Annotated in this window: 793 protein-coding genes, 6 tRNA genes and 1 pseudogene (2 of these 800 running past the window's edge); 405 read left to right on the top strand and 395 right to left on the bottom strand. The window is 38.4% G+C overall.

Going from position 1 to position 922,746, the window contains the following annotated elements:
- Window positions 1-116, top strand: partial view of a UDP-2,3-diacylglucosamine diphosphatase gene (locus tag FEE95_RS06685; RefSeq protein WP_138657574.1) — the final stretch only. 646 nt of this gene lie to the left of the window's left edge; only the last 116 of its 762 coding nucleotides appear in the window; its start codon lies off the left edge, out of view; it ends in the stop codon at window positions 114-116.
- Here the strand turns inward: FEE95_RS06685 and FEE95_RS06680 are convergent.
- The 5 genes from FEE95_RS06680 to FEE95_RS06660 are packed head-to-tail and all read right to left on the bottom strand — an operon-like array spanning window position 106 to window position 4,784.
- Window positions 106-1,380 (bottom strand): MFS transporter, encoded by a 1,275-nt coding sequence (locus tag FEE95_RS06680; protein ID WP_138657103.1) that lies wholly within the window; start codon window positions 1,378-1,380, stop codon window positions 106-108. The two genes, FEE95_RS06685 and FEE95_RS06680, sit on opposite strands and share 11 nt — an antisense overlap.
- Complete coding sequence (locus tag FEE95_RS06675; RefSeq protein ID WP_138657102.1) at window positions 1,380-1,766, bottom strand: VOC family protein; 387 nt, start codon at window positions 1,764-1,766, stop codon at window positions 1,380-1,382. Before FEE95_RS06675 ends, FEE95_RS06680 begins: the two co-directional genes overlap by 1 nt.
- Window positions 1,763-3,451, bottom strand: a complete 1,689-nt coding sequence (gene recJ / locus FEE95_RS06670; protein WP_138657101.1) for a single-stranded-DNA-specific exonuclease RecJ — start codon at window positions 3,449-3,451, stop codon at window positions 1,763-1,765. Before recJ ends, FEE95_RS06675 begins: the two co-directional genes overlap by 4 nt.
- A 9-nt stretch (window positions 3,452-3,460) precedes the next feature.
- Entirely contained in the window at window positions 3,461-4,345 is an 885-nt protein-coding gene (locus FEE95_RS06665; RefSeq protein WP_138657100.1) for a haloalkane dehalogenase, read from the bottom strand.
- Between the two features lie 10 nt (window positions 4,346-4,355).
- Window positions 4,356-4,784, bottom strand: a complete 429-nt coding sequence (locus tag FEE95_RS06660) for an OsmC family protein (RefSeq protein WP_138657099.1) — start codon at window positions 4,782-4,784, stop codon at window positions 4,356-4,358.
- 61 nt (window positions 4,785-4,845) lie between these two features.
- Here FEE95_RS06660 and FEE95_RS06655 point away from each other — a divergent pair, with 61 nt between their 5' ends.
- Window positions 4,846-5,448 (top strand): carboxymuconolactone decarboxylase family protein, encoded by a 603-nt coding sequence (locus tag FEE95_RS06655; RefSeq protein WP_138657098.1) that lies wholly within the window; start codon window positions 4,846-4,848, stop codon window positions 5,446-5,448.
- 51 nt (window positions 5,449-5,499) lie between these two features.
- On the opposite strand, the gene FEE95_RS06650 is transcribed toward FEE95_RS06655, so the two are convergent.
- From FEE95_RS06650 to FEE95_RS06605, 10 genes are all read right to left on the bottom strand, one after another.
- Window positions 5,500-7,464, bottom strand: coding sequence for an AAA family ATPase (locus FEE95_RS06650; protein ID WP_138657097.1), 1,965 nt, complete (start codon window positions 7,462-7,464; stop codon window positions 5,500-5,502).
- A gap of 30 nt (window positions 7,465-7,494) precedes the next feature.
- On the bottom strand, window positions 7,495-8,064 hold the full coding sequence (locus FEE95_RS06645; RefSeq protein ID WP_138657096.1) for a uracil-DNA glycosylase family protein: 570 nt from the start codon (window positions 8,062-8,064) through the stop codon (window positions 7,495-7,497).
- 288 nt (window positions 8,065-8,352) lie between these two features.
- Window positions 8,353-8,715: an SPW repeat domain-containing protein gene (locus FEE95_RS06640; protein ID WP_138657095.1), complete on the bottom strand. Its 363-nt coding sequence runs from the start codon at window positions 8,713-8,715 to the stop codon at window positions 8,353-8,355.
- A 29-nt stretch (window positions 8,716-8,744) separates the two neighbouring features.
- The gene (locus FEE95_RS06635) at window positions 8,745-9,215 is read right to left on the bottom strand and encodes a YHS domain-containing (seleno)protein (RefSeq protein ID WP_138657094.1); all 471 of its coding nucleotides are present in this window, start codon (window positions 9,213-9,215) and stop codon (window positions 8,745-8,747) included.
- A 31-nt stretch (window positions 9,216-9,246) separates the two neighbouring features.
- The gene (locus tag FEE95_RS06630; protein ID WP_138657093.1) at window positions 9,247-9,600 is read right to left on the bottom strand and encodes a hypothetical protein; all 354 of its coding nucleotides are present in this window, start codon (window positions 9,598-9,600) and stop codon (window positions 9,247-9,249) included.
- A gap of 73 nt (window positions 9,601-9,673) precedes the next feature.
- Entirely contained in the window at window positions 9,674-10,726 is a 1,053-nt protein-coding gene (locus tag FEE95_RS06625; protein ID WP_138657092.1) for a helix-turn-helix domain-containing protein, read from the bottom strand.
- 70 nt (window positions 10,727-10,796) lie between these two features.
- On the bottom strand, window positions 10,797-11,927 hold the full coding sequence (locus FEE95_RS06620; RefSeq protein WP_138657091.1) for a DUF819 family protein: 1,131 nt from the start codon (window positions 11,925-11,927) through the stop codon (window positions 10,797-10,799).
- A 36-nt stretch (window positions 11,928-11,963) separates the two neighbouring features.
- Complete coding sequence (gene rsmI, locus FEE95_RS06615) at window positions 11,964-12,635, bottom strand: 16S rRNA (cytidine(1402)-2'-O)-methyltransferase (protein WP_138657090.1); 672 nt, start codon at window positions 12,633-12,635, stop codon at window positions 11,964-11,966.
- Window positions 12,636-12,644: 9 nt separating this feature from the next.
- Window positions 12,645-13,001 (bottom strand): DoxX family protein, encoded by a 357-nt coding sequence (locus tag FEE95_RS06610; protein WP_138657089.1) that lies wholly within the window; start codon window positions 12,999-13,001, stop codon window positions 12,645-12,647.
- Window positions 13,002-13,113: 112 nt separating this feature from the next.
- Window positions 13,114-13,806 carry a hypothetical protein gene (locus FEE95_RS06605; RefSeq protein ID WP_138657088.1) on the bottom strand — a complete coding sequence of 231 codons (693 nt, stop codon included), beginning with the start codon at window positions 13,804-13,806 and terminating at the stop codon, window positions 13,114-13,116.
- Between the two features lie 130 nt (window positions 13,807-13,936).
- On the opposite strand from FEE95_RS06605, the gene FEE95_RS06600 reads away from it, so the two are divergent.
- The 7 genes from FEE95_RS06600 to arfB all read left to right on the top strand — a co-directional run bounded on the left by FEE95_RS06600 (window position 13,937) and on the right by arfB (window position 21,193).
- The gene (locus FEE95_RS06600; protein ID WP_138657087.1) at window positions 13,937-14,581 is read left to right on the top strand and encodes a thymidine kinase; all 645 of its coding nucleotides are present in this window, start codon (window positions 13,937-13,939) and stop codon (window positions 14,579-14,581) included.
- The gene (alr, locus tag FEE95_RS06595) at window positions 14,574-15,683 is read left to right on the top strand and encodes an alanine racemase (RefSeq protein ID WP_138657086.1); all 1,110 of its coding nucleotides are present in this window, start codon (window positions 14,574-14,576) and stop codon (window positions 15,681-15,683) included. Before FEE95_RS06600 ends, alr begins: the two co-directional genes overlap by 8 nt.
- A gap of 98 nt (window positions 15,684-15,781) precedes the next feature.
- Window positions 15,782-16,186, top strand: coding sequence for a large conductance mechanosensitive channel protein MscL (gene mscL, locus FEE95_RS06590; protein WP_138657085.1), 405 nt, complete (start codon window positions 15,782-15,784; stop codon window positions 16,184-16,186).
- A 259-nt stretch (window positions 16,187-16,445) separates the two neighbouring features.
- Window positions 16,446-17,435 carry an aspartate-semialdehyde dehydrogenase gene (locus tag FEE95_RS06585; RefSeq protein WP_138657084.1) on the top strand — a complete coding sequence of 330 codons (990 nt, stop codon included), beginning with the start codon at window positions 16,446-16,448 and terminating at the stop codon, window positions 17,433-17,435.
- Between the two features lie 99 nt (window positions 17,436-17,534).
- Window positions 17,535-19,691 (top strand): prolyl oligopeptidase family serine peptidase, encoded by a 2,157-nt coding sequence (locus FEE95_RS06580; protein WP_138657083.1) that lies wholly within the window; start codon window positions 17,535-17,537, stop codon window positions 19,689-19,691.
- A gap of 117 nt (window positions 19,692-19,808) precedes the next feature.
- Window positions 19,809-20,786 (top strand): ABC transporter ATP-binding protein, encoded by a 978-nt coding sequence (locus FEE95_RS06575; protein WP_138657082.1) that lies wholly within the window; start codon window positions 19,809-19,811, stop codon window positions 20,784-20,786.
- 2 nt (window positions 20,787-20,788) lie between these two features.
- Window positions 20,789-21,193 (top strand): alternative ribosome rescue aminoacyl-tRNA hydrolase ArfB, encoded by a 405-nt coding sequence (gene arfB / locus FEE95_RS06570; RefSeq protein ID WP_138657081.1) that lies wholly within the window; start codon window positions 20,789-20,791, stop codon window positions 21,191-21,193.
- Between the two features lie 2 nt (window positions 21,194-21,195).
- On the opposite strand, the gene FEE95_RS06565 is transcribed toward arfB, so the two are convergent.
- The 5 genes from FEE95_RS06565 to FEE95_RS06545 all read right to left on the bottom strand — a co-directional run bounded on the left by FEE95_RS06565 (window position 21,196) and on the right by FEE95_RS06545 (window position 26,939).
- Entirely contained in the window at window positions 21,196-23,355 is a 2,160-nt protein-coding gene (locus FEE95_RS06565; RefSeq protein ID WP_138657080.1) for a xanthine dehydrogenase family protein molybdopterin-binding subunit, read from the bottom strand.
- Between the two features lie 3 nt (window positions 23,356-23,358).
- Entirely contained in the window at window positions 23,359-23,853 is a 495-nt protein-coding gene (locus FEE95_RS06560) for a (2Fe-2S)-binding protein (RefSeq protein ID WP_138657079.1), read from the bottom strand.
- Between the two features lie 67 nt (window positions 23,854-23,920).
- The gene (locus tag FEE95_RS06555; RefSeq protein WP_138657078.1) at window positions 23,921-24,370 is read right to left on the bottom strand and encodes a 3-oxoacyl-ACP synthase; all 450 of its coding nucleotides are present in this window, start codon (window positions 24,368-24,370) and stop codon (window positions 23,921-23,923) included.
- Window positions 24,371-24,392: 22 nt separating this feature from the next.
- Window positions 24,393-24,932 (bottom strand): hypothetical protein, encoded by a 540-nt coding sequence (locus FEE95_RS06550; protein ID WP_138657077.1) that lies wholly within the window; start codon window positions 24,930-24,932, stop codon window positions 24,393-24,395.
- 285 nt (window positions 24,933-25,217) lie between these two features.
- Window positions 25,218-26,939 (bottom strand): IlvD/Edd family dehydratase, encoded by a 1,722-nt coding sequence (locus FEE95_RS06545; protein ID WP_138657076.1) that lies wholly within the window; start codon window positions 26,937-26,939, stop codon window positions 25,218-25,220.
- A 146-nt stretch (window positions 26,940-27,085) separates the two neighbouring features.
- Here FEE95_RS06545 and FEE95_RS06540 point away from each other — a divergent pair, with 146 nt between their 5' ends.
- Entirely contained in the window at window positions 27,086-28,063 is a 978-nt protein-coding gene (locus FEE95_RS06540) for a hypothetical protein (protein ID WP_138657075.1), read from the top strand.
- Here FEE95_RS06540 and FEE95_RS06535 read toward each other — a convergent pair.
- The 7 genes from FEE95_RS06535 to pdxA all read right to left on the bottom strand — a co-directional run bounded on the left by FEE95_RS06535 (window position 28,055) and on the right by pdxA (window position 34,568).
- Entirely contained in the window at window positions 28,055-29,167 is a 1,113-nt protein-coding gene (locus FEE95_RS06535; protein WP_138657074.1) for an NAD(P)/FAD-dependent oxidoreductase, read from the bottom strand. The two genes, FEE95_RS06540 and FEE95_RS06535, sit on opposite strands and share 9 nt — an antisense overlap.
- A 312-nt stretch (window positions 29,168-29,479) precedes the next feature.
- Entirely contained in the window at window positions 29,480-30,829 is a 1,350-nt protein-coding gene (gene accC, locus FEE95_RS06530) for an acetyl-CoA carboxylase biotin carboxylase subunit (protein WP_138657073.1), read from the bottom strand.
- Between the two features lie 76 nt (window positions 30,830-30,905).
- Entirely contained in the window at window positions 30,906-31,400 is a 495-nt protein-coding gene (accB, locus tag FEE95_RS06525) for an acetyl-CoA carboxylase biotin carboxyl carrier protein (RefSeq protein WP_138657072.1), read from the bottom strand.
- A gap of 29 nt (window positions 31,401-31,429) precedes the next feature.
- Window positions 31,430-32,425, bottom strand: coding sequence for a beta-ketoacyl-ACP synthase III (locus FEE95_RS06520; RefSeq protein WP_138657071.1), 996 nt, complete (start codon window positions 32,423-32,425; stop codon window positions 31,430-31,432).
- 228 nt (window positions 32,426-32,653) lie between these two features.
- Window positions 32,654-32,851, bottom strand: coding sequence for a 50S ribosomal protein L32 (gene rpmF, locus FEE95_RS06515; RefSeq protein ID WP_138657070.1), 198 nt, complete (start codon window positions 32,849-32,851; stop codon window positions 32,654-32,656).
- Between the two features lie 8 nt (window positions 32,852-32,859).
- Entirely contained in the window at window positions 32,860-33,393 is a 534-nt protein-coding gene (locus FEE95_RS06510) for a YceD family protein (protein ID WP_138657069.1), read from the bottom strand.
- A 128-nt stretch (window positions 33,394-33,521) separates the two neighbouring features.
- A complete protein-coding gene (gene pdxA, locus FEE95_RS06505) occupies window positions 33,522-34,568 on the bottom strand; it encodes a 4-hydroxythreonine-4-phosphate dehydrogenase PdxA (RefSeq protein ID WP_138657068.1) in 1,047 nt (348 codons plus the stop codon).
- Window positions 34,569-34,627: 59 nt separating this feature from the next.
- Between pdxA and FEE95_RS06500 the strand changes: the two genes are divergently transcribed.
- Window positions 34,628-35,215: a riboflavin synthase gene (locus FEE95_RS06500; protein WP_138657067.1), complete on the top strand. Its 588-nt coding sequence runs from the start codon at window positions 34,628-34,630 to the stop codon at window positions 35,213-35,215.
- A gap of 16 nt (window positions 35,216-35,231) precedes the next feature.
- On the opposite strand, the gene FEE95_RS06495 is transcribed toward FEE95_RS06500, so the two are convergent.
- The 3 genes from FEE95_RS06495 to FEE95_RS06485 all read right to left on the bottom strand — a co-directional run bounded on the left by FEE95_RS06495 (window position 35,232) and on the right by FEE95_RS06485 (window position 38,582).
- The gene (locus tag FEE95_RS06495) at window positions 35,232-35,603 is read right to left on the bottom strand and encodes a DUF2237 family protein (RefSeq protein ID WP_138657573.1); all 372 of its coding nucleotides are present in this window, start codon (window positions 35,601-35,603) and stop codon (window positions 35,232-35,234) included.
- A gap of 80 nt (window positions 35,604-35,683) precedes the next feature.
- Window positions 35,684-36,769, bottom strand: a complete 1,086-nt coding sequence (locus FEE95_RS06490) for an acyltransferase family protein (protein WP_138657066.1) — start codon at window positions 36,767-36,769, stop codon at window positions 35,684-35,686.
- 1 nt (window position 36,770) lies between these two features.
- Window positions 36,771-38,582, bottom strand: coding sequence for a sodium:solute symporter family protein (locus FEE95_RS06485; RefSeq protein WP_138657065.1), 1,812 nt, complete (start codon window positions 38,580-38,582; stop codon window positions 36,771-36,773).
- An 83-nt stretch (window positions 38,583-38,665) separates the two neighbouring features.
- On the opposite strand from FEE95_RS06485, the gene FEE95_RS06480 reads away from it, so the two are divergent.
- Window positions 38,666-39,421: a sulfite exporter TauE/SafE family protein gene (locus tag FEE95_RS06480; RefSeq protein WP_138657064.1), complete on the top strand. Its 756-nt coding sequence runs from the start codon at window positions 38,666-38,668 to the stop codon at window positions 39,419-39,421.
- A gap of 1,304 nt (window positions 39,422-40,725) precedes the next feature.
- Here the strand turns inward: FEE95_RS06480 and mscL (FEE95_RS06475) are convergent.
- The 7 genes from mscL (FEE95_RS06475) to FEE95_RS06445 form a co-directional block, all read right to left on the bottom strand.
- Window positions 40,726-41,130 carry a large conductance mechanosensitive channel protein MscL gene (gene mscL, locus FEE95_RS06475; RefSeq protein WP_138657063.1) on the bottom strand — a complete coding sequence of 135 codons (405 nt, stop codon included), beginning with the start codon at window positions 41,128-41,130 and terminating at the stop codon, window positions 40,726-40,728.
- Between the two features lie 225 nt (window positions 41,131-41,355).
- Window positions 41,356-41,685, bottom strand: a complete 330-nt coding sequence (locus FEE95_RS06470) for a hypothetical protein (protein WP_138657062.1) — start codon at window positions 41,683-41,685, stop codon at window positions 41,356-41,358.
- Between the two features lie 242 nt (window positions 41,686-41,927).
- Window positions 41,928-43,028: an OmpA family protein gene (locus FEE95_RS06465; protein ID WP_138657061.1), complete on the bottom strand. Its 1,101-nt coding sequence runs from the start codon at window positions 43,026-43,028 to the stop codon at window positions 41,928-41,930.
- 929 nt (window positions 43,029-43,957) lie between these two features.
- A complete protein-coding gene (locus FEE95_RS06460) occupies window positions 43,958-45,481 on the bottom strand; it encodes a hybrid sensor histidine kinase/response regulator (protein ID WP_238474509.1) in 1,524 nt (507 codons plus the stop codon).
- Window positions 45,474-45,971, bottom strand: coding sequence for a Rab family GTPase (locus FEE95_RS06455; RefSeq protein WP_138657059.1), 498 nt, complete (start codon window positions 45,969-45,971; stop codon window positions 45,474-45,476). The genes FEE95_RS06460 and FEE95_RS06455 overlap by 8 nt, the downstream gene beginning before the upstream one ends.
- Window positions 45,958-46,821, bottom strand: coding sequence for a cell envelope biogenesis protein OmpA (locus tag FEE95_RS06450; RefSeq protein ID WP_238474508.1), 864 nt, complete (start codon window positions 46,819-46,821; stop codon window positions 45,958-45,960). The genes FEE95_RS06455 and FEE95_RS06450 overlap by 14 nt, the downstream gene beginning before the upstream one ends.
- An 8-nt stretch (window positions 46,822-46,829) precedes the next feature.
- Window positions 46,830-47,189, bottom strand: a complete 360-nt coding sequence (locus tag FEE95_RS06445) for a fructose 1,6-bisphosphatase (protein ID WP_138657058.1) — start codon at window positions 47,187-47,189, stop codon at window positions 46,830-46,832.
- A gap of 363 nt (window positions 47,190-47,552) precedes the next feature.
- Here FEE95_RS06445 and FEE95_RS06440 point away from each other — a divergent pair, with 363 nt between their 5' ends.
- Window positions 47,553-50,120 carry a zinc-dependent metalloprotease gene (locus FEE95_RS06440; protein WP_238474507.1) on the top strand — a complete coding sequence of 856 codons (2,568 nt, stop codon included), beginning with the start codon at window positions 47,553-47,555 and terminating at the stop codon, window positions 50,118-50,120.
- A gap of 19 nt (window positions 50,121-50,139) precedes the next feature.
- Here FEE95_RS06440 and FEE95_RS06435 read toward each other — a convergent pair whose 3' ends face one another.
- The 5 genes from FEE95_RS06435 to FEE95_RS06415 form a co-directional block, all read right to left on the bottom strand.
- Window positions 50,140-50,745 carry a hypothetical protein gene (locus tag FEE95_RS06435; protein ID WP_138657057.1) on the bottom strand — a complete coding sequence of 202 codons (606 nt, stop codon included), beginning with the start codon at window positions 50,743-50,745 and terminating at the stop codon, window positions 50,140-50,142.
- Window positions 50,746-50,777: 32 nt separating this feature from the next.
- Window positions 50,778-51,314, bottom strand: coding sequence for a hypothetical protein (locus FEE95_RS06430; protein ID WP_138657056.1), 537 nt, complete (start codon window positions 51,312-51,314; stop codon window positions 50,778-50,780).
- 9 nt (window positions 51,315-51,323) lie between these two features.
- Window positions 51,324-51,947 carry a DinB family protein gene (locus tag FEE95_RS06425; protein ID WP_138657055.1) on the bottom strand — a complete coding sequence of 208 codons (624 nt, stop codon included), beginning with the start codon at window positions 51,945-51,947 and terminating at the stop codon, window positions 51,324-51,326.
- Window positions 51,948-52,095: 148 nt separating this feature from the next.
- Window positions 52,096-52,506 carry a VOC family protein gene (locus tag FEE95_RS06420; protein WP_138657054.1) on the bottom strand — a complete coding sequence of 137 codons (411 nt, stop codon included), beginning with the start codon at window positions 52,504-52,506 and terminating at the stop codon, window positions 52,096-52,098.
- A gap of 22 nt (window positions 52,507-52,528) precedes the next feature.
- The gene (locus tag FEE95_RS06415; RefSeq protein WP_138657053.1) at window positions 52,529-53,542 is read right to left on the bottom strand and encodes a Kelch repeat-containing protein; all 1,014 of its coding nucleotides are present in this window, start codon (window positions 53,540-53,542) and stop codon (window positions 52,529-52,531) included.
- 67 nt (window positions 53,543-53,609) lie between these two features.
- Here FEE95_RS06415 and FEE95_RS06410 point away from each other — a divergent pair, with 67 nt between their 5' ends.
- Entirely contained in the window at window positions 53,610-54,707 is a 1,098-nt protein-coding gene (locus FEE95_RS06410) for an alkaline phosphatase family protein (protein ID WP_138657052.1), read from the top strand.
- A gap of 165 nt (window positions 54,708-54,872) precedes the next feature.
- On the opposite strand, the gene FEE95_RS06405 is transcribed toward FEE95_RS06410, so the two are convergent.
- Complete coding sequence (locus tag FEE95_RS06405) at window positions 54,873-56,174, bottom strand: prolyl oligopeptidase family serine peptidase (protein ID WP_138657051.1); 1,302 nt, start codon at window positions 56,172-56,174, stop codon at window positions 54,873-54,875.
- Between the two features lie 60 nt (window positions 56,175-56,234).
- On the opposite strand from FEE95_RS06405, the gene FEE95_RS06400 reads away from it, so the two are divergent.
- Window positions 56,235-57,119, top strand: a complete 885-nt coding sequence (locus FEE95_RS06400) for a dienelactone hydrolase family protein (RefSeq protein WP_138657050.1) — start codon at window positions 56,235-56,237, stop codon at window positions 57,117-57,119.
- A 167-nt stretch (window positions 57,120-57,286) separates the two neighbouring features.
- Window positions 57,287-58,006 carry an RNA polymerase sigma factor gene (locus FEE95_RS06395; RefSeq protein WP_138657049.1) on the top strand — a complete coding sequence of 240 codons (720 nt, stop codon included), beginning with the start codon at window positions 57,287-57,289 and terminating at the stop codon, window positions 58,004-58,006.
- On the opposite strand, the gene FEE95_RS06390 is transcribed toward FEE95_RS06395, so the two are convergent.
- The 6 genes from FEE95_RS06390 to FEE95_RS06365 all read right to left on the bottom strand — a co-directional run bounded on the left by FEE95_RS06390 (window position 57,983) and on the right by FEE95_RS06365 (window position 63,705).
- Window positions 57,983-58,393 carry a hypothetical protein gene (locus FEE95_RS06390; RefSeq protein WP_138657048.1) on the bottom strand — a complete coding sequence of 137 codons (411 nt, stop codon included), beginning with the start codon at window positions 58,391-58,393 and terminating at the stop codon, window positions 57,983-57,985. The two genes, FEE95_RS06395 and FEE95_RS06390, sit on opposite strands and share 24 nt — an antisense overlap.
- 209 nt (window positions 58,394-58,602) lie before the next feature.
- Entirely contained in the window at window positions 58,603-60,516 is a 1,914-nt protein-coding gene (locus FEE95_RS06385; RefSeq protein WP_138657047.1) for a transglycosylase domain-containing protein, read from the bottom strand.
- Window positions 60,513-61,394, bottom strand: coding sequence for a hypothetical protein (locus FEE95_RS06380; protein WP_138657046.1), 882 nt, complete (start codon window positions 61,392-61,394; stop codon window positions 60,513-60,515). Before FEE95_RS06380 ends, FEE95_RS06385 begins: the two co-directional genes overlap by 4 nt.
- Before the next feature lie 2 nt (window positions 61,395-61,396).
- Window positions 61,397-62,128 (bottom strand): hypothetical protein, encoded by a 732-nt coding sequence (locus tag FEE95_RS06375; RefSeq protein ID WP_138657045.1) that lies wholly within the window; start codon window positions 62,126-62,128, stop codon window positions 61,397-61,399.
- Between the two features lie 136 nt (window positions 62,129-62,264).
- Window positions 62,265-63,482 carry a hypothetical protein gene (locus tag FEE95_RS06370; protein WP_138657044.1) on the bottom strand — a complete coding sequence of 406 codons (1,218 nt, stop codon included), beginning with the start codon at window positions 63,480-63,482 and terminating at the stop codon, window positions 62,265-62,267.
- A 25-nt stretch (window positions 63,483-63,507) separates the two neighbouring features.
- Window positions 63,508-63,705 (bottom strand): hypothetical protein, encoded by a 198-nt coding sequence (locus FEE95_RS06365; protein WP_138657043.1) that lies wholly within the window; start codon window positions 63,703-63,705, stop codon window positions 63,508-63,510.
- A gap of 330 nt (window positions 63,706-64,035) precedes the next feature.
- Here FEE95_RS06365 and FEE95_RS06360 point away from each other — a divergent pair, with 330 nt between their 5' ends.
- Genes FEE95_RS06360 through FEE95_RS06345 form a run of 4 tightly spaced genes read left to right on the top strand, consistent with a single transcriptional unit; the run spans window position 64,036 to window position 69,130 of the window.
- On the top strand, window positions 64,036-65,157 hold the full coding sequence (locus FEE95_RS06360; protein WP_138657042.1) for a dipeptidase: 1,122 nt from the start codon (window positions 64,036-64,038) through the stop codon (window positions 65,155-65,157).
- A 34-nt stretch (window positions 65,158-65,191) separates the two neighbouring features.
- A complete protein-coding gene (locus FEE95_RS06355; protein ID WP_138657041.1) occupies window positions 65,192-67,255 on the top strand; it encodes an amidohydrolase family protein in 2,064 nt (687 codons plus the stop codon).
- A 21-nt stretch (window positions 67,256-67,276) separates the two neighbouring features.
- Complete coding sequence (locus tag FEE95_RS06350; RefSeq protein ID WP_138657040.1) at window positions 67,277-67,819, top strand: RidA family protein; 543 nt, start codon at window positions 67,277-67,279, stop codon at window positions 67,817-67,819.
- A gap of 12 nt (window positions 67,820-67,831) precedes the next feature.
- A complete protein-coding gene (locus tag FEE95_RS06345; protein WP_138657039.1) occupies window positions 67,832-69,130 on the top strand; it encodes an APC family permease in 1,299 nt (432 codons plus the stop codon).
- 83 nt (window positions 69,131-69,213) lie between these two features.
- Here the strand turns inward: FEE95_RS06345 and FEE95_RS06340 are convergent, their stop codons facing one another.
- Window positions 69,214-69,669 carry an Lrp/AsnC family transcriptional regulator gene (locus tag FEE95_RS06340; protein WP_138657038.1) on the bottom strand — a complete coding sequence of 152 codons (456 nt, stop codon included), beginning with the start codon at window positions 69,667-69,669 and terminating at the stop codon, window positions 69,214-69,216.
- A 242-nt stretch (window positions 69,670-69,911) separates the two neighbouring features.
- On the opposite strand from FEE95_RS06340, the gene FEE95_RS06335 reads away from it, so the two are divergent.
- From FEE95_RS06335 to FEE95_RS06285, 11 genes are all read left to right on the top strand, one after another.
- Window positions 69,912-72,248 carry a carbohydrate binding family 9 domain-containing protein gene (locus tag FEE95_RS06335; RefSeq protein WP_138657037.1) on the top strand — a complete coding sequence of 779 codons (2,337 nt, stop codon included), beginning with the start codon at window positions 69,912-69,914 and terminating at the stop codon, window positions 72,246-72,248.
- 146 nt (window positions 72,249-72,394) lie between these two features.
- The gene (locus tag FEE95_RS06330) at window positions 72,395-73,024 is read left to right on the top strand and encodes a hypothetical protein (protein WP_138657036.1); all 630 of its coding nucleotides are present in this window, start codon (window positions 72,395-72,397) and stop codon (window positions 73,022-73,024) included.
- Between the two features lie 37 nt (window positions 73,025-73,061).
- The gene (locus tag FEE95_RS06325; protein WP_138657035.1) at window positions 73,062-74,957 is read left to right on the top strand and encodes a tetratricopeptide repeat-containing sensor histidine kinase; all 1,896 of its coding nucleotides are present in this window, start codon (window positions 73,062-73,064) and stop codon (window positions 74,955-74,957) included.
- A complete protein-coding gene (locus FEE95_RS06320) occupies window positions 74,950-75,699 on the top strand; it encodes a LytR/AlgR family response regulator transcription factor (RefSeq protein WP_138657034.1) in 750 nt (249 codons plus the stop codon). Before FEE95_RS06325 ends, FEE95_RS06320 begins: the two co-directional genes overlap by 8 nt.
- Window positions 75,700-75,852: 153 nt before the next feature.
- The gene (locus FEE95_RS06315) at window positions 75,853-76,662 is read left to right on the top strand and encodes a hypothetical protein (protein ID WP_138657033.1); all 810 of its coding nucleotides are present in this window, start codon (window positions 75,853-75,855) and stop codon (window positions 76,660-76,662) included.
- Between the two features lie 31 nt (window positions 76,663-76,693).
- Window positions 76,694-77,698 carry a CE1 family esterase gene (locus FEE95_RS06310; RefSeq protein ID WP_138657032.1) on the top strand — a complete coding sequence of 335 codons (1,005 nt, stop codon included), beginning with the start codon at window positions 76,694-76,696 and terminating at the stop codon, window positions 77,696-77,698.
- A 9-nt stretch (window positions 77,699-77,707) separates the two neighbouring features.
- Window positions 77,708-78,712, top strand: a complete 1,005-nt coding sequence (locus FEE95_RS06305) for a CE1 family esterase (protein ID WP_138657031.1) — start codon at window positions 77,708-77,710, stop codon at window positions 78,710-78,712.
- Window positions 78,713-78,795: 83 nt separating this feature from the next.
- Window positions 78,796-79,323, top strand: a complete 528-nt coding sequence (locus FEE95_RS06300; RefSeq protein ID WP_171036988.1) for a DUF3575 domain-containing protein — start codon at window positions 78,796-78,798, stop codon at window positions 79,321-79,323.
- A gap of 123 nt (window positions 79,324-79,446) precedes the next feature.
- Window positions 79,447-80,286 carry an OmpA family protein gene (locus FEE95_RS06295; RefSeq protein WP_138657029.1) on the top strand — a complete coding sequence of 280 codons (840 nt, stop codon included), beginning with the start codon at window positions 79,447-79,449 and terminating at the stop codon, window positions 80,284-80,286.
- 123 nt (window positions 80,287-80,409) lie between these two features.
- Window positions 80,410-80,829 carry a hypothetical protein gene (locus FEE95_RS06290; RefSeq protein ID WP_138657028.1) on the top strand — a complete coding sequence of 140 codons (420 nt, stop codon included), beginning with the start codon at window positions 80,410-80,412 and terminating at the stop codon, window positions 80,827-80,829.
- On the top strand, window positions 80,816-81,181 hold the full coding sequence (locus FEE95_RS06285) for a hypothetical protein (protein ID WP_138657027.1): 366 nt from the start codon (window positions 80,816-80,818) through the stop codon (window positions 81,179-81,181). The genes FEE95_RS06290 and FEE95_RS06285 overlap by 14 nt, the downstream gene beginning before the upstream one ends.
- A 28-nt stretch (window positions 81,182-81,209) precedes the next feature.
- Here the strand turns inward: FEE95_RS06285 and FEE95_RS06280 are convergent.
- Window positions 81,210-81,283: transfer RNA gene (locus FEE95_RS06280), tRNA-Ile, on the bottom strand.
- 70 nt (window positions 81,284-81,353) lie between these two features.
- Complete coding sequence (gene mce / locus FEE95_RS06275) at window positions 81,354-81,758, bottom strand: methylmalonyl-CoA epimerase (protein ID WP_138657026.1); 405 nt, start codon at window positions 81,756-81,758, stop codon at window positions 81,354-81,356.
- Between the two features lie 38 nt (window positions 81,759-81,796).
- Here mce and rbfA point away from each other — a divergent pair, with 38 nt between their 5' ends.
- Window positions 81,797-82,189, top strand: a complete 393-nt coding sequence (gene rbfA / locus FEE95_RS06270) for a 30S ribosome-binding factor RbfA (RefSeq protein ID WP_138657025.1) — start codon at window positions 81,797-81,799, stop codon at window positions 82,187-82,189.
- 1 nt (window position 82,190) lies between these two features.
- Window positions 82,191-83,405: an ABC transporter permease gene (locus FEE95_RS06265; RefSeq protein ID WP_138657024.1), complete on the top strand. Its 1,215-nt coding sequence runs from the start codon at window positions 82,191-82,193 to the stop codon at window positions 83,403-83,405.
- Here the strand turns inward: FEE95_RS06265 and dusB are convergent.
- Complete coding sequence (gene dusB / locus FEE95_RS06260; protein WP_138657023.1) at window positions 83,402-84,397, bottom strand: tRNA dihydrouridine synthase DusB; 996 nt, start codon at window positions 84,395-84,397, stop codon at window positions 83,402-83,404. The genes FEE95_RS06265 and dusB overlap by 4 nt on opposite strands.
- A gap of 40 nt (window positions 84,398-84,437) precedes the next feature.
- Window positions 84,438-85,658, bottom strand: a complete 1,221-nt coding sequence (locus FEE95_RS06255) for a M28 family peptidase (protein ID WP_138657022.1) — start codon at window positions 85,656-85,658, stop codon at window positions 84,438-84,440.
- Between the two features lie 88 nt (window positions 85,659-85,746).
- On the opposite strand from FEE95_RS06255, the gene FEE95_RS06250 reads away from it, so the two are divergent.
- The 5 genes from FEE95_RS06250 to FEE95_RS06230 are packed head-to-tail and all read left to right on the top strand — an operon-like array spanning window position 85,747 to window position 89,401.
- Window positions 85,747-86,853, top strand: a complete 1,107-nt coding sequence (locus tag FEE95_RS06250; RefSeq protein WP_138657021.1) for a TolB family protein — start codon at window positions 85,747-85,749, stop codon at window positions 86,851-86,853.
- Complete coding sequence (locus FEE95_RS06245; protein WP_138657020.1) at window positions 86,841-87,611, top strand: prolipoprotein diacylglyceryl transferase family protein; 771 nt, start codon at window positions 86,841-86,843, stop codon at window positions 87,609-87,611. Before FEE95_RS06250 ends, FEE95_RS06245 begins: the two co-directional genes overlap by 13 nt.
- Complete coding sequence (locus tag FEE95_RS06240) at window positions 87,583-88,977, top strand: radical SAM protein (protein WP_138657019.1); 1,395 nt, start codon at window positions 87,583-87,585, stop codon at window positions 88,975-88,977. Before FEE95_RS06245 ends, FEE95_RS06240 begins: the two co-directional genes overlap by 29 nt.
- Window positions 88,974-89,174 carry a hypothetical protein gene (locus FEE95_RS06235; protein WP_138657018.1) on the top strand — a complete coding sequence of 67 codons (201 nt, stop codon included), beginning with the start codon at window positions 88,974-88,976 and terminating at the stop codon, window positions 89,172-89,174. Before FEE95_RS06240 ends, FEE95_RS06235 begins: the two co-directional genes overlap by 4 nt.
- A 20-nt stretch (window positions 89,175-89,194) precedes the next feature.
- On the top strand, window positions 89,195-89,401 hold the full coding sequence (locus FEE95_RS06230) for a hypothetical protein (protein WP_138657017.1): 207 nt from the start codon (window positions 89,195-89,197) through the stop codon (window positions 89,399-89,401).
- A gap of 235 nt (window positions 89,402-89,636) precedes the next feature.
- Here the strand turns inward: FEE95_RS06230 and FEE95_RS06225 are convergent, their stop codons facing one another.
- Entirely contained in the window at window positions 89,637-92,042 is a 2,406-nt protein-coding gene (locus tag FEE95_RS06225; RefSeq protein ID WP_138656959.1) for an outer membrane beta-barrel family protein, read from the bottom strand.
- Window positions 92,043-92,239: 197 nt separating this feature from the next.
- On the opposite strand from FEE95_RS06225, the gene lepA reads away from it, so the two are divergent.
- Window positions 92,240-94,036 (top strand): translation elongation factor 4, encoded by a 1,797-nt coding sequence (gene lepA / locus FEE95_RS06220; protein ID WP_138656958.1) that lies wholly within the window; start codon window positions 92,240-92,242, stop codon window positions 94,034-94,036.
- Window positions 94,037-94,160: 124 nt separating this feature from the next.
- On the top strand, window positions 94,161-94,394 hold the full coding sequence (locus tag FEE95_RS06215) for a GTP-binding protein LepA (protein ID WP_138656957.1): 234 nt from the start codon (window positions 94,161-94,163) through the stop codon (window positions 94,392-94,394).
- Window positions 94,395-94,446: 52 nt separating this feature from the next.
- On the opposite strand, the gene FEE95_RS06210 is transcribed toward FEE95_RS06215, so the two are convergent.
- Both FEE95_RS06210 and FEE95_RS06205 read right to left on the bottom strand, forming a co-directional pair.
- Window positions 94,447-94,713 (bottom strand): hypothetical protein, encoded by a 267-nt coding sequence (locus tag FEE95_RS06210; protein WP_138656956.1) that lies wholly within the window; start codon window positions 94,711-94,713, stop codon window positions 94,447-94,449.
- Between the two features lie 189 nt (window positions 94,714-94,902).
- Window positions 94,903-96,762, bottom strand: a complete 1,860-nt coding sequence (locus FEE95_RS06205; RefSeq protein WP_138656955.1) for a cation:proton antiporter — start codon at window positions 96,760-96,762, stop codon at window positions 94,903-94,905.
- A gap of 220 nt (window positions 96,763-96,982) precedes the next feature.
- On the opposite strand from FEE95_RS06205, the gene FEE95_RS06200 reads away from it, so the two are divergent.
- The 6 genes from FEE95_RS06200 to FEE95_RS06175 all read left to right on the top strand — a co-directional run bounded on the left by FEE95_RS06200 (window position 96,983) and on the right by FEE95_RS06175 (window position 105,813).
- Window positions 96,983-99,211: a SulP family inorganic anion transporter gene (locus FEE95_RS06200; RefSeq protein ID WP_138656954.1), complete on the top strand. Its 2,229-nt coding sequence runs from the start codon at window positions 96,983-96,985 to the stop codon at window positions 99,209-99,211.
- A 130-nt stretch (window positions 99,212-99,341) separates the two neighbouring features.
- A complete protein-coding gene (locus FEE95_RS06195) occupies window positions 99,342-100,202 on the top strand; it encodes an MBL fold metallo-hydrolase (protein ID WP_138656953.1) in 861 nt (286 codons plus the stop codon).
- Window positions 100,203-100,289: 87 nt separating this feature from the next.
- Complete coding sequence (locus tag FEE95_RS06190) at window positions 100,290-101,921, top strand: S8 family serine peptidase (protein ID WP_138656952.1); 1,632 nt, start codon at window positions 100,290-100,292, stop codon at window positions 101,919-101,921.
- A 6-nt stretch (window positions 101,922-101,927) separates the two neighbouring features.
- Window positions 101,928-103,811, top strand: coding sequence for a M1 family metallopeptidase (locus FEE95_RS06185; RefSeq protein WP_138656951.1), 1,884 nt, complete (start codon window positions 101,928-101,930; stop codon window positions 103,809-103,811).
- Window positions 103,812-103,814: 3 nt separating this feature from the next.
- Window positions 103,815-104,192, top strand: a complete 378-nt coding sequence (gene rnpA, locus FEE95_RS06180) for a ribonuclease P protein component (protein WP_138656950.1) — start codon at window positions 103,815-103,817, stop codon at window positions 104,190-104,192.
- Entirely contained in the window at window positions 104,185-105,813 is a 1,629-nt protein-coding gene (locus FEE95_RS06175; protein ID WP_138656949.1) for a S41 family peptidase, read from the top strand. Before rnpA ends, FEE95_RS06175 begins: the two co-directional genes overlap by 8 nt.
- Before the next feature lie 2 nt (window positions 105,814-105,815).
- Here the strand turns inward: FEE95_RS06175 and FEE95_RS06170 are convergent, their stop codons facing one another.
- Window positions 105,816-106,352 carry a DinB family protein gene (locus tag FEE95_RS06170; protein WP_138656948.1) on the bottom strand — a complete coding sequence of 179 codons (537 nt, stop codon included), beginning with the start codon at window positions 106,350-106,352 and terminating at the stop codon, window positions 105,816-105,818.
- A gap of 36 nt (window positions 106,353-106,388) precedes the next feature.
- Here FEE95_RS06170 and FEE95_RS06165 point away from each other — a divergent pair, with 36 nt between their 5' ends.
- Genes FEE95_RS06165 through gloA2 form a run of 3 tightly spaced genes read left to right on the top strand, consistent with a single transcriptional unit; the run spans window position 106,389 to window position 108,446 of the window.
- Complete coding sequence (locus tag FEE95_RS06165) at window positions 106,389-107,279, top strand: SMP-30/gluconolactonase/LRE family protein (RefSeq protein ID WP_138656947.1); 891 nt, start codon at window positions 106,389-106,391, stop codon at window positions 107,277-107,279.
- The gene (locus tag FEE95_RS06160) at window positions 107,279-108,058 is read left to right on the top strand and encodes an SDR family NAD(P)-dependent oxidoreductase (RefSeq protein WP_138656946.1); all 780 of its coding nucleotides are present in this window, start codon (window positions 107,279-107,281) and stop codon (window positions 108,056-108,058) included. Before FEE95_RS06165 ends, FEE95_RS06160 begins: the two co-directional genes overlap by 1 nt.
- On the top strand, window positions 108,015-108,446 hold the full coding sequence (gene gloA2, locus FEE95_RS06155) for an SMU1112c/YaeR family gloxylase I-like metalloprotein (RefSeq protein ID WP_238474506.1): 432 nt from the start codon (window positions 108,015-108,017) through the stop codon (window positions 108,444-108,446). Before FEE95_RS06160 ends, gloA2 begins: the two co-directional genes overlap by 44 nt.
- Before the next feature lie 6 nt (window positions 108,447-108,452).
- Here gloA2 and FEE95_RS06150 read toward each other — a convergent pair whose 3' ends face one another.
- Window positions 108,453-109,319, bottom strand: a complete 867-nt coding sequence (locus FEE95_RS06150; RefSeq protein WP_138656945.1) for a 3-keto-disaccharide hydrolase — start codon at window positions 109,317-109,319, stop codon at window positions 108,453-108,455.
- A gap of 18 nt (window positions 109,320-109,337) precedes the next feature.
- A complete protein-coding gene (locus FEE95_RS06145; RefSeq protein ID WP_138656944.1) occupies window positions 109,338-110,444 on the bottom strand; it encodes an acyltransferase family protein in 1,107 nt (368 codons plus the stop codon).
- Window positions 110,445-110,571: 127 nt separating this feature from the next.
- Between FEE95_RS06145 and FEE95_RS06140 the strand changes: the two genes are divergently transcribed.
- From FEE95_RS06140 to FEE95_RS06105, 8 genes are all read left to right on the top strand, one after another.
- A complete protein-coding gene (locus FEE95_RS06140; protein ID WP_138656943.1) occupies window positions 110,572-111,294 on the top strand; it encodes a phytanoyl-CoA dioxygenase family protein in 723 nt (240 codons plus the stop codon).
- A gap of 11 nt (window positions 111,295-111,305) precedes the next feature.
- Window positions 111,306-112,406, top strand: coding sequence for an SGNH/GDSL hydrolase family protein (locus FEE95_RS06135; protein ID WP_138656942.1), 1,101 nt, complete (start codon window positions 111,306-111,308; stop codon window positions 112,404-112,406).
- 12 nt (window positions 112,407-112,418) lie between these two features.
- Window positions 112,419-113,441: an MBL fold metallo-hydrolase gene (locus tag FEE95_RS06130; RefSeq protein ID WP_138656941.1), complete on the top strand. Its 1,023-nt coding sequence runs from the start codon at window positions 112,419-112,421 to the stop codon at window positions 113,439-113,441.
- A 2-nt stretch (window positions 113,442-113,443) separates the two neighbouring features.
- Window positions 113,444-115,477, top strand: a complete 2,034-nt coding sequence (locus FEE95_RS06125; protein ID WP_138656940.1) for a six-hairpin glycosidase-like protein — start codon at window positions 113,444-113,446, stop codon at window positions 115,475-115,477.
- Between the two features lie 9 nt (window positions 115,478-115,486).
- On the top strand, window positions 115,487-116,389 hold the full coding sequence (locus FEE95_RS06120; RefSeq protein ID WP_138656939.1) for a hypothetical protein: 903 nt from the start codon (window positions 115,487-115,489) through the stop codon (window positions 116,387-116,389).
- 246 nt (window positions 116,390-116,635) lie between these two features.
- On the top strand, window positions 116,636-117,103 hold the full coding sequence (locus FEE95_RS06115) for a hypothetical protein (RefSeq protein ID WP_138656938.1): 468 nt from the start codon (window positions 116,636-116,638) through the stop codon (window positions 117,101-117,103).
- 146 nt (window positions 117,104-117,249) lie between these two features.
- Window positions 117,250-119,358 (top strand): outer membrane protein assembly factor BamB family protein, encoded by a 2,109-nt coding sequence (locus tag FEE95_RS06110; RefSeq protein WP_138656937.1) that lies wholly within the window; start codon window positions 117,250-117,252, stop codon window positions 119,356-119,358.
- 12 nt (window positions 119,359-119,370) lie between these two features.
- The gene (locus tag FEE95_RS06105; RefSeq protein WP_138656936.1) at window positions 119,371-120,432 is read left to right on the top strand and encodes a Gfo/Idh/MocA family protein; all 1,062 of its coding nucleotides are present in this window, start codon (window positions 119,371-119,373) and stop codon (window positions 120,430-120,432) included.
- Window positions 120,433-120,441: 9 nt separating this feature from the next.
- On the opposite strand, the gene FEE95_RS06100 is transcribed toward FEE95_RS06105, so the two are convergent.
- Together FEE95_RS06100 and FEE95_RS06095 are read right to left on the bottom strand one after the other, a co-directional pair.
- Entirely contained in the window at window positions 120,442-120,993 is a 552-nt protein-coding gene (locus tag FEE95_RS06100; protein WP_138656935.1) for a DinB family protein, read from the bottom strand.
- Between the two features lie 6 nt (window positions 120,994-120,999).
- A complete protein-coding gene (locus tag FEE95_RS06095; protein ID WP_138656934.1) occupies window positions 121,000-122,178 on the bottom strand; it encodes a C40 family peptidase in 1,179 nt (392 codons plus the stop codon).
- A 240-nt stretch (window positions 122,179-122,418) separates the two neighbouring features.
- On the opposite strand from FEE95_RS06095, the gene rffA reads away from it, so the two are divergent.
- From rffA to FEE95_RS06065, 6 genes are all read left to right on the top strand, one after another.
- Window positions 122,419-123,549, top strand: a complete 1,131-nt coding sequence (gene rffA, locus FEE95_RS06090; protein ID WP_138656933.1) for a dTDP-4-amino-4,6-dideoxygalactose transaminase — start codon at window positions 122,419-122,421, stop codon at window positions 123,547-123,549.
- 5 nt (window positions 123,550-123,554) lie between these two features.
- On the top strand, window positions 123,555-125,291 hold the full coding sequence (locus tag FEE95_RS06085; RefSeq protein ID WP_138656932.1) for a hypothetical protein: 1,737 nt from the start codon (window positions 123,555-123,557) through the stop codon (window positions 125,289-125,291).
- Window positions 125,292-125,574: 283 nt separating this feature from the next.
- Window positions 125,575-127,239 carry a cellulase family glycosylhydrolase gene (locus FEE95_RS06080; RefSeq protein ID WP_138656931.1) on the top strand — a complete coding sequence of 555 codons (1,665 nt, stop codon included), beginning with the start codon at window positions 125,575-125,577 and terminating at the stop codon, window positions 127,237-127,239.
- Window positions 127,240-127,332: 93 nt separating this feature from the next.
- The gene (locus tag FEE95_RS06075; protein ID WP_138656930.1) at window positions 127,333-128,106 is read left to right on the top strand and encodes a hypothetical protein; all 774 of its coding nucleotides are present in this window, start codon (window positions 127,333-127,335) and stop codon (window positions 128,104-128,106) included.
- Between the two features lie 29 nt (window positions 128,107-128,135).
- A complete protein-coding gene (locus FEE95_RS06070; protein WP_138656929.1) occupies window positions 128,136-129,077 on the top strand; it encodes a glycosyltransferase family 2 protein in 942 nt (313 codons plus the stop codon).
- Window positions 129,078-129,159: 82 nt separating this feature from the next.
- Window positions 129,160-130,284 carry an aminotransferase class I/II-fold pyridoxal phosphate-dependent enzyme gene (locus FEE95_RS06065; RefSeq protein WP_138656928.1) on the top strand — a complete coding sequence of 375 codons (1,125 nt, stop codon included), beginning with the start codon at window positions 129,160-129,162 and terminating at the stop codon, window positions 130,282-130,284.
- A 33-nt stretch (window positions 130,285-130,317) separates the two neighbouring features.
- Here FEE95_RS06065 and FEE95_RS06060 read toward each other — a convergent pair whose 3' ends face one another.
- The 4 genes from FEE95_RS06060 to rpiB are packed head-to-tail and all read right to left on the bottom strand — an operon-like array spanning window position 130,318 to window position 132,575.
- Window positions 130,318-130,761, bottom strand: a complete 444-nt coding sequence (locus tag FEE95_RS06060) for a GNAT family N-acetyltransferase (RefSeq protein WP_138656927.1) — start codon at window positions 130,759-130,761, stop codon at window positions 130,318-130,320.
- Window positions 130,761-131,684: a cation diffusion facilitator family transporter gene (locus FEE95_RS06055; protein WP_138656926.1), complete on the bottom strand. Its 924-nt coding sequence runs from the start codon at window positions 131,682-131,684 to the stop codon at window positions 130,761-130,763. Before FEE95_RS06055 ends, FEE95_RS06060 begins: the two co-directional genes overlap by 1 nt.
- Window positions 131,685-131,717: 33 nt before the next feature.
- Window positions 131,718-132,140: a Fur family transcriptional regulator gene (locus tag FEE95_RS06050; RefSeq protein WP_138656925.1), complete on the bottom strand. Its 423-nt coding sequence runs from the start codon at window positions 132,138-132,140 to the stop codon at window positions 131,718-131,720.
- Between the two features lie 3 nt (window positions 132,141-132,143).
- The gene (gene rpiB, locus FEE95_RS06045; RefSeq protein WP_138656924.1) at window positions 132,144-132,575 is read right to left on the bottom strand and encodes a ribose 5-phosphate isomerase B; all 432 of its coding nucleotides are present in this window, start codon (window positions 132,573-132,575) and stop codon (window positions 132,144-132,146) included.
- A gap of 611 nt (window positions 132,576-133,186) precedes the next feature.
- Here rpiB and rnr point away from each other — a divergent pair.
- From rnr to FEE95_RS06030, 3 genes are all read left to right on the top strand, one after another.
- The gene (rnr, locus tag FEE95_RS06040) at window positions 133,187-135,382 is read left to right on the top strand and encodes a ribonuclease R (RefSeq protein WP_138656923.1); all 2,196 of its coding nucleotides are present in this window, start codon (window positions 133,187-133,189) and stop codon (window positions 135,380-135,382) included.
- A 69-nt stretch (window positions 135,383-135,451) separates the two neighbouring features.
- Window positions 135,452-136,135: a head GIN domain-containing protein gene (locus FEE95_RS06035; protein ID WP_138656922.1), complete on the top strand. Its 684-nt coding sequence runs from the start codon at window positions 135,452-135,454 to the stop codon at window positions 136,133-136,135.
- 84 nt (window positions 136,136-136,219) lie between these two features.
- Window positions 136,220-136,906, top strand: a complete 687-nt coding sequence (locus FEE95_RS06030; RefSeq protein ID WP_138656921.1) for a LysE family translocator — start codon at window positions 136,220-136,222, stop codon at window positions 136,904-136,906.
- Window positions 136,907-136,939: 33 nt separating this feature from the next.
- On the opposite strand, the gene FEE95_RS06025 is transcribed toward FEE95_RS06030, so the two are convergent.
- From FEE95_RS06025 to FEE95_RS06000, 6 genes are all read right to left on the bottom strand, one after another.
- A tRNA-Cys gene (locus FEE95_RS06025) sits at window positions 136,940-137,010 on the bottom strand.
- A gap of 45 nt (window positions 137,011-137,055) precedes the next feature.
- The gene (gene folB, locus FEE95_RS06020) at window positions 137,056-137,418 is read right to left on the bottom strand and encodes a dihydroneopterin aldolase (RefSeq protein ID WP_138656920.1); all 363 of its coding nucleotides are present in this window, start codon (window positions 137,416-137,418) and stop codon (window positions 137,056-137,058) included.
- Between the two features lie 57 nt (window positions 137,419-137,475).
- Window positions 137,476-138,420, bottom strand: a complete 945-nt coding sequence (locus FEE95_RS06015; RefSeq protein WP_138656919.1) for a PorP/SprF family type IX secretion system membrane protein — start codon at window positions 138,418-138,420, stop codon at window positions 137,476-137,478.
- A gap of 20 nt (window positions 138,421-138,440) precedes the next feature.
- Window positions 138,441-154,751, bottom strand: a complete 16,311-nt coding sequence (locus FEE95_RS06010) for a T9SS type B sorting domain-containing protein (RefSeq protein WP_138656918.1) — start codon at window positions 154,749-154,751, stop codon at window positions 138,441-138,443.
- Between the two features lie 1,329 nt (window positions 154,752-156,080).
- Window positions 156,081-158,201 carry a PorP/SprF family type IX secretion system membrane protein gene (locus FEE95_RS06005; protein WP_138656917.1) on the bottom strand — a complete coding sequence of 707 codons (2,121 nt, stop codon included), beginning with the start codon at window positions 158,199-158,201 and terminating at the stop codon, window positions 156,081-156,083.
- 9 nt (window positions 158,202-158,210) lie between these two features.
- Window positions 158,211-160,451: a T9SS type B sorting domain-containing protein gene (locus tag FEE95_RS06000; protein ID WP_238474505.1), complete on the bottom strand. Its 2,241-nt coding sequence runs from the start codon at window positions 160,449-160,451 to the stop codon at window positions 158,211-158,213.
- A 284-nt stretch (window positions 160,452-160,735) separates the two neighbouring features.
- Between FEE95_RS06000 and FEE95_RS05995 the strand changes: the two genes are divergently transcribed.
- Window positions 160,736-162,421, top strand: a complete 1,686-nt coding sequence (locus tag FEE95_RS05995; RefSeq protein ID WP_138656916.1) for a glutamine--tRNA ligase/YqeY domain fusion protein — start codon at window positions 160,736-160,738, stop codon at window positions 162,419-162,421.
- 225 nt (window positions 162,422-162,646) lie between these two features.
- Window positions 162,647-163,927 carry a POTRA domain-containing protein gene (locus tag FEE95_RS05990; RefSeq protein WP_138656915.1) on the top strand — a complete coding sequence of 427 codons (1,281 nt, stop codon included), beginning with the start codon at window positions 162,647-162,649 and terminating at the stop codon, window positions 163,925-163,927.
- A gap of 64 nt (window positions 163,928-163,991) precedes the next feature.
- On the opposite strand, the gene FEE95_RS05985 is transcribed toward FEE95_RS05990, so the two are convergent.
- From FEE95_RS05985 to FEE95_RS05975, 3 genes are all read right to left on the bottom strand, one after another.
- Window positions 163,992-164,918, bottom strand: coding sequence for an SPFH domain-containing protein (locus FEE95_RS05985; protein ID WP_138656914.1), 927 nt, complete (start codon window positions 164,916-164,918; stop codon window positions 163,992-163,994).
- A 146-nt stretch (window positions 164,919-165,064) separates the two neighbouring features.
- Window positions 165,065-166,576, bottom strand: a complete 1,512-nt coding sequence (gene gltX, locus FEE95_RS05980) for a glutamate--tRNA ligase (RefSeq protein ID WP_138656913.1) — start codon at window positions 166,574-166,576, stop codon at window positions 165,065-165,067.
- A gap of 64 nt (window positions 166,577-166,640) precedes the next feature.
- Window positions 166,641-167,693, bottom strand: coding sequence for an alkane 1-monooxygenase (locus tag FEE95_RS05975; RefSeq protein ID WP_138656912.1), 1,053 nt, complete (start codon window positions 167,691-167,693; stop codon window positions 166,641-166,643).
- 90 nt (window positions 167,694-167,783) lie between these two features.
- Between FEE95_RS05975 and FEE95_RS05970 the strand changes: the two genes are divergently transcribed.
- The 7 genes from FEE95_RS05970 (at window position 167,784) to FEE95_RS05940 (ending at window position 176,376) form a co-directional block, all read left to right on the top strand.
- Window positions 167,784-171,317, top strand: coding sequence for a DUF4175 family protein (locus tag FEE95_RS05970; protein ID WP_317129242.1), 3,534 nt, complete (start codon window positions 167,784-167,786; stop codon window positions 171,315-171,317).
- A complete protein-coding gene (gene ybeY / locus FEE95_RS05965; protein ID WP_138656910.1) occupies window positions 171,310-171,735 on the top strand; it encodes an rRNA maturation RNase YbeY in 426 nt (141 codons plus the stop codon). Before FEE95_RS05970 ends, ybeY begins: the two co-directional genes overlap by 8 nt.
- A 10-nt stretch (window positions 171,736-171,745) precedes the next feature.
- The gene (gene mnmG / locus FEE95_RS05960; RefSeq protein WP_138656909.1) at window positions 171,746-173,614 is read left to right on the top strand and encodes a tRNA uridine-5-carboxymethylaminomethyl(34) synthesis enzyme MnmG; all 1,869 of its coding nucleotides are present in this window, start codon (window positions 171,746-171,748) and stop codon (window positions 173,612-173,614) included.
- Window positions 173,611-174,087, top strand: a complete 477-nt coding sequence (locus FEE95_RS05955) for a hypothetical protein (protein ID WP_138656908.1) — start codon at window positions 173,611-173,613, stop codon at window positions 174,085-174,087. The genes mnmG and FEE95_RS05955 overlap by 4 nt, the downstream gene beginning before the upstream one ends.
- 98 nt (window positions 174,088-174,185) lie before the next feature.
- Entirely contained in the window at window positions 174,186-174,728 is a 543-nt protein-coding gene (locus FEE95_RS05950) for a hypothetical protein (protein ID WP_138656907.1), read from the top strand.
- Window positions 174,706-175,533, top strand: a complete 828-nt coding sequence (locus tag FEE95_RS05945; RefSeq protein ID WP_138656906.1) for a class I SAM-dependent methyltransferase — start codon at window positions 174,706-174,708, stop codon at window positions 175,531-175,533. The genes FEE95_RS05950 and FEE95_RS05945 overlap by 23 nt, the downstream gene beginning before the upstream one ends.
- A gap of 330 nt (window positions 175,534-175,863) precedes the next feature.
- Window positions 175,864-176,376: an OmpH/Skp family outer membrane protein gene (locus FEE95_RS05940; RefSeq protein WP_138656905.1), complete on the top strand. Its 513-nt coding sequence runs from the start codon at window positions 175,864-175,866 to the stop codon at window positions 176,374-176,376.
- 58 nt (window positions 176,377-176,434) lie between these two features.
- Here the strand turns inward: FEE95_RS05940 and FEE95_RS05935 are convergent, their stop codons facing one another.
- Both FEE95_RS05935 and FEE95_RS05930 read right to left on the bottom strand, forming a co-directional pair.
- On the bottom strand, window positions 176,435-176,833 hold the full coding sequence (locus tag FEE95_RS05935) for a DoxX family membrane protein (protein WP_138656904.1): 399 nt from the start codon (window positions 176,831-176,833) through the stop codon (window positions 176,435-176,437).
- A gap of 18 nt (window positions 176,834-176,851) precedes the next feature.
- Window positions 176,852-178,003 carry a DNA polymerase III subunit gene (locus FEE95_RS05930; RefSeq protein ID WP_138656903.1) on the bottom strand — a complete coding sequence of 384 codons (1,152 nt, stop codon included), beginning with the start codon at window positions 178,001-178,003 and terminating at the stop codon, window positions 176,852-176,854.
- A gap of 321 nt (window positions 178,004-178,324) precedes the next feature.
- On the opposite strand from FEE95_RS05930, the gene FEE95_RS05925 reads away from it, so the two are divergent.
- The 3 genes from FEE95_RS05925 (at window position 178,325) to FEE95_RS05915 (ending at window position 182,288) form a co-directional block, all read left to right on the top strand.
- Window positions 178,325-179,515, top strand: coding sequence for a phosphoglycerate kinase (locus FEE95_RS05925; RefSeq protein ID WP_138656902.1), 1,191 nt, complete (start codon window positions 178,325-178,327; stop codon window positions 179,513-179,515).
- 119 nt (window positions 179,516-179,634) lie between these two features.
- Window positions 179,635-181,290 (top strand): lytic transglycosylase domain-containing protein, encoded by a 1,656-nt coding sequence (locus FEE95_RS05920; RefSeq protein WP_138656901.1) that lies wholly within the window; start codon window positions 179,635-179,637, stop codon window positions 181,288-181,290.
- An 11-nt stretch (window positions 181,291-181,301) separates the two neighbouring features.
- On the top strand, window positions 181,302-182,288 hold the full coding sequence (locus tag FEE95_RS05915) for a DUF4837 family protein (RefSeq protein ID WP_138656900.1): 987 nt from the start codon (window positions 181,302-181,304) through the stop codon (window positions 182,286-182,288).
- Window positions 182,289-182,359: 71 nt separating this feature from the next.
- On the opposite strand, the gene FEE95_RS22465 is transcribed toward FEE95_RS05915, so the two are convergent.
- From FEE95_RS22465 to tatA, 6 genes are all read right to left on the bottom strand, one after another.
- Window positions 182,360-182,527: a DUF6747 family protein gene (locus FEE95_RS22465; protein ID WP_317129240.1), complete on the bottom strand. Its 168-nt coding sequence runs from the start codon at window positions 182,525-182,527 to the stop codon at window positions 182,360-182,362.
- Window positions 182,528-182,847: 320 nt separating this feature from the next.
- A complete protein-coding gene (locus tag FEE95_RS22460) occupies window positions 182,848-183,018 on the bottom strand; it encodes a DUF6747 family protein (RefSeq protein ID WP_317129239.1) in 171 nt (56 codons plus the stop codon).
- A 241-nt stretch (window positions 183,019-183,259) separates the two neighbouring features.
- Window positions 183,260-185,767, bottom strand: coding sequence for an OmpA family protein (locus tag FEE95_RS05910; protein ID WP_138656899.1), 2,508 nt, complete (start codon window positions 185,765-185,767; stop codon window positions 183,260-183,262).
- Window positions 185,768-185,778: 11 nt separating this feature from the next.
- Window positions 185,779-186,699, bottom strand: a complete 921-nt coding sequence (locus FEE95_RS05905) for a PorP/SprF family type IX secretion system membrane protein (protein WP_138656898.1) — start codon at window positions 186,697-186,699, stop codon at window positions 185,779-185,781.
- Window positions 186,700-186,702: 3 nt separating this feature from the next.
- A complete protein-coding gene (locus FEE95_RS05900; protein WP_138656897.1) occupies window positions 186,703-194,484 on the bottom strand; it encodes a T9SS type B sorting domain-containing protein in 7,782 nt (2,593 codons plus the stop codon).
- A gap of 306 nt (window positions 194,485-194,790) precedes the next feature.
- Window positions 194,791-194,970 carry a twin-arginine translocase TatA/TatE family subunit gene (gene tatA, locus FEE95_RS05895; protein ID WP_138656896.1) on the bottom strand — a complete coding sequence of 60 codons (180 nt, stop codon included), beginning with the start codon at window positions 194,968-194,970 and terminating at the stop codon, window positions 194,791-194,793.
- Window positions 194,971-195,172: 202 nt separating this feature from the next.
- On the opposite strand from tatA, the gene FEE95_RS05890 reads away from it, so the two are divergent.
- The 29 genes from FEE95_RS05890 (at window position 195,173) to purD (ending at window position 228,792) form a co-directional block, all read left to right on the top strand.
- Complete coding sequence (locus FEE95_RS05890; protein WP_138656895.1) at window positions 195,173-196,042, top strand: M23 family metallopeptidase; 870 nt, start codon at window positions 195,173-195,175, stop codon at window positions 196,040-196,042.
- A gap of 5 nt (window positions 196,043-196,047) precedes the next feature.
- Window positions 196,048-197,550, top strand: a complete 1,503-nt coding sequence (locus FEE95_RS05885) for a GH3 auxin-responsive promoter family protein (RefSeq protein WP_138656894.1) — start codon at window positions 196,048-196,050, stop codon at window positions 197,548-197,550.
- 51 nt (window positions 197,551-197,601) lie between these two features.
- Window positions 197,602-199,287: a DUF6909 family protein gene (locus FEE95_RS05880; protein ID WP_138656893.1), complete on the top strand. Its 1,686-nt coding sequence runs from the start codon at window positions 197,602-197,604 to the stop codon at window positions 199,285-199,287.
- A 3-nt stretch (window positions 199,288-199,290) separates the two neighbouring features.
- A complete protein-coding gene (locus tag FEE95_RS05875; RefSeq protein WP_138656892.1) occupies window positions 199,291-200,301 on the top strand; it encodes a hypothetical protein in 1,011 nt (336 codons plus the stop codon).
- A 1-nt stretch (window position 200,302) separates the two neighbouring features.
- A complete protein-coding gene (gene rfbB, locus FEE95_RS05870; RefSeq protein WP_138656891.1) occupies window positions 200,303-201,337 on the top strand; it encodes a dTDP-glucose 4,6-dehydratase in 1,035 nt (344 codons plus the stop codon).
- Window positions 201,338-201,340: 3 nt separating this feature from the next.
- Complete coding sequence (gene rfbA / locus FEE95_RS05865) at window positions 201,341-202,195, top strand: glucose-1-phosphate thymidylyltransferase RfbA (RefSeq protein ID WP_138656890.1); 855 nt, start codon at window positions 201,341-201,343, stop codon at window positions 202,193-202,195.
- Between the two features lie 11 nt (window positions 202,196-202,206).
- Window positions 202,207-202,752 carry a dTDP-4-dehydrorhamnose 3,5-epimerase gene (gene rfbC / locus FEE95_RS05860; RefSeq protein ID WP_138656889.1) on the top strand — a complete coding sequence of 182 codons (546 nt, stop codon included), beginning with the start codon at window positions 202,207-202,209 and terminating at the stop codon, window positions 202,750-202,752.
- Window positions 202,749-203,522: a dTDP-4-dehydrorhamnose reductase gene (gene rfbD, locus FEE95_RS05855; RefSeq protein ID WP_138656888.1), complete on the top strand. Its 774-nt coding sequence runs from the start codon at window positions 202,749-202,751 to the stop codon at window positions 203,520-203,522. The genes rfbC and rfbD overlap by 4 nt, the downstream gene beginning before the upstream one ends.
- A gap of 19 nt (window positions 203,523-203,541) precedes the next feature.
- Window positions 203,542-204,123 carry an acyltransferase gene (locus FEE95_RS05850; protein ID WP_138656887.1) on the top strand — a complete coding sequence of 194 codons (582 nt, stop codon included), beginning with the start codon at window positions 203,542-203,544 and terminating at the stop codon, window positions 204,121-204,123.
- A gap of 19 nt (window positions 204,124-204,142) precedes the next feature.
- Window positions 204,143-205,084 carry a Gfo/Idh/MocA family protein gene (locus tag FEE95_RS05845; protein WP_138656886.1) on the top strand — a complete coding sequence of 314 codons (942 nt, stop codon included), beginning with the start codon at window positions 204,143-204,145 and terminating at the stop codon, window positions 205,082-205,084.
- Window positions 205,085-205,188: 104 nt separating this feature from the next.
- Window positions 205,189-206,412: a lipopolysaccharide biosynthesis protein gene (locus FEE95_RS05840; protein WP_138656885.1), complete on the top strand. Its 1,224-nt coding sequence runs from the start codon at window positions 205,189-205,191 to the stop codon at window positions 206,410-206,412.
- The gene (locus FEE95_RS05835) at window positions 206,413-207,687 is read left to right on the top strand and encodes an O-antigen ligase family protein (protein WP_138656884.1); all 1,275 of its coding nucleotides are present in this window, start codon (window positions 206,413-206,415) and stop codon (window positions 207,685-207,687) included.
- Window positions 207,677-208,957 carry a hypothetical protein gene (locus FEE95_RS05830; protein ID WP_138656883.1) on the top strand — a complete coding sequence of 427 codons (1,281 nt, stop codon included), beginning with the start codon at window positions 207,677-207,679 and terminating at the stop codon, window positions 208,955-208,957. Before FEE95_RS05835 ends, FEE95_RS05830 begins: the two co-directional genes overlap by 11 nt.
- A gap of 3 nt (window positions 208,958-208,960) precedes the next feature.
- Window positions 208,961-210,028 carry a glycosyltransferase family protein gene (locus FEE95_RS05825; RefSeq protein ID WP_138656882.1) on the top strand — a complete coding sequence of 356 codons (1,068 nt, stop codon included), beginning with the start codon at window positions 208,961-208,963 and terminating at the stop codon, window positions 210,026-210,028.
- A 141-nt stretch (window positions 210,029-210,169) separates the two neighbouring features.
- Window positions 210,170-211,234, top strand: coding sequence for a non-hydrolyzing UDP-N-acetylglucosamine 2-epimerase (wecB, locus tag FEE95_RS05820; protein WP_138656881.1), 1,065 nt, complete (start codon window positions 210,170-210,172; stop codon window positions 211,232-211,234).
- 8 nt (window positions 211,235-211,242) lie between these two features.
- Entirely contained in the window at window positions 211,243-212,382 is a 1,140-nt protein-coding gene (locus tag FEE95_RS05815; protein WP_138656880.1) for an N-acetyl sugar amidotransferase, read from the top strand.
- Window positions 212,379-212,993: an imidazole glycerol phosphate synthase subunit HisH gene (hisH, locus tag FEE95_RS05810; RefSeq protein ID WP_138656879.1), complete on the top strand. Its 615-nt coding sequence runs from the start codon at window positions 212,379-212,381 to the stop codon at window positions 212,991-212,993. Before FEE95_RS05815 ends, hisH begins: the two co-directional genes overlap by 4 nt.
- A gap of 3 nt (window positions 212,994-212,996) precedes the next feature.
- Window positions 212,997-213,761, top strand: coding sequence for an AglZ/HisF2 family acetamidino modification protein (locus tag FEE95_RS05805; RefSeq protein WP_138656878.1), 765 nt, complete (start codon window positions 212,997-212,999; stop codon window positions 213,759-213,761).
- 87 nt (window positions 213,762-213,848) lie between these two features.
- Complete coding sequence (locus FEE95_RS05800) at window positions 213,849-216,479, top strand: hypothetical protein (protein WP_138656877.1); 2,631 nt, start codon at window positions 213,849-213,851, stop codon at window positions 216,477-216,479.
- Window positions 216,476-217,198 (top strand): polyphosphate polymerase domain-containing protein, encoded by a 723-nt coding sequence (locus FEE95_RS05795; RefSeq protein ID WP_138656876.1) that lies wholly within the window; start codon window positions 216,476-216,478, stop codon window positions 217,196-217,198. The genes FEE95_RS05800 and FEE95_RS05795 overlap by 4 nt, the downstream gene beginning before the upstream one ends.
- Window positions 217,199-217,223: 25 nt before the next feature.
- Window positions 217,224-217,889, top strand: a complete 666-nt coding sequence (locus tag FEE95_RS05790) for a DUF4956 domain-containing protein (RefSeq protein WP_138656875.1) — start codon at window positions 217,224-217,226, stop codon at window positions 217,887-217,889.
- A 9-nt stretch (window positions 217,890-217,898) separates the two neighbouring features.
- Complete coding sequence (locus FEE95_RS05785; protein ID WP_138656874.1) at window positions 217,899-219,170, top strand: hypothetical protein; 1,272 nt, start codon at window positions 217,899-217,901, stop codon at window positions 219,168-219,170.
- Between the two features lie 7 nt (window positions 219,171-219,177).
- Window positions 219,178-219,768, top strand: coding sequence for an inorganic diphosphatase (locus FEE95_RS05780; RefSeq protein WP_138656873.1), 591 nt, complete (start codon window positions 219,178-219,180; stop codon window positions 219,766-219,768).
- 87 nt (window positions 219,769-219,855) lie between these two features.
- Complete coding sequence (locus FEE95_RS05775; protein WP_138656872.1) at window positions 219,856-221,976, top strand: bi-domain-containing oxidoreductase; 2,121 nt, start codon at window positions 219,856-219,858, stop codon at window positions 221,974-221,976.
- On the top strand, window positions 221,958-223,538 hold the full coding sequence (locus tag FEE95_RS05770) for a heparinase II/III family protein (protein WP_138656871.1): 1,581 nt from the start codon (window positions 221,958-221,960) through the stop codon (window positions 223,536-223,538). Before FEE95_RS05775 ends, FEE95_RS05770 begins: the two co-directional genes overlap by 19 nt.
- Window positions 223,535-224,746, top strand: a complete 1,212-nt coding sequence (locus tag FEE95_RS05765; RefSeq protein WP_138656870.1) for a glycosyltransferase family 4 protein — start codon at window positions 223,535-223,537, stop codon at window positions 224,744-224,746. The genes FEE95_RS05770 and FEE95_RS05765 overlap by 4 nt, the downstream gene beginning before the upstream one ends.
- Before the next feature lie 33 nt (window positions 224,747-224,779).
- Window positions 224,780-225,997, top strand: coding sequence for a glycosyltransferase family 4 protein (locus FEE95_RS05760; RefSeq protein ID WP_138656869.1), 1,218 nt, complete (start codon window positions 224,780-224,782; stop codon window positions 225,995-225,997).
- A gap of 133 nt (window positions 225,998-226,130) precedes the next feature.
- The gene (locus FEE95_RS05755) at window positions 226,131-227,117 is read left to right on the top strand and encodes a UDP-glucuronic acid decarboxylase family protein (RefSeq protein WP_138656868.1); all 987 of its coding nucleotides are present in this window, start codon (window positions 226,131-226,133) and stop codon (window positions 227,115-227,117) included.
- Window positions 227,118-227,520: 403 nt separating this feature from the next.
- Window positions 227,521-228,792, top strand: a complete 1,272-nt coding sequence (purD, locus tag FEE95_RS05750) for a phosphoribosylamine--glycine ligase (RefSeq protein ID WP_138656867.1) — start codon at window positions 227,521-227,523, stop codon at window positions 228,790-228,792.
- Between the two features lie 67 nt (window positions 228,793-228,859).
- On the opposite strand, the gene FEE95_RS05745 is transcribed toward purD, so the two are convergent.
- Entirely contained in the window at window positions 228,860-229,081 is a 222-nt protein-coding gene (locus FEE95_RS05745; protein ID WP_138656866.1) for a DUF6341 family protein, read from the bottom strand.
- A 131-nt stretch (window positions 229,082-229,212) separates the two neighbouring features.
- On the opposite strand from FEE95_RS05745, the gene FEE95_RS05740 reads away from it, so the two are divergent.
- Genes FEE95_RS05740 through FEE95_RS05730 form a run of 3 tightly spaced genes read left to right on the top strand, consistent with a single transcriptional unit; the run spans window position 229,213 to window position 231,825 of the window.
- A complete protein-coding gene (locus FEE95_RS05740; protein WP_138656865.1) occupies window positions 229,213-230,151 on the top strand; it encodes a DUF6427 family protein in 939 nt (312 codons plus the stop codon).
- A gap of 24 nt (window positions 230,152-230,175) precedes the next feature.
- The gene (locus tag FEE95_RS05735) at window positions 230,176-230,778 is read left to right on the top strand and encodes a DUF4254 domain-containing protein (RefSeq protein WP_138656864.1); all 603 of its coding nucleotides are present in this window, start codon (window positions 230,176-230,178) and stop codon (window positions 230,776-230,778) included.
- Between the two features lie 12 nt (window positions 230,779-230,790).
- Window positions 230,791-231,825, top strand: coding sequence for a glycosyltransferase family 9 protein (locus FEE95_RS05730; RefSeq protein WP_138656863.1), 1,035 nt, complete (start codon window positions 230,791-230,793; stop codon window positions 231,823-231,825).
- 10 nt (window positions 231,826-231,835) lie between these two features.
- Here the strand turns inward: FEE95_RS05730 and FEE95_RS05725 are convergent, their stop codons facing one another.
- From FEE95_RS05725 to FEE95_RS05710, 4 genes are all read right to left on the bottom strand, one after another.
- Window positions 231,836-232,453 (bottom strand): TetR/AcrR family transcriptional regulator, encoded by a 618-nt coding sequence (locus FEE95_RS05725; RefSeq protein ID WP_138656862.1) that lies wholly within the window; start codon window positions 232,451-232,453, stop codon window positions 231,836-231,838.
- A gap of 222 nt (window positions 232,454-232,675) precedes the next feature.
- Window positions 232,676-233,767: an arsenosugar biosynthesis radical SAM (seleno)protein ArsS gene (gene arsS / locus FEE95_RS05720; protein ID WP_171036987.1), complete on the bottom strand. Its 1,092-nt coding sequence runs from the start codon at window positions 233,765-233,767 to the stop codon at window positions 232,676-232,678.
- 42 nt (window positions 233,768-233,809) lie between these two features.
- Complete coding sequence (locus FEE95_RS05715; protein ID WP_138656861.1) at window positions 233,810-234,145, bottom strand: arsenosugar biosynthesis-associated peroxidase-like protein; 336 nt, start codon at window positions 234,143-234,145, stop codon at window positions 233,810-233,812.
- A gap of 121 nt (window positions 234,146-234,266) precedes the next feature.
- Window positions 234,267-234,959, bottom strand: a complete 693-nt coding sequence (locus FEE95_RS05710) for a TIGR04282 family arsenosugar biosynthesis glycosyltransferase (protein WP_138656860.1) — start codon at window positions 234,957-234,959, stop codon at window positions 234,267-234,269.
- A gap of 277 nt (window positions 234,960-235,236) precedes the next feature.
- Between FEE95_RS05710 and FEE95_RS05705 the strand changes: the two genes are divergently transcribed.
- Window positions 235,237-236,022 carry a patatin-like phospholipase family protein gene (locus FEE95_RS05705; RefSeq protein ID WP_138656859.1) on the top strand — a complete coding sequence of 262 codons (786 nt, stop codon included), beginning with the start codon at window positions 235,237-235,239 and terminating at the stop codon, window positions 236,020-236,022.
- On the opposite strand, the gene FEE95_RS05700 is transcribed toward FEE95_RS05705, so the two are convergent.
- From FEE95_RS05700 to FEE95_RS05685, 4 genes are read right to left on the bottom strand one after another with little or no spacing between them, the layout of a single operon-like run.
- A complete protein-coding gene (locus tag FEE95_RS05700) occupies window positions 235,985-236,365 on the bottom strand; it encodes a hypothetical protein (protein ID WP_138656858.1) in 381 nt (126 codons plus the stop codon). The genes FEE95_RS05705 and FEE95_RS05700 overlap by 38 nt on opposite strands.
- Window positions 236,362-236,850 carry an SRPBCC family protein gene (locus FEE95_RS05695; protein ID WP_138656857.1) on the bottom strand — a complete coding sequence of 163 codons (489 nt, stop codon included), beginning with the start codon at window positions 236,848-236,850 and terminating at the stop codon, window positions 236,362-236,364. Before FEE95_RS05695 ends, FEE95_RS05700 begins: the two co-directional genes overlap by 4 nt.
- A gap of 58 nt (window positions 236,851-236,908) precedes the next feature.
- Window positions 236,909-237,469 (bottom strand): Crp/Fnr family transcriptional regulator, encoded by a 561-nt coding sequence (locus FEE95_RS05690; protein WP_138656856.1) that lies wholly within the window; start codon window positions 237,467-237,469, stop codon window positions 236,909-236,911.
- 19 nt (window positions 237,470-237,488) lie between these two features.
- A complete protein-coding gene (locus FEE95_RS05685) occupies window positions 237,489-238,538 on the bottom strand; it encodes a ferredoxin--NADP reductase (RefSeq protein WP_138656855.1) in 1,050 nt (349 codons plus the stop codon).
- A gap of 218 nt (window positions 238,539-238,756) precedes the next feature.
- On the opposite strand from FEE95_RS05685, the gene FEE95_RS05680 reads away from it, so the two are divergent.
- From FEE95_RS05680 to FEE95_RS05565, 24 genes are all read left to right on the top strand, one after another.
- Window positions 238,757-239,104: a YciI family protein gene (locus FEE95_RS05680; protein ID WP_138656854.1), complete on the top strand. Its 348-nt coding sequence runs from the start codon at window positions 238,757-238,759 to the stop codon at window positions 239,102-239,104.
- Window positions 239,105-239,107: 3 nt separating this feature from the next.
- A complete protein-coding gene (locus FEE95_RS05675; protein ID WP_138656853.1) occupies window positions 239,108-240,358 on the top strand; it encodes an RNA polymerase sigma factor in 1,251 nt (416 codons plus the stop codon).
- 315 nt (window positions 240,359-240,673) lie between these two features.
- On the top strand, window positions 240,674-243,184 hold the full coding sequence (gene porW / locus FEE95_RS05670) for a type IX secretion system periplasmic lipoprotein PorW/SprE (protein WP_394347953.1): 2,511 nt from the start codon (window positions 240,674-240,676) through the stop codon (window positions 243,182-243,184).
- Between the two features lie 6 nt (window positions 243,185-243,190).
- Window positions 243,191-243,667 (top strand): bactofilin family protein, encoded by a 477-nt coding sequence (locus tag FEE95_RS05665; protein ID WP_138656851.1) that lies wholly within the window; start codon window positions 243,191-243,193, stop codon window positions 243,665-243,667.
- A gap of 28 nt (window positions 243,668-243,695) precedes the next feature.
- The gene (locus FEE95_RS05660) at window positions 243,696-243,875 is read left to right on the top strand and encodes an AtpZ/AtpI family protein (protein ID WP_238474504.1); all 180 of its coding nucleotides are present in this window, start codon (window positions 243,696-243,698) and stop codon (window positions 243,873-243,875) included.
- Complete coding sequence (locus FEE95_RS05655) at window positions 243,875-244,267, top strand: DUF6168 family protein (RefSeq protein ID WP_138656849.1); 393 nt, start codon at window positions 243,875-243,877, stop codon at window positions 244,265-244,267. The genes FEE95_RS05660 and FEE95_RS05655 overlap by 1 nt, the downstream gene beginning before the upstream one ends.
- 152 nt (window positions 244,268-244,419) lie before the next feature.
- Window positions 244,420-245,493 carry a F0F1 ATP synthase subunit A gene (gene atpB / locus FEE95_RS05650; protein WP_317129238.1) on the top strand — a complete coding sequence of 358 codons (1,074 nt, stop codon included), beginning with the start codon at window positions 244,420-244,422 and terminating at the stop codon, window positions 245,491-245,493.
- A gap of 75 nt (window positions 245,494-245,568) precedes the next feature.
- Entirely contained in the window at window positions 245,569-245,760 is a 192-nt protein-coding gene (atpE, locus tag FEE95_RS05645) for an ATP synthase F0 subunit C (RefSeq protein ID WP_138656847.1), read from the top strand.
- Window positions 245,761-245,846: 86 nt separating this feature from the next.
- On the top strand, window positions 245,847-246,347 hold the full coding sequence (locus FEE95_RS05640) for a F0F1 ATP synthase subunit B (RefSeq protein WP_138656846.1): 501 nt from the start codon (window positions 245,847-245,849) through the stop codon (window positions 246,345-246,347).
- A gap of 6 nt (window positions 246,348-246,353) precedes the next feature.
- Window positions 246,354-246,893: an ATP synthase F1 subunit delta gene (gene atpH, locus FEE95_RS05635; protein ID WP_138656845.1), complete on the top strand. Its 540-nt coding sequence runs from the start codon at window positions 246,354-246,356 to the stop codon at window positions 246,891-246,893.
- 60 nt (window positions 246,894-246,953) lie between these two features.
- Window positions 246,954-248,534: a F0F1 ATP synthase subunit alpha gene (gene atpA, locus FEE95_RS05630; RefSeq protein ID WP_138656844.1), complete on the top strand. Its 1,581-nt coding sequence runs from the start codon at window positions 246,954-246,956 to the stop codon at window positions 248,532-248,534.
- 24 nt (window positions 248,535-248,558) lie between these two features.
- Complete coding sequence (gene atpG / locus FEE95_RS05625) at window positions 248,559-249,419, top strand: ATP synthase F1 subunit gamma (RefSeq protein WP_138656843.1); 861 nt, start codon at window positions 248,559-248,561, stop codon at window positions 249,417-249,419.
- A 106-nt stretch (window positions 249,420-249,525) separates the two neighbouring features.
- Window positions 249,526-250,779 (top strand): TCR/Tet family MFS transporter, encoded by a 1,254-nt coding sequence (locus FEE95_RS05620; protein WP_138656842.1) that lies wholly within the window; start codon window positions 249,526-249,528, stop codon window positions 250,777-250,779.
- Between the two features lie 121 nt (window positions 250,780-250,900).
- The gene (locus FEE95_RS05615) at window positions 250,901-251,740 is read left to right on the top strand and encodes an alpha/beta hydrolase (protein WP_138656841.1); all 840 of its coding nucleotides are present in this window, start codon (window positions 250,901-250,903) and stop codon (window positions 251,738-251,740) included.
- A 2-nt stretch (window positions 251,741-251,742) separates the two neighbouring features.
- The gene (locus FEE95_RS05610) at window positions 251,743-252,240 is read left to right on the top strand and encodes an RNA polymerase sigma factor (RefSeq protein WP_138656840.1); all 498 of its coding nucleotides are present in this window, start codon (window positions 251,743-251,745) and stop codon (window positions 252,238-252,240) included.
- Window positions 252,227-252,781, top strand: coding sequence for a hypothetical protein (locus tag FEE95_RS05605; protein ID WP_138656839.1), 555 nt, complete (start codon window positions 252,227-252,229; stop codon window positions 252,779-252,781). Before FEE95_RS05610 ends, FEE95_RS05605 begins: the two co-directional genes overlap by 14 nt.
- Window positions 252,782-252,832: 51 nt before the next feature.
- Complete coding sequence (locus FEE95_RS05600) at window positions 252,833-253,333, top strand: hypothetical protein (protein ID WP_138656838.1); 501 nt, start codon at window positions 252,833-252,835, stop codon at window positions 253,331-253,333.
- 65 nt (window positions 253,334-253,398) lie between these two features.
- Window positions 253,399-254,877 carry a lipopolysaccharide biosynthesis protein gene (locus tag FEE95_RS05595; protein ID WP_138656837.1) on the top strand — a complete coding sequence of 493 codons (1,479 nt, stop codon included), beginning with the start codon at window positions 253,399-253,401 and terminating at the stop codon, window positions 254,875-254,877.
- A gap of 79 nt (window positions 254,878-254,956) precedes the next feature.
- Entirely contained in the window at window positions 254,957-255,391 is a 435-nt protein-coding gene (gene dut, locus FEE95_RS05590; RefSeq protein WP_138656836.1) for a dUTP diphosphatase, read from the top strand.
- A gap of 87 nt (window positions 255,392-255,478) precedes the next feature.
- On the top strand, window positions 255,479-256,495 hold the full coding sequence (locus FEE95_RS05585) for a sugar phosphate nucleotidyltransferase (protein WP_138656835.1): 1,017 nt from the start codon (window positions 255,479-255,481) through the stop codon (window positions 256,493-256,495).
- 38 nt (window positions 256,496-256,533) lie between these two features.
- The gene (locus tag FEE95_RS05580) at window positions 256,534-257,058 is read left to right on the top strand and encodes a hypothetical protein (protein ID WP_138656834.1); all 525 of its coding nucleotides are present in this window, start codon (window positions 256,534-256,536) and stop codon (window positions 257,056-257,058) included.
- Between the two features lie 61 nt (window positions 257,059-257,119).
- Window positions 257,120-258,019: a tetratricopeptide repeat protein gene (locus FEE95_RS05575; RefSeq protein WP_138656833.1), complete on the top strand. Its 900-nt coding sequence runs from the start codon at window positions 257,120-257,122 to the stop codon at window positions 258,017-258,019.
- Complete coding sequence (gene lolB1 / locus FEE95_RS05570; protein ID WP_138656832.1) at window positions 258,020-258,820, top strand: lipoprotein insertase outer membrane protein LolB1; 801 nt, start codon at window positions 258,020-258,022, stop codon at window positions 258,818-258,820.
- Entirely contained in the window at window positions 258,810-260,045 is a 1,236-nt protein-coding gene (locus FEE95_RS05565; RefSeq protein ID WP_138656831.1) for a murein hydrolase activator EnvC family protein, read from the top strand. Before lolB1 ends, FEE95_RS05565 begins: the two co-directional genes overlap by 11 nt.
- Before the next feature lie 21 nt (window positions 260,046-260,066).
- Here the strand turns inward: FEE95_RS05565 and FEE95_RS05560 are convergent, their stop codons facing one another.
- Window positions 260,067-260,582, bottom strand: a complete 516-nt coding sequence (locus FEE95_RS05560) for an acyl-CoA thioesterase (protein WP_138656830.1) — start codon at window positions 260,580-260,582, stop codon at window positions 260,067-260,069.
- 58 nt (window positions 260,583-260,640) lie between these two features.
- Window positions 260,641-261,609, bottom strand: a complete 969-nt coding sequence (locus tag FEE95_RS05555) for an HU domain-containing protein (RefSeq protein ID WP_138656829.1) — start codon at window positions 261,607-261,609, stop codon at window positions 260,641-260,643.
- Between the two features lie 106 nt (window positions 261,610-261,715).
- Between FEE95_RS05555 and dprA the strand changes: the two genes are divergently transcribed.
- Window positions 261,716-262,819 (top strand): DNA-processing protein DprA, encoded by a 1,104-nt coding sequence (dprA, locus tag FEE95_RS05550; RefSeq protein ID WP_138657567.1) that lies wholly within the window; start codon window positions 261,716-261,718, stop codon window positions 262,817-262,819.
- Between the two features lie 70 nt (window positions 262,820-262,889).
- On the opposite strand, the gene FEE95_RS05545 is transcribed toward dprA, so the two are convergent.
- On the bottom strand, window positions 262,890-265,376 hold the full coding sequence (locus FEE95_RS05545) for a hypothetical protein (protein ID WP_138656828.1): 2,487 nt from the start codon (window positions 265,374-265,376) through the stop codon (window positions 262,890-262,892).
- Between the two features lie 473 nt (window positions 265,377-265,849).
- Between FEE95_RS05545 and FEE95_RS05540 the strand changes: the two genes are divergently transcribed.
- A complete protein-coding gene (locus tag FEE95_RS05540) occupies window positions 265,850-266,608 on the top strand; it encodes an FKBP-type peptidyl-prolyl cis-trans isomerase (protein ID WP_138656827.1) in 759 nt (252 codons plus the stop codon).
- A gap of 7 nt (window positions 266,609-266,615) precedes the next feature.
- Here the strand turns inward: FEE95_RS05540 and FEE95_RS05535 are convergent, their stop codons facing one another.
- Complete coding sequence (locus FEE95_RS05535; protein WP_138656826.1) at window positions 266,616-270,335, bottom strand: carboxypeptidase-like regulatory domain-containing protein; 3,720 nt, start codon at window positions 270,333-270,335, stop codon at window positions 266,616-266,618.
- Window positions 270,336-270,404: 69 nt separating this feature from the next.
- Window positions 270,405-271,373 carry a tryptophan--tRNA ligase gene (gene trpS, locus FEE95_RS05530; RefSeq protein WP_138656825.1) on the bottom strand — a complete coding sequence of 323 codons (969 nt, stop codon included), beginning with the start codon at window positions 271,371-271,373 and terminating at the stop codon, window positions 270,405-270,407.
- A gap of 65 nt (window positions 271,374-271,438) precedes the next feature.
- On the opposite strand from trpS, the gene FEE95_RS05525 reads away from it, so the two are divergent.
- Entirely contained in the window at window positions 271,439-272,176 is a 738-nt protein-coding gene (locus FEE95_RS05525) for a lysophospholipid acyltransferase family protein (RefSeq protein WP_138656824.1), read from the top strand.
- 124 nt (window positions 272,177-272,300) lie between these two features.
- On the opposite strand, the gene FEE95_RS05520 is transcribed toward FEE95_RS05525, so the two are convergent.
- The 4 genes from FEE95_RS05520 to recA form a co-directional block, all read right to left on the bottom strand.
- On the bottom strand, window positions 272,301-273,854 hold the full coding sequence (locus FEE95_RS05520) for a hypothetical protein (protein WP_138656823.1): 1,554 nt from the start codon (window positions 273,852-273,854) through the stop codon (window positions 272,301-272,303).
- A 36-nt stretch (window positions 273,855-273,890) separates the two neighbouring features.
- A complete protein-coding gene (locus tag FEE95_RS05515; protein WP_138656822.1) occupies window positions 273,891-274,457 on the bottom strand; it encodes an RNA polymerase sigma factor in 567 nt (188 codons plus the stop codon).
- Between the two features lie 28 nt (window positions 274,458-274,485).
- Entirely contained in the window at window positions 274,486-274,902 is a 417-nt protein-coding gene (locus FEE95_RS05510; RefSeq protein ID WP_238474503.1) for a hypothetical protein, read from the bottom strand.
- 88 nt (window positions 274,903-274,990) lie between these two features.
- Window positions 274,991-275,995 (bottom strand): recombinase RecA, encoded by a 1,005-nt coding sequence (recA, locus tag FEE95_RS05505; RefSeq protein WP_138656821.1) that lies wholly within the window; start codon window positions 275,993-275,995, stop codon window positions 274,991-274,993.
- A gap of 368 nt (window positions 275,996-276,363) precedes the next feature.
- Between recA and trhO the strand changes: the two genes are divergently transcribed.
- From trhO to FEE95_RS05460, 9 genes are all read left to right on the top strand, one after another.
- Window positions 276,364-277,395 carry an oxygen-dependent tRNA uridine(34) hydroxylase TrhO gene (gene trhO, locus FEE95_RS05500; protein ID WP_138656820.1) on the top strand — a complete coding sequence of 344 codons (1,032 nt, stop codon included), beginning with the start codon at window positions 276,364-276,366 and terminating at the stop codon, window positions 277,393-277,395.
- A gap of 17 nt (window positions 277,396-277,412) precedes the next feature.
- Window positions 277,413-277,661: a hypothetical protein gene (locus tag FEE95_RS05495; protein WP_138656819.1), complete on the top strand. Its 249-nt coding sequence runs from the start codon at window positions 277,413-277,415 to the stop codon at window positions 277,659-277,661.
- Window positions 277,662-277,812: 151 nt separating this feature from the next.
- Complete coding sequence (locus tag FEE95_RS05490; protein WP_138656818.1) at window positions 277,813-279,099, top strand: PSP1 domain-containing protein; 1,287 nt, start codon at window positions 277,813-277,815, stop codon at window positions 279,097-279,099.
- Window positions 279,092-279,574 carry a gliding motility lipoprotein GldH gene (locus FEE95_RS05485; RefSeq protein ID WP_138656817.1) on the top strand — a complete coding sequence of 161 codons (483 nt, stop codon included), beginning with the start codon at window positions 279,092-279,094 and terminating at the stop codon, window positions 279,572-279,574. Before FEE95_RS05490 ends, FEE95_RS05485 begins: the two co-directional genes overlap by 8 nt.
- A gap of 7 nt (window positions 279,575-279,581) precedes the next feature.
- Complete coding sequence (locus tag FEE95_RS05480) at window positions 279,582-281,945, top strand: penicillin-binding protein 1A (protein ID WP_138656816.1); 2,364 nt, start codon at window positions 279,582-279,584, stop codon at window positions 281,943-281,945.
- A 145-nt stretch (window positions 281,946-282,090) separates the two neighbouring features.
- Window positions 282,091-282,792: a CoA transferase subunit A gene (locus tag FEE95_RS05475; protein WP_138656815.1), complete on the top strand. Its 702-nt coding sequence runs from the start codon at window positions 282,091-282,093 to the stop codon at window positions 282,790-282,792.
- An 80-nt stretch (window positions 282,793-282,872) separates the two neighbouring features.
- On the top strand, window positions 282,873-283,169 hold the full coding sequence (locus FEE95_RS05470) for a hypothetical protein (protein WP_138656814.1): 297 nt from the start codon (window positions 282,873-282,875) through the stop codon (window positions 283,167-283,169).
- A 46-nt stretch (window positions 283,170-283,215) separates the two neighbouring features.
- A complete protein-coding gene (locus FEE95_RS05465) occupies window positions 283,216-283,869 on the top strand; it encodes a 3-oxoacid CoA-transferase subunit B (RefSeq protein ID WP_138656813.1) in 654 nt (217 codons plus the stop codon).
- A 457-nt stretch (window positions 283,870-284,326) separates the two neighbouring features.
- Entirely contained in the window at window positions 284,327-284,881 is a 555-nt protein-coding gene (locus FEE95_RS05460; RefSeq protein WP_138656812.1) for a GNAT family N-acetyltransferase, read from the top strand.
- Between the two features lie 105 nt (window positions 284,882-284,986).
- Here FEE95_RS05460 and FEE95_RS05455 read toward each other — a convergent pair whose 3' ends face one another.
- A complete protein-coding gene (locus FEE95_RS05455) occupies window positions 284,987-285,922 on the bottom strand; it encodes a helix-turn-helix domain-containing protein (RefSeq protein WP_138656811.1) in 936 nt (311 codons plus the stop codon).
- Between the two features lie 260 nt (window positions 285,923-286,182).
- Here FEE95_RS05455 and FEE95_RS05450 point away from each other — a divergent pair, with 260 nt between their 5' ends.
- On the top strand, window positions 286,183-287,331 hold the full coding sequence (locus tag FEE95_RS05450; protein ID WP_138656810.1) for a serine hydrolase domain-containing protein: 1,149 nt from the start codon (window positions 286,183-286,185) through the stop codon (window positions 287,329-287,331).
- Here the strand turns inward: FEE95_RS05450 and FEE95_RS05445 are convergent.
- Window positions 287,328-288,482, bottom strand: coding sequence for a methionine aminotransferase (locus tag FEE95_RS05445; RefSeq protein WP_138656809.1), 1,155 nt, complete (start codon window positions 288,480-288,482; stop codon window positions 287,328-287,330). The two genes, FEE95_RS05450 and FEE95_RS05445, sit on opposite strands and share 4 nt — an antisense overlap.
- Before the next feature lie 62 nt (window positions 288,483-288,544).
- Window positions 288,545-288,814: a hypothetical protein gene (locus FEE95_RS05440; RefSeq protein WP_138656808.1), complete on the bottom strand. Its 270-nt coding sequence runs from the start codon at window positions 288,812-288,814 to the stop codon at window positions 288,545-288,547.
- Window positions 288,815-288,961: 147 nt separating this feature from the next.
- Here FEE95_RS05440 and FEE95_RS05435 point away from each other — a divergent pair, with 147 nt between their 5' ends.
- Window positions 288,962-289,714 carry an XRE family transcriptional regulator gene (locus FEE95_RS05435; protein ID WP_138656807.1) on the top strand — a complete coding sequence of 251 codons (753 nt, stop codon included), beginning with the start codon at window positions 288,962-288,964 and terminating at the stop codon, window positions 289,712-289,714.
- Here FEE95_RS05435 and FEE95_RS05430 read toward each other — a convergent pair.
- Complete coding sequence (locus FEE95_RS05430; RefSeq protein ID WP_138656806.1) at window positions 289,711-290,187, bottom strand: very short patch repair endonuclease; 477 nt, start codon at window positions 290,185-290,187, stop codon at window positions 289,711-289,713. The genes FEE95_RS05435 and FEE95_RS05430 overlap by 4 nt on opposite strands.
- A gap of 193 nt (window positions 290,188-290,380) precedes the next feature.
- Between FEE95_RS05430 and FEE95_RS22490 the strand changes: the two are divergent.
- Window positions 290,381-290,641 (top strand): annotated as a pseudogene (locus FEE95_RS22490) (helix-turn-helix domain-containing protein); the annotation flags it as partial.
- Window positions 290,642-290,689: 48 nt separating this feature from the next.
- Window positions 290,690-291,238 (top strand): AraC family transcriptional regulator, encoded by a 549-nt coding sequence (locus tag FEE95_RS22295; protein WP_238474502.1) that lies wholly within the window; start codon window positions 290,690-290,692, stop codon window positions 291,236-291,238.
- A gap of 66 nt (window positions 291,239-291,304) precedes the next feature.
- Here the strand turns inward: FEE95_RS22295 and FEE95_RS05420 are convergent, their stop codons facing one another.
- From FEE95_RS05420 to FEE95_RS05390, 7 genes are all read right to left on the bottom strand, one after another.
- Entirely contained in the window at window positions 291,305-292,051 is a 747-nt protein-coding gene (locus FEE95_RS05420) for a succinate dehydrogenase/fumarate reductase iron-sulfur subunit (protein ID WP_138656804.1), read from the bottom strand.
- Window positions 292,052-292,057: 6 nt separating this feature from the next.
- Complete coding sequence (locus tag FEE95_RS05415) at window positions 292,058-294,061, bottom strand: fumarate reductase/succinate dehydrogenase flavoprotein subunit (RefSeq protein ID WP_138656803.1); 2,004 nt, start codon at window positions 294,059-294,061, stop codon at window positions 292,058-292,060.
- 2 nt (window positions 294,062-294,063) lie between these two features.
- Window positions 294,064-294,735 carry a succinate dehydrogenase cytochrome b subunit gene (locus FEE95_RS05410; RefSeq protein WP_138656802.1) on the bottom strand — a complete coding sequence of 224 codons (672 nt, stop codon included), beginning with the start codon at window positions 294,733-294,735 and terminating at the stop codon, window positions 294,064-294,066.
- Between the two features lie 217 nt (window positions 294,736-294,952).
- On the bottom strand, window positions 294,953-296,062 hold the full coding sequence (locus FEE95_RS05405) for a Kelch repeat-containing protein (RefSeq protein ID WP_138656801.1): 1,110 nt from the start codon (window positions 296,060-296,062) through the stop codon (window positions 294,953-294,955).
- A gap of 26 nt (window positions 296,063-296,088) precedes the next feature.
- Complete coding sequence (locus FEE95_RS22245; RefSeq protein WP_212748421.1) at window positions 296,089-296,883, bottom strand: collagen-like domain-containing protein; 795 nt, start codon at window positions 296,881-296,883, stop codon at window positions 296,089-296,091.
- 74 nt (window positions 296,884-296,957) lie between these two features.
- Entirely contained in the window at window positions 296,958-297,515 is a 558-nt protein-coding gene (locus FEE95_RS05395; protein WP_138656800.1) for a hypothetical protein, read from the bottom strand.
- Window positions 297,516-297,917: 402 nt separating this feature from the next.
- Window positions 297,918-299,603: a helix-turn-helix domain-containing protein gene (locus FEE95_RS05390; RefSeq protein ID WP_138656799.1), complete on the bottom strand. Its 1,686-nt coding sequence runs from the start codon at window positions 299,601-299,603 to the stop codon at window positions 297,918-297,920.
- Between the two features lie 303 nt (window positions 299,604-299,906).
- Between FEE95_RS05390 and rimK the strand changes: the two genes are divergently transcribed.
- Together rimK and FEE95_RS05380 are read left to right on the top strand one after the other, a co-directional pair.
- A complete protein-coding gene (gene rimK / locus FEE95_RS05385; protein WP_138656798.1) occupies window positions 299,907-300,797 on the top strand; it encodes a 30S ribosomal protein S6--L-glutamate ligase in 891 nt (296 codons plus the stop codon).
- Window positions 300,775-301,743, top strand: a complete 969-nt coding sequence (locus FEE95_RS05380; protein ID WP_138656797.1) for a succinylglutamate desuccinylase/aspartoacylase family protein — start codon at window positions 300,775-300,777, stop codon at window positions 301,741-301,743. The genes rimK and FEE95_RS05380 overlap by 23 nt, the downstream gene beginning before the upstream one ends.
- Before the next feature lie 234 nt (window positions 301,744-301,977).
- Here the strand turns inward: FEE95_RS05380 and FEE95_RS05375 are convergent, their stop codons facing one another.
- From FEE95_RS05375 to FEE95_RS05360, 4 genes are all read right to left on the bottom strand, one after another.
- The gene (locus FEE95_RS05375; protein WP_138656796.1) at window positions 301,978-302,403 is read right to left on the bottom strand and encodes a hypothetical protein; all 426 of its coding nucleotides are present in this window, start codon (window positions 302,401-302,403) and stop codon (window positions 301,978-301,980) included.
- 65 nt (window positions 302,404-302,468) lie between these two features.
- Window positions 302,469-303,443 carry a ThuA domain-containing protein gene (locus FEE95_RS05370; RefSeq protein WP_138656795.1) on the bottom strand — a complete coding sequence of 325 codons (975 nt, stop codon included), beginning with the start codon at window positions 303,441-303,443 and terminating at the stop codon, window positions 302,469-302,471.
- Between the two features lie 50 nt (window positions 303,444-303,493).
- Window positions 303,494-303,979: a GyrI-like domain-containing protein gene (locus tag FEE95_RS05365; protein WP_138656794.1), complete on the bottom strand. Its 486-nt coding sequence runs from the start codon at window positions 303,977-303,979 to the stop codon at window positions 303,494-303,496.
- Between the two features lie 2 nt (window positions 303,980-303,981).
- Window positions 303,982-306,831 carry a VPS10 domain-containing protein gene (locus tag FEE95_RS05360; protein WP_138656793.1) on the bottom strand — a complete coding sequence of 950 codons (2,850 nt, stop codon included), beginning with the start codon at window positions 306,829-306,831 and terminating at the stop codon, window positions 303,982-303,984.
- Window positions 306,832-307,038: 207 nt separating this feature from the next.
- On the opposite strand from FEE95_RS05360, the gene FEE95_RS05355 reads away from it, so the two are divergent.
- Together FEE95_RS05355 and FEE95_RS05350 are read left to right on the top strand one after the other, a co-directional pair.
- On the top strand, window positions 307,039-307,362 hold the full coding sequence (locus FEE95_RS05355; protein WP_138656792.1) for a hypothetical protein: 324 nt from the start codon (window positions 307,039-307,041) through the stop codon (window positions 307,360-307,362).
- A gap of 91 nt (window positions 307,363-307,453) precedes the next feature.
- Window positions 307,454-308,026, top strand: coding sequence for a peptidylprolyl isomerase (locus FEE95_RS05350; protein ID WP_138656791.1), 573 nt, complete (start codon window positions 307,454-307,456; stop codon window positions 308,024-308,026).
- Between the two features lie 12 nt (window positions 308,027-308,038).
- Here the strand turns inward: FEE95_RS05350 and FEE95_RS05345 are convergent, their stop codons facing one another.
- Window positions 308,039-311,200 (bottom strand): WD40/YVTN/BNR-like repeat-containing protein, encoded by a 3,162-nt coding sequence (locus tag FEE95_RS05345; protein WP_138656790.1) that lies wholly within the window; start codon window positions 311,198-311,200, stop codon window positions 308,039-308,041.
- Between the two features lie 107 nt (window positions 311,201-311,307).
- On the opposite strand from FEE95_RS05345, the gene FEE95_RS05340 reads away from it, so the two are divergent.
- From FEE95_RS05340 to FEE95_RS05325, 4 genes are all read left to right on the top strand, one after another.
- Window positions 311,308-312,600 carry an aminopeptidase P family protein gene (locus FEE95_RS05340; protein WP_138656789.1) on the top strand — a complete coding sequence of 431 codons (1,293 nt, stop codon included), beginning with the start codon at window positions 311,308-311,310 and terminating at the stop codon, window positions 312,598-312,600.
- 13 nt (window positions 312,601-312,613) lie between these two features.
- On the top strand, window positions 312,614-313,183 hold the full coding sequence (locus FEE95_RS05335; RefSeq protein WP_138656788.1) for a hypothetical protein: 570 nt from the start codon (window positions 312,614-312,616) through the stop codon (window positions 313,181-313,183).
- Window positions 313,184-313,318: 135 nt separating this feature from the next.
- Entirely contained in the window at window positions 313,319-314,077 is a 759-nt protein-coding gene (locus FEE95_RS05330; RefSeq protein WP_238474501.1) for a hypothetical protein, read from the top strand.
- A 167-nt stretch (window positions 314,078-314,244) separates the two neighbouring features.
- Window positions 314,245-314,634: a hypothetical protein gene (locus tag FEE95_RS05325; protein ID WP_138656786.1), complete on the top strand. Its 390-nt coding sequence runs from the start codon at window positions 314,245-314,247 to the stop codon at window positions 314,632-314,634.
- Window positions 314,635-314,842: 208 nt separating this feature from the next.
- On the opposite strand, the gene brnQ is transcribed toward FEE95_RS05325, so the two are convergent.
- The gene (brnQ, locus tag FEE95_RS05320; RefSeq protein WP_138656785.1) at window positions 314,843-316,144 is read right to left on the bottom strand and encodes a branched-chain amino acid transport system II carrier protein; all 1,302 of its coding nucleotides are present in this window, start codon (window positions 316,142-316,144) and stop codon (window positions 314,843-314,845) included.
- Between the two features lie 340 nt (window positions 316,145-316,484).
- Here brnQ and FEE95_RS05315 point away from each other — a divergent pair, with 340 nt between their 5' ends.
- Entirely contained in the window at window positions 316,485-316,703 is a 219-nt protein-coding gene (locus FEE95_RS05315) for a hypothetical protein (RefSeq protein WP_138656784.1), read from the top strand.
- Between the two features lie 266 nt (window positions 316,704-316,969).
- Here FEE95_RS05315 and FEE95_RS05310 read toward each other — a convergent pair whose 3' ends face one another.
- The 4 genes from FEE95_RS05310 to thiL form a co-directional block, all read right to left on the bottom strand.
- Window positions 316,970-318,001, bottom strand: a complete 1,032-nt coding sequence (locus tag FEE95_RS05310; protein WP_138656783.1) for an alpha/beta fold hydrolase — start codon at window positions 317,999-318,001, stop codon at window positions 316,970-316,972.
- The gene (locus FEE95_RS05305) at window positions 317,976-318,650 is read right to left on the bottom strand and encodes a hypothetical protein (protein WP_138656782.1); all 675 of its coding nucleotides are present in this window, start codon (window positions 318,648-318,650) and stop codon (window positions 317,976-317,978) included. The genes FEE95_RS05310 and FEE95_RS05305 overlap by 26 nt, the downstream gene beginning before the upstream one ends.
- 68 nt (window positions 318,651-318,718) lie before the next feature.
- Window positions 318,719-319,849, bottom strand: a complete 1,131-nt coding sequence (locus FEE95_RS05300; protein ID WP_138656781.1) for a helix-turn-helix domain-containing protein — start codon at window positions 319,847-319,849, stop codon at window positions 318,719-318,721.
- Window positions 319,850-319,906: 57 nt separating this feature from the next.
- Window positions 319,907-320,956 carry a thiamine-phosphate kinase gene (gene thiL / locus FEE95_RS05295; protein ID WP_138656780.1) on the bottom strand — a complete coding sequence of 350 codons (1,050 nt, stop codon included), beginning with the start codon at window positions 320,954-320,956 and terminating at the stop codon, window positions 319,907-319,909.
- 149 nt (window positions 320,957-321,105) lie between these two features.
- Here thiL and FEE95_RS05290 point away from each other — a divergent pair, with 149 nt between their 5' ends.
- From FEE95_RS05290 to FEE95_RS05190, 21 genes are all read left to right on the top strand, one after another.
- Window positions 321,106-322,338, top strand: coding sequence for a choice-of-anchor B family protein (locus FEE95_RS05290; RefSeq protein WP_138656779.1), 1,233 nt, complete (start codon window positions 321,106-321,108; stop codon window positions 322,336-322,338).
- Between the two features lie 2 nt (window positions 322,339-322,340).
- Window positions 322,341-323,687, top strand: a complete 1,347-nt coding sequence (locus FEE95_RS05285; RefSeq protein WP_138656778.1) for a hypothetical protein — start codon at window positions 322,341-322,343, stop codon at window positions 323,685-323,687.
- A gap of 234 nt (window positions 323,688-323,921) precedes the next feature.
- Window positions 323,922-324,251, top strand: a complete 330-nt coding sequence (locus FEE95_RS05280; RefSeq protein ID WP_138656777.1) for a HesB/IscA family protein — start codon at window positions 323,922-323,924, stop codon at window positions 324,249-324,251.
- Between the two features lie 43 nt (window positions 324,252-324,294).
- Window positions 324,295-324,672: a four helix bundle protein gene (locus FEE95_RS05275; RefSeq protein WP_138656776.1), complete on the top strand. Its 378-nt coding sequence runs from the start codon at window positions 324,295-324,297 to the stop codon at window positions 324,670-324,672.
- 61 nt (window positions 324,673-324,733) lie between these two features.
- On the top strand, window positions 324,734-326,179 hold the full coding sequence (gene sufB, locus FEE95_RS05270) for a Fe-S cluster assembly protein SufB (protein WP_138656775.1): 1,446 nt from the start codon (window positions 324,734-324,736) through the stop codon (window positions 326,177-326,179).
- A gap of 11 nt (window positions 326,180-326,190) precedes the next feature.
- Window positions 326,191-327,066 (top strand): N-acyl homoserine lactonase family protein, encoded by an 876-nt coding sequence (locus tag FEE95_RS05265; RefSeq protein WP_138656774.1) that lies wholly within the window; start codon window positions 326,191-326,193, stop codon window positions 327,064-327,066.
- A gap of 5 nt (window positions 327,067-327,071) precedes the next feature.
- Window positions 327,072-327,824, top strand: a complete 753-nt coding sequence (gene sufC / locus FEE95_RS05260) for a Fe-S cluster assembly ATPase SufC (RefSeq protein ID WP_138656773.1) — start codon at window positions 327,072-327,074, stop codon at window positions 327,822-327,824.
- Between the two features lie 4 nt (window positions 327,825-327,828).
- Complete coding sequence (sufD, locus tag FEE95_RS05255; protein ID WP_138656772.1) at window positions 327,829-329,145, top strand: Fe-S cluster assembly protein SufD; 1,317 nt, start codon at window positions 327,829-327,831, stop codon at window positions 329,143-329,145.
- A 50-nt stretch (window positions 329,146-329,195) separates the two neighbouring features.
- Window positions 329,196-329,843 carry a porin family protein gene (locus FEE95_RS05250; protein WP_138656771.1) on the top strand — a complete coding sequence of 216 codons (648 nt, stop codon included), beginning with the start codon at window positions 329,196-329,198 and terminating at the stop codon, window positions 329,841-329,843.
- A gap of 82 nt (window positions 329,844-329,925) precedes the next feature.
- Entirely contained in the window at window positions 329,926-331,140 is a 1,215-nt protein-coding gene (locus FEE95_RS05245; protein ID WP_138656770.1) for an aminotransferase class V-fold PLP-dependent enzyme, read from the top strand.
- A 186-nt stretch (window positions 331,141-331,326) separates the two neighbouring features.
- Window positions 331,327-332,421, top strand: coding sequence for a zinc metalloprotease (locus FEE95_RS05240; RefSeq protein WP_138656769.1), 1,095 nt, complete (start codon window positions 331,327-331,329; stop codon window positions 332,419-332,421).
- Window positions 332,422-332,488: 67 nt separating this feature from the next.
- Entirely contained in the window at window positions 332,489-332,917 is a 429-nt protein-coding gene (locus FEE95_RS05235; RefSeq protein ID WP_138656768.1) for a hypothetical protein, read from the top strand.
- 64 nt (window positions 332,918-332,981) lie between these two features.
- The gene (locus FEE95_RS05230) at window positions 332,982-333,404 is read left to right on the top strand and encodes a SufE family protein (RefSeq protein WP_138656767.1); all 423 of its coding nucleotides are present in this window, start codon (window positions 332,982-332,984) and stop codon (window positions 333,402-333,404) included.
- A gap of 7 nt (window positions 333,405-333,411) precedes the next feature.
- Window positions 333,412-333,741 carry a DUF59 domain-containing protein gene (locus tag FEE95_RS05225; RefSeq protein WP_138656766.1) on the top strand — a complete coding sequence of 110 codons (330 nt, stop codon included), beginning with the start codon at window positions 333,412-333,414 and terminating at the stop codon, window positions 333,739-333,741.
- 75 nt (window positions 333,742-333,816) lie between these two features.
- A complete protein-coding gene (locus tag FEE95_RS05220; protein WP_138656765.1) occupies window positions 333,817-334,323 on the top strand; it encodes a DUF2480 family protein in 507 nt (168 codons plus the stop codon).
- A 78-nt stretch (window positions 334,324-334,401) separates the two neighbouring features.
- Complete coding sequence (locus FEE95_RS05215) at window positions 334,402-335,334, top strand: DUF3078 domain-containing protein (protein WP_138656764.1); 933 nt, start codon at window positions 334,402-334,404, stop codon at window positions 335,332-335,334.
- Between the two features lie 860 nt (window positions 335,335-336,194).
- Window positions 336,195-337,583, top strand: coding sequence for a sensor histidine kinase (locus FEE95_RS05210; protein ID WP_138656763.1), 1,389 nt, complete (start codon window positions 336,195-336,197; stop codon window positions 337,581-337,583).
- A 6-nt stretch (window positions 337,584-337,589) separates the two neighbouring features.
- Entirely contained in the window at window positions 337,590-338,285 is a 696-nt protein-coding gene (locus tag FEE95_RS05205; protein ID WP_138656762.1) for a response regulator transcription factor, read from the top strand.
- A gap of 43 nt (window positions 338,286-338,328) precedes the next feature.
- Window positions 338,329-339,543 carry a serine hydrolase domain-containing protein gene (locus FEE95_RS05200; protein WP_138656761.1) on the top strand — a complete coding sequence of 405 codons (1,215 nt, stop codon included), beginning with the start codon at window positions 338,329-338,331 and terminating at the stop codon, window positions 339,541-339,543.
- Window positions 339,544-339,575: 32 nt separating this feature from the next.
- Complete coding sequence (locus FEE95_RS05195) at window positions 339,576-340,034, top strand: hypothetical protein (RefSeq protein WP_138656760.1); 459 nt, start codon at window positions 339,576-339,578, stop codon at window positions 340,032-340,034.
- A gap of 11 nt (window positions 340,035-340,045) precedes the next feature.
- Window positions 340,046-340,651 (top strand): hypothetical protein, encoded by a 606-nt coding sequence (locus FEE95_RS05190; protein ID WP_138656759.1) that lies wholly within the window; start codon window positions 340,046-340,048, stop codon window positions 340,649-340,651.
- 53 nt (window positions 340,652-340,704) lie between these two features.
- On the opposite strand, the gene FEE95_RS05185 is transcribed toward FEE95_RS05190, so the two are convergent.
- Both FEE95_RS05185 and hflX read right to left on the bottom strand, forming a co-directional pair.
- Window positions 340,705-343,065: a S8 family serine peptidase gene (locus tag FEE95_RS05185; protein WP_138656758.1), complete on the bottom strand. Its 2,361-nt coding sequence runs from the start codon at window positions 343,063-343,065 to the stop codon at window positions 340,705-340,707.
- Between the two features lie 648 nt (window positions 343,066-343,713).
- Window positions 343,714-344,928 carry a GTPase HflX gene (hflX, locus tag FEE95_RS05180; protein ID WP_138656757.1) on the bottom strand — a complete coding sequence of 405 codons (1,215 nt, stop codon included), beginning with the start codon at window positions 344,926-344,928 and terminating at the stop codon, window positions 343,714-343,716.
- Between the two features lie 67 nt (window positions 344,929-344,995).
- Between hflX and FEE95_RS05175 the strand changes: the two genes are divergently transcribed.
- Entirely contained in the window at window positions 344,996-345,970 is a 975-nt protein-coding gene (locus tag FEE95_RS05175) for an endonuclease/exonuclease/phosphatase family protein (protein WP_138656756.1), read from the top strand.
- Between the two features lie 2 nt (window positions 345,971-345,972).
- Here the strand turns inward: FEE95_RS05175 and FEE95_RS05170 are convergent, their stop codons facing one another.
- From FEE95_RS05170 to hemB, 5 genes are all read right to left on the bottom strand, one after another.
- A complete protein-coding gene (locus tag FEE95_RS05170; protein WP_138656755.1) occupies window positions 345,973-346,686 on the bottom strand; it encodes a 3'-5' exonuclease in 714 nt (237 codons plus the stop codon).
- Window positions 346,687-346,889: 203 nt separating this feature from the next.
- On the bottom strand, window positions 346,890-347,363 hold the full coding sequence (locus tag FEE95_RS05165) for a methylated-DNA--[protein]-cysteine S-methyltransferase (protein ID WP_138656754.1): 474 nt from the start codon (window positions 347,361-347,363) through the stop codon (window positions 346,890-346,892).
- 4 nt (window positions 347,364-347,367) lie between these two features.
- Window positions 347,368-348,486: a CNNM domain-containing protein gene (locus tag FEE95_RS05160; RefSeq protein WP_138656753.1), complete on the bottom strand. Its 1,119-nt coding sequence runs from the start codon at window positions 348,484-348,486 to the stop codon at window positions 347,368-347,370.
- A 53-nt stretch (window positions 348,487-348,539) separates the two neighbouring features.
- Window positions 348,540-349,871 (bottom strand): serine hydrolase domain-containing protein, encoded by a 1,332-nt coding sequence (locus FEE95_RS05155; protein WP_138656752.1) that lies wholly within the window; start codon window positions 349,869-349,871, stop codon window positions 348,540-348,542.
- Between the two features lie 41 nt (window positions 349,872-349,912).
- The gene (gene hemB / locus FEE95_RS05150) at window positions 349,913-350,902 is read right to left on the bottom strand and encodes a porphobilinogen synthase (RefSeq protein ID WP_138656751.1); all 990 of its coding nucleotides are present in this window, start codon (window positions 350,900-350,902) and stop codon (window positions 349,913-349,915) included.
- A gap of 70 nt (window positions 350,903-350,972) precedes the next feature.
- On the opposite strand from hemB, the gene FEE95_RS05145 reads away from it, so the two are divergent.
- Entirely contained in the window at window positions 350,973-353,612 is a 2,640-nt protein-coding gene (locus FEE95_RS05145; protein ID WP_138656750.1) for a DEAD/DEAH box helicase family protein, read from the top strand.
- Between the two features lie 24 nt (window positions 353,613-353,636).
- Here FEE95_RS05145 and FEE95_RS05140 read toward each other — a convergent pair whose 3' ends face one another.
- The 9 genes from FEE95_RS05140 to hemA all read right to left on the bottom strand — a co-directional run bounded on the left by FEE95_RS05140 (window position 353,637) and on the right by hemA (window position 363,227).
- A complete protein-coding gene (locus tag FEE95_RS05140) occupies window positions 353,637-354,239 on the bottom strand; it encodes a hypothetical protein (protein ID WP_138656749.1) in 603 nt (200 codons plus the stop codon).
- Window positions 354,236-355,465, bottom strand: a complete 1,230-nt coding sequence (locus FEE95_RS05135; RefSeq protein WP_138656748.1) for a tetratricopeptide repeat protein — start codon at window positions 355,463-355,465, stop codon at window positions 354,236-354,238. Before FEE95_RS05135 ends, FEE95_RS05140 begins: the two co-directional genes overlap by 4 nt.
- Window positions 355,465-356,760: an ATP-binding protein gene (locus tag FEE95_RS05130; protein ID WP_138656747.1), complete on the bottom strand. Its 1,296-nt coding sequence runs from the start codon at window positions 356,758-356,760 to the stop codon at window positions 355,465-355,467. The genes FEE95_RS05135 and FEE95_RS05130 overlap by 1 nt, the downstream gene beginning before the upstream one ends.
- 54 nt (window positions 356,761-356,814) lie before the next feature.
- A complete protein-coding gene (locus tag FEE95_RS05125; protein WP_138656746.1) occupies window positions 356,815-357,594 on the bottom strand; it encodes a hypothetical protein in 780 nt (259 codons plus the stop codon).
- 170 nt (window positions 357,595-357,764) lie between these two features.
- Entirely contained in the window at window positions 357,765-358,667 is a 903-nt protein-coding gene (gene hemF / locus FEE95_RS05120) for an oxygen-dependent coproporphyrinogen oxidase (protein ID WP_138656745.1), read from the bottom strand.
- 3 nt (window positions 358,668-358,670) lie between these two features.
- Window positions 358,671-359,204, bottom strand: a complete 534-nt coding sequence (locus FEE95_RS05115; protein ID WP_138656744.1) for a GNAT family N-acetyltransferase — start codon at window positions 359,202-359,204, stop codon at window positions 358,671-358,673.
- 27 nt (window positions 359,205-359,231) lie between these two features.
- A complete protein-coding gene (gene hemE / locus FEE95_RS05110; RefSeq protein ID WP_138656743.1) occupies window positions 359,232-360,260 on the bottom strand; it encodes a uroporphyrinogen decarboxylase in 1,029 nt (342 codons plus the stop codon).
- A gap of 124 nt (window positions 360,261-360,384) precedes the next feature.
- Window positions 360,385-361,971, bottom strand: a complete 1,587-nt coding sequence (gene hemC / locus FEE95_RS05105; RefSeq protein WP_138656742.1) for a hydroxymethylbilane synthase — start codon at window positions 361,969-361,971, stop codon at window positions 360,385-360,387.
- The gene (gene hemA / locus FEE95_RS05100) at window positions 361,968-363,227 is read right to left on the bottom strand and encodes a glutamyl-tRNA reductase (RefSeq protein WP_138656741.1); all 1,260 of its coding nucleotides are present in this window, start codon (window positions 363,225-363,227) and stop codon (window positions 361,968-361,970) included. Before hemA ends, hemC begins: the two co-directional genes overlap by 4 nt.
- 203 nt (window positions 363,228-363,430) lie before the next feature.
- On the opposite strand from hemA, the gene FEE95_RS05095 reads away from it, so the two are divergent.
- Together FEE95_RS05095 and FEE95_RS05090 are read left to right on the top strand one after the other, a co-directional pair.
- The gene (locus FEE95_RS05095; protein ID WP_138656740.1) at window positions 363,431-364,318 is read left to right on the top strand and encodes a helix-turn-helix transcriptional regulator; all 888 of its coding nucleotides are present in this window, start codon (window positions 363,431-363,433) and stop codon (window positions 364,316-364,318) included.
- Window positions 364,319-364,339: 21 nt separating this feature from the next.
- Window positions 364,340-364,714 carry a VOC family protein gene (locus tag FEE95_RS05090; RefSeq protein ID WP_138656739.1) on the top strand — a complete coding sequence of 125 codons (375 nt, stop codon included), beginning with the start codon at window positions 364,340-364,342 and terminating at the stop codon, window positions 364,712-364,714.
- Between the two features lie 2 nt (window positions 364,715-364,716).
- Here FEE95_RS05090 and FEE95_RS05085 read toward each other — a convergent pair whose 3' ends face one another.
- The gene (locus FEE95_RS05085) at window positions 364,717-365,559 is read right to left on the bottom strand and encodes an N-acetylmuramoyl-L-alanine amidase-like domain-containing protein (protein WP_138656738.1); all 843 of its coding nucleotides are present in this window, start codon (window positions 365,557-365,559) and stop codon (window positions 364,717-364,719) included.
- Window positions 365,560-365,773: 214 nt separating this feature from the next.
- Between FEE95_RS05085 and FEE95_RS05080 the strand changes: the two genes are divergently transcribed.
- The 7 genes from FEE95_RS05080 to FEE95_RS05050 all read left to right on the top strand — a co-directional run bounded on the left by FEE95_RS05080 (window position 365,774) and on the right by FEE95_RS05050 (window position 374,313).
- On the top strand, window positions 365,774-367,114 hold the full coding sequence (locus FEE95_RS05080) for a coiled-coil domain-containing protein (RefSeq protein ID WP_138656737.1): 1,341 nt from the start codon (window positions 365,774-365,776) through the stop codon (window positions 367,112-367,114).
- Window positions 367,115-367,236: 122 nt separating this feature from the next.
- On the top strand, window positions 367,237-368,289 hold the full coding sequence (locus FEE95_RS05075) for a hypothetical protein (protein WP_138656736.1): 1,053 nt from the start codon (window positions 367,237-367,239) through the stop codon (window positions 368,287-368,289).
- A gap of 5 nt (window positions 368,290-368,294) precedes the next feature.
- The gene (locus FEE95_RS05070; protein ID WP_138656735.1) at window positions 368,295-370,256 is read left to right on the top strand and encodes an AAA family ATPase; all 1,962 of its coding nucleotides are present in this window, start codon (window positions 368,295-368,297) and stop codon (window positions 370,254-370,256) included.
- On the top strand, window positions 370,256-371,506 hold the full coding sequence (locus tag FEE95_RS05065; protein ID WP_138656734.1) for a DUF6638 family protein: 1,251 nt from the start codon (window positions 370,256-370,258) through the stop codon (window positions 371,504-371,506). The genes FEE95_RS05070 and FEE95_RS05065 overlap by 1 nt, the downstream gene beginning before the upstream one ends.
- A gap of 50 nt (window positions 371,507-371,556) precedes the next feature.
- A complete protein-coding gene (locus tag FEE95_RS05060; RefSeq protein ID WP_138656733.1) occupies window positions 371,557-372,081 on the top strand; it encodes a hypothetical protein in 525 nt (174 codons plus the stop codon).
- Between the two features lie 126 nt (window positions 372,082-372,207).
- Window positions 372,208-372,615 (top strand): DUF3592 domain-containing protein, encoded by a 408-nt coding sequence (locus tag FEE95_RS05055; RefSeq protein ID WP_138656732.1) that lies wholly within the window; start codon window positions 372,208-372,210, stop codon window positions 372,613-372,615.
- A gap of 21 nt (window positions 372,616-372,636) precedes the next feature.
- Window positions 372,637-374,313: an energy-coupling factor transporter transmembrane component T family protein gene (locus FEE95_RS05050; RefSeq protein ID WP_138656731.1), complete on the top strand. Its 1,677-nt coding sequence runs from the start codon at window positions 372,637-372,639 to the stop codon at window positions 374,311-374,313.
- An 82-nt stretch (window positions 374,314-374,395) separates the two neighbouring features.
- On the opposite strand, the gene FEE95_RS05045 is transcribed toward FEE95_RS05050, so the two are convergent.
- Entirely contained in the window at window positions 374,396-377,923 is a 3,528-nt protein-coding gene (locus FEE95_RS05045; protein WP_138656730.1) for a TraB/GumN family protein, read from the bottom strand.
- A gap of 246 nt (window positions 377,924-378,169) precedes the next feature.
- Between FEE95_RS05045 and hemH the strand changes: the two genes are divergently transcribed.
- The 3 genes from hemH (at window position 378,170) to FEE95_RS05030 (ending at window position 381,924) form a co-directional block, all read left to right on the top strand.
- Window positions 378,170-379,201, top strand: a complete 1,032-nt coding sequence (hemH, locus tag FEE95_RS05040) for a ferrochelatase (RefSeq protein ID WP_138656729.1) — start codon at window positions 378,170-378,172, stop codon at window positions 379,199-379,201.
- 185 nt (window positions 379,202-379,386) lie between these two features.
- The gene (locus tag FEE95_RS05035) at window positions 379,387-380,766 is read left to right on the top strand and encodes an MATE family efflux transporter (protein WP_138656728.1); all 1,380 of its coding nucleotides are present in this window, start codon (window positions 379,387-379,389) and stop codon (window positions 380,764-380,766) included.
- A gap of 96 nt (window positions 380,767-380,862) precedes the next feature.
- On the top strand, window positions 380,863-381,924 hold the full coding sequence (locus FEE95_RS05030) for a lactonase family protein (protein WP_238474500.1): 1,062 nt from the start codon (window positions 380,863-380,865) through the stop codon (window positions 381,922-381,924).
- A 131-nt stretch (window positions 381,925-382,055) separates the two neighbouring features.
- Here FEE95_RS05030 and FEE95_RS05025 read toward each other — a convergent pair whose 3' ends face one another.
- From FEE95_RS05025 to FEE95_RS05000, 6 genes are all read right to left on the bottom strand, one after another.
- On the bottom strand, window positions 382,056-382,484 hold the full coding sequence (locus FEE95_RS05025) for a nuclear transport factor 2 family protein (protein WP_138656727.1): 429 nt from the start codon (window positions 382,482-382,484) through the stop codon (window positions 382,056-382,058).
- Between the two features lie 82 nt (window positions 382,485-382,566).
- Window positions 382,567-384,282, bottom strand: a complete 1,716-nt coding sequence (locus FEE95_RS05020) for a serine hydrolase domain-containing protein (protein WP_138656726.1) — start codon at window positions 384,280-384,282, stop codon at window positions 382,567-382,569.
- A gap of 20 nt (window positions 384,283-384,302) precedes the next feature.
- Entirely contained in the window at window positions 384,303-385,514 is a 1,212-nt protein-coding gene (locus FEE95_RS05015; RefSeq protein WP_138656725.1) for a PQQ-dependent sugar dehydrogenase, read from the bottom strand.
- Window positions 385,515-385,524: 10 nt separating this feature from the next.
- Entirely contained in the window at window positions 385,525-386,787 is a 1,263-nt protein-coding gene (locus FEE95_RS05010) for a hypothetical protein (RefSeq protein WP_138656724.1), read from the bottom strand.
- Window positions 386,788-386,888: 101 nt separating this feature from the next.
- Window positions 386,889-387,896 (bottom strand): helix-turn-helix domain-containing protein, encoded by a 1,008-nt coding sequence (locus FEE95_RS05005; RefSeq protein ID WP_138656723.1) that lies wholly within the window; start codon window positions 387,894-387,896, stop codon window positions 386,889-386,891.
- Between the two features lie 102 nt (window positions 387,897-387,998).
- A complete protein-coding gene (locus tag FEE95_RS05000) occupies window positions 387,999-388,418 on the bottom strand; it encodes a hypothetical protein (RefSeq protein WP_138656722.1) in 420 nt (139 codons plus the stop codon).
- Between the two features lie 260 nt (window positions 388,419-388,678).
- Here FEE95_RS05000 and FEE95_RS04995 point away from each other — a divergent pair, with 260 nt between their 5' ends.
- Window positions 388,679-388,867: a GldL-related protein gene (locus tag FEE95_RS04995; RefSeq protein ID WP_138656721.1), complete on the top strand. Its 189-nt coding sequence runs from the start codon at window positions 388,679-388,681 to the stop codon at window positions 388,865-388,867.
- A gap of 278 nt (window positions 388,868-389,145) precedes the next feature.
- Here the strand turns inward: FEE95_RS04995 and FEE95_RS04990 are convergent, their stop codons facing one another.
- The 7 genes from FEE95_RS04990 to FEE95_RS04960 form a co-directional block, all read right to left on the bottom strand.
- On the bottom strand, window positions 389,146-389,838 hold the full coding sequence (locus FEE95_RS04990; protein WP_138656720.1) for a DsbA family oxidoreductase: 693 nt from the start codon (window positions 389,836-389,838) through the stop codon (window positions 389,146-389,148).
- A gap of 129 nt (window positions 389,839-389,967) precedes the next feature.
- A complete protein-coding gene (locus FEE95_RS04985) occupies window positions 389,968-391,176 on the bottom strand; it encodes a reverse transcriptase family protein (protein WP_138656719.1) in 1,209 nt (402 codons plus the stop codon).
- A 134-nt stretch (window positions 391,177-391,310) separates the two neighbouring features.
- Complete coding sequence (locus FEE95_RS04980) at window positions 391,311-392,582, bottom strand: phosphoribosyltransferase-like protein (protein ID WP_138656718.1); 1,272 nt, start codon at window positions 392,580-392,582, stop codon at window positions 391,311-391,313.
- A gap of 150 nt (window positions 392,583-392,732) precedes the next feature.
- On the bottom strand, window positions 392,733-393,617 hold the full coding sequence (locus FEE95_RS04975; RefSeq protein ID WP_262710885.1) for a restriction endonuclease: 885 nt from the start codon (window positions 393,615-393,617) through the stop codon (window positions 392,733-392,735).
- A gap of 104 nt (window positions 393,618-393,721) precedes the next feature.
- On the bottom strand, window positions 393,722-394,885 hold the full coding sequence (locus FEE95_RS04970) for an HNH endonuclease family protein (RefSeq protein WP_138656716.1): 1,164 nt from the start codon (window positions 394,883-394,885) through the stop codon (window positions 393,722-393,724).
- 5 nt (window positions 394,886-394,890) lie between these two features.
- Complete coding sequence (locus tag FEE95_RS04965) at window positions 394,891-395,985, bottom strand: adenine-specific methyltransferase EcoRI family protein (RefSeq protein WP_138656715.1); 1,095 nt, start codon at window positions 395,983-395,985, stop codon at window positions 394,891-394,893.
- 29 nt (window positions 395,986-396,014) lie between these two features.
- Window positions 396,015-397,193, bottom strand: a complete 1,179-nt coding sequence (locus FEE95_RS04960) for an adenine-specific methyltransferase EcoRI family protein (RefSeq protein WP_138656714.1) — start codon at window positions 397,191-397,193, stop codon at window positions 396,015-396,017.
- 215 nt (window positions 397,194-397,408) lie between these two features.
- Between FEE95_RS04960 and FEE95_RS04955 the strand changes: the two genes are divergently transcribed.
- From FEE95_RS04955 to FEE95_RS04910, 10 genes are all read left to right on the top strand, one after another.
- Window positions 397,409-400,546, top strand: a complete 3,138-nt coding sequence (locus tag FEE95_RS04955) for a WD40/YVTN/BNR-like repeat-containing protein (RefSeq protein ID WP_138656713.1) — start codon at window positions 397,409-397,411, stop codon at window positions 400,544-400,546.
- A gap of 292 nt (window positions 400,547-400,838) precedes the next feature.
- Window positions 400,839-401,162: a GIY-YIG nuclease family protein gene (locus FEE95_RS04950; RefSeq protein ID WP_171036985.1), complete on the top strand. Its 324-nt coding sequence runs from the start codon at window positions 400,839-400,841 to the stop codon at window positions 401,160-401,162.
- A gap of 132 nt (window positions 401,163-401,294) precedes the next feature.
- Window positions 401,295-404,453, top strand: a complete 3,159-nt coding sequence (locus tag FEE95_RS04945; RefSeq protein ID WP_138656712.1) for a VPS10 domain-containing protein — start codon at window positions 401,295-401,297, stop codon at window positions 404,451-404,453.
- Between the two features lie 237 nt (window positions 404,454-404,690).
- Window positions 404,691-405,239 carry a CopD family protein gene (locus FEE95_RS04940; protein WP_138656711.1) on the top strand — a complete coding sequence of 183 codons (549 nt, stop codon included), beginning with the start codon at window positions 404,691-404,693 and terminating at the stop codon, window positions 405,237-405,239.
- A gap of 175 nt (window positions 405,240-405,414) precedes the next feature.
- The gene (locus tag FEE95_RS04935) at window positions 405,415-406,839 is read left to right on the top strand and encodes a sensor histidine kinase (protein ID WP_138657563.1); all 1,425 of its coding nucleotides are present in this window, start codon (window positions 405,415-405,417) and stop codon (window positions 406,837-406,839) included.
- 102 nt (window positions 406,840-406,941) lie between these two features.
- A complete protein-coding gene (locus tag FEE95_RS04930; protein WP_138656710.1) occupies window positions 406,942-407,859 on the top strand; it encodes a PhzF family phenazine biosynthesis protein in 918 nt (305 codons plus the stop codon).
- Window positions 407,860-407,874: 15 nt separating this feature from the next.
- Window positions 407,875-408,657 carry an enoyl-CoA hydratase/isomerase family protein gene (locus tag FEE95_RS04925; protein WP_138656709.1) on the top strand — a complete coding sequence of 261 codons (783 nt, stop codon included), beginning with the start codon at window positions 407,875-407,877 and terminating at the stop codon, window positions 408,655-408,657.
- 21 nt (window positions 408,658-408,678) lie between these two features.
- Complete coding sequence (locus tag FEE95_RS04920) at window positions 408,679-410,247, top strand: hypothetical protein (protein ID WP_238474499.1); 1,569 nt, start codon at window positions 408,679-408,681, stop codon at window positions 410,245-410,247.
- 222 nt (window positions 410,248-410,469) lie between these two features.
- A complete protein-coding gene (locus FEE95_RS04915) occupies window positions 410,470-411,543 on the top strand; it encodes a PA0069 family radical SAM protein (protein WP_138656708.1) in 1,074 nt (357 codons plus the stop codon).
- A gap of 75 nt (window positions 411,544-411,618) precedes the next feature.
- The gene (locus FEE95_RS04910; protein ID WP_138656707.1) at window positions 411,619-412,176 is read left to right on the top strand and encodes a porin family protein; all 558 of its coding nucleotides are present in this window, start codon (window positions 411,619-411,621) and stop codon (window positions 412,174-412,176) included.
- Window positions 412,177-412,275: 99 nt separating this feature from the next.
- On the opposite strand, the gene FEE95_RS04905 is transcribed toward FEE95_RS04910, so the two are convergent.
- The 5 genes from FEE95_RS04905 to FEE95_RS04885 form a co-directional block, all read right to left on the bottom strand.
- Window positions 412,276-412,770: a hypothetical protein gene (locus FEE95_RS04905; protein WP_138656706.1), complete on the bottom strand. Its 495-nt coding sequence runs from the start codon at window positions 412,768-412,770 to the stop codon at window positions 412,276-412,278.
- A 74-nt stretch (window positions 412,771-412,844) separates the two neighbouring features.
- Complete coding sequence (locus FEE95_RS04900; RefSeq protein WP_138656705.1) at window positions 412,845-414,269, bottom strand: Gfo/Idh/MocA family protein; 1,425 nt, start codon at window positions 414,267-414,269, stop codon at window positions 412,845-412,847.
- 94 nt (window positions 414,270-414,363) lie between these two features.
- Window positions 414,364-415,023, bottom strand: a complete 660-nt coding sequence (locus FEE95_RS04895; protein ID WP_138656704.1) for an HD domain-containing protein — start codon at window positions 415,021-415,023, stop codon at window positions 414,364-414,366.
- On the bottom strand, window positions 415,020-415,757 hold the full coding sequence (locus FEE95_RS04890; RefSeq protein WP_138656703.1) for a lysophospholipid acyltransferase family protein: 738 nt from the start codon (window positions 415,755-415,757) through the stop codon (window positions 415,020-415,022). Before FEE95_RS04890 ends, FEE95_RS04895 begins: the two co-directional genes overlap by 4 nt.
- Window positions 415,758-415,829: 72 nt before the next feature.
- A complete protein-coding gene (locus FEE95_RS04885; RefSeq protein ID WP_138656702.1) occupies window positions 415,830-416,240 on the bottom strand; it encodes a BrxA/BrxB family bacilliredoxin in 411 nt (136 codons plus the stop codon).
- A gap of 123 nt (window positions 416,241-416,363) precedes the next feature.
- Here FEE95_RS04885 and FEE95_RS04880 point away from each other — a divergent pair, with 123 nt between their 5' ends.
- The 4 genes from FEE95_RS04880 to FEE95_RS04865 all read left to right on the top strand — a co-directional run bounded on the left by FEE95_RS04880 (window position 416,364) and on the right by FEE95_RS04865 (window position 419,880).
- Window positions 416,364-417,098, top strand: coding sequence for a TerB family tellurite resistance protein (locus tag FEE95_RS04880; protein ID WP_138656701.1), 735 nt, complete (start codon window positions 416,364-416,366; stop codon window positions 417,096-417,098).
- 36 nt (window positions 417,099-417,134) lie between these two features.
- Window positions 417,135-417,719 carry a HupE/UreJ family protein gene (locus tag FEE95_RS04875; protein ID WP_138656700.1) on the top strand — a complete coding sequence of 195 codons (585 nt, stop codon included), beginning with the start codon at window positions 417,135-417,137 and terminating at the stop codon, window positions 417,717-417,719.
- An 81-nt stretch (window positions 417,720-417,800) separates the two neighbouring features.
- Window positions 417,801-418,235, top strand: a complete 435-nt coding sequence (locus tag FEE95_RS04870; RefSeq protein WP_138656699.1) for a deoxycytidylate deaminase — start codon at window positions 417,801-417,803, stop codon at window positions 418,233-418,235.
- A 19-nt stretch (window positions 418,236-418,254) separates the two neighbouring features.
- Window positions 418,255-419,880, top strand: coding sequence for a S41 family peptidase (locus tag FEE95_RS04865; protein ID WP_138656698.1), 1,626 nt, complete (start codon window positions 418,255-418,257; stop codon window positions 419,878-419,880).
- 5 nt (window positions 419,881-419,885) lie between these two features.
- On the opposite strand, the gene FEE95_RS04860 is transcribed toward FEE95_RS04865, so the two are convergent.
- Together FEE95_RS04860 and FEE95_RS04855 are read right to left on the bottom strand one after the other, a co-directional pair.
- Complete coding sequence (locus FEE95_RS04860) at window positions 419,886-420,089, bottom strand: hypothetical protein (protein ID WP_138656697.1); 204 nt, start codon at window positions 420,087-420,089, stop codon at window positions 419,886-419,888.
- Window positions 420,090-420,110: 21 nt separating this feature from the next.
- Window positions 420,111-420,695 carry a MarC family protein gene (locus tag FEE95_RS04855; protein ID WP_138656696.1) on the bottom strand — a complete coding sequence of 195 codons (585 nt, stop codon included), beginning with the start codon at window positions 420,693-420,695 and terminating at the stop codon, window positions 420,111-420,113.
- 118 nt (window positions 420,696-420,813) lie between these two features.
- Between FEE95_RS04855 and FEE95_RS04850 the strand changes: the two genes are divergently transcribed.
- Window positions 420,814-421,386, top strand: a complete 573-nt coding sequence (locus FEE95_RS04850) for a DUF3109 family protein (protein WP_138656695.1) — start codon at window positions 420,814-420,816, stop codon at window positions 421,384-421,386.
- Here FEE95_RS04850 and FEE95_RS04845 read toward each other — a convergent pair.
- Together FEE95_RS04845 and FEE95_RS04840 are read right to left on the bottom strand one after the other, a co-directional pair.
- Window positions 421,376-423,298 carry a tetratricopeptide repeat-containing sensor histidine kinase gene (locus FEE95_RS04845; protein ID WP_138656694.1) on the bottom strand — a complete coding sequence of 641 codons (1,923 nt, stop codon included), beginning with the start codon at window positions 423,296-423,298 and terminating at the stop codon, window positions 421,376-421,378. The genes FEE95_RS04850 and FEE95_RS04845 overlap by 11 nt on opposite strands.
- A 65-nt stretch (window positions 423,299-423,363) precedes the next feature.
- Window positions 423,364-424,098: a LytR/AlgR family response regulator transcription factor gene (locus FEE95_RS04840; protein WP_138656693.1), complete on the bottom strand. Its 735-nt coding sequence runs from the start codon at window positions 424,096-424,098 to the stop codon at window positions 423,364-423,366.
- Between the two features lie 360 nt (window positions 424,099-424,458).
- Here FEE95_RS04840 and FEE95_RS22105 point away from each other — a divergent pair, with 360 nt between their 5' ends.
- Window positions 424,459-424,629 carry a hypothetical protein gene (locus FEE95_RS22105; protein WP_171036984.1) on the top strand — a complete coding sequence of 57 codons (171 nt, stop codon included), beginning with the start codon at window positions 424,459-424,461 and terminating at the stop codon, window positions 424,627-424,629.
- A 39-nt stretch (window positions 424,630-424,668) separates the two neighbouring features.
- A complete protein-coding gene (locus FEE95_RS04835; protein ID WP_138656692.1) occupies window positions 424,669-425,211 on the top strand; it encodes a hypothetical protein in 543 nt (180 codons plus the stop codon).
- Between the two features lie 500 nt (window positions 425,212-425,711).
- Here FEE95_RS04835 and FEE95_RS04830 read toward each other — a convergent pair whose 3' ends face one another.
- Window positions 425,712-426,545 (bottom strand): helix-turn-helix domain-containing protein, encoded by an 834-nt coding sequence (locus FEE95_RS04830; protein WP_138656691.1) that lies wholly within the window; start codon window positions 426,543-426,545, stop codon window positions 425,712-425,714.
- A 271-nt stretch (window positions 426,546-426,816) separates the two neighbouring features.
- Between FEE95_RS04830 and FEE95_RS04825 the strand changes: the two genes are divergently transcribed.
- Both FEE95_RS04825 and FEE95_RS04820 read left to right on the top strand, forming a co-directional pair.
- Window positions 426,817-427,593, top strand: a complete 777-nt coding sequence (locus tag FEE95_RS04825) for a hypothetical protein (RefSeq protein ID WP_138656690.1) — start codon at window positions 426,817-426,819, stop codon at window positions 427,591-427,593.
- Window positions 427,594-427,677: 84 nt separating this feature from the next.
- Complete coding sequence (locus tag FEE95_RS04820) at window positions 427,678-430,545, top strand: CHAT domain-containing protein (protein ID WP_138656689.1); 2,868 nt, start codon at window positions 427,678-427,680, stop codon at window positions 430,543-430,545.
- A gap of 7 nt (window positions 430,546-430,552) precedes the next feature.
- On the opposite strand, the gene FEE95_RS04815 is transcribed toward FEE95_RS04820, so the two are convergent.
- Window positions 430,553-431,281 (bottom strand): tetratricopeptide repeat protein, encoded by a 729-nt coding sequence (locus FEE95_RS04815; RefSeq protein WP_138656688.1) that lies wholly within the window; start codon window positions 431,279-431,281, stop codon window positions 430,553-430,555.
- Window positions 431,274-431,831, bottom strand: a complete 558-nt coding sequence (locus FEE95_RS04810; RefSeq protein WP_138656687.1) for an RNA polymerase sigma factor — start codon at window positions 431,829-431,831, stop codon at window positions 431,274-431,276. Before FEE95_RS04810 ends, FEE95_RS04815 begins: the two co-directional genes overlap by 8 nt.
- 115 nt (window positions 431,832-431,946) lie before the next feature.
- Here FEE95_RS04810 and FEE95_RS22100 point away from each other — a divergent pair, with 115 nt between their 5' ends.
- The 18 genes from FEE95_RS22100 (at window position 431,947) to FEE95_RS04720 (ending at window position 455,348) form a co-directional block, all read left to right on the top strand.
- The gene (locus FEE95_RS22100; RefSeq protein WP_171036983.1) at window positions 431,947-432,615 is read left to right on the top strand and encodes a collagen-like protein; all 669 of its coding nucleotides are present in this window, start codon (window positions 431,947-431,949) and stop codon (window positions 432,613-432,615) included.
- Between the two features lie 123 nt (window positions 432,616-432,738).
- Entirely contained in the window at window positions 432,739-434,022 is a 1,284-nt protein-coding gene (locus FEE95_RS04800; RefSeq protein ID WP_138656686.1) for an OmpA family protein, read from the top strand.
- A gap of 92 nt (window positions 434,023-434,114) precedes the next feature.
- Window positions 434,115-434,462 carry a hypothetical protein gene (locus FEE95_RS04795; RefSeq protein ID WP_138656685.1) on the top strand — a complete coding sequence of 116 codons (348 nt, stop codon included), beginning with the start codon at window positions 434,115-434,117 and terminating at the stop codon, window positions 434,460-434,462.
- A 4-nt stretch (window positions 434,463-434,466) separates the two neighbouring features.
- Window positions 434,467-435,087, top strand: coding sequence for a hypothetical protein (locus FEE95_RS04790; protein ID WP_138656684.1), 621 nt, complete (start codon window positions 434,467-434,469; stop codon window positions 435,085-435,087).
- A 16-nt stretch (window positions 435,088-435,103) separates the two neighbouring features.
- Window positions 435,104-435,649, top strand: coding sequence for a hypothetical protein (locus FEE95_RS04785; RefSeq protein ID WP_138656683.1), 546 nt, complete (start codon window positions 435,104-435,106; stop codon window positions 435,647-435,649).
- Between the two features lie 103 nt (window positions 435,650-435,752).
- A complete protein-coding gene (locus tag FEE95_RS04780) occupies window positions 435,753-436,226 on the top strand; it encodes a hypothetical protein (RefSeq protein WP_138656682.1) in 474 nt (157 codons plus the stop codon).
- 14 nt (window positions 436,227-436,240) lie between these two features.
- Complete coding sequence (locus FEE95_RS04775) at window positions 436,241-436,600, top strand: DUF4870 domain-containing protein (RefSeq protein WP_238474498.1); 360 nt, start codon at window positions 436,241-436,243, stop codon at window positions 436,598-436,600.
- 118 nt (window positions 436,601-436,718) lie between these two features.
- A complete protein-coding gene (locus FEE95_RS04770; protein ID WP_138656681.1) occupies window positions 436,719-437,915 on the top strand; it encodes a hypothetical protein in 1,197 nt (398 codons plus the stop codon).
- Between the two features lie 428 nt (window positions 437,916-438,343).
- Complete coding sequence (locus FEE95_RS04765; RefSeq protein ID WP_138656680.1) at window positions 438,344-438,568, top strand: hypothetical protein; 225 nt, start codon at window positions 438,344-438,346, stop codon at window positions 438,566-438,568.
- Between the two features lie 17 nt (window positions 438,569-438,585).
- Window positions 438,586-439,500, top strand: coding sequence for a class I SAM-dependent methyltransferase (locus FEE95_RS04760; protein ID WP_138656679.1), 915 nt, complete (start codon window positions 438,586-438,588; stop codon window positions 439,498-439,500).
- Window positions 439,501-439,675: 175 nt separating this feature from the next.
- The gene (locus FEE95_RS04755) at window positions 439,676-443,716 is read left to right on the top strand and encodes a two-component regulator propeller domain-containing protein (RefSeq protein ID WP_138656678.1); all 4,041 of its coding nucleotides are present in this window, start codon (window positions 439,676-439,678) and stop codon (window positions 443,714-443,716) included.
- Between the two features lie 97 nt (window positions 443,717-443,813).
- Entirely contained in the window at window positions 443,814-444,260 is a 447-nt protein-coding gene (locus FEE95_RS04750; protein ID WP_138656677.1) for a hypothetical protein, read from the top strand.
- A 257-nt stretch (window positions 444,261-444,517) separates the two neighbouring features.
- Window positions 444,518-444,997, top strand: coding sequence for a T9SS type A sorting domain-containing protein (locus FEE95_RS04745; protein ID WP_138656676.1), 480 nt, complete (start codon window positions 444,518-444,520; stop codon window positions 444,995-444,997).
- A gap of 23 nt (window positions 444,998-445,020) precedes the next feature.
- The gene (locus tag FEE95_RS04740; RefSeq protein ID WP_138656675.1) at window positions 445,021-447,750 is read left to right on the top strand and encodes a hypothetical protein; all 2,730 of its coding nucleotides are present in this window, start codon (window positions 445,021-445,023) and stop codon (window positions 447,748-447,750) included.
- Window positions 447,751-447,982: 232 nt separating this feature from the next.
- Entirely contained in the window at window positions 447,983-449,302 is a 1,320-nt protein-coding gene (locus tag FEE95_RS04735; protein ID WP_138656674.1) for a hypothetical protein, read from the top strand.
- Window positions 449,303-449,590: 288 nt separating this feature from the next.
- The gene (locus FEE95_RS04730; protein ID WP_138656673.1) at window positions 449,591-450,571 is read left to right on the top strand and encodes a ribonucleotide-diphosphate reductase subunit beta; all 981 of its coding nucleotides are present in this window, start codon (window positions 449,591-449,593) and stop codon (window positions 450,569-450,571) included.
- A 147-nt stretch (window positions 450,572-450,718) separates the two neighbouring features.
- On the top strand, window positions 450,719-453,214 hold the full coding sequence (locus FEE95_RS04725; RefSeq protein ID WP_138656672.1) for a ribonucleoside-diphosphate reductase subunit alpha: 2,496 nt from the start codon (window positions 450,719-450,721) through the stop codon (window positions 453,212-453,214).
- A 769-nt stretch (window positions 453,215-453,983) separates the two neighbouring features.
- Window positions 453,984-455,348, top strand: a complete 1,365-nt coding sequence (locus FEE95_RS04720) for a TrpB-like pyridoxal phosphate-dependent enzyme (protein ID WP_138656671.1) — start codon at window positions 453,984-453,986, stop codon at window positions 455,346-455,348.
- A gap of 71 nt (window positions 455,349-455,419) precedes the next feature.
- On the opposite strand, the gene FEE95_RS04715 is transcribed toward FEE95_RS04720, so the two are convergent.
- Genes FEE95_RS04715 through FEE95_RS04705 form a run of 3 tightly spaced genes read right to left on the bottom strand, consistent with a single transcriptional unit; the run spans window position 455,420 to window position 458,710 of the window.
- Window positions 455,420-456,334 carry a hydroxypyruvate isomerase family protein gene (locus FEE95_RS04715; RefSeq protein WP_138656670.1) on the bottom strand — a complete coding sequence of 305 codons (915 nt, stop codon included), beginning with the start codon at window positions 456,332-456,334 and terminating at the stop codon, window positions 455,420-455,422.
- Between the two features lie 10 nt (window positions 456,335-456,344).
- The gene (locus FEE95_RS04710; RefSeq protein WP_138656669.1) at window positions 456,345-456,992 is read right to left on the bottom strand and encodes a gluconate 2-dehydrogenase subunit 3 family protein; all 648 of its coding nucleotides are present in this window, start codon (window positions 456,990-456,992) and stop codon (window positions 456,345-456,347) included.
- Entirely contained in the window at window positions 456,992-458,710 is a 1,719-nt protein-coding gene (locus FEE95_RS04705) for a GMC oxidoreductase (protein WP_138656668.1), read from the bottom strand. Before FEE95_RS04705 ends, FEE95_RS04710 begins: the two co-directional genes overlap by 1 nt.
- 229 nt (window positions 458,711-458,939) lie before the next feature.
- On the opposite strand from FEE95_RS04705, the gene FEE95_RS04700 reads away from it, so the two are divergent.
- The 4 genes from FEE95_RS04700 to FEE95_RS04685 are packed head-to-tail and all read left to right on the top strand — an operon-like array spanning window position 458,940 to window position 462,840.
- Window positions 458,940-459,932, top strand: a complete 993-nt coding sequence (locus tag FEE95_RS04700; protein ID WP_138656667.1) for a sugar phosphate isomerase/epimerase family protein — start codon at window positions 458,940-458,942, stop codon at window positions 459,930-459,932.
- A 29-nt stretch (window positions 459,933-459,961) separates the two neighbouring features.
- Window positions 459,962-460,405: a DinB family protein gene (locus FEE95_RS04695; protein WP_138656666.1), complete on the top strand. Its 444-nt coding sequence runs from the start codon at window positions 459,962-459,964 to the stop codon at window positions 460,403-460,405.
- Window positions 460,406-460,417: 12 nt separating this feature from the next.
- A complete protein-coding gene (locus tag FEE95_RS04690; RefSeq protein ID WP_138656665.1) occupies window positions 460,418-461,644 on the top strand; it encodes a nucleoside permease in 1,227 nt (408 codons plus the stop codon).
- Window positions 461,645-461,700: 56 nt separating this feature from the next.
- Window positions 461,701-462,840 carry a Gfo/Idh/MocA family protein gene (locus tag FEE95_RS04685; protein ID WP_138656664.1) on the top strand — a complete coding sequence of 380 codons (1,140 nt, stop codon included), beginning with the start codon at window positions 461,701-461,703 and terminating at the stop codon, window positions 462,838-462,840.
- Between the two features lie 63 nt (window positions 462,841-462,903).
- Here the strand turns inward: FEE95_RS04685 and FEE95_RS04680 are convergent, their stop codons facing one another.
- Genes FEE95_RS04680 through FEE95_RS04670 form a run of 3 tightly spaced genes read right to left on the bottom strand, consistent with a single transcriptional unit; the run spans window position 462,904 to window position 466,842 of the window.
- Window positions 462,904-463,374, bottom strand: a complete 471-nt coding sequence (locus tag FEE95_RS04680) for an ASCH domain-containing protein (RefSeq protein WP_138656663.1) — start codon at window positions 463,372-463,374, stop codon at window positions 462,904-462,906.
- Between the two features lie 57 nt (window positions 463,375-463,431).
- The gene (locus FEE95_RS04675) at window positions 463,432-465,129 is read right to left on the bottom strand and encodes a GMC oxidoreductase (RefSeq protein ID WP_138656662.1); all 1,698 of its coding nucleotides are present in this window, start codon (window positions 465,127-465,129) and stop codon (window positions 463,432-463,434) included.
- A gap of 9 nt (window positions 465,130-465,138) precedes the next feature.
- Window positions 465,139-466,842 carry a GMC oxidoreductase gene (locus tag FEE95_RS04670; RefSeq protein ID WP_138656661.1) on the bottom strand — a complete coding sequence of 568 codons (1,704 nt, stop codon included), beginning with the start codon at window positions 466,840-466,842 and terminating at the stop codon, window positions 465,139-465,141.
- 142 nt (window positions 466,843-466,984) lie between these two features.
- Here FEE95_RS04670 and FEE95_RS04665 point away from each other — a divergent pair, with 142 nt between their 5' ends.
- From FEE95_RS04665 to nadD, 6 genes are read left to right on the top strand one after another with little or no spacing between them, the layout of a single operon-like run.
- Complete coding sequence (locus tag FEE95_RS04665; protein ID WP_138656660.1) at window positions 466,985-468,037, top strand: sugar phosphate isomerase/epimerase family protein; 1,053 nt, start codon at window positions 466,985-466,987, stop codon at window positions 468,035-468,037.
- Window positions 468,038-468,060: 23 nt separating this feature from the next.
- Window positions 468,061-468,810 carry a 3-keto-disaccharide hydrolase gene (locus FEE95_RS04660; RefSeq protein WP_138656659.1) on the top strand — a complete coding sequence of 250 codons (750 nt, stop codon included), beginning with the start codon at window positions 468,061-468,063 and terminating at the stop codon, window positions 468,808-468,810.
- Window positions 468,811-468,832: 22 nt separating this feature from the next.
- Window positions 468,833-469,651, top strand: coding sequence for a 3-keto-disaccharide hydrolase (locus tag FEE95_RS04655; protein WP_138656658.1), 819 nt, complete (start codon window positions 468,833-468,835; stop codon window positions 469,649-469,651).
- A 58-nt stretch (window positions 469,652-469,709) separates the two neighbouring features.
- A complete protein-coding gene (locus tag FEE95_RS04650; RefSeq protein WP_138656657.1) occupies window positions 469,710-470,567 on the top strand; it encodes a YicC/YloC family endoribonuclease in 858 nt (285 codons plus the stop codon).
- Window positions 470,567-471,151: a guanylate kinase gene (gene gmk, locus FEE95_RS04645; RefSeq protein WP_138656656.1), complete on the top strand. Its 585-nt coding sequence runs from the start codon at window positions 470,567-470,569 to the stop codon at window positions 471,149-471,151. Before FEE95_RS04650 ends, gmk begins: the two co-directional genes overlap by 1 nt.
- Before the next feature lie 39 nt (window positions 471,152-471,190).
- Window positions 471,191-471,775 carry a nicotinate (nicotinamide) nucleotide adenylyltransferase gene (gene nadD, locus FEE95_RS04640; RefSeq protein ID WP_138656655.1) on the top strand — a complete coding sequence of 195 codons (585 nt, stop codon included), beginning with the start codon at window positions 471,191-471,193 and terminating at the stop codon, window positions 471,773-471,775.
- A 2-nt stretch (window positions 471,776-471,777) separates the two neighbouring features.
- Here the strand turns inward: nadD and FEE95_RS04635 are convergent, their stop codons facing one another.
- From FEE95_RS04635 to yiaA, 4 genes are all read right to left on the bottom strand, one after another.
- Window positions 471,778-472,941 carry a sialidase family protein gene (locus FEE95_RS04635; protein ID WP_138656654.1) on the bottom strand — a complete coding sequence of 388 codons (1,164 nt, stop codon included), beginning with the start codon at window positions 472,939-472,941 and terminating at the stop codon, window positions 471,778-471,780.
- 55 nt (window positions 472,942-472,996) lie between these two features.
- Window positions 472,997-473,566, bottom strand: coding sequence for a GDYXXLXY domain-containing protein (locus FEE95_RS04630; RefSeq protein ID WP_138656653.1), 570 nt, complete (start codon window positions 473,564-473,566; stop codon window positions 472,997-472,999).
- A complete protein-coding gene (locus FEE95_RS04625; RefSeq protein WP_138656652.1) occupies window positions 473,559-474,863 on the bottom strand; it encodes a DUF2157 domain-containing protein in 1,305 nt (434 codons plus the stop codon). The genes FEE95_RS04630 and FEE95_RS04625 overlap by 8 nt, the downstream gene beginning before the upstream one ends.
- 112 nt (window positions 474,864-474,975) lie before the next feature.
- Window positions 474,976-475,431: an inner membrane protein YiaA gene (gene yiaA, locus FEE95_RS04620; protein WP_138656651.1), complete on the bottom strand. Its 456-nt coding sequence runs from the start codon at window positions 475,429-475,431 to the stop codon at window positions 474,976-474,978.
- A 160-nt stretch (window positions 475,432-475,591) separates the two neighbouring features.
- Here yiaA and FEE95_RS04615 point away from each other — a divergent pair, with 160 nt between their 5' ends.
- Window positions 475,592-477,049 carry a hypothetical protein gene (locus FEE95_RS04615; protein WP_138656650.1) on the top strand — a complete coding sequence of 486 codons (1,458 nt, stop codon included), beginning with the start codon at window positions 475,592-475,594 and terminating at the stop codon, window positions 477,047-477,049.
- Here FEE95_RS04615 and FEE95_RS04610 read toward each other — a convergent pair.
- From FEE95_RS04610 to FEE95_RS04600, 3 genes are all read right to left on the bottom strand, one after another.
- Complete coding sequence (locus FEE95_RS04610; RefSeq protein WP_138656649.1) at window positions 477,046-477,468, bottom strand: STAS/SEC14 domain-containing protein; 423 nt, start codon at window positions 477,466-477,468, stop codon at window positions 477,046-477,048. The genes FEE95_RS04615 and FEE95_RS04610 overlap by 4 nt on opposite strands.
- Before the next feature lie 158 nt (window positions 477,469-477,626).
- Window positions 477,627-478,352 (bottom strand): DUF6503 family protein, encoded by a 726-nt coding sequence (locus FEE95_RS04605; RefSeq protein ID WP_138656648.1) that lies wholly within the window; start codon window positions 478,350-478,352, stop codon window positions 477,627-477,629.
- Window positions 478,353-478,362: 10 nt separating this feature from the next.
- Window positions 478,363-480,585, bottom strand: coding sequence for an inorganic phosphate transporter (locus FEE95_RS04600; protein ID WP_171036982.1), 2,223 nt, complete (start codon window positions 480,583-480,585; stop codon window positions 478,363-478,365).
- 329 nt (window positions 480,586-480,914) lie between these two features.
- Here FEE95_RS04600 and FEE95_RS04595 point away from each other — a divergent pair, with 329 nt between their 5' ends.
- Window positions 480,915-481,274: a toxin-antitoxin system YwqK family antitoxin gene (locus FEE95_RS04595; RefSeq protein ID WP_138656646.1), complete on the top strand. Its 360-nt coding sequence runs from the start codon at window positions 480,915-480,917 to the stop codon at window positions 481,272-481,274.
- Between the two features lie 72 nt (window positions 481,275-481,346).
- On the opposite strand, the gene FEE95_RS04590 is transcribed toward FEE95_RS04595, so the two are convergent.
- The 3 genes from FEE95_RS04590 to FEE95_RS04580 all read right to left on the bottom strand — a co-directional run bounded on the left by FEE95_RS04590 (window position 481,347) and on the right by FEE95_RS04580 (window position 485,903).
- Window positions 481,347-481,721, bottom strand: coding sequence for a carboxypeptidase-like regulatory domain-containing protein (locus FEE95_RS04590; RefSeq protein WP_171036981.1), 375 nt, complete (start codon window positions 481,719-481,721; stop codon window positions 481,347-481,349).
- Between the two features lie 189 nt (window positions 481,722-481,910).
- Window positions 481,911-483,092, bottom strand: a complete 1,182-nt coding sequence (locus FEE95_RS04585) for a multidrug transporter (RefSeq protein ID WP_138656644.1) — start codon at window positions 483,090-483,092, stop codon at window positions 481,911-481,913.
- Window positions 483,093-483,119: 27 nt separating this feature from the next.
- On the bottom strand, window positions 483,120-485,903 hold the full coding sequence (locus tag FEE95_RS04580; protein WP_138656643.1) for a TonB-dependent receptor: 2,784 nt from the start codon (window positions 485,901-485,903) through the stop codon (window positions 483,120-483,122).
- A gap of 205 nt (window positions 485,904-486,108) precedes the next feature.
- Between FEE95_RS04580 and dgt the strand changes: the two genes are divergently transcribed.
- Window positions 486,109-487,452: a dGTP triphosphohydrolase gene (gene dgt / locus FEE95_RS04575; protein ID WP_138656642.1), complete on the top strand. Its 1,344-nt coding sequence runs from the start codon at window positions 486,109-486,111 to the stop codon at window positions 487,450-487,452.
- Here dgt and FEE95_RS04570 read toward each other — a convergent pair.
- Both FEE95_RS04570 and FEE95_RS04565 read right to left on the bottom strand, forming a co-directional pair.
- On the bottom strand, window positions 487,449-488,588 hold the full coding sequence (locus tag FEE95_RS04570) for a DUF3078 domain-containing protein (protein ID WP_138656641.1): 1,140 nt from the start codon (window positions 488,586-488,588) through the stop codon (window positions 487,449-487,451). The genes dgt and FEE95_RS04570 overlap by 4 nt on opposite strands.
- The gene (locus FEE95_RS04565) at window positions 488,578-490,356 is read right to left on the bottom strand and encodes a 1-deoxy-D-xylulose-5-phosphate synthase (RefSeq protein WP_138656640.1); all 1,779 of its coding nucleotides are present in this window, start codon (window positions 490,354-490,356) and stop codon (window positions 488,578-488,580) included. Before FEE95_RS04565 ends, FEE95_RS04570 begins: the two co-directional genes overlap by 11 nt.
- 142 nt (window positions 490,357-490,498) lie before the next feature.
- Between FEE95_RS04565 and FEE95_RS04560 the strand changes: the two genes are divergently transcribed.
- Both FEE95_RS04560 and FEE95_RS04555 read left to right on the top strand, forming a co-directional pair.
- The gene (locus FEE95_RS04560; protein WP_138656639.1) at window positions 490,499-491,596 is read left to right on the top strand and encodes a hypothetical protein; all 1,098 of its coding nucleotides are present in this window, start codon (window positions 490,499-490,501) and stop codon (window positions 491,594-491,596) included.
- Window positions 491,597-491,689: 93 nt separating this feature from the next.
- A complete protein-coding gene (locus tag FEE95_RS04555) occupies window positions 491,690-492,133 on the top strand; it encodes a nucleoside deaminase (protein WP_138656638.1) in 444 nt (147 codons plus the stop codon).
- A 2-nt stretch (window positions 492,134-492,135) separates the two neighbouring features.
- Here the strand turns inward: FEE95_RS04555 and FEE95_RS04550 are convergent, their stop codons facing one another.
- The 6 genes from FEE95_RS04550 to aspS form a co-directional block, all read right to left on the bottom strand.
- On the bottom strand, window positions 492,136-492,393 hold the full coding sequence (locus FEE95_RS04550; RefSeq protein WP_138656637.1) for a hypothetical protein: 258 nt from the start codon (window positions 492,391-492,393) through the stop codon (window positions 492,136-492,138).
- Between the two features lie 4 nt (window positions 492,394-492,397).
- A complete protein-coding gene (locus FEE95_RS04545; RefSeq protein WP_138656636.1) occupies window positions 492,398-492,820 on the bottom strand; it encodes a DUF3995 domain-containing protein in 423 nt (140 codons plus the stop codon).
- 9 nt (window positions 492,821-492,829) lie between these two features.
- Window positions 492,830-494,614, bottom strand: a complete 1,785-nt coding sequence (locus FEE95_RS04540; protein ID WP_138656635.1) for a chloride channel protein — start codon at window positions 494,612-494,614, stop codon at window positions 492,830-492,832.
- 53 nt (window positions 494,615-494,667) lie between these two features.
- Window positions 494,668-495,483 (bottom strand): tetratricopeptide repeat protein, encoded by an 816-nt coding sequence (locus FEE95_RS04535; protein ID WP_238474497.1) that lies wholly within the window; start codon window positions 495,481-495,483, stop codon window positions 494,668-494,670.
- On the bottom strand, window positions 495,467-496,009 hold the full coding sequence (locus FEE95_RS04530) for a hypothetical protein (RefSeq protein ID WP_138656633.1): 543 nt from the start codon (window positions 496,007-496,009) through the stop codon (window positions 495,467-495,469). The genes FEE95_RS04535 and FEE95_RS04530 overlap by 17 nt, the downstream gene beginning before the upstream one ends.
- Window positions 496,010-496,073: 64 nt before the next feature.
- Entirely contained in the window at window positions 496,074-497,822 is a 1,749-nt protein-coding gene (aspS, locus tag FEE95_RS04525) for an aspartate--tRNA ligase (protein ID WP_138656632.1), read from the bottom strand.
- A gap of 284 nt (window positions 497,823-498,106) precedes the next feature.
- Between aspS and FEE95_RS04520 the strand changes: the two genes are divergently transcribed.
- Entirely contained in the window at window positions 498,107-498,862 is a 756-nt protein-coding gene (locus FEE95_RS04520) for a DUF4184 family protein (RefSeq protein WP_138656631.1), read from the top strand.
- A 33-nt stretch (window positions 498,863-498,895) separates the two neighbouring features.
- On the opposite strand, the gene FEE95_RS04515 is transcribed toward FEE95_RS04520, so the two are convergent.
- The 8 genes from FEE95_RS04515 to FEE95_RS04480 all read right to left on the bottom strand — a co-directional run bounded on the left by FEE95_RS04515 (window position 498,896) and on the right by FEE95_RS04480 (window position 508,837).
- Window positions 498,896-502,456: an efflux RND transporter permease subunit gene (locus tag FEE95_RS04515; RefSeq protein ID WP_138656630.1), complete on the bottom strand. Its 3,561-nt coding sequence runs from the start codon at window positions 502,454-502,456 to the stop codon at window positions 498,896-498,898.
- Window positions 502,449-503,630 (bottom strand): efflux RND transporter periplasmic adaptor subunit, encoded by a 1,182-nt coding sequence (locus FEE95_RS04510; RefSeq protein ID WP_138656629.1) that lies wholly within the window; start codon window positions 503,628-503,630, stop codon window positions 502,449-502,451. The genes FEE95_RS04515 and FEE95_RS04510 overlap by 8 nt, the downstream gene beginning before the upstream one ends.
- Before the next feature lie 29 nt (window positions 503,631-503,659).
- On the bottom strand, window positions 503,660-505,009 hold the full coding sequence (locus FEE95_RS04505) for a TolC family protein (protein ID WP_138656628.1): 1,350 nt from the start codon (window positions 505,007-505,009) through the stop codon (window positions 503,660-503,662).
- Window position 505,010: 1 nt separating this feature from the next.
- On the bottom strand, window positions 505,011-505,616 hold the full coding sequence (locus tag FEE95_RS04500; protein WP_138656627.1) for a TetR/AcrR family transcriptional regulator: 606 nt from the start codon (window positions 505,614-505,616) through the stop codon (window positions 505,011-505,013).
- Window positions 505,617-505,709: 93 nt separating this feature from the next.
- Entirely contained in the window at window positions 505,710-506,117 is a 408-nt protein-coding gene (locus FEE95_RS04495; protein WP_138656626.1) for a hypothetical protein, read from the bottom strand.
- Between the two features lie 10 nt (window positions 506,118-506,127).
- A complete protein-coding gene (locus FEE95_RS04490; RefSeq protein WP_138656625.1) occupies window positions 506,128-506,670 on the bottom strand; it encodes an RNA polymerase sigma factor in 543 nt (180 codons plus the stop codon).
- 309 nt (window positions 506,671-506,979) lie between these two features.
- On the bottom strand, window positions 506,980-507,738 hold the full coding sequence (locus FEE95_RS04485; protein ID WP_138656624.1) for a LytR/AlgR family response regulator transcription factor: 759 nt from the start codon (window positions 507,736-507,738) through the stop codon (window positions 506,980-506,982).
- Between the two features lie 22 nt (window positions 507,739-507,760).
- On the bottom strand, window positions 507,761-508,837 hold the full coding sequence (locus FEE95_RS04480) for a sensor histidine kinase (RefSeq protein ID WP_138656623.1): 1,077 nt from the start codon (window positions 508,835-508,837) through the stop codon (window positions 507,761-507,763).
- 249 nt (window positions 508,838-509,086) lie between these two features.
- Here FEE95_RS04480 and FEE95_RS04475 point away from each other — a divergent pair, with 249 nt between their 5' ends.
- From FEE95_RS04475 to FEE95_RS04460, 4 genes are all read left to right on the top strand, one after another.
- Entirely contained in the window at window positions 509,087-511,471 is a 2,385-nt protein-coding gene (locus tag FEE95_RS04475; RefSeq protein ID WP_138656622.1) for a TonB-dependent receptor, read from the top strand.
- Between the two features lie 21 nt (window positions 511,472-511,492).
- Window positions 511,493-511,783, top strand: coding sequence for a Bor/Iss family lipoprotein (locus tag FEE95_RS04470; RefSeq protein WP_138656621.1), 291 nt, complete (start codon window positions 511,493-511,495; stop codon window positions 511,781-511,783).
- Window positions 511,784-511,790: 7 nt separating this feature from the next.
- Window positions 511,791-512,039: a hypothetical protein gene (locus FEE95_RS04465; RefSeq protein ID WP_138656620.1), complete on the top strand. Its 249-nt coding sequence runs from the start codon at window positions 511,791-511,793 to the stop codon at window positions 512,037-512,039.
- A 102-nt stretch (window positions 512,040-512,141) separates the two neighbouring features.
- A complete protein-coding gene (locus FEE95_RS04460) occupies window positions 512,142-513,116 on the top strand; it encodes a polyprenyl synthetase family protein (protein WP_138656619.1) in 975 nt (324 codons plus the stop codon).
- Here FEE95_RS04460 and FEE95_RS04455 read toward each other — a convergent pair.
- Entirely contained in the window at window positions 513,113-514,264 is a 1,152-nt protein-coding gene (locus FEE95_RS04455) for a lycopene cyclase family protein (protein WP_138656618.1), read from the bottom strand. The genes FEE95_RS04460 and FEE95_RS04455 overlap by 4 nt on opposite strands.
- A 41-nt stretch (window positions 514,265-514,305) precedes the next feature.
- Window positions 514,306-516,609, bottom strand: coding sequence for a TonB-dependent receptor (locus tag FEE95_RS04450; RefSeq protein ID WP_394347952.1), 2,304 nt, complete (start codon window positions 516,607-516,609; stop codon window positions 514,306-514,308).
- 64 nt (window positions 516,610-516,673) lie between these two features.
- Here FEE95_RS04450 and FEE95_RS04445 point away from each other — a divergent pair, with 64 nt between their 5' ends.
- Both FEE95_RS04445 and FEE95_RS04440 read left to right on the top strand, forming a co-directional pair.
- Complete coding sequence (locus FEE95_RS04445) at window positions 516,674-517,330, top strand: metal-dependent transcriptional regulator (protein WP_138656616.1); 657 nt, start codon at window positions 516,674-516,676, stop codon at window positions 517,328-517,330.
- Between the two features lie 2 nt (window positions 517,331-517,332).
- Window positions 517,333-518,154, top strand: a complete 822-nt coding sequence (locus tag FEE95_RS04440) for a ZIP family metal transporter (protein ID WP_138656615.1) — start codon at window positions 517,333-517,335, stop codon at window positions 518,152-518,154.
- 1 nt (window position 518,155) lies between these two features.
- On the opposite strand, the gene FEE95_RS04435 is transcribed toward FEE95_RS04440, so the two are convergent.
- The 3 genes from FEE95_RS04435 to FEE95_RS04425 form a co-directional block, all read right to left on the bottom strand.
- A complete protein-coding gene (locus FEE95_RS04435) occupies window positions 518,156-519,289 on the bottom strand; it encodes an efflux RND transporter periplasmic adaptor subunit (protein WP_138656614.1) in 1,134 nt (377 codons plus the stop codon).
- Between the two features lie 35 nt (window positions 519,290-519,324).
- Window positions 519,325-523,653 (bottom strand): CusA/CzcA family heavy metal efflux RND transporter, encoded by a 4,329-nt coding sequence (locus FEE95_RS04430; protein ID WP_138656613.1) that lies wholly within the window; start codon window positions 523,651-523,653, stop codon window positions 519,325-519,327.
- A 76-nt stretch (window positions 523,654-523,729) separates the two neighbouring features.
- Window positions 523,730-524,128 carry a hypothetical protein gene (locus tag FEE95_RS04425; protein ID WP_138656612.1) on the bottom strand — a complete coding sequence of 133 codons (399 nt, stop codon included), beginning with the start codon at window positions 524,126-524,128 and terminating at the stop codon, window positions 523,730-523,732.
- Between the two features lie 186 nt (window positions 524,129-524,314).
- Between FEE95_RS04425 and FEE95_RS04420 the strand changes: the two genes are divergently transcribed.
- Complete coding sequence (locus FEE95_RS04420) at window positions 524,315-525,451, top strand: hypothetical protein (RefSeq protein ID WP_138656611.1); 1,137 nt, start codon at window positions 524,315-524,317, stop codon at window positions 525,449-525,451.
- 14 nt (window positions 525,452-525,465) lie between these two features.
- Here the strand turns inward: FEE95_RS04420 and FEE95_RS04415 are convergent, their stop codons facing one another.
- The gene (locus tag FEE95_RS04415; RefSeq protein ID WP_138656610.1) at window positions 525,466-528,252 is read right to left on the bottom strand and encodes an alpha/beta hydrolase family protein; all 2,787 of its coding nucleotides are present in this window, start codon (window positions 528,250-528,252) and stop codon (window positions 525,466-525,468) included.
- 178 nt (window positions 528,253-528,430) lie between these two features.
- On the opposite strand from FEE95_RS04415, the gene FEE95_RS04410 reads away from it, so the two are divergent.
- The 5 genes from FEE95_RS04410 (at window position 528,431) to FEE95_RS04390 (ending at window position 530,987) form a co-directional block, all read left to right on the top strand.
- Window positions 528,431-528,880 carry a hypothetical protein gene (locus tag FEE95_RS04410; RefSeq protein ID WP_138656609.1) on the top strand — a complete coding sequence of 150 codons (450 nt, stop codon included), beginning with the start codon at window positions 528,431-528,433 and terminating at the stop codon, window positions 528,878-528,880.
- 6 nt (window positions 528,881-528,886) lie between these two features.
- The gene (locus FEE95_RS04405) at window positions 528,887-529,309 is read left to right on the top strand and encodes a DUF2141 domain-containing protein (RefSeq protein WP_138656608.1); all 423 of its coding nucleotides are present in this window, start codon (window positions 528,887-528,889) and stop codon (window positions 529,307-529,309) included.
- 84 nt (window positions 529,310-529,393) lie between these two features.
- Window positions 529,394-529,765, top strand: a complete 372-nt coding sequence (locus tag FEE95_RS04400; RefSeq protein ID WP_138656607.1) for a nuclear transport factor 2 family protein — start codon at window positions 529,394-529,396, stop codon at window positions 529,763-529,765.
- 261 nt (window positions 529,766-530,026) lie between these two features.
- The gene (locus tag FEE95_RS04395; protein WP_138656606.1) at window positions 530,027-530,539 is read left to right on the top strand and encodes a hypothetical protein; all 513 of its coding nucleotides are present in this window, start codon (window positions 530,027-530,029) and stop codon (window positions 530,537-530,539) included.
- A 61-nt stretch (window positions 530,540-530,600) separates the two neighbouring features.
- Window positions 530,601-530,987 carry a DUF423 domain-containing protein gene (locus tag FEE95_RS04390; RefSeq protein WP_138656605.1) on the top strand — a complete coding sequence of 129 codons (387 nt, stop codon included), beginning with the start codon at window positions 530,601-530,603 and terminating at the stop codon, window positions 530,985-530,987.
- Window positions 530,988-530,990: 3 nt separating this feature from the next.
- On the opposite strand, the gene FEE95_RS04385 is transcribed toward FEE95_RS04390, so the two are convergent.
- From FEE95_RS04385 to FEE95_RS04340, 11 genes are all read right to left on the bottom strand, one after another.
- Window positions 530,991-533,642, bottom strand: a complete 2,652-nt coding sequence (locus tag FEE95_RS04385; protein ID WP_138656604.1) for a DUF5916 domain-containing protein — start codon at window positions 533,640-533,642, stop codon at window positions 530,991-530,993.
- Window positions 533,643-533,736: 94 nt separating this feature from the next.
- On the bottom strand, window positions 533,737-535,824 hold the full coding sequence (locus FEE95_RS04380; RefSeq protein ID WP_138656603.1) for an amidohydrolase family protein: 2,088 nt from the start codon (window positions 535,822-535,824) through the stop codon (window positions 533,737-533,739).
- Between the two features lie 68 nt (window positions 535,825-535,892).
- On the bottom strand, window positions 535,893-536,606 hold the full coding sequence (locus FEE95_RS04375) for a DUF4097 family beta strand repeat-containing protein (protein ID WP_138656602.1): 714 nt from the start codon (window positions 536,604-536,606) through the stop codon (window positions 535,893-535,895).
- 63 nt (window positions 536,607-536,669) lie between these two features.
- On the bottom strand, window positions 536,670-537,434 hold the full coding sequence (locus tag FEE95_RS04370; protein WP_138656601.1) for a DUF4097 family beta strand repeat-containing protein: 765 nt from the start codon (window positions 537,432-537,434) through the stop codon (window positions 536,670-536,672).
- A gap of 20 nt (window positions 537,435-537,454) precedes the next feature.
- On the bottom strand, window positions 537,455-538,252 hold the full coding sequence (locus FEE95_RS04365) for a HEAT repeat domain-containing protein (RefSeq protein ID WP_138657560.1): 798 nt from the start codon (window positions 538,250-538,252) through the stop codon (window positions 537,455-537,457).
- Between the two features lie 2 nt (window positions 538,253-538,254).
- The gene (locus FEE95_RS04360; RefSeq protein WP_138656600.1) at window positions 538,255-538,776 is read right to left on the bottom strand and encodes an RNA polymerase sigma factor; all 522 of its coding nucleotides are present in this window, start codon (window positions 538,774-538,776) and stop codon (window positions 538,255-538,257) included.
- Between the two features lie 126 nt (window positions 538,777-538,902).
- A complete protein-coding gene (locus FEE95_RS04355; protein WP_138656599.1) occupies window positions 538,903-540,435 on the bottom strand; it encodes a carboxypeptidase-like regulatory domain-containing protein in 1,533 nt (510 codons plus the stop codon).
- Window positions 540,436-540,632: 197 nt separating this feature from the next.
- Window positions 540,633-540,782 (bottom strand): hypothetical protein, encoded by a 150-nt coding sequence (locus FEE95_RS22095; protein WP_171036980.1) that lies wholly within the window; start codon window positions 540,780-540,782, stop codon window positions 540,633-540,635.
- 2 nt (window positions 540,783-540,784) lie between these two features.
- Window positions 540,785-543,028, bottom strand: a complete 2,244-nt coding sequence (gene feoB, locus FEE95_RS04350) for a ferrous iron transport protein B (protein ID WP_138656598.1) — start codon at window positions 543,026-543,028, stop codon at window positions 540,785-540,787.
- On the bottom strand, window positions 543,025-543,270 hold the full coding sequence (locus tag FEE95_RS04345) for a FeoA family protein (protein WP_138656597.1): 246 nt from the start codon (window positions 543,268-543,270) through the stop codon (window positions 543,025-543,027). Before FEE95_RS04345 ends, feoB begins: the two co-directional genes overlap by 4 nt.
- Before the next feature lie 98 nt (window positions 543,271-543,368).
- The gene (locus FEE95_RS04340) at window positions 543,369-544,040 is read right to left on the bottom strand and encodes an SCO family protein (RefSeq protein ID WP_138656596.1); all 672 of its coding nucleotides are present in this window, start codon (window positions 544,038-544,040) and stop codon (window positions 543,369-543,371) included.
- A gap of 160 nt (window positions 544,041-544,200) precedes the next feature.
- On the opposite strand from FEE95_RS04340, the gene rseP reads away from it, so the two are divergent.
- Together rseP and FEE95_RS04330 are read left to right on the top strand one after the other, a co-directional pair.
- Window positions 544,201-545,547: an RIP metalloprotease RseP gene (gene rseP, locus FEE95_RS04335; protein WP_138656595.1), complete on the top strand. Its 1,347-nt coding sequence runs from the start codon at window positions 544,201-544,203 to the stop codon at window positions 545,545-545,547.
- Window positions 545,548-545,626: 79 nt separating this feature from the next.
- A tRNA-Asn gene (locus FEE95_RS04330) sits at window positions 545,627-545,700 on the top strand.
- 168 nt (window positions 545,701-545,868) lie between these two features.
- On the opposite strand, the gene FEE95_RS04325 is transcribed toward FEE95_RS04330, so the two are convergent.
- From FEE95_RS04325 to FEE95_RS04310, 4 genes are all read right to left on the bottom strand, one after another.
- A complete protein-coding gene (locus FEE95_RS04325) occupies window positions 545,869-546,381 on the bottom strand; it encodes a MarR family winged helix-turn-helix transcriptional regulator (protein ID WP_138656594.1) in 513 nt (170 codons plus the stop codon).
- Window positions 546,382-546,435: 54 nt separating this feature from the next.
- Entirely contained in the window at window positions 546,436-547,455 is a 1,020-nt protein-coding gene (locus FEE95_RS04320; RefSeq protein ID WP_212748419.1) for a nitrilase-related carbon-nitrogen hydrolase, read from the bottom strand.
- Between the two features lie 110 nt (window positions 547,456-547,565).
- On the bottom strand, window positions 547,566-548,636 hold the full coding sequence (locus tag FEE95_RS04315; RefSeq protein WP_138656593.1) for a hypothetical protein: 1,071 nt from the start codon (window positions 548,634-548,636) through the stop codon (window positions 547,566-547,568).
- Window positions 548,637-548,640: 4 nt separating this feature from the next.
- Window positions 548,641-549,636 carry an NADP-dependent oxidoreductase gene (locus FEE95_RS04310; protein ID WP_138656592.1) on the bottom strand — a complete coding sequence of 332 codons (996 nt, stop codon included), beginning with the start codon at window positions 549,634-549,636 and terminating at the stop codon, window positions 548,641-548,643.
- A gap of 96 nt (window positions 549,637-549,732) precedes the next feature.
- Here FEE95_RS04310 and FEE95_RS04305 point away from each other — a divergent pair, with 96 nt between their 5' ends.
- Together FEE95_RS04305 and FEE95_RS04300 are read left to right on the top strand one after the other, a co-directional pair.
- On the top strand, window positions 549,733-550,773 hold the full coding sequence (locus FEE95_RS04305; RefSeq protein WP_138656591.1) for an alpha/beta hydrolase: 1,041 nt from the start codon (window positions 549,733-549,735) through the stop codon (window positions 550,771-550,773).
- Between the two features lies 1 nt (window position 550,774).
- Window positions 550,775-551,521 carry an SDR family NAD(P)-dependent oxidoreductase gene (locus tag FEE95_RS04300; protein ID WP_138656590.1) on the top strand — a complete coding sequence of 249 codons (747 nt, stop codon included), beginning with the start codon at window positions 550,775-550,777 and terminating at the stop codon, window positions 551,519-551,521.
- A gap of 82 nt (window positions 551,522-551,603) precedes the next feature.
- On the opposite strand, the gene FEE95_RS04295 is transcribed toward FEE95_RS04300, so the two are convergent.
- The 12 genes from FEE95_RS04295 to FEE95_RS04240 are packed head-to-tail and all read right to left on the bottom strand — an operon-like array spanning window position 551,604 to window position 561,541.
- On the bottom strand, window positions 551,604-552,377 hold the full coding sequence (locus FEE95_RS04295) for an SDR family oxidoreductase (protein ID WP_138656589.1): 774 nt from the start codon (window positions 552,375-552,377) through the stop codon (window positions 551,604-551,606).
- Window positions 552,374-553,270, bottom strand: a complete 897-nt coding sequence (locus FEE95_RS04290; protein ID WP_138656588.1) for a bile acid:sodium symporter family protein — start codon at window positions 553,268-553,270, stop codon at window positions 552,374-552,376. The genes FEE95_RS04295 and FEE95_RS04290 overlap by 4 nt, the downstream gene beginning before the upstream one ends.
- 11 nt (window positions 553,271-553,281) lie before the next feature.
- Entirely contained in the window at window positions 553,282-554,208 is a 927-nt protein-coding gene (locus FEE95_RS04285) for a polysaccharide deacetylase family protein (RefSeq protein WP_138656587.1), read from the bottom strand.
- Window positions 554,195-555,145, bottom strand: a complete 951-nt coding sequence (locus FEE95_RS04280; protein ID WP_138656586.1) for a polysaccharide deacetylase family protein — start codon at window positions 555,143-555,145, stop codon at window positions 554,195-554,197. The genes FEE95_RS04285 and FEE95_RS04280 overlap by 14 nt, the downstream gene beginning before the upstream one ends.
- A gap of 3 nt (window positions 555,146-555,148) precedes the next feature.
- Complete coding sequence (locus tag FEE95_RS04275) at window positions 555,149-555,826, bottom strand: isochorismatase family protein (protein WP_212748418.1); 678 nt, start codon at window positions 555,824-555,826, stop codon at window positions 555,149-555,151.
- Window positions 555,827-555,833: 7 nt separating this feature from the next.
- Window positions 555,834-556,679 (bottom strand): sulfurtransferase, encoded by an 846-nt coding sequence (locus FEE95_RS04270; RefSeq protein ID WP_138656585.1) that lies wholly within the window; start codon window positions 556,677-556,679, stop codon window positions 555,834-555,836.
- Between the two features lie 6 nt (window positions 556,680-556,685).
- Entirely contained in the window at window positions 556,686-557,114 is a 429-nt protein-coding gene (locus FEE95_RS04265; RefSeq protein WP_138656584.1) for a nuclear transport factor 2 family protein, read from the bottom strand.
- 23 nt (window positions 557,115-557,137) lie between these two features.
- Window positions 557,138-558,319 (bottom strand): CaiB/BaiF CoA transferase family protein, encoded by a 1,182-nt coding sequence (locus tag FEE95_RS04260; protein ID WP_138656583.1) that lies wholly within the window; start codon window positions 558,317-558,319, stop codon window positions 557,138-557,140.
- On the bottom strand, window positions 558,312-558,881 hold the full coding sequence (locus FEE95_RS04255; protein ID WP_138656582.1) for a carboxymuconolactone decarboxylase family protein: 570 nt from the start codon (window positions 558,879-558,881) through the stop codon (window positions 558,312-558,314). The genes FEE95_RS04260 and FEE95_RS04255 overlap by 8 nt, the downstream gene beginning before the upstream one ends.
- Window positions 558,882-558,883: 2 nt before the next feature.
- A complete protein-coding gene (locus FEE95_RS04250; RefSeq protein ID WP_138656581.1) occupies window positions 558,884-559,393 on the bottom strand; it encodes a 3-isopropylmalate dehydratase small subunit in 510 nt (169 codons plus the stop codon).
- 1 nt (window position 559,394) lies between these two features.
- On the bottom strand, window positions 559,395-560,630 hold the full coding sequence (locus tag FEE95_RS04245) for a 3-isopropylmalate dehydratase large subunit (RefSeq protein WP_138656580.1): 1,236 nt from the start codon (window positions 560,628-560,630) through the stop codon (window positions 559,395-559,397).
- Complete coding sequence (locus tag FEE95_RS04240) at window positions 560,630-561,541, bottom strand: hydroxymethylglutaryl-CoA lyase (protein WP_138656579.1); 912 nt, start codon at window positions 561,539-561,541, stop codon at window positions 560,630-560,632. The genes FEE95_RS04245 and FEE95_RS04240 overlap by 1 nt, the downstream gene beginning before the upstream one ends.
- 113 nt (window positions 561,542-561,654) lie before the next feature.
- Here FEE95_RS04240 and FEE95_RS04235 point away from each other — a divergent pair, with 113 nt between their 5' ends.
- Together FEE95_RS04235 and FEE95_RS04230 are read left to right on the top strand one after the other, a co-directional pair.
- Window positions 561,655-563,070 (top strand): aldehyde dehydrogenase family protein, encoded by a 1,416-nt coding sequence (locus FEE95_RS04235; RefSeq protein ID WP_138656578.1) that lies wholly within the window; start codon window positions 561,655-561,657, stop codon window positions 563,068-563,070.
- 11 nt (window positions 563,071-563,081) lie between these two features.
- Window positions 563,082-564,746 carry a hypothetical protein gene (locus tag FEE95_RS04230; RefSeq protein ID WP_138656577.1) on the top strand — a complete coding sequence of 555 codons (1,665 nt, stop codon included), beginning with the start codon at window positions 563,082-563,084 and terminating at the stop codon, window positions 564,744-564,746.
- A 218-nt stretch (window positions 564,747-564,964) separates the two neighbouring features.
- Here the strand turns inward: FEE95_RS04230 and FEE95_RS04225 are convergent, their stop codons facing one another.
- Window positions 564,965-567,622 (bottom strand): TonB-dependent receptor, encoded by a 2,658-nt coding sequence (locus FEE95_RS04225; RefSeq protein WP_138656576.1) that lies wholly within the window; start codon window positions 567,620-567,622, stop codon window positions 564,965-564,967.
- Between the two features lie 279 nt (window positions 567,623-567,901).
- A complete protein-coding gene (locus tag FEE95_RS04220) occupies window positions 567,902-568,549 on the bottom strand; it encodes an NAD(P)H-dependent oxidoreductase (protein ID WP_138656575.1) in 648 nt (215 codons plus the stop codon).
- Between the two features lie 94 nt (window positions 568,550-568,643).
- Between FEE95_RS04220 and FEE95_RS04215 the strand changes: the two genes are divergently transcribed.
- Window positions 568,644-569,525, top strand: coding sequence for a DUF1838 family protein (locus FEE95_RS04215; protein WP_138656574.1), 882 nt, complete (start codon window positions 568,644-568,646; stop codon window positions 569,523-569,525).
- 117 nt (window positions 569,526-569,642) lie between these two features.
- Here FEE95_RS04215 and FEE95_RS04210 read toward each other — a convergent pair whose 3' ends face one another.
- A complete protein-coding gene (locus FEE95_RS04210; RefSeq protein WP_138656573.1) occupies window positions 569,643-570,470 on the bottom strand; it encodes an alpha/beta fold hydrolase in 828 nt (275 codons plus the stop codon).
- 163 nt (window positions 570,471-570,633) lie between these two features.
- Here FEE95_RS04210 and aceE point away from each other — a divergent pair, with 163 nt between their 5' ends.
- From aceE to FEE95_RS04185, 5 genes are all read left to right on the top strand, one after another.
- Window positions 570,634-573,309 carry a pyruvate dehydrogenase (acetyl-transferring), homodimeric type gene (gene aceE / locus FEE95_RS04205; RefSeq protein WP_171036979.1) on the top strand — a complete coding sequence of 892 codons (2,676 nt, stop codon included), beginning with the start codon at window positions 570,634-570,636 and terminating at the stop codon, window positions 573,307-573,309.
- 26 nt (window positions 573,310-573,335) lie between these two features.
- A complete protein-coding gene (locus FEE95_RS04200; protein ID WP_138656572.1) occupies window positions 573,336-574,970 on the top strand; it encodes a 2-oxo acid dehydrogenase subunit E2 in 1,635 nt (544 codons plus the stop codon).
- A 38-nt stretch (window positions 574,971-575,008) separates the two neighbouring features.
- Window positions 575,009-575,674 carry a hypothetical protein gene (locus FEE95_RS04195; protein WP_138656571.1) on the top strand — a complete coding sequence of 222 codons (666 nt, stop codon included), beginning with the start codon at window positions 575,009-575,011 and terminating at the stop codon, window positions 575,672-575,674.
- 88 nt (window positions 575,675-575,762) lie between these two features.
- Window positions 575,763-576,488, top strand: coding sequence for a DUF3108 domain-containing protein (locus FEE95_RS04190; RefSeq protein WP_138656570.1), 726 nt, complete (start codon window positions 575,763-575,765; stop codon window positions 576,486-576,488).
- A gap of 59 nt (window positions 576,489-576,547) precedes the next feature.
- Window positions 576,548-577,564, top strand: coding sequence for a VOC family protein (locus FEE95_RS04185; RefSeq protein WP_171036978.1), 1,017 nt, complete (start codon window positions 576,548-576,550; stop codon window positions 577,562-577,564).
- Window positions 577,565-577,578: 14 nt separating this feature from the next.
- Here the strand turns inward: FEE95_RS04185 and FEE95_RS04180 are convergent, their stop codons facing one another.
- Genes FEE95_RS04180 through FEE95_RS04165 form a run of 4 tightly spaced genes read right to left on the bottom strand, consistent with a single transcriptional unit; the run spans window position 577,579 to window position 581,914 of the window.
- A complete protein-coding gene (locus FEE95_RS04180; protein WP_138656568.1) occupies window positions 577,579-578,583 on the bottom strand; it encodes a zinc-binding dehydrogenase in 1,005 nt (334 codons plus the stop codon).
- Window positions 578,584-578,588: 5 nt separating this feature from the next.
- Entirely contained in the window at window positions 578,589-579,353 is a 765-nt protein-coding gene (locus tag FEE95_RS04175; protein ID WP_138656567.1) for a hypothetical protein, read from the bottom strand.
- Window positions 579,350-580,624 (bottom strand): MFS transporter, encoded by a 1,275-nt coding sequence (locus FEE95_RS04170; RefSeq protein ID WP_138656566.1) that lies wholly within the window; start codon window positions 580,622-580,624, stop codon window positions 579,350-579,352. The genes FEE95_RS04175 and FEE95_RS04170 overlap by 4 nt, the downstream gene beginning before the upstream one ends.
- A gap of 9 nt (window positions 580,625-580,633) precedes the next feature.
- Window positions 580,634-581,914 carry an MFS transporter gene (locus tag FEE95_RS04165; protein WP_138656565.1) on the bottom strand — a complete coding sequence of 427 codons (1,281 nt, stop codon included), beginning with the start codon at window positions 581,912-581,914 and terminating at the stop codon, window positions 580,634-580,636.
- Window positions 581,915-582,232: 318 nt separating this feature from the next.
- Here FEE95_RS04165 and FEE95_RS04160 point away from each other — a divergent pair, with 318 nt between their 5' ends.
- The 22 genes from FEE95_RS04160 (at window position 582,233) to FEE95_RS04055 (ending at window position 603,640) form a co-directional block, all read left to right on the top strand.
- Entirely contained in the window at window positions 582,233-582,751 is a 519-nt protein-coding gene (locus FEE95_RS04160; RefSeq protein WP_138656564.1) for a hypothetical protein, read from the top strand.
- Window positions 582,752-582,802: 51 nt separating this feature from the next.
- The gene (locus tag FEE95_RS04155) at window positions 582,803-584,071 is read left to right on the top strand and encodes a 3-isopropylmalate dehydratase large subunit (RefSeq protein WP_138656563.1); all 1,269 of its coding nucleotides are present in this window, start codon (window positions 582,803-582,805) and stop codon (window positions 584,069-584,071) included.
- 9 nt (window positions 584,072-584,080) lie between these two features.
- On the top strand, window positions 584,081-585,433 hold the full coding sequence (locus tag FEE95_RS04150) for a flavin monoamine oxidase family protein (protein ID WP_138656562.1): 1,353 nt from the start codon (window positions 584,081-584,083) through the stop codon (window positions 585,431-585,433).
- Between the two features lie 11 nt (window positions 585,434-585,444).
- Window positions 585,445-585,972: a 3-isopropylmalate dehydratase small subunit gene (locus FEE95_RS04145; protein ID WP_138656561.1), complete on the top strand. Its 528-nt coding sequence runs from the start codon at window positions 585,445-585,447 to the stop codon at window positions 585,970-585,972.
- A 273-nt stretch (window positions 585,973-586,245) separates the two neighbouring features.
- A complete protein-coding gene (locus FEE95_RS04140) occupies window positions 586,246-587,007 on the top strand; it encodes an HpcH/HpaI aldolase family protein (RefSeq protein WP_138656560.1) in 762 nt (253 codons plus the stop codon).
- Between the two features lie 22 nt (window positions 587,008-587,029).
- Entirely contained in the window at window positions 587,030-587,341 is a 312-nt protein-coding gene (locus tag FEE95_RS04135; protein ID WP_138656559.1) for an REDY-like protein HapK, read from the top strand.
- Window positions 587,342-587,343: 2 nt separating this feature from the next.
- Window positions 587,344-588,177 carry an SDR family NAD(P)-dependent oxidoreductase gene (locus tag FEE95_RS04130; RefSeq protein WP_138656558.1) on the top strand — a complete coding sequence of 278 codons (834 nt, stop codon included), beginning with the start codon at window positions 587,344-587,346 and terminating at the stop codon, window positions 588,175-588,177.
- A 125-nt stretch (window positions 588,178-588,302) separates the two neighbouring features.
- Window positions 588,303-590,375: a hydantoinase/oxoprolinase family protein gene (locus tag FEE95_RS04125; RefSeq protein ID WP_138656557.1), complete on the top strand. Its 2,073-nt coding sequence runs from the start codon at window positions 588,303-588,305 to the stop codon at window positions 590,373-590,375.
- 1 nt (window position 590,376) lies between these two features.
- Window positions 590,377-591,804 carry an FAD-dependent oxidoreductase gene (locus FEE95_RS04120; RefSeq protein ID WP_138656556.1) on the top strand — a complete coding sequence of 476 codons (1,428 nt, stop codon included), beginning with the start codon at window positions 590,377-590,379 and terminating at the stop codon, window positions 591,802-591,804.
- Window positions 591,805-591,940: 136 nt separating this feature from the next.
- Window positions 591,941-593,560 carry a hydantoinase B/oxoprolinase family protein gene (locus FEE95_RS04115; RefSeq protein ID WP_138656555.1) on the top strand — a complete coding sequence of 540 codons (1,620 nt, stop codon included), beginning with the start codon at window positions 591,941-591,943 and terminating at the stop codon, window positions 593,558-593,560.
- 11 nt (window positions 593,561-593,571) lie between these two features.
- Window positions 593,572-594,759 carry a class I SAM-dependent methyltransferase gene (locus tag FEE95_RS04110; protein WP_138656554.1) on the top strand — a complete coding sequence of 396 codons (1,188 nt, stop codon included), beginning with the start codon at window positions 593,572-593,574 and terminating at the stop codon, window positions 594,757-594,759.
- Between the two features lie 3 nt (window positions 594,760-594,762).
- Complete coding sequence (locus FEE95_RS04105; protein ID WP_138656553.1) at window positions 594,763-595,125, top strand: hypothetical protein; 363 nt, start codon at window positions 594,763-594,765, stop codon at window positions 595,123-595,125.
- On the top strand, window positions 595,125-595,550 hold the full coding sequence (locus FEE95_RS04100; RefSeq protein ID WP_138656552.1) for a YybH family protein: 426 nt from the start codon (window positions 595,125-595,127) through the stop codon (window positions 595,548-595,550). The genes FEE95_RS04105 and FEE95_RS04100 overlap by 1 nt, the downstream gene beginning before the upstream one ends.
- A gap of 55 nt (window positions 595,551-595,605) precedes the next feature.
- The gene (locus FEE95_RS04095; RefSeq protein WP_171036977.1) at window positions 595,606-596,658 is read left to right on the top strand and encodes a CpcT/CpeT family chromophore lyase; all 1,053 of its coding nucleotides are present in this window, start codon (window positions 595,606-595,608) and stop codon (window positions 596,656-596,658) included.
- A 138-nt stretch (window positions 596,659-596,796) separates the two neighbouring features.
- The gene (locus tag FEE95_RS04090) at window positions 596,797-597,705 is read left to right on the top strand and encodes a VOC family protein (RefSeq protein WP_138656550.1); all 909 of its coding nucleotides are present in this window, start codon (window positions 596,797-596,799) and stop codon (window positions 597,703-597,705) included.
- Window positions 597,706-597,715: 10 nt separating this feature from the next.
- A complete protein-coding gene (locus FEE95_RS04085; RefSeq protein ID WP_138656549.1) occupies window positions 597,716-598,615 on the top strand; it encodes a DUF1838 family protein in 900 nt (299 codons plus the stop codon).
- A gap of 14 nt (window positions 598,616-598,629) precedes the next feature.
- On the top strand, window positions 598,630-599,103 hold the full coding sequence (locus FEE95_RS04080) for a redoxin domain-containing protein (RefSeq protein WP_138656548.1): 474 nt from the start codon (window positions 598,630-598,632) through the stop codon (window positions 599,101-599,103).
- A gap of 6 nt (window positions 599,104-599,109) precedes the next feature.
- Complete coding sequence (locus tag FEE95_RS04075; protein WP_138656547.1) at window positions 599,110-600,060, top strand: formylglycine-generating enzyme family protein; 951 nt, start codon at window positions 599,110-599,112, stop codon at window positions 600,058-600,060.
- Window positions 600,061-600,081: 21 nt separating this feature from the next.
- On the top strand, window positions 600,082-600,804 hold the full coding sequence (locus tag FEE95_RS04070; RefSeq protein WP_138656546.1) for a chromophore lyase CpcT/CpeT: 723 nt from the start codon (window positions 600,082-600,084) through the stop codon (window positions 600,802-600,804).
- Between the two features lie 15 nt (window positions 600,805-600,819).
- Window positions 600,820-601,821 (top strand): hypothetical protein, encoded by a 1,002-nt coding sequence (locus tag FEE95_RS04065; protein WP_138656545.1) that lies wholly within the window; start codon window positions 600,820-600,822, stop codon window positions 601,819-601,821.
- Window positions 601,821-602,384, top strand: a complete 564-nt coding sequence (locus tag FEE95_RS04060; protein WP_138656544.1) for a hypothetical protein — start codon at window positions 601,821-601,823, stop codon at window positions 602,382-602,384. The genes FEE95_RS04065 and FEE95_RS04060 overlap by 1 nt, the downstream gene beginning before the upstream one ends.
- 20 nt (window positions 602,385-602,404) lie before the next feature.
- Window positions 602,405-603,640 (top strand): MFS transporter, encoded by a 1,236-nt coding sequence (locus FEE95_RS04055; protein WP_138656543.1) that lies wholly within the window; start codon window positions 602,405-602,407, stop codon window positions 603,638-603,640.
- Between the two features lie 9 nt (window positions 603,641-603,649).
- On the opposite strand, the gene FEE95_RS04050 is transcribed toward FEE95_RS04055, so the two are convergent.
- From FEE95_RS04050 to FEE95_RS04010, 9 genes are all read right to left on the bottom strand, one after another.
- Window positions 603,650-604,081 (bottom strand): VOC family protein, encoded by a 432-nt coding sequence (locus FEE95_RS04050; protein ID WP_171036976.1) that lies wholly within the window; start codon window positions 604,079-604,081, stop codon window positions 603,650-603,652.
- 9 nt (window positions 604,082-604,090) lie between these two features.
- A complete protein-coding gene (locus tag FEE95_RS04045) occupies window positions 604,091-604,525 on the bottom strand; it encodes a VOC family protein (protein ID WP_138656541.1) in 435 nt (144 codons plus the stop codon).
- A gap of 4 nt (window positions 604,526-604,529) precedes the next feature.
- Window positions 604,530-605,525 (bottom strand): VOC family protein, encoded by a 996-nt coding sequence (locus tag FEE95_RS04040; protein WP_138656540.1) that lies wholly within the window; start codon window positions 605,523-605,525, stop codon window positions 604,530-604,532.
- Window positions 605,526-605,534: 9 nt separating this feature from the next.
- Window positions 605,535-607,031, bottom strand: a complete 1,497-nt coding sequence (locus tag FEE95_RS04035; protein ID WP_138656539.1) for a flavin monoamine oxidase family protein — start codon at window positions 607,029-607,031, stop codon at window positions 605,535-605,537.
- Window positions 607,028-607,927 (bottom strand): DUF1838 family protein, encoded by a 900-nt coding sequence (locus FEE95_RS04030; protein ID WP_171036975.1) that lies wholly within the window; start codon window positions 607,925-607,927, stop codon window positions 607,028-607,030. The genes FEE95_RS04035 and FEE95_RS04030 overlap by 4 nt, the downstream gene beginning before the upstream one ends.
- A 43-nt stretch (window positions 607,928-607,970) precedes the next feature.
- Window positions 607,971-608,981: a chromophore lyase CpcT/CpeT gene (locus FEE95_RS04025; protein WP_138656537.1), complete on the bottom strand. Its 1,011-nt coding sequence runs from the start codon at window positions 608,979-608,981 to the stop codon at window positions 607,971-607,973.
- Between the two features lie 34 nt (window positions 608,982-609,015).
- Window positions 609,016-610,521 (bottom strand): flavin monoamine oxidase family protein, encoded by a 1,506-nt coding sequence (locus tag FEE95_RS04020; protein ID WP_171036974.1) that lies wholly within the window; start codon window positions 610,519-610,521, stop codon window positions 609,016-609,018.
- Window positions 610,522-610,538: 17 nt separating this feature from the next.
- Window positions 610,539-611,018, bottom strand: a complete 480-nt coding sequence (locus FEE95_RS04015; protein ID WP_138656535.1) for a c-type cytochrome — start codon at window positions 611,016-611,018, stop codon at window positions 610,539-610,541.
- 110 nt (window positions 611,019-611,128) lie between these two features.
- On the bottom strand, window positions 611,129-612,583 hold the full coding sequence (locus FEE95_RS04010) for an amidohydrolase family protein (protein ID WP_138656534.1): 1,455 nt from the start codon (window positions 612,581-612,583) through the stop codon (window positions 611,129-611,131).
- A 142-nt stretch (window positions 612,584-612,725) separates the two neighbouring features.
- Here FEE95_RS04010 and FEE95_RS04005 point away from each other — a divergent pair, with 142 nt between their 5' ends.
- From FEE95_RS04005 to FEE95_RS03960, 10 genes are all read left to right on the top strand, one after another.
- Window positions 612,726-613,736 carry an NADP-dependent oxidoreductase gene (locus tag FEE95_RS04005; protein ID WP_138656533.1) on the top strand — a complete coding sequence of 337 codons (1,011 nt, stop codon included), beginning with the start codon at window positions 612,726-612,728 and terminating at the stop codon, window positions 613,734-613,736.
- A gap of 67 nt (window positions 613,737-613,803) precedes the next feature.
- On the top strand, window positions 613,804-614,283 hold the full coding sequence (locus tag FEE95_RS04000; RefSeq protein WP_138656532.1) for a biotin/lipoyl-containing protein: 480 nt from the start codon (window positions 613,804-613,806) through the stop codon (window positions 614,281-614,283).
- 42 nt (window positions 614,284-614,325) lie between these two features.
- Window positions 614,326-615,798 carry an acetyl-CoA carboxylase biotin carboxylase subunit gene (gene accC / locus FEE95_RS03995; RefSeq protein WP_138656531.1) on the top strand — a complete coding sequence of 491 codons (1,473 nt, stop codon included), beginning with the start codon at window positions 614,326-614,328 and terminating at the stop codon, window positions 615,796-615,798.
- A 27-nt stretch (window positions 615,799-615,825) separates the two neighbouring features.
- Window positions 615,826-617,367 carry an acyl-CoA carboxylase subunit beta gene (locus FEE95_RS03990; RefSeq protein WP_138656530.1) on the top strand — a complete coding sequence of 514 codons (1,542 nt, stop codon included), beginning with the start codon at window positions 615,826-615,828 and terminating at the stop codon, window positions 617,365-617,367.
- Window positions 617,368-617,379: 12 nt separating this feature from the next.
- A complete protein-coding gene (locus FEE95_RS03985) occupies window positions 617,380-618,747 on the top strand; it encodes a methylmalonyl-CoA mutase subunit beta (protein WP_138656529.1) in 1,368 nt (455 codons plus the stop codon).
- Entirely contained in the window at window positions 618,740-620,935 is a 2,196-nt protein-coding gene (gene scpA / locus FEE95_RS03980; RefSeq protein ID WP_138657556.1) for a methylmalonyl-CoA mutase, read from the top strand. Before FEE95_RS03985 ends, scpA begins: the two co-directional genes overlap by 8 nt.
- Before the next feature lie 163 nt (window positions 620,936-621,098).
- A complete protein-coding gene (locus FEE95_RS03975; RefSeq protein ID WP_138656528.1) occupies window positions 621,099-625,010 on the top strand; it encodes a PVC-type heme-binding CxxCH protein in 3,912 nt (1,303 codons plus the stop codon).
- 27 nt (window positions 625,011-625,037) lie between these two features.
- Entirely contained in the window at window positions 625,038-626,168 is a 1,131-nt protein-coding gene (locus FEE95_RS03970; protein ID WP_138656527.1) for a Gfo/Idh/MocA family protein, read from the top strand.
- 100 nt (window positions 626,169-626,268) lie between these two features.
- Window positions 626,269-627,885 carry a sulfatase family protein gene (locus FEE95_RS03965; RefSeq protein ID WP_138656526.1) on the top strand — a complete coding sequence of 539 codons (1,617 nt, stop codon included), beginning with the start codon at window positions 626,269-626,271 and terminating at the stop codon, window positions 627,883-627,885.
- 12 nt (window positions 627,886-627,897) lie between these two features.
- Window positions 627,898-630,921: a DUF6797 domain-containing protein gene (locus FEE95_RS03960; RefSeq protein ID WP_138656525.1), complete on the top strand. Its 3,024-nt coding sequence runs from the start codon at window positions 627,898-627,900 to the stop codon at window positions 630,919-630,921.
- A 3-nt stretch (window positions 630,922-630,924) separates the two neighbouring features.
- Here the strand turns inward: FEE95_RS03960 and FEE95_RS03955 are convergent, their stop codons facing one another.
- From FEE95_RS03955 to FEE95_RS03945, 3 genes are all read right to left on the bottom strand, one after another.
- On the bottom strand, window positions 630,925-632,049 hold the full coding sequence (locus FEE95_RS03955; RefSeq protein WP_138656524.1) for a ThuA domain-containing protein: 1,125 nt from the start codon (window positions 632,047-632,049) through the stop codon (window positions 630,925-630,927).
- Window positions 632,050-632,111: 62 nt separating this feature from the next.
- Window positions 632,112-632,951, bottom strand: coding sequence for a sugar phosphate isomerase/epimerase family protein (locus tag FEE95_RS03950; RefSeq protein ID WP_138656523.1), 840 nt, complete (start codon window positions 632,949-632,951; stop codon window positions 632,112-632,114).
- A 155-nt stretch (window positions 632,952-633,106) separates the two neighbouring features.
- Window positions 633,107-634,351 (bottom strand): MFS transporter, encoded by a 1,245-nt coding sequence (locus FEE95_RS03945; protein WP_138656522.1) that lies wholly within the window; start codon window positions 634,349-634,351, stop codon window positions 633,107-633,109.
- 246 nt (window positions 634,352-634,597) lie between these two features.
- On the opposite strand from FEE95_RS03945, the gene FEE95_RS03940 reads away from it, so the two are divergent.
- Genes FEE95_RS03940 through FEE95_RS03915 form a run of 6 tightly spaced genes read left to right on the top strand, consistent with a single transcriptional unit; the run spans window position 634,598 to window position 643,233 of the window.
- Window positions 634,598-635,647, top strand: a complete 1,050-nt coding sequence (locus FEE95_RS03940; RefSeq protein ID WP_138656521.1) for a sugar phosphate isomerase/epimerase family protein — start codon at window positions 634,598-634,600, stop codon at window positions 635,645-635,647.
- Window positions 635,648-635,671: 24 nt separating this feature from the next.
- Window positions 635,672-636,829: a Gfo/Idh/MocA family protein gene (locus FEE95_RS03935; RefSeq protein WP_138656520.1), complete on the top strand. Its 1,158-nt coding sequence runs from the start codon at window positions 635,672-635,674 to the stop codon at window positions 636,827-636,829.
- Window positions 636,830-636,876: 47 nt separating this feature from the next.
- The gene (locus FEE95_RS03930) at window positions 636,877-637,989 is read left to right on the top strand and encodes a zinc-dependent alcohol dehydrogenase (RefSeq protein WP_138656519.1); all 1,113 of its coding nucleotides are present in this window, start codon (window positions 636,877-636,879) and stop codon (window positions 637,987-637,989) included.
- Between the two features lie 60 nt (window positions 637,990-638,049).
- Entirely contained in the window at window positions 638,050-639,069 is a 1,020-nt protein-coding gene (locus FEE95_RS03925) for an NAD-dependent epimerase/dehydratase family protein (RefSeq protein ID WP_138656518.1), read from the top strand.
- Window positions 639,066-640,040 (top strand): Gfo/Idh/MocA family protein, encoded by a 975-nt coding sequence (locus tag FEE95_RS03920; RefSeq protein ID WP_138656517.1) that lies wholly within the window; start codon window positions 639,066-639,068, stop codon window positions 640,038-640,040. The genes FEE95_RS03925 and FEE95_RS03920 overlap by 4 nt, the downstream gene beginning before the upstream one ends.
- Window positions 640,041-640,062: 22 nt before the next feature.
- Entirely contained in the window at window positions 640,063-643,233 is a 3,171-nt protein-coding gene (locus FEE95_RS03915) for a PVC-type heme-binding CxxCH protein (RefSeq protein ID WP_138656516.1), read from the top strand.
- A gap of 8 nt (window positions 643,234-643,241) precedes the next feature.
- On the opposite strand, the gene FEE95_RS03910 is transcribed toward FEE95_RS03915, so the two are convergent.
- From FEE95_RS03910 to FEE95_RS03875, 8 genes are all read right to left on the bottom strand, one after another.
- Window positions 643,242-644,645 (bottom strand): sodium:solute symporter family protein, encoded by a 1,404-nt coding sequence (locus FEE95_RS03910; RefSeq protein WP_138656515.1) that lies wholly within the window; start codon window positions 644,643-644,645, stop codon window positions 643,242-643,244.
- Window positions 644,635-644,859 (bottom strand): hypothetical protein, encoded by a 225-nt coding sequence (locus FEE95_RS03905; RefSeq protein WP_138656514.1) that lies wholly within the window; start codon window positions 644,857-644,859, stop codon window positions 644,635-644,637. The genes FEE95_RS03910 and FEE95_RS03905 overlap by 11 nt, the downstream gene beginning before the upstream one ends.
- A gap of 3 nt (window positions 644,860-644,862) precedes the next feature.
- Window positions 644,863-645,633 (bottom strand): 3-ketoacyl-ACP reductase, encoded by a 771-nt coding sequence (locus FEE95_RS03900; RefSeq protein ID WP_138656513.1) that lies wholly within the window; start codon window positions 645,631-645,633, stop codon window positions 644,863-644,865.
- The gene (locus FEE95_RS03895; RefSeq protein ID WP_138656512.1) at window positions 645,630-647,072 is read right to left on the bottom strand and encodes an NADH:flavin oxidoreductase; all 1,443 of its coding nucleotides are present in this window, start codon (window positions 647,070-647,072) and stop codon (window positions 645,630-645,632) included. The genes FEE95_RS03900 and FEE95_RS03895 overlap by 4 nt, the downstream gene beginning before the upstream one ends.
- Window positions 647,072-648,457 (bottom strand): glycoside hydrolase family 88 protein, encoded by a 1,386-nt coding sequence (locus FEE95_RS03890; RefSeq protein ID WP_138656511.1) that lies wholly within the window; start codon window positions 648,455-648,457, stop codon window positions 647,072-647,074. The genes FEE95_RS03895 and FEE95_RS03890 overlap by 1 nt, the downstream gene beginning before the upstream one ends.
- 105 nt (window positions 648,458-648,562) lie before the next feature.
- Window positions 648,563-648,898 carry an L-rhamnose mutarotase gene (locus FEE95_RS03885; protein WP_138656510.1) on the bottom strand — a complete coding sequence of 112 codons (336 nt, stop codon included), beginning with the start codon at window positions 648,896-648,898 and terminating at the stop codon, window positions 648,563-648,565.
- Between the two features lie 24 nt (window positions 648,899-648,922).
- Window positions 648,923-650,407 (bottom strand): DUF1501 domain-containing protein, encoded by a 1,485-nt coding sequence (locus FEE95_RS03880; protein ID WP_212748417.1) that lies wholly within the window; start codon window positions 650,405-650,407, stop codon window positions 648,923-648,925.
- The gene (locus FEE95_RS03875; protein WP_138656509.1) at window positions 650,408-652,942 is read right to left on the bottom strand and encodes a PSD1 and planctomycete cytochrome C domain-containing protein; all 2,535 of its coding nucleotides are present in this window, start codon (window positions 652,940-652,942) and stop codon (window positions 650,408-650,410) included.
- Window positions 652,943-653,071: 129 nt separating this feature from the next.
- Here FEE95_RS03875 and FEE95_RS03870 point away from each other — a divergent pair, with 129 nt between their 5' ends.
- The 10 genes from FEE95_RS03870 (at window position 653,072) to FEE95_RS03825 (ending at window position 663,117) form a co-directional block, all read left to right on the top strand.
- Window positions 653,072-653,800, top strand: a complete 729-nt coding sequence (locus tag FEE95_RS03870; RefSeq protein WP_138656508.1) for a carbohydrate-binding family 9-like protein — start codon at window positions 653,072-653,074, stop codon at window positions 653,798-653,800.
- Window positions 653,801-654,021: 221 nt separating this feature from the next.
- Window positions 654,022-655,776: a PQQ-dependent sugar dehydrogenase gene (locus FEE95_RS03865; RefSeq protein WP_138656507.1), complete on the top strand. Its 1,755-nt coding sequence runs from the start codon at window positions 654,022-654,024 to the stop codon at window positions 655,774-655,776.
- A 21-nt stretch (window positions 655,777-655,797) separates the two neighbouring features.
- Window positions 655,798-657,048, top strand: coding sequence for an amidohydrolase/deacetylase family metallohydrolase (locus FEE95_RS03860; RefSeq protein ID WP_238474496.1), 1,251 nt, complete (start codon window positions 655,798-655,800; stop codon window positions 657,046-657,048).
- A gap of 23 nt (window positions 657,049-657,071) precedes the next feature.
- Window positions 657,072-657,989, top strand: coding sequence for an RraA family protein (locus FEE95_RS03855; RefSeq protein ID WP_138656506.1), 918 nt, complete (start codon window positions 657,072-657,074; stop codon window positions 657,987-657,989).
- 13 nt (window positions 657,990-658,002) lie between these two features.
- Entirely contained in the window at window positions 658,003-658,488 is a 486-nt protein-coding gene (locus FEE95_RS03850) for a RidA family protein (RefSeq protein WP_238474495.1), read from the top strand.
- Between the two features lie 54 nt (window positions 658,489-658,542).
- Window positions 658,543-659,760 (top strand): aminotransferase class V-fold PLP-dependent enzyme, encoded by a 1,218-nt coding sequence (locus tag FEE95_RS03845; protein WP_171036972.1) that lies wholly within the window; start codon window positions 658,543-658,545, stop codon window positions 659,758-659,760.
- 26 nt (window positions 659,761-659,786) lie between these two features.
- Window positions 659,787-660,362: a RidA family protein gene (locus FEE95_RS03840; protein WP_138656504.1), complete on the top strand. Its 576-nt coding sequence runs from the start codon at window positions 659,787-659,789 to the stop codon at window positions 660,360-660,362.
- 1 nt (window position 660,363) lies between these two features.
- A complete protein-coding gene (locus FEE95_RS03835) occupies window positions 660,364-661,401 on the top strand; it encodes a TRAP transporter substrate-binding protein (RefSeq protein ID WP_138656503.1) in 1,038 nt (345 codons plus the stop codon).
- Window positions 661,382-661,846, top strand: a complete 465-nt coding sequence (locus FEE95_RS03830; RefSeq protein WP_138656502.1) for a TRAP transporter small permease — start codon at window positions 661,382-661,384, stop codon at window positions 661,844-661,846. The genes FEE95_RS03835 and FEE95_RS03830 overlap by 20 nt, the downstream gene beginning before the upstream one ends.
- Window positions 661,843-663,117: a TRAP transporter large permease gene (locus FEE95_RS03825; protein WP_138656501.1), complete on the top strand. Its 1,275-nt coding sequence runs from the start codon at window positions 661,843-661,845 to the stop codon at window positions 663,115-663,117. The genes FEE95_RS03830 and FEE95_RS03825 overlap by 4 nt, the downstream gene beginning before the upstream one ends.
- Here the strand turns inward: FEE95_RS03825 and FEE95_RS03820 are convergent.
- From FEE95_RS03820 to FEE95_RS03805, 4 genes are read right to left on the bottom strand one after another with little or no spacing between them, the layout of a single operon-like run.
- Window positions 663,114-664,970 (bottom strand): FAD-dependent oxidoreductase, encoded by a 1,857-nt coding sequence (locus tag FEE95_RS03820; RefSeq protein WP_138656500.1) that lies wholly within the window; start codon window positions 664,968-664,970, stop codon window positions 663,114-663,116. The two genes, FEE95_RS03825 and FEE95_RS03820, sit on opposite strands and share 4 nt — an antisense overlap.
- Window positions 664,967-666,130: a n-acyl-d-glucosamine 2-epimerase gene (locus FEE95_RS03815; RefSeq protein WP_138656499.1), complete on the bottom strand. Its 1,164-nt coding sequence runs from the start codon at window positions 666,128-666,130 to the stop codon at window positions 664,967-664,969. The genes FEE95_RS03820 and FEE95_RS03815 overlap by 4 nt, the downstream gene beginning before the upstream one ends.
- Window positions 666,127-667,056, bottom strand: coding sequence for a DUF4434 domain-containing protein (locus FEE95_RS03810; protein WP_138656498.1), 930 nt, complete (start codon window positions 667,054-667,056; stop codon window positions 666,127-666,129). The genes FEE95_RS03815 and FEE95_RS03810 overlap by 4 nt, the downstream gene beginning before the upstream one ends.
- Window positions 667,057-668,889: a sodium:solute symporter family protein gene (locus FEE95_RS03805; protein WP_138656497.1), complete on the bottom strand. Its 1,833-nt coding sequence runs from the start codon at window positions 668,887-668,889 to the stop codon at window positions 667,057-667,059.
- A gap of 129 nt (window positions 668,890-669,018) precedes the next feature.
- Here FEE95_RS03805 and FEE95_RS03800 point away from each other — a divergent pair.
- A tRNA-Arg gene (locus FEE95_RS03800) sits at window positions 669,019-669,090 on the top strand.
- Between the two features lie 96 nt (window positions 669,091-669,186).
- On the opposite strand, the gene FEE95_RS03795 is transcribed toward FEE95_RS03800, so the two are convergent.
- Together FEE95_RS03795 and FEE95_RS03790 are read right to left on the bottom strand one after the other, a co-directional pair.
- A complete protein-coding gene (locus tag FEE95_RS03795; protein WP_138656496.1) occupies window positions 669,187-670,827 on the bottom strand; it encodes a hypothetical protein in 1,641 nt (546 codons plus the stop codon).
- A 5-nt stretch (window positions 670,828-670,832) separates the two neighbouring features.
- Complete coding sequence (locus FEE95_RS03790; protein ID WP_171036971.1) at window positions 670,833-672,146, bottom strand: MBOAT family O-acyltransferase; 1,314 nt, start codon at window positions 672,144-672,146, stop codon at window positions 670,833-670,835.
- Window positions 672,147-672,655: 509 nt separating this feature from the next.
- Here FEE95_RS03790 and iolG point away from each other — a divergent pair.
- The gene (gene iolG / locus FEE95_RS03785) at window positions 672,656-673,657 is read left to right on the top strand and encodes an inositol 2-dehydrogenase (RefSeq protein ID WP_138656494.1); all 1,002 of its coding nucleotides are present in this window, start codon (window positions 672,656-672,658) and stop codon (window positions 673,655-673,657) included.
- 3 nt (window positions 673,658-673,660) lie between these two features.
- Here the strand turns inward: iolG and FEE95_RS03780 are convergent, their stop codons facing one another.
- Together FEE95_RS03780 and FEE95_RS03775 are read right to left on the bottom strand one after the other, a co-directional pair.
- Window positions 673,661-674,371 (bottom strand): hypothetical protein, encoded by a 711-nt coding sequence (locus tag FEE95_RS03780; RefSeq protein ID WP_138656493.1) that lies wholly within the window; start codon window positions 674,369-674,371, stop codon window positions 673,661-673,663.
- 69 nt (window positions 674,372-674,440) lie between these two features.
- Window positions 674,441-675,382 carry an NAD-dependent epimerase/dehydratase family protein gene (locus tag FEE95_RS03775; RefSeq protein ID WP_138656492.1) on the bottom strand — a complete coding sequence of 314 codons (942 nt, stop codon included), beginning with the start codon at window positions 675,380-675,382 and terminating at the stop codon, window positions 674,441-674,443.
- A 64-nt stretch (window positions 675,383-675,446) separates the two neighbouring features.
- On the opposite strand from FEE95_RS03775, the gene FEE95_RS03770 reads away from it, so the two are divergent.
- Together FEE95_RS03770 and FEE95_RS03765 are read left to right on the top strand one after the other, a co-directional pair.
- Entirely contained in the window at window positions 675,447-675,944 is a 498-nt protein-coding gene (locus tag FEE95_RS03770) for a hypothetical protein (protein ID WP_138656491.1), read from the top strand.
- Between the two features lie 56 nt (window positions 675,945-676,000).
- Complete coding sequence (locus tag FEE95_RS03765; protein ID WP_138656490.1) at window positions 676,001-677,086, top strand: DUF2652 domain-containing protein; 1,086 nt, start codon at window positions 676,001-676,003, stop codon at window positions 677,084-677,086.
- A gap of 2 nt (window positions 677,087-677,088) precedes the next feature.
- Here the strand turns inward: FEE95_RS03765 and FEE95_RS03760 are convergent, their stop codons facing one another.
- From FEE95_RS03760 to FEE95_RS03735, 6 genes are all read right to left on the bottom strand, one after another.
- Complete coding sequence (locus tag FEE95_RS03760; RefSeq protein WP_138656489.1) at window positions 677,089-677,412, bottom strand: ArsR/SmtB family transcription factor; 324 nt, start codon at window positions 677,410-677,412, stop codon at window positions 677,089-677,091.
- On the bottom strand, window positions 677,402-677,827 hold the full coding sequence (locus tag FEE95_RS03755) for an SRPBCC family protein (protein WP_138656488.1): 426 nt from the start codon (window positions 677,825-677,827) through the stop codon (window positions 677,402-677,404). Before FEE95_RS03755 ends, FEE95_RS03760 begins: the two co-directional genes overlap by 11 nt.
- A 163-nt stretch (window positions 677,828-677,990) precedes the next feature.
- On the bottom strand, window positions 677,991-678,689 hold the full coding sequence (locus tag FEE95_RS03750) for a hypothetical protein (RefSeq protein ID WP_138656487.1): 699 nt from the start codon (window positions 678,687-678,689) through the stop codon (window positions 677,991-677,993).
- A gap of 155 nt (window positions 678,690-678,844) precedes the next feature.
- Window positions 678,845-679,219 carry a hypothetical protein gene (locus tag FEE95_RS03745; protein ID WP_138656486.1) on the bottom strand — a complete coding sequence of 125 codons (375 nt, stop codon included), beginning with the start codon at window positions 679,217-679,219 and terminating at the stop codon, window positions 678,845-678,847.
- A gap of 116 nt (window positions 679,220-679,335) precedes the next feature.
- A complete protein-coding gene (locus FEE95_RS03740; RefSeq protein WP_138656485.1) occupies window positions 679,336-680,139 on the bottom strand; it encodes an SDR family oxidoreductase in 804 nt (267 codons plus the stop codon).
- Window positions 680,132-682,414, bottom strand: a complete 2,283-nt coding sequence (locus FEE95_RS03735; protein ID WP_138656484.1) for a M28 family peptidase — start codon at window positions 682,412-682,414, stop codon at window positions 680,132-680,134. The genes FEE95_RS03740 and FEE95_RS03735 overlap by 8 nt, the downstream gene beginning before the upstream one ends.
- A gap of 203 nt (window positions 682,415-682,617) precedes the next feature.
- Here FEE95_RS03735 and FEE95_RS03730 point away from each other — a divergent pair, with 203 nt between their 5' ends.
- A complete protein-coding gene (locus FEE95_RS03730; RefSeq protein ID WP_138656483.1) occupies window positions 682,618-683,088 on the top strand; it encodes a CBS domain-containing protein in 471 nt (156 codons plus the stop codon).
- Between the two features lie 47 nt (window positions 683,089-683,135).
- Here FEE95_RS03730 and FEE95_RS03725 read toward each other — a convergent pair whose 3' ends face one another.
- From FEE95_RS03725 to FEE95_RS03705, 5 genes are all read right to left on the bottom strand, one after another.
- Entirely contained in the window at window positions 683,136-684,170 is a 1,035-nt protein-coding gene (locus FEE95_RS03725; protein ID WP_138656482.1) for a hypothetical protein, read from the bottom strand.
- Window positions 684,171-684,177: 7 nt separating this feature from the next.
- A complete protein-coding gene (locus tag FEE95_RS03720; protein WP_138656481.1) occupies window positions 684,178-684,534 on the bottom strand; it encodes a hypothetical protein in 357 nt (118 codons plus the stop codon).
- Complete coding sequence (locus tag FEE95_RS03715; protein ID WP_138656480.1) at window positions 684,531-685,016, bottom strand: DUF6265 family protein; 486 nt, start codon at window positions 685,014-685,016, stop codon at window positions 684,531-684,533. The genes FEE95_RS03720 and FEE95_RS03715 overlap by 4 nt, the downstream gene beginning before the upstream one ends.
- A 103-nt stretch (window positions 685,017-685,119) precedes the next feature.
- Entirely contained in the window at window positions 685,120-685,680 is a 561-nt protein-coding gene (locus FEE95_RS03710; protein WP_138656479.1) for a pentapeptide repeat-containing protein, read from the bottom strand.
- Window positions 685,680-688,826, bottom strand: a complete 3,147-nt coding sequence (locus FEE95_RS03705) for a VPS10 domain-containing protein (protein WP_138656478.1) — start codon at window positions 688,824-688,826, stop codon at window positions 685,680-685,682. The genes FEE95_RS03710 and FEE95_RS03705 overlap by 1 nt, the downstream gene beginning before the upstream one ends.
- Window positions 688,827-688,996: 170 nt before the next feature.
- Between FEE95_RS03705 and FEE95_RS03700 the strand changes: the two genes are divergently transcribed.
- Window positions 688,997-689,746: a glucose 1-dehydrogenase gene (locus tag FEE95_RS03700; RefSeq protein ID WP_138656477.1), complete on the top strand. Its 750-nt coding sequence runs from the start codon at window positions 688,997-688,999 to the stop codon at window positions 689,744-689,746.
- Between the two features lie 5 nt (window positions 689,747-689,751).
- On the top strand, window positions 689,752-690,363 hold the full coding sequence (locus tag FEE95_RS03695) for a TetR/AcrR family transcriptional regulator (RefSeq protein ID WP_238474494.1): 612 nt from the start codon (window positions 689,752-689,754) through the stop codon (window positions 690,361-690,363).
- 10 nt (window positions 690,364-690,373) lie between these two features.
- On the opposite strand, the gene FEE95_RS03690 is transcribed toward FEE95_RS03695, so the two are convergent.
- Together FEE95_RS03690 and FEE95_RS03685 are read right to left on the bottom strand one after the other, a co-directional pair.
- On the bottom strand, window positions 690,374-691,924 hold the full coding sequence (locus FEE95_RS03690) for a M20/M25/M40 family metallo-hydrolase (RefSeq protein WP_138656476.1): 1,551 nt from the start codon (window positions 691,922-691,924) through the stop codon (window positions 690,374-690,376).
- 86 nt (window positions 691,925-692,010) lie between these two features.
- Entirely contained in the window at window positions 692,011-693,297 is a 1,287-nt protein-coding gene (locus FEE95_RS03685) for a Zn-dependent hydrolase (protein ID WP_138656475.1), read from the bottom strand.
- A gap of 179 nt (window positions 693,298-693,476) precedes the next feature.
- Between FEE95_RS03685 and FEE95_RS03680 the strand changes: the two genes are divergently transcribed.
- Entirely contained in the window at window positions 693,477-694,397 is a 921-nt protein-coding gene (locus FEE95_RS03680; RefSeq protein ID WP_171036970.1) for a lipid A-modifier LpxR family protein, read from the top strand.
- 17 nt (window positions 694,398-694,414) lie between these two features.
- On the opposite strand, the gene FEE95_RS03675 is transcribed toward FEE95_RS03680, so the two are convergent.
- The gene (locus tag FEE95_RS03675; RefSeq protein ID WP_138656473.1) at window positions 694,415-694,876 is read right to left on the bottom strand and encodes a GyrI-like domain-containing protein; all 462 of its coding nucleotides are present in this window, start codon (window positions 694,874-694,876) and stop codon (window positions 694,415-694,417) included.
- Between the two features lie 105 nt (window positions 694,877-694,981).
- The gene (locus FEE95_RS03670; RefSeq protein ID WP_138656472.1) at window positions 694,982-696,634 is read right to left on the bottom strand and encodes a hypothetical protein; all 1,653 of its coding nucleotides are present in this window, start codon (window positions 696,632-696,634) and stop codon (window positions 694,982-694,984) included.
- Between the two features lie 389 nt (window positions 696,635-697,023).
- Between FEE95_RS03670 and FEE95_RS03665 the strand changes: the two genes are divergently transcribed.
- Window positions 697,024-697,356 carry a single-stranded DNA-binding protein gene (locus FEE95_RS03665; protein ID WP_138656471.1) on the top strand — a complete coding sequence of 111 codons (333 nt, stop codon included), beginning with the start codon at window positions 697,024-697,026 and terminating at the stop codon, window positions 697,354-697,356.
- A gap of 83 nt (window positions 697,357-697,439) precedes the next feature.
- A complete protein-coding gene (gene recQ, locus FEE95_RS03660) occupies window positions 697,440-699,530 on the top strand; it encodes a DNA helicase RecQ (protein WP_138656470.1) in 2,091 nt (696 codons plus the stop codon).
- A gap of 53 nt (window positions 699,531-699,583) precedes the next feature.
- On the opposite strand, the gene flxY is transcribed toward recQ, so the two are convergent.
- The 32 genes from flxY to flxA all read right to left on the bottom strand — a co-directional run bounded on the left by flxY (window position 699,584) and on the right by flxA (window position 730,967).
- Window positions 699,584-700,870 (bottom strand): flexirubin biosynthesis putative acyl-CoA ligase FlxY, encoded by a 1,287-nt coding sequence (flxY, locus tag FEE95_RS03655; RefSeq protein ID WP_138656469.1) that lies wholly within the window; start codon window positions 700,868-700,870, stop codon window positions 699,584-699,586.
- The gene (locus FEE95_RS03650) at window positions 700,867-702,558 is read right to left on the bottom strand and encodes a C45 family autoproteolytic acyltransferase/hydolase (RefSeq protein ID WP_238474493.1); all 1,692 of its coding nucleotides are present in this window, start codon (window positions 702,556-702,558) and stop codon (window positions 700,867-700,869) included. Before FEE95_RS03650 ends, flxY begins: the two co-directional genes overlap by 4 nt.
- Window positions 702,555-704,105, bottom strand: a complete 1,551-nt coding sequence (locus tag FEE95_RS03645; protein WP_138656468.1) for a phytoene desaturase family protein — start codon at window positions 704,103-704,105, stop codon at window positions 702,555-702,557. Before FEE95_RS03645 ends, FEE95_RS03650 begins: the two co-directional genes overlap by 4 nt.
- 10 nt (window positions 704,106-704,115) lie before the next feature.
- Window positions 704,116-707,796 carry an MMPL family transporter gene (locus FEE95_RS03640; RefSeq protein WP_138656467.1) on the bottom strand — a complete coding sequence of 1,227 codons (3,681 nt, stop codon included), beginning with the start codon at window positions 707,794-707,796 and terminating at the stop codon, window positions 704,116-704,118.
- Window positions 707,789-708,958, bottom strand: coding sequence for a DUF2062 domain-containing protein (locus FEE95_RS03635; protein ID WP_138656466.1), 1,170 nt, complete (start codon window positions 708,956-708,958; stop codon window positions 707,789-707,791). Before FEE95_RS03635 ends, FEE95_RS03640 begins: the two co-directional genes overlap by 8 nt.
- Window positions 708,959-709,061: 103 nt before the next feature.
- Entirely contained in the window at window positions 709,062-709,478 is a 417-nt protein-coding gene (locus tag FEE95_RS03630) for a hypothetical protein (RefSeq protein WP_138656465.1), read from the bottom strand.
- A gap of 73 nt (window positions 709,479-709,551) precedes the next feature.
- Entirely contained in the window at window positions 709,552-709,920 is a 369-nt protein-coding gene (locus FEE95_RS03625; RefSeq protein WP_138656464.1) for a hotdog family protein, read from the bottom strand.
- Between the two features lie 3 nt (window positions 709,921-709,923).
- The gene (locus FEE95_RS03620; RefSeq protein ID WP_138656463.1) at window positions 709,924-710,517 is read right to left on the bottom strand and encodes a porin family protein; all 594 of its coding nucleotides are present in this window, start codon (window positions 710,515-710,517) and stop codon (window positions 709,924-709,926) included.
- Between the two features lies 1 nt (window position 710,518).
- The gene (lolB2, locus tag FEE95_RS03615; RefSeq protein ID WP_138656462.1) at window positions 710,519-711,121 is read right to left on the bottom strand and encodes a flexirubin biosynthesis protein LolB2; all 603 of its coding nucleotides are present in this window, start codon (window positions 711,119-711,121) and stop codon (window positions 710,519-710,521) included.
- Window positions 711,102-711,731 carry a flexirubin biosynthesis/transport protein LolA2 gene (gene lolA2 / locus FEE95_RS03610; RefSeq protein WP_463605651.1) on the bottom strand — a complete coding sequence of 210 codons (630 nt, stop codon included), beginning with the start codon at window positions 711,729-711,731 and terminating at the stop codon, window positions 711,102-711,104. The genes lolB2 and lolA2 overlap by 20 nt, the downstream gene beginning before the upstream one ends.
- 13 nt (window positions 711,732-711,744) lie before the next feature.
- Window positions 711,745-712,527 carry a polysaccharide deacetylase family protein gene (locus FEE95_RS03605; RefSeq protein ID WP_138656461.1) on the bottom strand — a complete coding sequence of 261 codons (783 nt, stop codon included), beginning with the start codon at window positions 712,525-712,527 and terminating at the stop codon, window positions 711,745-711,747.
- Complete coding sequence (locus FEE95_RS03600) at window positions 712,521-713,588, bottom strand: beta-ketoacyl synthase N-terminal-like domain-containing protein (protein WP_138656460.1); 1,068 nt, start codon at window positions 713,586-713,588, stop codon at window positions 712,521-712,523. Before FEE95_RS03600 ends, FEE95_RS03605 begins: the two co-directional genes overlap by 7 nt.
- Window positions 713,585-714,787, bottom strand: coding sequence for a beta-ketoacyl-[acyl-carrier-protein] synthase family protein (locus FEE95_RS03595; protein ID WP_138656459.1), 1,203 nt, complete (start codon window positions 714,785-714,787; stop codon window positions 713,585-713,587). Before FEE95_RS03595 ends, FEE95_RS03600 begins: the two co-directional genes overlap by 4 nt.
- 124 nt (window positions 714,788-714,911) lie before the next feature.
- On the bottom strand, window positions 714,912-715,169 hold the full coding sequence (locus FEE95_RS03590; protein ID WP_138656458.1) for a phosphopantetheine-binding protein: 258 nt from the start codon (window positions 715,167-715,169) through the stop codon (window positions 714,912-714,914).
- A gap of 167 nt (window positions 715,170-715,336) precedes the next feature.
- A complete protein-coding gene (locus FEE95_RS03585) occupies window positions 715,337-715,921 on the bottom strand; it encodes a 3-oxoacyl-ACP synthase (RefSeq protein WP_138656457.1) in 585 nt (194 codons plus the stop codon).
- Between the two features lie 97 nt (window positions 715,922-716,018).
- Entirely contained in the window at window positions 716,019-717,083 is a 1,065-nt protein-coding gene (locus tag FEE95_RS03580; RefSeq protein ID WP_138656456.1) for a methyltransferase, read from the bottom strand.
- Window positions 717,084-717,132: 49 nt separating this feature from the next.
- Window positions 717,133-718,281 (bottom strand): beta-ketoacyl-[acyl-carrier-protein] synthase family protein, encoded by a 1,149-nt coding sequence (locus tag FEE95_RS03575; RefSeq protein ID WP_138656455.1) that lies wholly within the window; start codon window positions 718,279-718,281, stop codon window positions 717,133-717,135.
- A complete protein-coding gene (locus tag FEE95_RS03570; protein WP_138656454.1) occupies window positions 718,274-718,699 on the bottom strand; it encodes an acyl-CoA thioesterase in 426 nt (141 codons plus the stop codon). Before FEE95_RS03570 ends, FEE95_RS03575 begins: the two co-directional genes overlap by 8 nt.
- Window positions 718,700-718,701: 2 nt before the next feature.
- Window positions 718,702-719,970 (bottom strand): ABC transporter permease, encoded by a 1,269-nt coding sequence (locus FEE95_RS03565; protein ID WP_138656453.1) that lies wholly within the window; start codon window positions 719,968-719,970, stop codon window positions 718,702-718,704.
- Window positions 719,963-720,706, bottom strand: coding sequence for an ABC transporter ATP-binding protein (locus tag FEE95_RS03560; protein ID WP_138656452.1), 744 nt, complete (start codon window positions 720,704-720,706; stop codon window positions 719,963-719,965). The genes FEE95_RS03565 and FEE95_RS03560 overlap by 8 nt, the downstream gene beginning before the upstream one ends.
- A gap of 29 nt (window positions 720,707-720,735) precedes the next feature.
- On the bottom strand, window positions 720,736-721,731 hold the full coding sequence (gene darH / locus FEE95_RS03555; RefSeq protein WP_138656451.1) for a BtrH-related acyltransferase DarH: 996 nt from the start codon (window positions 721,729-721,731) through the stop codon (window positions 720,736-720,738).
- A 3-nt stretch (window positions 721,732-721,734) separates the two neighbouring features.
- On the bottom strand, window positions 721,735-722,136 hold the full coding sequence (DarG, locus tag FEE95_RS03550) for a flexirubin biosynthesis protein DarG (RefSeq protein WP_138656450.1): 402 nt from the start codon (window positions 722,134-722,136) through the stop codon (window positions 721,735-721,737).
- Between the two features lie 44 nt (window positions 722,137-722,180).
- The gene (locus tag FEE95_RS03545; RefSeq protein ID WP_138656449.1) at window positions 722,181-722,639 is read right to left on the bottom strand and encodes a hotdog family protein; all 459 of its coding nucleotides are present in this window, start codon (window positions 722,637-722,639) and stop codon (window positions 722,181-722,183) included.
- Window positions 722,632-723,078 carry a hotdog family protein gene (locus FEE95_RS03540; protein WP_138656448.1) on the bottom strand — a complete coding sequence of 149 codons (447 nt, stop codon included), beginning with the start codon at window positions 723,076-723,078 and terminating at the stop codon, window positions 722,632-722,634. The genes FEE95_RS03545 and FEE95_RS03540 overlap by 8 nt, the downstream gene beginning before the upstream one ends.
- 1 nt (window position 723,079) lies before the next feature.
- Entirely contained in the window at window positions 723,080-724,213 is a 1,134-nt protein-coding gene (darB, locus tag FEE95_RS03535; RefSeq protein ID WP_138656447.1) for a dialkylresorcinol biosynthesis protein DarB, read from the bottom strand.
- Window positions 724,214-724,218: 5 nt separating this feature from the next.
- A complete protein-coding gene (locus FEE95_RS03530; RefSeq protein ID WP_138656446.1) occupies window positions 724,219-725,139 on the bottom strand; it encodes a CobD/CbiB family protein in 921 nt (306 codons plus the stop codon).
- Window positions 725,136-726,023 carry an LpxL/LpxP family acyltransferase gene (locus tag FEE95_RS03525; protein WP_138656445.1) on the bottom strand — a complete coding sequence of 296 codons (888 nt, stop codon included), beginning with the start codon at window positions 726,021-726,023 and terminating at the stop codon, window positions 725,136-725,138. The genes FEE95_RS03530 and FEE95_RS03525 overlap by 4 nt, the downstream gene beginning before the upstream one ends.
- Window positions 726,024-726,047: 24 nt before the next feature.
- On the bottom strand, window positions 726,048-726,290 hold the full coding sequence (locus tag FEE95_RS03520; RefSeq protein WP_138656444.1) for a phosphopantetheine-binding protein: 243 nt from the start codon (window positions 726,288-726,290) through the stop codon (window positions 726,048-726,050).
- A gap of 2 nt (window positions 726,291-726,292) precedes the next feature.
- On the bottom strand, window positions 726,293-727,513 hold the full coding sequence (locus tag FEE95_RS03515; protein WP_171036969.1) for a beta-ketoacyl-[acyl-carrier-protein] synthase family protein: 1,221 nt from the start codon (window positions 727,511-727,513) through the stop codon (window positions 726,293-726,295).
- Window positions 727,514-727,537: 24 nt separating this feature from the next.
- Window positions 727,538-728,290, bottom strand: coding sequence for a flexirubin biosynthesis SDR family reductase FlxB (gene flxB, locus FEE95_RS03510; protein WP_138656442.1), 753 nt, complete (start codon window positions 728,288-728,290; stop codon window positions 727,538-727,540).
- 15 nt (window positions 728,291-728,305) lie between these two features.
- The gene (locus FEE95_RS03505; RefSeq protein ID WP_138656441.1) at window positions 728,306-729,433 is read right to left on the bottom strand and encodes a WG repeat-containing protein; all 1,128 of its coding nucleotides are present in this window, start codon (window positions 729,431-729,433) and stop codon (window positions 728,306-728,308) included.
- A gap of 4 nt (window positions 729,434-729,437) precedes the next feature.
- The gene (gene flxA, locus FEE95_RS03500; protein ID WP_138656440.1) at window positions 729,438-730,967 is read right to left on the bottom strand and encodes a flexirubin biosynthesis tyrosine ammonia-lyase FlxA; all 1,530 of its coding nucleotides are present in this window, start codon (window positions 730,965-730,967) and stop codon (window positions 729,438-729,440) included.
- A 220-nt stretch (window positions 730,968-731,187) separates the two neighbouring features.
- Here flxA and FEE95_RS03495 point away from each other — a divergent pair, with 220 nt between their 5' ends.
- Window positions 731,188-732,429, top strand: a complete 1,242-nt coding sequence (locus FEE95_RS03495) for an NAD(P)/FAD-dependent oxidoreductase (RefSeq protein WP_138656439.1) — start codon at window positions 731,188-731,190, stop codon at window positions 732,427-732,429.
- A gap of 2 nt (window positions 732,430-732,431) precedes the next feature.
- Here the strand turns inward: FEE95_RS03495 and FEE95_RS03490 are convergent, their stop codons facing one another.
- The 3 genes from FEE95_RS03490 to FEE95_RS03480 all read right to left on the bottom strand — a co-directional run bounded on the left by FEE95_RS03490 (window position 732,432) and on the right by FEE95_RS03480 (window position 735,070).
- A complete protein-coding gene (locus FEE95_RS03490) occupies window positions 732,432-733,043 on the bottom strand; it encodes a hypothetical protein (RefSeq protein ID WP_138656438.1) in 612 nt (203 codons plus the stop codon).
- Window positions 733,044-733,104: 61 nt separating this feature from the next.
- Window positions 733,105-733,710, bottom strand: coding sequence for a hypothetical protein (locus FEE95_RS03485; RefSeq protein WP_138656437.1), 606 nt, complete (start codon window positions 733,708-733,710; stop codon window positions 733,105-733,107).
- 73 nt (window positions 733,711-733,783) lie between these two features.
- Entirely contained in the window at window positions 733,784-735,070 is a 1,287-nt protein-coding gene (locus FEE95_RS03480) for a serine hydrolase domain-containing protein (protein ID WP_138656436.1), read from the bottom strand.
- A gap of 157 nt (window positions 735,071-735,227) precedes the next feature.
- Between FEE95_RS03480 and FEE95_RS03475 the strand changes: the two genes are divergently transcribed.
- The 8 genes from FEE95_RS03475 (at window position 735,228) to FEE95_RS03440 (ending at window position 750,962) form a co-directional block, all read left to right on the top strand.
- On the top strand, window positions 735,228-736,241 hold the full coding sequence (locus FEE95_RS03475) for a GntR family transcriptional regulator (protein ID WP_138656435.1): 1,014 nt from the start codon (window positions 735,228-735,230) through the stop codon (window positions 736,239-736,241).
- A gap of 682 nt (window positions 736,242-736,923) precedes the next feature.
- Complete coding sequence (locus FEE95_RS03470) at window positions 736,924-740,154, top strand: SusC/RagA family TonB-linked outer membrane protein (RefSeq protein ID WP_212748415.1); 3,231 nt, start codon at window positions 736,924-736,926, stop codon at window positions 740,152-740,154.
- A gap of 38 nt (window positions 740,155-740,192) precedes the next feature.
- The gene (locus tag FEE95_RS03465; RefSeq protein WP_138656434.1) at window positions 740,193-742,070 is read left to right on the top strand and encodes a RagB/SusD family nutrient uptake outer membrane protein; all 1,878 of its coding nucleotides are present in this window, start codon (window positions 740,193-740,195) and stop codon (window positions 742,068-742,070) included.
- Window positions 742,071-742,167: 97 nt separating this feature from the next.
- Window positions 742,168-745,470 carry a VCBS repeat-containing protein gene (locus FEE95_RS03460; protein ID WP_138656433.1) on the top strand — a complete coding sequence of 1,101 codons (3,303 nt, stop codon included), beginning with the start codon at window positions 742,168-742,170 and terminating at the stop codon, window positions 745,468-745,470.
- Between the two features lie 61 nt (window positions 745,471-745,531).
- Window positions 745,532-746,749: a cytochrome c3 family protein gene (locus FEE95_RS03455; RefSeq protein ID WP_138656432.1), complete on the top strand. Its 1,218-nt coding sequence runs from the start codon at window positions 745,532-745,534 to the stop codon at window positions 746,747-746,749.
- 192 nt (window positions 746,750-746,941) lie between these two features.
- On the top strand, window positions 746,942-748,708 hold the full coding sequence (locus FEE95_RS03450) for a glycoside hydrolase family 36 protein (protein WP_138656431.1): 1,767 nt from the start codon (window positions 746,942-746,944) through the stop codon (window positions 748,706-748,708).
- Window positions 748,709-748,720: 12 nt separating this feature from the next.
- The gene (locus tag FEE95_RS03445; protein WP_317129235.1) at window positions 748,721-749,278 is read left to right on the top strand and encodes a sugar O-acetyltransferase; all 558 of its coding nucleotides are present in this window, start codon (window positions 748,721-748,723) and stop codon (window positions 749,276-749,278) included.
- A 28-nt stretch (window positions 749,279-749,306) separates the two neighbouring features.
- Complete coding sequence (locus FEE95_RS03440; protein ID WP_138656429.1) at window positions 749,307-750,962, top strand: solute:sodium symporter family transporter; 1,656 nt, start codon at window positions 749,307-749,309, stop codon at window positions 750,960-750,962.
- Window positions 750,963-751,037: 75 nt separating this feature from the next.
- Here the strand turns inward: FEE95_RS03440 and FEE95_RS03435 are convergent, their stop codons facing one another.
- The 7 genes from FEE95_RS03435 to FEE95_RS03405 all read right to left on the bottom strand — a co-directional run bounded on the left by FEE95_RS03435 (window position 751,038) and on the right by FEE95_RS03405 (window position 761,578).
- Window positions 751,038-751,940 (bottom strand): histone deacetylase family protein, encoded by a 903-nt coding sequence (locus FEE95_RS03435; protein WP_138656428.1) that lies wholly within the window; start codon window positions 751,938-751,940, stop codon window positions 751,038-751,040.
- A gap of 10 nt (window positions 751,941-751,950) precedes the next feature.
- The gene (locus FEE95_RS03430) at window positions 751,951-754,077 is read right to left on the bottom strand and encodes a Tex family protein (RefSeq protein ID WP_138656427.1); all 2,127 of its coding nucleotides are present in this window, start codon (window positions 754,075-754,077) and stop codon (window positions 751,951-751,953) included.
- 72 nt (window positions 754,078-754,149) lie between these two features.
- Window positions 754,150-754,695: a hypothetical protein gene (locus FEE95_RS03425; protein WP_138656426.1), complete on the bottom strand. Its 546-nt coding sequence runs from the start codon at window positions 754,693-754,695 to the stop codon at window positions 754,150-754,152.
- Entirely contained in the window at window positions 754,688-756,010 is a 1,323-nt protein-coding gene (locus FEE95_RS03420) for an AAA family ATPase (RefSeq protein WP_138656425.1), read from the bottom strand. Before FEE95_RS03420 ends, FEE95_RS03425 begins: the two co-directional genes overlap by 8 nt.
- A 104-nt stretch (window positions 756,011-756,114) precedes the next feature.
- Complete coding sequence (gene metG, locus FEE95_RS03415; protein WP_138656424.1) at window positions 756,115-758,193, bottom strand: methionine--tRNA ligase; 2,079 nt, start codon at window positions 758,191-758,193, stop codon at window positions 756,115-756,117.
- Between the two features lie 150 nt (window positions 758,194-758,343).
- Complete coding sequence (locus FEE95_RS03410) at window positions 758,344-760,059, bottom strand: DUF1501 domain-containing protein (protein ID WP_138656423.1); 1,716 nt, start codon at window positions 760,057-760,059, stop codon at window positions 758,344-758,346.
- 10 nt (window positions 760,060-760,069) lie between these two features.
- The gene (locus FEE95_RS03405; RefSeq protein ID WP_138656422.1) at window positions 760,070-761,578 is read right to left on the bottom strand and encodes a DUF1800 domain-containing protein; all 1,509 of its coding nucleotides are present in this window, start codon (window positions 761,576-761,578) and stop codon (window positions 760,070-760,072) included.
- Window positions 761,579-761,791: 213 nt separating this feature from the next.
- On the opposite strand from FEE95_RS03405, the gene FEE95_RS03400 reads away from it, so the two are divergent.
- Together FEE95_RS03400 and FEE95_RS03395 are read left to right on the top strand one after the other, a co-directional pair.
- On the top strand, window positions 761,792-762,151 hold the full coding sequence (locus FEE95_RS03400; protein WP_138656421.1) for a YraN family protein: 360 nt from the start codon (window positions 761,792-761,794) through the stop codon (window positions 762,149-762,151).
- Between the two features lie 52 nt (window positions 762,152-762,203).
- Window positions 762,204-762,863 (top strand): aspartate kinase, encoded by a 660-nt coding sequence (locus FEE95_RS03395; protein ID WP_138656420.1) that lies wholly within the window; start codon window positions 762,204-762,206, stop codon window positions 762,861-762,863.
- A gap of 3 nt (window positions 762,864-762,866) precedes the next feature.
- On the opposite strand, the gene FEE95_RS03390 is transcribed toward FEE95_RS03395, so the two are convergent.
- From FEE95_RS03390 to FEE95_RS03345, 10 genes are all read right to left on the bottom strand, one after another.
- Window positions 762,867-764,189: a TlpA family protein disulfide reductase gene (locus FEE95_RS03390; protein WP_138656419.1), complete on the bottom strand. Its 1,323-nt coding sequence runs from the start codon at window positions 764,187-764,189 to the stop codon at window positions 762,867-762,869.
- 63 nt (window positions 764,190-764,252) lie between these two features.
- Window positions 764,253-764,582, bottom strand: a complete 330-nt coding sequence (locus tag FEE95_RS03385) for a hypothetical protein (RefSeq protein ID WP_138656418.1) — start codon at window positions 764,580-764,582, stop codon at window positions 764,253-764,255.
- 37 nt (window positions 764,583-764,619) lie between these two features.
- Complete coding sequence (locus tag FEE95_RS03380) at window positions 764,620-764,949, bottom strand: tellurite resistance TerB family protein (RefSeq protein WP_138656417.1); 330 nt, start codon at window positions 764,947-764,949, stop codon at window positions 764,620-764,622.
- A 104-nt stretch (window positions 764,950-765,053) separates the two neighbouring features.
- Window positions 765,054-765,404 (bottom strand): tellurite resistance TerB family protein, encoded by a 351-nt coding sequence (locus FEE95_RS03375; protein ID WP_138656416.1) that lies wholly within the window; start codon window positions 765,402-765,404, stop codon window positions 765,054-765,056.
- A 66-nt stretch (window positions 765,405-765,470) separates the two neighbouring features.
- The gene (mfd, locus tag FEE95_RS03370; protein ID WP_138656415.1) at window positions 765,471-768,860 is read right to left on the bottom strand and encodes a transcription-repair coupling factor; all 3,390 of its coding nucleotides are present in this window, start codon (window positions 768,858-768,860) and stop codon (window positions 765,471-765,473) included.
- A gap of 61 nt (window positions 768,861-768,921) precedes the next feature.
- On the bottom strand, window positions 768,922-769,713 hold the full coding sequence (locus FEE95_RS03365) for a tryptophan-rich sensory protein (RefSeq protein WP_138656414.1): 792 nt from the start codon (window positions 769,711-769,713) through the stop codon (window positions 768,922-768,924).
- Window positions 769,714-769,790: 77 nt separating this feature from the next.
- Complete coding sequence (gene pdeM, locus FEE95_RS03360; RefSeq protein ID WP_138656413.1) at window positions 769,791-770,432, bottom strand: ligase-associated DNA damage response endonuclease PdeM; 642 nt, start codon at window positions 770,430-770,432, stop codon at window positions 769,791-769,793.
- 13 nt (window positions 770,433-770,445) lie between these two features.
- Window positions 770,446-772,914 carry a ligase-associated DNA damage response DEXH box helicase gene (locus FEE95_RS03355; protein WP_138656412.1) on the bottom strand — a complete coding sequence of 823 codons (2,469 nt, stop codon included), beginning with the start codon at window positions 772,912-772,914 and terminating at the stop codon, window positions 770,446-770,448.
- Window positions 772,914-774,536 carry an ATP-dependent DNA ligase gene (locus tag FEE95_RS03350; RefSeq protein WP_138656411.1) on the bottom strand — a complete coding sequence of 541 codons (1,623 nt, stop codon included), beginning with the start codon at window positions 774,534-774,536 and terminating at the stop codon, window positions 772,914-772,916. Before FEE95_RS03350 ends, FEE95_RS03355 begins: the two co-directional genes overlap by 1 nt.
- A 32-nt stretch (window positions 774,537-774,568) precedes the next feature.
- Window positions 774,569-775,597 (bottom strand): ligase-associated DNA damage response exonuclease, encoded by a 1,029-nt coding sequence (locus FEE95_RS03345; protein ID WP_138656410.1) that lies wholly within the window; start codon window positions 775,595-775,597, stop codon window positions 774,569-774,571.
- A gap of 194 nt (window positions 775,598-775,791) precedes the next feature.
- Between FEE95_RS03345 and FEE95_RS03340 the strand changes: the two genes are divergently transcribed.
- Window positions 775,792-776,223 (top strand): tellurite resistance TerB family protein, encoded by a 432-nt coding sequence (locus tag FEE95_RS03340; RefSeq protein ID WP_138656409.1) that lies wholly within the window; start codon window positions 775,792-775,794, stop codon window positions 776,221-776,223.
- A 44-nt stretch (window positions 776,224-776,267) separates the two neighbouring features.
- Here FEE95_RS03340 and fbp read toward each other — a convergent pair whose 3' ends face one another.
- Window positions 776,268-777,278 (bottom strand): class 1 fructose-bisphosphatase, encoded by a 1,011-nt coding sequence (gene fbp, locus FEE95_RS03335; protein ID WP_138656408.1) that lies wholly within the window; start codon window positions 777,276-777,278, stop codon window positions 776,268-776,270.
- Between the two features lie 111 nt (window positions 777,279-777,389).
- On the opposite strand from fbp, the gene FEE95_RS03330 reads away from it, so the two are divergent.
- The 3 genes from FEE95_RS03330 to FEE95_RS03320 all read left to right on the top strand — a co-directional run bounded on the left by FEE95_RS03330 (window position 777,390) and on the right by FEE95_RS03320 (window position 781,060).
- On the top strand, window positions 777,390-777,866 hold the full coding sequence (locus FEE95_RS03330) for a GNAT family N-acetyltransferase (RefSeq protein ID WP_394347945.1): 477 nt from the start codon (window positions 777,390-777,392) through the stop codon (window positions 777,864-777,866).
- A 5-nt stretch (window positions 777,867-777,871) separates the two neighbouring features.
- Complete coding sequence (locus FEE95_RS03325; RefSeq protein WP_138656406.1) at window positions 777,872-779,122, top strand: aspartate kinase; 1,251 nt, start codon at window positions 777,872-777,874, stop codon at window positions 779,120-779,122.
- A 120-nt stretch (window positions 779,123-779,242) separates the two neighbouring features.
- A complete protein-coding gene (locus FEE95_RS03320) occupies window positions 779,243-781,060 on the top strand; it encodes a GNAT family N-acyltransferase (RefSeq protein WP_138656405.1) in 1,818 nt (605 codons plus the stop codon).
- A gap of 18 nt (window positions 781,061-781,078) precedes the next feature.
- Here the strand turns inward: FEE95_RS03320 and FEE95_RS03315 are convergent, their stop codons facing one another.
- From FEE95_RS03315 to FEE95_RS03240, 16 genes are all read right to left on the bottom strand, one after another.
- Window positions 781,079-781,705, bottom strand: coding sequence for an arsenate-mycothiol transferase ArsC (locus FEE95_RS03315; RefSeq protein WP_138656404.1), 627 nt, complete (start codon window positions 781,703-781,705; stop codon window positions 781,079-781,081).
- A gap of 8 nt (window positions 781,706-781,713) precedes the next feature.
- Window positions 781,714-782,214, bottom strand: a complete 501-nt coding sequence (locus FEE95_RS03310) for a GNAT family N-acetyltransferase (RefSeq protein WP_238474491.1) — start codon at window positions 782,212-782,214, stop codon at window positions 781,714-781,716.
- Window position 782,215: 1 nt separating this feature from the next.
- On the bottom strand, window positions 782,216-782,788 hold the full coding sequence (locus FEE95_RS03305) for a hypothetical protein (protein WP_138656403.1): 573 nt from the start codon (window positions 782,786-782,788) through the stop codon (window positions 782,216-782,218).
- 27 nt (window positions 782,789-782,815) lie between these two features.
- Window positions 782,816-783,304 carry a DUF6428 family protein gene (locus FEE95_RS03300; RefSeq protein WP_138656402.1) on the bottom strand — a complete coding sequence of 163 codons (489 nt, stop codon included), beginning with the start codon at window positions 783,302-783,304 and terminating at the stop codon, window positions 782,816-782,818.
- A 9-nt stretch (window positions 783,305-783,313) separates the two neighbouring features.
- Window positions 783,314-783,637, bottom strand: a complete 324-nt coding sequence (locus FEE95_RS03295; RefSeq protein ID WP_138656401.1) for an ArsR/SmtB family transcription factor — start codon at window positions 783,635-783,637, stop codon at window positions 783,314-783,316.
- An 82-nt stretch (window positions 783,638-783,719) separates the two neighbouring features.
- Entirely contained in the window at window positions 783,720-784,259 is a 540-nt protein-coding gene (locus FEE95_RS22455; RefSeq protein ID WP_138656400.1) for a TM2 domain-containing protein, read from the bottom strand.
- Window positions 784,260-784,310: 51 nt separating this feature from the next.
- Window positions 784,311-784,697, bottom strand: coding sequence for a VOC family protein (locus tag FEE95_RS03285; RefSeq protein WP_138656399.1), 387 nt, complete (start codon window positions 784,695-784,697; stop codon window positions 784,311-784,313).
- A gap of 40 nt (window positions 784,698-784,737) precedes the next feature.
- Window positions 784,738-785,196, bottom strand: coding sequence for a DUF1801 domain-containing protein (locus FEE95_RS03280; protein ID WP_138656398.1), 459 nt, complete (start codon window positions 785,194-785,196; stop codon window positions 784,738-784,740).
- A gap of 4 nt (window positions 785,197-785,200) precedes the next feature.
- Window positions 785,201-785,662 carry a DUF4199 domain-containing protein gene (locus FEE95_RS03275; protein WP_138656397.1) on the bottom strand — a complete coding sequence of 154 codons (462 nt, stop codon included), beginning with the start codon at window positions 785,660-785,662 and terminating at the stop codon, window positions 785,201-785,203.
- A 107-nt stretch (window positions 785,663-785,769) separates the two neighbouring features.
- Window positions 785,770-786,180, bottom strand: a complete 411-nt coding sequence (locus FEE95_RS03270) for a response regulator transcription factor (RefSeq protein WP_138656396.1) — start codon at window positions 786,178-786,180, stop codon at window positions 785,770-785,772.
- Window positions 786,181-786,189: 9 nt separating this feature from the next.
- Complete coding sequence (locus FEE95_RS03265) at window positions 786,190-787,131, bottom strand: 2-hydroxyacid dehydrogenase (protein WP_138656395.1); 942 nt, start codon at window positions 787,129-787,131, stop codon at window positions 786,190-786,192.
- A gap of 10 nt (window positions 787,132-787,141) precedes the next feature.
- The gene (locus FEE95_RS03260; protein WP_138656394.1) at window positions 787,142-787,507 is read right to left on the bottom strand and encodes a cupin domain-containing protein; all 366 of its coding nucleotides are present in this window, start codon (window positions 787,505-787,507) and stop codon (window positions 787,142-787,144) included.
- Between the two features lie 11 nt (window positions 787,508-787,518).
- Window positions 787,519-788,871: a magnesium transporter gene (mgtE, locus tag FEE95_RS03255; protein WP_138656393.1), complete on the bottom strand. Its 1,353-nt coding sequence runs from the start codon at window positions 788,869-788,871 to the stop codon at window positions 787,519-787,521.
- The gene (rsmA, locus tag FEE95_RS03250; protein WP_138656392.1) at window positions 788,858-789,721 is read right to left on the bottom strand and encodes a 16S rRNA (adenine(1518)-N(6)/adenine(1519)-N(6))-dimethyltransferase RsmA; all 864 of its coding nucleotides are present in this window, start codon (window positions 789,719-789,721) and stop codon (window positions 788,858-788,860) included. Before rsmA ends, mgtE begins: the two co-directional genes overlap by 14 nt.
- Window positions 789,722-789,723: 2 nt before the next feature.
- Entirely contained in the window at window positions 789,724-790,035 is a 312-nt protein-coding gene (locus tag FEE95_RS03245) for a DUF4286 family protein (protein WP_138656391.1), read from the bottom strand.
- Window positions 790,036-790,131: 96 nt separating this feature from the next.
- Window positions 790,132-791,916 (bottom strand): tetratricopeptide repeat protein, encoded by a 1,785-nt coding sequence (locus FEE95_RS03240; protein ID WP_138656390.1) that lies wholly within the window; start codon window positions 791,914-791,916, stop codon window positions 790,132-790,134.
- A 152-nt stretch (window positions 791,917-792,068) separates the two neighbouring features.
- Here FEE95_RS03240 and FEE95_RS03235 point away from each other — a divergent pair, with 152 nt between their 5' ends.
- Window positions 792,069-792,704, top strand: coding sequence for a hypothetical protein (locus tag FEE95_RS03235; protein ID WP_138656389.1), 636 nt, complete (start codon window positions 792,069-792,071; stop codon window positions 792,702-792,704).
- 16 nt (window positions 792,705-792,720) lie between these two features.
- Here FEE95_RS03235 and serS read toward each other — a convergent pair whose 3' ends face one another.
- Window positions 792,721-793,992 (bottom strand): serine--tRNA ligase, encoded by a 1,272-nt coding sequence (gene serS / locus FEE95_RS03230; protein ID WP_138656388.1) that lies wholly within the window; start codon window positions 793,990-793,992, stop codon window positions 792,721-792,723.
- Between the two features lie 208 nt (window positions 793,993-794,200).
- Here serS and FEE95_RS03225 point away from each other — a divergent pair, with 208 nt between their 5' ends.
- Window positions 794,201-795,910: a thrombospondin type 3 repeat-containing protein gene (locus tag FEE95_RS03225; protein WP_138656387.1), complete on the top strand. Its 1,710-nt coding sequence runs from the start codon at window positions 794,201-794,203 to the stop codon at window positions 795,908-795,910.
- Window positions 795,911-795,976: 66 nt separating this feature from the next.
- On the opposite strand, the gene FEE95_RS03220 is transcribed toward FEE95_RS03225, so the two are convergent.
- Together FEE95_RS03220 and FEE95_RS03215 are read right to left on the bottom strand one after the other, a co-directional pair.
- Window positions 795,977-797,314: an HTTM domain-containing protein gene (locus tag FEE95_RS03220; RefSeq protein ID WP_138656386.1), complete on the bottom strand. Its 1,338-nt coding sequence runs from the start codon at window positions 797,312-797,314 to the stop codon at window positions 795,977-795,979.
- Window positions 797,311-798,240 carry a bifunctional riboflavin kinase/FAD synthetase gene (locus FEE95_RS03215; protein WP_138656385.1) on the bottom strand — a complete coding sequence of 310 codons (930 nt, stop codon included), beginning with the start codon at window positions 798,238-798,240 and terminating at the stop codon, window positions 797,311-797,313. The genes FEE95_RS03220 and FEE95_RS03215 overlap by 4 nt, the downstream gene beginning before the upstream one ends.
- A 51-nt stretch (window positions 798,241-798,291) precedes the next feature.
- Between FEE95_RS03215 and FEE95_RS03210 the strand changes: the two genes are divergently transcribed.
- Window positions 798,292-802,074 (top strand): zinc-dependent metalloprotease, encoded by a 3,783-nt coding sequence (locus FEE95_RS03210; RefSeq protein WP_138656384.1) that lies wholly within the window; start codon window positions 798,292-798,294, stop codon window positions 802,072-802,074.
- Window positions 802,071-802,751, top strand: a complete 681-nt coding sequence (locus FEE95_RS03205; protein WP_138656383.1) for a hypothetical protein — start codon at window positions 802,071-802,073, stop codon at window positions 802,749-802,751. Before FEE95_RS03210 ends, FEE95_RS03205 begins: the two co-directional genes overlap by 4 nt.
- A gap of 3 nt (window positions 802,752-802,754) precedes the next feature.
- On the opposite strand, the gene pth is transcribed toward FEE95_RS03205, so the two are convergent.
- The 3 genes from pth to FEE95_RS03190 form a co-directional block, all read right to left on the bottom strand.
- On the bottom strand, window positions 802,755-803,384 hold the full coding sequence (gene pth / locus FEE95_RS03200; RefSeq protein ID WP_138656382.1) for an aminoacyl-tRNA hydrolase: 630 nt from the start codon (window positions 803,382-803,384) through the stop codon (window positions 802,755-802,757).
- A 67-nt stretch (window positions 803,385-803,451) separates the two neighbouring features.
- Window positions 803,452-804,120: a 50S ribosomal protein L25/general stress protein Ctc gene (locus FEE95_RS03195; RefSeq protein WP_138656381.1), complete on the bottom strand. Its 669-nt coding sequence runs from the start codon at window positions 804,118-804,120 to the stop codon at window positions 803,452-803,454.
- 24 nt (window positions 804,121-804,144) lie between these two features.
- Window positions 804,145-805,086, bottom strand: a complete 942-nt coding sequence (locus FEE95_RS03190) for a ribose-phosphate pyrophosphokinase (RefSeq protein WP_138657547.1) — start codon at window positions 805,084-805,086, stop codon at window positions 804,145-804,147.
- A 140-nt stretch (window positions 805,087-805,226) separates the two neighbouring features.
- Here FEE95_RS03190 and FEE95_RS03185 point away from each other — a divergent pair.
- Window positions 805,227-805,307 (top strand) — tRNA-Leu (locus FEE95_RS03185).
- A 207-nt stretch (window positions 805,308-805,514) separates the two neighbouring features.
- Here FEE95_RS03185 and FEE95_RS03180 read toward each other — a convergent pair.
- Genes FEE95_RS03180 through FEE95_RS03155 form a run of 6 tightly spaced genes read right to left on the bottom strand, consistent with a single transcriptional unit; the run spans window position 805,515 to window position 814,021 of the window.
- A complete protein-coding gene (locus FEE95_RS03180; RefSeq protein ID WP_138656380.1) occupies window positions 805,515-806,402 on the bottom strand; it encodes an Abi family protein in 888 nt (295 codons plus the stop codon).
- Window positions 806,403-807,866, bottom strand: coding sequence for a DUF2779 domain-containing protein (locus tag FEE95_RS03175; protein WP_138656379.1), 1,464 nt, complete (start codon window positions 807,864-807,866; stop codon window positions 806,403-806,405).
- 3 nt (window positions 807,867-807,869) lie between these two features.
- Window positions 807,870-808,592, bottom strand: a complete 723-nt coding sequence (locus FEE95_RS03170) for an LEM-3-like GIY-YIG domain-containing protein (RefSeq protein ID WP_138656378.1) — start codon at window positions 808,590-808,592, stop codon at window positions 807,870-807,872.
- Between the two features lie 3 nt (window positions 808,593-808,595).
- Window positions 808,596-809,741, bottom strand: a complete 1,146-nt coding sequence (locus tag FEE95_RS03165; RefSeq protein WP_138656377.1) for a Shedu anti-phage system protein SduA domain-containing protein — start codon at window positions 809,739-809,741, stop codon at window positions 808,596-808,598.
- Entirely contained in the window at window positions 809,742-812,417 is a 2,676-nt protein-coding gene (locus FEE95_RS03160) for a DEAD/DEAH box helicase (protein WP_138656376.1), read from the bottom strand.
- Window positions 812,418-812,431: 14 nt separating this feature from the next.
- Complete coding sequence (locus FEE95_RS03155) at window positions 812,432-814,021, bottom strand: site-specific DNA-methyltransferase (RefSeq protein ID WP_138656375.1); 1,590 nt, start codon at window positions 814,019-814,021, stop codon at window positions 812,432-812,434.
- Between the two features lie 199 nt (window positions 814,022-814,220).
- On the opposite strand from FEE95_RS03155, the gene FEE95_RS03150 reads away from it, so the two are divergent.
- From FEE95_RS03150 to FEE95_RS03110, 9 genes are all read left to right on the top strand, one after another.
- Window positions 814,221-814,607: a GNAT family N-acetyltransferase gene (locus tag FEE95_RS03150; protein WP_138656374.1), complete on the top strand. Its 387-nt coding sequence runs from the start codon at window positions 814,221-814,223 to the stop codon at window positions 814,605-814,607.
- A gap of 63 nt (window positions 814,608-814,670) precedes the next feature.
- Window positions 814,671-815,729 carry a hypothetical protein gene (locus FEE95_RS03145; RefSeq protein WP_138656373.1) on the top strand — a complete coding sequence of 353 codons (1,059 nt, stop codon included), beginning with the start codon at window positions 814,671-814,673 and terminating at the stop codon, window positions 815,727-815,729.
- Between the two features lie 559 nt (window positions 815,730-816,288).
- Window positions 816,289-816,573: a helix-turn-helix transcriptional regulator gene (locus FEE95_RS03140; RefSeq protein ID WP_138656372.1), complete on the top strand. Its 285-nt coding sequence runs from the start codon at window positions 816,289-816,291 to the stop codon at window positions 816,571-816,573.
- 5 nt (window positions 816,574-816,578) lie between these two features.
- Window positions 816,579-817,019 carry a helix-turn-helix domain-containing protein gene (locus tag FEE95_RS03135; protein ID WP_138656371.1) on the top strand — a complete coding sequence of 147 codons (441 nt, stop codon included), beginning with the start codon at window positions 816,579-816,581 and terminating at the stop codon, window positions 817,017-817,019.
- Window positions 817,016-817,768 (top strand): P-loop NTPase family protein, encoded by a 753-nt coding sequence (locus tag FEE95_RS03130; protein WP_138656370.1) that lies wholly within the window; start codon window positions 817,016-817,018, stop codon window positions 817,766-817,768. The genes FEE95_RS03135 and FEE95_RS03130 overlap by 4 nt, the downstream gene beginning before the upstream one ends.
- Window positions 817,769-817,946: 178 nt before the next feature.
- Window positions 817,947-818,423 (top strand): BfmA/BtgA family mobilization protein, encoded by a 477-nt coding sequence (locus FEE95_RS03125; protein ID WP_138656369.1) that lies wholly within the window; start codon window positions 817,947-817,949, stop codon window positions 818,421-818,423.
- Window positions 818,410-819,321, top strand: coding sequence for a DUF5712 family protein (locus FEE95_RS03120; RefSeq protein ID WP_138656368.1), 912 nt, complete (start codon window positions 818,410-818,412; stop codon window positions 819,319-819,321). The genes FEE95_RS03125 and FEE95_RS03120 overlap by 14 nt, the downstream gene beginning before the upstream one ends.
- Window positions 819,322-819,330: 9 nt before the next feature.
- Window positions 819,331-821,034 (top strand): type IV secretory system conjugative DNA transfer family protein, encoded by a 1,704-nt coding sequence (locus FEE95_RS03115; protein WP_138656367.1) that lies wholly within the window; start codon window positions 819,331-819,333, stop codon window positions 821,032-821,034.
- A gap of 157 nt (window positions 821,035-821,191) precedes the next feature.
- Window positions 821,192-821,638 (top strand): JAB domain-containing protein, encoded by a 447-nt coding sequence (locus FEE95_RS03110; protein WP_138656366.1) that lies wholly within the window; start codon window positions 821,192-821,194, stop codon window positions 821,636-821,638.
- Window positions 821,639-821,688: 50 nt separating this feature from the next.
- Here the strand turns inward: FEE95_RS03110 and FEE95_RS03105 are convergent, their stop codons facing one another.
- The 8 genes from FEE95_RS03105 to FEE95_RS03075 form a co-directional block, all read right to left on the bottom strand.
- Window positions 821,689-822,300: a hypothetical protein gene (locus FEE95_RS03105; RefSeq protein ID WP_138656365.1), complete on the bottom strand. Its 612-nt coding sequence runs from the start codon at window positions 822,298-822,300 to the stop codon at window positions 821,689-821,691.
- A gap of 2 nt (window positions 822,301-822,302) precedes the next feature.
- Window positions 822,303-822,632 carry a hypothetical protein gene (locus FEE95_RS03100; RefSeq protein WP_138656364.1) on the bottom strand — a complete coding sequence of 110 codons (330 nt, stop codon included), beginning with the start codon at window positions 822,630-822,632 and terminating at the stop codon, window positions 822,303-822,305.
- Between the two features lie 167 nt (window positions 822,633-822,799).
- Window positions 822,800-823,303: a type II RES/Xre toxin-antitoxin system antitoxin gene (parS, locus tag FEE95_RS03095; RefSeq protein ID WP_238474490.1), complete on the bottom strand. Its 504-nt coding sequence runs from the start codon at window positions 823,301-823,303 to the stop codon at window positions 822,800-822,802.
- A 73-nt stretch (window positions 823,304-823,376) separates the two neighbouring features.
- On the bottom strand, window positions 823,377-823,646 hold the full coding sequence (locus FEE95_RS03090) for a hypothetical protein (RefSeq protein ID WP_138656363.1): 270 nt from the start codon (window positions 823,644-823,646) through the stop codon (window positions 823,377-823,379).
- The gene (locus FEE95_RS22090) at window positions 823,643-823,795 is read right to left on the bottom strand and encodes a hypothetical protein (protein ID WP_171036968.1); all 153 of its coding nucleotides are present in this window, start codon (window positions 823,793-823,795) and stop codon (window positions 823,643-823,645) included. The genes FEE95_RS03090 and FEE95_RS22090 overlap by 4 nt, the downstream gene beginning before the upstream one ends.
- Window positions 823,796-823,946: 151 nt before the next feature.
- The gene (locus tag FEE95_RS03085; protein WP_138656362.1) at window positions 823,947-824,750 is read right to left on the bottom strand and encodes an SOS response-associated peptidase; all 804 of its coding nucleotides are present in this window, start codon (window positions 824,748-824,750) and stop codon (window positions 823,947-823,949) included.
- 475 nt (window positions 824,751-825,225) lie between these two features.
- Entirely contained in the window at window positions 825,226-826,779 is a 1,554-nt protein-coding gene (locus tag FEE95_RS03080) for a M12 family metallopeptidase (protein ID WP_138656361.1), read from the bottom strand.
- A 258-nt stretch (window positions 826,780-827,037) separates the two neighbouring features.
- Complete coding sequence (locus FEE95_RS03075) at window positions 827,038-828,096, bottom strand: site-specific integrase (protein WP_138656360.1); 1,059 nt, start codon at window positions 828,094-828,096, stop codon at window positions 827,038-827,040.
- A 416-nt stretch (window positions 828,097-828,512) separates the two neighbouring features.
- Here FEE95_RS03075 and FEE95_RS03070 point away from each other — a divergent pair, with 416 nt between their 5' ends.
- The 5 genes from FEE95_RS03070 to FEE95_RS03050 all read left to right on the top strand — a co-directional run bounded on the left by FEE95_RS03070 (window position 828,513) and on the right by FEE95_RS03050 (window position 834,138).
- Complete coding sequence (locus tag FEE95_RS03070; protein ID WP_138656359.1) at window positions 828,513-830,204, top strand: sulfatase family protein; 1,692 nt, start codon at window positions 828,513-828,515, stop codon at window positions 830,202-830,204.
- Window positions 830,205-830,254: 50 nt separating this feature from the next.
- Complete coding sequence (locus FEE95_RS03065) at window positions 830,255-831,373, top strand: alcohol dehydrogenase catalytic domain-containing protein (protein ID WP_138656358.1); 1,119 nt, start codon at window positions 830,255-830,257, stop codon at window positions 831,371-831,373.
- Window positions 831,373-832,176 (top strand): alpha/beta hydrolase, encoded by an 804-nt coding sequence (locus FEE95_RS03060; RefSeq protein ID WP_138656357.1) that lies wholly within the window; start codon window positions 831,373-831,375, stop codon window positions 832,174-832,176. Before FEE95_RS03065 ends, FEE95_RS03060 begins: the two co-directional genes overlap by 1 nt.
- A 189-nt stretch (window positions 832,177-832,365) precedes the next feature.
- A complete protein-coding gene (locus FEE95_RS03055) occupies window positions 832,366-833,037 on the top strand; it encodes a bifunctional 4-hydroxy-2-oxoglutarate aldolase/2-dehydro-3-deoxy-phosphogluconate aldolase (RefSeq protein ID WP_212748414.1) in 672 nt (223 codons plus the stop codon).
- A gap of 12 nt (window positions 833,038-833,049) precedes the next feature.
- Window positions 833,050-834,138, top strand: coding sequence for a sugar kinase (locus FEE95_RS03050; RefSeq protein ID WP_138656356.1), 1,089 nt, complete (start codon window positions 833,050-833,052; stop codon window positions 834,136-834,138).
- A 271-nt stretch (window positions 834,139-834,409) separates the two neighbouring features.
- Here the strand turns inward: FEE95_RS03050 and FEE95_RS22085 are convergent, their stop codons facing one another.
- Window positions 834,410-834,583, bottom strand: a complete 174-nt coding sequence (locus FEE95_RS22085; protein ID WP_171036967.1) for a hypothetical protein — start codon at window positions 834,581-834,583, stop codon at window positions 834,410-834,412.
- A 59-nt stretch (window positions 834,584-834,642) separates the two neighbouring features.
- Here FEE95_RS22085 and FEE95_RS03045 point away from each other — a divergent pair, with 59 nt between their 5' ends.
- The 4 genes from FEE95_RS03045 to FEE95_RS03030 all read left to right on the top strand — a co-directional run bounded on the left by FEE95_RS03045 (window position 834,643) and on the right by FEE95_RS03030 (window position 845,609).
- The gene (locus FEE95_RS03045; RefSeq protein ID WP_238474489.1) at window positions 834,643-837,696 is read left to right on the top strand and encodes a SusC/RagA family TonB-linked outer membrane protein; all 3,054 of its coding nucleotides are present in this window, start codon (window positions 834,643-834,645) and stop codon (window positions 837,694-837,696) included.
- A gap of 16 nt (window positions 837,697-837,712) precedes the next feature.
- The gene (locus FEE95_RS03040) at window positions 837,713-839,287 is read left to right on the top strand and encodes a RagB/SusD family nutrient uptake outer membrane protein (RefSeq protein ID WP_138656354.1); all 1,575 of its coding nucleotides are present in this window, start codon (window positions 837,713-837,715) and stop codon (window positions 839,285-839,287) included.
- A gap of 67 nt (window positions 839,288-839,354) precedes the next feature.
- Window positions 839,355-842,654 carry a VCBS repeat-containing protein gene (locus tag FEE95_RS03035; protein WP_212748413.1) on the top strand — a complete coding sequence of 1,100 codons (3,300 nt, stop codon included), beginning with the start codon at window positions 839,355-839,357 and terminating at the stop codon, window positions 842,652-842,654.
- A gap of 90 nt (window positions 842,655-842,744) precedes the next feature.
- Window positions 842,745-845,609 carry a DUF5060 domain-containing protein gene (locus tag FEE95_RS03030; RefSeq protein ID WP_138656353.1) on the top strand — a complete coding sequence of 955 codons (2,865 nt, stop codon included), beginning with the start codon at window positions 842,745-842,747 and terminating at the stop codon, window positions 845,607-845,609.
- A 13-nt stretch (window positions 845,610-845,622) separates the two neighbouring features.
- Here FEE95_RS03030 and uxaC read toward each other — a convergent pair whose 3' ends face one another.
- The gene (gene uxaC / locus FEE95_RS03025) at window positions 845,623-847,029 is read right to left on the bottom strand and encodes a glucuronate isomerase (protein ID WP_138656352.1); all 1,407 of its coding nucleotides are present in this window, start codon (window positions 847,027-847,029) and stop codon (window positions 845,623-845,625) included.
- Between the two features lie 192 nt (window positions 847,030-847,221).
- Here uxaC and FEE95_RS03020 point away from each other — a divergent pair, with 192 nt between their 5' ends.
- The 4 genes from FEE95_RS03020 (at window position 847,222) to FEE95_RS03005 (ending at window position 852,716) form a co-directional block, all read left to right on the top strand.
- Window positions 847,222-848,595 (top strand): 3-keto-disaccharide hydrolase, encoded by a 1,374-nt coding sequence (locus FEE95_RS03020; protein ID WP_138656351.1) that lies wholly within the window; start codon window positions 847,222-847,224, stop codon window positions 848,593-848,595.
- A gap of 10 nt (window positions 848,596-848,605) precedes the next feature.
- Window positions 848,606-849,964 (top strand): Gfo/Idh/MocA family protein, encoded by a 1,359-nt coding sequence (locus FEE95_RS03015; RefSeq protein ID WP_138656350.1) that lies wholly within the window; start codon window positions 848,606-848,608, stop codon window positions 849,962-849,964.
- A gap of 60 nt (window positions 849,965-850,024) precedes the next feature.
- On the top strand, window positions 850,025-851,596 hold the full coding sequence (locus FEE95_RS03010; RefSeq protein WP_138656349.1) for a DUF6807 family protein: 1,572 nt from the start codon (window positions 850,025-850,027) through the stop codon (window positions 851,594-851,596).
- A gap of 85 nt (window positions 851,597-851,681) precedes the next feature.
- Window positions 851,682-852,716 carry a substrate-binding domain-containing protein gene (locus tag FEE95_RS03005; RefSeq protein WP_138656348.1) on the top strand — a complete coding sequence of 345 codons (1,035 nt, stop codon included), beginning with the start codon at window positions 851,682-851,684 and terminating at the stop codon, window positions 852,714-852,716.
- A gap of 90 nt (window positions 852,717-852,806) precedes the next feature.
- On the opposite strand, the gene FEE95_RS03000 is transcribed toward FEE95_RS03005, so the two are convergent.
- The 4 genes from FEE95_RS03000 to FEE95_RS02985 all read right to left on the bottom strand — a co-directional run bounded on the left by FEE95_RS03000 (window position 852,807) and on the right by FEE95_RS02985 (window position 860,679).
- Window positions 852,807-854,465 (bottom strand): RagB/SusD family nutrient uptake outer membrane protein, encoded by a 1,659-nt coding sequence (locus FEE95_RS03000; protein WP_138656347.1) that lies wholly within the window; start codon window positions 854,463-854,465, stop codon window positions 852,807-852,809.
- Between the two features lie 38 nt (window positions 854,466-854,503).
- Window positions 854,504-857,578, bottom strand: coding sequence for a SusC/RagA family TonB-linked outer membrane protein (locus tag FEE95_RS02995; RefSeq protein WP_138656346.1), 3,075 nt, complete (start codon window positions 857,576-857,578; stop codon window positions 854,504-854,506).
- A gap of 463 nt (window positions 857,579-858,041) precedes the next feature.
- Window positions 858,042-858,677, bottom strand: a complete 636-nt coding sequence (locus FEE95_RS02990) for a response regulator (RefSeq protein WP_138656345.1) — start codon at window positions 858,675-858,677, stop codon at window positions 858,042-858,044.
- Window positions 858,667-860,679 carry a tetratricopeptide repeat-containing sensor histidine kinase gene (locus FEE95_RS02985; RefSeq protein WP_138656344.1) on the bottom strand — a complete coding sequence of 671 codons (2,013 nt, stop codon included), beginning with the start codon at window positions 860,677-860,679 and terminating at the stop codon, window positions 858,667-858,669. Before FEE95_RS02985 ends, FEE95_RS02990 begins: the two co-directional genes overlap by 11 nt.
- Before the next feature lie 211 nt (window positions 860,680-860,890).
- On the opposite strand from FEE95_RS02985, the gene FEE95_RS02980 reads away from it, so the two are divergent.
- The 4 genes from FEE95_RS02980 (at window position 860,891) to FEE95_RS02965 (ending at window position 866,788) form a co-directional block, all read left to right on the top strand.
- Window positions 860,891-861,310, top strand: coding sequence for a hypothetical protein (locus tag FEE95_RS02980; protein ID WP_138656343.1), 420 nt, complete (start codon window positions 860,891-860,893; stop codon window positions 861,308-861,310).
- A gap of 5 nt (window positions 861,311-861,315) precedes the next feature.
- The gene (locus tag FEE95_RS02975) at window positions 861,316-865,269 is read left to right on the top strand and encodes a M4 family metallopeptidase (RefSeq protein WP_138656342.1); all 3,954 of its coding nucleotides are present in this window, start codon (window positions 861,316-861,318) and stop codon (window positions 865,267-865,269) included.
- The gene (locus FEE95_RS02970; RefSeq protein ID WP_138656341.1) at window positions 865,266-865,970 is read left to right on the top strand and encodes a hypothetical protein; all 705 of its coding nucleotides are present in this window, start codon (window positions 865,266-865,268) and stop codon (window positions 865,968-865,970) included. The genes FEE95_RS02975 and FEE95_RS02970 overlap by 4 nt, the downstream gene beginning before the upstream one ends.
- A 224-nt stretch (window positions 865,971-866,194) precedes the next feature.
- Window positions 866,195-866,788 carry a porin family protein gene (locus FEE95_RS02965; protein WP_138656340.1) on the top strand — a complete coding sequence of 198 codons (594 nt, stop codon included), beginning with the start codon at window positions 866,195-866,197 and terminating at the stop codon, window positions 866,786-866,788.
- Between the two features lie 90 nt (window positions 866,789-866,878).
- Here FEE95_RS02965 and FEE95_RS02960 read toward each other — a convergent pair whose 3' ends face one another.
- A complete protein-coding gene (locus FEE95_RS02960; protein WP_138656339.1) occupies window positions 866,879-867,511 on the bottom strand; it encodes a response regulator in 633 nt (210 codons plus the stop codon).
- On the bottom strand, window positions 867,508-869,412 hold the full coding sequence (locus tag FEE95_RS02955; RefSeq protein WP_171036966.1) for an ATP-binding protein: 1,905 nt from the start codon (window positions 869,410-869,412) through the stop codon (window positions 867,508-867,510). The genes FEE95_RS02960 and FEE95_RS02955 overlap by 4 nt, the downstream gene beginning before the upstream one ends.
- 269 nt (window positions 869,413-869,681) lie before the next feature.
- Here FEE95_RS02955 and FEE95_RS02950 point away from each other — a divergent pair, with 269 nt between their 5' ends.
- Together FEE95_RS02950 and FEE95_RS22450 are read left to right on the top strand one after the other, a co-directional pair.
- Window positions 869,682-870,296 carry a porin family protein gene (locus FEE95_RS02950; RefSeq protein ID WP_138656337.1) on the top strand — a complete coding sequence of 205 codons (615 nt, stop codon included), beginning with the start codon at window positions 869,682-869,684 and terminating at the stop codon, window positions 870,294-870,296.
- A 222-nt stretch (window positions 870,297-870,518) separates the two neighbouring features.
- On the top strand, window positions 870,519-870,689 hold the full coding sequence (locus FEE95_RS22450) for a DUF6747 family protein (RefSeq protein WP_317129232.1): 171 nt from the start codon (window positions 870,519-870,521) through the stop codon (window positions 870,687-870,689).
- Window positions 870,690-870,811: 122 nt separating this feature from the next.
- Here FEE95_RS22450 and FEE95_RS02945 read toward each other — a convergent pair whose 3' ends face one another.
- Window positions 870,812-872,905, bottom strand: a complete 2,094-nt coding sequence (locus FEE95_RS02945; protein ID WP_171036965.1) for a right-handed parallel beta-helix repeat-containing protein — start codon at window positions 872,903-872,905, stop codon at window positions 870,812-870,814.
- 355 nt (window positions 872,906-873,260) lie between these two features.
- On the opposite strand from FEE95_RS02945, the gene dinB reads away from it, so the two are divergent.
- From dinB to FEE95_RS02930, 3 genes are all read left to right on the top strand, one after another.
- Window positions 873,261-874,475 (top strand): DNA polymerase IV, encoded by a 1,215-nt coding sequence (gene dinB, locus FEE95_RS02940; protein WP_138656335.1) that lies wholly within the window; start codon window positions 873,261-873,263, stop codon window positions 874,473-874,475.
- A 158-nt stretch (window positions 874,476-874,633) separates the two neighbouring features.
- The gene (locus FEE95_RS02935) at window positions 874,634-877,666 is read left to right on the top strand and encodes a DNA polymerase III subunit alpha (RefSeq protein ID WP_138656334.1); all 3,033 of its coding nucleotides are present in this window, start codon (window positions 874,634-874,636) and stop codon (window positions 877,664-877,666) included.
- A gap of 343 nt (window positions 877,667-878,009) precedes the next feature.
- Window positions 878,010-880,307: an FdhF/YdeP family oxidoreductase gene (locus FEE95_RS02930; protein WP_138656333.1), complete on the top strand. Its 2,298-nt coding sequence runs from the start codon at window positions 878,010-878,012 to the stop codon at window positions 880,305-880,307.
- Here FEE95_RS02930 and FEE95_RS02925 read toward each other — a convergent pair.
- Genes FEE95_RS02925 through FEE95_RS02915 form a run of 3 tightly spaced genes read right to left on the bottom strand, consistent with a single transcriptional unit; the run spans window position 880,304 to window position 883,723 of the window.
- Entirely contained in the window at window positions 880,304-881,485 is a 1,182-nt protein-coding gene (locus FEE95_RS02925; protein WP_138656332.1) for an acyl-CoA dehydrogenase family protein, read from the bottom strand. The two genes, FEE95_RS02930 and FEE95_RS02925, sit on opposite strands and share 4 nt — an antisense overlap.
- Window positions 881,486-881,543: 58 nt before the next feature.
- Window positions 881,544-882,257 (bottom strand): tRNA1(Val) (adenine(37)-N6)-methyltransferase, encoded by a 714-nt coding sequence (locus FEE95_RS02920; RefSeq protein ID WP_138656331.1) that lies wholly within the window; start codon window positions 882,255-882,257, stop codon window positions 881,544-881,546.
- On the bottom strand, window positions 882,254-883,723 hold the full coding sequence (locus tag FEE95_RS02915; RefSeq protein WP_138656330.1) for a sulfatase family protein: 1,470 nt from the start codon (window positions 883,721-883,723) through the stop codon (window positions 882,254-882,256). The genes FEE95_RS02920 and FEE95_RS02915 overlap by 4 nt, the downstream gene beginning before the upstream one ends.
- 109 nt (window positions 883,724-883,832) lie before the next feature.
- Between FEE95_RS02915 and FEE95_RS02910 the strand changes: the two genes are divergently transcribed.
- On the top strand, window positions 883,833-884,879 hold the full coding sequence (locus FEE95_RS02910) for a sugar phosphate isomerase/epimerase family protein (RefSeq protein WP_138656329.1): 1,047 nt from the start codon (window positions 883,833-883,835) through the stop codon (window positions 884,877-884,879).
- A 5-nt stretch (window positions 884,880-884,884) separates the two neighbouring features.
- Here FEE95_RS02910 and rimM read toward each other — a convergent pair whose 3' ends face one another.
- From rimM to FEE95_RS02895, 3 genes are all read right to left on the bottom strand, one after another.
- Window positions 884,885-885,412 (bottom strand): ribosome maturation factor RimM, encoded by a 528-nt coding sequence (rimM, locus tag FEE95_RS02905; protein ID WP_138656328.1) that lies wholly within the window; start codon window positions 885,410-885,412, stop codon window positions 884,885-884,887.
- Window positions 885,413-885,427: 15 nt separating this feature from the next.
- On the bottom strand, window positions 885,428-886,051 hold the full coding sequence (locus tag FEE95_RS02900; RefSeq protein WP_138656327.1) for a 30S ribosomal protein S16: 624 nt from the start codon (window positions 886,049-886,051) through the stop codon (window positions 885,428-885,430).
- Between the two features lie 304 nt (window positions 886,052-886,355).
- Entirely contained in the window at window positions 886,356-887,783 is a 1,428-nt protein-coding gene (locus FEE95_RS02895) for a sulfatase family protein (protein ID WP_138656326.1), read from the bottom strand.
- 199 nt (window positions 887,784-887,982) lie between these two features.
- Between FEE95_RS02895 and dnaE the strand changes: the two genes are divergently transcribed.
- The 4 genes from dnaE (at window position 887,983) to FEE95_RS02875 (ending at window position 894,005) form a co-directional block, all read left to right on the top strand.
- The gene (gene dnaE, locus FEE95_RS02890; protein ID WP_138656325.1) at window positions 887,983-892,368 is read left to right on the top strand and encodes a DNA polymerase III subunit alpha; all 4,386 of its coding nucleotides are present in this window, start codon (window positions 887,983-887,985) and stop codon (window positions 892,366-892,368) included.
- Between the two features lie 116 nt (window positions 892,369-892,484).
- Complete coding sequence (trxA, locus tag FEE95_RS02885) at window positions 892,485-892,802, top strand: thioredoxin (RefSeq protein WP_138656324.1); 318 nt, start codon at window positions 892,485-892,487, stop codon at window positions 892,800-892,802.
- Window positions 892,803-892,868: 66 nt separating this feature from the next.
- On the top strand, window positions 892,869-893,798 hold the full coding sequence (locus FEE95_RS02880) for a DUF58 domain-containing protein (RefSeq protein WP_138656323.1): 930 nt from the start codon (window positions 892,869-892,871) through the stop codon (window positions 893,796-893,798).
- A 133-nt stretch (window positions 893,799-893,931) separates the two neighbouring features.
- Window positions 893,932-894,005, top strand: a tRNA-Asp gene (locus FEE95_RS02875).
- Window positions 894,006-894,088: 83 nt separating this feature from the next.
- Here FEE95_RS02875 and FEE95_RS02870 read toward each other — a convergent pair.
- The 5 genes from FEE95_RS02870 to FEE95_RS02850 form a co-directional block, all read right to left on the bottom strand.
- A complete protein-coding gene (locus tag FEE95_RS02870; protein WP_138656322.1) occupies window positions 894,089-895,192 on the bottom strand; it encodes a hypothetical protein in 1,104 nt (367 codons plus the stop codon).
- Between the two features lie 135 nt (window positions 895,193-895,327).
- Window positions 895,328-896,404, bottom strand: coding sequence for a phosphotransferase enzyme family protein (locus tag FEE95_RS02865; RefSeq protein ID WP_138656321.1), 1,077 nt, complete (start codon window positions 896,402-896,404; stop codon window positions 895,328-895,330).
- A complete protein-coding gene (locus tag FEE95_RS02860) occupies window positions 896,395-897,279 on the bottom strand; it encodes a nucleotidyltransferase family protein (protein ID WP_238474488.1) in 885 nt (294 codons plus the stop codon). Before FEE95_RS02860 ends, FEE95_RS02865 begins: the two co-directional genes overlap by 10 nt.
- A gap of 67 nt (window positions 897,280-897,346) precedes the next feature.
- Entirely contained in the window at window positions 897,347-898,738 is a 1,392-nt protein-coding gene (locus FEE95_RS02855; RefSeq protein ID WP_138656320.1) for a Gfo/Idh/MocA family protein, read from the bottom strand.
- A gap of 48 nt (window positions 898,739-898,786) precedes the next feature.
- A complete protein-coding gene (locus FEE95_RS02850) occupies window positions 898,787-899,182 on the bottom strand; it encodes a group III truncated hemoglobin (protein ID WP_138656319.1) in 396 nt (131 codons plus the stop codon).
- Between the two features lie 124 nt (window positions 899,183-899,306).
- On the opposite strand from FEE95_RS02850, the gene FEE95_RS02845 reads away from it, so the two are divergent.
- Window positions 899,307-900,584: an NAD(P)/FAD-dependent oxidoreductase gene (locus tag FEE95_RS02845; protein ID WP_138656318.1), complete on the top strand. Its 1,278-nt coding sequence runs from the start codon at window positions 899,307-899,309 to the stop codon at window positions 900,582-900,584.
- A gap of 148 nt (window positions 900,585-900,732) precedes the next feature.
- Here the strand turns inward: FEE95_RS02845 and FEE95_RS22080 are convergent, their stop codons facing one another.
- Window positions 900,733-900,888, bottom strand: coding sequence for a hypothetical protein (locus FEE95_RS22080; RefSeq protein WP_171036964.1), 156 nt, complete (start codon window positions 900,886-900,888; stop codon window positions 900,733-900,735).
- A gap of 185 nt (window positions 900,889-901,073) precedes the next feature.
- Here FEE95_RS22080 and FEE95_RS02840 point away from each other — a divergent pair, with 185 nt between their 5' ends.
- Window positions 901,074-902,231 carry a homogentisate 1,2-dioxygenase gene (locus FEE95_RS02840; RefSeq protein ID WP_138656317.1) on the top strand — a complete coding sequence of 386 codons (1,158 nt, stop codon included), beginning with the start codon at window positions 901,074-901,076 and terminating at the stop codon, window positions 902,229-902,231.
- 54 nt (window positions 902,232-902,285) lie between these two features.
- Here the strand turns inward: FEE95_RS02840 and hutG are convergent, their stop codons facing one another.
- From hutG to hutH, 4 genes are all read right to left on the bottom strand, one after another.
- Window positions 902,286-903,245: a formimidoylglutamase gene (hutG, locus tag FEE95_RS02835; RefSeq protein WP_138656316.1), complete on the bottom strand. Its 960-nt coding sequence runs from the start codon at window positions 903,243-903,245 to the stop codon at window positions 902,286-902,288.
- Between the two features lie 3 nt (window positions 903,246-903,248).
- Complete coding sequence (locus FEE95_RS02830; protein WP_138656315.1) at window positions 903,249-905,252, bottom strand: urocanate hydratase; 2,004 nt, start codon at window positions 905,250-905,252, stop codon at window positions 903,249-903,251.
- A gap of 3 nt (window positions 905,253-905,255) precedes the next feature.
- Window positions 905,256-906,506 carry an imidazolonepropionase gene (gene hutI / locus FEE95_RS02825; RefSeq protein ID WP_138656314.1) on the bottom strand — a complete coding sequence of 417 codons (1,251 nt, stop codon included), beginning with the start codon at window positions 906,504-906,506 and terminating at the stop codon, window positions 905,256-905,258.
- A 92-nt stretch (window positions 906,507-906,598) separates the two neighbouring features.
- Entirely contained in the window at window positions 906,599-908,179 is a 1,581-nt protein-coding gene (hutH, locus tag FEE95_RS02820) for a histidine ammonia-lyase (RefSeq protein WP_138656313.1), read from the bottom strand.
- Between the two features lie 79 nt (window positions 908,180-908,258).
- On the opposite strand from hutH, the gene FEE95_RS02815 reads away from it, so the two are divergent.
- Window positions 908,259-909,161, top strand: coding sequence for a LysR family transcriptional regulator (locus FEE95_RS02815; RefSeq protein WP_138656312.1), 903 nt, complete (start codon window positions 908,259-908,261; stop codon window positions 909,159-909,161).
- Between the two features lie 98 nt (window positions 909,162-909,259).
- Complete coding sequence (locus tag FEE95_RS02810; RefSeq protein WP_138656311.1) at window positions 909,260-909,814, top strand: nitroreductase family protein; 555 nt, start codon at window positions 909,260-909,262, stop codon at window positions 909,812-909,814.
- Here the strand turns inward: FEE95_RS02810 and FEE95_RS02805 are convergent.
- Window positions 909,811-910,320 (bottom strand): DUF456 domain-containing protein, encoded by a 510-nt coding sequence (locus FEE95_RS02805; protein WP_138656310.1) that lies wholly within the window; start codon window positions 910,318-910,320, stop codon window positions 909,811-909,813. The two genes, FEE95_RS02810 and FEE95_RS02805, sit on opposite strands and share 4 nt — an antisense overlap.
- 132 nt (window positions 910,321-910,452) lie before the next feature.
- Between FEE95_RS02805 and FEE95_RS02800 the strand changes: the two genes are divergently transcribed.
- The 14 genes from FEE95_RS02800 to FEE95_RS02735 all read left to right on the top strand — a co-directional run.
- Window positions 910,453-910,842, top strand: coding sequence for a BlaI/MecI/CopY family transcriptional regulator (locus FEE95_RS02800; RefSeq protein WP_138656309.1), 390 nt, complete (start codon window positions 910,453-910,455; stop codon window positions 910,840-910,842).
- A gap of 4 nt (window positions 910,843-910,846) precedes the next feature.
- Window positions 910,847-913,888: a M56 family metallopeptidase gene (locus FEE95_RS22285; protein WP_138656308.1), complete on the top strand. Its 3,042-nt coding sequence runs from the start codon at window positions 910,847-910,849 to the stop codon at window positions 913,886-913,888.
- Entirely contained in the window at window positions 913,885-915,024 is a 1,140-nt protein-coding gene (locus tag FEE95_RS02790) for a tetratricopeptide repeat protein (protein WP_138656307.1), read from the top strand. The genes FEE95_RS22285 and FEE95_RS02790 overlap by 4 nt, the downstream gene beginning before the upstream one ends.
- Before the next feature lie 42 nt (window positions 915,025-915,066).
- Window positions 915,067-915,543: a hypothetical protein gene (locus FEE95_RS02785; RefSeq protein WP_138656306.1), complete on the top strand. Its 477-nt coding sequence runs from the start codon at window positions 915,067-915,069 to the stop codon at window positions 915,541-915,543.
- Window positions 915,544-915,551: 8 nt separating this feature from the next.
- Window positions 915,552-916,103 carry a crossover junction endodeoxyribonuclease RuvC gene (ruvC, locus tag FEE95_RS02780; protein ID WP_138656305.1) on the top strand — a complete coding sequence of 184 codons (552 nt, stop codon included), beginning with the start codon at window positions 915,552-915,554 and terminating at the stop codon, window positions 916,101-916,103.
- A gap of 255 nt (window positions 916,104-916,358) precedes the next feature.
- Window positions 916,359-917,489, top strand: coding sequence for a radical SAM family heme chaperone HemW (hemW, locus tag FEE95_RS02775; protein ID WP_138656304.1), 1,131 nt, complete (start codon window positions 916,359-916,361; stop codon window positions 917,487-917,489).
- A 23-nt stretch (window positions 917,490-917,512) separates the two neighbouring features.
- Entirely contained in the window at window positions 917,513-918,250 is a 738-nt protein-coding gene (locus FEE95_RS02770) for a cyclase family protein (protein ID WP_138656303.1), read from the top strand.
- Entirely contained in the window at window positions 918,250-918,600 is a 351-nt protein-coding gene (locus FEE95_RS02765) for a DUF4260 domain-containing protein (RefSeq protein WP_138656302.1), read from the top strand. Before FEE95_RS02770 ends, FEE95_RS02765 begins: the two co-directional genes overlap by 1 nt.
- A gap of 30 nt (window positions 918,601-918,630) precedes the next feature.
- Window positions 918,631-919,257 carry a DUF4230 domain-containing protein gene (locus FEE95_RS02760; RefSeq protein WP_138656301.1) on the top strand — a complete coding sequence of 209 codons (627 nt, stop codon included), beginning with the start codon at window positions 918,631-918,633 and terminating at the stop codon, window positions 919,255-919,257.
- A 10-nt stretch (window positions 919,258-919,267) separates the two neighbouring features.
- Window positions 919,268-919,666: a Dabb family protein gene (locus tag FEE95_RS02755; RefSeq protein WP_138656300.1), complete on the top strand. Its 399-nt coding sequence runs from the start codon at window positions 919,268-919,270 to the stop codon at window positions 919,664-919,666.
- Window positions 919,667-919,674: 8 nt separating this feature from the next.
- Window positions 919,675-920,034, top strand: a complete 360-nt coding sequence (locus FEE95_RS02750) for an MmcQ/YjbR family DNA-binding protein (RefSeq protein WP_138656299.1) — start codon at window positions 919,675-919,677, stop codon at window positions 920,032-920,034.
- Window positions 920,035-920,038: 4 nt separating this feature from the next.
- Complete coding sequence (locus tag FEE95_RS02745) at window positions 920,039-920,512, top strand: DinB family protein (RefSeq protein WP_138656298.1); 474 nt, start codon at window positions 920,039-920,041, stop codon at window positions 920,510-920,512.
- Between the two features lie 43 nt (window positions 920,513-920,555).
- Window positions 920,556-922,328 (top strand): MutS-related protein, encoded by a 1,773-nt coding sequence (locus tag FEE95_RS02740; protein WP_138656297.1) that lies wholly within the window; start codon window positions 920,556-920,558, stop codon window positions 922,326-922,328.
- 104 nt (window positions 922,329-922,432) lie between these two features.
- Window positions 922,433-922,746: the 5' end (the start) of a metal-dependent hydrolase gene (locus tag FEE95_RS02735; protein ID WP_138656296.1), read on the top strand. The gene runs 688 nt beyond the window's last position; the window shows 314 of its 1,002 coding nt (coding positions 1-314); the start codon lies at window positions 922,433-922,435; its stop codon lies off the right edge, out of view.

Genomic DNA, 922,746 nt, shown 5'->3' with positions numbered 1-922,746 from the left:
AAATCGAATTAGAAGGTAAATCAAAATACACCAATCTCGGGGATTGGATTAACTACTACACCTATGCTGTTTTTGATGGCGAACAACTTTCTTTGGAGAAATACCCTAAGGACTAGTTGCTTCGTGTTCTTCAACAGCAGACTGCAAATCAAGCTTTCGAAAAGACGGTGAGATAAATGCGGTGAAGCCAACTGTCAAAAGTGTCATTGTTCCTCCAAATACTACCGCTGTAACTGTGCCCATAAGCTTAGCTGTTGCTCCACTTTCGAAAGCTCCAAGCTCATTTGAAGAACCCACAAAAATAGAATTTACCGAAGCCACTCTGCCCCGCATTTCATCTGGAGTTTTCAATTGCAGTATGGTTTGACGAATTACCATTGAAATTCCATCCAAAGCACCACTCATAAATAAGGCAAATACCGATAGCCAAAAGGAAGTTGAAAGTCCGAACACAATAATACTTATCCCAAATCCAAATACTGCCCAAAGGAGTTTTTTTCCTGCATATTTATGAATAGGAAAGCGGGTAGAACCCACCATGGTTATCACTGCTCCTACCGCTGGAGCCGCTCTTAAAACTCCAAAACCTACAGAGCCAACTTGCAAAATATCTTGGGCAAAAACAGGAAGCAAGGCAACAGCTCCACCGAAAAGTACGGCAACCATATCCAAGGTTAGGGCTCCAAAAATAGCCTTTGATTCAAAAACAAAATCTAGTCCTTCTTTTAAACTTTGAAAAACAGGTTCACCAATTTTCGGATTCATAATAGGCTTTCGCGAAATTTGTGAAATAGCAATCAGGGCTATGATGGAAAATGCGAGTATAAGACACATAGACCAATGAACGCCAATGAAGCTAATTGAAAATCCAGCTAAAGCTGGGCCTAGCACTGATGCCATTTGCCAAGTAGTACTGCTCCATGTAGCCGCATTCGGATAGGCCCTTTTAGGAACGATTAAAGCAATCAATGAGAAAATAGTTGGGCCTATAAAGGCACGGACAATTCCTCCCAAAAAAACTAAAAAATAAATAGAATATAAAATGGCATTTGAACTTATTTCTGATGTGAGAGAAGGGTCACTTAATAGAAAAAGCCCGAGACTGATAACCGAGAAGCCTAGAACACATTTAATCAGTAGGTTTCGTTTTTCCTTTTGATCTACAATGTGACCAGCGAATAGTGCCACCAAGACCGCGGGAGTAACCTCTATAAGTCCAATAAGTCCCAAAGACCAGGGGTCTTTTGTCATTGAATATACTTGCCATTCAATAACGATAAACTGCATTGACCATGCAAATACCATGGCAAAACGGGCTGCTAAAAATATATTGAATTCTCGAAATCGGAGGGCAGCGTAGGGGTCAAGGGATTTAGACATTAAATCGTGATTTCTATTCGATTCCCCTCAGGGTCTAAAACTACACTTTCATAGTACCCATCTCCTGTTGTTCTTGGCTCGCCAACAATTCTAAAGCCATCTTTCCTTAACTTTTCAGTAAGGAAATTGACCCTCTCTTTGGACCCAACTGAAATCGCAAAATGAATTAATCCCAAGTATTCCTTTTCAAGACGATCTGAAGTCAATATCTCTGGTTTGTGCATCAGTTCAAGTCGCGAACCTTCCTTAAAACTCAGAAAATAAGAAGTAAAGTTCTTCTTATCGTTCACATATTTTTCTCCTGATTGGGCATCAAAATAGTGCTCGTAAAAACTTCGCATATTTTCAATGTCAGAAACCCAAATGGCAATGTGTTCGATTCTCATTTCAAATCTTTTAACTTCAATTGCAAACTCACATTGCCCTGCCACTCGTTTTCATCTAATGAGAAAACCGCATCAAAGGTCTTTCGATTAATGATCAACGGAAGTTTATCTCCCAAATTAAAACCTATACCTCCTATGGGTCCCCAGCCATCTTGAGTAACGGCAAGTTTAAGGTGTGCACCATCTTGCCCCACGCCTTTCGCATAACCAGAATCTTGAAGGTTTTCCGCCATAAAAACGGGTGTCATATTTCCTGGACCAAACGGAGCAAACTGTTTTAAAATCCGCATTAATTTAGGGGTGATGTCTTTTACTTCTATGGTCATGTCCACTGCAATTTCTGGAGTAAGCAAGTTTGGGTCAATGGTTTCGGAAACTACTTTTTCAAATTGATGTTTAAAATTACCATACTGTTCTTCTAGCAAGGTTAGCCCTGCGGCATATTTATGTCCTCCAAATTGCTCTATGTAATCAGAACATCCCTTTAGGGCATTATACACGTCAAATCCTTTCACGGAACGAGCCGAAGCCGCCAATTTATCTCCACTTTTGGTAAACACCAAAGTTGGGCGATAATAGGTTTCCGTCAATCTGGAGGCTACAATACCTATAACCCCTTTGTGCCACGAGTCTTTGTAAACGACAGATGTGAATCCTTCTTCTTCCTTATTTTGCTGAATTTGGGCAAGGGCCTCTTGCGTAATTTCTTTGTCAAGACTCCTACGGTCGATATTATATTTTTCTATGCCCGCGGCAAACTTGGTTGCCTGATCTATATCCGTTTCGGTCAATAGATTTACGGCATGTTGCCCATGCTTCATACGTCCAGCCGCATTGATACGCGGGGCGATGATAAAAACCACATCGGTAATCGTAAGAATCGGTTTTTTTGTTTGATTGATAATTGCTTTAAACCCAATTCTCGGATTGGAGTTGATAACCTTTAGTCCGTGATAGGCCAATATTCGATTTTCTCCTGTTATGGGGACAATGTCAGCACCGATAGCAGTTGCCACCAAATCTAAATAGGGAATCAAATCATCAATCGTTTCTTCATGTTGTGAAGCCAAAGCTTGAATCAATTTAAAACCAACTCCGCAACCACAAAGCTCATCATAGGGATATTCACAATCATCACGCTTAGGATCTAAAACAGCAACGGCTTCCGGCAAACTATCTCCAGGACGGTGGTGGTCACAAATAATAAAATCAATTTGTTTCTCTTGGGCATACGTTACTTTGTCAATCGCCTTTACGCCACAATCTAAAGCAATAATCAGTGAAAAATCATTGTCTTCTGCAAAATCGATTCCTTGATAAGAAACGCCGTAACCTTCTCCATATCTGTCCGGAATATATGTAGCCACATTAGGGTAAAAGCTTAAAAGATAGGAAGAAACCAACGCTACGGATGTCGTTCCGTCTACGTCATAATCGCCATACACTAGGATGTTTTCACCTTCAGCTATTGCAGTTTCAATTCGGGCAACGGCAACATCCATATCCTTCATCAAAAAAGGATCATGCAAATCAGAAAGTTGCGGACGGAAGAACTTTTTTGCCGTTTCATAGGTCGAAATTCCTCTTTGTAACAATAAATGCGCAACCAAAGAATCGATCTTTAGCTCCGAGGCCAGGCGGTCAATTTCTTTTTGTTCAGGTTTTGGTTTTATAGTCCAGCGCATTCTAAATGATTATACTTCTAATTCCCTTTTTATAAACGCATCAATATACCTAGCAATCTCCTCGCCCTTTTCCTCCTGCAAAAAATGTCCGGCATCTTTGATTATAATTTTTTGCTGATCATTAGCCGTCGGAATTAATTTATAAAAGAACTTTTCCAAACCTCCTAACACTTTGTCTTTATCTGAAAATAATACCAATGCTGGTTTATTCCAATTGGTTAAAACCTCTCTTGCCTTTTTAAGATACTTTACCGAAGGGTCATTCTTCTTGCTTGGTACTAATGAAGGAAAAATTCTTGCGCCGGCCTTATATTTTTTATTTGGAAAAGGAGCGTCATAGGCACTTAAAACCTCTTTCGAAAGATTAGTATAACTAGCATATTTAATAATGCCACTCACAGGAATCGACGGATGATATTTGGCGAACCACTGCCAGATTCTAAATGGTAATTTTAGAGGTTTTCCTATGGGTAAAAAGGTATTCATAATCACTACTCTCTTAAACCAATCTGGGTGCTGACCAAGTAGGCCGAGACCCAATAAACCTCCCCAATCTTGAACGACCAAAGTAATATCCTTAAGCTCTAGCTTCTCACAAAAATGAGTCAATGTCTTTAAATGGAATTCATAACTATAGTCTTTGGTTTGAGTCGGTTTATCTGATTTTCCAAAACCAAAAAAATCAGGGGCAATAAAGCGGTAACTTTCTAATTCAGGTATGAATTTTCGATATAAGAAACACCAGCTAGGTTCGCCATGTAATGCTAAAATTACCTTCCCCGAACCCTCATCCAAATAGTGCATTTGCATATCTTGAAACTGCACATAGTTTTCTTTAAAATCAAAACCAGGCAGGTTTTCAAAACGCTTCGAAGGTGTTCTTACAAATTCCATTCAACTTCAACTAGTTGTAATGAAAAATGGTTTTGATATCAAGCTCTGCAAACTGGCGAAACATTTCCATTACGCCGCAGTACTTTTCAATAGATAAATCCACCGCTCTTTGTAGCTTCTTCTCTTCAAGATTTTTTCCATGAAAATGGTATTCGATAACCACTTTGTCATAAAACTTAGGATGTTCATCCGTAAGATTGGCGATTGTTTCAATAGTAAACTCTTCCACCTCCAATTTCATCTTCTTCATTAAAGATGCAACGTCTAGTCCAGAACACCCAGCAAGGGAAGAAAGCATCAAAGCTTTCGGTCGAAATCCACTGCTATCGCCACCGTCTTCTTTCGCAATATCGATTTTAAAATTATGCCCTGAAGGGTTATTACTTTCAAAGGCCATATTTCCTAGCCATTTCGTCATAATATGATTTGTAGTCGCCATAAATTTTCGTTTCTTGTGTGTTCACAAAAGTAAGATAAAAACTACTTAAAAAATTTACAATATGCCCTTAGTAAATCCGCTTGATTCAAGTCATAGTCCTGAAACTGCAGAACTGGCCAAATTCTTTAATGAAACCCTAGGGTTTTGCCCGAATTCGGTATTGACAATGCAACACCGCCCTGCCATTTCAAAAGCTTTTATAAATTTAAACAAGGCAGTGATGGCTAATGAAGGTCGTGTGACTTCAGCCTTAAAACGTATGATTGCCTGGGTAAGTAGTAATGCTACAGGATGTCGCTATTGTCAAGCACACGCCATTCGTGCCGCGGAACGTTACGGAGCTGAACAAGAACAATTGGATAATATTTGGGAGTACCGAACCCACCCTGCGTTTTCAGAAGCAGAACGTGCTGCTTTGGATTTTTCTTTACAAGCTTCACAAGTTCCAAATGGCGTAGATGCTGAAATCAAAGCGCGTTTATACGAACATTGGAATGAAGGTGAAATTGTAGAAATGCTTGGTGTGATTTCTTTATTCGGATATTTGAATCGTTGGAATGACTCCATGGGAACATCTATCGAAGAAGGTGCTGTTGAAAGTGGCGACCAATATTTAGGAAAACACGGTTGGGAAAAAGGGAAACATGATGGGAGTAGGTATTAGATTTTAGACCGCTTCGCTTATAGATATTGGACCCTGCCTTTTTGGTAGGGTTTAGTTTTCGATGAAATCATATAAGTTTCCAAGTATTTGGTCAAGTTTAGGGTTATTCAATATAAGTTCCTCATAACTAATATTGGAATTCAGAAAAAAATCGCAAAGGCCTGTTTTATACGTACTATTCAAAGTTTCAGATTTACCATCAGGCTTAAATTTTCTTTGCTTACTAACAGGTATTCCTGCCTCTTTAAAATTATCCATATAAAATTTAGCAATTCCTACTTTCTCGAAGTCGGATTGTTTAAAATCAATCTTTTTCAATTTATCTTCGGCTTCCTTCTTTACCAACTTTTTCATGTAATTCTTAATCGTAACCTTCGGTAACAAGTTCTCAATTTCCCTAACTACGGTGCTTTGATATTCAAAATTTTCAGATTCAGCAGATAATTTTTCTAGTTCTATTCTTCTTTTCCCCTTTGCTGTCCTCATGTCTGCGTTATCCGAATCAGCCAACAAGTAAATCTTTTTGGATAGAGCAAATGAATTGATTTTCTCCCTAACTTCTTTGGGGTTTTCTTCAAATTCATCCTCTTCAAATAAATAATGCGCGATTAAATTGCCCCCATATTCAAAAAATGCAAAATCAATATCTTCTTTAAGATATTCATTCTCATGGTGTTCACAATATAGCCTTAGAAATTTAGAAATATACTTTCTATCTGTTGGACCTTCTACCCACAATGAAGTATTCGCTAAAAACACAGAAGAAGCATTAACACCTAATAGGTCAAGAACTTCCTTATTTGGTTTGACATTTGTTTTTATATCAAATCTCTCCTTGCTTTTTTTCTCAAATTGGAATATCGAAATTTCATTACTTTCAATAGACTTGTCCAAAAGATGGTTAGAATGGGTTGTAAAAAAATATCTAAGATTTTTAGTTTTTAAAAAATCATCATTAATTAAGGTTTCAATAAAAATCCTTTGCAACCCTGGATGCAAATATGTTTCTGGCTCTTCAATAAAAATCCAAGTATTTGTGTGTGCTGTGAATATTGGAAATAGCAATAATATTATCGATTGAATACCATCTCCAATATCATGTATTTTTCTTTCTTCTCCATCAACATAAACTCTTAAAACATTTTCCTGTAAATGTGATATTATTTCAACACTCTTGCCTCCAAAAAAATATTTAGACAAAAAAGATTCAAAGCGTTCAAAACCAATTCTTTGTTCTTTTAAATCATTTCTAATATTTAAGACTTGATCGAATAAATCAAGTCCTGTAAAAATTTTATACATCTGCTCTTTTAAGTCGTAAAGTTCTACGACTGTTTCAACAAAAGCTCTTTCATTGATTTTTGTGCTTTTTTTAATACTCCTTAGTATAGGGATGTACAGCTTATTTTTGACTTGATTCTTTGTGCTAAATTTTATCTCATCTCTAAAGGATTTTAAAATATCAAATAACTCTAGCTTTTTAAAAAGAGCTCGTGTCCTAGTGCTGTCAATAGGGGAGCTTTCCATTAAGCCTCCTGTCTTTTTCTTTATTTCAGAGATGTCTAAATCTTCTTTACTAATTATTTCTTCCAGTTTTGGCAGATACGAATCTGGATTGCCAACTATTTTATTGTAATCATCTTGCATCCGGTTTACTTCGTGCATTATTTTACTTACCTCAGTAGCAACAAGATGATTCAGACTATTTAAAAGACTATATTCTTTATCAATCCATTTTTGATATTTTTCAATACAACTTTTAATGTTTTGTTCTGAACTTGAAATTTCAAACATCCCTTTTTCGGACTTTAACAGCCCTCTCAAAAATCTACTTTTGCCAGAGTTATTTGCACCAACGAATAAATTCAATTTCGAATATGGGCCAAGAAAGTCTAATTTTTCTTTATCAATATTTGAAAACACTCTTAAATCATTGCTATAGTAAACACTCTCAGCACCACCATCTCCAAATTCATTTGGCATCTGACTATCATGAAAAACAAATTTTAAATACATGTAGGAAATTTAGTCCAAAAAGATTTATTGTCAAACAATCTTTGAAACCATTTTTTGTAGTTCCTCAACAACTTCAATATCAAACCAAGGATTCTTCGTCAGCCAAAATCGATTTCTTGGAGAAGGGTGCGGCAACGGGAAATATTTAGGAGCATATTTTTTATAGGCCTTAACGGTCTCTGTCAAATTCTTTTCCATTTGCTCTTTCAAATAATACTTCTGGGCATAAGTACCTATTAGAATAATTAATTCTAGGTTGGGCATGCTATCCCAAAGTTGTTGGTGCCATAAAGGAGCGCATTCTGTTCGCGGTGGTAAGTCTCCCCCTTTTCCTTTTCCGGGGTAACAGAAACCCATCGGAACTAAGGCAATTTTGGTTTCATCATAAAAAACTTCATCAGAAACGCCTAACCATTTTCGCAATTGTCTTCCACTAGGGTCATCCCATGGAACTCCTGTTTCATGAACTTTTGTGCCAGGCGCTTGGCCTATGATGATGATTTTTGCATCAGGGTGACAGGCGACAATAGGTCTTGGACCTAAAGGCAAATGGGCCTTACATACCTCACAAGCTCGTATGTCTTTCAACAGTTTTTCCATGGTCAAAAGTTTTTTAAATGTATGAAATGCTTAGCGAACAGGTGTTACCATAAGTTTGATTCCCTTTTCCGTATGAATAACTCTGTGTATGGTAAACATTTTTTCTTTAAAGGCAATCCATTCATTAGTATGCGGTTGAGTCTGAATCTGAAGTCATCCAAGGTGCTCTTTGGTGCTATTGTCAATTAAAACTACTTTCATCATATACCATAAATTGGTAACCCACCAAAGCATGCAAAACTTTGCATGTTTGGTGAGAAACCAACCAATTTTTTAATTTATACAAGCTTAGTTTGTACTGGACTCTGGCTCTGCCTTATGTAGACCTACTACAACTAAAACGGTAGCTCCAATAATCCAATAGTACATAGCATCTATTCCTTCAAAGGATAAAACAAAAGGAGCTGCTATAAAAACTACGGCCACCAAAAAATCGACAATAAGGTGAAACTTATAAGGTATCACTCGAAAGGCACCCAAATGGTGGTCAGTCAATAGCGTTAGTACAAATGCTGCAATTCCTGTTGCAATGGAAAGCTGCATAGCCAATGGGTTAGCACTTCCTAGTCCTAGCAAAAAGGGTAAAGCTATTAAGGCAAGAGCAACTGGGTAATCTAAATAAGCGTGTATTTCTTTTGTAACAAATTTCATGTTTCTATTATTTTATGGTTGGTGTTTTTTTAATTGTGTGTTTTACTTAAGCCTTTCCAGTTCGTATCTGCGACACCTTTCAACTTCGTATGATCGTTGTCCACCAACCATAATTGTTTGGCATCCAATTCTACATTGTTCAAGAACAAGTAGTACTTTCCGTCTTGTACGATGAATTTATTTGGGTCTACCCTGAACTTAGCTCCGGCATAAATTCCAAAGGCACAGAAACCACCATACTGAGGTAAATACTTATCAGGGTTCTTATCAAAAGTTGCCTTTTGCTCAGCTGAAGTGAAGTAGTATGCCATTTTTTGGTGTTCAGACTTATACGCTTTGTTACCTCTTTGAGCCAAGCCTAAGTCTAAATACGACACGGGACTATATCCTTCTAAGGCAATGTTACTATTATCGATATTATTCGCCTTGTTATCTTGAGCTGATATCGTAGTGGCAAATACGAAAGCAATTACGGTTACTATTGTTTTTAAAGTTTTCATTTAAATAATTTTAAATTGTTATTGTTCTTTTTTAAGCGGCGTTAAAGTATTCTTCCTGAATTACTTTCCCTTCCTCGTTCCAAACACGACGAATGATTTCATGCCAGTAAATTTTGCTCCCATCTTTCATGTCAAAATCAAATGTAAATTCTGAGGCAGAGACGTTTCCGTCTACAATAGAATTATGGTGTGTTATTCCATTTACAGCAGCAATTGCTCCTGCGAAACCTTCCATTTTAGAAATCATTTCAGGTTTTCCGTTCGTTGCACCACCTCCATAGTCTGAAGTAGTAGCGTTATCCGCAAAGTATTGCTTTACAGCATCAACAATAGCTCCTTGAGCTACGATTGCATCTATTTTAGTTACTTGTGTTTTAATATCCATCTTACTCTTTTTAGTGAATTTTTACACTGCAAAGATGGAGTATGTTTGAAGTTTGTTTAGTACAAAAAAGGCGCTAAGAATTGTACTTTTCTGATTGGAAAGCTGTGGGAGTCTTACCTGTATAGTGTTTAAAGAAGTTCGAAAAATGATTAGCCTCCTCAAAACCCAATTGATATGCAATCTCATGAATTGGAGTGTCTTCGGCTAATCTAATTTTCGAAGAACTTATCAGTTCACTCCGAATTAATTGCCCTAATGAAGTATTCAGTTTATCACGGGTTTTTTTGGAAAGTGTTTTTACCGCTAGATTCATCTTGTCAGCATAGAACTCCAATGAGCGCTGTTCGGCATGATATGCTTTTATAAGACCGATGATGTCTTGAACAAAAGTATCACGTTCTTTAAAATCAAAATTCATACGAAACTCTGAAGGTGTACTGCCAGTGGTGTTTTTAAATATTCTATTAAAATATGCGGCATCTTTATACCCCATTTCAAATGAAATCTCTTGTATATTCTTATCTGAAAAAGCAATTTTACGCTTGCTTTCTACCAATCTTTTTTTACTCAACAATTTGTTGATTGACAGGCCGATTTTTTTGTGGACCAATGCTTGTGCATCCACTCCATTTTCATTTATCAACTTGACCAAATCAGTATTGGACAGGTTATTGGGGAATTGTTCATCTATTACCTCTTTGACATCAAAAATAATTTGATATTCGCTCCTACTTGCTTGAAAAGGATTCTGCCAATACCATTGTTTGGAGGAAATATCGATAATCTCCTGAGTATCTTCGGAAAAAATAGATTTGTCCAAAAAGCTTTTGCAGTCAGAACATTCTGCAAAATCAATATATCCCAAGGATATTAAATGTTTGAAAAGAACACGAACGTCTTTATTCCGGAACATGGTTTCGTCAGGAAACTCTATTTTGCGCACCACAAAATCTTCGGATAAAAACTTGATATATTGGCCCTTTTCAAGGTAAATGGCTTTGTTTTCCCAGTCAAAATAATTCTCAAAATCTACTTGAATATTTCCTGAACCCTCAAGGATATGGATAAGGGTATAGCTGTCTATGAAATAAACCTTGTCGATTTCAGGAAGAAGCTTCGTTACCACAAGATGTTGGTTTTTGAGGTTTTAGTCGTAAAATATTAATAGTGTTAACACTGTATACTCTAAGCAAAATTTAGGTAACAAAATAACTCTTTAATAAATAAATGGTCAACATTCCCCAAAAAGTGCCAGTGGCCATGCTTAGAATAGCCAAAACAATCGCATGAGGCATCCATTTCTTTTCGTAAGCAGCTGTTACAGCGGGTGCTGTTGCGATACCTCCAACATTGGCCATGCTAGCGATGGGCACCCAGGCCATATTCACATTCAACAACTTCGCAATTAATATCATAAAGACAAAATGACCAACAAGCCAAACGATTAAAAACCCTAGAAACGAAGTGTTGAAGCCTAAGGTGGCGAATTGAAGTTTTAATCCTAAAACAGCCATAACGATGATGATTAATAAACCTCCTATTTTAAGGGTAAAGTTGAAATTCCATATGGGAATAAAATTGCTTAGTACTAGGCCTAAAAAAGAAAGGATAACCACCCTACCCACAAAACTTTCGATTATGAAATTGCAGGCAACAACACCTCCTAAAAGTATTAATCCACATAGCCAAGGAGATAATGGATCTTTAGCTTCAGTCCGTAAATCCTCTGGTATGGTGATATCAGTAATCTTAAATCGCTTGTTTAAAAACTTACTTTTCTTAATTGTCTGAAACATCAAAATCGTCCATATATTGACCAAGATATTATCCATCACCAAAACGGATAGGAAGATATTTTCAGGACATTCAACCAGCTCTTTTAATACCAACTGGCTTGTACTTCCACCAATCCAGCTTCCCACGATAGGTGGAATTCCTTTCCAATAGTCCTGATTGATTAAGGTTTCGTTTACCAAATTGCTGTCCATTAGACCCAATCCCAAGAAAACGGGGAAAACAGCAATGAATAATGAACCCGCTACAAATACTATAATTGGTTTCCATCCGATGGCTTTTAATTGTCCAATAGACAAACTGCTCATTACAGCTATGATTGCCAATGGAATAAGATAATCTTTGCTAAAATTATGTATATCTGCTTGAGAGTAGTCAACGTCCATAAAAAAAGATATCGACGCAGGAATCAAATAGGCTAACAAAATGGCTGGTACCCAATCGAAAAGTGATTTAATGTGTTTGTTTTCCCAACGGTCTAGAAAGTAAACAGTGATTACAGTGAAAAATGAAATGACCCATGGTGTTAACATGAGTTCAATTTAAAACAATTCACGATAGTAAAACAACTATTTCTTTCCCCCAACCACAATAACAATTTCGCCTTTGGGCGGTTTTTCAGTGTAGTGTTTTAAAATTTCTTCGGCAGTTCCACGAATGGTTTCTTCGTAGAGTTTGGTTAATTCCCGTGAAACTGAAACAGATCTATCTCCACCGAAATATTCTACAAAATTTCCTAGTGTTTTCAATAGTTTATGTGGAGACTCATAAAAAACCATAGTTCGTGCTTCTTCTGCTAAAAACTTCAAACGAGTTTGCCTTCCCTTTTTAACAGGGAGAAATCCCTCAAAAACAAATTTATCATTGGGGAGTCCGCTATTCACGAGTGCGGGAACGAATGCCGTCGCGCCTGGTAGACTTTCCACTTCAACTCCATTTTCTACACAAGTGCGGGTCAACAGAAATCCCGGGTCAGAGATTGCTGGGGTGCCTGCGTCGGAGATCAGCGCAATCCTCTCTCCAGCTTGTATACGTTTTACAAGTGCATCAGCAGTTTTGTGCTCATTATGCATATGATGACTTTGCATGGGAGTACTGATTTCAAAGTGTCGCAAAAGCTTTCCGCTAGTACGGGTGTCTTCCGCTAGAATCACATCCGCTTCTTTTAGCACACGAATTGCGCGCAAGGTCATGTCTTCTAGGTTTCCTATCGGCGTAGGAACTAAATATAATTTTTCCATTCTATGAAATTATGTTCGTACAGTTTTTCCTAAAAAATAGGATATCATCAATGCTACGAATGCGATTATCGAGAATAGCTCTCCTCCATCTTTGGCGACCATGTGTGCCGCAAAAGCTAGTGTTACATCAAAAAAGAATCCTGCATAGGCCCATTCTTTTAATGATTTAGAAAAATTTCCCCAGATAGCAATTAAGCCTAAAATCTTAGCTATTGCTAATGGATATACTAAATAACCAGGGTAATTGACACTCTCAAAATACCCGGCAATTTCCTCAGGGTTTCTCAAATACATTTGAACTGAATAAATCATTATAGAGGTTAAAACCCCAGTGGCAATGTAGTATGCTATTTTTTGAATATTCATGAGAAAAGCTTTCCTGTAATAGTCGACAAGTTAACGAATGCTAACAAAATGGGGAATAAAAAACCCTCCATCATGTTTGATGGAGGGGTTAATGTTTTATCCATTTTCAGATTTACGCGAATCTACGTTCGATTAAATTCATAAATCGTTCTGCGTATTCTTCTTTGCCTTCCCAATTGTTATAATCAGGTTTTACCATATTATCGATAAAGGCAATCGAACGTTCTTCGGTATCAATAGTACTCAATTGCGATAAGACCCGATTATAGTCTTCAGTACTTCCATTGAACAGATGTTTCACAAAAGCAAGACGATTGTTCAAATCAACCTTGATTTCTTTTCCGTTTAGTTTATCATTCAATGACTTCGTAACCGTTTCCTTTTTAAGCTCACTTTTTGCTGGCATAAAAAGTTCTTTGTCATTCTTTATTATTAGGTCTTGATTTCCTAAAAACTCATTCAGAACCTCATCTACATTTGTTTCCGTAGGCATTTCAGAAACCATATCTTTAATAGTATCCATGCCAGGATGTGATATAATATCTTCCTGATGTGGATTGCTCTCAGGTACCCCTGTATTAGCATTTAACACCGCATTTGCCATTTTTTCGAACTTAGCCGCGATGACGTTTTTGGAAACATCAATTTCTATATCTGTCAATTTCTCATCAATAAACTTGAGAACCGCTAGCTTTTCATACAAGGTTTTTGCAGCCTCATACATATCGGTAATTTCGTTCATATCACGGGAAGTAATGATATCAGTAGATAATTTAACTAGCTCTTCTTTTAGTTTTCGTTTCATCTGGACTTCAAATTAAAAATCGGGATATTTTCTTCTAGATATTTAGCAAAACTTGTGCCTTTCTTTGCTAAATTTAAAATTCCGTATTAACAGAACGAAAAAACACCCTATTTTCGTCTAAAATTACAAAATGTTTCTCGAAAATACCGTTAATCATAAAGAACAATTCGGCTGGATAGAAGTTATCTGCGGCTCGATGTTTTCTGGTAAAACCGAGGAATTGATACGTAGATTGAAACGCGCGCAATTCGCCAAACAAAGAGTGGAGATTTTCAAACCTATGGTTGATGTCAGGTATGATGAGGATATGGTGGTTTCTCATGATGCAAATGAAATTCGTTCGACGCCCGTTCCGGCAGCTGCCAATATTAGAATTTTAGGCGATACCTGTGATGTAGTGGGCATTGATGAAGCCCAATTTTTTGATGACGAGATTGTAACTGTTTGTAATGATTTAGCCAATAAAGGAGTTCGTGTTGTAGTTGCGGGACTCGATATGGATTTCAAAGGAAACCCCTTCGGACCTATGCCAGCACTTATGGCAACTGCAGAGTATGTTACTAAAGTACATGCCATCTGTACAAGAACTGGAAACTTAGCGAGTTACAGTTTTCGAAAATCAAGTAATGATGATTTGGTAATGCTTGGGGAAACGGAAGAATACGAACCTTTGAGCAGAGCGGCATACTACAAAGCAATGCTGAAAGAAAAGGTGAAGGATATGAAAGTTGATTCGGAAGAAATTGATTCAACCAAAAAGGATGCTAATGCCTAAAACCGCCGAGACTGTTTTAGAAATCAATCTTAACCATTTAGAACATAACTATCGTTACCTAAAGGGAAAATTAAAACCTGAGACCAAGTTTCTCGGTGTTGTAAAAGCCTTTGCCTACGGAAGTGATTCCATCAAAATCGCTCAAAAACTCGAGAAATTAGGAGTAGACTATTTTGCGGTAGCCTATGTAAAAGAAGGAGTGCAACTTCGAAATGCCGGAATTAAGACCCCGATTTTAGTACTTCACCCGCAAGCCATCAATTTTACAGAACTTATCGAGTGTTGTTTGGAGCCAAGCATATATTCTCCAAAGATTTTGATGGAGTTTTTAGAGGTTGCCAAAGAGTTAAGACAAAAAGAATATCCAGTTCATATCAAATTTAATACGGGTCTAAATCGCTTAGGATTTTGGGAAAATGATATTGATTACATTAAAAAAAAACTTGAGGGGCGTGATGAAATAATAGTAACTTCTATATTTTCACACTTAGCCGCATCTGAAGATTTAAATGAAAAAGATTTCACCCTTAAGCAGATTAGCAATTTTCGTAAAATCACTCAAGAATTTGATGAAAAAATCAATCCTAAGCCTTTCAAACACCTTCTAAATACTTCAGGGATTATCAATTATTCAGAAGCGCAGTTCGATATGGTCAGAAGTGGAATCGGTCTCTACGGATTTGGAAATAATGTAAAAATCGACGCCGTTTTAAAGCCAGTGGCAAGTTTAAATACCATTATCTCACAAATTCATAAGATTGAACCCGGCGAAACCGTAGGATACAATAGAGCATTTACTTCAGAAGGATATCAGATAACGGCAACATTGCCTTTGGGCCATGCGGATGGAATAGGTAGACAATATGGTAACGGGAAGACATATGTAAGCGTAAATGGACAAAAAGCCCCTATCATTGGTAATGTTTGTATGGATATGATCATGATTGATGTTACGAATATTGATTGTCAAGAAGGTGATGAAGTTGTTGTTTTCGGAGGAAATCCTAGTGCCGAAGAATTCGCATCTACCTCTAAAACAATATCTTACGAACTCCTTACAAGCATATCACAACGTGTTAAACGCGTTTTCATAGAATCATAATTTCTTATTTAACATTTCGTTAGGAATCTTTTTTTTTCTTACATTGCATGGCATTGATTTTGCAAATAGTTTAATTAACCAACTAAAATACTAGTATCATGTTAAAAGAATTTAAGGATTTCATTATGACGGGCAATGTCATTGATTTTGCTGTGGCCGTAATTATGGCAGGAGCTTTAGGTCTCGTTATAAACGGTTTTGTGGACCATATTGCTATGCCCTTTGTTGGTCACTTCGCAGGAGGGATGAACTTTGAAGATTTACACGTTGCAATGGACGGTAACGACTATAATACCTTAGCAGCAGCTAAGGAAGCAGGAGGAGCGGTAATCGCATACGGAGCTTGGATTAACACAATAGTTAATTTACTTATTGTTGGACTTGTTATGTTTATGCTCGTTAAGGCATATAACAAAACGAAAGCTCCAGAACCAGAAGCTGCTCCAGCAGGACCAACAGCTGAGGAATTACTTACTGAAATTCGCGATTCTTTAAGAAAGTAATAGAATATCTATCCTAATTCCTATAGGATAGTACCGCTATACTAACCAACCCTGAACCGTCAATCTTGTTATCGCTAACAAGCTTGGCGGTTTTTTAGTTAAGATTTTCAGATAACTACGTATACAAATTGGATTTAGGCTATACTATTTTTGTAGTTTGTTGTTTTTAAAACATTTTGTTATATTTTTAATAATGCTCTAACTTCTTATTGTGCAGAACTAGCTGTTACCATACCTTTGCGCTTCAATTCAAATTAAAATGAAAGTAGCTTTAGTAGGAGCCACCGGAATGGTAGGCGAAGTAATGTTGAAAGTATTAGCTGAGCGTAATTTTCCAATTACGGAATTGCTTTTGGTAGCATCCGAACGTTCAGTAGGCAAAAAATTGTCTTATAAAGGAGTTGAACATACCATCATTGGTCTCGCAGATGCTGTTGCCGCCAAGGCGGATATTGCTATATTTTCTGCAGGTGGGGATACTTCCTTGGAATGGGCACCAAAATTTGCAGAAGTGGGTACCACGGTAATCGATAACTCATCTGCTTGGCGCATGGACCCTACTAAAAAGTTGGTCGTTCCAGAGATTAACGCCACCGAATTGACTTCAGAAGATAAAATTATTGCCAATCCCAATTGCTCGACAATCCAATTGGTGATGGCCTTGGCTCCACTTCATAAAAAGTACCAAATGAAGCGGGTGGTAATATCAACATATCAATCGGTATCAGGAACTGGAGTAAAAGCTGTAAAACAGCTTGAAAATGAAATTGCGGGGGTTAAAGGAGAAATGGCCTACCCATATCCTATAAGTAGAAATGCCTTGCCACATTGTGATGTCTTCATGGAAAACGGTTATACCAAAGAAGAAATGAAATTGGCACGTGAACCACAAAAAATATTGGACGATAGAAGTTTTTCAATAAGTGCTACAGCAGTTCGTATACCAACGGCTGGCGGACATTCAGAATCTGTGAATGTTGAATTTCATAACGACTTTGCGCTCAATGAAATTCGAGGAATTCTTAATGATACTGACGGAGTTACCGTTCAAGATAATCCAGATACAAACACCTACCCAATGCCGATTTATGCGCATAATAAGGATGAGGTTTTTGTTGGACGTATTCGACGAGACGAAACCCAGCCAAATACCGTAAACATGTGGATTGTCTCTGATAATCTCCGTAAAGGAGCGGCCACCAATGCGGTCCAAATTGCAGAATATTTGATTAAAAACCAATTGGTATAATATTTACAATCTAGTTAGATTGCTATTAAAACCATTGACTGCTAGACAAGTCAAGGGTTTTTTTGTGGTATTTTTATGAAGTATTAATCTATATGCCCAATGAAAAAAATAATATTTATACCACTACTTGCGATTTTCCTAGTGGCTTGTCAAACTCAAACCAAAAAAGAACCTATTGTTGTGAATTACCCAACTACCGCCCAAGCTGATTCTGTAGATACTTATTTCGGAACTGAAGTTAAAGACCCATTTCGTTGGTTAGAAGATGACCGCAGTCCTGAAACCGAGGCTTGGGTAAAAACACAAAATAAAACCACTTTTGGATATTTAGAGAACATTCCTTTTCGAGATGACCTTAAAAAGCGGTTGGAAAAAATATGGAATTACGAAAAGATTGGCACCCCCTTTGAAGAAGGTGACTATACCTATTTCTATAAGAATGACGGACTCCAAAATCAATATGTCGTCTACAGGAAAAAAGGAAACGGTGAAGCTAAGGTATTTCTAGACCCCAATACATTCTCTGAAGATGGAACTACCTCCCTAGCTGGACTGAGCTTTACAAAAGACGGTTCCATGGCTGCTCATCTCATCTCAGAGGGCGGTAGTGATTGGCGAAAAGCAATCGTTCTAAACGCCGAGACCAAAGAAATTATGGAAGACACTTTAGTTGATATCAAGTTCAGCGGACTATCTTGGAAAGGGAACGATGGCTTTTACTATTCCAGTTACGACAAACCTAAAGGAAGTGAGCTTTCCGCTAAAACGGACCAGCACAAAGTTTACTATCATAAATTGGGAACTCCACAGTCAAAAGATGAGCTGATTTACGGGGAAAGACCTGATGAAAAACACCGTTATATTGGTGCTGGTGTAACGGAAGACCAAAACTATTTGGTGGTTTCGGCTTCTAATTCAACCTCTGGCAACAAACTATTTATTCAAGATTTAAAAGACCCAAACGGACTTTTAATCCCCATTGTCGACGATACTGAGTCTGATAATTACATCATCGAGAATGTTGGTTCAAAACTTTTTATTGTTACCGACAGAAATGCACCAAACAAGAAGATAGTTACCGTAGACGCTTCCAACCCTAGCATGGAAAATTGGGTTGATTTTATTCCAGAAACGGAAAACGTTCTTTCTCCTAATACTGGTGGCGGCTACTTTTTTGCTGAATATATGGTCAATGCCCTTTCAAAAGTTAAGCAGTACGATTATGACGGAAAGTTAGTCCGTGAAGTAAAGCTTCCGGGCTTAGGAAGTGCTTCTGGTTTTGGTGGTAAAAAAGAAGACAAAGAGTTCTATTTCTATTTCACGAACTATATCATTCCTGGCTCATCCTATAAATTCAATGTCGAAACGGGAGAATATCAATCGTATTGGAAACCTGAAATCGATTTTAATTCCGAAGAATATGAAAGCAATCAAGTATTTTATGTGTCAAAGGATGGCACTAAAATTCCAATGATGATTACGCATAAAAAGGGAATTGAATTAAATGGAAAAAATCCAACAATCCTTTATGCATATGGAGGCTTTAATGTAAGTATTACGCCTTCCTTCAGCATTACAAATTCTGTTTGGATGGAACAAGGTGGAATTTACGCTGTGCCGAACATACGTGGTGGCGGGGAGTATGGCAAGAAATGGCACGATGCTGGCACCAAGTTGCAAAAACAAAATGTATTTGATGATTTTATAGCTGCAGGAGAATATTTGATTGCAAACAATTATACCTCATCAGATTATTTGGCCATTAGGGGTGGCAGTAATGGAGGGCTTTTAGTTGGGGCCACAATGACCCAACGCCCTGACTTGATGAAAGTAGCATTGCCCGCTGTTGGCGTTTTAGATATGCTACGTTACCATACATTTACCGCTGGTGCGGGCTGGGCCTATGACTATGGCACTTCCGAAGAAAGTGAGGAAATGTTTGAATATTTAAAAGGGTATTCTCCAGTTCACAATGTGAAAGCAGGTGTGGAATATCCCGCAACATTAGTAACAACTGGAGACCATGATGATCGTGTGGTGCCCGCACACAGTTTCAAATTCGCAGCCGAATTACAAGAAAAGCAAGCGGGAAGCAATCCGACTTTAATTCGTATTGAGACAAACGCAGGTCACGGTGCAGGAACTCCGGTAAGCAAAACTATTGAGCAGTATGCTGATATTTATGGTTTTACCCTATATAATATGGGCTTCGAAGAGTTGCCAAACCAAGCTGTATTAAGAGAATTTAAAGACTAATTTTCAATATTTAAGAACAAAGTCCGTTTCTTTGATAGAGACGGACTTTTTATTTGTATCACCCCAACTCTGCCAAAGAGAATACAGATAAAACTCAATCAAATTTCGACCTATATAATGCTACAAGTAGATCATGTTTCTTTTGCCTATGATAAAACACTCGTTCTTGAAGATATTAATCTGAAGGTAAATGAGGGTGAGCACGTTTGCATCATTGGTGAAAGTGGTTGCGGAAAAAGTACACTCCTTAAAATAATATATGGCCTGCTTCAAATAAAAACCGGCGAAGTTTATTGGAACGATTCTCAAGTTCTAGGGCCGTTATATAATCTGGTTCCCGGTGAGTCGTATATGAAATATCTTTCACAAGACTTTGATCTTATGCCGTATACCACGGTTTATGAGAATGTGAGTCAATATCTTTCTGTTCTTGAACCTGAAGTTTTGGCAGAACGAACAAATGAGTTATTAGAGATGATTGAGATGACCGATTTCGCACAAACTAAAGTGCGATTTCTAAGTGGTGGACAGCAGCAAAGAGTAGCCTTAGCAAGAGTATTGGCACAAGAACCACAAGTTCTGCTTCTTGATGAACCTTTTAGCCATATCGATAATTTTCGAAAAAATAGTATGCGCAGAAATCTTTTCGCATATCTAAGAAAACAAAATATTACGGTTTTGACGGCTACACACGATCACAATGATATGCTTCCTTTTGCTAACCGTGTTATCGTCTTGCGAAATAATCGAATTATTGCAAAAGATAGCCCAGAGAATTTATATCGAAACCCCAAGGATCTCTATATCGCATCCCTGTTCGGGGAAGCTAATAAAATTCCTATCAATATCGTAAAATCCTACGCGGATACAAAAAGACAAATCATCGTTTACGCACATGAATTTAAGGTTTCAGCAAAATCCGGCCTGGAAGCTACAGTGAAAGGTTCTTATTATATGGGAGGTCATTATTTAGTTGTAGGAACCTATGAAGGACAAGATGTATACTTCAATCATTATGAAGCCTTGGAAGAGGGGAAAGAGGTTTTTTTGAATATCTCAATTGAGGTCATTAACCAAAGAATGGGAAGCGTCTAGTCATGGATAGAGAAAAGATTGTTCAAGAACTCCAATTCAAAGCTGTAAGAAGCAGTGGAACTGGCGGACAACATGTCAACAAGGTTTCCACCAAAATTGAATTGTCTTACGATGTATTTACAACAAATGCCCTATCTGAAGACGAAAAGGAGCGTGTTTTATTAAAATTAAAAAATCGACTTGCCAAGAATGGCTTATTACTTCTTCAATGCGATGAAAGCCGGAGTCAGCATAAAAACAAGGAACTTGCCATCAAACGTTTTTTCGACCTGATTGAGAATGCCTTTAAAGTCCCCAAAAAGAGAAAAGCGACGAAACCCTCAAAAGCTTCAGTTGAGAGGCGATTAAAAAGCAAGAAAAAGGCAGCTCAAAAGAAAGCGAATCGTACCAAACCTGATTTGGATTGAATTTAAGTCAACTTCAATGGCATTTCCCGTAGCCTTTTTCCAGTAAGTCTAAAAACCGCATTCGCTACAGCTGCACCTATCGGCCCCAACGGAGGTTCGCCCACAGCTCCTGGCACACCAGAATTTTGAAGTAATACCACATCAATCTCTTTGGGTGTATTTCGCATTGTAGCCATCTTATACGGACCATAAATTGTTGGCGTTAGTTCACCATCCTCAACCTCCATCTTTTCGAACATTGAAGCACTCATTCCCATAATTATAGCGCCTTCACATTGCGCTCTTACTTGATCTGGATTTACAGCCAAACCAGGGTCCATAGCACAGGTTACCTTATGTACTTTTATTTCATTGTTCTCTATGGATACCTCAGCTACTTGAGCGCAAGGTGTATTTACATCTGTGGATGCGGCAAAGCCCATAGCCCGTCCATTTACAACTTCGTCTGTATACCCCGATTTTTCTTCAGCAGCTTTAATAACTTCCTTCAGACGGAAGCCTCTATCATCATCTTGTATTTGGGCCAGTCGAAATTCAATAGGATTCTTTTTAGCCGCTATGGCAAGTTCGTCCATAAAACTTTCCACAGCAAAAGTGTTTGCTAGTAGCCCCAAACTACGCCACCAACTTGTTGCGAAGGGCAATTTCTTGCGCCATGAAATTGTTCGGTAATTCGGAATTTCCCCATATTGAATCATTCCACCTCGCCAAGCGCCCAAATCTGCGCCCAAAATATGTTCTAAAATACCCGGCAGCATGGGTGAGCCCCAGGCCACATCTCCACTGGAAACATTGTGCTCTATGGCTTCAATCATTCCATTGGCGTCTAACTTTCCCTTTAAAACATGATTTGTTGGCGGTCTGAAGGTGTCATTTTGAAATTCTTCTGTCCTGCTAAAAAAACACTTCACAGGCTTTCCAACGGCTTTTGAAAGTACGGCCGCCTGAATTCCGTTGGGAGTATGCAGTCGTCGCCCAAACCCTCCTCCTAAGAAGGTCGGAACTATGTTCACCTGGTCACTATCTAGTCCGATTCTATCTGCAATTTCATCCCTTGTAATTTTCACCACTTGGGTTGACATCATGATGGTCGCTTTGTCAGCTTCAACATATGCCAGTGCGCCATTAGGTTCAAGTTGGGCATGTGCACCGATAGGACTTTTATATTCCGAAATAATAGTGTCCTCTGAATCTTCTAAAATGTCTTTAGCGCTTCCTTCTTTTTGAATTACGAAAGGTTCTCCCTTTCCTACTGCTATCATTGCCTCAATATCAGAAGTCTGCCAGTTGCGTTCAACTTCCCACTTGGCATCAATCACATTTTTGGCATTCTCTGCTTCCGTTTGGGAATTTGCGATTACCCCAACAAAATCTTTCTCTTTGACTATTTTGACCACTCCTGGCATGCTTTCTGCCTTTAATGTATCAGCATCAATGAACTTGGCGCCAATCTTTGTGGGGCGAACTACCGCGCCATAGAGCATATCGGGCATGGTAGCGTCCATTCCATACATTGGTGTCCCGAAGACCTTATCCTTCAAATCGACCCTTGGAATCGGTTTTCCTATAAACTTATACGCTTTGATATCTTTTAAAGCCGGAGTATCGGGAATTTCCCATTCCGTAACATCTTTAACAGCTTCGGCGTAGGTCATCGTTTTTCTATCCGAAGAAAACACTCCGTTTGAAATACTTAAATTCTCCGCAGAAATACCCATTTTAACGGCTGCCTCGTTTCTAATCATCTCTCGCATAGTAGCGGCCAGCTCTCTCAAAGGAACCCATAAGGTAGATATCGAGGTGCTTCCACCAGTGGCAAAACCATCCATATTACCGGAAGCAGAATTCGCATGAACAACTAGCATTTGTTCCATTGAAACCTCTAACTCATCCGCAGCCATTTGCGCCAGACCCGTAAACGTTCCTTGACCCATTTCTACTTTTGGGCTATGCAATATTATGTTATTCTCAGACGTGACTTCAAACCAAATTATGGGAGCATTTGTATTTCCAACATAAGGCGTTTCCCCCGTATCAATAGCGCCCGCAATACCTCTGCGAATGGGGTTTCGAAACACGTAGGTGCCTACTGCCAAAACTCCAATAGAACCCAAACCTCCGCGAACCAAAAATTTACGACGTGATATTTTCTTCTTGCTCATGGTCTATGAATTTTGTACATCAATATTTGCATTGATTTCTGCATTCAATTCAGCCGCCCTATGAATTGCTTTCCGCATGCGATAATAAGTGGCACATCGGCAAACATTGGTTATTGCATTATCGATATCCTCATCTGTCGGAGCTGGGTTCTTATCTAACAATGCCGCCGTAGCCATCATAAAACCAGGTTGACAGTAGCCACATTGCGGTACTATTTCTTCAACCCATGCTTGTTGTACGGGGTGCGGGTTTTCTTCATTCCCGAGACCTTCAATGGTAGTGATTTGTTTGCCTTCAACAAGTTGAATAGGATAAGAACAAGAGCGTATAGCATTACCATCTACGTGAAGTGTACATGCACCACATGCCGCTTTTCCACAACCAAATTTGGTTCCTTTTAAATCAAGGATATCTCGAATAACCCATATTAAAGGGGTATTACCGTCAGCGATTTCCAAAGATTTAGAAACACCATTTAAAACAAAGGATATTTTCATGAAAAGGGGGTATTGATTTGTATGATAACAAATTACGCAATTTGATTCTATAGCAGAAAAAAGAGGCCTAAAGTATTTCGGAGATTCGTATTTTCTCCCCGTCAAAATCAACCACATCACCAATCGACTTGCCTAAAAGTAGTTTTCCGATAGGGGCTGCCCTTGAAATACAGTAAATGGGATTGGTAGCACCTTCGTAAGCTCCTGCTGAAATTGCCAAAAAGTAGTCTCGCTTTGAGGTTTTAACCAAACTTCCTAGGAGCACTGCGTTTGTCCTCATGGAAATTGATATTCTCGAGAGAATGATAGCCATTCGTTCAACTTCTAGTAATTGTTGTCCTAGTTTCTCCCTTTCCAATTGTAACATGGCCCTACCGGTTTCATGTTTATCACCAGCACTGCTCTTGGTTTCAGAAGCTAAGGATTCTTGAATGTTACTAATACTGTCTTGTATACGTTTTGTTCTTTCCCTAACATACTCTTGACAAAACTCCTGAAGCTCTTTCTTTATACTCATTGAAACGGAAAGATAATCAATTCTACCCTTCAAGGTGATAGAGATCGGCCAATTTATAGATTAAATATCTGACCATTTTATCCTCTGGTAATTTTCCTTTGTACATTTTAAAAATAAAATCTTCGTTTTCAGCCATAAAGTAAAACATATCTCCAGTTCTATCTTCACTGAAGAGATTCCATGATTTTAGTCCAGAAAGCATGTCGCTATGCGCTTTGTACTTTTTAAAGGCCAAATTGAATTTGTCTTGAAAAACTTGATTACCAGCTCTGTCAAATTCTTCGTTTTCAAAGGAATAACGTTCAAATTCGATTCGTAGCTTCCTTTCAGACTTTTGCGCTTCAGCAAGAAGTTTAAAATATGCTCTAGCTACTAGATAGTGAAACTTTTTCTCAAACGTTTTATTAGTTCTAGAACTGGTATATGAAGGCTCTAAGACAAGCATGTTAACATCTTCTGCACTCGCATAAAGGTTATCGTTTTCTTGGGAAGAAAGAAAGCTGCAAAACAGAAATAGGGATAATAGTATGCCTTTTTGAATTAGGTTAAGTTCGTTTTTCATGTGTAGTGTTCTTAATAGAATAATTAGCAGCTATTAAACCGGTTGTTCTAGACCATTTAAATTTCATTGCTGCACCATTATGGGCATAAGACCTAACATGTATAAACTTACATGTGGGAACGGTTGAGTTCTATTAAAACACAGGACTCAGGGCAGAGTCCTATATTTTTCGGGGATGGGCAATATAGGGATAAAATCAACTTGGAGATAAGAAAAAACCATGCTTTTTTGAAAATTCGATGAAGTGAAAATTCAAAACGCTCACTACCAGATATTTATAGAATATTAGTGTAGATTACGATCAACTTTAGAACCCGATCCACCCACTAAAAAGTCTAAATCAGCACCTTTATCGGCTTGTTCTACGTGATCAATGTACATTTTTACATAACCTCTAGACGCAAGCGGTTTTGGAGCCTTCCAAGCAACTTTTCGTTTTTCCAATTCTTCATCAGAAATAGCTAAGTGTAGTTTTCTTTTTTTAACATCTAGATGAATCATGTCTCCATTTTTAACCAAGGCCAAAGTTCCGCCAACGGTCGATTCTGGTGATACATGTAAAATGACCGTTCCAGCGGCCGTACCACTCATTCGACCATCTGAAATTCGTACCATATCAGTAACTCCTTTCAAAATCAGTTTTTCAGGAAGGTCCACATTACCAACTTCAGGCATTCCTGGATATCCTTTTGGCCCAACCCCTTTTAGGACTATAACACTATTTTCGTCAATATCTAGGTCAGGCTCATCTATTCGCTTGTGATAGTCTTCCATACTTTCAAAGACAACGGCTTTGCCTTTGTGGTTCATTAATTTCTTGCTTGCGGCGGAAGGTTTGATTACAGCCCCGTTTTCGCAGAGGTTTCCTTTTAAAACAGCTATTCCTGCTTCTTTCTGAAGCGGTTTTTTCAAAGTTGATATCACATCAGTATCGTAGCAAATGGCATCTTGATAATTTTGGGTTAGCGCCTTTCCATTTACCGTGATGGTGTTCTTATGCAATAATTTTTGAAGCTCCTTTAGTACTACGGGAAGTCCCCCAGCATAGAAAAAGTCTTCCATGAGGTGTTTGCCAGAAGGTTTTAAATTAAGCAAAAGTGGGACTTTGCTGCCAACCGTATCAAAATCCTCTAACTTCAAATCAACTCCAATTCGCCCAGCAATTGCGGTGAGATGAATAATCAGATTGGTGGAACCTCCAACAGCCGCATTAGTAATAATAGCATTTTCAAAAGCCTTTCTAGTAAGTATTTTGGACAGCTTCAAATCTTCTTTTACCATTTCAACGATACGTCTTCCTGATAATTGGGCGAACAACTTTTTTCTTGAATCAGCAGCTGGAATAGAGGAAAATCCCGGTAGGGTCAGGCCCAAAGCCTCAACCATGGTGGCCATGGTTGAGGCCGTACCCATAGTATTACAGTGCCCTATACTTCTAGCAACACAAACCTCGGCTTCGGTAAAATCAGCTGTGGAATACCCTTCTTTCTTCTGTTTTTCCTTTATCATCCAGTTCATTGAACCAGAACCTATTTTCTCACCTCGAAAACGCCCGCTCAACATAGGCCCGCCAGGTACAACGATAGTAGGCAAATCAACACTACAAGCCCCCATAACTGTTGAAGGTGTGGTCTTATCACAACCGGTCAATAGAACAATGCCATCTAACGGATTCCCACGGATGGATTCCTCAGTATCCATACTGGCAAGGTTTCGAAACAACATACTTGTAGGGCGAATAATGGTCTCGCCTAAGGACATTACGGGAAATTCCAACGGAAATCCGCCAGCTTCCAAAATACCTCTTTTAACGACTTCTGCAAAATCACGAAGATGACCGTTACATGGAGTTAACTCAGACCAAGTATTGCAGATTCCGATAACCGGTTTTCCTTGAAAATAATCATCGGGATAGCCTTGGTTGCGAAGCCAAGAACGATGCACGAAGCCCATCTTATCTTTTCCACCAAACCACTCGCTGCTTCTTAGTTTTTTCTTTTTTGCCATTATCGGTTACTGATTTATCCGTTTAAATTAGGAAAAATATGAGGTTTCAAATGAAGAGGGTTGCATTTTTATTCATTTCGCAGACCTAATCCGAGCTAGGAACGATTATTGTGACCTCTAATATGAGACAATATCAATCGTAATTTATGAAAGGGTCAAATCTTTTATTTGCCATCCTCTTTTTTATCATTTCTAATTCTGCAATTAGTCAAAATAGAACTTATGCGAATAAAATTGTCAAAAAATTAAAGGTAACAACCCCAACGAACGAAGGAAAGGTTTATGTCAAAGCCAAATCCATGAAATCAGGAAACATTGGGGTTTTTCTTATCAATCGAAGTGCTAAGGATATAGAGCACTTTATAGGGCATTCAAGCCATATTGAGTTTTCAAAAGAAGCGATCGACCAAAATGGGGAGTGGAAGATAATTGACCAAGAACCTACTCGGTACATTATTTGCGGAATGGGAGTTAGGCATATAAAACTACAACCAGACCACTATACCTGGCAAAAAATTTACATTAAAAAGTATCAAGGTGACTATGAAACCGAAGTACGCTTCACCTATAAATTGCGGGATAGTGTTATACTAGTTTCCAATCCAATCAAAGCCAAAATTGATCCTGTTTTTTTCTTACCGTATCCAGAGAGGTTGGTACATACTTTGAATTTGTTGTTGCTTTCAGATTCTATCCCAAAAACGAAGCAGATTAGAATACAAAGGAATTTAATAAGCGTTTATTCCAGACATAAACCTGTTGAAGAAACTATAGTGCTTTTAGAGAAGTTTGTAAATGAATATCCTGAATCGCTATGGGGAAAATATACCTTATCCAGATTTTACATAAGGTATATCGGCAAACAACAAGAAACTCTGAAAAAAGCAGAAACTCAAACGATACTTTCAAAAGTACTGTCCCTAATTGAGCAAGTTCCTAAAGAAGATGAATTGCGCTACAAGAGGATTCAAGAAAGAAAGAAAATATATCATCAATTGCTCCTATCAAAAGAAGAATGGCTTGCCTTAGACGAAAATCAATATGAAAATAGAGAGGGTGATTTTTATGCTCGATTACTACCATCGAATGTTGAAAAGGTAAAAATTAGATTCAAGTCAGACTAAATCAGCCAATTCTTTCCCTACAAAACTCCCGATCGCAATGCCCATTCCCCCCAATCTAACGCCGCAGAACACATTGTTAGAAACTTGTTTGACAATGGGTTTCTTTTGATTACCCATACCCATTATACCACTCCATCTTCTCTCAATCTCAAAAGGAGTATTGGGAAGAATGCTTTCTTTAAGTATGGTTTCCAATTGGTTTTGAATTAAATCGGTTTCACCGAATTTCAAAGTTTCTTCTCCTTGGAAGTCTAAGTTTCGCCCACCCCCGAAAAGAATTCGATTATCAATATTCCGGAAATAGTAATAACCCTCATCCAAATGGAAGGTACCTTTGATATGCAAATTCTCAATGGGTTTGGTTATTAAAACCTGCGCCCGGGCTGGTTTTACAGTCTCGCTTAGCAATTGAGAAGCAAAGCCGTTCGTAGCGATACATAGCTTTTTGGTTTGAAATTCAAATTGGTCAGTTTGCACAGTCAGTATATCACCATTTTCAGTAAACCCTTCTACTTTAATCGAGTTCAAAATGCTAATTCCGTTTTTCTGCGCTAGTTTCAGTAAGCTTGACATCATCTTACCCGTATCTATTTGGGCTTCCAAACAGTTGGTTACATAATTCTCCTGGATGTTTTTAAAATTGAAACTGTTCTCATTCGTCTGAAAAGCCTTTTTACCGAAAACTGGCATTAGAAGTTGATTTACCCCCTCCAATTCCTTTAAACAACTTTGATACAGGGTATCATGTCCTTTTAGAAACAATTCATGCCCCCCAAGCTGTTGAAAATCCAAATGTATATCTCCGAGGGTTTTTCTGAGCAATTGTATCCCATCCCAACGTTTCTGGACTAGCTCCAAAACCTCCTCTTCGGAATGATGCTCTAAATCTGCCAAAATCTCCGAAATACTTCCGAAACAGGCAAAACCAGCATTCTTAGTACTTGCTCCTTGCGGAAGTGTCCCCTTCTCTAAAATGAGGATTTTTGCCTTTGGAAATCTTTCCCGAAGTGACAGCGCACAATTAAGCCCTACTATTCCGCTTCCAACAACGGTAAAATCAATGTTAGAAAGCCAGGTTTTATATTCCCAATAGCTTAAGTTCATCCCACTAAAATACGAACAAAATGAATGGTAAAAAGAGCTAGGTTTTGATTCAATTTTATGCAGTTTACCGATAATCTATATGAGAGGGTAAACAAACTCATTGGTTTGTTTAAAATAAATCTCCCTGAGATTGCCTTTCGTATCACTGCGTTCTAGGGTGGTATTTCATCGATGAAGCACGATTTTATCTAATAGAGATCGATAAAATACCCCTTTAACCAACTCAGCGGTCGGTTTTCGGGTCTTTAAAAAGTAGGTTCACATTGGGTAAAAGCCATAAAAAAACCCTCATAATTATGAGGGTTTTTATTATTATTCAGTTTCAGGTTCCATTTCAAAATCTTCCATGAATTTAGTGGTGTAATTGCCCGCCAAATAATCTGGATGATCCATCAATTGCCTGTGGAATGGAATCGTTGTTTTTATGCCTTCTATGACAAATTCGTCTAGTGCCCTTTTCATCTTATTAATTGCCTCCTCACGCGTTTGAGCCGTAGTTATCAGCTTCGCAATCATAGAATCGTAATGCGGGGGAATAGAATAGCCACTATACACATGAGTGTCCATTCGAACTCCATGACCTCCTGGTGTGTGTAATGTCGTTATTTTTCCTGGTGAAGGTCTAAAGTTGTTATAGGGGTCTTCAGCATTAATACGGCATTCTATGGAGTGTAGATTAGGATAATAGTTTTTTCCCGAGATAGGGACTCCGCCAGCAACTAAAATCTGCTCACGTATTAAATCATAGTCCACTACTTGCTCGGTAATCGGATGTTCTACCTGAATACGCGTATTCATTTCCATAAAATAGAAGTTTCGGTGTTTGTCTACCAAAAACTCCACAGTTCCAGCTCCCTCATATTTGATGAACTCTGCTGCTTTGATGGCAGCTTGACCCATTTCCTCTCTTAATTTATCTGTCATGAAAGGAGATGGTGTTTCCTCGGTCAATTTCTGGTGTCTGCGCTGCACGGAACAATCTCTTTCGGATAAATGACAGGCTTTTCCATACTGATCACCCACAATCTGAATCTCGATATGTCGCGGTTCTTGAATAAGTTTCTCCATGTACATGCCTCCATTTCCAAAAGCAGCAGTTGCCTCTTGTACCGCACTATCATAAAGATCCTCCATTTCGTCCTCTGACCAAACGGCTCTCATTCCTTTTCCGCCACCACCTGCGGTCGCCTTAATCATAACAGGATAACCCATTTTCTTCGCAATCTTTTTGGCTTCGGCAACATTTTTAAGAATTCCCTCAGACCCTGGCACACAGGGCACTCCGGCTTTTTTCATGGTCTCCTTAGCAGTAGCCTTATCCCCCATCTTATCAATATGCTCTCCAGATGCGCCAATAAACTTAATGTCGTGTTCTGCGCAAATTTTAGAGAATTTTGAATTTTCCGATAGGAATCCATATCCTGGGTGAATTGCATCGGCATTTGTAATCTCAGCAGCTGCAATGATATTAGGTATTTTCAAGTATGATTCGCTACTGGGGGCTGGTCCAATACAAACTGCCTCATCAGCAAAACGAACGTGCAAACTCTCTTCATCTGCCTTAGAGTAGACCGCAACGGTCTTTATACCCATTTCCTTGCAGGTTCGAATCACTCGAAGTGCTATTTCTCCCCTATTTGCAATCAATATTTTTTTGAACATCTTTAGAAATTTTAAGTTTTAAGTTCTCAGTTTTAAATACAAGTATTTAGCTCCGTATTCAATACTTAAAATTCAGTTATGATGGATCTACTAAAAATAAAGGTTGGTCAAACTCTACAGGAGAGGAATCATCAACTAAAATCTTGACGATTTTACCTGAAACTTCCGATTCAATATCGTTGAAAAGTTTCATCGCTTCGATTACGCAAAGTACATCTCCTTTGGCAATATCAGCACCTACCTCAACAAAAGAAGGTTTATCTGGAGCAGGTTTGCGATAGAATGTACCAATTATAGGAGATTTGATAGTGATATATTTAGAATCGTCCTCAGCTGCATCACTACTTGGAGCTTCTGCCGCAGGGGCAGTTGGTTCAACCGGGGTAGGCGCCATCATTTGTGGCATGGCAGCTTGGGCCACCGGTACTTGTTGTACATAAGTGGTTTCTGTTGTGTTACCAGTCACTCCTGTTCGGATTGTGATTTTTAAGTCATCCATCTCCAGCTTTACTTCGCTGGCACCAGATTTAGCAACAAACTTAATTAGACTTTGAATTTCTTTGATGTCCATATAGATTTCGGTTTAAGTTCTATTTAGTTCTAGTTATAAGCCCATTTAAGATAAATTGAGCCCCATGTAAAGCCTCCGCCAAAAGCGGCAAAGACCAAGTTGTCACCCTTTTTTAATTGACTTTCGTAATCTGCTAACAGCAATGGCAAGGTCGCAGAAGTGGTATTTCCATACTTTTGGATGTTCATCATTACTCTCGAAGAGTCCAAGCCCATACGATTGGCTGTGGCGTCAATAATACGTTTATTAGCTTGGTGCGGCACCAACCAGGCAATATCAGAATCATTTAGGTTGTTACGTAGCATAATTTTTTCCGCTACATCCGCCATGTTCGAAACAGCGAATTTAAAAACCGATTTTCCGTCTTGAAAAATGAAATGTTGATTTGCATCAACGGTCTCATGAGTTGCTGGCAATAATGACCCACCTGCTTCCATTCCTAAAAACTTCCTTCCTGAGCCATCTGCTCGAAGATATTCGTCTTGAAGACCTAATCCTTCAGTGTTCGGCTCGAAAAGAACGGCCCCCGCGCCATCTCCAAATATGATACAGGTAGTTCTATCCTTATAATTTATAATGGATGACATTTTATCCGCTCCAATAAGCAGTATTTTCTTGTATCTGCCCGATTCAATATAACTGGATGCCGTTGACATTCCAAAAAGAAAGCTTGAACATGCTGCCAGTAAATCATATGCAAATGCATTTGTTGCACCAATTTCAGAGGCAACGAAAGCAGCAGTTGAAGCAACCATACTATCAGGCGTAGCCGTAGCAACAATAATCAAGTCTATTTCTGAGGGGTCAATATCCTTTTTTTGAAGTAAATCATTGGCAGCTTGAATTGCCAAATATGACGAACCTTCGCCTTCTTCCTTTTTTAAAATCCTTCTTTCTTTTATTCCAGTTCTTGTAGTTATCCATTCGTCATTGGTTTCAACGAATTCCTCCAACATCTTATTGGTCATAACGAATTTTGGAACATACCCTCCCACAGCCGTAATAGCTGCTGTTACTTTGCTCATATTTAAGCTGATTTTGTCAAAAAAAATTCAAAAAAGGCTAAAAACTGGGGAAAATTACTCATTTTCCATGACTTTTTGCATAAAAACGCATTTTTTTAGAAAGATGGGTTTTGGCAGTAAAACTATTGGTTTATGCTCCTTATTTTGAGGTTTTTTGACCTCTTTTCACCAAAAAACTCCCAACTAAAAAAGTGGGAGTCTATTTTTTGCTTTTCTATAAAAACTGGATTACGCTTCCGCCTCCTCAGTTTTGTCAATCAATACTTGACCTTTGTAGTATAATTTTCCTTCGTGCCAGTGAGCTCTGTGGAACAAATGCAATTCACCAGTAGTAGAATCTTTAGCCAAGGTAGAAGCTACAGCCTTATAATGTGTTCTTCTTTTGTCTCTTCTTGTTTTGGAAATTTTTCTTTTAGGATGTGCCATTTTACAACTTATTTATCCGTTATTAACTTTTTTAATGCATCCCATCGGGGATCTGTCTCTTTTGTATTTTCTTTTCTTTCTTTTGGTTGTAGTTCTTCTAGCTTTTTTAATGCTTCCGAATCAAGGGTTCCATCCAAAACTCCTGGATGAATTCTTTTCTGAGGAACCGCCAGTACAATCATTTCATATACATACTGTGCAATATTCACCTGATGTTCACCATGTGGAATAATCAATATTTCATCATCCTCATCGTTGTATTCATCACCAAACTTCACCACCAACTCCAATTCAGTTGAAATAGACTGTTCATAAGGTTCACTTGTGATGTCACAATCCACATTTACGACTCCTTCCGAGGCCAATTCAAATTCCAACATAGTGCTTGTTTTATTCAGCAAAACGCGCAATTTCAAATCCGCATCATTGAAATCAGTATATGCAAAAGATTCAAAGAACTCATTATTTACAACGTAATCAAACTCGTGTTTTCCTTGCTTCAATCCTGAAAAAGGAATGCTAAACTCCTTTTTTTTCATCATAACCCACTTGTTTATAACGCAACGCCTCAATTAAAGGCGGGTGCAAAGATACTATTATTTTGATAATAGACAACAGACTAAAAACGAAAAAATTAGCCTCTTTTAAAGAATAAGGGTACTATAATATTCTAGCGACGCGTTCTTTGTTTCTGCAAAACATTCTCAGTAAGTTCGGCATACTCAGTTCTATTCCTGAATATACGAATCGCAGAAAAAACAGCTTCCTTAAAAGAACTATGGTCGGCTTCCCCTTTTCCAGCTATTTCATAGGCGGTGCCATGGTCCGGAGAAGTTCGAACCTTGTTCAGTCCAGCTGTGTAATTAACACCGTTTCCAAAGGATAGCGTTTTGAATGGAATCAAACCTTGATCATGATAAGCAGCCAAAATCGCATCAAAATTCTTGTAGGCATCCGAACCAAAAAAACTATCCGCAGCATAGGGGCCGAAGACGAAATGCCCGGCATCCGACATTTCTTTGATTACTGGTTTTAAAACTTCCTCGTCTTCTTTCCCAATTGTTCCATTATCTCCACTGTGCGGATTAATACCAAGTAGCGCAATTTTAGGGCTTCGGACCCCAAAATCCATTGTCAAAGACTTTTCAATGGTTCGTACTTTGGTACGTATTAATATCGGATTGATTGCTGCCGGGGCATCTTTAACGGCTAAGTGGTCGGTTAGAAGGCCCACTTTAAGTCCGTCAGTTACCATAAACATAAGACTTTCCCCTTCCAATTCTTCCGCTAGATAATCTGTATGTCCAGGAAACTTGAAATCATCAGATTGAATATTATTTTTATTGATTGGAGCTGTTACAAGTACATCAATGTCACCACTTTTCAACGCTTCCACTGCTGCTTTTAATGATTTAATGGCATAAGATCCGGCTTCTTCTGTAGCTTCTCCGAATTGTAGATTTGGAATCTCTTTCCACACATTTACCACATTCAGTTTTCCGTCAATTGCTTTTGAAGCTTCCTGAATCCCATTATATCTCATATCCATATGGAGCGCTTTGGTCTGCGCGGCAATGGTCTTACTGGAAGCAAAAAAAATAGGCGTACAGAAATCGAGCATTCGAGAATCTTGAAAGGTTTTTAAGGCTACTTCGCACCCAATTCCGTTCAAGTCTCCAATGGAAATGCCCAGCTTTATTTTTCTGTTTTCGTCCATGTTATTCTTTACCTTTGCCTGAAGTGTTAATTTACAAAACTAGGTAATAAAAACGGAAGATGTTTACGGGAATAATCGAAACTTTGGGTAAAGTCACCAAATTAGAAAAAGAGGGAAGCAATCTGCACATTTCGGTCAATTCGGCCATTACAGAGGAGTTGAAAATCGATCAAAGTGTAGCGCATAATGGCGTTTGTTTGACTGTTGTTTCTTTGAATGGAAGTACATACACCGTAACGGCAATCGAAGAAACACTTCAAAAAACAAATCTCGGAAACCTTACCGCTGGTGATACAGTGAATTTGGAGCGCGCCATGATTTTAGGAAGTCGATTAGACGGCCATATCGTACAAGGTCATGTGGATCAAACAGGAGTTTGTACTACTGTAGAAGAAAAGGAAGGTAGTTGGTTTTTTTCTTTTGAATACGATGTTTCAAAAGGTAATCCTACTATTGAAAAAGGTTCTATCACCATCGATGGAACTAGCTTAACTGTCGTGGACTCAGGGGAAAATACTTTTCGTGTGGCTATTATTCCGTATACTTATGAAAACACAAGATTCGGTTCTTATACAAAAGGAACGGTTGTGAATCTGGAGTTTGATGTTATTGGAAAGTATGTGGCGAAATTGATGACACAAAAGTAGGCCTACCTCTGCTTTACTAATCTAGCGCATATGCCTTAAGTTTTTCTAAAGAAGTATATTCCAAAGCCTTTTCATGAGTCGATTTCAGATTAATCTTTGGTGCCTTACCTGCTTTTTCAGCTTCCAACCAACGAAGAATACAAAGACACCACTTATCCCCTGCTTTCAGACCTGGAAAACGCCATTCGGGTTTTGGAGTTGATAGGTCATTTCCCTTTGTTTTGGTAAAAGCTAAAAACTCATCTGTCATTTCAGCGCAAACCACATGTGTGCCATAATCATCAGCTCCTGTTTTACAAAAACCGTCACGGTAAAATCCGGTTTTTGGTTCAAAGCAACAACTTTCCAATTCTCCTCCAAGTACATTTTTTGAATTTGCCTCTGGCATCACTTTTCCTACATTTGTTTTCAGAATAAAAAATCCTAAAGAAAGTACTATAATCGTTAGAAAAACGTACTTCATTTTTGCTAAACTTTTATGAAAATCTTTCGCTGATATAATACATACGCCAGCAGGCAATAAAACGCAACAACACTAAGTCCGTATAGCAAGGAAGAGAGTTGTAGCGACATGAAATCATGTGTATAAGCCGTATCAAAAAGCCATCCATGAAGTGTTGTTTCCCCTATTTTGATCATACCCATAATTTTACTGATAAAGCTGGATAGAAAATACAAGGTAATCGCATTAGCGCCTGCATAGCGAAATATACTCCCGAATTGCATTTTCTTTACATCAGTTAGGTAATAAATCAAAGCTAAAATTAGGTTAGCCCATCCCGCAGTTACCAAAACGAAGCTACTGGTCCAAAGCGCTTTGTTAATGGGGAAGAATATGTCCCAAACATGCCCTATGATTAGGAAAGACCCTCCGATTCCCATTAAGATAGTTGCCTTTTTTTCCTGTTTAGAAGTCAAAATTAATCCTGTGAAAATTCCCGCCAAAGAACTTACTATTGAAGGTATCGTACTTAATAACCCTTCAGGGTCATAATCGGCTTTGTAGTTGTGCGTTCCAAACACCTTTACATCTAACCAGTTGGCCAAATTATTTGGCGCTCGTTCTAAAGTAGATGCGACTCCTTCAACAGGAATTACCGTCATAAGAACCCAATATCCTATCAGAAAGAAAGCCGCTATGCCAATTAACACCTTCCAATTAAAATTTAGAAATAAGATTGCCGCAAAAAAGAAAACCACCCCAATTCGTTGCAGAACTCCAGGAAATCTGATGTCCGCAAAGTCTTTGAAAAAAGGAAAACTAAGTGTAAAAGCCCCAAGAAAAAGTCCGAGGCCAATCAGTTTTAGTGTACGAATTGTAATTTTTTTGTACGTGCCCGAATTGGCAACTTTATTCTTATATGCAAATACTATAGATGTACCAACAATGAATAAAAAGAAAGGGAAAACTAAATCAGTGGGCGTATATCCGTCCCATTTTGCGTGTCGTAATGGCGGAAAAACCGCAGACCATGTGCCTGGGGTATTCACTAAAATCATTAATACGATTGTTGCGCCTCTAAATATATCTACGGATAGGATTCTTTCTTTCATCTTATAATATGTTCTCTTTCATTCGCCCCCATGCCTTAATCAGAAAGAATCCAGAAACCGCTGCTACGGCGGTCAAAATCAATGCAGATGTCGTTCGTCCATAAATCCAGTAGCCTGTAGCGAACATGATAGAATAGATTAATACAACTCCTAAAAGCATTGCCGTAATTCCTGAGGGAACGCTCCACTTTTCATTCGAATCGACTATCTCTTCGTTATCCTGCTTCGCTTCGTCAACAACTTTTGACCAACCAGGTCCGCCTGGCTGAATTTTGCGATAAAAACTTCGTAACACTTCCTTTGATTCAGGTTGTGTAACAAACGTCGCGGTAACCCATATGATAGTAGTTACAATCATAATGAAGGGCAGCTCCCCCCAATCTGGAAAAATTCCAGTTTCGACATCGAATAGGAATGATTTTAGAGAAGTTGTCGCTATTAAAATTGACAATATTCCAGAGGCGAACATCGCCGAGATTTCACTCCATGCGTTGATGCGCCACCAGAACCATCGTAGTATAAAAATCAATCCTGTACCTGCACCAAAGGACAGTAACAGATTGAATACGTCCATAGCGTTTTGCATAGCCAAAGCCAAAACTGCACTTAAAACCATCAAGACCACTGTTGATACTCTCCCAAAGGCTACCATTTGTTTTTCGGTAGCATTGGGATTGATTTGTTGCTTGTAAAAATCAAACACCAAATACGAAGATCCCCAATTCAATTGCGTAGAAATTGTACTCATATAGGCAGCAATTAAAGATGCCAAAACCACTCCTAATAGACCACTTGGTAGTTTCGTCAACATTGCTGAATATGCCAAATCATGACCCAACTTATCAGCTGGTACATTTGGAAATGCTTGAGCTATACTAGCAATATCCGGATAAACAACCAAAGACGCTAATGCCACTAAAATCCAAGGCCATGGTCGTAAAGCATAGTGCATAATATTGAAAAAGAAAGTTGCCCCAATAGCGTGATTCTCATCTTTGGCAGCTAACATTCGCTGTGCGATATATCCTCCTCCACCTGGCTCACCACCTGGGTACCAAGAACTCCACCATTGTACCGCCAATGGAATAACCAAAATAGTAATTACCATTTTTGTATCACTTAAATCTGGTAGAATATCCATTTTACTTTTTACCATGTCATTTTCAATAATGGCTTGTAAACCTCCTACTTCCGGTATGTTAACCAAATAGAAGGCCGCACCAATAGCACCTGCCATTGCTACAAAAAACAGTAGGAAGTCAGTATAAACCACTCCTCGAAAGCCCCCAAGGGCGCTAAAAACAACTGTTATCAATCCAGCACCGACTACTGTTTCTATAGGGTCAAGGCCCAGCATTATTCCACCAATTTTTATGGCAGCCAAGGTAACTGCGGACATCGTTATGACATTAAAAAGAATCCCTAAATAAACGGCTCGAAACTTTCTCAAAAAGCTTGCGGGCTTGCCTCCATAACGCAATTCATAAAACTCCAAATCGGTTTTAACATTCGATTTCCTCCAAAGCTTTGCATAAACGAAAACGGTTAACATTCCAGTGAGTAAAAAGCACCACCAGCCCCAGTTACCTGAAACTCCTGTAGTTCTTACCAAATCAGTTACTAAATTCGGTGTATCCGTAGAAAATGTAGTTGCCACCATTGAAAGACCCAACAACCACCAAGGCATAGTTCTGCCTGATAGAAAAAATTCAGTGGAGCTTTTACCCGATTTTTTAGAAACGTAAATTCCTATTCCTAAAACAAGCGTAAAGAATACGATTATAAAGCCATAATCGAGTGTACTTAATTCCATAGTTGGGTTGTTTGGTTTGTTGTTAGTCTTTAAAGATAAAATAAATTGGAATACTTTTGTTTTTTACCAACTAAACTTCTCTTGTGCTTCAATCTTCCTTTCTCGATCTGTCAATCACCAGCTGGATATTGGCACTTTCGGCGGCTTTCATTATAGGTGTCTCTAAATCGGGAATCAAGGGTACTGCCTTAGTTGCTGTTACTTTTATGGCTCTAGCTTTTGAAACAAAAGCATCTACAGGGCTTGTCGTTCCCTTATTTATTGTTGGGGATATTTTTGCAGTTGTTTATTACAATCGGCATACCCAATGGAAATATATTATCCGTTTTCTTCCTTGGACGATGGTCGGTGTACTCATTGGGAATGTCATCGGGAAAGATCTTGATGAAGCCACTTTTAAAATCGGAATGGCTATTGTGATTCTTGGAAGCGTCATAATGATGTATTGGTGGGATAGAAGAAAATCAAAAGTAGTGCCTACACATTGGGCCTTCGCAGGGCTTATGGGGCTCCTTGCTGGTGTAACCACAATGATTGGTAATTTAGCGGGTTCATTTGCAAACATCTTCTTTCTAGCCATGCGTTTACCAAAGAATGAATTTATAGGTACCGCAGCCTGGTTATTCTTTATTATCAATGTATTTAAACTACCCTTTCACATTTGGTCATGGGGCACCATAACTAAAGAAACCCTGTTGTTTGATTTGAAGTTGGTCCCGGCGATTATTCTCGGACTCTTTGTTGGGGTTCGATTGGTGAAAACTATTAAAGATGATTTCTACAGAAAAATGATTCTAATACTTACCGCTTTGGGAGCAATAGCTATACTTTTTCGATAGTAAAAGCAAAAGCAAGTCTGAAAATCCTTTAAACAACAAAAGAAGGCTCCGAAAAATCAGAGCCTTCAAACCAACTATTCAAAATCAAAACCCAACTCATCGCAATGGGGGAACTAACCTGCGAAACTTATACCATAAAACGCCGTAGTTTTAAAGCACACTGTGAGTTATTGTCATGGTTGGTACTAAGATTTGGTTATTGGCATTCACGTTTTTATCCTTAATGTCTTAGTCAGCAAAACTGTTTTTACATTTTTATTCTTCCCTGCAAATTCTCTAGATATCAACTCGTCCGAATCAGCATTTTGTTGTTTTATTTACAGTTGAAAAAAGAGGGATAATCGCCAGTTGAGGGAAAGGTTTAAAGTAAAAACCACAATCCTAAGCGGGGGTTCGATAGAAACGATTTTTAAATTCAACCCAAACTGGCAACTTCCCTTTAAACGGCCAAGACCTCAAATATTTTCATATTCAAAATCAAAACCTCCTTTTTTAAAAGCCCTGAAATACAGGGCTTTAACGACCATCACGAAAAAACCGCAACCGGTAATGAGAATAGTGTTCCCATAAATGGTTTTCATTGTGTTAGTAAAATGCCCCTATTTTACTACAAATCAAACCTCAGTTTTAACGTGGACTGGCCGTGAATTAATACGTAACGGTTAGTGTTAGTATAGCCCAAATATTAATTCAATTTCTCAACCATTATAGATGGTAAACAATAAATTTCTAATATCTTTTTTTTAGGGGGAAATGCTGTCTCTTGAATGCTAGAGAAAATACTTTTGCTATACTTTCTCCACGGGGCATTTATAAAAGATGGTTTGTCAAACGCTCTTTTCTGAAAGATCAAAACCGGTAAAATCACATATAAAGTTACCGTAAATACTATAGTACTTAGAACAAAAAAAATCTCAACTAAATGCGGAATTTCTATCATGTTCATGCGAAAACTTTTTTTCTAGTTGCTATTCTTAGTGGGGATGCTTTTAAAGGTGAATAGCGAGGCTAAACTAGTAAGTAAGATATGATTGGAAAGAGGATGAGAATATTAATTTATCAGCATCGATTAATGGCATTTTTTATCGATTAATGGCATTCATCTAGGTTTATTCTTACCGTATTAAGTATTTAGATGTCTAATTGAATTGGTTCTACAGTGCGGAAGATCAACGTAAATTGGTTAAAATACCGTTATATCAATCCCTTCAGAGCGCATTACATCGTTTAACTTATGAAGATAAATAATTGGAAAAACCAAGATTTTTTTTCTTGGCTTTTCCAATAGAGAAATGTTTTCTAAATCACTTTTTTAGTGAATCGCGAATTTCGGCAAGTAATTCTTCAGTGGTTGGTCCTGCCGGTGCAGCTTCTGGCTCGGGAGCTTTGCTTTTGTTATATGCTTTGACAAGCATAAACATAACAAACCCTACAATTAGTAAGTTAACAATAGTATTAATCCAAGCTCCATATGCGATTACCGCACCCCCTGCTTCTTTCGCAGCAGCTAAAGTAACGTAGTCCTTTCCATCCATCGCCACATGCAAATCTTCAAAATTCATTCCACCCGCAAAATGACCTACAAATGGCATTGCGATGTGATCAACGAAACCGTTGATAACCAATCCTAAGGCTCCTGCCATAATTACTGCAACGGCAAAGTCGATAACGTTGCCTGTCATAATGAAATTCTTAAATTCTTTAAGCATTTTGTTTTAGTTTTAAAGGTTAATTAATATTTGAAAAAGGTCTTAATATCTATGTTTAATTAATACATAAACCATCTATTTGACTGCGGTTTCTTTTAAAAAAGGGGGTATTTAAGATATTCGAATAAATACCCCCAGATAAACAACTGACTAATTATTCAATTGTAGCTAATTCAAATGGTGTTTTCATTAGCTTTAGTTTGACCTATAGTTGGAATTTCTTTACTATTGTATAGTTACCTTTTGTTTTTGTTTTTGAACACGGTTCCTTTCCCTTAAATCGGCAATGCTTATATGGTGTTTCTTATCAACAGCCATATGATCAATATGCACGGTCTTTGGATTGATATTTTCTTCATTCACAATTGAATGCCCTAAGGCTGCCTTATTTGCAGCTGCTCTTATTCTTATTTGATATCTTAAATGCTCTTCTTCCTCACTATTTTCAAGCTCTACTTGGACCTTATTCGATGAAAACACCAAGGGTAGAATACCCATCAAAGAACCTAGAACCAATATGCCAGTCAGAAAAAGAAAAAAATAGGAGTTCTCCATCTTAAATAATAGGTTAATAATTAATATTAATCACGTACCTAAAAAAAAAGGGGCACGTGAAATTACTTTCCAAATGCCCCATAGGGAACACAAACAAATTGTAAATAGGCCCCACTATTTTTATTGCTTATGCTTTTATTCCCGCTTTGTACTTGTTTAGGACATCAAAAAGGGTTTTTACCAATAGCGCAGGAACTTGTAGAATCTGGTTGCTATTGGTAAAACCCCAGAGTTAATGGTTACTAATTATTTATCAGCCTAAACTCGGTTCTTCTATTTACTGCATGCTCTCTCTCTGTACAAGAAACGCCCTCTTTACATCTATTTTTAGTTTTAGTTTCTCCATACCCATTAGCAACTAACAAGCTAGAGTTTACTCCTTTACTTATTAAATAATCAGCTACGGCTTTTGCTCTTCTTTCGGAAAGATCTTTGTTAGAAGATGCTGTGCCACGAACATCAGTATGAGAAGCCAGTTCTACTTTAACCCCTGGGTTTTGATCTAAAACAGGCATTAATCGCGTATCAATAATACTTTTTGCTGCACTTGTTAATGTAGCACTACCCAAATTCCAACTGATTGGTAAAGCTTGGTATTCGACTAATGAACATTCCACTTCTTTCCAAGTAGTCAAACCACCTTTCTCTTTCAACACTTCCTTGGTAACTGTTTTTGTTACCGCAGGTACGGTTTCTTCGGTAGTATAAGCATCTTTATCTAATACTGTTTTGGTGATGGTTTTGTATTCCGCAGGGATAACCTCTTCAACAACACGAGCCGGTTCTAATAGAACTCGCTTCGTATATGAAGCATTTTGCGAACCTAATGGAGTCTTACTCACCGAAGCATCGCTAGTAAGTGTCGTTGTTGATACAGTTGCGAATTCCGCAGGATATCCTTTGTAACACCAGTATCTACAGTCATCTGGATTGCCAGAGGCGCAGTCAGGTGCAGCGGCTCCTAGTTCCCATTGGGCATAGGCTGGTTTGATTTCAATAGTCTCAGATGCTGATCCAAAGCTTGCAGGAGTAATACGCAATGTATTTCCACCCTCTTTAGAAACATAGGAAACTGTTTCGGTTCCCCATTTTTCAGGAATAATAGTTAATTTTTTACCAGCAGCTTTTACCTCAACTTGCTCTGTAACAGTTTTGAAAGTTGCCGGTACTGTTTTCAATACCTTATATGCAGGCTTAACAGTCAACGTCATAGTTTCATTGACATATACATCAGGCGTCGTGCAACGCACATAGCATTTACCAGGTTCTGGATTGGTTGGCAAATCTTGCGCCATACCCAAAGTTGCGGTCATAACCGCACATAAAAAAAGTACTCTTTTCATTGTTGTTTGTGTTTGTGTTAATAATTGTTTGTGTTACTATTTATTATTGCGTTCTATCTATTTTAGTAATATTAATTAGAAGTTTTGGTGAAAAAAGACCCTGTGCCCCAGGGTCTTTATAACCAACCAAACAAACCAATAACCTAGATTTTCCTGGGTTAAATGGTAAAATCATCGATATTGCCATAAGTTGTTTCTCAATGCAATAGTATTTTTTAAACTCGGTTATCACTTATTTTTTCCAATTTCGTTGTTACGTTTTAAAAGCTAACAGATCATAGTTGAATAGCCTTTTCAATATCTATCATATTACTGTATCAGAAATAAGTAGGTATATCTTGTTAGATTGCCCAAACCCTATCGCTTTACGATTAATAAACTGTAACCGTCTTTTGTAAAGACCATAGGAAATCTTTGTTCTATTCTAAATTTACTTTTGAGATATTCTCTTTACCAGCTTTGGGGCATGATTGCTAGTAAGTTTTGGTATTATGCCTGTAACTTTTTAATTGCTCTAACTATTAATAAGAATCTTTTGAACCCTTTATCTAATACTTATGGGAATTTCATGTTCTCATGAGTTTGCACCACAATCTATATATCATTGACGGCTTTAAGAAGGTTTCCTTATTATAGATTAGGGCAGGTAAAATGACATACAAAGTTGCCGCAAACACAATCGCACTGAGAATGAAAAAAAATTCTACCATCAATGTGTTTTCTATAATATCCATGTCTTATAATTTCTTTGTATTTCAAAACTATAAGTCCATCGGCTGTTTAAGTGACAAAAGAACTTTATAAATATTTAGGCATCGATTAAATGCATATTTAATCGATTAAATGCATATTTGTAAGTTTATTCGTTCTAATTGAATGGCTTTAGTGGTGAATTTTGCAAAGGAGAACTACCTGATATTCATCAGTAGTTACCTTAAATTTTTGAGAATTGTGTTGAGTAATTTTTCTTTTTCATAGGGCTTTATCACAACGTCATTCATACCAGCTGCCATACACTTATCAAGGTTCTCTTGATATGCATTAGCGGTTATTCCAATGATTGGAATATTCTTTATATTCTTAAAAGGAAAATCCCGAATGAGTTGTGTAATCTGAATTCCGGTAAGGTTGGGTAAATCAACATCCATCAAAATAATGTCGTAGTCGCCATTAACTACTTCTTGAAGCACTAAAGCACCATCATATGCCAAATCAATCTGAAAGCTATCTGTATTCAATAGAATTTTAAACAAGGTAAGCTGAACATATTCGTCATCTTCAACCAAAAGAACTTTATACTTCTTTCTTGCTTTTCTCCCTATGTTAGCTCTCTTTTTATTACCGTGTTCAGACCATTTAGACTCGCTTGGTAAGGGATACTTAAAGCTCATATCAAAATAAAATACAGACCCCTTATTCTGTTCTGAATTCAGTTGTATCTTGCTATTCATCAATTTCAACAGGCGTTTGACTATAGTCAAGCCTAAGCCTGTTCCTTTGCCTTTTTGAGTTGGTTGTTCTCTATGAAAACTCTCAAAAATCGCTTCTTGACTTTCTTCAGGAATACCTATTCCAGTATCAATAACTTCAAATCGCAAATTTGCGGTATTGGCCCTCTTCTGGTTTAGTCCTATTTTAAAAGAAACCGTTCCGTTTTCCGAATATTTAATAGCATTGTCCAAGAGATTCGCGACTATCTGAAAGAGTCTCAACCGATCGCCCTCAATGAATTCAGGGATTCTATCATCCCAAAAAGAAACAAATTTGAGTCCTTTCTTCTTCGTCTTTGCACTATAAGTAAACTGCATAAGTTCAAAAAACTTGCGCAAATTAAACAGCTTATGTTGTATTTCTAATTTACCGGCATCAATCATTCCAATACTCAAGGTATCTTCTAGCATAAGACGCAGATTACTATTTGATTCTTTAAGAAAATCAAGCATTTTTGTCTGCTCTGTTGTCATCTTGGTGTCACCAAGAATATCTATAATAGCCATAATGCTGGTCAACGGATTCCGCAGTTCATGGCTGAAATTTTGAATAAATCGATTTTTAAAACGCTCTCTTTCTTGTAGTTCAAGATTCTTTAGAACTGTTAATTCCGTTTTAATTACGGATTCATTCCGAGATTGGGTTACTGATTGATAGGAATCATAATGCTCGGTTAGATCAGTTATTATTAACAGGAATTCATCTCTCTTTTTGAGGAGCTTTATGTCTGTGGTAAACGTATTCTCCTTAAGGGCAAGATGTATACAAAAGAAATCGAACACCTCTTCCGCACTATCAAATAAAGCCGGCAAACTCTCAAAAAATGGATGGAGCTTGAGAATTGAACTATCTACGGGAATATCAAAAAGCTTTTGGTCACTTTCAATAACAACACCCTCCGAATCAAGCAAAATGAATTGCATGTTCTTATTCGCAAATTCTTCTTGATATAGCTTAAGCATCGCCAACAAGAAGTGTTGCAAGCTTCAAAAAAAGCTCGTTTACAAATTCCCCCGTCTTAGCACTAGTAAGAAAGTCTGCAGAAAGTTCATTCTCATCCAAAACCGTTTTTAATTCCGCTTTGTCAACCAAATCGGACTTATTACCAACTACCATCAAAGGAGTCTCGGGAACTTTATTTCTAACAATCTTCAAATCATTCCCCAAATGTTCAAAAGTAGATGGCCTTGAGACGTCAAACACAAATACTAGACCGTGGGTTCCCAATAAATAGGAATCCCTAATTGATTCAATCTCATCGGTACCTTCTAAATCCCATAGAATTAGAGAGACTTCCCTATCTACAGCTATTTCTACCAACTTTTTAGTTATATGAACTCCAATGGTAACCTTGTAATTATCGGAAAAAGTATCGGTGACGAATCTTCGAATTAAAGAAGTCTTGCCTACGCCGAAATGGCCTAGTACAACAATTTTTTTAGAGCTGTGCATGGCCAAAATATTTTGCCAATTCCCTCTCTATTCTTGATTTGGGAACGGGAACAATACTCTTTTGTGCGTTTTTGGTTTCGAAGACCAAATCAAGATTCATCGCCATAAAGCTATTGTAGAAATCAAAAATGATATCTTGAAGCTTATTCTTGGCACTTAACATATAGTTGCCAGAAATAACTACTGCAATGTAATGGGTTGCAAAACTTTGTAAATGAATTTCGTACAATTCATATTCTATAGACTCAAGTTCTTGGTTTCTCTGGTTAAAAGCATCCTCAACAAAAGATTTAATTGCTGTAAGCATGCCAGAGACCATTTCCTCATCCATGGCATTAGATTTGGAATAACTAGCCTTTAAAATTCCAGAATCCTTTTCGATAAGGAGAACTTGTTGAATACTGGCAGTCGCCAAATCACCAAGCATAATCTCATTTTCGTTTTGACCCGTAACCCCAGATTTGAATTTTCGTTTGAAAAAAGACAAAAAACTTAGCTGGTTATTCATCTTCTCTGAAAGCAGTTTCATTTCCTGTGCCACATATTTTTTCACCATCTTACCCATAATCGGATAGAGGGCATCAACTACTTCATCTTTGTTTATTTTTATTTGCTTCTTGAGGGTTTCTGTAATGGTAGGTCCCAGGGTTTCTGGAATGTTCTTTGTGAAATCATCCAGTTGGTGCGAAATGATTGGGTTGACTTTTTCAGAAAGTTTCTCCCGTTCATGTACCGTCTGTTCAAGCAGTTCTATCCTTCGAGAAATTTTTTCCTCAAATTCATGCTCGTCAGCTAAGAGAATATCCTTTAAGATTTCTAGCTTGTCCTTTTCATCCATTTTAGGATACATCTCAATACTTATTTGGAGCCGATTTTTTCACCAAGTTCAACAAGAAGTTTTCCCAGAACCTTTCGGTTTACCACTTCTTCTCCGATATCCTCAATTTTATTTTCTAAATTCTTCTCAAGTTCCGTTATACGAATATTCAGGTCGGTAGACACACTGTCCATTGTGGTGTTCAAGTCGGCTCGAATCTCTTCAACCAGGTCTTCTAAAACCTTCTTTTTTTGGAGAATGTCTTTTTTAAGAGCATCGAACTCTTTATCGTAAGCTTGAATCGTTTCACCAAAAATCAGATTCTTGATAAGGTCAATCTTTGAGGCAGAACTCTCAATTTTGTCCTCTAGTTTGAACATGGGCTTATTATTTTTGGTCATGACATTTGTTTTTTAGCGACTATACTAAATCTTGTTAAGATAGCATCAGGGTTTAAAATAGGGAGAGGCAAGGTACAACTTTTTAAAAAATATGCCATTAATTCTCCTCACAAACTCTTTCAAAATCAAACAAATACCGCCAATCTGTAAATAATTTGGTGGGTAAAGCAATCCAAATAGGCAAATACTACAAGCGCTGCTTTAAAAAGATGTTTTATCTAATTGTCATTGCATTTTGCGAATAATTGTATCTTAGTCATCTATCTATGTGATTTTTAACGTATTGTTAGGAACAAATATGTTAAATAGATACCCCGACCCAGCCACTTCATACGAAACCAAAAATTGACACGTTCGCTACTTATGAGACTGTTTGTCCTACTTATTGGTTTATTGATGTTGAATAGTTCCTGTAGCACTATGGGAATTTTCGGCAATAAGAATTCTGTTGCGGTTTCGGGAGAACAATATGTTAGTAAAACCAAAGGGTACGACCGTATTGTTACAAAGGAGGCTATATCTCAAAAAGGCCTTTTTGATGTGCATAGGGTCGGAGAAAAATACTATTTCGAAATTCCGGATAGTTTATTCAATCGTGAAATTTTAGTCGTAACTCGTTTTATTAAAACCCCATCAGGAGCAGGCAACTATGGAGGGGAGAAAATCTCTGAAAATACCATCGTTTTTGAGAAAGGGCCTACCAGCAACATATTTCTTCGCATTGCTACTCTGGTAAGTGCTGCGGATGAAAATGATGCAATTTCAAAAGCGGTCAATAACTCAAACATCACGCCTATTTTAGAGGCTTTTGATATTAAGGCTTCCCATGAAAAGAAAGCAACTCATTTAATCGAGGTTACTTCATTTTTGAATAGTGAAAATCCTCTATTGGCATTAAGTAATCCACAGAAAGACTCCTACAAGCTTTTAGGAATTGAAAAGGACAAGTCCTATATAAAAGAAATCAACTCCTTCCCTATAAACACAGAAATCAAAACGGTGAAAACCTATAAAGCGAAATCTGTAAAAGGGAAACGAAAGAAAGCTTTGCCAGCCGCAGTGCTAGCCGGAGTGATAACTTTGGAAATCAACAACTCCTTTATATTGTTGCCTGAGGAGCCTATGCAAAAACGCTATGCAGATGCTCGTGTTGGATACTTTGCAAGTTCGTATTTGGAGTATGGAGATGACCAGCAAAAAGTAGATAGAAATACCTACATCCATCGTTGGAGACTAGAACCCAAACCCGAGGATTTTGACAAATGGAAGCAAGGTGAATTGGTAGAACCCAAAAAACCAATTATCTACTATATCGACCCAGCAACCCCTAAAAAATGGAGGCCTTATTTAATTCAGGGAATAAATGATTGGCAAGTAGCCTTTGAACAGGCAGGCTTCAAAAATGCTATTGTGGGAATGGAATGGCCCGAAAATGACCCGACTATGAGTTTGGAAGATGCACGTTTTTCTGTATTGCGTTACTTCGCCTCCCCCTCAAAAAACGCCTACGGACCCAATATTGTAGATCCACGAAGTGGTGAAATATTAGAAAGCCATATAGGTTGGTACCATAACCTTATGAACCTATTGCACAGCTGGTATATGGTGCAGGCTGGCGCGGTCGACCTACGTGCACAACAAATGGAATTCGACACCGAACTTATGGGTGACCTTATCCGTTTTGTAAGCTCACATGAAGTAGGTCATACCCTAGGGCTACGCCACAATATGGGTGCAAGTTCTGCGACCCCGGTTGATAAACTTCGGGATGCGGAATGGCTAAAGAAAAATGGCCATACCAGTTCTATTATGGATTATGCACGTTTCAATTATGTTGCACAACCTGAAGATAATATTCCCGTGGAAGATCTTATGCCTCGAATAGGTGACTATGACAAATGGGCCATTCAATGGGGGTATTCCAAATTTTCCGAAGATTTGAATCGGAATGAAGAGCGCGAATTGTTGAGTCAAATGATTGTAGATAGCGTAACCAATAACCGAAGACTTTGGTTTGGTGGTGAAGGTCGGGACTTTGACCCTAGGTCACAGACAGAAGATCTTGGCGACAATGCGATGGAGGCAAGTATGTATGGCATCTTAAACCTACAACGCATCGCACCTTGTATTAAGGATTGGGTAAAAGAAAGTGACAGTGATGACTTCTCTAACCTTGATCAAATCTACAAAGATTTAGTCAACCAGTACAGTGATTACATTTTCCACGTCACCAAAAATATTGGAGGAATCTACGTGACTCCGAAAACCATGGGGGAAGAAGGTGAGGTGTATCGTCCTATTGACATTCAAACCCAAAAACAAGCTTTGGTTTTTTTGAACAACTATATTTTTCAAGAACCAAAATGGTTGATGCGTAATGATATTCTAAATGCCATTCAATCACCTAGGTCAAAAGAATCGGTAACCAAGACCATGGAAAGTGTAATGATGAATCTCCTTGGTGGAAGTAGACTGAGCAGAATGACCTTTATTTCGGAACGTTATGAGGATGAGAATCCGTATCGGCCTGAGGATTATATTGATGATTTGAATCAATTGGTTTGGGGAGATATGAATGTGTTTTACCAAACCAATGCCTATAAAAGGAAGTTGCAGAAATCCTATGTAGCCAACATGATTGCACTTTACAAACCTGATGTCACCGAAGGTTTTGTTGAGGGACTTTTGGCAGAACTTTCAAAGGGATATACGTCAAACACCGATGTACGTTCACTGGCGCTTGACAATCTTTTAACGCTTCAGGGAAATATTAAAAGAACTATCCCAGTTATGACGGATCGTCTTACTATTGCTCACCTCAACTATTTGAAAAGAGAAATTGAAGCTGTTGTTGGGGAAACACAAGATGTTGACCCCTTGTTTATTCCGTTTCGAAAAGATATTTCGATAAAGGAAGACGGGAAGGAGTAACTTCGGTCTGCATTAATTACTAAACTGATTCCGTTTCCGCTATTTTGTTAATCTTCGGTTGTATTATCCAAATACCAAGAGGGTAAAACCAAAGCATAAAAAACTCCCCTATAAAATCATTAAAATTGACCTCTCGTTGTAATTCTACTGTTTTAATCGTTTTTGCAACAAAGTAAAGGCAATAGATAATACAGAACATTGAAAAAAAGTGCAGGATAACAACAAGCGCTATAGAAATACCTCCACCTATTGATGCTGAAGCGTTTCCGTCAATAAACAATCCACTAGTGGCAAACCCTATTAATAAAGAAATCAACATAATGTAAATAAGGGGCACGAAAAAGAAATATTGAAATTTTTTGACTTTCATCCTAACACTTTGAGGAACTTTTTTCTGCAGTCCAATAGCAATTGACCAAAACCAGCCAAACAATAGTCCGGAGTTTATTATCATAATCACAGGAAATAAAGTCAGTGCATTAATCATAATTAAAGCTTCTGGCTTCTCACTGTTGCTGAAACTAAACATTATGGAGCCCATCGTAATAAATTGAAGAATTAAGGGTATTCCAAACATCAATATGAACAACTGCCAATGTTTTGCTTTTAGGAATTTACTTATCATCCATTCAAAATTTAAAAAGAGTCTTCGGATTACTATTTGCAGTCAGACTGCTTGATTTTGTTTTTCCATTGAATCCAATACTCTTGAAGTCCTTCCGGAGTTGTTTTTAGTTCACTAATATCAAGTTTCTCTCCCTTCATAAGTACCTTTGCCAATTCAGATTTCCTTTTTTTCAAATCGGGTTCATGGTTCCATCCACCAACATGGTCAAAGGAAGTGAATGCATTACATTTCTCAGCTACCATTTTGAAAGAAATATTAAGTTTATAAACCACTTTCCCCGAACCCATGCCATTTGTTGACATTGTAATATTTGCAAAATCTACTTTACAATATTTTCCAGCACCATAAAGTTCTTTCAATTTGTCACCGACCCTACCCGACATATGATTTGAAAATTGATGCGCTACGTCCGAACCATTAACAAATTCAGGACCAACATATACTCCTTCGCATCCTATTTCAGAGCATTCTATTTGACTGTCATTCTGAATTGCGAAAGTGTTTTTCGAATTACTCAAAAACAGAACTGAGCAGACTGCTGTTAAAAGTAAAATGATGTATTTCATTACATGCCTTTATAGTGTATTATTCTTGGAATAACTTGGAGGTCTAATCCCATTCATTCGCAAATAGGAAATTGCCTGAGCTCTATGATGTGCGGTATGACTTTCGCCCCGCAAAATAAGGTCCAAATTCGTATGGCCTTCCAAAAACCAAGGTTTCTGTTTGTTTTCTCCCTCCGCCAAAACAGTATCCTTGAGCTTACTTAAGCTTGAAATTACAAAATCAAAGGTATCGTTAAGATAGTTCTTCACTAGCTCCTTTTTTACGTTAGCCTCCATTTCGCTTAAGCTATCAGGCTGAAACAAGTTAATCGGGTCAGGTCGTTTCAAGAAGAATTCAGCATCCTTAAGTTCGCTATACTCCGAGTAGGTTTTCGAATCAACTAGTATTCCAATAAACATGTTATTCGTATAGCCAAGATGCATGAAGTGCTGAGCAAAACTCATCTGCTCGACAGATGGTTGGTATTCTATCTTGTCCTCTGGCATGGCATCAAGCACCAGCATCGTGTATCCTTTAGATTTTTCCCATCTTCTAATAAGTGTATTTACTATGGACTTATCATTGGGTATTTTAGAGGAAATCAGTGCTAAGGGACTAAGCCCTATTAAACTCAATAGTGATCTTCGATTCATAATACTTTTTTAGGGATTACCGACCTTATAAAAGTATCCAATATCAGATTACCCAAGAAGAATACATTTAATTACTTACTCTTAATCCATAAAAATCAGACGGGACTAGCACCTCCTTACAACCGATTTTTTTTGCCCTTTCTCAATTTCAAATTACTCCTTTGTTGCTTTCATTGGGCTCTAATAAATCCCACATATTCCCATATAAGTCTTCAAAAACTGCCACCAATCCATAAGATTCTTCTTTGGGAGGTCTAACAAAATTAATCCCTCTATCAATCATTTTATTATAGTCTCGCCAAAAATCATCGGTAAAAAGAAAAAGAAATACTCTCCCTCCGGTTTGATTTCCAATACTTTGAAATTGCTTATTGTTTGCTGCTTTGGCCAAAAGAAGACTACATTCATTAGCTCCAGGAGGGGAAACGATTACCCACCGTTTATCTTCACTTAATCTAGTATCTTCAAGAAGCGTAAAGTCTAATTTCTCAGTATAAAACTGAATCGCTTCATCGTAGTCTTTTACAACTAAGGCAATATGTGCAATTCTTTGTTTCACTTACGTCAAGTCTCTAAGTCGATTAATTCCCATATTTCTCCATCGTAAAAAGCTCAGGATTACCACCACGATTTCCACATCCAGAAGCGATATAAATTGCTCCATCAAACTCAAGCAGTCCTGAACCATGGCGTCCTTCAATTAATGAAGGAAGGGTTCTCCATTCATTCGTAGTCAAATTCAGTGCTTCAACCTCAGTATGTGCCTTTTCTTGAGTAGTAGATTCTCCACCAACCACCAGAACTTCATCGCCAAAATAGATTGCAGCATTACCAGCTCGTTTGGTCGGAATGTTATTGGGTAAGGTTTCCCAAGTGTCTGTAGCAATATTGTAAACATCAACTTCAGCGATTACACCCCCAAACGGTTCATCAGGAATTATTCCTGTATTTCTTCCTGCTGGAGCAACAATTTTTCCGTCAACTAAAACAGCTTGAAAATGGTCTCTAGCTCTTGGCGCATCGGCTAAAACTTGCCATTCTCCAGTTTGTGGGTCGTAAACATCCATCCACGTTTTGTGATCGCCAATATGTCCGTTTTTTATCCCGCAGGCAACATAAATTTTTCCATTGTAAAGAACATTTCCGGTTGACCCTCTTCTTCTTTCTTCGGGAATTTCATTTCCCTTGCTCCAGGCATCCGTAATTGGGTCATAAATATATACATGGGTTGTTGGGGTTTCATTGGGCCAACCACCGGTCATTGCAGAAATACAATAAATTTTGTTATTGTAGACGACTGGTTGAAAATGGTGCATTTCGATTGGGGGCTTCGTCCCTTGCGTCCAAGTGCCTGATTCTGTATCATAAATACTAACAGGTCGTATGCTTCGACCGCCTAACAGGTAAAACTTTGCGCCAACACGAACGAATGCCGCTTCATGTCTTTGGACAGGTTTACTTTCGTCATTTGAAAGTACCGAATGCCATTCCAAAGCAGCAACTTCTTTTTCTAATTCAACCTCCGGTTCTTTTTGTGCTTCCTTACAATTCACCAATAGGAACAAACAACTGATATAAAAAATATTATTTAGCATTGTTTCAAATTCTTTAGTGTTATTTTTATTAGGCTAGTTTCCCAAAACTAGTATAATATTCGACTATATGAAACGTGTTTTGTCTTTTTCAATAACTCTAATTACCATATTTATGGGGATTAAAGCCAAAGCTCAAGAATCATCAAATAGGAAAGTAGTATTGATTACTTTGGATGGCTTACGGTGGCAAGAACTTTTCACAGGAGCCGACCCGCTATTAATTGCCAATAAAAAATATGTGCGTGATACCACAGAATTAAAAAATCGATTTTGGCGCGATTCCCCTAAAGAACGACGGGAAGTTTTGTTCCCTTTTCTATGGAAAGAAGTTGCTCAAATAGGACAAATTCATGGAAATAGAAATTTGGGCAGCAAAGTTGACCTCAAGAATAAAATGTGGTTTAGTTATCCGGGGTACAATGAGATTTTATCTGGAAAAGCTGATGATACCAATATCGACAGCAACGATAAAATCAATAATAAGAATATTACAATATTAGAACTTGCCAACCAAGACCCAAGATATAAGGATAAAGTGGCCGCTTTCGCTAGCTGGGATGTCTTTCCGTATATCATAAATGAAGAACGTTCAGGAGTTCCGGTAAATGCAGGATTTGAATTGGCCGAAGGAGAAGATTTGTCAGTACGGGAACAATTTTTAAATGAGTTGCAGCCAACTGTTCCTAGTCCATGGAGTACGGTTCGGTTAGATGCTTTTACCCATCAATATGCGATGGAACATATCAAGAAGAATCATCCTGAATTGGTTTATATCGCTTATGGTGAAACCGATGATTTTGCCCATGAAGGCCATTATGATGCCTACCTGAAATCTGCAAATACCACCGATGCATTTATCAAAGAGCTTTGGGATTTTACTCAAAAGGACTCTTTTTACAAAGACAATACTGTGCTTATTATTTCCACGGACCATGGAAGAGGAGCACTAGACATCAAATCCTGGACAGGCCATGGCGATAAAGTAAAAGATGCTGGTGGAGTTTGGCTAATACTTTTCGGAAGTGGTGTAGAACCTTTGGGAGAAATATCCAAAGAAGAACAATTATATAGTAATCAAATAGCACCCACCATTGCCAAAATATTAGACTTAACTATGGAGAAAGGTGCGATGGGTGGAAAATCCCTGAAGGCATTTAAAAACTAAAGCAGAGAGATAATCTTTACTTAAAGATTAGTTAACCTAGAAAAAGGAAAGGTATCAGACCTTTGCGACATACCTTGTCTAAGGTGGTTTTGGTTTGAGTTGGTTAGTTAAAACCGGTGTGGAGACATCGGTTTTTTGCTTTTAAAATCTTAGTATAAAAAAGCACTACTTTCTTTGCTTTGCCAACCACTCCATTAACGATACAGAATTACCGTCAACTTTGACGGGACTTCCATCAAAATCAAAATCGGCATGATTGGCATGAGAATAGATCCATGACCAATGTCCATTAAAACGATAATCCTCTCCGCCATAAACTCCGCTCAAATCAACGACATAATCGTAAAACGAAAAATGGATGTTTGGAGCAACTGCTTTTACTAATCTATGATACAGAGGCACAACTGTTTCATCCGGCTTGGTAACAGGGTCGTCTTTTGAATGAACGAACCACATTGGAATGTTTTTGATGCTTTCGATTTGTGCATCTGTTAGGTACTGCTCATGATAGGCCAGGGCACTGATGTAGGCGGCAGCAAAATAGTCGGGATACAGCAGTAATAACTTTAAACTCATATAACCCCCATTTGAACAGCCCCCAACATAAATTCTGTTTTCATCAACTCCGGGATTGTCAGCTACATATTTCTTAATCAAGCTCATTAGTGCCTCATTGTAAATATCATTTTCCTTCCCTCGGGTATATTGTCCATTAGCGCTCTGCATCCAAAAAGTAGGGCTTTGGGGAACGAGTACATGGGCGCCTCCAAAAATTGCTTGAATCTCATCAGAAGCATAATTGGTCGCCTTATTTGCAATCAATGCAATACTTGGGTCTGTACCGCCTTCTCCACCGCCATGTAGCCAAATAAGTAATGGGGATTTTCCAGATGTGTTCTTTGGTGCGAAGTATGCATACGTCAATGAAATTTCATCTTGAGTAAAGGTTCCCGTTAAATCAAATTTGTCAAGATCAGGCATGATACGTCCTGTTTCGGTATTCCAGACTTTTTCAGAAGTTGTTTGGGTAATGGTCATTTTATAATTAATCCATTGGTTACTTCCCCGGCCGTCTTTGAAAATATACTTGATAGGTGAGGTCAAAGCATCATCCGGACTAACAAATAACACCAGAGTAACATGTTTTCCTTTGGGAATTCTATTTCCTTTTTCGTCTGAAACGAATGCATAAACTACCTTTCTATCGCCACTTGCTTCCTCGGGTCTCATTTCTACACCTTCTGAGCTTCGTTCAACTGCTACGGAAAAATTAGCTGTTTTTACTTCCGTTAATTCCTCCTCCATCGATAAAACAACTTTGTTTACCCCAGGACCCCAGTCATATCCTGTAACTATTAGCGTATAATCTCCCACAATTGGATTTTCCTTTATTACAGCTTCAGCTGTTAAACTAATTGGAGCAACCACAAATAGCAATACAAGCAATCTTAGGAAAGTAGTTTTCATAATTTGTATCTTTATTATCAAGCAGTTAAGATACATATTGCATTTAAAAATAACACTACAATGAAAAAGCTAAAAAAAGAAGACATCAAACAGGAGGTATTTGACCTCTATGACGATTATGCGCACGATAGGGTGAGTAGAAGACTGTTTTTAGATAAATTATCTACCTATGCTGTTGGCGGGCTTACGGTTTCTTCATTGCTAGGTTTTATTTCTCCAGATTACGTAAAAAAGATTCAAATTCAACAGGATGATTCCAGATTGAAATCGGAATTTATTGAATACGATTCCCAAAAAGGCGGAGGTACAATTAAAGGGCTTCTTTCAAGACCCGTTGACGCCAAAGGGAAACTTCCTGGGATAGTCGTCGTTCATGAAAACCGTGGCTTGAATCCACATATTGAAGATGTTGGGCGACGTGCTGGCTTAGCAGGATTCATATCCTTGGCTCCAGATGCTTTAACCCCGTTAGGAGGTTATCCTGGAACGGATGACGAGGGCCGTACCCTGCAACGTCAACGTGACCGAAATGAAATGTTGGAAGATTTTATCGCAGCTTTTGAACATTTAAAAAATCATCCCGAATGTTCTGGGAAAGTTGGGGTCGTAGGTTTTTGTTTTGGAGGGTGGATTTCAAATATGATGGCGGTAAAAGTTCCTGATTTAGGAGCTGCGGTGCCTTTTTATGGAGGACAACCCAAAGAAGATATCGATAAAATAAATGCGCCACTTTTGCTACACTTTGGAGAATTGGACAAGCGTGTCAATGCAGGTTGGCCTGCTTACGAAGCTGCTTTAAAGGAGCACGGGAAAGAATATACGGCCCACATATATGAAAATGCCAATCATGGATTTCATAATGATACAACCCCAAGATATGACAGGGAAGCGGCAGAATTGGCCTGGACTCGAACCCTAGATTTTTTCACTGAAAATCTGGGTTAGTTGTAATCCATTAATTTTTAGTCAATTTGTAAGATTCTGTTAAAATAAGTCCTAAAAAGTTCCGTTATAATAACATAGCCCTATAAATTCCTATAGTTATATAGCACCTCTACTTTAAAAACTGCATACGAGCGCATTTTTTTAAACCATTAGACCAAAATCTAATCATGGGGCACAAAACACTATATAACACTTCGTGGAACACCGTCTACGATTATCTGAACGACCCAGGTAATTGTACAAAACACCAAAAATTTTATACCGCCGTAGCACCAATAATCAAACATTGGTTACTTCGCTTGGGTTTAAAAGATGACCTTGACGGACATGCAAAAAGTATTTTCTCAGATCTTTTTATAAAGGAATTGAAACGCTACCGTTCGGGAAAATTGGTGCCTGAAAAATGTACTGCCAAAATCACCACTTATTACTTTCCAGTAATCAAGAACCTGTGTTTAGATTATATCAAAGTCCTCCGCAGTGAAACCTATTTTACAGAAGATTCCTCAGAATTGGATGTGGAAGCCGAAATAGGTGTGTTCGATTCCATTTGGGGAGAACACAAAAACATGGTATTGACCGAAATGAGCCGTCATATCAAAGAATGGATAGAGCTCTCAGGCTTTGCGGCTGCCAAAAGAGAAGTATTGCGCAAACGATTTATTGAAGGGCGAAAATTCCCTGATATATTAAGGGGTGTTGACAAAAGTGTTTTTGAAGCCCAGAGAAAATGGGCTTGCAGACAGGGAAAAAAACTAGCTTTAATTATCGCGGAAATATTGCTGCCCGCGTTTATTGAATTCCATCGATTGCCGATTAACAAAAAAATAGACCCGAGACTAATAGAGAAGTATTTTCTAGGCCTACGAACGAAGCTCGCTCGTTGATTTAAGTAATTCAAAAATGGTCTCTTTGTAATCCGTTAATGTCTTTTCTCGATGCACATCAACAGGTTTCTCAAGGATGGCGGTCTTAGGAAAGAGTTCTTCCGTAGCTTCATTCCACTCCCCTTCTAATTCGCTATTCTCCAATTTCAGATAATCGAGTTGCAACATACGTACTTTAAACGCAAATTCTTCGTCTTGTTTGACCAAATGGAGAAATGTAGTTCGTATTTCAGGTTCGATTTCGGTCTCACCCTTTAGGTAGCCTTGGTAGTATAATATAAGAAGGTTTTCGAGTTTCTTTTGAAACACATCGCTTGAAGCCGAAACTTCTTTATTCCTAGCCTTTATTTCGCCGATTTGTACTTCTTTTTTACTTAAATCATTCATGTGCTACAAATACCATTAGAATCTACGTGCAAAAGTTTCAAATAGCCAATTCTTTTGAAACAGGTCTATCATTACATTCAAGGTTTGGCGGCTAAAGAATGAAAAGAAATTCAGATGCGACACTAATAGTCGCAGCTGTTAAGCAGGTAGTTTTTCTTTATGGTATACTATTAAAAGTTGGTCAATACTCTAAAATTAACCAATAATTACTACTTATACAATTTGGAGTAGACCATGGCAGCGAGAATTCCTGCGGAACCTGCACCTGATTTTGAGGGAATAGCGGGAGCACCTTTTCGAGTTAGAACCCCACCATCATTTTTCACATAGCCTACCCAAACCACTATTATTTTTTGACCGTCGCTAAGCACCGTCCAGCCATCTTTGGCTTTTCCGGTGGTGCCTGTTTTGCCGTAGTATTGGCGTTTTTTTGGCAAAAAGGGAAGTAATCGATGACAAGTGCCACCAGCCTCGAAAGCGAGGGGCAACAAGCTTTGAATGCTGTTGGCACTTTTCGTAGCATAGAGCGTTCTACGTTTTCTTGAGCTACCATCGAAAATTGTATCTTGTAAATGGGGGTCTATAATGTATTTCCAGGGAGTTAGAGGAATCGCCTCGCCATAATTAAAGAGCATTTGATAAGCTTGGGCTACTTCCCAAGGTGTCATCGTTTTGGTACCCAAAATATAGGACTCTCCCAAACTGTATGACGGATTCGAAGACACATTGAGCTTTGCCAATTTATCCTCTACTTTTCGAGCCACTTTTAAGGGGTCCGCATGTACACGATAATTCACAGCCCCTTTATTCAAGCTATATTTCAGCACATCACCTACCAGTACTTCTTTGTTCAATAGCTTTTTTCCCGTATTGCCAGGATTGTACTTGTATTCCTTTAAATCCCCATTAAACAGACTTGTGTTTTCATCAAAATCATAGTTCTCAAAAAGCTCTAAGAAAACCAGCGGTTTTAGTACTGAACCCACCTGAAAGCCTTCGCCATAATCGACAAAATTGGCCATGGCACCACTGTTTTTTCGATTGCCCAGTGTAGCTTCTATTCGCCCTGTTTCTATATCGATAGCGATTAGGGAGGTTTCTAAATCAAAGCCATTTACGGACAGACGAGAACGATTGTATTTTGTAAATAAGTCAACAGCACTTTGTAATTTCTCCTGATTCTCGTTGGTAATCGAAGACACATATTGCGTAGCAAAACGTTCTTTTGATTTTCCGCGGTTCGCTCTTAAAAAGTTCGTAAAGGCTGTTGTTTTTCTAAGACTATTTCGTTTGGCGAAACGCAACTCCATGGCCTGCATGTTTTTTAATTTCATTTTATCTACTTCATCTTCCACAATGAGATTGAAATAGCCCAAAATGTTCTCCTTGATATCCTTTTGATTTGCAAAGCGGTCATTGCAAAGTGCTTTTAAATCACCGGCCCCTTTTAAGGTTTTTACTGTGAGCAGCATTTCCAAATCATTCAACTCATGTGGGGCTAGATTGAAAATGGCGTAGGATGCTAGAATGAGTCCGGAGAAGTCACGTTCGTACCAAAAGTTACCTGAGTAGTTGGTATAGGCCATTAGTATTTCCTCGGGACTTGCAGATTTCACCATTTGAAAAGCTGCAAGCTGCTCGCCATACTTCCGGGAGAGGTAGATGGTGCCTATGCCTTCCTTTTTATGAATCGCATTTTTCAACAACTGCTGGGGAATATTCGAACCGCCATCCGCCTTTCCCTTAAACAATCGGGCAATCCCTGAAAAGGACATTCCATAGACGTTGTCCTTTCCGAAGCCAAAAAAATTCTTGCTCTCCACTTTGGTCAAAAAGTAAATGTAGTTCTCCGGAAGTTCCTCATAAGAAAGTATCGGTACAATCGGAAACTTATTCAACTCTCCATTCTTGTTGAGCTCTTCTAACTCTTCCGCTTTTAAATGATTATTAAGTACGGTCTTCTCCCCAAAAACAGCCAATAATTTATGGTCTTCATCCCTTACGGAAGAAATAAAATTGGCATGGGGTTCCATCTTCATTTTCGACGGCCAAACCACATGAAAAAGTATAAGTGCTAAAAAAACACCTCCAACAACTGCTATTGCTTTCGTCCAATCGTTCATGCTACTTTTCGTTTTTCAAAGTCAGAAATAAATTTGATGAGGTGATAGATTGCAGGACTCACCCATCTCCAAAAAACAACGAGAAGGCCACCGTTAAAAACCAAGGAGATGAAGAGTCCTAATTTGGATGGAGCGTACATTCGTATATAAGCGGGCAGCAAAAACAAGGTTCCTAGCGCCACGAAAAAGACAAGCATGTTCTTCGTCGATTCGAATACTCCGGTAAGCCAATAAAAACGAATCGATAATACTTTTGATTCCAAGGCCATTTTTACCCAAGGATAATGAAAATGCAACCAAGCTGCAATAAAGAGACAGGCCGTAAAATGAAGCCTCGCGATAAACACAGCAAAGAAATTATGGAAGATACGCCAACCACTATCAAAGGTTTGAAAGGGGTAGGATACATACAAAAGCGTTTCAAAAAACATAAATAAGCCTAAGCACATAAATTGCAATTTCAATCGGTCGTGGGAGAGGTTATAACTTGATGTAATATTTAGTTTGCTAAGGCAAAAAAGGACAGCATATAAACCCGAGAAATAGGAAATCGCATGAAGTCCGAAATAGGAAATCGGATATTTGATATTGGCCAAGGGGGAAAGCAATTCAGAACCAAACCAATAGACATTGTTCATCAAGATATTGTATTCGATAATGCTGGAAGAAATGCTTAGACACAATGCCGAAAAAAGCAATTTGCTAAACACAAAACACAGTAGACTGGTGGCCATTCCGATAAGCAGGACTTTCAAAGTCCCCCAGCCTTCTTCCTTTGCCACCTGAACGTTGAACCAGTTCTTTCGTGGAATATAAAATAAAACACAGGCTACCAGTGCTAATACGATTAGCAAAATATATACGACTACTGCGGGCATAGCTAGATGGTTGAGATTCCGTCGGCAAAAGTTACATTGAGTCCCATGTGTTCTTCAAGGGCGTATTTCCAAAAGGCGCGTGCTTTATGCACGACTCCCGAATTTTTGGGTTCAGACATTACGATAAAAACAACTTCACGGTCCGCCCCTTTTCTTACACGATCAGGTAAATAGTAGCTAACCATTTCGGTATACGTTTTTTCCATTTGCTCAGGCGTTGTGGGTGGATTTTTATAAAAATTCACCACTGGATTGTTCTCAATTAAATCGCTCACCACGATAATGGTACCATCGGTTTTGTTGATGGCTTTCATTAAAGTCGGAAAGAGCGAAGTGCTTTCCATTTGATTGATAGAATCCAAACTTTTGAGATTTTCCTCATGGGAGGCATAAAAATCGCGCCACCCGATCACCAACTTATTTCGTGCCTTCCCCCAGTCGGTATGTGAAAGAGCCGTTGAAGTAGGGTTGTAATAACTGTGGGTAGAAATAATTCCGAAATCGTAATTGACCGTAAAGCACTTTGGACTCTCCGTCAGACCCAATTCTTGATTGATTAGGTATTCAAAATTCTCCTTGCGCAGTTCATGCTTCGCTCTATCGATTAGTAGTGAATCTGTGGCATCGACCAAAACCGTGATGTTTTTGGTGGTAACCTCTTTGCACTCCGTTTCGCAGCTTGTGAATAGTAGTGTTGCGATTGCTAGGGTGCTTAATATGATTTGTTTTTTCATTTTTGTTTTTTTTAAATCTTTGTGCCGTGAAAGTATCTGTCAGTTCGAGCGGAGTCGAGATGCGAGAGCGGCCTCAGTACCGTGATGGTTCTCGACTCCGCTCGAACTGACAGTGTAGTTACAATTAACTCTACCTTCACACCTCCGTAAAATCAAACTTTTTCCATTGTATAATTTGATTGCCATCGCAATAATTCTCAAAATGCTCGCGATACTTGCTGAGTTCTTCAAAGGAATTGATTTCCAAAGTGCTCAGTTCTTTTTCGCATTCCCCGATTTTTTCGGAAACACCATTTGCTTTTTGCTCAAGTACCGTCACATCACCTAAAATGCGTTTGAATTCGTTTTTTCCTATTTCGTGGGATTCTATTAGTTGATTTTCCAACTTCTTAAGACGTTTGAAGGCTCCTTTAAGTTCGCGGAATTTCAAATCTAAATCCATTTGTTGTGGGGACTTTTCTTTTATGGTTTCTATTTTTTCCACTATGGGTTTCTTGACTTTCACCTTGGCATCGGCACGATTGTAAATACTCTTCACCGCATTGGATAAGAACAGGGCCAGCGTCACCATCATGACCGCACCGAGAATCAGGAATCCGTTTTTGATAAAAAAGTCGGTGAAGGTAAGGGTAACATCCAAAGCTTGGGATTCGAAGAACCATTCCATCACCGTAAAGGTCAGTATGGCATAGACGCTTAGAATCAAAAGTGTAGGAAGCCATACCCAGCGCAACGGAATCTTTCGGGAGGTCAAAAAACTAGCAGCAAAGACGATGGGAATAAAAAATACGCTCCGCAAAATAATCTCTGGAAGGTCATGGGTTTCGGTCAAGATGTTGTAGAACAACACCCCTTCGCCGAAAATGAAAATCACTTCGATAACATAAAGTAACCATATTGGTATTCTCTTAGGGCCGTCTTTGGTTTTCACTTTCGGTTTCGGTTGTTCCTTCACCGGTTCGAAATCTTCAGCACTGTTGATTTCATCAACATTATACTTGCTTTCTAGGGTATCGCCATTGAGTTGACAACGACGAATATGGTTTTTGATGTCCGTTTTTTGATGGGTGATGAGCCCTTTTTGATGAATTAGCTCTTGTTCGATAGCCGCTGTATTGGACTTATTCGACGCAACAATCTCTTTGGAGAGTTGCCCCTTTACAATATCCATTTTACGAATATGGTCGGAGAGGGATTCGCCCAGTTCGCCGATACGTTCGTTCAGACCATACTTTTGGGTTTTATACCCATTGATAATCTTCTTTTCGTCCAAAATAAAATCTTCCTGTGGCAGCATGCCCAGATTCGCTGAGCGATAGGCCATATTCTTTAGCTCTTGATTTGTAAATACCATGATGTTGGGTGTTTAGTGCACGGTGTTACGAATGCAGCATTAAATAGAGCTCAGTTTCTAGCGAAACATTGGGGCCTTTTGTCACAGGTAGTGGCACTTGCTCGCCATTTTCAGCTTGATGAATTTCTGAAAACAGCGTGTCCATTTTTGTTTCATCGTAGGCGATAATGGGCTTGCCCCAAATCGACTGGTCCTTTTTGAAGAGATTTCGTCCTAATTTCATACTAATGTGTTTATGCGGTTTTTAGGTATATCGCGCAAAAAGAAATTTGGGGACATTTTATTTTTAAGAAACAGAAAACCTATATTCATGCCTTCATGAACCCAAAACAAAAAATAAGCTGGAAAACGGCGGCAGCTTTGGTCATCTCAAGTATGATTTCCGCCGGGATGTTTGCTGTTATAAGTGGTTTTACTTATGGCGTTTGAGCCGCGAATCTATATTTCTTCTCATCATTGTGAACCTTTCCTTTACGTGGTAAAATGCTAGAAAACTTTGGCTTACCTATCGAAGTTGCATGAAATTGTGCTAATTTGAGGAGCAAAATACCGTATGTCAACCAGCCGCAGAAATTTTATAAAAACCTTACCTCTTGCTGCACTTATACCGCAACAGGCACTGAGCAGTATCACCGGGGGAAACATGAACGCTTTGGCCTCCACCTTTTTATTGGAAAACATCAATGAAATTTATGATAAGGCCATTGTCATCGATGGTCTTGTTATTACCCGAAATTGGAATGAAGTAGCGGACAAGGCACTTGTAAAATCGGGTTATACCGGTTTTAATGCCTCATTAGACTCTCGCAGCCTCCAAAGCGCACTCGCTTCGTTGTCAGAATGGCATTTGCGTATCAAAAACAACCCCGATCGGTTTATCAAGGCAACCAGTGCCGAAGATTTTATCCGAGCTAAGAAAGAAGGCAAAGCGGCAGTAATGATGGGTTTTCAGAATACCACTCCGCTTGAAAAGTCCCTAGACAATATGGATATCTTGTATCAAGCAGGTACCCGATGGATACAGTTGACCTATAATCCGCGCAACTTAGTTGGTGATGGTTGCACCGAGCGCACCAATGCGGGTTTATCTGATTACGGGATCGAAGTGGTCGAACGAATGAATGATCTGGGTATAATCGTTGACCTATCCCATTGCGGTCAGGCGACAACTAATGACGGTATCAAATTCAGCAGGAGTCCTGTTTCCATTAACCATTCGATGTGTGAAGCCCTACATAAAAATCATCCCCGTGCAAAAACCGACGCACAAATTAAAGCCATGGCGGATAAGGGCGGCGTACTAGGTATTATATGCCTCGGCTATATGATCGGACCTAATTTAGGCACTGAAACTACCTTAGAAACGTATATGGACCATATTGAACATGCGGTTAAGATTGGGGGAATAGATCATGTGGCTTTGGCAGCTGATTTTGCCGTTCAAGGGTTACAAGCAACAGGGGCTACAAAAGAGAATTGGTATGAGCCGAGACTAACGCGATTCAAGCCTTCCTATAAAGTGCAATGGCCACCTTGGATTCCAGAATTAGATACTCCAGATCGATATCGAAATGTTGCCCGCTTACTAGACCAACGAGGCTTCAGCACAGGCGAAATTGAAAAAATATTAGGTCAGAACTGGCTGCGATTTTTTAGAGAGACATTAAAACCCTAAATGCTGATTTTCCATCGAAAATTTAAAAGATAGTATGCGTATAACTTTTTTACAATTCAATATCAAAAGACTCCAACAATTATTAGCCCTCCTACTCTTGATGATTTTATCAGGATGTTCCGAAACTCCCAGTCCATGGGAAAACATCGATGAAGAAGGTACATTTTTGATTTATCGAAGACAATCACAAATTGGTGAGGAGTCCTATTCCATCAAAAAGGAAGGGGTATCTATTCGGGTCAAATCACTACAAGGTGAAAACGAGCGTGGAAGAATTTCAGGGGTGCAAGCTGAATTACAATTGGGGATGAATCTATCGCCAATCTCCTATTTCAGTCGAAGAATTGTTGAAGAGGACACGACCAATATTTTCAAAATGGAATTGAAGGCTGATAGTGTTTCCGTTTGGGAAAAGCATTATGATGTCGTTACTCATAAAACTCCTGACAATTTTTTTCCGTTGCACAGCACCATTCCCGCGGGCATCGAAATCATGTTGTATCAATATATATTCCAGCAGGGAGGTGATCTCAAAATTCCAACCCTCCCTCGTGGTGAAGTTTCCATGTTACATACAGGAACAGATATTGCCAGCATTGCTGGTAAAGAGGTGCGGCTTGACCGATATGTGGTAGAAGGAATTAATTGGGGTGGTCGCACGATATGGGTCGATGCCGATAAAAACCTAGTAGCACTTGTAAAGGCAAATACACAAATAAGGGAAGTTATCAAAAAGGGCTATGAAGAAGCTATGCCTCTTTTTATAGCCGGGCATGCAACAGAACAACTAGATGCGCTGAAGGAATATACCAAAGCCTTACAAGGAGAACAGTCTAAACGCGTTGCTTTGGTGGGTGGCGATGTAGTTGATGGTTTGACCGATGCCACTCAAAAAAATATGACTGTACTCGTTAACGATGGTAAAATTACAGCGATAGGAAGTCGTTCAACTGTAGCGATTCCTGAAGATGCCAAGGTTATTGATGTTACCGATAAAACACTAATCCCAGGGTTGTGGGATATGCATGCCCATTCCAACCAAGTACAATGGGCACCTGCCTACTTGGCGGGTGGCGTTACAACCATTCGTGACAATGGCAATGAAATTGAATTTGCAACTTCATTTCGCGATGGAATCGCCAACGATAGTCTCCTTGGTCCTGATATTTTATTGGCAGGTATGACCGATGGAGCTGGGGCCAAAGGAAATGGAATTGTTCGCGCTACCAATGCCGAAGAAGCCCGAGAAGTGGTTGACAGGTATTTCAGTAAAGGTTACAAACAAATAAAAATATATAATTCGATAACTCCCGATGTACTCAAAGTACTGACTGAAGAAGCGCACAAAAAAGGAATGACCGTAACGGGGCATGTGCCCGCAGCAGTTGGCACCACCGCAAATGCTATAAACCTAGGGATGGATATGTTTAGTCATGACAGGGCCATTTACTCGGCATTATTTCCTGAAAAATCAAAAGTTCAGGCCGTAAAAGATCTATTGGAAAACCAAGAAGTATCTACGGATCGCATTCAAAAAGCGATTGACTTTTTTTTAGAAAATAAAATCACCTTAGACCCCACTTTGAATATTCGAAAAATTCTTAACCTTTCTGAGGGCAATCCATTAGAAACCATAGAACCTGATGCTGGTCGTATCGCTTATGAGCTTTGGGAGGGCAAAAGACTTCGGAAAGGAAAGCGCCCCGAAGCCTCAAAAAAAGGAATAGCGCGATATACCAAAGGCGCTGAAATCGTTGGTCATTTATTTAGAGCAGGGGTTCCGATTGTGGCGGGAACGGATAATTTCGTTCCTGTTTTTGGATTATATCTGGAATTAGAAACTTACAATACCTTAGGAGGTTTAACCCCTTTTGAAGCGCTACAAACGGCTACAATAATTCCTGCAAGAGCGATGGGTATGGGCGCAGAAACGGGAACTTTAGAAGTTGGCAAGCAGGCGGATATCGCGATATTGGATAAGAATCCTTTGGAAAACCTATCAAATATTAGAACCGTCTCTGCGGTACTTACCAATGGCAATTATTATCAAAGTAATCCTTTATGGGAGGCCGCCGATTTCGAACCAAGAAAAAATTAATCCACCTAAAATAACCATCTTATGAAGACCTTTTATCTATCCTTACTATGTACGCTATGTTTTATATCCATAGGGCTAACGCAGTCAACACCAGAAGCGGATTATGACCCTGAGGCAAAACTTGTGGAACTCGGTATTACCCTTCCTACGCCACCACAACCCGTTGCAAATTATGTCAATGGCGTACGCGCTGGTAATCTAATATTCTTAGCTGGGAAAGGACCGCGTTACGCAGATGGCACAGAGATTACCGGAAAACTGGGGCAAAATATTTCTATAGAAAAAGGATATGAAGGTGCGCGTTTGACCGCCATTAATCAACTCTCGGTTCTCAAGGATATGTTAGGCAATCTCAACAAAGTAAAGCGCATCGTTAAAGTATTGGGAATGGTGAATTGTGATCCGTCTTTTGTAGATCAACCAAAAGTCATCAATGGCTTTTCAGATTTGATGGTAGAAGTGTTTGGAGAGAAAGGTAGACATGCTCGAGCTGCGGTAGGTATGGCATCGTTGCCCAGAGGACAAGCTGTAGAAATAGAGCTGGTGGTAGAGGTATATGAGTAGCTCTATAATCTTATGAACCCAAAACAAAAAATAGGCTGGAAAACCGCTGCTGCTTTGGTCATCTCCAGTATGATTGGTACTGGGGTATTTACCAGTCTGGGCTTTCAACTAGTCGATATTCAAAATACCTGGAGTATTGTCTTGATTTGGGTATTAGGTGGCGTATTCGCTCTCATAGGTGCATTTACCTACGCCGAACTCGGCACCAATTTTGACGAATCAGGCGGGGACTATATTTTTCTTTCCAAATTGATACACCCTTTGGTAGGCTATGTCTATGCTTGGATATCATTGACCGTAGGTTTTACAGCCCCAATTGCGATTTCAGTGATGGCGATGAAGAGTTATTTGAGTCCTATCAATCCTTCGCTGTTCAATGATTGGTTTGGGGTGGCGGTCATCTTGATTTTAGCTGCTATGCATTCCTTTAGTATTGGTCAAAGCGGGAAATTTCATAATATTTCCACAGCCATCAAAATCGGATTTCTGCTGCTTCTAATTACTCTTGGGTTTGTTTATGCCCCTGTTCAAGAAAACGCCATTGACCTGAGTAGCTCATGGCAAGAAGAAATTTTACTGCCTGGTTTTGCGGTTTCCTTATTGTATGTTACCTATGCCTATACCGGCTGGAATGCAGCGGCCTATATTGTTGACGAAATCAAAGATGTGCGGCGCAATTTACCCAAGGCTTTGATTATCGGTACGGTTTTCGTGACCCTGCTCTTCGTGCTCATACAAGTGGTATTCTTAAAACACGCCTCGGTAGAACAGCTCTCCGGAAATGTAGAAGTGGCCTTTATTGCCTTCAAAAACCTATTTGGTACGGAAGGCGGTCGTTGGGTCAGCTATTTTATCGCCATTCAGCTCATCGCCACCGTAAGTGGGTATCTATGGATTGGGTCTAGAGTTACTTTTGCCATGTCCAAGGACCATTCGCTATGGCGTAAACTATCCGTAAAAAATACGAATGGCATTCCCGTTCGCGCCCTTTGGTTTCAGGCTGGGGTGAGCATTCTCCTCACCATGACCGGTACGTTTGAAGAAGTATTGTTATATGCCAGTTTTGTACTGCAGCTTATGGGAACCTTAACCGTTGCCTCTATCTTTTGGTTAAAGGGAAGAACCGGTGCTTATAAGAGTCCATTTAAACCATTGCTACAAATCGCCTTTATCCTTTTCAGTATATGGATATTGGGCTATATGCTTTTTGAACGGCCTAAGGAAAGTACAATTGGATTGCTTTTTGTAGTCACGGGAATAGGGACTTACTTTATGTCGAAGCGGAATTCTAAAGTACGAGGTACGGGGTGAGAAATACGAAGTGGGAATAATACATTGTTGAAGCCAAATACTGGTATTCAAAAGATAAATATCAGACTGGGCCTTTAGTAAACTTATCCTGGAAAAGGCATTTCCCCGTCCAATACTTTATCTGAAATCACAGAAGATAAAACAAGTGACGTAGTCATTTCGCCATAAGCGGACAGCCTACTATTGAGATTTTGAAGATGGCTGGGGTTTTTTACATAGCCCTTCATTTGCATACAATCACGCCCCGTTAGTTGATGGCACTCAAATATTTCAGGTACGGTATTGACAAATTCCATGAAATTTTGCGTCTGCCCGTACCGTACTTTAATAGAGATAAATACTGCTAAAGGATATCCTAATGCTTCAATATTAATCTTGGCGGTATAGCCTTCAATAATACCCAAATCTTCTAATTTCTGAATACGTTCTGAAACTGCAGGCGACGATAAGCCAACAGTTTTGGCAATATCCTTAACGGCCATTCTTGCATCCTTTTGTAACTCGGTAAGAATGGCCCAATTCAATTTATCTATTTGCATGATACCTTATATTATATGTTCAAATATACTTAATATATTTTTAATTATGTAAATAACACTAAATATTAAACGGCATTATTTATATTTAAGTTAATATAAATAGGTCAAATTAACTTTTTAACTAAAATAATACATATAACAATATTTAATTAATTATAAAGTACATATTACCTCATATTATTAATATATAAGTATAATATACAATCTAATTTTGAAGTATAAAATAATCAAAGCTTCATATTATGATTGTACGGATAATTCATATCAAAAGAAGGTTTCGCGAAGTAATTATAACAAGATTCTATAATCGGGATTCAAAATCAAGGGCTGTCATTAAGTTATTGGTGATGCTATTTTTTACAGGAACATCAATTTCTTATAGTCAAGAAGTATCTCAATTAGAGCAACAGTCAGACTCCAAAAAAGATTTTCGCAAAAGCCATGATTTTAGTTCAATTAAAAAGGTCGTAAAAATCACGGATAAGGTGGTCATAGATGGCTTAGTCAATGAGCCCTTTTGGGATACTATTGAGCCATTACATAGTACGCAAAAGGTGCCAAACGCCGGAAATGAGCCCACTCAAAAAACGGAAATTAGAATTGCCTACGACGACAAGTACCTCTATTTATCAGGAAGACTATTTGATACGGAGCCTAATAAGATAAACGCCAACGTTAAAAGGCGCGATGACCTTACTGAAAATACAGAATGGTGTGGTTTACTTATAGACACCTATAATGACCGAGAGAATGCGCTGGCATTCTTTGTTACCCCCACTGGAGCACGATTGGATATGGCTTTATCGAATGATATTGTAGGTCCAAATGCATTTAATTTGAGCTGGAATACCTTTTGGGATGGCGCATCGAAAATAACAACAGCCGGCTGGTTCGCCGAAATCAGAATTCCGTTTTCAAGCTTACCCTTTGAGTCCGTAGATGGTAAAACGGTTATGGGGATAACCACTTGGCGGTATCTCGCTAGAAATGATGAAACTGATATTTACCCACCGAGAGATCTTAGTACAGGTAGTTCATTTCGACCTTCATTAACCCAGCGCTTTGTTTTCGAAGACATTGATGAAAAAAAACCATTTCGCATTGCCCCTTATATTTTAACTGGTGGGGAAAGCAATAGTATACTCTCTGAAGATATGCAGCAGTACGAATCAGAGGAGGCCTTCATACGTGAAATTGGTTTAGATGCCAAAATCGGTCTTGGCAGTAATGCCATAGCGGATATCACCTTGAATACCGATTTTGCCCAAGTAAAAGTAGATGACCAGCAAGTGAATCTAAGTCGGTTCAATTTATTTTTTCCGGAGAAAAGACTGTTCTTTCAGGAAAGGGCCAGCCTGTTCGATTTCAATTTCGGAGCGTTCGATAAAGTATTTTATAGTAGACAAATAGGTATTGTAAATGGACGGCAAACTCGAATTTACGGAGGATTACGAACCGTAGCCAAATTTGGAAAATGGGAAGCCGGGTTCATAAACATGCAAACCGCCGCTCAAGATGATATCGCCTCGGAAAATTTCGGAATTTTTCGGATACGAACAAGAATTCTTAATGAAAACTCTAATTTAGGCATAATAGTTACCAATCGAACCGATTTCAAGGGCAACAATAATACGGTTTATGGTATCGACACAAACATCAAATTATTTGGCGAAAACTATCTTTCGGCACGATGGGCACAAAGTTTTGATAATCATTTTGAAGATACAGAATCCGACAATTCTAAATATTTTTTGCAACTAAATAAGCGTTCTCAAAATGGTCTTGTGTACACACTCAATTATGGCAGAACAGGGAAGGACTATCTACCCAAAATAGGGTTTGAAAGAAGATTGGATTACAGCCAATTAGGAGCAACGTTCGCCTATAATATATTCCCTAGTGCTGAATCAAAAATTGTTCAATACGGACCAACTGTGAGCAGTACATCTATCTGGGGGAATACCTCCAAAGTATTGGAATCAAGAAACAATCAGCTGGGTTTCCAATTACTAACTAAACTTGGATGGAACTATACGATTGCCGTAGAAACGAATAAAGAGTTTTTACTTGACCCTTTGCAATTGGCAGGGGGTATTACCTTAGATCCAGGCGAATATAATTTTAACTCGGTAAGTGCCTCCTTGGTAAGTCCTGTGGCACAACGCATATCATATGCCACAACACTTGACATCGGAAATTTTTATGATGGTAAAAAAACTACGCTTAGTGTAGCACCGTTTATGAACATTACTCCTGATTTTATCGTACAGGGAAGTCTTTCATATAATAAGTTGTCATTTAACAGCAGGAATATTAATAAAGACATTACACTTGCGAACCTCAAACTCTTATACACCTTCAGTACAAAATTAACAATGAGTTCTCAAGTGCAATACAACAGCTTAAGTAAAACATATGCAAGCAATTTCAGATTGCGTTATAACCCGAAAGAAGGCACCGACTTCTACCTCGTTTACAATGGAGATTTCAACCAAGATGTGGGTCGGGTTCAACCCTTTTTGCGAAGCACTAATTATCAGAATATTCAATTGAAGTATACCTATACTTTTCAGTTGTAAACGAATGCACTCGTAGTTGAATCAATTATACACGCTATGCTGAAGCCCTAGATGAATTATAATGCAACTAACTAGCAATTGATGATAGTCAATTTTCCAGTTAATCATTTTCTTTATATTTAAAGATTTTTCTTACATTATGTGAAATGTCATTGTTCATAGGAGATCTTGCAAAAGAAAAACTACTGGCGTCTTTTTTAGATGCAAAGTACATTGAGTTACAGTTAAAGTTTGAAAGAATTCATGAATTAAAACTTAAGAAGAAGGGTGTCGACCTTGTATATAAACATAAGGGCAAGCGATTTTATATCGACGAGAAAGCGCAGTTGTATTACCCGAATGTCATTCTACCCACTTTTACTTTCGAACTCTCCTATCTCAAGAAAGGAATTGAAAAGGAAGGTTGGCTTTTGGACGAGAATAAAATCACGACCCATTATTTTCTAGTAATTGGTATTTATACCGTCCATCCTACGGACTTTGAACAAGGGTTCACAAACGCAAAAATCATTAGCGTTAATAGAAACAAACTGCTAGCCTTTTTGGATAGCATTGGTTTGTCTTTGCCCAAACTGAAAACTTACAATCAAGAGTTACGGAATCAGAGGGAATGTCCTCAGAAGGTGGCCATAAATGAGTTATTCATTAAGACTCAAGGATGTCTTTTTTATTCGAAGCAGTTGGAAGAGGAGCCGATTAATTTGCAACTACGTATAGAGTTTTTAATAAAATCCGGAATTGGAAAAGTGATTTATCCCACCAAAAAGATAGGTTGAAAAAGGATTTTCTATTTTTGGGATAGCATCCTATTGTATGAATTGGAAAATCAGCGGTTTACTTCTCCTATTTTGTTTTCAGGTAGTCCTGGGGCAAAAGTCTGTGGCGGAATTAAAAACAACTTTAAATTCTAGCTCTTCAGATTCACTTAGGCTTGAAGCAGCTCTTAGTCTGTCTAAGCATTATGCAAGAGTTCACCTAGACAGTGCGCTAAACTATGCAATACAAGCTGAACAAATCGTTACGAGTTTAAAAAGTCAAACACAATTACCCCGGGTACGCCTGCAAAAAGCAGGTATTCTGTTATCAACACAAGATTTCGAAAAGGCTGAGTTGCTCCTCAAAGAAAATTTAAAAGAACCTCAATTAACATCTGAAATTCTTGCTAAAACTTACCAAAATTTGGGGAACCTAAATATTTATCAAAAGAACTATGACAAAGCTACTTCCCTATATCTGAATGCCTTAGAAATATACGAACAAGAAAATGATAGTTTAGGAATTGCTAAAGTAACTTCCAATATCGGCATTGTGTATAGCAGATTAAAAAACTTTAATGAAGCCATATTGTTCTTTGAAAAAGCTAAAAAACATGCTGAAGAAGATCAAGTATTAAAACTTCAGGTACTAGGGAACCTAACAGGAATTTATGGTGATACAAAAGATTTTGAAAAATCTATTATTACAGGTAAAGAAGCCCTTTCCCTTGCCGAAAAAATCAATAGCCCTATTTATATGGGATTCGTGTATTCTAACCTGTGCAATAGTTATTTAGGCGCCAAAAATTATGATTACGCTATTGAAAGTGCCTTGAAAGGAATAGAGATAAAAGAAAAACTCAAACAAAACACTGATATTCTGTTCAACAACCTTGGGTATGCTCATTTGCAAAAGGAAGAGTATAGTAAGGCCATTACATATTTGAAAGAAGTGTCTCCTAAGGCCGGTCCAACTTTAAAATCATTGGTCTATAATAACCTGAGTGATGCCTACGGTAATCTAAACGACCATAGGTCTGCATGGCAATTCGGCCAAATGCATAAGAAAATAAGTGATTCCCTTAATGGCATCATGCTACTGGAAAGGGATAGTATTAGCTCGGTAATTCGTAGGTATGAAACTGAAAAAAATGCTCAGGCCCTCGATTTACTCAACACAAAAAACGAGCTAAGTCAATCCAAAATCAAAACCCAACGCCATATGCTTTGGGCTATAGGTCTATCATCCTTCTTCTTACTGCTACTTGGCATTGTTATTTATAAAAATCAAAAAAGTGGTCAACAACTTAAAGCGGCCCTTATTAAGCATCGACTATTGCGTACGCAGCTAAATCCTCATTTTTTGTTCAATGCCTTAAATAGCATGCAAGGTTTTAATTATGCCGATGAAAAAAAGAAGTTATCCAATTATATCAATAGCTTCAGTAAACTAATGCGATCTATTTTAGAAAGTTCGGATCAAGATCTGATAACCGTTGAGAATGATGCAAATGCAATAAGAGAATATCTGACCCTACAACGTCTTAGTTCTAACGAAAAATTCGACGCCATAGTTTCGATTGCAGAAGACATAGATTCGCAAATCCTCATACCGCCCATGTTTACACAACCTTTCGTTGAAAATGCTGTTATACACGGAATGAAGAATCGGAAAGATGGCAGTATTAACGTCAGTTACCAGAAAAAAGGAAACAATCTCGTTTTTTTGGTGAAAGACAATGGTATTGGCTTTTCAAATGAATCATCTAATGATTCTTCTAAATTACATCGTTCGATGAGTACCGATATTCTTAAGGAAAGAATAATCAACCTTCAAAAAACAAAAGGGTATGCATGTAAAATGCAAACTACTTCCGACACATCCGGAACAACAGTTACTTTGACATTTCCATATTACCATAAGAAAATAGGGGTATCTTTAAATCATGAGTAATTTCTTCACATGTGTAATCGTCGAAGATGATATCAGCAGTTCGGATTTTATAAAGAATGTGATTGCAGCAAATTTTTCAGAGGTTACCATACTTTCTGCAATACCTTCTGTTCGGGAAGCTGAAAGGGAATTACAAAGATTAAAACCTGATTTTGTGATACTTGATATCAATCTTGAGGATGGCAACGCATTTACCCTTTTGAAAGAGTTGGATACTATATCATTTAAAATTCTATTCGTTACGGCCCATAATGAATATGCTGTAGAGGCCTTCAAATTCAGTGCTCTTGATTTTCTGTTAAAACCTATCTTTCCGGAAGACCTTATTATTTCTATTAAAAAAATAATCAACGAACTTCAAAATCAACAATACCACAAACAACTAGAGGCATTTTTCCATAATTACGGCAAGAACAATGACCAGAAAAAGTTGGTTTTAAAGAACCTAGAGGCGGTTCATATTATAAATCTTGAGGACATCATCTATATCAATTCAGATAATAATTATTCAAACTTCAATTTGAAGAATGGGCGAAAAATCTTAGTTTCAAAAACCTTGAAATCATTTGATGAGCGGCTACAAGAACAGAGCTTTTTCAGGGTGCATCAAAGCTATATCGTAAATCTAAAGTATGTGCTGTCATTTGACAAAAAAAAGGACATGATTGTACTCCTTGATGACATTTCACTTCCCGTAGCGCAAAGAAAAAGGAGCGCATTGGTCGATTTTTTGAATCGATGAATTAACCAACAAATTCAACGAACATTCATATTCTAATTAGAACCTATCGAATTCTAATTGGTTCTTCCACAACTATATCTATTACAGTAAATTAAGAGTTAGACATTATGCCAACAGTCATAAGACTATTGGCAACTTTTGGAATACTACGCAATGAAAAAAAAGACGATTTTTAAAATGCTTTTTATCCCCTTGGTTACGCTGGCGACAATTTCTTGTGATGATACTGAAGGAGAACTGGTAGCACCCTTACCAAATCCAGAATTATTGACTGACTTTTGGTTCGGATATTATCAAGAAGACCCCCTCACGAACCCTGAAGATCCGTTAGCCGGATTTATTTATTTGAAAATACCAGATTCTGGAAATTTTGAGGGAGAACTATATTTCTCCTACAGTGGTTGCGAAGGCGGTGTAGATATAGGTCGGGTCACAGGTACTGCCAGCAATGGAAATCTAGATGGGACTTGGTCAGGTAATGCAGATGGTAAAAATGTTGGCGGAGATTACCTTGGTCAGTTAGTTGGCGATGAAATGTATCAGGGAACTTATATCAATGACGCTGGTAAAGTAGAAATCGTTTGTGATGAGGATTTTAGCTATTACGTGGCGTCAAATGGCACATGGACTTTACAAAAGACAGGAAATAACGAAGAGCTGAATGCTACCGTTAATAAAGATTCCGATCCTATTGCTTTGAATTGGGATGCGGGAAACGGTTCTGGTTTAACTTACAGCGTTGTTTTTATTGATGCGGAATGTTTGGAACAAAATTTGGACCTAGAAGAGTGCCTCATGTGGAGTGGTATCTCGACAAGCAATTCCATTATCTATGGAGAAGGAATCGGTGAAACTATACCTGCACAACGGTTGGTTTCAGGAAACTCATATATCGCTTCTATTACGTGTATTAATACATCAGGCGAAGTCACCGCTTCGAGCAATATCACTTTTGTGCGATAAATAAGCGACTTGAACCTTTAAAAGAAAAGACATGAAATTAATTCCATTTTATATCGTATTGTTTTTAGCACTAAGCTGCAGCAAAAAAGATGACGATACCCCGATCGAACAGGATTCTGCCAAAGGTTTATTAGAAAATCTAAAAATCGATATTTCTGGCGAAGAAAGAGAATACCATTTATATATTCCTCAAAACTCTGAAAATGTACCCGTGGTATTTCTTTTTCATGGGAATAAAAGTGACAATGACCAGCTCATAGGTATCGGCGGATTATTTAATAGAGATATCAAAGCGCCTTATAAAGTTTGGTTGTCTATTGCTGAACAAGAAAATATCATTTTGGTAATCCCTAAAGGCTTAGAGGGTTCAACAGGGGATAACGGATGGAATGATTGTAGAAATGATGCTGGTGGCAATCCTGATTCAAATGATGCGCTCTTCAGTAGCACGCTCATAGATGTTGTTCTTGATACATATAAAGGCAATGCGTCTAAAGTTTATGCTGTGGGTACCTCAAATGGGGGGCATATGGCCATGCGCTTGGCTCATGAAATTCCGGATAAGCTAACAGCATTCGCCGCAATAGTGGCTTCCAACCCGGTTAATTCCCAATGTTCAAATTCCACCATGCCAATTTCAGCGCTTATCATGAATGGAACCGATGATCCTATAAATCCGATTGAAGGTGGTTTGGTCGGCTTAGGCGGCTCCAATCAAGGTAATAGAGGCGAAGTTCTCTCTGGTCAAGAAACCATTGACTATTGGGTTTCAAGAAATCAAACCGATACTACTCCCATCACTACTGATTTTCCAGATTTGGATAGTTCTGATAACAGCATTGTTAAGAAACATATCTATTCCAACGGAGCAAATAATACAGAGGTAGCTTTTTACGAAGTAATTGGTGGCGGACATACTGAACCAAGTATTGCTGAAAGATACACCAATGCCTTTAAAGCTCTTTTCATGGTAAAAGAGCAAAACGGCGATATTGAAATGGCTAATGAAGTGTGGGATTTCTTTAAGACTAAATAAAAACAATTTATGAAAAATATAATGGGTTTATCGTCTATGGAATTAGTTAAACATGGTCTCATTGCTTTGTTGATTATCGTATTAATTAGTAGTGGAAGCTGCTCAAAAGATAAAAATCAAGCAAATGAAGATGTCTTAGGAGAATTTAATGCAAAATGTATCAAACATGAGGGGATAGAACGAACCTACGGGGTGTATTTGCCCAATAATTTCAACAAAGGCAATGCTACACCTATGGTATTGGCACTTCATGGTGGCGGTGGTACCGGTAGTCGTTTCGAAATAGACGTTTCGGACGGAAGCCTAACAGCGGCAGCAGAATCAAGAGGAATGGTAATCGTCACACCCGACGGCATTGACAAACGATGGAATGATGGTCGTACAGAACACTTTGGCAATGATAGAATGTATGATGATGTCGGATTTATTGCTGCGCTTATCGACCGAATGGTTGAAGACTACGGAGTAGATCCCAATGGGGTTTACGCTACAGGAATTTCTAACGGAGGGCTGATGTCTTTTCGTCTCGCCTTAGATCTTTCCAATAAAATTACCGCCATTGCCCCTGTCACCGCCCAAATATCAAAAGCTGTCGAGTCAAAGGTTCCTGATTTACCTGTCTCTTTGATTTTGGTCAATGGAGTGGAAGACCCACTGGTGCCCTATGATGGGGGCTGTATTAACAATTTTTTTGATGAGGACGATTGCAGGGGAGAAGTATTATCTACAGATGAATCCATAGTGAAGTTCTTAGGCTTTAATAAATGTGCAACTCCTGGCGAAACAGAAGCTATTATAGACCAAGTGCCTAATGACGGTACCAGTGTAGAAATAACAAATTATAAAAGTTGTGAAGATGGTACTGAAGTCGTTTTGGTAAAGGTTACTGGCGGAGGTCATACCTGGCCAGGTGGAGCGCAATACCTTCCCGATAGAGTGGTTGGGAAGCTTAGTAAAGAGATTAACGCCAGCGAAATGATACTCGACTTTTTTTTAAATCATTCTAGAAATTAAGCCTCTTAGATGCGATGAAAAAAACAAGTGTTTTTACTTCAATTTTTCTATCGACCATGTTAAGCTACTCTCAAACAGTACAAGTGAAATCAAGCACCTTTGCACAACATGAACTAAATATGAATGTATTTAATGTAATTGTGTTTAAAGCTCCTAACATCTCCTACGAATATTTGGCAAATGAAAACATGTCTTTTGGGCTAGGATTTCTGTATAGAATTGACAGAGGCGAAGCAATGACGCTTGGTATCTTTTCTTATGATATGTTGTTTAGAAAGTATTCCATAACACCTTTTATTAGAAGGTATTTTTCGAGGAAATATGCTCGCGGCTTTTTTATTGAAGGATTTGGGATGTTGAATTCTGGTGACATTGCTAAAATAAGGAACTTAAATGATTTTCAAGTTCTTCAAGGAGTGAACGAGATAGAAGTTGTTACCTATCGTCATTTTGCTGGAGGCATTACTTTTGGCGGAAAATTTCTTATTGGAAATAAAGGAGTTACATGTGAAACCCATTTTGGATTTGGCTGGAACTTCCTTTTTGGGGAAAATTCGAGCGGGCTAGGAGCTGTATCCCGTGGAGGAGTGTCTATGGGATATCGATTTTAACGATAATACTATTCCTCGCTCAAAAGTGTGGGGGGGATAAAGATGATTGGGAGAAATATAAAACTCAGAAATAATACTTAATGATTCTCTTAAAATATTCAAGAAACCAAAACTATTTGAACTATGAAAAAACTGTTTGTTTATTGCTTACTTACTATTATGTATTCAAGTCTATTTGCGCAATCAGATGTTGAGAATGGTAAAGACTATGACCTTCTTCCGAGAATGCCAGATTATCATATCTATAAGTATTCTAACGTGGAATTCGACACTCATAAGTTTTACATTAATCGGAAACTTCAACCGAAGGAAGGGAGAAAATTTACAATTCGATACCGCCATAAAGATTGGGAAAAGGATGATGCCACTCGTCCCAGTAAACTTCAAATATTGAGAAACTACGCCCAGGCAATTCTCAAAGCGGGAGGGAGCATAATCTTTGAAAGATCTAATTATGAACACGGCTATTATACTTTTAAGAACAACGAACAAAAAGAAATTTGGGTACAGATAAAGCCCGGATATAAAGGAAAGGATTATTCCATTTATATCATAGAAGAGGAGGCAATGCGGCAAGATATTACAATAGATGCAGAGCTTATAAAAAACAAAATTGACATTGACGGAAAAATTGCTATCTACGGTATTTACTTCGATATTGGCAAATCAGAAATAAAGGCAGAGTCCGAAGCTGCTTTTGATCAGATTAGCGAATACTTAAAGGAAAACCCAGAAATCAATTGTTGGATTGTCGGTCATACTGACTCTGACGGTTCTTTTGGGGTTAATAGCAAACTATCTCTTGATAGAGCAGAAGCAGTAAAACAAAGACTCGAACAAAAATATGTAATCGACGCTCAAAGACTCTTTGCTGAAGGAGTCGGGCCGCTTGCGCCCATCGCAACAAACACTACCGAGGAGGGTAAAGCTCTGAATCGTAGGGTTGAATTGGTAAAAAAATAATACTCACAATAAATTTCTTGTGAGCAAAAAATCATATTAAAAATCTTTTGGTCCCAAAATAGTTGTTCATATTTCAATTAATCAGAAGCAACACTAAGTTGTTTCATAATAAAAACAATAGACATGGTAAGAAAAATAATTTCGGTAGTTCTCGGTTTAGCATCAGCAGTACTAATTTTCTTAATCGCAGAGAAATTGAATGCTTCTATGCATCCGTTTCCTAAGACCTTAGATTTCAGTAATTCCAAAGCGGTTAAAGAATTCTTTGATAGTCAACCTTTCCTATTTTGGTTAATCGTTTTACTAGCTTGGGCTATCGGTTCTTTTATTTGCGGTTTGGTAATTAAAATCGTAGGTAAGTCAAACAATAAAGTCTTGGCTTATGTTGCTGGTGGAATATTGACTCTTTCAGGTATAGCAAATATTTTCTCGTTACCTCATCCTACTTGGTTTATCGTAGTCGGCTTGCTAATATTTGTTCCTTTCGTTTTGGCTGGGCATAGGGTATTCAAACTTAAAATGACCGAAAATGACCAACAGTAAGCTTTTTGATAAATTAAAATCACTTCTGAAGATTTATGAACCTCAGCTTTCAGTTGTGCACGATAAGCCAACTAACTATTATCTCAACACAGCCGCAAATGAGAAAAATAAAAAGGGGGAATTCTTCGCTGCGGTTCAAGTGAAAAAAAACTACATTGCCTTTCATTTGATGCCCGTATATTACTATCCCGATTTACTTAGTACGATAGGAGATGATTTAAAAAAAAGAATGCAAGGAAAATCTTGTTTCAATTTTAATCAAGTGGAAGATGAGCTTTTCGACGAATTGTCCAAAATTATAACGCTATCCTTTAACCAATATATAGAATTCGGAAGGATATCGTTAAAATAAAAAAGAGAAGCTTTTCAGCTTCTCTTTGTGGTCCCACATGGGCTCGAACCATGGACCCCCTGATTATGAGTCAGGTGCTCTAACCAGCTGAGCTATAGGACCGAAAATCGGACTGCAATATTACCACTTATTTTTCATCGTTGCAAGCAAAAACAAACTACGATTTCTTTTGTTAATCCTTTATTTCTTGGCATAATTCAACTAAAACTCCATTCGCCGTCTTTGGGTGAATGAAAGCCACCAACTTATTATCGGCTCCTTTCTTTGGTATTTCGTTCAAAACCGTAAACCCTTCATTTTTTAGGCGTTCGATTTCAGCTACAATATCTTCTACGGCAAAAGCTATATGATGAACCCCTTCTCCTTTTTTGTCGATATACCTTGCTATGGGACTTTTCTCATTCGACGCCTCAAGAAGCTCGATTTTATTTGGGCCACTTTTGAAAAAGGATGTTTTTACTCCTTCCGATAATACCTCTTCAATCTTATAATGCGGCACCCCCAATAATTTTTCAAATAATTGATTTGAAGCATCCAGGTTTTTAACTGCAATTCCGATGTGCTCTATTTTGTTCATAATGCAAAAATACACAGTATTCTCCGTATTTTTGCCCCATGGAAACACAGCGGCAGAAAAAAATTGGTGGAGTCATTCAGAAAGATATCGTTGATATTTTGCAGAGGGCGGCGATTGATGGTGGACTAAAGGGAACGATAATCTCTGTGTCAAAGGTTGTTGTCACAACAGATCTTTCGATTGCCAAGGTGTATTTGAGTATATTCCCCACTCAAGATGCCAAAGAACTTTTAAACGGTATCAAATCAAATCAGCCTTTAATAAAGCACGAACTATCACAACGCACACGGAATCAATTGCGCCGTGTTCCAGAGTTATTGTTTTTCTTAGATGATTCGTTGGACTATATTGAGAACATTGAAAAGTCGCTAAAGGGAGAAGAGAACCCCGTGAAAAATCCAGATTTATTGGAGAAAAGAAAGAAGTCCTAATTTGAACTTTCCTTTTTACATAGCGAAACGGTATGTGCGTTCAAAAAGCACTCAAAACGCCGTTAACGTAATAAATTTTATCACTTTTTTGGTCATTGTCATTGGGTCAGCAGCATTGTTTATTGTGCTTTCCGGCTTCGCTGGATTAAAAACCTTTAGCCTTTCATTTACGAATGCCTTTGATCCTGATTTAAAAGCAGTTCCAGCGACTGGAAAGATTTTTTCCATTTCCCCAGAACAAGAACAACAACTTTCTGAAATAAGGGGCGTTGCTGTTTTTTCTAAGGAAATTGAAGAGAGAGTATACTTGAGACATCGTGAACAAGCTGATATAGCCAGTATCAAAGGAGTGGATGACAACTATATTACAACCACTGGAATTGATAGCATGATTTATTACGGCGAATGGAACACAAACCCGCAATATGGCGTCGCGGGAATTGGCATCATAAATAAATTGAACGTTACTCTGGATCAAGTCAGAAACCCTTTGCGGATCATAGCGCCAAAACCTGGAAAAGGCTCTATTTCAATACAGTCTCCAGATGCAGCAGCTAAACTTTATAATGAGTTGCCTTTGGTAATCAGTGGTATATTTCAAGTTGAAGAAAGCCTAGATAATAAATATGTCTTTATTGATCTTGAATTAGCACAAGCATTGCTTGAAAAAAACAATACCCAAGTCTCAGGGGTAAACTTCAAAATTATGCCTGAAGCTGATTTGTTGCCTATTCGAGAAAGAATTAAAAATGTTTTCGGAAACGAAGTTATTTTAAAAAATAGGCAAGAACTTAACGGCACGCTTTACAGAATGTTGAATACGGAACAAGTAGCTACCTATTTGATTTTTACTTTGGTTCTGATTATTGCACTCTTTAATGTGGTTGGTGCTATTATCATGATGATACTAGACAAACAACAAAACTCGAAAACCTTATATAATCTCGGTGTAACGGTTAGGGAATTACGACGGATTTACTTTGTACAAGGAATACTGGTAACCACCGCAGGAGGCTTTATCGGCGTATTACTGGGTTCATTGCTCATAGGTTCGCAGCTACTTTTTGGTTGGGTCAAAATAGGTCCGATTGACTACCCTGTTGAACTGAATTTAATTAATGTACTGATTGTTCTAGCTACAATTATTGTTCTAGGAATTATCGCCTCTAAGATTGCAAGTAGTAGAATTAATAAGAAATTAGTCTCTGCTGTTTAGTGAACGAATTGGTGATCTCCAAACTTTTCTAACACTTCTTCGAAAGCTTCAAAAACATCGACAGATTCATCACTAGTGACCATTTTCATGCGGTACTCTTTGAAGTTAGGAATTCCCTTAAAATAGTTCGTATAGTGTCTACGGGTTTCAAAAACACCCAATTTTTCACCTTTCCAATCAATAGACATTTGCAAGTGTCGTCGTGCTGCTTCAACACGCTCTATCATATTAGGTGGTGCTAGATGCGTTCCTGTTTTAAAATAGTGTTTCACCTCACGAAAAAACCAAGGATAACCAATACTTGCACGACCTATCATAGCACCATCAAGTCCGTATTCATCTCGCATTCGCATAGCGGCTTCTGGACTATCCACATCACCATTTCCAAAAACTGGAATATGCATTCGAGGGTTGTTTTTAACCGCAGCTATAGGCTTCCAATCGGCATTGCCTTTATACATTTGTGCGCGAGTACGCCCATGAATGGCAATTGATTTACAACCCACATCTTGAAGACGTTCAGCTACCTCAACAATTTTGATGGAGTTTTCATCCCAGCCCAAACGAGTCTTTACGGTTACGGGAAGTTTCGTATGCTCGACCATCGCTTTAGTCAACGAAACCATTAAATCAATGTCTTTCAAAATTCCTGCTCCGGCTCCTTTACTCACTACTTTCTTTACAGGACAGCCAAAATTAATATCAATAATATCAGGTTTTGAAGCTTCAACAATCTCAACAGATCGTAACATGGAATCTAAATTCGCTCCAAATATCTGAATGCCTACTGGGCGTTCTTTTTCATAAATATCCAACTTCATGACACTTTTCGCGGCATCGCGAATCAAGCCTTCCGAAGAGATAAATTCCGTATAAACAACATCTGCACCTTGTTCTTTGCACAAAGCGCGAAAAGGTGGGTCGCTTACATCTTCCATTGGTGCAAGCAACAAGGGAAAATCGGGTAATTGTATATCTCCTATCTTTGGCATTTCTGTCCAATCATTTTTGGGACGGCAAATTTACGGAATTTTAGAACTTCACCCCAACCTCAACCTTCTTGCCCTCACGGTCTATGATAACTTTGGTAACGTTTCCTTCTTCAAAAGTCGAAAGCGCTCGCATATAGCTCATCATATCAGTCACCAGACTATCCCCTAGCTGAATAACAACATCGCCTTTTTTCAGGCCTGCCTTTTGCGCCGGCTTATCATCACTTATTCCATCAATTCGCATTCCTTTTCCGTCAAACAGATAATCAGGAACAACGCCTAAGGCCACTTTAAAACGAGGGACTTCCTCACTCTCGTTTTTTGTCTTTTTAAATGTGAGTTTCGGGTCATCATCCAACTCCTTTATGATTTCATAAATGTAGTTTGAAATCATTCCCATTCCTTCATAATTCAATTTTTCATAATCGTCAGTAGGTTTATGATAATCCTCGTGTTGGCCTGTAAAAAGATGTAAAACAGGAATGTTTTGCAAGTAAAAGGAAGTATGGTCGGAAGGGCCGATTCCCGATTCATTCAACACCAATTTAAATCCTGTATTCGTACTGTTTAAAACCTGTGGCCAGATGGGGGTTGTTCCCGTTCCACTTATGGACAAGGTTTTATCTTCTCGAAGTCTTCCCACCATATCCATATTGATCATGTAGTTCGCTTTTGACAAATCAATCGTTGGGTTTTTGGTAAAATAATTACTGCCAAGAAGCCCCATTTCTTCCCCAGAAAAAGCCACAAAAAGGTAGTTGCTTCCGTTTAGGGAATCTTGTAATCTTTTGGCTAATTTCAGCATAACACTTACGCCACTTGCATTATCATCAGCGCCGTTATGAATCGCTGCGCCCTCCCGATACAAAGACCCTTCACCACCCAAACCTAGGTGGTCGTAATGCGCTCCAATGATAACTGTTTTTTCAGCTCGATTATCAATGTACCCGATAACATTAGTACCTGTAATGGTACTATCTCCGGTAACGAATTGTACTTCAGAATGTGGGTCCGTTCTAGGTTTGAAAGTAAAGGTTTGCAAATAAGTGCCTTTCTTTCCTTTAGGTTGAAGCCCAATATCTTCCATACGTTGTTGTAGATATCCAGCTGCCATAAGTTCTCCGTAACTACCCGTTTCACGACCACGTAAACTATCATTTGCCAGAATAGCCACATCCTCTTTAAGTGAAACTGCTTTCGGTTTTTCGGTTTTACAGGAAAGTATTGTCAATAAAAAAAGGAGTGGTAGAATATTTTTCATCTTTTTTGGACGTAGTTTTACATAAGCAAGCTCGGGGTTGGCCTCAGAGCATTTTAATTCTCGATTATCAAGTAAAATTACGCATCCTATGAACAAATTGTTAGCAGCTCTCGTAATAATTGCCTTTATAAGCTGTAAATCTGAACCAAAAAAAACAGAGCCCACAGCAGAAAAAGAAACTTCTTTAATGGCAGGAAGCGATACACTTATTTATCCGGAGGAGAAATATTTTAAGTCCATTCGGCAAATCACTTTTGGAGGAGATAATGCGGAAGCCTACTGGAGTTGGGATGACAAGCAGATGATTTTTCAATCGAACAACGAAGCTTGGGGCATGGAATGCGATCAAATGTTCTTGATGAATATCGAAGAAAATTTTGAAGACTCAAAACCACCCATGATTAGCACAGGGTTCGGGCGAACCACTTGCGCTTATTTTCTACCAGATAACAAACATTATGTATACGGTTCAACACATTTGGTCGATAAGGAATGTCCTGAAGCGCCTTTACGCAAAAACGGAAATTACGTCTGGCCCGTTTATGATTCCTTCGACATTTTTGTGGCGGATTTAGATGGAAATATCACGGCTCAATTAACCAACGAAAAAGGGTATGATGCCGAGGCAACGGTTTCTCCAAAAGGTGATAAGATTGTTTTTACTTCGGACAGAAGTGGAGATTTGGAATTATTCACCATGAACTTAGATGGTTCTGATGTCAAACAAATTACGGATGAATTAGGGTATGACGGAGGGGCTTTTTTCTCTCCTGATGGGACAAAACTAATTTTTAGAGCCTCACGACCAAAAACTCCTGAAGCCATCAAAAAGTACAAAGACTTATTGGCTGAAGGTCTCGTGGAACCTACCGAAATGGAACTTTTTATCTGCAGTGCCGATGGTTCTGATTTGAAACAATTAACCTTTTTAGGCAATGCAAATTGGAGTCCGTTTTTTCATCCTTCAGGAGAAAAAATACTTTTCTCAAGTAATTTTGAAGCAGAAAAGGGATTTCCATTTAACCTCTATTTCATTGATATTGATGGGAAGAATCTAGAACGTGTTACACACGGCGAAACCTTTGATGCTTTCCCCGTTTTTTCCAATAATGGAAAGTACTTAGCCTTTTCAAGCAACAGAAATAATGGCGGTACACGGGATACGAATTTGTTTATTGCTGAATGGCAGGAATAGAACTTCCATTCGAGCCCATCGTATTTGACATAAAAGTCAATATGCATTTGGTGCTTGAGTATCTCGCCTTCTTTATGGCATTTCGATATTATGTTATTCTTAGAAAGAAAAGCACGGATTCAATTTCGTCCAACAATCGACTCTCTATTATTATTGGCGCCATTTTCGGAGCGTTATTTTTCTCTCGCCTAATCGCTTTTTTCGAGAATCCCGTATTGCATTACGAACAAGGGTGGTTATCCATTTTAAACAATAAAACCATTATGGGTGGACTGTTCGGTGGATTATTGGGCGTTGAACTAGCCAAAAAACTTATTAGTGAAAAAAAGTCTTCAGGAGATTTGTTTACCCTTCCTATTATCTTCGGAATTATTATCGGGCGTATCGGATGTTTCTTAGCCGGAATCAAAGAATTTACCTATGGCATTGAAACCAATTCTTTTTTTGGAATGGACTTGGGAGATGGTTTTCTGAGACATCCTATTGCTTTGTATGAAATTGTGTTTTTACTCTTTCTTTTCGTATTCATAAAACAACTTCGGCGACAACCAAATCTATTTGAAAATGGAATGCTGTTCAAAATTTTCATGATTTCCTATTTTGGCTTTCGCTTCTTTATAGAGTTCTTAAAACCCAATACCTTTTTAATACACGGTCTAAGTAGCATTCAACTATTATGCTTAATTTGTTGGTTGTACTACAACAAAAACCTCCGAAAAGGAATTCTATATGCCGGAAAGAAATTACACCTATTATGATTTTACCTTAAGTCTTTGTCCCGATTGTTTGCGTCGTGTCGATGCCAAAATAATCTTCGAAAATGACAAGGTATACATGTTAAAAAACTGCAAGGAGCATGGCAGAAGTAAGGTGCTTATTGCAGATGATATCGAATATTACAAGAACATTCGCAATTATAATAAAGCTTCAGAATATCCCAAAAAATTTAATACAAAAACCGATTATGGCTGTCCATATGATTGTGGTTTATGCCCTGAACATGAGCAGCATTCTTGCTTAACGGTAGTTGAAGTTACCGATCGCTGTAATTTGACTTGCCCAACCTGCTATGCTGGTTCCTCTCCAACCTATGGAAGACATCGCACTCTCGAAGAAATTAAAAAGATGTTGGATGTTATTGTCAAAAACGAAGGCGAACCCGATGTGGTACAAATTAGTGGTGGGGAACCGTCGATTCATCCACAGTTTTTTGAGATTTTGGACTATGCCAAGTCCTTGCCGATTCGGCATTTGATGGTCAATACCAATGGAATTAAAATCGCCAACGATTTTGCTTTCGCAGAACGTTTGGCGACCTATGCCCCTGACTTTGAAATTTACTTACAGTTCGACTCTTTAGACAACGAAGTCTTACAAACCCTTCGCGGAGCAGATTTAGCCGATACACGTCTAAAAGCTATCGAAAACCTCAACAAACTCAATCTTTCAACCACTTTGGTAGTAACCCTGCAAAAAGGATTGAACGATCATGAAATGGGAAGCACCATTGACTTTGCCCTCAAACAAAAATGCATTCGCGGTGTAACTTTTCAACCCACTCAAATCGCGGGTCGTTTAGAAAATTTCGAAGTCGACGAAAATCGAATTACGCTGACCGAAGTGCGCAGAAACATCTTGGAACAATCTCCTATTTTTGAAGCAGATGATTTGATTCCAGTTCCTTGTAATCCAGATGCTTTGGTAATGGCCTATGCCCTGAAACTTGGAGGTGAGGTGAGTCCTTTAACACGATATATCAATCCTGATGACTTATTGAACGAAGGAAAGAACACTATTATTTACGAGCAAGACGAGCAATTGCATGGCAAAATGATTGAGCTCTTCAGTACAGGAAATTCCGTAGAAAAAGCCTCCGAGAACTTGAAAAGTATTATGTGTTGTCTTCCAGAAATTGATGCTCCCGAATTGGGTTATGATAATCTGTTTCGAATCATCATCATGCAATTTATAGACGCTCATAATTTTGATGTGCGAGCCATAAAAAAATCATGTGTACATATTGTAAATAAGGATTATAAAATCATTCCTTTTGAAACCATGAATCTGTTTTACAGAGATGATAAGATTGAACGGTTAAAAGAATTGCAAGAAGAAGCCTTATGATTACAGCAGCGCTCCCTTTAGAAATCTACATAAGCGATATGGAAGGCGCTGGCTTTATGGTGCTATTGTTGGTTCCTGTTTTATTACTAATAACTATTATTTTAGCAATTGCAAAGCAAAAAAAGCCTGCTAAAAAAGTTTTGATAGCTGCAGGAATCTGTACCTTAATCGGAGCAGGACTGTGCGGATTGGGATAATATAATATTGACTTAATGTTATGGGTAAATTAATTCCTTTAGAAGTTGGTAATTTAGATGGAATCGTAGTTCTGATTGTATTGGTAATGTTTGGCCCTGCACTCTTGTTTCTTATCATAGGTTTAGTAATTAGAAAAAAGAATTCAAAAGCTGCCAAAGTCTTTTACATCATAGCTGGCGTTTATCTTTTGGTAAGTTTAGGTATTTGTGGAAGTTTAATTAGCTGAAAATGAGACTCTTTTTACTAAATCAAGGAAACGATATGGGCAATTTGTATATCGCCCTATTGGTGATTTTCTGATTTTTTCACCTGAATCATCCTTTCAGTTATAGGACTTATTTTACGCAAGAAAAAGCCCAAAACAGCCAAAATACTTTTTATTATTGCCCGTGTTTATTTGTTAGTAGGACTAGGAATTTGTGGTATTTCGCCGCTGGTTCCTTAGAGATAAGGTTCATAAATTAAATTCTTCTTCGTTCCTCAACTCGCTTTGATTTTTTATTTCCTCGTATTCTTGTATTTCCAAACTTATAGCGAAATCCAATAGTCACTAGTCTATTCTCTTGGCGATGCAGCGTAGAATTGTTTTGATTGAGGTAATTACGTGAGGTAAATCGATTGCCTTGATTAAAGATATCTTGTACACCAAATGAAGCACTGGCATTTTTATTCCAAAACGTCTTTCTTAAACGGAAATCCAAATAATTATATGAGTCTGTTCTTGCATTGCCTCTTACTCTCGGGGCATAGTAAGCAAAATTCAAATCTGTAACTAAGCTCCTATCCTTTAGAAAGGTAAAACCATTGTTTAAGCGAATGAATCCACTCCATAATTCATTACTCAAGATTCGCCCAGTATCTAAATCCCTGAAACGCTCCTCGTTGTTGTAGGCGGACAAAAACAAATAAAATCCCCAAGCTTTTGAAATATCTTTATTTATGGTCAAATCAATTCCGTATCCCGAATTTGATTCAATATTCATACTAATAAATCGTAATAAGTTATTCGTATTATCTTGAAAGGTCTGCTGTCTATATGGGTTATTCCATTTTAAATAAAACAAGGCAATCGAATAGTCACGATTAAGGGTATATTCCGCAGAAACCCAATTGCGCGTGCCTGGCAACAAATCAGGGTTGCCTTCAGCTACAGAATTATTGCTTATGAATTGCTGAAAGGGATTGATTCTATTGTATCGTGGCCTCTCGATTCTCCTAAAATATGACAACTGGTATTGGTGTTTTTTACTCGGGATATATTGCACCGCAATTGAAGGGAAGAACTCTAGATATGAGATTTCATTTGGTCCATTTCCGGTATCTAGTTCCCCTTTTGTTTCGGTGTATTCTGCTCGAAGCCCCGTTTTTAAACTCCATAAATCCCATTTACCATCAAAGCTGGTATACGCTGCATAAATGGATTCGTCATAAGTGAAAACACCTGCTTCCGTTGGGTTGATTCCAGGTTGATTTCTATCAAAGCCCTCTTGCGAAATTGTACTTTCTGAATTGATGCCTGCATAGCGAAGACCAGCTTTAAGGCGGGTCGATTTTCCCAATGGAGTTATATAATCCGTTTCGATATTATACAAGTTGATTTTTTGATTTGACTGGGTGATAAAATCATTCTCTCCGGTTTGATTTCCGTTATCATCAAAAAAATCGGTATCTAAGTCTTGCCCTTTTTTTGAATCATAGTAAGTGAAGTGACTCCCAAAAGATATTTCGGCGCCCTGCTTCTTCAGTTTATGTACCCAATCTGCATAAAAAGATGTGTTCGTTTGTTTCTGGTCGGAGTCGTTGATTGTATTAAAACTTGAAAACAAGCTCCCGCCCATATTGTTAATTAACGTTTCACTGAAAGAAAATTGATTCAATTTGGGGTTAAAAACATTGATTGTGGACAGGCTTAGTGCATTTTTGTCATCGATATCGTAATCAAAAAATGCACTTAAATTGTGCCGCTTTCGCCTAGTGGTCAAATCTTGATTGGAAGTCCACATGGAGGCAGGAGTGGCATTTTCAGAAAAATTTGTGATATCAGTATATCTTGAAATTCTCTTATCATTACTAAAGCTATAATTCACCGAAAAGCTTGTTTTCTTTCCTTTAAAAAAGTGGTCGGTTCCTGTTGTATTTTTTGCAAAGACCCCTTGGATGAAATTGTTGAAAATGGCTCCGTTATAACCGGCAACTAAGTTCTTTTTCATTTTGATATCAATCAACATTCCTCCTTCAGCGCTGTATTTTAAAGGAGGGTTAGTAATGACTTCTATAGCTTCAACATTACTGGCAGAAGAACCTGAAAGTAAATTGATGATATCTGATTCAGGTATATTTATCTTTCTACCATTAATTAGAATTCCAATATTCCGGTTTCCCTTAATAGTAATAACACCGTTAACCACATTGACCGTAGGAGTTTGTTGCAGAAGCTCCCAAATATTACCGTCTGCAAGTGCTGTTTTTTCGACATTAAAGACCAAACGATCTACTTTTCGTTCTAGTCTTGGCTTTTCATAGGTCACCACTACTTCATCAAGTTGCTGGGATTCTTTAATAATTAGTGCTCCAGCATCAAAATCAGAAGAAATATTAACTGCCTTGTATTTAGAAACATTTTCAATATAACTTGCTTTAAGCAAGTATTCCCCCATGCCAATACTATTGAAGATAAATGCTCCTTTGTCGTCAGTGGAAGTTCCGTTCACTATTGTAGAATCCGTAGTTTTCAATAGGAGAACATTGGCAAAAACTATGGGGTTCTTGTCTTGGTCAAGAACGCTTCCAACAAGCCTAAATTCCTGTGAAAATGAACTGGTTGAAATACAAAATAATATGAAAAGAAAAATGTGGGATTCTTTCATCAAAGGGACAATCTCCTCAAATGTAACATAATAATGTTGAAATATCCTACGAAATTTGTGCAGTTTATCGATTTTTAATTCGTTGATAAAACAGTAATTGACCTGCTTTTGATATCCATAAAATTCCTTTTGAATTTACACTATCTTTGCAGCGCTGAATACCCAAGTATTCAAGTATTTCTAGAGGAAGAGAATTTATGAAGCACATTAGAAATTTCTGTATTATAGCGCATATTGACCACGGAAAAAGTACTTTGGCAGATCGCCTATTGGACTTTACAGGAGCTGTAACAGATCGCGAGAAGAAAGAGCAGCTGCTTGACAGCATGGATTTAGAGCGTGAACGAGGTATTACGATTAAGAGTCATGCCATACAGATGGAGTACACTTACCAGAGTCAGGAATATGTTTTGAACTTGATTGACACTCCTGGTCATGTAGATTTTTCATATGAAGTTTCGCGTTCAATTGCCGCATGTGAAGGTGCACTTTTGGTGGTCGATGCGGCTCAGAGTATTCAAGCACAGACCATTTCTAATTTGTATTTGGCCCTGGAAAATGATTTGGAAATCATTCCTGTTCTAAATAAAGTCGATTTACCGAGTGCTAATCCTGAAGAGGTTACCGATGATATTGTAGATCTTTTAGGATGTGATACTGAGGAAGTTATACCTGCTAGTGCAAAAACGGGTATTGGCATTGAAGAAATATTAAGCGCTATTATTGAGCGTATCCCTCCCCCAGAAGGTAATCCAGATGAATCATTGCAAGCACTTGTATTTGATTCAGTTTATAATCCTTTTAGAGGCGTGGAAACCTATTTTAGAGTTATCAATGGGGAAATCAAAAAAGGACAAAAGATAAAATTCGTTGCTACGGATAAGGATTATTTTGCCGACGAAGTAGGAACCCTAAAATTAACGCAAGAAATCAAACAAAGTGTTAAAGCAGGTGATGTTGGCTATTTGATAACTGGAATAAAAGATGCAAGAGAGGTCAAAGTTGGTGATACCATTACGGATGCCGCAAAGCCTACAAAAAATGCGATTGAAGGTTTCGAAGATGTAAAACCCATGGTATTTGCTGGCATCTATCCTGTTGATACTGATGAGTTCGAGGAGCTGCGTTCTTCAATGGAAAAACTACAATTGAACGATGCTTCATTGGTGTTCGCCCCAGAGAGTAGTGCGGCCTTAGGTTTCGGTTTTCGATGTGGATTTTTAGGGATGCTCCATATGGAAATCATTCAAGAACGCTTGGAGCGAGAGTTTAACATGACGGTGATTACTACGGTACCCAATGTTAGTTATCACGCTTTTACAAGAAAAAACCCAGATACGGCCTTGATTGTAAATAATCCAACTGATCTTCCTGACCCGTCAAGTATTGATCGGGTTGAAGAACCTTATATCAAAGCCACCATTATCACAAAGTCTGATTTTGTTGGTAATGTGATGTCTTTATGTATCGAAAAAAGAGGTCAAATCACGAATCAGACTTATCTTACTACTGAGCGTGTTGAATTAAATTTTGACATGCCTTTAGCAGAAATTGTTTTTGACTTTTATGACCGTTTAAAAACGGTTTCTAAAGGGTACGCTTCTTTTGATTATGCGCCTATTGGAATGCGAAAATCGAAATTGGTGCGTGTGGATATCCTTCTCAATGCACAGCCAGTTGACGCCCTTTCTGCTCTTATTCATGCCGACAATGCCGTAACCATCGGTAAAAAAATGTGTGAAAAGCTTAAAGAACTAATTCCCAGACAGCAATTTGATATTCCAATTCAAGCGGCTATTGGTGCAAAAATTATTTCGAGGGAAACAACAAAAGCTCTCCGCAAGGATGTTACCGCCAAATGTTATGGAGGTGATATCTCACGTAAGCGTAAACTACTCGAAAAGCAGAAGAAAGGTAAAAAACGTATGCGTCAAGTAGGCAACGTTGAAGTGCCACAAGAGGCATTTATGGCCGTACTTAAATTGAATGACTAGAATTATATCAATTGTAGTACGCTTTTCCGAAATCAGGACAACTTTTTAACATCCTTCTTTTACATAAAGGTCATAATTGGATTACTTTTGTTGTCCAATTTAACCTAAAAAGTCTCGCTCCCCGATGACAACCTATATAGCCCAATTTACGGCCAAGCACCGTATTATTCAAATTGAACAAAATTCTATTTTCACTTGGCGACAAGAAAGTGGAGAAATAGACGATGCCCTTCTTGAAAATAAAATCAAAAGAGAATCTGCGCTTCATTTTTACCAGTTAGTGGCTGGTAAAGACTATCCTGTTATACAAGACGACATAAGAATTACCGTTTGGAAAACACTGCCTTTTAATGGGTAATTAATACCTGATAGGTTTGTAATATTCATATCAGATAGCCAAGGGAAACATGCTATTTTCTTCTACAAGTAACACCTTCTAAATTTGGGTTATTATCAGGGTTAGCTTCTACTGCTCGAACAAGGTCCTCTAATGACGCGCCATTTTCGTTTGGTATGACCTCGCCATCTACAACAAAATTTCCATTCTCTTCGCAAACATCAATAGACTCAATTTCGTTACTGCAAACATAGCAGTTTTCACTCACGTCATCTTTCTTACATGATATTAGAATTCCAATTAAAAAGATGGCCGCTAAAAAGTTTACTCCTTTATTCATAATTAAGGTTTTAAGATTTTTAAACTCCTAAGGATTATTGAAATAAAGGTATGTTGTGAATGGATGCTGCGAAATACCCAGAATATTGTATTTTCTCCTACTGGTTTCCCCTTAGTGGCTTTCTACTTGTTTACTGCGAGATTCGAAAAGAATCTTATGTAGAAAAGATGTTTCAGGAGAAAGTCCATCTCAATTTTGAGATTGCGAGGTCTGTGTGTTTAGAACTTCAACGTCAAAAGCTTTTCCCAAATAGACCAATTTGTAACCCTCTTGAATATCACCAAACTCTTGATTAAATGAACTAATGATTTTTAAATCCCCTTGGTCATCCTTTAGAAATAAAGGAATAATATCTTCATCGGAATTTGTAATTTCAATAAGACCTTGATAATGATTGGTATCACTTAAATCTATTTCTTGAATCGCCGGGTATTTTCTTGTTGCTTCCATCAGTTTCATGAAATCATCTGTGTGTGAAAACAGACCCTCTTTCGGGTTATTTTCAGGGTCGTTCATTTCATCTGAACTTACCAAGCGGAATGAACCATGCTCTCCAAATTGTTTTTCAAATTTTTTGATTGCATAGGTATTGATATCGGCGTTTCCTGTAAGGGACATCAAATATCCAATATCACTTAGCTCGATATTATCTCCTAATGAATCGGAATAAATGTTGGCAGAAAAGGCTTCCAACCCTAATTTTTTCGCCTTGTTTATGTTGTTTTGATTACTGTCGACAAGCACGACATGACGGTTGTTTTTTTGCAAATAATCTCCCATTAAACGAGAAAACTTCGAGGCTCCAATAATCAAAATACCTTCAGACTTCGTTAAAAACACTCCGACCATCTTTGCGAAAAGCCTTGCGGTTGTTGCATTTAATAAGACCGTTCCAAGAACAATCATAAAAACTAATGGTGTAATATACTCGGCACCAACTTCTCCTTGTTTTAAAAGCTTTGAGCCAAATAAGGAGGCGATTCCAGCTGCGACGATTCCTCTTGGACCCACCCATCCTATAAAAAGCTTTTCATTAAACCTTAAATTTGAGTTCATTGCGCTAAGAAATACCCCTAAAGGGCGAATTACAAAAACAATAACTCCAAATAGTGCTGCGGTCTTCCAACTAAAAATCAATTCAAGATCACTCATATTGATATTCGCAGCGAGTAAAATGAATAAGATAGAAATGAGCAAAATGCTCAAGGATTCCTTAAAATACAAAAGCTCTTTAATATTCGGAAGTTCTTTGTTACCCATAACCATACCCATTACTACTACCGCCAAAAGACCTGATTCGTGGGCAAAGGCATCTGACATCACAAACACAAGCAGGACTGTAGAAAGGGAGGCAACATTTAGTAAATAATGCGGAATGAAATTCTTCTTAATTAAAAATGTAAGGGCATGGGCGAAAGTGAATCCAAAGGTGAATCCGAAAAGCAGAATTTTTCCAAATTCGATTAGAGCTGTTATAGTATAAGCCTTTCCTTCCCCAACGCTAATAAACTCAAAAACCAAAACTGCTACTAAAGCACCTATTGGGTCAATTAAAATTCCTTCCCATTTTAGTACTGCTGAAATATCCTTTTTAAGGGGGATATTTCTCAAAATAGGCGTGATTACTGTAGGACCTGTAACAATTATCAAAGCAGAAAACAAGAAAGAAATCTGCCAGCTTAATCCAAAAATATAATGGGCGGCAATTCCAGCTCCAAAAAAAGTAACGAGCGACCCCAATGTTATCAATTTGGTAATTACCGGTCCAACATTCCGAATTTCGGAACGCTTTAAGGTAAGACCTCCTTCAAAAAGTATAATGCTAATAGCCAGAGAAACGAAATAGTACAGTGCATCTCCAGGAAAAAGTCCTTTTTCACCATTCCAAACTGGCTCAATCAACTTATGTCCATCCTCGGTATATATCGATGCGATGGGGCCAACCAGTAACCCGATTAGAATCAATGGAAGAATCGCAGGCAATTTCAAACGCCATGCAAACCACTGTGCCACGATTCCTAAAATGATAATTCCAGCTAACTCTACCATATTTAGCTCTTTAGTCGAAAAATAATCATTTTTAAACTAACATTTATTATCAAAAACGCTAAGTTTTTTTAATTAATATTATGCTATCTTCCCGCTCTCTTTTTGGTTGCGCTTGATGCAAGCTTTTAAAGCCAAACGAATTGCTTATTTATTCAGAAAGCGCTGCCAAGGAGAAATAGATTCAAAATTAAATGTTTTGTAAACCCAAATAATTAAATGCATGGAAATTATACCAAAAAAGGGGTTTAAAGGTTTAGTTGAAAATTGGCAAAGTGATTTAATAGCAGCGGTAAGTGTCTCACTAATTGCTTTACCTCTTTCATTAGGTATTGCTTTAGCCGCGGGTGCACCCGCTATGTCAGGTATCATTTCGGCAATTGTTGGTGGAGTTATAACCACACTTTATAGGGGTGGGCATATCTCGGTTAACGGACCTGCTAAAGGAGTAATTGCGGTCATCCTTTTGGGTATTGCATTAATGGACGATGGTTCAGGGCAAGCCTTTAATTATGTTTTGGCAGCGGTGGTTGTTTCAGGTGCCATTCAAGTTGTATTGGGGGTATTGAAATTGGGTCGACTAGCTGACATCTTCCATTCTTCAGTGATTCACGGTATTTTGGCGGCCATCGGGATCATCATTTTTGCCAAGCAAATACATGTTGCCTTGGGTACACATTCTGATAGTCCGAGCATCATACAAAACCTCATTGATGCGGTTGTACTCTTACCTCAAGCGAATCCTTTTGTGGTGATTATCGCTCTCGTAGGCTTACTGTTATTATTGTTTCATTCTAAAATTAGTTATCGCTTTTTCCATTTTTTGCCTGCGCCAATGTGGGTCATAGCACTTTCTATTCCCTTTGTTTATTTTTTCAATTTCTTTGAGCAACATACCCTTTCATTCTTTGGAAAGGCCTATGAGGTTGGACCCAAATTGTTGTTGGACATTCCTGATAATATTATGGATTCTATAATGCATCCTAATTTTGGTAAAATTAATACCATTGAATTCTGGACAACCGTATTATCCATTTTTATTATAACAAGTATTGAATCATTGGCCATTGCAAAAGCAGTGGACAAAATTGATCCTTATAAACGAAAGACTGATTTGAATAAGGATTTGACAGGAATTGGATTGAGTACAATAGCCGCTGGTTTGATTGGAGGATTGCCAATTATTGCTGTGATTATAAGAAGTACGGTCAATATTCATAATGGTGCAAAGACAAAGTGGTCTAATATGTATCAAGGCCTGCTTTTGTTACTTTTTATTGTAGTATTGAGCCCAATAATGAGGCAAGTACCGTTATGTGCTTTTGCTATTTTACTGGTTTATACAGGTTTTAAATTAGCTTCACCTGCTGTCTTTAAACAGGCGTATAGTCAGGGAACCGAGCAACTAATTTTCTTTGTTGGCACGATGGTTTTGACCCTATATACAAATCTGTTAATTGGATTGCTCGGCGGATTATTTTTAGCCATGATCAGTCACATGCTGTTGGCTAGGGTGTCTATCCCTCAATTTTTTAAAATGGTTTATAGGTCAGGTTCAGATTTGATTGCGAAACCGGATGGTAGTTACGATTTAAAAATCAAAGGGATTGCGAATTTTTTAGGCATTTTAAAAATCGATAAGCTAGTGGCTCAAATTCCTTCTGGGGCCGATGTCAATATTGATTTGTCAGAAACAAGATTGGTCGGCATGACCTATATGGATTACTTGGTGGATTACTTAAAAATACAAAAGAACACAGGTGGTAACGTCATCATAAATGGATTGGATTCACATGTTTCATCATCTAGTCATAATAGAGCTTTAAAAATTTCTTTAAACAATTCTGCCACAAAATTATCTCCGAGACAAAATCGATTACAAAATTTGGCAAATGAAAAAGATTACCAATACGCGAATCAAGTAGATTGGGACACGAAGTACTTGAAGAATTTTCACTTTTTTGAAATTAGACCTATCGAACGCAAATCAAATTGCCTCAAGGGAACATTTAAAGGGTTGGATGTGTCTTGGGAAATTTCTGATGTAACTTTCAGTGAGGGGGCAGCTTTTACGGCCGAAACCTTTAATACAACCCTAATGATCTTAAAATTGAATAGAAAAATACCCATTTTCACAATGGAAAAAGAAGGTGTGCTTGAAAAATTATTTGACCGAGTAATGGCCTATACTGGTTATAAGGATATTGATTTTGAGATGTATCCAGATTTTTCTAAAAAATTCCTGCTTATGGGAAATAAAGAGTCTGAAATTCGCTCATTTTTTACAGATGACGTAATTCGCTTTTTCGAAAATCATCAGATTTATCATTTAGAAAGCAATGGTGAGGCATTGGTCATTTTTGATAAAATCAAATTGGCTAGAACTGATGAAACCATTGCTTTTATAGATTATGGTAGAGAATTAGCTTCTCTCTTAAATGAGGTGAAATAGAGAGACAACGTTGAAAAACAAACGCTAACAAGTGGTAGATTATATCATCTGCTGAAACGTATACAAGATACCTTTAAAAGATTTCTTCACTCATTGCTTATTCTTAATTTGCAACGAATAAATAGCGTCTATGAAACTATACCCCATAGAAACAGGAAATTTCAAACTCGATGGCGGCGCCATGTTCGGAGTGGTGCCTAAAACACTTTGGCAAAGAACAAATTCGGCAGATTCTAATAATATGATTGATATGGCAGCCCGGTGCTTGCTGATTGAAGATGGCAATCGGCTCATTTTAATCGATACTGGTTTAGGCAACAAACAATCGGAGAAGTTCTTTAGTTATTATTATCAATGGGGCGAACATACTTTAGACAAGTCCCTTGCTAAAGTAGGTTTTCATCGTGATGATATTACCGATGTCTTTATGACCCATTTGCATTTTGACCATTGCGGAGGATCTATCGAATGGAACAAAGACCGAACTGGGTATCAACCCGCTTTTAAAAATGCTACCTTCTGGACAAACGAAAACCATTGGCATTGGGCAACTGAGCCTAATGTTCGTGAAAAGGCGTCTTTTTTAAAAGAGAATCTTTTGCCGATGCATGAAAGTGGGCAATTAAAATTTATTTCCCGAAAAGATACTCCCCTGGTTAAGAATTCTGAGTTGGGTTTTGATATTTTATTTGTTGATGGGCATACTGAAAAAATGATGCTCCCGCAGATTAATTATAAAGGTAAAACGATAGTGTTTGTGGCAGATTTAGTCCCTACGGCTGGGCATATTCCTGTACCCTATGTTATGGGTTATGACACGCGGCCTTTATTAACAATGAATGAAAAAGCCGCCTTTCTTGAAGGTGCCGCCACCCAAGATTATCTTTTATTCTTCGAGCATGATGCCTATAATGAAATTTGTAACTTGCGAAAAACTGAAAAAGGAATCCGCTTAAATGAAATTTTTACCTTCGATGAGCTTTTTTCTTGAAGCATCAAAAATGAAATGATCCCATTTTTGGCACACTTTTTTCTTGAAGAGAACTTCTAGAACTATATATCAACAAAAATATTCCCTATGAAACAATTATTTTCTAAATCTAACATTGCCATCTTGATTTCGATAGTATTTATGGGCTGTGGAGCGACAACATTAGTATTAACTCCGATTGAAAATATTGATACTTCTCCCATAAAGATAGCTGACCTAACCGATGTTCAGAAAAAAAATTGGGGGCACTTAGATTTAGTAACGGACACTATACCCGGCATGAGTGTTGACAAGGCATATCGAGTTATTGTAGGCAATAAAAAGGGGCAAAAAGTTATTGTTGCTGTATTGGACTCTGGAATGGACCTTAAACATGAAGATCTTGATGATGTCCTTTGGACAAACAAAGGAGAGCGACCAGGAGATGGTAAGGACAACGACAATAACGGCTACATTGATGATATTCATGGCTATAATTTTGTTGGTGAAGCCTACAATGAGCAATTAGAAGCTGCTCGTATCGTTAGACTGAAGCTAGGAGATGCTGCCTTACAGGCAAAAGCTAAAGCTGCAGTAGATGCCGGATATGCCAAAGCCGTTCAAAACAAACAGCAATATGAACAGATTTTGCAGGCGGTAAAAAGTGCTGATGCCGCAGTCAAAAAGCAATTGGGTAAAAATGACTACTCAAAAAAAGATGTAACTGGCATCAAATCTGATGACCCGGCAATGCAACAACACGTAAACGTCTTAATGCAAATGTATACGTTCAAAGATACCATTCCAGAAGTTCTTGAAGATTTGAATAATGGAATCAAACACTTCACTCAACAGGCCAATTATAATTATAATGTAAATTTTGACGGCAGAAAATTAGTCGGCGATAATCCTTATGATTTTAATGATAGAAGTTATGGCAATGGGAATCCTCAAAATGCCACAGAAGATGAAAGCCATGCTACTCATGTAGCAGGCATAATCGCTGCCGAACGAAATAATGGAAAAGGTGCTAATGGTGTTGCTAATAATGTCGCAATTATGAGCGTTCGCACTACACCTAGAGGAGATGAATATGACAAAGATGTTGCTCTTGGCATAAGATATGCCGTTGACAATGGAGCAAAAATCATCAATGCTAGTTTTGGAAAGGCATTTTCTCCAAAAGCCGAATGGGTATACGAAGCCATAAAATATGCGGCTTCAAAAGATGTGCTTATTGTAACGGGCGCTGGAAATGATGGAAATGATATTGATAATCCAAATAATCCAAACTACCCGAATGACCATGCAAATAGTGGTACTGAAATCTCGGATAATATGATTAACGTTGGAGCTCTCGAACCCAAGTATGGTTCATCAATGATAGCAGATTATTCAAATTATGGGAAAAAGAACGTAGATGTTTTCGCTCCAGGTTCTGCTATTTATTCAACATTGCCTAATAATAAATATGGGTTTGAGCAAGGCACATCAATGGCATCTCCAGCAGTTGCCGGAGTTGCAGCTTTGATTCGGTCACAATTCCCAAAACTTACTGCTTCCCAGGTTAAAAAAATCATTATAGAATCCGGCTTGCCCGTAAAAGCAAAAGTTGTATTGGGTGGTGATACCGGTAAGATTACAAGCTTGGATGAAATATCGACTTCAGGCAAAATTGTGAACGCCTATAATGCACTAATTATGGCACAAAGTGTAAATTCAGGCAAAATAAAATTATAGTATACCATGCAGTATAAAAAATTAAATTCTCGTATTCTCTGTCTAATTTTCTTTGGGTTTATTGGGCAAGTTGAGGCTCAAAACACTTCCAATTATTGGCAACAGCATGTGGACTATTCCATGGAAGTCGATATGAACGTTGAGAACTTCCAATATACAGGAACCCAAAAATTAGTGTACACCAATAATTCTCCAGATGAAATAACACGCGTTTATTATCATTTATATTTCAACGCTTTTCAGCCTGGTAGTGAAATGGATATGCGACTCCAAAATATAGCTGACCCTGATGGAAGAATGACAACTCCTGAAAAGAAAAGTCGAATTGCTTCTCTTACCGAAACTGAAATTGGTTATTTACATCCTATATCATTAAAACAAGATGGCCAAGATGTTAAGTTCAATGAGGAAGGCACTGTTTTGGTAGTTGACTTAGTAAAACCAATTCCTGCTGGTGCCAAAACCACTTTTGATATGGAATTCAAAGGTCAAGTGCCCGTTCAAATTCGACGTTCAGGGCGAAACAACAAAGATGGTGTTGCACTTTCTATGAGTCAATGGTATCCTAAGTTAGCGGAATATGATTTTGAAGGTTGGCATGCAGACCCCTACATAGCCCGTGAATTTCACGGAGTTTGGGGTGATTTCGATGTAAAATTGACCATCGATAAAAACTATATTGTTGGTGGAACAGGGTATCTTCAAAACCCTCAAGAAATAGGTCATGGTTATGAAGTACCAGGCACGAAAGTGAAAAAGCAAAGAGGCAAGACCTTAACATGGCATTTTAAAGCGCCGATGGTACATGATTTTATGTGGGCTGCAGACCCTGAATATGTTCATGACACCTTGCAAATGGAAGATGGGCCAACACTGCATTTCCTTTATAAAAATGACTCTATTTACAGGGATACATGGACCAAAGTACAGCCCTTGACAGAAAAGGCGATGCGTTTTTTCAATAAGAATATTGGAGAGTATCCGTACAAACAATACTCTGTTATTCAAGGTGGTGATGGTGGAATGGAATATGCCATGGCGACTCTAATCACTGGCGGTGATAAGTCTGGAAGTGTCATTGGCACTATGATTCATGAACTTGCGCACTCATGGTTCCAACATATTTTAGCGACCAACGAAGCCAAGCACGAATGGATGGATGAAGGATTTACCTCTTTTGTTTCTGCCCTTTGCAGCAATGAAATTCGGGAACAGAACAAAAGAAACCCTTTCGAAAGGTCTTACAATAGCTATTTCAATTTAGTGGCTTCAGGTAACGAACAACCTCAAACGACACATGCTGATCGTTATGAATCAAATAGACCCTATGGTAGTTCCGCGTATAGTAAAGGATCTGTCTTTTTGTCTCAATTGGGGTATGTTATTGGCCAAGATAAGCTTATGGAAGCCCTTCAAAAGTATTACACTGATTTCAAATTTAAGCATCCTGTACCCAATGATATTAAGAGAAGTGCGGAGAAGGTTTCAGGAATGGAATTAGACTGGTATTTAATGGATTGGACGCAAACCACTAATACCATCGATTACGGAATCAAAGAAGTGGTTGCGGATGGAGAAAAAACAAAAATCAGCATGGAGCGTCTAGGATTAATGCCAATGCCCATAGATGTTTTAGTCGTTTATAATGATGGAACTCAAGAAACCTTTTATGCTCCTTTGCGAATGATGCGTGGTGAAAAGGAGAATCCATATTCACAGTTGAAAAGAACCGTTTTAGAAGATTGGGCTTGGGCAAATCCATCCTATGGTTTTAGTGTGGATCGTCCTTTAGAAGATATTAAAGCGATTATGATTGACCCATCTCAATTGATGGCGGATGTGAATCAAAATAATAATATTTGGCAGCCGACGCCAATGCCGAAGAATTAGCGCATGGGATTATCCTTCCCAAAAAAAGAAAAACTCAAAAGTAAAAAGTTAATTGACCAGCTTTTTGTTGAAGGGAAAAGTGTATCAAACTATCCTATAAAACTCATTTACCTAAAAACTGAACTTCCTTTTGATGTTCCTGTTCAGGCCGGATTTACGGTTCCAAAGAAAAACTTCAAAAGTGCCGTAAAACGCAACCGCATCAAACGTTTGATGCGTGAAAGTTATCGGCTAAACAAAGCACTTGTTTTTAACAATAGTAAGGGCTCTTTTGCGTTTCTATTTTTATACCTTGGTAAAGAGATGCCTGATTACTCTCTTGTGGAGAAAAATTTGAAGGCAGCACTTCATAAATTCAAAAAGAAAATCGAAGATGAATAAATTGCTCAAAAAGAAAGTCATAATTCCCGTTTTCGCAATAGTGATATTGATAACCGGAAGTAGTTTTAAAGGAGACTTCTTCGAAATTGCCAAGCAAATCGAAATTTTCACGACGCTGTTCAAGGAATTGAATATGAATTATGTAGATGAGACCAATCCAGCTGAATTGATGGATACCGCTATAAAAAATATGCTCGATGAGTTGGACCCTTATACGAAGTTCTTAAACGAACAGGATGTTGAGGCATACAAAATAAACAATGCTGGAGAATACTCCGGAATTGGCGCAACAGTCCGTTCGTACAAAGACAAATTAGTGATTATCGAACCGTATAAAGATTATCCTGCGGACAAAGCAGGACTTAAGGCTGGTGATGAAATTGTAAAAATTGGAGACATCCACATTGCCGATTTCGACGACAACGGAAGCGAGCTTTTAAAAGGTGCAAACAACACATCTGTCAAAGTAACATTCAAAAGGCAGGGCGAAGCCAAAACGGCAACGATTACTAGAGCTGGTGTTGAGGTTGATGCCGTTCCTTTTTATAAAATGGTGGACGACAAAACTGGATACATTGTTTTGGCCAAGTTCAACGCAAAAGCTTCAAATCAAACTAAAGCGGCTCTTGTTGATTTAAAAGGGAAGGGTGCTGAAAAAATCATCTTAGACCTTCGTGGCAACCCTGGCGGATTGCTTTCTGAAGCTATCAATGTTACCAACCTGTTTATCGATAAAGGCGAACTTATCGTAACCACAAAATCAAAGGTCAAAAAATTCAATCGTGAATACAAAACCAAGAATAAAGCTGTTGATACTGAAATTCCATTAGTAGTTTTGGTTAACGGAAGCAGTGCTTCGGCTAGTGAAATCGTTTCTGGAAGTTTGCAAGATTTGGACCGCGCCGTGGTAATGGGAGCTCGGAGTTTTGGAAAAGGCCTAGTTCAACGACCTCTTCGGTTGACCTATGGAACTCAATTAAAAGTTACTATCTCAAGATATTTTACGCCCTCAGGAAGATGTATTCAATCTTTAGATTATTGGAACAGAGACGAAAACAACAACGCAGTTCGCAATACAACTTTTAACGAATTCACAACTAGAAACGGAAGAAAAGTTGAAGATGGTGGTGGAGTATTACCTGATATCGAAGTTGAAGCCGTTAAAGCCAATCCACTAACTACAGCTCTGTTGAACAACAACGTGATATTTGATTTTGCCACCAATTACTATTACGAAAACAAAATCACTGAAATTAGTGATTTCAATTTTTCGGACACCGATTTTCAAAATTTCAAAACCTTCGTTTCACAAAGTGATTTCTCATTTGAAACGAAAACCGAAAAATCCATTAAAGAGGCAATGACCAACAAAGAAGATGTCATCTTCAATGCAGCTGTGGAACAAGATTTCAAAACGCTACTGTTGGATATTGAAAAAAGTAAAACTGCTGCTTTAACAACCCATCAAAAAGAAATTCAGAGCAAGTTAGAAGATGAAATCGTAAAGCGCTATTTCTATCGCGAGGGACTTTTCGAATACTATTTGAAAAACGATGACGCAATCTTAGCGGCAACAGAGCTTTTAGGAAATACCTCGAAATACGAAGGGATTTTAAAATAAATTTACCACGTATACTCGGGTGGCTCAACGCCATTCATTCGCAAATAAAGATTCGACTTCGCGCGATGATTTGCCAAATGGTCTTGCGTAAAAAAAAGTGCAAATGCCCGACTTACTATGTTTCCACTATGATACATCTTACAAGTCTCATCTAACTGTTCTTGTTCCACTGTCATGATTATTTGTTTTGTATACTCAAAACTTTCCATCATCATTTCTAAGATTTCAACCTTTGTAAATTTGGAAGCGTCGGGTGTATTTGGTTTAACATCCATTCCTAAAACATATCTATTAGTAATCAACTTGTTTGCAGCGGCAATATGCACCATTTGTTCGGCAAAAGTTTTACTAACCTCAGTGGGTTTATAGCCGTATTTTTCTTCAGGCATTGCTTTCGCAACATCCATGCAATGTTCAGTTGCTTCAATCCAAACAGGCAGGTACATTTTCGTAAATGCTGTTTTGGGGATTGTGTCATTTTGAGAAGATGCTATTTGTACACAACAAACTGCTAATAGTATGGTAAAAACCTTTTTCATAATCTTATCTTTAAGTAGTCAATATATGATGCCATAATGTCTAAAATTATTTTCAATAAAGCTAATTTACTGCTCAATGCCAAAGCGACCTTAGGCGAAGGACCGGTTTGGGATTGGAAAAAACAACAGTTATTTTGGGTTGATATCGAAGCATGTAAATTACATTCACACAATCCATCAAACGGAAAAAATCAAGAATGGGCCTTTGATGAAATGATAGGTGCTGCAGTTCCAACAACATCTGGAAAAATGCTGTTGGCTTTGGAATCGGGATTGGCGACTTTCGATTTGGAAAAGGGAAAATTAATCCGGCATTACTTACTTGAAAATAATGATTCGTCGATGCGCTTTAATGATGGTAAAGTAGGTCCGAATGGAGATTTCTGGATTGGTAGTATGCATAAAAAATTCATTCAAAAAACAGGAAATCTGTACTGTGTAGCTCCAAATTTTGAAACCTCAATCAAAATTCCAAAAACCACCATTTCGAATGGAATGGCTTGGACATCCGACCATAAAAAATTCTATTTTATAGATTCTCCCACACATCAAATCCGCTCCTATAATTTTAATGTGGTTACTAGTCAACTCTCCAATAATGAGATTACAATTAAAATTCCTGAGAGTTTTGGCTTGCCCGATGGAATGTGCATAGACACTGAAGACATGCTTTGGATTGCTCATTGGGGGGGGAGTTGTGTTCGTCGTTGGAACCCAAAAACCGGTCAGGTGATGGAACAAATTAATGTCTCTGTACCGCATGTAACATCTTGTTGTTTTGGTGGAGAAGATTTTAAGACTTTGTATATTACAACTGCAAGAAGCGGCTTAAGTGATGAGCAAGTCAAGAAATTCCCGCTTAGCGGTGGATTATTCACATACCGCGCAAAAGTAGTGGGAAAACAAATAACCTATTTTAAAAATTGATGTCTTACAAGGGAATAAAAGATAAGGTCGCAATCGTAACCGGTGCAGGTGAAGGCATTGGTTATGCTGTGGCTCAACTTTTGGCTGCCAACGGTGCAAAAGTTGTTTTAAATGATATTGATGGCAACAAGGCAAATCAAACAGCAAGCAAAATCAATCTTATCGATCCTGACATGTGCTTACCATTTGCTGGTGATGCAGGTAAGGTATCTGTAATTAATGAAATGGTTGATTTCGCACTTTCCAATTTCGGGAAGGTAAACTTCGTTGTTCCGAATGCTGGAATTACGCTTTTCGGAGATTTTTTAGAATTCACTCCAGATTCATTTCAAAAGGTAATCGACCTCAACTTACAAGGTGCTTTCTTTTTAGCCCAAAGAGCTGCGAAAGAAATGATTAAGCGAGGTGACCGCGGTAGTATGGTTTTCATGTCTTCTCAAGTTGGCATTCAGGCTTATCAACATTTAACGGCTTACGGTATGACAAAGGCAGCCCTGCGCATGATGGCCAAAAATCTGGCTTACGTGCTGGGCAAACATAAAATCACGGTAAATACCGTGGCTCCAGGAGCGACCTTAACAGAGCGTACGGCGAAAGAGCAGCCTAATTATGAGGGTATTTGGGGGAAATTAAATCCGAATGAACGCGTAGGAACACCCGAAGATATTGCTAAAACAGTTCTTTTTCTTCTCTCCGAGGATGCCTCACATATCAATGGACAAACAATTCCCGTAGATGGCGGATGGACGGTCGGCGGAAAATACCCTGAGGATTTATAATATGCTCTTCAATAAAATACACCATATAGCAATCATTTGTTCCGATTATGAAAAATCAAAACATTTCTATGTGAACGTTTTGGGTTTGGAAGTTATTAAAGAAACCTATCGAGCTGCCCGCGAATCCTATAAATTGGATTTAGCGTTAAACGGGAATTACATCATCGAATTGTTTTCCTTTCCAAATCCGCCGAAAAGACCATCGCGCCCCGAAGCGCAAGGTCTACGGCATCTGGCTTTTGAAGTGGATGATATTGAGGTGGTTATCTCAAATCTAAAGGAAAAAGATATTGCTGTAGAACCTATTCGAACAGATGAACTTACAGGTAAACGATTTACATTTTTCAGTGATCCAGATGATTTGCCCCTTGAGCTTTACGAAAAATAAAATGACTTATTCATAAACGCAGGAGTTGTTATCCGCTTTTATGTAATGTTTTTTAAAGTTTTTTGCCTTAGGATTCATACAGCCTTTTAAATTTTTGATTTTAATATTTCGGAAATCAATAGGTTGACCTTCGCTTTGAAGTGCGATAAAACCTTCTTTAAGCAATTTGCCGCTTTTATTCATCTCTGGTCGCGCGCCTTTAACCACTCCAGTGCGACCTAATTGGGGCCTGGTATACTCTAACACAGTTTCTCCATTAATAAGGTGTGTTACCAACGAATCGCCTCTAACAATCAATTCTGCTTTCACCCATTGGTCACCGAAATAGGTTTTTGAGGAGGAGTTGATGCAGTGCCTGGGGTCAATCTTACCTTCAAACTCGACATCGGTGCCTGGGGAGCACATGTTTCCGGTGGGGCGTTCTTTGCCTTCTTCAATTCCCGCTAAAAATTGTATTTCCACGGATATCGGCCAGTTTTGTTCTTTCAGCATCTTTTTAGGATCTTCTGAATGATACATCACCCCACTGTTTTTTACGACGTAAATCGGGGAGCCAGGATGCACATCTCCGACAAAACGATATTCAAGAGACAAATGGAAATAAGAAAAAGGTTTATGATAGTACAAATGTGCAAAACGGTCATTAAAATCGCCTTCGTACTTATCGTAACGTACTTTAATAATACTGTCTTCTACGCGAAAAGTGTCGCCATAGTTATCCCCAACTTCATAATGGTGGATTTTTGTTGTCCACCCTTCAAGGTTTTCTTCATTAAAAAGTGTTTTCCAATCATCTTCATTTTGGGCCAAGCAATTCGTACTTGTACCTAATAGTAAAAGTGCCGTGGTAATGATATTTCTAATGGCTTTCATAGCTCAGATTTGGTTAGATTAGACTTTAAAATACACCTTGTGTTTGTCTAGAAAATAGGTGATATACCAGAAAATGAACAGGACAAAAAGTGAGTTGATTACCATAATCAAATTCTCGGAAAGCCCTAATGGAGCTAAAAGCCCTTCTGTCCAAATTTTTCCAAAATCGCGAAACCATTGAACACCTACTGTTTCTGCAAAGAGGTAAATAAAAATAGAGTTTGTACCCACTACAGAGAAGATTTTGAGCCATTTAAAATGGTTGTTTTTTACATCAATTGCCCAATAAAATAGTGTTAAGGTTAATATTGCAAACCCTCCTGATGCCAATGTAAACGAAGAAGTGGCTATTCTTTTAATGATTGGGGTTATGTTGAGCCAATCCATGGCAAAGCCTAATATCAAAATAGCACTTCCCCAAATCAAAAAGGGTTTTATTTTCTCTTTAGCATGAGTATTTGATAATAAAATCTGTCCGCAAATCACACCCCAAATCGTATGCGCCGCTGTAGGAATAAAGTTGATGAATACCCAATAGCCGTCATTTTCAAGTCTCATAACCAACATGTCAATATAAGAACCAAAGCTTTCATGGCCCTGTGCATATGGTGCTTCAGGATTATAAACACGATACAGAACCTCCGTCAAAACCAGTAAACCTATTGAAACTGCAATCTGTACTTTATGGGGAAGGTTCATTAGGGCATAGGCAATCAAAATGGTGAAAGCCAATTGCACCAATACGTTCCAAAGCTCCCAAACTAAGGCGTGGCTATAAACACAATGCAATAGAACTCCAAAGGCAAAAAGTAAAAAGCAACGTCGGAGAATATGCTTCGTAGCAGCACTCCTGCTTCCGGAAGCTAATCGCTTTCTAAGGGAAAAAGGCATCGCAACGCCAACGATAAACATAAAAAAGGGCTGTATTAAGTCCCAGAATCGAAGTCCATTCCAAGGATGATGATGTAATTGATGGGCCAGACCTGAAAAAGCCGTTCCTTCAGTCAACTCCGTGAAATTGTGATGAAAACCTGCCGCTTCCGCTATTAATAAGAACATGGTTAGTCCGCGAAATACATCCAAAGAAAAAAGGCGCTTGGAAACGTTTGCTGCAAGTTGTGACATGGAAAAAGGTTAATTGGTTATGCTGCATCAATTTAAGCAATAATCCGTCAATCGTGACAAACCCTTTGAATCATAAGTTTCAAAATGAATTTTTCTTTACCTTTCATATGAATTAAACGTCAGACCTATGATATCAGAAGAACAAAAACTATTCTTTGAACAAGAAGGATATTTGGTGTTTGAAAATTTGATTTCTAAATCGGACGTGGACTATTACAGCAATATGTACAACTCGTTTCTGGATAATAGTATCGATGCCTCCAGGTATCGTTCCGACCTTTCAGGTGGCGATGAGAAAAAAGAAAAAATCACACAGATAATGGTACCCAGTAAACTGGTTCCGGAGTTATTGCAGAAACCCATTCATCAAAAGTCGTTGGAAATAGCAAAAATTTTAATGGGAGATGATATTGAACTTGATTTTGACATGCTTATCAACAAAGCGCCAAACACAAACACGATTACACCTTGGCATCAAGATGCAGCTTATTGGATAGATATGCCTGACAAACGTGCGGCAAGTTGTTGGGTGGCCATTGACCATGCATATAGGGAAAATGGATGCATGTGGTATACTCCTAAATCGCATCTTTCCCCTATTCTCCCCCATGTTCAAATCGGTAACAAAGGGGCTTTGAAATGTGAAGGAACTGAAGAAAACTCAGTTTTTATTGAACTTCAACCAGGTTCATGTGTGTTTCATCAAGGAGGTACTTTACATTATAGCCGCGGAAATTCTACTGATAATAACCGACGTGCCCTAATTACCAATTTTAGACCCAAAGCCATGATTGATTTAGAGCGCGCTCAAGGAGTGGATCACACAGGCGAAAGGGAAGTCAAAAACTAAACATAATAATTATGAACGATTTCTTCGGGGTTTGTCTTTTGTTTGTTTTTGTGATTTTACCCATTTCAGCCCAAGAAACCAATGACTATTCTTGGCACAATCCTTTAGAAAGTCTTGACCAAATTGACGGTCAAGGTTGGTCAGATATCGGTTATAATCGTTTGCCGGACGCAGCCGAAAATGTTGTGAGAAAACCTGTTTGGTCACTTTCTAGACATGCGGCAGGACTCGCTATCCGATTTAAAACGGATGCTGATAGCCTGCAAATAGAATATGAGGTTGATGGAAATCACGCCATGAACCACATGCCAGCCACGGGAGTAAGCGGAGTTGATTTGTATGGAAAAAATGAAGCCAATGAATGGTTATGGTATCGAGGTGATAGAACATTCGGAGATACCGTTCAATTTCATTTCAAAACTGAAAAAAGCCCAAAAGGTGGTCGGGAATATCAATTGTACCTTCCACTTTACAACAATTGTAAAAACCTTAGAATTGGAATCCCGAAAGGAAGTAAAATCAAATTTCTTCCGCAGCGAAAAGAAAAACCAATCGTAGTTTATGGAACGTCCATTGCGCAAGGCGCATGCGCCTCAAGACCTGGTATGGCATGGACCAACATTTTAGGTCGAAAGTTGGATTGTCCTGTGGTCAACTTAGGTTTTTCAGGGAATGGTCGATTGGAACAGGAAGTGCTCAAATTTGTTGCTGAGGTAGATGCTATGGTTTATGTTCTTGATTGTCTACCAAATTTGAGTCCAAATGAGGAGCGGACCGAAGAAGAAATCAAAAAACGTCTGCGAACCAGCATTCGACATATCCGAACCAAAAGACCAAATGCTCGAATTTTACTGACTCACCATGCTGGCTATAGTGATGGAGATGTTGATAGTTCTCGAAAGAAGGTTTATGAAACCTTAAATCGCTGGACAAGTGAAGTTTTTATTGATTTTCAACGCTCAAAAATTAGAAATTTATACCTGCTTCCTAAAAGCAAAATCAATCTTTCAAATGATGCTTTTGTTGATGGTACACATCCTACCGATTTAGGAATGGAACAATATGCAAAGGCCTATGAAGAAGCATTGTCAAACCTTCTCAGAAGGTATTAGAATCAACAAATAATGTCAAAAACCCTGTTTTACAAAATCCACAATTTTCTTAAAAAATCCATAGGTGTTCTTGTTTTGCTTTCTATTTTAATTAACTGTCACGAGAATACCAAAAAACCCGTTCTAGAGAATAAGACTGTTAACATTCTATCTAAACCTTCGGCCGAAAGTGGCGTTTCTTTAATTGTTCTAGGGACCGTTCAAGATGCAGGCTCTCCACACATTGCCTGTAAAAAAGAATGTTGTGCTGATTTGTTTGAAAATCCTAATCCGAATAGAAAGGTGGTTTCGCTTGGGTTTCTTGACCATGATAATAAACAAACCTTTCTTTTCGATGCTACCCCAGATATATCCGAACAAGTAAAACTATTAAAAAGAAATGCCTCTTGGGATGCTGAAGAACTACCTAACGGCATTTTCTTAACTCATGCCCATATTGGGCATTATTCTGGACTCATGTATTTGGGTAAAGAAGCAACCAATGCCAATGCCATTCCGACCTATGTAATGCCCAAAATGAAAGATTTTTTGGAACAAAACGGACCATGGAGTCAGTTGGTTTTTCAAAAGAATATTGATTTGCATCCTATTGACAATAAAACTGTTCTTTCGTTAACCTCTAATTTAAAAGTGATTCCATTACAAGTACCTCATCGTGATGAATTCTCGGAAACCGTTGGTTATAAAATCATTGGTCCAAACAAAAGTATTCTGTTCATTCCCGATATTGACAAATGGGAGAAATGGGAAACCAATATTACAGATGTTATAAAAACAGTAGATTACGCTTTTTTAGACGCTAGTTTTTATGATGGCGACGAACTAAATACAAGGGATGTTTCGCAAATTCCACATCCGTTTGTTATTGAGAGCATGGCATTGTTTGAAGAACTCCCCGAACCTGAAAAATCAAAAATTTATTTTATCCACTTTAATCATACCAACAGTTTGTTGGATTTCGATAGCAAGCAGTCCAAAACTGTTTTGAAAAACGGATTCAACATTGCTAAATTCAATCAAATATTCAATTTATAAACATGATAAAATCGTGCCGGTTATCAATACCCTTTGTTTTGCTTTTCCTTGGGTGGCAATCTATTGCTCAAGATAATCAATGGACCATAGTTTCGTCTACAGAAATCGAACGCGTCTTTGATGGAAGCACATCTCAAGCCTATTCAGACAATATCGAAATGGCGGGCAAACGTGTTGCAGGAATCGTTTCCTATGCTATTGATTCTTTGGGTAAGCTGGCTATTGACCGTCAGGTGTTCTTTCCACAATTGCATCCTTTTATCAAAGAAAATGACCCAAGTTGGTATGTATATCGTTCCTATTTAAAAGACACCTATTCTGACGCGATTCTTCCAAATCTTTTTGTTGGGGATAAGCAGTTTGCTCCCGGGCCAGTTCAAAAAGTTGTAATTAATGGAATGTTGCACTTTAAACACCTTCCTTCAACATCAGGTATAGTTTTAAAGCGCTCTTTTCTCCCATCAAGTTCAGAACGTTTGTTCTTAGAAAAATTGACCCTTATCAATGCTGGCCAAGAGACTATTTCTTTTCAAGCAAAAAATAGAGCCCTTGAATACAAAACTCTTGGAACTGATGGTGAATTCATCACATTAATTTCTTCAGATGCACCTTCTGAATTTACTCTAGAGCCCAAAGGTTCTATCACTTTTTCAGTTCGTATTGCTGCCGTCTTAAATAACGAAAAAACTCCATCCAAATCAGCAAAAGAAACTTATTATGAACGTAAAGCTTTCTTGAAACAAATGTCAGGTTCTTTGAATCTAGAAACACCTAACCCTATTTTGAACACCCTATTTGAGTTTTCAAAAATCAGAGCTTCTGAAAGTATTTTTGAGTCCAAATTAGGACTGATTCACTCACCTGGAGGAGGTCGTTACTACGTCGGTATTTGGGCCAACGACCAAGCAGAATATGTAAGTCCATTTTTTCCATATTTGGGATATAGCACTGGGGACGAATCGGCTATGAATATGTATCGCGCTTTTGCCAAAATGACAAATCCTGAATATACCAAGCTTCCCTACGCTTTTGAAGTTGAAGGGCTTCCGCCGCCTTCACCTCTAGACAGAGGTGATGCAGCCATGATAGCTTATGGTGCGAGTCAATTTGCGTTAGCCACTGGAGATAAAAAAGTCGCCAATGAATTATGGCCACTAATAAGCTGGTGTTTAGAATACAGCAATAGACAATTGAACAAAGAAGGTGTTGTAAAATCAGAATCTGATGAGATGGAAGGTCGTGTTGAAACTGGTACTGCCAATTTATCTACCTCAGCATTATATTATGGGGCTTTACGACACGCCACGGATTTAGGAAGGTCTATTGGGAAATCAAAATCTACATTGAAAAGATATCAAAGACAATCGAAAGCTCTTAAAAAAGCGATTGAAAACTATTTCGGAGCAAATATAGAAGGATTGGAAACCTATCGTTACTACGACGGACACAAAACCCTTCGTCACTGGATCTGCATGCCGCTAGTAGTTGGCATAAATGACAGAAAAGACGATACTATTAAAGCCTTATTCGAGCGCCTCTGGTCTGGCAACGGCGTACATGTAGAAAAGAATAATCCCAATCCTGAAGTTTCTGAAATTTTTTGGGACCGTGGGACGCTCTATGCCCTTCGCGGAACACTACTTGCGGGAGCCACAGAAGTTTCTCTTAATAAACTAGAAGAGTTTTCGAAAGAACGTTTACTGGGAGCAAGAGTTCCTTATGTTGTTGAAGCTTTTCCTGAAGGAAGCATGGCACATTTATCTGCGGAGAGTGGATTGTATGCCCGAGTATTTGTTGAAGGAATGTTTGGTATTAATCCGACCGGGTTAAATAGTTTTACCGTCATGCCGAGATTACCAAAAGGTTGGGATAAAATGGCACTTCGCAATATCAAGGCCTTTAGACAAAATTTTGATGTTGAAATAGAGCGAAATGGTGAAATGGCAACCATTCGAATAGTTGATAATACTAATGGGAAAACTCTTCTTGAAACTTCGTCAAACCTAGATATGCCTATTTCTTATACCTTCAAATAGTAAACCTTTATGAAAACCATAGCGCTATGCATTGTATTTAGTTTGATAGCAACGTATTCCGTCGAGGCTCAAAAACAGTCACTAAAAAATCTACTATGGGACGAAGTAGGAGGTAAAATCAATCCAAACGAAGAACATGGCGGTCGATATGAAATTGTCGACGACTCTAAAAATGGCTATTTAAAAGTTGCTTTTACAGAGGAAGGTTGCGGATGTTATACTGAAACTGCTGTTGGCGCTTTTAAAAATTCTAGTGGAGCGTATACGACCTTGCAAACAAAATGGGATGGTTGTAGCTGGCGCAAAAAATTATCATCAAATAAGGAGCTTCATACAATCTTACCAGAAAATTTTGGCCTTCAGACGTTCCTTCCTAAATCGGAAAGTACAGAATATCAAATCACCTCTTCGGTTTTCTTTTTAGAAGCTGTAATTCCTCAAAAAGGCACAGACACCAAAATCAATTTATCATATATCCCTTTCGGAATCAATATGACTCCTGATGATCACGTACAATCATATGGATACGAATTAAATGAGGCGCATGGTGGGGCCAACTACCTTTATCAAGAAGAACTTCAAGACATGCTTCGAAAAATTTCGGATGAAAACACCTTACAATGCATTCTTGAAAAAACTCCCGAAAGTATAATTTCTAAGGATAGGAAGATTGTAGAAAAACTCTATGGAGAAGGAAAAAAATATCGCGGTATTGAAGAACTGGCCTTACAAATAGAACAACTTAAGACAATCTATGCAATCTCTAAGGATATTGAATACAAGTCCGTAATCTTGGCCTGGAATCGCGCAGAAGCTCGTTTCTATATCAAAGAAAAAATCAAAAATGACGCTCCTGGACTTTCGTTTTTATGGTTTATAAAGCAATTGCTTTTTTTAACGGCCATCTGCTAATAATTTTTTAATATGGACAACGCTTTAAAAGCTCATATTGAATAATTGCGTTACATCAGCATTAAAAATTTCCGCTTTAATTTCGAGTTTTAGCCATCTTTTAACATATTTCAGGCTTGGTTTCCCTACCTTCAATAGTCAAAGTGCCATTAAAACCAAAAATGTAATCGATTTCTTTGGTTTCAACTTCGGTGCTCATATAGCCCGATCCTTGCGCCAGCTGAAGAAATCCCTAAAACGCTGGTTATGGATTATATGAGTTTTTATGCGATTTTCTTCTTTTCTTCCTTTATGTTAATTTCATGTAGTAAGGGTGAACCTGATGCTTCCTTTGAGGGGACTTGGATTATGCAGGCCACGGAATTAAGAAACTGTGACGATTCAAGAGACAATTCCGCTAAGAACAGCGACTTTATTTCGAATGAACCATGCACAGACGACCCAGAATTTCTTTGCCGTTTTGAAAGATACATATTTGACTCTGGTGTTTTCAGTAGAAGTAGAAGTAGTGTACTCTTAGCAATTCCAATCTCGTTATCAACTGCGGGTACTTTCAGCTTAAGTGGCCGTAGCCTTGAGCTTTGCGTAGATGAAGGGCCTGTAGCTCAAGAGTGTAGTACCGCAACAATGGAAATAGTCGGCAACACACTTATCTTAACAACTAGGGAGTCTAACACTGGTTGTACTAAAATCACGTTTTACCTTAAGCAGTAAACTGGAATCTTAGGACAAAGAGGTTTTCAGAACTTCATATGGCGTTAAGCGCTGATTATTTTTTCAAAAAAAATGTTGGTGCTATTCTGATTTGGGAACATTGTCTTTTTGCTTACTTTTAAATAGGAATCAAAATTTTAAATTCGATGTCATCACAAAAATGCCTGTTTGTTGTATTGGTATTAATGATAGTGGGATGCCATCCCGAAGAAAAAAATACTGCCAAAAAAGAATACACCACATGGACTTCTTATTTGGGAGACTCAGGCCGAAGCCACTACTCTACGCTTTCACAAATTACACCTGAAAATGTTCAAAACCTGAAAGTTGCTTGGTCATACAAAGCCACCGATTTTGGACAAATGCAAATGAACCCTATTGTCGTTGATTCTATTTTATACGGAGTTACCGCGGCATTACGAGTTGTTGCGCTAAATGCCGAAACTGGAAAAGAAATTTGGCAGTTTGGTGATTCCGTCAAGGTCTGGCATTCGACTTCTCGGGGTGTTTCGTATTGGGAAAAAGGCAATGATAAACGAATTCTATGTACAAGGGGTTCTAATCTTTTCGCCTTGGATGCCCTAACTGGGAAACCTATTCCTTCCTTTGGAGATAACGGAAAAGTCGATATGCGTTCAGGAATGCCAAAATCCGCTCAAAACAAGTTCGTGATTTCAAATACTCCTGGTGCGGTCTTCAAAGATATTATTGTTATGCCATTGCGTTTATCAGAAGGTGCCGGCGCTCCTCCGGGAGACATTATCGCTTTCAATATCATTACAGGGAAAGTTGAATGGGTTTTTCATACCCTGCCAGAAAAAGGGGAAGAGGGTTACGAGACTTGGAGCTCAGACCCAAGGGAAAGTCCAATAGTTGGTGCTGCCAACAATTGGGCTGGAATGGCGGTCGATGAAGAGGCTGAAATCATTTATGTGCCTACAGGTTCCGCTGCACCCGATTTTTATGGTGGTGACCGTTTGGGAAGTAATCTATATGCCAATTGTCTTTTGGCATTGGATGCCAATACGGGAAAACGCCTTTGGCATTTTCAATTTACACACCACGACATTTGGGACCGTGACCCTCCTGCGCCTCCTAATCTTTTGATGGTGGAGCGTGACGGCAGAAAAATTCCTGCCGTGGCGCAGGTTACCAAACAAGGTTATGTTTATGTTTTTAATCGGATTACGGGTAAACCCTTATTTGATATTGCCGAAGTACCAATGCCAAATTCTACTATTAACCGTGAAGAAGCATGGCCAACGCAGCCCCTGCCTGTTATACCCAAGCCCTTTGCGAGACAGTCGCAAAATTTAACCGAAGCCGATATTAGCCCCTTCGCAGAAAACAAAGAAGAACTATTGGAAATTTTTAAGGCTTCGGATAAACGTCAATATGCCCCACCAGCTTTAATGCCTAGTTTTTTACTTCCAGGATATGACGGTGCGGCCGAGTGGGGAGGGACCGCTGCAGACCCCGAGGACGGAATCATTTATATAAATTCCAATGAAATGGCTTGGAATCTTCAACTGGGTCTTGCAGATGAACTTGCTGAAAACACTCCAAAAGGACAGGTCTCCTATCAAAACTATTGTGCTAGTTGTCATCAAACCAATCGAGAAGGATTGGAAGCTAGCGGATTTCCTTCATTGCTAGATTTACAATTGCGAAAAGACAAAAAAGAGGTCGCTGATATCATTACCATCGGAAAAGGAATGATGACTGGTTTCCCTCAAATCGAAAAAGATGAAATGGATGCTTTACTTCGGTTTTTATACGAAGAGGAATTACAGCATAGTGTAGCTGAAAAAATTACCAAGTCAACTGATGGTGTAAACTACAAACATACAGGATATAATAAATTTTTAGATAGTAAGGGCCTCCCAGGTATTTCCCCTCCATGGGGAACTATGCATGCGATAGACTTAAACACCGGCGAATATATTTGGTCAATTCCTTTTGGGGATACGCCACAATTGGGTGAAGCTGGAAAAGGTACTGGTACTGAAAATTACGGCGGAGCTGTGGTCAGCGAAAACGGACTCCTCTTTATCGGCGCCACCAAGGATGGCTATTTTAGGATTTTTAATAAATATACCGGCGATTTACTCTGGGAATACAAACTACCCGCAGCCGCTTTTGCAACACCAGCAATGTACGAAGTCAATGGTAAACAATATATTGCCGTCGCCTGTGGGGGCGAAAAATTAGGAACGGAGAAAGGAAATCAGATTATTGCTTTTGCGTTAGAATAAAGGAATTTACACATGAAAAAACTAAAAATAGTAGTCGTAGGCTGTGGAAATATGGGAACCTCCCATGCGCTTGCTTATCATCAAATGGATGGATTTGAAATCGTAGGTCTTGTGAGCAGAAAACCTGAAAGTCGAGAAAATCTTTCCAAAGAGCTAGGAGGCTATCCTACTTTTGGTGATTATCAAACGGCTTTGAAAGAAACGAATCCGGATGCGGTTTCGATAAACACCTATCCCGATACACATTATGATTATGTCAAAACGGCTTTAAATAACGATGCACATGTTTTTATTGAAAAACCTTTGGCCTTGACCGTTTCGGATGCGCAGGAGTTAGTTGATTTAGCTTTGGAGAAGGGCAAAAAAATGGTGGTAGGTTATATTCTTCGCGTGCATCCTGCTTGGGCCAAGTTTGTCGAGGTTGCGCGTACTCTCGGAAAACCTTTGGTAATGCGAATGAATCTTAACCAACAAAGTTCTGGTGACAATTGGTACACGCACAAACAACTCATGAACTCCATGTCTCCCATTGTAGATTGTGGTGTCCATTATGTGGACGTGATGTGTCTGATGACACAATCTGAACCTATAAGTGTAAGCGCAATAGGTGCCCGCCTTTCCGATGAAATTGACTCAAAAATGTATAATTACGGACAGTTACAAGTCCGGTTTAAAGATGGTTCTGTAGGGTGGTATGAAGCTGGTTGGGGGCCCATGATGAGCGAAACTGCTTTTTTTGTAAAAGATGTTATCGGCCCAAAAGGTTGTGTTTCAATTGTAGATGAAGCTAAGGGTGATTCGGACAGTGTGGATGATCATTCCAAAACCGGAGCTTTGAAATTGCACCATAGCGCTACTGACACTAATGGAAATTTCACCAAGCCTGATGAATTCATCGACACTTCAGAAGAGCCTGATCACGATGGACTTTGTCTTTTAGAGCAAGAATACTTTTTAAAAGCCATTCAAGAAGATTTAAATTTAAGCAATCACTTGCGTGATGCCGTAAATAGTCTTCGGATTGTTTTGGCTGCGGATGAGTCTTTCCGAACAGGTAGAACGGTTGAATTATAAAAAACTGAATTATTTTAGCAATCTGTTTTTTACCAAAGCAATTTGTCCCATATGATTGGCTTGATGTTCCATCACGTGGTACCACACCCAATGATAGTTTAAGCCTTCGTCGATTTCAGAGGCAAACCAAGTATCATCTTTGGTTTTGAGTCCTGCCAAGGTTTTTTGTCTAACTTCATCCCAAAGATTTAAGTAGTGCTTAATAGGTTTTTCCTGAAGCTTTTTCTTTGATTCCTCGTTCAACTCTCCTCCAATACCCCAGCGTTTTTCTTCCTCTTCAGTCAATTTTCGCCCTTCCAATGTCTCTATTTGATAATATGCCTCTGTAGCTACCAGATGCATCAATAAAGAGCCAATGCTATTCGCCTTTTCATCGAATAGAAAGTCGGTTTCACTTTGGCTTAAATCTTTCACCTCAGCTGTAATTCTATTCTTTAAATCTTCTAACATGGCAACTACTAGTCCTATATCATGAGTGTAGCCTTCGGCGGGTTTCATTTCATATTGGGCAGAGATACCCGAATTTATCAGCATGAATAGCGCAAAGACTGTTTTTTTCATAATCTTTTATTTAAATACAGAGGTCTGTTTCAAATCAATCAAATCTTTGTCTTCTTCTTTTAAAATACGTTTGGAGCGTAAATATCGATTCAGGTTGAATTCGTCAAAATTCTCAGCATTTCGATCTATACTGCTCACACGTACTTGGTTTGAAGCATGAATAAATTCGTTGTTACCAATCCACATACCCACATGTACAACCCTTTCCTTTGCAGAGTCTGTTGCTTTTCTACCGAAGAATAACAAATCCCCTTTTTCTAAATTTTCGAAGCTTCGGTTTTCATCGATTTGTTTTCCAGTGTGAACTTGTTGAGAAGCATCTCTTGGAATTACCATCCCATTTAAGAAATAGATGGTTTTAGTGAAGCCACTGCAATCCATTCCTTTGCTAGAGGTGCCTCCCCATAAGTACGGTACTCCCATTAGGGTCTTTGAGGTTTTCAGCAATGATTCCCCGGATGGATTCATAGTGGCTATCCATTGCGCATAGGGCTGTGATTCCTTCTTACTGACATATCCGATTCTACCATCGGGGTACTTCACAGCGTAATAATCATCTTGCTCATTCAAAAACTCCAAAATTCCACCAGCAACCAAGTCGGTTACTACTTGCGAATCTGCATCGGGCTTTATATAGGAATGTCCGTAAGTTTTGGTATAAATGACTTTTTCGGAGGATTTCCATGCTTTGTAGTCTTCATCGGTTAGCGAAACTATTCCGCCTCCATCAACCCAAGAGAGGTATTTGTCCGGTGTTTGAATGTAATACCAATCACCTTCCGTTTTATATATTTTTACCGGAGTGCCCAAAGTAGCCTGTGTTGCTAGTTCTCCGGAATGTTTAGGATTACTTCTGAGATTCGAAACCGAATTATTAATTAATCCGTAAGTTTTACCCTGCGTTTCTTTTGAAGGTAGGAGCTGAATACTATCAACAAAAGCAATGTTTTCCGCATTCAGTTTTTCCATAAGTGCGTTAACCGCATCCGGAAGGTTGGTTTCACCTTTCAATACCATTGCACCCCCTTCTTGTGCTGCGGAAATATCGAAAAGGGCCACTCTTTTGTCTGGGGCGAATTTTGTTTTTATGGCTAAAATCTCGTTAACCAATGCCTCCTTGTTTTGCTTTTCAGCACAAGCACCAAAAAATACGATTATAAGCACAAAGGTGAAGAATTTTTTCATACGTTTCATCTTACTCATTTATCAATTCTTGTGGAAAATTAGTTCTTTTTTTGAGCATTTTTTTAGCTTGACAATCAAAATCGTGTTAAATATTTCAATAAGCATCGCTCCTTATTGTTTTTCAATACAATCATCTCTACCCTACACCTCCAAAATGGAAATACAGGAATAAAAACACTTACTCTGAAAATGAATCCGATGAAAGCAGTATTTTCGTAGGAAGGGAGTAATGCACTTTTTATGAAAATACCGTTTAACAAACCATTTCTAACAGGAATGGAAACCCTTTATATCGAGCAGGCCGTACTTTCAGGGAAAATTTCTGGGAACGGTGATTTCACCAAAAAGTGTCAAGGATTTTTTGAACAGCGTTACGGTTTCAAAAAGTGTTTGCTCACCACTTCGTGCACAGATGCTTTGGAAATGGCTGCCATTCTCATTGATATAAAGCCTGGGGATGAAGTCATTGTTCCATCTTTTACATTCGTTTCTACAGCCAATGCTTTTGTGCTAAGAGGAGCTAAAATCGTTTTTGCCGATAGTTGCCTTGACAACCCCAATTTAGATCCTAATCAACTTGAAAAGTTAATAACTCGTAAGACGAAGGCAATTGTAGTTGTTCATTACGCAGGTGTTGCTTGTGATATGGATCCTATTATGGAAATAGCAAATCAAAACTCCCTTTTTGTAATAGAGGATGCTGCTCAGGCCATTGATTCTTTTTACAAAGGCAAGCCCTTAGGCGGAATTGGTCACCTTGGCACTTTTTCTTTTCATGAAACAAAGAACATCATTAGTGGTGAAGGAGGAATGCTAGCTGTCAATGATGATAGGTTTCTTGGGCGCGCTGAAATTATTTGGGAAAAAGGCACGAACCGCTCCTCTTTTTTTAGAGGAGAAGTTAAAAAATATTCTTGGGTGGATATTGGTTCTTCATTTCTGCCATCCGAAGTGATCGCAGCTTTTCTATTTGCGCAACTTGAAAATCTTGATACAATCCAAGAAGTTAGAAAGCGTATTTGGAATACCTATTTGGGGTCCTTTTCGGAGCTACAGGATAAAATGACCTTCGCACTTCCTGTAATTCCTGATTTTGCGACGAACAATGCACATATGTTCTATTTGGTTTGTTCCGATAAAGCCCAAAGAGACGGATTGATCACAACGCTTAAGGAAAAAAGCATCCTTTCTGTATTTCACTACTTATCCTTACATAAAAGTCCGTTTTTTGCGGAAAAGCACGATGGAAGAGTATTAAAAAACAGCAATCGGTTTGCAGATTGTATTGTACGTCTCCCCTTCTTTTATTCCCTTTCTGCAGAGGAGCAAACCGAAGTAATTGAAATCAGCAAAAACTATTTCATTAGTTAGTGCATATGCCAAATAAAACGCCAAATCTTGTTTTTTCCATTCTCCTTGGATTGTTCAACTTAAGTGCCGTAGGCGTAATTGTATGGGCCAGTTATCGAGGTTTGGAGCTGAGTGATGAAAGCTTTTACTATTTGGGATATCGGTATTTTAATTCTTCTCCAGATTTATCAGCTGCTTCTTTTCATCTCATTTACGGACGATTTTTTTCTTTCTTAGACCTTAGCTTAACAGGAGTGCGTTTACTGCGGCTTTTTTTAACACTGCTTGCTTCTCTTGTTTTGTATATCGGTATTGCAAAACACAAGGCGCCGGCAAGCTGGCCCGGAAGGTTTATCCTTTTCAATGTAATTCTCAGCGGGATGCTGTTGAGTTATACTTGGACGCCAATGGCCTTATCTTATAATACAATGTCTTCCATTTTAATAGCCTGTGTTATTGGCTTTTGGTTACTAAACCTAAAATCAAAGAAGCAAGCCCAAAATCTCTGTTGGGCCATACTCGGAGGCTTATTTGTACTCTTGTTTTTTATAAAAGCGACCAACTTGATATTGCTTCCGCTGGTTTTGTTTGGAGAATTGTATTGGCGCTACATCCAAAATTCTCAAAAAAAACGAATACCAAAACTTAGTCCTGGTTCTATTATAACCTTTGTTCTGGGTATACTGGGTATGTTGATTTTTGTAAGTCGCGGTGTAGGACCCATCCCTGAAACAGTGGATACGCATTTGCAACAATTGTTTGGTCTGGCGAATACCGACTCGACACATACATTTTCCTATTTGTGGAATAAATACTATACCAATGCCGAAATGGTCTTTTTAAAACTGCTGTTTCCGGTTTTGAGCATTTTAATTCTCTACATTTTCGCCAAGGTTTATTCGAGGAAAAGTAAAGACGAAACATTTACGTGGCCTATCAAGTTATTTAAGATACTAGGCATAATAATTCTTTTGGTATTTATCGTTCATAACGAATACTGGAAAGGAGGGATTCAGTATAGATATCATATGTTGATTCCATTCATTTTTGGTTTCGTCTTCGTATTGTTAAATCAAAACATTGAATCTGAAAAAATCAATTTTATATTTCTTTTGGGGTTATTGAGTGTTCCCGTTGCCGGGTCTATAGGCACCAACAATGGACTCTCAGCTCAAATTCTTTTTTATGGAGTATTTGTTTTCTTATTGATTTACTATGTAATCCAAAGCTCCAAAGCTACATGGTATACCTATATTATATTGGGTATTATGATGCTAATCGCCACTTCGCAAGTTATTTCAGGTACAGTTCTACGGCCCTATAGATTATCTCCCTTAGATGGGAACAAAAATAAGCTCTACGGGGTAGATGCACTGAACAACTTGAAAGTAGACACAGCTGTTTTTGAACTTTCCGAAAACCTAAAATCTTTAAAAACCATTGATTCAGAATATATTTTCACTTATTCTGGCATGATGGGAGTAAATCTTTTGTTGGATAAAAAACCATATTCCTTGGAGTGGTTCAATGAGTCAGATGACGAAAAAATATGTTTAATTATTACCAAATCTCAGATTACGTCTGACAACATCCTTTTTATGATACCTGAAAAATTTCCGTTGACGGAAAAAGTAATATCATGTTTTGCAGAGAAAGGCATCGATTTCAAGGCAGATTATTTAAAAATCAAAAGCTTCGAGTGTTTTTATCCACGAAACAATACCAACATCACTTTAGAGGTGTATCAACACGTATCTAAATAGTTGGGTTTTTCTCACCTAAACATGATATTCATAGAATTGGCACCCATCAAAACTAGTTTTTTACAGACTATCTGGTTTAAAGGTTATTCCATTCAACAGAGGAATATATTTTAAACCGGTCTTTCGTCGATAAAACCTACTCTTTTAGGGAGGTTTCGCTTTTTTGCATTCCTCTTTGTAAACTAAAAACCGACTCTGAGGTCGGTTTTTCAAATGTGTCATTTTTATACTTCAAAATTCATGTGTAAGCCTGTTTCCGTATATTTAAATAAAAGTTCCTGCTATGAAATTCAGCTTTTTGTATAGTTGCCTCTTTCTATTTTTTATTTCCTGTAGCAATAATGACGATGCACCTCCGTCAAACCAAATGCCAGATCCCGTTATTGATGAATCCTTAGATCAAGGAGAAGAAAATACAGAAAATCTTTTACTTCAGTTAAATGGTACGCAATTAGTAGATGCCGACCAAAATCCAGTTTATTTGCAGGGGGTTGCCTTCAATAATTTCATATGGTTCAATAACATAGAACCGCATCATTCCGAAATTGACTATCAGCGTGTTGCAGATATGGGTATGAACGCTATTCGGTTTTACATGAACTACCGCTATTTTGAAGATGATACCAACCCCTATGTCTTTAAACAATCAGGTTGGGATTGGCTCGACCAAAATATCGAGTGGGCGAAAAAACATGGTATTTATTTGGTTCTTAATATGCATGCGCCTCAAGGAGGTTATCAGTCGCAAGGTGAAGGAAATGCGCTTTGGGACAATGTAGAAAACCAAAACAGGTTGGCGGCGCTTTGGAAGGAAATTGCCAAACGTTATAAAGATGAGGTTCAGATTGCCGGTTTCGGACCTGTCAATGAGCCAGTGCCTTCTCAATCTATGAGCCAGTGGAATATTTTGGCCCAACGTCTTATCGACGATATTAGAGAGGTCAATAAAAACCACATTATTTTTATTGAACAGGCGATTTACGTACAGGGAAATTTTACAAAAGACGAGAATTTTAACTTTCCCGTCGTAAGTGGAGAAAATCTGATTTACGAGTTCCATGGTTATGAGCCTTTTTTCTATTCACATCAGCTTTTAGAATTTGCAGGTTTAGGGGATGGTGGAAAATACCCTGACGAAGACCTCATCGAGGTGGATAACTCAGAATGGTACACCGCTACTTTTGATAACCCGAGTCTACCAGCGGGTAATACAGACTGGACTTTCTTTGAAGGGGTACAATACACGGTAAGCGATACTGAAATTGCATTGGGTGTTCCTGCCTTGATAGCAGCAGATGTGGGTGGACGTGCTTATTTTGACGATATTGTAGTCAAAGAATTTGATTCGGATGGTAATTTTGTTCGTGATGTTTACCAAGCCAATCTCAATAGTCTAGATGGCTGGAACTTTTGGAGCTTAAACGGCTCAGGAAGCCAAGGGCTCTCAACCATAGAAGGCCATAATGATACAAGTAGTCTTTATATTCAAGGTACCACTGGGGATAGCAATCTAAGTTTCTACGAGGGACGATTTGAAGTAAAAAAAGGGTATTCGTATCAAATCAGTGGTTGGATGAAAGGTGAAAATATTATGGGTGCAGATGGTGGAAAAATACGGTTGGATTTTTATAAGGTGGATGGTCCTTTACTTAAACGGAACAAAGCCTTTTTAGAAAACTTCTTAGGCAACATTGCGGAATGGGCAGCGGCACGAAATGCGGTACTTTACATGGGCGAGTTTGGGGCAGGTACGCCTTGTTTTGAAAATAATAAGGGCGGTTTGGTTTGGGTAGCCGACATGGTTGATATTCTGAAACAGAATAACATTCATTTTACCTATCACGCCTATCATGAAGATGCCTTCGGGCTTTATTTGGGTGGCGGCTTGCCCGACCCTTCTAATGTTAATCAACCCTTAATCGATTGGTTCAAGGCGAATTTGAATTAATTCTTTCTTTCAGTATTATTTATCCACTATTAAAGGTACCGTTATGCCTAGTTTTTTAATAAATTGCGCGTAAACACGGATTATTACTTATACATGAACAATATAGAAGCGGATGAAATTGAATTGGGTGAAAACGTAGTTATATCCCCCTCCGCTAGCATTCGAGGCGCCAACGGAAAAGCAAAAAGAGTCTACATCGGTGATAACACTTATATAGGTGACCATGTTCAAATACTGGTCGATGATTTCAGAATCGGCGACTATTGTAAAGTACACCATCATACAAATTTTCATGGATACAAACCTTTAAGCATCGGGCATAATGCATGGATCGGTCAAGGATCTTTGATTGACAGCATTGGCGGAACTACAATAGGCGATAATTGCGGTATTGGCGCCTATTCTCAATTGTGGAGCCACATTCGATATGGCGATCCTCTGGAGGGCTGTAATTACGAAAGTTCAAATCCATTGACGGTTGGGAAAGATGTCTGGTTTGTTGGCCACTGTATTGTCTCTCCTATTGTTGCTGAGGATAAGTCAATGGCGCTTGTGGGAAGTGTGGTCACCAACGATATGAAAGAAAATCATATATATGGAGGTTCCCCGGCTAAGGACCTCACGGACAAAATCAAACCACAGTTCACACCTTTGACAATAGAACAAAAAAGGGGGTTGATGTCTCAGTTTCGTATCTCAAGTGATATTAAATTAATTGAGAGTCGAGATGAAATTGAGAACCCAGAGAAGATATCCTATTTCAACATTGTGGATAGAACCTATACGAAGAGAAGGTCTGAAAATGAAGTCGCATTTATGAAAGAATTACAATCAAAACTCATCAAATTCACACCCTTATCATTATAACTATCTAGCTTCGGCATAAGAAAACTAATATGAACAGCACTACCCAACCTTTAATCTCTATAGTTTCTCCTGTTTATAAAGCGGAGACTATTGTAGGTGAGCTGGTCAAGCAGATTAGAGCTGCAGTAGAGCCCTTCACGGCGGATTTTGAAATTATCTTGGTAAATGATTGTTCTCCGGATAATTCATGGACCAAGATAAAAGATGCCTCAGAAAAGGATTATCGTGTAAAAGGCGTTCACTTGAGCCGTAATTTTGGTCAACATTATGCGATATCGGCGGGGTTGGATTTTGCAAAAGGAGATTGGGTTGTTGTCATGGACTGTGACCTTCAAGACCGCCCAGATGAAATACCAAATTTATACAACAAAGCGTTAGAGGGTTGGGACATCGTTCTTGCCCGTAGAACGGATCGAAAAGATAAGTTCACCACGCGCGTTACCACTGGTTTGTTTTATCGTGCCTATAATTACCTTAGTGGCTTGGACACTGATAGAAGCATTGCCAATTTTGGTATTTACAGAGCGAAAGTAATTCAGGAATATAACAAAATGGGGGAAGGAGCGCGTTCTTTTCCATCTTTAGTTCAGTTTCTAGGCTTCAAATCTTGTGCTATTGATGTTAAGCATTCGGAACGTTTTGACGGAAGGTCATCTTATACTTTTGCGACCCTTTTTAAATTGGCGGGCGACGTTATTATTTCAAATAGCAATAAGCCTTTGCGAATGATAACGAGCCTAGGTTTTATAGTTTCAGCCTTATCATTTGCAATTGCCATTTATAATGTCTTATCATTTTATCTCGGCTTTATTAAAGTGCCCGGTTTTACAACAACGGTTTTCTCCATTTGGTTTGTTGGCGGGTTGGTATTAACGGTGCTTGGGGTAATCGGTATTTATGTGGGCCGAATATTTAATGAGGTCAAAGGTAGGCCCTTGTATATCATTTCCAAAGTGGTTAACATTGAATAAGACATTGCTCCTATCGATCGATTCTTTAAATGTAGATTTATCCTAAAACAATACGCTGCGCATTTGTCTAAAAACAATCTCCATGAAAATAAAACCATTCAAACTAGAGCGATATTATACCGTCAACGAATTTTCTGCAAGGTATTCACTTTGTAATTCGGATTCAGAGGCTATGACCATAAATAATTTGCTTTCTTTTGAGGAAGATGCCAAAGATAAGTTTCATAATCTCTGGTTGGGGTATACCGAATCAAAAGGACATCCTGATTTAAGGCGTGATATTGCTTCAATCTATGCGATTATAAATCCCGAAAATCTTTTGGTTTGTACCGGTGCTCAAGAGCCTATTTTTCTGTTCGCACAAGCAAACCTTGAGCCTTATGATGAAGTAATAGTACAATCGCCTTGTTATCAATCATTACAGTCGGTACCTGAAAGTATAGGTTGTAAGGTTGCTCACTGGAATGTAAAATATAAAGGTGACAAACCCACTTTCGATATTGAAAAATTAAAAAGTATGGTGAACTCTAAAACCAAGGCAATTTTCCTCAACGCACCTCATAATCCAACTGGATTTCATTTTTCAAAAGAAGAACAACAGGCAATCGTTGAAATTGCAAGGGCAAATGATAGTATCATATTTTGCGATGAAGTCTACAGAGAATTAGAGCATAAGCCTGAATATGCTATTCCTGCTTTTGCAGATGCCTATGAAAATGGTGTTTCCGTAGGTGTTATGTCAAAATCATACGGTTTGCCGGGGTTAAGAATTGGTTGGATTGCCTCCCAAAACATAAAAATCTTAGAAAAAGTTGCCGTTCTAAAGGAATATACGACCATTTGCAATGCTGGTCCAAGTGAATTTTTAGCTGGGGTTGCCCTTAGAAATCGAAAGAAAATTCTAGAACGAAACTTAGATATCATCAAAGAAAACTTGCCGCTCTATGATGCCTTTTTTGAAAAATATAATGACTTGTTCTCGTGGCATAAACCTAATGCGGGTCCAGTTGCTTTGGTGAAAATGCATTTTGACACGGATGATATGGCATTTGCAGAAAGGGTTTTAAAAGAGCAAAGTGTATTGTTGCTTCCAGGTGGAGTTTATGATTTCGGGGGTTTTTTTAGAATCGGTTTTGGTAGAACCATAATGCCTAAGGCGCTGGAGCAATTTGAAAAGTTTGTGGTTGCTAATTTAGTTAAAGCTTAAAGAAGGGGTTTTTGAACGAGCCCATTTGAAAAATTACCCTTTAACCATCATAACGTGAGGAATACCATCTTCTAAATACTCCCCTCCTTTTTCTATAAAACCAAGAGAGTTGTAAAAACGTTTCAAATAACTTTGGGCAGAAAGTGCAATCGAGGTTTCTTGGAATCGTTCTTCCACGGTTTTGATAGAGGTTTCCATAATATCTCGTCCGTAACTGTGTTGACGCTCGCTAGCTTTGACCAAGACTCTTCCTATACTTGCTTGCGCCATATAATCACCACCTTTGAAAATTCGAGCATAAGCAACAATTTTGTCGTTTTTAACTCCAATAATATGAAGCGCTTTTTGGTCTTTGCCATCCATATCTTGATATACACAGTCTTGTTCAACAACAAATATTTCAGAGCGCAATTGTAATAAATCATACAATTCAGCGGTTGTTAATTCATCAAATGTTTTAACCGAAATATCTAACATTAGTCTTGTACTATTACTTGTTTGCTATCACATTTCCCAAATTCTGGTTGAATATTGACATGGTTGATGCCGTGATTGTGATATACCTCTTCTTCTATTCGCTCTAAAATAGCATCAAATTCCGATAAACGAATATCTTCATTAAAATCGATATGCGCTTCTAGATGCACTTCGTCTTCATTTAATTGCCAAACATGAACGTGATGAACATTTTTAATAGGCTCTATTTTTTTTATCGCTTCTACAATTTCCTGAACTTTAATTGATTCAGGAGTAAAAAGCATAAGTACTCGGGTAGACTGTTTCAACAAATCAAATCCCATATAAATTAAATAAATAGCAATAGCTAAAGTAAGAGCTGGGTCAACCCAAAACCACTGAAAATATTTCATTAAGATTCCGCCGACCAAAACGGCGACTGATGCCATCATATCGGTCAACAGATGTAAATAAGCAGATTTCATATTCATATTGCTATCTGCATCTTTTTTTAGAAGGAGAACGCTGAATCCGTTTGCGGCAATTCCTAATAAAGACAACCAAATTACCAGATTCGATTCCACTTCCTGAGGGTTTTGAAAACGCTCGATTGCCTCGATAATTAAAATAACAGCAACAATCATCAGGGCCGAGGCATTTACAAAAGCGGCAATAATTTCAGCACGTTTATAACCAAAAGTCTTATTTGTAGAAGATGGTTTTTTTGCTAGAAGATTAGCAATGTAACTAACTATCAAAGAAAGTACATCACTAAAATTGTGGAGTGCATCAGAAAGTAAAGAAAGGCTTCCGGAAATTAATCCTCCGATTACCTGTGCAATGGTAATCAGAATGTTTAAAAAAATAGATATAATAAGATTTCGCCCCTTTAAATCAGGATGATGATGGCCGTGACTATGTGAATGATGGTGAGAATGACCCATTAAATTTAAATTTAATCAAAAATACAGCTAATCTTATGCAACCGAGTTGCAAGCTTTACAGATTCCATTTATAAAAATCTGAACGTCATCAACTTGATAATCATTGCTTGCTGAAAAAAAGTGTTCAATATCCAAAGAAACACAAAAAACAGAATTGCATTTCCTACATTTTAAATGCGCATGTTGGTCATTATGGTTTTCATGTTCGGAATCAGAACAGAGTGCATAACTTTTAATTCCATCAGAACTAATAATCTCATGTAGAATTCCCTTTTTCTCAAAGAGTTGTAGTGTTCTGAAAATCGTGGAGCGTTCTGAAAAGAAAAGTTTTTCTTCCAAATCTTTTAAAGAAAAAGCTTGAGAATTTTTCAAAAAGGTTTTTAGTACTAATAAGCGGATAGGTGTTACAGAAATTCCTTTTTTGCTTAAAAGCGAAGTTTCCGTAGAAGAACTCATAATCTATAAGCAGGGTATTTTCTCAATACGACGCTCGTGCCGTCCGCCATGGAATTCAGTATCCAAAAACATTTTTACCATTTCCAAAGCTTGTGGTAATGAAATAAAACGTGCAGGAAGACTTAAAATATTAGCATCATTATGTTCGCGTGCTAATTGAACAATTTCTTTGTTCCAACATAATGCGCAACGTACTTTTTGATGCTTGTTTGCGGTCATCGAAGCACCATTACCACTTCCACAGATAATAATACCTTTGTTTACATTTCCATCAGCAACATCTTTCGCTACTGGGTGAACAAAATCAGGATAATCTACACTATCGGTTCCGTCAGTTCCAAAATTAGCTACCTCAATGTTTTTAGATTTCAATAAACCTATAATAGCAAGTTTATATTCTGTACCTGCGTGGTCATTACCAATAGCTATTTTCATCACATCAAAAAGTTAGGTTAGTAATACAAATGTACAAATGAAAGCGTTTCACCACAACTATTCATCTGTTGACAACACTTATTTCAAATTTGACATTTAAATCGGTTAATTTGTTGTTTAGATTCCCTTTGAAAATTGTTGATAACGTTACAACAAAAACTCACTTTTAAGTTTTGTTAATCCATTTCAAAAGTGCTTTACAAAACTCAACCAAGAATCCACAATTTACTTCTCAGAAATTAACAGAAAGATATCAAGCCTTCAGATTGAGAAGTTAACACTACCTTTGTAATTACTTATTACAAATTTTGTGTTGATATCACTTATCAAGATAGGTTGATAAAAATGTTAAACAACTGATTGTTAAAATGATTCCAGTTGTAAAGAATGTCAATAAATTTTAAAATCGGTTCAAAGCAAGTTTTCTTTGAATTTTTTATCTCCATTATTAACATCCTATAATAACCATCATTTTTATTTAAAATTTAAAAAGAAAAAAGAATATATTGATATATGTGTTCATAACCTTTTTGAGGATAACTAAGAAACCTATATCAAAGAACATAGTGGAATAGATTTATAACTTACCACTTGAATACCAAGAAAATTTAATGTCTAAAAAGAAGAAAAACAAAAAGGCTAAAAACCATAGAAAAAACGAAATAACTAAAGGGATTTTTACGGTGCTAGAAAAAGAACCGAAAAAGAGCTTTAATTATAAACAAATTGCTGCAAAGATAGGCGTGACAGAGGCTCACGATAGAAATATACTTATTAAAAAACTAGTTCAACTTAAAGAAAGTAAACGAATTATTGAAGAAAGCAGGGGAAGTTATAAAGCAATTGTTTCCACAAAAACTTACCATACAGGAATAGTTGATATAACAGGGAGAGGTAATGCCTATATCATTATTGAAGGTATGGATGATGACGTATTTGTCCCCTTTAACAAATTAAAAAAAGCTTTTCATAAAGACACAGTTGAAGTCTATATTTTCCCAAGAAGAAAGGGTAAAAAACTAGAGGGTGAGATTACAAAAATAGTTGAGCGAAATAAAAAGGATTTTGTTGGAATTGTAGACATGCAGAAGACTTTTGCATTTATACGTCCTACGGATTTCAGAATGTACACTGATATTTTTGTTTCTCAGGATAAAATAGGGAAAGCAAATGATGGCGATAAGGTTATTGTAGAAATAACAGAATGGCCCGATAATGCGGATTCTCCTTTCGGAAAAGTTACCGTAGTTTTAGGGAAACCTGGAGAACATGATACAGAAATACATTCCATTTTAGCAGAATACGGACTACCCTATTCCTTTCCCTTGGAAGTAGAACGTTATGCAGACCAGTTGGATACTTCTATTAAACCGGAAGAAATTGCAAAACGTAGGGATATGCGAAATACCTTAACGTTTACAATCGACCCTAAAGATGCAAAAGATTTTGATGATGCACTTTCTTTTGAAGTTTTAGAAAATGGGAATTATGAAATTGGAATTCATATTGCGGATGTTTCTCATTATTTACTGGAAGGAACTGTTTTGGATGACGAAGCTTATAATCGTGCAACTTCTGTTTATTTAGTCGATAGAGTTGTACCAATGCTTCCTGAAGTTTTATCAAACAATGCGTGTTCGCTAAGGCCTAACGAAGAAAAATATACTTTTTCAGCCATCTTTGAATTAGATGATAAAGCAAACATTAAAAACGAATGGTTCGGACGCACTGTAATCGATTCTGACGAACGATTTGCCTATGAAGAAGCGCAATATATAATCGAAAATGGCAATGGCAATATTCCTCAGGATATTTCAATAAGAGGTGATAAATATTCAGTTTCAAAAGAAGTTGTTGATGCAACATTAACTTTAGATAGATTAGGAAAAATAATGCGGGCTGCCCGTATGGATCAAGGGGCAATTTCTTTTGATAAAGTTGAAGTTCGATTTAATTTGAATGAAAAAGCTGAACCTACTAGTGTTTATTTTAAAGAAGCTAAAGATGCGAATAAACTGATTGAAGAATTCATGTTATTGGCTAACCGAAAAGTGGCACAATTCATAGGAAAACAAAAACCTACAAAGCCATTTGTATATCGCATACATGATAATCCGAATGAAGATAAATTAATAGCGCTTAACGGAATCGTTTCTCGTTTCGGGCATAGATTAGACTTTAAGGATAAAAAGTCCATTAGCGCGTCTCTAAACAAGCTTCTCGAAGACGTAAAAGGTAAAAAAGAACAGAATTTAGTAGACACCCTTGCGATACGAAGTATGAGTAAGGCGGTATATACCACCGAAAATATAGGCCACTATGGATTAGCATTTGATTATTACTCCCATTTTACATCACCAATTCGTCGTTATCCCGATGTGATGGTGCATCGTTTGTTACAGCATTATTTGGATGGAGGAGCTTCACCAAAAGCAGAAATTTATGAAGAAAAGTGTAAACATTCTTCGGATATGGAATATCTAGCTTCTAGTGCGGAACGCGATTCGATAAAATATATGCAAATCAAGTTTATGCAAGATCACCAGGACCAAGAATTCGTTGGGGTGATTTCTGGAGTTACCGAATGGGGGATTTATGTGGAGATTATCGAAAATAAGTGCGAAGGCATGGTACGTATTCGTGATATAAAAGGGGATTATTATATATTTGATGAGAAGGAGTATGCAATTGTTGGTGAACGCACTAATAAAAGATATACTCTTGGTGATGAAGTGATAGTAATGGTCAAAAACTCTGACTTAGTAAAACGTCACCTGGATTTTGCCCTTATTGGAAAGCATGAATAAGTTCGTTTTTACTCCCAAATTTGGAACGGATTTTGTTTAAGGGATGATGAACAACCTAAATAAAATGTGATGAGACAAATACTAGTACTTTTAGTATCGTTTTTCGCGCTACAAAGCTTGCAATCGCAAGACGAAAAGATTACTAAAGACCTTCAGACTTTTACCGAAGTAAAGGCTTTCGATGGACTATCAGTTAATCTTATTAAATCCGATGTGAACAAAGTTGTTATTACAGGAGCAAATACAGCGAATGTTGCTATAGCGAACAAGGATGGTGTATTAAGACTCCGTATGCAAATACATAAAATTTTTAGTGGTTATCGAACTTTTATAGATTTATATTATTCAGAACAACTTATTGTCATTGATGTTAATGAAGACGCTCGAATTATTTCAGAAGAAACTATAAAGCAAGATGTTTTAGAATTAAAAGCACAAGAAGGTGGAGAATTGGATATTAAAGCTGAAGTAGAGCAATTATTGATTAAAACAGTAACAGGTGGTGTTATCAAAACAGCTGGTACTTCTGACTTACAAGATGTAGCTATAAACACAGGAGGTGTTTATGAAGGTAAACACCTAAAAACAAAATTTTCCACAGTAAATGTAAACGCAGGTTCTCGTGCTGAAATTCATGCTTTTGATTATGTTAAAGCAACTGTAAAGGCAGGAGGAGAGGTTCTTGTTTATGGAGACCCAGCAAAAATGGAGGAGAAGACGGTATTCGGTGGAAAAGTAACCAGAATGCAATAGCAAATCTTAATACACTTGAATTTTGTAAAAATTCAAAAAAGGTGTCTAACGTCTAACGTCTAGCATCTAAAGCCTTAAAAAAACATGTTAGAAGACGTACAGGCGGCAATTCCATTAGGCTTTTTCTTAAGCTTTATGATTGGGCCTGTTTTTTTTGTGCTTTTAGAGACTAGTGCAATTAAAGGTTTTCGTGCCGCAATTGTTTTTGATTTAGGGGTTCTTCTTGCGGATGTTCTCTTCATTACTGTTGCCTACTTTAGTAGTTTTCAACTTTTAGAAAACTTAAGCAATCAACCCGGTCTTTATGTTTTTGGGGGAGTAATACTTTTGGTTTATGGAATTACCACTTTTGTAAAGAAGGACACAAAAAAGAAACCTGAGCATACCGAAGAGGAAACTTCTACAGCTAAAAAAGGATACTTAGGGCTTTTTGTAAAAGGCTTTTTGCTCAACTTTATCAATATTGGCGTTTTAGTTTTTTGGTTAGGAATTATCATTATTGTTGGTCCAAGTGTTGATAATGACCCTATTCGCATTCGAGTTTTCTTTGGGTCAATGTTATTGGCCTATTTCATAACGGATGTTTTTAAGATACTTCTCGCAAAACAACTCAAACGAAAACTCACTCCCGAAAGAATCCATTTAATCAAAAAAGGACTTGGCGTCATCTTGGTAATCTGTGGAGTGGTTTTAATTACCAAAGGATTTCTACCAAAGGATAAATTCAATATTGAAAAGGGAATCGAGGAAATCGAACGTATTCGCGAATAAAAAAAGACTTCATATTTCTATGAAGCCTTTCAGAGGCATCGAGCGGATTCGAACCGCTGTACAAGCTTTTGCAGAGCTGTGCCTAGCCACTCGGCCACGATGCCAAATTTGAACCGCAAAGGTAATATGTTTTTTAACTTTGGGAAAACTTAAACCTTCCTTTTTTCTTTCAAGACTACTGTAACTTTTTCTACATCACCGCCTATTGGCGGGTTGATTTTTGTTACGGACACCTTCGCCCTTTTTACCATTGAAATTTCCGAGAATATTCTATTTAAAATCCGCTTGCCCACATGCTCCAAAAGCTTGGAAGCAATTTTCATTTCCTCTTTGACGATTTGGTTGATATGAACATAGTCCACTGTGTCTGCTAAATCATCTGATTTGGAAGCCCTTTTAAGATTGGCTTTTACCAGTACATCGACTAGATAGTCACTGCCAATGCTAGTTTCCTCAGGTAAACATCCATGATTTGCATACACACGAATATTTTCAACTTTGATTTTTCCCAAAATGAAGCTTTTGGCAAACTTAAATCAATCTGACTAGAAAACTAAAGAATTGTCTAATTAGTAAGTACAACGACAATTACTGATTCCTTGGAAAAGATCTACTCCTAGAGTTACCACGTGAGTACCCGTACTATATCCTAAGATTTCATTTAAAATTACCTGGTAAGAATATCCGAAGTAAAATTTGTTCTTTTTCAAACCAATGAGAGGCGCGACGTATAGTGGGTCACCGATTTGATCATTTAAAAAACGATAGGTAACACCTGCGTAGTAGTAGTCCTCAAAATCATACCACCTGAACTTGACGTTTAAATCAGTAACTGATCTTCCGTCACTTTCAAAAAGCTGAAAGAAAACCGATGGTTCAATTTCGAAATCACTGTTTTTGTTCTTTTTATAACGGTATCCTGTATAGAGATAGTAGTTACGCAGACGGTTTGGCTCAAAAATAGGATTGAACTTGGTAAGGTCTTTATTGATAATGTTCGAAGCATTTGCGCTTATGTAGAATTTATCCCAACGATATAGCACGCCCACATCAAAGTTATGATTGGTGGTGGCCCTATCATCTGTTACACTTGGATCTAGAGCATCAAAGTTTTCAATATCAATACGAAACTGGTTGAAATTATACGAAAGACCGAATGACAAGAATTTATCATCGTAGCGATCGATAGTCAAGTGATGCGCAAAAGATACTCTTGCACCACGTTGTTTAGTTTCCCCATTACTATCGTTATAAAGCATCATTCCCAGCCCCGATTGTTCGCCAACGCGCATATCTGCAGCTAAGGATTGTGTGTCTGGCGCATCTTTGATACCTACCCATTGCGTAAGTCCGTTGATACGAATTTTAACATGATCTCCAATTCCGGCATAAGTGGGTGACATCACAAAAGGATTGTCCGCCAAATATTGAGATAACTGTGGAATCGTAAGTTCTTGACCTTTCATGGCAAAGGCTGACAAGAATAACAGTAGGGTTAATATTTTGTTGCGCATGGTTTTCTTAGGTTAAGAGTTTATCGATAAAGGGTAAAATGTCCAACAAATTCACGGTCATCATTCTCGCCGCGTAGTTTAATCACGTACCAGTAATCACCGGTAGGAAGCTCGCTTTGGTTATAAAGACCATCCCAGCCTGGGCTATTAAGGGTCATTCGATATACTTCCCTACCATAACGGTCAAAAATGATTGTTAGTATCTCTGGGAAGCCTTCTTGGTTGAGTGGCATCCATACGTCATTAAGTCCGTCTCCATCCGGGGTGAAGAAGTTAGGAATCTCAATATCTATGAACTCCATATCAATGTTTGCTATAACTTCACATCCATTTGCGTCAACTACTCTAACAACGAATGTGTCAGTTCTGCTGATAATGTATGTGTTGTCGGCGCCATTGTTTATTCCATCGAAATAGAAAGTATAATCTTCAAGTCCACCATCGGCAGTCGCCGTTATGGTATTAATACCAGTTTGCTCTAAGCTAAGTGTTAGCGGCTCGAAGTCTTCAATTTCGAAATCGATAGTGCGAATACAACCATTCGCATGGGCAATGGTGATATAATGTGAACCTGGAGCAGTATTTCTAAAGTCTGGATTCAATTGCATATCGGCTGGATCTGTTGAGTCAAGAGCATAAAGCAGGTCTCCGATAACAGTTGGGTCTTCCAATGTAATGTTCACATAGTTATCGGGCGTAGCTCCAGTACATTCGTAAATAGGCTCGACTGTGGCATTTAAGTTTGCACCTGCCTCAATAGTAATTCCAACATCAGTCATACAGCCATTTGCATCTCGAATAAAGATGATATAGCCTCCTGCGGACAAACCAGTTAAATCAGTTCTGTCTTGAACAAAATTCGATTCATCACTTAATCTTGTACTGTAAGGTGCTGTACCACCTTGAATAGTTAAGGCGATAGTGCCATCTTCGTCACCAGCACATACTTCAGGAGTTGCAACTCCTGTTGCCGTTAACAACTCTGGAGCCGTAATCGTATAATCCAACTGAATAAAGCAACCGTTTTGATCTTGAGCAATAACAGTATAATCACCTGGCGCCAGTCCATCAAAGGTGTTTTCGTCATCAAACTGATTTAAGTTTGGAGAAATCGAATATTGATATCCTCCAGCACCGCCAGATAGAGTAACCGTTATGCTACCGTTTTCATCACCAAAGCAAAGAGCATTTACCACATCATCGGTATAATCCAATGGGATAGGTTCGGCGATAATTACTTGCTCAGCAGGTGTTGTACAATCTTCACTAAATACATTTACATAATATGTTCCAGACGTTAAATTGCCAAATGTACCTGAGGATTGTGGTCCTGCTACTCTTGAAGCTGGGCTTAATGAAACATCAGTGTACAACTCGTACATGTAGTTTCCTAATCCGCCTGTGGCATCAGCCATTATGGCTGCTGTGTCGCCAACGCAAGCAATGATGGTTGCATTCAGCTCAGTAAAGGCAAGAGGCATGATATCATCTTCGGATATTTCATTACTCAAAACAGATATACATCCATTTATGGCATCCCTTACATGGTAACGATATGTTCCTGCACCAAGTGGACCAGGTATGTTAGCATTAGGAATTGCTACTGAACTCCCCGTCATTGATATCCAGGTAACATTATCTTCACTATATTCATAAGTTCCGCTACCGCCAGTTGCAGAAAGCTCAAGCTCGATTCCAGTAGCACATGTCAACGGACTCGTACGAATTAATTGCGCCACAACTTCAGAAGGATTGATAATTTCTATGACTGATGTTTCATCAGAACAACCAACATCATCACTTGCAGTAATGCTGTAGAATCCTGGGCTCAGTCCAGAGAATGTACTTGAAGCCTGGGTTGCAGACGTAGTGGCCATTGTTGTGCCCGTGCTATCGTATCTATTTAATTGAAATAAATAATTCGGAGTTACATTTCTTGGGTTTACAGACGCAGTTACGGTTCCAGTATTTGCATTGTAGCATATTACAGGTGTTGAGGCAATTGTAGCCACAAGCGCATCAGGAGTTACAAGTGTGATGTTATTTGTAATTGGACATCCTTGTGCGTCGGTAATTGAGATATCAAAATCTCCGCCTGACAATCCTGAGAAAATAAAGGCTTCTACATTCGTTTCCGTGTAGGTCTGTGCAGTCGTGGTGTTAGTGAGTATAATTGTATATGGGCCTACTCCGCCTTCTGGATCAACCAATATGCTTCCTTGGTCGTCCGAACAACTTGGGCTGGCCTGTTCACTTACGATTGCTGAAACTGGGAATTCAGGTGCTATTATGGTAATTAAATTTGAATCATCTTGGCAGAATGGAGCATCAGTTTCAATAATACGAACATAATATACCCCTCCTGGAAGATTAGTTATGATTAATGGCATAGTTGTGTTTCCAGTTCCAGAGAATCCAGCACCAGGTACCGCGACATCATTATCATCATATACTTGATATGAATAATTACCCGTGTAGTCTGTAATTCCGATTTCTAAACTTCCCTCATCTACCCCGTTGTTCAAACATTCTTCATCGGTAAGTTTAGTTGCCACTGCACGCATCACGTCAGGATCCAAAATTTCGTGTGTTGTTTGAACTAAACACCCAGTTATTAAATTGGTTATGGAAATAGAATAATTACCAATACCCATACCAGTAAACGTTCCGGTTGTATTGGTTTGATTGTAAGCAACATTCGTTCCAGTTGTGGTATACTCAAGATTTACGGTTCCAGCTGCTGGAGTAAGTGTTACGCCAACTTGAATCTCTTCAAGGATGGCAGGATCACATGTAATGTCTTGTGTTACGGTTACGGTAGGGTCGCTTATTTCAGTAAATGGAGCTATTGTCGCAGTTGTGTTTCCAATACACCCATTATCATCATAAACATTTATCGAATAATTTCCTCCTAGGAAGTTGGTTTCGGTATAGCTGGAGTTCGTGCCATCTTGAACGGTTGTTGCCGTATCAGTATTTATGAACTCGTATCTCACGTAATTGTTCGATCCGCCTGTGATTGCGGCGTTATCGATTGTGATCGTTGCGTTTTCGGTGTTGTTGCCCGTTGCACATCCGAACTCCGTTACCGTTGCGTTGACGTTGGCGATGGCATCCGGTTGTGTGATTATCTGTGTTTCGGTCACGAAACAATTGTTCGCCCCCCTTGCTTCTACGGTGTATGTAATACCCGCAGCAGTTCCCTCTAGTCCTTCGAATACCGCTGATGTATCTGTGTTCGAGGTTGCTGTTATTGGGAAGGAAGCCGAGCTGCCCGGTCCTGATATAATCGTGAACACGAATGGCCCTACCCCGTTATCGACAACACTTGCCGTAATGGTTCCGTCATCTGCGCTGTTACAGGTAACATTCGTGGCGGCATCTATGGTCAATACTGGAAGTACTGCATCCTGAAGGTTCTGTGTAATGGTCACCGGACAGGCATGGCCAACGGCCTGGTCTGTGATAGTGAACACATAATCACCGACAATTGTCAACGTCGTGAAAACACCGGTCGTATTGGTATCATCTGCAGGATCGGCCGGCAATGTGCCCGGATATCTTACCTCATAGTCGAAGTTACCGGAGCCTCCTGTTTGCGTGATATTGATATGCCCACCGGGATCGACGGTACAATCGATAGTTTTGACAACAGTCGCCAATGGTACGATAGGCTCGTATAGAATCTCGGCAAGAGTTGTAAAGGTACATGACCACTGGTCATTGACCTGCACGGTATAACTGCCGGCATCGAGACCGGAGAATACGGTTGTATTCTGAGGAGTGCCTACAGGTGTACCGTCTTTTATAAGTTGGTAGGTATAGTTGCTTCCCTGTCCACCGGTTACGCCGACCACCTCTATCTCTCCCATGAAGTTGGGACAGTTGGGCTGGTTGAGCTGTAACGTAGCGGCAATAGGTGTCGGGTCCGCAAGCACGATGGTATTCTGTACTTCTTGCTGGCAACCGTTCTGGTCGATTACCCATGCCTGGTAAGTACCGGGTGCAAGAGCATCGAAACGCGGAGAAGCGACATAGTCGCCGACAACGGTCGGTGCTGTTGTGCCGACGTAGTAGGAATAATCTCCCCATCCACCGACAACGTCGATTATCTCGATTACCCCGTCGTTACCGACACAGGTTATAGGTGTTACATCTACATTGGCCGTAATGGCGGCACTAGGGCCTGCGATTACAAAGCGTGCATTGTTGACACATGAAGGGTCTGAATCCTGTGTGATCTCGACACGGTATTCCCCTGCCCCGATGGCAAAAGGAGCGGTTGGGCCTAGATTGGCTGACACTCCGGATGCACCTGCTACGATAACATCATCAAGCAAGTTATCCGTTCCCTGTGATTCGTAAATCTGCCAAGTGAACCCACTTGCGTAAGGATTGATGGTGTCGCTGATTGTGAAGCTCACGGACCCATCATCCCCAAAACAAACTACATCGGTAACCGTGGTCGCTATCTCGAAAGTGTTCGGGTCCTCTATTTCAAAGGTGGTCTGAACCGAGCATCCGGTAAGGTGATTGGTTACGGTTGCCAGGTAATTACCGATTCCGATTGCCGTAAATGCATTTGAAGCCTGGTTAGGTGCATTATATGCATTGTCTGTTCCGACAATGGAATAGGACAGATCGACCGCTCCCGCTGAAGGATTGATCACGATACCGATGATTACCTCGGCATCGTTCCCCGGGTTACAGGTAACATCCTGAGTAACGGTGACCGTTGGATCGGTAATCTCCACATAAGGTAATATCGTAGCGGTTGTTGTTCCAATACATCCCATGTCGTCATATACGTTGATGATGTATGTGCCGCCTAAGATATCTGTTTCGGTATAAGTCAAGCCAGAACCGTCCTGTAGGACGACATCGTCGCCGGTCGCCGGTGTTCCCTGGTCGTTTATGAACTCGTATCTCACGTAATTGTTCGATCCGCCTGTGATTGCGGCGTTATCGATTGTGATCGTTGCGTTTTCGGTGTTGTTGCCCGTTGCACATCCGAACTCCGTTACCGTTGCGTTGACGTTGGCGATGGCATTTGGTTCATTAACAACAATTCCTACAATATCAAATATACAGCTGTTGCTACCAGTTCCTGTAACGGTATAGGTATTTGGTGGAAGGTTTTCAAAGGTGTTGGTTGTTGCATTAAAGCTTCCCGCTACCGGTGAGATAGTATAAGTCAACGGGTTGATTCCGTTAAGCGTTTCTGTCAATGTTATTGTTCCATTCGTAGAACCATTACATGTAACATCAGCATGTGTTTCTGTAAATGCTGGGATAACTGCAGCAGGAACATTAACCGTGAACACACGATTACATTCCGGTGCTGAAGTACCATTATCGTAAATGGTTATCGTATAATCCTCAGGAACAGTTGTTGTAAAAACAAAAGGATTGGTAGGTAGGGCTGTTCTAGAAACAACCGAACCAAGCCCATTTGTAATTTCATAATCATAGCTTGTTGACCCAACGGTGACATCGATGGTAATTTCTGCATCTGGACTAGCAGTACAATCGATTAGTTTTGTTAGGGAAACATTGGCTTCTAGCACGGGGAATATCTCTACAGTATCTGTATCTGTACATCCGTTACTGTCAATGATAGCAACGTTATACGTTCCAGAGGCAAGGTTATTAAATACACCTCCGTTGTCGACATAATTTGTTCCCCCATCAATAGAATATAATATTTGAGGTGCAGTACTAGTTGCATTAATCGTTAATGAAGTAGGTGAAGCACAATTATCCACGACCATTGAATCAATGGTTGGGTTTGCTGTCAAAGTCAGATTAATTGGACCAAAATCCGCAAAACAGCCAAATTGGTCTGTAACTCTAACATTATAGTCTCCAGCAGTTGAGTTTGCCGGAATGGAAATAGGATTATCAGTAGTTGCCGTAATCGTTGTAAAACCTGCTGGACCGGTTACCGTAAAATTGAAAGTGCCACCGCCACCTTGAATGTCATCTACAGAAATTAAGCCTGGAGCGTTACAGGAAATATCACTCAACTTGCTTAATGAAGCGGTTATAGGGTTCAATTCCTCTATGAGTAAATTTTCACTACCGGAAACACAAGCATCAATGTTCGAGGCGTCCACTTCTGTGACTACAATGTAGTATTCACCAGGAGCTAATCCTGTTATGGTAATTGTTGAAGCGGTTGGTATAGCTGCTGGGTGACCAGTATTCGTCTGCACTAAGGCATTGGTATTTGCATTATAGAATTCCCATCGCATACTTGGATGTGTGGTAGCATCAGTATCTGTAATTGTATAAGTAATTTCAGCATCATTTGCACCAGAACAAGAAGGCTCATATGTAGCTGTTATTTCGAGTGGGTTTGTTGTAATGTCGTTCACATTCACATTACTTTGTCGAATACAACCAGTGGAATCGCGAACGTAGAAAACATAAGTTCGACCAGGCACCAGACCTGTCCAAGTATGTGATCCTGGTACGGCCGCAGTCCAAGTTGCCGTAGCAATATTGAATGTGGACGGGTCATCTGCATAGGTGTATTCATAATTGGGAACACCTGCTGTACCCTGAACAGTAACTTGGAGTTCATTACAACCTACAACGACAGTCGAAATACTAATGTCTAAATCATCTAATGGGAACGGTATAATGTATCTAGGTAAATCTGTTCTACAAATTTCAACCCCGCCAACTACGGTTCTCATAGATGGGAATACACTTGTTCCTGAAATATAGCCCATAAGAACATCTGTTGTGCCAGGGACACTGTCATCACCTGTCCAAGTTGCTCCACCATCGGCACTAAACTCAATAGTTGTACCTGAAGGATATGTGGTGGGATAACCTACAAACTGGAATCCATAATCCATAGGATCAACACTTCCACAAGCAGCAGGAAGTATTGGGTTTACTGTGGCTGTCAACTCATCAGGATTGTCAATTGTAATATTCGGTGAAAGTTGAGTTTCACAGCCATTCACATCTTGAACATAAACCTCGTATTCACCTGTCATTAGGTTGAAGAAGGATTGTGTTGTGCCAATTACATTTGTGACGGTTTGATTTGAAGCTCCAGCGTTATCTAAATCGACAATTCGGATTTGATAGGGAATATCTCCCGATGTAATAGTTATATCTATCGAACCTACACCATCATGACATTCAGGGTCAATTCCGATTGCTGTAAATGCTATTGGCGTTGCCGGGTTAACAGTAACTGTTTCCATATATTCACAATGAGGAGTACCTGCATTGTTATCCCAAACATAAACATCGTAATCTCCATCGTTACCAGCGGTAACCGTAAATGTGTTTAATGCTGCAAAATCTCCAGCGGAAACTCCTGTTCCGGTGGTTACAAAAGCATATGCATAATTACCGTCACCTCCAGAAGGGGTAACTGTAATTGTACCGTCATTACATGTAATGTCAATAACATCAATAATTGCTGTCAGTTGAGACTCGATTGTTATCGATTGTTGTGCTGCCAGGCAGCCGAACGCGTCGCGCACGTCTATTGTGTACGTTCCGTTTGCGAGGTTGTCGAATGTGTATGAAGTGGCGGATGCGGGTGTAGGCGTCAGCCATGGCCCTGAGTTGCCCGTAATACTGAATTGGAACCCTCCGTTACCGGGGACCGAGGTTACATCAACTACGATTGAAGCATCGTTAGCTCCGGAGTAGCAAGCTGTTGGATTTACGGTAAATGTTGGGCTTACAGGTGCTACAACGGTAATAGGGGTATCTATGGGGTCTGAACAGTTGTTGATATCTCTTGCTCGAACGATATAATCACCAGCGGTCAGTCCTGAGAAAATGGTATTGTTTCCGTTTGTGGCGAAGTCAAAAGTTCCGATAACACTACCTGCATTATCTTCCAATTGGTACTCGTAAGTTGGTGTTCCCCCAGTTGCGCTGGCGGTAATTGTCGCACTACCTGTATTACAAGTAAAAGTCTCAGTAATTGCTGCAGCGGCAACAATAGGTGCCGGTTCTGTAAGTGTCTGGTTCAGTGTAACGGTACAGCCCGCAACCGGGTCGTCCACGTCACGGACGACTATGCTGTGTGCCTGTGCGGCAAGACCCGTAATCTGTTCATCTGCCGTGAACGGACCAACAAAGGCACCGCTGTTCAGGCTGTATTCGAATCCACCTGCACCGAAGTTATCGGCCGAGATGGTAATCGTTCCCGAGTTGTCGGCGTTACAGTCAAGGTTTTCAAAGGCTGTGATGGAAGCTTCGAAGGCATTGCCCGGCTCCACTACTACAGTGATATCGACGGTACAATCGCTACCGTAGTTCACGGTTACGATGTGCGACCCAACGGCAACATCGGCAAGCACGTTTGCACCTGCACCTGTTTGTCCAGGAAGTGTTCCATCTAAAATATAAGTATAGGTCGGGTCGAAAGGAGTGATGGTGATATCACCCGTTCCATCACAGTTATAACTGATTGCGCTACTCAATGTTGGTTCAACGGGTAACGGGGCAATGATGACATCCGCAAGAGTGGTCTCGCAGGAAATGGCATTTGCATCACGTACACGGATACTGTATGTTCCGTCCAAAAGGTCGACGAATGTATGCCCCCCGGTTGTGGAGGCGGTCCATGTCCCCCCATCGATACTGTACTGGTAATCCCCTGAACCACCGGAGGTAGGAGTTACGCTACCCACTGTGATCTGCCCTAGTTGCAAGCAGGTATAATCTTGTGTTTGAACTGCTTCTGCGACGAGCTGTGCAGGTTCCGTAACATCTACATTTACGGGAGTTGTCTCACAACCGTTCGCGTCACGGACCTGTACGGGGTATGTTCCTGCCGATAGGTTCACGAAGGAACCTCCGACTTGATAGTTCGTGCCTCCGTCGATGCTGAACTCGAATGGGCCGGCCCCACCTGAATCGACAACGATGTCGATGGCGCCATCGCTTCCACCGAAACAGCTAACAGCCGTTGGTGTGGGTGTGATGGCAATGGGTGCATCCTGGGCGATGGTTATGGTGAACATATCGGAGCAATATCCGGCAGCGCCGTTATTGTCGCGTACATGAACGTCATAGTCCCCTGCCGTTGTAACGGCAACGGGATTGGTAGTGCTGAAGTCCCCGTCCACGACCGCGTTTCCATTGGGCACTACGGCATATACATAATTGGTATCGCCACCTGCAGCGGTGATATCGATATCCGTACTTGTGCCACATGCCGTGATGTTGGGTGCTGTTGCGCTTACCGTCAACTCTGGTTGAATGGTTACGTTTGTGGGTGTTGGCAAAGGGTTGGGGCACCCTAGGGCATCCCTTACCTCGATGTCGTATGCTCCGTTGGCCAGGTTGTCGAATGTGTATGTTGTTGCGTTGGCGGGTGTTGGCGTGATCCATGGTCCTGCATTGATCCTGAACTGGTACCCCCCGTTTCCGTTGGTAACGTCTACTTGGATCGAGGCATCGTTTGCGCCGGAGTAGCATGCCGTTGGTGTTACGCTGAACACGACGGGATTGGTTGGGGCGATGTTAATGGCGGTATCGATAGGATCTGAACAGCCATTGATATCCCTTGCTATTACGATATAGTCTCCCGGTGCCAATCCAGGGAATACGGTATTGTTTCCGTTCGTGGCGAAGTCGAAGGTTCCTATCACGGCCCCTGCATTGTCCTCCAATTGGTATTCATAAGTTGGTGTCCCGCCTGTTGCGCTTGCGGTTATCGTGGCGCCGCCGTTACAACTGAAAGGGGTCGTTATGGTGGCCGCTGCCACTACAGGGGTAGGTTCTGTAAGTGTCTGGTTCAGTGTAACGGTACAGCCCGCAACCGGGTCGTCCACGTCACGGACGACTATGCTGTGTGCCTGTGCGGCAAGACCCGTAATCTGTTCATCTGCCGTGAACGGACCAACAAAGGCACCGCTGTTCAGGCTGTATTCGAATCCACCTGCACCGAAGTTATCGGCCGAGATGGTAATCGTTCCCGAGTTGTCGGCGTTACAGTCAAGGTTTTCAAAGGCTGTGATGGAAGCTTCGAAGGCATTGCCCGGCTCCACTACTACAGTGATATCGACGGTACAATCGCTACCGTAGTTCACGGTTACGATGTGCGACCCAACGGCAACATCGGCAAGCACGTTTGCACCTGCACCTGTTTGTCCAGGAAGTGTTCCATCTAAAATATAAGTATAGGTCGGGTCGAAAGGAGTGATGGTGATATCACCCGTTCCATCACAGTTATAACTGATTGCGCTACTCAATGTTGGTTCAACGGGTAACGGGGCAATGATGACATCCGCAAGAGTGGTCTCGCAGGAAATGGCATTTGCATCACGTACACGGATACTGTATGTTCCGTCCAAAAGGTCGACGAATGTATGCCCCCCGGTTGTGGAGGCGGTCCATGTCCCCCCATCGATACTGTACTGGTAATCCCCTGAACCACCGGAGGTAGGAGTTACGCTACCCACTGTGATCTGCCCTAGTTGCAAGCAGGTATAATCTTGTGTTTGAACTGCTTCTGCGACGAGCTGTGCAGGTTCCGTAACATCTACATTTACGGGAGTTGTCTCACAACCGTTCGCGTCACGGACCTGTACGGGGTATGTTCCTGCCGATAGGTTCACGAAGGAACCTCCGACTTGATAGTTCGTGCCTCCGTCGATGCTGAACTCGAATGGGCCGGCCCCACCTGAATCGACAACGATGTCGATGGCGCCATCGCTTCCACCGAAACAGCTAACAGCCGTTGGTGTGGGTGTGATGGCAATGGGTGCATCCTGGGCGATGGTTATGGTGAACATATCGGAGCAATATCCGGCAGCGCCGTTATTGTCGCGTACATGAACGTCATAGTCCCCTGCCGTTGTAACGGCAACGGGATTGGTAGTGCTGAAGTCCCCGTCCACGACCGCGTTTCCATTGGGCACTACGGCATATACATAATTGGTATCGCCACCTGCAGCGGTGATATCGATATCCGTACTTGTGCCACATGCCGTGATGTTGGGTGCTGTTGCGCTTACCGTCAACTCTGGTTGAATGGTTACGTTTGTGGGTGTTGGCAAAGGGTTGGGGCACCCTAGGGCATCCCTTACCTCGATGTCGTATGCTCCGTTGGCCAGGTTGTCGAATGTGTATGTTGTTGCGTTGGCGGGTGTTGGCGTGATCCATGGTCCTGCATTGATCCTGAACTGGTACCCCCCGTTTCCGTTGGTAACGTCTACTTGGATCGAGGCATCGTTTGCGCCGGAGTAGCATGCCGTTGGTGTTACGCTGAACACGACGGGATTGGTTGGGGCGATGTTAATGGCGGTATCGATAGGATCTGAACAGCCATTGATATCCCTTGCTATTACGATATAGTCTCCCGGTGCCAATCCAGGGAATACGGTATTGTTTCCGTTCGTGGCGAAGTCGAAGGTTCCTATCACGGCCCCTGCATTGTCCTCCAATTGGTATTCATAAGTTGGTGTCCCGCCTGTTGCGCTTGCGGTTATCGTGGCGCCGCCGTTACAACTGAAAGGGGTCGTTATGGTGGCCGCTGCCACTACAGGGGTAGGTTCTGTAATCGTTGTTGTAACAGAAGTTGTGCAAGTAATTTCGTCTGCTTTACGTATTTGAATGGTTTGGCTTCCGGCACCATAAATAGCAGCGGTTGTTACTGGAGAAGTTGTTGAGTTAATCCAGTTCGTTCCTCCATCAACAGAGTAATCAAAACCTGCCACGGTATCAAAATTCTCAACTTCAAAGGTGATTGTTCCATCAGAAAGACCGTTACAGCTTACATTTGTAGACCCAATACCATTGGATTCAAAAACTTGCCCCGCAACAACGGTAACAGGAGTTTCTACAAATAAAGGACAAACCTCGGGTGTTTGATAGACGGTAATGTCATCTATCGCAACATCGTTACCGCTGATTTCACTTTCGTTTGTGATAATAACTAAATTCAAACTAGAATTAGCACCAGGGTTAAGGGACAGAACATACTCGTTCCATATATCATTTTCAGGCACCGCTCCTGTATTTGCTGACACTATAAGAGCATTAGTTCCTGGGTGGCGAAGTTCAATTGTTAAATCAGGAGGGATACGATTGTTTCCACTTCTCATTAAGTTTATCAACCACAAGGAAACACTTAAAGGTTGGTTGTGAATAATATCATTTATAGGTTGTTGATAGATTACTTGACCTGGTGCAGGCGCTCCAATATTGATAACTAAATAACGACCATCCGTTGCTCTAGTTCCTGTTGTATGGTCAATAGGGTTTAGCCATGAGCCAAATGGCCTTGCAATGGAATCCGTAACTGCATATTCATAATCATTAATGGACCTATTATTGTCTATTGGCGCCCCACTTGGGGTATTATCATTTAACTGATCTTCATAAAAATATCCGGATGTGTTAGGGTTCGGAATGGTTAAACCACTTCCAAAATCTTCACTTAACAGCAAACTTGGCGTTGGTGGTGTCGCGGAAACATAGTTTGTTCTTACCGTATATGTCCCAGGCGGAACATTAAGAAAAACATTGCTTGTAGGGTCTGGAGAATTTGGAACACCATCTAATTCATACGTATAATTATATGTCGGAATACTAGGCGTTGCGGTTATAGTTCCCGAACCATCGCAATTATAATTTACTTCGGGAGTGAGTGAAACCCCTGGCGGCGTCGGCGTATCTTCAACATCAACTACCATTGGAAATTCACAATTTGTAGCATCCCTAACGATTATGGTGTAAGTACCGGGAGGCAAGGTCGCAATGGATGAAGAACTATAAGTTCCACCACCGTCAAAACTATATTGATACGGAGCGGTACCACCAACAACATTTGTGATTCTCACTTCTGCACCCAACGGATCGCAGGTGGCGTCCCTTGAAACACCTGCAGAGGCAGATAAAGGAAATGGATCAGAAATATTATGTGTCAAATCAATTGTACATCCTGAACTATCATTGACTTCAATGGAGTAGGACCCAGCAGACAAACCAACAAAAGAAGGTGTTGTTTGTGTGGTCAAGCCACCATCAATACTATAGGTAAAAGGAGCTACCCCCCCAGTTGGAACAATTGTGATAGCTGCATTGCTGCTTCCTGTACAACTTATGGGACTATCATCTGTTATTGCAACCGTCATCGCTCCATTGTCTGAAATCGTAACTGGATTTGAAAAGGCGAAACAGCTGTTCGCATCAACAACAACAAACACATAAGTTCCGTCTTCTCCAGAAAAGTATTCATCGGTACCATCGCTATCAGTATCTCTCCATCCGAATGTAAAAACAGGATCTACTTGATATTGATCACCAGGAATGTCTGATATTGTAGGGTAACGATCAACTCCATTGTAACTCCAAATCGCAAATGAGTAGTTTGGATCAGGCAAGCCATTGGCTGCAGTTAATGTAATAGTACCAGCAGTACACCCAATGTTCTGGGTTAGTAGGGCTGAGACCGAGGGATCAATGGTTCTACCAACAGTGACGTTTTGGGAAAAAGTACATCCGTCAGCGGTAGCCACCTCGATTATATAGTCTCCTTGGTTTACGTTGAAAGTATGCGTATTATCAGGCTGGGCGGTTTCATCATCAATTAGGGTACCATCAGTTTGACGGAGAATATAAGTGTAGTCTGCTTCAACATTTAAAATATCAACTTGAATGGAACCCTGAGCGTTACAGTTGGCTGGAGTAGTTGTAATGTCTACTTGAAAATCTCTGTCACGAATGCCAATATCTGGAGTGCTGAAAACACAGGCGTTAATAATTGGATCGCCAGCTCCATCTAATGGAACGATATCAACACGATACTGTCCATTTGATGTAATTGTAAAATTAGGTCCGTTATTAGCGCTATAAGGAACTAAAATAGCATTGTTGGTAATATCGACTAGTTGAAAACCATAACCACTTCCTGGATTAGTTACATTAATGTAACCGTCTGTTGTACAGATAATATCCCTAGTGTCGTATTCAACATTTAGGTTGTTCTGAAAAACATCAAAGTAAAAACGATTGAAACATCCATTTTGATAGGTAACGACTAAACGATATTTGCCAGCACTATTTGCTGTGTACGTACTGCCAGTAGCTACTTGATTCCAAGTACAGGTTGCATTTTTGTTTGCACAATCATCTGGTGCTGCGGTACAACTGCTCTCGTCTAAAAGCTCCCATGAGATGGTCTGAGCATCAGTAATGTTAGTTTGTAAAATTTGTGAATCGCCTGCTCCGCACAAGAATATTTTAGCCAATTGATCGCCATCAATACTACAGGTTGTAATTTCACCTTCAATATCATTGGTTACATCAGCATCGGCGTTTACAGTATTGAAATAATCAATTATAGGATTGACTGTAGATGTACCAAAGCGTTCAACCACCATAATTTCTTTAAAACCTTTACATGGATCAGGTATAATTTTATCAACGATGTACGTTCCTTCTTGAGTGACTAAAAGTGTACTTGGATCGTTGTCTGGATCGCCATCGTCAATAACCGTATCAGTCGCATCAAAAAGACCGTTTCCATTGTCGTCAATTACCCAGACATAGCTATCGAAATTATCTCCAGCATCTAGAAGAACGTCATCTCCACATAACTGAACCGTTCTTGTGAAGTTGCAATTTTCTAAATCATCTAGTAAAAAGTTGGTTGCGCCGGGTGTAACAAATCCGCAATCATCAAAATCAGAGACGCTAGGGTCATCAGAGATTACATTATCATTGATTACCCCTTCGTAAGTAGAGTACGCTAAGTTTTCAATCAGGTCGGTACAAGCATCTATAAAATCGAAACAATTTTCAGCTACACGAACACGCATTCGAATGGATGATACAGGATCCCCTATTTCAACTAGGTTATCAGGAATCGAAAAAGTTATAGACCGTGTTGCGATATCATAAGTGTAAGTTACACCGGCTGGTGCGTCAATATCGCCAGGCGCGAAGTCAGACGTAGGTCCTCCAGGGGGGAATACATTTACGGGTAAAACATCACGTATCGTGTAATTAGTTGCATCATCATTACCCCGATTTCGAAAAGACAGCACATAGTCGAGTGTTTGCCCTAGGTTTACACCTAGACCAGTAATGTCGTTACCCGCTATGTCTTCCACCTTCTTCTCTAAAACGATATCTGGTTCAATAATATCTACACCAAAGGTCACCAAGAAAGCCCCGAACCAATCTGCGCTGGTTCTTAACTGCAGTCTTGCAGAGGTTTCACCATTATCAATAACGCTATTAGCGGGGTTGTTAATATTGAAAATGTCAGAATCAAACCCCATTGAGTTTGTACTATTGATGTCTCTTGAAGCAACGTTGACTCCATCAATAGTTATACTTGAGTTGAAAAAGTTATTCGCGGGGTTTGCCGTATTGCTTAAGTTAGAATATGTATTATTTAATGGTGTTCGAATTCGAAATCTGTCACCAGTAAGATCTGTTTCACCTTCTAAAACACCCACTCCTATACGCGCTCTTACAGGCCCAGCAGGTACGGTGTTAAAGCCAGCGATATCAATGTTTTGCCTGCTTGCAGCGGTGGATTGTGTGGTCACACCTTCATAGCCATCGAAAACCGATATGTACTTTCCGGTTAGGGTAGGGTTTTCATAGATTACTACAAGTGTCCAACCCGCAACTCCATAAGTGTTTCCACCTCGCGTTCCTCTAATGTTTGCGGCAAAATATTCTCCGTCAGGATCCGCCAGAGCTTGTAACATACCTGTTACATTTTTGTAGCATACATATGGGCTGTCTGGAACCCCATCGGCATAACCATCGATAATAATTTCGTCCTCATCTCCTACCGGATCGGCCAAATTATCTGCAGTAATGTCTACATATGTGCCACCTGGCACTTTAAATTTAATGGTTGTAACTTCGTTGTGCGTATTATCATCAGGATATAATGATGCGTCGTATGCGTATGGGTATGAACTACGGGTATATCTTTCAACATCATAATTTCCCGCCCAATATAGCCCAGCCCAATAAATTTGGGAACAATCAGGCGTTGTTAATGTTGAACTACTTGAACTAAAAGTAGTGTTGTCTCCATCAACATCCACGTATTCACGAATCCATTGGTTATTACCTAAAGTGCCATTGTAGGGCACATTAAAGTTGGTATTATCAAAGTCATCAACGCGATTCATTACACTATTCGCCAAGAAGGTGTAATCTCCTCTGATATTGATGTATTTTAAGGTGGGATCGCTGGCATTTTCAAGCCGAGGACCAAAGTTTTGTTGCGCTTCAAGGGTGTTTATCAGAAAACCGCCCATAAGAAGAAAAAGAAGCGCTAAGGCTTTTTTGATGTTGGTTATTTGGTAGTCCATCTAAGCAAGTAGGTTTGGTTTTGTACTTTTTGACCGTTTTTTCGGCTCAAAGTCATGATTTGGGCTTAAAATTTAAAAAGCACAGGATATTCCTAACAAATATTAACTATTACTGTGAGGGGTAAAATTTATTGTTGTGTCAAGGGGAAAACTTGTTGTGAACAATTAAATGACAGGGGTTTGCACATACTCGACCCGTGAAACATAAGAATTGTAGGAAAAAGTAAAAAAAGCAAAAAAACACCTCTAAAATGAGCCATTCTAGATTTGGAAATTCGATGATTTTTTGGAACATATTGACGCCCATAAAAACAAAAACATCATGAATTCTCAGAAGATAAAAAGCGCTTTTTTTGATTGATTTAGTATCAATTTTATTTACTGTTTTTACTCATTTTTAATCTACTTTTTTTCCTGAAATCAAGTCGTTTTCATCATTGGTATTGGACTTTAAATTTTCTAAACGGATGTATTTAAAATGAAATTTTCAAATAGAATTTATTTGTTACGGCTTTGAGTGATGGGAAAACCTCGAAAACATAAGCAGAGGCATTCAATATTGTTGTAACGTGGATCCCAATTGGCGAATAGAAATAAATTTGAGCGCCGTTAAAAAGTTAAATTCTGGATATAGCGTTACGGATAATAATGGCTTTCCGCACAGAAAAACTGCAAGCCAAACTCCAACATTAGAAGTGGTTCGTACAACATTTCCAAAAAATACTAAACTATTGTTTGATTTTCATATGAACAATTTATCCGGAATCGATAAAATCATCGGGATAGTTGAGTAGAAAAAAATGGAAAAGCTAATTGTTGTCGGTAGTCGTTATGATTAAGGGACAAAGAAATTCAAATGAAAACACTCAAATTGGATATATAATTTGGCGAGGAAATGAGGTTCAAAAAATGATTTACAGGCGTTTCTTTTGATGATGATTTCTTCGTGATAACCTCTGACATTTTAGTGTTTTCCATTACATCCGGAAACATAAGGTTATTTACAAAAAGCTATGGGTTTAGTTAAAAGAAGGAAAGGAAGTTGAAAAATGTAAATTCAATTTGAGAGGTAGAAGAACTTAAGAAGCGTGGTATTAATAGTTTTTTACAGAGTTTCCGGCACGGCTGAACAAAGAAAGGTATTGGGCAGGTCTATCTTAAAAATTGCAAATTAGAGTCTAAGGACTAAACCCTATTTCGATATAGTAAGACTAGTATTTTCAATCTATTGGCCCACCGTTATAATGTAAAATATCATTTATAGTAAAAAGAAAAGCCTGTCTTTCAATTTGAAAAACAGACTCATCTAGATACTTTTATTTTTTTGAATTAAGTTATAGCGTCTGAGTGAACACGCATAATCCACATTTTGTCATCATACGAATCATTGATTTTCGAGTAATAGGATATTAGGGCATTGTTCCATGACTCATGTCTTTTCAAGTACACATATCTCCAATTGTTCTCAGGATTGATAAAGTAGCTCGCACTAAGACCATAAGAATTCAAAAGCTTAACGAATTTTTTAGCATTACTTGGCTTGGCAAAAACATTGGCTATGATGTAGTATCCAGAACCGACACCATTGAGTTTAAAGTTTCTAGGAGCGGTATTTGTAGAAGTTACACGGTCTCTTACCGAGATGTTTTTCTCTAGTTCATCAGTATTATACTTTGCAGATTTTTGCTGGAGCTTATCCACATTACTAGCATACGTTTCGTTCGTATAACGATTGTCAACATTCATAATCCATAGATCATCTGAGTATTTTCCATCCATATTACTTTTGTAAGCGTCGGAAGCTTCTTGCCAAGTATCATACCGTTCTAAATACACATATTTCATACCATTTTTAGGGTTATCTATATAGTCAGAGGAAAAACCTTGCTCATTAAGATTGTCTATAAACTTATTCATGTATTTCCCGCCTTTGTAGACATTAGCAACAACGTAGTATCCATCATTCACACCATCAAGGTTTTTAAACTTTCTGCTTTTGATAGCACCACGACTCACACCTTGGTTGTAGTCATTAGCCCTAGTATTATCTTGGGCCACTGCACGAGTAGAAGGACTTGTACTTTCAGTTCTTGAATTATCACGAACAGCGACATTTGTTTGAGGAGCAGTCCGAACTGAACGTGTATTATCTTGTGTTACATTTCCACCTTCGTTATTGTCATTATTGGCAAGTGCGGTGGGACGATCTCTACCGGTTAAGAATAATTGTTCTGCTCTTTTTTCTAAATCAGGTCGCTCCCCATTGGTTTGATTACGAACCATGCGCATCACCATTTCAAACCTACGTTCTAAATCTTTTTCGCGGCTAGCTTCTAAAGAATCTTGGCGAAACATTAGTTCTGCCAAAACCTCTTCATTTTCAGCAAGTCTTTTTTTCAATTCTTCAACCTCATCATTTGAGGCAAGACTTTCTGTGTCTAGTTCTTCGTTTTCAACCAATTCTTCTCCCTCTTCTAACATGACTCGATCCTCGGTAAGGTTGGGTGTGAATGAATATGCTAGAGAAATTTCGTGGGTTACTCCAAGATTATTGAAGTCTGTGCCAAAACCCTTTTCCATTGTATAACCAAGTGAAAGACGTTGGTTAATGTTGAATCCAGCTCCTGCCGAAGCTCCATAGAAAGAATCATAACCTCCTTGCAGCCATCCTAATTTGGGAAGATCTAAAATTAAACTTCCGCCTAAAGAAAGGTCCTGCTCTTCTTGAGAAACCAGTCCACTTCGCGGGTTCATACGAACTCGTGCCAAGGGCATCACGCGGGCGCTTTCAAAGATACCACTGTCACTTTTAAAGGGATAGGTATATTGGAGATGCGCGGAATAGGTTTTGTTTTTAAAATCAGTTAGTGTTTCACTAGTTTTCAAATTATAGTCAAATAAGTTCTCCGCGAAAACGCCAAAATCTATTTGACCATATGATAAGTTGAAACCAGGTTGAAATGAAAGTACGTTACTATCTTGGGTTCCGTTGATTCTAAAGTCATTCGGATCTACAATATCTACATCGGCTCTATTTAATCCTGTATTGTAATAGGCCAAGTTGGCTCCGAAAGTGAAGTTGCTCTTATCGCTCAATTTGATTCCATAAGCAAAGTTTGCTAGTGCACCAATATTAGCTACTGGCCCTACCTTTTGGTTATAAACACTTAAACCTAAACCGCTACGGTCTCCTACTCTACCGCTATAACTTAGGAAATACGTTTGGTCATTATCCTTAAAAGATACCGATTGGTTTCTGTGTAACAGATTGATATATGAATTGTCTTCACGTACAGTTGAAAAAGTAGGGTTTATTAAAAACCTATTGAATTTCAAAAGGTTTTGCGGTGCTACTTGGTATGGTAATATTGGATCATCCTCTTGTGCGCTAACCGTAGTTAACGTCATGAAGGCAATCAAAGGAAGTAGTAGTAGGTTTCTTAGTTTCATGGTTGTAGGTTAGCGAATAACGGTGATGGTACCTTGTTTTAATGTTTCGGTAGCATTCTTAATTACATAATAGAACACCATATTTTGTTTAGGAAATGAGGTTGCAGATTGAGGCCAGTTGTTGGCATAGCCAGTTTCGTTGACTAGTTCTTCTCCCTTATCATTATATATAATCACATTCACATCTGATTTATTGGAGTATGAATTAGGAATCACCCATTGATCATTTGCACCATCTCCGTTCGGGGTAATTACGTTGGGTACATTGAATAAATCAAGGTAAACAGCTGTAAGTTGTCTTGTAATTTCACAATTATCAACGTTAGCAACAAGTGTAAACGTTCCTTCTTCAGTAAAGGTCATTTGGTCGGTGCTGCTTAATAAATTGTTGCTTTCATCATACCATTGGTAGGCAGTTCCGCCTCTTGCGGTCACGGTTTCTGAACTTCCTTCAGGAAAGATTACATCACCGTCAACATCAAGCGTAATAAGGTTGGGGTCCAAAGGAGAGATTGCAATTTCATTAGAAGGTAGAGGACAGCCATCCTTATCTAGTACCAAACGGTATGTACCAGGTTCTGTTACCGTTAATGATGCTTCAGTTGTATTTACGGAAGTACCGTCTCTTTCCCAAGAAAAGCTTTCTCCAGTTAAGTCAGTTGTCGTACTAATGGTAATAATGTCTGAAGAATTACAGTATACTGTGCTTGTACTCGTTATAGTCACAGTTTCATTGGTCAAAAGTTGTACAGCTATGGTATTTGATGTTTCATTATAGGTTCCTAGTGTTGCATTAACGGTATAGTCTCCATTTTCGGTATTATCGGCGAGACTTATGTTTTGACCGGTAGCTCCGGCAACATCGGTGCCATCAAGCTGCCACTGATAAACGAAAGAGGTTTCTAATTGTCCAGTTACGTCGGACCTAGTTCCGTCAGAAGCAATTGCATTTATCATTGCTATTTCCAAGATAGCATTTGTGCTTACGCAAGCCGTGTATGATGAATCAAAGTCAATTACGATTTCAAAGCTGCTTGGCACAACAGCAACCGTATTCTCGGAGTTTACCGTTGAACTACATGTTCCTGATGAGGTTACGGCTGCATAGTAAGTTCCATCTTGAGTAATATCTAAAGTAGCGTTGGTAGCACCACTGACCATTGCTCCATTTCTATACCATTGATAAGTTGGGGAATTAGCCGTAGTACTCACGCTTAAGGTTTCAGGTTGAGAAGGGAGAACCACAACGTTTGCTGAATTATCTCTGGTAACGGTAAATGCTCCACCATTTGTAATAGTAATAGGAGCAGATCTTTCAGTACAAATTCCAGGTGCTGATATTTCGACTTGGTAGTCACCCTCGAATCCGGCGATACTTGCGTCAACATTATACGATGTATTTGTTGCTCCGGGGATGGCTACATTATCTTTATACCACTGATAGCTCCAAGAAGGATCAGTTGTATCAATTGTCAAGGTTTCAATATCTCCCGCACATAGGGCAGTTTTGCTTGGTGGAGTAATTCCTATTCCTGCACCAGTAGAACCTATTTGAACTGTTACTATGTTGGAATCAGTATTTCCATTAAAAGTACAATCACCATAATCAACTAAAGCTTGATACATACCTGTTTGATTTACGGTAATCGTATGATTGGTTTCACCAGTCAGTAGAGATCCGCTTCGGTACCATTGGTATTGATAGGTTTCTGGACTGGGGATATTATCTACCTGTAGGTCGATTGAAACAGGGTCGCACAAGTTGCCTGGGGGATTTCCATCACCTAACTCACTAATATTCAAATTAGTTGTAACCGCCATATAATAGATATGAAATGAGTCATCAGATTCTGCTTGACTGACAGGGCTTGTGCTTCGAGCACGAAACTTGTACCCTTGTCCCTGCGCATCTGTCGGAATTGAAAAATTCAAATCGAAGTTTTTCGGGTTTGCCGTGTTCTGATCTCCTACGCGGCCTAGTTCAACAGCGTTAGTGAAATCTCCTGTAGCATCAGAAAGTTCTAGAATAAACTCGTTGTCGGAGTTGGCGGTTCCCCCCCAGGCAATAGTTACATCGTAGGAGTTGAATGGACCTGAACCATTATCAATCCCGGCACAGATTTTTGTGAAACCAGTACCACCTCCCGCGGGTGCTGGAGGCAACATAGAAATTTGAGCGAAAGTTTGAGTAGAAAGGAACGCAAAAAGCGCCAACAAGAATAGACGGGGAAAGCTTAAGTTAGTTTTCATAAGTAGTAGTAGTTTTGGGGCTACAGTTTTATCTTCAGATTTGGGACTTTCGATAAAACGTATAATTTTTCGTTTTATTGGTTTCAACACCGGTTGAAATTTGCTTAACGGTCTCTTATACAGTATTCAATAGCAAATATGTCCTTTATTTATTGGTCTATCAATATAATGTTGTAGCGTCAAACAAAATTGTTGTGAACACTCCTATTTCTATGGTTAAGGGTTTTTAATAGACGGTAATCATTGCATTTTTGCTACTTTTGTGGTTCTTTAAAAAGCACCTTATGAGCGATTCGGAAAAATCTTTGAATTTTCTTGAGCATATCATCGAAGAAGACCTGAAAAACGGGTTTTCTAAAGACGCTTTACGATTTCGTTTTCCACCCGAACCGAATGGTTATTTACATATTGGACATGCCAGTTCAATTTGTTTGAATTTCGGATTAGGATTGCGGTATAAAGCGCCCGTGAACTTGAGGTTTGATGATACGAATCCCGCAAAGGAAGAACAAGAGTTCGTAGATGCAATAAAAAGGGATGTCGAATGGCTGGGATATAAATGGGATACCGAACGGTATGCATCCGATTACTTCCAGCAGTTATACGATTGGGCCATACTTTTAATCAAAGAGGGAAAGGCGTATATAGATAGTCAAACTTCTGAAGAAATGGCTGCTCAAAAAGGAACTCCAACAGAAGCCGGAACCGAAAGTCCATTCCGCAATCGATCTGTAGAAGAGAATTTAAAACTGTTCGAAGGAATGAAGGCAGGAAAATTTGAAGAAGGAATGCATGTTTTACGTGCTAAGATTGACATGACTTCTTCAAACATGTTGATGCGAGATCCTATCATGTATAGAGTACTTCACAAGGCACATCACAGAACAAATACCGATTGGTGTATTTATCCAATGTACGATTGGACGCACGGTGAGAGCGATTATATCGAACAAGTTTCGCATTCTTTGTGTACGCTTGAATTTGCTATGCATCGGGAATTGTATGATTGGTTTTTGAATCAAGTGGTTGATGAAAATAAGGTTCGACCTAAACAGCGGGAATTTGCTCGAAGAAACTTAAGTCATACGGTTGTTAGTAAACGAAAGTTAGCAAGATTAGTGGAGGATGGGGTTGTGGATAGCTGGCATGATCCTCGGATGCCAACAATTTCAGGATTGCGAAGAAGAGGGTATTCTCCAGAATCCATTCGCAATTTTGCGGACACTATTGGCATTGCGAAACGTGATAACTTAATCGATGTTTCTCTTCTGGAATTTCAAGTCCGAGACCATTTGAATAAAGTAGCGCCACGCGTGATGGGAGTTTTAGACCCGCTTAAAGTGGTGATTACGAATTATCCGGAAGGTGAAGAGGAATGGTTAGACGCTGAGAACAATCCTGAAGATGAAGCTGCGGGTTCAAGAAAAGTGCCTTTTTCCAGAGAAATCTATATTGAAAAAGAAGATTTCAGAGAGGAAGCCAACAAGAAGTTTTTTCGTTTGAAATTGGGCAAGGAAGTCCGATTAAAAAACGCTTATATCATAAAAGCAGAGAGCTGCACAAAAGATACCGAAGGGAATATTACTGAGGTACAGTGTATATACGACCCGAAAAGTAAGAGTGGTAGCGGTACAGAAGAAAGTCTGCGAAAGGTTAAAGGAACTTTACATTGGGTTTCTATAGAACATGCTTTGGAAGCAGAAGTTCGATTGTATGATCGCCTTTTTACAGATGAAAGTCCAGATACCCATAAAGACAAAGATTTTATGGAATTTGTGAATCCGGATTCTTTAAAAACCATCACGGGATATTTGGAGCCAAGCATGAAAGATTTAAAAGTTGGTACCCAAGTTCAATTTCAACGTTTGGGGTATTTCTGTGTTGATCCAGATTCAACTTCAGAAAAATTGGTTTTCAATAGAACGGTTGGCTTACGAGATTCTTGGGCTAAAATTCAGCAAAAAAGCTGATATAAGAATTGCTTATTCTCACTAATATATCAATTGGTATTTTCTATTAAAAGCGGCTTGTTTTAAGCTTTCCTGAAGGGACTTCGTCTTTTTCCTAACTAATGTGTTGATCGTATTTCTATAAATCTGTTCTCGGCCTTCTAGTGACTTTTCAGTCTAATTTTTTCCAAAAACTAGTATGGAAAGTGATTCTCCTTCGTCTTAGAGTTTGAAAAACCTTGAAAAATGAGAAAATTATTTCTTCTGTTAGTAACGCTGCTTTTAAGCTCAAATATTTTTGCGCAAGAACAAATCATCTCGGAGCTTGAATTTTCAGGGGTAAAAAAAACCAAAGAAAACTTTTTAAGACGTTTGCTCAAAACAAAACCCAATACAACTTTTGATTCTCTTCTGGTTGTTAAGGATGTTGAACGGTTAAAAAGACTTCCGGGAATTGCGAATGCCACCTACGAGTTATTGGGAGAAGGTGAGGAAGTGAAGCTTTTGTATAGAGTAGAAGAGAACTTTACAATTATTCCGGGATTAAGGATAGCCACTGCTAATGACGGTAGCTTTGCGTATCGTTTATCTGTCTTTGAATTTAACCTTTTCGGAAACAATCAACTTTTAGGCGCTTTTTATGAAAAGAATGTCTTCAATTCGTATGGAGCTTTCTGGGAACACCCCTTTTTATTTAGTGACAAAATCGGTGTGGGACTGAACTATCAAAACGTAACGACCCAAGAACCTGTCTTTTTTGAAGAAGGAGATAAAAACTATCGATTTAATTCTGAGATGTTCGAAGGTGCTCTGCTCCTCTCCCCTAATTTTAACAATGAGATAGAATTAGGAGCAATTTATGCAAAGGAGCAATATCTATTCGAGGAAGAAAATCCTCTTCCCAATAGGCCCATTAGTTTGAAGGCGGACAAACTGATTTACAAAGGTGTTTATCGTTATGTCGACTTGGATATCGATTACCAATACTTTGACGGAATCACAAGTGAATTTACCGGCCAGTATGTCAACTTTTTAAGCGGAGATGCTCCTGGAGAGCAATTTTTAAACTCCTTTTTGTCCCTAAGAAATGATTTTATCTACTACAAGAAAATTAAAAATCGCGGAAATTGGGCAACACGTTTGCGTCTAGCCGCGGCTTTTGGTAATGAGGATTCTCCTTTTGCGCCATTTACGCTTGACAATCAGTTAAATATTCGTGGCGTCGGGAATACCGTGGATCGTGGAACGGCGGCAATCGTACTAAACACAGAATATCGACACACGCTTTTCGAGAAAGGATGGTTTGTTGTACAAGGAAACGCTTTTGTTGATGCAGGCACTTGGCGCAAACCGGGAGAAGATTTTTCCCAATTGTTTGACGGTTCGGCAACGCGTTTATACCCTGGAGTGGGCTTTCGCTTGACACATAAAAGAATTTTTAATGCCGTTTTTCGATTGGATTATGGTTTCGGGATAGGTTCCGAAGCTACGAACGGAATCGTCTTTGGAATAGGGCAATACTTCTAAGAAAAAAGTAAAAAAGCGCCCACCAAGGTGAGCGCTTTGAGAATATAAGTTTTGGAAAATCGTATTAGTCTAATTTCTTAGGCTTTTGCTTTTTCATGGCTTCACCTATTTGATTACTTGCCGTAAAGCTAGCAACCATGTCGTTTAGCATTTGGCTACCCGCTTGAGGAGAGTTTGGTAATAGAATTAAATTACTGTTCGTCTCCTGCCCTATTGACTGCAGCGTATCATAATGTTGAGTAACAACAATCAAAGCAGATGCTTCCTGAGAATTGATACCTACTTTGTTTAATACTTCAACAGATTCTTCCAAACCTCTAGCGATTTCTCTACGTTGGTCGGCAATACCTTGACCTTGAAGTCTTTTACTCTCAGCTTCTGCTTTTGCTTTTTCTACAATAAGAATACGAGCAGCATCACCTTCGAATTGTGCTGCGATTTTTTCACGTTCAGAAGCATTAATACGGTTCATTGCTTCTTTTACCTGAGCATCAGGGTCGATATCTGTAACAAGTGTTTTAATGATATCATAACCATAGGTCATCATTGCTTCGTTCAATTCAGATTTTACGGCAATGGCAATATCATCTTTACGAACGAATACATCATCTAACTTCATTTTTGGAACCTCGGCACGAACTACATCAAATACATACGAAGTAATTTGGTCATGCGGGTAATCGAGTTTATAGAAGGCATCATATACTTTGTCTTTGATGACTTTGTATTGCACAGACACTTTCAGGCGAACAAATACATCATCTAAAGTTTTCGTTTCAATAATAACATCCAGTTGTTGAATTTTTAAACTTAATTTCCCTGCTATGCGGTCTACCAAAGGAATTTTTAAGTGTAGTCCTGATTGCCGTATACTATGGAATTTTCCAAAACGCTCGATAATGGCTGCGGTTTGTTGTTTGACAATAAAGAAGGAAGAAATCAGGATAATTAATCCGAAGAAAATAATTGGTATAAAGAAGAAACTGCCCATATTTTTTGTTTTTAGGTTTATATATGAAATTTACGTAAATCACTTTACATATGTGTAGGATTTCCCTCGGAAATGTTACAAAAGGTGAGGTCTTTCAGCAAATGCCAAGGATAGGAAGCTATGAATTTCAATTGCGGCTTAGGTTTCTAAGAACTCAATTTTTCAATAGCAGTTTGTATTCTTTGGATACTTTCTTCCTTCCCAATCATCTCTAGGATATCAAAAATATGAGGCCCTTTCATGTCGCCAACAATCACCAAACGAAGTAGAGGCATCACTTTTCCAAAAGACAGTTCTTTTTCGGTAATCCATAATTTTACTTGGGTTTCCACGTTTTCAGAAGAGAAGTCAGAAATGGATTCTAGTACAGATACCAATTGGTTTAGTATTTCAGGAGTCCCTTCTTTCCAATGTTTTCTGGATGCTTTTTCATTGTAAGTAGTAGGTGCCACAAAGAAGTAATCAGAGAGCCCCCAAAAATCGGAAACAAAAGTTGCGCGTTCTTTTATTAGTGATACTACCTTTTTAAGCCAATCGCCATTCTTAGCCAGGAAAAGAATCTCTTTGTCGTTTAGTTCTGAGCTAAATAAAGTCGCAAGTTCTTCATCACCCCTCTCTTGCAAGTACTGTTGATTATACCATTTCGTCTTATCAGGGTCAAATCGTGCTCCTGATTTGTTTACCCTTTCCAAACTAAAGGTGTCTACCAATTCCGAAAGGCTAAATAGTTCTTGTTCCGTACCGGGATTCCAGCCGAGCATGGCCAAAAAGTTGACAACAGCTTCAGGAAAATAACCTTCTTCTCTGTACCCTTTTGATTCATTCCATGACAAGGGAAATACGGGAAAGCCCAATTTCTCTCCGTCTCGTTTACTTAATTTCCCTTTCCCTACAGGTTTCATTATTAAGGGTAAATGAGCAAATTGGGGCGCATTCCATCCAAAGGCATCATATAATTGTTGGTGCAATGCCAAAGAGGGCAACCATTCTTCTCCTCGAATCACATGTGAGATTTCCATCAAATGGTCATCCACAATATTTGCTAAATGATAGGTCGGCATGCCATCACTTTTAAAAAGAACTTTGTCGTCAAGAATATTGGTGTCAATATGTATTTCGCCACGGATGATATCCGTTAAAACCAATTTTTCATCTTGAGGAGATTTGAAGCGAATTACATAATCCTCTCCAGCATCTAGTTTTGCTTGCACTTCTTCAGCGGGTAATGAAAGAGAATTGGTAAGTTTTAATCGATTGTGCCAGTTATAGATAAAAGTCTTGCCATTAGCTTCATGGTCTTTTCTATGAAAATCTAGCTTCTCGGAAGTGTCAAAAGCATAGTATGCCTTCCCATTTGAGATAAGCTCATCTGCATATTGTCTATAAAGGTCTTTACGCTCGCTCTGTCTATATGGACCAAAACCACCTTCTTTGTCAACACCTTCGTCAAAGGGAATACCACACCAATTCAGGGCATCAACGATATATTGCTCTGCTCCTTCTACATAACGATTCTGGTCGGTATCTTCAATTCGAAGAATAAAATCACCTCCGTGTTTTTTGGCAAACAGGTAATTGAAAAGTGCGGTACGCACTCCTCCAATATGTAATGGACCTGTAGGACTAGGTGCAAAACGAACACGGACTTTCTGACTCATAGCTTCTCATTTTTGAGCTGCAAAGATAGGAAATCCGATAGGCTAAAACATGTAGAAATTTGATTTAAGCCTTCACAGGTTTCATCCCTTCTGGAATACGTGGATTCATGATTTTGAACCAAAGAGGAGGGAGAAATGACATTACCATCGAAGTGGGATAACCGAAAGGCATTTGTGGTGAAATATCGTGATAGTCAAGGATCTGATACTTTTTAGAAGATTTGTAATGATGGTCGCTATGGCGGGTCAATTCATAAAGGACAATTCTTCCCATTACATGATTGCTATTCCAAGAGTGGATCTCGCGAACACGTTCGTACCGTCCTGAAGGCAGTTTGTTGCGCATAAGTCCATAGTGTTCGATATAGTTTACGGTTTCCAGCATTAGAAAGCCAACAATCCCGCTAGTAACCGCAAAAAGAACACCTAATTTGCCAAAGAAAAAGAAAACAATTACTAAGTAGGTGATTTGAAATACGGTATACCACAGCATATCGTTTTTTATAGAGAGAAACGTCTGTTTATGGGACTTCAGCAATTTTGACTGCAGCTTCCAAGCACTGAAATACTGGCGAATCACTGAGGTAAACCAAAACGAATATACCGTTTGGTTGTATTGTGCAGTAGCTGGGTCTTCCTTTGTGGCCGCTTGGGCGTGATGACCGAAGTTGTGCTCGATATAAAAGTGCATATAAAATGATGGCAAGAGTAATAGTTTTCCTAAATGGCGCTCATTGGTTTTTTGACGGTGACCCAATTCATGAGCAACATTAATTCCGTTGGTGCCGAGAACAATTCCCATAGACAATATTAATCCGACAAGTTCATAGGTGGCGTAGCTCGTTGTGGTAATATCCCAAAGTAGAAAGGCTAGAAGTCCGAATATTACCGGAGCATTCAAGTAAAGCATCCAATCGAAAAGCTTGCTTTTTTTCTTTTCCTCACGCTCCTCACCCTCGTAATTTGAAGGGTCATGTGGCAATAGGAGTTCTAAAATAGGAATCAAAACAAAAGCGTAGAACGGCGTAAAATAGCTGAAATAACCTTTAAAATAAATACTTATGACGGCCGAAATGGGCAAGGTCATTGCTGCGAGGTACTTTAAATCTTTTAACATCTGTCTTTTATCTAATAATGCTCGGCGAGCGGGTTTAACACGAATTTGATGTTTAAATTTGTGAGAACGAGTATCTTGGTACTAAATATAGTGAATTTGAACAGTTACAATAACATACTTCTCAAACTCAGCGATTTTACCAAAAAGTATTACACGAAGTTATTGCTCAAAGGGGTTCTACTTTTTTTGGCCCTCGGATTGTTGTTCTTTTTGGTGACATTGGGTGTGGAATACTTCCTTTGGTTGAATTCAACAGGACGTTTGATTTTGCTGTTAATTTTTGTGGGAATAGAGGCTTTCCTATTATTTAAATACATCTTGACACCCCTATTCTACTTGTTTAAATTGAAAAAGGGAATTAGTCACAAACAGGCTTCACTACTAATTGGGAAGCATTTTCCGGATGTGGATGATAAGCTTTATAATTTGCTGGATTTAGCAGATGATAAAAACCAATCTGAACTTTTACTAGCCAGTATTGATCAGCGCTCTGAAACTTTAAATCCCATTCCTTTTACCAAAGCAGTCGATTTTAGTGAGAATGTGAAATATGTAAAGTATTTGGCAATTCCGGCTTTGCTCTTCGGATTGATTTGGCTAAGCGGGAATCTGAGTGATTTCTTTGGCTCTTACAATCGGGTTGTAAATTATGATGTAGCTTACGAGCCGCCGGCACCTTTTGGGTTTCGATTACTGTCTAATGATTTAAATGTTTTGGATTCCAAAGCGGTCACCGTTCAAGTAACAACTGAAGGAGAAATTCGCCCAGACCAAGTATTTATTACGATTGACGGAAAAGACCTGTTGTTACAGCAACAAAATGGCATCTATCAATATACCTTTACACCTCCCCTAACTTCCACAAGCTTCTCTTTTAAGGCAAACGGTATATTTTCTCGGGAATATCAGTTGAATGCTTTAAAAACACCTTCGATTCAGAATTTTGAGCTGCTTTTAAATTATCCTAGGTATACGAATAGAAAATCCGAAATACTGAAAAGTACAGGAAATGCTACGTTTCCGGAAGGAACACGAGTGACTTGGCAAATTAAAGGGAAGCATACGGAGAACATTCATTTGGTTACAAAGGATACTTCTATAGCCTTTTCAAAATCAGAAGATGCTTTTGAAATGGCAAAGCGTGTATTCTCAAATCTCAACTATGAGTTAAGCACATCTAATGCAAACATTGCCGATTATGAGAAGTTGGCGTATCGCTTTGATGTTATAAAGGATGCGTATCCGACGATAAAGGCGAAGCAGGTTTTAGATTCTTTGAATCCGAATACATCTTATTATATCGGCGAGGCTTCCGATGATTATAAGTTGAGACGCATTCGTTTGGTTTGTTATCCTGACGGAGATGTGGAAGACCGACAAATATTGGAGTTGGGAGAACCGAACTCCAATTTCAATCAGTTCTATTACACCTTCCCTTCTGGGTTACAATTAGATGCCGGCAAGAATTATAGCTTCTATTTCGAGGCGACGGACAATGATGGTGTTCACAATGGAAAAACTTCCAAAAGCCAAGTATTTTCAACGGTTTTGCTTGATGAAAATCAGTTAAAGAACAAGGAGCTTGAGTCGCAACAGTCCATTATAGACAATTTGGATAAGTCCCTAGAAAAATTCAAGGAGCAAAAGGAAACCCTTAAAGAAATCAATCAAAACCAAAAGGAGAAGAAACAACTCAATTTCAATGACCAGAATCAGGTGAAGGATTTCCTGAAGAAGCAACAGCAACAGGAGCAGATGATGCAGAAGTTCAGTAAGCAACTGAAAGAGAATCTCAATAAGGGTGAAAAAGAAGATGAGATGAATGAGTTGCTTAAAGAACGTCTAGAACGACAAGAGATTGAAGCAAAGAAGAATGAGAAGTTGTTGGAGGAGTTGAATAAAATCGCAGAAAAGATTGATAAAGAAGAATTGGCGAAACGCCTGGAAGAATTAGGTAAAAAACAGCAGAACAGCGAGCGGAATCTTGAACAATTGCTAGAATTGACCAAACGGTATTATGTGACTGAAAAAGCGGCGCAGTTAGCAAAAGACCTAGAGAAACTAGCAGAGCGACAGGAAACCTTATCTGAACTGAATCTGGGGGAGCAATTTCAAAATAAGGAACAGGAAAAGCTCAATGAAAAATTTGAAGAGATTGCCAAGGAGCTAGACGAGTTGAAGAAGGACAATGCCGATTTAAAGAAACCGCTAGACCTTAACGTAGACAAGAAAAAGGAAGAATCAGTCAAGAAAGACCAAAAAGAAGCTTTAGAAGAAATCAATAAACAACAAGGAGATGAGCAATCTTCAGATACGGAGGAGAAGGAAAATAGTGCTAACAATGCCAAGAAAAAACAGAAGTCCGCTGCTCAGAAAATGAAGGAAATGAGTGAGCAATTGCAAGAGTCCTCAGCTGGTGGAGGTGGAGGAGGCTCCTCTATTACAGAAGATGCCGAAATGCTACGTCAGATTTTAGACAACTTGGTCATTTTCTCTTTCAAACAGGAAAACCTATATGAGGAGCTTGAGGAAGTTGATGCAGACTCGCCTCAGTTTTCAAGTTCAATTCGTGAGCAACAAGAATTGCGTAAGCTTTTCGAGCATGTTGATGACAGCTTGTTTGCTTTATCCCTTCGGCGTGCAGAGTTAGCTGAGTTTGTCAATGAGCAAATCACAGAGGTATATTATAACACCGACAAAGCCTTAGAAGCCATTGCTGAAAGTCAAATATACCAAGGTGTATCCTATCAAAAATATGTGTTGACTGCGGCTAATAGTTTATCAGATTTTCTGGCGAACACCCTTGACAATATGCAACAGAGCATGCAGTCCGGTAAGGGGCAAGGTGAGGGAGAAGGATTTCAACTCCCTGATATTATTAAGCAACAAGGAGAGTTGAAAGAAAAGATGGAAGGCCAAGGAAAGGAAGGTCAGGGGAAACCATCTGGTGAAGGAAAGGGACAGCAAGGCGAGGGTCAAAAAGGGGAAGGTGAAGGAGAATCTGTTCAGGGTGGAGAGAAAGGCAAAGGAAGTGAAGGAGAAAAAGGAGAAGGCGAAAAAGGCCAAGGAAAAGAGGGTCAAGGTGGTGAAGGCGAAGGCGAGGGTAAAAATGGAAAGGGAAAAGGTAAAGGGGAGAATGGAGAAGGAGGTCAAGGCGGCGATGATGGCGGAGACGGAAATGGCCAAGGAGATGGACCAAGTGAAGAAGAGCTCAAAGAAATCTATGAGATTTACAAGGAGCAACAAATGATTCGCCAACGCCTGGAGGAACAGTTACAAGACATGATTAATGGCAGCGACCGCAAGTTAGGCCAGAAGTTGTTACGTCAAATGGAGGATTTCGAGAATGAATTGTTAGAGAATGGTTTTACGCAGCGAGGCATGAACAAGATGAATAACATTCAGTATGAACTCTTGAAATTGGAGAATGCCGCGATGAAGCAGGGAAAGAAACCTGAGCGCGAAAGTAATACAAACAAGAACCAGTTTAACAATCCAATAACTACTAAGCCCTCATTATTAGAGGATTATCGAAATGAAATTGAGATTTTAAATAGACAAGCACTACCTTTGCGCCAAAATTTCCAGAATAAGGTAAAGGAGTATTTCAAAAGCGATGATTAATTTTAATTATCTTACAGATTATCAAATAGTTAAGGAAGAATTATATTCCCAATGGCTGCTTGAAGTTATTGGTTCTGAGAACAGGGCTTTAGGGGATATCGCCTATGTGTTTTGTGACGATGCCTATTTGTTGAAGGTAAATCAAGAGTATCTCAAACATGATACGTATACTGACATCATTACTTTCGATTATACTGATGGGAATACAATGGCTGGAGATATATTTATATCCCTTGATCGGGTAAAGGAAAATGCTGCAGAATTCAAAGTAGATTTCGATGAGGAGTTACGAAGAGTAATGGCTCATGGAATTTTACATTTGTCGGGTTATGGCGACAAGTCAGATAAGGAAGCAAAGGTGATGAGGGCAAAGGAAGAAGAGAAAATGAAATTGTTCCACGTGGAACAAAAGAATTAAGTGCAAAGATATGTTTGAAAAGGAATATGATGTAATTGTTGTTGGAGGAGGTCATGCCGGAGCGGAAGCTGCAGCTGCCGCTGCAAACATGGGTTCGAAAACTTTGCTGGTAACTATGAACCTGCAAACCATCGGACAGATGTCTTGTAATCCTGCTATGGGCGGAATTGCTAAAGGACAAATTGTTCGTGAGATTGATGCACTTGGAGGTTATAGTGGAATCGTTACGGATAAGTCTGCGATACAATTCAAGATGTTGAATAAATCTAAGGGACCTGCGATGTGGAGTCCGCGAGCTCAAAATGATAGAATGCGTTTTGCAGAGGAGTGGCGACTGATGTTGGAAAACACTCCCAATTGTGATTTCTACCAGGAAATGGTCAACGGACTTCTGGTTGAAAACGGCAAAGTTTGCGGAGTAAAAACATCATTGGGAATTGAAGTGAGAGGCAAGGCTGTGGTTCTAACAAATGGGACTTTTCTAAATGGCTTAATCCATATTGGAGAGAAGCAATTTGGTGGAGGTAGAGCAGGAGAAAAGGCAGCTACGGGAATAACAGAACAACTACTAGATTTTGGTTTCGAAAGTGGTCGAATGAAAACAGGAACGCCACCAAGAGTTGATGGTCGTTCCTTGGATTATTCTAAAATGATTCTTCAACCAGGAGATGCTATTCCTGAGAAATTTTCATATACAAAAACGAAAACTTTAAAGACACAGCGCGATTGTCATATGACGCATACGAGTGCCCTTGTTCATGATTTATTGAAGGAAGGGTTTGACCGTTCTCCGATGTTCAATGGAAGAATAAAAAGTATTGGGCCAAGATATTGTCCTTCTATAGAGGATAAGATTAATCGCTTCGCGGATAAGGATAGCCACCAGTTGTTTGTAGAACCTGAAGGATGGAATACGGTTGAGGTTTATGTAAATGGATTTTCAACTTCGCTTCCGGAAGATGTTCAATTCAAGGCATTGCGCTCGGTTGTTGGGTTTGAAAATGTGAAGTTTTTTAGACCTGGTTATGCGATAGAATACGATTATTTTCCACCAACGCAATTGAAACATACTTTAGAAACCAAGCTTGTAGAGAATCTATATTTCGCCGGACAGATTAATGGAACTACAGGTTACGAAGAAGCTGCCTCCCAAGGTTTGATGGCAGGTATAAATGCACATCTAAAACTCAATAAGAAAGAAGATTTTATTCTAAAAAGAGATGAGGCTTATATTGGAGTTTTGATTGATGATTTAATTACAAAGGGTACGGAAGAGCCTTATCGAATGTTTACTTCTAGAGCAGAATATCGAACTTTATTGCGTCAAGATAATGCCGATTTAAGATTAACTCCTAAAGGCTATGAAATCGGTTTGGCAGGAAAAGAACGCCTGAAACGAATGGAAGAAAAGCAGGAAAAATCAAATGCTTTTATCAAGTTTTTTGAAAAAACAAGCGTGCTTCCTGAGGACATAAATCCGATTTTAGAGAGCGTAGATTCTGCTTTAGTGAAACAATCTGACAAGATGGTTAAAGCATTTTCTAGACCAAAAGTGACCATGAATCATATGCTTCAATTGAAGTCGGTTTCAGCTTTTGTAGAAGAAAATAGTCTGGATAGGGAAGTGCTAGAACAAACGGAAGTCCAAGTAAAATACTCGGGATATATCGCTAAGGAAAAGAACAACGCTGACAAGCTTCACCGACTAGAAGATGTCAAAATTCCAGAGAATTTTGACTATTCAAAACTAAAGTCTCTGTCTTACGAAGCTAGAGAGAAACTTGAAGCTATTCGTCCAGTGACTATTGCTCAGGCTTCTAGAATTAGCGGTGTTTCTCCATCTGATATTAGTGTTCTTTTAGTTTTTATGGGAAGATGAAAAAGCCCATCTTTTTAAAGCAATCAAAACCACTTATTGCAACTATTTTAGGGACTTTTATTCTGTTGTTGATGTTGTTTTTGCTTTACAAAGAAGCTGCGGGATTGAGTCAACTCATCACTATGGCTTGTATGGGCATACTTCTTTTGGGGTATTCTATTTCTTTTGAAATCAGCAATACTCTTAATCACAAACGGCATTTTAGTTTATTTGGAATTACAGTTTTCAAACAAAGATTGGACTGTATTTCCCCTGATTATATATCTGTATTTTCTGCAGTGTTCAAAAAGGACTCTGAATGGGGTCCGGTTGCAGCTATGGGAAATCAAACCTGGGAGGGCAATTATGTGGTTCGATTTTTTAAGGGGAACTTACATTTTACGGTTTGGAGAGTTGATTCATTGGACGTTGCCAAGGCCAAGGCAATTGAGTTAGGCGAGCTTTTAAACGTAGAAGTAAGGTATAAAAAGTAGGCGATGTTCCACGTGGAACATCTCGCAATTCTTGGTTGCTAAAACACCTTTGGTTCAATTCTTGATGCTGTTCTAAAACAATATTTAGCCCAACCAAAATGAAGCAAACACTACTCCTAGTTTTCGTTCTTTTTTTAGTTCAGTCTTGTATCCCGTTACGTATTGCTCCGAAGATTGAAGACTATAAAATCACCAAAGGAAAGAAGTTCAAAAGAAGTTTGTCTAAACGTCAAATGTTTATTTTTGAGGATGGGAAGGAAGCGGAGCAATTTTACAATTTTGTAAATATCAAGTTCCAATTAGATGATACGAATGTTTATGATGATGTGCCATTCGAAATTGGAGGGCAGCAATATTTCTTCGCTTGGTATGAGATTGAAATTCCAAACAAGTCAATTAATCTGCTTCCGATTTTTGCGGATATTGCTTTGACCGCTGCAGATTTGGATACTTCTTTTGAAGATTCCTATAGTAGTCGAAAAGGTAATTGGTATTTGGCCATAGAAGTTTATAATGATTTTGAGTCAGATTGTTTGACAGAAACTTCGCTTTCAAGGAAGGCCGTTTTAAAGTATCTTCGTGCTTTGAAGAAAGAATATCTGGCCACGCATAATTACAATGAAACCGTTTTTAAAAACTAAAGATTTTTCGATTTCTCAGGAAACTTTTGAGTTATTTCATAATCCGGATATGGATATGCTAATTACCAAACCCCAACCAGAAAATCTGGATTCTTATTACGAAAGTGAGGTTTACATTTCACATACGGATTCCAATACGTCCTTTATTGACAAAATATATCAACGTGTTAAAAAGTATAGCCTCTCCAAGAAGATAAATCTTATTGACAAATATTCCAAGGGAAAGAAAACACTTTTAGATGTTGGCGCTGGAACAGGAGACTTTTTAAAAGCTGCTAAAAACAAGGGCTGGAATATTGAAGGCGTAGAACCAAATCATAGCGCTAGAGAAAAAGCACTTGATAAAGGCATTAGCTTGAAAGATAGAATTGAGGCTTTGACAGGAACGAAATATGATGTCATAACCTTGTGGCATGTCTTGGAACATTTACCGGATCTAGAAAATCAAATTTTGAAATTGATTTGGCATTTAGAAGAGAATGGAACATTGATTATTGCGGTTCCAAATTTTAATTCTTTTGATGCAAAACATTATAAAGAATTTTGGGCGGCTTATGATGTGCCAAGACACCTTTGGCATTTTTCAAGAACCTCCATTGAAAAAATTTTTGCAGAACATGATTTCAAATTAGTCAAAGTGAAACCTATGGTCTTTGATTCATTTTATGTTTCAATACTTTCCGAAAAATACAAAACAGGCAGACAGAATATTTTTAAAGCTTTCGTTTTAGGATTATGGTCCAACTTATCTGCAATTAGAACAAAAGAGTACTCCTCTCATATTTATGTGCTCCAAAAGTGCTAATACTTATTTTAAGCCGATTTCCCGCATTTTTAGCAAATCTGGAATATTCTGGTTGTTTCTTTAAATTTTCGCCGAAATTGAGGTGTTTTAGAGCTTCGTTTTTGATAGATATGCTCGATTTCAATTGTAATTCATAATCAATTTTACTTATAGCTCAAATTGAATGGATTTTTTGATTAAACCAAGATGCCTGTATTTTAATATGCACGGATTTTCGTATTCGGATGGATTTTTAGAAAAATTCAAAAAAGCTTTCCTATTTTTGCGCGACTTTAAAAAAACAGCAAAGTAGATTTCTGTGAAGGCGGGAATGAAAATAAATAGGCAATTATGAAAAAAATAGTAGTAGTATTCACAGCATTGATTTTACTGGCATCTTGCGAACAGGCAAAAATTGGTTATGTAGACAACGTAAAGTTGATGGATGCTTATCAGGAAAAAATTGATGTTGAAGCAAAGTTCAAAACAAAGACCGATGCTTTGACAAAAAAGAGAGATAGTATTTCTCAAGCTTTCCAATTGGAGGCACAAGCTTTTCAAGCGAAAGCTCAAAAGATGAATCAAAAGAAGGCGCAAGAAGAGTACGGACTTATGCAACAAAGAGGTCAATTTATTGGGCAGCAATTGCAACAAGAGGAGCAAGCTTTGGTAACAGCTGGTCAAACTGAAATGGATAGTGTTGTAAGCAAAGTAAAGGAAGCTGTAAAGGCTTACGGTAAAACAAACAAGTATACCTACATTCTTGGAGGAGGTGACGGCGGAAGTGTTTTGTATGGTACTGAAGTCAATGATCTTACGGATGAAGTAGTGAAGATTTTGAATGCAGATTATAAGAAAGAATAGATAAACACAATTCTTAGGATAAAATCACGAAATCCGTATCAACTTTGATGCGGATTTTTTATGGTTGCAGCAGAAATACTAAAAATATAGCTGGAATAAAATATACCGCAATGGTCATTGCTCCGGCATAATCTTTTGCCATGCGCTGGCCGAAAAGTAGCATCAGCAGTGCAACACAAGAAAGTATAGCTCCATATATGGCCATAGTACTTTCACCTGAAGTTCCTAATTGGTAAACTCCTATTAAACATAGGATGCCAGCAACTAACTCCGCAATCAGAACCGTGCTAAGCATCAAAGGCACGATACCCTTCATAGGCGTATCCTTAAAATGTCCTTTTAACCAAGAAAGGTTTCCGTTCCAATCGGTTATTTTATCAATACCACTTTGTAAAAAAGTGATAACAAGAAATATGAGGATTAAGATTTCAGCGGCATGATTCAGTACGTTATCCATAGTTTTGGTTTTAAAAAATTAGACAGCTTTCCTATGTAATAATCGAGTCAATTTAATGGATAAATCCGTTAGAATAATTTTCGAATTTCCATTCCGCTCAATATGATACATGGCATTTTCAAGTTCTTCTACAATACTCAAAATATTGTTTTCGTGTACAAAGGGAGCGAACTTTTCTAGACTGAATCCGTCTACATGAATCTGCATAAAAGCCAAGTCTTTCACATTGAAATTGACCAACATTGCCTGACGCATAACTGCTAAACAATACTGCATAAATTTCTTTTGTGTTTCCCTTCCGGTTTTGGCGATTTCCTCACTCCAAAGAATCAATTCATGAATCGCTGCCTTGTTTCCTTTGGCTTTAAATGCGCTACGTACCCACTGCACAAACCATTTTTCAAAGACTAAATCTTCGGAATCGTTGTTCATTAAATCCAAAGCTTTGTTGAAATTCCCATTGGCTTCGTGTGCCAAGCGAAGTGCTTCTTCACGAGCCAATCCCTTTTCTTCTAGAGCTTTTGCAATATCGTTTTCCGCCAAAGGAGGAAAATGTAGAATTTGACAACGTGAACGAATGGTTTGTATAATTTGTTCCTCGTCCTCCGTAACTAGAATAAAAACAGTCTTTTCAGGAGGTTCTTCAATCAACTTCAGTAATTTATTGGCTGCAGAAGTGTTTAATTTCTCCGCCATCCATATCAACATCACCTTATATCCACCTTCATAGGATTTCAAAGCAAGCTTTTTGACCACATCCATCGCTTCATCTACACCAATTTGCCCTTGCTTCTTTTCAATTCCGATTAAGCGATACCAATCGAATAGATTTCCATAAGGTTGTTCTTTTAAAAATTGGCGCCATTCTTCCATGTAATGATTGCTCACGGCATGGCTTTTAACTTTGTCAGAATTCGATACTGGAAAGGCAAAATGCATGTCAGGATGTGACAACGAATCAAACTTCAAATTACAGCTTTCATTGCCTCCAAAATTCTCTCCATTTTGATTTCCACAAACCACATATTGCATGTATGCCAAAGCCATCGGAAGTGTTCCAGAACCTTCTGGCCCAACGAACATTTGCGCGTGTGGAATTCGTCCTGCGTCTGCGCTCGAAGCCAAATGATTTTTGATATGTGACAGCCCTAAAATGTCTTTAAACAGCATGCTCCAAATATAGTTTATTCCATTGGATTAATGATAGCAATGCATTAGGGATAAATAGGAATTATAAGGTGTTTTCAGAATAGACTCATTAGTCGGTAATTTGCTGTTTTTCTTTGGAGTCACCTATAATCATTGAGTTTGATAAATTTCATTCATCGAAAAATCTACTTCGAATGTAACTAATGAAATTTGCTCAGAAAGGCTAGAACCGACCGATGCGTCGGTTTTTTCATAACAAAATCTAATCAAGTTGTTTCGCCTCATTTTTCATCGAACCCACATAAAGGGTTACATTTGCATTTCTCTAAAAACCGAATGCAAATGAAGACTCTAGAAGATTTTAATTTTGAAATGAAAAAGGCATTAATCCGAGTGGATTTTAATGTGCCTTTGGATGAAGATTTTAACGTCACAGACACTAACAGAATTGAAGCAGCAAAACCTTCAATTATCAAAGTTTTGGAAGACGGTGGCAGTGCAGTTTTGATGAGTCATTTGGGAAGGCCGAAAGGAGAAAGAAATCCTGATTTTTCGTTAGAGCATATTTGCAAAACGGTTTCTGAAGTTATCGGTGTACAGGTAAAATTTGTAAACGATTGTGTTGGTGAAGTTGCAGAACAAGCTGTTGCCAATTTACAAGCTGGAGAAGTTCTGCTTTTAGAGAATTTGAGATTCCATTCGTCAGAAACTATTGGCGATGCCACTTTTGCGGTGCAACTTTCAAAATTGGGGGACATTTATATTAACGATGCCTTTGGCACTGCGCACCGTGCTCATGCTTCCACAACTGTTGTCGCCAAGTATTTTGGGGAAAACAAGTGCTTCGGGTATTTATTGGCGAAAGAGATAGAATCTATTGAAAAAGTAATGCAAACGGGTGAAAAACCGGTTTTGGCCATATTAGGAGGTGCTAAGGTTTCTTCAAAAATTACGATTATTGAGAATATTCTAGATAAAGTGGACCATTTGATTATCGGCGGAGGAATGACTTATACCTTTGTCAAGGCCCAAGGAGGGGAGGTTGGAGATTCTATTTGCGAAGACGATAAGATGCCTTTAGCTCTAGATATTCTAAAACAAGCTAAAGAAAAGGGAGTGCAAGTTCATATTCCTGTTGATGTTTTGGCTGCGGATGATTTCAGTAATGATGCCAACACTCAAGTGGTTGATGTTGATAAAATTCCTGACGGATGGCAAGGCCTTGATGCAGGACCTAGAACTCTAGAAAATTTCAAAGAAGTCATTTTGAAAAGCAAAACCATCTTATGGAATGGTCCTGTAGGGGTTTTTGAAATGGAAAACTTTGCAAAAGGAACAATCGGCGTGGGCAACTTTATCGACGAATCAACGCAAGGCGGTGCATTTTCTTTAGTAGGCGGTGGAGACTCCGTAGCTGCAGTAAAGCAATTTGGTTTTCAAGATAAGGTAAGTTATGTGTCTACAGGTGGTGGTGCCATGCTTGAGAGTTTAGAAGGAAAAACCCTGCCCGGAATCGCTGCAATATTAGGTTAAATCGGGCGTTATCGATAAACAGGCACGTGCCTGTTTTATTAGGTTTTAACGATTTGAAATTTTATTCTTTCGGAAAAAAATCGGATTTTCGTTAGCCCGCATTAACTATAGAATTGTTTATGATAGCGAAAAGAAATTTTTTCCTCCCATTTTTTGCACTTCTGTTTTTTGCCGTTTCAGGTCTAGCTCAAGAAAAAGACAGTATTCCCTCAAAGAAAGATATCAAGATTATTCGGTCTAAGGATATTCCTTTGGATACCACTGCTATGGATATGAAAGGTGTGGAGCAGATGGAGCAAATGGAATCTTCGCAGGCCCTAAAAGATAATCCTTTGGTGCTTTTAAAAGAGGGAGATAAAGGAGCATATAACCTACAAGACAATCCGGAAGCAGCGAAGTACGATAGTTTATGGATGAAAGAATTGCATGAAAGTGCCGCGCTTTTTGATGATATGTATAAGGAAGTTTCAACTCTGGACACTGAAAAGACCTATGATGTTGAACTGAATACAGACACTTTAAAACTGCGTCTGGAACTATTGAATCAAAAGACACCTTTTAATGTAGTTTATAATCCATCTTTAGAAAATGTAATCAAATCCTTTTTGACACGTAAGCGCGGTTTAATGAATCGAATGTTAACGGTGAGTCAATTTTATTTTCCGCTTTTTGAACAGGAATTCGATAATCACAATATCCCTGTAGAAATGAAATATTTGGCCATTGTAGAATCAGCTTTGAATCCAAAAGCGCGCTCAAGAGTAGGTGCTACGGGACTCTGGCAGTTCATGTATGGAACAGGCAAAGAGCATGGTCTTGATGTAAGCAGTTATGTTGATGAAAGAAGCGACCCGATTAAATCGACTAGGGCAGCTTGTGAATACTTGAATAGAGTATACAAGATTTTTAATGATTGGGATTTAGCCTTGGCGGCGTACAACTCTGGTCCAGGTAACGTGAATAAGGCCATCAGAAGATCCGGCGGCTATAAAAACTATTGGAACATCAGAAGAAATCTTCCACGTGAAACCGCTGGTTATGTTCCAGCCTTTTTAGCTACCATGTATTTATTTGAATATGCTGAAGAACATGGCTTGCGAGGTGAAAGGGTTGCTCGCCCCTATTTTGAAACAGATACGGTTCATGTGAAAAGCCTTATCACTTTTGACCAGATTTCTGAATTAGTTGGAATCAGTAAAGAAGAATTAGAAGTATTAAACCCGTCGTACAAACTTAAGGTTATCCCTTATGTCAAAGGCAAGGATTACACTTTGCGTTTGCCTAGAAAAGAGATGGGCAAGTTTGTGAATAATGAGGCAGCAATCTACGCACATGTTGAAAAAGAATTGAAGAGTAAAGAGAGTCCTTTGCCAGCATTGGTAAAAGCGGCGCAACAAAATCGAGTTCGCTATAGAGTCCGTAGTGGCGATTATTTAGGAAAGATTGCCGAAAGATATGGCGTACGTGTTAGCCAAATTAAAAACTGGAACGGTCTTCGAAGTAATAATTTACGTATCGGACAACGTCTGACCATTTATCCTAGAGGTTCACGTGGGGTGGCTGCTGCGTCTAAAAAGAAGACCGCCAAAAAACCAGTGAGTTTGAAAAATGTGCCCAGCAATAAAATACATGTCGTGAAAAGCGGTGACTCACTTTGGACCATTTCTAGAACCTATGAAGGAATTAGTATCGAAAATTTACGAGAATGGAACGGTATTAGTGGTAAAAATCTAAAACCAGGCATGAAGCTAAAACTTTGTGATTGCTCCTCGTAATTATATGACATATGAAAACACTTAGAACACTATTATTTCTCGCATTTGTTGGACTTGTTTCCTGTAACAACGGAAAATCACAAAACTACTTGCCAAGGTCAATCGGACCTGTTAATCAGGTGACCCTGGTAATGGATAATGATCTTTGGAAAGGCCGCGTAGGAGATAAGATTAGAGAACATTTTGCAGCAACTGCGGTGGGCCTTACCTGGGAGGAATCAATATTAACCCTTAATCAGGTACCCCCCAAAGTATTTGCCGGTTCTCTGCTGAACTCCAAGTCTATTCTTCTCGTTAAAAAAGATACAGCTGAAGTAGCGGAATTAAAATCTGATATATATGCTACGCCACAGCGAATGGCGGTTTTTAAGGGTCAAACTGATGAGGAAATAATGAATAACATCGAGGCCATGGCGGAGGAGATTATCGCATCCTATAAAGCTATGGATCTTAAAGAAACACAAACCAGGCTATTAAAGTCGCTGAACAAAGAAGGTGTTTTGGAAGAGAAGTTCAACATCACGATGAGTGTTCCTTCTATTTACAAAGTAGGACGACAAGAAGATAATTTTGTCTGGATGGATAGAGAAATTCAAAAAGGCCATATGAACATTATAGCTTATGAAATGCCAGCAAATAGTTTTTCTGCAGACTCGACATTGGTAAGGGAAATTGTTCAGATGCGCGATTCAATAGGTGCTTTGTACATTCCAGGCCCAGATGTTCCCAATAAAACAACACACATGCGAACTGAGCCTGCATTCTCACCCTCCATTTTTTCAGCAGAAATCGCTGGAAGAAAAGCAATTGAAGTGAGAGGTATCTGGGATATTAAGAATTATCCTATGGCTGGCCCTTTCATTACCTATATTATTGATGATGAAGCTAATAATAGAAAATTGGTGGTTGAAGGCTTTACTTTTGCACCGGCCACCAATAAGCGAGATGACATGTTTCGATTAGAAGCTATTATGAAAACAACGCGTTTTACGAATTAAAAAAACATTTTAAGCATAGAAAACGCCCTTATTAAGGGCGTTTTTTCATATAGTGTTCTCGCGATTCTAGTTTAAAATGCGAAGCCGGTAGATAACCTAAATACGAAGGCGTATACGGTAATGGCCCACAGAAAGAGACAAAGCCAAGTAAAGGTCTTAAAATACTTAATTAAGAACTCCTTAGTCCAATCTCTAAATGCTTCAATGTAAATTTCTTTAACAAGTAAAAATTTCTTCATATTCATATGGGGATTAAAAATTACTAACAGGCCAAAGGTCTAGGTTTTCGCAGGCGCAGCGCGAATTTAATAGTTGTAATGACCAAAAATTCCGCCGTACAATTCGAATATTGTATTATTTCGATAAAAAGAAGATTAAGGGGGATGAAGGGAGAGAAGAATATATAGGAATAGGTTTACAAAATAGAAAAATAGACTCCAAAACCCAATGAAGTTGTAGGAAGAATCTAGCAACACTCGTTTTGCAAATAAAAGTTTTAATATAAACTAAAAAACGCCCTTATATGGGCGTTTTAAATAGTTAGGTTGGTTAAGTTGTATTAATCGAATGCAAACCCTGTAACGAGTCTGAAAACGAAGGCATAAAGCACAATGAGGAAACTGGCGAAGCAGAACCACGAAAAGGCTTTAAAATAAGATTTTACGAATTTAGTACCTAGATTTCTAAAGGCTTCTAAATAAATTTCTTTGATGAGTAGGACGTTTTTCATGTATTTTAAGATTTGGGTTGAACTATTGATTTGGTCTTTATATAACTCAAATTCGTCAAGTTGCGTATTTTGTCCTACGTAATTTGTTGTGAAAGGTATTGCTGCTGTTGTGAAAACATGAATGGGCATTTACGTGACCATTCGACGCTACTGATTTTGAAAAAAAATGTGACCACATAACCCTATAAAAAAACGCCGCTCCGTAAGAGCGGCGTTTTTAATTTTGTAATTTGACTTTGTATTACATGTTTACGATGATGAATTCAGAACGTCTATTTAAGAAATGCTGTTTCTCTGTACAGGCAACACTTCCGTCACACTCGTTTAGTAACCTTTCTTCGCCATAACCAACTGCGCTCTCAATGCGTTCTGGAGCAATACCTCGAGAGATAATGTATTCACGTGTAGATTTTGCTCTTCTGTCCGACAAGTACTTGTTGTAGGCTCTTTTACCTCTTGAATCGGTATGAGATTCGATTTTAATTACCATATTTGGATATTCGGTCATAACCTCAACAAGTTTATCAAGTTCTTCAGACGCATCTTTACGTATATAGGACCTGTCGAAATCGAAATGAATCATTTCGGTTTTTAGTTTTTTGATACCATCTTCAACCGCAATCATTTCTTTTAGTTTACGCATAACTACATCAACCTGAACCGTATCGTTTTCAACTGCTGTAATCTCTTGAATATTTTCAAAATACGTATCATTGGTTGCTTTGATAGTGTATTTTTTGTCCGCTTCAAGGTCTTCAAAGATGAAACTGCCGTCCTCTTCGGTTATCATCTCTTTTAGCTTGATGCCATTTTCATCTAATAGTTCAACCAATGCCTGAGGCATAACTTCTCCTGTAATCAATTCAGTGACCACTCCAGCTATGGCATTAGAAGCAGCAGGAACTTCTTCAATTACCAAATGTTTGAAAGAATAAATATCATCATCTCCTTTACCCTCTAATCTATTGGAAGCGAAAAACCCTTGTTGATTTTCTTCATTAATAATATAAGAGAAGTCGTCTCGATTACTATTGATAGGTTGCCCAAGATTTTTTACATCTTCAAAACCTTCTTCTTCCGTGTAGGCCACTTCATAGACATCAAGCCCGCCTAGACCTGTATGTCCGTCTGAAGAAAAGTATAATTTCTTGTCATTTATAAACGGAAACATTTCCTTCCTTTCGGTATTAATTTCAGGACCTAAATTCCTTGGTTCAGAGAATGAGTTTGGTCCGGTTATGTCTACCACGAATATATCGGTTTGACCAATACTACCGGGCATGTCAGAAACAAAATACATTTTCTTACCGTCTGGGCTTAAGGCTGGATGACCTGTGGAATAGTCGTCACTATTAAAAGGCACTTCAACAGCTTCAGACCAATCATCGCCTACTTTCTTAGACATATAGATCTTAAGGTGGTTTACTCCGTTTTTATCTCGCTTTAATTTTTTACCATAGTTGTTACGGGTAAAGTACATGGTTGAATTGTCCGGGGAAAAAGTAACAGATGCCTCGTGATACTTGGTGTTTATCTTTTTGGAGAACTTGATAGCATCTTTTAAGTCTTGAGACTCCTTATTTATCTTAGATACGTAGAGGTCCAAGTAAGGTTGGTCGTTCCATTTATACCGTCTGGTATTTAAAAAAGAAGAGTCTTTAGCGGAAGCAAATACAACTTGAGTTGAATCTAAAAACATTGGCGAGAAATCTGAATATTCGGTATTGATGGCCAAATTTTTGAGCTCATAATCCCTTTCATTATTAAGAATTTCATCCAATACCACTTCATTAGGTAAAGAAATCTCATCATTTAATCCCGCGGTTTCTCCATTCTTCATTTTCTTGTTATATAAGCGCATCAATCTTTTAGACCTTGCGTATTTTCCCGTACCCTTTAATGAATGTGCGTATTTGAAAACATTGTCTGCAGACATGTCCTTCCCATGTTGTTCATAAAGAATGTTGTACCATTCATAGGCCTTCTCCATATTTGTATTGTAGTAATACGAATCAGCTGCTTTCTGAATGATTTCATAAGAGTAGTTCTTATCTCCTTTCTTCAAAGCTTGCTCATAGAGCACCGCAGCTTCTGCATACCACATTTTATCAAAGTAATAATCTGCTTTTTGAACTAGCTTGCTCTTATTAGGGGTATCGCTGATATTGAGAGTTTGATTATTTGACTTCCCCGCTTCATCAATCATGTCATAAGTAACTTCATTGACTGAAACCGATTTAGTATCAGCAACAACATTCTTGCTTTTGTCAACCAATGTCTCTTGAATAGAACCACCATTTTCTACATTTAATATCCAAACGTCATCTTTATATTTTCCTTCAAATTGATCGGCTACCGCATCCACGGCCTCTAGACCAAAAGGAAAATGTTGAAGATATACATAGTTCAAATTATTTTCAGGATTTAGAATTGATGCTGCATTAAAACCCTTTTTCTTTAATTTTTTAACAGCCCTTTTAAGGTTTTTTCCTTTATTAAACACCCCCATAATAGCATAGTAACCATCTTCTACACCTTCAAGGCCTTCAAATGAGCGATACGGAATGTTGTTTCTTTTGGCCGCTTCTTCAAAAGTTTCTGAAATGGATACGATATCCGAAGAACTGGTATCTTCTTCGGAAACAGAGGTGTCAAAAGCAATCGTTTGGTCGATATCAGTTTCCTGAATATTTTGAGCACCTATCCAAAGGGACAGTAATAAAAGGCAGGTGGTTAGTAGTCGTTTCATGATTTGGGTTATTAGAAAAATCTAGGGGACTTTAATCTGTTTTCACGCGATATCCATTGGTATCGTAGAAAGATTTCGTGGGTTCCTGTGTTATAGTTATTTAATTCGTTTATATTAAAATCGTAGGCATAGCCCATATTAAATTTTGGTGAAATCTGGAAGCCCAATAGGCCGCTGACAGAATCATCCCATCTGTAGTTAACGCCTAAATTTAGAGTTTCGTATACCAAAAAGTTAGCAGATAGGTCAACTGCCAAAGGCGCGCCTAAAACCTGTTTTACAAAAAAGGAAGGCTTGAACTTTAAATCAGGGTTGAGGTCGAACACGTATCCCCCGATTAGGAAGAAATGCAAACGTTCTAAAGCTTCTGATTCTTGTATCTCGTCGTAGTGTGCATTTGTGAAGACGTTGGGCGTAGAAAGTCCTAAATAGAACTTATCTGTATAATAAAAAACCCCTGCCCCTACACTTGGTAATAATTTGGTGTTAATATTTTCATTGAAAACAGTATCTGGATCTCGAAAACGGCCCTTAGACCAATCTAAACTGAAAAACCGGACCCCAGCTTTCAGACCTAGAGCTAATCGATCCCCCTTTCTATTTAAAACTAGTTGATGTGCGTAGTTACCGTCTATATAGGTTTCTGAGGACGGCCCAAGTTGGTCTTGAACAATCGAGACCCCAACTCCGTCAAACTTACCAATTGGCGAATCCATACCGAACGTTATAGTTTGAGGAGAACCTTCTATTCCTACCCACTGGCTTCTATAAAGAGACAGAAGTGTAAGATGTCCTTTTGATCCTGCGTACCCAGGATTTACTGCCATGGTATTAAATTGATATTGGGTAAACTGGGGGTCTTGCTGACTGTATCCCGAAAGGGAAATCAATAAAAGAGCTAACCATAATTTATGTATAAAGGTTTTTCTCATTTTTTATCGGCTGATATATAACCATCCTGCTTTAGGTGGTGTGATTCCATCTCCTGGTTCTAGTGTATAGTAATACGTTCCTACAGGAAGTTTTTCTGATTCGTTAATAGTTGCACGACCTTGTGAAGTTCCATCCCAACTATTGTCGTAGTTATTCATCTCGAACACCTTCGTTCCCCAACGATTGAAAACCTGAAGGGTGTTGTTGGGATAATCCTCGATACACTCGATAAAGAAAGTGTCATTTGCTCCGTCGTTGTTGGGCGAGAACTCATTGAATACCGTAAGACATTCTTCCTGTGTTACAGAAATAGTGACCTCATCTCTATCATTTGCAATATTGTCATCAATTTGATCTAAATAACTTAGTTCGGCAATATTGGTATAATTCTCTATCTCCGTGACCATGACGCTCATTTCTAAAGAGGAACTTGACCCAGCGGATATTAATGGTATTTCCCATAAACCGATAGCTTGATCATAGGACCCATTGTCCGTATTAGTCGAAATAAATTCAAAACCATCGGGGAGCACATCTTCGATACCTATGTTAGTAGCATCATAGAGACTGCCGTTGGTTGCTTCAATTCTGAATAACAGTGTATCGCCCGCAACCGCCTGTAAATTATCAACAGTTTTGACAATCTCAAGATCTAAAATAGGAGAACCTATAGTATAATTTGCTTCGTCATCTTCACTCTGGTCGCCGTCGTCATTGTTAGGGCTGGAGTTAGGATCGTATTGATCCGATGCTGTTATTTGAGCGATGTTAGTATATTCATCATCCGTATTTGTTGGTGCGTTCATGGTTACTTCATAGGAAAGTACCTGACTTCCAACCGTTAAATTAGCAAGGCTCCATGAGATAGTATTTCCGGTGGCAATACCCCCATCATTAATTGTCCCGATTGTATATCCAGAAGGAACAACATCTTCCACAGAAACATTCGTGGCAACATTACCTCCATTGTTGGTCACCGTAAGTTCGAAGATTAAAGTATCGCCTGTATTTGGCATGCTATTAGAAGTAGCGCTTAAGGCTTTGGTCAAGCTTAAATCTGCAGAAATCAACATTAACGTTGCGTTATCTTCGTCATCTTCACTTTGATCTCCATCATCGTTATTTGGGTTCGAATCACTGTCGCCCTGGTCTACTCCAACCACCTGAACTGTATTGAAATACTCATTGACTGTGTTTATCGGTTCATTAACAATGGCCTCGTAGGTCAAAATAGCGCTTGTACCATTTGGTATATTCAAAGAATTCCAATTGATGATATTTGTAGTTTGAGTTCCTGAATTGGCTATATTCGATACAGTGAAGCCTGAAGGAACAATGTTCTCTACGGCTACATTTGTAGCATCATTAGTTCCATTATTTACTACTTCCACTGAAATAATAATGGTATCTCCTGGATTTGCCGAAGACGGCAAAATCGTATTAATAACTTCCAAATCTGCTGTAGGTGCCGGTATTGTAAAACTGGTTTCATCGTCCTCACTTTGGTCTCCGTCATCATTGTTCGGAGTTGAATCGGGATCGTATTGATCAGATGTTGTTATTTGCGCTATGTTAGTATATTCACCTGGCGTGTTGGTAGGTGCGTTCAAGGTCGCCTCATAAGAAAGCACTTGATTTCCGCTACTTAGAGTTGTGATATTCCAAATTATGGTATTTCCAGTCGCAGTTCCGCCATCGTTAATAGTCCCGATGGAATATCCAGAAGGAACAACATCTTCAATTGATACATTCGATGCGTCACTACTTCCATTATTGGTAACCGTAATTTCGAAGATTACGTTATCACCAATATTTGGTTGTGTAGGTGAAGCCGCACCCAAACCTTTAGACAAATTAAGGTCTACTGAATTCAGTAGTATCGAAGCATTATCCTCATCATCTTCACTTTGATCTCCATCATCATTATTTGGGGATGAATCCAAGTCGTTTTGATCCACAGCTATTACCTGAACTGTATTGAGATATTCGTTCACGACACTGTTGGGTAAGTTAACAATAGCTTCATAGGTTAGTGTGATACTCGTCCCAATTACTACGTTCGATACATTCCAGTTGATGACATTGGCCGTTTGCGTACCAGAATTATTAATGTTAGAGACGGTAAAACCTATAGGCACGATGTTCTCAATTTCAATATTGGTGGCGTCATTGGGGCCGTTATTAATGATTTCCACGGAAATCGTAACAGTGTCTCCTGGGTTTACAGGGCTCGGTGCAATGGTATTTATAAGTTCAAGGTCAGCTGTCGGTGCTGGCAAAGTGAAGTTTGCTTCGTCGTTCTCGCTCTGATCGCCATCGTCATTGTTTGGTGTCGAATTTGGGTCATATTGCTCCGAAGCGGTAACTTGAGCAATATTGGTATATTCACCAGCTACATTGTTCGGTGCGTTCAAACTTGCTTCATAAGAAAGCGCCATACTTCCAACCGGTACATTCGCGATATTCCATGATATGGTATTCCCAACGACGGTTCCTCCATTATTTATAATTCCGATAGTGTAACCTGATGGCACGACATCTTCAATGGAAACATTATTTGCTCCATCGGGGCCATTATTATTTATTAACAACTCAAAGGTCACCGTTTCCCCTATATTAGGATTCGTATTTGAAGCAGCACTGAGTCCCTTGGTCAAAACCAGATCGGAAGTCAATACATGAACAGAAACAATCGCTTCATCATCTTCAAGCGGCAAGCCATCATAATTGTTAGGGGTTGAATCGTTATCGTATTCATCGACGGCTACAACTTGACTAATAGAATCAAATTCATTGGCAGCTCCGGTTGGTGTATTAACAGTAGCAGTAAAGCTAAAACTTGACGTATTTGAATTCGCTAAGTCAAATTGTGGCCAAGTAATTGTATTACCAGATTGTGTGCCGCCATCGTTGATTCCCGTTATTGTGTAACCTGCAGGTACTATGTTTTCAATAACCACATTTTCAGCGTCGAAAGGACCATTGTTCACAACATCAATTGTGAACGTAACCGTATTGCCAATGTTTGCATTGACAGGATTTACTGAACTAGTAACTTCCAAATCGGCAACTTCTGGTTCAGACACCAGTGGTATTGACAACACATCACAATGACAATTCGTATCAGAGGGCACAAATTCCACAACCATATTTGAATTATCTCCGCAAAAGGAGTTGGTGCTGAAGAAAATGTCTTCGCTTATCGAACTCCCAGCAGGAATTGCTTGGTTTACGGTTCCATTGTAGACTGAGGAACCGATTCTTGTTCCTGCACCATCGGCACAGTATACATTATAGATAAAACCAGATGCAATATCTACTGTTCCAGTATTCTCCACTCCAAATTCGATATGATATTCATAATTGCCAATTCCGTCAGTGGTGTAATCCGAATTGGTAGTGAAGGTAGATTCAATTAATTCGGGTTTTGTTATTATTACATCCTCAAAAGTACTGCCGTTGGCGATTTCGGTGGTTCCACAAGAAACCGCTCCACAAGTTAAGGCGCTTGTAACGACATAGTTATTCACTTCTATACGAGTGCCGGGAGAACAAGTTGTTGTGGTGTTCTTCAAAGTAACGTCGAATGAATAGCTTGGATCGGCCCCATTATTAGCTCCGTCGGGCATTTGCACTGTAAACTCTTCGTGGTTGCCCACTGTTGTAACTGATCCATAGCTTACAGGATATGCGGGATTATTGGAAACAAAGCTAGTTTCATCAAATGCAAGTCCATCTGGCAGAATAATTCTAGCGTAATCTAAACTAGAACTCGGTCCCCCAACAATCGTTGTTTGTACGGTAATAGTTTCTGTGTTGCATCCTGCAAAAAGACCTCCCGGAGGAACCGTAATATTACTGATAGCATCATAGGTCGGCTCTGCACCAGTAACGACTAACGGATTTGTAGATAAACGACTACCATTTCCGGTAGCCGGACTTCCACATGGATTATATCCTGTTGCCTCGTATGTAAATGCGGTGTTAGAGCTGAAATTACACTGAACACTTAAGTCCAGTTGAATCAAGGCAATTTGCTCATCAATTACACTAGCATTAATAGACCCTTGAATTCCTGAGCCTGCTGCGATGGCAGTATGATCAAGAATATTCAAGGTGACCGTGTTACCTGTAAGATTTGAAGAAATTGTCTGTATATCTCCCGAATTCCTTGGGTACTCCAGATTTATACCATTCAGTACTAGGCTAGTTGCATCGCCAGGTATATCAAAAGTCACTATGGGATTGATTAAATCCCCATTACCTGCATTTCGTAACTCGATATCAATATTGAAACTAGAACAAGTGTCTATTGTATCTGAAGGCTCGTCAACAATAGCAATTTGCAATGCAGCTTCTTTTGGCTCTAATCGAAGCACTAATGGATTGAGATAGTTTGGGATAGAAAAGTCCGTAGGATAGCCCGTACAACTCCATGCATTCTCAACTGTAAAGTTGAAGTTTGAACATTCTGTGAAAGCCACTTCAAAGCCAACTTTTTTACAGGTCGTACCTCCTACATATTGCCCGAGTTCCACCCAACTGCTGCCGCTATTTGACGAAAAAGTCAAAGGGTTCTGTGCTGCCCCAACTATTTCGTACGCACTTAGAACTGTAAATTGTGAACCATTGTTGATTTGTAGCCAATTAAAATCTATATCAGAAGGGCTGTTCATACAAAGGTCTACTTCGAATCGGGCTGTGGCTCGATCACCACTTACTATAGGGGTCGTTGATGTTAAAGAGTAGTCTGGTTGCGTAAAATTAAAGTTATGGGTATCTGATGTAGTTTGATTGACTGGTGCAGAAGAATAGGAGAATTCTTCATAGTTTGTTGTCCAATTTACTAAAGTGGATGGGGCCGAAATACTACTACCTTGTAAATGCACACGTATTCTTGGATAATGGTTTCCACTTTGATCGTATTCTTGAATACTAGTAGGTGTAATGGTCAAAATATTCCCTACTTGGCTTACCGTAAGACCTCCATTCGTGGTTGAGGGGTCAGTTCCCTGAAAATCAGTCGAGGTCACCAAACCTGTGAATGTTGCTCCTGCTGGAATTTCTAATTCTGAGAATTGCCAAATAGAAGGCGGGCGATATTCGTTCGGGAAGCGATCTCCTGAAACAGATCTTTGTTCTATTAATAGTTCTATAAAAGTTTCCGTACACCCCTCTGTGCTGGTTGAAAGTCTATCATAAGGTCTAATCCGATTTTTGAAATAGAAAACGCGATCTCCCAATATGTTACAGCTTACCCCATTTTCATCTGAAAAGGATCCACTGAAATTGTTGAGCTCCAAGAAAGAATGCGTAGTGAAGTCCTCTTCAAACACAAAATGTAGTTCCAAATCTATTTCATCTGCTTCAGGTGTACCCAATGGCACAGTAGGTTCTCCATAAGTATAAGTTGGACTAATCGCCGTTGTATAAGTAGAGAGATCAAAGGTTAAGCTATGTGTAGTAGTGCCGTTGGTGTTTATAACTGGAGGAACTGTAATCGGGACAGTTTGAGCACCTGAAGACAAATCGTTAATAGTAATGCTTCCATTAAGGAATTGAATAATGTCAGCTCCGCCGGCTGCAGCCCCTAGAGTTTCATAATCCAAAGTAAAAGACAAGCTATTTGGATTAGTGTTTGACATAACCGCACTTGCGTGCAAAACCATTTCATCCTTCGCCATGTAGGTTTCCAAATTGTGAACGTTAGGGTCTAGAACTACACGAGTTGTCATGGATTCGTCCGTCCATCCCGCGGTTTCTCGTTGCGCTTCAAATGCAGTGATTGCGGGGCCATTGCATGGTGAGGGGCACTGAGACCTAATACCTGTCACGGAACCGCACTGAATATCTTGGGCAAAACAATCACATTCATACCGAGTGGTGTATGTAATGGGTACATTGGTAGGTCCTGAATAAACGCCACAATCCATTATTAGTGGAAAATCGACGTTCATGTCCAAATAGTTTACAGCTGGAAGGTTTGTTGTGGAATAAACAATTGTATTTGGGTTTACCTGTGTAAACCCGGCCGGTGTGCCATCCAAGGAAATTCCATCAGGAACATTCATAGTAACCGTCCATGAGGAGCTGGGATCATTTGAAAACATTCTTGTGCCATTGCAAAATAGTGGATCAGTGCCTCCCGTGGACAGTATACCTTGAATCCCGACATTAAAGCCAACACCGTCAAAGATGTCTGTTGGGGCCGATGGAGAAGACGCTCCCCGAGCTAAAGAAGCATTGGTCAAAAATTCCCTTCCGGTTGGGGAGAAGTTATCACATTGATTATTGGCGTACGCATCAGACCTGAGATAGTATGAACTAACATATGAAGCATAGTTTTCACCACAAGAATTACTGTTAGAAGTAACATTGTGGTCATATAACAAATCAGTACTTTCTCCTGGCGCCATGTCATCGAAAAAGCCATCACCATCTAAGTCTTCAAGTCCCCCGGGTCCATCAGGGTCCGATGAGAATAGTGTATTGGTCACAAAATAGGAGCCTGCACCTGTACCTGTGTATTGTGTTGAAGGCCTTTGAACAGGTGTAAAAGAGGGGTTTGATCCAAAACGAAAATTAGATAACGATTTCGTATTATTCGGCCTGTCATTTCCCCACATTCCATTTTCCGTTGTGGAAGTTAGAATCGAAGAGTTTGTACCAAAACCAGTATTTATTTCAACATTATAGGCAATTGCAGTTGGTGCGTCGTTACTAATGCGAACTGTATAAGTCGTGGCAAGGCATAAATCGGTATTTGATGGATCATTTATTTTGGTCACATTGATTTCAGGCAATTCTTCGTTAACAACTACAGCTGCGCTAACCGGTTCTAGAGCCTGACAAATCTCTAATGGATTACACCCCCATGTTGGTTGGTGACCAATGTCTAAATCATTGCAATCAAGAACAGCAAACGTCTCTTCGAGAAATACCGTCTCATTTTCGAATTCAGAATCGCCATCTCCAATGTTTCCTGCAAAAGGGGCTTGAGAAAAATCTATGGTATAGCTATAAGTACTGCCTGAAACAGAAGTTGGTGTTAAAGAGGAACCATTAAATGCTAAGGTATATGAGCCTAAGCTTGACCCTACAACCACATTATGGGTAAAAGAAGTTATGTTACCGTTGCCGGAATTGGTCACTTCAATTGGGCGAGTTACCACATCGTCAACACGAGCCGTAATATTGTTATAGTTCAATACGGCTAAATATGCACGCAAAAAATTATATGAATTTATGGTTGGGTCCGTGTCGCTTGCGGATTGCGGCCCATTTAAATCATCATAAGTGATGGTGTGTGCATCTTTAAAAAGTCCACCGCCATAAGAAAAAGTTACTGCATCACAAGATGCTGTTTTATCAAATCGAAACCGAACGAGATCCGCGACTTCCCAATTTGCATTGCCAGGACGCTCAAGTCTAAAGACGGGAGCATTCAAGTTAGACATATCTACTACAGTCAAAGTGAAATCAGACGATCCTTGTTGAAACGTTATCCTTTCGGTGCCAGGTATGAAGTTAACACCGTCTGGTAAATCAAAGGCAATCTCAAAATTATTGACCGTGTTATTTTTGGCGAGAACACCTATACGTGAATGTGAATCATTTGGACCACCACAAGGCCCCATATCAAGAGAGTTCAGGTTTACCCGAAAACGATTATTATTAATTTGAGCAATAGCGATTTGGGTTGCAAAAAGTGAAAAAGTGAAAAAGAAGGCTGTAAAAGCTACCGATTTCTTTAAAAAAGAGTTTTTTGGCTGTAGGTCAATCATAGTTAGCGCAAAACTTGGTCTCACAAAACTACCAGCCTTGGGCTAGGCATGCAGTAATACTTTAATTATTATACTCTTAACGTAGATTTTAACATTTGTATACGTAAACATTAAAATATGTTGTGAGGTAAGGGAGAATTGTTGTGTGATAAGATAGAAGCGTATGTAAAATACTAGAATACAGGACACTTAAGAATTTGTAGATATAAGCTGATCAAAGCAATCGGAAAGTTAAGAAATAGTCTTAGGTGAGAGAAACAAAAAACCCCTAGTTTTGCTAGGGGTTTGATATAAAAAGTGAATATATTATTCTTTGTTTTCTTCTAATTTCTCATCGTCTTTGGAAGCATCTTTAAACTCTTTAATGCCACTTCCTAATCCGCGCATTAATTCAGGAATCTTTTTGCCTCCAAATAAAAGAAGCACAACCACTACTACTAATATAATTTGAGGAGCACCAATGGCTAAAAATGTTTGAGCTATCATAATTGAAAATTTATTGGATATCAAAGGTAGTAAAAAGTATTTAGTTTGTTGTTAATACAAACGTTAAGCAAGGTGTTTTAATTGTCATGACCTAGGAGAACATTTTAACCGTAAATCAAATAATAGCTTTTTGCTTTACTGAAATATATAAATTTAATATGAACCCATGTGTAATTCAATTCTAAGTTTATCTTTGTAAGCTATGGCGAAGGGAGTCAAAAAAAGAAAGGAAATAAAAAGAAAGCTACTTCACAAGTATCGCTTAGTTATATTGAATGAAAGTACGTTTGAAGAAAAAATATCTTTTAAACTTAGCAGACTCAACGTTTTCGTCACGGGCTCACTATGTATTATCGGACTTATTGGATTGACTACATTGTTAATAGCTTTTACTCCACTTCGGGAATATATTCCAGGCTATTCCTCAACCAAATTGAAAAAACAAGCGACCGACCTTACCTATCAAACTGATTCCTTAGTTCGAGTCTTGAATAATACCAATAGGTATTTAGATAATATTAGAATGGTCTTAAAAGGAGACATCGAGAATAACGAGATTAATCGAGATTCATTGTTAGAACAGTTTAAATTGGACCCTTCAACTGTTGATTTAACTCCTATTAAGCAAGATTCATTGTTGCGGGCGGAAGTTGCTCTTGAAGACAAATACAATCTTTTTGAAAGAAGCACTGCAAAAACCGAGATTGTCTTATTTCCACCAGTAAGTGGAACAATCACTCAAATTTATGATGCCAAAAAGAAACATTATGCTATAGATGTGGTTGCGCCAAGAGAAACCCCCGTAAAGGCAACCGCTGACGGAATGGTCATTTTCGCAGAGTGGACCGCGGATACAGGCCATGTGATAATTATTGAGCACAAAGACGGTCTTTTAAGTGTCTACAAGCACAATGGTTCTCTAAACAAGAGTCAAGGTGATGTTGTTAGATCGGGAGAAGTAATTGCCTCAGTAGGTAATACTGGGGAGTTGACCACAGGACCCCACCTTCATTTCGAGTTGTGGGATAAAGGTGCGCCCATAAACCCACAAGATTTTATTGATTTTAAATAAGCATTATGTCTTTAAAGTCTTTGGGAGCCAAAATTTTTGCAAGTAACGTTACCAAAAGAGTTGAGCGTTGGGTGAAAAATCCGATTGAAACGCAGAACCAGGTTTTCAGAGAAATTATTAAAAAAGCTTCGGGAACCCAGTTTGGTAAGGACCATAATTTTACTTCCATTCATACTCATTCCGATTTTGTGAAAAATGTACCCATTCGAGATTATGAGGAGCTCAAACCCTATATTGAAAGAGTGGTTGATGGAAAAGAAAATATTCTTTGGCCAGGGAAACCGCTTTATTTTGCAAAGACTTCAGGCACTACCTCAGGAGCAAAGTATATTCCTATTACCAAGGAATCTATCAAACATCAAATTGAATCGTCTCGAAATGCTATTTTGAACTATATACACGAAACGGGGAATACCAGTTTTGTTGACGGAAAAATGATTTTTTTGCAGGGAAGTCCTGAAATGCAGGAAAAGAACGGAATTCAACTGGGACGATTATCAGGTATATCCGCACATTATGTTCCGAATTATCTTCAAAAAAACCGATTGCCAAGTTGGGAGACCAATTGCATAGATGATTGGGAAACCAAGGTAAATGCTATAGTGGAAGAAACCAAAGATGAAGATATGACGGTCATTGCAGGTATTCCTTCCTGGGTGCAGATGTATTTTGAAAAACTCTACGAAAGGACTAATAAACCCATAGGAGAACTTTTCAAGAACTTTCAATTGTTTATCTACGGAGGCGTCAATTACGAACCTTATCGTTCAAAATTTGAAAGTTTGATTGGCCGTAAAGTAGATAGTATTGAGCTCTTTCCAGCAAGCGAAGGGTTTTTTGCGTATCAAAATTGCCAATCAGAAAATGGGATGCTTCTACTCTTAAAATCAGGAATCTTCTATGAATTCGTTAAATCGGATGAGTTTTTTGAGGAAAATCGGCAAAGAATCACCTTAAAGGATGTTGAGCTTAATGTAAACTATGTAATGATTATCTCAACAAATGCTGGTTTATGGGCTTACAACTTAGGAGATACCATTCAGTTTATTTCCCTTGAACCCTATAAAATAATAGTTTCCGGAAGGATAAAACATTTTATCTCTGCCTTTGGCGAACACGTAATTGCCAAAGAAGTTGAGCAAGCAATGCAAGAGGCAATTTCGAAAACTGATGCTCAAGTAAACGAATTTACCGTAGCACCACAGATTACGCCAGAGGGAGAACAGCTTCCTTATCATGAGTGGTTGATTGAATTTGAAAAAGAGCCATCGGATAAAACAAAATTTATTGAAATACTTGATTCATCCCTTCAAAAACAAAATAGTTATTACTTTGATCTAGTCGATGGTAAAATCCTGCAAACTTTAAATATCACTGCCATTAAAAAAGGCGGATTCCAAGCCTATATGAAATCCATCGGAAAATTAGGTGGGCAAAATAAAGTACAGCGCTTGGCGAACGATAGAAAAGTTGCAGACCTGCTCACCCTACAAAAAGTAGGGCTATAAGGTAGTCATTAAAACCTGATTTTTATTTGTAATTTTGCGTGAAATTCTTTCATGAGCAAAACAACCAATACTACTCGCGCACAAGAATCGACCAATGCTATTGAGCGATTGTATATCACCATGCGTCACCTGTTTAATCGAGGATTTTACAAACCAACAGGAGTCTCAGGAGAATCATTAAAAAATGCCCTCTTACAATTACGCCCTGAAATTTACGGTACGATAGCTGAGGAGAAAGCCGAATTCAATGGACTCATATACGTTTTAGAACGTTTGCCTGAAGGTATTGAACAGTGCCGATTCATCAACCTTACATCTGATGAGGGCTATGGAAAATCACATTTCAAGCCGATTGTGCCTCCTAAAAGAAGGCGAAACTGTTATCGTATCGATGACGAACAAATGAATATTGAGATTACCAGAGGTCGCTCTGATATTTATGATATTCTTACTCACTTGACCTTTCTTTTTGTCGAATCAGAGAAGATATGTAAACGGGTTCTAATAGAAGATACTGACAAAACTATTCGTGACTGGACGAAACTTGAAGATGCGGCAAAAAAAGAGGAGTTGAGTCAATCAGAACGGGAAGTAGCATTAATACATACTGCAAATATCCTGGGAAGAAGTTTTGAAGAAGTTCTATGGGTTTATGAAAAATTCGCCACCAAAGACGATCCCGAGCGGTTTTTAAAAATCGTTTGGTGGTTGGGCAAACTGGCCATAGAAGAGGAGGTGACGGGTGAAAAAAGGGTCATTACTTTTAGCGCACAATTACGTGAGCGTCTTGGCCACCATATTCACGGTGAGCGTTGGTCGGATACGATTAAAGAAACTCTAAAGAAAAATGATCTCCTAGAACGACCAATTCATATTATTAGTGCCAATATGCATAGTGTCATGAATTCCTTATTTGCCCGAACTGCCTTGGCAAAAGAGTTTCCAAATTCTGATTCTTTGGAAATATATGAAGCATTGAGCTCTTCAGGAAATAAGGTTTTGCGAGATAAGGTGGAATCTATAGCAAAGAAAAATGGAATGATTTCAATCGATGATGTATCAGGTACGAACATCGATGTACAGATATTCGACATGGCAAAAATCGGCAAAGACGCCTGCTGTTATGAACTCGAGATGGGTCTTCCCGATAGTGAAAAACCTGTTATCTTTGTTATGGACTATGCTTTTGGTGAACAAGCTTATGAGACGATTGATGAGTTACTAAAGCCCTTTGGAGATAAGGAAGAGGACACGATTTATTTGAATATTGCTTCTGTTTCCATTATGGGAAAGGCAGGTATTTTAGAGGGAGGAAAAGGAGATTTAATGATTCCGTCCGCACATATTTTTGAGGGCACTGCAGATAATTATCCCTTTAAAAATGAATTGTGTGCAGCAGATTTCAAAGGACATGGTTTGAAAGTTTTCGAGGGAACAATGGTAACCGTTTTAGGAACATCCCTGCAGAACAAAGACATTTTGAAGTTTTTCCATCAATCCACTTGGAATGTAATTGGACTAGAAATGGAAGGGGTGCATTACCAGAAAGCAATTCAATCGGCATCTAAAATACGCAAGAGTATCAATGAAGATGTAAAAGTTAGATATGCATATTACGCTTCCGATAACCCTTTAGAAACAGGAAGCACATTGGCCTCGGGCGGATTGGGTACTACAGGTGTAAAACCAACATATTTGATAACCGATAAAATTTTGAATCAACTATTCAACGCGTAAGACATGGCAGAACATATAAAACCGAAAAATTCCAACGTTTCAGACGAGATTGATTTGGGCCAATTGTTGCAACTGGTTAAAAAGGGTTTCCATAATCTTGGTAATTTCTTTCTTCGGGTATTCATTTATCTAAGAAGGAATATTTTAAAGTTAATAGGCTTAGCGATTTTAGGTTTGGCCATAAGTTTTGGGCTGAACCAGATTATTTCTAAAAAATTAAAAACTGACGTTATTGTCCGCCCTAACTTTGAGAGCAAAAATTATTTGTATGACGTTGTCGATGAGTTAGCGGCAAATATCAAGTCTAGAAATGAAGCTTTTTTTGGCACAATGGATATTTCTATAGCGGACCTTGAGGGCTTTAAGATAGAAGTTGAGGCAATAGAAGATGAAGAAGTCAAGACGGATGATAGTATTTTAAATGAAATGAAGTATTTAGAAGTTCTTCAAAACTTCAAAGACGAAAGCTTTGTAATTGATATTTTGCGTTCTGAGCTTTCAGAAAAAAGCGTAATAGACCATAAAATTACTTTCACCTACAAAGATGCCGCTAAAGGACCGGCCATAGTAGAAAAGATGATGGGCTATATAAATACCAATGAGTATTTTAATGACCTGAAGACCGTCTATGCGGCGAACGCCAAGTCTCGAATAGTGCAAAACACTCAGCTTATTGAACAAATAGATGGTCTTGTGGACAATTATTCAAAAGCGCTGTTAGCTGAAAAACAGAAGTCGGGTACAGGCGTTGTGTATATGGAAAAAGAGAATACTTTAAATGTACCGTCATTAATTCAGATGAAGAATGAGCTTTTAAAAGAAATAGAGGTAAAGCGACTGGAAGTTGCCCAACAAACAGGTGTTTTAAGTATATTAAATTTTGGAAAGACCCAAGAAGTGAAAAAGTCCTTTTTTAACCAAACCTATTTCTTAATTCCTGTTTTATTAGTAGCGGGATTCTTATTGCTTTCCTTTTTTAACTATTTAAGTCGAAAGGCAAAAGAAATCGAATAGTATGACCATTGAGATCACAAATCAATGTGTTTTGATTACCGGAGGTGCGGGCTTTATCGGCAGCAATTTCATTCCCTATTTTTTAGAAAATAACCCCGAGGTTCAAGTAGTCAATCTAGACAAGTTGACCTATGCCGGAAATCTTCAAAATCTTGAAGAGATAGCTCAAAATAAGCGGTATCATTTTGTTGAAGGCGATATATGTAATAGAGCCTTAATAGAAGAGCTATTTGAAAAATATCAGATTAATAGCGTTATTCATTTTGCAGCAGAATCTCATGTAGATAATTCAATAGAAAGACCAGATAGTTTTATCAAAACTAATATTGAAGGGACCTTTGTCTTATTGGAAGTTGCCAAAAAGTTTTGGATGGAGTCTCCGAATGTCCCCAAAAAAAGTTACGAAAACGCAAGATTTCATCATGTTTCAACTGATGAGGTTTATGGAAGTTTAGGTAGTGAAGGTTTCTTCACTGAAGAAACGGCATATGCCCCCAATAGTCCGTACAGTGCTTCGAAAGCATCTTCTGATTTTTTGGTGCGCAGTTACTTTCACACCTATGGTTTAAATGTTGTTACGAGTAATTGCTCGAACAATTATGGACCGAAACAGCATGATGAAAAGTTGATACCTACTATTATACGAAAAGCTTTGGATGGGGAGGAAATTCCCATTTATGGTGACGGTTCAAATGTACGTGATTGGTTGTATGTCCTAGACCATTGCAAGGGAATCAAATTGGTTTTTACCAGTGGAAAAACAGGAGATACCTACGCCATCGGAGGCAATAATGAACATAACAACCTCTACATTGCCCAAAAGATATGTAGCTTGTTAGATAAACTTCAACCCAAGAATTCTGGAAGTTATTCTGAGCAGATTAGTTTTGTAAAAGACAGGTTAGGTCATGACTATCGTTATGCAATAGATGCTGGTAAAATTGAAGGAGAGCTCAAGTGGAGAGCGGATGAGAACTTTGAATCAGGAATAGAAAAGACGATAGCTTGGTATATTCGCAAATATCAAACAGCTTAGAAAATGAAAGGAATCATACTTGCAGGAGGTTCAGGAACACGTTTGCATCCCATAACGATTGCGGTAAGTAAACAACTTATGCCTATTTATGATAAGCCTATGATTTATTACCCGTTGGCGACCTTGATGTCTGCGGGAATCCGTGAAATACTATTCATAACTACCCCTCAAGACGCACCTTTATTTCTTCGATTATTGGGTGATGGTTCCCAGCTGGGCTGTAGTTTTCATTTTGAGATTCAGGAGAATCCGAACGGATTGGCAGAAGCCTTTATAATAGGGAAAAGTTTTATTGGCGATGATAAAGTGGCGCTCATTTTAGGAGATAACATTTTTTATGGTTCCGGATTGGCCAAACTACTTCAAACGAACAATAATCCTGATGGAGGAGTTATTTACGGATATCATGTGCAAGACCCAGAACGTTACGGCGTTGTAGAATTTGATGAGAAAGGGAAAGCCATTTCTATTGAAGAAAAACCAGAAAAACCCAAGTCGAATTTTGCAGTTCCGGGAATCTATTTCTACGATAATTCTGTGATTGATATCGCCAAGAACATTAAGCCGAGTAAACGGGGAGAATTAGAAATAACAGATGTAAATAGGGCCTATTTAAATGAGGGAAAACTACAGGTAAGTATTCTGGACAGAGGAACGGCATGGTTGGATACAGGAACATTCAGCTCCCTAATGCAGGCCTCTCAATTAGTTGAAGTAATTCAAGAGAGACAAGGCCTTAAGGTAGGTGCCATTGAAGAAGTAGCCTATACTATGGGCTATATTGATAAAAAACAGCTTCATAGTTTGGCGGTACCATTGCTAAAAAGTGGCTATGGGGAATACTTATTACATCTTTAATACTACTATTTGTGAATTGTATCTCAACAAATTTAAAGGATTGTTTCGTTTTAGAACCTCAAGTTTTCGAAGATGAAAGAGGGTTGTTTTTTGAGTCTTATAATCAGAGTAAGTTTGAAGAAGCAATAGGGAAGCAAGTCAATTTTTTGCAAGACAATCAATCCATTTCTAAGAAAGGAGTACTTCGCGGACTTCACTTTCAAAAAGGAAAATTTGCGCAATCCAAATTAGTGCGAGTGGTTCAAGGAGAAGTGCTTGATGTGGTAGTTGACCTTAGAGAAAAAAGTGAAACATTTGGCCAGCACTTCAAACTCAATCTTTCTGGTAAGAACAATAAAATGATTTTTATACCAAAAGGTATGGCTCACGGATTTGTAACACTTTCAGAAGAAGCTCTATTTACATATAAATGCGATGAATACTACCATAAAGCGTCTGAAAACGGGATTATTTACAACGATGAAACCCTGCAAATAGATTGGGGATATCCAGTAAAGGATATCATACTCTCGCAGAAAGACGAAGAACTTCCTAAGTTTAAAGAGTTATTCCCATGATTAGGATATTGGTAACGGGTTCAGATGGGCAGTTGGGCAAATGCATCCAAAAAATAGTACCTAAGTACTCTAAATTTGAATTTGTTTTCCACAACTCCAAGACTTTTGATATTACCAATCCTGAACTAATAACAGAAGTATTTTCAAAGGAAAATTTTGATTATTGTATTAACTGTGCTGCATATACCAATGTAGAACAAGCTGAAAAGACCCCAAAACTGGCATTTGCTATTAATGCAGAAGCCGTACGACATTTATCCCTGGCTTGCTTTGAATATAAGGTCTCTCTTGTACATATTTCCACGGACTATGTATTTGACGGAGAGAAAAAGTCCCCGTATACTACATCAGATAAGACAAATCCCATAAATGAATATGGGAAGTCCAAGTTAGCAGGCGAACGGCATATTCAAAATAATTTAAAAGAACATTTTATAATAAGAACTTCGTGGTTATACTCTGAATTTGGAAAGAACTTCTATAAAACTATTGTTGAAAAGGCAAAAACAGAATCCGTCTTGAATATCACGGACGAACAAACGGGATGTCCTACAAATGCTAACAATTTAGCTGCTTACATCCTAAATCTCGTTGCTAGAAATGGTAAAAATTATGGTATCCAACATTTTACCGATGGTGAAGCGATGACATGGTATGATTTTGCTAAACTAATTTTGAAAGAAAATAAGTTGGATAAAAACGTGAGACTTGACAGGGCTAAGAATTATCGTACTTTTGCCAAAAGACCAAGGAGAAGTATTTTAGAATAACACTTTCAATTTGTTCCGAATGATTGAAACCAATTTTTTTGCCCATGAAACTGCCGTGATAGATGACGGATGTATTATTGGCAAAGACTCTAAAATCTGGCACTTTTCACATATTATGTCCGATTGTATTTTAGGAGAGAAGTGTAATATTGGTCAGAACGTAGTGGTCTCTCCGAAAGTAGTTTTAGGTAATAACGTTAAGGTTCAAAACAATGTATCTATTTACACAGGAGTCATTTGTGAAGATGATGTTTTTTTGGGTCCCTCCATGGTGTTTACAAATATTGTTAACCCTAGAAGTGCAATAATCCGCCGTGATAGTTATGTACAAACTCTGGTGGAAAAAGGAGCTTCAATCGGTGCCAACGCCACAATTATTTGTGGAAATAAAATCGGAAAATATTCCTTAATAGGTGCTGGAGCGGTAATAACCAAAGAAGTAAAACCCTATGCTCTTTTAGTAGGCAATCCTGCAAAACAAATTGGGTGGGTCAGTGAATATGGACATCGTTTGGTTTTTGACGAAGCAGGGAAAGCCACTTGCAAAGAGAGCAAACAAGAATATCAACTTTCAGGAGATAGTGTAGAAAGAATAAATTGAACAGACAACCAAATACCAAATGAAGAATTTTGCATTGATAGGTGCCGCAGGTTATATAGCACCGAGGCATATGAGGGCCATTAAAGACACGAATAACAATTTAGTAGCTGCTTTTGACAAAGGCGATAGCGTTGGGGTTATCGACTCCTATTTTCCGGGGGCAGATTTCTTCGTGGAGTTTGAACGTTTTGACCGTCATATTGAAAAATTAAAATATGAATCGAATACCTTGCTCGACTATGTAAGTATCTGTTCACCCAACTATCTTCATGATGCGCATATTCGTTTTGCCTTACGAAGTGGGGCAGATGCCATTTGCGAAAAGCCTTTGGTACTCAACCCTTGGAATGTAGACAAGCTAATGCACGTTGAGGAAAAGACAGGTAAAAAAATTTACAATATCCTTCAGCTGCGAGTTCATCCAAGCATCATTGCCTTAAAAGAAAAAGTGAAAAATGCGAATAAGGACAGCAAATTTGAAGTTGACCTGACCTACCTGACTTCCCGAGGCAATTGGTACCATACCTCATGGAAAGGAGACCATAGTAAATCTGGAGGTATCGCCACGAATATCGGTGTGCACTTTTATGATATGCTCTCCTGGATTTTTGGAGATGTCCAAGAAAACATTGTCCATGTTCATGAGAAAGATCGGGCCGCTGGTTTCTTAGAATTTGAAAATGCCAGGGTTCGCTGGTTTCTTTCTATTAATGCTAATTATCTTCCTGAAGAAGTTAAAGCAAAAGGGCAAACTACCTTTAGGTCGATTACAATTGATGGTGAGGAGCTAGAGTTTAGTGGTGGTTTTACCGACTTACACACCATGGTCTATCAAGATATTTTAGCCGGAAAAGGATATGGATTGGAAGCTGCAAGAACTGCTATTGGCATAGTTCACAAGATTAGAAATTCTGAACCTATTGGATTAAAGGGAGAGTATCACACATTCTTAAAGAATTAGAAGAAAGTTCAGTTTAAATAGTCTTATTCACAATACTAATTCATTAAGTTATTGAAGTGAACTTTGTTACTAAAATATGGGCTAAGTTTTCCGGATCGGAATTTATGAGGAACGTCTCCTCGCAGATGATAGGAACCGGAATAGCACAGGCCCTACCATTTGCCGTTACCCCTATTTTAACGCGATTATACTCAGAAAAGGAATTCGCCCTCTACACCTCATTTTTTGCCATTGCAGGAGTTTTTGAAGTAGTTTCTGGAGGCAGGTACCAGTTTGCTATTGTTATTCCAAAAGAAGAAGATAAAGCCAACCGTATTTTCGCACTAAGTATTTATCTTACGATTCTTTATTCCGTGTTGCTCTTCCTAGTAACCTTAGTTGTGCCCGAAGATAATGGGTTTAAAATTGGCAAAGCCCTATATTTTGTTCCGCTTCACGTGTTATTTTTTGGTATTTGGAGTTCTTTTTCTAATTTATCTATTCGACATAAAACCTTTAAAGATAATGCCGTAGCAAAGGTGCTACAATCCTTCTTTTACGTTCTCACCAGTATCGGACTGGGGTTAACAAATTTCACTTTATATGGGTTGGTGGTCGGAAAAATTACAGGATTTCTTAGCTCTTGGGTCTATCTGTTTAAAAGGTCCAATATTAAAGCCGCCTTTGTTCAATGGAGCTCATTAAAAGGGGTGGCCAAAGAATATATCGATTATCCCAAATATGGTATCATCCCAACCTTTTTAAATACGATTTCCATACAAGCTATTATATTGGTTCTGGCTAAATTTTATGGCACTGACGATTTAGGTCATTTCGGATTGACAACATTGGTTTTGGGAGCCCCTATGGGACTTATTGGCGCGTCTTTTAAAGATGTATTTTATCAGAAAATTGCCTATATGATTAATACGGATGGGGCTATTGACTTGTCCGTTAAGTTCTTTAAAAAATCAGCCTTAGGGCTTTTTGCTATTGGATTGCCAATTTGTGCGATTCTTTATTTTTTCGGCCCCCAACTCTTTTCTTTTGTGTTTGGAGATACTTGGGAAAGAGCAGGTACATTCGCATCCATATTAGCATTTAGTTTTTTGGTGAAACTGGTGGCTAGTCCTTTATCTTCGGTATTTAATGCTGTGAATCGATTGAAAATCGCCTCTATTTGGCAGACCTTTTATTTTATAACAACCTTCATTACATTGGGTATTTGCGCATACTATCTAAAACTAGATGTTGAAACTTTATTTTTGGTATATGTGGTGCACGAGTGCATTCTTTACGGATTATACCTAGTATTGCAATACAAAACCTTAAAAGGCTTAAAACCCTAGATGTTTTTAGAAAATGTATTTGGTTTAGAACGACTTGAAAAAACAAGAATTTTTCTCTTGGTTTTACTTGCATTTTGTATGCCACTTCATCAAAAATGGTCAACGATAGTTTTACTGGCTTTGGTCGTAGTTTCTTTAGTTTCAAAAAAACACAAAGCTACTTTTTGGAGTTTACCCTTCCTTCTACCTCCAATTTTATATCTCATGATTGCCTTATCGCTTTTGTATTCAGAGCGAATGGAATTTCGTTATTTGGAGCAAAGGGCGTCACTTATGGCTTTCCCAATTATTTTTTCGGCTTCAAGACTAACTTCAAAAGATAGGGTTAAACTATTTGAATATTTTGTTTTGGGTTGTGCACTTGCTGTTTTGATTTGTTTTGGGAATGCATTTTATAATTCTTTTTCAATTATAGATGGTGAACTTATTTTCAAACCTGTCGTAAACGATGCGTTTTCTTTTATGTATTCCGTTGTGCGAGATGGAAATTATTTTTTCTCATCCCATTTTTCTGTATTTCATCAAACCACCTATTTTGCAATCTATTTGAATACAGCGATTGCCATAATATTAGCCTTTTCGCTGTGGAAGAAAAGCAAAATACATTTCATCCTACTACTGCTTTTCCCTTTGGTAATTTTTCAACTTTCTAGTAAAATAAGTCTACTAATATGCGGCCTGATTTATGTTGTATATGGGCTATCCAGAATTGGAAATAAAGTTTACAAAGGGTTGTTTGTTGCTATTATTTTTTCAATTGGAACACTGTTTCTACTTCAAAATCCAAGAAGTAAAATCATGATTGAAACACTTTTTGAAAGGGGGTTTACTATAGAGCCCAGTGAAAGGTATGGTTATAGCTTGAGATTGATGAGTTGGGATGCTGCTTTGTACGTAGCCTCCAAAAATCCATTTTTAGGGGTCGGTGTGGGAGACACTCAAAAGGAATTGAATGCAGTATATGAGTCCAAAGGATATACCCAACCCCTAAAAGAGGAGCTAAATGCCCACAATCAATTTTTGCAAATTGCACTGGTTTGCGGTGTTGTTGGGGTGTTGATTTTCATATGGCTTCTCTGGAACCTTATTCGAAAAAGTAGACTTTCAAACACACCAAATAACCGACTTTTCAATCTGCTATTTTTAATAATGATAACTTTGAGTTTTCTATTTGAAAGTGTTTTGAATAGATTTTCTGGGATATCATTTTTCTTCTTTTTTTACTATTTGATTATTACCCAAGAAGAGCGAAAAACGATGGTTAATGGTAATTAAGACGGACAAAATAAAGTACGGCAATCTAAAACTCTTGGTGGTTTTATACGTGCTTTTTTTAACCTCTTTCTCATTGGTTATAAAAGACCTCTATGTTTTTTTAAAAGCCAGTGAAACAGCGGGATTGGTTTATGATTTCAGTTTTTTGAAATTTTGTTTTGGATCACTTATCGTACTAGCGAACATATTTGTGTTGTCATCGGTAAAACTAAAGGACATGCTATATGCCGTACTTGTTTTGGTGTTGGTTTTCTTTGTTTTCCCCAGCGCTGTTTTATTTATAAATGTGGATGGAGTGGACATGAGAATCTTCCTTTCTCAAAACATATTCTTTTGGAGTATTCTCTTAATAGGGAAAATAAAAATCAAATTCAGTTCGAAAAAGACGAGTTTAAGATCATCGAAAAACTTACTGTTGGTTGTCGTGTTAGTTGGAATCGTTCCTTTTGTTGTTTTGTATCTGCCTTATATTAATCTTAATAACCTGTTACTTCGTGAAGTTTATGAGACAAGGGCGATAATGGCCTCTAACATAAGCAACCTTTATACCGATTACACATATTCTTGGTTTAGTAAACTGATTATACCAAGCTTGCTTGTTTTCGGACTGTTTAGAAAAAACAAAACAACTGTGTTTTTGGGAATTAGCTCTCTGATTTTTTTGTATTTGTGTGGGGCAAATAAGGCTGTATTTGCAGGTTTGATTATGGTGTTGGTTTTGTATCGTTTTGACTATAGAAAGAAAATGAACTACTTGTTGCTCTTCTTGATAGGAGTTACTTTACTGTCTTTATTTAGTTCACTGGTTTTCAAAAATAATGATTTGATGGTTTTGACTGTACGGCGTCCCTTTTTATTACCAGGGTTATTAGATCTGCTTTACTTCGATTTCTTCGATGGTAATAACTTGTTTTGGTCAGAATCCATAACGGGCTCTTTTATTGAATATCCCTACGACAAGCCGCACTCTTATATTGTTGGGGAGGAGTATTTTGGCAAGGCAGAGTGGAATGCCAATAATGGAATTATTTCTGATGGATTCATGAATTTCGGAATGATTGGAGTAACCATTAATGCAGTTATTGTGGGACTTTATTTTTCCACTTTGAATCAATTGAATATCAGCGGTAAATTTTTTGGATTGATCTTCCTATTTATATTTTCCCTAATAAGTTCATCATTAACTACAGTATTATTGACACATGGCGGATTTGTACTGTTATTACTCGCTATTTTTGTTTTAAAAGATACGCGCAAACAAATGCTCTAATCAATGAAAAAAGTCCTGATACTAACAAAAACAGATTGGAGCGAACCTCCAAGAATCCGGCATCAAATTACGCGTTTGCTAAAGGAGGAAGGATACAGCATTACTTTCGTTGAGAAAAATAGCTATAAGAGTATTTTCATCAAACATAGAAAAGAAGAAGGCATTGATTTTTATTCTCATGCGCAGTTGATACACCATCAATTGAGGTACTTCCCCCTCATTCAGAAATTGAATAATAGTTTGGTAAAATTCTACCTTAAGAAAATCATGAAAAAGTTGGAGTTTGACTTTATAATGAACTTCAGCTATAACTATTCATTTCTTAAGAAACTTGCTCCAGGTAAAAAAATCATTACCATGATGGAAGATGATTTTGAAGCGCAAGCCAAATTCGGAATGACCAAGCAGATTAGAAACCAGATTCGAAAAACATGTCAAAACTCAGACCATGTCCTAACGGTTTCCTATCCTCTTTATGACAAGTTGAACAGCTATCAAGATAATGTGACTCTGTTTTTTCCATGGAGCCAAAGAACTTATATGAGACCATTAGAAAATGGGCGACGAAATACGGTTTTATATTTTGGCTTTGTTGGAAGATTAAACTGGGAAGTCACCGAAGCGATAATTAAAAACACCCCATATAACTTCAGGTTTGTTGGGCCCACAATTCGTAAAAGCGACGAAAAAATGGTTGCCCATTTGAAAAACACCTATACTACTTTCTCATATGTGCCCTATAGTAAGATAGAGGAACTCGAAGTGGATGATGTCTTTTGCTCCATTTTACCCTATGATGCAACTTTAGGGAACGTTCAGGCGACCACGGTAAGTAATCGGGCGTTTAATCTACTTTCTTTAGGCCTGCCGCTGGCTTATGCAGACCTTAGAAATTTGATTAGATCTTCCAAAACCATTATTAGAACAAATAAAACCGCAGGAGAATATGTAGATACTTTGGCCTTTTTTCATGAGAATTTCTATGAAATACAACCGGACATCGAAACCTTTTTAAAAGATCACTACAAATCAATTCGTTGGAATGTTTTAAAGGAGCTTATTGAAAGTTGATTTGCGATTCATTCCCCTGTAGAAGTAAAATGAAGGGTTTGAGAACAAAATACGCCGAGATATCCTATTTTTGAAACACATTTGACTCAAATAAGATAAAATTACAAAAGAGCCCTCGATTAAAAAGACTGTAAAATACACATGAAAATAATAACAGTGCTTGGCGCTCGCCCACAATTTGTTAAAGCTGCCACAGTTTCCAGAGCTTTAAAAGCAAGCAATTCAAACCTAGAAGAGAAAATACTACATACGGGACAGCATTACGATGTGAACATGTCGGATGTTTTTTTTGAAGAAATGGGTATTCCGAAGCCTGATTTCAGACTGGATGTAAATAATAAAGGTCATGGTGCAATGACCGGACAGATGCTCAAAGAGATAGAAGAAATTTTAATAGCTGAAAAACCGAGTATAGTGTTGGTATATGGCGATACAAATTCTACTTTGGCGGGTGCATTGGCTGCCAAAAAACTCCATATTCCAATAGCTCATGTAGAAGCAGGATTACGAAGTTTCAATATAAAAATGCCTGAGGAAATCAATCGTATTCTAACAGATAGAATTAGTGACCTATTATTTTGCCCAACCGAGAATGCTGTTGAAAATCTGAAAAAGGAAGGTTTTGATACTATTGATTGTGAGGTGTTGAATGTAGGGGATGTTATGTACGATGGAGCATTGCACTATGCAAAGTCAATTAAGGAAAGAGCTATTGAAAATGATTATGTTCTTTCAACAATTCACAGAGCAGAAAACACCGATGATGTTTCCAGATTAACAGGAATTATTTCGGCCTTGAACAAAATCAATGAAGATATTTCAGTTGTTGTTCCACTACATCCAAGAACAAGAAAAATAATAGATAACCTTGACCTACAGGTAAACTTTAAAATTTTGGAACCTGTGGGATATTTAAAAATGGTTAATCTTATAAAGTACGCAAACCTTGTTATCACTGATAGCGGTGGCTTGCAAAAAGAAGCTTTCTTTTTCGGTAAATATTGCGTTACTACGAGAGATGAAACCGAGTGGGTTGAAATGGTTGAATACAACTTCAATATTTTAGCTGGTGCGGATGAAGATAAAATATTGGAGAGTTATAATATCTTAATTAAAAAACCTTTTGTTAAGACAATAGAACCATACGGAAAAGGTAATTCTGCTCATTTAATAGCCAAAAAAATAGAGAGTTTCCTTTCGAAATGAAGATGACCATGAATAACAGAGAATACCAAATATGTACAAATTGCGTGATGGATACCACGGATTCGAAAATCGTTTTTGATGAAAATGGGGTTTGTGACCATTGCAATACCTACTTTCAAGACATTTTACCCAAATGGCATACTGATGAACGGGGTGATAAAGCCCTAAAGGAAATAGTGGCTAAAATTAAGAAAGAAGGGAGAGGCAAAGATTTTGACTGTTTAATGGGTATGAGTGGTGGTATCGACAGCTCCTTTCTTCTGTATGCCATGAAAGAAAAGTATGGGTTACGTCCCTTGGTTTTTCATGTTGATGCAGGTTGGAATTCGCAGGTTGCCGTTAATAATATCGAGCGTTTGGTAGATGGATTGGGATTAGATCTATATACAGAGGTAATCAACTGGGAAGAAATGAAAGATTTACAACTCTCATTTTTCAAATCAGGAGTTTCTCATGTAGACACCCCTCAAGACCACGCCTTTTTTGCCACTATGTATAAGTTTGCATCGAAGCATAAAATCAAATACATTCTAACAGGCGGAAATTATTCTACGGAATGTGTTCGCAATCCTTTAGAGTGGATGTATTACCAATCAGACTCTATTCAATTACGGGATATTCATAAAAAACATGGCACAGGAACATTGAAAGACTACCCCGTCACCAATATTCTGTGGCATAAGGTCTATTTGCCTTATTTCAAAGGGATTAAATTGATTCGCCCGTTGGACTATATTCCCTATCATAAAGAAGAAGCCATGCAGTTTTTAGTGGATAACTACGGATATCAAAAGTATCCACAAAAACACTTTGAATCGCGTTTTACCCGATTTTATGAAGCCTATTGGCTACCAAAAAAGTTTGGTTTCGACACTAGAAAAGTGCAGTATTCAAGTTTGATACTGACCGATCAGATGACAAGGGAAGAAGCCTTGGAGGAACTTAAAACACCGGCCTATGACCCTGAAACCATAAAACAAGACTTTGAATTTATAGCAAACAAATTGGGAATATCAGTGGAAGAACTACAGAGCTATATGGACGCCCCTAATAAAACCTACAAAGATTATAAGTCACAAGATAGTATTTATAATATAGGAGCAAGAGTGATGCGAATGGTCGGACTTGAAAAAGGAGGAAAACGATGATAAAAATCGTTAATTACGGCTCGGGGAATATTCAAGCCATTCTTAATATCTATAAGCAATTAAATATTGAATGTTTTGTAGCTAGTACTCCCGAAGAACTTTCAGATTCGACCAAACTTATCCTGCCAGGCGTTGGTGCTTTCGATGAAACCATGCAAGAGTTATTAGATTCTGGCTTTCAGACAGAATTAGACCGATTGGTATTAGAAAAGAAGATTCCTGTAATGGGGATCTGTGTTGGCATGCAAATTTTGGCCAAAAGTAGTGATGAGGGGAAATTATCTGGCTTGGGCTATGTTGATGGTCATGTGAAAAAGTTCGATAGTTTGTTTTTTGAAGAAAAGCCACATATACCACATTTGGGTTGGAATAGTATCAATCCGACAAAAGAGCATCCTATTTTTGAGAATATCGATTTCGAAAGGGGTTTTTATTTTTTACATACCTATTACTTCTCTTGTACTTCAATAGAAAATAGACTGGCAAGTACCTACTACGGACTTGAATACTCATCCGCAGTTAATAATGATAATGTATTTGGAATGCAATTCCATCCCGAGAAAAGCCATAGTAATGGAGTTCAATTATTTAAAAATTTTGCAAACTTATAAGCTATGCTAAGGTCTCGTATAATTCCCTGTTTATTGGTTCGAAACAAAGGCCTTGTCAAGACGGTTCAGTTTAAAGAAGGTAAATATGTTGGGGATCCCATCAATGCCGTTAAGATTTTCAATGAAAAGGAAGTCGATGAATTGATTGTTCTTGATATTGACGCCACCAAAGAAGGGCGTGAACCCGATTTCAAGATGATAGAAAATCTGGCGAATGAATCTCGAATGCCTTTGTGTTATGGGGGCGGAGTTAAAACCGTTGAGCATGCCAAAAAAATCATTCATCTAGGAGCTGAAAAAGTTGCCTTGAGTTCTGCTGTGATAGCAAACCCTAACTTGGTAACGGAAATTGCAAAAGCTGTCGGAGTTCAGAGTGTGATAGTAGTGCTAGATGTCAAAAAGAAAGGTCTTTTTGGGAAGTATCAGGTATATACGCACAACGGAACAAAATCCACAGGAAAGGACCCAAAAGAGTTAGCAAAGCAGTTTGAAGCATTGGGTGCTGGAGAAATCGTGGTAAATTCAATTGATAACGACGGTATAATGAAAGGGTATGATGGTAAGTTGATTGATATGATTCGTTCTGCTATCAACCTTCCAATGACGGTGTTAGGCGGAGCAGGAACTTTGGATGATATTAAAGGAATTATCAAAAAATATAAGGTAATTGGCGTGGCGGCAGGCAGTCTTTTTGTTTTCAAGGGAAAGTACAAGGCAGTGCTTATTAACTACCCCAATAGAGAGGAAATCAAAGAACTTCTGAAATAGACCTCAATTGACATTAGGCTAAAGTTTGTGTAACTTTCCACCCCGAAAGAAACCTTGAATCTCAATTCCGTAAGGAGTTGCTTTCTTATGAATCAACCTCATTTTAAAAACAAAGAACTTTACCTCATTCTAGGGCTAATCGTTTTGGTCATAGGCCTGTTTGCATTTAAATCAAAGAATAGCATTAAAAACAATGTTTCCGATTCTATATTTGACCATACCCTGAGTTATAATAATTCGTTTGAGCAGCTTCCTGAGCCTTATGAGAGGTTTACTAGAGACGAGCCAATAGATATCATTCTTGATTCAACCCAAGGACGTTTTGAGAGAATCAAGGCTTTAAAATTTGACGCCCACTTTTTCCAGAATAAAATATATCGCGAAGTAGTTTTAATAAAAAAAGCGACTCCAAATGATACTTTGATTGAATCTATCCGTTTAGATATCTACCCCACAGAAAGGAAAAAGGGTGAAAGAAAGTATATTACCTATTCCGCAAATACCATTACTTACTCGCATAATGGTCTAAATTATTATGTTGCGAAACAAGTGCTTCCTAACATTGAGATAGCTAAAATTGTTCCTTACACTAAAAATTGGCAAACAGCCATCCCGACCATAGATAACAGCATACTTTCCTCAAAAGAAGTAATCCAGTCAAGAATAAAAGAACAGGGTAAAATAGACTCATTGACCATTGGATTAAATACGGAAACGTCGGCTTATGAACTTCTATTCGCAAAGACTTTAGGAAACAACAGGATTCCGTATATATCTGCTGGGGAAAACTTTAAAGAAACGGATGTGCTAAAAAATTCGGAATCTTTCAATGCTTATTTAAAGGAAAAGGGCTTGCAGTTAGTTTACATCGAAGATGATATTTCTTTTTGGGAAAGTCTTACGCAGCGAAAAAGTGTTCCTGAGGTCGAATATCTGAATTTAGACAATCTACTCATTACCCCGAAATTTATGGTCTACATCGAGGGAGGGCATGAATTTGAAGAAGTTTTTGATATCGAAAAATTAGCAACTTATTACTCCTTACTAAGCCTCTATTCTAATCGCACGAATAATAGTCTGTACCTCAACTATAATGAAAAAACCGGTTTACTTGAACCCTTTCATGTCACTAAAGATTTAGGCCGTCTGAATACATATATCAAAAACTTGAAAATTCAAGATATTACTTTTGCCGAGCAATACGCGCAACAATTAGCACAGATGGCGACGCTACAAGACGTTCAGGAATTGGTGTCTAAAAATCGACGAGAACTCAAAGAAATATTGGAAGTCACTCATCAAAACAATCCAAAGAACCTCTTTGAAATGGAACTTTTTCAGCATAACAAGTTGGTTCTTGAAAAGTCTTTGAACCCTTCTACAATTACCAAAATGGCTTTAGTGCGGTATGATGAGAACCAAATAGAAGTTGAGATCCAGAACCTGACCAACTTTCCTCTTGAGGTTGAGGAATTATCCTATAAACAAGAAAAGTTCATCACGGGACCTCCTATCGAGAATCTTATAATAATGCCTTCGGAAAAAACAAAAGTTGTCTTTAGTCTTCCAGATAGTTATGATAATTTATTTGTCCAAAAGAAAAAGAAAACCACAGGTTTCGTTTTTGAAAAAGACATTTTCAGTCTTTCCGTAGGGTATCGTTTGGTGGGAACATTTGGAGTGAAGTACAATGAAATAACTCCTTTTAAGGATTTGGATGAATTGTCTGAAGATGATGATTTATTGCGCGTAAATAGCGACCTATCCCAATTTGAATTTATAGCTATTGATGAGGAAAACAAAGAAATTAAGTTTGCTTCGGATTCTATTGTTTTGAGTTCACCTTTACTACTTCCGGCAGGTTATGTGGTTAATGCCAAATCTGGATTGCAAATAGACATCAAATCTGGTGGAAAAATAATCTCGAAATCCCCGCTTAATTTTCAAGGCTCAAAAGAGAAGCCGATTAAAATACATTCTTCCGATAGAAAAGGACAGGGCATTTTTGTGGTCAGCGCAAAGGAAACCTCAGAATTGAATTACGTAGAATTTGATAATCTAACCAATCAGACACATGGTTTATGGGATTTGACAGGCGCGGTTGTTTTTTATGAAAGCCCGGTTAATTTAGACCATGTTCTAATTGCCGATAACAGCTGTGAAGATGGCTTGAACATCATTCGAACCCACTTCACTATGAAGAATACTACTTTTCGCAATACACAATCAGATGCTTTTGATGGGGATTTTGTACAAGGCACATTGACGAACTGCACTTTTGAAAATTTAGGAAACGATGCGGTTGACGTTTCGGGCTCAAAATTAGAAATGTACGACCTCAAAATTATCAAGGCTGGAGATAAGGCGCTGAGCGCCGGAGAGGATAGTGTAATGAAAGCTGAAAGAATTACCATTGATCAATGTGAAATTGCTGTTGCCGGAAAGGACTTGTCTATAGTGGAAGTTCAGGGTGCTAAAATTACAAACTCCAAATTAGGCTTTACTGCCTTTCAAAAAAAACCCGAGTTTGGTGCCTCAAATATCACTGCTGATAATGTAAAAATGACTCAGGTTGAAACGGAATACCTCATTGAGAATAAATCTTCATTACTTTTAAATGGCGAACAAGCGGAAACCATTGAAGCGGTAAAAGAGCAGATGTACGGAGTGGAATTTGGTGTAGATAGCAAGGAAACGCGAGTTAAGAAAACACAATGATAGAAGAGCAGATAGAACATGCTTTAAAAATCGCTAATAACTTTCGGTACGAAAGAAAATATATCGTTCCCAAATCAATGCATTTGAATGAACTAGTGGCGATTGTTAAAGACAATTCAGCACACTTTAGAGAAGTTTTTCATGAACGACAGGTAAACAATATCTATTTCGATACAAACGATTTCAAATACTATTTTGACAATGTAGATGGCGTCGCGGACCGACAAAAAGTTCGTATTCGATGGTACGAAGATATTTTGGGGAGTATCAAAAATCCAAAGCTTGAAATCAAGATCAAAAACGGATTGGTTGGCGATAAATGGACCTATGATTTGAATTCATTCACACTCGACAGTTCGATTACTGGTCGAGATTTGGGTAAATTATTCCATGACTCAAACCTTCCAAGACCCATTTACGAAATAGTTCGCAGTTTGAACCCTACGTTGATTAATTCATATACCAGGCGGTATTTTATTTCTGCAAACCAAAAGTTTCGAATAACCTTGGATTACGAAGTGTTTTATAGAAATATCAAAACACGAATGAATAATTTTAGCAAAATGCCACAGTCAGACCCATTCAATGTGGTTGAACTAAAATACGGGCTAGAAGACGATGGTATAGCAAATAGCATTTCTGCTCAATTCCCGTTTCGATTGAGCAAGAACTCAAAATATGTGAACGGAGTAAATAATTTTCAATCTTTTCCTGAATAATAAATAGAAGAACAAACCAACTATTATGAACGAGTTTAACGATTTACTATCCCAATTTAATACTGAGAATATTTCCATTGTCGATTTTCTCATCAATCTGTTGTTGACTTTGATTACAGCTTACCTTTTAAGTTTCGTCTATTCACGATATGGTGCTTCGTTGTCTAATCGAAATAAACTAGCACAAACCCTGGTTTTATTAAGTATCACCACAATGATTATCATAACCATCGTGAAATCATCATTAGCACTTTCCCTTGGTTTGGTGGGGGCATTATCTATCGTTCGTTTTCGAACGGCTATTAAAGAACCAGAGGAACTTGCCTATTTCTTTATTGCAATTTCGATAGGTTTAGGTTTTGGGGCGGATCAAAAAACCATCACTTTGGTCGGGGTATTGTTTGTTTTATTGTTTGTAATAATAACAGGAGCTTCAAACAAGAAAAAGCACGCACAGCAAAACTTGATTTTATCCATTGCCGGTGGAAGTGGAAAAGTAAACGAAACCGAAATTATTAATACACTTAAGGAATTTTGTTCCCAAGTAGATATCAAAAGAATTGACCAATCTAATGAGATGGCCGAGCTTTCCCTAAATGTTGAATTTAAAACGGTTGAAGGTTTAATTCAAGCCAAGGAAGCCCTATCCAAATTGGGAGAAATGGAATTTAGTTTTATCGAAAGACACTAGAGAAATCAAATGCTGGTCAAAAAGAAGAGATCCAACCCGTTTTTACTTGTCGCTTTAGGCAGTTTTCTGCTATTGCTGGTTTTACTCTCCCATAAAAAGGGAAATTCGAAAACGGTGAAAGTGATTCCTGAGATTTCTCAAAACACCAACTACAATTCCCTTCAAGTAATTCTCAATGAAAAGCATTTCGAAACACTGAAAGCCAAACGCGATGAAGCTGTGAGTATTGGCGTGTTGCAAACTTCCGATGATGATTATGTACCTGCGACGATTCGTTATATGAAGGAAGATTATAAAGCGAGTTTGCGACTCAAAGGCGATTGGACAGATCATTTGGAAGGATTGAAATGGAGCTATCGCATAAAATTAGCCGATGACCGAACCATTAAGGGCATGCGCAAGTTTTCAGTGCATCACCCAGGTTCAAGAGGCTATTTAAATGAATGGTTGTACCATAAGGCAATCAAACAAGAGGGTTTGGTTGGGCTTCGGTATGACTTTCTAGAAGGATTCCTTCAGGTAAAAATGAGAAGCAATGACACTGCCGAAACCAAAAATGTAGGTATTTATGCAATTGAGGAAACCTTTGATAAACGCTTGATTGAGAACAACGGGCGCAAGGTAGGCGTAATACTTAAGCTAACAGAGGCTGATATGTGGCGCGAGAGTGCCAAAGTATTCGAAATTAGCAAACGTACAGGAACCCAAGTAGATGGTAAATACAATCCTAGATACGGTAGCAACAATGATATGACCATTACGGCATACTCCCTTAGCACTATTTTTGCAGATACTACGTTGAATAAGCAATTTACCTTGGCAAAGAATCTCTTGAATCGCTACAAAAGAGGAGAGCTTCCTATTTCCAAGGTTTTTGATGTGGAGAAGACCGCCAAATTTACGGCTATTGCAAATCTCTTCGGAGGAACGCATGGCTTGACTGCACATAATCTGCGCTGGTTTTATAACCCCATTTCATCATTGATAGAACCTGTTGCTTTTGACGGCAACTCTGGATACAAACTCCCTGCATTAAAACACTACTGGAAGTCTGAATCGGATCTGATTTTTCAAAAGGCATTGTATGCTGCCTTGGAAGAAGTTTCCAATCCGCAATATCTTGAAAACCTACAAATCAAATACCAAGATGATTTAAATCGCTTGGCAAAAGCCCAACAAGCCGAGTTTAAGGGTGAGGCTGTTTTGTCCTTGGATATTTTGAAGGAAAATCAAGAGGTGCTTAGGCAAGAACTTTCAAAACGAATAATAGATAAAGAATAACTAGTCAATGAAAGGCACCGCTATTTTGTTATTCTTTTTAGTCTGTTCTTGCAACCAGAAAAGAGATTATTACGAAACCCCAAGTTTTTCTGCAAAAGGTGCAGTAAATGCAGTCATAGAAATTCCGGCAGGCACAAATTCAAAATACGAGTATGACCACGATTCAAAGGAGTTTATCATTGACCAAGAAAACGGCAAAGACCGAGTTATTGATTTTCTGTCCTATCCTGGAAATTATGGTTTTATACCTTCTACTATTTCCGATAAGAAAACAGGCGGTGATGGCGACGCCCTGGATATATTGGTGCTTTCAGAAAGTCACGAAACGGGAACTATTGTTGAAGTGCTACCCATTGCAATGCTAAAACTAGTGGACAAAGGTGAGCAAGATTATAAGATAATAGCCGTGCCCATGGAAAAAGAGAAAAGGATTGTAAAGGCTTCCACATATGCAGAATTGCAGAAGAACTACCCAATGGTAATTGAAATCATTGAATTGTGGTTCTTGAACTATAATAAAAATGATGTAGCGGTAGTTGAAGGATGGGGTGATGGAAAGGAAGCAATAAAGGAAATAAGACAAGCTGTCAAAAAATAGTTTTTATTATGTGTCTACAGTGGGTACTTTTGTTAAACCGAAAGTATTCAACAAGTAAACCCATTATTATCTTTCTCGACCTATTATATGAAACAAATCATCCAAGATCTTAAGAACGGAGAAACCATATTAGAAGAAGTACCAGTACCCATGGTAAAATCGGGCTGTGTTTTGATCAAAACTTCTAGAACTTTAGTTTCATTGGGTACCGAACGCATGTTAGTAGAATTCGGAAAGGCGAATTTTATTCAAAAGGCCAAGCAACAACCTGATAAGGTAAAAATGGTTTTGAACAAGGTAAAAACTGATGGCCTAAAACCGACAATGGATGCAGTTTTGAATAAACTCAATCAGCCCTTACCACTTGGGTATTGTAATGTTGGAGAAGTTGTCGGTGTTGGCAAAGGGGTTACGGAATTTCAAGTAGGTGACCGCGTGGCATCTAATGGCAATCATGCGGAATATGTAAATCTTCCCAAGAATTTAGTGGCTAAGATTCCGGATAATGTTACCGATGAAGAAGCTGCATTTACAGTAATTGGTTCTATCGGTTTACAGGGCATCCGCCTCTTAAATCCAACTTTTGGGGAAACTATGGTCGTGGTTGGCCTCGGACTTATCGGTTTGGTAACTGCGGAGTTGTTATTGGCAAACGGCTGTAATGTCATCGGTTTTGATTTTGATCCGGAGAAAGTCCGAATTGCAAATGAAAAAGGTATTGTTGCCATCAACCCTGCCGAAGGTACCGACCAAGTAAAATTTGTTGAATCTTACACTAACGGAATCGGCGCAGACGGAGTAATCATTACCGCTTCCAATAAAAGCAATGAAATTATAGCCCAATCTGCGCAGATGTGCAGAAAGCGTGGCCGTGTTATTTTGGTAGGTGTCATAGGCTTGGATATCAGCCGAGCAGATTTTTATGAAAAAGAGATATCTTTTCAGGTTTCTTGTTCCTATGGACCTGGGCGCTATGATGAGGAGTACGAGCAAAAAGGGAATGATTATCCTATCGGATATGTCCGCTGGACAGAGAAACGAAACTTCGAAGCAATTTTAAATGCTATCTCAAAAGGCACTTTAGACGTCAAACCTTTGATTACGGAGCGCATACCGCTTAAGGACTTTGATAAAATTTATGGTGATATGGGGAATTCGAAATCCATCGCCTCTATTTTGGAATATGACCAAACCAAAGCTCCTGTAAATACGGTTAGTATTGCAGATAAATCGTTTGAAGGTAAGAAAGGAGTAATCGGAATTGTGGGTTCGGGTAATTTTACGAGCTCAACCATACTTCCGAATTTGAAGAAGTTGAATGCCAATATCAAATACATTGCAAGTTCAGGTGGATTGTCTTCAACCATTATGGCAAAGCGTCACGCTATCGGTAATTCAACATCCAACTACAAAGAGATTTTGACGGATACTGATGTTGATTTGGTTTTGATAACCACTCAACATAACATGCATGCTCCAATGGTTTTAGAATCCCTAAAAGCAGGGAAAAGTGTTTTCGTAGAAAAACCTTTGGCCCTAACAGAGTTGGAATTAGAGTCCATAATTGCAGAATATAATGCTCAAAATGTTAATGTAAGCGTTGGTTTTAATAGGCGTTTCGCTCCTTTGGCCCAAAACATGAAAAAGCTTTTGGGTAATGACAATACCCCAATAAATATTGTTGCAACCATGAATGCAGGGTTTATTCCTGCAGATGTTTGGGTGCACGATATGGAAGTTGGAGGCGGAAGAATCATTGGGGAAGCTTGTCACTACATTGATTTATGCACGTATTTTGCCGGAAGCCGAGTTAAAGCAGTTTGTATGAATGCAATGGGAGTAAATCCGGAAGAAAACACAGATAACGCTAGTATTCTGTTGCAATATGAGAATGGTTCTAATGCGGTCATAAATTATTTTGCAAACGGAAGCAAAGCGTATTCAAAGGAGCGCGTTGAGGTCTATTCTCAGGAACGCACCTTGGTGATGGACAATTGGCGAAAATTGAAGTCCTTCGGATTTAAAGGTGGCGGAAATGCATCTTCAAAACAGGACAAAGGTCATTTCAACCAATTTCAGGCCTTGATTGAACAACAGCAAAAAGGAGGGAGCCCCATAATTCCTATCGATGAAATCGTTAATACTACAAAAGCATCGTTTGCAGCTATCGAATCATTGAAACAAGGCAAATGGATCCCCGTAAACTAGGACTACTTTTCCATACCCTAAAATACCTTCGTTTTAAACAGCTCTACTTTCGTGGTTACTATTTGATTCGGAATCGCTTTTTCAAAAAAGAGTACAAGAATCCTCTAGAAAAAGTTGTTGCCCCTTTGCAATGGAAGGATTCTTTTTTATATACTGATAGTTATAAAAAAGATAAAACTTTTGATTTTTTAAATCTGTCTCATACGTTTGACACTGAAATTGATTGGAATTACAAGGCTTTCGGCAAACTCTGGACCTACAACCTGAATTATTTTGATTTTTTAAATCAATCTTCTATTTCCTCTGATGAAGGCTTAGCGTTAGTTCAAGATTACCTTGGAAAGGATTCCGTTTTAAAAGATGGAAAAGAACCTTATCCTATTTCCTTGAGAGGAATTAATTGGGTAAAATTCCTATCAAAACATTCAATTTCGAACCCCGAAATCAATCAAACTCTTTATAATCACTACCAAACGCTTCTAAATAATCTAGAATATCATCTTTTAGGGAACCATCTCCTAGAGAATGGCTTTTCCCTTTTCTTTGGCGCCTATTATTTCAAGGATGAATTGCTCTATAAAAGGACAAAGCAAATTTTGGAGGAAGAGTTGAATGAGCAAATTTTGAAAGACGGAGCGCATTTTGAGCTCAGCCCCATGTATCACCAGATACTTTTACACCGCTTGTTGGACTGTATTAACCTCTTACAGCTAAATTCTTGGAAAGAAGATGGACTTGGTTCATTTCTTAAAGAAAAGGCCTTAAAAATGCTGTCTTGGCTTCAGGAGGCATCATTTTCTAATGGAAATATCCCAATGGTTAATGATAGTGCCTATGGAATTGCTCCCAAATCAAAACAGCTTTTTGATTATGCCAAAGAATTGGGGCTGGAATGGTATAAAGGAAAGCTCTCAGATTCAGGCTATCGCAAATTCGTCCAATCGAATTATGAGCTTTTTGTAGATGTTGGAACTGTCGGGCCAAATTATCAGCCAGGGCATGCCCATTCGGACACCTTCAATTTTGAATTATATGTTGCCGGCAATCCAATTATCGTTGATACAGGAACATCCACCTACGAAAAGAATGCCTTGCGACACGAAGAACGAGAAACCGCATCACACAATACGGTCAAAATTGGTAATCAAGAGCAAACCCAAGTTTGGGGCGGATTTCGAGTAGCCAAAAGAGCAGAAGTAAATATACTAGAGGATACGAAAAGCCAAGTAAAAGCTGTGCATAACGGTTATAGAAACTTAGGTTTGAAACATTCAAGAACTTTTACCGCTAAAGCCGCCCAAATTCTATTAGTAGATGAAATAGACAAAGAGACGAAGCTGAATCAGATAGCGTTTTTTCATTTTCATCCGAATGTAAAAGAAATTATAATTCTTGATAATGGGGTAAAGCTTCCTAAGGAGAACATTCATATCACATTTGAAAATCATTTGAAAATTGAACTAATGTCCTTCCACTTTGCTAACGGGTTCAACAAAAGAGAAAAGTCCCAAAAAATCGCGGTATCTTTTCAGAAGACCCTTAAGACCTCCATTCAAATATGAAATTACTTTTCTTAACCGATAATTTCCCTCCAGAGTTCAATGCTCCGGCAACGCGAACCTACGAGCATTGCAGGGAATGGGTGAAAGCTGGTGTTGAGGTCACGGTAATTACCTGTGTGCCTAACTTTCCTGAAGGGAAAGTGTTCAAAGGCTATAAAAACAAATGGCGTCAAACTGAAATGGTAGACGGAATCAAAGTGATTCGCGTTTGGACGTACATCTCGGCGAATAAAGGCTTCCTAAAACGAATCATTGACTTCTTAAGTTTTATGGTGATGTCTTTCTGGGCAGGCCTTTTTATTAAAACAGATTTGATAGTTGCGACCTCCCCGCAGTTCTTCACCGCAGTTTCAGGCCGATGGCTTTCCTTTTGGAAAAGAAAGCGATGGGTGATGGAAGTCCGGGATATTTGGCCGGAATCCATCAGAGCCGTTGGCGCTATGGATAGAAACCTAATCATTCGCTTTTTCGAATTTCTTGAACTCCGCATGTATAAAAGTACATGGAAGGTCATTACAGTGACCGATTCATTCAAAGAACAATTGATAAATGAAAGAGGAATTCCGTCCAACAAAGTAGAAGTGGTTAAAAATGGGATTAACGCAGAGATGTTCAAACCTATGCCAAAAAATAAAGTACTATTAAGTAGGCTAGGGCTTCAAGATAAATTTATCTTAGGCTATATCGGAACGCATGGTATGGCGCACAAACTTGATTTCATACTAGAAGCTGCAAGCAAAGTAGAGAATGGCACTATTCATTTTCTGTTTTTGGGGACAGGTGCTGAAAAGGAAAATCTCGTGAAACTTAAGGAAAAGCTACGCTTGACAAATGTTACGATGCTTCCGCCAGTGGCTAAGGAAGAAGTCAAGGAGTACATTTCGATTTTAGATGTAGGCTTAGTAAATCTAAAAAAATCAAACACCTTCAAATCAGTTCTCCCATCAAAGATTTTTGAACTTTCAGGTATGCATAAGCCGATTTTGATTGGGGTTGAGGGAGAAGCGCAGAAACTAGTTGAGGACTATGGCGTGGGTCTGGCTTTTGAACCAGAGAATGAAAAAGACTTTATCGCCAAAGTTGAAGTCATGAGCAAAGAAAATAGAATCGACGAAAGTAGCTATACAGCAATTCTTAAAGATTTTGACAGAAATGCCCTAGCAACTAAAATGCTCATGTTTTTAAAGGATTCCAGTCAAAATGCCTAAAGTTTTTCTACTTTTAGAGTCTCAATCTAACAAGTGAACTTTCTAGAAACCGCCATATTACTATTTATTGGGTCCTTTCTCCTGATTTATTTAACAATACCCAAAATCATCAAGGTTGTTGAGTATAAACGCTTGATGGACGACCCTGACCACCGCAGTTCACATGCTAGTAAAACACCTACGCTTGGTGGAGTTTCCTTCTTTTACACTCTGATTTTTGCGCTTTTCTTTATGAAAAGTTGGGGCAGTTTCGACGAGGCTATTTATGTTATCCCAGGGCTGACAATCTTATTTATTGTGGGGCTTAAGGATGATTTGGTTGTTATTTCCCCAGGCGCAAAATTAATTACCCAGGTATTTGCCATCATCTTTATATTGGCCAATCCAAGTTTTACAATTGATTCTTTGAATGGGTTTTTGAATATCCATGAAATCCCTCATTATCTTTACCTGATTATCGCTGGTTTTATGATGCTGACGATAATAAACTCGTACAATTTAATTGATGGCATTGATGGCTTGGCATCTGTGGTAGGCATTGTTATAATGGTAATATACACTACGATTTTTTACCTCACTCAAGAGTACTTCTTCGCTCTATTGGCTATTACCGTAAATGCAAGTTTGATGGCGTTTTTAGGGTTCAACGTTTCTTCGGATAAGAAAATTTTTATGGGAGACACGGGTTCTTTGATTGTGGGTTTCGTTATAAGTATTTTGACGCTTAAGTTTTTGGCGCTTAATCCAAGTGATTATACTGAATTACCTTTCTTACTTGAAAACGCACCGTTGATCGCTATAAGTATTTTAATTGTGCCGCTATTCGACACTGCGCGGGTTTTTGCCATTCGTATTGCAAACAAAAAAGGCCCGTTTTCCCCTGATAGAAATCATACACACCACGTTTTAATTGACTATTGGGGACTAACCCATAAACAAGCAAGCTTTATCATTGGATGCTTTAACCTGCTTTTTGTGATGTTGTTCATTGTTTTAGGCAGCAAAGCCAGGAATCTAGGGATGGTATTGATGTTAGTATCCGTTGTAGTGTTTTTAGGGTACATATTCTTTAGATATAACTACAGCTTTGCGACTTTGAAGCAAAAGATTATGCTAAAGCGAAAGGTGGATAAGATTACGGGTAAGAAGAGTGAGTCTAATAAAAATTCAAATCCCCAAGCCAATCAGTTAAACGGAAAATTTAAGGAAGAAGAGGCAAAGGTTAATTCTACCGATGAAACTGTCCTTTGACCCCAATTATATAGGGTTCTTCTATGTTTACGACATTTGGTCTAGAATTTTTTTATTAGCCTTAGGTAAAAACTAATTTTGCATCCCAATTTTTGGACAATACTTACGTTAGATAGACAAAACAACCCATTTCATGAAGCGAATTTTAATTACTGGAGCGGCAGGATTCCTTGGATCTCATCTTTGTGACCGTTTTATCAAGGAAGGATATCACGTTATCGCTATGGATAACCTGATTACAGGAGACCTTAAAAATATAGAGCATTTATTCAAGTTAGAACAGTTTGAGTATTATCACCATGATGTCACGAAGTTTGTACACGTGCCTGGTAAACTTGATTATATCTTACATTTTGCTTCACCTGCTAGTCCTATTGACTATTTGAAGATTCCTATTCAAACCTTGAAAGTAGGCGCTTTAGGAACACATAATCTTTTAGGTTTAGCCAAGGAGAAGGGAGCAAGAGTATTAATTGCCTCTACATCTGAGATATACGGAGACCCTTTAGTTCACCCCCAAACGGAAGAGTACTACGGAAATGTAAATACCATAGGGCCAAGAGGAGTCTACGATGAAGCCAAACGTTTTCAGGAATCTATAACCATGGCATACAATCGTTTTCATGGTGTAGAGACGCGTATCGTACGTATATTTAACACCTACGGACCAAGAATGCGCCTCAATGACGGACGTGTAATCCCCGCTTTTATGGGACAAGCGCTACGAGGAGAGGATCTTACAGTTTTTGGAGATGGTTCTCAAACCCGCTCTTTCTGCTATGTAGATGATGAAGTAGAGGGCATATATCGATTGTTGATGAGTGATTATGATTTGCCTGTTAATATTGGAAACCCTCATGAAATAACAATTCGAGACTTTGCTGAGGAGATTATTAAACTTACAGGAACCACGCAAAAGGTTATTTACAAAGATTTACCACAGGATGACCCAATGCAACGTCAGCCAGATATTAGCAAAGCAAAAGAAATATTAGGATGGGAGCCGAAAGTAGGTCGCGAAGAGGGAATGCGCAAAACATTTGAATATTTCAAAACCTTATCAAAAGAAGATTTAGAGAAAACTGAGCATCGAGATTTTTCCGAGCGAAATAAAAAATAAGAAAGTTACTTATAAAAAAACCCAACTCAATCAGTTGGGTTTTTTTATGCCTTTTAGCAAAATAATTTGATGAAATTGTCACTTCGTCAAAAGAGAATATATTACTTTGAAAAGACCGGCTTATTTCGCCTTAATTAGTGAAATAATCATTGTATTATTGAAAATGTTAAAACTTAAAAAATCGTATACGATTTCGTAAGAATCCTTAAAATAGGCGATTTGACAGCAGATTAGCTGTTGCATTTCATCGGTGAAATACAATTTTCAGCAAATAGTAAGAGAAGCATTTAAATAACAAATTTCTAGCTATTCAAAGCTTTGAAAAAGATCTTTTTGTTTATATAATCAATGCTGCTATTGCTATTGCGAAGAACATTTCTATTTTTGCCCCAAATCCGTACAAATGAACATTCTTATACTTGGGTCTGGTGGTCGTGAACATACACTCGCCTGGAAATTGCACCAAAGCCCTAGACTTTCAAAGCTATTTGTAGCCCCGGGAAATGCAGGTACAGCGGAGATAGCTCAAAATGTACCAATTGGTGTAAATGACTTTGCGCAAATCAAGGATTTGGTTCTTGCGGAAAACATCGAAATGGTTGTGGTTGGTCCTGAAGACCCTTTGGTGAATGGTGTCCATGATTTTTTCTTGAAAGATACCGCATTAAGGAGTGTTCCGGTTATTGGCCCACAGAGCGCTGCGGCCGAATTAGAGGGGAGTAAGGAATTTGCAAAGAAGTTTATGATCCGCCATGCTATTCCAACCGCTGCATATCAAAGCTTTACGGCATCTGACCTAGAGCAAGGCTACGCTTTTTTGGAAAGCTTAAGTCCACCCTATGTATTAAAGGCTGATGGATTAGCAGCGGGAAAGGGCGTTTTAATCCTTCAAGATTTGGATGAAGCTAAGGAAGAGCTGCGGACTATGTTGGTAGATGCCAAATTTGGTAATGCTAGCGCAACAGTGGTCATAGAAGAGTTCCTCGCGGGCATTGAACTCAGTGTTTTTGTTCTAACAGATGGTAAGGGTTACAAAGTTTTACCTACCGCAAAAGATTATAAACGCATTGGTGAAGGAGACACGGGTCTCAATACAGGCGGTATGGGAGCCATATCCCCTGTTCCTTTTGCTGATAAGGAGTTTATGGAGAAAATACGCGAGCGCGTGGTTATTCCTACCGTAGAAGGGCTTAAAAAAGATAATTTGCCCTATAAAGGCTTTGTGTTCATAGGTCTTATTAAGGTTGGTGACGACCCCTTCGTTATCGAATACAATGTAAGACTAGGTGATCCAGAGACTGAAGTTGTTATCCCACGGATTAAGAATGACTTGGTTGAGGTATTCGAGGCAGTCGCCAACCAGAGCTTGGACGCCATCGATTTAGAATTGGATGAACGTACAGCGACTACGGTAATGCTAGTTTCTGGAGGCTATCCTGAAGCTTATGAAAAGGGGAAAGAAATGACTGGTTATGACCAAATCGATGATTCCCTGGTCTTTCATGCGGGTACAATATTGAAAGATGGCAAAGTAGTCACCAATGGAGGAAGAGTAATGGCTGTTACATCCTATGGGACTGATTTTAAAGAGGCTCTAAAGAAGTCCTACGCAAACATCGAAAAAGTCCGTTTTGATAAGATGAACTACCGAAAAGATATTGGTTTTGACCTGTAAAAACCCAATAAAATATACGTTTTGGAGAATATTTTAGAAAAGTATGGATAGTTGAGCGTTACCGAAGTTAAAGGTAAGAATGCGAACTAATGCTCTTGTCTTCTTCCCCGTTATCATTGTACTTTTTAAGTTCAAGCATCCAATAAACAAAGGCTACCATACCAATGATTGCTAAAATCCAGTTGATGGCATTTGATGCCCACCAACTTTCCATAAAACGAAAGAAATCGTAAGGAGCAAAAAGTACGTTTACAAATAAATCTTCTATCCCTCTAAAAAATGAAGTCATGTTAGCTATATTTACTCGATAATCGAGATTATGTGTTATAAGGTTTGCCCTTAACTTTAAGTTATTCTTAAATTAACGCTCTTGAACCAAGGTATATGGGCGTTTAAAAAGCAAAAATACAAAAACATCAGATGATTTCAAGCATTTTTGGAAAAACTAAACCCATAAACTTCATCATTGTTTTATCCTTTTTGTTTGCTGCTTTTTGGTTGGTTCATTTTGTTCTGTACAACAGTACATATGATATCTATGAACTCTTTCTTCAAGTACTGTTTTTTGCAGTTTTAGCTTTTAGCATTTTTGTAGTAGATTTTATTGTTAAAAGAAATAAGATAACGGCCCCTAATTCCTTTGCAATTTTATTCTATGCCTTGTTAATACTTGTTTTTCCTGAAACATTGTCGGATAGAAGCGCTATTTTTTGCAGTCTCTTCCTCTTAATGGCAACAAGGCGTTTGATAAGCATTCGTTCGCTTAAGAATATTAAGCTTAAAGTATTTGATGCAACTTTGTGGGTGATGGTTTCGAGCTTGTTCTACGAATGGTCCATGATCTATTTAGTTTTAGTCTTTTTGGCGATATATATTTATGAACCAAAAAACATTCGAAATTGGATGGTGCCCCTAACGGGTGTGTTTACGGTATTTATGATTACCTATTGTGTATTGGTTTTGTCGAATAAGACGGAATTCTTAGTCAATCATTATCAATTTTCATTTGAATTCAATGTTGCTTACTTTTCCGAATGGGCCAACAGCACGAAACTTGTAATCTATGTCATATTAACTTTGTTAGCCATGATATTCGCCTTCTTAAAGTTGGGAAAAGCAGGTCTTGGACAGATTGTTACCATGCGGTTAATTGGTTTCTCGTTTGTCTTAGGCATAATTCTTAAGATATTGACTTCATCTGCTGATGCGCACCCCATTATGGTGACATTCTTTCCCGCAGCAGTATTTATTACAAATTATGTAGAGTCCATTAAGAAGCCCAATATCAAGGAAGTTGTCTTGATGGTCTCGGTTTTTATTCCTTTGGTAATCTTGCTTACAACTCTAGTTATTAAATAGTAACTTTGCGAAAATTTAACTCAGATGTTCAGCGAATTTGCATTTAAAATTTTTGATGAAAGCATAGCAACATATCATATTAAAGATGATGTGTACCAATCTTTTGCAAATCCATATCCAAAAGATGAAATTGCGCACTTGTTGTATCGTAAGAATTGGATTGATACCGTGCAATGGCATTATGAAGATATCATTCGTGACCCGAATATCAACCCCGACGCAGCGCTAACTTTAAAGCGTAAGATTGACGCTAGTAATCAAGACCGAACAGATTTGGTAGAGTATATCGATAGTTATTTCCTAAATAAATACCAATCGGTAGAAATTAAGGAAGATGCTACAATTAATACAGAAAGCCCTGCTTGGGCTATTGATCGCCTTTCTATTTTAGCTTTGAAAGTATATCACATGAATGAAGAAGCCACAAGAAAAGATGCTTCTGCTGAGCATTTGGAAAAATGCCAACAAAAACTTCAAGTATTACTTGAACAAAAGAAAGATTTGTCAACCGCTATTGATCAATTATTAGGTGATATTGAAAGCGGTAATAAGTACATGAAAGTCTACAAACAGATGAAAATGTATAATGATGACGAACTCAACCCGGTTCTCAGAGGTCAGAAGTAAGCGAAACAATTTATGAGTGCTAGCAAACATCTCTTGGTCATACGCTTGTCCGCCATGGGAGATGTTGCGATGACCGTCCCGGTACTTTCTGCTTTGGAGAAGCAATACCCAGATTTACAAATAACGGTTCTTACTAAGGATTTTTTTAAACCTATATTTTCCCAATTAGCAAATGTCAAAGTTTATGTCGCTGATATAAAGGGGAAACACAAAGGTGTACTTGGTCTTCTAAAACTTTATAAAGAGCTGAAAACACTTAAAATAGACGCCGTAGCAGATTTGCACAATGTCCTTCGGAGCAATATTCTAAAATGTTATTTTATGTTAGGGGGATTTCCTTTTGAACAAATCGAAAAAGGAAGAGCAGAAAAAAAAGCTCTAACTGCTTCGGAGAATAAGGTTTTCAAACCGTTAAAGACTACTCATCAGCGTTATGCGGATGTTTTTGCAGCACTAAACCTTCCCTTAGATTTAACGAATGCTTCGTTTTTACCCAAGCGACTGTTGTCTGAAAAGACAGAAAAACTATTTGAATCTGAAAAGGGGAAACTACTTGGAATAGCCCCTTTTGCAGCATTTGAAGGTAAAATGTATCCATTGGATTTAACGGAACAGGTCGTTTCTCAATTAAGTCCTGACAATAGGGTTCTTCTTTTTGGAGGTGGTGAAAAAGAACGAAAACAGCTTGAGGCTTGGGAAAAACATTTTCCAAATACGGTCAGTATCGTAGGTAAACTTACCTTTTCCGAAGAATTGGACCTGATTTCTAATCTTGATATGATGCTAGCTATGGATAGTGGAAATGCACATTTAGCTTCTATTTTTGGTATTCCTACCGTTACACTTTGGGGTGTAACGCATCCGTATGCTGGGTTTTATCCTTTTGGTCAGGATATTGAAAATGCTTTATTGTCTGATAGGGAGAAGTTTCCATTAATTCCCACCTCCGTGTACGGAAATAAGATGCCAGATGGCTATTCTGAGTCCATGCGGACTATTCTTCCGGAAGACATCCTAAGAAAAATAAATACAATTTTAGAAAAATAGCTGAAGCTTTCTAAAAAGAAGACTGCTTTATTTCAATGGACTTAAAGTATTGACGCAATTGTGACATAAATCGATACTTTCTAGCACTTGGCGTGTTTTCCACCATTAAGGTTCGAATACCAATATATGAACTCATTAAATACACTGCGACACCTTCGGCGTCAACATGTCTATCAATATGTCCGTTGAATTTTCCTCTTTGAATGGCGGAAACTAAGGTAACTTCCCAAATGCGTAAGATTTCATTGAGGTGCTTCATAACCTCCTCATTTCTTCCATTGAATTCATTGATAAAATTGCTCAGTAGAAAACCATAATCCATTTCGTTGTGAACTGCAGTTTCTAAAGCATCTTCAAAACAGTTAATAATTAAATCTAAGGTATGTTCATGGCCTTCGATTGGCTCGATTAGTGAGCTGTATATTTTTCGAACCAAGAGGTTCTGGATAATTTGTACGAAGAAATCTTCTTTCGAATCAAAGTGATAATAGAAGGCACCTTTTGATAAAGAAAGTTCTTTGAGAATGTCATCGACACTGGTGTTGTAATATCCGTTTTTATAGAAAAGCTCAAGACCAGTGACTTGCATTCGGTTCATGGTTGCCATTCTCTTTAATGATTTTTCCATTAGATTTTCTTCTAGATTAGTTGATAAACCGACCAAAACGTCGGATTTTTTAGTTATCTCGAAGATGCCTATTTTATTGGGGTTTTGAGTAATCAATGTTGTGAATGATAAGAAATGTGTTGTCTGATAAGAGACTTTAACATTTCAAAAAACCCGAAAAACTGACTAATGGGTCTGTTTTTCGGGTTCTTAATCTGTTGTTTTTTTAATTTGGGTGGAAGACTAAGCCACAGTTCCTTGACAACTACTTCCCGCTCCAGCGGTACAGCCGTAACAATGCTGTGAAATAATGATGTTTCTATCATTTATGATATCCTCATTATAGTCTTTAATGTGCTTCACCTTACTCGCCACTTTTAAGTCGAGCATCTGGTTGAAATCACAATCGTAAATCCAGCCATCCCAACTGATAGAAATGGTGTTAGTACACATCACATTTTCTACTGCTGCAGGGTTGTATGCCTCAACTAAAGAATACATATAGTCCTCATAGTTTTCTGATGCAATCAAATAGTCTAAAAAGCGAGCAATCGGTAAATTGGTGATGGCAAAAAGATTGTGGAATTGAATATCAAAATCCTCTTTTAAAGCCTTTTTGAAATCTGCTTCCAACGCCATTTGGTCTCCCGGTAGATATGCCCCCGAGGGGTTATAAACCAAATCCAATCGTAAACTGCTATCTGGCATTCCATAGCCTCTTTCATTAAGTTCCTGTAATGCCTTGATGGATTTATCAAAAACACCGTCTCCACGCTGCTTATCAGTCTTTCCTCTTGTATAATGGGGCATTGATGAGATTACATGCACATTATGCTTTTTGAAGAAATCAGGTAAGTCATGGTATTTCTTATTTGCTCTAATAATTGTCAGGTTCGAACGAACTATAAAATCTTTGATACCTGCCTTAGCCGCTTCTTCAACAAACCAACGGAAATCAGGGTTCATTTCAGGTGCTCCACCTGTTAAGTCCAATGTATGAGCACCCGTATTGCGAATAATATCCAAACATTGAGACATGGTTTCGCGAGTCATGATTTCCTTACGGTCAGGACCTGCATCCACATGGCAATGTTCACAAACCTGATTACACATATAACCAACGTTGATTTGCAGTATTTCCAATTTGTTCGGGCGCAGTGGAAAATGTCCTATTTCATTGATTTTATCCTTAAAATAAGGGAGTTCGCCATCTGCAAAAATTCCTCCGTTTAATATTTCGAGCTGTTTATTAGTTATTGCAAGTTCGTTGTCCCTGGACTTTAAGGACTTTTGCATTGGTTTTTTTGTCTTTTTTGGTAAAATACTTTTCTCCATGGTATAAATTTTTATCCCCCTTCAGGGGGTTAGGGGGCGAGCCTACATCGACAACTTGTTGTATTTATTCATCATTTGAACACCATGCACCAATGTCGCACCACTTTCAATGGCGGCACCTGCGTGAACGGCTTCCATCATTTCCTCCTTTGTAATTCCTTTTTGTAATCCATCTTTTGTATAGGCATCAATGCAGTATGGACATTTGACCACATGTGCAACTGCAAGAGCGATTAAGGACTTTTCTCTCGCACTTAGTGCGCCTTCCTCGAAAACCTTACCATAATAATCAAAAAATTTGTTTCCGATTTCTTCACTCCATTCTGTGATTTTTCCAAATTTTCTAAGGTCTGCGGGATTGTAATATGAATCTGCCATGTTATATTTTTTATGTGTTTGAAATTAAATGCTTTGATACCACGAACGAAATTACTCGCTCTAAAATGATGTCGTGGTGTAATTAGCTGTGAAAAATGAATAGTCCAAAGAAGAGCGACTATTATGAAATAAATATTGGAGAACCTTTGTTATGTCGTACTCCAAGAGTAAGAGGGTAAAATTTTTGTGAGGGAATAAAATGACTGTTTTCGCCTGATTCTAATGTTTGAAGAATTGCAATAAGTAGTTCGCAGGTAAGCTTGTAGGAATACGGAATAATTGATTTTATATCCGCCTGAGTATCAATATCACTAAGCGTTCGGAGTCGGTAAACGTCGGCATTTCGAAGTTTTAAAAGTCCTAATAATTGTTTTGATAAATCAGAGGTTTGCCAAGCCAATTGTTGGAAGGCATACGCATCGAATTGAGATTTATGCAGTCCCATCAAGTAAAAACCACCATCTACAGAAGGACCTAAAACAGATTTGTTCAAAGAGAGCTGTTTTTCTGCCTCAAGAATATGAGACGCTTCGAGCTGAGGGGTATCGTTGCCAATCGTGATAATTTGCTCATATCCCTTTTCGAAAATCGTTTTTATGGCATTTGTAAAACGTTCTCCAAACGTATTGCCTGTTTGTTTTTCTTCGGAAAAATGAAAGTACGGAAGTTGAGTTTTTACTACAGTTTCTAAAACATGATTTGTAAGTGCATCAAACAATTGTCCGCCATTGTAGATTGATTTGTGCGCTACCTCTTCCTGAGATGAGCGGGCAAAAACCAAAATAGCCGTTTTATGTTTTGAAGGATAACCCATGAACTGTACAAATTTACAAAGAATTGTACTTCACCTTGGTCGTCAGACTCTTAAATGAATTACAATAATTGTTTAATTACCTCATTTGGGGTAATCAACGAAAACCGACGCTTTAGTCCGTTTTTAGGTGCTTCAAAAGGTATTAATTGTAGAGATGTCCTTTAAAATATGGGTTCTCATCGATGAAATACACAAATAAGCATAGAGAAAACCGATTTTTTAAACTTTACATACCAAGAAGTCTTTTAAAGATGATGAAACGATGTATTTTTAGGCCATGAAATTGGAGGGATTACAATCAAAATCTATTGGATTGGTCTTATCTGGCGGAGGGGTCAGGGGAATGGCTCATATTGGCTTAATTCAAGCATTGAATGAGTACGGAATTTCAGCAAATATCGTATCTGGAAGTAGTGTAGGCGCCCTTGTTGGTGCTCTTTACGCTAATGGAAATAGTGTCGCAGATATGCTTGCTTTTTTTAAGGAAACTCCTTTGTTCAAATACAACTTTTTGACTTTAGTGAAGTCCGGATTCATAGATACAGATCGCTACTTTGAAATTTTTAAAGGCTATTTTCCCGAGGATAGTTTTGAAGCCTTGGAAAAGGAATTGCATGTTGTGGCGACCAACCTTCAAAAAGCAGAGCAGCGATTTTTTACAGAAGGAGAATTGATTCGTCCACTTTTAGCATCCGCGGCACTTCCACCTTTGTTTAGTCCCTTAGAATTGGATAGGGAATTATATGCCGATGGAGGCATAATGAATAACTTCCCCTTAGAACCGATTAAAAAGAAGGTTGATTTTATTGTAGGAAGCAATGTTTCTATCGTTGGTGACCTTCAGAAAAAAGACTTGCGGAATTCCTTGCAATTAACAAGCAGAGTTACTGCGCTGATGATTTATGCCATTAACCAGCAAAAACTAGACGCTTGCGATTTAATGTGCGCCCCTGAAGCTCTCGAGGAAATTGGTGTTCTAGACCGAAAGGGAATTGAAAAAGCCTATGTTATCGGATATCAAGAAGCTAAACGGATATTGCAAAAATTTCTTTCCAAGGAATAACAAAAGGAAGTATGATACACCAAATCATGAAAAAGACGGCCATACCTTTTGGGCAGGGCTGTTTGGTCAATGCAGCGGGAACAGCAACAAAAAGCAACCACGAACTTTTATAAACTAATTGAAAAAGAAGTACAAGAGCCATTTTCTTGGGGTGGAATAACCCAAGAATTGACAGTATAAAAATGCCAGTCCAAAGTGCTCCCACTAATCGTATAACTTCAGAATATTCCAAAGAATTTTCAAAAATGTTGGCCAATGCCTTTTTGGGGCGGAATAAGCTGGTAATACTTATCCATCCGGCCACAAGTATATTTGCGATGTAAACTGTTTTAAGTGCAATCATTCCTCAGCTAGCTTTTTAATATTTTGCATTACTTGAGGCAACATTTCTCTGAATTTCGGGCCAAATTTTTTCGCGAAAAGGCCTCCCGTCAAACCTTTGAACCAAACTTCATGCGTAAACGTAGTGCCATCATTAGTTATACTTAGATAACGCTTAACATAAAGACTTCCTAAAGGTAAATTTGATTTAAAAGTGTACGATTTACCTTGTTCAAATGAGACTATCTTAAAGCTAGAAGTTTTTCCTTCTAAAGAGGTTATTTTTCCTTTTTCATTTAATTCGAATGCTCCATCTAAGTTTGCATCTTTTAAACCAGAATCCCAAATTTTCCAATTAGGGACATCTGTCCAAATCTTCCAAATTTTATTGGGTGAAGCTTTCGTTTCAGTGGTGTTTGAAAAATGTTTGTTCGTTTGTGTTACTTCCTGTGAGTTGCCGATTGTTGCCATAAAAAGCAGGACTAAGGTTACTTTTAGTCTTTTCATCTTTTTTATGACAAAATTAAAAGCCAACTACCACTAGCTACTTACCATATGGTAAATTTTATATATTTCTTCGAATGCGACTTAAGGATTGAGGAGTAATCCCTAAATAAGAAGCCAAATATTTCAAGGGTACTCTTTTCACTAAATCTGATCTATTCTTTAAAAGAAGTGAATAGCGTTCTTCTGCTGTTTTATTCTGCAGTTCTTCAAGTATATTTTCGGTAAAGAATTGTACTTCCTGTGTGATTTTTTGTGCGAGTGTATTCCAAACAGGGATTTTGAGAAGTTCTTGATGATCTTTATATGATACCTGCCAGACTATGCTATTTTCTATCGCTTGAATATTTTCTTTAGCTGGAATCCTATTATTAAAACTTCTTTGAGAGGTAAAAATGTAAGGAGCTTCAGTAAAAAACTTGGTTTTAATTTCGCCATCGTTCCAAATGAAAAAATGAAGTAGGCCCGACTCTAGAAAAGAGAGGTGATTACAAACTTTATCTTCTTCCAACAGCAGTTCTCCTTTCTTGTATACTTTTGAATCAAATTTCGAAGAAATGATTTGCCATTCCTTGGGAGCTAAAGAAACATAGCACTGAACAAAAGTTTTAAAGGTTTCCAAAAGAAGGTTTGGGGTTTATTTACACATCATCATAATCTACTTTCAAAGTAGGCGTAACCACATGTGCCTGACAGGTTAAGATAAAACCTTCTTCGATTTCGCTATCCGTCAATATTTGATTGTTCGCCATTTCAGCTTTTCCTTCCGTAACACGGGCGATACAACTACTACAAACTCCTCCTTGACAAGAATAGGGAGCATCAATATTTTCTTTTAAGACCGCATCAAGAACCACCATCTTCTTGTCCATGGTAAAAGAAAAGGTTTCATCATCAACAAGGACCTCTATCTGTGCTTCCCCTTCGGCAGAAATAGGTAGTTCCTCTTTTATCTCTGTAGCCGTAAATAACTCAAAATGAATTTTGTCTTTTGGAATGCTGTTTTCAGTTAAGGTATCGGTGACCTTGTTAATCATGGCCTCAGGTCCGCATAGATAGTAGCCATCAAAATCAACATTCTTGTGTTTATTTTTTAGAGCGTAATTCACCGTAGAAGTATCAATTCGTCCAAAAAGGGAATCTTTTTCCTGGGCTTGACTATTCGTGAAATAAACAAAAAACCGATTGGTATAATCTAACTGAAGCTTTACCAAGTCCGTGTAAAACATGGTTTCTTCATACGATTTGTTTCCGTAAACCAACACAAAGGTATTTGCTGAATTGCTGTCCAAAACGGTTTTCGCAATACTCATGATCGGAGTGATTCCGCTTCCCGCTGCGAAGGCTGCTATATTCTTTGAACTTTCCGTAGGAACAAAAACAAATCGTCCTTCTGGAGGCATAACTTCAAGTGTATCTCCTTCGGCTAATTTTGAATGTGCGAAATCTGAAAAACCACCACGGTCAACTTTTTTGACTCCGATAGTAATCGAATCTTTTTTCGGAACTGAACTTATGGAATAGGCTCTTCGCAATTCTTTTCCTTTAATTTCCTTTTTTATGGTGATATATTGACCCGCTTCAAAATTAAAAGTCTGAATTAGTTCTTTTGGAATGTCAAAAGTAATTGCGACAGAACTCGGGGTAAGTTTTTTAATATGCTTTACCGTAAGCGTATGAAAATCGGCCATGTTTTCTTTTTCAAAAAATTAGAATGCAAATTTAGGCATTGCAAACACCATATAAAATTGGATAGCTAAGAAATAATTACTTCTTTGTAGATAAATTTCACAACCCTATTATCAAAACCTCAGGATAGAAACAAAAAAGTCAAAAATTTTGTCCAAAATTTTGATTCTTCCTCCGTCATAGAGGTAAACAGTTTTATTAATCTTTAAATAGTAAAGAAATGAAAGATTTTATGATGATTTTTATTGGGGCTGATTATCAGCAATTAGGTTTATCGCCTGATGAATTACAAGGCCGCATGGGAAAATGGTTTGCCTGGGGTCAAAAAATGGAAGCCCAAGGCATTCTTAAAGGTGGGGAGGCATTGGTGCCAACCATCAAACGTGTTATCGGAAAAGACAGGACTGTCAGCGATGGACCTTTCGCGGATATCAAGGAAATTGTTGGAGGCTATTACATCGTCTCAGCCGAAAGTGCCGAAGCCGTAGTGGAAATAGCCCAAGACTATCCTGATTGGGATTTAGATGGGACCGTTGAAATACGCGAAATAATGGTTTTTGACCAGTAGATTATGGAACACAAAATTGTCGACCATCTTTTCAGACACCATTATGGAAAGATGGTCGCTATTTTAACACGCTTCTTCGGTCTGTCGCATATCGAGACCATTGAAGATGCGGTTCAAGATACATTTGTAAAGGCTACCCTTAAATGGCGGAAACAGCTTCCTGATAATCCAGAAGCTTGGCTGACCAAAGTTGCCAAAAACCGGACAATTGATTTGCTTCGCAGTATTAAAGCCGAGAAGCAACGTGTTGATAAAATTGCAAACGGAGCATCCGCTATTCAATTGAACGAACTATTTCTTGAGCATGAAATAGAGGATAGCCAACTCCGTATGATTTTTGTCGCTTGTCACCCTAGTTTAAAGCCTAAAGAACAAATTGCCTTCGCCTTAAAAACCATTTCTGGTTTTAGCACAAAGGAAATCGCTGCTGCTCTGTTGACCAAGGAGGATACGATTACCAAAAGGCTCAATCGAGCGAAAAAGGCCATTGTCAAAAATAATATTCAATTCGATTTCCCTTCTCCTAACGAAGTTCAAGATCGACTTGCCCGAGTAATGGAGGTTGTATATTTGACCTTTAATGAAGGGTTTCACTCGACTAATAAAGAAAATCTCATTCGAGAAGACCTGTGTGGTGAGGCGATTCGTCTTTGCAAACTTTTACTTAAAAAGGAGAAATTCCGCTCCGGAAGCCTTTATGCTTTGTTCGCGCTACAGTGTTTTCATGCTTCTCGGCTTGAAAGCAAAACCAATGATGCCAATGAGATTGTTGATATTCGAGAGCAAGACCGCAAAAAATGGTTCTTCCCTTTGATTCAAATGGGAAATTCTGCCATGAACAAGGCAATGGACTATGAAGATGTATCCATTTACCATTACGAAGCTGCCATTGCCGCTGAACATATAAAGGCGAAGACCTTTGTAGAAACCAACTGGGAGAAAATTTTAAAATGGTATACTGAACTTCAAAAATTACAACCAAGTACTTTTAACCTTTTGAATATGGCGATTGTTAATTTGCAGTTGAGCAATTTTGAAGTGGTAAAAGATATTTTAGAAACACTACCCATTGAAGACCTCGAACAAAGAGCATATTTGTTTTATGGATGTTATGCCGAATATTATGCTAAACGAGGGGATTTTGTTTTAGCAATTTCCTATTTGGAAACAGCTATTTCAAAGACATCGAATCGGTTAGAAATCTCCTATTTAATAAAAAAGAAGCTACAGTTAGAGCTTCAAGCTTCGAAATAAGGTAACCGACTATCCAGTTGGTTTCACATGGCAATCTAAAATCCTTTTTCTTCACAAATCGGTTTTCGAACCCTAAATAATCTGTGAAGTACAGTATTTAAGGTGTTTTTTCGATGGAAAACATCTTTAACAAACTTCTTAGTTTGTAAAACAAGGCACACGATTTAGCTTCTCAAGAATTCACTTTCCTCGTTTTAATGTATTTTGTCGATGAAGTACATAATAAACCCGTTGTTTTTCAGTTAAGTTTACATACGTATACACACAATTTTGAAGATTCAATTTAGACTTATTCTTTTGGCAATTTTGGGCGGCATGTTCTTCAATGCTTGCTCCGTCAAAAAAGACAAATTCATCAACCGCAACTGGCATGCTTTGAACACCAAGTACAATACATTGTATAATGGTAATATTGCATTCGAAACTGGGCGTGAAGAACTCAACGCGAATTATAAAGACGATTACTGGGAAATACTTCCTATTGAACGCCTTGAAGTCACTGATGAAATCAAGTTAGATTCTGAAGACAACAACCCAAACTTTATTATTGCAGAAGAAAAGGCAACCAAGGCCATACAGAAACACAGTATGGATATCAAAGACGAGGAGCGCAATCCTCAAACGGATGAAGCTTTTCTACTATTGGGAAAAGGAAGATACTTTGACCAACGCTACATTCCGGCATTAGAAGCTTTTAACTACATCATCAAAAAGTATTCGTATAGCAATAAACTTAACGAAGCCCATATTTGGAGAGAGAAGGTCAACATTCGTTTAGAAAACGAAGAATTAGCAATTAAAAATTTAAAGCGTCTTTTTAAATACGAAGAACTTAAAGACCAAGAATATGCAGATGCCAGAGCGATGATGGCACAAGCATTTATCAATTTAAAGGCCCCGGACACTGCAATTCAACAGTTGAAGATTGCATCCTACTACACGAAAAAAAATCCTGAAAAAGGGAGATACTACTATATTATAGGTCAGCTATATAACCAACTGGGCTATAAGGACAGCGCAAATTATGCCTTTGACAAGGTGATTGACTTGAATCGGAAATCCCCTCGGGTATATATGATTAATGCCGAGATTCAAAAAATCAGGAATACCGAAATTACTTCAGCAAATAAAGAAGAAGTTCTAGAGTACTTAACGGAATTGGAAGAGAATCGCGAGAATCGACCTTTTTTAGATAAGATATACCGTCAGGTTGCAGAGTTCCACTTGGGAAATGAATCTGATAGCTTGGCATTGCTCTATTTTAATAAATCCTTACGGGCAACCCAGAATGAGCCAAAATTGAACGCTCTGAACTATGAGAATTTGGCGGAGTATAATTTTGATGAAAACGTATACAAGGTTGCGGGAGCATATTATGATAGTATGCTAACCAACCTTCCAGAGAATACGAAAAAATTCAGGGCTACTAAAAAGAAGCTCGATAACCTCGAAGATGTTATCAAATATGAAGACATTGTTCAGTACAGCGATAGTGTGATCACCTTATATAATTTGCCAGTTGATGATCAACTTGCCTATTTTCAGGATTTTATTGATAAGATGAAAGCTGCTGAGGAGGAGGCGAAAAAGAAGGCAGAAGAAAAGATTACCGCGAGTTTTGCATCCTTTGGGGAATCTAAAGGAGGTAAAGAAAATAAAGGCAAATTCTATTTCTACAATGTTACTAGCCTTGGATATGGCAAAAATGACTTTACCAACAAATGGGGAAATCGCGAGTTGGAAGATGATTGGCGATGGAGCAACAAAACAAGAGCGTTACCGTCAGAAGCAACCGGTGATGCCGTTGTTGCCAATGACAGTTTGAGTGCTGAGCCTACCGATGAGGAAAAATACGATGTAGCTTTTTATATGGACCGTATCCCTAAGGATGAAGCAGCAATTGACAGTCTTCATGGAGAACGAAACTTCGCGAATTACCAATTGGGATTAATATATAAGGAGAAATTCAAAGAAAATCTTTTAGCAGCCGGAAAGTTAGAGGATGTTTTGAAATCGAATCCGGAGGAGCGTTTGATACTTCCTTCGAAGTATAATTTATACAAGATTTATGAGGAGGAAAGAAGTCCGTTGGCCGCTGATATGAAAGCTAATATCCTTCAAAACCATGGTGATTCCCGTTATGCGGAAATCTTATTGAATCCGTCTGCCGTTATAGCGGAGGGGGCTGATAGTCCTGATGCTCGCTATGGCGCACTTTTTGAAAAGTTTAGAGATCAAGAATTCTTGCAAGTGATTACTGGTGCTGAAGAGAACATCAATCGATTTACGGGAGACCCGATAGTTCCAAAGTTCGAAATGTTGAAAGCTAATGCAATCGGCAGACTAAATGGCTTTGAACCTTTTAAAGAGGCTTTGAACTATGTGGCGCTTACCTATCCTAATAATGCTGAAGGTAAGAAAGCCGAGCAAATGGTAGCGGAACAATTACCAAAATTGGCGCCAAAGGAATTCTCACCTGAAGTAACCTCTTCAGGTTCTGGAAATTGGAAGGTAGTATTCCCCTTCAAGCGCAGTAAGAATGAAGAAGCGTTAAAGTTGAAGGAAAAACTAGAGAAATCAATAAAAGATTTAAAATATAGTAATGTCGTTTCAAAAGATATTTATACCTTGGAAGACCAATTTGTAATCGTACATGGCTTTAAATCAAAAGATAGGGCACTCGGTTACTCAGAGTTGATTGAAAAGAACAAGGACTATAAGATTAGAAATCCACGTTTTGTGATTTTATCATCGAACTACAAAATCGTACAGGTACACAAAAATATTAAAGAGTATAGAAATTCAGTTTTAACCCCAAAACCATAAACTACAATGTTTTCAGATAACAAAAAACCTAGAACTATGAACGAAATAGGCGGACAACCCAACAGAATTGAAAAGAATACTAAGATCAAAGGAGATATCGTTTCCGAAGCTGATTTTAGAATTGACGGAAAGCTTGATGGTAACGTAAAGACTTCTGGTAAAGTGGTCATCGGTAAAGATGGCTACATCCATGGAAAAGTAGAATGTGTAAACGCAGATATAGAAGGAAGCTTCAATGGAGAGCTTTTGGTTTCTGACCTCCTCTCTTTAAAATCTTCTGCGGTAATAGAAGGAACAGTTGCCGTAACAAAACTAGCTGTTGAGCCTGGTGCAACGTTCAATGCTTCGTGTACTATGAAAGGGAAAGGCGGCGCTTCAATGAGCAGTAGTTCTTCTTCAAGCTCGAGCTCAAGTTCAAATACTTCTGGTGGATTTAAATCTTCTTTGGGAAGTAATGTAAATGGACCAGCAAAAGCATCCTAAGAAAAAAAACAATCTTAAAAATGTAGCAATGCTTTCGGGCATTGCCTTTGAAATGGGTGCCATTATTTTTTTGGCAGCCAAGGGTGGTATATGGTTAGATGAACATTACCAAACCGATAAAAGAATTTTTACTGCATTTGCCACACTCATTGGTGTGGCAATTTCTATTTGGGTAGTTTTGCGGCAGCTAAAAAGAATACAATACTAATGCCCAAGAATAATGTCATAGTTAGGTTTCTAGTGCTTCTTGTTTGTTCCCTAGGATTAGCTTTTTTTATCCATATCACCTTATTAGAAAATGTGGGTCATCCTAAGTACAATAACAAAATCGTTTTGTCATATTTGATTAATGCGATTTTGGCAACCGTTATTTTTGTTTCCCTCTATATCTATCGAAATAAGTTGCAAAATTATATTGGGTTCTTATTTATGGCAGGCAGTTTTTTAAAGTTTATTTTCTTTTTTATTGTATTCTATCCCAGTTATAAGTTAGATGGAGATATGAGTAGATTGGAGTTTGCTGCTTTCTTCATTCCCTATGCTATTTGTCTTGTTTTGGAAACCGTTTTTACCGCCAAAATGCTTCAAAAATTGGATTAAAAACAGGGAATATTCAACTTCCTAAATCTCTTCGAAATAAACATCTAAAATGCTTTTTTCTTTTTACAAGAATGCCGTACATTTGCAGCGATTTTTAGAGACCGATATTTTTGAGGAATATGCGCACAAACTTTACAAAAATTCTTTTGGTGATGGCACTACTTTTAAGTGCCAATTCTTTTGCCAAAGAAAAAGAGACTTCAGAAGGGTCTAAAGAAGACCTTAAAACAGAGATTAAAGAGTATATTCAACATCACCTTAAAGATTCGCATGATTTTTCGTTATTCTCATACACTACTGACGAAGGAGAGCATAAATATGTAGGTTTTCCTCTTCCTGTAATCTTGTGGGATGATGGCCTAAAGGTTTTTTCTTCATCTAAATTTCATCATGGGGAGACCTTAGCCGAGGTAGACGGTAACCACTACAAATTATATCATAGTAAGATTTACAAAACTGATGCTCAAGGCACTATAAACTATGACGAAGAGCATCATCCAACAAACGCGAAGCCTATTGATTTTTCAATCACAAAAAGTGTAGTAATGATTTTCATTACGGGACTTTTAATGTTTTTATTGTTTAGAGGTTTAGCAAAATCTTATGCTAAGAATAACGGAATTCCAACCGGTGTTGGTCGTTTTTTCGAACCTATAGTTTTATACATTAGAGATGATATCGCCAGACCTAACATTGGAGAGAAAAAGTATAAAAGGTACATGCCGTATTTACTCTCTATCTTTTTCTTTGTTTGGTTCCTTAATATTTTCGGATTGACTCCCTTAGGAGTAAATGTTACAGGTAACATTGCAATCACATTTGCTTTGGCTTTGTTGACATTTTTGTTCACCAATTTAACAGGTACAAAAGATTATTGGATGCATATTTTTGATCCTTTAGGAGATACCTTACCCTGGTATGGTAAATTGGTTTTATACCCCATATTGATTCCTATCGAATTATTGGGAGTATTCATTAAACCTTTCTCATTACTAATTCGTTTGTACGCAAACATGCAGGCTGGTCATATTGTATTAATGAGTTTGATTGGATTAATGTTTTTATTTAAGAGTTGGATAGGTAGTCCATTGTCATTTGGACTTGCTTTTGCTATTTCGTTGATTGAAGTATTGGTTGCTTTATTACAGGCATATATATTTACTATGCTTTCGGCATTGTACTTTGGTTTTGCTGCAGTAGAGCATGACCATGCAGAAGCACACTAAATGATTTTTTATTGTAGTTCCCTGCGAGATTGGGAATCTAAAGAATGAATTTTTAATTTTTAAACTATATATATTATGGAAATTCCAGTAATGGTAGGTGCAGGTTTAGTTGTAATTGGTGTTGGTATAGGTATCGGTAAAATCGGTGGCTCTGCTATGGAAGCAATTGCTCGTCAACCAGAGGCTTACGGTAAGATTCAGACAGCGATGTTGATTGCTGCTGCACTTATTGAAGGTATTGGATTTGCTGCATTATTTGCAGTATAATTCTAAAATGTCAAGTAACGGCTACAACGGTTGGTTGTAGCTGTTACTTTCTTTAAAAATTAAGATTTTTTATAAAGTAAAAAGAAATGGCAAAATTATTAGAAGAATTTTCACTAGGACTGTTTTTTTGGCAGTGTTTATTGTTTGGACTACTACTTTTCTTATTGTGGAAATTTGCATGGAAGCCTATCCTTAGCGCCGTTAATGAGCGTGAAGATGGAATCAAAGATGCCTTAGCAGCAGCTGAAGATGCAAAGAAAGAAATGCAGAATGTTACTGCGGATAGCGAGAAGTTATTGAAGGAAGCTAGAGCAGAACGCGAAGCGATGTTGAAAGAAGCTCGCGAAATAAAAGATAAATTGATTGCAGATTCTAAAGAGCAAGCAAAAGTAGAGGGAGATAAAATGATTAAGCAAGCCCAAGCTGCTATCGAAAGTGAAAAGAAAGCTGCGGTTGCTGACATTAAAAGTCAAGTAGCGAATCTTTCTGTTGATATTGCCGAAAAAGTAATTAAAGAACAACTTTCTGATAAAGACAAGCAATTGAAATTGGTTGACGATTTATTAGGAGATATCAAATTGAACTAAGAGCCCATGAGCGATTCTAGAGCAGCCCTTCGTTACGCAAAAGCTATTCTTGACCTAGCCGTTGAGAACAAAGCTACAGATGCCTTAGAAAAGGACATGCAGAATGTGGTCGGTACGATTTCCGGGAGTGCTGAACTTCGTGAGATGTTGGCTAGCCCTGTTGTAAAAGGGAGTGCAAAGAAAGAAGCTTTATTGTCTGTCTTCAAAGGGAGCCATTCAATAACTGAAGGAACTATTTCAATGTTGGTTTCCAATAAAAGAGTTTCAATGCTAAACGAGGTTGCTTCTAAATATCTTATCCTCAATGAAAAGTTGAAAGGAAAAGATATTGCTCACGTTACAACAGCGGTCCCTTTAACAGCCGACTTGGAAAAGAAGATTTTGGCAAAGGTTACTGAAATGACAGGGAACAAAGTATCCTTAGAAAATAAAATTGACGAAAGCATTATTGGTGGTTTCGTCTTACGCGTTGGCGACTTGCAATATGACGCCAGCATTGCGAATAAGTTGAGTAGTTTAAAAAGAGAGTTTACAAGTAGTCTATAAATAAATATTTAGAGATGAGACGTATTACGTCTTATGTCTTACGTCTTATATCTAGAACATATGGCAGGAGTAAAAGCCGCTGAAGTATCAGCAATTTTAAAGAAACAATTATCAGAATTCGAAGCATCAGCTTCTTTAGATGAGGTAGGAACAGTATTGCAAGTAGGTGATGGTATCGCGCGTGTATACGGACTATCGAATGCTGAATACGGCGAATTGGTGGAGTTCGAAGGAGGACTAAAAGGTATCGTTTTGAACTTGGAAGAAGATAATGTTGGTGTGGTACTTTTGAGCCCATCACGTGATGTGAAAGAAGGTTCGGTTGTTAAGCGAACACAAACGATTGCTTCTATCAATGTTGGTGAAGGAATTACAGGTCGTGTGGTAAATACTCTAGGATTGCCTATCGATGGTAAAGGTCCTATTTCGGGTGAGACTTACGAAATGCCATTGGAGCGCAAAGCGCCTGGGGTAATCTTTCGTGAGCCAGTAACTGAGCCATTACAAACAGGTATTAAAGCGATTGATGCTATGATTCCTGTAGGTAGAGGACAAAGGGAACTTGTAATTGGTGACCGTCAAACTGGTAAGACTACAGTTTGCATTGATACTATTTTGAATCAAAAAGAATTTTACGATGCAGGCGAGCCTGTATATTGTATCTATGTAGCTATCGGACAAAAAGCTTCTACTGTTGCAGGTATTGCCCAGACGCTAGAAGATAAAGGTGCTTTAGCTTATACAACTATTGTTGCTGCAAATGCATCCGATCCTGCACCAATGCAGGTATATGCTCCAATGGCAGGTGCTGCGATTGGTGAGTACTTCCGTGATACCGGTCGTCCAGCTTTGATTATCTATGACGATTTATCAAAACAAGCAGTTGCTTATCGTGAGGTATCTCTTTTATTAAGAAGACCTCCAGGGCGTGAAGCATATCCTGGTGATGTTTTCTACCTACATTCTCGTTTATTAGAGCGTTCCGCAAAAGTCATTAATGATGATGCGATTGCAAAAGATATGAATGACTTACCTGATTCATTGAAACCAATGGTAAAAGGTGGTGGTTCATTGACAGCATTGCCAATCATTGAAACACAAGCAGGTGACGTTTCTGCATATATTCCAACAAACGTAATTTCGATTACTGACGGGCAAATATTCTTGGAGCAAGATTTGTTCAACCAAGGTGTTCGTCCTGCGATTAATGTAGGTATTTCGGTATCGCGTGTGGGAGGTAATGCTCAGATTAAATCAATGAAGAAAGTTGCAGGCACCTTGAAATTGGATCAAGCTCAGTTCCGTGAATTGGAAGCTTTTGCGAAGTTCGGTTCGGATTTGGATGCTGCAACCTTAAACGTAATTGAAAAAGGTCGTCGTAACGTTGAAATCTTGAAGCAAGCACAAAATGACCCTTTTACAGTAGAAGACCAAGTAGCAATTATCTATGCAGGTTCTAAAAACTTGTTAAGAGATGTTCCTGTTGAGAAAGTAAAGGAATTCGAAACGGATTTTATTGAGTTCTTAAATGCAAAACACAGAGATGTATTGGATACCCTAAAATCTGGTAAACTAACAGATGAGGTAATTGATACTTTAACCACAGTTGCCAAAGACCTTTCAGGAAAGTATAGAGCTTAATTAGTCCTTTTATAACAATAGAAAATGGCGAATCTAAAGGAAATTAGAAATAGAATAGCGTCGGTATCATCAACGATGCAGATTACCAGTGCCATGAAAATGGTTTCTGCTGCGAAATTGAAGAAAGCTCAGGATGCTATTACTGCCATGCGTCCATACGCTGACAAGCTAACCGAACTTTTACAGAGTTTAAGTGCAAGTTTGGACGGCGATTCAGGAAGTAAATTTTCCGACAATCGAGAGGTGAATAAAGTATTGGTGGTTGCGGTTACCTCAAACAGAGGTCTTGCAGGAGCTTTCAATTCCAATATTTTGAAGCAATGTTCCATCTTGATTGATGAAACCTATGCTGGAAAGCAGGTTGATTTTGTAGCTATTGGAAAGAAAGCGAATGATTTTCTGAGTAAAAAATCGACTGTTCTTGCGAATCACAGTGATTTATACGAAGAGTTGACTTTCGACAATGTCGCCGTTATTGCTGAAGACTTAATGGAGAAGTTTACTTCAGGTGAGTATGACAGAATAGATATCGTTTACAACAAATTCAAAAATGCTGCGACCCAAATTATAATGACGGAACAGTTCTTACCAATTGTTCCGATTGAAGGTGCTGAAGGTTCAAGTGGTGATTACATCTTTGAGCCCTCTAAAGTTGAAATCGTTGAGCAATTGATTCCAAAGTCTTTAAAGACACAATTGTACAAAGGCATTCGTGATTCATTTGCTAGTGAGCACGGTGCACGTATGACGGCGATGCATAAGGCAACAGATAATGCTACTGAACTTCGTGATCAGTTGAAATTGACTTATAATAAAGCCCGTCAAGCAGCGATTACTAATGAAATTTTGGAGATTGTTGGTGGTGCTGAGGCATTGAATAATTAAATATTTTTGCGAGCAAAGCGAAGCAATTTGTTTCTTAGTAATTCTAAAAAATAAAACCTCACAGTAATGTGGGGTTTCTTTTTTTTAACCGATTTTTGTCACTTCGATGAAATCCAACAAAACCGCCTTACTTTTTATATTTATTACGATTCTGGTTGATGTAATCGGCATCGGTATAATTATTCCTATCATTCCCGATTTAATAATGGAGTTGACTGGAGAAGGCACGGCCCAAGCCGTAATTTATGGTATGTGGTTGACTACCGCTTTCGCTGGAATGCAATTCTTGTTTTCACCAGTGCTGGGGGAGATTTCGGATAAGTACGGAAGAAGACCAATTCTTCTGATTGCGCTGCTAGGATTAAGTATTGATTACTTAATCCATGCTTGGGCACCAACAATTACTTTCCTATTCATAGGAAGATTTTTAGCGGGAATCACAGGGGCAAGTTTTACAGTAGCCTCCGCCTATATTGCAGATATCAGCACGCCTGAAGAGAAGGCAAAAAACTTTGGATTAATCGGAGCGGCTTTCGGATTAGGCTTTATTATCGGCCCAGGAATAGGAGGTTTTTTCGGAGAAATCGATATTCGACTTCCGTTTTACATTGCGGCCGGATTGACTTTTGCCAACTTTGTTTTTGGGTATTTCTTCGTTCCTGAATCACTGACTACTGAAAATAGAAGACCTATCAATCCATTAAAAATGATACCAGGGGTATCGTTAGTAAGTCTAAGAAACTACAAAGGGGTTCTATTACTAATCTTTGCATTTTTTCTAGCAAATTTAGCAGGGCAAGCATTACCATCTGTATGGTCTTACTACGGAATTGAAAGATATGACTGGAGTCCCCAGGAAATAGGTATTTCTTTGATGGCTGTAGGTTTACTAGTTGCAATTGCACAAGGGTTTTTGGTGGGCATTGTGGTGAAAAAAATTGGAAAGAAAAGAACTATAATTAGTGGATTCCTTTTATGGACCATCGGGATGTTTCTCTTTTCGCAAGCTTCTGAACCTTGGATGTTGTATGCGTTCTTAATTCCATATGCTTTTGGAGGAGTTGCCGGGCCAACCATTCAAGGCGTAATCTCAAATCAGGTATCAGAAAAAGAACAAGGAAACTTACAAGGCGCCATAACCGGTTTGGTGAGTGTAACCGCCATTCTCGGACAGTTGACATTTGCACCGGTTTTCTACTATTTCATTCGCCCAGAAACAGAGATATACTTCCCAGGAGCACCTTATGTTCTTGCAGCGATGTTGCTTTTTGTAGCACTTCTATTCGCGGTTTTGGCTATGAAAAGAATGGATTTGAAGGAAGATGAAACACCGGTTCTAGAGAATACGATTGCCGATTAATTACTTCAATTGTAAATATTTAAAGAATAGTAAACTTCACAATTATTGTGGAGTTTTTTGTTTTTAGATGTAACATTTTTTAAAAAATGTATCTAAAGAAAGAATCGTATAAAATAAAATCATGAAAATCTTTAATATAGTAGTAATCCTTTCATTTTTTATATCCGTATTTGGACTGAATGCACAAGCCCCTTTTGAGGTAACTTTAAAAGGTCAGGGGCAACCTGTTTTGCTCTTTCCCGGGTTTACCTGTACAGGAGAAGTATGGGAGGATACCGTTGTCGAGCTTTCAAAGAATTATGAATGCCATATTTTTACATTTGCCGGTTTCGGAGCAGTTGCGCCTATTAAAAAACCATGGCTTCCGAAAATCAAGGAAGGAATAGTGAAGTACGTTCAGGAAAAGAAACTAGTAGATGCAATCATTATCGGACATAGCCTGGGAGGCACCCTTGGATTATGGTTAGCAAGTGATGACATCCATCCCTATTCCAAATTGATTATTGTTGATGCACTTCCTTCCACAGGGGCATTGATGATACCCAACTTTAAAAGTGAAGATATGGTTTATGACAACCCCTGGAATAGTCAAATGTTAGAAATGGATGCCGAAGCCTTTGAAAAAATGGCATCACAAATGGTATCGGGAATGACCTTAAACACTGAAAGGCATCAACAACTGAAAGACTGGATTATGCAATCTGACAGAGAAACTTACGTCTATGGATATACTGATTTATTGAAATTGGATCTAAGGGAAGATATCGCCCAAATAACAATTCCGGTGAGCGTTTTAGGAGCAACCCATCCTTATGGATTGGAAACAGCGAAAAAGACCTATGAGGAGCAATACAAGAATTTGGAAAATTTTAATATAGAGTTTGCAGTGGATTCTGCCCATTTTATCATGTACGATCAACCAGAGTGGTTTTTGGAACAAATTACAAGAGAGTTAGAGTAGGTATGAATGAAGAACAATCCCATTTTGAGAAGATTTATCAATCGAATTATCAAAAGGTAATTCGAGTTTGTATGGGATATGTAAATGGCAATGACGCTTTAGCAAAAGATTTGACCCAAGAAGTCTTTGTCAAAGTTTGGGAAAATTTAGCATCCTTCCGAGAAGAAGCAAGTATTGCCACTTGGATATATCGTATAACTGTAAATACCTGTTTACTCCAACTTCGAAAGAAGAAGTATCTAAGGGGTAATGAAATATTTGAGAAGTTGACTGAAACACCCGAGGAATCTAATCCATCCAAAGAAAATCAATTGAAAAAGATGTATCAATGTATAAATAAACTTCCAAAGAATAGTCGGGGAGTTATTCTTCTGGAACTAGAAGGACTACCCCAAAAAGAGATTGCAGAAATAATGGGATTATCGCATGAGGCAGTTCGCGTTCGAATACATCGCATAAAAAATAGTTTAACACAATGTGTGAAAAATGACAGCATTTGAAGATTTAAAATCACAGTGGGAAAATCAAGCTAAATCAGAAATCCCCAAAGATGGAGCAAAACAGATTCTGAAGAAAATCACATCGGTCCGCAAGAAACAAGTTATTACCAATATTGTTCTTACCGCAACGGGACTAGTTCTGGTCGCCTTTTTCTTTTATGTTTCTGCGTATAAATTTCAAACCGTAATGATTGGACTTTTCCTAATGATAGGTGCACTGGTTTTAAGAATAGGATTGGAATTTTCAAGTATTCGAACATTGAAAAATTTGAATGTTTCGACTTCAGCAGAAAAGTTTAAAAAGCAGATGATTCGCTACTATATGAAAAGAAAAAAAGTACATTTCGTTCTCACGCCTATTATAATTCTTGTGTATTGTATTGGGTTTTTGATGCTGCTTCCGGCATTCAAGGAAAGCCTTTCTTCTGGGTTTTATAATTACGTTGTAGTTTCTTCAATGGTTTTGTTGATTGTACTATCTATTTTCATTGCTAGAGAAGTATGGAAAGAGCTGGCCATTTTAAAGGAATTGAAAGACTAACAACTTCATTTCACTTTCATACGTATCTATAAAGCACAAATAGATATGATTATGAAAAGAACACATTTTCTAATATTAATTAGCTCGATATTAATCGTAGCCTGTTCATCTCAAAAGAAATTAGAAACATCCGCTCCTTTTACACTTGGTGAGGTATATGGCCAAAACTGGATTGTAGAAAATGCTGCTAAAGATTCGGGCTATGAGGTAGTAATCCCTGTTATGAGTCTTGATGAAAATGAGGCAGTTTTACAAAACCTATATCATAAAGGCAAGATGGTCGATATTTCTATTGAACTTCGTGATTTTGGGATGATTGCCCTTGCCGAATATAGTAAAGAAGATTTATTGAAAAAAGACATTCTTGTGCCCGAAGCTCCTAATAGTAAGAAAAAGAAGGATAATAAAAAGATGGAGCTTTTTCCTTTCGAATTACGAGATACTGAGGCAGTTTTAAGCTATCTTCAAAAAGACAAGGTCAAGTATATAAAACTATCAGGTATTCGACAGAACCCTGTAGTTATTTATGAATCTTTGAAGGCCAGAAGGTAAACTTTCACCAAAGGCTTCAGAGATTGTTCTGAAATGTCTAATTTTGGCACTTAACCTTCGCGCTATTGAATCCGCTTAAAAAACTATTTAAACAGACGGCCATTTATGGTTTGGCTACGGTTGTTCCCCGTTTGTTGAACGTTATTTTGGTGCCTGTCTACACAAGCGCAATGAAGCCGGAATTCTATGGAGAGTTATCCATAATTTTCTCATGGGTCGCAATTTTGAATGTTTTATTAGCTTATGGAATGGAAACCGCTTTCTTCCGATTCTTTAGTAAATCAGAAAATAAAGAAACGGTAGTTTCAACATCATTGATTTCAATACTTGTTAGCAGTATTCTATTTGTTGGAATAGGGTTTATATATCAAAATAGTTTGGCTGACTTATTGAATATTGACCCCAAATACATTAATTATGTGCTCTGCATTTTAGGCTTGGATGCTCTAGTGATTATTCCATTTGCATGGCTCCGCGCGAATGAAAAACCAACACGTTATTCAATAGTCAAAATAGTAAATGTTGCTATAAACCTTGGGCTTACGATATTTTTTCTATTAGCCTTGCCTAAGTTAGCAGCTAGTAGTTCAGAGCGTATTTTTTCAGGAATTTACCGAACCGATTTCCAAATATCCTACATTTTAATAGCAAATCTAGTCGCAAGTGGTATCACATTACTTCTTATGATTTCACTTTATACTAAAAGTTCGTATACTTTTGATAAAGGCTTATGGAAGACCATGCTCAAATATGCATCTCCAGTTTTAATAGCAGGTGTCGCTTATACGATTAATGAGGTTTTTGGTCGCATAATGCTTGAAGACATCCTTACGGATATTTTCGATGAAGAATACGCTAAAAGTGAGGTTGGAAAGTATGCTGCTTGTATCAAGCTGGCCCTATTTATGAACTTGTTTGCTACGGCATTTCGCATGGGGGTCGAACCCTTCTTTTTTAGTCATTCTGATAGTGAAAACCCCCAAAAAACCTATGCCCAAATCACCAATTACTTTGTGATTTTAGGCAGTGTTATTATGTTAGCTGTCGTTGTTTTTGCAGATATTCTAAAAAGGATTTTTATTCCCAACTCAGAGTATTGGGAAGCTATGAATGTAGTCCCTTTGTTACTATTGGCCAGCTTCTTTTTAGGTATATACCATAATCTATCGGTTTGGTATAAAGTATCTGACAAAACACGATTCGGAGCATTTATATCAATTATAGGAGCGGTCCTTACCATTGGAATAAATTATTTATTTATTCCTAAAATTGGATATATGGCGTCGGCTATAGCAACTTTATTCGCATACGGTATAATGATGTTTCTATCTTATTACTTCGGAAAATCAAGATACCCCGTGCCCTATAATTTCAGAAAGATTCTTTTTTATATGGGAATTTCAATCCTATTTTCAGCTATAGCCTTTTACGGATTTGGAAGAAGTCTTTATGCCGGAATACCTTTACTCCTAATTTTCTTGGGCATAGTTTACAAACTTGAAAATGACAAACTCAGACAAATATTTACAAAATCGAAAACATAAGCTTGGAAGTTAGGTGTCAGAGGCACGATGTTTTACTTTAGAGCACCGAGCACCGTACCAAATACAATAAACAAGAATCATGACCATAAAAATAATCAACAAATCGGTTCATCAATTACCGCATTATGAGACTATCGCTTCTGCAGGAATGGACCTTAGAGCCAACCTTTCCGAATCAGTAACGTTACAGCCTTTGGAAAGAACAATCATCAAAACAGGGCTCTTTATAGAGCTTCCCGTAGGCTTTGAAGCACAAGTTCGACCAAGAAGTGGTCTGGCAGCTAAAAAAGGCATAACAGTACTTAATGCGCCTGGCACGGTTGACGCTGATTATCGTGGTGAAATAGGAGTCATACTTGTTAACCTATCTAATGAAGCATTCACCATTGAAAATGGAGAGCGAGTTGCACAATTGGTTATCGCGAAACACGACCGTGCGGAATGGATTGAAGTTGAAGAACTTTCTTCGACAGACCGCGGAGCTGGTGGATTTGGTTCGACGGGTCTAAAATAAAGGAAGATTATAAAATAATGTCTTTACGCAGCAATTGACCTATAAATTCACCGTTACACTAATACAATAACAAACTGAAATTTCAATATGAAGATTATAGTTCCCATGGCGGGCAGAGGTTCGCGACTCAGACCGCATTCATTAACAGTTCCGAAACCCTTAATACCTGTAGCAGGTAAGCCTATCGTGCATCGTTTAGTAAGTGATATTGCTAAAGTACTTGGTGAACCGATAGATGAGATTGCTTTCGTATTAGGAGACCCTGCTTTTTTCGGAGATGATGTTGTCGCTAGTTTGAAAGAATTGGCAGAAGGTTTGGGAGCAAAAGCTTCTATTTATCGTCAAGATCAACCTTTGGGTACAGGTCATGCAATCATGTGCGCTAAGGATTCATTGGACGGCCCGGCGGTAATTGCCTACGCAGACACTTTGATCCGGGCGGACTTTGATTTAGACAAATCAGCCGATAGCGTGATTTGGGTAAAACAAGTGGACCAGCCAGAAGCATATGGAGTAGTTAAACTAAACGACAATCAAGAGATTGTAGAATTAGTTGAAAAACCAGAACAGTTTGTTTCTGATTTGGCGGTAATCGGCATCTATTATTTCAAAGATGTTGGTCAGTTGAAAGATGAATTGCAGTTGGTTTTAGATAACAACATTATCAACGGAGGAGAATATCAAATCAATGACGGCATCAAACAAATGATGGCGAAAGGGAAGAAATTTGTCCCTGGAAAAGTGGACGAATGGATGGACTGTGGAAATAAAGCAGTAACTCTAGAAACCAATATGCGAATGCTCGGCTTTCTTGAGAAAGACGGAGAAGCTTTGATTTCAAATTCCGTTCAGCTAGATAACGCAAACATCATTGAACCTTGTTTCATTGGTGAAAATGTAGTCTTGAAAGACACAACAGTTGGACCATATGTTTCTATTGGAAATAACACAACCGTAGTAAATTCAACGATTAAGAACAGTTTGATACAAACCCAAACTAAAATATCAAATACCAATTTAGATAGTGCCATGATAGGCAATCATGTGGTTTTTGATGGTAATTTTGAAGCCATAAGTATTGGGGATTATTCGGTTCTGGAATAGTTCTTGAGATTGACATCCCATCATTAAACTATTACAAGATGGGATTTCAAAGTAAGTTATGGCTAATTGGGGTCATCATTTTTAGTTATGATTTAAGCGCTCAACAAAGAACATTAGATAGTGTAAATCTCGATTACATTTATAATAAGTGGGTTATGTCAAAAGAAGAATCTTCTTTCGAGTCAATAGTATATAGAAATGAAGATTTTTTTCAGCGTAATGATTTGGATGAAAAAGCTAGAACTAGATGGAGATTTGCTAAACATAGCGATGTATTTGTAAATAGTCCTTACAGCAAGGTTAAGATATATAAAAAGCAAATTGGACGACCTAGAAGAACTTGTGGTCCTTCTGGGTCAGGCGGTAGAAGCACAGAAAAATTTTATTTTGGACCTCCTCAAAGAACAAAAGGCAGATGGAAGCTTTATCCGCATGAGGAAATGGCGAAAATCGAACTTTTTTATTATAAAGCAGTGATTGGAAAACCATTTGAACTATCAGGTACACAAGTCTACGAAATAGTACACTTGGAAAAAGATTTGATGGTATTGAGAAAGGAGTAATTATTTTTGAGCAATGAGATACGATAAACTTAGATGGTTCTTTTTAATGCTTGGATTAATAATGTCCAAATCATTTTACTCCCAAGAAAATGTACCAGAAATCAATATCGAAGAAAGCGCCGAGGTATTTCTTGAAGAATATTCAGATGATTTCGAAGAGGCCTTTTTTGAAGCCCTCAAGCAAAAAGGAATTGAGAATTACGACCGTGCAATTAATTTATTTTTGGAATGTAAGAGGCTTGATTCAGAAAACATCGTTGTTGACCATGAGTTGGCAAAAGCTTACTACGAGAATAAGAAATACAATTTAGCACGTGATTATGGTGTTGCCGCCCTTATTTCAGAACCGGAAAATAACTGGTATTTGAACACGCTTGTGGAAACCCTTGAAAAACAAGGAAGTTCTATTGAAGATTTGGAGATGGGTATATTCACCGATAATCTAAAACTACAAGGGAATCTAGCGCTGATTTACTACAAAAAAGAGAAATACGAAGATGCCTTGGTCATTTTGAAAAAGCTCAAAAAAACTACCTTTTTAGATGATTTAGCAGCAAAAATCAACGATTCTATTGAAAAAAGAGACAAAAACAGTCAAAAAACATCTTTTACGGCAACTGTTACAAACACCTCTGAAGGGACGGCTTCGTTAAATGGATACAAAGGGCGAATTGACGGTCTTATCAGAACGAAAAATCATATGATTCTGAAACAAGTTGCTGCAGAGGCGGTTGAAAGTTTTCCATCACAACCCTATTTTTACTATGCACAAGGCTATGCATTTAATAAAACGGGAAAACACCGTGATGCGATTGAGGTATTAGAAGCTTCCCTTGATTATTTGGTGGGTGATATTTCACTAGCCAATAAAATCTATACAGAACTATCAGAAGCTTATAACGGCATTAACAATTCCGTTAAGGCAAATATGTATCTTCGTAAGGTAAAAGCCGGATTTTAAATGACACAGATAGTATTTCAGTCCCTTCTAAAACGCCTAGGCATTTGTTTTTTGGTCTTCTTCGTTATTTCCTGTAAGTCCAATAAGGTTTTGACGGGTGGCGCGGCGAACGAAAACCTTTCCGCAAAAACCATTATCAAGACCCACTATCAAAATGAAATTGATTTCAAAACTCTTAGAGGGAAGATGAAAATCGAGTATTCCAATGGTGAGGATAATCAAGGCGTCTCCGTTAGTCTTCGCATGGAAAAAAACAAAGCGATATGGATTAGCGCTCCTTTTGGTATGGTCAAGGCATATATTACACCCAATAGAGTATCTTTTTATAACAAACTAGAAAATGAATATTTCGACGGGGATTTTTCTTATCTAAGCAATCTTTTAGGAACCGAACTTGATTTTCAAAAAGTACAGAACCTGCTCTTAGGCCAAGCATTACTTGATTTAACGGAGGAGAAATACGACTTGGAAGTAGCCGATAGAAACTATCAGTTAAAACCTAGAAAGGCAGCTGAACTTTTTAAAATACTATTTCAAATAGAACCGAAAAATTTCAAAATTGCCACGCAACAGCTGTCACAACCCTTGAAGAAAAGGCTACTGGAAATAGATTACCAGAACTATCAAAAAATAAGTCAATATGTGTTGCCAAATTCGATTTTTATAACTGCTATCGATAAGGATATAAAGAATACGATTGCGATAGAATACCGGAATATCGAATTCAATAATCCTATGAATTTTCCGTATAAAATCCCGAAAGGGTATAAAGAAATTGTTTTAACGAAAAATGATATTTAGGAAACGATACATCCTTTCATTTTTACTTTTCTTAGGGATGTTTATCCCACAAACTACAACTGCCCAAACAAACGAACAAAAGGCCCTTGAGGCTAAGCGAGAACGGCTTCAAACGGAAATTAGAGACATCAATAGGCTCCTTTTTGCTGAGAAAAAAGAACGCGGAACCATTTTAGACCAAATGGAAGCTTTGGATAAGAAAATCAATGTGCGTCAGCAATTAATTCGGGTTACGAATCAACAGTCCAACCTTTTGAATCGTCAGATTAATGCCAATATCAAGAAAATTACAAAGCTGCGAGAGGACTTAAAAATACTAAAAAACGATTACGGATTGATGATTCAAAAGTCGTATCAGAATAAATCACAGCAGAGTCGATTGATGTTCTTGCTGTCCTCCGAAAACTTCTTTCAAGCTTTTAAGCGCATTCAGTATATGAAACAATACACTGATTATAGAAGGGAGCAAGGAGAATCAATTGTGACCAAGACAGATGATTTAGCTCGCCTAAACAAAGATTTAAATGAAGAAAGAAAGGTAAAAGAGATATTGATCGCACAAAATAGAAAGGCGAAAAACCAACTTTTTAAAGAAATACAAACACAAAAAGAACTTTTGGCTACCATTCGTCAGAATGAAAGTAAGTACACCGCAAGTATAAACGCAAAGCAAAAGGAAGCTAGAAAAATAGATAGGCAAATTGAACGATTGATAAAAGAGGCGATTGCTGCAGCCAATAAGAAAGCTGGGAGTAGTAAAGTATCAAACTCTAGCAAGTTCGATCTTACACCAGAAGCTACTTTGGTTGCAAATAACTTTACGGCTAATAAGGGCAAGCTAATTTGGCCGGTTGAAAAAGGAATTAAAAGTCAAGGTTTTGGGGAATATCGAGATCCAGTTTATCCAGGTATCAAGCATGAAAGTAACGGTGTTATTATTGCTACGGATGAAGGAGCCATCGCGAGGGCTATTTTTGAAGGTGAAGTAATTGCGATTCTTGCCGTACCTGGGGGTAAAAAAGGTGTTACCATAAAGCATGGAAACTTCATTAGCACCTATTACAACCTCTCGGATGTTTACGTACGTAAAGGAGATACGGTAGCACTTAAAACAGAGCTTGGAAAAATTTATACCAATCAGTCTAATGGTCAAACCCGCCTTAAATTCTACCTCTACGAGGATACTTCAAAGTTGAACCCAGAGGAATGGGTATATCAGTTATAAGAAATCTAGAGAAGTTTTTAACTACCCTCCCATAAACAAAGCCCGAAGTTCTGTGGCGTCTGTTGGCTCCATTTTCCCAGCTAAAACTAAACTCAATTGCTTTCTGCGAAGTGCTGCATCAAAGCGTTCTTTTTCCAAATCAGTTTCTGGTATTAATTGGGGCACTTGAGTAGGTCTTCCGGTTTCATCTAAGGCGACAAAAGTGTAAATACCTTCGTTCGCCTTGGAACGCTTTCCGCTAAAACGATCTTCGATCCAAACATCTATGAAGACTTCCATGGAGGTTGAAAATGCTCGAGAAACTGAGGCTTCCACAGTAACAACACTTCCTAACGGAACTGCCTGCGTAAAGGCTACATGATTTACAGAGGCCGTTACCGTCAATCTATTGCTGTGTCTTCCAGCAGCGATACTTGCTGCCCTATCCATTCTTGCAAGTAATTCACCACCAAAGAGGTTCTTCAATATATTCGTCTCCCCAGGAAGCACGATATCGGTCAATATTGCAAGTGAATCTTTTGGATTTTTAGCGTCCATACCTAAAATTTTGGGCAAAGATACGTCGGAATACTAGGGTGAAAAAAGAGGATGTGAATTATTTAACAGACAACAGCCACGCATCTTTACTCTGTGTGCGTTTTACTGCTCTTAAGGCGTTTAGAGCCTCGTCAACATCGGTGTAGCTGTCGTAGTTGACCATGTGAAGCCCGTGTCGATTCGTGCCTATGTAGGTCGCGTTGTAACCACGTCTTTTTAACTGGCGAATCTTTTTATCCGCGTTTTTTCGAAAACGGAAGGCGCCAGCAACGATATGATGTGTCTTAACATTAGTTTTTTTCGAGATTGTAGCCTTGGTTTTAACAACGTCTAAAGAAATTGAGGGCAACTCCAATGGCTCAACATCAAAGAAAGTTGCTGCCTGAATTCGTTTCGCAACTTGTTCCTGTGCTTCTTCGACGGCCAATTGTTGATTTCCAAGATTGTCATTCATAAATCGATATCCAGTCAGCCCTAAAGAAATAGTCAAAAGGCCAACTGCAGCATATTTCAAATAGGGTCGTAAAGACCTCGTCTTTCTTTGCTCAGGAGTAAATACAAAAGGCACTTTTTCCTCTATGGCCTCGACTTCCTCTTTCAAGATTTCCCTGGTTACAGGAGCTGAAACAAAAGAAGACAATCCGAAGGAAGAAGTCAGATAATTGATATTGTAATGCGGTTGAAACTGAATCTTGCCCGAATCATTCAACTTTAATTCACCAATATTATCCAGTAACAACTTTTCACCTTTTTGTAGCCGTGATTTCCACTCGGATGTAATTTCGGTCACCTTGGTCAACATTTCCTCATAACTGGTTTTTTCCGCTTCAGCCATATAAGAAACCAGTAATCCGTCATTAGTTACAACCTGCTCGTTGAAAGAAATTGCTTTTGATGGAGGATAGAAAGCGTTTGTAGTCTTATGAATAACGGCAGACTTCATTTGTGTCAAGAAAGCACCTAAGCCGGGCACCATGACGCAATTGTATCGATAAAGCAATTCTGAGATATAGTGTTCTAATACCATCTGCCGCAAATATTACAAAAAATATTAGCCCTTCAAAACCCCTATCATAACTTTTTATTAACATTATAATTTACGTATTTTGTGAATAACTATGGGCGATTCACAAATAGCTAAAGATGAATTAATTGCACTACTTCGGCTTCAAAATATTCCGAATATTGGTGATGTGATTGCCAAAAAATTAATTGGTTGCTGTGGAGGTCCAGCCGCGATATTTGACGATAAATTAAAAAGCCTTTTAAAAATCGACGGTATTGGCACGCATACTTTGCAGGGTATTCATGACAAAGAACACATTGAAGCTGCGGAATCTGAATACAACTCCATTAAGAGTAAGAATATTGGGTATTCGTATTTTATGGATGAGGATTATCCTTCCTATTTAAAGCATTGCATCGATGGCCCTATTCTTCTATTCAAAAAAGGAAATATTGATTTAGCAGGAAGAAAAATCATTAGTGTAGTCGGAACAAGAAAGATTACGAGCTACGGGAATGCTTTCTGTGAAAAATTTATAGCAGATATCGCTCCGTTAAATCCTATCATTGTTAGTGGTTTTGCTTATGGAGTTGATATTTGTATTCAAAAAGCCGCTGTGAAACATGGCCTTCAAACCATAGGATGTTTGGCACATGGCTTGAATCAAATCTACCCCAGGGTTCATGCGAAGTATACTACCGATATTGAGAAAAACGGAGGGTTTTTAACTGATTTTTGGAGTAACAGCACTCCTGAACGCGAAAATTTCCTTAAAAGAAACCGAATTGTAGCGGGAATATCTGAGGCTACTATTGTGGTAGAATCTGCGGAAAAAGGAGGTAGTTTAGTTACAGCTGATATTGCGCATAGCTATAGTCGTGATGTTTTTGCCGTTCCGGGAAGAGCTGGTGATAAGTACAGTTTGGGTTGCAACAACTTAATAAAACAACAAAAAGCACATATGCTTACTTCAGCAGCTGATTTGGTATATCTTTTAGGATGGGATGTTCCCGACAAGGAACCTAAAACGGTTCAAAAACAACTTTTTGTGGAATTGGATACCGTTGAAAAGTCCATTTATTCTTACCTACAGAAAGACGGGAAGCAATTATTAGATAGTATCGCTCTCCAATGTCAATTGCCTATCTTTAAAACATCTTCCACACTTTTAAATATGGAAATGAAGGGTGTAGTTCGACCACTTCCTGGGAAGTTATTTGAAGCTATTTAACGCGTAAGTTTAGCTGTTCTCTCCTCTTGATGACGTTATTCCTCTTTTACCTCAAATACTTGCATAGCACTTAGTGGCCTGCCATCTGAGGTGATACCCTGTATTTTACCATATATTTTCCGGGAACGTCATTTGTATAGAAAGAGACTTCTGAATTGTTTTGTTGCTCTGAGTTCTCAATTTTAATATTTGGCTGCCAATGTAGTGTGCTTCGATAGTCATTTTTGCCATGTTCAGTTTTTGATGCTGAATAGTCGGTATTTTGAAAAGTTCTAACGGAAGAAAAACCAGTTACTTCAAAACCTTTGATGTTGGGTACAGCAATCGGCTTTCTTTTCTGAAAAAGGCTTAAACTCCCTTTGCTATATATTACAACCACGCCATTTGCCGCTCTGTTAATATAGGCCCCGGCTTCTGCAGGGTGTAAAACATCGATAAATTCTATACTATCCGTGTTCATGGCATCTACAAATTCTGCGTCGACCTCAACACCATCGACAACGAATAACGGGCTATCCCCGAAACGATAGCCTAACAAAATTTTCTCATTTGGAAAAGCACCTATTAATCTTCCTCCTGTCCTAATTAAAAGATCGACGACCCTCAGACTTGATGATCCGGGAATGGAGTCAAGAAATATCCGCCGAGATGGACGGCCATAAAGCGGAGATAGCTTCTTGAATGCTAAATTTATACTGTCCTGACGTGTTTTTTTCTTTTCGGAAACAATTGCCTCATCCAGTTTAATAACCTTTGGATCCATTTGAAAATCAATACTATTGGGGGATGGAAAAACAGATTTTGGACTTGCTACTTTATAATTTTGCAATATGTAACCGTTTTTAGGCCTATTATTCGATATCCTTTTCTGGAAAGGTGCTTGCTTATCAATTAGAATAGCTAGGTTTTTGGACTTTCCATTTTTTCTTTTTTCAAAACTCTCCGCATTGACAATGGCTTTAACAGTATCCAAAAAAACATAAGGACCAAAACTAAACTCCCCATTAACATCTGTAACTTTTTCTGTTTCATGAACACCATTTATTAAACCCAGTATGCTCAGTTTTACAGATGCCTGTTTTGGTTCTAGTTTATTGTTGAAATCTACAATTCTTCCGGTAATTGTTATGCCCTTTTCAGGATCAATAGTCATTTCCTGAGTGCTTTTTTGGCCTTGTATTTTTTTCCATTTAGATAAGCTTCGATTTTGAGACATCATTAGGGCATCAAGTAGGTTTCTTTTGCTTTCTAAATTATCCTCAAAAAAGTATTCAGGATTTGCTAAACCCGCCTCTATATCAGAATTTAACAGTAACCAATTTTCTATGGTGTGATTTCTATCACTTAAATCGAGACGGTCGACTGACGTAACCGCCAATGAAACATTGGACGAAACGGGCTTACCATCCGTATCGACAACATTTAAATTTGCCGAAACTTCTTGTCTTGGCGTGTATGACTCGCTCATATTATCAATAGACAGCATAAGTCCGTTATCCTTTTGATGGATGAATAGTGAGCGCTCACATAAAAGGGCACCATTTGCTGTGAATAGGGAGAATTGCGCTACTCCCGATGGAATTTCAGTATTCAGAAATCGAATTCTATATGAATTTTTATCATATGCACTTGGAATCCTTTGTTTATGTATGGTCTGCCCTCTAAGATGACCCAAAAGATACAAGCCATTAAGACCCTTTGGAATATTTGTAGTAATGTCTATCAAAATTACATTACCCTTATTCTTAGTATTAAGTATATAACCCTCTGATAAGGGACTTGGAAGGTCATATTTTAAACTGTCACCTAATACTGCAAAGTACTTTTTGTTTGCCCGTGGCAAGATTTTAAAAACGCCTAGGCCAAACTCTTGGCTTTTAAAAAAGGATACTATTTGGTTTTTCTCATCAATAATTTTTCCTTGCGTGGCGATACCTTTTCCGCTTTCATCAGTAAGTTTAATAGCCACAAAAGTTTCGATTCCCTTAACCATAGGCCCTCCCTCTGGGAAAAAACTAATCCGTAGTTCTGATTTAGGAGACACTGATTTTTTAAACTTTATCCGTTTTTTAGGCGGTATCTTATGGTTTTTAGTAACCTGGGGCATAAATTCTTGTCCCAAAATGGCAATCTGTTTTTCAAAAGGAACTGGATTCCAGTCATTTTGCATATAAAGTGTATAAACTCTTAGCGTATATAATCCTGGACTGAAAGAACTATTTAAATCAATATGACCACTAGCGCATAGGTTTTCAACATGTAGTTTCTTTTGGGTGAGCAAACTATCATTTTCATTCAATAAGTCGATGTAAACAAGTTGACTTTTTTCAGAGTTAAGGTGAGAACTCCCGTCTAGTAAATACAAGTTTAGCCATATGGTCTCGTTGGTATAGTAAAAATCTTTGTCGGTGTGTACAAAAGTTTTTTCAGAAGGTTGTACGGAAATGAAGTTGTTTAAAGCTAACGCTGTATCGGTTAAGGAGTTATTTTCTTGCCCCAGAGAAACTTGTAGCCAAAAGAGCAACAATAAAACTGATACAGATTGGCTTTTTTTCATGATATCAACAGATGTAAAATATTACGGCTTTTCTGTCCCTCCTTGAATACACTTAAATTTACTAAAAAAAGCTATGCAGTATAAGATAGGTACTTTCAGCTCTATTGATATACTCTTAAAAAGTTAGCCTTGTAAAAACCATTTATACTTTCATCTTTTTCAGACGAGCTTAGTCGTGAACTTTGACTAATATGCGGGGAAATCTGTTCGAATATCTTGTAAGCTCAAAGTTCCCAAATCCTTAAGGAAAAGACCAAGGAGTTTGTTTCAAATCATTTTGTCGATTCTATATAGCATTTATAGTATTTCATCGATGAAAAACCATTCAAAATCGATTGACTCTTCTTCTCTGAGTCTATTTCTTGTACCAAAACAGACCATGTAGTCTTTTGGCGATTCTTGGGTCAAATCCTTTCTGGGTGATCTTAATATTAAGATTTTAGTTATTTTCGCAGCAAATAATAAACCTAGAAATGAAGAAATCCATTATAGTTGTAGCGGCATTACTTGTTGGTTTTGCAAGCTTTGGTCAGAAAAAGAAGGACTTGATTAATGAAGTAGCTAAGCTAAAAGCAGAAGCTGCCGAAATGCGAGCTAAATTGAGTAAAATTCAAAAAGCTAATGAATTAAATTTACAAGATAGCCTGCAAAGTTTCAGTTATGCTTTCGGAGTTAGTATCGGCAACAATCTAAAGACGGTAGGCTTTGATTCATTATCATACAACGCTTTTGCAATCGCATTGGAAGATGTTATGAATGGACGAGAACAAATGGGACTTGAAGATTGTCAGACGGAAGTTCAGAAAACAATACAGCTGATTCAAGACAAAGAAGCAAAGAAGCAAAGCGCAGAAGGAGAACTTTTTCTAGAAGAAAATGGAAAAAGGGCTGAAGTGGTTACGACCGATAGTGGTTTACAGTATGAGGTTTTAACCAAAGGCGATGGCGCCATACCAACCGATCAAGATAAGGTGAAAGTACATTATACAGGAATGCTTATTAATGGTAAGGTCTTTGACAGTTCAGTTGAAAGGGGAGAACCCAGTGTATTTGGAGTTACGCAGGTGATTAAAGGTTGGCAAGAAGCCTTGCAAATTATGCCAGTTGGTTCTAAATGGAAGGTATTCATTCCTCAAGATATAGCATATGGGCAAAGAGGTGCCGGAGGCGGTATGATACCTGCCTATGCCGCTTTAATTTTTGAAATGGAATTATTGGCTATTGAGAAATAAAAACAACTTATTCATCATCGCCAGAAGCTTGTAAATAAGTTCCTGGAATTCCTAAAGGAGACAAGACTTCAATTGACACCTGTATTCCTTTAGCCACATCTGAATTAAAAAACTCAATGGTTGCATTTCCCTCCTTATCGGTGCTTAAGGAAGGATTCCAATAAAGCGTGGCGCGATAGTCTGATGTACTGTGTTTATTTAGCTTTACATCGTATTTAGGAGAATAGAATTCACGTTCTGCTGCATGTCCCATAATCGTAAAATCAGGAGATAACACAGGTTCTTTTGTTTGACCCACTCCTCTTTTTGTATATACAAGAATAACCCCGTTACCTCCTCTGGAGCCATAAATAGCTGCTTTTGGTCCTTTGAGTATTTCTACCCTTTCTACAGTAAATGTATCCATAGTTCTAATGAAATTAGGTACTGGACCTGCTGTTGTAGCCTGCTCAAGGGAAGGATTGACCGGGCTTGCATCACCAGGTGTTGATGCTTGTTCCGTTATTCTTGAAGACTCGGGGTTGTCATTATAGACAGGAACTCCATCTAAAATCCACAATGGTGTACCACCGTTTCGAATACTCACGCTATTATTATTGACTATAACCCCTGAAAACCTTCTAACCAAGTCAAGTACAGTATATGCTGATACGTTGTCTGCGGCATATAACGTTGCATCTGGAGTTTGACCATAAACGGACGGTGAGCCGCCTTGCTCGATTTTTTTCTCGCTAACCACTACCTCATCAAGTTCAGTAATATCGTCAAGGTCATAATAAGCGTCCATTTGCGCACGAGTGGAGGAATAAGCGAGGTAACCTTCGGTATTCTTGGTAATATTACCCTGGTGGCCTTTGAACGTGGATTGAGGTACTGGCTTCTTCTTTTTGTCAAGGGTTACTTTAAGGCTTAGGGGCCTGTCATTAGAGTTAAAGGCATTGAAAACAATTTCGGTGTTGTCTTTAAAATTAAAATCTGGAATTACAAACTTGCCATCTAAACCAGTTTTGGTTGATATCATACCTAAAAGATCTCCTGATTTCGCAATAACATTTAGAGAAGCTTCTGACATAGGTTTATCATTCAATCTGCGAGCTTTACCTGATATAACAAGTCCCTTGGCAAATTCAAATTCCTTTTTTTGATTTTGCGGCTGCCAAAGTTCTGTCCAATTAAATTTTCGCCAACCATGAGTAAGCATTACCAAATCCAAAGAATGTAGCGTAGCCCTTTTTTGGTCTTTGAATAAAAGTCCAGGATCACTAATATGACCTTTGATGTCCGACTGTAACAAAAGCTGTGTCAAGATATTATCCGAGTCCGATCCTTTTAGCACTTGACCGGTATCTGTAACGGCTATTGAAAATTCCGTTGAAACCGGTCTGCCGTCCGTATCTGTAATATTTATTTGAAGCCCTATTTTATTTCTTTTCGCAAATTTTTGCTGATTGATATTTGTTGTGATGACCAATTCTTCCTGATTATTTACAAATACAGGTCGCTCGCACCAAGGTTTTTTATTTTCATCGAAAAGGGTAATAGTAAGCACACCACTAGGCATCTGCGTTTTGGGAATTTCAATTCGCATCGATGGTTTATCACCAAATTCGAATTTCCCTTGGTAAAATCTTCTTTGACGCATTTGGGCTATTATGTAAAAGGCTTGGTTCTGTAAGGCTACAGTAGCCTGAATATTTAGGCGAATACTTTTTTCATTCAAATTATCTGCCATAAGTGTATAGCCGTTATCCAAAATTTTTGGCAGCTCAAATTGAGTGCCGTCATCCAATACCGCGGTATACTTTTCACCTGTGATTGGGAGCAATTGAAAAAAACCTGCTCCTCTTCCAAACGTGTTTAATAAGGCAACTGATTTGCCTCCTGAATCTAAAACCTGTCCTTTTACCTTTTTTGCAAGGCCATCACTTCCAATGGCTTTGAAAGCAACTTTCCCAGCTATACCGGCAACCAACTCACCTCCCTCAGGGAAAAATTGCAAATCTATCTGTTCTTCTGTCTTTTCCGAAACGGAAGTGTGTTTGGTATCATTAAGGATGGAGAGTCTTTTAGTGAAAAAGAAATCCGAATTGAAATTTTTCATCCATTGGGTATATGCCCTTAATTGATATGTTCCTGCAGTAATATTTGAAGGAAGCTTTATATGACCAGAGCCTCTTCCACTAATTAATTCATGTGTTTGAGACTTCAAAATTTTGTTGTCAGGTCCAATCATATCTACATGTAGTACCCTACTTGCTGTGGTGTATTGATGATTTGGTCCTATAGCTACATAGGCACTATACCAAAGGTATTCCCCCGCAGAAAATAGATTTTTATCAGTATGTAAGAAAACTTTTTCGGTCGGGTTGTAGTTGTTGTAAAGGTTCATTTGTGTGCCTAAAACCTTAATGAAAGGATCTTCGGCAATGTTTGAGGTCATCAATGCGATGTTTTCTGCGCTATTGAGAAATATTGAGCTAAACGCATCTTCTTTTTCAAAAGAACTGATGACTTCTTCCTCTACCGGAGTTCGTTTTACGATGGAATTATTGGACCAAAACTGCTCGTTATACCCTATTTCATCTAATTTTTTCCAATCACTCCGATTGGAATTAAGTCGCCTTCCCAGTCTTTTTTTGGATGTTGGCGAATAGTGTTCATAAAATGTAAGAATAGAGCTAGTGTTTGAACGAGACTGTAAGCTATCGTCTTTATAGTAGTCAAAAGATTGGTCCACCTTTATATAATCAAGCAACTGAACAGCTAAACTATCTTTCTTAAAGGCGATTTCATAGGAGATGCTATAATCTTTCCAAGAACTGTTTTTACTGGTTAACGTTACAAAGTCCAAATCATCTCTTGCAATCGACCAGTTGATTTTCAGGATATCGAAAGTATTCATGTCAATATAAACGTCCCCTTCGAAAGCTGGGGTTTTGACCGTTTTCAACGGTTTGAAATGTACTGTAGCAATTTTAGAATCAACTGATTTTACGATATCGGTGACGCTGAGGCGATAAAACCTTTCAAAACTTGGGTGAGAGGGTAATACCAAGTCATCGGTATTCGGTTGCGAGGGTTTTAGAATTCTTGAAAAAAGGGTATAGTTTCTATTGTAAACAGCATTATCAGTAAGAGCATATCTGCCTTCGGCAATATTCCAATCTTCTATTCCATTGGTGCTATAGCGAATGTCATAGAAGATCTCTGAAAATTCGGAATAGTTCTCTCCATTTTTAGATTTTTGGCGGTAAAAGGCACGGCTGTAGTGACTGATGTTCGCTTCCTTTTCAGCTTTTTTAAAAGCCTTTTTTGCCAACTGTATAGCAAAGTCATCTTTTTTAGAAGCCTTTACTACAACTTCTTCCAGCACAGTTGTTAAAGGTTCAAGAGCTATAATTATATCAGAAACCTCGGAGATTTCTACGCTAGACGGATTATAGTTTAAATGTGAGAAGGCTAATTTAGCTGGTAAACTGTCAAGGTTCAGAATAAATTCCCCTAATTCATTTGTGGCCGTTCCTATTGAAGAAGATACCAATGCGATGCTACAATATGGAATTGCCTCGCCAGTACTTTTATCTATAACTTTCCCACTTATTTGATGTTGTTGAGTCTGTAAGTTGATGAGGGTTCTGTTCTCTTTTATGGTATTATGAGCATTAGTGAAAAAAGGGAGGTAAACCAGGCAAACAATGATAAGAACAATAGAATGAAATCGATTCATAACACAATTGGTTAATGAATCAAGGTACGAAGTGAAAATTAGACTGGAAAGAAAATACTAGCGTAAAAATCAGTAACCGACCTTAGCTCTGACCCTATCTAGCACTTCATCAGCCACTTTTTTGGCCTTTTCCGCGCCAAGTGCAAGTGCGTCATCAATTTCACTACGGTTATTCATGAAGTAATCGAACTTTTCGCGGGCTTCGCCAAATCGATTAATGATTACCTCATATAAGGCTTGCTTTGCATGTCCGTAGCCATAGTTTCCGCCTTTATAGTTAGCTCTCATTTCAGCAATTTGAGCTTCTGAGGCCAATATTTTGTATAGGGCAAAAGTATTATCTGTTTCGGGGTCTTTCGGATCTTCCATTGGGGTGCTATCGGAAACAATACCCATTAATTGTTTGCGCAGTTTCTTATCAGTTTGAAAGAGGTTGATTAAATTCCCTTTGCTCTTACTCATTTTTGCGCCATCGGTTCCAGGAATGTACATGGTTTCTTCTTGTACTTTAGCTTCCGGCAGCACAAATGTTTCACCCAATTGTGCATGAAAACGAGAGGCTACATCACGAGTCATCTCTAAATGCTGTAATTGATCTTTCCCAACAGGAACGATATTGGCGTCATATAATAGAATATCCGCAGCCATTAGCATTGGGTAGCTAAAAAGACCTGCATTCACATCTTCCAAGCGGTCCGCTTTATCCTTAAAGGAATGTGCAAGGGTTAAACGTTGGTATGGGAAAAAGCAACTCAAATACCAAGCTAGTTCAGTCACTTGGGGGACGTCACTTTGCCTGTAAAAAACAGTTTTATTGATATCTAGACCGAAAGCCAACCAGGTAGCAGCTGTAGCATAGGTATTGTTGCGAAGCTCTTCACCATTTTTGATTTGCGTAAGCGAGTGCATATCAGCAATAAATAGAAAAGATTCATTTTTCGGGTTCTGAGCCATTTGAATAGCAGGCATGATAGCCCCGAGAATATTTCCCAAGTGTGGTACACCTGTACTTTGAATGCCTGTTAAGATTCTTGCCATTAGTTTTATTGTCAAAGAGGACAAAGGTAAAACAAATACCAAAAAATGGCGTTACTTTTGAAATCATGATTACTTTCTTTAAAAACATTGGCCACGTTATCTACCGCATTTGGTTTTATGTTTTGGTAGCCTTACCCATCTTTCTGTTCTTTCCTTTCTTACTTGTCAGTACGTTTTCGGAGAAATGGTATCCTCAATTTTTTTGGTTGGCACGAAACCTATGGGCGACACCTATTCTGTATGGTATGGGTTGTCCTCCAAAAATAGTTCGTGAGCAAAAATTGGAACGAGGAAAAAGCTATATGTTGGTAGCCAATCATACGAGTATGCTTGATATTATGTTGATGTTGCGAGTTAGTAAAAATCCCTTTGTATTTGTCGGGAAGAAGGAATTATCAAAAATTCCCGTTTTCGGATTTTTCTTTAAAAGGGTGTGTATTATGGTAGACAGAGAAGATACAAGAAGCCGAACAGGGGTGTACAGAAGAGCACAGCGAAGGTTAAACCAAGGCTTAAGTATTTGTATTTTTCCTGAAGGAGGTGTGCCTGAAGAACATGTTCTGCTTGACTCATTTAAGGATGGCGCTTTCAAAATGGCCATTGCACATGATATTCCGGTTGTTCCCATGACATTTTACGATAGCAAGGAACGTTTTTCTTTTACCTTTTTGAGTGGCGGACCAGGTAAGTTGAGAGCAAAAGTTCATACCTTTTTCGAAACAGGAATTTTGGCAGAAGACGATAAATCAACGCTTCGAGAGGAAGTAAGAGAAGTTATTTTAAACGAATTGAAACAAAAATAAACGCCCTGCAAATTTTTTGCAGGGCGCTCAACACCATTGTTTAAACAATGGATAACCAACCAACTTCTTGCCCTGAACCTGCCTGCCGGCAGACAGGTTCAGGGCCTGTTCTTTTTAGTAAACTTCAAAACTTAAAGCTCAACCCACTGTACACACCAACGGAAAATGGATTAAATGTTCCATCCGTTTCCGAAAAGGTATTGAGTTGATATTTAAAAACCGGTTCTATATTTAACTGTACTTTCGGAGTGACCTTATAGTTCATTCCAAAACCTACATTCGTACTGAAATTAACACTGTTCACATTATTGGCTTCACCAACTTCGGTGGTTAATTCACCAGAACTAAGTGAAATAGAGTTGTCAACCAAGAACAATGAACTTACACCTCCGATAAGATTGATTCCAAACCTATTGTCCAATACGACATAGTTTAGTTCAACGGGCACTTCTAAATAGCCGAATTGCTGTTCCATAACTCCATCACGGGCTGCACTTACTGCAGAAACATCTGAGGAGGTATCGAGAAACGGGTTTTGATTCAATGATTCAATTCTGGTGTTTACCTTACTACTGACAACTAAATTCCTTGAAGTTAGCGAGTAATCAATATTATCAATTTGGCTATTGGTAGCACTTTCCAAGGAGGAAGAAAATTCCACATCGTTTGTTCGATAACCATAGTCAACTTTGTGAACACCTGATCTTATACTAAGTTTTTTACTAACCTCATAAGCCACCGAAAGACCATAGCTAAGGTTGACATCGCCTGACTTGCTGTTTGGAACAAAAATTGAATGTACCGGAGAGCCTTCACCCATTGCACTAAAATAAACAGGTGCTATACTTGGTCCGGCGGACCATTTACTTCCCGAATTTTCAGCTATAACTTCTTCCTGCTCTTGTTCGGCTATTTCATCAAAAATGGACTTCTTTTTTGACTCTTCATCAATAGCTTCGGAGACCTCTTCTTTGTCATTTTGAGTAATACCTTCATCAGAAGATTTAACGATTTCATTAACAAGCTTATTCATTTTTGCATCGCTATCTTGCCTAGACAGATTTTCTTCAAGTTTATTTTTAGGAGCATCCGAATCGGCAACCTCTGCTTTCTCGCTAATTTGGTCAAAGTTGTATTCAGCAGCCTTGGTTTGATTTTGCTCAATGGCTTTACGAACCTCTACCTTATCTGAATTGGCAACTTGAACCCCTAAAGCATTTTGATTTTTAATCACCTCTTTTTTAGATGATTCTTGAACCATTTTGGATTCCGAATTTTCTTTTGAAATAGTTTCTGTATTAGCTACTTGATTCGTTGATGAGTTCTGTTCATCAGGTATAGTTTCCTGCTGCGCATCAACGATTTGCTCATCATTCGAAGTTTGATTTTCAAATGTAGACTCCGTTTTGTTTTCTTCGGATGATTTTTCAGTATCCACTTTCACATCAGTGACTACTGGCTTAACAGAAGAATTATCCTCAAAAGGATTGATCAGTGTTATAGCTAAAAGCAGGACAGCTGCAACTCCCCCTAATTTCCACCAGATAGGGATTACTTTACGAGACTTTTTCTTTTTGTCTAATGATGCTTCAATCGACTGCCAGACTTTATCATCGGGAACTTCCGAAAAGTCTTTTAGTTTCTCATGAAACAGTTTGTCTAAATTCTTTTTACCCATTACGTGAGGTCTTTATTTTGATGTTTTTTTCACTGGTCATACCAAGTCTTTCATTACAAATATGATTAGACCAATGATGGCTTTTGTTTGTTCGTTTTCGATTTTTTCCTTTAAAATCATTCGTGCCCTAGCAAGGTTTGATTTTGATGTTCCTGCGGAGGTCCCTAGTTTTTCACTGATTTCTCTATGAGAATAACCATCCAGCACATACATATTAAAGGTTAATCGATATTTATTGGGTAATTCTTGAATGTACTGAAGAAGGGTTTGGAGATTAATATCTGCATATCCAGAATCTACTTCAACTTCTTCTTCCGTATTTTCAGAAACTACATTTAAATGTTCTTCTTTTCTATATTTCTGTAGTACAGTATTCACTGTAATACGTTTAATCCATCCTTCAAAAGAACCTTTGCCGCTATACTGACCTATTTTGTCAAAAATGGTCATAAAACTATCGTGCAAGTTGTCTTCTGCCTCGGTTTTATTGCGAGAGTATTTGAGGCTTATACCAAACAATATAGGTGCGTACTTTCTATAGAGTTGCGCTTGAGCCTTACGATCTCCTCGTTTACAATGGTCTATGAGCTCTTCTAGACTCAAAATTGTTGGTTAGGTTACAATGAAAGTCTTAAATGACAGGAACTTCCACTTCAAAATACTTTTGTTCGCCGTTTGCGTCTTCGCCCTGCCAAAAGCGAAAAATATAAGTTTGGAAATGCTGAACCTCAAAACCAAAAGTGGCCACCTCTTCAGATGAAGTTTCATCACAATTTTCTTGATCCGTGCGTTTGGTTCCAATGAGCACAACATTTCGCACGGTAACATCCTTAGGTGTAACGTCGAAACCACTAAAACTGGTACAAGAATCAGGCTTGTTATAGGTCACCCGAATTTGATAGGTCTGATTCAAACTGAAAAACTCTGGAAGTTCAGCGCTCACTATTTGCAAAGGCACAAAATGAAAATTTGGTGCATCATCGTTGGTACACGAATTAACCAACAACAAAGTCATTACAAATAAGATTCTGAAAAAGGTTTTCTTCATCAGCAAACATTTTTGCTTTAAAGATGCATGTATCACCTAAAGGTTGCGTTCTAACAAAGAAAATGGATAAGGCGTAAACTTTTAAAATTTACTTTACTGCATTAATGGCTTCACGAATTTTCGCGTCTAATTCCTCAAACAATTCAGGATTGTCAAGCAATAGAGCTTTTACCGCATCACGGCCTTGCCCTAATTTTGTATCTCCGTAGCTAAACCAAGACCCACTTTTCTTTACGATTTCGTATTCTACACCCAAGTCGATAATTTCACCAACTTTAGAAATACCTTCTCCGTACATAATATCGAACTCGGTAGTTCTAAAAGGAGGTGCGACCTTATTTTTCACGACTTTAACACGGGTTTTGTTACCCTGTACACCTCCGTCAGTATCTTTTATCTGAGTAGACCGTCTAATATCCAAACGAACCGATGCATAAAATTTGAGTGCATTACCACCTGTTGTTGTTTCAGGGTTTCCGAACATCACACCTATCTTTTCTCTCAATTGGTTGATGAATATTACGGTACAATGTGTTTTGCTTATTGAACCGGTCAATTTTCGCAAAGCTTGAGACATTAGTCTTGCGTGAAGCCCCATTTTTGAGTCTCCCATTTCTCCTTCAATCTCGCTTTTCGGAGTTAAGGCGGCAACAGAGTCTATAACAACAATATCGATAGCACCCGAGCGAATTAAGTTATCTGCAATCTCTAAGCCCTGTTCTCCATTATCAGGTTGAGAAATAATAAGGTTGTCAATATCAACACCCAATTTTTCGGCATAAAAACGATCAAAGGCATGTTCTGCATCAATAAAAGCTGCAATACCACCTTGCTTTTGAGCTTCAGCAATGGCATGGAGTGTTAATGTGGTTTTACCTGAAGATTCAGGACCGTAAATTTCAATAACCCTACCGCGAGGATATCCTCCAACGCCCAATGCAATATCCAAACCTAGTGAACCTGATGGTATAACATCAACATCTTCAATCACACTATCACCCATTTTCATGACCGCACCTTTTCCGTAGGTTTTGTCTAGTTTGTCAAGGGTTAATTTTAGGGCTTTTAATTTGGCATCTTTCTCAGAACTCATAGTTTTCTCGTTTAGTAAGGAAGGCTAAATTACCAATTCTTTTTGCATATAACAATGAGGGACGCAACCTTTTTATAAAAGCTACATCTAATTAAAAAAGTTGCTATTTCGACTGAAAGAATATCTATTGTTTTGAACGGCAATGGGCAATGGTGGCCTCTTCCTTTTGGTACTTTAAAACTGCTATGAAGAAGAAAAAATGGAACGGCCGTAAAAGAGTCTCGATTTCTCGAGGCTCTTTTTTTGCCATAATCTTCCGATTCCCTCAAATTTCTTTAATTATCCCTATTTTTGCCATTCGGACAACTATTAAATTAAATATTCTTTAACCTTACTGTCGTCAGGCAGACTTAAATTATTGGTATAGCATGCAACTGTACAATACATTAAGTGCAAAGGAAAGAGCGGCTCTTATTGAAGAAGCTGGACAAGAACGTCTTACAATCTCTTTCTATACTTACGCACACATTGGCAATCCGTCGTTATTTAGAAATCACCTTTTTATTCATTGGAACGAACTTGAAGTGCTTGGTCGTATCTATGTCGCGCATGAAGGAATCAACGCCCAATTATCTGTTCCAGCAGAAAACTTTGGAGCGTTTAAGGTTCATCTGGATAGTATTACTTTTCTGGAAAATGTGCGCTTGAATGTTGCCATAGAGCAAGATAATTTATCATTTTTGAAGTTGAAGGTGAAAGTCCGTAAGAAGATAGTGGCAGACGGATTGAACGATGCTACTTTTGACGTAACAAATAAAGGAATTCATGTTGGCGCTGAACAATTCAATGAATTAATCGAAGATCCAGATACAGTTTTGGTGGATATGAGAAATCACTATGAAAGTGAGATAGGACATTTTAAAAATGCGATTACTCCTGATGTGGATACCTTTCGCGATTCCCTAGATATTATTGAAAAAGATTTAGCCGACCATAAAGAGGATAAAAAATTGGTTATGTATTGCACCGGTGGAATTCGATGTGAAAAAGCGAGTGCCTACTATAAACACAAAGGGTTTAAACAGGTGTATCAACTTGAAGGAGGAATTATCGAATACGCTCGACAAGTAGAAAAGAAGAATTTAGAAAATAAATTCAGAGGAAAGAATTTTGTTTTCGATCATAGGCGAGGTGAACGTATTTCAGACGATGTGATTGCCCAGTGCCACCAATGCGGAAAGCCATGCGACACCCACGAGAATTGTGCGAACGAAGCGTGTCATTTGTTATTTATTCAGTGTGAGGAGTGTGCTAAGAAAATGGATAATTGCTGTTCTACGAACTGTCAGGAAGTACATAATCTTCCTTTTGAAGAACAAAAAGCACTCCGGAAGGGCAAAGTCGTAAGCAATAAGATTTTCAAAAAAGGAAGGTCGGAGGTACTGAAGTTTAAGAAGTAAACCAGGAAAAGTAAAAGATGGAAACTCAAAAGAAACTACAATTACAGAAATCAGGAGGCATACTCGCACTTCTTGGATTGGGCTCCATTTTATTATCCTTATTTGATTACTCTTTTATGGTCCTAGCATGGATTGACTTTTTTGGAGATACTGTTGCTTGGATTATCCGAATAGGTTTGATTGCTATTGGGCTTACCTTATATTTTAAATATGATGTTGATGATGCTGACTTATTTTTTGAAGAAGATGAGGATGAGCCTGATTGAATTACAGGTTTCAACAATGTTCTTTTACAAACTGCCGCTCGAAGCAGAATACTTTCTTCCCGTCACAAATTATACTATCTTTACTTTTAAGTTTAGTATGAACCTTTTTTGGTCAATTTCCCCCGAAGAAGACCAAACCAACATATAAAATATGGGTTGTAGCAGTTGTTCGACCGGTAAGGACGGGCAACCACGTGGATGCAAGAATAACGGCACTTGTGGTACCGATGGTTGTAATAAATTAACAGTTTTTGATTGGCTTTCCAATATGTCGCTTCCTAATGGGGAAAAACCATTTGATTGCGTTGAAGTACGTTTCAAAAACAGCAGAAAAGAATTCTTCAGAAATACCGAAAATCTTTCACTATCAATAGGAGATATAGTCGGTACTCAATCAAAATCAGGCCACGACATCGGAATGGTCACTCTAACAGGAGAACTTGTAAAAGTTCAAATGAAACGGAAGAAGGTTGATTTTAATGACGCTGAACTTCCGAAGGTGTATCGAAAAGCTTCGCAAAAAGATATCGATACTTGGCAAAAATGTCGTGATCGTGAAGAGGAAATTAAGAAACGAGCTCGAGAGATTGCCATCATCTTAAAACTCCAGATGAAAATCTCAGATGTAGAGTTTCAAGGAGACGGGTCAAAAGCTACTTTCTATTATACTGCAGAAGAACGGGTAGATTTTCGTCAGTTGATTAAAGACATGGCAAAAGCCTTCGGTATCCGAATTGAAATGCGTCAAATCGGGTATCGTCAAGAGGCGCAACGACTAGGAGGAATTGGTTCGTGCGGAAGAGAACTTTGCTGCTCTACTTGGTTGACAGATTTCAGGTCTGTAAGTACTTCTGCAGCTCGTTATCAGCAATTGTCCTTAAATCCGCAAAAATTGGCGGGCCAATGTGGAAAACTAAAATGTTGCTTGAATTATGAGTTGGATGTATACATTGACGCGTTGAAAGACTTCCCTGCGCAAGACACCAAACTCTTTACCGAAAAGGGATTGGCATTTTGTCAAAAAACGGATATTTTTAAGGAGAAGCTTTGGTTTTCCTATAAAGACGACCCTGCCAATTGGCATGTACTTTCTCCAGAACAAGTAAAGGAGATATTAGAAAAGAACAAGAAAAAAGAAAAGGTTGCCAGTCTTGAAGAATATGCTGTTGAAAATCTCGTTGAAATAGAGGAAAGGGTAGTCTTTGAAAATGTAGTTGGCCAAGATAGTCTGACGCGTTTCGACAAGCCGAAAAGGAGTAAAAATAGCCGAAATAGAAACAGAAATAAAAAACGAAAAGCTAGCGGCGGAGGGAATAACCAAAGACAAGGTCAAAACAAAAACCGCAATCAAGGAAACCAAAAGCCAGGTAATAAAAAGAACCAAGGAAATAAGAATAAGAATGCCAATCGTTCAAAAAGACGTCCTAAAAATGCCTAAGGTTTTCACTGTTTTTTTACTAGTTATTTTTATGGCATCTTGTGCCAAGGGACTCGTAAAATCAGAATTTCGGTCTACAGATAATGCGATGTGGTCCAAAGACGATTTGATTGAGTTTAGCTTCTCAGAAATGGACACCATCCAGGAGCATGATATGTTCATCAACGTCAGAAATGACAATTCCTTTCCGTATAACAACCTTTTCTTAATTGCCAATCTCGAGTTTCCTGATGGAGAAAGTGTTACTGATACCTTAGAATATGAAATGGCAATGCCTGATGGTACCTGGCTGGGCAAAGGCTACGGCAGCATTAAGGAAAATAAATTATGGTATAAAGAAAACATCGTTTTTGCTTCTTCTGGCGTATATACATTACGCATTTCTCACGCGATGCGAAAGAATGGGGATGTGAACGGAGTGATTAATCTAGAGGGAGTTACCGATATAGGTTTTGAAATTGTAAAAAGTAATTAATACGTATATGGCAAAGGCTGTCAAGAAACCTGCTTCGTCTACAGGTAAAAAGGGAAAACCATCTTATTTTAAATTCATTAAGTGGTTCTGGATATTATTTGGCATTGGTGTTTTCTCTGTAGCACTTCTATTTTCATCTGCTTCTTGGGGTTGGTTAGGACCACTGCCAAGCTATGAAGCCCTTGAAAATCCTCAGACAAATTTGGCTTCACAAATTATCTCTTCTGACGATGAGTTATTGGGTAAGTTTTATCTTGACGATAACCGTACCGATGTGCCCTATGACTCTCTTCCTCAAAATCTGGTAGATGCCTTGGTCGCAAGCGAAGATGTTCGTTTTTACAAACATTCAGGTATTGATTGGTTTGGAACTTTAAGAGCACTTTCCTACTTGGGGAGTCGAGGAGGTGGAAGTACAATAACACAACAATTGGCGAGTCAAATATATGTGGGTTCTAAATCAAGAAAACCCATTCAAAGAATATTACAAAAGGCAAAAGAGTATGTAATCTCAGTGCAGTTAGAACGCAGATATACCAAAGAAGAAATTATTAAAATGTATCTCAACATTTATGACTTTGGTAATAATGCAGATGGTATTCGTTCGGCATCGAGAATTTATTTTGGTAAAGAGCCCAAACAATTAAAAATTGAAGAATCAGCTATGCTTGTTGGCATGTTACAGAATTCTTCCCTATTCAACCCTTTACGTCGCCTTGAAAGAACACAAAGGAAAAGAAACCTAGTAATAGGTCAATTAGCGAAATACAACTACATAACGCCAAAAGAAAAAGATTCACTTCAAGCCCTAGAAATTGATTTGAACTACAACCCAGAATCACATCGCGATGGTTTGGCGACTTATTTTAGAATGTATACCCAACGTTTTATGAATGGTTGGATAGCCAAAAACCCAAAACCGGCCTTAGAAGGGGAGCGTGACAAATGGAATTTGTATTTAGACGGACTAAAAATATACACCACAATTGATTCTAGAATGCAGGCAAATGCGGAAGAAGCTGTTGATATGCATATGCGAAAACTGCAGGCAGAGTTCTTTCATCAAAATACGCCTGACCGTAATAAAACAGCACCCTTCCTTGATTTAGAAAAAGGCGATATCAACAAAATAATGGAGCAAGCGGTTAAAACATCTGATCGTTGGCGTCAAATGAAAAAGGAAGGAAAATCGGAAGAGCAAATTCGAAAATCTTTCAAGGTGAAAAGAGAAATGTCTGTTTTTGATTGGACTAGTGAAACCAGAGAAAAAGATACTATCATGACACCAATGGATTCCATTCGGTACTATAAATCCTTCTTAAGAACGGGCATGATGTCTATGGAGCCACAAACAGGTCATGTCAAAGCATGGGTTGGTGGGGTAGATTATAAGCACTTTCAATATGATAATGTTAGGCAAGGTTCACGTCAAGCAGGTTCTACCTTTAAACCTTTTGTTTATGCCGCTGCAATCGATCAGTTGCGTTTATCGCCTTGCGATACCTTGCCAGATATTCTCTATTGCATCGAAGCAGGTAAACATGGAAATATGGAGGCATGGTGCCCTGAGAATTCAAGTGATAAGTTTTCAGGTAAGGCTTATACTTTAAAAAACGGATTAGCAAATTCTAAGAATTCAATAACTGCACAATTGATTGATAGGGTAGGGCCAAAATCAGTAGTTTCAATTGCAAAAAATGCTGGAATAAGCCGTGATATGCTTGAAGTGCCTGCAATAGCTTTAGGAGTTCCTGAGGTTAACGTTTATGAAATGGTTGGCGCTTATGGCATGTTTGCAAATCAAGGTGTTTATGTAAAGCCAGTTATGGTAACTAGAATAGAAGATAAAAACGGTACCGTACTTTATGAATATGTGCCAGAGACGAAAGATGTTTTGAGCAAAGAAGTGTCTTATGCCATGATTGACTTGTTACAAGGAGTTACCAAAGGGGGCTCTGGTACAAGATTAAGAACCGTTGGTGTTAATAAATGGAAACCGGAATATGATGAGATAATAACAGGCTATCCCTATAAATTCACTAATCCTATTGCAGGCAAAACAGGTACAACTCAAAATAATAGTGACGGCTGGTTTATGGGAATGGTTCCTAATTTGGTCACCGGAGTTTGGGTTGGAGGCGACAATCGGTCTATACACTTTAAAACCATTACTTACGGTCAAGGGGCTGCAATGGCCTTACCAATTTGGGGAATTTATATGAAGAAGAATTATGAGAACAAAGATTTAGGAATCTCTGATGGTGATTTTCCAAAACCATCAGGAATGTCTATAAACTTAGATTGTGACAAGATAATTGAAGATGCTAAAAAGAATGCTGATCCCGAAGATGATTTGGATATAAGCTTCTAATAAGACTTTGGTTTCGATTAAAACGAGATACAAACGCCCTGAAAATCCCTAAAATGTTCAGGGCGTTTTCGTTGGAATCAATCGAATTAAAAACTGTAAATTAGTGTTAGAAATTCTTGGGAATTTAGATATAAAATAAGATGCAATGATTCGAAAGAAAGTAGCGACTGTACAAGAGGCTTTGCAGGGAGTTCAGGATGGAATGACCTTTATGTTAGGTGGTTTCGGGCTCTGTGGAATACCGGAAAATGCAATAACCGAGTTGGTTCATATGGAAATTAAAGACATTACTTGTATTTCTAATAATGCAGGTGTCGACGATTTTGGTTTAGGATTGCTACTGCAGAAAAAACAAATAAAAAAAATGATATCATCATATGTTGGAGAGAATGACGAATTCGAACGTCAAATGTTGAGTGGCGAATTGGAAGTTGAACTAACTCCGCAAGGTACTTTAGCAGAAAAGTGTAGAGCAGCTCAGGCAGGCTTTCCAGCAATTTACACACCAGCTGGTTATGGTACTGAGGTAGCGGAAGGAAAAGAAACTCGTGAGTTCAATGGTAAAATGTATGTTTTGGAAATGGCCTATAAAGCCGACTTCTCTTTTGTAAAAGCATGGAAAGGTGATGAGGCAGGGAATCTTATTTTTAAAGGAACGGCGCGTAATTTTAATCCCTGTATGTGTGGTGCTGCAAATATAACTGTAGCTGAGGTTGAGGAACTCGTTCCTGTTGGGGAATTGAATCCAAATGAAATTCATGTGTCTGGTATATTTGTAAAACGTATTTTTCAAGGGAAAAACTATGAGAAACGAATTGAGCAAAAAACAGTTAGAAAAAGAAACTAATGCGATTGGTATATACGTGTTCTAGTTGTAAAAAATCGAATTATTATACCCCTGTGCTTCCTACCCGGGCACATTTACAAATGAAAATAGGCGATGAAGTAAGAGTGAATTGTTCGAATTGTGGTAAGCAAGACAAGAAGCACCTGAATAGAATAAGTGCGACACCAGATAACAGGCTTGTCGTCGGAGGTTTTGTAATTGGAGTACTAATTATTTTATTGGCAGGTAACTATCTTGAAATAATAATGCAAGTAAGTCTGTCATTTTGGAAAATTCTGGGAATAGCGGGTTCGGCAATTGCCGGAATACCGATGTTTTTATGGAATAGAGAAAATAAGGCGGTAAAAAATTTTAATAGGTACGCTTTAAAGAAGTAATTTATTTCAGATGAAAGAATGGACAAATACATTTTTAAATTGAATTATGCTTGATAAAAACGGAATAGCAAAACGAATTGCCAAAGAAGTAAAGGATGGCTACTACGTCAATTTAGGCATTGGTATACCAACGCTAGTTGCCAATTTTGTACGTGATGATATTGAAGTGGAATTCCAGAGTGAAAATGGGGTGCTGGGGATGGGTCCTTTCCCTTTTGAAGGTGATGAAGATGCAGATATTATCAATGCAGGAAAGCAGACGATTACTACGCTTCCAGGGGCTTCCTTCTTCGATTCTGCAACTAGTTTTGGAATGATTCGTGGTCAACACGTTGATCTCACTATTTTAGGAGCTATGGAAGTGTCAGAGAACGGTGATATTGCCAATTGGAAAATCCCTGGTAAAATGGTAAAAGGTATGGGTGGTGCAATGGATCTTGTGGCTTCTGCTGAGAACATTATAGTAGCTATGATGCATACGAATCGTGCAGGAGCTTCTAAGTTGCTGAAGAAATGTTCATTACCGCTAACTGGAGTTGGCTGTGTTAAGAAAATTGTCACGAATCTAGCAGTTTTGGAAATAACACCAGATGGATTTCAATTGCTCGAACGAGCACCAGGAGTAACAATTGACGAAATTCGTATTGCTACTGAAGGAATGCTTTTGGTCGATGGCGATATTCCTGAAATGCAGTTGTAATGTAACTTTTGCATGCATTTAATCGAATAAATCTACACTTCATATTATTCACAACGTTTTAGTGCGCCTTTACAACAATAGTTTCGCCTTGATTACGTTAGATACTACCTTTACAACGTAATCAAGCAATTGATTGCGCCCCAACTACATCTGCAAAGATGACTAATATTTAAACCTACTACTATGGAAGCCCAAATGAACGCACCTACACAAAAAGAGATCCAAGTATACAAGAATGATTTCTTTAGTGGCATTATTATGTTAACACGCAAACTATTTATGTTATAGGTTCCAAACCCAAAGAATTTTCAAAAGCAGCTTCCCCAAAGGCTGCTTTTTTGTTTATTGTCATTCCCGCGCTTGCACTGAATTGGCTTCAGTAAAGCCTGGAATCTTTGTTGACCTTGCATAAGATAATCAAAGCCTTTACATTTAATGCATATTGAGAATAGTTGGTATGCCTCTTCACTTTAAAAAATGCACTTTCTTAGAATTGGTTGAGCTAGTAGAAATTTCTAGAAGGACATTTGTAGACTCTTTTGAAAAGGACAATGACCCCGAAGACTTCAAAGATTATATTGATTCGGCCTTTGAAAAGAGTAATATTGCAAACCAACTCAAGAATCCTTACTCCCATTTTTATTTTGCTTTTAAGGATGGACAACTCGCTGGATATTTTAAGTTGAACATTGAGGATGCCCAGACCGATATCAATTCCGAAGAAGCCATTGAGCTTGAACGTATTTATGTTCTAACAGAATTTCAAGGACAGAAAATAGGAAAGCATATACTTCAAGAAGCCATAAGACTAGCATCTCAGTTAAAAAAGGAATATATGTGGTTAGGAGTATGGGAGAAGAATACCGATGCCATTCGATTCTATCAAAAGAATGGATTTACGAAGTTTGGCACACACCCTTACTATATCGGAAATGATAAACAAACTGATTGGCTTATGCGGGTTGAATTAAAAAAAGCCTCTCCAGCAATGGAGAGGCTTCAAAATGGTTAGTGCAAAAGTACTAAAATTGCATCGTTTTTTTTAAGACTGAATTCTTAAAAAGTCTGGCAAAAGTAAGGAATAACGGTGTTTAAGAGTTCTGTATCTGTAAGAAGTTTAAGATACAGGACTCATTTTTTGAACTTTAATATAGCTTGAAGGTGTTTGCCCAGTGAATTTCTTAAATGCAGCGTAAAAATTTGATTTTGACTTAAAACCACACTCCAACCCAATTGATTCAATGGTGTAATTTTTGAACTGCTCTGCAACCAGCATCTCTTTTGATGCTTCTATTCTTAAAGTGTTGATATAGTCATTAAAATTTTGATCACTATTTGTGTTGATCAATTGCGACAAATACCCTGGGCTTATATTAAACTTTTCCGCTATTTCGGATTGATTTAGGTCCATATCTAAATATCGTTGTTCCTCAATGATATAAGAATGTATTTTACGATACGTATTTGCACCGTTTTTTGAAACTGTACTAAATGAATTTTTGGGCTCCCCCCATAAGGTGGATCGGTATACACCAACATAACCCATGTAGTAGCCGGCAGTTGATACCATTAGAAAAAGAGTATAAATCAACCAAGTATGATCGATGTCGAATTGGATTAAAGAAATGGTAATAGAAACACCAATAATCCCTATTCCTGCTACTAGAGCTAAGAAAGACATATACCATTCCTGTTCTGGGTTTTTTTTCTTCCCTGTTTTAGTTGCCGGCGCATTAGTTTTAAGCATTTTATAAATATGATAACCGACAATTGCGTTAAACAAAAAAGAAATCCCATTGATATATAGCAATAAGCCGGGGGCATAATAATCAGGCATTTCAGCAATAGGCATTATACCATAATTGAAGAAGAAATGCACAAGGTGTAAAACAAAAACAAAGGCTACCGGAGTGAATAAATATAATGAGGTCGGAAAGCTTATATGTTTTCTAAAAATGACCTCATGGACATGTAAATAGAACATGGGTAATATTAACCATTGAATAGGAAGGTATAGCTTTCGAATAGCATTACTCTCTGATAAAAATTCCATATCGATTAAAATGTGCTGTACATTGCTCAGTGCAATAAAAACAACAAGTAACCCTAGAAATATATTACTTCTAATTCTTAGTTTTTTGAGCGTAAAAATGATGAAGGCAAAGATTAATCCTTGGATGGACCCAAGAATGATTAGGAGCTGAAAAATATTTAAATCAAATGTTTGCAATGAAATTAAAATTTGATTAACAGGTAAATCTTCGGGGTTTAAATATATAATATAACTTTAGCTATCTTAAAAAAAATAGAAAAATGACTTACAAAATAGTTCTATGGTTATTTTGCGCAAATTTTGCGGTTGCTCAAACCAATTATTACTTCCCTAAGCCTAATTCAACTTGGGAAGAAAAACTTCCTAAAGAAGTCGATGTCAGCCCAACAAAATTACAAATGGCTATAAGCTTTGCAGAAGAAAATGAATATTCAGGTTCGCGAGATTTGCGTATCGCTATTTTGAAAGGATTTGAAAGAGAGCCTTTCCATGAAATTTTGGGGCCAACGAAAAAGCGAGGTGGCCCAGCAGGAATGATTCTTAAAAACGGCTATGTGATTGCCAAATGGGGAGAGGTCAAACGTGTTGATATGACCTTTAGCGTAACAAAGAGCTATTTATCTACCATGGCGGGATTGGCAGAAGACAAAGGGTTAGTTGCAAGTACAAAAGACAAGGTGATCGATTATATATGGGATGGTACTTTCGACGGCGAACACAATTCAAAAATTACATGGGAACACCTACTTCAACAAAATTCGGCTTGGTCTGGCGAGTTATGGGGGGGTAAAGATTGGGCAGATAGACCTCCCAAAGAAGGTGGTATTGACGATTGGAAATTCGAAAAACCAAAAGAACCAGGTACGGTCATGGAATACAATGACGTTCGCGTTAATGTTCTGGCCTATTCGCTTACGCACGTTTGGCGCAAACCTATGCCTTTAGTGCTGAAAGAAAACATAATGGATAAAATAGGTGCTTCTACAACATGGCGCTGGCATGGTTACGAAAATGCTTGGACGGAGATAGATGGACTCAAAATGAAGTCGGTTACAGGAGGGGGTCATTCAGGAGGGGGAATCTTCATAAGTGCAGAAGATATGGCCCGTTTCGGCTTGCTTTTTTTGAATGATGGCAGATGGAAAGGGGAACAGATTATAAGCGAAAAATGGATTCAAAAAGCCACAACTCCTTCAAAACCAAATGTCAATTATGGATATATGTGGTGGCTCAATAAGAAGGGCAACCGTCATTGGGAAGGTCTTTCAGAGAATATTTATTACGCCGCAGGTTTTGGAGGCAACTTCATTGTCATAGACAAACAAAACGATTTAGTAGTGGTAACACGATGGCTTGAGCCCAGCAAAATAGGAGAGTTTATGAAGTTGCTGAATGAGGCTTTAGATTAGAGCTTATTCAATATCTCTGCAGCTTCTTGAAGCGTTTCTTCCTTTTTGGCAAAACAGAAACGGAGCATTCCGTCATTCCTATGGTTTAAGTTGAACTCAGATACTGGAATGCTGGCCAGTTTGTGTTCAAGAATAAGATGTTTTACCAAAGCATCATCACGTTCATCGCTAATATCGGAATAATCCAAAATTTGGAAAAAAGAACCTTGACTAGGGGTAAATTTGAAAAGCGAATTTTTAATTGCATCTAAAAAGAAATCTCGTTTTTGCTGATAAAAAGCACCCAGGTCTAGATAGTGACTTTCCGTTTTAAGATAAGTTGCGAGTGCGTGCTGAACGGGTCGCGGAACGCAGAAAACATTAAATTGGTGGACTTTCTGAAATTCTTTCATTAGCCCAGCTGGGGCGACGCAATATCCTATTTTCCAACCGGTGACATGAAAGGTTTTTCCAAAGGATGAGCAAACGATACTTCGTGTGGCTAAGTCCTCGAATCGCGATGCGCTTTGATGTACTTCTCCGTCGAAAATAATATGCTCATATACTTCGTCGCTCAATAGGATTATATTGGTGTCATGAAGAATTTCTTGTAATTGGAGCATGTCATTTTCAGAAAAAATACGACCAATCGGATTGTGCGGTGTATTGATAATGACCATTCTCGTTTTAGCACTTATTTTTGTCTTAAAAGCTTCCCAGTCAACTTGATAATTTGGAGCTTCAAGTTCTACATGAACAGTAATACCGCCATTCACCTCGATGGCTGGCTCGTAACAGTCATAAGCGGGTTTTAGAACAATTACCTCATCACCTACATGCACAAAAGCACTAATGGCAGTATAAATAGCCTGTGTAGCACCTGCAACCACTGTTACTTCCGTTTCAGGAGAATAATACCTGCCATGCTGTTTTTCGATTTTATCGGAAAGTACCTCGCGAAGTTCTGGTAAACCTTTCATACCTGCATATTGGTTATGTCCATCACGCATGGCTTTGCAGGCCAATTCGATAAGTTCTGGATCGGCTTCGAAGTTTGGAAAACCTTGTGACAAATCTATTGCATTATGTTTTCTGGCTAGGTCACCGACTATAGTGAAGATGGTAGTTTTGACATTCGGAAGCTTAGAATGAAATGATGATTTTAAGGGCATAGCAAAATTTATATCCTCTAAATTAGTTAATTAAGTTAACTAATTTAGATAGTCCTAAGTTTTTACAACAATTTATTAAGAAAATGTTTATCATTTTCTGCCTGCAACTGTCTTGCCAATGCATTGTCAAAAGCTATTTTTATAAGCTCACGAATCGCTTTTGAATTGGAATAAGTTAAACTATTTGTACGATATAGGACATCTCGAATTGTTGAGAAACTTACGTTTGTGATGGCAGCAACATTTGCAAAATCATCTTTGGTGGTATTCCTTCTCAGAATTATAGATAGTCTTTCATTAATTGGTTTTCCATACTCTTCTGGGTCAAACATTTTAGAGGATATCTTTAGGATTAGTATTCAGTTTATTAGCCGATGGGTTATTCCATTCAAAATATATATTTTCGTATTGTACAGTTAAATTGCGCATTTTGTTATATTTGTTTGTAATCGGATTACAATTATCTGTAATTTAATTACATGTATTACAAAATATGTAAGATTATTACGCAATATTACAATTTTATGTTTGTTTTAAAGCAACTAAGGCGGAAAAAAAAGATAAATCAGACAGATTTAGCACATGCTGTTGGGGTTAGTCTACGTACCATTCAATTGTACGAGAAGAAAAATGCCAATATCCCGATTAAGAATCTAACAAAAATTGCCAATTACTTTGAAGTTAGTATTGCAGAATTATACTCACACGAAGTAAATGAAGAGCAAGATATATACAAGTTAAGTTCAGCAACTTCAGATAGCACATTAACCGTCAAGAAGATAGATGCCAAAAAATGGATTGTCAATGCTCCCTTGGTGACGGTTAAAAAACTCCGTGACTATTGCCATGAAACTGAAAATCGAGAATTTTTAAAGAGCTTGCCGAGTTTAAGTTTTGTTGTTGAAAATATTGAATCCGGAACATACGTTGCCTTCGAAATTATGGGTAATTCCATGGAAAATGGTACAGCCGATAGCATTCCTAGTGGAGCAATAGTTCTTGCCAAAGAAATTTTACAGGAAGATTTGGAAATGAGAGGGAAAGTTAAAAACCCAAAGGCAATTATCATATTCGGAGAAAATATCCTATGTAAGGAAATTATAAACTATGATGAAAAAAGCAAACAGATTACTTGCCATAGTTTGAACACCTCCCCCGAGTATGCGGACTTTGAAATACCCGTTTCTGAGATAAAACAACTTTTTGAGGTAATAAAAAAGCAGACAGACTAATCTATTCCCATACCTTCTAAATGGACTAGTACTTGTTTGAGACAACTATCCAACTCTTTTTTTACAGCGGATTCCCAAAACCTGAAAACCGTGTAGCCAAGTCGTTCCAATTCAATATTGACCTCTTGGTCACGTTGCATGTTTCGCTCTATTTTGGCAATCCAGAATTCGCGATTGGTTTTTATTTTGGGTTTCTTTTCTTCCCAATTGTGACCGTGCCAGTATTCCCCATCTATAAAAATGACCGTTTTATATTTCTTAAGAACGATGTCTGGTCTGCCAATTAGATTCTTATAATCCACCAGGTAACGATATCCTTTGGCATATAAGGCTTTTCGAAATACAAGTTCAGGCTTAGTATTTTTACCTTGGATTTTACCCATAATCTTGGAACGTTCTGGGGTCGTATAGAAGCCTGATTCCTCATTAAAACGAGGGACTTTTATACGCTCTTCTGAATATTTCTTGGGCATGTATAAATGTATAAAAAGCATTCCTTAGGAAAAGAAATCTGGTCAATTTAACAAATCTTGCTACATTTTCATTTTGGTATAATCTGTACTTAAAATCTTTTACTTTTAAGGAACCAACTATCAATCATGAATAATAGGAATCCTCAGCAATTGATGTATATAAATCGCATCAATAAGGTGGTCGAGCATATTGATGAGAATTTGGATGCCGACCTTTCTTTGGAAAATCTCTAAAATAGCCTGTTTTTCGCCTTTTCATTTTCACCGTATTTTTTGCGCCTTACTTGAGGAGACACCAAATAATTATATTACCCGTAGACGAATAGAAAAAATAGCCGGCCGTCTTCTTTATTTAAGAAAGGACGATTTATTGACCAATTTGGCCTTGCAGTATGGCTTTAAGAGCATTCATTCTTTTTCCAGAAGTTTTCGGAAATTTTACGGAATTAGCGCATCTGAATTTCAAAAGAGAGGACAAAGCGAGTTTAGCAAGATTGGTAAAATGCAAAGCAAGAATGGTACAGAAAAGGTGTCATTTGAAAAATACTTTTACACCATTAATAATCTTAAAAATTGGTTAGAAATGAAAACACAAGTAGAAGTAAAAGAGATGCCAGAGCTAAAACTGGCACAAATTAGACACCAAGGTTCATATAGTGAAATTGGGAAGACCTTTGATAAGTTAATGAAGTGGGCCGGTCCACGGGGGTTACTTAATTTTCCAGAAACTAAAACTGCTGGTATTTATTATGACAGTCCTCGAGTTACTGATGCGTCAAAATTGCAATCGAGTGCGTGCATTACGATTGAAGACAACGTTGAGGTTTCAGGAGAAGTTAGTAAAATAACCATCCCGAAAGGGAAATTTGCGGTTGGACGATTTGAGCTTAAAATGAACGAATACGAACAAGCATGGAACAGTATGTCGCTCTGGGTACCTGAAAATAATTTCGAAATCCGAGATGGGCATTATCATGAAATTTATCATAATGATGTCAACCAACATCCTGAGGGTAAATTCATTGTAGATATTTGTATTCCTGTAAAATAGGGTTAACAAAAAATCCCAAACTCCAATTATTGGAATTTGGGATTTTTATATTAAGATTTATACAATTTATCCTTTCAAACTTGCCTTGTAATACTCCTTATTCATTCGAGCAATATTCTCCAACGAAATTCCTTTTGGACATTCCACCTCACAAGCACCTGTGTTTGTGCAGTTACCAAAACCTTCTATATCCATTTGGCGTACCATATTTTGAACACGCTCAGTAGCTTCTACTTGCCCTTGTGGCAATAGGGCAAATTGAGATACTTTAGCTGAAGTAAATAACATGGCGCTGGCATTTTTACAGGCCGCAACACAAGCGCCGCAACCAATGCAAGTAGCTGAATTAAATGCGGTATCGGCAATATCTTTACCTATAGGAATTGCATTTGCATCTAATGTATTTCCTGAGGTATTTACTGAAACAAAACCACCAGCCTGTTGTATTCGGTCAAAAGCACTTCGGTCTACAATCAAATCTTTTATTACCGGAAAAGCTTTGGCTCTAAATGGCTCGATTACAATGGTATCTCCATCATTAAAGCTTCTCATGTGCAGTTGGCATACCGTTATCAATCTATCTGGGCCATGTGGCTGTCCGTTGATTTGCATTGAGCAAGTTCCGCAAATACCTTCGCGACAATCATGGTCGAACTCTATGGGCTCTTCTCCTTTATTGATTAATTGTTCGTTTAGTACGTCTAACATCTCTAAAAAAGACATGTCTTCCTCAATACCCTTTAGAGGATACTCAACCATTTGACCTTTAGACGTAGCATCTTTTTGACGCCATATTTTTAGATTCAATTTCATAGCCTCTTATTTATAACTTCTTGTTTTCAGTTCTATGTTTTCGTACTTCAACTCCTCTTTGTGTAAAACAGCATCCTTAGGTTCACCCTTGTATTCCCATGCTGAAACAAATTTGAAATTTTCATCATCACGAAGTGCTTCTCCTTCTGGTGTTTGATATTCCTCACGGAAATGTCCACCACAAGATTCATTTCTGGTTAATGCGTCCTTTGCAAACAGTTCACCAAGCTCTAGGAAGTCGGCAACACGCCCTGCTTTTTCAAGTTCTTGGTTTTTCGAATCTGGGCTTCCGGGTACGCGAACATTCTCCCAAAAATCAGCTCGTAAAGCTGCAATTTCATCTATTGCTTCCTGCAAATCCTTGGCATTACGGCTCATCCCACATTTGTTCCACATGATTTTACCTAATTTCTTATGGTAATAATCAACGGAGTGTTCGCCTTTTCCTTCCATTAACTTCTCAATGCGATCTCTAACATGTTTTTCCGCTTCGTCAAACTCAGCAGTTTCTGTTGAAATAGCACCTGTTCTAATATCGTCAGATAGAAAATCACCAATGGTATACGGTAATACAAAATAGCCATCCGCCAAACCTTGCATCAATGCAGAAGCACCTAAGCGGTTCGCGCCGTGATCGCTAAAATTCGCCTCACCAGCTGAGTAACATCCGGGAATGGTAGTTTGAAGGTTATAATCAACCCAAAGTCCGCCCATGGTATAATGTACCGCAGGATAAATCATCATAGGTGTCTTATATGGATTTTGATCTACGATTTTTTCGTACATCTGAAAAAGGTTTCCATATTTGGCTTCGATGACTTCTTCGCCCAATGCGCGGATAGTTTTGTCATCGGCATTTTTCATTCCTGAGGTTAAGGCTTTTTCTGTTCCGTAACGCATGATTGCCGCACTGAAATCTAAGTAAACAGCTTCTCCTGTTTTATTGACTCCGAAACCAGCATCGCAACGCTCTTTTGCAGCTCTTGAGGCTACATCTCGCGGCACTAAGTTTCCGAAGGCAGGATATCTTCTTTCTAGGTAATAATCACGTTCTCCTTCGCCAAGTTGGGTCGGTTTTAATTTGCCTTCTCGGATAGCTTGTGCATCTTCAAGACGTTTTGGAACCCAAATACGACCATCATTTCGTAATGATTCTGACATCAACGTCAATTTTGATTGATGGTCTCCAGAAACAGGAATACAAGTGGGGTGAATTTGCGTAAAACAAGGGTTGGCAAAGAAAGCACCTCTTCGATGCGCACGCCATGCGGCCATTACATTACAGCCCATCGCATATGTGGATAGGAAAAACAGATTTCCATAACCTCCAGTGGCTAATACTACTGCATGTGCAGAATGACGTTCGATTTCTCCGGTCACTAGGTTACGCGCAATAATACCTCTCGCTTTTCCATCAACCTTGACCAAGTCGAGCATCTCATGTCTCGTATGGGATTTTATCTTTCCCCTTTTGATTTGACGATTCAAGGCAGCATAGGCGCCTAATAGTAATTGTTGACCTGTTTGCCCTTTGGCGTAAAAAGTTCTAGATACCAAAACACCGCCAAAAGAACGGTTATCTAACAGACCTCCATATTCTCGTGCAAAAGGAACTCCTTGAGCAACACATTGGTCAATGATATTCGTAGAAACTTCAGCCAAACGATACACGTTTGACTCACGAGACCGATAATCACCGCCCTTTACAGTATCATAGAAGAGACGATAAACACTATCGCCATCACCTTGATAGTTTTTAGCTGCATTTACACCTCCCTGAGCAGCAATTGAGTGCGCTCGACGAGGAGAATCTTGATAACAAAATGTCTTTACATTATAACCCAGTTCTGCCAAGGTAGCTGCCGCAGAGCCTCCAGCCAAACCCGTACCGACAACGATGATGTCGATGTTTCGCTTGTTCGCAGGATTGACAAGGTCAATGTGATTTTTATGATTAGTCCATTTATCGGCCAATGGCCCTGCTGGAACTTTTGAATCCAATATGCCCATACTTAATGTGTTATTGGGTTAAGGTGATGATAGATTGCGATTAGAATGAATCCTAATGGAATTGCAATCGCGTATACTTTAGTAAATGTTTTTATTGCCGAGGAATATTTGTTGTTTACGCCCATGGTTTGAAAAGACGAGGCAAAACCATGCAATAGATGCAAGGCCAAAAGAACAAAAGAAATGATGTATAAAACGGTTCGCCATATAGGCTCAAACTTATGCACCGTTTCTTCCAGGTATCTTGTGGCATTTTCGGGGTTATCCCCAAAATATTTATAGGTCATTTCTGGAAACCAGAAATCATAGAAATGAAGCCCTAGGAAAGCCAAAACCACAGCACCTGAAATCAGCATGTTTCTTGAAATCCAAGAAGCGTTCGCACTTCCTTTATAACTAGCATACTTCACGCCACCCCTAGCAGCACGGTTTTGAAGTTCTAGCATAAACCCCATTACAAAATGAACGATTACACCTAGTATCAATATAGGTTGAAGCACATATTGCACTAGTGGATTATACCCCATGAAGTGCGACCATGAATTAAAGGTGTCAGGCGCAATTACGGAGGTTACATTTATTACAAAATGCTGCCCGAGAAAGAAAACCAAGAAAAGACCTGAGAGGGCCATGACTACTTTTCGGGCAAGTGAAGATTTTATCAATGCACTCATTAGTTGTGTATTTAGCGGTACAAAAATACTGTAGAACCGAGTTATTAACAAACTTTAGAGTGCTTTAGTATGTTATTTGGATTGAATTTAAGCAAACCGCTGCGTTTGTTGAATTAATAGATGTTTTAGGCTTAAAATGATGAATGAGGTTTAAACAAAAAGCAGCACTCGAAAAATGCTGCTTTTTTAGATTTAAGGAACGCCACTATTTTAATCCTTAGTCAAAAGTCAAATCATCGATGGTATATGGGTCAATTGGAGTGAGAGTCCAAACATCTGATAAGCCCGTAGAGTTGTCATTATTCGAGCCGCCAATAATCCAAAATTTATTTTTGAAATAAACGGAAGAGTGCCGGGCTCTTTCGGGAAAGTTTAAACTCGCTTTGGCTTTCGACCAATTATTACCATCATCGGAATACAGAATATGGTTAGATGGTGTCCCATACCCAGAAGTATTCGGAGCCACATAATCCCCAGCTAATAGATACATTTTTTTATTATCCGTGACCAATTGATGTTGTATATATTTTGGAATACCAGTATTGTACTTTTCCCAGTTTAAGCCATCAGAAGTACTTGCTATTACAATATCATCATCCCAAGCTAAGTGGGTATAACCACCAATCAACCAAAGCTTATTGTCAAAAACCATGGCTTGATTACCAATCAGATCATGACACGATATATTTGCATCTACGTTTTGCCAATTGATACCATCACTACTTTTTTGAACAGCTTTACTGAAAGTGGGATTGTCTGAAAAGCCACCAAACACCCAAATTTCATCTTTAAAAACAGTAGCTCCAAAATCCATTCTTGACTGAAGATAGCCTCCTTGCCAAGTTTGGTGCATCATTTCCCATTCTATTCCATCAGAAGAGGACCAGACTTCATTATAGAAAGACATATCGTTAACATGTTTTCCATAGTTGTGATTAGGTGTGCCCCCTATTACCCAAATTTTGTTTTTAAAAACTACCGCAGAATGACCCCTACGAGGGTAAAAAACGGAACGTGTCTTGACTGTATTCCATTTAACACCATCACTACTATTCAAAATAGTATTACTTGCCTTGCCGTTCTTATGCCCACCTATGACCCAAATCTTGTCTTTAAAAACCACAGAGGCATGATCATGAATAGGGTTTAGATTATTTTCACTAATTAATTGCGCCTGCAAAGTTTCACTTTCTACTTCAAAGGAGGTTTTAAAGGAGGCTGACTTTTCGAGTATTGGTAGATTTTGGTCTTCTCCCAAATCACTTTTTTGACAAGCTGTTAAGGCAAAGAAAATTACCGAAACACCAATTTTAAGTATTGTTTTCATCTTTTATTGAGTTATATTAAATTTTCCTATTCTGGAATGCCAAAATGTGCAATGATTTCTTCGTAGCTCATCTTGGTATATTCAGGGATTGTAGATTTACCGCTCAAAGGAGTTCCACCAGGAATAACAACATATCGGTATTGTTCAATGAATGTAGCATCTCCCAAAGAGCCTCCGTCTAAAGATGATGCGGCAATTCTTATTCGCCCAGGATTGTTTTTGATGCTGAAAGAATAGTGTTGTTGAATATTGGCCGCAAGAATCAATGGCAGCACGTAGGTAGTGGTATTGATTTGTCCGCCACCTGCTTGAATTCTTCTTCCATAAACGAGTACAGTTCCTGTATTGTGTATTGCGGCAGAGAATTCAGGAAAATCAATATCAAAGGTTTGACCCGTTCCAACAATATTGCTTCCTAACTCAGTTGGGATCCAACTTGAATAAATGACGTTGGCAGTACCCGGATTGCCTTGCGGTCCTTGTGGGCCCTCTGGCCCTTCTGGTCCTTGAGGTCCGGTAGACCCTTGATCACCTTGTTCTCCTTCTGGTCCAGCTGGCCCTTGTTCTCCCTGTGGCCCCTGTTGGCCCTGCTCTCCTGGTTGCCCTTGAGGCCCAGCAGGTCCTTGGTCGCCTTGAGGGCCTGGCACTCCTAAAGCTTCCCCATCTTGACCTGCTGGCCCTTCTGGTCCAGCGATACCTTGTTCACCCATAGGGCCTTGTGGGCCAATAAGTCCTTCAACTCCATCGTCTGTGCAAGCCATAAAAAGACTGGCAATAATAACGATACTCATAAAACGATTCATTAATTTCTTTGTTTTCATTGTTCTCTGTTTTAAAAATTAAATATTCTTTAAATCCGGCGGAATCAAATCTGATCTTCTAAAAGGTTCATTGATTAATTGTCTCTAATTCTAGTAGTATGGGCACCAAAAACCACTGGTAGGTCTTCGGTAATGTTGTTCGATCTTCCAGATTCACCCCCATAATCTTCTACGGTAAATCGGAAAGTTCCATTGGTGACCACATTTCCTTGAGTTGTAAGAGTGCCAGTTATAATGCTTCCCGATAATGGGTCGTTTGGACTACCATGCCATTCCAATGAGGTAGAACCCGTCAACTCTGAAAAGTTCCATTCGCCGTGCAATGAAGGGTCAACTACCATACTGCCAGAGTGAACGCTGTACCAACCCATGTGATCCATACCACCTTCATCATTGCCGAAAAATGTGAATTCATAGGTCACCCCAACCCTTAACATTAAGGTGATGCTGTTGAAATTAGTATTCTGGGTAAAGGTGTGATCAAATCCATCGCCGATAATTCTGAAAGAGAAAGTGGGCGGGTCAGGATCTTCAGGTGGTACTTCAACAACGCAGCTTTGTATAACTATTACTAAAAATGCCAGAAATGACATGGAAATAATTGTTTTGAACATACTTTTTCTAGTTTTCATAATTTTATTTTTAAGGATTAATCTCTACAAACCTAGGCGCGATTTGATTTCAGAGTGTCCCGAATATTTAAGATTGAAAGAATCAGGACGCAATTTAAAAAGCTGATTTACAGATATATACATGCAAATTTTACCATTTGTAGTAAAATGGCTACTGTTCATCATTCATTTCTTGCCATACATACAAAAACGCTAAAAAAGGCATAATGGATAAGGACTACCTAAGCTGAAAGTTGTAATTCTTTTGTCATTGAGGGTAAAAGATTTCTCTTGTCTTACAGTTTTGAGTTGTTTACTTCATTTATTGTTAAAGGAAGAAAAATCCAACCTTCGGTTCTGTTAGCACACCATATGAAGAATAGCAGGTCTAGATTCTTTTTTATTTGTAAATCGGAGAAGAAATCAGGAGACTAAAAGACGCTTTTCCCGATATTCGGATGGGGTAAGGCCTGTATGTTTTTTAAAGGAAGAATAGAAAGCCGACTTCGAATTGAAACCTGCCTCAAGACCTATAGCAACGTTCGTGTAACCCGTAAAATCCGAATCTGTAAGCATGTATTCAGCATCTCGAATTCGATATGAATTAATGAAATCTGAGAAGTTGCTGTTACTTAATTTATTGACTAGCTGAGAAAGATATGGCCCGCTAATATTTAGTTTCTCGGCAACCGCTGTGAGGCTCAATTCCGGATTTTGATAAATCTTTCCCTTTTCTAGCAAAAGGCACAATTGTTTGTAGTATGCATTATCATCAGTAATTTCTGCAGTGGATTTTCTTGACAACAAACCCAGTTTTGTAGCTGTCAACTTGGCAATAAGTTGAAAAAGGAAAAGATGGCGTTCTTGAAAAAAGCCTTTTACAGAGTGCTCGGAATCCAGAACACCAAAAACTTTGTCCTCATAAATAATAGGCACGGCCAGTTCCGATTTGCGTGGAAGATCATCCTCAATATAGCGAGGATCTTTTGAGAGGTCATTGATAAGTTCCGAGTTCAGGGTTTGGGCAACAGTGCCCACGATTCCCTTTCCAATTGGAATTTCAATAGGGCTAAGTATTTTTCGCTCTCCTATATTTTTATTACCGTACGCCGCTTTTTGAATTAGTTTTTTACGTTCTGAATCTATAGAATAGATGACACAATCTTCTAAGTTCAATTTTGATATGCAATTTCCAACAATGTCCCATAAAATGTCCTTTGTATTGTTTTTATCAAAAAGAGAGGTGGCAAAATACCCTAAAATAGCTGTGGTTTCGAATTGACTTCCCTCTATAGCTTCCAATTCATTTGGTGTAAAGAGGGTACCCAAACCTTGTATGCCAAGTTCTTGTGCAACAGTATGCAATGAAGCTTTTTCTGCACTTTTTTTAAGGCTCACTTTCCTTAGGTGTTTAGTACCCAAAAAGCAAAAACAATAATAGAAGCTTATGAAGAAAATCCATAATGGGTAATAATAGGAATGCCCAGATGCATTCGCATTAATTTTTAAATAGAGAATGGTGCTTACCCACAATAAGCACAAAACCACCAAAGTAACGTATATACCCTTTAGCCAATTCGTTTTCTTCATTACAATTTGATATGGAAGATTACCAAAACTTCTTTCGTAATTATGGATGGTCCTATAATTCCATATGCCAAGTAATAATGAAAAGCCAACGGCTAGGTTTTCATCTATTTCAGCAACTATAAAAGCAACTGTTTGTTTCGATAGAAAGGCGTAATCAAAGAATACATTTACTTTAAAGAGGGTATAGAGGAGCAAGAAAGTGGTGAAAGGAAGTAGAAGTAGAAGACGATTTTTTTTAAAGGCATCCATTCGTCCTAAATAGGAAAATGTAAATGCCGTAAACAAAACGGGACTTAGAAATTGAAAAGGAATATAGAGAAGTAATAACCAAGGAAATCTATTTGTTAGTCCAATATCAATCAGAATTACTTGAATAATAACCAAGTTCGCTAAGATGGTAAACCATCTCAAATACACCATTGTTCGATTGTACTCCAAACGAACCAATTTGAAAATCGAAATAAAAATAATTAGGGAGGAAGAAACTAAAATCAAAATATTAAAAACGTTCCAACTCATGTGCAGGCTGTTTTTTACGGTTTTCTATTGTCAAAATTATACTAGCGAATAATTGAAACATTGGTCATATGTAACAAAGTATGCAAGAAACGTAACGGTTCAATAGATTTTAATATGTATTATAAAACACTGATTATTAGAACATTATGTATAAAAAGAATATGCTATTGTATATCTGGACTTATTTCTTGTATAAATGGGAATTAAAACAAAGTGTGGCCAATTTCTTTACAACGAATTGTTGTTATCGTATTTTTTGACCGATATTTAGGAACAAATTCTACAGCCAAGTAAACACTAACCATGGATATTGGACTTCTTTCTGTCAGTATGAACGTCTATTCTACCAAAAGAATAGCTGAAGAGGCTGAAAAATTAGGTCATTATATTGAGCGAATCGACCATACCAAATGTGTGGTAAAACTAGGCAAGGGAAAACCTCAAATATTTTATTTAGGAGAGAATATAACCAATGAATTTGATGCTGTTATACCCAGAATTGGTACAAAAGTAACACGGCATGGTGCTGCAATTGTAAAGCAATTTGAAATGAACGGAATTTTCAGCACCGCACGTTCATTGAGTATTACAAGAGCGCGAAACAAAGTTCGAACACTACAAATAATGGCTCGAAAGGGTATTCCTATACCAGAAACGTTATTTGCAATCAACCCTGATAATATTAGTGAACAAATTGAAATTCTCGGCGGTGCTCCTGTCATCATCAAACTTCAGGAAGGTACCCAAGGTTTGGGTGTGATTTTAGCTGAAACTCAAAAATCGGCCAAATCAATTATTGACACCTTTTATAAAATGGATACGAGTATTCTTATTCAAGAATACATTGAAGAATCTAATGGGGAAGACATCCGTATTTTTGTGGTTGGCAATAAAATTGTAGCAAGTATGAAGCGTTCTAGCGAAGTAGGCGAGTTTCGCTCAAATGTTCATCGAGGAGGAAATACTGAGGTTATCAAACCAAGTCCGAAAGAACAGCAAATCGCCTTAAATGCTACCAAACATATTGGCCTTGGTGTTGCAGGAGTTGATTTGATTAGATCTAAAAAAGGCCCCCTATTGATTGAAGTAAATGCTTCCCCAGGTTTACAGGGCATTGAAGCTGCAACTGGAGTGAATATTGCAAAGGAAATAATATTATATGTGGAACGAAATGGACGTCGTAGAAGAAAATAAGGATATTGTTGTTGGTGGGCAAACGGTTTCTCCTGGAGAAGACAAACTACTTAAAATAAGCATTGACCGCCTGCCTACGGGTACCCTGATTGACATTCCAGTCTACGTTTTCAATGCTAAAAAACCAGGTCCAACGATTTTAGTTCAAGCCGGATTACACGGTGATGAAATCAATGGCATTGAGATTGTACGCCGTATGCTGGCAGAAAAACGATTTAGAGTCAAAAAAGGTGCTGTCATCGCGGTTCCTATTCTAAATATCTTCGGATTCATACATTTTTCCAGAGATGTTCCTGATGGAAAAGACGTCAACCGAAGTTTTCCAGGAACTAAAACAGGCTCGATGGCCAGTAGGATGGCATATCATTACGTTACCGAAATCATGCACCAAATAGATTACGGGATTGATTTGCACACAGGAGGAGGGCAGCGGCATAATTTCCCACAGATAAGATATACCGCTGAGGATGAGAAAAGTGCAGAGTTGGCTGAGGTTTTCAATGCTCCTATTTCCTTCCCCTCAAAGTTGATTAAAGGTTCCTTTCGAAACGCCGCCTTTAGAATGAACAAACCAACCGTGGTATTTGAAGCGGGAGAAAGTATGCGTTTTGATGACTATTCCATTGTGGAAGGTATGCAAGGCATTTCGAATGTTTTAAAACACTTTGGAATGATTGCCGATATAGTGCCCAAATATGTTGAACGAAACAAAACGATTCACCTAAACAGTAGGAGGTGGTTACGAGCTCCAACTGCAGGGATGTTTATTCCCAAGGTTACCAATGGCAGTGAGATTTCTAAAGGACAGGTTTTAGGTATTATTACGGATACTTTCGCTAAACGAACCAAACAAATCAAGGCTCCATTTGATGGCTATATCTTTTGTGTTAACCACCAAGCGGTAGTCAACCAAGGTGAGGCCCTTTTTCATGTGGGGATGGTTTAAAATTCATTTGAAATCGAATTCAAAATACACGCTTCAAACCGACTCATCGGTCTGTTTACGCATGCTTTTTACCGATGAACGCCCATTTTGTAACGTTTTATCGATGTTTCACAAACAGAAACCGGATTTACTTTTTTATGAGAGCTATATTAATAACAAAAAACCGACCATATGGTCGGAAGGCTGTATTATGGTTATTAAAAGGAAGACGATTGAATTTTATCAAAAACAGTGTTAAACGAACACCTTTTTAGCAGTTATTTTTTCAACACTCCAATTAATAGCCTCCTCTAAATCAGTAAACTTTCGAATGGACTTGCGAAAGAACAACCTTTCAAGATAAAGGCTCACTACATTTCCTTTAGTATACCCAACTACGGAGTAGAAATTTAGTTGGTGCCTATTTTTAAAGAATTTAATCCAATCGGTTGGTACAACATAATAGCTGTTGATTCGATTTGATATATAAGCGATTTGTGCATCTTTACCCAAGACCTCGTGTGCAGCTTGTATAACCTTTTGGGCCATGTTCCAATTGAATATCACACCATCTTTCATTTCCGAAATCACGAGACCATCAAAGAAGTAGAAGATACCAAATTCGAATTCACGTACTTGCCGTATATTCTTGAAGAAGTCGATGTTTTTGACACTTTTCATTATCAAAAAGGAATGTTTAGTGGGGTGCAAATATATAAATTGTTCGATTCAACGAGTGAAAAGGGCTACTTTTTCATGCTTTTTCGAGAGTTTGACTTTTCGGCAGAGGGAAAATCTTCAGGAATTTCTTGTGTAACACCACCTGTTGCCGCCCATTCGACGCCGCGGAGCATAGTTGTAACAAATCCAATACATTCAACAGAGTAGTCGGCATGTCCCATGATATTATGGAAAATACGCCCTTCTCCGTAAGATATGGTCATCAATGCTGGTTCATGGCGCCCTGTACCCTTATTATTGGGGTCAGCATAGGCGGTCGCTAAAATCTCCATATTTTCAGCTGGGCCTCGCAAGCTGTTATATAATTCGTCTTTGGTATGCATCCAAATCTTGGGCATACCTTTGGTTATGGGGTGTTCAGCATTTCGAACTTGCACTTGATATTCGCTTTGCGGGCCGTGAGCACCACCATTTCCGGGAGAATCATCACGAATAAGTTCACCAGCATCATTGTAATACACATAGGGACCATCTTTTTCGGTGCGGTCGCCCCAACCGCCAAGGCCAATCATTTTATTATAGGCTTCCCATTTTGGAAAAGAGTTGTCTGCTGCATGAAAAACTACTAATCCACCACCATTTTCCATGTAGGTTTCAAGTGCTTTTTTGGTCGTTTCGGGCCAATCGGCAGCATTCCATCCAAAATTGGAGATAACAACATCATATTTGGAGAAATCAGGATTGAAATCAGGATCAGCTGTGGGTTTATCCATTGCAATAGTTGCTGGTAACTCCTCAATAGGGAATTCTGCGATGAATTCCTCTCCTTTCCAAGTATACCCTGAACGTATTACATTAACAGAAAATAGAGTTGTCTCTTCCAAATAGCTCTTGAGCATTACGGTGATTTTTGGCCATTGTTCATGATTGTTTTGACCATCAACAATGAGTACTTTGATTTTTTGGTTTTCCTGTGCCTTAACTTCATTGGCATCAATAGAAAGAAAAATGATAAGCAGGACAAATGTTAAGCGTCTCATGGCGTATTGTTTAGAATTTTAAATGTAGTGTTTACCTAAGATAATAACAACTAGGTCTTTTCCTGTATAGGAATCCATACTTCTTCTTCGGAGCTTGGACTATTATTTTTATACTTCTTTCCCAGTAATTCAAAGTGAGGTCTGTTATCTAACTCATAAGCTGATTGCGGCAACCAAGTAGTAAAAATGAACTGAAATGTTTTCGGAAACTCACTTACAGCTCCTTTATGAATGAAAACGGCGTAAAGGCCAGATTCAATGCTGAAAGGCAAAAAATCATTTGGTAACAGGTCATGATTTTCCACTTCAATAGCGGCCCATTTGGTGAATTCAGTATTCGGGTTGAAGTTTTCGAAGTAAAGCAATTCATCATACACCTGAATCGAATATAAATCTGTGCCGACTGTATTTTTGATTGCATTCCTGTCCAACATAAAACTACGCCATAATTGATGGGTTTTATTTTTGGCTAAAGACATTCGCAGCGATTTACCGATTAAGGTCTTCTGTGGTAATTCTTCAATTCTTACTTCCAATTTTACTCGATTTCGAATTCAACTTTCTCTTTGGCTCCACCACTATTAATTTCCACAACATAATTTCCTTTGGGTAGATATGTTTTTCCGTTTTTAGCCTCTTTGAGTTCGGTTTTATGTTTTTTCAAGTAGTTCAATTTGCCTGCTTTTGAAAAGGCTACGTCGTAAGAAAGTATATTTAAGCCCTTAACGGCATCAATTTGGGTTTTGCTGACGATGATACCATCTTCTGTTTTGATTTGTGCATCGATAGCACCTGCCTTTCCGCAATAAAAAGTCACATCTAAGCCAGGTGTTTGCGGTTTGCCCCAAGTGCTCCATGAACGGCCCCAACGTGAAGAATGCCTAATATTTTCAAGTTTATAGGCATGTAAATCTTTTCCCATAATTTCAGGAGTCATTTGCTGTAAAGTCGAAATATCAGCTTTGTAAATGCTTCGTCCGTGGGTACCTACTAATAGATGTTTGGCTTCAGGCTGAATGACCAAATCATGTACAGCTACATTAGGCATCCCATTTTGGAAGGCTTCCCAAGATTGGCCACGGTTGTGAGAGACGTAAAGTCCGTTATCTGTTCCAACAAACAATAGGTTTTCATTCTCAGGATCTTCTAAAATCACATTAACTGCTGAGGTTGGAATATTAGCGGAAATACTTTTCCAAGTTTGGCCGTAGTCCTCGCTTACATAGACGTAAGGGGTGAAATCATCCCATCGGTATCCATTTAAAGTGGCATACACACGTTCTTTTTTATGTTTAGATGCGGCAACACGACTCACCCACATATCTTTTGGAAAAGCATTGGATACATTCGTCCAGCTTCCGCCACCATTTTGGGTTACTTGAACCAAACCGTCATCGCTTCCCGTATAAATCAATCCGAATTTGAAAGAAGATTCAGAAATCGTTGTTAGCGTTCCATAGGCGACATTTCCCTTTTTTCCACCTTGGGTCAAATCATCAGAAATGGCTTCCCAGTCATCACCTTGGTTTAACGAACGATGTAATTTATTCCCCCCCAAATACAAAATATCTTGATTGTGAGTAGATAATAAAATTGGAGTCTGCCAATTAAAACGATATGGGGCTTCGCCCAATTCATGCTTAGGCTGAATGTACTTGCGCGCCTTACTTTCCTTGTTGATTCGAAAGTAATTTCCAAATTGATAACCAGTGTAAACTATGTTGTGATTTCGGCTATCGATTTGGACTTGCATGCCATCTCCCCCCATTATTGACTCCCAAGGGTTTTGTCCTGTTTGGTGCCAACGGCTATTGGTAGCCGCATTATGAGGCCCCATCCAAACCCCGTTATCTTGTAGTCCACCATATACATGATAAGGTTCTTGATTATCGACATTGATAGCATAAAACTGTCCAACGGATGTAGAATTCAATTTCGTCCAGTTTTTACCATCGTCATAGGTCATGTTGAGTCCGCCATCATTTCCGTTTAATAAATGACCCTGTTTTTTTGGATTCACCCAAAGTGCCTGATGGTCCGAGTGTACATTGTCACCATTTATTGATGTAAAGGTTTTGCCACCATCGTCAGATTTGATAATCGGTACACCTTCTAGATAAATTTTATTGACGTTTGAGGCATCCACACGAATCTCCCCAAAATAATACCCGTAGCTATAATAGAGGTCATCGATATAATTTTCGTTCATTTTCTCCCAAGTTTCTCCGCTATTCGTACTGCGATACACTTCCGCTCCAATTACCGGAGTATCAAATAAAGCCGAATTTGCATTCTCAAGATATTTAGCCAAATCAGCTGGTTTGACGGCGCCGCTACGCACCATTTGCTTTACGTTTTCCGCTCTGTATTTCTCCTGAAAATTGTTGCTTTTGAGATAGGTATTGAGCTTTTTATCCTCCAGTTTTAGAAAGTCGGTGGAGGACATGGTTTTGAAATCATCTTTGGTTAGGCCTTCGGATTTTTTCTTTCTTTCTTTGGATTTTTCACGTCTGAATTGACTGTCGTGAACCGCATAAACGGTAGTATCGTCAAAAACGGCAAGTCCAATTCGACCGACACCTTCTCCTGTGGGGAAACCACTTTCAGCGGTTGAAATTTTATTCCAAGTAGAACCCCCATCGATACTTTTATAAATACCGGAAGCATTTCCGTTACCAATAAAATCCCAAGCTTTACGGTCTTTTTGCCAAGCGGAGGCATACATAATGTTAAAGCTGTTTGGAGAATGGGCGACATCAATTATACCTGTTCCATTGTCGATGAACAGTGTTTTTTTCCATGTTTTTCCTCCATCAATGGTTTTATAAATGCCCCGCTCTTCATTAGGAGAATACAAATGCCCAGTGACGCCGACGACTACCTCATCTGGGTTTGTAGGGTTTATGACAATGCGGCCAATATGATGTGAATCGGTCAAACCCATATTTTGCCAGGTCTTTCCTTTATCGGTTGATTTTAGGATTCCGACGCCCGCGTATGAGGAGCGTGAAGAATTGTTTTCCCCTGTTCCAACCCAAATCGTTCCATTTTTCCAATCTACAGCAATGTCTCCAACATTTTGTGTTTCTGAAGTGTCGAGAACAGGTGTAAAAGATGTTCCGTTGTTATTCGTGTACCACAATCCGCCTGAAGCATAGCCTACATAAAATTCCGTAGGGTTTTCAGCATTAACATCCACATCAACCACACGACCACTCATTACCGTAGGGCCAATGTTTTTCAAAGGAATGTTCTGCACTAGCGAGTTCGCCAGCATTTGTTTTTTCTGCTGTAAGGCGGTTTCCACGTTTTGTGCTTTAGTGGCCGAAATTTGTGCAAGACTTAGTGTTGAAAAAAGAAAAAATGAAGTTAGTAAGAGGTATCGCATAGTTTTCAAGAAATTAGTCATGGGAAGTTAGTAAAACTTGCCAAGAAACCTTTAGTCTAAGGTAATTTAAGAGAGAATGCCACTTTATGAAATCAATAATTTCCTATTTAAATATCCTCTACTTTGACAATTTAAATAGAACAAAATTGTAATTCTCCTTAATATTTTGTTAATTTATTGATACATAATCAACTAAACTAATTTAAAATGGAAGAGTATTTACCGTTAATCGTTCAACTTGTATCGGGAGGCCTTGGAGGTATTACCGCTGGAAAATTGTTAAAAAACTTGTCTCTAGGAACAGTCGGAAATGTCATATCCGGACTTGTTGGAGGTGGTATCGGAGGTCAACTTCTGGGGATGTTAGGTCTTGGAGCTGGAGCAGCAACAGGAACTGATATGTCTGGAGCCGCAGAAGCTGCTGGAGGAATGGATATGTCTAGCATTCTAGGAAGCGTCGCAGGAGGCGGTGTCGGTGGTGGCGTTATCATGGCAATCATTGGTGTCATCAAAAATGCGATGTCAAAATAACGAAGTAAACAAGTAATAATCAACCCGCCCAGTTTTTCGAAACGGGTGGGTTTTTTAATGCCTTTTATGGAATGAACTATATTTGGAAATTATGAAATACTTCTTACCAATAATCGGGACTCTTATTTTTACGGGCTGCACGGCTCAAGAGACTTATGAAATTGGTGAAATCAAAACCCCCAAGGGAGATATTTTGATTTGGTTGCATGATGAAACACCTAATCATAAAGCCAGTTTCATACAATTAGCAAAAGAGGGGTATTGGGATTCACTGACTTTTAATCGAGTAATCCCAGATTTTGTTGCACAAGGCGGATGCCCCGATACTCCTGAAGGGTTCAATGACCCAGATTATTTGTTAGCCCCAGAGTTTGTGGATAGATTGACCCATGAATATGGCGCTTTGGGAGCTGGTCGCGATGGAAATGCCGAAAAGCTTTCGGCACGTTGTCAGTTTTATATTGTTCAAAATAAGGAGGGGGAACATCGATTAGATGGAGATTATACCGTTTTTGGTAAAGTTATCAAGGGCATGGAAATCATCGATGCCATTGTTGCTGTGAAGCGTGACTCTATAAATCAACCTTTGACTCCAATATCCCTAGATGTTAATATTATTTCAATGGAAGAGAAGGAACTGAAAATATTATACAACCCTCAATAACTCAAAACACAGTTAAGATTTTATCTTCTCCCCACCCTGAATTTGTAATTCACTTTTTTTGATTTGGCTATTCAATTTTGGGACTTCCACTTTTATAAAATTTTCGAATTTTTTATTAGCATTTTCAAGACGTTTATTGAATATTCCGTAGACTTCTCGCTGTTGGTCTGTTGGTTTAAAATCTGCGCCAAAAGCTCCTATGTCACTGGCTAAAGCACTCAGTCTTCCGTATAATCGCATTGGGGAACGAAAGGCATCTTCACGCGCTCCGGTCAATTGAATATCATATAGAGTTCCCGCAATGGATTGAGCAGAGTTGAAAAGTGCTCTTGCCTTTTTCTTATCCGAAGCTTTTTTCAACTTCGGAATGATTTCTTGCAGTTCACTTTTAATATCCTCAATACTATTAATCATGGTAACGCCGATATTTATGGCATCGCGAAGTTCCAACGAAAAAGTCACCTGTTCTTTGATATCTTCAATAGAACTTTCTGTGGATGGGTCTTTTAACACTTCTAGTTCGCGAACATATTCTTCCTCTCCAATAATCAATTTTACTTTATAAGTATCCGGAACCACTTTTGGGCCGAATTGACCGCGCATTAAATCTAAATCCCAAGTAACTAGCGGCCGCCAACCTTCTCCGTTTAATTGCACCCAAGGCCTTCCTGTTGGAGTGGTTTTTAATTTGGGTTTGTAAGTGGGTTCATATCGCAAATCCCACATGGTGCGATGTATTCCTTCGGATTGTTTCCCCTCCAAAGTCCGCACAATCTCATTTTCACCTTTGATGATTTGAATCTCCACTTTTTGGTCTGTACTATCTTTTAGGAAATAATTGATTTCAGCTCCATAATCCGGATTCCTTCCTGAGTTCATACTTGGTCCATCCGTTTTGATGCTTTGTAGGTTCTGAAAACGATAGGCTTGTCGCAAACTAAAGAGATGCGCATCCTTGTCTTGCGCGTCGATATCGAATTCCCGCAAGGGAGAAATATTATCCAGAATATAATAACCCCTTCCATAAGTGCCCACTATTAAATCGTCAAAACGTTCTTGAATTTCCAACCAATATACTGGTGCTGGAGGGAGATTGTTTTTCAAACGCATCCAACTTCCACCATCGTTATGGGAAATGTAAATGCCATTATCAACTCCCAAGTACAACATGCCTTCACGTTTCGGATCTTCTTTGATGACATGCACAAAACTGTGAACCGATTTTGGAACCGTACCACTTATCAAATTCCAACTTTCTCCGTAATCTTCGGTTTTGTAAACATAAGGGTCGAAGTCTCCCATTTGATGCAAATCGATAGTGATGTATGCGGCACCTTTTTTGAAGCGGGATACTTCGATATTCGCTATGGTTCCCCATTTTGGTAAATTGGGAATGTTCGCCGTGACGTTTGTCCAATTTTCGCCACCATCTTTGGTTAATTGTACTTGCCCATCGTTGCTACCTGTCCAAATAAGACCTGCTTCTAATTTTGATTCTACAATGCTGAACAAAGTAGCCCCATCAAAAGTCATCAGATTATCAACCGCTATTCCACCAGAACTTTGTTGGTGCGATTTATCATTCAAAGTCAAATCAGGACTAATCACCTGCCAACTTTGTCCGTCATCATCACTTTTATGCACGAACTGACTGCCCACATAAACGCGGTGTTTGGTATGGGGAGAAAATGCCATGGGGAAATTCCAATGCCAGCGGTATTTCATATCAGCGGGTGCCCATCCGTAACCTGCTTCTGGCCAAACTCGCACGTCTCTTGCATGACCTGTTTTTACATTATAGCGCTGTAGTCCGCCGTCATAACATCCTGACCAAACAATGTTGTTATCAAATGGGTCAGGTTGGGCAAAACCACTTTCACAACCGCCAACACCTTTCCATAAACCGACCGGTATATAACCTTGTCTACTATTGCTCGGACCTTTGTATGAGTAGCCATCCTGACGGTTACCATAGACGTTATACGGAATTTGGTCGTCAACAGAAACGTGATACATCTGCGCAATTGGGAGCACAATTCGATTAAAAGTTTCTCCGTGATTTAAACTTATACTAGCACAGCCATCATGGGCAACCATAATGCGGTCTGAGTTGCTGGGGTCTACCCAAATATCATGGTTGTCTCCACCAGCTTTGTAACCAGCATCAATAGTTTTGCCCCCATCTTTTGAAATGCTGAACTTGACACTAGCGAAATACAATTCGTTCGGGTCAGAGGTGGAAACTGCCATTCGGGTATAATACGGTGCGCGCTCTGCGATGTCATGATTTCTAGTCTGTAAAGTCCAAGTTTCACCAAAATCTTCAGAACGATACAATGCCGGACTATCAATTTCAAACAGCGCATAAATGATATCAGGTTCTGAATGCGAAATCGCGACAGCTGTCTTTCCTACGGGATTTTCCACTCCTCCTGGAAGCCCTTTTTTGGAAAGTGCTTCCCAGGTATCCCCTCCATCCAAAGAACGATAAACGCCGCCACCGGCACCGCCACTTCGCAAACCCCAAGTATTGATATGAATAGACCACATGCCCACCAAAAGTCTATCGGGATTTTTAGGGTCAAGGGCTAATTCCGCAGCTCCCGTATTTTCATCAACAAAGAAAATCTGTTTCCAAGTTTTACCGCCGTTGACAGTTTTGTAGACACCTCGCTCTTGCTGAGGTCCGTAGGTATGACCGAGTGCTGCTGCGTAAACAATATCAGGATTGGTAGGATGTACAATAATGCGCCCTATACGCCCTGTTTTTTCAAGGCCCATGTTTTTCCAGGTCTTTCCAGCATCTTCTGATTTGTAGATTCCGTCTCCCATGGCATGGGCTGGTCTAATGACAAATGTTTCGCCCGTTCCTGCCCAAACAATATCTGGATTGGTAGGTGTTATCGCAATTGATCCAATTGATGAAGCATCCTGTTCATCAAAAATGGGTTTCCAATTAAGTCCGCCGTCGGTTGTTTTCCATAATCCACCAGATGCTGCTCCAATATAATTGATCATTGGGTCGCCTGGAACACCTGCGATGGCAATCGCCCGATTTCCTTCAGGACCGATAAAACGGAATTTCAAATTCTCGAATACTTTAGCATCCGTTTGGGCGGAAATTGCGATAGGTAGTAAAAAGAGGAATGCAAGAAAGCGCTGTATCATTTTCATATTGCTCTTGGGTTGGTTGATAGCTTTTAAATTTACAAAATAGTTCACCGATAATCCCTTAGAAATTACTGGTAATTCTTACATTTAGACAACTAACAAGAATACCTATGAAGTACGAGCAAATTCCTAATTCACTATTCATAAAGAATCGAAAAAAGTTTATGGATAGAATGCAGCCCAAGAGCATTGCTGTTTTTAATTCCAATGATATTTATCCTATTAGTGCAGATAGTACAATGCCATTTGAGCAACATCGTGATATTTTCTATTTAAGTGGTGCAGACCAAGAGGAAACGATTTTGATTTTGTTTCCAGACGCCATGGATAAAAAACATAGAGAAGTACTTTTTGTGCGTGAAACGAATGAACACATCGCCATCTGGGAAGGTGCAAAGCTAACCAAGGAACAAGCAACAAAGGTTTCTGGAATAGAAACCATTTATTGGCTTTCTGATTTCGACAAAATTTTCTTTGATTTGATGACTGAGACCGATACAATTTACTTCAACACAAACGAACATTATCGCCAGGCAGTAGAATTACAGACTCGTGAAGACCGTTTTATTTTGGAGTGCAAACGTAAGTATCCCGCCCATCGCGTCGCTAAGAGTTTTCCCATACTTCAAGAAATACGGGGTTTAAAAGAACCAGAGGAAATCGCTCTGATGCAAACCGCATGTGATATTACTGAGAAAGGATTTAGACGCTTGCTCGGTTTTATTAAACCTGGGGTTTGGGAATATGAAATAGAAGCAGAGCTTTCCCATGAATTTTTGAGAAACCGTTCGAAGGGATTTGCCTATGCCCCGATTATCGCTTCAGGAAATAATGCCAATGTTTTGCACTATTTAGAGAACAATCAACAGTGCAAAGATGGCGATATGATTCTGATGGATGTTGCCGCGGAATATGCCAATTACTCTAGTGATTTGACAAGAACCATTCCAGTAAATGGAAAGTTTACACAACGACAAAAGGATGTTTACAATGCTGTGCTCAATGTAAAAAAGGAGGCAACGACGATGCTAGTACCTGGTGCTATTTGGGCCGAGTATCACAAAGAGTGCGGGAAAGTGATGACCTCCGAACTTTTAGGATTGGGGTTGTTAGATAAAGCAGATGTTCAAAACGAGAACAAAGATTGGCCAGCCTACAAGAAATATTTTATGCACGGTACCAGCCACCATATCGGACTCAACACACACGATTACGGAGAACTGAAAACTCCGATGAAAGCGAATATGGTTTTTACCGTTGAACCTGGTATTTATATTCCAGAAGAGAAAATGGGCATTCGTTTAGAAGATGATGTGGTCATTCAAGAAAGTGGTGAGCCGTTTAATTTGATGGGGAATATCCCGATCGAAGTAGAAGAAATTGAAGCTTTGATGAATGCGTAGGACATTTCAAATCATGCCAAAAATATTATTATTTCTTTTATTTGTAGTGCTACAGTTTAGCTGCAAAAACACTTCAGAATCTAAGGTTTCTGAGAAGGCCGCTAATTACATAATTCTAGGGAATGAGTTTATTGATGCGTTTTATTCATTTGATGATAAAGTACTGAAAGCTGCCTTATCCAATGCTGAGAAATCTCAACCGGAACTCCTGTATTATCAAAAATGGGCTGAATGTGGAAATTATAAACTCCTTAAAAGAGGTACTACCATTCAAGAAAACGATTCGACTATTCTTTTTCCGGTAACGGTAAAAGATGACCTAATGGCTGCTCTTGACATTCAGTTTAATGTCACCGATACTTTTCGTTTGACTATAAAGAATAATAAAATCAGTAAAGTAAGTACTTCTTCAAATGACCCAGATACCTACTATGATGCAAAAGCTTGGGTGCAGGAAAACCGAAATGACCTTATAGAAGTTCCATGCGAGGGAATCTGGGATGGTGGCCCAACACCTTGTGATTGTATTAAAGGAATGCTAAACGGTTTTGGGGAATTTATGGAACATGAAAAAGCAAAATGAGAGGAAGATTGAAAGACGATGGAAATTTAGGGTTAGAGAATAACTAAGTTTCTATCCAAGTCTAGATAATAAGGTGTTATAAGCATGTTTAGAAAAACGATAAAATTTGTATTACATCTTGTTATAATTGTTTTTTTGACAATCAGTACCCAAATAGGAGGGTTAGTTTACTTGATTACTCTTCTTCTTGTTAGAAATAACAGCCCTAGATATCGCTTAAAACGTTTTACCACTTTCTCACTACTTTACTTAATAACAACAATTTTATTCGTTCCTATTATCGCTCCCATATTTGGTCGTGAAAAAATTAAGAAGTTCGAATATGTGGAAGCTCGGACATTTATGACCGATTTAATGAACCGCAACTATGTTAGACCTGAACTGAACACATCGCTGCAAAAAATTGCCACTGGACTTGATAAAAAATATCCAGGAATAAAATTGGTTTATTTGGATGCGAATTTTCCATTCATCAATAAGTTTCCGCTTCTTCCTCATTTAAGTCATAGCGATGGGAAGAAGATTGATATTTCTTTAATATATACTGATGAAAATGGGAAACTTACCAATAAAAAACCTTCAATAAGTGGTTACGGAGTTTATGAAGGACCAAAACCTAGTGAATACAATCAAATAGAGAAGTGTCTGGATAAAGGCAAATGGCAATATGACTTTCCCAGGTATTTGACTTTCGGCATAATCAATTCAGAGCTGACTTTTTCAGAAAAAGCAACCAAGGATTTAATTCAGGAAATTTTGAAACAGCCATCTACGGGCAAGCTTTTTATTGAACCACATTTAAAAACTAGATTGAATATGAAGAACCAAAGAATTCGATTTCATGGATGCCAAGCGGTTCGGCACGATGACCATATACATTTTCAATTGAAGTAAACCTCAATGCAACAGTATTTAAAAAATCGGGAAGATTAGAATGATTACAGTCCTTAAACATTTAATTACGGCTTACAATATCTGTAAGGAAAAAGTAAATTATTTTATTTATTTTTCATTAAATTAGATAAGATAAATGAAAACATTAACCTCAAAATTTTATGATTATGAAAAAATTATTGTTAATCGCAAGTATGTTATTAGTGACATCAATTGGTTACGCGCAAGTGGATTGTACAGGACTAAATGAAGCAGATTGTGAGGATGCTAAAAAGCATGAAAAGTTACTTGTAGAGGACCGTGAAAACGATCTCAAGGAAATAAGAAAAGAACTGACTAAGCGGCGTTCGGCAAGTACTTGGAGTAAAATCAATAAATGTAATGTAGACGCGGAAAAGCTTTTACTACAAATATCACGCTTGGTAAGAGGGTCTGATGGATGGATTGACCAAGTTGATAAATTGTATTTGAGATACAGTAACTGTTTGAGAAAAGCGCAGCCGAAAACGACGGTTCCAGGCGGCGCAGATGAAGGGGAAAAAGGGACTGCGTTTTAAATTTGAAAGAATCTTTTTGACCAAAAAAGTCAGCTTTGAGAAATCGTTGCTGACTTTTTATTTATTTTGAAGTAACCCTCCAAAGTAAAACTATTTATAGAACCATATTTAAAAATAAGATTGAACCTGAAGAATCAAAAAATTGATATCATGGCTGTTAGGACGTTCGTCATGAATACCATATTCATTTTCAATTGAAGTAAAAAACTTAGTTCTGAGTTTGCTCTTGATTTTTGCTACCTAGATTCAAAATAGCAAAAACAACCAAAGCAGGCAACACCCACCCCATACTAAACTTACTTAAAGGAATATAATTTTGAACTCCAGCAACGGCTTCCCCGAAACCAACAGTTCCTAGGAAATCAGGAATACTAAACAGAATGGTTGTTATAACTAACATTTTAAAAACTTTTGCCGAAGCAAATTTCTCAGGAACAACATTCAACAAAATCAGCACAATAGTAATAGGATAGATAATCATCAAAGCCGGAACGGCAATAACGATTATCGAATGAAAATCTAGCTGACCTATTAAAACACCAATAGCACAACCAAGAATTCCGGTAATAACATAGGCTTTCTGAGAACCTTTGAATAATCCTTTGAAATAATCGGCGGTTCCTGTTACGATTCCTACGGCGGTGGTAAAACAGGCTAGAGCAATTAGAATACTAAGGACTTTATTTCCGAAGGTCCCTAAAGAAGCCAAACTAATTCCCCGAAGGAGATTTGCTCTTTGCATATCACCACTAAGCGTATTGTCAATTTCAATATCAGCTCCGAAGAAAGAACCCACAGAAATCAATCCTGCATATATAAGGAGTAAACCTAATCCTGCAATGAATCCTGATTTTCGAATGATGTCCTTTTTTGCTTCAAAGGTTTCATGACCTCTTAAGTTTAATGAAATGATAATAACTGCTCCCACTACAACTGCACCTATGGCGTCGAAGGTTTGATAGCCTTCTAGGATACCACTTACCACTGGAGCGTCAAAGGTTGAGGTGTTCATTAATCCATCCGAAGAAAACAATCCGATGCCGATAACGGCGAAAAGCATGATTACTATAATAGGAGTCAAGAACTTTCCGATAAAGCTTAAAATTCTAGAACGATTCAAAACAAATACCAGTACCAGGGCAAAATAAATACTACTTGTCAACAACGGACTAGTACCAAAAGCAGGATGAATCGCAATCTCGTGCGTGGCAGAAGCCGTACGAGGCGAAGGGATGGTGATTGAAATGAGGTAGACGATGATACAATAGATCGTACTAAAGGCCGGTGACACCTTTTTGCCAAAGTCAAACATGGTGCCTTGCAATCTAGCATGTGCCAGAATACCCAAAATGGGAATCACTACAGCGGTAATCATAAACCCAAAGGTTACCCATAGCCAATCTTCTCCTGCATTGTATCCTAAAAGAGGAGGTAACAATAAGTTACCTGCACCAAAAAAGAGTGAGAAAAGTGCGAAAGCAGTTACGAGTGTTTCTTTAGTTTGGTTCATGAATCGATACTAGGTCGGAAAGATAGCAAAATTGTTTTCACTAGTTTTCAGAGATAAAAATGCATTAAGCTTCTCTTTGAATTTTTGAAATAATTGATAATGAACAAGTTAGTTAATCGAGTAAAGAGTAGGTTACTTGTCTTGCAAAATAATCCGTTTGTCGAAAAAAATGCAGTTCATCGAAAATACGGTTCGAAACGACGAAGTAGTCCAATAAAAAATGAAAAGCCTACGTTCTTTATGCCTAGGTGTTTTAATAGACCACTAGACAATTGACCCAAATCGCATTAAAATGTTTTCCTGTCCCAAATCATGAAAGCGTTTTGTAAAACCTACAAGCATGAAAAAAGTATTTTGTAACCTTTTCGGACATCACTACTCCGTTTCAAAAAAAGTTACTCTTCACATCAAAGAGTACAAGTGCATTCACTGTGGCAAAGAAGTTACTACCGATGTTAGCGGAAATTTATCAACTTTGACACCTGAATTGCAGGATATCAATAAAACCTTGGAAACTATATATCAAAAAAGACATAGAGCAGCAGAGCATGCTGCATAATGCTATCCGGAAATTTCGGGTCTAGCATCTACTATGCTTTGGCAAACGAATTCTAATCTCAAATACAAATTGGAATTCAACTTTTATTCCCAGAAATCTAAGTCAACTCCACTACTCTTGCCTGTCGTTCGCCCCACAACAGTTAGAAAGGATTACGCTTAATTTTTGGGAATTTTTTTATTCAAGCCCAGCTTTGCGAAACTTTTTTGTTTACAAAGTTGTTGGCTGAAATAACCCCGCAGATGACCGGGGTCTTTTTTTGTCATTTACTCAGAAGAGGCTCGCTCAAAATTTAAAAGCATCATTTTGGTAATTTCAATGATTTTACCGTCAGGTAAATCATGCCCCATATTATTGACCCACAGGGTTTCTGCATTTGGAATGATTTTCGCCAATTTTTCACTGTGAAGAATAGGTATTACTGGATCTTCACGACCATGAATGATTAAAGTTGGAATCTTAATCTGACTTAGTTGAACATACCTAGAGGATGAATTCAAAATAGCATTATAATGATGACGTGCTGACATTAACTTATACCCCTCTCGTTTTTTCAAATTATATAATGACGTTTGTGCCATAGTTCGAATATCAATTTCTCCAGTGGCCTTACCCATCAATATCCGTTTTTGAATTATTTGGCGTTGGACTTGCCCTTTTTTGCCTCCGAAAAATCCATGTTTGAAAATGGCTGATATCATTTCAGGTACAATTTCATTTGACATTTGCGGTAAAGTTGGATCCATTGGATCACCAGAGGACATGATTGAAGTTAAACTTATGGTTCTCTCCGGATTTTCTATCGCCACGATTTGACCGATCATACCTCCCATGGAAATACCTACAATATGGGCCTTTTTAATCTTCAGCACATCTAATATGGAAATAATATCGCCTGCCATATCATTTAATGAATAGGCTTTTTTCTTTTTCCATTTTTCTTCTGATATAGATAAACCTGTTCCACGGTGGTCATAACGAATGACTTGATAACCATTGCCGACTAGACTAGAAATAAATTGAGGGGGCCAGGTCAGGGCATCGTTTCCGTTACCCATAATAAGGACAACTGCGCCTTTGTTTTCAATTTTTGGACGAATACTTTCAAACCATATTTGGTGTTTTCCTGAATTTGCAAAACCTGTTTCTCCTTGTATGATCTCAGGAATTGGTGTTTTTACAACTTCTGAAATAATTTCTTTTTCTGCTTTGGATAGTTTCGGGACTGATGCGCAGCCGACTAATATGATTGAAAGAGATATACCTAAAACTTTAGCTATTTTTTTGAGGAGCTTCATTTCTTGCGCTATTATTTTTTCTGTAAAAATACACGATAAAAGCGATGGCCAACATGGTACCAAAAATAGATGGGAGAAACTGACTATAAGGATGATACTGAGGTAATACTGTGCCAACAAAAGCGGATAATAATGCGGTGAAGGCAGCTATCATCTTATATATATGTTCGTAGAGCCACATTCTTCTATATCGTTTAGCGGGAATCACGTATCGTAAAAAATCATAGGTTATTAATAAGAACAAAGTTCCTATAGTACTGTAAATAATTACAGGGGACCAATACATTCCTATAGATTCGAAGTAGTAGAGAAAGTAAATTCCAGAAGCCATCGTTAGTAAAGCTACAAGAATGTCTAAAAGTTTTGGAGTGTTTGATTTTAATTTCAAAATCCGATATCCCGAAAAGGCTTCATATCCGCTTAAAAGGGTTATCACCAATAAAAAGGTATTTACCTTAAAAACAAATACACCTATTAAACCCGTAGCTATTACAAATGTCACAAGAAGGAGGAATATTTGCCCGCTCCGGTTATGAGTTTTTCCGCCTTTCCGAACTGCCATCGCTATGATTGCTAGAATTAGTGCCAAGGAACCGGAAATAACATGAACTACAATGTTTATTTTGTGTATCAGTGTATACTCTTCCATTTTATTTGAGGTTTTGCACAAATATTGAATAAAGAGCTGCTATTGGCGACCCAACCGATTGGCTGAACCTATTTTGTTTGTTTTTTCTTGAATTCAGAGGGAGAAACACCAGTATACTTTTTGAAGTATCGGTTAAAGGAAGATTTTGATTTAAATCCGCACTCAAAGGCAATTCCAAGAACCGATAAATGGTCGAAGTCCGAGGAGCTCAGTCTTTTTTTGGTTTCCTCAATGCGGTACTGATTTATAAAGTCATAAAAGTTCATTTTGAAATGTTGGTTTATGACTTGCGAAATATGAGTTTGCTGTATACCACATTCCGCAGAGAGATTTTTTAAATTTAAGTCCTCATTTAAGTAAGGACTTGTTGTCTCCATATGGTTTGACAGTGTTTTTGCCAAGTCTTTAATCCTTTCCTCATCTAATCCTGATTTTGCATATGATGCTTTTGATATGCCAGACGGCGCTATGGGTTTAGCCATCTCCCTATTTGAAAAGATAGCGGTTTGTCTAAAACCATAAAACCCAAAAACTAGTAGCATTAGACATAGCAATATGCCCACCAAGGCAAAAGCACTTTTCATAGAGAATAACTGAAAGTGAATGGACCCAAAAATCAGAAAAGAAGCTAAGACAAACAAAATAAGATAAGAATACACGATGTAGTCCAACCACTTTAAATTGATACGTTCTTTAAATGAAAATAGGTTGACTATCTTTTCTCTGTGTGTTCTTAGAAGTGTCAAATTCCATATGAAATAAATCAATCCTGAAATTGCCATGGGAATAGCATAATAATTTGTCCAGATATTTGAACTGTCAGATAAGTCCAGAAATCCGTTAGAAGCTACTATTTCCATGGAATAGGTTTCCTGAAAAATTAAAAGCAATAAAACATAGATAGGATAAACACACAAATGACCAATAAAGGTTTTCCATGAAATTGAATGACCTGTAAGAATTAGTATATATATAAAAAGAAGGGGAGCTCCAAGCAATGGAAGACCGAACCCGAGAATGGCCCATATTCCCTTTAATTCAAAATAATAAATGGTAATAAGAGAGAAGACAATCTGCAAAAGAGTGATAACAATCCAAGAAAGAAAGAGATAATCTTCGGACTTTTTTGGTTTTTTGAAAAGCAGTAGGAGGAACATAAGAACTCCAATTCCCAAACCTGCATTTAAAATAGATTCCATAAAATAGTTAGCACTTATAAGTACAAGCTAATCATTTCTTAGAGATTCGAAAAAAGGCTATTCTGATTTGAAGGAGTTCCACCCCTGAGCCGTCAACGGAATCTTGGTATTGGCTCTGGTAATCAAATGGGCGCCTTCAGAAGCATCGGTCATATGACCAATAATTGATAGATTCGGATTTCCTTTTATCTTTTCAAAGTCTTTTTGGTCCACCGTAAAGAGTAACTCATAATCTTCACCACCACTTAAGGCTACCATTGTGCTGTCAATATTGAATTCCTCACAAGCTGATATAACCGTTGGATCCAAAGGAATTTTCTCCTCGAACAAATTACAACCAACTTCACTGTTTTTACACAGGTGTAGAATTTCAGATGACAGTCCGTCACTAATATCAATCATTGAAGTAGGTTGAACTCCCAGAACCTGTAATAATCCTGAAATATCTTTTCGTGCTTCTGGCTTAAGTTGACGCTCAACGATATATGAATAGGGTTCCAAATCAGGTTGACTGTTCGGATTGACTTTAAAAACCTCCTTTTCGCGTTCCAAAACTTGCAGTCCCATATAGGCCCCTCCTAAATCACCTGTTACAACCAGCAAGTCATTTGGCTTAGTTCCTTTTCTAAAAGCGATATTTTTTTCATTGGCTTCGCCAATGGCCGTTACGCTTATTAGTAATCCGGTGGTTGAAGAAGTTGTGTCGCCACCAATCAAATCAACTTTAAATTTCTTACAGGCTAATGCGATCCCTGCATATAATTCCTCGATTGCTTCCAAAGGAAAACGATTGGATACCGCAATCGAAACGGTAATCTGGGTAGCCGTTGCATTCATGGCGTAAATGTCCGATAGATTTACAACTACCGCTTTGTAGCCCAAATGCTTTAATGGCACATAACTAAGATCAAAATGAACGCCTTCGATAAGCAAGTCCGTTGATAACACCGTTTTCTTGTCTTTGAAATCAAGAATAGCAGCATCGTCACCAATACCTTTTAAGGTTGATTCATGTTGCATGGTAAATTCTTTTGTCAAATGGTCTATAAGTCCAAATTCACCCAATTTTTCCAGAGAAGTCCGCTCCTGATTTTTATCTTCTAGCATATTGCAAAAGTAGAAGTATTACAGTAAGGGACAATAAATATCCAATCTTTCGTAGGGTTAATATGAATTAAACTGTTGTAGTTATGATTGGCTTTAATGGTAATGGAATCTGATATCCTTTATCTTTGCTGAATTAAATAAAAAACACAATGAAAAAATCTGTTTTCCTAGGTCTCTCCCTATTACTTTTAATCGGATGCACAATTGATGAAAGTCCAACTATGAACGACGGCCCTGATATTGAAACTCCATTGCTTTCCAATGTAACCCCATGTGAAAATGGTTTGGCTGGAACTTACCCTTGCGATGGGTATGATTTTATTGGTCGAATTTCTTTAGAGGATTTTGGCGCACAATCAGGTAATGATAGCTGGGGCTGGACAGATGCAACAACTGGAAAGGAATATGCGATAATGGGACTTGACAACGGGACGGCTTTTGTGGATATTTCTGATGAGGAAAACCTGATTTATTTGGGAAAACTGCCCTCCGCAGGAGATCCAATTTCCTGGCGGGATGTAAAAGTTTATAAAGATCATGCCTTTATAGTATCAGAAGCCCCTGGACACGGTATGCAAGTTTTAGACCTGACCAAATTGCGGAATGTTGATAATCCACCTGTCACTTTTCAGGCTGATGCAAGATATACGGGTTTTGGAAATGCCCATAATATAGTCATCAATGAAGATACGGGCTTTGCTTATGTAGTAGGAACGGCTCGCGATGATGCATTTCGTGGTGGAGCTCATTTCATTAATATTCAAGACCCTAAAAACCCACAGGCTACAGGGGGCTATGCTGACAATGGCTATTCTCACGATGCCCAAGTTATAACGTATAACGGCCCTGATTCTGATTATACGGGAAGAGAAATTTATGTCGGTGCAAATGAGGACGTTGTTATAATTGCGGATGTTACCGATAAGGAAGCCCCTCGATTTATTTCCTCTGTTCGTTATCCAAATATTGAGTACACGCATCAAGGTTGGTTTACTGAAGACCAACGGTATTTTTTATTAGGAGATGAATTGGATGAAGTGGAGCGCGGATTTAAATCAAGAACTTTGGTATTCGATTTTTCCGATTTAGACAATCCTGTTGAACATGACACCTATTTAGGAACAACCAGTGCCATTGACCACAATGGTTATGTAAAAGGAAATGAGTACTTTTTGGCTAATTATACTGCAGGAGTGCGTGTTTTGGATATTTCAGGAGTTGCAAACAAATCAATATCAGAATCAGGGTTCTTCGATACTTTTATCTCCTCAGACAGAGCTCAGTTTTCGGGGGTATGGAGTGTTTACCCATATTTTGAGAGCGGAAAAATAGTAGTAAGCGATATCAATGCCGGATTGTTTATCATTAGAAAATCAAATTAAGATTGAAGAAATTTATATGCATAGTCATTCTATTTTTTGCCTTTAGCTGCACTAAAGATTCAGATGTTGAAGGTATAGGAGAAATTCAGAAAACAACATTTTTAGGAGAGGTAGATTGGATGCAAAACTTTGGCGGTTCAGAAGAAGATACCGCTAGAGCTATTATTTCTACTACTGATGGAGGTTTTGCGGTTTTAGGTTTTTCAAATAGTACAGATGGTGATTTGAATGGAAAAACTACCGCGGTTAATGACTATTGGCTGTTAAAGCTAGATGAATCGGGAAATGTACAATGGAGCAAAACCTATGGCGGAAGTAAAGATGACCGTGGACAAAGTTTAGTGCAAACACAAGATGGGGGATATGCTCTAACAGGATATGCAATGAGTAGTGACGGTGACGGAACCGTAAACAAAGGATTTCACGATAATTGGATTCTAAAGCTAGATGCCTCAGGAAATATAGAGTGGGAAAAAAGTTTCGGTTTTTCAGGACATGATCATTCCTACGACCTTCTGGAAACAGAAGACGGCGGATTATTTTTCGTTGGATTTTTAGACATCACTTCGGCAAGAGCAGATGGCAATACTGAAAAAAGAAATTCAATTACGGCGCATGGGGTAGGAGAATTTTGGGGAACAAAAATAGATGCCAAAGCTAAGGTGGAGTGGCGAGGATATTTTGGCGGAACAAATAATGACCGTGCCCATTCGGTAGTCCGAGCCGATGATGGCGGATATGTCATGGCTGGATTTACAGAAAGTAATGATTTTGACATTGCAAATTCTCGAGGCAGTTACGATTTCTGGGTGGTTAAAGTTGATGATAAGGGCAATTTAGTTTGGGAAGGTTCTTTTGGAGGGACAGGGATTGAAAGAGCACAAGATGTTTCGAAAACGGCAGATGGCGGTTATGTCATCACAGGAAATTCATTTAGCCATGATGCTGATGTTTCCAAAAATAATGGAGCATCTGACATTTGGTTGATTAAGATTAATGCCAACGGGAAAAAAGTTTGGGATAAAAGTTATGGCGGCGCCGAATTTGAGGATGGGCAAAGTGTTACTTTGAGCAAAGATGGCGGTTTTATTATTGCCGGAAACTCCAAAAGCACTAACAATGACTTGAATGCGAATGCGGGAGAAAATGACATTTGGCTGGTAAAAACAGATGCTAAGGGTACTATGGAATGGCAGAAAACATTCGGTGGAACCGGTCTTGATTTTGGTTTCGACGCTATAGAAACTGAAGACGGAAGCATTATCTTGGTTGGTGAAACGTCAAGTGATGATTTTCCAAATCTGCAGAACAAAGGAAAATCCGACGCCGTAATTATTAAGGTTAAATAGAGAAAATCTACTGTTCTTTTTAAAGGCAAAAACCCCTCGCCAAAAATTCTAGAGTGACTACTTATTCATTCTTAAAATCAGCCTTGGTTTTTTTGTTGACTCTTCCATAGAAAACCCCTATTTCAACATACGTTATAATAATGTTAGGAACTCTTGTAAAAAGAGACTTATAGCCTATATTTGTAAACTATTTAGAATCATACCAAATAGAATTTGGTAGCAAGCAAGAATATTATGATTCAAGTATCAGAAACGGCAAAACAAAAAGTCATGAACCTAATGACCGAAGAAGGTTTTGACGCGACAACGGACTATGTCCGTGTAGGCGTTAAAAGTGGGGGTTGTAGTGGTTTATCGTATGAACTTGATTTTGATAATAAGATGGGCGAAACAGACAAGGTCTTTGAAGACAATGATGTTCGTATCATCGTAGATAAGAAAAGCTTTTTGTACCTAGTAGGCACTGTTTTAGAATATTCGGGTGGGCTGAATGGAAAAGGATTTGTTTTTAACAATCCGAATGCGCAACGCACCTGCGGTTGTGGCGAGAGCTTTTCATTATAAAGTAAGGTAAAGAGTTAAAGGAGGAAATAAGTTAAAGTAAAATATGGCGAAGTATACTTCTTTTGAAGATCTTGAAGTTTACAAAGCCGCGATTGAGTTTACAATAGAGATTTTTGAATTGCTTAAAAAAGAGGAGTTCAAAAAAGAATGGGCATTTACTGACCAATTAAAAAGAGCCACTCTTTCAATATCTAACAATATTGCAGAGGGTTTCGAAAGAGAAACAGATAAAGAATTAATACGTTTTCTTTATTTTTCAAAAGGCTCGGCCGGTGAAGTAAGGAATATTATTAATGTGTTGAAAACTGTAAAGTATATCACACCTAAGGAGGCGGATGACTTAAAGAATGATATTTCGGGGATATCGAAGCAGCTTTCAAACTATATAAAATACGTAAAGAAGAGAAATGATTTTGGTTGAGATAAAAGTATCCATCAACCTTAACTCTTTAACTTTTTTACCTCGTTGACTTTAAAAGATTATGGCATATACTGAAGAGGAGTTAAAAAAGGAACTGGAAACCAAAGAATATGAATACGGTTTCTATACGGATATTGAGTCTGATACTTTCCCAAAAGGATTGAATGAAGATATCGTTCGTGCGATTTCTAAAAAGAAAAACGAGCCTGATTGGATGACGGATTGGCGTTTAGAAGCTTTCCGCATTTGGGAAAAGATGGAAGAGCCAGAATGGGCAAATGTGCATTATGAAAAGCCAGATTTTCAGGCGATAAGTTACTATTCTGCTCCAAAAGCTGCTGATCCTAATAAATCATTGGACGATGTAGATCCAGATTTGTTGGAGATGTATCGAAAATTAGGGATTTCAGTTGATGAACAAAAGAAGCTACAGAATGTCGCTGTTGATATTGTTGTTGATTCGGTTTCAGTGGCAACCACGTTCAAAAAAACTCTAGCGGAAAAAGGCATCATCTTTATGCCGATTTCTGAAGCGATTCAAGAACATCCTGAGTTGGTTAAGAAATATATGGGTACGGTTGTACCTAAAACAGATAACTTTTATGCTGCATTGAATTCGGCTGTATTTACAGACGGTTCTTTCTGTTATATTCCGAAGGGTGTTAAATGCCCCATGGAATTATCAACGTATTTTAGAATCAACGAAGGTGGTACAGGCCAATTTGAACGAACTTTGGTAATTGCAGATGAGAGTAGTTATGTTAGTTATTTGGAAGGTTGTACAGCGCCGTCACGTGATGAAAATCAATTGCACGCAGCTGTTGTTGAGCTGATTGCACTTGATGATGCCGAAATAAAATATTCGACGGTTCAAAACTGGTATCCTGGTAATGCTGAAGGAAAAGGCGGAGTTTACAACTTCGTAACCAAAAGAGGTTTGTGTGAAAAGAATTCCAAAATTTCATGGACGCAGGTAGAAACCGGTTCCGCAGTTACTTGGAAATACCCTTCATGTATTCTGAAAGGAAATAATTCTGTTGGAGAGTTTTACTCCATTGCGGTTACGAATAATTTTCAACAAGCGGATACCGGGACTAAAATGGTCCATTTAGGAAAGAATACCAGGAGTACTATTATTTCTAAAGGAATATCCGCAGGAAAATCTCAGAACAGTTATCGAGGTTTGGTTCAAATTGGTTCTAGAGCGGAAAATGCACGTAACTTCTCGCAATGTGATTCCCTTTTAATGGGGAATGAATGTGGAGCGCATACTTTTCCGTATATCGAGGCAAAAAACAAATCGGCACAAATAGAACACGAGGCGACAACAAGTAAAATAGGTGAAGACCAGATTTTCTATTGCAACCAAAGAGGAATCGATACGGAAAAGGCCATTGCATTAATCGTAAACGGTTTTAGCAAAGAAGTACTGAATAAACTTCCTATGGAATTTGCAGTTGAAGCACAAAAACTTCTAGAAATTAGTTTAGAAGGTTCTGTCGGATAAGAAATTTGAAAATGAAAAAACATGTAATCATACTATTATCCTTAACGGTTCTTGTCTTTTCTTGCAAAGAGGTAAAGAAAGAAGTAAAAGAGGAAGTAGCCGAGATAGTTAAACCAGAGGTAAAACTCTACACTTTTGATGGTGGTACGGTCATGGTCAACAATCTAGAATTGTTTTCGCAAGACACTACGTATCGAGGTCAAACAAAAGAGTTTTCAGATGCCTTTTATGTAATCAGTCACCCTAATGGAAATTTAATGTGGGATGCCGGTCTTCCAGAAGGTCTCGTAGCATCACCGGAACCGGTTACACCGCCAGGGGGAAATTTCACTATTTCTAGAAAGGATTCGGTAAAGAGCCAATTGAAATCCATAGGAATGACGCCGCAAGACATTAAATATATTGCTATGTCTCATTCACACTTTGATCATAGTGGCCATGCCAATGTTTTAAAGGATGCAATCTGGCTGGTTCAAGAAACGGAGTATGATTTTATTACTAGTGACGAGATTAAAAATGGAGAAAATGCAGGTTTGTATGAAGCCATCAAAGAACTTACGACCGTTCAAAAATTAAAAGGAGATCATGATGTATTTGGTGATGGAAGCGTAATCATCAAATCAATGCCCGGGCACACGCCTGGTCATCAGGTCTTATTTCTCGACCTGCCTGAACACGGTCCTTTATTGCTAACGGGAGATTTATATCATACATATGAAAACAGAATACATAGAAGAATTCCTGTTTTTAATACCGATGTAGAGGAGACCCTTAAAAGTATGGATGCTTTTGAAGCTTTTGCCAAAGAAAAAAATGCAAAGGTGTATCTACAGCACCAAAAAGAAGATTTTAATAAAATGCCGAAGGCACCCGAATATTTAAAGTAAAAAATATGCTTAAGATCAATGATTTACACGCGAGTGTAGAAGACAAGGAAATATTAAACGGAATCAACCTTGAAGTAAATGCTGGGGAAGTTCATGCGATTATGGGGCCTAACGGATCAGGGAAAAGTACCTTGGCGTCGGTTATTGCTGGAAAAGAAGAGTTTGAGGTGACCAAGGGCAGTGTGGTTTTGGATGGAGAGGATTTGGAAGATGACGCTCCGGAAGACAGAGCTCATAAAGGTGTTTTTCTTTCGTTTCAATATCCTGTGGAGATTCCAGGTGTTTCGGTGACCAATTTTATGAAGACGGCCATCAACGAATCCCGCAAGGCAAAAGGTTTAGAAGATATGCCCGCCAATCAGATGTTAAAAATGATTCGCGAAAAGGCTGAAATGTTGGAAATCGACCGAAAATTTTTATCCCGTTCACTTAACGAAGGCTTCTCAGGAGGAGAGAAAAAGCGAAATGAAATTTTTCAAATGGCGATGTTGGAACCCAAATTGGCCATTCTTGACGAAACAGATTCCGGACTGGATATCGATGCGTTACGAATTGTTGCCAATGGAGTAAACAAATTGAAAAGTAAAGACAACGCAGTAATTGTTATTACACACTATCAGCGTTTGCTAGAGTATATAGTTCCTGATTTTGTTCATGTATTGCATAACGGTAAGATTGTAAAATCTGGAGGCAAAGAATTGGCTTTGGAACTAGAGGCAAAAGGATACGATTGGATTAAGCAAGAAGCAACGGTTTAGAATTATGGATTTAAAAGATAAATTAGTTTCTTCCTTCATGGCGTTTGAGAACAACGTCGATATTGACCATCCTGTACATGATGTGCGCACGGAGGCCATGAAGAATTTTGAACAGAAGGGCTTTCCGTCTAAAAAAGAAGAGGCTTGGAAGTATACGTCATTGAACAGTCTTCAAAAGATTGACTTCAGTATTTTTCCAAAACAGGATAACGCTCTTGATTATAAAGATGTCAAGAAATATTTCATCCACGATATCGATACTTATAAAATTGTATTTATCGATGGTATCTATAGCTCCAATCTTTCGGAAACAACTCATGACGGAGTAGATATCTGTTTGATGAGTTCAGCTTTGACAAAGCCAATGTATAAGGCAGTCATCGATGTATATTTTAATAAGGTGGCTTCCAAAGATGAATCGTTGACGACTTTGAATACGGCTTTTAGTAGGGAAGGTGCTTATATATACATCCCCAAAAATAAAATGCCGAAGAAGCCGGTTGAAATCGTACACTTTGCGACAGGAAATGAAGCTTCTTTGATGCTACAGCCCAGAAACCTCATAATTGTTGAGGAAAACGCTGAGCTTCAAGTTATCGAACGTCATCAAAGCTTAACTACCAATGAAGTTCTGACCAATTCTGTTACCGAAATATTTGCTGCTAAGAGCGCTATTATAGATTATTACAAAGTACAGAACGATGCCGCTACTGCGTCATTGATAGATAATACATACATCAATCAAAAGAGTAAAAGTTTTGTAAATGTCCATACCTTCTCTTTCGGTGGAAAGTTGACACGTAATAACCTTAATTTCTATCAGAATGGTGAGTATATGGATTCAACCATGAAAGGGGTTACCATTCTTGGTGAAAAGCAGCATGTTGACCACCATACCTTGGTACACCATATAGAGCCCAACTGCGAAAGTCATCAAGATTATAAGGGTATTTATGGTGAAAATTCCACAGGTGTTTTCAATGGAAAGATTATCGTTGACAAGATTGCACAGAAAACAAATGCTTTTCAGCAAAACAATAATATTCTGATAAGCGACAAGGCAACCATCAATACAAAACCCCAACTAGAGATATTTGCGGATGACGTGAAATGCTCACATGGTTGTACTATCGGCCAATTAGATGAGGATGCGATGTTCTACTTACAATCACGAGGAATTCCTGAGAAAGAAGCACGAGCATTGTTAATGTATGCTTTCGCCAATAATGTTTTAGAAAGTGTTCGCATTCCTGAATTGAAAGCTAGAATCAATAAATTGATTGCCAAAAAATTGGGAGTTAATCTAGGTTTTGATTTGTAACAAATTGTAGTTGCACTTCATTTGAAATTCCTCATAATTCAACCATTGAAATGAGAAAATGCCTTTGTATTCTTTTACTTTTACTAAGTTCTAAGGTAACTTTGAATGCCCAGGAAACTACTTTTGGGGTAAAGGCAGGCTTAAACTATTCTTCAATAATTGGTGATTTGACTGATGGAATTAAATTTCGTTTTTCAGGTCATGCTGGGGTTTATCTTGAGGTAGAATTTACCGATAGATTTTCCTTTCAACCCGAATTGTTGTATTCCTCGCAAGGGTTTCAATTTAGTTCTGATTTGCTAACCATTCAGAATGGAGATGAGGTATTAGATCAAAATGATATCCGCACCAATGTACAGTTCAATTATTTGACTATACCCATACTTGGAAAGTTTGCCCTAAATGACCGTTTGGATGTCGAGTTTGGACCACAGTTCGGATTCCTGTTAAATCAAGTGACCAAAATCAAGAATCTCGACCAGCGCGATGATACGCTACCTGATGATAGAACTTCTACTTCTGGAGACTTTCAGTTGGATTACGGGGTTGCAGCAGGTATAGGAATTAATGTGAGCGAAAGTTTTTCGGTTTCCCCAAGATTTTACATTGGACTACGGAACCGTTTGAACGGCGCTGAAGGGAATATTCAAAACTACAATGTAGCCTTACAGCTTTCAGCAAATTATAGTTTCTTATAATCACAAAATCTAGTTTTAATTAGAGAAATTCCTTCCCTTTTTCGGGGGATACTAGGTATCTTTGTAAATCAATTTAGTGGCTATGTTTGATGTAAATGAAATCCGTAAAGACTTCCCTATTTTAGACCGTAAGGTAAATGGAAAACCTTTGGTTTACCTAGACAATGCGGCCACTTCGCAAACCCCGCGACAGGTTATTGATGTGATTGTAGAGTATTACCAAAACTACAACGCAAACATTCATAGAGGTGTTCATGCGCTGTCCCAAGAAGCGACTGATAAATACGAACAGGCGCGGATAAAAATTCAAAAACATTTTAATGCAGCGAAAGCACATGAAATCATTTTTACTTCTGGTACGACCCATAGCATCAATATTGTTGCCAATGGTTTTTCATCGCTTTTAAAAAAAGGGGATGAAGTTCTAGTTTCGGCGATGGAACACCACTCCAATATCGTGCCTTGGCAGATGCTCTGCGAGCGAACTGGCGGATTGCTGAAAGTAATTCCGATGAATCAAGATGGTGAATTATTGATGGATGAATATGATAAACTCCTATCTGACAAAACAAAACTGGTTTTCTGTAATCATATTTCCAATGCATTAGGAACCATAAACCCTATTGAAGAAATCATTGAAAAGGCACATGGAGTTGGCGCAGCCGTTCTAATCGATGGAGCCCAAGCAGCTCCACATATAGTAGCTGATGTTCAAGCTTTAGATGTTGATTTTTATACGATTTCCGCTCATAAAGTTTGTGGCCCAACAGGAGCTGGAATGCTTTACGGAAAGGAAGAATTGTTGACTAAACTTCCTCCATATCAAGGTGGTGGCGAAATGATAGCTGAAGTAACTTTTGAGAAGACATCTTATGCTGATTTACCACATAAATTTGAGGCAGGTACACCCAACATTTGCGGTGGTATTGCTTTTGGAGCTGCACTTGATTATATGAATTCCATCGGATTCGATGATATAGCAAAGTATGAGCACGAGCTTTTAGAATACGCTACCCAAAAATTACTCGAAATAGACAAATTGAAAATCTACGGGACGGCAAAGGATAAAACTTCTGTGATATCTTTTAATATTGAAGGAGTTCATCCGTATGATATTGGTTCTATTTTGGATAAATTAGGAATTGCAGTTAGAACAGGTCATCACTGCGCCCAACCTATTATGGATTTCTTCAATATTCCCGGTACGGTTCGTGCAAGCTTTTGTTTTTATAATACCAAAGAAGAGGTAGATGTTTTGGTAGAAGGAGTAAAAAGAGCAAAAAACATGCTCCTTTAAAGTAAATCATTTCCCTTCATCGAGGTCTTTCGTGTTAATAACTTTTTGACTCTGTTATCCCTATATTAAATCAGGGTAAATCGACGAACGGTTTTAACAGTTCTTTAAATAATTTCACAATTAGTTAATGATTTGTTAAAAATTCATATATTCGCGTCACATTAACTTAAAAAATTCCCCTTTAGTATGAAAAAAGTACTTTTTAGTTTAACTGCTTTTGCAGTAGTGATAATCTCGTGTGAGCAAGACACAACCGATGTTCAAAATGACATTTTAGCTCAGGAAGTTCAAGTAGACATGAGTGACTTTTATGTCTATACTGATGAAGCAGAAAATGAATTCTCCGGAAAAGGAAACAATGGTAAAGATTGTGCAACCATGCGTGTGTTGAATAAGAACCTTAAGGCGAACAAAGGTCTTGAGAAAAGAATGTTCGACATTGAAAAACATGCCAGACAATTTATTGCATCTAAAAAGCCTGATAAACCAGGTAACGGCAATGGTAACGGCGGTAATGGCGGTGATGGAGGAGGCGAAGATCCAGTCGATGACGGTTTAGGAGTAATAAATATTCCTGTAGTGGTTCATGTTATTTATAGCAATAGCAACGAAAATATAAGTGATGCACAAATTAATTCTCAGATAGCCGTCTTGAATAAAGACTTCAACGCAACGAATGGTGATGTAAATCAAGTACCTTCTGAATTTGCAGGTCGTGTTGCTGATTCTGACTTTAATTTTACTCTTGACCAAGTAATCCGTGTTTCTTCTTCTCGAACTTCTTGGGGAACCAATGACGCCATGAAATCTTCGGCAAACGGAGGTTCTGATGTGGTATCTCCTGCAACACATTTAAATATGTGGGTTTGTAATATTGGTGGAGGAATTTTAGGTTATGCTCAATTTCCTGGAGGCAGCGCTTCGACAGATGGCGTAGTAGTTTCACCTCAGTTTTTTGGCACTACAGGGTTTGTTTCAGCACCATTTAATGGTGGTAGAACTATGACTCATGAAGTAGGGCATTGGGCCAATCTGAGACATATTTGGGGAGATGGTAGATGTAAGCGTGACGACTTCGTTACTGATACTCCTAGCTCTGATGCACCTAACTATGGTTGTCCTTCATATCCAACAGTTAACTGTCGTTCGAATGACATGACAATGAATTATATGGACTATGTTGATGATGCTTGTATGTATATGTTCTCAGAAGGTCAGAAATCTAGAATGCGAGCTATTTTTGCGCCCGGTGGAGCTAGAGCAAGTTTTTTAGGCAGCTAACCGTATTATTACCATAATATAATCATAAAAAGACACCTATTAAGGTGTCTTTTTTTTACTTTGGCTTATGATGAAAAGCAAATATTATTTAGGTTTACTGGTTTTGATGATAATCTCAGGATGTTCGGCACAACAATTTCCAAATGAGATTAAGGTAACCTATCTGGCTTCTTCTAGAGGGTTATACAAGGATATTGAATTGACTAAACAAAAAATTTCGGTTCTTGAAAACAGAACTTCCGAAAATAGAACCGAAGTTGTAATGCCAAAAGATGAATGGGAAGCTCTTTTAAAACGCTGCGAAGCTCTACCAGACCAGACTGAAGGTTTTGATTCTGAAAAACTGAGTATAGATGCTGCTATTGGATCGACTTTGACGATTAAAGGAATTGACGACTCAAAAGAGATGGTGTTCAAGATAGATTATAGCAATGTTCCCGAGTTGTTCGAACCATTAATCAATCAAATACTCGCATTGTCAGAAACTGTTGAATAGCCGATATTCTTATCGTATTTTTGCACAATAATTTATCTCTTTTTTTGGAGATTAAGATGGTCATATGCAGATACAAGATATTCAGGAAGAAATCGTAGATGAATTTTCCATGTTTGAGGATTGGATGCAGCGCTATGAATATATGATTGACTTGGGGAAAGCACTCCCACTAATCGACGAGCAATACAAGACCGACGATAATATCATAAAAGGTTGTCAAAGTAAGGTTTGGGTGCATGCGGAGTTAGAAGGTGATAAATTAGTTTTCACAGCAGATAGCGATGCTATAATTACCAAGGGAATTATTGCCATTTTAATACGAGCATTTAGCAATCAAAAGCCCACGGATATTATTGAGGCAAATACTGATTTTATCGATGAAATCGGATTGAAAGAACATTTATCACCCACAAGAGCGAATGGCTTGGTGAGCATGATAAAACAATTAAAATTGTATGCTGTGGCCTATCAAACACAGTTAAATTAAGAGTAGTATGAGCGAAGAGACAACAATAGATACCCAAGAACTTGGGGATAAGATAGTAGGTGTTATTAAGACCATTTACGACCCTGAGATTCCTGTTGATATTTATGAATTGGGACTGATATATGATGTTTTGGTCAATGAAGAAAATGATGTCAAGATATTGATGACACTGACTTCTCCAAACTGTCCGGTAGCGGAAACACTTCCCGTTGAGGTTGAAGAGAAGGTGAAATCTTTGGATATGGTAAAAGACGCCGAGGTCGAAATTACTTTTGACCCACCATGGACACAAGATTTAATGAGCGAAGAGGCCAAATTAGAACTAGGGTTGCTCTAAAAAAGTTTATTGTCATTCCCGTGCCTGCGCAGAACTTATTTCAGTAAAGGCGGGAATCTTTTTAAAGAAAACTTTATGTCAGATGAAATCGTAAACAGAGTTGCCCAAAGCAAACTCATCACTTTTGACTTAGAGGATTATTATCCCGAAGGAGAGCGTGTGGTTTTAGATATCAAAGAATGGCTACATGAAGGTTTTATTTTAAGGGAAAAGGAGTTTAGAAACCATGTTTCCGAACACAATTGGGAACAATACAAAAATGCCTTTGTCGCGTTGACTTGTTCCACCGATGCTATTATTCCCGGTTGGGCGAATATGTTGATTGCTTCCAAACTTCAACCGTATGCCAAAAAGGTTGTTGTAGGTAATCTTGAACAATTAGAAACTTCATTGTACCAGCTGGCAATAGAAAAGATAGATGTCACCCTATTTCAGGACAAGTCAATTATCATCAAAGGGTGTAGCAATAAGCCAGTTCCACCGAATGCTTACCTCTGGATTACAACCAAAATACAGTCAGTTGCTAAGAGTATAATGTATGGGGAGGCTTGTTCTTCCGTACCTCTTTTTAAGAAGAAATAGATTTCGTTTTATTTATTTTCTGTGAACAATTCTTACCTTTGCGGCAAAATTCCCTTAAACACTTAAACACTAAACATTATGAAAAAATTAATTTTTGTTGCGCTTACGGTATTTGCTGGGGCATTTACCTATTCACAAGACGATACAAAAAAAGCGGAAGAGCTTAAAGCAATGTTAGGCCCTAAAGCCGACTCGATTGCTGCTATTCAAGGAAGAATCGATGCCATTCAAGGTGAAATCGATGGTTTGCCTGGATGGCGAAAAGGAATTTTCGGCACAATTGGAGCTAACTTATCAGGTTCAAATAATTGGTATCAGCAAGCGACGCCGAATAACTCAGCCGGAAACATTGGTATTGCTCTTAACGGTTTCGCCAATTTGAAGAAAGAGAAATACTTTTGGAACAATTCTGCAAATGTTAATCTTCAATGGGTGAAGTTACAGGATAAGGACGCTGAAAATCCAGCTGAAGATGCTGATAAATTTAACCCAACTACAGATGTAATCAATTTTACATCCCTGTTTGGTTATAATTTGAGCAAAAAGTTCGCAGTATCGGCCTTAGGGGAATTTCGTTCTTCAATTAATGAATTCAATAACCCTGGTTACCTTGATATCGGTATAGGTGCTACTTGGTTACCTATTGAAGGTATGGTTGTAGTGGTTCACCCGTTAAATTACAACTTCATATTTGCCGAAGAGGATGCAGCCTACGAATCGTCTACCGGAGCTAAAATCGTAGTTGATTATACAAGACAGTTAGGAGCTGTTAATTTTAAATCTAACTTCTCTACATTTCAAAGCTATAAGAGTGGGGACTTATCAAACTGGAATTGGATAAATTCTTTCGGTTATACTTTGTGGAAAGGAATTGGACTTGGATTTGAGTTTGGCTTAAGAGGTAACAAACAAGAATCTTTTGCGCTTGGAGCAAACCCTGGTGCCACTCTTGCAACTACTGATGCAAATACGCAAAGTTACTGGTTGTTTGGCTTGAACTATTCTTTATAGTGTCGAGACAAAAATTATAGAAAATGTAAAACGCCCTGACATTGTCAGGGCGTTTTTAGTTAAGTAGGATTCGTAAATTTGGTTGTTACAGTCAATAAAATCAAATTTCAGGTCAAGTAAAAACTTGGGCACAATCCAAATACTTAAAATTTTCGGTTAAGATTAGTTTCATCGGGACATTACACTAAATCTCAAATACATGACTAATGTATATTTCATGGGGCGCACCAATAAATTTTTGTTGTGAACGAATCAATAGCTGTTGTGAACTGCGTTAAAATGTGTGGTTTAATCGATGAACTGCACGCTATTTTGATACAATAACAAATAATTGATAATCAATAAAAAAGCCCAGAAGTAATTCAGGGCTTTTTTTAATAAGTAGGTTTATCGTAAAATTTGAGTTCCGATTTAAATCGGTTTAAGCTTTTTAGGCTAAGTATCGATTTGGGAAAAGATACATTCAACATTTAAGTTAAGTTCAAGGGGCGATTTGGGGTCAACACTATCACTTAATTACAATGTAAAGATATAGTGGTTTCTAGGTTCTTCTAAATTATTGTTGTGAATGGATACTATAATGTTGTGTCTCGGATGAACGGGTTTTCTTGTTCGATGAATTACATGCAACAACAAATACTAGTCTTATTTTTTAGTCCATAAGAGGAGCTTTGAGTTTGTTTTTAATGTTAATGAATACATTTACTTGTTAATCTGCCAATTAACAAAGCGGTTAAAACTTCTTAAATAAAAGGGGTTGCGGTAGAATTAACGTTAATGGTGGGTTAACGATGTTTTCTTTTTATGCGAAAATTAGGGTTTGTTCTACTTTTGAACTGTTGCCAGTCAAATAGCAAACCATGAAGAAAAGAATAAACATACTTATTGTAACCGCAATAATCACACTATTAGCCTTAACAAGTATTCAGGTCTATCTCATATATAATACTTACGAACTAAAGAAGAAGGCATTTTTGAACGAAACCTCAGATGCTATTGGAAGATTAGATGACGAGGCGGAATTGGTGGTTGAGACCGCAGAGATATGGGGACAGGAGTTTGTTGAGCTTCTTTGGGAATATAGATTCGAGAATTTAGGTAGAGATGAGTTTTTGAACGAGTTAAGAACTGAAAGAGACTCTTTATCCAAGGCATTTAACAAACTATATCAGAATGAAGTAAGAAAATCAAATTTGGGGTATGATGTTCAGTTTAAGAAGAACATATATTCTATCATTATTCTAGATTCTGTTGCAAACGACACGGTATTTGCATTCAACGAAGAGAACCCGATTTTTGTACTTGGAGAGAATTTTAAAGATGAAGAAGGTTACCGTGTAAGTCAGGCAAGATGGCAAACCGATTATACTCAAATTGATGACCAAGGAGTAGCAAGAACTTTTGAGTTTCTAGTTACGACAAGAGATCAAATGAGTATTTCAGAATGGAAAAGAATAGTTTTAGGCCGAATGGCAGGTTTGTTAATAGCTTCAGTTTTGGTATTTCTTTTCGTGACTGGATTATTTTATTACTCAATTAAGAATTTAATCAAGCAAAAAAAAGTAGCTGATGTTAAATCGGATTTTATCAATAACATAACGCATGAGCTTAAAACGCCCCTTGCTACTTTAAGCTTGGCTTCCAAGAGCTTAAGGCAAAAGGAAATATTGCAGTCGCCCGCAATTTTCGAAAATACACTTGGTATTATTGACCGTCAGAATTCAAGGTTACAAAAGCTTATTGACCAAGTCATGACCAATAGTTTGGGGTCGGAGGATTTTGTTTTAAATAAAGAACAAGTAATCGATGATGATTACTTTAGGAATATCATTGAAGATTTTTCTTTGTCCGTTCAGAGTCAAGATTTAACGATTCAAAAATATATTGAACCTAAAGAGGTAGTGCTTCGCATTGACTCATTCTTATTCACTACGGCCTTGTTCAACATTCTTGAAAATGCGGTAAAATATGGAAAGGAATCCATAGAAATAAAGATCAACACTCGATTAAGGAACAATCATTATGAAATCGAAATTCAGGATAACGGAATAGGAATTTCAAACAAACACCAAAAGGAAGTTTTTGAGAAATTCTATCGGGTGGCTTCTGGAAATGTTCACAATGTTAAAGGGTTAGGTCTTGGTCTGTATTACACGAGACAGGTAATAGATGCGCATGATGGAAGCATTTCATTAATGAGTGAAGTAAATAAAGGAACTAGTTTTATTATTAATATACCGGTTAGTTAAGATTATATGACACACGTATTATTAGCAGAAGACGATTTTGATTTCGGAAGTATTTTAAAACAGTATTTAGAAATACATGACTATCAGGTCACTTGGGCCAAAGATGGTAAGGAAGCTTTGGAATGTTTTGAAAAAGACCATTTCGATATCTGCGTATTTGATGTGATGATGCCAAAAATGGATGGTTTTACCTTAGCAGAAAAGGTGGTGGAATTAAACCCGGAAGTACCTTTTATTTTTCTGACCGCAAAGAAGCTAAAAGAAGATAGAATTACAGGTTTGAAATTAGGAGCTGATGACTATATCGTAAAACCTTTTGAGGCAGACATTTTAGTTCTTCGAATGAAAAATATTTTGAAGCGCATGCGAAAAATTCAACCGAAAAAAGAAGTGCTAATTACCATAGGTTTATATCAGTTTGACGCTGTAAACCACAAACTAAGTTTTAAAAGCGAAGAGCAGCGTTTAACGGAAAAGGAAACCGTTTTGATACAATATCTATATGAACATAAAAATAGAATGATAAAACGCGAAGACCTCCTCAAAGACGTTTGGGGCAACGACGACTTTTTCTCAGGGAGAAGCATGGACGTATTCATAAGCCGACTTCGGAAATACTTTAAGCAAGATTCAAACATTGCTATAGAAAGTGTTCGAGGTGTCGGATTAACATTTGAAATCAACTTGCCTGCCGAAGGGTAGGTCAATAACAGGAGTTTATCTCATCTATCAAAAAACGAAAAACATGAAAAAAACAGCAATCACTTTGTTACTGCTCATCACAGTACTATTAAACGCTATTGCCCAAACACCGGAAGAAACCTTACATCATAAATTAGATAGTATTAGCAAACAAAAAGGGCTGGTAGGTTTTGGTGTATCTGTGTTTTCTCCAGATACCATTCTATACAAAAAAGGCTATGGCTATGCAGATAAGGAAAACAAAAAACCATATACTGTCAATACAGTTCATAATATTGGTTCAATTTCGAAAACCTTTGTTGGCGTTTCTTTAATGAAAGCGGTAGAACTAGGTCTGTTTTCTATGGAAACTCCGATAAACGATATTCTGCCATTCGAGGTTATTCATCCAAGTTATCCAGAGGAACAAATAACCATCACACATTTAGCGACCCATACCTCTGGAATACAGGACACGGATGAATCATATGATAGAAGTTATGTTTTGGAAAACCCCAAAAACGTTGATATTTCTATTTATGATAGAGAAACCGCTAAATACATGAAAAATCTATTGGAGAACGAAGCTATGGAACTTGGGGTTTTTCTACATGAATATTTTTCAACTGATGGTAGTATGTATCAAAAGAAGAATTTTTTGAAGACCGCACCGGGTGAGCGGTACACATACTCTAACATGGGCGCTGCGTTGGCAGGGTATTGTATTGGGGTAGCTTCTGGAAAATCGTTTTCCGAGTTTACACAAGAACACATTTTCGATAAAGTAAAAATTAAAGATATCGGATGGTCCTACAATTCTATCGATGTTAACAATTTTGCAAAAACATATTCCGATACTAGTATTGCGTTCCCAAGGTACTCGTTGAATAGTTATCCCGACGGTGGGTTATGTACCAGCGTGCTCGGTCTCACAAAGTATGCCCAAGAAATGCTTAACTGTTATTATGGGAAGGGAACTATACTCAAACAAGATTCAGCCAAAGAAATGATGATAGGAAAACTGACTAAGCAGCAGTACAACAGTAAGAAGGAAGTAAAGGATAATTATGGGTATTTCTGGGAGCATAATAGAAATAACATAATTGGTCACAATGGGGCTGATCCGGGCATTATGACCTTGATGTACTATTACGAAGATATCAAGCTAGGCGCCATTTTCTTTACCAATTCAAATGTTATTGACAATCCAGAAGCGGCCAAGTTAGTTCAAGCAAGCTGGAATGCCATTAGGGCTTATCAAAACGAAATTGCAAAGTAGAATCATCAATTATAATTCAAAAACGAAAAATCATGAAAAATTTAAAAATCACAATTTGTATGACGGTATTGGCCATAGCCAGCGTATTTTCTCAAGAAGAAGAGAACTACAGCTTTCTGTTAAGTTCAGAATCTGTTGAGATATATGACTTTAAAGCCTCTATGAAAGGAGCTCACTATGAGTATCAGTTTGAAGATGTGTATACCGTCAAGTTGACCAATAAAGTTTACAAAATAAATTTGTTTTTTGATGAAGGTCAGATTGACAAGATTCAAAAAGTGGTTTCCAAAGTCTTAGACGTAGATACTATTTCTTCAGGATTCCAAACCATGGTTTGGAAGAAAACAGCACCAGACGGAAAACTAGCTTATAAGGTTGAAGTCAAAAAGAACAAACTCCGTATCGAAGTAACACGCAAGAACTCAGATAGCCAGGTTTATAATCTACTTAGCCAATTAGGGCAAGAATTCATCAAATCAATTAATAGTTAAAAACAGAAATCATGAGAACTTTAGTATATTTTTTTTTAAGCATATTAATAGGAATCCTTAATACACATGCCCAGGAGGAGTCTGATTCGAAAAAAACAAATAATGACATATCTTTTTCTTGGGATGGAGATCTTTCTTTTTCAGGAAATGAAAACATGTATTTCTCAACAAGTGATTCAGATGACACCTACAAGGTAAGGGCGAAGTTTCCAGACCGAAAAACAACAAAAATAAGAGCATATTTAAAGGAGGAATTAGGTCAAAGAAACATGAAAGTTTCAGGGACTAAGGAATTATGGAAAATGGAATATAGTGGAGATACGGGTTATGAAGTCAAGGTAGATGATGGTAGTTTAAGAATTTTTGTGGACAAGGAACTGGTTTCTTCATCTTTGTTCAATAAGCTAAAAATGATTACCAAAAACATTAAGAACTATACTTCAGGTAAGTCAGAAGAGAAGCATGAAGAAGAGAAGAAAAAACGAGAAGAAGAGCGTCTTGAACGTGAAGCTGAGCAACTCATGCGAGAAGCCGAGCGAAAAATAAGAGAGGCTGAACGTCTTCAAAGGGAAGCCGTGCGCTTACAAAGAGAAGCGGAGCAGAAGAAAAACAGATAATAAAAAAAGGGACTGCTTTTAACAGTCCCTTTTATAACTTCAATGAGTAATTTTTATTTCTTAATGATTTTCTTGGTTACTCCTTCAAGTTCCAGAATATAAAGTCCTTTCTTCAAAGAAGAAAAATCAATGTGAAAATTATTCTCCCCCTCACAAAGTGTTACAGGAACACTAAGCACGATAGGGGCCGTCGGATTGAGCTTCCGAACATTTACATAACTATGTTTATTTTCATTCGAATTAAATGAAACAGTCGCATAATTACGAATCGGGTTCGGATGAACAACAAGACCTTTTCCAGTATCTGAATCATCACAATCGTCGAAGTCGAAAGTTGCGGTAGCACGACCTGGCTTACTTTCACCTTTTATATCCCATTTGATTCTTGCCTTATTTTGTCCGCGAACGGTTTGACTAAGAAAGAAATTTTCTCCTGGTAGGGCAACTAATTCACCCTTCTGACCCGTGCCCAAAATTCTGAAGTCGTACTTAACATTAAACGGATTGGGGTTGTCAACCTGCCATCTGAGTTCCGTATCATTATCATCGGTACAAACAGGGGAAAGCTCAAGGTCTTCTGTACCAACTTGTGCGATAACCCGCCTAACCGCTTTCACTGCATTAACATACCCATGGCCTGTTTTTCTATCATATCCACTATCAAATCCTTCGGTTAAAGGGTCGTCCATATCACTTGCTGTATTCTGCAAAATATTTCTAATTTTATTAGGTGCCAAATCAGGGTTGGCCTGTAGCATTAAAGCAGCTACAGCAGCGGCATGTGGTGCAGCGGCTGAGGTTCCGAAGAAATTAGGATTCGTATCTTCTTCTACCGGCACGCCACCAATAATATCAGGAATATCATTTCCGAAGAAGGTAGTATTTGTCCCATCAGTGGCAGATATGTTTGGTTTTTTAGTGTCTAAAGGCTGACGCTTACGTGATCCGTTGTCGTTAAGTCTTAAGAACGTACCACCGAGTGAAGAAAATCCGTTGATATCCGTAGAAGGGCGATCTTGAAAACCTTCTACCCTAAAGAATGCAACCGCTCCAACTGCTATAGCTCTCTGGGCATTGGCATGCCCTACAACCGTTGAACTGTTGGTGTCAAACGTAACATTTAAGTCACTTCCAAAGTTTACCCACTTTATCCTTTGAGGATCAGGGCCTGATTGTTTTACTACGGCCATATCGAAAATGAAACTATCAGGACCATTGTTGGTAAAACCAATACCTTCAATATTATCGTCGGTATTTAAACTAGTAGTCTGAAAGATAAGTGCCCCGCTATCTGGGTCAAAAACGAAAATATCTAGATTCGTCTCTAGTCTATCGTCTGTTGCGCCGGGACCATCAGTGAAAAATGGACTCGGTTGATCCCATTGTAGAAATAAATTAAGTTGTTGTCCTGAGGCCACCTCAACTCTTTGGAAAAAATTGACACCTTCTCCGTCATCGAAATCGTGGACATTTAAAGGATTGACCGCTCTGAAATCACTTTCATAAGACTGTTCTCCGGAGTTTCCTGCAGAACTGAAATAAGCTGCACCACCTTTGCTAACCTCATTGACCGCTTGGGCAATTGCACCATTTTGAAAGTAAGGTTCTGCAAAATAAATAATATCATCAACGATGATATCACATCCGGCATCAGCTAGAGCTCTTATGCCATCGGCAAAATCAAAATAACCGTTGAATGCTGAGTAAAAGAATATTTCGGCTTCTGGAGCTAAATCATGGATTAACTCGATCATCCCTCTACCTTCGTCAATACCTGTGCCTCCTTCTAGTTCTGACAACACCGTTACTGGTGTTTCATAACCATTAGGATTACCCGGTCCGGGAAGATCACCGCTTGCAATACCAGCAGCCTCTCCGCCTAAAGTATTATAACTATCGGATAAAACACCAATTCTGATGCCCTTTCCTGTAAGTCCAAAACGTTTCGATACCAGATTTACTTTTAATGATTCGAACGCTTCGTTCTCAACAGAACCTACCTGGGCATGCGGTTTTATTTCAGGTCTGGCATAACTGAGTTCAGTACAATTATTTAACTGCATAACTTTATCTACAGCTAAGCGGAAAGTTACCGTTCGGTTGTACTTTTTTATTTTTTTGGCTCCGAGAGTTCTAAGTTCATCGGCCAATGCGTTTACATTTGATTTACATCTTGCTATCAGGAATACTTCTCCATTTCGAATTATATACTTATTTTGGTTAAAGATAGAGAGCTTGCCTTCTGCAATTTCAGCTAGATCGGGGCTCATCAATTGCCCAGTTTTTAAATTTTCTTGAGACTGTTTAATTATTTCAAGCCGTTTTTCTAAATCAGCTTGTTGGGCTTGAACACTAGAACTAATTAGGGCAAAAAATAAAATTAAAGAGAGTAATTTTGAGTAATTTTTTCTCATAATAATGGGGTTTTAAGGGGTTAATATTAAATAGTTTGTGTACTCGGTTTAAACTATGATTTGAGAAAATGCATAGATGAATTAAGGCTACTTATTGATGAGGGGAATTTTAGTATGGGGTCAACTAAATAGGCGACTACAATATAATAATAAAAAACCTATGTTTTTTAACAAAAAAGTTTCTTAATTAGATGATATTTTTTCGAAATGGAAGATTGATTAGGAGTATCAGAGAGCAGTCCGAAGTATCATTTTGGAGAGAACAACCAATGAGCTAGTCCATTCCATAAGCTAGAATAAAAAAAGCCCTCCAATCTGGAGGGCTTTTGTAAAAAGTAGGTTTGGGTTAATTTGGTTTGGTATTCCGTAAGCTTGTAGGTTTTAAGTATTGATATTGGGTCAAACTATCACTTAATAACATGGTAAAGATATAGATGATTCTTGACCAATCTAAATTATTGTTGTGAAGTGAAGCTACGATGTTGTGAAAAATATGAACAGTTTTATTTCTTCGACGAACTGCACTTTTATGTAGGAAAAGAAAGTGGGTTTTTTTGCAAAAGGGATTGCAGCGGCATCTTTTTTAGGCTTTTATTCCCTAAAAAAATATAGCGAAAAGCTCGACCTCACTCTAAGAGAGGGTTTGCCCTATTGATATTCGTCTAAATGTTCTGGATATAGAAAGTTGTTATACGGAAAACGAGTTACATGTATATCCCGCACTTCATTATAAACTCTTTTTCGAAACTCGTCTAAGTTCTGTTTGTTCAAAGCTGAAATAAAGAGGGCTCGGTCACCAACCTTTTGCATCCAGGTTTTTTTCCATTCTTCAATGGTAAAGTGTTTGGCTGTTTTTTCCGTAATTAAATCGTCTGCATCTATAGTCTCGTGTTTGTATTGATCAATCTTATTAAAGACCATGATACTTTTCTTATCCGAACTTTTAATCTCGGCCAGAATCTTATTGACCGATTCTATGTGTTCCTCAAATTGCGGATGCGATATATCTACGACATGTAATAATAAGTCAGCTTCACGAACTTCATCTAAGGTGCTCTTGAAGCTCTCAACAAGTTGTGTGGGAAGTTTACGAATAAACCCAACCGTATCACTCAATAGAAAGGGAAGATTTCCTAGCACAACTTTGCGAACCGTAGTATCTAAGGTTGCAAAAAGTTTATTCTCAGCAAATACCTTGCTTTTACTGACGACATTCATTAATGTGGATTTTCCAACATTAGTATATCCCACCAAAGCAACGCGAACCAAAGCTCCGCGATTACCACGTTGGGTCTCCATTTGGCGATCGATTTTGGTCAGTTTCTTTTTCAATAATGAAATGCGATCACGAACGATACGCCTATCCGTTTCAATTTCCGTTTCACCAGGACCACGCATTCCAATACCCCCTTTTTGTCGTTCAAGGTGTGTCCATAGTCCGGTTAATCTTGGAAGTAGATATTCATATTGTGCCAATTCCACCTGTGTACGAGCATAACTTGTTTGTGCCCTTTGCGCGAAAATATCCAGAATAAGACTCGTGCGATCTATAATCTTGCAGCGTAATTGTTTTTCAATATTACGTTGTTGTGCGGGTGTAAGCTCATCATCGAAGATTACAGAACCAATTTCATGTTCTTCAACATAGGCTTCTACTTCTAACATTTTACCGCTCCCGATTAAGGTTTTCGGGTTGGGTACATCCATACGTTGTACAAAACGTTTGTATACTTCGCCTCCTGCAGTATAGGTCAAGAACTCAAGCTCATCGAGATATTCAGTAACCTTTTCTTCATTTTGTTCGCGGTTCATTATACCAATAAGTACCGCCCTTTCATAATCTATCGACTTCTTTTCAAGCATAAACCCATTTTAAAGTGCAAATCTAGGTAACGATTTTTGTAAATTTGAATCCCCAACAATAAAAACCATGATTTTCTCATTTTTTAAAAAGAAAAAGGGAAAGAACATTTTTACCGTAGGTTTCTATAACCTAGAAAATCTGTTCGACACCAATGATGATCCAAATACTTTGGATGATGACTTCACACCTACAGGTTTCAAAAAATGGTCAATGAAACGGTATAAGCGCAAGCTGTATAAATTGGCGAAGACTATTTCTGAAATTGGAGACGAGTCCACTAAAAACCCACCTGTTATACTCGGAATTGCAGAGGTGGAAAATGAGAAGGTAATCGAGGATTTAATCAGTGCAGAACCCCTTCGTGATATTGATTATGGTTATGTTCATTACGATTCTCCGGATGAAAGAGGAATCGATACTGCTCTTATTTATCAAAAATCAAATTTTGAAGTACTGTATTCAGAGCCTATCACATTAATGATTTTCGAAAAGGATGGCAGAAGAGATACCACGCGAGACATTTTATATGTAAAAGGGAAATTGAATAACGAGGAAGTTCATGTGTTCGTTAATCATTGGCCCTCTCGCAGAGATGGTCAGGACGAAACCAGTTCCAAAAGGGTTAAGGCGGCTGAAACTATAAAGGAGTATATGGCCAAGATAGATGCTACGGTTGAAAGCCCCAATTACATAGTAATGGGAGATTTTAATGATGGCCCTGATTCAGAAAGCATAAAATCGCTCATGGAGTGTGACCATTTATACAACCCTATGGAAAAGCTGCTTAGCCCTGAACGGGGTAGTGCGAATTACAAACAGACTTGGATGCTCTTTGACCAAATTATGGTATCGCATAATTTATTGAATTACGAAAAAGGTACCCATAGTTTTGCCCATGCCAATATTTTTGATGAAGCCTTTTTAACTGAGTTTAAAGGGAAGTTTAAAGGAACACCCTATAGAACTTACGCTGGCAGAAAATATATTGGGGGCTATAGTGATCACTTCCCCGTGTATATTCAACTAAAATATAACGGGTAGTATCAGATATTTTTGATTTCATTTTCCGCTAGCAATTCTTCTCCTCGGAGTCTTAGAAAGACCTGCGCGGTGGTTACCACGTCTAGTTCACAGTAGGTAATAATCCTATCGAGATTCTTTTCTTCATAATACACCTCCCTTACCATACTGCCATCGATATCTTCTTTAGGAGAAGGTATGCCTAAAATATTCGCCAGTAATTTGAGGGAAGTAAAATGCTTGTAATCACCAAATTTCCAGAGTTCCATGGTATCTAGGTGTGGAATTTCCCATGGTTTTTTACCAAAAAGGTTCAGTTTATAGGGAAGTTCTATATTGTGGATAATCATCCGTCTTGCGATATAAGGGAAATCGAATTCCTTGGCGTTATGACCACATAATAGATGTTTTGCGCTACTGAAATGGGTAATCAGTAAGTTCTTGAACTCTTTTAGGAGTTTTACTTCCCCGCCGTGGAAAGTCGTGGTTCTGAAAGTTCGTATGTCTCCTTTAAAATTGAAATACCCTACTGAAATACAGATAATTTTACCAAATTCCGCCCAAATACCTGCGCGCTCGTAAAATTCCTCAGGAGTAAAATCATCCTTGCGTTGGTATTTTGATTTTTGATCCCAAAGCGCTTTTTTTTCGTCATCAAGTTCATCGAAAGATTGCGTTTCTGGAACCGTTTCGATATCGAGAAAAAGAATATGCTCTAAATTAATTCTGGAAAGCATCTTTTGGCGATGGTTTGACCCCTAAATATACAAAGTAAAAAGAGATAAACTAAATATTATGTATTTTCTTACTCAAATAATAAGAACCGACCTACAAGTTTGTTTATATACAATAGTTGGGATATTCCTTTTTGATGAAGCTAGATAACTACGAGAATCGGAATCATTTACAATTTGAAAAAAGACCCAATTGTTGGTAATCATCAAAATAAAGAACCTTGCTTCACCGGATTTTCATGGGCTAAAAGCCATTTTTTGCGATGTAATCCTCCAGCATATCCGGTTAGAGAACCATCGCTTCCAATTACCCGATGACAAGGCACAATTATCCATAGCGGATTCTTGCCATTTGCCGCAGCAACAGCCCTTATGGCCTTCACATCACCCAGTTTTTTCGAAAGCTCTAAATACGACATCGTTTTACCAAACGGAATATTAAGAAGTTCTTCCCAAACCCCTTGTTGAAAGGACGTTCCTTGTGGATTCAATTGAAGATCGAAATTTTCGCGTTGACCGTCGAAATACTCTCTCAATTGGTAAACGGCATCTTCGAGTGCTTCGGGAATCACATCGGTAAGAGTCTCTTCTGTATCTAAAACCGATATTGCAGACAATCCATTGGCAGTACCCTCTAATTTTGCAACTCCCAAAGGCGTAGCTATATATGCGGTTTCCATACGATTATTCTTCCTTGCGTTCTTCTATTAGTCCGGATTTCTTTGCTCTGGTCTCCCAATTTTTGCGGGCTAATTCCTGTAAATCAGCTACGCTATCACTTTCATCCATAATTTCCAAACCTAGCAAGGTCTCTATGATATCTTCCATAGTGACTAGACCACTTATAGAACCGTATTCATCCACCACAAGTGCCATATGTACTCTTTTGCGGATCAAGGTCTCGAATAACTCAGGAATAGGCGTATTTCGTTTTGTAATCATGATATCCCTGCGAATCTCCGAGAGAGGTACTTCGCCATTGCCATTTACCATTTCCTCTAATACATTGTTTTTAAGCACAAAACCGGTGATATGATCTTCTTTTTGGCTGTAAACGGGAATCCTTGAAAAGCGTAATTTAGGATTCTCCGTAAAGAATTCTTGAATGGTCTGGTCTTCAGATGTCATTTTAACCACCGCCCTTGGGGTCATTATATCTTTTACCAAAACTTCGTCAAATTGTAATAGGTTTTTGATAATGGTAGATTCAGACTTTTCAAAAACTCCATCTTCATGTGCAATATCGGCCATCGCTGTAAAATCTTCCCTACTAAGTGCGCTTCCATGGTGACCTTTACCGCCTACCAACTTTGTGAAAAGCTGCAGTACCCAAAGCAAACCTGTATATTTTAATGCCAAAACCATAATGCGTAGAGTTTTAGCGCTAAAGTTGGAAAGTTGCTTCCAGTAGGTCGCTCCGATGGTTTTAGGAATAATCTCTGAGGCCACTAAAATCAATATGGTCATAATAGTTGAAACAACCCCAACCATCAAGTCCTCGGTAAATTCCACACCTAAGATAGACCTCGTGGTATTTCCATACATTTCGGCATAAGCCGCTTTGGCTTGAACACCGACTAGAATTGCACCCACCGTATGTGCTATCGTATTTAGAGTAAGAATGGCGATAAGTGGTTTATCCACATCTTTTTTAAGTTCTTCTAGAGTAGTGGCGTAGGCCTTACCCTCTTTCTTTTTGAGATTTATAAAAGTCGGATTTACACTCAACAAAACAGCTTCCAAAATGGAGCAGAGGAAGGAGAAGAAAATGGAAATTACAGCGTAAAAAATCAACAGGCCCATGTACGGTAGTTTTGAATTACGAAGATACCAATTTTATCAGTACATGAGAATGCTCAATCCGCAGGTACGTTGGCAGTATAAAACACCTGCTGAACCGCTTCCCGAATCTTGAGTTTATACAAATTTCGATGTGCTCTAGTAGGATTTACACGGTTTGAGAGAAAAATATATACCAATTGGTTTTTTGGGTCGGCCCAGACGAAAGTTCCAGTAAACCCTGAATGACCAAAGCTTTCTAAGCTAACCAACTTAGCAGGATATGCTTCTTTATGATCCAAGGTATCGTTGCCAAGTAGTGGTTTGTCAAATCCTAATCCTCGTCGATTTTCGTTTTCTGGATACTGCACTTTTATAAACTCTTTTATCGTAGCCTCAGAAACAAATCTTTTGCCATTGTAAAAACCATATTGCATATACATTTGCATCAGTTTGGCTAGGTCGGTTGCTGTTGCAAACAAACCTGCATTACCGGAAACTCCCCCTAATAAAGAAGCATTCTCATCGTGTACCCATCCCTGCGTAAGGGTATGACGGAACAAAGTGTCTTGCTCAGTGGGAACTATTCGATTTGTATATCCTTTGGTTTTTGGCCGAAATCCCATATTACTTGCTCCTAGCGGTTTATAAAAGTGCTGTTCCAGGTAGTTTTCATAGGATTGGCCTGTTAATTGTTCTATGAGTTGTGGAAAAATCAGAAAAGTCAGTCCTGAATACTTGTATTTTTTTTCTTCGGACACTTTTGACCTATTTATCATTTGGATCATCTTACGCTTGAAATTATTCTTGATGAAGAGTCCATCATAGGCCTGGTTTTCAAACCCAGAAGAGGCCGATGTTTGAACAAACCGCTTTTTTACCTTTCCGTTTCTTTTAAGTACCTCATTAAGGAAAACGATGTACGGGGTCAATCCTGCCTGATGAGCCAAAATCTCCCTTAACGTCAAGTTCTTCTTATCCTTTATTTTCCGCCAAGGCTTCCAATACGTACTAAAAGGTTTATCTAAATCTAACTTACCTTCATCCACTAATTTCATTATTGCCGGTAATGGCCCCGTAATTTTCGTAACAGACGCCAAATCGTAAATATCATCCAAGGCAACTTTTTGAATACTATCATAGGTATGAAAACCATAAGCCTTGTGAAATATGATTTTTGAGTTTTTGGCAACTAGAATTTGAGCTCCTGGAAATGCTTCATTTTCGATTCCATCATTAATAATGGAATCTACTTTGATATGGATATAAGAAGAATCTAGCTTGACTTCTGAAGGTTTTGCGTAACCGAACTCTGAATCAAATACAGGGTCATCAATCTCTTGTAAGGCCTTTTGAGAGTGGGCTTTGGAGAATAATAAACCAATGAGTATAAAAATATGTAATTTCATTCATAAAGGGTTTATTCCTTTCGGAATGACAAATAGAATAATTATCCCATCAATCGAACAGCATCTTTCGCAAAGTAGCTCGCAATGATATTGGCACCGGCTCTTTTTATGGCAAGTAATTGCTCCATCATAACCGCGTCATGGTCTAACCATCCTTTTTCTGCTGCGGCCTTTAACATGGCGTATTCTCCACTTACCTGATATACCGCAACGGGGACATCAACTTCATTTCTGATTTCTCGAACAATATCCAAATAAGCCAATCCGGGTTTTACCATTACGATATCCGCACCTTCATCGATATCAGCTTGGGTTTCCGAAATCGCCTCGAAACGATTTGCAGAATCCATTTGATAGGTTTTCTTGTTTTTAGGTACATCTTTCATATTTACAGGAGCGGAATCTAAAGCGTCTCGAAAAGGACCATAAAATGCACTGGCATATTTTGCACTGTAGCTCATAATTCCAGTGTTGATGTGACCTTCGTCTTCTAAGGCTTCCCGAATCGTTAAAATACGTCCATCCATCATATCACTAGGTGCGACGAAATCGGCTCCTGCATCGGCATGGCTTACACTCATCTCCGCAAGAATTTCCGAAGTCTCATCATTTAATATTTGTCCGTCTTGAACAATTCCATCATGACCTAGAGAAGAATAAGGATCAAGGGCTACATCCGTCATCACCAACATCTCTGGACAAGCATTCTTAACTGTTTTTATGGCTAATTGCATCAATCCGTTGGGATTCAAGGCTTCTGTCCCTTTATTGTCCTTTAAATTATCCGGGACTTTTACAAAAAGAAGAACAGCGCAAAGTCCCATATTCCATAGTTCCTTGACCTCTTTTTCAAGATTGTCTAGGCTCATGCGATAATAGTTGGGCATAGAAGCTATTTCTTCCTTAACTCCTTTTCCCTCCACAACAAATAATGGAACTAGAAAGTCACTTGGAGTTATGATTGTTTCGCGCACTAAATGACGAATGGAATCGTTTACTCTTAGTCTACGGTTTCTTTTTAATGGATACATTGAATTGCCCTCTTTTATGAAACTCAAAGTTACTTATTATCCTTTTAAATTTGTCAAAACACCTTAACTCTTGAGCGAACTCCAAAAAAATTTAAAATTCAAATTTACTTGGCGAAGTTATCAAGAGAAATTCCTTAACCGTTTTGAAAATCACATTAAGGATAACCACCTTCATATCGTAGCTCCACCTGGGTCGGGCAAAACTATTTTGGGTCTGGAAATGCTGATACGCGTAAATAAACCTACGCTTATCCTTTCACCTACACTTACGATACGAAATCAATGGAAAGATAGGCTAGAGACTTTTTTTCTTGCCAATAATGCGTTTGACAATTACACTCTAGATATCAAAAAACCATCTTTGCTCACCTTTTCAACCTATCAATCTTTACATGCTTTAGATAAATCTTTAATTGAAAGTGAAAAGTCTCTCCTTGATTACATTACAAAACATAATATACAAACCCTTGTTTTAGACGAAGCGCATCATTTAAAAAATGCTTGGTGGAAGAGTCTTTTCTCGTTGAAACAGATAGAGCATATGACTGTAATTTCGCTGACAGCCACTCCACCTTATGACAGTACTGCTCAAGAATTGAACAAATATTTTGAGCTTTGTGGCCCGCTCGATGATGAAATTGCAGTACCCGACTTAATTGCAAACGGGGACCTTTGTCCACACCAAGATTTTGTTCATTTCTCTCAACCCGATGAAGCTCAAATCAAATATATCGTTGCGTATCGGGAACAGATAATTGCATTTAATAATGCGTTGGTTGCTAATGCCGATTTTCAAAAACTGATAACAGAACTTCCCATATATACTCAATCAGAGCAGTCGCTAGAAGATATATATGAGAATCCAGAATTTTTCTCATCGATACTAATTTTTTTAAATGCCTGTGGACGTAAAACCGATAAAAAGAAGCTCAAGTTTTTAGGATTTGATGTTAATAATGTTCAATTTCCCAACTTAACCTATGAATGGTTAGAAGTTTTACTGCAAGAATTATTAGTAGAACAACGGGAGTCACTAGAAGCATATGAAGCCTTACTTTTTGATATAGAGAAGCAACTTTCTCGAATAGGTGTCTACAATAAGAAAAGGGTCAATTTTATCGGAGATGAACAATTGTATCGAAACCTAGCCAATAGTCCTTCTAAATTAAAAAGTATTTCTGAGATAGTTTCTTTTGAAAAAGGGAGATTAGGACAAGAGCTAAAAGCGGTAATACTGACTGACTTTATTCGAAAAGAATATTTAGATTTTAACGGTGACGATACTACTGAACTCAAAAAGTTAGGTGTGGTTTCGATTTTTCAATACCTAAGAACTACTGGCGTTTCAAAGGAAAATATTGGCGTGTTATCAGGTTCTTTGGTCATCATACCTAAAGGTTCATTACACCATTTTAAAAAGGAAGTGAGTAGTTCAAATTTTAAGGCTCTGACCTTAGAATCGGATGATGAATTCGTTGTCATTAACTCTTTTGGTTCAGTAAAAAATACCATCGTAGCGAGTATAACAAAATTGTTTCAAAAAGGGATTCTTAAAATTCTTGTGGGCACAAAGTCTTTGCTTGGCGAAGGATGGGATGCTCCCGCTATAAACACCTTGATATTAGCTTCTTATATCGGTTCTTTCGTGTCTTCAAATCAAATGCGCGGACGTGCAATTCGAATAGATGAAAAAATACCAAATAAAACCGGAAACATTTGGCATCTAGCTTGTCTTGACCCAACCGTTATAGGCGGAGGCAAAGACCTAGAAAAACTACACAAAAGATTTGAAGCATTTTCAGGAGTATCACTTTCAAAAACCACGTATATCGAAAATGGAATAGAGCGACTTCAAATTCCTACTGATTTTAATCCTAACATAAATCTAGAAGCTTTGAACGCTAAGATGTTTGAAGCAGCGTCACAAAGAAAGGTATTGAAGAACAGGTGGTTTGATGCCATTGAAAAAGGGAGTGTTCTTATTCGTGAAGTTAAAATACCTTATTTAGATAAATTGCCCTTTAAGGAAGCAAAAAGATTGCGATGGGGTAGTGCTTCGAAATATTTGTTTCTCGAGGTAGTAGTAGGCGCAGGTTTATTTTTTCCGGAGTTTTTGATAAAACATTTAGGAACATTATTTACGAAAGGCGTAGTTCAATTTATTTATATTTTTTTAGCAGGAATTTTTGTTGGGTTCGCACCGAAGACCTATAAGGCAATCAAACTGTATTTGTTATTCGGAAACACCTACAAGAAAACCAAGAGGATTGGGAACGCATTACTAGATATTGTAAATAGAACAGATAGACTGCATACCCCTATTAAAGAAGTATCTGTGGAAACGGAACAACAGCTAAACGGAACATTTGTGTGTTATCTTAAAGGCGCCACGAATGCAGAAAGCACCTTGTTTGTGAACTTATTGGCTGAGATTTTAGCACCAGTTGAAAATCCTAGATATTTACTAGTATATAAACATTGGATAAAGCGCCATTGGGGCTTACGAAATTATTACGTAGTGCCTACCCAATTTGGAAAGCGAAAAGAAGACGCCCAACTTTTTCATCAATGTTGGAAAAAACATGTGGACTCATCAAAACTCTTGTATACCCGTTCACTAAAGGGAAGAAAAGAGTTGTTGAAAGCAAGACTTTCACATATTATGTATCAATTCAAAGAAGTTTCTAAAAAAGCGATTACTTGGAAATAATGAGCATTAAGAGCGTTATTGAAACTACTCAACTCCAATCTCTTCTTTACACTGAATAATTTCTTTAAGACCTTCTCCTAAGTCATGTGCTTCCCATATTTCAATATCTTCCTTAATAGAAAGCGGATTCTGGTCAGAATCAATGTAGGTGCGAATAGAGGCAACTGTTGCGAAATCCATTGGGTCTATTTTAACAATAGAATTTTTACCCGGAATTGTATAACTATCTTCATAATCGTAACAGAAAATCAATACCTGGTCACCAATGTTTACACCACTTTGATAAAAACAATCGGTTGTAAAAAAATTTTGCCCTGTGTAGCTATTCGCCCCTAAATCCTTGATTTTATATACTTTTTCAATTTCGACAATACCCTTTTGGGAAGTGTACAATGGGCCCGGGTCATCCGTTGGTTCATTAAGACTTGTAACTGTTCCTTCAAAAACAAGTGAAAGTTCTTCTCCACATGCCCCAATAAACGGCCCGGATTGTGGCCACCAATACGTATAACCAACGCTTAAGGTGTCCTGCGTAAATACTACTTCAATATCGCTTTTTGATTTTTTGGTAGTACAGGACATTGCAAATAATACGATCGAAACAAATAGAATCAGCTTGTTTTTCATTGTCTTTCAATAAAATTTCCAATCCAAGTGTAAGCCATCATCATTATAAAAACCGCAATACCGATTGTATACATATCGATGAAGAAAGGTCCGATTAAACCCGTCAATATCATGATTGAACCATAAATAATTCCCATTAACCTAGCTTTTTTACTTTTTAACAAAAAACCTCTAGGAAGTGGTAACAAGGCACAGATAAAGGTTACCCCAAGTACAAGGGCGTACTCCATGTTTAGAAAATAAAAGGTAGCAATCGCTGCTATTCCCAAAACCAATAAGACGCCGAAAACGTAGCCGCTTATTTTTTCATCCTTAGCCAGTAAGTACTTCCCATAAGTGTCAAAATTCAAAATGGTATTTGACAAAGGTTCCATAATCCATCCACCAAGAGCGAAAAGCAAGTAGGCAATCATCAAGGGTATGGCAAGATAGGTCATATCACTAGCACTCAAAACCTTAATACTTACGCGATAAACTAAGTAGATGCCTATAATGAAGGCCCATTGATTTTTAGAGGATTGTTTTGCAATCCAAAATGAATATTTCAAATACCAACGGTAAAAGAAATTTTTGCTTTTAAGTGCGGTACTCATCCCTTCGCGGGCATATTCGAAATTCGGGTCAAATTGCAAAGCTTCCTTAAAATGCTCTAGAGCTTTTTTATTGTTTCCGTTTTCAAGTTCAACCCAACCGACATTTGCATGCGAATAGCTGTCTTCGGGATTGTCGAACAAAATGTTTTCTACGGTCTCATTCGCTTCTTCTACCCGATCGAGCTTGGTAAGGATCTGAGCTCTAATATTAAGGCAGTATGCGTTTTTGGCATCAATTTTTAATCCTTCATTCACAAGCCTTAAGCCCTCTTCATATTTTTTCTTGTTTAATAATAATCCAGACTTAAAGGCAAAATAATCAGCACTATAAGGATATAAGGAGATGGCTTCATTAACAAATTCCATAGCTTCCTCATCCCTGTCTTGACGCAGCGCTATCTGAGCTTTCAAGAAAAATAAATCCGGATCATTGGGCATGTCATGCAACAAACCATCTGCTAATTTTGATGCTTTGGAATATTCGCCGGTATCAAAAAAACAAATTGCCAAATGATATTTTCCAGTCCAATTGTCGGGATCTTCTGCAATAGCATTTTGTAAGAAAGGAATGGCTTCTTTATACCTTCCAAGCTGAATTAGTTGTGTGCCACGGGTGAGATTTTTCGATTCCATTACTTTTTAATGTTCAAGTATTTCAGAATATCATCATATAGTCCACCATCATTTGAATACAGAGCATAGTTTTTGGCAGATCCAAACCACTCTTTGGTACTGGGTTTCATTTTTTTAATAGCATTCGAAACATCTTTTGTGGTTATCGGTTTCGGAATGCCATCGACAAAAGCTTTTTCCAGTTTGTTTTCTATTGCGACATCAATAGAAGCTTTGATGTCTGCCCCCGAGAACTCTTTTGAAATTTTTGCGAGAGCAGCAAAGTCTATATTTTCTATAGGTTTATCTCTCAGTTGAATATCAAAAATAGCAGCTCTTGCTTGAAGGTCTGGCGGCGAAACAAAGATTATTCGATCGAACCTACCGGGTCTTCTGAAAGCTGGGTCGATATACCACGGCGCGTTAGTGGCTCCGATAATCAATATTCCATCATTTTCGGAATCAATGCCATCAAGTTCTGATAAAAACTGATTGATAACTGTTCGACCCGCAGCCTTGTTCACATCATTTCTGTTGGCACCCAGTGCATCAATTTCATCAATAAATATGACACAAGGTGTATTTCTACGGGCCGTTTCAAATATTTGATGCAAGTTTCTTTCTGAACTTCCCACCCACATATCTAGAATCTCGTTGATTCCCACATTGATGAAATTTGCATTTATTTCACCAGCAGTAGCTTTAGCAAGATGTGTTTTTCCACAACCAGGAGGGCCATATAAAAGAATTCCCCCTCCAATTTTTTTCCCATAAGCCTTATAAAGGTCTTTGTGCTCTAGGGGTTTAATGATTTTTAAGGATATTTCGTTTTTCACATGATCCATTCCTCCGATATCCTTGAATCCCATATCTGGCTTTTTAAGAAATGAAATGGCGTCCTCATCAACAAACTCACTATCATCAGAAATGGTGTTTACTTTGAGTTTGGCGTCAAAATCTTCATTGGAATATGATGGATCGGTCTCGATTATACTCTGATAAGTTTGTTGCGCATCTGAGTAGTTTTCTTGCTTGATTTGACAATAACAAAGTAGTTCAAGAAAGCGGTTCTCCCGACTATTACTAATTAGTTCCTCGAGCAATACTTCAGTAGCGGATAGCTTGCTTTGTCTATAAAAACAATTTGCAAGCTCGTATTTGGCATCTAAATGACTAGGGTCAATATTAATTATATCCTGTAGGTGATTCTGAGAATCTTCGTACTGGCCATTTTGAAGGTAAAGCTTAGCGATTTGGAATTTAAGAGGCACATTATTAGGTGATAACTTTAATGCCTCAAGAAGACTTTCTAACATCTTGGTGATTTTTTATAAAAATATGTAATTAACCACAAGTATAGCCTTATGTAGCTATCCTAAATTTCGAATAAACTTTTCTACGTTGATATGAACATCATCTTCCCCTTGCTGGTCAAAAGGATTTTCCAAATGCGACTGAATGTTATCCAGCGCCACTAGAATCACACTAAACAAAACGGGTACCGCAAATTGTAGCCCATAGCTATAACTTGTTACGCTTTCTGCAAAGTGAGGGCCGTAAATAACGGGAAGTATAACAATAAAAATATCACTGTAGGTTCTCAAGGTACGGGGAGTTCGATATTGATAAATATGTTTGATTCGTTCGAAGGAAATCATCATTTTACTTAGAAATTGATTGGACCTGGAAGCTTCACCAGAAGGCAAGCCATGTGAACGCATAGATTTTATAAAAACGGAAAGTTCGTGAAAATCAGAATACACATTTTTTTCATATTCTTCCAATCGGTCGACAGGTTGTGTAAAAATCTCTCTACAAGAATTCATAAGAGACTTCAGGTGTCCCTTCAATTCGGTTTTTAGTTCTTCCGGCGGATTTTCCAGCCAATGCGAAACCGCAAAGTACAAGGCTCGTCCATGCGCTTTTATAGAACCGTACTCATCTAAGGCAACTTCACGACGCTTATAGGCTCCGCCAATAGAGAATACGATGGGGAAAACAATAGCGGTGCCGATCAAGGTTAAAGGAAAGTCTGCCTTAATTTCATAATGAAGACAAAATGCTGTGGAAACGATAGATAGAAAGGTAATCAAAAGTGTCTTCCAATTTATAATGAGCCCTATGCGAGCTACATATTTTAGTAAAGTCATTCGTTTTGGTTTTTTAGTAAGCTTTGCTTAATTATGGCTTTAAGGCGTTCCTTTCTGAAAGCTTCCTCTTTCTTCAGCTTATTCTTTTTTCGATTCATAAGCTTGGTATGTTTCGCTTTATTAACGGTATTTTTTGCTTTTCCTTTTTTAGCCATACCAAAAAAATAAATTTATACCCAATCTTTGGGCTTTTTCAATACCTCTATAAGCCTGGCTTCTTCACTCCGTTCTTCAGGGTGATGGTCATACTTCCACTGTACATGAGGTGGTAGACTCATGAGGATACTTTCGATACGTCCATTCGTTTTTAAACCGAACAATGTACCTTTATCATGTACTAAATTGAACTCTACATAACGCCCTCTTCTGACCTCTTGCCAATCGCGATGAAGCTTAGTAAATCCTATGCCTTTACGTTTTATAACAATTGGTATATAAGCCTCTAAAAAACTATCGCCAACTTCTGTAACAAAGTTGTACCAATCTTCCATTTGCATCTTGTCGGTCGCTTTGCAATAATCAAAGAACAATCCACCTAAACCCCTCGCTTCACCACGATGTGTATTCCAAAAATATTCGTCACAGCGCTTTTTATATTTTGAATGGAATTCAGGATGATGTGAGTCACAAGCTTTTTTACAAACGGAATGAAAATGAATTGCATCTTCTTCAAAAAGATAATACGGAGTCAAATCTTGCCCTCCTCCAAACCACTGGTCAACAATATTCCCTTGTTTATCATACATTTCGAAATACCTCCAATTTGCATGAACCGTCGGTACCATCGGATTTTTTGGGTGTAAAACCAAACTTAAGCCACAAGCAAAAAAGTCCGCATCTTCCACTCCGAAATACTTCTGCATACTTTCGGGGAGGGCTCCATGAACCCCGGAAATATTCACGCCGCCTTTTTCAAATACATCTCCATTTTCAATGACGCGCGTGCGGCCACCTCCACCTTCTGGGCGTTCCCAAATATCCTCTTGAAATTTGGCCTTGCCGTCAACTTCTTCCAATTTAGAAGTTATAGTGTCTTGAAGGTTTTGAATATATGTGTAAAATTTGTCTTTCATGATTTAAGCATAAAGTTCATATAATTCCATGTCTAATGGACTTTCGCCTGGCGGGGTATGTTCTCCAAGTAGGACTTTCTGCCAAGTAAAACCACATTTCTGCGCGACACGAATGCTGCCTGAATTGGACTTATGGGTAATGATTTGCAGTGTTTCCAGTTGTAGTTCTCCAAAAGCCCACTTGGAAATTGCTTTGACGGTTTCGGTCATGTAGCCTTTGCTCTCTACTTGATAGCCTAATGCATAGGCTAGCTCACCTTGTTTTTTCTCCCAATCCAATTCTTTGAGATAGATTAGTCCGATGAGGGTATGATTTTCTTTTTCCTTTAGGACAAACAGAAATTCTTCTTTGTTTTGAAAAGCCCTAATTTTTCGCTCCACAAAGTATTTTGATAAATCAGGAGTTAGGTTTTGTTCAAGAGTCTTCGGAAAATAACGTTGCAGGCGCTCAGTGTTTATTGTGCAAAAATCACAAAGTCGCCATGCATATTTTTCATGGATAGCGTCAATATAATAATCATCGAACTCTAAGAACACCACAGCTTTTTATTTTCACCTTAGGGGTTAGAAGGTATATTCTTTTACGGCATCAATAAATGCTTTTGCATTTTCCACAGGAACATTCGGAAGGATACCGTGCCCTAAATTTACGATGTACTTGTCCTTTCCAAATTCGTTAATCATCTGGGTTACCATCTTCTTAATGTCAGCTGGTGACGATAGCAAACGCGATGGGTCAAAATTACCCTGAAGCGTAATGTTTCCTCCGGTTAGGTAACGAGCGTTTCGTGCAGAACAGGTCCAATCTACACCCAATGCGGAAGCACCTGACTTTGCCATATCTCCTAACGCGAACCAACATCCTTTTCCGAAGACGATTACCGGAGTTTCATCTTTTAAGGCATCAACAATCTGTTGAATGTATTGCCAAGAGAATTCTTGATAATCCGTTGGTGAAAGCATGCCTCCCCAAGAATCAAAGACTTGTACAGCGTTTACGCCTGCTTTTACTTTTGCTTTCAAATAGGCAATCGTGGTATCCGTGATTTTTTGAAGTAAGGAATGTGCAACAACAGGTTGCGTAAAGCACAATTCCTTGGCTTTATCGAAGTTTTTACTGCCTTGTCCCTGCACACAGTAACAAAGAATCGTCCATGGAGACCCTGCGAAACCAATAAGTGGGACTTCATCATTCAACTTTTCTTTCGTTGCTTTGATAGCTTCAATAACATAATCCAAGGCATCCTCAACATCCGGAATGATAACGGAATCCAAATCCTTTTGAGAACGAATCGGATTAGGTAAATACGGACCAAAATTAGGTTTCATCTCCACCTCAATATTCATCGCTTGTGGAATCACCAAAATATCAGAAAACAAAATAGCAGCATCCATACCATACCTGCGGATGGGCTGCACCGTAATTTCAGAGGCTAACTCGGGAGTTTGACAGCGCGTAAAAAAATCATATTTGGCTTTGATTTCCATAAACTCAGGAAGATATCGCCCAGCTTGACGCATCATCCAAACAGGAGGTCTTTCAACGGTTTCGCCTTTTAGGGCGCGTAAAAACAAATCGTTCTTAATACTCATATTGCTTATTATTCGTCTTTGCGAGGAGCTTTTCGCGACGCGGCAATCTGTTGAACCTTTCTAGATACGTTTAACAGATTGCTTCGGCATTCTACGTTTCACTTGAATACCTCGCAAAGACGTTTTAGTTTTTCTTTTTATAGTTCTCATTCACCAATTCAATCACACTTTCCACTGAAGGCATCTTCGCGACCCTCACATCTTCAAAATGTTTTCTAGCATGCTCCGCAGTGGTTTCTCCAATACAATAGGCAATCTTATTAGTGGAATTGTTTTGCAAATAACTATCCACTGTGGAGGGACTATAAAACAAAACTCCTTCTACAGAATCATCTACTTCTATTTTGGCATGTTTGGTTTCGTAAGCCTCTATTTCATTAACCCTAATCTTATTTTCCATCAAAATAGTAGGCAAATCATCTAATCGAATGTTGCTACAGAAATAGGTTACTTCTGTACCATCAATAAATTCTACTAGATATTCTGCTAACTTTTTTGAATTGCTTTTTACTTGAGCAACGGGCCCGATTTTATTTTCAATCAAACGTTTTGTCTTTCTGCCTACGCAGTAAATATTTTTGAACTTTAGTTCATCGGGTGAAACGCTAGAAAGTATAGCTTCCACAGCGTTCTGACTTGTCAAAACAACATTTTGAAATTCTGATTTTAGCTTTGCAGGGGAAAGCCTATTCATGCTAACGCGAATAAAATCATCGGACTTCACACCAATCACATTGTTGAACAATCGTTTTTGTGCTTCGGTTAGTTTTTTAGTGGCATAAACATGTGTTGGCAGGGAAGCATTTTGGACTTCACTCATCAATCGCTTACCGCCACGTGCGAGAATGCTATTGGCACAATCAACTCCTAAGTTTTGATGTTCGCCAAGATTAGCGGTGATTTCTGCTTCTAGTTTTTTAGAGCCATCAACCGTTAATAACACTCCTTTTAAAACAACTTTATTATCATTGTTGATATAGCATAAAGCACCGATAGGGGCAGTACAACCGCCTTCTAATAATCTTAAAAATTTACGCTCTTGAGTTACGCAGATTTCTGTGCGCTCATGATTTAGTTTTGCACAGATTTCCCGAATTTCTTCATCTGCTTCCATGGCAACAACCATGATTGCACCTTGTGCCGGTGCGGGCACCATCCAGGTTAGACCTATGGTATGCTCATGCTCTAGTCCGATGCGATCTAATCCTGCTGCTGCGAAAATAGCTCCGTTCCAATCGTTGTCATTCAGTTTTTGCATGCGGCTATTTACGTTTCCACGTAAATCAACCACAGTATGTGTTGGGTAGCGATTTAACCATTGTGCTTTTCTCCGAAGGCTACCAGTAGCAATGGTTGCTTCCGGATGAGCTAAAAACTCTTGATTGTCTTTGTAGGCAAGAATATCCATGAAATTTGCACGCTCTAAAACGGCTGCTTGCACAATTCCTTTTGGTAGCGCAGTTGGCACATCCTTCATGGAATGTACAGCGATATCAATATCGCCGTTTAACATGGCAACATCCAAAGATTTTGTGAAAATACCAGTAATGCCCAATTCATAGAGGGGTTTATCCAAAACCAAATCTCCAGCAGATTTTACTGGAACCAACTCGGTCTGATGCCCCAATTCTTCGAGCATATCTTTAACAGCATTTGCCTGCCATAATGCCAATTCACTATCGCGAGTACCGATGCGTATTACTTTGCTCATTGTTGAGATTCGATTTCGAGTTGAAAAACTTTTTTGATAAGTGCCAAACTAGTGTCCGCATCTACTGAATCATCCTTGAGATGGTTGGCGAATTGTTTGGTGATTTTTTGAATGATACGATTGGATATAAGGTCAGCCTGCTCCTCGTTGAAATCGGATTGCTTTTTAGACTGATAGTCCATTTCTTCCTCTTTCATAGTCTTCAACTTTTTCTTCAAAGCTTTGATAACCGGAGCGAATTTTCGTGTTTCCAACCACCGTATAAATTCCTCTTTAATATCTTCAATTATCGCTTCCGCGTGGGGAATAAATTGCTTGCGTCGCTCCAAAGTCTCATCGGTTATTTGCGAAAGATGATCCAAATGTATCGTAGTTACATTTTCCAATTCGGAAACGTCGTCTGAAACATTTTTAGGAATAGACAAATCTAGAATCAGTAATGGTTTCTTTGTATAGATAAGTTCTTTGGAAATCGTTGGTGACTGTGCCCCAGTAGCCACTACCAAAACATCTGATTTTCTGATTTCAGTTTGTAAATCACCAAAATCTTTGACGTCAAGATTGAATTTTCCGGCAATTTGCTCAGCTTTACCTCGTGTTCGGTTGATTAAAGTGATATGAGGATTTTTGGTGTGTTTGATTAGATTTTCACAAGTGTTTCTTCCTATTTTTCCAGTTCCAAAGAGCAAAATATTTTTCTCTGAAATCTCAGGCACATTCTTCATGATATATTGTACCGAAGCAAAGGCGACCGAAGTAGCGCCTGAAGAAATTTCGGTTTCGTTCTTGATACGCTTGCTTGCTTGAATAACCGAATTGCACAAACGCTCAATAAACGGATTCGCAATACCCAATTTTTTAGAACGATTAAAGCTTTGTTTGAGCTGACTAATAATCTCAAAATCACCAAGTATTTGGCTGTCCAATCCCGTACCTACTTTAAACAAATGGCCAATAGCGTCATTGTTCTTGTACACATAAGCGACTTCTTGAAATTCTTCTACTGTACCTTGGGTGTGTTGGCAAAGCAATTTTATCAATTGAAATGGATGTTGCGCAAAGCCGTGTAATTCCGTTCGATTGCACGTAGAAGTAGCAAGTAAACCATCAATGCCTTGGTCCTTGGCATCTTCCAAAAGGGAAATCATTTGGGCGTTTTCCATACTAAAACGACCACGAAGTTCAGCATCTGCCTTTTTGTAGTTAAGACCTATGGTATAAAAAGAACTGTGTCGTGAAATGTGATAATCCTTCATGCAATTTTTCCGAACGGAAGCAAAAATAGAAGCATCGAACTTAAAAAAATAACGCTAGCGGAACAATTAGTATCGATACGAGTATTTTTACACCTATTTCAATGTTTTTTCGTTGAATAGCTTTATTTTTATAAGGTTATCAGATGATTTGCAGTATTCTATTTAGAACCTTTCTAAATAGAATGCATTAAATATTGGTTTTTATGGAAGTAAAAAATGTCGCTCAAGGTTCTTTTCAGGAAGTTTTAATAGAAGAAGGATTTTATGTGCTTAAAATTCAGAACGATACATCTCATATTCAGAAGGTTAGCCGTGCAATAGATAGTTCTTTTATTCAATTTCACTTTTGTCTTAAGGGGAATGCCAAGTTTGTTTTCAATGACGGTCGGTATGCTTTGGAAGTGTCCGAGGAAAACTCTCTTTTGCTTTATAATACCCAAATGGACTTGCCCTTAAACTTGGAGTTAAACCCCAATTCATGGTTGGTATCAGTGGTAATGACGATTCGAAAATTCCATTCCCTTTTCTCAAAGGAAGCAAGCTATATTCCATTTTTGAGTGAGGAGAATAAAGACAAGAAATACTATACTCAAGAAGGTGTGAGTCCTGCTATTGCGGTAGTATTGAGTCAGATGATGAATTACAACCTGCATCCATCTATTAAAGAATTGTATATCAAAGGGAAAGTTTACGAATTGATTTCTTTGTACTTCAACAAAGGTTCGGAAGCTGACATTGAACAATGTCCCTTTTTAGTGGACGAGGACAATGTGCGCCGCATCCGTCAGGCGAAAGAAATAATGATTTCCCGAATGGCAGAACCACCAACGCTGACAGAACTTTCAGAGGAGATCGGGTTATCCCTTAAAAAACTGAAAGAGGGCTTTAAACAGATTTATGGAGATTCAGTTTTCAGTTTTCTTTTTGATTATAAGATGGAATACGCCCGAAAAATGCTTGAAACAGGACAACACAATGTAAATGAGGTCGGATTAAAAGTCGGGTATAGTACAGCGAGTCATTTTATCGCTGCTTTTAAAAAGAAGTATGGCACCACGCCCAAGAAATATTTGATGGGTTTGGCTAACTGATGATACCATAAGAATTCAAAAATGAACCTAAACCAAATAACGGTCCCTTCGCTTAATTTAGAAAAGTCAATTCCTTTTTATCAAAAACTTGGTCTTCAACTGATTGTTGAAGCCTTACCACACTACGCTCGATTTGAATGCCCCGAAGGAGATGCAACGTTTTCTATTCATCAAGTAGAAAAATTACCCACTGGGGATGGAGTACATGTCTATTTTGAGTGTTCAAACTTAGATGAACATGTAAAAGCTTTAATAGAAAAGGGAATAGAGTTTGAAGAACTTCCAAATGATAAGAATTGGAAGTGGCGTGAAGCTCGATTACGAGATGTTGACAATAACCAAATTATTTTATTTTTTGGAGGAGTAAACCGAAAGAACCCGCCTTGGAGAATTTAAATCTATAAGGGTCGTGCAACCAAAATACCGGTATTCTTTTTAATTTTCTTTAAATATTCTGCCAATGGAAGTTCAGAGACTTCTACTTCTTTGGAACCCGTTGAAGCATGCAACAAATGAATTCGCCCATCTTTTTCAAGAGTGGCGATTCCAGTATGGGTAACATCGAGTCCGTTTATTGAGGTTGCTAAAGCAATGATATCTCCCGTCTGAATCAAATGTTCGCTTGCCTCGATTTGATCTTGAGGGAGATAACAAAAACTCTCTTTTGCCAATTCCCTTTCTGTAGCCAGAATCTTTTCAAAGTTATTATCGTCTTTCAGAAAAGGATACAAATCACGATGTGTTCCCATGAAATTAATATCCTTTTTGATTTCAATTCCACCAACTTCAGCAGTGATATCTTTCAATAAACCTTTTTTCTCATTGTTACGAATCCATTCTGTAAAATAATGTAGTCGTGATCCGTATCCATCGAGCTTTCCATCTTTATACCGAATGGTTTTTAGAATATTTGTAAAGCTTTCAAAATCGGCTTTCCCTTCTCGTAATAAGGCGCTAAAAGCCAAAACATTTTCGACATAAGTAGTACAATCGAGTCCCTGTAAATTAATAACCAAAGTTTCAGTTTCTCCTATCTCCAAGGTTTTGGCGACATAAGGAATACCCTTAAAAGTCTTTCCAACCGCTACAATGGTTTTTCCGAGATTACTTTCTAGCAATCCATCAATTTCAATGGTCTTATTTTCAAAGGCTTCTTTATCTGCTTTTGAGCATGTGATTTGTTGCGCACTTAAAACCTGTACAGTCAAAAAAAGAAACAAGAGTAGATTTGTTGTCTTCATATATCTTTCAAAAATAAGCAATTATTAAGCCAAGTTTAATTTGGTAAGAATATGGAAATACCTCCTTTTTAGAAATCGAATTTTATTTTATTCGTAACAAAACTAAAATTCCATATACATATAATTTGCGCTCTTAAACGAAAGGGCTTTTACACCTCGGTTTTTTTACCGAAATTGAAAGTTCAAATTTATAAACCTAAAAACACTCCATAGAATGGCCGACGATTTTGATTTATTAGAAACAGATTCCACTTCCAAACAAGAAAAAGTAGATGTCAATTGGGGCAAGGCGGTGGACCAAATGAAGTCCAAGCTTGCACAAGAAGATGACCCAAATGTGCGTCAGAAAATATTGAATGCCACCCTTGATGATGTTGTGGGAATGGCCGAAACTGATAGAAAGTCGCTATTAGAGGCTATCAAAGACCTGACCGATTACCAAGATGAGGTTGGTATCATCTTTGAAAAATTCTCGACACTAAATGCAAAAGAGCAAAAGGTTATCGATGATGCTCAGAAAGCTTTGGAACGCGCTAAAATAGCTTTAGAAGATGCGGAAAAGGTAAAAGACAATTGGTGGAACAACCTTTGGGGTAGAAAGTCAAAAATCAAAAAGCGCCAGGCAGAACTTGACGCGGCACAAAAAACAAGAGAAGGTGCTGATATGAAGGCAAAGGCCATGTTTCAAGAGCGAATTGAAACGGCTGATGTTCAAACCTTGTTGAATGAGTTGTCTTATAAAAGTCAGGCAGCGGTTGGTCGTTTAAAAACACGCGAAACTGAAATCAAGGAAGTAGAAGACAAACTTCAGGTGGCGATAGTCGAAGCAAGCAAGAATCATACAAAGGCGCTCGAAAAGAAAAAGGAGACTGAAGATAAGTTGGAAGAGCAATATGCACTTTTAAAACAAGCACGTCAAGCCCTCGAAGAGATTTCAGATAAGCAATCTTCGGCTTACTCTGAAGCTATAGGAAAAGTTACAACTATCGAGCAAAAGGTTGAGGAATTAGAGGGGCTGAAAAATGCGTATACCACACTTGCAGCTAGTAAAGATAGTTTTGTTCATAAGCACAACTTGACCATTAAAGTATTGACTTCACTTAGAAGCAACTTGCAAACACACCGTGCAAAACTGAAAAGTGATACCGATGAACGCTTGAAGTATTATGATGGTTATGTTGTCGCTTTAAAGGCAAGAACTGATCAAGAGTTTGCAGCAATCCTAGAACATTTAGGTGTCAAAACAGATGAACATATCGGACAAACCTTAGCTTCTATGCATACCGCAAGTGCCAAAGCACGTCAAGAAATGATGGATAACATTCCTGTGCATGAGAAAGTGATGCAAGGCGTATACTCCAGTTATGCAGAAGCGCTTCAAGAAATCCGGGTCAAGGATTCTGAAATTCAAAAGAACTTCGCCGATAGATATGGTATCGATATGAAGGAGATTTTTGAGGAGTACTATGCCAATGATGGTGCTACGCCCTCAGAAAAAGGGGATGACGATGCTCCTGCGCCAGCGCCAGCTGCTGAAGATGACTTACTAAGTTAAATTCAACTTTTTAGAGTTTTTCACTGTCAGTTCGAGCGGAGTCGAGAACAATTACCTCTCGACTCCGCTCGAGGAGACAGCAACTATTTGACTTCCATTTTTTATAAAAACTTACTTAGCTCATGGCCATTAACCAAATCGTTACACCTTTAGATAGCGCTGTTCTAGAAACAAAAGAGCAGTATAAAGTCTATTTTAAGATTGTTGCGCATGCACTCAACGAATTGGTTAATAGTATCGAAAAGGAAAATATCTGCACTGATGCCGAGACAACTTTTGTAAAGCAGTATTGTGAGTTGTTGACCTATTCGCTGGAAGCCTTCCGAATCAAATACCTATTTGATGATGATGAAAAAATGCGTGTGGATTTAACCGAATCCGGATTTCCGAATTACTTAGAGTTTCGGTACCTGTATAACGACCTGGAGTTAAAGCAAGAACACGTTAGCAAGCTTCCCGATGTCTCAAAAGTGAAGGCAGAATTTCTCGAAACCTTGTTAAAAGATAAGCAACCCATCAATGACCGAAAGTTGCATCAAGCAGCATCAGTTATTTACTATTCATCCGTAGAAAAGCAGTTTATTTACAAACGTTTTGTGCAGGGCAAAATCCTTCCTGTAATGGGATTGGACGCCGAGCATATGGTCAGTTGGTCTTTCTATGATGTAACGGCTAACCGACCTTTTATTTGCTTTATGTACTTCGATTTGCATAAGGAGAAAGTTGAAGATGTAAAAGGAGAAATTTATGCGGCTCTAGAAAATACTGCAGATCGAAATATGGATATTGACATGATGGCTTATGCTATTGATAAGAAGCTGCCCTACGTATTTCCGAAGCGTATTAAAAAAATAGATTTAGGTCCATTGCATAGCGTTTTTGCGAAAGATGAGCTTGAAGTTACGCATGTCATTTTGAAAGCAATTATAGAAAAAACCTTTGACCTTTCGGCTTATGCGATTTCGGTTCATATTGATGAAGCCGTTTCGACTTCTGAATTCAAAGAAGGCAATTTCTTCAATAAACAAGTTTTACAAGTTTGGGAAAAGTCAAAAGCAAAGAACTACCTTTTCTGTCCGCATCGTGTAATGCAAGCGATGTATGACAATATCCCTGAAACCATTAATGCATTAACAGGGAATCCAATTGAGATTCCGAGTTTGAAACTAGAATAACATTTATGGAACACAACAGCACATTCCCTATAAAAAACTCCGAGTTGAATTCGCTTCGTGACGAGGCGACATCCTATTTAAAAGGTATTCAATGGGAACAAGGTGGTAAAGCCAAAAGCCGAAACAAGAACAAAAAGGATGAGTCTATTCTTTTATACCTGTCTAAAGCAACAGGCAATGCGACCAATGAAGTGACATCGGTTTCAAAAACGATTCTGTCTTTAAAGAAGCGATTATTACCTGATTCGGTTGCCATTCCCTTGCATTTAAACAGGGCATTATATGCTTTGCAGGAGGGTCTAACGATGGGCATTTGGCTGCGCGATAGTTATTCAGATGCCTCGGGATTGTCAACCTTAAATGAGCGTAAGTCTACCTTAGATGTTAGTCAACGTCGTGAGTATGATTCCAAACAACAAACGGCAACGGCTTTTATGTTACACGGTATCGCCTGTCGCATCTTGTTCGATTTAAAACCTGTGGCTTCGGATGATTTGAGTGTGATGAAAAACAAGTTTGCGGGCATTCCCGAGCTTTCGGTGCTTTCGCCACTAAAGGGAATTTCATGCATGTTGTTTTACTACGATAAGTATATGAGCCATCCTGAGATTATTACCTCAGATGAGGAGGTAACCAATTTTACCGTAGTATACTTCGAAGCACTTATTTCAGAAATACAGCAGCGTCTTAGCACTTTCGAGTATACCGAAACCATAGAGGATAGAACCTACAAGCTTGAAAAAAGTGAGTTCGCGATTTCTGGATGGGAGAATGTTTTTGAAGGAACCGCGGTAAGTGTTGAGTTCAATAAAATCCGCTTTGAGGAAATTGTTGGTAACCGTGATGCGAAGCATTTCGCGCGCCGTCTGACCGAACGAATGATGAGTTATGATTTTGCAGCCAAGAAGAATCCTTTTCAAGAGCTAGGCGGATTCATGCCGGTCTTCATGGGCTACGGAATCCCCGGAACGGGCAAAAGTATGTTGATTGCCGCCATCGCCACCAAGTTGAAAGAACAATGTGATGTCTTGGATATTCCGTTTTTATTTCATCCAATGCCGGACACTTTGATATCTACGTTTCAAGGAGGTTCCGCGGAAAAAATGGTGCAATGGATGAAACCGCTACAAGACCCAAACAAACTCATTTTTGCACCGATTGATGACGCTGAAAACAACTTGCAGGAACGAACTGCACAAGGTGTTTCCGCAGGGGTAAAAGAAGTAATTGGTGTATTCCTAAGATATACTGAAGGTGCCTATGCTATTAATTACGGCAACAGTTCTATTGGATTGTTCACAAACCTTCCTGAAATGCTGGATAAAGCGGTGATTTCTCGTGTGCAAGGGCGATTTAAGATTGATGGAGCTCGTACTATTCCCGATTTTATTGACCAAGATTATATCTGGTGGAAGAAGTTTGAAAAAACGATGCCGGACTTTGTAAACATGAAAAATCCGGAGAAATATAAATTCTTGAGCGAACAAGGTTTAGCAAAAAACTTAAGCGAGATTTTAAATCAATCTGAAAAGCCGACCGAAGCTAAGGTACTTGAAATATATGAGCAGACGGAAGCTAAACACAAGACTAATGAGCATATGTTTTTTGCAGAACTGTACAAGCACATTCAGAATTCATTTCCGTTTTTCTCTTCACGGGATATCCGAAATATCCAAAGCGCTGTTTCATTAAGGCTGACAGATTTCGACCTTCCCGAAGATTGGTTTAATGACCCAACCTTATATTTCAAAAAAGACTATGACACAAAATTTGAAATGTTGAAGGAACTGATGAAAGGAAATATGAAAGGACTTGACTTTTCTGACATCCGAAGACAAGAAACGGTCCGCTATTTGGATAATGTGGCCACGATTGCAGATACAGATTTCAAACGTAAAGTCGACCAGCGTGTTCATGATTTAAATGTTAGTTTGGAAGCGAACAAATTATTTGAGAACGGTAACTAATGGAGAAACTAAGGGCGGCAGGTTTATTTGGTGGTGCGTTGACGACCCTTTCGGGCTCGTTGGCGAAGCGCTACAATGAATGTTTGGCCATGCTTGGGGTTACGCCGACCAAACTCAAAACCTTTTCCATTGACGGAATGGGTTGGAGTCCCGAAGTAGCTGTTGAGAAAAAAGACAATTACTATCTAAATACCGGTGAGGCAAATGTAAATGCCATTATCATTTCGCCCCAACAAGAAAACAAACCCGTACACATGCCTTCGCACAGTTTTGACCGCGATGTAATGGAAGCTGTTTTTGCGGCCTACGGACGGGAAATTCGAGATATTACGAAAGATTCCGCTTTGGTTTTGCATTTAGACCAAAAGATTGATGCCTTCTTTGAACCTTTTGATTTATTACGCTATGATAAAATAGAAGTCACGTTTGCACTTCTAAATGACCTGGATAAAAAGCAGATGGAGCAACAAGCTTTCATCAATTTTTTCAATCGAGATAATAATTTCATCGACCGTGATGTACATAATCATTTGTTGAATTCCGCCAAGGAGTATGGCGATTTAAGAGGACGGAGATTGAAGCTCGAACCTATACAACTTAAAGTAAGTTCATTTTATACCAGGGCTTTTGGTGGTGTGTTCGTTCTGAAAAACTTTGTAAAGAAAATCTTGATTTTCGAAGATGAAAAGATGTTCAAAAGTGCTATAAACGACTCCGCTCATGAAGTAATGTTATTTCATAAAGACCATGACGAACTAATGGATGCTTTAGTAAGTAATTTGGTTCTTAGAAAGGACTTCAAAGGAGCTATGCGAAGTCAGAGATACGACCGAATTAAAAAGCATGTCTTTGTTGAAGAAACCAAAAAAACAGAACATCCCTTAAGTGAAATTTTAGACAGTCATTTTCTGTTCAAGAAATATCTTAATAAGCTGCCAAAAGAAGTCCAAAAAAGAATTTCGGGGGTGGAATTGTATTATCAGCGCTTGATTGTCGACAAGAACCTTAAGCTTCAGGAATATGTCGACCCGCATTTTGTAAAAGTGCTGCATGAACCGCATCCTTCGTTAAAGGAAGAGGAGGAAGAATTAGCTTGGAAATTGCTTTCTAAGATTGTACCGAAAGACCCAGTTCATCTATTTTGGTATGATAAAGAACAGTTTTACAGGGTATACTCAGAATGGAAACCCGACTATCAGGATTGGGTGATTGAAGAGATACTTGAAAACAACCAAAAACAGGGAATGTAACAATATTGAAGTATTAACAACTTATAAGGGAGTAGCCAAAAATAAAAAGTATGACACTAGAAATCATTGTATTTATCGGAGCAATTTTGTTCGGAATCGTTTGGTATTGGAGAGAGTCAAAAAGCAATAAAATCTATCGTTTAGCTAATAAAATAACTCACGCTAAAGATTTGCAAATGAAATCGGATAACCGAAAAGGATTTATTCACCAGCAACCTTTTTTACTCCGCCTGGTATGGATAACCCTTTTATTTGCAGTTGGTGCCGGAATAGTCACTTTTGTAACACCAATAAATGTATTCTTCATTCAATATTTCGCATCAGCAATTGTAGGAACTTTGATAGGAAGTTACGTCGCCTCTGCGGTAATTTTTACTAGGGATAGTACGAGTAAGGAGAACCTAGAAAAGGTGTTTGATAAAGGAAAGGACTTAGTAGAAGATCTAGTTGATGGAGAAGAGGAAGCCATCGAAGAACCCAAGGCCAAGGTTGAAGAAATTACTGAGACGCAACCAAAAGTTGAGGCTAAGAAATCGGCAAGAGACCGATTTAAGGATAAAGGGATGATAAAATAGGAATAGCCAGATTTTGGCACATTCAGTATTGCAATTAGAAAATCTCAGTCGCATCGAGCGTCCTAAAGTTACGGGGGAGATGCATTTTAGCTAAGGTATTGAAATTTCCTAGGGACCTAAAAAATTATGATACAGTATCTATATTGGGCTTTATTTGCTGGGGGAATGGTTTCGCTATATTTCGCCATGCGTTCCTATAACAATACGAGAGACCTACTAAGCACTGGGATTAAAACAACGGCGACAGTTGTAGAAATGATAACTGTAAGTGGTAGTGATGGTTCAACCTATAAACCTGTATTTGAATTCGCTGATCGTCAGCAAGAAGTTCGGAGATATGAAAGTGATATCAGTTCAAATCCACCAGCGTATAAAGTTGGCGAAAAAGTAAAAATCGTTTATGACGAGAAGGATGACGACGAGGTGAAAACCATTTCATTTTGGGGCCTGTATCGCTGGTGTATTGTTTTGTTATGCATCGCTTCACCCTTACTAATTATTGGAGGAGGATACTTGCTCTATATGCGGAATTAATTTTTTTTAAATCGGAACATTATGATCAAATCATACTACAATAAGGGAAAGAGGCAAAAACGAATCGTCATTTTAGGCGCAATCGTTATGATATTACTGTTGTTCTTTCTTCGAGATGACTACCAACCAGCTCTCTTATTTCTAAGAAAGTACATTTTCATTATCCTTCTAGGAATTGGTTTCTTATGGCTAACTCTAACAAAGTTCAGAAGCGCTGCTAGCACAGGCAAACGCATTTTAATTTTAGTGGGAATCTTTGGTTTCTTTGCTACGCTATGGTTCTTCGGATGGAAGCTGAATCTCTACAATTACATGCAGACTTATAATGTCTTCAACAATCTGAATTTAGAGCAGTTGGATGAACTCCCCTTGACTCAAAACGAACGAATTCAGCCTTTTAATAATATTGTTACTATGGCCTACGAGTCCGTGGGTGAGACTCAGGAAGTTTCCTTACCGCAACTCGTACGTGTCGATAGTACGAACCAATGGACTATGGCCGTACAACCTGCTAAAGAATATACTTGGCAGCGAATGAATGACAATACCGAAGAGATTTTTATGGTGGAGAGTACTTCACCTTTTCCAAGGTTTTCGAACGAGAATCGCGTTCCAGTAACTTTTTCAATTGGGGAATCTTTAGCATTTAGTCGCAATACGTACAATGCTGTAGTTCAGCGTTTCAATTTCTTTCAACTTTTCACTATGGAACCAAGCGATGTGTTCTACATGAAAAATGATGAAGACAAATGGGTACAAGTAGTAAACTTGATTAAATGGAAAGGCTTTTTCTTTCCTTATCCGACTTATGGAGGCGTAATGGTGGTTGACTCTGGTGAACATGATATTAATGATTATATGGAGCGTGTTACCATTGGTAAAGGGACGTATATCGCGCCTGATGAAATCAAAAACCACCCCTATTTGAAAGGGCAGAATACAGTTGCAGAACGCATTTCGCAATTGCAAGCACAGTCACTCCAATTTTTAGGCGGATTCACTGACCCACTCCCCTGGAATATGAAAACAGCGGTAAAAATTCCTGAATTGCCAGAAGACCAAAATCAACAACCTTATGTAACGGACTTCAATTTTGAAGGTATGAAAACAGATGCGGTAGACGGACTCTACCATTGGTTCGGTCTGGAACCTATCGGCGATGAAAGAACCAGTTTAGCCTTTAGTGTTATGATTCCGGCAGATGGCTCCCAGAAGTTGTATTATTACGACCATGCGGCCAAAAAAGAAGGTTATGCCGGCGTATCCGCTATGCCTTTAAAGGTGATTGAATCGAAAAAGGAATACGATTGGTCTGTAAATAAACCCGTGGAATTTCGCCCATTCATAAAACATATTGCTGGTAAGAAACGTATGTTCGTTTTGGGTACAGTTGCGGCCGTAAAAGATGATAGTAAACAATTCGATGGTGCCGCTACTCCTGATTTAGCTTTGGTTGACGCTGAATATCGAGATGTAATATGGATCGACGCCAAACACCCTTCAAGATGGACAACAACAATTCTAGATCAATTGGGGGAAACTTGGAAAGCTTCTGAAAATTTGACCGATGAACAACTCTATCCAAACAAAAATGATTTGGATATAAAACAGCTCCCAGAAATGGATTCAATACCAGTTATGGAAGTTGATTCTTTAACAACAAAAGCGGTTGAGGTACTTCAGGATAGTTTGGAATAGCTAAACAGTTCGGTAGTATTTACTTGGGAATATTCCAGTTTTGATTTTTGCCTCCAACAGCGCAGAGGTCTAACCTCTACTTTCAATACCCATGAAAACCATAAGCCCCATATCCATTTGGCCTGTAAACAATAGCACGCTTTCGGTCTTTGAGCAGGAAACCTTCGGTAACATATTCCAGCACTTCTTTGTCCGTATCAGTATCTTCGATGCGAAGAGCATCACTACTATAGAAAGGTTTTGTACTTAAGGGTTTCTGATTGTCGAAAACGACCAAGTGCATTTTGAAATTTTTGTCATAGTCATTGCCATTTTTCGTCTTGAAATAGTATCCTGTAAAGGCTTTGCCCCGGTACTCCAAAGTACGCTTTTCTAAGAATGCGATAGAATCTTTTTTATTGTCGAAGTGCTTAAAACCAAATAGATTGGCTTCCGCTAGAGACTGCTCATTTCTGTATTTATAAGGAAATAATGCCAATTTTCCGATGTCTTTAAGTTTGTTGAATAGCAAAGCCCTACTATTGATATCACCCGCCAAGGAATCCAACATGCCATACGGAAGTGTCAATTCATTCTTGGTCAATAAAGCAGCGTAGGTTGTTCTTACTTTGGGGTCTTTTACCAAAAGCAGGCGGTTAAAGAATTGCTTCACATCCTTTTCCTTAACAAATGGATACAACAAGACAGCGTAATCTTCTAAAACTTTAGTGTTTGCGACCGACCCGTTTGCCGGTGGGGCTAAACCATATACATCCCTTTGATTATAGGAGAATGAATTCTGACCCAATTGCCGCTTCAATTGTATTTTAGCATCGTTCAAGATTTGTTTTCGATACTTTTTATAACTTTTTGGTTTGATAAGCCCCTTTGCTTTTAAATCGGCCAACATCATAAAAATTGGAGACTTGTACTCTTCGATGGCGCTATAATCCAATATTTCAGGATATAACTTTTTAGCCATCGGAAGACTGTCCATATAGGGTTTGAAGATTTTGTGGATTTCAAATTTATTTGAGACCAAAGGCAAGTCCTTTGACATCAATTCCAACAAAAGGTCTACGGATTCCTCATCTGCCTTTTTGGTAATTGCCGTTAGTATTTTCGTCTGTGCGACTGAGTTGTTATACGATTTCGCATAGAATTCCTTGAAAAATGAATTCACCTGAGGATCATCTAGTTTAGCCAACTTTTGGATTAAATAGGACTGAATGTATTTTTTATCCTCAGGAAAATCAAATTCAGAAATGTAATATTTCAGCGAATCGATGTGCTTTTTCTGAAACTTGATAAAAGAATATCCATCGGAAACAATACTATCATTTTCACGTAGTGCTTTAAAGAAATCCGTTGTTTTATCGGTTAAGATGGATTTACCCACTACTGTGTCAAAAGGCGTAAAATTCTGAAAGAATTCCGTCACAAAACGACTGGGCTTATCAATGGTATCCACTTTAGACTTCAACTCATATAAGAGTCCGTTTTTCACAATGTTTTTAATGAGAATGCCTCTAGTACTCGCAGTATCGGTCAAGGTCAAATTGAGCTCATATTCTCCTGCAGCCCGCATACTGTCCTTTTCACTGTGGATTTTAAAGCGCTTATTGGCATATATTTTTTTCCGCAAGGCCCAAACCGAATCGATATGATTGAACATTAAAAAATCATGAGATTTATTCAGTTCCACCGTAATGGCTTCGTTATTCTTGTTCTGATAAACACTTTTCTTTTTGAAGGCGCTATACGATTTTGGCTTGTTTTCACCATTATAATAGTTGAGGCTGTTTTCTACGAATTTCACCGGTTTTACAGAACTTACCGAAGTAAAGAGCATCGCCGTATCGCGTACCTTTTTAAAGGCATCCGTATAAACAGGTTTTTTAAGTTTGAAAGAATCGAAAAAATCAGTGGCGTGTTGCTCCTCTTTCGTAACAATTCCCATTAAGTAATAATCACCGCGCTTAAAAGTCGTTTTTAAATATAAATTTGTGTTTTCCCCCTTATCCAAGGTTGCTTTTGAAGTTAAGGAATTCCCTTGGCAAGCGTTGTATTTTGGGGTTAGCTCTAAATCTTGGTAAAAACGTTTTTGAATTTGTTTAAGTTCAAAAGTATCTTCCTCAATAAAATTGAAATCGTTTAGCGTAACCTTTCGTAGGAAGTAGTAGTCTTTAGTAATTGAATCATAAGCTTGCACCAAACGTTGCCCTTTTCGATAGCGGTTTGTAAAATTGTAAAGTTGAGGCATTGCTAACTCAAAATCATCGTATCCTGATGAGATTTTAGTAATCTTTTTGTCTAGCTTTTTGAATTGTATACTATTGAAAATCGTGTCGGAATACTGGGTTACGTAATTGCCTTTACCTCCCATTTTAAACATCAGGATTTCCAAGGGGGTTACATAAATATGATACCGTTGATGGTCTCCATTTTTAAGCTGATTTCGAATATCCAATCCTTCGAAACCGTTTCGGGTAAACCTTGTCTTTTCTATGATTTTACCAGGAATATTCTCAAACAAAAGCTTATCCAAATCATCCAAAGTATAGGTATGCTCTTTTTTTAAATAGGAAAAAGTATTGATACGGTTTAGCATTACATAACTGCCATTGGCCAAATCGGGTGAAATGTAAGTGGTGTTCACAAATTCAGAGATTGGATACAGTTTATTCGGTAAGTTGATTCTGAAAAAATCATCATCCGGCCTTACGGTTTTGTACGTATTCTGTACCAGACTGTCTTCAATCTTTTGTTTCAAAACCCTTCCTCTTGAGGTCGCTCTTGAAGTCAACGGTTTGACCGTATACCCCATATCACGGAGCATAGCGATTACGCCCAGTTTTCCTGGAAGGTGGGCTGCCCCAATTCCTGTAAAGACCTTGGCTGTTCGCATGACCGAGTCCAGTTTACTCGCCATATTCCGGTTGCGAATGGTCAACATGTTCTTACGGTAATGGTCGGTGTACATGGCCTTATCGATAGAATCAAGCATATTTATATCTCGATTTCGATAGGCATCTTGAAGTAAAGTCATGGGGTCGGACTCCTGCATCTTTTTCTGCAACCACTCGTCTGGTTTTTTCTTCATTGCGTTTAGACTGGCACGACCAACAAGCGCAGATGATTCTTCCAAATCTTCAAGGGCAATTACTTTTTTGCCGAATTTCTTTCCCGCTTGGTAAATGAACATATCAAGGTAGGTCTCTTCTTCGAAATTTTGGGAATACTCATTCGTACGATATAAAATACTGTTAACCCTGCGGTCTTCAAAGGCGAGATAGGAGCCGATTTCTTCTTTCTTCGGATTTTTTATCGCAAAAGGATAGGTATAAAAACCTTTGGCCATAAAACCGTTGGAGATAGCATTGGAATTGATATCATTATCTAACCAAGTATCAGGGTCTGATTCTAAAGCAACGACGTCACTTTTTTCCAAGGCTTGGTAGAAAACATCATCTAGACGAAAAGCGATTCGCTTGCTTACATGCATCGTTCCGTATAGGTAAGACGTCTGTTCTAGGCCGTTTCCAGAGATTTCCCATAGCAAACTGTTTTTCTCCTGTGCATAGTTCGCCATGAAACAAAGAGAGAAGAGTATGGTAAAAAAATTCCGCATTACTAGTTTTTTGGCCTGTGGTTTCACAAATTTAAGAAAGGATGAACCTTAGTTTATCCCTACAAACTGTGAAAGTTTCGTAGCTGGTTCTTGATATAACGGCCATTTTGGGGCTGTATTTTGTCAATCGATAGACTTTTTCATTTTAATTGACAAAGCCTATACCACCATCGAAAAACAAATGAAGGCTTTTGAAGGTAGAATGGTGTTTGTGGCTTATTTTTGCACCTGAAAAATTGCAGTATTATGAAGGGAGTTTTATTGGTAAATCTGGGTTCTCCTGACAGCCCCACCGCCAAGGATGTTAAACCGTATTTAGATGAGTTTTTGATGGATGAACGTGTGATAGACGTGAATCCCGTATTGCGAAATCTTTTGGTGCGCGGCATCATTTTGCAAACCCGCCCCAAGAAATCCGCGAAAGCCTATGCAAAAATTTGGTGGGATGAAGGTTCTCCTTTAATCGTACTTTCAGAACGTTTCGCAAAGAAAGTTCAACAGCATACCGATATGCCAGTTGCTTTGGGAATGCGCTACGGAAGCATGTCTATTAAAAAAGCATTACAAGAATTAAAAGACAAGGGTGTAGATGAGGTACTTTTAGTTCCGTTATACCCGCATTACGCGATGTCGTCTTATGAGACTGTTGTAGTTAAAACGATGGAGGATAAGAAGGAGTTTTTCCCTGAAATGAAGATTACCACGCTGCCTGCTTTTTATAAGAGTCCGGAGTATATTAAAGTCTTATCGGAAAGCATTGCAGATGGGTTAAAAGATTTTGACTACGACCATATTTTATTCTCCTATCACGGAATTCCCGAAAGACATATCCGCAAAAGTGACCCGACAAAATTCCATTGTAAAATTGATGGAAGTTGTTGCAGCGTAAATTCGGTAGCACATAATACCTGTTACAGACATCAGGTGTATGAAACAACAGAGTTGGTAAAAAACTATCTCGGATTATCCGAAGAAAAAATCAGCACCTCTTTTCAATCGCGATTGGCAGGTGACCCATGGTTAAAACCCTACACTGATTACGAGTTCGAACGTTTGGCCAAAGAAGGTAAAAAGAATTTAGCGGTGGTAACCGCAGCCTTTGTTTCCGATTGCCTCGAAACCCTTGAAGAGATTGCGATGGAAGGAAAAGAGCAATTCGAAGAAGCGGGTGGTGAACATTACAAGCATATTCCTTGCTTAAACGATGGTGATGCCTGGGTAGCCGTTATGGCTAAATGGGTGAATGAGTGGCAAGCGAAAGAAGTTCTGCCGGTCTAGGGTGCCACTGTCATCTCGAGCGGAGTCGAGAGCCTAGGAACACAAATGCATCTCGTTCTAGCACAGACGTCTTTGCGAGGAGCCGTAGAAATAGTGAAATCGGATAAATTATAAAAGCGACGTGGCAATCTGATGAACTTTGAGATATTTTCAACAGATTGCCACGCCTTGCTCGCAATGACGAAATGCCCAAAATAACCTCAGAAGAACTCGGAACACTTCCCATTAGCAAACTGCTTATCAAGCAGTCTATACCTGCCTCAATTGGGGTTTTGGTGATGTCGCTGAATGTTCTTGTAGATTCTATTTTTGTGGGAAACTGGATTGGCCCTCTTGCCATTGCTGCAATTAGCGTTGTACTTCCTGTAACCTTTTTTGTTGCTGCTTTAGGAATGGCCATTGGAGTAGGCGGTGCGAGTATTATTTCACGGGCTTTAGGAGCTAATCAACTTGAAAAGGCCAAACAAACCTTTGGAAATCAAATCACCTTAACGGTTGTGGTGACCATTAGCATGGCCATAGTTGGTTTGGCGTTTACCGACAATCTTATTCTTGCTTTTGGCGGAAAAGGAGAAATTTTCGACTTTGCTAAACCCTTTTATACGGTTGTTTTTTATGGCGTTCCTTTTCTCGCTTTGACGATGATGGGTAATATAGTCATCCGTTCGGAAGGGAAACCAAAGTACGCCATGATTGCGATGATTATTCCGTCGATTTCGAATCTAACGCTGGATTATCTTTTCATCTATGTCTTCGATTGGGGCATGCAAGGCGCCGCTTGGGCCACTACGATTTCATATTTTATATCCTTTCTATATTTAATCTATATTTTTCGTTCCAATCGGTCCGAGCTACGGATAAATACCTCTCATTTAAAACTGGAAACCCCTATTTTAAAGGAGATTAGTTCTTTGGGCTCTGTTACCTTGGCAAGACAGGCCATGGTTAGCCTAGTGGTGCTCATTTTGAATAACATTTTATTTGGATTGGGCGGTGAAGCCTTAGTCGCGGTTTACGCCATTATCGGACGCATGTTAATGTTCGCATTGTTTCCGGTTTATGGTATCGCACAAGGATTTCTACCAATTGCCGGATTCAACTATGGGGCTAAAAAATTCGACCGTGTTAAGGAAAGCATTTACACGGCGATCAAGTATGCCTCGGTATTGGGTACCATAGTGTATCTCGGACTCTTCTTTTTCCCCACGGAAGTTGCGTCTCTTTTCTTGAGCTCAAAAGAGGGTCTGCCGGCCAATGAAGTAGCTATCAACGCTTATGTTTTAGAACATATTTCTACCGCCATGCGTTGGGTATTTGCCGCGACTCCAATTATAGCACTTCCACTTATGGGTGGCGCTTACTTTCAAGCTATCGGCAAAGCGGTTCCCGCCATGTTATTGACGCTTTCTAGGCAAGGATTTTTCTTTATTCCTTTGGTTTTTGTCCTTCCTTATTTCTTCGGCGAAATGGGCGTTTGGACCTCCTTCGCAATTGCAGATGTTTTAGCGACTATTGTCACGGCTTGGTATCTGAACAGGGAAATAAAAAAAGATTTGCAGCAATAAGCGTGGTGTTTTGAATTTACCCTATTTTTAGATGTAATTAGAAATAGACAATACAGCCTAATGAATATCAAATCAATCATACTAATAGTCCTTGCTATGAGCGTAATTCAATGTAGCGAACAAAAGGAAAACAAATTGGCCACACTTTTTGTAGGCACCTATACTGATGCCGAAAGTGAAGGTATTTATAAAATGCAATTTGACTCGGAGACGGGAAAACTCTCGGCTTCGACATTGGCTGCAGAAATTACAAGTCCATCGTATTTGGCGATTTCAAAGGAAAAAGATTTTCTATATGCCGTTCAAGAGGTCAATGATTTTGAAAATGGCTCTGGAGCTGTAACTGGGTATACCTTGAAAAATGATAGTCTAACCAAAATACAGACCGTTTCAAGCAAAGGGGCTCATCCGTGTCACCTTAGTCTTTCACCATCAGAGGATAAATTGGCGGTTGCCAATTATTCTGGAGGGAATGCAAGCGTCTATAATAGGGCTGCCGACGGTAAGTTATCAGGTCCAACAGCCATAATGAACCACAAGCAAATCGACAGCACAAAGACGCCACACGCGCACATGGTGAAATGGGTGAACGAAAATATATATATAGCTGATTTAGGGTTGGATGCCGTTTTGGAATATAAAGATGAGGATAATGCGTTAACCGAACCAAGTGCGAAGCTGCAATTGCCCGTAGGTGCCGGACCTCGGCATTTTACTACTACAGAAAACGGAAGGTTTATGTATGTGATTAATGAACTAAATTCTACAATCACTGTTTTTGCCAAAAAGGATTCAGGTGAATATGGTGGTAGGCAAAAGCTCTCCACATTGGCACCAGATTTTGAAGGGGAAAGTTTTTGTGCAGATATTCATATCTCACCAGACAGACGATTTTTGTACGGTTCAAATCGTGGGGAAAACACTATAGTCATATTCGCCATTGACAAATACACCGGAGATTTGGCCCTCGTAGGACGCGAAAGCGTTCATGGCGATTGGCCCAGAAATTTTACCATTGATCCTACTGGAAAATTCCTTTTGGTAGCCAATCAAAAAAGCGATAACATTACCGTCTTTAAAAGGGATACGGAAAAAGGAACACTTACCTTCCTCAATGAAGAAAAACTCTCGAAACCCGTTTGTTTGGTGTTTTTATAAATAGGTTGGAGACATGACTTCTATACGGTCATCTCGAGCGGAGTCGAGAGCTTAGGTACACGAGTGCATCTCGAAATAGCCTTTCTTTAGCGAAGTCGAAAGGCTCGATGAGACAGATTAGTACAACCCAATCACTCCTCGGGCATCCTGGTAGCGGCCTTACTAATAATCTTCCAATGACCCTCTAGCTTTTTAAGAATAAACAAATCGATGAATAGCATCTCTCCTTCGTTAATGTTGATTTCGACTTTGGCCATCGCGATATCATTCGATTGATCAACGGATAGAATAGTGCCCACCCTACCGTTGAACTTTCCCTTTTCTCGCTTTTTAAAAAGCTCGGCATATTCAGCAGCAGAAAGAATCCAAATGGGTTGGTCTTTTTTTGATAAGAACATGCGAGCATCTTCATAAAAAGGAGCAACGATTTTCTCAGGGTCATTGTATGAACTACCCTCGATATAGCTTTGGAGTGATGCGCGAATTGCGTCTTCTTCGGTTTGGGCTAGGCTTGTTGCACATGTTAATAGGAGTGCTGCAGTAAAAAATAGTGTTTTCATAATAGTGATTTTAAATTCTTATTCTGTTTTATACGGACGATTTTGCCGTTTTTGTAATTCGTATGACGCTCTTATTGTTTTTTCAGCTTTCACCTAGTTTTTTAAAATATTGGCTCCCGATATTTGTTGTTCTAATCCAAAAGCCATTAATGTTACCTTTCTTGTCCCTTTCAAATTCAACATTATCGAAATAATAGGCATCGCTGGTAAATTTGTCAGCTTTGTATGGGGTGATTGCAAAGTCATCACTACGGTTATGAGAAACCGTTAGCACTCCATCCTGCATTATCAATTTATACATGACATTAAGATTTTCACACCAAAATAATCCTGTAAATTCAGCAAGTTGCTTCGTGTCATAAGTGACCAAATCGAATTTCTCATTGAAATATTGAAATTCGTTTCCTCCCTCTCCCCAAGCAAAAATCATTAAATCTTTATCGGATTTTTGCTCAAATCGGATACTGTAGCTATCTGGCTCTTGGGTAAGAACAAAGGTATTTTTAGAAATTGGCGCAAGCTCACTTTCATTTCCTTCACTGCGATAGTAGTAAAGTTTGCCATCTTTTAAATGTATTTTTCTCATATACGAACTCTCCTTGTTCCAATATGAGCCGCAGAATTTTTGAAGTTCAGGAATGCTTAATTTTATAAAATCATTTTTGGTAATACTGTCTTTTTTGACGGTTGTTTTTTCATGTATAAAATCATTTTCCAAAAATAAATCAGCGATTTTAAGCGCTGCCCCTTCAGCATGAAAATCAAGTGAATTTCCAAGTACTACCACGCCAAAATCTTGTTCTGGAAATTGAGCAATATAGGTTACAAAACCATAATTTCTTCCATTTTGCTCAATTCGTTTAAGACCTTTGTATGGACTCGTAAATTGTCCATATACAGCATAAGAAGATGAGCCCTGACCATGCGTAGATGAACCATCATTGAGAAGGGTTGGGAGATACATTTTTTTGATAAGATCAAGGTTTCCAACCTTTGGCGATTCAAAATTCAACATCCAGCGAGCCATGTCTTCAGCAGTAGAATACAGTGTAAAATCACTGGAGATGTATACAGCGTTTTCATTTTTAAAACCGTCTTCACTATTTGAATACATTTTGGATTGATTACTAATTACACGATTTTCAACAGTTCCATAAACCGTGTTAGCCATATTGAGAGGTTTAAATACCTGATTCTCAACAAAATTTGTAAAAGGAATTCCTGAAACTTTTGCTACAATTTCTGTAGCCAACAAAGTTCCTGAATCACAGAAACGGTATCTGTCACCGGCATCGTAAATAGAAGCGCTTAGCCCATAAATAATTTCAAGAGCTTGCTCTCTTGTCTTCATATCATTCGCTTCCCAACCTGCAAGGCGTTGAAGCGTTGAAACATTGGGTATGCCATGCGTATGGGTGAGCAGATGACGTATTTTAATGGGTTTGCCAAAATCGGGCATTTTAGGAAGGTACTTCTGAATATTATCTTCTAAAGAAAGTTTTCCTTGTGATTCGAGCAAGAGAACAGCAAAAGCAACAATTTGATTTTGAAGTGAATTTAATTTGAATTTAGTGGCTGCCGAAATGGGTATTTGGTGCTCAAGGTTAGCACTCCCAAATTCGTTAGAATATATTATTTTGCCTTTTTGAACTACAGCTACTGCCGCTCCAGGTGTATCATGTTGATTCCATTCCGAAAATAGTGCCTCTATTTCTTTGTCAAAAGACGGTTTGGAGTTTTGAGCTATAGCAGCAAGGGAAGTTAGCAAGAGAAGTATTATTGAATAATGGGTTTTCATTTACTTCGGGTTTTATATTTTTAGTATTGTGGTTGTATTCGAATGATTTTTCCGTTCGTACGATCGTTTAGGTCTTCGGTAAGGATGTATAGTTTCCCTTCGGGACTCATAACCGCTTTTCGGGAACGTTCGCGATCATCCAAAAACAATTCTTCCATACTTTTTACCGTATCTCCCTCGATACGAATACGCCATAGACTTCCGCGTGAGAGGCCGGGTACGATTAAATTGTTTTTCCAATCAGGGAACTCATCTCCGGTGTAAAAGGTGAGTCCTGTAGGGGCGACGGTATGTTTCCAAAACCAAACCGGGTCGGTGTAATCAACACCGTCTACTTTTTTAGGAACGAATTTGTTTCCGCGATAGGTACCTGTCGTAATTACTGGCCAGCCGTAGTTCGCTCCTTTTTTAAGCAGATTGATTTCATCACCTTGATTGGTGCCGTGCTCGCTGAACCAAATGTTTCCGGTTTGGGGTTCGACAGTTATGCCTTGGGCCGCCCGAATTCCTGAAGCATATAGGCCGGGAATGGCATCCGGACCAAAATTAGGGTTATCCTCGGGAATACTCCCGTCAGTATTCAGCCTATAAATTTTCCCCCGCCTATCACTTAGGTCTTGTGCAATGGGCACCTCAGGTTGGTAATCTTCATTAAAAAGGCGCTCCCCAACGGTGATGTACAACTTTCCGTCAGTGCCAAAGGTCATCCCTCCGCCAAAATGAAATAAACCATGCGAATAGGGCAACGCCAAGAGCAGTTGCTTGACATTGACCAAAGAATCATTTTGCAATTGCGCACGTATAACTTTGGTGGTTGCTCCACCTTCCCCTTTGGCCGTATATGAAATATAGAGCTGTTGATTTGTTTTAAAATCAGGGTCGGGTAATACTTCTAAAATTCCAGCATTGTACGTCACTTTTGCACCATCTTCTAACCCGCCGGGAAATGTTCCTTTCGTGTAATCTGCTTTTCTATAGGTGAGACTATCTGTTTTATCCAAGGGAAATCCTTTGATTTTATGCTTTTGCTTGGTATTTAAATCAATCCGAAGCAAGTCGCCGTCTTTTTCGGAAAGCAAGACTTCGGTTTCCGATAAAAACGCCATACTCCAAGGGCGTGCTAATCCATCGATTATAATTTCTTTTGCTGGATTCGGATACGAAGGAGCTTCAACTTTTACTTCGGACTTGCAGGCAGAGAGTACGAGAAGGGCAAGCAGTATTTTTTTCATGGTGTTTCGTTTATTTATCGTAATTCAAAGTAGCTTCTTTTTCAACAGCCGGAATAATAATAAGGTCGTACCGTTTAATCAAATCTTGTATGGGTGCATCCAAAAGATACTTTACCGGAGTATAATGCGTCTCCTGAATCATTTGCTGCAAATCAATGACCGTCCATTGGTTTTTTTTGGCAGCTTGTGTGAGCGCAGCGAACCGATACGCCATCGTGTTTTCAAGTTTCATCAAATCTTGAATAACTCCATTTTTCGATTGAAACCGTGGCACTATGCCGATATGTAGCGATTTACTTCCATTGTAATTGGCAATTTCACTTAGGGTATTCCCAACGCCGTAGAAAGCGTAAGGCTGAAATCCTCTGGAAAGAAAGTTCATATCCCATTTGACAAAGAGCTTATCCTGATGAATATCGAAATTGATTTGTTCCAATTCTTGTCGTAACAGTCGTTTTTCTTCATCTACGCGCCATTCGTTTTTATCAAAAAATTCCTTTTCGGCATAAAATCGGCAGTTCTTTATACTATTGTTAAAGGCTTCTACGATGACAAGGTTTTCGGGGGATTTTTCACCCGCGATTTTGAGGAAGTCATATATGAATTTTGAATTTTCTACTGCTGTAGCAAATGCTAACAAATCCCCATTTCGTTTGGCGTACCATACTTTTAAGAAGGTTTTACTTTCTAAATATAACGAATGGTTTATTTTCTGACTTTCTTCAGATAGCCCTTCATAGAGCTGGTCGAGCAACCAAGGAAGATTGTTCCAAGATTCGTTGCCAAAACCTACGATGGACCATTTAAGCTCTCCTGCTTTTTGAACGAAACGCGCATCGGCGACGGACTTCATATCCGGCATTGGAAGGACAAGCATTTCCTTTTCGGTGAAGCCGTAAGTATTGTTCAATGCTTTTAATTCTGGGACAACTGATTGGGATTCTTTTACCATGGCGTTTAACAAACGAGCAGAAGGCACACCAATCCCCAAAGCCATGGTTTTATATTCAAATCGATTCAATTCAGGAAGCAGGGCCGCTGAAAAATCAGAACTACTTTTAGAATCTGGGTAATCGCCTAGCAGCGTAAATTGTGCCTTTGCAATTTCTTTTTTGAGGAAATCCGCTCCCTTACCGGTTAATTGTCCATCCGTTACTAAGAAATGATAGCTTATGGGTTGTAGCATTTCCAGTGAAAGGGAATCTTGCCCTTGAACACAAACGGAAACTCCCAAGAAACAAATCAGAAAAACGGACTTTTGAATTAATCGCATAGCATCGCTAATTTGAGTCAAAACTAGGGGTGACCTTTCTAAAATCCTTTAAAAATCATGATTCTTAAAACGAAAAGTGAGAGAAATATTCGAAAGAGTCTCTACCCCAAGCGAAATTTATTCCTGTATTGCGAAGGGGTCAATTGGGTGGCAGCTTTAAAAGCCAAATTAAAAGAAGTTACATTGCCAAAGCCGCAATCATAGGCAACGGTAGCGATTTTTTCCTGTGCGTAGGACGGGTCGACCAAGAGATCTTTGGCTTTTGCGATACGATAATGATTCACAAATTCAGAAAAATTCTGTTGCTCATTCTCATTGATGACCTGAGATACATCCCGAGAAGCGATGCCTAATTTTTGTGCCACTTTGGTCATGTTCAATTCGCTGTCAAGATATAGTGTTTCCGTTTCGAACAGTGTTCGAATTTGCTGCATGTATTTTTTAGAACTTGAATTATCAATAGATGAGTTCTTATACTTTTCCATAGCAAAAACGGGTCGCTTTAAGAGCAGAAAAGAGAAGGCATAGAGTAAAAAGGAAAAGAAAATGGCCCCTCCGATATAATAGGGAATCAATCCATACAGATTCCCCATATAGAATATCCATAGTAAAGCCACGCCAATGACCATATTGCGATACCAGACCCAAACGGACTTGTTGGCCTGCCTTTTGTATTTTACCAATAAACCAATGGTCAATACCAAGTAAACAGCCAAATGTGAAAAGGCGATTAAATAACTTGCATTCGGAAATGCACCAGAACCATTGGGAATATAAAAGCAAAAACATACGAAAAGCACAAAGGGTAGCAAATGCCAGTAGTTGTGCTTAGAAAACCCCTTTTCTTTTCCCAACAACAAGCGGCCGTAAAACCAAAGAAACGGTCCGGCCATCATCACCCCAGAAATACCCAAATTTCGCTGCCAAGGTTCTAAAACGAGGTAGACATTCAAAATTGATTTCCCAATACGAATGGTAAGGCCAAGTAAAACGAATGCCAAAAACAGATTCGCTTTGCGATTGCCCTTTTTAAGCGTAAGTAGGTACACACACAAAAAGAGCGCTTGTGCAATACCCAATGAACTTAAGACCAAAACAATTGAATTCATAGAATACTTTTAGCTCTTTAAAGGTATCAAATATGCACTTAACGCCATACGCAAATCGCTAAATCGCACAGCTTAGAGCGTATAGCGAACGGCGTTTAGCGATCAGCGTGTAGCGAAAAAAACCAAATACCCCAAAAGCAGCGCCCGAACCGTCCAACAAATAGTCCGTATCCAATTCGTACGAATCAATTTGTTCATCAGCGTATGGGTGGGTGTTTCTATCAATTGAATATGCGTAGGCACCTGAAAAACAAAAGTACTCCCCCAAATAAGAACCAATAACACCATATTCACTAAAAACAATGGAGAGTAGTCGGTATATAAAAACCAAATACCACTAAAAAGTTCGATAGTCATCACCGGTACAGTAATCCATCCCGTAGCATAATTCTTTTTCTGATAGGTAGGAAAATCAGCAGCTGAAATCTCCTTAAACAAAGGGTAGTGCACGATTTGTACAAACCAGCAAAGGCCGCACATAAATAAAGTTGTAAAAATGTGAATGAGGAGTATAAGGTTCATGTAGCAAAGATAATCAACCCACCAATACTGTAATCTTGAGTCCTGTCGAAGGGCCCGATGTGACAGATAAGTTTCAACCCGCCTCTGCTGTCATCCTGAGCGGAGTCGAAGGCCTAGGAACACAAAAAGCCAAAACCAACTTTCAGACTATTAAAAAACCCAATCACCAACACTAAGGGCAGTCCCGCAAAAAATGCTATTTTTCAAATAAAATCATGGAATTCTCCGTTTAAGGTTATAACGAACCAATTTATATACATATGAAAAAATTAGCATTTGTTTCCGGAGCCGTATTTTCGTCTTTAACCATTTTAGGTAATCTTTTTAAAATCTTAAAGTGGGAGCTTGGTCCACTAACCAGTGGTTTATTTTTCCTCATTGGCCTTGTTGGCTTGGCCCTAATATTTATACCTTCTTTTGCAGTGTATAAATATAACAGCAGCTCTTAAGTATCTTTTAGGGTTCTGTCTTTTTTCGATTTAGCAATCGAACTATGCTGTCACATCGAGCGCCCCGAAGCTTCGGGGGAGAGCCTAGGAATACAAAAGTTCAATCTCAGGGTCCTCCCCTTTTTTCAAGGGGAGGTGGCGACAGCCGGAGGGGTTGGAGCTAGATACTTGAATAATTCAACATTCTAGATAACTTCACCAGGACCCCTCCGCCCTGCGGGCACCTCCCCTTGTAAAAAGGGGAGGACCTATAAACTATCTACTAACAATCCAAAAATCTAACAATCCACCCCATCAACCCCACAACTATCCCCATCACTTTCACCAATCACCTGCATCTCAGACACCCGCCCAAACGCCTCCAAAAACACCTCTACCGGCTGCGCGCCAGAAATACCATATTGGTCATTGATAATAAAAAAGGGGACACCCGTCACACCCAGCTGTTGGTAATGCGCAATCTCTTGTTTTACGGCATAGGCAATAGCATCATCATTGAGAATACGCGTCGTCTTTTCAGCTGCCCAGTCAAATTCTTGCATCACTTTGATGAGCACTTCGGTATCATTAAGATGCAAATTTTCATCAAAATAGGCTTTTAAAAAGCGCTCTTTGAGTTGGTCTTTAAAACCTTCATCTCCGGCTACATGTAGCAATTGATGTAAAGGCAAGGTATTTACGGCCAACCATTTATCTCCAAAATTAAAAGTGATGCCTTCGCCTTCACCTGCATCTGTGATTCTTTTCATGGCATCAGTAAGGTCTCTATCACCAAATTTATTGGCTAAATACGTTTCACGGTCATAACCCGCTTCGGGTATAGTAGGGTCTAACTGAAAGGGGTGCCAGGTGACTTCTACGGGGGCACCTTGCCATTGTTGTAATGCACTTTCTAGTCTGCGTTTACCCACATAGCACCATGGGCAGGCGACATCAGATACTACGGCTACTTTTATGGGGTGTTTTTGCATGGCAAAATTTGTTTATGATTTATGAGGAGTTGGTCGTGAAAGGTTGGGGAAACCAACATAGATATATTCTCAGGTAATATTAATATAATAAGTTAGAAGAATGCAAGAATTCGTTGTTTCAAAGGTGGTTCATACCGACCAGTTAATTTTATTAAACTCTTCTAAAAGTGTTTTGCTTGCTTTGCTATTTACCGAATTTATAAAACATAAATGACCATACAACCAGTTATGAAAACTCAGACTATTTGAATTAGGAAAGTCTTTCTTACGTCTTGCCAAATGGCTTTTTACACCATATTTTCTGCAAAAATAGATATGTTCAGAAATTTGTTTTCTGTACTTTTTATTTACGTTTATTCCATTTGTGGTGGTTAAACCAGTTACATATTGTTTGCAGCCTTTTTTTAAGTATTGGGTTTTTTTATGGTTAATAAAAAAACCTTCTTGAGTGATTATTTTACTTATTACGTTTAATGATGGTAGGCTTCCTTCTTTGGTGATTGAAAAAGTTAAATCATCTGCATATCTAGAATATCTAAAATTTTGCTTCTTGGCCATACCTTCAAATCTATAATCCATTTTAGTTGCTAGGATATTTGATATCATTGGGCTAGTCGGAGAACCTTGTGGAAGTATTGCAGGTTTAGTTTGAACTAATTCTGATAAAATTTCTTTAGAGCTATTATTGAAGTCTCTCCAATAATTCTTTCTGTGCTTAGCTGTTGTTATCTTAGCGAGTGAAAAAGATAGATTAGTGGCATAACCTAAAGATTTAAATAGACCATAGACTCTTTTTTCCGTAATGGTATCGTAAAATTTAAGTAAATCAACCTTGAGTATTATTTCTGAATTTTCATGCACTTTGGCATTATCATAAATGGAGATTCTTTTTCGAAATCCTTTGCAACTTTCAGCTAGCCTATATTTACTTAATATGTTAACCAAAATCCATTTTTGGATGAATTTCAAATCCTTTGCAGGCGACATTATTTCTCTAAAATTTCCGTCCCTCTTTTTTAATTTGAAGTAGTTATATCTTTTGTACTTGTGTTCATAATCGTAGGTAATATCTCTTTTTCCATCACCGATTAAATTTCTTAAATAATCTGACTGAACTCCAATTTGCATTGCCAAATGTTCTATGGAGAAAGTTACGGGATAACCTTGTTCAGATAAGTTGCTCGCATAAGCCAAACAAGCGTCAATAAATTCTTGTGATTTATTTTGCTCTTTAGCTTCAAGGGCAAATTGATTAAATGGAAATGACATAGTTGCTGTTACTCTTTCTTGAATGTTAAATTTAATATTCTTGAGAATGTGCTTAAGGGGTAAAGTCAATCTAGCCGACCTAGATTTAGTTTAGTCTTTAAGCATATTATTAATAACATATAAGTTATGCTATCAAGTGGCTTCAATAATTCTCAATGAACTACACTGAGAAAACCTTATTAGGGTTAATTGCTAACAACAAGCTATGTCAATCCATCAAATGTTTTTGGTATATATAATTCATGTTTAACTCTTAGACTGTACTTTGTTTCTTTTCTAAAATTTTCTGGTTTGGTTTTTTTCTTCAATTCTTTAAGAAAATTGACACCATTTACGGTTAATTCATATCTCTTATTTATAAATTTTAGCTTTTTTGCTTCTATATAAATTAATCTCAACTCATTTCTCGTAATGCCTAGTAAGTGACAAATAATCAAATTGTCATAGCCATTGTTTTTCAAGAATAACAAAGCTATTACTGAATGGTCTTGTTTGGTGTTGTGCAGTATATTTCTAACATGTTTGTCCTTCTTTTTATAAATAATAGACCTTCCAGTATATAAGTCTATCCCTAGTCTATTGCAAATACCGATATAAAAGGCAATTTCTTTTTTAAATTGACGAGCTTCATCCATTCTAATATTTGCCCTTCTTGGAAATAGAGGTTTCCAGTTTTTGCTTTTCCCCCATATTATTGATAAAGTGTTATTTGGTGTGCAATGAAAAAAAGAAACCAACGACTGGCTATCGTCATAACCGTAGGGTGCAACATAAGGCGGGTGGCCAAAGACGGGCAATTTATTTCCATGCTTTTTAACAATGTCCTCAATTTTTTTAGCATTACCAATGATTTTCAAAGGGGATAAAGCATTATCAAAAATCATATTTCTTTCTTCAGAAAATATTTGAATGAAAGGAAATTTCTTTAATATGAAAGCCTTGCCTTCAACCATTATAATAGTTGAAAGAATATAAACATTTTCAATGCAATTTTTACTTATCCATTCCTGAACAGATTTAGGCTTAGAAAACTCCTTGAAAAATGTTTTCCCGCTACCAATAAAATCATCTAGAAATATAATATGGTTAAAATTATTTGGGTCTTTAACCTTTATAAAATCATGCGTAAGTGTAATGTCTTTCTCTCTTCTTCTAAAAGCATTAGTGTTTTTTAAAGGATAAGTAACTAAGGTGCCGCTCTTACCAACTTTGCCATAAGGGAATATTACTATTTTTTCTCCTTTAGGTATAATTTTAAAAATCTCGTTTAACAAATCATTTAAACGAAACATAAACTCATTAAATGGAATATACTCGTAAACACTCAATAAATCAATCGCTAAATCTATTTCATCTTCATCAAAGTTTTCTAGCCAATTGATTAATTTAATAGGCTCGACAGAATGTTTTAATCGAGGTAATAAATCACCTACTTTGACTATTACGTTTTTATCAAGCTTAAAACTATGAGCCATTACATCAATCTATAATTTACTTCTAATCAGAAGTCTAACTACCCAACATCACCCCTAAACAAATACTGTAGAAACTCAATAAATAAATTTCTGATGTTCACAACACCTAACAAGTTCATTCTAGTTATCTGTTTTTGGAGTTAGTGGATATTATTCCTCAAAATAATCTAAGTCTATTCTTTTTATTTCTATCGTTTCAGAAGTTTGAACCCCTAGATTGTATTCAATAGCCAGTTCTGTAAGCTCTTTTCCATCAATTAAAACTATTTTTTGCTGCTTGCTGTCCAATGCAGTTTGTAAAGCACTAGATGAAAAACGACTTGTAGTCAAAAACACACCTTTACTTACTCCTTGTAATGCTAGGGAACCTATGAAATTTCTTATCTCGGGTGAACCAACCGAATTATTAGTAAAACGCTTGGCTTGAATATAGACACTTTCTAATCCTAGTCTATCTTGTGAAATGATGCCATCTATTCCTTGGTCACCTGTTTGACCTGTATGCTGAGATGAATCTTCTCTAAAATTTCCATAACCCATTTTTTCAAGTAATCGAATGACAAAATTCTCGAAATACTGGAAAGAGTTTTCTTTTAGTCTATCTAACAATTCAGTTGCCAATTCATTTTTCAACTCTTTAACAGTAGAACCCAAAACTTCCTCAGGTGTTTGTTCACCTGTTCGAGTAATTGGTTTTTCTTTAGTCTTACTATCAATAAAAGTTTTGCGCCATTCTTGATAGTCTGGAAATTGTTCCAATTGCTTCATGCGCAACTTCGTTGGGTTGGTTTTTAGAAATTCTTTCCCAAAATCAGTAATCTGATATACACCTCTATCTGGGTATTTTATGAGGCCTGCTTTTTTGAGATAACTGCGTGTCCAACCTACACGATTTCTAAAAAGCCCCATTTGTTTACTTGGTACCTGAATTTTGAGATGTTCCTCAGTGAGATTAAAATGTTTTGTGAGCGCCCGCATTACCTCATTTAGCGTCCATTGTTTACTATCTGCTAATAATTTGAGCATTGGTAACATTATAGTTTGGAAGTCCGGTATGTCATTCTTAAAATCATTCATAATTGGGTATTTTCTATTGACGATTCTAATTGCTCAAAACGAATAAAAATTTATTGATGTTTTTAACGATTTCCTTTTGCTCTATTGTGAGTCTTGCAGAGCATTTCACAATTACTGACATCGGTTTTTCCTCCTTTACTCCATGCTGAAACATGGTCGGCATCCATGTCTTTTATTGCCCAAACTTTTGATTTATTAGCATCATGACCTAAGGCACAATGAGGGCAATTGGAAATTCCTTTAGCCTCCGCTTCCTTTTTCTGTTTTGCATAAACAGACCTTTTCGTGGATTCCTCAAATACGCGAATATCGAGAAGTTTAGTATTAGAAGATCCCCCAAGAATAAATTCAAAAACTCCTTTTCGATTTTTGACGAAAGCATCTCCATATAATTTTTGAACTTGTTCTGACACTTCATTCGGATTGTAAGCTGTTTTATGGTATGTTTCATACAAACGACCCCATTCCAAGCCACTCATTTCTTTCTCTACATCTAAGAATACCGTTGAAACCCAGTCAATAACACTATTGAAATAAGTCTTAAGTTCGTCAATGTTATTTTCTTTTCGATGGCTACTCATATAATTATCAATCTTACCTTTGCTTACCCATTCTAACGCACGTTGTAAGATATCTTGCCTATTCGCACTACCTTTTATATAGGCTCCCCATTTTTGAATATTAGCATTTTGGCTATTACTGAATTCTTCTTTGCAAAGCGTAACAAACGGTCCAGAATATATTGCATTCAGTAATTCCTGAGGATTAAGAGGGACACCAGCTATATTAATAGTTTTAAACCATTCTTTTATTTCACTTTCTTCTCCTTCACATTCATAAATTAATAATTCGGTTTCCTCTATTTTCTTTTGTTTGTCAGCTGGAAGACTGTCAAAATATTGCTCCATACCATTCTCATCTTTAATTGCAAACTTGAAAGTGAGAAATCTTCCAATACTAGTAATTCGCTGTTGCCCATCTAATACTTCAAATTGATTATTGTTTACCTTGTTAAAGTATATTAGCCCCAAAGGATACCCTTTAAGAATTGATTCAATTACAGCTACATCCTTTTTCCCATCTGCATAAATATAATTTCGTTGATACTCTGGCTGAATAGTTAATGCACCAGAAAGCCCAAACAAACCTTTTCCTTCCGATTCATTGTAAACAAAACCATCACAGATATCCTTTATTGTTATATCATTTCTTAAAGTCGTTTCCATATATTTTAGTTCTTTCTTTTAATTAAGATGCGGCTATAAAATCGCTTATTATCGATGTACCCTCGGTCAAGTTTCCCCTCCCATTTGGAATTGATTAAATTAGGTAACAAGCCATCTTTGACACAGGAATCACTACCTATGATTTCGAATTGCTCAGGACAATATTTATCTAAAAAACTTATAGGTACTCCCATTACTCCATGATAATCCAACGGAATTGCATCAGAGAACGGAACTTCAATCGCATCATAGTTATCATATTTATTGTAGGCAGATTTTTTCTGTAATTTTTTGTTATACCTACTGTTATCCGCCATTGTCATCAATTTTAGTGGTTGATGACGCTTGCCGTGTTCTATATTAGTTAACCAAAGACAATTATTTGTGGCCACAATTCGATTTCCATCTTTGTCAATTCTGGCTTCAGTTCCATAAAGTTCATATGATTCAGGGACAATAAAACCTGATATCCACCTTCCCATTCCAGTTCCTAACCAAATCTTATTTTCTTTAATTAGTGGAAAAACTTCTTTGTATGTAATTGCATTTATATTTCCAATTATGGCAAACTGTTTTTTTGCCTCCATAATCCATTGAAGAAATTCGCGAAATAATGAAAATGGGGGATTGGTTATGATAATATCGGCCTCATCTCTTAATTTCTTAACCTCTTTACTTTTGAAATCCCCATCACCTTTTAAATATTCCCATTCTAAATCGTCTACATCAATTCTCCCATCTTCAGTTATATCACGAGTTAGAGTGAAAATTTTTCCGTGTGATTCAGTTTTATTACTATCGTATTGCGGAGCACTTTCTTCAAAGAGTGTTACCTGATAACCTACTTTATAAGGTTTACTATTTGCAGCAAAACTCGTACTTATTAGTTTCTTCAGTCCAAAGCGCTCAAAATTTTGCGCAAAAAACTTGGTGAAATTGCTCCATTCAGGATCGTCACAAGGAAGTAATATAGTTTTATCCTTGAACACATCAGGATTGTAGTCTAGATAGGCCTGAATCTCCTTTTGTATATCAGAATACAGTGTGTAAAACTCATCATTCTTAGCTTTCTTAGCAGCAGTTAAATTTTTGTTCGCCATATATTGTTTACACTTTGTTCTTAAAGTTGTTAATTTGATTTGTGAATAATAAAAAGCCTGTCATATAAGGAGTAGGCACAATTACCATCTTTATCAATATAGTAATTACCCTTTTCAGGTTTCCCTTTTAGCATGGGGTTGCCATTGGTTTTCTTTCCAGATGATCCAGTATATGTTCCGTCTTGTCTTATCTCTTTGTAATTATCATATTTTTTATGACTTTCTAATCCAAAACCGTCCCGCATTGATAAACCAACTATTTCAAATTGTTCAGGTGAATATTTATCAAGAAATGTGATAGGGACTCCCATGATTCCACCATAATCGTTTGGGATTAGTTTTACTAGAGGCACTTCAATAGCATCAAAGTTATCATATTTTCGAAATGGTTTTTTTGAAACAAATTTGATTACTTCATCCTCTGTCATTAGGGATAATGGACTATGCCTTTTCCCATGGTCGAGATTGCCAAACCAACAAACTCCTGGAACTCGATTAATCTTTTTCCCATCTTTCTCTCTCTCAAACTTGTAAGTGCTAGAGTATTTAAAATCCGCAGGAACATAGAAGTACATACCTTTATTAAAATTGGTTGCTCCTAGCCATAATTTTTTATCTCTTATAAAAGGAAAAACTTCGCTGTATTTTATTGCATTAATATTGCCAATAACTAAACATTGTTTTTCGACTTCAAATATCCAGCTTATGAACTCTCTAAAAAGGGAAAAAGGCGGGTTGGTAATTATTATATCGGCCTCATCTCTTAATTTTTTGACCTCCTCACTTCTAAAATCCCCATCACCTTCAAGATAATTCCATTCTAAATCTTCAATATCTATTTTGCCATCGCCTGACACATCCCTAGTTAAAGTGAAAATCTTTCCTTTAATTTTTGTTTTATCATGTTCGAATTGCTCTGCATTTTGTTCAAACAACGTCACTTGATAACCATCTTTGTAATTTTTGCTTTCTGACGCATAACTAGTACTAATTAGTTTTTTTAGGCCGTAACGCTCAAAATTTTGCGCAAAGAATTTGGTAAAATTGCTCCATTCAGGGTCATCACATGGCAACAAAACAGTCTTACCTTTAAAAGCGTCCGGTTTGTAGTCGACGTAGGCTTGAATCTCCTTCTGTATATCAGAGTATTGTGTATAGAACTCATCGTTCTTAGCTTTCTTAGCTGCAGTTAAAATGTTATTTGCCATTTATTTAAATTGTCTTCGTCAAGCTTAAATAAGATTATAATTGTTTCATTGTAAGTCTTTCATTTTAAAAATGCAAAGACATAAATTAGAAGGCCTAATGTACTAAAACCCTCACAAATATGATAACATGAAATCCCTAAAAATCATGACAAACATCATTTTTTTAGTAACCCCCATTTCACTACATTTAGTCTGACTAATTAATCCACTTGAAAATGAGAACTCACTGCAACCTTCTTGGCCTGCTAATTGCTGCCCTTTTCCTACTCCCCTTAACTTCCGAAGCACAAAGAAGAAGTAAAACCCAGAAGGCGGTGCCTTCCTTTGCTGAAGACCTCTATTCCAGTATGGAGTACCGTTCTATCGGTCCGCATCGCGGTGGGCGCTCCGCTGCCGTAACCGGAGTGCGGGGTGAACCCAATCTCTTTTATATGGGTGCCACAGGCGGTGGTGTCTGGAAAACCCTAGATGGTGGCCGTACTTGGGAGAATATTTCCGATGGCTATTTTGGTGGTAGTATTGGTGCGGTAGAAGTCGCGAAAAGTGATAAGAATGTCATTTATGTAGGCGGGGGTGAAAAAACCCTTCGGGGTAATGTATCCTCAGGCTATGGCATCTGGAAAACCGAAAACGGAGGCAAAACTTGGACCTCAGCAGGACTAAAAAATAGTCGCCATGTACCGCGAATCCGCATTCACCCTACCAATGCCGATATTGTGTATGCGGCCGTACTCGGTAATATTTACAAGCCTACCCAAGACCGCGGTATCTATAAAAGTACCGATGGCGGAAAGACCTGGAGCAAGAAATTATTCGTCAATGACCAATCGGGTTTTGTCGACTTGACCTTAGACCCCAACAACCCCCGTATTTTATATGCTTCTTCATGGCGCGCGCAACGTACGCCCTATAGTTTGAGTAGTGGCGGCGATGGTTCGGCCTTATGGAAGAGTACCGATAGTGGTGAAACTTGGACCGAGATTTCAAAGCATGAAGGCTTCCCACAAGACACCTTGGGTATTATCGGCGTTACGGTTTCCCCGAAAAATTCGGAGCGTGTTTGGGCCTTGGTCGAAAACAAGAAAAAAGGCGGCTTGTACCGTTCTGAGGATGGTGGCAAGAAATGGACACAGGTGAACAGCGAACGAAAACTGCGCCAACGTGCCTGGTACTATACCCGTTTGTATGCCGATACCGAAGATGAAAATACGGTGTATGTGATGAATGTGCGCTACCACCGTTCGAAAGATGGCGGAAAGACTTTTAATACCTTCAACGCCCCCCATGGGGATCACCATGATTTGTGGATTGCCCCTGAAGATGCGAAGCGTATGATTATCGGTGATGATGGGGGCGCCCAGATCACCTATGATGCCGGCGAGACTTGGAGCACCTATTACAACCAACCTACGGCACAGTATTATCGGGTGACGACTGATAATTCGCATCCGTATCGTATTTATGTGGCGCAGCAAGACAATTCGACCTTGCGCGTAAAGCACCGTAGCGACGGCCGCAGTATTAGCGAAAACGATTGGGAGGTAACCGCAGGGGGTGAGTCTGCCCATATCGCCGTCGACCCTTTGGATAATGATATTGTCTACGGAGGTTCTTACGGTGGATTCCTGACTCGGGTAAATCACAAAACCGGAACCGTTAGAGGTGTCAACGTTTGGCCTGATAACCCGATGGGATATGGTGCAGAGGGAATGAAATATCGTTTTCAATGGAATTTCCCTATCATGTTCTCGAAACACGACCCGAAGAAATTATACACCTTTTCGCAGCATGTGCATATGAGTACGAACGAAGGGCAAAGTTGGGATATCCTTTCGGAGGATTTAACACGGAATGACCCCACAAAATTGGTTTCCAGTGGCGGACCGATAACACAGGATAACACGGGTGTGGAATACTACTGTACCATTTTCGCAGCGAATGAGAGTCCTTTGAAAGAGGGATTATTATGGGTTGGAAGTGATGACGGATTGATTCATGTCTCCAAGGATGGTGGTGCCAATTGGGAAAATGTGACCCCAGCAGGAATGCCCGAATGGAATATGATAAACAGCATTGAACCGTCCGCTTTTGACGAAGGAACCTGCTATGTTGCCGGAACCCGATACAAGCTTGGGGACTTTAGACCTTACCTCTACAAAACCACCGACTTCGGGAAGACTTGGACGAAAATAACGAACGGTATAAATCAAGAGCATTTTACGCGCGTCCTCCGGGAGGACCCGAAAAGAAAAGGCTTACTCTACGCTGGCACCGAAACAGGAATGTACATTTCCTTTGACGATGGAGCCAATTGGAGTCCGTTTCAAATGAACCTTCCGATTGTTCCGATTACGGATTTGGCCATCAAAGACAACAACCTAATCGTTGCCACCCAAGGAAGAAGCTTATGGATTTTAGATGACCTGACCGTCCTCCATCAATTGGATGCCGGAAAGAAAAGTATGTCGTCTATTTTGTACAAACCCAAAGACAGCTACCGTACCGGAGGTCGGGCAAGTAAAGAACCTTCTAAGACCGAGGGAATGAATCATCCCAACGGCGTTATTTCACATTTCTATCTCAAGAATTTAGGCGATGATGATAAAGTAGCCATCACCTATACCACCATGGCAGGAGATACCTTGGCATCGTTTAGCAATAAAGCCAAAGAGAAAGACAAAAAGCTCAAAGTCAAAAAAGGAGGCAACACCCACGTATGGAATACGAGAGGTGAAAAAGCCGAAACCCTAAAAGGAATGATTTTCTGGGCAGCCGGCTTCAACGGACCAAAAGCAGTACCCGGAAGTTATAAAGTCCATCTGAATGTCAACGGCGATAGCCAATCACAAGACTTCAATATCATCCCCGACCCAAGAGCTGAGGTTTCCGTTGCCGATATGCAAAAGCAGCACGATTTTATTTCGGCCATCAACGCCACAATAAACAAGGCACATGGTTCCATAAAGAAAATAAGAGGCGTCAACAAACAATTGGATGCTTTCACTGAGCAATACAAAGACAACGAGTCCACCAAGGAGTTGGTAGAAAAAGCCAAAACCATGAAAGAAAATTTCGAAGAAATCGAAAAAGCCTTGTACCAAACGCAAAACAGAAGTAATCAAGACCCCTTGAACTTCCCCATCCGTTTGACGAACAAATTGGCGCACTTAAATCGCTTGGTAGGCATGGGCGACTTCCCACCAACAGCACAAGACATAGCCGTTCAAAAAGAAATGACCGGTAAAATCGAAGCGCAATTAAAAACATTTGATGCCATGGTAGATTCTGAAATGAAGGAGTTTAATCAGGCATTTAATGATTTGAAATTGAATTATTTGTTTGTGGAGGAGTAAGCTATACTGTCACTTCGAGCGGAGTCGAGAAGCCTAGGAACACGCCAAGGTCTCGACTCCGTTCGACATGACAGATTAGGGGTAAACAAAGCTTGCGTTGCTATTATAAGTTTTTGCAAAACAAGAGATAATTTGATGTTGAGCATAAATGAAAAACGCGAAGTGACAGTATAGAATATACATAGAACTTAGTTCTACTGTCAGCTCGAGCCTTTCAACAGAGCTCAAGACGGGCTCCGTCGAGACCGATGTTACTGGTAACAATGTCACCCCAAACTAAAAGGTTCAAAAAATGAAATTTTACTACGTCTACATGGTTGAATGCTCAGACGAATCGATTTACACAGGGCTGACCAATAACCTAGACCGTAGACTGAAAGAACATAATTTTGGAAGGAATGACAATTCATACACCTCTAAAAGAAGACCAGTAAAACTAATTTGGCACCAAGAATTCATGCAGTTCGCACAAGCTGAATATTTTGAAAAGAAAATTAAAAGATGGAGTTGCGCTAAGAAATTGGCCTTGGCGAATGATGAGTATGACATGCTGCCTTTGCTAGCTGAATGTAGAAATGAGAGTCATGCTAAGAACAAAGATTTAGATAAAAATTAGAAATACGTGTCCCTAAGTTCTCGACTCCGCTCGAAGTGACAGATTAGTTGTAAAAACCTGCCACCACTGTCATGTCGAGCGGAGTCGAGACCCTAGGAACACCAAAACACGAACAACACCTAAAAACCCAAAATGAAAAACAACCTCAACCTCTTACTACTAGCCCTCCTAACCACAACAATATCCTTCGCCCAAACGGCAGAAGATTATTTCAAACCCCTAAAATTCCGAAATATCGGTCCGTTTCGAGGTGGGCGCTCAGTCTCCGCTAGCGGGGTTGTCGGCGACCCCATGACCTACTACATGGGCACCACCGGAGGGGGACTTTGGAAAACCGAAGACGCTGGCCAGCGTTGGAATAACATCTCAGACGGCTTTTTCGAAATGGGTTCTGTGGGTGCTGTTGCGGTTTCGACCTATAATACGAATATCGTTTATGTAGGTATGGGAGAACATGCACCACGAGGGGTGATGACTTCCTACGGAGACGGAGTCTACAAATCTACCGACGCAGGAAAAACGTGGAAGCATATGGGACTCAAAGAGACCCAACACATTTCAAGGGTTATCATTCATCCAACCAATCCCGATATTGTGTATGTGGCGGCGCAGGGGCAATTGTATGGTCCGAACAAAGAGCGTGGGGTTTACAAATCCACCGATGGCGGAAAGACTTGGAAGAATACGCTTTTTGTAAATCAATTGACTGGTGCGGTTGAACTTTCTATGGATGCGAACTATCCTGAAATCATGTATGCTGCCATGTGGGAACACCAACGCAAACCGAATATGGTAGTCAGTGGTGGCGAAGGTAGCGGATTGTACAAATCTACCGATGCTGGTGAAACTTGGACCGAGCTTACCGAAGGCCTTCCCGAAGAAAAAGGGAAGATGGCGATTTCTGTGAGTCCCGCGAATTCGAATAAGGTATATGCTTTGATTGAAAGTGATAGCAATCAAGACAAAGGCGGACTCTTCGTTTCCAATGACGCAGGAAAAACATGGAGTATGGCCAGCGGAGATAACCGATTGGTACAACGGGCTTGGTATTATATAGAAGTATTCACCGACCCTCAAGATGAAGACATTGTGTATGTCTTAAGTGCCCCAGCCCTTCGTTCTTTGGATGGAGGTAAAAATTGGGAACGCATCACGGGGACGCATGGCGATTTTCATGACTTATGGATTAATCCGAAGAACTCCTTAAACTTTGTCATAGCAAACGACGGGGGAGCCGCAGTTACCTTTGACTTTGGAAAAACGTTTTCTTCACAAGTAAATATGCCTACGGGTCAGTTTTACCGTATCAACACCGATAATCAATTCCCTTATAACATCTACGCAGGGCAACAAGATTATTCTTCAGCTATGATAGCAAATATGTCCGTTGGAAGAGGTGGCATTACTGTATCTGATTTTAGTCCCTCCGCAGGTGGTGAAAGTGCCTTTTTGGCCTTTGACCCTGATAATCCGAGGTATGTGATGGGCGGAAGTTATTTGGGTACGATTGAAGTCTTGGACATGGAATCAAAAGCCTCCACCAATGTTATGGCAGCGCCCATTCAGTATTTGGGTCGTGAGGCCAGAAACATGAAATACCTCTACAACTGGAATGCTCCCACCTTAAAATCGCAGCACGAACCCAATACCTTTTACCATGGCGCACAATTGTTATTGCGAACCCGTGATATGGGGGTGACCTGGGAAGAAATGTCTCCTGATTTAACCCGTGATATCGATGCAAAACAAGGGAACGGTGGAGGTCCGTATACCAACGAAGCGGTTGGTGCTGAGAATTATGGAACCTTAGCCTATGTATTGGAATCGCCCCACGAAGCAGGCGTTTTTTATACGGGAAGTGATGATGGTTATGTGCAGATTACAAAAGATAATGGTGAAAGCTGGCAGAACATTACGCCGAAGAATTTAGGGGAGTCTTTAGTGAATGCCATTGAGGTTTCTCCACATGATAAAGCCACGGTTTATGTAGCGACAACGAAGTATAAATTCAATGACCATACGCCAGCGATTTACAAGAGCACCGACTACGGTAAAACATGGACGAGCATCAATGCGGGAATTCCATACGGGGCCTTTACACGAGTGGTTCGCGAAGACCCTACACGTAAAGATTTGCTCTATGCGGGAACCGAAAAAGGCTTATACCTTTCCTGGAACGGTGGAAAAACATGGAAACCCTTTCAATTGAATTTGCCGAAGACGCCGATTACGGATATTAAAATCCATCAAGGTGATTTGATTGTAGCAACCTCAGGTAGGGCCTTTTGGATATTGGATGATTTGACTTTGCTTTCGCAATATGACAAAGGCGAATACCAGACGAAATCGCATAGTGATTCCGATTATGAGATGAAACTCTATCAACCGAATGATGCCATGAACGGGACTTGGTACAGCCCTATGAATGGAAAGATTGACAATTTTGATGGCACCAATACATTATCAGGTGTAAACCCCGCAAATGGTATGGTGCTCTATTATGAGTTGCCTAAAGTGGCCGATTCCATTCCGCTTACCATGGATATCATGGATGCCAGCGGAGCCGTCATTCGCAGTTTTTCCTCAGAGAAGGACAAAAACTACAAACCACATAATGGTGGCGGACCACGACCAGCACCGACCCTATCGAAGAAAGAAGGGTTGAACCGTTTTGTATGGGATATGAGAACAGGCATTTTACCTGGAGTTCCCAATACCTATATCGAATCGCGTTTCAGCGGGCATCGTTTACCCCCTGGAACCTATACGGTTCGTGTAAAGTCTGGAAGTAAGACGGTTTCTACGAAAGGTAAAATCGTTGCAGTACCCACTTTCAGTACCACGCCTGAGCAGTATGCGGAATACCATACGTTTTTAACCGATGCCGAAACGAAATTAACGGACATGCATCATACTATCAATGGTTTATACAAAGCACAACAGCAATTGAAAGAAGTGCTGAAAGATGTAAAAGATGCTACCGTAAAAGCAGAGGGACAAAAACTAATTGAAGGCCTTGATACTTGGGATAAAGACATGATCCAACGAAAGTCGCAAGCCTATGATGATGTAGAGAACTTTCCGAATAAATTTACCGCGGAATATCTGTTCTTGATAGATGCTACGAATAGCTCCATCCCAAGGGTAAACCAGCCCTCAAAGGACCGTAAGGCAGAGCTCGATGCGCAGTGGAGTGTTTTGAAAAGTAAGGCGGAAACGTTTATGAAAACTTCAATCCCAGACTTTAATAAGAAATTATGGGATGTTGGTGTGGGGGCTATTCGGATGTAAACTTCTTTAAAAGGTATTAAGTATAGGTCCTCCCCTGCGAAGGGGAGGTGCCCGCAGGGCGGAGGGGTTTTGGTGAAGTAGGCAAGAAGTTCAAACCATTTGTGTTCCTAGCTCCAACCCCTCTGGCTGTCGCCACCTCCCCTTGAAAAAAGGGGAGGACCCTAAGTTCAACTTCTTTCGAAATGCCCTAAATTTGCCAATAGCCAATAGCCAATAGCCAATAGCCAATAGCCAACAATGGAATACTACAACTACATAAAATCCCTGCACCTAATCTTCGTGGTAACCTGGTTCGCGGGATTGTTTTACATTCCCAGATTATTCATTTACCACATTGAGGCCTCCGAAAAACCATCCCCTGAAAAGGAAATATTGACAAAACAACTAAAGCTGATGACCAAAAGGCTTTGGTATATCATTACGTGGCCCTCTGCTATGCTTTGTACCCTTTTTGCCATTTGGTTATTGATTTTGATGCCTGGCTGGTTACAACAACCTTGGATGCATGTAAAACTCGCTTTTGTATTACTATTGTTTTTCTATCACGGTAGAAATCACTTGATTTTCAAACAACTACAAAATGATGAAGTGAAATATACTTCTCGGTATATGCGTATATGGAATGAGGTGGCAACTTTAGTGCTTTTTGCGGTTGTTTTCTTGGTCATTCTCAAAAGTGCTATCAATTGGATTTTCGGAGTAGTGGGAATTTTGGTATTAGGTATTTTACTAATGCTTGGTATTCGATTGTACAAACGAATTCGAGAGAAGAATCCGGAAGCCTGAGAAGTTCAAGTTCAAGAATCAAGCTCAAACTCAAAAAGAATTTCTTACTGCTTTTTGAACTTGAAACTTGCACTTGCGCTTGAACTTAAAAATGGTGTGATATTTGCTACCTTTGAGTACAAAAACCAAGAACTTGTTCAGAAAACTCTCGTTACGAACGCGCATTTTCGTTACCATGATTGTACTGGTAATGATTTCGTCTGTTTTGATTGCGGGGGTTACTTTTTATCAGTACCGTGAGCAAACGAAGGATTATCATGAAGTCCGTTTGGGAAAGAAAGAGGAGCAGGTTCGGCAGAGTGTTAATTTTACGCTTAAAAAGACCACTTATCCGCAGACGACAGAGTATTTAGGCTTGATTTTTAAGGATGATATTTATCAGATTTCCGATGTACTTTCAGCGCCCTTTAATATCTATGATTTAGACGGACAACTGATTAAAAGTTCACGTCCGAAGTTTGAAACTCAGACGAATTCCAATTGTTTGGATGCAGAAATTCTCAATCAACTCGGTTCGAGTGTTGAAAAACGCTATGTGGAACGTAATTCCGCTGTAGGAGACCAGTACCAGGCCTCATATACGTATATCAATGATAAGCGTTTCAAACCCATTGGCATACTGAACTTGCCCTATTATGAGGACAATTCTTTTTACGATAAGGAGCTAAGGGAAATCTTAATTCGGCTTGGGACTGTCTGTTTGTTAATGTTACTTGTTGCAGTGGGTTTGGCCTATTTTATTTCAAAATATATTACGAGGTCCTTGCAAACGGTTTCTGACATGATGCATAAAACCGATTTGACCAAGCGCAATGAAAAGATTTTTATTGAGGACCCAAGTTCTGAAATAGGAAGACTTGTAGATTCATATAACGAGATGATTGACGAATTGGAGCAAAGTGCTGCAAAGTTGGCACGTAGTGAACGTGAACAGGCATGGCGTGAAATGGCAAAACAAGTGGCGCATGAAATCAAAAACCCGTTAACACCAATGCGATTGAGCGTACAGAGTTTTGAACGAAAATTTGACCCTGAAGACCCCAACATAGATGCTAAGGTGGCAGAATATTCCAAAACGCTTATTCAGCAAATTGATACGATGAGCAATATTGCTTCGGCCTTTTCGAATTTTGCCAAAATGCCGGCCCAACAGAATGAAACTTTGAATGTGGTCAAAATTGTAAAGTTGGCGTTGGATATTTTTACAGAGGACTACATTCACTTCATTTCTGAAGAAGAAGAAATCATAGCCAAACTGGACCGTACACAGTTGATTCGTGTGGTAACCAATTTAGTAAAGAATGCCATTCAAGCCGTGCCTGATGTCCAATCACCACGTATTTTGGTTTCGGTCTCTAGTGAAGACGAGTTTGTAAAACTATCTGTGGCCGATAACGGTATTGGCATTCAAGATGAGTTTACTGATAAAATATTTGAACCTAAATTCACCACAAAATCAAGTGGTATGGGACTCGGTTTGGGCATGGTAAAAAATATCGTTGAAACCTATAAAGGAACGATTGATTTTAGCTCTCAACCCGAAAAAGGAACCGTTTTTACAGTGCGTTTCCCCAAAGAAAATCTAGCCGCGACTGCTTGATTTTCTCTTCTTGAGAGACGACGTACCGACAGCTGTGGGCGAGTTGAAGCCCTGGCAGATGTGTTCTTGGGAGTTAGAATAAAATAATTGAAAGAAACCTAAATGCAACAAATTAAATTCTATATCGTAGACGTCTTCGCAATACAAAAGTACGCAGGTAATCAACTGGCCGTTTTCGTCGATTTGGAACAAAAGCTATCCGATGAGCAAATGCTACAGATGACGCGGGAAATCAATTTTGCCGAGAGCACTTTTATAAGATCTATTGAAGATGACGGAAGCTTTGGCGTGCGTATTTTCACTACGGAATACGAGGTGCCTTTTGCCGGACATCCTACTTTGGGGACTGCCTATATTTTAGCGAAACATTTAGACAAGAAGCGGTCCACTAAGATAGTGTTGAGACTCAAGGTAGGAGATGTTCCTGTGACTATAAGTAATCCTCAAGAACTAGAAGAAAGTCGATTTACAATGCAACAGGCACAACCTGAATTTGGAGCTAGTTATTCAGCTGAAACGGTGTCTGATGCCTTTGATATTCCTTTGGATTATTTCGATGTATCTATGCCCATTCAGGATGTAAATACCGGATTACCCTATCTGATAATTTTCCTAAAGGATTTAGAAAGTATTGGGAATCTAAAATTGAATCCAGATAAAATAGAGCAGTTTTTAAAGCAGGAAAAATTGTTCAAAAGCAACAACCCAAGAGGATTGACGACGAACTTGTTTTTTGTCACTCGGGAAACAGCAGAAAAGCAAAATAGTTATCATACCCGTATGATGGTTTTGGAAGATGCATCGATTTGGGAAGATGCCGCCACCGGAAGCGCAAATGGCTGCTTTTTAGCATATTTGTTAAAGCACGATAATCCTAAGCAATCGGTAATTGTAGAACAAGGTTTCGAGATGGGCCGTAATTCTATTTTATATTTGGATGGCGCAATGAAAGAAAACGAATACATTTTAAAAGTAGGTGGTCAGGTCGTACCAGTAAGTGAAGGAATGTGGTCGATTTAGATAAAAACAAAAAGCATGAAATACAACAACATACTAGTCCAACAAGAAAGTTCAACAGCAACAATTACAATAAACCGCCCGAGTAAGCTAAATGCCTTGAATAAAGACACCATTCAAGAGTTACACGAGGCTTTTAAAGCCTTGGACAAAGACAAAAAAGTCAAAACCATCATCTTGACTGGCAGCGGTGAAAAAGCCTTTGTAGCAGGAGCGGACATTTCCGAATTCGCGAACTTCTCCGAAAAAGAAGGGGGTAAACTGGCGGCTAAAGGACAAAAGTTGTTATTTGATTTTGTAGAAAAGCTATCTACTCCTGTTATTGCAGCCGTTAACGGTTTTGCTTTAGGTGGAGGATTGGAACTGGCCATGTCTTGTCATTTTAGAGTCGCGAGTGATAATTCACGTATGGGGCTTCCGGAGGTTTCTTTGGGTGTGATTCCGGGTTATGGTGGTACGCAACGATTACCACAATTGGTGGGTAAAGGCCGAGCAATGGAAATGATAATGACGGCAGGAATGATTGATGCTGAAAAGGCTCTGAAATACGGCTTGGTCAATTATGTTGTGACGCAAGAGGAACTACTTCCATTCTGTGAAAAGTTAGCAGGTAAGATATCGAATAATTCCCCTGTGGCGATAAGTCATGCAATAAAAGCGGTAAATGCTGGTTTTAAACATGATAGTAACGGATATGCTGCTGAAATTAAAGCGTTCGGCGAATGTTTTGGAACTGCCGATTTCGAAGAGGGTACAACCGCCTTTTTAGAAAAACGAAAAGCTGATTTCCCAGGCAAATAGCAGATCCCAAATTACCTACTTATGATACTTAGAAAAAGCATGTCCCTGCTCTTGTTTCTTGCTGCTTTCTCATTTGTGAAAGCACAGGAAATCCCTGTAAATTATAGCCTTGGAGAAAATAATTCCGATAGGCACAAATTTTCTACCGTACTCAGTATTGATGCTGACAACACCGATAAAACGGTAATTGTTCGTACCTATTATGGGGGTATGCCCTTGCGACCGAAAGGACATTTTATCGAGTTGTATGACGCCGATTTGAACTTGATTGAAGATTACAACAACAAGTATGCTGGTCAGTACATGGTAGATGGTTTTATCAGAAACGGACAGTTGTATCTACTAGAACTTCGTTATGATGATCTAAAATTTGCATACGAATATGTGGTACATCATAGTCCGATAGGAGAATTCAATTTTACCGAAAAAATCTTGCTTTCGGTACCGTCAAAAGAAGTTGCTAACCCCTTAGCGGTGAACAAGTATAACCGCAAGTTTGGTAACGGGTTTTCAACAGCCGTGCATTTTAACAAAGAAAAAACGGCCTTCGGTATTACGATACAACATCGAAAAGGAAAGAACGAAAATTACAGTATGTATGTTTTTGGAACAGATTTGAAGAAACAGATTGAATACGATTTTACTGCTGAAACTCAGGACAAGAATTATGCTTTTGAAAATATAGAAGTTTCCAAAGATTTGAAAACAGTGTATTTTATGGGGAAAGCTTTTTTCAAGAAGAAACGTATTGAGGCGAAAGAAAGACGCTTTCAATACGAGTTGGTGCGTGTGACCAATCAGGGTCACAAAATACAAGAGTTTGCCGATGTGGGCCGATATCCTGAATCTTTAAAACCAATAGCTATAGGAAATGAGCTAGTCGTTATTGGCTTTTACGCCGATAGAAAAGACAATAGGTATAACGGGTTGGTTCATTTTAACTTGAATCCGACGAGCCTGTCCATCTTATCCAAAAAATATAATCCGTTTTCAAAACAGTTTATGGCCGATAAGTTTGGGCGTGAAGTAGATGCCCAAATAAAGAATTTGATATTCAAAGATGTACACATCACTCCTCAAAAAAATATCATTTTCAGTGCTGAAGAATATTTTGTTACGACTGGTAAGGAAAGTGGAACGAATCGTAAAGTGGAAAAGTTTCATTACAATGATATCGTTTGTGCAAAGCTTTCTTCGGATGGGTCAATGAAATGGGCCCGAAACATAAACAAAACCGAAGTAACCTTAGGTGATGAAGCTTATGCTTCGTACAGCGCCTATGGTCATAATGAGGATATGTATTTCTTTATCAATTCAAGAGAGAACCCTCAGAAATTAAGTAATGAACGAATTATGTTCAAACAAGGGTTTAGCCGCAATCCAAATATGTTTGTTATCAAAATGGATGCTTCTGGAAATCTATCGCACAAAAAGTTAATAGATGATAAAGAGGTTCGTCTTCCGATTATGGTTTCGCGACCTTTAATGAATCATGACACTGATGAATTGGTTTTCTACGCCAAGCGCGGAACGAAAAAGCAATTGGTTCGTGTTGAGGTAGGTAGGGCTTCTGGCGAACCTTCTAAATAATCGCAGAATTTAAAAGTTTTAGCCCTCCCCTGTGAAGGTGAGGTGCCCTTAGGGCGGAGGGGTTCTGGTGAAGCTATCTAGAAAGCTGAATCATTGCCGCCTCTAATATAACTATCCGCCTATCCGTACCCCTCATTAAAAAAGCAAGGGACCCGTACACAATTAACATATCGGATATTTAAAAATAGGAAATATTCCATAAATTTGGAATAAATCCAATAATTGAAACAAGAAGATTACATCAAAGGGCGAGGCGCGCAGCAAAATACACCAAATAAGTTCTTTCAATACACCAACGAAACGCGTGATGATTTTCTTGAATTCTGCAGAATTGAAGGCGAAGAAGCGGACCATAACAAGACGCAATACATTCCCATTTTTCCAAAGACCATTGTCAACAAAGTTACTAGTCCCGATGTGGGGATGATGCACTCTATGAATCCCTATCAAGGTTGTGAACATGGTTGTATTTACTGTTATGCGAGGAATACGCATGAGTTCTGGGGCTATAGTGCAGGTCTGGATTTTGAACGGAAAATTCTCATCAAAAAAGATGCCCCCAAACTACTTGAGGCAAAAATGAAAAGTAAAAGATGGAAAGCAAGTACCATTGTCCTTTCCGGAAATACAGATTGCTATCAACCTGCTGAAAAGAAGTTTGAAATTACACGAGCATGCTTAGAGGTCTTTTTGAAATATCGGCACCCCGTGGGTATCATTACCAAAAATGCTTTGATTTTAAGGGATTTGGATATCCTAAAGGAACTGACAAAACATCAGTTAGTGGGCGTAAATGTTTCGGTTACCTCACTTTCCGAGAAAACAAGAAGAATCTTGGAACCAAGAACGGCCACCATCAAAAAACGTTTGAAAACCATTCGTGTTTTAGCGGAAAACGGAATTCCCGTGAATGCCATGTTAGCGCCTATTATTCCGGCAATCAATAGTCATGAAATTATGAACTTGGCTAAAGCCGTTTCTGATAATGGGGCATTGTCTTTTGCTTTTACTGTAGTCCGATTAAATGGTGCCATTGGTCAAATCTTCACGGATTGGATTCGCAAGACGCTTCCCGATAGGGCAGAGAAAGTACTGCTTCAAATAGAAGCTTGTCATGGAGGAAACTTAAACGATAGCCGTTATGGAATACGTGGTCGTGGTGAAGGTAATATTGCCAAACAAATTCATGATTTAGTGCGTTTGGCAAGGCACATGTATTTCAGGGATAAGGTATTTCCTAAACTCAATCATGATTTATATGAGTCTTTTAAAGATGGACAGATGCGACTTTTTTAATTGTTTTTTCTTGAGATGTTTACTTTTTAGAAAAGGGGATACTAATAGGCATAACCTTAAATAAGAATTTCGATTATGAAAAAACATTCAATTTTTACAATCCTTTTTTGTCTCTTGTTTTCCCTAGTCTCGGCCCAAGACTTTAGTTTTGGGGTTAAAGGAGGCCTTAATGTTGCATCAGTTGGCGGAGGCACGTATACCGGTTTCGGGGGCCTTGGTTCTAAAATAAGCTTTCATATAGGAGGCATTGCTGAAGTCCCTATTTCTGAAAAGTTCGCGGTGCAACCTGAATTACTGTATTCATCTCAAGGTACCAAATGGAATTTTGTTGGAGGTAACAATCTCAAATTAGATTATGTAAATCTTCCCATTTTAGGCAAGTACTATATTATCGAGGGATTGAGTGCCGAAGCAGGTCCTGTAGTTGGGTTTCTTATTTCTACCAACGCAAATAAGGAAGATTATAACAGTCTTGACGTGGCATTTGCAATAGGCGCTTCTTATAAACTAAACGAAAGTATTTTCTTCAGTTTGCGATACAACAAAGGGCTTACCGATATCAATAAAAATGCTGCGATCACCGTGAGTAATCAAAACAACGTATTTCAAATATCTGCGGGATACGCTTTTTAGAAAAAATTGTCACATTGAGCGCAGTCGAAATGCTTGAGAACCGGAGAGTACTTCAACTGCGCTTAGACTGACACTTTCCTAAATGATTTTTTAGGAAACTTATTGAATTTCCTTGATTCTGAAGCTGCTTTCAATCATTTCAAACCCCTTTTTATTTATAACGACATCTTCTGTGGCTCCTTGCTTTAATATGCCAAAAGTTTGGTCTCCGTAATTAACGGCCGAAATAATGCCTTGATGTTTAATGCCGACAATAGTTACCTGATATCTTGTTGATTTTACTGTATAATGTTGAAATTTATTTTCAAAAGTAGGATCAAAAACGAGGTTCGAGTGCTTATAGATGACATTCTCCTGCATATCTTCTTGATATGCCAATATGAGGTCATCAGGATTTACGGTTTCATAAAGCCAACTTACAGTCATCAGTCCACTTGAATCAAAGCCATCTTTTTCAATCGATAGGTAATATCCTATACCATCTAAATTGTCTTCATCGGTAATCGACCATCCTTTAGGGCAAGTAAACGAGATATCATCCTTTTCAAATATGACACTTGGGCTTTCCTGAAATTGCTTATAAGAAAAGACCATGGTCAAGACGAATACTAAGTATGTTATCTTTTTGATAGTATTTAAGCTTAAGGAATTTTATGTGGATTGAACATTTAGCTCAACTCCCAACCTTTGCGATAGGAGCCTTTCACCCACGCATTGGCCATATCCCAGTTGGTAACTTTCATATTGGCGCCATCCCATAGGATTTTGCGACGCCCAGGGTACTCGAAGGGATCCCAGTCTCCAGCTTTTTTACCAGGTTTGAACTTCTTGTATTGGAATGCCTTGATGGCCAAATTCCCCATCAATACGGCTTCCGTTAATGGACCAGAACGTTTGAAATCTGAAGAGGTTTCCGTTCCGTTCAAACAGCCTTCAACAAAGTTCTTTTGATGACCGTCGGTATCTAGATCAATTCGCTTTAAATACGGTTTTGGAGGATTCAATAAACTCATGGTTTCCGAAGGGAGTAACCTTGCGTTTCTGGAATATACATCGCAAACCAAAATACCACGAGTCCCATAGAATACAGAACCTCCACCACCAGCACCTATCGTTTCACCATCTTTCAACTCATCTGGCAAATCGGGCATGATTCCGCCATCGTACCAGTTTAAAGCGATATCACCGTGAGCTTCGGTATTGAATTTTAATCTAACAACGGAAGATGCCGGGCAAGAAGCACTATAATCCGCTTCTACAAAATCACCTACCCAATTGGTGGTACAACTTGCTTCTGCTTCGGTTGGGTATCCTAAATCTAGCACACCAAAGGGAGTTTCCATAATGTGGCATCCCATGTCGCCAAGAGCTCCGGTTCCAAAGTCCCAAAAACCTCTCCATTTAAAGGGAAGATATGCGGCATTGTAATCACGCATTTCAGCTTTCCCTAGCCATAAGTCCCAATCCAATCCCTTAGGGATATCTTGTTTTTCCGTGGGAAGCGGAACACCTTGAGGCCAAACCGGGCGGTTGGTCCAACAATCTACTTTATACACTTTTCCAATGACCCCCGATTCAATCCACTCTTTGGCTTCGCGACTCCCATCACTTGAGGCACCTTGATTCCCCATTTGTGTAATGATGCCATTTTCTTTAGCGATTTGGGTCATCAAGCGCGCTTCGTTAATGTTATGCGTTAAAGGCTTCTCCACATACGCATGCTTTTTAGCCTTCATAAAAGGAAGTGCAATCGAGGCATGCATGTGGTCTGGCGTAGCAACCATTACGGCATCAATCTCATTTAAATGATTGTCATATACCTTTCTAAAATCTTTATATCTTTTTGCCTTGGGATATTTTTTATAGGCACCTTCAGCTCTTCGGTCGTCTACATCACAGAGGGTGACATACTTCACTTTTTTGGTAGCATCCATTCCCCGCATTACTCCACCGCCTCGACCTCCTACTCCGAAAGCACCCACATAGAGTGTATCACTTGGGGCAATATGATTTTTGCCCATTACGAAACCTGGAACAATAGAAAATGCCGCCGTAGCAGCAGCTGACTTTTTGATAAATTTTCTTCTTTGCATTTGGAATTATTTCTGTGCTAGGAAGATACGGAAAAAACAGAAAAAATTCACTGGCTTTTAAAGATGATTGACTACAAGGTTTTCGTATAAACTGTTATAGGAACCCATTCCACTCTTGGTTAAATTGATCTAAATACCCTAGCATATATTGGTGTCTGTTTTCAGCCAATTTTTTACCTGTTATGGTATTCATTTTTTCTTTTAACAGAAGAAGTTTCTCATAAAAATGATTGATTGTCGGTGCAGTAGACTTTTTATATTCATCCTTAGACATATTCAAATTGGGTTGAATATCGGGGTTGAAAAGTTCTCGATTCTTAAAACCCCCATAGTTGAAGGCGCGTGCAATTCCTATAGCGCCAATGGCATCTAAGCGGTCGGCATCCTGAACTACTTGAAGTTCAGGAGAATTGAAGCGGCGACCTTTCTTTTCCAAACTAGACTTGAATGAAATGTTCTCAATAATAAGAACCACATGCTCGATTATCTTTTGGTCAACCGCAATAGAGTTCAAAAATTCAGAGGCCATACGTGGACCCACCGTCTCATCACCATCATGGAATTTAGCATCTGCTATGTCATGGAGCAGAGCGCCTAAGTTTACTACCAGGTCATCAACTTGCTCACTTTTTGCAATTAATTTGGCATTGTTGAAGACACGTTCAATGTGGAACCAATCGTGTCCACCTTCAGCACCTTTTAGCGATTCTTTTACAAAGTTTATCGTTGTATCAACGATTTCGATATTTGTCATTTGAATGAGGTTATTCCTGAGTTGACGGCTGCTTCCGTTCTAGCGATGAGGTCATCTAGATTTCCTTCTACAGGAATAGGTTCGTGTACATCGAAGGTGATGTGATTTCCAATACCATTTGGAAATTTCCCATGTTTCAGCATTTTCCAAGAATTATTGATACTAATGGGTAGTATCAATGCCGAAGGGGAATTCTTCATCAATAGTTTTAAGCCAGTAGATTTGAAAGGCTTAGGATGACCTGTTCTACTTCTTGTTCCTTCAGGAAAAATCACGGCACCTCGGCTATGTTTTTCGATATACTTCCCCAATTTCGATATTTCAACAAGCGCTTGTTTACTATCCTTACGGTCAATTAAGACAGAACCACCGTGCCGAAGATTGTAGGATACGCTAGGGATGCCTTTTCCTAATTCTTTCTTGCTAACAAACTTAGGTTCCAGCTTACGAAGGAACCAAATAATCGGTGGAATGTCATGCATGCTCTGATGATTCGGAACGATTATAGTAGGCCTATCTGCGGGAATATCATGCGGATTATTAAAACTGTAAGTCGTTCCCAGAACGTGAGTGCAACGCATCAAACATAGGTTTAAAGCGGCAACGCTTGCTCTATGCACGTTATATCCAAAGAGATTAAAGCAAATCCATTGAACCGGATGAAAAACCAATAAGGTCAATCCGAAGAAAATCAGATATAAGACAGACAAGGGATATGCCACTAGTTTCTGCATGGTACAAAAATAAAAAACCGCTTCATATAGAAACGGTTTTGATTTTGTTTTATCTAATTTCTTAGAGAAGGCCTAACAGAACTCGTTGTAAGCCGCTGTTAAATTTTCTGCGATTAATTCAGCAGGTCTGCCTTCAATGTGATGGCGTTCAATCATATGAACCAATTCACCGTCTTTAAACAAAGCCATACTTGGCGAAGAAGGCGGAAAAGGAATCATCAAATTTCGAGCAGCATCAACAGCTTCAGTGTCAACACCGGCAAAAACAGTTACGGCGTAATCGGGTTTCTTTTCATTTTGCAAGCTCATTTTGGCAGCTGGTCGCGCATTGGCGGCGGCGCAGCCACATACCGAATTTACCACCACTAGTGTAGTGCCATCTTGATTAATTGCGTTAGTGACAGCCTCGGCCGTATATAATTCTTCAAACCCAGCGTTTGCCAGGTCATCTCTCATAGGTTTTACTAATTCTGCAGGATACATATGCTATTTTTTTAAATCAGGATTCAAAGATACGGGTTTTGTCGCATTTTGTAGGTAGACCTTAACTTTTCAATAGGTAAGCTTTCTTCCCTTTTCCTATCTTTGGGCAAAATCGGATATTATATGTTTAAATGGGTCGGTGCTGTTATTGGTCTTTTCTTATTTAAGTACCCTGGAGCAATTTTAGGCTTTTTTATTGGTAGTGGTATTGATAGCCTGAGCCGCAGTGAGGCTAAAGGACCCAATGTTTTAAGGGATATGACACGCCAGAGGGTTTCACCTGCTGATTTTGAACTAAACCTTCTTTCTTTATGCTCTATTGTTATTAAGGCAGATGGCACCGTAAGCCAAACCGAAATGGATTATGTACGTCAGTATTTCGTGCAGACCTATGGCAAGGAAAAAGCCAATGCAATTTTTAGAACTTTCAATGAGGTCAACAAAAAGCGGGAAATTTCAGCGCAGCGTATTTGTGCTTTTTTGAATCAAAGAACCAGGTATGAAGTCCGGTTACAATTATTACATTTTTTGTTTGGAATAGCTCAGGCAGATGGTGCTGTAAGTAATTCAGAAGCCAACAAAATTCAAGAAATTGCAGGATACCTTCGAGTTGCTTTTCGAGATTTTGAGAGTATCAAGGCAATGTTCGTTAAGTCTGCGGACACGGCGTATAAGATTCTTGAAATTGAAAGAAGCGCAACAGATAATGAAATCAAAAAGGCTTATCGCACGATGGCAAAAAAATATCACCCTGATCGTGTGAATACGGAGAATGAAGCTATAAAAAAAGGAGCTGAGGAGAAGTTCAAACAAGTGCAAAAGGCTTATGAAACGATTCAGAAAGAACGTGGGCTTTAATTCCACTTACGACAAGCTTTAACTGAACACTAAAAAATGCAAGATTTCATTTTCTACATCAAATTAGGTCTAAACCATGTGCTCGATTTCGCGGCTTATGACCATATTCTCTTTTTGATTGCCTTAACGCTTCCCTTTACCTTTAAGAGTTGGAAAAAAGTAATCTTATTAGCTACCATATTTACAATTGCCCATTGCCTATCCTTATTCCTTTCCGTATATGGCGTTTTGGTAATGGATGTGGGTTTGATTGAATTTTTGATTCCTGTTACGATTTTAGGAACAGCACTTTTCAACCTGATTTATGTAAAATCCACTCAAGAAAATAGAAGCCTGAGGTTACATATTTTTGCAACTGCTTTTTTTGGTTTGATTCACGGTTTTGGTTTTAGTAATTATTTCAATATGTTGATGGCCGAAGAAGAAGAGAAACTTGGGTCATTATTGGGTTTTGCTACAGGAATTGAAATTGCCCAGGTTTTGATTGTTTTGGTAGTGCTGGCAGTATCCTATGTATTTCTTTCCGTAGTAAAGGTCAAATCGCGACTTTTTATTACAATAGCTTCCATTTTGGTCATTCTTATAACAATACCTATGTTGATTGCTACGTTCCCATGGTAAGTTTACGTTAAATTTAACCTATTAAGGTTGTAGGAATTTGGTAAAGCAGGTATCTTAGACGCCTGTTATACCGATGTATACATGAAAAAAAAGAAGCAAGAAAAATATGATAAAGCTTATCTGCGGATGGCGCAAGAATGGGGTAAATTATCCTATTGCGAACGCAAGCAAGTTGGTGCTATTATCGTAAAAGATCGTATGATTATTTCTGACGGATATAACGGAACTCCTACTGGCTTTGAGAACTTCTGTGAAGATGATGATGGCTATACAAAATGGTATGTTTTGCATGCAGAAGCAAATGCCATTTCGAAAGTAGCCTCCTCTACGCAATCATGTCAAGATTCAACCTTGTATATAACTCTTTCGCCATGTCGCGAATGCAGTAAATTGATTCATCAATCTGGCATAAAACGTGTTGTATATAAAGAAGCGTATAAAGATGGTTCAGGACTTGATTTTCTTCGGAAAGCCGGTGTAGAATTAGAACATTTGCCAAGTATTGAAAATGCCTAATCGGTTGAGATAAAAAGAAATGAAAAAAAAGAGTACTTATTTATGGCCTACCATACTTGCCGCCGCATTGGCAGTGGGTGTTTTTTTAGGCGGTAAACTAGACTTTAATGACTCCCCTGAAAAACTTTTCACGACCAATTCCAAGAAGGATAAGCTCAATAGGCTAATCGACTATATCGACTACGAATACGTCGATGAAATCAATACAGATAGCATCGTTGATGTTACGGTCAACAACATCTTAGAGAAGCTCGACCCACATTCAGTATACATTCCTAAAGAAGAGATGACACAGGTGTCAGAAAGCATGAAGGGGGATTTTGTTGGGATTGGTATTAATTTTTATCCTTATCGTGATACTATTTCGGTTATTCGCACTATTAAAGATGGCCCTAGTTTTATAAAAGGAATTGAGGCCGGTGATCGCATATTAATGGCGGACAACGATACGTTATATGGTAAAGATTTGCCGAGCGGTGTAATTGTGGAAAAACTAAAAGGCAAGGAAGGAACTTCCGTAAAATTAAAAGTGTATCGCAAGAAGGAAGACCGCATATTTACCGTGAATATTAAACGGGATATCGTTCCAATCAAAAGTGTGCAATCCTACTTCATGATGTCAGACGATATGGGGTATATTAAAGTCAATCGTTTCGCTGAATCTACTTTCAAGGAGTTCAAAACAGCGCTTAAAACTTTACAAAAACAGGGAGCTAGCAAGTTAACATTAGACCTAAGGGATAATCCAGGAGGATATTTGGGTATTGCTGAACAGATGGCCGATGAGTTTTTAAAAGATGGAAAATTGATTCTTTTTACCAAAAACAAAAAAGGTAAAATAGATAATGTATACGCTACTGATAAGGGAAGCTTTGAAGATAAGGAGGTCTATGTCTTAATTAACGAACGGTCCGCCTCAGCAAGTGAGATTATCGCCGGGGCACTTCAAGACAACGACCTGGGTACTATAGTGGGGCGACGCTCTTTCGGGAAAGGACTGGTGCAACGAGAAATGGAACTCGGTGATGGTTCGGCGGTGCGACTTACCGTATCAAGATATTACACCCCAACAGGGCGGAGCATTCAACGCAGCTATAAAAACGGGAATAAAGATTACTATCAAAAATTCACAGACCGTTACCATAGCGGTGAACTGACTTCAGTAGATAGTATTCAAGTCGCCGACTCTTTAAAATTCAAAACCCCTAAAGGCAAGGTAGTCTATGGTGGTGGCGGAATTATTCCAGATGTATTTGTGCCTATTGGAACAAACGAGGAGGAAGCTGTTGAAAGTATGGATAGCGTTGGATTTATTTCCTATTTTATTTTTGAACATCTTGATGAAGATAGAGACCGTTACACGGATTATTCCGAAGAAGATTTTGTCGCTAATTTCAAGATTGACGATATTTTGTTTGAGCGGTTTGTGGAATATGCTATCAGGAGCAAACTAAATATGCGTTTCTACGATTTTGAAGACAGCGTGAAGTTGTATTTAAAGGCCGCCTTGGCCGAGCAATTATTCGGAGCAAATGTACATGCCAAGATTAAAAGTCAGGCTGATGCGATGTTACAACAGGTTTTAGAACTTGATAATCCTGCAGTAAAACAAGAGGAAGCTGAGGCAATTGAATCTATCAATTAAACACCTTAATCTTGGTTCATCTTATCCTTTATCTTTTTTGAAGTTATAAAGATTAAGAGCAAAACAATGGCACATAAAGAGGCTACGATTCCAATAAGGGCAATGATGCTATCTCCTTCCAAAAGGTTTTGAAAGTTCAATAAAGTAACATTGTAGGCAATCAAAGCTACTGCGATTACAATTAGAATTATGAAAAGAGTTTTGTTCATTTGAATGCCTAATTTATGATTCTAAAAAAGCTGATTTATGTTAGTGGCAAATAGTTTCACAGCAATGGCCAATAATATAACGCCGAATACTTTTCGTATAATCCCAATACCACTGGCTCCAAGAACTTTTTCGATTCTGCTTGAAGATTTTAGTACCAAGTATACAAAGATAATATTCACAACAATGGCAACTATAATATTTTCAACATGATATTCTGCACGTAAGGATAATAGTGATGTCATTGTGCCCGCCCCAGCAATCATAGGAAATGCCAAAGGAACAATAGAAGCGGTTTCTGGGGCGTCGTCTTTATACAGTTGTATTCCCAAAATCATTTCGATGGCTAAAAAGAAAATGATAAAGGCCCCTGCAACCGCAAAAGAGTTTACATCGATGCCGATGAGGTTTAAAATTTCCTCGCCAACAAAAAGAAAGGCAACCATCATGATAGCAGCAACAATAGAAGCTTTTTCCGATTGAATATGCCCTACTTTATTTCGTAAACCGATAATGATAGGAATGCTTCCCACAATATCGATTACCGCAAAAAGAATCATACTAGAAGTAGCGATTTGTCTGAAATCAAAGTTTAGGCCTATTGACATACCTTTAAATTTTCCGCAAATCTACGTTTAAAATACTAGTTTCAAATGTCTACGGATGAAATAAATAGTTAATCCCACATTGGTATAAAATGTATATTTGAAAGCTCAAAGCAAGCCTATGTTCCAACTGGGAAAAACTATAGTATCGGAAGAAATTATAGAAAATGATTTCGTCTGTAATTTGAATGCATGCAAAGGCCAGTGCTGTGTTGATGGCAATGCCGGGGCGCCTTTGGAAGAGGATGAAACTGAGATTTTGGTTGATATTTATGCGGACGTAAAACCTTTTTTGCGGGCTGATGGAATTGCTGCTATTGAAGAACAAGGTGCTTTCGTAAAAGGTGAAGATGGCGAATGGGAGACTCCGCTCATAAAAGGAAGTGAATGCGCCTATGTCATTTTCTCTGAAAACCAAACAGCCAAATGTGGCCTGGAAGAAGCGTACAATCAAGGCAAGACCCAATGGAAGAAACCCGTTTCTTGCCATCTATATCCCGTTCGTGTAAAGGAGTATACCGAACTAACCGCAGTGAACTACCATAAATGGGAAATTTGTGATCCAGCATGTTCTTTAGGGGAAGAATTGAAAGTTCCTATTTACAAGTTTGTAAAAGAGGCCTTAATTCGCAAGTTCGGAGAAACATGGTACAAAGAACTTGAACAAACGGCCAAAGAACATCTTAGACAATAGGGATGTGTAAAAGTACCTTGGTGCCTTCTGGCTTTCCATCCTCGGTGTAAAGATCAAGAATTTGAAGATTAAAGGAATTTAAATAATCCCTTGAAAAGTTTGACAAACGCTCTTTGGTGATGTCAATTCCAACTGATTTTCGCTTTAGCACCTTACTTTGCTTAATTTCTTCAGAGGCCATTCTACCAATTCCGTTATCGGTTATGCTAATGTGAATGAAATTTTCATCTGAAGCCTTTCGTACATTGAGGACTATTTTTTTTTCGCCAGTTTTTGACGAAAGACCATGCCATAGCGCATTTTCTAAAAAAGGTTGTAAAATCAAAGAAGGTATTTTGACGGTATGGGGGTCTATTTCATCACTGATTTTTATTTCAAAATCGATTTCATTAGAAAATCGAATGTTCTCTATATTCATATAAAGCTCGACCGTCTCCAGCTCTTCAGCTAAGGGTATCTCTCTAAGTGAGGAGGCTTCGAGAATTTTCCTGACCAGTTTTGAAAATTTGTTGAGGTAATGCACGGCATTTTTCTGCTCATTATTGATGATATAGAGCTTGATGGAATTGAGTGAATTGAACAAAAAGTGCGGATTCATTTGACTACGCAACATACTCTGCTCTAATGTCAGCAACTTCTTTTCGTTTTTTAGTTGATACTGCCGGTAAAGAATGTAGAAAATTCCGGCCAACAATGCTAAAACAATAGCACTAATAAGCAGCGTTGTATTTTTCTTTCTCAAATTAAGCTCTACAATCTCCTTCTCTTTAGCTAAGACCTCAATTTCATTGCTTCTTTTTTGTGAATCATAACGAAACATAATATCATTTACATAGCGCACGGTGCTCGTATTTAATATTTGTTCCTGCAGTTCTTCGGCCTTTAAGTTATAGGTGAGTGCTTTCTCAAAATTACGCTGTTCTTTATTAAGTTCTGATAGTAAACGATTCGCTTGGGAAGCTTCAGATATCAAACTCTTTTCCTCGGCAATTTTTAGTCCTTGAAGCATATTTTTCTCGGCTTCGGTGTACTTTTTCAGTAATAATTTCGACCAGCCAAGATTTATAAATACGGGCGCAATAAGAAATCCATCACCTAGCTTTTGAGCTTTGGGTAGTGCATGCTGAAGAAGTTCAATGGCCTCTTGAGGATTATCTTGTTTGATATAAATTTTGGCAATAGCATTGTTACAAATCACCCGACCCATATCATTATCTATTTTCTCATTAAGAGCAAGTGATGTTCGATAATCTTTTAAAGCTCCAGTTAAATCCCCTAATTCCTCTTTGCATTCTCCGATATTTTGAGAATTAACTGCTTGACCTAGGAGATTGTTAAGTTCTGTTTCAAGCTGAAGGGATTTTTCAAAATACGCAATCGCTCTATCGTGTTGGTTCAGCATTTGGTAGAGATTACCTATACAATTTACCGACACATTGATACTTCTTTTAATACTCCTGGAAGGATTCTCAACTGATTCTGCCAATTCCAAAGCTTGTTGATTATAATCCATAGCGGTTCTAATAGAAGAAGTTCTTCGATACACTACCCCAAGATTATTGAGACTTGATACCCTAAATTCGAGATTGTCATTCTCAGCAGCAAGGTCCAAAGCTCTTTTATGAAGCTCTATAGATCTTGAAAATTGAGAAAGATTACGATAATTTCGTCCTAGTTCATTTAGGGCATAAGCGTGGCCATCGATGTATTGAGCTGCATCAGAGGCATTGGCAAAATAGCGCATCAAAACCGTATCACGTCGATGGCTTCTTAAAACGGAATGTAACGGGGAATACCCCTCTGGAGCGGCTGTAACCAAACTATCAACTTTCTTCTTGAAAGTTTCAGGAACAGTCTGGGTGAATCCTTGATAAAAGAGACACAAGAATCCGATAATTAAGCAACGTTTCATACACAAAATAAAGCGCAGGTGTAGGTCGGATTCATAAATGTAGCTGGGGGGGTTCATAAAGAAATTTACAACATATCTAGAAAATCAGATTTTTTCTGTCTAGAAACGGGGATTTTGTGATTGGGTTTCAAGATGACGTATCCGTCTGTCTTGAGAAACTCTTTTATTTTGGAAAGATTGATAATGTATGAGTTATGAATTCTAAAAAAAGAGTCATCAGGCAAAAGTGCGTTTACTTCCTTTAATTTCTTTGTAAGTACGATTTTTTGACCGTCTGTTAGGTATATAGTACTATAATTGCCATCAGACTCTGCATATAATATTTCATCACTTTCTAAGAAAACAAGTTTACCATCAGTATTAAAGGTTATTTTTTTGTGAACCGCACTTGAATTAAAATTCAATAATATTTTTTCAAGCCGCTCCGCAGTAAAATTTTTGGCGTTGTACTTCTTGATTTTAACAATGGTATCCTTTAAATCATCTGTATCAATTGGTTTTAGAAGATAGTCAATTGCCTCATTTTTAAGTGCCTTGATGGCGTACTGATTGTAGGCTGTCGTAATTACAACGGGAAAGTCTTTGTTTTTCAACTTTTGAATGAATTGAAAACCATCCATAGTAGGCATTTCAATATCGAGAAAAAGACAATCAGGTGAATTTTTTTCTAAATGATTGAGCGCCTCCAAGGGATCGGTGAACGAAGCGGCTACATTAATTTCATCACTAAAGTTTGTTAACTCCCAAGATAAGCTTTGTAACGCCTTTATCTCATCATCTACTATTATCGCTTCTATCATATCAATCATTTCTTAGTATAGAAAGTTACTCAAAAATATAATGAAGCTATTGGTAATACAAAAAAGATGTATCAATGGAGATGATTCAAGTATAATTGGTAAAAAAACGCACAAAAATCGCTTTTACTACGTAATCCATTCTTTTTTCTTACAAAATTAAACCAATTTAAATGTTATTTTCCTTTCTAAAAGCCTGTAAATTAAAGGGTCATACCATTTATACATAAAACCTTACCATTGATACATTAACGCTTTCTGTGCTAATCTGTCTAGTTTAATTTAGGCCTAGAATATGAGAATTGATTTAGTTTCCTCCTGTATAGTTCTATCAAGAATAGAACAAGAATTAAATCTACTGAAATGAAAAGGTGCTTTGTAATGTTTGTTTTTTTCGTATTGATGCTTTTGTTGGCGGCTTTAACCGACCACTCGAATGAAGTTATCGTTAATGACAAAATTGTAATAAGTGAACTCGCGACTGACAATCAATTAACAAATGATGTAGTTTCAGACCATGTCCTTAAAAATTGAGCCAGTACAAAGTATAACCAGAAAATAACCAAAGTCTCGATGCCACACATTTTCTCAAAAGCTGCAAAACTTGTTCTTTGGGTTCTTTTACCTACTCTATTTATCTCTGGAACCAAACTGAACACTGATACTTTTTCAAAGGTCAATAGTGATGAGGACTACACATTGCGTGCAAGTGGAAACCTGAATAATAGTCTTAATGGGACCATACGCTTTGAAACTTCGGTCGTAACTACTTCTAAAGGAATTTCATTTTCCGTATTGAAGTTAAAACTCGAAAGTGAAAAGAGTTTAATCCCGCATTCTATGGAGTTTTTGATATCGGAGAAAGAATCAGACTCAGTTTTAGAGGGAACGCACAAAGTTTCAAATAATAATGAAGGACTATTAAATTATTTTGATGGCGTATTCGGCTTTGCAAATATTAATGCCTTAGGCGAATTACCGCTTTTTGCCAAAAGTGGGGAAATACAGATTGAGTATTTGGATGAAACCAACTTAAAAGGAGTAATAAATATTCAGATGAGTAATGCTATAGGGAAGTCGGTCAAAGTAAAAGGAAACTTTGTTGCAACCAAATAGAAAGATAAAGGATTTGACAAAAAACATCAGAGGTTTTTGACAAATACATATGAAATAACCGTGGTTTTATTAGGGTTTATGGCCGTAAATGTCGTATTTTTACCCCATTCCCCTGATTGACCAACTATTTAATTCTTAACACGTTAAGACTTAATAGAGCTTCTTTATGTCATAATATACAATCATATGTATGAATGGGAAACTCGAAATGATTTTATGAAACTGCCAATCCATAAGGTACGGTCTGGGAATGCGTTACAAATTAAAGCGTATTACTGTTCTTTGAACAGACCCATCTAATGAATTGTTGCATATTGGACACCTAACCAACTTGTTGGCCTTAGGTGATTTGCTCGATTATAGGTTTCGGGGGAACTACCTAAATCAGCGCCATTGTAACAAGTATTGATTTTGATACATTGGAAGGGCCGTACGGTTTGGCGGTATTCATACAAAAACAGAAATTTAAAGGTTGGAGCATTGCTTCGGCCTTTTTCTTTTTAGACCCTACTTCTACCCAAATATGATCTTAAATGCACGAACTCCCCATTCAAAAAGTTAGATGGGCTATTGCCTATCAGTCTATTAAAATCGTTGATGAAATGAGCCTGGTCATAATAACCATTATCCAATGCTAGAGTGTGTAATTTATCAGAGTTTCCAGACTTTATAATTTCAAAGACAGAATTTAGTTGAATGACTTTACAAAAATATTTTGGAGCGATACCAATAATTTCTTTGAATTTTCTTCTAAAATGTCTGGTACTTAGGTCCGTTTGATCAACAAGTTCGTTAATAGAAATGGCTCCATTATTTTTAAATATTTCTAGAATTGTTGCATCAAGCCATTCAATAGGTTCCATTCTGTGCCTTAGTAATTCCTGAAGTGCCTCAAGGATAATAGAGATATTTTCCAAGGGTTTTACTTCAGTTGAGAGAAAAGCAAAATGTTCTTTGAGGTTTTTTGGCAGTTCTTTTAATAGTCCCTTCCAGCCATTTGAAATTTCAATTCCAGGAAAATGAAACAGATAATAAGGAGCTAGCGGATGCAATACCAAACCTATTTGTCCAAAAACCCCATTTACCTCCATTCGTATTCCTGAGATATCAATTTGCCCAGCAACATTCAAAGGTACCGAGGTGGGATAAAAACTTTTTCCATTAACATTTAGCTTATGGTAATCATTGTAAACATAAATCAACAGGGGAAAGCCAGTCGGTGGGGCGGGCATACTGGTTTGAACGGCTGATGAGGTCTCTCCCTGAACTATGGCCATAACAAATGGGCGAAGTACAATTGGAATTTCGTAATTGATTGTTTCAAAAAGTTTCATACAAAGGAAATCCGGTAAAAATGAAAGCTAATGTCCGTTTTATACAATGATTTGGCTTTGAAAAGGGGTAGTTTTGACTAAAGTTAACCAATTTCTTCCCTCGATTTAACATTTGCCGTTTTTACTTGATAATGAACTGTTTACACAGAATTTGCATCCGTAAATACAATTTCTAAACAAGTTGATTCTTGATATGCTTTATTTGCCAAGATTTAACGAGCATGTTTACTTTTCTAAGATTCTGATACTAACACTATATAAACCATAAATTATGAAAAAAATGAACTATTTAATCGTTATTGCTTTGACGCTGTTTGGAGTTTCATGTTCCAAACAGGATTCGTCAGAGAATGATGAGCTAAAGTCTATCGACTATCGTGCTCGTACTTTTGAACAAACGGAATCTCAAGAAATTTTTGTCATCGATTTGCAGCAGTATCACACTATTAATCAAATTTCAATTTTGGAGCATACAAAAAAGGAATTGGAAGAAAAAATTGAGGGTGGAAATGAGAATCTTTTACCGGAATTAGAGGCGGTTATCAAGAAACTTCTTGAACGCTATAATTCTCTTGAGAACACTTTAGATACTACCTGTTTGCTACTTAAGTTAAGATATGAAGAATTGTCTTCAAAAGTTTCAGAAGGTAATCAAGATGCACTTGATGAATTGTTAAGAATAAAACAAGATTTAGAGAATTGCGGTATTAATGTTGATAATTATCTTTTTGAGATTTTTAAAGGAAGCCCAATAATATATGCTGCCTCTTGGGGTTCTAAATGTAGCCCTGGTAAGGAATGGAAATGCAAGAACAGTATGAGGGAAGGAAGGCTTTTAATCAATGTTGAAGAAAGACTAGCTCAAGATACAGAGGTACAATTCAAATCAGCAGACGGGAGGGTAATCTCAACTGGTATATTGTTAGGAAAACACAATGACCTTAAAGGTATGTTTCAGATTGAGATTGAGTTAAGTCAGATTAGCGAAGGTATTCTTGAGGTGAGTACTGAAGCTGAGAAGATTCCAATACCAATTGAAATATTATAAATTCTTAATAAAATTTCTTTTTAAAGTCCCTAATTTAGGGACTTTACCTTTTATGCCCGCTTCAGTCTGGTGATTTAGTGTCTTATGAGAAGAAGTTGTTTTTATTTATTGTTACTGTTTTTTTGCCAGATAGTTTTCGCTCAGAAAATATCTGATAAACAAAACTTAGCGAATACTTATTTTGAAAAAGGTCTTGAATTTAGATATGACCAAAAGGACAGCTCATATTTCTATTTGGATTTAGCAAGGGAGTATAATCTTGAATTAAAAAATTATTCACAAGCCCTAGATGTAATATTAGAATCGATTTTTGCAAGTGGCATTCATTATGATTTGAAAACATACAAATCTAATCTCGATAAAATGGAAGCGATGTTGCTTAATTATTCTAGTGATATGACAACCGAAGAAATACGATTTTATGAAAATCGATTTATATATGAGGAAGGTAGCTACTATGAAGAATTAAAGAATTATGTAAAAGCCAAATCTAGATTTCAAAAACTACATGATATATATAGTAAAAAGAATCCCGAGACTCTTACTTACAACGATCTTTCTTTTCTGATTTACTCCACAAATCTGCTAGCTTCCATATATATGGATATTGGAAAATTTGATATAGCGGAGAATTACTTTAATAAAGCGCTTACCATAATAGAGAAAAATGAACTAGCAAAAAAAGAAGGTTTTGATCGATCTACCAATAGGTTGCTTGCACAATTGTACATAAATATTGGAAAGCATGAAAAGGCAGATGAGATATTGCAAGAGTTATTGTACTCTTACAAGAATCTTTATTCGAGTGATAAAGAATACAAAAATAGCCTGGTTGTTGTATATCAGAGGCTAGTGGACAATTATATAAAACAAGATAGTCTTCAAAAGGCAATATACTATCTTGATGAAAGCCAAGAGTTTTTAATAGAAAATGATCCTTTTTATAAGCAGTCACTTTTACTATATGGAGATATTCTTTTAAAACAAGACAAGAATATTCAAGCACTGGAATACTATAATGATGCCCTAAGATTTTATCTGAAATACAGGAATCAAAAACCTCACCAAGAAGTTGCAAAAGTTCAAGGAAGAATCGCCGAATTTTATTTGAAACAAGGAGATTACAAGAAGGGTCTGAAGGCGATAAAAGAGGCCTTAGGAAGTTCAAGAGTTTCCACAAGACTAAATTCGGTGGAAGCAAATCCCGAGCCCGGTGAGGTATTTTCAAAAAGACAACTACTTTATTTGCTAGATATAAAAAGCCAACTTCTTTATGCAACCTATGAAAAACAAAAAGATGAATCCTATCTTACTGCTGCAACAAATACCAATAAGGATATATTAAGCACTTTTAATGTTTTAAAAAAAGAGTTCGACAGTAAACTTGACAAGCAGTTTTTGGCCGAGAATGTATATCCAATTTTCCATAGGATGTTTACTTTCACCTATGAGAACTATCAAGTTAACAAATCAAAAGAATTACTTCAGCTTGCTATTGATATTAGCGAAAAAAACAAAGATTTTTTGCTACTTGAAGCACTTCGTAGTACTCAAGCAAGTAAATATGCAAATATTCCAGAGGCTGTATTGAACAAAGAAGCCCAACTGCGTGCGGAAATCACCTATTTTGAAAAGGAAATATTCGATGCAGGTGATTTAAACGATGATTTTTCAGAAAGCCTTTTTGTGGTAAAACAGGAATATTATAGTTTTTTAGACTCTGTAAAACTTCATTATCCGAAGTATCATAGTTTGAAGTACCAAAGCACTTCTATTGATTTAGGGACAATTCGCCGCTGGCTTTTAAAAGATAGAGGCACTTTGGTTTCCTATACCTTGACGGATAATCATCTTTATACTGTCGTAGTAAACGATGAAATGGAAAAGTTTCTAAAAATCCCGTTTTCAGATTCAGATAGACAAATGATACGAGTTTTCTACACACAACTTTCAAGCCCTTCAGTAAGAACAAATGAAAAATCGATTCCCGAATTGGGCAAAAAGCTATTTAAAAAACTTTTAAAAACTCCATTAACCGGACTTAATTCTAAAAACCTAATAGTTATTCCAGATGGAGAATTGCATTACTTGCCTTTCGATATGCTGATTAAGGACGAGGCCTATCTTTTAGAAACGGTAAACATTAGTTATTCAAATTCCATAGCCTCTCTTATTGAGTTGAAACAAAAGCAAAATGTAGGGCAGAAAAACGTTTTGGCATTTGCACCAAGCTTTAAAGGTTTAGAGCAGAAAACTACCGAAAGAGATTTTGGAAAGTTATTGTATAATGATGATGAGATTCAAAGGATTGGATCTTACTATGAAACCGAGGTATATTCAGATTCCACTGCAATTTTGGAAAATTTCATGAGTTTTGCGCCTAATCAGAACATAATCCATTTGGCCACTCATGCTACCGCGAACGATGAGTATCCTGATTATTCGTATTTGGCATTTAGTGCGAATAAAGATAGTACCCGGAGTAATATTTTATATATCAAAGACCTGTACAATATGTCTTTAAATGCAGATATGGTAACTCTAAGTGCTTGTCAAACCGGTATCGGCAAACTGCAGAAAGGGCAAGGAATGATGAGTCTTTCGAAAGGCTTTTATTACGCTGGGGCAAAATCTCTAGTAAATACCCTTTGGAAAATCAATGATAAAAGCACTGTTAAGTTGATGGAGTATTTCTACGAGGGTTTGAGCAAAGGACATTCGAAATCAGAAGCATTGCGAAAAGCAAAATTGAAATATCTGGAGACAACCGAAGACGAATTTTTAAAGCACCCGTACTATTGGGCGGCCTTCGTGGTTTCTGGAGATGTGAGCCCAATATCAAATAGTAATACCCTATGGTGGGTAGTTGGTGTTGGAATGTTTTCCTTACTTATTTTGATCATTTTTTCAAAGAAAGGGAAAGACTTCAGAAAAACTGGACTTCAGAAATAAACCAGTTTCAATTGAGCTGTTCGAGTAGGTTTTCTGCGGCCCTAGCTTTAAATTCATTTTTCTCCACTAAAGTTTTAAGTTCCTTTTTACAACTATCAAGATCTTCCTTTTTTAAATAGGCAAGAGCCAAATACCAAGAAGCACGATCTTTCAACTCACCTTCTTGCTCGATATAACCCTCTAATAAAGGAATAGCTTCTTCTTGCTTATTCAGTTGCATCAAAACCATGGCGCTATAAAAATCGATATAGGCATCATTTTGTTTTGATTGCAGTTCTTGAAAAAGAATTAGGGCTTCAGGGTACTCTTCATTTTCATAGGCTGTAAATGCCCTGGTTTTTAAATCTTCGAGTTGATTGCCCCGCTCTATGGGGTGTATCACATTATCGTAAGGCTTAAAATTCGCAGCATACAATTCATTCGTATTAAGGTCAGGATTGTTAAAAAGTAAAAACCAAGAACCCAGTCCAACAAGCAAAGCAATAGAAGCCGCAGCAAGCCATGGGCGCAATTGAAATACCTTAGTTTCGCTTGCTGAATCCTTATCTGCGATATCTGAGAACATCGCTTTTATCTCTTGACGCTCTTCTTTTTTAAGCGAAACTTGCAATTCTTTTTGGAACCCGAATTCAGAAGCAAATTCTGAATCAGTTATGAGCAAACGTTCCACCTCTTCCAATTGATTTTGGCTGAGAGAACCTTCAAAATAGCCGTTTATCAATTCCTCTTTATCCATCTTTCTTTCCTATTAGTTGCTTTAAAGATTTGAGGCAACGACTTTTTTGACTTTTCGCTACATCTTTATTATCATATCCCTGTCTTACGGTAATTTCACCTAATTTCATTCCCTGTAAATAAAACAGTTCTAATATCTCGCGGCACTTATCACCCAATTTTTTAAAGCTGGCTGCCATTTGTTTTTGATAGTCGTTTGGTCCCTCATCTTCATATACATCTTCAATAACCGCTTGTTCATATTGGTCAAAAAGATAGGTTTCTTCAGTAGGCACCTCTCTTTTGCTATCTCTAAAATGCTTAAAGAGCATAAACTTTCCAATACCGAACAGATAGGTTTTCACCGTGCTTTTGAGCGCATCGAGTTTGCCTGACTGCGCATTTTCATACAACACAATAAGTGCATCTTGAAAAATGTCTTCCAAGACATCGTTTTTCGCATTATAGCGAGACATAAACTTAAAAAACTCGGTCTTGTAATTAAGATACACGCTTTTTAGAGCATTGCGGTCCCGCTTTTTCAACTGTGCGATAAGTTGCTCGTCAGTCATTAATACAGTATTGGTTAAAAGGTAAACACAAGATAAGTTAAAATTTCAAGTAGGGTAATGTTTACTTTTTTGGAGAGTAGGAACAAACGGATGTAAAATTTTAAAACTAGAAATTATGAAAAATGTAGAGTTCAAATTAAAGTATGTAATAATTCTAATGGTAAGTATGGCCCTTTTCTCTTGCTCAAAAGGGGATCCCGGTGATACTGGTCCGCAAGGTCCTCAAGGAGAACAAGGAATTCAAGGTCCAGAAGGTCCTGCCGGTCAAGATGGAGAAGCCTTGGGCGTACCAGGTCCACAAGGTGACCAAGGTCCTGCCGGTCAAGATGGAGCAGACGGACAAGACGGTACAGATGGCCAAGATGGAGCTGATGGCCAAGATGGTAATGCAAATGTTATTGTCTCCGATTGGATTGCTACTCAGTTTTCTGTAACACCATTTAACATCTCCGCTTTTGTGATTAATGTACCAGAAATAAATATCAACGGTGCTATTCTTGTTTATGGAAAAAATACAAATGGCAATATATCGCCAATCCCTCATGAAGTAGGGGTTGAAAGATATACTTATTATGTAGTTCCAGGGTCAGGTTCTTTTCCGAATATCACACCAAATAAAATGGGATTTGTTGGTGAAACAACGAATGCTTCAGATGTAATATTTGACTATTTTGAAGAGGTTCGATATGTAAATATTCCACCACCACCATCAGGAAAATCCGCAATAGACTTTAATAAGATGACCTACGAAGAAGTTATGGATTACTTTGCCTTGGAGTATTAGAGCTGTTTTGAGTTAGTTTGAAAAAACCTGATCACAGCAATGTTATCAGGTTTTTTGTTTTTGGTGTTTACATTTTCAAAGTCGGGGTACCAATGATTATGAAACCATTTAAAACTTAAGATTATGAAAACAAGAACACTTCTAGTCGCAATAGCATTCCTTTTTATGGGAACAGCAACACAAGCCCAGTTCTTTAAAAAATTAGGGAAAAGCGCTGAAAAAGCTGCCGAACGTGCCGTTACCAGAAAAACAGAGCAGAAGGTCAACAAAGAAACTGAAAGGGCTATGGATACTATTCTAGGCAACGGAAAGAAGAATAAAAAACGCAGCTCAAAAAAGACTAAAAACAAAGAGTTGGAGGAGAATGATAGTCCGGTGAATTCAAAAAATAAAAGAGAAAACGCCGACGAAACTGCTACAGATTCAACGCCCAAAACCTGGTCTAAATACAATTTTGTGCCGGGTGATAAAATTATTTTTGAGGATGATTTGAGCGGTGAGGAAAACGGCGAATTTCCTTCAAGATGGGATCTCTCACAAGGGAGTGCCGAAAATGCAAAGAAAGGAAATGAGAATATCATCAATTTCGAAAACCGAAGCATTATTACTCCGTTGATGGAGACCGAAAGCTACTTGCCTGAAGTTTTTACCATTGAGTTCGATGCGTATTTTGAAGATGTCTATTATAGTTGGCAGTCATATAATATTCGATTTTGGCACGGTGCAAACCACCATAGCGAAGGTAAAGATTTTTTTTACCCAATAGAAGTTTTTAAAGATGGTGCAACGACCCATACTAAGGTTCAAGGCAATGCCAAGAAATATGACGGACATAATGAAACCATAGGCAAGTCAACTGGCTGGAAACACATTGCCATTTCCTTCAACAAACGCAGCCTAAAGGTATTTGTAGATGAATACCGCGCCTTGAACATTCCCAATTATAAATACAAGCCTCAAATGTTTAGTATTGGCAGCTATATGCATAAGCCAGAAGGTAAGACGATGGCCATAAAGAATATTCGAATTGCTGAAGGGGGTAAAAAATTGTACGACCGTGTCATGGCCGATGGCAAATTCGTAACCCGAGGCATTCTGTTCGATGTAAATAAAGCGAGCTTAAAACCAAGTTCGATGGGGGTAATCAATCAAGTAGCCAAGATGATGCAAGAACATACTGATTTGAAATTCAGTATAGAAGGACATACCGATAGTGACGGTGAGGAATCGCATAATCTTCAACTTTCAGAAAAACGTGCCGCAGCGGTAAAAGAAGCGCTTACGAATTCAGGTGTGGAAGCCGCAAGATTGAAGGTAAAAGGTATGGGTGAAAGTGTGCCAGTATCCGATAATTCTACACCAGAAGGTAAGGCGAACAATCGCCGTGTAGAGTTTGTGAACTTCTAATGCGAGATTAAAGCGAATAAATACACCGGAACTTGTTTACATTTTTCAGACAGAGGTACTAATGATTGTAAAACATTTTAAAACTAGAAATTATGAAAACAAATTTTTTTTTAATTGGAATCTTTCTTCTCTTTTTACTTACTAATCTTAGCTGTGATGTGGATGAAATAATTGACGAACTCGATGGTAATTGTGATGAAGCATGGACAGTTCAAGTAAAACCAGAGCTGGATGCTCTTAACAAAGCTGCTTCAATTTTTCAAAACGACCCAACAATACCTACTTGTGAAAGCTTCAGAGCCGCAGCGCTAAATTACGTAGAAGCAATGGAAGAAGTAGAAGCTTGTGTTTTGGGTGAACAAAGACAAGCATTTGATACTGCGCTTGAAGATGCCAAAGCCGAACTACAAAAAGGTAGTTGTGCAGAACTAATTAACTAATGCCATGAAAAACATATTAAAATTTTCAACCGGGGTACTACTCTTCTTTTCTTTGATTTCTTGTTTTGGTGAAGCCAAAGAAAAACTCAACAAAGCCAAAGAAGGTGTTTCAAATGCAACCACCTTCGTAAAAGAAGCAAAAAAGGTTGAAGGTCGCATAGAAGAACTTAAAAATGCAACGCCTTTGACGAATGAACAATTGAAAAAATGGTTACCCAAAAACTTGGGAGATTTGGTTAGAACAGGTTTTAAGGTAGGCCAAGCGGGAATGTACCAGGTAAATTCGGTGGAAGGAACATACAAGAAAACAGATAGCAAACAAATATTCAATGTAATGCTAATTGACGGTGCTGGCCCGACGGGAAGTATGATGACAGCAGGTTATGGCATGTTCGGAAATATGGAAATGGAAACTGAAGACGAATACAAACATCTGCAAACTGTAACGGTTGACGGTATAAAAGCGCAACAAACCTATAAGAAAAAAGCAAACAACACCCAGCTCATGTTTGCCTATCAAGAGCGCTTTTTGATTACCGTAAATGGAACCTCTATGAATGTTGAAGAAACCTGGGAATTTACTAGAAAATTAGATTTAGAAGCATTGGTCAAATTTGCCGAATAACGTAAAATCAACTACTATGAAAATTACTATTAAAACTATTTTAACTGCAGTGTTATCAGTTATATTTCTATTACTGGTTGGCTGTGGAGAAAGTCAAAAGACGGCACAAACATCAACACTAATCACCACGAATACAACAAATAACCGTGCTACAATTATGCTGAACATGAATGGTAAAACCTATACATATGAACGCATTAACTGGGATTTTTCAAAGGTCGATATCGGTAATGATATATTGATTTCGATTGTTCAAGAGGGTGCTCCGATTATTGATTTCAGTTTTCCGGCTAGTGACCAACATTTTAAGAACGGGAGTTTTACGTATACCCATCCTGAGGTTAGTTCTACAAATAAGCCACTTTATCTCAGCTTTTTTGATAAGAATCGTAAGGTAAAACGGCATACAGAAAAACGGATTGCTTTGCGTTCAGGCCAAATAGAGGTAAAACGCACTTCAAATTCCTTAAGCATCGATTTTGATGTAATGGGTAGTTCAATGCTTGATGTTTCAGAGGAAGGAAAATTTCCAATTAGTGGAACGGTAAAGCTTAAATTTTAGTGCTTGTAACCAAAATATGATTTTGAAACTGTAGCACTCGATTTCAATACACTTCTTGAATTGACAAAACAATAATTTTTAAATGAATTTAAAGATGAAACATATGAAAACAAAGGCAATTATCAGTATGGTAGTATGCGCTCTTATGCTCACTTCTTGCTCAAAAGTGGTGGAAAAACTTATTGATGAACCTGAGGATGTAGAGAACATTCTTGTGGAAGAAAGTCCATGGACTTTCTCCCGTTATGAGAATACTGTAATAGAGGATAATGACGGTTCTGGGTTATCAGGGCAAGAAATCGAGAATGATATCAACCAGTATTTTATAGATATCAGTTTTACTTTCAATTCAGATGGCACTGGTTTTATTGACATTCCTGAACAAGGGCGCGAAGATTGGGTTTGGACTTTGAGTAATAATCGGCTTACAACGATATCTAATACACAAACCGATGAGTATACCTTTTTTAGCGCGGACCGAAATGAAATGACTTTTGAGAGTCGCACCTCAACATTACATACTAGAGATTCCATAGAATATGTGGTTACGCATGTTGGAAAATACTTTTTTAACTAATTGAAAATAGGAATATGGAAACGACAACAAAAAAAGAAGAGGCTTTTATGCCCGCAATAAAAGAAGAAGACAAGAAAATGGCAATTATTTCTTACGTCACAATTATAGGATTGATTATTGCCTTTGTAATGAACAATGATAAGAAGCTGCCCTTTGCTAGATATCACATTCGCCAGTCCTTAGGCTTGGCTGCTACTGGTCTTGCTTTAGGGATAGTTGGAGTGATTCCCTTTCTAGGTTGGATTATCAATTTATTAGGAATATTTGTGTTGCTGTATATGTGGATAATGGGTCTCATGAATGCTATTAATGAAAAAGAAAAGCCAGCACCAATTCTAGGTAAGAAATATGAGGTGTGGTTTAAGGGAATTTAATTTCTTTTGAAACATGTACTATTTCAAATAATATGATGACCTTGTGAAAAGCATTTTTCGCAGGTTCTGGAGTGCAGAATAGATTAGCTAAAGAATTACCAACCGAAAATCAAAAATCATGAAAATAAGAGCACAAATACTATGTTTATTATTCTTATGCCATTTACAATTTTGCAAAGCGCAGAAATCACAATCAACAAATACCTTACCTAAAGTTGAAAACCATCTTAAAGGTGAGCTAGACTATACACATGAAGCTTTAGAGCTAGTTCAAATGCAAGATAATGGTGAAGAAATCACATTAGGTAAAATCAATGCTGATGGCACAATTCATTTCAATTTACTAGAATTCAATATTAAAACACTTTTTGATAGCATTCCTTTACAACCTAACAAATTTCAAAATTGGTTTTCAATAGATAGTGATTGTAAAGACAGAGATGTTTTTGCCGAAACACCTTTTGATGATATCTACTCAAAGAAATATGACCCTATATTCATAAAAAAATACGGTGTAAATATAGCTGCATTATATCCTGTAAGCGACGAAAAAATAGTGTCTAGAAATAATAATCAAAGAACTATTTCACCTTCGGAGGCTACCTACTTTTGGTTTTATATTGATAGAGCCATAACCTTTAAAGAAGAGTGTACAAAAATAGCTATGAGTACGGGTACTATTTACGCTGAAGTTCGTGCGAACATCAATTTTGAAAAAGGATGGAATTTTATAGAAGAAAATCTTGTGGAAGTTCAGAATGTAGTTCAAGATGATTCTCAAACTACCACGGTGAGAATAATAGAGTTTAAGAGAATTTCACCAGCAAATAAAAAGGTAAAATGGATTATAAAACATTTCATGGAGGATGAAGAAATACAAGTATTGAAAAAGTTATACAATTTAACACCCATATCAAAAGAGCAATTTGAAACATGGGCACCAAATAAACTAGGTGATTTATCACTAACTACCAAAGAATATGGCAATCCACCTAAAGGGCGAAAAAACAAAAACAATATTCATTTAATCTATGCTAACGAAAGTCAAAAAAAAGAAATAGACCTTTATGTAGTTGATTTTTCAAAAAGCCCTGGTGATGCAGAGATGATAGATTTTGCATATGCAATGGAAAATGATGGTAAAGAAGAAAAGGATATTAAACCCTATATAACACAATACAATGAACGAGAAAATATCACACAGCTATGGTATAAAGTTGGAGATAGAATGTTTGTAGAGGCTTCAGGTGCAAATATTAAAGCCGAAGATTTATGGGGTTACATAAAAAAAATGAAATTAGAAAAACTACTATAGAAATATAAAACTTCTTTAGGTCATTCTTTTTAATGGCCTAGAGCTGATATTGTTCAGGATCACCGTTGTCTTTCTTTTGTATAAAAACCTAATAATTGACAATGTATACAAGATTCCTCTCCAATCTTACAATTCCACAAAGTTGAGAGAAAGTGTCATTTATCTTTATACCATAAATTGACCACAATTTCCTTACACGAGTAGTACCCTTCCCCTTTTTAGAAATAAGCCCTTTATTGAAAATAGCGCGTTGATATGAATTTTAAATAATCATGTTAACCTTTTATGGTCAAAATGACATTCATATATAAATGAAACACGTATTTGAGTTTCTAAGGGAATACCCTGAATTTAAAAACTCAGGGAAAACCATGAGCATATCGAGCTAAGAGAAAAATAACTTGCATAACATAATTAAATATACAACCATGAAAACATCAATGATTATTATCGCAGCACTATTGTTAAACACCACCTTATTAGTGGCAGAACCTCTTTCAACTATCGTAAAAGGAATCAACCCTTTTATACTAATCGGAGTAGAGGCGGTATTGATTTTAGGGTATTTCGCCAATAAATGGTTAAGAGAACTGAACAGAGCCTGTACGCTTGATTTTGGTTATCTGAACATCTTTGTAGTGAAGTCGAAATAAACAATAAATCGGATATTATGATTGCACTTCAAAATAATGCCTACAAAAGTATAGGGCTTGAGTTGTTAAGGGAATTCATAGCAACCGAAGAACTATCGCACACAAATTTTTTCCAATTAGAGGAACTCCTTTCAATTACTGCCTATGAGTACAGAAAAGGAAGAATATCTAAAGATGAAATTTCCAAAATCAGCTTGGGTTTTGGAAAGGAATTTTTAGAGAACACACTGCATGGAAGAGGCTTTTTAAAACCCAATGGTTATCCTGGAGATTATCTCTTTTTAGATCGGATTTACACCAACCATATTTCTGAAGATTCGAAATATAAAATTTGGGATGAATATGTTCAGCAGAGTGCGGCCCCTAACGCAGTGCGTAATCGAAAAGAGTATTTTAAGCACTTGGCAAAAGCAAAAGCGAAGTTGGCCTCTAGCATAAAAGTATTGAATATTATCAGTGGTTCAGGAAGGGAATTGGTTGAACTTTATAATGCTGAAAAAGAAAACATATTTACGACCTGTGTTGAAATCGATGATGAAGCCATTGCATTTTCAAAAGAATTGAACAAAGCCCATTTAGAGCGCATTGAATATGTAAACTCGAATATTTTCAGATACCAAACTGAAGAATCATATGACTTCATATGGTCTGCGGGCTTATTCGACTATCTAAATGATAGAGCTTTTGTAAAGTTATTGAGACGTTTTAAGGGGTGTCTGAAAAAAGGAGGTGAAATAGTTGTTGGTAATTACAACGAGGCGCACAATCCAAGTCGAGACTATATGGAAATTCTAGGGGACTGGCACCTCATTCATCGTACTGAAACACAACTGCTACAACTAGCTAAAGAAGCGGGTTTTGCAGAACATGAAATACATGTAAGCCGCATGCCAGATAACGTAATTTTATATCTACACATACATTGCTTATAAAAATCATTTCACCCATTTCAGTTAAGGTACCACAGACGAATATCCACTTACAATTATGGTTAGTGTTAGCTGCCCGAGAACATCAGGATGATGTTCTCGGGTTTTGTTATCTGGAAAACTCTTTGGTTATGTATTCCAAATCAAATATCTACGTGAATTATCTTATCTTGAGTAGGTGAAATCAGTAATGCAAATCGTAAATCTAAGAAAAAGCTTAAGTATTCTTGTCTGTATCTGTTCGGTATACTTACTTTATCCGCAATCACAGATTACTTTTCGACAGTTATCCGTAAAAGACGGTCTTTCACAAAATAGCACAGTATCCATTACCCAAGATAGCACGGGATATCTTTGGATAGCGACCCAAGACGGCCTCAATAAATATGATGGTCGAAAGTTCGAAATCCTTCCCTTTACCTTCGTGGACATTACGAGGCCAAATTATAGTTTTTTGGGTAAGGTGTATACGGATAGAAAAGGTGATGTCTGGGCCATTCCAATGAATAAAATTGCCGTAAAATTAAACCCTGAAACCAATAATTTTGACCCCCTTCTTGGAATTACCGATGTAAGCATAATTTTTCAAGATACTAACTTCAATACTTGGTTCGGTACATACAGCAATGGCTTATTTTTATTGAAGCCAAATGAGAGTGAAGCCCAGCAAATACTTACCGCAGATGATATCGAAGGTGCTGTATACCGTATGGCGCAAGACCTGCTTGGGAATTTAGTGCTTGCCAAAGATTCTGAAATTATTGTTTACAATCATAAGACATCCAAGCTCCTTAAAGAAACCCCCAGAACTATCTATGGAGATACCATTGTTGCAAATTTCAGCGATATCATTTTTGATTCAAATGGGATAGAATGGATTTCTACCTTCGGTGATGGACTTTATTTTAAGGAAATAGGTAACGAGGCTTATCAAAGGATTAGTCAAATGGAATTTACCGACCCTCTCCCAGTGGAGTTAAACATAACCGACCTCCACATTGATAAAAAAGATCGCCTTTGGATAGCCACATATGGCAGAGGAGTTTACATGGTAGATTTCAAGCTGAAAAAAATCACTCATTTCAATGTTGAGGAAAACAACCCAATTACACTTCATTACGACGATGTACTCTGTATCTATGAAGATTATTCGGGTACGCTCTGGTTTGGTACCGACGGCGCTGGCGTCAGTTATTACGATGAGTACCTAGAAAAATTTAATTCGCTCACCAATTATCAAACTCCGGAAAACATTAATATAGATGTAGTTCGCGCTCTTGTGGTTGATAAGAATGAAACGGTATGGGTAGGAACTTCTGGCAAGGGACTCACACGTTACGAGCCCGAGACGAATAGCTGGCAAGCCTTCAAATCGAATGAGTTGGATAAGAATGCCATCAAGTCAGATAGAATTATGAGCCTCGCTGTAGACCAGCATAATGATTTGTGGATAGGAAGTCAAGGAAAAGGCTTGAGTATTTTAAATCAAAATGAACGTTTCAAGCATTATTCGTCTAATTCAGAAATTCCTTTATCAGCCGAAACAGTTTGGGATATTTTTAAAGATGAGAAGAATCAATTTTGGCTGGCAACAAGAGAACAAGGTCTTATATTATTTGATAAAGACAAAGGAGAACTAAAGAAATACAAAACACGGAATGAAAGCGAAAAAGGCCCTCCGGGAAACAACATTCGAGTCATTTCGGCTGGGAAAAATGGAACACTTTGGCTGGGTACAGAAGAGGAAGGTATTGCCTCCTTTAATCCAACCACGGAGACCTTTGTTTGGTATAAGCATTCTATTGAGGAGAACAATTCTTTGGCTAGTAACAATATTAAATCCATATACGAAGACCCTAACGGAATTCTGTGGATTGGTACAAATGGCTCTGGTTTGAACGCTTTTGATATTAATCAGAACAAATTCTATTCATTTACCGTTGAAGACGGACTTGCAAACAATGTCATCTACGGAATACTTCCTGATGAGGAACAAAACTTATGGTTAAGTTCCAATAAAGGTATCACCAAATTTGAGTCAGGCACATCACTTGAAGCTCAACCACAAATTATCAACTATGCCAATTATGATGGACTTGCCACCGAATTCAATACAGGTGCCTACCATAAAGATAAGTCGGGCAATCTATATTTTGGGGGTTTAGAAGGATTTTACTTTTTCAAACCAAACGAACTGCAAGAAAACAATGTTTTACCGAAGACAACAATAACTGATTTAGAGGTTTTTAATGAATCGCGCCCTTTAACTCAAAATCTAGCTTTAGAGCATAATGAAAATACCCTGACTTTTACCTTTTCAAGTTTACAGTTCTCACTTCCAGAAAAAAATCAATATCAATACCGCTTGCTAGACTATGAAAAAGAATGGGTGCATGCAGGTAATACGAATTTTGCAAGGTATTCACAATTACCTCCAGGAGATTATGATTTTCAAGTAAAATCAAGCAACTATGATGGTGTTTGGAACAATATCCCTGTGAATTATAAATTTCAAATACACGCCCCTTGGTATCTTACTTCGCTCGCGAAAGTCCTTTACATATTCTTGCTGTTGGCAGCAATATATGGTTTTTACAGTTATCTGAAATGGCGATTACGAATGCGTTTGAATCTGCAATTACAGGAAGAGGAAGCTATAAGATTAAAACGCTTAAATGATTTTAAATCGAAATTATATACTGATGTTTCCCATGAATTCAGAACACCGCTCACCTTAATTTCAGGACCAGTCGATGCGAAATTGAGTGAAGGCTCCTTAACGGAGGACGATTTCACCAACTTCTCTATGATTAAGCGAAATACGAATAGATTGATATCGTTGGTAGATCAGTTGTTGTATCTGGCAAAACTTGAAAAAGGAAAACTAAAACTGAAAATCGCAAAAGGTAATCTGGGTTTGTTTTTAGGTATGTTGACCAGTTCTTTTGAATACAGGGCAAAACTCAAAAATATAGCATATAAGGTTAACATTGCTGATTTTAATGATTCTTGGTATGATGAAGATGCTCTTGAAAAAATAGTAACCAATCTTCTTTCGAATGCCTTTAAACATGGTCTTGAAGGAGGTAATTGCCAAATAGAGGCAACTAAAAACGACCATTATTTACGCTTAAATATCAAAAACACGGTATCTCCTTCAACTAGTGTTGATGTTGAAAAGCTATTTACCCGTTTTTACCAAGAAGATGAGTATTCCGAAGGTGCAGGAGTTGGGCTTTCTTTGGTTAAAGAACTGGTGCATTTGTATCAAGGGGAAATTACGGTTCAGATGCAAAAAGAGAACAGCATCCTTTTTCAAGTGCGTCTGCCTATTGAAAAAGAAGCATTTACTGAAATAGATCAGATAGAAGTTATTTCAAGTCCGTATAAACCCATTGGTACAAACAATTTGGATAGTGTAGATAGCAATCCTAAGAATTCAGAAAACCCAAATCAGGAAGAACTCCCCATTCTTTTGGTAGTTGAAGACCATAAAGAAGTAAGGCAGTTTATAAAATCCGTATGGAATAAGAAATACCAGGTTTTTGAAGCCGAAGATGGGCGGCAAGGTATTGAAAAGGCCTTGGAAGTGGTTCCAGACCTGATAATTACAGATGTGCGTATGCCCGTGTGTGATGGTATTGAACTCTGTAATACTTTAAAAACAGATGAACGCACAAGCCATATCCCCATCATATTATTGACGGCCGGTATAGGTGAAGAACAAGAACTGAAAGGACTAAAATCTGGAGCAGATGATTTTATAACCAAGCCTTTCAATCTTCCTGTTCTCCAAACAAGGGTAGAGAACCTTATTGCAACTCGTAAAAAGCTAAGAAATCGCTATAGTCAAGAAATGATAATCAAAGCAAAAGATATCGCTCTTACCCCTACCGATCAGCTTTTTTTCAATCGGGTTCAAAACGTATTGGATAAGCAACTATCAGATCCGGATTTCAGCGCCGAATCTTTTTGTAAGTCTATTGGTATGAGCCGAATGCAACTTCATCGAAAACTAATGGCTTTTACAGGGCTTTCTACATCTGCCTTTATTCGTTCGCAACGTTTAAAGCAAGCGCTACAAATTCTAAAAACTTCTGATGCCACTATAAACGAGGTTGCCTATACAGTAGGCTTTAATACTCCTTCCTATTTTATTAAATGTTTTAAAGAAACCTACAAAAAAACACCCTCCGAATATTTGAAAACCTCTCATTAGGCTATGTAGGTCAACAATGTTACATAAGTTGTAATTATTGTTACATATATACTATTACTTCATTATGCATTAAAATAGTTTTGATGAACAAATCAAAATGATGATGCAGCTACTTGATCTACGATTGAAAATTTTGTTGGTTACGGCTATCGTATTATGCTCTGGAATATGCTTTGGCCAAGAAAGAATTACAAAAGAAACCAAGGTAATATTGGTGGTTGATAACAAGTCAGATGTAGTGGAACATATTGTTTTACTCGCAAATTTTCAAAAAACAGAAGAAAAACAATTAATGAAAAACTACGGTCACCATAAATTTTTCTTAGGCTTATTAAAAGGAAGTTATCACCTAAATAAAAACACAATAGTACCCGGTAAAAATACAACAGTAGTTATCTATACAGACAAACAGTTTTCGCCTATTGAAGAATTTTTTCAGTCAGAAAACATCTCCCCTGGCGATGAATTTAATCTGGGTGAAACCAAGGCAAAGGTAATTGCCAACAAAAAAGGGGAGCTGGTCATAAAAACGCAAAAGCCCTAGAAATACTTTAGAACAACTAAAAAGAAACACTATGAAAACCACTAGAATAGAGGCGGGGGAAATTCTCGTAATAGGAATGTTAATTATCGCCATAGTATTGGTGGTAACCGCCATTTCTAATTAACAAAGACTTCTTTCCTTTAGTAATATAGCCCGGTTAGCAATTTCTTCAGCATGATTCTATCATGGCTCGAAAAAAAGCACAAGAATTGTTAACCTCTTCTTCACAATGACATAAAAGAAGAACAAAAGGCTATATGATGAAACTACTACTTACTTACTTTTTAATTTTTAGTGCGATACATCTTTGCGCCCAATCAACGAATAAGACGGTAATAGCAAGTGCCGGAGGCAATATGTCCGCGCCGGAAGTTGTCATCGGGTATACCATTGGCGAACCTATGGTTGGTTTTATAGCGAGCGAAAGTTCGATTGACCAGGGCTTCTGGGCCGGGTCATTGATGGTAGAACCCATTACTGCACAAAAGGAATTGGAGGGTGTCAAAATCTTTCCAAACCCTGTGGTTGATGAACTGAACATCTTTACCAATAACAACCCTATTTATGCCATTACCCTTTTTGCGGTAGATGGTAAGCGAACCCTTAAGAAAAAAGTGGATGCTTCTCAAATAGAACATAAAATCGATTTGAGTCATTTATCAAAAGGTATGTATGTGCTACGCCTATTTGTTGAAGGTACTGAGGAGGCTAAACTGTTTAAAATAATTAAAAAATAGAACAACCAAGAAATCGAGAAATCATGAAAAAAAATTACATTGTCTTACTATTTGCAATCATATTCTCAGGAATAATGATTGCCCAAGAAACCCAAAAGAACTTTATCAATTACCAAGGCGTGGCCCGTAATGTAGATAATGCATTGTTGGCTTCAGAATCGATGACCATAGACATCGCCTTGAAGTTTGGAAATGCGAGTGCAACTTCTGTTTATGAAGAAAGTCATGCTGTAATGACAGACGCGAATGGAGTTTTCAGTCTTTTAATTGGCAACGGTAGTCCAGCAAAAGGTGATTACAATGCGCTTCCCTGGGGAAGCGCTGCAACCTTTGTAACCGTTTCAATGAACGGAAACGAAATCGGAACCACAGAAATGATGGCCGTGCCTTATGCGATTAGTGCAGGAAATATCACCAATCCTTCGGCAGATGAAGTGCCATATGACAATTCAACATCTGGTCTAACAGCTATGACGACTCAAGATGCCATTGATGAATTGGTGACCAGCGGAAGTGTTGATGCCGATGCAGACCCATCCAACGAATTTCAGACCTTGAGTTTCGACGCTGGTACAAATGAATTGAGTCTGTCTGATGGAAATACAGTTACTATTCCAAGTGGTGGCACCGATGCGGACGCAGATCCAACTAATGAAATACAGACGATTAGTTTTGATGCGGCTTCAAATAAAATCAGCCTTACCGATGGGGGAGAAATCACAATTCCTTCAGGCGGAACCGATGCAGATGCCGACCCAGAAAATGAACTGCAATCTCTTACTTTCGATGCTGGCACCAATGAATTGAGCCTTTCGGATGGAAATACAGTTATTATTCCAAGTGGAGGCACTGATGCGGACGCAGACCCAACCAACGAAATACAGACCATCAGTTTTGACCCAGGAACGAACGAACTAAGTTTAACCGATGGTGGAACTGTTACAATACCCAGTGGAGGAACAGATGCCGATGCGGATCCAGAAAATGAAATAGATGTAACTAGACGTCGTGGCCTTTTGGTAGGTAATGAAGGTATTGTGGATGGACTGATAGGAACATCTGATGGTCAAGTAGCCAAATGGGATGCCGCTCTCGGCAACTGGGTTGCTGGCACCGATGAAACTGGAGGTGCAGGAGGAAGTTCACTTTGGAATGAAGAAGCTACCCACATATACTCGAATAATAGAGTGGGAATTAACACAGGTGGAGAGATACCTAAAACACTTTTTGAAATTGCCGGTGTGCCTGGTGTATCTGAAGATATAGGTTTTACAAACGCACTTTTTACTATAACGGATAATGAAATTACGGGCGGCCCTTTTCAAATGGTCATGGGAGGAAAAGCCATTCAAACCTTGGCCAACGGAATTCCATCTAACTTGATGCTAAATTCAGAAGGAGGTAATGTTGGAATAGGTGCATTTCCAACTGCTACTTTAGATATTGGCGGGGATGCTCGCATTCGTAACCTAAGTGGCTCTGGTCAACGGAATGTTATGGCTGATGCCGATGGAAATTTAATCATTGGTGCTGCTGGAGGCGGAAGTTCACTTTGGTCAGAAGATGAAGAAGGCATTTCAAGGAGATCTGGTGTTGTTGGAATTGGACATCAAGCAAGTCTCACAGCAAGATTGTTCGTTCAAAATGCCCTGCCAGGTATCAGAAACGGTATACAGGCCTCTGTTTTTAACCCAGGTTATAAAGTGGGAATTTCATCGAGTGCGAGAAGTAATGATGATGAACTTACCTTTGGAATGAGGTCAAGTGTAGAAAGTGCCGCAGGCGCCACCTCATATGCCTATAGAGCAGATATGAACGGTGCTGGAACTGGAACGAAGTATGCCTTCTTTTCAAGAATACATGCTGGCGCTGGTGATAAGTATGGGATTTACACAGATGGAGAAGATAAAAATTATCTTTCAGGAAGGTTAGGAATTGGTATAGAAAACCCAGCAGTGAAGTTACATGTAGATGGTGATATTCGTTCTACTGAACTTGCGGGTACGGGCCAACGAAATGTAATGGCTGATGCTGATGGTAATTTAGTTATAGGCGCCAGTGGTAGTGGAAGTTCGTTATGGACAGAAGATGTGGAGGGAATTAACTATGGTTCTGGAAACATTGGTATTGGAATAAATAGTTCAGCAAATTACCCCTTGAATGTTTCTACTGAAAGGGAAAGGTCAATCAATCTAATCTCTTCTGGAGGTAACAACTATATCGCATTTAACAATTCTGGGGGGTATAAAGGATACGCAGGCATCTGGACAGGTGATAATGATATGGATTTTGGTACAGGTGTATTGAATACCACGGGAAAGGTTCACCTAACCACGGGAGCGAACCCAAAACTTACTGTAGATGCTGATGGAGATGTCGGTATCGGCACCACAAATCCAACCGTTAAATTAGAAGTTGATGGAGATATTAAAACCTCGAGCGAGATACATGGCGCTAGAACAGGTTCGGCAAATATGATACCCTATGCGTATGGCGTTGTAACCACTAGTGGCGATAAAGGTTCTGGAACTGATAACTTTACAGTGTCTCGGACGGGAGAAGGTATTTACCAAATTAGATTTGTTGGAGCGAGAATAGATTCGCGGTATACCGTAGTATTGAGTAGAGGAAATCTTTTTCCTGGATTTATAAACTACGCTTATTCATCAGCCGAGACATTACTAATTGCAACTAAGGGTATAGACGGCATTCAAAATGATAATAGTTTTTCCTTTGTTATTTATAAGCCATAGGCCATATCTATTCAGGGAGCTATTTCCAAACCAAAAAGTATATTCTTAACTATACTTTTTGGTTTATTTTTTTTGTTCAACTTCGATGTAAATTTTAGGTAATAGTACGCCCATAAAAATACGGCGGAAAGGATTATTTGCCTGCATTTCCTCTCTAAAGTGTTAAAACTTCATTTTCGAGTTAACCCTTTTCTTCCAATTGTATAAAAAGGAAACCTTAAAAAATGAAAGTATGAAAATCTATCGATTAATTGGCACGACTATGATTCTGGTCTTGTTGTCATGTTCCAAGAATGATGACACCATTGAAACAAATGAAAATAAGGCACCAATAACTTTTGAATTGCTAGGCATCAATGAAGGAGATGGTCAAAAGCCTTTGCTAACGTGGGAGGCCTCTACTGATCCCGATGGCGACCCCTTAACCTATGATGTTATTGCCGAAAACGAAGATGGCATTTCGAAGGTTGTCGCAAAAAACATTGCAGGCACTTCTTTTGAATTGGATGGCCTTGTAAATAGCATAGGTGAATACAGCTGGAAAGTTGTCGCCAAAGATGGTAAAGGAGGACAAATGGTGTCTAAAATTAATAAGGAGTGTACTAAATTCAACACCTTGATCTTTAGTAAAACCGCCTTAACTAAAAGAACCCCATTTAGTGTTGCTAAGGGCAGTGGAGGAGCTAGTGGGGGTATATTTGTGTTCGATTCCAAAATTTACACCTCAGGTGCTGATAAGAGGGAATGGTGGCAAAGCACTAATGGATCTGCTTGGAGTAAGGTCAATTTGCCGGAAGATTTAGGTACGGACCAAGCGAAGCTGTTGACATTTAAAAATAAGCTTTGGTGTATCTCAGGAGATGGGAAAATTGTCTGGTACTGGGGAGGTTACGAAATATATTGGGCTTGGGAATACGGTGAGCTTAAACAAAAAACTAGGGCGCCTGGGTGGCGGTTGGTATCGCGTTCAGCTAATTTTCCTCCTCCCTATTCTTCTGATGATTATAAAATCGTAATTTTTAAGGATAAGATTTGGAGTATTAGAGGTACCTCTGTTGGCAATGTTGGGAAGGCGTGGCGAAGTACGGATATGGTCAATTGGACGACTCATGGGCTATTATTTCGACTGCCTTATTCGGAAGGTAGTACCCTATCTGTTTTTAATGGCAGGTTATGGCAAATAGGAGGAATTGGAACTAGATATCGATGGAGTAGCAATGACGGAATCAATTGGCGGCGTGAAGGGCTCGATTTTTCTAGCACTAGAAGGACCGCGTGGCATTCATCCGTAGTTTATGACAATAAACTTTGGGCGATAACAGGTTGGGGTATAGACGGCGATATCTGGTGGAGCTCCGATGGTAATCGATGGAACTTGACCAACAAAAATGAGGTGCCATTCAAAGGAAGGGTGTTAACCTCCTCAGTGGTTTTTAATAATAAGGTTTTTGTTGTTGGAGGTTATGTTTGGTATGATGATGAAGACACAAGTATAAAAACAGATGTTTGGACCATGAAAAAGTGTAGTTCGGGTTTAAGGTTTGAGTTATAATAAATAATTGTCTTAAATCATTTTGCAAACCAAAAAGTATATTCTTAACTATACTTTTTGGTTTATTTTTTTTGTTCAACTTCAATGTAAATTTTATGTAAAATTCATTTCTTCGGTAAGGCTAACGTACATCAGTAGCGAACCTAGATTTCAACATACGATGTTAAAAACTTTGTAATGGAATCTTTGAAACACGCATTTTTTATACCCCTTTATTTTCCATCTTTGTAAGCCCATCACGAGGGTAATTTTCAGTTCACTACACTAACTTTTTAAATTTGTAAGAATATGTCCACAGCGATAGAGCCTATCTTGGCAGAAAACGAAGACCGATTTGTTATTTTCCCTATAAAACATGATGATTTATGGGATTGGTACAAGAAATGTGAGGCCTGTTTTTGGACAGCGGAAGAAATTGACCTTAGTGAAGACCTAAATGATTGGAACAATAAATTAAACGATGATGAGCGCTATTTCATCAAACATATTTTGGCATTCTTTGCAGCCTCCGATGGTATTGTAAATGAAAACTTAGCTGAGAATTTTGTTAGTGAAGTTCAATACGCTGAAGCGAAATTTTTCTACGGATTTCAGATTATGATGGAGAATATCCATTCTGAAACCTATTCTCTTTTGATTGACACCTATGTTAAAGATGAAAAAGAGAAAAATATTCTTTTTAAAGCGATAGAGAATTTTCCAGCAATCAAGAAGAAGGCTGACTGGGCATTGAATTGGATTGAATCTCCAAGTTTTGCAGAACGTTTAATTGCTTTTGCAGCTGTAGAAGGTATCTTCTTTTCCGGAGCATTCTGTTCTATTTTTTGGTTAAAGAAGAGAGGGCTTTTACCTGGCTTGACTTTTTCTAATGAATTGATTTCAAGAGATGAAGGTATGCACTGTGATTATGCAGTACACCTGCATAATAAGCACCTAATAAACAAAGTGCCGAAAGAGCGTATTACTTCAATTATAGTAGATGCTTTAAATATAGAAAGAGAGTTTATTACTGAATCTCTTCCTGCGAGCCTTATCGGAATGAATGCAAAACTAATGACGCAATATTTAGAGTTTGTAACGGATAGACTTTTGGTTGAATTGGAATGTGATAAGGTGTATAATGCAACAAATCCGTTTGACTTTATGGACATGATTTCCCTGCAAGGGAAAACAAACTTCTTTGAGAAAAGAGTGGCTGAATACCAGAAAGCTGGTGTAATGAACAAAGACGAAGACGCTCAGAAGATTAGCTTTGATGCAGATTTTTAGATAAGTTACTTAAGCTTCAAGAGGTTTAACCGTCTTGTAAGTTTGCCCACAAATATAATAGAAACCTATATTTTGCCTACTGGATTTTAAAATCTTGTAGGCTTTAATGACCAACAGTATTAACCATTAAAAAACAACAGTAGCCACATGTATGTAGTAAAAAGAGACGGAAGAAAAGAGCTGATAATGTTCGACAAAATTACAGCTCGAGTTCGAAAACTATGCTACGGTCTTAACGGACTGGTAGATCCCTTAAAAGTCGCAATGCGCGTTATCGAAGGTTTATATGACGGAGTTACCACTTCTGAATTAGATAATCTAGCAGCAGAAATTGCGGCAACGATGACCACAACGCACCCTGACTATGCAAAGTTGGCAGCTCGTATTTCTGTTTCAAACCTACATAAGAACACCAAGAAGTCTTTCTCTGAAACAATGGAAGATTTGTACTTGTATGTAAACCCAAGAACCGGTAAAAAAGCACCCTTACTTTCAGATGAGGTTTTTGAGGTTATCAAAAAGAATTCAGAGAAACTTGATTCTACTATTATTTATAACCGTGATTTTGGCTACGATTATTTCGGTTTTAAAACCTTGGAACGATCTTATCTTTTAAAATTAAACGGGAAAATTGCTGAACGCCCACAACACATGTTGATGCGTGTTTCTATCGGTATTCATTTAGATGACTTAGACGCTGCAATAGAAACCTATGAGTTGATGTCTAAGAAGTACTTTACGCATGCAACACCGACACTTTTCAATTCAGGTACTCCAAAACCGCAAATGTCTTCTTGCTTTTTATTAGCAATGAAAGATGATAGTATTGATGGTATTTACGATACACTAAAAAGCACAGCAAAGATTTCACAATCAGCAGGTGGTATTGGTTTGTCTATTCATAACATTCGTGCAACTGGCTCATACATTTCAGGTACAAACGGAACTTCTAACGGAATAGTTCCAATGCTTCGCGTATTCAATGATACGGCAAGATATGTAGATCAAGGTGGAGGAAAACGTAAGGGAAGCTTTGCGATTTATATGGAACCTTGGCACGCTGATATCTATGAGTTCTTAGATTTGAAAAAGAACCATGGTAAAGAAGAAATGCGTGCGCGTGATTTATTTTACGCCATGTGGATTTCTGATTTATTCATGAAAAGAGTAGAGGCTAATGAAGACTGGACTTTGATGTGCCCTAATGAATGTCCTGGGCTTTTTACAAGTCACAGTGAAGAGTTCGAGAAGTTATATTTAGGATACGAAGCAGAGGGTAAAGGACGTAAAACTGTAAAAGCGCGAGAACTTTGGGAGAAAATTTTAGAATCTCAAATCGAGACGGGTACACCTTACATGCTATATAAGGATGCAGCTAACCGTAAGAGTAATCAGAAAAATTTAGGTACAATCCGTTCTTCGAATTTATGTACTGAGATTATGGAGTATACTTCTCCAGATGAAATCGCTGTGTGTAATTTGGCTTCAATTGCTTTACCAATGTTCATTAAGAACGGTGAATTTGACCATAAAGAATTGTTTAAGGTGACTAAACGTGTTACCAAAAACCTGAATAAGGTAATCGATAGAAATTACTACCCAGTAATAGAAGCAGAGAATTCAAACATGCGTCACAGACCTATCGGTTTAGGCGTACAAGGTTTGGCTGATGCTTTTATCATGTTGCGTTTACCGTTTACTAGTGACGAGGCTAAGAAATTGAATCAGGAGATATTTGAAACACTTTACTTCGCTGCAGTTACAGCTTCTATGGAAGCTGCTATAGAAGAAGGTCCGTATTCTTCATATAAAGGTTCGCCAATTTCTAAAGGTGATTTCCAACATAATCTATGGAACATTAAAGATGAGGAATTATCCGGGCGATGGGATTGGGGTAAACTCCGTAAGGAAGTGAAGAAAAATGGAGTTCGTAACTCATTATTAGTTGCGCCAATGCCAACCGCTTCAACTTCTCAGATTCTTGGAAACAACGAATGTTTTGAACCATATACCTCTAACATCTATACAAGACGTGTACTTTCTGGGGAATTTATTGTGGTGAATAAGCACCTTTTAGAAGACTTAGTAGGGCTAGGCTTATGGAATGAGAATATGAAGCAGGAATTGATGCGTGCTAATGGATCTATTCAACATATCGAGACTATTCCGGCAGATATTAGAGAGCTTTACAAAACAGTTTGGGAGCTGAGCATGAAAGATATTATCGACATGTCTAGACACAGAGGTTATTTCATTGACCAAAGCCAGTCATTGAACTTGTTCATGGAAAATGCAAACTACTCAAAACTGACTTCGATGCATTTCTACGCTTGGAAGAGTGGTCTAAAAACGGGTATGTACTACTTACGTACCAAAGCAGCTGTTGACGCTATTAAATTTACGTTGGATAATACCAAGAAAAAGGAAGTTCCAACAAGTGTTGCTGCTGAAGCGGAAGTATTGGCAGCTACACCTGCACCTTCAGCGGAAGCGGCGAGTGCAATTCAGGTGGAAACCACCCCAGTAGCAGCGGCGCAAGCTGAAACAGATATTCAACCAATGACTCCTCAAGAAATGAAAGAGATGATTGCGCGAGCAAAAGAAGGTCAAGCGGATGATGATTGTTTAATGTGCGGATCTTAGTTTGGTTAGAAACTAAAAAGAACATTCTATAACCAAAAAAGCCCAACAGATTTCTGTTGGGCTTTTTGATTATTGTTAGTTTTTAAAATTTAAAAAAAGAGCAAAAAAATACACCGTACAAGTTTAAGGTGCATTTATATGAATTCTATAAATTTCTTATTTTTCTACGTAAGGACGCACCACTCTTGAAAAAGCGTATGCAACCACGTAAATAAGTAATATGATATAGTATTTGTCCATGCCTTTGATTCGAATATATAGTATATACGGTAATTTAACGTAAAAAGATTACGAAAATTACAAATATATGCCTAATAATTCGTTAAATAACCCAAACACTAGGCTAAACAACCGGTTTAGGGCATGAAAAAATCTTAAAAAAGAAATTTTGAGAGTGATTTAGACAAAGTTTTGTTAAAAAAACACACTCATAAATGCCTGTCTCAAATGAACTAGATTTAAATTCCAATTGAGTCGAACAGCTTTTTCCTTTTTCGGACTTGTAAAATACGTGTAAGCTACCTTTGCAAGAAGCATCAACACACAGTAGGCTAATATTGCGTATAAGTGGGACATGTATTTAGAACGGTACGGAAAAGCATTATCTTATACCGTCATTGTGCAGTATATCGAAAAGGGTCATTTTTTTCGATGAACTACATTCTAGAATGAATTTATCCGACGAACTACCGTATTTATTACCGTTCAACGATATTTTGTTTTGAACCGCTTTTGCTATATTTAAGAAAAATACTAATAAACCGCTCTTATGAAACAAAGAAAATTTACCCTCGAAGAAAAAGAGATTCCTGAAAACTGGTATAATATTGTGGCTGATATGCCAAATAAACCACTTCCTCCTTTACATCCTGGAACTTTAGAGCCGATTGGTCCAGAGGCTTTGGCTCCCTTGTTTCCAATGGCACTTATTGAACAGGAGGTTAGTACTGAAAAATGGATTTCAATTCCTGATGAGGTCCGAAATATATATTCTTTGTGGAGGCCAACCCCCTTATATCGTGCTTATGGCCTGGAAAAAGCTTTGGATACCCCAGCAAAAATATATTACAAATATGAGGGCGTTAGTCCATCTGGGTCACATAAACCCAATACAGCGGTTCCTCAAGCATATTACAGTAAACAAGAAGGTGTAAAAAAGATAACTACAGAAACTGGAGCTGGTCAATGGGGTAGTGCATTAAGTTTTGCGTGTCAACATTTCGGAATCGATTGTGACGTATATATGGTAAAGCTTTCCTATAATCATAAACCTTATCGAAAGTCAATGATGAATGCATGGGGAGCAAACGTTTTTGCTTCTCCAACAAATTTGACCGAAGCTGGTAGAAAAATTTTAGAAGGAGATCCGAACAGTCCGGGTTCGTTAGGAATTGCAATTTCAGAGGCTGTAGAGATGGCAGCTCAGCGAGAAGACACCAAGTATGCCCTAGGAAGCGTTCTTAATCACGTAAAGTTACATCAGACAGTAATTGGTCAAGAAGCCATAAAACAAATGGAGAAGGCCGGTGATATGCCTGATATTGTTATTGCTCCCTTTGGTGGAGGTTCTAATTTTGCTGGATTGGCATTTCCATTTTTGCGTTTGAATATGGATGAAGGAAGAAGCATTCGCTGTATTGCAAGTGAACCTACTTCATGCCCCAAACTGACTAGGGGAGTTTTCCGATATGATTTTGGTGATACTGGTGGAATGACGCCTTTATTACCGATGTACACTTTGGGTCATGATTTCGTTCCCGCACCAATTCACGCTGGAGGATTACGGTATCATGGAGCAGGAGTTATTGTTAGTCAATTATTGAAAGATAATTTGATTGAAGCGGTTGCTCATGATAATCTAGAAGTATTTGAGGCAGGGGTGTTATTTGCCAAAACAGAAGGTATTATTCCCGCGCCGGAAGCTACACATGGTATTGCAACAGTGATTGCAGAAGCTAATAAATGCAAAGAGGAAGGAGTTTCAAAGACCATACTTTTCAATTTGTGTGGACACGGCAACTTCGATATGAAAGCGTATGATGATTATTTCGCCGGAAATATAATAAAGCACGAGTTGTCACAAGAAGAAATCAATGCGTCTATTGCGCGATTAAATACTCCGGAGATTAATTAAGTAAAGAAGAAGTAAATAGAAAAGGCTTCCAAACGGAAGCCTTTTCTATTTCATAAAACTTATTTGAAAGATTACATGAAATTATCAACATGCTTATAGGCATCAATAACCGCCTGTTCACCTTCTTTACCTTCTTTGGAGTTTCCATGCTCCATACCTAGAATACCTGTAAAACCTTTTTCATGAATCCATTTAAAGACATTCTTATAATTGATTTCACCTGTGGTAGGTTCTTTTCTTCCTGGGTTGTCACCTATTTGAATGTAGGCGATTTCATCCCAGGTAAGTCCCATATTATGAATTAGATGGCCTTCAGTTTTTTGTAAATGATAGATGTCGTAAAGTATTTTGCATGAAGGACTATCAACACCTTTGCAAATCATATAGGTCTGGTCTGAATTCTGCAAATACAAATCTGGGGAATCAGAAAGCGGTTCAAGCACCATTATTAAACCATGAGGTTCAAAAATTTCTGCTCCTCTTTTTAGAGCCTCGATTACATTTGCATCTTGAACACCAATTGGAAGCTTTCTTTCAAACCCTCCAGGCACAACGGTCATCCATTTGGCATTGACACGTTTGGCTACTTCGACCGCTCTTTTACATCCATCCAAAAAGATATCGATATATTCCTGTTTGCCCGCGGCCAAGGTATTGGCCATATTGCCGCCTTTATCAACTACGAAAACACCCATTTCAATACCACGATCCTGCATGGTCTTCGCCATCTTTTCTTGTACCGCAACATCTCGTTTCATCATTCCGTTATCTTCAAAGGCCGTAAATCCCTGATCAGCCATAAAGTTCAACTGATCTATTGGGTCCTCGCCTACATGATGTTTGAACATACCTAAATGTGGTGCGTATTTCAAATTGAATTGATGTTTCATAGGTAGTGTCTCATTTGATGCATATGAAAAAGCCCCACCCAAGGAGAATGCTCCGCCGGTTAGGGCTGTTTTTTGTATGAAGCTCCTTCTTTTCATTCGAAAGGTTTTAAAGTGACCAAGCCTTTCCACCACTTAACTCTTGAACATCACCACAGGCAACATACTTGCCAGGTACAGGTAAATAGTTCAATACCTTTTCTCCAATATACTCAGAGGTCTTGTAACCCATTATGGTCATATTTCTCAAGTTACTTGCAAATGCATGACTAGCTACATTATCATCAAGTACAGCTTTTTTGCCCTCAGCCATTGCCGTCATATAGGCTTGGACAGCTTCCCCATTTTTAGACTCGTCTTCCTTGGAAACTTTTAGAGCAGAGGCCAGTGTTTTTTCAAGAGCTTCTACACTAACATCAGAAACTTTTTCTTCGCCAGCGTCTTTTACGGCTTTTTCCATAAAACGACCTGTAATCATTTTGATGAACCCCTGTTGTTCTTCATCTACCACTTCGTTGATAAAACGGTCAATAAAAAGGTTCACCTGGACTTCAGAAGCCGAAGGGGTATCTGTTTTGGGAAGGATGATATCCACCAATTTGGTAAGAACAGTTCCTTGGTCCTTAGTGAAGAAATCTGGTGTCCATTCCATTACAGTTTCACTTTTGCAGCTTTGCATAATGCTGACAAGCGTAGGAGTTGCCACGGTGTATCCCATAGCAAGCCCCATATTTTTGAGTGCTTTTCTTCTATCCATTATATGTTTCCTTTTTTAAGTTCTTGCGCTGCGTGATTTGCAGCTCTGGCGGTAAATGCCATGTAGGTTAATGATGGGTTTACACAGCTTGCTGAGGTCATAAAGGAACCATCGGTTACATAAACATTTTGCACATCATGTAAAGCGTTGTTTCCGTCAAGTACCGAAGTTCTTCTGTTTCGTCCCATTCGGGCCGTCCCCATTTCATGGATTCCTAAACCTAAGGCAGTTTCTCTGTCAAAAGGTTCTACATCACGCATGCCTGCTGCTGTAAGCATATCAACTGCAGACTGCATCATGTCCTTTCGCATGTTCAATTCATTATCCTTGAATTCTGCATCGAAAGTTACAGTAGGTAATCCCCATTGGTCTAATTTATCATAATCTAGCGTGAATCGATTGTCTTCATAAGGTAATACTTCTCCGAAACCACCCATGCCGAAAGTCCATCCGCCAGGTTTTAGAATTGCTTCCTTAAGTTCTGCGCCGTGAGATAGCTCAGCAACTGATTCCTCCCAATTTCCTCTTCCTGCACCACCTTGATAACCAAAACCACGTTTGTAATCGGCTCTATTGGATTCACCACCAAGATTTCTAAACCTAGGCAAATAGATTCCACCAGGTCTTCGACCACTGTAGTACTTGTCTCCAAAGCCATCAAATTTTCCTGAAGCACCGACACCTAAATGATGGTCCATAATATTTCTACCCAGTTGATCAGAATCATTGCCCATACCATTCGGAAAACGATCTGATTTTGATTGCATCAAAATAGAGGTTGAAGCAACAGCTGAAGCACATAGGAAAACGACCTTTGCTTTGAACTCAAAGGTCTCTTTAGTGAGACGGTCGATTACTTTTACTCCGGTCGCTTTCTTCGTATCTGGATCGTACATTACTTCGTGTACAATTGAATCCACTCGCATGGTCATATTCCCTGTTGCCTCGGCAGCGGGTAAGGTAGAAGACAGACTACTGAAATATGCGCCGAAAGGGCAACCTCTTATGCAACGGTTTCTGTATTGGCATCTGGTTCTTCCGTCTCCATCGAATTGCTTGTCACTATTGATATGCGCAACGCGTCCTGAAGTCATTACGCGACCATCGAAATTCTCAGCAACTTTTTCACGAACATGTTGTTCGAGGCAATTGAGCTCCAATGCCGGTTCAAACTGGCCATCCGGTAATTGAGGTAATCCCAACATCTCACCAGTTACCCCAATGTAAGATTCCACTTTATCATACCATGGTGCAATGTCCCTATAGCGAACAGGCCAATCAACGCCATGACCATCATTTGCATTAGCTTTAAAATCAATATCACTCCAGCGATAGCTATGACGACCCCACTGTAACGAACGGCCACCAACATGATACCCACGCATCCAGTCGAAGCGTTTTGTTTCATTATATGGATGTTCCAAGTCATTAACAAACCACATGTGGCTTGCTGCATTGGTTGTATATCCGGTTCTATTTTGTTTCTCTTGTTTGGCAACCATCTCTTGGGTCGGCTGACCTCCGTTGGGGAAATCCCAAGGATCCATGTTAGCCGTTTCGTAGTCATCGCGGTGTTTTACCATGCGTCCCCGCTCCAAAACCAAGGTCTTCAAACCATTCTCGCATAGTTCCTTCGCGGCCCAGCCTCCACTGATACCCGTACCTACAACAATCGCATCATACGACTCTTGTTCTTCATTGTAGTAAAATTTACTCATGTACTGAATTGTTTAGTCCCTAAATTTATTAAATTAAAAATTAATTTTCTACTTTTAAAAACTATTCTTGTTGCCTAAAACAGGGTGTTTTGTGATAATTTGTTGTACAATTCGCAATGCTATGAAATACATAATCCGCAAGAAAAATGTTAATACCCTGATAGTTAACTATTCACATTGAAGATAACAGAACTTTAGTCCGATTATAATCTAAATAAAATCAAGACCAATGAAAAGAAGAAACTTTACCCGAAATATTTTACCTGTATTAATGGTATGCGTTCTCATAGGAATGTATGCTTGTAAAGAGGACAAGAAAACGAATAATGAGGATAAGGAAGCTGTCAGTGTTGCTGAGGAAATTAATGAACCCTTTTTCAAGCTTTCACTCGCGCAATGGTCAATTAATAAAATGATTCGCAACGATAGTGTTGACCCGTATACTTTTGCTGAAAAAGCAAAGAGTTGGGGTTTTACAGGATTGGAATATGTAAGTCAGCTGTACCCGGCGGATTTGGAGAATAATCAATATTCTGATGAAGTTATGGCTGCATTTGTAAAAAAATCCAATGCTGAAGCTAAAAAGCATGGTATGCAGAATGTATTGATTATGATTGATCGTCAAGGCAATTTAGCTGTAAATGATGAAGCGGAACGCAATGAAGCTGTTGAAAACCATAAGAAATGGGTTGATGCAGCTGCCGCTATGGGTTGTCATGCAATTCGTGTGAATTTGAATGGGAGTATGGTGCCTGAAGAGTGGAAGCCAAGTGCGGTTGATGGACTCACCAAACTCTGTACCTACGCGAAAACAAAAAATATCAATGTACTCGTAGAAAATCACGGAGGTCTATCGTCAAATGGAGCATTGCATGCGGAAGTTATGAAAGCAGTCAATCTTGATAATTGTGGAACTTTACCCGATTTCGGAAATTTCTGTATCACTAGAAATGAAGATTGGAGTTGTAAAGAAGAATATGATAAATACAAAGGTGTTGCGGAATTGATGCCGCATGCCAAAGCGGTAAGTGCCAAATCAAATGATTTTGATGAAGCAGGAAACGCCATTGGAATCGATTATGTAAAAATGATGCAAATGGTAAAAGATGCTGGATATACCGGTTTCATCGGCGTTGAATACGAGGGAAGCATCCTAAGTGAGGAAGCAGGAATCAAAGCAACCAAAGATTTGATGTTAAAAGTCGCTAAGGAACTTAATTAGTCCCCAACCAAATAAATATATTTCAATTCGTGAAAGTATTTTTCAACCAATTGTTCGATTACAATTTTTACTGTAATAAAAAGTTGATCGAGACCTGTTCCGCTTTAGACGATATACCTGAAAAGAGCATATGGCTTTTCAGTCATATTCTTAATACCCATCACCGATGGAATGCCAAGTTGATGGATAAAGAAGCAGAGTATGATGTATTTCAAATCCACGAGATAAAGAATTGGGGTGATATTCATTACGAAAACCAAAGAAGTTCGTTTGAAATTACATCCAATGCCGATGATTTTGAAAAGCGTATTGATTACGAAAACGCTGAGGGGAGATTGTTTACCAATACAGTGCAGGATATCCTATTTCATATTATCAATCACTCAACACATCATCGAGGTCAGATGGCTACTGATTTTAGACAAAATGGACTCGAACCACTTCAATTGGACTACGTATTTTACAAACGATAAACAGGAAAAAGTATGAATTCTAAAGTTCGGGCACAGCTTTCTGTGATGATGTTCTTAGAATTCTTTATCTGGGGAAGTTGGTTTGTTACCATGGGGATTTATCTTCCAAATACATTGGGTAGCAGCGGGTCCGAAATATCACTTGCATATTCGACCCAATCTTGGGGGGCAATTTTAGCGCCCTTTTTCATAGGTTTGATTGCCGATCGTTATTTCAATGCAGAACGTATTTTAGGCGTACTGCATTTACTCGGAGCAGTACTTATGTATTTGCTCTATACCACCTCAGATTTTGCAGTGTTTTATCCTTTTCTACTAGCATATATGATTATGTATATGTCTACTTTGGCTTTGGTAAATTCAGTCTCCTTTAATCAGATGAAAGACCCAGCGAAAGAATTCTCATTTGTCCGTGTATTCGGAACAATAGGTTGGATAGCTGCGGGACTTCTGATTAGTTTTTTCGGATGGGATTCGCAAACGGGAATGTCGGATGGAATTCTGAGAAATACCTTTTTAATGGCGGCAATATCCTCTTCAATCTTAGGTGTTTTTAGCTTTACATTACCAAAAACACCACCTCGAGTTTATAGGTCGAAGAAAGTAACCTTATCTGAAATTCTTGGCTTGGAAGCACTTGGACTTTTAAAAGATAGAAACTTCTTAATCTTTTTTCTTGCTTCAGTATTGATTTGCATTCCGTTAGCCTTTTATTTTCAACACGCCGGACAATTTTTAGGGGAAGTCGGAGTAACCAATCCGGCAGGTAAAATGACTATTGGGCAAATCTCCGAGATTTTGTTTATGTTGTTGCTCCCCTTCTTTTTCAAGAAGTTTGGATTTAAGAATACCATTTTAGTGGCTATGCTCGCATGGGGCCTCCGCTATCTTCTATTTGCTTATGGTAATGCAGGTGAACTCACATTTCTATTATTAGGAGGAATAGCACTACACGGAATTTGCTATGACTTTTTCTTCGTCTCAGGACAGATTTATACCGATACGAAGGCAGGTTCCACCTATAAAAGCGCAGCTCAAGGATTGATTACATTAGCCACTTACGGTATAGGCATGTTAATAGGATTTTGGATTGCCGGAAAAATAACAGATACCTATCTTGTTGCAGGAGGAACTCATAATTGGGAAGCCATTTGGCTATATCCTGCAGGTTTTGCTGCTGTAGTATTACTTTTATTTGCCCTTTTGTTCAAAAATGAAAAAATCGCTTACGAATCTTAGATATTTTATATATTCATAATCCTTAAAGAAAAACATAACATTAATACATCAATTCCATGCCAAAGAAAATAAGATTAGGAGTATTAGGAGGAGGGGGAGACTCCCTCATCGGAGTATTACATCGCGTTGCAGCGCATATCAATGATAACTATGAAATCGTCGGAGGATGTTTCAATCCAGATTTCAAGGCTAACAAAGCTTTTGCAAGAGAAATAGATGTTCCCTTAAAACGAATCTATCCTGATTTTGATACACTCATAGAAGAGGAAATGAAGCTTCCTGAAAATGAACGTATTCAGGTTTGCTCAGTTCTGACACCGAACTTTTTGCATTTTCCAATGGCAAAAAAGCTATTGGATAACGGTTTTCATGTCATTTGTGAAAAACCAATGACTACTACTTTGGCCGAAGCAAAAATTTTGCAGAAAGCACACAAAAAGGCAGGAACGGTCTTTGCCTTAACGCATACATACACCGGCTATCCTATGGTACGCCAAATGCGTGAAATGATTAAAAAAGGTGCTATTGGCAAGATTCACAAAGTGGATGCGAGATACTACCAAGGTTGGATAAACACTATTATCCATGACAAGAAAAAAAGAAATTCAGTTTGGCGATTAGATCCGAAAAAAGCAGGAATCAGCTCTTGCATGGGCGATATCGGCGTCCATGCTTTTAATATGGTTGAATATACCACAGGGCTTAAAGTTAAATCACTATTGTGTGATTTCAACTATCTCTACAAGGATAATAAGATGGATGTTGATGGAACGGTTTTAATCCGTATGGATGAACACGTGAAAGGCGTTATTCGAGGCAGTCAAGTAGCAACTGGTGAGGAAAACGGATTGGCTATTGCCATTTATGGTTCTAAGGGAGCGTTCAGATGGGAACAGGAAAAGCCTAACTTCTTATACAAAATGAGTGATACGGAACCGCTTCAGGTTTATAAACCAGGTCATGCATATAATTCTAAACTTTCTTTAGACGGTACTAAGCTTCCAGCGGGTCACCCAGAAGGTATTTTTGATTCCATGGCTAATATTTATTTAGGAGCTGCGAAGGCCATTCGTGGTAAAAAGTATAACGATGGTGAATTTCCAACTATGGAAGATGGAGTTCGCGGAATGAACTTTATCGAAGCCACGGTAGAATCACATAAGAAAAAGAACACTTGGGTTAGGATGATGAAGTAATTTTCAATAAAATATGGAATAGAAAAGGCCGCTATTTAGCGGCTTTTTCTTTATAAGATATTTTTATTTTTTCCGTTCAAAAACCTTTTCAAATTCTTGACATACGATAATCATACTTTCCCGAGGAACGCGTTCGAATTGTTCTAACTCTCTTGTGTAATAATCCCAATGTACTTTTTTCCAATAAGCTAATGATTTATCTCCTTCGCCTTCAAGACGTGCATATTCTTCGGTAATACTAAAGAAAGGTTTGAGTGTTACCTTGGTTGTTTCAACAATGCATTGTGCTTTGCCTTCCCAGTCAGTTACAATAAGAAAGTCACCAATTTTAGGTAATCTTTCGTTCCTATACTGAAGTCCTAGTAAAGAATCCGAAGTAGCTTTCTTAATACCGTCTTTTACGAGTTTGGCACATGTATTCGCATCTTCTTCATTATCACAAAAATGATAAACTTTTGGGGGTTCGTGGAAGACATCTTCAAGATGATTTTTTAGATAGTCCCCCCACATGTTATTGGCTGAAGCGTTGTCCATGAAATGTTAACGTATGGCGGTTAGTTAATATTGTTAGTTTCTAAATATAAGAAGCTTTTAGGAGAACTCCCCTGTTTTAAATTGTTCTGCCGCATGGTTTGCAGCTCTGGCTGTAAATGCCATATAGGTCAATGACGGATTCACACAACTAGATGAGGTCATAAAAGCTCCATCAGTTACATAAACATTGGGTACAGAATGCACTTGATTGTTCTTATTCACAATTGAGTTTTTCGGGCTGTGTCCCATTCTTGCGCCTCCCATTTCATGAATAGCGCTTCCCGGCCCATTTTGAGTATCGTACCCATGCACATTTTCAAAACCCGCTCGTTCAAATATGGCGATAGCCTCATTGACCATATCTTTGCGCATCTTCATTTCGTTATCTTTGTAGGCAACATCAAAGTCAAGCAACGGTAACCCCCATTTGTCTTTTTTGTCTTTACTCAATCGAACTTTATTTTCATCGTAAGGTAAAACTTCACCAAAAGCGGTCATTCCAATTCGCCAGGTACCTGGTTTCAAGATTACATCCTTTAAATTTTTCCCATAAGAGGTTTCAGCAATTGCTGATGACCAATCACTCCTGCTTGCTCCACCTTGGTAACCGAATCCTCTGACATAGTCTTTGCGTTTCGTTTTTTGGTCAAGGTTTACGAATCTAGGAATATAGTATCCGTTGGGCCTTCTACCCTTATAATACTTATTTAAATAACCTGGTACATCGGCACTTGCTCCGGCCTGAAAATGATGATCCATAATACCATTGCCAAGCGCTCCTGAATCATTACCTAAACCATTAGGAAAACGCTCGCTTTTTGATTTCAATAGAATACCGACAGAGGCCATTGCCGAAGCACAAAGGAAAATAAATTTAGTCTTGAACTCCAATTTTTCATGGGTTTCCGTATCAATTACACGAACGCCGGTTGCTTTTTTAGAGGCTTCATCATAAATGATTTCATGAACAATTGAATTTGGTCGAAGGGTCATATTTCCAGTTCTTTCCGCGGCGGGTAAAGTAGAAGAATTACTACTAAAGTACCCTCCGAAAGGGCAACCTCTACTGCATCGATTCCGATATTGACAAAGTGTTCTGCCTTCTTGATCTTCAACTACTCCGGTTAAGTTCGCGCTGCGTCCTATAGTCAACAAACGACCGTCATCGAACTTTGTTTTCATTGATTTCTGAAGGTCTTGCTCCACACAATTCAGCTGCATAGGCGGTAAAAATTCTCCATCAGGAAGTTGTTTCAAGCCTAATTTTTCTCCGTTTACACCAATGTATTTTTCAACTTTATCATACCAAGGTGAAATATCCTTATAACGAATGGGCCAGTCAATACCGTGACCATCTTTTCGGTTAGCTTCGAAGTCAATTTCGCTAAAACGATACGATTGTCTTCCCCAAGTAATCGAACGCCCACCTACATGATAACCGCGCATCCAGGCAAAGGATTTGGTTTCTTCATATGGGTGGTCGACCGCATTAACGAAAAAATGGGCATTATCCTCACCAGGAGCCCATTTTCGATTTTCAGTATGAAATTTCTTTTTTTCTTTTGACGACAATTGACCTCCAAGTTTAAAATCCCAATTATCCTTATTCATAGTAGGATAATCTTCTATATGTTTTACCATGCGGCCTCTTTCCAAAACCAGAGTTTTAAGCCCCTTTTCACATAGCTCTTTAGCGGCCCAGCCCCCACTGATTCCTGTGCCAACTACAATAGCGTCGTATAAAATATCTTCCATGAAAATGGTTTAGGCGAATTTACCGGCCTTAAATTCCTTTGCAGCATGATTGGCAGCCCTAGCAGTAAATGCCATATACGTCAAGGACGGATTTACACAATTAGATGAGGTCATAAAAGCACCATCGGTAACATAAACATTAGGGACGGAATGAATCTGATTGTGCTTATTTACAATGGAATTTCTAGGACTATGGCCCATTCGGGCCCCGCCCATCTCGTGAATCCCTAACCCTGGTCCAGAAGGTTCTTCATAAGGTTCCACATCTTTGAATCCGGCAGCTTTGAACATCGCAACAATTTCCTTTTTGATATCCTTTCTCATATTCAGCTCGTTCTCTTTGAACTCTACATCGAAGTCTAACTGTGGTAAGCCCCATTTATCTTTTTCTGTTGCACTTAAAGTAACGCGGTTGTCATCATGTGGCAAGAACTCTCCAAAACCGGTAACGCCGATTTCCCAGTGACCGGGTTTTAGAACCTCTTCTTTTAAATCTTTACCATATCCCATTTCGGCAATTGAAGCTGACCAATCATTCCGGCTTGCAGTGCCTTGATAACCGAAGCCACGAAGGTATCCTTCACGTTTTGTTTTCTCATCAAGATTTACAAACCGTGGTATATAAAAACCGTTAGCTCTACGTCCTTTGTAGTATTTATCTAAATGACCCTCGACTTTGGCCCTTGCGCCTAGTTTATAGTGATGATCCATAATTCCTCTACCCAATGCGTCTGAATCATTACCCAACCCATTAGGGAATCGCTTTGATTTTGATTGCATCAAGATACCTACCGACGCCATTGCTGATGCACATAGGAATATTACCTTGGCTTTAAACTCTAGTTTTTCATGGGTTTCCGTATCAATTACCCGAACTCCAGTTGCTTTCTTAGTTTTATCATCATAGATTACTTCATGTACTATGGAATTGGCCCTTAGTGTCATATTTCCCGTACGTTCAGCGGCAGGAAGTGTGGAAGAGTTACTGCTAAAATATCCTCCGAAAGGACAGCCCCTCCAACAGCGATTTCGATTTTGACAAACCCCGCGACCTTCAAAAGTGGAATTTGGGTCAGTAATATGAGCCGTTCTACCAATGGTAATTAAACGTCCATCGTCAAATTTTTCGGCTGTAGCTTTTTTAAAATCTTCCTCAACACAGTTTAAATCCATCGGCGGTTGAAACTTCCCATCAGGTAATACATCTAAACCAAGTGCTTCCCCACTAACCCCAATATATTCTTCAACTTTATCATACCATGGCGATATATCTTTATATCGAACAGGCCAGTCTATACTCACCCCCTCTTTTTTGTTCGCTGAAAAATCTATGTCACTCCATCGGTAACTTTGACGACCCCAGGTTAAGGAACGCCCTCCGACTTGATAACCACGAATCCAGTCAAAGCGTTTGGTCTCCACATAAGGGTGTTCCAAGTCATTGACAAAAAAGTGTTTGACGTCTTCTTTGGGAGCCCAATTCACCCGTGATTGAACATGGTACTTTTTCTTGTCCTCAGCAGATAATTCTCCTTTTAAAGGATAATCCCATGGGTCATCGTGCATCGTTGGATAATCTTCAATGTGCTTTACCATTGGCCCTCTTTCGAGCACTAATGTCTTTAAACCGTTTTCACATAGTTCCTTAGCAGCCCAACCGCCACTTATACCTGTTCCGACTACAATGGCATCGTATTGTTCTTCTGGATTCATTCTAGATTTCTTATGGTTTTCTGATGGTATTCCCTATATTTATAACTTCACTTGGAAAGAAAGTACAGGGAACATTTCCTCACTAAATATAGGGTTAAATTCCCATAATTTTTAGATTCAATAACTTCTAGTAACACATAAAATGAAGACAATAAAAGGACCAGCAGTATTTTTAGCACAATTCGTAGATAGCAAAGCTCCATTCAATACCTTGGATGGAATGTGTAAATGGGCTTCTGATTTAGGTTATAAAGGCATTCAGATTCCCACTTGGGAAAGCTTTCTTATCGATTTGGATAAGGCTGCTGAAAGCCAAACCTATTGTGATGAGCTGAAAGGGAAAGTCAATTCGTACGGACTGGAAATCACGGAACTTTCAACGCACCTTCAGGGTCAATTGGTGGCGGTACACCCTGCATACGATTTAATGTTCGATAATTTTGCTCCTGATAATGTGAAGAACAATCCGAAAGCAAGAACGGAATGGGCAGTGGATGTTGTCAAGAAAGCCGCTACGGCCAGTCGAAGATTGGGTATCACAGCTCATGCTACTTTTTCAGGTGCTTTGCTCTGGCATACCTGGCATCCATGGCCACAGAGACCTGCGGGATTAGTAGAAATGGGCTTCGAAGAATTGGCCAAACGTTGGATGCCAATTTTAAATCATTTTGATGAAGAGGGAGTTGATGTTTGTTATGAAATTCACCCAGGTGAAGATTTACATGATGGCGATACTTTCGAACGATTTTTGGAAGCCACAGGAAATCATAAACGGGTAAATATTCTTTACGATCCAAGTCATTTCGTTTTACAACAGTTGGATTATATTGAATATATTGACCACTACCATGAGTTCATAAAATCATTCCACGTCAAAGATTCAGAATTCAACCCAACTGGGAAAAAAGGTGCTTTTGGAGGCTATAATGATTGGGGAGACCGTGCAGGACGTTATCGTTCCTTGGGTGACGGTCAAATCGATTTCAAAACCATTTTTTCAAAGTTGACACAATACGGATGTGATGTTTGGGCGGTAATGGAATGGGAGTGTTGTATTAAAAGTCCGGAGCAAGGAGCACGCGAAGGGGCGATTTTCATCCAAGATCATATAATTGAAGCGACAGAGAAGACCTTTGATGATTTCGCTGGAGCGGATGTGGATAAAGACATGCTAAGAAAAATACTAGGAACATAGTAATAACTAAATATAGACCACCAATGAAAAAACTTCTATTTACAGCACTTTTGACTAGCCTAGTCATCGGATGCAAAGAAAAAGCAAAAGGGGTTGAGGAAAAAGCTTCTAATGCAATGGCCAAAACTGAAATGGAAGTTCCGCAAAATGAATGGAAGGTTCTTTTTAATGGTAAAACCTTTGATGGTTGGCACGAATATAGAAAGGAAGGGGTTTCGGAACAATGGAAAATAGAAGATGGCGCTATGGTTTTCTATCCCCCAAAAGAAAGAAATGGTGAAAGCTACAATTTGGTTTCAGATAACGAGTATACTGATTTTGTACTTTCTATAGAGTGGCGAATCGCGGAAGCTGGAAATAGTGGTATTTTTTGGGGTGTAAAGGAGTTGCCAGAGTTAGGGCAACCTTACGAAACAGGACCAGAGATTCAGGTGCTTGACAACGATAAACACCCCGATGGTAAAAATGGAACGAGCCATCAAGCAGGAGCGTTGTATGATATGGTCTCACCTTCAGAAGATGTTACCAAAGCCATTGGGGAATGGAATCTATGTGAGATTACCATTAACCATAAAACGAACATGGGAATCGTTGTGCTCAATGAGGTTGAAGTTGTGAATTTTCCGGTAAATAATCCCGAATGGGGAGAAATGGTTTCGAAATCAAAATTTGCCGATTGGGAACATTTTGCCAAGTACACAACTGGCAAAATAGGAGTGCAAGATCATGGTGATGTTGTGGCCTATAGAAACATCAAAATAAAAGAGTTATAAGTAACCTGAAATAAGTTCAACAATGAAAAAATTATATATCCTAGGAGTTCTATCTATTGCTCTATTTTCATGTCAAGAAAAGATAAAGGAAGAGGTGGGTGAGACTTCTACCGAGGTTAAAGATGAGGTTATAATTCATGAAGAGTACACTAAACCAGAACCAACTGAACCAGAAGGAACGGAGTACTACGAACCTAAAGTACCTGTTGTTGGTCCAGCTACCAACGGAAAAGTTCCGAGTGATGCGATTGTTCTTTTTGATGGAAGTTCTTTGGATGGTTGGATGACTGTTCAAGACAGCACAGCTGCTAAATGGCATATCAACAAAGACGGAAGTATGACCGTTGCTGATAAAACAGGAAATATCAGAACCAAGCAGGAATTTGGAGATGTTCAATTGCATATCGAATGGAGTTCACCAGCTGAGGTGCAGAGAGATGGACAAAACCGAGGGAATAGCGGAGTTTTTCTTAACGGAATTTATGAGGTCCAGGTTCTGGATAATAACGATAATGACACTTACGTCAACGGACAGGTAGCCTCAATTTATAAACAACATACTCCTTTGGCCATGGCTTCAGTGCCTTCAGGAGAATGGAATACTTATGAGATCATTTATCATTCACCCGAATTTAATGCTGAGGGCGGTAAAATCAAGTCTGGAACTCTGACAGTTATTCATAATGGAGTTTTAGTTCAAGACCATGTAGAAATAAAAGGAACTACACCTTACATCGGTTGGCCTAAAAACCCTGCTCATGGTAAAGGTCCTTTAATGCTACAAGATCATGGTGACAATAGTCGCGTGAGCTATCGCAATATTTGGGTACGGGAGTTATAACATGACTATTCTTGCTTTCATGAAAACCAGTACCTTTGCCAAAATCTAAAATGACTTTATGATTCAATCAATGACCGGTTTCGGGAAGCATGTAATACAACTTCCGTCTAAAAAAATCACCGTTGAACTTAAATCTCTCAATAGTAAGAACTTAGACTTAAATGCACGGATGCCCTCAGCGTATCGCGAAAAGGAATTGGAGCTTCGGAAAATAATTGCAAGTTCCTTAGTGCGAGGTAAGGTAGATTTTGGGTTGTATGTAGAAACTACAGGTGGAGAAACTTCTGCGCAGATTAATGAAGAGGTTGTCACGACTTATATGAAACAATTGGGTGCAATTGCCGAGGGTGATGATTTACGTTTGCTTGAGATGGCTCTTCGGATGCCTGATGCGATGAAGACCGAACGAGAAGATATCGATGAAAAGGAGTACAAGGCGATTCAATTGGCTTTGAAAGAAGCCCTTTCTGAAATCAATATTTTTCGTTCTGAAGAGGGAAATGTACTTGAGAAAGATTTTATAGATAGAATCAAAAACCTAGAAGGATTGCTTGCCAAAGTGATTGAAATGGATCCAGATAGACAAGCAGATGTACGTGAACGTTTAGACAAAGCGGTAGCGGATATCAAAGCTGATGTAGATGCTAATCGTTTCGAACAAGAGCTGATTTATTACTTAGAAAAGTATGATATCACTGAAGAGAAAGTTCGTTTGGCAAATCATTTGGATTACTTTGATAAAACTTTAAAATCTGATGATTCTAATGGTAAAAAGTTAGGCTTTATATCCCAAGAAATCGGACGGGAAATCAATACTATAGGTTCAAAGGCGAACTATGCCCCCATGCAACAATTGGTGGTGCAAATGAAAGACGAACTAGAGAAGATTAAAGAACAAATGTTGAATGTACTCTAATGAAAGGTGGAAAACTGATTATTTTTTCGGCTCCTTCAGGAAGTGGTAAAACAACTATTGTTAGGCATCTTCTAAAGCAATCTGAATTGAATTTGGCCTTCTCGGTTTCAGCAACATCTAGACCAAGAAGAGGTAAAGAAAAAGAAGGAGAACACTACTATTTTATTACCGTTTCTGAATTCAAACAACATATTAAGAAAGATGATTTTCTAGAATGGGAAGAAGTCTATCGTGATAATTTTTACGGAACCCTCAAAAGTGAAGTTGAACGACTTTGGGCGGAAGGCAAGAATGTTATTTTTGATATTGATGTGGCAGGTGGACTTAGAATTAAGAAGAAGTTTCCAAAAGAAACCTTAGCAGTTTTTGTAAAACCCCCAAGTGTTGATGAATTAAAGATTCGATTGAAAAAGCGCAGCACTGAAAGTGATGACAAGATAAACATGCGTATTGCCAAAGCTTCCGTTGAGCTCGCAACTGCTCCTCAATTCGATAAAGTCATAAAGAATTACGATTTAGATACCGCCTTGAACGAAGCGCATGAACTTGTTGCTGAGTTTGTGGGAGTTAACCAAACAGAGTAGATTCCCGCCTATGCGGGAATGAAAATAAATTTCCTATTAATGAAAAAAATAGGTCTTTACTTCGGAACATTTAATCCCATTCACATTGGTCACATGGTCATTGCCAATCATATGGTCGAGTTTTCCGATTTGGATGAGGTTTGGTTCGTCGTCACACCCCAAAGTCCGTTTAAGACGAAGAAAACCTTGTTAGATAATCATCACCGTTATCAAATGGTATTTGAGGCAACGAAGGACTTTCCAAAGTTAAAACCCAGTAAAATAGAATTTGATTTGCCTCAACCGAACTATACTATTAATACCCTGGTACATTTGGATGAGCAGTATGGCAAAGAATATCATTTTTGCCTTATTATGGGTGAGGATAATTTAAAAGGTTTCCATAAGTGGAAGAATTTCGAGGCTATTTTGGAGAATTACGACCTCTATGTGTATCCACGAATTTCAGAAGGAAAAGTCGCACATCAATTCAAAGAACATCCGAAGATACATCAAGTGAATGCGCCAATTATGGAGGTTTCGTCAACCTTTATCCGAAAGAACCATGCTGCTGGTAAAAACATCAGAACCATGCTTCCGGATGCAGTTTGGAACTATATGGATGAGATGAATTTTTATCGGTAGAATTATTCATCCATAGTTACCCATCGAAATCGAATCTTCTTATAGTCATCCGTTTCGTAGATTACTCCCAAAGTATTTTCATTAAGTTTTACCATATCTGAATAGGCAGATGAGCCATCATGGATTTTGAAGAGCGATTGCCAAGTTTCCGATTCATCATAACTTGCCATTACGATTAAATCAAGTCTTTTATCTCTATGAGAAGGAGTTGAAAAGAGCAGCACGTTTTTACTAGCTTCTTTTTCAGAACTCCATCGAAGCAAGGCTGATTGTACAACTGGACTTGGAAATCTATCGGATTCTACAACGGCATCTGAAAAGCTGAGTCCACCATCAGAACTGTAGGTCTCCCCACGATTCTTTTCTAAGGAACCTCCATTTTGGTCACGTGTGTTGACATAGATTCGACCGTCTGTTAATTCAATAATAGTAGTTTCATTGGCCAAGACTTCATCCTTTAGATTTTTGTCGACCGCCCCAATATTCCAAGATTCACCCTTGTCATCTGAGTAAACGAGTGCCATTGTGTAGACCTTATTTCCTTTTCCAATGCTTATCGCCACTGGGGCAATCAATCGACCCTTATGGGAACCATATTTTAATTCAACACCATGAACTGGGCCCAAAGCATGCCAACGCCAATGTTTTCGTTTTACCTGTCTGGTGATTTCCTTGGGAGTTTCCCAGGTTTCACCATTATCTGTAGAAGATGTTACGTAAGCTTTTCGTTCTTCTTCAGGTCCGTAATCTTTGTTCAATACATCATATTCACTCAAGGAAGTTGTATTGAAAAGCAGCACGACCCTATTCTCTGAAGCGACAAAAATAGGAACGGGATTTTGAACGGCCAGTGTATCTTGGTCGTATAATAAATTCAAGGGTTCCCAAGTCTTTCCATTGTCAAAAGAGCGTCGATATACCAAATCGATATCACCAAAATCACTAGTAGAATTCTTCCGCCCCTCAGCAAATGCAATCAAAGCGTTATTCGATTTGATTAGTGATGGAATTCGAAAAGAGAAATAATCTTGAAGTCCTGAATAAAAAGGAATTGATGTATTTGTAGAGTCTTGTGAAAGGTCATTAAATGAAGGATTTTTTACAGTTTGAGCATTCAATATGATGCAAAAAAAACCGAAGACAGCTAACAAAAATGATTTTCTCATGATGAGTCAAATAACTTGCTGGAAAGTACGTCATTTGACCGATAATATCGATTGTCTATTGAATACCCTCTTGATACTCCTCAACAAATTCTTGAATTGGAGTGTCGTCAATAAAAACATTGTCCAAAACTGCAGTGCCGTCTTTTACAAATACCAAACCATAGCAGATTTTTGTTGTGTCGACTTGTGCTTCCCGAACTGAAATTTCAGCATCATATGCTTTGTTTTCATTCATATAAAAGCGATCAAAGGGTAAGTCAAAATTCACCCTGTTATTGCGGTTGTATCTGCTTTCGGCAATGACATAATCGTCTGAAGTATCCATCAAAGTTTTGCTTACGTGTTTTACTGCCGCAAAACCCGCTGCATCGGTTTTCAAGTACACAAAAACGTTGCCGCTGAAATCGTCCCAACCTTCTTCATCTGTCGCAAAAGAATCCATCTCATAGTTTAAAACAATGAATTTGCCTCGAAAAGGGTCTGAGGGGTCGATGGGTTGTGTTTTAAACTTGTAAGCTGTTCCTGTGTGAAGGGTATCCTCTTGTTGGTATATCATTTGGGCAGGAACGAATAATTGGACAGCAAACAGAAGAAACAGCAGAGTGATGTATATAGATTTATTCATGGGTTTGAGTATTTGAAGTTGAATTAAGAGCGGCTTTACGCTGCTTTTTTATCAAAAGGTAATTGGCGAAAAAGAAACCGGCGCCAACGGCTATAAATAGGATTCCCCGAAAGATAAAATCGAGATTTGTATCGAAGAACCTACAAATAATTAATGCTGTAATAATTAGTAAGCCATAATTTAATATTCCGTAACTGGACTTGTTAATTCCAATACGAACTGCGAAAATACCTAAGGCAGCAACCAAAAGATTCGTTGCGACAATGCCGTAAACGGAACCTATACCTCTAGTCAGGTATAGCAAACCTATAATCATAAAGGCGTATTGAAATAGATTGAAACCTTGCACCTGTTTTTTCAAATGTAAATAGGCCAAAGTGGCAATACCTGCAATAAATAGGATAATGGTAATCAACACATCGCTTCCGTGGTAGGTTTCTTTGATTGCATCTTTCCAGAACCATTCAAAGGTGAGAATGGTTAAAAGAAATATGGTACCTAATGAACCAATAATGGTAAAACCATTTCTTCTTAGTTTTTGATTTTTGAATATTGATAGTTGACCAAGGTTATAAAACAATCCGAAGAGCCCTATGTACATTAAAAGTAGTAATGTGTCACCATTTGTAAAAGTGCCAAGTACAATGACCAGACTTAGTGGTAGAAGCCAATTTATTATTCCTGTAATATTGGTTTCTGCCTTTTGTCTTTGTAGCATCATATAATAGGGAATGACCCAAGCAAATAAAACTAAATACAGCCAAGGGGTATGACCAATGCTACTAAATGAGTATCCGGAATAACAAGCGTACCAAGTGGCAAGTACTAGATGGATAATTACAGCCAAGTTTGATCTCATCAAATATATCAATGGTGCTGTGATTACTGTCCATACCAACAGGAAATCACTCAAATCACCTGGAATATTATATATCTGACTGACCAATGATATGGTCGCACCAACAGCTAAAATTAAGAAGGTAGCCGAAGACTCAATCCAGGTTGTGCTTTTCTTTTTGATTAAACTAAACCCACACGCGATTTGACCAATCAGAAGCGGTAAAAAAGCAAAAGAGGTTTTTATGTTTCGAGGCATATCATCCCAGTTGTGGGCGATGATAAGAATGATGCCCAAACCGCTTAACAATGCCCCTAAAACACCAAAAATGGTAAAGAGGCGATTCGGTTTGCTTTCATCTTTTGTATGATAGAAAGCCGTAATCTTTTGAGCGGTTTCCGAATTGATGATATCAGCTTCCAAAAGCTCGGCAAGCTGCCTTTCAAGTTTTGAATTCATTTAATGGTATTTTTAGAATAACGTATTAAGAATTTCGGAATTGCATTTTAACAGTTCTGTAGGATTAAATACAAGCCTGTCTGGTGAATCAAACAGGCTTGTAGTAGCTAAATTATTTCTCTTCAACGCTATCCAAATATTGAATATCACGTGTATTTTTTTGTACAGCAACTGCCGCAAAAAGACTCAAGGTAAATGACATGCCATAGAATCCTTTTTCACTAAGGTCTAAATCGGCATTCCATAATCCAATCACTAGAAGCGTGACAGAAGTAAGTGTTGTGAACCAACTAATACCATAATACATATCGGAAACTTGAATTCCCTCTTGACGGTCACGAACACTTTTTTGGACGGATACTACCGAGAAAAGTCCGAAAAGTAGAATAGTAAAGTAGTAGCCTTTTTCATTCAGTTGCATGTGCGCATTCCAAAGACCAATACAATAAGATACCATTCCTATAAGCACCGCCATCCATGAGGCGGATACAAACGCGGAAGTTGGCCTTCCTGTAAACTCTTCAATTTTCTTGATTTCCTTTTTTTCATTAAATGTTGAATTTTCCATTTTAATTTGATTTAGAAATTTCGATTATTTAGGGCAAAGATGGGGGAGAATGCCTAGATATGAAATACAATATTCCCAAAAAACTTACGATTAAATAATATAATTAAATCATATATTTCCTATATTTATTGATATAATAATAAAATTTACTTATGTTTTAATGTATGGAATAATTGCTATATTAAATACACTTACTACCGATGAGAAGCAAGAATTCGTTCTTCAATTGCGACGAAGGAACCGCCGGACAGATACCAAAAATGAAAAGCTTTTTAAACTTATCGACTCGGGAAAGACAAAGGATTTAGACATACAACTGTATGGTAAGCCTTCTCGCAATGCCTTTCATGCACTATGCAAAAGGCTTCAGGATAATTTGATTGATTTTGTTGCCAGCAAGAGCTTTGCGGGTGAGACATCTGAAGAACTTGAAATCTTGAAACTGCTTTTAGCGAGTCGTATCTTCTTTGAAAAGAAGCTGAACAAGCTTGCGTTTAAAACTTTGGAAAATGCGGAGCGGATGGCCATTCCCCTGGACTTATATTCAATCCTTAATGAAATTTACCATACTAAGATTCAATATGCACATTTGAATACGAATTGGGTGCTAAAGGAAATCATCGAAACTTCTGAAAATAATATGATGTTATTTCGACAAGAATTTCATTTGAACAGAGCCTACGCGGTTATCAAATCAAGATTGAAGAATACCGAGCATAGTTCAGTATCGGATATTATTCAAAACACCTTTTCTGAATTCCATATAGAAGTTAATGAAGCCCTTACTTATAAATCACTATTCCAGTTAATGGAGTTGACTGCAACAGCGGCAAAAGCACAAAGTGATTTTTATGCGATTTCTCCTTTTATGCTAGAACTTTACGATATTGTGGATAAGAAAAGCAGTCTTAAAAACAAACATCGCTTTTATCATTTAAGTATTCTGAATTTACTGGCGATAACTCAGTTCAGAAATAAAAAGTTTGAAGCTTCAATGCGTTTTACCAAGGAAATGGAGCAAGAGATGCGAAAAGAAAACAATACCTACTATAAACGTTTCGAGGAGAAGTTAGTTACTCTTAAAGCTTTGAACTACAATTACACTGGAGAACATGTAAAAGCACTTTCTATATTAAAAGATTTTAAAAGCGATTCTCTGGATTTAAAACTCCTCATTGCAATGTGTTTATTTCAGCAAGATGAGTTTTCGGGGTCTTATCAAATCATTAAAAATCTGAGTCATACGGATACTTGGTATGAGAAAAAAATGGGATGGGTTTGGGTAGTAAAAAAGAATCTTATCGAGATTTTATTACTAACGGAGTTGGATAAGTTAGACCTTGTTCTCGTGCGTCTACAGCAGTTCAAACGTAAGTTCTCAAAATTGCTCCAAAACAAGGGAGAAGAACGCGTTTTAGCATTCGTAAAGTTGATTAGCAGATATTATGAGAATCCGAACCAAGTAACCAGTCGCGTGTTCAAGAATGAAGTAGAAAATTCATTTGAATGGATAGGTAAAGAACAAGAAGACATTTTTGTAATGAGCTTTTATGCCTGGTTAAAGGCTAAAATGGAAGAAAAGAATCTATACCATACTACTATAGAATTGGTAACTTAAAAAGGATTTTTGGGTTGATTCTCTAAAAACGTTTCAGCCCATTCAAAGGCCGACTCTAGGTTGTCAAATACATGAATGGGACGTTTCATAAAAAGACGTTCTAAGTTGGCAAGCATACGTCTGCGTCTATTAGTGGCGACAATGGCCAGGGCCTTAAAATTAGGAAACATACTTGCAGCCTCATAGTAGCCTGTAGGATCTATTGAATAGGAATGAAGTCGGTGTGATATGTAAACAAAGTTTTCAGCATACCCGAATATCTGGGCGCCTTCCTGCAAGGGTTCTACGGCGGTCTCAAAAGTTACGTGAACTCCCTCTTTCACCTCTCCAACAACCATATTTGAGTAATACTCAAACTTTCCGATTTTGGTTTCTAGGGTAGATAATACCTTTCTATTTATTTTTGTCGTTGTGCCCATTATCACTTAAAAGTTAAACAATATAACCTTATAAGTCCAGTATTAGTTCAGGAAAAAGTCGAAAAACCAGATTTTCGTTGAACGCTATCAAATTTTCGGTAACTGAAATTTTTCTTGTGAGAAAAACCGCAACCTTCACTGACAATATCGAGGAATTATTATTCCAGATACGTGCTTTTTGTCAAAACATCGGTGCCCAAGTATTTGTCATCTTTGTTGTAATACCATGCTCGGATTTTTGGCATTTTGATTCCTGAGACTTCTTCTTCCCCAGTGAGAAGAATATATTCTCCGTCCGGTTTGGATTCGTCGCGAAAGAATTGATATACTTCCATGGCATAGGTTTTTGGGTCAAAATAAAAATACCAAATATCACCCCCAACCTCTTCTTCATAAGTGACTTTTAAAACCATATATTCCTTGCCCTTGAACGTTTTCTTTTGGGTTTTAGGGTCTATAATGGTTCCTGGGTCTTTTAATTTCATGGGTAATCCATAGAGATAGGTATAGTAGTTTTTATACATATTTGCCCGCTCGCACGTCAGCCTATGCTTCTTTTTATCTTCTTCAGAAACCGTAGCATTTCCGTTCAGCATTAATTTACATTCTCCTTTTTCCAAGACTTGTTTTAAGACAACACCATCTTTTTCAGAGATGAGTTGAAAATACTCTCCAGAGAGATTTAATACGATATCACTAATACGCTCTTTTCCGTCAGGAGTACTCATAGTAACACCAAAGTTCCCTTTAAAAGAAGACCAAGAATTATTTGGGTCGTGATATGAAATAGCTTTGTCAAGGAGTTCTTCGCCTGAAAGAAGTTGGGCGCTCAATGATGAACTAATACTTAGAATACCAGCAATAGCAATAATTAATTTTTTCATGACAGGTTGTTTATATGCTACCGGCATTGACGTGCCCATCATAAGTTTCAAGTAGACTCATGGTGGCTTTCAACAAATCTTTGGTTTCCAATAAAAGACTGAAGTAAAGTGCTGTATTTTTCGGACTCGATTCATCAGCTCTTGTCCGTTCAATCTGCTTCGTTATTTTTTGATCTAAAGTATGTAATAACTGATCCTTATTTATAATGATTTCCGTAAGCTGGTCATAGGCTTTGGTATCGAAAATTGTTTTTATTTCGGTGAACAATTCATCGATAAACAAGTCGGTTTCCTTTAGGTCCTTGATTTGATTGAAACGTAACTTTTTGTGATTGTTGTTTACATGCTTGTAGCTGGCCTTTGAAATGTATTCCAAAGATTGGGTCATATCCTGCAAATAGCTTAAAGCCGTTATATAAAAGTTACTTGCACCAACACTGGAATCATCTAAATTCTTGATGAAATAGAAAATATTGCCACGGAGGTCTTCTACTTCGTTGTTCAATTTGGCAATTCCCTTTTTACTCTTTTTAAGTCGGTCAATATCGTGTTTGGAAAGTCCGTCAATCGCTTGCGTATATATCTTATTCGCTCTATTGATAGTCAAAGAAACGTTAGAGGAACTTTCTTCTATAAGCTCAATAATGGAATTACTCTCTGATTTTTGAAGCTTCTCTTCTAATTTCGTTTCCTTCATTTTCTTGTTATGTGAGAGGTAGTTTCTACCAATCAATAAAAAGGCAATGACCAATAGCACCCCGATAGCCCAAATACCACCTAAATGTATGATATATGCAATGATTGCGGCGGCAGTAAAGGCGCTAATTGCGGTAAAGAACCATCCGCCGATAACATTAAGCACCCCAGCAACGCGATAAACTGCACTTTCAGGGCCCCAAGCACGATCAGCCAAAGAAGTACCCATCGCGACCATAAAGGTTACATATGTGGTCGATAGTGGAAGTTTCATTGAGGTTGCAATTGAAATAAGTACGCTAGCTACCATAAGGTTAACAGCTGCCCTAACCAAGTCGAAAGCCGGAAGGTCTTGTACTCTGCTTTTAGGAATATAGGTATACGGTTTTTCAAAGCAGGAATCAATTTTAGCCACAAGCGATTTTGGAAGGATTTCCCCGAGGTTCTCTGAAGCTTGAATGGTCAATTTGACAATCTGTCTCGATAGAAAGTTCGGTTGAAAACGCTCATCACCTTCATCTTGACGGGAAAGATCCACACTGGTTTTGACCACATTCTTTGCTTTCGAAGAAAACCAAAGCGTTATTACCATAATAACTCCCGAAGCCAATAGAAGTAGAGTAGGAGTGCGAACCGGTTGATTCTCCATGGTATAATTGGCAGCTTCAACACCGGAGGCCGACCAAGAATTAAACCATTCCAATGCAGCTAACGGAACACCTATAAAATTGACCAAATCATTTCCTGCAAAGGCCATGGCTAAAGCGAAGGTTCCTAAAACAATGATTAGCGTGTATATGTTTATTTTGAAAAAACTGCTTACCAGCCACGAAAATAATGTCCAGATAACGAAATTCCCCAAAAGAAAAATCTCTGGATTTTCACCGATATAACCCAATATTTCAGGACTAAAAATTGAAGCACTTTTTAAACCTTTTACAATGATAAAATAGATGATTGATGTGATAGCAAAACCACCGAACAAAGCGCCGACCCATTTAGGTCTTTCATTGAATTTAAAAGAAATAAGAATTCTTGAAACAAATTGGATAAGGGCACCTATAGTAAAGGCAACAACTACCGAAAGTAATATGCCTAGTATAATTTCGGTCGCCTTCTCAGTATTGATGTAGTTTGATAATTCGGAAAATCCACCTCCAGAACTGGAAATCTTTACCAATGAAATAGCCACTGCGGCACCTAAGAGTTCGAAAACAATGGAAACGGTTGTAGAGGTTGGCATTCCCAGAGTATTGAAAAAGTCAAGGAGCAAAATATCGGTAATCATTACCGCCATAAAGATGATCATGATTTCGGCGAAGACGAATTCGGAGGGATTGAAAATACCCTTTCTAGCTACCTCCATCATACCGCTGGAGGACATTGCTCCAAAAGCAATTCCTACACTTGCGACAATCATAATTGTTTTGAAGGAAATGGCCTTAGAACCAATAGCCGAATTCAAAAAATTAACAGCATCATTACTAACCCCTACTACCAAGTCGGTAATGGCTAGCACGGCTAGCGCGATAATCATAAAAAGGTAAATGTTCTCTCCCACTAAATCTGTAATAATTGGTCAGAAATTGGTCAATCACAAAAGTGCTACTATAATTCAGTTTATACGTTAATTTAATGTTATGAAATTGATTCAAGGCGTAAAAAAGCTGAGAAATCGCTTTTTAGAATTCACGGACTCTAAATTTGGAAAATCCCCTTGAAATATTAGCTATTACGGCTATTTTTTTAAAGCGTTTTATACGAAAAGCATATTTGAAACGTTATCAATGTAAATTTAATGTTAAGCAAAAGTTCATTTAACGTAAATTTTTTAGTACATTTGTATCATAATAGAATTTAAATATCATGAAAAAGACCCTCTTACTCCTTGTTATACTATTTGTATCCGCAGCTTCTTTTGCACAAACAAAGCCGGAGATGAAACTAAATAAAGAAACGAATCTAATTGAAGCTACATATTTCCATGCCAATGGAGAAGTCAGTCAGAAAGGTACGTTCAACCTAGAAAAACAACTTCACGGTGAGTGGATGAGTTTTAACGAAAAGGGTGAAACTATCTCAGTAGGTTCATATACCAGTGGTGTAAAAACCGGAAAGTGGTTGTTTTGGGCCAATGATATATTGAAAGAGGTCGAGTATAGTAATAATGCTATTGCAGCTGTAAATGAAACTAAAAATACTGAAGGGATCGTTAGTAGAAACTAAACGTATTTTATTCTATAGAAAAGCGGTCAACTTGTACAAGTTGACCGCTTTTTTACTTTATAGGGTTGAAAATTATTTTCTCAGTGTATCTTCTTTTAATACCGCATCCATTCCTTCAACATCATCAAAATTAATCTGCATGGGTGATACCTCGGAATACACCTCTGTGATTTCATTGCTTTTGACTACGACTTCTATTTCTTGGGTTTCATAACCTGCATAACTCACTACCAAAGTATGTATGCCTGGATTAAGCTCAGAAATTTCAAAATTACCATGAAAATTGGTCTGGAAACTGGTATCAGCTCCTTTCAATTGAACATTTGCAAAAAGCATTGGTTCGTTATTCATTGCTTTGTCAGCAACGGTACCGCGAATTGCCCCTTGATTTTGAGAAAAGGCTGCTGCTGTGAATAAGAAAAAGCAAAATGCAAAGAAGTTTTTCATGTTTCGATTTATCATTATTACAAAATAACGTTGGGAATGTAAAGTTTGGGTTAAGTGCAGATTAATTATGCGTAACAAAATAGTTAACAAATCAACATCAAAAAGAAAGCCCCTCAGCAATGCGGGGCTTTCAGTGGTATTTAATTAAGCTCTAGTATCCTATAGCCCAATCAAACATAATTCATATCCTTAGTTACGCGTCCATCCACCGTTCCAAGAACTGTAATCAGCTCCAGTTCCATTTCCGATTCCTGTGAAGAATTCAGCTTCTCCAAAGGTATCGCCAGTATCATTTTTAAGGTTTACTGTAACATCGTCAAAAGATATGTTAGTAACACCTGTATCACCATCAAGAACGCCCTGACCTGTCGGACTGTCGGCACCATCACTATCTAAATCAAAACCTTCGGCAAAACCTGATAGCAATACATTGGTAAAAAGTGCTCTAGTTCCTGCTCTTAGTCGGATAGCTTCATTCTCATTAGAAGAACCATTTCCGTTAATGGTAATATTGTTGATAGTAGGAGCAGACCAGAATAATGGGTCTGAATTGTTTCCTATATCAGTGTTGAAACCATCACCTTCAATTCCTTTATCGTGTGCTTGTCTGTGTTCAACATATACATTAGTTAAGGTTCCTGTGAAACCTTCTGTCCAGTCGATAGAATCATCCTGAGCACCAATAACAGATACAAATGATGCGTTTACAGTTCCTCCAAAAAACTCAACGCCATCATCTTTTCCTTCAAATGCTTGTATGTATTCGATAGTTGTTCCATTACCGACACCATAGAAAGAAAATCCATTGTTCTCTGAAGATGCGTCTGCTGCACCACCGGAGTATTCGATACGTAAATATTTGAGAATTCCTGAATTATCATCTGCTGCGCTTCCGCCATAAGGTAAACCACCAATTTCAGAGGTAGATGTCGCATCACCACCGGTAACAGAATTGATAGGCGCTTTCCCTAAAACGATAAGACCGCCCCAGTCTCCAGGGTTTGGTGTTGCTGAATCAGAAGTAAAAACGATAGGGTTTGTTGATGTACCCTCTGCCATGATTTTTCCACCTTGCATTACCGCAACATAGACATCAGCACCTGTAGTAGCTCGTATTACAGCACCTGGTTCGATATTTAGTGTAAATCCTTCAGGGACGATTAATGCACTGGTCAATTTATATTCCGTTCCCGTGGTTAAGGTTAGGTCTTCAGAAAGGGTTCCTCCAATTTCATTACTATCTGGAGTTGTCGGATTTGTAGGGTTTCCACCTTCTTGATTAATAATAACATCTGCTGTATCATCAGCAGCACAACCAACCAATAGAATTGTTAATGTAAAAAAACCTAAAAGAAACTTGCTTGTTTTCATGGAGTAGTAATTTATTATTTGTGATTATTAGAATTTATATTTGAATTGAAACCCGATATTGAGTCCTCTTTTGAAACTTGAGAGCGTAACGTCTCCTCCTTCAACTTCCCGTACTCTCTCTATAGTTGGGTTTAGAAGATTTTTGAAACTTGCGTTAAGCTCCATCTTTTCATTAATGTTGTTTTTCCATACAAAATCAAGGGTGGGAACTGCTTTTTCTATAATATTTCCGAGTTGACCCGAACCCAACGCATCTATACGGTCAGAGAAATAAGAGAAGACCAAGTTGGCAACAGGCTTATACGAGCCGAAGGTTGGGCGATAGCTTAAATCTGCATTTAATAATAAAGGTGAGGCCCCTTGCAATTGGTCCGATTCTCTGTCAAATGTTGTTGAGAAAACACCATTGCTCCCTTTCAAATCTTGTTTGGTATATGTATATGTTGCGTTGATACCTGTTGATAAAACACTTTGCTCATCAGCATCAGTAATCAAGGCTTTGCGCACCTCAAATTCAAAACCGAGTACTTGTGCTTGATCTCCTGTTCTAAAGAAACGTTGTGTTCCTGTAGCATCGTTGGCTACTACCAAGTTAACAGGGTCGTTAATCGCTTTAGCAAAAGCTGCAACCGATAAAAGTTCGCTTGGTTTCATAAACCACTCGTACTTTATATCAACGTTATATATTCTAGAAAACGCTGGGTCGTTCAATAGATTAGGGTTACCTCCGATACGTTGTGTGACATCTTCATAAACAAATGGTGCAACTTCTTTAAATTCCGGATTTGAAACCGTACTACTAAATGAGAATCGAAGGTTTTGATCTTCGTTCAAGGCGTATTTCACATTTAAACTTGGAAGGATGAAAAATTCGCTAGCGTCTCTTGCCCCTGGATCAGTAGCAGGTAAATTAATCACATCATAGGTGATATCTTGATTAAACTTCTCTAAACGTATACCCGGTACAAATGATAGCTTATCACTGATTTTGTAAACAGCATCGGTGTAAAAAGCATGTACATTTAAATTTCCTTCATATGTATTTTCGAATCTGCCCGGTAAGTTTGTGTTACCTAATCCGTTTTGCGGGTCAAGGCCATTGAATACTACTGTATTGAAAACCGTACCTAAGTTTTCTTGAGTAAAAACACCATCTAAATTCCTTACGTCTCCAACGGGAGTATTGGGCTGTATGAAATCATATCCGTAACGGATATTTTCGAATGTTCTTTGTTTCGAACGACCGTTATAACCGAAGTTGAATTTCAATTTTTCCGATATATCATAAGAGAGGTTGATACGAGCATTCAGCTCACTATCCTCGATATCTTGAAAATAGCGTTGGTTATCATAAGCTATGTTACTGAAGAAAAAACCGTTAGTAGATTCGTCATTATCCAGTTCAAGGTCATAACGTTCAACAGAGATACGTTTACGATCTGGTTGGCGTGCTAGAACATTGTTGTAACCAACTCCCCAGTCCAATTTTAATTTTTCGCTCAGGGTACTAGTTCCAAGAAGTTGATTTACAAAAATCATGTCCTGACTGAATTGTACGTTAGATTGGTAGAAACCACGGTCTGTATCTAGAATCGCATCACGATTGCTACCTAAGCCCTTGGTTCCAAAATAGGAAACCTCATCTGTAGCGTCATTTATGAAAAGTGAGTTGTATTTTACCTTGTGTTTATCATTGATACGATAAACAATGTTCGCCATAGCCGTTGTATTTCTTCCATATTCGTATTGTTCTGAGTTTGGAAAACGTTTCTTTTCAACGGTTGTATAATCTACTGCAGGACCTTCACGGAATTCGAAAGAGTTTCCGAATGAGGCGGTTGCAAACACACTTAATCGTGAGGCATCACCTATATTCCAAGACTTTCCGCTAGCAAAGCTTCCTGAAACACCTGTATTTCCTTCAGAGGAAATAGCATCAACTCCATGAGACAGCAATACTGCATACGGATTGTTTCTATATCTATTGTAGAATCCAAAATAACCCGTGCCTTCACTTTTTACAAAATCAGTTCCGACAGCATTTGTGTTTACAGTAGTTCCAAGATCTACATCAAGAAAGAAGTCACCTGTATGTTCTTTAGCGGTTATGTCAACATTACCAGCAGCAAAATCTCCATAGAAATTGGCTGCATGAGTTTTACTCACCCCAACGTTTTGAATGACGTCAGAGGAAAACAAGTTCAAATCGATATTCTTCTTTTCGATATTATTTGATGGTACTGGAAGACCATTATACGTCGTATTTAAATACCTGTCACCAAGACCACGAACATAAACATTACCTCCACCTTCTTGTTTTGACACCCCAGAAATTTTGTTCACAGCAGCTGCTGCGTCACTAATTCCTTTGAATGACAATTCTTGCGCGCCAATACTTTCCTTTACAATTGTGGCATTTTTTTGATCTAACAACAAGGCAGCTTCAGATTCTTTTTTTGTTGTGCCTGTGCCTACAAACTCTTCGAGTTCCACACCTGCGGCCGCAGATAGACCGACATCAACCGTAGTAGATTTGCCAGCTTCGACAACAACATCGGCTTTAGTAATGGTTTCATAGCCCAAGAAACTGTAAACAACGGTGTAAGTTCCTGGGTCTAAATTTGCGATTTCGTAAAGACCGTCAAAATCCGAGGTAGTTCCTTTAGTTGTGCCTTCGATAAGAATATTTGCAAAAGCTAATGGGTCATTATTAAAATCTGTGTCCGTTAGCTTTCCCACAATACTTCCTGTTTCTTGTGCAGTAATTTGAGCAGTGGCGAGCAACAGCAAGCCAATTAAAAGTTTTCTCATTTTTGTTTTACTATGTTTGATTTTAAATACCGCTGCAAAAAAACTATACACTTGTAAAAGTCGGGTTACCCATATGTTAAAAGTGTATTGTAAAAGGGTTATCTAAACGTTACTATATTACCTAAATGTTAAGGAGTTCTTGGTGCGCCTAATGTTTATGGGTACTGGCAAATTTTGGTATCTTGCGGGCTATTAAAACAAAACCATGAACTGGGAACAACTTCTCTCTTTAAAACGCTTTGGCGACACACATAAAAGACTCCGAAAAGAACAAGATGAAATCCGATTAGGGTTTGAAGTGGACTACGATCGTATCATTTTTTCCTCGGCTTTTCGAAGTCTACAGGACAAGACTCAGGTGATTCCCCTCTCCAAAACCGATTTTGTTCATACACGTCTGACGCATAGTTTAGAAGTATCGGTTGTCGGCAGGAGTTTAGGTCGAATCGCTGGTAAAATGTTACTTGAGAAACATCCACATTTGCAGGAAATGCACGGCTATCGTTTTAATGATTTCGGAGCTAGTGTTGCTGCTGCGGCATTGGCGCATGATATCGGAAATCCGCCATTTGGCCATAGTGGTGAAAAGGCCATAGGAGAGTATTTTGCAACAGGAGCTGGTCAGAAGTACGAGGAGCAATTGACGGATAAAGAATGGCAAGATATTATTGATTTCGAAGGAAATGCCAACGGATTTAAATTGCTAACGGAAACTCGGGAAGGAGTTGAAGGCGGATTGCGATTGAGTTACGCGACCTTGGGTGCTTTTATGAAGTACCCGAAGGAATCGCTCCCTAAAAAACCGACCAAGCATATCGCGGATAAGAAGTTTGGTTTCTTTCAATCGGAAAAAGAGAGTTTCAAAGAAGTAGCTGATGAACTTGGACTGTTACAAACACGTTCAGGAAAAGATATAAGCTTTTCAAGGCATCCGTTGACCTATTTGGTAGAAGCAGCTGACGATATTTGTTACACCATTATTGATTTCGAGGATGGAATTAATCTTGGATTGATTTCCGAAGATTATGCCTTGGAATATTTAATCAAACTGGTAAAAGACAGTATAAATACCAATAAGTATAATTCCTTAAAATATAAAGAAGACCGGTTAAGCTACTTACGCGCATTGGCTATAAATACATTAATTCAAGATGCTATCGATGTCTTTATCAAGAACGAGGAGGCGATTTTGGATGGTACCTTCGCTGTTTCCTTAATGGATAAAAGTAAGTATGAAGCGCAGATTACCGATATCATTTCTTTGAGTGTAGAAAAGATATATGAATCGCAAGAAGTCATTGAAAAGGAGATAGCGGGCTATAAAATCATTTCCGATATCTTGGACGTATATATCACGGCCTTAGTGCGAGAGAAAGAAGGGCAGGCTTCAAACTATGATGGTTTAATGCTTAGCACACTTCCAGAGTTTTATAGACGGACTGATATTTCTATTTATCAGATTTTATTGAATTCCTGTTGCTATGTGGCTAGTCTTTCTGATAGTGCCGCGGTGCATATTCATAATAAAATTATGGGGAAACAACTTTAAAAGTTATATGCCACTCCAACCCCTAAGAGCTGTTTGAACTGTAATTTAGGACGCCCTTCATTAATAACTTCTCCTGCCTCGTTTTTCAACGCATCGAATAAAATATCATCGTCATAAATAATATGTGTGCCTAAATTGGTGACGATATACTTATTGACTTTTAGGTTTACATTGAGTTCCCAATCTATATCGATGTTCCCAAAACTTCTGATATAGTCCGTATAGAGGTTTAGCCGATGTTTTAGGGCGATGTTCTCCATAAGCTGGGTTTCCCAATCATTGGTGATTAAAAAGCCCACTTCGAGAAAAAGGTTTTTACCACGTTCGACGATATTACCATCAGGGTCTAGTACTGCTTTTTCTACTCCAAATGCTCCTTTATCCGCCAACTCTTGATCTAAAACGAAGGTGGCTTTTTGAGTAATTGGCGAGATGTAAATGTTTAATTTCTGTCCTTTTGATATGTACGAGGTACCTGCACCCAAGAAAAAATAACCCGGACTCATAACCCTAGAAATAGGAGTTTCTCGATCAGGATATTTAAAACCATCAGTGTATTGGGTATTGAAATTTGCCTTCACCGAATAGTACCAATTACTAATCGTATCCCGGCGATACCCGACTGTAGAACTTATTCGAATAGCATCATCGGTTTTTCTTATTTTTTGACCTTCCTGAAGATTAATGCCGTAGCGAGTTTCCAAAATGTTGTTCCACTGAAAATACCTGAACTTATAGTTTCGTTCAAAACGGGCATTTGCCTGGGCTGCGATGGAGTTATTACCCCCGGCATTCCAATTGATGAAAGCAGCTTGACTAAAATTGAGACCAATTAGGTTTACACTTTGCCAGAATGTTGGCACCTCAAATTTCTTTTGAATCTCAGATAGAGGTTTGGTTTTTTTGAATGAAATGGTCGTATTCATAATGTTAACCGGCTCCGCTGTTTGTTTGACCCTTGGTTGTGTTCTTCTAATTACAATGGTATCTATTCGCATGCTATCGCGCAATATTGGAGCAACGATGGTAGAATCTGGCATCAAAGGATTAGGAATGCTATCTTGGGAATAGCCCAATTGAACAGCTAGAAAGAGTATGAAAAAAAAGTTTTGGGGTTTCATTATTTCAAAGTTCATCTAGTATAGATTTTAGTCTTGCCTTTACAGATATTTGGTCAAGTCCAACAAGTTGATACAATTCTTCTACGGTACCATGTTCAATAAACACATCATCAATTCCTAGAATATGGATGGGATTCGTAAAATGTTTTTCATTGGCATATTCTAATAAAGCACTGCCAAATCCACCAGTTTTACATCCATCTTCTATGGTTATGATTTGCTCATAGCTGGTAAATATCGAATCCAATTGTCTTTTATCCAAAGGTTTGATAAAACGCATATTGTAATGTCCGATTTCTCCTAAATGATTTGTTTCTTCAAGTAATCCTGATATCATATTTCCGATATGTCCGACTGACAAAACAACAATTCGTGTACCTTTTTTTAATTCTTCGGAAGAGCCAATTTCAATTTTTTCAAAAGGAGTTTTCCATTCTTGAAGTACACCGCTACCTCTAGGATATCGTATTGCAATCGGATGTTCTAAACCAAGTTGTGCGGTAAACATGATATTCCGCAACTCGATTTCATTCATGGGTGCGAAAATAATAAGATTAGGAATACATCTTAAATACGCAATGTCATAAACACCGTGATGTGTTGCCCCATCTTGTCCGACCAGTCCTGAGCGATCTAAACAGAAAATTACAGGTAGGTTTTGCAAGGCCACATCATGAATTACCTGATCATACGCCCGTTGTAAAAAAGTGGAGTAAACGTTGCAAAAAGGTACTAGGCCTTCCGCTGCCATTCCTGCTGCCATAGTAACGGCATGCTGTTCAGCAATACCAACATCGAAAGCACGATCCGGAATTTCCTCCATCATATATTTTAGGGAGCTCCCTGTAGGCATAGCCGGAGTAATTCCCACAATATTTTCGTTCTGCTTAGCTAGTTCTACTATCGTATGACCAAAGACATCTTGATATTTTGAGGGCTGCTGCCCGAGAGATTTTTTATGTAATTCTCCAGTTTTTTTATCGAATTTGCCGGGGGCATGGTAGGTTACCTGATTTTCTTCAGCCTGTCTTAAACCTTTCCCTTTGGTAGTAATTACATGTAAAAGTTTTGGGCCTGAAATAGATTTTAGTCGTTTTAGTTCGGTTAATAGGGCATTTAAGTCGTGGCCATTAATAGGTCCCGAATAATCAAAATTTAGACATTCGAAAATATTCTCATCCTTAGCAGTACCTTTCTTTACGTTGGTCAAGTACTTTTTTAGGGCACCGACGCTAGGGTCGATTCCAATGGCGTTATCATTTAGAATTACCAATACATTTGCATCGGTTACACCCATATGGTTTAGACCTTCAAAGGCCATTCCACTGGCAATAGATGCATCCCCAATTACCGCGATATGTTGCTTGCTAGAATCTCCTTTTAACTGAGATGCAATCGCCATCCCTAGAATAGCTGAAATGGAAGTAGAGCTATGGCCAGTTCCAAAATCATCGAATTCGCTTTCGCTCATTTTAGGGAAGCCGCTAATTCCGCCCAGTTGCCGATTTGATTCAAAAATTTCTTTTCTACCTGTTAAGATTTTATGCCCGTAGGCTTGATGGCCTACATCCCAAATAAGTTTATCATTCGGAGTATCAAAAATATAGTGAAGAGCAATAGTCAGTTCAACGACCCCCAAACTAGCTCCCAAATGCCCCTCTTTAGTAGCTACGATATCGATAATGAATTCGCGAAGTTCTTGGGCGAGTAGCAATAGTTCGCCGGCATTTAATTTGCGAAGGTCCTTAGGAGATTCTATTTTATTAAGAATATGTTGAGACACCTTTGAAAAATTGAAGCTACAAAGCTACGGCTTTTCCTTGTTTGATGATTGTTAATTGCGGCTTCACAACAAACCTTGCTCCTTTTGTACTAGTAAATTCCTTTTGAACGTTACTAACAATCAACCAATCAATAACATAAACATGAAAACTATTTTAAGAACTGCATTGATAGCAGGATTAATACTTACGACATCTTGCGGCAAGGAAACCGCAAACACTATAGCCGATATTTTTGATGAAGAAGTTGAAGAACTAGAGAGCACAGCTTTGGACATAGAAAATGTAACGGATAATGTATTAATTGAAGGGGCAACAAAAATGGAAGGTGCGCCCCCAACTCCAAATGGAGCAATTTCTTTAGACCTTTCGAATACAAGTAAATCTGCATTGTTAAATGAAGGCTTTGATATAGCTTTTAGTTCTGATGGAGACGTTACTGGGGCCTATATTCAATTCAAATCAATAGAGGGAAATATTTCAGATGCTTATTTTGATGTAAAACTTGAGAGCAATAATTCAAACAAGAATGACAAATCTTTACGGAGGAGAAGGTTTAAAAAACCCGCAGCAAGTTTGAAAGGACTTAAAACAGATGAGGCTATTTTTGATATCGACTTTAACTCAACAATTGAGCCAGGTAAATTCTGTTATGAAATATGTGTTTACGATGTAGAAGGAAATATAAGTAACCCACAAGAGGTCTGCGTTACAGTTGAAAGTTGGGGAGGTAGTTCAAAAATAGAAGGAAAGTGGAATCTATTCAAAGAAGTTGATATTTTTGGTGGGCAATCTACTACAACGTTAGTTGGTGAGCAAGATTGCAGTGGAGATGAAGTTTTCAATTGTAACAACGGGGGGTCTTTTACTGCGGATTATTGGTGCTATTTGACGAATAGTTCTTCATTTACTTTCAAAGCTGATGGAACTTTTGAATACACAAATGACGACTATAGCAAAGAAATAAGGTTTAACGAATCAAAAGAATCCTGCGAAGCCCTTTACGATGAAGTCGAAAGTACCGAAATAACAAACGGTAATTGGGCATATGTAGAAGATACCAATGAATTGATTTTAATTATGTCTAAGGATGTTTATACTGTGAATGGTGAAACAGAAACATCAACTTATCAACCCGGTGAGGGAGCAATTTTTGCGGAGATTGGGATTTTTCTCATTGATGATGTTATAAGACTAGGCCCAGGAGAAGAAAGTTCAGAAAATTCATATTATCGAAAGTAATCTTCAAAAAAATAATATAAAAACCCTTTGTTTATCAAAGGGTTTTTTGTGCCAAAACAATTATTCCATACTATTGTAAATTAATTTTCCGAAATGGTTTTACCCTACGACGACACCTACTTTATGAAAAGGGCCCTGCAAGAGGCGGAAGCTGCCTTTGAAAAAGGGGAAGTGCCTATTGGCGCGGTCATCGTAGTGCAGGACCGAATTATAGCCCGAGCACATAACCTTACTGAACAATTGAATGATGTAACGGCACATGCCGAAATGCAGGCGATTACTGCTGCAGCGAATTTCTTAGGAGGTAAATACTTGAAAGATTGCACCCTTTATGTGACTTTGGAACCCTGTCAAATGTGTGCTGGTGCTTTATACTGGAGTCAAATCTCAAAAATAGTATACGCCGCGGAAGACCCACAACGTGGCTGTGGTGCAATGGGAACAAGACTTCATCCAAAAACTAAGATTGTACGAGGTGTTTTGGAAAATGAAGCTTCTGACTTACTAAAGCGATTCTTCGTCCAAAAACGGAATTAAAATTAAGAATCCTTTGATTTTCTAGGCGGTTTCCCCTGCATTTTCCGAACATTCTCATCCGTCAACATATAGTCTTTGAAATCCCTGCTTTTACTTTCCTTATATAGAAAGAGGGGCATAGCCACTAGAAAGAGACCTGCAGTTCCGGAGCCAATATATTTATTTGCGAGCATTTCTTGGGAGTCATCCAAAGTGAAACCATAAATGATTGCACCAAAAGAGGCAAGAACAACCAGCGTAATAAAATGCTTAAGTTTCATGTTACTAATACATTTGGACTATAAACCCTGCTAAAGCCAGGAAAGCACATAAGGGAATAAAGTATTTCGTATCTGATTTTGCAAATTTGGTCATTTTTATCTTCTTAAGAAGCCCCACATATTTAAAATCTCCAATTACACGAAGTAAAAATATGGAAGGTAAAATCCAACCGGCATATAAGGGCAGCCAACTCGGTAGTTTAGCAGTAAAGACTTCAATTCGGATCATATAAAACAAAGAAAAAAATAAAAGTCCAATGCCAACGATTATAGTGGCAATTATTGGCGGTTTTAGTGCTTGAATACTTTCGTCATTTGTTGGTATTGCAGCATCAATTCCCCATTTTCCACCGAATGCCCAATAGAAATGTATAGCGGAAAGAAAAAGAAAAATAACAGCCAATGTGGCTCCAAGAACAAAAACCATAATACCTATTTATTGCGTAAAATTAATCAATTCCCTACGATAGGCGGTCAATAATTTGGACTTTGAAACGAAGCCATAGTACTTTCCATCTTTGATAACTGGAAGGTTCCAGGCATTGCTGTCTTGAAATTTTTTCATGACCTGTTGCATACTATCTTTTCCATGGAAAATATATTCAGGTGCTGAATGCATGAAAGTTGAAACCGTAGTAGTTCGATATAATGTAGTTTCAAACATAAACTCCCGAATATCATCTAGTAACACAATGCCAACCAAAGCCTCGTTCTCATCTATAACAGGAAATAAATTTCGCGTAGATTGTGATACCGCTTCGTGCAACATTTCTCCTAAAAACATGGTAGGTGATACCGTTTTGAAGTTCTGTTCTATTACATCATCTAATTGCATTACGGTTAAAACATTTTCGTCTTTATCGTGGGTTAACAAAGCCCCCTGCTCTGCCAATTCGCGAGTGTAAATGTTATGCTTGATGGCATTTTTTGTGATGAGATAAGATATGGCCGCCGTAATCATCAAGGGAACAAAAAGTTCATAACCTCCTGTGATTTCCGCTATCAAGAAGATTGCCGTTAAAGGGGCATGAAGTACCCCCGCAATCAATCCTGCCATGCCGATTAAGGTGAAATTACTTTCGGAGACTGCGAATCCTAATCCTAAATTGTTAATGACTTTGGCGACAACATTTCCTAAGGCACTTCCCATTACCATAGTCGGAATGAAAATTCCTCCTGCTCCACCAGCGGCAAAAGTGGTGGTCATTGCAATTGCCTTAAAAACAGTGATTCCGAAGAGAAGGGCAATCACGACCCAAATATTATTCATATAATCATCAAATGGGGTAGAACCTAGTGCTGAAAGATGGTTTCCATCTAAAAGATTACTTATGAAACTAAAACCCTCACCGTAAAGAGGCGGTATGAAATAGAGCATGATTCCTATGGCAAGTCCACCAACAAGGAGTTTGTATTTCGGACTTTTCAAAGGTTCAAAAAGTTTAAGAATCCCAAAGTACATTTTGGTAAAATAGATGGATGCAAATGCCGTTCCAACCCCTAATAAAATATAGAATAGGGTGTCTTTTACTTCAAAACTATCTGTAAGTCTAAAATCAAAGAGAACCTCATTCCCCAGAAAAAAGTAGGAGGTAAGCACTCCAGATACTGAGGCCAACAAAAGTGGCATTACGGAAAGCATGGTAAAGTCAATACTAAAAATCTCGACCGCAAAAATGATGGCTGCAATAGGAGATTGAAAAATAGATGCTACCGCTCCTGCAGATGCACAGGCAATGAGTAAAGAGCGCGTTTTTGAATTCAAATGAAGCACACGACCTAAATTGGAACTTATTGCGGAACCTGATTTTACAGCGGGTCCGAGTAGCCCAACTGACCCTCCAAAACCAACAGTAAGTGGGGCGGTGATTAGTGGTGTATAGATTTTCTTTAAGTCCATGATTCCCTTCTTTTTGCTTAATGCAAATAAGATGGAGGAAACCGCATGTTCTAGCTTTTCTTTGTGCACGAACTTTACATAGAGAAACACTAAAGCGAGACCTATAATCGGGAGTATGAAATACAATTGATTACTTGAAAAGACGATACCACTTTCAAGCGAGGATTGAATAAAATAAGTAAGGTTTTTTAGAGTCACGGAAGCAAGCCCAGCTAAGAGACCAACACAAACGGCTAAAATATGCGTAAAAGTTTTGTTGGAGATGTTTTTATACCGCCACTTTAAGAATTTGGTAAAGAGTTTTTGTACTCGGGTTGGCATTTAGGATGTTTGCGTATTTAAAAGTAGTAAAAATCGAGAGAGCAGAATTTATCTTATTCCAAAAGCACTTTTCTCAAATCTTCTAAATCCTCCAAATATAGTTGGCGAAGTGTTTCCACATAATCCCTATTATTATAGAACCCTGCATTGAAATCAATAATAGCATCTTTAATCAAAGCTTTTGCTTCTGCTACGTCGTCATCTTTTAGAATCAAAGCTTTATAATATTTAGCATCAGCCGATTGTTTGAAGTAGTGAATAATTTTATCAAAATTTTCGAGGGCCTTTATGGTATTTCCTGATTCGTAATATGCAATTCCACGATATAAAAAAGCTTCCAATTCAACCCAATCTTCGCCGCTATCTTCGGTTTCCTTAGCGATATGTTTATCCCAATAAGCGATAGAATGTTCATAATCTTTTAATCCTAAGTAAGCGATTCCGCGCCAAAAATCCACGCTATGGCCTTGTGGGTAATCGATGTAATCGGTTAGGGTATCTGAAGCATTAAAATCAGCAATGGCTTTTTCATAGTCACGATAAAACCATAAATAAAGATAGCCTCGCCATGGTCGCCAAGTTGCTGCATCTTTTTCAACCGCTTTATCGAAAATAGGCTTCCATTTATGGGGCATTCCGCGCTTCAAGTAGGCTACGGAAAGCTCCCTAATGGCTTCTGCGTAGGTAGTGTCCAATGCAATTGCCTCTTCGATTCTTTTCATGCTCTCCGGAGAACCTTGAAGCATATTTTCTCCAGATTTATATACTTTTTCTGCCTCTGCTCTATAATCGGTTTCTTTATGTACCGTTGTTGTTTCCTTACATGAGAAAATCAACATAAAACCGAATATACTAAGGTAAAATTTCAACGACTTCCCCATTTTCAATTTTATAAATGATATACATGTATAAGTCACGTGTTTCCCTTGTTTTTAAAGAATTCCAGTTTTCTTTCCTTAGCGTCAACTTTGAGAGTTCATTGACCAAATCTTTATTCAAAGTAGTTACTTCGAGCACCGTGTTCAATGGATTGATTTCATAATCACCTATATCACCTTTACAATTGATGAGGAACCTGAAGTTTAAATAACCATCGTCATCATAGTCTTTCCCAGAGAAGTTGTTTTGAATGAAACTTTTAAAGGCTGGCTTTCCACCTTTGTATATATATGGCGCTGTACTATGATAAAAACCGACGGGAAGCTTATCACTACAACGTTCAAAATTTTCAGAAACATCAGGGTTTGCCGAATCTAGGTAACCAATATGACCTTTATGGATTCTATCAAAGCTATTTTGATAATTCGGAAGTAGCATTTCAAATCCGAATACTAGGCAAATTGTAATCCCAACTAAAATAATTGTTCCTATTTTGGAGATTTTTATTTTTGACATGTAGGGAAGTTAAAAATAAAATCTTAGGAAACCCAAGAATTGATGATTATGGGATGTGTAGAACTTAGATGTCCAGTTTCAAATTCAATTCCTTCAACTGCTCCTTGTCTATTGGAGCTGGCGCATCAATCATTACATCACGCCCACTATTGTTTTTTGGGAAGGCTATAAAATCGCGAATGGTTTCTTGTCCACCCAGAATGGCAACCAATCTATCTAAACCAAAGGCAATCCCTCCATGAGGTGGTGCTCCATATTGAAAAGCATCCATCAAGAAACCAAATTGTGCTTTCGCTTCTTCGGGAGTGAAACCAAGGTGCTTGAACATGGTACTTTGAATTTCTTTATCGTGAATACGAATTGAGCCTCCGCCGATTTCGTTTCCGTTTAAAACTAAATCATAGGCATTTGCTCTCACTGCTCCTGGGTCAGAATCTAAAAGCTCAAGTTGACCAGGTTTTGGAGAGGTAAATGGATGGTGCATGGCATGATAATGGCCTGTCTCCTCATCCAACTCCAGCAATGGAAAATCAATAACCCATAGAGGTGCGAACTCCTCAGGGTTTCTTAAACCTAAACGTTCTGCCAATTCCATTCGCAAAGCACTTAGTTGCGTTCTTACTTTGTTTTGGTCTCCGGAAAGTACGCAGATTAAATCTCCTGCTTTTGCGCCTGTAACGTCTGCCCATTTGGCCAAGTCTTCTTGGTCATAAAATTTGTCGACAGATGATTTAAAGCTTCCATCATCATTACATCTTGAATAGACCATTCCCAAGGCTCCGACTTGTGGTCGTTTTACCCAGTCAGTAAGTTTGTCGATTTCTTTTCGGGTGTATGAATTCCCTCCTGGGACAGCTATCCCAACTACCAATTCCGCGGAATTGAAAACATTGAAATCTTTGTGCTGTGCTACTTCGTTTAACTCGCCAAATTCCATTCCGAAGCGAATGTCTGGTTTGTCATTTCCGAAGCGTTTCATGGCTTCGTCAAAGGTTATTCTTGGGAATGACTCGATGTCAACTCCTTTGATTTCCTTCAAGAGATGTTTCGTCAATCCTTCAAAAGCATTTAGAATATCTTCCTGCTCTACAAATGCCATTTCACAGTCGATCTGCGTGAATTCTGGCTGACGGTCAGCTCGTAAATCTTCATCTCTAAAACATTTTACAATCTGAAAATATTTGTCCAAACCACCGACCATAAGCAATTGCTTAAATGTCTGTGGCGATTGCGGTAGCGCATAAAATTGACCCTCGTTCATACGGCTTGGCACTACAAAATCACGGGCTCCTTCTGGGGTTGATTTTATTAAAACAGGAGTCTCCACCTCGATAAAACCTTCTTCCGAAAGATACTTTCGAACCTCAATAGCTACTTTCGACCTAAATATCAAATTCTCTTTTACAGGATTTCTTCGGATGTCTAAATAACGATATTTCATACGAATATCTTCACCACCATCAGTTTCATCTTCAATGGTAAAAGGAGGTGTTTTAGATTCATTCAAAACAATAACCTCTTCCACCAAAACTTCAATATTTCCTGTCGGGATGTTTGGATTTTTTGAGGCTCTTTGAATCACCTCACCATTCACTTGAACTACAAATTCACGACCCAAGCTTCTAGCTTGCTCCAATAGTTTTGAAGAGGTACGGTCTTCATCAAAAACCAGTTGTGTAATACCATAACGATCACGTAAATCTACCCATGCGACAAAGCCTTTATCTCTGGTTTTATGTACCCAGCCTGATAAAGTTACTTTTTGATTGATATGTGATTCGCGCAATTCTCCGCAATTATGGCTTCTGTACATGATTTTATTTCTTTTTGAAGCGACAAATTTAAGAAGTATTTATCTTGGTTTTATTTGTTTGCTTTAATAATTAAAAATGAAGTCAAGATAAAAGTTGGTTTTGATAAGATACCGGTTAATTAAAATGATATTTAACTTTTAGGTAATTAAGGAGCTAGAGTCATTAAAAAGTAAGAAAAAATTATAGAATAAAAGAGGCAATGCCTCGTTAGTAAAGGATAGATGTCAAATGAATTCCAAATTCTTAATTGACAAGTTTTAAGAATTCAAGAAAATTACTATTAATGCCATTTACAGGTTCCCACCCAGCGATTATTACCCCACTATTAAAATCCCGCATTTTATCCGTTTCAGGATTGATTATGGGTAGCATGGTACCCGATTTCGAGTTCTTTATACGTCTTGAAGCAGAAGTCATTCATGGGCACTCCATTTTGCCCATGTTTTGGTTGAATGTTCCCACTGCTATTTTAACCATTACACTTTATCATTTGATTGTAAGAAATCAACTTATTTTACATCTACCGCCTTTTTTTCGCTCACGATTTACACCTTTTTTGACTTTTAATTGGCTTGTGTATTTGAAGTTGAACTATTTTAAGATTATTGTTTCAATTTTGATTGGTAATATTAGTCATCTGGTGTGGGATTCTTTTACCCATAAAAATGGTTTTTTTGTTGAGCTTTTACCCTTAATGAAGTACACCTACTTTCAAATACCGTTATTTCATATTCTACAATATGCTTTTAGCCTTTTTGGGGCTTGGGCAATTATTCATTTCATTTCTAAGATGAAACGATTTACAGTAAAGACTCAAACTACTAAAATTGAATTTAGTGTTTATTGGCTGCTAGTCATTGTGACTACCATTGCCTTGTATTTTTTTAGATATGATGCTGCAGATTATTCGACGTTTACAAATCGCATCGTATTCCTATGTGCTGGGTTTTTGTTAGGACTACTTATTTCATCAAGTTTGTTTATCCTAAATAAACCTGAAAATAAGGTTACGAAATTGACTCGTAATTTTTTAAAATAAAAGCTCAAACCAGAGGTCTGAGCTTATTAGTTGCTAATCAGAAGTGCCAGTCTTGGGCAAAACTTCATATTCCTCGTTTGGTTTTATGAGTTCTTCTCCCAGATTCATTTCAGGTTTTCTCCACCTTCGAACTTTTGTTTTTATTCGATAAGTTATATTAAAAAGTACGGGTACAATAATCAAGGTCAAGAAAGTAGCCACGATAAGTCCGAATATCACCGTCCAAGCCAATGGCCCCCAGAAAACAACATTATCACCTCCAAAATAAATTTTAGGGTTAAACTCCGTAACCAATGATGCGAAATCAATATTCAATCCTATGGCTAAAGGAATTAGCCCAAGTACAGTTGTAATGGCCGTTAATATTACTGGTCGTAACCTCGCCTTCCCCGCTTTGGTTATTACTTTGGTAACATCTTTCATAGATAATAAATCTTTATCATCAAGGTCTAGTTTTACCTTTTTACGGTCGATGAGAATTTGGGTATAATCCAAGAGAACAACACCATTGTTTACCACGATTCCCGCAAGGGAAATAATACCCATCATCGTCATCATAATAACGAAAGACCAGCCTGTTATCATCAGTCCACCGAAAACTCCTATGAAACTCAAGAAGATGGCAATCATTATGATTAGGGGTTTTGAAATCCCTCCGAATTGGAAAATCAATATGAGCATAATTAATGCTAGGCCTCCGAAAAAAGCACCTACCAAAAAGTTTAACTGTTTGTTTTGCTCTTCGATTTCGCCGGTATAATCTACTTTTACGGTGTCAGGTATGCCTTTGAAATTTTCCATTTCTTTGATGACATTGCCTACTACTTCTGCAGGGTTTCCACCGGCGGTAAGTCCAGAGTAGACGGTAACAACACGATTACCATTGCGATGTTTAATAGAGCTAAAGCCAGATGAATTTCTCTGTGATGCTACTGCAGAAACTGGAATCTCTTTAATTTGCCCAGAAGCTTGGTCTCTGAAAATGATGTTTTGATTAAAGAGTGCATTTTTATCAAAACGCAAGTCGCTATTAAAACGAACATTGATGTCGTAATCTTCACCATCTTGTTTGAACACACCTGCTTTTTCGCCAAATAGTGAACGTCGTAACTGATTTCCAACTTGCCCCACAGCAACACCTAGCTCTCCCGCTTTTTGTCTATCAACTACTACTTGCATTGAGGGCTTGCTCTTGTTTACGTTAATCTTCAATTCTTCAATAAAGGGAATATTCTTGCCATTCAAATAATTGCGAATATCTTCTGCCGTTGCAATTAATTCATCATAGTCTTTGCCTTGTATTTCAATGTTTACAGGGTATCCTGCTGGAGGACCTTCATTGAGTTTTTCAACCGAAATGGAAACTCCTGGATAGATACCTGTCAGGTCTTTTTGAATTGCTCCGCGGAGTTCTTCGGTATCTAATCCGTTTCGGTATTTAAATTCCCGCATTGAAACGGTTACTTTTCCACGATGTGGCATTTCAGAAGACGAGCCACCATCCGTTTGTGGGTTACCAGCACCTTCACCAACTTGTGATACTGCAGATTCTACCAAGTAATTGTAATCGGCATCCCTTTTATACTTCTCACGGGCTACAACCTTGTAAACCCTATCTTCAATGGCCTTGGTAATTGTATTTGTTTTCTCGATGGATGTGCCTTCTGGATATTCAATATACACATATACTTCATTCGGACTGTTCTCTGGAAAGAACTCAATTTTGGTTCTTCCTGAGCCTATCGACATCCCAAACAACATAAAGGTAACCAATAGTAGTACGACAGTGACTCCAAAGTACCAATACACATTTCCACCGCGTAATGCATGTTTAATTCGACGTTCATACCAATCTTCAAAACGCGGCATTATCTTGTTCTGAAAACTGTTGGCCAATCCTTTGATAACATATTTATAGGCCCATAGCATGAGCGCTGTAAAAATCATGACTGTGCCCAATCCTCTAGCAGGCCCTCCAACGAAAAGTATTAGTAACCCAAGACCCCCAACGATAGCTGATGTTCTAATGAGACCTTTACGACTAATCTCTTTGTCACCAATTTCCATATACTGGGAAACAAGCATCGAATTCATAAATAGAGCCACAAATAGCGATGAACCTAACACAACAGACAGTGTAACTGGGAAATAAATCATGAACTGACCGAAAAGTCCAGGCCATAATCCGAGAGGGACAAAGGCGGCAACAGTAGTCACTGTTGATATGATAATAGGTACTGCAATTTCTCCAATACCTTTTTTAGCAGCCTCGGTTCTTGATATTCCCTCACTCATTAAACGATAGACATTTTCGACGACCACGATACCATTATCCACAAGCATACCTAGACCCATAATCATTCCGAATAATACCATCGTATTCAGGGTGAAACTAAGGCTGTCAATGAGCAGTCCTAAAGTATTTAAGACGAAAAAAGAGATGAACATTGACATCGGAATTGCAAACCCAACAAACAAGGCATTTCGAAATCCGAGGAAAAACATCAAAACGGTTACTACTAAAATGATTCCGAAGATTATGCTGTTCACCAAGTCATCAACTTGATTTAATGTTCTATCAGACGAATCGTTGGCAATTGAAATATTTAAATCTGCAGGATAATACTCTGCTTGAGCTTTCTTTACAAGCGCTCTAATCTCCTGTGTGGCTGCAATTGTATTTGTTCCAGAACGCTTTTTTATATCAAGCATAACGACACTTTCACCAAACTCTCTTGCAAAGGTGGTTTTGTCTTCTTCATCAAAAGTTACCGTTGCAATGTCTTTCAGGTATACGGCACCATTCTCAGACTTAACCACAAATTCATTAAGCTCCTGTGGGTCTTGAATCTCACCTAAAACTCGAATTGTTCTGCGTTGCTCACTGGTTTTAATATTTCCTGCAGACATTGTCATATTACCATTCCCTATGGAGCTAATAACATCTTGAAAGCTGACTTTCGCAGCCATCATTTTGTACACATCAACGGCTACTTCAACTTCTTTCTTTTGAGCTCCTCGAATATCAACTTGTTTGATTTGCGGAAGGTTTTCAATCTCTTCCTCTAGATATTCTGCATAGTCTTTTAGTTTTTCAACAGGATAGTCTCCTGTGAAATTGACGTTCATAATCGGAAACGATTCTGCTAGGTTTAAATCGAAAATATTCGGTTCTACTTTAGCTCCGTTGAAAGTGGGCCAGTCTTCACTGGACTTTTCTGTATCTACTTCATCCTTTACCTTTTGCTTTGCTTGCTCAACCGTAATATCTTCATCGAATTCTACAGTTATAATGGAATAATCTTCCTGCGAAGTAGAACTTGTTTCGACAACATTACTTACGTTTTTCAATCTATCCTCTAAGGGGTCGGTTATCAAACGTTCAATGTCCTCAGCTGTGTTTCCAGGATATGGTGTACTTACATAAACCTTGGTTTCCACTATCTCAGGATAATCCTCTCTCGGCATAGACTGGTATGCTGAAAAACCCACCCATAAAAGGATAGCTATCATCACAAAAATTACCGAGGGATTATCAATAGCCCACGATGCTACTTTGAATTCCTTATTGGCGTTCTTTTTCTGTTTACTCATCGCTCTCAGTTTTTAAAATCTGGACATTTTGACCTTCCTTTACAGTTCGGGCGCCTTCTTTAATCAAAAGGTCACCATCATTAATTCCTGAAAGTGCCTCTACCAAACTTCCCTGGGTTTTTCCAGTTTGGATTATTCTTCTTGTTGCCACGGCCTTGTTATCATTTGGCTCTGAGGCTACATAAACGTACTGCTCTCCATCTGCATTTTCAGAAATAATTCCCTGCGGAATTAGAATAGCATTATCATTGCTGTAATCGTTCAAACTAACACGGGCAGATAGATTAGGCTTTATATTCCCTTTTTTATTCGGAACAGGAATTTCAACACTAAATGCTCTGTTACTAGGGTTAATAAAGTTACCTGTCTGGCGTATTTTTGAAATAACTGTATCTCCAAGTACAGGAAAATATACCTTAGCCTCTTTACCTTTTGAAATACCACCTAGGTTGTTTTCAGGAACATCAACCGTAATATACATATCAGAAAGATTTACTATACGGAATACCTCTGCCCCGGGACCGGGTGCTACAACCGTACCTTGATCTTTAATAACATCATCTATAATACCTGAGAAAGGTGCCCGAATGGTTGATTTACCCAGTTGGCTCTGAGCTTGCTTCACTGCATTTTCGGTAGCCTCGTAGCTCGATTTCGCCTGAAGATATTGTATTTCAGAACCTATCTTTTGTTCCCATAAACGTTTTTGTCGCTCAAAAGTCGTTTTTGCTAGTTCCGCTTGAGTTTTCAATTGTGATACCTGGCTACTCATTCCGCCATCATCAATTGATGCCAAAAGTTGCCCTTTCTGTACTCTTTGCCCTTCCTTTACATAAACACGCTGTAGCGTTCCAGCCATTTCAGGATAGATTAATACATTCTGCTTTGTTTTTACATCACCTTGTAATTCTAAAAAGTGATCAAATTTTTCACCCTTGGCGGTCAAAATGGTTACCAAAGGAAGTTTTTCAATACCAGATTTTGCCGCAATAACAGAATCCAATAGTTGAAGGTCTTTTTCTATCGCTCTTTGCTGTTCTGAGATTGCTATCTTTTTAGCACGAAGGGTTTCCAAATCACCTTGCGCGATTAAATCACTGACAGATTTTTCACTAGGATCTCCACAAGCTGCCAGTGCAACAACTGCAATAAGGGTATAGATTATTTTTTTCATGTTGATAGTATTTAGGATTGATGTTTTTCTTAGGATTTGTTGTTTATAATAGTCTCCAACTCTGTTTTCTTATTGATGACCTCAACCATACTTTGTAAGTACGTTTGTTGGGCATCGTATAACTGGGTTTGTGCTTGGCGTAGCTCGAAACTACTGGCTAAACCTTCGGCATATTTGATTTGATTTTTGTTCTCTATTCTTTCTGCAAGGTTAAGATTGCTTTTGGCAGTTTCATATTGCTCAATAGCCAAAATATAATTGCTTTTAGAACTTTCAAGTTGCAATCGAATTTGTTCTTCGGCTTCACTCAATTGCGTTTTGGCTTTCTCCAACGCTATTTTAGCTCTTGCCGTGCCTGCACTTCTCCGGCCGGAGCTGAAAATGGGAATACTTAAATCAAATCCTAAAACCGATGAATCGAACCATTGTTGGTCACTGCTAAAGAAGTTGAAGTTATCCGCGAATCCGGCGGTACCATAGTTTACAAAAGAGTTCAATGTGGGCAAGGCTCGACTTTTAGCCAGCTTCCATTCGTAGTAGCGCTGTTGATTTAAATTTGTAGCCAATTTGAAGTCTACATTGTTTTCCATATTAAATTCTGATTCTAAAAGACCAAAATCAATTTGTCTTTGTGCCAAATCATCTAAATTTTCCTCTAGTTTGGTGGGAGCATCAATAGCGATACCCATTACTAAATTCAACATTTGCAACGTAATTCCTTTTAGACGAATGGCATTCTTCAATTGGTTGTCAACTGACGATAAAGTGATTTGAAGTTGTTCTACACTTTCTTCATCTCCCAATCCATTTTCATAGATTTTGGTGGTTTCAAATAGGTTCTTTTCTAGGTTTTCCTTATTCTTTTCAAAAATGGTAACACTTTCTTCTGCAAGTAGTACATTGCCATAAGCTTCGGTGACAGCTTTGCGAACTTCCAAGTCTGTTTTCTCCTTGTTATTTTGACTATAACTTAGGAAAGCCTTAGTTGCTTGTACTCCAACAATATAGGATCCATCAAAAATTTGTTGCCTCAAGGTTGCAGTTGCATTTGCCTGTTGGGCTTGTCCAAATACAATAGGCACAAATTCGCCTGGCTCACCACCCGCAAATTCGGCTGGAATCAAAGAAACGGGCTGTTTCAATTGATTTTGATAACCAACCGCACCTGTAATCTGAGGAAGACCTGTAGCTATAGTTTCCCATTTTTGTTTTTTAGCATCGATTAGGTCACGATCTGCATTTATGGCACTATAGTTATTCTCAAGTGCAAAACTGATTGCTTCTTGCAGCGTAAAGCTATCCGTATTGGTTACTTCTTCCTGTGCATATCCAATGCTCGCAATACATATAATTAGGAAGGTTAAAACGTGGTTGCGCATACTATTCTTGATTTGAATTGATGATTGAGTTTAATATTTTTCTTCCCTTTGGAGTAACTATTCCTCGAAGATGGTACTCTAAAAGATAATCTTCCAATGTGGTCATTTTGAATTCGGTGTTTGGGAAAAGGGTATTATCCTTAATAGCAAAAACTCCAGAATAATAGATGCGTGAAACAAAATCAACATCAAGATTAGGTCTATAAATACCAAGGTCTAACCCCCTTTTGATATTGTCAACAACACATACCAACATCACCTCATATTCTTTTACTTTCAGAGCTTCATATATTTTAGGATAGTATTTTTGAAGTTGGTACTGTGGCGATGATTTTTCATCTTTTAAATGCATCATTACGAACTTCTTAATTTCATAAAGTTCTTTGATAGGATTTTTTTCCAAAGCGCAAATCTGGTCTATTCCAGTTGAAATAACCTCAAACAAGTTATTAGTACATTCCTCAACCAATTTGGTTTTATTCTCGAAATGTGCATAAATGGTTTTTTTGGAAATACCCATCCCGTTCGCAATGTCGTCCATTGTAACACTCTTGAACCCGAGGGTCAAAAACATATCCGTCGCTTTATGTAAAATCTTTTCCTTCATGACGTTTTGGACGGCAAATATAGGACAGGAAACTTTAAAAACATTTAAAGTTTCCTAAGTTTTACATTTTTTTAACATATCAGATGATAAGTATCATTGCACATCATTTTTCTGACGCTCAATGTAATCGTTAAATGCTTTCTCTCCTTCTTCTTCCCAGAATTCATCATAAAATTCCCATTTGGAAAAATCACTTTTGCAAGCATCGTTCATCTTGCTTCTGAAATGTTTGCGCCCTTTTTTAGAATGTTTTTTATGGCCCTTGCCCTCAAAATTTCCAAACAATAACTTTGCCATTACTAGTATTCCAACACCTTGCCAATAACTTAAGTTCGGTAGCCCAAAAACTTCTGGCATTAGCCAATTCCATAAAAGCATAAACCCATAACCGAACAACAACAGAAATGCTATGGCTGCAATAATCATAAAAATTACTTTAAAAGCTCCGCGGAAGAATTTTTCGGTTTTGTCTTTTACTTGATGTTCTACATATTCTTTCATAAGTATAATTTTAATTTTTTGTTTCCTTTTTTGTTTCTAATTCTTTAAACAGTATTGCAATTGCTCTGTGGCGTTGTGACATTAGAGTTCCTTTGGGAATGCCGGTTTCCAAAGACAGTTCGTTATAATTGAACCCCTCGAAATCAATGGCTTTAATAATATTTCGATATGTGGGTTTTAAATTGATAATCGCTTTTTTAAGCTCCCTTTTCATATCGTCGGAATACCCGTTGTCCGATTTTCCATAAAACAATTCTGTGAACTCCATTAGTTTTACCTCCATATCGGTTTCGATATTAATTTGGTCTTTTTTTGTTCTCATGATATCTATTATCCTATTTCGAATTGAATTATAGACAAACCCTGCAATGTTATGAATTGGCGAAGCAGTATCAGGTCTTGAGAACAATTTTAAAGCAACATCTTGTACAATATCTTCGGCATCACGGTCTGACGCATCATCAATTCTTGATTGCGTGTATATTCTTAATGAATGATATTCATCATTAAAAAAGGTTTTTAGTTTTTTATAGTTTTCTGTGTCAGAAACCATTCAAGAATTACTTTTTGATCGATCTTCAATAATAAAGACGACAAATTTGTAAACGATTGCATTTTTATGGTATTTTCTTTTCGATATTTATCTTATTTGTAACAATAAAGATGTTTCAAGTAAGAATAAAATTTGCACATTTTTTACAGGGCATTTATTTTACAGGTTAAGAAGACATTGAGGGGTTTTCAAGTATGTTGAAAGAGCCAACAATTGAAGTTCGGTTGTCAATTGAAAAAAGCGACTTTAGCGAAAGACAATCAAAGTAGCTTTCATACAGAAATATAAAAAACTTCTTTTCAGAAGTTCTCACATATCTAACCACCTTTTAAAATTCGTTGTTCGTTCTCTTGAAACTATGACCTGCTCTTTTTCCTTTGGTATAAGTTTTAACAACAGGCGACTGTTAAAATAAGAATGAATTTCGGTTACCGACTGCACAGAAACCATGAACTTTCTGTTTATTCTGAAAAATTGAACAGGGTTCAATATATTTTCTAATTGATCAATTGTATATTCAACTGGATAGGATTGTCCTAAATGGGTGTAAAGAAAAATCAATCCTTCATGTGATTTAAAGAATGCGATATCTTCAACATTAAATGATTTAAATTGATTTCCCACTTTGACCATAAAGCGGTGCTTGTATTCCTTATTAAATAAGTTTTTGAATTGTTCAAGCTTATCTGAAGCTATTGCCTCCGTAGCTTGACCTTTGCTTTTTCGAAATTTATTTAACGCAACTTGCAGATCATTCTTGTCAATAGGTTTTAGTAAATAGTCAAGTCCGTTATATTTAAATCCACGAACAGCATATTCATTATAAGCTGTCGTAAATATTATAGGAGGATGATTCTCAAGCTTATCCAAAATATCGAATCCGTAACCATCATTCAATTGAATATCTAAGAAAATCAATTGTGGTAAAGTATTTAATTCAAACCACTTAAGACCACTTTGCACAGAGGTAAGTTGCGCTTCAATTTCTATTTCAGGAGCAATTTCGGCAACTAAATTTGCCAGCCTTCTTGAGGCAATACTTTCGTCTTCTATGATAACTGCTTTCAATTCTTCTTGTACATTTTGATACTTAAGAAACTGACAAAACCTTAACTTTCTTGATGTCTTTATGCAATAGAGGCATCGTTACTCTAAAAAGATCAGTTTCTGTTTCAATGGTCATCTCTTGATTGGTGTAAAAAGAATAACGTTTCTGGATGTTCTTATGCCCAAGTTCGGTGGATACTTCTTCGTTAATTCGTTTCTTCAATGTATTTTCAACCACAATACCTATTTTACCTACAGATGCAATTCTGATGTTAAGGGGTTTTTCTTTGGAATAATAGTTATGTTTTAAAGCGTTTTCAACTAACATTTGTAAAGATAAGGTTGGCACCAAAAATTCTTCCACATCAACTTTAATGTCCATTTCTATTTTTAATGCGCCATCATGACGAACATTCATCATAAAGATATAGGAATCTAGGAAGTTTAACTCCTTGCTCAAACTCACCAAATCTTCTTCCGTATTCTCTAGTATATAGCGATAACTTGCGGCTAATCTTGATAAAAAATCAGATGCCATATCGCGATCCTCATACATTAATGAAGTCAAGGTGTTCAAACTATTAAATAAAAAATGAGGGCTAATTTGGTTCTTTAAGGAAGCATACTTCGAGACTAACATTTCTTTTTGCAAATCTTCTAATTTTTTTGTCATCTCATCACGCTGTTTCATGGCATGATAAAACAAATTAAAGGAGATTGTGGCAAGCCCAAGTAGTGTGGCTCGCAGCATATCACGAACAAAGCAAATAAATTGGTCATCTGTTTGATGACCAATAACATCTTGAAAAGGGTATAATGCCAAATAATAAAATAAAGCACTAAAAGGAATTAAAACAGCCATCGATTTGACCAATATTTGAAAACTGCTTTTTAAGTCTAATCCACCTTTTTTCAACTGTTTAGCTATAAGCCAGTCATTACTCTCCCATGTAACCATAAACAGAAAAAAAGTAGTACAGTAATAATAAATAGTGGGCGTGGAGAGCAACCCATTTAGTTCATTGTATTCGCTCTCCATGGTGGCTTTCACAAGAAAGAACACCACATTTACTACTAACCAACGAAATAAAAACTTCTGTACTTTCTTTTTCTTAAACATATATTTTAGAACAATAATTTTTAAAGATACCCAAGTAATCTGTTTTATGGCAGTTGCTCGCGTTCAATTGAGAAAATACATGTTGAACTGTATATATTCATCTTAGAATGTAATGCAGCTTCTTAATTATCTGTTACTTACTCTTAAAGTCTTTCTTAACAATTCAACACCTAATTAGTCAGTTCCTTTTATTTGGCCCTACTCGGTTTATTCAATTCAACATCTTTGATGAAAAAAATAAACCAATTAATGAAAAGAATTGCCCTCTACTTCATCTTATTAGGCATATCGCCCATTATTGCCCAAACCGGCACAATTAAAGGTATCATTTATGACAAGCAATCTGAAAGCCCCTTAATTGGAGCAGTGGTCGAACTTCTTAACGCCAGTGAAACCACTGGAGTTATTACTGATTTTGACGGAAGGTTTACTTTGAATAACGTACAAGTAGGAAGACAGGCTATTCTGATAACTTATTTGGGCTATGAGCCTTATACTATTCCAAATATAGAAGTCACTTCTGGTAAAGATGTTTTTATAAATATTGGATTGACAGAAGCATTTAATCAATTGGATGAGGTAGTCCTTACTTCAAATATGAATAAGGAGAAACCGATTAATGAACTTGCAACCGTTTCTACCCGTCAATTTGGATTAGAGGAAGTTACGCGATTTTCTGGTGGAAGAAGTGATGTAGGTCGATTGGCAGCTAATTTTGCTGGAGTATCTTCGCCAGATGATAGTCGTAATGATATTGTAGTTCGTGGAAATTCGCCAACCGGACTTTTATGGCGCCTAGAAGGTATTCCTATTCCTAGTCCAAATCACTTTGGTACGGCAGGTACCACCGGAAGTCCGGTTTCTGCTTTGAATCCCAATATGTTGAAAAATTCTGACTTTTTGACCTCGGCGTTTCCAGCTGAATATGGGAATGCCATTGGTGGTGTATTTGATTTAGGTTTTAGAAACGGTAACATTGATAAATACGAATTTACCTTTCAAACTGGGATTTTCACTGGCGTAGAAGCCATGGCAGAAGGTCCTTTGGGAAAAAATAAGGGTTCTTTTTTAATCGCTGGGCGATATTCGCTTATTAGCCTTTTGGGAGTTGGTGCAGGTGGTACATCCGCCACGCCCAATTATAGTGACCTATCTATTCATCTTAATTTTGGAAAAAGCGCACTCGGTAGATTTTCCATATTTGGTATTATGGGCAACTCAGATATTGAATTCTTAGGAAATGAAATTAATGAAGATGATCTTTTTGCTGCTGCAGATGAAAACACAACGGCAAAATCTCGATTTGGTGTACTTGGACTGAAACATCAATTGCAATTGGGTCAAAATTCTTATTTACGATCAATAATTTCTGGGTCTTTTTCAGGAAATGATTTTAATATAGATCGTTATATAGACAAAGAAACATCTGACGAACGCCTTCTTCAATATGCTAAGGTTGATAATTCAGAAACTCGATTTACTTTTTCCACTCTTTTCAATTCAAAACTAAACAACAAAAGCGCACTTAGAATAGGTACCCTGGTGGAAAACTTTAATGTAAAGTACCTTTTAAAAGATCGAAATAAACAACCCGATAATAATGCTGATGGTGACCCAGATTTTTTTACGTTCCGTGATATCGACGAAAATATACTACTGATTCAACCCTATGCCCATATACAGTATCGGCTTTCTGAACAGTTGACTATCAATGGGGGGGTACATGCTCAATATAGTGGACTTAACAAACAATTTGTCCTAGAGCCCAGAAGCTCTCTGACTTATCAGGTTGCGCCCAAACATACCATCAACCTTGGTTACGGACTTCATCAACAATCAATAGCGCTTCCGTTGTTATTCTTGAATGAAGAAATTAATGTACAACTAGTGCAGACCAACAAGGACTTGGATTTTATGAGAAGTAGCCATTTTGTATTGGGTTACGACGTAAAACTGAACAGTAGTTGGCGAGGTAAAATAGAGTTGTACTATCAAGATATAGACAAGGCGGGTGTTGAACCCTTCGCTTCTGGCTACTCAACCTTAACAGAAGGTGCTAATTTCATTTTTGATAATAATCGCGTTTCGTTGGTGAATGACGGTACGGGATTCAATACCGGTATTGAATTCACACTGGAGAGATTTTTTAACAAAGGGTATTACGGCCTATTTACCGGTTCTTTTTTCGAAAGTAAATACACCGCGAGTGATGGTCTTGAACGCAACTCGCCCTTCAACAACGGGTACGTCGTAAATCTTTTAGGGGGAAGGGAATTTAAAGTGGGACGGACACGTAAAAATATTTTTTTCATTGATACTAGGCTCACTTCTTCAGGAGGCCGTTATTATACACCAGTTGATTTACAAGCATCACAAGAAGCTGGTTTTGAAGTGCTAAGAGAAGGATTGACATATAGTGCTCAATACGATACCTATTTCAGGTGGGACGTGAAATTTGGTATTAAACTTAATGGTAAAGTAAAAAAGCGCTCTCATCAAATTTATTTAGACCTGCAAAATGTTACGTCGAATGAAAATGTATTTGCTAGAAGATATAATCGCCAAACCAATAATATAGATCAGGTAAATCAAATTGGTTTCTTTCCTGATTTCGGATATCGCCTTCAATTTTAATTAATAACTCAATATAAAATCATGAAACGTATTACTAAATTATCCACAATCGCCGCAATAACGTTCTTATTTGCTTCATGTTCTTCAAGTCAACAAATAGTTGGTAAAGGTGCTCAAGGCACTTCATATGCTAAAGAATTGAATCACCATATGTTCTTTGGAACTGTCAAGGATGATTCCTGCAATCCTGAAGAAATGGCGGGTTCAGCTAATGACTATACGGTTTCTACCAAACAAACGTTTGGAAATATAGTATTAGCAGTACTTACCTTAGGTATTTATACTCCGACCCAAACCATTGTAACCAGATAAGAATATTATGAGCGAGAAAACAGTAAACGTTTTTATCAACCAAACGGAGATTTCTATTTTTAAGACTACCATTGCGAATGAAGATGAGATAGGAATGGTTGAAGATATATTGAATCTCATTGTTGGAAAAAACAAGTGGAACTTTGATCTCGAAGATATAGACAATATATTACGGATTAATGCCAATATTGTTGTGAACAACTTTTTAGCTCAAGAACTGAAAAAATTCGGCTTTGAATGTGTTGAGCTATTTTAGTATTTAGGTTGTTTGTTTCATTATTTTCGAAAATTTCCATAGTATCAGGTCTACCGATAACAGTTTCGTAATTTGGACGTATTTTTGAAGAAAATCTGCTGCATGCATTCAATCGAACATTATCGAAATGAATTCATTTCGTATTTAGAGTCCAAAACCGCTACTAGAGAGCCCATTAACCTTTATGAACCTATTACTTATATATTGAGCTTAGGCGGTAAACGTTTACGCCCCGTGCTGGTTCTGATGGCAACCGAAGTGTTTGGAACGGATTATAAAAAGGCACTTGATGCAGCTTTGGCAATTGAGGTTTTTCATAACTTTTCTTTAGTTCATGATGATATTATGGATGATGCTCCTTTACGCAGGGGTAAAGAAACGGTTCACGAAAAATGGGATATCAATACGGGAATACTTTCAGGTGATGCGATGCTCATCAATGCCTATCAATTGTTTGAGAATTATGAAGGTGAGATTTTCCGAGATTTGGCCAAATTATTTAGTAAAACTGCCATTGAAGTGTGTGAGGGCCAACAATATGACGTTGACTTCGAAACACGTGATGATGTCACTCAAGGGGAGTATTTGAAAATGATTGAATTCAAAACTGCGGTTTTGGTTGCAGCGGCCTTAAAAATGGGCGGTATAATCGCTCAAGCATCTATTGAAGACCAGGGTAGTATTTATGAATTCGGTCGGAATTTGGGTATCGCCTTTCAACTTCAAGATGATTATTTAGATGCTTTCGGAGATCCTAAAACCTTTGGAAAACAGGTAGGAGGTGATATCATTGAGAACAAAAAGACCTTTTTATACTTGAAAGCATTGGAAATGGGTACAGCGATTCAAAAGAAAGAACTTTCAGATTTGTTTTCCATTCAACCTGAAGACCCTTCTGATAAGATAAAAACAATCAAAGCAATTTTCACGGAAAGCGGTTCTACAAATCGTACGCAAGTTGAAATAGAATCGTATACAGAAAAAGCCTTTGCAGTTCTTGAGGCCCTAAAAATATCTGATGATAAAAAGAAATTGCTTCATCTATTTGGAGAGAACTTAATGCGGAGAAAGGTTTAGAACAATCTGCGAAATAGTGCTTTTATAAATGTCCTTTTCGGACAGCCCGAAATATATTTGATATCTTCCCAAAGGTTGGTTTGTTCGTCTAAAAACTTAAAAATCAGCTTAGGATTCCTATTCTTGAATAAGGTTTCAAAGATGTGATAGCCTTTTGAATTGTCTTTATAGAGCACATCTAAAAACAACAGGTCATAAAACCAAAATCGATTTTTGAAACCCAAACTGTTCAAAGGTTTTCCAGTTTTGATATACTCGAGTAATACTGGAATTTTTCTTGCCGTACTGGCAAAGGTATATCCTGTACTTGGTTTGGCCCAACCACCCGCAGTGCCAATATAGCGCATGTTTTGCGTGTGATGCTCCTTAAAATCGTAACAGGTCATGGGAATACTACCCATTTCGGTTTCTATGATTTCATAGTCCGTAGTGTCCAATTCCTTTTGCAGATATTCTTTTATGGCTGTTTCGTATTCTTCCTTTGGCAATAAATCCTCGGAAAACAGGGTGTGCTCGATAAGTGCCTCATTTTCTGAAGTCGGTAATACATACATAAAACGCGTATTTCCTTTTTGTTCAATTGAAAAGTCCATATAAGTGGCTTGGTCAGCATCGAAAACAGGTTTCGGAGTTTTTACAAACCATCCTATAAAATGCTGTTGGAGCACTGGATACTTTTCTTGATGCTTAGCCATTCTATAGTTAAAAATGCTGTTGAAGACCTTTACTCCTAAATATGTTTCATGTGAGGTAGAAACTTTTACAATTTTACCATCATCTGATACATCATGAATTTCAGCTTGCTTGAAAGCAATTCCAGGATGAGCTTCTATTCGTTGCAAAAGGGAATTATAAAAGTCAATCCCTCGAACCATTTTGTAGGTATATGGATTGATATTAAACCGATTCGAAAATTGCTTCCCACCAAAAAAAATATGATTCCATTTTTTATGGACTATCGCATCGAATTGCCCTTCTCCCTTTTCCCAAAAGCACCAGGTACGGTCGTTATTTTGCTTGGTGTCTCTGTCTAAGAGGAGGATAGATTTTCCCTTGAAGAAATCATCGGAAATCATAGCATCGGCCAACATTAATCCCGCAGCCCCGGCACCAATTATGATAAAATCAAAATGAGAGGAATTATTCAAAAAAAGTAGATTGCGTTAATTCTTTCAAAAATAAGTATTAACTAGTTCAATCGATAGCGCATTCCGAAGAATCCGCGAATACCTTGGTTTGGACCGTAAACGTAAGAAGGATCAAAAGTTAAAGCATTTGGGTTATCTGCTGTAGGGACCACATCACCGTTGTTGTCAAAAACCACATTCTTATCAAAAGGGTCATTGGCACGGGCTATAATAAATGGGTTACCTCTGTTCGGTGTCCAATCTAACAAGTTTTTGATACCGCCATAAAACTCAAAATCACCTATCCCCTTGTAGGTGAATTGTATGTTTTGAATACTCCAAACAGGTGAAAAGTCGCTACGAGGGTCTCTTTCACCTAAAGTTGGTAAACGCATTGGACCATATAGGTTTCCCGTATAATCAACACTTAATTTTAGGTTTCTGAAGTTGTAACCGAAATTCCAAGTTCCTGTATAGCTCTCGGTAAGTATTTGACGTCTTGAAATACCATTTTCAGTATGTTTTACATCTTGAAAGGTGGCTCCTACTAAAAATTTAAACCCTGAGGGAAACACGACATCGATATTTGCACTTATTCCTTGAGAAATAGAGGTTCCGTTTAAATTGTCATAGATAATTTGATTGGGATTCGTATCATAATCAGGGAGAATGGCATTACTAAAATTGGTGTAGAATAAAGAAGCATCGACGCTGGCAAACGTGCCGTTTTCACTATAAATCTTTTTCAAATAATTCAGGTTCAAATTGAAAGAGCGTTCGGGTTCGAGCTCTTCGGTTACAATCACATCACGTGCCCCTGTAAGCGCTGCGTGGTCTTCTGTAAATAAATTCACCACGCGAAAACCGGTACCCGCATTCAGTCGTAGAATGTCATTGTCGGTCATTTTCCATCGGTAGGCGGTTCGGGGGGTAAAGATGTTTCCGTGGCGTTTGTCGTAGTCATACCGCATTCCCAATAAAAGGGAATGTTTTTTGGCTAGACTAATTTCGTCTTGTACAAACAGACTGGGAATAACTACTTCATCAGCAGAAACGGTTGCCGGAGTGTTGTCGTCATAAAAATTATATCGCAAAGCACTACCAACCAAAACATCATGATTGCCCACTTTCTTATCCCAAGTCAATTGTGTAAAGCCGATGCGTTGATCTGCCAGATAGGGGACATTGCCGTAAACGGAGTTCTGTGCATGGTCGTTATACGAGAAAGAAAGTAACAGCTTTTCTTTTACAGGCAATTGGTATTTGCCCAAGACTTCCCAACGTCTTGTATAAATGCTTTCACCATAAATTTCATCACCACCTCTGAATTCGGGTGTCCATTGTAGTTCACCGCCCCATCTATCTTCATAGAAGAAGCGACCTGCCAGAGAGAGGATGCGATTGTCCTTGCGTAGAAAACTCCATTTTTGAAAAACAGAGATGCGGTCTTGAAGGGTTAAATCGGTAAAATTATCACCGTTGTTGTCAATCAGTTGGTCATAATTGAAGTAGTTTACACCCAACAGCAAATCGGTCTTTTTGCCGACATCAATTTTGGCACCAAGGTCAAGATTGTATTCTCCCCATCCAGTAAGAAAGGCATCTGCGGCAAAATCAGGAGCCTCTAAAGTGTTTTTGGTGATAACATTGATTAGTCCGCCAACTGCCTCGCTTCCATATAAACTAGAGGCTGGACCTTTAACAATTTCGATTTGTTCAATTAGGGAATTTGGAATTCCTGATAATCCGTAAACCGTTCCTAAACCACTTACAATGGGCATCCCATCAATTAAAACTAAGGTATACGGACCTTCCAAGCCATTAATATGAATATCACCGGTATTACAAACATTACAGTTAATTTGGGGCCGGACACCATTCACATTTTGTAAAGCTTCGAAAATACTAGCAGTGGGATTCTTTTTCAAAAAAGTCGGACTATACACTTCCACAGGCACCGGACTCTCAGAACGACTTACTGCTTTTAAAGTTCCTGAAACTACCATTTCTTCCAATTGCTCCGAAGCTGCAATCATTTGAATGGGAATAGTTAGTCGCTCATTTGAACCAACAGAAATAGTCTTAGAAAAATCACGATATCCTAAAACTTTCACGCGTAGTTTGTACTTACCTTCTGGGATATTCTTTAAACTATATTTTCCATCTTCATCAGAAGAAGTGCCTATAGTAGTTCCTTCTAAATATACATTGGCAAAGGGAATAACCGTTAGGTCATCGGCTATAACACCGCTAATTTCTCCTTGTTGCGCTTGGATTGAGGTAAAACCTAGGCCAAACAGCAAAAAAAGTAGAAGGCTTATTTTATTATAAATCAAATTTCCTTTTTTGGGTATTAAAAAAATAATTTTAGACAAAGCTAAATATTTGTTTTTATATATAAAAATGTATTTTTGTTGATATTTTGATTTTATGACACTTTCTGAGGAAGACTATATCAAGGCGATTTACCACCTAGGCAAGGGAGAGAACACGACTGTTTCTACCAATGCTGTGGCGGAACAAATGGACACCAAGCCTTCTTCGGTTACAGATATGGTGAAGAAACTCTCGGAAAAGGGGGTGGCTAATTATAAGCCCTATAAGGGAGTTAGTCTGACTGAATATGGCCAAAAAATTGCGCTTTCCTTGGTTCGTAAGCATCGCTTATGGGAGGTCTTTCTTGTTGAAAAACTTGATTTTTCGTGGGATGAAGTACATGAGGTAGCTGAACAGTTGGAACATATCAAAAGTGAAAAGTTGGTCGACCAACTTGATAAACATCTTGGCTTTCCACAAGTAGACCCGCATGGTGACCCTATTCCTTCGAAAAAAGGTGAATTCAAAAAAGCCATCAAGAAACTGTTGAATGAGGTCCCTATCGGTAAAAGTGGAATCTGTGTCGGTGTGAAGGATTCTTCCCCACCGTTTCTAAAGTTTTTAGACAAAAATAAAATTGCTTTGGGAGACACAATTCTTGTTCTCGACAAAGAAGAATTTGATGGTTCAATTGATATACAAATTAAAGAAAGAACCATTCATATTTCTAGCCAAATAGCCACTAACCTGTATTTGAAAATAACGGAATAGCCATGCAAGAAGTAGTCGATTATTTTGAGTCCATAAACCCTATTTTAGCCGCATTTTATGCCACTCTTTTTACGTGGGGCCTAACCGCTGCGGGTGCCGCATTGGTATTTTTATTCAAGAACCCCAGACGCTCAGTGATGGATGGAATGCTTGGTTTTACTGGTGGTGTTATGGTAGCAGCCAGTTTTTGGAGTCTATTGGCACCTGGGATTGAAATGAGTCCTGGAGAGGGTTTTGTAAAAGTGATTCCTGCAGCGGTTGGATTTTTACTGGGGGCACTTTTTCTTTTTGGATTAGACAAGATTTTACCCCACTTACATATCAACTTTAAGGAAGGCGAGGCCGAAGGTATCAAAACGCCCTGGCACAAAACCACACTTTTGACTTTGGCAATCACATTACACAACATTCCCGAAGGTTTGGCGGTAGGCGTACTTTTCGGTGGAGTTGCTGCCGGATTTAATGGTGCTACAATCGGTGGTGCTGTTGCTTTGGCTTTGGGCATTGGCTTACAGAATTTTCCAGAGGGTTTCGCCGTTTCGATGCCGTTAAGAAGACAAGGCCTTACAAGGAGAAGAAGCTTTATGTATGGTCAGGCTTCCGCTATGGTAGAACCAATTGCGGCTGTTATTGGCGCATGGGCAGTGATTACTTTTCAACCCATTTTACCCTATGCACTTTCATTTGCTGCAGGAGCTATGATTTTTGTAGTGGTGGAAGAAGTGATTCCCGAAACGCAACAAGACAAACATTCCGATATTGCAGTAATGGGCTTTATAGGAGGCTTCATTGTCATGATGGCATTGGATGTTGGTTTAGGATAGTTTACTCCCCAAAAACATCAAAAGCACCTTTCGTTAAAAAACTGTCTGAAGTCGAAAGAGAATCGGCATTCTTGATTTCTGTAAAACCGTTGGCTACATTTCCTGGTTGGATTTCAATCGATTCGAATGAGTAACCCCCAGAAGTGTTTTCAAGCATCCGAAGAACATAGAATTCCCCATCTTGTTCGACAACAGCATCAGACGGTAGGGCTTTTGCGCTTTTATTTTCTGTAATAATTTCTGCATTTACAAACATTCCTGTCAAGAAGTTGTTTTCGCTTTCTTCCTTTAAGTGCCCGTGTACTTTGATGGTACGGTTTTCATTGATGGAAGTGCCAATTAAATAAACTTCCGCTAGAAATATTTCTTTCGATGCTTCAGGAATACGAAATTGGATTGGCTGACCTTTTTTAACCTTCATAATATCTTTTTCAAACACCGAAAGTTCAAGATGAATATGGTCATTGTCTATGATTTCCAAAATTGGAGAGGCGGGAGAAACATAGGTGCCCTTATTAACATTAACTTGAGTAATGCTACCCCCAATTGGGGCAAAAACCGAAGCAGTGGAGCTGATATTGCCTTGTTCAACATGTACGGGCGAAATATTTAGCATGGTTAATTGTTTTTTAAGTCCGTTGTATCGAGCGTTGGACGTTTTGAAGTCACTTTCCGCCTTTAGAAAACTCTTTTGAGAAGTAATATTTTCTTCCTTTAGCGTTTTCTGTCGGTCATACTCCGCTTTTAAATAGGTCAACTGTTGCTTAATTTCCATATACTCTTGCTGAAGTGTCACGAATTCAGGGTTTTCGAGGGTTACCAAGGCTTGCCCTTTTTTAACTACGTCACCAATAAGCAAAGGTGTTTTTTTAATATACCCTCCCATAGTAGCACTTACCACAGCTCTGTTTTCAGGAGGAACATCAATCATTCCGTTGATTTGAATAGTAAGCGGAAATGATTTTTCCTCGAGACTTCCCAAAGTCATACCACTATTTTCGAATTGTTGGTGGGAGAGTAATATGGTTCCGTCAGCGTTTTGGTTTTCAGAAACTGTAGTTTCTGCAGATTTCTTCTCACCACAACCATACATAAAGCTGAGTGAAGCAAGTAGTATTATGAATCCTTTTTTCATGTTGTTATATTTTGATTGGGTTCTTGGCCGCTAATCTAATTTATAGTGATATAATTCAATTGAATGACTGTTTGATTATACCGATTTAAATTATCAAGTCGGTCCAACTGAATTTCATAGGCATTTTCGATACTTTGTATATACTGGAAAAAATCAATTTCCCCATTTCTAAAGCTCAGCTCTGCCGTCTTCAGAATTTCTTCTGATAGCTCACTGCCTTCGGTTTCGTAATAGTCCAAAGCCTTAGCAAATTTTTCATATTGCGATTGTAATTCTGTATATCTTGTTTTTAATCTTATTTCAAAAGCTTTTGATTCTTCAATAGCGATTTCTTCAGCAATTTTAGATGCTTTGATTCGGGAGGCATTCCCTGAAAATAATAGTGGAATTTTAAGTCCGGCCTGGTAGCCGATTAAGTTCCCATTTACGGCACTATTCGTTCCCTGAAAATAGTTCAAACTGATATCTGGTAGTAACTGTTGTGTCTCTTGTTTGCGCTGTGCGTAGGCTAGGTCAATCATGTTTCTAGAAAAATCCATTTCGACTGTTTCGTTAATGTTTACAACGTTTAAGGGGATTTTTCCGATGAGCTCATAGTTAATAATCATACCACTCGGTATTTGAATTTTGGATATCAATTCATTGTATGCTATGGACACATCTTCCTGCACTTGTTCCAGTGCAATTTGCAACTTGCGTTGTTTTGAAGAAGCGGTTATTTTTTCCAAATAATTGGTTTCTCCCAACTCGAAACGACGCTTTGCCATGTGAGCGAAATTTCGGTAAAGACTATCCAAACGCAAATAGATATTTTCCTTCTCCTTTGCATATTGATATTGGTAATAATCTAAAGTCACTTCACGTTTGAGGGCTTTTTCTTGCACTGCATAATTACTTGAACTTAGTGCAAAATTGGCTTTCTGCGTTTTTCGTTTGGCAAAATATACCGTTGGAAATAAAAAATCTTGTTGAATGCCTAACACATTTAGAGGTAGATTGCCAATAGTTAAATTGTTCTGGTCATAACTGTAATACAATTCCGTTTTATCGAAATCAAATGCATTTCCCAACAAGGCTTCCGAACGTTCCATAGTCAAACTTGCTGCTTTCAAGGTTGCATTATTCTCAATGGCCAAATTGATGAGCTCTTCTAAATCTTTCGGATTCTCTTGGGCGTTTCCTATTGATGTAAATGCGAGTCCGATAAGTATGAGAACCGTATTGATGTTCTTATTTGAAGCACCACTTTTCCCTTTTTCAAATAAAGCGTATAGCACAGGAAGTACAATCAAGGTCAAAAGTGTAGCCGTAATAAGACCACCAATAACTACTGTAGCTAACGGCCGCTGGACTTCGGCTCCGGCACTGGTTGAAATTGCCATAGGCAGAAAACCTAAAGCTGCAGCGGAAGCGGTCAATAAAACGGCACGCAATCGGTCTTTTGTGCCTTGCTTAATTAGGGTTTCCATATCATTGAAATGTTGTTTTTTGAGTTCCTTAAAGTGTTCAATAAGTACAATTCCGTTTAGCACCGCTATTCCGAAAAGGGCAATAAAACCAACGCCTGCGGAGATGCTAAAGGGCATGCCACGAATCCAAAGTAAGAGAACACCTCCAACCGCCGCTAAAGGGATTGCGGAGTAAATCAGGAGCGCTTCCCGAACGGATTTGAAAGCAAAATAGAGCAATACAAAAATGAGCAAAAGCGCAATTGGAACAGCGACCAGCAAACGTGATTTAGCACTTTGCAGGTTTTCAAATTGCCCTCCGTAAGTGATGTTATATCCTACCGGAAGTTTTATGTTTTCATCGATTAGGTGTTGTACATCATCCACAACGGACTGTAAATCACGGTCGCGAACATTGATGCCTACTACGATTCTTCGTCGCGTGTCATCGCGGGAGATTTTGGCAGCCCCTTTTTGATAACTCACCTCTGCTAATTCACTTAAAGGAATCTTCCCTCCTGAAGGAATATCCGCATACAGATTTTTAAGATTGTCAATGTCTTTTCGATTTTCAGAAGCTAACCGAACGACCAAATCGAAGCGCTTTTCACCCTCGAATACACTACCTACGGTTTTCCCTGCAAAACCCATCGAAACCATGTCGTTGAGGTCTTGAATGTTAAGTCCATAACGGGCAATTTTTGCACGATTATATTTAACGTTCATTTCTGGGAGTCCAACGATTTTCTCCACGGAAATATCTGAAGCACCTTCAACATTTTCGATGAGGGTTTTGATTTCATTCCCTTTTTTGCTTAATACCTCAAGGTCATCCCCAAAAATCTTAATGGCTACATCTGACCGAACTCCTGAAATGAGCTCATTGAATCGCATTTCAATGGGTTGGGTAAATTCAACTTCCATTCCTGGAATAATCGCCATGGCCTCTTTGAACTTATTTGCTAGTTCGTCCTTACTATCCGCAGAAACCCATTCGTTTTTAGGCTTTAAAGTTATTATGACATCGCTTTCTTCCATCGACATAGGGTCGGTAGGAACTTCAGCGGCTCCTATACGCGTGACTACCTGTTCAACTTCTGGGAAATCCTCCAACAAAATTTGTTCTATTTTGGTGGTGATTTCTACAGTTTTACCCAAAGAAGTTCCTGTTTTCAGGACAGGTTGAATCACAAAATCCCCTTCATCCAAGGTGGGCACAAATTCACCACCCATCCTTGAAAATATGAATATTGCCAATAATAAAAGTAGAGTAGCCATGCCTAGGACCAACTTTTTACTTCTCAAAGCCCAATCGATTATTGGGTCGTAACGGACATTCAGCCATCGCATTAACCGAACCGAAATGTTTTTCTCAGAGGGTTTCTCGGGTTTTAAGAAAAGTGAGGCAACTACAGGAACATACGTGAAACAAAGTACCATCGCTCCGATTAAGGCAAAGCTGAAGGTCAATGCCATGGGTTTGAACATTTTACCCTCAATTCCACTAAGGACCAAAATAGGGATAAAAACAATTAGGATAATCAGTTGCCCGAAGATGGCAGAGTTCATCATTTTAGAGGAACTTTTTTCGGTTATGGTATCTTTTTCCACTTGTAATTCCTTTGGTTCCAAAGATGAAAGCTCCGAACTTTTGACCATCATTTGAAAGGCAATAAATTCAACAATAATAACGGCTCCGTCAATTATGATTCCAAAATCTATTGCCCCTAAACTCATGAGATTGGCATCAACTCCAAAAATATACATCAAGGAGAGTGCAAAGAGCAGGCATAAAGGAATCACCGAAGCAACCACGAGGCCGGAACGTATATTTCCGAGTAAAAGTACCACCACAAAAATGACAATCAGAAAACCTAGAATTAGATTTTCAGTTACGGTATAGGTTGTTTTCGCAATGAGTGTACTTCTATCTAATATCGGATTGATATAAACCCCTTCCGGGAGTGATTTTGAAATAGAAGCGACCCGTTCGTTTACTGCGTCAATAACTTTTTTGGAGTTTGCATCTTTCAGCATCATCACCTGACCCAATACTTTTTCACCTTCTCCGTTTCCTGTAATAGCTCCAAAGCGAATAGCGCTACCGTAGCCCACTTCAGCCAAATCTTTGATATAAACTGGAATGCCCTCATTAGTCTTGACGACAATGTTATTGATATCCTCAAAGTTTTCGACCAAGCCTTCCCCGCGAATAAAATAGGCTTGATTTACCTTTTCTATGTAACCTCCACCAGCTACACTATTGTTCTTTTCCAAGGCCATAAATACTTGTTGGGCGGTTATGCCCATGGCATTGAGTTTTTCCGTCTTGATAGCAACTTCAAACTGCTTTAGAAATCCACCCCAAGTATTTACTTCTACTACTCCAGAAATGCCTGAGAGTTGGCGCTTCACAACCCAATCTTGAATGGTGCGTAAATCGGTGGCTGTGTAACGGTCTTTATATTCTGGCTCTACATCTAGGATGTATTGGTAAATTTCGCCAAGCCCTGTCGTAATTGGACCCATTTGAGGAGTACCAAAACCTTTAGGGATTTTCTCGGAAGCCGATTTGATTTTTTCCGCCAGCAACTGTCGGGGCAAGTAAGTACCTAAGTCGTCATCAAAGACAACAGTTACCACTGAAAGTCCGAACTTGGTAATAGAACGAATCTCTTGAACACCTGGTAAATTAGCCATTTCAAGTTCCACAGGGTAAGTGATGAACTGCTCCATATCTTGAGTGGAAAGGTTCCTTGAGGTAGTGATGACCTGAACCTGATTATTGGTTACATCGGGAACCGCCCCAATTGGAATTTGAGTCAATGAATACAATCCGAAGCCTACAATGAATAGGGTAAACAGGAATACAATAAACTTGTTCCGAATACTGAAATTAATGATGTATGAAAGCATAATCCAAATAAATAGGAATTACCGAAAACACGATGCTCAAGAAGCGCCGTGAAATTATAAAACTTAAAAAGTGGGATTATGCTTGCCGAGGCGGTTGAAAAAGACCTTCCTGAGCCAAGGAGTGGTAGGAGGCCTGATAAAAGAAATTGGTGTCCTGATCAAGAGCAAATTCTATTTCTACAAGATTTGCCGGAGCTTGATTTAATACAAATGCGTATAACGAAGCGGTCTGATACTGATGTTGGAAGGGTAGTTGCTCGTGTTCTTCTTTTTCTTCCTGATGCTTTTTACTATGCTCGGCTTTGAGTTCACCATAATGCTTTGAAATAAAGACCAAGAAATTATCACCATGTTCCTCAGCGTGAAATTGAGCATGCTCTATTAACTCGTCCAACTCAACAATGTCATCAATATGAACATTAAAGCTTTGGACTAGAATAAGCAAGGAAACCGCTATGGAAGTGACTTTAAGCATATTACTCAGTATAAAGATAAGGATTTTGCCCTTGCAAGTTCAATTTTTCCACTTTATAGAGGAAATGGGCTATTTGACTAATATAAATGTTGCCATGGCTACTATTTCGTTTCTTGTTAGATTCTCCCCAAGAGAGTCTTAACAGAACACCTATCTCATTGCATGCGATTAAACAATTCGCGGGTTATGATGAGAGTAACGGAATACGCAAAACTTCTTTTTATTGGCGGTTTTTTCTTAGGATGTGCATCGACTTGGTCAAATGTAACAGCCGAGATAAAAAGGCCACTTGCAAACTCTGCGCATATTCTAAAAGTTTCTGATTCTACAAATTCAAAAAAGAAAGGAAAAGAACCAAAAAGGGTAAAAGCTTCCCCTTTAAAATCGCTTACGAGTCAAAATGTCCTTCGACTTACAAACTTGCGAAAAGATGTTTCGGAGTCTGTTCGCCGTGAGAAAGGTAATTCGGTTAGTACAAATAGCTATGCCATAAATGATGTGTTTGAACCAAGTACACTATCAAATGTGGTGAGTTTAAATATCTATGATAAAAGATGGAATGTTCATAGTTTTTCGGGTACGCAAAGCTCTATGTACAGTCTGAGCTTTACTTCTGAGAACAATGTGAATACGCGAAGGGATTTAATAGGCTTTGAATATCGTTTTAAAAAAGCGGACTCCTTAAAATTCGGTTACTCGGCTAGGGCACGATTAGAGCGGGACAATGAAAGCCAAACCTATTATCAACTTGGTATTGGAGCTAACTTGAAAGGAGAGAAGAGATTGAATAGGGTTGGGTTGGAGTATTTTCCCGTGAGAACTGGACCAGGTCACGTTCTTGAGATTTATCGAACACAATTTACGAACTACAATACATTTCAATTGACCAAAAGATTGAAACAAGCTGCAGCTTTCGAAACGAATTATTATTCTGATGAACACGCTGATTTTATAGTTTCTGCTAGGACAGAATTTCTTCTATTTGAATCAGAATTGTTTCGGGTATCCCCGCTTATTGAGGCTGCCTATAGTTTAGGCACCATAAACCGTAGGGACAGCTATCCGTATTGGATGGCAGCTAAAAGGACCTATGGTGGTGGTGGATTTGCCTTGGGCATTGGTTCTGATAACAGCCCGTTTCAAATGCTTGCGGATGCCTCAATTTTTTCGGAGGTCGGCCAACCAAATTTCGAGCGCTATACAGGTAGTCTATCCTATCGAGTTGAGAATTTCACAACCTTAAATGCCGGTTTTGAAGTGTATACCATAGATAATTTTTACTCGAATGTAATTCAATTAGGAATGGTCTACAATTTCAAATAATACATTGCTGAGAATTATTCATCTATTAACTCATAGCCTTGATTAATTCCTTTTTCTATCGCAGGGACACCTCTTTCCATCCAAATGGGCTTTGAATTCCCTTTTAAATAATAGTCAAAAAACTGTGCCATTCGAATGCTGAAATCTTTTCGGTTCTGTAGTTTTAGCGGCCAATGCGGCTCTCCATTATAATTCAAAAACCATGATGGTTTGCCGAGCCTTCTCAAACTTACAAAGAACTCGATTCCTTGATACCAAGGTACGTGTCCATCTGCATCATTGTGCATAATCAATAGGGGTGTATTTATTTTGTCAATATTGAAAATGGGTGAATTTTCAATATATCGTGCTGGATATTCCCAAGGTGTTCCTCCAATTCTACTTTGTGTATGTTCATATTGAAACTGTCGACTTAAGCCTGTCCACCAGCGTATTCCACCGTAGGCACTAATCATATTGGGTACCGGAGCTCCGGATTCTGCAGCTTTGAAAATATCGGTTCTCGTGACCAAATAAGCAATTTGATAACCACCCCAACTATGACCTTGTACTCCGATATTGTCTTTGTCAATAAATCCTTTTTCAATTAATGAAGTGACTCCGGGAATTACACAGTTGTATGCACTCTCCCCTGGATAACCAACACGGTATGCCACATCAGGATTGAAAATCACATACCCGCGGCTGGTGTAAAAACTGTAATTGATGGTTGACCTTTCGGCTCTTGGTGCCCTATGTCTATGAAGTCCGTCAGAACTACGTTCATAAAAATTGACTATCATCGGATATTTCTTATTCGGGTCAAAATTTTCAGGTTTGACAAGCATTCCTGTAAGTTCTTTTCCATCCAAGGAAGTCCAGTTGACCAATTCATTACTACCCCAATTGTACGATTCTTGCTGCGGGTTGGCATCGCTTACTGTAGTTACCGTTTTAAAGGTCACGTCACTGGTATGCAAATCAGGAAAAACTTCAAAGGACTCTTTGGTAAACAACAATTGATTGCTCAGTTTGGCTTTTTTGGTGTTTGCATAACGATAAGGTCCTGAAATTAATTGCTCCAATTTCTTATTCCTGGGATTGTAGGAGGCGTACCCTGAATTTTTAGTGGCCTCATCAAAGGTTGATAGCAACCAATTTTTTTTCGGATCTAAGAAACGCTCTTCTTCATCTAACCATTCATAGCGGTATCTAGTTTTCGTCTCCCGACCTTTGGTCAATCGATTGCCCTCGCCTGTTTTTGGGTTAAATTCCCAAATATCATAGCGGTCATAGAGCAGTAGCGTTTTATCGTCTTTTGAGAATCCAGCATAGCCATAGGGATATGGGTGGTCGGGATAATCATGCCATTCATTAAAAAATCCTTTGTTTTTTGTAAGTTCAGTGCGAGCACCCGAATCGGTACTATAAGCCACCCAAGTGGTATCCTTTCGACTGTAACCGAACGCATACTCCGCTTTCGGGCTTAACCTCAGCCGTTCTGATTTTTTAATTTGGGCTTGAACGTTTCCGGTAACTGTATTTATAATGTTATAATCGTAATTTCTATTGCCAGTCCATTGGCTTTGCAACTCATAAGGTCTTTTGGTATTGACCATGGCATATTGGGCATTACCTTCATCGCCCAACTGACTATTTGGATAATCGAAAGTTGCCAATTGTACTAGTTTATTATTCTTTAGATGAATTGCTGTTTGATAAGATCTAATTGTGTCATTTTTCAGCTGTAGTTCTTGCACGGTGTAGAGCTGAGGTTCGTCATAAGTCCATACTTCGACATTTACAATTTCTTCCTTGGTTAGTGTGGTATCTTTGATAACAGGTGGTTTTCGAAGCCCAAAGAACAATTTTGAGTCATCTTTTGAGAAGCTCACTTTTCCATCTGATGAAACCAGATATCCTTTTGGTGCACTTTCAGAATCAACCAACTTTTCGGCTCTTGCATTTCCTTCTTTCCAATGGAAAAGTTCATTCGGTCGAGTTTGAACTTTAGTGGTATCGGTATCTACAACAAAACCTAAGTTTTTACCTGATTCGCTAAATTCAAGCTGAAAGTATTTTCCCTTTTTTGTACTGTAAATATTATGGGTTTCATCAGTTGCTAAGTTCAAAACGAATACTCCCGAATCGCCTTCTTTATCGATACCTGTTGTTGTATAGGCGAAAAACGCTCCTTTTTTGGCAAACGTGTAATGCGTTACAAACTTTAAGGTATCTTCTTTTTGGGTTTCCAGATTCCTAAGCACAACATGATACCCATTTTTCTTCCCTACTTTCTTAGGTTTCTTTTTCTTTTTTTCTTTTTCTTGAAGGGAATCTTTTGGTTCTTCCTTCTTCTTTTCCTTGATTTCCTCTAACATGTAAGCTATATAACCTGACCATTTTTCAGGAATTTTGTAGGATTTAATAGGGGCAACCTTGATAAGTTTTCCTGTTGCCAAATTTAGGATGCCCAACGAGTCTTTTGGTAAATTTTTTTTCTTGACCTTTCTACTCTTCATCACTGTAACACTGTCTTTCCAAGCCTTTATCGTGAAGAATACATGCTTCGAGTCATAATCGAAAATTCCCTTTGAACTTCTCTCGTGCTCAAAGACATAGGCTCCTTTAAGGTCTTTAATCTTTAAAAAATTATCTTTTTCACCCTGTTCCAATGAATACAATATATTTTCTCCATCAGGAGACAACAGTGAACCTTTGATGGTATTCCATTTGGCATAATCAGAGTGGTCAAGAACTTGCTTTTGTGCAACAACTGAAAAAGAGATAAATAGGACAAATAGAACGATGAATTTTTTCATAAGGTGGGTTGAATTTTTGTCGTTTAAATATAGGGATAATCTAATACTATAGATGTAAAAAGTGATTACCTTATTTAATGAGTATTGGTGGCAATAGTTACCCCGAAGTATACGTTATGGTTACAGTGTTAAGTCCTATCTTTGGATATACTACTCAAGACTTAAACGAACCAAAAAAATGGCCGGCAAAAAAAGACATTGGCTTTGGAATACCTTAATCGTTCTAACGGTTATCGTCTGTTTAATGGCTTTTGCTGCTCATTATAAAAATTGGACACGAATTGAGCCTGATAAAATGACAATACTATCTGGAATTTATTATCACAATTTGGCTTTTAAAGATTTGAATCAAGTGGAGTGGGTGGACAAGATTCCACCAATGGTTCGATTAAATGGTTTTTCGGCCTTTGAAAAAGGAAAAGGTGTTTATCAAGAATTTAAAGACACCCTTACGGATAGAAAGGTGTATGTTTTTGTTGATAATTTTGAAAATCAAAAAATCCGGTTGGTGAACAAAGATTCTTCACAACTATTTTTGAATATGAAAGACTCACTGGAAACGGTTGAAATGTTCAAATTTTTCAAGGGTAAAATTGAACTTCAAAATAAAATGTCCGAAGGAAACTAAAAGTGAATGCTTCAGCGTAAAACACTTATTTTCTCCCTTTTAATGTGTCTACCATTTCTGGCGTTTTCACAAAATACACTTACCATTTTAGTTGAGGATGTGCAATCTTCTGATGGGTTCATTGCAGTTGGTGTCTATACTAACAAAGACACTTTTTTAAAAAATGAAAAGGCCTTTGCAGGGATTTTTACTAAGGCGGAGGAAGGTGTTACGCGTATTGACCTTCCCGATTTACCAAATGGTGAATATGCGGTTTGTATTTTCCACGATGAAAATGGCAACAAGGAGATGGACACCAATTTTATTGGAATCCCTAAAGAACCTCTTGGGTTTTCCATAGGAAAACTAAAAACCTTCGGCCCGCCAAGTTTTGATGAATGCTCGTTCGAGATGAAGGGGGATTTTGAAATTAGAATTCCAATTAATTAAAGCTATTTCTAAGGTTTTGTTAATCCCTTGTTTTTAAGGGAGGCATGTTGTATTTTGAAAGACTAATCAATAAAAACAGCAGACATGGAAACAAAAGAAATCGCAGAAAAGTTAGTAAAATGGTGTCAAGAAGGAGACTTTGAAACACCTTATCAACATTTATATAGTCCGAATGTAGTCAGCATAGAAAATGATGGCAAGGGTGAAGGTGGCATTGCTGAGGGTTTCGAAGGGCTACAGAAAAAAGGGGAATGGTGGAAAGAAAATTTCGAAGTCCATCAGACCTCCGTCTCCGAACCTATAGTTGCCGAAAATTGGTTCTCGGTTCGTTTCGAAATGGATACTACGCACAGGCCTTCAGGTCATAGATCTACAATGTCTGAAATAGGTGTGTATCAGGTTAAAGACGGAAAAATTGTAAAGGAGCAATTCTTTTACGATGAGGCAGAACAATAATTCTTTTTAATAACTTCTCAAAAATTCATGGCTCTTGACTCTTTAACCGAAAGGTTTTTGGTGGAAGAGCCTTGTTTTGCAGTCAATACAACTTAAGAATTTCTTAATAAATTACACTAATTAATATCAATAGTGTTAAAATATGCCAAGAAATCAATAAAATTCAAATTTAATCGTTTAATTATTTGAGGATTTGATGAATGTGCTTAGGGCAGACTCACTATCCAACCAACCCAAATTCAACCAAAATCTACTACCTCTATGAAAGCATGTTCCTGCTTCGTTATGATATGCCTATTTCTGGGCTTATCTTCTGCAAATGCCCAAAAAAGTGTCGATATCGATGGACGCTTACAGTCTATTCTCAATGAGTTTTTCGAAGAATGTAAAAAATATAATATCGATTATCACGAAAAACTCTTTCAACTCAATAATATTGATATCACAAGTTCTTTACCTTTAGAGGAAGGTAATACAGTTTTAGGAATGGTAACTCGGGATGCAGAGGGAAATGTTGAAAATATTTTAATTAATTGGGCTGCAATGTTGGATCCCGAAATGTTAAAAGTGGTTGCTTTTCATGAATTTGCCCACCACTTTCTGGATTACAAACATACCTGTCAAGATTGTAATGAAATAATGGCGGTAACCAACACAAGCTACTATGATCTAGCTCGTGATTGGGAGAATCAGGTGGAAAACTTATTTACGACATCGCCGGTTTATTTGGCAAAAGAAACGAAAGAACCTGTGGCCGCGGTATCATTGCAATAATTGATTTCTCAATTCCGAAAAATTCTAGGTAATAGTTATCTTCGGGCCATAACTTTTAATTATGGTTCTCTTAGCTCATTTTATAGGTGCTCTTTACGGATTATTGGCAGTGTTTTTTGGAGCCTTTGGGGCACATGCTCTTAAAAAGTCTTTTTCCGAAGATCAACTGAAAAGTTTTGAGACCGGAGTAAAGTACCAAATGTATCACGCTTTAGTTTTATTGATACTAGGTTTCAATCTAAACCTTACAACAACAGTAGAAAAGTATATGATATACTGTTTTATCCTAGGAACTTTCCTTTTTTCCTTTAGCATCTATGGATTGACCCTAAGTGCATCCAAAGGAAAAAAACTGAAATTCCTTGGTCCCATCACTCCAATCGGTGGTTTGCTTTTAGTAATAGGATGGAGCTTGCTTTTGTACTCTTTTATTCAGAACATTGTTTAATTCCTATAGAACAAAGCGATAAGTAGCCTTTACCAAGAAGATATTCTGTGACTTTTCGTCATTAAAAATATTGTTTCCGAGGTCATTTAAAAGTCCATTTTGTGGGTCACCTGATTGGGAAACATCTTGAGACCAAACCAAGAATATTTCTGAACCTGGAATATATTCCCATCGAACTACAAGATTTGACCTAAACTGCACAAATGAAAAATCAGGGTTACCAAAAGTAAAATCCGTGACATCATCCAAGTTTCTATCTACCGAATATGTACCATCAGCAAAAGAAATTTGATTTTCAGGATACAAGGAGATACGGTCATTGAATTTACTTCCCATAGGGTTTACCACTTCCTTGAAATCACTATATCTTCCTCTAGAGATAAAAGGTTGTCCCCAATATTGAACGGTCAAATTCGGATTTATGGTATAGTTTAGACGCAAAGACATACTTAGCGTTCTCTGGTTTACTGTACCGGTGAGATAAGTAGTCTCCCCATTCACATCAATATTATCAATGTATTGTAATTTGTCCATATTGATTCCATATTCTGGGTTTGCAGAGATACTTAAAGCGTTAAAAGGTTGATAGGTAACACCAAAATCAATGTTATATGAATTGTATGAATTGTCCGTTCCTTTTTGTCCTCTATGGAAAACATTGAAACGAACTTTTTTTCGTCTATCGGTATTATATCCATTAAAGAAGCTTATTTCAGATGCCTGGCGGAGTCTTGGACCACCTCGCAAAGCAAAATTGGAGTACTGTTTAGGTGCATAGGTGATACCGAGATTGGTGAACCAGTTATTGTCCCAGTTTTGCCAGCTATTGGTATTAAAACGAAGGCTATTGTGGTTACCTCCGAAATCCCAAACACTCCAATGGTTGTAATTGATGCCTACTCTTCTAAAAGTTTCAGTTGGTTTTAAGGTTTGATACCCAATCCATGTATAATGTCTAATATCATCTGCTTGCCGTTGAAAACCGATATCATTCAATTCCAATTCTGGGGACCGCCAAGTAGCCCCCGTTTCGAACTTCCAGTTTCCATTACCAACTTTTCCTAACTGAAGATTACCTCCAGTGCCGGTTAATGAAGTTCTATCTTCTTCAACGGAAACATGATCAGCACCCGCACGTTGAAATAGATGTGCTATGGACTGCTGAGTGTTTGAAATGGCCTCTGTACTTCCATTTACACGACTAAAAATTAGATTCCCACCAACATACCAATCACGTTCTTGCCATTGGTGTTTGAAATCAATACCACCGGTAAAGGCTGAATGATGCAAGAAGTTAAGTTCTGGTGTAAGTTGGTCTCTGTTTGTAGCTGTAAAGATTCCGCCAACAAAAGTATTCCTGTCATTAAAATCTTTCTGAACGCGACCAACAAAGTAATTCGTCAGCGGTTCAACTACTTCTTTTCTTCGCTCTCCGTTATTATCGATGGTTGCATATTTTTTCGCAGTAACACTTTCCAGAACACCAATGGACCAACCGTCTTTGGTCTTTCCACTGAATTTTGCAGCCCCTAAAATAGATGTGTTTTCAGGCTGATCTACATATTCTCCGTCTTCTGTATTTGGAAAACCTTGCGGACTTCTTCCTATTCTTCGGGAATAGAAAACATTATCAAATCCGAAAGTATTACCGGCTTCTGATTGACTAACACGATAGTCAAATATGTTCTTGTTTTCCACGAAAAAAGGACGCTGCTCACGAAAGAAAATCTGAAATCCGTCTAGGGCGATTGCGGAAGGGTCGGCCTCTACCTGTCCAAAATCAGGGTTTACAGTTAAATCTAAAGTAAGGTCATTTGTGATACCAATTTTAGCGTCAAGCCCTCCTGTTATTTGGCCATCGCGACCATCACGAAAAGGGTTTCCAGCTTCAGCCTCAAAAGTTTCCATTTTGGCAACAGTATAGGGCTGTATCTCGAGCTGTTTTTGGGGTACTAAATCGATTAGTCCTTCTAAAAGACCAAATTCACTTACAAAACCCGGGGTATCTTGTTTAATTCGTTGCCAAGAGTATCGTTCCGCACCTCTAAAGTATTGACGATCTAATTGGATACCCCAAACCTGCTCCTTGGCTTTTCCAAATTTCAATTGACTAAAGGGTATTTTCATTTCGGCGGTCCAACCTTCCTTATCAACATTCGTTTTAGTATACCATATAGGGTTCCAACTTTCATCTTCATTGTTACCGTTTTCTGAGGTGAAAAAATCTGCTTTGACACCCGCGGCCGTGGTGATAAAACCGAAGGAACTCCTTTTATCGTGATAACTATCAATAAAAATACCTACCCAATCTCCTTGAAATCCGTCACGTCTTGAGAGCCGCATTTCAATCTTGTCAGGGTCACTGTCATATGCCCGTATACCGACATACAAGAATTTTTCGTCGTAAACAATCTTAAACTTTGTCTTATGGTCTGGTGTTGTGTTTTCGTCAGGTCTTCGTTCGATGAAGTCACCTTCCCATTCTATCACATTCCAACCTGGGTCATCAAGAAGTCCATCTATTTCAGGGGAAGCTACCTTGTCAAGAAATTTGGTGGTGTATGTTCTTTTAATAACAACATCGGTAGAGTCTTGCGCAAAAAATACTGTTTGCACAAAGAGAATTGTGCAAACAGTAATTAAGTTGGTCTTCATGTTTTCGATTTAAGATTGATGTGTCTTAAAGACTCACAAAAAATTAGGTAGTTACAGTAAGATTCGATTTTAATCTTTTTTTAACAAATTGTAATTACTTATGTGAGGCTCCAAGTTTTTTTAATTGTTCTTTTCCATATTCGTTTTCAGGGTTAAGCTCTATGGATTTCTTATAGTTTTGGATGGCCAAGGTTTTTTGTCCAACTGACATATAAGCTTCTCCCATACTATCATAAACATTCCAGGAGTTTGGAAAGGCTTTTATGTTAAGATTGAAAATAGTAATTGCCTCTTGGGGCTTGTCAAGCTGAAGCAGGAGATACCCGACACCGTTCATTTCATCTTCATTGAAAATAAAGGAATTATCATTTTTTATTGACTCATAGTGTAGTTTAGCTTCGGAAATTCCCTCCTTAAGTATTGTGATTAAAACAGCCAGAGGCAAGGTTTTTTCGGACTTTGAAAAGTTGGACTGACCAAACTCATAAAACGCTATGGCCTCTTTATAATTTTTATTTCTTAAGCGAGCGTAGGTTCCATTCGTCAAAATGGTGCCATCTACATTCATGATTTGGTTCGGGAAATTTTCCTTGAAAATACCAAGGACTGTTTTTGCATCTTCAACTCTTCCATCACCTAAAAAGGTGCTTACCACATTTTTTAATTCATCCTTATCTGCGGATTCGTATATCTGCTTACTTTTCATTTCCTCGAACCATTTTAGTCCTCTTTCCTTTCCTTCGTCAATGATGATATCCTGTAAATCATAGGCTAGTGATTTCTTCGGAGAGAAAAGTTTTCCGCCCTTTATAATCGTTTTTTTATATAAGAGATTCTTATTATCCTCGAACGGATTTTTGTCAAAAAGCAGTAAATCTGCTTTTTTGCCTACCTCAATTGTGCCATAATCTTGATCTAGTTTCATAGACTCATATCCATTTAGAGTGGCTATTTGTAATACATCTTCCATGGGAATGCCGGCGTTATGAAATAGCAAAAGCTCATGTAGCATAGCTCTTCCCCCATAGCGACAATCGGAACCAACACGAATTTTAACTCCCTTCTCATGAGCCTTTTTCACATAAAGCATCATGGCTTCAAAGGCTTCATCTAATTGTTTCTGTTGTTCTTCGGAGTAATCAACCATGGGAGTTCTGCGGATTGGGAAATACTCGAATGAGGTAAAAAACTCTGTCTTTCTAGCTGCTGAGGCTAAAACGTTTAACGCGGTGCTCAAGGTTGCTCCTTTTGCAGCCATTCGGTCAAAAAGCCCCATTAGTTTTTCTTCAAACTCAGGATTTTCTTTGATATAGCTAAAAAAGAAAACCATATGCGCCGCGAACTCGTCAATACTGGGAGACATTTGTAAACCGTACTTTTCATTCATGGCTTTCCAATGCACATCGTAATTTAAGATGGATGGAGTCAGTGTAAAGAAATGTTCGAAATTTTGGACACCCATTTCCAATGCCTCATCAATGGTTACTACGTTGTTATCAGTATGAGTGTTAATAGTAATGTCCAATTTTTTAGCTTCATCCACCATCGCTTCAAACTCAGGTTTCCTCAGTTTTCTATAGAACTTCATATGCTTTAGTCCCTTTTTGGCATATTCGCGGACTTTTTTTCTTCCATCATCTGGATTCATAACTTCAATATGATGTTGTGGCTGTCTGTAATTCGCATCAGAAACTATAGATCCACCACAGATAAACAGATTAGGATATTCTGGAGAGGGATTCTTTTGCCAATTTAAGGTTACCTCAATCCATTCCTCGGGTTGTCCCATATCGATTATGGTTGTTATCCCATAAGCCAAATACATTTGAGTCATAAGATTACGGGCTAAATCCTGATTACCCTCTTCAATATATTCAGGGGCATAGTCACTACTACTAGAGTAGTTCTGCATTAAATGGGTGTGCGTGTCGATGAACCCAGGAGTTAGCAACCGATTTCCTCCGGCTATAATTTCTTTCGAAACAAAATTTGTTGACGCATCAATTATGGCTGCGATAGTATCAGCTTTTATCAAGACGGTTTTATTTTCTAGAACCTTTTTGTTCTTGCTATCAAACAAAGCCACATTTTTTAGGGCTAAATCGTATTTGGTTTGAGAACAACTACTGAAACTCAAAACAAGACATAAGAATCCCATGAACAATACAGCATACTTTTTCATATGATTGTTTTTTAGACCCTGCTGATTGGCAGGGTAGGTTAGTATTTTCGAATGGATGTTTTACTTAATCACAGGCGTAAGTACATATTGCCGTTAATTGTATTCAGCTTTAAGCGATTGGATGCATTGCCAAGTGAACCACTTATTTTTTGCCCAACATGACGATCGGTTGAACTGAATTTCAATTTGTCATCGGCGTAGATATCCCCATGAATGGTTTCTGCAACCATTTTTACATTGGTCATTTTTAAGTCTATTTCGCCGTTGATGGTGCTCAAATCAAGTTCTCCTGAGTATTTGGCGATGTCAATATCTCCATTGATAAGGTCTGCTTCAAATTCACCTTCAATGACTTCAGATTTTAAATCGCCGTTGATGCTACTAATTTTGAACCTTGCATTTTTAGGTATATAGATAACATAATTGAATTCATACATATCACCCGTATTGTAATATCTCTTCTTTTTATCCGGGTTGTTTTTATTCCATTCTTCGTGAAACGCCTTAAAAACGGGTTCTGCTTTTGACTCTATATAAATGGTGCTTGAACCCTCATCGATATCTAATTCATACATGTCTTGAAATTTTCCGTCTTCTGTGGTAAGGTCGACTTTAAAGTAAACGGTTGATTTATCCCAAGTTTTCACTTCAATAAGTGAGGCAAATTTTACTTCTACATCAATAAACTGATTTTTGTAATCGATGTTCTTTTCAATAATTTTCTGAGCGTTCATTGTAAGACTGATGAGGCCTAACAATAGGATACTGACTAAATTTTTCATGACTGTTCGTTTTTTATTCTGAACTGGTTTCAGAGTCTGATTATAGTTTTGTATTAAGATGTATTATTCTTTTCTCAAATAAATGTTTCCGTTGGTAGTTTTAAGCTGTAGCTTAACCCCACCACCGTTGATGGTCTGTCTGATTTTTTGAGTAGAAACAGATTTCAAACCATTTTTTTCTGGAAACTTAATCTCGAAATTGGTATAAATCTCTCCATTAACTGAACCCAAGGATAGGTTCGCAGGGGTATCTCCTGGTAATTTAATATCAAGTGCTCCATTCGTGGAATAGACGGTTATTGGAGAATCTTGATTAATTTCTACAAAGGAAATATCGATTCCTCCATTCAATGAATTGGCTGTAACTGGTCCGCTAACATCTTCAATTTTAATTCCACCGTTCAGCCTTGCGTTCGCTTCTATTTCGCCTTTAAAACCATATATTCTGATATCGCTTTGACCTGTACCATTTGTAGTTACTGAAATGTTTTGATTCGCGGGCAAGTAAATTTCAGCATTGCCATTATTCCATTTTCTAAGGTTTCTTACGATGAGGTTATTTCCCTCTTTCACTACATAAAAACCCACGTCGGTATTATCAGAGCCCCCAGCTCCCAAAAGTTTTAAACCTTTTGCTTTTTCGGGTTTTTTGCTTGAGGCCTTAGCTTTAATTCGTAATTGTTTTTCACCATGTGTTCGAACTATGATGTCTGCTTTTGATTCAACTTTCACCCACTCAATGCCATCGAGAGATTGTGTATAGTCTTCCTGCGCCGCAAGTATCGAACAAAAGATTAATGCTAATAAAGTTATTTGAATTCGTTTCATGATTTTTCGTTTTTTGATGTTTAAATAATATTTGGTAATACTGACTCGAGTTCTTCTTTTACATAAGGTTGGGTATCGTCTTGCTCTAAAAGATATTGCATTGACGCCGCCGCCTTCTTTTCTTGAATTTTACCTAACACTTGAATGATGGTAATTTGAATTCCGGGATCTTTTTCGGTTTTCAAAGCTTTGATAAAACTATTTTTTACGGTTTCAGAAGCTGTAAACTCACTTAAAACTTCAACGGCAGTTCTTCGCACGTTGGTGTTTTCATCATTTAGCATCCGATCGGCTAAGGCACTTACGATAGCTTCGTCAGGGTCGGAAAACTCTTCAATAAAATTCACGCCTTGTATGCGTTTGCTGGCAGATTTGTTTCCCATTAGGGATAACATAGCAGTTTGTTTGAACGCTTGAGTCTCGTCCGCGAGATGAGCAATCTCTTTTCCCGATATTTGCTCTTGTTGCTGTTTTCCAAAGAAATAAACACCAACTAATAAGACAACACTTGCCGCAATTTTTAAGAGGTTATTGGTCCAATTATTTTTGCCCTGAACTGATACATTATCCAGTGAAACCACTTTTGAATTATTTTGTTTCTCTAGCTCGATTTGCTCAAAGAAATTGGTTTTCAGGTTACCTGAAGGAGTTGTTTCTTTTTCTTCTTTAAATACTTTAAAGAGCTTTTTCAACTCACTTAATTCATGTGAACATGAATTACAATCCTTAAGATGTGCTTCTACAGTTGTCTTTTGAGTTTTATTCAAAAGACCATCCAAATATTCTGGGAGTAGTTCTATAACATGATTCTTTTCCATTTCTATGAATTTTTAAAATAAATGGCCCTTAATTTTTTTAATGCGCGGCTGACTTTGGTTTTTACCGCTCCGGGAGTGCTTCCCACAATCTCCGCAAGTTCTTCATATTTGATTTCCTGAAATCGATTTAAAATCACCAACTCTCTATCTGAAGCATCCAATTTGTTGATGGCCAAATGCAAATCGGAATAATCTTGTTTTACCTCTTCATGAACGGCAACTTTGTAATCGATGGTCTCAATATCTTCAGTTTTGTTCGAAACCCTTCTAAAATGTGTATTTAAACTGTTCCTAGCTATTGTGAATAGCCACGAAACAAATTTCCCATCATTGTAAGAGGTTCTATATTTCATCAATTTGTAAAAGACCTCTTGTGTAATGTCTTCGCTCAACATTCGGTCTCCGCACATCTTATGTAAAAAGTTAAACACATGTTTATGGTGTCTTTCAAAGAGAATCTTGAGTAAATCCAAGTTTCCGTTTGCTACTTTTGCCATTAAGATTTCGTCGGTCAACTGTTCCAAAAAGCGTTTCTTTTGTTGGTCTTCAATTCTATATAGTCTGGAAATTACAAAAGGTTACACCAATGCGTAAAAAAAATCGCAACAAAGTGAATTGTTGCGATTTAACTATGTCAAATACTTATTGTTTTAGTCCTCCGCTTCGCCTATTGAAGTAAACTCTTTTATGGCCTGATTAGGCTCTATGATATCGTACCCTTTCCAAAATTCGGGATCATAATTGGGCATATATTTTGGGAGGACGGTATTGTTTTCCTTGAAAGAGTCATACTGAGAAAGGTTAATAGGAGTTTCATCGAATACAACCAATTCATAGCGGTTCCGGTTACCGAAAGCGGCATCTACCTTCATTGAAAGCTCATTCTGTTTTCTACGCCCTTTTACGTTTTTGTTTTTTTCGATGATCTTAAGAGGCCTTCTAAAACCTGCACGAATTCCCTTTGTTATATCATAATAGCTCAAATGATATTTTTGGTCATTGCCTTTGGTAAAAATTATTCTTCCCTTCGCCAAATATTCTTTTAGTGAAACGCCTAACAAACTAAAATCACGCAAAGGTTTTACGTTTTCAAAATCCATCCGGATTAAGGCGAAATCATCTGAATTGATATAGAGCTTCCCTTTAAATTCTTCCGATCTTTTAGGTGTAAAACTAAGGACGTATACTGCAGCATCACCTAAATAGGTAAAATCTTCAAGTGCGAGTTCATAACGACCGGGTTTGAAGAGTACATTATAATCTGTATCCTCAAAAACAGGCAGATTCTCATAAAGGTTGCCCATGGTTTGCCTTTTGTATTTAGCAAAGAATTTTTTGCGATTCTCTTTGCTCTCTTTTTCTTTCTCAAGCTGTTCGTTTAAGGCAGCAACATCGGTTGAGTCAACTTCTGATTCAAACATCTCATCTGCATCTACTTTGGTGCCAAAGAGACCGGATTTAATCTTAAAGTACGAATCTGTCTTCACATTTTCCTTCATGATTTTATTGAACTTCTCTTCAAGAATTTCAAAATCGAGCTCCATGCTTTTGTCGTATAGCTCTGAAGCTTTTATTAAATCTAGTTTTTGTTGATCACCATCGCTACCGCCGTAAAGGTCTCCAAGAGCCTCATTATAAACTGTATTGTTTTTAGGTATTTGATTGATAAGGTTGTCAATAAATTGTTTGTTAAAAGCATCAATTGTTGATTTTTTCAACGTATAATCGGTCTTCATAATCTGGCTACTATAGGTTTCGCGAAGAAAAACGCGCTTTTTTCCTAGACCTAGGTTATAGTTCTTGCTAATACTATCCTCGACTATTTCTATAATTTCTTCAGGAGTATAATTTTTATTGGTTACTATTACAGGATTCAAATCGATGGCCTTGGCCGCCAGAACAATCTGTTTTTCTGTGAACTGATTCAAAGGTCTTCCTATGGTCGCATAACCAATGCAGGAAATAAATAGGGAATCAGTTGGTTGAATGGTATTATCCAATTGAAAAGTAAATCGACCTTCCTCATTGGTAATAACCCCTTTCTTCTTTAACTGCACGGTAACATAGGGTATTGGTTTCTGAGTAGCCGAATCGACTATTACCGAGGTTAAGGTTTGTGCCTGCCCAAATGAAGCAAAGATTACAAAAGAAAGGATGAAAAATGGAGGAGTAAGTTTCAACATAAAATAATGATGGTGGGTTTAGGAAAACAAAAAAACGACAGTTACCGAACAAAGCACACTTTTTTTGATTTCCTTAATACGGATTTATCCTTTTTTTAACGGATTTATCTACCTTGTCCTATGTTGAAGACGAATCCGAAGGAGGTATTGTTACGCTTTAGCGTAACTAATTTCATTATTGAAGGTATTAAAGTGATTTAGTGACAACCGCAATCATCTTGTCCACAGGCTTTGGAATTCGACTTTTTGGAAACAAAAAGTGCCTTGGGCAGAAAGAATTTCTTCACGATGTAAGCTACCGCAATTGCCAGTGTTATATAGACCAATATCAGTTGAAGATTTTCCATAATTATTTTAAAATTTGATAAGCGATTAAAGCAACAATATAGGCAAAAACACTCATAAACACCAATTGAGCAACTGGCCACTTCCATGAATTAGTTTCACGTTTCACCACTGCTAGTGTACTCACACATTGCATTGCAAAGGCATAAAAAAGAAGTAGTGAAATACCAGAAGCCAAATTAAACAAAGGTTCCTTTGTTCGTGGGTTCACTTCAGCAGCCATTCGTTGTGTGATGGTTTCTGTATTATCTTCACCACCGCCAACGCTGTAAATGGTAGCTAAAGTTCCCACAAAAACTTCGCGTGCTGCGAAAGATGTAAGAACTGCGATACCAATTTTCCAATCATAACCAAGCGGTTTTACGACGGGCTCAATAGCTTTTCCGGCATAGCCCATGTATGAATTTTCGAGCTTATGGCTAGCAATCTCTTGGTTTTGCGCAAGTTCTTCTAGTATTGCTTTTTTAGTCTGAATCGAATCTGCTATAGCCGATGCGTCCAGCACATAAACTTTTTTCCAAATACTATCCTGTAAAGACTTGTTGTAATTAATCAGGTCAGTCTCAATACTGGCTTTGTTGAACTCAGAAAATCCATTGGTTTCAATTCTCTTTTTAACAATGGATTCTGCATTTTTGAAATCGTCCGCAAATCCGTTTGAACCTAAAAACCATAGAATAATAGAGATTGCTAAGATTATTTTACCTGCTCCAAAAACAAAACTTTTGGTTTTTTCCCATACAGTAATGGCAACATTTTTAAAAAGAGGCAGCTTATAATTTGGCATTTCTACTACGAAGAAAGAACGACTTTTAATTTTCAGAATTTTGTTCAGCACCATAGCTGAAAGTATGGCCGCTCCAAACCCAATAAGGTACAAAAGCATAAGCGTTAGCGCTTGATAGCTCAATCCAATAAATCGACCTTCGGGGATGACTAACGAAATGATAATCAAATATACGGGAAGTCTTGCCGAACAGGTAGTGAATGGAGTCACTAAAATAGTAATCAATCTTTCCTTCCAATTTTCAATAGTGCGTGTAGCCATTACTGCTGGAATAGCACAAGCGGTGCCTGAAATCAAAGGCACCACACTTTTGCCACTAAGTCCGAATGGGCGCATTAAACGATCCATTAAGAAGACTACCCGGCTCATATATCCTGATTCCTCAAGCAAAGAAATAAACAAGAATAAAAAGGCAATTTGCGGGATGAAAAGAGCAATACCGCTAATTCCTGCTATAATGCCCTCGGCAATTAAATCGGTAAATGCTCCTGAAGGTAAAGTGTTTTTGACCCATTCCCCAGCGGAAGCAAAAAAACCTTCAATCAAATCTTGTGGATAGCTGCTCCATTCATATATCGCTTGAAAAATGGTCAGCAGTATGAAGAAGAAAATAAGATATCCAAAGACTTTATGTGTCAGTACTTTATCTAAAGTAGCACGAAAACCCTTGGCCGCATTCGCATCAACTTTATACGTTTCTTTAAGAATTCCATTGATAAATTGGTACCTCACAATGGTTTCTTTTTGTTGTAGACGCTTCAGTTCAGACTTTGATTTTGTCGCAAAAGATGTGCTATCTTTTATAAGCGTCTTTTCGATAGGCATGAAATTGACATCCTGAGTAATGACCAACCAAAGTTTGTACAAATCTTCGTTTGGAAATGTATTTTGCAGGCGTTCAAAATACTCGGGTGCAATTACAGTAGTATCGACATTGGGTTTGGAAGAGAGGTTTTTGTAGTCCGCAATAAGTTCCTTCAATCGTTCAATACCTGTCTCCTTTCTGGTACTGACCAATGCAATTTTAGTATCTAATCGTTCCTCTAACTGTTCAATATCAACCGAGATACCAGTTCTTGACATTCTATCCGCCATATTAATGACCAATATTGCGGGAATTTTTAGGTCTTTGATTTGTGTAAATAAAAGAAGGTTCCTTTTCAGATTTTCAACATCAGAAATAACAAGAGCAACATCGGGGTGGTCCTTATCCTTTTTGTTGAGTAGTAGTTCTACGGCAACACTTTCATCCAATGAAGTCGTATTAAGGCTATAGGTGCCTGGAAGATCCAGAATATGCGCTTTAACTCCTCTAGGCAGTTTGCAAATACCTTCTTTTTTTTCAACGGTAATGCCGGGATAGTTTCCTACTTTTTGATTAAGTCCTGTAAGCTGATTAAAGACTGAAGTCTTACCAGTATTTGGGTTTCCTATGAGCGCGACATTAATCTGTTTACTCATAATACATGGTTATCTTCAATCATTTCCAATTCTATCTGAAGAGCCGTTGACCTTCGAATGGCGATATGAGAACCATTAACATTGATATAGATTGGATCTTTGAGAGGTGCAACTTGTACTAGTTCAATCTGATTGCCAGGGAGACAGCCTAATTCTAGAAGTTTGATAGGAAGTAAATCATCGGCAAACTCTTTGATGATTCCCTTTTGTCCACGTCTTAAATCAGCAACTGTAATACCCAATTTTTATTTAGATTGATTATAAGTAAGGAGGCAAAAATAGGAGAAAAAACCCAAATCGTTATTGTAAAAACCCAAAAATGTGAATCAAAAAGTGGAAATTACTTGAGGTACGAATTTTGAAGAATCTCTAGATCCCCTAACAATTTCTCAATTTCATCTGTATTGGTCCCATCATAGAAGCCACGAATGCGTCTTTCTTTGTCTACCAGAATAAAATTTTCGGTATGAATCATATCAAATGGTCCACCATCGCCATCAGTCTTAACAGCCAAATATGATTTTCGTGCGAGGTCATAAATTAGTTTTTTATCCCCGGTAACCAAATTCCATTTGATATCATCTACTCCCTTTTCTAGAGCGTATTTTTTGAGCTGGGCTACAGAATCGATTTCAGGAGTTACAGAATGTGATAAAAGAAGCACATCATCATCTTTGATATATTCTTGAATCTCCATCATATTTTTTGTCATTATCGGACAGATGGTAGGGCAGGTCGTAAAAAAGAAATCTGCTATATAGATTTTATCCTTGTAATCGGCTTGGGTAATTCGCTTTCCGTTTTGATTGGTGAGCGAGAAATCTGCAATGGTATGGTATTTTCTTTTTTTCTGTAAAGTGCTGTCCACTAATTCAGGATTCACCATTGAGGGTTGATATATAGGAAGTTTCTCTTGAGGTATCAGAGCATTATAAAAAAGGTAAATAATGACTGCTGAAATACAAAAAAGCACTAGAAAAAAAAGTTTGTATTTACCGAAGAATGAGCGCATATGAATTTTATGCAAAGATACGGCAGACCCGCCGGGTGTTCAAGAAACCTGTGGATTAGAGCTGCTAAATCTTTCTTAAAAAGTAATGAGCACAAATACTTTCTTTTTATAAGACCTCGTAAAGCTGTACTTTTGTGCGTTTTAAATTTAGAAAATTCCTATGAGTCCTATTTTCATTCAGGCTGCCCAGTTTATATTAAGTTTATCTCTTTTGATAGTTCTTCACGAGATGGGTCACTTTTTACCTGCAAAGTGGTTTAAAACCAGGGTGGAGAAATTCTACTTGTTCTTCGATGTTAAATTTTCTCTTTTCAAGAAGAAAATCGGTGAAACTGAATATGGTATTGGCTGGTTACCTTTGGGGGGGTACGTTAAAATCGCGGGCATGATTGATGAAAGTATGGATACGGAAGCCATGCAAGAGGAACCCAAACCCTGGGAGTTTCGAAGTAAACCTTCTTGGCAGCGATTAATTATAATGCTCGGGGGTGTAACGGTTAACTTTTTGATTGCCTTCCTAATTTATGTTTTTGCTTCCTTTTACTATGGAGATACCGATATTTCAACCGAGAGTTTAAAGGATGGTTATTCAATAACTAATCCCATACTAACAGATGCCGGGTTCCAAACAGGAGATAAAATAGTCTCAATCAATGGTGTTGCTTATGAGAACTATTCTGATATGCGTAAAAACTTAATTACAGCAGATGAGATTACTATTGACAGGGATGGGCAAACAAAGAAAATTATTCTACCACAAGATTTTCTGGGTAAATTAAGTGATAAGGGCAAGGAGAATACTTTTTTTGAAATCCGCTATCCCTTCATAGTTGCATCTGTATCAGACAGTTCGGCCAATGTCAATGCAGATTTGAAAGAAGGAGATGTTTTTCTCTCCATTAATGGTAAAGAGTTGAAGTTTTTTGATCAATTGGCGAATAGGTTAGAAGAATTAAAAGGTCAAAAGGTGAATGTTGAATTTTTAAGAGAGGGTCAAAAAAGTGAAACAGAACTTCAAGTCAGCGCAGATGGTAAATTTGGTATTTATCCTGGGGGTTCTTATCCACAGTTGGAAGAGTTAGGTTACTTAAAGATAGTTCGAAAGGAGTATACTTTCGTTGAAAGTATTTCAGTAGGTGCTACTAAATTTACAAATGAACTTACGGGCTATGGAGCCCAACTTAAAAAGATATTTACACCAAGCACTGGCGCATATAAGGGTCTTGGTGGTTTTAAAGCGATTTTCGATATTTTTCCACCATATTGGAGCTGGGAATCTTTCTGGGGAATCACCGCATTTTTATCTATCATGTTAGCAGTGCTGAACCTACTTCCTATTCCGGCCTTGGATGGTGGTCACGTGATGTTTTTATTATATGAAATGGTCAGTGGTAAGAAGCCAAGTGATAAGTTTTTAGAATACGCTCAAATTGTAGGTTTCGTATTATTGCTGGCCTTGGTTTTCTTTGCAAATGGCAACGATATCTATAGAGCAATTTTTAAATAGAAAATCCCGCTTTTTTTTGTTTGTGGTATTTTAAAAAACGATTATATTTGCACCCGCTTTGAGTAATTAAAGTTAACACTCCTCCTTAGCTCAGTTGGTTAGAGCATCTGACTGTTAATCAGAGGGTCCTTGGTTCGAGCCCAAGAGGGGGAGCTTTTTAAACAAAAAAACCGTTCAATTTCTTGAACGGTTTTTTTGTTATTGTAAAGTAAAAGGGTGGAAGATTTATCCTGCTTATTCATGAAATAGACAACATCAAATATATTGAAAGCTTCTTCTTTTAAAAAGGACTATTTATACCTATACTTGAGTATTTAATTGTTAAGCTTCAACCAAAAGTTTGTGAAAAGACTTGATTTTTTCTTCCTCATCTGTGATTTTACCCGTACAGGCTTCTAAGAAGAGTAAGAAGGTTTCCTTCTCTTCTTTGCTAAAACCTTCGGTCAAAAACATAATTACGGCAAGCCGAGAAGGTTGGGTTCGGTTGACCAATTCAACGCCTTTTGTTGTGAGCTCTAAACGTTTTTTTCGTCTATCGTCTTCATCTTCGTATTGCTTAATTAAATTTTTATCGAGAAGGACGTTGATAAGGTTTGTGATATTGGCGCGTGAAACGTTCAATGATTCTGCCAATTCGCTTGCCATCAAGGCCTTTTTATGCTTCTCTCTCTTGAAAAAAGGTAGGTTTGGATTTTCAGCCAAATGCAATAAAATTAGCCATTGCTGGGTGGTGAGTTCAACTTTTTGATAAACTTCATCACCTATTTTTTTCAACTGATTGGCCAGTTCAAAAATGCTCAATACTATCGATTCTTCAATGCTTTTCTCTATCATGTTTCTATCTATTAAGTGGGGAATTAAAGCTTCTGCAATATAAGACGCGTAGCTCTACTTCTGTATTTTTTTAATAACGTTTAATTGTGTTTTTATAAACAATTCTTTCGATGGATTTTCCATCTTAAAACTATTGGCCGGGTAATGTGTAAAATTTGTGTATGAGGGAGCGTAAAGTTCAAAGCGCTGCCGTGCATTATAATTTTGCATGGAGACTTTTGAACGATAGTCTCTAAGTGCGCCAATATCTAAATAATTGTTAGCTACCATACTACCACCGGTTCCTGCTTCAGATAAAATATGTCCCTCATAACTTACAACTTTTGAGAGCCCATCGGTGGCGGCAAAGGGAAAATCAATACCTGAAATCCCGGCTGAATTTGCCGATACCACATAACACATATTTTCGATTGCCCTTGCTCTCTTAGCAACTTCTTTATGGGTCAATTGCGGACTTCCAGCTTCCGACGAAGAATGCAAAAAAACTTCTGCCCCGCGCATCATAAGGCATCGTGCTATTTCTGGATATAAAATTTCCTCCGAAGCGATACAGGCCAGCTTTCCTAGTTTTGTATCCGCGACTGGAAAAAGTGCATCATCTCCGTAGACTTTTATATAATCGTCCAATACATCGTGTGGTGTCGGTGCGAACATCGAATTCAATCTTCGATACTTCAAAATCAATTCGCCTTCATCATCAATAATGAAGCTGCTCTGGAAATATAACTCAGGAAAATTTTCATCCAACTCGTAAAAATTCCCAGATAAAAAGATAGACTGTTGAACACAAAACTCCTTCATTTGATTGAACAGAGCATCATCTGTCGACAGGCATGCTTTTTCCCTCCATTCATCCAAACTTTCCCCGAAAGGGAAACTGGTCAAAAAATATTCAGGTAGCACTACAAGCTTCAAATCAGGTCCGATAAAAGCTTTGGAACCTTTCGTTTCTGCCAAAACTGTATTCAAAGATTTTTGCATCAAATTATATGCAGAACTTCTGTCTTTGCATTTATTGATTGCAAAGCATTCAGTTTGTAAGGCAAGTGCTTTATATCTCTGAATCAGATTCAAAATTGAAATTTTATATCTAGGCGTAAAAATAGTTAATATTATTAACTATTTTGAATGTAAAGGCTGTTCATTCGTTAAAAACCACTATTAATAGACAAGTTTTACGAACTTCATTCTTCTTTCTTGAATTCGAGCTTTGTAGCTGGTTTACTTTTTGTTGGCTCGTTCCTTTCTATTATTTGCCAACTTACACCCGCGGTATCTGAAAAAAGAAATGAACGCTCTTCGAATTCATTTTTAACTATCTGGGTCGGATTTAGTTTGTGCTCTGAAACTAATTCATGTACCATATTTAGCTTTGGGGTATAAAATGAATGCAAAGTGATTCCTTTTTCACCAATACGCTGACTTTTGGATTTGTTAGGTTTTACTCCATTTGGAATAAAAAATTTCATCTTTCCACAGATATTATTTGGTGATACAAAACCTTGGTATACATGGCTGAAACCCGGCTCCATTTGAAATACTCTTTTTGGTCCTTCCAACCAATCTCCATCTAGGGCGGGTGCTTCTTCTGCTTTCAATCCTAAAGCGGTGGATAGATAACTCATCTGCTCCATAGATTCTGCATCGATAATGAAATCATGATGGGTGAATTCACTAGTTTTTAACGGTGTATCATCTTCAATAGTTCCGTAACCGGGAATTACATATCCATAGCGCTGAAAGAAAATATGATTGAAAAATTGACCATAAACGGCATTTTCACGCACAATAATTGGGCGGTTAAAGAAATCACGTTCTCCGGTATTCAATCCGAAAAGGTCATCGGCAATGGGTTCTGTGGGCAACCAAAGTTTTTTTCCTTCTTCTCGAGCCATCTTATAGATATCATAGAGTCGAAAAATATCATGGGTACGCATGACTGCTATGCGAGAACCGATGGTTTCTACCGGAGCATAGCCAATACCTTTACCCAACGGTTTTTCCCATTCTAAAATCCGAAGCAAACCATGACTATCTATCTTTCCGTTTTGTAGACGGTACGAGGTGAGTTTGGAATCAACACCATAAATTCTTGATGCCTCTTTCGCTGAGATTGTGGACCTATCAAACTCTTGAAATCCGAAATCTGCGAAGTATTTTTTCGCATACTCGGCATCATCCGTACCTAAAATTACTTCATAAACGCCACTAATTCCGGTATCGGGTAAGTTCTGTTTTTCCAAAGTTTCACCCATATGATTAAACGGTCAGGATTAGTTTGCCAAAATTTTCACCTGTATATAACATTTGTAAAGTTGAAAAGTAGTTCTCAAGACTCTCTACAATATGTTCCTTTACATTTATTTTTCCATCTGCAATCCAACCGGCAATTTCGTTAGCGGCCGCGGGCCATTCTTTTACGAAGTCAAAAACGATAATTCCTGTCATGTATCCTCTTGCAGTCACAATTTTCATATAGTTAGCTGGACCTTGGATGTTGGCCATATCATTATACTGCGAAATAGCTCCACAAATAACGACACGGGCACCTTGGGCTAAATTTGCCAAGGCGGTGTTCAAAGTATCTCCACCTACATTGTCATAGAAAATGTGAATTCCGTTTGGCGCGTATTCTTTCAGTTTGGCGTCAAGGTTTTCGGTTTTATAGTTGATTGTGTAATCGAATCCACACTCATCAATCAAGAATTTACACTTGGCATCACTTCCAGCGGAACCAATAACGGTACACCCTTTTATTTTAGCTATTTGCCCTACTGTCGAACCAACTACTCCAGAAGCGGCGGAAATATATATAACATCACCAGCTTTAGGCTCCCCTCTTCGTAACAAACCGAAATAGGCCGTCATTCCGGGCATCCCTAAAACGCCTAAATGGTGGGTTAGTTTACTTTTTGATACATCAATTATCCGCATGCCAGAACCATCGGAAATGGCATGGCTCTGCGCGCCTAACATACCTTCTACATAGTCACCGACTTTGAAAGCATCGTTCTTTGACTGTATGACTTTTCCAGCGGAAAAACTGCGCATAACGGTGCCTAATTCTATTCCTTTAATATAGGTTGTACCAGCATTCATCCATCCTCGAATAGCTGGGTCCATTGATAAGGCTTCGATGGCTACAAGAAACTCTCCGTCATTTAACTCACGTATTTCTTCGGTTTTCATACCAAAATTACTTTCTTGTATGGCACCTGTAGGTCTGCTTTCGAGAGTTACTATTGTATTTGTCATCCTAAATGTTTTATAGTTCTTAAAAGTACTCAAAATTAGTTAATATTATAAATAATTAACTATATTAACTAATTATTTAAAACTTCCAGAGATAATATGAGCAATTTTGTAGAAATCGACAATCAAAAACTTCATTTTTATACAATGGGCAAGGGGCCGGCATTACTTATGCTACATCCTTCGCCGAGTAGTAGTCTGTCGTTAATTCCTTTGGCGCGCCAATTGGCATTGCACTATACCGTTTACTGTGTCGATACTCCTGGATATGGTCAATCTGATGCCTTAATCGAGAGTCCCACCCACCTATCGAACTATACCGCATTCTTATACAAAGCTTTAAAAAAAATGGGTCTTAAAAAACCAGCTATTTATGGTTCGGCGACAGGAGCGCAATTGGCTGTTCGCTACGGTTTGGAATATCCTGAGGTGGTTTCCCATATTTTTCTTGATAACTCAGCTCATTTCGATGATGCTTTGTCAGATAAGATTTTGGAGCATTACTTTCCCGATTTAACCCCGAAATTAGACGGGGGTCATCTCACTCAAATCTGGACGATTGTTTCGCAATTGTTTCAGTATTTTCCATGGTGTTTCACAACTGAAGAATACGCCCTAAATCGACCTCAAATGCCAGATTTTGTTTTACAAATGATAGCCATGGATTATTTGAGGGCAGGTAGCACTTATGACATAGCCTACAAATTGGCATTTCAGCACGAACGTGGACAATACGTGCAACAGTTAAAAGTACCGACGACTATCTTTCGATGGAATAATAGCATTATAACTAAATATGTTGACCAACTTTTAGCTCATGATTTTGAGGACCACATTCAGGGTTTTATGATTGAAGGAGATGCAACCGAACGCACAGAAAAAATGGTTGCTTTTATGAATGAAAAAGCAACTGAATTTGGCGTAGAAACAATTGATACTTCAGAAATTAATGTTCAGGAAGAAATACAATTAGTGTATAAGAAGTCAACTAGTACTCCGCCAGAAGTGCAATCGAACGGGAATCACCTCTTAGTAGCGTGGCAAGACCTTGTTGAAAATAACCCTCAAGAAACTGCGGAAACCATTCAAACCTATTTAACGGACTGGTATTCTGAAAATTTTGAAGTTGATAAAAAATAAGATGATTAAAGCAAAGTATCAGGCAGACAAATCTTTCGTAGTATTAATCGGTGCTAATAGTGGTATTGGGCAAGAACTTATCAAACAACTTTTAGAAGCGAAGGCCATGGTTTTTGGGGTGGATATCCAGAAGGAATCCAGATTTCCAATAATAGAAAACTATTTTTATTTCAGAGCAAACCCTCTTGAAGAAAAGGAAATGGTTGAGATGGTCAAGACTATCCAAAACCATACTTCTCATCTCAATTCGTTGGTAAATCTTTCAGGTACGATTCGTCAATTTAAATCTATAGAGAGTTTGAATGCAGACGAATGGAATGAAACCTATGACATTAGTTTTAAGAGTTGTTTTAACTCTTGCAAAGCTTTTGCTTCACTGTTGAAAATAACACCTGATTCATCGATTGTAAACATGTCATCCGGACTTGCCTTTATTGGGCAAAAAAATTATGGACCCTATAGCGCGGGAAAAGCCTCCGTTATTAGTTTTAGTAAAACCTTAGCCGCGGAATTAGCGCCTGAAGTCAGGGTAAATACAGTAGCTCCGGGAGCCGTTGATACTAATTTTATTTATAAGGAAGATGGTTCTACGCGTTTTGATAAAGAGCGGTATATGCAAATGGTTCCTTTGGGAAGTATAGCGAAACCTGAAGAGGTTAGTTCAGTAATTTTATTTTTACTCAGTGATGGAGCTTCTCATTTGACTGGGCAATGCATTCATGTAAATGGAGGTGCGAGTATGCATTAGAAATTCAAGTTCAAGTTCAAGCTCAAGAATCAAGCTCAAGAATCAAGCTCAAGTTCAAAAATTTATTTTTCTCCTAACTCCCTTAACCCATAATACCTTTCACTAGACCCCCGTCCATCGTGATGGTTTGACCTGTTATATAACCACTCATTGGTGAAAGTAGCCAAGCAGCCAAAGAAGCAAAATCTTCAGGTTTTCCGATTTGCTTTACAGCCGTTTGGTCAGAAAATGTTTTTCGAATCTCTTCCTCCGGAATGCCTTTTAATTCACTGTTTTTTGCGAACAGATTTTCCATACGTTGTGTTGCATGGTATCCTGGACCCAGTATGTTTAAGGTAACTCCTGAACTTCCGATTTCTTGAGAAAGTGTTTTTACATACCCAGTTACTGCTAATCGCATTGCATTGCTCAAAACGAGATTTTCCACGGGCTGCTTTGTCGATACACTTTCTATATATAACAATCTGCCATAGCCGCCATCAATCATTTTAGGAAGCAGGGCTTGGGTCAAAGCGATCTTCCATCGAACAACTGATTTATAAGCTTCATCCCAGTCAGAAAGAGTAGCTTCCATAACGGGCATTGCGGGTGGACCTCCGGAATTAATGACGGCACCAGTCAAAATGCGATTGCCAACCTGCTGTAAAACTGAGTCCAAAACTGCTTCTTCAGACAGGTCGCCAGCAACAATTTCAATTGCAGAATTAGTGCTTTGCAAAGCTTCCAATTTTTCTTGGGTTCGAGCGATAGCGATAATCTTGGCTCCCTCGGAAATTAACTGCTCCAAAATGGCTTTTCCAAGTCCGCTTGTCGCGCCTCCTACTAAAAATAATTTGTTTTCTAAATAAAGATTCATGCCTTTTCTTCTTTAACTATCATTGTCTTGTAAATGTAAATTACCCCAATGGCGAAAACACTCATAACAACACCATAGACACCTGGTGTCGCAGCCATTTCAGGACTATTCAATAATCCAGGAGACATCGCTAGGGTCATTCCTAGAACATTATTTTGCATGCCGCTTTCTATTGAAATAGTAGCTGATTGCTTGGTCGATAATTTAAGGGATTTTGCACTGAAAAAACCAATACCCAACGTGAAGAAGTTAAGCAACACAACACTCAAAAATGTAGCTTTCAGAAAAGACCAACTGTCTCCGATTTCTTCTAGTTTCAAAACCATAAAAATTAATGCTAGCACAATAACGGTAATTGAACCCCATTTAATGGCCGGCTTACTTTTTTCCGCTGTAGCTGGAAATTTGTAGTTTATAAACATTCCTAAGAAAACAGGTAAAGCCGTTAGCTTGAAAATATTGAATATGGTCTTTCCTAATGGTAATTGAATGCTTTTGGAAGCTTCCCCAAGTATGGCATCCAAAGAAAAATTGATAATCAATGGAATCGTGAAAATGGTTATGATGCTACTAATTGCGGTTAAGGTAATTGAAAGTGCAGTATCTCCTTTTGATAAATAGGAGAACAAATTCGAAACCGCTCCGCCCGGACTGCAGGCGCATACCATCAATCCCATAGCAATCATGGGTTCCATGGGTATTAATAACACAATGCCGTAGGCGATTAAAGGTACCAAAACAATTTGATTCACCAAACCTGTGAAAACTGCTTTTGGTGCTATACCGACTCTTGTAAAATCAGGAATAGTCAACGTCATTCCCATGCCAAACATTACCAAAAAAAGGAGAATTTGGAGAATGGTAGGAATGTAAGCTGATAAGAATTCGGTCATTTAGTATCTGTTTACTTTTGGCTTTTCCAAACATTGACGATGCTCGTTGCTGAGGTAGACCAAACATCAGGATGGCCGCCCAACTTTTCGAGAACACGTTCAAGATACTGAATACGATGAGGTTGCCCTAATACCCATGGATGAATATTTAAGGCCAATATGCGTCCACCACCGGTATTACTTTCTTTTAATAAGAATTCAAATGCATCTTCTATCTGGTCGGCCCAGTCCTCTGAAGAATGTAAATTGTTGTTGATAATAAAATAGTCATCCAATTCGGTGGGTAATGGCATGGCTGTTAAAGCCCCATTTTTAGTTTTAAAATCATACGGCATATCATCGTTTACCCAATCACAGAAGTAATTGATGCCATTTTCAGAAAGTAAGTCTGGAGTATTCTCAGATTCATTTTTAGCGGGACTTATCCATCCGGTGATATCTTGCCCCGTTAGTTTTCTAAGTGTTTCTAAGGATTTTTTGATAAGTTCTTTTTCTTCAGATACATCTTGTCCACCATAGTGCAACTTATCCATATCCCAACCATGACACATGATTTCATCGCCACGTTCTTTGATAGTATTAACTAAATACGGAATGCGTTCTGCCAACCTGGTATTCATGGCAAAGGTGGGCGTAATGTTGTATGTATCAAAAGCCTTTAAAAATCGATAAATACCTACCCGATTGCCATAGTCGCGCAAACTGTAATGCCTTAAATCAGGATAAGGTTTTGTCATTCCACCAGGAACTTTAAACGGAATCCCCTTTTGGTTTAAGGGGAAAAATTGTAATCCCACATTGACCCAAAGCGCTACTTTCTTTCCGTCTGGCCATTGCACTGCTTTTCTATCTTGCAGCATTGACCACTCGTAACGGTCATGGTCCATTCCATACGAACGCTCAGGGTATTGTAAATAGTCGTCATTAAGCGTTGCCATATTTCTTGTTTTTAGTTTCGATATCTGCTAACGAGTCATCATAATAATTGTCTAAAAAGTACTGTGCGATTTCTTTTCCGGTGGTTACCCAAACATCGGAATGCCCGGTAATGTATTCGAGCGCCTCTTCATACGCCTTTATTCTATGGGCATTGCTTACCTGATAGTTATGGGTGGGAATACACATTATCGTTCCGCTTTGAGCACCCTCGGCATAAAGTCTGTCAAAGTTGTCTTTGAGTTCTTTGCCGTATCTTCTTGGGGTAATTTTTTGAACCAAATAAGCAATAGTATCGTTCATTTCCAAGGAATATGGAATCGAAGCAAACTTCTTCCCACTTCTTAAATGAATCGGAGTTGGTTGGTCATCATGGAATAAATCGCAGGAATAAATTCCTGCTTCATTTCCAAAAAGTTCAGTGCCTACTTCTGCAAAAAGGTCAAGCGTGTTTTCGGAATGTGAAAGGGCAGGGGCAAGATATCCAGCACACTTTTGCCCCGTATGTTTATAGATGGTTTCGATAGAATCTTTAATCATTTTCCGTTCTTGAGCTTCGGTCATTCCATACGTATAGCGAGTGTTGTAAATACCATGACTGAAGAATTCCCAATCACGCTCTTTACTCATCTTAATAATTTCAGGATGATGGTCACATAAAGCCGTCGATAAAGAGATGGAACCTCGAATACCATATTTTTCAAGCAGTTCCATTTGACGTACATGACCAACTCGGTTTCCCCAATCGCGAGAAGTATATCCAGGCAAAGCCGGACAAGGCTGAGGCCAAGGTTTTCGAAACGGATTGTCAGGTGGATTTAATTCATAAAACTCGATATTGGGAGCTACCCAAAAAGCGACTTTGGCACCATTGGGCCATTCAATCTTTGGTCGATTTTCGTAGGGCCAATAATCATAATATCCTGGATCTTCTTTCATAAATCATTGATTGTTTAACCAACTAAGAACTTCTTTTACTTCCATAACATCACAATACTTCAAAGATAAATCAGTCAAGTTGGCATAGTGATAACTCTCATGTTTGTCGGCAACACATTCTTCAGGAATGATGGTCCGATATCCTCTCGAAAGCGAATCTACACCAGCAGCGCGAACACAACCTGAAGTTGAACCACCAGTCAAAATTACCGTGTCAACTTGATGCCAAACCAAAAGCGATTGAAGGGGTGTTTCAAAAAAGGGAGAAGGCATTTTCTTTTCGTAAAAAACATCTGTAGAACGGTCTAAAATCAAGCGGTCATCTAACTCGGAACGCTCTGAGCCGAATTTGATGTTTTGTAGGCTATCCGGTGTATCTGTTCGTGTTCCCCAAATACCTGCATCGGCCGCTGTATCCATATAGGCAACGTTTGTCCAAACTACAGGCCAACCTAAAACTCTAAATTTAGCGGCTAGTTCGTTTACATAATCCAGTTGTTTTGGGTCGGCTTCATAGGCCGTTTTAAAAAGGTCGGTTCTTGTGTATGCTTTTTGAATATCAATATTTACCAAAGCTGCTTTTTTACCAAATCCAAATCGTTTTCGTGCCGGGTTCGCTTTTACTTCAAAATAAAGTTCTTTGGCTGTTTTATCAGTGGTTTGCATTTTTGTTCCTTTCATCTATATGCTACTTTTTAAGTTCAGTGGCGATTGCCTTATCGTTTCTGCTCCATTCGCTCCAAGAGCCTACGTAGAGTTTTGGAATTTCCAATCCGGCATAGGCTATAGCCAAAAGTGAATGGCAAGCGGTTACACCTGAACCACAATGAAATATCCTATTTTCTTCTGGAACATCGCCAAACAATTGGTTGTATTTTTCTTTTAATTCTTGAGGGGATTTGAATAGTCCCGAATTATCTAAATTCTCGGTAAAGGGGGTATTGACTGCTCCAGGTATATGTCCTGCAACTAGGTCAAGCGGTTCAAACTCTCCATTGTATCTGGGTGTTGTACGAACATCAACAACCATATGTTCTGCATCTTGGGAAACTCTTTCAACTTCCTTAATTTCAGCCATGGGAAGCTTCCATGTAATGACCGGATAGGCTGCTGTAGAATGCGGTTGTACACTTTCAGAATTTATAGGGAATTTTTGTTTTTCAGCTTCTTGAATTCCTCCGTTCAAAACCTGAACCTTTTCGTGCCCAATTGCTCTGAGCATCCACCAAAATCGAGCGGAAGCATTAGCTCCACCTTTGTCGTCATAAATTACGACATGACTTTCCGGAGATATTCCTAAAACGGAAATAGTCTTAGCAAAATTTTCAATTTTTGGTAAAGGATGTCTTCCGCCTTTCGATGCATCTTCAGGTATTTCAGAAAGGTCTTTATTTAAATCTAAAAAGAGCGAACCATCTAAATGCTTTGCTTGATATTTTGAAAAAGCATCGGCACCGCTACTGGCGTAAACGATGATAAGATTTTTAGCATCGCGTAGTGTGAATAGTTCATCGATTTGAATAATAGGGCGCATAGTATATTACTTTTTTGGTTCCCTTATTTTTGAAGACTGCATGGAGATGATTTTCCAAGCATCTTCATGTTTTGTCCATACCACAGTCAAACGAAATTTACCTTTGTCATAATCCTTGTACTTGCGTTCATTGATGTAATTGGTCAATACGACATCATCCGAAATATACACGAATTCGATGTCTGAACTTTCATAGCTTTCAAAAGTGTTTTTGATATTTACTAGTGCGACATCCTTTTTATATTTTTTGCCACTTTGTGAAGTCAGTATCAATTGAGAGTGATACAATTCAGAAGCCAAGTCTACATCACTATTCAAATGTGCAGTGCGAAGATGTTCAATTTGCTTTAAAATATCACGTTCCTTTACATTTGGTTCTTGGGATAATAGCGAAGCATTTACCATAAAGCATAATAAAATAACCAGAAACCTCATTTTTCGGTGTTTAATTTAGATAATTACTCCGTTTTTATAATTCCTGCAGCGACCATTTTCGCAATGGCATCATCATCAATATTCAATTCTTTTAAAACTTCTGCGGTGTGTTCTCCGATTTTGGGAGGATCCATACGAATGCCTGAACGGGTTCCTTTATATTCCAATGGAAATTTAGGAAGTTTTGTTTTTTTTCCATCCGGCATGGTTACATTCAAAAGACTATCTCCTTCGTTAAGTTGAACATCGTCGAACAAATCTTCGGGCTGACTAATTGGGGCAAACGGAATATGACCTTTATCACATCGGTTGATGATTTCTTGTTTTGTAAAGGCTTTAAATCGTTCATCAAGTGCTGGCAAAAACCAATCTCGTTCATCGATACGTTTGTTGTTCGTTTCAAGACGTCCATCGCTGCTCCAATCACTCCAATCAAATACCTCACATAATCTGGCCCAGTGTTTTTCACTAATGATACCTACGAAAACTTTACTATCATCTTTAGTGTCAAACACTTTGTAAATAGACCATGCGCTTACACGGGAGGGCATTGGTGGAATCTCATAATCTATCTGTGAAGCATAGGCCATATGCTGACCCATCAAGAAAGCACAGGTTTCAAAAAGCGCCGATTTTACGAAGCCACCCTCACCTGTTTTTTCACGTTCATAAAGGGCTTGAAGAATACCGATGTAACCAAACATTCCGCCCGTGATATCAATGACGGAAGTCCCGGCGCGCAGAGGGTCTCCCTCACGACCGGTCATATATGCAAGGCCGCCCATCATTTGAACAACTTCATCCATGGCATGTCTTTTCTCGTAAGGACCACTTAAAAATCCTTTTAATGAACAGTATATAAGTTTATTATTTAGAGTTTTGAGTTTTTCGTAGCCTAGACCAAGTCTGTCCATCGTACCTGGGCCAAAATTCTCAACAACAATGTCATATTCCTTCACTAAATCATAAATCAGTTGAATACCTTCCTCCGATTTCAAATCAACCGCCAAACTCTTTTTATTACGATTGTAAAACCAAAAATATCCTGTACCAAAACCCTTTAACCTCCGGGTATTGTCTCCTTTTGTAGGTTCAATATGAACGACGTCCGCACCCATATCGGCCAACAACAAACCAGTACAAGGGCCCATTACGGCATGTGTGAATTCTAATACTTTTAAACCTTTTAGTGGGGCACTATGCATTTTCAGTTGTTTTGATAGATTCGTATGCTTTTTTTGGTTGCACTTCCAATTCAGTTTTGAAGGTACTGTTCCATCGGTTAAGAAATCCAAAGAGAGAAATTACGCCCATAATTTCTACTATGGCCGCATCACTAAAATGTTTCTTTAATTCTGTAAAATCTACCTCCTTAACCTGATTAGGCACCATGCTCGATTTCAATGCTAGATTTAGGGCTGCTTTTTCTCTTTTGGAAAACAAGGATGAGGTTTGAAAATTCCAAATGGACTTCATTTTTTCCTCGGAAACGCCATTTTTTTCAGCACTAAAGGCTGTATGGGCACTACAATATTCACATCCTGCGGAAAGGCTTGCAATATGTCCAATCATTCGCTTTAAACCTTGGTCTACGTAGCCTTCGTCATAAACTGCTTTGGCCAAACTAAAAAAGGAAATTAGGAGGTTGGGTTTGTGCGCCATGAGCAATCCATCGTTGGGCTGAAAGCCCATCCATTTTTCGGCTTGTTCAAACAGTGGGGCTAATTCACTAGTTTGATAATCTGAAATTGGCGCAATTCTGCTCATGATTAAAGGGAGTAATCTCCATATTTGGTTAGATAATTTACCAAGCCGCCTTCTGCTAAAATATTAATCATAATATCCGGAAGTTTGGTAGCAGTATAAGTAACACCTGCCGTTAAATCTTTTACATTTCCTTCCTTTAAATCAATATCGAGCTCGGCTCCTTTTTGAATGTTATGGTCTGCGATTTCTAATACGGGAAGTCCGATATTGATCGCATTTCTAAAAAAGATACGCGCAAAATCCTTGGCGACAACCACAGAAACTCCTGACTTTTTTAAAGCTAAGGGCGCTTGTTCTCTGGAAGAACCACAACCAAAATTGATGCCAGCAACCAGAATGTCTCCTTGTTGTACAATCTTATTGAAATTAGGGTCTAAATCTTCCAAAACATGATTGGCCAAAGTAGTCATGTCCAATGTTTTGGTATATTTTCCTGGGATGATACGGTCTGTGTCTATATGGTCTCCGTACACATGCGCCTTTGCTTTGATATTTGTTTGTACTTCACTCATCTTACACCAAGTATTTTTTAGGATTCACAATTTGTCCTTCTAAAGCGGATGCCGCAACTGTTGAAGGCGCGCCCAAGTAAATGTTGGAATTCGGATTCCCCATTCTTCCTCTGAAATTCCGATTTGCTGCCGATATCACAACTTCGCCATCAGCAGGAACGCCTTGATGCGTTCCTACGCAGGGGCCGCAACCTGAGGTAATTAATGACGCTCCTGCTTCAATTAAAGTAGTCATCGTGCCGTTACTTATGGCATCTAACAAAACGCTCTGCGATGCTGGAGCAATTACCATCCGCACATCGGGATGTATTTTCTTTCCCTTTAAAATTTCTGCGGCAATGTCCAAATCCTCTAATCTTCCATTACAACATGTGCCTATAAAAGCATAGTTGATTTTGGTGCCTTCATAATTGGAAATGTTATGCACATTATCTGGAGATTCTGGCGCACTTACTTGTGGCTCCAATCCTGAGACATCGAAATCAAAAGTTTTAATATAATTGGCATCTTCATCAGGAGTAATCGCTTCAAAATCATAATTCAGTTCCAACCCTTTTGGATGAACGATTCCTGTTTTCGCCCCCATTTCGGATGACATATTTGCAATGGTCATTCGGCTTGCCAAGCTCAGTCCTTCAAACGCTTCTCCTGTAAATTCAATAGCTTGATAAGTAGCTCCTGAAACGGTTACTTTTCCAACTAAAAACAGAATCAAATCTTTTGCGGTCACACCTTCTTGCAATTTCCCAGAACAATTGATTTGAATGGTCTGCGGAACTTTCAGCCATATTTTTCCGGTCATCATAGTCGCGGCTAAATCCGTAGAACCCACTCCGCATGCAAAGGCATTTAAGGCTCCATAGGTTGGCGTATGTGAATCCGCACCGATAAAAATGTCTCCTGGTTTTACATAGGCGTTTTCGACCATTACTTGGTGACAAATACCCTCTCCAATTTCAAACAAACGCATGCCCTGTTCTTTCGCAAAGTCACGCATCATTTTATGCAAATTGGCAATTCTTTCGTTAGGTGATGGTGCAGCATGGTCAATAATCAACGCACACTTATCCGGATTAAAAACTTTTTTTCCACCCATTTCATGAAAGGCTTTGATAGTCAAAGGACCAGTAGTGTCACTTGCCATACAACCATCTACTTCACTAACGACGAGTTCGCCGGCATATACTTTTTTGCCAACATGGTTCGATATAATTTTTTCTGAAATTGTCTGTCCCATTAAATCATCTTAATATCATCTTTATCAACTAATTGGTACAACTGTCCGGGAAGTTTGTGTCCCAATGTCGTTTCCAATTCTCTACTTATTTCGGCTATTTTATGGATATCCAATCCGGTTTCGTATCCCATCTGATGTGCAGTGTGGGCCGTATCTTCCGTCGCGATATTGCCGGTGGCGCTTTTGATAAAGGGACACCCGCCAAGACCGCCAAAAGCAGTATCAAAAATTCGTACTCCAGCTTCGGTTGCTGCATAGAAATTAGAATATCCTTTATTTTCAGTGTTATGTAAGTGCAGAATCACAGGAATGTCCCCCGCTTTTCCCACAACTTTTTGCATCAAATCACGCAGTTGTTTGGGATTGCCCATTCCTGTAGAGTCAGCTAGCGCCAATTCATCGATTCCCGTATCCAGATGATGGTCTACCATATCTAGAACATGGTCTGCGTCAATATGACCTTCATAACGACATCCGAAAGCACATTGAATACCACCTCGAACAGTAATTCCATTGGATTTGGAAAGTTGTACCATTTCTTTGAAGGCACTTTTTGCTTCGTCTAGGGTCAAGCGAGCGTTTTTCTGACTGTGCGTATTGCTCGCGGAAATTGAACAAGCCAAATGGTCTAGTCCAGCAGTAATGCCTCTTACCACACCTTTTAAATTTAAGACCAAACCGCTATAAATGACACCTTCTTTCTTATTCAATTGTTCGCAGACTGCCTCCGCATCTGCCATTTGAGGTACCAATCTTGGGTGAACAAAGGATGCAACTTGAATGCGTTTGACGCCAGCAGCAACCAAGCGGTCAACATATTCCAACTTTTTTTCCGTTGGAATAACTTGCTCAAGAGTTTGAAATCCGTCGCGAAGCCCCTGTTCTTCGAGTATAATTTTGCTTACATTCATAAAGAATCAATCGCTTTCAAAATTAGTTAACTAAGTTAACTAATTTTAATGAAACTAAGCCAGTTTATCCGAAATAATAGTTAACTTTATTAACTAATTTTAGAAGTAACAATATGAAGGTACGAAATCCGAGAACGGGGGAATATGATTATGAGTTGGTTGAAGATGCTCCCGAAGTGGTTGAAAAGAAAGCACAGGAAATCCGTTCAGCACATAAGACATGGCACAAGCGTACTATTCGTGAGCGTGTTTCGGTACTCCAAAAATGGTTGGGGAGTTTTACGGAATTTCAAACCGAAATTGCCGAACAGTTGGCGATTGATACCGCACGAAAAAGAATTGCCAAAGTTGAGACTGGTGGTATCATTGGTTTGATGCAGGCATGGAGCTATCGTGGGCCACAGTTATATAATCCGCCAGCAGAACGACCTTCCGCCTCGGCTACGACTGTTCAAATCGGACAACAATGGGTGCCTTATGGTGTAGTAGGCGTTATTAGTCCTTGGAATTTTCCATTACTATTAGCCTTAATCGATACCATTCCTGCCTTACTTGCAGGTTGTGGTGTATTGCTGAAACCGAGTGAAGTTACACCCCGTTTTATGGACGGACTAGAGAAGAGCATTGCTGCAGTTCCTGAATTGGCGGCGGTATTAAAACTGGTGCGTGGTGGGGCAGAAGCTGGTAAGGCTGTTGTGAATAATTCTGATGCTATTTGCTTTACGGGTAGCGTGCCAACAGGTAAGAAAATTGGAGCGGCTTGTGCTGAGCGTTTTATACCTGCCTTTTTGGAATTGGGTGGAAAAGACCCAGCAATTGTTTTAGAAGATGCCGATTTGGAAGTGGCAACAGATGCCGTATTGAGAAGTTGTGTAGGAGCCACAGGACAAGCTTGTCAATCGTTGGAACGTATTTATGTTCATGAAAATATCTATGATAGTTTTGTGGAACAGATTGTGAAGAAAGCAACGGCTGTTACCTTGACAACAAACCCTGATGAAGGACAAATGGGTCCACTTATATTTGAAAAACAGGCTGAAAAAATTCAAGAACAAATTGACGATGCGGTATCAAAAGGCGCAAAGGTTTTGACTGGTGGAAAAGTAGAAAACATCAATGGGGGACTATGGTGCGCCCCTACTGTATTAACCGACGTGAATCACGATATGGATGTGATGGTTGATGAAACGTTTGGACCTCTCATTCCTATCATGTCATTTAGTACGGAAGAGCAGGCTTTGGATTGGGCCAATGACAGTATTTTTGGTTTGTCGGCTTCCGTTTTCTCAAAAGACAGAGATAAAGCTATTGAAATTGCCTCCCATATTGAAGCTGGTGCCATCAGTATCAATGATGGTAGTTTGACAAACAAAGTATACGATGCCGAAAAGAATTCCTTTAAAGAATCGGGAATTAATGGTTCCCGGATGGGAGACGCTGGCTTTTTACGTTTTTTCAGGAAGAAGGCCTTGTTGATTCAGACAGCACACCCAGAAACTATGGCGCATTTTGAGGAAAGCTCATCTTAATATTACAACGGATGCATCTCAAAAATACTACCCTTACAATTACTCTTTTTTTTCTGTGTTGGTATACTGCGTCCAGTCAAAATACATTTTCCGTACATGATTATTATCCTATTGCAGACCAAAACGAATGGCGGTATACTGCGCCTGAAGGATGGAAAGATGGGGACTATGTTTCTAAGATTGTTGCGATTCCAAAAGGATTTTTGTCACTTTTTGATTCAATACAAAATGAGGATGGAAAAGGCCTGTTTCAAATTGCAAAAAATGCCAAAACTTTTCGACACTACGATGCGACGAAAGCTTCAAAGCTACTTTCCGTAGGAGAAAATGGAATTCTTTATCACGGAGAAACCTTTTCTAGTGATGGAAGTATCGCTGTTTTTGAGAAGCCGATACACTGGTTTGCTCCTATAGAAACAGTAGGGGATACCTTAAACGCAGAACGAAACTATATCCGTTTTTTCAAAGACGGGCGAAAGCAAAAAGGTATTTTTTCGATAACACAACAAATTAGCAGAACGGAAGATGTCATTGTCCCTTCGGGAAATTATAAAGATTGTTTGCGTATCGAATTTGATACCTATTGGGATTTAGGGAGAGGAACCGAAGCAAAATCAATCAATGTATATCATCATGCAAAAAATGTAGGGGTGGTAAAAGCCTCTGCCCGTTTCATAATTTTAAAAAACGGGAATGAAATTATAAATCGATTGGTTGCCCCTGATTTGAAGTCGTACAAGATTCAGGAAGATTCAAATGACGTAATTCTGCCGATTATTGAACGAATTAAGATGGCAACGGTAGTCGTAAAAGATATAAAGACAACGAAAAAACTATATACTGGCTGGTTGGATTATAAGTTGGCTGATGAAGGGAAAATTTCTAAAGAAATGGCAAATGGATGGGGTACTCCAAAAATGAACGAAAAACCCTTCGCTTTGCTACAACCCAAAAGTGGAGATGATGTCTACTTAAGGGTTGTCGAGGGGACGGTACCCAAAGACTACAAGGCAATGACAACATACGGATGGAATGCCATTGAGCTCATTGTGGAAAACCCAGATGAAGTTTATGAGAAATTGAGTAAGAGTCCATTTGTACATATTGGAGGTCCTGAAAACTTAGGTGACGGTTTATCTTCTATCCGTGCAGTTCAATTTAAAGGACCTTCAGGGGAAGTATTTTATTTTACTGCGGATATGGGACATAATGAAGAATCTACTTTACTGAAGGCTAGAAGCGCCATCGACCGACCCTTTATTATGGTGGCTGCGGGACCTGATGCCAGAGTTATGACCGATTTTTATGTAAATATTTTCAACGCAAAAGAAGCTTTTTTTATGGAGACACCTATTCCGTTAATTGCCTCAGCTCAGAATTTGACCAAAGATTATAAGTTCGCTCTCGGGTTAGTGCGATTGGGAGCTTTTAGTAACTCCATTGAAATTGATGGGTATTCTGAAAATGCGAAACTTCGGGGAACAGAGGAAGGAGAACTCCCTCCAGGAGTGTCTATGGCCTCATTTACGGTAAGCAATCTCGATTTGATAGATTCAAGTTTGTTTATTAACTCTCCAATTATACTGCCGGGATTGGGTTATGATGGTAATAGAATGGTCATTGTTAAAGGGCCAGCAGGGGAGTTTATAGAATTGATAGAGGAAAAGAAGAATTGAGAGTAAAAATATTCTAGTAGTCGAATGTGGTTTTCAGTCCTGGTATATGGAGCGTTACTTGATGTAATTCATCTAAAAATACTATCTCTAGTAATATCATTCAGCTACTCTTTCCTTAGATGGTTTATTTAATATAGTTCTAAATGAAGGAAAGGGAATAACTAATAAGTCATTCCCTTTAGCACTTAAACTAACTCAAACTAAAACTTAATCAGTTTTTAGAAACTATATCCAACTGTGAACAAAACCCTTTTTGGATTTTGATTTACTGCAAAAGCGAGCTGATTTGTGTAGTTTGAATCGACAATTGTAGACTGAATTACCTCATCTAAACCACCTGCAGTGAATATATTCTGTGCATTTGTGCCATCAAAAATATTCTTTACAAGTATTGAAAGCCTAAGTTCATCATCTCCTAAAGGAAATTTAACGTAGGCACCTGTATTATAAATGGAAAGATTTTGCGACGCGTAAATGTTAGCATTATCATAGTAAAGTCCGGTATAGGTGAATCCACCGAAATTAGCTCCCCAATTCTTACCATTGTAAGCGAGATTAAGATTAAAAATGGTCTTGGGTTGTTGTCTTACCTGATTCCCAGAAAGGTCTAGTGCAGTAGCGCCACCTTGATTAACTAGATTTAAATCAAGAGGATTTCCAGCATCATTGATGGCCGTAACAGTAGCATCATCAATACCTTCAATGAAATCATCAAATTCTGAATTTTGGAGTGTAAAACTACCGCTCAATAATAAACCTTTAACCATTTTAGGCGTATAAGCGAGCGCAATTTCAGCTCCATTAATTTTGTATGAACCAGCGGGTCGATCTACAAAACCACCTACATCATTATCAAAAACAGTAGACACACTATTATCGATATTGGTATTAAAATAAGTCGCATCAACTGTTATATCTCCAAGACCAGCTCTATATCCTATTTCAAAATTTTTCACTAATTCGTTATCTAAAAATTCATCATCTACCTCATCGACTGTTTGAAAAGTAAAGGAACGTGTAAAGTTTGCGTAAACCGCAGATGTCTCACCCGTTAAATAATTGGCTCCAATAGAGAATGAATAATCTGAAAGCTTAATTTCATTCTCTTCCTCCATACCTGGATCGAAATCAATAGACTTCTCCCTTATTTCTTCTGGATTATTATTGATAAATCCTTTCTGCCAATCGTAACGGAAACCAGCATTGACACTTAATTTATCATTAAATACCATTTCATCTCCAATGAACAAACCTGTGGCAGTCTCCTCTCTGTGCGAAGAAGTATTTGAAATGTAAACAGTTTGCGGAAGAGTAGGATCGCTAAAAGAACCGCTACCAAAACCGAATAAAGTAGTAAAAGTAGGTCTAGGACTCACATTAGATCCGTAAAAGTAATTAAAGCCTAAGCGATCTCTTTTAGCATCACTGTAATAGAGTCCTAAGGTTAGATTGTGTTCAGAAGATTCTCCTTTGATTAATTTGCTAAATCTTGTCTCTGTCAATAAATCCCTATTTTGATTGAGTGCATTGGCATTTAACCTTGTAGTAGTATCGCCAATTTCGAAAATCGTCGTAAGGTTCAAATCATTAATGTCACGAAGAAAGAAGTCATTGTACCTTATCTTTTCAGAAAAGTACCAATCATTACCTAAATGGAAAGTTGCATCCACACCGAAATTAATACCTTTAGCTCTTTCTATACTTTCTGCGGGATTCCAAGTCAATGCACCGCCACCTGCAGCATTGGTCACTGGTGTAGGATTGAAGAAAGCCTGTCTTACACCAAGGTCTTGGTTTAATACTGTAGATCCTAAGGGATCATTATAAAAAGTACTTCGGGCATTCCACCCTTCAGCTAAACTTTCATTCTGCATATCCCAAACCGTACCAATTATATTTTGGAATTGATTATTGAAATAACCTGCATAGAATCTTATACTGCTTTTATCGGAAATCAACCAATCGACATTTGCTCTTACTTGGAAGCCTTTGTCTTTGTTTGCTTGTTCTTTTACCCCTGAATCATTTATTACATATCCTCCAACATTGTAACGAAGCTTATCCGATAGTGGACCATTGAGGTTGAAATCAGCCCTGTAGTCCAAATCTCCATCGTATATATGTCCATCATTGGCCGTATTGTTGTATTTAGTGATGGAGAATGAACCCTTATGTTCGGTTCCACCGGTCTTTGATATGATATTTAGTGCACCTGCTGCTGAAGATCGCCCAAAGAGTGTAGCAGCGGCACCGCGAACCACTTCGATTCGTTCAACATTGGGATCTAAGCCAAAAAACTCCTGAGTCCCACCTGATTGACCTGCAATACCTGAAACAGGCATACCATCTATCAAAGTAGTTACAAAGTTACCTCCTGGAAATCCTCTTATGTTGAATCCGCCTTTTCTACCTTGTGATTCATCAATTGTGACGCCAGGGGTATTTTGAAGTGCCTCTGAAAAAGATTCAGGCTTAATGGTCTCAAGCTCAGCAATACCAACACTATTAACTGATGTTGTCGTCTGTAGTTTTCTTACAGGTTTTCTTGTTGAAGAAACAACTACTTCATTTAAAAGACTTACGTCTTCTTGAAGTTGTACATTCGCCGTAGCTCCCGTTACTGTTATTTCTTTTCGTCCGAAACCAATATAAGAAACGACAAGAATATCTCCGTTAGAGGCTTGAATACTATACGTTCCATTATCATCGGTTACAACACCGTTGGAGGTGCCTTTTACTTGTACCGTTGCTCCCAAGATGGGGAGATTGTTGTCATCTGTCACTGTTCCTGTTACTGTGCCCTGGGCAAAAACTCCCGCAGAACAGAGTAAAAAACTGAACAAACAGACCAAATTCATAATTTTCTTAGTTCTCATAAGGTTTGAATTACTGGTTTAGAATTAGTTCTCTTTTGCCCATTTTTAAAGACTTTAGGCCGCATATTGTCTTGTTTTTTTAGCTAAATAATGTTTAAATCTGCAACCAATATAATAATTAATTATGTTAATGGTTAATATAATTAACTATTTTTTTTTGAATTTTTTTCATTTCCATATGTTTTTGAAAATATTTTAAGGATTTTATCAACGTAGGTTAGTATAGACTTATATGATTCCTAAAGTATCGGCAAATCTTTTAAGGATTCCCAAGCAGATTTACCCAAAATTTTTGATAAGAAATGAGTGATAGTCTTCGATATATTTTTTTCGTTTCTCCTCTGAAATGCGGGATACGGAATAGGCAATATAGGGTTGAAGTACATCGAAACCCACCAAGCCTATGATACCTTCATTTATATTTAATAGAATATTTTCAAGTGACCTTCCGTGAGTACCTTCCTCTGTATAGAATGTATTGGGGCTTCCGGTTGTTATGCTTAAAAATGCTTTTTTTCCTTGAAATCTTCCTTCCTTATATAAACCGTATTCACCTCCATAGGCAAAACCGTAGGCCAATACACGATCTACCCAACCTTTTAATATCGCAGGCATGCCAAACCACCATAGCGGAAAGTTCAAAATGAGCACATCGGCTTCTTCAAGTAGTTTCATTTCCGTGAAGACATCTTCGGAAAATGAATTCTCTTTGACAGCATTTATTTGTTCAACAGCATATTTGTAGTAGTCGCTATTGGTAAGATTTTTGAAATCGTGTATGCCGCCGACGGGATTGAATCCCTTTCCGTACAAATCTGAAATAGTGACTTGGTGTCCATTTTCTTCAAAAAAACTTTTCACGGTTCTAGCAAGAGCACTTGAAAATGAATCGGTATTCTCGTGTGCATGTACAATCAATACATTCATATATAGGTACAATTAAAAATTAGTTAATAAAGTTAACTAATTTAAGTATATTTAGTTTCTGAAATTTTAAAGTCCACTATTTAAAAGAGAAACTATGAAGCAATTACTATCCTTATTAATAGTCGTAATTCTTTTCGGATGCGGAGAGAACATGAAAATTGAAACTGTTGAAAAAGCAGAAGACGCGATTACTGAAGTTGCGCATCCTTGGGCGGATAAAGCTTCTTATCAGAGTGCACCGGAGGTTTTAAAGAATTGGGTTGATGCAAGAGCAGGAACTGGCGAACCCGTGCATTGGGTGGCAGATGGTGCTGTATATGAATATCCTTCGGGAAAAAAACTTTTCGGAATGATTGGTTTCGATAGTTCGACCATCATTTGGCCTGATGAGGCTGATGGAAAAGTAACGCATTTGACTAGAAAGACATTTGCCTATACAGATCCTGAGACCGGCGAGGTGCTTACTGAATATAATGGTCAACCGGTAACGCCGATTGCCTATCCTTATCAAATGATAACCTATCGCCTTGAGAACGATAGAATTTATGGTGATGTTGAGCAAGGTGTTGGCGAACGCGTTCAAGTTATCAAATCGGAAGACGGAATACCCTATCGAAAAATGGGGAGTAGTTACATATATAATGCACAGGTATATTTAGATTTTCCGCTTCCAGGTGGAAGACAATATCAAGCATGGGAAAACTATGATTTCTTTATTCACCCTGAGGGAAGCGTCGACGAACCACACCAAATGGCATGGGAACGTTATGGGGCACTTCCACCTTGGGCGGGAATGCCAGATAAAAAAGCGGTCATACAATTGCACTCTTGGCGTGTGGAAAGTCATGATGAATTCCCTGAAAAACTGTTAACATGGGCAAAAAAGGATAAGCCGAAATGGCTAAATCCGCCCAAAGATATTGCCGAAGTCAGGGCTTTACAAAAAGGTGAAGCTGGAGCCGGCTGGGGGCGATAAATTATTTGCTCGATAATCGAGACCCGCCTGCCGGACGGGCAGGTTTAAAACGCTCCGACGCTTGCGTCGAAATCAATGTTAATTTTCGTTCTAACGCCTCGTGGGCTTGCCCTAAGGTTATTTACTAAGAAATGTGTCGATGATTTTGGCGCATTTTTTTGCCTTATCGAAAAATAAGAAAGCACCTCCATCTTCGATGACTTGCCGCTCGGCATTTGGAATAATATCCAATAAGTTTTCTTGGTGACTTACGAATTCGTCTAACAGTCCCTGTAACAGTAAAACGGGAACTTTCAGATTTTCTAGCGCTGGTTGTCTATCCCATTTAAGAACGGAATGGTGTGCGTCATAAGGTCGCATACGTGTGATTACACTATTTAGAAAAGGGCGAAGTACATCGTTGATTTCCGCATCGGGCATATACGCAACATAGCGCTGCCATGCTAATAATAAGGATTGCCCATCTTTTCCAAGACCTACTTTTTTCTTGTTTTCAAGAGACTTAGAAAATTCAACTTTCTCTTCCTCTGACTTTATACCACTTGTTCCCGATAGAATAACTTTTTCGGTACGTTCGGGAAAGCGATAGGCAAAATTCATCGTCATCAAGGCACCACCGTGATGTCCTAGAACACTGCATTTTTCAACATTCAAATGGTTGACTACTGCTAAAGCTACATCAGTGAACTCCTCAACACCAGGTTCGCTACTAGGGTCACTCGATAAACCATGACCTGGCAAATCGAACATGATGAGTTGGTATTTTTCAAATAAATACGGGACGAGGGCCGCATACTCTTCCATTGAAGAAGAGGATTGATGTATCAAAACTAAGGCGGGTCCTTCTCCTGCGGTACCAAAGTGAATCTGTCCGTCAGCAGTATCTACATACCCTCTTTTTAGTTGTGGATTTGATGTTGTACGATATAATAGTTTGTCACTCATAATTTTATATTCAATGTTTTAAGGAATGAAATTTAGCTTAATAAAGGACGCTAAAAGGCAATTTTTATTCATTATAAATATAGTTAATTATATTAATGATTAATAATATTAACTAATTTTTAATTACATTAGTGCTGTATTAGAGATACATAATTCCATTACTATGAATACAATTGCTGTTGAAAAAAGCCAAGAGTGGCAGATAGAATTACAAGAATGGATAGCTTCTATCGAAGAGGTTATCGAAGACCAGGGGGATGAGCAAGCTGCCGACCTCATTAGAGAATTACGTGCCTTGGCGATTCGGAAAGGAGTGAAGTTAGCTGGTGAAGCATTGAATTCCCCCTACATCAACACTATTAATGCAAAACATCAACCACCTTATCCAGGCAATACGGTTATTGAAAATAAAATTGAAAACATCAACCGATGGAATGCCATGGCCATGGTGTTACAAGGTTACGATAGTGGTGAAGGTGTTGGTGGCCATATTGCTACTTACGCTTCTGCGGCCAGTATGTATGAAGTGGGCTTCAATCACTTTTTTAGAAAAAAATCCGCCAATTATGGAGGTGATTTAGTTTCCCTTCAACCTCATGCCGCTCCGGGAGTTTACGCAAGAGCGCTTTTGGAAGGAAGATTAACAGAAACAAATCTGAAAAACTTTAGACGTGAATTGCAACCTGGAGGTGGTTTGCCTTCATATCCGCACCCGAGAAGATTACCTGAGTTTTGGGAGATACCATCTGCCTCGATGGGACTTATCGGTGTCAGCGCAATTTATCAGGCACGATTTAAAAAGTATCTGGAAAATCGAGGACTCAAAGAAAAGAACGGCGGTAAAATATGGGCATTCGTAGGTGATGGTGAAATGGATGAACCAGAAACACTGGGGACATTAAACATTGCCGTACGTGAGCAATTGGATAATCTTGTCTTAGTGGTCAATTGCAACCTCCAACGTCTGGATGGGCCTGTGCGAGGTAACGGAAAAGTAATTCAAGAATTGGAACGTAGCTTTTTAGGTGCTGGATGGAATGTGACTAAAGTTATTTGGGGTAGCGAGTGGGATGCCCTTTTAGAACGCGACCAAAAAGGCATTTTGGTAGATAGAATGAACAAAGCGCTTGATGGCGACTACCAGATGTATTCAGTGCTCCCTGGTGACGAGGTAAGGAAGCATTGGGTGAAAGATAATCCGGAATTAGAGAAGTTGATGCACTCTTTGTCAGACGAAGAAATTCGTACCATAAAACGAGGTGGACACGATTATAAAAAGATATATGCTGCTTTTGATAAGGCGGCTAAACCCAACGGAAAACCTAGTGTGATTCTAATGAAGACACTTAAAGGGTATGGAATGGGTGATTCTGGTGAAGGTAAGAATACAACGCATCAGAAAAAGAATATGAATGCAGATGAACGTATTGCAGCAGCGAAACGTTTCGGTATTCCAATGAGTGAAGAAGATGCAGCGAAGGCAAAATTTTATGTGCCTGCTGAAGATAGTCCTGAGATTACATATTTAAAGAAGAAAAGATATGAGCTCGGAGGTTACCTGCCAGAACGTAAAGATGAAGCGCCAGCTATAAAAACTCCAGGTGAAGAACTTTGGGGAGAATTTTTTACAGGTACTGAAGGTAGGTCAGTTTCTACTACTATGGTTTTGGTGCGAATCATTACCAAACTCTTGCGTCAAGATGGCATCAAAGAATATGTTGTTCCGATTATTCCTGATGAGGCCCGGACATTTGGTTTAGACGGATTGTTCCGCTACGCGGGAATCTATCAGCCCAAAGGTCAATTGTATAAACCAGTCGACGCCGATAGCATTTCCTATTATAGAGAAAGTGCTGACGGGCAAATTCTTCAGGAAGGTATTTGTGAAGCGGGTGCAATTGCTTCCTTTATGGCTGCTGGTTCTGCCTATTCTATGCATGGTGTACCCATGATTCCTTTTTATGTTTTCTATTCCATTTTTGGTTTCCAAAGAGTGGGTGATATGATTTGGGCTTGTGGTGATATGATGTGTAAAGGCTTTCTAATCGGCGGTACTTCTGGAAGAACAACTTTGAACGGAGAAGGCGTTCAACACCAAGATGGTCACTCGCATATTCTTTCCAGTATTGTTCCGAATATGAAAAGTTATGACCCTTCATTTGCCTTCGAATTGGCATTGATTGTCAAAGACGGAATCCATAGAATGTATGAATTGCAAGAAAAGATATTCTATTATATAACGGTAACGAACGAAAATTATCCGATGCCGATAATGCCCGAAGGTGTTGAAGAAGGAGTGATTAAAGGAATGTATCGCTATGAAAAATCAACGAAAAAAATAGCGAAAGGCAGAAAAGCACACTTGATGGGCAGTGGGTCGATAATGATGCAAGTTGTTGAAGCCAAAAGAATGTTGGAAGAAATGGGTATTTCCACCGATATCTGGAGTGTGACTAGCTACACGGAATTACATCGTGATGCACAAGAAGTGGAGCGCCAGGCATTACTTTCTACAGATGGTAAAAGACCGAAAGCTTATGTGGAAGAATTGTTGGAAAAAGAGACTGGAGTATTTGTTTCCGTCTCTGATTATGTAAAACAGTGGGCAAACGGAATCGCCAAGTGGATGCCAAAAGCATATCATGTATTAGGTACCGATGGCTACGGATTGAGCGAAGCAAGGGAAGATTTGAGAGACCACTTTGAAATCAGTCCGAAATTCATCGCTTTGGCCGCTTTACAATTGTTGCGCGAAGAAGGTGCAGCCACGGCAAAAGAAGTGAAGGACTTCATCAAGAAGCATAAGATAGATAACAGTAAAATTAATCCGATGGCGTAATCGCCAACCCCTTTAATCCGAAGAAAATGACCGAGTTGAAATTACCTGAATTGGGCGAAGGTATCGAAAGTGGCACTGTGATTAATATTATGGTTGCTGTTGGTGATACGATAACTTTAGAGCAGTCGCTAATGGAAGTCGAAACAGACAAGGTGGTTGTCGAAGTCCCTTCTGACGCCGAAGGCGTAGTGACCGAGATTTTAGTGAATACGGGCGACCAGATTTCTCAAGGCACACCCATCATTCGTTTACAAGGTGGTGATACTGCTCAAGAAATGGAAACACCTGAAGTTGCCGAAATTAAAGTTGCAGAGTCAGATACAGCTGTGCTGGTTCAAGAGGCTCAAGTGAAGACGGAAGTTGTAAATAAAACTACCTCGAAGAAAGCCGCTGTTTCCGAAATAAAATTACCTTCTTTAGGGGAAGGTATCGAAAACGGTACCATCATTGCCATTCATGTAGCGGAGGGTGATACCATTGCTGCAGAACAGACTTTGATGGAGGTGGAAACCGATAAAGTTGTAGTTGAGGTTCCCGCTGATTTTGCTGGAGAGATAACGGAAATATTAGTAAAGATTGGCGATGAAGTAGGAGAAGGAACTCCGATTATAAAAATTTCCAGTGGGGCTTCTGAAGTTGCAGAAGAAGAGCCTGTTGCTCCCGTAGTTGAGGAAAAGGCGGTGGAAGTGAAGGAGGTTGTTAAAGTGGAAATTCCCGTTAACGTTGAAACTACGCCACTAGCGAAAAATGATGCTAAACGCAATGGTAGGTTTAGAGCTTCTCCCTTAGCAAAGAAGGTTGCCCGCGAAATAGGAATCGATATTGCCACCATGCCTTTAAAATCAGGCAGCAATCGTATTTCCGTTCAAGATGTAAAGAACTATGCCAAAGCATTGAATCAGAATAGAGCTTCTGGTGGCGGTGCGGCGATGGCAATGGCCACTTTACCAGATTTAAGTAAATGGGGGGCGATTCGAAGCGAAGCGATGACAGGAATCATGCAGGCGACCAGCAAAAACATGACGACTTCTTGGAGCAACATTCCCCACGCTTGGTTGCAAGAAAAGGTCGATATCACCTATTTAGAACAAAAGCGACAAGCACACAAAGGTGCTTTCAAAGCGAAAGGAAGTTCCCTTACCATTACGGGAATTTTGGTAAAAGTGGTGGCAAAGGCCCTTGAGGATTTCCCTATCTTCAATGCTAGCATCGACACTCAAAATTCAGCGATTGTATATAAAGATTACATTAACGTAGGCGTTGCTGTTGATAGTGACAGAGGTTTGATGGTGCCCGTACTTAAAAATGCAAATGAGAAAAGTATTACCGATATTTCATATGAATTGGGGAACTTGGCTGAAAAAGTAAAAAGCAAGAAAATCGGTATGGATGACCTTGATGGCGGAACCTTTACCATTTCTAATTTAGGGGGAATAGGAACAAGTGCTATCTTTCCTTTAGTTAGTTTTCCACAGGTAGCTATCTTAGGAGTTGCCGGAAGTCAAACGGAAGCCGTTCATATTGACGGTCAATTTCAGCCTAGATTAATCATGCCTTTAACGATAGGTTTCGACCATAGAATAATCAATGGCGCAGATGCAGCTCGTTTTCTAAAACATGTCAAAACCCTATTGGAAGACTGGTTTATGTGGAAGTTGTAGATTTTGAAACAAGAAACCAGACCAAATAAATCCAAATTATGAATACGTATCTTTTTCTAAAATTAATCCATGTTTTGCTTTTTGCCTTTTGGCTTGGTACAGATATGGGCACCTATTATTCAAGTAAGTTTGTGGTGAATCCGAAACTTACAGCCGGACAACGAACCACGGCACTAAATATCTTATTAGGGTGTGATTTAGGACCTCGTATTGCAATGCCTTTGGTCACTCCAACAGGATTGCACATGGCTAGTTTGATGGGGATAGCTAAGATTAGCGATGGAGCTTTGGCTGGTATCTGGGCCGTTAGTATTTTATGGCTGGTATTGGTATTGGCTGCTCATTTTAGTAAAAACGAGGGACTAAAGAAAAAGTTGAAAACCATTGATTTTTGGATTCGACCAATCCTCGTAATAGGTATTGGAGCGGTAGCAATTTATAATCTGATGCATCCTACACATTTAATGGCTCCTTTTTTAAATTATAAGTTATTAGTGCTTTGTGGATTGATTTTATGCGGACTTGCCATCCGCCAACAACTTTCAAAATTCACTCCTGCTTTTGTCGATTTGGTAACTGGTAATGAAAAACCGGATACAAATGCTATCTTGAAAAAAAAGATGGATAATTGCATGCCTTATGTATATGGAATATGGGTAGGCACCATTGCATGTGCAGCACTTGGACTTCACCTAATAGGATAAGATGAAATGAGCCGCTCTGTTGCGTGTAACATGAGTAAGAATTAATGGCGAATTACATCTGACCGAAATAAGAAATAGATAAGTACAGATGAAACATAAAACAATACGAGGTTACATTAGATATACGAGTAAAAAACCAGAGCGTTTAGACCAAGAACGCGGGCGTGAATTTTTTACGATTACCACCCAGATTGATGATGTGGTTGTGATGGATGCACATTGCGAAATAGATGATGAACCGAATGTTATTCGCGATGTTGTTGTTGCCATGAAAAAAGATGCTACTCCATTGGATTGCAGTGTGCGATTGTCTGTTGGAGACCAATTTGAAGGAACAGGTTGGTTTCGTTTTGACGAAGATGAGGTAGAATGTGAAATGTATAATCGAAAAGACGGTCGTATTACCCAAAAAATAAAGACGAAAAAAACTGTCCCTTGGTTACAGGCTCATCCGATTGTTGGAGACGGATTACTGATGAAATGTTACGATTTGTCCAAAGGAAAAGGCAAACAAATGCTCAAGGACTTCATGTTGACCTCACCAGACCATAGAGGGGCTACTGGTCCAATGCTTTTTAAAATGAAGCAGATGAGTATTGAGTATATGGGGGAAGAAGAAATTACAGTAGCTGCAGGAACTTTTCAGTCAAGACATTTTGCAGTCGGCGATACTGCCGGAAGTTTGTTGGAAGAACATCCTCCATACCATGTCTGGGTTACTGCTGATGATGATTACTTATTTTTAAAGGCTAGTGCTGCAGGATACATGCAAACGCATTACGAGCTTGAAAGTATTGAGTATTTCAATACATAAAACCTATGAAACGGTGCGCAGCAAAATATTCACTAGATACTTCAGTAATGAAATCGTACATGAAACCTTTACTACACAATACCTGGCTTAAAATTATTATTCTGATTTGTGCCGTTACATCTATTTCATTTTCCAGCACAAGTTCAAATAAAATAGAACCGATTCATTTAGATGACATCCATTTTATAGTAACCGATGAAGAGGAAGCAGTTGCGTTTTTTACAAAGCATTTTGGCGGCCGAGAAATGGCACATCCTGGAGAACGATTCGATTTAGTGCGTTTTATTTCATTGAAATGGCAAGGTCCGACAATTACCATTACACCGATAGGACCCTACGCGGATTTACCACCAGAACGGAATCAGCGTTGGTTGGATGCCGAAATTATAGTCCCTAAATCTGAAAAAACCAAACCTGTTTATGGAGCCAAGTGGTTGGCTATTTCAACTTCATCCCTTGATAAATCACGTTCAGAACTTCTGGCAGCAGGTGTGGAAATTTCAGAAAATGATGTATCACTTCCTTTAGAACCAAAAACCCCAGCATTCAGTATTTACGGGCCAGACGGTTTTGAAATAATTATCGTTGAGCGACCAGAATACGATTTCGGAGATGCCAAGTACGCTATTGACCACATTCAATTTCTCGTAAAGGATGTTCATGCTACACAAGAACAAGTTGAAAAAGTGTTTGCGGCGAAACAGCTTGAAAGTCAACCAGAAACCGTTGGTCTTATGGTCGCTGATGCCAAACTGATTTTATCCGAACCAAAGGCTTTGGGAATCAATCCCAAAGATGTTTCTTCAAGACTTGCTAAAGGTACGATTAGAACGGGCTTAGACCATTTGGGTTTTTTATATGAAGATGTAAAATCCGCTGCGAATGAGGCAGAGAAAAATGGGTATTCTCCAATTTTTCAACCTCAAAAGTATATTTACAAAGGCAAACCAACGGTATACACCTTTTCAGCGTTCAAATTACCGGAAGATTTCAATATCGAGATGGTACAGGCCGATGGACGAGTAGGGCCACACTCATATTATATGGACCAATGTAATTTGAAAGAAAAACCCTAGTAACTATAGGGGTCTTATATCTTCACCACTACTTTTCCACAACTTTGCCCCGCTAATAGATATTCCGAAGCATTTACTATAGATTCTATTCCCTCAAATGAAGTTGCGTCGACTTTTACTTGAAGCGCTCCTTTTTGGTATAAATCGAATAAGAACTCCCTACCTTCCTGTTGTTGTTCTCTGAACAGGTGATTCATAAAGCAACGTACAGAAGCACCTTTCCAATAGATACTTTCATATACACGAGGTCCTGTAATCTGCTCAAATTGTGCAGCGGTCAATTCAGTGGCTAATCCGCTGACAACAAGTCTTCCCAACGGTGCTATATTAGCTAAAAAAGCATCGAACATGTAACTGCCAACCGAGTCGAAACCAACATTGATTTTATTTGCATATTCGTTATTTAAAACATCTGCAATATCTTCTTCACGGTAATTGATAATACGGTCACAAACGTTTAATTTTTTGAGTAGTTCTACTTTTTCCGGTTTTCCGCAAATGCCAACCACATGACAGTTTTTCCTTTTGGCCAGTTGAACCACAATATGACCCAGTCCTCCCGAAGCCGCGGAAACCACAATGGTTTCACCTTCTTTTAACTCCGCAGTATTTTTAAGAGCTAAATAACCCGAGACACCTGTGGGATTGATAGTGAGATATTCAGCGGTGGCCTCAGGAATTTTAATAGCATCGTTATCAGAAATAATTTGATATTCTTGATAAGCAGTGCCTACTTTGACGGTGGATAATGCATCTCCCACATTGACTTTTTCAACATTCTTGCCAGTTTCTACGACGACTCCTACGGCTTCCACGCCAAAGATATAAGGAAACTGCACATCAATGTAAGGTACTCGACCACGGTACAGTTCTCGGTCATAGAGCGCATTAATACCAATGTATTTATTTTGGACTAAGATTTCATTATCCCCTAACATTCGTATAGGAGATGTGATGATTTCACTTGCGTCTTTTATGTCATCGGAGAATTTGGAAATAACCAATTGTTTGTTTCGCATACTAATTAATTTGACTCAAGTACAAATAAGCTATCAGGTAGCGTTTCGTTTACTTCAAAATCAGTCCAAAAAACTTCATTCGATATTTTGCCGTCGTAGAACAGTTCCACTCGACCGGATTGTAACCAGGAATATTTCTCCTTGGAAAAGAATGCTGAATATTCACGATGATGCCAACCTTGGGGCGTTTGAAAAGCGACCTTTACGATTTTAAAATCCTCTTTATCAATACCGAAAAAGGTTTCTCCTTTATTGGGGTCGGTAACTTGTATGGTGTATGCGGGTTTTGTTTTTACCATGTCGTCCTCGACTAATTTTAAAGTATAACCTGCGTCTAAAGCATGGCGAATCGCCCCGTACCCAAAGTTTGATGCCCAACGTGCATCGGCATCCGATTTGCCTTGTTTTCCTCTTAAGTCATATGTATGTTCACCATCAAAGCTTACGATAAAAACGGGCGTGGAATCTTTAAAAGATTCTATGCGGACTTTACCATTGGCTACATGGGCATCTTCTTTGGTGCTCTCAAATACACGCCACATATTATGTGTTTCGTGCTTGCTGACTTTTCCATCTCGGTAAAAAATAGCATGTCCCTTCATGGCGAGGCTTTTTGGTTTCTGCCAGAATGCACCACCCGCTTTTTCATGCGCTTTTTTCATGATTTGAGTAGCTGTTAGCGCTTTTTGAATTTCTTTTTGTGTGCTCTTATCTTTACATCCAAAGAGTGTTGCTATGCAAAATGTTACCAGGAAAACTGCTTGTTTCATGTTTTGATTTTTAAGTTGTCTGCTCTTGAGACGAGTTTTATTTTTGGAATAAATACCATAACCAATAGTGCGGAAATGATATGTAAAATTGAGACGATGACGAATACGGGCGAATAAGAAATCGTGTCAACCAACCAACCAATTAGGGGCGTAAATAACATGGCGCCAAAACTTCCAGCAGACCCGGAAATACCCCAAATAGAAGCAGCATCTTTCTTTCCGAATAAATCAATCGGCAAAGTAAATAAGGAAGCTTGTTTGAACTGAGTGGCAAATAATGAAAGGCTAATCAATGCAATAGCCCAATAAGGGGATTCAATATAAAGACATCCCAAAACTGGAATTACCAAAATTGCACCTACCCAAATGACCCATTTTCGGGAAGCATCCAAAGACATGCCGTTTTTCATTAATTGCCCGCCGGTCCATCCACCGACAAAACTTCCGATATCCGATAGTAAAAATGGAATCCATGCAAACATTCCTATTTCTAGTAAACTAAATCCTTTTACATCTGCCAACCAAGAGGGTAGCCAGAAAACGAAGAAGTAAAAAGCACCATCGGAAACGAAACGAGATAAGGTCAAGCCCCAAACTTCTTTGTATTTGAAGTAGCTCAACCAAGGCATTTTTTCTAGGTTCTCTTCTTTTTGTGATGCTTGTATAAGCGCTAATTCTTCGGATGATATTCGCGGATGTTTTTCAGGTTCGTAATATATCCATCGCCAAAGTAAGAGCCAGAAAAAACCGATTGCGCCGGTAATAACGAAAGCCATTTTCCAACCAAAATCAGTAATTAACCAAGCCATAAGAGGTGGGGCGATGATAGCACCTAAGCCTGGGCCCATATTCAAAATGCCAACTGCTTTGGTTCGTTCTTCCTTTGGAAACCACTCTGATATGGCCTTCATGGCAGCAGGATAGTTTGCGGCTTCTCCGATACCCAACAGAAAACGGAAAGCTCCCAAGCTTATCATCCCCTTACTAAACGCATGTAGCATATTGGCAATGGACCACCAAATAACCGCAATGGAAAATCCTTTTTTGGTGCCAAGACTATCAATCAAACGACCAGAAACCATCTGCATGATGGCATAGGCTAGAAGAAATGCACTAACAATCCAACCGTATTGCTCGTTGGATAATCTTAAATCTTCGCGAATAACGGGTGCCGCAACCGAAAGAGCTTGTCGGTCAATATAGTTGATGGTGGTGGCTAGAAAAATACTGCCTGCAATCCACCAACGTATGTTTTTGGTTTTTTGCACCATGGATTAAGACTATGTCTGTTTTTTTTGCACGAATACGTTTTCAGTTTCAAAAGTCCTGTATTTCCCCAGTAATAATAAGGGAAACGAGCCAACTAAAAAGGCGATTGTAGCATACCCTAAGATGGTGTCATAACTTCCTGTGCTGGTGAAGAATTTTCCGAAAATGAATGGGCCAAAACCAGCGCCAAGACCAAAAAAGGCATATAAGAAACCATAAATTGCAGCATAGTTTTTCATACCAAAGTATTTGGAAACCAAATATGCTAAAAGGTCATATTCTACTCCCGCTCCAAAACCTAATATACAAACAGAAATCATGGCATTCGTATAGCTCAAATCAGCTGATTGTAACATGAAACAAGAAATAGCTGGGATACTCAATAGTACAAAGGCAACAGCAGGCGCCCAAAACCTGTCCAAAAGATAACCCCCAACTAGCCTGCCTACGACAACTGCGTATCCTAGAAAACTAGCCAATAATATGGCATCACCAGTATCAAAACCTTTAGAACTTAACATTTTCTCCAAATTTGGTATCGGACCTCCCACAGCAAAGGAGATTATTAAAAAACAGATTGATAACAGCCAAAAACGCCAATCTGCTAGGGCCTGCTTTACAGTCATTCCAGCAGTATTGCTATTTTCATAACCAGGTACCTCCTTTCTCAATTTTGCCACTTTATCTGCGACTTTTGGGTCGTCGGTATCCCTAAAGAAAAAATATGCCAGTGGTAATGCTATGACAAGCGGTAATGCTGCAACGCCGATGTACGCCATTTGCCATCCGAAGTTGTCAATTAAACCAGATGCAAAAAGCTTTGCTAAAGAACCAAATATTCCTGTGCCTAGGAGGGAGAGACCAAGAGCAAGTCCCCTATTTTCATTGAACCAATTATTAATTGCCCTAGTCCATGTCATGGGTAAAGTACCTGCACCGGCAATGGCTAAAATTCCCCACAGAATAAGATACAGTGTTTTAGAACCATTATTTAAACTGAAGGCCATAAAGGCCAAACCAAACAACAGAACTGATATTAATGCAGTTTTTCTTGCTCCAATTTTGTCTGCAATATACCCTACCAAAGGGCCGCAAAATACTGCTCCAATGGTAAAAACAGGCATGGCTGCCATAACCGTATCCATACCCCAGCCAAAATTTTTTGTCAACGGAATGGCAAATACACCTATAGTGTAAAAGGGTAAAGGCGACATGCCTAAGCCTATGCCAAAAGTTGATGATAGGATGACAGGCCATCCAAATTTAAATTCTTTAAGGTTTTTAAAATTCATTATTTTTTTGTTTGGACTTGGTTAATTTGAGATGGTACATTTGTTCAATTTGAGTATCTTCTCGCAACAATTTAGTGAAAGAAAATCGATATTTCAGGTAAAGTGCTTCTTTATGATGAGTAAAACTTTACCAAATCGGTTATTATAAAACCCATAAAAAAGTCATATTTAATAGGCTCTTAGAGCGATTTATATCTTACCAATAACCTACTTTAAATTCAAAATTATTCATAAATTTAATGATTAATAATGTTAATTATTAATTAAATTAACTATTTTAGAGAATCGAATAAAAAGAAACCCAATAAATAGATAGTAATGAGTAGGCCCGAATTAAAATTATTTCCCAAACACGAAGGTATTTGGGAAGGAACATACAAGAGGATAGGTGCTGATGGTGTCCTAATTGACCAATGGAAAAGTCGTTTGACGTGCGTCTTGCTTCCTGACAACAAGTACCATCAGGTAAATGAATATATGTGGGATGACGGCTTTAAAGAATGCCTTGACTTTGGAGTATGCCCTTTCAATGAAAAAAACGAATTGATTTTCGAAAACCCGAGATTAAGCGGAAAAGCTTGGGAGACCGGAAGAAGTGTTGTCCTTATATGGGAATACAAACACCGGCCTGGAATGATGTTGTTTGAACAAATCGACCTTATTGGCAATGACGACCATCGCATTCGTGTTTGGAAATGGTCTGATGGTGATGTGTTTAATGGAATTACGATGATAGAAGAGCGTAAAGTTTGTGGAAAAGAGGGTATTGATCCTCAATTTTGGGTTGACCTTCCAAAGAACAGAACCAACGGACAAAAATCAAGGTCTGATAACTAGGATTATCATTTAGGACTTTTCAAAACTAAACTTTAAAAAACACCTCTCAGTATGGGAATGACCATTACAGAAAAGATTATGGCCCGCAGTAGCGGCAGAGACATTGTAACTCCAGGTGAATTGGTTTGGACTGATATACATTCGGTCATGACAATGGACTTTTTGGGAAGACAGTGCTTCGATAAATTTAGGTCTTTGGGAAAAACCGAAGTTTTTGATAAAAACAAAGTTATTTGTGTTTCTGACCATTTGGTGCCTCCTCCAACACAACGATTTGCCAATATGTTGAACGAATGGCGTGAGGTGGTAAAACAACATGATATTACCAACTTCTATGACTTGGGTCGTCAGGGTATTGCTCATCAGATTATGGTTGAAAAAGGCCATGTACTACCCGGAACTATAAGTATTGGTACGGATTCGCACGCAAACACTTATGGTGCTGTTGGCGCAATGGGTAATGCTATTGGTGTAACTGATGCCGCCGTTGCAATGGCGACGGGCAAAGCTTGGTTTAGAATACCGAAATCTGTGAAATTCAATATCACTGGTAAGTGGCAACCTTGGGTAATGGCCAAAGATTTGAGTCTTCATATTATGGGGATGATGCATTGGAACGGTCATTTGCTTTATAAATCTCTAGAATTTACAGGTCCTGCGATTGAGAGCATGAGTATGGCAGGACGTATGACCCTTTGTAATATGACGGTTGATTTGGGAGCGAAAAATGGAATTGTCGCACCAGATGTAATCACCGAAAGATATTTGAGACGGCGCACAACTGATAAATGGGATTTTGTAAAGAGCGATGAAGATGCCGTATATGATATGGTGTACGACATTGATATTTCCGATTTGGCACCGACAATTGCGATGCCAGGAAAACTAGATAATACAGTTACCGTAGACAAACTACTTGGCACAAAATTCAATAAAGCCTTTGTAGGGACTTGTACGAATGGAAGATTAGAAGATATCGCTACCATGGCTGAAATCATGAAAGACAAGCAAGTGCATCGTGATGTAAATATGATTTTGGTACCTGCAAGTACAGATGTGTATTTAGAGGCATTACAAGAAGGTCATTTAGAAACTTTGATCAAAGCAGGGGTTGCTATTGATACCCCAAGTTGTGCTTCATGCGCAGGTTTACATACAGGTGTTGCCGGCGATGGCGATATTGTTTTAAGTGCAGGAAATAGAAATATGACAGGTCGTATGGGTAGTCGTAATGCACAAGTCTACTTGACGTCACCATCAGTCGTAGCCGCATCTGCGATAACCGGAGAAATTACAGATCCAAGAACATTTGATATTTAAAGAATTCAAATGAAAAGAAGAAAGTTCATACAGCAATCAAGTGCTGCTGGTCTTGCCTTCAGTTTTATGCCATTGGCATGTGCTGAACCAGCGCCAAAGCTTGATGCGGAAATCCTAATTTTAGGTGGGGGACTTTCAGGCCTGTATTTAGCATATCTTTTAGATAAAGCGGGTAAAGATTATTTAGTCCTAGAGGGAAGCAATAGAATAGGTGGTCGAATGTTTTCACGAGAAGATATTGGGCGTGAAGTTGGTGGTAGAGGTATCGGTGATAAATATTCCGAGGTCATGAAATTGGTTAAGGAGTTCAATACTGAAATGATTGACATTACAGATTATATGCGCTCTCCATCAGCGATTTATTTGGAGGGTAAATTATATGACAAATGGCCTGACCCGAAAACGAATCCTGCGTATTTACAGTTTTCCGCTTTTGGAAAATCTCCCCAATTAACCGCGCTAAATCAATGGTATCAAAAACCGGAATTAGACGAAACCTATAGCGAACTATTAAAGCGAAACGGACTTTCCGAAGAGCAAATAGATTTGGCCAACATTAGTGCCAATTATAATGATATAAGAGAAACATCTGCTATAAATGCATATCATAGTTCTGCCTTCCGTAAGTTCAATGGCTCAGAAAGAGTCCTAAATTTTAAAGGCGGTTCGCACCATTTTATAAATGCAATAGCCAACAGTCTTAAAAATCCTGTTTTGACCGATAAAATGGTAAACACCATAGATGATAATGGAAAAGAAGTTGTGGTCAAATGTGCAGATGATTCGATATATAGGGCGAAGAAAGTAGTTTCTACAATGCCCTTTACAACCTTACGGGATGTAAAAATGAATACTTCGTTCAACGGAAATCAAAAAAGGGCCATCAACGAATTAGACTATACTGATATCACACAAATACATTTACAGCATACAGAGCCTTTTTGGGAGCAAGATGAAATGCCGTTTGATATGTGGACTGATACTCCTTTGGAGCGTATCATGAATATGAGTTCTTCTCCTACTGAGAAAGAACTGGCTTGTTGGGTGAATGGTTTGGGAACAGCTTTTTTTGATAAGATGTCCGAAAAAGAAGTTGCAGATTATACGATTAAAAAGATAAATGAAATCCGTCCTTCGACTGTTGGAAAAATAGAGTACTTAGGCCAACAGAATTGGGGGAAATATAAATACAACAAAGGTGCTTATGTGGAGTTTGGTGTTGGTCAGGCCGCTTGGTTTGAAGACATGATAAAACCTGCGGGCAATATGCACTTTGCTGGTGAACATACGGCACATGAATCCAGAGGGATGGAGGCTGCCGCAGAATCGGCAAGAAGAGTTTATAACGAATTAATGACCTAAAAATTTAAATCATGATAAAAGGAACTTGTTGGGTAGCAGATGACTATGTAATGGCTTACGATATTATAACTTCAGAACATTGGACTTCACCAATTGACCCTGAAGAAAATAGTAAAATCGTAATGTCAGGCGTGAAAGAGGAATTCAGCAAAGAGAATGCTTTTAAAGACAGGGGTTTCACTTTCATCGTGGCGAATCATAATTTTGCCGGTGGGGGAAAATCTATAGAACACGTGATTACAGGACTAATGGGAGCTGGAATTAAAGCAGTTTTCGCGACAAGTTTTGCCCGATTACAATTCAGGAATGCTATCAACTACGGACTCCCTTTTTTAACTTCTGATGATGATATGCACTTAGGATGCGAAACGGGTGACGAATTGGAATATGATGCGGCTAAAGGCATTATCAAAAATATTACCAAAGGCACCGAGTTTACTTCCGTCCCAGTGGCGCCATTTGTTTCTGAAGTGTCTGAAGCAGGCGGATTAATGAATTTCGTTCGCGATAAAATTGCCAAAGGAGAGCCTATTCAATAATTGTTTAGAGTTCTTTTTATAATCTTTTGAATAGCTCTTGGAATAAGTGTACTTTTCTAATTCAGAGCTCGATTCGGGTGAGTTTTCCGTAAAATAAGGCTGTATTTCTTAAAATACGTTTAATTTTGAATGATTAACTATGTTAATTGTTAATTATGTTAACTATTTTTATTAAATTGTTCCAAGATTAGGAAAATCGTTTTCAACAAGGGTGAAAATTCACGGTGTACTTTTTCTTAATCATAGTTGCACAACCTAACAATAGCATAACACATGAAAGAAAACCAACTTAAAAAGAGAATTGAGTCAGGCAAAGCTGGACTTGGGGTAATTTCTCCAACCATCGACCCAACCATTTGTGAATACATAGGCCTCTTGGGAATGGACTTTTACATGATTGATGGTGAGCATGGAGCCATAACGGCTTCTGATGTGACAAATATGGTCCGTGCTTGTGAGTTGAGAAATACAACACCTCTAGCTAGAATTAGAAGTATTGATGCCAAATTGATTTTACAATATATGGATGCAGGTATCATGGGGGTCATGATGCCAACCATCGATAATGCGGATGATATAAAAACATTAGTAGAAGCCATAAAATATCCCCCTTTTGGTAAAAGAGGTTTAGGTCCAGTAAGGGCTTCTGATTATATGCAAGGTCCTATGAGCCAAGAAGAGTATGTCAGTTTTGCCAATGAACAGACTTTAGTTATGCCGCAGATAGAAACTATGGAATGTGTAAAAAACCTTCCTCAATTGTGTAAGATTGAGGGTGTCGACGGATTTATAATCGGTCCGCGTGATTTGGCTATGTCGATGGGCTTTTATGATGGTCCCGGACATGATGAGGTGAAGAAAGTCCTGGATGAAATCTTTGCCACAATTTTGGATTCAGGAAAATGGTTTGGAACGGTAGCAGGTAATGCAGCTGGAGCCGAAGCGCTCATTGAAAAAGGGGCTTCGATGGTAATGAATTCCGTTCAAGGTTTGATTAAAACCTCTGGGAATGCATTTTTACAAGCAAGAAAGTAAATTCAAATAAAAAGAAAAAACTATGTCAGCACTAGTAGTACTATTCAACCTGAAAGATGAGTCTGCCAGAGATGCTTATGAACAATGGGCTAAAGAAACCGATGTTCCTACAGCTTCTCAAATGAGCTGTGTAGACGATTTTAAAGTCTTCAGATTAGGAAATGTAATGGGTACAGAAAATCCTTCGCCTTATCAATATTGCGAGGTATTGCAGATAAATGATATGAACAAGCTTGGCGAAGAAGCAGGTTCAAAGGCTATGCAAAAAGTAGCCACACAGTTCCAATCATTTGCAGATAATCCAATGTTTATTATTTCAGAACAAATAGCATAATCATGTACAACTTAAAAGGAAAAACTGCTATTGTAACTGGTTCTGGAAGAATCGATGGTATTGGCGAAGCCATTGTTTTAAAACTTGCCGAACAAGGTTGTAATGTAGTTATTTCAGATATTGGTGTTGCGCAAGGTGAGAACTTTAGTGAAGAGCATATCGGCACTACAGATGATATGGAAACCATTGTCAAAAAAGCAAAGAATAAAGGCGTAAATGCCACAGCCATTGTTTGTGATATTCGGTTTGAAGACCAAGTAGCAGATTTAGTTAAAAAGACAAGAGATTCTTTTGGTAGTGTTGATATCATGGTGAACAATGCTGGAGTAGGTTATATAATGGAGCCGTTTCAGGAATTCAAAGAGAAGAGTTGGGATGCCGTTTTAGATGTCAACCTTAAAGGTGCTTTTTTATGTTCCAAGCATGCCGCAATCGCTATGATTGACCAAGGCAAAGGTGGAGCGATAATCAATATTGCAAGTCAAGCGGCCAAATCAGGATTTCCATTTGCGGCTGCTTATACGGCTTCCAAGCATGGTATGATTGGCTTGACACGTTCAAACGCTGTAGAATTAGGAGCGCATAAAATACGTGTGAATGCGGTTTGTCCGAATCATATCACTACAGGATTAGGGCATTGGCAAAACAAATTTTTTAGCGAAAAATTAGGTCAAGATTACGATGATTACCTGCAAGCTATAGTTGATAAAAACCCATTAAAAAGAACCGGACTTGTAGAAGATATTGCCAAAGCAGTAGCCTTCTTAGCTTCCGACCAAGCAGATTATATTACTGGCGAGGCAATGAATGTCTCGGGAGGGGAAGAATACCATTAAAAAGTTCGAGGTACGAAATTAGAAGTGCGAAGTAAAAAAAGATAAAACTAAATGCAAAAATCAAATTCAAAAGTCTAGTGGAGAAATTGAATCTGTATTTGACACTTGAATTTGAAATTTAAGAAATGAAACTAGGAATAGACATCGGAGGAACATTTACAGATTTTGTATTGTTCGACAACAATAGCAATCAATTGTATTTTGCAAAGACATTGACGACCTACCCTGACCCTACCATTGGTATTTTCAATGGGGTGAAGGAAATAGAGGATAAGTTCAACTTTCCAGTTAAGAACATGGATGGTATCGTTCATGGAACGACATTAGTGACCAATGCCGTTATAGAGCGTAAAGGTGCTAAAACAGCTTTCATTACTACAAAAGGTTTTGAAGATGTATTGGAAATCGGTCGCGAAATGCGTTATGATATCTACGATATATTCTTGACGATGCCGAAGCCTTTGGTTCCTCGAAATTTACGAATGGGTATTTCTGAGCGTGTCGATATCGAAGGTAATGTTGTAACTCCTTTGGATGAGGGAGCTTTAAAATCCCTTGCAAATACGCTAAAAGAGAACGGTATTGAAGCTGTTGGCGTTTGTTTGCTGAATTCTTTTGCAAATACATCCCATGAAAAAACATTGGGGGATTATTTGTCGAAGAATGTTCCAGATATGTACTATAGTCTATCCTCGGAAATCATGCCTGAAATTCGGGAGTACGAACGCAGTTCTGCCACAGCGATGAATGCATACGTGCAGCCAATTACGGATAAATATTTAAAGGATTTTGAAACGCAATTGAGAACAGCAGGTTTCGAGGGCAATATCAATATTATGATTTCCAGTGGCCGATTAACCACTATTGACGGAGCTCGTAAATCACCTATACATTTATTGGAATCAGGTCCTGCGGGTGGGGCAATGGCAGGTGTTTTCTATGGGAAGCATTTGCAAGAAGAGAACCTGTTATGTTTTGATATGGGTGGTACGACTGCAAAAGCTTGTGTTATCTATGAAGGAAAACCAGAAATTACAAATCATTTCGAGGCAGGTCGTGTAAAAAGATTTAAAAAAGGTAGTGGACTTCCGGTTCGTATCCCGGTTATCGATTTGATTGAAATTGGTGCAGGTGGTGGAAGTATTGCTCGTGTAAACAATATTGGACTGCTAACTGTTGGTCCCGATAGTGCTTCGTCTACTCCGGGTCCTGCTTGCTATAATTTAGGTGGTGAGGACCCAACGGTTACAGATGCAGATTTGGTATTAGGCTATTTAAATGCGGACTATTTCTTGGGTGGCGAAATGAAATTGAGTGTGGAAGCTGCAAGAAAAGCGATTGAAAACAAATTGGCAAAACCAATGGGTATTTCAATAGAAGAAGCAGCAATGGGGGTTCACAGAATTGTGAATGAAAACATGGCTAATGCAGCACGCGTTCATGTACTTGAAAAAGGAATGGATCCAAGACATTTCAATATGATAGGTTTTGGGGGTGCCGGGCCTGTGCATTCTTTTGGCGTAGCGAGGTTATTAAATACAAAGCGCTTGATTATTCCTGTAGGTGCAGGGGTAACTTCTGCGATTGGTTTCTTAGTGTCTCCAGTAGCAAGCGAAAAAATACATAGTCATATTTCTGAACTGAAAACCCTAGACTGGAACGAAGTGAATAACTTCTTATCAGATATGGAAGAGGATGGTTATAAATTCCTAGAGAAATCCAATATCGATAGAAAAGATGCGATTATCAGTCGTGTTGTTGAAATGCGCTATTATGGTCAGGGACATGAAATTACCATTGATTTACCAGAAGGTAAATTAAGCGATAGTGATGTTGCTGAAATCCAAGCACGTTTTGTAAAAGAATACGAGTTCCGTTACAATCGTTCTATTGAGGGTATGCGGATGGAAATGGTAACATGGCGCGTGGTTGTGGAGGGCCCAACTCCGGAAATGAAAGTAAAACAATTTACCACACAAGTTGGCGAAGAAGACGCCTTTAAAGGCACACGAAAAGTGTACTTTGAAGAAACGGGGTATTTAGATTGTCCTGTTTATAATAGATATGCGCTAAAACCAGATGAAAAATTCGACGGTCCGGCCATAATTGAAGAGACAGAAAGTACGACGGTTATTGGAGTGAATACCACCATTCAGGTTGATAAAAATAAAAATATACTCATCGATTTACACCTATAGTATGAAATACGATATTCTCATAGTGGGTGCAGGTACAGCGGGAATGAGCTGTGCAATTACCGCTGCCCAACGTGGACTAAAAGTTGGGGTTGTGGAGAAGTCTGACCATGTCGGTGGAGCGATGCATTGGTCCGGTGGTCACATGAGCGCAGGCGGGACACACTTGCAAAAGGAAAAGGGAATTGAAGATTCCCCAGAAAAACATCTAGCTGATATTTATCGTATAAACGGTAAGTCTGGTGATTTAGACCTAATAGAGAAGGCAGTTTATGAAGCTCCGAAGACCATCCAATGGTTAGATGAATTGGGAATGGAGTGGGCTCCTGAATGTCCGCGAATTATTTATGGGCATGTGGCCTATGATAAGGCTCGCACAATTTACGGACCTGAAAAGGCAATGAGTATTTATAAAGTTTTACTTCCGGAATGGAAGGAACAAGTTGCCAACGGAAATATAGAATGTCATTTTGAAAATTCGTTTATAGGTTTAGATAAATCGAATGGCCGTTTTGATACAATTATTTGTAGCACTGCTAATGGGCAACGTGAGTATAAAGGAAAGAACATTGTGATTACTTCTGGAGGATATGGAAGCAACCCTGCATATTTTCAGCAAAAACATAAAGATATCCCTCTGGTAAGTTCAGCCTATCCCTCGGCGACAGCTGATGGCCATGTGATTTTAGAAAATCAGGGTGGGCAATTCCGGTTTGGAGAATTTCATTTGCCAAGTTTAGGCGGAATGGAAGAAGTTGAAGGTAGCGGTCGTGTTGATTTCAATAAGGCCTGGGCAATGGTCTTAACATCAATATATAGACAGCCTCGCGATATCTATGTAAATGCTCATGGAAAACGATTTATTAAGGAAGATGAAATAAGTCCTGAGACTAGAGAACTCACTACAATGCAGCAACCTGATTGGTGTTTTTGGGTGATTTTTGATGAAACCGCTTTGAATGCTTCGGATGAAAATGGAAATCATAATCCGATAATAATCGGTCGTTCTGTGGAAGAAATGAAAGCCGAGGCGGCGAAAGAAAATGCTTTGTGTATGGCAAATTCTATTGAAGAACTGGCATCGAAAACCGGACTCCCAGAAGCGAACTTATTAGAAACAATTTCTAGTTATAATAAAATGGTTGAAACAAAGTCCGATCCTGATTTTGGTCGTGCTTATTTAGAAGACCCCATTAAGACAGCTCCTTTTTACGCATTGAAAGTACATGCTTCAGTATTGGTAACTTTTGGAGGTATTAAGGTAAATAAAGATTTACAAGTATTAGATACCCAGGGTGAGCCCATGTCAGGTATTTATGCCGCAGGAGAAGTTTTAGGACTAGGAGCTACAAGCGGTAGTTCATTTTGTAGTGGAATGGCAATTACACCAGCCTTAGGCTTTGGAAGAATTTTAGGGAGAACCTTATCATAAATAAAACAATCTATACACTAATTTTTGTGTAACACACCGATTTTTAAGGAAATATCACCGTTTTAGGTTAAGATTTTCTAAATGAGAATTCGTTTAAACGCAAAAATTAGTTAACTTAGTTAACTAATTTTGAATAATGCAGCAAACAGCAACAACTTTTGACCCGATAGCCCTTAGTATTCTATGGTCAAGATTAATAAGTATAGTTGATGAGGCAGGAACAACATTACAGCGTACCTCCTTTTCAACGGTAACGCGTGAGAGTAATGATTTTGCCGTCGTATTGATGGATAAAAAAGGGCGTTCTATAGCACAGTCAAGTGTTTCAGTTCCCTCGTTTTTGGGCGTTTTACCCATTTTGACAAAGGCTTTATTGAAAGATTATTTTCCATTAGATACTTGGAAAGAAGGTGATGTAGTCATGACCAATGACCCTTGGTTATGTGCAGGTCATAAACCTGATATTGGTATTGTCTCTCCGATTTTCTATAAGGGTTATATTATTGGTTTTATTGGAACCATTGCACACTCTCCTGATATGGGCGGTCAACTTTGGGGTGCAGGTACTCGTGATTTGTATGAAGAAGGATTAATGGTGCCACCAACGAAATTGATGTCGCAAGGAGAGCCCAATGAGACTTTATTCAACATATTGGAACATAACGTTCGGGCTGCTGACCAAACGGTTGGTGATATCCGTGCACAGGTTGCCGCTAATGACCAAGGCATCAAATCTTTGATGAAGTTGATGGAAGAAAATGATTTGGAAGACCTTCAAGATTTATCGGATGCCGTGATAAACGCATCTGAAAAAGCAATGCGTGAAGCCTTATCAGCAGCACCAGATGGCAGTTATCATTATGCATATGATACAGACGGAGATGGAAGAGGTGTAGGCTGTCATTTTGAAATTACAATTACGATTAAAGGTGATAAGGTAGTTGCCGATTATACCGGTACTTCGGGTGCACATTATATGAGTATCAATGCTGTACTGAACTATGCTTTTGCATATACGGCATATCCGATTAAATGTGCTTTCAGTCCAGATGTGCCAAATAATGATGGGTCATTTTATCCCATCACGGTTACCGCGCCGAAAGGATGTCTTGTAAACGCTCAAAAACCTTCCCCGCTTGGAGCTAGAAACGTTACCGGAAACATGTTGCACTCCGTGGTATTCGGGGCTTTGGCAAAAGCCGTACCGAATCAAGTGCAAGCGGACTGTGGTAGTGCATGTTGGTGTATTGTGCTAAACGGGGAACATAAAGGAAAAGAGTTTGTCGAGTACTTCTTTCTAAATGGAGGCTACGGTGCAAGACCGACTATGGATGGGGAACATGTTTTAAGTTTTCCTACCAACGTGGCGAATGTGCCTATCGAAGTACTGGAAACCGATGTTGCAGTTTTGGTTACTGAAAAATCTTTACTGCCTAACTCGGCCGGAAACGGAGAGTTTAGAGGTGGACTGGGACAACGTTTTAGCTTTAAGAATATCGGTGAAAAACCAATCAACGTTTCCATGGTTGCAGAGAAAACGGTAACTGCTTCCAAAGGAATTCTGGGTGGTGAAGATGGGTCCATGGGCTCAGTAAAAATTGTACCTGAACGTGAATTTCCATCCAAAGGATTGGGAAAATTATTTCCAGGTGAAGAATTGATATTAACACTCCCTGGAGGTGCTGGATACGGCAACCCCGCGGATAGGGATAAAGCTGCAATAGCAGAAGATAAAATTTTAGGATATATTAGTTAAAAAAGAAAGTTATGAGCGTACGAAACTTACCTCCGGTATATAATAAAATAGCACAACATGCTGTTTTTCCCGAGATGAACCATGATGAAAGAGCTAGATATAATTTCTTGGCGAATTTGAACAAGCATTTAGCGCACGTATCTACCGGTAACAAAGTGGCTTTTGAAAATAGGGTAGAACCTAAATTTGAGAAAGAACACGGTAGAAAAATAGCATCCACCGAAGAACTAAAAGAAGCGATAAGCAAAGACTCCCATTACCAAGTTTGGTCTTCCTTAAGAAGAAGTACAATGGAAATGCGTCAGCAAGCTGGGCGTTCTATCGTTTTGCGTCAGGCAGCGGAATTACGTGATAAAGTAAAAGCTCTGAATGAAGGTAAAGATTCCTTGATACTTGATGAAAGTGTGGAGGTGCCCCCTTATTTGTTGGCATGTGACAATCACATCATGCCTGGTAGTTATCATACCGAACTTATTGAGGAGGATGTAACGCCGGCTGCAAATTATGATACCGGACTTTTCGTAACTACTGCGGGACTTTTAGGTCGCTACAGTGATGGTGGAGGAAAAGCTATTGTTAGTTGGGTTAAGAAAACTTACCCTGATTTCAGTCCGAAACGTATTTTAGATATCGGTTGTGGTATGGGTCATAATGTATTGCCGATTGCAAAAGCATTTCCTGATGCTGAGGTTATCGGAATAGATACAGGTGCACCAATGTTACGATATGCGCATGCACGAGCAATGGATTTAGGTATTACTAACGTAAAGTTCATGCAAATGGATGCCGCGCAAACTACCTTCGAGGATGAATCTTTTGATTGGGTACAATCTACTATGTTCTTTCATGAAACTGGTGGAAAATCAATTTATAACATCATGAATGAGGTTTACCGCGTACTGAAACCAAAAGGTTTGACCTTACACATTGAGCAACCTCAGTATACTGATGATATGAGCTTATTTGAAAAGTTCATCCGTGATTGGGATGCACTTTATAACAATGAACCCTATTGGTCAAAAATGCATGATATTGAGCCTATTGATTTGATGAAATCTTCAGGATTTAGAGAAGAAGATTTTATGCAAATTGGCGCTAAAGCGGAAAACGATTTGGACGATGGTTCGCAAAAAGCGGATGAACCAGAAGATCATGGTCGTTCACCAATTTGGAATGTATTTGGTGCTATTAAAAACTAGAAGATGGAAGAAAAAATAGATTATATAAAATTAGCTTCAAACAAGCCCAAGGGAAAACGTCCTTATTTTCATGACGACCCTGCGGTGGAACGTGTTTTGAATATTACCATGGCCATAGCCGGAGAGCTTGCCGTAATGCGTGAGCGCATGGACAGTATTGAACGTCTATTAGAGAAAAAAGGAACGGTGACCCGCGAGGAAATCGAAACTTTTGTTCCTGAGACCAAAGAGCAGGAGGAGCAGCGCCAAACATGGCATGCCGAGTATATTAGCCGAGTACTTCGAATTGTACAGCAAGAGCAAGAAGAATTGGAGAATCCTGATAAATCGTTGGAAGAAATTGCGAACGATATCAACGAGATGTAATGAGTATACTTCAACAAAGAATTCGAAAATTTTGGAATGCCATATCGGAACGTGATATGGATGAAATCAGAAACGGATACTGCCCAGATGAAGACACCTATGTAGTTTTAGAAGGGCCACGTTTAGCCACCAAAGGTTTTAGTATGATTATGAAAGGATGGGGTGATTTTGTTACTTCCTCCATTTCATTAGATAAAATTATTTGGACCGAGGGCCCGTACGAGGAAATCGTGGGCGATATGGGATGGATTGGTGGTGTAACTGACTTATACATTTCCATAGGAGATAAAGAAATCATGACGACCTTTCGCTCGTCTTTTGTAATGAAAAAAATAGATGGTGATTGGAAAATCAGACACGAGCATGTTTCTGAGGCGCACCCAGACCCATACGGAGTTGGAGATTGGCTAAAAAAAGATAAATAATCAAACCACTATATATATGGAACCCATTAAGAAAATAATACTAACCATTTTTTTAATGGGTTTTTTAGCATGCCAAAGTCAAGAAAAAAACAAACCGTCCGCTAGCTCTCCAGAAATGGGAAAATCTTCTGTAACTGCTCAAAAACGACTAGCATCAACCGTCGAACCAAATCGAAAATTTACCTATCCTGAGCGAGAACTAGATTATTTGATGCACATTTGGGAGGGGGAGTATGACAATGTCGAACAGCTCGATTTCGACAAAATTCAATTGAAAGAAGGTGAGGTTGCACCGCATGAACGCGTACATGCTTCAGTGCGGCAATTTCAGAATTCCAACTTCGGAGTAGGGGCGGTATATGTTGAAGAGTATCGAAAAGATGACCCAACTAACATCGCTAGAAAATGTGTGTATCAATTATTTCCTGATGATAACGAAAAGGCCATTCGAGTAAAAGTTTTCCATTTTAAGGATAAAAAAGCGGTCTTGGCGGCAGGCAAGTCTTTTGATGGAATCGCTAGCTTGACTGCAGAATCAGAAGCCTTAGTTGAAGGTTGTGAAATGATATTACGACGAAATGGTAATGGATTTTTAGCAAAAACCATAGATAAGAGTTGCAACAAAAGTGCCGATGGTAAACAAAACATAGATTACCAATTCAGTATTACAGAAGAAAGTTTTGGTTTTCAAGAGATTATCTACCAATCTGGTAAACGTATGGCTGACAATAAACAAGTAAGTGCTTACCATATGGAAAAAGCACGCTGCTTTACTTGCATGCTCGATTTCCCCAACGATACTAACGGTCGTCCCACGGTTACCAAACACTATATAGATATCTACGACCAAGGCGGTTCTTTTGAATTTGAGTATCCAGATGGTCGCCAAATGCATTTTGGTATGCGGAATACCTGGTCGTTCGGAATGCACCGCGAAACCTTTGTGATATATATTGTCGATAAAGCGACACAGAAAACATTAATTTATTCATGGGGAAATCCTGGAGCGGATAGAATCGGTTTTAATCCCGGATGGATTCGCGCGCAATGCGATTTAAAAACAGACCGGAACGTGAAGATGCAGCAAGAGTTGCGACCTGGCTCCTGATACTATATTTCAATAAGATTAATTAAATTAATAGTTAACATAGTTAACTATTTTTTGTATCTTTTCAATCTATAAAGGAAAAGAACACTTTTGTATCAACTGAAAACCATAATAGAAGTCGTTTATAGCGTTGGTGACATGGAAAAAGTAAAAAGCTTTTTCTGTGATTACGGCGGACTTGACGTTGTGGGTGATTATGAATCTGACCGAAGTGTTTTGAACTTCTGGAAACTTGATAGTTCCGTTTCTGCATCCGAAAAATTGATTCGTTTTGCAGACCATAAAGCAGGTTCCTTGCGTTTGGTAAAATATCATAACACAGAACAAAAGCACATTCGTTCTTCTCAAAATCCATGGGATATTGGTGGAATAATGGATATCAACCTGCGCGTTCCTGAAGTAGCCCAGACTTTTGATGAAATACGTGATTTGGGCTGGCATGGGCTTAGCGACCCTTTGTTGCAAAAAATGGGTCCCTTTGAACTGTATGATATTTTAATGAAAGGCTACGATGATATCATCATCGCTTTTACGCATAGGGTACAGCCGCCTTTAGAACTTCCCGAAGGGTATAAAATTCCTTCGCATGTATATAATTCTTCCCTCACCGTAAAGAATTTGGAAGAAACCCAAGACTTTTATGTCAATAAATTAGGGTTTTCACTTTTGAACGAATATGAGGTAAAGAAAGACGCTCCCATTGAGAATATGTTCAATATCCCCATGAATATGATTGAGGATATCACCTGTAAAGCCAACATTTTTTCTTTGGATGGAACCCGTGATGTCATGTTTCAAGCTTGTGAATTTGAGGGAGTAACCGGAAAAGATTTTTCAAGCCTTGCGATTCCCCCAAATAGAGGCTTGTTGATGTATCGTTGCGAGGTTGAAAATGTGGAAGCGTATTACGATTCACTTTTGGAAAAAGGTATTCAAATGCATCAACCATTACAAGAAATTACAATAGAACCATATGGCAAAGTAAATTGCTTTGCACTACTAAGTCCTGATGGGGTTTGGTGGGAATTTTTAGAAATGAACAATTAATACCAGAACAATGAAAACAAAAATCACACTCTTATTAAGCGTCGTATTCGTGATAACGTTACAAGCACAGAAAAAAGAATTCAAAGGACTCGAAGCCTTACAAATGTTACAAAAAACGGTTTGTAATACTCTTGAAGAGGGAAAGCCGGTTTATGGCATGTGGGAAGGTCGCATGTACAGTCGCATCGAGGGCGAAAAGGACAAGAATATTTTTAATGTTGTGGGAATTAACGTCCGTCAATGTGATTGTGTGGAAGATGATATAAAAGGACAAGGATTTCGTAGCGTAGGTCGTGAAATCATGATGTATTTAGACCCGGAAACCAATGAAATTTTAGATACTTGGGAAAACCCATGGACAGGTGAAACCGTTGAGGTACTTCATGTAGCAAACGACCCTGTAAGTCTTCGTAGCTACATTTACGAAAAGGATGATAAAGGCGAGGATAGAGCTACCTTTTCATTCCGACAGTATGGTGATGTAGCTGTTACTTCTTATGAATATCCACTTTTTTATAATAACCCTTTAGGAGGCGAATATCAAAATGCAGTTGGTGGTAAATATCACGCTATGGAAATATTTAATACGTATTACTCCACTGAAGAATTGACAAACCCTAAAATTAGAGACCTCAAGACATCAAGTATCTCATGGTCGCGTATTGCGCAATGGTTGCCATGGATGAATATGGGAGGAAAGCAAGGTATTATGGTAGTAAATTCAACAGGCGAAAGTGTTTTAGACAAAGACAAAATATGGCCTCGAATTCAAAAAATACTTGAAGAGCGCTACCCTCTTTATATGAATCCTCCTGCAAAGGATGATAAAAGGGAAAATGAAACGTCCTGGACGGTTTATAAAAAGTATATGGCGGAAAAAGCGAAAATGGAGAAAACCGATAAAGAATAAAACTAAGCACAAAAATGGCAGCATTAACCGTGGGGCAAAAGGCTCCAGATTTCAAATTGGTTGGTACCGATTTAGAACCAATTCAATTAAGTGATTACAAAGGCAAAAATCTAATACTTCATTTTTTTCCGTTGGCATTTACCAGCGTTTGTACCGAACAACTGTGTACCGCTAATGGCGATAATAATGATTATACTTCGCTAAATGCCGAAGTGGTCGGAGTGTCTGTTGATTCTCCTTTTGTCTTGGATAAATTCGCAAAGGAAAACAGTTTGGATTTTCACTTAGGTTCAGATTTTAATAGACAGGTAAGTAAAGATTACGGTGTGTTGTTCGATGGTGACTTTGCTGGTATGACGGGCTTCTCTATGCGTTCTGCTTTTGTAATCGATGGTGAAGGAGTGGTTCGCTATGCGGAAACTACAGATGGAAAATCATTACCAAGTTTTGAAAATATCACAAATACGCTCAATAGTTTAAATGAATAGAACGTCATGAAAAAAGCAATCAAATTTCTAGCATTTGCCCTCTTTTTTGTGGTAGCTGTGGGGAACAAACCCGACACCCAAGAAGAGATAAAAACGTTCACGGATTGTAAAGGTTGTCCTGAAATGGTGGTCATTCCTTCGGGCTCAGTTTATATAGGTTCTTATGAAGAAGAAATAGGAAGAAAAAAGGGAGAGCGTAAACGCGTAAAAGCGACCATAGAAAAATCCTTCGCTATGGCCAAGAACGAAGTGACCTTAGCGCAATACCGTGCTTTTATGGAAGAGACCAAATACAAATCCAATCAAGCCTTCTACAAAGGCGAACCTTTAGTTGGATGTAATTATTTTGATGGAAAAAGTTATGGGTATATAGCCGAGCATAACTGGAAGAATCCTGGATACCCGCAACGCGATACAGACCCTGTTGTTTGTGTAAGTTGGACGGATGCCGACGCCTATGCCCAATGGTTGAGTAAAAAAACAGGGCGTACGTATCGTGTTCCATCCGCAGTCGAATTTGAGTATGCCTCACGTGCAGGAAGTTCCACACCTTGGTATTGGGGGACTAATCCTGAGGAGGCTTGTGAATATGCGAATATTGGAGATACCGCATTCGCAGATAAATTTCCTACCAGAGCCTCTTTTCCTTGTACTGATGGATATGTATTTACAACAAGGGTCGGTAGATTCAAACCAAATAAATTTGGGCTTTATGATATGGTTGGTAATGCTTGGGAATGGACCAATGATTGCTTCCAAAATGATTTGACCAATGCCCCAGTCGATGGCTCGGCTTGGACAGATAATGAGAATAATGAATGTGATGCAAGAACCCCAAAAGGCGGAAGCTGGATAAGTGGAGTTGCGTGGAGCAGGGCAGCGGTTCGCTCTCGTGATGGTGCCGACTACAAAAGTTTTATGCTAGGCTTTAGAGTGGCCGCAGAAGTAAAGAAATAAGGAAATCGTAAAATAGCAATTATGAAAATTACATTGAAAAAAGCAGTATTTGCAGTAACCTTGATGGCTTTGGTTATGAGTTGCAAGGAAGAGAAAAAAACAGAAGCCCCAGCGCAAGCTGAAGAAGTAGTAAAAGTGGCAACGACTCCCGAAGAACAATTAGCTGAAATCATGGAGTTTTGGCCTGGAAAATTCAACAATGACAAACAAATCGCCAAAGCAAAAGAAGCTGGCGGAGAAGTTTGGATGTTTGATGATACAGGCGAAGGTGGCTGGCTACAGGTAGAGTCACATTACATCAAAGTGGATAACCCTGCAATTGGGGATAACGTTTTGTACGTTGAGGAGTACCGCAACCATCAACCCGATAGTACGTATCGTCAACGTATTTACACTTTAGACATTGATTCTACGGAAACTATTCGTGTGAAAATGTGGCCTTTTAAGGATAAGAAAAAGTATGTAGGTGCATGGAGAAATCCAGAAGTATTAAAAAACATTACTGCTGAAGAAATCAGCGCCTATCCAGATAAATGTGACTTGATAGTGGCAAAAGATGGCGAGGCCTACGATATGAACATGAACGGCAAAGATTGCGCTTTTGGTAACAAAGTCTTTAACTACCAAGTACGATTGACTAAAGATGTCTTTGCCTATCGCGATAAAATTACTCTGTTAGATACTGGTGAACTAGTAACAACCGCAGCAGATTATGCCTATCACAACCTCGACCGAATGGAATAAAAAAGAAAAGAGAAAATGGAGAAAACACAATTAAATATTCCCAATGGAATCGGTGAAGGTGCTTTAACGAGTTACATTCATACGGCCACCCTTTGTACGGTCGATTTAGATACCTACAAGCACTTTTATGGCGAGGTAATGAAGATGCAAATCGATGCAGTAACTTTGACCGATGAAGAAAAAGAGAAGCAAAAAGCGTTTTGGAATATTCCTTCAGATATCGACTACGACCTATACCATTGTTATCGGGCGACCGTACCCAGTTTGATTCAGTTGCGAATTCTGCATTTGAAAACACCAACACCTCAGATTCACAATAGCTATAGTTCTTATGAACTCGGTTCTTTTTCTTTGGGATTCCCTACTTCGGATGCAAAAGGAATGGATAAACGCATGCAAGAGTACGGTGTCAAAGCGATGGCTCCGATGCAATTGGGTGATATCGTTCGCGCTAATGGAGACAAAGGACATTATTTAGAAACCATTTATCAAGGTCCCGATTATTTACATTGCGTGGGAATTGAGCGTGTAAACTATCCGCAGCTAGCACCTTGTGACCCTGCTGATGGTTTTGGTGGTCCTGGGTATTCAGCATTTGTAGCCAAAGATTCCGATGCTGAGGTTGCTTTTTTTACCGATGTTTTAGAACATTATATTTTGTTTGATTCGGTTTGGGAAGCTGCTGACGAAGGTGCTTTGGGTGTTAATACCGGAACTCCATTCCGTTTCTGCGGCATTTATGCAAAAGAAGCACAACAAAACCATTACTTGCTCTTAGATTTTAAAGACGGCAATATGATTGATACTGGCGTACAAAGTTGTGTGCCAAATCAAGGTTTGGGCATGTATACGTTACATACCAAAGATATCGAAAAAGTAAGGGCGAATGCCAAAGGCAAGAATATAAAGGTGATTTCAGAAATACAACAAGTTTCAGACTACATTCATGGTGACGGTAAAGCTTGCCTTTTAGAAACACCAAACGGATTTTACGTAGAAATTTTTCAAGCGAACTAATGGACAAAGTATTAAAACGATTTACCGATATTTTGTGCGGTACACTTGATAATCAGGCACAAGTAGATAAGGAGCGGGCTGAAGGCAAGCAGGTACATCCATATGCGAAACATGTGACCGATATCTGTAATCATAAAGTGATTAATCGCCCTGAAGGGCATGAAGGTATTTACGTGCTTGAGGAAAGTTATTATACCTACCCGGGAAAAGCAATGGATATCAAACCGCTTATTTTTTATCTGCGCTCCGATGGTAAAAGCAAAGTGTTTTTAGAATCGATAAAGGCACCTCATTTAGACCCGAAAACGATTACCAATGCCAATGACGATTTGATATTGGATTATACTAAGTTGGAAGTTGGTCCTTTCGGTGCTGCTGAATACACGCTGCAAGTAACCGACCAATTTACAGTAAATCACATTGGTGATATAGGAAATGGAATGACCTTTCAACTTATAGAAACACTTTCTGATGGACATTTGTCCGTCATGGAATTGGTTCGCCAAGATGGGGTGAAACTAACACCTTATGACACGCCAATTGATTATATAAAGATTGAATAATTTTTTAAAACCTAGCGATTTTGGATACAAAACAAACAGACGAAACTTTTTTAAAAGTACTTGGAATCGCCATTTTAGGTACTATTCTTTTAATTGTAACCAATGGTATGACCTATTCGGGAATTACCATTTTTGACGAAGCCATTTTATCCGATTTCGGTTGGACGAAGTCCGAATTGAAACTTCGAGATTTAATCAATATGGTTGCTGCCTCGGTCATTCTTCCCTTTTTAGGAGCGGTCATTGATAAGTACGGCGTTAAAAAAATGATGGTATTAGGATTGGTATTGCTCGCGGCCATGTACTATTTGTATTCCTATATTCAATCCGCTTGGCATATTTATGGGATTCACTTGTTATTAGCCTTTGCGGTATCAGGAGCCGGTACTTTAGCTACGGTAATCATGGTATCACAAAGGGTTGTCAAACGAAGAGGACTCGCTTTAGGAATAGCCCTTGCAGGTACTTCTCTAGGAGGAATTATTATACCCCAAATCGCAAGGCCGTTATTGGAAAATTACGGTTGGCGCGCTGCCTTTCAATTTGAAGCGATTATACCACTAATCGTAATGGTAGTATTGCTCATTTTTATCAAGCCGATTAAGTACACCAAGAAGGCAGACGACAAGGCGGTTAAGGATGAGGAAACTGGGTTGGTAGAGCTGTCATTTTCGGCAGCTATAAAATCCCCCGTGTTTTGGGCGATTAGCTTCGCTGGGGTATTTTGTTTCTATAGTATTTTGGGGATTATCAGTAATCTATTCTTGCACTTACGAGAAATGGATTTCTCGGTAAAATATGCAAGTAATGCGCTGAGTATTTTCTTCGCAATAATTTTGGTTGCGAAATTGGCTTCGGGAGCCATAGCTGAACTTATCAATGAACATCGATTGTTTAAAATTCAATTGGCGATGATGACTTTGGGTACTGTAGGTCTGGCAATAGGTACGCCAGCTTTGGTATGGCCATCATTAGTTGCTGTCGGACTTGGCTGGGGCGGACTCTATACCTTATTCAACTACATCATCATTACCACATTTGGGGTTAAATCAGCAGGAAAAATTGGGGGTGCCATTTCTTTCTTTGAAGGCGTCGGGTCAGGATTGGGAATGTGGTTGACGGCTTATATTTCTGACCAAACAGGTTCGTACAATGCAAGTTTTTGGTTGATTGTAGTATTGCTGACCATCGCTTTTGTAATTAGTTTCTTTATTAAGCCTATTGTCTCCAAAGAGACAACCGAGGTTGTCCAATAAAAGGGAAGTTTATTCCAAGACTTGGTAGAGCAATATAAGATGGCCATCAAAATCAACGAAGCCTTGTTCGATATAGCTAATCCCATCCGTATTGTCTTCATATGGGACTAAAACTTCTAAACCCAAAGTCTTGATTTTGGCAATTATACCTTTTAAATCATCCACTTTGATGACCGAGACCGACATACGTGGCTCAGTCTTCTTAGGCAATTTAATCCCTTTAATTTCCGTAAGGGCAAAAGTGCGTTCTTGAGTTGGACTGTCCAAAGCTACGAAAGTGGCAGTCGCCTCAGGTGGAATATTAAAAACGGGGTAGGAATACGAATCCGCAGCGGATATATTAATATAGTTCACCGAAAAGCCCAAAATATCACAATAGATTTTTAGCGACTTTTTATAGTCGGCAACCACCAACGTATTTCGTTTGTATTCAAGGGCCATGAAATGCATTTACTTTTTCATCAATTGGTAGAGCACAATCAAATGTCCATCAAAATCTACAAAGGCCTGTTCGATAAATGTGGAGTATTCATTTTCATCGGTTTTGACATCCGTAGTTTTAAGTCCTAACGCTTTTATTTTAGTGATAACGTCGGCCAAATAATCTACTTTGATAACCGAGGCGGTCATATGAATGCCTTCTTGTTTGGGTAAGGGAACACCCTTAATTTCCGTTAGGGCGAAGGTGCGCTCTTGGGTCGGACTATCCAAGGTGGCGAAATTCAAATCTGCCTCATTCGGAATATTGAATACCGGATATGAAAATGAATCCTTTTCTGAAGGTTGAATGTAATTAATGGTAAATCCTAAGATATCACGATACACCTGAAGTGAACGGTCTAAATCGGCAACACAAAGCGTAATTCTTTTGTATAAAAGTGACATAATTCTAGTTGATTAATTCTATAAATTCAATCCAAACACCATCAGGCGAAAGAACCGAGAAGATTTTTAAATTTCCATAGGGAGCTACAGTGGCCATTTGTACCTCAGAGTTTAGTTGTACTCCTTTACTCTTAAGTTCTGTTGCATAGGCACCCGCATCACGAACAGGAAAACGATACATTAGGATTCCTAAGTTGGGTGGTTTTGCAAATTCGGCACAGTCCCGTCCTTTGAGTTCATTGGTTTTTAAGTATTCTATGGAGCCAAAATTGTCAATATCTGGTCGTACAATGTCAATAGGAACTGTAATTTCATGATTTACACTGGGCGGAATACCGATAACGTTGTGTCCCGAAGCCCTATCTAAACCTGGGGTTTGAAAAAACATTTTGAACCCCAATTTGTTGATGTAAAAATCGTGGGATGCTTCCATATCACTGACAATAACCGAAGAATTGAAAATACGACTCGTTTTCTTCATATGGTCGAAATCAACCAAGGGAGGATTAAAACGTTGCATAAAGGCAATGACAATTCCATCAGGACCTTTCATTAAAACTTCAGACACATCATATTGACCAAAAACATAACGTTTGGGTTCTGAGACACCATTCCAGCCCTCATCTTGCAATTCTCGATACCACGAATCCATATCGGGCGTGCGCATGTTGACATCGAAAATACCGCCCGTATCCCAAACATTGGTTGCGGAACGTATTTGTCGTTGTTCCACATTTTTAAATTGTATTAAACGAACAAATCCTTCATGGTCACGATCGTTGTGAAGGATTGCTTCTTCCCATTCTACTGAATCATCCAGTGACCAAATATTTTTTAATGCACCAGAACTTTTTTCGGTACTAATGAGTTTCCAACCACAATTGCGTTGAAAGAAGTCTATCCATCGATTCATATCAGCAACACTAAAAACGACCTCTTGAAATCCCTTGATATTGGAATCCTTTTCTGAGAAGTTGAGGTTGTGTTTGATGCTACCCATTGCTTTTTATTACCCTAGTAAATCCATTAATTCAAAAGCGGCACGCTCCCCTGATTCCATGGCACCTTCCATACCTCTATTCATAACAGCGGTATGTTCTCCGGCAAAATGAATACGTCCGATGGGGTCGGCAAGATTGTTCGCGAAATCAGTGATTTCACCGGGTTTCCAATAGGCGTAAGCGCCACCGGCATAGGGGTTGTTTACCCAAGTCCAATAATAGGTAAAGTCTAATGCGCCTTTTAGACTGGGCCGTATGTCTTCCAGTGTTTTGGTAACTAAAGCGATAGCATCTTCCTGCTTCATTTTATCTATTTCCAAGGCAACATTGCTATTTAAAAATGCCACGCAACTAGTTACTCTATCAGGGTCTTGTAAATCATTCTTCAAAGCCATAAATCGACCAGCCAAATTATCACACCACATGCTTGGTGGTAAACCATCTTCTTCCCAATATTTTTTCTTAGGAACGTAATGGAGTTGCACTACCGGTGTATAATCTAAATTTTGAAATCCTTTTTGTTGTATGCCTTGGGCACTCGGAGATATTTGTATTCGACGTAGTGCGGATGCCGGTAAGGTGACCAAACAATAGGGAGCTCTTAATGTATTTCCATTGTCCAAGGTAATTGTGGTAGCATCAGCTTCTGAGGCAATGCTTTTAACGGGACTGCTTAGCATAATGTCTTGTTTGAAAGCGGCTGCCATAGCTTCAGGTAAACGTTGGTTTCCGCCAACAATGGCCCCTCCTTTTCCAGTAGATGCATTTTGTTGGCCAATCCAAGTGAGTATCTGAAAATACATCATAATTGATATGTTTTGTGCATCAACACCATAACTAGAGTTGGTGCCCATCACCAATTTGATGTCATCATCTGAAAAACCCTCATCTTTTAAAACAGAGTATGTGGACTTGTCCCAGTCCTTATATTTTGGGTCGCGCCATGCTGCTAAATCATTTTCTGGCAATGGATTTATTTTTCCGAAGTGACCCCAGGTAACGTAGGCAGGAAGTCCCTTTCTATATCCTTCGGGTAGGGTATTCAGGTCATGGGTTGGCCATTCCTCAGGAAGAATGAAATTGTTCTTAATGCGATAAACCAATTCTCCTTTTCGAGCTTCGGTTCTTGGTCGCATCGGCCCCATAGAGACCCCATACTTTTGTGCTGCATCGAGTACTCTAGCGTAACCACCACCAATACCGTTACCTCCTAATTCTGGGTGACCAGGTACATCACTTTCTTTCGCTGTGTGTACACGTCCACCAAGTCTATCGGTAGCCTCAACTATTTTCACTTTAAAACCCGCTTGTTCAAAAAGTAGCGCTGCATTTAAACCAGCTAGCCCTGCGCCGACAATAATAACATCGGCATCCATTGTTTTTTTTGCGCCACTAACACAGGAGTTTAGTCCGAAATAAAAGGGAGCAGCTGCAAGTGCTAGGCCACTTTTTTTGAGCATCTCACGTCTGTTGATGCTTTGTTGGATTTTCTTTTCGTTTTTCATTCCTCGTCCCAAGTTAAAGGTGTTGCAAATACATCTGGTTGTTTTTCTTCTGTAGCCGCTATAAAATCTGCAGGAAGGTCATCTTTACTCATGAACGTACCACCACTGGAAGTCCAAATCATATGACCAGGTGTTCCAGCCATTTTTAATAGGGACAACCAAGAAGTCTGACTTGTCCAATGATAATCCGCAGGAATATGAGTTAATGATTTATCGTATAAATACTTTTTTTCTACATCATAGGTATCCAAAGTCATTTCCGTCCGCCAAGTTTGTGATTTCTTTTCGAACCATTTGGTAAATGCATGACGTGTAATGTGCATTTTATCGCCCATATCGGTAAATACTAAATCTAAGGGTGCGCCAATCGCTGTACTTTCCATGGTGAAACTTGCATCTACTTCAGGACCTTCTGACGTCATTATTCCTCCTCTTATTCCAGCTCGGAATGCCGGTACTTCAACAACATCACCCGTATAAGGATTTTTCACTTCGCTAAGAAATTCATCAGTTTTTGGGTCTCTGTATAACAGCCAACCTTTTGATTTGGTTTCCACATTGCCATTGTCAAGTAATCGCATGATTTTCATTCCACAGCCCGAATACCGAAATACTTCTTTTCCGAAAACATTTAGGCTATCTGGTCTATCAGGTCGAACCCCGAAAACCCTTCCTTCCGAATACGAAAAAGTCATTTTCCCAGATAGGTCTCCCTGCATTTTTTCGAAAATCAAGAGCTTATCTTTGGGGTCGTTTAAATCATAAGCAATCTCTTGTTTTATAGTCTTTTCCGAGCTTGTTTTTTCTGCTGATTCTGATGGTGCCGAAGAGTTGCAGCTCGCTGCGAGCAGTGCAATGGACAAAAGTGAACTTAGGTTTTGAAAGTAGCTTTTCATTAGATATTCTTTTTGTTCCATATATTTTGAGCTTATTATTTAGCTATTCTTCACATTCACAAACCGCAGATGCCCAGTTCATTTGGAATCCTATTTTTTTTGCGTTAGGTTCAGCAAAAGCAAGTGCGGTAGAAGCTTGTGCTTCTTTTTCCTTGAATCGCAAAAAGAAGAAATCAGAATCCTCTAAATCATAAAATGGATATTCCTTATTTCGTAATTGCACGAAATAGGTTTTGCCGTCAACTGGGTTGAGAACATAAGCAGTTCCTCCTTGGTCATGTACCTTTAATCCCTTGTAACTTTTGTCTTTATCGCTAGGTAAATAATACGCTTTCTCATAGAAGGAAACATCGCAAGTATACACCTTAGCTTTTCGCATTTTATGAGGTTCGGAGTTCGGGTGCCCTTTAAAAAAGGAATCATCTTTCACCAAAAAAGTACGGTCTACACGCCAATACTCCTTCTCAGAAACCACCATATCATGAACGGAATATCGAAGCTCATCTCCTTTTCCGAATTGACATGCTTTCTCACGCATACTGCCATGAAATTGTTGTCCGTTTCTCTGGAATATTACATTGCAGCCATCAAGACCGAAGAGCGCATCCATGGTCACATTGGCTAACATCTCATTATGAGTATCAGAACCGATTAGATATTTTTCCGCATCTTTTAGAAAATATAATTTCATCTCAATGCCAGGTTTTTTCTCGCTGAGACTTTCAAAAGAGACGATTCGTTGTCTGCCAATTTTACTTGGGTCGTCATCCATATACTCCTCGATATAGAAAACATATTTGCCGATGCTATCAGCTTTTATTCTTTTGTGGGTTGCATGAATGCGTCCGTGCTTTTCGTCGGCTTTACCCCACCAGTCACTCCTACTTTCAACCCATAACTGTTCATCGTTGTCAAACTCACCTTCAAACCATTTAGCTAAAACGCCAAGGTCTCGGACGTTGGGGTCACCATCGTCTACGATAATAGCGGCATGAGTAGTTTGGAAACTAATCGATGCTAAAAGAAGTATTGCAAAAAAGCGGAAGGTTTTCATAAGTGTTCTTTTTTAATACAGCTTTCGGTTTATGCTATGCATTCAAGATGATATCCAATGCGGCACGTTCACCAGACTCGAAAGCACCTTCCATGCCTCGTTCCATAATGGCTGTGTGTTCACCGCAGAAGTGGATATTACCATGGTTTTTACGCATGTGATTGGCATATTTTTTCACTTGTCCAGGTTGCCAGTATACCCAATCACCAGCACCGTGAATGTCACGTTCGCAAGATTGAATCATAATACGCTTCAATTTTCCTTTGGTTGAAGGTCTGATTTCAGCTAGTTTGTTCTCCACATAAGTGAATACCTGGTCATCGTTCATTAAACGGAATTTCAATGATTCCGGCCCATTAATAAATGCCAAACCAGCATCTGGGTCACTTGGGTCTTTTTTCGTACGAACTGCAAAACGTTCAAGCGGACCATCTGTCCACATATTAGCATCCATACCATCTTGCTCCCAGAAAGGTTCTGTGATCAGGAAGTGAGCCTGAACAGATAATCCATAATCCATTTCGTTGATAGCATCTTTGGTGACACCCTGAACTACAGGTTCAAAGGTTACATTTTTGAGAACAGTTATAGGGATGCTACAAACCACTTGTTTTGCAGTATACTCACTACCATCAGCACAGCTTACTTGAACAACTCCATCTTCTTCCTTAAAACCAATAACAGTTTTTCCCAAGTGTACTTCATTTTTCATGCTTTCCGCCATGGCTTGAGGAAGTAACGAGTTTCCTCCCTTAATCATTTTCCAACCTGTTCCATCAGGAAAAGTCGTTTTTCCATCACTAAAATGCATCACATGGTAACGACGTAATTCATTCATGGCCGAAGTATTGTGCATACCACCGGCATGTATGATTACATTCATGAGTTTTATCGTCTCTTCATTTACACCTTTGGAACGTAAATATTGGTCGTGCGGAATATCATATTGATGATATTCTGGTTCTAACCAAGCATTTAAGGGTTTACCTTGAAGGGGATTGTCACGGTGTGAAATAGTAGATAAATAGCGATGCGGAAGTAAGGTTCTATCATCTCCTTCTAACGGATTAAATTTGTGAGACTCCCAGTTCTTGGCAGTAATATATTCTCCTTTAATATTATATAACCAAGGGCGATTTGCACCACCTCCTGCATCAGGAGTGTACATTTCAAGACCAAGTTTTTCTACTGTGTTTCGCATTCGCGCATAATTTGCGCCAATAAATTCGCCTGCAGCTTCTGGTTTACCTGGAACATCGTTTAAGGTATAAACTCGGCCGCCCAATCGATTTCTACCCTCTATGACTTGTACGTCAAAACCTTGCTCTTCAAGAAGCATAGCGGCGTGAAGACCAGAAAGTCCCGCACCTACCACAACGATATCATGACTTGCTTTAACAGGTTTGTTTTTCGAGTGAATTGCCGGAGCTTCAACATTGGCGGTTTTGGATTCTGCCTTGGGCGTACAACTTGCGGGAATAATGAGTCCCGCCGAAGCACCAGCTAGACCTTGAATAAATTTACGTCTGTTCGTTTTCATAGCTATATTTTTACGAATTAGTCTTGTGTTACCTCTTTTAGATACGCAATTAAAGCGTCTTGTTGTTCCTTCTTTTGCACACCTACAAAGGCCATTTTTGTGCCCGGCACATAACCCGCAGGGTTGGTTAACCATTCCCGAATGGTTTCCTCGCTCCAGACAATACCTTTGTTTTTTAAAGCTTCGGAGTATACAAAGTCCTCTTTCATTCCCGCTTTCTGACCTAAGAATCCATTTAAGTTTGGACCTACCTTATGGGGCTCGCCTTTGACTACGTTGTGGCATGCGGCACATAAAAGAAATACGCGCCTACCCAACTTGTTTTCCGATTGGGGAATTGTGGAGGCCACTGCGGTGGTCTCTTTTGAGGTGTTTTCGGTTTTCTTTGTGTTAAATTCAGGCTTGACTTCTTCCTGATTCTTTTTCTCTCCACCGCCGCAAGAAACGCTTAATAATGTCAAACAAAGCAGGGCCGCTAAAAAAGGAAGTGTTTTCATTAAAAATAGTTTAATTCATTAATAGTTAATAAAGTTAACTAATATTTTAATTACTTACCAAGAAAAGAGCAATAATTATAGAGATATTATGAAATTATACCCATTTTGACCTAATTTCTAAAAATTTTCAGGTCCGCTTTCATATCTTCCGAGACATATATTTGCCCCTCTTTAATAACGACTTCAATATCTCTTGTATTTTGAATATCCTCAAGAGGATTGGTATTAAGAATCACCAAATCTGCCCACATATTTTCCTTGATAGAACCCAACTCACCCTCCATATTAAAATATTTAGCAGGATTATAAGTAGCCGTTTTTAGTGCTTCCAAAGGAGGAATACCTGTATTGACCAAAGCTTCAAGTTCTTCGTGTAAACTCAATCCTGGTGTTAGGTAAGCGATAGGTGTATCCGTGCCGGCCATTAAGGGAATACCTTTTTCGTAGACTTTTTTCACCATTTTAAGATTAAAATCCACTTGAGCTGCGAAGGCTTCCGACATCGGAAAGTCTTTTAGTACATTCGAACGGTTTTTCCAATGTTTTGCAATAGAATCTGGTAGTTGCAAATAACTTTTTTGATACTCAGGATCGGCAAAGTATTTATTGGACAAAAACGTGTTTAATGCCAATGTTGGAATTTGCCAAACATTTTTTTCCTTTAAGACATTCAAGACTTCATCTGCTTTGGTTTCATCATAATTCTTGAGGGCATTTTCACGTTGCGCTGTGTGTATCGAGGTTCTTAATTTCCCGCCAGCCATGTCATTTCCGTCAGCGAGCATTTTTTGTCGCTCTGCTAAAAGTTCATCACTATTTGACGCGCAGGATAGCTCCAAATTTCGGAGGTGTTCCATACTGTTTAATCCGGCATTGGCTGCGGATATAACATCCATACTCAATGGCACATGTCCGGTGACTTTTATGCCGTTCGCCTTTGCCAACTCATTAACTTTTTTGAATTGTTCAGGGCTAAGCATCTCGTACGCTTTTAATAAATCAACATCTTTATTGATTAAAGTTTCGATTTGAGAAATAACATCCTCAACGGAGCTTAGACCAACGGAAAGTTCAGGGTGAGAGGCATCGCTTCCATCATACACATTGGGTTCGCCATCAAGTAAAGGTCCGGCCATCATGACTCGCGGTGCCGTGGTTGGTTTTGTCAATGCCTTATCTTTCCATAATTTGACAAAATCGACTTTTCCGCCGGTATCGCGAACACTCGTAATTCCAGCGCTGAGAAACATATCAAACATCAGTGGTGCGATTTCTTCGATATAAGCAAAGTGAACGTGGGCATCCCATAATCCGGGAATCAAATATTTGCCGGTGCCGTCAATGATGTTGTTATCTGCAGATAATAGCAGAGAATCGGTATTCCCTATTTTATGAATTTTTCCATTCGTAATAATGACCGTTTGGTTTTCTTTCAAACCATCCATGGGGTCTATGGTACTTATATTTTGAATGCAAATGGAATCTTCGAAAATCAGTTCTTTAGGTTGACAAGAAACAAGAAATAAAATGTAAAGACCAGTAAAAATCTTAAAAAAATTCTTCATTAGTTGGAATATTAAAGGTGCTTTAAACGAACAAATCCCTTAAAACTAACTAATTTAAGCGGAAGTAAAAGGTTTTCATTAAAAAATAGTTAATTAATTTAACGATTAACTATGTTAACTAATTTATTTGTATTTTGGAAACATGAAAAACAGACGCCTCACTTTGGCCACCCGACCAGGAAGCTTTATCAAAAAATCGGATTTCAAATTAGAAGTTGATGATTTGCCACCGCTCAAAGACGGAGAGTTTTTGATTAAAACACTTTTTCTATCCGTAGCTCCCGTAATGAAATTTTATATGTTAGACGGTGCGGGGATAGAAAATCCTATGCAAATTGGAGATACCATGCGAGGTCGCGGTGTTGGCGAAATTGTGGAAAGCAAGAACCCCGATTTTCAAGTAGGGGATATTGTGCAAGGGAAACACGGTTGGCAAGAATATGTGATTTGTGATGGTAGTACGTATCATATGATGTACAAGGTGAATCAACAGGGGCTGCCTTATTCAACGGCATTGGGCGTTTTAGGTATGACCGGTTTTACCTCATATTTCGGACTCTATACTATTGGTGAGTTGAAAGAAGGGGATAATGTATTAGTTTCGGCAGCCACGGGGGGAGTAGGTTCCAATGTGGGTCATTTGACAAATATTAAAGGAGCAAGAGCTGTTGGTCTTGCCAGTACAGATGAAAAGTGTCAATTGTTAATAGAGAAATTAGGCTATATTGGCGCCATTAATTACACTAAGGATAATGTTTCCGAGCGTATTGACCATTTCTTTCCTGAGGGAATAGATGTGTATTTTGACAATGTAGGGGCAGAAATATTGGATATCGCCTTGACCAAATTAAGACGCTATGCAAGAGTAGTATGCTGTGGAAGAATCTCACAGTATTCCGATAGAGAAAATACAGACTATTATTTAAAGAATTGGCATAAGATTGGCGGAACTCGCTCAAAGATGGAAGGTTTTTTTATTTATGATTTTGAAAAGGAATTTCCAACTGCGGAAAAGGAAATGGCACAATGGATAAAAGAGGGAAAACTGACCTATCAAGAAGATGTTTTAGAAGGCTTGGAAAATATGCCGATAGCGCTCAATAGGTTATTCGAACGAAAAAATGTTGGAAAGCAACTGGTAAAAATTAGTTAACATAGTTAACTAATTTTTCAATACCTTTAGCAAAAATTAGAAAAAATCACCTTATCATACATTACAGATGTCGGACTATTTAATTGCAGTAAACGAAGATGAAATACAGGTTGAAAAGACCGCCGTTGAAGCCTTGGATATGGTTTCAATTGATTCTTCCAACTTCCATTTACTTCGAGATAACAAAGCTTTCGAAGTTGAAGTACTAGCTACCGATTTTTTGAATAAGACGGTAAAACTATCCGTTAATGGAAATCCTTACGAAGTAAAAATTGAAGATGAATATGACCAACAGGTGAAAGAAATGGGCCTTTTTGCTGTTACGGCGCAAAAAGTAAATTCCATAAAAGCACCTATGCCAGGTCTTATTGTTGATGTGATGGTGACGGAGGGTCAAGAGATTTCGGAAGGAACGCCATTAATTGTTCTATCTGCCATGAAAATGGAGAATATCATTCTTTCTCAAGGAGATGGTATTGTGAAATCTATAGAAGTTAAAAAGGATGATGCTGTTGAAAAGGGACAGTTGATTATTGAAATGGAATAAAAAATGCCTGTATTTACAGGATGACAACAAAGTACGTATTGAATGAAAAAAATACTAATTGCGAATCGAGGTGAAATTGCCTTGAGAGTTATGAAAACCGCTCAAAAAATGGGAATCAAAACCGTAGCGGTTTATTCTGAGGTAGACCGACATTCACCCCATGTAAAATTTGCCGATGAGGCCGTTCCTTTAGGTCCCGCACCATCTTCGGAGTCGTATCTGGTGATGGAAAAAGTTATTGAAGCTGCTAAAACTACAGGTGCTGAAGGTATTCATCCTGGGTACGGATTCTTAAGTGAGAATTCGGTCTTTGCCCAAATGGTGGAAGATGCAGGAATTACCTTTATTGGTCCTAAACCCCATGCGATTGAAGTGATGGGGAATAAATTGGCTGCTAAAGAAGCGGTTCGTGATTATGAAATTCCTATGGTGCCTGGTATAGAAGAAGCCATTACAGATGTCAAACTCGCAGAAAAAATAGCAAAGGAAATTGGTTTTCCCATCCTTATAAAGGCTGCCGCTGGAGGTGGTGGAAAAGGAATGCGGGTGGTTGATAAATTAGAAGATGTATCCGAACAAATGGATCGTGCCATTGGTGAAGCGCAAGCAGCTTTTGGAGACGGTTCTGTTTTCATAGAGAAATATGTAGGCTCCCCAAGACATATCGAGATTCAGGTTCTAGCAGATACACATGGAAACATTGTTCACCTTTTTGAACGTGAATGTAGTGTGCAACGAAGACATCAAAAAGTAGTAGAAGAAGCTCCATCGGCAGTGCTTACGCCTGAGATTCGAAAAGCTATGGGAGAAGCCGCTATAAAAGTAGCGAAGGCGTGCGATTATGTTGGTGCGGGTACGGTTGAATTCCTCTTGGATGAAAATAAAAATTTCTACTTCCTTGAAATGAATACAAGGCTACAAGTTGAGCATCCTGTTTCAGAAATTATCGCAGGAGTAGATTTAGTAGAACAACAAATAAAGGTTGCACGTGGTGAAAAATTGGAATTCACTCAAGATGATTTGAAAATTCAAGGTCACGCCCTAGAGGTCCGCGTATATGCTGAAGACCCCTTGGCAAACTTTTCTCCAAGTATTGGAACTCTTTCTACCTATCAAACTCCGGTAGGAGAAGGAATTCGTGTTGATGACGGTTTTGAAGAAGGTATGGAAGTACCTATCTACTATGACCCAATGATTTCAAAACTGATTACGTACGGAAAGAACAGGGCAGAAGCCATTCAGTTGATGATTAAGGCCATCGAAGATTACAAAGTAGAAGGAGTAGAAACAACCTTGTCTTTCGGAAAGTTCGTTTGCGAACATGAAGCTTTTACTTCCGGAAATTTTGACACCCACTTTGTTAAGAAATATTACTCTCCCGAACAGTTGGAAGAACAATATGCCGAAGAACGAAAAATTGCGGGTCTGGTGGCATTGCAATTGTACCTTGAAAATCAGAAAACATTAAAAACTCCTGCTGCCGTTGCTACGGATTGGCAAAAAAATAGAATGTAATACTTCGAATTGATTTGGATATAGCGCATGAAGGATAAAAAACAAATACTTGAAGATAAACTTGCACAGGCCTATTTAGGGGGCGGTCAAGAGCGTATTGATAAACAACACGCCAAAGGAAAATTAACTGCTCGAGAGCGGGTTCATTTTCTTTTAGATGAGGGTTCTTTTGAAGAAATGGGTGCCTTGGTAACCCATCGTACGAAGGACTTTGGAATGGAAAAACAAGTCTTTTATGGGGATGGGGTAGTAACTGGATATGGAACCATAAATGGGAAACAAGTTTGTGTTTTTGCGCAGGATTTTACCGTATTTGGTGGTGCACTTTCCGAAACCCATGCCGAGAAAATATGCAAGATTATGGATTTGGCGATGAAAATAGGAGTTCCCGTAATCGGATTGAATGATAGTGGTGGTGCCCGAATTCAAGAAGGGGTTCGTTCATTAGGAGGTTATGCCGATATTTTTCATAGAAACGTGATGGCATCAGGAGTGATTCCTCAAATCTCAGCAATCATGGGACCTTGTGCTGGTGGTGCAGTGTATTCTCCGGCAATGACCGATTTTACTTTAATGGTTGAGAATTCGAGTTATATGTTTGTAACTGGTCCGAATGTGGTGAAAACCGTAACAAATGAAGAAGTGACCTCCGAAGAATTGGGTGGTGCTTCAACACATGCAACCAAGTCCGGAGTAACCCATTTAACGGCTGCGAATGATATTCAATGTATCAATCAAATCAAGCAGATGGTAAGTTACATGCCACAGAATTGTGAAGATACACCGGCGGATATTCCCTTTGAAATGGGCGATGAAATTCGAGAGGAACTAGAAAGCATCGTACCCGAAAACTCAAATCAACCTTACGATATGCGTCATGTAATTGATGGGATTATCGACACGGATACATTTTTTGAAATACATAAAGACTATGCCGACAATATTGTTGTAGGTTTTGCACGATTAGGAGGAAAAAGTATCGGAATCGTTGCCAACCAGCCGATGAGTCTGGCGGGAGTTTTAGATGTGGATAGTTCGAAAAAAGCAGCACGTTTTACACGTTTTTGTGATTGTTTCAATATCCCACTTTTGGTCTTGGTAGATGTGCCAGGTTTCTTGCCGGGTACCGACCAAGAATGGAACGGAATCATTACCAATGGGGCAAAATTATTATATGCCTTAAGTGAAGCTACTGTGCCAAAAGTAACGGTAATTACCAGAAAGGCATACGGAGGTGCTTATGACGTAATGAACTCCAAACACATAGGGGCGGATTTTAACTACGCATGGCCTGGCGCAGAAATTGCGGTGATGGGGGCGAAAGGCGCCAGTGAGATTATCTTTAGAAAAGAAATCAAAGCGGCGAAAGACCCTGAAGCCAAATTAGCAGAAAAAGAAGCTGAGTATGCTGACCTTTTTGCAAATCCATATAGTGCCGCGCAAAGAGGATTTATCGACGAGGTAATTCTTCCGAAGAATACTCGAAGAAAATTAATAAAAGCCTATAGTGCTCTTCAAAACAAAGTGTCTACCTTGCCAAAGAAAAAACACGGAAATATTCCGTTGTAATTTTTTTATTAGATGAGTAAAAACCCACTATTTCAAGAATTCTCGTCCGTTTCTGCTAAGGAGTGGAAACAGAAAATACAATTTGATTTAAAGGGAGCAGATTATAACGAAACCTTAGTTTGGGAATCTCCTGAAGGCATTAAAGTAAAGCCATTCTATCATGCAGATGATGCAGTAAGTACCCCTGGGAATTTAACCAGCGGTTCCGGTTGGAATGTTGGTCAATCTATTTATGCTGGAAATGCAAAAGCCGCAAATAAAAATGCAAAAGAAGTTCTAAGGAAAGGTGCTGAAGCTATCTATTTTATTATTACTTCCGAGGATGTTAAGATTTCAGAACTGCTTGACGGAGTCACCTTAGCGGATACAAAAGTTTATCTGGAGTTACAGTTTTTATCAAGTAGATATTTTAAAACAGTTCTTGATTTTGCAGGAGATGCTCAAGAAAACCTGTATTTGAATATAGATCCCATCGGCAATTTAGCCCGAACGGGAAATTGGTTTTTCAATTTTGAAAAAGACTACAAAGAACTCGATACGATTTTGAGTCTCGAATACCAAAATAGCTTAAGTGTCGACATTTCATTATATCAGAATGCGGGAGCAAATCGAGTACAACAATTAGCCTATGCGATAGCACATGCTAACGAGTATTTGAATCATATGTCGGACAAGGGACTGGCTAGTACAATTTCTTTTAAAATCTCAATAGATACTAACTACTTTTTTGAAATCGCTAAACTTCGTGCAATTCGCTTGTTATTTATAACATTAGCTAAAGAATATGGGGTTTCAGAAAACTGTCATATCGTAGCCGTTCCCACGAGAAGAAACAAAACCTTGTACGATTATAACACCAACATGCTCCGAACAACCACGGAATGTATGTCAGCGGTTTTAGGTGGGGCAAATGCAGTGCTTAATTTGCCTTATGATGCTATTTATCATAAAGACAATGATTTTGGAGACCGTATCTCCCTGAATCAGTTGCTCTTGTTGAAAAATGAAAGCTACTTTGATAAAGTTGATAATGCGGCCGACGGTTCATACTACATTGAAAGTATTACAAATCAATTGGCTGAGAAGGCATTGCTCTTATTTAAATCTATCGAAAGTGGAGGTGGGTTTTTAAAGCAATTGAAAGCACATACCATTCAACGAAAAATACAAGAAAGTGCCGAAAAAGAACAAGCACGTTTCGATGCTGGAGATGAAGTTTTGGTCGGCACAAATCGCTATCAAAACGAGAATGATAAAATGAAAGATACGATTGAATTGTATCCCTTTTTAAAAACAAATGCACGAAAGACTTTGATTCAACCGATTCTAGAGAAACGTTTAGCCGAGGAAGTAGAACAAAAAAGATTGAATGATGAGTAGGAAGGATGTACAACAATTAAAACTGAAGTACAAAGTACAAAGTACGAAGGACGAGGTAAATGATGAAAATACTCAAACTTCTAACCTTATATCTCGTACCTCTAATTTTGAAACCGCAGAAAAAATTGTTATCAAACCATCCTTCGGCAAAGAAGACATAGCTTCCGCAGAACATCTTGATTTCGTTGCTGGAATCCCTCCCTACCTGCGCGGACCGTATTCTACAATGTACGTTCGCAGACCTTGGACGATTCGGCAATATGCGGGATTTTCGACCGCCGAAGAAAGTAATGCATTTTACAGAAGAAACTTAAAAGGAGGTCAAAAAGGACTTTCCGTTGCCTTCGATTTACCAACACATAGAGGTTATGATAGTGACCACGAACGTGTTGTTGGCGATGTTGGTAAAGCAGGGGTTGCTATTGATTCCGTCGAGGACATGAAGATTTTATTCGATGGAATTCCGTTAGATAAGATGTCCGTTTCTATGACAATGAACGGAGCTGTGCTTCCTATTATGGCATTTTATATCGTTGCTGCTGAAGAGCAAGGTGTTGATCAAGCGTTACTAGCAGGAACGATTCAAAATGACATTCTAAAGGAGTTTATGGTAAGGAATACCTATATCTATCCACCAAAACCCTCTATGCAATTGGTAGCGGATATTTTTGAATATACGAGTCAGTTCATGCCGAAATTCAACAGTATTAGTATCTCTGGATACCATATGCACGAAGCTGGTGCATCCGCAGATATTGAACTGGCATATACTTTGGCCGATGGATTGGAATACATCAAAACCGGACTTAAAGCCGGATTGGAGATCGATAATTTCGCTCCCCGTTTATCCTTTTTCTGGGGAATAGGCATGAACCATTTTATGGAGATTGCTAAAATGCGAGCGGCCCGAATGTTGTGGGCAAAATTGGTAAAGCAGTTCAATCCGAAGAATCAAAAATCATTGGCATTACGAACGCACTGTCAAACTAGTGGATGGAGTTTAACCGAGCAAGACCCTTTCAATAATGTGGCCCGGACGACCATTGAAGCTATGGCCGCTACTTTAGGAGGCACACAGAGTTTGCATACGAATGCTTTGGATGAGGCTATCGCCTTACCTACTGATTTTTCCGCAAGAATAGCCCGTGAGACACAGATATTCCTGCAAGAGGAAACCAAAATCACAAAGACGGTCGACCCTTGGGCCGGTAGTTATTATGTAGAATATCTAACCGACCAATTGGCTCAAAAAGCTTTGGCTTTGCTAGAAGAAGTAGAAGAATTGGGTGGAATGACCAAAGCGATTGAAGCTGGAATTCCGAAAATGCGCATCGAGCAAGCGGCGGCGAGAAAACAAGCACGTATTGATAGTGGGCAAGATGTAATTGTTGGCGTGAATAAGTTTCAACTCGAAGAAGAGGACGATTTGCAAATTCTTGAAGTTGACAATCAGGAAGTGCGCAGACAACAACTGGAGCGCTTAGCATCTATTAAAAAATCACGTGATGAAGCTGCAGTTAAAAAGGCCTTGGGTGAACTGACCGAAGCAGCAAAATTGAAAATGGAATCAGATGACCAAAACTTGCCTACGGATAAAAATTTATTAGCTTTAGCTGTAAATGCCGCACGATTAAGAGCGACTCTAGGTGAGATTAGCTCAGCTTTGGAAGAAGTTTTCGGCAGACATAAAGCAGTTATAAATTCATTTTCAGGCGTGTACTCCAAAGAAATCAAAGACGATAAAAGTTTTGAAAAGGCAAAAGCCATGACTGACCAATTTGCGGAGCAAGATGGTCGTCGCCCGCGTATCATGATTGCCAAAATGGGGCAAGATGGTCATGATAGAGGAGCAAAAGTGGTCGCTACCGGATATGCCGATTTAGGTTTTGATGTAGATATTGGCCCTTTGTTTCAGACTCCTGAAGAAGCCGCAAAGCAAGCTATCGAAAATGATGTCCATATACTAGGCGTTTCTTCTTTAGCCGCAGGTCATAAGACTTTAGTACCTGCAGTTATTGAAGAATTAAAGAACTATGGTCGCGAAGATATTATGGTGATTGTAGGCGGAGTTATTCCAAAGCAGGATTATCAATTCTTATATGACGCAGGTGCGGTGGCCGTCTTTGGTCCGGGGACCAAAATTAGCGATGCAGCTATTCAGTTGTTGGAGATTTTAATAGAAGAATAGATTCGAGCCCAAGATGCGAAGCTTTAATAATCAAAAAACCCTTCAAGAAATTGAATGATTTTTTGATATGAAAACCTATACAAGTTCTATGAATGCTTCTATTTCGTTGACTTCCTTTGCCTTAAGACTTTTTATTTCCAATATTTTTTAGGAATATTATAGTATGAAGAGAATAGTGATTGTATTCATAGGACTTACATGTCTGCTAGCCTGCAAATCCAAAACGGAAAAAACCACCGCCTCGGTTTCTGAGAAAGTACCACATTTCAAGATTGAAAAAGGTGGGGACTTCATCAAGGTTTTTAGACAAGATGAATCATTGCCTTTGGTAACCCAAAATGTGAAATCTGATTTTCGACCTTTTATTCATCCAATTATTGCCCCGGAGAGCGAAGTAGAATTGACTCAATATAGTCCTGGGCATCATCCACATCAAACCGGTTTGTATTGGGGTTTTACTAGGGTAAATGGCACTGGAGCCGATTCAACGGAGCTCAAGAAGTGGTTTTACGATAAAAACAAACCTGAAGATATCCAGCAGAAAATTGGTCGTGATTTTTTTCATAACCCAGGGTCAGAGTATTGGCAAAGAGTTTCAACCCAAGTTCTAATTGTGGAAGGTCCCGAAGTGAAATGGCAGTCTGTCTATAACATGCTCGATTCTGACAAAACACCCATTCTAAAAGAAACACAAATTTGGACTTTTAAAGAAAAAGAAGGAAAATATCTATTGAGTTTAGAATGGCAGGGCGAGGCTCTAACGGATATTTCAATCAATGAATTTGATTACGGCGGACTATTTCTGCGCATGCCCTGGAAAGAAGGTATTGAAGGAGAAGTGGAGAACGCTGCACGCCAGCGAAATGAAAAGGCCGAAGGTAAAAGGGCAATGTGGGTAGATGCGGGGATGGAAATTGAAGGCTTGGATGAATGGGGCCACATCGCTATTTTTGACCACCCTGATAATGATAATTTTCCTCAGACCTGGCGTGTCGACGGTCAATTAGGTATAGGTCCGGTTGGAGCAAGAATGGGAGATTGGCATATCAAAAAAGGGGAAATCAAAACAATCCAACACCAAATAGTAGCCTATTCTGGCAAATTGAATCCAGTTGAGATGAATGATTTATGGGGCGATTATGCAGGTGATGATGGACTCTATAAAATCGCTTCGCTTTGGAATATTGCACGTCAAGAAGGAAGAGATGCAAAGCTTTTGAGTCCGCAGGAGGCAGTAGATGCCATGACCATTAAAGAAGGTTATCAGGTCAATGCCTATGCTTCAGAACCCATGATTACACAACCCATGGCGTTCTGTTGGGATGACAGAGGCAGAATGTGGATTGCTGAAAACCGTGATTATGAAAATCGCCAAGAAGGTTTTTCCAATTCAGGGGACAGTCGCATTTTGATTCTTGAAGATACGGATAGAGACGGGGTAGTGGATAGCAGAAAGGTTTTTTTAGAAGGTATTCCGTTTCCATCGGCAATAGCGATCGGTCATGATGGTCTGTTTCTAGGTGCCCCACCAAATATGCTTTTTGTACCGGATAAGGACGGAGATGATAAGGCGGATGTGGATGACATTGAAGTTTTATTGACAGGTTGGGGAATTCGTGATCGTCACGAAACCATTAATAGTCTCCATTGGGGACCTGATGGATGGCTATATGGATTGGAAGGCTTTGCGACACCTTCCGTTATCAGAAAACCAAAAGGAAAAGGTAAAATTTACAAACATCGGGAAGCTTTTCCGGAAGATTTGTTAGACGCTGATGGAGTGGATATCAATGGAGGTGTATGGCGTTACCATCCCATTAAGAAAAAATTCGAGGTCGTGGCTCATGGCTTTAGTAATCCTTGGGGAATAGATTATGATGCCAAAGGACAGCTACTTATTTCTGCCTGTGTGATTCCGCATTTGTTCCATATTATCCAAGGGGGAATCTATCACAGACAAGGAGGTCAGCATTTTAATCCGTATGCCTATGAAGATATTCAAACTATTGTCGACCATCGGCATCGATCCGCACATGGAGGAGCACGAATTTATCAATCTGATGCCTTTCCCAAAGAAGATCATGGTAAGGTTTTTATGGCGAACATTCATGAGCATGCCGTGTTGTCGGATGTGCTGCACAAGAACGGTTCAGGTTTTAGTGCGAGTCATGGCGACGAATTTATGATGGCCAACAATGCACAATGGATTGGGTTCAGTATGGAGGTAGGCCCCGAAGGTGGACTCTACGTCCTGGACTGGCATGATGCCGATATCTGTGGAAATGATGTGATCAATAAAGATACGGGTAGGGTATTCCGCATTATGCCCGAAAAGTCCTTGGCAGAAAATTGGACTGGAAGATATGATGACCTAACCAAAAAGAGTGATACTGAACTTGTTGAATTGCAATTGAGCAAAAGCAATTGGCATGCGCAAAGAGCACGGGTTATTTTACAAAACAGAGCGAACAAAGGAGATTTGGATGCCGCTGCTATTTCAAAAGCAGAAGCACTGTTAAAGGAAAATTCGAACGAAGACACAAGGTTACGCGCTTTGTGGACATTGCATGTTACCAACAACATTTCTTCTGATGACCTGATCGTGCTCATGAAGGATAAGCAAGAATATGTTCGAGGCTGGGCAATACAATTTTTGGTAGAAGATGGTCAACCATCCCAAAAGGGAATTGAAGCGATGACCGCTTTGGCGAAAAATGAATCGTCGGCTGTGGTTAGACTTTACTTGGCCTCGGCCTTACAACGTATTGGTGAAGAAAATCGCTGGTCTATTGCCACATCGCTGGCAAAACATAAAGAAGATATTGATGATCCAAACATTCCGTTGATGCTTTGGTTCGGTATTGAACCTTTGATTGCTAAAGATCCTGTAAAGGCACTAGAATTGGCAGGTCAAAGTCAAATCCCCTCAATTATAGAAAAAATAGGTCGAAGACTTGTCGATGGAGAAAAGTTGGAACAACTAGTTGCCGGAGTAGCAGAAAAATCCAAAGAACAAATACATCTTTTGAATGGCATGTTGTCAGGCTTAGAGAGTAGAGCTGATTTGAAAGAACCATCGAATTGGTCGGCGACCTATAAGAAATTACAATCCGACTCAAATTTGGCAGTAATCTCTGATGAAATTGCCCAACGTTTTGGTAGTGTTGAGGCAGCCATAAAAATGATGGCGATTGTAAACAACCCGAATGCAGAAGTTGAACAGCAGCAAAATGCCATCAAAAACTTAGCCGTGCAGCAGCGAAAAGAATTGGAAACTATTTTACCCAAATTGCTCCAAAATCCAAAATTAAGATTAGATGCTATTAGAGCGATTGCTGCCTATAACAATGAAGATTTGGGTAAACTTATATTGAAAGAATATCCCAACTACTCAGTTTTAGAAAAGCAAGAAGTGATTCAAACCTTGGCTTCAAGACCTGTTTATGGTTGGCCTTTGGCGCTTGCCATAAAGGATGGGTCTATGCCTAAAAAAGATATTCCAGCCTATGTAGCCCTGCAATTAAAAAGGGTGGTCGGGAATGGATTTGTCGAAATCTGGGGGCCAATAGATGAGATTTCAGGCGATAAACAGGGGCATTTCAGTAAGTACCAAAGATTACTTAGTGATGCTGCGATTTCAAAAGCAAATCTTACTGAAGGTGAAGCCATTTATCAGCGCACTTGCTCAGCCTGTCATATGATGCACGGCGAAGGGGGTGTTATTGGACCAGATTTGACTGGCTCCAACAGAACCAATACAGCTTATCTTTTAAGTAATATTTTAAATCCTAACGGTGACATTCAAAACGATTATAAGACCGTTGTTATCACCACAAATGATGGACGAACGTATAGTGGAAATATCATTTCTGAAAACGATAGGAATGTAACCTTGAGAGTTGTTGGTCAGGATCCTATTTCCATAAGCACCTCAAAAATCCAAAATCGAGAAGTAACAACAAAGTCAATGATGCCAGATGGACTTTTGAACAATCTTACTGATGAAGAGGTTATAAATTTGGTTGCGTATTTAAAAGAATTGAATCCTCCAGAAAAATTGAATGTGTCGCTCTAATTCATTCCCGAACCAAATTCTAGACTAATGAATAAGAAAATAAGAATTGCCATCGTGGGCCTCGGATTCGGGGCAGAGTTTATACCGATTTACCTGAAGCATCCTAATGCTGAAATGTATGCGATATGTCAGCGGAACAAATCTAAAATGGATGAAATAGGAGATACTTACGGAATAGAAAAAAGGTATACCGTCTATAGTGAATTGCTAAAAGACCCTAACATTGATGCAGTTCATATCAATACTCCAATTCCCAATCATGCAGAACAATCAATTGCTGCATTGAAAGCAGGAAAACATGTTGCCTGTACAGTGCCCATGGCAACCACAGTTGAGGAATGCCGCCAAATTGTAGAATTAGTAAAGGAAACTGGATTGACCTATATGATGATGGAAACCGTAGTCTATGCTCGGGAGTTTTTATATATGAAAGAGCTTTATGAAAATGGCGAACTGGGAAAAATTCAATTTCTAAAAGCGAGCCACCAACAAGATATGGATGGTTGGCCAAATTATTGGCCAGGACTTCCGCCAATGCATTATGCAACACATTGTGTAGGGCCTATTTTAGCCCTTACTAGGGATGAAGCGGAATATGTTTCCTGCTTTGGTTCAGGAAGGATTAGAGAAGAACTGATAAAAGAATATGACTCACCTTTCGCGGTGGAAACGGCACATATTAAATTCCGTAATTCTGATTTAAGCGCACAAGTCCATCGTTCGCTATTTGATGTTGCCCGTCAGTACCGAGAAAGTTTTGAAGTATATGGATCTAAGAAATCGGTAGAATGGCCCTTGATAGAAGGTAAACCTTTAGTCGTACATACGGCCAAAAAACCAGAACCGGAAATTCCCGAAGAAGTGGAAAGTCCGGATTTTGCGAAGTTGTTGCCCGAGGAAATACAGCCCTTCACGACTCATGGGGTCTATGATACCGATGACAATACACACCTTTCATTTACACAGGGCGCAGGTCATGGTGGTTCACATCCACACTTGGTGCATGAGTTTTTGATGGCGCTAGTAGGTAACCATCAACCGTACCCAAATGCGGTACAATCTGCGAATATCACTTGTGTTGGTATTTTGGCCCACGATTCGGCTATGAAAGGAGGAGAAATCATCAGATTGCCAGAGTTTACTATAAAGGAGAATTAGAATAGTAATATAAAAGTTAAACGACATCAATGTATTCAAAAGAAGAAATGAATTTATCGTTTTATAAAATTGTCCTTAAATTCATAGAAACCTTAACCCAATGTGTTTAAGACTTTATATTGTTCTAGTTTTTTTTATAGTCTTTTCGTTTGCAAGGGCTCAAGAAATCGACAACCGTCCTAATATCTTAGTGATTATGTTTGACGATGCAGGATTGGACATGAGCGCCTACGGTAGCACCTATGTAAATACTCCTGGTTTTGATGCTATTGCCAAAGATGGAGTTTTATTCAACCGAGCATATACACCAAACGCCAAATGTGCCCCTTCCAGAGCATCGGTGATAACGGGGAGAAATTCGTGGCAATTGGATGCTGCTGCAAATCATGTTATTTACTTTCCGTCGAAATTCAAAACCTATCAAGAAGCACTTTTGGAAAATGGGTATACCACGGGTCATACAGGCAAAGGGTATGGTCCCGCTTTGACTTTTGCCGCCGATGGAAGTGAAAGACAGGTTATGGGTCCAGCATTTAATGAAAAAACCTTGACCCCTCCAACAATCGGAATCGGTTCAAACGATTACAGTGCCAATTTTAAGGATTTTTTAGACAAAGCTCCGGCGGATCAGCCATGGAGTTTTTGGATAGGAACCATTGAGCCACATCGTGGCTATGAATATGGAAGTGGGGCAAAACTAGCGGGCAAGACGACTGACATGATAAAGGAATTTCCACTCTATTGGCCTGATAACGAAATTACCCGAAATGATCTACTTGATTATGCCTATGAAATAGAAGATACGGATAAGCATATACAGAAGGTTTTAAAAACCCTTGAAGAACGAAATTTATTGGAGAATACTTTGATTGTAGTAACCTCTGACCATGGTATGCCATTTCCAAGGGTTAAGGGCAACCAATATGAAAATGCAAACCATGTGCCAATGGCTATGCTATGGAAAGGAAAATCGAAGGGAAAGGTCGTTGATGATTATATCAGTTTTATTGATTTAGCGCCAACGTTTTTAGAAGCTGCTGGAGTAGATTGGGCGTCTTCTGGAATGCATCCGGCAACTGGAAAGAGTTTGATGAATATCATTACTTCCGAAAAATCGGGTCAAATTGAAACTGAGCGGGATTATGTCTTAGTGGGTAAAGAAAGGCATGACACCGGTAGACCAAATGATGTGGGCTATCCCATTAGGGGAATATACAAAGACAGTTTACTGTATTTGAAAAATTATGAAATCGACCGATGGCCCTCGGGCAATCCTGAAACGGGCTATTTGAATACAGACGGTAGTCCGACAAAAACGGAAATCTTGAATTTGCGAAGAAAAGGAACAAATAAACATTTCTGGAAATTAAACTTTGGCAAACGCGTTTCAGAAGAATTGTACGATATTAAGAATGACCCTTACTGTATAAATAATCTTGCTAATAATAGTTCACTTGAACCATTGAAGGCGCAACTGAAATCGGAAATGGAAGCGAAGCTATTAGAGCAGAATGACCTACGGATGAAAGGTTTCGGACATCTTTACGAAGCACATCCGTTTACAAGAAATAATGATTTTTACGGTCGATTTATGTCAGGTGAAGAAACTTCATCTGGTTGGGTAAACGATAGCGATTTTGAAGCGAATTACATAGATGGTGAAGGGAATACCCTTGAAAAGGTTGAAGTGGGTGCTAAGGTTATTAAGAAAGACTAGAAGACATATACCATGATGAAAGGTATTCGAAAAATCATATGGAGCCTTGGGTTTTCTTTTGTTTTCCTATGTGGTTGTCAAAGAAGTAACCAGGATACTTATTGGGACTATGAAATTGATTTTGGTGATGACCAATCTCAAGGAATTATGAGGTTAAAAAAATCAAATGATACCACTCAACTTTCTCTAGTATCTTTTGATGAGGGAACTTTTATTCTCGAAAATTTGGAGATTGATGGTGCCGAACTATCAGGTGATTTTTCGCTCTACGGAAAAGAAGCTAGCTTAGAAGGTTCTTTTGAGAAGAATAATTTTTCTGGAAATGTCAAGATTGAAGATGAGCTATTTCCCTTTACCGCTACGAAACAGTCTTCCGAACTCGTTTTAATTGATCGCTCACAAATAAAGTATATTCTTTCAGAAGATGATTTGGCGGAACTGGAAAGCAATATAGACCATACTGGACTGATTGCAAATGCTGATAGGGAGGGTTATGAGCGAGGAGAACGTATCTATAGTTCAAACTGTATTAATTGCCATGGCAATGAAGAGGTGGAAGGTTCCATTCCGCTTTCAACCAAATTCTGGGAGCAAGAATTGAAAGCTGGCAGTGATGCCTATTCCATGTACCAAACCATTAGTCGGGGTTTTGCTACAATGCCTCCACAACCAATTTTGACTCCAAAAGAAAAGTATGATGTCATTTCATATATCCGTCAGAAGTATTTAAAGGAAAAAGAAGGAGAGGCATTCATAACAAGTACCCCAGGTTATCTGGCAGGTTTACCAAAAGGAACTTCCCGTGGACCTGAAACGAAACCTTATCAGCCTTGGGCAGATATGAATTATGGAAACTTTTTCATCAACACCTATGAATTGGTAGACGAAAAAACGGGCATTGAAAGATTCCATTCACCTCGTCCCGTGCCTTATCCTGATGAAGATTATCTTAAAAACAACTTTGCCTACAAAGGTATCGCCGTACGTTTAGACGAAGGAGACGGAGGAATTTCAAAAGGGAGAGCCTGGATGATATTCGACCATGACCTCATGCGCGTCGCTGGTGGGTGGACTGGGAAAGGCTTTATAGATTGGAATGGTATTCTTTTAGATGACAAACACGAGACCTATCCACGAACTATTGGCAAACTCCATTTTGAAACTCCTGTTGGCCCTGGTTGGGCTAACCCCAAAACAGGCTCTTTTGAGGATCCAAGATTTCGAGCTAGAGACGGTCGTGCTTTTGGTCCCCTTCCAAAGAGCTGGGCTAACTATAAAGGATTGTATCATCATGACGATGCCGTTGTTATTTCCTATTCCGTGGGAAACGCGAATGTTTTAGAAAAGTTTGACCTAGAATATCATGGCAAAGACACTGTTTTTATCAGAACACTCGATATTTCTCCGTCAACATCCATGTTGAAGATGAGAGTGGCTCCTATAGACTTGAAGGTCGCTATAATAGGTCAAGGAGGCAGTTTATCGAATGAAGATGGTTTTGTGATGCTAAATGTTGAAAAGAAAAAACCCGCAAATGTAAAGCTCTATATAGCTGATGCAGATGTAGACGATTTTGCAAACCTTGCAACGTCCAAAGTGACTCCGGAAAAGCTACAGAAATATATCACAGAAACGGGTTCACGGCATTATCCAGAAATTCTAAAAAGCACAATTACAAAAGGACCTGATAAAGGTGCATTCGCAGTTGATTTGCTAACCCCTCCGTTTGACAATCCTTGGGCTAGTCGAATGAAGTTGAGCGGAATCGACTTTATGAAAGATGCAAATAAAGCCCTGGCATGTACTACGGATGGGGATATTTGGCTCATTACAGGACTAACTGATGATTCTAATGAACTTACATGGCAACGCATAGGTTCTGGTCTTTTTCAACCCCTCGGCATTAAGGTATTAAACGATGAAATCTATGTTATTTGCCGTGATCAATTGGTGGTGTTACGCGATTTTAATGGAGATAATGAAACCGATTTTTATGAGAGTTTCAACCATGACCATCAAGTTACGGACCACTTTCATGAATTTGCAATGGGACTTCAGGCCGACAATGAAGGAAATTTATATTATGCTAAGAGTGGACGTCACGCTCGGGAAGCCTTGGTGCCTCAACATGGTACGTTGTTGAAGGTTAGCAAAGATGGTTCTAAAACCGAGATTATTGCTAAGGGATTTAGAGCTGCGAATGGTGTTTGTATAAATCCCGATGGAAGTTTTTTGGTCACGGATCAGCAAGGGTTTTGGAACCCGATGAACCGAATCAATTGGGTTGATGGTAAAGGAAAATTCTACGGAAATATGTGGGGTTACGACCCGCCAAAAGATAGTACTAGAGTTGCTATGGAAGAACCCATGGTTTGGTTGGATATGGAATTCGATAGATCGCCTTCAGAATTATTGTGGGTCGATAGTGAGCAATGGGGCCCTCTTAACGGGAGCCTTTTGAGTTTTTCATATGGCTTCGGAAAGATTCAATTGGTTTTGAATGAGAAGGTAAAAGGGCAGATGCAAGGTGGTGTAATTGATCTACCAGGAATCAAATTCTTAACGGGAGTCATGCGCGGAAGGTTCAACCCAGATGACGGACAATTATATGCCTGTGGTATGTCCGCATGGGGTACCAACCAAATGCTTCGTGGTGGAGGGTTATACCGCATACGCTATACTGGAAAACCTTTAACAACTCCAATAGATTTAAAAACCACAACTTCTGGGATTACACTAAAATTTGATTCTAAGTTAGACCCCACAAATGCAATGGATATCAAGAACTATATTGTGAAAACATGGGATTTAAAAAGAAGTAGCAAATATGGTTCAGATCGCTATAACAAACAGGTTTTAGCGATAAGTCAAGTAGAATTACAAGAAGGGGGTAAATCAGTAAAGTTGTTTTTAAAAGATATTAAACCTGTTGATGTGATGTCGATTTCCTATGATATTTCCAGTATTAATGACATGTCACTAAAAGGGACGTTGCAGAGTACAATTCATAATCTAAGAGAAGACAATTCCTTATAAAACCTATTCTTCAATTGTTCCCAAACTTGAAATGGACAATTGTTTTTCAATCCAATAGGCATCATCTTTAAAACCGTATGCTGAGGGATTATAAGTTCCAACCACAGAAACGTTGGCTTTTTCGGGAACTGGTAAATCCATAGACCAAAAAACTCCGTTTACCAACAATCTTCGCACACTTTCATTGAGCATATCCGAGGCAGCGCCAATCGTTGAAGTAAAGGCTTTTCCTTTCTTGCCTCCTGGTATCTGGTAACTTTTTGTCCATGCTATGGGCATCAAAACATCATTCACTTTTAAGCCTTTGTCGTTCTCAGTGGCAAGTTCTGTATCAGTAGCTTTCATGCCAAAGAACAAATCATTTTCATCATACTCTCCTGCTCTATTTATGACCTGTCCCAAAATAATAGGATTACTATCTCCTGGAAGAGGTAAGCGTACTCCGTAAACATCAGTGGCGCCCCAGATACTGCCACTTTCTATTCCATTTGTGATAGGATGTGCCGTTGCAGTTTCCGCAATAACCCCACGTGTACTTTGATGTTTATGATGACCGTGATGTGAATCCCATTTTTCACCCAGAATCAATCGGCCAAAGCCGTCGGTCCATTCCGTTTTATCTCCTGAATAGCCGTTGCTGTAATGAGCAAAATTGGTGGTGTCAGTTTCTTTGAAGTTAAAAGCGTGAGTAGCGGTGCGCAAAGCTACCAAAGGTTTCCCCGCTGCTAAATAATCTTCAAAATGCTGCATTTGTTCGTCTGGCAATGCACGAAATCGTGTAAAGAGCACCATCATATCGGCGGTGTCAAGGGCCTCAAGTCCTGGAATGTTCTTAACGTAATTCGCATCTACGATTCCTGGTTTATCAGGATTTTGAGCAAAGAGCACGGTACATTTAAATCCGTGATGTTTTGATAGTATTTTGGCGAGCTGAGGTAATGCTTCCTCAGAACGATACTCCTCATCTCCTGAGACCAAAACGATGTGTTTGGCGTTCGAATCATTTCCTTCAAAAACTACCCAATCCGTTGGGACTTCTACTTCAGGAGTTGCAGCCACCTTCTCCGATTTATTTTCTTTACAGGCGGCGAATGCGATAAGAGCGAATAGATATATTAACTTTTTCATTGTATACTTCGTTTATTGTCATTCCCGCGTAGGCGGGAATCTCTTTTACAAACATTTTAATTTCAAATTCCCATTCCGTTCTTTATGAATTGCAACCCCTTTGTATAAATTTCTTTAGATGGCGAATAATCACGCCATACGTTTATCGCATTGGCAAATTCAGGAATGATTGTACTAAAAGCCTCAATGGTCAACCAACCATCATAGCCGATTTCCTTAATAGTAGGAAAAACATCATTCCATTGCACCTGGCCACTTCCGGGAGTACCCCGGTCATTCTCACTGATATGGATGTGTTTTAAAACAGGGGCTATGGTCTTAAGCGCTTCGGATTGACTTTTCTCTTCAATATTACTATGATGCGTATCATACATTGCCCCTAAATTCGGATGGTCCACGGCTTCTACTAAAGTTTTCAAATCGGCCATGGTATTGTAGAGGTAGCACTCGAAGCGATTAAGTGCTTCTGGACAAAGCATAACATTTGCTTCTGCCGCATATTCTGCCGCCTTTCTAAGCATTTCAGCACTTCGTTTTCTTTCATCCTGAGTAGGAGGTTGCCTTGTAAAATAAGCAAAGCTGGAATGTATAGGGCCGCAGATATTATCGGCTCCTAGCGCCTCAGCATTGTCAATGGCCCATTTGAGACGGTCAAGTCCCGCTTGACGAATGTTTTGATCCTCACTTGAAATATTCTCTTCTGGGGCAAGTCCGGTAACGGTCGTAACACCTAATCCTAAATCAGCAAAATGATTCCCTAGTTTGGTGTAATGCTCCACATCACCATCTCCCATATAGAGCTCTATACCGTCATATCCAGTTTCTTTTAGTTGGTCAACTATGGGATAGTGTTCCTCTGTAACGTGATTGGTCCAAAGAAGCATGTTCATTCCTATTTTCATTAATAGTACTTTTTATTGTCATTCCGGTGAAGACCGGAATCTCTTTAAATCAAGTTATCATTCCAATGAGAAAGATTTTCACTAATTCGTTTCATTTAAACCAAACAACCCCCTCCTGTAACAGGCAGGGGGTTGTTCTACAAATATATTTTCAATTAATGTGCAGCTGTTGCCGGTTCCGCATCATTGGTTTTTTTGTTTTTAACCCAAAAATAAAGAATAGCAAATAGCACAATCAATATGGCTGGGAAGGTAACCATCGTGCCTAATGTTGCCTGGCCAGAAACTAATTCTAATTCATCACCTGTTAATCCGTTAGCAGCAGCAGCGGCCTTATCGCTATCAATCCATCCACCAATAATCGGTTGGAAAATTGATGTTGAAAACATTCCTACGGCTCCTATAATGGACATTCCTAAGGCTCCACTCTTAGGAATTTTGTCTGCTATAAATCCAATCATATTAGGCCAAAAATAAGCTACGCCAAGTGCAAAGAAAATTGCTGCAACGTAAGCCATGCCACCTGTTTGGGTGCTGAAAAGATAAACTCCAATTGTTGCTAAAACCGCGGAACCCAAAAGTACTCCAGTTTGGTCGAATTTGTGAACCATCTCGCCACCGAAATATCTGGCAACAGCCATTATACCGGTAACAAGGGCAAGGATTATCATAGGAGATGCACCACTTTTTGATAATATCAAGCCTACCCATTGCTGTGGACCAAATTCTGAAATTGCCGTCAGGGCCATACAGGCCATCATGAATAAGAATAAAGGAGAAAACATTGCTTTTATATTTCCAGTAAGAGTAGCAGCTTCCTGAACCTTGGCCTTTGGCCATTTTTGTCCAAAGAACAAATAGGCATAAATCAAAGTAGGGATCATAATCACCCAAATTTGCGATTGCCAACTCATTCCTGCATCGGTCATGAATTTAGATACTAAACTTCCAATAACAATACCACCAGGAAACCACATATGAAAACGATTCATCATTTTACTCATTCTATTACCCTCATAGGCGTCTGCAATCATTGGATTACAAGCTGCTTCGGTACATCCATTTCCTAGTCCAATGAGAAGCGTAGATATTAATAAACCTGTATAACTTCCAGCATAGATGGTCATGATAATTCCAATGGCATGGGCAAAAAATGCAAATTGCATAATGGCTTTTCCACCTACTTTGTGATAAATCAGTCCCCCAATTACCATTGAAATAGGAAAACCTAAAAACCACATCGAGTTGATAAAACCAAGTTGCTCACCAGATAGACTTAATTCCTCTCCCAATTGAGGAAGGATTCCTGCACGAATACTGAATGATAAAGCCGTAGTAATCAATGCAAAACAACTACCGTAAAAGAGTCTATTAGCATTCGAAGAAGTGTTTGTTTCCATAATTTGAAAATGTTAGTTTGTATTGATTAGAATTTGTGGTTGTAGTGTTATTTGAGTCTATAAGTTTACTTACTTTTTTGCTATTATCATAATTAATTTGCCCAAGTCTTGTTGGTTTGTCACAAAATAACCATCTGTTTTATAAAACCAACAGTTTTTATCGGTGATAATAATCGAATTTTAATTAAATTAGTTCACTTTGTGCACGTACACAAAAGTAATTGGAACATCTAAAATATATGCAAAATGCAAAATAACAACTATCCTAAACTGCATAACGCTTCATGGCCGGGAGTAGTAGGAAAAGGCCCAGATTCCGAACCGCCAATTGATTTGGACACTATGTTGGATTTAACCTCAAAAGCTGAGGTTAATGGTCAAAAGTTCGATGGTATCGATTTGTTTTTAGCTGATCCCCATGTCAGTATTGATTCCTCTGATGATGATTTAAAACGTTTGGCAGATAAGTTTAGCTCCTATAATTTGGAAATTGGAAGTTTTGTAGCCCCTGTTTGGGCAGGTACTGGTGGTGGTTCTGCCATGGGTTCTTCTGAAGACCGACAAAATTTTGTTACTCAGGTGCGAAAGGCTTGTGCCATAGGAAAAAAATTGAGGGAAATGGGCATCAGACCCAATGGAGTTGTTCGAATAGATTCCTCCGTAGACCCTGAAAGTTGGGCGAAAGACGAAGTTGGAAACACAAAATTGATTGCACAAACCTTTCGCGAAGCTTGTGATGTTGCCGCTGATTATGGAGAATCCTTAGCTGCCGAAGGTGAAATTTGTTGGGGGGGCATGCACGGTTGGAAATCAATGCTCAATACGCTGGAGGCAGTAGACCGACCAAATATCGGATTTCAAGCCGACATGGCACATACATTATTGTATCTATTAGGGTACAATAAAGAGGATGAGCGCATTTTGCCTCAAGATTTCGATTGGAAAGATAGAGCTACTTTAACTGAAGGCCTAAAAACCTTGACGGCTTCTCTACGACCATGGACCATCGATTTTCACGTGGCACAAAATGACGGAACAGTCTTCGGTTCCGGCGACCATGATAAAACAGGAAGACACTGTCAAGCCACCGACCCTAATGGTAAATTGGATATTGCGATAGATGCAGGTCATTGGCTTCGCGATGAAAATGGAATTTTGACTAAAAAGTTCAAACATATCTGTTGGGATGGTTGCATGTTTCCTAACGATGTAATGATGGAATCCAAAACTTGGAATGATGTTCTAGGCGCAATGATAAAAGTTCGTGAACTACACGGATGGTATGAGGCTGAATAAATTTTTGAATAACCAGACACTATTATGAGTAACAAAAAAGAATTAAGAATTGGTTTGGTAGGCTACGGATTTATGGGTCGAACGCATTCCAATGCCTACAAAAGAGTTGGAGACTTTTTCCCCGAATTAAAGTACAAACCTGTTTTAAAAGCAGTTTGTGCGAGAAATGAGGAACGCGTCAAAGCATTTGCGGAGCAATGGGGATATGAGTCCATCGAAACAGATTGGAAAAAACTAGTTGAGCGTGATGATATTGATGCCATTGATATTTGTACCCCGAATAATATGCATGCTGAGATTGCAATTGCAGCCGCAGAAGCAGGGAAAATGGTGCTTTGTGAGAAGCCTTTGGCGAGAACTGTCGCTGAAGCACAACCGATGGTAGATGCCATTGAAAAAGCTGGGGTGCCAAATACGGTTTACTTTAATTATAGACGAATTCCAGCCGTGACTTTGGCAAAACAACTTATAGATGCTGGAAAGTTGGGTAAGATATTTCACTTCCGTTCGAATTTTTTACAAGATTGGACGATTAGTCCAGAACTTCCCCAAGGTGGCGAAGGACTTTGGCGATTGGACAATGATGCAGCAGGTTCTGGAGTAACAGGAGATTTATTGGCGCACTGTATCGATACGGCCATGTGGTTGAACGGAGGTATCAAAAATGTTTCCGCGATGACTGAAACTTTTATAAAAGAAAGAGTTCATACCGGAACAGGAGAGAAACAAAAAGTGGGAATCGATGATGCCTGTATCTTCCATTGTCATTTTGATAACGGTTCTTTAGGATTGTTTGAATCGACTCGATATGCACGAGGCCATAAAGCCCTATTTACTTTTGAAATCAATGGTGAGCATGCTTCTATCAAATGGAATTTACACGATTTAACTCGCTTAGAATATTTCGACCATAGAGACGAATCCATAGAACGAGGATGGCGCTCCATTCATGTAACAGACGGCGACCAGCCTTATATGGATAAATGGTGGGTACCTGGATTATCTATAGGTTATGAGCACAGTTTTGTGCATCAAATAGCAGATTTCTTAAAGAATTTAGGAGAAGGCAAGCCATGTTCTCCAACTTTCCGAGAAGCACAAGAAACCCAGAAAGTCTGCGAGGCAGTGCTAGAATCTGCCAAATCAAAAAGTTGGAAAGATACCGGAGTGAGTTGGCAGTAAGCAGTATTGACTATCAACCGACAACGAACAACTATCAACGAAATTAAATGAGTGAAAAAATAAAAGGCTTTTGCCTTCAAGGCAAAGAAAAAATATATCCAAATTCAGGGGTATCGGTAACGAGCAATACAGCCGTCATCGATATGGAAATTCCCGAATTAAAAGAGGGAGAAATTCTTGCCAAAACTTTATATACCGGAATATGTGGTTCCGACAATAGCGCGTCCATAGGAAAGGCAAATTTTGACTGGGTACAAAGACCTAGGGTAATCGGCCATGAATTTAGTGCAGAAGTTTTAGAATTGGGCCCAGGAGACCACGGTGATGTTAAGGTCGGGGATGTATTTACCCCTTTGGCTATGTTAGGATGTCAAAACGAAGAATGTCCGGCCTGCAGTGTTGCCAAATGGAACCTTTGTCCGCAAAAACAAATCATAGGGTTTCATAGAAATGGAGGGTTTGGCCAACGCGTAGTTCTCGAATCGGACCGGGTTGTCCCCTTAATGGAAGGTTTAACTCCGGCGCAAGGAGCTTTGGTAGAACCACTATCTATTATTACAAATGCACTTTATAACAAATGTGATATCAAACCAGGACAGGATGTGATTGTAACAGGATGCGGAATTATAGGCTTGATGTCCGCAGAAGTTGCTCGAGCATCCGGAGCCAGAGTTGCCGTTACAGGAATTGCCCACGACCGGGATATTCGACTGAAAAAGGCAAAAGAAAGAGGTTTTATAACCTTGGAAGTCTCTCCAGAGAATACTATGACTTCCCAATTGCAAAAAGGAGTTACGGATGTAAATGGAGTACCTTTCGGAAGTAACGGTAAAGTGGATTTGCTAATTGAATGTTCAGGCGTCCCTGCGGTACTTACAGAGGCAATTGATGTGGTTCGACCCGAAGGTGATATTTGTGTGATTGCGACTTATGGACAAGATGTTTCAATAAATGCAACACATTTGACCCGGACTTCCATGAACATGAGAGGTTCTATGGGGTCTTGTCGTGATGATTATATGTCGGCAATGAAATTGATGGTTACGGGTGTATTCCCCGCCGAACACTATACCAATCTTTATGATTTTGAAGATGTAACCCGAGCCTTTGAGGATTCTATCAAAGCACAAAATATGAAGGCGGTAGTAAAAATGAACTAAAATATTCCCCCTTTTGAAGTGGGCAGGGGGATGCTTTTCCTTACTCTAAATAGAAATTTAATGCATAAAATTTTCATCACCGGAGGCACAGGTTGCATAGGCTCGGTAACTATTTATAAATTATTACAATCTGCAGAAGTTGGCAAAATAGTTATTGCCACACGCTCCAACAATGCAGAGCCTTTAAAACTATGGCTTGGGGAAGACTTAGATCCTCGTTTGGAATTTATAACTCTTGATGTTTCCAACTATTCTGAAATCAAACGGGTATTGCTTGAAGTAAACCCAACCCATATTATTCACTTAGGGGCCTATCAAAGTCCTGATTGTTCTCGCAATCATATCGGCGGCATGGAAATCAATACCGGAGGCACTATGGCCTTATTCGATGCAGCCGAGAAACTTCAGAATTTACAGCGATTCGTATTTGCAAGTTCCGGGGCGGTATATGGAATGCGGTCGATGTATCCGCAAGAAATTATTCCCGAGGATGTACCCTTGGCACCTCCCAATCATTACGGAATTTGGAAACTGGCCGGAGAACATCTAGCACGTTTCTTTTACGATAATACCAAAGTCCCAACCGTTTGTTTGCGAATCAATACTACCTATGGCAAAGGAAGGGACAAAGGAAAAACATCTGCTCCCACAAATGCCTTAAAAGCGATTGCTATGGGAACTGTTTCCGGGGAGCTATTGCCTTTTGAAATGCCTTATCAAGGCAGAGAGAACTACCATTTTGTGGAAGATGTAGGAGCTCAATTTGCGGCTGTTACTTTACAGTCGTATGAAGGGTTCGGTGCTTTTAATATTCAAGGGGAAACAATTCCGATAAAATCATTTTTAGAACTAGCAGCGTATCAAGCTAAAGAATTGGGTATGGGTGATTTTGCTTCCTTGTCCATTGTAAACAATGCACCGCCGAATCTTTTTATCTGTGATTTGGACCATAGAAAAATAGCAAGTACTTTCAACAATCTTCGGCTTACTGAAATTTCGGAAGGTATTCGCAAATCACTTTTAGAATTTAAAAAAATGGCCGAAAAAGGAACATTGGAATACTCAACGCCAGCCTCATGAAGACCTTGGGAATAGCATTTATTGGAGCAGGTGACATTGCCAATTTACACGCAGAGGCAATCAATGACTTGCCTGGTGCTGAATTAATCGGTTTATGGAATCGTACTCCTGAAAAGGGAGTTGCCAAGGCAAAACAATATAGGTGCTCAAGTTATACATCGGTCGACGAATTGTTAAATGACCCAAAAGTAGATGCGGTTTTTGTGCTTACCAATATGGAAACACATTGCGAATACACGGTCAGAGCGGCACAAGCAGGAAAACATATTTTAGTTGAAAAACCAGCTGCTTCTAGCATTGCTGAGTTGGAAAAAATGAACGATGCGGTTCAAAAAGCAGGCGTGAAATGTATGCCAGTGCACAACTATATTTATGAGCCAGGTATTGAGCGTTCTAAAGTTATGATTCAAGATGGAAAGCTTGGGGATATTGTCCAGTTTTACATGATGTACAATATTCATCATGCCGATGAGATTCGGGCAAGGTATCCTGGTGTAATTCGGCAGATTTTGACGCACCACAGTTATACGATGTTGTATTTAGCCGGTGAACCAAAAACGGTTTCCTGTTTGATGAATACGGTGGATGATACGATTGCTCCCCAAGAAAATATTGCCATGGCAAATATTCAAATGCAGAATGGAACCCTAAGTCATCTCTGTGCCAGTTTTGCTAATGACGACCATGCTGGCGACCCTTGGACCTGTATCATTAAAGTAATCGGAACAAAGGGAAGTACCCGTTACAGTTATCGTGATTTTGTAATCAACGATAGAAATGGGGCACATTCGCAAACCTATCAGAATTACCCTGAGTCAATAAAAAATACGGCTACTCATTTTATAAATCGGGTAGTAAGAGTCGGCGAAGAACCACTATCAAGTTTGCAGGACGCAATTACTTGTCAGGAAATAATCGAAGCTTGTGAAAAGTCGGTTAAGGAAGGTGTTCATGTTCAATTGAATACTTAGAAAATCTTTTATACTGGAAAGAATGGGAATTAATATAAATCGAATTGCAACAAAATGGTTTCTTACTATTGGCATCCTGATACTGGTTGCAAGTTGTGGTGAAAAGGATTCAAATAAACTACCGATTCAAAAGGATTCCCATATTGTTTTGATTGGAAACAATTTAGCATCACGGATGCTGAATTTTGGTCATTTTGAAACTGAAATGCATTTGAGATATCCGGATAGTACCTTGTTCATTCGGAATATGGCTGATCCCGCAAACACACCTGGTTTTCGACCGCATTCTTCTAGGAATTCCCCTTGGGCATTTCCGGGAGCTGAAAAGTTTCAAACTGAACTTGCCAATAAATCAGGAAGCATAGGTCATTTTCCAACGGAGGATGAATGGCTAACCGATTTAAAAGCAGACGTGATTATTGCTTTTTTTGGCTATAGCGAATCCTTTGAAGGAGAAGCGGGTTTACAGAATTACAAGAATGAGTTACATGCCTTTATTGAGCATACAAAGAGTCAAAAATATAACAGTGTTGAAGCCCCTCAACTTGCCTTGGTTTCACCCATTGCTTTCGAAGATTTATCCGTGAAAATGGACTTGCCAGACGGGAAAAAAGAAAATAAAAACTTGGGGTTGTATACGCAAGCGATGAAAGAAGTCGCTGCAAAGGATAGTGTGCTATTTGTTGACGCCTTTGATACCACTACAAAATGGTTTGCTTCTGAATCTGAGGATTTAACTGCGGATGGTTTTCAATTGAACGATTTAGGCTACCAGAAATTCGGCAAGTTTTTGGCGGATGCAGTTTTCGGTGAAACTGATGAAGAAGCTGCCGAAAATCGAAAATTGGTTCATGAAGCCGTCATGGAGAAAAACTGGTTCTGGCATAATGAGATAAAATTGCCTAACGGTGTGCATGCTTGGGGTAGAAGATATGACCCTTTTGGTCCTGACAACTATCCTTTTGAAAAAGAGAAGATTCGCCAAATGACTGAAATTCGTGATGCGGCCATATGGGAAGCTACTCAAGGAAAAACCTTGGATTTGGCTGCCGCCGATGCAAAAACCAGGGAACTTCCTCCCGTAAAAACCAATTACAACAAAGGCCAAGGCGATGCGTCGGAAGGGTATTTATATGGTGATGAAGCTTTGAATAGAATAAAGGTTCCTGAGGGTTATAAGTTGGAATTGTTTGCTTCGGAAAAGGAGTTCCCTGATTTGGCGAATCCTGTTCAAATGTCGTTTGATAACAAAGGAAGACTTTGGGTAGGGGTTATGCCCACCTATCCACATTATTTACCCGGAGATAGTAAGCCCAATGATAAATTAATCATCCTTGAGGATACCGATAATGATGGCAAAGCTGACAAGCAAACAACCTTTGTAGATGACCTGCATTTGACTATCGGTTTTGAATTTGCACCTGAGGGAGTTTATGTATCCCAGGGAACGAACTTGGTCTTATTAAAAGATACCGACGGAGATGATAAAGCAGACGAAACTGAAATCATTCTAAGTGGTTTTGATGATCATGACACACATCACACCGCGGGTGCATTTGTAGCGGATCCATCCGGAGCAATTTATATGGGAGAAGGTGTTTTTCTTCATACCAATGTGGAAACAGCGTACGGTCCCGTTCGTGCAACCAACGGAGGTTTTTATCGTTACAGTCCGCAAAGACATCATTTGGAACGAACGGCACAATTACCAATTCCAAATCCTTGGGGAATCGCTTTTGACGAATGGGGGCAAAATTTCTTTGCACATACCTCAGGTCCTGATATGACCTGGATGATGCCGGGGTCTATTAAGCCTCGCTATGGACAATCATCCCCATTGCCCAAAAATTTAATCGAGGATGCACATAGAGTTCGGCCAACTTCTGGCTTGGAATTCGTTTCAAGCCGCCACTTTCCTGATGAGGTTCAAGGTGATTTAATTATTCACAACACGATAGGTTTCTTGGGAACCAAACAACATACAATGGTCGATGATCCGAATAGTTCTGGATATGTCAGTAAACATCGTCAAGATTTAGTGGTGTCGAGTGATACAAAATTCCGTCCTGTTGATATGGAATTTGCTCCCGATGGATCGCTGTATTTTGTTGATTGGCATAATGTACTCGTAGGTCATATGCAGCATAATGCCCGTGACCCTTTGCGTGATCATGAGCATGGAAGAATTTATCGAATTACGTATCCATCTAGGCCTTTGGTAGAGCCGGCCAAAATTGTTGATGCCAGTATCGACGAACTATTGGATAATTTGAAACTTCCCGAATATAGGTCACGCTATCGTACTAAAAGAGAGTTACGGGCCAGGGATTCAGAAGGGGTATTAGCTAAGTTGAAAGTTTGGGTTAGGGCTTTGGATAAAAATGATTCTAGATATGAGCATCATGTTTTAGAGGCTCTATGGGTAAGTTGGGGATTAAACAAAGTCGATGCGGAATTGTTAAATCAAATGTTGGCCGCTAAAGATTTTAGAGCAAGAGCCTCCGCTGTAAAAGTTCTCCGCTATTCAGGACATCAGATTGCCAATCAGGCGGAGTTGTTGATGGCCGCTGTCAAGGATGAAAACCCAAGAGTTCGGCTTGAAGCATTTGTTGCTGCTTCATGGTTAGATAAAGAGGTAGGCTTGCCCATACTAGAAACCGCTAGTGAAATGCCTCTGGATAAATGGATGGAAAAACCGATGGAAGCTGCATTGGCACATATTCAAGATGTGAATATCAATCAGGATCCGGAAACCAAAGGAACCAAGACCGATTTAGAGGGTGCCGAAAAAGAACTCTTTGTAATGGGCGAGGAAATTTACAATCGCGAAGGCTTTTGCATCACTTGTCATCAACCTGATGGCAAAGGTTTAAGTGCCTCTCAATTTCCTCCCTTGGCAAAATCACCATGGGTTACTGGAAGTGAAGAACGCTTAATAAAATTAACGTTACACGGACTAATGGGTCCATTGGAACTGATGGGCAAAACCTATCCAGGTCAGGTGCCAATGACTCCTTATGGTGGTATGCTGAATGACAAAGAAATAGCTGCTGTCTTGACTTTTGTGAGGAATGCGCATGGTAATAAGGCAAATCCAATTTCACCTGAAAAGGTCAAAGAGGTGAGAGAGGCAACAAAAGACAAAGAAGGTTTCTATACGCCTGCAGAATTACTGGAAACACATCCTATGTAGTAATGTTATTATTCCGTTTTCTGTTTAGACATGACTAAGACTTCAATTAGGACCGAAATCGCCAAACCAATAAATAATAACATTTCCATTTGAAGGCTACCAATGCTAACCGGGATGATTCCAATTTTGGCTAGGATAAAAGAGAGTAAAGCCACTAAGGTGACTATTGGCATTAAACGAGAAAGTTTCTTCGAACTTAAAATACCCACAAGAATCATTGGGGCCATCATCGCAGTTCCGGTAAAACTTGTTCTAGCCAATAGGACTAAATGCTCTGTGCTGACTATGGAAAAAATCAGGGCTAGTACAGCAAAAACCAAGATAAAAATACGAGTGATTGAAACCGCTTTTTTGTCATCCAAAGATAATAGGGAGCGCAACTCTGAACCCAAAGCGAATATCTGGGAATCTGAAGTAGAGATTGCTGCGGCTATTAAACCAACTAACCCTAAAGCGGCAATGCTCGAGCCTTGGTCATAGAGTAAAACATGACCTATGAAATCTTGGGTAGTGGCCTCAGGGTATAAAACGGCGCCATACATTCCCATAAATAAAGTGGGTAGTATGATGAAAATAGCGACCAATCCTAAACCAATGGCCATTCGTCGCAACGAGGCACTACTTTTCATAATGACAACCCGTGTTGAAATTTGCGGTTGGGTAAATGGCAAACAAATAATGGCAATAGCGGAAATAATAAGAAATTGGGGCGTAAAAAGTCCTTTAGGTCCCGGCACAGAAAGCAATTCTGCATTTACGGATTTTACTTTAGCGAACATCGATTCTATACCGCCGAAATGGTCAATGCAATTATAACCGATAATCCAAATCATTATGAAAAGAAGAATTCCTTGAAGGGTATCGTTGTACATAATAGCTCGCAACCCACCTGTTTCGCTATAAATAACCATGATAAGTACGATGATGGAACTCCATATCCAAACGGGAATCGTATCTGGAAAAGCCGCATTCAAAAAAATAGAAATACCACTAATCTGAACTGCGATATACGGTATCAAAAAAACCACTGCCCCACCAAAAGCAACATATCCGGCCATTTTACTACCATAGGTGCTTTTCATGAGTCCCGACATCCCTTTAAAATCTAGACGTCTGGCTTTTTTTCTCAATAATTCACCTACTCGGATTAATCCGTAGACCATAAAAGCATCTGAAACGGCCAAAAAAATCCAAGCTCCAATACCATGCGTTCTAAAAAAATCAGGCATTCCTACCACGGTAAAAGCACTAAACAAAGTAGCTGCGGTTGTAAAAAGTCCAATGACCGCTCCTATATTACCACCACCCAATAAATAGTTTGAAGTTGTTTTTTCCTTGACACGAGTAAGTCGTAGCAAGAAAACTAGTATCGCTAGGTAAATGACAGCCGCAATGATAAATTTAGTCAGCATGCTTCTTTTCTTTATTTACGAGGGATACCAAATATGCCAAAACAACAAAAAGTACACTTATCAAAAAACTCGACCAAAGCGTAAATGGAATACCATACCAACTTGGATTTGATTCATTCACAGGAATGACCAGAGGGCTGAATGTCGCGATGACCAAGCCAATGGCTATTAAATCCAAAATGAGTAAAAGTCGTGTGCGTTTTGAACTTTTCATATTTTAAAATCTAAGAAGTGATAGACCACCGTCAATGGTAAAAACCTGCCCCGTTGCGTAGGGAATTTTATTTTCAACAATTGCGCCTACCACTTTGCCCACATCTTCGGGAAATCCCAAACGTGGCTCTATTGTGAGCCCTTGAGTAACTTGTTTTTCATATTTTTCCTGAACTGCCGTGGTCATATCTGTCTTAATAACTCCAGGCTGTACTTCATATACAGGAATGTCGTGCTCCCCTAGTTTTACGGCGAACAATTTGGTCATCATACTCATACCCGCTTTGGAAATACAGTATTCTCCCCGATTTGGCGAGGCCATAATTGCACTTACCGAAGAAATATTGATGATACTCCCTTGAAAATCCGAATCGTTTGCCTTTTGTGAAGCCATATGCTTTGCTACCATTTGGGTCAGGAAAAATGGCCCTCTGAGATTTATATTCATCAAGCGGTCATAACTCTCTTCTGAAACATCAAGCAGGTCTGCTCTATTTTTAGGAGCGACCCCAGCATTATTTACGAGCACATTGATGGACTTGAATTCATCCAGAACTCCTTGGATAATCTTACTTCTATCACCTGCAGAAGAAACATCACCCTGACAATAAATTGCCTTAGTTCCTGATTGCCTGAGCATATCTAGTGTTTCCTTTACTTCGTCTTCGGGCCGAACCCCGTTAATGGCCAAATTGCAACCTAAGGCAGCCAATTCTTTTGCGATGCCTAGGCCTATTCCGCGAGACCCTCCGGTAATCAAGACATTTTTTTTCATAGTCGTGCCTCTTTTTTATATGCTTTCAATTCTGCGGCCTCAGGCATTTTTTTGTAATAGGAATCCAATGGAAAACAACCTGAAATCATTCCTATTCTAGGAGCTGTGGTACAGTCAGAAAATGTTCTACAAATACTTCCTCGAACCAACTGATTACCTTTCAATATATCATCAGGCATTTCAGGGTAACTCAATACCATACGTCCTAAACCAATGAAGTCCGCTCCATTTTCATCAATAACCGCCTCGGCAACATTCGGAAGCCACTCTTGAAGATAGGAATAAGCAGAACCAACTATCACAAGTTTTGGAAACTTCTTTTTGACTTTATCCGTAATTTGAATCTGTCTGGCAACACCTACCAATGGATCTTCAGGAGGAAGATAACCATCAGATGGTGGAAAAATGGCAGGGCGCTGTATATGTGGCACATAGTAAGGGCTTCCTGCTGTGATGCATACCAATTCAATACCTAAGTCCTCAAAATAACCTAGCATTTCAAAGACTTCGGAGATATCTATACCTGTTCCTTTGGTATCTCCTCCAAATGCTTCAGTATACGCATGGTTTACTTCTTCGGGAATTCCAATATTAGATTCATTTTTCTTGTAGGGAATAAAATCGAATGCACTCAATCGCACTGCCACAGGAATATTACTGGTAGCTCGAATACCTTCAACAACTGAAGTTAAAAAACGCATTCTATTTTTAAGCGAACCACCATACTTGCCTTCCCTTGTCTTGGCACTTAGAAATTCGTGCCCTAAATAGCCATGGCAATGCTTGACATCTACAAATTGGAATCCTGCTTCTTTTGCAAGACTTGCTGCTTTCACGAAATCATCGACTAACTGGTCGATTTCTGCATCGGTCATCAGCTTATGGTCTTCAGGGAGATTGAATTTTTTGTCAAGTAAAGAGTGACGATATAGGGTTTTTGGTTTTCGAATCCGGTCACGATCTGGAATTGCGAATCTTCCCGAATGAGTCAATTGTAATCCTATTAATAAGTCAGAAGTTGCCCCGAACTTCTTTTCATGATCAGAGACCAAATCAGCATACAAATCCTTAAAAGCCTGCAGATTTTGCTCATTAATCATGAGTTGATTCGGATTGGCCCTTCCATCAGGGCAAACAGCAACCGCTTCACAGCCCCATAATAACTTGGCTCCACTAATGGCGAAATTATGCCATCTTCTTTTTGTGTTTTCGGTTGGGAGACCATCGGTTGTGCCATCCCAGCCTTCCATAGGAAGAATACAAAATCGATTTCCAATAATCTGACCAGATTTTAGTTGAAAAGATTGTCCCAAACTAGATTTCCCAGGTGCACTTAAATGTTCTTTAAATGGCAAATCGGTTCCAATGGCTGATAGATGTTCTGTAAAATCCGTGGCAGATTTCAATTGAGCAACACGAGTGATTTTTTGTTTGGCCATTACTTAGATGCTATGCCTTTAAAAAAAGTATAATAAGATTCCTCTTTGATGACTTCATTTAAATAATGCGCCAATTCCCTAGCGTGATAATCACCCCACATGCAAGCTTCTCCGTTTGGAATCTTGCTATTTTCTGGGATATGGTCCCAGCCGTTGGGGCGATGATAGATGCTATGTAGAATTAAGCCTTGATGTTTCGTATCAGAGCTTAAATAGGGTTCATCGAACAATGTATTTGCTACGGTAAGTCCTGCAGCCCAATATTTATCGGCTTCGGCAGAACTATCTTTTTTGAGATAGTTGCCCAAACGTAATAAGCCTTGCGCTCCAATTGCTGCTGCCGAACTATCAATAGGTTCGAAGTCGTTGAATGGGTCTGACTTTTCTTTTTGCCAATTCGGTAAATGAACTAAGCCTGGGGCACCGGTGTCCCAATAGGGAATTCCGTCAACAGTGGTATGATCTATATAAAAATCACATGTAGCTTTTGCAGCCTTAAGAAAGACTTTTTCTAAATGCGCCTTGCCTCCCAATTCTTCAAATTCGGGCAAACTGTCTTGGCTTTGTAAAAACTCAAGTTGCTCCGTAAACCCAAGCATGGCCCATGCTAATCCACGAGTCCAAGTTGAGAAACCGCTGTAGCCTTGTTGGGTGGAAGGGGAGCGGAAATTCCCATCGTTGGTATTAAAAATAGCCTCGTGGGCGGTACGTCCCCAAATATCATAACTATCGCGGCCTTCCCCATAATACACTGAATACTTTGCGGTTGCCAAGGCATGCTGATAAGCACGTTTCAACAAACTTATTTTGATATCATTTTCTCCGGAAGAATGATGACCTAGTAAGTGACCCGCAACCATAATTCGAATTGTGCGAACTGTATCTACGAATAAAGAATGTGGACCGTTAAAGGAATAAATAAACCCTCCTTCAGGTATGGAAGTCCAGCGTTGGGCTTGAACAGATGCGGAAAGTTGCAATGCTAAAACACAGTAATTCTCCAGCCATGAATCTTTAGGGATTTTTCCTTCGTTCATTAGTCTAAGCAGATTCCCATAGGTGCTTAAATTATTGAAACCGTGGTCATGAACGCCAAAATGGCTCACATGAGAGGTCATTTTGCTTTTAATGTTGTCTATTGCCAAGTCAAGAAAATATGAATCGCCCGTCGCATTGTATTGGAACAATTCGGAGCCAAATTGAAAACCTTGTGTCCAATCGGTCCAGCTTCTCGGTTTATAGGTTCCATTGACGGTAACCACTGGCGAACCTTCAGCCCCTTTCAAAGAGGAAGTCATGCTTTTGAGCTTACCCCCTGACAAAGACCATAAGTTGTCAATTTTGTTGATTAGATGCTCTGGTTTGAGCTGAGAATTTAAGTTCATATGTGGTTGGTTGACGTATGTAAATCAATACGTTTTTAAGGATAAAACGATTCCTTTAAATATATGAAAAATAAGAGGGATTAGTGCCCTCATTCAAAATTGGGCTCAAGTACTAAAATCAAATATCTTTTCCATAGGCTGCCATTTTTCCCCAGGTTTGGCAATAGGTAGGGCTTGCTGATAATCCCACATTAGAACTTCCCAATCTTGTACCCTTGCATTATCGGCATCCATTTGGGCTTTCTTTTCAAATGAAAAATCGTCAGTCGTTTCGATAATCATAAAGAGTCGATTTGAAACACGATAGATTTCCATATGAGTTATTCCTGAATCACGGAGACTATCTAAAATTTCAGGCCATACATTTCTATGGTATTCTTCGTATTTGGCAATTAGAGTTGGGTCATCTTTTAAATCTAAGGCTAGGCATTGTCTATTCATTTGTTCGGTTTTATAGGTTCTAATTTAGCTTAAAATATCTTTGACTACATTACCATGAACATCGGTCAATCGGTAACGTCTTCCTTGATGCTTAAACGTAAACTGTTCGTGATCGATACCCAATAGATGCATAACGGTGGCTTGAAAATCATGCACATGCACATTGCCCTCTACGGGATTAAATCCGAAATCATCGGATGCCCCGTAAGTGAAACCGGGTTTTACACCGGCGCCAGCCATCCAAACCGTAAATACATAGGGATGATGGTCACGTCCCCAGTTTTTAACATCTTTAATATTCCCTTGAAGGAATGGCGTACGTCCAAATTCACCACCCCAAATGACCAAGGTATCTTCCAACATCCCCCTTTGTTTTAAGTCCTTTACCAGGGCGGCACTTGGCTGGTCGGTATCTTGACATTGTATCTTTAATTGATGATTGAGGTTGGTATGTTGATCCCACCCTGCGTGCATACATTGTATGAAACGCACATCACGTTCGGCCAATCTACGTGCCATGAGACAATTGTAAGCGAAGCTTCCCTTACGATGCACATCAGGGCCATACATTTCTAAAATATGCTGAGGTTCATCGGAGAAGTCGGTGAGTTCGGGTACGCTCATTTGCATTTTGTATGCCATTTCGTACTGGGCAATCCGGGTATTGATTTCTGGGTCTCCGTATTGATTGTGGTTGATTTCATTTAGCGCTTGCATGTCGTCTAAAATCTTGCGACGCATTTCACGACTGACTCCTTCGGGGTTTTTCAAATACAAAACCGGGTCACCACCACCTCGAAATTTTACGCCTTGGAATTTGGTTGGGAGAAATCCACTTCCCCAATAATAATCATAGAAAATTTGTCCGCAACTTGCCTCTTTGTCTCTCGAGGTCATTGCAACAAAATCAGGAAGATCTTTTGCGGTTGTTCCTAATCCGTAGGTCAACCAAGAACCCATACTTGGTCTTCCAGGTTGTTCTGAACCTGTTAAGAAGAAAGTGATTGCTGGTGCATGGTTTACCGATTCAGTGTACATCGATTTTATAAAACAAAGGTCGTCGACAACCTTGGCCGTTTCGGGCATAAAATCAGAGACCCACGCACCACTTTGACCATGTTGCTCGAAATTGCTTATTTCACCAATTATGGGTCGAGCGGCTTGCTCGCCTGTCATTGTGGAAAATCGTTTTCCTTCGGTGAGCGAATCCGGAATCTGGGTGCCATGCCATTTACGGAGCATCGGTTTGTAGTCAAAAAGGTCTACATGTGACGGAGCGCCATTTTGAAAAAGATAGATAACACGTTTTGCCTTTGGCGCAAAATGGGGAAGCCCAAGTCCATTTTTAAGAGTTTTTCTCTGAACGGAATCCATCCCAAATGCTGACAGCGGGTTCAATAGATTTCCAAGAGCCATCCCGCCGATTCCCATGGCAGTTTTTCCGAAAAAACTTCTTCGGGTCATAGCTGCTTGGAATTCCTCAAAAGGATGTCGAATTTTTTTATCCATCTACTGCCGCGTTATGGTTTCATCCAAATTTAAAAGTAGTGAACTCAGTACCGCGTAAGAAGCATAATCGGTTAAATCTAAGTCACTATTGGTTCGATACTCCCCAATACTGGTAATCTCTTTTGCTGCGGATCTATCTTTCGAATATGTATTTCGGAGTGAAGCAAGTCGGTTAAGAAGTATGTCGATTTCATCTGAGCTTGCATTTCTAGAAGTGAGCAGTTTGAATCCGTATTGCAATCGTTTTTTATCATCAACGGAATGGCTCAAAATGCGTTCTGCAATGACACGACTCGCCTCGGTAAAGGTGATGTCATTTAAAGTGGTCAAAGCATGTAAGGGAGAATTTGTTTTTAGAGTACGTACGGTACAGACTTGTCTTGAGGCATTGTCAAACAAAAAGGTGGGTCCAACAATTCTCCGCCAAAACGTATACAAGCTTCTTCGATATAAATTATCGCCTGTATCTTGTTCGTACTTTACGAAACCAAAGGTAGCTTCATCCCAAATGCCTTCGGGTTGGTAGGGTTTAACAGGAACTCCTCCAATCGAATCCTTTAACATTCCGCTCACGAATAGTGCTTGGTCACGAAGCATCCAAGATGGTAGGCGCATTCTTGTAGCCCTTGCCAAATAGACGTTTTCAGGATCAATTTCCAGAAGTTCTTCAGAAACCTTCGATGACTGTCTATATGTTGCACTCATTACAATTTGTTTGAAAAGACGTTTTAGGTCCCATCCATTTTCTTGAAAATCGGTAGCTAACCAATCCAATAGATCAGGGTGTGTAGGAAGCGAACCCTGCACCCCAAAATCCTCCGCAGTTTTAACGATACCATTTCCGAAGAAAGCCTGCCAATATCGATTTACTGTAACTCGCGCAGTAAGTGGTTGCTCTTTAGCAAATAACCATTTTGCCAAGGCTAAGCGATTATTCTCTGAAACATCCTTTAAAGGTGGAAGCAATTTTGGTACATCAGGTCGAATGGTATCCGTTAGGATTGGCGTTTGATAGCCACCTCTGTCCAGCACAAAAGTTGTTCTTGGTTCGTCCAACTCGTCCATAACCAGAACCTGAGTATGTTTAGAGGTGATTTCATTGTAATTGGACAACGTCTTGTGTAACTTTTTGATGGTTTTTCCGTAGGCGTCCTTCGTTTTGAAGTACTTTATCAACTGATTGAAACCTCCTGCTCCGCGGAGTTTAGGTGGTTTTAAAAGAATACGGGGATCTAGGTTCGCCGTATTTTTTGCTACTTCTGATTCCGAGGGAGGCAATCCTTTTGCCCGAGGAAATTTTTCCAACTCCAAGGTTTCTACTTTTTCGTAAAGTGTAGCTATATAGGACTCTAGCTCCTTGATTTCTTTTTGGTCTTGTTCAGGAGCCAGTGTGAGCAAAGGTTTAATTTTTCCTCCCCAACCACCACCTTCTTCCGAAGTTTGATTGAAATAATCGAAAAGTTGATAGTATTCCTTTTGAGAGATATTGTCAAACTTATGATCATGACATCGAACGCAGTTCAGCGTAAGTCCAAGCCAAACTGTTCCCGTTGTTTCTGTACGGTCAAAAACATTTGCCACACGGGTTTCTTCGGGAATGGTGCCTCCTTCCGTGTTATAAATATGGTTTCTGTTAAAAGCCGTTGCTAAAATATCCTCAGTGGTAGCTTCTGGAAGTAAATCACCGGCAAGTTGTTTAATACTAAATTCGTCATAGGACATATTGGCGTTGAATGCTTGAACGACCCAATCGCGCCAGGGCCACATATCACGTGTAAAATCACCCTGATATCCGTTGGTGTCCGAATAACGAGCCACATCCAGCCATTCCCAGGCCCATCGTTCACCATAACTTTTTGATGCTAGCAAACGGTCAACTAACAATTCGTAGGCTTTTTCAGATCTATCATTTTTAAAATCAGCAACTTGTTCTGGTGTAGGGGGCAATCCCGTTAGGTCGCGAGATAAGCGCCTTATCAAGGTCTCTTTTGTAGCTTCTTCGGATGGTTGTAATCCCAGATAATCTAGTTTGTTCATGACAAAATGGTCAATCTCGCTTTTTGTCCATTTTGCATTTGATACTGTGGGGAGTTCTGATTTTTTAGGAGCTTCAAAAGCCCAGTGGTTCTTCCATTTGGCTCCTTGTTCCACCCATTTTATCAAAATGGCCTTTTCAGTATTCGTCAAGCTCATTTTGGATTCAGGGGTAGGCATTACCATCTCAGGGTCTTCGTGAAGAATACGTTTGATGATTTCACTTCGGTCAGGTTTTCCAGCTACCACAGGAAACAGTTCTTTGTCCTCAAGTTTTGAAAAAACATTGGATTCAATATCCAGTCTGAGATTTGCCTTTCGTGCCTTTTCATCAGGTCCGTGACAAGCGAAACAACGATCCGAAAGAATAGGGCGTATATGAAAATTAAAGTCTATGGTTTCAGGAAGGTCTTCATAAGCGATTTCTACTTCTTCAGGCATAGTTGGGCCACAACTTAGCAGCATACTAAAACCTAAAAGAAAAAATACTCTGGAAGTCATCCGTTGTTATTTCTAAGCCCGAATTAATTTACGAATTTAATTGGGACGGAAAAAAACCAACGCAAACGAAAGAATACGTAAATTAGTAGGGAGGCCATATTCTCAGTAGGAGTAACCAATTTAACTGATATGTTGAAAAAAAGGAGGTCATTGCTATTCTTCTTATTCCTAATATTTGCAAGTTGCAATGCACAAAACGAAGCACCGAAAGAATTGAAGGTAAAGGAAATCATAACGGATAAAAACGTAACACTATCTCAGGTTTCTGAACTACTTGAGGAGCAGACGGAACTCCATTCCATCAATATTATCAACTGGGATACCTTTTCCTATACCCCAAAGGCTGATTTCAGAATCGCACATGCCAATAACCAGATTTGGTTAAAATATTATGTAACCGAAGAGAATATACTCGCTCAAGTCGATACCATAAATGGTGGTGTCGCTGGTGATAGTTGTGTTGAGTTCTTTTTTGACCCAAAAGCTGATGGCAATTATTACAATTTTGAATTCAGCTGTATTGGAATGCCTCATTTGGCCTATGGCCCTGGAAGGAGAGCGCGCCAATTTGTGGATGAGGAAAAGATAAAAGAGCATATTGAAATTACTTCCTCATTAGGGAATGAACCCTTTGCGGAAAGAACGGGTGGCCATTCCTGGGAGATGACTATAATTATTCCCGCTTCCATTTTGAATGCCGATGAAGGAATTCAGCTAAAAGGACTCAAAACCAGAGCTAATTTTTACAAATGTGGCGACCGGACTTCAGAACGTCACTACCTAAGTTGGAATGCCGTTGGTACTGAAACGCCCGATTTTCACCGCCCTGAATATTTCGGTTCACTTGTCTTCGAATAACGAATTAGCTTCCTGTAAATTTATTCCATTGATAATTAGGTGCTTTGAAAAATGTGTTCGTACACATTTTGAAATTAAATCTTGTTTTTTCAACAAAAGTGGATTACCTTAAAGCATTAGTTTATTCCCCCCAACGACCTTCAAATGGCAGTCATTTAATGCCCCTACAACAATGTCTGTATTTGATTAAAGACAAAGACTAACTCTAAGATTGAGATAGCATGATGACCAAAACCTATCTGCGAAGATTCCCTATACTCTTCGTTATCTTTTTACTTTTTGGGTGTTCTCCAGAACTTCCGAATGGCGGTCTTTTGCTTCCTGATAATTTCAATGCAGTCATTATGGTTGATGAGGTAAAAGAGCGTGTACGTCATATGGCTATATCAGATGACGGAGTGCTCTATGGAAAGTTGAGGGAGTCACATGATAAAGCTGGAATTATAGCACTCAAGGACAACGATGGTGATGGCAGGGCAGATGATATTGAAAAATTCGGAGCCTATAGGTCAAAACAAAAATGGAGCTATGCCACGGCCATGCGAATCTACAATGGCTATATGTACTTTAGTTCAGAACTCGTAGTCTATCGTTACAAGCTAAAACCTGGAAGTATGGTCCCAGATGGCGAGATGGAAGTTGTTGTAACCGACGACCATGAACATGGTAAGCATGAGCATATCGGTAAGCCTATCGCCTTTGATAATAAAGGAAACTTATATGTGCCTTTTGGTGCTCCGTCAAATGCTTGTCAAGACCCGAAAAGAACTCCAGGGGCCCCTGGTATGGACCCTTGCCCTCAACTTGAACATCATGGTGGCGTTTGGCGCTTCGATGCGAATACCCTAGGACAGACCCAAAAGGATGGGTATAAATATGCCACAGGAATCCGTTCAGTAGTGGCCATGGATTGGAACCCTGTTGATGAAAACCTGTATATCGCAATGCACGGTCGCGATGATTTATTGCGATTGTTTCCTGATAGATTCAGTCCTTGGGAAAGTGCTCTTTTGCCTTCTGAGGAATTTATACGAGTAACCGAAGGTTCTGACTTTGGATGGCCCTATTGTTACTATGATCAAATCAAGGGCAAAAAAGTCTTGGCTCCCGAATATGGGGGCGATGGCGATATAATTGGTCGATGCGCTGAATTTGATGACCCGCTAATTGGTTTTCCAGGGCATTGGGCACCAAATGATTTGGTATTTTATGAGGGAGACCAGTTTCCCGAACGCTATAAGCATGGTGCTTTTATCGCCTTTCATGGGTCTACGAATCGTGCGCCATATCCGCAGTCAGGTTATATTGTTGCCTTTGTTCCTTTTAAAGATGGAAACCCCAGCGGTGATTGGGAAGTTTTTGCCGATGGTTTCGCGGGAGTTGACCCCATTGAAAGTGTAAAAGACGCCAAGTTAAGACCGATGGGAATCGCTTTCGACAAAGATGGAGCTATGTACATTTCGGATTCTGTTAAGGGTAGAATTTGGAAAATCACCTTTGATGGAGATAAAAATAATTTTGGGGAAGCACAACTTGCACAAATGGAGCAGCGGAAATTGGAAACTCACGTGCGTACTCCTGATAAAGTAAAAGATGATTTAGCACAAGAAGCAAATTCACCAGGCGAAGTTGTTTACAATACATATTGCGCGAACTGTCATCAAAAAGATGGAGGGGGAGCTACAGGAAGATTCCCGCCTTTGACAAATACCGATTGGGTTAGTGGTGATAAAGAACGATTGATTGACATTATTTTAGAAGGTATGGAAGGTGAAATGCAAATCAATGAAGAGACCTACAACGGAGTAATGCCACAGCATAGTTTTTTAAGCGATACTGAAATCGCGGATGTGTTGACTTTTATACGCGCTAATTTTGGAAATGATGCGAGTGCCATCAAAAGCGATGAGGTTGCCAGTCGAAGAAGTGACCTAGAAGAAAAGAATACCGAAATCCCCGTGACGGTAGGAGAATAATTGTATTTAATGGGATAAAATATGGAAAACAAAAATAGATTTACCAGTTGGTTTTTAATGATAGCATTGCTTTTTTCCTGTTTTTTGAATGCGCAGGAGTTTGATATTCTCATCAAGAACGGACATGTCATAGATGCCAAGAATGGAATCGACAAAGTCATCGATGTTGCGATAAAGGATGGAAAAATTGCACAAGTAGAAACAGCTATACCTGCTTCGAAGGCCTCTAAAGTGATTGATGCAAAGGGCTTGTTTGTATCACCTGGGTTATTGGATATTCATAGCCATAACTTTTTTGGGACTGAACCGAATGCGTACTTGAGCAATAGTTTTACGGCCCTTCCACCTGATGGATTCAGTTTTCGAAGTGGAGTAACAACAATTGTCGATGTTGGGGGTGCCGGTTGGCGCAATTTTAGAACATTCAAAGAAAATGTCATTGATCGGTCCAAAACCAGAGTACTTTCTTTTTTGAATATTATCGGTTCTGGAATGAAAGGAGGCGCGATTGAACAGAATATTGCCGACATGGACCCTAAACTCACTGCGATGGTGGCCAAGCAATTTCCCGAACATATAGTTGGGGTCAAATTGGCGCACTTTAGTGGTTTTGATTGGACTCCGACCGAAAGGGCCGTTGAGGCCGGTAAATTGGCGGATATACCTATCATGGTTGACTTTGGAGGGAGTGAGCCTGAACTATCCCTTCAAACATTATTTATGGAAAAGCTTCGTCCTGGTGATATTTTTACACACGCATATGCACATGTAAATGGACGAACCCCTATTGTAAATGAGCAAGGTAAAGTAGAGGATTTTGCATGGGCCGCCCAAAAAAGAGGAATTATTTTCGACGTAGGTCACGGTGGGGGAAGCTTTCTTTTTGAACAAGTTGTTCCTGCAATGAAACAAGGGTTCAAACCGAATTCAATAAGTACCGACCTTCATACAGGAAGTATGAATGGCGGCATGAAAGATATTATCAATGTGATGTCAAAATTTCTAAATCTGAATATGCCGCTTAACGAAGTACTTGCTGCCACAACATGGAATTCTGCAAAGATTATCAAACGGGAAGATTTAGGGCATTTGTCAGTAGGGGCTGTTGCCGACATAACTATCTTGAATCAAAGAGCGGGTGATTTTGGCTTTATCGATACAAAGGGAAAACGAATGAAAGGGAATAAAAAACTGGAATGCGAACTCACCATTCGAGATGGAAAAGTGGTCTATGATTTAAATGGATTGGCCTCCGAATCATGGGATAAATAGAATAAAATAAAAAAAGAGAACCTATGCGATTTATTAATTTGATGGTATTGTTTTTTGTTGGATGCAATTTTGCAGCCTCTCAAACCGCATCCAAAGAACAAATTATTTTTTTAACACCCCAATGGGAGGGAGAACGTTTTGAAGATGGAAGGCCCAAAGTAGCTGACGATATTTTGGAACGAATGAAAGAAGTTGCCATTGAGGAAGCTTGGGGCGTTTTAAGAAACGAAGGATATCACAATCAATTTGAAGGGGGTTGGGAACCCTTACATGATGACGTTCCCGTAGTTGGTCGTGCACTTACCGTTCAATATATGCCTAATCGCCCCGATGTATCAGACCAAATTAAAAAGAAGGGTAAGGCCGATGGCCAAATTGGAAATACAAACTCCTGGCCAATCGACATGCTTCAAATGGGAGATGTATATGTAGCTGACGGCTTTGGGAAAATTGTAGACGGCACTTTGATAGGTGACAATTTAGGAAATGCAATTTATGCCAAATCAAAAACAGGCGTGGTTTTTAATGCCTCTAGTAGGGATCAAGAGGGGCTTTCGGAAATTGAAGGTTTCAATGTATTCGTAAGGGAATGGCATCCATCATTTTTGACGGAAGTGATGTTGTTAAGTATTAATTCGCCTATTCGTATTGGAGCCGCGACCGTTCTGCCTGGGGATATTATTTTAGGGAAGAAAGAAGGCGTTATGTTCATCCCCGCTCATTTGGCGGAAAAAGTGGTGGTGACCTCAGAGGTTGTCCGTTTACGTGATTTATTTGGTATAACTCGCTTAAAGGAGGGAAAATATACTCCAGGGCAAATTGATAATAAATGGTCAGAGGAAATCGAAAAAGATTTTTCAAAATGGCTGAATGACCATATCGATGATCTTCCTGTTCCGAAAGCACAAATACAAGAACTTCTTAAAAAACGAATGTGGTAAAACAACTTAGAAAATGAACAATATGGAAAACAAAACAACAAGAAGGGCATCCTTCAAAAAAATAGGAATGGGTATAGCGGCATTGTTCGGAATTGGTTCGGCCAATGCGATGACTAAGAATAAATCAAAAACCCCAATAAAAGAAGCTAGCGATATCGTAATGGATCAAGATATTCCTCTTTTCTCAGGAGCAGTAAAACATGGTAATACACTTTACATTGCTGGAAAAGGAGCACATGTAGAACCCTACGAAATCAAAGCACACACTGAAATTGTTTTACAGGAACTTCAAAAAGGATTGGAAGCAAACGGTTCTTCTATGGAACAGGTTCTGAAGGTAAATGTATACCTAGCTGACCTTGCCGATTACAAAGGAATGAACGAAGTATTTCGTGGACGTTTTGGAAAAAATCCGCCAGTACGAACAACAGTGGCTACCTATGGTGGAGTTCCAGGGAAATCACTGGTAGAAATGGACTGTATTGCAGCGGTTGATTAATATAACGGTAAACAGATTCCCGTCTTCACGGGAATGACAATAAAACATTTAATTATGGGCACTAGTAGAAGAAAAGCATTAAAAATAGTATCGACGCTTCCCCTTGTTGGGGGAATGTTCGGGCCAAGTCTATTGACCGCAAAGGCATCTGAGGAAGTATTCCTAGAACAGGCTGGCCGGGATTTTTTCAAAGAATTGGGTCTGCGCACTTTTATCAATGCAGCGGGGACTTACACTTCAATGACGGGTTCTCTCATGCACAAAGAAGTAACCGATGCCATTAGCTACGGTGCAACCGAATATGTCAATTTAGATGAGCTTCATGACAAGGTAGGTGAGCGAATTGCAGAGTTGCTGGATTGCGAATATGCCACCGTAACATCAGGTGCTTTTGGAGCAATGACTATTGGTCTCGCAGGGATTATGTGTGGAATGGATGAAAAAAAGGTCGCTCAGCTTCCTGATACTACTGGATTAAAAGATGAGGTCATTGTTCAAAAAGGACATTCCATCGGGTATACCCATGCACTTATAAATACGGGGGCGAATATTGTGGAAATCGAAACTGCAAAAGAACTGGAAAAGGCCGTAAATGATAAAACAGCCATGCTTTGGTTTTTAAATGCCAATACGGATAATGGTGAAATCAAATGGGAGGAATTCGTTGCCTTGGGAAAAAAACTTAATGTTCCGACATTTATCGATTGTGCTGCTGACGTCCCTCCGGTAGAAAACCTTTTTAAGTTTACGAAGTTAGGCTTTGATTTGGTTTGTTTTTCAGGAGGAAAAGGAATTCGAGGTCCCCAGAGTGCCGGTTTGCTATTAGGAAAAAGAGAATACATTGAAGCCGCAAGATTACACACTCCACCAAGGGGAACCACTATTGCACGTGGGATGAAAGTAAATAAGGAAGAAGTCCTGGGCATGATGGTAGCCTTGGAGCTTTATCTTTCTAGAGATCACCAAAAGGAATGGGAACTTTGGGAAAGTCAAATCAAATTAATCAGCGACAGCGCACTTTCTGTAAAAGGAGTTAAAACCGAAATTCATGTGCCTCCACATGCGAATCATGTTCCTAGTTTGTATATTAGATGGGATGAAAAGGAAGTGGGTATATCCACAGACGAAATGCGTAAACGATTACGGGATGGACATCCATCCATAGAAACGGTCGGAAACAAAGAACAAGTAGGGATTACCACTTGGATGATGGAACTCGGTCAAGAACGAATTGTTGCGCAACGTGTAAAGGAAGTTCTTGAAAACGTCTAAATTGTCAATAACCAAACGCAAATATTATGAATAAAATCTATTTATGCCTTGCTCTTTTACTTGCTTTTTCATGTAATCAAGTCAAGGAAGTTAAAGAAGAAAAAGTAACCGAAGAAGTTCAAGAAGCCATTGACCCAAATTACAATCCGGAGGCTAAACTTCAAGAACTAGGTATTGAATTAAGTACTCCTTCGGCTCCTGTCGCTAATTATGTAAATGCGGTCCGAACAGGGAATTTGATTTTTCTAGCTGGTAAAGGACCCCGAAAAGCAGATGGCGAAAATATTACGGGCAAGTTAGGTGCCGACCTGACCATTGAAGAGGGATATGAAGCAGCTCGCATTACGGGAATCAATCAACTTTCTGTCTTGAAGGCCGAGTTGGGCAATCTAAATAAGGTGAAACGTATTGTCAAGGTAAAAGGAATGGTGAATTCCATGCCCGATTTCACAGACCAACCCAAAGTGGTTAATGGGTATTCCGATTTGATGGTGGCCGTTTTTGGGGATAAGGGAAAACATGCCAGAGCCGCCGTTGGAATGGGGGCACTTCCAAGCAACATTGCTATTGAAGTCGAAATGATTGTTGAGGTTTACGAATAGGATGGATGGAAAAGTCCCAATAAAAAAGAATCGAAGGAGTCTACTGCTTACTTTTTGCAGTACGGCTTTTGTGCTACTACTTTTTATAGGTTGTAAACCTGAGGCCAACCAACCTGAATTCTTATTTCGAACAGCAATTATTGTCAAGGAAGACCATACTTGGTATAAAGCCTTTGACTATTTCAAACAAATTTTAGAAGAACGCTCCAAGGGACGTATCGAAGTTCAATTGTACCCTTCGGAACAGTTGGCGAAGGAGATTGAAGCGATTCGCTTGATTCAAGCTGAGGTTATTGATATAACCACCACCGGTTCCACCTTGACAAATTGGTTTGAGGTAGCCACCTTTTGTGAGCTTCCCTATTTGATGAAAGATTCCACCGATATGAACCTATATATCAATGGTCGCGTGGGTAAATTGATGGAGACGGAAATGATTGAGAAAGCAGGAGTCCGGGCCTTGTGTCATTTTGAACGTGGACCGAGGCATTTGACTTCCAATAGACCAATTCGACATCCTGATGACCTAAATGGAATGATTTTGCGGGTTCCCAATGTTCCCTCCTTTGTTACTACATGGAGTGCGCTGGGTGCAAAACCAACGCCTATGGCATTTTCCGAAGTTTTCACCTCTTTACAGCAGGGAACTATTCAAGGACAGGAAAATCCCTTTGCCATGATTAATAATGGGGGTTTTGCTGAGGTACAGAAATATGTAAATCTCACAGGGCATGTGATAAGTTGGGTCTATGCTGTAATTGGTGAAAAGCAGTTTCAGAAATTACCTCCTGACCTTCAAGAACTTGTTATTCAAGCTGGTAGGGAAATGCAGAAGTATGAGCATGACCTTTTTTTGGAAAACGAAAAAAAAATACAGCAAGTCTTGAAGGACAAAGGCATGGAATTGATAGAAGTGGATACCGAAGCATTTGCCAAGAAGTGCGAGCAAGCCATATATGATAGTTTATCCCCCGAGATGCAAGAAATATATCACGAATTGAAACGCGAACAAGAAGCACATGCGAAAAGCAATAGGTAAAATTCTTAAGGTTGGTACCCTTGTCAGTACTTGGGGCTTGATTGCCATGGTTTTGCTTCAGATTATCTGTCGCTTTTCTTGGTTTGAAACGCCTTCGTGGACGGAGGAAGCATCGCGTATACTTTTTATTTATGCCATTTCCTTTGCTTCCGGACTCGCCCTAAAGTCATCAAACTATTATGTAGCCCTTGATGCCTTCTACAATAGGTTTAGTCCAAAACTCAAGACTTTCCTAGATAAATCTATTCCTATAGTTATATTCCTATTATTTGCTGTTTTCGCTTTCTATTCAATACAATTCGTAAGCTTAGGAATGATAGAAAAATCACCAAGTATGGGATTCAATATGGGTGTGTCATTTTTTAGTATGTTCATCATTGGGTCAACCTTGTGTTACTATGCCTGGCATAAAATTGTAAAAGCTTTTAAAAGGAAAAGCACATGATTTGGATTCTCGTAATTGTATTCGTAGTTGCCCTCGTACTTCGGTATCCCATAGCTTTTGCTTTAGGGCTGGCATGCTTGGTTTATTTAATCGGTGCTGGAATTCCGTTAATTTTGATGCCTATGAAAATGTATTCGGGCATTGATGTTTTTGTACTATTGAGTATACCGGGATTTATAATCGCCGGAAATCTTATGAATCAGGGTGGGTTGACTGAAAAGATAATCTCGTTCTGCAATCATTTGATGGGTCATATTCGAGGTGGACTTTCGCTAGTGAATATTGGAGCCTCAATGTTGTTCGCAGGTATTTCGGGCACCGCAATTTCCGATACGGCAAGTATGGGTTCGGTGATGATTCCGGCAATGAAAAAGGAAGGCTACGATGCAGATTTTTCATGTGCCGTAACCGCGGCATCCTCAACGGTTGGGCCAATTATTCCACCTAGTGTGCCCATGATTATTGCGGCTACTTTAAGCGGACTTTCCGTTGGGAAGTTATTCTTGGCGGGAGCCATTCCAGGATTGTTATTGGGAGTTGGCTTGATGGTCGTGGCCTATTTCATTGCTCGAAAAAAGAATTATCCCAAGCATCCCAAAAGCAGTTTTGGCCAGGTTGCTCGCGGTTTTGTAGATACATTCTGGTCATTATTAATGACCTTTATCATTCTCTTCGGAATTATTGGGGGCATCTTTACCCCAACGGAAGCTTCGATTGTGGCAGTTTTGTATGCTTTGGTAGTGGGTCGTTTCGTTTATAAAAAGTTGAACTTTAAGAATGTGCAGGTTGTGATTCTCGATTCGATGAAGACTTCCGCATCATTAATGGTTTTGGTCGGCTTCGCGAATTTATTTGGATATATTTTAATTACAGAACATATTCCACAAACGATATCCAGTGAGATACTGGGTTTTAGCTCTAACAAGTATGTCGTTCTTTTGTTGATTAATCTGTTACTAATAGCTGTCGGCACTTTTATGGAAACCATTGCTGCATTACTAATTCTGTTTCCAATTTTATTGAAAGTTGCAATTGCTGTAGATGTTGACCCTATTCATTTCGCTGTAATTGCTGTATTGAACTTGATTATAGGTCTAACAACACCACCAGTTGGAGTTTGCCTTTTCGTGGCATCAAGTATCGGAAAAGTTTCCATTGGAAAGGTTAGTAAAGCTGGCTTTCCATTTTTATTGGTGAGTTTGGGAGTATTGGTTTTAGTTACTTTAATTCCTGAAATATCGCTTTGGCTTCCTGGTTTGTTCACGGATTAGTCTGTCTTGAGGTTTCCTTCAAAATCAATTTCCATAGAAAACGGATTAAAGATTTGATCCGTGATAATACTCACCTTTCTCCGATTTAGTGGAGCTTTTACATCAAAGGGTTTTGTTTTGTAAAAATCAAACCAATCTTTAACAAGTCCTGAATAGGAAGCAAACCCGTCTAATTCGTTCATTACGGCATGAAGAAATTCAAGCGTAATCGCCTTACCTGAGGCAGGAATTTTTTCAAGTTCAGGATAATAGGGTAACATCCCTGATTTCCATTCATATTCCGAAACGATTCGTTCTGGATAAAACCAAGTTTGATTGGCCCATTTATAGGGAACCCCAAAACCTTTTAACACTCCAGCCGCCCCGATACGCTGCATTTCTGCAAAACCGTCATCCTCTTTTTTAACATCGATAAAGGGCATCAAATACGCATTGCTTTCAAGCAACGCGTTTTGAACTTTACGAACAGAAACTTCAGAGGGTTTTTTATCTTCTTTTACGGACATTGCTGCCAAAGTGCCTGCAGCTTGACCAATACCTAATACTACTGGCTGAAGTCTGGTGGCTCCGTTTACGATATTCGATACACTGATATTTTTTTCAGCAACTATGAAATTTTCTACTTTTTCCGGAATCAAACTCCCGAGAGGTATATTGTAACTTGGTACCTTGATATTTATAAATTCGATTTCAGGCGCATCAGGATTTTTATCGTGGTGGTGGTCGATGGGATAATCTCCTACTGCGACTCCTGTTTTATAGAGGTCGAAATCATAAGGTTTTTCGAGATGGTCTACGGTCAAAAATGTTTTGCCCTTAATTCTTCGTGCTTCACGGTCATAGGGAATCATCGGAAAATTATCTTTGGTCGGAAACTCCTCGGCTACCCTTAGGTTTTTGAACCCGAGTTCGTTTTGAATATAATAGACGAATCCTTGTGTAAAGGCTTTGGCCTCTTTTAATTTTTCTTTTCTTTTGCTTGCATTCAGTTCAGGCCAATTCAGATAAAAATCATTGCCGCAATTGGGCCAATTCATCATGTACTTGTTGTTGGGTAGTTTACCATAATTCAGCATTTGCTGACAATTGGAAACTGCATTAAACATTTCCCCGTTTTCTCTTTTACAAGCACATTCATAAGCTTTAGGGTCGTAATTCTTAGGTTTTTTCACCAAACCCTTTTTGTCATTCCCGCGAAGGCGGGAATCTCCTGAAACATCTTTTAGGATTAGTACATAAGTCAAGTCTTGAACTATGGAATTCCCAGTCTCCGGAGCTTCTTTTTCGCCAGTATCTGATTGGGAATCCATCCCGAGACGAAAATCAGCTCCAACAAGGGGAAGCAATTCTCCGATTTCCGTTGCATCCATTAGAAGTTTTGCTCTGGTAGTATAGGTCTTTCCCTTTTGTTTGTAGGTAACGGACCAACCGTCTCCGTCGTTATCTATATTTGTATACATGGCATTAAAAGCAATGTCCAGATTGGGAATGGTAGCCATTTCCTGAAGTATTTGATTGCCTACAGAAGGTTCAAACAGCGTATGACTCACCCAACCTGTGGCCAAAGCTTCTGCATCGCCATAATGGTCTCGCAGTTTTTGGCGAAACTCTCCCCAAATTCCAGATGGCATTTCATGGTTGCCATCTATTGCTGATACTCCGGCTGAAGTCAACATTCCACCGAGCCATGGCGTAGCCTCTATGATTTGAACCTTGGCGCCCATTCGCGCTGATTGAATGCCAGCTGAGGTTCCGCCAGCACCACCTCCAATAATCAAAATGTCTACTTCCTTCTGAGCCGAAACAGTATAGATTATCAAAAGAGTGAGAAAAGAGAAATATAGCTTTTTCATCTTTCTGTTTTTTCGAGTGTTTTCCAAACTTCCAACAATGCTCTTGGAACATGAAAACAACCTTTCCATTTACCTCCTTTGAGGTTCAAACTGACCTCTCCTTGCCGATTGAGATATCCGTACCATTCGCCACCGTTTGCTTTGTCTCGAAAGTGATTCCACGAGTAGTCGTGTACTATTTTAAACCACTCTGCTGCTTTGGGATTTTGGTTGTATGCGTAAATCTTAGCCAGAGCTACAAGAGTTTCCAAATGCACCCACCAGAGTTTCTGGTCATGTTCTAGTTGTTGTGGGGGATGACCCTTGATATCCATGAAATAGAAGATACCTCCGTATTTTTCGTCCCAACCGTGATCCAATTGTTGAAACATGATTTTTTCTGCTTTTTCAACTAATTCAGAATCATTTTTTCGAATACCCAGATTCATAATAAACCACATGGCTTCGATAGCATGACCCGGATTTAACAAACGACCTTCAAAATTATCAACGAATTCCCCTTGGGCAGAAACATTTTCTAAAACGAGTCCACTTTTCTTATCGTAAAAGGTATTCATGACCAAATCTATAACGGAGTCGGTTACCTCGGAAACCCTTTCAGAACCTAATAAGGGTTCCAATTCCAAAGAAAGATTACAAAGAATCATGGGTAGTGCGAAGTTTTGAAGATTTCGACTTTTGGGATACACTTTGTTGTACTTCCCTTTCGGATTGTTCTGCCTTCTCAGAATATTTTCAAAAGTGGATTTTGCAATTTCTGCATACTCACTTTTCGGATCAATTTCATTTAGTTTCCCAAAGGCCATGGCTGCAAAACAGTCCGAAAAAATGTTATACGGTTGTACTAAAGGTTGTCCTTGTTGGTTTAAAGAAAAGTACCAGTCTCCATTTGTATCTCGGCCATACTTTTTTAAAAAATCTGCGCCCAATAAAGCTATTTTTTTCCAACTTTCTTTTTTTTGTACCAATTGGTATAGCAATGAGAAGAGCCATGTTTGTCGTGCTTGCAACCAAATAAACTTATCGGTATCATAAATTTCACCCTTTTCAGTAAGACATGTAAAATAGCCACCATATTCTTTGTCTAGGGAATATTTTTCCCAAAAGGGAATGACCTCATTGAGCAATTCGTTTCCGTATATTTCAGCGTATTTTTTCATTTTGAAAAGTGCTCCATATATCTATTGTACAAATGTCCTGCCTGCGGATAAGCCGACAGTGGACTCATAAAATGTGAAAATTCAAACGTAATCGCCTTTTCACAACCTGCACGTTTAGCAGCCTCAAGTTTGAACAATAGTTTTTCCCATTTAATGGGAAGAAATTTTATCGGCATGTCGCGGTCAAACGATTCGGAATTTGTCCAAGATATGAGTCCATGTGTATCTGCTAAGGCTTTGTTCAATCTCAGATAATCTTCTAAATCTCCATAAGCCACATGACCATCTTGAAAGGCGACCATATCTACGCTTTCTTTGATGCCATCAAAAATCTCATTCCATTCTTTTTCGTGTTCATTTAGCGAGACCGATGCATCTTTTGTGACTTGATTTGTAGAAGCCAAAACGGCTTTTTTCCCATCTATCCATGGGGAAATTAGAACGGGCAAGCCATCACTGACAGCTTTGCACTGATTCCCTAATTTGGTGATGGAATCTATTGCCCATTTGGTCTTTCTACTTAACTCCAAGCTTAAATACCATCCGCCAAAACTCTTGTAATGACCATAGATTTTGTAAACCTCTTCAATAACATGAAGATTGACATCGATTTCATGCCGCATATCTCCTGTCTCCCAATATTTACCACTATCATATGTGCCGAAATAGAATGTCATACCATATTTGTTTGACAATTCTAGATAGAGCTTCACCAAGTCAACAGGAGGTTCAAAACAACCTTGTTGATTTAACAAATACAACGAGGGGTACGTCAGAAACCTTTGATATCCGGAACGAATCAAAATTACGGTATCGATACCCATCTTTTTCATGTGGGCAAAATCGGCATCCCACTCTTTGGCACCCCAATTTTGATGTGGTATATCGTGGCTGATTTCGTCTAGAAAGGTTCCTGTTATTTGCATTTAGTTCTCAATTTCTTTCAAATTATCCCACCAATATTTTTTCAACAGTACACTCGTAAGAATCAAAATACCGCTCCAGATAACCATTTCGGTATTCTGTCGTAGCATAAAATACATAGGTATAACCACTTGTGCCATCTGCCAGACAATTCCGACGATGATGTTGAATGTATCGCGTTTGAAATCTAAGTTAGGAACAAAGCTGGAATCTTCTGCCATAACCTCCTTTTTTATCGGCCCCCAGAACCCCCAAGGGTTGGTTTGTTTATAGAACCGTTTCACCTGTTCTTTGTTGGGCAACGGTTCCAAGAAAGTTCCAATAATGCATCCTAAGAAAGCGAAGGCAAAAATCAATGGGAATACAAAAATGTCGACGTAGTTCGGGAAGAAGATAAACTTTACTGTAGAACCTATTAATCCGAAGAGCATCCCCCAGAAATAACCATTTCCTGAAAAGCGCCACCATATCCATTTTAAAACATTGGCTGCAACATATCCGCCATAAAGTGAGGAACTCAACCAGAGAATCAATGTATTCAAGGAACCTGCATTGAACCCGAAGATGATACCAACCATCACCAAAACCAAAGAATAGATAATACTCAATTTTACCAACTTTTTATCGGGAGCACCGGGATTGATATATTTCTTATAAATATCATTAACGATATAGGCTGGAGCGGAATTGACAAAAGCAGCGAATGTACCCATAAAGGCGGCAAGAAAACCTGCCAACATTAGACCTTTTAATCCTACCGGAAGAAACTTGTTGATAGCCATCGGTAGTACCTGCTCAAAGTCGATGGCATCACCCATTGCGGTTAATTCGGGGCCAAGGAAGACCAGTGCTAAAAGGGCAAAACCGATAATCATAAAATAACGGGGAAGGTATAAGACACAAACAGTTAAAAAACTCATTTTTGCTGCCTCAGCAGGAGTTCGTGTGGCTAGAACCCGTTGCATGTCATAGCTGGGTACGGGCCCTGCAATCGAAGCAAAAACACCTTTGAGAACCATCATAATAAATAGTAAACCGAATAGGTCAAATCCGTCAGAGGCTATTTTTTCGTTTACTTGGGGAAAGGCCGAATTGCTCCAATCCAAATCAAGATTCCAACTGAACGAAAGTTTATCCCATGTTTCAGGAACCACCGTGGCAATCTGTTCCGGAGTGACCATGGTATACGCCACAATTCCCACTCCAATACAGGCAATGGTCATAATAACGAACTGCATTACTTCTGTAGCCACCACACTATGCATTCCTCCTTTGACGGTATACAAAGAAGTCAGTCCACAAACAATCAAAGCATAGCTTCGGGCCGATGAAACTTTATAACCTAGGAATTCAAAAGCCATATCCCAAGGGAGAATAGCGGTGCAGTATTTTCCGATTCCTTCGAAGAAGTAAGCTATAAATCCTAGAACACTGATTACGGCAAAAATAACGATGATAATATGAGAGAGTTTGGCCCCTTTTCCATCCCCGAAACGGAAGGTTATCCATTCTGCACCCGTCATGACATTGGAACGCCGCATCCAAATGGCGAGATAGACGAAGACAAAAACCTGATTCCATACAGGCCAAAGCCACGGAAGCCAAGCACTTTTCAACCCATAGACAAAAAGAATACCAACACTCCACATCGTTCCCGAAATATCGAACATTCCGGAAGCATTACTTAGGCCGAGATAGTACCATGGTAATTCATTGCCTCCAAGGAAATAGGACTCTAGATTTTTCGATGACTTTTTGGAAAGGTAAAAACCGAGGGCAAGTACACCGACGACATAGGCAATTACAATTCCGATATCCCAAGGGGAGAGGGTCATTTGGTTCTCTTGGATTTAGAACCTTAAGATAGTTAAGATTTGCACAATGATAAAGTACAAGTTGAATTAGTTGGGACTAATTTTTACCAATAACTAAAAAATTCTATTTTAGCTTTTCCATCATTTTTTGGCCCCGTAGTTCAATGGATAGAATAGAAGTTTCCTAAACTTTAGATGCAAGTTCGATTCTTGCCGGGGCTACTCTTCATTTTTTCTAAGAAATTGCTGGAAATACCGACTAGGTTATCTGTGGCGCTTTAAGTGTTGAAGACCTTTTCTTCTTTGCAATGACTATTCTTAATTTAATTTTTCAATTATAAATTTTGCCAGCTCTTCATGAGCTCGAACACCAAAGTGCAAAACATCTATTTTATCTCGCACAGATCCAGCCGCGTAGATTCCAAAGTCATCTTCGTTTAAAATATATGAGGCATCAATACATTTCACATTTTTTTGCTCACAGTACTGCTTAACTGCATTTACAAGATTTTCATATTCTGCTTTTTGAGGGTAGGCTGATTTTTTATCAGTGTGCCAGAATGGGGTGAGCAACAAATACTTATTTTCGGCCTGATTAGACGATAAATAATCGATTACGGAAAAGATATTTTCTCGTATTTTAACCCATTCTTCCTCGCTATATGTATACGAGGTATCTTGTCTTTCTGTTAGTTCAATTTCTGCACTAGGGTTGGGTATAATATTTTCACTTTTTATACCATCAATAATTGGAAAAGCTTTTATATCATCAAACCAAACGGTTCCTTTCCCCTCAAAAAACATTAAAACAGGTTTTATGGTTTTAACCTTTTTATCAAAAGTCACCGTGGTCTTTACTTGCTCCCAATCATGCGTTCCATTTTCGAATATTAAATTATCGAGATACCACTGCTTGGTATCATCTATAAATGTTATTTGATAATCTATTGCGTATAGTCCTGTTTTACTAACAGTAACACTATCTGATTTACTCCATCCCTCGAATTCAAAAGTTTCTGTTGGTATTTCTAAAGAGATTGGGGTGCCCAACCATCTGGCCCTTTTACCTTCCGCATTGACTATTTTTAGCGAGCGTTTCCCTGTTTTGTAGACCTTATTGTCCCAGCCAAATCTATTGTCCAAATCTTGGTGTAGGGTCAACCAATAGTCTGCTATTGAAGAGGTTGGAACTTCATTTGTGTTATCTAATGAATCATTGGTTGGGTTTATAGCCTTTTCGAATTCATCATTTAGCCATTGTTTAATTCCTGTTCTTTTGGAGTAAATCGTCAAGCTTTTATCAATGGTATTTTCAATTCTCTCAGTAATTTTCTGATTTACATTTAAAGGAAAAAGTAAATCATTTTCGGCATATTCTAAATCTTCAACAAGGTTCGGACGATTGGTAAATTTCTGATTTTCGATAGTAGTAACACCTAGTCTGATTTTATCTAAGAGGCAATCCCATGGCGTAACGGATATCAAAACATTTTCAGGTTTCAACACCTCGGATGCTTTCTTAGATACAATTAACTTTTCGGGGTTGCTCATTCCTCCTAAGGACAAATTATAAACTTGAAATCGACCATTGGAAAATTTTTCGAACTTTTTGGTAACTAAACTTTCATACGAAACTGAAGTGTTCTCACCTTGAATAACACGAAGTTGTGAAGATCCAACGAACAAGAATTTTTCTTTATTCGAATACTTAAGATGCTTAAAAACCCTTTCTAATTCCTTACCGCTAGTTGGATCGAAAGTAACATCATTTCTTACAATTAAAGTATCTAAAAAATCACTAGAAGTACCTGCCATTTCTTTTACTCCGTCATTAATGGCTAAATAGCCTTTGATATTCTCGTCTTTATAAAAGAAGGTTTTTGTTAGAGATGCTAGGACAACAAATAGGACTACAGCCACCGAAATTTGAATTAAGAATAATTTGTGTGCCTTCTTCATGGTTGTTAGAATTGAAAATAGATAAAGGCCTGATTGTCATCTTGACCAAATAGTAATACAATAAACATTGCTAAACCCCAAATAGCCGCTTGTATATATGGATTACTAAAAACGTGATTTTTATTCTGTTCAATTTTATTAAAGAATCTAACGCCGAAGTAATGAGCAATAACCATTATTAGCAGAAGTAACAAAAACTCGATGGGGATTTGATAGTCAATAGATTTCTTGAAAAGGAACATATTTTTGATAATGCTCCAAGAGTCGCTAAAGGTTTGAGCCCTAAAAAATACCCAGGTTGCAGATACAAAAACCATTGTAACAGCCCAAGATGCAAGTCGGTAAACTGATGAGGCTAAATTTCCAAACTGAAATTTGGCTGAAACATGGGTTTTATACAATTTATGTGCGATCAACGCGAGACCATGTAACCCACCCCATACTACAAAATTCCAACTGGCACCATGCCAAAGACCACCTAACAACATTGTTATCATTAGATTTCTATAATACGTCTGTTCCTTGCCCCTGCTACCTCCCAAAGGAATAAATAAGTAATCTCGAAGCCAAGTAGATAAACTAATGTGCCATTTTCTCCAAAAATCGGTAACGTTTGAGGCTGTATATGGCATATTGAAGTTCTCCATTAACTTGAATCCAAATAAAGCAGCAACGCCAATCGCCATATCAGAATAGCCCGAGAAATCACAGTAAATCTGAATAGAGTATGCCATGACTCCTACCCATGTAGACAAAGTACCATATTGAGATGGGTCTGAAAAAAGAGCATCTGAAATTGGAGCAATATTATCAGCGATTAGGACCTTTTTGACAAGGCCCATTATAAAATAGTTTGCAGCTAATTGAAAATTAATATCTGTAAAAAATGTATTCTTTTTTAATTGTGGAATGAAGTCCCTAGCTCTGACAATAGGGCCAGCAACTAATTGAGGGAAAAATGAAATATACAATGAAAACTCAAAAATGTTCTTGGAGGGTTTCATTTTGCCATAAAAGATGTCTATTGTATAACATAAAGACTGAAAAGTGTAAAACGAAATCCCAACTGGTAAAACAATGTCTAGAAAGAAGTTGGTTCCACCATTTTCAGAAACAATTCCTGAAATTTGGTTTATGGAATCCAAGAAGAAGTTGGTGTATTTGAAATAAGCTAAAAAACCAAGATTTACGACTAAACTTATAATTAATAGAAACCTCTTTTTCCGTTGTGATTTTGTCGCATGGATTTCTTTTCCTGCATAAAAATCTACAAGGGTAGAAAAGAGGATTAATACAATGAAAGTTGGATTCCAGGACATGTAAAAGTAGTATGATGCCAAAAGCAAAAACAATATTCTTGCTTTAAGCCTTTTACTCTCGTCCTTTACTAATCCCAATAATCCCCAGTAAACCGAAAAAATTATGACAACAAAGAATAAAAATATTGTAGTTGAAAAAATCATTTAATCAAGTTATGGGAAGGTCTAAATACAAAATAATCATATGCTATCTATTTAAGTCTTCGGACGAATTATAAATATAGATTCCATTTTGACTAATTTTTTTGGAAGTGTAATAAATCTGTTTGGTCCAATTATCATATCACTTTTAATTCAATTGATTTTAAGCATTTGTGAATTGTATAAACCCCAAAATCAACCTATAGAGATTAGATAAAAAATAAAATTACTCTTTTGTATTTACACTATGGTAAGAAAAATTATTAAATAGTTCATTGGTCATCAATATAAAACCTCCTTGAGTGAAAAGTATTTTCAATGTTCTTAGTGATTTTGGAATACTCAATGACGATACCTACATTTAGTTCATGGATAGTATCAAAATAGGCATTATCGGAATGGGCAGGATTGGCAAGATTCACTTGGAAAACTTAAGTACAAGAATCGATTGGGTCGAGGTTGTTGCAGTGGTAAATCCCTCGAAAAAAGGCCAAGATTATGCATTAAAGTTTGGTGTAAAAATTATGTCTGACGATATCAATGTCATTTTGGAAAATTCTGAAATCGATGCAGTTCTAATTTGCTCCCCAAGTGATACACATGCTGAATACGCTATTCGGTTAGCTGGGGCCGGGAAAGCAATTTTCTGCGAAAAGCCGATTGACTTGTCCCTAAAAAAGGCAAAGGAGGTTGTAGCCAAGGTCAAAGAAAAGAATGTGTCAATGATGGTTGCATTCAACAGAAGATTCGACCCTGATTTCGCCAAGATCAAAAGGGAAGTGGGCAATGGAAAGATTGGAAATATCCAAAATCTACATATAATAAGTCGAGACCCCGCACCGCCAACAATCGACTATATTAGACAATCTGGAGGATTGTTTAAAGACATGACTATTCATGACCTAGATATGGCTCGATTTATCATGGGTTGCGAAGTAACTGAAATTTTTGCTACCGGAAGTTGTATGGTCGACTCAGCAATAGGAGAGACCGGTGATATTGATACCGCAACCGTGCTTTTACGTTTTGAAAATGGGGCTACAGCGGTAATTGAGAATAGCAGAAAATCAGTTTATGGTTACGATCAACGGTTGGAGGTGTTCGGTTCGAAAGGAATGTTACAGGTCAAGAACCCATTGATGACAAACGTAACCAAATCCGATGCCCAGGGATCTCATTCAGATGTGAATCTGAACTTCTTCGTTGATAGATATAAAGTATCTTATTTAAACGAGATGCAAAGTTTCGTAAAGGCCTTAATTAACGAATATCCCGTGCCTATAAGTGGTGAAGACGGTATTAAATCCATCGTTTTAGCAGATGCCGCGTATACTTCTATGCGAGAAAATCGACCTATCAAATTGGAGTGATGCCTACTTTCGTTTTGCCCAAATTTCATACATGGGCTCTCCTTTGCTATTCTTTCCGGTATGATGCCAGTCGTCTCCTGTGATTTCATAATCAAACTTTAGGCTTGCACCAACACGAGAATTATCTCTTGAGAAATACTCTATAATTTCGGTGTAAACGCCATCTTTAGATGAGTAGCTTCCACCTCCCGTTCCTGAAAATTTAAAAGTTTCTGTCTGATAGGCAATCCATTGAAAGCGTCCATTCATTAAAAATTTCAATGTTTTCCTTGCCCGAGATTCTCCGCGTCTTTCTTGACCTTCATCTGGTCCACGAGTAGCAAATAACCAAGCTCCATCCAAATCTTGAGTATTTGATTCTTGCGGTACAAATACCATTTTTGAGGCTCCTTCCAAAACTAAATTATTACCATCAAGTTGCATTGGAATATCCAAAGTCCTCAAAGAATCTTTTTGGTAGTCCGAATTGAACTCTAACTTGAGTTTTAGCATGTTTTCTTCAGTAGAATAAAACCCACCTAGGGTTTTTATGAATTTTGCTGGGGATTTTTCATAGACTGAATGAATCAGGTAGTTTTCGGCAACTTTCAATTCGTGGTGCACATTCCCATTTTCAAAAAGATATACGCCTTGATTCATCTGCGCAAAAAGACTTGTGCTTGTGATGAAAAGAACTAATAGCAGAATACATTTAAAAATTCTTGGACGTTTCATAATAGTGATATTTAAAACTAAATATACTGAATAACAGGATATTAAAAAGCCCTTAAACGGTAGAATTTGTTATTTGGAAAGATTTTTTAACATGTCTTGAGTAGTTTTCTCCAGATTAAATACAGACTTCCACCCCCAATCTTTTCGTGCCTCTGAATCATCAATACTACTAGGCCATGAATCGGCGATGGCTTGACGAGAGTCTGGTTCGTAGGTCATCTTGAATTCTGGAATTTGGGTTGCTATGCTTTGAGCAACCTCCGAAGGAGTAAAACTCATTGCTGCTACATTATAGGCAGAGCGCACTTTTATTTTACCAGAATCGCTTTCCATCAATTCCAGGGTAGCGCGGATAGCATCATCCATAAACATCATGGGTAGAGAAGTATCTTCGCTTAAAAAACAGGTATAGGTCTTCTCTGCAAGTGCTTTATGGTAGATTTCTACAGCATAATCGGTTGTTCCACCACCGGGCATCGTTTTCCAACTAATTAATCCGGGGTAACGAATACTCCGCACATCGACTCCAAATTTATTATGATAGTATTCGCACCATCGTTCACCAGATTGTTTGCTAATACCGTAAACCGTACTAGGTGCCATAATAGTGTTTTGCGGAGTGTTTTCTTTGGGAGTTTTCGGACCAAAAACGGCGATACTAGAAGGCCAAAAGATTTTGGAAATCTTCTTTTCCTTTGCTAGATTCAACACGTTAAAAAGCGAATTCATATTGAGGTTCCAGGCACGCATTGGAAACTTTTCTGCGGTTGCACTTAGCATGGCGGCCATAAGATAAACTTCATCTATTTCATAGTAGGCGACTACTTCTTCAAGTGCGTCATAATCAGTGGCATCCAAAAGTTCGAAAGGGCCTGAATCCATAAGGTTGTCATGGCCCTCCCTAATATCACTGGCTATTACAATATCCCTTCCATGTTTTTCACGTAGGGTAAAGGTAAGCTCGGTTCCAATTTGTCCGCAGGCGCCAATTATAAGAATATTTTTTTGCATTAAATTCGAGTTAAATGAATTCGCGTATAAAGATACCGTTTATTAAAATTTGTACATTCGCCGAATGAGTAAAACATTCGTCTTTGGTATTTTTTTACTGCTTTTAGTTTCCTGCAAGGGCGATAAGGACAAATCGATAGCAGAGGATACTTCGTCTTATGAAATCCTTACCGAAGATTGGCCAAAGAAAACTAGTCCTAACTCTAAAACGGCTGAAATAATAAAAGACTGGGAAGAATTCAATGCGCTTCAAATTGGATTAGATGCCATATACAAAGTTGGCAATACAGAAGATTTGAGTTTGGTTTTGGAGGACCTAATTGAAAAACAAAAGGCACTTGAAGAATCAACGTATCCAGAAGCTTTTGATAAACCGCAAATAAAGAGTAGACAAAAAGTCTTTCATACCTTCATTTTAAAGACAAAAGGAGATTTGATTTATAGAATTGACTCGAAAATATCAGTTTTAGAAATGATTGAAGCACACAATGCAATGCTTAATCAAATGAATTCTATTACAAATAATACTTTGGACTTAAAGACTCTTTTGGAAGAAGAATAGAAGTTTATAGATTTATGTTGATAGTTCCTCTCAAACGAGCGACTAAATTTCTAGTTATGTCGAAGTCATTTTTGTTTATTCCTGATATTTCTGGTTTTACGAAGTTCATTCAAACTACCGAAGTAGAACACAGCCAACACGTTATAGCTGAGTTATTGGAAGTATTAATAGCGGCCAACACCCAAGATTTAGAACTTGCCGAGATTGAGGGTGACGCCCTCTTCTTCTATAAGGAAGGTGAGATACCATCGCAGGAAAGATTGTTGGCCCAGATTGAGACTATGTTTACAGCTTTTTATAGTCACTTGAAACTTTTAGAAACGAACCGAATATGCCCTTGTAATGCTTGTGCCTCAGCACCCAATTTACAACTGAAAATTGTGGCACACTGCGGAGATTTACAATTCATAGAGGTACAAGGAAATCGTAAACCCTTTGGAAAACATGTTATTGAGGCACATAGATTGCTTAAAAATTCCGTAGATAGTGAAAATTATGCCTTGATAAGCAAAGAATTGGCTAGTACAATAGAACTGCCCATATACTACTGGAGTAAACTTTATAGGTTTAAAGAAGGAAAGGATATCTACGATGAAAAAGAAGTAGAATATATTTATTCGGTAATCGACCAGGGCAAACTAAAGCTAAATACTTTTTTACAAGGGAAAAAGGTAAGCTTTGATAAACCACCTCAATTTGTCTTTGAAAAAGAATTTCCTATTTCCGCACGAAGTCTAATGGAGTATATCACAAATTATACTTATCGACATCATTGGGCTAAAGGGGTTGATAAATTCGAATATAACGAGAATGAGGTAACCAGAGTTGGCTCGGAGCACGTGTGCGTGATAAATGGCAAACATTTGAATTTTATTGCAGTTACCAAAGATGTATGTAAAGGTCAGTTTGTTTACGGTGAGATGACTTCAAGTCCACCCCCTGTTGATAAATTGTATCAGTTTTATATTGTGACCCCTACTTCAGAAGCTTCCTGTAAATTAAAACTAGAAACCTATTGGGAGGCTAAGTCCCCTTTGAAAAAACTTGCAATGACGCTATTGATAAAAAAGATATTTAGAAAAAACACCCAAAGTGCCCTAAATAATCTGGCTCAATTTACTGCAGAGCAATTATCTGCCTAGCCCTAAGCTTTATCGTCTAGATAGGATTCTAAATTGCCGATTGCATTATCCCAGAATTTCTCATAAAATTTGAGCCATTTATTAACTTCCATTAGAGGTTCAGCATTTGCATAACAAAAACGTTCTCGCCCTTTGTTGCTAATATGAATCAAGCCTGCTTCTTCCAAAGTCTTTATATGTTTGGTAACCCCTTGGCGGCTTATATCAAACAGATTGGAAATTTGAGTGATAGGCAATGCCGTTGACGCCACTACCAGCGCATGAAAAATTTCACGTCTGGTAGGGTCGGCTATAGCTTTTAATATTCTGGTGATTTTATCCTGCATGTACTTCTTCCATTAGATATTTGGAAAGCTCGGAAACACAATTGTCCCATCCTCCATTAAAACCGGTAAACATTTGAACCGCTGTATCTCCGGAATAATTTGATATACCAGAATGCTCTAGGTAAAGTGAGGTGCCCTCGGCAGTTTCTTTCAACATCCATTTTACCAAAGTTTCTACATTGGTATTTTGAACAACCCAGGTATATATCAGAGTATAGGGGTTCGCCTCTTTTACTACTCCGTTAATTTCAGTACAGTTTTCCCCTTCGCTTTTAAATGAGTAGGAATAACCCTTTTCAGCCTTAAAATCAGCCTTTATAAACCAATTTGATATTTCAACTTCTTTCGAGATAGCATCCCAGACTTTGTCAATGGAGTGATTGAAAATGTGCTCTTTAATAATAACATCTTTCATGATTGTAAATTTTATGATTAATACGCAACTACATGGTTGCAAATATAAACAATAAAATTATATACGCAACATTTTGGTTGCTTTTACTTGTTATATTATTATAGGCTTTTAAACAAAAAAAGCCGACCCATCGAGCCGGCTTTTTTTGTTATTATACATGGCGTTAGTTCTTCGTTTCAGCAGCTGGTTGCTCCTTTTTTGTGGTAAGTGCTTGCTTGCTTAAGCTGGCCAAATTGAAATTAGGGTCAACTTTTAGGGCTTCGTCAATAAGCGCTATCGCTGCATCAATATCTTTGTCCTTATTGAATTGCATGAGTCCTTTTAAGTGAAGGAACGCTGCTTTTAACGATGCTTCATAGGGTTGCTGTCTTTCGTAAAAAGCATGTTTCATATCATCCTTTGAATTGGCCAATCCATATTCGATATTAGTTGCTGCTCCGGAAATATCCCCGGTCTGAATTTTTAAATCTGCCAATTCATAGGCCAAATACGGATTTTGATTTCTGGTGAACAAAACTTCAAAGTGCTCAAGGGCCCTTTTAGGCTGATTCAAAGCTTTTAATGAAATGGCTTTAACCTGAACAGAAAGGTCTGAATCACCTTCATTTTTTTCAATTCCAATGGTATTCAAGGCCTGTATGTGCTGATTGTTGTTCGCATATACATAGGCCAAAGTATCTCTTCGTTCTTGTGAAGGTGCTATTACATTTAAATGGGTCATGGCATTGATTACCCCACTTACATCTCCCTGCAAGCGCATTTCTTTGTAAAATGCTTCATAATGCTTTTGTAATTCGGTTTTGGTTTGCGCCGTACCTAAAAACCCAATGGCCGTGACCAACACTAAAATAACTCTCTTCATCGTATTCTGGTTTTATTAATTTTGGTGCGCTAAACTATAAAATTTATTCGTAGCAAGCTGTTAATAAAACCTTTAAAGAATTAGGATCTCGGTATAAAGCAAAAAAAATGCCCTTAATGGGCATCTCTTTTATATTGGTTTGGGGTTTTTATTTCCTAAGCCGTCATTAGTGGCCGGTTCTTATTGGTGTAAGAATTTAATAAACTTGCATAAAACGCAAGACTTTTGTTATCATAATCTATGCATGACTTTAAGAAATCACGTAGATTTCTGAACCATAGATTAACATGTAAGGTTGGCATATAAAGATTGACCTTTTTGGGGTCATAATCTTTATCATCCATTACAAGTTCCATTTCCACCCTTCTGCGGTGGTAATCAATCGAAACATCCGCTGCGTTGTAATGCTTTTTTAAAATTGCAACATGCAAAGTTTCGTAGTCTGAAGCAACTTTTTGCTGGGGACAACTTTGGGCAATCAAATCTTCCATTTCCATTAGAATTCGCCCTTTTAAATTTGAATTTTCCATGGCAAAACGTTTTAATTATACAATAAAGTTACGCGTTAATCGATGAAAAGGACGTTGTATTAACAGGAAAACGGAGACTTTGTTGTGAAATGTTAAATTTCTGATGTGTACGAAGACTATAACGTTGTAGTAAAATCGAATTTTTTAACATTTATTAGCACTTTTGAGTGCACTTTTTTGCCTTTTTTGGTATTATTGACTTTATAATCAGGGACTTGCAGTCCTTTCTTTTTAGCTTCTGAACTATAGTACCTTTGTTTGGAAAGATGCTCAGGATAGACGCCATTCAAGACTTCATTCCACCAAGAATTGGTTAGTACAGACTTGATAATTCGAATACAGTCGTTTAAATGTATCAGATTTATGGGATGATTCCCATTGGATAAATTTTGTCTTCCGGAAAGCTTGGTAATAGGGTGCCGATTTGGGCCAATTAATCCCCCAAAACGAACGATTGTTGTATCTATATCTTTATCATTTCGAAAGATATTTTCAGCAGCTAAAAGTTGTTTCCCCGATTCTGAAGAGGGTTGGGGAATGGTTTCTTCAGTTACGTCGCCATCCACATCACCATAAACGGATGTACTACTCACAAATACTATCTTTTGTATAGAAGACTTTTTGACTTCCGTATGGAGCAATTGCATTTTTTTAACATAGTTTTCTTTGTTTTGACCTCTTAGTTTAGGTGGAACGTTAACAATTAGTACACCAACATCCTGAAGAAATCCTGAAACATCTCCATTTATTTTCTTCTGTCTTAGAGAAATTATAAAAGGCGCTATGCCTTCTTTTTTGAGCTGTGCTAACTTTTCTTCTGATGTTGTGCTACCATGTGCTTCATATCCGTCTTGAACTAAAGAAATCGCAAGTGGAAACCCTAGCCAACCGCAACCCAATACGCCGACTCTCCTATTCAAAGCGAACAGTTTTGGTAACTAAAATGGCATCGTTTAGTATAAAAGGCATAGGAATATTGTCTTCTGGTCTGACCGGAATGCTAAACTGAGAATTGCTCAATAAATCATTAGAGGCTTCATAAATAGTGAGCTCTAAAATTGAATCCTTTGGTATACTTAGTTGTAAGTCGGTATATTCATTATTGCTTATATAATGGGTCACCAGTTTACCTCTTCGTCTGTTTTCAATGTAGTAGTCTGAAAGTTTAATTGTATTCACAATCGCAGATTCAAGAGGAGTTTCGGTGAAGACCTCAAGTCGATTTACATTCCGATTTGGCGTAATGCAAATATCTAGCAACCTACTATTTCCTATGACCGTATCACGAGTCTTTTCTACTAGCATTTGCGGTATTTCCTTGGTAGGAGCTTCCGATACATAGGTAAATCCCGAGCTGTATTTACTACTTATAGTCTTTTTTGATAGTTTTTCTGGGGATTTTTTTTCGGTTCCTATGTACTGTGCGGTCCAATCGGAAAGAGTGTTTTCATAGGTTGCCCATTTTGCTTTATTAGAATCTGCATCCAACACATATAGAAGGCTCGTAGGTTTAGGGCTGTCTTTGTCGAAACGGGAATTAAAATGTGCTGAAATCATACATCCGAAAAACAAAATAAGGCCTAAATAAGCCAATCGCCTTTTCTTTTTATAAAAACCAAAAATAGGCAACAATAACAGAAAAGTGAGCGTAGTGAAGAGTGTAGCGGCTACCATCATTTTAAGCCCAAGACCTACTGGAAACATTTTTACAAAAGGCGCATAAATGAACAATGCAGGTAAGGCCAAAAAGGTCAAGAGATACGGGTTTGGCATTTTCTGATTGAGTAGTACCATAAATGCCGATAATACTGCAAATACGGGAATTATAAAAAAGCTCGCCCCTGATAAATAGTGACTCACCAATCCACAGATTACCAACCAAAGTAGGATGGGAGCGACTAGTAGATTTGCAGTTTCTACCTTTTTAAATCGATTATACACCCAAAAACATACTGCAATTGAGAAAAGCACAAATGCCAAAATATAGGTATGTCCATTATAGGTGAAACCATGAAGTATGTCTTTGTAAGCGGGATACATCCATTTCAAAACAGTCCAACAGAAATAACCGACAGCTCCATTTATCGCTATGGCCAATAGCATGGGTAAAAATCCTTTGCCAACTTCAGTTGGATTCAAGGCTTTTCTTCGAAATCCATAAAGTAATAGGAGGATGAAACAAAGTACGGCCAAACCAAACATAGGCCATATCCATTCAAAAGGATATGAGATCAGTTTGAAAAAGGGGACATTGAAATAAATAGAATCATTCAAACTTTTCAGATTTGTCAAATCAGCTTGACTAAAATGGTCCAGTAGCGGCATCAAATAGCTGCCCTGATGTGCCATGGTTTTTTTGTCTAATCTTTCATAAGTATCTTTTGCGGTATGATAATCAAAATGGTCATCGATAAAGGCAAAATTGAAGCCTTCGATATCACCATCCTCCCGAAACACTGTTAAATCAGTATCATTTGGTAACATCTTGTAGATGCTATAGGCTAATGAATTTGCGACGGGGTACTTTGGATTCGCTTCCGTAAATTCCTTGATTAAGTTGGCATTACCGCGATTGGTTTCAATAAGCATATAGCTTGGTCCACCACTGCCCCGCGCCTCGAAATTGAGTACTAGCCCAATGTCTTTTTTCCATGGATGCTCCTTTACAAAGAGGTCAGCGCCATTTAGTCCCAATTCCTCCGAGTCTGAAATAAGAATAATAATATCGTTCTTTGGATTTGGGTTGTTGGCTAAATACGCACGAATTCCCTCTAAAATGGTAGCAACGCCGCTACCTGCATCACTTGCTCCAAAGGAAGAATGTGTACTGCTATCATAATGAGACAAAAGCATTAAGGCTTTTCCTGAGTCTGAACCTTTAATTCTTGCCAGAATGTTGATGGCTTTACTGAGATTTCCCCAATCACCGGATGTATATCCTTCTTGGATAGAAGTTTCCAGTCCCATTTTTTCGAGCTCAGAAACGATATATTCCCGGACCTCCTTATGAGCAGGAAAGCCTACTCCGTGCGGTTTTCGAGCAATTTGTTTAACATGTTCAAGAGCCCTATCAGTGGAAAAAGAAGTTTTTTCTGCAGAGGAGTCACTTGAATATACAGGCGTTAGGGAGCGAAAGCTCCAATAAATGGCAAAGACAATCAATAGAAGGGTAAATATCGCGGAAGACCTTTTCATAATGCTAATGTTGGAAATCTAAAAGTATAAAATTCCAATCGTATTTTAGAGTAAAAGAGCGGTATTACTAGGAGTAATCAGTATTTCAAAGGTCCAAAACCCTTGACGCAGTACGTCGAATAATTGTAAAAGGCATTAAATTTTTCGCTATATTTATTAATTAACCTCGTCTGTCTGCCCCGACAGCCTAAAACCTTAACGATATGGGAATCAAGAGTTTTCAAGGCCCTAGAGCCAAAACAGTTTCGAAGAAGGAGTACAATGCGCCCATATTGGTAACTGACTATATGACCAAAAAACTGGTCACATTTACCCCCGAACAATCCATCTTGGAAGTGATGGAGCAGTTTACCAAATACAATATTTCCGGTGGCCCTGTGTTAGATGGCAACGGATTCTTAGTCGGCATCATCTCGGAAGCTGATTGTATGAAGCAAATTTCTGAAAGTCGGTATTTCAACCAACCGATTCTAGATAAAAGTGTGGAGAAATTTATGACGAAAGGTGTGGAGACTATTCCACATGATATGACTATTTTTGATGCAGCTGGTGCTTTTCATAAAAATAACCGGAGAAGACTGCCGGTTATGGAAAATGGACTATTAATTGGTCAAATTAGCCGAAAAGATATTGTAGTTGCGGCGCTTAAATTAAGTGGCGCCAACTGGAAATAGTACTTTTTTTGCCCCTATAAAGGAGATTGTTCCCCTTTATTATGAATTTAATTTCCCTTAATGAGAATTTCAAGCTCTTGTTTGATTTCAGTTAGGGGAAATTTCATTTTATTTCTTTTCTTTCCTATAACAATCATATCATCTGTAATTGAAAAACGCTCTTCAGGTTTCAAATCTGGAATTTCAATACCCCTCTCCAGTAAAAAATCAAAATCTATTTTTAGCCTGCCTCCCAACCCGGTTTCTATTTCAATCACATAAATGTTGTACTTTGGGTCAGGTGCTAAGGCTTGTTTGATAATTACATGATTGTCATGCAAAACAACTTCTTCAATAGAAGCCCACCTAAGTTTTTGAGGGGAGGCATTAATATCCATATCTGTCACGAATACCCACTTGTACTTGTTTCCTTTTTTAGCGATTACACCATGATCTGTCTTTAGAATTTCGTAGGACTCATTTTTTTCCACTGGAATAAATGCCTTTGTTTTTCCTCCTTCTGATGAAAAATGGGTATCACCATAATAGATTAAAAAATCTTTTTGATCTGAGGATTCAGATTTAGCGTATGTTATTTTTTCTTGACGAATTATTTTCGAAAGTGTTCGAGCTCCCATTTCAATATAATACGTCGACGGAAGTTCAGGTTCCTCTTGCCGCCAAACCGTTTTTGGATTAAAAGTTAAGTTGAAATATTGATTTTCCTCTTGCTTTTGGGTGTTGAGCGAACTATTAATAATCCAAAACAAAGATTGGTCGGGAGTAGGTCTGAATTTTGGCAATACTTCTTTTTTCAAGTTGTAGAAGAAGTACTCATTCTCTTTCTTTCGTAGTTCGGGGAGCACGGAAACACGCTTTTTAATTGCGCAAAAACAACCGTAATTGGTAAGTGTGAATTTTTTTTTTGTTTTTCCGTCAGTCAGTTCACAATCGGCTCCACCAAAATTACTACCTATTTCATAAGAACACATTAAAATGTCTTCAATACCATCACTATTGAAATCTTCAGTAGTAATTGAATTATGTTGGGCAAATAGTTGGGCGATAAATAAAAAGAAGAATAGAAGTAGTAGGTTTTTCATAGAAAGACTATTCGCGTTTTACAATCATATAATAATCATTGTCCAAAGGTAAATAACCTAAATCGTACACAAAGTAATACGTTGTACCTTTTTTAGTGGTATAAAGGTTTGTAATAAAGTCGAAATCAAAGTTTTTATCAAGCAAACGCGTTTTTGTGGTTCTTGTTTTTCCATCTTTAAGGGTAAAACTATCTAGAACCCGGTAGTTCTTTCTTAGTCGATTGTTGATATTCCTTATTAGATTTTTAGCAGCAGGATTTACTTTATTGTGATGTGCATTTCTGCAACCATCTGAGCAGAATTTTTTGTCACTCCGGCCCATGAGTTTTCTACCACACTCTAAACACTTTTTCTTTTCGCTCATTGCTTTTTATAGTTGAACTTTACCTCTTCTGCTTTGTCGTCTTGTTCGATTAGTCCGTAGATATTGATTTCTTTATCACTTAGCTTTTCGAAAGTGAAACCTTCAAAGTAAAATCGATTGCCATCTACTTTTATTAATTTAAATCGTTGTACTTCATCTTTTTCCTCCCATCCCTTTAAATCGCCGCCAAAATGTTTCAATTCGAAAACCAAAGATTCGTTTACTTCGCGAATATGACCTAATTCGTAAAAAGTGACTTTTCCATCTGCAACATGTTTAAAAGAAAACATCATGGAGCCACCAAGTGGGGGGCTCCATATTTCTTCTGTGATTCCACCGAAAGCTTCTCCTTTCCAATGACCTTCCATCCACAAAATTTCTTCTATGGAAGCATTAGGTGAAGATTCCCCTTCATTAAGTGACATGGTGTTTTGTGCGCTGCAGGAAATTGTGAGGAGTACTAAAAATAGAAAAGCTTTCATTTTAAATGATTTACCAGTTGAACAATATACGAAATATCCGTTTTCAAACGGGTGAGGTGATTCTACATATTATTGACGTTGCTCAAGTATGCAAAACGGACACTCACTCTATTTTAATTTCATATTTACTTAAAAGGCCAGGGAGTCCATCTTTGGAAAATTTTGCGTTTTTCAATAGATTTTTTTCTGGGTCTATATTGAAGTTTTGGGCTTTTGTGAAATCTGCTTTTTGCAAATGGGTTTGACTGAAAATAGCTCTATCCAAATCGCTGGAGTCAAAATAGACATTAGTTAAATCGGTCTCGGTAAAGTCAACTTCTATCAATTTAGATTTTATAAACGATTGGTTTTTTAGCGTCAATCCATAAAAAGAGGAAAAGTTTAAAGTGCAATTCTCAAATCTGAAATCCATTAAAAAATCATTGCAATCCTCAAATTTGAGTCCCATCATTTTACAGTGGGAAAAAGTAACTTCTTTGAAAATGGTATGTGCGAGATTTACATTGCTTAAGTTGCAATCGATAAACTCGCACTCCATAAAATTTTGATTATCTAAATATCCATTTTCAAAATTACATCCCTCGAAAATGCAGTTTTCATATTCACCTTTTGGGAGTCTTGATTGGGTATAATTTTGGTTTTTAAATGTTTGGTCTAAAATCATTAGTTAGACATTATAATCGCTGGCAAATCTAGTTCCTTAAACTTTTTATTGTAAGCGTTCATCTCCTCATTTATAATAGCTTTTTGCTCATTTTCATATACTTTCCAATCTTTCTGTAAGTCGGCCCAACGCTCATTCGCGCCCTTCGTAACTTTTGGTTCTGCAGCATCAATATATCCTTTTAGATGAATCATTTGTGCATTTAACTTGTTGTTGTAGTTGATGACATCTTGAAAGGTTTTTTGTTTGGATTGTATTAGGTTCTCCTCCCAAGAAACAATACGTTTTACCAAGGCTTCTCCTTTTTCTAAAAGTGCTTTAGCATCCTCGTTGTCATTCAGGAGTTCGGCATAAGTATCCAATTGCGATTTAGCCGAACGCATATCATTGACCGATTCGTGTATGGTTTTAAGAGCACTTTCAATTTCCTCTAGAAGTTTTTGTTGCGCCACATAATCTGCTGGTTCGGCATCCACTTTTGGATTTGCCAAAACCGTGACCTCGGTTTCCGAAGAAGTTCCATCCATGGAAAGTTTTAATTTATAAGTTCCTGGTCCGACATTGGAGCCCGCATGCCCACCAAAAACGAAAACCTTATTTATGGAAGGAAGACTCTCTCTACGAAAATTCCATGTAAAACGATTGTATCCTTGCTTCGATGGAAGGACTTGTGGTTTAGACGGACCGCCAGGCCAAGTTTTAAATCCTTTTGGTTTTTTGTTAGTGTAGCTTCTCAGTAATTTATCCCCTTGAAAAACTTCTAATTTTAAGTCTAGACTATCTGCATTTTGAGCTATGTAGTAATCCAATGTTACTCCACTTTTAGGGTTTGACCCCAAACCTGGTCGAGGTTTATCACTACTTCCTCCAAAAATTAAATAGGTATCCTTAGGTCGAAATATTTGAACCATTTCTTTCGTAGTCTCTAGATTTTGAATGGCTCCCAAATCATCTAAAATCCAAAAGGAACGTCCTGCAGTGGCGGCTACTAAATCATTGTCTTGAATTATCAAATCATTGATGGGAACAACGGGGAGATTCAATTGAAATGGTTGCCAATTTAGTCCATCGTTCCATGAGATAAATAAACCTGTTTCGGTACCAGCATACAATAGCCCCTTCTTCTTTGGGTCGGCTCTAACAACTCTGGTAAACGTATGCTCGCCAGTTATTCCGTTTACGATTCGTGTCCAAGTTTGGCCGTAGTCGTTGGTTTTGAAAATATGTGACCTTAAATCCATGGACTTGTATCGCATCACAACGACATAAGCCGTAGCTGGGTCATGTGGGGAAACGTCAATACTATTTATAATTCCGTCAGGGACATTTGGTGGTGTTACATTTGCCCAGTTTTGACCCCCATCTTTTGTTACATGTAAAAGTCCGTCATCACTTCCGACCCAAAGCACCCCTTTTTCATGTTGCGATTCCACCATGTAGGTTATGGTATTGTAATTTTCGCCTCCAGCCGCTTCGTTCGTATAAGGTCCGCCACCGGGGCCATGTTTCTCGGTTTCGTTTTTGGTCAAATCAGGACTCACAACTTCCCAGCTTTGTCCTTCGTCCATAGATTTAAAAACCACATTGCCCGCATGGTAAATTGTATTTCTGTCGTGTGGAGATGTAATGACCGGAGCGTTCCAATTATACCTGTATTTGGAGTCTTTTGGAGCGATACTCAGTCCCAATTCAGGATATTCCTTAATAGGTTTTGATTCTCGGGATTTAGCATCCCATTTATCTAGGTTTCCTTGATACGTTCCACCATAAATGATTTCTGGATTGTCTGGGTCAAATGCCAAGAAAGCGCTTTCGCCACCTGCTACTCGGTACCAATCTTTCCAATCTATACCCGCATCATTGGTGCGACTTGCAATCGCAACCGTAGAATTATCTTGCTGCCCGCCATAAACATTATAGGGAACCAAATTATCGGTAATTACTCGATAGAACTGTGCGGTGTTTTGATTTTGTTGTGTACTCCAACTTTGTCCACCATTATTCGAAACATTTGAACCTCCATCGTTGGAATTTATCATGCGTTGATTGTTGTGTGGATCAATCCACAAGTGGTGATTGTCTCCGTGTGGAGTTGGAAGAGGTTTAAAACTTTTACCACCATCAATGGACTTTGTCACGGGAGCATTCAAGACATAAACGATATTCTCATTTTGCGTATCTGCAAAGATTTCCATGTAATACCAAGAACGTGCGATGTTGATACGGTCTTTGTTGACTTGTGTCCATTTTTTACCGGCATCCGTTGATTTGTAAACGCCACCTTTGGTTCCTTTCGCTTCAATAACCGCATATACGATTTCATTGTTTGCTCGGGAAACAGAGATTCCTGCTTTTCCAAAATCTTTCGGTAATCCTTCTTTCATTTTCTTCCATGTACTTCCGCCGTCTGTTGATTTGTACAATCCGGAGTCTTTTCCGCCTGATTCCATTATCCAGGGATATCTACGATGTTCCCACATCGCCGCATAGAGAATCGATGGATTTTGCATATCCATTGATAAATCAGATGCCCCCGTTTTATTATTAACAAAAAGCGTTCGCTCCCAGGTAGAGCCTCCATCCATAGAACGATAAATTCCTCGTTCAGCACTTCCAGCATATTGCGCACCTTGAGCGGCCACAAAAATGATATCAGGATTTGTTGGGTGGATAATCACATCAGAAATATGTCTCGTCTTATCCAAACCAATATGCTTCCAAGTTTTTCCAGCATCGGTAGATTTATAAACTCCATCGCCCATGGAAGTCATTACGCCACGAGCTGCATGTTCACCCATCCCAGCAACCACAATATTGGGATTGCTTTCCGAAACGGCAATAGAACCGACCGTTCCGGTTTTTAAGAACCCGTCGGAAATATTTTTCCAACTTAAACCGTCATCAGTAGTTTTCCAAATACCACCACCAACAGTGCCATTATAATAAGTCATAGGTTGACCTACTACTCCTGATGATGCGACACTTCGCCCACCTCGAAACGGACCAATATTTCGCCATTTGAGTCCATGAAACATGGAATCTTGTATTGTAATTGCAGGTGTAGTTGATTTCTTTTTTCTTCTTTGGGATTGCAGGCTCAGGGGAAGAATCAATAATGCAATTGCCAGTAATTTCAGGATTTTCATAGGAAGTGATGGTTATAAATTAGTCTTGAACAAGATAGTAAAACCAACGGTAAATGTTTAGGAAAAGTTAAAAAGGAATATTTTATTTGGAACGTTTGTTCTGTTATTTGTATGTTTGTATCGGAATGAACGTTCCAAAATAAAAAACAATTAATATTTAAATAAAAACAATGAACAAATTAGAGAATAAGGTGGCGGTAATTACAGGAGCCACGAGCGGAATGGGACTAGAGACAGCCAAAAGATTTTTGAAGGAAGGTGCTAAAGTAGTTCTTACAGGAAGGAGCCAAGAAAAATTGGATAATCTTAGGTCTGAGTTGACCGGTGACTATCTTTTGGTCAAGGCAGAAGCTTCAAGTGTGGCTGACAGTAAAAAACTGATAGCAAAGACCGTAGATACTTTTGGAAAAATAGATGCCCTGTTTTTGAATGCAGGTATTTTTAGGGTAGAAACCATAGACGGACTTACAGAGGAAATTTTTGACGAAGTGTATAATGTGAACGTTAGAGGTCCTTTGTTTACCGTAAATGCGGCTCATGATTATTTAAATGAAGGAGCCAGTATTATTTTTAATACTTCGGTCACCGATGTCAAGGGTTTCCCAGGAATGTCGGCCTATGCATCTAGCAAAGCGGCTTTGCGTTCGTTGACACGTACCTTGGCGGCGGAATTTGGACCGAAAGGAATACGGGTAAATGCCATTTCTCCTGGCCCGATTGACACGCCTATCTATGGAAAGCACAATGTTCCTCAAGAAAATATTGATACCATGGCGGCTAATTTCCCCTCAATGATTAGTTTAGGTAGGTTTGGGCAATCAGAAGAGATAGCAAATACGGCATTGTTCTTGGCTTCTTCTGATAGTAGTTATATCACCGGTGCGGAGATACCTGTTGACGGAGGATTTGCACAGGTATAATTTTTTTGAATACATTTGGAACAGTTATTCCAGATATGCCTCGTACGAAACAATTTAATGAAGCGGAAGTATTGCATAAGGCTATGGAACTCTTTTGGGAAAAAGGGTTCCATGCTACTTCCATGCAAGACTTGGTGAATCATCTGGGTATTAATCGTGCTAGTATTTATGATACTTATGGTGGTAAGAATGAGTTATTTGATAAAGCCTTTCAAAATTATAGAACTATCAGCCTTGCTTCCTTGAAAAGTATATTTGATTCAGAATCTGATGTAAAAAAAGGATTTCGAAAACTGTTTCAAATGGTCATCGATGATGTCAAAACACAGGGATGTCAAAAGGGTTGTTTTGTGGTGAATACCATTACGGAATTGGTGCCAGGAGATACTGTCTTGTTGGAAAAATTAAAACAAAACGCTGCGAATACCGAGGGCCTTTTTGAGCAATATATCCAAAGGGGAATAGATGATGGCCATATTGATGCTTCCAAAAACCCTAAAGCCATTGCTTTTACCCTTTTTACCCTTTTCAGTGGTTTGCGGGTAACGTCGAAGGTAGAACAGAATTCTAAAAAATTGAACGAAATGGTCGAAGTCGGCCTTTCTATTTTAGATTAATATTGCAATATTAATCTAAACCTCCTTTACGTTTCGGACTTCTTTGTTTTGGCCAAGTCAGAGGCTTGCCCGTTCTTCGGCTTTTTCCAATCAAAGTTGCTTTTTCACGAGATGTTTTTTCTGGGTCTTCGCTCGCCATGTACGCCAAAATTGCTGTTAGGATGGCGTTGTTTCGAACATCGTCAAAGACAATTTTGTCGTAGGTGTCCAAATTGGTATGCCAAGTATAGTTCCAATAACTCCAACTCAATGAACTTAATGAAAATCCGGGAGCACCAGCGGCAACGAAGGAGGCATAATCTGAACCACCGCCTCCTGGAGTTCCAGGAAATGTGGTTTCAATTTGTTTCGTAATGTCTTTTGGCACAGCTTCTAGCCATTTTCCTAAATAGTCATAAGAATGTAAAAAGCCTTGTCCAGAAAGTCGAACTACACGACCGGTTCCGTTATCTTGATTAAAGAGCGCTTGCATGTTTTCCACGATTTTAGGATTGTCTTCTACAAAGGCTCTAGAACCATTTAATCCTTGTTCCTCGCTTCCCCAATGTCCGACTAGGATTGTTCTTTTTGGATTTGGATATACTTTTTTCAAAATACGAGCAGCTTCCAACATAGTAATCGTTCCGGTGCCATTGTCCGTAGCTCCTGTACCACCATCCCAAGAATCGAAATGTGCGGAGAGAATTACATATTCATCAGGAAGCTCTTTCCCGGGAATTGTTGCGATGGTATTAAAGGTAGGAACCTCACCCAATTCTTTAGATTCTGCAACAATTTTTATTTGAGGATTCGCCCCATTTTCGACCATCCGATAGAGCATTCCATAATCTTCCATTGAGATATCTACAACAGGGATTTTCTTAGTATTCGCACTAAATATTTTATTCGCTCCAAAAGCTTTCGACCAGCGGGATTGTGCAATACCTACCGCTCCTGCTTTTTCGAGTGCAGCATTTATGTTTCGACTCGTATAGCCCGTATTTTTCATGTTTTGTCTCCAATCATCTTCGATTTCTTTTCGTTCGGACTTCATTTTTTCAAAGGATTCCTCCGTAGCAAACTCTTCCCAGTTGTAATCTGGTCTTCCGGTAGGTTGCAACATGCTAACCATTACAATTTTACCCTTGGTGTTGGGAAGCCATTTGGCAAAAGCAAGAGAATCTGAAACTTTCGGAAGGGTTATTAACGAAGCTGTAACCCCTTTTTTTCCTGTGCCGGGGTTCCAGGCCAATTGGGTTGCGTGCAGTGAGGCTACTCGGGGAGAAACCATATCAACATGTGTAATACCACGTTGCCAACCACGCCAAGTTCCCCACTTTTGATTCTCAGCAGCGATACCCCATTTCTTGTACGTATTTACGGCCCAATCATGCGCAGTTTTCATTTGAGGAGTTCCGACTAAACGTGGTCCATTGAGGTCCATTAGCTCATAGGCCAATTGTTCTAATTGAGAATTTTCATTGGCTTCCTTTTGAATGGCTTCAACGATTTCTTCATTGGTTTGAGAAAACCCAATTGTAATAAATAACAAACAGGCGTAAGCGAGTAGTCCTTTTTTCATTTTCGTGTGTTCTTAGGTTAAAAGAGTTAACTAATATACTGATTAAAAGAGGGAAGGATGTAAATTTCGTTTTAATGACTTACGGACTATAATTTTTTATCCAAAGCCAAAATAGTGAGTAATAAAACATTTGCTCCATTGGCCATATCTTCTGCCGAGGTAAATTCTTTGGGCGAGTGACTAATACCTCCTTTACTTGGCACGAATATCATTCCCGTGGGAGCAATTAAAGCCATATCTTGGGCGTCATGTCCTGCACCACTAGGCATTCTTTTCGTTGATAGTCCTAATTTTTTCGCAGATTTTCCAATTTCCTTTTGAATTGAGCTTGTCATAATGGCCGGGTCTGCTGTGGTATCTAATGGTCGGAATTCAATTTGCACGTCATAAGCTTTTGCGATTTCCTCACCTTTGGTTTTAATCGCTTGATATACATTTTCAATCACTTCTGAGGATAAATCTCGTACCTCTAAACTTGTCACCACTTTACCCGGAATCACATTGGGTGCTCCAGGTTCGGCTTTAATTTTACCAACCGTTCCTACTTGAGCGCCTTCAAAACTGTTCGTGGTTTCATTAACTGCGACAATGAATTTTGCCGCAGCCAATAAGGCATCTTGTCTTGCATTCATTGGAGTAGTACCTGCATGATTGGCAAAGCCAGTGAATTCAACCTCCCACCATTTGAGCCCCACAATACCTTCAACGATGCCGATATCAATGTTTTCTTTTTCGAGCGTTCCCCCTTGTTCGATGTGTAGTTCTAGAAAAGCGGCAATTTCATCTTTATTACGAGCTACTTCCTTAATTCGGGTGGTATCTCCCCCGAGCCGCATGATGCCTTCTCCCATAGTATATCCTGTAGAATTCACAACTTCCAAGGCACTTTTTCCCAAATGACCTGCGAGGGCCCTACTACCCATAACACCGCCTTCTTCGTTTGAAAAAACGATGATTTCCAAAGGATGTTCTGTAATGATTTTATTTTCGTTCAAAACTTCAAGCACTTCCAAAGAAGCCATTGAACCGACACAGCCATCATAATTTCCACCATTGGGAACACGGTCAATATGTGAACCGAAAGAAATCGGTTTTAAAGAAGCATCTTTGCCCTTTCGCGTTCCGATAATGTTTCCTGCAAAATCAATGTAGACTTCTAGTCCGAGATTGGTCAAAGTTTGCGTCACCCACTTTTGAGCGGCAACATCCGCATCGCTGAATGCGACACGCTCGGTTTCCCCGTTTTCTTGAAGTCCGAATTTGGCGAGTTCAAAAATACGCTGTTCAAGTCGGTCTTGATTGACTTTTGGTTTTTGGGCGAGAAGGGTTACACATCCCAGAAAAAAAATGAAATTAGAAATACGTAAAAGCATGGTGGTTGAATTTGGCCGTTAAAGTATGAAATATTTTAGCATTTGATTTCGGTTTTAGAATGTTGCATTTGTATTGTTATAGATTTGAAAATCAAACGTTATGAATTGAAGACTAAAACGACAAAAAAGTAGTTCGGTTTTCATTCTATTTGAACTTGGTACTAACTTAAATCCAAAAATTGGGCGAATTTTTTACTTTTTTCAGAATTTTACTTTTCATAGTAATCTCAACTGAACATTTTTATGCGCAAGACGTAAATCAGCAATTAGCAATTACATTGAGCAATGATAAATTTGCCGATGATGACAAGTACTTTACAAACGGCCTATACATTACCTACCAAAAAGCAGTAGCACAAAACTTCATATTCCCCAAAACAGATGGTAATAAGTTACAATTAAACATAGGTATTGGAAATGAAATATATTCACCAGCCAGCCTTTCTTCTACGAACACGGATGATTTTGACAGACCTTTTGCAGGATGGCTTTTTGGCAAACTTGAAGTAGGTTCAATCAAGAAAAAGTCGGCATTTTTTCTTGCTTTTGAAACGGGAATCACCGGAGAAGAATCTCTAGCAGGAGATTTTCAAGTTGGACTACATAATGTTTTCGGAATTGATAGTAGGCCGACCTGGGTTGAACAAATTGGATTTAAGTGGCTTTTTAATCTTAAAATCACACATGTTTTTGATTGGTCGAATCAACGTAATGCATTCCAATATCGTATTTCTCCAAGTTTAGGGACCAAAGACATTTATTTGGAAAATGATATCAGTTATTTCTTCGGAAGGTTAAATACATTTCAAAACAGTTCAAGAACCACTATTGTGGACAACAGTTCGTCAAAAGAATTTTATGGATATGTTTCTGCAGGATACAGATATGTAGCACATAACACTCTGATTCAAGGAAGTATTTTTACCGATGACGTTTTATTTACAACTGATATTACCAATCATATTTTCAAAACCGAGATTGGAGCTATTCTTCAAGTAAAAAGAAACACTTTTAAAATAGCTTATAATTTCAATACGAAAGAAACGCCATTATCCACTTCTCATATCTATGGTTCTTTATTCTACGCTAGAAGTTTTTAGAATAAAATAAAAGTCGACTATACACCTATGGCAACGAAAATATCTATTTCAGCATCTGATGGGTCTTTTGCCTTTTCTCCATAGATTTCAAAGTCTGCAGTGTAAAGTCTTTCTAAATCCGTATTCCAAATTTCTACCCAGCTATTATAGACGGCTCCTTTGGTTACATCTCCTCTTGAAACGAATTTGGCAAACGTTCCACCCTCAAAAGACTGACCTACCATTTCTTCAGGAATGACATCTAATGAGCTGACTTTACAACCTAGAATCGTATCGTAGGGCTTGGTATGGTCACTTTCATAGTTGGTGTAAATAGAAAGTATTTCATCACTGACTTTATTGGGTATTTTTTGTAAAATATTTTCGGTCATAAACCTTTCCCAGAGAGAACCAATGTCCGAGGCTGTTTGATTGTTTTCGTTTGTCGTTCTTATTGAGATTCCGATGACTTGAAAGGGTTCGATTTTTTGTGTTTGCATTGTCCATGATTTTGTTATTTGATACAAATTTAAAACAGGACTGTGTCGAATTGTGTCAGGGGTTAAATTATGATATGAAAAATATGCAAGTAGTCATTTCTAAGATTACCTATTTGATTCCCATTGTTTGAGCTCACCGTATCGAGTTGTGTACCATTTCCCTTTTCCTTTAACAGCGACGTAAATACCTGGGTATTTTTCATTCGGATAGTAAATCCATCCAAAAGTAACCAGTCCAGATTTCAACAAGTCTATATATTGTTTAAATTCTTCAGGATAAGGGCTGTGATAGAGTTGATACTCCGTGTAAGAGGGTACGAATTTTGGTGTTTTAGTAAAAATCGAATTTTGAATTTCTAGAAGGTTTTCAGAAACCAAAGAGATTTCAAATCTTCGTTTTTCACCTGCTAATAAGTTTAAATCGGGCCAGCCTTCTTCAGGTCCGGTAATTACAATACTCATATTTTCAAGCCATCCTTTAGAAGGAGTAGATGAAGGTTTGAATCTAATTCTACCATTTTTTCCAGAACTTATTTCCGTCATTGTGCCTTGAGTACCACCCGGGTAATCTAAATACTTAATGCCAGGCAAATCAGATTTGTAAGCCCAACTCACTGTGGTTTTACCATTTTGGAATAAGGTAGGAGTGAACCACTTCATTAGAGCCTCAAAACGTTCTTTTCGAGTCATCCTAAACCATCGCATTCCTCCATCGTATGGAGAAAATTTTTCCAAAGGAGTTATACCGCTTTCAGTATTCCAAATGTCAAAGTCTTTATCTTCTAAAATACTCGCATTGCTATCATTTTGTTGTTTAATGGGCAGCATTAAATTCGCCTGACTTAGAAATAAATTGTTTCTTGAACTAAACCCATTATTAGCGACATCCTTTTTGTACTGATCATAGGTTTCTACATGAAAATTATAAAAGTGCCATGAAACGATATCGATGTAACCGGCGGCCGTTTTGCCTGTTCCGTCATCTCCATTTGTTGAGATGGAAACAATACTTTCTGCATTCCCTTCCAAAATTTTAGCAAAGTTGAAGCCCTCACCTCCTACACCAGAAAATGTTATTATTCTGCAATCAGGTTTGTATTTCTGGAATAATTTAGTGACTATTCGGACAAAACGAGCATACGCGTTGTTGTAGTTGTTTACCGTTGTCGAATTGATTTGTTCATTATTAAATTCTATAGCCGCCAAAGCAGGGTGTGATGCGACGGTATATCCTAAATCACTGGTAATTTTGGAGGTAAGCAATTCGGTTATAGCACTAACAAGATTTCGTTCATATTCCTTTGAGTTTACATCTTTACTTAGAACATTACCTTCATTATTGAACCATTTACCCGCCCATAAGAACTTTTTGCCGTTAGTATGATGAAAATCAAGTTCTTTCAAAAACCACTCAACAACATTATTTGAAAGCTTTTGGGTAGGATGCCAAATTGTCTCGATAGCAGGGTAGAAATTACGAACCCATCTAGCACTTTCGTATTGATTCAACAGCTCTAGATTAGGATTTCCATGTGGATTTTCTAACCGATGATCAGCGGGAGTAACTCCATATGGAACAGGATAACCTTTAGCATACCAGTTTAACGGCCAAAAATGATAACTCGTTCCGAAATTATCTGCTGTGATGCTTTGATTTTCAGCTACTAATTTTGTGAATGGAGGTAGTGACTGGGCAGTACACATATGAATTCCAAAATAAAAAAAAGCAAAAATTAAAAGAGTTGTTTTTTTCATCATGAGATTTGAAACGGGCTCATTTTGTTTTCAATTCATCAAATACTCTGCCGATATAGTCTTCTAAGTTAAAGTTAATATAAATTCTACTTAAGGATTTTGATAATCTACCCTTTATTCTTGTCCCATAATGGTGATAGATGCCCTATAGATGCCCATCTACTAAAAACAACCTCAAGAATGTGTGTGGAATTTTATAGAATATAGTTTCCTTATTGTCAGAACATAATACATTTTTAAACATTTACATGCGTATACAAACATATACAAATGTTTAACATACGATTATAATTTGTAGTGCCTTCTAAGTTTGCAGTGTCGAAACATAAGAACTCGTCAAAACAAATTGTAAACCTGTCTGTGTACTATGACAGACACTTAAATTTTTTAGTATGAATGCACTTAGAAATTCAGTACAGTTAATCGGAAACTTGGGTCAAGACCCAGAAATTGTAAACCTTGAAAGTGGTAGCAAACTTGCCAAATTTTCGATAGCCACAACCGATAGTTATCGCAATGCAAAAGGTGAGAAAGTGGAGGATACCCAATGGCATAATGTAGTTGCTTGGGGAAAGACTGCCGAGATTGTAGAGAACTACTTAGTCAAAGGAAAACAAGTTGCCGTTGAAGGTAAATTGATACATCGTTCTTACGAAACGAAAGAAGGTGAGAAGAGGTATATTACTGAAATTAAATGTAATGAGCTTTTGATGTTGGGGAAATAGTTTCAAAACAAACTTGACAATTGGAGGCGCCAAATTGGCACCTCCAATTTCTTTAATAATAGAAAAGTAAACTAACTTTACCTATGCTTGCATTTGAACTCAAAGAACAACTTTTACCACTCCTTAAAACCCACTTCGGTTACGATGATTTCCGCCCAAATCAACTCGAGGTCATTACAGATGTGTTGGATAAAAAAGATGTTTTGGCTATTATGCCAACCGGTGGAGGAAAGTCATTATGCTTCCAATTAACAGCTTTGGCCATGGAGGGAACAGCTATTGTAATTTCCCCATTAATTGCTTTAATGAAAGACCAAGTTGATGTTCTTCAGGCCAACGGAATTGCGGCGGCCTATTATAACAGTTCGCAACCCCAAGAGACGCAACAGGATGTTTTCCAGCAACTAAATAATGGTGAGCTTAAATTATTCTATGTCGCACCTGAGAGCATTGCGCACTTCGATGCTGTTTTTAATAAAATTAAAATCAGTTTGTTTGCTGTTGATGAAGCCCATTGTATTTCCTCTTGGGGGCATGATTTTCGTCCTGCCTATACACAATTGGGAAGTTTGAAAAATCGATTTCCGAATATTCCAGTAATGGCTTTAACCGCCACGGCGGATAAAGCAACGCAAGATGATATTGTAGAGCAACTTTCGATTTCGGATGCTTCTCGACATTTGGCATCCTTCAATCGTCCAAATTTATATTTAGATGTTCGACCCGGACAAAACCGTATCAAACAGATTCTCAATTTCTTGAATTCACGTTCTGATGAAAGTGGTATCATCTATTGTTTGAGTCGAAAGAATACGGAGAAGCTGGCGGAGAAGTTACAGAACTCAGGTTATGATGCAAAAGCTTATCATGCCGGAATGAGCACACAAGAACGTACTGAAGTTCAAGAGGATTTTATCAATGACCGAACACCTATTATTTGTGCCACAATCGCATTCGGTATGGGAATTGACAAAAGCAATGTCCGCTGGGTAATTCATTATAACCTTCCAAAAAACCTGGAAGGCTATTATCAAGAAATAGGACGTAGTGGGCGGGATAGTCTTCCCGCGCATACTTTACTTTTTTACAGTTATGCTGATGTGGTGCAACTTCGAAAGTTTATTGCGGAAAGTGAAAATGCACAAGTACAGTACGCAAAATTAGAACGGATGCAACAATATGCCGAAGCTTTAAGTTGTAGGCGCATTGCTTTGCTAAATTACTTTGGAGAGCACGTCACTCAAGGTTGTGGGAATTGTGATATTTGCAAAGCACCACCCAAATATTTCGATGCAACTGTTTTGACTCAAAAAATATGTTCTGCCGTAGTGCGAATGAAAGAGCAAGAGCCTATGGGAACGGTTATCGATGTACTAAGAGGCGCACAAAATGCGAATGTATTCGACAAAGGATATCAAGGTATTAAAACCTACGGAGCCGTAAATGATGTTTCATGGCAAGATTTGCAGCAGTACATCATTCAACTACTGAACCAAGGTGTTTTAGAAATTAATTTCAGGGAGAATAGTCGTATTGCGCTGACTCCGTTAGCAAAAGAGATTCTGTATGATAAGAAACCGGTTCGGTTGGCAATTCTAAACCAAGTTGAAAAACAAACTGAAAAGAAATCTAGAGCTAAAGCGGATAAAAAAGGACTCTTTGAAAAGCTTCGCGTACTACGTTATCAAATTGCGAAAGAGCAAGGTGTACCGGCCTATGTTGTTTTTGGCGATGCTAGTTTAAAAGATATGGAAACTAAACAGCCTTTAACAATAACTGAATTTGCGGAGGTTTCGGGAGTAGGGGAAGCAAAACTTGAAAAATATGCAGATATCTTTCTAAAGGAAATTGCAGCACATGTGGAATCTGTAAAACCAAAAGTTGCAACCCATGAACAAACATGGGCTTTATTCAATGAAGGATTTTCTCCTGCCGAGATTGCTGTCAAGCGAGAGTTGACTGAGAATACGATTTATGGTCATTTGCTAAAAATGAATTCCCAAGGGGAAGAAGTGGACCTTCATGAATTGGTAACTAAAGAAGAACTTTCCCAAATTGAAAAAGCAAAAATAGATTTACCGAATGCCGATGGTTTAAAAGCGTATTTCGAATATTTCGAGGAAAAATTACCCTACTGGAAGATTAAGATTGGGTTGTATCTGTTGGATTCATAGGAATTTTTCTAAGTTCGCGTCGTCTGAGGGGAGGAGCTTTTTTTAATTAAAAACTACCGCCTATCAATAACCCCAACCGGCTTTCTACCTAATTTCGAACTTTGTAGTTTTTGAATTTCCTCGCGTGAACAGATTTCGATAGCGGGACTTACCCTCAACTTTGAACGAAAATGGTCTCTGATTTTAGATAACAATCTATCGGATGCTTTCGGAGCAAATATTTTGATTAAGATTTCATCAGTTCCTATTTCGTTATGATAGATTTCAACTACGTGACCTTTAACTTCTGTGAAGTCATTCAAAAGATTAGCCATCGCTGGAGGGTAAAGTGTGGTGCCCTTATATTTTATCATTTGTTTTTTGCGACCCACTAAAGGACCAAGACGAGGGGTATTTCTTCCACAACTACAACCTGAAGCATGAGCAGCGACAATATCTCCCGTTTTAAAACGAAGTAATGGCATTGCTTCAACACCCAATGTTGTAATCACAAGCTCTCCTTCTTCTCCCTCGGCAACCGGTTGATTGTCTTCATCTAAAATCTCTACGATTATCAATTCTGGGTGTTGGTGTCCACCTTGTTGTTCTGAGCATTCGGTGAATGCGGTGCTCATTTCGGTGGAAGCATAGGTGGAATACAATTCAATATCCCATTTGGCTTTGATTTTTTCAGCTAAAATATTTAATGAAAAATCTTGATTGCGAAGGGATTCCCCGATGCAGATTGCCCCTTTGATTCCTGAAGCATTTACATCGATGTTATTTGCTTCGGCGTATTGAATTAATTTCAACAAGAAAGAAGGCACAACAATGAGGTAGGTTGGATTAAACTTTAGAATACTATCCCATTGCAGTTCAGGAATACCGGCACCAACACGTATGATTCCTGCGCCTAATTTTCGAACACCTAAGAAATAAGCAAGTCCGGCCATAAATCTGCGGTCCATTGTGGTGGTGAGCTGAAGAATGTCCTCTTCTCTTACTCCCGCACAGGCGAATGAAATCGCCTCATTGTAAGCCAAGCGGTTTAAGTCCTTATCGGTCAAACCGACAGTTACGGGGTTCCCTAAAGTACCTGATGTTGTCACAAAATCGATAATCTTTGATTTGGGAACACAAAAGAAATCATCATTGAACTCCTGCAAATCTTCTTTTGTTGTTACTGGAAGTTTAGTCATGTCTTTAAGGGAATTAATATCTGAAGGACTGATTTTATAGTTTCGAAAAACCCTTCTGTAGTAAGGAGATTTTTCAGAAACATAAGTGATAAGTTTTCGAAGCTTGTCTTCTTGAAAAGCTTTTATTTCTTTGGATGTTGCTTTCTCTATTTCTGGAATCATTTGCCTAAGCTGCGTTTCAATTTTTTAATATGCTTTTCTACTGCTTCCCTATCCGGTAAAGTAGTAATTTCTTTGGTCTGAGCTTCTTGAAATGCTATCAAAGCTAAGGTGTCATATCCTTTGTCCAAATTGTACTTTCCAACTAAATAATGTGCTTCCCAGAAGTTGGGATTCAATGCTGTAAAATCCGAAAGCAGTTTTTGTTCCAAATGTGTTTCTTCGGAAATGGCTTTTTGAATTTCATCCCGAAAAGAACGGTAGCGCTCATAGTTTTGATAGGCTTCCGTTTCTAAAAAAGGGTCTTTTTGAATGTTCAATGCCATACTAGCTACTGATAATTTTTTATTTCCATCTTTGAAAACTTCATTCAAATCATAGGCAACAAACTCACCCATTTGATATGGGCTGCTGGAAACCCAAACTAATAAATCTTCAGGTTGAAAAACAATGCCATGATGCGCTAACATTTGATTGAGAGCCTTTTCATTACCATAGCCGATTTTATCTTCTTCTAAACCCTCTCTATTTCTAAGAATTTCTACGACTTTTATTGGAGTTACCTTTTCAGTTTCTTCCAACAACTCCTCCATTCGTTTATATCGATATTGAGAATGACTTTCTAAAATATGGTTCTGGTTCTTTTTATCCTCGGCATAAGCTGCACTTTGAAAGTGATTCGAACAAATCAATTGATTGCTAGAATTCGGTACTTCGTACACTCCGAAATTCTTCGGAGATACCTCAATAACAGCCGCTTTTTTATCTTTTGCGCTTCCCACAAAAATTGATTCAGATACAAATACTTCCCGTTTTTTAGCAATGGCGATTGCTTCTTCTATAGTGGAAGCATACTGCAAAATTTCCCTGGTCACCAGAGAAACCGGAGTTTTGGCTACCAATGGGAATTGTGACTTCCCAGCGTTAATCGTTACCGTCAATCCTTGGTCATTCATTCCAGAAACAACGCCAATCATACCTCCCCAAGTGACCGACATAAATTTGTGTCCGTCTTCCGGTTCAATAAAAGCTATGATTTTGTTTTTGGCAAAATCGTCTCCCGCATAGAAATCAAAATTGCGCCCAATTAGAAGTTTACCATCTTTCGTATTTTCTCCCCATGAAGCAAACGACGAGCATCCTACCAATGCTAAATCTTGTAAAGCATGGCCAATATCATGGGCACCGTGAAAGTAGAGCACTCGCGGGTATTCCTCTGCGATATAATCATAGTTGGGCGAGGCATATTGCGAGATGCCATAAATCTCAGTTTTGTATTGCTCATCAATGTGTAAATAAACCTTCCGATTGAACCAAGCTAAAAATTTCCGAAGGATATTTTGATAGCCTTTAGATGGTACTAATTCATCAATCTTTTTCAAGAAAACGGCTTCCTGCTGATTAAAGAGTTCTTGGCTTAAAGCACCTTGATATAAGCCCAATTCCATAGGATTGCCTTTTACATGCATTTCCCATAAACCGTGTTTATTTTTGGTAAGAAAGTTGTCACCAATTGAATAGGTAGAGTCCGAAATTTTAGTGCGTTCTGGTAAAGTGATGTCGTATTTGCTAACATCCGGACGGTCTTCAAGGCCTTTTGATATTCCACAAGAAGATACTATTAGCAACAGAATGAATCCTGTAAAACAGTTTTTCATAAACTTCAAAGCGCTTGTTTTGAATGGACTCATGAAACCTGTTTATTTTGATTTTTAATTGTCTCTTTATCTAAAATTTTATTTACTAGATATTCTCCTCCTAGAATTTCAGAACAGGTAACAACTCCACTTATGGTTACTCCTAAAATACCATGCATATTCAAGCTTTGCCCTGTAAAGTATAAATTCGGAATCTTAGTACGCGGTGATATGAATGATAAAAGTGGATTGTTTACGTCTTTCACATATCCGTACATCGAACCTCTATTACAACCAATATAATCACGATATGACAGGGGCGTCGAAGTATATACGGATTGAATACACTCACGAATATTCGGAAACTTCTTTTCCAGCTCTTTTAGGAAAATTTCGGTTTTCTCTTCCTTGAATTGCTCATAAGTTTGACCTCTATTGTTTTTGTTAGCTACGGTATTAAAAGTGTCTTGCCATTGGGACACTTCATTATAATGCATATAAGTTATAGCGGTCAGTTGGTCACCCCATTCATCCTGGTTTTTACGCACTCCCATAGAAACCATGTATGTTTCAGGCCAGCTTTCTTGGGTATACTCATGACCTTGCCAAACGCGTGATGGGTCTTTAAAATGATAGTAGTTTTTGTTGAGATATGGGAACGTTTTCGGTTTGAGAACAACATGGATACTAAAAGCGGAAATGGTACTCTCTAAATCTTGAATACGACTATTGTATGATTTTCTAAAGTGTTCTTCCCCTACCATTTTTAAGGTATTCTTAGGTTCAATATTCGAAATGAATACATCGCCCTTGATAACATCATCTTTTTTGGTGGTGACAGAAATTATCTTCTTATCGATACAGGTAAAATCAACTACTTCTTGATGTTTATAGGCTTCACCACCATTTTCTTTCAATCTTCGAATGAGCAATTTGGTGATTTGACTCCCGCCATCTGCACAGCGATATGCACTTTCTATATAGGAGTTGCAGGAAAGCGCATGCACATAAACCGGAGTCTTTTCAGGGTCGCCAGCATAGAGAAGATTTGAACCTGCCAAAACCGACTGTAGTTTTTTGTTTCCAGTTAGTGATTCGAGATATGCTTTTGCGGTTTGTTGAAAAATCTCCGCATTGTTTTGATAGGGTTTCCCGACTTCCAGATTATACAAAGGAAATTCATCACAGATTTCCCGAAGCTTTTTACAATAGGAGCGGATGGCATCTTCTTCTTCTGGAAATTGTTCAGATAGACTTTTGGCAAAATTATCATACCCTTGTGCATGCGGGTACTCGGTTTCGTCATCATCGAAGGTAATGATATCAAAGCCATCCTTATTGAGTTGTTTAAAATGGAGTTCATCCAGAATATCAAGATAGTCAAAGTATCGATAGAGATTTTGTCCTTTTGAGAGTCCACCGAGATAGTGCACTCCTGTATCGAAAATAGTACGCTCTCGAACGAAGGTCTGTAAATTGCCCCCATATTGATTGTTCTTTTCCAGTATACAGACACTTTTTCCTTCACGCGCCATTATGTTGGCTGCTACTAGACCTGCCATTCCGCTACCAATGATCACTATGTCGTAATGGTCTTTCATTTTAGCTATTCTATCGCTTTAATATGGTGAGATTATCTTCTTGTATCTCTATAGAAAACCCTTTGCCAATTGCGAATTCTCTTATATCTGGCCTGTTGGATTTTAGAAGTATCAAGATACTAATTCTCTCTCTTAATGGGTCTTCTAGTTGGCTTGTAAAAATAGAGTCAAGGTTTAGTATAAGAACATTTGCCTCATGTTCTAAGGCTTCCTTAAAGTAATCTCCAACCTTGATTTTACTGTATTGATGTGTTAGGTAATTATTTTTGAGGATGGTTCTTGCTTCATCATTTTCCAAATAACTGTAAATTTTTCGGTCTATGGAATCTAAGGCCAAGAGCAAATCAAGCTGACCATGGTCTTTTGAAAGGTGTATGATTTTGTCTTTTTCGCCAATGGCTTCTAGAATGGTTCTGTAGGCACTTGCATTCTCCTTCAAGTCAGTTTTTACCGTTTTGTAAATGTCTCCTCCTTTATGTCGGAAGTTTTCTAAAAGGAGTTGGTGCCAATAGTATTCATCTTCAACTTCCATTCGGAATTTTCGAAACTCCTTTCTAAAATACTGACCGATTTGTTTTGGCCGCTCGCTATACGATTTTCCAAAGGACAGGTCACTTACCTCAATTCTTGGTAACAGCTTAACGGTAAAATCACCATCTCGAATGATAAAGCTGTTTTTTGGGGATACTTCGGAGCCGCCATGAATCATCACTGGAAGAATATCCAATTCCAGTTTTTCGGCTAGATAAAAAGCGCCTTTGTGAAAGCGATTTATTTTGTTGCTTGTAGAGCGGGCTCCTTCTGGGAAGGCAATTATAGAAAAGCCCTGTTCGACTTTTTGTTTTAAAAATGCTTCTCCATTTTCAATACCTCCAGAGACAGGATATGCGCCATGCAGTTTTGCTGCGCTTCCTATTATCGGGGAATTATAAACATGGTCTTTCACTAAATAGATGAGTTTGGAATGCAAGCTGCCCATGGCCAAAATATCTAGGAATGAGGAATGATTGGCGATTAACATAGCAGGGTTCTCAAAGGTCTCGTTATGTGGATTTCGGATTTCCTTTAAGAGAAAAGGATTTGTATATAAGACCGATTTCATAAACTTTGAAGTAAGCTTATGAAGTCCCAATTGCTTTTTCAGATGTGCTTTCGGATTCAATTTCAGGACTATCCAACCATAAACAGAAAGTAATAAACCTCCTAAATCAAAATAGGCAAATGACAGCAGGGAGTGAATCAATACTCTTATCGTAATCGGTCTTTTGTTTGTACTTCCGAGAAACAAATGAAAAAGTAAGGGTTGAATGGCAAAGGCCACAAAAACCGCAGAGAGAATCCCAATTAGGGAAACCACGGCTATTGTATACAGCACTGGATGTTTAGCAAAAACCAGTGCACCAATACCCAAAATTGTGGTAATTACCGACAATATGATGGAGGTGCGATGTGTCGAAAGCGCTTTTTCACCAGTTCGGTATTCAGTGAGTAATCCGTTGGTGATGAAAATACAATAGTCGATGCCTACACCAAAAATAAAGCTGCAAATGATGATGTTGAAAATGTTGAATTCTATTTTTAGTAATCCCATTAGACCAATGGTCAACAACCAAGTGAGAAATATGGGAATGACGGTAATCAGGGTCAAAGACAGACTTCGGTAAAAGAGCAATAGAATTAAGATAACCACCAAAAGGGAATAGCCAATGAGGTTATTAAAATCGTTTTTGAGGTTCCCTAGAAACGACTCATTTACCTGCTGCCGATTGATGAAAAGGGTCTGTGGGGTATCGCCAAAAACAGCTTTAACCTTTTCGAGGTTTTCATCTTCTACTTTAATCAATGAGGTAATTGTTGTTGATGTAGAATCGGTAACGATAAAATCATCTACGGCAAAAGAAGAAACTACTTCTAAGTCAGAAATCTTCAAAGGCTTGAAATCTGATTCTAGAAGGTCATAGAATTGGTCAAACGTATTTTCTTTAAAGCCAAATTCGTTTCCACTTTCGATGAGGTTCTGTTTTGTACTTTGGATTTTATTCGCATTCCAAAAGGAGTTCCATTTGTTGATTCTAGACCTTTGTTTTTTGTCTGAACGCACCAAAGCGCCAATCGAGCTATAACTTACAATTTCGTCATTTGCCTTCAACCTTTGCAGTTGGTTGAAGAGGAAATCATTCCGTTGTAAAACGGATTCGCGATTTTCCCCGTAGGTAGAAAGATAAATGGATTTCGAACCAATATCCGTCAACTTTTCCAAACGTTCTCTTGCCTCTATTAGGGTTCCAGATTCATAATTCAGTTTGGCGATATCTTGATTGAAAATAACGGTTCGATACGTAAATAAACTTCCTATGAGCAGTAAGGCCAAAACTGCGATTGCCCATTTGTTCTTATGGAGATCGTACCTTGCCAAACGGTCCAAAAAAGTTTTTTTTGATTCACTATTTCGCTTTGTTGCATACACTTGTGGAATAAACATAAGAGCAAAAATGGAAGCGCCTAAAACGCTAACTGCTGCGAAAATTCCTAAATCTTGCAAGGCCTGAGACTCTAGAAATAGTAAGCATAAAAATGCCGATGCTGTAGTCAGACTACTCATCAAAACCGAAGGAGCAACATCTTTGTATAGGCTTTTTAAAGAATTTCCGTTTCGAATATGAGTTAAGATATGTAGGGAATAGTCTAGCGTAATTCCCAATAAAATAGAGCCAATACCTAATGAAAGGGCAGAGATTTTGGTTCGGAATAGATATAGAAAAGCAACAGCCAGTAGGCCTCCAATTACAGTAGGAGAAAATAGAATTAGAGGTGTGGTTAACTTCCGATAAAATACAATTAGGATAATTAATAAGAATGTTAGGGCTATACTAATTGTAAATTGAATATCGTGCTTAATCTGAGCGGCATTGGCAGCAGCCACTAGAGCCGCGCCGAAATATTCGCTTTTTATTTTTCCTTTGTACGAAGTGTTTAGCTTGTGCTGTAACTCATAAAGTTTTTCGGCTAAGGCAGTGTTTTTATCGGTTTCTCTTGAACCATGTGTTGGGGTAAGAAAGAGCAGAATGTTTAGCTCTTTTTTGTCCAATAGAAATCCATTTTTCAGTTTAAAATCATTTCCGATTCCTAATTGTTGTAATTTTTTTAAGGCAATGAAAGAGAGCCCTAAGGGGTCTTTTCGAATTGTTCTTTTTGCGATAATTCCTGAGGGAGAAATTAAAGTGCGGTAATTCTGCTCGGTTAGGATGGCAATACTATCCTTTGATAATTTTTGTTCTATCTGAAGGTAATCAGCTGAGTCTAAAAAGAGTGGCAAATTATCATATACCAAATTAAGTGTGTTCGGTAAGTCTTCATCGTTTAGCTTTCCTTGTACATTGTTAATGTAGGTGTCGCCGGTTTTTGCAAGACTATCTAAAAGGGTTGAAGCGTATTGTGTTAGGTCATCTACAGAACCTTCCCCTTCACGTCGAATATTAACGATAACCTTATCTGTAAAAGCAATGGACTCTAAAACCTCCTGGATTTTTTTCGATTCCTCGGTGGCAGGAATCAAGGCTGTGATGTCCTCGTCAAATTCAATTCGGGAGGCTATCCCCCCAAGGGAAGCTATAACAAGTAGCAGCACAAAAAGGCTTACCCACTTCCTCTTTTGTATAAACAGGTATGCCTTGTAAAAGAAATCACCCATTGTTTATAGCTATTTTTTTGCTTTCGAAAATTTTCAAAACCAAGTAAGCGATGATACCAAAAAGACTTGCGGCCACTATTGCCAATGAAATACTGCCTATTATATACGTTTTAAGATGTGTTATGAAACCAAGGTTTTCTATCATCTCATCCTTGGAAAAAACCAATTTCTCACCAGTAATTAAAGCACCTAGCTTTAGGCTAGCATATAAAATGAATGGAATAAATGGAGGAAAACTTACATTTGAAAATGCAAATGCAATGACCTTATTCAGCTTAAATAAAACCGCTAAAGCAAGCACGGCTACTGTATGAAAACCCCAGATAGGTGATAATCCAATAAAAATGCCCAATGCAATTGATGTGGCTTTCTTTTTAGGTGAATCGCTGCTATGTAGCACATCTTCTTTTAGGAATTTCCGGATTCCTTTTTTTCGAAATTTCCGATATAAATCTCTGGGTTTGATATAGAATAGAGCGACAAGTACAAACCAAGTATTCAGAACACTGATACGAGCAAAATCAGGAACTTTCCTAAAATGTGAAACGCGTTCTTCATCATCGTATGAAATCTTTACAGGAATGTTCTTTACCAGTGTTCCGTTCCAAGCAGCTTTAACAATGACTTCAATTTCAAGTTCGAATTTTGGGGTGTAAAGTTTGAGTTTTTCGATTTCTTTTAGAGGATACATGCGATACCCACTCTGGGTATCTTTCAAGCGAATACCCGTTTCAAACCAAAACCAAAAATTTGAGAATTTGTTGCCAAAACTACTGGACCCTGGCACGTCTTCTTGTTCCATGTTTCTAGCGCCAATGTAGAGTACATTTTTGGTTGATTCTGCTTCTAGTGCATCCAAAAAAACCGGAATATCCTCAGGAAAATGTTGTCCGTCTGAATCAATAGTAATCGCGTATTCGTAACCTAGGTCAATTGCCTTTTTGAATCCTATTTTTAAAGCATTTCCTTTTCCTTTATTCTGGGGAAGATGAATTTGTTCTAGCAGTGGAAAACCTTGCAAAATTTCCCGAGTAGAATCCGTTGCACCATCATTTACAACTAGCATGTTTTCCGTGTATTCTAGAACCCCTTCAATTACTTTCTGTAGTGTTTTGTGATTATTGTAGGTGGGAATAAGCACACAGCATTTAAGCTGCTCCATACGAGATTGAACGATTGGGGTTTGAGTCGGCACTAGTACTATTGTTCAAAACACCTATAAACATAGGCCTTTTATTTAGTACCAAAGATACGGATTGTAAGCCCTAAAACAATTGCTTTTCAGCTTCTGTAAAGACGTTTGAAAGCAGTACATATCCTTTCACAAAATTCCGGATTTCCTTGTTGGCATCTGATTTATAGTGATCTAAAAGGAATTGCTTGTCTGCCTCAATATTGTTTTTGTAGCCAACTATTCGCGGAGAATTTTCTTGAACTCCTAAACGCAAACAACGAATCTCAATATTTTTGGGTTCTGAGCTTATAGCAAATTCTAAAAGTTCGGCTCCTTCTTTGAAAAAGGTCTTTTTGTTCTTAAAGCCTTTGGCGAATTTGGCTTTTAGTGTAGAGACGGCGCCTTTATAGGCAACTATTGTTTTGTTGTCTTCCTTGGTCACCCCTAAAAGTTCTTCATGAAGTGTATTAGTAACCGCCTCGTCTAAATTTGCTTTTGGATAATCCATGCGCAGTTCCTTTAAATCCTGCGAAATGCAAAGAGTAGAAAAAAATAGAAAGATGACTGTCAATAAACGCATATTAATGAGCTATTTTAAAAGTAGTACTTAACTTCAAAGCAATAGTTTGGTCGTAAGAAGTAACATTCTTTACTTTTATGATGCCATTTTCTTCTGAAATCTTCAAGTTCAAATCAATTAATTCGTTTTCTTCGGGATTGATTTTTGCCATGAACTTAACATTTGTGGCAACAGATAAAAACAAAGCTTTTCCAGTAATCTTTTCAGTAAGTTCTTTAATCATTTGAATCATGCAAACACCAGGCATTATAGGGTTTCCAGGAAAGTGACCTTTGAAAACATTATGTTCCTTATGAAGCTTAACTTTGGCATTTACCTCTTGTTCTTTTTGTTCAAGTGATTGAACTGTATATAATCCTTCTATTAGCATATATTAAAATTTATAAGCAATACTATATTGAAAAGTGCCATTAAAGGCTTCATCTCTATTTCTGTTGGTGGAATCCGAAAAAATATCAAAATCGAAAAGGTCAATTTCTATGAGCCCTTGCTTGTATCGAGCTTCGAGTATTAGTCCGAAAGGGAACTCGTAGCCAATACCACCAAATATGGAAAGGTCGAAAGGAGTTACATTCGAATCACTATTTCCGTTGATTAGCCTGATAGGGTTGTTTTCAAAATCCATATCAAAACTAGGTCCTGCCAAAAGGTGCAAACCCGCTTTGGGAATAATAAAGAGCTTGTTCGCTAGCGCAACTGATAAGTAATCTATTCGCAAATCTTCGTTAGTGTTGTTTGAAGCTTTCCCGCCTTGACTTGAAAACATTAATTCAGGTTGTAGAGCATACTTGTCAGAAAATCGAGCTTCGAAAAATAAAGCGCCGTTACCGCCTAATCTCGCATCGAGACCAGTATTCGAAATATTCGAATAGTTTACCCCTAGTCGCAAACCAAAACTCTTTTTGGTCTGGGCGAAAGCAATAGATGAAAATAGAACAAAAACGAAAATGATTCTATAATTTTTCATATTAGATAGATTTTAAGCTGATTTTCAACTCGATGTTTTTATGCAAGATTTGGATATGCAGTGCAATGTTATCATTTATTTCTGAGAATGTAAATTCTACTTTTTCCTTTCCATTCCCTACTCGGACTACTTTGTTCAGTTTTTCTTTGGATAAAAAATGATAGTATTTCTTGTTTCCAATTTTTGTTTCATAAATAGAATTCGAATCTTTTTGAAATGTTTTTTCCATGGATGGATTTTCTTTTACCAAAACCCTAAAATCATTTTTCAAGACATTTATTAGAATCTTTTTATCCATCTTTTTTAAGATATGATTCACCTTGAAATCCTCCCCTTGAAACGTAAAATCAAAGATTTTGTTTCCCATTTCGGTGGTAAAAGCGATTCTATGATGGTCTTCGCCAAGTTTTTTGACGATAAAAATTCCGCTGAAAGAATTTCCAAAAGCCACGATGTTTGCTTTGTAAACGTAATCTTTCGAAGCATCAGAGAAATATGGGTTTTGAATAGGCTGTCTTACGCTAGCAGTGAATCCGTTTTTCTTCGGATAGGAAGCGCAAGAAACGAACAATACCAAAAGTACACTACTGAGCAAATACCGCATCAGAAAGAGGTTGGTTCGTTGTACGATTGCTAAATACAATCTGTGTATAATCATCGGAAGGTTCAATCATTTTCACTTCTTGAACTTCTCCTTTTGTATTGAAAGTGATGTGAAAAGACTTGATGAACTCCGCAAACTGCTTGTCCTTCGGATTAAAATGGACTTCACTATTTCCATCTTTCTTGAAATAAGAAACCTCAAATTCCGAAGCATCAAACATATCTCCTTTAATGCTTGCCGTAATAAGTTGATTGAGTTGTTTGAATATTTTGTTTGAACCCATATCCATATCACTTTTGTTACCATTGTCGTTTATGAAAAGGGTTTCGTTTTTGAAGAGCACGGAGTAGGCAAATGGCTTTACATATTCCCATTTTACCATCGAAGGTGATTTGAACGCCAGTTTTCCTTCAGATTTGATATCATCGGAAAGAAAATCCAAGCGCTTGTATTGTACAAAATCAGCTGTGATAGTTTCCGTTTGGTCTGAAAGTGCTTTTACCGTAGCTTTTAAAGCAGCCGCTTCTGGAGTGCTCATTTTGGTTTGGGCACAGAGAATCGTAACCCCAAGGAACAGTAGTAGAAACATTAAACGGATTCCCGTCTTCATAGGAATGACAAACTCATTTCGCTTCATAAGCCTCAATTTCCAAAAGTTGGTCTACGGTGACCGACTCTAGGTTTTTCTCCTGCAAAAATAACAATAACTGTTCCAAAACATTAATGGTCTTTTGGCTGGTGTCATGTAATAAGATAACATCACCTTTTGAGACTTTACCAGTAATACGTTTTAAAATCATCTTTTCAGAACGTGAGGTGGTGTCTAAGGAACGCACATTCCATCCTATCGAACTCACTTTTAGTTGTTTTACAGCGCGTTCAATCATAGGGTTTGTAACCGCAAACGCTGGGCGGTAGAGCTTCATTTCTTTTCCGGTTAACTCTTTTATGACTTGGGTTGTCTGTTGCAATTCGGAAACTACTTTGTCTGTATTGAAAAATCCGAAGGACTTGGAATGCGAATACGTGTGGTTGCCAACTAGATGTCCTTCTGCTAGAATACGTTTTAAAATTTCAGGATGTTTTTCGACCTCTTGCCCAATACAGAAAAAAGTGGCCTTAGCGTTGTACTTTTTAAGAAGATCTAAAGCTCTAGGCGTAAATTCTGGATGCGGCCCATCATCAAAAGTAATAGCAACTTGTTCCTTTGTAGTATTCTTGTTGGAATGTAGTGAAGTCAAGTGGTAATTCCATCGTATAAAGAACGAACCGGATAAGGTAATCAAGAACCAAACAATTGCAATGAATAGAAAAGACCAATTTGGCACTTCAACAATGAAGCTAGAGATTGTTAAGAGCACCAAGGTAATGCCTGCTATGCCATTAACAGTTCTTCGCCTTAACATTTTCGTAGCAGCATGAGGCTATGGTTCTCTCCTCGATACTGATTGTATATTAATATTTTTAGGGGGTTTGACACTTCTATTTCATTCAACTTTACTACTTCGGGAATGGTCTGCATCTTGAGTATTTTAGCGCTCAACCAAAAAGCGAAACCTGAAGCTGTATCAAATTCACTGGACAAATGTTTGTAGTATGCCTGGGGCCTATCCTTGAAAAGTCCAGTGCTTAGGCCTTCATAATATCCATCGAAATCGACATCACCATTGTTTCCGAGAATAACCAAGTCAAGGTCATCAACCGCACTATGGTGCTCCTCTAAAAAGGATTCTATTTTGTTAGGAATGTTTTCTTGAGAGATACTATTGTAAGTTTCAACCCCAACCAATTCCGCATAAGTAGATTCTTGTTTTTCATTGGAAAGCACAAAGAAATGAGAACCCTCACCCATCACCGAACCTTTGGTGTTTGACGTCAGCAATTTCGTTGAATCTGCAGGCTCTGATTTGATATGACCAATCAAGCGATGTGTATCTACATGGTATTTCACCATTTCATCAACGCCACCTACCAAAATATTTTTGGCTTCATCATTTTCTAGCTGCATTTTTGCATCTATCAAAGAAGATTCAAAGGAAACTGCAGCGTGTACATAGGTAAAATTATAGCCTTTGCATCCAATACCCAAGGCAATCTGACCAGAGACGGTGTTATGTGAAGACTGTATAAAGCGTGTAGGAGTCAAAAACTGCTCATCATTATCAATAATATCACGAACAAATTTTACGGAATCGCCAATACAGCCCAATCCTGTGCCGACGATGATGGCATCCACATTTTCTAGTCCTGCTTCACGTAAAGCTGTTTGAGAACTTACGGTACTCATCTTGATACCCTTCGCCATTCTTCTCGCTTGTGCGGGCGGAATATAAGCTTTGTAATCAGGGTTTAAAACACTTGCCACCGTATCATTATAGATAGTTATCTCATTCAAGAATTCTGAATTATCAAAGGTCTTCTGAACGGAAACCGAACCTATGCTATTGATATAAACGGATTTGTTCATGCCTCCTTGGAAATTATAAGGGTTGAACAATTTCCTCCAAAGCCGAATGAATTCGAAAGTACATGGTTGAGCTCCTTTTCCTTGACCTCTTTTTGTGGAAGCAAATCAAATTCCTTCATCGGAGTCTTAAAATTCAGATTGGGATAAATACAATTATTTTGCAAGGCTAAAACGGAGTATATCGCTTCTACACCTCCAGCTACCGCTAAGGTATGACCGGTATATGCCTTTGTTGAGCTAAATTCCGGAACTTTTCCTTTACCAAATACCCTTTGTAAGGCCCTGCCTTCAGATAAGTCGTTATTGGGAGTTGCCGTTCCGTGTGCATTGATATAGTCAATCTCATCAGGTTTCAACCCGGCTACTTTTAAGGCTTTTTCCATAGCTAAGACAGCTCCATCACCATTATCAGATGAGGCCGTTTGGTGAAAGGCGTCATTCGCATTTCCGAAGCCTTTTACATAGGCTAGAACTTCTCTTTTTTCTCTTTCAATGATACTTTCAGATTCTAAAACTAAGAAAGCTCCAGCCTCACCAAGATTAAGACCTTTTCGATTTTCATCAAAAGGAGTGTTGTAGGTATCGGAGAGAATCATCAAGGTTTTGAATCCGTTGATAGTAAATTTGGATAGTGCATCCGTGCCACCGACAACTACCCTCTCTAATTTTCCTGATTTTATCATTCGAGCACCAAGCATTATTGCGTTTGCAGCGGAGGAACAGGCCGTGCTGATAGTAGTCATAAAACTTTCTTTCAAGCCAATAGCATCAGCTATTTTTTTGGTGGAATCACCAGCGTGAAGTCCGTTTATATGCTGCCAGTTGTTGTTACTTTCAAAATACTCATGAAAATACTGTTCCGATTTGTCCATGCCACCTACAGTGGTGCTTGAAATCAACCCCGTTTTAAAATCATTGATGTCTGAAATACCAGCTTGAGCGAGTGCCTCTTTTGCTGCAATAATTCCTAAAATGGGCGAACGAGAATAGCTATTTTTAGAAAGGCCTAGCTGCTCTTCAAATTCAGTATTGGGGATTTTAATCTCGCCCACCATTATTTCATCAGCGTGTATGGTTTCGATATGGGAAATTTTGGAAATACCCGCTTTACCAGAAATAAGGGAATCATAGTTTTCCTGAACATTGTTTCCAATGGCAGAAATAATACCCATTCCCGTAATTGCAACGCCTTTGCTCATTTCTCTTCTGGACTCAATTCTAATTTCATATCAAAAATACGAATATCGGATAGGATTTTAAGAGAAAATTAAAAGGGATGTTCCACTGTTGCAGAACACCCCTTTAAAATCTTAAGAGGTAATTTTATCTACTACGATTCTCCTCAATATAGGCAGCCATAGAATCTATTGATTCAAAAATAGTTCTCCCTTGTTTAGGGTCTGCTAATTTGATGCCATAATCCTTATCTAGCATTACAATAAGCTCTAAAGCATCAATGGAATCAAGGCCAAGTCCTTCTCCAAAAAGTGGGTCAGTATCAGCGATTTCTTCAATAGCAATATCTTCTAAGTTCAATTGCTCTATTATTTTTTCCTTTAATTCTAATTTCAGTTCGCTCATTGGGTATTGTTTTCCATTAAATCTTTCTTAGCCGGCCCAAGCCATGTTCTTTATTGCCATCTCTGCGTTAAAAAATGATTCCGTAGCTACTGCTATGCAATAATTTTTTGTCTTGACCTGACAAAAAATAACTGCGGCTTAACCGACACAAAAGATTTAATACAAAACTAATATAAACGGTTTATTTCAGCTTCAGAATGTACAAAAGTACCTTTCTTAGCAACAACGTACAAAAATGCATCATATTTTCCGTCATCAAAATTTACCCAACCGCAAAGTACTTTTTCTGACTTTTGTTCATCCAATAAACTATTGGCATAGGTATACAACGATTCTGCATTGAAACTATCAAAAACAAAAAAGCTATTTTCTGAAAAGAGTTGATGTCTGATGCTGATTTCACCTAAGCAAATGTTGGGAAGGGTATAAACGAATACAGCGGGACTAGGATAATCTTTAATCGATTCTTGATGCTTCCGGTCGGTGTCAAGGCTTGCTGCTTTGTTTGAAAGTACTAAGCCAACATTTTTTTCGGTTTCTTCTTTAAGAAGTACATCCGCAGCCAAAAAAGCGAGTTTGCTCAAATTATCCATCTTGAAAAACTTGGAATGGTTAATTTCAAGATGCTTGTAAGTCGCTTTGGCAAAATCTTTAAAACTATCATGTTTCTCGCTGTACAAAGAAATTCCATCTAAAGAAATATCGTTATTTCTGATATGGCAATATCGCTCTATGTGATAGTCGTTATTCAATAGAATTTACTCGATAATCGAGATTTAAAATGCTCCAACGCTTGCGTCGAAACCAATGTTAATTTTCCTTGTAATGCCTGGTGGGCTTGCCCCTAGGTTATTTATTCCTTTTACAAACAAACATCGTATGGAATTCGCCTACCTTTTTATCTGCTTCGATAGTCATGCCAACTTCTTTAACTAAAGTTTTGAACTCTTCAGCAGTGTACATCTTACTATTTCCGTTTGCTAATGCTGTAAAGTATAAAGAAGTTGCCTCGAGGGTTAGTTTTGCACTACCATATTTCTGACGGTCTGTATAAGTTTCGATAATAATCAATTCGGTATCGGCATCCATGGCATTCACAGCAACCTTTAATATTTTGAGAATCTCTTCTTTGGAAAAACAATCTAAAAACTGACTCATCCAAATCGTATCAGCACCACTAGGAATGGTTGGATTATCTGACAACCAATCAATCTCTGTGCCCGAAATTCGATTTTCAAAACCTTTGTTTTTTGCATTCTCCAAAGCTTTTGACAATTGTCCGGGTAAATCAAAAATATGGACGGCAACTTCATCGTCATAGGCGCAGCATAGGTTGGCAAATTTCCCTGTATTTCCGCCGATATCATAAAGGAGTTTGGGTTTCTTTTTGAAAACCGTTTCTAAAGCTTCCTCGAATATTTCATCGGAATAGTAATGGTCAAAATCAAACCAAGATTTTTGCTCTTTAGAGGTCAGTTGAGATAAACCTTCATAAATCGTTGGCCAATCTCCTAATTCTTTAAGTCCTGATGGCTTGCCAGTCTCAATGGCTTCTTGCAAATGGTATAAACCTTGGTAGCAAATATCTTGGGTAAAATTAATATTGGCAGAGGTCATTTGATTGTAGCTCAGAAAATAACCGATTTTGGTTAATTCATATTTGTTCGCTTCATCCTTGCACACAATATCTGCGCTTTCGGCAATCTCCAAAAGTACTCCAAGTCCGTATTCACTCACCGAAGTTCCTTTTGAAATTTCTTGAATGGTGACACCTCCTTTGGTATTATGCTCAAAAATGAAATCTAGCACGCCCAAATTCCGAAGTGATACCGTGGTCTGAAAAACAAATGGGGCGAAGGCAATTTTTTGAGCTTCTTGCAATGCATCAAAGGCCTTCATTGGTTTTTTTGACATTCTACTATCCTTAATTCTCTACAGTTTTTTGCTGCGCGAATTTAAGAAGTTATTCGCTAACTTTTTGAAAAATGGCTGCTGTATTACAACCCCCAAAGCCAGAGGCAGTTTTTAAAAAGGTACTGATTTCTTTTGGGGTAGTAGTTTCAATAATATGTAAAGGCTCTGAAACACCAAGTTCTCGAAATCCAAGTGAGGCGAACAAAGTGTTTTGATTTAACGAATGCATACCGATAATAGTTTCCAATAAACCAGAGGCGCCGAGGGTATGCCCGAAATATCCTTTCAAACTATTAAGCGGTGTATTTTGTAAACCGGAACGATTGAAGGCAATTGCCTCCATTTCGTCATTAAAATTGGTAGCCGTGCCATGAGCTGATATGTAATCGATGTGCTCGGGATAAACTTTTGCTTGCTTTAAAGCAGATTCTACACTTCGATGTAGTCCTTCACCCGTTCTTGAAGGACCTGAAATATGGTTGGCATCGTTGCAGGATGCTTCACCAAGGGCAACGACCGATTCGTTGACCAATTTTGTCGAATCTTTGGTGACCAGAACACTCGCTGCGACTTCTCCGATGTTAATTCCTGTTCTGGTTTTACAATATGGACGGCACGGTTCATTGCTCAATGCTTGGAAAGCGTTAAAACCTGAAAGAATAAATTCGGTAACCAAATCTCCACCAACCACAAACACATGGTCAAAGGTGTTTTGATTGATAAATCGTTTGGCAACTGTTAAGGCTAGTACCCCTGAAACACAGGCATTGGATAAGACAATAGCATCATTTTGAAACCCGAAAAAGGATTTGATTTTTTCTCCGAGGGATGCCAAATAAGCTCGCTCTTCAGGAAAATCACTTCCATTTTCTAACACATCAATATTTCCTTTGGTTGTGGAAATGATGAGTCCGACACGTTGATTTATTTCAAGTCCAGATTGTTTAATCGTATCCGCTAGTGAAACCAGAAGCATTTTTTCAAGTCGCGTATGTTTTTCTTCGGGATGTAAATCTTGGTATTTTCCTTCAAGTTCGTCTTGCGGAATTCGAGATGAATAAAAAGGATTTGGGAGGATATTTTTATCATCAACCAATTGCAATCCGGAAACCTCATTACTTATATTTTGGATTGCCGAGGCACTATTAAATCCGTAGGAAGAAACAATATTGTTGTATGAGAGGTAGACTTTACTCATCTAAAAGACCAACTTTTTGTTTCCATTCCCGGAAGAAATCAGGGATTTCCAGAGACATTTCCCCAAAGAGCTCTACAAAGACCTGAACGGTCTCTCCTGTGCAGACGACTTTCTCTTCAGGATTTAAAATCTCATATTTGAAAACCATTTTGGCAGCGGCAGAATCAACATAGGTCGTTTTAATCGTAGCTACATCACCATACTTCAAAGGTAGTTTGTGCTCACAAAGGGACTTGACAATGGGTGTGGAGAATTTGTGTTTCTCTTGGTCCAAATATGAGATGCCATGATGACGCCCAAAAGCCTCGCGACCATCTTCAAAATACTGAATATAATTGCCATGCCAGACGATTCCTAAGGGGTCACATTCTGTAAATCGAACACGAAAGTTACTTGTAAAACTAATTTCCTTCTTCATTATTAAACTGCATTTTTTCTTTCATTGTAGACAATGGCTATTGCAGCTGTTGCCACAAAGAACAAAAATAACAAGGATATTTCAGGCAGAAGTTCACTAAATCCAATATTCCTTAAAAAAACATCGTAAAAGGCTTCAAGTCCCCAATTCATCGGAGACAATTTTGAGAGTGTCTGCATAAAACTAGGCATTGCAAATACGGGAACCCAAACACCACCGAGTGCAGCTAGAATAACAACGAAAGTAGCTCCAAATGGTGCAGATTGTTCTTGAGATTTGGCAATAGTGCCAAGTAAGAGACCAAGGCCGATAGCGGCTAAACCTGCAAAAAATGCGACTACAAATAGCATCGGAACCTTTCCAGCAACATCCAATTTAGGCAGTCCAATATTAGGGAATAGGTATACACCAATGAGTAACATCAGTCCAAATTGCAGTAATGAAACACAAAGGTAAACCAGCGTTTTTCCAGCTAAAACGGTTGCGTAGGAAATTGGATTTGTACGTAATCGAACAAAAGTACCTTGGTTCTTTTCTTTAACCATATTTATGGATAAAGGAAGAATTATAAAGAAGATGGCAAAAAGCGTCCAAGCAGGAATATTGTGCTGGGTAGAATTTGGAATCACCGCTTTTTCTCTGTCTTCAGGACCGATTTCCTTGAAAGTGATAAAACTTTCAGTATCAAATATAACTTCAGAGGGGTCATCGGTAACTTGCTGCTGAAATGCCTTGTAAATACTTTGCGTCTCGACCTTGGCAATCATTTGATCAATTCCATTTTTAATGGAACTCTTAAAAGTATACTGCGTAGCGGGGTCAAAATAAAGTCTAACTTCTTTTGGCGAGAGAATAGTTTTTAGAGGAACAATACTATCTTCTTCCAAACCAAACTTGGCAAGCATGCCTGTCACATTTTCATTTACTTTTTTATCTAAATCTTTTGAAAGGTTTTCGGGAATGACAATTGCTAATTGAAAATCTCCTTTGTTGACCAATGCTGCTGCTTCGGTTTCAGAAGTATTTTCAATGAGCTCTAAAGTGTTTGATTCAACCAGGCCTTGGTAAATTGTTTTAGAGATATCACCTTGGTCCTGATCTACCCAAAGCACTGGAATTTTAGTTTCTTTTAGTGTTTTGAAAGTTCCGTCTTGAATAATGGTTATGGTAATAACCAATAAAATTGGCATCAAAAATAAAACGGACAATCCACCTAAGTCCCGGGTGAGGAGCAAAAACTCTTTGTATGCGGAAGCCCAAATTTTATGCATGGTCGCGAAGGGCTTTTCCTGTAATAGCTAAAAATACATCTTCCAGATTTCTGGCATATTGATAGGATGAAACTAGATCTTTAGGTTTTCCTTTGGTAATGATTTTTCCGTTATCAATGATGGCAACCCGCGAACAAAAGCTCTCTGCTTCATTCAAATGGTGGGAGGTGTAAATCATAGTTGTACCCGCTGCATTCAATTGTTTCAGATGTTCAATAATTACATTTTTCGACTGTACATCAACACCTACGGTGGGTTCATCTAAGAACAAAACTTTGGGTTCATGTAGAATACTTGCGATAAGATTGATACGCCGTTTCATCCCTCCTGAAAATGTACTAATCTTTTTATTCGCAAAATTAGATAAGCCAAGGGTTTTAAGAAGCTCGTGAATCTTTTCTTTTAAAGTGTTTCCTTTAAGGTTGTAGGTGCTTCCAAAATAGGAGAGGTTTTCAAAAGCTGTTAAAGAGGGGTAGAGTGCATATTCTTGGGGTACGATTCCGATGAGTTGTTTGAGCTCCTTTTTATTTTCTTGAAATGTTAGTCCGTTAATTGAGAAGGAACCTGAGGTAGGTTTTATCAATGAACTGAGCATTGATATCAAGGTAGTTTTACCGGCTCCATTAGGGCCTAATAATCCAAAAATCTCTTTTTTGTCAATGTTCAAATCCAAATCAGATACCGAAAAGCCTTCGGCGCCTTTGTATTTTTTTGAAAGCTGATTGATTTGAATCATTTATCCTTTTAAGTTCCCGAAAGGGCATTTTATACTGCTTTTTTTAATCTTTTGAAAAAGCTTTCCTCCAAATTGGCAATGTGTTCTAATTGGTCTGCAATTTTGTTATATCCATCACTCTGCGAACTCCTGTTTTTATATATTCGAGAAGCATCGACCGCAAAATCACGCCATAGGTCTCCTATTTCAGTCATTTCTTTAGAGAGTTCAGAGAGCTGATTGTTGTTCAAAACTTTACTAGCTTCCTGAAGGAATGCAGCGTATATGTATCTAAAACCTCCTCCGCCAGTGCCAATCTCTTCCTGCATACGGACAATCTGTCCCAGATAGTGATTGGTTCTTTTGGTTCCGACTTTCTCCGGCCATTTTCTAATGTTTTTAACCACCCATCTTATTGCTTTAACGCCGACAATGGGAACCGGAGCCGTCATATCGCGGCAAGTTTGTTTGATTCCTTTTACTATAGCCTTTTCTAAATCTAGTTTTTCCGGAAAAGCAATGGGGTAATACATATGTCCTTTAGGAGCCATTGTACCTTTGGCGAAGCGAACTTTTTCCAATTCTTTTTCTGTGAGGGAGGTTACATGTTCAATAACGGGGTCACTAATCAAATAACGGTCATTTTCTTTTCCATAAACCACCATATTATGTGCATTGAAATGAAAGCGATATTCATCAGGAAAATAAACTAAATTATAAACACCAACCTGCAAACCTACGGGGTTGTTATTTTTAAGATTTTCATCTAATCTTGCTTTAGCTACTTTTGGGTCCTTAAATTTTTCTCGTTTTATTTTAACACCAACTCGCTTAGCAAAACGCTTGAAAATGAGTCCAGGAAGTATTCGGTAGGTAAAGACAGGTGCGTGGTCTACCTTTAAAAATGGTAAGTAACTGAAAAGTAATCCAGAACCAATACCGAAAACCATAGGTTCGCTAACTTCAAATCCGTTATGGCGCATAAGGTTAGATACCACCCCGTTTTCACAATGGGCGGATTGGTTGTGTTTAAAATCTATCTGCATGTGTTAGGCCTTGATGTTTTTTAGTTGTTCTACGCTAATCTCAAAAACATCAGCATATTTTTGTAGTTTTTTTGAATTCAATCTCTTAAAGACGGAAGGTTTAAAGTGCCTTTTAACCTGCCACTGCCAAAATCCGGCATAACTGGCTAATATAGGAACATCCATTTTATTCAATTCCATGTAATATTCGATGGGACTAGTTTCGTTGTTAAGAACTTTTATTTTGGCATCTTCAGCCCTTTCTTTAATCTGCTCCAAAGCGTTATTTAAAGCTATGGTCTTGGGGTCCCAACCTGTACTAACTTCCGTCGTGTACTCACCGTTTTCATCTATGGCATAATACATTTCGCGTATGTTCGCAGTTTCGAGTTTGCTTTCATCTTGTGGTACGTCCTCCTTTTTCAACTGTCTCGGTTTTTGATGTTGCGAAATACATCCTTGGGATGTATTTAAACTTCATGAATTAAGAAGTTCATTGTACAATTTACGACTAAATCGTCATTTCTAAAAGAAGAGGCTTCGATAGTGCAAATGCTCATTTCGCCGGTATCATATCTAGAAACAAGGGAAGCTTTCGTGACAAGGGTGTCTCCGATTTTCGGCAATAGGGATATTTCGGCTTTTTTAATAGCGCTTATATAGCCTACCACTTTATTTCCTTTACCCTCATGATCGTCGTCGTCGAAAAAATCTTGTCCAGTTATTGCAGAACAAGCCTGGGCCGCATTTTCTATTAGTCCGGCTTCGGAAAAATACCCATTTTTATCTGTGAAAATAGATGCTTCTTTAATTTTAAATTGTGTTTCTACGGATTCACCGTCAAGATAAGGCACTTTACATTCCATCAACATCGGAGTTCGATGGGGTAGAAAGTTTTCTATCTTGACATTATGCCGAGGTTTACGCATTTTCAGGAGCTAGAGCTGTTTTCATTTCACTTTGAGCAATTAGTAGCCCATCACATACAACTTTAGCGTGAACCAAAGTGACTCCCATAATATCATGAATTATTTCAACTGAAGTGGTCAATTCTTTTGAAATACGTGGTAATTCAAAAATTTCAGCCTTTTTGATTGCACCGATATATCCAGTTGGAGCCGGTTTTTGTGCTAAAAAATATTTGTAGCCGGTATGAAGTGCGATGGTCTGCGCCATATTTTCGATGAGTCCCGGTTCGGAAAAATCACCATTATTGGTCAAAATGTTTTCTTCGGAAATGGTAAGGCTTGATATTATTTTTTTATCAGAGTAAAAACGTAATTTGTCAACCATAACAAATGGTTTCTTCTGTGGAATCAAAGTGAGTAGAAAATCGTAATCAGTAATTTCGTTTTCTAGCAGATTCATTTTAGCAGACTGTTAAATAGGCATAGGTATATGCAAATCGAGCGCTTTCCGGAACGTGCAGTAAAATTTTGTCTCCTTTTTTAAGTTTCCCAGAACCTTTTAATTCTTCTAGCATTAGATAGATAGAAGCTGCACCGACATTACCAACATTTTCTAGATTCAAGAACCACTTTTCCCATGGCATTTCGATTCCTTGCAGTTTCAATTCTTCGTAAAGCCTTTCCCTGAAATAATATGAAGAAATATGCGGAAGATAATAGTCAACATCGTTAGGGTTGATATTATTTTTTGCACAAGCATGTTTGAGACTGTCAACACCTTTTACCAAGATATTATCTCCAAGAAGTCGGGTGTCTTGTTTCATGGCAAAAAGCGCTTTTTCACCCCATACTTCCGCAGGATATTCACTCCATGCTTTCAAATTGCCATCTTCTAATTTCTCACCTCCGGCATACATGCAAGTTTCCATCTCAAAAGCATATGAATAGCCTTCCATCCACTCTATTTTGAGCGCATTTTCACCCTTAGGCTCATTTTCGAGCAACATGGCTCCGGCGCCATCCGAAAGCATCCATCGTAAAAATTCCTTATTAAAGCCAAGAATAGGATTTTCTTCCAGGGTCTTTAAATGGGCAACTTCATTTTCAAATACATCAGACCGCATCCATGACGAAGTTCGTTCCGAACCAGCACAAACAGCGTTGTTGACCTGTCCGGTTTTGACGGACATATATCCATATTTCAAGGCATTCATTCCTGAACAACATGCTCCTGAAGGGGAATTGATTTCTAGATTCCCATTCTTTAGAAATCCATGTACCATGGCCGTATGTGAAGGAAGAATCTGATCAGGACTAGAAGTGCCACATGATAGTAATTCGATATCCTCTTTTGAAAAATCGTCGTCACATAATTCTTCTACTGCAGCAGCAGTTAACTGGGCATTGTTATGTGTAACATTACCTTTGTCATCAATTGCGTAATAACGCTGTTTGATTCTGTTATTGCGAAGTACAATTCTCCTTGCTTTCGACGCTTTACCAGCAATAACACCCAATTTTTCCTCCATCTTATCATTGTCAATGGGATTGTTGGGTAAGAACTTGGCTATTTTGGTAATGTAAACGTCTTTCATCAACTCTACTTTAAATAAACAGAGGAAAAATATTTCCGCTCTCTATTTCTTTTTTGGTACGTGGGCAAATAAGTCAGCAAAAATACAATAAAAACTATTGGTGCTATGACCCAGATTGCAAATTTCAAATAAAATTTGAAGAATCCAATCCATTTTAACCGTTTTGGATTTTTAGGTCCGCCTTTCTTTATTAAAAAATTGGCCCATTTCCCAAAAAGTACATTGCCTCTTGCGTCGGTCATTACCAAATATGGATTTACTTTGACCGCGTCCAAGGCTAATAAATCATCTTGAAGTGTTTTGAAATTGTTTGATAGTAGTGCTTCCTTTATTGGTTTTCCAAATTTGGAGGAGCCGTTGATTTCTTTATCTGAAACCCCGGGCTTTGGAAAAATACCCCACATACGTTCTTTTTTTCCAGAGAACATCCAATGTTCAATAGTGATTACGCTGACATGATTTACATGACGATCAACTAAGGCAATATGACCCGTATGGTCGGCTTGGTTTTCTGCCAAAAGACGTTTCACCTTTTCTTGCGCTTGAATCCACATATTTCTGCAGGCAACAACAGTTACAACAGGTGTATTCTTCATTAATTTCTTTCCGATTTCCGATTTTAGGAAAGCATTAATTGGAGGTGAGGGTGTTAGAAACCAAACTTGATAACCAAGTAGTATCAAGTCGTATTTTTTATTGAGAGTTTCTTCTTCTGGAGGGTGTATTTTGGAAGGAATTTGGAGAAAAGATTCTGGAAAAGCATCATAAAATCTATCCTTAGTCCAAGGAAAAGGAAATGGTTCTTCAAGAGTTATCCTATAATAGGAAATATTGACATCATTATCTTTAATTGTAGAAGTAATATTTTCAAGTATATCAAATAACTGCCCCGATTGTGTGTAGTATACGACTAAGATTTCCTTCATGAGTTCTTTCTATCTTTCCAAAAATCGTAATAATTAAACCATTGTAAAGGATATTTCTTCAAAATCCACTCCATACTTTGAGTATATTCCTTCAAAAGCCCTTGGGCATCACGAGCCTTAAACTCCGCTGTTCTAGCATAGAGGTCGTAATGACGTTTCTCTCCCTTCATAAAATACACAAATAATACGGGCATATTCAGGCGAGATGCCAACAAATAGGGGCCCATTGGAAAGCTAGCTTCTTTGCCTAGAAAAGATTCATTCAAAACTTTGCCTCCTGGCATATACCGGTCTCCAGTAAAAACAACTAAGCCACCTTCATCAATAGCTTTGTGTATCTCAAAAATATGTGACATATCGTCTTTTACCACTATAAATTTCAGATGTGATTTCACTGAAATTTGTTCCATATATTCTTGAATATTCTCATGCTCCGCCATGGTAGTAACCATGCTTATTTTAGAAATGGAGTATCTGTCTTCTAAAAAATAATGGGATATCTCAAAGTTACCGACATGGCCACTTATTAAAATACCTCCTTGATTTTTCTTAAGTAAATTGTCTATGTGTTCAATGCCATCATGGGTGTAGGTGAACTTATGGCGTAATCCGGTAGAAATAGCAACCTTGTCAGTCAATGTCTTGCCAAAGGTGTAGTAACTTTTATAGATGCTTGCTAAACTTTTTCCTATGGAATATTTATGTCTTTTTCTGAAGTAGTTATACGTGTCTTTATTGCTTCTCGGAGAGAATAATACATAATAGAAAATTACCAGGTGAAGTATAAAGTAAGCTGAACCAATACCAAAATTACAAAGGAAGAAAATATATATTTTGTACCCTAAGAGCGTACCTCGCGATTTGCCTTCCCATTCCGTTGCCATTTCTCGGGTTTTCTTGAAAATAGGTTAGCCTAATTTTCTTTCGATCAAATCGTAAAAATTTTGAAGTGTAAGAACGTTTACAAAATCCTCACCAACTAACTTCACACCAAAATTACTTTCGACAGCTACAACTAAATCAACAAAATCTAAACTATCCAGACCAAGTGTGTCCTTAAGATTTGCATCGGGGGAGATGTCATCTTCCTCAACTTCGAATTCATCGATAAGGAAAGCATCAATTTTTTCTATAATAACTTCTTTGTTCATAGCTAAAGAACACTTTTAATAATTAGGGCAGAATTGGTGCCACCAAATCCAAAAGAATTGGACAAAAATACATCAATTTTTTTATTTAAGGTTTTCTTAACAAGGTTTAATTTTTGAGAATCTTCATCAGGATTTTCAAGGTTTATATTTGGAGCAACGAAGGAATTTTGCATCATTAACATGGAGTAAACGACCTCACTGGCCCCCGCCATCCAACACTCATGACCTGTCATCGATTTGGTCGAGCTCACAGGCGGATTTGATTCGCCAAAAACATCAAAAATAGCCTTTGCCTCGTTGCCATCACCAACTGGGGTAGAAGTAGCATGTGCATTTACATAGTCGATTGCTGAGGCTTTTATCTCAGCTTGTTCCAAAGCTTTTCGCATCGCCCGAGACGGGCCGTCAACGTTAGGCGTGGAAATATGGTCGCCGTTTGATGAAAATCCATATCCAATAATTTCACCTAGAATAGGTGCGCCTCGTTTTACTGCTGATTCGTAGCTTTCTAATATTACGGTAGCTGCTCCTCCGCTTGGCACTAAACCATTTCTTTTGCTATCAAAGGGTCTTGATACTTTGGAAGCTTCATTGCCACCGGTAGCAAAAACCCCTAAACCGTCAAACGATGCCATTGCAATCGTATTTATTTCTTGAGCGCCCCCAGCAATAATACAATCTTGCAACCCACTTTTTATGAGATGGTAAGCCGTTCCAATAGAGTGGGAACCGCTAGCACATGCAGCACTTATGGTAAAATTTACTCCCTTAAGTTTAAAGATGGTCGACAGGTTCATAGTAACAGTCGAGTTCATTGCTTTAAAAACAGCTCCTGACCCGACTAGTGTCGTATCACCTTTTTCTTTGATTTTGTCAACTGAATCTACGGTTGATTTCGCTGTACTATCATTGCCATAAATAATACCTACTTCATTTTCATCTAAAAAGGCTTGATCGATTTTGGCATTTTCAAGCGCTTCTCGAGTTGCGGTGTAAGCATAAGCCGCTTCTTCACCCAGGCTTAGACGCTGTCTTCTTGAAAGATAGGGCTTAAGGTCTGGCTCTTCGACCATACCTGTAAACGCAGAACGGTACCCAAAGTCAACACGATTTTGGTCGAATATGATTCCAGATTTACCTTGATATAATGAATCTTTTACCTCGTCTAGGTTTTTACCTATACAAGAATAAATACCCATGCCCGTTATAACGACTCTTTTCATTATTGCCCCTTTGTATCGTTAGAATTAAGAATAAATACCGCCGTTGATGTTAATAGTTTCGCCAGTTATGTAAGATGCCTTTTTTGAAATTAAAAAAGAAACCACGTGTGCTACTTCTTCGGCTTCCCCAAATCGATTTGCAGGAATCATTGCTTTGAGTTCCTTCTCATTGAGTTCGCTGGTCATATCGGTTTTAATAAAACCTGGCGCAACGGCATTTACAGTAACGTTTCTTTTGGCGACTTCTTGTGCTAGCGCTTTAGTAGCTGCTATAACTGCACCTTTTGCGGCGGAATAATTGGTTTGACCAGGGGTTCCTTTTAATCCGGAAACGGAAACCATATTTACAATTCTTCCATATTTATTCACCAATAGTTTTTGAATCAGGTGATTGGTAACATTGAAAAACCCGTTGAGACTTGTATTGATAACCGAAGACCAATCTTCTTTTGGCATCCACATGAAAAGGCCATCTTTTGTAATACCTGCGTTGTTTACCAAGGCTTCAATAATGGCATCGGGGTTTGCCTCTTCCCAAGTCGTTAATGCGGATTGTACCACTTCAGCATCAATTACATTAAATTGCATGATTTCTCCAGATGCACCAGCCTGTTGAACCTCCTTCAAGGTTTCAAGAGCAGCTTCTTTATTACTATTATAATTTATGAGTATATGGTAATCAGAATCTTTCGCTAATCGTATGCATACAGCTCTTCCGATACCGCGTGAACCCCCGGTTATCAACGCACACTTTTTCTTTTCTTTCTTTTCCGCCATTAACTTCTTTTATTTTTATTTTACCGACTCAAAAGGCTCAGCATTTTCGAACCATTTGTCAGCCAATAGTTTTCCCGTCTTATCAAGAAAACCCCATCCTTTTTTTGATTTAACCCGTGCTAAACCATTAATGAATCCTTTTGAATCTCGTCCTGAAATGAAGGCAAATCCAGCGGTAATATCATACTCCATTGGAATAACTAAACTACCTGTCTTGTCAATAAAACCCCATCTTTTGTCTTTAACTGGAGCCATTCCATCTGAAAAAACTTCCGCATCTCTGTAAGAGGCCTCAATTACCATTTTACCACTTTCATCGATGTAGCCCCACATTTTTCCGTTGGCTACAGGTGCCAATCCGTCTACAAATGCTCTTGCTTTTTCGTAGCTGGGTTCTATTACCCATTCTCCTTGGCTATTCACAAAACCTATTTTTTTGCCCTTTCTGGCATAAGCTAGCTTTGAATCCCCTTTAAATCCCCAAACCTTGTCCGCACCTTCAATGACATTAAAAGTTCCATTTGAGACGATGCCAAAAGCCTCTCCTTTTCGCGCATCTACACCCGCTGGGGTCCAAGTATTTCCTAAAGCGGTATATTCGGCAGGAATAACAAGCTCTCCTGTCTTATCAATCATTCCCCAAAGGTCATTCTTCTTCACCTTTGCGTGCCCATTTCTAAATTTTTTAATGGCGTCAAAACTGGGTTCCAAAACTACTTTTCCATCAGGTCCAATCAAACCGATTTGGTCGTTTGCCCGGTAGAATGCTACGCCATCATTAAAGTCAAAATATTTGTCAGCTACGGGGGCATCTATTTTACTTCCTGTTTTATCGATGTAATACCAGTTGTCATCTTTAAGAACTAGCGCAACACCAGAATTAAAGTATTTTACTTTATCGTATTCAGGTTGAATTGCCCATTCTCCAGAAGTGTTAATAAATCCCCACATGTCATCTTTTTCAGCCGCGGCCATTCCATCGGAGAAACTTTTTGCGTCATCAAATTGAATCGGAATAGCAAATTCCCCTGATTTGTTGATATATCCTGCCTTTTTTCCCTCCTTAACAAGAGCTAATTCTTGTCCGAAGCATAAAAAGGAGCCTAAAACTAAAGTGAATAAAAAAGTGATTTTTGATTTCATACTGTTATTTATTTTCATGATTAATAATATAGTTCTTTACTTCATTTACAAAAGGATACATTACCAAATCCTCTTTAAACGGGGGAACTATTTTACGCACAGCATCATACATCATTTTGGTTTTTGAAGAAACCTTATCTTGAACCTTAAGGTACTCAATGGCCTGAACCACGGTAATCATTTCGATTGCCATTACTTCAAAAGCATTTTCAATCACCCTTTTTGTAATTAGTGCAGCATTTGTACCCATACTTACAATGTCTTGGTTGTCATTGTTATTGGGAATGCTGTGCACATACATTGGGTTTGATAACATCTGATTTTCGGCGGTTGTGGAAGTTGCAGTAAACTGAACTCCCTGCATACCGAAATTCAAACCTAACTCTCCTAAATTTACAAAAGGAGGAAGAATATCATTTAATTTGGAGTTCATTAAATAGTTGAGTTGTCTTTCAGCTAGCATGCTCAATTTTGTAACAACTATTTTTAATTTATCCATTTCTAGAGAAACGTAATCACCATGAAAATTACCACCGTGATATACATGTTTCTTTTTTAGGTCTATTATCGGATTGTCATTGGCCGAATTCACCTCTTCTATCATTACGCGCTCCACATCATTCAAAGTATCTAAAACCGGTCCTAAAATTTGCGGAACACAGCGAATGGAATAGTATTCTTGTACTTTTTCCTCAAAGACTTTGACTCCATCATTGTTGGTGTATAGGTGATGCTCACGCTTTCTCGTCAAAGTACTATCACGAAGGTGACTTCGCATTGAACGTGCAATTTCTCGTTGTCCCTGATGTTTTTTCGTGAGGTTCAGTTCAAATGACAAATGGTCGTCATAAGCTTCCATGATTTCGTTAATGGCAGATGAACAGGCTATCATCCATTCTAGTAATCTCCGTGTGTAAATTGTGTTTACTACTCCGATACCGGTCATAACAGAAGTCCCGTTTATCAAAGCAAGACCTTCCCGAATTTCTACGGCAATTGGAGTTATTCCTTCCTTCTCGAAAACTTCTTTTGTACTGGTTCGTTCGTCCTTGTAGAAAACCTCTCCTTCACCAATTAAAACCAAAGCAAGGTGTGCTAATTGTACTAAATCACCACTTGCTCCCACACCGCCGTGTTCATAAATAAGTGGAATTATGTCTTTGTTAATCAAAGAAGTCATCACTTCGATAACTGATGTATTAACACCTGAATGACCTAAGCTAAGGGTGTTTAGCCGGGCCAACATGGCTGCTTTTACATATTTGGGTGCAATTGGATTTCCTGTACCTGAAGCGTGACTGCGAATAAGGTTATACTGTAACTGAATTCGCTCTGAATCCTTTATTTTATACTGAGCCATAGGGCCGAAACCCGTATTTACTCCGTATATAACTTTGTTTTTAGAAAACTCTTGAAGAAAATCAAAACTTTCTTGAACCGTATCTAAAACTGCTTGGTCCACTGAAAGTAATTCATCTTTGAAAATAACTTTGTAAAATTCGTCTATTCCTAACTTTCCTTTAATCTCTGGCATTTATCGTTGGTTATGTTGGGGAATTCTCACTAAAACTGAATAAAAATAGTTAATTTGGTATGCAAATTTAGAATAATTCATGAAGAAGAGGTCTTTATCTTAACTTTCCTGGATTAGAAAGTTCGGTTTTTTATAATTTGTTGTAAATGAGAGCCTATTTTAACTCAAATGGCCTTCATTTATTAGTGCCAGAATTGCGAAAAAGAAAACATTCACCCCTATGAAAAATGAAAATGTCGATGTTTTAATTATTGGAGCGGGTCCGTCAGGAAGTGTTGCCGCGGGGTATCTCCATAAGGAAGGTTTCAAGATAAAAGTGGTAGAAAAGAATAAATTTCCACGTTTTGTTATTGGAGAAAGCTTGTTGCCGCGTTGCATGCATCATTTTGAGGAAGTCGGTTTATTAGAAGCTCTAAACGCCAAGCAGTTCGAAATCAAAGGGGGAGCCCGATTTATGCGAGACGGACAAATCTGTAATTTTGATTTTAGCAAAAAACATACGGAAGGTTGGGATTGGACATGGCAAGTGCCTCGTGCCGATTTCGATAAAACCCTAACAGATAGTCTGGAGGCAAAAGGGGTTGATATCGATTTTGAAAAAGAAGTGGTTGCGGTTGATTTCGAGGGAAGTATTTCCACCACAACAATCAAAGATATAGATGGAAACTTGTCCACCGTAACTGCAAAATATATTATTGATTCTAGTGGTTTTGGAAGGGTACTTCCTAGGTTATTGGATTTAGATGCACCTTCAGAAATTCCAAAACATTCTTCAATCTTTACTCATGTTAAGGAAACGAATCGGCCGGAAGGACGAGAGGGAACCATCATTACTTTTGATATTGTGAGTCTGGAAACTTGGTTGTGGGTAATTCCTTTTTCTAATGGTTACACCAGTATTGGTTATGTTGGCCCCACTGAATATTTAGAATCTTTTGAAGGTGATAATACGCAGAAGCTTCAAGAAATGATGAAACTTTCTGATTATTATTTTGACCGTTTCGAAGGACTCGAATACGAGTTTGAACCTAAGATGATAAAGAACATTGCTAAATCTGTAAAGCAGATGTACGGAGAAGGGTATGTTTTGACGGGAAATAGTGCAGAGTTTTTAGACCCTGTTTTTTCCTCTGGAGTTACCTTTGCCACTGAATCGGCAATTACCGCAGCGAAATTGATTGCTCGAGAGTTGAAAAATGAATCTGTGAATTGGGAGATTGAGTATTCCGATTATATAAAAGGAGGGGTTGATGTTTTTTCAACTTACGTGAAAGAATGGTATACTGGAAATCTACAAACCATTTTCTTTCATGAAAAGGAAAACCCTGAAATTAAAAGACAAATTTGTGCTGTTTTAGCCGGCTATGTTTGGGATGAAACGAACCCATTTGTGAAAAACCATCATCGGTTGGTCAAAGCAGTTGCTCATATTGCAAATATGGAGCAAGAGGCAACGAGCTAGCCTTATGTTTTTCTAGATAAATGTTTTGAGAGTCCGCGTCCAAGTTCCGCATAAGCTGACATTATGCGGTCGTAGTCATCTTTGCTGGCTCCACGACTATGAACATCGACCATTTCTGTAGCATATAAAATTTCATTCGGAGCGTCTGACTTGTAAATTTGAATTGTGACCTCTAAACGTGCATCTTTTTTAAAGAAAAAATTACTGTTTCCTATGTCTATTAATGAGGTTCTTACCACCATAGTGTATTCTGCATCTGAGACATTTCTGGCAACTGTGACTTGCTTTTCCTTTAGGTTGAAAAAATTGAATTCCTGAATGAATTTAGGTTCAAATAATTTTTCTCTGTTGGAAAACCAGTGATTCTTAAATGTTTCACCTGTCCCTGATTCTTTCTTGTCTTTTTTTCTGGCATGCATTTCCAAAAATGCCTCCTCAGAAGAATATTTCGGAATCTCAAGATTCTCTGCATACTCGAAAATTATATTATAACGCTCAACGCCATATATAGATTCTAAACTACCCAAATCCGTTTTAAAAATTTGCGCATGAGCAGTCATGACAATAGTCATGAAGAGAATAACAGAAATTAGTTTTCGATTAGAAAATTCCATGGTCAAAGTAAAATGCAGGTATTAAATATATTACCTGCATTTTACAAAACCAAGGGTATTATTAAAAAGCTTTTTTTAGAATCAACTTTGCCAGTGATTTAGCCGTTTTTGCATATCCTTCACCAACTCGACTTTCATTGCTATAATTGTTTCCCCACTGGTCACCTGGTGCATTTTTGCTGCTCACCTCCAATAACACATTGTCTTTGTTAGCAGTTTCCACAAACTTTAAATTCGTGCTAACCTTCGCATGCTGCTTCATAATACCAGCATCCCACCCTGGATATAGCCATATTGTTTCAACTATTAAGGTATACTTTGCATCAGAAAGATCTTCAGCAAAATAAATGTCTTCTTTTTCCCCCAAGTACTTGTTCATCAGCTCAAGGAATTTTGGGTTCCAAATTAACTCCCGGCTTGAGTTCCAAGCTTTTTCCCATGTTTTTCCTTTTCCACGGGTTTTTTCTTCAAGGTCCCCCGATCGCTTGGTAACATACTCATCATTGGTGAAATTCTCTTTCATCAACTTCATATTACTGTAGTCAAATTCGACATTAACTTCTTTTTGCCCTGCGATGAAATCAAAAGCCCCTTGCTCCACTTTCATTTTTTGGGCATAAACTGAAGTGCAAACTACTGCCAGCACTACTGTAAAATACTTTTTCATTTTTATAGATATTAAGGTTATAATTTATGTTTAATGTCGTAGAAAAATAAGGGTTAACGATATATTTCAAAAATTAATTATCAATAGCTGAAAAAACCATTTGACGAAATTTCCATCCGGTTTCATCACCTGTATTTCCTTGGGTTTGTTTCATTAAAACGCCGATGATTTGTTCCTTAGAATCTGCAAAATATTGCGTATTGAAATAGCCTCCCCAGTCAAAAGTACCTGTACTTCCCTCTCCACCGGCATCCTGACCTTCAGGTGTTACTACCCCAAAAGCAAGCCCATAGTGTTTTTTGCCTTCCCCGAACTTATTATCTGTTTGATTTCCCATAATACTTTGCACAGTAGTTCTGCTTATAATACGTACTCCGTTTAATTCACCCATATTCAAATACATCTGAAGAAAAGTCGCATAGTCTTTCGCGGAACTTGAAAGACCGGCACCACCCGAGAAAAATCTTTTGGCTCCTTTTACCGGGTAATCCGTGTCATAGAAGGTTACTGGGTATTTTGTCCATTTATCTTCTTTCCTTTCTTGAACCTGTACTAACCTTTTGTGTTTTTCCTTTGGAAGATAAAACCAAGTATCGTCCATTTGCAATGGGTCGAAAATCCGTGTTCTTAGAAACTCGTCAAAGGGCAAGCCTGAAACAACCTCAATAAAATATCCGAGCACGTCAAGTCCTTCACTATAGGTAAATTTCTCACCTGGATTATGATGCAAGGGAAGCTTGGCTAATTTTTTTACGCTTTCTTCTATGCTTATATTCTCGGTGGTAAACAAATCGGTAATTCCAGCTTTTTTATAGATTTTTTTAAAACGCTTATCTCCGTCAATTACGCCATACCCCAGTCCTGAAGTATGTGTGAGCAAGTGCCGAATTGTAATTTGGTTTTTAGCTGGTTTCGTAGTGTAAGTGCCATCAGATTCTTCGTAAGTATCAAGAACTTGAGCATCTTCAAATTCAGGAATGTATTTTGAGATAGGGTCATCCAAACGAAATTTACCTTCCTCCCAAAGCATCATAACAGCGGTTGAAGTGATAGCTTTTGTTTGAGAGGCTATTCTGAATATGGCGTTATTGTCCATTTGATTTCCATCTTCGTCCATTATTCCGTAGGCATTGTGAAAAATTACTTTGCCATTTCGCGCGATTAGGGCAACCGCACCGGGAATTTGATTTGACTTAATCGCATTATTAAGCATGGCATCAATTCGATTCAGTCGCTCTGGCGACATTCCTTCTTGCAAAGCGGAACCTTCTGAAAGGGGGGATGAGGTTTTAACGGACTTGGTTTGTCCAGAAAGAATGCTAATTGATAACAGTAAAAAAAATATAAAGTACTTCTTCATAAAGCGTTGATTTATCGATGGTTTCTTAAAAGTAATAAAATTTTGCACTCTTGGGGTTGATGCATTTTAAACGGAAAGTGTTTTTGCATTTATTTCGTATTTTCACGCTACCAACAAAACGAGTTACAATCTAATTAGTTTTCGTAATACTTCGAGTATGTCTTTAATAGATAAGATAAAAAACCTAAGTAGTATTAATACCCTTTCCAAGCATGAGCAGTTGGTACATGGCATCATTGAAGCAATTGATTCAGGGATTTTGGTAGTAGGCGATCAATTGCCGTCTATAAATCAGATGGTAGGAGAGCTTGGTTTTGCCAGAAAAACCATTGTTAAAGCCTACGAAGAATTGAAAGGAAGAGGCTTGATAGAATCAAAAAAACTCAAGGGCTATTTTATTATAAGTGAGGAAACCAAGGTGACTTTAAAGGTGGCTTTGTTGTTATTCTCTTTTCAACGTTTTCAAGAGGAATTCTATAATACTTTTCGTAAAGAGTTGGGTAAGCGATTTCAAATCGACGTTTTCTTCCACCATAATAATCTAGGTATTTTTGAGACGGTTTTTAATAATATAAGAGGTAAGTACGGAATGTACGTAGTTGCTCCAATACCTGATGTTTCTATTCGTCCGTTATTAACATCTATAGATTCACAGAAATTGCTGATTATAGATCGCTATTTAGAGATGCCTCAAGAGTACTCTTATATTTCCCAAGAATTTGAAGAAGCCACTTATAACAAGCTTTTAGAGCTATTACCGAGAATTCGTAAGTACAAAAAGTTTGTATTGTTCTTTTCGGATAACAAAGATTACCCACCAGGGATTTTAACAGCTTTTCAACGCTTTGTAACTGATTATGAAATTGAATGGAAAGTTGAAAAAGAGTACAAGCCAGGAAACGTTAAAAAAGGAAGATTATATTTCTTTATTAGTGACACCTATCTTTGGGAAGTGTTGCGAGACTGTCGAAATAATGAATACGTAGTAGGTAAAGATGTGGGCATTCTTTCGCATAACGACCATGTAGTAAAGGAAATCGTTTTCGGAGGAATAACTACGATATCTTCAGATTTTAAGGAAATGGCAAAAAAATCTGCTGATCATATTAAGAATCAGGATATGACCAAAGAAATCGTGCCGCTGAATTTGATGAAGCGAAATTCCCTTTAAATCTTTCAAATCAGTATACATTTTATTCTTTTGTTTTATATGTTATGATAAAGGCTTTCTTGCATGCCCAATCATTTACTCCAAGCAGTTTCAACAATACACTTTTGGCGACTAATATTTAAAATATTTGAGAATAATTAATTATTTTAGAGAATAATTATGAGATTTGATTTTTTTTGTTATTTTTGAAGAGTAGCATAGAGTATCATAGCATTTAATTTATTGTTGAGTTAGTTTGGCAATTTTGAGTATTGAAAAAGCCGAGTTATAAATTTTATTTCTTGGCTTTTACTTTTTATGATAATCGAAATTGAGGTGAAGAACAGTCTCATTGTTAACGTTAACATCGGGCTTTTGCTTTAGTGTATTAATTGATATTCGAGATACTCGTTAACATTTATTTGGCTTTTTGTTAAAATAATTGCGAATAAGTAAAAAATGAAGTGATTTTTTGACGGTATTCCTATTAATTCACTATGTTTACTTGAGAAGCCGCAAGGAACTTTGAGCTAAGAATTATTGTTTTAAAAATGTACTCTTTTTTTTTAAAATCAAAATTAAACCAAGGTCTCGAACCAAAATATTTAATTTTCACAGCAACCCTAAATATCAATTAAAGATTATAATCTATAAAACTGGTTTATAGTCGCATCAAAAAACAACTAACAAATAAACTACTTTTATGAAGAACCGAGAACAGTTTAGTAAAAGCCCAAGTATGCGCAACTGCGTCATTCTGGCGATTTTTATGCTTTTTAATGGATTTTTATTTACATCCCTACAAGCCCAAGACCAAGAAATAACAGTTTCTGGTGTAGTCACTGATGCGGCAGGTCCTCTCCCTGGTGTTAGTATTGTTGTAGATGGCACTACTCAGGGTGTACAAACCGACTTTGATGGAAACTATTCTATTATTGTAACCGACGAAAATGCAGTTCTTGTATTTTCTTTTATTGGTTATCTGACACAGAGTTTGACAGTTGGTTCAAATACTTCTCTTGATGTTGTAATGCAAGAAGATGTACAAAACCTTGACGAGGTAGTAGTGGTAGGTTATGGTACGCAACGAAAAGCCACCTTAACTGGTTCGGTTTCTAGTGTTGGTGGTGATGACTTGGAAAAATCATCTTCGCCAAACTTGGGAGCTGCGCTTTCTGGGAAGGTATCAGGACTATTCATTGATACTGGTCAAGCAACTCCAGGTGCAGATACACCAGCTATTCGTGTTCGTGGTACGAATACATTTAATAACTCCGGAGCTTTGGTTGTAATTGATGGTATACCCGCTCGTGAAGGGGGTATTGCTAGAATAAACCCTGCGGATATTGAGACTATCTCAGTACTTAAGGATGCATCTGCTGCGATATATGGAGCGCGAGCAGCGAATGGTGTAATACTGGTTACAACGAAAAGAGGTAAGGTGGGTACGCCAACGGTTAAATTTAATAGTACTGTCGGGTCTCAAAGTTTTACTACTACCCCAGATATGTTAACCGGTGCAGAGTATATGGATTTGGTAAATGTTCTAAATGTATACAAGTTACCAGTAGGCGAATGGGCAACTGCTCACTCGGGAAGAGGTGCGCCTTACACGAGATTAGATAATGGCGAGGTGGTTAACCCAACCTTTACAACTGAACGTATAAATAACACAGCAGCCGGTGATGACCCATGGCTTTTTCCTGATACAGATTGGATGGAGGAAGTAACTACAAAAAGTGCGTTGATTTCCCGTCAAAATCTGCAGGTTTCTGGTGGTACGGAAGATGTAAGATATTTAGCTTCTCTCGGTTATTTAAGACAAGACGTCAACTTTAAAAATGCTCCCAAAGGATATCAACAATATGACCTTAGAGTAAATCTTGATGCTAAAATCAGTGAGTCTTTAAGCCTTGATGTTGGGTTGTACTCAAGACAAGAAGATAATCGCAGGAGCACGCGTGCTGCGAATAATATTTTTGATGACCTTGTTCGTCAATATCCTTGGTTTCCAGCATTTTGGCCTTCAGGCGAGTTAGGGCCAGATATTGAAAATGGTAATAACCCTGCCGTTAGGGTGACTGACTCCCCTGGTTACATAGACACAAACAATAATTTTGTGCAAAGTAATATTGGGTTGACATATAAATTTCCAGGTGTTGAGGGGCTACAATTTAGAGGTAATGTTTCGTATGATAAGGCGAATAGAGAGTATAAGGAATGGAACAGACCATGGACTTTGTTTACTTGGGATGGTGAAAACAGAAACTCATCTGGTTTAACCGCAGCACAAAGGGGCCCAGGCGACCCAAGTTTAAGACAACAGCATACAACAAAAACAGATATTACGGCTACATTTACTGGGTCTTACGAAAAGGATTTGGGCGATCATTACTTTAAGTTGTTAGGTGGTATTACTCGTGAAGAGTCGGAACAGCAGTTTTTTGGAGCCTTTAGAAGATTCTTCCTTTCTAGTGAACTAGCTCAATTGGACTTGGGGGGTGCTGAAGGACAAAATAGCGAAGGTCGTGGTTTTGAAACGGCACGTTTAAACTATTTTGGGCGTGTTAATTATGCGTTTAAAGAAAAGTATTTGTTGGAATTTGTATTCCGTTATGATGGTTCTTATCTTTTTCCAGAAGAAAACCGTTTCGGATTTTTTCCAGGTGTTTCGGCAGGATATGTGGTATCCGAAGAATCATTCTTTCAAGATGCCCTGCCATTTATCGATTACTTTAAGTTAAGAGGTTCATGGGGTCAATTGGGTAATGATAATGTAGCGGCCTTTCAATTTCTAAATGCTTATGAATTATCTGCTACTGGTCTAGGGCCTGTTGTAACAACCGCTTTTGAGAGCAATGTAGCTAACCCAAATATTACCTGGGAAACAGCAACTTCTCAAAATATTGGATTTGATCTAAGAACGCTTAACAATAGACTGACTTTAGGTTTTGACCTCTACAAGAACTCAAGAGAGGATATTCTAACAGTTCCGTTGAAAACTTTACCAGAATACAGCGGTATAAACGCACCAGCTGTAAATATTGGGGAATTTCAAAATACAGGTTATGAAATTAGTATAGGTTTTAATGGAGGTCAGGAAGATGGTCTGAAGTATAACTTCACACTCAACTTTAGTGATTCTAATAACAAACTAGTTTTCTTCGATGAACCTGCGTTGGAAGACCGTCCTTGGCAGCGTGAAACAGGAGGGGAAATAGGAAGACCTTTATTATACAAGTATGATGGTGTATTCCGTTCACAAGCTGAAATTGATGCAGAGACATTAGATTACACAGGGGTAACACCTTTACTAAAGCCTGGTGATGCGCGAGTTGTTGATATTAGTGGTGATGGCCGTATCGGTCCAGAAGATAAACAAAGAACTGGTGGTAGTGCCTTTGCTGATACCCAATTCGGATTTAATACATCGCTGAATTATAAAAACATAGATTTTAGTATGTACTGGAATGGTGCTGCTGGAGGATATAGTAACTATGAATGGAGTTTTATGTCAGGAACCTTAGCGAATGTACAAAGAGATGTACGTGATCGAGCTTGGTCTATTGACAATCCAAATGCATACGGCCCAAGATTGGCAGATCGAGGAGATCAATGGTATTCTGGTCAAACCGATGCTTATTTAATTACAAGGGATTTCTTCCGTTTGAAGAATTTAGAAATTGGCTATAGTTTTGAACAAAGAGCTATCGAGGCCCTTGGTGCGCAAAGCCTTCGACTTTCAATTTCAGGAACGAACTTGCTTACGATAACAGATTTCCCATTTGATCCAGAGGTTATACAGGTTAGTAATGATTTACTTGCGACCAATGGTGGCGATAATAACAGAGGTGTAAGTGGTGGCTCCACTGCCAATGGTGGAATATATCCTATGCTAAAAACCATTAACTTTGGCTTACAAGTAACATTTTAAAAATAAAAATTGCTATTAACTTTTAAATATTTCAAATTATGAAGAAGAATTTATTAAAATTCGCATCCCTCATAGTCTTCGGGCTATTGCTTGTCGGGTGCAACGATGACTTTTTAGAGACACAACCTCTAAGTCAAGCATCTGACGTAAGTGTTTGGTCTGATGTAAAACTAGCCGAAGCGGCGGTTTTAGATTTGTATCAAGGCACTTGGGCAGGAACATTGACGAGGGAAGAAACTACTGACGCTTTTACAGATCAGGCGGTGTTTACACACCCTGGTCGTGGTGTTGATGGATATACCGAGGGGAAAATGAATCCTGCAGGGAACTTTATGGATATGCAGTGGTTTAGCTGGCCACAAATTTATCCTTTTATCAGAAACGCTAATATTGCGATTTCTAGACTGACCGCCAACGAAGCTGGTTTTGACCAAGCATTTGTGGATCAAATGTTAGGAGAGGCATATTTTATGAGAGCTTATTATTATACGCAATTGATGCGTCAGTTTGGTGGCGTCGTTTTATTAACAGAGCCTTTAGACTTAGATAGTGAAGCAAACAACCCTCGTGGGACTTTTGAGGAAACGGTTAATTTGATTTTAGCTGATATTGCGCAGGCTGAGACTTTGCTGGCTGATGCACCTGCTAGTAAGCAAAGAGCACATTTGTTAACTGCAATGGCTTTGAAATCTAGGGTATTGACCCATGTAGCGAGTGACTTGTATGAGCCCTCTAAGGCTTCTTCAGTAGCTACAATTGCAAGCTACAGTAATCCCGAACTTATTGGATGGACAGGTGGTAGCCAAGAACAAAGATGGCAAGCTGCAAAAGCTGCTTCTAAAGCTTTATTAGATGCTACTACCGGTTATAAGTTGGATTATACGGCACCAGCTGCTAGGGATGAAGCCATTCAAAATTATGAAGATATTTGGCTTCAGGGAGATGAGAACCAAGATTACATTTGGGGAAGATCGGTAGAAGAGTTTGGTTTTGGTTCAAGAACATATCCTGGTGGTGATGGATGGTCACAAGGACCTGGAATGGTGGCTTTATATCATGGCCCGAATGGGTATCATGAATGGGCTGGAACTACACCAACCGAGGCTTTAGTTTCAAAATATAGTATGGCAGATGGTACTCCTTTTGACTGGGATAACCCAGCTCACGCAGCTGACCCTTATACTAATAGAGACCCACGTTTTTATGCAACTATATTATATGATGGAGGACCATGGAAACAACGAACAGATGATGTTGTGAAGTTTGATAAATTCAATGAGCTTCAGACAGGCTTTTATACACTCTCTGATGGTACAATCATCAATGGTGTTGATACACGTCAAGGGCCTATTGAGGACTGGAATGGTTCTAGAACTGGGTATTATTTTAGAAAGTTTGCCGATCCTAGAACTCCTGCTTCTTGGCCAAATGATTTGCAAAAGGTAGATGCACCATATATTCGTTACACCGAAGTGCTTTTGAACTATGTCGAAGCTAGTTTAAATACTAGTGATGAAGGCGAGGCTGTGGCCTGGTTGAATAAACTTCGATTTAGAAACGGAATGCCAGCAGTCACTGAATCGGGGTCGGCATTAGTAGATTTATATAAAAACGAGCGTAATATAGAGTTGGTAAATGAGGATGCTAGACTGTTTGATATGAAGCGATGGATGGAAGGTCCGGAGTCTTTAAATAAACCTGTACAGCAAATCTTGATTCAAGCTACGCAAAAGGCGGGTACGCCAGCTATTGATCCAGGTGATTATCGTAAAGACCCGGCTATGTTCGACTACGTATATCGACCTACGGATATAGTTTTTGAGAATAGAATCTGGCAAGATCATGTTTATTTCATGCCTATTAAACAAGAAGAAATCGATAAAGATCCTTCTATTATTCAGAATCCTGGGTACTAATATTTTATCTAAGATTAACATTTAATTTGAATAACCCTTAGCGCATTTGTGCGGGGTTATTCTTATTTTAGGAATGTTTGACAATACCTTTTTTGCTATGAAAAGATGGATCTATTTCCTTGTTTTGTTGATTCTGTTTACATCATGTGAGCAAGAGTCTTCGAAGCTGTTTTCCAAACTAAGTAGTTCAGAGACAGGGGTTGATTTTAAAAACCAACTTACTGAAACCCATAAATACAATTACTTCACCTATCCGTATATGTATCTTGGTGGTGGTGTATCCGTAGGAGATATTAACAACGACGGTTTAGAAGACATTTTCTTTACAGGAAATATGGTTTCTAATAAATTGTATTTGAACAAAGGCGACCTAAAATTTGAGGATATTTCCGAAAGTGCGGGAATAGCTGGAGATGAAAGGTGGTTTTCAGGAACGACTTTCGTTGATATAAATAAAGATGGTTTCTTAGATATCTACTGCTCTGTAAGTGGAAAAAATACGCCTCATAACAATGTTCTTTTTATAAATAATAAGGACAATACTTTTACTGAAAAGGCTTCTGAATATGGCATAGACTGTGACGGTCAAAGTATGCAGTCAACGTTTTTTGACTATGACAAAGATGGGGACCTGGACCTATACGTCATCAATTATCCTCCAACTAGTTTTGTAGCTCCTGTGGAATACTATGACTATATGCTTGATAATCATGAATTGCCTGATTCAGATCGTCTGTATCGGAACGATGATGGGCATTTTACTGATGTTACCATTGAATCGGGTTTAAGCTCCTTCGGATTAAGTCTTGGTGTAGTGGCTGCTGATGTCAATAATGATGGTTATACCGATATTTTCGTATCCAATGATTTCAATGCCCCGGATTTCTTGTTCATAAACAATCAAGATGGAACTTTTACAAATCAAATAGACACAAGCCTACAGCAAACATCTTTCTTTGGAATGGGTGCTGATATTGCCGATTTCAATAACGATGGATATATGGATATTTTCCAATTGGATATGTCCGCCGAGGATAATTTCCGCTCGAAGGCCAATATGTCTTCAATGGATCCCGATGCATTTTATAAGTCCGTCGATGTAGGACTTCATCATCAATACATGCAAAATTCGTTGCAGCTGAATAATGGTAATAAGCCTGGTGAACTTCCCTTATTTAGTAATGTATCTCGTTTAGCTGGAGTTTCCTCTACTGATTGGAGCTGGGGAGGCTTACTAGCTGATTTCGATAATGACGGTTGGAAGGATCTATTTGTTACCAATGGAATCCGACGCGATGTGAACAATAAAGACTTCTATGCGAAGTATCGCGATTTTTTTAATAAAATGGAGAATGACCCCAACTATAAAAACAAGGAAGAAGAAGTTGGGCTCCTAAAATACTTGGAAGAGCTCCCGTCTGAGAAATTGAACAATTACATATTCAGGAATAACAAAGATTTGACTTTTGAGAAGAAAACCGAAGAATGGGGTTTTGATGAAAAGACATTCTCTAATGGAGTAGCCTACTCCGATTTTGATAATGATGGAGATTTAGATTTAGTGATTAATAATCTGGAAGATACAGCAAGTATCTATCGCAATAATTCCAAGAAAAGTAATCAATTGACCATAGATTTAAAAGGTTCAGACAAAGTATTGCCAAACGGGAGCAAGGTTTCGGTTTATACCTCTGAAGGACTACAAATTCAAGAATACAATACAGTACGAGGCTATTTGTCTTCTGTCTCTCCTTTATTACATTTTGGACTTGGGGCAGCGCAACAGGCCGATAGTGTAGTAGTAGCATGGCCAAATGGAACTGTAACCAAGTTAGATGCTATTAAATCCAATCAGAGACTTGCTGTGACGTATGACAAGGATACCAAAGGTTATCAGAAAACTCATACGGTAGAGCAGAAACGTTTCGAAACTGTCGAAGTGCCTAATCTTTTTGAGCATGAGGAAAACAATTTCAATGATTTCGAAGTTGAGGTATTATTGCCTCATAAGAACTCTACATTAGGACCAACTTTAGCTACCGGAGATTTAAATGGTGACGGTCTGGATGACTACATAGCCGGTGCTGCTGTTGGCCGACCAGCACAAGTCTTTATACAAAACGAAAATGGCACTTTTGAGCCTTTACCTATCGAGGACCTTTCTAAAGACCAATATTATGAAGATTTAGGCATTATCATATTTGATGCTGATAACGATGGTGATAATGACTTTTACATCGCAAGTGGTGGTAATGAATTCAAACCAGGTTCGCTTGGTTATGAAGATCGGCTTTATGAAAATTTCGGAGATAATAAATTCAGGCGTAATAAAGAGGCGCTTCCAGATATCAAAACAAGTGGATTGCATGTTTCGGCATCCGATTATGATCACGATGGAGATATAGACTTATTTGTGGGAGGAAGGATAATTCCAAAGAAATACCCTTATCCCGCAGATTCTCATTTGCTTGAAAATGTGAGCTCTTCTTCTGGATTAAAGTTTGTGGAAGCTACTCAAAAAGCATTGCCTGAACTAAAAGAATTGGGCCTTGTGACCTCTTCAAGTTGGATTGATTTTGATAATGATGGATGGGAAGATCTGGTTATCGTAGGGGAATGGATGCCGATTAAATTTTTTAAAAATGTAAAAGGTTCTTTTGAAGATGTATCTGATGAACTTCTACAAGGCAAATCTTCAGGCTGGTGGTTTGATATTCAAAAGGGTGATTTTGACAATGACGGAGATCAAGATTTAATAGTGGGCAATCTTGGCAAAAATTATAAATATCAGGCTAGCGAATCTGAACCCTTTAAAATCTATATGAATGACTTTGATAGCAATGCAAAATCTGATATTGTTCTAAGTTATAAGAAAGGGGATACAGAATTTCCAGTTAGGGGACGACAATGCTCGTCTCAGCAAATGCCCGCGATAAAAGCAAAGTTCAAAGATTATAATTCTTTTGCAAGTTCCTCGCTAAAGCAAATTTACACTACGAAGATGTTAGAGGAGTCTCTTAGCTATGAAATTACATCATTTGCTAGTGTTTATCTCGAAAACGAAGGCGGTAAGTTTAAAATGAAGTCTTTGCCCCAATTGGCGCAAATTTCAAGTATAAACAAATTTGTTGTTGACGATTTCAACTCGGATGGAAATCTAGATGTAATATTAGCAGGTAACCTTTATAATTCTGAAGTAGAAACTCCTAGAAACGATTCTAGTTTTGGTCTTTTCTTGAAAGGAAACGGTTCTGGAGAATTTACAGCCGTCACTATGATGGAATCTGGTCTAAAAATCGTTGGTGATGTCCGTGATTTGGAGCCACTTTCTGTTAATGGTAAAAAGCATCTACTAGCAGCTAAAAATGACACCCGAGCACAACTTATTAGGGTGAATTGAGGCAACTGGACAACTGGAGCCGAATTGCTTAGACTGCTTTAAATCAAGGGAATTTTGAAAAATGATAAAGAAGAAGTTCTTTTTAAATAGTACAATACTTTTGGTAATACTTCTCTTAGCTGTGTTGATTTATCATTGCAAGAACCCTAAAATTGAATCTGAGTACTTAAGTCCTGCTGCTTTGGCCATCCATTCCAATGGGGAACAATTTGTCGGTTCGGAAACTTGCATGGAATGTCATGCGGATATATATGCATCCCATATGCAAACCGCTCATTTAAATACCTCGTCCCCCGGAAATGCTGAGAGCATAAAAGGCAGTTTTGAAAAGGGTTCAAATATTTTAGATCTTGAAAGTGTAGCTTTTAAGATGCTTCCAAAGGATGGTTCGTTTTATCAGCATACTGAGATAAAGAATAGGCTTTTAGAGAAACCTCCGGCAAGATTTGATATCGTTATCGGTTCAGGAGTTAGAGGGCAATCCTATTTGACTTGGGAGGAGGATAAATTGTTTCAATTGCAAGCATCTTACTATACACCAACAAACAGCTGGGTAAATAGTCCCGGATTTCCATCCTATAGTTTAGATAGACCAATACGTGATGCCTGCATAAAATGTCACGTGACTTTTGTTAAAAACAAAGATTTTTCCGGACAAGGAAACACCTATGAAAAAAGTCAGTTTATTTATGGGGTAGATTGTGAAAGATGCCATAGACCTGCTAAAAAACATGTGGTGTTTCATAGAAACAACCCAAGTGAGCTTAAGGCACAATTTATGATAAAATATGATACACTTTCAAGACAACAGCGTCTTGATGCATGCGCTCAGTGTCATTCCGGGCCACGTGACCGTATTTTACAGGGGAATTCGTTTTCCTTCCTTGTGGGGAATAATCTTAATGAGTATGCCAGAAACTTTTATAAGGGCAATCAAAATACCCCATTAGATGTTCATGGAAACCAATACGGATTATTAACAAAAAGTGAATGTTTTAAGCAAACGAAAACGATGGATTGTGCGACCTGTCACAATCCTCATAAAAATGAAAGAGGAGAAACCGGTAGTTTCAATCAAAAATGTATTGCCTGTCATACTGAATCTGTGATTTGTACTGGGGAATCGGATAAAATACAGCAAATGGGGAACAACTGCATTGCCTGCCACATGCCTACAACTCCGTCAAAATCAATGACTGTTCAACTGGCCAGTGATAGTCTAGAAACTTCGTTTAATATCAGGACACATTTGATAGCTATTTACAGGAACGACAACTGACGAAACTCTATAAATTTTTAAAGAATCTTGGCAATATTTTTAATCGGAATATCGATAAATTTGGTAAAGTAGCATAGAATATCATACCTTGATGGAATTATTGAAAAGAATAGCTATTCTAAAACATGTTTTTGCATGATTCATGGCTTTTTGAAGCCGCCTTCATAGAACGACTAGAAAAGTATTTTACAGATGATTAGTACTTTGGATAAAATAAAGTTGGATATCAGCATTCATGGAGCTGAATCAAATATGAATGCTTCTTTAAAGGAAGTGTTTTCAGAAAATGGTATTTCCGTTTACGATTTTGAAGTCAATTCGAAAGCACCACTATATCCATCACCCATTACCCTTAAATGGAAGATACCAGGGATAGACGTAAAAGGGGTTTGGAAACCTACCACTGATTTCAACAAACGCATTCAAGCGGATTGGGAATTGGAACACATGGAGTCAAGGATTTCTATAGACGCTCCGGTAATTGGGCTTTTCGGAAACGAAGATTCCAACATAATGACCTTCTCTTGTTCGAATCCCATCAATACTTTAGAAATGAATGCTCGACTGAGAGAAGAGGATAATCATTTTTATTGCCATCTTACTTTTTTTTCAGAGCAAGAACAAGAAATAGAGCATTTCAAAGCACAATTAAGAATTGATTTTAGAAATAATCACTTTTCTGATTGCCTGCGGGATGTCTCAAAATGGTGGGAAACTTTTGAAGCATTGAAACCAACTCCAGTCCCTGAAATTGCTAAGAAACCCATTTACTCTACCTGGTATCAATTTCATCAAAGTCTCGAAGAGAAAGTTCTTGTTGCCGAGTGTGCTGTAGCTAAGGAAATGGGTTATGAAGCGATAATAATTGATGACGGCTGGCAGACGAATGATTCAAACAGGGGGTATGATTATACAGGTGATTGGCAGCCTGAGCGATTTCCAAATATGGCGGGACTTATAAAAAACGTGCAAGCTACTGGCATGAAAGCTGCCATTTGGTATTCTGTCCCATTTTGTGGTAAGAAATCTAAAGCGTACCAAAAGTTCAAAGGAAAGTTTCTAACGGAGGAGCATCGATGGGCACCAGTTTTTGATCCACGATATCCTGAAGTTCGTGAGCATCTTATAGGTTTGTATACCAATGCTTTAAAAGAATGGAATTTGGACGGATTTAAACTTGATTTTATAGATGATTTCCATATTTATGAATCAACACCCTTAGGCAAAGAGAACGGTCGTGACTACGCTTCTATTAATGAAGCAGTAGATCGACTATTGACCGATGTGATTACACAATTAAAGGCGATAAAGTCTGATGTGTTTATCGAATTCCGACAAAAATATACTGGGCCTGCAATGCGCAAATATGGTAACATGTTTCGTGCCTTTGACTGCCCCGGTGATGCTGTAATGAATCGCATTCGCATTGCAGATATCCGGATGCTTTGTGGCAATACTGCTGCCCATGCCGATATGATTACTTGGCATAGGGAAGAAACTGTTGAAGTTGCAGCTCTTCAACTGATAAATATATTGTTTGGAGTTCCGCAATTATCGATTATGTTACGAGATGTGCCTGCTTCACATTTAGAAATGGTGAAGTTCTATACCGAATATTGGAATGAGAATGCGGATACCCTGATGAATGGTTATTTTATTCCTTCCAAGCCTTTGGCCAATTACCCGACACAAAGGGTTTCTAAAGATGGAAAAACCATTATAGGAGTTTATGAAGAACTGGTTATTGCTCTGGAGAATGATGATAACCCAATCCATATCCACAACGGCCAAATGGCAAACGAAGTAGTCCTCCGAAATAAAAAAGATTTTGGAACTTACAAATGTGAGGTTTACGATTGCAGAGGTGAATTTGTTTCCGATTCAAATTTGGAGTTTGTAAAAGGACTTATTGAAATAGCCATTCCGCCCTGCGGAATTCTAATTGCGAAAAAAATCTGAAAATTAATTATCATGACGGAAAAAGAGAAAATGGTCAAAGGCCTACCTTATAATCCTTATGATAAAGAATTGAGAAAAGCACGAACAAGATCTCGTCAAATTCTACGTACAATCTCCGAAATTCCAGAAGATAAGGAGCGGCAGCGTAAACATTTCTTTAAAGAACTTTTTGCTGAAACGGGTCAAAAATTCTTCATCGAAAATCCGTTTATCTGTGACTATGGAAGCAACATCTTTTGGGGAGAAAACGCCTACGCCAACTTTGGATGTATTATATTAGACGCTGCACCTGTTCGCATCGGTAAAAATGTAATGTTAGCTCCGGCTGTGAAGATTTTTACAGCGACACATCCTGTTGAATATGAAGCACGGAATTCAGGGATTGAATTTGCCAAAGAAATACGAATCGGTGATAATGTTTGGATAGGCGGTGGTGCTATCATAAATCCAGGAGTGACTATAGGTAACAATAGCGTTATTGGTTCAGGAAGTGTCGTTACCAGGGATATTCCAGAGAATGTAGTTGCAGCTGGTAACCCCTGTCGTATTATTAGGGAAATAACTAACTAACTCAATAATAACTAAACTAGTATTTTTTATGGGAACCTTATCAATTCTATCATTTGTTGGATTTACACTTTTAGTAGCCCTTATTGCCTGGTGGTCGACCAGATCAACAAATGAGAATTCAGCCGATGGGTTTTATCTAGGAGGGCGGAGCTTAGGGGCTTTAACGATTGCAGGTTCCTTGCTGCTAACTAATCTTTCCGCAGAACAAATAGTTGGCCTTAACGGTCAAGCCTTTACCGAAGGTATTTTGGTAATGGCTTGGGAAACTTTGGCCGCGATTGCTATGATAATAACGGCTATAGTATTGCTGCCAAAATATATGAAGGGTGGTATAACTACCATTCCGCAGTTTATCGAAAGACGTTTCGATACCCAAACAAAATCGATTTTATCAGTCTTATTTCTATTTGCCTATAGCTTTGTGCTTTTGCCAACTATTTTATACTCAGGTTCATTGGCATTCAGTTCTATGTTTGACCTTCCCAATCTACTTGGTTTGAGCCAAAATGCGACCATTTGGGTTTGTGTTTGGAGCATTGGTATAATAGGGTCAATCTATGCCATTTTTGGTGGGCTGAAGGCAGTAGCTGTTTCTGATTTGATAAATGCCATAGGCTTGTTAATCGGAGGTATTTTGATTCCTTATTTTGGTTTGAAATTGATAGGTGATGGCAGTATTGGGGAAGGACTTAGTACACTGTGGAACGAGCACCCTGAAAAGTTTAACCTTAAAGGTGAAGTCGATTCAGAAATACCTTTTGGAACTATATTTACGGGAATGATTTTGGCCCAAATGTACTATTGGGGTACAAATCAATCGATTTTACAAAGGGTATTCGGGGCAAAAAGCTTAAAGGAGGGACAAAAAGGAGTTATCCTCGCCGCTTTGGTGAAGTTTTTGATTCCGGTGATTGTGGTCCTACCTGGCGTTATTGCTTGGCACGTATTTGATGGAACTTTAGACAAGGCTGATTTGGCGTACCCTGAGCTGGTGCGAAAAGTATTGCCTCCATCTTTGGTAGGTTTCTTTGCCGCGGTTCTCTTTGGAGCGGTTTTGAGTTCTTTTAATAGTCTGCTGAATAGTAGTGCTACACTTTTTGGCTTTGACTTGTACAAAAATTGGTTTAATAGAAATGCAACGGAAATCCAAACCGTAAAAGCGGGCAAACGTTTTGGACTTGGTCTGGCCGTAGTTTCGATGTGTATTGCCCCATTTATTAGTAATGCAGGAAGTCTTTTTGGGTACATTCAAGAGGCCTTGGGCAGTTTAAGTGTTCCTATTTTAGCTGTTGTGATTATTGGTATTTATACGAAGAAAGTACCAGCGTTGGGAGCAAAGATTGTATTAATTGGCGGGGTTATAATGTATTTAATTAGTCAGTTTGGTATTGGTCCAATGCTTATAGATGCCGCTGAATCAGATGCATTGGCAAAAGGCATTTCTGGAGGCAGTAAGGCTATGAGTGTGCTAAAAGCAGAGGCCTATCCTCACTTTTTACATATCATGGGGATTTTATTCTTGGTCAACGTTGGTATAATGCTATTAGTTGGTAAGCTGAAACCAAAAGAAACAATTTATGAGGAAATTGTTACTGATGAAATTGATACGACTCCTTGGAAATATGCCTTGTTAGCAGGGGCGATAATTACTATCATGGTACTTAGCACTTATTTTATTTTTTAAAAGTGCCTCCCTCTAGGAACGGAAAATAAAAAGGCTTACCAAAATTGGGAAGCCTTTTTTATACGAGGTAATCTTTTAATAATAGATCTGCTGCGCTAACCGAAACGTATTTGCATGTGCATCTACAATAGTTTTAATATCCGGCGAATACCCGCCGCCCATACTACATTGTACAGGAATTTGAAGCCTGTGGCAAGTTTCTAAAACAAAAGCATCCCTTTGTTTACATCCTTGAACACTCATGCTAAGCGTTCCTAGCTTATCGGTCGCAATCACATCAACACCGCAGAGGTAAAAGATAAAATCAGGTTTTTGCTGTTTGATTAACTTCGGAAGCGTCTCTTTTAAGATGGACAAATAGGTCGTATCATCCGTTCCTATTTCTAGAGGAATATCCAAATCGGACTTTTCTTTTTTAAAAGGATAATTGCTTGCCCCATGTACTGAAAAGGTGAAAACCGAAGCATCGTTTTGAAAGATTTCGGCTGTGCCGTTGCCTTGGTGTACGTCTAAATCAACAATCAGTATTTTTTTAGCCCAACCCTTAGCTTGAAGATATCTTGCGCCAATGGCCTGGTCATTCAGCATACAAAAAGCTTCCCCACGATTAGTGTATGCATGATGTGTACCTCCGGCGATATTCATGGAGATGCCGTTTTCTAAAGCAAATTCACATCCTTTCAAGGTACCATCTGTAATAGTACGTTCGCGCTGAACCAAATCCTCTGAAAGGGGGAAACCTATTTTACGCGCTTCTTTAGGCGGAATCTTAATATTCAATAAATCATAAAAATACTCAGGGTCATGAACCGCAACAATGTATTTATCATTGGGAATTTCAGGCTCGAAAAAGTTTTCCTCCTCACAAGTACCTTCATGTAAAAGCTGCTTGGGTAACAAATCATATTTCAGCATGGGAAAGCGATGCCCATCAGGCAAATGGTGTTTGTAGATGGGGTGGTAGGCGATTTTGAGCATTTGATTATTCCTAGTTCTTATGCAACTTCAATTGAATACGCTTCCTGGCAATATCAACGGCTAATATTTTTACAATAATTTGCTGATTTAAACTTACATGCGCATTCACATCTTTTACAAACGTATCCGAAAGATTGGAAACATGAATCAATCCACTTTCTTTGATGCCGATATCTACAAAGCAACCAAAATTGGTGATATTATTGACGATACCGGGAAGCAATTGTCCCTCTCTTAAATCCTCTATTTTACGTATATTTTGGTCAAATGTAAATACTTTAGCCTTTTCGCGACGGTCGAGCCCCGGTTTTTCAAGTTCTTCCATGATGTCCTTGAGTGTAGGTAGACCTATCGAATCAGTACAGTACTTTTGTAAATCGATTTGATGTAGCTCGGTTTTGTTTCCGATTAAATCGGAAATAGGCATGTTTTTATCCTTAGCCATTTTCTGAATTACAGAATAACTTTCAGGATGCACAGCAGAGTCATCCAAGGGGTTTTTTCCATCTTTTATCCGAAGAAAACCAGCACCTTGTTCAAAGGCTTTTCCGCCCAAGCGAGGGACTTTCTTAATGGTTACCCGGTCTTCAAAAGGGCCATTTTCATTTCGAAAAGCAACGATATTTTCTGCCAACTTTGGACCAATACCAGAAACATAACTCAATAAAGGAACGCTTGCCGTATTGATATTCACTCCCACTGAATTCACGCAACTTTCTACTACGGCATCTAAGGATGTTTGTAGTTTATTTTGGTCGACATCATGCTGGTATTGACCTACGCCAATAGATTTGGCATCGATTTTCACTAACTCGGCTAAGGGGTCGGCTAAACGTCGCCCAATAGAAACAGAACCACGAACCGTTACATCATAATTTGGAAATTCTTCTCGAGCAATCTTGGAAGCTGAATAAATGGATGCTCCGGCTTCACTTACTACATATACTTCTACTGGATTTTTAAAATGAATGCGTTTGACCAAGCGCTCCGTTTCTCGAGAAGCTGTTCCGTTTCCTATAGCGATGGCTTCTATTTTATAGGCATCACATAAAGAGCTTATCTTCTTGATGGCCTCTGCACTCTTGTTTTGAGGGGCATGCGGGTAAATGGTTTCGTTATGTTCTAAAGCGCCTTGAGCGCTTAAACAAACCACCTTACAGCCTGTTCGAAAACCTGGGTCAATCGCGAGAATACGTTTTTCACCCAATGGAGCACCCAACAGTAATTGTTTGAGGTTTGTGGAGAACACTTTTATGGCCTCATCATCGGCTTTTTCCTTTGCATTTTTCAATAGTTCATTAGATAGCGATGGAAAAAGTAAACGCTTATAGGCATCTTGTAAAGCTAACCTTATATGAGGTGTACAGGAGTTATTCGATTTTATGATTCGGTCTTCGATTTTTGAAATGATATAGTGCTCATCGATTTCGATTTTAACCCGAATAAAACCTTCATTTTCGGCTCGCAAAATGGCTAAGAAACGGTGGGATGGACAGCGTTTTAAAGCTTCACTCCAATCAAAGTAATCTCTGAATTTTTGTGCCTTTTCGTCATCTTTTTTCGTTCCAATGACTTTCGTTGTGAGCATGGCAGAACGTTCCAATTGGTTCCTGATTTGATTTCGGATGGATATGCGTTCATTCAGCCATTCTGCAATAATATGTCGAGCACCTTCTAAGGCATCGTCTTCATTTTGAACTTGGTCATTCAAATATTGCGAAGCTACATAGTCAATTTCATCGTGATTTTGAGCCATGATGATTTTAGCTAAGGGTTCTAATCCGTTTTTTCTGGCAGTCTCTGCTTTTGTTTTTCTTTTTTTCTTGAAAGGGAGGTAGATGTCTTCAAGGCTAACTAAGTCTTCCGTTTCTTGAATTTTAGAGCGTAACTCGTCACTCAAAACACCTTGCTCGTCAATAGCTTTTAAAATCGCAATTTTACGTTTTTCAATAGTTTCAAACTCTGCTTTGAATTTTACAATAGCCCCAATATGTACCTCATCAAGGTTGCCTGTTTTCTCTTTCCGGTAGCGCGAAATAAAGGGCACGGTGCAGTCTTCATTTAAAAGCTCGACGGTGTTCTTTATGCTTTTTTCGGAGAGTTGGGTGTGTTTCGTCAGATATTTGAGTAGTGTCATTTTATATTATTTTTTTAGACTCTTTAACTACTTTGAGGTAGAAGAATAAAGAATATTTAGTAATATAAGTTCCTACATAACAATATAATTCCCTTCATGTAATTCACTATATCCGCATAGATTCGCAAATTCTAGAACTCTGGCTTGTGAAGAAGTGGTAGGTGCTGTTACAGGATTTGATATGGCAAATGGAGGGAAGGAAATCAAACCTGCAACAAAATAACCTGAAAAGTCAATACCTTTTTGTTTGAAGTCATTAATAGTTGAAGCTAATTGTTCAACGGCTTTTTTCCGATTCGTATTTCTTTTTTTTCTGTTTAATGCAGCATTGTTTGACCATCTTACCTCCTTAAGTTCTATAAACCAAACAACCTTTTTTTTTGTTAAAAGGGCATCACATTTTTTAATATTGTCCGAACTAATTAAACAATCATCAATTGCAACAAAATCAATAATTTTTAGGTCGGAGTTTTCAATATAGCAAGTTGCATTAATTCTATCAGTTGTTGCAATGCATTTGGCATTATTATGATCATTTAAATAAAATGAAACACCAAATTCTTCATGACATAAATTGGTTTTGCAGTGGGGATATGCTGTTATAATCTTATCAATCATTAATAAGTGCTAACGTTCGAAAGTCATCCATAATAAAGTCTGTGACTTCATCTATTATGGTTTCTTCAATCAAATTATTTTCAGAATTGAAAATCTTATTTACAGAACCATCTTTGACTTCATAAGCATTGAAATTTTCAGGTGTAATCCATGAACAATTCTCAATAATGGTGTTTGCTTTTTCAGCATTAATTTTACCTTTTGTATGAGCTAACAAAAGATTATTAACTGAAGCCAAAATGTAAGGACTATGGGTGGTGATGATCAAGTTTTTTGAAAGTACCTGTCTATTAGTCTCTAAACAATTTTTGACTAAATATTTAACTAAGTTGTATTGCGCCTCAGGATATAAATTAAGCTCTGGTTCTTCAACTACATAATTTAAATTGAGATAGTTAATATTTTGAATTGAATGTTCTATCAACAACACCAATGGCAGTAAGGTTTGAATTCCAGAAGCGGATTCTCTCAATAAAATTCTTTGTGTTTTGTTATGGTATATATAGGATGAGCCGTTAACTCTTTTAAAACGAAAACTTCCTAAAATATCAATATTTAAATCTTCTATTTCTTGGACAGCTTTTTCAAATTCTTGAATAGTTGTTAATATGTGTTTTGGAATTTTGATGTCATTATTTATAAGACCAGCAATATTAGGAGATAATAATGGAATCAATGACCTTTCCGCAGGTATATATAAAGAATCAAGAGGGCGAATATATTGAAAAGCCTTTTTAACAGGACTCATTAATAACTTATAGGAATCTAAACTGTCCTCCAACTTAAACAAACTTAGAATTTCATCGATATATTTATTATTATCTTTTGTTTTATCAAAAATCTCCAAAATATTATCATGAAATCCAAATGAATCATCGTTGCCTAATTCGCGAAATAAAATTCTCTGTTTTCCATCTAATACAATGGCCGTTATCATTAGATTGATTACGACTTTAATTAGTTCATTTTTTTCCTTCTCCTTCTTCTTTTCCTTAATAGCGAAAAGTCTTTCTAAAAGGGAATCATAATCAAATTTTGTTTCCTTTTCTGAAGAATAATGATATCTAAAATATAGTGACTCGTATGTAATCAAAGTATTCTTTTTTAGATATGATTGAAGGTTGTATTTTTCCAACTCATTCTTAAGCTTAGTACTGTCGTTCTGCCTAAAGTTAAAGTCGTTCAAAATAGTAATTATTTTGGCTAAAGTACTTTTGCCACTAGCCTGTTTGCCAATGAAAATCATCATATCTTTTACATCGATTTTGGCTTCCTTTATAGGTCCAAAATTTTTAATATGTAAGGTTTCGGCCATTATTTTGTAATAGAAAAAGCAATAGGTTTATCAAAAAATGAAAGATACATTAAATTATGAAAATTGTTAATCAAACGTATTCTATTATAGAAATATATGCAATTTTAACTTATTCCTTCTCCATTCCCAACCCCATCTTCATCTGGGTTTACAAAAACCAACTTACCGTCTGAATTTTCAGTCATCAGAATCATACCCTCACTTTCCACACCACGCAAAGCACGAGGCGCTAGATTGATTAAAACAGTTACTTTTTTACCCACAATTTCTTCAGGAGTAAAACTCTCTGCAATACCAGAAACAATCGTTCTTGTGTCTAGACCAGTATCTACTTTAAGCACTAAAAGCTTTTTGGCTTTTGCCATTTTTTCAGCTTCGACTATGGTACCGACACGCATGTCAAGCTTTGTGAAATCATCGAATTGTATGGTGTCTTTTTGGGGCATAAGTTCTTTGTTTGCGTTTTCGTTTGCTTTTTTTGTGGCTTCTAGCTTATCTAGTTGTGCTTGTATTTCTTTGTCTTCTATTTTTCTAAAGAGGAGTTCGGCTTTGTTGATTTGATGAGTAGAAGGGAGCAGCACATCATTTGAGCTTACGTGTACCCAAGACATCTCGACTCCGCTCGATGTGAAAGAAAGAATGTTTTTTAATTTTTTAGAAGTAAACGGTAAAAAAGGCTCGCTTAAGATAGCCAATCCAGTAGCAATTTGTAGGGCTACGAATAGGATAGTTTTTACACGCTCTTTGTTTTCTTTGATGACTTTCCAAGGTTCTTCGTCTGCCAGGTATTTGTTTCCTAAGCGCGCTAGGTTCATTAGTTCTTGACCTGCTTCCCGAAAACGGTAACGCTCGATAGAGCTTTCAATTGTTGCCGGAAATTGCTTTAAAGCGGCCAAGGTTTCCAAATCTACTTTTGAGAATTCTGAAGGACTTGGAACAACTCCTTCATAATACTTATTCGTCAAAACGACTACTCGATTTACAAAGTTTCCGAAGATGGCCACCAATTCACTGTTGTTTCTAGCTTGAAAATCTTTCCAGGTGAAATCGTTGTCTTTGGTTTCTGGTGCGTTTGCGGTTAAGGTATACCGCAATACGTCTTGCATATCTGGGAATTCCTGTAGATACTCATGCAACCAAACTGCCCAATTCTTTGAAGTGGATAATTTATTTCCTTCCAGATTTAAAAATTCGTTTGCCGGCACATTTTCAGGAAGTATATAATCGCCATGTGCTTTCAAAATTGCTGGGAAAATGATACAGTGAAATACGATATTATCCTTTCCTATGAAATGAACCAGTTTCGTGTCGTCAGACTTCCAGTAGGGCTCCCAATCTTTACCTTCACGTTCCGCCCATTCTTTGGTGGAAGAAATGTATCCGATAGGCGCATCAAACCATACATACAGTACTTTGCCTTCTCCGCCTTCAACGGGTACCGGAATACCCCAATCCAAATCACGGGTTACTGCTCTAGGAGCTAAGCCGCCGTCAATCCATGATTTACATTGTCCGTAAACGTTCGATTTCCAGTCATTTTTGTGTCCGACTAAAATCCATTCTCTCAAAAAGTCTTCATATCTATCCAAAGGAAGAAACCAATGTTTCGTCTCTTTCATTGTAGGCACTGCCCCAGAAATAGTCGATTTCGGATTGATTAAATCTGTTGCATTTAAAGTAGAACCACAGTTTTCACATTGATCTCCATAAGCTTCTTCATGTCCGCAATTGGGACAGGTGCCTACAACAAAACGATCTGCTAAGAACTGGTCTGCTTCAGCGTCGTATAATTGGGCGGTTGTTTCTTCTATAAAGTCGCCTTGTTCATGCAGCTTTTTGAAAAAGTCTCCAGCAGTTTTATGATGAATCTCGCGTGAAGTACGTGAGTAGTTATCGAAAGTAATTCCGAAGTCTTGAAACGACTGACGGATAATACCATCATAGGTATCAATTACTTCTTTGGGCGTAATGCCTTCTTTTTTAGCTTTCATTGAGATGGCTACTCCATGTTCATCACTTCCGCAAACGAAAGCGACATCATTTCCCGTTAACCTCAAATAGCGGGCATAAATATCAGCAGGAACATATACACCTGCTAGGTGGCCTATATGAATGGGTCCGTTTGTATATGGCAAAGCGGCAGTTATGGTATACCTTGCTGGAGAATTTTGGTTTTGAGCCATTAAAGAATACGTTAGGGCGCAAAAATAAAGATTTTTAATCCGAAATAGACATAAAAAAAGCCTCCGATGTATTGTGGGTACAATCGGAGGCTTAGCAAAAAGTGGGGGTAGATTTAGGGGACGAAATACGTACTCATAAACACTTATATTTTAGGCCACCATAACTGACTTGGCCATTTTTTGATTCTGAACATCAATACGATATATATATTTTCCGGCTGCTAGATGCTGTGGAACTCGCTCGCGGATATTAATTTCTACTTGACCTTCTAACATCATTTCATTATAGACGGTGCCAACTTGTTGACCCAAAATGTTATACAATTGTATATCAACATGTGCACTAAAGGGCATCTCTAAATAGATATGTGGATTCTCATCCGTTGGATAAAAAGGTTTATGAACGATAGCATTCAATAAACTTGGATCGAACGGTGTGGGCTCACTGGGTTCCTCTCCCATTGGAGGAGTTACATCACCATCACTATAAACGATATCAGGAAAATCAACTCCACTGCAATTGAACCCTAAATTAACAGGTGCATAAGGATGATCCAATAAGTGTTGTTCTACAATTGGAATGTCTACACAAAGCCATTCAGCTAAAACTGTAGCATATAGGTCTCTAAAGTCCATTGTATATTCCAAATTTCCTCGACCATCTGGGTTATCAAGTGTTGGGTGTTCACCTACAAAAGCACTTCCATTAAGACCAGATCCAAAGAACAAGGTAGGTGCAGCTTTGCCATGATCCGTTCCATTAGAACCATTTTCAAAAATTCGTCTTCCAAATTCTGAAAAAGTCATGCTTAATACTTTATCATCTTGTTCGGTGAAACCTAAGTCATCATAGAAATTATCAATGGCTACTGATAAATTGGTCATTAAACGTTCATGTGCCAAAGGCTGATTTCCGTGTGTGTCAAAACCACCCATTGAAATCATATAAACCTTGGTTCCTAGATTTCCTTTTATTAAACGAGCTAGCAACGCCAATTGTCTTGCGAAATAATTGTCTTGGTATTCGACCTGATTTTGACCTCTTAACCAAGCCTCGTGAATTGTGCCTGCATATTCGTTAGTTACATTGGAAACACCGCGTAAGTATCGAAGTTGGTCTCCATACATACAATCATCAAAAAGGGCTTCATCGACAGAATACTGCAATCCTGTTTCGGCTATTTCCTCCAGCTGATCTATGTTGTTTGCTACGAAAGCGTAGTTGGTTTCCTCACCTTCAAAAACCAAACTTCCGAATTGACCGATTTGAACGGCAGCAGGCCCTTCTGGTCTACTTCCTGGAAAATCTGATAAGTAATCAGGAAAGCAGTGTTCAAAATGTCTGCCCATCCAACCGGTGTTCAAACCACTGAAACCTGTCGTATTTAAATCTGTATTGGCAAAAATATCGGAACCTGTAAAATGTGATAAACTTTGCCCTTCGTATCCTACACCATGTACTGCTTTGAACTGTCCATCTCCCCACATGGGTTGTAAAGCTCCCATATAAGAAGGAACACCAAACTCATCAGTAAGTTTTAGTACCTTACTTTCGGGAATATAGATGTTCGGCCTAGCATTGGCATAGGAATCGTATTGTTCAATGGGAATGACCGTACTCAAACCATCATTACCACCAGAAAGACGAATCAAAATTAGAATATTGTCTGTTTCAGCATCTGCAATTGCAGAAGTTAAAGGAGACCGGGCAGAAGCAGTAAGCATGTTGCTGCCCAACATCATTGAACCAGAACCGGCTATGCCTAATGCCTGTAAAAATGAGCGACGGCTCCATTGCTTGTGTTCTGTATCATGGCCATCATGTTCTAGGCCTTTGTATGGTGATGAATCGTTAATATCGCACATAGTAGTAGGTTTATTTTAGTTGAAATTCTGGTTGTCTTGATAAATGAACCAACAAGAGATATACCTGATTAGGAACTTGAGGGCTTATGCTAAGCATCCATTGTGAGGTTCCACCAGTAGTATAGTCCGGACTGTAATAAATTTCAGGAACATCTTCGACCTTGAAAGCGGACAAAGCGTTTTGAAAATCTTGAGAGGTAAGCAAACCTTTTGGAGTAATTTTATCTACAATGGCCTGTGTAACAAGTTCAGGATTGCTGGTATTGCTATTTGCCGGACCTACAGCTGCCACCGCAAAAGCTCTAAATTCCTCATCGTTTGCTTGATAAAATTCTTCAAGAATTGTTTCAAGTGTCAACCATCTACCAATCATAAAGTTGGTGTTGATCCAAGATCGGTCTCTTTGCCACCCGGCAACATCAACAGGGTCGAACAAACGTTGACTGAGCAATCCACCATAATTTACCATAGAGGCTACAGTAGTATCAGTATAGGTAAAGCCCGTTTCTTTTATGAAGTTAAAATATAAGTCATAAGGGCTTTTAATAATTACACCAATGGCATCTTGGTCAAAAAAGTGTTCACTTTTGAACAATTGAGACAAAACAGGAGCAATTTCAAAATTTGCCCCTACAAAAGTTGCCGCCATTCCCGATATGATTGTCTGGGCATTTCCTGCAGCATCACGTGAATCTGGATGCACAAAGAATTCGTATAATTTTCTGCAGATAAATTCTGCTATTTCATTTGGGCGTTGTGTAAAAAGAATGTTGATAACATCATCATATCCCCAATTGCCAGTTTGACCAAAAATGGTCTTTGGCCCTGCATCGTGCCGTTCAGGGTTAAATAAAACTGCTTCGCAACCTAGTTCGCCACGTTCGACATAACCTGTAAGTGCTTTTGCAGTTTCAATGATATCTTCTTCGGTATAGCCGTTTCCATCCCCAAGGCTAAAGAGTTCATATAATTCCCGAGCATAGTTCTCATTAGGATTGTTACCATTATTATATACACCATCTAAATAGTACAACATAGCACTGGTTAGCCCTATTTCACTGACAAAGGTTCTAAAGTTCCCAATGGCATTTCGTTGCAAGCAATTCACATATTCGTATAAGAAGGCGTTGCAGTCATAGATATCTAATTCTGTTACAAAATGATTGCTCCAAAAAAAGCTCAGGCGATCGCGAAGATCATTGTTTAGAAGAGAATTTGCATAGGCTAATTCCCATTCATCTTGTTGTTGACGTCTTACTTGTCTTCTAAGGTCTTCGTCTGCAGGGTAGTTGCTATTGTTCCAGTTGGCCCAAGCTGGGGCTGGAATTGGCGCTTGACCAATTGCTTGGTTAATTAGATTGTCTACCAGGGCTCCGGCAGTTTGACCAGTTCCTGCATTGATGGTCTGTACTGATGCACTAAATCCTAATCTTCTGTAGAGATGTTCCACTTGCTGTTGTGAGAGGGTACCAGCATACGGAGACAACGGAGAAGTATTACAATTAATGAAATATTCCATAGTCAATTTGGGCGTTAGTATGTTTGTTCATAGAGCTTGGGGCTACTATTTGCTTGGGGAACTAATTTAACGTAGCGAAAAATAGGATAGTATTGAAATCCTTGTATTTTCGTTGAACTACTAGATAAGCTACGTACTTTTTACTCGATTAGGACGTTTAACGGCACGTTTTTTCGATGAAATGCACGTTTTTAAAGAAATATTTCTTAATTCATGGGTAAGCACAACGAGTTTGGCAAGGAAGGTGAAAAGATTGCTACTGACTTTTTAATCAATAAAGGTTACGAAATCAAATACAGGAATTATAGGTACTTAAAGTCTGAAATTGATGTCATCGCCCAGAAGGAAAATATATTGGCGATTGTTGAGGTAAGAGCCCGCAGTAACGATAAAATCATTCCAATTGCGGATACTATTACTAAAAAGAAAATCAAACTTTTAGTTATGGGTGCAGACCATTTTGTTGTAGAAAATAAGCTTGATGTTGAGGTTCGATTTGATGTGATAACGATTTTAAAAAATAAATCCATATTCAAGATTGAACATTTGGAAAGTGCATTTTATCATTTCTGACAATTTGTTTTATTTATAACAATATGTTATTTTTGTTATAAAATCAATCAAAATGAAAACAATTTCATCAGTCGTAGAGCAATACATCAAGAAAAAGCCCTTTCTACAAAGCGCATTGGCACAGGGAATCATCAACCTAACTTCACTTTCAAGAATTGTCAAACCTGAAATCGAGGAAGAACTTGGTAAGGATATCCGAAACGGAGCCATTGTGATGGCACTTAAACGCCTATCCGATGACCTAGAGTTTCGAGCTACGCACAAGATTATAAAGGTTCTAAAGAATATCGGGGAAATAACAGTTAGGTCCTCACTATCGGACTATACTTTTTTGGCTTCTGATACTATTTTAGTACAACAAGCTAAACTTTTGGAGGCTATCAATGAGAATCAAGATGTCTTTTATACCTCTTCTAGAGGTGTAAATGAGATAAATATTGTTATCAGCAATGTAATGGACAATACAGTTGAGGATTTGTTCAGAGCGGAAAAATGTACTCAAAAAGCTGAAGAACTTTCTTCTATAACTGTCAAACTTCCTGCTGAAAATGTTTCCGTACCCGGTATATATTACTTTATTTTCCAGCGCCTAGCTTGGGAGGGTATTGTACTTTATGAAGTAATATCCACAACCAATGAGTTTACCATTCTTGTTGATGATAATCAAGTGGACATCGCATTTAAAACGATAAAGGATTTAAAAACTCTTTAGGTTTTAATTTTCTCGTAAAAAGGAAATGACTTCTCTGTCAGTATCTGGCTTCGCAATAATTTTCTTATTCTCGTCCAAGATGAAATATGTAGGAGTTGCATGTATATCATACAATTGGGCATATTCACTATCCCATTTCCCCAAGGCAATTGCATGTTCGAAATTTTCCAATTTGCTAGATTCAATATTCCACGATACCTCGTCATCCTCAAGACCTACGGCGATTACTTTTACATTCTTATTTTCCTTTAATTCTTCATGTAGTGCAGGAAGCTCTTTGAGGCAATGACCACATGTACTGCTCCAGAAAACCAATAAGTAATTTTTTGAACTTTTCAGAGTGCTTAGTTTTTCTTGCGTATCACCATTTTTCCAGCTTATCTCCGGGGGAACAACTCCAATGCGAAGACGGTTATAAATTTCTATTTTGTCAATGATATCTTTGTTTGCAGAAGCTACTTTTGAGGGTTTTAAATAGGTGTTGTAAATGAAATCTGAGGTATCATTAAAGTCACTTCCAGAACTTTGTGTCCAAAGTGTATAGAGCACATGAAAAGCATAAGTGTCTGAAACACCCTTTAATTTTTCATAAATCGTAGTAATATTAGCTTGGATTTCTTTTTCTGTTTCGGCTTTCTCAAGTTGGTCTAAAGGAAGTGCAGTAAAAACATAGTTTGCCAATTTATCCGTGAGAAAACCAGATGCTTGTAAAGTGGAATTTGTTAAATCTAAATTTTCAAAGTAGGATTTCTTTCGATTACGAACATAATCTTGTATTGGTTCATACTCAGTTGGAATGTAAGGCTTGTTTGCTTTTATAAATTGATTTGCAGTTAATTCTTCAGACTTTTTCTCATAGGATTCCTGTACTTTTTGGTATTTTTTGAGTAATTCTTGATAGGTATTTACATCTGTTGAGCCATTGGAATAGAATGAAATCATTTCACGCTCAAGTACATTCATTTCATTGAAATACGTACCAAATAGTATATTTTCCTTAGACTCAGTAAACGTTAAGCCTTGAGTGCTATCAAAAGTAAGTTTTATATCTTCATTTCCGTTATATATTACATCAAAATAGAACTCCTCCTGAGGTACAGCATATACCAATCGGTATGTGCCTTCAGTTGATTTTTCTGGAAGTTTTAGACTGAATTCACCATTCTTGATAGCGGTATCTGCAACATATACCTGGGTGCCTGGTTTTAGATGGTAGGCAATTATCCAGCTATACTCTTTTGCCGGTGAAAATGTTCCAGAAATTAGATGCTGCCCTTTTATGGAAAAAGTGATAAGGAAAGTGATTATAAAAAAAGTTTTGCGCATATTTATTGAAAGTTCAAAAGTTAGGCCAAACTACAAAATCTAAAATATACTTAATTGGGAGTATCAATCTAATTCTTCGCCTAAACCAATATTACTAAAAGTTTGTAAAATCAAATCCATCTCGGTCTCGTGAAGAAAATCATCAGAAATAGCGGCCTCCCTTAAAATTTTGACCAAAGCTTTCTTTTTCTGATAGGTCATTTTGTGAAGTGTAACTAGCGCTGAATCCCTATCTAAATCGTCGGCAGCTTCAACGGTTGGTATATCAATCCCAATTTGTTTTTTCAGCCGCTCCATGAACTTTATTTCACCCATATGTAAAAGTTTATCAGCCTTTATTACTGCAATAACGGTGCTGGCAACCGCTAATTTTTCATCTTGAGTGAATTTCATGGTTGGTGTTTTTAAGGCATGGTTATCCTATTTAGTCTTAAATTTTAATTTCTTTACAGAAATTTGAAATCACTTCTGTTTCTTTTTTGTGTACAAAGCCATCAACTTTAGCCATGTCTTTTAAGATTTGCGCTAAAACTATCTTCTTCTCTCTTGACATCTTATCAAGGACTATGTTGGACCGAATTATGGTAAGGTTTCTGGCTTGAACAAGAAAGTTACTATCAAAGTCTAAATAACTCATTAACGAACTCATCATGGTAATCTCTGCATTATGAACATGGCCATCGGCGAGTATTAGAGAATCCAAAGCTTTTACAATAGCCAATTTTTCGGCTAGGGAAAAGCCAATGGTTGAAAGTGTCATAGCTTCTAATTGTGGGGTTAGAATGCGACGAAATTAAACAAATAAATGTAAAAACTACAAATGAGCTATTTCCAATTAAGTTTATAAATGATATTATTAAAGAATTAGTGTACATCATCCGCGCCAATACCAATTGTTCCAAAAATGTTCAATAGAAAGCTCATCTCGTTATCATGCATGAAGCCATCAGTTTTGGCTACTTCATGTAGTATCTGACCAACGGCTTGTTTCTTCTGCTTTTGCATATCGTCTAGTATAGCAAGACTTTCATCAGTATTCAGGGTTTGAGCTTGCTCAATAAAGCTAGTGTCAAAATTAAGACGCTGGGTGAGGTCGGTCATTCGCTGAATCTCTTTTTTATGGACTACGCGATCAGCGATAATTACCGAGTAAATCATCTTTACAAGTGCCAATTTTTCTGGAATATTGAATTTAAGTGTATTTGCTGAAGCCATAATAAGTAGGTTTATACAGCTACTAACGTACGAAAAAACTACAAATTGTTTATCTAATAATAACTTCTAGTGTATGGAAGATGAGCTCGTGTTCGAAATTTTAAGAGGGCCTAATGCCTCTAAAGCTTTTTCTATAGATTCTATACCCTCGAAGACTAGTAATAGTCGAAGCCCGTTGCGGGTTTGCTTTTCTTTCATTTTACAGATAGAACTATGGCTTTGTACAAACTGCAAAACCTTTGTAAAATTTGGACTCTGATAAAAATCAGATTGTTGGTCCGAAATAAAATACCCAATGAGCTTTCCTTTTTTAAGTATTACTTTTTCCAAACCAATACTCGTAGTAATCCACTTGATGCGAACTGAATTCAAGAGATCATCTGCTTCGACTGGTAATTCCCCGAAACGGTCTATAAGCTCGGTTTCATATTTTGCCAGTCCTTCTTCATCTTTTACCTGATTGAGCAAAGTGTAGAGGTTCAAGCGCTCTGTAACATTATTGATATAATCATCGGGAAATAGTAGTTCAAAGTCCGTATCCAATTGTGAATCCTTCAAGAATGTTTTTTCTTGATGCCCTTCAACTTCCTCATAAAGTTCTTTAAACTCGTTTTCTTTCAGTTCATCAATCGCTTCTGCCAATATCTTTTGATACGCATCAAAGCCAATCTCATTGATAAACCCACTTTGTTCACCTCCTAAGAGGTCTCCAGCGCCTCGAATTTCCAAATCTTTCATGGCGATATTAAAACCGCTTCCCAGTTCTGTGAATTGTTCCAAAGCTTGAATTCGTTTTCGCGCATCATTGGTCATGACGTCATAAGGAGGTGTTATAAAATAACAGAAGGCCTTCTTGTTACTTCGACCTACGCGACCCCGCATCTGATGTAAATCGCTTAGGCCAAAATTGTTTGCGTTGTTAATGAAAATGGTATTGGCATTGGTCACATCGAGCCCGCTTTCGACTATAGTGGTAGATACAAGCACATCAAATTCCCCATTCATAAATGCTAGCATAAGGGTCTCAAGTTTTTTACCTTCCATTTGGCCATGTCCGATACCGACTTTCGCATCTGGGACCAAGCGCTGTATCATTCCAGCAACCTCTTTAATGTTCTCGATTCTGTTGTGAATGAAGAATACTTGACCACCACGCTGAATTTCGTAGGTGACCGCATCACGAATAACTTCTTCCCCAAAACGGATTACTTGACTCTCAATGGGATAACGGTTGGGCGGGGGTGTATTAATTACAGATAAATCCCTTGCCGCCATCAAGCTGAATTGTAATGTCCTAGGTATTGGTGTTGCGGTCAAGGTCAGCACATCAACATTCTCTTTGATGGATTTTAATTTATCCTTTACAGAAACTCCAAACTTTTGTTCTTCATCAACAATAAGTAAGCCTAAGTCTTTGAACTTTACATTTTTGTTTACTAACTGATGTGTTCCAATAATAATATCTACCTTGCCTGCCTCTAGTTTTTCTAAGGTTAATCGACGTTCTTTTGTTGTTCGAAAACGATTCAGGTAATCCACCGTTACCGGCATTTCTTTTAGTCGCTCTTTGAATGTTTTGTTATGTTGGAAAGCCAAAATAGTTGTCGGCACGAGCACCGCGACTTGTTTTCCATTAGCCACTGCTTTAAAAGCAGCTCGAATGGCCACCTCGGTTTTTCCAAAGCCAACATCACCACAGATTAAACGATCCATGGGCCGTTCGCTTTCCATATCCCGTTTGATGTCTTCAGTTGCTTTGCTTTGGTCGGGAGTGTCTTCGTAAATAAATGAAGCTTCCAGTTCATGCTGTAAATACCCGTCTGGATCATACTGGAAGCCTTTTTGAAGTCTTCTTTTCGCATATACTTTAATCAAATCGAAAGCTATTTTTTTGACCCTCGATTTGGTTTTCTGTTTGATTTTCTTCCAGGCTGCTGAACCAAGTTTGTAGATTTTAGGCACGGCTCCATCCTTTCCATTAAATTTGGAAATCTTGTGAAGTGAGTGAATGCTGACATATAAGATATCACGTTCTCCGTACATTAATTTGATGGCCTCTTGCTTCTTGCCTTCTACATCTATTTTTTGAAGCCCTCCAAACTTTCCAATGCCATGGTCGATATGGGTGACATAATCCCCAATTTCAAGTTTGTTAAGTTCTTTAAGCGTTATGGCTTGTTTCTTTGCATAGCCATTTTTCAAACTGAATTTATGATACCGCTCAAAAATTTGATGATCCGTATAGCAGACAAGTTTTAAGTCGTCATCAATAAATCCCTGATGTAAGGAAAAGACAATTGTTTTATAATGAACCTGCGTTTCAACTTCCTCAAAAATGTCATGAAATCGTTTGGCTTGCTGGTCTGTGGCGCAATAGATAAAATTGCTATAGCCATTTCGATGATTGACATTAAGGTTGTCAATTAGTAAATCAAACTTTTTATTGAAAGAAGGTTGAGGTTTGGTTCGAAAGGTAATTTCGTAACCTTCAATTGGTTTCAGCGATTCTCCAACACCAAACGTGACCAATCCAAAATCCTTTAACTGCTTTTTAAACTGAGTCGAATTTAAGAACAACTCCTCGGGCTTGGCGTGTTTGATATCCTCAGATAGTTTTGAAAATGCCTCTTTCGCCTTCTTAAAGAAATCATCCAAACGGTCAAATAGCATTTCGGTATTCTTGGCGAAAACAATGGTTTTAGGAGATATGTATTTTAGAAAACTCTCTCGCTTTTCTTCCAAAAATTTATTAGCAACATTCGGAATGATTGTAATCTTTTTCACTTTGTCAGTTGAAAGCTGTGTCTCAACATCAAAGGTTCGAATACTATCTACTTCATCGCCGAAGAACTCTATACGATAGGGTTCATCATTTGAAAAGGAAAAAACATCCACTATTCCGCCTCGTACTGAAAACTCTCCGGGTTCTGTTACAAAATCAACCCTTTTAAACTGATATTCGAAGAGGACCTCATTGAGGAAATCCAACGAAAGGGTATCCTCTAATTTTATTTTAAGGGTATTCTTTTCAAGCTCTCTTCGTGTAACTACTTTTTCAAAAAGTGCATCGGGATAGGTGACGATAATCGCAGGTTTCTTTCGAGAATTAATACGATTTAGAACCTCAGCCCGTAGCAATACATTGGCATTGTCGGTTTCCTCGATTTGATAGGGTCTACGATAACTCCCTGGATAAAATAACACATCATTCTCACCAGTCAATTGCTCAAGGTCATTGAGGTGATAGGCAGCCTCTTCTTTATCATTGAACACCAAAAGGAAAGGGGCTTCCGTTTGTTTGAAAGTTTCTGACAATACAAAAGAAATTGAAGAGCCTGCAAGTCCCTTTAAATGGTATCTAACCGGAGTGGAAGTTTCACTTTTGGCAATAGCATTTCGCAGTTTCAGCAGTTGCGGAGACTGTGCAAAGAACTCGGAAATCGGGGTTTTAACCAACCGTAAAATTTTTGCAAATATAAGTCCGATTGCCCAATTGGGCTAACCTACCATGCTATTTTTAAGAACTCGCTTTCGAGTTTAAAAACGGATTGGTCTTTTTGTTCTGAACAATATGAGCTATGATTACAAGTGTTAAAATAATGCTGCAAGTTAGTGCCATATTCGCTAGGGCATCGATGTTTCCATTGTGTCGAATATAAATTGCAAATAAAGCCCAGATTCCTACAAAGGCAAATTCACGCATATTTCGTTTCCAAACCATAATAATATTTACGAGTGTCGCGATGGCCATCATAATTACTGTCCATTGTTGTTCTGAGAAGAAGGAGCCGTCCCAATTTAGTTTACTTAAGTAGGCGGCTACGTTTGCAATAGTAGCCACCGCAATCCAACCGCTATAGATGCCAATAGGCAACCAGCCAAATACGATTGTTGATCGGGAGACCGATACAATATTCATATTGTTGTTCCGAATAATTTTCAGCAAACAAAGAAGAATTGCCAACATAACGATTACCGATAGCCAAGTATAATCATAGGCGAAAACAAAAACCCAAACACAGTTTAAAAGATTTGTAATTACGAACCAATAACCCGTTTTTTCGATAAAATCGGATGCTTTATCACTAAAAAATGCCATTTTGACTTGGTAGATTCCATAGGCTAATAGTGCCAAAAAAATGAGTCCCCAAATGGCAAAAGCATAGCTTGCTGGTGTGAATAGATTGAAGTATTTATTACTTACTTCGCCAATGGTAGTTTCGTTAATTCGAATGGCTTGTGATATATAGTTAATGGCAATCACAATGACTACGGAAACCAAGTTAAGAATAGCGAATCGCTTTTTCATTAGAAGCATTTTTGTTAAAAATACAACTATTTAAGTCACTGGAATACTCTTGAATGAAAAGTTGTTTAGAAGAAGGATTATCCTAAGTCAACTTGAAAAACGGATTCTTTTGTAACTGCAAAGACCTCGTTTTTTTTAGAAGGTTTTAAGGTGTGGTTTCCTGTAAACTCTCCGAATGCAGGAACAATCATTTGATTGCTACTCTTGAAAAAGCAGGGCAGTCGTAAAGTTTGTCTTCCGGCACCGCGAAGACGAACTGCCGGATGAATGTGTCCAGAGAAATTAAAATATCCTTTTCTTTCTTCAGGATGATGTGTGAAAAGAAATCCATTTGATTCAATTTCTGGCACCACTTGAACTCCTAATTTCTCATATTTTAAAGGTGAAATAATATCGTGATTGCCTTCAACCAAAATGAGTTCTGATGAAGTTTGTGCTACCCATTTTTCGAACAACTCCCATTCTTTATTGACGGATGAATGGAACAAATCTCCTAAAAAACAAATAGTTTTTGGATAGAAAAAAGCAATGGCTTCATTCATTAATTCAAAGTTCTTTAGGACTGCTTTTTGTGGAACAGCTGCACCAAATTTTCGAAAATGAGAGACTTTTCCCAGATGCACATCGCTAATAATAAGCATTGATTTTTCCTCCCAAAACAATACTCCAGAAGGATGCATGATAAACGTATGGTCTTGAATTTTAATGGGCAGCGTCATTGCTCAAAAATACTTATTTCTTTGTCAAAATCGCGGCCATTCTTTTGATGCGGTCGGCTAATTTTTCGCTTGAAAGTTTTTCACGACTCATACGGTCAGTGATCAATGGAAATGAAAAGGGCGTGGGTTTTGAACACGATTTCCAAACGATTTCTTGCGTAGCAATACGCTCAAGTGAAATACGTAATCTACCTTCTTCCAATTGATGCTCGAAGGTTTCGGTAAAAGCTTGCTGGTAAAGCAGATTATCATTCTCATAATCACGAAACACATTAAAGAGCAATTGTGAGCTACTTTGCAAGTGTTTCATCTTAACTCCTTTGTCTGGATACCCCGTAAAAACCATTCCACTAATAACCGCAATATCACGGAATTTACGTCGCGCCATTTCTGTGGAGTTCAAACTCTTTTGTAAATCATCGAGCATAAATTCGGTGGAGAATAAATTGTTGTCAATCACTTGTTGTATGTCTATTTCTTTATCGGAGAGCAATTCGAATCCGTAGTCATTAAAGGCTAAGGAAAATGTAATTGGAGACAGCAAGCTTATGCGATAGCCTAGCAAACTTCCCATAGCCTCATGCACAAACCTACCCTCGAAAGGATAAAAGAGATGGTGATAACCATCGCGGGTTTTAAAAGTTTCGATTAGAAATTCATCGGGTCTTGGTACGATACTTTCAAATCGCTGCTGATTGAACATGGGTAACAAAGACTTAATTTCTTTTGATTGGTCCTTTTTATCTAAGCTTACTGTATATAGTTCTTCCCGAAGCAATTTTGACATCTGTGCTGAAAGGGTCATACGACCACCGCCCCAAGCTGGGACTTTATTGGTCTTTTTACTTGAATTTCGAACGTGAACCTGCATTTCTTTGATACGAAGGAATTCCAGATTTCTTCCAGCAAACGTAAATACATCACCAGCCTTTAGTTTCGAAATAAAATATTCTTCAATAGTACCTATGTATCCGCCTTTTTGATAGCGAACCGTAAGGTTGGCGTCACCAACAATTGTTCCGATTTGAAAACGATGTCGCATGGCTACTCCCCGATTATTGACTTTGAATTTTCCATCTTCCTCAACTTCAACCTTTTTGTATTCATCGTATGATTGTAAACTTTGACTTCCCATGACCAAGAAGTTTAACAGCCATTGCCATTGGTCTTCTGAAACCGCTTGGTAGCAGAACGTTTGTTTGATTTCTTGATAGATTTCTTCAGGGTAGAATCCATCAGAAATCGCTAAAGTGGTCAGATATTGGAGCAAGACATCATAGCTGTTTAAGTAGGGCATTCGGTCTTCCACCGCTCTTTGTTTAACTGCTTGCTGCAAGGCAGAAGCTTCGACAAGTTCAATGGCATGTGTAGGGAGAAAGTAAATCACACTTTCTTTCCCCGGTCTGTGACCACTTCTTCCGGCACGTTGTAAAAAACGGGCAATTCCTTTGGGACCACCAATTTGAACTACGGTTTCAACAGGTGCAAAATCGACACCTAAATCCAGACTTGAAGTACAAACTACTGCTTTTAAACTTTCATTACGAATCGCATTTTCAACCCAAACCCGAGTTTCTTTATTGATACTTCCATGATGCATGGCAATTTCACCTGCATATTCAGGATGCTTTTCTAAAATCTTTTGAAACCAAATTTCGCATTGACTTCTGGTGTTTGTAAAAAGCAAAGTCGTTTTACTTGCATTGATAATCGGAACTACATCTTCCAACAAACGTATACCCAAATGGCCTCGCCAAGGAAACGTTTCCATCTCTTTTGGAATAATACTTTTAACCGTAATCTTCTTTTTAAGATTTGCCTTAATCATGATGGACTTTTCCAGGGCCTGTGAACTTGGACCTAGTAAAACTTGTCGCGCTTGTTCAAGATTACCGATAGTGGCGGAGATGCCCCAAATTCGAAGGTTTTTTGAAATGGTACGAAGGCGAGAGAGACCCAATTCCATTTGTACACCACGTTTCGTGCCGAGCAATTCATGCCATTCATCAACCACTATTGCCGAACAGTTTTTGAAAATCTTGTCGTAACCTTTGGTTGCCAAAAGCAATTGTAGGCTTTCGGGAGTTGTAATCAACAAATCAGGCATTTGCTTTTTCTGCCTAGCGCGCTCTTTCGTTGAAGTGTCACCTGAGCGAATAGCGACGGTCATTTGAGTTCCTAAATCCGTAGCAACTTGTTCTGCAGATTGTTTGATTTCGTGGGATAAAGCTCGTAGCGGTGTTATCCAAATTGCTTTTAATCCCTTTTTATGCTTCTTTTTGTATTCAGGATTTTTCTTTATGTAATTCAGAACAATAGGAAACCAAAGTGCATAGGTTTTTCCGCTTCCCGTAGGTGCATTTAGAAGTCCGTGTTTGCCTTGTAGAAATGCTTTCCAAGTTTGTTTTTGGAAGGGGAAAGGTTCCCAATCTTGTGATTGAAACCAAGATGCTGCAATATCATATAGTTGGTCTCTAGTCATTATTTTTGAGGTTCACCAGGTATTTGTTTTCGTAAGTCATTCAAAGAATTGGCTTCATGAATATTCTTGTCTTGCCGCCAACGTAATATTCTAGGAAAGCGGGTTGCGATACCACTTTTATGCCGCTTTGAGAAAGCTATGCCCTCAAAAGCGATTTCAAAAACGTGATATGGTGTGACCGAGCGCACGGGACCAAAACGTTCTAGGGTGTTTTTTTTAATCCATGTATCTACCTTCCGAAATTCGGCATCGGTTAAACCGGAGTAGGCTTTTGCGAAAGTTACTAGTTCTTTTTCTCCGTTTTTCTTTTCATCCCAGAGAGCAAAGGTGTAATCCGTGAAGAGATTGCTTCTTCGACCGTGACCTCGCATGGCATAGGTAAGAACGGCATCTATGGTCAAGGGGTCGACTTTCCACTTCCACCAATCTCCTTTTTTTCTTCCCACTAGATAGGGTGAATCTCTACGTTTTAACATGAGTCCTTCGCTATGCATTTCCCTTGCAAGATCGCGTTCTTGGGCGACCTCCTTCCAGGAGGTGAAGTGCATGGTTTTGGATAGGTGTAAGGGCTTCTCGACTCCACTCGAACTAACAGCTGAATACAATTTCTCCAATAGTTGTCTTCTTTCTATAAATGGTCGATTGCGTAGGTCTTTGCCTTCCCATTCTAGTAAATCATATGCTTTAAGGATGACCGGTACTTTTTCCAATAAAGCTTTTGAAACTTTCTTGCGACCGATGCGAGTTTGTAGGTCATTAAATGTTCCAATTTGATCGTTGAGGTAGGGTAGAATTTCTCCGTCGATAACAGTCCCGTTAGGAATTGTTCTTATAAAAGCTTCGAATTCCGGGTATTTGTCAGTGACCAATTCTTCGCCGCGACTCCAAACAAATAGTTCATCGTTTCGAAGAATGACTTGTGAGCGAATACCATCCCACTTATGCTCGGCGGACCAATCAGAAACCTCGCCTAAATCCTCAACTTCTTTTTCAATAGCATAAGCCAAATAGAAGGGATAGGGTTTAGAGAGGTAATCACTTTCATTCTCTTCTAAAACTAACTCCTTGAAAGTGATACTGTTGGGATCCCAATTGCCCATGAGTTTATATGCCAGAATATCTTCGTCGATTTGAGTAGCTTTTGAAAGTGCCCTGGTCATTAACTTTTGACTTACACCAATTCGAAAGCCCCCTGTAATGAGCTTTGTAAAAACGAAGCGTTCGTAGTAATCAAGACATTCCCAGTTTTCAAAAAGATAGGCTTGCTTTTCTTCGTCAGTTTTCTTTTTGAGTGCAATCATTTCTTCAAGAAATTGAGTCAAGGTTTTTTCTGTGGATGATTTCTTGGATGGAATAATTAAAGCAATAGTCTCCGCTAAATCACCAACGATATGATAACTCTCTTCAAAAAGCCAAAGTGGGATGTTGGAAAGTTGGGAAGCCCATTCTCTTAAAAGGGTAGTATTTACAGGTCTAGGTGGGCGACGGTGCGAAAGAATGGCAATCGTCCAAACCTTGTCTTTGTCATTTGCAATTTTGAAGTATTCTGAAAGTGCCTTTACTTTAAGGTTCGTCTTGTTGGTACTATCGAGGGTTTTAATAAGTTGTGCGAAATTTTTCATGGGCTCATTGCGAGTGATGTCCTACTAGCTGATTAATTCATCGCCACAGATTCTTCTTTTGTAGCATTTAACTCGTTTAATTCCCCTTCGTATTGGGTTTCTTCTGTTCTGGCATCGTAGCCCTGTTCTCTAAGATATCTAGAGAAGATTTCTGAATACCCATGTGTGCAAATTACCTTTTCAGCACCAGTAGCTTTGATACTATCCAATAATCCTTGCCAATCGCAATGGTCGCTGAGCACAAAACCTTTATCTATTGCTCGTCTTCTTCGGGCACCGCGAAATGTCATCCATCCGCTTGCAGAAGCGGTTACATAAGGTACCATTTTACGAATCCATGTACTACCATGAGCACTTGGCGGCGCTAGAACTAGATTACCTAAAAGTTCTTCCTTTTTAGTTTCTCGCGTGATTAGGTTGGTTTCTGGAAATTCTACCATCGGTCGCAGCACATTTGTCATATTTTCAATGGCACCATGAGTATAGATTTTTCCGATTTCCGGATTTAGGTATTTCAAAAGGCGCTGTGCCTTTCCCAGACTATAACCAAATAGAATTGATGTTTTCCCTTCAGCCTGATTTTCAGCCCACCATTGATTTATATCTTGAAAAACTTCTTTTTGGGGTATCCATTTGAAAGCAGGTAATCCAAAGGTACATTCCGTAATAAAAGTATCACATTTAACCACTTCATAAGGCGTGGTAAAACCATCATTTTCAGTTTTGTAATCTCCTGTAAAGACCCAAACTTCACCTTTGTACTCCACTCGTATTTGAGAAGAGCCAATAATATGACCCGCAGGATGTAGACTAAATTTTACATTGTTGATCAAAAATGTCTCGCCCCAATTCTTGCCCAAAACGTTAATTTCCCCAAGACGATGTGAGATAATAGGCATATTATTGTGATGCGTAATATATTGGCGATGCCCATATCGGCTGTGATCTGCATGACCATGGGTGATAATGGCCCTATCAACAGGTTTCCAGGGGTCTAAATACACCATTGCTGCACTGCAATAAATACCCTTATCAGTAAATTCTAAAAGCGGTTTTCTCATAGCAACGTGAAGTTACAAATTTGCTCGATAATCGAGATTTAAGTTTTGAGAGGCTCGACGTTACATATCAGGGTGATTCTAAAACTAAAAATTAGGGGTTTGCATTGATGGAGTTTATCCTTAAAACAAAGTTGCTGGGAATATAAATTATCCCCCTGAAAAAAATTATATTTGCCACGTTAAAAATTAGAAATATGTCGATTGCAGATTTTTTTGATAGTGGATTTCGCAAAAGAAATCAAGACCATTTTGCCGCTATTGTTCGTGTAGCCATGAGTGACGGTGTAATTACTGAAGACGAGCAAGCCTTTTTAGATAGGCTGGCGCGAAAACTAGATATTTCTGATGGTGATTACAAAGAGATATTAAAAGACTACATGAGCCATCCGGTGAATCCGCCAAGTAGCTACGACCGTAGATTAGAACGTTTATATGATTTAGCACGTATGGTATATGCAGATGATGAGCTGGGGGAGCGTCAGACCACTATGCTTGAACGTTTGTGTGTAGGACTTGGATTTTCAACCGCCAATGTAAACTATGTGGTTGACAAAGCTTTGAAACTTGTTCATGCTGGTGTTGATGAAGATAATTTTATCGATGAGATAAAAAATATGAACCGCTAAGCTTTAAAACATTCAGAAAAAAGGGGAGCAATTGCTCCCCTTTTTTAATGATATTTCTCTAAAAACTCTTGAAGCTTTTCTACCATCTTTCTACTTCCGCAGAAAAAGGGTACTCTTTGATGTAATTCTGTTGGTTGAATATCCATTATACGTGATTTGCCACCAATGGCCAAGCCATTAGCCTGCTCAGCAATAAAAGCCATAGGGTTACACTCATATAATAAACGAAGCTTTCCGCTTTGCGTGACGCTGCTTTTAGGGTACATATAAATACCACCTTTAATCATGTTTCTATGAAAATCAGATACCAAAGAACCAATGTATCTAGAGGTGTAAGGCCGGTCGTCTTCCTCCTGTTGGCAATATTTGATGTAGTCTTTTACACCTCGATGAAAATGCACATAATTGCCTTCATTGACAGAGTATATTTTACCCTTTTCAGGAAATTGCATATTAGGATGAGAAAGATAAAAAGTTCCAATCGCTGGGTTTAATGTAAATCCGTTAACACCATCTCCTGTGGTATACACCAACATGGTCGATGTTCCATAGACCACATAGCCAGCGGCAACTTGTTGATTTCCGGGTTGCAGAAAATCTTCTAGAGTAACAGGAGTTCCGACAGGAGTAACCCTTCTGTAGATGGAGAAAATAGTTCCCACAGATACATTTACATCAATATTCGATGATCCATCCAAAGGATCTATTAAAACCACGTACTTATTTTGATGTTGCTCATCGTTACTATTAATACTAATAAAATCATCTTCTTCTTCAGAGGCGATTCCGCAAACAATCTCCCTGTTTTTAAGTGTTTGAATGAACTTTTCATTAGCAAGAACATCTAATTTTTGCTGATCCTCGCCTTGAATATTGGTGTCTCCTGCTGCTCCCAACACATCTACAAGACCAGCCTTATTTACTTCATGGTTTACAACTTTGGCCGCCAGACGAATAGCATTGATGAGTTTAGAAAGTTCACCTGAAGAATATTGAAAAGAAGATTGATTTTCAATAATAAATTCTCCTAGTGTCTTATTCTTTTTACGTAACATTTATGGGTTTGTTTATTTTGATGCAAAGATCACCTATTTTGTGAAACTATAACGCTTTACCATTAGTTTCATTGTTTAAATTTATAACTTCGTGTTTTATTTGTAACAATTATGTACAGAATTCGAGAAGCAAGGGCAGATGACATGCCACAGGTATTACATCTTATTCAAGAATTGGCATCTTTCGAAAAGGAAGTCAATGCAGTAGAAGTATCTTCCGAAGACCTTATTAGAGATGGTTTTGGTAACGAAAAACTTTTTCAGTGCTTTGTTGCTGAAACAGATGATTCAATTGTCGGAATGGCCTTGGTTTATCCAAGATACTCTACTTGGAAAGGTCCGGTTATTCACTTGGAAGACTTGATTGTCACGGAGCAAATGAGAGGAAGTGGTTTGGGCAGCGCATTACTAACTGAAGTCGTCAAATATGGAAACAGCTTAGGTGTAAAACGTATCAGTTGGGAAGTGCTTGATTGGAATGAACCCGCTATAACCTTTTATGAAAAGAAAGGTGCGCGTGTAATGCGCGACTGGGATGTGGTTCAGCTTGATGAAAAGGGAATGCAAGCTTTTTTAGAGAATAGATAGTATTTATGAGAGTATTCAAATTTGGAGGAGCATCGGTTAAAGATGCGGATGGGGTTAAAAATGTTGCAAAGGTTTTACAAGAAGTAGGGCATGAAAACACCTTAGTCGTTGTATCTGCCATGGGAAAGACCACAAATGCGATGGAAGCTGTGGTCGATGCATATTTCAATGATAAAATTGAGATTGCGAATTCTGTTCAAGAGGTGGTCAACTATCACAATACTATTTTGTCACAATTATTCCCAAATGACAAGCATCCTATTTTTAAAAAAGTGAAAGCACTTTTTGATGAAGTACAAGGGTTTTTGGCTTGGAACAAATCGCCAAACTACAACTTTGTATATGACCAAGTAGTAGGGTATGGTGAGTTGGTTTCAACTTCAATCATTAGTGAATATTTGAATGAAATAGGATTGAAGAATAATTGGTTAGATGTTCGAGAACTTATAAAAACTGATGATAGTTATAGGGATACAACTGTAGATTGGGACAAGACACAAAATAATGTTTCCAGCATTATAAATCGCACTATTCTTAATATCACACAAGGGTTTTTAGGTAGTGATAACAACAATTTTACCACAACTTTAGGCCGAGAAGGTTCAGATTACACAGCAGCAATTTTAGCCTATTGTCTTAACGCCAGTTCGGTTACGATTTGGAAAGATGTCCCCGGGGTTTTAAATGCTGATCCCAGATATTTCGAAGAAACCCAATTATTGAATAATATATCTTATCGAGAGGCAATTGAACTTGCATTTTATGGTGCCTCTGTTATCCACCCAAAAACTTTACAACCGCTTCAGGGCAAAGAGATTCCTTTGCATGTGAAGTCCTTTATTAATCCAAAAAATGCAGGAACAACAGTTGGTAAAGGAATTGGAATCGAACCGGAAGTACCTTGTTTCATAGTAAAAAAGAATCAGGTGTTGATGAAACTTTCTTCTTTGGACTTTTCCTTTATCGTGGAAGATAGTATCAGTGAGCTTTTCAAAATGTTTCACGAGTATAAGATGAAAGTCGATTTAATTCAGAATTCCGCAATTAGTTTTTCGGTATGTGTCGATAACAAATTTGGCAGACTTGAAGAACTTCTGAATAACTTGAAAAGTAGATTCAAAGTCACTTGTCAAGAGGATGTTTCATTATACACCATTCGCCACTTCAATAGCAAAGCAATAGAATCTCTTTTAAACGGACATGAAGTCCTTCTAGAGCAACGAGGCAAAGAAACCGTTCAATTTGTAATCAAATAATTCCTGGGTTTAACATTTTGGCAGGCAACCATTTTAAAATGGACTTGTCTTTGAAAGTGTTAAAATGCACCCCTCAAATGGGGATTTTCCTATATTTACCGTTACCTAAATTAATCATGAATGGGTTTAGTGACCGCTAAAGAATTGGCCAAAGCCATCAATCTCGATAAGTATGGCTTTTTCGGCACCTTTATCGGCTGGTTTTTGATGAAGGTTACTCGAATATCTAGCATCAACAGATTTTACGATAGTGTAAAGCATCTTGAAGCAAAGGAATATGCCGATGCTATTCTCAAGCATTATGAAATTGACTTTGAGATTCCCGAGGAAGATTTTAAACGATTGCCCAAAGAGGGACCTTACATAACCATCTCAAACCATCCCTTGGGTGCTATTGATGGCATACTGCTCTTTAGACTATTGCTTGGTCAAAGGTCAGATTATAAAATCATGGCGAATTTTCTATTACAACGCATGGTGCCCATCGAACCTTATATTATTCCCGTAAATCCATTTGAAGATAGAAAGGATGTTAGAAGTAGCATTGCCGGTTTCAAAAGTGCCCTACAACATTTAAAAGATGGTCATCCTTTGGGGATATTCCCGGCAGGAGAAGTTTCAACGCATAAGGAGGGAAAACTTTTAGTAGATAAGCAATGGGAGGAAGCTGCCTTAAAACTAATTCGGAAAGCCGAAGTGCCCGTGGTTCCCATTTACTTTCATGCTCGAAATAGTAAGCTTTTTTATCGCTTGGCTAAAATCAGTGATATTTTCCGCACAGCGAAGATACCTTCTGAAGTATATACGCAAAGGAATCGTCCAATAAAGGTGCGTATTGGGCAGCCCATAACTGTGAAAACACAACAAGAACAAAGTAGCTTCGAAGATTTTGGTGATTTGCTTCGAAAGAAGACCTATATCTTGGCGAACGCATATGCCAAAGAACGTTTGATAGATCAAATTCCGACAACTTTAAAACTTCCCAAGCAACCTAGAAAGATTGTTACGGCTGTGCGCACGGAGGTGATTGAAGGCGAGATTGAAAAGCTGATTGAAAAGGATAGAAGAATGTTGCAGAGCAAGAACTATGAAGTCTTTTTAGCTCCTGCGAACGAAATGCCATTTACATTAAAGGAGATAGGGCGACAACGTGAAATCACTTTTCGTGAGATAGGGGAAGGAACCAATAACTCCATTGACATTGATAAATTTGATGCCTATTACCATCATATGTTTCTTTGGGATAACCAAGCAAAAGTGATTGCTGGAGCCTACCGCATGGGACTGGGCGCTGAGATTTTCGCAAAGTACGGAATAGATGGTTTTTACTTGCAGGATTTATTCCGGTTTGAGCCTGAACTTTTTAGTATGATGCAACAGTCGATTGAGATGGGTCGTGCCTATATCATCAAAGAGTATCAACAAAAGCCGATGCCATTATTTTTACTTTGGAAGGGTATTGTTCATACCACCCTTCGACATCCTGAGCATAAGTATTTAATCGGTGGTGTAAGTATCAGTAACCAGTTTTCGAACTTCTCGAAATCCCTTATGATTGAGTTTATGAAATCGCATTATTGGGATCCTTATGTGGCACAATACATCCGTCCTAAAAAGGAGTTCAAGGTGAAGCTGAATGATGCCGATAAAGAATTTGTATTCGATGAGACTCAGTCTGATTTAAATAAGTTTGACCGACTTATTAATGAAGTTGAGCCTGGTAATCTTCGTTTGCCTGTTTTGATTAAGAAGTATATTAAGCAGAATGCAAAAGTGATTGCGTTTAATGTAGATCCACTTTTTAATAACTCGGTAGACGGATTAATGTATATCAAAATTGCGGATCTTCCTGAGAGTACAGTAAAACCGGTTATGGAAGAGTTTCAAGCAGAGTTGGAACGCAAATTTACCGAGGCTTACCAGAACGGGAATGCTTAGTCAATTCCTTCGTCTATTCTACTCCACAGCTTGCTTCATTACGTACAACAATTCTGTTGCAATTTGAAGACTTCTTTCGCGATATTTTTCTTTTTGCTGAGGTGTATTGTCAAAGGCTTTTGGATCTTCAAAAGTTATCTGAAAACGACCATCAGAACCTCCCACAAACGGACAACCTTTATCAGCTGATGAGCAAGTCATTATGGCTGCGAAATTTGATTTAGGATTAAAATCATCATCGAAGGTTTTAGAAAAACCAACAATAGGATGCGAGTTTGCCGAATACTTAACACTATAAACAGGATTGTCCGTTACAGATAATTTAGCAATCATAAAACCATGATTTTTTAGGGTTTCAGCGGCCATAGGAAACATGGCTGTAGCTTCGGTACCACCGGAGTAGCAAGCGATATTTTTAATACCTGTATAATGTGCTAAAGTTTGTGCCCAAACCTGCGATAGATGGCTTCTTCTTGAGTTGTGCGTACAAATGAAATTTAGTGCGATTGCTTTTTTGTTCGCTATTCTCTCTTTGATATAATTTACCAAAGGGTTTAAGACTTCTTTTCGACCTTCAGAAATTTGGTCGATATCCAAAGATGAGATAGTCTGTCCTATCTCAGGAAATACTGGTTCTTCTGCCATCTCTTTTTCTATGTGCCAACTGTTTCACTTCTTCTCTCGAAAAGCAAATTATCTTTCCAAACACCATCCAATTTGCCAACTCGTTCACGTTTGCCGATATATCGGAAGCCCATCTTTTTATGGAGTTCAATACTTCCTTCGTTTTCTGGGAAAATTCCTGACTGAATAGTCCAAAGGCCTTCTGCTTCACTTTCTTGAATCAAGGTTTGCATTAAAAGTTTACCAACACCTTTACCACGAGCATTAGAGCTAACGTAGACACTTACTTCTCCGATTCCTCCATAAACACATCTACTGGAAACTGGGGATAGTGCGGCCCAGCCGAGAATTGTATTACCTGTAACAGCGACAAGTCTACAGGTCTGCATATGAGCTGCATCCCACGCTTCATAAGTTGGTATGCTTGTTTCGAAAGTAGCAAAACCCGTAGCAATACCTTCGGTGTAAATTTTGGAAACTGCATCCCAATCAGAAGCTTCCATTTTTCTGGTGTTTATATCTTTAGGCATACTAGCAGCAAGTTACTTTTGAACGGTAATTTAGCCAAATATTCTTTGGTTTTTTTAGCATTAGAATGAAATGCAATAAGGCCAAGATTGTCGCACCGGGAATAACGTTTACCGAAACAAATTGAAACAGTGTATTGGCTTGAGATACTGCGATGGAATCCACAAAAAGCATAGCTCCTTCGGAGATATCTAGACGTAAAGCTAAAACAAGAATAATTGCCGAAAAATGAAAGGCATTGGCAAAAAGATGTACGATATATTCCCATTTGGGTAGTCCGCCCATAAAGCTTCTGCTTTCCTTTTCATGATATGCGTCTATGCCTAATACAATGATGTCTATAACTACCAGAGCAATTCCAGTTAAGAAAAATGAAAAGCTGGTTTCGTTTATAAACAATAACCAAACAATCAATGGAAACAAAATGGCTCTAACCGTATGCGTCTTATGTTCAAATAGGCTTTCTTCTCTATCAAAAAGTCTATATTTCCAGATGTGGAGATAGAACCCGTCGTAAGTCGCCAGCAACATAAAGAGAATCAAACTGGCGGTCGCTAAATAAAATAGAATATCCATAATACTTTGGTTTTAGTTAGTTATTAATTAGCAACATCCGCTTCCTGGAGCACAGGAATTACTTTCTTGAGCACTGGCTTCTACAGTAACCCCACAAGTTTCTTTTGCCTTACAATCTGTTTGCTCAACACCTAACTTCATTATGATTCTGTCTTCTGATAGTTCAACATCATTTACAAAGAGTTGCGCCATATGAAAATTGGGATTGCTATATTCGAATTTTACTTCAACTTCTCTCTCCATAGGTTTTATAGAGTCAACTTTATTTAGAATACCTAAGGCTTTGAAAGCTGTCATGGTGCCTTCGGTATCTATTTCATTCGGGTCTTCCCACAGTTGGATGATTGTTTCCTTCCAGAAATCAGTTTTTGCACCACAATCAACAGAATCAACCGTAATATTTTTGATTTCTGTGATGTGATAGTTTGATCTTATGAAGCTGTTCGGTTTGTATTCAAACAATAGTATTTTACCTGGATTGTCTTTCAAAAGGGATAAAAGTTCGTTTGTTTTCATAATTATATTTTAACAACAATTAAATTTAGTTTTATCAAAGAAGGAGTTTAAGAGGTCTTGTATTTCCTTCCATTTTTCAAGGTTGATACAATAGCAGACTTTTTTTCCATCAATTGCACCTTTTATCAAATGAATACTTTTCAATTCTTTCAGATGTTGGGAAATTGTGGGCTGGGCGAGCCCAATTTCATCAACAATATCATTGCAAATACAGGCCTTCTGCCCACTTATATACTGTAGAATAGCAATGCGTGCTGGATTGGCCAATACTTTAAAGATTGTAGCCAATTCATTTTGTCTGTTATTGAATATTTGTGTCTTGGTAATTCCCATTACATATTTATATATTGCAATATTACGATAATAAATAATATAAAAAAAGTCAAACTCAAAAAATCTGACTTTCTTTAATTAATTAGAACCAAGGTTTCTGACCTGCTTGATAGGTATTGTAAAATTCTTCATCCGACTTTGTGAGATACATAATACCTTCTACAAGACCGACAATCCATGAAATCATCGAGGTTATTCCACAGGTGAAAAAACCTAAAATACCAAGAATTAGCATAATAATTCCTTCTTTTTGATATCCTAGGATGAACTTGTGAATTCCAAGTGAACCTAATACAATCGCTAGTATACCGGCAAGCATTTTTTTGTTTTCTGTTGATGAAGTGTTGAAGGCCTCTTTGGCACTATCCGCAAATTCATTTGCGGTCTTCTTTGCATCATCCGCAAAATCACTTGCTGCTTCCTTAGCATCTTCGGCGAACTCCTTAGTAGCTTCTTTTGCATCATCAAACTTCTCACTTGCTTTATCTCCTAACTCGCTTGCCTTCTCTTTAGCGGAATCAAAAGCATCTTCAGCCTTATCCGCTAGATTTTCTGCTCCTTCTTTAGCACTATCCATCGCATCATCGGCCATATCGCCTAAATCCTTGTTTTCTTCTGACATGGTATTGTTTTTTGGTTATTATTGTTGCTAAATGTAGCAAATATTTATAAATCAGAGAAATGCTTTGTCAATAGGCTCCCATAACTCTAGTTTATTGCCTTCGGGGTCTAGAATCCAACCAAATTTGCCATACTCAAATTCTTCTATTTCACCGACCACGGTAACACCTTCTTTTTTCAAAACGGCTAATAGCTCAACTAAATTTTCAACCCTAAAATTCATCATGAATTGCTTTTCACTTGGCGCAAAATATTTTGTGTCTTCATTCATGGGGCTCCATTGTGTAGAGCAATCATTCCCATCTTTGTCTTTCCACCAGAACGTCCAACCATAATTATCCGTTGGAATTCCTAATCGCTCTTTATACCATTTCTTTATTCCGTCTGGATCTTCACATTTGAAGAAGAATCCTCCTAAACCTGTTACTCTTTTTTTCATCACAAGTGTTTTTGTCATTCCCCCGAAGGTGGGAATCATACTATTTGTTTTTTACATTCTTTTCGTAAAGCGATATCCAATTTTCAACGGTCATTTTAGTGCAAAGCTCCTCGATTAGTTCATAAGGAACTGTTTCCAACTTTTTGAAACGAATACAACTTTTGCCCATGTCTAATTTTGTCTTGACATACTTCGGGTACTCGGCTACAAACCAATCATGTAGTTTTTGGTCGGCATAAATTCCTGAATGATATAAAGCAATAAAATTCTTTTGAGAAGCTATGTTTATAAAGGGCAAGGGAAGTTTTGTATCGCAATGGTACCCATCTGGATAGATAGAATGTGGAACCACCCAACCCAACATGCCATAACTCATTTGTTCTTGAAAACCTTTCGGTAGGTTCTCGGAAATAATTGCTCTTAACTTAGTAATAACAGGTTGCCGTTCTTCAGGAAGCTGCTTGATATATTCTTCTGGAGAATTTGCTTTGTAGTTCATAAGACTAGTTTTTGCGTTGAAGTATTAATGCTGAAATTAATGAAATTATTAAACCTATAATGAGAACAGTTATGAACATGATAAAGGCCATAAAACCGCTACACCAATCGGGAATTTCTTCCGTGTGCCCTTGTTCTCGCATCATAGCCACGTAATCTGTAAAAAAATCAGGATTGATAACTGAGGTATAGATGAAATCGGCAATAGCGATACCACTCGCTGTAAAGATTGATATTAATATACCAATTAGAAGACCTTTGGTTAAAGTAACTTCCCCGCTATTTATGTTATCTCGAAAGTGTTTTATCCCGAAGAAAATAAATAACAATGAGACAACCATGGTGAGATAACCCACAACCTCTTGGGTAGAAAAGTCCATTCCTTTTCCAAAATAAAGTCCTGATAAAAAAAGTACTATGGCTAGAAGAAAACCATAGAGTCCGAATTTGATAACTGTGTTTTTCATAATACCTGTGTTTATTATTAGATAGAACAAAAGTAAAATCGGAGGAATTTTTGGGACTCATACTAAAGTACTAAAATGCTCGTACTTTAGTATTTATTCAGATGATTTTAGATAATTCGAAGTTTTTTGGCGATTTGTACTGCCTGTGTTCTTCGTTTGGCATCTAGTTTGACTAGAATATTTGACACATGAGTTTTTATCGTGCTTTCGGATAAAAAGAGTTTATCGCCTATTTCCTTATTTGATAAGCCTAAAGAGATTTCTTTTAATACTTGATATTCTCTTTTGCTAATATCGAGAGACGCAATCTTCTTATGGTCAATTGCGTTTTGTGGTAGCTCTTTCTTGTGAAGACTTCGTTTATTTAGGTAGATTCCAATAATAAAGAATACAATTGCGACAACGGCAATTATTATTTCAATATTCCTATTACCGCTGATAAGTGTGTATTTGCTGATTTGAAATAGTAGGAGCAAGGCTAGAATGAGTAAGCCAAAAGTGATAACCGTTTTTTTCACCTTTTAAAGTTAACAAAACTTCGCCTTGATTTTATCTACAACAGTTTGGGCTAGTTTAATTTTACTTTCTACCGTCCAACCGGCAACATGTGGAGATAGAATTACATTTTTTGAATCGATAAGATATTGAAATGCTTCTGACATTTGAGCATCAACAAACATATTTTCAAAGGACGTTTTTTCATATTCCAATACATCCAAACCGGCTCCAAGAATTTTTTTAGACTTCAATGCAGCTACCAAATCTTCAGTAACTACACATTTGCCACGGGCAGTGTTAATCAACCATACGGATTTTTGAAATGCACTGATGAATTCAGTATTAACCATACCGATTGTAAATTCGGTTTGCGGAACGTGAAGACTTAAAACATCGGCTCTTTGTTGCAATTCTAATATACCCACCTGACGCGCATTTTCATCTCCGACTCCACCTTGAATATCATAGCAAATAACCTCTGCTACATCAAAGCCCTTTAGTTTTTTGGCAAAGGCTTTGCCCATATTTCCGTAGCCAATGATTCCTACTACTTTGCCTTCTAATTCCAGTCCTCGATTGCCTTCGCGGTCCCATTTTCCAGAGCGGACTTCCCGATCTGCTGTATGTAATTTATTGAAAAGCGCGAGTAACATACCCAAGGCATGTTCACCTACAGCGTTCCGATTTCCCTCTGGTGCGGCTGCTAGAAAAATACCTCTAGATTTGGCATAAGCGGTATCTATGTTTTCCAATCCGGCGCCTAACCTTCCAATGAATTTTAGGTTTGTAGCTTTATCAAGAAATGCCTCATCCAAAGAAAAACGACTTCTAATGATTATACCGTCATAGGCATGAATCTTCTGTTCAATTTCTGTCTTTGACGAAGTGTAATCCTCATCATTTTGAAACCCAAGCGCTTCAAATTGTTCTATTATTAAAGGGTGATTGGTATCTAAGTGTAGGATTTTCATAAAAAAGAATTTAGATTTTGGGATAATGGTTTTGCGTCATTTCATGTTCGAGCTCCCCGGTATGAGCAGTATTCTGTTTTTCGAAAAGCAAAAGATGAACCTCTTCGCCATCCTTAGTTGACGGACAGTGTTCAACCCCTTTTGGTACCACAATAATTTCCCCTTCCTTGACAACTTCTATCCGGTCGCGAAACTTCATATAAAGAGTTCCTTTTAAAACTTGAAAAAGCTCATCTTCATTTTCATGAGCATGCCAAACAAACTCGCCTTGTACTTTAGCAAGAATAACCTGCATGTCATCAACAACTGCTATTTGATGCGGATGCCATTGCTTGGTGAAAAGGGAATGTTTTTCTTTTAGGTTTATGGGTTTCATGATTGAAAATTTTAAATTCCTAAAACAAGCTTGGCAATCCAGAAATATATCAAGATACCAAAGATATCATTGCTTGTTGTTATAAAAGGACCTGTTGCTATGGCCGGGTCAATACCTCTTTTATCTAAGAAAAGTGGGGTGAAGGTGCCTATGAAACCCGCTACTATTATTACAGCTATTAAAGAAATTGAAATAGCTAGGGCAGTTAAAAAATCTCCTTTCCAAAACCAGGTGAATAGGAGTAAAATTGCAGCTAGAATAAGTCCGTTTAGCAATGCTAAAAGCATTTCTTTTATTAAGCGATTTCCAACGCTCCCTTTTAAATCATCATTCGCCAAACCTTGAACGATAATAGCACTCGACTGTACACCAACATTACCAGCCATCGCAGCAATCAAAGGAGTAAAAAAGAATAGTATGGCATGTTTTGAAATCATCTCCTCAAAACCACCCATTATTGCAGCCGCACCTAATCCGCCAAAAAGCCCAAGAATAAGCCAAGGTAAACGCGCACGTGTCAATTCCCAAACGCTATCATCAGCTTCGACATCTTGCGAGATACCAGCTGCCAATTGGTAATCTTTATCCGCCTCTTCCTTGATTACATCTACAATATCATCAATAGTAATTCTTCCGACCAATCGCCCAATTTCGTCAACTACGGGAATAGCTTCCAAGTCATATTTCGACATGATTTTGGCAACCTCTTCAGGGTCCTCATTTACATTGACAGAATCTACTTTTGGAATATAAACATCCCGAATAGGTGAGGTCGTGGAGGTAGTCAGTAAATCCTTTAAAGACAAACGACCTATAAGTTTTTCTTCATCATCTACAACATAAATGGAATGCACGCGAGTAACGTTTTCGGCTTGAGACCTCATTTCCTTCACACAAGTGAGCACATTCCAGTTTTCTTTGACCTTGACCAGTTCTTTTGCCATAAGTCCACCGGCGGAATCTTCGTCATAGCGAAGTAAGTCGACAATGTCTTTGGCATGTTCTTTATCTTCGATTTCCGAGATAACTTCTTGAACTATTTCATCAGGAAGTTCAGCAATAATATCTGCGGCATCATCGGTGTCGAGTTCCTCTAATTCTTCTGCAATTTCCTTTGTAGAAAGATTACTAAGAATAGCTTCACGCACATCCTCATCCAACTCTGTAAGAACATCGGAAGTTTTATCACTATCAAGGAGTTTGATAAGATAGGTTGCTTCGTCAACCTTTAGCTCATTGGCAATTTCAGCAACATCGGCATAGTGGACCTCTTCCAAAAGGGATACCAAGGCGGAATCTTTTTGATTCTCGATCAGCTGTGCAATTCGAGCTAGGAGCTCATCTGTGAGTTTAAAGGATGTCATTTGCTATCTTCTTCGTCAACCCGATAAAATCGGCTACTGCCAATTGTTCAGGGCGTCGGTCAAATATAGCATCTTCTTTGAGAATATCAGAAAGCCCGAAGGTTTTTAAACTGTTGCGGATGGTCTTTCTACGTTGATTAAAGGCGGCCTTTACTACCTGATAGAATAATTTTTCATCACAATCAAGTTTGAAATTTTCTTTTCTGGTCAAACGTAATACTCCAGATTGCACTTTAGGAGGCGGGTCAAATACCTGTGGATGAACGGTAAATAAGTACTCTGCATCATAAAAGGTCTGGACGAGAACTGATAGAATTCCGTAGGTCTTATTTCCTTCTTTTTCACAGATACGGGCGGCTACTTCTTTTTGGAACATCCCCGAAAATTCAGGAATCTGTTCCTTCATTTCCAGCATTTTAAAAACAATTTGGGTGGAAATATTATATGGGAAGTTTCCGGTCACCGCGAATTGTTCTTCTCCAAATAATTTTGATAGGTCATACTTTAAAAAGTCTGCTTCGATAACTTTGAAAGAACACTCACCTTGTAAAACCTTAGGATGTTCTAGCGGAAAGCTATGATTTAGATAAATGATGGATTCTGAATCTAAATCCATTGCCACTAAATCAATGGGATTCATCAAAAGGTACTTCGTAAGAACTCCGGTTCCTGGACCGATTTCTAGGACATTTTTGTAGCCTTTAAAGGAAAGTGTTTCAGCAATTTGCCGTGCAATAGTTTCATCTTTTAAAAAGTGTTGTCCGAGATGTTTTTTGGCCTTAACTGGGCTATCATCTCGTTTCTTTTTGTCTTTCCAAGTCTGATAGGACTTTTTCTTGCTTTTACCCATACCTAGTGCTCACTAACGATTTCCAACTCAGTGCGGAATGCTACGAATTTTCCAGCGAATAGTTTGGTGATATCTTGACGTAATCGGTCGGCATCTTCTTTGTAATATCGCTCTAATGTTTGTTTATCTGTTGTGGTATATTGAACAGAGTAGGTGACCCCTCCCATTTCTTCTTCCACTAAAACTTTGCACATTTTGGCATTGAGGAATTTCCCGGTTGCTAGAACGTCGGGAATATGGGTTTCCTTCATCCATTTAAACCAATTGTCATGAACAGATTCTTCTATATTGATGGTAACGTTGTATATGTACATAAATAGATTTATTTTTTCATTCCCGCGAAGGCGGGAATCTTGCAAATTCTAATTCAAAATTGATTTTGAGTTTGAGTTTGCGTTTTGAACTTGAGCTTAATTTATAGAATCCCCCCTTAGCCTTCTAAAGTTTTTTCGCGCTTGCGGAAAGTAATAACTGTCTTGGTAATTGTAAATAATCTTTTCGTATTGTGCTTTGGCTTTCTCAGGGTCATTTAGCACATTTCGGTATAATTCGCCCAATTGAAAATAAGCGTCATCTGCTAGAATTCCAGTGCCGTAGAATTCTATGATTTTGCGGTAATTCAATTCTGCAGCTGCGTAGTCTTTTATTCCTTCTAAAAGCTCTCCTTGTTTTAAAAGAGCTTCATCTTCTATTTTTTCACCTTTATGGTCGAGGAGAATTCCATTTAATTCATCGATGGCTTCTTTTGTTTTATTTTGATAAGCTAGCAGATCCGCACGAGCATACTTTCTTAATGCCGTTTGTGTAGAGTCTTCCAGTGAATTGTCTGAAATCAACAAGCTCAATTGCATGGCATCATTGGCAATTAACTGTGAAGTTGAACCACGCAGAACTTTCAACTGTGTCAAGGCCCAATCGAAATCACCTTTGTAAAAGCTGGTTTGTGCTACTTTGTAGCGAGCATTCTGTCCCAACACATCATTCTTGAGTTTTTTCTGAATTTGGGAAAAGTAGATAAGTGCCTCATTAAATTTTTTATTAAAAACTAAAATATCGCCCAAGGTTAATTTTACATAGGCGGTTCCTCTGGCATTTAGGGGAAGTTCCAAACTATTTTTTAGAATTTCAATGGCCGGTTCCGGGCTATCTCTTTTGAACGTTAAGAAGTTAGCATATGCAATTTGCAATTGAAGCGTTTGACTTTTATAACCATGAATTTCAATAAGCTCGTCGTACTGCTTTTGTACGGTATTTAATACTTTTTCATTAGCATCTAGCAATTGAATGTCTATGATGTTTAATTGGGCGTTTAGTTTGGTAACCTCGTCGTTAGTGTTTTCAATTATATATTCAAAAATGCTTTGCGCTACTTCGGTATCGTTATCATCTAAAGCTAAGTTCCCCAAGTTTTCAAGTCTTTGCATTGATGAACCATCCATACGTTTGTAAATGGCTTTTTCTTGACGGAAAGCACTACTATACTGTTTTTGCTGTACAAATAACCAACTTAACAATTGATTCCAGAGTACATCCGGGTCTTTTTGAGCATTTTGTAGCAGGATGGTTTTAAGTTTGATATTATTTTCAGCTTCCGCATCTTCACTAACGAAGTCGTCAAAGTTCCGGAGCACATTTGACATTGAAGATTTTCCTTCCCGAATCAGTGTTAAATAGGAACTGTACATTTTATCAATATTGCCCTGTTCACCATATATCCGAGCCATCTGATAATTATAATCTAGTTTTGAGTTTAGTTCCATTGCCCTCGAATAGGCCTTGATAGCATAATCTAAAAGTGAATATTTTTGAAAGCGAAATCCAATGCCGTAGCCGTAATTCGGATTTTCATCAATCTTGGCAATTGCCTTATCATAATATATGTTGGCATTTCCCGTACTATCCTGCAAGGTATAGTTATAGCCCAGTTCAATATAGAGGGTGGGGTAAGGCCTACCTAGTTCTAGTGCGTTCAAAAGAAATTTCTGAGCATCTTCATAGCGTTCCAATTGTTGGTAACATGCTATTAGACCTTCGGTGTAATCAGTTCTTCTCGGGTCTTTTTCGACCAGTTTTTCATAAAAAACAACTGCTTTCTCGTAATCTCCATCCTCAAAGTAACGCTTTGCCAAGAAATCTTCTTGAGCAAAAAGAGAAGTTGTTAGGAATAGAAGAAAGATGCAAAGGCATGATTTCATACTGTAAATATACCGCAGTTCTATGGAAGAATTCACATAATACAAGGTTAAACGGTGTTTAGAAGCAAGCAGTACTTTTTGTACCCAGAAGAAACAACAATCTTTCGTAATGGGCGTTATTGAATAAATATAGTAAGAAAAAACCTACAATTATGTTTGTAAGCACGAATCGTAACTTCAAGCAATTCATCATATGCTGCTTTTTATCATTGTCTTTTGGTTTGTTTGCGCAGGTCGACTCATTGCAACAAGCGTACATTGAAAAGGGTATTGAGCAGTGGCAAGACGGGCTTATGGCATTGAGCAATGGTGAAAAATATTATGGCCAAATTCGTTTTGAAATTAAATCGGGTACTCTATCTGAACACATTGAGTTTCGAAAAAATACCAATGATTTTTCTCAGATTTTCATGGCGGAAACATGCGATGCGATTCAATGGGGAGATTTTGAGTTGATATCCCTACCTAAGGATTTTAAGAAACCTCTTGACAAAATGTTCTATCTAAATATGTACCTGGGCAGCACTATTCAAGTATTTTTTGAACCTAAATTTACCAAGAGTTCAAAACCGGAATCGCTGCGCTTTTTGGTTTATAAAGAAGGAATTTATACTTCGGTTACAAAAGCGAAGTTCAAACGAACTCTTTATAACTTATTCGGTGATAGCGCTCTTTGGCGCGATAAAACGAATGATAAAGACTGGTTCAAATTTTCAAACATGTACGAAGTTGCTAAATTCTATGATAGCAATATTGTCTTCGTAAATACAAGGTTTGAAGATGAATAAAGGCGAATTGAAGGCCTTAGTCTATTTTGTCAAACCCGCAATACGGCACTAAAACTTCAGGAATATCAATACCATCCGCCGTTTGGTAATTTTCTAAAATACCGGCTAGTACCCTCGGTAGAGCCAATGCACTTCCGTTTAAGGTATGTGCCAATTGACTTTTTCCGTTTTCGTCTTTGAAGCGCAGTTTCAAACGATTTGCTTGATAGGTCTCGAAATTAGAAACCGAACTGATTTCCAACCAACGATCTTGCGCTGTAGAAAATACCTCAAAGTCAAAAGTTAAAGCAGAAGTAAATCCTAAATCACCACCACATAATCTTAAAATGCGATAGGGAAGTTTTAATTCTCGAAGGATATATTTCACATGTTCTACCATTCCGTCTAAGGCTTTATAAGAGTTCTCCGGATGTTCAACACGAACAATTTCCACCTTGTCAAATTGGTGTAATCGGTTCAAACCGCGAACATGGGCCCCATAACTACCTGCCTCACGACGAAAACAAGGCGTATACGCCGTATAACATATTGGAAAGTTTTTCTCATTCAGAATCTCATCACGAAACAAATTTGTAACGGGTACTTCGGCAGTTGGGATTAAATATAAGTCATCGCCACCCACATGATACATTTGACCTTCTTTGTCCGGTAATTGACCTGTTCCGAGTCCTGATGCTTCGTTCACCAAATGAGGTACTTGCATTTCGGTGTAACCCGCCTCAGCATTTTTATCTAAGAAGTAAGAAATCAAAGCACGTTGTAAACGAGCACCTTTTCCTTTGTATACTGGAAAACCTGCTCCTGCGATTTTAACCCCAAGTTCAAAATCAATGATGTCGTATTTTTTTGCCAACTCCCAATGGGGGAGGGCACCATCAACTAAAGTGGGAATATCACCTTCTTTAAAAATCTCTTCATTATCCTCGTCTGTATTTCCCGCAGGAACTGACTCATGAGGCACATTCGGAATCTGGTATAGTAAATGTCTTAATTCCTCTGCAACCGCATTCAACTCTTCACCCAATCGCTTAGAATCTTCTTTTAAAACTCCTGTTTTTTCCTTTAAAACACTAGCTTCCTCTGCTTTTCCACTTTTGAAAAGCATCCCGATTTCTTTCGAAATTTTATTAGATTCGGCAAGTTTACTATCTAACTCAGTTTGGGTTGCTCTACGTTTTTCATCCAACTGAAGAATACCATTCAAAAGGGAAGTCGCATCGATATTTCGTTTTTGTAAAGCGCTTGCGATTTCGTCTTTCTTTTCTCGAATGGTCTGTAACTGTAGCATTATAATTTCTGTTTGAAATACAAAGTTACTTTTAATTGACTAACGAATCAATTTTATAATCTTCCGATGAATCTTAAAGCGCTATTTTTAAAGATGAATCATTATATTTTAGGTATAAATTTTGGTAAAAGTTGTTGATTAAAGAATATATATCTTTTATTTAAAATACTTTTACTATAGAATCTTCTAGTAATCTAAGTTTTTCATCATGTTTGTAATTCCATTGATTAGGATTATTAAACCAATTTTTGCAGCTTTCATTTTATTTGTAATTGCTGGTTCCTGTTCAAATAAAGATGAAGTAGTAAATTTTGACCTAACGACTTCAATCCAACCTCAAGAAGGCGGAAAAGTTACTCCAATAGATGGAAATTTTCCTTCTGATACAGATGTTGAAGTTATTGCTACTGCAAATGAAGGCTTTGTTTTTAGTACTTGGGATGGTGCTTCGAAATCATCATCAAAAAGTATTACATTGACAATGGACACTCATAAACAGCTTACTGCCATTTTTGAGAAGCTTGACAGCGACAAAGACGGGGTTTCAGATGATATAGACCAATGTGAAAATACTCCACAAGGTGAATCTGTTAACGCCAATGGTTGTTCAGATAGTCAAAAAGATACTGATGAGGACGGAGTGACGGACGATTTAGATACCTGTGAAAATACGCCAACGGATGAAACAGTAGATGAAGATGGTTGTTCGGACAGTCAAAAGGATAGTGATGAGGATGGAGTGACCGATAATATAGACGAATGTGCAGACACACCAATAGGAGAAAGTGTGAATGCTTTAGGTTGTTCCGATAGTCAAATTGATAGCGACGGTGATGGTGTTATGGATGCGAATGATGAATGTTCAGAAACTACATCTGGAGAAGCAGTAGATGTTACGGGCTGCTCCGACAGTCAAAAAGATACTGACGTAGATGGGGTGACCGATGATTTAGATGAATGTGCTGACACACCTACAGGAGAAAGTGTTAATGCATTAGGTTGCTCAGATAGTCAGATAGACACCGACGGTGATGGTGTAATGGATGCTGATGATCAATGCCCGGAAACTACATCTGGAGAAGAAGTAGATGTTAATGGTTGCTCGCAAAGGCAATTAGATTCGACTTTAAAAACCTACGTGCCAGATGATAACTTTGAAAAAATTCTTATTTTACTCGGTTATGATTATGTTATTGATGATTATGTGTTGACTGCAAATATTGAGAATCTGTTAGAACTTACTTTAAAACAATTTCATTATTTAGAATATTTAGATGGTGAGCCTTATGCTTCTGAAATTAGTCTCCCTATTGAAGATTTCACAGGGCTTCAGGATTTCGTTTCCCTTGAATCTCTTACTATTATCCACCACCCCCTGTCGGGAACTAACTTTTTTGACTTGTTAAGTGATATTAATTTAAAGAAAATTAGCTTTAATTGTATCGAAGTAGTCGATGAATTTAGTTTGAAAAAAAATATTCAATTAGAAGAGTTACGAATTAACGGTGGAGGTCCAAGTAGTGGAGGTTGCGAAACTTATGTAAACAACTTAGATTTAAGTAACAACCCTAATCTTAAGGTTTTGAAATTTAATTGGGTCACGTTTTCGGATATTGATAACGTATTAGCAAATATACCATCCTTAGAAGAATTTCATTTACTACTTCGAACTGACATGCCGGTACTTAGTTTAGTGAATAATGCGAATCTCCGCAAAATTTGGTTAGAGACCTCGTATTCGGACTTTAAATTTATAGATTTAAAAAATGGTGCAAACGATAAATTGGAAAAATTTGTTATTTCCAGTTATGCTTATCGAGGTCGAAATATTTGTATTGAGGCTGATTTACCTGAATATGTAGAATCGATTATTACAGCACCTGGATCTACTTTCGTAACAAACGATTGTGATAATTAGTTGCCTAAGTTTTGTTTAATTTTGAGTTTATCACGTTCTTTAATCTAAGCCTAATCATGTTGGTAACTATTTTGAAGAACTAATTTTATCAGAAGGCAATATCCATTCGTGATGTCCAAAATGATTCCAAGACTCATTGGCTAAATCAACTTTTGGGTCGATAAAAGCGCGGTAGGGTTTTCCGTTAATGCTTACTTTGGAGTTTAAGGCGAATACGGAAACAACTTCCCCTTTTTTGGCATATTCCTTTTTTAAGCGTTGGGCAAACTGCCAAATAAAATCAGGGTAAGCTGCGATTCTTCTTTTTTGCTTTTTGCTCAGATAATCATCAAGATTCACAAAGGAGGTAGCTTTGGTTTCTTCGTTAACTACATTGAATGTAATTGTTCCTGTTCTACTTCGTAGCATCATTCGCCAGCTCATACGATGCCCCTCTTCCGTCCATAAAACATCGTCTTTTATAAAATAGTGCCGTATGGGCAAGACCAATTGAATGATGAAATATATACTTCCCAGAAGCAATGCTGTGTTTTTAAAGGAAGGTATTTCTATAGTATTTCCGGAGTAAAGCGTTTTCTTTTTGAAAAAGATATTTCGAATGGTTTTAGCCTCAAAAAAGAAAACTATGAATGCAAGGGATAAATAAGGGAATATCCCTATTTGAAAGACAATGGAATTGAAAAGATGGAAGAAGATAGATGCAAAAAATGCAAATTTTCGGGAGGGCTTCCAAAGCAAGGCAGGCACTATTAATAAGTCGAACAAAATACCACCCACGCCTATAATTTTATGAATCCAAGGCTGCTGTAACAGGTCTCCGATAATATAGTAATCCGCCTTATTTGACATCAAGATTTTTATAATTCCGAAATCCAACCAGTCTCCATACAACTTCGCTACCGATGCGTAGGTATACACAATGAAAAGTTGCAGTACAATTGCCCATTTCACATAGCCAAACATATGTTCTGTGCGTATGGATGGATTCTTTTTTGCATCCAAGGAATATCCAGCATTTGCACGAAAGAAACACATAATGCCCGATATTAAAATCAGCAAATAATAGTGATTGTTATAGGATGATTTTTGCATTAGGTAAACACCCGTCCAAAGTATAGTGAATGAAATAATGCTAAATCGATATTTGTAGCCTAGCGCTATGCACACACCAAGTGTTCCCATAACGAAAAAGTAGATATACATACCATATCCAGGAAGCGGTTGTAACCAATCAAAACCTATAAAGTTAAAGGTAAATTGGGGATCGACTAAAGTGTCTCGAACCCAACCCGTGAGAATCGCGCCGTAACATTCAAGCGAAACTAGAATTCCAAAGAAAATACGGAAAATGAGTAAAGAAGAATTGTCAATTTTAGTAAACAGCAACTGACTCAAGGCGTTCATAACTTTGCTAGTATGGAAAGAGATGTTTCTTTGTCTTTCAAAAGCTGCACTTTGAGCGCATCAACAGACTCAAATTTGTGTTCATCGCGAATACGTTCGATGATATCAATTTGCAATTTTTGTCCATAAAGGTCTTTGTCCAAATCGAAGAAATGTATTTCCACTGTTTGTTCGGTTCCATCAACAGTAGGGTTAAATCCAATATTCATCATTCCCGAGACTATAGAGTCATTCATTTTGCATTGTACAACATAAACACCGTTTTTCGGAATTAATTTATAGTCCTCGGCAATATGCAAATTGGCTGTTGGAAAATTCAATTTCCTACCTAAGCCTTTTCCTCTTTTCACCGTTCCCGTGAGCATATATTTATAGCCCAAATATGCATTGGCGGTTTGAATATTACCTTCCTCAAGTGCTTTGCGAATTTTGGTTGAGCTGACGGATACATCGTCTATTTCTTGAGCCGAAATTTCTTCAACTTCAAAATCGAAAGTACTTCCGAAAGTTATTAAGTCTGTAATGTTGGCCGTGCGGTTTCGACCAAAACGATGATCATAACCTATAATTATTTTTTTGGTTTGTAGTTTGTTTACAAGTAAATCCCGAACAAATTCGGTAGCTGAAAGTCTAGAAAAATCTGAGGTGAATGGGTGAATTATCAAATAATCTAATCCTAGGTTTTTAAGAATTTTCGTCTTCTCCTCAATAGTATTTATCAATTTGATGTTCGAGTCTTTTTGGAGTACCATTCTTGGATGAGGGAAAAAAGTAAGTACCATCGATTTAAATTCTGAAACGCTTGCGCCTTTTATCAAACGTTCGAGTATTTTTCGATGGCCGATATGAACACCATCAAAAGTGCCAATGGTAATGACAGTCGAGTGTTTTTGGTCGTATTCCTTGATGCTTTGAACAGTTACCACTAAATATAGAAGATAAAAAGGCTTATATTTGAGTTTGGAAAATCCCCATTGATGATAACAAAATTACGTCTTGTTTTTTCAATTACCATAGCATTTCTTTCCTTTTACGGTTCTGCTCAAACTGGGTATTGGCAGCAAGATGTTACGAAAGGAGTATTGGACCAGAGTTTTTCAGATCGTTTTAATGTCCAAAAAGGTCAAATCTTTTCATTTGATGAGCAAATGTTTAGAAAAGAACTGAAGGATGTTTCTGTTTCGAAAGGCACCGCCAAAATAGTCTATTTTCCTAATGAGAATGGAGAATTCATTGCTTTTCGAGTAAGTGAACAACCTGTTTTATCTCCCGAACTCTCGAAGAAATACCCTAGTATCAAATCTTATGCTGGTCATACATTAAATGAAGCTAAGGACAAGATTCGATTTAGTGTTTCGCACAACGGTGTGCAAAGTATGATTGTTCATTCGGATAAAAGGGGTTCAACTTTTATGCAAAAAGACGCAAATGGAAAGTATGTGATTTACGATAGGGATTCAAATCCATCTTTGACTGATGAATTGTGGTGTTCGACGGAAGCAAAATTATCTAAGACTAGTAATCTATCAACTTTCAAGCAACCGGTCACAGGTCAGTCATTGCGTAAATTTCGACTAGCAGTATCAGCTTCGGGTGAATATACCGAATATCACGGTGGCACGGTAGCCGATGCTCTTGCAGCCATTAATGCCACGGTTACCAGAGTTAATGAAGTTTATGAAACGGATTTGGCGATTCGATTTGAACTAGTTGCCAATACTGATCAGGTAATTTTCACAGATGCTGAGGAAGATCCATATAGTGGTAGTCTGAGCTCGAAAGTGCAGAATGAACTCACCACTACAATAGGGGAAGCAAACTATGATTTGGGTATTTTATTCCATAAAATAGATAATGGTGTTGATGGTAATTCTGGTTTTTTAGGTGCGGTATGCGTTGACAATAGAAAAGGTAGTGCCTATGGAGCGACTCCTGACCCAATTGGAGACCTCTTTGACTTGGATATTATAGCGCACGAGATAGGACATCAATTTAGTGCGAGACATACCTGGTCTTTTCAAGACGAAGATTCACTATCTCAGATTGAACCAGGTTCAGGAACTACGATTATGGGGTATGCAGGAATTACGGGTATAAATAATGTGGCCTTAAATGGTGATGATTACTTTCATTACATTAGTATTGTTGAGATTACAGATTATTTAGGTTCTATTAGTTGTGGTGAAACTATTAGTTTAACAAATAGTCCACCGGTGGTCACACCTACAGGAGCATTCACTATCCCTATTTCTACACCTTTTGTTTTAAGTGGGGATGCCACTGATACTGATACTAGTGATATTTTAACCTATACATGGGAGCAAATTGATGATGGTGAAGTCCCACAGTCAGCCTTCGGTCCAAACAACCAAGAAGGAAGTAATTTCCGGTCTGTAAAGCCGTCAACAAATCCAGAACGTTATTTCCCAAGATTAACTCGTGTTCTGAGTGGTCAATTGACAGAGACTAACCCAACCATTGACTCGGAATGGGAAACGGTATCAAACATAGAGAGAGAGTTGAATTTTGCACTTACGGTAAGAGATAACGCTTTGGGTGGTGGCCAAGTGGCCTCTGATTTGGTAAATGTATTTGTTGATAACAGTGCAGGACCTTTTATCGTAACCTCACAGTCCTCGAATATAGAATTAAGTACAGGAGACACGGAGGAAATTACATGGGATGTTGCAAATACAGAAAAGGCTCCTATCAATGCGCAGACGGTGGATATTTTTCTCTCCACGGATGGAGGAGCTACATTCCCAACATTACTGGCGGAAGATGTTCCAAATGATGGCAGTCACATTGTCCAGATTCCTGCAAGTCCAGCAGCGGCAGCACGTATTATGGTAAAGGCGCATGATAATATCTTTTTTGCGGTCAATTCATCAAATTTTATAATTACCGAGTCTGAGATAATAATGAATTTTGCAGAGTTGGAACCAGAGGTATGTGCTTCGGATATTTTAGTCGTTCCATTCACTTATGAGACATTCTTAGGCTTTAATGAAGAAGCTACTTTTAGTATAGCGACTCCACCATCTGGTGTTGATATAACTATTTTTCCTGAAACAGCAGTTGCAAACGGCACCCCAGTGGAGGTCACTTTTACAAATACTCAAAACCTAGCGATAGGTGCTTACCCTATTCGAGTATTGGCAAGTACAGCATCCTCGACAAAAGAAGTTACCTTTAATTTAAACGTCTACGACGCCAACTTTTCCGATGTTTTACTAACCGCACCGGACGATGATGAAATAGATGTTTCTACGACGATGCTATTTGAATGGCAGGTAGATGATTTGGCTACTTCCTATGATATTGAAATTGCTAGAGATGAGGCATTTACTGATATTATTGAAACAGGTTCTGTGATAAGTAATTCATTTACACCGTCCAATCTCGAAAATTTTACAGAGTACTATTGGAGAGTCAAATCAAAAAATAGTTGTGGAGAAGGAGTTTTTGGCGCCCCATTTAGTTTTATTACTATTCCTTTTAGCTGTGAAGTCAAAGATGCATCTGACCTACCTGCAATAATTTCAGCAGCTGGTACGCCCAAAGTATTCTCTAGTATTTCGGTCTTTGACGATTTGCCAATTGCGGATATCAATGTACGCCTAGAACTAGATCACTCTTTTCTTGAGGACTTGGTGGTTACATTAACTTCTCCCTCCGGAACGACGGTTGTTCTTATCAATAACTCCTGTGATGATTCGAGAAATGTGAACGCAACTTTTGACGATAGTGCTACTGGTTTTATATGTCAAGAGAATCCTGCTATAAGCGGTACTGTGAAACCCCTCGGCGCACTAAGTTCTTTTAATGGGCAGTCTACCCTTGGTGAATGGATTTTAACTGTGTCAGATAATGCCCCTTCCGATGGAGGAGTATTAAAAGAATTTTCTCTTGAAATATGTGCTGAAGGGGAATTTAGGCCAGATGCGGATAATGACGGGGTTTTTGATGATGGTCCCGATTTGTGCCTAGATACGCCTGCTGGAACTCAAGTAGATACATCAGGTTGTCCGATACTTGTTGTTTCCCCTTCTAATTATAGAATAGAGGCAAGAAGCGAGTCATGTCGCAGTAGCAATGATGGTTCAATAGTGGTTAATGCACAATCAGCTTTAGATTATACCGCCGTTCTTACAGGCAACGGCACAAATAGTTCCAATGATTTCACCACGCCTTCACTTACGTTAAACAATTTGGCTGCCGGAACCTACAATTTATGTATAACAGCGACAGATGGAACGCTTGTGTCTTCAGAACAATGTTTTGATGTGGTAATTGAAGAACCGCAAATTTTAAGTGTTTCATCAACAGCCTCACTAGATGGAAGTTTTGTCGATTTGGAAATGGAAGGTGCTTCTATTTATAATATAGATTTAAACGGAGTAGTTCGTCAGGTTGAAGGTTCAGAAGTCAGTCTAGATCTTAAAGCTGGTTTGAATACCTTGAAAGTAACTACAAATCTACCTTGCCAAGGTACTTATGAAGAGAAATTCCTGTTTTCTGATGAACCCTTTGTTTATCCAAATCCATTTGGGGACTTCATAAAGGTGTTCTTCGGAACTACCGTTGATGAGGTGAAGGTTCGTATTTTTGCAGCAAATGGTAGATTGGTTCTTGATAGCGAATATGCTGTCAATTCAACTGAACAAGAATTAGATTTAACGGCCTTGTCCACTGGCCTGTACTTTATTCAATTTGAAGCAGATAATATAAAGGGAACTTCCAAAGTAATCAAAAGATGAGATTTTTGTCCATACTTATAGTTGCAGTAATCCTGCTGGGTTGTAAGAAGAAAGAACCACCTAAGCCACCGGAAAGCGTTCAACTTGTATTTCCGGAAAAAAACTCAGAGTGTACTACTGGAGAGGATATTAATGCAACAACTAGCCAAGTAGAGTTTCGGTGGGGGGCTTCTAGCAATACGGAAACCTATGAACTTATCGTAACGAATTTGGAAAATGGAAATAAGCAAGATGTTACAGTAACCACTACGAGCGCAAAACTACCTATTGCAAAAGGTACACCTTACTCATGGGTAGTAATTTCTAAAAATTCAGCCGTTTTGCAAACCGCCTCTAGCCCTTCATGGAATTTTTATAATTCCGGATTTGAAACGACCTATGCACCTTTTCCTGCAGAGATTGTAGAGCCAAAAATGGGCGCCAGTGCTTTTAAAGATATCAATAACGATGTGGTCTTAAGATGGTCGGGTGCTGATGTGGATGATGATATTATTGGTTTCGAACTTTTTCTTTCTACTGAAACTCCTCCAGAAACCTCTATTTCCACGCCAGGACCTGATGCTACAGATACAAAAGTTTCGGTAGTTGCAAATACAGTTTATTATTGGAGGGTAATAACAAAAGATAGTGAGGGAAATACTTCAGACTCAGGCATCTTCGAGTTTAGAGCTCTTTGACGATTAAGTGCCATTAAATTGATTCATCGTATTCTTTACACCTGATAAAACGAAGGAACGTACAATATCACAGGACTTATCAAGACGTTCCTTCAATAGCTCCCTCTCTTCATCATTCCATTCCCCCAAGACATAGTCCACCTGACGGCCCTTGCTGAATTCGGCACCAACTCCAAAACGAAACCTATTGTAAACTGTAGTTTGTAATACGTTTTGAATATCTTTTAACCCATTATGACCCCCATCGCTACCTTTCGTTTTTACTCTTACAACACCAAAATTTAAGTTGATATCGTCCGTAATTACTAAAACGTTTTCTAAGGGAACCTTTTCTTTTTCCATCCAATATTTCAGTGCTTTCCCACTTAAATTCATAAAGGTGGAAGGTTTTAAGCACAGAATGCTCCGCCCTTTTGCTTTGAATATTCCAAGGTCACCCAGTTTTGCGGTTTCAAAGTTGAACTCTTCTTTTCTAGAAAGAGCATCTAGGACCTTAAAACCAATATTGTGTCGGGTCTCTGAATATTCACTGCCAATATTGCCCAATCCGACAATTAAGAATTTCTTCATACTATCTGTTTCTTCTAAAATTGCAGGTTGACTGTCAAATAAGAATTTTAAAAATCTGAACATCCGTATAAAAATACAAAAGCATCCGCCAAATGACGGATGCTTTTTATAGATATAAGAAATCCAATTCCTAGTTTTCCCCACCTTCGGTTGCAGGTGCATCTCCACCTTCAGCAGCAGCTCCATCGCCTCCTTCGGCCGTAGCTCCTTCTTCACCTTCAACTCCTTCTTCTTCATCTTCTTCGACAACAATAGCAGCACGAGCAGTTTTAACTTGCACAACTACTTGTGATTCTGGGTGAAGAATAGAAAAATCGTCGTTTAACAATGATTCAACCGTAATGTTATCACCGATTTTCAATTTTGAAATATCGATATCAAAGAAATCCGGTAATTTATCTGGTAAAGCTTTAATAGCCAGTTTTCTCTTTCTGAACAGAAGGCGACCACCATTTCTAACTCCTGGTGAGTTTCCAACCAGTCTTACCGGTATGTTCATTGTGACCTCTTTGTCATCAAAGAGTTGATAAAAATCAATGTGCAAAATTTTATCAGTAACAGGGTGAAACTGAATATCTTGCATAATTGCATTTACCTTACCTTCTCCCAAGTCAACCTTTACGGTGTGGGCTGCGCCGGTGTACACTAAATCCCTAAAACTTAATTCAGGTGCTGAAAAGTGTAGTGGTTTTTCCCCTCCGTATACTACGCAAGGAACCATTCCAGCATTACGTAGGGCCTTAGTTGCCTTTTTGCCCACGCTTTCTCTTTCTGATCCTTTAATTGTAATTGACTTCATTATATATATTAAAAATTAATAATTCTACATTAGAAACTTCGATGCAATCGAAGTATTGTTGTGTACCCTATGCATAACATCTGCAAAAAGGGTATCACAGCTTAAAACCTTAACCTTATCACTTTGTTTTCTGACTGGAATCGAATCTGTAACGATTAATTCAAGCAGTTGTGACTTTTCTATTTTCTCATAAGCATCACCAGACAATAAACCATGTGTTGTAATCGCCCGAACACTTAGCGCACCTCTTTCCATCATCAAGTCAGCCGCTTTAGTTAAGGTCCCTGCTGTATCTACCATATCATCAACCAAGACAACATTCTTTCCGGTTACATCGCCAATAAGTTCCATGTGAGATATAACATTTGCCTTTGCTCTTTGCTTATAGCAGATAACTACATCACAAGCAAGAGCCTTCGAATAAGCGTAAGCTCTTTTTGAACCTCCCATATCAGGTGAGGCTATGGTTAGATTATCCAGGTTTAAATCCCTTAGGTAAGGTAAAAATAGGGTAGAAGCAAACAAGTGATCAACAGGTTTTTCGAAGAACCCTTGAATTTGATCGGCATGTAAATCCATGGTAATAATTCGAGTCGCACCTGCGGTTTCTAACATTTTGGCAATTAGCTTAGCGGCTATCGGTACACGGGGTTTGTCCTTACGATCTTGTCTCGCCCATCCGAAATAAGGCATTACCGCTGTAATATGCCTAGCGGATGCTCTTTTCGCAGCATCTAACATCAATAACATCTCCATCAAGTTTTCAGAACTAGGATGTGTTGAGCCTATTAGAAAAATCCTTGCGCCACGAACAGATTCTTCAAAAGAAGGCTGAAACTCACCGTCGCTATATCTAGATAGATTAACATTGCCTAACTCTGTGCCATAGGACTTGGCAATTTTTTCGGCCAAATCTTTACTGTTTGAACAGGCAAAAAATTTAGGTTCTGGAACTTGATATGCCATAATGGTTTCTACTGCTTTTAATCCCTGATTTCTAAGGAGGTGCAAATTTAAAAATTAATTTGTGTTGCTAAAGGATAATTGTTGTTATTTTCATTTTTAGAATCAAATATTTTTTTAGCTTTGCAATCCTAATTTTAAACGCTCGAGTGGCGGAACTGGTAGACGCGCTGGATTCAAAATCCAGTTCCTTTGGAGTGTGGGTTCGATTCCCACCTCGAGTACATAAAAACCCTGTTAATCAATTGATTAACAGGGTTTTGTAATTTTAATAGTAACATATTAGTAACAGAATGGGGATAAATTTAGGGTACATAAAGTAGAAAATGAAAAAACCCAGAGCAAGTCTGGGTTTTAATTTTATTCTTTTTAAGTGCAGAAACTAAAGCAATTAAATGAATAGCAGTGCACTAGTACAAAACTACAAAAAGTTATTTATATTTTATCTTACCAGTAATTATTTTTTTAATAGTCTCATTTTTAGAGTTTTCAGCAAACAAGTTGTCAATTTCATTTAGAAAGTCATTTTTTCTATTAACAGAAATATGTTTTAACAAATATTCAATAACTTTTATGCTAGCTCTTAGGGAACTCCTATCACTCCCTTCAAAATCTATACCAGGAACAACAGATAATCCTCTAGGAGTCTTGAAATCATAAAGCACATCACCATGTGAACAAATATTTCTTATTAGTACTACAGTGCTCATTAAGTTTTCAAATTTTTTAGGGTTAAAAACACCTAAGCTTTCCGAAACCCTTTTTTTAATATCTTCATCTCTAATTTCCTTGTATAAGTTCAATAACACTCCAAAAGTAAAGAACTCTAAAGTTTTCCATGCAGGAGCATAGGTGTCTTCGGGATTATTTTGATGATGCTTTTTTAATGTTTTATTGTTATTTATGAATTCAGGGGTATAAACTCTGTTAAGCATACTTGTTTTGTAAGGTGTACTATGAATAAAGCTATTTTTGACTACGCCGTCATCAGCAAACCAAGCAGGTGAAGCTTTAAACCTATTTGAAACATAATAAATAACCTTGGTTCTAAAATGTATTTCTATACGATTCAAATACCTTAATAAAATTGTTCTTAAGTCCACATCAAGGTAGTACAGAGCAATAACATCACTTAACTTGCTGCCTTTAGCAAAATTATGATCAACATCTATTTCAAAATGATGCCAATAGAATCCCAGTCTATAGTAGCCAATATCTAATAAAAACTCTTTTATTTTAGCTTCATCATAATCTAAAATTAATCCTCGACCTTTTAATAATTCAATTTGAACATTTGTATTTGTCGCTTTTTTCCCCATTCAAATATTTTTTAAAACCTTATATATCTTAACCATAGCCAAAGTATCCAACTTGCAATACTCTAAGAGGTCTTTTCTAGTCTGCTCCACATCTTCATCAAAATTTGGGTCGCAGACCATTCTGCCCCAAGTATCCAGTGCCATAGTGCCATCGGACACTTTCAAATCAGAATATGAAAATTGAGGACATAAAACAGGTAGCACTTTCTTAATAGAAGTGGAGCCGTGGAATCTATAATCTACGTAGTCGGTTTTGAATACGTTCATTAAATCAAACATGTGGGCATTCATAAAATTTAAATATTCCGAAAACTCTGGAATCCAAGCCAACATATCTTTATTTCTGCTTATTTCGAACGGTGCATTCCAAGAAATGAAAGTACCTTTTAAACCTGTGAAATCTTGCATTTGTTTTAGCATTTCAATTGGCTGTTCTAATTTTTCGCCTAACCATTCAAAATGAGTCAATACTCCATTTTCTTTTAATGAGTGAATAGAGACCTGAAAAACTAAATGGTTATGAGGGCCCATTTTATCTACTTTAGGAACGGCCGTTGGAAAGGTTTCATAATCTACAAAGTGGAGAGGAAATTTAAGATTCGATAATGTTTTGTCAATTAACAGCTTGTTGATTACCACCAGTTCTTTTTTTACTGATTCTACCTGTGTTTGCTGAATTACACTTAAATCAAAATCTAAGGGTATATCTAAAATGTCTAATTGGTTGTTGTCAACTAGTAGCCCTATTTTTTTAGCTGAAATTCTAGCAATCTCATAGATGTTAAAATCAGGAACATCTTTATTAAAATATTTAAAGGTGTCACAATGATTGCTTCTTGTTTTATATCGACTAGAACATTGGTTTTCGACTATAACTTCTTTGTTAATAAAATGTAGTGCTGCATTAATATCATTAACTACAGTTGAATAGATGCTGTCTATTTGTTCAGTTACGTCTGCAATTTCTAATAAATCATCAGGGATAATCTCCCCTTGTTTTACATATTCTTTGTTAAGATGGATAATTGAGGTTTTCGAAACGGTATAGCCACATTCTTGCAACACATACTTTTGAAAGCATGTATCTTCTAGTTTACCTTTTTTTATACTTGAAGCAGATTTAATCTCATAAATATGATAGGTGTTATCTATCAATTTTTCTAAAACATCTATTCTTGCAAATGCTCCTTTTTTGGTTAAAAATGAAGGTTGGAAGAGTACATTACTTTCAGAATCCAAATGTTGTTGGGTATGTTGGGGAGTAGAATTTTCAGGAAGGTTGATTCCTTCTGGAAATAATAATTTGGCATATTCTTCTACCTCATAACCTTCTTTAATTAGCTTTTCAAGGAACAATGAAAACTCTCCTTTGTATTTGTTGAATTCTTTAGGCTTGTTTTTAAGTAGCCACAAAGATTCAGGGCAATTTAGGTATTGAATGAAGTCTGTTTTGGAGAGTTGCATATATTATAGAATATACTTGATTGGATTTGATGCCCCAGGTTTTTTCGTGTGTGCAATTGACTTGTTTACATAAACATCTCTTATTTCAGCTTTTGCAACTATACCATTAAAACCCCACCTAAATTTGATTTTAGCGCCGTTTATTTGAACTGGATACCATTCCTTTATTTCGAAGACTTCTATAATTATACCTCTGTATTCTGCAAGAGCAAATTTGGATTCGTGTCTTCCTTTGGCTCCAACTACCCAAGCTTGTTTGGTTGATTCGTATATAGCTTCGATAGATTGACCTTTTTTATATTTCTTATTAATATTAATAATAATAACGGGGTGAATTAGGACTTCTAAAGGCTTTGCGTTGTAACGTCGTATAACTTCATCTGAGGTCATTAATCCTCTATCAAATGTATGATGGCCTTCTACAATATTAAATGTATCTAAGCCAATATATTTTCCAAAATCAATCAATGAAGCTTCCACCTCAAAGGCTTCTTTTTCATTTAGACCATGTCTGAGAATTATATGTTTAACCTCTAACCCTGAATCTATTATATTTCGTATTGCATCTAGTCTAAGATTTGGGTTGTCTGTTTTTAGAGCATTAGATTTGTGGTTAAAAATACGATTGCCAGAACCTTTTCCAATGTAGAATGGTTTATTGGTTTCTGGATGTATTAGGGCATATACATAAAAGCCCAATTGTTCTATGGAGTTGTTGTCAAACAAGTATTAATCGTTTTGAGATACAATGAATTCAGCCCTATTATATAATTCATCATAAGTAAGAAAAGTGATATTTCTTGAATCTCTCCTAAATAATTCAAAGGTTTTTTTCTTAATACGCTTAATTTTAGGAGTATCATCTGAATTTTCTATTTGTTCTTTAAAATTTCCAATGATTAATATGGTATCAGAATCATAGCTTTTCTGGGTAATCAATTCTCCCTTATCGTTATATAGTTCCTTTGAATCGATTTTTATTTGACCGCTTGCTTTTTGCTCTAATATTTGACTCATACCATCAATCAAGTCATTTGAAATAGACCAACAGCCTGATCTGTTTTTAGAGTTACCGAAAAGTGGGGTTTCAGGTAATTTTAATTCAACAAACGTTGTGAAATTATTATCTCCAATCAAGAAATCAGCATTTACTTGCTCTTTCCCGGAGGCATCTGTGTCTGAAGCACTAAATTCTTTTTGAAGGATTCCTTGAAATCTGTAATCCAGACAGTATCCAAATATCCATTGGTTTTTATTGAAGAAATCTTGCCAAGCTATTTCGTCTTTTGACTTGGAATTAAGGCTATCTTCATTTATTTTAAACTCTTGAATAAAATTAGGAACGTAAAGTAATTTTCTAAATATTTCAAGTTGAGCTTTCCTATAGCCTGTGTTAACAATATCTTGACTAGTAACAATATTATTGTCTAATAGTTCTTGAATTAATTTTGCTCCTTCATTACCGATAAGTAGGGTGCTAATTTTTTTTTTCGTGTTTTCGTCAAGAACATCTAGGGAATTATCCGCAAGTTTCAGTTTTCGTTCAGATACGGTTTCCAAATCGATTTCATCAATAAACTGTAAAAATGATTTAAGCTGTTGAAAATTAAATTTTGAAAAATTTAGTTTTTGTTTTTCCTCTTCACCAATAAATTTTACGAGTTCTATACTTTCAATGTTATTTCGACTAGGTTTAAATACCACTTGCATACAAGTCTTAGGAGCTAACTGAATTTTTGTTGTATTTTCATCTTGAAAAATTACTCTAAAAAATCTACCCCCTTCAAAAGTGTTATTATATAGAGTCTCTATTTTGTGATTATCTAGAATCTCCGCTCTACTCGCTTTTGCCCTTAATCCCCGATTTGCAGCCATCTATAACCCTTTAAGTACCTCAATTACACTCTTTGCATTATAGGCGTTTTCAACCTTAGCTGTTTGAAAGACCATAAAGTATTTAAACTTTTCACCAGCTAATTTCTCCCAAGTTTTTCCTAATATATTTTTATTCTTGCTGTCTTCGTTGACTCTATCATCTCCCTTAGTTTCAAGAAGGATAATATTCCCTTTTTTGGTATATAAAATAAAATCAGGATAATGATTGGAGCTATATCCATTTAGTGCAAAACCTTTGCCCCGTTCTAAGTTTCGATGCCAGAAAACAATGTTTTCAAGTGCTGCCACCTCCATAATCATTGTCTGCTCAAAATTGTTCATTTTTGCCTCAAGTTCATAAAGCGACTTATTGATGTTCGTGCTAGGACTTAGAAAAGAAATCTTTTCAGGAAACTCAAAATTGTTTCTAGCGGTTATTTGATTTTTATCGATAAGTACCTTGAACCTTTCTTTAGCGTACTTATTTGATAATGAATTAATTTTATCTCTGATTTTTTTAACATAGATAAAATCGTTCTCTACAATGTCTCGAATTTGTTCATTCGAAAGGTCTTCAAAAACACGCCCGACATAAGAAGTCAATTCCTGTTCTTTAATTGGGGTCATATCTCCAAGTTTGGAAACAATTATGCTACTTACTTGTTTTATCTGTGATGGCTTTGGATTTGCTAAAATGGTATCAACCAAGATGTTTTTAGCTTTTTGGTTAAAGTTTCTTACGGTCGCTGTGCCTTTAGTTTCATCAAAATCAACTGCCTTAATGTCCTTAGATATTTCATTGAATGTTACCTCGGTATTGTATTTTGACAGTTTGAAGCCATCCAACAAACTGTTTTTATGCAACTGTAACCATTCTTCATTGAGTTCTGGAAAGAGTTCACTTTTTAAATCATCCTTCTTTTGTATAAAGAACTGGGGGAGCTTAATACCTTTTGCAATCGACTTAAAACCATCAATAATATTGTAGTGTTTCGGAGATGTTTTCATTACTTCTGTAAATATTGAGGTTTCATAGTCTACTTCTATTTCCCTGATTTTTCTTTCAAATTCTGCTCCTTGTTGTTCTGCTTTTTGGGTCAGTTCTGATAATTGCGGATTATTGGTATGTATGGTATCCAAAGAAACGTCTTCATTATGGTCATAGTTAATCTGTTCTAAATCAAAATCTTCATCAGATTTTGGTGATTCATCAGTATTTGCTGGTTCATCAAACAGTGTAGTGGTTAGAATTTCGTTTGGAGTCAATTCTTCTTCGGGTTTTTCTTCGGCATAGTAATCATCTTTACTAAAACCTGAATCTTGCAAACCTCTAACAATATTGTCCAAAGTTTCATTGAACTTTGATGATGCCGTTAAAACAAATGACATGTTCAACAAAGCATTTTGATGTTTTACTACATAAGGTTGTCGCAGTACCCTTCCGAGAATCTGTTCTACTTCAACTGCTGATGATTTATCCGCCAAGGATGCCAGGATATACGCATTAGGACAGTCCCAACCTTCTTTTAATGCGTTAACGGTAATGATGTAACGCACCTTACACTCTTTGTCGCTGAGATTAATACCTTTAAGTTCATCTATACCACTGGTCTTGATTTTAATCTGCTCTTCGGGTATTTGTAGTTTCACCAATTGCTCCTTTATTTTTTGGAAGGTGGTGTTATTCTTTCCTTTAATATTTGACTGTGCCTGAAATAAAATTATGGGTCGAATATACTTACCTGTTAATTTTTCCTCTTCAATAGCTAAAAGCTCTAATTGCCGTTGTAAGTGCAACGCACTGGTAATGACTTCTTCTTTTTTATGATGATTATAAACTACAACGGGTAGTTTAACCATATTTTCTTTTTTAAGGGCCAAAGCATTTACGAAAGAAATGATATTGCTGTTTTCTTTTGGTGTAGCTGTTAAATCCAAGACTAATGAAGGATTCAGGTTGTTCAGCATTTCAACACTTAAATCACTTTCGGCATTATGGCTTTCGTCAACAATAACAACAGGATTAAGGCTTCTAATGACATTTATAAGTGCGGTTTCATCCGTATCAGGCAATACTAACTCTTTTTCAACAATTGTATTCCGGAATGATTCTAAAGCTCCATTTTCTTGAAAAACTTTTCTATCATCCTTCTTTCTAGAATTAATTCGTAAGCTGCTAAAGTTGAACACGAAAATGTTAAGTTGTTCTGTAACCGAAGTAGGGTTAAAATTTGCTCCTTGTAACAATTGCTCTTTTTCATATACTTCTATACGGTTTCCAAATAAACTATTCAGTTTTTGTCTATAAGGGTGGTCAGGGTCAGACAGGTTTTTAACTGTCTGTTGTAATAAGTTAGACCATGGCACCAACCAAACTACGGCTTTGGCATTTCCTTTATTAAAATGCCTGTCTATGATATGCAGAGCATTACAAGCAATGAACGTTTTCCCCCCAGCAGTAGGTACTTTTATGGCGATATGTATTGCGTTGGGTATATTGTCTTTATAGGGCTTCATACCTTCAAAAGAACCATCCAATTGTGGAGTATAAGGCATGCCCAATTTACCTTCCCAATATTGGTTAAATGCCTTTGCAGGGGTTTTTTCTTTCTGAACATGACTTAAGAAGTGTTCTAGTTCTTTAATGACGTTATGTTGGTATGGTTTTAATTCCATTCGTATGTGATTGCTTAAAATCTTGTGATGTCTCTAGGGATTTTTTTAAAGACAATATGGTATTTGTCCATCAATGTTTTATCTAACAGACATAAATCCGCATAGATAATGTATTGTTCTGCATTAGTATTTAAGGTTCTTAAAAAATGTTCATTTAAGGTGGTCAATTGGTATTTTTCATAGTAGAAATAATAAGCCGTTTGATTCTTTGTGCCTAGCAGATAAGCTTCATTTTGAGCTATATATGGAGTAGCAGTCTCTGTATACCATACGTATTCTTTGATTTTGACAACACCAACAGATTCATTCAGCACTTTGTTTTCCAAAAACATTGGTTGCCCTAATTCATAAAAGTTAAAATCACCACCTGTGCCTTCAACAGATTTTGTCCCTACTCCATAACCTTTAATAGCCTTTTTGACTCTCTCAGCGGTTATGGTGTTTGCGTAGTCTTCCATCTCAACCATTATAAATTTTCGGTCACCACCATCTACCTTGTTTAAACTTAGAACTGCGTGAGCCGTAGTGCCAGAACCAGCAAAGGAGTCAAGGACAAAAGAATCTTTTGTAGTAGCTATAGATAGTAAGTGTTGAATTAATTTGGACGGCTTTGGAGTTACAAAAGTAGCTTCGCCTTCAAAAAAGTATTTTATTTCTTTTTTAGCACCTTCATTTGTAGAAGCATTTTCAGCAAATATTATCGTTTCAGGGGTCAAGCCTCTTTCTTTGGAATTTAGATATGTTTTGACCCTAGGAACATTGTTCCCATGAATTCCAAACCAAATTTCATTTGCTTTAATTTTTTCCTGCATTACCTCTTTTGTAAATAACCAGCATCTGCCGCTTGGAGGTAAGTGTTTTTTGCCATTCGGTGCAATTAACTCATAGAATTGAGATTCAGTTGCATGTCCAGCCTGTGCAGTAGCCGGGTCAGATTTCCATGGACCATTTTTATCATCATCGGGATTCTTATATCTTGAAAGAGCCTCCTCAGTCATAGGAAGTTGACGTATAGATTCACCAAAATTCAAAGTGTTTTTACAATAGCATAAGATATAATCATGCCTAGATGAAATTACTTTTCTATTCTCGCGATTTGTTCTTTTTTCCCAAATAAAATTTGTAACGAAGGCCTTTTTTCCAAAAATTTCATCCATTAATATTTTTAAATAATATAGTTCGTTATCGTCGATTGAAACGAATATCACCCCTTTTTTGCTTAATAGTTTATTTAGTAATTTTAAACGAGGGTACATCATGCACAACCATTTATCGTGCCTGCTTAAATCCTCACTTTCCTTACCTACCACCTGTCCTAGCCACTTTTTAATTTTTGGGTTACTTACATTGTCATTATAAATCCAATTTTCTTCACCCGTGTTATAAGGAGGGTCAATGTAAATACAATCAATCTTACCTTCATGCTCTGGCAAAAGGCTTTTTAAGGCCTCTAGATTGTCTCCATGTATTATTTTATTTTTGGAATTAGTAGGAGTCTCTTCCTTACCATTTTTAAAAGTATATTGAGGTTCTAATATGCGGAAAGGGACATCTTGGTGGTGGTTAATCACCTTTTCTTTTCCTATCCAGTTTAGTGTCGGCATTCCTAATAGTTACAAATTAGTCCTAAAAATACTACAATCTTTTTGGGGTTGATGAAAATTAAAATAAAAAAGAACAACATTTCTCCTACCCTTTAAATCAAACTCTAATAAAACGATTAATAAATAACAATATCGTTTTTGACAATTTGGATTTACAAAGAATTTTAATAACCTTAATACTCCCTATTCAAATAATTTCATGGTAGAAAATTTATGTTTTGAACTTAATAAATTCTTACAAAAGCAATTCAATTATAAAACTCCGCCAGCTAGGGTAGCTTATAGTAATAAAATAAATGCTAGGAGAGCTAAATTCGATTTGTATTTAAGATATCGTCTATCAAACAAAGACGAGTTGGTTATAGCCCGAATGTTTTTTAAAGAAAAAAGAAAAGGTCATGGCACGCGCTTTCTTAAATTTATTTGTCAAGTTGCACCCATCCATAATATACAGTATATCATCATTGAAAATCCCAACGAGAACTCTTTGGCTTTCGGTCAAAAAATTGGTTTTACTGAGCTGTTTAACGGTTCCTTATCAATTTCAATCGAAAATTTAAATATTAACCTGCGAAATAGTAAATAGGTAAGATAATGTTTAAGAGTTTGGAATAGTTGTTGATTAATTCTTAAATCAAAAATCAACCAAATGGAAACTACCAGTTCTAAAACACCCGATAATTCGCAATATAGTTATGCCTATCATGAATTAAGGGAAAAGTTGATAAATGGTTCTAATTTTCGTGAACTATTTCAAGAGGTCCGTGAAAAGTACAACTCGAATGGTGAGAAAGAATTGGTCTCGTATGATGACGTGATTCAATATCTCAAAGAAGACTTACTACCTTATTTTGAATCCATTTTCAACTTTAATCTATTTGATACCTATGTGAATTCAAATACTATTCATGAACCAAGTATTTGCGATGCGCTTCGTAAAGAGTATATAAATTTTATTTATGACAAAGCCAATGATATTGCCAACAGCTTGAAAGAATTTAAACAAGGGAATAAGGAGTTCTACAAGTCATTTATGGCTACACAAAATGATTTTACAAAAAGTATATTTCTTTTTGTTTTTAAGAACTCACATTTCACAGGAAAAGATACATATTATGTGTTAAATGGTGGTTCAAATAAATTCATTAAAGAATATCTTACCTCAATCTTGATTCAAATACGAGAGCAACCAACAGCCATATCTTCAAGATTAATTCAACTGGAAATAAACAGGGTTCATGCATTACTTCTAAAAAATGCCAATTTCAATTTTCTGAATTGGTATCTAGATGAACTTAAAAGTGGATTGAATGATCTAAAATATGTTTACGATAGCCAGCCGAATTATGGGTTGAAATGTTCAGAAATAGCCCTTAAGAATTTGTATCACAAATTAAAGAGGGAAGACTTTGTAGATATCGACCATACCACCGAAACTAATTTTGTTGAAGTGTTTTTAAAGAATTGGTATAGTCATGAATCCATTTGTGTTTTAAAAATGGACAATCCTCAAACCAAGTATTTTTTAGACCAATTTAAAATTCATATTGACTCTAAATTAAAGCTATCAGATATTGAAAAAGCAAAAAACATCACGAATAAAAGCGGTTACATAAATAGCTCGTCGCTAAGTGCATCATCAAGTAGAAATAAATTTTTAGGTCCAAAAAGGGAAGAAGATTTAGTAGCTCTTTTTAAGAAGCCGTAATTATATCCTTTAAAATCTTACCTCATTCATCTGCGAAAAACTACGTTTAGCCCGTGAAAAACGAGCTAACCTTAAGTCTTTTCTTGTTTCATTTCAGTAAATTTTAATCCAGTAAGGTTATTTTCAGTATCTCAAAGCCGTTGATAGATTTCTCCAGTTATCAAGACTTCCGGTATTATAAAGATTTTCCTTTTTTAGAGAAAGCATCGTTGTCAATTAATAATGACAAAGACCATAAAGAGAATTGTAAGCAAAGCAAGGTAATACTTAAAGAAGTGTCAAATAGCGTGTCTTCCTTATCAAAAAGTAAAAGATAAAGCGTATACACATTTAGGCTTATAGGAAGGAAAAAATTCATGACTAGAATTAGGTAGTCTTTCTTATGCATCGCAATTTATTTTAGGAGTACAAAGTATCTCTAATTTTCATTTAAAAAATTAAAAGGTTAACATCTTAACCTAGTTAACTCTGCCATTACTTTTCTATAGTTCTTTTGTTTCAAGAATTCGAAAACAAAGGAAAGTGCACTTTCCATTTACTCATTTTAAACTATTGAACAATGGATATAGAATTGTCTCAAAGGCTAGATAGAATAGAACGTTTACTAGCCTCACAAAAGAAAGTATTGAACTTCGACGACGTCTGTGATTATACAGGCATATCAAAGAGTTACCTCTACAAATTAACCTCTCAAAAAAGAATACCCTTTAGTAAACCAAACGGGAAAGTCATCTTCTTCGATAAGGAAGAGCTAGACAATTGGCTATTGCTCAATAAGCAAAAAACGACTGCGCAAATTGAGGAGGATGCAACCAACTACATGTTTCAAAATAGGAAACATTAATTGTCATGAATCGTGCTTTCAAAGGTATTTGGATTCCGAAAACCATTTGGTTAAGTAAAGAACTTACCATTCAAGAAAAGGTATTCATTGTGGAAATCGATAGCCTTGAAAATAATGGTAAAGGTGGATGCTATGCGGGCAATAAATATTTCGCTGAGTTTTTTGGGATATCAGAAAGTCGTGTTTCCAATGTAATAAAATGTTTAGTTGACAAGGGCATGATAACGAGAAAGGTTGTTAGAACTCAAACTGGTTCGATTAGATATATAAAAGTTTCGCAATACCTAAAAACTGCTATTGCGCACTGTCAGAATTCGGCGAGAAGCACTTCGCATAATCACGATTCGCAACATGCGAAAAATGACAACAGATTAAAACATAATAGTAATACATCTATTAATAAAGCGAATAGAAAAAATAAGAACGTTAATCCGAGAAAAAAATGAAAAATTCATTGGGAAAAAGAACCAAAAGAAATCTTGGTTTAGAAACTGATTCGGAAAAGAAAATTCGAATAGAAGAAAATAAAAAAGCCAATCAGAAAACCACCGAATATTTTGATGCCATTTGGTCAAAACCAGAAATCAAAAGGGTGCATAACATTTCAACAAATCAGTTTAAAACCTTACTCTGGAAAGTTGGTAAAGACTACTTTAAAACGCTAAATCGCTCTTTCGTCGTAGATAACGAGAACAAAAATTTTTTGGATTTAATCGCCAAATATTTTACCGGTGATCGAGCCTTTGAAACTGAAACCAAAGGTGAATTACGAAAAGGGTTAATGATTTATGGTCCCTGTGGAACTGGTAAAAGTTCAGTTTTCGATATCATCAGAAAAATATGTCTTGAATATAATTTGATGCAGTTTTGGTTTTCAAATGTATCTGTGCATGATGTGATAACAGAGTTCAATAAACATGGCGAAACCGTAGTCGATAAGTATAGTAGAGGTACGGTTCATTTTGATGATTTAGGAACTGAAAAGATGGTTCAACTCTGGGGTGTTAAGGAAAATCTGTTTACCAGATTACTTCAAATACGCTATAACAATTTCAAAGAGCGAGGCACAAAAACCTTCGTTACAACCAATCATTCTATTCAAGATTTTAAAAAGATTTATGGCATTCAGGTCTACGACCGAATTTTCGAAATGTTCAATTTCATTGAATTGGGAGGAAAGAGCCGGAGGTTTTAAAAGGTCTTTTTTAAAAGAGCGAGTCGGACAGGGGCAGAGCCCCTTTCCAACTCGCCCTGCGGGGCCTACAAAGCCCTTCATTGAAGGGCTTTGTCTACTGTTTAAGGTTTATAACAGGTTATAATATAATTATAGAAAGGACTATAAGCAATTGATTTACAGCTGTTAATAATATAATATGTCAAAAAAGAGCATCATTATCAGTCAACATAGTCATAAAGACTTAAAGGTATTGGCCAATAGTTTTAATAGTCCTTTAGGGGGGCTTATTGAAGCAATGATTCTATACTTCAAACGAACAGGAATTAACCCTTTAGAGGGTATTAAAGAAAACCCTTCTTCAATGATTAAAGTTTTAGATAAACGCATAGTCTCTTTTCTACGAGTTCAAGAAAGAGACATTTTAAAACCTATGAGAGATGAAGTCTTTTTGGCAAGTAAAAACCAATCTACTTCTCTAGAAGAGTTGACCGAAAATTTGCAAAACCTACTATCTCGAATGAATAATGCAGATCAAAATAGAACCAGTTTGGTACATAGTGAAATAAGAAAAATGCAGCAAGGCTTAGTTGAGATAGCATCGACAATTGATTCACGAGGTTCCTCAGGGTTAGTAAATAGTCTAATTGAAGTTTTTAATAATGCCGATATCTAAAACACATAGCAGTTCTAATGGAGGTAATCTTGGAAGCTCATCAGCATTAATTAATTATTTGGATAAGGAGAATATTGATTTAGAAAACAAGGCGATGAATGCTCCAAGTCGCGAAGCTGAAATTGAATTTAGAAGTCGACAACAAAACTTTTTTAATCATACATCGGATGCCGTTTCTCAGACAAAAGCTCAGGAAAAAATTGATGCTAATATTTCGAAATTAGGAAAGAATGACACAAAGTTTTTTGCTCCCACTTTAAGCTTTAGTTCTAAGGAATTAAATTATTTAGTGAAACAATCCACGGATGGCAGAAAAGTGAAGTCAGTAGATGAATTAAAAAAAGATGAGTTTGAAAAGTATAACCAGCTTTTAAAGGACTATACAAGGTCAGCTATGGATAATTATGCTAAAAACTTTAATAGAGAAGATAGAGGTTTAAAAGGGGGAAAAGATTTAGTGTATTTCGCCAAAATAGAACATCAAAGACATTTCAAAGGAACTGATAAAGAAGTGCTAAATGGTCAAGCGAAATCAGGAGAATTAAAACCTGGTCTTCAATCGCATGTGCATCTTATTGTAAGTAGAAAAGATAAAACGCAAAAAATGAAGATTAGCCCTATGGCAAATGAAAAATCGAAAGTGCGAAGGATTGGAGGCAATACGTATCAAGTCGGTTTTGATAGGAAAAGTTGGATAAACGAAAATGAGAAAAGCTTTGACAAAATGTTTGATTATAAGCGACAGGAGATTGAAAAATTTGAGATACAGAACACTTTAAGAAATGGCACAGCTGAAGAAAAGGGCCTAGCGCTTCAAAGTATTAAAAAAGAAAAAGAATTAGAAATAAGAAATGAACCATCATATCAAAAAACAAAGGAACAAAGCTTAGAACGTTAAAACATAAAAATGGAAACAAATTTAATTTCAAGGAATGAGTTGTCAGACGGACAACTGACCTTATCGATAATACTAATTTTTATTGGAATCTATTTGATTCATAAAAAAACTGATATCCCGATATTTTGGATGTTGATATCGCTTTGTTTTGGATTACCAGCCTTAATCTACATTATCTATCCTTTCATTTATTTCTTTTTTAGGGTTCTAAGACCAATGTTAGGTTTACGTTTTAACCTTCGCTTGTTGAATAGAAATGCGCTGGGATTCAAGTTTTTAACCAAGAGCGGTAAAATCTATTTGGATAATCCTTTTAGAGGAATTTTTATTCAAGGTGGGGCGGGGAGTGGTAAAAGTAATAGCTTGTTTGAACCAATTATTGACCAAGCGATTAAAAAAGAATATTCGGGAATCCTGTATGATTTTAAGAGTCCGGAATTAACTAAACATGTCTTTTCAGCTTCCAATAGATATCCTTCAAACGTGAAATTTTATTTTGTGGATTTTAAGGATGCAACCCAAAGTCATCGTATTAATCCTCTAAACCCAAAATATTTAAGCAATACGGCATACGCCTTGGAGTTTAGTAAATCTTTGATTAATAATTTGCTTCCTGAAACCGTTTTGAAACAAGATTTTTGGGGAAGAAATGCACAAAACATTTTAGCAGGATTGATATGGTTTATGAGAAACCAACATCCTAGATATTGCACATTACCGCATGTCATTAGTTTACTACTTCATTCAAATATCGAATCTTTACTTTCAGAAATTGTAAAAGACCCTGTTGCAGGTGGTATGATTGCTAGTTTAAAACAGGCTATTGATAGAGGAGCTGAAAAGCAAGTGGCAGGTGTTTTATCGACCTTACAGAACGCCCTTTCAACATTGAATTCTGCTACTATTTTTTGGGTACTTTCGGGTAATGATTTAGACCTAAATCTTAATGATAAAGAAAATCCCAAATTTTTGTGTGTTGGTAATGAAAGTTCTTTGTCTGAAACTTATGCACCAGTTATTTCATTGATCATTTCTGTGTGCACGAAGCTAATGAACAAACCAGATAAGCATCATAGTTTGATATTACTTGATGAAGCACCTACTATCTATATTCCAAATTTTGAACAAATTCCAGCTACCGGACGAAGCAATAAGATAGCTACAGTTTTTGGAGCTCAAGACATCAGTCAAATCAATGATAAATACGGACCTCAAAAAGCCCAAGTAATAGTTTCTAATTTGGGAAATCAGTTTTATGGTAGAACAACGAACCCAATGACTGCTAAGATGATTAAGGAGATTTTCGGTACTCATGAAAGACGCTATTGGACCAAAAGTAAAAGTAAGAGCAAGTCTTTCCGTCTTTTAGGATACTCGGCAAGCGGCAAGAACCAAGGTCAAAGTGAAAGTGTTCAAGAACGAGAAAGAGTGAGAGCCTCTGAAATCCTAAACTTAAATGCGGGTCAGTTTTTTGGAATATTAGCTGATGGTGAACCAAGGGAGTTTTTAGGCGTTCAATTCAAGCCATTTAGAGAAAGCACTATACCAGTTGATACTAATTTAAGACCTGTTTCAGAGGATGAGATATATTACAACTATACTAAAATTGTTGAAGAAACTCGGAACCTTCTACCCTCTACAAACCAAGAAAAGTCCAATGTAACAAAGCGCAAGAAATTGAGAAAAACATTACTCGATCTAGATTTGGATTAGGTATTTATAATATCTGTTCAGGTTGTTTGATTGATACGTGAATGCCCTTTACATTTTGGAAATTTTGCTTTGCAAGCTCCAGATTTTGAATGAAACACCAAGAAAGTTTGGCTAATTCATTCAAAATCTGGACAGGCTCGCCATCAAAATTTAAAAAATGGAAAGAGCAAACGAAATCAGTATCAGTTACAAGCAAAACAGAAAAGAAGATGATGTTTTAAAGATAAGTTCATCTTATGATGCCAACAGAATATTATTCAATTCTTGGGATCATGAAAATATTGAACTATTTGAAACTTTTAAGATAGTCTTACTAAGTAATGACAATGTAGTAAAGGGAATTTCAACCTTATCAACTGGTGGATTGACAGGAACATTGGTAGATATAAGAATATTGTTCAGTATCGCATTAAAGACCTTGTCAACGGGTATCATTTTGGCACATAATCACCCAAGTGGAAAATTAAAACCTAGTGATTCAGATATAAGGTTAACCCAAAAGATTAGTAAAGCAGGGGACTTGCTTGATATTAAGGTTTTAGATCACCTAATAATTTGTCCAAACAATGAGTATTTCAGTTTTGCTGATAATGGATTAATATGAGCGTTAAAAATTTTGACTAGTTTTTTAGTAGAAACACCGATGGTTTTTAATTACTTTCTGCCTTTTAACCAATCTTGAATTGCTTGTTTGAATTCACCCCAGGGCATCTCTTCAATATCTTCCTGACTAAGATTTCTGGATTTAGCTATTATTTCAAAATCAGTCAAAAAAATATTATATAAATCCCACAAAGCATTCCCGCTTTTTAGGGATATTTTTTCAAGTCTATATATCCAGTTTCTTGTTTTTCTAATAGCAACTAGAGGTTGTCCTCCATGAGACTCAATGTCGCTTCCCGCTATATCCGAAATTGATTTTTGGTATCGGTATTGCTCTTCGTCAAAAATCAACATGCATTTTTCCTTGTGCTTTTTTCTCCCATACCTTATGCAACCGACATCCAAACCTAGTTCAAAAGGCATATTTGACCTTGAAAGGTCGCCTTTTTTTGCGGCTTTCATTCTAGACAAATCATGAATGCTATATTTTGATTTTTCAATCAAGTCAAGAATTCCCTCAAGTCTCGGCTTAGAAGAACTAACCGTTTCAGAAAGTAAAGGATTGTAATCTAGAGAGACCAGACAAAAAAAAACGGCCTTTAAAATAGGCCGATATTCGGAATCAAAAGGACAATTGATAAAAACGTTTTTTTCAAACGTCATCTCTAAATCTTTTTTAAACTAGATTTATTTAATTTCTTTCTAGCTGAAATATTAGAGAATGTATTTCTAATATATTCGAAAGGTATTATTTGATTTACAGAACCATCACGATTATGTATAGCCAGTCTATCGAAATCTTGAGTTTCAAGCATATAAAGGTAAGCCTTGTTCAATACCTTAACCATATCATCATGTCTAAAAACGGACCTTGTTCTGTCCTCCCTAATTAAAAACCACAAGTTATCTCTAAAGACAACATGCAACTTGTTAGTTGTTGCACCCGCTTCTTCGAAGAGGTTACCAAAATCATATTTTTTTACCGCTGCTGACATACTCAAATGTATCTATTATTCCTTAATCTAGAAAATTAATATTCAAAGAACAAAAAGATTCGATTAACTGTTCGATTAAAATTTATCTTACTATAATCAAAGCAAATTTTGAACCAATTTCAAACAGTATACTATAATTAACTTATAAAATTCTGAATTGGTATAAATTAGGCCATATTCCCATTTTCAATTCTGTTCAACACCTTTCTCACTTCAGAAATACCTGCGGTAGTATCAAAAAAGCTGTGGGGAGATAAATCGTTTAAAGTGATATTAGGTTTTTGTAGCCATCTTTGAAATTTTTTCTCTTCGTAATTGAATACCCTCAGTCCATAATCGAAAAGTTCCACCAACTCCATAACAAACTCGCTTTTTCGCTGGCTTAATACTGCTTTGGTTCTTTTCTTTTTAGCGTAGGTGTTTTGAGTTATTTCTAAAGAGTTTAAAAAATGGTTTAGTGGTACCTTAGTTTGTTCATTTAAGGATTCTATCGCAGCATAGGATAGTCCTTTTCTTATAAGTTCGATTTTTTCAATACTTGTTGACCATGCATAGATATTGTTTGACGTTCTTATCTCAAACTTTTTATTATTGTTAGAATTAATTGAAGTTGTTCTTTTAACTTCATTTAAGAATTTCAATTTACGCTCTATTTGAGTTTTACTTTTCATTATGGAGAATATTGAAGAGCTTGAAGGTGTTTATCTGAGTTTTCGATTTATAATATTAATCTTCAGGAAACCATTACTTTGGCTCCCAAAGTTTAGGTTCAGTATTCCCTAACATAGTATTTGTTTCATTTTGCCAAAATGTGGTTTTATCACTCTCGGCATAAATCACACACATTTCATATTTTAGTTTTATTTGAAAATATTGGAAATCTGGGTTAATTTTTACTTCTTTATCGAATTCACTATCAAGATATAAGATAACTTCAGGGATGTTAATATCCATCCCATAATGACCATCACCAAGATACCTTTTCCATTTATGGTTGAAATCATCTATAGTCATAGTGATTTTTTATTTGAACTATTATTTCGTCTAGTCTCTCTCGCTTTATGAAGTGCTTCTTTTTCCTTAATCCTTTCCTGAGGTGAAAGCACTCTTGAATCGATCAAAGTTTTCCAATTCTCTAGGTCGTCATTTTCTTTCTTACTCATGACCATATAATTTTAATATGTTTTAGTAAATACTATTCTACTTTTGAATTTTTTTGAATTCATTACTTTCAATGTCCATTCTTTCAGTTAATACTGGCGTTTTTCTTAGTTCTTTATGTACTTATCAATATCATTGTTTAGTTATATTACCTTATCCAAATAGGTTGGTTGGGTTTTGATTTCCGCTATTGAGATTATCCCAATTTTCATTATAAACATCAGCTTGACGAATATCATATTTTTGTTGCTCGACTACCTCTGGGAAATATTGCTTATCTAAAATTTCAGGAACATTGTTATCAGCCCTGGCATTGGTTGCAGTTCTGAGGACTGTGAACGCTTCTAATTCCTGTTCTGTATCACATTGAAACATCAAGTGACGTATTTGTCCATCGTTCAAGTCATTGGACACCCATTCTTTCCAATAGTTAGGGTCTAGCATAATCGGTTGACGTTTCTTTCCATTATGAACCATTTCCATGAACGAGTTGGCGGGGGCAGTCAAGATACTAGTGTAATTAATTCCATTGATAGTATTGTAGACTCCCAACAACCCTAAATACGTTTCATGTACGGGTTGCACTAGATGCGGATACGAAGCAGACTTTATTTTATAGGGTTCAAAATAACCCGTAACGGGAATAATGCATCTACGCTTTAAAATGGCTTCCTCACTTCGATTGTTTTCAAACACATATTCCGCTTGAGTATTTAAGGATTTACCCGCTAGCTTTTTCCACCTTTCACTCACATCATTGGTCCAGGGTTCAACAATGCCCCAAGTCATTTCGTCAATAATACTAGGGTTTTCTTGGGTTACTGCATAGATGGTTTCATGTGCGAAGCCTGTCATCCAATAATGGGGCTTATAATTTAAACTAGCTTTTTTTTGCGCCTCTAGCTCTCGCTCCATTTGGGCTATTGATTTTTCTTTATTTGATGTCGAGTAGCACATGATTCACAATTTATATAAATATAATTAAAATTAAATAAAATGGAATAAATCCATAAATTTGGATTATGTCCGAAATTTATAATATACACGATGAAATAATCTCTCTTTGGATAAGACAAGCGGTTTACTTCGATGGAAATTTTAAAGTATCGAATAGTGGAAACAGCTACCTTTTGGTAAATAAAGGAAAACCATTATTATGTCAGCATGGACATGTAAAAAGATACATTAAATCTCCAGAAAAATTAGAAAACATACTTAAGAGATTAGTGACTAGATATCAAAATTTTGAGCATAACGGTTATATGTATTATTTCTCCAGAGGTGAGTGGCGACGTTTCCAGAAAAAGGAGTAACTCTTTTCCTTTTTGAATCCGCTACTTAATCAGGGTTTAATAGCTCGAAAATTAAACATTTAGTATACTAGCCACAATAAGTAATTGATGTCGTTAATGAGTTAATATCTAACATTGCTTTATTCAAATTGAAATTCAATAGGAGTCCAAGTGGCCTCTCTAATTATTTCTGTGCCCTCGCTATATAAAGCTACGGCATAATATATTTTGCCACTATTCAACTCGCTTTTATTCATTGGTATATCATTAATATCGAGACTTAAACTAATCTTATTGTCATCAGGGTGAACTCCATAAATTTCGGTAAAGTTTTTTGGGGTGAAGTTTTGGCAAATTTTGAAGTGTTGATTTTCTTGAGTTAAAATAGGTTGGTATTTAGAATTAACAAAAAGTAAACATGTGGTGCATTCCTCCTCCTCTGCATTTTTTATAACAAAAATGGGCAAGACTCCAATATTTACACCTGTCATTATAGCATTTGATTTTAGCTCATTTACTATTTTTCCCTTCAGGTATGTTATTTGGTAATAACCACTAGTTACTAATGTTTTATCTTCTGAGCGTAAGTTAAACATGAACTTTAGGGGAAATTCTCCATTTCCAAGATCAAAAGTCCAATAAGGAATAAATATTTTTAAACCATCATAAGTAGATTCTTCATACGTAGGTGAAAACTCTTTTAAAGCACCTACTTGACCAATATCTGTTCTATAATTTATTGCTTCATTATTAATTAGTTTTCGACCATTTGCATGATAGAAATAAGCAACTATACTAGACTTTTTTGATTTTGCATTGTTAATGTTAAAACTTATTGATAATTCCGTACCAAGGGTATTAGTATTGTTTTTATCTAGTCGATAAACACCATGTTCCATTTGAACATCTAAGATTTGTCCCGTAGCCGGTTTAGTGTTTGAGATTTCAGTAGAGGTAACTTTTTTAGTAGTTGGTTTAGGGTACATTTCAGAGATAATATTTCTGTCTCCATTGGATAGTTCTGAATTCCATCCTACAGAATAACCATCTAAGGTATGTTCTTTGGGAATGTGATAATGCATAATGGAATATTTATCGTATTTACTATTTGAAAGGGTCTCGCCATATTTAGGGAAAAGATTACTTCTCACCTTTTCGGGTGTCCAGCCCTTATTTGAGTAATAATTATAAACTACTGGTTTGTTCCATTTGATATTGTTTTTAGGATTTGTATGTTCATGATGTAAACCCAATGCATGTCCGAATTCATGCAGTATGGTCCTTTTAAAAACTATCTCCTTGGTAGTATCAGTAAACCACCCAAAATTCATTGAAGCCCTATTCTCACTTGCTATTTTTTTAGAAGCTTTGCCGACATAACTCCAAGAACCGTCATCTAAAAATGAAATTAAAATATCAGCCGAACCAAAGTCTATAAATTTAAAAGTAATATTTGCATATTTTTCCCAATATCTTGAATACTTAACTATCTTAGATTTCACAAAATCACTACCCCCGAGAAACTTCACTTTAATTGTTGAACCATTTATCCATTTATCATTATAATCAAATACGCCGTTCTCTCTATTTTTATCAAACTCCTGAGCGATAAATTTATCTTGACAACTTTGAACTTGACCAAAAAGATTATTAAAGAAGCAGAATAGAATAAAAAGTAAAGTAAGTTTTTTCATCACAATTTGAAATATAAATAAAATTAAGAAAAAATGTAGTTACCTGAAAGTCAAAGAATTTCAATACAAATTGAAGAGAAACTGTGCTTAACTTAAATTGTAGGTTTCAAGAAACCATACGTTTCAATTTTTTTTATGACTTCGATATATTTGGAGTTTAAAACCAACTTTTGCTTAGACTCTTAGGGCGGAGCGTCTTGTATAACCTTTTCTCAAATCGTCATTCATAATTATGCAATTACATTTAATTATAGTAGGTTAAAGAACTATATTAGGTAGATTATCAATTGCACTATCCTGTAATTTTTGGACATGATTTAAGTACTTCAAAGTACTTTTTGTAGAACTATGACCCATTGCATCTGCAACGGTTTTTAAGTTAGCGCCATTCATAAGTAACAGACAAGCAAAGGTATGTCTGGCGCAATAGAAAGTAAGATGTTTATCGATATTAGCTCTTTTAACCCAATACCTTAAGTTTTTGTTCACTGCATTATCACTAATAAATTGTAAGTTGAAAATGTAATCTTCTTTACCTTTCCTTTCTCCAAGTAAGGAAACCGCTACTGAATTCAATCTATTGTTAATCAATTGTCCTGTTTTAGCCCTGTTGGTCTCAAGCCTATTGCTTTTAATATGTTTCCATCGTAGGCTCCTAATTTCAGCCATTCCAAGAGAGGTATAACAGCAGAATAAGAAAGCTCTTTTTACATCATTGTTGCCACAATGAGCATTCGCTAGAAGCTGCAATTCTTCCGCTGTCAAAACTTCCTTTTTAAGAGAATCTTCTTTGTTAGGATTACTAAATCGAATTTCATCAGTAGGCATTGATTTGATATATCCTTTAATTTTAGCACTACGAAGCACCTTTTTGAATCTAGTGAAGTAATTATGAGCAGTTTCTCCAGATAATCCAGCATCATGAATAAGATATGTTTTATAGGCTTCCATGACTGATGGGGTAATTTGCGACAGTTTTAGTTTTCTATTTTCGGTCGCCTCATTGAATTTGGTAATTGCGTTCGCAACTATTCTAACATCCTTAAATTTATAATTTGAAATAAAATTGTCAGCAAATACATTGAAATTTAGGTCCTTAAGATGTTCAGGTTGGTATGACGTCCCGAGGCTAATAAGTTCTAACTCCTTGTTTGCTCTTATATTTTCAGCTAATCTCTTTTTTTCTTTACTTTTAATATCTCTAGGCGTAATTTTTATATCAAGAAATTCATAAGAACGTTCTTTATTGTGATAAATATCTAGGTAGTATCTTTTTATTCCTTTTGCTAAGGTTTTTGTTCTTAATTTTACAGACATATTAGTAACAGTATAGTAACAAAAATACGTAAAACAAGAGAAATTAAAGAAAAATAGAGGTGAATATATGAATGTTAAAAAATTAAAAATCAATAAGTTATATTCTTTTGATTGCCTTTTTTTGACTAGGTTCGATTCCCACCTCGAGTACTTAAATAGAAAGCCGACTTATGCAGTCGGCTTTTTAGTATTAGCAAAACACTGAGATACAAACCGACTAGACCTTTTCAATCATATGGTTTGAATTCCCTTCGACACGCATTCTTCAAAGAAGTTACCCATATGTTATAGTTTTTAAAACATTGTTGTGCTTTTGTCTAGGGTAGATGGCTATATCCGAATGATACTTTCTTTATATTTAGGAAGCTTTTCTTGATAGGATTCTCAATAAGGAAAAGTTCAAGAAATCTTTGAATATGAAAAACATACAACTGACAATTCACTTTAGGTTACTAGCTATTTTTTCTTTTGTTCAGTTTCTTTCCTGTGGTGAAAAACAGACGAAACAAATAACACAAAAACCCAACATCATCTACATCATGTCAGATGATCACACCACCCAAGGTTTTGGAGTCTATGGAAGCCGTTTAGCGAGCTTAAACCCAACACCCAATCTAGATAAGTTGGCCAATGAAGGGATGATTTTCGACAATGCCTTCGTGAACAATGCTATCTGTGTCCCAAGTAGGGCAGCGATCATTACTGGTCAACGTGCACAAACGAATGGAGTTGTTGATTTGGAAGGGGCAATTGCACCAGAAAACCAATTTCTCCCAAAGGAAATGAGCAAATTGGGGTATCAGACTGCCATTGTAGGTAAATGGCATTTGCATCATGAGCCTGCAGCTTTTGATTACTATCAGGTTCTGCCCGTTCAGGGTAAATACTTCGATCCTGATTTTCGAATTCAAGGAGAAAAGCCTTGGCCTGAAAATGTTATAAAAACGAAAGGGCACTCTTCAGATATAATTACGGATGCAACTTTGGATTATCTGAAGAATAAGAGAGACCCTAGCAAACCCTTTTTCTTAATGCATCATTTCAAGGCACCTCACGATGATTTTGAATATGCGCCACGTTATGAGAATTATTTGGTAGATACCTTTATTCCTGAACCAGAAAGTTTGTACGAAATTAAAAATCACGGTTCGGAAGCAATTCGAGGAAAAAATGATTCTTTGACGAGAATCATCGGGTCTTCGGTCTCGCACAGAAACGTTATTCGAAATCAGGCGATGAATATCTATTGGAACGACAGTACCATTTACAAACAATATAGAAATGCTCGGGACATAAAATCAGAAGAATATGTGAAATGGGAAATGGACGCAGCAGAAAAAGAATATACCAGTAAAGTTTACCAAGATTACCTGAAAAAATATTTACGCTGTGTAAAAGGTGTCGATGATAACATCAAGCGTTTGTTAGATTATCTGGAAGCCGAAGGATTACTTGAAAATACCATTATAGTTTATACAGGAGATCAAGGTTTTATGCTTGGCGAGCATGATTATATTGATAAACGTTGGATGTACGATGAGTCTATGCGCATGCCATTTTTTGTTCGCTATCCCGAAAAAATAAACGCAGGTAGCCGCACGGATGCCATTATCAACAATACTGATTTTGCACCCACCATGATTGAATTGGCTGGAGGTACAGCTCCTGAATATATGCAGGGCAAAAGTTTTAAATCGATTCTCGAAACAGGAATCGAACCCGCAGATTGGCAAAAAGCCACCTACTACAGATATTGGATGCATTTGGCACACCGGCATCAAAATCCCGCGCATTTTGGAATCCGTACTAAAGAATACAAATTGATTTTTTACTATGGAAAATATTGGGTTGATACCGATGATCCGAATGCCGAGTGGAACAAAAAGAGTTGGGGAAATGATTTTACCCATCACACTCCTCCAGCTTGGGAGTTTTATGATTTGACCAAAGATCCTAAGGAGATGAATAATGAGTATTCCAACCCTGAGTATAAAGAAGTAATAGCGGATTTAAAAAAGCAATTGACCCAAATGCGTGAAGATCTAAATGAAACGGATGCTAAATATCCACACATTCAACAAGTAATCGATGAACATTGGAATGATTAAAGACTTGCCAATCTCAAAATAGTGATTACTTAACAACTGAAAATAATTTAATGGCCACACATTCAAAAAGCGCTATATCGAAAGGAGATGGAACATTTGTCATTGATACCGTAATGGTTTCGAATCCAAAATCTGATGAAGTGTTGATTCGGTTAAAAGCGGCCGGCCTTTGTCATACAGACCATGACTCACTTACTTGGGGAAAACCAATAATTTTGGGTCACGAAGGTTCAGGAATTGTTGAAGTTATTGGAAGTGATGTAAAGAATGTTGCTGTTGGAGATGCAGTGATTTTGAACTGGGCAACTCCTTGTAGAAAATGCTTTCAATGTGTTCGGGGGAATGAACATATTTGCGAAAACAACTCTCCTGTGGTTGCGGGAAGCAATGGGTTTACTGAAGGACATGCACATCTGAAAGGTACAACCTATAATGGGGAACCTATCGAACGGTCCTTTAATATTGGCACTTTATCTGAGTACACCTTGGTCAAAGCTTCTGCGGTGGTAAAAAACCCCTCTACTAAGATGTCTTTTGCTGCAGCAAGTATTATCAGTTGCGGTGTAATGACTGGTTATGGTTCGGTGGTTAATTCTGCTAAGGTAGAGGCTCATAGTTCTGTTGTGGTTTTAGGTACGGGTGGTGTTGGACTAAGTGTGATTCAGGGAGCAAAAGTTAGTAAAGCCTCTAAGATTATTGCTGTAGACATCAATCCAGGTCGTTTGAAAATGGCTGAAAATTTTGGCGCCAACCACACGATTTTGGCGGATAAAAAAGATAAAGGTTTGTTGAAAGCCGCTGAAGAAGTAAAAAAAATGACTGATGGTCGCGGCGCCGATTACGCCTTTGAATGCACGGCTGTGCCAGAATTAGGGGCTGCTCCGCTTGCAATGATTCGAAACGCAGGAACAGCTTGCCAAGTTAGTGGTATAGAGCAAGAAATCACAATTGATATGAATCTCTTCGAATGGGATAAGATTTATATCAATCCTTTATACGGGGGATGCAATCCTGAAAACGATTTTCCTAAAATTGTAAAACATTTTCAATCAGGAGAGTTAAAGCTTGAAGAAATGATAACCCGAACCTATTCTTTAGATGAATTAAACCTAGCCTTTGAAGATATGTTATCAGGTAAAAATGCCAAAGGAGTAATTGTATTTGAATAATGAAAGAAGCCTTTAGAACAACTGAAATATCAGACCCTCAGTTTGAAAGTGAAAACCTTAGGTTTATTACTGTTAAAAGCAATAATTTAAAAGGTCGTGGTGATATATGTGTTTTTGTACCTCCGGTTGAAAACGCAAAAAATCTTCCACTAATGATTTTGCTTCACGGAGTCTATGGTAGTGCTTGGGCATGGACTCAAAAAGCTGGGGTGCATTTTACCGCTTTAGCGATGATTCAACAAGGTAAAATTGAGCCCATGGTCATTGCTATGCCTTCTGACGGTTTGTGGGGAGATGGTTCTGGGTATGTTCAACACAATCAAAAAAATTTTGAGAAATGGATTGTTGACGACGTTCCACAAGCCGTAATTGAGAATATTCCTCATGTAAGTGAAAAATCAAACTTGTTTATTTCTGGTTTATCAATGGGTGGTTTTGGAGCACTTCGATTAGGTATTAAATACTCAGAAAAATTCAAGGCGATCAGTGCACACTCTGCTATTACCGAAATTGAGCAGATGCCATTATTCGTTGAAGAATTCAAAGAGAATTATGTACAGGAAGATGAACGGGAGAATTCTGTTTTGGGCGTCATAGAAAAGTATGGTGACAATCTTCCTAAAATCCGTTTTGATTGTGGTTCTGACGATGAATTGATTTCTTACAATCGTGAATTGCATTCTCGGTTAAATACATCCTATATTGAACATACATATGAGGAATTTTCGGGGGGACATGAATGGTCATATTGGCAAAAGCACATAAAGAAGACGCTGCTTTATTTCAATTCTTTAAGAAGTTGATGTGACAATTACTACTTGCAGTACTCTTTTTCTCTTTTTAACTTGAATGATTTGAACAAAACTTATTTCGACGACAGGAGGATATAATAAAACCATTCGAACCTAATTTTTAGCCCAAAGTGCTACTTGTTTTTTTGTAGCCATTTTATCTTCGAAAATTGAATTTACACCTTGTAAAAGACTTATAAAATGCAACCATTAGCGCAAAGGGCAATGTCCCTAGAATTAATTCAAAAGATAGATGATGCCGGAATCATTGCGGTCCTTATTGTTGATGAGGTCAAGCATGCTGTTCCATTGGCAAACGCACTTCTCGAAGGCGGTGTAGACACCATTGAACTGACGCTCCGCACGCCTGCAGCTTTAGAAGCTGCGAAGGCAATCAAAAAAGAAGTGCCAGAAATAACCTTAGGATTCGGAACCGTTTTGACCGTTGACCAAGTAAAAGCGGTTGTTGATGTTGGTGCGGACTTTGCCGTTTCCCCGGGCTGTAATCCGAAAATAATTGCGGAGGCCCATAAACAAGGCCTTTCATTTGCTCCGGGTATTATGACGCCCTCGGATATTGAGATAGCCATTCAAGAAGGCTGCCGCATCCTTAAGTTTTTCCCGGCCGCGACCTCAGGGGGTATGAAACATTTGGAGAGCATGTCCGCACCATACAATTACCTAGGATTGAAATTCATTCCCTTGGGCGGGTGCAATATAGAGAATGCTCCAAGCTATGTTAAATCCGATTTGATTACCGCAATCGGAGGCACATGGATTGCCAAAAGAAACTTGATTCAATCCGAGGATTGGGAAACGATTACCAACAACGCGAAAGAGATAAGAAACCTAATTACCGAAATTCGGTCATAATCAAATACCTTGATGAAGAAAGTAGTAACCTTTGGAGAAATAATGGGCCGATTGGCGGCCCCGGCGAATTTACGATTAAGACAAACGAGAAATATCGATGTAACCTACGCCGGAGCAGAGGCAAGTGTGGCGGCTTCAATCTGTAATTTTGGTGGAAAAGCGCGTTATGTTACCGCCTTGCCGAAACATGCTTTGGCCGAAGCGACCATGGACTCAGTCCGTGCCGTCGGTATTGATACCGATTTTATTCTACGCACGGATCAAGGCAGATTGGGACTTTATTTTCTCGAAACAGGAGCAAATCAAAGGCCCAGTAATGTCATTTATGACCGAGCCGGTTCTGCCGTATCGATAGCTAAGGCCGACCAATATGATTGGGAAGGGATTTTTAAGGATGCACAATGGTTGCATTTAAGTGGAATCACCCCTGCCCTCTCGAAAAATGCGGCAGAAGCGACCTTGGTTGCGGCACAGAAAGCAAAAGAAGCAGGATGTTTTGTTTCCATTGATTTAAATTTTAGGGGAAAGCTATGGAAGTGGGATTCCAATTATTCGCAGCGTGATTTAGCACAAAGAACAATGCGCGGCATTTTACCGTTTGTAGATGTAATCGTGGGCAATGAAGAGGATTGTCATGATGTTTTGGGCATTCAAGCTGGCGATACCGATGTGCATTCGGGCGCATTGGATATTTCTAGGTATCCCGATGTGGCGCGGCAGGTTGTGCAACAGTTCCCCAATGTGAGCAAAGTAGCCATTACTTTAAGGGAAAGTCTTTCCGCAAGCCATAACAACTGGGGAGCAATGCTTTTTGATGCCGCAACCGATACTCCGTCTTTTGCACCTTTGGATGAAAACGGAAACTATAGGCCTTATCAAATAAAGAACATAGTTGACCGTGTTGGTGGTGGGGATTCCTTTGCTGCCGGATTAATATTCGCTTCCATAACTCCTGAATTGAGTGAAACTCAGAGGGCTGTTGATTATGCAGTTGCCGCTTCATGCTTGAAGCATTCCATAAAAGGGGATTTCAATTATTCCACTCGTGCAGAGGTAGAACGATTAATGGGCGGTAATGCTTCAGGGCGGGTGGTTCGTTAAACTATTGTTATGAAAGAGCCATTTGTGTTTTTTATAGATCATAGCCCTTTTTGATTTCTTGCAATGGAAATCAAGAAGTAAAGAACAATCTCGAGAAACCCAATGATGTTGGCTTGTCAGTGAAGACAATTCGTGGCCTTTTCTAAAATTATATGTAAAAGGGGTATTAATCTCAATAAAGCACAAGGACTCTTAATATTCCATAAACCGAAAAGTTCTAAAATTGAATTTATCTCGGTTTTTAAATACATCTCCAGCATCAAGTAATGGTTCACTCCTTTAAGAGTCTCTGAATGATTTGCCAATTACCGGCTAGCCTGTGATTGTTTTCCTTAAAATCATTACCACCTAGACGATGGAAGTAAAGGTTTCCATAAGGGTTTTGTGATTTAAACCATTTGTTGCACCATTCGGGTAGTTTGTTGCGCTTCTGGTTTTTCTTCATAATTACTTTTATCCCGAAATAAATAAACTAACAACTCTTAGAACCAAATGCTTATGAAAATGTTTAAATCAATTCAAAAAAAAGGCCAATTTCGTATTCTGCTTTTTGCGTTTTTTTGGCTTGCTGCTTTCGCCGTGGGCCACGCGCAAACATCTATAAGTGGTGTAGTTACTGATACAGCTGGACAGTCCCTGGCCGGAGCAAATGTACTTGTGAAAGGTACGACAAATGGTACTCAAACTGATTTTGATGGTAATTATACAATTGAGGCAGATTCGAATGCTACTTTAGTAATCAGCTACTTGGGATATACAACCCAAGAAGAAGCTGTTGCTGGTAGATCAACAGTTAATGCTTCACTTACAGAAGACGCCAGTCAACTTGAAGAAGTAGTGGTAATAGGTTATGGGTCTCAGAAGAAATCTGACTTAACGGGTGCTGTAGCCACAGTTGGGGGGGATGATATCGAAAATATAACCTTTAGTGATCCTGCACAGGCTCTTCAAGGTAGAATGGCAGGAGTTAATATTCAGTCCCAAGGAGGGTCTCCTGGATCAACGGCTCTTATAACTATTAGGGGTACGGGTACTCTCTCGGCCGCTGGCCCATTATTCGTGATTGATGGTGTAATTACCAATAACATGAACTCGGTGAACCCTCAAGATATTGATACTATCTCGGTTTTAAAAGATGCCTCTTCGACAGCTATTTATGGTTCTCGAGCAGCCAATGGGGTGGTTATTATTACAACAAAAAAAGGAACTAAAGGAAGATTAACAATAGACTTTGACACCAATTATGGGATTACCAATTTGGTCAACGAAGTAGATTGGGCTGATGCGAGACAATATGCTGATATTGTAAATAGAGCCGACGATAACGATGGTACTGATAGGTCACCTGCAAACGATACCGCGTTTAGTCCAGGTAATTCTAGTAATCTTTACGACGAATCTATACGGACGGCCTCACTCACCAATACAAACCTTAGATTGGCCGGTGGTGGCGAAAATACACTTTACAGCCTTTCACTAAGTCATTTCGATGGTGAGAGTGTTGTAAAATATGATGATTTCGAAAGATATACCATAAGAGCAAATGGTTCTTTTACAAAAGGAAAGTTCAGACTAGAAAACACAATTGGTCTAACAAGATCAATTAATAATCCTAATCCATACTTTAACAAGGAACGTAATTTACTACCGACAATTAGTCTGAAAGATAACGACGGTAATTGGAACTCCTCGGATTTAGAACCAGGATCTGCTTTAGCAACTTTTTATGGTCCTGGTACTATAATCAACGAACTAGGTGTCGCTGCTCTAGAAGATAGAACAGTTACTAATACCAATATACTGGGTAACTTGGCAGCTTCTTATGAAGTATTTAACGGGTTAACTTATAAGTTAAACTTAGGTTTAGAATTCAACCTGAATAATAATTTTAGGTTTAGACCATTAGATCAAGTTTTCATAGATGGCAACCTGGGTAATTTTGCTGAACTAAGCGAACGAAATGACACCTTTTTGTCTACCTTGATTGAACATACATTAAATTATAAAAAGTCATTTGGAAAGCATGGTGTAGATATCATAGGTGGTTTTACCCAACAAGAAAATAATACAAGAAGGCTCGGTGTTGACGCAAGAAGGTTTCCTTCTAATAGTCTTCGTGTACCATCTGCAGCTGAAGAGGTTTCAAATACACCTTCATTTGATAACACATCTGCTATACAGTCTTATTTCGGTAGACTTAACTATTCTTTCGACGATCGCTATTTGATTACAGCGACGCTAAGGCGAGATGGGTCTTCATTATTTGTTCCGGACCTAAGATGGGGTACATTCCCATCAGCTGCTTTTGCTTGGAACATTAGCAATGAAAAATTTATGGAAAATGTTTCATCAATTACAAACTTGAAATTTAGAGCGAGTTACGGTGAAATCGGCTCTAATAATGTTGGGGTATATTCGATTGATCCAACGCTGAACTTATTTAGTGAATACGTTTTAGGAGATTCTCCTGGTAGAGTTACTGGGTATTCAATTACTCGAGGAGTTAACCCGAATATCTTTTGGGAAACTACAAAAACTACTGATATAGGTTTGGATTTTGGAGCGATGAATAACAGGCTGAATGTAACTATGGATTATTTCGTTAAACAGTCTGAGGATATTTTAATAGGTATTCGACTCCCGATCTATACTGGATTTAACAATAACATTCCATTTAATACGGCTAGTGTTGAAAACAAGGGATTTGAATTTTCCGCAAACTACGTAGATCAATTGAGCGAGGACTTTTCTTTTAATGCCTCGATTAATTTCTCTACTTTAAACAATGAAGTTACCAGTCTAGGTGGTTCTACCCCTATAAATACAGGTAGTTTCACTTCCAATAGCTTAAATAGTAAGAGAACTGATATTGGTCAGCCAATAGGGTCCTTCTTTGGATATGTAGTAGATGGTATTTATCAAAGTGATGCTGAAGCAGCTGCAGCTAACGACGCTTCTGGAAACCCTGTAGCTGGAGACTTAAGGTTTAAAGATTTGGATGGTGACGGTGATATTGATGTAGACGACCAAACCTTTATCGGTAGCGCCATTCCAAACTTTGAGTATGGTTTTAACTTTGGCGCCAATTACAAACAATGGGATTTAAACCTTTTCTTTAATGGTGTTTCAGGAAATACCCTTCTGAATAGTAATAGATATAGAGGTTTCTTTGATACGGATGGTAATTATTTGGCCGAAGCATTAAATGCTTGGACGCCTTCGAATACAAATACTACAATACCTAGAAACACGCAGGCTGACAATGGCTTCAACAGAAGAATGTCAGATTTCTATCTTGAAAATGGTGCTTACTTTAGACTAAGAAATGCGCAAATAGGGTACAGTCTTTCAGATAGTTTCTTGGATAAGATTAAATTAAGTAAACTGAGACTATATGTTTCGGCGATAAACTTATTTACCATTACTGACTATACAGGATATTATCCAGAAATTGGTAGAAACGGAAGAGGCGGTTCGAGTCAATTTAATCTTGGGATAGACGAAGGAACCACACCTACAGGTAGAACCTTTCAACTTGGACTACAAGTTTCTTTTTAACTCAAAAAAATTACATATGAAAAATTTTAAAAAACTACATCGTTCAATTAAAACAGGGTTCGCTTTGCTTACGGCTAGTCTCGTAAGTTTAAATTGCTCTGATGACATTTTAGATCAACCGAACCCAAATGCATTGACCCCAACATCGTTTTGGCAAACAGCTGAAGATGCGCAAAAAGGTATCATCGGTGCTTACAGCCCATTGACCAACATTTTATATTATTCTAGGTTTGAGGTTTTCCTATCCGATTACCGAGATGATGTCGTTAACGGTTTTGGTACATCTGATAGAACACAAGCAGGTTATTTTAACACAGATCCTGCGGGCAATCCAATTAGATGGGTATGGCAAGCTATGTATCAAGGTGTAACAAGATCTAATGAAGTTCTTTTTAGAGTACCCAATATTGAAATGGATGAAGCCACTAAAAATAATATTCTTGGTGAAGCACACTTCCTTAGGGCGTTCAACTATTTTAACTTGTTAAATAATTGGAGAAATATCCCATTACTTACAATTCCTTTTACTGAAATTGAAGACCCACTGTCTATAGTACAAGCGGATCCTACAGAAGTATGGGCACTAATAGAAGCTGATTTGCAAGCTGCCCAATCATTATTGCCCGCATCATGGCCTTCGGACCAGACAGGAAGGGCTACCTCTGGTGCAGCGACTGCCTATTTGGGTAAAGCGCTGTTATACCAAGGCAAGTATGCCGAAGCCAAAACAGCATTTCAACAGATAATGAGCAGCGGCACGTACCAATTGGTAGATAACTATGCACATAACTTCACTGAAGAGTTCGAAAACAATGCTGAATCACTATTTGAAATTCAACTTATTGCCGATGGCAATGGTGGTTGGGGTGGTGACGCTCCAAATAGGGGAAAAGGATCTGGTTACCAACCTGATTTCGCACCAGCAGGTTTTACAAATCAAGATGGTATGACGGTTAACCAATGGGCACTGGATTTATTTCTTGATGAAAGGACCATAAATGATGAAATTGACCCAAGAGCATTCGTTACATTGTTTTGGAATACTACGGAAACAACAACATACGAAGGAGAAGTGCTTGAATCTAAGACCTATACGGATCAGGCATATACAGATGTTTACGATGCAGCAGCTACGGATGTCTATGGCAATAAATGGCTCGATTGGAAATTTAACGGACTCTCACAGTCCTTAGCTGAGGGTTGGCATGGTGCAGGCAATAATTTAAGAATGATGCGCTATGCTGACGTCTTGTTGATGTTCGCTGAGGCTGAATTCATGTCTAGTGGGTCTACGGCTGCCGCATTAGATGCTATCAACCAAGTAAGAGCAAGAGCTGACATGCCTGCCTTTACAGCAATAACTATGCAAGATATCGAAGATGAACGTGTCAAGGAATTAACGTTTGAACGTACGAGGTACTTTGACCTGCTTAGATGGGGTAAAGTGGTTGATCAGATTGTTAACAATCCTGCCGATGTAAAATCTAGAAGTGCTGGTACAAGTGCTTTCAAACCGGGTAGGGAGTATATGGCCATTCCACAGAATGAATTGGACCAAAATCCGAATTTAGTACAGAATCCGGGATATTAATATTGTTGAGTTAGTAGTTAATTGGGACTGCCATTTTTGGTGGTTCCTTTTTTCTTTATATTTAATTATGCGAAGAAATCTATTTTTTTTCATTGCTCTGGCCATACTTATGGCCAGTTGTGATGATGAACAAAATGACTCCTCCGCAACAAACTTTCAAAAAGTACCTTCCAAGACTTCCGGAATTTTATTTTCGAATAATATTGTCGAAAACGATACTTTAAATTATTTCAATTTTCCATATCTATATCTCGGAGGAGGAGTTTCAATTGGAGATATCAATAACGATGGTCTACCTGATATCTACTTCACCGGAAATCTTGTTCCCAATAAATTATATCTGAATAAAGGTAACTTGCAGTTTGAAGATATTAGCCAAAAAGCTGGTGTTTCAGGGGATACGAGATGGTATACCGGTTCTACGATGGCCGATGTTAACAATGATGGGTTCCTTGACATCTATGTGAACGTATCTCAATTCGCATCTAACGGAGAAAATCAACTCTTTATTAATAATGGGGACAATACATTCACAGAAAAGGCCTCAGCTTATGGCATAAACGATAACAGCACTTCGATTCAATCAACTTTCTTTGACTACGACAACGATGGATACCTCGACCTTTTCGTGGCTAACTACCCCATCGTAGAGGTCAGCATGGGTAATGCATATTATTATGATAAGATGGATATAAATACCATGGAAGATTCTGGTCATTTATACCGAAATAATGGAAATGAAACCTTCACCAACGTTACCGATTCAGCAGGTCTTCGAAATTTTGGTATGACCTTGGGATTGATTGCGCAAGATTTCAACAATGACAATTTCAAAGACCTATACCTATCCAATGATTTTAATGTACCAGATTACTTATACCAAAATAATGGGGATGGTACCTTTACCGAGATTGCCGAGGAGGCCCTGAGCCATACCTCAATGTTCGGAATGGGAATTGATTCAAGGGATTTCAACAATGACGGATTAATGGATATTATGCAAGTTGACATGACTGCTGAAGACCATAAACGTTCTAAAACCAATATGGCGAGTATGCGGCCTGAAACCTTTTACGAGGCGGTTGATTTGGGGTTTAATTACCAATATATGCAGAATTCATTACAAATGAACAATGGGGTCAACTCAGAGGGGGTTCCTGTTTTTAGTGATATCTCTCGCTTTGCAGGTATGGCCACAACGGACTGGAGTTGGGGTACCGTATTTGCTGATTTTGATAATGATGGTTTTAGTGATGTTTTTGTGTCCAATGGTGTCAAAAGAGATGTAAACAACAATGATGTACTCGTAAAGTACGATTCTAGAAGTCCATTTGGGAAACAAGAAAAAAGAGATTACCGGCTTATGCCAAGTACGCCTATTTCGAATTATTCATTCCGTAATAACGGAGATAATACCTTTTCTAAAACAACAAAAGAATGGGGTTTAGATGCAAAAGGATTTTCAAATGGATTTGCAGCGGCAGATTTGGATAATGACGGAGATCTTGATTTAGTAATCAATAACTTGGATTCTGAAGCTTCCATTTATGCCAATTCTACAAATACGGTTAATGCTGGTTATTTAAAAGTTAAACTAGATGCGGGGCCTAAAAATCCATTCGGATTAGGTGCCAAAGTAACACTTAATACAGATGTTGGAAAACAAACTCAAGAATTGACCTTAACAAGAGGGTATCAATCGAGTACCGAGCCTATTCTACATTTTGGCTTGGGTAGTTCAACTACCATTGAAGAAATTACGATAGTTTGGCCCAATGGCAAGAGTCAGACGCTAAAGGACATTTCGTCCAATCAAAAAATAGTAATAAAAATAGATTCAACTGAGTTCACTAAGAATGAGTTCTCAAAGGCAGAATCAAGGTTTACCGATATATCCCAATTATCAGGTATAAACTTTATCCATAAAGAAGATTATTATGACGACTACCGAATTGAACCCCTACTCCCTCATAAAAACTCACAATTGGGCCCAGGTCTTGCTGTAGGTGATGTGAATCAAGATGGTCTTGATGATTTTTTTATAGGAAATGCCGCGAAAAGTGCAGCACGGCTTTATATTCAAGACTTGACAGGGGGTTTTACGATCATGAAAGGCCCATGGGAAACGGACTCGCAATTTGAAGATACCGGGGCTTTGTTTTTCGATGCCGATACTGATGGCGATTTGGATTTATATATAGTCAATGGAGGAAATAATAAGCGTGCTCACCAAACCCATTATCAAGATCGATTATACATAAATACAAATGAGGGCTTCATAAAGTCTGAAAAATCCCTTCCAGAAATTACATCAAGTGGCTTGAAAGTTGTTTCTGCGGATTATGACAAAGATGGGGATTTGGATCTTTTTGTTGGTGGTAGAATCGTCCCCGGCAATTATCCGTACCCGCCGCAAAGTTATATTCTTAGAAATGATGGAGGAAAGGATTTAGAGGTACATTTTACCGATGTAACACAAGAATTGGCACCGGAACTTAGTAATGCTGGCTTGATAACTTCGGCCCTTTGGGATGATTTTGATGCTGATGGAAATATAGACCTTATCGTGTCCGGTGAATGGATGCCCATAAGATTCTTCAAAAATACAGGAAATGCTTTTGAAGAGGTAACAGAAAAAATGGGATTTGAAGAAAGTCGTGGTTGGTGGTATGATCTCCAGAAAGTGGATATAGACGCAGATGGCGATCTTGACTACCTAGCAGGGAATCTAGGGTTGAATTATAAGTATAAGACAAGTAAAAGTTCGCCTTTTGAAATCTATGCAAACGATTTTGATGAGAACGGTACTTCAGACATCGTTTTGAGTTATGAAAAACAGGGTGTTAAGCTTCCGTTGCGAGGTCGGGAATGCTCGTCTCAACAGGTACCCGCAATTAAAAAACGTTTTGAAACATTTGAATCTTTCGCTAATGCTGATTTGAACGATATCTATGGAAAGAGCATCTTAGAAAAGTCGTTAAAATATAGGGTTGATACTTTTGCCCATCATTGGATAGAAAATAAAGGCAACGGTTCTTTCGAAATGCATGAGTTACCCAATCATACTCAATTTTCATCAATAAGTGCATTCGAAATATTCGATTATAATGGAGATCAATACCCAGATGTCATTTCGGGCGGAAACCTTCTGCAATCCGAAGTGGAGACCCCGAGAAATGATGCTGGAGTAGGCCTTGTTCTTTCAGGCAGTGCAACAGGTTGGAATGTTGTAAAACCAAAAAAAAGTAATCTTTTTATTAATGGAGAGGTTAAGGATATAACAACTATTCGCTTAGGTACTAGTAACAAGGTTGGTTTTTTGATAGCCTTGAACAATAATCAGTTGAGACTTCTTAAACTTAGGTAATATTATTTATTGGAATAAAATACAAAGCTAAAGGTTGGTCTATGACCAGACTAAAAGTTATCTAAATTAATCTAGCATCAATAAAAAGGGATGAAAAAAACAGTTATATTATTTGGTATTTTCCTTATTTTCCTACAAAATCATAGGATTCAAGCACAAAAAGTTCTAGGTGAATTGAAGAAATGGCACAAAGTTACTTTGGTATTTGAGGGTCCTGAAACTTCTGAAAATGCAGAAGAAAACCCGTTTTTAAGTTACAGACTAAATGTAACCTTCACCAATGGAAGGCAAAACTTTGTAGTACCAGGGTTTTACTCTGCAGATGGAAATGCCTCTGAAACCAGCTCGAATAAAGGAAATGTTTGGAAAGTAAGATTTAGGCCAAACATGGTTGGTCAATGGGATTATAAAGTTTCTTTTAGAAAAGGAAAGGAAATAGCCGTAAGTGATAAGTTTGACGCTGGTGAAGCCGTTGCCTTTGATGGATTGAAGGGTAGTTTTAATATTGATCCTTCAAATAAAAAGGGCATAGATTTTCGAGCTAAAGGACGACTAAAATATGTAGGCGAAAGGTACTTGCAATTTGAGGGAACAAAAGAGTATTTTATAAAAGGTGGTGCGGGTAGTCCCGAAAACTTATTGGGCTATTATGAATTTGATCAAACCCCCGCCTCTCATAAATACCAATCGCATGCTAAGGACTGGAGAGATGGAGACCCTACATGGCAAAACGGAAAAGGTAAGAGTATTATAGGAGTCATGAATTACTTGGCATCAAAAGGGATGAATTCTATGTACTTTTTAACCATGAACGTGCAAGGTGATGGGAATGATGTTTGGCCATGGAACAATATAAACGAACGTTACCGATTTGATTGCAGTAAATTAGACCAGTGGGAAATACTCTTCGACCATATGGATTCTTTAGGAATCATGCTACACATTTTTACCCAAGAGACAGAGAATGAGTTGTTATTAGATATTGGTCAAACCAAAACACAGCGTAAATTATACTATCGTGAATTAATTGCCCGATTTGCAAATCATTTGGGTGTGACTTGGAATTTAGGAGAAGAAAATGGATATGTAAGATGGTCTCCTAAAGCTCAAGATGATAATGATCGTAAAAAAAGTGCGGAATATATAAGAACAAACGATCCATATAAAAATCATATTGCTGTACATACTCATGCGCAAACTCATGAGCATGATCCAATTTTGAAACCCTTATTGGGTTATGAACACTTAACAGGACCTTCTATCCAGTTGCATCACCCGCATGAGGTGAATACGACTACTCAGAAATGGATTCGTGAATCACAAAAGGCGGGGCACCAATGGGTAGTGCCATTAGATGAAATCGGGCCTGCAAATGTGGGTGCAAAGCCCGATGTTGATGACCCGAATCATGACGAGATGCGTTCCCAAGTACTTTGGGGTAACCTTATGGCTGGTGGTTTTGGTGTTGAATGGTATTTTGGGTATAAGTTTGCTCATATGGACCTCAATTGTGAGGATTTGCGTTCAAGAGATCTACTTTGGGATCAAACTAGGCATGCCCTTGAATTTTTCAGAGTCAATTTACCATTCAATAAAATGAAGGCAGCCAACGGACTTACCGATAATGTTCATGATTTTGTATTTGCTGAAAATGGAAATGTATATGCTATTTATATGCCAAAGGTTGAAGCAACGGAGATTGATTTAACGGGTGCTAAGACGACATTCCCTATAAAATGGTATAACCCAAGGTTAGGAGGACCACTTCAAAAAGGTTCGGTTCGTTCGGTGAAAGGCGGAGCTAAAGTAAACATTGGTTACCCTCCAAGTAAAGATAAAGATTGGGTGGCCTTGCTAAAGGCCAAGCGACCTGTAACAACATCTGCTATCAAAAGTATTAAAAAGGGCATGTCACTTCATTCTCTCAGCGATTTTCAAATCAATCCGTCATCCGCAACATCTACTTATTATAAAGATGAAAAAAATAAAGCTTTGGCTATTGATGCCGCAAATAAATCCTTGAGAAACAAATTTGCACAGGCCAAAACGGTGTTTAATGGAGAGCGCGGAATGTACAGATTGTCTTTGGCTACCATGACAGAGAATGATGGAGAATCTTCTTATGTAGTAAAGGTAAACGGATCAGTTCTGGATACTTTGGTGAATCCGCCTACAAATGATACGTATGATGAAGTAAACCATAATTTTGGGGAATACTTTGTGGCGACAAATGATATTATTCAGGTTGAGTCCATGGCAGTGACCAATGGTAAAATACCTGAAAATGATGAAACGGCCTGGTCTCGCGGTAGGTGGAATAGGCTAATTTTCGCCCCCTCGAATTTATCTATGGAAGAAGAAATGGAGAGTGCCGTTCCTTTTACAGAAAAAGATGGAATCATAGTTGTGGAGGCAGAAGATTATCAATACCGCTCTGATAATGGAACGCCCAGAAATTGGTATATACGCCCTGCGGATGTTATGAATATGGGTGATTTAGAAAACCATGTTGAGAATGCAAGTGGTGGCAAGTATATTGAGGCTTTGCCAGATACTAGAGTAACGCATGATGATAATTTAATGGATGGAGTAAACTTTTTTCCAAAACAGGGTACAGGAGGATTGGTAGCCTATAAGGTAAACATTTCTGAGCCAGGGAAATATTATATATGGGCACGAGCTTTTTCATCTGGTTCCGAGGATAACGGAGTACACGTTGGTTTGGATGGAAAGTGGCCAGAAAGTGGTGCCCGCATGCAATGGTGTGAAGGAAAGAATAAATGGACATGGTCTTCTGCACAGCGGGTTCCTCAGAACCATTGCGGTATTCCTAATGCAATATATCTAGATATTAAAACTGCTGGGGAACATATCATCACTTTTGCAATGCGTGAAGATGGATTCGAATTAGACAAGTGGATAATGACAAGGGATGAGAATTACATTCCCAAATAACAATAATATGTAGTTAAAACTCAAAATACCCTTTAGCATTATTGTAGCAAATATCTTGCACCATCTTTCCAATCCATTTCATGTCAATTGGTAGTTCACCATTTTGGATATCTTTTCCGAAAAGGTTACAAAGAATACGTCTAAAGTATTCATGTCTGGGGAAAGACAGAAAGCTTCTTGAATCAGTTAGCATCCCTATAAAGCAGCTAAGAAGTCCAATATTTGAAAGAGCGTTCATTTGGTCAATCATACCTTCCTTTTGATCCATAAACCACCAGCCTGACCCGAATTGAACCTTGCCTTTGATACTGCCATCATTGAAATTTCCAATCATAGCCGCCATCATATTATTATCTGTCGGATTATTATTATAGATAACAGTCTTAGCCAATTTGTTCTTACTATCCATGGTATTCAGAAACTTTGAGAGACTACTGGCTTGTTGAAAGTCACCTATAGAATCCCAGCCAGTGTCTGGGCCAAGCTTTTCAAGCATTCTACTGTTGTTATTGCGCAAGGCTCCTAAATGAAATTGCTGCACCCAACCGAATTCATGATACAATTCAGATAGAAATAGGAGGAGTGCACTCTGATATTTAAGAACTTCCTCTTTTGAGAGGTACAATCCTTCGTGTTTCTTTTTAAATATAGTCTTAACCTCGGTTTCCGTAAAAGCTTCAGCATACATATGCTCAAAACCATGGTCGCATAGGCGGCATCCATTGGCATGAAAATATACTACTCGATTGCGAAGCGCATCACAAAGGCTATCATAGGAATCAATAGTTATTTCTGAGGCTTGAGCTAATTTATTTAGATACTCTTTATATGAGTCGGATCCAATAAATATGGCTTTATCTGGCCGGAAGGCCATACTTACTTTCGTCTTGAAATCGCTCTTCGAAAGCTTTTGATGATGTTCTAAGGAATCTGTTGGGTCATCTGTAGTACATAAGGATTCAACGTTCATTTTTGTCAATAAACTTTGAACGCTGAAAGCTTCTGTGCTTAATTTTTGGGCAGTTTCATTGTAAATCTGGTCCGCATTTTCGGAGTCTAATAAGTCAGATATTCCGAAGTATCGGTCCAACTCCATATGAGTCCAATGGTATAATGGATTTCGCATGGTATACGGAACCGTATGCCCCCATCTTTGAAACTTTTCTTGATCCGAAGCCGAGCCTGTAATATATTTTTCATTAATGCCAAGAGTTCGCATGGCCCGCCACTTATAATGGTCACCACTGATCCATATTTGACTAATATTCTCAAAAATCTTGTTTTCGGCAATTTCATTTGGTGGTAAATGATTATGGTAATCGATAATCGGCATTTTACATGCATACTCATGGTAGAGCTCCTCTGCAAAAGTATTTTCAAGAAGAAAATTATCATGAATGAATTTGGATGGTCGGTGCATTTAAATCCTCTTTTTGGTCGCAATTGACAATAAACGCAATTTCTACGTAATACCCACAACAAACTGCCTGTTTTCAGCGGTAAGTTAAATATATTATTTATATTCGTTAACGTTAACGTAAAATATTTTTCATATTTTTTATCTTACTATATTGTGGAGAGAAAACCAATTAACATCAGAACCTATTTTCAAATGAAAAAAACCAAAACACTTCTTTTTATTACGGCAATACTATCAATTGCTACACTTTCAGCCCAAGGAGATTGGGAGGTATTGTTCAATGGGAAAGACCTAAAGAATTTCACGCAACTAAATGGAGATGCCAAATATGAGGTTAGAAACAAGGAGTTGATAGGAACTTCGAAAATCGGAACTCCGAACAGTTTCATGGTTACTAAAAACACCTATGGAGACTTTATCTTAGAGTTTGATGTCTTTGTAGAAAACGGATTGAATTCCGGAGTACAATTCAGAAGTTTAAGTACTCCTGATTATATGGATGGGCGGGTACATGGTTATCAATGTGAAATCGAAACCAGTTCAAGAAAATGGGCGGGTGGGGTTTATGATGAGGCCCGTAATGGATGGTTATACCCCTTGTCAAGAAACCCGAAAGGCCAAAACGCTTTTGTGCCAGGCCAATGGAATCACTATAGAATTGAAGCTATCGGCCAGAGTATTCGTACTTGGATTAATGATGTGCAGTGTGCCAATCTAGTTGATGATACAACAGCAAGCGGATTTGTGGCTTTTCAAGTGCATAGTATTCATGATGAAAGCTTGGAGGGAAAAACGGTACGATGGAAAAATATTAGGATAAAGACAACTGATTTGGAGAATTCCAGAAAAACGGTTGACAGTGATGTCCCTGAAATAAGTTATCTCACCAATAGTCTAACTAACGATGAATCTAGAAAGGGATGGCGTCTACTATGGGATGGAAAAACTACCAATGGATGGAGAGGGGCAAAGTTGGATAAATTCCCGGACAAAGGATGGGAAATGAAAGATGGAATACTTACCGTATTATCTTCCGGAGGAGCTGAATCTAGAAATGGGGGTGATATTGTAACTACCGATTCTTATAGCAATTTTGAACTTAGCGTTGATTTTAAAATCACCGAAGGAGCCAATAGCGGTATCAAATATTTTGTGGATTCTGAATTAAATAAAGGAGAAGGTTCCGCAATTGGTTTGGAGTTTCAAGTGCTGGACGATAAGAAACATCCTGATGCTGCTCAAGGTAAAAATGGGAATCGAACGGTAGGTTCTTTATATGATCTGATCCGAGCAGAAAACAATGGAAGTTCAAGAGGTAAAAATTTCAAAGGCGTAGGCAAATGGAACAATGCGCGCATTGTAGTCAAAGATGGTCATGTTGAACACTGGCTCAATCAAATAAAAGTGGTGGAGTTTGATAGGTTCAGTCAGATTTTTGGCGCCTTGGTAGAGAAAAGTAAATATGAAAAATGGGAAAATTTTGGTCGTATTCCCGAGGGACTAATTTTATTACAAGACCATGGAGATAAAGTTTCATTCAAAAGCATCAAAATACGAGAATTCTAAAAATTACATAATGAAAAAAAATAGACGCGATTTTATAAAGAAAACAGCTTTGGCCTCTGGCGGAATTGTTTTAGGAGCAAATGCAATTAGTGCAAGTAGCTATAAAAAAATAATTGGCGCAAATGACCGTGTACGAGTCGGTATCGCTGGTTTTTCAAATCGATTTAAAGGAGCCTTGCTTCCGGCCTTCAATAGTTTGAGCAAAGCACAAAATTTCGAACTTGTCGGTGTTTCTGATATCTGGAACAGACGTCGTGATGAAGGAATGGCCAAAGTGAAGGAGGTAACCGGAAACAAAATTACTTCATGGCGAAATAATGAAGAAATGTATGATAAGAATGAAATCGATGCGGTAATCATTTCCACTGCTGATTTTCAACATGCACTTCATACAGTTCAGGCCGCAAATGCCAAGAAAGACGTGTATTGCGAAAAACCATTTGCGGAAACCATGGCTGATGCTAGGGTCGGGATGAAAGCAGTGAAAGATGCTGGGATTGTATTTCAAATTGGTTCGCAAAGAAGAAGTGGAGCGAACTATCACGCTGCGAACAATTACATAAAATCTGGCAAATTTGGCGACATTGTAATGGTTGAAATGACCTGGAATGTCAACCAACCAGGTAGATGGCGCTTGCCAAAATTAACCAGTGAGATTAGAGAGTCTGACGTTGATTGGAAGCGTTATCAAATGAATCGCCCAGAAGCAGCATGGGATCCAAGAAAATATTTGGAGTATCGCTTATTTTGGCCCTATTCTTCGGGTATTCCTGGACAATGGATGTCGCATCAAATTGATACAGTACATTGGTTCTCCGGTTTGAATCATCCCAGAAGTGTTGCGGCGAATGGAGGCATTTACTTGTGGAAAGATGGTCGGAAGAACTTTGATACCATGTCCGCAGTTTTTGACTATGGTCCTGTTGATGATATGAGTTCTGGTTTTCAAGTGACCTATTCATCGAGATTTACCAACTCTGCTGGGGGAACAAAAGAGATTTATTATTCAAATGCCGGAGAGCTAAACCTTGATACGAACAAAGTAAGTGATAATGGTGGATTGAATGAACGGTTTGCATCTGCCATGGATATGAAACCCAATAAATTGGAAAGTTTTGACCTTGCGGAGAACGCGCCAAAAGTAGTTACTTCTGCAAATACAGGTGCTGATAATATGACTACAACGCACATGCTAAATTGGATGGAATGTGTTCGTAGTAGAGAAACCACTAACGGTCCGGTTGAAGCGGGTTATAACCATTCCATAGCTAATATCATGACCACTGCTGCCTTGAGAACAGGACTCAAAGCTACCTTTGATGAAGCAACCCAAGATGTTTTAGCTGGCGGCAAAGTATTTCAATATTAAGACATTTTACATATGTTTAAAGTAATCACGAATTGTTGTTTGATTTTAACCTTACTTTCTATGTCTTGCAAAGAGCAGAAAGAGACTGCTGAAAGTGAAAATACCAATGAGAGCGAAATCACCTTAGGTCCGAAGGTCACTTTCACCGATGATACCATTAACGAAAAAGTTGAGGTCAGAATAGATGGTCAACATTTTACAAGTTATGTCTATGATGGAGAGACCCCGAAACCTATTCTTTATCCCATAGTAACCAAAAGCGGAAAGACTGTGACGAGAGGTTTTCCCTTTGCTCCAAGGGCGCATGAGCGTACAGATCACCCGCATCATGCCGGACTTTGGTTAAACTATGGGGATGTTAACGGCTTGGATTTTTGGAATAATTCGTATGCTATTCCGGAGGAAGAAAAAGCCAAATATGGAACAATTTACCATCAGGAAATAACTGGGATGGATGAAAAAGAGGGAAAGCTTACTATCAAAGCCACTTGGCGTTCTCCAGATGACATTGATCTCTTGGAAGAAACTACACAATTCATTTTTTCAGAGAAAGGAAATACTAGGGCTATTGATAGAACAACAACATTAAAAGCCCTTCAAGGGGTTTCTTTAAAGGACAATAAAGAAGGCATGTTAGGCATGCGAATGACCCGTGAACTCGAACTACCTTCAGACAAACCAGCAGAGTACACGGATGCTGAAGGAAACGTCACTGAGGTGAAGGTTTTAAATAATAAAGGTGTGAACGGGGACTATTTGGGTAGTGAAGGATTGACCGGAGGAGATGTCTGGGGAACTAGAAATAAATGGGTAAAATTAGAAGGAAATATGGATTCTGAAACGGTTTCAGTAACTATAATAGATAACGAAGAGAATGTGGGTTATCCTACCTATTGGCATGCTCGGGGTTACGGGCTTTTTGCCGCCAATCCTTTAGGGCAATCTGTGTTTTCCGATGGTAAGGAAACATTGGATTTCAAGTTGAACCAAGGGGAGTCCACGACGTTTAAATATCGTATTCTTATACATAGTGGTTCCAACCTTTCCAAGGAAGAAATTGACCAATCTTTTAATGATTTTAATCAAGTTGTAGCACCTCAAATGACGACTATTTTTGATGGTGATGATTTGGACTATTGGGAAGTCCCTGAGAATAATGTATGGTGGGCAATGAACGAAGGAACTCTTTGGGCGAAAAGTGACCCCGATAAAAAAGGATCTATTTTATGGACAAAGAAAAATTATAGGGACTTCGTTGTGCAAATGGATTTCAAATTTGGAGAAGGCACCGTTGACTCCGGTATTTTCATGCGTGGTGATGACGAAAAAAATGCGCAAATACAAATCGGTGAATCCGGATCTTTAAAACGAGATATGACCGCATCACCCTATGTTCCTAAACAGGGTTACCCAGTGGAGGCTGAGGGAGTAAAAGAATTGTTAAAAATAAATGATTGGAATACCATAAAAGCCATGACCATTGGCAATACTTACAAAGCATGGTTAAACGGAAGCGAAGTAATGAACTACACCCTTGAGGGCGCAAATTTAGAAGGCCCAATAGGAATTCAACTTCACCCTAATCGGGAAATGTCAATACAATTTAAGGATATTTCGGTCGCTGAACTATAAAGAAATTTATTGACCGATAAATTTTTAAATTTCATTTCAAACATATTACCTTATGGCGCTTTAAAAACTAGCACCACTTTAGGCTATGGGAATAAAACAAATCGCCAAATTAGCAAACGTTTCAATTGGTACCATTGATAGGGTATTGCATAAAAGAGGTGGTGTATCTAAAGAGACTGAAAAGAAAATCCTTAAGATAATCAAGGAAACTGGGTATCAGAAAAATATGATGGCGAGCAGACTAAAGCTTGCTGCCGTTAAAAAAATAAAATTTGCAGTTTTATTTCCGGAAACTAAAAATAAATATGACTATTGGAAACTTCCCAAAAAAGGTATCTCAAAAGCCGTAGATGAATTAAAAGAGCTTGGGGTAAAGGTAGACTATTACCAATTTGCAGGTTCTTCATCTTCTTTTAAGGAGGCAAGTCAGCAGATTTTTCTCAAAAATTATGATGCAATCATTACTGTGCCATTTTTTGAAAAAGAGTGTAACACCTTATTAAAAATAGCGAAATCAAAGAACATCCAGGTAGTCTTCTTAGACACCGAGATAGAATTGAACAACCAAGCACATTTCATTAATCAAAACTCCCATATTGCCGGAATGGTGGCAGGAAGATTACTTCATGGTCTAGTAGGGAATGAAGGGAAGTATTTTATTGTCAATATTATTAACGATAGGGGCATTCAAGTCAATAACAAACAAAGGGAGGACGGTTTTCGAGCCTTTTTCGAATCTATCGGGCAAGAAGTAGATATTAATACCATAAATCACCCATTGAATGATACTTTTAAGGTCACTATAGAAATGGAATCTTGGTTTAAAGGTGACGACCCAAAAGGAATTTTTGTAACCAATTCAAGAGCCCATCTTATTCCTGAAATTCTTGAAGCAAACGATGTTAGCAATTCTTTTTTAATGGGTTTTGATTTGAACAAAAAGAATTTGGAATACCTAAGGAATGACCAAATTCACTTTCTAATCAATCAGCAACCGAAATACCAAGGATATATCGCTATCAAAAGCTTATTCAACTTTTTGACAAAGCAAGATGATTCAGAATTACATCTCGATATTCCGGTAGAAATTATAGTTAAGGAGCATCTGGCTTCATTGTAATTTCAATATTAGGTTGCTTTATAAAAAACCCTCCCATTATTTTACAATTACAGGAGGGTCAAAACTAAAACTAACTCAAACTCAAAATTTTTACTGAGGATAACCCGGGTTTTGAGGGTATCCACCTAATGTTCTATCTATTTGATTCTGCGGAATAGGCCTTACCGTATGATAGTCTTGTATATTTGGAGCTGCACCTGTATTGTGAAGTCGGGTTCGTTCTACCAATTTCCCAGTTCGTACCAAATCCCACCAGCGATGACCTTCTCCAACTAATTCCCGTGCTCTTTCATCAAGCAGAAAATCGAGAGTAACATCTGCTGGAGTGATTTGACTTGCTGCTTCTTGACCAGGTACTGCAGATCTCATACGAATCACATTGATATCTTCAGAAGCCCCTGTAGTGTTGTTTTGGGCAAGTCTAGCTTCAGCTCTCAACAAATATGCATCTCCTAATCGCATTAAAATGAAATCGCGCTGGCCTTGTGTCTTTTGCCGATCAGGTCTAGTAGGGTCAATCCATTTATTCATAGAAGGGAATAGTCTTTCAGTATATTCATCGTTGGTTATGACCAAATAAGGAACCCCATCTTGACGCGATTGTGGCCAGTCCACATTTTTTCCCGGACCAGGAATGAAAATCGCGGAATCTCCAATAGCCAATGCAGCCCTAGCTGGCTCATCACCAACGGCATCAGTGGCAGGTTCGTCTTTATTAGCGAACCAAACATGTTTGAAAGAATCATCATAACGAGAATCAACATCCCTATCCCAAAGAGTGAGCATAAAATCGGTCGGGCGGTGTCTTTTCCATGGTCTTCCATTGGCAATATCTCTGGTCATTCCTCTGCGCACATCATATTCTTGTAAGAAATAAAGATGCCATCTATGACCGAAAGGGTCCACGCCGCTATCCACCTGAGATTTGGAGTTTGGTACTACAAATACCATTTCACTATTTTCTTGATTGGTAATATCCCATAAATCGGCAAAGTTATCCAGAAGTGAAAAGCCATAATTATTGATAACATTACCAAAAAGTGTTTCCGCCCTTGAAGCATCTGTACCATCAGCAAAAGACTTGTAGCTACGTGTTAGTAATACCTTACCCAATAGAAATTCGGCCGCTGCTTTAGTAGCACGACCATAGTCAGACTGTTCGTCGGGTAAATTGGAGATAGCAAATTCCAAATCAGGCACTATCGCTTGAGTATAAATTTCTGACTGCGAAGTTCTATTTGCCTCTACTTCAATACCTACAGTTTCCTCTAAACTAAGGTGGGCATCTCCCCAAGTGGTCACAATATGGAAATAATAAAAAGCCCTTAAGAATCTAACTTCGGCAAGGCGCAAAGTCTTTTGGGCCTCATCCATTTCTACGTCTGCGGAACGATTGATTACACCATTTGCCTGGTTGATTCCTTTATACCAATTATCCCATGATTGGGGAATGTAACTTTCTGAGCCATTTAGTCCACCATCATAAAAATTAAATACCTTATGTCCCCCGTCCGCTCCATTTTGCCAAATATCAGTTCCGAAGGTCGTCATTGCGGCTCCAATTTCTTGACCATAAAAAGGCTTTAGTGTTGCATATGTAGCTCTCACAGCATCCTCAAACCCTGCTTCAGTAGTGTAGTAAGAAGCGGCTGATACATCTGTAACTAGCTCCTCTTCTATAAATTTATCACATGACTTTGTTAGTAAAGCTATTGCTATTACTAGGGTGATATATATTTTTTTGTTCATAATATCTATATTTTCCAATTTAACCAACAATTTTTTCATTAGAAGGTGGCATTAAGTGAAAATGACCACATTTTGTTACTGGGCACAATACCACTGTCCAACGCTCCTTCATCTTCCCCAACTTCAGGGTCAAAGGTTTCAAAATCCGTAATGAAAAATAGATTCTGACCAGATATCGAAAAGCGAAGTCGATCCATTCCAAGTTTTTCCGTTACCGATTCAGGTAGTGTATAACCCAATGAAATATTTCTTAGCTTAAGAAAACCTCCACCGAAATAGGTTAGCGTAGAACCATCCCTAGGACGCTCTTGATTTTCATTAGGTCTTGGGAACGCATTCGTGGGATTGTCTATAGTCCAATAATCAACATCCAAATTGTTATATCTACCGAAAAGCGAATTGTTACCTGCATGAAAGTTTGACTGTAGCATGTGCCCTAATCTATAGGTGAAGAAAATTCCTAGATCAATTCCTTTGTAGGAAAACTTATTATTGAATCCACCATAAATATCTGGAACGTCTGAGCCTAGAATTATTCTATCATCTGGAGTAATGACTCCATCGCCATTCTGGTCCTTCAGCTTAATTTCGCCTGGCACCTTATTTTCTGCTGCAAGTGCTGCTGCTTCCTCATTCGCCTGCCAAATTCCAATTTTTTCATAATCAAAGAATACATTGATAGGTGAACCGATAAACCAGTTATTACCAGTATCATCTATGGGATTTCCATTTTCATCCTTCAAAGCCAGTTCGGTAATTTCTTCTTTATAAGTTGAAATATTTAGGTCAATATCCCAATTGAAACCATCACCAACATTATCAATGATTCCACCACTAATTGTAAATTCAACACCATTGGTTTGGGTCGACCCGATATTTTGAAGTACCGTGGAGTATCCAGAAGTACTAGGCAAGGCTCGCTCTAATAATAAATCATCAGTATTGGTTCTGAAATAATCGATTGATCCTACAATTCGATTGTTCAAAAATCCATAGTCAAGACCAATGTCAAATGTTTTGGAAACCTCCCAAGTCAAATCTTCATTAGGTATTTCATTCAATCCGAAACCTAGGGCTGGCTCTTCTCCAAAAGCATAAACGGTACTACCCAATCTACCGGCAGTTTGATATGGCAAAACGGAAGTGTTACCTACTTGACCGTAAGATGCTCGCAATTTCAACTCGGATACCGAGGTGTCGGCTAAGAAATCTTCTTGATCAATTCTCCATCCTGCAGAAATTCCAGGGAAATATTTCCATTGATTTCCAGGGGCTAATCTTGAAGAGCCATCTGCCCTTAACGAAGCCTGGAATAAATATTTTCCATCGAAATCGTAATTAACTCTTCCCATGAAAGAGGCCAAGGCCCATTCTGTTAAACTGGATGCGAGTACACCTCCGGCGGTAGCTGAACCCAAATTATAAAAAGACTGCGACTCGTAAGGAATACCTGTGACGTTTCCGGTATTAACTTCTAATCGAGACTTTTGAATACTTTGAAGTAAAGTAACCTTGAGATTTTGTCTGTCCGTTAAGGCCTTATTATAAGTTAGCAGGTTCTCCAGGGTATATCCGAAATCATTTACATTGATTATTCCAGCTCTACCTGGTCCACCACGGTTGGTGTTGGTCAAACTGCCAGCAAAAGTACCCCTTCGACCTATTCGAATATCAGGACCAAAAGTTGTTGTCCATTTCAACCCTTCCAAAATATTAATGTCCAAATAAATAGGTGTGAAAATTCTAGTTTGTTGTCTTTCATCAATAAAGGCACCATCTACCAACTCACTAAGTGGATTGGTACGAATTCCGTCATTTGTCGGTAAGAACAACAATTCTCCTTCTGCATCCCGTGGTACTCCCAGAGGGTTATTTGCCAATGCTTCTTGCATGGTGGCATTGGAACCCCAATTTTGTTCAGTTTTTGCAACCAAAAAGGAGGCACCAACTTTGAAAATATCATTGATTTTATGATCTACATTAACTCTTCCTGAAATTCTTTCAAAATCTTGGTTGCTAATAATACCTTGTTCTTTAAAGTAGCCGATGGAGGTGCTGAAAGTTGTGTTTTCAGATCCACCACTTATTCCAATTTGGTGATTGGTCTGCCAACCATTATCTAATACCAAATCTTGATAGTCTGTAGATCTGCCCTGAGCGATGGACTCTAACTCAATGGGATCTAAGAAAACTTCGGTATCTGCAGGAATTGCACCATTCCATCCGATACGTCTTGATTCTCTTTTTAGTTCTGCGAACTCCGCCCCGTTCATCATATCCACCAATCTCGTTGCGGATGTAACCCCATAACGCGCACTATAGGTAATTTTAGTTTTTCCCACTCGACCGCGATTGGTCGAAACTAGGATTACCCCGTTTGCCCCTCTTGAACCATAGACTGCTGTAGCCGCTGCATCTTTAAGTACCTGCATGGAAGCAATATCGTCTGGGTTAATATCAGCCATTGATGCAGGGCCATCAATTAATGGTATTCCATCCACGACATATAAGGGGTCATTCGAGGCACTAATAGAGCGTCTACCCCGAATTCTTACAGTTGGATTTTGGCCAGGTCGTCCACCTGTTGCTTGTACATCGACACCGGCAACTTGTCCCTTGATAGCCTCAATAGTACTTGATACTTGTACAATACTTAGTTGTTCTGCTGTAACGGTTTCAATCGCACCAGTTACCTCACCCTTCTTTTGAGTACCATAACCAACCAGTACAACCTCGTCCAACGCGGAGGCATCTGGTGCTAAAGTGGCATTTACCGTTGACCTTCCATTGACTGATATTTCTTTAGGAGCATAGCCTACATAGCTAAATACCAAAACGCCATCTGAGGCAACACTAATAGAATAATTTCCGTCAAAATCGGCAACAGCGCCGGTAGTAGTACCTTTTATTACTATGCTGGCACCTGATAGAGGCACACCGTTTTCATCGGTAATGGTACCCGTAACGGTTGTTTGAAATGTTTCGCTACTAGAAATATCGATTTCGGTATTTGGCTCAGCAAGAACGGGTGACACTCCCAAAATGCTCAATAATAGCGCTAGTAGAAAGGCCCTCGCTTTTGGCTTTAGTTTTTTTAAGTGTAGTTTTTCCATATCATATTAGTGTTAGATTGTTAATTGAGTAGTTGTAAGCTGGGGGAGGAGTACTTGCTTAGGAAATCAATATGTCAAGGACTTTTATTTGTGTGCAGCATAATGGTTTTGATTGTGACAATAAATAAGTAAGAATTTTGAAGGTTGTTTTGTAAACTATTTGATTAAAACATAATTCGTTAACGTACACAATAAAAACGTTAACGTTAACGAATATAAGAATAGATTTGATTATAAAAAATAGATTATCTAGTTTTTGTGTTAAAAAGTTAAAGATTTCATGGTAAACAGAGTTAGATAAAATCAGTTGTTAAATGCATAGTAAACAAAAACCTACTCATAGCTATGAGTAGGTTTTTCAAATTATACTTTTGTCTAGATGAATTAATTTTCTTCTTAAGCTAGAGGTAATCATACGTTCTTACTTTCCAGCGCCAGAACTTAAATATTAAAACGGAAATAATTAAATCAACTTCCGCTCAACAGCAATCTTAATTAAGGAGGCCGCATTTGAAACCTCCATTTTTTGCATGAGGTTTCTGCGATGGGTTTCAACGGTCAATGGACTTATAAAAAGCTCTTCGGCAATAATGTTCGTGGTTTTTCCATCAGCAATCAAACGGAGAATATGTGTTTCTCTTCTGGTTAGTTTTGGAAGGTCTTTACTCTCTTGAGTCACTGAATCTGCGAGTATTTTCTGTACTTCACTTCCGAAGTAAAAATTGCCATCATTTACCTGAGTTATAGCATTTGCCAACTCATCAGAGGTTGCATTTTTTAGAAGATATCCTTTTACACCGTTTTTTATCATCTGATTTATGATGCTGGGTTCACTATAGGTACTTAAACCTAGAATTTTAATAGTAGCTCGTTTGTCAAGAATAAATTTGACCATTTCAACTCCATTGATATCGGGCAAGTTCACATCCAATAGAATAACATCAACAATTTCTTTTTCAAGGAAATCAAGGGTGTCTTTTCCATTAGTGAAGTGGGTCCTCACTTCTACCGAATCATTATCGTTTAAGAGCATCTTAAGTCCCTCAATCACCATAGGGTGATCATCTACAATAAGAACACTAATTGGTTTATGCTGCATCGATGTTAATGTGTACGTTGACTGTTGTGCCTTCATTTTCTTCGCTTTCAAAATCAATATTTCCTTTTAGGTAAGCTACTCTGGTTTGTAGATTCGATAACCCCATACCCGAATCTTTCTGCTTTAAGCTTTTACTTTTATCAAAACCAACCCCATTATCTTCAACGGTAATGTCTACCTGATTGTCTTCTCTCATAAATTGCACTAAAACCTCTGTTGCCTTGGCATGTTTTATGGCATTGTTTATCAATTCTTGTATCACGCGATACATGGTCACTTGTTGGTTAATATTTATTCCTTTATCAGTGCCGTAGAATTGTAAGGTGACTTTGGTTTCACTACCGGTCATACTGCTACAATAATCTTTTAGCGCTGCTTGAAGTCCGAATTTAACCAAAGTTTCTGGCATCATATTGCGAGCTATACTGCGCAATTCGGTCAAGGAATCATTTAAATCTTTCATGACCTTTTGCAATTGTTTTTTCGGGTATTGCTTCGGCTCATCTTTATCCAATTTGGATAGATTCATGCTGATTCCTGAAAGGCGTCCTCCAAGTCCATCATGTAAGTCAATAGCAAGTCGTTTTCGTTCTTTCTCCTGACCTTCTATCATAGCAGAGAAAATTTTATTCTGCTGCTCTTGTTTAAGTAGCTCCACTTCAGCTTCGCGTTCTCTTTCTTTTTTTCTTGCTTTACGCATTCTTTGGCTATAAACGTAGTATCCTCCGAAAAGCAAAAGGCAAAGTATGCTTGCGATACCTCCGAGTAGGTAGGCTTGAGATTTTTTCTCTTCGTTTTTAACTTTTAATCCAAGGATTTCCTTTTCACGTTGGGCAGTTTCATACTTTAAATTTAACTCTTCAAGTTTTGCAACGGTTTTTATGGTTTCTAAACTGTCATAAATATCGACCGCATTTAAGAGGTCTTTATAGGCATTCTCATAGTTGGCCATTGCCGCATATTGTCTAGAGCGTTGATAAAGTCCTTGAAACCAACTCATACCTCTGTCTGTAGCTTTCGAATTTTCAATATATTTTCCAGTGAAGGAAGTAGCGCTTTTAAAATCTTTCATCGCCTCGTATGCTCTCGAATAACGTTGCATTACTATTCCGTATAGTGTTGAATTCTTATCGTTTTCTACTAAACCTAAAATCTCATCAAGGGATTTCACGGCATCTTCAGGCTTTTTGGTGCGTATGTAATATTGGCTTTCTTGTAGGTTATAATTGAAACTATCAAAAACATTAGGGTGCTTTTCTAGGAGCACCTTTGCCTCGGCCAATGTTTTTTTCATTTGCCCGAGAGAGTCTAAACCTTCATAAGCCTGCGCTAGTTGAATAACATTAAATGTGGTTTCTTGAGGATCATTAAGTAATTTATAGATTTCTCTTCCCTTGTAGATGCTTTGATAACCCTTATTGTAATTTGCAAGATTTATATATTTGACTCCTAAATTGGTATAAATATTAGCTAAAAAAAGGCTATCCCCCAGTTTTTTCACAACGGGTATTATCTTATCAGTAAATTCAATTTCTTTCTTGTGTTTCCCGAGAGTACCATATGTGAGTCCGAGGTTATAAGTTCCATTCGCCCATAATTTTAATAACGGAATAGAAGAATCACTTTTAATGAGCTGATTGGCCAATTTATAGCCCTTCTCTAAGTGGTATTCAGCTTTTTGTTGGTCAATATACATGAATGCCCTGCCTAAGGTGAAATTTGCATCGACTATGCCTTTACCATATTTATTCTGTTTACTTATTTTTAGGGCCTCATGGGCAAAGTCAAAAGTTTTGGTAGAATCAATGCCGTCGAATTCTCTAGCGAGGATGCAGAGTAATTCGACCTTATGATTTAAAATATCTGCATCTTGTTGTTCTTTTTCAAGATATCTTAGGTCTTCAAGTACTTGCTGCAGGCTATCTATATATTGCTCCTTTTCCGTCTGGCTAAAAACCAAGAAGGGTAGAAGAATTACACTAAATAGTAATGAAAGACGCATTTAATATGGTGGTTTATTGATTTTGTTAAGTCCAATATAACACAAGTATATGGTACTATAAATACCTTACATTCAATATACTGGAAAACCAGTAGAAAAAAATACAATCAATAGGGTATTTCTTCGAGGATAGGTTTTATCTACTTTGGTCCTATCATAAAATTGGTGCTTTCAATTATTCCGAAATCAACGATTTTTAAAATAACGACCGATGCGACTTATATTCCTTTTTAGCCTTTTTTCAATAATGCTTCTTAGTTGTAAATCACAACAATATACACTTGACACATTACCAGGCAAGCAATTGATTTTTGGCAGAGGTGGAGGAATTTCTGGGGAAGTAACTACCTATACCTTGTTGGAAAATGGACAAGTATTCTACAACAATTCTTTGACAAAAGAGAATTCCGAAATCAAAAGTCTTAGCAAGAAGGAAGCTACTTCTTGTTTTCAAAAGATGGATTCATTAAAACTCTCCGAAATGAGTTTTAACCATCCGGGAAATATGTATTATTTCTTGGAAGAGGTAAAAGGCGAAGAACGGTATCGGGTGACTTGGGGTTCAAATGACCATGAGATTTCAAGTGAGTGCAAAGATTTTTACAAAGAACTTAGAACAGCTATAAAATAATTGTGATGAAAAAACAACTACTATTATTTCTCTTCGGATTTCTGTTTGTTGGGTTATTAACTAATGCCCAGTCCACTTTTGATGATAAGAAACGTGAATCGACTGCGACAGCCAAAACTGCTCAAAACATAAGCTTCGATTTTTCGAAGCTAAACGTAAAAGCAAAGCAAAGCGTAATTACGAAAGGAAGAACAAATTATCAAATGCCTTCGGTTTTTAGTTTGAAGGGCGCTCCATCTTTATATGAGCATAGGGTTTTGAAATCTTCTGAGGAAGGACTTCCCGTTTTCATTGAAAGTAAGGCGACAGAACCCGCCAAGATATCGGCTAAAAGCCAGTCTGCTGAAAATGTGGGCGCAAATTATTTAGAAGATATTAAAGAAATTCTTCGTGTTGCTAATCCTTCTGAAGAATTTCAAAATATTTCGAAAAAAGTAGATGATTTAGGACAGATACACATTAAAATGCAACAGGTCTACAAAGGTGTTAAAGTCTACGGTAGCGAAGTAGTGCTGCACCTAAACAAAAAAAGACAGGTACAAGCGTTCAACGGCAGAAGTAAACCGACGCCCAAGTTGGAAAGCGTGACGCCTAAAATTTCATTTCATAAAGCACTTTCAAATATTGAAATTGATTTGGGTAAAGCCTTACCGAAAACGATAACTGCTAAATCAAGATTAAGTGATTTACTGACCCCTTCTTCGCCTGAGGAAGAATTGATTATCTATTCTTTAAATGGGCAAGATATTTTGACAAGGCATATCACCGTTTTTCCTAGTGTTATGGACAGATGGGAATATTTTATCGACGCAAATACGGGCAAGGTCATTGATAAGTACTACCATACTTGTACGTTTCACTATGATTTTAATGAGGAGCATAAAGAAAAGAAAAATCCACGTCCTTTGCCTCCGACTAATACGAGTGGCGCAGATTTGAATGGTGTTAACCGCCAGTTAAATACGTGGAGCAATGGTACCCAAAACTATTTAATCGATACTTCGAAACCAATGTTCAATGCAGGGCAATCGGAACTGCCTGATAATCCTGTTGGCGGAATAATGACCCTCGACCTTAGAGGTGAAGCTTCTCAACCTGGAGTGCAGATTTTTCATGTAACCTCCAGTGGTAACACCTGGAATAATGCAAATGGGGTTTCAGCACATTATAATGCTGATATCTCTTATGAATATTTTAGAACGACTTTTAATAGAAATTCGATTAATGGGCAGGGGGGCAGTGTTATTTCATTTATCAATGTTGGTGACGAAGAAGGAGGAGCTTTAGAAAATGCCTTCTGGAACGGTAAAGCTATGTTCTACGGAAATGGTCGTGTGGCATTTAAACCTTTTGCGGGTGCGCTTGATGTTGGTGGACATGAAATGTCACACGGCGTCATCGGAAATACGGCCAAATTAGAATACCGCAATCAATCAGGGGCAATCAATGAATCCTTTGCGGATATTTTTGGTGCCATGATTGATCGAGACGACTGGAAACTTGCCGAAGATATCGTGAATACAGAATACTTCCCATCGGGTGCTATGCGCGATATGCAAAACCCAAATAATGGTAGAAATGGCTTAGGTGAAAATGGATGGCAACCAAAGGATATGTCCGAGTTCTACACCGGTGAGCAAGATAACGGGGGTGTTCATATCAATAGCGGTATACTCAATCGTGCCTACTATCTCTTTGCTACTGCAATAGGCAAGGATAAAGCGGAGCAAGTCTATTATAGGGCTTTGGATAATTACCTTACCAAATCTTCGCAGTTCATTGATTTGCGGCTTTCCATACTACGGTCGGCCACTGATTTACATGGTGCAGGTTCTGCTGAGGTGCAAGCAGCAGAAACTGCTTTTGACACTGTAGGTATTACTGACGGAACAGGTACTGACACTGATAATGATATTCCAACAGCTAGTGGAGATGATTTTATCTTAAGCCTTGATATTCGTGATTCTGACCAAAATACACTTTACATATCCGATACGAACGGAGAGAATTTTGTTCCCTTGACTACCACTCGGGTTTTTCGCAAACCAAGTGTAGCCGATGATGGTAGTCTTGCAATTTTTGTTACTGAGAGTAATACGGTTAATGCGGTCACCTTAAGAACTAGCGGTTCTGAGGAAACGGTGCTTTCTAATGAACAAATCTGGTCACAGGTATCTCTTTCAAAAGATGGAACCAAACTTGCAGCAATTCGAAATGACCAAAGTAATATTATCTATATATCGGATTTAATTAGTAGTGAATCACAGGCTTTTGAGCTCTTTAACCCGACTACTTCAGATACGGGTATTACTACGGGAGAGGTTTTATACCCTGATGCTATAGAATGGGATTATTCGGGAGAATATCTTATTTACGATGCCTTAAATCGTATCGATAATGGCAACGGAAATGATATTGATTACTGGGATGTTGGGGCCCTAAAAGTTTGGGATAATCAAAGTAGCTCTTTCGGAGATGGAAGCATTCAAAAACTATTTACAAACCTTCCGGAAGGTGTTAGTATTGGTAACCCCTCTTTTTCAAAAACTTCAGGAAACGTATTGGCTTTTGATGTTTTTGATGAGAATGATGATACCTATGAAGTAATTGCTGTAAACATTGAAACAGGGGATATTCGAACGGTATATCAAAATAATAAATTAGGCTTCCCGAATTATTCCAAAACCGATGACAAGCTGATTTTCGACTCTTTTAATAATGGTGATGAAGATATCTTGGCAATTAATCTGGCTGCGGATAAAATTAGTCCGACAGGAAATCCTTCAGAACTTATTCCCAATGGAAAATGGGGTATATGGTATACGGTGGGTCAGCGTAGCACTTTGAGTAGTGAAAAAGAAATTACTGACTTTAGATTTAATGTAGTCAATCCTGCAGCGGTAGGTGTCATCAATGGCAATCAAATATCCGTAGACCTTCCCGCAAATATCAACAGACAAAATTTGGTGGCGACTTTTGCTAATTCTGCTAAGGCAGCGGTCTCGATTGCGGGTACGACACAGCAAAGTGGCGTAAACATAAATGATTTTACTAATGCTGTGGTATATCGTGTTACAGCCGAAGATGGTTCAACAAAAGATTTTACAGTGACCATCGGAACAGCTGGGCCAACGAACCCTAATGACGCTGATGGCGATGGTGTATTGGATGGAGAAGACCAGTGTCCGAATACACCACCAAACACAACGGTCGATGCCACAGGTTGTGAGATTTTCTCTTTGCCAGCGGATAATTTTAGAATACGATCAAAAGGAGAATCTTGTAGAAATAGTAATAACGGAAGCATTGAAATCACCGCCATTGCAAACTATAGTTATACGGCAATAATTACAGGTAATGGCGTGGATGCTTCTGGAGATTTTACGAATACTGGTGTTCAGATTCCAGATTTGCAGGGTGGCACTTATAAAGTCTGTATAACTGTACAAGGCCAAGCCGGATATGAAAACTGTTTTGATGTTGTGGTTGCAGAACCGGAAGCTTTGGGAGTTTCATCGAAAACAAATTTAACGGCTCGAACAGTTACTCTTAATTTATCAGGGAGTGATTCCTACATTATTAATCTGAACGATGAAGTATTTACTACTTCTGATGCAGAGATTACACTTCCTATTAAATCGGAACGTACTAAACTCACCGTAAAAACAGAAAAGGAATGTCAGGGTGTTTACAAGGAAACTATCGATTTAGGTGCGAGTGTAGTAGTTTATCCAAATCCGGTTAGCACGGGAGAGATTACGGTTCAACTCAGTAGGGCATCCGAAAGAAAAATAGGGGTGCAATTGAACACTTTTGAAGGTAGGACAGTAATGCAGAAAATGGTTGAGTCAGGAGAAACAACCATTACCCTAAATGCCGATGATTTACAAACCGGAATGTACCTCTTGTACATTACTATAAATGGAAAAGTAGAAACTTATAAAATTATAAAGCAATGAACAGAATTGTAAAAATACTGACCGCCGTTTTAACTATAGGCACGCTTACGTCTTGTCCCGGAGGGAAGGATAATCCTGATGACATTGATCCATCAGGTGCTCCCTCCGCGGCAACGTTGGTGTTTCCTGATAATAATATGGAGTGTACAGAGGGTACTGTTGTAAGTGATTCTCAGAGTACAATTTTGTTTCAGTGGGAAGCGGCAGCAAATGCGAATAGTTATGAGGTAAATATTACCAATTTAAATACGAATTCTTCTTCCACTGTGAATACGAATACTAATGAAGTAAGTATTACAGTTGAAAGAAATACACCGTACTCATGGTTTGTTGTATCAAAATCTGATGGTACGAATGCTACTGCAAATAGTGATTCCTGGCGTTTTTATAATCAAGGCGAAGGTGTAAGTAATTATGCCCCTTTTCCGGCAAGTGTAGTTAGTCCTACCAGGGGGCAAACGCTTAGTTCTTCCGGAAACGTAAATTTAGAGTGGCAAGGTAATGATGTGGATAATGATTTGGTAGAATTTGAGGTTTTATTTGGTACAAGTAATAATCCAACAACGAGCTTGGGAGTTACTGCTCAAAGCAGCATTGGCGCTTCTACAAATTCAGGACAAACCTATTACTGGCGTGTAATTTCGAAAGATGCGACTGGTAATACTTCGCAATCTGAAATATTTGATTTTAAAGTACAGTAAACATCTAAAATATATAAAGAAAAGTAGGTCAGAGTTTAGTTTGTAGAAAGAGTCCTGTCTTTAATAAGGCAGGGCTTTTTTATTGGCTATGATTTAGCCTCTACCTGAAATCCAGTAGAAAAAATCACAGAAATCCCGTAGCGAAAAATACAGATTTCACGCGATTTACTTGCATGTACATATGCTATACTTTGGGCCTATAATATTCAACTAAAAATAACATTATGAAAAGTTTAGCAACACTAGTAACGGTAGTAGTATTCAGTTTGAGTAGTATGTCGGTATCGGCACAATATTTTGGGGTGAGAGGAGGCCTCGGTATTTCTAATTTAATTACATCAACCAATTCAAATACGACTTTTGGAAGGGTGTTTTCGGCACATTTAGGAGGTACGATAGATTTCGAACTTTCAGACCAGTTCTGGTTACAATCGGGTATGTCTTTTTTCAAAAAAGGAGGAGCCAACCTATCCGGAAATTTTAACCTCTATTATTTAGAAGTACCCGTAACCGCACGTTTTGATTTTCTCGAAGTGGGAGCGGAGGGAATTCTTTACGCAAGAGCTGGTATGTATTCAGGGCTTTTGATGGCCGCAAATTTTAGTGGCACAAAATTAGATGTGGGCAGTAGACCTGGTGATGACTTCAAATTCTTTGACTTTGGATTGATTACAGGTGTCGGTTACGGGTTTAATGAAAGTATTGATATAGGCTTGGTGTTTGAATTCGGTTTGTTAAATACTGATGCAGAACAAAGTTTAGTGTCAATTACGAATGGCGCTATTATGTTATCGGCAAACTATCGTTTTGGCTTATAGAAATAATTAGTTTGAGTTAGTTTAGTTGAAGGACCCTGTATCGAAATATTTTGGTATGGGGTTTTTCGATTTTCCCAAAGTTCTCTGTCATTAAATCAACTTTTGCTCAATGGCCATTTTGACTAATTGTGCCGCATTGGTGACTCCCATTTTTTGAATTAGATTTCTACGATGCGTCTCGACGGTCAACGGACTAATAATAAGTTTTTCTGCAATTTGAGGTGTAGTAATTCCTTCGGCCACGAGTGCTAAAATCTCTTTTTCCCTTCGGGTTAATTTGGGTATTCGGTTATTATCAAAAATAGAATCTGCTAAAATCTTTTGAATCTCGGCGCTAAAATAAGATAAGCCGTCATGTATTTGATGAATGGCAATACCCAGTTCTTTAGAACTTACATTTTTAAGTAGATACCCTTTAGCTCCGTTCTTTACCATTTGTTTGATAATACTTGGGTCATTGTAGGTACTTAATCCCAATACCTTTACATGGGGGTATTTTGAATTTATTTTTTCACATACTTCAACCCCATTGATGTCCGGCAAATTGACGTCAAGTACTACCACATGGGCCACTTTTCTTTTAAGATGGGCAAAGAGATCTTCGGCATTTTCAAAACAAGCAGTCACTTCAATCGTTTCATCCATACCAATAGATGACTTAAGTCCTTCAATGACCAGCGGATGGTCATCGACAACCACAACTTTTACAATTTCTTTTCTCATGCTTTTTCAATTTGGATATTTATGGAAGTACCTTCATTGATTTCTGAACGAATGTCCATTGTTCCATTCAAATAATCAACTCTGTTTTTTAGACTAGTAAGTCCGACTCCCATTTTTTTTGTGACATTGTCTACTTCAAACCCTCTACCGTCGTCTTCAATTGTAATGTCGATTTTATCATCACTGACGATACATTGAACTAATATTTCAGTTGCCTTAGCGTGTTTTATGGCATTGTTTATTAATTCTTGAATAATACGATAAAGCGTGAGCAATTCATTTTTATCAGTAACGTTTTCAGTGTTGTAAAATTGGAGTGTGATATTTGTTTCTTTGTCACCAAGGGTACTGCAATAATCTTCAACAGCAGCTTTAAGTCCATATTTGAGTAAGGTCTCTGGCATTAAGTTTCGAGCTACACCTCGAAGTTCTTGTAATGAATCATCGAGATTCCCTAAAATGTCATCTAAATGGGGCAGTAAGGTTTCCGCTTTTTTATTTTCCGCTAATCGTGAAAGTTTAATACTGATGCCTGATAACCTTCCCCCAAGGCCATCATGTAAATCAGCAGCAAGACGTTTACGCTCTTGTTCCACCCCTTCCATCATTACGCCAAAAAGTTTGCGTTCTTGTTCCACTTTTAACTGTTGAATTTCTTGAGATTGTACCTGCTCCTTAAGTAAGGCCTTTTTACGACGGTTATTATAGGTTAAATAACCAGATACCAAAATGAACGAGAGTGAACCCAATAATATTAAAAGCAGATAGTTTTGAGACTTCTTTTTTTCCAGATTCAAGTCAGTTAAACTGTTTTCATTTTGAAGCTCTAAGATTTTGTTTTCTTTTTTTTCTGTTTGGTATTGAATTTCTAGTTGGGCGATATCGTTTTTGATATTTCTTGAATCTAAACTATCTTTCAAACTATTTCTTAAATTCAAGAATTTAAGTGCTTTTTTATATTCACCATCCTCTTCTTCGAGTATTGCAAGCTTCTCCGAGGCGTTTATTTTGGTCTGTAAAAGAGTTTCACTAAGAGCGAGGAGTTCATAAAGGTATTTTTTTGCCATTGCTCTATTTCCCATTTTCAAGTATGTTTTAGAGTAATTTTCCAAAACACCTTCGAGATACCATTTGAGATTATTGTCTTCAATTATTTTTTTTGACTTCGCGTAATTATCAAGTGCTAGATTATAATTTCCAACTTTGGAATAGTATTCGCCTAAAATATTATGATACAATTGTATTTGAAGATTATTTGAAGAACCGGCCAAATTGTCCTTTACGTTGTTAAGTATAGTCTTCATCCTATCTAAGGAATCAAGCTCTTTTAGGCAGTAAGCGAATATTAGTCTATCATGAATTTCGGTTGATTGCAATTCAATATTCTTGAAGAGAGAAGTGTTTTCTTCGAAGTAAGGATAAGCATTTTCAAACTCTTTGTTATTGACATACATGATGGCGAAATTAGTATTCATTATCGCCAGCATGCGATAATCTTTTATTTTTCTTGCTATGGGGGCGGCCGCAAGGTAGTATTCTAATTCTTCACTTTTTTTACCCTGTATACTCATACTGACTCCCATGCTGAAGTTTGAATGCGTCCAGAGTTTCATGTGTTTATATGAGGAATCTTTGCGTATTAATTTTTCGGCAATCTCCAAGGCTTGTCTGTGATTTTTTTCTGCGTCTTCTGGGTCTCCGAAATTAAAGTATGAAAGTCCAAGAACGTTTCTTGCTCGCGCAATACCTAATGAATCTTGATTCTTTTCGAAAAGTTCAAGTGCAGCCCTACTGTATTTAAAAGCTTCGGTTGAATCTGAATTAGATTTTGCCTCTGCAAGATGATACAGGATTTCAGCTTTTTCTAATGACGTACTGGTTTTTTTTAAAACGTTTTTCAAACTATCAATTTTAGCAAGTGAACTTTCTTGCCCAAAAGTTGAGTTGAGGATTCCAAAGGTGAATATTAGGATTAAGAAATGGAATTTCGAAAACATTTTTATGATTTTACCACAAGATATTTAATAAGAATAAAACCAAACCCAAAGCACTAAAAAATACCTGTAAACTAGTAGAAAAAAATACGCCCATGCTGCGATTTCATAAAAATGCTTTTCAAAATACCTTGCAATCATCAAATTAAACATATAAATATTTTAAATAAACTATTATGAAAAAAACTATGAGAGTATTCGTTTTTATGGCTATTGGCCTGATAAGTATTACTGCTGCAGCACAGTTTGGAGCTAAAGGTGGACTAGGCTTTTCGAGTCTACTAATTAAAGATAATGACGATAACCTAACTGCTGATTTCGGAAATGCAGGGTTTAGTATTCATGTCGGGGGCGGTTATGAAATCGATTTTAGTGATCAGTTGTCATTTGAACCGGCATTATTATTAACACAGAGAAAATCTAGTTTTGATTTGAATACGCTGGTGACATTCAACTTTCTCTATCTTGAAATGCCTTTACAAATGAAGTATTACTTTCTCGATTTGGGCGATAGTACTAGATTATATGGTTTAGGGGGTAGTTCGCTTGGATTTTTATTATCAGCAAAACGAGATAATGATAAATTGAATGTTGGGGGCAACAGAAATGATGAGCTTAAACCACTTGATGTTGGTATTAATTTTGGTGCTGGGGCTCAATTTTTTGATGCTTTGAATGTTGATTTATCAGCAAGTATAGGAGTAACTAACCTTTCGAACGATGTTACCAATGGTCTTAAAAACAAGAATAGTGTTGTTAGGCTAACGGTCACTTATCAATTTGGAGAGTAGTTCTAAAATTCCTATTCGATTTCGCTGTTAGGAGATTGAAAAATAGAACAAAATTTGAAGAACCCTATGTTGAAGTATTTTGACATAGGGTTTTTCGATTTTTGCCCCAAAAAGGTGTATTTCAACCAATTATTTGTTGCTTTAGACTAAATTTTAAACGAAATCTTAAGCTTAGCACGGCATTTGTCATCTTAAGTAGTATAACTATTAAAAAGAAAGATTATGAAGACGACATTGCTTATTAAGGAGATTTATTTGGAAGGATTTAAAAACATCGGAAGTTTTATACTGAAGAATTATTTTAAATTTTTTTCATGGTTTTGTTTTGCCCTCATTTTTATGGGATTCTACGCGTTGCTTTTTAGAATTTTCACAGGTTTTTCCTTTAACTAATTAGCTAAAATGAATGTGATGAATACAAAATCAAACCATTAAAGAAGCCCATGCTAAACAAGTTATGGGCTTTTTAATTTTATAGGATTCGACATTAACGTTGATTCGATAGCTTCCAAAAACTAAAAATACTTTCTATACTCTAATACGGAATTCGTGTCTCCTGATTTATTTTTCCATTCTTCCCATGTTATGGTTTTGTGATCACTATCAGGTGCTAGCTTGCTATACATAAATACAAGTTTGAATGGCTCATCTTGTGAGAAAAGAACGGCTCCTTCAGCATTGTCGTCCACATAATAGTGATTGTCGTACCATTTATTTGTGGTATTGTTTGGGTCAATATGACCGTCGAAAAGAGTAGCTACACCATGTGTCCAAGTTGATGGATCCGGTCGCTGCCATATATGGTTATTATAAATAACATTATTAATACCCCTCCAAGCTTTTCCTGCATAAATTTTACTTGTACCCCTTTCTTTATCTCTTATGGTTATGCCATTTCTACACCATCGAATGAAATTGTGATGTACCTTTTCGTCTTGACTGTTTGACATGTATACCGCACCAAATCCAGTGCCGTACTCAATGGTATTGTGATGAACATCTGATGTATGGGCAAGTTCAGAAAATATGCTCCTGTGGGTTTTGATAATAACATTGTTATAAACTTCAGATTCTCTGTTATCTCCGTCTTGCCATATACCACCACCAGAAGGAATATTATGTATGTAATTGTGAGACCATAATACACCGTCTACCTGTACAAATTTTGCAGCACCCGCTTCGTGTTCACCATCGTAGTCATTAAAGTTACAGTTATATATCTCGTTATATTTAACCATTGCGCCACGACGGTTTGGACTGTTGGGGTCGTGTGACCCATAGCCATAAATACCTAGACGACCAGCAGTAACCTTGTTCCACATTGCTTTTGAACCGTAGATTAAGGCAATGGCTCTATTTTCGGAATGTACTTCACAATTAAGAATCGCACCATTTTGTATGACCTCTAATGCTGCTCCTCTTGGTGCTCTGGAATCTTTAGGATCATTCCATGTCGGATAGTTTTGTACCTTAAGATTACAGATAAAACCACGTTCCATGGACCGTATTGCACGTGTAGACTCTTCACTATTTCCCTGAATGCCTGATCCGTCCAGAATGGCTTTGTATTCGCCAACAATATCTTGGTCGTTTTTAAGCACTGCATTTTTCTGGTCTTTGTAAGTGCCAGCTCTAAGATAGAATAAGCTGCCTTTTGGGTGTGCATCAAAAATTTCTTGGAGACCATTTTGTTTGCCATTGACTTGATTAGGAGTAATCTCAATCCGGTTTGCCCATTTATTTTTAATTCGCTGTGGACAATTTTCATGCTCGACGTAATTTTCTACTTGGCCACGTTGTAAATTTACATTTTTAGAGGATACTTCTTCTGTATCAAGATTATAGTATTTTTCATCTACAAGGCGTGTTCCTTCTATCACAGGTTCGCGCCAATAGTCATATTCGGAATCAGAATCAGGCTCGGCTTCTGATTCCTGTTCTGGTGTAGACTCGGGATCTGGCTCGATGTCTACAGTTACTGTACCAGTTTCGGTAATAGTAGCGCCATCTTCGTTCTCAACTTCGATTGTATAAGTGAATGTATCTTCCTCGCTTTGTTCCGTACTTTCTTCAGACGATTCTTCAGTTGTCAGGTTATCTTGCCCGTCTTCTTCATTAGATGTCTCTACATCGTTGTTTTCTTCTGTTGTATCTTCTGCTGTGTTTTGTTCGCTTGTGGTTTCTTCAGAAGAAGTGTCCTCTTGGTTATTGGTTTCTTGCGAACCGGTTTCTTCGTTTGTCTCTTCTTCTGAACCTGTTTCTTCGGAGCCTGTTCCTTCGGTACCATGTTCTTCGGAAGAGCTGTTGGAATTTGTTTCTCTAGGTATGTAAGTTATTGTGTTGTCTTCGTTAATCGTGATGCTTCCATATAATGGTGAAGAAGTTTCAATGATTCTGACATTATTGGATGCGAAGTTGTCGTTAGATAGTACATCTAGTATACTTATCTTATCTAAGGGAATTTTGAAATTATCATCTACAATAGATACCTCTTCATTTTCTAATGCTTGTTCTAATAATAAGTCTGCATCTTGGTTGCACGATAAAAGAAGTAGAAACAAGCAGGGATAATATAAAAAGGAATTTTTTGTATTGATAATAGGGAACATAGCCACGCGAATTTTAAGTCTAATAATATTCGTCCTGTATAATGATTTTCTTAGGTAAAGAAGGTGTGGTCTACGTTGTCTTTAAAAAAGACGAGTCAAAAATAGAAAAACGAAGATAATCGATGAATATTATATTGAAAAAATTAATTTTTTTCGTTGAAATACATCTTTTTTAGGTGATGTGCTAAAAAGATAACACTTGCCACCATTCTTATTAGGGTTATTCTAAATATTATTTTTATTGATTTTATCTTATTGTTCACTAATCTAAAAGAATATTTGTAAATATAAAATGGAATATATCCAAACAAATGGAATAATTCCATAAATTAGCTATCCATTTTTTAGGATAGCAATGACCAAAAATATTCTACATCTCGACCTCGATACATTTTTTGTATCCGTAGAACGCAAACTTGACAGTCGCTTGCAAGGAAAGCCAATACTTGTTGGTGGCCTAAGTGACCGTGGCGTTGTTGCTGCTTGTAGTTATGAAACTAGAGGGTATGGTATTCATTCGGGTATGCCTATGAAAATGGCAAAGGAATTATGCCCTAATGCCATAAGAATCAAAGGTAATGCAGGTACATATAGTAAACACTCTGATGAGGTTACCGAAATAATTAAAGAATACGTGCCACTATTCGAGAAATCGAGTATCGATGAGTTTTATGCCGATCTCTCAGGAATGGATCGTTTTTTCGGATCCTATAAATATGCTTCCGAACTACGACAAAGAATTATAAAGGAAACCGGACTCCCTATCTCATTTGGATTATCGGTCAATAAAGTGGTCTCTAAAGTGGCGACAGGCGAAGCCAAGCCCAATAATCAATTGAAAATAGATTACGGATTAGAAAAAACCTTCTTGGCACCACTATCTATCAAGAAAATACCGATGGTCGGTGATAAAACCTATCAAACGCTTCGAAACCTCGGGTTGCGAAAGGTAGGTACTGTACAAGAAATGCCCATGGATGTCATGCAACGCGTGTTAGGCAAAAACGGAACGGTTATTTGGAAACGCGCCAACGGTATTGATCATACTCCAGTGATTCCTTTTTGGGAACGTAAATCAATTTCCAATGAACGCACTTTTGATAAAGACACCATTGATGTTATAAAGTTAAGAGGCTTATTAATCGCCATGACCGAGAATTTGGCCTACCAATTGCGTAGAGGGGAAAAGTTGACAGCCTGCATCGCGGTAAAGATTCGGTATTCTGATTTCAATACCTATTCAAAGCAAATGCGTATTCCGTATACCAGTGCAGACCATATCTTGATTCCCAAGATTCTGGAGTTGTTCAAAACGCTTTATAATCGAAGATTATTGGTGCGCCTAATAGGTATACGCTTTAGTCATTTGGTTAGCGGTAATTACCAAATAAACCTATTCGAAGATACCGAAGAAGCCTTGAACCTCTACCAAGCGATGGACCATATCAGAAATCGTTATGGAGATAAAAGTGTCGTGCGTGCCTCAGCGATGGGAAAAAACACCATCGGTCGAATGCACAATCCTTTTAACGGGCAACCACCGATTGTATTGGCACATCGAAAACAGTAAAAAAAGATATAAGACCGCTGGCTTATAGAATCAAGAATAAAGACTGAACAGTTGAAGATTCAGAGTTTTTGATTTCTAGCGCCGAGAAATTTTAAACTTGAACTTTAAAGTCCAACATCTGTCTGCCGGTCAGGCAGGTCTAAAATCTAAAGCATAACATCTATCTTAACTGCCACACATATTATAGTCTTCGCTTCGGAACATTTTCCGAGAAAGAACTCCTACGCCTAGCTCAAAAAAACCAAGTCACACGATTGGTATTGACCGATATCAATAATACCTCTGCTGGACTCAATTTTGTACGGTTGGCGCCTGATTTTGAGGTAAAACCTATTTTGGGTATCGACTTTAGAAATGGTGTGAATCAATGTTATGTGGGTATCGCCAAAAACAATGAAGGATATTTAGAATTGAACAATTTTCTTTCTGGGCATCTTCACGAGGAAAGAGAGTTTTCTCCCATTGCACCGAAATTTGAACATGCCTATGTGGTTTATCCTTTTGAGAAAGTATTGCAGAATGAGCAGTACGAATTTGCTGAATATGAATTTATAGGAGTTTCCATTACTGATTTACGAAAATTGCCCTTTTCAAGATTATCGAAATTGAAAGACAAATTAGTTGTACAACAGCCTGTTACATTTCGTTCGAAAGCCGACTTCAATGCGCATCGATTGCTACGCGCTATCGACAACAATATTTTGTTGAGCATGTTGGATAAAACCGAAGAGGCCAATGAAAATGAAAAAATATTTCCCATAGCGAACTTGGCAGCTGCTTTTTGCGAGTATCCATTTATTTTAGAAAATACGGAGCGTTTAATGAATGACTGTAGCATTCATTTCGACTTTTCAAAAGATCGAGAGCCACAGAATCTGAAAACCTATACGGGTAGTCAAGAAGAGGATGAAAAAATGATTGAAAAGCTCTGTCAGGAGGGATTACCCTATCGTTATGAGAACCCTAAAAAAGATATCTACAATCGGCTGGAGAAAGAATTGCAACTGATTAAGGAGAAAGGTTTTGTTTCTTACTTTTTGATTAATTGGGACATTGTTTCCGAAGCGCGAAAAAGAGGTTTTTTTTATGTAGGTAGGGGAAGTGGAGCTAATAGTATCGTTGCCTACCTTTTGAGAATTACCGATGTAGATCCGATAGATTTAGATCTTTATTTTGAACGGTTCATCAATCTGTATCGCGCCAATCCACCTGATTTTGATATCGATTTTTCGCATCGTGACCGGCCTGAAATGACCCAATACATTTTCGACCGTTTTGAACATGTGGCGTTGTTGGGCACCTATGTGACTTTTAAAGATAGGGGCGTCATTCGTGAATTAGGTAAAGTCTTTGGTTTACCTAAAAGTGAGATTGATTTTTTATCGGAAGGAAGGTACGATACCTCAAAATTGGATGAGGTTTCTAGATTGGTCATCAAATATGGTAATTTAATCAAAGGCATGCCTAACTATTTAAGTATACATGCTGGTGGTATACTGATTACTGAAAAACCACTCCATTGGTTTTCGGCTACGAACCTTCCTCCAAAAGGCTTTCCTACTACACAATATGACATGGTCATCGCTGAAGATGTAGGGCTTTATAAGTTTGATATTCTCGGGCAACGAGGATTGGCAAAAATCAAGGAATCCTTAGAAATAATTGCATATAACCGACCTGATGAATCCGATGGTTTTGATATTCATGATATTAAGAAATTTATAAAAGATCCCGTAATCAATAACCTTGTGAAAACGGCACAATGTATGGGGTGTTTTTATGTGGAATCACCAGCTATGCGTATGCTACTCAAAAAATTGGAAGTCGATACATATTTGGGGTTAGTAGCCGCAAGTTCAATTATACGACCTGGGGTAGCAAAGAGTGGTATGATGCGTGAATATATTCTTCGGCATCGCAATCCTGGTAGAACTGAAGAGAAAGCGCATCCGGTGATGCTTGATATTATGCCCGATACCTATGGGGTCATGGTCTATCAAGAAGATGTTATCAAGGTGGCCAATATTTTTGCTGGTCTTGATTTAGGAGAAGCTGATGTATTACGACGCGGGATGAGTGGAAAATTCAGGTCGCGGGAAGAATTTCAAAAAGTAAAGGAGAAATTTTTTGATAACTGTAGCCATAAAGGCTATGATGAAAAACTTATTTCGGAAATCTGGAGTCAGATTGCCAGCTTTGCGGGTTACGCTTTTGCCAAAGGACATTCTGCTTCTTATGCTGTGGAAAGTTACCAGACACTTTTCCTGAGAGCGTATTTTCCATTGGAATATATGGTGGCCGTGCTTAATAATGGTGGTGGATTTTACCGTTCTGAATTTTATGTGCACGAAGCCCGAATGATGGGTGCTATCATTCACCCGCCATGTGTCAATAGGAGTTTTAATAAGAATGTGATTTATGGGAAGGATATTTTTCTCGGATTTGGATACTTACGTGAGTTAGAAGATCGTGTTTCAGAGAGAATTCTAAAAGATAGGCTAGCCAATGGAATTTATAGTTCTCTGGAAGATTTTCTAGATCGTGTTTTTATAACCGTTGATCAGGCAAGTATTCTGATTCGCATAGATGCATTTCGGTTTACGGGCGTGAACAAACATCAATTGCTCTGGAAGGCGCACCTCTTTCTCAATAAGAATGTAAAAATCGATCACCCGAAATTATTCCCGCCTAGGCATCAAAATTTTAAGATTCCTAGATTGCATACCACCGATCTTGAAATGGCCTTTACCCAGTTGGAGCTTTTAGGCTTTTGTTTATGCAGTCCGTTTGAGTTATTGGAAAAACCTCCAGAGAACAATCGATGTGTTGAAGACCTCGGACGTTTTTTAAATCGCCGTATTGATATTTATGGCTATTTGGTCACTGTAAAAAATACAAGTACCCATAATGGAAAACGTATGCATTTCGCCACAATGATTGATCAAGAGGGAAAGGTTTTCGATACAGTATTGTTTCCACCCGTAGCTGCCCAATACTATTTTCGGGGTAAAGGAATTTATCGTTTTTATGGAAAAGTGGTTAGCGAATTTGGTTTTCTAAGTATTGAGGTTATCAAAATGGAAAAGCAAAATTATGTCCCTGACCCTAGATATGCTGATATGAAGACAAGTGTTAAGGTGTTTCAACAAAAAGATAGAATCACAGTTAAGACCAATGATGAAAGACAATAAATAACTTCGGCAAATAGGGTATTTGAAAAGAAAATGTCTAAGAATATCTACAAAAGAATCGCAGTATTCCAATCTCGATTATTGAGTAAACTAAAAAGAGCTCCGTCTTTCGATCGGAGCTCTTTTACGAGAACACTATATGAAAATGAAAAAATTTACTTCTTAATTACACTCCAAAGATATATCGAGAATGCAGCTTGAGAAAAGAAATGATGTGTAGCAAGGCAAAGTTGTGGTGAGCGCCTATGATTTTGTTTTTTAGCGTTTTGAAATACTATTATTTACTGCAATTCATCGGTTTTATAATCGATTAAATGTAATTTTAAGCATACAATTCAAGACTATGGCTGAGATTTTCAAAAGAAATGTTTCCATACGGGGCAATCAAGACTTTTCAGATATCAAACTGAAAGAGCCAGTTCGTATTGCTGCGGGGGCTTTGGGAGTTAAGGAAGCACTTCGTCATAGCTTCAAAGAAATGGGTGTTGCTAGGTCTATGACGGCTTTATTGGATATGAATCAACAGAATGGTTTTAGCTGTCCCAGTTGCGCCTGGCCAGATCCTGAAAAACCTTCTAAAGTTGCCGAGTATTGTGAAAATGGTGCAAAGGCCTTGGCTGATGAAGCGACAACTTCACATATTGGAGCAGATTTTTTTGCCAAGCATTCTGTAGAAGAGCTTTCACTGCTCACCGATTATGAATTAAATAAGTTTGGACGAATTATAGAACCGATGGTTTTAAAAGCGGGAAGCGTTCATTATGAACCGATTTCATGGCAGGAGTCTTATGATTTGATTTCCAATGAATTACAAAAACTAGATTCTCCTGAAGAGGCTATTTTTTATACTTCTGGACGCTCGAGCAACGAAGCTGCTTTTTTATACGGAATGTTCGCCCGTGCTTTTGGAACGAACAATATGCCCGACTGTTCGAACATGTGCCATGAGTCGAGTGGAGTAGCATTAAGTGAAACCTTAGGAATTGGAAAAGGTTCAATCAAGTTAGAAGATTTGTATGAAGCTGAGGTGGTCATCGTTGCAGGACAAAACCCTGGAACCAATCATCCACGTATGTTATCGGCCTTGGAAAAATGCAAGCAGAACGGTGGAAAGGTGATTAGCATTAATCCGCTAAAAGAATCCGGACTTGTAAATTTTAAAAACCCGCAACACTTAAAGGGCTGGATAGGTCCCGGAGAAGATATTGCTGACTTGCATCTTCCTGTAAAAATCAATCAAGATATACCGCTTATCAAGTTGATGCTGATAAAACTAGCGGCTCTGGATGCAATTAAGAAAGATATTTTTGACCATGATTTTTTAAGAACTTATGTTCAGGGCTATCAAGAATTGATTGATAATCTGAAAACCTATGATGAAAAAGTACTCTTGGAGCAAAGTGGTGTAGACCTGGAAAAAATAAATGAAACAGTGAACCTACTTGCAAAAAAATCAAAAATAGTGGTGTGTTGGGCGATGGGTTTAACGCAGCACAAAAATGGAGTAGAAAATATTCGGGAATATGTGAATCTACTTCTACTAAAAGGAGCTGTAGGTAAACCGAATGCTGGAACATGCCCAGTGAGAGGTCACAGTAATGTTCAAGGGGATAGAAGTGTTGGAATTATGCATTTCGTGAACGATGAGTTGAATGAAAGAATAAAAAAACATTTAGGTTTTGTGCCCCCGTCAAAAGAAGGACATGATACGGTTGGTGCCATGGAGGCTATGTATGAAGGAAAAGCGAAAGTTTTTATGTGCTTGGGCGGAAATTTTCTGATGGCAGCTTCTGACACGGAATACACCGCAAAGGGAATTCAGAATTGCGCACTCACAGTTCAAGTAAGCACCAAACTAAATCGAACTCATTTGGTTACCGGAAAGACCGCGTTGTTACTTCCTACTTTTGGCCGCTCAGAAAAAGACGTGAAAAATGGAAAACTTCGTCACATCACTATTGAGAATAGCATGGGACAAGTGAGACAGTCTCGAGGACTACTAAAACCAGCTTCTGACAAAATTAAAAGTGAGCCTGATATTATTGCCGAATTAGCTCATACCTTCTTCAAAGGCAACCATCCGATGGATTGGCAAGGATTGGGGGAGAACTATGAGCTTATTCGAGAAAAAATAGATCAGGTCGTCAAAGGCTTTAATGATACAGAAAAGCAATCCAAAGGTGCTGGTTACTATTTGCCAAATAATGTTCGTGAGCTTGATTTCAGTAAACTACCAAATGGGAAAGCCCAATTGACGATTAATAAAGCGCCACAGCACAATTTGAATCCAGATGAATATATGTTGATGACTATGCGTTCGCATGACCAATTCAACACAACCATTTATGGATTAGATGATCGTTACCGTGGCGTATACAATGAGCGAAGAGTACTTTTTATGAATCCTGAGGATATGGAGGACGCTAACATTAAAAAATTAGATGTTGTTGATATTACAAGTGTTTATGACGGTATCGAACGTGTCGCTCATCAATTCAAAGTCATTCCCTATGCAATTCCTAAAGGAGATTTGGGCGCATATTTCCCGGAAACAAATGTACTAGTGCCGTACAATCATTTTGCAGATAAGAGTAAGACTCCTATTAGTAAATCGATAAAAGTGACTTTGAAAAAGATCTAACCCTTGAAAGCAGCATGCCCCGTGATATCCATTCCGGTTATTAACAGGTGAATATCATGAGTACCTTCATAAGTAATTACACTTTCAAGGTTCATCATATGACGCATGATGCTGTACTCACCGGTAATACCCATTCCGCCTAATATCTGTCTAGCTTCTCGTGCAGTTTTAATGGCCATTTCAACATTGTTACGCTTGGCCATTGATATCTGAGCGGTAGTCGCTTTCCCTTCATTTTTTAGTTGACCCAGTCTGAAAGCCAATAATTGGGCCTTTGTGATTTCAGTAATCATTTCAGCCAACTTCTTTTGCTGCAATTGGAAAGCTGCAATCGGTTTGCCAAATTGAATACGTTCTTTAGCATAGCGTAAAGCGGTATCATAGCAATCCATTGCGGCGCCAATAGCACCCCAAGAAATTCCATATCTGGCTGAATCTAAACAACCAAGGGGAGCACCCAATCCAGATTTTCCTTCTAGAAGATTTTCCTTGGGAACTTTGACATCCTGAAAAATCAACTCTCCGGTTGCCGAAGCACGTAAAGACCATTTGTTATGTGTTTCCGGAGTCGAAAAACCTTCCATACCACGTTCAACAATGAGTCCATGAATACGGCCTTCTTCGTTTTTAGCCCATACCACTGCGACATCACAAAATGGAGAATTCGATATCCAAAGTTTTGCACCATTCAATAAATAATGGTCACCCATATCTTTGAATTTAGTCTCCATGCCTCCAGGATTAGATCCGTGATTTGGTTCTGTCAACCCAAAAGAACCCATCCATTCTCCAGAAGCTAGTTTCGGTAAATATTTTTTCCGCTGTGCTTCATTTCCGTAGGTATAAATAGGATACATAACCAATGAAGATTGCACGGATGCTGTGGAGCGAACCCCACTATCACCACGCTCGATTTCTTGCATGATGAGTCCGTAACTTATTTGGTCTAAACCAGCTCCACCATATTCTTCTGGAATATAGGGTCCGAAAGCTCCAATTTCAGCCAAGCCACCAATTATCTGCCTAGGAAATTCAGCCTTTTGAGCGTACTCCTCTATAATAGGGGAAACATCGCGCTTTACCCATTGACGGGCAGCATCACGCACCAAAAGATGTTCTTCGGAGAATAAATCATCCAGGTTGTAATAATCAGGAGCTTCAAATAAATCAGGTCGCATAAATTGCAATTTTTATCAAAGGTAAATAATAAAAATATAACAATACGTCAATCAAATGTTACATTTTTAGATAGAAAGCTTTGGTCAATTCTTGATAGTCAAACGTGTATTCGTGTCGGTTTATTTCAATGGTCAATTCGTCTTCTGAAACTTTTTCTTCTTTGAAACTGAATTCCAAAAGACTTCTCTTGATTTCGGCTGATGGATTTCCTTTTACTCGTAAAACTCGGTTAAGAAAAAGGCCATAAGAATTTGCCATTTCTACAAAGGATTTTTCTTCTTTATGGGGAATTATAGTTGCAAAAAGTCCGTCCTTGGAAAGTAATTTTGAAACTCCCTCTAACAATTCATCAAAAGGAAGTGACTGATTTTGCCGTGCTGTATCTCTTGAAGGGTTTCCACTGGAAACATCTTCTGAATAAAATGGCGGATTGGAAATAATCAAATCATAAGGCTCTTCAATCTCTTCTATAAACTCATCTAAACCGGCGTGGTAGCAGAACAGTCTGTCCGCCCAAGGTGAAGCTTCAAAATTTTCTACACATTGCTCGTAGGCATTCTCATCGATTTCCAATGCCTCAATGTTTTCAACCAAACTTCTTTGGGCAAGCATCAAAGATAAAAGCCCTGTGCCCGCACCAATGTCTAAAATTGAATTTGGTTCATTTTCAATGGTAGCCCAGGCGCCAAGGAGTACTCCATCTGTACCAATTTTCATGGCACAGCGGTTTTGGTTGATGGAGAAGTGTTTGAATTTGAAAAGTTGGCTCATTCTATCCTTCCAGGTTCTCTTGTTTCCGAACCTTCCAATTCTAACAAAGAATCGCCTAATCGCGAACGCATGGTATTCGCCAATAATTTGATTTTTTCTACTACATCAGGATTTGCTTCCGCAACATTTCTTGTTTCGCTAATATCATTGGCGACATCATACAATTCAATTTCTTCCATATCTATCATTTTGTAATTGCCAGGTAATCCGTCCATGCCCAGTTCTTGTCCCTTCATAGTGCGATAACGGTGCGGAAAGTATAATTTCCATTTTCCATAACGTACTCCAAATAACTCATTAACTCTGTAGTAGAAGAAATATGCTTCTTGCGGACTCTCCTTGGATTCTCCGGTCAATACATTCCAAACACTTTTTCCGTCAATGGTTTTTAAGGGAAGTTCAGCATCAGTTATTTCCGCAATTGTGGGAAGCATATCAATGGCCATTACGGGTACGTCAACAACTTGTCCGGATTTAAGTTTCTCTGGATATTTCATGATAAAAGGTTCGCGTTGTCCACCTTCCCATGAAGTACCTTTGCCCTCTCGAAGGGGAAAAGCGCTTCCCGCATGATTTCCATAAGACAACCAAGGGCCGTTATCCGATGTGAAAATAACGATGGTGTTTTCTTCTAGTCCGTTGGACCTTAAAGCTTCCATAATTTGCCCAACGGACCAATCGATTTCCATAATAACATCTCCATACAAACCCCTATTTGATTTTCCTTTGAATTTATCTGAAACAAATAAGGGAACATGTGGCTGCGGATGTGGCACATATAAGAAGAAGGGATTGTCCTTATTCCGATTGATAAAATCAACACTACGTTCAGTGATTTGAGTTGTGAGTTGAGATTGTTCTATAAGTGTATCTATTATCGTCTCGTTTTCGTAAAGTGGTAAATCAGGAAAATTGAAAACAGGTCCTTGCTGAGGGTGAAAAGGCCACATATCGTTTGAATAGGGAATCCCGAACCATTCGTCAAACCCATGTCGGGTGGGTAAGAACTTTTTGTGATGCCCCAAGTGCCATTTTCCATAAATAGCCGTTTTATATCCTTTCTCTTTCAACATTTCGGCCATGGTCGTTTCTGATGCATTAATTCCGTGGGTATTTCCAGGTCCTAATGCATTATGAATACCAATGCGATTGGGGTAGCAACCAGTCAAAATTCCAGCACGAGAAGCAGAACATACAGCTTGGGCTGAGTAATAGCTTGTTAGTTTCAGGCCATCGGTAGCCATTTGGTCCAAATTGGGTGTGGCGATATCATCAGCACCAAAAACACCTACATCATTATAACCTTGGTCGTCTGTAAAAATTAAAACTACGTTTGGCGGCGTTACCTTTTTAACCTCTGAATTTTTGGTTATGTCTTTACAAGATATTACGAGGGCCAGAAGTATAGTAATAAAGATAATTCCTAAAAATGATTTGGAACGTTTGAGACATAGTTTGGTAGTCATAAAGAAAAGCTTGTTAATTGGTTTGAATATAGTTAATTTTCATACAATCAGAATATTAAAAGGTGAACCAAAAGTATTCAAGTGGTACTTTTACCAAAAAACCGTTCCTATGAAAACCAACACAAAACATTTAAACAGAAGAAGTTTTATTTCAAAATCTTCATTGGCAACTGCTGGTATCGTATTATCAGGTCCAGCGCTTTTTAGTGCGCCAGGTATTCTAAAGCATTACAAGAAACCTAATTCTTTAATAAATGGAGTGCAAATAGGTGTTATTACCTATTCTTTCAGAAGTATGGAAGATCAAAGTGCAGAGGCTACTTTAAAGTATATTTTAGATAGTGGGATAAATGCAATAGAACTAATCGGAGATCCTGCTGAGACTTTTGCAGGTCGACCAGATAATCCTATTGATATGGCAAAAATGTGGCCTTTGAGGGGAAAGAAGCGAGAGGGTAAAATTTCGGAAGATGAAGAAAAGGAACTCGAAGAAATGACTGCTCAACTTGAAGCATATAAAAAGCAAGTGTCTGCTTGGAGGAAAACCTGTGACATGAATAAGTTTGAACAATTTCGAAAAATGTACAATGATGCGGGGGTCGGTATTTATGCCTTCAAACCCAGAAATACTTTTGCAAAAGACAATTCCGATGCGGATATCGAATGGGGTATGAAAGCAGGGAAGCTACTTGGGGCAAGTCATGTAACAGTAGAGCATCCAGGTGATGACACGCATACTATGCGTTTAGGTGCGCTTGCTAAAAAGAATGGAATTTATGTGGGGTACCATGGTCACGAGCAACAAACACCAACTTTATGGGATACGGCCTTGGAACAATCTGATTATAATGCCTTGAACCTTGATTTAGGACACTATGTTGCGGCAGGGAATTCTAAACCATTGGAGATTATCATTGCCAAACATAACCGTATGCAAAGCATGCATCTAAAAGATCGTCAAACTCCTGAAAATGCCAAAGGTAATCTGTCATGGGGGCAGGGCGATACTCCTATTGCGCCAGCCCTGCAATTGATGCGAAATAATAAGTATACACATCCTGGGACTATTGAATTGGAATACACCATACCTGAAGGGTCTAATGCCGTTGAAGAAGTTCAGAAATGCTTAGCGTTCTGTGAATTGGCGTTGAAATAATTATTTTAGGATAAGTAAAGATCAACCAAACCTTCGGGAGTGGTTACGTGAATCGTTTTGTTTTCTCGGTCCACTTTTTTGATTATATCATCATTGATAGGAATTAATAGCTGTTTATCTCCTTTCAAAATTTCAAAAAGCGCTTGAGAAGTGGTATCGTTTATACTTTGAATGGTCCCAATATCGCCATGAACATTATCTATAACGGTAAAACCTATCACTTCATGAAAGTAGAATTTGTTCCCATTTAACTCAGGTAAAAACGATAACGGAAGATAAAGTTCAGAACCCATAATCTTATCCGCATCATCTTCTGAATTAACTTCTTCAAAATCGATACGTAATAATTGAGACTTATGTAGTCTACATTTTTCAATAAAAAATGGAACCAGATTGTTGCGAAGCGCAACAAAAACTGATTCCATATTATCGTATAATTCGGGTTCATCGGTATCGATTTTCACAAGTACCTCACCCTTAAAACTATATTTAGAAACGATTTTGCCTAGGTAGAAACAGTCTTCCTTTCGCATCGTATCTTGGGTATCTTACTCTTCTTCAGAAGATGCTGCTGGCGCGGCCTCTTCTTCTTTAGCTTCCTCGGCTGCTGGAGCTTTTTCAGCTACTTCTTCAACTGCTGCCTCTACCACTTCTTCAGTAGCGGCTTCAGCAACTTCACCTTCCGCTTCCGCGGTTTCACCCTCAGCAACTTCTGGCAATTCAGCTTCTGCAGCTGCAATAGCACGTTTTTCGTTTACTTCTTTTTCAGCTTTTAAAGCAGCGGCTTTTGCATCAGCTTTAGCCTTATCCAATCCACTTACTTTTGCGGCAACAGCTTTTTCTTTTTCTTCTAACCAAGCATTGAATTTTTCTTCAACTTGCTCTTCGGTCAACGCTCCCTTGCGAAGTCCTCCTAAGAGGTGGTGCTTTAGTAAAACACCTTTGTAAGATAAGATAGCTTTCGCAGTATCAGTTGGCTGTGCTCCGTTCTGTAACCATTGTACAGAATTATCAACATTAACTTCAATCGTAGCCGGGTTGGTATTAGGGTTGTAGATTCCTAATTTTTCTAAGAATTTACCATCTCTTTTAGCACGTGCATCAGCTGCAACGATCCAATAAAATGGCTTTCCTTTTTTACCGTGTCTTTGTAATCTAATTTTAACTGGCATATCACATTAATTTGTAGGGTGCCCGACCCTGATTATTAATTCTAAACTTTCGCTTTTCTTTAAGCGGATGCAAATATAGCACTTCTATTTGAAGTTCCAACAACTTTTTTGAGTGAAAAATACGGGTTAAAAGGGCTGTTAAACATAGATTAAACCTTGTTAAAATTTATGATTGATGGATTTTCTTGCGTAACTTAGGGAAAAGCGAGAACGCTTTTTAAATGGAGCTTTGAAAAAAGCCCTGAATCTTAGAGAAATCCAGATGTGTGGGGCATCTGGATTTCTGTATCTTACCTTTGATGGATTACTCCCTTTCCGCAAGCTGGTCTTTTCCAGCTTCCAACTTCGATTTATGGGCAAGCACCAATTCTTGAATTTGTTTTAATATTTCAGGATGCTCTTGAGAAATGTCAAATTTTTCTGCAGCGTCATGGCTAAGATTATAAAGTATTGGAGTTTCATGTTCTTGACGTTCTCCCAATTCACCATAGGCCCCTTGTGTAACATAATGGACTTTAAAGTCTCCAAGGCGTGCTGCATAAATTTCTGTGCCTCTATAATAAAGTACGCTCTTTCTCGGACTTGGTTCATGACTTAATAAAGTCTCACTTAAATCCACGCCATCCACTACATGGTCATCTGGTATTTTTGCCCCGGCCAGACTACTAAAAGTTGTAAATAGGTCCATTGTTGAACCAAGATCCGTTATTAATCCTGGTTTTATATTTCCAGGTCCCCAAAAGATGCCGGGCTCTCGCATACCACCTTCCCAAGTAGTTCCTTTTCCTGCTCGAAGTAGACCTGCACTTCCACCGTTATTCTTAAAGGATAACCAAGGACCGTTATCAGAGGTAAAAACAACGATGGTGTTCTCTGCTAAACCTTCTTCTTCGAGAACAGTCAATATTTTGCCAACCCCATTATCAATTTCCTCAACAACGTCACCATATAATCCACGTTCACTCTTGCCATTAGCTTCCGCCGAAACAAATAAGGGAATGTGAGGCAAGTTATGTGCCAAGTACACAAAAAAGGGTTGGTCTTTGTTCTTTCTGATAAAAGAAACTGTTTCCTCAGAATAGCGTTTGGTGATGGAATGTTGATTAGCAGGACGTTCGATAATCTCGGTATTTCGAAACAAAGGCACATTGAAATGTTCTGTTTTTATAGAGTCATTGGGTTGTTGCCAATATTCCCAATACGGTAGCAATCCACCAATCATATCCATGTCGTTAGAGTAGGGAATACCAAAATAATAGTCAAAACCGTGGTTTGTGGGTAAATATTCCTCCTTATGCCCAAGATGCCACTTTCCGATAGCTGCGGTTTGATAGCCAACTGTTTTTAATTGTTCTGCTAGGGTGATTTCTGAAGCTGGTAAACCATTTTTAGAATCTGGGAAAAGCACCCGATGTTTATTGCTTGCCATGCCACTTCTTACAGGAAGTCTGCCTGTTAATAAAGCCGCCCTACTTGGTGTGCAGACACTGGCTCCTGAATAAAAATTTGTCCATTTTTGACCCTCAGTGGCCATCCGGTCCAAATTTGGTGTATTAATAGTGGGATTTCCGTATGAACTTAAATCCCCATATCCTAGGTCATCTGCGAAAATGATAACAAAATTTAGTGCTTTCTTTTCTTCATTTGAGATGTCGGGCGCCCCTCTTTCGTTCCCGCAACTAATGAAAAGTAAAGAGGACACAATTACAAATATACTGGACGCAAATCTCATCGATTGATAATTAGGTTTCCTTAAATATAGGGAATGTTCATAATACAAGTGAATTGGCAAATTAGAAGTTAATAACTCCTAACAACTCCCTTTTTTCAAACTGCCTGTTTTACGTATTTTTATCGGTACTTTTTGAAACTCATTTTTCCGCAACTGTACAACAGATTCTCACCTTTTTGGTGAATAGAAAACAAATTGAATGTATTTAATCTTTGACACTGAAACCACAGGCCTGCCAAAAAACTGGAACGCCCCAATTACCGATACCGACAACTGGCCGCGTTGTATTCAAATCGCCTGGCAGTTGCATGATGCAATGGGTAATGTGGTGGAGCATCAAGATTATTTAGTGCAGCCTGAGGGCTTTAATATTCCCTATGATGCTGAAAAGATCCACGGTATTTCTACGGAATTGGCAGCTCAAAATGGGGTTCCTTTAGCTGAAGTTTTAGAGAAGTTCAAAGCGGCAATGTCAAAGACGAAGTTCATTGTCGGTCAGAATGTTGGCTTTGATTTGAATATCATGGGAGCAGAGTTTCACAGGTTAGGTGTTGAAAATCCGTTACAGGAGCTTCCTGTTTTAGATACGTGTACGGAGGAAACGGCTATCCTTTGTCAAATTCCCGGAGGTCGTGGTGGAAAGTTCAAGCTTCCTACTTTGACGGAATTGCATCAATACCTTTTCGGAGAACCATTTGGCGAGGCGCATAATGCGACTGCCGATGTTGAAGCAACGACACGTTGTTTTTTGGAGCTTATCCGTAGAAAGCATTATTCCCTTGAAAAATTAGATGTCCAACCTGATTATTTTGAGAATTTCTCGGAGGCAAATCCGCAGACGATTGAATTAATCGGATTAAAACATATCAATCTCAAAAAAGCATCCAAAAAAATTGCCGATGCACTTTGGGAGAAAGATACAAGTGTTGCATCCGAAGAAGAAATTACGGCGAATATTCAATCACTTGAAGATGCCTCTTTTGCTCATTTGCATAACCATTCGCAGTTTTCTGTTCTGCAATCCACCATTTCTTTAAAAGATTTGGTGAAATCAGCTGCAGATGCCAAAATGCCGGCTGTTGCGATTACCGACCATGCGAACATGATGGGGGCATTTCATTTTGTGAAAGCCGTTAAGGCAAATAATGCTGGCGTTAAGGAGCGAAATGCAGAAGCTATTGAAAAAGGGGAGTTACCAACGGAGACGGAAATCAAACCTATCATAGGCTGTGAATTTTTCGTTTGTGATGACCATACAAATAAGAATGTAAAAGACTACGGATATCAGATTGTGCTTTTAGCGAAGAACAAAAAGGGCTATCACAATCTGGCGAAAATGTCTTCCATCGCTTATACTGATGGATTTTACTATGTCCCACGTATCGACCGAAAGGTAATTGAGCAATACAAAGAAGACATCATTGTACTTACCGGAAATTTATATGGAGAGGTGCCAGGAAAGATTCTAAATGTGGGTGAAAAACAGGCGGAGGAAGCCTTAGTTTGGTGGAAAGAACAATTTGGAGATGATTTGTATGTCGAAATCATGCGTCACGGACAAGAAGATGAAGACCGTGTAAACCAAGTTTTGATTCCGATGGCTAAAAAGCACCAAGTCAAAATGGTGGCGAGCAATAACACCTATTATTGTGCAAAGGAAGATGCCGATGCGCACGATATTTTGTTGTGTGTGAAGGATGGTGAAAAGCAGGCTACACCTATAGGAAGAGGTCGTGGTTACCGTTACGGATTGCCGAATCAAGAGTACTATTTCAAGTCACAAGACGAGATGAAGGAGTTGTTTAAAGACCTTCCGGAATCTATTTTAAATGTTCAAGATGTTCTCGATAAAGTTGAGCCTTATGACCTAGCTCGGGATGTATTGTTGCCCAAATTTGATATTCCAGAGGAATTCAAAGTTGCTGAAGATGTAGTTGATGGAGGCAATCGAGGTGAAAACGCCTATTTACGTCATATTACTTATGAGGGTGCCAAAAAAAGGTATGAAGAAATTACTTCTGAAATCAAAGAACGAATTGATTTTGAGTTAGATACTATAAAGAACTCAGGGTATCCTGGGTATTTTTTGATTACTGAGGATTTCATTCGTGAAGCCCGAAATATGGATGTTTCCGTAGGGCCGGGTAGGGGTTCTGCCGCAGGTTCTGTGGTAGCCTATTGTTTGTGGATTACGAATATTGACCCCTTAAAATATAATCTTCTTTTTGAGCGATTTTTAAATCCAGAACGAGTGTCGATGCCGGATATTGATATTGATTTTGATGATGAAGGTCGCGGTCGTGTGATGGACTATGTAATTGAAAAATATGGGTCTAATCAAGTAGCTCAGATTATTACTTACGGAACGATGGCTGCAAAATCATCGATTCGTGATACGGCGCGGGTATTAGATTTACCCCTTGGTGATTCTGATAGAATTGCCAAGTTGATTCCCACCATGTCAAAATTGAATAAGATTTTTGGCAAGTCGGATGCAGAACTTAAAAAGCAATTCCGAGCGGATGATTATGACAAAGTAAATCAACTCTTAAATATTGCGGAAGGTGATGATTTAGAAGGGCAAACCTTAACCATGGCTCGAACGCTTGAAGGTTCTGTTCGAAATACGGGTATTCATGCCTGTGGGGTGATTATTACTCCTGATGATATCACCAACTTTGTTCCTGTTGCTACTGCAAAGGATTCCGATTTATATGTAACCCAATTTGATAACTCCGTTGTTGAAAGTGCGGGCTTATTGAAGATGGATTTCTTGGGATTAAAAACTTTGACCTTAATTAAAGACACGGTCAAAATCGTAAAAGCCAAACATGGCATTGAATTGGTGCCAGATGATTTTCCGTTGGATGATGAGAAGACCTATGAGCTTTTCCAAAGAGGAGATACCGTAGGGATATTCCAATATGAATCTCCAGGGATGCAAAAACATATGAAGGATTTAAAACCTTCGGTTTTTGATGATTTGATTGCTATGAATGCCTTGTACCGTCCTGGTCCGATGGAATATATTCCAAGTTTTATCCGAAGAAAGCACGGTGATGAAGAGATAGCCTATGACCTTCCGGATATGGAAGAATATTTGAAGGAAACCTATGGTATTACGGTTTATCAGGAGCAAGTAATGCTACTTTCGCAAAAATTGGCCGGTTTTTCTAAAGGTGAAGCTGATGTACTTCGAAAAGCCATGGGAAAAAAGATTTTTGCTGTACTGGCAAAGATGAAACCCAAGTTCTTAGAAGGAGGTGAAGCGAATGGACATCCCACCGAAACTTTAGAAAAAATCTGGAAAGATTGGGAAGCGTTTGCCGCATATGCCTTCAATAAAAGTCACTCTACATGTTATGCCTATATCGCTTATCAAACTGCGTATTTGAAAGCACATTACCCTGCTGAGTATATGGCGGCAGTACTGAGCAATAATATGAATGACATCAAACAGGTTACGTTCTTTATGGAAGAATGTAAACGTATGGGACTTGAGGTTTTAGGTCCTGATGTGAATGAATCCTATTACAAGTTTGCGGTAAACAAAAGGGGAGCAGTTCGCTTCGGAATGGGGGCCATTAAGGGGGTTGGCCGTTCGGCAGTGGAAACTATTGTTGAACACCGTAAAAAGGATGGAAATTTTGCCTCAGTCTTTGATTTGGCAAAGAGAATCGATTTGCGTTCGGCGAACAAAAAAGCATTTGAGAATTTAGCAGTTGCTGGTGGTTTTGATTCTTTAGGAACCACGCACCGTGCACAATACTTCCATACCGAAGGCGATAGTATTACTTTCTTGGAAAAGGTGATTAAATCTGCTGCAAAATATCAGGAGAATAAAAATTCTTCCCAAATGGATATGTTTGGAGGCATTAGTGAAGCCCAGATTCCTGAACCTGAAGTTCCACCTTGTGAGGAGTGGGGTACAATGGAAAAACTCCGAAGAGAAAAAGAGGTGGTGGGGATCTATATTTCAGGACATCCATTGGATGATTTTAAAACGGAAATCAAAGCTTTTTGTAATGCCAGTATTTCACACGTCAATGAAATGGAAAACTATGTCAATCGTGAACTGACTCTGGCCGGAGTAATTACTGATGTGCAACATCGTATTTCAAAAAACGGGAAAGGTTGGGCAGCTTTTACAATGGAAGATTATACGGATTCCTATGAATTCCGAATTTTCGGGGAAGAGTATTTGAAGTTCCGCCATTTTTTGATGATAAACTCTTTCGCCTATGTCAAAATATTTATAAAGGATGGATGGGTGAATCGTGATACGGGCAAAAAAGGCGACCCACGAATGCAATTCAATAGTTTTATGTTGCTGCAAGAGGTAATGGAAGCATATGCTAAAAAATTAACTATAAAACTGGATATTAATAATTTACAAGAAGAAAGAGTGCGCCAATTGAAAGATACCCTAGTTAGCCATAAAGGGAATCATAACTTGAACTTCATCGTTTACGAGATGGAAGAAAAGATAAAAGTCAATCTGTCAAGCAGAAAACAAAAGGTTCAGATTTCCAGTGAATTATTACATCAGTTGGAGGAGGATGAGGTACATTACAAATTGAACTAAACAGGGTGAAACATCAATAAATTCCCCTGATGGCGCAATAGTCAAAAGGAATAATACGTTAGTAAGGAAACAGCGTAATATTTGACTAACTTTGCGTAATATTAAAACAAAACAAAATGGCATTAGAAATAACAGATGCGACTTTTGACGAAGTAGTATTGAAAAGTGATAAACCCGTAGTAGTGGATTTTTGGGCAGCATGGTGCGGACCATGTAGAATGGTAGGACCAATCATCGACGAGGTGAGCACTGAATATGAAGGAAAAGCTGTTGTTGGTAAGGTTGATGTTGACGCTAACCAAGAATTCGCAGCTAAATATGGCGTACGAAATATACCAACAGTGTTGGTATTTAAAGGTGGCGAAATTGTAAGCAGGCAAGTAGGAGTATCTCCTAAAAAAGTTTACACTGACGCAATCGACGCTCTATTGTAGTAACTAATAGAATTGATATGAAAAGGTTCGGCATTTGCTGAACCTTTTTTGTTTTATCTTAGTTGTATGAATCTGCAATCTGAATTAAATAAAGCCTCCCTTTTTCAAAACTTAGAGTTGTTGGCGAATCAGGTTGTAGAAGGATTTATAAGTGGAATTCATAAAAGTCCCTTTCATGGTTTCTCAGCAGAATTTGCCGAACACAAAATCTACAATACAGGTGAAAGCACGAAACATATTGATTGGAAGCTTTTTGCCAAAACAGATAAACTTTATACCAAGCGATATGAAGAGGAGACGAATCTAAGATGTCATATGATATTGGATAGTTCCGCTTCTATGTATTATCCAGAAGTAAAAAACCTTGAGTTAGGCGATTTGAACAAAGTAGGCTTCGGTGTATTGGCGATTGCTGCCTTGATGAATATGTTGAAACGTCAACGTGATGCGGTTGGTTTGAGCGTTTTTTCAGATGGTTACAACTTTTATGCTCCAGAAAAGGGAAGCGAACGACATCATCAAATGCTCTTGGCCAAACTAAGTGAGATTAGTTTAGATACTAAGCCAGCCCAGAAAACTGAAACGTATACCTATCTGCACTTGATTGCCGAAAAGATAAAGCGAAGGAGTTTGATTTTTCTTTTTACCGATATGTTTCAAACTTCAACAGATGATGAAAAGTTGTTTGATGCACTACGGCATTTAAAGTACAATAAGCACGAGGTAGTTTTATTTCATTTATTGGATAAAGAAAAGGAGCAGCACTTTGATTTTGAAAATACACCCAAACGTTTTTTAGATCTTGAAACAGGGGAGCATATTGATTTGTATTCCGAGAATATCAAAGACGCTTACAAGGAAAGCGTCAGTGCCTATTTTGAGGAGCTAAAATTGAAATGTGCTCAATACAGAATCAAGTATGTTGATGTAGATGTTCGAGGGGATTTCTCAAAGGTTCTGAACACCTATCTTGTTGAGCGTCAAAAATTTCTTTGACTTGCCTTTAATTTTGATAGAAATAGTTTGTGCAATAGAAATAACGATTTATATTTGCACTCGCTTTACAAAAGCAATTTGAACAAGATTTGAATCCCGCTGTAGCAGGAGTCTTTTAAAAGATAAAATCATTGGTCTGGTAGTTCAGTTGGTTAGAATACCTGCCTGTCACGCAGGGGGTCGCGGGTTCGAGTCCCGTCCAGACCGCAAATTAGAAGGCCCTTCGGTAAAATGAAGGGCTTTTTTATAGCCAATGATTAGTGTCTATGGCGATTAGCTACTTTTTTATCTTACGGCTGAATCTTTACACTAAACTCGATAAAGTCATTATTTCCAAAACCAGCTTGAATAGCTGTTATCTTAATTAGTCCTTTTTTACCATAGTTGTCTACAAATTCAATAACATCGTCTACGGTAAGATTAGTAATTTTTTGGTTAGTAGATTTGTCGATTCCATCTAGGTCACTTGCCAAAGCGATTCCATCAAAATCTGTAGTGCTCTTCCCAGACTTTGCAAAAAACATTTCATTTAAAGTTTCTTCGGCCATGTCTTCTTCGGTATCTGCAGGCTTTAGACCTTCAACGTCAAAACCAAAAGAGGCATCATAAGCTTTGGTCGATGCGAAGGAAGCATCATCATTTGCGGAGCTTCCTGATGCACCGCAGTAGTAACCAAAGTCCCAAAATGCGCGAAATTCCGGACCTTGATTAATTTTATAAACGGTTTCGTTTAACAAAGAAAAGAAGCTCTCGGTTTTACCAAATTGGTCGGGAGCGAAAAGTTTAATGCCTTCAAATTTTCGAACTGTTGCAAAAGGATTAGTACCCGCCCCAACTTTAACAGTAATGGTTCCTACTCCTAGAGCTATACGTTTAGTAGGGTCTCTAAAATCTCCTTTCCCTTTGGTTGTCCAAAAGCTATAGACGATTAGACCGTTTGTAACATCTGGTACAGGCAGTTCGAATGTAAAATCAATTTCCTTTTTATTTGCTCCATCCAAGTCAATAGACCCATCCGCTTTTAGTACTTTGGTTAAATCAGTATCTCCTAAATCAAAATCGTTAAATGGCATATCACCTGTGCCAGCTATGTTTTGAGTGATATATAAACGCCGTTGTGTCGTTGTTGAGCTAGTAAAAATGACTCTAGCTCGAACTCTTGAGCCGACTTCTCCGTTCGCTTCTGAAATAAGTATATTTTTACTCGGGTCTGATTCATTAAAAATGAGGGTTGCAACTTCATCGGTGCCATCCATATTCTCCATCCCATCTTGACCTGTATCTTGTGGGGTTTCAAATATCGACCCTTCATCTGCGCTGCAAGCTGTTATAAAGAAGGTTAATGCTACTATAATAAAGCTGAAATTCAGACTATTTTGCATATGCTTTTTCATGTTGCTTTTATTTGTAGGTTGTCTTAAAATTTTGAAAAAGAAAGTTTTTTCCTACATATAACTAAAAAAACTGTATTTAAGTATTTCAGGATGATAAAAAAGAGCAGGGTATTAAAACTATTAATGCTAGTACTACTAAGATTTGAGTTTTTCAGAAAGCACCGTCTTCATATAATCGATATTTGACAAAGCCTTTTTGGTAAAGTCAAACAAGCTCAAGCAGCGGTCTAAATTCTGATTTTCGTAGGCGACTTTATAATAGATGTTGCCATTGAGGTAATCGGTGAGTGCTCTTATACCATGTAGAAAAGGCATTAGTAGTACCCCATAGGGAAGTGCTTTGATTTCTTCAAGGTTTAAAAAAGAATCATTCGATGCCAGTCCATCAACAAAAGCTTCAAAGAGCTTTTTTTCAAAAGTGATTTTGCCGTGTTCTTTCTCATCTTCTGGAGCAGTATTTACTATAGTCCGTATAGCATCCCCAAAGTCAAAATGAAAGTATCCCGTCATTAAAGTGTCCAAATCAATAAGGCATAGGGACCTTTTTGTTTCCTTGGAAAAGAGAATGTTGTTCAGTTTGGTGTCGTTATGACAAACTCGCTTAGGTAATTGCTCATTGTGCATAGATGTTAGCTTCACAAGCATATCCTGCGAGAAAAGAATAGCATCGCTAGCTAGTTCTTTTTTTTTATCTGATGCTCTTGCCAATGCCGCAAGAAATTGCATTTTACGAAGTTTCAAGTCGTGAAATTTTGGAATGGTATCTACATAAGACTCAATGGGCTCATTGGCCAGTAGTGTATGAAACTTTCCTATGATTCTGCCTGCTTCAAATGCGATTTCCGCCTCTGTGGTGGTATCATAAGTAGTGCTATTGGCTATATAGGTCATAACACGCCAATAACCGGATTTATGAGAAGCATATGCTTTGCCGGATAAAGCGGGTATTAATTTGATCTGATTATAACCTCCTCCTTTTAAATATTTGAATGCCCTATTTATATTCATCATAAGGCCTTCAATATTCTCGAAAATATTATGATTAATACGTTGCAGAATAAATAATGGCTCTTCTTCATTACATACCAAAAAGGTATCATTGATGTAACCCGCTGTTATGGATTTAAAGGAATAATCATTTTGGGCAATCTTAAATTCTTTTAGGATTGCTCTAAGCCCATCTTCGGAATAGTTTCCCAATTCTACGGCCATAGAGGCGAGATATATTGATTTTGTTCCGTCTTATCCTTTAAGTTTTTCATCGCTTTTTCTTTGTCGCTTGCATATGTGACCCCAAACCATTCACCACCAGAGGGAACCAGTTTCACGCTTGCTTCTCCTGCTTGTAGCATTTCTTGAATGGTAATCGGCAAATAGAGTTCGCTATTAGCGATGCGATCTTCATCCTTCAGAAAAATACGGAATTCAGATTCAATTTTATCAAAAATGGAAGGTTTGCAAACCCAAAAGTTCATACTTACTTGCTCGTTTCCAGAATACTTATTTCCTGAATGATGATCGATGACACTATCATCTTGTTGTTCTAATTCGAGTCGTTCCTCAACCGAAGTTAAATCATCGCCTTCGACCATACAGACTCCACGAGAAACTGAACCATATTCAGAAAGTGTATCTTTTAAGGTATACCCGAGCAAAGCATAGGTATTGTCATTTGGATGCTTTTGCATAAATTTTGCTGCATTTGCATAAGCAGATTGACCATAAAAGTCATCTGCATTAATAACCGCAAACGGGCCATTAATAACACTTCTGGCCGTCCATACGGCATGTGCAGTACCCCAAGGCTTTTTGCGCTCCCCGTTGAAAGTAACTCCGTCGGGTAGATCTGTTTTTTCTTGGGCTAGCACATCCAATTTGATATTTTGAGGTAACCGACCACTTAAATGGTCTTTGAGAAAATCAACATTTTCCTTTTTTGTAATGACTACGATATGATCAAAGTCGTTTTTGATAGCATCATACATCGCGAATTCCATCAGAAATTCCCCGGCTGGGCCTAAATCGTCAAATTGTTTTAGTTTTCCGTATCGGCTTCCACTACCAGCGGCCATTAAAAGTAAGGTCATGTATTTGTTGTTTTAAGCGACAAAAATAGGAGTTTGGATTTGATAAGAAAATTGATTTTTGTGAAATCTAGAGGAGTTTCATCGCGATGGGATCCCAATTCACGGGCTGTTTTTTATAATAGCTTTCATTGGCTAAAAGTGCTGCACCAGCTGCTCGAAGTCCGAAAGTTGGGTCTTGGACAATGTTTCCTTTTCCTCGGATGGCCTGAAAGAAATTATAAAAGTGGTCATAATGGCCACCCGTATAATCATTTGGTGCTTCCCATGTAGTTTTACCAAGATTTAAGCTAGAAGCCCTCGTCTCGAGATTTTGGGCTGCATAACCTTCCTTGATTTTTTGTTGAGTAGCTTCAGTGTAGGCAATCATTGAATACCCTCCAGGTATCATTCCTAGTTTTGAGCGTGTCAATCTCACAGAGTTTTGCCCCACTTCCATCTCACCTTCGGTGCCGATAAGTTTGAAACCGCCACCACCGCCAGAGCCAGCAATAAAATTGATTCTAAAGACAGCATTGAATGCGGCATGGGTATCGGTCTTTGGATAGTCGTATAATGTAATGCTCACATCAGGAACATCGCGGCCATCATTCCAATAGCGAAGTCCACCGGTGGCCAAGGCTCTGTTTGGCCCGTTAGAACTAATCACATGGTTTAAAGTTGAAAAGGCGTGAACAAATAAATCGCCGGCAACTCCAGTGCCATAATCCTTATAATTACGCCACCTAAAAAAGCGTTTGAGGTCATAGGGAGTTTTTGGAGCACTCCCTAAGAACGTGTCAAAATCAATAGTGTCAGGACTGGCATCTGGTGGAATGGGATATTGCCATGCACCTTCAGCAGAGTAACGGTCATTGTACATATCTAGCATAACCAAGTCACCAATGGCACCGTCTTCATACAACTGTTTTGCCTTTTCGTTACCTAAAGAGGACATGCCTTGACTACCTATTTGGCATAGTTTTCCTGAAGATTTTTGCGCCTTTATGATTTCTTGACCTTCTTGCCATTTTTGGACCATTGGCTTTTCGCAGTATACATGTTTGCCAGCTTTTAAGGCGTCAACGGTTATCTTTTTGTGCCAGTGGTCAGGTGTGGCCACAATTACCGCGTCGATGTCTTTTCGATCCAATAGCTCACGATAATCTCTGGTAGTAAACAAGTCATTGCCCCAAAGTTCGTTGGCTCGGTCTAATCTTCCATTATACAAATCACAAACGGCAACCAGTTTGACCCCCGCTACTTTTAAGGCGGCTGTTGTATCATAGATTCCCTGTATACCTGACCCTATCAACCCCAGATTAATCTGGTCGTTAGTAGAGAAATTCAGAAACTCATAGTTTTTGCTTAGAGTTACTTTTTGTTCATAATCTGCAGCAAGAACCATTGGGGCCGAAGTCATTGCCGCTGATCCCAATGCTGCTTTTTTAAGGAATGACCTACGCGAAGTATTTTTTTTCATTTTAACAAAGTCTAAGTTTACGGTCTATTTTTAAAAGTAATGAATTCTTTAGCTTCTATTGCGATGTTCAAAAATTTTAAGGAATAACATGGTAGACATTTTTTGAGCTCTGTTTTTGGCGACCCATGCGATCTCACCTTCGAAAAGTTCATCAATGGTTTCAAACCAAAGGTTTAGCCATAAACCGAATTGTTCTGAGCTTACTGAATTGTTTGTTTTATCATCTACTTCCTGATGCACTGTGACAGGATTGCCATGGTATTTCCGTTTTAGGAAAAGTTGTGTTTCCCAGAAATCGGTTAGGAGTTCGAAATGGGCCTCCCAATCGGTGATTATCTGATTGAAAATAGGACCTAGAATATCGTGTTTTCGCACTTTTTGGTAGAAAGTGACCACTAGGCTTTTCACATCTTTTCTATTGGAAATATCAGCTTTGGTCTTCATCCTATGAAATTAGTGAAATTTTGAATGGCCGAGTATGAAAGAGGGATTAATCAATGACCGAAAACTAATACTAATAAAGCTTTTTCACTATGTTTTTGTGTCGTAATTTTGTTTAAAATTCGATATGAATTTACCTAAGACTTCCCAGAGAAGAGTAGTGATTATAGGCGGTGGGTTTGGTGGCATTTCCTTAGCAAAAAAGCTTAAAGATTTAGATTTTCAAGTAGTACTTATTGACCGACATAATTATCATACATTTCAACCCTTATTGTATCAAGTTTCTACCAGTGGTTTAGAACCAGATTCTATTGCGTATCCCATTCGAAAAGTTTTAAAGCGATTAAAGAATTTTCATTTCCGATTGGCATCCGTAGAAAAGATAAATCCCGATACCAAAGAGATAAAAACCAACATAGGTGAATTGACCTATGATTATTTGGTTTTGGCTACGGGAACTAAGACGAATTTCTTTGGAAATGCTAATATTGAGAAGCATGCCATGCCCATGAAGACCGTTCCTCAAGCATTGAACATACGAAGCTTGATGCTACAAAACTTTGAAAAAGCGGATGACTCGAAGAATGAAGAAGAGCGAAAAGCGTTACTCACTTTTTGTATCGTAGGCGCAGGACCGACGGGAGTAGAACTAGCAGGCGCATTTGCCGAATTGAAACGGAATGTGTTTCCTAAAGACTACAGACATCTGAATGTGGATGAAATGGAGATCCATCTTTTTGAAGGAGGGCCAAGAATATTGGGGCCGATGAGTGAGCATGCTTCTGAAAAGTCTAATCAAGTTTTGAAAAGATTAGGCGTGAAGGTTCACCTAAATACTATAGTTGCCGATTATGATGGCAACCTATTGACAAAAGCAAATGGTGAGACCTTGAAAACCAAAAATTTAATTTGGGCAGCTGGAGTAACTGGAGCTTCAATAGCTGGATTTGAAACTACAAAACTTGTAGAGCGATTAAACCGTTACAAGGTTAACCGATTTAACCAAGTGGAAGGATGCAATGATGTTTTTGCTATAGGTGATATTGCTTATATGGTAACAGATGCTTTTCCTCACGGACACCCTCAAGTTGCACAACCCGCCATTCAACAAGGAGAACACTTAGCAAAGAATTTGAATCTGCTTTTTCAGGAAAAACCAATGAAACCTTTTACCTATTTTGATAAAGGTACCCTTGCTACAATAGGCCGAAATAGAGCCGTGGCCGATTTAGGAAAACTAAAGTTTAGCGGTTTTTTTGCTTGGTTCATTTGGATGTTCGTTCACTTAATGGCCTTAGTAGGATTTCGAAATAAAGTGGTAGTCTTCTTCAATTGGGCCTACAATTATATCAACTATGATAAGGCCGCACGCCTTATCGTTCGACCATTTAAACATAAAATATAGGCAATTGAGAAAGTATTAAAAATACCTTTGCTATATTTGTAACGTTGTGTTGTGACCCAAAACCTATGTCTAGGTTAGGGCCAATGAAAGGCTTTCCAAATTGGAAGGCTTTTTTTTATGAAGAGGGAGTAAAGGATTTTGAAAAGTTCTAAGCGGAATCCCGAAGGTTGTTTTCTTTTGTGGAGCTCTTAACTTTTTTCAAATTTGGCGTCTCATTCGATTCTTCTCTGAGTTTTTGCTCTTGCAAGCTTTGCCATTCCTTTCTCGCTTTTGCAGCTTTTATCTGCTCTCGCGTTCGGTTCATTTTAGTTAGTTAATGGTTTAGTCTTCGCCAATGTAAAGTAGATAGGTTATTATGTAAAGATTATTCGATGATAGGTTAATGGCAACGTTAAAATGCACTTTTTTTGGTCAAATCACCCTTTGTTTTTATAACTATTGGCGCATAATTATTGTAAATTTATTCTAGAATAAAAGCGAAATCTTTTTATGCCACTATACCATAAGTTAGGAAAAATCCCACAGAAAAGACATACAATTTTCAAAAAAGAGGATGGTACACTCCATTACGAGCAGTTATTTGGTACAATTGGTTTTGATGGTATGTCATCACTCATGTATCATTTGCATCGACCAACACAAGTAAAGGAGGTTGGTAAATCTTTAGATGTTACCCCAAGAGCTGCCGTTGAGCACAACATAAAGTCGCGACTTTTAAAAGGTTTGGAAATCAAAGCTCAAGATGATTATTTAGTTAGTAGAAAGACGATTTTGTTCAACTCGGATGTTCATGTTGGTTTAGCTGCTCCAAGAAAATCAATGACTGATTATTTCTACAAGAACACCGATGCAGATGAACTCTTATTTATTCATAAAGGTTCTGGAACTCTAAAAACGATGCTTGGGGAAATTCCTTTTGAGTATGGAGATTATTTGGTGATTCCTCGAGGGATGATTTATCAGATATCATTTGATTCAGAGGATAATCGCTTGTTAATGACGGAAAGTTATCATCCCATTTATACTCCGAAAAGATACCGAAATTGGTTCGGACAACATTTGGAACATTCACCTTTTTGCGAGCGTGATTTTAAACTTCCTCAGAACTTGCAAACCCATGATGAAAAGGGTGAGTTTTTAATGAAGGTGAAGAAGCAAGGTCAGTTGCATCATATGATTTATGCAACGCATCCTTTTGATGTAGTGGGTTGGGATGGCTATAATTTTCCCTACGGATTTTCTATTCATAATTTTGAACCCATTACAGGACGTGTGCACCAACCACCCCCAGTACATCAAACTTTTGAAACTAGTGCTTTTGTAGTATGCTCTTTTTGTCCACGATTGTATGATTACCATCCACAGTCGATACCTGCACCGTACAATCATTCGAACATAGATTCTGATGAGGTGTTGTATTATGTAGATGGAGATTTTATGAGCAGAAAAGGGATTGACGAAGGATATATATCGCTACACCCTGCCGGAATTCCACATGGTCCTCACCCTGGTACCTATGAAGCCAGTATTGGCAAAAAAGGTACGGAAGAATTGGCAGTGATGATTGATACTTTTAAACCATTAAAACTTACCCAAGCTGCTATGGATATTGATGACGGAAAGTATTACCAGTCTTGGTTGGAGTAATTTCGCTGTCACATCGAGCGGAGTCGAGATGCAATTTTAAGAAGTTTAATGACTTTAAATTTGATGTATCACAAAATGAATCAAACTTGCAGCTAACTTCGCAGTTTGATGGTCTCTATCATATTTCGGATTCATTTCAGCGATATCTAAACTAATCAATTTTTTAGAATCAATTATCATTTGCATTGTTTCCAAGACGATATCAGGTGAAAAACCCATGGGTGATGGAGCGCTCACTCCTGAAGCGTATGCAGAGGAAAATCCGTCGAGGTCTATGGTCACATAAATATGGTCTACTTCTCGAATAAAATCCAAAACGACTTGAACCACCTGTTTCGCATAATGTGTTTTAAAAGTGTTGTTCTCGATATAGCTTACCCCTAAATCAGATGCCATTTTAAATAACGTTTTGTCATTGGCATCTTTTCTAATGCCTAAACAGAGGTAGTTAAACGGTGTACTATCTTTTTTACAGTCTTCGGCTATTTGGAAAAAAGGTGTTCCAGAATTGTTGCCATTTTTATTGGTTCGTAAGTCAAAATGCGCATCGAAATTAATGATGCCAATGGTTTCGTTATTTTCTAGATGATTTTTTATGCCGTTGTAATGCCCGTAAGCGATATCGTGACCGCCTCCTAACAAGACTGGAAATGAGTCTTGTTGCAAGAGTTGAACAACTTTTTCAGCAAGGTGGGTTTGAATATTTTCAAGCTTACCATCAATACATTCTAATGTTCCGGCATCAACAAGTGAAGTACTTTTTTCTAGATGATTGGGTAGTTTGGCAAGAGCTTTGCGAATCGCTTGTGGTCCGTCAAAGGCTCCAACCCTTCCTTGATTTCGTTTCACCCCTTCATCACAAGCATAGCTCAAAAGTGTAAAGCTCTTTTTTGATTTCTTTGGAAGTGATTCCCGCTCTATATTGATGCATTGCACCTTTTCATGTAAATAGAGTTTCTTGCCTGACTTTCGCCCAGACCAAAATTCAGGATTTGTTTCAAGATATCTATTCATACATCAATCGAATAAATTGCTTAACAATTCATCTTCCACTAAGTTAGGCAATGTAACTTTCAATTCAGGCGTGCGTGCCATTTCTCTTTTGATGGCGAAAAGTGCTTCATCATTTCTGGCCCAACTTCTTCTTGAAATTCCATTATTCACGTCGTAAAACAACATGTTTTTTAATCGTTTTGAAGCTTCCTCTGAACCATCAAGCACCATTCCGAAGCCGCCATTCATGACTTCACCCCAACCAACTCCGCCACCATTATGAATGGAAACCCAAGTTGCTCCTCGAAAGCTATCACCGATTACATTATGTATGGCCATGTCGGCGGTAAATTTACTCCCGTCGTAAATATTACTGGTTTCCCGGAAGGGAGAATCCGTTCCACTAACATCATGATGGTCTCTTCCTAAAACAATGGGAGCGGATAGTTCTCCAGATTCAATAGCTTGATTAAAAGCCTCAGCAATTTTCGCTCTTCCTTCAGCATCAGCATAAAGGATTCTTGCCTGAGAGCCAACCACCAATTTATTATTTTCGGCTTCTCGAATCCAAGTGATATTGTCTTGCATTTGTTGCTGAATTTCTGTTGGAGCAGTGTCTTTTATTTCTTCCATAACTCTGAGTGCAATTGCATCTGTTGTTCTTAAATCCTCAGGTTTTGCAGAAGTACATACCCAGCGAAAAGGACCAAAACCATAATCAAAACACATGGGGCCTAAAATATCTTGAACATACGAAGGATACTTAAAATCGATATTATTTTCAGCCATCACATTTGCGCCGGCACGAGATGCTTCAAGAAGGAATGCGTTCCCGTAGTCAAAGAAATAGGTTCCCTTTGCGGTATGCGAATTAATTGCAGCGGCATGTCTTCGTAAGGTCTCTTGAATTTTGACTTTGAACTCCTCAGGATTTTTACTCATCAATTGGTTCGATGCTTCAAAAGATAATCCAACAGGATAATAACCTCCTGCCCATGGATTATGTAACGAAGTTTGGTCAGAACCTAAATGAATAAAAATGTTTTCGGAATCAAATCGCTCCCATACATCAACCACGTTCCCTATAAAAGCTAAGGACACTACTTCCTTGTTTAGAATTGCTTTTTTGGTGCGCGATACCAATCCATCTAAATCATGTAGTAATTCATCAACCCAACCTTGTTCGTGTCTCTTTTTCGCTGCCGCAGGATTTACCTCTGCGCAGATGGTAATGCATCCAGCAATATTTCCTGCTTTGGGTTGGGCGCCGCTCATGCCTCCTAACCCTGCAGTAAGGAATAATTTTCCTGCGGGATTTTCATTCGTTTTAAAAACCTTTCGAAAAGCATTCATCACAGTAATTGCTGTTCCGTGAACAATACCTTGCGGACCAATATACATATATGAACCAGCGGTCATTTGACCGTATTGGGTAACACCAATGGCATTATATTTTTCCCAATCATCAGGTTTTGAATAGTTGGGAATCATCATTCCGTTAGTGACCACAACCCTCGGCGCCTCCTTCGAAGAAGGAAACAATCCCATCGGATGTCCTGAATAGATATGAAGAGTTTGCTCTTCGGTCATAGTAGCCAAATACTGCATCGTCACAAGATATTGCGCCCAATTTTGAAAAACGGCACCGTTTCCTCCATAGGTGATTAATTCTTCGGGATGTTGTGCAACTGCCGGATCCAAGTTGTTTTGAATCATAAGCATAATGCTCGCTGCTTTAATAGTCTTTGCGGGATAGTCTTGAATAGGTCTCGCGTATAAGTCATAGTCAGGCTTGAACCGATGCATATAAATCCGACCATAAGTTCTTAGTTCTACTGCAAATTCCTTTGACAGCTCATCATGCCAATCTTTTGGAAAATACCGAAGGGCATTTCGGATTGATAATTTCTTCTCATCCAAAGACAAAATATCTTTTCGTTTGGGAGCGTGATTTGCATCTAATCTGTATTCCTTTTTTGGAGGAAGTTTCTCAGGAATACCCTGGAGTATTTGTGACTTGAAATCCATTTGTTAATGCTTGTGTTTATCAAAAACCAATTCCCCATTTTTCCAGACCATGCAGGGTTTGAAATTGCCTTGGTTGTATAGAATTTCTTGGTAGTTATTTGTATGAAAACCAATAAAATCGGCAGTATATCCTTCTGCAAGTTGTCCTCTATCTTTTAAGTTCAGAGCAGCTGCGGCACGGAAAGTTATTCCTGCTAAAACCTCCGCATTGGATAGTTTTTCAAAAGTTCCCAAAATGGATGCCTGGGTCAATAAATCCCCCATAGGTGCGGAACCAGGGTTATGATCGCTGGCAATAGCTAGTGTCCCGCCTGCATTGAGAATCTTACGTGCGGGCGTGAAATCACAGCCCAACCCAATGGAAGCTCCTGGTAGGGCTGTGGCGATGACACTGCTATTCGCTATAAGTTTGACTTCTTTTGGAGTACTTGCTTCCAAATGGTCCGCACTTACGGCATCAAAATCAATGGCAACCTGACTTCCGGAAGTTGAGAATTGGTCGGCATGGACCGTAATATCAAAGCCCATTTCTTTTGCTTTTTCGAAATAGGGCGTGATTTGCTCAGCAGAAAAGGCACTTTCTTCAACAAAGGCGTCGATGCGGTTTGCAAGTCCTTCCTCTTTTAAAATTGGAAATAGCTTCCCGCTTATTTCAGCTAAATATTGTTCGTGAGTCCCATCATAATCCTTTGGAAGCATATGTGCTGCCAAACAAGTCGAAATCAAATCAGCTGAAACAACTGCATTCGTTTCTTTGATAGCTTGGAGCATTTTTAGTTCTTCGTCCACCGATAATCCATAACCACTTTTTACTTCTATAGTAGTCACCCCATTTTTCAAATGACGATTGGCCAATTTTGTGGTTCGTTTTATCAATGCTTCTTTAGATGCTTTTCTGGTTTGGGTGACTGTATCCCAAATGCCACCGCCTGCTTTTGCAATTTCCAGATAGGATTTACCTCCATTTCGCATTGCATAATCTCTGGCACGAGAACCGCCGAAACAAATATGTGTATGCGAATCTATCAGACCAGGAAGGCAGGTATGGTTTCCTTTGAGTTCCTGAATTTCAGCATCTACGGAATTTTTAACCATTTCAACAAAGTTTCCGATAACTTTAATTTTTCCACCATCAACTACGATTCCACCATCTTGTATGATGTTAAGCTGACTATCTGAAATGGCACCTTTCAGAGATAATCCCGACATAGGAATAATTTGTTTGAAAGGGCCTATAAGTTTTCTTGTACTCATACTTTTTTAATTTGCTTTACGCTTTACGCTTTACGCTTTACGCTTTACGCTTTGTGCGTATGGCGTGTAGCGATTTGATTATAGCGTTCAATTCAATATACCTCAAATTCGTCAGAGTGTTTCGTTCTCAAGGATATTTTCTCTTTTTCACCTATTTGGTTAATTAAATGAAGTATGGTTTTATCTTTTATCATCTGAATTCCTTTTTCAATATCGTCCGCAAAAACTCTGTCTTTATCTGCAAAGGCAACTTTTTTACGGACTTCTTTGTGAATTTCCTCTAAAAAAATACCAGATTTCATGGGTTTGCGAAACTCAAATGCTTGAGCGGCTGTAAGCAGTTCGATAGCCAAAATCTTCTCTACATTTCCAATTACTTGCAACGCTTTTCTACCTCCTATGGAACCCATGCTGACATGGTCCTCTTGTCCCAATGAAGTAGGAATGCTATCCGCACTTGATGGGAAACACAAACCTTTATTCTCACTCGCCAATGCTGCCGTTGTGTATTGTAGAATCATGTATCCGGAGTTGATTCCGGTATCTTGCATAAGTAATTTGGGTACTCCCGGACTGTTTCCTTCTAGAGCTAAATAGATACGCCTGTCTGAAATATTCCCAATTTCCGAAGCAGCTAAACAAGCATAGTCCAAGGCCATTGCCAATGGTTGTCCATGAAAATTACCTCCGCTAATGGTCAGTTCCTCATCGACTATTACAGGGTTGTCTGTTACCGAATTTAATTCAACCTCTAAGAGCTCTTTCAAATGCAACCAGGCGTTTCGTGAAGCACCATGCACTTGAGGAATGCAGCGCAGCGAGTAGGGGTCTTGCACACGTTCACAGTCAATATGGTCTTCCATAATTTCAGAACCCTTTAAAAGACGCTTTACTCTTTTGGCAACATGAATGCTTCCTTTGAAAGGGCGTAAAGCGTGCAGTTCATTGAAAAAAGGTTTTACTGAACCTTGTAGTCCTTCTATCATCATTGCTCCAATAACATCTGCTTGCGAAAGACAAGAGTGTAATTTTTCAACAACCTTGACAGCATGAGCAGCGATAAACTGAGTTCCGTTGATTAAGGCAAGCCCTTCTTTCGGACCTAATTCTAAAGGTGCAAGATTGTATTTTTTAAAGAAGCTAGGTGTGTCATAGACTTTTCCTTGATGTTCAATTTTACCAAGTCCGATTAGCGGTAGGAATAAATGAGAAAGCGGTGCTAAATCCCCTGAAGCTCCTACCGAACCTTGCGAAGGCACTACGGGAATAGCATCATTTTCGATATGCCAAATAATTCGGTCCAACGTAGTTTCTGCAATTCCTGAAAAACCTTTTGCTAGAGAATGCACTTTAAGAATAAGCATCAATTTAGCAATATCAGTATTGATTGCTTTGCCTACACCCACACTATGACTTTGTAGAATATTGGTTTGTAATATGGTAGTTTCTTCTTTGGATATTTTGGTAGTGCATAAAGGTCCAAATCCTGTGTTAATGCCATAAACAGGATGTCCCTTATCCACTATATTTTGCACTATTTCCCAACTAGAGGCTATTTTTTTTCTGGTAGGTTGGGTTAATTCTACCTTGGTTTTTCCGGATGCAATGGCCAATGCAATACCTGCTGTAAGCCAATCTTCTCCGAAACTAAATCTTTTGGGTACTGAAATCATATGAATCGATTTTGAAGTATTAAAACTACATCTTATCTTTAATAATTACCAATACCATTTTTGTTTATATTTAATGCTTATGAGTTATCAATTGGAATTACGTCATTTCAAATATTTTATGGCTGTTGCTGAAGAATTACATTATCGAAAAGCAGCTGAGCGACTTTTTATTTCCCAACCGGGTTTGAGTAGACAAATTAAGCAAATGGAAGAAATTCTAGATGCTCGGTTGTTCAATCGCAATAAGAAAAAAGTCTCGTTAACCGCAGTAGGGGTGTACTTAAAAGGCGAACTTGAATTCGTTTTAAATCATTTAGAGCTGACCAAAAAACAGCTAAAACTCATTAAAGAGGGTAGCTCGGGAGAATTGCGTATTGGATTTCTTGGTTCGGCCATGCAACACGTAGTGCCTAATTTACTGGTGCGCTTACGTGATACTCATTCTAATATAAAAACAAGTCTTGATGAACTATCGAATCATGCTCAGGTAGATGCCGTTCAGAAAGACAAACTTGATTTGGGCTTTGTTCGCTTGGCTAGAGTTCCAAAAGAACTGAATATAAAACCTGTTTTTGAAGATACTTTCTCAGTGGTTTTGCCAAAGAATCATAGACTAAATCAAAAATCGTTCAAAGGTATGCATCAGCTTAAGGAAGAAAGCTTTGTTCTCTTTTCGCAAGATTATAGTCCCTTGTATTATGATAAGGTCATGAGCGTTTGCGAAGATGCCGGGTTTACACCAAAGGTTTCGCATCGGTCGGTCCATGCACAGACGATTTTTACTTTGGTAGAGAATAATTTGGGAATAGCTATAATTCCCACTTCATTGCAGTATGGTTTTGATATGGATGTGAAATTCATTGAGCTTAAGAAAATCAAGCAACGTGCGCAATTGTCTGTTATTTGGAAAAAAGACAACCGGAATCCGGTGCTTCGGCATGGTGTGAATTTGCTGTTAAACGAGTCTAAATTCAGATCTTGAAATAGTAATTTTGTAGAAATAAGGATTCTTGCCTTTACTGATACCCCCGGAAGCGTCGGGGCAGCACAAGCGCAGAAAATACTATAAATTATTTGTTTATGATTTTTGACTTGATAAAAAAAAGACGTTCAGTTTTTCCATCCACATATATTGAAAAACCTATTGCCAAAGCTGACATAGAAAAGATTTTGGAAGCCGCGAATTGGGCACCAAACCATAAGAAAACGGAGCCTTGGCGTTTTAAAATTTTACAAGGAGAGTCTCAGGTGAGATTAGGTCAATTTTTATCAGAAAAATATTTAGAAGTAACTGAGAAACCCAAACAAATCAAGACGAGAAAGCTTTTAGAAAACCCTCCTAAAGCTGGTGCTATAATTACCATATGTATGCAACGTGACCCTGATGAATGTGTTCCTGAGTGGGAGGAGATAGCGGCCACCGCAATGGCCGTTCAGAATATGTGGCTCTGTTCCACCGAATTGGGAATAGGAAGCTATTGGAGTTCTCCCGGACTCATAAAATATATGGACGAGTTCTTTGATTTGTATGAAGGTGAAAAATGTTTGGGTTTTTTTTATATGGGTTATTATGATGCTGAACTTCCTGAGGTAACTAGAAAACCGATAGAGGATAAAGTGGTTTGGATGTACTAGCTTAGAAAAGGAAACAAACCTTCCCTATATTCCCACACAGTTTTTATAAATATTCCTAAGAAAATCATCGTTACCACGAACTTCATAAAAGTTCCGGTAAGAAATCCTAAGAAAGAACCAAAAGCAGCTTTTAAAGCTGTTTTGTTGTCCGCCTTGTTAGAAAGTTCTCCCAAAAACGCACCGACAAATGGACCAATAATTATCCCAAAGGGTATAGGAGCGAGAATGCCTACGATAAGACCTATTGTGGTTCCAATCATACCAGCTTTTGTGCCGCCAAACTTCTTTGTCCCGACGGCTGGGATGATGTAATCTAAGGCGAAAACTACCAAAGCTATTACCCCGGTAACACCAAGAAGCCACCAATTTTCAGAGACTGCGGCAGTCAAATGAAGTAGCAATAACCCTACCCAACTCACTGGTGGACCAGGAAGCACAGGTAAAAAACTTCCGATAATTCCAAGCAGGCAAAGTATAAATCCGATTATAAGTAAGGCAATATCCATCAATTTCGTTTTGCTATAGGACGAAGATACTACGCTTTTGTTACAGGTGAAATAAATTATTCAACTAATAAATTAGTTTAAACTAAATATTTAGTTATATTTGTTTTATGGTTCAACTAAAAAATTAGTTCAATGAAACAGTTAACGAAGGCAGAGGAAGAGGTAATGCAGATATTATGGCAGCTACAAAAATGCAATGTGGCCGCAATTATTAAAGAGTTGCCCGAACCGAAACCCGCCTATAATACCGTGTCGACAATCGTCCGGATTTTAGAAAGCAAAGGATTTGTGGACCATGAACAAGAAGGGAAAGGTTATTTATACTTCCCGATTCTAAAGAAATCGGACTACAGTAATCAATCTATCAACAAACTAGTAGACGGTTATTTTCAAGGCTCCTTCAAGAGTATGGTTTCCTTTTTTATGAAGAAGAATGATATGAGTCTTTCTGAGCTGGAATCCATTATGAATGATATCAAGACTGCCGAGTCGGCAGCGGCAAATAAAAAATCTAAAAAATAAGCGTATGTTACAATATATATTGGAGTGCGTATCTTTTCAGTTGGTGTTTCTCATCATTTACGACTTGTTCTTAAAACGAGAAACCTTCTTTCAATGGAATCGCTTATACCTAATCGGAACCTATATCATATCAATGATTTTACCATGGATAAAAATAGAGGCCATGAAAACCACTGTGCCGAAGACTTTTCAGGGCTATCCTGAATTTTTGTGGAGTACTAATGATATTGCTGTAACCGCAACTGCCATAGAGGAAACGTCCTTTATTATTTCTTGGGAATATGTGGTTCTATTTGGAGGTATGTTTTTAGCAACATTGTTTTTTGGCTATAAGTTATTCCAGATTTACACTTTAAAGCGCAAGGGAGAAGTCCATTATTTCAAGGATTTTACCCAGATTATTATTTCGAATAGTTCGATGGCCTTTTCCTTTTTCAAATCCATTTTCCTAGGGGATAAAGTAATCGAAAAGGAACATCAGAGTATTGTTCAACATGAACTAGTACACATTCGGCAAAGGCATTCCTATGATCTGATGTTCTTTGAATTGATGCGAATCGTGGGCTGGTTTAATCCATTAGTATACGTGTATCAAAGCCGTGTTTCTGAATTGCATGAATTTATTGCGGACGCTCAGGTCGCCAAAACGAATAAAAAAGAGCAATACGAATTTCTGTTATCGCAGGTATTCCAAACACAAAATATATCATTTATCAATCAATTTTTTAAAACCTCATTAATCAAAAAACGAATCGTCATGTTACAGAAAGCACAATCGAAGAAAATTTGGCAGTTGAAGTATTTATTGTTGTTGCCCATGGTTTTTGGGATGTTGGCATATACCTCAGCTGAGCAGCACTTGGATGATGATATTGAACAAATCAATCAAACTACAAATGATGCTGAGTTAATATCCGAGATTAAGTCTGAAATTGAAAAGGAAATTGCAAGGGTTGGGTCACTAGAAAAAGTATTTTTTAGGCTAAAAAACACTGAGGAAAATATTTCAGGAAAGATCTTTCCTATTTACAAAAAAAGACCTCATGTTTTATCAAAAAAGGAGTATTTCAAAGAACAACTCTTGCATAAAATGTTTTTTGAAAATTTTAAAGGTGTTGAATTCGGTGATGATGTTCTACCTAGAAAACCTCTTCCTAAAATGCCTTTACCTTCAACAAGTAGATATGAAAACTATTTAAGTAGAAAAGAAGCCTTTTTCATTCTAGACCCGAATTTACAATTCTCTGTCAAAGCTTATGACCAACAAATAAATCTTATTGATATTAAGCCGAATTATGAAAATTCCTCATTCCTTTTTGAGGTAGAGAATGTAAAAGATTTGACGGGTAATGAATTACGAATGTTTAACAACAAACTAGAGGAAATTCTTGAGCAAGAAGGTGCGGTTTATAGTGACCTTATATTAACCGATGGAATATATGCATTCTTGGTTTCGAAAGGTTTGCCGAAAAAGGATTTGAGTTCTTACGCGAATAGTACTGCTGAAGGTTTAGTTGAAAGGTTTGATAAAAAAATAATGCTGAGCGTATATGATAATAGGCACTTAAGTAAGGGTGAAAAGGCACAACAGGAAGAATTGCTTGACGAAATTCGCACTTCTAAAGAAATGGATACACTACTCATTACGGATGGTAAATATTCGACAAAAATAACATCGAATTCTGATGGCGATATTTTTATTGAAGCTGGTAAAGAATCAGACCCTGTAGCTTTTGCAAAAGTTGACAATGTGCCGGTCTTTCCTGGATGTGAAAATGAAAATGACAAAAGAGCTTGCTTTCAACAAAAAATACAAAAACACATCAGCAATAATTTCAATTACCCAAAGGAGGCCCAAGAAAGGGAAATTCAAGGAAGGGTCAATGTTATGTTTATGATAAGCAAAAAAGGCAATATTGAAGGCCTTAGAATGCGAGGTCCAGATTCCATATTAGAAAAAGAAGTGGCGCGTATTATTAATAAGTTACCCAAAATGAAACCGGGTAAGCATAAAGGGAAAAAAGTTGATGTGCCGTTTTCGATTCCTGTTGTTTTTAAGCTTGATACTAAGAGTACTTTTGAAAAACTACCTGTAGATTCCAATCAATTCGGCCCAAAGTTAGCAGCTGCAACGCGTCAGTATAATGAATTGGTTGCCGAGCGCAATAGACTACTAAAAAGCACCAATGAGAAAAACCCTATTATCGTAAATCTTGATGAACAGTTGAAAAGCCTCAAAGAGTCATTACGTAGTTCATTAGAAGGTTCAGTTGATAGTTTTAGTCATAATGGTGGAGGTGGTCTGACTGTCGATGAATTGTCAATAGAACAAGCAAAGGAACAATATGATTTATTACGTTCTGAGCGTGAGCGTTTGCTTGTAGGTACAAATGATAAGAACCCAATTATTGTCAATTTGGATCAACAAATTAAAGCACTGAAAATAGCAATAGACCAAGAAGGTGAAACAGTCCCCTTTGCCACAATAGATGAAGTTCCGGTCTTCCCGGGCTGTGAAGATGCTGAGAATAAGCGCAAATGTTTCAATGAAAAAATGCAGAAACACATTTCTAAAAATTTCAACTACCCAAAAGAGGCTCAAGAAAAAGGAATACAAGGGCGCGTAGCCGTCATGTTCACAATCGCTATAGACGGGTCTATTCAAAATATAAGAAAAAGGGGACCTGATCCGCTACTAGAAAATGAAGTAGAGCGTATCATTAAAAGACTACCAAAGATGAAACCAGGTAAGCAAAAAGGTAAGGCGGTAAATGTTCCTTTTTCGATTCCGGTTACCTTTAAATTGCAAGGTGATACCAAAAGTACCGATAGCAAAAGTCTTGATATCGTGAAACTTGGTTTAGGTAATGGCAATGACCCTATCTATTTTGTTGATGGAAAGGAATCCTCCAAGGAAGAATTGAGTTTGATGACTCCCGATGATATTGAATCCATATCTGTCTTGAAAGGTGAATCGGCCAAAGCCTTGTATGGTGAAAAAGGGAAAAACGGAGTTATTCAAATAATAACTAAAAAGAAGGATTGAAAAAATTTATTTTTCTAATACTACTATTACTTTTTTTTAAAGCCGAAGCCCAGACTTCGGCTTTAGCCATTGCAGATAGTTTATATGCAATTGGCAACTATACAAAAGCCATTAACTTCTATGCCGAAGTGGGTTCTCAAAAAGGGAATCTGCAAATTGCAAGAGCTTACAATTCCATTGGTAATTATGCTAAGGCAATCGCACAATATGAAAGTTTGATTGGTAGAAGTCCCGAATTGCAAATCGCTCGTTTTGAATTGGGAAAACTTTATCTGAAAACGAAACGGTTTGATGAAGGACGTAAATTGTTTGCTGGTTTAGTGGGTGATGATGCGAACAATCCGGAGTACCTATATTATCAGGGTGAATCTTTTCGCGAGTTAGATCAGGGCGCAAGTAGTTTGGTTGCCTACAAAAAGGCTGTTGAAGTTGATAGCACCCATCTCAAAAGTATTTTTCAATTGGGGAAGCATTTTGTAATCACTAGAGAAAAAGCAAATGCTCTTGAATACTTGAATAAGGGCCTTAAATTCTATCCTGATGATGTGTCTTTGATAAATCTAAAGGCTTTGGCCTTATTTAATAATGATAATTACGAAGAGGCACTTCCGCTCTTTGAAAGTTTGATAGACTTGGGCGAGAAAAAGGAATTTGTGTACACTAAGCTTGCGTATTGCTATTTCAAGACTTGGGAGTTTGAGAAAGCAAAGAGTACCTACAAACATCTTATAGCAATGGATGAAGACAATGAAGATGCCTACTTCAATTTAGGACATGTATTCTTTAAAGATCGCCAGACTGATAGTGCCACCTATTATATTAAAAAATCTATTGAAGTACAAAAAGTAACCTTTGAGAAAGAATATGAAAGTCTTGCGCGCTTTGCTAGAACCGAAGAAGACTTGAATACTTCCTTAAAATACTATAGGTTGGCCTTTGACGAGGACCGGACTAACTATCGTGTCTATTATCAAATCTGCGCTTTAATGGATCAGGTTTCAAATGACCCTAAGGTTAAATTAGAGTACTATGAGAATTTCATTAAAAAGTTTGGTAAGAAGAAACCATATATTTCTGATTTTGTTCTAAAACGGATATCCGAAATAAAGCAAGAGCTTCATTTCGCCAAGGATTAATGTCCTTAAAAAATCGTAATTTCCGCCGAAGAACACAGGCATATGCGTAAGCTTTTAATGGTATTGGTTTTATGTGGATTTACGTCTTGTAGTCTTTTTGAATCAACGGAGAAGAAAACTCAAAAGCTTGTTGAAAAGGAACTACTTGAAATCGACTGGACTGATGTTGATGATTATCCATTGTTCAGTGATTGTGACGAACTGCTCTCGAAAGAAATCCAAAAACAGTGTTTTGAAGAGAAATTGCTTTTACATTTGTCCGCCGACCTACAAGAATTTCAATTAACCAGTGAAACGGAAATCAAAGATGTGGTTTTTCTAGATTTTCGGATTGAAAATGATGGTGCGATTACCATAATTAACATTGAAAATAAAGAAATTTTTGGTTCCCAAATGGAGAAGTTTGAGGACAAAGTGGCCAAAAGCCTAAAAAGTCTACCAAGAATAGAACCAGCTTTGAAAAGAGGTATTCCCGTAAGTGCAAAATTTAGAATTCCAATTTTTTTAAACTCTAAGTGAATCCAAGTTTGGCAAAAGAAAAAATCATATTAGGCATTGACCCCGGAACCACCATTATGGGTTTCGGACTTATTAAAGTGGTAAACAAAAAGATGGAGTTTATTCAATTGAACGAACTTCTCTTAAGTAAATACAAAGATCCCTATACTAAACTAAAATTGATTTTTGAACGTACAATAGAACTTATAGATACCTATCACCCAGATGAGATTGCCATAGAGGCTCCTTTCTTTGGAAAGAACGTTCAATCAATGCTGAAATTAGGAAGAGCACAGGGAGTTGCCATGGCAGCAGGACTTTCAAGAGAAATACCCATCACGGAATATCTTCCGAAAAAGATAAAAATGGCCATTACAGGAAATGGAAATGCAAGTAAGGAACAAGTAGCAAAAATGTTACAAAGTATGTTGAATCTAAAAAGACTACCCAAAAACCTTGATGCTACTGACGGTTTGGCGGCAGCGGTTTGTCATTTCTATAATGGAGGCCGGGTTGACATAGGAAAGAGTTATTCTGGTTGGGATGCTTTTGTGAAACAGAATCCAAAAAAAGTCAGATAGTTGTTTTCAATTCATATCGATTATAGAAATTTAATTTTAATACTTCGATTCGCTTTTCTGTTCTATTTTTTAAGGGAATTATGGATGACCAGATTCGTTCTGAAACGGAATAAAGTAATTTGGTTTTTTATTGTCTTACTATTTGGATTTTATGGGTACTCGGTTTATTTAGCATACAAAAGAAGGCTGATAGTTAAGAGAAAGTTTAGCCCTAAATTTACCCCAAGAGACTAAAAGCAAATTTAATTCGACGTCATCGCTGGTATTTATATACATATTCCGTTCTGCAAACAAGCCTGTCACTATTGCGACTTTCACTTTTCTACTTCTATGGGAAAGAAAGAGGCTATGGTCTCTGCTTTGCGAAAAGAACTTGAATTGCGCAAAGGTGAATTCCAAAACGAGACTGTTGAGACAATTTATTTTGGGGGAGGAACTCCTTCGGTACTGTCATGCGAAGAAATCAATGATATTATTAATTCGGTTTATGAAAACTATCAGGTAAGTGAAAACCCTGAAGTTACTTTAGAAGCAAACCCTGACGATTTATCCAAGAATCAAATAATCCAATTATTCAAAAGTCCAATTAACCGTTTAAGCATCGGAATTCAGTCTTTTTTCGAGGAAGATCTAAAGTTGATGAATCGAGCTCATAATGCTCAAGAAGCTGAACAATGCATCCGAGAAGCGACGAAACACTTCGATAATATTTCCATAGACCTCATTTATGGAATCCCAGAAATGACGAATGAACGCTGGATTCAAAATATCGAAAAAGCACTTTCATACGATGTTCCACATATTTCAAGCTATGCGCTAACGGTAGAACCTAAAACGGCATTGGCAAGTTTTATCCAAAAGGGAATTATTAAGCCTGTTGATGATGAAGTAGCCCAGGAACATTTTAAAATCCTACTGGATAAAATGGAAACTGCTGGTTTCAAATGCTATGAGATTTCTAATTTTGGGAAACCCGGTTATTTCTCAAAGAACAATACCGCCTATTGGCAACAGAAAAAATATATTGGTATTGGTCCGTCTGCCCATTCCTATGATGGCGGGCGACGAAGCTGGAATATCAATAACAATCCGAAGTACATAAAATCTATCGAAAACAATAAGTTGCCGGTTGAGATTGAAGTACTGTCAAAGACTGATAAATACAATGAATATGTAATGACCGGTTTGCGAACCATTTGGGGTGTTTCATTGACTAAGGTCCAAGAGGAATTTGGAAAACAATACCTTAAATATTTGCTGCAACAAGCTGATAAATATCTTGAAGAACAATTATTATTTATTGATGACGATAAACTCATAGCTACTAAAAAAGGACGTTTTTTAGCTGATGGTATTGCTGCAGATTTATTTATGATTAACTTGTAAATACTGAATTAAGTTCAGCTTGTATGCTAGCCAAAATTAAAAACGACTTCATTGATTTATCCAAACCCTTAGATATTTCTATCCCCCTGCGTGGAGATTCAAGCAATGTCAACGCTTGGTATGTAGACCACCCTAAAATAGAACCCCATTCGAAAGGTGATTTTGTGGGAAAAGTTTCCGAAGGAGCTTCTGTAAATTTTAATGATATTTCATTCAATCCCCACGCACATGGAACGCACACGGAATGTGTTGGTCATATAACCGAATATTTTTATTCTGTAAATCAAAATTTAAAACAATACTTTTTTAAAGCTGAGGTGATTACATTAGCTCCTGAAAAGTATCAAGATGATTTTGTGATTTCCCGAAAGCAATTGCAATATGCCTTGGGTAATAAAAAAAGAGAGGCATTGGTTATTCGAACTTTGCCCAATTTAAAGGAAAAGTTATCCAGACGGTATTCGAATACGAATCCGCCTTATTTGTTGGAACAAGCGGCGGAGTTTTTGGCAGGTAAAGGAATAGAACATTTATTAATCGACCTTCCTTCGGTAGACAAAGAAAAAGATGGAGGAGCACTTTTGGCGCATAACGCTTTTTGGAATACGGGTGGTAAGGTCCGGAAACATGCTACTATCACAGAATTCATATTTGTACCCAATAAGGTAAAAGACGGAAAGTATTTTCTCAACTTACAAGTTGCACCTTTTGAGAATGATGCTAGTCCAAGTCGACCTGTACTTTATAAAATTGAAGATTGATGAAGACTAGCTTGAAAATCGAAGAACTTTTTATGTTCGTATTAGGGGTGTATCTATTTAGTTTACTGCCGTATGAATGGTGGTGGTTTCTTGTCTTGATTTTAGCTCCAGATATTGGTATGGTAGGATATCTATTTGGAAATAAGGTGGGCGCTTTTATGTATAATTTGTTTCACCACAAAGGGGTCGCAATTGCAATTTACCTGCTAGGGGTTTATCTTTCTAGTCCTGTAGTGCAGTTAATGGGAGTTATTTTATTTGCGCATTCAGCTATGGATAGAATAATGGGCTACGGATTAAAATATGACAAAGGCTTCAAATACACGCATTTGGGGGAAATAGGAAAATGAACGAACTTAATATTGTTAATTTGACCTTCAATGGATAGCATATTTGATACTGTATTAGGATTGATTCTAGGTGCAATTGCCACCTATTGGATTTACACTTTTTTCAAGAAAAAGCAAAGCAAGGAGGTTACCTTGCATCAGTCAACCGTGCTTTTAGAAAAGATCCGTAGTGTTAGCAAATTAGTTTCGGTTGAGGGAGAATTTGCTGAAATCTATAAGTATGAGAATACGAAAGAGCGGTTTCTAAGTTTGGTTTCAAGCAAGAAAAAAGCGTTGATTGTTATTAATGCAAAGGCTCAAATCGGATATGATTTAAAAAAGGTGGAGATAAATTCCGACGTCGATAATAAGCGCATTATACTAACCAATTTTCCGAAACCCGAAATTCTATCCATAGAACCAGAACTAGAGTTTTATGATATCAAAAACGGAATGTTCAATTCTTTTTCCCCAGATGATTTAACGACTTTGAACAATGAAGCCAAAAAACATATTCGAGATAAAATCCCAGAAAGTGGATTAATGGAAACAGCTCGTAAAGAGGCACTTCAGGCCGTTTTGCTAATAGAATCAATTGTGGCCACAATTGGTTGGCAATTGGACTACTCGGCTTTGGAAATCGGAGATAAAGAGAAAAAGAAACTTTTAAAAAAATAATAGACCATTCATGAAGAAAACAATCTGCACATTATTATTTTTAACCCTTACAATGACCGCATTTGGTCAAACCGACAATACTATGAATGAATTTGATTCCAATTTTGCACATACCGTATATTTCTGGTTAGCGAATCCTGATAATGCTGAAGATTGCAAAGCATTTGAGACTTCCTTGCAGAAGTTCCTGGACAATTCCGCCTATGCCAAAACCAAATTTATCGGTAAGCCACCAAGAGCTAGTCGTGATGTTGTAGATGGCTCTTTTACCTATTCATTGATTGTGACTTTTGAATCGGCTGAGGCACAACAAAACTACCAAGATGAAGCTCCCCATAAACTCTTTATTGAGGAATCGAGTAAATTATGGACAAAGGTTATTGTCTATGATTCTAAGGGAGTAAACTGATTCGTTAAATGAACATCGAAGAATTCAGAAACTATTGCATTTCAAAAAAAGGAGTTACCGAAAGTTTTCCTTTTGATGAGCACACCTTGGTTTTTAAAGTCATGGGCAAAATGTATGCCTTATGTGGATTGGAAAGGGTACCAACACAAGTGAATTTGAAGTGCGACCCTGAAAGGGCGATAGCGCTTCGTGAGGAATATGATGGCGTAATTATTCCCGGGTATCATATGCACAAAGCACAGTGGAATACCCTAATGATTGAGCAGTTGCCTCCCAAATTGATTCTTGAATTAATTGATCATTCGTATGAATTGGTAGTCGCCAAATTCACCAAAAAATTGAAAGCTGAATTCGACACTTTAGAATAGAATAATGAGAACTAAGCTAGAAACGATTGTTCAAAATCTCAAAGATTCTTTTGATGGAAAACCTTGGTATGGCATTCCGGTTATGGAAAAGTTGAATGCAGTGCCTTGGCAAACTGTGAATGACAAAGTGTATGGTGAAAAATCTATTGCAGTTTTGGTTCAACATATTATCAACTGGCGGATTTTCGTTTTGAAAAAGTTAGAGGGCGATGAAGTGTATAATATCCGCATCGACGGAGAAAATGACTGGGATGAAATCCGCATTAGTAACAAGGAAGAATGGGATACCTTAAAAAATACACTTCAGAAGACCCAAGATGATTTGCTGCATCAATTGTCGAAAGAAACAGACCAAGTATTAGAGAAACAAGTACCCGGAAAAGAATATACTTTTGGACCGATTCTTACAAGTATAGCCCAACATGATATCTACCACTTGGGCCAAATTGCAATGCTAAATTCAGCGAAGCAGAGCTAGGTCAGAATACATATCTTTGCTTGATAGAAATCGTAGAACCCCAATGCAGGATTTAGCTTCCTTTTATAAAAATCAAATCAAAAAACATACAGAAACCTTGTCGAAGGTTAGGCAACAATTAGCTGCTTCAAGCACGATTCGCCTTCTGGTTTTTATAGTAATCTTCATCGCCATTTATCTGCTGTTTGGTAAAACAAAATTGGTTTTAGGCGTAGCTTTGGTAGGAATTATCGCTTTTCTATTTTTGGTTTCTAGACATACCGATTTGCAATACAAACGAGATAAAATACAAGCACTCAAAGTAATTAATGAGACAGAAGTCAAGGTGTTAAACCGAGATTTTCATCACCTTCCAGCCGGAAATGTGTTCAAAGATTCCAACCATTACTTCAGTCAAGATATTGATCTTTTCGGGAGAGGTTCTTTTTATCAATACAGCAATCGGACTGCTTTGCGGCAAGGAAGTGAAACCCTCGCTGGATTGTTTGTTGAGAATTCCATAGAAGACATTTCTCAGAAACAGGAAGCTATACAGGAGCTGGCTTCTATGCCCGAGTGGCGACAAGAGTTCTCTGCCGTAGCTTCTTTGACAAAAACCCAAACTACAACAACTGCAATACAAGGATGGTTGGAGAATTATACACCTTTTGTACCGTCGGTCATGAAATATCTTCCTTTGGTATTTTCCATTCTTTCGATAGTTTCTTTTGCGCTGTACTTCTTGGACTATATTCCAGAATCCGTTTTGGTTCTGCTATTGGTCATAGGTTTTGGTATTTCGGGGGTTTTTACGAAAAAGATAACAAAACTTGGGACTGAAAGTTCCAGGGCCCAATCCACTTTTGAGCAGTACAATAAGTTATTGCTGATTATTGAACATACGGATTTCAAATCTGCTTTTCTAAAGGATAAAAAACAACAGATTATCCGTGAAGGAAAGAAGACTTCTACTATTTTAAAAGAGTTTTCAAAACTCCTAGGAAATCTTGACCAAAACAATAATATCTTCTATCTCATCTTTGGAAACGGTTACTTTTTAAGAGGTTTAGCGACCAGCTATAAAATTGAACAGTGGATTGCCAAACATGGGCATTCTTCCAAAGAATGGTTTGAAGTGATTGCATTTTTTGATGCCTATATCAGTCTGGGAACATTTGCCTTCAATCATCCGAATTATGCGTTTCCTATTTTATCGGATGACTCTATCGTTTTGAAATCTAAGGATGCCGGACATCCGCTATTAGACCCTGAGAAGAGTGTTATGAATGATTTCCAGATTGACAATGAGCAATTCTTTATCATTACCGGAGCGAATATGGCCGGAAAAAGTACTTTTTTACGTACCGTTTCTTTGCAGCTAGTAATGGCCAATGTGGGACTTCCCGTTTGTGCTTGTGAAACAAAATACAACCCCATAAAATTAATTACCAGCATGCGAACCACTGATTCGCTAACGGATGATGAATCCTACTTTTTTTCGGAATTAAAACGATTAAAGTTTATCGTTGATGAAATTCAGACCGACCGATTTTTCATTGTATTGGATGAAATTTTAAAGGGAACCAATAGTACCGACAAGGCTAAAGGGTCGCGAAAGTTTGTTGAAAAATTGGTAGGTTCTAAATCCACGGGAATTATTGCAACCCATGATTTAAGTCTATGTGAAGTAGCCAAGGAATTACCACAAATAAAAAACCATTATTTCGATGCTGAAATTATTGATAACGAGCTGCATTTTGATTACAAGTTCAAAGAAGGTATCTGCCAGAATATGAATGCTTCTTTCTTACTGAAGAAGATGCAAATTGTGGAGTAAACTAGAACCCTAATTTCAAAAGGGGCATATTAATTATGTTAAATTTGCTATAATTCATGAACTTAATTTTTAGAACATGAAATGCAACCATTAACCATCCCCCAATGGATTCACTAACACAAATCGTTCTTGGCGCCGCCGTCGGTGAAGCGGTTTTAGGTAAAAAAGTAGGTAATAAAGCTATGCTTTACGGAGCAATCGCTGGTACTATTCCTGATTTAGATGTTTTGACCCGATATTTTGTGGATACGGTTACTGCAACAGAATGGCATCGGGGTTTTAGTCATTCCATTTTCTTTTCTATTTTGTTCGCGCCAATTTTCGGATGGCTGATTTGGAAAATCAATAAAAAGTCAAAAGCGACTTTTAAAGATTGGTCATGGCTTATGTTTTGGGGTTTGTTTACACATCCTATCTT

The organism is Maribacter algarum (ex Zhang et al. 2020) (genome assembly GCF_005885635.1).
GTDB classification, from domain to species: Bacteria; Bacteroidota; Bacteroidia; order Flavobacteriales; family Flavobacteriaceae; genus Maribacter_C; species Maribacter_C algarum.
The sequence above is the reverse complement of the archived record's forward strand: the minus strand, read 5'-3'. Positions and strand labels throughout refer to the sequence as shown.

Excerpts from the sequence above, each read along its gene's own strand:
- FEE95_RS02840 (WP_138656317.1), top strand. The coding sequence starts at position 901,074 with ATGCCACTATACCATAAGTTAGGAAAAATCCCACAGAAAAGACATACA.
- ybeY (WP_138656910.1), top strand. The coding sequence starts at position 171,310 with ATGATTAATTTTAATTATCTTACAGATTATCAAATAGTTAAGGAAGAA.
- FEE95_RS03430 (WP_138656427.1), bottom strand. The coding sequence starts at position 754,077 with ATGACACTACTCAAATATCTGACGAAACACACCCAACTCTCCGAAAAA.
- FEE95_RS03390 (WP_138656419.1), bottom strand. The coding sequence starts at position 764,189 with ATGCGCAAAACTTTTTTTATAATCACTTTCCTTATCACTTTTTCCATA.
- FEE95_RS05315 (WP_138656784.1), top strand. The coding sequence starts at position 316,485 with ATGAAAAAAGTATTTTGTAACCTTTTCGGACATCACTACTCCGTTTCA.
- FEE95_RS06250 (WP_138657021.1), top strand. The coding sequence starts at position 85,747 with ATGAACAAATTGTTAGCAGCTCTCGTAATAATTGCCTTTATAAGCTGT.
- FEE95_RS02750 (WP_138656299.1), top strand. The coding sequence starts at position 919,675 with ATGAACATCGAAGAATTCAGAAACTATTGCATTTCAAAAAAAGGAGTT.
- FEE95_RS06565 (WP_138657080.1), bottom strand. The coding sequence starts at position 23,355 with ATGAGCAAGAAGAAAATATCACGTCGTAAATTTTTGGTTCGCGGAGGT.
- FEE95_RS04710 (WP_138656669.1), bottom strand. The coding sequence starts at position 456,992 with ATGGATAGAAGAAAAGCACTCAAAAATATGGGGCTTGCTATGGGATAC.
- FEE95_RS04965 (WP_138656715.1), bottom strand. The coding sequence starts at position 395,985 with ATGGCGAACAAAAATTTAACTGCTGCTAAGAAAGCTAAGAATGATGAG.
- FEE95_RS22285 (WP_138656308.1), top strand. The coding sequence starts at position 910,847 with ATGTTACAATATATATTGGAGTGCGTATCTTTTCAGTTGGTGTTTCTC.
- FEE95_RS05080 (WP_138656737.1), top strand. The coding sequence starts at position 365,774 with ATGGCCGACGATTTTGATTTATTAGAAACAGATTCCACTTCCAAACAA.
- FEE95_RS02755 (WP_138656300.1), top strand. The coding sequence starts at position 919,268 with ATGAAGAAAACAATCTGCACATTATTATTTTTAACCCTTACAATGACC.
- FEE95_RS04410 (WP_138656609.1), top strand. The coding sequence starts at position 528,431 with ATGGCCGGCAAAAAAAGACATTGGCTTTGGAATACCTTAATCGTTCTA.
- FEE95_RS04295 (WP_138656589.1), bottom strand. The coding sequence starts at position 552,377 with ATGAATCTTTATTTAGAAAACAAATTATTTTTAGTAGGAGGCGCGACA.
- FEE95_RS06405 (WP_138657051.1), bottom strand. The coding sequence starts at position 56,174 with ATGAAAACTACTTTCCTAAGATTGCTTGTATTGCTATTTGTGGTTGCT.
- hemA (WP_138656741.1), bottom strand. The coding sequence starts at position 363,227 with ATGAAGGATTATCACATTTCACGACACAGTTCTTTTTATACCATAGGT.
- FEE95_RS04920 (WP_238474499.1), top strand. The coding sequence starts at position 408,679 with ATGATACTTAGAAAAAGCATGTCCCTGCTCTTGTTTCTTGCTGCTTTC.
- FEE95_RS05735 (WP_138656864.1), top strand. The coding sequence starts at position 230,176 with ATGTTCAGCGAATTTGCATTTAAAATTTTTGATGAAAGCATAGCAACA.
- FEE95_RS02975 (WP_138656342.1), top strand. The coding sequence starts at position 861,316 with ATGAAAAAACAACTACTATTATTTCTCTTCGGATTTCTGTTTGTTGGG.
- FEE95_RS05835 (WP_138656884.1), top strand. The coding sequence starts at position 206,413 with ATGTTTTTAGAAAATGTATTTGGTTTAGAACGACTTGAAAAAACAAGA.
- FEE95_RS06335 (WP_138657037.1), top strand. The coding sequence starts at position 69,912 with ATGATTGTACGGATAATTCATATCAAAAGAAGGTTTCGCGAAGTAATT.
- FEE95_RS05380 (WP_138656797.1), top strand. The coding sequence starts at position 300,775 with ATGGACGTCGTAGAAGAAAATAAGGATATTGTTGTTGGTGGGCAAACG.
- FEE95_RS03460 (WP_138656433.1), top strand. The coding sequence starts at position 742,168 with ATGAAAAGATGGATCTATTTCCTTGTTTTGTTGATTCTGTTTACATCA.
- FEE95_RS04475 (WP_138656622.1), top strand. The coding sequence starts at position 509,087 with ATGAAAAGAATTGCCCTCTACTTCATCTTATTAGGCATATCGCCCATT.
- FEE95_RS05880 (WP_138656893.1), top strand. The coding sequence starts at position 197,602 with ATGAGCAAAACAACCAATACTACTCGCGCACAAGAATCGACCAATGCT.
- FEE95_RS05685 (WP_138656855.1), bottom strand. The coding sequence starts at position 238,538 with ATGGCCGATTTTCATACGCTTACGGTAAAGCATATTAAAAAACTTACC.
- FEE95_RS06395 (WP_138657049.1), top strand. The coding sequence starts at position 57,287 with ATGGGGCACAAAACACTATATAACACTTCGTGGAACACCGTCTACGAT.
- FEE95_RS02945 (WP_171036965.1), bottom strand. The coding sequence starts at position 872,905 with ATGTTCCCTATTATCAATACAAAAAATTCCTTTTTATATTATCCCTGC.
- FEE95_RS02765 (WP_138656302.1), top strand. The coding sequence starts at position 918,250 with ATGAAGACTAGCTTGAAAATCGAAGAACTTTTTATGTTCGTATTAGGG.
- FEE95_RS05445 (WP_138656809.1), bottom strand. The coding sequence starts at position 288,482 with ATGCCCTTAAAATCATCATTTCATTCTAAGCTTCCGAATGTCAAAACT.
- FEE95_RS03970 (WP_138656527.1), top strand. The coding sequence starts at position 625,038 with ATGAATAAGAAAATAAGAATTGCCATCGTGGGCCTCGGATTCGGGGCA.
- FEE95_RS04925 (WP_138656709.1), top strand. The coding sequence starts at position 407,875 with ATGAAATACAACAACATACTAGTCCAACAAGAAAGTTCAACAGCAACA.
- FEE95_RS02740 (WP_138656297.1), top strand. The coding sequence starts at position 920,556 with ATGCAGGATTTAGCTTCCTTTTATAAAAATCAAATCAAAAAACATACA.
- FEE95_RS05780 (WP_138656873.1), top strand. The coding sequence starts at position 219,178 with ATGAAAGGCACCGCTATTTTGTTATTCTTTTTAGTCTGTTCTTGCAAC.
- FEE95_RS06185 (WP_138656951.1), top strand. The coding sequence starts at position 101,928 with ATGCAGTATAAAAAATTAAATTCTCGTATTCTCTGTCTAATTTTCTTT.
- FEE95_RS03125 (WP_138656369.1), top strand. The coding sequence starts at position 817,947 with ATGTCAAAAAAGAGCATCATTATCAGTCAACATAGTCATAAAGACTTA.
- FEE95_RS03235 (WP_138656389.1), top strand. The coding sequence starts at position 792,069 with ATGTTTGTAAGCACGAATCGTAACTTCAAGCAATTCATCATATGCTGC.
- FEE95_RS06120 (WP_138656939.1), top strand. The coding sequence starts at position 115,487 with ATGAAAACCATAGCGCTATGCATTGTATTTAGTTTGATAGCAACGTAT.
- FEE95_RS03870 (WP_138656508.1), top strand. The coding sequence starts at position 653,072 with ATGTTGAAAAAAAGGAGGTCATTGCTATTCTTCTTATTCCTAATATTT.
- FEE95_RS06100 (WP_138656935.1), bottom strand. The coding sequence starts at position 120,993 with ATGAAAAAAACAGTCTTTGCGCTATTCATGCTGATAAATTCGGGTATC.
- FEE95_RS03165 (WP_138656377.1), bottom strand. The coding sequence starts at position 809,741 with ATGGCTGCAAATCGGGGATTAAGGGCAAAAGCGAGTAGAGCGGAGATT.
- FEE95_RS06245 (WP_138657020.1), top strand. The coding sequence starts at position 86,841 with ATGGCAGGAATAGAACTTCCATTCGAGCCCATCGTATTTGACATAAAA.
- lolA2 (WP_463605651.1), bottom strand. The coding sequence starts at position 711,731 with ATGAAGACGGGAATCCGTTTAATGTTTCTACTACTGTTCCTTGGGGTT.
- FEE95_RS02845 (WP_138656318.1), top strand. The coding sequence starts at position 899,307 with ATGAATTTACCTAAGACTTCCCAGAGAAGAGTAGTGATTATAGGCGGT.
- FEE95_RS06435 (WP_138657057.1), bottom strand. The coding sequence starts at position 50,745 with ATGATAAGTAAATTCCTAAAAGCAAAACATTGGCAGTTGTTCATATTG.
- FEE95_RS06660 (WP_138657099.1), bottom strand. The coding sequence starts at position 4,784 with ATGGCGACTACAAATCATATTATGACGAAATGGCTAGGAAATATGGCC.
- FEE95_RS04220 (WP_138656575.1), bottom strand. The coding sequence starts at position 568,549 with ATGAATGTATTGATTGTACATGCACACGAGAATACCGATTCATTTTCA.
- FEE95_RS03920 (WP_138656517.1), top strand. The coding sequence starts at position 639,066 with ATGAAGACCTTGGGAATAGCATTTATTGGAGCAGGTGACATTGCCAAT.
- FEE95_RS05495 (WP_138656819.1), top strand. The coding sequence starts at position 277,413 with ATGGAAACTCAAAAGAAACTACAATTACAGAAATCAGGAGGCATACTC.
- FEE95_RS04235 (WP_138656578.1), top strand. The coding sequence starts at position 561,655 with ATGAAGGTACGAAATCCGAGAACGGGGGAATATGATTATGAGTTGGTT.
- FEE95_RS03065 (WP_138656358.1), top strand. The coding sequence starts at position 830,255 with ATGGCCACACATTCAAAAAGCGCTATATCGAAAGGAGATGGAACATTT.
- rfbD (WP_138656888.1), top strand. The coding sequence starts at position 202,749 with ATGATTAGGATATTGGTAACGGGTTCAGATGGGCAGTTGGGCAAATGC.
- FEE95_RS04440 (WP_138656615.1), top strand. The coding sequence starts at position 517,333 with ATGCAAGAAGTAGTCGATTATTTTGAGTCCATAAACCCTATTTTAGCC.
- FEE95_RS06630 (WP_138657093.1), bottom strand. The coding sequence starts at position 9,600 with ATGGATATTAAAACACAAGTAACTAAAATAGATGCAATCGTAGCTCAA.
- thiL (WP_138656780.1), bottom strand. The coding sequence starts at position 320,956 with ATGCTAGAAGATAAAAATCAGGAGCGGACTTCTCTGGAAAAATTGGGT.
- flxB (WP_138656442.1), bottom strand. The coding sequence starts at position 728,290 with ATGGCGGAAAAGAAAGAAAAGAAAAAGTGTGCGTTGATAACCGGGGGT.
- FEE95_RS04770 (WP_138656681.1), top strand. The coding sequence starts at position 436,719 with ATGAAAATAAGAGCACAAATACTATGTTTATTATTCTTATGCCATTTA.
- FEE95_RS05940 (WP_138656905.1), top strand. The coding sequence starts at position 175,864 with ATGAAAAAAATAGTAGTAGTATTCACAGCATTGATTTTACTGGCATCT.
- FEE95_RS04210 (WP_138656573.1), bottom strand. The coding sequence starts at position 570,470 with ATGAGTGACAAACTATTATATCGTACAACATCAAATCCACAACTAAAA.
- FEE95_RS02860 (WP_238474488.1), bottom strand. The coding sequence starts at position 897,279 with ATGACCTTACTTTTAATGGCCGCTGGTAGTGGAAGCCGATACGGAAAA.
- FEE95_RS03350 (WP_138656411.1), bottom strand. The coding sequence starts at position 774,536 with ATGAAAAATTTCGCACAACTTATTAAAACCCTCGATAGTACCAACAAG.
- FEE95_RS04615 (WP_138656650.1), top strand. The coding sequence starts at position 475,592 with ATGTATGGAATAATTGCTATATTAAATACACTTACTACCGATGAGAAG.
- FEE95_RS03300 (WP_138656402.1), bottom strand. The coding sequence starts at position 783,304 with ATGAAAACAAACGAACTTTTATCCCTTTTGAAAGACAATCCAGGTAAA.
- FEE95_RS03960 (WP_138656525.1), top strand. The coding sequence starts at position 627,898 with ATGATGAAAGGTATTCGAAAAATCATATGGAGCCTTGGGTTTTCTTTT.
- FEE95_RS05920 (WP_138656901.1), top strand. The coding sequence starts at position 179,635 with ATGATAGCGAAAAGAAATTTTTTCCTCCCATTTTTTGCACTTCTGTTT.
- FEE95_RS06205 (WP_138656955.1), bottom strand. The coding sequence starts at position 96,762 with ATGGTAGAGTTAGCTGGAATTATCATTTTAGGAATCGTGGCACAGTGG.
- FEE95_RS05300 (WP_138656781.1), bottom strand. The coding sequence starts at position 319,849 with ATGGAATCTATTTTAAATGCAGGTTTGGGAATTGGAGTTCTTATGTTC.
- FEE95_RS03195 (WP_138656381.1), bottom strand. The coding sequence starts at position 804,120 with ATGAAGTCAATTACAATTAAAGGATCAGAAAGAGAAAGCGTGGGCAAA.
- FEE95_RS03645 (WP_138656468.1), bottom strand. The coding sequence starts at position 704,105 with ATGAAAGACCATTACGACATAGTGATCATTGGTAGCGGAATGGCAGGT.
- FEE95_RS04415 (WP_138656610.1), bottom strand. The coding sequence starts at position 528,252 with ATGAAAAAATTCATCGTTCTATTTGTCCTATTTATCTCTTTTTCAGTT.
- mscL (WP_138657063.1), bottom strand. The coding sequence starts at position 41,130 with ATGCTTAAAGAATTTAAGAATTTCATTATGACAGGCAACGTTATCGAC.
- hutI (WP_138656314.1), bottom strand. The coding sequence starts at position 906,506 with ATGAGTACAAGAAAACTTATAGGCCCTTTCAAACAAATTATTCCTATG.
- FEE95_RS05405 (WP_138656801.1), bottom strand. The coding sequence starts at position 296,062 with ATGAAAACAATACTTAAAATTGGTGTTTCGGTAATTTTCTTTGCCTTA.
- FEE95_RS02745 (WP_138656298.1), top strand. The coding sequence starts at position 920,039 with ATGAGAACTAAGCTAGAAACGATTGTTCAAAATCTCAAAGATTCTTTT.
- FEE95_RS04890 (WP_138656703.1), bottom strand. The coding sequence starts at position 415,757 with ATGCAGAAACTAGTGGCATATCCCTTGTCTGTCTTATATCTGATTTTC.
- FEE95_RS05360 (WP_138656793.1), bottom strand. The coding sequence starts at position 306,831 with ATGCGATACCTCTTACTAACTTCATTTTTTCTTTTTTCAACACTAAGT.
- FEE95_RS04370 (WP_138656601.1), bottom strand. The coding sequence starts at position 537,434 with ATGAAACGAATTCAAATAACTTTATTAGCATTAATCTTTTGTTCGATA.
- FEE95_RS04385 (WP_138656604.1), bottom strand. The coding sequence starts at position 533,642 with ATGAAGACCAACTTAATTACTGTTTGCACAATTCTCTTTGTGCAAACA.
- FEE95_RS04800 (WP_138656686.1), top strand. The coding sequence starts at position 432,739 with ATGAAAACAAGAACACTTCTAGTCGCAATAGCATTCCTTTTTATGGGA.
- FEE95_RS03210 (WP_138656384.1), top strand. The coding sequence starts at position 798,292 with ATGATAACAAAATTACGTCTTGTTTTTTCAATTACCATAGCATTTCTT.
- FEE95_RS03825 (WP_138656501.1), top strand. The coding sequence starts at position 661,843 with ATGATTTGGATTCTCGTAATTGTATTCGTAGTTGCCCTCGTACTTCGG.
- FEE95_RS04225 (WP_138656576.1), bottom strand. The coding sequence starts at position 567,622 with ATGAGAACTAAGAAAATTATGAATTTGGTCTGTTTGTTCAGTTTTTTA.
- FEE95_RS05215 (WP_138656764.1), top strand. The coding sequence starts at position 334,402 with ATGAAAAAATTAATTTTTGTTGCGCTTACGGTATTTGCTGGGGCATTT.
- FEE95_RS04785 (WP_138656683.1), top strand. The coding sequence starts at position 435,104 with ATGAAAATTACTATTAAAACTATTTTAACTGCAGTGTTATCAGTTATA.
- FEE95_RS03985 (WP_138656529.1), top strand. The coding sequence starts at position 617,380 with ATGAGTAAAAACCCACTATTTCAAGAATTCTCGTCCGTTTCTGCTAAG.
- FEE95_RS04540 (WP_138656635.1), bottom strand. The coding sequence starts at position 494,614 with ATGCCAACCCGAGTACAAAAACTCTTTACCAAATTCTTAAAGTGGCGG.
- FEE95_RS05765 (WP_138656870.1), top strand. The coding sequence starts at position 223,535 with ATGAAATTACTTTTCTTAACCGATAATTTCCCTCCAGAGTTCAATGCT.
- FEE95_RS03880 (WP_212748417.1), bottom strand. The coding sequence starts at position 650,407 with ATGGATAAAAAAATTCGACATCCTTTTGAGGAATTCCAAGCAGCTATG.
- FEE95_RS05075 (WP_138656736.1), top strand. The coding sequence starts at position 367,237 with ATGGCCATTAACCAAATCGTTACACCTTTAGATAGCGCTGTTCTAGAA.
- FEE95_RS06305 (WP_138657031.1), top strand. The coding sequence starts at position 77,708 with ATGAAAAATATAATGGGTTTATCGTCTATGGAATTAGTTAAACATGGT.
- FEE95_RS06160 (WP_138656946.1), top strand. The coding sequence starts at position 107,279 with ATGTCTTACAAGGGAATAAAAGATAAGGTCGCAATCGTAACCGGTGCA.
- FEE95_RS04775 (WP_238474498.1), top strand. The coding sequence starts at position 436,241 with ATGGAAACGACAACAAAAAAAGAAGAGGCTTTTATGCCCGCAATAAAA.
- FEE95_RS03495 (WP_138656439.1), top strand. The coding sequence starts at position 731,188 with ATGAAAAATGAAAATGTCGATGTTTTAATTATTGGAGCGGGTCCGTCA.
- FEE95_RS05250 (WP_138656771.1), top strand. The coding sequence starts at position 329,196 with ATGAGAAAATGCCTTTGTATTCTTTTACTTTTACTAAGTTCTAAGGTA.
- FEE95_RS06440 (WP_238474507.1), top strand. The coding sequence starts at position 47,553 with ATGAGACTGTTTGTCCTACTTATTGGTTTATTGATGTTGAATAGTTCC.
- FEE95_RS05475 (WP_138656815.1), top strand. The coding sequence starts at position 282,091 with ATGATTCGAAAGAAAGTAGCGACTGTACAAGAGGCTTTGCAGGGAGTT.
- FEE95_RS04085 (WP_138656549.1), top strand. The coding sequence starts at position 597,716 with ATGAAAACAAAAATCACACTCTTATTAAGCGTCGTATTCGTGATAACG.
- FEE95_RS03890 (WP_138656511.1), bottom strand. The coding sequence starts at position 648,457 with ATGAACTTAAATTCTCAGCTCAAACCAGAGCATCTAATCAACAAAATT.
- FEE95_RS05890 (WP_138656895.1), top strand. The coding sequence starts at position 195,173 with ATGGCGAAGGGAGTCAAAAAAAGAAAGGAAATAAAAAGAAAGCTACTT.
- FEE95_RS03060 (WP_138656357.1), top strand. The coding sequence starts at position 831,373 with ATGAAAGAAGCCTTTAGAACAACTGAAATATCAGACCCTCAGTTTGAA.
- FEE95_RS06240 (WP_138657019.1), top strand. The coding sequence starts at position 87,583 with ATGCCGGAAAGAAATTACACCTATTATGATTTTACCTTAAGTCTTTGT.
- alr (WP_138657086.1), top strand. The coding sequence starts at position 14,574 with ATGCCTAAAACCGCCGAGACTGTTTTAGAAATCAATCTTAACCATTTA.
- FEE95_RS05660 (WP_238474504.1), top strand. The coding sequence starts at position 243,696 with ATGCTTTCGGGCATTGCCTTTGAAATGGGTGCCATTATTTTTTTGGCA.
- FEE95_RS04935 (WP_138657563.1), top strand. The coding sequence starts at position 405,415 with ATGATTGTACTGGTAATGATTTCGTCTGTTTTGATTGCGGGGGTTACT.
- FEE95_RS03930 (WP_138656519.1), top strand. The coding sequence starts at position 636,877 with ATGAGTGAAAAAATAAAAGGCTTTTGCCTTCAAGGCAAAGAAAAAATA.
- FEE95_RS06215 (WP_138656957.1), top strand. The coding sequence starts at position 94,161 with ATGACAACCTATATAGCCCAATTTACGGCCAAGCACCGTATTATTCAA.
- FEE95_RS06080 (WP_138656931.1), top strand. The coding sequence starts at position 125,575 with ATGAAATTCAGCTTTTTGTATAGTTGCCTCTTTCTATTTTTTATTTCC.
- FEE95_RS06445 (WP_138657058.1), bottom strand. The coding sequence starts at position 47,189 with ATGACCAAAAATAATAAGCCCATGTTCAAACTAGAGGACAAAATTGAG.
- FEE95_RS05540 (WP_138656827.1), top strand. The coding sequence starts at position 265,850 with ATGAAGAAATCCATTATAGTTGTAGCGGCATTACTTGTTGGTTTTGCA.
- FEE95_RS05705 (WP_138656859.1), top strand. The coding sequence starts at position 235,237 with ATGAAATTGGAGGGATTACAATCAAAATCTATTGGATTGGTCTTATCT.
- FEE95_RS05210 (WP_138656763.1), top strand. The coding sequence starts at position 336,195 with ATGAAGAAAAGAATAAACATACTTATTGTAACCGCAATAATCACACTA.
- FEE95_RS05900 (WP_138656897.1), bottom strand. The coding sequence starts at position 194,484 with ATGATTGACCTACAGCCAAAAAACTCTTTTTTAAAGAAATCGGTAGCT.
- FEE95_RS02830 (WP_138656315.1), bottom strand. The coding sequence starts at position 905,252 with ATGGATTTCAAGTCACAAATACTCCAGGGTATTCCTGAGAAACTTCCT.
- FEE95_RS06065 (WP_138656928.1), top strand. The coding sequence starts at position 129,160 with ATGAAAATAAAACCATTCAAACTAGAGCGATATTATACCGTCAACGAA.
- mce (WP_138657026.1), bottom strand. The coding sequence starts at position 81,758 with ATGAACAAAATAGAGCACATCGGAATTGCAGTTAAAAACCTGGATGCT.
- FEE95_RS03340 (WP_138656409.1), top strand. The coding sequence starts at position 775,792 with ATGTCGATTGCAGATTTTTTTGATAGTGGATTTCGCAAAAGAAATCAA.
- FEE95_RS05230 (WP_138656767.1), top strand. The coding sequence starts at position 332,982 with ATGCAGATACAAGATATTCAGGAAGAAATCGTAGATGAATTTTCCATG.
- FEE95_RS02800 (WP_138656309.1), top strand. The coding sequence starts at position 910,453 with ATGAAACAGTTAACGAAGGCAGAGGAAGAGGTAATGCAGATATTATGG.
- FEE95_RS04930 (WP_138656710.1), top strand. The coding sequence starts at position 406,942 with ATGCAACAAATTAAATTCTATATCGTAGACGTCTTCGCAATACAAAAG.
- FEE95_RS03030 (WP_138656353.1), top strand. The coding sequence starts at position 842,745 with ATGAAAAAAACAGTTATATTATTTGGTATTTTCCTTATTTTCCTACAA.
- FEE95_RS04780 (WP_138656682.1), top strand. The coding sequence starts at position 435,753 with ATGAAAACAAAGGCAATTATCAGTATGGTAGTATGCGCTCTTATGCTC.
- FEE95_RS05470 (WP_138656814.1), top strand. The coding sequence starts at position 282,873 with ATGAAAATAGGCGATGAAGTAAGAGTGAATTGTTCGAATTGTGGTAAG.
- FEE95_RS05830 (WP_138656883.1), top strand. The coding sequence starts at position 207,677 with ATGGTAATTAAGACGGACAAAATAAAGTACGGCAATCTAAAACTCTTG.
- FEE95_RS05825 (WP_138656882.1), top strand. The coding sequence starts at position 208,961 with ATGAAAAAAGTCCTGATACTAACAAAAACAGATTGGAGCGAACCTCCA.
- FEE95_RS06390 (WP_138657048.1), bottom strand. The coding sequence starts at position 58,393 with ATGAATGATTTAAGTAAAAAAGAAGTACAAATCGGCGAAATAAAGGCT.
- FEE95_RS04880 (WP_138656701.1), top strand. The coding sequence starts at position 416,364 with ATGTTTAAATGGGTCGGTGCTGTTATTGGTCTTTTCTTATTTAAGTAC.
- hemF (WP_138656745.1), bottom strand. The coding sequence starts at position 358,667 with ATGAAAGACAAATTTTACACATATATTCAAAACCTTCAAGACACTATA.
- FEE95_RS04435 (WP_138656614.1), bottom strand. The coding sequence starts at position 519,289 with ATGAAAAAAGGATTCATAATACTACTTGCTTCACTCAGCTTTATGTAT.
- aceE (WP_171036979.1), top strand. The coding sequence starts at position 570,634 with ATGAATACAATTGCTGTTGAAAAAAGCCAAGAGTGGCAGATAGAATTA.
- FEE95_RS05600 (WP_138656838.1), top strand. The coding sequence starts at position 252,833 with ATGAAAAGAACACATTTTCTAATATTAATTAGCTCGATATTAATCGTA.
- FEE95_RS04140 (WP_138656560.1), top strand. The coding sequence starts at position 586,246 with ATGAAAGAAAACCAACTTAAAAAGAGAATTGAGTCAGGCAAAGCTGGA.
- FEE95_RS03135 (WP_138656371.1), top strand. The coding sequence starts at position 816,579 with ATGAATCGTGCTTTCAAAGGTATTTGGATTCCGAAAACCATTTGGTTA.
- FEE95_RS03735 (WP_138656484.1), bottom strand. The coding sequence starts at position 682,414 with ATGAAAAGGTCTTCCGCGATATTTACCCTTCTATTGATTGTCTTTGCC.
- FEE95_RS06295 (WP_138657029.1), top strand. The coding sequence starts at position 79,447 with ATGAAAAAACTGTTTGTTTATTGCTTACTTACTATTATGTATTCAAGT.
- FEE95_RS04245 (WP_138656580.1), bottom strand. The coding sequence starts at position 560,630 with ATGGGACAGACAATTTCAGAAAAAATTATATCGAACCATGTTGGCAAA.
- FEE95_RS06355 (WP_138657041.1), top strand. The coding sequence starts at position 65,192 with ATGCGTATAACTTTTTTACAATTCAATATCAAAAGACTCCAACAATTA.
- FEE95_RS06680 (WP_138657103.1), bottom strand. The coding sequence starts at position 1,380 with ATGTCTAAATCCCTTGACCCCTACGCTGCCCTCCGATTTCGAGAATTC.
- FEE95_RS04605 (WP_138656648.1), bottom strand. The coding sequence starts at position 478,352 with ATGAAAAAATTAATTATTGCTATTGCTGGTATTCTAAGTATTAGTTCA.
- FEE95_RS05325 (WP_138656786.1), top strand. The coding sequence starts at position 314,245 with ATGAAAAAATTATTGTTAATCGCAAGTATGTTATTAGTGACATCAATT.
- FEE95_RS03540 (WP_138656448.1), bottom strand. The coding sequence starts at position 723,078 with ATGAATCTGCTAGAAAACGAAATTACTGATTACGATTTTCTACTCACT.
- FEE95_RS06500 (WP_138657067.1), top strand. The coding sequence starts at position 34,628 with ATGTTTACGGGAATAATCGAAACTTTGGGTAAAGTCACCAAATTAGAA.
- FEE95_RS03440 (WP_138656429.1), top strand. The coding sequence starts at position 749,307 with ATGGGAACCTTATCAATTCTATCATTTGTTGGATTTACACTTTTAGTA.
- FEE95_RS04885 (WP_138656702.1), bottom strand. The coding sequence starts at position 416,240 with ATGTATCCTGCAGAATTAGTAAAACCTATGAGAGATGACCTGGCAAAC.
- FEE95_RS04655 (WP_138656658.1), top strand. The coding sequence starts at position 468,833 with ATGAAAAAATTATATATCCTAGGAGTTCTATCTATTGCTCTATTTTCA.
- FEE95_RS05700 (WP_138656858.1), bottom strand. The coding sequence starts at position 236,365 with ATGATTGCACTTAAAACAGTTTACATCGCAAATATACTTGTGGCCGGA.
- FEE95_RS03805 (WP_138656497.1), bottom strand. The coding sequence starts at position 668,889 with ATGACCCTCTCCCCTTGGGATATCGGAATTGTAATTGCCTATGTCGTC.
- FEE95_RS05045 (WP_138656730.1), bottom strand. The coding sequence starts at position 377,923 with ATGCGGAATTTTTTTACCATACTCTTCTCTCTTTGTTTCATGGCGAAC.
- FEE95_RS04185 (WP_171036978.1), top strand. The coding sequence starts at position 576,548 with ATGAAACCTTTACTACACAATACCTGGCTTAAAATTATTATTCTGATT.
- FEE95_RS06105 (WP_138656936.1), top strand. The coding sequence starts at position 119,371 with ATGAAAAAACTAAAAATAGTAGTCGTAGGCTGTGGAAATATGGGAACC.
- hemE (WP_138656743.1), bottom strand. The coding sequence starts at position 360,260 with ATGAGTATTAAGAACGATTTGTTTTTACGCGCCCTAAAAGGCGAAACC.
- FEE95_RS02760 (WP_138656301.1), top strand. The coding sequence starts at position 918,631 with ATGGATAGCATATTTGATACTGTATTAGGATTGATTCTAGGTGCAATT.
- FEE95_RS04000 (WP_138656532.1), top strand. The coding sequence starts at position 613,804 with ATGTCGGACTATTTAATTGCAGTAAACGAAGATGAAATACAGGTTGAA.
- serS (WP_138656388.1), bottom strand. The coding sequence starts at position 793,992 with ATGCTACAGTTACAGACCATTCGAGAAAAGAAAGACGAAATCGCAAGC.
- pth (WP_138656382.1), bottom strand. The coding sequence starts at position 803,384 with ATGTTCAGATTTTTAAAATTCTTATTTGACAGTCAACCTGCAATTTTA.
- FEE95_RS06345 (WP_138657039.1), top strand. The coding sequence starts at position 67,832 with ATGAACCCAAAACAAAAAATAGGCTGGAAAACCGCTGCTGCTTTGGTC.
- FEE95_RS02910 (WP_138656329.1), top strand. The coding sequence starts at position 883,833 with ATGAAAACCAACACAAAACATTTAAACAGAAGAAGTTTTATTTCAAAA.
- accC (WP_138657073.1), bottom strand. The coding sequence starts at position 30,829 with ATGTTCAAAAAAATATTGATTGCAAATAGGGGAGAAATAGCACTTCGA.
- FEE95_RS05580 (WP_138656834.1), top strand. The coding sequence starts at position 256,534 with ATGGGATTTCAAAGTAAGTTATGGCTAATTGGGGTCATCATTTTTAGT.
- FEE95_RS04960 (WP_138656714.1), bottom strand. The coding sequence starts at position 397,193 with ATGGCAAATAACATTTTAACTGCAGCTAAGAAAGCTAAGAACGATGAG.
- FEE95_RS04765 (WP_138656680.1), top strand. The coding sequence starts at position 438,344 with ATGAAAACATCAATGATTATTATCGCAGCACTATTGTTAAACACCACC.
- FEE95_RS04660 (WP_138656659.1), top strand. The coding sequence starts at position 468,061 with ATGAAAAAACTTCTATTTACAGCACTTTTGACTAGCCTAGTCATCGGA.
- FEE95_RS03100 (WP_138656364.1), bottom strand. The coding sequence starts at position 822,632 with ATGTCAGCAGCGGTAAAAAAATATGATTTTGGTAACCTCTTCGAAGAA.
- FEE95_RS05195 (WP_138656760.1), top strand. The coding sequence starts at position 339,576 with ATGAAAAATTTAAAAATCACAATTTGTATGACGGTATTGGCCATAGCC.
- FEE95_RS03420 (WP_138656425.1), bottom strand. The coding sequence starts at position 756,010 with ATGGCCGAAACCTTACATATTAAAAATTTTGGACCTATAAAGGAAGCC.
- FEE95_RS03600 (WP_138656460.1), bottom strand. The coding sequence starts at position 713,588 with ATGAACAAATCCGTTTATATCAATAGCATAGGTTCGGTTTCCGTTCAG.
- FEE95_RS05335 (WP_138656788.1), top strand. The coding sequence starts at position 312,614 with ATGCCAAAAATATTATTATTTCTTTTATTTGTAGTGCTACAGTTTAGC.
- FEE95_RS04015 (WP_138656535.1), bottom strand. The coding sequence starts at position 611,018 with ATGAAAACACTTCCTTTTTTAGCGGCCCTGCTTTGTTTGACATTATTA.
- FEE95_RS02785 (WP_138656306.1), top strand. The coding sequence starts at position 915,067 with ATGCGTAAGCTTTTAATGGTATTGGTTTTATGTGGATTTACGTCTTGT.
- FEE95_RS05575 (WP_138656833.1), top strand. The coding sequence starts at position 257,120 with ATGTCCAAATCATTTTACTCCCAAGAAAATGTACCAGAAATCAATATC.
- FEE95_RS03905 (WP_138656514.1), bottom strand. The coding sequence starts at position 644,859 with ATGAAAAGTTCAAAACGCACACGACTTTTACTCATTTTGGATTTAATA.
- rbfA (WP_138657025.1), top strand. The coding sequence starts at position 81,797 with ATGGAAACACAGCGGCAGAAAAAAATTGGTGGAGTCATTCAGAAAGAT.
- FEE95_RS04355 (WP_138656599.1), bottom strand. The coding sequence starts at position 540,435 with ATGTTGAAACTTACTCCTCCATTTTTCATCCTTTCTTTTGTAATCTTT.
- FEE95_RS05225 (WP_138656766.1), top strand. The coding sequence starts at position 333,412 with ATGAGCGAAGAGACAACAATAGATACCCAAGAACTTGGGGATAAGATA.
- FEE95_RS04300 (WP_138656590.1), top strand. The coding sequence starts at position 550,775 with ATGATTAAAGCAAAGTATCAGGCAGACAAATCTTTCGTAGTATTAATC.
- FEE95_RS03565 (WP_138656453.1), bottom strand. The coding sequence starts at position 719,970 with ATGCATAAAATTTGGGCTTCCGCATACAAAGAGTTTTTGCTCCTCACC.
- FEE95_RS06005 (WP_138656917.1), bottom strand. The coding sequence starts at position 158,201 with ATGAAACTAAGAAACCTACTACTACTTCCTTTGATTGCCTTCATGACG.
- FEE95_RS04145 (WP_138656561.1), top strand. The coding sequence starts at position 585,445 with ATGATAAAAGGAACTTGTTGGGTAGCAGATGACTATGTAATGGCTTAC.
- FEE95_RS06455 (WP_138657059.1), bottom strand. The coding sequence starts at position 45,971 with ATGCACAGCTCTAAAAAAATTGTTGTACTAGGCCATTTCGGCGTAGGC.
- FEE95_RS02900 (WP_138656327.1), bottom strand. The coding sequence starts at position 886,051 with ATGCCAGTTAAAATTAGATTACAAAGACACGGTAAAAAAGGAAAGCCA.
- FEE95_RS04690 (WP_138656665.1), top strand. The coding sequence starts at position 460,418 with ATGAATTCTAAAGTTCGGGCACAGCTTTCTGTGATGATGTTCTTAGAA.
- FEE95_RS05060 (WP_138656733.1), top strand. The coding sequence starts at position 371,557 with ATGACACTAGAAATCATTGTATTTATCGGAGCAATTTTGTTCGGAATC.
- FEE95_RS06050 (WP_138656925.1), bottom strand. The coding sequence starts at position 132,140 with ATGAGTTCTTCTACGGAAACTTCGCTTTTAAGCAAAAAAGGAATTTCT.
- FEE95_RS04065 (WP_138656545.1), top strand. The coding sequence starts at position 600,820 with ATGGAGAAAACACAATTAAATATTCCCAATGGAATCGGTGAAGGTGCT.
- sufB (WP_138656775.1), top strand. The coding sequence starts at position 324,734 with ATGGCATATACTGAAGAGGAGTTAAAAAAGGAACTGGAAACCAAAGAA.
- FEE95_RS04460 (WP_138656619.1), top strand. The coding sequence starts at position 512,142 with ATGCATTCAATCGAACATTATCGAAATGAATTCATTTCGTATTTAGAG.
- FEE95_RS03935 (WP_138656520.1), top strand. The coding sequence starts at position 635,672 with ATGAGTAACAAAAAAGAATTAAGAATTGGTTTGGTAGGCTACGGATTT.
- FEE95_RS02865 (WP_138656321.1), bottom strand. The coding sequence starts at position 896,404 with ATGGCCGTAGAATTGGGAAACTATTCCGAAGATGGGCTTAGAGCAATC.
- FEE95_RS06450 (WP_238474508.1), bottom strand. The coding sequence starts at position 46,821 with ATGTATCCTAAAATGGATGAAAAGGACAAGCTAGAAATCTTAAAGGAT.
- FEE95_RS04265 (WP_138656584.1), bottom strand. The coding sequence starts at position 557,114 with ATGAGGTTTCTGGTTATTTTATTATGCTTTATGGTAAATGCTTCGCTA.
- FEE95_RS05850 (WP_138656887.1), top strand. The coding sequence starts at position 203,542 with ATGATTGAAACCAATTTTTTTGCCCATGAAACTGCCGTGATAGATGAC.
- wecB (WP_138656881.1), top strand. The coding sequence starts at position 210,170 with ATGAAAATAATAACAGTGCTTGGCGCTCGCCCACAATTTGTTAAAGCT.
- FEE95_RS04990 (WP_138656720.1), bottom strand. The coding sequence starts at position 389,838 with ATGCAAAAACACCCCATAAAAGTAGCCGTAGTATCTGATGTCGCCTGC.
- FEE95_RS03835 (WP_138656503.1), top strand. The coding sequence starts at position 660,364 with ATGGATGGAAAAGTCCCAATAAAAAAGAATCGAAGGAGTCTACTGCTT.
- FEE95_RS03090 (WP_138656363.1), bottom strand. The coding sequence starts at position 823,646 with ATGACTATAGATGATTTCAACCATAAATGGAAAAGGTATCTTGGTGAT.
- FEE95_RS03950 (WP_138656523.1), bottom strand. The coding sequence starts at position 632,951 with ATGAAAATAGGAATGAACATGCTTCTTTGGACCAATCACGTTACAGAG.
- FEE95_RS05160 (WP_138656753.1), bottom strand. The coding sequence starts at position 348,486 with ATGGGCCTGTTGATTTTTTACGCTGTAATTTCCATTTTCTTCTCCTTC.
- FEE95_RS04735 (WP_138656674.1), top strand. The coding sequence starts at position 447,983 with ATGAAAATCTATCGATTAATTGGCACGACTATGATTCTGGTCTTGTTG.
- FEE95_RS03105 (WP_138656365.1), bottom strand. The coding sequence starts at position 822,300 with ATGACGTTTGAAAAAAACGTTTTTATCAATTGTCCTTTTGATTCCGAA.
- FEE95_RS02915 (WP_138656330.1), bottom strand. The coding sequence starts at position 883,723 with ATGACTACCAAACTATGTCTCAAACGTTCCAAATCATTTTTAGGAATT.
- FEE95_RS05465 (WP_138656813.1), top strand. The coding sequence starts at position 283,216 with ATGCTTGATAAAAACGGAATAGCAAAACGAATTGCCAAAGAAGTAAAG.
- gloA2 (WP_238474506.1), top strand. The coding sequence starts at position 108,015 with ATGGCGGATGGACGGTCGGCGGAAAATACCCTGAGGATTTATAATATG.
- FEE95_RS04465 (WP_138656620.1), top strand. The coding sequence starts at position 511,791 with ATGAGCGAGAAAACAGTAAACGTTTTTATCAACCAAACGGAGATTTCT.
- FEE95_RS05235 (WP_138656768.1), top strand. The coding sequence starts at position 332,489 with ATGATGAAAAGCAAATATTATTTAGGTTTACTGGTTTTGATGATAATC.
- FEE95_RS04340 (WP_138656596.1), bottom strand. The coding sequence starts at position 544,040 with ATGCGCTCATTCTTCGGTAAATACAAACTTTTTTTTCTAGTGCTTTTT.
- FEE95_RS06645 (WP_138657096.1), bottom strand. The coding sequence starts at position 8,064 with ATGGAAAAACTGTTGAAAGACATACGAGCTTGTGAGGTATGTAAGGCC.
- FEE95_RS05355 (WP_138656792.1), top strand. The coding sequence starts at position 307,039 with ATGGAAGAGTATTTACCGTTAATCGTTCAACTTGTATCGGGAGGCCTT.
- FEE95_RS05265 (WP_138656774.1), top strand. The coding sequence starts at position 326,191 with ATGAAAAAACATGTAATCATACTATTATCCTTAACGGTTCTTGTCTTT.
- FEE95_RS03760 (WP_138656489.1), bottom strand. The coding sequence starts at position 677,412 with ATGCAGGATAAAATCACCAGAATATTAAAAGCTATAGCCGACCCTACC.
- FEE95_RS03665 (WP_138656471.1), top strand. The coding sequence starts at position 697,024 with ATGAATGCACTTAGAAATTCAGTACAGTTAATCGGAAACTTGGGTCAA.
- metG (WP_138656424.1), bottom strand. The coding sequence starts at position 758,193 with ATGGCTCAAAACCAAAATTCTCCAGCAAGGTATACCATAACTGCCGCT.
- FEE95_RS04820 (WP_138656689.1), top strand. The coding sequence starts at position 427,678 with ATGAGAAGAAGTTGTTTTTATTTATTGTTACTGTTTTTTTGCCAGATA.
- FEE95_RS03365 (WP_138656414.1), bottom strand. The coding sequence starts at position 769,713 with ATGAAAAAGCGATTCGCTATTCTTAACTTGGTTTCCGTAGTCATTGTG.
- FEE95_RS06095 (WP_138656934.1), bottom strand. The coding sequence starts at position 122,178 with ATGAAAAAATTCTTCACCTTTGTGCTTATAATCGTATTTTTTGGTGCT.
- FEE95_RS04120 (WP_138656556.1), top strand. The coding sequence starts at position 590,377 with ATGAAATACGATATTCTCATAGTGGGTGCAGGTACAGCGGGAATGAGC.
- FEE95_RS04760 (WP_138656679.1), top strand. The coding sequence starts at position 438,586 with ATGATTGCACTTCAAAATAATGCCTACAAAAGTATAGGGCTTGAGTTG.
- FEE95_RS05605 (WP_138656839.1), top strand. The coding sequence starts at position 252,227 with ATGACAGCATTTGAAGATTTAAAATCACAGTGGGAAAATCAAGCTAAA.
- FEE95_RS02980 (WP_138656343.1), top strand. The coding sequence starts at position 860,891 with ATGCGACTTATATTCCTTTTTAGCCTTTTTTCAATAATGCTTCTTAGT.
- FEE95_RS05935 (WP_138656904.1), bottom strand. The coding sequence starts at position 176,833 with ATGGATAACGTACTGAATCATGCCGCTGAAATCTTAATCCTCATATTT.
- FEE95_RS05975 (WP_138656912.1), bottom strand. The coding sequence starts at position 167,693 with ATGTTAAAAGATTTAAAGTACCTCGCAGCAATGACCTTGCCCATTTCG.
- FEE95_RS04870 (WP_138656699.1), top strand. The coding sequence starts at position 417,801 with ATGAAAAAAAAGAAGCAAGAAAAATATGATAAAGCTTATCTGCGGATG.
- FEE95_RS22465 (WP_317129240.1), bottom strand. The coding sequence starts at position 182,527 with ATGAAGAAATTTTTACTTGTTAAAGAAATTTACATTGAAGCATTTAGA.
- FEE95_RS04845 (WP_138656694.1), bottom strand. The coding sequence starts at position 423,298 with ATGAAACGTTGCTTAATTATCGGATTCTTGTGTCTCTTTTATCAAGGA.
- FEE95_RS04380 (WP_138656603.1), bottom strand. The coding sequence starts at position 535,824 with ATGAAAAAGTATGCTGTATTGTTCATGGGATTCTTATGTCTTGTTTTG.
- dinB (WP_138656335.1), top strand. The coding sequence starts at position 873,261 with ATGACCAAAAATATTCTACATCTCGACCTCGATACATTTTTTGTATCC.
- FEE95_RS05490 (WP_138656818.1), top strand. The coding sequence starts at position 277,813 with ATGGGTTGTAGCAGTTGTTCGACCGGTAAGGACGGGCAACCACGTGGA.
- FEE95_RS05665 (WP_138656851.1), top strand. The coding sequence starts at position 243,191 with ATGTTTTCAGATAACAAAAAACCTAGAACTATGAACGAAATAGGCGGA.
- aspS (WP_138656632.1), bottom strand. The coding sequence starts at position 497,822 with ATGTACAGAAGCCATAATTGCGGAGAATTGCGCGAATCACATATCAAT.
- FEE95_RS04725 (WP_138656672.1), top strand. The coding sequence starts at position 450,719 with ATGTATGTAGTAAAAAGAGACGGAAGAAAAGAGCTGATAATGTTCGAC.
- FEE95_RS04650 (WP_138656657.1), top strand. The coding sequence starts at position 469,710 with ATGATTCAATCAATGACCGGTTTCGGGAAGCATGTAATACAACTTCCG.
- FEE95_RS03400 (WP_138656421.1), top strand. The coding sequence starts at position 761,792 with ATGGGTAAGCACAACGAGTTTGGCAAGGAAGGTGAAAAGATTGCTACT.
- FEE95_RS03745 (WP_138656486.1), bottom strand. The coding sequence starts at position 679,219 with ATGGAAAATTCAAATTTAAAAGGGCGAATTCTAATGGAAATGGAAGAT.
- FEE95_RS03435 (WP_138656428.1), bottom strand. The coding sequence starts at position 751,940 with ATGCTCAAAATCGCCTACCACCCCATCTACAAACACCATTTGCCTGAT.
- FEE95_RS06380 (WP_138657046.1), bottom strand. The coding sequence starts at position 61,394 with ATGCCCGCAGTAGTCGTATATATTTTGCTAATCGTATTAGCACTGGTA.
- FEE95_RS06495 (WP_138657573.1), bottom strand. The coding sequence starts at position 35,603 with ATGCCAGAGGCAAATTCAAAAAATGTACTTGGAGGAGAATTGGAAAGT.
- FEE95_RS06465 (WP_138657061.1), bottom strand. The coding sequence starts at position 43,028 with ATGAAAAGAGTACTTTTTTTATGTGCGGTTATGACCGCAACTTTGGGT.
- FEE95_RS03330 (WP_394347945.1), top strand. The coding sequence starts at position 777,390 with ATGTACAGAATTCGAGAAGCAAGGGCAGATGACATGCCACAGGTATTA.
- recJ (WP_138657101.1), bottom strand. The coding sequence starts at position 3,451 with ATGCGCTGGACTATAAAACCAAAACCTGAACAAAAAGAAATTGACCGC.
- FEE95_RS06170 (WP_138656948.1), bottom strand. The coding sequence starts at position 106,352 with ATGAAAAAGGTTTTTACCATACTATTAGCAGTTTGTTGTGTACAAATA.
- FEE95_RS04110 (WP_138656554.1), top strand. The coding sequence starts at position 593,572 with ATGAGCGTACGAAACTTACCTCCGGTATATAATAAAATAGCACAACAT.
- FEE95_RS04180 (WP_138656568.1), bottom strand. The coding sequence starts at position 578,583 with ATGCGAAACAAACAATTGGTTATTTCCAAATTCTCCGATGACATAAAA.
- FEE95_RS05955 (WP_138656908.1), top strand. The coding sequence starts at position 173,611 with ATGAAAAAGCCCATCTTTTTAAAGCAATCAAAACCACTTATTGCAACT.
- FEE95_RS04850 (WP_138656695.1), top strand. The coding sequence starts at position 420,814 with ATGTTCCAACTGGGAAAAACTATAGTATCGGAAGAAATTATAGAAAAT.
- FEE95_RS05205 (WP_138656762.1), top strand. The coding sequence starts at position 337,590 with ATGACACACGTATTATTAGCAGAAGACGATTTTGATTTCGGAAGTATT.
- rpiB (WP_138656924.1), bottom strand. The coding sequence starts at position 132,575 with ATGAAAATAGCTATTGGTAATGACCACGCAGGTACAGAATATAAACTT.
- FEE95_RS04830 (WP_138656691.1), bottom strand. The coding sequence starts at position 426,545 with ATGAAACTTTTTGAAACAATCAATTACGAAATTCCAATTGTACTTCGC.
- FEE95_RS03155 (WP_138656375.1), bottom strand. The coding sequence starts at position 814,021 with ATGCCGACACTAAACTGGATAGGAAAAGAAAAGGTGATTAACCACCAC.
- FEE95_RS03190 (WP_138657547.1), bottom strand. The coding sequence starts at position 805,086 with ATGGCATATCAAGTTCCAGAACCTAAATTTTTTGCCTGTTCAAACAGT.
- FEE95_RS04515 (WP_138656630.1), bottom strand. The coding sequence starts at position 502,456 with ATGAGTAAACAGAAAAAGAACGCCAATAAGGAATTCAAAGTAGCATCG.
- FEE95_RS02965 (WP_138656340.1), top strand. The coding sequence starts at position 866,195 with ATGAAAAGTTTAGCAACACTAGTAACGGTAGTAGTATTCAGTTTGAGT.
- FEE95_RS04745 (WP_138656676.1), top strand. The coding sequence starts at position 444,518 with ATGATGAAACTACTACTTACTTACTTTTTAATTTTTAGTGCGATACAT.
- FEE95_RS03770 (WP_138656491.1), top strand. The coding sequence starts at position 675,447 with ATGAGTAAAACATTCGTCTTTGGTATTTTTTTACTGCTTTTAGTTTCC.
- FEE95_RS06620 (WP_138657091.1), bottom strand. The coding sequence starts at position 11,927 with ATGTTAACACCATGGGTCATTTCATTTTTCACTGTAATCACTGTTTAC.
- FEE95_RS04675 (WP_138656662.1), bottom strand. The coding sequence starts at position 465,129 with ATGGAAGATATTTTATACGACGCTATTGTAGTTGGCACAGGAATCAGT.
- FEE95_RS03525 (WP_138656445.1), bottom strand. The coding sequence starts at position 726,023 with ATGGCAACGGAATGGGAAGGCAAATCGCGAGGTACGCTCTTAGGGTAC.
- FEE95_RS06410 (WP_138657052.1), top strand. The coding sequence starts at position 53,610 with ATGAAACGTGTTTTGTCTTTTTCAATAACTCTAATTACCATATTTATG.
- FEE95_RS03490 (WP_138656438.1), bottom strand. The coding sequence starts at position 733,043 with ATGGAATTTTCTAATCGAAAACTAATTTCTGTTATTCTCTTCATGACT.
- FEE95_RS02920 (WP_138656331.1), bottom strand. The coding sequence starts at position 882,257 with ATGAGCCAACTTTTCAAATTCAAACACTTCTCCATCAACCAAAACCGC.
- FEE95_RS05290 (WP_138656779.1), top strand. The coding sequence starts at position 321,106 with ATGAAAAAATCTGTTTTCCTAGGTCTCTCCCTATTACTTTTAATCGGA.
- FEE95_RS05185 (WP_138656758.1), bottom strand. The coding sequence starts at position 343,065 with ATGAGAAAAAATTACTCAAAATTACTCTCTTTAATTTTATTTTTTGCC.
- FEE95_RS04430 (WP_138656613.1), bottom strand. The coding sequence starts at position 523,653 with ATGCTTTCATACATCATTAATTTCAGTATTCGGAACAAGTTTATTGTA.
- FEE95_RS04635 (WP_138656654.1), bottom strand. The coding sequence starts at position 472,941 with ATGAGAAAATCATTTTTGTTAGCTGTCTTCGGTTTTTTTTGCATCATA.
- FEE95_RS05565 (WP_138656831.1), top strand. The coding sequence starts at position 258,810 with ATGATATTTAGGAAACGATACATCCTTTCATTTTTACTTTTCTTAGGG.
- FEE95_RS05615 (WP_138656841.1), top strand. The coding sequence starts at position 250,901 with ATGAAAATCTTTAATATAGTAGTAATCCTTTCATTTTTTATATCCGTA.
- FEE95_RS06385 (WP_138657047.1), bottom strand. The coding sequence starts at position 60,516 with ATGAACGATTGGACGAAAGCAATAGCAGTTGTTGGAGGTGTTTTTTTA.
- FEE95_RS04665 (WP_138656660.1), top strand. The coding sequence starts at position 466,985 with ATGAAGACAATAAAAGGACCAGCAGTATTTTTAGCACAATTCGTAGAT.
- FEE95_RS04940 (WP_138656711.1), top strand. The coding sequence starts at position 404,691 with ATGGAATACTACAACTACATAAAATCCCTGCACCTAATCTTCGTGGTA.
- FEE95_RS06000 (WP_238474505.1), bottom strand. The coding sequence starts at position 160,451 with ATGAAAACTAACTTAAGCTTTCCCCGTCTATTCTTGTTGGCGCTTTTT.
- FEE95_RS03715 (WP_138656480.1), bottom strand. The coding sequence starts at position 685,016 with ATGAAAGCTTTTCTATTTTTAGTACTCCTCACAATTTCCTGCAGCGCA.
- FEE95_RS06130 (WP_138656941.1), top strand. The coding sequence starts at position 112,419 with ATGTCAAAAACCCTGTTTTACAAAATCCACAATTTTCTTAAAAAATCC.
- FEE95_RS02805 (WP_138656310.1), bottom strand. The coding sequence starts at position 910,320 with ATGGATATTGCCTTACTTATAATCGGATTTATACTTTGCCTGCTTGGA.
- FEE95_RS04810 (WP_138656687.1), bottom strand. The coding sequence starts at position 431,831 with ATGACTGACGAGCAACTTATCGCACAGTTGAAAAAGCGGGACCGCAAT.
- FEE95_RS06640 (WP_138657095.1), bottom strand. The coding sequence starts at position 8,715 with ATGAAATTTGTTACAAAAGAAATACACGCTTATTTAGATTACCCAGTT.
- FEE95_RS03575 (WP_138656455.1), bottom strand. The coding sequence starts at position 718,281 with ATGAGTAAAGTCTACCTCTCATACAACAATATTGTTTCTTCCTACGGA.
- flxA (WP_138656440.1), bottom strand. The coding sequence starts at position 730,967 with ATGCCAGAGATTAAAGGAAAGTTAGGAATAGACGAATTTTACAAAGTT.
- FEE95_RS02770 (WP_138656303.1), top strand. The coding sequence starts at position 917,513 with ATGCTAGCCAAAATTAAAAACGACTTCATTGATTTATCCAAACCCTTA.
- FEE95_RS06470 (WP_138657062.1), bottom strand. The coding sequence starts at position 41,685 with ATGGAGAACTCCTATTTTTTTCTTTTTCTGACTGGCATATTGGTTCTA.
- FEE95_RS06310 (WP_138657032.1), top strand. The coding sequence starts at position 76,694 with ATGAAATTAATTCCATTTTATATCGTATTGTTTTTAGCACTAAGCTGC.
- FEE95_RS03900 (WP_138656513.1), bottom strand. The coding sequence starts at position 645,633 with ATGAAAAAAAATGTCTTGATTACCGGAGGGTCTCGCGGAATAGGCCTA.
- tatA (WP_138656896.1), bottom strand. The coding sequence starts at position 194,970 with ATGATAGCTCAAACATTTTTAGCCATTGGTGCTCCTCAAATTATATTA.
- FEE95_RS03590 (WP_138656458.1), bottom strand. The coding sequence starts at position 715,169 with ATGAGCGAACTGAAATTAGAATTAAAGGAAAAAATAATAGAGCAATTG.
- FEE95_RS05275 (WP_138656776.1), top strand. The coding sequence starts at position 324,295 with ATGGCGAAGTATACTTCTTTTGAAGATCTTGAAGTTTACAAAGCCGCG.
- FEE95_RS05025 (WP_138656727.1), bottom strand. The coding sequence starts at position 382,484 with ATGAAAACACTATTTTTTACTGCAGCACTCCTATTAACATGTGCAACA.
- FEE95_RS03220 (WP_138656386.1), bottom strand. The coding sequence starts at position 797,314 with ATGAACGCCTTGAGTCAGTTGCTGTTTACTAAAATTGACAATTCTTCT.
- FEE95_RS03750 (WP_138656487.1), bottom strand. The coding sequence starts at position 678,689 with ATGAAGAGAGTTATTTTAGTGTTGGTCACGGCCATTGGGTTTTTAGGT.
- FEE95_RS04835 (WP_138656692.1), top strand. The coding sequence starts at position 424,669 with ATGCCACACATTTTCTCAAAAGCTGCAAAACTTGTTCTTTGGGTTCTT.
- flxY (WP_138656469.1), bottom strand. The coding sequence starts at position 700,870 with ATGATTCCAGAAATAGAGAAAGCAACATCCAAAGAAATAAAAGCTTTT.
- FEE95_RS03530 (WP_138656446.1), bottom strand. The coding sequence starts at position 725,139 with ATGAAGGAAATCTTAGTCGTATACTACACACAATCGGGGCAGTTATTT.
- FEE95_RS03860 (WP_238474496.1), top strand. The coding sequence starts at position 655,798 with ATGGAAAACAAAAATAGATTTACCAGTTGGTTTTTAATGATAGCATTG.
- FEE95_RS03965 (WP_138656526.1), top strand. The coding sequence starts at position 626,269 with ATGTGTTTAAGACTTTATATTGTTCTAGTTTTTTTTATAGTCTTTTCG.
- FEE95_RS03315 (WP_138656404.1), bottom strand. The coding sequence starts at position 781,705 with ATGGCAGAAGAACCAGTATTTCCTGAGATAGGACAGACTATCTCATCT.
- FEE95_RS03005 (WP_138656348.1), top strand. The coding sequence starts at position 851,682 with ATGGGAATAAAACAAATCGCCAAATTAGCAAACGTTTCAATTGGTACC.
- sufC (WP_138656773.1), top strand. The coding sequence starts at position 327,072 with ATGCTTAAGATCAATGATTTACACGCGAGTGTAGAAGACAAGGAAATA.
- FEE95_RS03040 (WP_138656354.1), top strand. The coding sequence starts at position 837,713 with ATGAAAAATTTTAAAAAACTACATCGTTCAATTAAAACAGGGTTCGCT.
- FEE95_RS05930 (WP_138656903.1), bottom strand. The coding sequence starts at position 178,003 with ATGCTGTTTAAAGACATTTTAGGGCTGTCACATATCAAAAATCATTTG.
- FEE95_RS03310 (WP_238474491.1), bottom strand. The coding sequence starts at position 782,214 with ATGCCTAAAGATATAAACACCAGAAAAATGGAAGCTTCTGATTGGGAT.
- FEE95_RS06540 (WP_138657075.1), top strand. The coding sequence starts at position 27,086 with ATGAAAGGGTCAAATCTTTTATTTGCCATCCTCTTTTTTATCATTTCT.
- FEE95_RS03110 (WP_138656366.1), top strand. The coding sequence starts at position 821,192 with ATGGAAAGAGCAAACGAAATCAGTATCAGTTACAAGCAAAACAGAAAA.
- FEE95_RS06610 (WP_138657089.1), bottom strand. The coding sequence starts at position 13,001 with ATGAATATTCAAAAAATAGCATACTACATTGCCACTGGGGTTTTAACC.
- FEE95_RS05345 (WP_138656790.1), bottom strand. The coding sequence starts at position 311,200 with ATGAAAATGATACAGCGCTTTCTTGCATTCCTCTTTTTACTACCTATC.
- FEE95_RS04490 (WP_138656625.1), bottom strand. The coding sequence starts at position 506,670 with ATGGTTTCTGACACAGAAAACTATAAAAAACTAAAAACCTTTTTTAAT.
- FEE95_RS05640 (WP_138656846.1), top strand. The coding sequence starts at position 245,847 with ATGGCAAAATTATTAGAAGAATTTTCACTAGGACTGTTTTTTTGGCAG.
- FEE95_RS03130 (WP_138656370.1), top strand. The coding sequence starts at position 817,016 with ATGAAAAATTCATTGGGAAAAAGAACCAAAAGAAATCTTGGTTTAGAA.
- FEE95_RS05915 (WP_138656900.1), top strand. The coding sequence starts at position 181,302 with ATGAAAACACTTAGAACACTATTATTTCTCGCATTTGTTGGACTTGTT.
- FEE95_RS05070 (WP_138656735.1), top strand. The coding sequence starts at position 368,295 with ATGGAACACAACAGCACATTCCCTATAAAAAACTCCGAGTTGAATTCG.
- FEE95_RS03375 (WP_138656416.1), bottom strand. The coding sequence starts at position 765,404 with ATGGCTTCAGCAAATACACTTAAATTCAATATTCCAGAAAAATTGGCA.
- FEE95_RS04945 (WP_138656712.1), top strand. The coding sequence starts at position 401,295 with ATGAAAAACAACCTCAACCTCTTACTACTAGCCCTCCTAACCACAACA.
- FEE95_RS06370 (WP_138657044.1), bottom strand. The coding sequence starts at position 63,482 with ATGGTATTTACAAATCAAGAGCTAAAGAATATGGCCTATCGCTCAGCG.
- FEE95_RS05555 (WP_138656829.1), bottom strand. The coding sequence starts at position 261,609 with ATGGTATTAGAACACTATATCTCAGAATTGCTTTATCGATACAATTGC.
- FEE95_RS04500 (WP_138656627.1), bottom strand. The coding sequence starts at position 505,616 with ATGAAGGAAAAGATTTTACATAAAGCGACGGATATGTTTTTGACCCTC.
- FEE95_RS02810 (WP_138656311.1), top strand. The coding sequence starts at position 909,260 with ATGATTTTTGACTTGATAAAAAAAAGACGTTCAGTTTTTCCATCCACA.
- FEE95_RS04510 (WP_138656629.1), bottom strand. The coding sequence starts at position 503,630 with ATGAAAAAAATAATCTATACCCTTATTGCAGTTGTTGCACTGGCAGCT.
- FEE95_RS04625 (WP_138656652.1), bottom strand. The coding sequence starts at position 474,863 with ATGAATTCAAAACTTGAAAGGCAGCTTGCCGAGCTTTTGGAAGCTGAT.
- FEE95_RS03320 (WP_138656405.1), top strand. The coding sequence starts at position 779,243 with ATGGGTTTAGTGACCGCTAAAGAATTGGCCAAAGCCATCAATCTCGAT.
- FEE95_RS06580 (WP_138657083.1), top strand. The coding sequence starts at position 17,535 with ATGAAAAAAATAATATTTATACCACTACTTGCGATTTTCCTAGTGGCT.
- FEE95_RS03175 (WP_138656379.1), bottom strand. The coding sequence starts at position 807,866 with ATGCAACTCTCCAAAACAGACTTCATTCAATACCTAAATTGCCCTGAA.
- FEE95_RS04670 (WP_138656661.1), bottom strand. The coding sequence starts at position 466,842 with ATGAATCCAGAAGAACAATACGATGCCATTGTAGTCGGAACAGGTATA.
- feoB (WP_138656598.1), bottom strand. The coding sequence starts at position 543,028 with ATGAGTAAACAGATTAATGTCGCGCTCATAGGAAACCCAAATACTGGT.
- rsmI (WP_138657090.1), bottom strand. The coding sequence starts at position 12,635 with ATGGAAAAATTATATTTAGTTCCTACGCCGATAGGAAACCTAGAAGAC.
- FEE95_RS05395 (WP_138656800.1), bottom strand. The coding sequence starts at position 297,515 with ATGAAAACTAGAAAAAGTATGTTCAAAACAATTATTTCCATGTCATTT.
- trxA (WP_138656324.1), top strand. The coding sequence starts at position 892,485 with ATGGCATTAGAAATAACAGATGCGACTTTTGACGAAGTAGTATTGAAA.
- FEE95_RS04570 (WP_138656641.1), bottom strand. The coding sequence starts at position 488,588 with ATGAACTTTGAAATAATGAAACCCCAAAACTTTTTTTTCATACTCTTT.
- sufD (WP_138656772.1), top strand. The coding sequence starts at position 327,829 with ATGGATTTAAAAGATAAATTAGTTTCTTCCTTCATGGCGTTTGAGAAC.
- FEE95_RS06350 (WP_138657040.1), top strand. The coding sequence starts at position 67,277 with ATGAAGACCTTTTATCTATCCTTACTATGTACGCTATGTTTTATATCC.
- FEE95_RS04275 (WP_212748418.1), bottom strand. The coding sequence starts at position 555,826 with ATGAAAGGAACAAAAATGCAAACCACTGATAAAACAGCCAAAGAACTT.
- FEE95_RS03990 (WP_138656530.1), top strand. The coding sequence starts at position 615,826 with ATGAAGGATAAAAAACAAATACTTGAAGATAAACTTGCACAGGCCTAT.
- FEE95_RS06340 (WP_138657038.1), bottom strand. The coding sequence starts at position 69,669 with ATGCAAATAGATAAATTGAATTGGGCCATTCTTACCGAGTTACAAAAG.
- FEE95_RS03035 (WP_212748413.1), top strand. The coding sequence starts at position 839,355 with ATGCGAAGAAATCTATTTTTTTTCATTGCTCTGGCCATACTTATGGCC.
- FEE95_RS03910 (WP_138656515.1), bottom strand. The coding sequence starts at position 644,645 with ATGCTGACTAAATTTATCATTGCGGCTGTCATTTACCTAGCGATACTA.
- FEE95_RS04060 (WP_138656544.1), top strand. The coding sequence starts at position 601,821 with ATGGACAAAGTATTAAAACGATTTACCGATATTTTGTGCGGTACACTT.
- FEE95_RS05610 (WP_138656840.1), top strand. The coding sequence starts at position 251,743 with ATGAATGAAGAACAATCCCATTTTGAGAAGATTTATCAATCGAATTAT.
- FEE95_RS03635 (WP_138656466.1), bottom strand. The coding sequence starts at position 708,958 with ATGGAGCAGCTTAAATGCTGTGTGCTTATTCCCACCTACAATAATCAC.
- FEE95_RS03275 (WP_138656397.1), bottom strand. The coding sequence starts at position 785,662 with ATGAAAAACACAGTTATCAAATTCGGACTCTATGGTTTTCTTCTAGCC.
- FEE95_RS03975 (WP_138656528.1), top strand. The coding sequence starts at position 621,099 with ATGAAGAGAATAGTGATTGTATTCATAGGACTTACATGTCTGCTAGCC.
- FEE95_RS04555 (WP_138656638.1), top strand. The coding sequence starts at position 491,690 with ATGGTTTTACCCTACGACGACACCTACTTTATGAAAAGGGCCCTGCAA.
- FEE95_RS05785 (WP_138656874.1), top strand. The coding sequence starts at position 217,899 with ATGCTGGTCAAAAAGAAGAGATCCAACCCGTTTTTACTTGTCGCTTTA.
- FEE95_RS05190 (WP_138656759.1), top strand. The coding sequence starts at position 340,046 with ATGAGAACTTTAGTATATTTTTTTTTAAGCATATTAATAGGAATCCTT.
- FEE95_RS04155 (WP_138656563.1), top strand. The coding sequence starts at position 582,803 with ATGGGAATGACCATTACAGAAAAGATTATGGCCCGCAGTAGCGGCAGA.
- FEE95_RS04290 (WP_138656588.1), bottom strand. The coding sequence starts at position 553,270 with ATGACCGAATTCTTATCAGCTTACATTCCTACCATTCTCCAAATTCTC.
- FEE95_RS22295 (WP_238474502.1), top strand. The coding sequence starts at position 290,690 with ATGCAAAGCAAGAATGGTACAGAAAAGGTGTCATTTGAAAAATACTTT.
- FEE95_RS03160 (WP_138656376.1), bottom strand. The coding sequence starts at position 812,417 with ATGGAATTAAAACCATACCAACATAACGTCATTAAAGAACTAGAACAC.
- pdeM (WP_138656413.1), bottom strand. The coding sequence starts at position 770,432 with ATGACGCTGCCCATTAAAATTCAAGACCATACGTTTATCATGCATCCT.
- FEE95_RS04875 (WP_138656700.1), top strand. The coding sequence starts at position 417,135 with ATGCAAGATTTCATTTTCTACATCAAATTAGGTCTAAACCATGTGCTC.
- FEE95_RS05015 (WP_138656725.1), bottom strand. The coding sequence starts at position 385,514 with ATGAAAAAAATACTGCTTGCCCTTCTCGTACTCTCTGCCTGCAAGTCC.
- FEE95_RS04825 (WP_138656690.1), top strand. The coding sequence starts at position 426,817 with ATGAAAAAAATGAACTATTTAATCGTTATTGCTTTGACGCTGTTTGGA.
- FEE95_RS03240 (WP_138656390.1), bottom strand. The coding sequence starts at position 791,916 with ATGAAATCATGCCTTTGCATCTTTCTTCTATTCCTAACAACTTCTCTT.
- FEE95_RS04160 (WP_138656564.1), top strand. The coding sequence starts at position 582,233 with ATGAGTAGGCCCGAATTAAAATTATTTCCCAAACACGAAGGTATTTGG.
- FEE95_RS04200 (WP_138656572.1), top strand. The coding sequence starts at position 573,336 with ATGACCGAGTTGAAATTACCTGAATTGGGCGAAGGTATCGAAAGTGGC.
- FEE95_RS06430 (WP_138657056.1), bottom strand. The coding sequence starts at position 51,314 with ATGAAATACATCATTTTACTTTTAACAGCAGTCTGCTCAGTTCTGTTT.
- FEE95_RS03845 (WP_171036972.1), top strand. The coding sequence starts at position 658,543 with ATGGGCACTAGTAGAAGAAAAGCATTAAAAATAGTATCGACGCTTCCC.
- FEE95_RS04700 (WP_138656667.1), top strand. The coding sequence starts at position 458,940 with ATGAAAAGAAGAAACTTTACCCGAAATATTTTACCTGTATTAATGGTA.
- FEE95_RS22080 (WP_171036964.1), bottom strand. The coding sequence starts at position 900,888 with ATGAACCGAACGCGAGAGCAGATAAAAGCTGCAAAAGCGAGAAAGGAA.
- FEE95_RS02855 (WP_138656320.1), bottom strand. The coding sequence starts at position 898,738 with ATGAAAAAAAATACTTCGCGTAGGTCATTCCTTAAAAAAGCAGCATTG.
- FEE95_RS04040 (WP_138656540.1), bottom strand. The coding sequence starts at position 605,525 with ATGGGTAGCATCAAACACAACCTCAACTTCTCAGAAAAGGATTCCAAT.
- FEE95_RS03945 (WP_138656522.1), bottom strand. The coding sequence starts at position 634,351 with ATGGAAACAAACACTTCTTCGAATGCTAATAGACTCTTTTACGGTAGT.
- FEE95_RS03730 (WP_138656483.1), top strand. The coding sequence starts at position 682,618 with ATGGGAATCAAGAGTTTTCAAGGCCCTAGAGCCAAAACAGTTTCGAAG.
- FEE95_RS22460 (WP_317129239.1), bottom strand. The coding sequence starts at position 183,018 with ATGAAAAACGTCCTACTCATCAAAGAAATTTATTTAGAAGCCTTTAGA.
- FEE95_RS06560 (WP_138657079.1), bottom strand. The coding sequence starts at position 23,853 with ATGAAAATATCCTTTGTTTTAAATGGTGTTTCTAAATCTTTGGAAATC.
- FEE95_RS03305 (WP_138656403.1), bottom strand. The coding sequence starts at position 782,788 with ATGGATATTCTATTTTATTTAGCGACCGCCAGTTTGATTCTCTTTATG.
- lolB2 (WP_138656462.1), bottom strand. The coding sequence starts at position 711,121 with ATGCGGTATTTGCTCAGTAGTGTACTTTTGGTATTGTTCGTTTCTTGC.
- FEE95_RS05050 (WP_138656731.1), top strand. The coding sequence starts at position 372,637 with ATGATCAAATCATACTACAATAAGGGAAAGAGGCAAAAACGAATCGTC.
- trhO (WP_138656820.1), top strand. The coding sequence starts at position 276,364 with ATGCAACTGTACAATACATTAAGTGCAAAGGAAAGAGCGGCTCTTATT.
- FEE95_RS05715 (WP_138656861.1), bottom strand. The coding sequence starts at position 234,145 with ATGGCAGATTCATATTACAATCCCGCAGACCTTAGAAAATTTGGAAAA.
- FEE95_RS04250 (WP_138656581.1), bottom strand. The coding sequence starts at position 559,393 with ATGAGTGAAGTACAAACAAATATCAAAGCAAAGGCGCATGTGTACGGA.
- dgt (WP_138656642.1), top strand. The coding sequence starts at position 486,109 with ATGAACTGGGAACAACTTCTCTCTTTAAAACGCTTTGGCGACACACAT.
- FEE95_RS03765 (WP_138656490.1), top strand. The coding sequence starts at position 676,001 with ATGTCGAAGTCATTTTTGTTTATTCCTGATATTTCTGGTTTTACGAAG.
- atpA (WP_138656844.1), top strand. The coding sequence starts at position 246,954 with ATGGCAGGAGTAAAAGCCGCTGAAGTATCAGCAATTTTAAAGAAACAA.
- porW (WP_394347953.1), top strand. The coding sequence starts at position 240,674 with ATGTTCTTCAATGCTTGCTCCGTCAAAAAAGACAAATTCATCAACCGC.
- rimK (WP_138656798.1), top strand. The coding sequence starts at position 299,907 with ATGGATATTGGACTTCTTTCTGTCAGTATGAACGTCTATTCTACCAAA.
- FEE95_RS03925 (WP_138656518.1), top strand. The coding sequence starts at position 638,050 with ATGCATAAAATTTTCATCACCGGAGGCACAGGTTGCATAGGCTCGGTA.
- FEE95_RS03080 (WP_138656361.1), bottom strand. The coding sequence starts at position 826,779 with ATGAAAAAACTTACTTTACTTTTTATTCTATTCTGCTTCTTTAATAAT.
- FEE95_RS05310 (WP_138656783.1), bottom strand. The coding sequence starts at position 318,001 with ATGAAGCTCCTCAAAAAAATAGCTAAAGTTTTAGGTATATCTCTTTCA.
- FEE95_RS03225 (WP_138656387.1), top strand. The coding sequence starts at position 794,201 with ATGTTTGTAATTCCATTGATTAGGATTATTAAACCAATTTTTGCAGCT.
- mgtE (WP_138656393.1), bottom strand. The coding sequence starts at position 788,871 with ATGACATCCTTTAAACTCACAGATGAGCTCCTAGCTCGAATTGCACAG.
- FEE95_RS06320 (WP_138657034.1), top strand. The coding sequence starts at position 74,950 with ATGAGTAATTTCTTCACATGTGTAATCGTCGAAGATGATATCAGCAGT.
- FEE95_RS04520 (WP_138656631.1), top strand. The coding sequence starts at position 498,107 with ATGCCATTTACAGGTTCCCACCCAGCGATTATTACCCCACTATTAAAA.
- FEE95_RS05420 (WP_138656804.1), bottom strand. The coding sequence starts at position 292,051 with ATGAAATTGAATCTAAAAATATGGCGTCAAAAAGATGCTACGTCTAAA.
- FEE95_RS06200 (WP_138656954.1), top strand. The coding sequence starts at position 96,983 with ATGGAAATTATACCAAAAAAGGGGTTTAAAGGTTTAGTTGAAAATTGG.
- FEE95_RS03045 (WP_238474489.1), top strand. The coding sequence starts at position 834,643 with ATGTTTAAATCAATTCAAAAAAAAGGCCAATTTCGTATTCTGCTTTTT.
- FEE95_RS03790 (WP_171036971.1), bottom strand. The coding sequence starts at position 672,146 with ATGTCCTGGAATCCAACTTTCATTGTATTAATCCTCTTTTCTACCCTT.
- FEE95_RS06315 (WP_138657033.1), top strand. The coding sequence starts at position 75,853 with ATGAAAAAAAAGACGATTTTTAAAATGCTTTTTATCCCCTTGGTTACG.
- FEE95_RS22245 (WP_212748421.1), bottom strand. The coding sequence starts at position 296,883 with ATGAAAACAAAGAAATTAATGAATCGTTTTATGAGTATCGTTATTATT.
- recA (WP_138656821.1), bottom strand. The coding sequence starts at position 275,995 with ATGAGTTCTGAGAAAGATGCCAAATTAAAAGCCCTAAAATTAACCCTT.
- FEE95_RS03405 (WP_138656422.1), bottom strand. The coding sequence starts at position 761,578 with ATGGAATATTTCATTAATTGTAATACTTCTCCGTTGTCTCCGTATGCT.
- FEE95_RS04720 (WP_138656671.1), top strand. The coding sequence starts at position 453,984 with ATGAAACAAAGAAAATTTACCCTCGAAGAAAAAGAGATTCCTGAAAAC.
- FEE95_RS04495 (WP_138656626.1), bottom strand. The coding sequence starts at position 506,117 with ATGAAAGAATATGTAGAACATCAAGTAAAAGACAAAACCGAAAAATTC.
- hemB (WP_138656751.1), bottom strand. The coding sequence starts at position 350,902 with ATGTATCCATTAAAAAGAAACCGTAGACTAAGAGTAAACGATTCCATT.
- FEE95_RS02970 (WP_138656341.1), top strand. The coding sequence starts at position 865,266 with ATGAACAGAATTGTAAAAATACTGACCGCCGTTTTAACTATAGGCACG.
- dnaE (WP_138656325.1), top strand. The coding sequence starts at position 887,983 with ATGTATTTAATCTTTGACACTGAAACCACAGGCCTGCCAAAAAACTGG.
- darH (WP_138656451.1), bottom strand. The coding sequence starts at position 721,731 with ATGCAGATAGATTTTAAACACAACCAATCCGCCCATTGTGAAAACGGG.
- FEE95_RS04190 (WP_138656570.1), top strand. The coding sequence starts at position 575,763 with ATGAAACATAAAACAATACGAGGTTACATTAGATATACGAGTAAAAAA.
- FEE95_RS05805 (WP_138656878.1), top strand. The coding sequence starts at position 212,997 with ATGCTAAGGTCTCGTATAATTCCCTGTTTATTGGTTCGAAACAAAGGC.
- FEE95_RS04395 (WP_138656606.1), top strand. The coding sequence starts at position 530,027 with ATGAAAGCATGTTCCTGCTTCGTTATGATATGCCTATTTCTGGGCTTA.
- FEE95_RS04680 (WP_138656663.1), bottom strand. The coding sequence starts at position 463,374 with ATGGACAACGCTTCAGCCAATAACATGTGGGGGGACTATCTAAAAAAT.
- FEE95_RS05450 (WP_138656810.1), top strand. The coding sequence starts at position 286,183 with ATGACTTACAAAATAGTTCTATGGTTATTTTGCGCAAATTTTGCGGTT.
- FEE95_RS03690 (WP_138656476.1), bottom strand. The coding sequence starts at position 691,924 with ATGAAAAAAGGACTACTCGCTTACGCCTGTTTGTTATTTATTACAATT.
- FEE95_RS03705 (WP_138656478.1), bottom strand. The coding sequence starts at position 688,826 with ATGAAAATCCTGAAATTACTGGCAATTGCATTATTGATTCTTCCCCTG.
- FEE95_RS05695 (WP_138656857.1), bottom strand. The coding sequence starts at position 236,850 with ATGAAAAGACTAAAAGTAACCTTAGTCCTGCTTTTTATGGCAACAATC.
- FEE95_RS04035 (WP_138656539.1), bottom strand. The coding sequence starts at position 607,031 with ATGAAAAACGAAAAGAAAATCCAACAAAGCATCAACAGACGTGAGATG.
- FEE95_RS03055 (WP_212748414.1), top strand. The coding sequence starts at position 832,366 with ATGCAACCATTAGCGCAAAGGGCAATGTCCCTAGAATTAATTCAAAAG.
- FEE95_RS05390 (WP_138656799.1), bottom strand. The coding sequence starts at position 299,603 with ATGAGTTGGAACGTTTTTAATATTTTGATTTTAGTTTCTTCCTCCCTA.
- FEE95_RS04310 (WP_138656592.1), bottom strand. The coding sequence starts at position 549,636 with ATGACAAATACAATAGTAACTCTCGAAAGCAGACCTACAGGTGCCATA.
- FEE95_RS02995 (WP_138656346.1), bottom strand. The coding sequence starts at position 857,578 with ATGGAAAAACTACACTTAAAAAAACTAAAGCCAAAAGCGAGGGCCTTT.
- FEE95_RS03260 (WP_138656394.1), bottom strand. The coding sequence starts at position 787,507 with ATGAAACCCATAAACCTAAAAGAAAAACATTCCCTTTTCACCAAGCAA.
- FEE95_RS04390 (WP_138656605.1), top strand. The coding sequence starts at position 530,601 with ATGGTTCTCTTAGCTCATTTTATAGGTGCTCTTTACGGATTATTGGCA.
- FEE95_RS04530 (WP_138656633.1), bottom strand. The coding sequence starts at position 496,009 with ATGTCAAAAATAAAAATCTCCAAAATAGGAACAATTATTTTAGTTGGG.
- FEE95_RS05770 (WP_138656871.1), top strand. The coding sequence starts at position 221,958 with ATGGATCCCCGTAAACTAGGACTACTTTTCCATACCCTAAAATACCTT.
- FEE95_RS03050 (WP_138656356.1), top strand. The coding sequence starts at position 833,050 with ATGAAGAAAGTAGTAACCTTTGGAGAAATAATGGGCCGATTGGCGGCC.
- FEE95_RS03280 (WP_138656398.1), bottom strand. The coding sequence starts at position 785,196 with ATGAACTACAAAGCAAATTCTCCAGAAGAATATATCAAGCAGCTTCCT.
- FEE95_RS04585 (WP_138656644.1), bottom strand. The coding sequence starts at position 483,092 with ATGAAAACAAGCAAGTTTCTTTTAGGTTTTTTTACATTAACAATTCTA.
- FEE95_RS03560 (WP_138656452.1), bottom strand. The coding sequence starts at position 720,706 with ATGATTCAAATCAATCAGCTTTCAAAAAAATACAAAGGCGCCGAAGGC.
- FEE95_RS03285 (WP_138656399.1), bottom strand. The coding sequence starts at position 784,697 with ATGAAAAAAAGAGTAACAGGTTTAGGAGGATTCTTCTTCAAATGTGAA.
- FEE95_RS06210 (WP_138656956.1), bottom strand. The coding sequence starts at position 94,713 with ATGAATAAAGGAGTAAACTTTTTAGCGGCCATCTTTTTAATTGGAATT.
- FEE95_RS06360 (WP_138657042.1), top strand. The coding sequence starts at position 64,036 with ATGTCAACCAGCCGCAGAAATTTTATAAAAACCTTACCTCTTGCTGCA.
- FEE95_RS04050 (WP_171036976.1), bottom strand. The coding sequence starts at position 604,081 with ATGGCCCTTGAATACAAACGAAATACGTTGGTGGTTGCCGACTATAAA.
- FEE95_RS03625 (WP_138656464.1), bottom strand. The coding sequence starts at position 709,920 with ATGCTAATAGAAGGATTATATACAGTTCAATCACTTGAACAAAAAGAA.
- FEE95_RS05985 (WP_138656914.1), bottom strand. The coding sequence starts at position 164,918 with ATGGGCAGTTTCTTCTTTATACCAATTATTTTCTTCGGATTAATTATC.
- FEE95_RS03775 (WP_138656492.1), bottom strand. The coding sequence starts at position 675,382 with ATGCAAAAAAATATTCTTATAATTGGCGCCTGCGGACAAATTGGAACC.
- rseP (WP_138656595.1), top strand. The coding sequence starts at position 544,201 with ATGAGTCCTATTTTCATTCAGGCTGCCCAGTTTATATTAAGTTTATCT.
- hflX (WP_138656757.1), bottom strand. The coding sequence starts at position 344,928 with ATGCTTGAAAAGAAGTCGATAGATTATGAAAGGGCGGTACTTATTGGT.
- FEE95_RS22100 (WP_171036983.1), top strand. The coding sequence starts at position 431,947 with ATGAAAAATGTAGAGTTCAAATTAAAGTATGTAATAATTCTAATGGTA.
- FEE95_RS05065 (WP_138656734.1), top strand. The coding sequence starts at position 370,256 with ATGGAGAAACTAAGGGCGGCAGGTTTATTTGGTGGTGCGTTGACGACC.
- FEE95_RS03075 (WP_138656360.1), bottom strand. The coding sequence starts at position 828,096 with ATGTCTGTAAAATTAAGAACAAAAACCTTAGCAAAAGGAATAAAAAGA.
- FEE95_RS05370 (WP_138656795.1), bottom strand. The coding sequence starts at position 303,443 with ATGAGACGCTTAACATTTGTCCTGCTTATCATTTTTCTTTCTATTGAT.
- FEE95_RS06490 (WP_138657066.1), bottom strand. The coding sequence starts at position 36,769 with ATGAAAGAAAGAATCCTATCCGTAGATATATTTAGAGGCGCAACAATC.
- FEE95_RS05085 (WP_138656738.1), bottom strand. The coding sequence starts at position 365,559 with ATGAAGACAACAAATCTACTCTTGTTTCTTTTTTTGACTGTACAGGTT.
- FEE95_RS05545 (WP_138656828.1), bottom strand. The coding sequence starts at position 265,376 with ATGAAAAAAAGCCAATCTGTATCAGTTTTATTGTTGCTCTTTTGGCTA.
- FEE95_RS03445 (WP_317129235.1), top strand. The coding sequence starts at position 748,721 with ATGACGGAAAAAGAGAAAATGGTCAAAGGCCTACCTTATAATCCTTAT.
- FEE95_RS06230 (WP_138657017.1), top strand. The coding sequence starts at position 89,195 with ATGGGTAAATTAATTCCTTTAGAAGTTGGTAATTTAGATGGAATCGTA.
- mscL (WP_138657085.1), top strand. The coding sequence starts at position 15,782 with ATGTTAAAAGAATTTAAGGATTTCATTATGACGGGCAATGTCATTGAT.
- FEE95_RS04895 (WP_138656704.1), bottom strand. The coding sequence starts at position 415,023 with ATGACAAATATCGAAATCGTTGATACAACGATAAACTTTGTAAAAGAA.
- brnQ (WP_138656785.1), bottom strand. The coding sequence starts at position 316,144 with ATGAACCAAACTAAAGAAACACTCGTAACTGCTTTCGCACTTTTCTCA.
- FEE95_RS03410 (WP_138656423.1), bottom strand. The coding sequence starts at position 760,059 with ATGTGCGATATTAACGATTCATCACCATACAAAGGCCTAGAACATGAT.
- yiaA (WP_138656651.1), bottom strand. The coding sequence starts at position 475,431 with ATGGAAAATTCAACATTTAATGAAAAAAAGGAAATCAAGAAAATTGAA.
- rnr (WP_138656923.1), top strand. The coding sequence starts at position 133,187 with ATGTCTAAAAAGAAGAAAAACAAAAAGGCTAAAAACCATAGAAAAAAC.
- FEE95_RS04970 (WP_138656716.1), bottom strand. The coding sequence starts at position 394,885 with ATGGAAACGACTTTAAGAAATGATATAACAATAAAGGATATCTGTGAT.
- FEE95_RS05800 (WP_138656877.1), top strand. The coding sequence starts at position 213,849 with ATGAATCAACCTCATTTTAAAAACAAAGAACTTTACCTCATTCTAGGG.
- FEE95_RS05430 (WP_138656806.1), bottom strand. The coding sequence starts at position 290,187 with ATGCCCAAGAAATATTCAGAAGAGCGTATAAAAGTCCCTCGTTTTAAT.
- FEE95_RS05200 (WP_138656761.1), top strand. The coding sequence starts at position 338,329 with ATGAAAAAAACAGCAATCACTTTGTTACTGCTCATCACAGTACTATTA.
- rfbB (WP_138656891.1), top strand. The coding sequence starts at position 200,303 with ATGACCATTGAGATCACAAATCAATGTGTTTTGATTACCGGAGGTGCG.
- FEE95_RS02990 (WP_138656345.1), bottom strand. The coding sequence starts at position 858,677 with ATGCAGCATAAACCAATTAGTGTTCTTATTGTAGATGATCACCCTATG.
- FEE95_RS03865 (WP_138656507.1), top strand. The coding sequence starts at position 654,022 with ATGATGACCAAAACCTATCTGCGAAGATTCCCTATACTCTTCGTTATC.
- FEE95_RS04090 (WP_138656550.1), top strand. The coding sequence starts at position 596,797 with ATGGAAAAAGTAAAAAGCTTTTTCTGTGATTACGGCGGACTTGACGTT.
- FEE95_RS04105 (WP_138656553.1), top strand. The coding sequence starts at position 594,763 with ATGGAAGAAAAAATAGATTATATAAAATTAGCTTCAAACAAGCCCAAG.
- FEE95_RS04750 (WP_138656677.1), top strand. The coding sequence starts at position 443,814 with ATGATGATGCAGCTACTTGATCTACGATTGAAAATTTTGTTGGTTACG.
- FEE95_RS05240 (WP_138656769.1), top strand. The coding sequence starts at position 331,327 with ATGAAAAAAGTACTTTTTAGTTTAACTGCTTTTGCAGTAGTGATAATC.
- FEE95_RS04175 (WP_138656567.1), bottom strand. The coding sequence starts at position 579,353 with ATGAAACAAGCAGTTTTCCTGGTAACATTTTGCATAGCAACACTCTTT.
- FEE95_RS03485 (WP_138656437.1), bottom strand. The coding sequence starts at position 733,710 with ATGAAAAAGTATTTTACAGTAGTGCTGGCAGTAGTTTGCACTTCAGTT.
- FEE95_RS06535 (WP_138657074.1), bottom strand. The coding sequence starts at position 29,167 with ATGAACTTAAGCTATTGGGAATATAAAACCTGGCTTTCTAACATTGAT.
- FEE95_RS03380 (WP_138656417.1), bottom strand. The coding sequence starts at position 764,949 with ATGACACTTTCAACCATTGGCTTTTCCCTAGCCGAAAAATTGGCTATT.
- FEE95_RS04195 (WP_138656571.1), top strand. The coding sequence starts at position 575,009 with ATGAATACGTATCTTTTTCTAAAATTAATCCATGTTTTGCTTTTTGCC.
- scpA (WP_138657556.1), top strand. The coding sequence starts at position 618,740 with ATGAGTAGGAAGGATGTACAACAATTAAAACTGAAGTACAAAGTACAA.
- FEE95_RS02880 (WP_138656323.1), top strand. The coding sequence starts at position 892,869 with ATGAATCTGCAATCTGAATTAAATAAAGCCTCCCTTTTTCAAAACTTA.
- FEE95_RS04685 (WP_138656664.1), top strand. The coding sequence starts at position 461,701 with ATGCCAAAGAAAATAAGATTAGGAGTATTAGGAGGAGGGGGAGACTCC.
- FEE95_RS03140 (WP_138656372.1), top strand. The coding sequence starts at position 816,289 with ATGGATATAGAATTGTCTCAAAGGCTAGATAGAATAGAACGTTTACTA.
- FEE95_RS05910 (WP_138656899.1), bottom strand. The coding sequence starts at position 185,767 with ATGAAACGACTACTAACCACCTGCCTTTTATTACTGTCCCTTTGGATA.
- FEE95_RS03955 (WP_138656524.1), bottom strand. The coding sequence starts at position 632,049 with ATGAAAAAGTTAATATATCTATTCGCTCTTATCGCATTCGCCGCCTGT.
- FEE95_RS04550 (WP_138656637.1), bottom strand. The coding sequence starts at position 492,393 with ATGAAACTTAAGCATTTTATTACGCTGGTTGTTCTTGCCTCTTTTGGT.
- FEE95_RS06460 (WP_238474509.1), bottom strand. The coding sequence starts at position 45,481 with ATGCTTAAGCTATATCAAGAAGAATTTGCGAATAAGAACATGCAATTC.
- FEE95_RS05995 (WP_138656916.1), top strand. The coding sequence starts at position 160,736 with ATGAGCGATTCGGAAAAATCTTTGAATTTTCTTGAGCATATCATCGAA.
- FEE95_RS02950 (WP_138656337.1), top strand. The coding sequence starts at position 869,682 with ATGAAAAAAACTATGAGAGTATTCGTTTTTATGGCTATTGGCCTGATA.
- FEE95_RS04595 (WP_138656646.1), top strand. The coding sequence starts at position 480,915 with ATGAAAAAGACCCTCTTACTCCTTGTTATACTATTTGTATCCGCAGCT.
- FEE95_RS03325 (WP_138656406.1), top strand. The coding sequence starts at position 777,872 with ATGAGAGTATTCAAATTTGGAGGAGCATCGGTTAAAGATGCGGATGGG.
- FEE95_RS03720 (WP_138656481.1), bottom strand. The coding sequence starts at position 684,534 with ATGAGCGAAAAGAAAAAGTGTTTAGAGTGTGGTAGAAAACTCATGGGC.
- FEE95_RS03815 (WP_138656499.1), bottom strand. The coding sequence starts at position 666,130 with ATGAAAAAATACGCTGAAATATACGGAAACGAATTGCTCAATGAGGTC.
- FEE95_RS06510 (WP_138657069.1), bottom strand. The coding sequence starts at position 33,393 with ATGATGAAAAAAAAGGAGTTTAGCATTCCTTTTTCAGGATTGAAGCAA.
- FEE95_RS03085 (WP_138656362.1), bottom strand. The coding sequence starts at position 824,750 with ATGTGCTACTCGACATCAAATAAAGAAAAATCAATAGCCCAAATGGAG.
- atpB (WP_317129238.1), top strand. The coding sequence starts at position 244,420 with ATGGCACTACTTTTAAGTGCCAATTCTTTTGCCAAAGAAAAAGAGACT.
- FEE95_RS06605 (WP_138657088.1), bottom strand. The coding sequence starts at position 13,806 with ATGAAACGAAAACTAAAAGAAGAGCTAGTTAAATTATCTACTGATATC.
- FEE95_RS04255 (WP_138656582.1), bottom strand. The coding sequence starts at position 558,881 with ATGAGCAGAATTGCGCCAATTTCAGATTATCAAACTAGTGAATTAGCC.
- trpS (WP_138656825.1), bottom strand. The coding sequence starts at position 271,373 with ATGGCAAGAATCTTAACAGGCATTCAAAGTACAGGTGTACCACACTTG.
- FEE95_RS03295 (WP_138656401.1), bottom strand. The coding sequence starts at position 783,637 with ATGGGAATTACCAAGACACAAATATTCAATAACAGACAAAATGAATTG.
- FEE95_RS06035 (WP_138656922.1), top strand. The coding sequence starts at position 135,452 with ATGAGACAAATACTAGTACTTTTAGTATCGTTTTTCGCGCTACAAAGC.
- FEE95_RS03115 (WP_138656367.1), top strand. The coding sequence starts at position 819,331 with ATGGAAACAAATTTAATTTCAAGGAATGAGTTGTCAGACGGACAACTG.
- FEE95_RS04705 (WP_138656668.1), bottom strand. The coding sequence starts at position 458,710 with ATGAGTAAATTTTACTACAATGAAGAACAAGAGTCGTATGATGCGATT.
- FEE95_RS05905 (WP_138656898.1), bottom strand. The coding sequence starts at position 186,699 with ATGAGAAAAACCTTTATACATAAATTATGGTTAGCTCTTTTATTGATT.
- FEE95_RS04095 (WP_171036977.1), top strand. The coding sequence starts at position 595,606 with ATGGGTTTTTTAGCATGCCAAAGTCAAGAAAAAAACAAACCGTCCGCT.
- FEE95_RS04815 (WP_138656688.1), bottom strand. The coding sequence starts at position 431,281 with ATGGATAAAGAGGAATTGATAAACGGCTATTTTGAAGGTTCTCTCAGC.
- nadD (WP_138656655.1), top strand. The coding sequence starts at position 471,191 with ATGAAAAAAATAGGTCTTTACTTCGGAACATTTAATCCCATTCACATT.
- FEE95_RS06365 (WP_138657043.1), bottom strand. The coding sequence starts at position 63,705 with ATGAAATTAGGACGAAATCTCTTCAAAAAGGACCAGTCGATTTGGGGC.
- FEE95_RS06070 (WP_138656929.1), top strand. The coding sequence starts at position 128,136 with ATGAACAGCACTACCCAACCTTTAATCTCTATAGTTTCTCCTGTTTAT.
- FEE95_RS04020 (WP_171036974.1), bottom strand. The coding sequence starts at position 610,521 with ATGAAAACGAACAGACGTAAATTTATTCAAGGTCTAGCTGGTGCTTCG.
- FEE95_RS04480 (WP_138656623.1), bottom strand. The coding sequence starts at position 508,837 with ATGTTTAAGAAAAAGAAAGTACAGAAGTTTTTATTTCGTTGGTTAGTA.
- recQ (WP_138656470.1), top strand. The coding sequence starts at position 697,440 with ATGCTTGCATTTGAACTCAAAGAACAACTTTTACCACTCCTTAAAACC.
- FEE95_RS04230 (WP_138656577.1), top strand. The coding sequence starts at position 563,082 with ATGCATCTCAAAAATACTACCCTTACAATTACTCTTTTTTTTCTGTGT.
- darB (WP_138656447.1), bottom strand. The coding sequence starts at position 724,213 with ATGAAAGACGTTTACATTACCAAAATAGCCAAGTTCTTACCCAACAAT.
- FEE95_RS06115 (WP_138656938.1), top strand. The coding sequence starts at position 116,636 with ATGGATTATATGAGTTTTTATGCGATTTTCTTCTTTTCTTCCTTTATG.
- FEE95_RS05815 (WP_138656880.1), top strand. The coding sequence starts at position 211,243 with ATGAATAACAGAGAATACCAAATATGTACAAATTGCGTGATGGATACC.
- FEE95_RS02985 (WP_138656344.1), bottom strand. The coding sequence starts at position 860,679 with ATGCGTCTTTCATTACTATTTAGTGTAATTCTTCTACCCTTCTTGGTT.
- FEE95_RS05095 (WP_138656740.1), top strand. The coding sequence starts at position 363,431 with ATGGAAGTAAAAAATGTCGCTCAAGGTTCTTTTCAGGAAGTTTTAATA.
- FEE95_RS06175 (WP_138656949.1), top strand. The coding sequence starts at position 104,185 with ATGAATAAATTGCTCAAAAAGAAAGTCATAATTCCCGTTTTCGCAATA.
- FEE95_RS04505 (WP_138656628.1), bottom strand. The coding sequence starts at position 505,009 with ATGCGCAACCACGTTTTAACCTTCCTAATTATATGTATTGCGAGCATT.
- FEE95_RS06655 (WP_138657098.1), top strand. The coding sequence starts at position 4,846 with ATGCCCTTAGTAAATCCGCTTGATTCAAGTCATAGTCCTGAAACTGCA.
- FEE95_RS02815 (WP_138656312.1), top strand. The coding sequence starts at position 908,259 with ATGAGTTATCAATTGGAATTACGTCATTTCAAATATTTTATGGCTGTT.
- FEE95_RS04075 (WP_138656547.1), top strand. The coding sequence starts at position 599,110 with ATGAAAAAAGCAATCAAATTTCTAGCATTTGCCCTCTTTTTTGTGGTA.
- FEE95_RS03145 (WP_138656373.1), top strand. The coding sequence starts at position 814,671 with ATGGAAACTACCAGTTCTAAAACACCCGATAATTCGCAATATAGTTAT.
- FEE95_RS05710 (WP_138656860.1), bottom strand. The coding sequence starts at position 234,959 with ATGGGTTATCCTTCAAAACATAAAACGGCTATTTTGGTTTTTGCCCGC.
- rfbA (WP_138656890.1), top strand. The coding sequence starts at position 201,341 with ATGAAAGGAATCATACTTGCAGGAGGTTCAGGAACACGTTTGCATCCC.
- FEE95_RS04305 (WP_138656591.1), top strand. The coding sequence starts at position 549,733 with ATGAGCAATTTTGTAGAAATCGACAATCAAAAACTTCATTTTTATACA.
- FEE95_RS05245 (WP_138656770.1), top strand. The coding sequence starts at position 329,926 with ATGTTTGATGTAAATGAAATCCGTAAAGACTTCCCTATTTTAGACCGT.
- FEE95_RS06075 (WP_138656930.1), top strand. The coding sequence starts at position 127,333 with ATGAACAATATAGAAGCGGATGAAATTGAATTGGGTGAAAACGTAGTT.
- FEE95_RS05675 (WP_138656853.1), top strand. The coding sequence starts at position 239,108 with ATGGAACACAAAATTGTCGACCATCTTTTCAGACACCATTATGGAAAG.
- FEE95_RS06635 (WP_138657094.1), bottom strand. The coding sequence starts at position 9,215 with ATGAAAACTTTAAAAACAATAGTAACCGTAATTGCTTTCGTATTTGCC.
- purD (WP_138656867.1), top strand. The coding sequence starts at position 227,521 with ATGAACATTCTTATACTTGGGTCTGGTGGTCGTGAACATACACTCGCC.
- FEE95_RS06675 (WP_138657102.1), bottom strand. The coding sequence starts at position 1,766 with ATGAGAATCGAACACATTGCCATTTGGGTTTCTGACATTGAAAATATG.
- fbp (WP_138656408.1), bottom strand. The coding sequence starts at position 777,278 with ATGTTACGTAAAAAGAATAAGACACTAGGAGAATTTATTATTGAAAAT.
- FEE95_RS05840 (WP_138656885.1), top strand. The coding sequence starts at position 205,189 with ATGAGGAACGTCTCCTCGCAGATGATAGGAACCGGAATAGCACAGGCC.
- FEE95_RS03150 (WP_138656374.1), top strand. The coding sequence starts at position 814,221 with ATGGTAGAAAATTTATGTTTTGAACTTAATAAATTCTTACAAAAGCAA.
- FEE95_RS04080 (WP_138656548.1), top strand. The coding sequence starts at position 598,630 with ATGGCAGCATTAACCGTGGGGCAAAAGGCTCCAGATTTCAAATTGGTT.
- accC (WP_138656531.1), top strand. The coding sequence starts at position 614,326 with ATGAAAAAAATACTAATTGCGAATCGAGGTGAAATTGCCTTGAGAGTT.
- FEE95_RS05480 (WP_138656816.1), top strand. The coding sequence starts at position 279,582 with ATGGCAAAGGCTGTCAAGAAACCTGCTTCGTCTACAGGTAAAAAGGGA.
- FEE95_RS06085 (WP_138656932.1), top strand. The coding sequence starts at position 123,555 with ATGCCAAATAAAACGCCAAATCTTGTTTTTTCCATTCTCCTTGGATTG.
- FEE95_RS04365 (WP_138657560.1), bottom strand. The coding sequence starts at position 538,252 with ATGGAAAAGAATCATGTTATAGAACTACTCCCAGAATATTTGGATGGT.
- FEE95_RS04030 (WP_171036975.1), bottom strand. The coding sequence starts at position 607,927 with ATGAAAAGCTACTTTCAAAACCTAAGTTCACTTTTGTCCATTGCACTG.
- FEE95_RS03620 (WP_138656463.1), bottom strand. The coding sequence starts at position 710,517 with ATGAAAAATTATAGAATCATTTTCGTTTTTGTTCTATTTTCATCTATT.
- FEE95_RS03395 (WP_138656420.1), top strand. The coding sequence starts at position 762,204 with ATGAAAACAATTTCATCAGTCGTAGAGCAATACATCAAGAAAAAGCCC.
- FEE95_RS05795 (WP_138656876.1), top strand. The coding sequence starts at position 216,476 with ATGATAGAAGAGCAGATAGAACATGCTTTAAAAATCGCTAATAACTTT.
- FEE95_RS04285 (WP_138656587.1), bottom strand. The coding sequence starts at position 554,208 with ATGGCAACGCTTAATGACGACTATTTACAATACCCTGAGCGTTCGTAT.
- FEE95_RS04025 (WP_138656537.1), bottom strand. The coding sequence starts at position 608,981 with ATGAAAACCTTCCGCTTTTTTGCAATACTTCTTTTAGCATCGATTAGT.
- FEE95_RS05755 (WP_138656868.1), top strand. The coding sequence starts at position 226,131 with ATGAAGCGAATTTTAATTACTGGAGCGGCAGGATTCCTTGGATCTCAT.
- FEE95_RS04070 (WP_138656546.1), top strand. The coding sequence starts at position 600,082 with ATGAAAATTACATTGAAAAAAGCAGTATTTGCAGTAACCTTGATGGCT.
- FEE95_RS04545 (WP_138656636.1), bottom strand. The coding sequence starts at position 492,820 with ATGGTTTTTGTTCTTGGAGCCACATTGGCTGTTATTTTTCTTTTTCTT.
- FEE95_RS04005 (WP_138656533.1), top strand. The coding sequence starts at position 612,726 with ATGAAAAACAGACGCCTCACTTTGGCCACCCGACCAGGAAGCTTTATC.
- FEE95_RS03570 (WP_138656454.1), bottom strand. The coding sequence starts at position 718,699 with ATGAAGAAGGAAATTAGTTTTACAAGTAACTTTCGTGTTCGATTTACA.
- FEE95_RS03630 (WP_138656465.1), bottom strand. The coding sequence starts at position 709,478 with ATGGATTATCCAAAAGCAAATTTAGACGAGGCGGTTACTAATACACTT.
- dusB (WP_138657023.1), bottom strand. The coding sequence starts at position 84,397 with ATGCCAAAGATAGGAGATATACAATTACCCGATTTTCCCTTGTTGCTT.
- FEE95_RS03520 (WP_138656444.1), bottom strand. The coding sequence starts at position 726,290 with ATGAACAAAGAAGTTATTATAGAAAAAATTGATGCTTTCCTTATCGAT.
- FEE95_RS05990 (WP_138656915.1), top strand. The coding sequence starts at position 162,647 with ATGAGAAAATTATTTCTTCTGTTAGTAACGCTGCTTTTAAGCTCAAAT.
- FEE95_RS06165 (WP_138656947.1), top strand. The coding sequence starts at position 106,389 with ATGTCTAAAATTATTTTCAATAAAGCTAATTTACTGCTCAATGCCAAA.
- FEE95_RS04740 (WP_138656675.1), top strand. The coding sequence starts at position 445,021 with ATGAAAAAAAATTACATTGTCTTACTATTTGCAATCATATTCTCAGGA.
- FEE95_RS05560 (WP_138656830.1), bottom strand. The coding sequence starts at position 260,582 with ATGGACGCTAAAAATCCAAAAGATTCACTTGCAATATTGACCGATATC.
- FEE95_RS03675 (WP_138656473.1), bottom strand. The coding sequence starts at position 694,876 with ATGCAAACACAAAAAATCGAACCCTTTCAAGTCATCGGAATCTCAATA.
- FEE95_RS03685 (WP_138656475.1), bottom strand. The coding sequence starts at position 693,297 with ATGCTTTTACGTATTTCTAATTTCATTTTTTTTCTGGGATGTGTAACC.
- FEE95_RS06030 (WP_138656921.1), top strand. The coding sequence starts at position 136,220 with ATGTTAGAAGACGTACAGGCGGCAATTCCATTAGGCTTTTTCTTAAGC.
- FEE95_RS04950 (WP_171036985.1), top strand. The coding sequence starts at position 400,839 with ATGAAATTTTACTACGTCTACATGGTTGAATGCTCAGACGAATCGATT.
- FEE95_RS05155 (WP_138656752.1), bottom strand. The coding sequence starts at position 349,871 with ATGAAATTACATATTTTTATACTCATTGGTTTATTATTCTCCAAAGCC.
- FEE95_RS04010 (WP_138656534.1), bottom strand. The coding sequence starts at position 612,583 with ATGAAGAATTTTTTTAAGATTTTTACTGGTCTTTACATTTTATTTCTT.
- uxaC (WP_138656352.1), bottom strand. The coding sequence starts at position 847,029 with ATGCACCGACCATCCAAATTCATTCATGATAATTTTCTTCTTGAAAAT.
- FEE95_RS03070 (WP_138656359.1), top strand. The coding sequence starts at position 828,513 with ATGAAAAACATACAACTGACAATTCACTTTAGGTTACTAGCTATTTTT.
- FEE95_RS05035 (WP_138656728.1), top strand. The coding sequence starts at position 379,387 with ATGCCCAAAATAACCTCAGAAGAACTCGGAACACTTCCCATTAGCAAA.
- FEE95_RS06375 (WP_138657045.1), bottom strand. The coding sequence starts at position 62,128 with ATGAAAAAACAAATCATATTAAGCACCCTAGCAATCGCAACACTACTA.
- FEE95_RS03840 (WP_138656504.1), top strand. The coding sequence starts at position 659,787 with ATGAATAAAATCTATTTATGCCTTGCTCTTTTACTTGCTTTTTCATGT.
- FEE95_RS05340 (WP_138656789.1), top strand. The coding sequence starts at position 311,308 with ATGAAGTACGAGCAAATTCCTAATTCACTATTCATAAAGAATCGAAAA.
- FEE95_RS03385 (WP_138656418.1), bottom strand. The coding sequence starts at position 764,582 with ATGAAATTCACTCAAGATGAAAAATTAGCGGTTGCCAGCACCGTTATT.
- FEE95_RS04560 (WP_138656639.1), top strand. The coding sequence starts at position 490,499 with ATGAAAACTATTTTAAGAACTGCATTGATAGCAGGATTAATACTTACG.
- FEE95_RS04315 (WP_138656593.1), bottom strand. The coding sequence starts at position 548,636 with ATGGGTGAAACTTTGGAAAAACAGAACTTACCCGATACCGGAATTAGT.
- FEE95_RS04130 (WP_138656558.1), top strand. The coding sequence starts at position 587,344 with ATGTACAACTTAAAAGGAAAAACTGCTATTGTAACTGGTTCTGGAAGA.
- FEE95_RS04580 (WP_138656643.1), bottom strand. The coding sequence starts at position 485,903 with ATGAGAAAACTTTTAATTGGCTTGCTGTTGCTCGCCACTGCTCAAATT.
- FEE95_RS05000 (WP_138656722.1), bottom strand. The coding sequence starts at position 388,418 with ATGAACCTTATACTCCTCATTCACATTTTTACAACTTTATTTATGTGC.
- FEE95_RS06195 (WP_138656953.1), top strand. The coding sequence starts at position 99,342 with ATGAAACTATACCCCATAGAAACAGGAAATTTCAAACTCGATGGCGGC.
- FEE95_RS04260 (WP_138656583.1), bottom strand. The coding sequence starts at position 558,319 with ATGCATAGTGCCCCACTAAAAGGTTTAAAAGTATTAGAATTCACACAT.
- FEE95_RS06255 (WP_138657022.1), bottom strand. The coding sequence starts at position 85,658 with ATGAAAAATATTCTACCACTCCTTTTTTTATTGACAATACTTTCCTGT.
- FEE95_RS06145 (WP_138656944.1), bottom strand. The coding sequence starts at position 110,444 with ATGTCACAACTTGCAGCAAACGTTTCCAAGCGCCTTTTTTCTTTGGAT.
- FEE95_RS05140 (WP_138656749.1), bottom strand. The coding sequence starts at position 354,239 with ATGAAAAACAAGCTGATTCTATTTGTTTCGATCGTATTATTTGCAATG.
- FEE95_RS04115 (WP_138656555.1), top strand. The coding sequence starts at position 591,941 with ATGCAGCAAACAGCAACAACTTTTGACCCGATAGCCCTTAGTATTCTA.
- FEE95_RS22105 (WP_171036984.1), top strand. The coding sequence starts at position 424,459 with ATGAAAAGGTGCTTTGTAATGTTTGTTTTTTTCGTATTGATGCTTTTG.
- FEE95_RS06585 (WP_138657084.1), top strand. The coding sequence starts at position 16,446 with ATGAAAGTAGCTTTAGTAGGAGCCACCGGAATGGTAGGCGAAGTAATG.
- FEE95_RS06110 (WP_138656937.1), top strand. The coding sequence starts at position 117,250 with ATGTCATCACAAAAATGCCTGTTTGTTGTATTGGTATTAATGATAGTG.
- pdxA (WP_138657068.1), bottom strand. The coding sequence starts at position 34,568 with ATGGACGAAAACAGAAAAATAAAGCTGGGCATTTCCATTGGAGACTTG.
- FEE95_RS04855 (WP_138656696.1), bottom strand. The coding sequence starts at position 420,695 with ATGTCAATAGGCCTAAACTTTGATTTCAGACAAATCGCTACTTCTAGT.
- FEE95_RS05790 (WP_138656875.1), top strand. The coding sequence starts at position 217,224 with ATGAACGAGTTTAACGATTTACTATCCCAATTTAATACTGAGAATATT.
- FEE95_RS06150 (WP_138656945.1), bottom strand. The coding sequence starts at position 109,319 with ATGAAAGCCATTAGAAATATCATTACCACGGCACTTTTACTATTAGGT.
- FEE95_RS06545 (WP_138657076.1), bottom strand. The coding sequence starts at position 26,939 with ATGGCAAAAAAGAAAAAACTAAGAAGCAGCGAGTGGTTTGGTGGAAAA.
- FEE95_RS03710 (WP_138656479.1), bottom strand. The coding sequence starts at position 685,680 with ATGATTTTAGACCAAACATTTAAAAACCAAAATTATACCCAATCAAGA.
- FEE95_RS04135 (WP_138656559.1), top strand. The coding sequence starts at position 587,030 with ATGTCAGCACTAGTAGTACTATTCAACCTGAAAGATGAGTCTGCCAGA.
- FEE95_RS04125 (WP_138656557.1), top strand. The coding sequence starts at position 588,303 with ATGAAACTAGGAATAGACATCGGAGGAACATTTACAGATTTTGTATTG.
- FEE95_RS04600 (WP_171036982.1), bottom strand. The coding sequence starts at position 480,585 with ATGATTATCGCGCTAGCCGTGCTAGCCATTACCGACTTGGTAGTAGGG.
- FEE95_RS04400 (WP_138656607.1), top strand. The coding sequence starts at position 529,394 with ATGGAAACAAAAGAAATCGCAGAAAAGTTAGTAAAATGGTGTCAAGAA.
- FEE95_RS04170 (WP_138656566.1), bottom strand. The coding sequence starts at position 580,624 with ATGGTGCAAAAAACCAAAAACATACGTTGGTGGATTGCAGGCAGTATT.
- FEE95_RS05175 (WP_138656756.1), top strand. The coding sequence starts at position 344,996 with ATGATTTTCTCATTTTTTAAAAAGAAAAAGGGAAAGAACATTTTTACC.
- FEE95_RS06190 (WP_138656952.1), top strand. The coding sequence starts at position 100,290 with ATGAAACAATTATTTTCTAAATCTAACATTGCCATCTTGATTTCGATA.
- FEE95_RS03205 (WP_138656383.1), top strand. The coding sequence starts at position 802,071 with ATGAGATTTTTGTCCATACTTATAGTTGCAGTAATCCTGCTGGGTTGT.
- FEE95_RS03640 (WP_138656467.1), bottom strand. The coding sequence starts at position 707,796 with ATGGGTGATTTCTTTTACAAGGCATACCTGTTTATACAAAAGAGGAAG.
- FEE95_RS03940 (WP_138656521.1), top strand. The coding sequence starts at position 634,598 with ATGCAAAATAACAACTATCCTAAACTGCATAACGCTTCATGGCCGGGA.
- FEE95_RS03605 (WP_138656461.1), bottom strand. The coding sequence starts at position 712,527 with ATGTTAAGGCGAAGAACTGTTAATGGCATAGCAGGCATTACCTTGGTG.
- hutG (WP_138656316.1), bottom strand. The coding sequence starts at position 903,245 with ATGAATAGATATCTTGAAACAAATCCTGAATTTTGGTCTGGGCGAAAG.
- FEE95_RS06060 (WP_138656927.1), bottom strand. The coding sequence starts at position 130,761 with ATGTTAGATATTTCGGTTAAAACATTTGATGAATTAACAACCGCTGAA.
- FEE95_RS02895 (WP_138656326.1), bottom strand. The coding sequence starts at position 887,783 with ATGAGATTTGCGTCCAGTATATTTGTAATTGTGTCCTCTTTACTTTTC.
- FEE95_RS04045 (WP_138656541.1), bottom strand. The coding sequence starts at position 604,525 with ATGTCACTTTTATACAAAAGAATTACGCTTTGTGTTGCCGATTTAGAC.
- FEE95_RS03580 (WP_138656456.1), bottom strand. The coding sequence starts at position 717,083 with ATGTCAAAAAAACCAATGAAGGCCTTTGATGCATTGCAAGAAGCTCAA.
- FEE95_RS06425 (WP_138657055.1), bottom strand. The coding sequence starts at position 51,947 with ATGAATCGAAGATCACTATTGAGTTTAATAGGGCTTAGTCCCTTAGCA.
- FEE95_RS05220 (WP_138656765.1), top strand. The coding sequence starts at position 333,817 with ATGTCAGATGAAATCGTAAACAGAGTTGCCCAAAGCAAACTCATCACT.
- FEE95_RS06135 (WP_138656942.1), top strand. The coding sequence starts at position 111,306 with ATGAACGATTTCTTCGGGGTTTGTCTTTTGTTTGTTTTTGTGATTTTA.
- FEE95_RS05305 (WP_138656782.1), bottom strand. The coding sequence starts at position 318,650 with ATGGAAGAGTATACACTGATACACAAAATAAACATTGTAGTTCATGTT.
- FEE95_RS05375 (WP_138656796.1), bottom strand. The coding sequence starts at position 302,403 with ATGAAAAGTGTCAAAAACATCGACTTCTTCAAGAATATACGGCAAGTA.
- FEE95_RS06650 (WP_138657097.1), bottom strand. The coding sequence starts at position 7,464 with ATGTATTTAAAATTTGTTTTTCATGATAGTCAGATGCCAAATGAATTT.
- FEE95_RS06665 (WP_138657100.1), bottom strand. The coding sequence starts at position 4,345 with ATGGAATTTGTAAGAACACCTTCGAAGCGTTTTGAAAACCTGCCTGGT.
- FEE95_RS05435 (WP_138656807.1), top strand. The coding sequence starts at position 288,962 with ATGTATTACAAAATATGTAAGATTATTACGCAATATTACAATTTTATG.
- FEE95_RS04715 (WP_138656670.1), bottom strand. The coding sequence starts at position 456,334 with ATGAAAAGAAGGAGCTTCATACAAAAAACAGCCCTAACCGGCGGAGCA.
- FEE95_RS03515 (WP_171036969.1), bottom strand. The coding sequence starts at position 727,513 with ATGAAAAGAGTCGTTATAACGGGCATGGGTATTTATTCTTGTATAGGT.
- FEE95_RS05510 (WP_238474503.1), bottom strand. The coding sequence starts at position 274,902 with ATGAAGAAAACCTTTTTCAGAATCTTATTTGTAATGACTTTGTTGTTG.
- FEE95_RS06055 (WP_138656926.1), bottom strand. The coding sequence starts at position 131,684 with ATGGGTCATTCTCACCATCATTCACATAGTCACGGCCATCATCATCCT.
- FEE95_RS03850 (WP_238474495.1), top strand. The coding sequence starts at position 658,003 with ATGAACAATATGGAAAACAAAACAACAAGAAGGGCATCCTTCAAAAAA.
- FEE95_RS03545 (WP_138656449.1), bottom strand. The coding sequence starts at position 722,639 with ATGCGTAAACCTCGGCATAATGTCAAGATAGAAAACTTTCTACCCCAT.
- FEE95_RS06555 (WP_138657078.1), bottom strand. The coding sequence starts at position 24,370 with ATGAGTATAAAGAAAGAGCTTCAGGAGTTTTGTCAAGAGTATGTTAGG.
- FEE95_RS03595 (WP_138656459.1), bottom strand. The coding sequence starts at position 714,787 with ATGAGCAAAGGCGTTGCAATTACGGGAATGGGTATTATTTCTGCCATT.
- FEE95_RS04445 (WP_138656616.1), top strand. The coding sequence starts at position 516,674 with ATGACACTTTCTGAGGAAGACTATATCAAGGCGATTTACCACCTAGGC.
- FEE95_RS04470 (WP_138656621.1), top strand. The coding sequence starts at position 511,493 with ATGAAACGTATTACTAAATTATCCACAATCGCCGCAATAACGTTCTTA.
- FEE95_RS05130 (WP_138656747.1), bottom strand. The coding sequence starts at position 356,760 with ATGTTAGAAAGTCTTCTTGAGGCATTAAAGTTATCACCTAATAATGTG.
- gltX (WP_138656913.1), bottom strand. The coding sequence starts at position 166,576 with ATGAGTCAGAAAGTCCGTGTTCGTTTTGCACCTAGTCCTACAGGTCCA.
- FEE95_RS04165 (WP_138656565.1), bottom strand. The coding sequence starts at position 581,914 with ATGAATTTTAAAAACCTTAAAGAATTTAAATTTGGATGGCCTGTCATC.
- FEE95_RS04795 (WP_138656685.1), top strand. The coding sequence starts at position 434,115 with ATGAAAACAAATTTTTTTTTAATTGGAATCTTTCTTCTCTTTTTACTT.
- FEE95_RS06235 (WP_138657018.1), top strand. The coding sequence starts at position 88,974 with ATGATTACAGCAGCGCTCCCTTTAGAAATCTACATAAGCGATATGGAA.
- hutH (WP_138656313.1), bottom strand. The coding sequence starts at position 908,179 with ATGATTTCAGTACCCAAAAGATTTAGTTTCGGAGAAGATTGGCTTACA.
- FEE95_RS03885 (WP_138656510.1), bottom strand. The coding sequence starts at position 648,898 with ATGAATAGACAATGCCTAGCCTTAGATTTAAAAGATGACCCAACTCTA.
- FEE95_RS05410 (WP_138656802.1), bottom strand. The coding sequence starts at position 294,735 with ATGAGTGCATTGATAAAATCTTCACTTGCCCGAAAAGTAGTCATGGCC.
- FEE95_RS22450 (WP_317129232.1), top strand. The coding sequence starts at position 870,519 with ATGAAGACGACATTGCTTATTAAGGAGATTTATTTGGAAGGATTTAAA.
- FEE95_RS04860 (WP_138656697.1), bottom strand. The coding sequence starts at position 420,089 with ATGAACAAAACTCTTTTCATAATTCTAATTGTAATCGCAGTAGCTTTG.
- FEE95_RS06325 (WP_138657035.1), top strand. The coding sequence starts at position 73,062 with ATGAATTGGAAAATCAGCGGTTTACTTCTCCTATTTTGTTTTCAGGTA.
- FEE95_RS03820 (WP_138656500.1), bottom strand. The coding sequence starts at position 664,970 with ATGAAAAAGCTATATTTCTCTTTTCTCACTCTTTTGATAATCTATACT.
- FEE95_RS05585 (WP_138656835.1), top strand. The coding sequence starts at position 255,479 with ATGAAGATTATAGTTCCCATGGCGGGCAGAGGTTCGCGACTCAGACCG.
- iolG (WP_138656494.1), top strand. The coding sequence starts at position 672,656 with ATGGATAGTATCAAAATAGGCATTATCGGAATGGGCAGGATTGGCAAG.
- FEE95_RS05745 (WP_138656866.1), bottom strand. The coding sequence starts at position 229,081 with ATGACTTCATTTTTTAGAGGGATAGAAGATTTATTTGTAAACGTACTT.
- FEE95_RS06125 (WP_138656940.1), top strand. The coding sequence starts at position 113,444 with ATGATAAAATCGTGCCGGTTATCAATACCCTTTGTTTTGCTTTTCCTT.
- FEE95_RS04905 (WP_138656706.1), bottom strand. The coding sequence starts at position 412,770 with ATGGTCTTTTCTTATAAGCAATTTCAGGAAAGCCCAAGTGTCATATTT.
- FEE95_RS06140 (WP_138656943.1), top strand. The coding sequence starts at position 110,572 with ATGATATCAGAAGAACAAAAACTATTCTTTGAACAAGAAGGATATTTG.
- atpH (WP_138656845.1), top strand. The coding sequence starts at position 246,354 with ATGAGCGATTCTAGAGCAGCCCTTCGTTACGCAAAAGCTATTCTTGAC.
- FEE95_RS06485 (WP_138657065.1), bottom strand. The coding sequence starts at position 38,582 with ATGGAATTAAGTACACTCGATTATGGCTTTATAATCGTATTCTTTACG.
- FEE95_RS05010 (WP_138656724.1), bottom strand. The coding sequence starts at position 386,787 with ATGCGATTAATTCAAAAGTCCGTTTTTCTGATTTGTTTCTTGGGAGTT.
- FEE95_RS05535 (WP_138656826.1), bottom strand. The coding sequence starts at position 270,335 with ATGAATCGATTTCATTCTATTGTTCTTATCATTGTTTGCCTGGTTTAC.
- FEE95_RS04590 (WP_171036981.1), bottom strand. The coding sequence starts at position 481,721 with ATGAAAAACTTCTTTGCATTTTGCTTTTTCTTATTCACAGCAGCAGCC.
- FEE95_RS05520 (WP_138656823.1), bottom strand. The coding sequence starts at position 273,854 with ATGGGTAAAAAGAATTTAGACAAACTGTTTCATGAGAAACTAAAAGAC.
- FEE95_RS06600 (WP_138657087.1), top strand. The coding sequence starts at position 13,937 with ATGTTTCTCGAAAATACCGTTAATCATAAAGAACAATTCGGCTGGATA.
- FEE95_RS06285 (WP_138657027.1), top strand. The coding sequence starts at position 80,816 with ATGACCAACAGTAAGCTTTTTGATAAATTAAAATCACTTCTGAAGATT.
- FEE95_RS04630 (WP_138656653.1), bottom strand. The coding sequence starts at position 473,566 with ATGAATAAATCTATATACATCACTCTGCTGTTTCTTCTGTTTGCTGTC.
- FEE95_RS03780 (WP_138656493.1), bottom strand. The coding sequence starts at position 674,371 with ATGAAACGTCCAAGAATTTTTAAATGTATTCTGCTATTAGTTCTTTTC.
- FEE95_RS04425 (WP_138656612.1), bottom strand. The coding sequence starts at position 524,128 with ATGCTTAAAGTCACTTCCATAGCGGTTTCCTTGCTTATTCTAGTCCAA.
- FEE95_RS05455 (WP_138656811.1), bottom strand. The coding sequence starts at position 285,922 with ATGGAATTTTTATCAGAGAGTAATGCTATTCGAAAGCTATACCTTCCT.
- FEE95_RS02930 (WP_138656333.1), top strand. The coding sequence starts at position 878,010 with ATGGCTGAGATTTTCAAAAGAAATGTTTCCATACGGGGCAATCAAGAC.
- FEE95_RS03450 (WP_138656431.1), top strand. The coding sequence starts at position 746,942 with ATGATTAGTACTTTGGATAAAATAAAGTTGGATATCAGCATTCATGGA.
- FEE95_RS06330 (WP_138657036.1), top strand. The coding sequence starts at position 72,395 with ATGTCATTGTTCATAGGAGATCTTGCAAAAGAAAAACTACTGGCGTCT.
- FEE95_RS04325 (WP_138656594.1), bottom strand. The coding sequence starts at position 546,381 with ATGATAGAGAAAAGCATTGAAGAATCGATAGTATTGAGCATTTTTGAA.
- FEE95_RS05165 (WP_138656754.1), bottom strand. The coding sequence starts at position 347,363 with ATGGAAACCGCATATATAGCTACGCCTTTGGGAGTTGCAAAATTAGAG.
- dut (WP_138656836.1), top strand. The coding sequence starts at position 254,957 with ATGACCATAAAAATAATCAACAAATCGGTTCATCAATTACCGCATTAT.
- FEE95_RS04420 (WP_138656611.1), top strand. The coding sequence starts at position 524,315 with ATGATGAGAGTAACGGAATACGCAAAACTTCTTTTTATTGGCGGTTTT.
- FEE95_RS06290 (WP_138657028.1), top strand. The coding sequence starts at position 80,410 with ATGGTAAGAAAAATAATTTCGGTAGTTCTCGGTTTAGCATCAGCAGTA.
- atpG (WP_138656843.1), top strand. The coding sequence starts at position 248,559 with ATGGCGAATCTAAAGGAAATTAGAAATAGAATAGCGTCGGTATCATCA.
- FEE95_RS05725 (WP_138656862.1), bottom strand. The coding sequence starts at position 232,453 with ATGGAAAAATCATTAAAGAGAATGGCAACCATGAACCGAATGCAAGTC.
- FEE95_RS04995 (WP_138656721.1), top strand. The coding sequence starts at position 388,679 with ATGAAAAAATTAGCATTTGTTTCCGGAGCCGTATTTTCGTCTTTAACC.
- FEE95_RS03455 (WP_138656432.1), top strand. The coding sequence starts at position 745,532 with ATGATAAAGAAGAAGTTCTTTTTAAATAGTACAATACTTTTGGTAATA.
- FEE95_RS05680 (WP_138656854.1), top strand. The coding sequence starts at position 238,757 with ATGAAAGATTTTATGATGATTTTTATTGGGGCTGATTATCAGCAATTA.
- FEE95_RS03465 (WP_138656434.1), top strand. The coding sequence starts at position 740,193 with ATGAAGAAGAATTTATTAAAATTCGCATCCCTCATAGTCTTCGGGCTA.
- FEE95_RS03020 (WP_138656351.1), top strand. The coding sequence starts at position 847,222 with ATGAAAAAAACCAAAACACTTCTTTTTATTACGGCAATACTATCAATT.
- FEE95_RS04910 (WP_138656707.1), top strand. The coding sequence starts at position 411,619 with ATGAAAAAACATTCAATTTTTACAATCCTTTTTTGTCTCTTGTTTTCC.
- hisH (WP_138656879.1), top strand. The coding sequence starts at position 212,379 with ATGATAAAAATCGTTAATTACGGCTCGGGGAATATTCAAGCCATTCTT.
- FEE95_RS04730 (WP_138656673.1), top strand. The coding sequence starts at position 449,591 with ATGTCCACAGCGATAGAGCCTATCTTGGCAGAAAACGAAGACCGATTT.
- FEE95_RS02850 (WP_138656319.1), bottom strand. The coding sequence starts at position 899,182 with ATGAAGACCAAAGCTGATATTTCCAATAGAAAAGATGTGAAAAGCCTA.
- FEE95_RS05655 (WP_138656849.1), top strand. The coding sequence starts at position 243,875 with ATGCCCAAGAATAATGTCATAGTTAGGTTTCTAGTGCTTCTTGTTTGT.
- rpmF (WP_138657070.1), bottom strand. The coding sequence starts at position 32,851 with ATGGCACATCCTAAAAGAAAAATTTCCAAAACAAGAAGAGACAAAAGA.
- FEE95_RS03875 (WP_138656509.1), bottom strand. The coding sequence starts at position 652,942 with ATGACTTCCAGAGTATTTTTTCTTTTAGGTTTTAGTATGCTGCTAAGT.
- gmk (WP_138656656.1), top strand. The coding sequence starts at position 470,567 with ATGAAAGGTGGAAAACTGATTATTTTTTCGGCTCCTTCAGGAAGTGGT.
- FEE95_RS03830 (WP_138656502.1), top strand. The coding sequence starts at position 661,382 with ATGCGAAAAGCAATAGGTAAAATTCTTAAGGTTGGTACCCTTGTCAGT.
- rffA (WP_138656933.1), top strand. The coding sequence starts at position 122,419 with ATGAAAATACCGTTTAACAAACCATTTCTAACAGGAATGGAAACCCTT.
- FEE95_RS05460 (WP_138656812.1), top strand. The coding sequence starts at position 284,327 with ATGCCTCTTCACTTTAAAAAATGCACTTTCTTAGAATTGGTTGAGCTA.
- FEE95_RS04100 (WP_138656552.1), top strand. The coding sequence starts at position 595,125 with ATGAGTATACTTCAACAAAGAATTCGAAAATTTTGGAATGCCATATCG.
- accB (WP_138657072.1), bottom strand. The coding sequence starts at position 31,400 with ATGGACATCAAAGAAATTCAAAGTCTAATTAAGTTTGTTGCTAAATCT.
- FEE95_RS04790 (WP_138656684.1), top strand. The coding sequence starts at position 434,467 with ATGAAAAACATATTAAAATTTTCAACCGGGGTACTACTCTTCTTTTCT.
- rnpA (WP_138656950.1), top strand. The coding sequence starts at position 103,815 with ATGGGATTATCCTTCCCAAAAAAAGAAAAACTCAAAAGTAAAAAGTTA.
- FEE95_RS05280 (WP_138656777.1), top strand. The coding sequence starts at position 323,922 with ATGATTCAAGTATCAGAAACGGCAAAACAAAAAGTCATGAACCTAATG.
- atpE (WP_138656847.1), top strand. The coding sequence starts at position 245,569 with ATGGAAATTCCAGTAATGGTAGGTGCAGGTTTAGTTGTAATTGGTGTT.
- FEE95_RS05030 (WP_238474500.1), top strand. The coding sequence starts at position 380,863 with ATGAGCGTAATTCAATGTAGCGAACAAAAGGAAAACAAATTGGCCACA.
- FEE95_RS03895 (WP_138656512.1), bottom strand. The coding sequence starts at position 647,072 with ATGGCCAAACAAAAAATCACTCGTGTTGCTCAATTGAAATCTGCCACG.
- FEE95_RS04150 (WP_138656562.1), top strand. The coding sequence starts at position 584,081 with ATGAAAAGAAGAAAGTTCATACAGCAATCAAGTGCTGCTGGTCTTGCC.
- FEE95_RS03670 (WP_138656472.1), bottom strand. The coding sequence starts at position 696,634 with ATGATGAAAAAAACAACTCTTTTAATTTTTGCTTTTTTTTATTTTGGA.
- FEE95_RS03480 (WP_138656436.1), bottom strand. The coding sequence starts at position 735,070 with ATGAAGAAGTACTTTATATTTTTTTTACTGTTATCAATTAGCATTCTT.
- FEE95_RS06550 (WP_138657077.1), bottom strand. The coding sequence starts at position 24,932 with ATGAAAAACGAACTTAACCTAATTCAAAAAGGCATACTATTATCCCTA.
- FEE95_RS06520 (WP_138657071.1), bottom strand. The coding sequence starts at position 32,425 with ATGAGCAAAGTAACAGCAGCTATTACGGCTGTGGGAGGGTATGTTCCA.
- hemH (WP_138656729.1), top strand. The coding sequence starts at position 378,170 with ATGAAGGGAGTTTTATTGGTAAATCTGGGTTCTCCTGACAGCCCCACC.
- FEE95_RS04375 (WP_138656602.1), bottom strand. The coding sequence starts at position 536,606 with ATGAAAAATTTAGTCAGTATCCTATTGTTAGGCCTCATCAGTCTTACA.
- FEE95_RS22085 (WP_171036967.1), bottom strand. The coding sequence starts at position 834,583 with ATGAAGAAAAACCAGAAGCGCAACAAACTACCCGAATGGTGCAACAAA.
- FEE95_RS05350 (WP_138656791.1), top strand. The coding sequence starts at position 307,454 with ATGAAATACTTCTTACCAATAATCGGGACTCTTATTTTTACGGGCTGC.
- arfB (WP_138657081.1), top strand. The coding sequence starts at position 20,789 with ATGGATAGAGAAAAGATTGTTCAAGAACTCCAATTCAAAGCTGTAAGA.
- FEE95_RS03795 (WP_138656496.1), bottom strand. The coding sequence starts at position 670,827 with ATGAAGAAGGCACACAAATTATTCTTAATTCAAATTTCGGTGGCTGTA.
- FEE95_RS05135 (WP_138656748.1), bottom strand. The coding sequence starts at position 355,465 with ATGGAATCGAAAAATCTCACCCGTGGCACACAACTAATTCAGCTTGGA.
- arsS (WP_171036987.1), bottom strand. The coding sequence starts at position 233,767 with ATGGAGAAAAGTATTTTACCAAAAAAGACAAAAAAACCAATGCAAAAG.
- FEE95_RS05020 (WP_138656726.1), bottom strand. The coding sequence starts at position 384,282 with ATGAAAACCCATTATTCAATAATACTTCTCTTGCTAACTTCCCTTGCT.
- FEE95_RS05925 (WP_138656902.1), top strand. The coding sequence starts at position 178,325 with ATGAAGACTCTAGAAGATTTTAATTTTGAAATGAAAAAGGCATTAATC.
- FEE95_RS03475 (WP_138656435.1), top strand. The coding sequence starts at position 735,228 with ATGTCTTTAATAGATAAGATAAAAAACCTAAGTAGTATTAATACCCTT.
- rimM (WP_138656328.1), bottom strand. The coding sequence starts at position 885,412 with ATGCGAAAGGAAGACTGTTTCTACCTAGGCAAAATCGTTTCTAAATAT.
- FEE95_RS03425 (WP_138656426.1), bottom strand. The coding sequence starts at position 754,695 with ATGATTGATAAGATTATAACAGCATATCCCCACTGCAAAACCAATTTA.
- FEE95_RS04955 (WP_138656713.1), top strand. The coding sequence starts at position 397,409 with ATGAGAACTCACTGCAACCTTCTTGGCCTGCTAATTGCTGCCCTTTTC.
- FEE95_RS06225 (WP_138656959.1), bottom strand. The coding sequence starts at position 92,042 with ATGAAAGAATCCCACATTTTTCTTTTCATATTATTTTGTATTTCAACC.
- FEE95_RS04980 (WP_138656718.1), bottom strand. The coding sequence starts at position 392,582 with ATGGCTCATAGTTTTAAGCTTGATAAAAACGTAATAGTCAAAGTAGGT.
- FEE95_RS03915 (WP_138656516.1), top strand. The coding sequence starts at position 640,063 with ATGGGAATTAATATAAATCGAATTGCAACAAAATGGTTTCTTACTATT.
- FEE95_RS03345 (WP_138656410.1), bottom strand. The coding sequence starts at position 775,597 with ATGAGAAAACCGCTTTTAGAATTTACTGATAAGGGTATTTATTGCAGT.
- mnmG (WP_138656909.1), top strand. The coding sequence starts at position 171,746 with ATGTTTGAAAAGGAATATGATGTAATTGTTGTTGGAGGAGGTCATGCC.
- FEE95_RS06015 (WP_138656919.1), bottom strand. The coding sequence starts at position 138,420 with ATGCGCAACAAAATATTAACCCTACTGTTATTCTTGTCAGCCTTTGCC.
- FEE95_RS03810 (WP_138656498.1), bottom strand. The coding sequence starts at position 667,056 with ATGCAAATAACAGGAACCTTTCTAGACGAAATCAGCCACGATATACCA.
- FEE95_RS04405 (WP_138656608.1), top strand. The coding sequence starts at position 528,887 with ATGCTTCAGCGTAAAACACTTATTTTCTCCCTTTTAATGTGTCTACCA.
- FEE95_RS03010 (WP_138656349.1), top strand. The coding sequence starts at position 850,025 with ATGTCTTGCAAAGAGCAGAAAGAGACTGCTGAAAGTGAAAATACCAAT.
- FEE95_RS03505 (WP_138656441.1), bottom strand. The coding sequence starts at position 729,433 with ATGAAATCAAAAATCACTTTTTTATTCACTTTAGTTTTAGGCTCCTTT.
- FEE95_RS02925 (WP_138656332.1), bottom strand. The coding sequence starts at position 881,485 with ATGCGACCTGATTTATTTGAAGCTCCTGATTATTACAACCTGGATGAT.
- FEE95_RS03000 (WP_138656347.1), bottom strand. The coding sequence starts at position 854,465 with ATGAACAAAAAAATATATATCACCCTAGTAATAGCAATAGCTTTACTA.
- FEE95_RS05775 (WP_138656872.1), top strand. The coding sequence starts at position 219,856 with ATGAAACAAATCATCCAAGATCTTAAGAACGGAGAAACCATATTAGAA.
- FEE95_RS04840 (WP_138656693.1), bottom strand. The coding sequence starts at position 424,098 with ATGATAGAAGCGATAATAGTAGATGATGAGATAAAGGCGTTACAAAGC.
- FEE95_RS05090 (WP_138656739.1), top strand. The coding sequence starts at position 364,340 with ATGAACCTAAACCAAATAACGGTCCCTTCGCTTAATTTAGAAAAGTCA.
- FEE95_RS03470 (WP_212748415.1), top strand. The coding sequence starts at position 736,924 with ATGAAGAACCGAGAACAGTTTAGTAAAAGCCCAAGTATGCGCAACTGC.
- FEE95_RS03650 (WP_238474493.1), bottom strand. The coding sequence starts at position 702,558 with ATGAGTCCATTCAAAACAAGCGCTTTGAAGTTTATGAAAAACTGTTTT.
- FEE95_RS05950 (WP_138656907.1), top strand. The coding sequence starts at position 174,186 with ATGAAGCAAACACTACTCCTAGTTTTCGTTCTTTTTTTAGTTCAGTCT.
- FEE95_RS05875 (WP_138656892.1), top strand. The coding sequence starts at position 199,291 with ATGGCAGAACATATAAAACCGAAAAATTCCAACGTTTCAGACGAGATT.
- FEE95_RS02870 (WP_138656322.1), bottom strand. The coding sequence starts at position 895,192 with ATGAAAAAGCATATGCAAAATAGTCTGAATTTCAGCTTTATTATAGTA.
- FEE95_RS05525 (WP_138656824.1), top strand. The coding sequence starts at position 271,439 with ATGATTACTTTCTTTAAAAACATTGGCCACGTTATCTACCGCATTTGG.
- FEE95_RS05845 (WP_138656886.1), top strand. The coding sequence starts at position 204,143 with ATGAAGAATTTTGCATTGATAGGTGCCGCAGGTTATATAGCACCGAGG.
- parS (WP_238474490.1), bottom strand. The coding sequence starts at position 823,303 with ATGAAAAGTAAAACTCAAATAGAGCGTAAATTGAAATTCTTAAATGAA.
- hemC (WP_138656742.1), bottom strand. The coding sequence starts at position 361,971 with ATGAGCAAAGTAATACGCATCGGTACTCGCGATAGTGAATTGGCATTA.
- FEE95_RS03245 (WP_138656391.1), bottom strand. The coding sequence starts at position 790,035 with ATGTACATATACAACGTTACCATCAATATAGAAGAATCTGTTCATGAC.
- FEE95_RS04240 (WP_138656579.1), bottom strand. The coding sequence starts at position 561,541 with ATGAATGTAAGCAAAATTATACTCGAAGAACAGGGGCTTCGCGACGGA.
- FEE95_RS04865 (WP_138656698.1), top strand. The coding sequence starts at position 418,255 with ATGAAAAAAAAGAGTACTTATTTATGGCCTACCATACTTGCCGCCGCA.
- lepA (WP_138656958.1), top strand. The coding sequence starts at position 92,240 with ATGAAGCACATTAGAAATTTCTGTATTATAGCGCATATTGACCACGGA.
- FEE95_RS22095 (WP_171036980.1), bottom strand. The coding sequence starts at position 540,782 with ATGGAAAATCTTCAACTGATATTGGTCTATATAACACTGGCAATTGCG.
- FEE95_RS22455 (WP_138656400.1), bottom strand. The coding sequence starts at position 784,259 with ATGTCAGAAGAAAACAAGGATTTAGGCGATATGGCCGATGATGCGATG.
- FEE95_RS03755 (WP_138656488.1), bottom strand. The coding sequence starts at position 677,827 with ATGAAAGATGTTATTATTAAAGAGCACATTTTCAATCACTCCATTGAC.
- FEE95_RS03855 (WP_138656506.1), top strand. The coding sequence starts at position 657,072 with ATGCGATTTATTAATTTGATGGTATTGTTTTTTGTTGGATGCAATTTT.
- FEE95_RS03180 (WP_138656380.1), bottom strand. The coding sequence starts at position 806,402 with ATGGGGAAAAAAGCGACAAATACAAATGTTCAAATTGAATTATTAAAA.
- FEE95_RS06575 (WP_138657082.1), top strand. The coding sequence starts at position 19,809 with ATGCTACAAGTAGATCATGTTTCTTTTGCCTATGATAAAACACTCGTT.
- FEE95_RS05125 (WP_138656746.1), bottom strand. The coding sequence starts at position 357,594 with ATGACTTTACTAAAATATGTAGCTCGCATAGGGCTCATTATAAATTGG.
- FEE95_RS04900 (WP_138656705.1), bottom strand. The coding sequence starts at position 414,269 with ATGCAAAGAAGAAAATTTATCAAAAAGTCAGCTGCTGCTACGGCGGCA.
- FEE95_RS04280 (WP_138656586.1), bottom strand. The coding sequence starts at position 555,145 with ATGAAAGAAGATCCAGGATATTATGATTATTGGCCCTACGAAAATCGA.
- FEE95_RS05170 (WP_138656755.1), bottom strand. The coding sequence starts at position 346,686 with ATGCTTTCCAGAATTAATTTAGAGCATATTCTTTTTCTCGATATCGAA.
- FEE95_RS03120 (WP_138656368.1), top strand. The coding sequence starts at position 818,410 with ATGCCGATATCTAAAACACATAGCAGTTCTAATGGAGGTAATCTTGGA.
- FEE95_RS03725 (WP_138656482.1), bottom strand. The coding sequence starts at position 684,170 with ATGAAAAACCTACTACTTCTATTCTTCTTTTTATTTATCGCCCAACTA.
- FEE95_RS03355 (WP_138656412.1), bottom strand. The coding sequence starts at position 772,914 with ATGACTAGAGACCAACTATATGATATTGCAGCATCTTGGTTTCAATCA.
- FEE95_RS06415 (WP_138657053.1), bottom strand. The coding sequence starts at position 53,542 with ATGCTAAATAATATTTTTTATATCAGTTGTTTGTTCCTATTGGTGAAT.
- FEE95_RS04215 (WP_138656574.1), top strand. The coding sequence starts at position 568,644 with ATGAAGCAATTACTATCCTTATTAATAGTCGTAATTCTTTTCGGATGC.
- FEE95_RS06400 (WP_138657050.1), top strand. The coding sequence starts at position 56,235 with ATGAAAAAGCTAAAAAAAGAAGACATCAAACAGGAGGTATTTGACCTC.
- FEE95_RS05740 (WP_138656865.1), top strand. The coding sequence starts at position 229,213 with ATGATTTCAAGCATTTTTGGAAAAACTAAACCCATAAACTTCATCATT.
- FEE95_RS05415 (WP_138656803.1), bottom strand. The coding sequence starts at position 294,061 with ATGGGCATATTGGATTCAAAAGTTCCAGCAGGGCCATTGGCCGATAAA.
- FEE95_RS04610 (WP_138656649.1), bottom strand. The coding sequence starts at position 477,468 with ATGGGCACAACGACAAAAATAAATAGAAAGGTATTATCTACCCTAGAA.
- FEE95_RS05005 (WP_138656723.1), bottom strand. The coding sequence starts at position 387,896 with ATGAATTCAATTGTTTTGGTCTTAAGTTCATTGGGTATTGCACAAGCG.
- FEE95_RS02960 (WP_138656339.1), bottom strand. The coding sequence starts at position 867,511 with ATGAGAAAAGAAATTGTAAAAGTTGTGGTTGTCGATGACCATCCGCTG.
- FEE95_RS06010 (WP_138656918.1), bottom strand. The coding sequence starts at position 154,751 with ATGGACTACCAAATAACCAACATCAAAAAAGCCTTAGCGCTTCTTTTT.
- FEE95_RS05885 (WP_138656894.1), top strand. The coding sequence starts at position 196,048 with ATGTCTTTAAAGTCTTTGGGAGCCAAAATTTTTGCAAGTAACGTTACC.
- lolB1 (WP_138656832.1), top strand. The coding sequence starts at position 258,020 with ATGACACAGATAGTATTTCAGTCCCTTCTAAAACGCCTAGGCATTTGT.
- FEE95_RS05945 (WP_138656906.1), top strand. The coding sequence starts at position 174,706 with ATGAAACCGTTTTTAAAAACTAAAGATTTTTCGATTTCTCAGGAAACT.
- FEE95_RS05055 (WP_138656732.1), top strand. The coding sequence starts at position 372,208 with ATGATACAGTATCTATATTGGGCTTTATTTGCTGGGGGAATGGTTTCG.
- FEE95_RS05485 (WP_138656817.1), top strand. The coding sequence starts at position 279,092 with ATGCCTAAGGTTTTCACTGTTTTTTTACTAGTTATTTTTATGGCATCT.
- FEE95_RS05440 (WP_138656808.1), bottom strand. The coding sequence starts at position 288,814 with ATGTTTGACCCAGAAGAGTATGGAAAACCAATTAATGAAAGACTATCT.
- FEE95_RS05730 (WP_138656863.1), top strand. The coding sequence starts at position 230,791 with ATGAGTGCTAGCAAACATCTCTTGGTCATACGCTTGTCCGCCATGGGA.
- FEE95_RS22090 (WP_171036968.1), bottom strand. The coding sequence starts at position 823,795 with ATGAGTAAGAAAGAAAATGACGACCTAGAGAATTGGAAAACTTTGATC.
- FEE95_RS03015 (WP_138656350.1), top strand. The coding sequence starts at position 848,606 with ATGAAAAAAAATAGACGCGATTTTATAAAGAAAACAGCTTTGGCCTCT.
- FEE95_RS04975 (WP_262710885.1), bottom strand. The coding sequence starts at position 393,617 with ATGTTACCAATGCTCAAATTATTAGCAGATAGTAAACAATGGACGCTA.
- rsmA (WP_138656392.1), bottom strand. The coding sequence starts at position 789,721 with ATGGGTAAAAGCAAGAAAAAGTCCTATCAGACTTGGAAAGACAAAAAG.
- FEE95_RS03700 (WP_138656477.1), top strand. The coding sequence starts at position 688,997 with ATGAACAAATTAGAGAATAAGGTGGCGGTAATTACAGGAGCCACGAGC.
- FEE95_RS03265 (WP_138656395.1), bottom strand. The coding sequence starts at position 787,131 with ATGAAAATCCTACACTTAGATACCAATCACCCTTTAATAATAGAACAA.
- FEE95_RS05620 (WP_138656842.1), top strand. The coding sequence starts at position 249,526 with ATGAAATCCAACAAAACCGCCTTACTTTTTATATTTATTACGATTCTG.
- FEE95_RS04270 (WP_138656585.1), bottom strand. The coding sequence starts at position 556,679 with ATGCGCCCTATTATTCAAATCGATGAACTATTCACACTACGCGATGCT.